At 66.6% G+C, this 743,936-nt stretch carries 665 protein-coding genes, 19 tRNA genes, 3 rRNA genes, 2 other RNA genes, 2 pseudogenes and 3 riboswitches (2 of these 694 cut by a window edge); of the genes and pseudogenes, 249 read left to right on the forward strand and 442 right to left on the reverse strand.

Features of this window, described 5'->3' with window-relative positions; all coding sequences use genetic code 11:
* Nucleotides 1-1,392, reverse strand: partial view of a glycosyltransferase family 39 protein gene (locus tag ACM2ZB_RS10015; RefSeq protein ID WP_416058377.1) — the 5' portion only. The gene continues 447 nt to the left of window position 1, outside the view; only the first 1,392 of its 1,839 coding nucleotides appear in the window; it begins with the start codon at nucleotides 1,390-1,392; its stop codon lies off the left edge, out of view.
* A 43-nt stretch (nucleotides 1,393-1,435) separates the two neighbouring features.
* On the opposite strand from ACM2ZB_RS10015, the gene ACM2ZB_RS10020 reads away from it, so the two are divergent.
* The 4 genes from ACM2ZB_RS10020 to ACM2ZB_RS10035 are packed head-to-tail and all read left to right on the forward strand — an operon-like array spanning nucleotide 1,436 to nucleotide 5,802.
* Nucleotides 1,436-2,389, forward strand: coding sequence for an AAA family ATPase (locus tag ACM2ZB_RS10020; protein ID WP_416058378.1), 954 nt, complete (start codon nucleotides 1,436-1,438; stop codon nucleotides 2,387-2,389).
* 2 nt (nucleotides 2,390-2,391) lie between these two features.
* Nucleotides 2,392-3,336: a DUF58 domain-containing protein gene (locus ACM2ZB_RS10025; RefSeq protein WP_416058379.1), complete on the forward strand. Its 945-nt coding sequence runs from the start codon at nucleotides 2,392-2,394 to the stop codon at nucleotides 3,334-3,336.
* On the forward strand, nucleotides 3,329-5,278 hold the full coding sequence (locus tag ACM2ZB_RS10030) for a transglutaminaseTgpA domain-containing protein (RefSeq protein WP_416058380.1): 1,950 nt from the start codon (nucleotides 3,329-3,331) through the stop codon (nucleotides 5,276-5,278). Before ACM2ZB_RS10025 ends, ACM2ZB_RS10030 begins: the two co-directional genes overlap by 8 nt.
* Nucleotides 5,275-5,802 (forward strand): Slp family lipoprotein, encoded by a 528-nt coding sequence (locus tag ACM2ZB_RS10035; RefSeq protein WP_313434947.1) that lies wholly within the window; start codon nucleotides 5,275-5,277, stop codon nucleotides 5,800-5,802. The genes ACM2ZB_RS10030 and ACM2ZB_RS10035 overlap by 4 nt, the downstream gene beginning before the upstream one ends.
* An 88-nt stretch (nucleotides 5,803-5,890) precedes the next feature.
* On the opposite strand, the gene ACM2ZB_RS10040 is transcribed toward ACM2ZB_RS10035, so the two are convergent.
* From ACM2ZB_RS10040 to dnaX, 4 genes are all read right to left on the reverse strand, one after another.
* Nucleotides 5,891-6,250, reverse strand: a complete 360-nt coding sequence (locus ACM2ZB_RS10040; RefSeq protein WP_313434945.1) for a histidine triad nucleotide-binding protein — start codon at nucleotides 6,248-6,250, stop codon at nucleotides 5,891-5,893.
* Nucleotides 6,251-6,331: 81 nt separating this feature from the next.
* Nucleotides 6,332-6,931, reverse strand: a complete 600-nt coding sequence (gene recR, locus ACM2ZB_RS10045; RefSeq protein ID WP_313434943.1) for a recombination mediator RecR — start codon at nucleotides 6,929-6,931, stop codon at nucleotides 6,332-6,334.
* Nucleotides 6,932-7,102: 171 nt separating this feature from the next.
* A complete protein-coding gene (locus ACM2ZB_RS10050) occupies nucleotides 7,103-7,423 on the reverse strand; it encodes a YbaB/EbfC family nucleoid-associated protein (RefSeq protein ID WP_313434941.1) in 321 nt (106 codons plus the stop codon).
* A gap of 6 nt (nucleotides 7,424-7,429) precedes the next feature.
* Nucleotides 7,430-9,508 carry a DNA polymerase III subunit gamma/tau gene (gene dnaX, locus ACM2ZB_RS10055; RefSeq protein WP_416058540.1) on the reverse strand — a complete coding sequence of 693 codons (2,079 nt, stop codon included), beginning with the start codon at nucleotides 9,506-9,508 and terminating at the stop codon, nucleotides 7,430-7,432.
* 145 nt (nucleotides 9,509-9,653) lie between these two features.
* Here dnaX and ACM2ZB_RS10060 point away from each other — a divergent pair.
* Both ACM2ZB_RS10060 and ACM2ZB_RS10065 read left to right on the forward strand, forming a co-directional pair.
* Nucleotides 9,654-9,746, forward strand: a tRNA-Ser gene (locus ACM2ZB_RS10060).
* 278 nt (nucleotides 9,747-10,024) lie between these two features.
* Nucleotides 10,025-11,173 carry a DUF3667 domain-containing protein gene (locus tag ACM2ZB_RS10065; protein ID WP_416058381.1) on the forward strand — a complete coding sequence of 383 codons (1,149 nt, stop codon included), beginning with the start codon at nucleotides 10,025-10,027 and terminating at the stop codon, nucleotides 11,171-11,173.
* Nucleotides 11,174-11,194: 21 nt separating this feature from the next.
* Here the strand turns inward: ACM2ZB_RS10065 and ACM2ZB_RS10070 are convergent, their stop codons facing one another.
* The 3 genes from ACM2ZB_RS10070 to ACM2ZB_RS10080 all read right to left on the reverse strand — a co-directional run bounded on the left by ACM2ZB_RS10070 (nucleotide 11,195) and on the right by ACM2ZB_RS10080 (nucleotide 21,688).
* Entirely contained in the window at nucleotides 11,195-11,611 is a 417-nt protein-coding gene (locus ACM2ZB_RS10070; RefSeq protein WP_416058382.1) for a DUF3592 domain-containing protein, read from the reverse strand.
* Nucleotides 11,612-11,759: 148 nt separating this feature from the next.
* Entirely contained in the window at nucleotides 11,760-21,002 is a 9,243-nt protein-coding gene (locus ACM2ZB_RS10075; protein WP_416058383.1) for an autotransporter-associated beta strand repeat-containing protein, read from the reverse strand.
* Between the two features lie 368 nt (nucleotides 21,003-21,370).
* On the reverse strand, nucleotides 21,371-21,688 hold the full coding sequence (locus tag ACM2ZB_RS10080; protein WP_416058384.1) for a DMT family transporter: 318 nt from the start codon (nucleotides 21,686-21,688) through the stop codon (nucleotides 21,371-21,373).
* Nucleotides 21,689-21,989: 301 nt separating this feature from the next.
* Between ACM2ZB_RS10080 and ffs the strand changes: the two genes are divergently transcribed.
* An RNA gene (ffs, locus tag ACM2ZB_RS10085) (signal recognition particle sRNA small type) lies at nucleotides 21,990-22,086 on the forward strand.
* 64 nt (nucleotides 22,087-22,150) lie between these two features.
* On the opposite strand, the gene ACM2ZB_RS10090 is transcribed toward ffs, so the two are convergent.
* The 3 genes from ACM2ZB_RS10090 to ACM2ZB_RS10100 are packed head-to-tail and all read right to left on the reverse strand — an operon-like array spanning nucleotide 22,151 to nucleotide 24,053.
* On the reverse strand, nucleotides 22,151-22,540 hold the full coding sequence (locus ACM2ZB_RS10090) for a DUF4440 domain-containing protein (RefSeq protein ID WP_416058385.1): 390 nt from the start codon (nucleotides 22,538-22,540) through the stop codon (nucleotides 22,151-22,153).
* On the reverse strand, nucleotides 22,537-23,304 hold the full coding sequence (locus ACM2ZB_RS10095) for an MBL fold metallo-hydrolase (protein ID WP_313434927.1): 768 nt from the start codon (nucleotides 23,302-23,304) through the stop codon (nucleotides 22,537-22,539). Before ACM2ZB_RS10095 ends, ACM2ZB_RS10090 begins: the two co-directional genes overlap by 4 nt.
* Nucleotides 23,304-24,053 carry a 3-deoxy-D-manno-octulosonic acid kinase gene (locus ACM2ZB_RS10100; protein ID WP_416058386.1) on the reverse strand — a complete coding sequence of 250 codons (750 nt, stop codon included), beginning with the start codon at nucleotides 24,051-24,053 and terminating at the stop codon, nucleotides 23,304-23,306. The genes ACM2ZB_RS10095 and ACM2ZB_RS10100 overlap by 1 nt, the downstream gene beginning before the upstream one ends.
* A 21-nt stretch (nucleotides 24,054-24,074) precedes the next feature.
* On the opposite strand from ACM2ZB_RS10100, the gene ACM2ZB_RS10105 reads away from it, so the two are divergent.
* Nucleotides 24,075-25,121 carry a glycosyltransferase family 9 protein gene (locus ACM2ZB_RS10105; protein WP_416058387.1) on the forward strand — a complete coding sequence of 349 codons (1,047 nt, stop codon included), beginning with the start codon at nucleotides 24,075-24,077 and terminating at the stop codon, nucleotides 25,119-25,121.
* Nucleotides 25,122-25,172: 51 nt separating this feature from the next.
* Here ACM2ZB_RS10105 and ACM2ZB_RS10110 read toward each other — a convergent pair whose 3' ends face one another.
* Both ACM2ZB_RS10110 and ACM2ZB_RS10115 read right to left on the reverse strand, forming a co-directional pair.
* A complete protein-coding gene (locus tag ACM2ZB_RS10110) occupies nucleotides 25,173-25,559 on the reverse strand; it encodes a DUF6165 family protein (RefSeq protein WP_416058388.1) in 387 nt (128 codons plus the stop codon).
* 259 nt (nucleotides 25,560-25,818) lie between these two features.
* A tRNA-Ser gene (locus tag ACM2ZB_RS10115) sits at nucleotides 25,819-25,909 on the reverse strand.
* A 166-nt stretch (nucleotides 25,910-26,075) separates the two neighbouring features.
* On the opposite strand from ACM2ZB_RS10115, the gene ACM2ZB_RS10120 reads away from it, so the two are divergent.
* Entirely contained in the window at nucleotides 26,076-26,780 is a 705-nt protein-coding gene (locus tag ACM2ZB_RS10120) for a PP2C family protein-serine/threonine phosphatase (RefSeq protein WP_313434922.1), read from the forward strand.
* Nucleotides 26,781-27,069: 289 nt separating this feature from the next.
* Here the strand turns inward: ACM2ZB_RS10120 and dnaQ are convergent, their stop codons facing one another.
* From dnaQ to ACM2ZB_RS10135, 3 genes are read right to left on the reverse strand one after another with little or no spacing between them, the layout of a single operon-like run.
* A complete protein-coding gene (gene dnaQ, locus ACM2ZB_RS10125) occupies nucleotides 27,070-27,798 on the reverse strand; it encodes a DNA polymerase III subunit epsilon (protein WP_416058389.1) in 729 nt (242 codons plus the stop codon).
* A gap of 4 nt (nucleotides 27,799-27,802) precedes the next feature.
* Entirely contained in the window at nucleotides 27,803-28,255 is a 453-nt protein-coding gene (gene rnhA, locus ACM2ZB_RS10130; RefSeq protein ID WP_313434920.1) for a ribonuclease HI, read from the reverse strand.
* Between the two features lie 12 nt (nucleotides 28,256-28,267).
* Nucleotides 28,268-28,912 (reverse strand): hypothetical protein, encoded by a 645-nt coding sequence (locus tag ACM2ZB_RS10135; protein ID WP_416058390.1) that lies wholly within the window; start codon nucleotides 28,910-28,912, stop codon nucleotides 28,268-28,270.
* A gap of 11 nt (nucleotides 28,913-28,923) precedes the next feature.
* Here ACM2ZB_RS10135 and gloB point away from each other — a divergent pair, with 11 nt between their 5' ends.
* Nucleotides 28,924-29,688 carry a hydroxyacylglutathione hydrolase gene (gene gloB / locus ACM2ZB_RS10140; protein WP_313434918.1) on the forward strand — a complete coding sequence of 255 codons (765 nt, stop codon included), beginning with the start codon at nucleotides 28,924-28,926 and terminating at the stop codon, nucleotides 29,686-29,688.
* Nucleotides 29,685-30,893: a transglycosylase SLT domain-containing protein gene (locus ACM2ZB_RS10145; protein ID WP_416058391.1), complete on the forward strand. Its 1,209-nt coding sequence runs from the start codon at nucleotides 29,685-29,687 to the stop codon at nucleotides 30,891-30,893. The genes gloB and ACM2ZB_RS10145 overlap by 4 nt, the downstream gene beginning before the upstream one ends.
* Nucleotides 30,894-31,042: 149 nt before the next feature.
* Here the strand turns inward: ACM2ZB_RS10145 and ACM2ZB_RS10150 are convergent, their stop codons facing one another.
* Entirely contained in the window at nucleotides 31,043-32,998 is a 1,956-nt protein-coding gene (locus tag ACM2ZB_RS10150) for a peptidyl-prolyl cis-trans isomerase (protein WP_416058392.1), read from the reverse strand.
* 223 nt (nucleotides 32,999-33,221) lie between these two features.
* On the opposite strand from ACM2ZB_RS10150, the gene ACM2ZB_RS10155 reads away from it, so the two are divergent.
* The 4 genes from ACM2ZB_RS10155 to ACM2ZB_RS10170 are packed head-to-tail and all read left to right on the forward strand — an operon-like array spanning nucleotide 33,222 to nucleotide 37,159.
* Nucleotides 33,222-34,178, forward strand: a complete 957-nt coding sequence (locus tag ACM2ZB_RS10155) for an NAD-dependent epimerase/dehydratase family protein (RefSeq protein ID WP_416058393.1) — start codon at nucleotides 33,222-33,224, stop codon at nucleotides 34,176-34,178.
* A complete protein-coding gene (locus tag ACM2ZB_RS10160; RefSeq protein ID WP_416058394.1) occupies nucleotides 34,166-35,344 on the forward strand; it encodes a glycosyltransferase in 1,179 nt (392 codons plus the stop codon). The genes ACM2ZB_RS10155 and ACM2ZB_RS10160 overlap by 13 nt, the downstream gene beginning before the upstream one ends.
* Before the next feature lie 4 nt (nucleotides 35,345-35,348).
* Complete coding sequence (locus tag ACM2ZB_RS10165; RefSeq protein WP_416058395.1) at nucleotides 35,349-35,927, forward strand: hypothetical protein; 579 nt, start codon at nucleotides 35,349-35,351, stop codon at nucleotides 35,925-35,927.
* Nucleotides 35,924-37,159, forward strand: coding sequence for a glycosyltransferase (locus ACM2ZB_RS10170; RefSeq protein ID WP_416058396.1), 1,236 nt, complete (start codon nucleotides 35,924-35,926; stop codon nucleotides 37,157-37,159). The genes ACM2ZB_RS10165 and ACM2ZB_RS10170 overlap by 4 nt, the downstream gene beginning before the upstream one ends.
* A gap of 105 nt (nucleotides 37,160-37,264) precedes the next feature.
* Here the strand turns inward: ACM2ZB_RS10170 and ACM2ZB_RS10175 are convergent.
* From ACM2ZB_RS10175 to ACM2ZB_RS10230, 12 genes are all read right to left on the reverse strand, one after another.
* Nucleotides 37,265-37,341, reverse strand: a tRNA-Asp gene (locus ACM2ZB_RS10175).
* Nucleotides 37,342-37,370: 29 nt separating this feature from the next.
* Nucleotides 37,371-37,447, reverse strand: a tRNA-Asp gene (locus ACM2ZB_RS10180).
* Nucleotides 37,448-37,478: 31 nt separating this feature from the next.
* Nucleotides 37,479-37,555: transfer RNA gene (locus ACM2ZB_RS10185), tRNA-Asp, on the reverse strand.
* A gap of 81 nt (nucleotides 37,556-37,636) precedes the next feature.
* A tRNA-Asp gene (locus tag ACM2ZB_RS10190) sits at nucleotides 37,637-37,713 on the reverse strand.
* Between the two features lie 79 nt (nucleotides 37,714-37,792).
* Nucleotides 37,793-37,869: transfer RNA gene (locus ACM2ZB_RS10195), tRNA-Asp, on the reverse strand.
* A 26-nt stretch (nucleotides 37,870-37,895) separates the two neighbouring features.
* Nucleotides 37,896-37,970, reverse strand: a tRNA-Val gene (locus ACM2ZB_RS10200).
* A gap of 11 nt (nucleotides 37,971-37,981) precedes the next feature.
* On the reverse strand, nucleotides 37,982-38,254 hold the full coding sequence (locus ACM2ZB_RS10205; RefSeq protein WP_004146343.1) for an HU family DNA-binding protein: 273 nt from the start codon (nucleotides 38,252-38,254) through the stop codon (nucleotides 37,982-37,984).
* Nucleotides 38,255-38,473: 219 nt separating this feature from the next.
* Nucleotides 38,474-40,924 (reverse strand): endopeptidase La, encoded by a 2,451-nt coding sequence (gene lon, locus ACM2ZB_RS10210; RefSeq protein ID WP_313434909.1) that lies wholly within the window; start codon nucleotides 40,922-40,924, stop codon nucleotides 38,474-38,476.
* A 142-nt stretch (nucleotides 40,925-41,066) separates the two neighbouring features.
* Entirely contained in the window at nucleotides 41,067-42,356 is a 1,290-nt protein-coding gene (gene clpX / locus ACM2ZB_RS10215) for an ATP-dependent Clp protease ATP-binding subunit ClpX (protein WP_108758290.1), read from the reverse strand.
* A gap of 127 nt (nucleotides 42,357-42,483) precedes the next feature.
* Nucleotides 42,484-43,110, reverse strand: a complete 627-nt coding sequence (gene clpP, locus ACM2ZB_RS10220; RefSeq protein ID WP_079220811.1) for an ATP-dependent Clp endopeptidase proteolytic subunit ClpP — start codon at nucleotides 43,108-43,110, stop codon at nucleotides 42,484-42,486.
* 76 nt (nucleotides 43,111-43,186) lie between these two features.
* Complete coding sequence (tig, locus tag ACM2ZB_RS10225) at nucleotides 43,187-44,482, reverse strand: trigger factor (protein WP_313434907.1); 1,296 nt, start codon at nucleotides 44,480-44,482, stop codon at nucleotides 43,187-43,189.
* A 189-nt stretch (nucleotides 44,483-44,671) separates the two neighbouring features.
* A tRNA-Leu gene (locus ACM2ZB_RS10230) sits at nucleotides 44,672-44,756 on the reverse strand.
* Nucleotides 44,757-44,879: 123 nt separating this feature from the next.
* Between ACM2ZB_RS10230 and ACM2ZB_RS10235 the strand changes: the two genes are divergently transcribed.
* Complete coding sequence (locus ACM2ZB_RS10235) at nucleotides 44,880-45,542, forward strand: DUF2306 domain-containing protein (protein ID WP_416058397.1); 663 nt, start codon at nucleotides 44,880-44,882, stop codon at nucleotides 45,540-45,542.
* Between the two features lie 21 nt (nucleotides 45,543-45,563).
* Here the strand turns inward: ACM2ZB_RS10235 and ACM2ZB_RS10240 are convergent, their stop codons facing one another.
* The 45 genes and pseudogenes from ACM2ZB_RS10240 to ACM2ZB_RS10460 form a co-directional block, all read right to left on the reverse strand.
* Complete coding sequence (locus ACM2ZB_RS10240; protein WP_416058398.1) at nucleotides 45,564-45,866, reverse strand: hypothetical protein; 303 nt, start codon at nucleotides 45,864-45,866, stop codon at nucleotides 45,564-45,566.
* Nucleotides 45,867-46,139: 273 nt separating this feature from the next.
* Nucleotides 46,140-46,215: transfer RNA gene (locus ACM2ZB_RS10245), tRNA-Lys, on the reverse strand.
* Nucleotides 46,216-46,352: 137 nt separating this feature from the next.
* Nucleotides 46,353-46,428, reverse strand: a tRNA-Lys gene (locus tag ACM2ZB_RS10250).
* A 79-nt stretch (nucleotides 46,429-46,507) separates the two neighbouring features.
* Nucleotides 46,508-46,584: transfer RNA gene (locus ACM2ZB_RS10255), tRNA-His, on the reverse strand.
* Between the two features lie 332 nt (nucleotides 46,585-46,916).
* Nucleotides 46,917-47,426 carry a hypothetical protein gene (locus ACM2ZB_RS10260; RefSeq protein ID WP_416058399.1) on the reverse strand — a complete coding sequence of 170 codons (510 nt, stop codon included), beginning with the start codon at nucleotides 47,424-47,426 and terminating at the stop codon, nucleotides 46,917-46,919.
* 230 nt (nucleotides 47,427-47,656) lie between these two features.
* On the reverse strand, nucleotides 47,657-48,136 hold the full coding sequence (locus tag ACM2ZB_RS10265; protein WP_416058400.1) for a hypothetical protein: 480 nt from the start codon (nucleotides 48,134-48,136) through the stop codon (nucleotides 47,657-47,659).
* Nucleotides 48,136-49,260, reverse strand: a complete 1,125-nt coding sequence (locus ACM2ZB_RS10270; RefSeq protein WP_416058401.1) for a hypothetical protein — start codon at nucleotides 49,258-49,260, stop codon at nucleotides 48,136-48,138. Before ACM2ZB_RS10270 ends, ACM2ZB_RS10265 begins: the two co-directional genes overlap by 1 nt.
* An 11-nt stretch (nucleotides 49,261-49,271) precedes the next feature.
* Entirely contained in the window at nucleotides 49,272-52,109 is a 2,838-nt protein-coding gene (locus ACM2ZB_RS10275) for a hypothetical protein (RefSeq protein ID WP_416058402.1), read from the reverse strand.
* 6 nt (nucleotides 52,110-52,115) lie between these two features.
* Nucleotides 52,116-55,886 (reverse strand): phage tail protein, encoded by a 3,771-nt coding sequence (locus ACM2ZB_RS10280; RefSeq protein WP_416058403.1) that lies wholly within the window; start codon nucleotides 55,884-55,886, stop codon nucleotides 52,116-52,118.
* A gap of 66 nt (nucleotides 55,887-55,952) precedes the next feature.
* Nucleotides 55,953-56,195 (reverse strand): hypothetical protein, encoded by a 243-nt coding sequence (locus ACM2ZB_RS10285; RefSeq protein WP_416058404.1) that lies wholly within the window; start codon nucleotides 56,193-56,195, stop codon nucleotides 55,953-55,955.
* Nucleotides 56,176-56,922 (reverse strand): hypothetical protein, encoded by a 747-nt coding sequence (locus ACM2ZB_RS10290; protein ID WP_416058405.1) that lies wholly within the window; start codon nucleotides 56,920-56,922, stop codon nucleotides 56,176-56,178. Before ACM2ZB_RS10290 ends, ACM2ZB_RS10285 begins: the two co-directional genes overlap by 20 nt.
* Nucleotides 56,923-56,944: 22 nt before the next feature.
* Nucleotides 56,945-58,918, reverse strand: a complete 1,974-nt coding sequence (locus tag ACM2ZB_RS10295) for a hypothetical protein (RefSeq protein WP_416058406.1) — start codon at nucleotides 58,916-58,918, stop codon at nucleotides 56,945-56,947.
* Nucleotides 58,919-58,921: 3 nt separating this feature from the next.
* Nucleotides 58,922-59,158 (reverse strand): hypothetical protein, encoded by a 237-nt coding sequence (locus tag ACM2ZB_RS10300; RefSeq protein ID WP_416058407.1) that lies wholly within the window; start codon nucleotides 59,156-59,158, stop codon nucleotides 58,922-58,924.
* Between the two features lie 56 nt (nucleotides 59,159-59,214).
* A complete protein-coding gene (locus tag ACM2ZB_RS10305) occupies nucleotides 59,215-59,589 on the reverse strand; it encodes a hypothetical protein (protein ID WP_416058408.1) in 375 nt (124 codons plus the stop codon).
* A 127-nt stretch (nucleotides 59,590-59,716) separates the two neighbouring features.
* Nucleotides 59,717-60,187 (reverse strand): hypothetical protein, encoded by a 471-nt coding sequence (locus ACM2ZB_RS10310; RefSeq protein WP_416058409.1) that lies wholly within the window; start codon nucleotides 60,185-60,187, stop codon nucleotides 59,717-59,719.
* 78 nt (nucleotides 60,188-60,265) lie between these two features.
* Complete coding sequence (locus tag ACM2ZB_RS10315; protein WP_416058410.1) at nucleotides 60,266-60,625, reverse strand: DUF3168 domain-containing protein; 360 nt, start codon at nucleotides 60,623-60,625, stop codon at nucleotides 60,266-60,268.
* Nucleotides 60,625-61,128 (reverse strand): HK97-gp10 family putative phage morphogenesis protein, encoded by a 504-nt coding sequence (locus ACM2ZB_RS10320; protein WP_416058411.1) that lies wholly within the window; start codon nucleotides 61,126-61,128, stop codon nucleotides 60,625-60,627. The genes ACM2ZB_RS10315 and ACM2ZB_RS10320 overlap by 1 nt, the downstream gene beginning before the upstream one ends.
* Nucleotides 61,121-61,447, reverse strand: coding sequence for a phage head closure protein (locus ACM2ZB_RS10325; RefSeq protein ID WP_416058412.1), 327 nt, complete (start codon nucleotides 61,445-61,447; stop codon nucleotides 61,121-61,123). The genes ACM2ZB_RS10320 and ACM2ZB_RS10325 overlap by 8 nt, the downstream gene beginning before the upstream one ends.
* Nucleotides 61,447-61,734 (reverse strand): head-tail connector protein, encoded by a 288-nt coding sequence (locus ACM2ZB_RS10330; protein ID WP_164272489.1) that lies wholly within the window; start codon nucleotides 61,732-61,734, stop codon nucleotides 61,447-61,449. Before ACM2ZB_RS10330 ends, ACM2ZB_RS10325 begins: the two co-directional genes overlap by 1 nt.
* A gap of 3 nt (nucleotides 61,735-61,737) precedes the next feature.
* Nucleotides 61,738-62,136, reverse strand: a complete 399-nt coding sequence (locus ACM2ZB_RS10335; RefSeq protein ID WP_164272486.1) for a hypothetical protein — start codon at nucleotides 62,134-62,136, stop codon at nucleotides 61,738-61,740.
* A 57-nt stretch (nucleotides 62,137-62,193) separates the two neighbouring features.
* The gene (locus ACM2ZB_RS10340) at nucleotides 62,194-63,441 is read right to left on the reverse strand and encodes a phage major capsid protein (protein ID WP_416058413.1); all 1,248 of its coding nucleotides are present in this window, start codon (nucleotides 63,439-63,441) and stop codon (nucleotides 62,194-62,196) included.
* A gap of 9 nt (nucleotides 63,442-63,450) precedes the next feature.
* On the reverse strand, nucleotides 63,451-64,137 hold the full coding sequence (locus ACM2ZB_RS10345; protein ID WP_108762313.1) for an HK97 family phage prohead protease: 687 nt from the start codon (nucleotides 64,135-64,137) through the stop codon (nucleotides 63,451-63,453).
* Nucleotides 64,134-65,438, reverse strand: coding sequence for a phage portal protein (locus ACM2ZB_RS10350; RefSeq protein ID WP_416058414.1), 1,305 nt, complete (start codon nucleotides 65,436-65,438; stop codon nucleotides 64,134-64,136). The genes ACM2ZB_RS10345 and ACM2ZB_RS10350 overlap by 4 nt, the downstream gene beginning before the upstream one ends.
* 2 nt (nucleotides 65,439-65,440) lie before the next feature.
* Nucleotides 65,441-67,135 (reverse strand): terminase large subunit, encoded by a 1,695-nt coding sequence (locus ACM2ZB_RS10355; protein ID WP_416058415.1) that lies wholly within the window; start codon nucleotides 67,133-67,135, stop codon nucleotides 65,441-65,443.
* Nucleotides 67,128-67,553, reverse strand: a complete 426-nt coding sequence (locus ACM2ZB_RS10360; RefSeq protein ID WP_416058416.1) for a hypothetical protein — start codon at nucleotides 67,551-67,553, stop codon at nucleotides 67,128-67,130. The genes ACM2ZB_RS10355 and ACM2ZB_RS10360 overlap by 8 nt, the downstream gene beginning before the upstream one ends.
* Before the next feature lie 132 nt (nucleotides 67,554-67,685).
* A complete protein-coding gene (locus ACM2ZB_RS10365; protein ID WP_416058417.1) occupies nucleotides 67,686-68,048 on the reverse strand; it encodes an HNH endonuclease signature motif containing protein in 363 nt (120 codons plus the stop codon).
* A complete protein-coding gene (locus ACM2ZB_RS10370) occupies nucleotides 68,048-68,260 on the reverse strand; it encodes a hypothetical protein (protein ID WP_416058418.1) in 213 nt (70 codons plus the stop codon). Before ACM2ZB_RS10370 ends, ACM2ZB_RS10365 begins: the two co-directional genes overlap by 1 nt.
* Nucleotides 68,250-68,537 carry a hypothetical protein gene (locus tag ACM2ZB_RS10375; protein WP_416058419.1) on the reverse strand — a complete coding sequence of 96 codons (288 nt, stop codon included), beginning with the start codon at nucleotides 68,535-68,537 and terminating at the stop codon, nucleotides 68,250-68,252. The genes ACM2ZB_RS10370 and ACM2ZB_RS10375 overlap by 11 nt, the downstream gene beginning before the upstream one ends.
* 1 nt (nucleotide 68,538) lies before the next feature.
* Nucleotides 68,539-69,021 carry a hypothetical protein gene (locus tag ACM2ZB_RS10380; RefSeq protein ID WP_416058420.1) on the reverse strand — a complete coding sequence of 161 codons (483 nt, stop codon included), beginning with the start codon at nucleotides 69,019-69,021 and terminating at the stop codon, nucleotides 68,539-68,541.
* Nucleotides 69,018-69,461: a hypothetical protein gene (locus ACM2ZB_RS10385; protein ID WP_234412125.1), complete on the reverse strand. Its 444-nt coding sequence runs from the start codon at nucleotides 69,459-69,461 to the stop codon at nucleotides 69,018-69,020. Before ACM2ZB_RS10385 ends, ACM2ZB_RS10380 begins: the two co-directional genes overlap by 4 nt.
* Before the next feature lie 8 nt (nucleotides 69,462-69,469).
* Nucleotides 69,470-69,958, reverse strand: a complete 489-nt coding sequence (locus ACM2ZB_RS10390; protein WP_416058421.1) for a lysozyme — start codon at nucleotides 69,956-69,958, stop codon at nucleotides 69,470-69,472.
* 155 nt (nucleotides 69,959-70,113) lie between these two features.
* A complete protein-coding gene (locus tag ACM2ZB_RS10395; RefSeq protein WP_416058422.1) occupies nucleotides 70,114-70,812 on the reverse strand; it encodes a hypothetical protein in 699 nt (232 codons plus the stop codon).
* On the reverse strand, nucleotides 70,809-71,000 hold the full coding sequence (locus ACM2ZB_RS10400) for a hypothetical protein (protein ID WP_108753460.1): 192 nt from the start codon (nucleotides 70,998-71,000) through the stop codon (nucleotides 70,809-70,811). Before ACM2ZB_RS10400 ends, ACM2ZB_RS10395 begins: the two co-directional genes overlap by 4 nt.
* A 39-nt stretch (nucleotides 71,001-71,039) precedes the next feature.
* Complete coding sequence (locus ACM2ZB_RS10405) at nucleotides 71,040-71,423, reverse strand: hypothetical protein (protein ID WP_416058423.1); 384 nt, start codon at nucleotides 71,421-71,423, stop codon at nucleotides 71,040-71,042.
* Complete coding sequence (locus tag ACM2ZB_RS10410; protein ID WP_416058424.1) at nucleotides 71,416-71,724, reverse strand: hypothetical protein; 309 nt, start codon at nucleotides 71,722-71,724, stop codon at nucleotides 71,416-71,418. Before ACM2ZB_RS10410 ends, ACM2ZB_RS10405 begins: the two co-directional genes overlap by 8 nt.
* Before the next feature lie 139 nt (nucleotides 71,725-71,863).
* Complete coding sequence (locus ACM2ZB_RS10415; protein WP_416058425.1) at nucleotides 71,864-72,082, reverse strand: hypothetical protein; 219 nt, start codon at nucleotides 72,080-72,082, stop codon at nucleotides 71,864-71,866.
* A complete protein-coding gene (locus ACM2ZB_RS10420; RefSeq protein ID WP_416058426.1) occupies nucleotides 72,079-72,588 on the reverse strand; it encodes a hypothetical protein in 510 nt (169 codons plus the stop codon). The genes ACM2ZB_RS10415 and ACM2ZB_RS10420 overlap by 4 nt, the downstream gene beginning before the upstream one ends.
* Nucleotides 72,585-72,953, reverse strand: a complete 369-nt coding sequence (locus tag ACM2ZB_RS10425) for a Ref family recombination enhancement nuclease (protein ID WP_416058427.1) — start codon at nucleotides 72,951-72,953, stop codon at nucleotides 72,585-72,587. Before ACM2ZB_RS10425 ends, ACM2ZB_RS10420 begins: the two co-directional genes overlap by 4 nt.
* Nucleotides 72,953-73,147, reverse strand: coding sequence for a hypothetical protein (locus ACM2ZB_RS10430; protein WP_416058428.1), 195 nt, complete (start codon nucleotides 73,145-73,147; stop codon nucleotides 72,953-72,955). The genes ACM2ZB_RS10425 and ACM2ZB_RS10430 overlap by 1 nt, the downstream gene beginning before the upstream one ends.
* Nucleotides 73,144-73,815, reverse strand: coding sequence for a hypothetical protein (locus ACM2ZB_RS10435; RefSeq protein WP_416058429.1), 672 nt, complete (start codon nucleotides 73,813-73,815; stop codon nucleotides 73,144-73,146). Before ACM2ZB_RS10435 ends, ACM2ZB_RS10430 begins: the two co-directional genes overlap by 4 nt.
* On the reverse strand, nucleotides 73,805-74,695 hold the full coding sequence (locus ACM2ZB_RS10440) for a helix-turn-helix domain-containing protein (RefSeq protein ID WP_416058430.1): 891 nt from the start codon (nucleotides 74,693-74,695) through the stop codon (nucleotides 73,805-73,807). Before ACM2ZB_RS10440 ends, ACM2ZB_RS10435 begins: the two co-directional genes overlap by 11 nt.
* A 1-nt stretch (nucleotide 74,696) precedes the next feature.
* Nucleotides 74,697-75,008: a winged helix-turn-helix domain-containing protein gene (locus ACM2ZB_RS10445; protein WP_416058431.1), complete on the reverse strand. Its 312-nt coding sequence runs from the start codon at nucleotides 75,006-75,008 to the stop codon at nucleotides 74,697-74,699.
* The gene (locus tag ACM2ZB_RS10450; RefSeq protein ID WP_416058432.1) at nucleotides 75,005-75,535 is read right to left on the reverse strand and encodes a phage regulatory CII family protein; all 531 of its coding nucleotides are present in this window, start codon (nucleotides 75,533-75,535) and stop codon (nucleotides 75,005-75,007) included. The genes ACM2ZB_RS10445 and ACM2ZB_RS10450 overlap by 4 nt, the downstream gene beginning before the upstream one ends.
* A 110-nt stretch (nucleotides 75,536-75,645) precedes the next feature.
* Nucleotides 75,646-75,873 (reverse strand): hypothetical protein, encoded by a 228-nt coding sequence (locus ACM2ZB_RS10455; protein ID WP_416058629.1) that lies wholly within the window; start codon nucleotides 75,871-75,873, stop codon nucleotides 75,646-75,648.
* 132 nt (nucleotides 75,874-76,005) lie between these two features.
* Nucleotides 76,006-76,137: pseudogene (locus ACM2ZB_RS10460) on the reverse strand (YdaS family helix-turn-helix protein); the annotation flags it as partial.
* 82 nt (nucleotides 76,138-76,219) lie between these two features.
* Here ACM2ZB_RS10460 and ACM2ZB_RS10465 point away from each other — a divergent pair.
* The 15 genes from ACM2ZB_RS10465 to xerC all read left to right on the forward strand — a co-directional run bounded on the left by ACM2ZB_RS10465 (nucleotide 76,220) and on the right by xerC (nucleotide 85,024).
* Complete coding sequence (locus ACM2ZB_RS10465) at nucleotides 76,220-76,906, forward strand: S24 family peptidase (protein WP_416058433.1); 687 nt, start codon at nucleotides 76,220-76,222, stop codon at nucleotides 76,904-76,906.
* A 1-nt stretch (nucleotide 76,907) separates the two neighbouring features.
* Nucleotides 76,908-77,144, forward strand: coding sequence for a hypothetical protein (locus ACM2ZB_RS10470; protein WP_416058434.1), 237 nt, complete (start codon nucleotides 76,908-76,910; stop codon nucleotides 77,142-77,144).
* A 97-nt stretch (nucleotides 77,145-77,241) separates the two neighbouring features.
* Complete coding sequence (locus ACM2ZB_RS10475; RefSeq protein WP_416058435.1) at nucleotides 77,242-77,505, forward strand: hypothetical protein; 264 nt, start codon at nucleotides 77,242-77,244, stop codon at nucleotides 77,503-77,505.
* A gap of 188 nt (nucleotides 77,506-77,693) precedes the next feature.
* Nucleotides 77,694-77,918, forward strand: a complete 225-nt coding sequence (locus ACM2ZB_RS10480; protein WP_416058436.1) for a hypothetical protein — start codon at nucleotides 77,694-77,696, stop codon at nucleotides 77,916-77,918.
* Nucleotides 77,915-78,136 (forward strand): hypothetical protein, encoded by a 222-nt coding sequence (locus tag ACM2ZB_RS10485; protein ID WP_416058437.1) that lies wholly within the window; start codon nucleotides 77,915-77,917, stop codon nucleotides 78,134-78,136. Before ACM2ZB_RS10480 ends, ACM2ZB_RS10485 begins: the two co-directional genes overlap by 4 nt.
* On the forward strand, nucleotides 78,133-78,357 hold the full coding sequence (locus tag ACM2ZB_RS10490; RefSeq protein WP_416058438.1) for a hypothetical protein: 225 nt from the start codon (nucleotides 78,133-78,135) through the stop codon (nucleotides 78,355-78,357). Before ACM2ZB_RS10485 ends, ACM2ZB_RS10490 begins: the two co-directional genes overlap by 4 nt.
* Before the next feature lie 288 nt (nucleotides 78,358-78,645).
* A complete protein-coding gene (locus ACM2ZB_RS10495) occupies nucleotides 78,646-78,888 on the forward strand; it encodes a hypothetical protein (RefSeq protein WP_416058439.1) in 243 nt (80 codons plus the stop codon).
* Nucleotides 78,889-78,967: 79 nt separating this feature from the next.
* Entirely contained in the window at nucleotides 78,968-79,180 is a 213-nt protein-coding gene (locus tag ACM2ZB_RS10500) for a hypothetical protein (protein WP_108753477.1), read from the forward strand.
* Complete coding sequence (locus ACM2ZB_RS10505; RefSeq protein WP_416058440.1) at nucleotides 79,177-80,508, forward strand: hypothetical protein; 1,332 nt, start codon at nucleotides 79,177-79,179, stop codon at nucleotides 80,506-80,508. The genes ACM2ZB_RS10500 and ACM2ZB_RS10505 overlap by 4 nt, the downstream gene beginning before the upstream one ends.
* Entirely contained in the window at nucleotides 80,501-82,519 is a 2,019-nt protein-coding gene (locus ACM2ZB_RS10510; protein ID WP_416058441.1) for a DNA cytosine methyltransferase, read from the forward strand. The genes ACM2ZB_RS10505 and ACM2ZB_RS10510 overlap by 8 nt, the downstream gene beginning before the upstream one ends.
* The gene (locus ACM2ZB_RS10515; RefSeq protein ID WP_416058442.1) at nucleotides 82,516-82,710 is read left to right on the forward strand and encodes a hypothetical protein; all 195 of its coding nucleotides are present in this window, start codon (nucleotides 82,516-82,518) and stop codon (nucleotides 82,708-82,710) included. The genes ACM2ZB_RS10510 and ACM2ZB_RS10515 overlap by 4 nt, the downstream gene beginning before the upstream one ends.
* Nucleotides 82,707-83,297 carry a hypothetical protein gene (locus ACM2ZB_RS10520; RefSeq protein ID WP_416058443.1) on the forward strand — a complete coding sequence of 197 codons (591 nt, stop codon included), beginning with the start codon at nucleotides 82,707-82,709 and terminating at the stop codon, nucleotides 83,295-83,297. The genes ACM2ZB_RS10515 and ACM2ZB_RS10520 overlap by 4 nt, the downstream gene beginning before the upstream one ends.
* Complete coding sequence (locus tag ACM2ZB_RS10525) at nucleotides 83,294-83,608, forward strand: hypothetical protein (protein WP_416058444.1); 315 nt, start codon at nucleotides 83,294-83,296, stop codon at nucleotides 83,606-83,608. Before ACM2ZB_RS10520 ends, ACM2ZB_RS10525 begins: the two co-directional genes overlap by 4 nt.
* Nucleotides 83,605-83,826 carry a hypothetical protein gene (locus ACM2ZB_RS10530; RefSeq protein WP_416058445.1) on the forward strand — a complete coding sequence of 74 codons (222 nt, stop codon included), beginning with the start codon at nucleotides 83,605-83,607 and terminating at the stop codon, nucleotides 83,824-83,826. Before ACM2ZB_RS10525 ends, ACM2ZB_RS10530 begins: the two co-directional genes overlap by 4 nt.
* A 19-nt stretch (nucleotides 83,827-83,845) precedes the next feature.
* Complete coding sequence (gene xerC, locus ACM2ZB_RS10535) at nucleotides 83,846-85,024, forward strand: site-specific integrase (protein ID WP_416058446.1); 1,179 nt, start codon at nucleotides 83,846-83,848, stop codon at nucleotides 85,022-85,024.
* 69 nt (nucleotides 85,025-85,093) lie between these two features.
* Here the strand turns inward: xerC and ACM2ZB_RS10540 are convergent, their stop codons facing one another.
* From ACM2ZB_RS10540 to ACM2ZB_RS10555, 4 genes are all read right to left on the reverse strand, one after another.
* On the reverse strand, nucleotides 85,094-85,312 hold the full coding sequence (locus ACM2ZB_RS10540; RefSeq protein ID WP_416058447.1) for a hypothetical protein: 219 nt from the start codon (nucleotides 85,310-85,312) through the stop codon (nucleotides 85,094-85,096).
* Nucleotides 85,287-86,576 (reverse strand): hypothetical protein, encoded by a 1,290-nt coding sequence (locus ACM2ZB_RS10545; protein ID WP_416058448.1) that lies wholly within the window; start codon nucleotides 86,574-86,576, stop codon nucleotides 85,287-85,289. Before ACM2ZB_RS10545 ends, ACM2ZB_RS10540 begins: the two co-directional genes overlap by 26 nt.
* Nucleotides 86,577-86,771: 195 nt before the next feature.
* Nucleotides 86,772-86,848 (reverse strand) — tRNA-Arg (locus tag ACM2ZB_RS10550).
* 37 nt (nucleotides 86,849-86,885) lie between these two features.
* A tRNA-Pro gene (locus ACM2ZB_RS10555) sits at nucleotides 86,886-86,962 on the reverse strand.
* Nucleotides 86,963-87,143: 181 nt separating this feature from the next.
* On the opposite strand from ACM2ZB_RS10555, the gene ACM2ZB_RS10560 reads away from it, so the two are divergent.
* Together ACM2ZB_RS10560 and ACM2ZB_RS10565 are read left to right on the forward strand one after the other, a co-directional pair.
* Nucleotides 87,144-87,902 carry a Bax inhibitor-1/YccA family membrane protein gene (locus tag ACM2ZB_RS10560; RefSeq protein WP_416058449.1) on the forward strand — a complete coding sequence of 253 codons (759 nt, stop codon included), beginning with the start codon at nucleotides 87,144-87,146 and terminating at the stop codon, nucleotides 87,900-87,902.
* Between the two features lie 134 nt (nucleotides 87,903-88,036).
* Complete coding sequence (locus ACM2ZB_RS10565; RefSeq protein WP_416058450.1) at nucleotides 88,037-88,657, forward strand: flavin reductase family protein; 621 nt, start codon at nucleotides 88,037-88,039, stop codon at nucleotides 88,655-88,657.
* A 3-nt stretch (nucleotides 88,658-88,660) separates the two neighbouring features.
* On the opposite strand, the gene ACM2ZB_RS10570 is transcribed toward ACM2ZB_RS10565, so the two are convergent.
* The 7 genes from ACM2ZB_RS10570 to grxC all read right to left on the reverse strand — a co-directional run bounded on the left by ACM2ZB_RS10570 (nucleotide 88,661) and on the right by grxC (nucleotide 93,860).
* A complete protein-coding gene (locus ACM2ZB_RS10570; protein WP_416058451.1) occupies nucleotides 88,661-89,422 on the reverse strand; it encodes a sulfite exporter TauE/SafE family protein in 762 nt (253 codons plus the stop codon).
* 25 nt (nucleotides 89,423-89,447) lie between these two features.
* Complete coding sequence (locus tag ACM2ZB_RS10575) at nucleotides 89,448-90,356, reverse strand: LysR family transcriptional regulator (RefSeq protein WP_313206732.1); 909 nt, start codon at nucleotides 90,354-90,356, stop codon at nucleotides 89,448-89,450.
* A gap of 52 nt (nucleotides 90,357-90,408) precedes the next feature.
* Nucleotides 90,409-91,152 (reverse strand): cysteine hydrolase family protein, encoded by a 744-nt coding sequence (locus tag ACM2ZB_RS10580; protein WP_416058452.1) that lies wholly within the window; start codon nucleotides 91,150-91,152, stop codon nucleotides 90,409-90,411.
* Nucleotides 91,153-91,313: 161 nt separating this feature from the next.
* Complete coding sequence (locus ACM2ZB_RS10585; RefSeq protein ID WP_416058453.1) at nucleotides 91,314-91,724, reverse strand: hypothetical protein; 411 nt, start codon at nucleotides 91,722-91,724, stop codon at nucleotides 91,314-91,316.
* Between the two features lie 132 nt (nucleotides 91,725-91,856).
* The gene (locus ACM2ZB_RS10590) at nucleotides 91,857-92,861 is read right to left on the reverse strand and encodes an isocitrate dehydrogenase (protein ID WP_313206735.1); all 1,005 of its coding nucleotides are present in this window, start codon (nucleotides 92,859-92,861) and stop codon (nucleotides 91,857-91,859) included.
* A 319-nt stretch (nucleotides 92,862-93,180) separates the two neighbouring features.
* A complete protein-coding gene (locus tag ACM2ZB_RS10595; protein ID WP_046986956.1) occupies nucleotides 93,181-93,573 on the reverse strand; it encodes a carboxymuconolactone decarboxylase family protein in 393 nt (130 codons plus the stop codon).
* Entirely contained in the window at nucleotides 93,570-93,860 is a 291-nt protein-coding gene (gene grxC / locus ACM2ZB_RS10600; protein WP_416058454.1) for a glutaredoxin 3, read from the reverse strand. Before grxC ends, ACM2ZB_RS10595 begins: the two co-directional genes overlap by 4 nt.
* A gap of 88 nt (nucleotides 93,861-93,948) precedes the next feature.
* Between grxC and ACM2ZB_RS10605 the strand changes: the two genes are divergently transcribed.
* The 10 genes from ACM2ZB_RS10605 (at nucleotide 93,949) to lpxH (ending at nucleotide 110,889) form a co-directional block, all read left to right on the forward strand.
* Nucleotides 93,949-95,649 (forward strand): M48 family metalloprotease, encoded by a 1,701-nt coding sequence (locus ACM2ZB_RS10605; protein ID WP_416058455.1) that lies wholly within the window; start codon nucleotides 93,949-93,951, stop codon nucleotides 95,647-95,649.
* Between the two features lie 116 nt (nucleotides 95,650-95,765).
* The gene (phoB, locus tag ACM2ZB_RS10610; RefSeq protein ID WP_053519436.1) at nucleotides 95,766-96,455 is read left to right on the forward strand and encodes a phosphate regulon transcriptional regulator PhoB; all 690 of its coding nucleotides are present in this window, start codon (nucleotides 95,766-95,768) and stop codon (nucleotides 96,453-96,455) included.
* A gap of 105 nt (nucleotides 96,456-96,560) precedes the next feature.
* A complete protein-coding gene (phoR, locus tag ACM2ZB_RS10615) occupies nucleotides 96,561-97,892 on the forward strand; it encodes a phosphate regulon sensor histidine kinase PhoR (RefSeq protein WP_416058456.1) in 1,332 nt (443 codons plus the stop codon).
* A 4-nt stretch (nucleotides 97,893-97,896) separates the two neighbouring features.
* Nucleotides 97,897-99,984 carry a polyphosphate kinase 1 gene (gene ppk1 / locus ACM2ZB_RS10620; protein ID WP_416058457.1) on the forward strand — a complete coding sequence of 696 codons (2,088 nt, stop codon included), beginning with the start codon at nucleotides 97,897-97,899 and terminating at the stop codon, nucleotides 99,982-99,984.
* Between the two features lie 233 nt (nucleotides 99,985-100,217).
* Nucleotides 100,218-101,744, forward strand: a complete 1,527-nt coding sequence (gene ppx, locus ACM2ZB_RS10625; RefSeq protein WP_416058458.1) for an exopolyphosphatase — start codon at nucleotides 100,218-100,220, stop codon at nucleotides 101,742-101,744.
* A 306-nt stretch (nucleotides 101,745-102,050) separates the two neighbouring features.
* Entirely contained in the window at nucleotides 102,051-104,978 is a 2,928-nt protein-coding gene (locus ACM2ZB_RS10630; RefSeq protein WP_416058459.1) for a TonB-dependent receptor domain-containing protein, read from the forward strand.
* 334 nt (nucleotides 104,979-105,312) lie between these two features.
* Entirely contained in the window at nucleotides 105,313-108,237 is a 2,925-nt protein-coding gene (locus tag ACM2ZB_RS10635) for a TonB-dependent receptor plug domain-containing protein (protein ID WP_416058460.1), read from the forward strand.
* A gap of 158 nt (nucleotides 108,238-108,395) precedes the next feature.
* Nucleotides 108,396-109,541, forward strand: a complete 1,146-nt coding sequence (locus ACM2ZB_RS10640) for a glycosyltransferase family 4 protein (protein WP_416058461.1) — start codon at nucleotides 108,396-108,398, stop codon at nucleotides 109,539-109,541.
* Nucleotides 109,522-110,061: a phosphatase PAP2 family protein gene (locus ACM2ZB_RS10645; RefSeq protein WP_313434875.1), complete on the forward strand. Its 540-nt coding sequence runs from the start codon at nucleotides 109,522-109,524 to the stop codon at nucleotides 110,059-110,061. Before ACM2ZB_RS10640 ends, ACM2ZB_RS10645 begins: the two co-directional genes overlap by 20 nt.
* 81 nt (nucleotides 110,062-110,142) lie before the next feature.
* Nucleotides 110,143-110,889, forward strand: a complete 747-nt coding sequence (gene lpxH / locus ACM2ZB_RS10650) for a UDP-2,3-diacylglucosamine diphosphatase (RefSeq protein WP_313434873.1) — start codon at nucleotides 110,143-110,145, stop codon at nucleotides 110,887-110,889.
* Between the two features lie 87 nt (nucleotides 110,890-110,976).
* Here the strand turns inward: lpxH and ACM2ZB_RS10655 are convergent, their stop codons facing one another.
* On the reverse strand, nucleotides 110,977-112,230 hold the full coding sequence (locus ACM2ZB_RS10655; RefSeq protein WP_416058462.1) for a M12 family metallo-peptidase: 1,254 nt from the start codon (nucleotides 112,228-112,230) through the stop codon (nucleotides 110,977-110,979).
* Nucleotides 112,231-112,451: 221 nt separating this feature from the next.
* Between ACM2ZB_RS10655 and ACM2ZB_RS10660 the strand changes: the two genes are divergently transcribed.
* Nucleotides 112,452-113,924, forward strand: coding sequence for a DUF2235 domain-containing protein (locus ACM2ZB_RS10660; protein WP_416058463.1), 1,473 nt, complete (start codon nucleotides 112,452-112,454; stop codon nucleotides 113,922-113,924).
* Nucleotides 113,925-114,375: 451 nt separating this feature from the next.
* Here ACM2ZB_RS10660 and ACM2ZB_RS10665 read toward each other — a convergent pair whose 3' ends face one another.
* From ACM2ZB_RS10665 to ACM2ZB_RS10690, 6 genes are all read right to left on the reverse strand, one after another.
* Nucleotides 114,376-115,200: a ferritin-like domain-containing protein gene (locus tag ACM2ZB_RS10665; protein WP_416058541.1), complete on the reverse strand. Its 825-nt coding sequence runs from the start codon at nucleotides 115,198-115,200 to the stop codon at nucleotides 114,376-114,378.
* Nucleotides 115,201-115,210: 10 nt separating this feature from the next.
* Nucleotides 115,211-116,677, reverse strand: a complete 1,467-nt coding sequence (gene purF / locus ACM2ZB_RS10670; RefSeq protein ID WP_313434867.1) for an amidophosphoribosyltransferase — start codon at nucleotides 116,675-116,677, stop codon at nucleotides 115,211-115,213.
* A 58-nt stretch (nucleotides 116,678-116,735) separates the two neighbouring features.
* On the reverse strand, nucleotides 116,736-117,488 hold the full coding sequence (locus tag ACM2ZB_RS10675; RefSeq protein ID WP_313434865.1) for a CvpA family protein: 753 nt from the start codon (nucleotides 117,486-117,488) through the stop codon (nucleotides 116,736-116,738).
* 46 nt (nucleotides 117,489-117,534) lie between these two features.
* The gene (locus ACM2ZB_RS10680; protein WP_416058464.1) at nucleotides 117,535-118,551 is read right to left on the reverse strand and encodes an SPOR domain-containing protein; all 1,017 of its coding nucleotides are present in this window, start codon (nucleotides 118,549-118,551) and stop codon (nucleotides 117,535-117,537) included.
* Between the two features lie 79 nt (nucleotides 118,552-118,630).
* Nucleotides 118,631-119,902 (reverse strand): bifunctional tetrahydrofolate synthase/dihydrofolate synthase, encoded by a 1,272-nt coding sequence (gene folC, locus ACM2ZB_RS10685; RefSeq protein WP_416058465.1) that lies wholly within the window; start codon nucleotides 119,900-119,902, stop codon nucleotides 118,631-118,633.
* A gap of 34 nt (nucleotides 119,903-119,936) precedes the next feature.
* Nucleotides 119,937-120,581 carry a histidine phosphatase family protein gene (locus ACM2ZB_RS10690; protein ID WP_416058466.1) on the reverse strand — a complete coding sequence of 215 codons (645 nt, stop codon included), beginning with the start codon at nucleotides 120,579-120,581 and terminating at the stop codon, nucleotides 119,937-119,939.
* Between the two features lie 225 nt (nucleotides 120,582-120,806).
* On the opposite strand from ACM2ZB_RS10690, the gene ACM2ZB_RS10695 reads away from it, so the two are divergent.
* Nucleotides 120,807-121,430 carry a hypothetical protein gene (locus tag ACM2ZB_RS10695; RefSeq protein ID WP_416058467.1) on the forward strand — a complete coding sequence of 208 codons (624 nt, stop codon included), beginning with the start codon at nucleotides 120,807-120,809 and terminating at the stop codon, nucleotides 121,428-121,430.
* A gap of 115 nt (nucleotides 121,431-121,545) precedes the next feature.
* Here the strand turns inward: ACM2ZB_RS10695 and ACM2ZB_RS10700 are convergent, their stop codons facing one another.
* Nucleotides 121,546-123,708, reverse strand: coding sequence for a S46 family peptidase (locus ACM2ZB_RS10700; RefSeq protein WP_416058468.1), 2,163 nt, complete (start codon nucleotides 123,706-123,708; stop codon nucleotides 121,546-121,548).
* A 259-nt stretch (nucleotides 123,709-123,967) separates the two neighbouring features.
* On the opposite strand from ACM2ZB_RS10700, the gene tdh reads away from it, so the two are divergent.
* On the forward strand, nucleotides 123,968-124,990 hold the full coding sequence (gene tdh / locus ACM2ZB_RS10705) for an L-threonine 3-dehydrogenase (protein ID WP_313435610.1): 1,023 nt from the start codon (nucleotides 123,968-123,970) through the stop codon (nucleotides 124,988-124,990).
* A 94-nt stretch (nucleotides 124,991-125,084) separates the two neighbouring features.
* Here the strand turns inward: tdh and ACM2ZB_RS10710 are convergent, their stop codons facing one another.
* Nucleotides 125,085-125,777: a TorF family putative porin gene (locus ACM2ZB_RS10710; protein ID WP_416058469.1), complete on the reverse strand. Its 693-nt coding sequence runs from the start codon at nucleotides 125,775-125,777 to the stop codon at nucleotides 125,085-125,087.
* A gap of 198 nt (nucleotides 125,778-125,975) precedes the next feature.
* Between ACM2ZB_RS10710 and kbl the strand changes: the two genes are divergently transcribed.
* The gene (gene kbl / locus ACM2ZB_RS10715) at nucleotides 125,976-127,184 is read left to right on the forward strand and encodes a glycine C-acetyltransferase (protein ID WP_416058470.1); all 1,209 of its coding nucleotides are present in this window, start codon (nucleotides 125,976-125,978) and stop codon (nucleotides 127,182-127,184) included.
* A 104-nt stretch (nucleotides 127,185-127,288) separates the two neighbouring features.
* On the opposite strand, the gene ACM2ZB_RS10720 is transcribed toward kbl, so the two are convergent.
* The 4 genes from ACM2ZB_RS10720 to ACM2ZB_RS10735 all read right to left on the reverse strand — a co-directional run bounded on the left by ACM2ZB_RS10720 (nucleotide 127,289) and on the right by ACM2ZB_RS10735 (nucleotide 130,363).
* On the reverse strand, nucleotides 127,289-127,624 hold the full coding sequence (locus ACM2ZB_RS10720; protein ID WP_416058471.1) for a hypothetical protein: 336 nt from the start codon (nucleotides 127,622-127,624) through the stop codon (nucleotides 127,289-127,291).
* An 86-nt stretch (nucleotides 127,625-127,710) separates the two neighbouring features.
* Nucleotides 127,711-128,520, reverse strand: a complete 810-nt coding sequence (locus ACM2ZB_RS10725; RefSeq protein ID WP_416058472.1) for a pseudouridine synthase — start codon at nucleotides 128,518-128,520, stop codon at nucleotides 127,711-127,713.
* 20 nt (nucleotides 128,521-128,540) lie between these two features.
* Nucleotides 128,541-129,053 (reverse strand): hypothetical protein, encoded by a 513-nt coding sequence (locus ACM2ZB_RS10730; RefSeq protein ID WP_416058473.1) that lies wholly within the window; start codon nucleotides 129,051-129,053, stop codon nucleotides 128,541-128,543.
* 218 nt (nucleotides 129,054-129,271) lie between these two features.
* Nucleotides 129,272-130,363, reverse strand: a complete 1,092-nt coding sequence (locus ACM2ZB_RS10735) for an OmpA family protein (RefSeq protein ID WP_313434843.1) — start codon at nucleotides 130,361-130,363, stop codon at nucleotides 129,272-129,274.
* Between the two features lie 590 nt (nucleotides 130,364-130,953).
* On the opposite strand from ACM2ZB_RS10735, the gene ACM2ZB_RS10740 reads away from it, so the two are divergent.
* From ACM2ZB_RS10740 to ACM2ZB_RS10755, 4 genes are all read left to right on the forward strand, one after another.
* On the forward strand, nucleotides 130,954-131,595 hold the full coding sequence (locus ACM2ZB_RS10740; RefSeq protein ID WP_416058474.1) for a YczE/YyaS/YitT family protein: 642 nt from the start codon (nucleotides 130,954-130,956) through the stop codon (nucleotides 131,593-131,595).
* A gap of 105 nt (nucleotides 131,596-131,700) precedes the next feature.
* The gene (locus ACM2ZB_RS10745) at nucleotides 131,701-133,731 is read left to right on the forward strand and encodes an FAD-dependent oxidoreductase (protein ID WP_416058475.1); all 2,031 of its coding nucleotides are present in this window, start codon (nucleotides 131,701-131,703) and stop codon (nucleotides 133,729-133,731) included.
* Nucleotides 133,732-134,026: 295 nt separating this feature from the next.
* Complete coding sequence (locus ACM2ZB_RS10750) at nucleotides 134,027-134,485, forward strand: cell wall hydrolase (protein ID WP_004154513.1); 459 nt, start codon at nucleotides 134,027-134,029, stop codon at nucleotides 134,483-134,485.
* Nucleotides 134,486-134,570: 85 nt separating this feature from the next.
* Nucleotides 134,571-135,182 (forward strand): glutathione S-transferase N-terminal domain-containing protein, encoded by a 612-nt coding sequence (locus ACM2ZB_RS10755; protein ID WP_313434837.1) that lies wholly within the window; start codon nucleotides 134,571-134,573, stop codon nucleotides 135,180-135,182.
* 67 nt (nucleotides 135,183-135,249) lie between these two features.
* Here ACM2ZB_RS10755 and ACM2ZB_RS10760 read toward each other — a convergent pair whose 3' ends face one another.
* The 6 genes from ACM2ZB_RS10760 to ACM2ZB_RS10785 form a co-directional block, all read right to left on the reverse strand.
* Nucleotides 135,250-136,305, reverse strand: a complete 1,056-nt coding sequence (locus tag ACM2ZB_RS10760) for a suppressor of fused domain protein (RefSeq protein ID WP_416058476.1) — start codon at nucleotides 136,303-136,305, stop codon at nucleotides 135,250-135,252.
* Nucleotides 136,306-136,353: 48 nt separating this feature from the next.
* Entirely contained in the window at nucleotides 136,354-136,857 is a 504-nt protein-coding gene (locus tag ACM2ZB_RS10765; protein WP_416058477.1) for a hypothetical protein, read from the reverse strand.
* 233 nt (nucleotides 136,858-137,090) lie between these two features.
* Complete coding sequence (gene prpE / locus ACM2ZB_RS10770; protein WP_416058478.1) at nucleotides 137,091-138,971, reverse strand: propionate--CoA ligase; 1,881 nt, start codon at nucleotides 138,969-138,971, stop codon at nucleotides 137,091-137,093.
* 656 nt (nucleotides 138,972-139,627) lie between these two features.
* Nucleotides 139,628-140,242 carry an RluA family pseudouridine synthase gene (locus tag ACM2ZB_RS10775; RefSeq protein ID WP_416058479.1) on the reverse strand — a complete coding sequence of 205 codons (615 nt, stop codon included), beginning with the start codon at nucleotides 140,240-140,242 and terminating at the stop codon, nucleotides 139,628-139,630.
* A 76-nt stretch (nucleotides 140,243-140,318) separates the two neighbouring features.
* Nucleotides 140,319-141,305 carry a malate dehydrogenase gene (locus ACM2ZB_RS10780; RefSeq protein WP_004153634.1) on the reverse strand — a complete coding sequence of 329 codons (987 nt, stop codon included), beginning with the start codon at nucleotides 141,303-141,305 and terminating at the stop codon, nucleotides 140,319-140,321.
* A gap of 118 nt (nucleotides 141,306-141,423) precedes the next feature.
* Nucleotides 141,424-141,915 carry a peptidylprolyl isomerase gene (locus ACM2ZB_RS10785; protein WP_079220769.1) on the reverse strand — a complete coding sequence of 164 codons (492 nt, stop codon included), beginning with the start codon at nucleotides 141,913-141,915 and terminating at the stop codon, nucleotides 141,424-141,426.
* A gap of 251 nt (nucleotides 141,916-142,166) precedes the next feature.
* On the opposite strand from ACM2ZB_RS10785, the gene typA reads away from it, so the two are divergent.
* The 3 genes from typA to ACM2ZB_RS10800 are packed head-to-tail and all read left to right on the forward strand — an operon-like array spanning nucleotide 142,167 to nucleotide 146,157.
* The gene (gene typA, locus ACM2ZB_RS10790; RefSeq protein ID WP_049456418.1) at nucleotides 142,167-144,014 is read left to right on the forward strand and encodes a translational GTPase TypA; all 1,848 of its coding nucleotides are present in this window, start codon (nucleotides 142,167-142,169) and stop codon (nucleotides 144,012-144,014) included.
* Between the two features lie 11 nt (nucleotides 144,015-144,025).
* Complete coding sequence (locus ACM2ZB_RS10795; protein WP_416058480.1) at nucleotides 144,026-144,493, forward strand: DUF2127 domain-containing protein; 468 nt, start codon at nucleotides 144,026-144,028, stop codon at nucleotides 144,491-144,493.
* A 41-nt stretch (nucleotides 144,494-144,534) separates the two neighbouring features.
* Entirely contained in the window at nucleotides 144,535-146,157 is a 1,623-nt protein-coding gene (locus tag ACM2ZB_RS10800; RefSeq protein WP_416058481.1) for an amidase, read from the forward strand.
* A gap of 66 nt (nucleotides 146,158-146,223) precedes the next feature.
* Here ACM2ZB_RS10800 and ACM2ZB_RS10805 read toward each other — a convergent pair whose 3' ends face one another.
* Nucleotides 146,224-147,366, reverse strand: coding sequence for a mechanosensitive ion channel family protein (locus ACM2ZB_RS10805; protein WP_416058482.1), 1,143 nt, complete (start codon nucleotides 147,364-147,366; stop codon nucleotides 146,224-146,226).
* A 508-nt stretch (nucleotides 147,367-147,874) separates the two neighbouring features.
* Nucleotides 147,875-149,266, reverse strand: coding sequence for a class II 3-deoxy-7-phosphoheptulonate synthase (locus ACM2ZB_RS10810; RefSeq protein WP_313442472.1), 1,392 nt, complete (start codon nucleotides 149,264-149,266; stop codon nucleotides 147,875-147,877).
* A gap of 222 nt (nucleotides 149,267-149,488) precedes the next feature.
* Here ACM2ZB_RS10810 and ACM2ZB_RS10815 point away from each other — a divergent pair, with 222 nt between their 5' ends.
* Nucleotides 149,489-151,621 carry a TonB-dependent receptor gene (locus ACM2ZB_RS10815; RefSeq protein WP_416058483.1) on the forward strand — a complete coding sequence of 711 codons (2,133 nt, stop codon included), beginning with the start codon at nucleotides 149,489-149,491 and terminating at the stop codon, nucleotides 151,619-151,621.
* Between the two features lie 106 nt (nucleotides 151,622-151,727).
* Here the strand turns inward: ACM2ZB_RS10815 and ACM2ZB_RS10820 are convergent, their stop codons facing one another.
* From ACM2ZB_RS10820 to ACM2ZB_RS11050, 47 genes are all read right to left on the reverse strand, one after another.
* Complete coding sequence (locus tag ACM2ZB_RS10820; RefSeq protein WP_313442476.1) at nucleotides 151,728-152,234, reverse strand: disulfide bond formation protein B; 507 nt, start codon at nucleotides 152,232-152,234, stop codon at nucleotides 151,728-151,730.
* Between the two features lie 231 nt (nucleotides 152,235-152,465).
* The gene (gene rplQ / locus ACM2ZB_RS10825; RefSeq protein WP_079220763.1) at nucleotides 152,466-152,849 is read right to left on the reverse strand and encodes a 50S ribosomal protein L17; all 384 of its coding nucleotides are present in this window, start codon (nucleotides 152,847-152,849) and stop codon (nucleotides 152,466-152,468) included.
* Nucleotides 152,850-153,037: 188 nt separating this feature from the next.
* On the reverse strand, nucleotides 153,038-154,036 hold the full coding sequence (locus ACM2ZB_RS10830; RefSeq protein ID WP_004145453.1) for a DNA-directed RNA polymerase subunit alpha: 999 nt from the start codon (nucleotides 154,034-154,036) through the stop codon (nucleotides 153,038-153,040).
* Nucleotides 154,037-154,091: 55 nt separating this feature from the next.
* Entirely contained in the window at nucleotides 154,092-154,721 is a 630-nt protein-coding gene (gene rpsD, locus ACM2ZB_RS10835) for a 30S ribosomal protein S4 (RefSeq protein ID WP_416058484.1), read from the reverse strand.
* 15 nt (nucleotides 154,722-154,736) lie between these two features.
* Nucleotides 154,737-155,126 carry a 30S ribosomal protein S11 gene (gene rpsK, locus ACM2ZB_RS10840; protein ID WP_004145443.1) on the reverse strand — a complete coding sequence of 130 codons (390 nt, stop codon included), beginning with the start codon at nucleotides 155,124-155,126 and terminating at the stop codon, nucleotides 154,737-154,739.
* Between the two features lie 11 nt (nucleotides 155,127-155,137).
* Nucleotides 155,138-155,494, reverse strand: coding sequence for a 30S ribosomal protein S13 (rpsM, locus tag ACM2ZB_RS10845; protein ID WP_004145437.1), 357 nt, complete (start codon nucleotides 155,492-155,494; stop codon nucleotides 155,138-155,140).
* A 345-nt stretch (nucleotides 155,495-155,839) separates the two neighbouring features.
* Nucleotides 155,840-157,210 carry a preprotein translocase subunit SecY gene (gene secY / locus ACM2ZB_RS10850; RefSeq protein ID WP_313442478.1) on the reverse strand — a complete coding sequence of 457 codons (1,371 nt, stop codon included), beginning with the start codon at nucleotides 157,208-157,210 and terminating at the stop codon, nucleotides 155,840-155,842.
* 6 nt (nucleotides 157,211-157,216) lie between these two features.
* The gene (gene rplO / locus ACM2ZB_RS10855; RefSeq protein ID WP_004154498.1) at nucleotides 157,217-157,660 is read right to left on the reverse strand and encodes a 50S ribosomal protein L15; all 444 of its coding nucleotides are present in this window, start codon (nucleotides 157,658-157,660) and stop codon (nucleotides 157,217-157,219) included.
* Between the two features lie 6 nt (nucleotides 157,661-157,666).
* Nucleotides 157,667-157,858, reverse strand: coding sequence for a 50S ribosomal protein L30 (rpmD, locus tag ACM2ZB_RS10860; RefSeq protein WP_004154497.1), 192 nt, complete (start codon nucleotides 157,856-157,858; stop codon nucleotides 157,667-157,669).
* Complete coding sequence (rpsE, locus tag ACM2ZB_RS10865) at nucleotides 157,851-158,393, reverse strand: 30S ribosomal protein S5 (protein WP_004145411.1); 543 nt, start codon at nucleotides 158,391-158,393, stop codon at nucleotides 157,851-157,853. The genes rpmD and rpsE overlap by 8 nt, the downstream gene beginning before the upstream one ends.
* A gap of 161 nt (nucleotides 158,394-158,554) precedes the next feature.
* On the reverse strand, nucleotides 158,555-158,908 hold the full coding sequence (rplR, locus tag ACM2ZB_RS10870; protein WP_005408212.1) for a 50S ribosomal protein L18: 354 nt from the start codon (nucleotides 158,906-158,908) through the stop codon (nucleotides 158,555-158,557).
* A gap of 31 nt (nucleotides 158,909-158,939) precedes the next feature.
* Complete coding sequence (rplF, locus tag ACM2ZB_RS10875; protein ID WP_313442481.1) at nucleotides 158,940-159,464, reverse strand: 50S ribosomal protein L6; 525 nt, start codon at nucleotides 159,462-159,464, stop codon at nucleotides 158,940-158,942.
* Nucleotides 159,465-159,482: 18 nt separating this feature from the next.
* Nucleotides 159,483-159,881: a 30S ribosomal protein S8 gene (gene rpsH / locus ACM2ZB_RS10880; protein ID WP_005408210.1), complete on the reverse strand. Its 399-nt coding sequence runs from the start codon at nucleotides 159,879-159,881 to the stop codon at nucleotides 159,483-159,485.
* 257 nt (nucleotides 159,882-160,138) lie between these two features.
* A complete protein-coding gene (gene rpsN, locus ACM2ZB_RS10885; protein WP_079220758.1) occupies nucleotides 160,139-160,444 on the reverse strand; it encodes a 30S ribosomal protein S14 in 306 nt (101 codons plus the stop codon).
* Nucleotides 160,445-160,462: 18 nt separating this feature from the next.
* Entirely contained in the window at nucleotides 160,463-161,005 is a 543-nt protein-coding gene (gene rplE / locus ACM2ZB_RS10890) for a 50S ribosomal protein L5 (RefSeq protein WP_079220757.1), read from the reverse strand.
* Nucleotides 161,006-161,016: 11 nt separating this feature from the next.
* Nucleotides 161,017-161,334: a 50S ribosomal protein L24 gene (gene rplX, locus ACM2ZB_RS10895; RefSeq protein ID WP_004154490.1), complete on the reverse strand. Its 318-nt coding sequence runs from the start codon at nucleotides 161,332-161,334 to the stop codon at nucleotides 161,017-161,019.
* A 16-nt stretch (nucleotides 161,335-161,350) separates the two neighbouring features.
* On the reverse strand, nucleotides 161,351-161,719 hold the full coding sequence (gene rplN, locus ACM2ZB_RS10900) for a 50S ribosomal protein L14 (RefSeq protein ID WP_010483978.1): 369 nt from the start codon (nucleotides 161,717-161,719) through the stop codon (nucleotides 161,351-161,353).
* Nucleotides 161,720-161,730: 11 nt separating this feature from the next.
* Nucleotides 161,731-162,000 carry a 30S ribosomal protein S17 gene (gene rpsQ, locus ACM2ZB_RS10905; protein ID WP_004145355.1) on the reverse strand — a complete coding sequence of 90 codons (270 nt, stop codon included), beginning with the start codon at nucleotides 161,998-162,000 and terminating at the stop codon, nucleotides 161,731-161,733.
* Nucleotides 162,001-162,011: 11 nt separating this feature from the next.
* Complete coding sequence (gene rpmC, locus ACM2ZB_RS10910; protein ID WP_004145353.1) at nucleotides 162,012-162,197, reverse strand: 50S ribosomal protein L29; 186 nt, start codon at nucleotides 162,195-162,197, stop codon at nucleotides 162,012-162,014.
* Nucleotides 162,197-162,610: a 50S ribosomal protein L16 gene (gene rplP / locus ACM2ZB_RS10915; protein WP_004154486.1), complete on the reverse strand. Its 414-nt coding sequence runs from the start codon at nucleotides 162,608-162,610 to the stop codon at nucleotides 162,197-162,199. The genes rpmC and rplP overlap by 1 nt, the downstream gene beginning before the upstream one ends.
* Before the next feature lie 5 nt (nucleotides 162,611-162,615).
* Nucleotides 162,616-163,350, reverse strand: a complete 735-nt coding sequence (rpsC, locus tag ACM2ZB_RS10920; protein ID WP_004145350.1) for a 30S ribosomal protein S3 — start codon at nucleotides 163,348-163,350, stop codon at nucleotides 162,616-162,618.
* Nucleotides 163,351-163,368: 18 nt separating this feature from the next.
* Nucleotides 163,369-163,704, reverse strand: coding sequence for a 50S ribosomal protein L22 (gene rplV, locus ACM2ZB_RS10925; protein WP_004145348.1), 336 nt, complete (start codon nucleotides 163,702-163,704; stop codon nucleotides 163,369-163,371).
* Between the two features lie 12 nt (nucleotides 163,705-163,716).
* On the reverse strand, nucleotides 163,717-163,986 hold the full coding sequence (rpsS, locus tag ACM2ZB_RS10930; RefSeq protein ID WP_108767850.1) for a 30S ribosomal protein S19: 270 nt from the start codon (nucleotides 163,984-163,986) through the stop codon (nucleotides 163,717-163,719).
* Nucleotides 163,987-163,992: 6 nt separating this feature from the next.
* The gene (gene rplB / locus ACM2ZB_RS10935) at nucleotides 163,993-164,820 is read right to left on the reverse strand and encodes a 50S ribosomal protein L2 (RefSeq protein WP_004145339.1); all 828 of its coding nucleotides are present in this window, start codon (nucleotides 164,818-164,820) and stop codon (nucleotides 163,993-163,995) included.
* A 10-nt stretch (nucleotides 164,821-164,830) separates the two neighbouring features.
* Nucleotides 164,831-165,130 carry a 50S ribosomal protein L23 gene (gene rplW / locus ACM2ZB_RS10940; RefSeq protein WP_079220754.1) on the reverse strand — a complete coding sequence of 100 codons (300 nt, stop codon included), beginning with the start codon at nucleotides 165,128-165,130 and terminating at the stop codon, nucleotides 164,831-164,833.
* Nucleotides 165,127-165,732: a 50S ribosomal protein L4 gene (rplD, locus tag ACM2ZB_RS10945; protein ID WP_049470486.1), complete on the reverse strand. Its 606-nt coding sequence runs from the start codon at nucleotides 165,730-165,732 to the stop codon at nucleotides 165,127-165,129. Before rplD ends, rplW begins: the two co-directional genes overlap by 4 nt.
* A 12-nt stretch (nucleotides 165,733-165,744) precedes the next feature.
* Nucleotides 165,745-166,395, reverse strand: a complete 651-nt coding sequence (gene rplC, locus ACM2ZB_RS10950) for a 50S ribosomal protein L3 (RefSeq protein WP_059066096.1) — start codon at nucleotides 166,393-166,395, stop codon at nucleotides 165,745-165,747.
* Between the two features lie 11 nt (nucleotides 166,396-166,406).
* Nucleotides 166,407-166,718, reverse strand: a complete 312-nt coding sequence (gene rpsJ, locus ACM2ZB_RS10955; protein WP_010341589.1) for a 30S ribosomal protein S10 — start codon at nucleotides 166,716-166,718, stop codon at nucleotides 166,407-166,409.
* 332 nt (nucleotides 166,719-167,050) lie between these two features.
* The gene (tuf, locus tag ACM2ZB_RS10960; protein ID WP_079220753.1) at nucleotides 167,051-168,241 is read right to left on the reverse strand and encodes an elongation factor Tu; all 1,191 of its coding nucleotides are present in this window, start codon (nucleotides 168,239-168,241) and stop codon (nucleotides 167,051-167,053) included.
* 51 nt (nucleotides 168,242-168,292) lie between these two features.
* Complete coding sequence (gene fusA / locus ACM2ZB_RS10965; protein WP_283221798.1) at nucleotides 168,293-170,434, reverse strand: elongation factor G; 2,142 nt, start codon at nucleotides 170,432-170,434, stop codon at nucleotides 168,293-168,295.
* Between the two features lie 138 nt (nucleotides 170,435-170,572).
* Nucleotides 170,573-171,040 carry a 30S ribosomal protein S7 gene (gene rpsG / locus ACM2ZB_RS10970; RefSeq protein ID WP_079220751.1) on the reverse strand — a complete coding sequence of 156 codons (468 nt, stop codon included), beginning with the start codon at nucleotides 171,038-171,040 and terminating at the stop codon, nucleotides 170,573-170,575.
* Between the two features lie 12 nt (nucleotides 171,041-171,052).
* A complete protein-coding gene (gene rpsL, locus ACM2ZB_RS10975) occupies nucleotides 171,053-171,427 on the reverse strand; it encodes a 30S ribosomal protein S12 (protein ID WP_004145320.1) in 375 nt (124 codons plus the stop codon).
* Nucleotides 171,428-171,709: 282 nt separating this feature from the next.
* Entirely contained in the window at nucleotides 171,710-175,933 is a 4,224-nt protein-coding gene (gene rpoC, locus ACM2ZB_RS10980) for a DNA-directed RNA polymerase subunit beta' (RefSeq protein WP_416058485.1), read from the reverse strand.
* An 87-nt stretch (nucleotides 175,934-176,020) separates the two neighbouring features.
* A complete protein-coding gene (gene rpoB, locus ACM2ZB_RS10985) occupies nucleotides 176,021-180,175 on the reverse strand; it encodes a DNA-directed RNA polymerase subunit beta (protein ID WP_416058486.1) in 4,155 nt (1,384 codons plus the stop codon).
* Between the two features lie 306 nt (nucleotides 180,176-180,481).
* On the reverse strand, nucleotides 180,482-180,850 hold the full coding sequence (rplL, locus tag ACM2ZB_RS10990) for a 50S ribosomal protein L7/L12 (RefSeq protein WP_313442493.1): 369 nt from the start codon (nucleotides 180,848-180,850) through the stop codon (nucleotides 180,482-180,484).
* Between the two features lie 64 nt (nucleotides 180,851-180,914).
* Complete coding sequence (gene rplJ, locus ACM2ZB_RS10995; RefSeq protein WP_079220748.1) at nucleotides 180,915-181,448, reverse strand: 50S ribosomal protein L10; 534 nt, start codon at nucleotides 181,446-181,448, stop codon at nucleotides 180,915-180,917.
* Nucleotides 181,449-181,834: 386 nt separating this feature from the next.
* Nucleotides 181,835-182,533, reverse strand: a complete 699-nt coding sequence (rplA, locus tag ACM2ZB_RS11000; protein WP_313442495.1) for a 50S ribosomal protein L1 — start codon at nucleotides 182,531-182,533, stop codon at nucleotides 181,835-181,837.
* Nucleotides 182,534-182,537: 4 nt separating this feature from the next.
* Nucleotides 182,538-182,966 carry a 50S ribosomal protein L11 gene (gene rplK, locus ACM2ZB_RS11005; RefSeq protein ID WP_004145248.1) on the reverse strand — a complete coding sequence of 143 codons (429 nt, stop codon included), beginning with the start codon at nucleotides 182,964-182,966 and terminating at the stop codon, nucleotides 182,538-182,540.
* Nucleotides 182,967-183,252: 286 nt separating this feature from the next.
* Entirely contained in the window at nucleotides 183,253-183,813 is a 561-nt protein-coding gene (gene nusG / locus ACM2ZB_RS11010) for a transcription termination/antitermination protein NusG (protein WP_004154362.1), read from the reverse strand.
* A 10-nt stretch (nucleotides 183,814-183,823) separates the two neighbouring features.
* Nucleotides 183,824-184,237, reverse strand: coding sequence for a preprotein translocase subunit SecE (gene secE, locus ACM2ZB_RS11015; RefSeq protein WP_416058487.1), 414 nt, complete (start codon nucleotides 184,235-184,237; stop codon nucleotides 183,824-183,826).
* Between the two features lie 48 nt (nucleotides 184,238-184,285).
* A tRNA-Trp gene (locus tag ACM2ZB_RS11020) sits at nucleotides 184,286-184,361 on the reverse strand.
* A 103-nt stretch (nucleotides 184,362-184,464) separates the two neighbouring features.
* The gene (gene tuf / locus ACM2ZB_RS11025; protein ID WP_079220753.1) at nucleotides 184,465-185,655 is read right to left on the reverse strand and encodes an elongation factor Tu; all 1,191 of its coding nucleotides are present in this window, start codon (nucleotides 185,653-185,655) and stop codon (nucleotides 184,465-184,467) included.
* 39 nt (nucleotides 185,656-185,694) lie between these two features.
* A tRNA-Thr gene (locus tag ACM2ZB_RS11030) sits at nucleotides 185,695-185,770 on the reverse strand.
* A gap of 48 nt (nucleotides 185,771-185,818) precedes the next feature.
* Nucleotides 185,819-185,892: transfer RNA gene (locus tag ACM2ZB_RS11035), tRNA-Gly, on the reverse strand.
* Nucleotides 185,893-185,918: 26 nt separating this feature from the next.
* Nucleotides 185,919-186,004: transfer RNA gene (locus ACM2ZB_RS11040), tRNA-Tyr, on the reverse strand.
* A 137-nt stretch (nucleotides 186,005-186,141) separates the two neighbouring features.
* Entirely contained in the window at nucleotides 186,142-187,158 is a 1,017-nt protein-coding gene (locus tag ACM2ZB_RS11045) for an isoaspartyl peptidase/L-asparaginase family protein (RefSeq protein WP_416058488.1), read from the reverse strand.
* A gap of 91 nt (nucleotides 187,159-187,249) precedes the next feature.
* On the reverse strand, nucleotides 187,250-188,275 hold the full coding sequence (locus ACM2ZB_RS11050; RefSeq protein WP_313442501.1) for a cyanophycinase: 1,026 nt from the start codon (nucleotides 188,273-188,275) through the stop codon (nucleotides 187,250-187,252).
* Nucleotides 188,276-188,444: 169 nt separating this feature from the next.
* On the opposite strand from ACM2ZB_RS11050, the gene ACM2ZB_RS11055 reads away from it, so the two are divergent.
* The 6 genes from ACM2ZB_RS11055 to ACM2ZB_RS11080 all read left to right on the forward strand — a co-directional run bounded on the left by ACM2ZB_RS11055 (nucleotide 188,445) and on the right by ACM2ZB_RS11080 (nucleotide 202,800).
* Nucleotides 188,445-191,183, forward strand: coding sequence for a TonB-dependent receptor plug domain-containing protein (locus tag ACM2ZB_RS11055; RefSeq protein ID WP_416058489.1), 2,739 nt, complete (start codon nucleotides 188,445-188,447; stop codon nucleotides 191,181-191,183).
* A gap of 158 nt (nucleotides 191,184-191,341) precedes the next feature.
* Entirely contained in the window at nucleotides 191,342-194,113 is a 2,772-nt protein-coding gene (locus ACM2ZB_RS11060) for a response regulator (protein WP_416058490.1), read from the forward strand.
* Nucleotides 194,110-195,354 carry an EAL domain-containing protein gene (locus ACM2ZB_RS11065; protein WP_416058491.1) on the forward strand — a complete coding sequence of 415 codons (1,245 nt, stop codon included), beginning with the start codon at nucleotides 194,110-194,112 and terminating at the stop codon, nucleotides 195,352-195,354. The genes ACM2ZB_RS11060 and ACM2ZB_RS11065 overlap by 4 nt, the downstream gene beginning before the upstream one ends.
* Before the next feature lie 112 nt (nucleotides 195,355-195,466).
* Nucleotides 195,467-198,694 (forward strand): ATP-binding protein, encoded by a 3,228-nt coding sequence (locus tag ACM2ZB_RS11070; protein WP_416058492.1) that lies wholly within the window; start codon nucleotides 195,467-195,469, stop codon nucleotides 198,692-198,694.
* The gene (locus ACM2ZB_RS11075; protein WP_313442511.1) at nucleotides 198,691-199,332 is read left to right on the forward strand and encodes a response regulator transcription factor; all 642 of its coding nucleotides are present in this window, start codon (nucleotides 198,691-198,693) and stop codon (nucleotides 199,330-199,332) included. Before ACM2ZB_RS11070 ends, ACM2ZB_RS11075 begins: the two co-directional genes overlap by 4 nt.
* Nucleotides 199,333-199,575: 243 nt before the next feature.
* Nucleotides 199,576-202,800, forward strand: a complete 3,225-nt coding sequence (locus tag ACM2ZB_RS11080; RefSeq protein ID WP_416058493.1) for an autotransporter outer membrane beta-barrel domain-containing protein — start codon at nucleotides 199,576-199,578, stop codon at nucleotides 202,798-202,800.
* A gap of 56 nt (nucleotides 202,801-202,856) precedes the next feature.
* Here ACM2ZB_RS11080 and ACM2ZB_RS11085 read toward each other — a convergent pair whose 3' ends face one another.
* From ACM2ZB_RS11085 to ACM2ZB_RS11130, 10 genes are all read right to left on the reverse strand, one after another.
* Nucleotides 202,857-203,555: a hypothetical protein gene (locus tag ACM2ZB_RS11085; RefSeq protein WP_416058494.1), complete on the reverse strand. Its 699-nt coding sequence runs from the start codon at nucleotides 203,553-203,555 to the stop codon at nucleotides 202,857-202,859.
* A gap of 400 nt (nucleotides 203,556-203,955) precedes the next feature.
* A complete protein-coding gene (locus ACM2ZB_RS11090; RefSeq protein ID WP_416058495.1) occupies nucleotides 203,956-204,597 on the reverse strand; it encodes a hypothetical protein in 642 nt (213 codons plus the stop codon).
* Between the two features lie 111 nt (nucleotides 204,598-204,708).
* Nucleotides 204,709-205,800 carry a redox-regulated ATPase YchF gene (gene ychF / locus ACM2ZB_RS11095; RefSeq protein WP_313442521.1) on the reverse strand — a complete coding sequence of 364 codons (1,092 nt, stop codon included), beginning with the start codon at nucleotides 205,798-205,800 and terminating at the stop codon, nucleotides 204,709-204,711.
* A gap of 133 nt (nucleotides 205,801-205,933) precedes the next feature.
* Nucleotides 205,934-206,512, reverse strand: coding sequence for an aminoacyl-tRNA hydrolase (gene pth / locus ACM2ZB_RS11100; RefSeq protein WP_079220740.1), 579 nt, complete (start codon nucleotides 206,510-206,512; stop codon nucleotides 205,934-205,936).
* Nucleotides 206,513-206,560: 48 nt separating this feature from the next.
* Entirely contained in the window at nucleotides 206,561-207,178 is a 618-nt protein-coding gene (locus ACM2ZB_RS11105) for a 50S ribosomal protein L25/general stress protein Ctc (RefSeq protein ID WP_079220739.1), read from the reverse strand.
* A 108-nt stretch (nucleotides 207,179-207,286) separates the two neighbouring features.
* Nucleotides 207,287-208,246 (reverse strand): ribose-phosphate diphosphokinase, encoded by a 960-nt coding sequence (locus ACM2ZB_RS11110; protein ID WP_005415400.1) that lies wholly within the window; start codon nucleotides 208,244-208,246, stop codon nucleotides 207,287-207,289.
* A 138-nt stretch (nucleotides 208,247-208,384) separates the two neighbouring features.
* Nucleotides 208,385-208,461: transfer RNA gene (locus tag ACM2ZB_RS11115), tRNA-Gln, on the reverse strand.
* 11 nt (nucleotides 208,462-208,472) lie between these two features.
* Complete coding sequence (ispE, locus tag ACM2ZB_RS11120; protein WP_416058496.1) at nucleotides 208,473-209,342, reverse strand: 4-(cytidine 5'-diphospho)-2-C-methyl-D-erythritol kinase; 870 nt, start codon at nucleotides 209,340-209,342, stop codon at nucleotides 208,473-208,475.
* On the reverse strand, nucleotides 209,339-209,998 hold the full coding sequence (gene lolB / locus ACM2ZB_RS11125) for a lipoprotein insertase outer membrane protein LolB (protein WP_313442525.1): 660 nt from the start codon (nucleotides 209,996-209,998) through the stop codon (nucleotides 209,339-209,341). Before lolB ends, ispE begins: the two co-directional genes overlap by 4 nt.
* The gene (locus tag ACM2ZB_RS11130) at nucleotides 209,995-211,680 is read right to left on the reverse strand and encodes a tetratricopeptide repeat protein (protein ID WP_416058497.1); all 1,686 of its coding nucleotides are present in this window, start codon (nucleotides 211,678-211,680) and stop codon (nucleotides 209,995-209,997) included. Before ACM2ZB_RS11130 ends, lolB begins: the two co-directional genes overlap by 4 nt.
* Before the next feature lie 63 nt (nucleotides 211,681-211,743).
* On the opposite strand from ACM2ZB_RS11130, the gene hemA reads away from it, so the two are divergent.
* The 5 genes from hemA to ppk2 all read left to right on the forward strand — a co-directional run bounded on the left by hemA (nucleotide 211,744) and on the right by ppk2 (nucleotide 216,994).
* The gene (gene hemA / locus ACM2ZB_RS11135) at nucleotides 211,744-213,027 is read left to right on the forward strand and encodes a glutamyl-tRNA reductase (RefSeq protein ID WP_416058498.1); all 1,284 of its coding nucleotides are present in this window, start codon (nucleotides 211,744-211,746) and stop codon (nucleotides 213,025-213,027) included.
* Nucleotides 213,005-214,087, forward strand: coding sequence for a peptide chain release factor 1 (gene prfA / locus ACM2ZB_RS11140; RefSeq protein WP_416058499.1), 1,083 nt, complete (start codon nucleotides 213,005-213,007; stop codon nucleotides 214,085-214,087). The genes hemA and prfA overlap by 23 nt, the downstream gene beginning before the upstream one ends.
* 4 nt (nucleotides 214,088-214,091) lie before the next feature.
* Nucleotides 214,092-215,792 (forward strand): tetratricopeptide repeat protein, encoded by a 1,701-nt coding sequence (locus ACM2ZB_RS11145; RefSeq protein WP_416058500.1) that lies wholly within the window; start codon nucleotides 214,092-214,094, stop codon nucleotides 215,790-215,792.
* The gene (locus tag ACM2ZB_RS11150) at nucleotides 215,789-216,139 is read left to right on the forward strand and encodes a hypothetical protein (protein ID WP_416058501.1); all 351 of its coding nucleotides are present in this window, start codon (nucleotides 215,789-215,791) and stop codon (nucleotides 216,137-216,139) included. Before ACM2ZB_RS11145 ends, ACM2ZB_RS11150 begins: the two co-directional genes overlap by 4 nt.
* A 72-nt stretch (nucleotides 216,140-216,211) precedes the next feature.
* Nucleotides 216,212-216,994, forward strand: coding sequence for a polyphosphate kinase 2 (gene ppk2 / locus ACM2ZB_RS11155; protein WP_416058502.1), 783 nt, complete (start codon nucleotides 216,212-216,214; stop codon nucleotides 216,992-216,994).
* Nucleotides 216,995-217,604: 610 nt separating this feature from the next.
* Here ppk2 and ACM2ZB_RS11160 read toward each other — a convergent pair.
* Nucleotides 217,605-218,180, reverse strand: a complete 576-nt coding sequence (locus tag ACM2ZB_RS11160; RefSeq protein ID WP_416058503.1) for a TlpA family protein disulfide reductase — start codon at nucleotides 218,178-218,180, stop codon at nucleotides 217,605-217,607.
* On the reverse strand, nucleotides 218,177-219,451 hold the full coding sequence (locus ACM2ZB_RS11165) for a YihY family inner membrane protein (RefSeq protein WP_416058504.1): 1,275 nt from the start codon (nucleotides 219,449-219,451) through the stop codon (nucleotides 218,177-218,179). Before ACM2ZB_RS11165 ends, ACM2ZB_RS11160 begins: the two co-directional genes overlap by 4 nt.
* Before the next feature lie 77 nt (nucleotides 219,452-219,528).
* Here ACM2ZB_RS11165 and wrbA point away from each other — a divergent pair, with 77 nt between their 5' ends.
* The 3 genes from wrbA (at nucleotide 219,529) to ACM2ZB_RS11180 (ending at nucleotide 221,019) form a co-directional block, all read left to right on the forward strand.
* Nucleotides 219,529-220,122, forward strand: coding sequence for an NAD(P)H:quinone oxidoreductase (gene wrbA, locus ACM2ZB_RS11170; protein ID WP_416058505.1), 594 nt, complete (start codon nucleotides 219,529-219,531; stop codon nucleotides 220,120-220,122).
* On the forward strand, nucleotides 220,119-220,454 hold the full coding sequence (locus ACM2ZB_RS11175) for a DUF2069 domain-containing protein (protein WP_416058506.1): 336 nt from the start codon (nucleotides 220,119-220,121) through the stop codon (nucleotides 220,452-220,454). Before wrbA ends, ACM2ZB_RS11175 begins: the two co-directional genes overlap by 4 nt.
* A gap of 79 nt (nucleotides 220,455-220,533) precedes the next feature.
* Nucleotides 220,534-221,019 carry an asparaginase domain-containing protein gene (locus ACM2ZB_RS11180; RefSeq protein ID WP_197595432.1) on the forward strand — a complete coding sequence of 162 codons (486 nt, stop codon included), beginning with the start codon at nucleotides 220,534-220,536 and terminating at the stop codon, nucleotides 221,017-221,019.
* Nucleotides 221,020-221,152: 133 nt separating this feature from the next.
* On the opposite strand, the gene ACM2ZB_RS11185 is transcribed toward ACM2ZB_RS11180, so the two are convergent.
* The 3 genes from ACM2ZB_RS11185 to sufT all read right to left on the reverse strand — a co-directional run bounded on the left by ACM2ZB_RS11185 (nucleotide 221,153) and on the right by sufT (nucleotide 225,084).
* Nucleotides 221,153-222,898: a S8 family peptidase gene (locus ACM2ZB_RS11185; RefSeq protein WP_313439858.1), complete on the reverse strand. Its 1,746-nt coding sequence runs from the start codon at nucleotides 222,896-222,898 to the stop codon at nucleotides 221,153-221,155.
* A 480-nt stretch (nucleotides 222,899-223,378) separates the two neighbouring features.
* Nucleotides 223,379-224,473, reverse strand: a complete 1,095-nt coding sequence (locus ACM2ZB_RS11190; protein WP_313439861.1) for a branched-chain amino acid aminotransferase — start codon at nucleotides 224,471-224,473, stop codon at nucleotides 223,379-223,381.
* A 59-nt stretch (nucleotides 224,474-224,532) separates the two neighbouring features.
* Nucleotides 224,533-225,084 (reverse strand): putative Fe-S cluster assembly protein SufT, encoded by a 552-nt coding sequence (gene sufT / locus ACM2ZB_RS11195; protein WP_416058507.1) that lies wholly within the window; start codon nucleotides 225,082-225,084, stop codon nucleotides 224,533-224,535.
* Nucleotides 225,085-225,206: 122 nt separating this feature from the next.
* On the opposite strand from sufT, the gene ACM2ZB_RS11200 reads away from it, so the two are divergent.
* Nucleotides 225,207-225,626 (forward strand): hypothetical protein, encoded by a 420-nt coding sequence (locus ACM2ZB_RS11200; RefSeq protein WP_416058508.1) that lies wholly within the window; start codon nucleotides 225,207-225,209, stop codon nucleotides 225,624-225,626.
* A 56-nt stretch (nucleotides 225,627-225,682) separates the two neighbouring features.
* On the opposite strand, the gene ACM2ZB_RS11205 is transcribed toward ACM2ZB_RS11200, so the two are convergent.
* Together ACM2ZB_RS11205 and ACM2ZB_RS11210 are read right to left on the reverse strand one after the other, a co-directional pair.
* Nucleotides 225,683-227,143: an NAD(P)(+) transhydrogenase (Re/Si-specific) subunit beta gene (locus ACM2ZB_RS11205; protein ID WP_416058509.1), complete on the reverse strand. Its 1,461-nt coding sequence runs from the start codon at nucleotides 227,141-227,143 to the stop codon at nucleotides 225,683-225,685.
* Nucleotides 227,140-227,460, reverse strand: a complete 321-nt coding sequence (locus tag ACM2ZB_RS11210; RefSeq protein WP_416058510.1) for an NAD(P) transhydrogenase subunit alpha — start codon at nucleotides 227,458-227,460, stop codon at nucleotides 227,140-227,142. Before ACM2ZB_RS11210 ends, ACM2ZB_RS11205 begins: the two co-directional genes overlap by 4 nt.
* Nucleotides 227,461-227,558: 98 nt before the next feature.
* Here ACM2ZB_RS11210 and ACM2ZB_RS11215 point away from each other — a divergent pair, with 98 nt between their 5' ends.
* The 3 genes from ACM2ZB_RS11215 to ACM2ZB_RS11225 are packed head-to-tail and all read left to right on the forward strand — an operon-like array spanning nucleotide 227,559 to nucleotide 228,935.
* Nucleotides 227,559-228,143 (forward strand): RNA polymerase sigma factor, encoded by a 585-nt coding sequence (locus tag ACM2ZB_RS11215; protein WP_416058511.1) that lies wholly within the window; start codon nucleotides 227,559-227,561, stop codon nucleotides 228,141-228,143.
* A complete protein-coding gene (locus ACM2ZB_RS11220) occupies nucleotides 228,140-228,466 on the forward strand; it encodes a hypothetical protein (RefSeq protein WP_416058512.1) in 327 nt (108 codons plus the stop codon). Before ACM2ZB_RS11215 ends, ACM2ZB_RS11220 begins: the two co-directional genes overlap by 4 nt.
* Nucleotides 228,467-228,470: 4 nt before the next feature.
* Nucleotides 228,471-228,935 (forward strand): DUF3106 domain-containing protein, encoded by a 465-nt coding sequence (locus ACM2ZB_RS11225; protein ID WP_416058513.1) that lies wholly within the window; start codon nucleotides 228,471-228,473, stop codon nucleotides 228,933-228,935.
* Between the two features lie 100 nt (nucleotides 228,936-229,035).
* Here the strand turns inward: ACM2ZB_RS11225 and ACM2ZB_RS11230 are convergent, their stop codons facing one another.
* Together ACM2ZB_RS11230 and ACM2ZB_RS11235 are read right to left on the reverse strand one after the other, a co-directional pair.
* On the reverse strand, nucleotides 229,036-230,115 hold the full coding sequence (locus ACM2ZB_RS11230; RefSeq protein WP_416058514.1) for an NAD(P) transhydrogenase subunit alpha: 1,080 nt from the start codon (nucleotides 230,113-230,115) through the stop codon (nucleotides 229,036-229,038).
* 52 nt (nucleotides 230,116-230,167) lie between these two features.
* The gene (locus tag ACM2ZB_RS11235) at nucleotides 230,168-232,498 is read right to left on the reverse strand and encodes a DUF1631 domain-containing protein (protein ID WP_416058515.1); all 2,331 of its coding nucleotides are present in this window, start codon (nucleotides 232,496-232,498) and stop codon (nucleotides 230,168-230,170) included.
* Nucleotides 232,499-232,829: 331 nt separating this feature from the next.
* Between ACM2ZB_RS11235 and ACM2ZB_RS11240 the strand changes: the two genes are divergently transcribed.
* The 4 genes from ACM2ZB_RS11240 to ACM2ZB_RS11255 are packed head-to-tail and all read left to right on the forward strand — an operon-like array spanning nucleotide 232,830 to nucleotide 235,723.
* Nucleotides 232,830-233,408, forward strand: coding sequence for a nitroreductase (locus tag ACM2ZB_RS11240; RefSeq protein WP_416055479.1), 579 nt, complete (start codon nucleotides 232,830-232,832; stop codon nucleotides 233,406-233,408).
* The gene (locus ACM2ZB_RS11245) at nucleotides 233,393-234,382 is read left to right on the forward strand and encodes a 5'-3' exonuclease (RefSeq protein WP_416058542.1); all 990 of its coding nucleotides are present in this window, start codon (nucleotides 233,393-233,395) and stop codon (nucleotides 234,380-234,382) included. The genes ACM2ZB_RS11240 and ACM2ZB_RS11245 overlap by 16 nt, the downstream gene beginning before the upstream one ends.
* Nucleotides 234,379-234,933 (forward strand): NUDIX hydrolase, encoded by a 555-nt coding sequence (locus tag ACM2ZB_RS11250; RefSeq protein WP_313439888.1) that lies wholly within the window; start codon nucleotides 234,379-234,381, stop codon nucleotides 234,931-234,933. The genes ACM2ZB_RS11245 and ACM2ZB_RS11250 overlap by 4 nt, the downstream gene beginning before the upstream one ends.
* Nucleotides 234,926-235,723, forward strand: coding sequence for an N-formylglutamate amidohydrolase (locus ACM2ZB_RS11255; RefSeq protein ID WP_416055480.1), 798 nt, complete (start codon nucleotides 234,926-234,928; stop codon nucleotides 235,721-235,723). The genes ACM2ZB_RS11250 and ACM2ZB_RS11255 overlap by 8 nt, the downstream gene beginning before the upstream one ends.
* Before the next feature lie 72 nt (nucleotides 235,724-235,795).
* Here the strand turns inward: ACM2ZB_RS11255 and ACM2ZB_RS11260 are convergent, their stop codons facing one another.
* Nucleotides 235,796-236,467 carry a hypothetical protein gene (locus tag ACM2ZB_RS11260; protein ID WP_416055481.1) on the reverse strand — a complete coding sequence of 224 codons (672 nt, stop codon included), beginning with the start codon at nucleotides 236,465-236,467 and terminating at the stop codon, nucleotides 235,796-235,798.
* Complete coding sequence (locus ACM2ZB_RS11265) at nucleotides 236,464-237,876, reverse strand: MFS transporter (protein WP_416055482.1); 1,413 nt, start codon at nucleotides 237,874-237,876, stop codon at nucleotides 236,464-236,466. Before ACM2ZB_RS11265 ends, ACM2ZB_RS11260 begins: the two co-directional genes overlap by 4 nt.
* A 91-nt stretch (nucleotides 237,877-237,967) precedes the next feature.
* On the opposite strand from ACM2ZB_RS11265, the gene ACM2ZB_RS11270 reads away from it, so the two are divergent.
* The gene (locus tag ACM2ZB_RS11270) at nucleotides 237,968-238,867 is read left to right on the forward strand and encodes a LysR family transcriptional regulator (RefSeq protein ID WP_416055483.1); all 900 of its coding nucleotides are present in this window, start codon (nucleotides 237,968-237,970) and stop codon (nucleotides 238,865-238,867) included.
* Between the two features lie 235 nt (nucleotides 238,868-239,102).
* On the opposite strand, the gene ACM2ZB_RS11275 is transcribed toward ACM2ZB_RS11270, so the two are convergent.
* The 3 genes from ACM2ZB_RS11275 to prmC all read right to left on the reverse strand — a co-directional run bounded on the left by ACM2ZB_RS11275 (nucleotide 239,103) and on the right by prmC (nucleotide 241,706).
* A complete protein-coding gene (locus ACM2ZB_RS11275; protein WP_416055484.1) occupies nucleotides 239,103-239,699 on the reverse strand; it encodes a hypothetical protein in 597 nt (198 codons plus the stop codon).
* 159 nt (nucleotides 239,700-239,858) lie between these two features.
* On the reverse strand, nucleotides 239,859-240,800 hold the full coding sequence (gene pip, locus ACM2ZB_RS11280; RefSeq protein ID WP_416055485.1) for a prolyl aminopeptidase: 942 nt from the start codon (nucleotides 240,798-240,800) through the stop codon (nucleotides 239,859-239,861).
* 48 nt (nucleotides 240,801-240,848) lie between these two features.
* Nucleotides 240,849-241,706 (reverse strand): peptide chain release factor N(5)-glutamine methyltransferase, encoded by an 858-nt coding sequence (gene prmC / locus ACM2ZB_RS11285; protein ID WP_416055486.1) that lies wholly within the window; start codon nucleotides 241,704-241,706, stop codon nucleotides 240,849-240,851.
* Nucleotides 241,707-242,028: 322 nt separating this feature from the next.
* Between prmC and ahpC the strand changes: the two genes are divergently transcribed.
* From ahpC to ACM2ZB_RS11310, 5 genes are all read left to right on the forward strand, one after another.
* Entirely contained in the window at nucleotides 242,029-242,592 is a 564-nt protein-coding gene (ahpC, locus tag ACM2ZB_RS11290) for an alkyl hydroperoxide reductase subunit C (RefSeq protein ID WP_079220707.1), read from the forward strand.
* A gap of 216 nt (nucleotides 242,593-242,808) precedes the next feature.
* Entirely contained in the window at nucleotides 242,809-244,401 is a 1,593-nt protein-coding gene (gene ahpF / locus ACM2ZB_RS11295) for an alkyl hydroperoxide reductase subunit F (RefSeq protein WP_416055487.1), read from the forward strand.
* Nucleotides 244,402-244,474: 73 nt separating this feature from the next.
* A complete protein-coding gene (locus ACM2ZB_RS11300; RefSeq protein WP_313439915.1) occupies nucleotides 244,475-245,440 on the forward strand; it encodes a LysR substrate-binding domain-containing protein in 966 nt (321 codons plus the stop codon).
* A 123-nt stretch (nucleotides 245,441-245,563) separates the two neighbouring features.
* Nucleotides 245,564-245,968: a nucleoside diphosphate kinase regulator gene (gene rnk / locus ACM2ZB_RS11305; RefSeq protein ID WP_313439917.1), complete on the forward strand. Its 405-nt coding sequence runs from the start codon at nucleotides 245,564-245,566 to the stop codon at nucleotides 245,966-245,968.
* Nucleotides 245,969-246,018: 50 nt separating this feature from the next.
* Nucleotides 246,019-246,975, forward strand: a complete 957-nt coding sequence (locus tag ACM2ZB_RS11310) for a transaldolase (RefSeq protein WP_416055488.1) — start codon at nucleotides 246,019-246,021, stop codon at nucleotides 246,973-246,975.
* A 619-nt stretch (nucleotides 246,976-247,594) separates the two neighbouring features.
* Here the strand turns inward: ACM2ZB_RS11310 and msrA (ACM2ZB_RS11315) are convergent.
* Nucleotides 247,595-248,260: a peptide-methionine (S)-S-oxide reductase MsrA gene (gene msrA, locus ACM2ZB_RS11315; protein WP_313177714.1), complete on the reverse strand. Its 666-nt coding sequence runs from the start codon at nucleotides 248,258-248,260 to the stop codon at nucleotides 247,595-247,597.
* Between the two features lie 30 nt (nucleotides 248,261-248,290).
* Nucleotides 248,291-248,554 (reverse strand): DUF2007 domain-containing protein, encoded by a 264-nt coding sequence (locus tag ACM2ZB_RS11320; RefSeq protein WP_079220701.1) that lies wholly within the window; start codon nucleotides 248,552-248,554, stop codon nucleotides 248,291-248,293.
* A gap of 157 nt (nucleotides 248,555-248,711) precedes the next feature.
* Between ACM2ZB_RS11320 and ACM2ZB_RS11325 the strand changes: the two genes are divergently transcribed.
* From ACM2ZB_RS11325 to ACM2ZB_RS11350, 6 genes are all read left to right on the forward strand, one after another.
* Complete coding sequence (locus tag ACM2ZB_RS11325) at nucleotides 248,712-250,460, forward strand: glutamine--tRNA ligase/YqeY domain fusion protein (protein WP_416055489.1); 1,749 nt, start codon at nucleotides 248,712-248,714, stop codon at nucleotides 250,458-250,460.
* A gap of 43 nt (nucleotides 250,461-250,503) precedes the next feature.
* The gene (locus ACM2ZB_RS11330; protein ID WP_416058543.1) at nucleotides 250,504-251,151 is read left to right on the forward strand and encodes a hypothetical protein; all 648 of its coding nucleotides are present in this window, start codon (nucleotides 250,504-250,506) and stop codon (nucleotides 251,149-251,151) included.
* Nucleotides 251,152-251,203: 52 nt separating this feature from the next.
* On the forward strand, nucleotides 251,204-251,941 hold the full coding sequence (locus ACM2ZB_RS11335) for a DUF6348 family protein (protein ID WP_416055490.1): 738 nt from the start codon (nucleotides 251,204-251,206) through the stop codon (nucleotides 251,939-251,941).
* Between the two features lie 96 nt (nucleotides 251,942-252,037).
* Nucleotides 252,038-252,598 (forward strand): nucleoside deaminase, encoded by a 561-nt coding sequence (locus ACM2ZB_RS11340; RefSeq protein WP_108755466.1) that lies wholly within the window; start codon nucleotides 252,038-252,040, stop codon nucleotides 252,596-252,598.
* A complete protein-coding gene (gene rlmM, locus ACM2ZB_RS11345) occupies nucleotides 252,582-253,649 on the forward strand; it encodes a 23S rRNA (cytidine(2498)-2'-O)-methyltransferase RlmM (protein WP_416055491.1) in 1,068 nt (355 codons plus the stop codon). The genes ACM2ZB_RS11340 and rlmM overlap by 17 nt, the downstream gene beginning before the upstream one ends.
* 20 nt (nucleotides 253,650-253,669) lie before the next feature.
* Nucleotides 253,670-254,062 (forward strand): EF-hand domain-containing protein, encoded by a 393-nt coding sequence (locus ACM2ZB_RS11350; protein WP_416058544.1) that lies wholly within the window; start codon nucleotides 253,670-253,672, stop codon nucleotides 254,060-254,062.
* 62 nt (nucleotides 254,063-254,124) lie between these two features.
* On the opposite strand, the gene ACM2ZB_RS11355 is transcribed toward ACM2ZB_RS11350, so the two are convergent.
* Nucleotides 254,125-255,306 (reverse strand): UbiH/UbiF family hydroxylase, encoded by a 1,182-nt coding sequence (locus ACM2ZB_RS11355; protein ID WP_416055492.1) that lies wholly within the window; start codon nucleotides 255,304-255,306, stop codon nucleotides 254,125-254,127.
* Nucleotides 255,303-256,511 carry a 2-octaprenyl-6-methoxyphenyl hydroxylase gene (gene ubiH, locus ACM2ZB_RS11360; RefSeq protein ID WP_416055493.1) on the reverse strand — a complete coding sequence of 403 codons (1,209 nt, stop codon included), beginning with the start codon at nucleotides 256,509-256,511 and terminating at the stop codon, nucleotides 255,303-255,305. Before ubiH ends, ACM2ZB_RS11355 begins: the two co-directional genes overlap by 4 nt.
* Nucleotides 256,512-256,619: 108 nt before the next feature.
* Between ubiH and ACM2ZB_RS11365 the strand changes: the two genes are divergently transcribed.
* The 10 genes from ACM2ZB_RS11365 to ACM2ZB_RS11410 all read left to right on the forward strand — a co-directional run bounded on the left by ACM2ZB_RS11365 (nucleotide 256,620) and on the right by ACM2ZB_RS11410 (nucleotide 266,482).
* Nucleotides 256,620-257,204, forward strand: coding sequence for a hypothetical protein (locus ACM2ZB_RS11365; protein WP_313439942.1), 585 nt, complete (start codon nucleotides 256,620-256,622; stop codon nucleotides 257,202-257,204).
* Nucleotides 257,205-257,212: 8 nt separating this feature from the next.
* Nucleotides 257,213-257,767, forward strand: coding sequence for a cob(I)yrinic acid a,c-diamide adenosyltransferase (locus ACM2ZB_RS11370; RefSeq protein WP_313439944.1), 555 nt, complete (start codon nucleotides 257,213-257,215; stop codon nucleotides 257,765-257,767).
* A gap of 6 nt (nucleotides 257,768-257,773) precedes the next feature.
* Nucleotides 257,774-258,712, forward strand: coding sequence for a histone deacetylase family protein (locus ACM2ZB_RS11375; protein WP_313439945.1), 939 nt, complete (start codon nucleotides 257,774-257,776; stop codon nucleotides 258,710-258,712).
* A gap of 89 nt (nucleotides 258,713-258,801) precedes the next feature.
* Complete coding sequence (gene lptD / locus ACM2ZB_RS11380; RefSeq protein ID WP_313439948.1) at nucleotides 258,802-261,282, forward strand: LPS-assembly protein LptD; 2,481 nt, start codon at nucleotides 258,802-258,804, stop codon at nucleotides 261,280-261,282.
* A complete protein-coding gene (locus ACM2ZB_RS11385; protein ID WP_416055494.1) occupies nucleotides 261,279-262,622 on the forward strand; it encodes a peptidylprolyl isomerase in 1,344 nt (447 codons plus the stop codon). Before lptD ends, ACM2ZB_RS11385 begins: the two co-directional genes overlap by 4 nt.
* A 3-nt stretch (nucleotides 262,623-262,625) precedes the next feature.
* Complete coding sequence (pdxA, locus tag ACM2ZB_RS11390; protein ID WP_416055495.1) at nucleotides 262,626-263,606, forward strand: 4-hydroxythreonine-4-phosphate dehydrogenase PdxA; 981 nt, start codon at nucleotides 262,626-262,628, stop codon at nucleotides 263,604-263,606.
* Nucleotides 263,603-264,406, forward strand: coding sequence for a 16S rRNA (adenine(1518)-N(6)/adenine(1519)-N(6))-dimethyltransferase RsmA (rsmA, locus tag ACM2ZB_RS11395; protein WP_416055496.1), 804 nt, complete (start codon nucleotides 263,603-263,605; stop codon nucleotides 264,404-264,406). Before pdxA ends, rsmA begins: the two co-directional genes overlap by 4 nt.
* Before the next feature lie 13 nt (nucleotides 264,407-264,419).
* The gene (gene apaG / locus ACM2ZB_RS11400; protein WP_313439959.1) at nucleotides 264,420-264,803 is read left to right on the forward strand and encodes a Co2+/Mg2+ efflux protein ApaG; all 384 of its coding nucleotides are present in this window, start codon (nucleotides 264,420-264,422) and stop codon (nucleotides 264,801-264,803) included.
* Nucleotides 264,804-264,818: 15 nt separating this feature from the next.
* On the forward strand, nucleotides 264,819-265,838 hold the full coding sequence (locus tag ACM2ZB_RS11405) for a symmetrical bis(5'-nucleosyl)-tetraphosphatase (protein ID WP_416055497.1): 1,020 nt from the start codon (nucleotides 264,819-264,821) through the stop codon (nucleotides 265,836-265,838).
* Entirely contained in the window at nucleotides 265,835-266,482 is a 648-nt protein-coding gene (locus ACM2ZB_RS11410; RefSeq protein WP_416055498.1) for a DUF1287 domain-containing protein, read from the forward strand. The genes ACM2ZB_RS11405 and ACM2ZB_RS11410 overlap by 4 nt, the downstream gene beginning before the upstream one ends.
* Before the next feature lie 47 nt (nucleotides 266,483-266,529).
* On the opposite strand, the gene ACM2ZB_RS11415 is transcribed toward ACM2ZB_RS11410, so the two are convergent.
* The 9 genes from ACM2ZB_RS11415 to ACM2ZB_RS11455 form a co-directional block, all read right to left on the reverse strand.
* Complete coding sequence (locus ACM2ZB_RS11415) at nucleotides 266,530-267,021, reverse strand: dihydrofolate reductase (protein WP_416058545.1); 492 nt, start codon at nucleotides 267,019-267,021, stop codon at nucleotides 266,530-266,532.
* A 5-nt stretch (nucleotides 267,022-267,026) separates the two neighbouring features.
* On the reverse strand, nucleotides 267,027-267,821 hold the full coding sequence (locus tag ACM2ZB_RS11420) for a thymidylate synthase (protein WP_416055499.1): 795 nt from the start codon (nucleotides 267,819-267,821) through the stop codon (nucleotides 267,027-267,029).
* The gene (gene lgt / locus ACM2ZB_RS11425) at nucleotides 267,818-268,711 is read right to left on the reverse strand and encodes a prolipoprotein diacylglyceryl transferase (protein ID WP_416055500.1); all 894 of its coding nucleotides are present in this window, start codon (nucleotides 268,709-268,711) and stop codon (nucleotides 267,818-267,820) included. Before lgt ends, ACM2ZB_RS11420 begins: the two co-directional genes overlap by 4 nt.
* 51 nt (nucleotides 268,712-268,762) lie before the next feature.
* Nucleotides 268,763-269,257: a TPM domain-containing protein gene (locus ACM2ZB_RS11430; RefSeq protein ID WP_313439974.1), complete on the reverse strand. Its 495-nt coding sequence runs from the start codon at nucleotides 269,255-269,257 to the stop codon at nucleotides 268,763-268,765.
* Nucleotides 269,257-270,147: a TPM domain-containing protein gene (locus tag ACM2ZB_RS11435; RefSeq protein WP_416055501.1), complete on the reverse strand. Its 891-nt coding sequence runs from the start codon at nucleotides 270,145-270,147 to the stop codon at nucleotides 269,257-269,259. Before ACM2ZB_RS11435 ends, ACM2ZB_RS11430 begins: the two co-directional genes overlap by 1 nt.
* A gap of 3 nt (nucleotides 270,148-270,150) precedes the next feature.
* Nucleotides 270,151-270,771: a LemA family protein gene (locus ACM2ZB_RS11440; RefSeq protein ID WP_416055502.1), complete on the reverse strand. Its 621-nt coding sequence runs from the start codon at nucleotides 270,769-270,771 to the stop codon at nucleotides 270,151-270,153.
* 592 nt (nucleotides 270,772-271,363) lie between these two features.
* Nucleotides 271,364-272,524 (reverse strand): MFS transporter, encoded by a 1,161-nt coding sequence (locus tag ACM2ZB_RS11445; RefSeq protein WP_416055503.1) that lies wholly within the window; start codon nucleotides 272,522-272,524, stop codon nucleotides 271,364-271,366.
* A gap of 243 nt (nucleotides 272,525-272,767) precedes the next feature.
* A complete protein-coding gene (locus tag ACM2ZB_RS11450; protein ID WP_416055504.1) occupies nucleotides 272,768-273,517 on the reverse strand; it encodes a TerC family protein in 750 nt (249 codons plus the stop codon).
* 33 nt (nucleotides 273,518-273,550) lie between these two features.
* Nucleotides 273,551-273,946, reverse strand: coding sequence for a diacylglycerol kinase (locus tag ACM2ZB_RS11455; RefSeq protein WP_313439987.1), 396 nt, complete (start codon nucleotides 273,944-273,946; stop codon nucleotides 273,551-273,553).
* Between the two features lie 213 nt (nucleotides 273,947-274,159).
* Between ACM2ZB_RS11455 and ACM2ZB_RS11460 the strand changes: the two genes are divergently transcribed.
* On the forward strand, nucleotides 274,160-274,861 hold the full coding sequence (locus tag ACM2ZB_RS11460) for an SGNH/GDSL hydrolase family protein (RefSeq protein WP_416055505.1): 702 nt from the start codon (nucleotides 274,160-274,162) through the stop codon (nucleotides 274,859-274,861).
* A 176-nt stretch (nucleotides 274,862-275,037) separates the two neighbouring features.
* Here the strand turns inward: ACM2ZB_RS11460 and ACM2ZB_RS11465 are convergent, their stop codons facing one another.
* The 3 genes from ACM2ZB_RS11465 to ACM2ZB_RS11475 form a co-directional block, all read right to left on the reverse strand.
* Nucleotides 275,038-276,309: a sensor histidine kinase gene (locus ACM2ZB_RS11465; RefSeq protein ID WP_416055506.1), complete on the reverse strand. Its 1,272-nt coding sequence runs from the start codon at nucleotides 276,307-276,309 to the stop codon at nucleotides 275,038-275,040.
* 150 nt (nucleotides 276,310-276,459) lie between these two features.
* Complete coding sequence (locus tag ACM2ZB_RS11470; protein WP_002811889.1) at nucleotides 276,460-277,173, reverse strand: response regulator transcription factor; 714 nt, start codon at nucleotides 277,171-277,173, stop codon at nucleotides 276,460-276,462.
* A gap of 87 nt (nucleotides 277,174-277,260) precedes the next feature.
* The gene (locus ACM2ZB_RS11475) at nucleotides 277,261-277,905 is read right to left on the reverse strand and encodes an arylesterase (RefSeq protein WP_416055507.1); all 645 of its coding nucleotides are present in this window, start codon (nucleotides 277,903-277,905) and stop codon (nucleotides 277,261-277,263) included.
* Between the two features lie 75 nt (nucleotides 277,906-277,980).
* On the opposite strand from ACM2ZB_RS11475, the gene ACM2ZB_RS11480 reads away from it, so the two are divergent.
* From ACM2ZB_RS11480 to ACM2ZB_RS11490, 3 genes are all read left to right on the forward strand, one after another.
* Nucleotides 277,981-278,628, forward strand: coding sequence for an ABC transporter ATP-binding protein (locus ACM2ZB_RS11480; RefSeq protein WP_313439999.1), 648 nt, complete (start codon nucleotides 277,981-277,983; stop codon nucleotides 278,626-278,628).
* Nucleotides 278,625-281,141: an ABC transporter permease gene (locus ACM2ZB_RS11485; RefSeq protein WP_416055508.1), complete on the forward strand. Its 2,517-nt coding sequence runs from the start codon at nucleotides 278,625-278,627 to the stop codon at nucleotides 281,139-281,141. The genes ACM2ZB_RS11480 and ACM2ZB_RS11485 overlap by 4 nt, the downstream gene beginning before the upstream one ends.
* Nucleotides 281,142-281,209: 68 nt before the next feature.
* Complete coding sequence (locus ACM2ZB_RS11490; RefSeq protein ID WP_416055509.1) at nucleotides 281,210-281,563, forward strand: DMT family protein; 354 nt, start codon at nucleotides 281,210-281,212, stop codon at nucleotides 281,561-281,563.
* Nucleotides 281,564-281,603: 40 nt separating this feature from the next.
* On the opposite strand, the gene ACM2ZB_RS11495 is transcribed toward ACM2ZB_RS11490, so the two are convergent.
* The 5 genes from ACM2ZB_RS11495 to ACM2ZB_RS11515 form a co-directional block, all read right to left on the reverse strand.
* The gene (locus tag ACM2ZB_RS11495) at nucleotides 281,604-282,530 is read right to left on the reverse strand and encodes a DUF6607 family protein (protein WP_416055510.1); all 927 of its coding nucleotides are present in this window, start codon (nucleotides 282,528-282,530) and stop codon (nucleotides 281,604-281,606) included.
* Nucleotides 282,531-282,602: 72 nt separating this feature from the next.
* Nucleotides 282,603-283,205 carry a Hemin transport protein gene (locus ACM2ZB_RS11500; RefSeq protein WP_150453389.1) on the reverse strand — a complete coding sequence of 201 codons (603 nt, stop codon included), beginning with the start codon at nucleotides 283,203-283,205 and terminating at the stop codon, nucleotides 282,603-282,605.
* A gap of 4 nt (nucleotides 283,206-283,209) precedes the next feature.
* Entirely contained in the window at nucleotides 283,210-285,396 is a 2,187-nt protein-coding gene (locus ACM2ZB_RS11505; protein WP_416055511.1) for a TonB-dependent hemoglobin/transferrin/lactoferrin family receptor, read from the reverse strand.
* A gap of 145 nt (nucleotides 285,397-285,541) precedes the next feature.
* Entirely contained in the window at nucleotides 285,542-285,736 is a 195-nt protein-coding gene (gene hemP / locus ACM2ZB_RS11510) for a hemin uptake protein HemP (protein WP_005412278.1), read from the reverse strand.
* Between the two features lie 170 nt (nucleotides 285,737-285,906).
* Nucleotides 285,907-286,878, reverse strand: a complete 972-nt coding sequence (locus ACM2ZB_RS11515; RefSeq protein ID WP_416055512.1) for an aldo/keto reductase — start codon at nucleotides 286,876-286,878, stop codon at nucleotides 285,907-285,909.
* Between the two features lie 191 nt (nucleotides 286,879-287,069).
* Here ACM2ZB_RS11515 and ACM2ZB_RS11520 point away from each other — a divergent pair, with 191 nt between their 5' ends.
* The 4 genes from ACM2ZB_RS11520 to ACM2ZB_RS11535 all read left to right on the forward strand — a co-directional run bounded on the left by ACM2ZB_RS11520 (nucleotide 287,070) and on the right by ACM2ZB_RS11535 (nucleotide 291,637).
* Nucleotides 287,070-288,368 (forward strand): NupC/NupG family nucleoside CNT transporter, encoded by a 1,299-nt coding sequence (locus ACM2ZB_RS11520; RefSeq protein ID WP_416055513.1) that lies wholly within the window; start codon nucleotides 287,070-287,072, stop codon nucleotides 288,366-288,368.
* A 25-nt stretch (nucleotides 288,369-288,393) separates the two neighbouring features.
* Nucleotides 288,394-289,359, forward strand: a complete 966-nt coding sequence (locus ACM2ZB_RS11525; RefSeq protein WP_313440016.1) for a ribokinase — start codon at nucleotides 288,394-288,396, stop codon at nucleotides 289,357-289,359.
* 311 nt (nucleotides 289,360-289,670) lie between these two features.
* The gene (gene dusB, locus ACM2ZB_RS11530; RefSeq protein ID WP_416055514.1) at nucleotides 289,671-290,666 is read left to right on the forward strand and encodes a tRNA dihydrouridine synthase DusB; all 996 of its coding nucleotides are present in this window, start codon (nucleotides 289,671-289,673) and stop codon (nucleotides 290,664-290,666) included.
* A 143-nt stretch (nucleotides 290,667-290,809) separates the two neighbouring features.
* On the forward strand, nucleotides 290,810-291,637 hold the full coding sequence (locus tag ACM2ZB_RS11535; protein ID WP_416055515.1) for a class I SAM-dependent methyltransferase: 828 nt from the start codon (nucleotides 290,810-290,812) through the stop codon (nucleotides 291,635-291,637).
* Between the two features lie 27 nt (nucleotides 291,638-291,664).
* On the opposite strand, the gene ACM2ZB_RS11540 is transcribed toward ACM2ZB_RS11535, so the two are convergent.
* From ACM2ZB_RS11540 to ACM2ZB_RS11550, 3 genes are all read right to left on the reverse strand, one after another.
* The gene (locus ACM2ZB_RS11540; protein WP_416055516.1) at nucleotides 291,665-292,693 is read right to left on the reverse strand and encodes a metal-dependent hydrolase; all 1,029 of its coding nucleotides are present in this window, start codon (nucleotides 292,691-292,693) and stop codon (nucleotides 291,665-291,667) included.
* 174 nt (nucleotides 292,694-292,867) lie between these two features.
* Complete coding sequence (locus tag ACM2ZB_RS11545; RefSeq protein ID WP_416055517.1) at nucleotides 292,868-293,668, reverse strand: UDP-2,3-diacylglucosamine diphosphatase; 801 nt, start codon at nucleotides 293,666-293,668, stop codon at nucleotides 292,868-292,870.
* Nucleotides 293,665-295,374, reverse strand: a complete 1,710-nt coding sequence (locus tag ACM2ZB_RS11550; protein WP_416055518.1) for a lysophospholipid acyltransferase family protein — start codon at nucleotides 295,372-295,374, stop codon at nucleotides 293,665-293,667. The genes ACM2ZB_RS11545 and ACM2ZB_RS11550 overlap by 4 nt, the downstream gene beginning before the upstream one ends.
* Nucleotides 295,375-295,689: 315 nt before the next feature.
* Between ACM2ZB_RS11550 and metK the strand changes: the two genes are divergently transcribed.
* Together metK and ACM2ZB_RS11560 are read left to right on the forward strand one after the other, a co-directional pair.
* Nucleotides 295,690-296,901 (forward strand): methionine adenosyltransferase, encoded by a 1,212-nt coding sequence (gene metK / locus ACM2ZB_RS11555; RefSeq protein WP_079220656.1) that lies wholly within the window; start codon nucleotides 295,690-295,692, stop codon nucleotides 296,899-296,901.
* A 140-nt stretch (nucleotides 296,902-297,041) separates the two neighbouring features.
* Complete coding sequence (locus tag ACM2ZB_RS11560) at nucleotides 297,042-297,545, forward strand: acyl-CoA thioesterase (RefSeq protein ID WP_416055519.1); 504 nt, start codon at nucleotides 297,042-297,044, stop codon at nucleotides 297,543-297,545.
* A gap of 127 nt (nucleotides 297,546-297,672) precedes the next feature.
* Here the strand turns inward: ACM2ZB_RS11560 and ppc are convergent, their stop codons facing one another.
* The gene (gene ppc, locus ACM2ZB_RS11565) at nucleotides 297,673-300,384 is read right to left on the reverse strand and encodes a phosphoenolpyruvate carboxylase (RefSeq protein ID WP_416055520.1); all 2,712 of its coding nucleotides are present in this window, start codon (nucleotides 300,382-300,384) and stop codon (nucleotides 297,673-297,675) included.
* Between the two features lie 238 nt (nucleotides 300,385-300,622).
* Complete coding sequence (locus tag ACM2ZB_RS11570) at nucleotides 300,623-303,133, reverse strand: S9 family peptidase (protein ID WP_416055521.1); 2,511 nt, start codon at nucleotides 303,131-303,133, stop codon at nucleotides 300,623-300,625.
* 121 nt (nucleotides 303,134-303,254) lie between these two features.
* Nucleotides 303,255-303,338, forward strand: a riboswitch (S-adenosyl-L-homocysteine riboswitch).
* A gap of 36 nt (nucleotides 303,339-303,374) precedes the next feature.
* Here ACM2ZB_RS11570 and ahcY point away from each other — a divergent pair.
* The 3 genes from ahcY (at nucleotide 303,375) to ACM2ZB_RS11585 (ending at nucleotide 307,319) form a co-directional block, all read left to right on the forward strand.
* Nucleotides 303,375-304,820, forward strand: a complete 1,446-nt coding sequence (ahcY, locus tag ACM2ZB_RS11575) for an adenosylhomocysteinase (RefSeq protein ID WP_108745972.1) — start codon at nucleotides 303,375-303,377, stop codon at nucleotides 304,818-304,820.
* A gap of 317 nt (nucleotides 304,821-305,137) precedes the next feature.
* Nucleotides 305,138-305,905 carry a lysozyme inhibitor LprI family protein gene (locus ACM2ZB_RS11580; RefSeq protein ID WP_416055522.1) on the forward strand — a complete coding sequence of 256 codons (768 nt, stop codon included), beginning with the start codon at nucleotides 305,138-305,140 and terminating at the stop codon, nucleotides 305,903-305,905.
* Nucleotides 305,906-305,954: 49 nt separating this feature from the next.
* Nucleotides 305,955-307,319 (forward strand): XVIPCD domain-containing protein, encoded by a 1,365-nt coding sequence (locus ACM2ZB_RS11585; protein ID WP_416055523.1) that lies wholly within the window; start codon nucleotides 305,955-305,957, stop codon nucleotides 307,317-307,319.
* A gap of 70 nt (nucleotides 307,320-307,389) precedes the next feature.
* Here the strand turns inward: ACM2ZB_RS11585 and ACM2ZB_RS11590 are convergent, their stop codons facing one another.
* A complete protein-coding gene (locus ACM2ZB_RS11590; RefSeq protein ID WP_416055524.1) occupies nucleotides 307,390-308,232 on the reverse strand; it encodes a tetratricopeptide repeat protein in 843 nt (280 codons plus the stop codon).
* Between the two features lie 100 nt (nucleotides 308,233-308,332).
* Between ACM2ZB_RS11590 and ybaK the strand changes: the two genes are divergently transcribed.
* Complete coding sequence (ybaK, locus tag ACM2ZB_RS11595) at nucleotides 308,333-308,806, forward strand: Cys-tRNA(Pro) deacylase (RefSeq protein WP_416055525.1); 474 nt, start codon at nucleotides 308,333-308,335, stop codon at nucleotides 308,804-308,806.
* Nucleotides 308,806-309,306, forward strand: a complete 501-nt coding sequence (locus ACM2ZB_RS11600; RefSeq protein ID WP_416055526.1) for a hypothetical protein — start codon at nucleotides 308,806-308,808, stop codon at nucleotides 309,304-309,306. Before ybaK ends, ACM2ZB_RS11600 begins: the two co-directional genes overlap by 1 nt.
* Here ACM2ZB_RS11600 and ACM2ZB_RS11605 read toward each other — a convergent pair.
* Nucleotides 309,303-309,545: an energy transducer TonB gene (locus tag ACM2ZB_RS11605; protein WP_416055527.1), complete on the reverse strand. Its 243-nt coding sequence runs from the start codon at nucleotides 309,543-309,545 to the stop codon at nucleotides 309,303-309,305. The two genes, ACM2ZB_RS11600 and ACM2ZB_RS11605, sit on opposite strands and share 4 nt — an antisense overlap.
* A gap of 475 nt (nucleotides 309,546-310,020) precedes the next feature.
* Nucleotides 310,021-310,578: a DUF3228 family protein gene (locus tag ACM2ZB_RS11610; protein ID WP_416055528.1), complete on the reverse strand. Its 558-nt coding sequence runs from the start codon at nucleotides 310,576-310,578 to the stop codon at nucleotides 310,021-310,023.
* Nucleotides 310,579-310,683: 105 nt separating this feature from the next.
* Between ACM2ZB_RS11610 and ACM2ZB_RS11615 the strand changes: the two genes are divergently transcribed.
* Nucleotides 310,684-312,207, forward strand: a complete 1,524-nt coding sequence (locus ACM2ZB_RS11615) for an amidohydrolase family protein (protein ID WP_416055529.1) — start codon at nucleotides 310,684-310,686, stop codon at nucleotides 312,205-312,207.
* Nucleotides 312,208-312,213: 6 nt separating this feature from the next.
* Here ACM2ZB_RS11615 and ACM2ZB_RS11620 read toward each other — a convergent pair whose 3' ends face one another.
* Genes ACM2ZB_RS11620 through ACM2ZB_RS11630 form a run of 3 tightly spaced genes read right to left on the reverse strand, consistent with a single transcriptional unit; the run spans nucleotide 312,214 to nucleotide 314,965 of the window.
* Nucleotides 312,214-312,945: a LytR/AlgR family response regulator transcription factor gene (locus ACM2ZB_RS11620; protein ID WP_416055530.1), complete on the reverse strand. Its 732-nt coding sequence runs from the start codon at nucleotides 312,943-312,945 to the stop codon at nucleotides 312,214-312,216.
* Nucleotides 312,930-314,000 carry a sensor histidine kinase gene (locus ACM2ZB_RS11625; RefSeq protein ID WP_416055531.1) on the reverse strand — a complete coding sequence of 357 codons (1,071 nt, stop codon included), beginning with the start codon at nucleotides 313,998-314,000 and terminating at the stop codon, nucleotides 312,930-312,932. The genes ACM2ZB_RS11620 and ACM2ZB_RS11625 overlap by 16 nt, the downstream gene beginning before the upstream one ends.
* 26 nt (nucleotides 314,001-314,026) lie before the next feature.
* Nucleotides 314,027-314,965, reverse strand: a complete 939-nt coding sequence (locus tag ACM2ZB_RS11630; RefSeq protein ID WP_416055532.1) for an alpha/beta fold hydrolase — start codon at nucleotides 314,963-314,965, stop codon at nucleotides 314,027-314,029.
* A gap of 212 nt (nucleotides 314,966-315,177) precedes the next feature.
* On the opposite strand from ACM2ZB_RS11630, the gene metF reads away from it, so the two are divergent.
* Complete coding sequence (gene metF, locus ACM2ZB_RS11635; RefSeq protein ID WP_313440070.1) at nucleotides 315,178-316,005, forward strand: methylenetetrahydrofolate reductase [NAD(P)H]; 828 nt, start codon at nucleotides 315,178-315,180, stop codon at nucleotides 316,003-316,005.
* A 40-nt stretch (nucleotides 316,006-316,045) separates the two neighbouring features.
* On the forward strand, nucleotides 316,046-316,630 hold the full coding sequence (locus tag ACM2ZB_RS11640) for a DUF4124 domain-containing protein (RefSeq protein ID WP_416055533.1): 585 nt from the start codon (nucleotides 316,046-316,048) through the stop codon (nucleotides 316,628-316,630).
* Nucleotides 316,631-316,730: 100 nt separating this feature from the next.
* Here the strand turns inward: ACM2ZB_RS11640 and ACM2ZB_RS11645 are convergent, their stop codons facing one another.
* The 3 genes from ACM2ZB_RS11645 to ACM2ZB_RS11655 all read right to left on the reverse strand — a co-directional run bounded on the left by ACM2ZB_RS11645 (nucleotide 316,731) and on the right by ACM2ZB_RS11655 (nucleotide 321,681).
* Nucleotides 316,731-317,684: a Nudix family hydrolase gene (locus ACM2ZB_RS11645; protein ID WP_416055534.1), complete on the reverse strand. Its 954-nt coding sequence runs from the start codon at nucleotides 317,682-317,684 to the stop codon at nucleotides 316,731-316,733.
* A 111-nt stretch (nucleotides 317,685-317,795) separates the two neighbouring features.
* Entirely contained in the window at nucleotides 317,796-320,528 is a 2,733-nt protein-coding gene (gene secA, locus ACM2ZB_RS11650; protein ID WP_313440082.1) for a preprotein translocase subunit SecA, read from the reverse strand.
* Nucleotides 320,529-320,727: 199 nt separating this feature from the next.
* Nucleotides 320,728-321,681: a M23 family metallopeptidase gene (locus ACM2ZB_RS11655; protein ID WP_313440085.1), complete on the reverse strand. Its 954-nt coding sequence runs from the start codon at nucleotides 321,679-321,681 to the stop codon at nucleotides 320,728-320,730.
* 12 nt (nucleotides 321,682-321,693) lie between these two features.
* Here ACM2ZB_RS11655 and ACM2ZB_RS11660 point away from each other — a divergent pair, with 12 nt between their 5' ends.
* Entirely contained in the window at nucleotides 321,694-322,143 is a 450-nt protein-coding gene (locus ACM2ZB_RS11660) for a DUF721 domain-containing protein (protein ID WP_313440088.1), read from the forward strand.
* 282 nt (nucleotides 322,144-322,425) lie between these two features.
* Here the strand turns inward: ACM2ZB_RS11660 and lpxC are convergent, their stop codons facing one another.
* The 15 genes from lpxC to ACM2ZB_RS11735 all read right to left on the reverse strand — a co-directional run bounded on the left by lpxC (nucleotide 322,426) and on the right by ACM2ZB_RS11735 (nucleotide 339,219).
* Nucleotides 322,426-323,337: a UDP-3-O-acyl-N-acetylglucosamine deacetylase gene (lpxC, locus tag ACM2ZB_RS11665; protein ID WP_313440090.1), complete on the reverse strand. Its 912-nt coding sequence runs from the start codon at nucleotides 323,335-323,337 to the stop codon at nucleotides 322,426-322,428.
* A gap of 204 nt (nucleotides 323,338-323,541) precedes the next feature.
* The gene (gene ftsZ / locus ACM2ZB_RS11670) at nucleotides 323,542-324,777 is read right to left on the reverse strand and encodes a cell division protein FtsZ (protein ID WP_313440092.1); all 1,236 of its coding nucleotides are present in this window, start codon (nucleotides 324,775-324,777) and stop codon (nucleotides 323,542-323,544) included.
* A gap of 161 nt (nucleotides 324,778-324,938) precedes the next feature.
* Nucleotides 324,939-326,174 (reverse strand): cell division protein FtsA, encoded by a 1,236-nt coding sequence (ftsA, locus tag ACM2ZB_RS11675; RefSeq protein ID WP_005408083.1) that lies wholly within the window; start codon nucleotides 326,172-326,174, stop codon nucleotides 324,939-324,941.
* Nucleotides 326,171-326,920 carry a cell division protein FtsQ/DivIB gene (locus tag ACM2ZB_RS11680; RefSeq protein ID WP_108767754.1) on the reverse strand — a complete coding sequence of 250 codons (750 nt, stop codon included), beginning with the start codon at nucleotides 326,918-326,920 and terminating at the stop codon, nucleotides 326,171-326,173. The genes ftsA and ACM2ZB_RS11680 overlap by 4 nt, the downstream gene beginning before the upstream one ends.
* Complete coding sequence (locus ACM2ZB_RS11685) at nucleotides 326,917-327,879, reverse strand: D-alanine--D-alanine ligase (RefSeq protein WP_416055535.1); 963 nt, start codon at nucleotides 327,877-327,879, stop codon at nucleotides 326,917-326,919. Before ACM2ZB_RS11685 ends, ACM2ZB_RS11680 begins: the two co-directional genes overlap by 4 nt.
* The gene (gene murC / locus ACM2ZB_RS11690; protein ID WP_416055536.1) at nucleotides 327,876-329,312 is read right to left on the reverse strand and encodes a UDP-N-acetylmuramate--L-alanine ligase; all 1,437 of its coding nucleotides are present in this window, start codon (nucleotides 329,310-329,312) and stop codon (nucleotides 327,876-327,878) included. The genes ACM2ZB_RS11685 and murC overlap by 4 nt, the downstream gene beginning before the upstream one ends.
* A gap of 40 nt (nucleotides 329,313-329,352) precedes the next feature.
* Complete coding sequence (gene murG, locus ACM2ZB_RS11695; protein ID WP_416055537.1) at nucleotides 329,353-330,453, reverse strand: undecaprenyldiphospho-muramoylpentapeptide beta-N-acetylglucosaminyltransferase; 1,101 nt, start codon at nucleotides 330,451-330,453, stop codon at nucleotides 329,353-329,355.
* Nucleotides 330,450-331,766 (reverse strand): putative lipid II flippase FtsW, encoded by a 1,317-nt coding sequence (ftsW, locus tag ACM2ZB_RS11700; protein ID WP_416055538.1) that lies wholly within the window; start codon nucleotides 331,764-331,766, stop codon nucleotides 330,450-330,452. The genes murG and ftsW overlap by 4 nt, the downstream gene beginning before the upstream one ends.
* A gap of 2 nt (nucleotides 331,767-331,768) precedes the next feature.
* A complete protein-coding gene (gene mraY, locus ACM2ZB_RS11705) occupies nucleotides 331,769-332,854 on the reverse strand; it encodes a phospho-N-acetylmuramoyl-pentapeptide-transferase (RefSeq protein WP_079220628.1) in 1,086 nt (361 codons plus the stop codon).
* Nucleotides 332,844-334,238 (reverse strand): UDP-N-acetylmuramoyl-tripeptide--D-alanyl-D-alanine ligase, encoded by a 1,395-nt coding sequence (locus tag ACM2ZB_RS11710; RefSeq protein WP_416055539.1) that lies wholly within the window; start codon nucleotides 334,236-334,238, stop codon nucleotides 332,844-332,846. The genes mraY and ACM2ZB_RS11710 overlap by 11 nt, the downstream gene beginning before the upstream one ends.
* Complete coding sequence (locus ACM2ZB_RS11715) at nucleotides 334,235-335,734, reverse strand: UDP-N-acetylmuramoyl-L-alanyl-D-glutamate--2,6-diaminopimelate ligase (RefSeq protein ID WP_416055540.1); 1,500 nt, start codon at nucleotides 335,732-335,734, stop codon at nucleotides 334,235-334,237. The genes ACM2ZB_RS11710 and ACM2ZB_RS11715 overlap by 4 nt, the downstream gene beginning before the upstream one ends.
* On the reverse strand, nucleotides 335,731-337,578 hold the full coding sequence (locus tag ACM2ZB_RS11720) for a peptidoglycan D,D-transpeptidase FtsI family protein (RefSeq protein ID WP_416055541.1): 1,848 nt from the start codon (nucleotides 337,576-337,578) through the stop codon (nucleotides 335,731-335,733). The genes ACM2ZB_RS11715 and ACM2ZB_RS11720 overlap by 4 nt, the downstream gene beginning before the upstream one ends.
* Complete coding sequence (gene ftsL, locus ACM2ZB_RS11725) at nucleotides 337,575-337,838, reverse strand: cell division protein FtsL (protein WP_079220624.1); 264 nt, start codon at nucleotides 337,836-337,838, stop codon at nucleotides 337,575-337,577. Before ftsL ends, ACM2ZB_RS11720 begins: the two co-directional genes overlap by 4 nt.
* Entirely contained in the window at nucleotides 337,835-338,803 is a 969-nt protein-coding gene (rsmH, locus tag ACM2ZB_RS11730) for a 16S rRNA (cytosine(1402)-N(4))-methyltransferase RsmH (RefSeq protein WP_416055542.1), read from the reverse strand. The genes ftsL and rsmH overlap by 4 nt, the downstream gene beginning before the upstream one ends.
* 14 nt (nucleotides 338,804-338,817) lie before the next feature.
* Nucleotides 338,818-339,219, reverse strand: a complete 402-nt coding sequence (locus ACM2ZB_RS11735) for a division/cell wall cluster transcriptional repressor MraZ (protein ID WP_008266948.1) — start codon at nucleotides 339,217-339,219, stop codon at nucleotides 338,818-338,820.
* A 368-nt stretch (nucleotides 339,220-339,587) separates the two neighbouring features.
* On the opposite strand from ACM2ZB_RS11735, the gene ACM2ZB_RS11740 reads away from it, so the two are divergent.
* Complete coding sequence (locus ACM2ZB_RS11740) at nucleotides 339,588-340,373, forward strand: NRDE family protein (protein WP_416055543.1); 786 nt, start codon at nucleotides 339,588-339,590, stop codon at nucleotides 340,371-340,373.
* Between the two features lie 135 nt (nucleotides 340,374-340,508).
* Here ACM2ZB_RS11740 and rnpB read toward each other — a convergent pair.
* An RNA gene (gene rnpB, locus ACM2ZB_RS11745) (RNase P RNA component class A) lies at nucleotides 340,509-340,860 on the reverse strand.
* 123 nt (nucleotides 340,861-340,983) lie between these two features.
* Nucleotides 340,984-341,802: a 16S rRNA (cytidine(1402)-2'-O)-methyltransferase gene (rsmI, locus tag ACM2ZB_RS11750; protein ID WP_416055544.1), complete on the reverse strand. Its 819-nt coding sequence runs from the start codon at nucleotides 341,800-341,802 to the stop codon at nucleotides 340,984-340,986.
* Between the two features lie 81 nt (nucleotides 341,803-341,883).
* On the opposite strand from rsmI, the gene ACM2ZB_RS11755 reads away from it, so the two are divergent.
* The 4 genes from ACM2ZB_RS11755 to ACM2ZB_RS11770 are packed head-to-tail and all read left to right on the forward strand — an operon-like array spanning nucleotide 341,884 to nucleotide 345,976.
* Complete coding sequence (locus ACM2ZB_RS11755) at nucleotides 341,884-343,605, forward strand: penicillin-binding protein activator (RefSeq protein ID WP_416055545.1); 1,722 nt, start codon at nucleotides 341,884-341,886, stop codon at nucleotides 343,603-343,605.
* Nucleotides 343,595-343,963 carry a YraN family protein gene (locus ACM2ZB_RS11760; protein ID WP_416055546.1) on the forward strand — a complete coding sequence of 123 codons (369 nt, stop codon included), beginning with the start codon at nucleotides 343,595-343,597 and terminating at the stop codon, nucleotides 343,961-343,963. Before ACM2ZB_RS11755 ends, ACM2ZB_RS11760 begins: the two co-directional genes overlap by 11 nt.
* Before the next feature lie 49 nt (nucleotides 343,964-344,012).
* Nucleotides 344,013-344,594, forward strand: a complete 582-nt coding sequence (locus ACM2ZB_RS11765; RefSeq protein WP_416055547.1) for a metal-dependent hydrolase — start codon at nucleotides 344,013-344,015, stop codon at nucleotides 344,592-344,594.
* Nucleotides 344,591-345,976 (forward strand): FAD-binding oxidoreductase, encoded by a 1,386-nt coding sequence (locus ACM2ZB_RS11770; RefSeq protein ID WP_416055548.1) that lies wholly within the window; start codon nucleotides 344,591-344,593, stop codon nucleotides 345,974-345,976. The genes ACM2ZB_RS11765 and ACM2ZB_RS11770 overlap by 4 nt, the downstream gene beginning before the upstream one ends.
* A 147-nt stretch (nucleotides 345,977-346,123) precedes the next feature.
* Here ACM2ZB_RS11770 and ACM2ZB_RS11775 read toward each other — a convergent pair whose 3' ends face one another.
* The gene (locus ACM2ZB_RS11775; protein WP_416055549.1) at nucleotides 346,124-348,607 is read right to left on the reverse strand and encodes an autotransporter outer membrane beta-barrel domain-containing protein; all 2,484 of its coding nucleotides are present in this window, start codon (nucleotides 348,605-348,607) and stop codon (nucleotides 346,124-346,126) included.
* A gap of 39 nt (nucleotides 348,608-348,646) precedes the next feature.
* Between ACM2ZB_RS11775 and ACM2ZB_RS11780 the strand changes: the two genes are divergently transcribed.
* A complete protein-coding gene (locus ACM2ZB_RS11780) occupies nucleotides 348,647-349,027 on the forward strand; it encodes a hypothetical protein (RefSeq protein ID WP_416055550.1) in 381 nt (126 codons plus the stop codon).
* A gap of 264 nt (nucleotides 349,028-349,291) precedes the next feature.
* On the opposite strand, the gene ACM2ZB_RS11785 is transcribed toward ACM2ZB_RS11780, so the two are convergent.
* The 5 genes from ACM2ZB_RS11785 to ACM2ZB_RS11805 all read right to left on the reverse strand — a co-directional run bounded on the left by ACM2ZB_RS11785 (nucleotide 349,292) and on the right by ACM2ZB_RS11805 (nucleotide 357,816).
* The gene (locus ACM2ZB_RS11785; RefSeq protein ID WP_416055551.1) at nucleotides 349,292-352,495 is read right to left on the reverse strand and encodes an autotransporter outer membrane beta-barrel domain-containing protein; all 3,204 of its coding nucleotides are present in this window, start codon (nucleotides 352,493-352,495) and stop codon (nucleotides 349,292-349,294) included.
* A gap of 148 nt (nucleotides 352,496-352,643) precedes the next feature.
* The gene (locus tag ACM2ZB_RS11790; RefSeq protein ID WP_416055552.1) at nucleotides 352,644-353,630 is read right to left on the reverse strand and encodes a fimbrial protein; all 987 of its coding nucleotides are present in this window, start codon (nucleotides 353,628-353,630) and stop codon (nucleotides 352,644-352,646) included.
* Nucleotides 353,631-353,699: 69 nt separating this feature from the next.
* A complete protein-coding gene (locus tag ACM2ZB_RS11795) occupies nucleotides 353,700-354,695 on the reverse strand; it encodes a fimbrial protein (RefSeq protein ID WP_416055553.1) in 996 nt (331 codons plus the stop codon).
* Between the two features lie 38 nt (nucleotides 354,696-354,733).
* Complete coding sequence (locus tag ACM2ZB_RS11800) at nucleotides 354,734-355,243, reverse strand: fimbrial protein (RefSeq protein ID WP_416055554.1); 510 nt, start codon at nucleotides 355,241-355,243, stop codon at nucleotides 354,734-354,736.
* A gap of 32 nt (nucleotides 355,244-355,275) precedes the next feature.
* Nucleotides 355,276-357,816, reverse strand: a complete 2,541-nt coding sequence (locus ACM2ZB_RS11805; RefSeq protein ID WP_416055555.1) for a fimbria/pilus outer membrane usher protein — start codon at nucleotides 357,814-357,816, stop codon at nucleotides 355,276-355,278.
* A 412-nt stretch (nucleotides 357,817-358,228) separates the two neighbouring features.
* Here ACM2ZB_RS11805 and ACM2ZB_RS11810 point away from each other — a divergent pair, with 412 nt between their 5' ends.
* From ACM2ZB_RS11810 to ACM2ZB_RS11820, 3 genes are all read left to right on the forward strand, one after another.
* Entirely contained in the window at nucleotides 358,229-358,747 is a 519-nt protein-coding gene (locus tag ACM2ZB_RS11810; protein ID WP_416055556.1) for a fimbrial protein, read from the forward strand.
* A gap of 58 nt (nucleotides 358,748-358,805) precedes the next feature.
* Nucleotides 358,806-359,528 carry a molecular chaperone gene (locus ACM2ZB_RS11815; RefSeq protein WP_416055557.1) on the forward strand — a complete coding sequence of 241 codons (723 nt, stop codon included), beginning with the start codon at nucleotides 358,806-358,808 and terminating at the stop codon, nucleotides 359,526-359,528.
* A gap of 493 nt (nucleotides 359,529-360,021) precedes the next feature.
* Nucleotides 360,022-360,435 carry a hypothetical protein gene (locus ACM2ZB_RS11820; protein WP_416055558.1) on the forward strand — a complete coding sequence of 138 codons (414 nt, stop codon included), beginning with the start codon at nucleotides 360,022-360,024 and terminating at the stop codon, nucleotides 360,433-360,435.
* Between the two features lie 119 nt (nucleotides 360,436-360,554).
* On the opposite strand, the gene ACM2ZB_RS11825 is transcribed toward ACM2ZB_RS11820, so the two are convergent.
* From ACM2ZB_RS11825 to ACM2ZB_RS11840, 4 genes are all read right to left on the reverse strand, one after another.
* A complete protein-coding gene (locus tag ACM2ZB_RS11825) occupies nucleotides 360,555-361,742 on the reverse strand; it encodes a hypothetical protein (protein WP_416055559.1) in 1,188 nt (395 codons plus the stop codon).
* A gap of 34 nt (nucleotides 361,743-361,776) precedes the next feature.
* A complete protein-coding gene (locus ACM2ZB_RS11830; protein ID WP_416055560.1) occupies nucleotides 361,777-364,275 on the reverse strand; it encodes a TcfC E-set like domain-containing protein in 2,499 nt (832 codons plus the stop codon).
* Nucleotides 364,276-364,328: 53 nt separating this feature from the next.
* A complete protein-coding gene (locus ACM2ZB_RS11835; RefSeq protein ID WP_416055561.1) occupies nucleotides 364,329-364,829 on the reverse strand; it encodes a CS1 type fimbrial major subunit in 501 nt (166 codons plus the stop codon).
* A gap of 114 nt (nucleotides 364,830-364,943) precedes the next feature.
* Entirely contained in the window at nucleotides 364,944-365,675 is a 732-nt protein-coding gene (locus ACM2ZB_RS11840; protein WP_416055562.1) for a CS1 fimbrial subunit B flags: Precursor, read from the reverse strand.
* Between the two features lie 190 nt (nucleotides 365,676-365,865).
* Between ACM2ZB_RS11840 and ACM2ZB_RS11845 the strand changes: the two genes are divergently transcribed.
* The gene (locus ACM2ZB_RS11845; protein ID WP_416055563.1) at nucleotides 365,866-366,237 is read left to right on the forward strand and encodes a DUF805 domain-containing protein; all 372 of its coding nucleotides are present in this window, start codon (nucleotides 365,866-365,868) and stop codon (nucleotides 366,235-366,237) included.
* Nucleotides 366,238-366,434: 197 nt separating this feature from the next.
* Here ACM2ZB_RS11845 and thiL read toward each other — a convergent pair whose 3' ends face one another.
* From thiL to ACM2ZB_RS11870, 5 genes are all read right to left on the reverse strand, one after another.
* Nucleotides 366,435-367,397: a thiamine-phosphate kinase gene (thiL, locus tag ACM2ZB_RS11850; protein WP_416055564.1), complete on the reverse strand. Its 963-nt coding sequence runs from the start codon at nucleotides 367,395-367,397 to the stop codon at nucleotides 366,435-366,437.
* Between the two features lie 156 nt (nucleotides 367,398-367,553).
* The gene (gene nusB / locus ACM2ZB_RS11855; RefSeq protein WP_049469504.1) at nucleotides 367,554-368,033 is read right to left on the reverse strand and encodes a transcription antitermination factor NusB; all 480 of its coding nucleotides are present in this window, start codon (nucleotides 368,031-368,033) and stop codon (nucleotides 367,554-367,556) included.
* A complete protein-coding gene (ribH, locus tag ACM2ZB_RS11860; protein ID WP_025876639.1) occupies nucleotides 368,030-368,497 on the reverse strand; it encodes a 6,7-dimethyl-8-ribityllumazine synthase in 468 nt (155 codons plus the stop codon). The genes nusB and ribH overlap by 4 nt, the downstream gene beginning before the upstream one ends.
* 205 nt (nucleotides 368,498-368,702) lie before the next feature.
* Nucleotides 368,703-369,803, reverse strand: a complete 1,101-nt coding sequence (gene ribB / locus ACM2ZB_RS11865) for a 3,4-dihydroxy-2-butanone-4-phosphate synthase (RefSeq protein ID WP_176021789.1) — start codon at nucleotides 369,801-369,803, stop codon at nucleotides 368,703-368,705.
* Nucleotides 369,800-370,426: a riboflavin synthase gene (locus ACM2ZB_RS11870; RefSeq protein WP_416055565.1), complete on the reverse strand. Its 627-nt coding sequence runs from the start codon at nucleotides 370,424-370,426 to the stop codon at nucleotides 369,800-369,802. The genes ribB and ACM2ZB_RS11870 overlap by 4 nt, the downstream gene beginning before the upstream one ends.
* Nucleotides 370,427-370,503: 77 nt before the next feature.
* Nucleotides 370,504-370,650: riboswitch (FMN riboswitch) on the reverse strand.
* A gap of 292 nt (nucleotides 370,651-370,942) precedes the next feature.
* Between ACM2ZB_RS11870 and ACM2ZB_RS11875 the strand changes: the two genes are divergently transcribed.
* From ACM2ZB_RS11875 to ACM2ZB_RS11900, 6 genes are all read left to right on the forward strand, one after another.
* Complete coding sequence (locus tag ACM2ZB_RS11875) at nucleotides 370,943-371,566, forward strand: outer membrane beta-barrel protein (protein WP_313440158.1); 624 nt, start codon at nucleotides 370,943-370,945, stop codon at nucleotides 371,564-371,566.
* Nucleotides 371,567-371,722: 156 nt separating this feature from the next.
* Nucleotides 371,723-372,601 (forward strand): hypothetical protein, encoded by an 879-nt coding sequence (locus ACM2ZB_RS11880; protein ID WP_416055566.1) that lies wholly within the window; start codon nucleotides 371,723-371,725, stop codon nucleotides 372,599-372,601.
* A 1-nt stretch (nucleotide 372,602) separates the two neighbouring features.
* Entirely contained in the window at nucleotides 372,603-373,226 is a 624-nt protein-coding gene (locus ACM2ZB_RS11885) for a hypothetical protein (protein ID WP_416055567.1), read from the forward strand.
* On the forward strand, nucleotides 373,226-373,822 hold the full coding sequence (locus ACM2ZB_RS11890; protein WP_416055568.1) for a hypothetical protein: 597 nt from the start codon (nucleotides 373,226-373,228) through the stop codon (nucleotides 373,820-373,822). Before ACM2ZB_RS11885 ends, ACM2ZB_RS11890 begins: the two co-directional genes overlap by 1 nt.
* 64 nt (nucleotides 373,823-373,886) lie before the next feature.
* The gene (locus ACM2ZB_RS11895) at nucleotides 373,887-374,858 is read left to right on the forward strand and encodes a hypothetical protein (RefSeq protein WP_416055569.1); all 972 of its coding nucleotides are present in this window, start codon (nucleotides 373,887-373,889) and stop codon (nucleotides 374,856-374,858) included.
* Between the two features lie 82 nt (nucleotides 374,859-374,940).
* Nucleotides 374,941-375,552, forward strand: coding sequence for a hypothetical protein (locus ACM2ZB_RS11900; protein WP_416055570.1), 612 nt, complete (start codon nucleotides 374,941-374,943; stop codon nucleotides 375,550-375,552).
* A gap of 36 nt (nucleotides 375,553-375,588) precedes the next feature.
* On the opposite strand, the gene ribD is transcribed toward ACM2ZB_RS11900, so the two are convergent.
* The 4 genes from ribD to glyA form a co-directional block, all read right to left on the reverse strand.
* Nucleotides 375,589-376,674: a bifunctional diaminohydroxyphosphoribosylaminopyrimidine deaminase/5-amino-6-(5-phosphoribosylamino)uracil reductase RibD gene (gene ribD, locus ACM2ZB_RS11905; protein WP_416055571.1), complete on the reverse strand. Its 1,086-nt coding sequence runs from the start codon at nucleotides 376,672-376,674 to the stop codon at nucleotides 375,589-375,591.
* A 130-nt stretch (nucleotides 376,675-376,804) separates the two neighbouring features.
* Nucleotides 376,805-377,326 carry a transcriptional regulator NrdR gene (nrdR, locus tag ACM2ZB_RS11910; RefSeq protein WP_108767702.1) on the reverse strand — a complete coding sequence of 174 codons (522 nt, stop codon included), beginning with the start codon at nucleotides 377,324-377,326 and terminating at the stop codon, nucleotides 376,805-376,807.
* Nucleotides 377,327-377,422: 96 nt separating this feature from the next.
* On the reverse strand, nucleotides 377,423-377,866 hold the full coding sequence (locus ACM2ZB_RS11915) for a hypothetical protein (protein WP_416055572.1): 444 nt from the start codon (nucleotides 377,864-377,866) through the stop codon (nucleotides 377,423-377,425).
* Nucleotides 377,867-377,933: 67 nt separating this feature from the next.
* Entirely contained in the window at nucleotides 377,934-379,187 is a 1,254-nt protein-coding gene (glyA, locus tag ACM2ZB_RS11920) for a serine hydroxymethyltransferase (protein ID WP_416055573.1), read from the reverse strand.
* 310 nt (nucleotides 379,188-379,497) lie between these two features.
* On the opposite strand from glyA, the gene ACM2ZB_RS11925 reads away from it, so the two are divergent.
* Nucleotides 379,498-382,668: an autotransporter domain-containing protein gene (locus ACM2ZB_RS11925; protein WP_416055574.1), complete on the forward strand. Its 3,171-nt coding sequence runs from the start codon at nucleotides 379,498-379,500 to the stop codon at nucleotides 382,666-382,668.
* Between the two features lie 107 nt (nucleotides 382,669-382,775).
* Here ACM2ZB_RS11925 and ACM2ZB_RS11930 read toward each other — a convergent pair whose 3' ends face one another.
* Nucleotides 382,776-383,273 (reverse strand): RcnB family protein, encoded by a 498-nt coding sequence (locus tag ACM2ZB_RS11930; RefSeq protein ID WP_416055575.1) that lies wholly within the window; start codon nucleotides 383,271-383,273, stop codon nucleotides 382,776-382,778.
* A 254-nt stretch (nucleotides 383,274-383,527) separates the two neighbouring features.
* Between ACM2ZB_RS11930 and ettA the strand changes: the two genes are divergently transcribed.
* The 3 genes from ettA (at nucleotide 383,528) to ACM2ZB_RS11945 (ending at nucleotide 387,722) form a co-directional block, all read left to right on the forward strand.
* Nucleotides 383,528-385,192, forward strand: coding sequence for an energy-dependent translational throttle protein EttA (gene ettA, locus ACM2ZB_RS11935; protein WP_079220603.1), 1,665 nt, complete (start codon nucleotides 383,528-383,530; stop codon nucleotides 385,190-385,192).
* Between the two features lie 117 nt (nucleotides 385,193-385,309).
* A complete protein-coding gene (locus tag ACM2ZB_RS11940) occupies nucleotides 385,310-386,626 on the forward strand; it encodes an NCS2 family permease (protein WP_313440181.1) in 1,317 nt (438 codons plus the stop codon).
* A 97-nt stretch (nucleotides 386,627-386,723) separates the two neighbouring features.
* Nucleotides 386,724-387,722 (forward strand): DUF4434 domain-containing protein, encoded by a 999-nt coding sequence (locus ACM2ZB_RS11945; RefSeq protein WP_416055576.1) that lies wholly within the window; start codon nucleotides 386,724-386,726, stop codon nucleotides 387,720-387,722.
* 60 nt (nucleotides 387,723-387,782) lie between these two features.
* Here the strand turns inward: ACM2ZB_RS11945 and ACM2ZB_RS11950 are convergent, their stop codons facing one another.
* From ACM2ZB_RS11950 to purL, 28 genes are all read right to left on the reverse strand, one after another.
* Nucleotides 387,783-388,916, reverse strand: coding sequence for an acyl-CoA dehydrogenase family protein (locus tag ACM2ZB_RS11950; RefSeq protein ID WP_416055577.1), 1,134 nt, complete (start codon nucleotides 388,914-388,916; stop codon nucleotides 387,783-387,785).
* A gap of 4 nt (nucleotides 388,917-388,920) precedes the next feature.
* Nucleotides 388,921-389,607, reverse strand: a complete 687-nt coding sequence (locus tag ACM2ZB_RS11955; protein ID WP_416055578.1) for an alginate O-acetyltransferase AlgF — start codon at nucleotides 389,605-389,607, stop codon at nucleotides 388,921-388,923.
* The gene (locus tag ACM2ZB_RS11960) at nucleotides 389,604-391,082 is read right to left on the reverse strand and encodes an AMP-binding protein (RefSeq protein ID WP_416055579.1); all 1,479 of its coding nucleotides are present in this window, start codon (nucleotides 391,080-391,082) and stop codon (nucleotides 389,604-389,606) included. Before ACM2ZB_RS11960 ends, ACM2ZB_RS11955 begins: the two co-directional genes overlap by 4 nt.
* Before the next feature lie 119 nt (nucleotides 391,083-391,201).
* Nucleotides 391,202-391,435, reverse strand: coding sequence for an acyl carrier protein (locus ACM2ZB_RS11965; protein ID WP_313440191.1), 234 nt, complete (start codon nucleotides 391,433-391,435; stop codon nucleotides 391,202-391,204).
* Nucleotides 391,436-391,451: 16 nt separating this feature from the next.
* Nucleotides 391,452-393,032, reverse strand: coding sequence for an MBOAT family O-acyltransferase (locus ACM2ZB_RS11970; protein ID WP_416055580.1), 1,581 nt, complete (start codon nucleotides 393,030-393,032; stop codon nucleotides 391,452-391,454).
* 13 nt (nucleotides 393,033-393,045) lie between these two features.
* Nucleotides 393,046-394,170 (reverse strand): alginate O-acetyltransferase AlgX-related protein, encoded by a 1,125-nt coding sequence (locus ACM2ZB_RS11975; protein ID WP_416055581.1) that lies wholly within the window; start codon nucleotides 394,168-394,170, stop codon nucleotides 393,046-393,048.
* Between the two features lie 4 nt (nucleotides 394,171-394,174).
* The gene (locus ACM2ZB_RS11980; RefSeq protein ID WP_313440197.1) at nucleotides 394,175-395,215 is read right to left on the reverse strand and encodes an alginate O-acetyltransferase AlgX-related protein; all 1,041 of its coding nucleotides are present in this window, start codon (nucleotides 395,213-395,215) and stop codon (nucleotides 394,175-394,177) included.
* Between the two features lie 21 nt (nucleotides 395,216-395,236).
* Nucleotides 395,237-398,056 carry an NfrA family protein gene (locus tag ACM2ZB_RS11985; RefSeq protein WP_416055582.1) on the reverse strand — a complete coding sequence of 940 codons (2,820 nt, stop codon included), beginning with the start codon at nucleotides 398,054-398,056 and terminating at the stop codon, nucleotides 395,237-395,239.
* Entirely contained in the window at nucleotides 398,053-400,200 is a 2,148-nt protein-coding gene (locus tag ACM2ZB_RS11990; RefSeq protein ID WP_416055583.1) for a glycosyl transferase family protein, read from the reverse strand. Before ACM2ZB_RS11990 ends, ACM2ZB_RS11985 begins: the two co-directional genes overlap by 4 nt.
* Before the next feature lie 6 nt (nucleotides 400,201-400,206).
* Nucleotides 400,207-402,411, reverse strand: coding sequence for a hypothetical protein (locus ACM2ZB_RS11995; RefSeq protein WP_416055584.1), 2,205 nt, complete (start codon nucleotides 402,409-402,411; stop codon nucleotides 400,207-400,209).
* On the reverse strand, nucleotides 402,408-403,592 hold the full coding sequence (gene wecB / locus ACM2ZB_RS12000; protein WP_416055585.1) for a non-hydrolyzing UDP-N-acetylglucosamine 2-epimerase: 1,185 nt from the start codon (nucleotides 403,590-403,592) through the stop codon (nucleotides 402,408-402,410). Before wecB ends, ACM2ZB_RS11995 begins: the two co-directional genes overlap by 4 nt.
* A 134-nt stretch (nucleotides 403,593-403,726) precedes the next feature.
* Nucleotides 403,727-404,926 (reverse strand): nicotinate phosphoribosyltransferase, encoded by a 1,200-nt coding sequence (gene pncB, locus ACM2ZB_RS12005; RefSeq protein WP_416055586.1) that lies wholly within the window; start codon nucleotides 404,924-404,926, stop codon nucleotides 403,727-403,729.
* Between the two features lie 336 nt (nucleotides 404,927-405,262).
* Nucleotides 405,263-406,102: a glycosyltransferase family 2 protein gene (locus ACM2ZB_RS12010; protein WP_416055587.1), complete on the reverse strand. Its 840-nt coding sequence runs from the start codon at nucleotides 406,100-406,102 to the stop codon at nucleotides 405,263-405,265.
* Nucleotides 406,099-406,953 (reverse strand): glycosyltransferase family 2 protein, encoded by an 855-nt coding sequence (locus ACM2ZB_RS12015; RefSeq protein ID WP_416055588.1) that lies wholly within the window; start codon nucleotides 406,951-406,953, stop codon nucleotides 406,099-406,101. The genes ACM2ZB_RS12010 and ACM2ZB_RS12015 overlap by 4 nt, the downstream gene beginning before the upstream one ends.
* Before the next feature lie 751 nt (nucleotides 406,954-407,704).
* Nucleotides 407,705-409,918: a type II secretion system secretin GspD gene (gspD, locus tag ACM2ZB_RS12020; protein ID WP_416055589.1), complete on the reverse strand. Its 2,214-nt coding sequence runs from the start codon at nucleotides 409,916-409,918 to the stop codon at nucleotides 407,705-407,707.
* 9 nt (nucleotides 409,919-409,927) lie between these two features.
* On the reverse strand, nucleotides 409,928-410,722 hold the full coding sequence (locus ACM2ZB_RS12025; RefSeq protein WP_416055590.1) for a hypothetical protein: 795 nt from the start codon (nucleotides 410,720-410,722) through the stop codon (nucleotides 409,928-409,930).
* Nucleotides 410,712-411,413: a type II secretion system protein GspM gene (gene gspM, locus ACM2ZB_RS12030; RefSeq protein ID WP_416055591.1), complete on the reverse strand. Its 702-nt coding sequence runs from the start codon at nucleotides 411,411-411,413 to the stop codon at nucleotides 410,712-410,714. The genes ACM2ZB_RS12025 and gspM overlap by 11 nt, the downstream gene beginning before the upstream one ends.
* Complete coding sequence (locus ACM2ZB_RS12035; RefSeq protein WP_416055592.1) at nucleotides 411,388-412,542, reverse strand: PilN domain-containing protein; 1,155 nt, start codon at nucleotides 412,540-412,542, stop codon at nucleotides 411,388-411,390. Before ACM2ZB_RS12035 ends, gspM begins: the two co-directional genes overlap by 26 nt.
* Nucleotides 412,539-413,402, reverse strand: coding sequence for a general secretion pathway protein GspK (locus ACM2ZB_RS12040; protein WP_416055593.1), 864 nt, complete (start codon nucleotides 413,400-413,402; stop codon nucleotides 412,539-412,541). Before ACM2ZB_RS12040 ends, ACM2ZB_RS12035 begins: the two co-directional genes overlap by 4 nt.
* Complete coding sequence (locus ACM2ZB_RS12045) at nucleotides 413,399-414,031, reverse strand: type II secretion system protein J (RefSeq protein WP_416055594.1); 633 nt, start codon at nucleotides 414,029-414,031, stop codon at nucleotides 413,399-413,401. The genes ACM2ZB_RS12040 and ACM2ZB_RS12045 overlap by 4 nt, the downstream gene beginning before the upstream one ends.
* Nucleotides 414,028-414,447, reverse strand: coding sequence for a type II secretion system protein XpsI (gene xpsI / locus ACM2ZB_RS12050; protein WP_416055595.1), 420 nt, complete (start codon nucleotides 414,445-414,447; stop codon nucleotides 414,028-414,030). Before xpsI ends, ACM2ZB_RS12045 begins: the two co-directional genes overlap by 4 nt.
* On the reverse strand, nucleotides 414,444-414,938 hold the full coding sequence (gene xpsH / locus ACM2ZB_RS12055; RefSeq protein ID WP_416055596.1) for a type II secretion system protein XpsH: 495 nt from the start codon (nucleotides 414,936-414,938) through the stop codon (nucleotides 414,444-414,446). Before xpsH ends, xpsI begins: the two co-directional genes overlap by 4 nt.
* 6 nt (nucleotides 414,939-414,944) lie before the next feature.
* Nucleotides 414,945-415,388 (reverse strand): type II secretion system major pseudopilin GspG, encoded by a 444-nt coding sequence (gspG, locus tag ACM2ZB_RS12060; protein WP_313443247.1) that lies wholly within the window; start codon nucleotides 415,386-415,388, stop codon nucleotides 414,945-414,947.
* Between the two features lie 49 nt (nucleotides 415,389-415,437).
* The gene (gene xpsF, locus ACM2ZB_RS12065; protein ID WP_416055597.1) at nucleotides 415,438-416,658 is read right to left on the reverse strand and encodes a type II secretion system protein XpsF; all 1,221 of its coding nucleotides are present in this window, start codon (nucleotides 416,656-416,658) and stop codon (nucleotides 415,438-415,440) included.
* Nucleotides 416,659-416,682: 24 nt separating this feature from the next.
* Nucleotides 416,683-418,404, reverse strand: coding sequence for a type II secretion system ATPase GspE (gene gspE / locus ACM2ZB_RS12070; protein WP_416055598.1), 1,722 nt, complete (start codon nucleotides 418,402-418,404; stop codon nucleotides 416,683-416,685).
* A gap of 143 nt (nucleotides 418,405-418,547) precedes the next feature.
* Nucleotides 418,548-420,434: a S8 family peptidase gene (locus ACM2ZB_RS12075; protein ID WP_416055599.1), complete on the reverse strand. Its 1,887-nt coding sequence runs from the start codon at nucleotides 420,432-420,434 to the stop codon at nucleotides 418,548-418,550.
* 164 nt (nucleotides 420,435-420,598) lie between these two features.
* Complete coding sequence (locus ACM2ZB_RS12080; protein WP_416055600.1) at nucleotides 420,599-428,014, reverse strand: ESPR-type extended signal peptide-containing protein; 7,416 nt, start codon at nucleotides 428,012-428,014, stop codon at nucleotides 420,599-420,601.
* A 440-nt stretch (nucleotides 428,015-428,454) separates the two neighbouring features.
* Nucleotides 428,455-432,339, reverse strand: coding sequence for a phosphoribosylformylglycinamidine synthase (gene purL / locus ACM2ZB_RS12085; RefSeq protein WP_416055601.1), 3,885 nt, complete (start codon nucleotides 432,337-432,339; stop codon nucleotides 428,455-428,457).
* A gap of 904 nt (nucleotides 432,340-433,243) precedes the next feature.
* Here purL and ACM2ZB_RS12090 point away from each other — a divergent pair.
* Nucleotides 433,244-435,358 (forward strand): glycosyl hydrolase family 18 protein, encoded by a 2,115-nt coding sequence (locus tag ACM2ZB_RS12090; RefSeq protein ID WP_416055602.1) that lies wholly within the window; start codon nucleotides 433,244-433,246, stop codon nucleotides 435,356-435,358.
* Between the two features lie 124 nt (nucleotides 435,359-435,482).
* Here the strand turns inward: ACM2ZB_RS12090 and ACM2ZB_RS12095 are convergent, their stop codons facing one another.
* A complete protein-coding gene (locus ACM2ZB_RS12095; RefSeq protein ID WP_313443233.1) occupies nucleotides 435,483-436,265 on the reverse strand; it encodes a DsbC family protein in 783 nt (260 codons plus the stop codon).
* Nucleotides 436,266-436,365: 100 nt separating this feature from the next.
* Nucleotides 436,366-437,343 carry a site-specific tyrosine recombinase XerD gene (gene xerD / locus ACM2ZB_RS12100; protein ID WP_416055603.1) on the reverse strand — a complete coding sequence of 326 codons (978 nt, stop codon included), beginning with the start codon at nucleotides 437,341-437,343 and terminating at the stop codon, nucleotides 436,366-436,368.
* Nucleotides 437,344-437,399: 56 nt separating this feature from the next.
* Here xerD and ACM2ZB_RS12105 point away from each other — a divergent pair, with 56 nt between their 5' ends.
* Entirely contained in the window at nucleotides 437,400-437,891 is a 492-nt protein-coding gene (locus ACM2ZB_RS12105; RefSeq protein WP_313443228.1) for an RDD family protein, read from the forward strand.
* A 75-nt stretch (nucleotides 437,892-437,966) separates the two neighbouring features.
* On the opposite strand, the gene ACM2ZB_RS12110 is transcribed toward ACM2ZB_RS12105, so the two are convergent.
* From ACM2ZB_RS12110 to lptF, 3 genes are all read right to left on the reverse strand, one after another.
* The gene (locus ACM2ZB_RS12110; RefSeq protein WP_416055604.1) at nucleotides 437,967-438,824 is read right to left on the reverse strand and encodes a hypothetical protein; all 858 of its coding nucleotides are present in this window, start codon (nucleotides 438,822-438,824) and stop codon (nucleotides 437,967-437,969) included.
* Nucleotides 438,825-438,921: 97 nt separating this feature from the next.
* Nucleotides 438,922-440,028: an LPS export ABC transporter permease LptG gene (gene lptG, locus ACM2ZB_RS12115; RefSeq protein ID WP_416055605.1), complete on the reverse strand. Its 1,107-nt coding sequence runs from the start codon at nucleotides 440,026-440,028 to the stop codon at nucleotides 438,922-438,924.
* Nucleotides 440,025-441,107 (reverse strand): LPS export ABC transporter permease LptF, encoded by a 1,083-nt coding sequence (gene lptF / locus ACM2ZB_RS12120; RefSeq protein WP_313443220.1) that lies wholly within the window; start codon nucleotides 441,105-441,107, stop codon nucleotides 440,025-440,027. The genes lptG and lptF overlap by 4 nt, the downstream gene beginning before the upstream one ends.
* A gap of 104 nt (nucleotides 441,108-441,211) precedes the next feature.
* Here lptF and ACM2ZB_RS12125 point away from each other — a divergent pair, with 104 nt between their 5' ends.
* From ACM2ZB_RS12125 to ACM2ZB_RS12140, 4 genes are all read left to right on the forward strand, one after another.
* The gene (locus ACM2ZB_RS12125; RefSeq protein WP_416055606.1) at nucleotides 441,212-442,690 is read left to right on the forward strand and encodes a leucyl aminopeptidase; all 1,479 of its coding nucleotides are present in this window, start codon (nucleotides 441,212-441,214) and stop codon (nucleotides 442,688-442,690) included.
* 94 nt (nucleotides 442,691-442,784) lie between these two features.
* Nucleotides 442,785-443,210, forward strand: a complete 426-nt coding sequence (locus ACM2ZB_RS12130; protein WP_313443216.1) for a DNA polymerase III subunit chi — start codon at nucleotides 442,785-442,787, stop codon at nucleotides 443,208-443,210.
* Nucleotides 443,211-443,282: 72 nt separating this feature from the next.
* Nucleotides 443,283-446,111 carry a valine--tRNA ligase gene (locus ACM2ZB_RS12135; RefSeq protein WP_416055607.1) on the forward strand — a complete coding sequence of 943 codons (2,829 nt, stop codon included), beginning with the start codon at nucleotides 443,283-443,285 and terminating at the stop codon, nucleotides 446,109-446,111.
* A gap of 80 nt (nucleotides 446,112-446,191) precedes the next feature.
* Complete coding sequence (locus ACM2ZB_RS12140) at nucleotides 446,192-447,013, forward strand: EamA family transporter (protein ID WP_416055608.1); 822 nt, start codon at nucleotides 446,192-446,194, stop codon at nucleotides 447,011-447,013.
* Between the two features lie 45 nt (nucleotides 447,014-447,058).
* On the opposite strand, the gene rimI is transcribed toward ACM2ZB_RS12140, so the two are convergent.
* The 3 genes from rimI to pssA are packed head-to-tail and all read right to left on the reverse strand — an operon-like array spanning nucleotide 447,059 to nucleotide 448,829.
* Nucleotides 447,059-447,556: a ribosomal protein S18-alanine N-acetyltransferase gene (gene rimI, locus ACM2ZB_RS12145; RefSeq protein WP_313443210.1), complete on the reverse strand. Its 498-nt coding sequence runs from the start codon at nucleotides 447,554-447,556 to the stop codon at nucleotides 447,059-447,061.
* Nucleotides 447,553-447,999, reverse strand: coding sequence for a hypothetical protein (locus ACM2ZB_RS12150; RefSeq protein WP_313443263.1), 447 nt, complete (start codon nucleotides 447,997-447,999; stop codon nucleotides 447,553-447,555). Before ACM2ZB_RS12150 ends, rimI begins: the two co-directional genes overlap by 4 nt.
* A gap of 53 nt (nucleotides 448,000-448,052) precedes the next feature.
* Nucleotides 448,053-448,829, reverse strand: a complete 777-nt coding sequence (pssA, locus tag ACM2ZB_RS12155; protein WP_313443208.1) for a CDP-diacylglycerol--serine O-phosphatidyltransferase — start codon at nucleotides 448,827-448,829, stop codon at nucleotides 448,053-448,055.
* 80 nt (nucleotides 448,830-448,909) lie between these two features.
* On the opposite strand from pssA, the gene ACM2ZB_RS12160 reads away from it, so the two are divergent.
* From ACM2ZB_RS12160 to ACM2ZB_RS12170, 3 genes are all read left to right on the forward strand, one after another.
* Nucleotides 448,910-449,287 carry a DUF4124 domain-containing protein gene (locus ACM2ZB_RS12160; protein ID WP_416055609.1) on the forward strand — a complete coding sequence of 126 codons (378 nt, stop codon included), beginning with the start codon at nucleotides 448,910-448,912 and terminating at the stop codon, nucleotides 449,285-449,287.
* 555 nt (nucleotides 449,288-449,842) lie between these two features.
* On the forward strand, nucleotides 449,843-451,534 hold the full coding sequence (locus ACM2ZB_RS12165) for a proline--tRNA ligase (protein ID WP_416055610.1): 1,692 nt from the start codon (nucleotides 449,843-449,845) through the stop codon (nucleotides 451,532-451,534).
* 222 nt (nucleotides 451,535-451,756) lie between these two features.
* The gene (locus ACM2ZB_RS12170; RefSeq protein ID WP_313438935.1) at nucleotides 451,757-452,140 is read left to right on the forward strand and encodes an H-NS histone family protein; all 384 of its coding nucleotides are present in this window, start codon (nucleotides 451,757-451,759) and stop codon (nucleotides 452,138-452,140) included.
* A 53-nt stretch (nucleotides 452,141-452,193) separates the two neighbouring features.
* On the opposite strand, the gene ACM2ZB_RS12175 is transcribed toward ACM2ZB_RS12170, so the two are convergent.
* Nucleotides 452,194-453,453: a threonine/serine ThrE exporter family protein gene (locus ACM2ZB_RS12175; RefSeq protein WP_416055611.1), complete on the reverse strand. Its 1,260-nt coding sequence runs from the start codon at nucleotides 453,451-453,453 to the stop codon at nucleotides 452,194-452,196.
* A 92-nt stretch (nucleotides 453,454-453,545) separates the two neighbouring features.
* On the opposite strand from ACM2ZB_RS12175, the gene ACM2ZB_RS12180 reads away from it, so the two are divergent.
* The 5 genes from ACM2ZB_RS12180 (at nucleotide 453,546) to ACM2ZB_RS12200 (ending at nucleotide 458,178) form a co-directional block, all read left to right on the forward strand.
* Nucleotides 453,546-454,667 carry an MlaE family ABC transporter permease gene (locus ACM2ZB_RS12180; RefSeq protein WP_416055612.1) on the forward strand — a complete coding sequence of 374 codons (1,122 nt, stop codon included), beginning with the start codon at nucleotides 453,546-453,548 and terminating at the stop codon, nucleotides 454,665-454,667.
* Between the two features lies 1 nt (nucleotide 454,668).
* Entirely contained in the window at nucleotides 454,669-455,496 is an 828-nt protein-coding gene (locus ACM2ZB_RS12185) for an ABC transporter ATP-binding protein (RefSeq protein WP_416055613.1), read from the forward strand.
* Nucleotides 455,497-455,499: 3 nt separating this feature from the next.
* Nucleotides 455,500-456,426, forward strand: a complete 927-nt coding sequence (locus ACM2ZB_RS12190) for an MlaD family protein (RefSeq protein ID WP_079220561.1) — start codon at nucleotides 455,500-455,502, stop codon at nucleotides 456,424-456,426.
* Nucleotides 456,423-457,064: an ABC-type transport auxiliary lipoprotein family protein gene (locus ACM2ZB_RS12195; RefSeq protein ID WP_416055614.1), complete on the forward strand. Its 642-nt coding sequence runs from the start codon at nucleotides 456,423-456,425 to the stop codon at nucleotides 457,062-457,064. The genes ACM2ZB_RS12190 and ACM2ZB_RS12195 overlap by 4 nt, the downstream gene beginning before the upstream one ends.
* Nucleotides 457,065-457,152: 88 nt before the next feature.
* Nucleotides 457,153-458,178, forward strand: coding sequence for a glycosyltransferase family 2 protein (locus tag ACM2ZB_RS12200; protein ID WP_416055615.1), 1,026 nt, complete (start codon nucleotides 457,153-457,155; stop codon nucleotides 458,176-458,178).
* A gap of 18 nt (nucleotides 458,179-458,196) precedes the next feature.
* Here ACM2ZB_RS12200 and ACM2ZB_RS12205 read toward each other — a convergent pair whose 3' ends face one another.
* Genes ACM2ZB_RS12205 through ACM2ZB_RS12215 form a run of 3 tightly spaced genes read right to left on the reverse strand, consistent with a single transcriptional unit; the run spans nucleotide 458,197 to nucleotide 460,200 of the window.
* On the reverse strand, nucleotides 458,197-458,784 hold the full coding sequence (locus ACM2ZB_RS12205) for an alpha-ketoglutarate-dependent dioxygenase AlkB family protein (protein WP_416055616.1): 588 nt from the start codon (nucleotides 458,782-458,784) through the stop codon (nucleotides 458,197-458,199).
* A 50-nt stretch (nucleotides 458,785-458,834) separates the two neighbouring features.
* Complete coding sequence (locus tag ACM2ZB_RS12210; protein ID WP_416055617.1) at nucleotides 458,835-459,467, reverse strand: CoA transferase subunit B; 633 nt, start codon at nucleotides 459,465-459,467, stop codon at nucleotides 458,835-458,837.
* Between the two features lies 1 nt (nucleotide 459,468).
* Nucleotides 459,469-460,200: a CoA transferase subunit A gene (locus ACM2ZB_RS12215; protein WP_200733322.1), complete on the reverse strand. Its 732-nt coding sequence runs from the start codon at nucleotides 460,198-460,200 to the stop codon at nucleotides 459,469-459,471.
* A gap of 145 nt (nucleotides 460,201-460,345) precedes the next feature.
* Here ACM2ZB_RS12215 and ACM2ZB_RS12220 point away from each other — a divergent pair, with 145 nt between their 5' ends.
* From ACM2ZB_RS12220 to ACM2ZB_RS12260, 9 genes are all read left to right on the forward strand, one after another.
* Entirely contained in the window at nucleotides 460,346-463,660 is a 3,315-nt protein-coding gene (locus tag ACM2ZB_RS12220) for an SNF2-related protein (protein WP_416055618.1), read from the forward strand.
* Nucleotides 463,661-463,738: 78 nt separating this feature from the next.
* A complete protein-coding gene (locus ACM2ZB_RS12225) occupies nucleotides 463,739-465,181 on the forward strand; it encodes a UbiA family prenyltransferase (RefSeq protein WP_416055619.1) in 1,443 nt (480 codons plus the stop codon).
* Nucleotides 465,181-466,485 (forward strand): FAD-binding oxidoreductase, encoded by a 1,305-nt coding sequence (locus tag ACM2ZB_RS12230; RefSeq protein WP_416055620.1) that lies wholly within the window; start codon nucleotides 465,181-465,183, stop codon nucleotides 466,483-466,485. The genes ACM2ZB_RS12225 and ACM2ZB_RS12230 overlap by 1 nt, the downstream gene beginning before the upstream one ends.
* A 2-nt stretch (nucleotides 466,486-466,487) precedes the next feature.
* Nucleotides 466,488-467,225 (forward strand): SDR family oxidoreductase, encoded by a 738-nt coding sequence (locus ACM2ZB_RS12235; protein ID WP_416055621.1) that lies wholly within the window; start codon nucleotides 466,488-466,490, stop codon nucleotides 467,223-467,225.
* Nucleotides 467,222-468,181: an NAD-dependent epimerase/dehydratase family protein gene (locus ACM2ZB_RS12240; protein WP_416055622.1), complete on the forward strand. Its 960-nt coding sequence runs from the start codon at nucleotides 467,222-467,224 to the stop codon at nucleotides 468,179-468,181. The genes ACM2ZB_RS12235 and ACM2ZB_RS12240 overlap by 4 nt, the downstream gene beginning before the upstream one ends.
* Nucleotides 468,182-468,183: 2 nt before the next feature.
* Entirely contained in the window at nucleotides 468,184-469,470 is a 1,287-nt protein-coding gene (locus tag ACM2ZB_RS12245; protein ID WP_416055623.1) for an NAD(P)/FAD-dependent oxidoreductase, read from the forward strand.
* Nucleotides 469,467-469,859: a GtrA family protein gene (locus ACM2ZB_RS12250; protein WP_416055624.1), complete on the forward strand. Its 393-nt coding sequence runs from the start codon at nucleotides 469,467-469,469 to the stop codon at nucleotides 469,857-469,859. Before ACM2ZB_RS12245 ends, ACM2ZB_RS12250 begins: the two co-directional genes overlap by 4 nt.
* Before the next feature lie 87 nt (nucleotides 469,860-469,946).
* Nucleotides 469,947-471,293 (forward strand): phosphomannomutase, encoded by a 1,347-nt coding sequence (locus ACM2ZB_RS12255; RefSeq protein ID WP_416055625.1) that lies wholly within the window; start codon nucleotides 469,947-469,949, stop codon nucleotides 471,291-471,293.
* 11 nt (nucleotides 471,294-471,304) lie between these two features.
* Nucleotides 471,305-472,708, forward strand: a complete 1,404-nt coding sequence (locus ACM2ZB_RS12260) for a mannose-1-phosphate guanylyltransferase/mannose-6-phosphate isomerase (protein WP_416055626.1) — start codon at nucleotides 471,305-471,307, stop codon at nucleotides 472,706-472,708.
* Nucleotides 472,709-472,713: 5 nt separating this feature from the next.
* Here the strand turns inward: ACM2ZB_RS12260 and ACM2ZB_RS12265 are convergent, their stop codons facing one another.
* The 7 genes from ACM2ZB_RS12265 to rfbB form a co-directional block, all read right to left on the reverse strand.
* Entirely contained in the window at nucleotides 472,714-474,291 is a 1,578-nt protein-coding gene (locus ACM2ZB_RS12265; RefSeq protein ID WP_416055627.1) for a hypothetical protein, read from the reverse strand.
* Between the two features lie 6 nt (nucleotides 474,292-474,297).
* Nucleotides 474,298-474,465, reverse strand: a complete 168-nt coding sequence (locus ACM2ZB_RS12270) for a hypothetical protein (RefSeq protein ID WP_416055628.1) — start codon at nucleotides 474,463-474,465, stop codon at nucleotides 474,298-474,300.
* 246 nt (nucleotides 474,466-474,711) lie between these two features.
* Complete coding sequence (gene glmS, locus ACM2ZB_RS12275) at nucleotides 474,712-476,550, reverse strand: glutamine--fructose-6-phosphate transaminase (isomerizing) (protein WP_416055629.1); 1,839 nt, start codon at nucleotides 476,548-476,550, stop codon at nucleotides 474,712-474,714.
* Between the two features lie 63 nt (nucleotides 476,551-476,613).
* Entirely contained in the window at nucleotides 476,614-477,516 is a 903-nt protein-coding gene (gene rfbD / locus ACM2ZB_RS12280; RefSeq protein WP_416055630.1) for a dTDP-4-dehydrorhamnose reductase, read from the reverse strand.
* Nucleotides 477,513-478,070, reverse strand: coding sequence for a dTDP-4-dehydrorhamnose 3,5-epimerase (rfbC, locus tag ACM2ZB_RS12285; protein ID WP_416055631.1), 558 nt, complete (start codon nucleotides 478,068-478,070; stop codon nucleotides 477,513-477,515). Before rfbC ends, rfbD begins: the two co-directional genes overlap by 4 nt.
* Nucleotides 478,067-478,954, reverse strand: a complete 888-nt coding sequence (gene rfbA / locus ACM2ZB_RS12290; protein ID WP_416055632.1) for a glucose-1-phosphate thymidylyltransferase RfbA — start codon at nucleotides 478,952-478,954, stop codon at nucleotides 478,067-478,069. The genes rfbC and rfbA overlap by 4 nt, the downstream gene beginning before the upstream one ends.
* A 14-nt stretch (nucleotides 478,955-478,968) precedes the next feature.
* Nucleotides 478,969-480,024 carry a dTDP-glucose 4,6-dehydratase gene (rfbB, locus tag ACM2ZB_RS12295; protein WP_416055633.1) on the reverse strand — a complete coding sequence of 352 codons (1,056 nt, stop codon included), beginning with the start codon at nucleotides 480,022-480,024 and terminating at the stop codon, nucleotides 478,969-478,971.
* 196 nt (nucleotides 480,025-480,220) lie between these two features.
* On the opposite strand from rfbB, the gene ACM2ZB_RS12300 reads away from it, so the two are divergent.
* The 9 genes from ACM2ZB_RS12300 to ACM2ZB_RS12340 all read left to right on the forward strand — a co-directional run bounded on the left by ACM2ZB_RS12300 (nucleotide 480,221) and on the right by ACM2ZB_RS12340 (nucleotide 488,381).
* Nucleotides 480,221-481,873, forward strand: a complete 1,653-nt coding sequence (locus ACM2ZB_RS12300) for a hypothetical protein (RefSeq protein WP_416055634.1) — start codon at nucleotides 480,221-480,223, stop codon at nucleotides 481,871-481,873.
* A gap of 143 nt (nucleotides 481,874-482,016) precedes the next feature.
* Nucleotides 482,017-482,763: an electron transfer flavoprotein subunit beta/FixA family protein gene (locus ACM2ZB_RS12305; RefSeq protein ID WP_005407983.1), complete on the forward strand. Its 747-nt coding sequence runs from the start codon at nucleotides 482,017-482,019 to the stop codon at nucleotides 482,761-482,763.
* Nucleotides 482,763-483,701 carry an electron transfer flavoprotein subunit alpha/FixB family protein gene (locus ACM2ZB_RS12310; protein WP_416055635.1) on the forward strand — a complete coding sequence of 313 codons (939 nt, stop codon included), beginning with the start codon at nucleotides 482,763-482,765 and terminating at the stop codon, nucleotides 483,699-483,701. The genes ACM2ZB_RS12305 and ACM2ZB_RS12310 overlap by 1 nt, the downstream gene beginning before the upstream one ends.
* Before the next feature lie 194 nt (nucleotides 483,702-483,895).
* Nucleotides 483,896-484,999, forward strand: coding sequence for a DegT/DnrJ/EryC1/StrS family aminotransferase (locus ACM2ZB_RS12315; protein ID WP_416055636.1), 1,104 nt, complete (start codon nucleotides 483,896-483,898; stop codon nucleotides 484,997-484,999).
* Nucleotides 484,984-485,943, forward strand: a complete 960-nt coding sequence (locus ACM2ZB_RS12320; protein WP_416055637.1) for a glycosyltransferase family 2 protein — start codon at nucleotides 484,984-484,986, stop codon at nucleotides 485,941-485,943. Before ACM2ZB_RS12315 ends, ACM2ZB_RS12320 begins: the two co-directional genes overlap by 16 nt.
* Nucleotides 485,940-486,872: a WxcM-like domain-containing protein gene (locus tag ACM2ZB_RS12325; protein ID WP_416055638.1), complete on the forward strand. Its 933-nt coding sequence runs from the start codon at nucleotides 485,940-485,942 to the stop codon at nucleotides 486,870-486,872. Before ACM2ZB_RS12320 ends, ACM2ZB_RS12325 begins: the two co-directional genes overlap by 4 nt.
* A gap of 2 nt (nucleotides 486,873-486,874) precedes the next feature.
* The gene (locus ACM2ZB_RS12330) at nucleotides 486,875-487,264 is read left to right on the forward strand and encodes a GtrA family protein (RefSeq protein ID WP_416055639.1); all 390 of its coding nucleotides are present in this window, start codon (nucleotides 486,875-486,877) and stop codon (nucleotides 487,262-487,264) included.
* An 88-nt stretch (nucleotides 487,265-487,352) separates the two neighbouring features.
* Nucleotides 487,353-487,637 carry a hypothetical protein gene (locus ACM2ZB_RS12335; protein WP_416055640.1) on the forward strand — a complete coding sequence of 95 codons (285 nt, stop codon included), beginning with the start codon at nucleotides 487,353-487,355 and terminating at the stop codon, nucleotides 487,635-487,637.
* 33 nt (nucleotides 487,638-487,670) lie between these two features.
* Nucleotides 487,671-488,381: an acyltransferase family protein gene (locus ACM2ZB_RS12340; RefSeq protein WP_416055641.1), complete on the forward strand. Its 711-nt coding sequence runs from the start codon at nucleotides 487,671-487,673 to the stop codon at nucleotides 488,379-488,381.
* A gap of 6 nt (nucleotides 488,382-488,387) precedes the next feature.
* Here the strand turns inward: ACM2ZB_RS12340 and ACM2ZB_RS12345 are convergent, their stop codons facing one another.
* The 16 genes from ACM2ZB_RS12345 to ACM2ZB_RS12420 all read right to left on the reverse strand — a co-directional run bounded on the left by ACM2ZB_RS12345 (nucleotide 488,388) and on the right by ACM2ZB_RS12420 (nucleotide 507,427).
* The gene (locus ACM2ZB_RS12345) at nucleotides 488,388-489,911 is read right to left on the reverse strand and encodes a glucosyltransferase domain-containing protein (protein WP_416055642.1); all 1,524 of its coding nucleotides are present in this window, start codon (nucleotides 489,909-489,911) and stop codon (nucleotides 488,388-488,390) included.
* 98 nt (nucleotides 489,912-490,009) lie between these two features.
* Nucleotides 490,010-491,032, reverse strand: coding sequence for a UDP-glucose 4-epimerase GalE (galE, locus tag ACM2ZB_RS12350; protein ID WP_416055643.1), 1,023 nt, complete (start codon nucleotides 491,030-491,032; stop codon nucleotides 490,010-490,012).
* Nucleotides 491,029-492,492: a glycosyltransferase gene (locus tag ACM2ZB_RS12355; RefSeq protein WP_416055644.1), complete on the reverse strand. Its 1,464-nt coding sequence runs from the start codon at nucleotides 492,490-492,492 to the stop codon at nucleotides 491,029-491,031. The genes galE and ACM2ZB_RS12355 overlap by 4 nt, the downstream gene beginning before the upstream one ends.
* Nucleotides 492,489-493,232, reverse strand: coding sequence for a glycosyltransferase (locus ACM2ZB_RS12360; protein ID WP_416055645.1), 744 nt, complete (start codon nucleotides 493,230-493,232; stop codon nucleotides 492,489-492,491). The genes ACM2ZB_RS12355 and ACM2ZB_RS12360 overlap by 4 nt, the downstream gene beginning before the upstream one ends.
* 76 nt (nucleotides 493,233-493,308) lie before the next feature.
* Entirely contained in the window at nucleotides 493,309-493,998 is a 690-nt protein-coding gene (locus ACM2ZB_RS12365; protein WP_416055646.1) for an NAD-dependent epimerase/dehydratase family protein, read from the reverse strand.
* A complete protein-coding gene (locus tag ACM2ZB_RS12370) occupies nucleotides 493,995-495,257 on the reverse strand; it encodes a glycosyltransferase family 4 protein (RefSeq protein ID WP_416055647.1) in 1,263 nt (420 codons plus the stop codon). The genes ACM2ZB_RS12365 and ACM2ZB_RS12370 overlap by 4 nt, the downstream gene beginning before the upstream one ends.
* A 143-nt stretch (nucleotides 495,258-495,400) precedes the next feature.
* Nucleotides 495,401-496,132, reverse strand: coding sequence for a glycosyltransferase family 2 protein (locus ACM2ZB_RS12375; protein ID WP_416055648.1), 732 nt, complete (start codon nucleotides 496,130-496,132; stop codon nucleotides 495,401-495,403).
* A 146-nt stretch (nucleotides 496,133-496,278) separates the two neighbouring features.
* The gene (locus ACM2ZB_RS12380; protein ID WP_416055649.1) at nucleotides 496,279-498,486 is read right to left on the reverse strand and encodes a hypothetical protein; all 2,208 of its coding nucleotides are present in this window, start codon (nucleotides 498,484-498,486) and stop codon (nucleotides 496,279-496,281) included.
* Nucleotides 498,487-498,494: 8 nt separating this feature from the next.
* Nucleotides 498,495-500,321: a class I SAM-dependent methyltransferase gene (locus ACM2ZB_RS12385; RefSeq protein ID WP_416055650.1), complete on the reverse strand. Its 1,827-nt coding sequence runs from the start codon at nucleotides 500,319-500,321 to the stop codon at nucleotides 498,495-498,497.
* Complete coding sequence (locus ACM2ZB_RS12390) at nucleotides 500,318-501,736, reverse strand: ABC transporter ATP-binding protein (protein ID WP_416055651.1); 1,419 nt, start codon at nucleotides 501,734-501,736, stop codon at nucleotides 500,318-500,320. Before ACM2ZB_RS12390 ends, ACM2ZB_RS12385 begins: the two co-directional genes overlap by 4 nt.
* Complete coding sequence (locus ACM2ZB_RS12395; protein WP_416055652.1) at nucleotides 501,726-502,508, reverse strand: ABC transporter permease; 783 nt, start codon at nucleotides 502,506-502,508, stop codon at nucleotides 501,726-501,728. Before ACM2ZB_RS12395 ends, ACM2ZB_RS12390 begins: the two co-directional genes overlap by 11 nt.
* The gene (locus ACM2ZB_RS12400) at nucleotides 502,505-503,689 is read right to left on the reverse strand and encodes a cystathionine gamma-synthase (protein ID WP_416055653.1); all 1,185 of its coding nucleotides are present in this window, start codon (nucleotides 503,687-503,689) and stop codon (nucleotides 502,505-502,507) included. The genes ACM2ZB_RS12395 and ACM2ZB_RS12400 overlap by 4 nt, the downstream gene beginning before the upstream one ends.
* 123 nt (nucleotides 503,690-503,812) lie before the next feature.
* Entirely contained in the window at nucleotides 503,813-505,183 is a 1,371-nt protein-coding gene (locus tag ACM2ZB_RS12405; protein WP_416055654.1) for a pyridoxal-phosphate dependent enzyme, read from the reverse strand.
* Nucleotides 505,184-505,619: 436 nt separating this feature from the next.
* Nucleotides 505,620-505,856 (reverse strand): YdcH family protein, encoded by a 237-nt coding sequence (locus ACM2ZB_RS12410; RefSeq protein WP_313439038.1) that lies wholly within the window; start codon nucleotides 505,854-505,856, stop codon nucleotides 505,620-505,622.
* A 324-nt stretch (nucleotides 505,857-506,180) separates the two neighbouring features.
* Nucleotides 506,181-507,065: a hypothetical protein gene (locus tag ACM2ZB_RS12415; RefSeq protein WP_416055655.1), complete on the reverse strand. Its 885-nt coding sequence runs from the start codon at nucleotides 507,063-507,065 to the stop codon at nucleotides 506,181-506,183.
* Nucleotides 507,062-507,427, reverse strand: a complete 366-nt coding sequence (locus tag ACM2ZB_RS12420) for a DUF4398 domain-containing protein (RefSeq protein WP_313439044.1) — start codon at nucleotides 507,425-507,427, stop codon at nucleotides 507,062-507,064. The genes ACM2ZB_RS12415 and ACM2ZB_RS12420 overlap by 4 nt, the downstream gene beginning before the upstream one ends.
* A 121-nt stretch (nucleotides 507,428-507,548) precedes the next feature.
* Here ACM2ZB_RS12420 and ACM2ZB_RS12425 point away from each other — a divergent pair, with 121 nt between their 5' ends.
* The 3 genes from ACM2ZB_RS12425 to ACM2ZB_RS12435 are packed head-to-tail and all read left to right on the forward strand — an operon-like array spanning nucleotide 507,549 to nucleotide 511,469.
* Nucleotides 507,549-508,679: a PilT/PilU family type 4a pilus ATPase gene (locus ACM2ZB_RS12425; protein ID WP_313439047.1), complete on the forward strand. Its 1,131-nt coding sequence runs from the start codon at nucleotides 507,549-507,551 to the stop codon at nucleotides 508,677-508,679.
* Nucleotides 508,680-508,738: 59 nt separating this feature from the next.
* Nucleotides 508,739-510,022 (forward strand): putative DNA modification/repair radical SAM protein, encoded by a 1,284-nt coding sequence (locus ACM2ZB_RS12430; protein WP_416055656.1) that lies wholly within the window; start codon nucleotides 508,739-508,741, stop codon nucleotides 510,020-510,022.
* Nucleotides 510,003-511,469 carry a UdgX family uracil-DNA binding protein gene (locus tag ACM2ZB_RS12435; RefSeq protein WP_416055657.1) on the forward strand — a complete coding sequence of 489 codons (1,467 nt, stop codon included), beginning with the start codon at nucleotides 510,003-510,005 and terminating at the stop codon, nucleotides 511,467-511,469. Before ACM2ZB_RS12430 ends, ACM2ZB_RS12435 begins: the two co-directional genes overlap by 20 nt.
* Before the next feature lie 40 nt (nucleotides 511,470-511,509).
* On the opposite strand, the gene maiA is transcribed toward ACM2ZB_RS12435, so the two are convergent.
* On the reverse strand, nucleotides 511,510-512,178 hold the full coding sequence (gene maiA / locus ACM2ZB_RS12440) for a maleylacetoacetate isomerase (RefSeq protein ID WP_416055658.1): 669 nt from the start codon (nucleotides 512,176-512,178) through the stop codon (nucleotides 511,510-511,512).
* A 14-nt stretch (nucleotides 512,179-512,192) separates the two neighbouring features.
* Nucleotides 512,193-513,182: a fumarylacetoacetate hydrolase family protein gene (locus tag ACM2ZB_RS12445; RefSeq protein ID WP_416055659.1), complete on the reverse strand. Its 990-nt coding sequence runs from the start codon at nucleotides 513,180-513,182 to the stop codon at nucleotides 512,193-512,195.
* Nucleotides 513,183-513,858: 676 nt separating this feature from the next.
* On the opposite strand from ACM2ZB_RS12445, the gene ACM2ZB_RS12450 reads away from it, so the two are divergent.
* Nucleotides 513,859-515,280, forward strand: a complete 1,422-nt coding sequence (locus tag ACM2ZB_RS12450) for a DEAD/DEAH box helicase (RefSeq protein ID WP_416055660.1) — start codon at nucleotides 513,859-513,861, stop codon at nucleotides 515,278-515,280.
* Between the two features lie 526 nt (nucleotides 515,281-515,806).
* Here the strand turns inward: ACM2ZB_RS12450 and ACM2ZB_RS12455 are convergent.
* Nucleotides 515,807-518,401: a M14 family zinc carboxypeptidase gene (locus ACM2ZB_RS12455; RefSeq protein WP_416055661.1), complete on the reverse strand. Its 2,595-nt coding sequence runs from the start codon at nucleotides 518,399-518,401 to the stop codon at nucleotides 515,807-515,809.
* A gap of 71 nt (nucleotides 518,402-518,472) precedes the next feature.
* The gene (locus ACM2ZB_RS12460) at nucleotides 518,473-521,112 is read right to left on the reverse strand and encodes a TonB-dependent receptor plug domain-containing protein (protein ID WP_416055662.1); all 2,640 of its coding nucleotides are present in this window, start codon (nucleotides 521,110-521,112) and stop codon (nucleotides 518,473-518,475) included.
* Between the two features lie 188 nt (nucleotides 521,113-521,300).
* On the opposite strand from ACM2ZB_RS12460, the gene queD reads away from it, so the two are divergent.
* Nucleotides 521,301-521,663, forward strand: a complete 363-nt coding sequence (queD, locus tag ACM2ZB_RS12465; protein WP_049444904.1) for a 6-carboxytetrahydropterin synthase QueD — start codon at nucleotides 521,301-521,303, stop codon at nucleotides 521,661-521,663.
* A gap of 115 nt (nucleotides 521,664-521,778) precedes the next feature.
* Nucleotides 521,779-522,132, forward strand: a complete 354-nt coding sequence (locus ACM2ZB_RS12470) for a phasin family protein (protein WP_313439071.1) — start codon at nucleotides 521,779-521,781, stop codon at nucleotides 522,130-522,132.
* Between the two features lie 278 nt (nucleotides 522,133-522,410).
* Here ACM2ZB_RS12470 and asnB read toward each other — a convergent pair whose 3' ends face one another.
* Complete coding sequence (asnB, locus tag ACM2ZB_RS12475) at nucleotides 522,411-524,303, reverse strand: asparagine synthase (glutamine-hydrolyzing) (RefSeq protein WP_416055663.1); 1,893 nt, start codon at nucleotides 524,301-524,303, stop codon at nucleotides 522,411-522,413.
* Between the two features lie 345 nt (nucleotides 524,304-524,648).
* Here asnB and ACM2ZB_RS12480 point away from each other — a divergent pair, with 345 nt between their 5' ends.
* Complete coding sequence (locus tag ACM2ZB_RS12480) at nucleotides 524,649-525,338, forward strand: winged helix-turn-helix domain-containing protein (protein ID WP_416055664.1); 690 nt, start codon at nucleotides 524,649-524,651, stop codon at nucleotides 525,336-525,338.
* The gene (locus ACM2ZB_RS12485; RefSeq protein ID WP_416055665.1) at nucleotides 525,335-526,678 is read left to right on the forward strand and encodes an ATP-binding protein; all 1,344 of its coding nucleotides are present in this window, start codon (nucleotides 525,335-525,337) and stop codon (nucleotides 526,676-526,678) included. Before ACM2ZB_RS12480 ends, ACM2ZB_RS12485 begins: the two co-directional genes overlap by 4 nt.
* On the opposite strand, the gene ACM2ZB_RS12490 is transcribed toward ACM2ZB_RS12485, so the two are convergent.
* Nucleotides 526,675-528,147, reverse strand: a complete 1,473-nt coding sequence (locus ACM2ZB_RS12490) for an ATP-binding protein (RefSeq protein ID WP_416055666.1) — start codon at nucleotides 528,145-528,147, stop codon at nucleotides 526,675-526,677. The two genes, ACM2ZB_RS12485 and ACM2ZB_RS12490, sit on opposite strands and share 4 nt — an antisense overlap.
* The gene (locus ACM2ZB_RS12495; protein WP_416055667.1) at nucleotides 528,144-528,863 is read right to left on the reverse strand and encodes a response regulator transcription factor; all 720 of its coding nucleotides are present in this window, start codon (nucleotides 528,861-528,863) and stop codon (nucleotides 528,144-528,146) included. Before ACM2ZB_RS12495 ends, ACM2ZB_RS12490 begins: the two co-directional genes overlap by 4 nt.
* 144 nt (nucleotides 528,864-529,007) lie before the next feature.
* Between ACM2ZB_RS12495 and msrB (ACM2ZB_RS12500) the strand changes: the two genes are divergently transcribed.
* From msrB (ACM2ZB_RS12500) to ACM2ZB_RS12515, 4 genes are all read left to right on the forward strand, one after another.
* A complete protein-coding gene (gene msrB, locus ACM2ZB_RS12500) occupies nucleotides 529,008-529,583 on the forward strand; it encodes a peptide-methionine (R)-S-oxide reductase MsrB (protein ID WP_416055668.1) in 576 nt (191 codons plus the stop codon).
* 2 nt (nucleotides 529,584-529,585) lie between these two features.
* A complete protein-coding gene (locus ACM2ZB_RS12505) occupies nucleotides 529,586-531,355 on the forward strand; it encodes a cytochrome c biogenesis protein DipZ (RefSeq protein ID WP_416055669.1) in 1,770 nt (589 codons plus the stop codon).
* Between the two features lie 15 nt (nucleotides 531,356-531,370).
* A complete protein-coding gene (gene msrA / locus ACM2ZB_RS12510; protein WP_416055670.1) occupies nucleotides 531,371-532,108 on the forward strand; it encodes a peptide-methionine (S)-S-oxide reductase MsrA in 738 nt (245 codons plus the stop codon).
* A 245-nt stretch (nucleotides 532,109-532,353) separates the two neighbouring features.
* Nucleotides 532,354-533,805 carry a PLP-dependent aminotransferase family protein gene (locus ACM2ZB_RS12515; RefSeq protein ID WP_416055671.1) on the forward strand — a complete coding sequence of 484 codons (1,452 nt, stop codon included), beginning with the start codon at nucleotides 532,354-532,356 and terminating at the stop codon, nucleotides 533,803-533,805.
* Between the two features lie 78 nt (nucleotides 533,806-533,883).
* Here the strand turns inward: ACM2ZB_RS12515 and bioD are convergent, their stop codons facing one another.
* Nucleotides 533,884-534,567 (reverse strand): dethiobiotin synthase, encoded by a 684-nt coding sequence (gene bioD / locus ACM2ZB_RS12520; protein WP_416055672.1) that lies wholly within the window; start codon nucleotides 534,565-534,567, stop codon nucleotides 533,884-533,886.
* Nucleotides 534,568-534,635: 68 nt separating this feature from the next.
* On the opposite strand from bioD, the gene ACM2ZB_RS12525 reads away from it, so the two are divergent.
* Nucleotides 534,636-535,118: a GAF domain-containing protein gene (locus ACM2ZB_RS12525; protein ID WP_313439103.1), complete on the forward strand. Its 483-nt coding sequence runs from the start codon at nucleotides 534,636-534,638 to the stop codon at nucleotides 535,116-535,118.
* Entirely contained in the window at nucleotides 535,115-535,480 is a 366-nt protein-coding gene (locus ACM2ZB_RS12530; protein WP_416055673.1) for a TfoX/Sxy family protein, read from the forward strand. Before ACM2ZB_RS12525 ends, ACM2ZB_RS12530 begins: the two co-directional genes overlap by 4 nt.
* A 99-nt stretch (nucleotides 535,481-535,579) precedes the next feature.
* On the opposite strand, the gene ACM2ZB_RS12535 is transcribed toward ACM2ZB_RS12530, so the two are convergent.
* Nucleotides 535,580-536,158, reverse strand: coding sequence for a histidine phosphatase family protein (locus ACM2ZB_RS12535; protein ID WP_416055674.1), 579 nt, complete (start codon nucleotides 536,156-536,158; stop codon nucleotides 535,580-535,582).
* 165 nt (nucleotides 536,159-536,323) lie between these two features.
* A riboswitch (cobalamin riboswitch) is annotated at nucleotides 536,324-536,547 on the forward strand.
* Nucleotides 536,548-536,662: 115 nt separating this feature from the next.
* Between ACM2ZB_RS12535 and btuB the strand changes: the two genes are divergently transcribed.
* Nucleotides 536,663-538,510: a TonB-dependent vitamin B12 receptor gene (btuB, locus tag ACM2ZB_RS12540; RefSeq protein ID WP_416055675.1), complete on the forward strand. Its 1,848-nt coding sequence runs from the start codon at nucleotides 536,663-536,665 to the stop codon at nucleotides 538,508-538,510.
* A gap of 104 nt (nucleotides 538,511-538,614) precedes the next feature.
* Here btuB and gph read toward each other — a convergent pair whose 3' ends face one another.
* The 3 genes from gph to ACM2ZB_RS12555 are packed head-to-tail and all read right to left on the reverse strand — an operon-like array spanning nucleotide 538,615 to nucleotide 541,050.
* Nucleotides 538,615-539,286, reverse strand: coding sequence for a phosphoglycolate phosphatase (gph, locus tag ACM2ZB_RS12545; RefSeq protein ID WP_416055676.1), 672 nt, complete (start codon nucleotides 539,284-539,286; stop codon nucleotides 538,615-538,617).
* A gap of 46 nt (nucleotides 539,287-539,332) precedes the next feature.
* Nucleotides 539,333-540,124: a class I SAM-dependent methyltransferase gene (locus ACM2ZB_RS12550; protein WP_416055677.1), complete on the reverse strand. Its 792-nt coding sequence runs from the start codon at nucleotides 540,122-540,124 to the stop codon at nucleotides 539,333-539,335.
* On the reverse strand, nucleotides 540,121-541,050 hold the full coding sequence (locus ACM2ZB_RS12555) for a LysR family transcriptional regulator (protein WP_416055678.1): 930 nt from the start codon (nucleotides 541,048-541,050) through the stop codon (nucleotides 540,121-540,123). Before ACM2ZB_RS12555 ends, ACM2ZB_RS12550 begins: the two co-directional genes overlap by 4 nt.
* 110 nt (nucleotides 541,051-541,160) lie before the next feature.
* On the opposite strand from ACM2ZB_RS12555, the gene ACM2ZB_RS12560 reads away from it, so the two are divergent.
* A complete protein-coding gene (locus ACM2ZB_RS12560) occupies nucleotides 541,161-541,799 on the forward strand; it encodes an NAD(P)-dependent oxidoreductase (RefSeq protein ID WP_313439123.1) in 639 nt (212 codons plus the stop codon).
* Between the two features lie 84 nt (nucleotides 541,800-541,883).
* Complete coding sequence (locus tag ACM2ZB_RS12565) at nucleotides 541,884-542,798, forward strand: MBL fold metallo-hydrolase (RefSeq protein WP_416055679.1); 915 nt, start codon at nucleotides 541,884-541,886, stop codon at nucleotides 542,796-542,798.
* Between the two features lie 59 nt (nucleotides 542,799-542,857).
* Here the strand turns inward: ACM2ZB_RS12565 and dinB are convergent, their stop codons facing one another.
* Entirely contained in the window at nucleotides 542,858-543,925 is a 1,068-nt protein-coding gene (dinB, locus tag ACM2ZB_RS12570) for a DNA polymerase IV (RefSeq protein ID WP_416055680.1), read from the reverse strand.
* 191 nt (nucleotides 543,926-544,116) lie between these two features.
* Here dinB and fabA point away from each other — a divergent pair, with 191 nt between their 5' ends.
* Together fabA and fabB are read left to right on the forward strand one after the other, a co-directional pair.
* The gene (gene fabA, locus ACM2ZB_RS12575; protein WP_079220498.1) at nucleotides 544,117-544,632 is read left to right on the forward strand and encodes a 3-hydroxyacyl-[acyl-carrier-protein] dehydratase FabA; all 516 of its coding nucleotides are present in this window, start codon (nucleotides 544,117-544,119) and stop codon (nucleotides 544,630-544,632) included.
* Entirely contained in the window at nucleotides 544,632-545,840 is a 1,209-nt protein-coding gene (gene fabB / locus ACM2ZB_RS12580) for a beta-ketoacyl-ACP synthase I (protein ID WP_416055681.1), read from the forward strand. The genes fabA and fabB overlap by 1 nt, the downstream gene beginning before the upstream one ends.
* 213 nt (nucleotides 545,841-546,053) lie before the next feature.
* Here fabB and ACM2ZB_RS12585 read toward each other — a convergent pair whose 3' ends face one another.
* From ACM2ZB_RS12585 to ACM2ZB_RS12595, 3 genes are read right to left on the reverse strand one after another with little or no spacing between them, the layout of a single operon-like run.
* A complete protein-coding gene (locus ACM2ZB_RS12585) occupies nucleotides 546,054-546,737 on the reverse strand; it encodes an HAD family hydrolase (protein WP_416055682.1) in 684 nt (227 codons plus the stop codon).
* Complete coding sequence (locus ACM2ZB_RS12590) at nucleotides 546,734-547,435, reverse strand: pseudouridine synthase (protein ID WP_416055683.1); 702 nt, start codon at nucleotides 547,433-547,435, stop codon at nucleotides 546,734-546,736. The genes ACM2ZB_RS12585 and ACM2ZB_RS12590 overlap by 4 nt, the downstream gene beginning before the upstream one ends.
* The gene (locus ACM2ZB_RS12595) at nucleotides 547,432-548,496 is read right to left on the reverse strand and encodes a class I SAM-dependent methyltransferase (protein WP_416058546.1); all 1,065 of its coding nucleotides are present in this window, start codon (nucleotides 548,494-548,496) and stop codon (nucleotides 547,432-547,434) included. Before ACM2ZB_RS12595 ends, ACM2ZB_RS12590 begins: the two co-directional genes overlap by 4 nt.
* A gap of 157 nt (nucleotides 548,497-548,653) precedes the next feature.
* Between ACM2ZB_RS12595 and ACM2ZB_RS12600 the strand changes: the two genes are divergently transcribed.
* Nucleotides 548,654-548,917, forward strand: a complete 264-nt coding sequence (locus ACM2ZB_RS12600) for a hypothetical protein (protein ID WP_416055684.1) — start codon at nucleotides 548,654-548,656, stop codon at nucleotides 548,915-548,917.
* 666 nt (nucleotides 548,918-549,583) lie between these two features.
* On the opposite strand, the gene ACM2ZB_RS12605 is transcribed toward ACM2ZB_RS12600, so the two are convergent.
* Both ACM2ZB_RS12605 and ACM2ZB_RS12610 read right to left on the reverse strand, forming a co-directional pair.
* On the reverse strand, nucleotides 549,584-549,877 hold the full coding sequence (locus tag ACM2ZB_RS12605; RefSeq protein ID WP_416055685.1) for a DUF3247 family protein: 294 nt from the start codon (nucleotides 549,875-549,877) through the stop codon (nucleotides 549,584-549,586).
* A 45-nt stretch (nucleotides 549,878-549,922) separates the two neighbouring features.
* Nucleotides 549,923-551,908, reverse strand: a complete 1,986-nt coding sequence (locus ACM2ZB_RS12610) for an ATP-binding protein (protein WP_416055686.1) — start codon at nucleotides 551,906-551,908, stop codon at nucleotides 549,923-549,925.
* 248 nt (nucleotides 551,909-552,156) lie between these two features.
* Between ACM2ZB_RS12610 and ACM2ZB_RS12615 the strand changes: the two genes are divergently transcribed.
* Complete coding sequence (locus ACM2ZB_RS12615; protein ID WP_313439149.1) at nucleotides 552,157-552,723, forward strand: DUF3016 domain-containing protein; 567 nt, start codon at nucleotides 552,157-552,159, stop codon at nucleotides 552,721-552,723.
* A 122-nt stretch (nucleotides 552,724-552,845) separates the two neighbouring features.
* Here the strand turns inward: ACM2ZB_RS12615 and alr are convergent, their stop codons facing one another.
* Complete coding sequence (gene alr, locus ACM2ZB_RS12620) at nucleotides 552,846-553,916, reverse strand: alanine racemase (RefSeq protein WP_416055687.1); 1,071 nt, start codon at nucleotides 553,914-553,916, stop codon at nucleotides 552,846-552,848.
* Nucleotides 553,895-555,199, reverse strand: a complete 1,305-nt coding sequence (locus ACM2ZB_RS12625) for a D-amino acid dehydrogenase (RefSeq protein ID WP_313439155.1) — start codon at nucleotides 555,197-555,199, stop codon at nucleotides 553,895-553,897. Before ACM2ZB_RS12625 ends, alr begins: the two co-directional genes overlap by 22 nt.
* A 149-nt stretch (nucleotides 555,200-555,348) precedes the next feature.
* Here ACM2ZB_RS12625 and ACM2ZB_RS12630 point away from each other — a divergent pair, with 149 nt between their 5' ends.
* Nucleotides 555,349-555,828, forward strand: coding sequence for a winged helix-turn-helix transcriptional regulator (locus ACM2ZB_RS12630; RefSeq protein WP_313439158.1), 480 nt, complete (start codon nucleotides 555,349-555,351; stop codon nucleotides 555,826-555,828).
* Nucleotides 555,829-555,935: 107 nt separating this feature from the next.
* Here the strand turns inward: ACM2ZB_RS12630 and ACM2ZB_RS12635 are convergent, their stop codons facing one another.
* Nucleotides 555,936-556,121 carry a lana protein gene (locus ACM2ZB_RS12635; protein ID WP_313439161.1) on the reverse strand — a complete coding sequence of 62 codons (186 nt, stop codon included), beginning with the start codon at nucleotides 556,119-556,121 and terminating at the stop codon, nucleotides 555,936-555,938.
* 114 nt (nucleotides 556,122-556,235) lie between these two features.
* Nucleotides 556,236-556,619, reverse strand: coding sequence for a classical arabinogalactan protein 4 (locus tag ACM2ZB_RS12640; RefSeq protein ID WP_416055688.1), 384 nt, complete (start codon nucleotides 556,617-556,619; stop codon nucleotides 556,236-556,238).
* 138 nt (nucleotides 556,620-556,757) lie between these two features.
* Between ACM2ZB_RS12640 and msrB (ACM2ZB_RS12645) the strand changes: the two genes are divergently transcribed.
* The 5 genes from msrB (ACM2ZB_RS12645) (at nucleotide 556,758) to ACM2ZB_RS12665 (ending at nucleotide 560,050) form a co-directional block, all read left to right on the forward strand.
* Nucleotides 556,758-557,225 carry a peptide-methionine (R)-S-oxide reductase MsrB gene (gene msrB / locus ACM2ZB_RS12645; RefSeq protein ID WP_416055689.1) on the forward strand — a complete coding sequence of 156 codons (468 nt, stop codon included), beginning with the start codon at nucleotides 556,758-556,760 and terminating at the stop codon, nucleotides 557,223-557,225.
* Between the two features lie 91 nt (nucleotides 557,226-557,316).
* Nucleotides 557,317-558,171 (forward strand): flagellar motor stator protein MotA, encoded by an 855-nt coding sequence (gene motA / locus ACM2ZB_RS12650; RefSeq protein ID WP_313439169.1) that lies wholly within the window; start codon nucleotides 557,317-557,319, stop codon nucleotides 558,169-558,171.
* A gap of 3 nt (nucleotides 558,172-558,174) precedes the next feature.
* Nucleotides 558,175-559,131, forward strand: a complete 957-nt coding sequence (motB, locus tag ACM2ZB_RS12655; protein WP_416055690.1) for a flagellar motor protein MotB — start codon at nucleotides 558,175-558,177, stop codon at nucleotides 559,129-559,131.
* A gap of 132 nt (nucleotides 559,132-559,263) precedes the next feature.
* Nucleotides 559,264-559,761 carry a hypothetical protein gene (locus ACM2ZB_RS12660; protein WP_416055691.1) on the forward strand — a complete coding sequence of 166 codons (498 nt, stop codon included), beginning with the start codon at nucleotides 559,264-559,266 and terminating at the stop codon, nucleotides 559,759-559,761.
* A 13-nt stretch (nucleotides 559,762-559,774) separates the two neighbouring features.
* Nucleotides 559,775-560,050 (forward strand): DUF4031 domain-containing protein, encoded by a 276-nt coding sequence (locus ACM2ZB_RS12665; protein WP_313439178.1) that lies wholly within the window; start codon nucleotides 559,775-559,777, stop codon nucleotides 560,048-560,050.
* An 81-nt stretch (nucleotides 560,051-560,131) separates the two neighbouring features.
* On the opposite strand, the gene ACM2ZB_RS12670 is transcribed toward ACM2ZB_RS12665, so the two are convergent.
* Nucleotides 560,132-560,674: a hypothetical protein gene (locus tag ACM2ZB_RS12670; RefSeq protein ID WP_313439181.1), complete on the reverse strand. Its 543-nt coding sequence runs from the start codon at nucleotides 560,672-560,674 to the stop codon at nucleotides 560,132-560,134.
* Nucleotides 560,675-560,763: 89 nt separating this feature from the next.
* Between ACM2ZB_RS12670 and ACM2ZB_RS12675 the strand changes: the two genes are divergently transcribed.
* A complete protein-coding gene (locus ACM2ZB_RS12675) occupies nucleotides 560,764-561,012 on the forward strand; it encodes a DUF3297 family protein (protein WP_313439184.1) in 249 nt (82 codons plus the stop codon).
* Nucleotides 561,013-561,115: 103 nt separating this feature from the next.
* Here ACM2ZB_RS12675 and ACM2ZB_RS12680 read toward each other — a convergent pair whose 3' ends face one another.
* The 4 genes from ACM2ZB_RS12680 to ACM2ZB_RS12695 form a co-directional block, all read right to left on the reverse strand.
* Complete coding sequence (locus tag ACM2ZB_RS12680) at nucleotides 561,116-562,765, reverse strand: Na+/H+ antiporter (RefSeq protein WP_313439187.1); 1,650 nt, start codon at nucleotides 562,763-562,765, stop codon at nucleotides 561,116-561,118.
* Between the two features lie 111 nt (nucleotides 562,766-562,876).
* Nucleotides 562,877-563,530, reverse strand: coding sequence for an alpha/beta hydrolase (locus ACM2ZB_RS12685; protein WP_416055692.1), 654 nt, complete (start codon nucleotides 563,528-563,530; stop codon nucleotides 562,877-562,879).
* A complete protein-coding gene (locus ACM2ZB_RS12690; protein WP_416055693.1) occupies nucleotides 563,527-564,333 on the reverse strand; it encodes a dioxygenase in 807 nt (268 codons plus the stop codon). Before ACM2ZB_RS12690 ends, ACM2ZB_RS12685 begins: the two co-directional genes overlap by 4 nt.
* A gap of 31 nt (nucleotides 564,334-564,364) precedes the next feature.
* Complete coding sequence (locus tag ACM2ZB_RS12695; protein WP_313439193.1) at nucleotides 564,365-564,778, reverse strand: DoxX family protein; 414 nt, start codon at nucleotides 564,776-564,778, stop codon at nucleotides 564,365-564,367.
* A gap of 95 nt (nucleotides 564,779-564,873) precedes the next feature.
* Between ACM2ZB_RS12695 and ACM2ZB_RS12700 the strand changes: the two genes are divergently transcribed.
* On the forward strand, nucleotides 564,874-565,755 hold the full coding sequence (locus ACM2ZB_RS12700) for a LysR family transcriptional regulator (protein ID WP_416055694.1): 882 nt from the start codon (nucleotides 564,874-564,876) through the stop codon (nucleotides 565,753-565,755).
* Between the two features lie 47 nt (nucleotides 565,756-565,802).
* Here the strand turns inward: ACM2ZB_RS12700 and ACM2ZB_RS12705 are convergent, their stop codons facing one another.
* Nucleotides 565,803-568,754 carry an EAL domain-containing protein gene (locus tag ACM2ZB_RS12705; protein WP_416055695.1) on the reverse strand — a complete coding sequence of 984 codons (2,952 nt, stop codon included), beginning with the start codon at nucleotides 568,752-568,754 and terminating at the stop codon, nucleotides 565,803-565,805.
* A gap of 285 nt (nucleotides 568,755-569,039) precedes the next feature.
* Between ACM2ZB_RS12705 and ACM2ZB_RS12710 the strand changes: the two genes are divergently transcribed.
* Nucleotides 569,040-571,151, forward strand: coding sequence for a M13 family metallopeptidase (locus ACM2ZB_RS12710; protein WP_416055696.1), 2,112 nt, complete (start codon nucleotides 569,040-569,042; stop codon nucleotides 571,149-571,151).
* Nucleotides 571,152-571,373: 222 nt separating this feature from the next.
* On the opposite strand, the gene ACM2ZB_RS12715 is transcribed toward ACM2ZB_RS12710, so the two are convergent.
* The gene (locus tag ACM2ZB_RS12715) at nucleotides 571,374-572,300 is read right to left on the reverse strand and encodes an oxygenase MpaB family protein (protein WP_416055697.1); all 927 of its coding nucleotides are present in this window, start codon (nucleotides 572,298-572,300) and stop codon (nucleotides 571,374-571,376) included.
* 309 nt (nucleotides 572,301-572,609) lie between these two features.
* Here ACM2ZB_RS12715 and ACM2ZB_RS12720 point away from each other — a divergent pair, with 309 nt between their 5' ends.
* Nucleotides 572,610-573,224, forward strand: a complete 615-nt coding sequence (locus ACM2ZB_RS12720; RefSeq protein WP_313439207.1) for a hypothetical protein — start codon at nucleotides 572,610-572,612, stop codon at nucleotides 573,222-573,224.
* A 59-nt stretch (nucleotides 573,225-573,283) separates the two neighbouring features.
* Here ACM2ZB_RS12720 and ACM2ZB_RS12725 read toward each other — a convergent pair whose 3' ends face one another.
* From ACM2ZB_RS12725 to ACM2ZB_RS12900, 36 genes are all read right to left on the reverse strand, one after another.
* Nucleotides 573,284-574,054, reverse strand: coding sequence for a LytR/AlgR family response regulator transcription factor (locus ACM2ZB_RS12725; protein ID WP_416055698.1), 771 nt, complete (start codon nucleotides 574,052-574,054; stop codon nucleotides 573,284-573,286).
* Nucleotides 574,044-575,303: a sensor histidine kinase gene (locus ACM2ZB_RS12730; RefSeq protein WP_416055699.1), complete on the reverse strand. Its 1,260-nt coding sequence runs from the start codon at nucleotides 575,301-575,303 to the stop codon at nucleotides 574,044-574,046. The genes ACM2ZB_RS12725 and ACM2ZB_RS12730 overlap by 11 nt, the downstream gene beginning before the upstream one ends.
* Nucleotides 575,304-575,466: 163 nt before the next feature.
* Nucleotides 575,467-577,116 (reverse strand): M28 family metallopeptidase, encoded by a 1,650-nt coding sequence (locus ACM2ZB_RS12735; protein WP_416055700.1) that lies wholly within the window; start codon nucleotides 577,114-577,116, stop codon nucleotides 575,467-575,469.
* Between the two features lie 323 nt (nucleotides 577,117-577,439).
* Entirely contained in the window at nucleotides 577,440-579,092 is a 1,653-nt protein-coding gene (locus tag ACM2ZB_RS12740) for a CsgG/HfaB family protein (protein WP_416055701.1), read from the reverse strand.
* 16 nt (nucleotides 579,093-579,108) lie between these two features.
* Entirely contained in the window at nucleotides 579,109-579,783 is a 675-nt protein-coding gene (locus ACM2ZB_RS12745; RefSeq protein ID WP_416055702.1) for a hypothetical protein, read from the reverse strand.
* A gap of 89 nt (nucleotides 579,784-579,872) precedes the next feature.
* The gene (locus tag ACM2ZB_RS12750) at nucleotides 579,873-580,973 is read right to left on the reverse strand and encodes a hypothetical protein (RefSeq protein WP_313439225.1); all 1,101 of its coding nucleotides are present in this window, start codon (nucleotides 580,971-580,973) and stop codon (nucleotides 579,873-579,875) included.
* On the reverse strand, nucleotides 580,964-582,151 hold the full coding sequence (locus tag ACM2ZB_RS12755) for a hypothetical protein (RefSeq protein ID WP_416055703.1): 1,188 nt from the start codon (nucleotides 582,149-582,151) through the stop codon (nucleotides 580,964-580,966). The genes ACM2ZB_RS12750 and ACM2ZB_RS12755 overlap by 10 nt, the downstream gene beginning before the upstream one ends.
* Nucleotides 582,152-582,288: 137 nt before the next feature.
* Nucleotides 582,289-583,605, reverse strand: a complete 1,317-nt coding sequence (locus ACM2ZB_RS12760; RefSeq protein WP_416055704.1) for a DUF2875 family protein — start codon at nucleotides 583,603-583,605, stop codon at nucleotides 582,289-582,291.
* A 218-nt stretch (nucleotides 583,606-583,823) separates the two neighbouring features.
* Entirely contained in the window at nucleotides 583,824-584,231 is a 408-nt protein-coding gene (locus tag ACM2ZB_RS12765; RefSeq protein WP_416055705.1) for a DUF3274 domain-containing protein, read from the reverse strand.
* 81 nt (nucleotides 584,232-584,312) lie between these two features.
* Nucleotides 584,313-585,620: a DUF2875 family protein gene (locus ACM2ZB_RS12770; RefSeq protein ID WP_416055706.1), complete on the reverse strand. Its 1,308-nt coding sequence runs from the start codon at nucleotides 585,618-585,620 to the stop codon at nucleotides 584,313-584,315.
* A gap of 236 nt (nucleotides 585,621-585,856) precedes the next feature.
* Nucleotides 585,857-587,986, reverse strand: a complete 2,130-nt coding sequence (locus ACM2ZB_RS12775) for a DUF3274 domain-containing protein (RefSeq protein ID WP_416055707.1) — start codon at nucleotides 587,984-587,986, stop codon at nucleotides 585,857-585,859.
* A gap of 86 nt (nucleotides 587,987-588,072) precedes the next feature.
* On the reverse strand, nucleotides 588,073-589,614 hold the full coding sequence (locus tag ACM2ZB_RS12780) for a DUF2875 family protein (RefSeq protein ID WP_416055708.1): 1,542 nt from the start codon (nucleotides 589,612-589,614) through the stop codon (nucleotides 588,073-588,075).
* Nucleotides 589,611-590,018, reverse strand: coding sequence for a DUF3274 domain-containing protein (locus ACM2ZB_RS12785; protein WP_416055709.1), 408 nt, complete (start codon nucleotides 590,016-590,018; stop codon nucleotides 589,611-589,613). Before ACM2ZB_RS12785 ends, ACM2ZB_RS12780 begins: the two co-directional genes overlap by 4 nt.
* A gap of 81 nt (nucleotides 590,019-590,099) precedes the next feature.
* The gene (locus tag ACM2ZB_RS12790) at nucleotides 590,100-591,425 is read right to left on the reverse strand and encodes a DUF2875 family protein (RefSeq protein WP_416055710.1); all 1,326 of its coding nucleotides are present in this window, start codon (nucleotides 591,423-591,425) and stop codon (nucleotides 590,100-590,102) included.
* Nucleotides 591,426-591,643: 218 nt separating this feature from the next.
* Entirely contained in the window at nucleotides 591,644-593,839 is a 2,196-nt protein-coding gene (locus tag ACM2ZB_RS12795; protein ID WP_416055711.1) for a DUF3274 domain-containing protein, read from the reverse strand.
* On the reverse strand, nucleotides 593,820-596,321 hold the full coding sequence (locus ACM2ZB_RS12800; RefSeq protein WP_416055712.1) for a type VI secretion system Vgr family protein: 2,502 nt from the start codon (nucleotides 596,319-596,321) through the stop codon (nucleotides 593,820-593,822). Before ACM2ZB_RS12800 ends, ACM2ZB_RS12795 begins: the two co-directional genes overlap by 20 nt.
* A gap of 29 nt (nucleotides 596,322-596,350) precedes the next feature.
* Entirely contained in the window at nucleotides 596,351-596,608 is a 258-nt protein-coding gene (locus ACM2ZB_RS12805) for a PAAR domain-containing protein (protein WP_416055713.1), read from the reverse strand.
* A gap of 76 nt (nucleotides 596,609-596,684) precedes the next feature.
* Nucleotides 596,685-597,203 (reverse strand): Hcp family type VI secretion system effector, encoded by a 519-nt coding sequence (locus ACM2ZB_RS12810; protein WP_197620343.1) that lies wholly within the window; start codon nucleotides 597,201-597,203, stop codon nucleotides 596,685-596,687.
* A gap of 190 nt (nucleotides 597,204-597,393) precedes the next feature.
* Nucleotides 597,394-601,128 carry a type VI secretion system membrane subunit TssM gene (tssM, locus tag ACM2ZB_RS12815; RefSeq protein ID WP_416055714.1) on the reverse strand — a complete coding sequence of 1,245 codons (3,735 nt, stop codon included), beginning with the start codon at nucleotides 601,126-601,128 and terminating at the stop codon, nucleotides 597,394-597,396.
* Between the two features lie 25 nt (nucleotides 601,129-601,153).
* The gene (tssA, locus tag ACM2ZB_RS12820) at nucleotides 601,154-602,590 is read right to left on the reverse strand and encodes a type VI secretion system protein TssA (RefSeq protein ID WP_416055715.1); all 1,437 of its coding nucleotides are present in this window, start codon (nucleotides 602,588-602,590) and stop codon (nucleotides 601,154-601,156) included.
* A 5-nt stretch (nucleotides 602,591-602,595) separates the two neighbouring features.
* Nucleotides 602,596-603,234, reverse strand: coding sequence for a type VI secretion system-associated protein VasI (gene vasI / locus ACM2ZB_RS12825; protein ID WP_416055716.1), 639 nt, complete (start codon nucleotides 603,232-603,234; stop codon nucleotides 602,596-602,598).
* A 47-nt stretch (nucleotides 603,235-603,281) separates the two neighbouring features.
* Nucleotides 603,282-604,820 (reverse strand): sigma-54 interaction domain-containing protein, encoded by a 1,539-nt coding sequence (locus tag ACM2ZB_RS12830; protein WP_416055717.1) that lies wholly within the window; start codon nucleotides 604,818-604,820, stop codon nucleotides 603,282-603,284.
* A gap of 20 nt (nucleotides 604,821-604,840) precedes the next feature.
* On the reverse strand, nucleotides 604,841-607,414 hold the full coding sequence (gene tssH, locus ACM2ZB_RS12835) for a type VI secretion system ATPase TssH (RefSeq protein WP_416055718.1): 2,574 nt from the start codon (nucleotides 607,412-607,414) through the stop codon (nucleotides 604,841-604,843).
* A gap of 88 nt (nucleotides 607,415-607,502) precedes the next feature.
* Nucleotides 607,503-608,336: a type IVB secretion system protein IcmH/DotU gene (icmH, locus tag ACM2ZB_RS12840; protein WP_197620349.1), complete on the reverse strand. Its 834-nt coding sequence runs from the start codon at nucleotides 608,334-608,336 to the stop codon at nucleotides 607,503-607,505.
* A complete protein-coding gene (gene tssK, locus ACM2ZB_RS12845) occupies nucleotides 608,329-609,666 on the reverse strand; it encodes a type VI secretion system baseplate subunit TssK (protein ID WP_416055719.1) in 1,338 nt (445 codons plus the stop codon). Before tssK ends, icmH begins: the two co-directional genes overlap by 8 nt.
* On the reverse strand, nucleotides 609,663-610,496 hold the full coding sequence (gene tssJ, locus ACM2ZB_RS12850; protein ID WP_416055720.1) for a type VI secretion system lipoprotein TssJ: 834 nt from the start codon (nucleotides 610,494-610,496) through the stop codon (nucleotides 609,663-609,665). The genes tssK and tssJ overlap by 4 nt, the downstream gene beginning before the upstream one ends.
* Entirely contained in the window at nucleotides 610,486-611,112 is a 627-nt protein-coding gene (locus ACM2ZB_RS12855) for an FHA domain-containing protein (protein ID WP_416055721.1), read from the reverse strand. Before ACM2ZB_RS12855 ends, tssJ begins: the two co-directional genes overlap by 11 nt.
* The gene (gene tssG / locus ACM2ZB_RS12860) at nucleotides 611,109-612,131 is read right to left on the reverse strand and encodes a type VI secretion system baseplate subunit TssG (RefSeq protein WP_416055722.1); all 1,023 of its coding nucleotides are present in this window, start codon (nucleotides 612,129-612,131) and stop codon (nucleotides 611,109-611,111) included. Before tssG ends, ACM2ZB_RS12855 begins: the two co-directional genes overlap by 4 nt.
* On the reverse strand, nucleotides 612,095-613,873 hold the full coding sequence (tssF, locus tag ACM2ZB_RS12865; protein WP_416055723.1) for a type VI secretion system baseplate subunit TssF: 1,779 nt from the start codon (nucleotides 613,871-613,873) through the stop codon (nucleotides 612,095-612,097). The genes tssG and tssF overlap by 37 nt, the downstream gene beginning before the upstream one ends.
* Entirely contained in the window at nucleotides 613,863-614,288 is a 426-nt protein-coding gene (tssE, locus tag ACM2ZB_RS12870; RefSeq protein WP_416055724.1) for a type VI secretion system baseplate subunit TssE, read from the reverse strand. Before tssE ends, tssF begins: the two co-directional genes overlap by 11 nt.
* Nucleotides 614,289-614,295: 7 nt before the next feature.
* Nucleotides 614,296-615,771, reverse strand: coding sequence for a type VI secretion system contractile sheath large subunit (gene tssC, locus ACM2ZB_RS12875; RefSeq protein ID WP_416055725.1), 1,476 nt, complete (start codon nucleotides 615,769-615,771; stop codon nucleotides 614,296-614,298).
* 42 nt (nucleotides 615,772-615,813) lie between these two features.
* Nucleotides 615,814-616,326, reverse strand: a complete 513-nt coding sequence (tssB, locus tag ACM2ZB_RS12880; RefSeq protein WP_416055726.1) for a type VI secretion system contractile sheath small subunit — start codon at nucleotides 616,324-616,326, stop codon at nucleotides 615,814-615,816.
* A gap of 347 nt (nucleotides 616,327-616,673) precedes the next feature.
* Nucleotides 616,674-617,921, reverse strand: coding sequence for an RNA polymerase sigma factor (locus ACM2ZB_RS12885; RefSeq protein WP_416055727.1), 1,248 nt, complete (start codon nucleotides 617,919-617,921; stop codon nucleotides 616,674-616,676).
* A gap of 57 nt (nucleotides 617,922-617,978) precedes the next feature.
* The gene (locus ACM2ZB_RS12890) at nucleotides 617,979-618,389 is read right to left on the reverse strand and encodes a VOC family protein (RefSeq protein ID WP_416055728.1); all 411 of its coding nucleotides are present in this window, start codon (nucleotides 618,387-618,389) and stop codon (nucleotides 617,979-617,981) included.
* A gap of 48 nt (nucleotides 618,390-618,437) precedes the next feature.
* Nucleotides 618,438-618,860 (reverse strand): VOC family protein, encoded by a 423-nt coding sequence (locus ACM2ZB_RS12895; RefSeq protein ID WP_416055729.1) that lies wholly within the window; start codon nucleotides 618,858-618,860, stop codon nucleotides 618,438-618,440.
* A gap of 61 nt (nucleotides 618,861-618,921) precedes the next feature.
* On the reverse strand, nucleotides 618,922-619,335 hold the full coding sequence (locus tag ACM2ZB_RS12900; protein WP_416058547.1) for a YciI family protein: 414 nt from the start codon (nucleotides 619,333-619,335) through the stop codon (nucleotides 618,922-618,924).
* A 701-nt stretch (nucleotides 619,336-620,036) separates the two neighbouring features.
* On the opposite strand from ACM2ZB_RS12900, the gene ACM2ZB_RS12905 reads away from it, so the two are divergent.
* The gene (locus ACM2ZB_RS12905; protein ID WP_416055730.1) at nucleotides 620,037-620,444 is read left to right on the forward strand and encodes a YciI family protein; all 408 of its coding nucleotides are present in this window, start codon (nucleotides 620,037-620,039) and stop codon (nucleotides 620,442-620,444) included.
* On the opposite strand, the gene ACM2ZB_RS12910 is transcribed toward ACM2ZB_RS12905, so the two are convergent.
* Nucleotides 620,422-622,506, reverse strand: a complete 2,085-nt coding sequence (locus ACM2ZB_RS12910) for a gluconolaconase (protein ID WP_416058548.1) — start codon at nucleotides 622,504-622,506, stop codon at nucleotides 620,422-620,424. The two genes, ACM2ZB_RS12905 and ACM2ZB_RS12910, sit on opposite strands and share 23 nt — an antisense overlap.
* A gap of 154 nt (nucleotides 622,507-622,660) precedes the next feature.
* Here ACM2ZB_RS12910 and ACM2ZB_RS12915 point away from each other — a divergent pair, with 154 nt between their 5' ends.
* Together ACM2ZB_RS12915 and ACM2ZB_RS12920 are read left to right on the forward strand one after the other, a co-directional pair.
* Nucleotides 622,661-623,974 (forward strand): hypothetical protein, encoded by a 1,314-nt coding sequence (locus ACM2ZB_RS12915; protein WP_416055731.1) that lies wholly within the window; start codon nucleotides 622,661-622,663, stop codon nucleotides 623,972-623,974.
* Nucleotides 623,929-624,177 (forward strand): hypothetical protein, encoded by a 249-nt coding sequence (locus ACM2ZB_RS12920; protein WP_416055732.1) that lies wholly within the window; start codon nucleotides 623,929-623,931, stop codon nucleotides 624,175-624,177. Before ACM2ZB_RS12915 ends, ACM2ZB_RS12920 begins: the two co-directional genes overlap by 46 nt.
* Before the next feature lie 75 nt (nucleotides 624,178-624,252).
* Here ACM2ZB_RS12920 and ACM2ZB_RS12925 read toward each other — a convergent pair whose 3' ends face one another.
* The gene (locus ACM2ZB_RS12925; RefSeq protein ID WP_416055733.1) at nucleotides 624,253-625,029 is read right to left on the reverse strand and encodes a lytic transglycosylase domain-containing protein; all 777 of its coding nucleotides are present in this window, start codon (nucleotides 625,027-625,029) and stop codon (nucleotides 624,253-624,255) included.
* 386 nt (nucleotides 625,030-625,415) lie between these two features.
* Entirely contained in the window at nucleotides 625,416-626,789 is a 1,374-nt protein-coding gene (cycA, locus tag ACM2ZB_RS12930) for a D-serine/D-alanine/glycine transporter (protein ID WP_416055734.1), read from the reverse strand.
* 226 nt (nucleotides 626,790-627,015) lie between these two features.
* Between cycA and ACM2ZB_RS12935 the strand changes: the two genes are divergently transcribed.
* Nucleotides 627,016-628,635 (forward strand): EAL domain-containing protein, encoded by a 1,620-nt coding sequence (locus tag ACM2ZB_RS12935; protein ID WP_416055735.1) that lies wholly within the window; start codon nucleotides 627,016-627,018, stop codon nucleotides 628,633-628,635.
* Between the two features lie 203 nt (nucleotides 628,636-628,838).
* Here the strand turns inward: ACM2ZB_RS12935 and ACM2ZB_RS12940 are convergent, their stop codons facing one another.
* Together ACM2ZB_RS12940 and ACM2ZB_RS12945 are read right to left on the reverse strand one after the other, a co-directional pair.
* On the reverse strand, nucleotides 628,839-630,023 hold the full coding sequence (locus tag ACM2ZB_RS12940; protein ID WP_416055736.1) for an MFS transporter: 1,185 nt from the start codon (nucleotides 630,021-630,023) through the stop codon (nucleotides 628,839-628,841).
* Complete coding sequence (locus ACM2ZB_RS12945) at nucleotides 630,020-631,198, reverse strand: serine hydrolase domain-containing protein (RefSeq protein WP_416055737.1); 1,179 nt, start codon at nucleotides 631,196-631,198, stop codon at nucleotides 630,020-630,022. The genes ACM2ZB_RS12940 and ACM2ZB_RS12945 overlap by 4 nt, the downstream gene beginning before the upstream one ends.
* Nucleotides 631,199-631,424: 226 nt before the next feature.
* Between ACM2ZB_RS12945 and ACM2ZB_RS12950 the strand changes: the two genes are divergently transcribed.
* Together ACM2ZB_RS12950 and ACM2ZB_RS12955 are read left to right on the forward strand one after the other, a co-directional pair.
* Entirely contained in the window at nucleotides 631,425-632,324 is a 900-nt protein-coding gene (locus ACM2ZB_RS12950) for a LysR family transcriptional regulator (RefSeq protein WP_313439263.1), read from the forward strand.
* 197 nt (nucleotides 632,325-632,521) lie between these two features.
* Nucleotides 632,522-634,129, forward strand: coding sequence for an ATP-binding cassette domain-containing protein (locus tag ACM2ZB_RS12955; RefSeq protein ID WP_416055738.1), 1,608 nt, complete (start codon nucleotides 632,522-632,524; stop codon nucleotides 634,127-634,129).
* A 168-nt stretch (nucleotides 634,130-634,297) separates the two neighbouring features.
* Here ACM2ZB_RS12955 and ACM2ZB_RS12960 read toward each other — a convergent pair whose 3' ends face one another.
* Nucleotides 634,298-635,623, reverse strand: coding sequence for a GTP-binding protein (locus ACM2ZB_RS12960; protein ID WP_416055739.1), 1,326 nt, complete (start codon nucleotides 635,621-635,623; stop codon nucleotides 634,298-634,300).
* A gap of 100 nt (nucleotides 635,624-635,723) precedes the next feature.
* Complete coding sequence (locus ACM2ZB_RS12965; protein WP_079220449.1) at nucleotides 635,724-636,008, reverse strand: metal-sensing transcriptional repressor; 285 nt, start codon at nucleotides 636,006-636,008, stop codon at nucleotides 635,724-635,726.
* A gap of 50 nt (nucleotides 636,009-636,058) precedes the next feature.
* Here ACM2ZB_RS12965 and dmeF point away from each other — a divergent pair, with 50 nt between their 5' ends.
* Nucleotides 636,059-637,084, forward strand: a complete 1,026-nt coding sequence (gene dmeF, locus ACM2ZB_RS12970) for a CDF family Co(II)/Ni(II) efflux transporter DmeF (protein ID WP_416055740.1) — start codon at nucleotides 636,059-636,061, stop codon at nucleotides 637,082-637,084.
* Nucleotides 637,085-637,236: 152 nt separating this feature from the next.
* Here the strand turns inward: dmeF and ACM2ZB_RS12975 are convergent, their stop codons facing one another.
* Nucleotides 637,237-637,512, reverse strand: coding sequence for a hypothetical protein (locus ACM2ZB_RS12975; protein ID WP_416055741.1), 276 nt, complete (start codon nucleotides 637,510-637,512; stop codon nucleotides 637,237-637,239).
* 88 nt (nucleotides 637,513-637,600) lie between these two features.
* Between ACM2ZB_RS12975 and ACM2ZB_RS12980 the strand changes: the two genes are divergently transcribed.
* The 3 genes from ACM2ZB_RS12980 to ACM2ZB_RS12990 all read left to right on the forward strand — a co-directional run bounded on the left by ACM2ZB_RS12980 (nucleotide 637,601) and on the right by ACM2ZB_RS12990 (nucleotide 639,323).
* Nucleotides 637,601-638,014: a hypothetical protein gene (locus ACM2ZB_RS12980; protein ID WP_416055742.1), complete on the forward strand. Its 414-nt coding sequence runs from the start codon at nucleotides 637,601-637,603 to the stop codon at nucleotides 638,012-638,014.
* A 66-nt stretch (nucleotides 638,015-638,080) separates the two neighbouring features.
* The gene (locus ACM2ZB_RS12985) at nucleotides 638,081-638,404 is read left to right on the forward strand and encodes a hypothetical protein (protein ID WP_416055743.1); all 324 of its coding nucleotides are present in this window, start codon (nucleotides 638,081-638,083) and stop codon (nucleotides 638,402-638,404) included.
* A gap of 76 nt (nucleotides 638,405-638,480) precedes the next feature.
* Complete coding sequence (locus tag ACM2ZB_RS12990; RefSeq protein ID WP_416055744.1) at nucleotides 638,481-639,323, forward strand: class I SAM-dependent methyltransferase; 843 nt, start codon at nucleotides 638,481-638,483, stop codon at nucleotides 639,321-639,323.
* Nucleotides 639,324-639,333: 10 nt separating this feature from the next.
* Here the strand turns inward: ACM2ZB_RS12990 and ACM2ZB_RS12995 are convergent, their stop codons facing one another.
* Both ACM2ZB_RS12995 and ACM2ZB_RS13000 read right to left on the reverse strand, forming a co-directional pair.
* Entirely contained in the window at nucleotides 639,334-640,302 is a 969-nt protein-coding gene (locus tag ACM2ZB_RS12995; RefSeq protein WP_416055745.1) for a polysaccharide deacetylase family protein, read from the reverse strand.
* Between the two features lie 54 nt (nucleotides 640,303-640,356).
* The gene (locus ACM2ZB_RS13000) at nucleotides 640,357-641,007 is read right to left on the reverse strand and encodes a hypothetical protein (protein WP_416055746.1); all 651 of its coding nucleotides are present in this window, start codon (nucleotides 641,005-641,007) and stop codon (nucleotides 640,357-640,359) included.
* 131 nt (nucleotides 641,008-641,138) lie between these two features.
* On the opposite strand from ACM2ZB_RS13000, the gene ACM2ZB_RS13005 reads away from it, so the two are divergent.
* On the forward strand, nucleotides 641,139-641,828 hold the full coding sequence (locus ACM2ZB_RS13005) for a hypothetical protein (RefSeq protein WP_416055747.1): 690 nt from the start codon (nucleotides 641,139-641,141) through the stop codon (nucleotides 641,826-641,828).
* Between the two features lie 13 nt (nucleotides 641,829-641,841).
* Here the strand turns inward: ACM2ZB_RS13005 and ACM2ZB_RS13010 are convergent, their stop codons facing one another.
* The 5 genes from ACM2ZB_RS13010 to ACM2ZB_RS13030 all read right to left on the reverse strand — a co-directional run bounded on the left by ACM2ZB_RS13010 (nucleotide 641,842) and on the right by ACM2ZB_RS13030 (nucleotide 644,980).
* The gene (locus ACM2ZB_RS13010) at nucleotides 641,842-642,012 is read right to left on the reverse strand and encodes a hypothetical protein (RefSeq protein WP_165835693.1); all 171 of its coding nucleotides are present in this window, start codon (nucleotides 642,010-642,012) and stop codon (nucleotides 641,842-641,844) included.
* A 21-nt stretch (nucleotides 642,013-642,033) separates the two neighbouring features.
* Complete coding sequence (locus ACM2ZB_RS13015) at nucleotides 642,034-642,846, reverse strand: alpha/beta fold hydrolase (protein WP_416055748.1); 813 nt, start codon at nucleotides 642,844-642,846, stop codon at nucleotides 642,034-642,036.
* Between the two features lie 112 nt (nucleotides 642,847-642,958).
* A complete protein-coding gene (locus ACM2ZB_RS13020) occupies nucleotides 642,959-643,915 on the reverse strand; it encodes a hypothetical protein (RefSeq protein ID WP_416055749.1) in 957 nt (318 codons plus the stop codon).
* A 19-nt stretch (nucleotides 643,916-643,934) separates the two neighbouring features.
* A complete protein-coding gene (locus tag ACM2ZB_RS13025) occupies nucleotides 643,935-644,501 on the reverse strand; it encodes a hypothetical protein (RefSeq protein WP_416055750.1) in 567 nt (188 codons plus the stop codon).
* Entirely contained in the window at nucleotides 644,501-644,980 is a 480-nt protein-coding gene (locus ACM2ZB_RS13030) for a hypothetical protein (RefSeq protein ID WP_416055751.1), read from the reverse strand. The genes ACM2ZB_RS13025 and ACM2ZB_RS13030 overlap by 1 nt, the downstream gene beginning before the upstream one ends.
* 145 nt (nucleotides 644,981-645,125) lie before the next feature.
* On the opposite strand from ACM2ZB_RS13030, the gene ACM2ZB_RS13035 reads away from it, so the two are divergent.
* Nucleotides 645,126-645,533, forward strand: a complete 408-nt coding sequence (locus tag ACM2ZB_RS13035; RefSeq protein WP_416055752.1) for an XVIPCD domain-containing protein — start codon at nucleotides 645,126-645,128, stop codon at nucleotides 645,531-645,533.
* Between the two features lie 52 nt (nucleotides 645,534-645,585).
* Here the strand turns inward: ACM2ZB_RS13035 and ACM2ZB_RS13040 are convergent, their stop codons facing one another.
* The 6 genes from ACM2ZB_RS13040 to ACM2ZB_RS13065 all read right to left on the reverse strand — a co-directional run bounded on the left by ACM2ZB_RS13040 (nucleotide 645,586) and on the right by ACM2ZB_RS13065 (nucleotide 651,360).
* Complete coding sequence (locus tag ACM2ZB_RS13040; RefSeq protein ID WP_416055753.1) at nucleotides 645,586-646,605, reverse strand: XVIPCD domain-containing protein; 1,020 nt, start codon at nucleotides 646,603-646,605, stop codon at nucleotides 645,586-645,588.
* Nucleotides 646,605-647,255 (reverse strand): hypothetical protein, encoded by a 651-nt coding sequence (locus tag ACM2ZB_RS13045; RefSeq protein ID WP_416055754.1) that lies wholly within the window; start codon nucleotides 647,253-647,255, stop codon nucleotides 646,605-646,607. The genes ACM2ZB_RS13040 and ACM2ZB_RS13045 overlap by 1 nt, the downstream gene beginning before the upstream one ends.
* 212 nt (nucleotides 647,256-647,467) lie before the next feature.
* Nucleotides 647,468-648,607, reverse strand: a complete 1,140-nt coding sequence (locus tag ACM2ZB_RS13050) for a YncE family protein (protein ID WP_416055755.1) — start codon at nucleotides 648,605-648,607, stop codon at nucleotides 647,468-647,470.
* Between the two features lie 180 nt (nucleotides 648,608-648,787).
* Entirely contained in the window at nucleotides 648,788-649,801 is a 1,014-nt protein-coding gene (locus ACM2ZB_RS13055; RefSeq protein WP_416055756.1) for an XVIPCD domain-containing protein, read from the reverse strand.
* A 3-nt stretch (nucleotides 649,802-649,804) separates the two neighbouring features.
* Nucleotides 649,805-650,434 (reverse strand): hypothetical protein, encoded by a 630-nt coding sequence (locus tag ACM2ZB_RS13060; protein WP_416055757.1) that lies wholly within the window; start codon nucleotides 650,432-650,434, stop codon nucleotides 649,805-649,807.
* A complete protein-coding gene (locus tag ACM2ZB_RS13065) occupies nucleotides 650,434-651,360 on the reverse strand; it encodes an XVIPCD domain-containing protein (protein ID WP_416055758.1) in 927 nt (308 codons plus the stop codon). The genes ACM2ZB_RS13060 and ACM2ZB_RS13065 overlap by 1 nt, the downstream gene beginning before the upstream one ends.
* Before the next feature lie 518 nt (nucleotides 651,361-651,878).
* Here ACM2ZB_RS13065 and ACM2ZB_RS13070 point away from each other — a divergent pair.
* Both ACM2ZB_RS13070 and ACM2ZB_RS13075 read left to right on the forward strand, forming a co-directional pair.
* Nucleotides 651,879-652,739, forward strand: coding sequence for a hypothetical protein (locus ACM2ZB_RS13070; protein WP_416055759.1), 861 nt, complete (start codon nucleotides 651,879-651,881; stop codon nucleotides 652,737-652,739).
* A gap of 27 nt (nucleotides 652,740-652,766) precedes the next feature.
* Entirely contained in the window at nucleotides 652,767-654,059 is a 1,293-nt protein-coding gene (locus tag ACM2ZB_RS13075) for an XVIPCD domain-containing protein (RefSeq protein WP_416055760.1), read from the forward strand.
* Nucleotides 654,060-654,097: 38 nt separating this feature from the next.
* Here the strand turns inward: ACM2ZB_RS13075 and ACM2ZB_RS13080 are convergent, their stop codons facing one another.
* The 3 genes and pseudogenes from ACM2ZB_RS13080 to ACM2ZB_RS13090 form a co-directional block, all read right to left on the reverse strand.
* Nucleotides 654,098-657,451, reverse strand: a complete 3,354-nt coding sequence (locus ACM2ZB_RS13080) for an XVIPCD domain-containing protein (protein ID WP_416055761.1) — start codon at nucleotides 657,449-657,451, stop codon at nucleotides 654,098-654,100.
* A 37-nt stretch (nucleotides 657,452-657,488) separates the two neighbouring features.
* Nucleotides 657,489-658,127, reverse strand: coding sequence for an imm11 family protein (locus ACM2ZB_RS13085; RefSeq protein WP_416055762.1), 639 nt, complete (start codon nucleotides 658,125-658,127; stop codon nucleotides 657,489-657,491).
* A 165-nt stretch (nucleotides 658,128-658,292) separates the two neighbouring features.
* Nucleotides 658,293-658,457 (reverse strand): annotated as a pseudogene (locus ACM2ZB_RS13090) (imm11 family protein); the annotation flags it as partial.
* 172 nt (nucleotides 658,458-658,629) lie between these two features.
* Here ACM2ZB_RS13090 and ACM2ZB_RS13095 point away from each other — a divergent pair.
* From ACM2ZB_RS13095 to ACM2ZB_RS13115, 5 genes are all read left to right on the forward strand, one after another.
* Entirely contained in the window at nucleotides 658,630-658,845 is a 216-nt protein-coding gene (locus ACM2ZB_RS13095; RefSeq protein WP_416055763.1) for a hypothetical protein, read from the forward strand.
* Nucleotides 658,846-659,331: 486 nt separating this feature from the next.
* Nucleotides 659,332-659,700: a hypothetical protein gene (locus ACM2ZB_RS13100; RefSeq protein ID WP_416055764.1), complete on the forward strand. Its 369-nt coding sequence runs from the start codon at nucleotides 659,332-659,334 to the stop codon at nucleotides 659,698-659,700.
* A 99-nt stretch (nucleotides 659,701-659,799) separates the two neighbouring features.
* The gene (locus ACM2ZB_RS13105) at nucleotides 659,800-660,162 is read left to right on the forward strand and encodes a hypothetical protein (protein WP_416055765.1); all 363 of its coding nucleotides are present in this window, start codon (nucleotides 659,800-659,802) and stop codon (nucleotides 660,160-660,162) included.
* 511 nt (nucleotides 660,163-660,673) lie between these two features.
* On the forward strand, nucleotides 660,674-661,081 hold the full coding sequence (locus ACM2ZB_RS13110) for a hypothetical protein (protein ID WP_416055766.1): 408 nt from the start codon (nucleotides 660,674-660,676) through the stop codon (nucleotides 661,079-661,081).
* A complete protein-coding gene (locus ACM2ZB_RS13115) occupies nucleotides 661,078-662,514 on the forward strand; it encodes an XVIPCD domain-containing protein (protein WP_416055767.1) in 1,437 nt (478 codons plus the stop codon). The genes ACM2ZB_RS13110 and ACM2ZB_RS13115 overlap by 4 nt, the downstream gene beginning before the upstream one ends.
* Before the next feature lie 260 nt (nucleotides 662,515-662,774).
* Here ACM2ZB_RS13115 and ACM2ZB_RS13120 read toward each other — a convergent pair whose 3' ends face one another.
* Together ACM2ZB_RS13120 and ACM2ZB_RS13125 are read right to left on the reverse strand one after the other, a co-directional pair.
* Nucleotides 662,775-664,103: an McrC family protein gene (locus ACM2ZB_RS13120; protein WP_416055768.1), complete on the reverse strand. Its 1,329-nt coding sequence runs from the start codon at nucleotides 664,101-664,103 to the stop codon at nucleotides 662,775-662,777.
* Nucleotides 664,104-664,106: 3 nt separating this feature from the next.
* Entirely contained in the window at nucleotides 664,107-666,749 is a 2,643-nt protein-coding gene (locus tag ACM2ZB_RS13125) for an AAA family ATPase (RefSeq protein ID WP_416055769.1), read from the reverse strand.
* Between the two features lie 1,439 nt (nucleotides 666,750-668,188).
* Between ACM2ZB_RS13125 and ACM2ZB_RS13130 the strand changes: the two genes are divergently transcribed.
* From ACM2ZB_RS13130 to ACM2ZB_RS13140, 3 genes are all read left to right on the forward strand, one after another.
* Nucleotides 668,189-668,656 carry a hypothetical protein gene (locus tag ACM2ZB_RS13130; RefSeq protein WP_416055770.1) on the forward strand — a complete coding sequence of 156 codons (468 nt, stop codon included), beginning with the start codon at nucleotides 668,189-668,191 and terminating at the stop codon, nucleotides 668,654-668,656.
* Complete coding sequence (locus ACM2ZB_RS13135) at nucleotides 668,653-669,033, forward strand: hypothetical protein (RefSeq protein ID WP_416055771.1); 381 nt, start codon at nucleotides 668,653-668,655, stop codon at nucleotides 669,031-669,033. The genes ACM2ZB_RS13130 and ACM2ZB_RS13135 overlap by 4 nt, the downstream gene beginning before the upstream one ends.
* Before the next feature lie 74 nt (nucleotides 669,034-669,107).
* Nucleotides 669,108-670,601, forward strand: coding sequence for a P-loop ATPase, Sll1717 family (locus ACM2ZB_RS13140; RefSeq protein WP_416055772.1), 1,494 nt, complete (start codon nucleotides 669,108-669,110; stop codon nucleotides 670,599-670,601).
* Between the two features lie 146 nt (nucleotides 670,602-670,747).
* Here the strand turns inward: ACM2ZB_RS13140 and aceE are convergent, their stop codons facing one another.
* A complete protein-coding gene (gene aceE / locus ACM2ZB_RS13145; RefSeq protein WP_416055773.1) occupies nucleotides 670,748-673,435 on the reverse strand; it encodes a pyruvate dehydrogenase (acetyl-transferring), homodimeric type in 2,688 nt (895 codons plus the stop codon).
* Nucleotides 673,436-674,070: 635 nt separating this feature from the next.
* On the opposite strand from aceE, the gene ACM2ZB_RS13150 reads away from it, so the two are divergent.
* Nucleotides 674,071-674,634, forward strand: a complete 564-nt coding sequence (locus tag ACM2ZB_RS13150; protein WP_416055774.1) for a PadR family transcriptional regulator — start codon at nucleotides 674,071-674,073, stop codon at nucleotides 674,632-674,634.
* A 63-nt stretch (nucleotides 674,635-674,697) separates the two neighbouring features.
* Nucleotides 674,698-675,495: a siderophore-interacting protein gene (locus ACM2ZB_RS13155; RefSeq protein ID WP_416055775.1), complete on the forward strand. Its 798-nt coding sequence runs from the start codon at nucleotides 674,698-674,700 to the stop codon at nucleotides 675,493-675,495.
* Between the two features lie 69 nt (nucleotides 675,496-675,564).
* Here ACM2ZB_RS13155 and ACM2ZB_RS13160 read toward each other — a convergent pair whose 3' ends face one another.
* Entirely contained in the window at nucleotides 675,565-676,350 is a 786-nt protein-coding gene (locus ACM2ZB_RS13160; protein WP_416055776.1) for a hypothetical protein, read from the reverse strand.
* Nucleotides 676,351-676,456: 106 nt separating this feature from the next.
* On the opposite strand from ACM2ZB_RS13160, the gene ACM2ZB_RS13165 reads away from it, so the two are divergent.
* Nucleotides 676,457-676,858, forward strand: coding sequence for a hypothetical protein (locus ACM2ZB_RS13165; protein WP_416055777.1), 402 nt, complete (start codon nucleotides 676,457-676,459; stop codon nucleotides 676,856-676,858).
* Nucleotides 676,859-676,937: 79 nt separating this feature from the next.
* Here ACM2ZB_RS13165 and ACM2ZB_RS13170 read toward each other — a convergent pair whose 3' ends face one another.
* On the reverse strand, nucleotides 676,938-677,648 hold the full coding sequence (locus ACM2ZB_RS13170) for a YceI family protein (protein WP_313439385.1): 711 nt from the start codon (nucleotides 677,646-677,648) through the stop codon (nucleotides 676,938-676,940).
* An 82-nt stretch (nucleotides 677,649-677,730) separates the two neighbouring features.
* Nucleotides 677,731-678,321: a malonic semialdehyde reductase gene (locus ACM2ZB_RS13175; RefSeq protein ID WP_313439388.1), complete on the reverse strand. Its 591-nt coding sequence runs from the start codon at nucleotides 678,319-678,321 to the stop codon at nucleotides 677,731-677,733.
* A 126-nt stretch (nucleotides 678,322-678,447) separates the two neighbouring features.
* Here ACM2ZB_RS13175 and ACM2ZB_RS13180 point away from each other — a divergent pair, with 126 nt between their 5' ends.
* The 3 genes from ACM2ZB_RS13180 to ACM2ZB_RS13190 all read left to right on the forward strand — a co-directional run bounded on the left by ACM2ZB_RS13180 (nucleotide 678,448) and on the right by ACM2ZB_RS13190 (nucleotide 680,708).
* Complete coding sequence (locus ACM2ZB_RS13180) at nucleotides 678,448-679,410, forward strand: mitochondrial fission ELM1 family protein (RefSeq protein WP_416055778.1); 963 nt, start codon at nucleotides 678,448-678,450, stop codon at nucleotides 679,408-679,410.
* Nucleotides 679,411-679,554: 144 nt separating this feature from the next.
* Nucleotides 679,555-680,061, forward strand: coding sequence for a hypothetical protein (locus ACM2ZB_RS13185; RefSeq protein ID WP_416055779.1), 507 nt, complete (start codon nucleotides 679,555-679,557; stop codon nucleotides 680,059-680,061).
* 83 nt (nucleotides 680,062-680,144) lie between these two features.
* Nucleotides 680,145-680,708 (forward strand): queuosine precursor transporter, encoded by a 564-nt coding sequence (locus ACM2ZB_RS13190; protein ID WP_416055780.1) that lies wholly within the window; start codon nucleotides 680,145-680,147, stop codon nucleotides 680,706-680,708.
* Between the two features lie 44 nt (nucleotides 680,709-680,752).
* On the opposite strand, the gene glnE is transcribed toward ACM2ZB_RS13190, so the two are convergent.
* A complete protein-coding gene (gene glnE / locus ACM2ZB_RS13195) occupies nucleotides 680,753-683,548 on the reverse strand; it encodes a bifunctional [glutamate--ammonia ligase]-adenylyl-L-tyrosine phosphorylase/[glutamate--ammonia-ligase] adenylyltransferase (protein ID WP_416055781.1) in 2,796 nt (931 codons plus the stop codon).
* A 383-nt stretch (nucleotides 683,549-683,931) separates the two neighbouring features.
* Here glnE and ACM2ZB_RS13200 point away from each other — a divergent pair, with 383 nt between their 5' ends.
* Nucleotides 683,932-685,446 carry an acetyl-CoA hydrolase/transferase family protein gene (locus ACM2ZB_RS13200; RefSeq protein ID WP_313439403.1) on the forward strand — a complete coding sequence of 505 codons (1,515 nt, stop codon included), beginning with the start codon at nucleotides 683,932-683,934 and terminating at the stop codon, nucleotides 685,444-685,446.
* Between the two features lie 134 nt (nucleotides 685,447-685,580).
* Here the strand turns inward: ACM2ZB_RS13200 and ACM2ZB_RS13205 are convergent, their stop codons facing one another.
* The 9 genes from ACM2ZB_RS13205 to ACM2ZB_RS13245 all read right to left on the reverse strand — a co-directional run bounded on the left by ACM2ZB_RS13205 (nucleotide 685,581) and on the right by ACM2ZB_RS13245 (nucleotide 696,806).
* Nucleotides 685,581-686,942 (reverse strand): VOC family protein, encoded by a 1,362-nt coding sequence (locus tag ACM2ZB_RS13205; protein ID WP_416055782.1) that lies wholly within the window; start codon nucleotides 686,940-686,942, stop codon nucleotides 685,581-685,583.
* A gap of 179 nt (nucleotides 686,943-687,121) precedes the next feature.
* The gene (locus tag ACM2ZB_RS13210) at nucleotides 687,122-687,610 is read right to left on the reverse strand and encodes a hypothetical protein (RefSeq protein ID WP_416055783.1); all 489 of its coding nucleotides are present in this window, start codon (nucleotides 687,608-687,610) and stop codon (nucleotides 687,122-687,124) included.
* A gap of 31 nt (nucleotides 687,611-687,641) precedes the next feature.
* Nucleotides 687,642-688,394, reverse strand: a complete 753-nt coding sequence (locus ACM2ZB_RS13215; protein WP_416055784.1) for an HAD family hydrolase — start codon at nucleotides 688,392-688,394, stop codon at nucleotides 687,642-687,644.
* A gap of 95 nt (nucleotides 688,395-688,489) precedes the next feature.
* Entirely contained in the window at nucleotides 688,490-688,900 is a 411-nt protein-coding gene (locus tag ACM2ZB_RS13220; protein ID WP_313439414.1) for an EF-hand domain-containing protein, read from the reverse strand.
* A gap of 227 nt (nucleotides 688,901-689,127) precedes the next feature.
* Nucleotides 689,128-689,499, reverse strand: a complete 372-nt coding sequence (locus tag ACM2ZB_RS13225) for a hypothetical protein (RefSeq protein WP_313439417.1) — start codon at nucleotides 689,497-689,499, stop codon at nucleotides 689,128-689,130.
* Between the two features lie 554 nt (nucleotides 689,500-690,053).
* On the reverse strand, nucleotides 690,054-690,767 hold the full coding sequence (locus ACM2ZB_RS13230; protein WP_416055785.1) for a M15 family metallopeptidase: 714 nt from the start codon (nucleotides 690,765-690,767) through the stop codon (nucleotides 690,054-690,056).
* Nucleotides 690,700-692,235 (reverse strand): serine hydrolase domain-containing protein, encoded by a 1,536-nt coding sequence (locus tag ACM2ZB_RS13235; protein WP_416058549.1) that lies wholly within the window; start codon nucleotides 692,233-692,235, stop codon nucleotides 690,700-690,702. Before ACM2ZB_RS13235 ends, ACM2ZB_RS13230 begins: the two co-directional genes overlap by 68 nt.
* Before the next feature lie 29 nt (nucleotides 692,236-692,264).
* Entirely contained in the window at nucleotides 692,265-695,264 is a 3,000-nt protein-coding gene (locus ACM2ZB_RS13240) for a TonB-dependent receptor (RefSeq protein ID WP_416055786.1), read from the reverse strand.
* Between the two features lie 51 nt (nucleotides 695,265-695,315).
* Nucleotides 695,316-696,806, reverse strand: coding sequence for a transglutaminase-like domain-containing protein (locus ACM2ZB_RS13245; RefSeq protein WP_416055787.1), 1,491 nt, complete (start codon nucleotides 696,804-696,806; stop codon nucleotides 695,316-695,318).
* Nucleotides 696,807-696,938: 132 nt separating this feature from the next.
* Between ACM2ZB_RS13245 and ACM2ZB_RS13250 the strand changes: the two genes are divergently transcribed.
* The 6 genes from ACM2ZB_RS13250 (at nucleotide 696,939) to ACM2ZB_RS13275 (ending at nucleotide 702,928) form a co-directional block, all read left to right on the forward strand.
* Entirely contained in the window at nucleotides 696,939-698,378 is a 1,440-nt protein-coding gene (locus ACM2ZB_RS13250) for an SH3 domain-containing protein (protein WP_416055788.1), read from the forward strand.
* Nucleotides 698,375-699,469, forward strand: coding sequence for a dipeptide epimerase (locus ACM2ZB_RS13255; RefSeq protein WP_005412042.1), 1,095 nt, complete (start codon nucleotides 698,375-698,377; stop codon nucleotides 699,467-699,469). Before ACM2ZB_RS13250 ends, ACM2ZB_RS13255 begins: the two co-directional genes overlap by 4 nt.
* Nucleotides 699,470-699,584: 115 nt before the next feature.
* On the forward strand, nucleotides 699,585-700,433 hold the full coding sequence (locus ACM2ZB_RS13260) for a MurR/RpiR family transcriptional regulator (protein ID WP_416055789.1): 849 nt from the start codon (nucleotides 699,585-699,587) through the stop codon (nucleotides 700,431-700,433).
* A 15-nt stretch (nucleotides 700,434-700,448) separates the two neighbouring features.
* On the forward strand, nucleotides 700,449-701,210 hold the full coding sequence (locus ACM2ZB_RS13265) for a L,D-transpeptidase family protein (RefSeq protein WP_416055790.1): 762 nt from the start codon (nucleotides 700,449-700,451) through the stop codon (nucleotides 701,208-701,210).
* Nucleotides 701,207-702,505, forward strand: coding sequence for an APC family permease (locus ACM2ZB_RS13270; protein ID WP_416055791.1), 1,299 nt, complete (start codon nucleotides 701,207-701,209; stop codon nucleotides 702,503-702,505). The genes ACM2ZB_RS13265 and ACM2ZB_RS13270 overlap by 4 nt, the downstream gene beginning before the upstream one ends.
* A 75-nt stretch (nucleotides 702,506-702,580) precedes the next feature.
* The gene (locus tag ACM2ZB_RS13275) at nucleotides 702,581-702,928 is read left to right on the forward strand and encodes a hypothetical protein (RefSeq protein WP_313443045.1); all 348 of its coding nucleotides are present in this window, start codon (nucleotides 702,581-702,583) and stop codon (nucleotides 702,926-702,928) included.
* 355 nt (nucleotides 702,929-703,283) lie between these two features.
* Here ACM2ZB_RS13275 and yiaA read toward each other — a convergent pair whose 3' ends face one another.
* Nucleotides 703,284-703,736: an inner membrane protein YiaA gene (gene yiaA, locus ACM2ZB_RS13280; RefSeq protein WP_313443044.1), complete on the reverse strand. Its 453-nt coding sequence runs from the start codon at nucleotides 703,734-703,736 to the stop codon at nucleotides 703,284-703,286.
* 169 nt (nucleotides 703,737-703,905) lie between these two features.
* Between yiaA and ACM2ZB_RS13285 the strand changes: the two genes are divergently transcribed.
* Complete coding sequence (locus tag ACM2ZB_RS13285; RefSeq protein ID WP_416055792.1) at nucleotides 703,906-705,093, forward strand: PQQ-dependent sugar dehydrogenase; 1,188 nt, start codon at nucleotides 703,906-703,908, stop codon at nucleotides 705,091-705,093.
* A gap of 72 nt (nucleotides 705,094-705,165) precedes the next feature.
* Here the strand turns inward: ACM2ZB_RS13285 and ACM2ZB_RS13290 are convergent, their stop codons facing one another.
* From ACM2ZB_RS13290 to folB, 4 genes are all read right to left on the reverse strand, one after another.
* Nucleotides 705,166-705,759 (reverse strand): hypothetical protein, encoded by a 594-nt coding sequence (locus tag ACM2ZB_RS13290; RefSeq protein WP_416055793.1) that lies wholly within the window; start codon nucleotides 705,757-705,759, stop codon nucleotides 705,166-705,168.
* A 156-nt stretch (nucleotides 705,760-705,915) separates the two neighbouring features.
* Nucleotides 705,916-708,090, reverse strand: coding sequence for a glycoside hydrolase family 3 N-terminal domain-containing protein (locus ACM2ZB_RS13295; RefSeq protein ID WP_416055794.1), 2,175 nt, complete (start codon nucleotides 708,088-708,090; stop codon nucleotides 705,916-705,918).
* A gap of 139 nt (nucleotides 708,091-708,229) precedes the next feature.
* Nucleotides 708,230-709,501, reverse strand: a complete 1,272-nt coding sequence (locus ACM2ZB_RS13300; RefSeq protein WP_416055795.1) for a mechanosensitive ion channel family protein — start codon at nucleotides 709,499-709,501, stop codon at nucleotides 708,230-708,232.
* Nucleotides 709,502-709,558: 57 nt separating this feature from the next.
* Complete coding sequence (folB, locus tag ACM2ZB_RS13305) at nucleotides 709,559-709,912, reverse strand: dihydroneopterin aldolase (protein ID WP_108751949.1); 354 nt, start codon at nucleotides 709,910-709,912, stop codon at nucleotides 709,559-709,561.
* A 510-nt stretch (nucleotides 709,913-710,422) separates the two neighbouring features.
* Here folB and ACM2ZB_RS13310 point away from each other — a divergent pair.
* Complete coding sequence (locus ACM2ZB_RS13310) at nucleotides 710,423-711,076, forward strand: hypothetical protein (RefSeq protein WP_416055796.1); 654 nt, start codon at nucleotides 710,423-710,425, stop codon at nucleotides 711,074-711,076.
* Nucleotides 711,077-711,109: 33 nt separating this feature from the next.
* Here the strand turns inward: ACM2ZB_RS13310 and tsaD are convergent, their stop codons facing one another.
* Nucleotides 711,110-712,135, reverse strand: a complete 1,026-nt coding sequence (gene tsaD / locus ACM2ZB_RS13315; protein ID WP_416055797.1) for a tRNA (adenosine(37)-N6)-threonylcarbamoyltransferase complex transferase subunit TsaD — start codon at nucleotides 712,133-712,135, stop codon at nucleotides 711,110-711,112.
* Between the two features lie 165 nt (nucleotides 712,136-712,300).
* Here tsaD and rpsU point away from each other — a divergent pair, with 165 nt between their 5' ends.
* From rpsU to ACM2ZB_RS13345, 6 genes are all read left to right on the forward strand, one after another.
* The gene (gene rpsU, locus ACM2ZB_RS13320; RefSeq protein WP_002808376.1) at nucleotides 712,301-712,516 is read left to right on the forward strand and encodes a 30S ribosomal protein S21; all 216 of its coding nucleotides are present in this window, start codon (nucleotides 712,301-712,303) and stop codon (nucleotides 712,514-712,516) included.
* Nucleotides 712,517-712,646: 130 nt separating this feature from the next.
* Nucleotides 712,647-713,090 (forward strand): GatB/YqeY domain-containing protein, encoded by a 444-nt coding sequence (locus ACM2ZB_RS13325; RefSeq protein WP_416055798.1) that lies wholly within the window; start codon nucleotides 712,647-712,649, stop codon nucleotides 713,088-713,090.
* A gap of 103 nt (nucleotides 713,091-713,193) precedes the next feature.
* On the forward strand, nucleotides 713,194-714,114 hold the full coding sequence (locus ACM2ZB_RS13330; protein ID WP_416055799.1) for a YihY/virulence factor BrkB family protein: 921 nt from the start codon (nucleotides 713,194-713,196) through the stop codon (nucleotides 714,112-714,114).
* 61 nt (nucleotides 714,115-714,175) lie between these two features.
* Nucleotides 714,176-715,918, forward strand: a complete 1,743-nt coding sequence (dnaG, locus tag ACM2ZB_RS13335; RefSeq protein WP_416055800.1) for a DNA primase — start codon at nucleotides 714,176-714,178, stop codon at nucleotides 715,916-715,918.
* A gap of 26 nt (nucleotides 715,919-715,944) precedes the next feature.
* Nucleotides 715,945-716,445, forward strand: coding sequence for a fused DSP-PTPase phosphatase/NAD kinase-like protein (locus ACM2ZB_RS13340; protein WP_416055801.1), 501 nt, complete (start codon nucleotides 715,945-715,947; stop codon nucleotides 716,443-716,445).
* Between the two features lie 27 nt (nucleotides 716,446-716,472).
* Entirely contained in the window at nucleotides 716,473-717,444 is a 972-nt protein-coding gene (locus tag ACM2ZB_RS13345) for a bile acid:sodium symporter family protein (protein ID WP_416055802.1), read from the forward strand.
* Between the two features lie 144 nt (nucleotides 717,445-717,588).
* Here the strand turns inward: ACM2ZB_RS13345 and ACM2ZB_RS13350 are convergent, their stop codons facing one another.
* The 5 genes from ACM2ZB_RS13350 to ACM2ZB_RS13370 form a co-directional block, all read right to left on the reverse strand.
* Entirely contained in the window at nucleotides 717,589-718,395 is an 807-nt protein-coding gene (locus ACM2ZB_RS13350) for a calcium-binding protein (protein WP_416055803.1), read from the reverse strand.
* A gap of 156 nt (nucleotides 718,396-718,551) precedes the next feature.
* Complete coding sequence (gene cyoE / locus ACM2ZB_RS13355) at nucleotides 718,552-719,445, reverse strand: heme o synthase (protein ID WP_295518699.1); 894 nt, start codon at nucleotides 719,443-719,445, stop codon at nucleotides 718,552-718,554.
* A gap of 4 nt (nucleotides 719,446-719,449) precedes the next feature.
* Complete coding sequence (locus tag ACM2ZB_RS13360; RefSeq protein WP_416055804.1) at nucleotides 719,450-720,613, reverse strand: COX15/CtaA family protein; 1,164 nt, start codon at nucleotides 720,611-720,613, stop codon at nucleotides 719,450-719,452.
* A 10-nt stretch (nucleotides 720,614-720,623) separates the two neighbouring features.
* On the reverse strand, nucleotides 720,624-721,193 hold the full coding sequence (locus tag ACM2ZB_RS13365; protein WP_416055805.1) for a hypothetical protein: 570 nt from the start codon (nucleotides 721,191-721,193) through the stop codon (nucleotides 720,624-720,626).
* Between the two features lie 59 nt (nucleotides 721,194-721,252).
* Entirely contained in the window at nucleotides 721,253-721,969 is a 717-nt protein-coding gene (locus ACM2ZB_RS13370; RefSeq protein WP_416055806.1) for an SURF1 family protein, read from the reverse strand.
* A gap of 57 nt (nucleotides 721,970-722,026) precedes the next feature.
* Between ACM2ZB_RS13370 and ACM2ZB_RS13375 the strand changes: the two genes are divergently transcribed.
* Complete coding sequence (locus tag ACM2ZB_RS13375; RefSeq protein WP_049468560.1) at nucleotides 722,027-722,245, forward strand: twin transmembrane helix small protein; 219 nt, start codon at nucleotides 722,027-722,029, stop codon at nucleotides 722,243-722,245.
* Nucleotides 722,246-722,265: 20 nt separating this feature from the next.
* Here the strand turns inward: ACM2ZB_RS13375 and ACM2ZB_RS13380 are convergent, their stop codons facing one another.
* Genes ACM2ZB_RS13380 through ACM2ZB_RS13405 form a run of 6 tightly spaced genes read right to left on the reverse strand, consistent with a single transcriptional unit; the run spans nucleotide 722,266 to nucleotide 727,071 of the window.
* Complete coding sequence (locus ACM2ZB_RS13380) at nucleotides 722,266-723,141, reverse strand: cytochrome c oxidase subunit 3 (protein WP_313147851.1); 876 nt, start codon at nucleotides 723,139-723,141, stop codon at nucleotides 722,266-722,268.
* A gap of 13 nt (nucleotides 723,142-723,154) precedes the next feature.
* Nucleotides 723,155-723,745 (reverse strand): cytochrome c oxidase assembly protein, encoded by a 591-nt coding sequence (locus tag ACM2ZB_RS13385; protein WP_416055807.1) that lies wholly within the window; start codon nucleotides 723,743-723,745, stop codon nucleotides 723,155-723,157.
* Entirely contained in the window at nucleotides 723,742-723,948 is a 207-nt protein-coding gene (locus ACM2ZB_RS13390; protein ID WP_108751937.1) for a hypothetical protein, read from the reverse strand. Before ACM2ZB_RS13390 ends, ACM2ZB_RS13385 begins: the two co-directional genes overlap by 4 nt.
* Before the next feature lie 8 nt (nucleotides 723,949-723,956).
* Complete coding sequence (gene ctaD, locus ACM2ZB_RS13395; RefSeq protein WP_108767495.1) at nucleotides 723,957-725,564, reverse strand: cytochrome c oxidase subunit I; 1,608 nt, start codon at nucleotides 725,562-725,564, stop codon at nucleotides 723,957-723,959.
* A gap of 59 nt (nucleotides 725,565-725,623) precedes the next feature.
* Nucleotides 725,624-726,583, reverse strand: coding sequence for a cytochrome c oxidase subunit II (gene coxB, locus ACM2ZB_RS13400; RefSeq protein WP_416055808.1), 960 nt, complete (start codon nucleotides 726,581-726,583; stop codon nucleotides 725,624-725,626).
* 11 nt (nucleotides 726,584-726,594) lie between these two features.
* Nucleotides 726,595-727,071 carry a DUF2244 domain-containing protein gene (locus ACM2ZB_RS13405; RefSeq protein WP_313443008.1) on the reverse strand — a complete coding sequence of 159 codons (477 nt, stop codon included), beginning with the start codon at nucleotides 727,069-727,071 and terminating at the stop codon, nucleotides 726,595-726,597.
* Nucleotides 727,072-727,345: 274 nt separating this feature from the next.
* Here ACM2ZB_RS13405 and putA point away from each other — a divergent pair, with 274 nt between their 5' ends.
* Nucleotides 727,346-730,564 (forward strand): bifunctional proline dehydrogenase/L-glutamate gamma-semialdehyde dehydrogenase PutA, encoded by a 3,219-nt coding sequence (gene putA / locus ACM2ZB_RS13410; protein WP_416055809.1) that lies wholly within the window; start codon nucleotides 727,346-727,348, stop codon nucleotides 730,562-730,564.
* A 56-nt stretch (nucleotides 730,565-730,620) separates the two neighbouring features.
* Here putA and ACM2ZB_RS13415 read toward each other — a convergent pair whose 3' ends face one another.
* From ACM2ZB_RS13415 to ACM2ZB_RS13425, 3 genes are all read right to left on the reverse strand, one after another.
* Nucleotides 730,621-731,688: an AAA family ATPase gene (locus ACM2ZB_RS13415; RefSeq protein WP_416055810.1), complete on the reverse strand. Its 1,068-nt coding sequence runs from the start codon at nucleotides 731,686-731,688 to the stop codon at nucleotides 730,621-730,623.
* Nucleotides 731,675-732,274 (reverse strand): nicotinamide riboside transporter PnuC, encoded by a 600-nt coding sequence (gene pnuC, locus ACM2ZB_RS13420; RefSeq protein WP_416055811.1) that lies wholly within the window; start codon nucleotides 732,272-732,274, stop codon nucleotides 731,675-731,677. Before pnuC ends, ACM2ZB_RS13415 begins: the two co-directional genes overlap by 14 nt.
* A 282-nt stretch (nucleotides 732,275-732,556) precedes the next feature.
* Nucleotides 732,557-733,990 (reverse strand): outer membrane protein transport protein, encoded by a 1,434-nt coding sequence (locus ACM2ZB_RS13425; RefSeq protein ID WP_416055812.1) that lies wholly within the window; start codon nucleotides 733,988-733,990, stop codon nucleotides 732,557-732,559.
* Between the two features lie 227 nt (nucleotides 733,991-734,217).
* Between ACM2ZB_RS13425 and ACM2ZB_RS13430 the strand changes: the two genes are divergently transcribed.
* Nucleotides 734,218-734,910, forward strand: coding sequence for a rhomboid family intramembrane serine protease (locus ACM2ZB_RS13430; RefSeq protein ID WP_313442997.1), 693 nt, complete (start codon nucleotides 734,218-734,220; stop codon nucleotides 734,908-734,910).
* Between the two features lie 97 nt (nucleotides 734,911-735,007).
* Here ACM2ZB_RS13430 and ACM2ZB_RS13435 read toward each other — a convergent pair whose 3' ends face one another.
* Nucleotides 735,008-736,462, reverse strand: a complete 1,455-nt coding sequence (locus ACM2ZB_RS13435; RefSeq protein ID WP_416055813.1) for a S41 family peptidase — start codon at nucleotides 736,460-736,462, stop codon at nucleotides 735,008-735,010.
* 107 nt (nucleotides 736,463-736,569) lie between these two features.
* Nucleotides 736,570-737,874: a murein hydrolase activator EnvC family protein gene (locus ACM2ZB_RS13440; RefSeq protein ID WP_416055814.1), complete on the reverse strand. Its 1,305-nt coding sequence runs from the start codon at nucleotides 737,872-737,874 to the stop codon at nucleotides 736,570-736,572.
* 94 nt (nucleotides 737,875-737,968) lie between these two features.
* Here ACM2ZB_RS13440 and ACM2ZB_RS13445 point away from each other — a divergent pair, with 94 nt between their 5' ends.
* Nucleotides 737,969-738,631 carry a hypothetical protein gene (locus ACM2ZB_RS13445; protein ID WP_313442987.1) on the forward strand — a complete coding sequence of 221 codons (663 nt, stop codon included), beginning with the start codon at nucleotides 737,969-737,971 and terminating at the stop codon, nucleotides 738,629-738,631.
* Between the two features lie 85 nt (nucleotides 738,632-738,716).
* Nucleotides 738,717-740,423: a M28 family metallopeptidase gene (locus ACM2ZB_RS13450; protein WP_416055815.1), complete on the forward strand. Its 1,707-nt coding sequence runs from the start codon at nucleotides 738,717-738,719 to the stop codon at nucleotides 740,421-740,423.
* A 220-nt stretch (nucleotides 740,424-740,643) separates the two neighbouring features.
* On the opposite strand, the gene rrf (ACM2ZB_RS13455) is transcribed toward ACM2ZB_RS13450, so the two are convergent.
* The 3 genes from rrf (ACM2ZB_RS13455) to ACM2ZB_RS13465 form a co-directional block, all read right to left on the reverse strand.
* Nucleotides 740,644-740,758, reverse strand: a 5S ribosomal RNA gene (gene rrf, locus ACM2ZB_RS13455).
* 133 nt (nucleotides 740,759-740,891) lie between these two features.
* Nucleotides 740,892-741,006: ribosomal RNA gene (gene rrf / locus ACM2ZB_RS13460) — 5S ribosomal RNA — on the reverse strand.
* Between the two features lie 125 nt (nucleotides 741,007-741,131).
* A 23S ribosomal RNA gene (locus ACM2ZB_RS13465) occupies nucleotides 741,132-743,936 on the reverse strand; it runs 73 nt beyond the window's last position.

The raw sequence follows: 743,936 nt of genomic DNA on the forward strand, positions 1-743,936 counted from the left end.
GCAGATGGCGTGGTAGCGCGGCACCAGATCGCGGAAGCGCTGGTCGCTGGGCGAGAGCACCAGCAGCATCGGCCCCGCGCGCTCGCCTTCGTGGATCTGTTCCCACTGCGCCAGCTGCGCGGTGCGGCCATGCTTGTCGTTGAGCGGATGCGGCAGCACCTGGATATCCGCATCTCCCAGCTGGAAGCCCAGCTCGGCACCCACCTTGAAATTGCCGGCCAGCACCTGCGTGCCCTTCGGCATCTGCTGCAGTTCCTCGCGCACCGCAGCTGCCAGCGGCTGCCAGCCAGCAAAATTGCGCGGGTAGTACTTGTCACCGGCCAACTGCTCGCGCAGCGACGGCGTGGACGCCATCAGGTAATAGCCAAATGCAAGCGTCATGCCCGCGCCCGCCAGCCACCAGCCGGTACGGCGCAGCCAGCGCGGCCAGCCATTGAGCACGACCGGCACCGCCACCAGCAGCGCCAGGTAGCCCGGCAGCGGCCAATGGAAACTGATGCGCTCGACATCGGTGAAGAAGCCCAGCAGGAAGATGCCCAGCGTCGACACGCCGCCCACCAGGCCGAAATAACGCCATTGCACGCGCGCACCGCCGCCACTGCGCGTTCCGGCCAGCGCCACCTTCCACATCGCGATGCACAGGATGGGGGTGACCAGCATCGGCTGGATCACCAGGAACCACAGCCCCTGCCATTCAAAGGACCACGGGTGGCGCTCGACCACCTGGAACTTCAGGCCGGCATCATGGTTGTCCGCATTCCAGGCCAGCAACGGCAACCAGGCCAACACGCCCACCGCCAGCGCCACCCACACGCGCGGGTCTGCCAGCATGCGGCGCCCCTGCGGCAGCGCCAGCAGGGCGATGAAGCCCACACCGATCACCCCGATGAAGCGGTAATGGCTGAGCGCGCCAATCAGCAGGCCCAGGCCCAGCTTCACCGCGGAGGAAGCATCTACATTGCGCAGCAGGCGCGCGCCCGCATCCAGGCACAGCACCGCCGCCAGCGCCATCGGCACATCCGGTACAGCCAGCAGGCCCACGGTGGCCGACAAGGGCATCAGCAGGGTCAGGCTGCCCGCCTGCCAGCCGGCCACATTGCCGAACCAGCGCGTAGCAATGCGCACGACCAGCACCGGCAGCAACGCGCCAATGGCCAGGAATGGCAGGCGCAACGCCAGCACGTGCTGGCCGCCGATTTCCACGCCCAACCGCGCCAGCCAGGCCGTCAGCCCCGGCAGATCCGAGTACGCCGCAGCCAGGTGCTGGCCTTCCTGCCAGTAGAACGCTTCGTCCACGAACAACGGCAGGCGTGCGGCCACAAACAGCTTGGCCGCTGTGACGAGCGTCCATAACCAGAAAAATATCGTGCGTGCGCGCTGTTCGCCCTGCATTGCTCTATGGATAGAATCGAGAGGTTCCCAACGTGAGACGATCATGACAGCTTCGTCCCCCATGCCCAGCATGCTAACCGATCAACTGCGCCAGTCCCTGCGCAACGCACAGGATCAGGTCAATGCACTGGTGCTCGGCAAGGTGCCGGAAGTCAGGCTGGCTTTCGTCGCCCTGCTGTCCGGTGGGCACCTGCTCATCGAAGACCTGCCCGGCCTGGGCAAGACCACGCTGGCCCACGCACTGGCCAGCAGCCTGGGCCTGAACTTCCAGCGCGTGCAGTTCACCTCCGATCTGCTGCCGGCCGATGTGCTGGGCGTGTCGGTGTACGACGCCGGCAGCCGCCAGTTCCAGTTCCATCCCGGCCCGGTGTTTTCGCATGTGCTGCTGGCCGACGAGATCAACCGCGCGCCGCCGCGCACGCAGAGCGCGCTGCTGGAAGCCATGGCCGAGCAGCAGGTAACCCTCGATGGGCAGACCCATCCCCTGCCCGACCCGTTCTTCGTCATCGCCACGCAGAACCCGGTTGACCTGTCCGGCACCTTCCCGCTGCCCGATTCGCAGCTGGACCGCTTCCTGCTGCGCCTGGCGATGGGCTATCCCAGCCCGCAGGCCGAACGCGAGCTGCTGCGTGGCACCGACCGCCGCGACCTGATCGCCCGCGCGCTACCGCAGCTGGACGACAACCAGGTGCGCCAGCTGCGCGATGCCGTCGGCCAGATCCATGTCAGCGACGCACTGGTGGATTACGTGCAGGCGCTGCTGACCCGCAGCCGCCAGCATGCCGGCGTGCGCGTGGGCCTGTCGCCGCGTGCCGGCCTGGCCCTGCTGCGCGCGGCCAAGGCACATGCGCTGCTGCTGGGCCGTGGCCACGTGGTTCCCGAAGACGTGCAGACTCTGTTCGTCGCCGTGGCCGGGCACCGCCTGGTGGGCGAAGCCGAATCGAGTTCGGGACCGGCGCTGGCACGCGCCATCCTGCAGTCCGTCGCGGTCGACTGAGCATGGCCACACGCGGCTCCCGACTATGGCAACTGGCGCGGCCGCGCGCGCCCGAGGCATTGCCGCAGCGGCTCGATCGCCGCCGCATCTATGTGCTGCCCACCCGCTTCGGGCTGTTCGTGGCGGTGCTGCTGGCAGCAATGCTGCTGGGTGCACTGAACTACAACAACAACCCGGCCCTGTTGCTGGCCCTGCTGCTGGCTGCGGCAGCCATCGCCAGCACCATCGCCGCGCACCTGCAGCTGTCCGGGGTGCAGGTCGATGCAATCTCGGCCGAACCGGTCGCCGCCGGCCAGCCGCTGCGCCTGCGCGTGGACCTGTCGCTGCGCGACCCGCGTGCGCGGCACGGACTGGAACTGCAGGTGGGCGACAGCCAGGCCTGGACCGACCTGCCCGCGCAGGGGCGTGGCGAAGTGGAACTGGACATTCCCACCGAACGGCGGGGCTGGCTGGACCTGCCGCGCATGCGCCTGTCCAGCACCCAGCCACTGGGGCTGGTGCGTGCCTGGTCGTGGGTCTGGCCCGAGCAACCACTGCTGGTCTACCCGGTGGCCGAATCACATGCACCGCCCCTGCCCGAGCAGGGCAGCGACCCGCTGCACACCCGCGCCCATGCCAGCGGCGAAGAACTGCACCAGCTTCGCCCTTACCGCGCCGGCGACCCGCCGCGCACCATCGCCTGGAAGCACTCGGCGCGGCGCGACACGCTGCTGGTGCGCGAATACGAGAAGCCGGTCGGCATCGAGGTGGTGCTGGATTGGCGCGCACTGCCATCGCTGTCGACCGAAGCCCGCATTTCGCGCCTGGCGCGCTGGGTGGACGATGCCGAGCGCGAAGGCCGGCGCTATACCCTGCGGCTGCCCCTGCAGCCGGCCATTGGTCCCGGCCAAGGTGCCGGCCACCACCATCTGTGCCTGCGGGCGCTGGCGTTGATGCCGCATGACTGAGCCCGCCCTTCTGCTGGACCGCAACGCGCGCGGCTGGACCCTGGCCAGCGCGGCCCTGGCCCTGCTGCCGCTGCTGCTGCAGTTGCCGGAGATGCTGGCGGTCCTGATCGCCGTGACCGCCCTCGCCACCGCCGCGCTGTCGCAGCGGCGCGTGCTGCCCATCCCCGTGCGCCTGCTGCTGGTGATGGCCATGCTTGCGGCCATCGTCTGGCAGATGGGCGCGGTGCGGCCCGGCCGCGATACCGGCTGTGCGCTGCTGGCCGCGATGCTGGCGATCAAGTCCAGCGAGCTGCGCAGCCTGCGCGATGCGCGCAGCCTGCTGGGCTTTTCCCTGTTCGCCCCGTTCGCTGCCTTCCTGCTCGACCAGGGGCCGTTGACCACAGTGCTGGCCGCACTGGCCGGCATCAGCGCCCTGCTCGCCCTGCAGCGGCTGGCGCAGGGCGAGGGCCGCAGCGCACCGGTACCGCTGCGCGGCCAGCTGCGTGGCGTCGGCCGCCTGCTGCTGATCGGCCTGCCGCTGGCACTGGCCTGCTTCTGGTTGTTCCCGCGGCTGGACACCCCGCTGTGGGGCATCCCCGACCGCGCGGTGAGTGCGCCCGGCCTGTCCGACACGATGGAACCGGACCAGTGGCTGGACCTGATGGCCGATGACACTCCGGCGCTGCGCGTGAAGTTCTTCGGCGCGGTGCCCGTACCGGAACAGCGCTACTGGCGCGGCCCGGTGCTGACCCGCTTCGATGGCCACGTCTGGCGCCGCGACCGTGCGGCGGACCGCATGCCGCCTGCCAACGTGGCCTACCAGGGCAAGGGCTGGGATTACCAGATCGACTACGAACCCACCGACCGCCGCCTGCTGGTGGCGCTGGACCTGCCCACCGCCGCCCCCGAAGGCAGCCAGCTCAATGCCGAAATGAGCCTGGCCAGCCAGAGCAACCTGTCGGCGCTGACCCGCTGGCGCCTGCATTCGGCGCCGTCCACGCGTTTCGACAGCGAACTGTCGGCCTACCAGCGCCAGGCCGCGCTGCAGTTGCCGGACAACTTCAACCCGCGCACGGCAACCCTGGCCCGGCAGTGGCGGCAGGAAGCAGGCAGCGATGACGCCGCCGTGGTGCGCCGCGCGCTGACCTGGATCACGGCCGACTTCTCCTACACGCTGGACAGCCCGGTCGCCGGCCGCGACCCGGTCGATGCGTTCCTCTTCGACTACAAGGCCGGCTTCTGCCAGCACTTCAGTTCGGCCTTCGTGGTGCTCATGCGCAATGCCGGCATCCCCGCGCGCGTGGTCACCGGCTTCGCCGGCGGCACCCGCAACCGCATCGGCGACTACTGGGTGGTGCGACGCATGGATGCCCACGCCTGGGCCGAGGTCTGGCTGCCGCAGCGCGGCTGGGTACGGGTGGACCCGACCGCCGCAGTCGCGCCCGAGCGCATCCTGGACACGCTGGAGAGCCGTTTGCAGGACGGTCCCGACGCGGGCCTGCAGCAGCGTTGGCTGCAGATGGGCCAGGTGGGCGACTGGCTGCGCCGGGGCTGGAATGATCTGGTGCTGTCCTTTGACGCGAACAGCCAGACCCGCCTGCTGCAGCCCTTGGGCCTGGACGACCTGAAACCTGGACAGCTGCTGGCCGGGTTCGTGACCACCGCGTTGCTGGCGCTGGGCTGGATGGCGTGGCTGCTGGCCCGCGGCGAACGCGAACGCGATCCCCTGCTGCGCGCCTGGCACCGGCTGGGCCAGCGCTATGTGCGCCTTGGCCTGGGCCGCGAAACCCACGAACCGGCCCTGGCCTGGGCGCAGCGGGTCCACGCCCAGCGCCCCGACCCGGCCCTGATCGCACTCAGCCAGCGTTTCGCCGAAGCGCGCTACGCTGGCACTCGTACCGAGCTCGCCCCATTATTGCGGGACCTGCGCAGGCATCGCCCGACTTCCGGAGCCTCTTCATGAACACCAAGTTCCTTCTTACTGCCATGGCCACGCTGGCCCTGTCGGCCTGCGCCACGGCCCCCAAGCCGCTGCAGGGGCAGTTCAGCGTCGTATCCCCGCGCGACTCGGTCAACACCCAGCAGGTCGGCACCCCGGTGCGCTGGGGCGGCCGCATCATCGAAACCAAGCCCGGCCAGGGCGAGACCTGCTTCGAGATGATCTCGCGCCCGCTCAACGGCAGCGGCCGCCCGAACACCACCTCGTCCGACGCCAGCGACGGCCGCTTCATCGCCTGCCGTGCCGGCTTCTACGACCCGGCCGTGTTCGAGGCCGGTCGCGACGTGACCTTCATCGGCAAGATCGATGGTTACGCCAACACCCGCATTGGTGATTACGACTACCGCCTGCCCAAGCTGGCCGCCGACGTGATCTACCTGTGGCCGGAACAGCGCCAGGTGGACGTGGTGCCCTACCCCTATGGTCCCTATGGCCCGTGGGGCCCGGGCCCGTACTGGGGCGGCTATGGTCGCTGGGGCTGGTGGTGATCGCGCCCCGCAGCGCATGACGGAAAGGCCGCCTTCGGGCGGCCTTTTTCGTACCCGTCCACGCAGGGCCTGGAGGGTGAGGCTTGCCTCAACGCCCCGGCGTACCGAAATGCCCCAGCGGCGCACCGGCCAGCAGGTGCATGTGGATATGGAACACGGTCTGCCCGGCATGCTCGCGGCAGTTCATCACGATGCGGTAGCCGTCCTGGGCCAGGCCTTCACGGCGGGCATAGTCAGCCGCGGCCAGGGCCAGCTTGCCGATCAGGTGCGCCTGCGAGGGCTGCAGGTCATCCAGGGTCGGAATGATCTCGTTCTTCGGAATGAACAGCACGTGCACCGGCGCCTGCGGCGCGATGTCCTTGAAGCCCAGCACCTCGTCATCCTCATAGACGATGGTGGCCGGGATCTCGCGACGGATGATCTTGCTGAAGAGGGTTTCGGTGCTCATGGTCGGCCTCGGCGGGGTGACCCGGCATTGTATGCAACCACCCCTGCCACACGCGCGTGATGACGCGCACGAAGTGGCCGATCAGTCGCGGAATTCGCTGCGGGTGCCGAAGGCGTGGGACAGGGTGCCGCGGTCCACGTACTCCAGTTCGCCGCCCAGCGGCAGGCCCTGGGCCAACCGGCTCGGCTGCACCTGGCGCGCGCGCGCCAGCTGGGCCAGGTAATGCGCGGTCGCCTCGCCTTCCACGGTGGCACTGGTGGCGATGATCAGCTCCTGCACTTCGCCCTGCGCCAGGCGCTGTTCCAGCTGTTCCAGGCCAAGCTCGCGCGGGCCGATGCCATCCAGCGGCGACAGCCTTCCCTGCAGCACGAAGTACACCCCACGGAAGCCGGTGGCGTTCTCGATCGCCAGACGGTCGGCCGGCGATTCGACCACGCACAGCTGGCTGCGCTCGCGGCTGGTGTTGGCGCAGGTCGGGCACAGCTCGCTTTCGCTGAAATCGCGGCACTGCGCGCAGTGGCCGATGCGTTCAACGGCCAGCGCCAGCGCTTCGGCCAGCCGCTGGCCACCTTCGCGCTCACGCTCGAGCAGGTGGTAGGCCATGCGCTGCGCGGTCTTCTGGCCGACGCCAGGCAGCACCCGCAGTGCGTCGATCAATTGTTCAAGCAGGGGTGCAGACACGGCGGCATGCTTTCATTGCGTCGAGCACGCTCGACAGCTGTTTGTAGAGTCGAGCCATGCCCGACAGCTGTTTGTAGAGTCGAGCCATGCTCGACTGAAGGTTGGAACAGTCGAGCAAGCTTGACTCTACAGAATCCGTGGCACCCGGTTGCACGGGTACCACGCTGGACATCAGAACGGCATCTTCATGCCCGGCGGCAGCTGCATGCCGGCGGTGGCCGAACCCATCTTCGACTTGGATTCCACGTCGATCTTGTTCGAGGCATCGTTGAAGGCGGCAGCGATCAGGTCTTCCAGCATTTCCGGGTCGCTGGTCAGCGACGGATCGATGCGCACCTTGCGGCACTCCTTGGCGCCGGTCAGGGTCACGCTGACCATGCCGCCACCGGCGCTGCCGGTCACTTCGATCTTGGCGATTTCTTCCTGGGCCTTCTGCAGGTTTTCCTGCATCTTCTGGGCCTGCTGCATCAGTTGGGCGATATTGCCGCGCATAGTGTCTTACTCGTCAAAAGAACGGATGGAATCGGTAACGACCCGGGCGCCATGCTGCTGGATCAGCAGCTGGACTTCCGGATCGTCCATGAAGGTAGCCTCCGCCACCTGCTGGCGCTCGCCACGCTGGCGGTCGGCGCGCTGGTGCAGGGTCTCGGCCGGGACGTGTTCGGTCTCGACCGTCTCGACCACGATCCGCGGTGCCTGGCCGAGGGCCTTTTCCAGCATCTCGCCCAGGGCGGACAGCGCGCGTTCGGAACGCAGGTACTCAAATCCGGGCGAAAGGCCCAGTTTCAAGGTGCCGTGCTGGCAACTGATGAAGGCCGCATTGGCTGCCAGCTGCCGCGACGGGCCACTCAGGCCGCTGTTGGCGACCAGGTCCAGCCAATCTTCAGCCGTGGCCAGATCGGAGATGCCCTCCTGCGGCGCCGGCGCGCGCTGCGCGGCCGGTTCGGGCGGAGCGATGGCGATGCCTTCGGCACGGAACGCGCGCTCCGGCTCCGGCTCCGGCTCCGGCTCCGGCGCAGCCGGGGCAGAAGCCGGCGCCGGCGGCTCATGCCAGGGCGCGACCATGGCCGCATCCGGGGTAGCGATCTCGGCTGCCAGCGCCACATCGCGGGCCTCGGCCTCGTCGGTGGCCCACGGCGGCAGGTCATCGGCACCGGCGGTATCAGCAGCCTCGCCGGGCTGCGGCGCAGGCGCCGCCTTCACCGGCGGCGGTGACGCGGGCTCTTCCACCGGAACCGGCTCAGGCTCAGGTTCCGGCGTCGGCTCGGGTTGCGGGGCCGGCTCAGGTTCGGGTTCAGGCTCGCGCGGCGCCGCCTGCACCGGTGTGGCCACCTCGGCCGCCCCTGGGCCTGCCGCGGCACTGGCCGCTGCTGCCGGCACCGCCTCATGACCACCGGCGCCTGCGCCACCCCCGGTCGCGTTGCCGCCCGGCATGCCGCCGGCAGCCGCTTCAACCGTCTTCGGCACCGGCGGCACCGCAGCGGCTGGCCGGAAGGCCAGCATGCGCAGCACGGCCATCTCGAAGCCCGCGCGTGGGCTCGGCGCCAGCGGCAGGTCACGGCGGCCGTTCAGGGCCATCTGGTACCAGAGCTGCACCACTTCCGGGCGCAGGCGCTCGGCGAATGCCGCCGCATCCAGGCCTTCGGCAGCGGCAGCGGCCCCCGGCACCAGCTGCTGCACCTGGATACGGTGCAGGCCTTCGGCCAGTGCTTCCAGCACGCCACTCCAGTCCGGCGAGAATTCCGCCAGCGCGGCCACCACCTGCAGCAGGCGCGGGCCATCGCCCTCGGCCAGCGCATCCAGCATGGCCGCCACCTGGGTGCGGTCGACCGTACCCAGCATGGTGCGCACCACGTCCTCACGCAGCGCACCGCCGGCATAGGCAATCGCCTGGTCCAGCAGCGACAGGCCATCGCGCAGGCTGCCGTCGGCGGCCTTGGCCAGCTGCACGATGGCCGTGCTGTCGGCCTCGATCTCCTCAGCCGCCAGGATGCGGGTCATCTGCCCCTGGATCTGCTCTTCATCCAGGCGCTTGAGGTTGAACTGCAGGCAGCGGCTGAGCACGGTGACCGGCAGCTTCTGCGGATCGGTGGTGGCCAGCAGGAACTTCACGTGTTCCGGCGGCTCTTCCAGCGTCTTCAGCAGCGCATTGAACGCCGCCTTGGACAGCATGTGCACTTCGTCGATCAGGTAGACCTTGTACTTGCCACGCGAGGGCATGTACTGGGCGTTTTCGATCACTTCGCGCACATCATCCACGCCGGTGTTGGACGCGGCATCGATTTCCAGCAGGTCGATGTAACGGCCAGCATCGATGTCCAGGCAGGCCGCGCACTGGCCGCACGGGTCGGCGCTGGTGCCCTGTTCGCAGTTCAGCGATTTGGCGAAGATGCGCGCGATGGTGGTCTTGCCCACGCCGCGCGTACCGGTGAACAGGAACGCATGGTGGACCCGGCCACTGTCCAGCGCATTACTGAGCGCACGGACCACGTGTTCCTGGCCCACCAGCTCGGCAAAACGCTTCGGACGCCACTTGCGGGCAAGGACGAGATAGGACATCAGGCCACCGTCTTCCATCGGATGTTCCATTGTGCCATGCCTGTCCAGCCCCCTCGCCTCCGGCACGCCCGCTGCACATCGATGACTGGGGGTGCTTGTGTACTGCCGCGCCGCCCGCTAGAATCTGCGCCCCTGCTGAGGCGTTTGCCGATGGCAGGGATCCGGAGAGGTGTCCGAGTGGTTGAAGGAGCACGCCTGGAAAGTGTGTAAGCGTCTAAACCGCGCTTCGGGGGTTCGAATCCCCCTCTCTCCGCCAGATAAATAAAAAAGGCTGCCCTTCGGGCGGCCTTTTTTATTTATCTGGCGGGGGACGCGAAGTGCGCTGCGCGCGCTTCGCCCCAAACCTTGCCGGCCTCTCCCCGCCCCTGTCGGGGCAGCCCCTCAACAGAGGGGCTTGTTACTCCAGATGCGGCATCGGATCCGTGCTGCTCGTGGATGATTCCGCCGCTACAGGACGCGCAGGATTTCAAAACTGAACAAAACCTGAAAAATCGCTATCGTAGGCGCCGTCATCCTCGCCTGGCCCTTCGCCCCATGAGCTCGACCGACAGCGTGCACGCCGTTCTGCCCGAGGCCGCATCCGCGGCGCATGGCGCCTGCGAAAACTGCGATACCGCCCTGCATGGCCACTACTGCCATCGCTGCGGGCAGTCCTCGCACAATCCGCTCAAGCACGTGGGCCATGCCATCGAGGAAGTCTTCGAATCGTTCTGGCACCTGGACGGGCGCATCTTCCGCACGCTGCGCGATCTGTGGGTGCCGGGCCGCATTGCGTCGAACTACCTCAAGGGCCGCCGGGTGGGTTATGTGCAGCCGTTGCGACTGTTCGTGATCCTCACCCTCTTCACCTTCTTCATCGGCAAGCTGTTCGTGCACGTGGACGACTTCAGCGTGGGCAGTGGCAACAACTCGCCGTTCGCCAAGGCCACCACGGTCGAGCAGGTCGAAGCGGCGCGCTCGCAGCAGCTGGCCCAGATCGACCAGCAGGCCAAGGCAACGACAGGCGGCAGCGCGGGGTTCGCCGTGGCCAGGGCAGCGGTGAATGCCGCCGCTGCGCAGCGCAGGGCCGAGCTTGGCGCCGGCACTGCTGCAACGACGCCCGACGCCAGGGAAGGCTACGGCACCTTCTTCGACTACACCGTCAACGGCAAGCGCTGGGATGCGGATACCAATCCCATCGTACTTGCCGGCCTGCCGCAGTTCGCCAACCACTGGCTCAACCGGCGCCTGCAGAACGGCAACGTCAACATCCAGCGCATGGGGGGCAAGACCGATCTGTACATGCAGGCGATCCTGACCGCACTGCCCGGCGCGCTGTTCTTCCTGATGCCGATCTTCGCGCTGGTGCTGCGCGTGGCCTACATCCCGCGGGCGATGGGCTATCTGGAACATCTGGTGGTGGCGCTGTACAGCCACTGCTGGTTGATGATGGTGGTGCTGGTGACCTTCGTCATCGCCGCGGTCAGCAGCGCCGTCGCCTCACCCGGCTTCAGCCTGGCCAGCCAGTGGCTGTATGCGCTGCTGTGGCTGTCCGTTCCGGTCTACCTGCTGTTGATGCAGCAGCGGGTGTACGGCGGCAACAAGGTGCTGACCCTGCTGCGCTACTTCGGCATTGGTGGCGTGTACTTCCTGCTGGTGAACTTCGTGGTGATGTACGCGGTGCTGGCCGGCATCTCGGCCTGATGCCGGCACCTGCGCAGTGGCCTAGCGCCGGTTGCCCTTGAGGGTCTGCACGCCACCCATGATGAAGAACACGCCCAGCAGCGCGCCCAGCAGGGTCATGCCCCACAACGCGCCGGCGCTGTCGACCACTGCGGTGGCCTGCGCGCGCTCTGGCAGGTACAGCACGCGCACGGCTTCACCCTTCTCGTAGCCGAAGATCAGGCCGTTCTGCGGGTAGGAAACCTGCTGGCCATCGGCCGTGGTGAAGCCCACCTGCGGGTGCGAACCCCCTGCGTTGAGGTGCTCCACCCGGCCGGCAGCGACCTGCGCCACGCGCAGGAAGTCCATGCGCGATTTCACCTCGTTGCCGCAAAACGCCAGGCTGACCAGCCCGATCAGGCTGAACAGGAGACCCAGCGCGATGGCGGTGGGTCGGGAATCGGGAGTGACCTGCATCATTGATTGCATCCTTGCTGCGTGCTGCATCCAGCGGCCAGTCTCCACCAGCCGCGCCCGCTGCCATGTTCGGGCAGCGACCCCAGGAAATCCAGTCATCGATGCACGGCACCTCCTCAGGTTCTGCCCCGAGGAAGTGCCGTTGCCTGCATCAGAACCCGACGCGCAGGTTCAACTGGCCACCGATATCGCTGCGGCCATCGCCGTGCTCGCCCTGCACGAACAGCGACAGCTGGCTGCTGCGGCCCAGGCCCACGGCCACGCCCAGCTGGCTGACCACCGCGTTGCGGGCAAAGCGCGCACCGTACACGTCGAACGCATCGCCACCGACAGCGAAGCGCTGGCGGCTGGCCACATCGGTATCGCCGGTGGTGTGCTGCCAGCCCACGCCCGCAGTCAGCTGGGCCGGGAAGCGTTCACCGCTGCCCACGTCCCAGCGCCCGCGCACGCCCACGGTGCTCACGTTCAAGGTGTGCTTGCCCCCTTCCACCACCAGCGCTGCGCTGCCGCCCTGCTCTACCGCGCTGTCGCTGTCCAGCCAATGGCGGCTGAAGTTCACGTAAGGCTGCAGCTGCGCACGGCCCGTGCCCCAGGTCCAGGCGGCTTCGACCTGGGCGATGGTGACGTCGGCATCCTGTCGGCTGTACAGCGTCTGCTGCAGCAGCGGCACCTCGCGGGTGGTGCGCGTACGGTAGTCACCGCGCGATACGCTGCCACCCACGCTGAAGGCATTCCATTGGCCCTGCGCATAGACGCCGTAGGTATTGCCGCGGGTCTTGGCGCGCGAATCGCGATCGTACAGGCGCGTATCCATCCGCTCGCTGCCCGCGGCCACGCCGATCACCGCGTGGTCGCCCAGGTTCCAGTCGACGCCCGCCATGGCGGCGTTGCGGTTGTTGCGGATTTCATCGCCATTGCCATCGCCATCCTGGCGCGACACCTTGCCACTGCCGGCCAGCCAGGCCGACGCGCGCTGGCCACGAACGCTGGGCAGTTCATTGCCCAGGCGCTGGCGGATGCCTTCTTCCAGGTAGCTGTCACGCAGCAGCACCGCGCGGGTCGCCGCATGCGTTTCGCCGGACAACTGGGTGAACGCTTCGCGTGCGGTGTCGGCGTCATAGCCCAGCAGGGTGTTGTACAGCGCCAGCGCATCGCCGGTCTGCGGCAGGCTGTCCAGCGCCGAGGCCACGCCCAGCTCATTGCGGGTCCGCGCAACGCTGACGAAGTCGGCGGTCTGCGCCACGTCGATCTCCAGCTGCGCGGCATTGGCCGAATACACCGGCGTCAGCGACAGGAAGGCCGAGGTGGTCGTGGGCGGAGTGAACTGGCCTGTGACCCCGCCGCTGGCGTTGAGGATCGCGTAGCGCTTGCCCAGCTGATAGCTGGTGCGCGGATCGATGCCGTTGACCACCACGGTGGCACCCCCGATGTTGGCCGTGCCGCCCACCTGCACGGTATCGCTGCCACCGGCGCCCAGATCCACGCCCAGCGTGCTGCCCGGTGACAGGGTCAGGTTGCCACCGATGGTGATGGTTCCCACGCCATTGCCCGTGCCACTGCTGTTGCCCGGTCCATTGCCCGGCGACAGCGTACCGCCCGTGGCAACGGTGACCCCGCCCCCGGTACCGCCCACCGTGCCGGTACCCGACAGCGTGTTGCCGCTGCCGATATTCCACTGGCCGCCGATGTTGCCTGTGACATTCAGCCCACCACCGGTGACCTGGCCGGTACCGGTGAAGCCACCGCTGTTGCCCCCCAGAGTGAGAGTGCCCGGGCCAGACTGCACGATGCTGCCGCCACCGCTGATCGTGCCGCCCAGCGTGGTGCTGCCGCTGGTGTTGATCACCAGGCCACCGTTGTTGGTGATGTCGCCGCCGATCGCACCGCTGGCCCCACCGTTGCCGACATGTACGGTGCCGCCGGCGTTGATGGTGGTGCCGCCGGTATAGGTGTTGTTGCCGGTCAGGGTCAGTGTGCCGGTGCCGGCCTGGGTCAGGCCGCCACTGCCGCTGATGGTGCCACCAACGGCGGTGTCACCGCCCACATCGAACACCAGGCTGCCGTTGTTGCTGACGTTGCCGGTGATCGCGCCGCTGGTGCCGCCGTTGCCGATCTGCAGGGTGCCACCGCTGTTGATGGTGGTGCCGCCGGTGTAGCCGTTGTTGCCGGTCAGGGTGAGCGTGCCGCTGCCGGCCTGGGTCAGGCCGCCGCTGCCGCTGATGGTGCCGCCGACGGTGGTGTTGCCCCCCACGTTGTAGACCAGGCTGCCGTTGTTGCTGATGTCGCCGGCGATCGCACCGCTGGCGCCACCATTGCCCACCTGCAGGGTACTGCCACCGTTGATGGTGGTGGTGCCGGTATAGGTGTTGTTGCCGGTCACGGTGAGGGTGCCACCGCCGGCCTGGGTCAGCCCGCCCGCGCCGCTGATCGTGCCGCCCAGCGTGCTGGCCGAGGACAGGTTCACCACCAGCGCGCCATCGTTGAGCACGTCGCCGGCGATGCTGCCGGTGCTGCCCCCGTTGCCAAGCTGCAGCGTACTGCCGCCGTTGATGGTGGTGCCGCCGGTGTAGGTGTTGGTGCCGGTCAGCGTCAGCGTGCCGGTACCGCCCTGCACCAGCCCGCCACCGCCACTGATCGTGCCGCCGAAGGTGGTGCTGGCATTGTTGCCGCCGGTGGTCAGCGTGCCCGCGCCGAGGCTGACCGTGGAGCCGGTGACGCCGGCCAGGCCGCCGATGTTCTGGTTGCCGGCAGCGCTCAGGTCCAGTGTCGCCGGACCGGCCAGGTTGACCGTACTGGCCGCCGACAGGTTGCCCGCCGCGCCCACCGCCAGGGTGCCGCTGTTGACGGTGGTCGCGCCGGTGTAGCTGCTGGTACCGCCCAGCGTCACCGTCGCCCCACCCTCCTTCAGCAGGCCGCCCGCGCCGGCGATGTCGCCGTCCAGGGTCAGCGCCGTGCTGCCCAGCAGGGTGAGCGTGCCGGCGCCGAGCTGCACGTTGTTGCCTACCGTCACCGCCGAGGCAGCATCCAGCGTGGCATCACCACCCACGGTCAGTGCACCCGTGCCGAGCGCACCGTTGTTGCCCAGCACCAGGCCGCCGGCATTGAGACCCACGCCACCGCCGAAGCTGTTGTTGCCGCTCAGGGTCAACACACCGGCACCGTTCTTCACCAGGCCGCCGGTGCCGGTCAGATCACCGGCGAAGGTGCTGTTGGCCCCGGCATTGGTGGTCAGCGTGCTGCCGCCCAGGCTGACCGTGCTGCCGGCCACGCCGGCCAGGGTACCGATCTGCTGGTTGCCGGCAGCGGTGATGTCGAAGATCGTGCCGGCGTTGGCCAGGGTGACCGCGCCGGTCGCCGCCAGGCTGCCACCGGGACCGATCGCCAGTGTGCCGGCGTTGATGGTGGTGCCGCCGGTGAAGGTGTTGGTACCGGTAAGGGTTTCGGTGCCGGTGCCGACCTTGACCAGGCCACCGGTGCCGCCGATCGAACCACTGAAGGTGCCGTTGCTGGCATCACCGATGGTCAGCGTGTTCGCGCCCAGGTTGACCGTGCCGTTGCCGATGAGCGTGCCGAACTGCTGGGTGCCATTGCCGGCGGACAGATCGAACGTTGCCCCGGTGGCCAGGTTGACGATGCCCGACGCCGCCAGGCTGGCGCCAGCACCCAGTGCCAGCGTGCCTTCGTTGATGAAGGTCCCGCCGGTATAGGTGTTGGTCCCGTTCAGTACCAGCGTCGCCACACCGTCCTTGGTCAGGCTGCCGGTACCGCTGATGTTGCCGTTGAGGGTGATGTCATTGTTGCCAAGTACGCTCAGCCCGGCATTGAGCACCACGTTGTTGGCCAGGGTGACCGCGGTGCCCGCGTCCAGCGTCGAGGCGCCGCCAACGGTCAGCACACCAGTACCCAGCGCGGCGTTGTTGCCCACCACCAGTCCACCGGCGTTGAGGGTCACGCCACCGCCGAAGGTGCTGGCCCCGTTGAGGGTCTGCACCCCACTGCCGTTCTTGATCAGCCCACCGGCGCCACCGAGGGTGCCGTCGAAGGTGCTGTCGGTGGTACCGCCCAGGGTGAGCGTGCTGCCACCCAGCGCCACCGTGCTGCCGGCCACGCCCGCCAGCGAACCGATGCTCTGGTTGCCACCTGCGGAAATGTCCAGCGTGCCGGCACCGGCCAGGTTCACCGCACCGGTCGAGGCCAGGCTGCCGCCGGCGCCGATGGCCAGCGTGCCATTGTTGATGGTGGTCCCGCCGCTGAAGCTGTTGGCCCCGGTCAGGGTGAGCGTGGCCGCACCATCCTTGATCAACGCGCCGCCGCCACTGATCACCCCGCCCAGCGTCATCGCATTGCTGCCCAGCACGTCCAGTGCCGCGCCCGCCACCAGACCGATGTCGTTGCCCACGTTGATGCCTGCGGTGCTGTCCAGCGTGGCGTTGCCGCCCACCGTCAGCGCGCCGGTACCCAGCGCACCATCATTGCCCAGCAGCAGCCCACCGGCATTGAGCGCCACGCCACCGCTGAAGGTGCTGGCACCGCCCAGGGTCTGGATGCCCGCGCCATTCTTGACCAGTCCGCCGGTTCCGGCGATCACGCCGTCATACACGCCGTTGCCGACGCCACCGAGGGTGAGCGTGTTGCCTCCCAGCGCAACCGTGCTGCCGGCCACGCCATTGAGCAGACCGATGCTCTGGTTGCCACCACCGGCAATATCGAAACCGGTACCTGCGGCCGCCAGGTTGACCGCACCACTTGCGGCCAGGCTGCCACCGGCACCGATGGCCAGGATGCCGGCATTGATGAGGGTGCCACCGGTATAGGTATTGGTGCCGGTCAGGGTTTCAGTACCCGTACCCACCTTGACCAGGCCACCGGTACCGGCAATCGAACCACTGAAGACACCGTTGGTCGGGCCACCCACTTCAATGGAATTGGCACCCAGGTTGACGGTGCCGCTGCCGGTCAGCGTGCCGAAGATCTGCGTGCCGTTGCCGGCCGACAGATCCAGCGTCGCGCCGCTGGCCAGGTTGACCACGCCGGTCGAGGCCAGGCTGGCGCCGCCCCCCAGCGCCAGCGTGCCCGCATTGACGTTGGTGCCACCGGTATAGGTGTTGGTGCCGTTCAAGGTCAGCGTCGACGCACCGTCCTTGATCAGGCTGCCACTGCCGGAAATCACGCCATTGAGGATCAGGTCGTTGCTGCCCAGCACGTTCAGCCCGGCATTGAGCACGATGTTGTTGGCCAGGGTGACCAGCCCGCTGGTATCCAGGCTCGATGCGCCGCCGACGGTGAGCGCACCGCTGCCGATCGCAGCATCGTTGCCCAGCACCAGGCCACCGGCATTGAGGACCACACCACCATTGAAGCTGCTGGCGCCGGACAGGGTCTGCACGCCGCTGCCGACCTTGATCAGTCCGCCGCCGCCACTGATTGCGCCATCGAATACGCCGTTGGCTGCACCGCCGAAGGTAAGCGAGTTACCACCCAGCGCCACCGTGGTTCCAGCGACACCGTTGAAGCTGCCAATGGTCTGGTTGCTGCTGGCACCGGAAATATCGAAGCCGGCACCGGCCACGCCCAGGGTGACGCCGCCGCTGGTGGCCAGGCTGCCACCCGCGCCCAGCGACAGCACGCCACCGTTGATGGTGGTGCCGCCGGTATAGGTATTCGCACCGGTCAGTGTCAGTCCGGCAGCGCCGTTCTTGGTCAATGCACCGGTGCCGGACAGCACACCCCCCAGTGTCAGCGCATTGCTGCCCTGCAGGGCCAGCGTGCTGCCCGCGCCCAGGCCGATGTTGTTGGCCAGGTTCAACGCTGCGCTGTTGTCGAGCGTCGCACTGCCCCCCAACGCCAGCGCGCCGGTGCCCAGCGCGCCGCTGTTGCCCAGCACCAGGCCGCCGGCATTCAAGGTCACCCCGCCAGTGAATCCGTTTGCGCCATTGAGCGTGAGCAGCCCCGCGCCGTTTTTCACCAGCGCGCCGGCACCGCTGATCTGGCCGCCCAGGCTGAGCGCATTGCTGCCGGTCAGTGTCAGCGCTGCGCCGCTGCCCAGGTTGACCGCATTGCCCAGCACCAGCGGAACCGTGCCGTCCAGGCTGGCGCTGCCGCCCACCGACAATGCGCCGGTACCCAGTGCGCCACTGTTGCCCAGCACCAGGCTGCCGGCGTTGAGGGTCAGCCCGCCACCGAAGGTATTGGCCCCGTTGAGGGTCAGCACGGTGGCACCGTTCTTCACCAGGCTGCCGGCACCACTCACCACGCCGCCCAGCGTCACGTTCTGGCTACCGGCCAGCGTGAGCGTGGCCCCGCTGCCCAGTGCAACCGTGTTGGCCAGGCTGAGCGCGCTCGAGCCATCCAGCAGTACCGCACCGCCGATGTTCAATCCGCCGGTGCCGGCCGACGCGCTGCTGCCCAGCAGCAGGCTGCCACCGTTGAGGTTGAGGCCACCACTGAAGGTGTTGTTGCCGGTCAGGGTCAGCTGCGGAACGCCATTGGTGGTCAGGCTGCCGGTGCCGCCGATGACACCGCCCAGCGTCAGGTTCTGGCCCCCCTGCAGGGTAAGCGCCGCATTGAGGTTCACGTTGTTGGCCAGGGTGAGCGCCGTGGTGCCGGCCAGGGTGGCCGCGCCATTGACACTCAACGCGCCGGTGCCGATCGCACCGCTGTTGCCCAGCACCAGGCCACCGGCATTGATCGCCAGGCCGCCACTGAAGGTGTTGGCACCGGTCAGCGTCTGCACACCGGCGCCGTTCTTGACCAGGCCGCCGGTGCCACTGATCACGCCGGCGAAACTCTGGTTGGTTGCATCACCAAAGGTGAGCGTGTTGGCCCCCAGCACCACGTTGGTACCCACCACACCGGACAGCGCACCGATGGTCTGGTTGCCGCCCAGGGTCAGGTCCAGCGCCGCGCCGGCGCCGCTCAGGCTGACCGCGCCGGTTTCAGCCAGGCGACCGCCACTGCCCATCGCCACGGTGCCGCCGGCGATGTTCAGGCCACCGGTGAAAGTATTGGCACCGGTCAGCGTCAGTGTCGAGGCACCACTCTTGATCAGGCTGCCATTGCCTTCCAGCACGCCGCCAAGGGTCAGCGGCTGGCCGCCCAGCACGTTGAGCGAGGCACCTGAAGCCAGGTTGATGTTGTTGGTCACCGCCAGCGCAGCAGTGGCATCGAGCGTGGCGGCGGTGTTGATGGTCAACGCGCCGTTGCCCAGCGCGGTGTTGTTGCCCAGCAACAATCCGCCACCGTTGACGACCACGCCACCACCGAACGTATTGGCGCCATTCAAGGTCAGCAGCGATGCGCCGTTCTTGATCAGGTTGCCGGTGCCGGAAATCACCCCATTGAGCACCAGCGGTTGCCCGCCGACCAGCCCCAGCGAGCCGCCCGCGCCCAGCGCGATGCTGTTGCCCAGGGTGAGCGGCGCGGTGCCATCCAGCGTGACTTCGCCACCTACACTGAGCGGGCCCGTACCCAGCGCGTTGTTGTTGCCCAGCAGCAGGCCGCCTGCATTGAGCGCCACGCCGCCAGTAAACGTGTTGTTACCGGTGAGGGTCTGGATGCCACTGCCCACCTTCACCAGGCGGCCACCACTGCCGGCGATGGTTCCGGCAAAGGAATTGCTGGTGTTCAGTCCGCCGAAGGTCAGTGCGTTGCCCCCCAGGCTCAAGGTGCCACCCAGGCCCGCCAACGACCCGACGGTCTGGCTGGCGCCTGCGGACAGGTCCAGCGTCGAGCCGGTGGCGATGTTCAGCGCACTGGTCGGCGACAGGCTGGCGCCGGCACCGAGCGCTACACCGCCGCCGCCTACAGTCAGGTTGCCGCCCAGTGCATAGCCGCCGCCCAGGGTCAGCAGGCCGGTGCCGTTCTTGGTCAGGTTGCCCGCCCCGGTCACGGCACCGGTGAGCGTCAGCGCCTGGCTGCCGCCCAGGGTCAGGGTATTGCCCGTGGCAATGGTGATCGGATTGATCAGCGTGTACGCGCCCTGCGTGTCCAGGCTGGCCGAGCCGCCGACCGCCAGCGTTCCGGTTCCCAGCGCATTGGCGTTGCCGAGCAGCAAACCACCGGCATTGAGGTTGACGCCGCCCTGGAACGTATTGGCACCGGACAGGGTCACCACGCCGGTGTTGTTGACGGTCAGGCCACCCGCACCGGACAGCACCCCACCCAGACCGAACGCGTTGGTACCGCCCAGCGTCAGCCGCCCGCTGGTGAGACCGAAGGCATTGCCCAGGGTCAGGCTGCTGCCCGAGGCTGCCAGCGCGCCGCCTGAGGCCGTCACCGGCCCTGTACCGAGCGAGGCGTTGTTGTTGAAGTTGACCAGGCCGTCGACCAGGGTGGCCGATGTGCCGTTCCACGCGCCCTGCAGGTTCCAGGTGCCACTGTTGACGGTCAGCCCTTCGAAGCCCACGAAGTTGGGCCAGGCGATGGTAGTCACCGCCCCGCCGGTGCCCGAACCGGGGCCGGCAGCAATGTTCTGCAGGACCAGTCGATCACTGGTCCCGTCGCCGCCGTTGACCTGGCCGGCGGCGGCCAGATTGATGTTCAGGCCCACTGCGCCGAGTGACACACCGACACCAGTGCCGGTGCTGGCAACGCTGGAACCGGAGACCGCGGTGTAGGTATTGCCCGGCACCGAATTGCCCAGGTGCACGCTGCCGCTGATCGTGCCCGCATTGAGCACGCTGTTGCCGGTCGCGCCGAGCGAGGGAGCGAACGCCACGCGGCCGGTGATGTTACCGGTCGTCGAATTGGTCAGCACCGTGCGCGCGCCACCATAGCTGACGATGACCGGCGCATCGGACAGGGTGATGCCCACCGGGGCATTCATGCCGATGGCCGCGTCGTTGTTGATGGTGGTGGTGCCGCCGGTGTAGTTCTGGGCAAGGATGGCCTGGCCATCCAGCCCCAGCAGCCCGAGCACCGTGGTCGAACCGCGGATGATGCCGCCGGTCTGGTTGTTCACCGTAATGGTGTTAGCCGTCGTGCTGCCATTGCCCAGGGTCATGCCCGCGCCGAGTACGCCCACGCCCAGCAGCAGCTGTGGGTCGACCGTGCCCTGGTTGTTTACCGTGATGCCAGTGCCGTTGAGGATCACCGGGCTGCCCAGCAGCGACGAGACCTGCGCAGTGGGCTGGATATTCAAGGTGACGCCGTTGATCGATGAATTGATCCCGCCGGCAGCGCCAGGCGCGCAGGTAATGACGGTGCCGGCCGTGGTGCACAACGCGAAGGCCGAACCACTGGCCAGCGTAGCCGCCAATGCCAACGACAACTGCTGGATTCGGATTACCCGGCCGGTGCTGGACCGCGCACCTCCCGCTGGATTCCGCGCCACTTCCGAAGCCACCTGCATGACGCCAAGGGCGCGATTGAAAACCAGACGGTAAATGCGGTTCATCTATGAATCTCCATGATTTGACCGGTCACACAACGGGTTTCATGGGTTTTTCAAGGTGAAGGCCGCCCGTCCTGTTCCGGGCGGGAACAAGACATACCCTGCAGCATTGGATCGAACGTCACGCCTTCACACGAAAACCCTGCAGGAGCAACGTGCCCCTGGGTGTCCACCGTGCGAAAACTCCCCGGTTCCGCATGGCGAATGGCTGCACTCTGCGTGCGCGTCCGCAACCATCACGTGAATCCGGCACGTTATTTTTATGATGCCCGTCAAATAAATCCCGCGATTTCACACATTTGCCGAATATGTGCATCGTTAATCGAGCCAGCTGCGGAAACGTCCATGTTTCCGCCAACTGCACGGCAGACTCAGCTGCTCGAGAGTTTCATCAGCACCAGGCCGGAAACGATCAGCACGGCAGCAGCGATGCGCATCGCACTGACCTGCTCGCCCAGGAAGATAATGCCGACCACGAATGCGCCAACCGCACCGATGCCGGTCCAGATCGTATAGGCGGTGCCCAGCGGCAGCGTGCGCATGGCCACGGCCAGCAGCCAGAAACTGGCGATCATGCCGAGGATGGTGACCACCGTGGGGGTGAGCTTGCTGAAGCCTTCGGACTGCTTCATGGACACGGCCCAGACAATTTCCAGCAGGCCGGCGAACAACAGATAGATCCAGGCCATGACGGCCCTCCTCTTGGTAGGGCCAGGCCGTCCTGGTCATTGATTCCCGATGTGGGGGAGGTCGTTCCTCCTGCGGCCGCATTCTAGCAACGGGGGCACGCGCCGGCCGTGCCGCCAGTGCACGGGTTACAGCGGATTCATCGCATTAGGCTGGCGTCCAAGCGTGCGCGTGCGCTAGAATGCGCGTCTGCCATCGGCCAGCCCGGTGCGCAGTCCGGCTGTGGTCTCTGGCGCGTGACGCGCTGCTTCCCCTGATCCGCGAACCGGCTGCCCTCGGGCGGCCAACGTCTCTATGGTGGCCCCGTCGGCCCCTCGCGACGCTAGGTCGAAAATCCCGCCAGGGCCGGAAGGCAGCAACGGTATCGATCGACGCGGGCGCCGAGGTCAGCCGGCGGGGCCACCGCCTTTTTGCGGTGAGCCCTCTGCGGCGCTCTTCGCCGGGCATGGCCCGGCGCTACCGCGCTACCGCGCTTCCGGCGTGCCCTGGTGGAACACCACACGCCAACCGTGCGCATGCCGGCGCCACAGCGAACTGCGCAGCACCCAGCGCTGCGGCTGGCCATCGAGGTGGTAGCGGCTGCGGTAACGCACCTGGACGAGCTCCTGCGTCAGCAGCGCCACCCGATACTGCTCTGATTCGATCTGGACCTGCGCCCGTTCCAGCGGAATCTCCGCCAGCGCGGCCACACGGCCGTAGCACTGGCCCGAACTGCCGATCTCGCTGAAATCCTCGTCCAGCAGCTCCGCCAGCCGCGCACGATCACCGCGCACCTGCGGGGTGTGCAGCGCGCGTTCCAGTTGTTCAAGTTCGGCAGCCAGCGCCGCATCGGCGGGCTGGCCGGAAACGTTCACGGCGGGTCCTGCGCCAGCACGTGCGGCGCGGTCGGGGTCGCCAATGGCACGCACTGCCCCGGCTGGGCCACGCGATGGCCACGAGCGGCCAGCGCCTGGCCATCGGCCACGCTGGCGTAGTGGTAGAGCATCATCCGCGACTGCAGTTCGGCGCTGTATTCGCGCTCCAGATCATCCACACCTGTGTGCGACGGGTTGCCGTGCAGGCCGCAGTCGTGGGCGATCAGTTCATTGTCATTGGCAAAGCGCGCCAGCATCTCCGGAATCGGGCGGGTATCGCCGCTCCAGGTCAGCGCGCCCTGCAGGCGCAGGCCGTAGGCGGTCTCCGGCCAGTGGTGGCGGGCCGGGAACACTTCCAGGCGCACGCCTTCATGCCAGAACGCATCCCCCACCACGATCAGCTGGAAGGCATCCCAGAAGTTGGCGCCGCCCTCGGCAAGCACGTTGGGGTAATCGCCAATACGCCGGTGCAGCAGCGGCACCACCGTGGCCGGCACGTACAACCGCACCTTGCCGCGCCGCTGGGCGCTGAAATAGGTATCCACGAACAGCCGCTCGAAGCCGGCCACATGGTCCAGGTGTACATGGGTGACGAACAGCGCCTGCGGCAGATGCCCGTAGTGGGCCTTGAACGCGGTCAGGCCTTCGCCGCCGCAGTCGATGGTCAGCCACGGCCGGCCATCACGCTCGATCACCGACATGGGCGACCCCAGCTCGACCGCCGACGCATTGCCGACGCCGAGGAAACGCAACGACCAGTCCATCAGGTGCCCCGGTTCCAGGCCATGTCATAGGCACGGCGCAGCCGCGCGTAATCTTTCTGCACATCTTCCACGCTGCGCTCGCCGCGCAGCTTGACCAGCGAACGCAGCAGGCGCTTGAGGTTGCGCTCGCGCCAGGCGGTAGCCGGGATGCGGATCACCCCGCGGTCGAAATCAATCAGCCAGCCATGGCCGTTGCCATCGAACAGGATGTTGTGCGCGTTGAGGTCGGCATGGTCCAGCCCGGCCCGGTGGAAGCGGGCAATCAGGCGGCCCGCCTCTTCCCACGGCGCCCCCCGCCCGGCCACCAGCGCGCGGTCGGCCAGCGAACGGACGCCCTCGATGCGCTCCATCAGGATCGCCGCGCGGTAGCGCAGCCCTTCACGCATGTAGAAGGCGGCGATCGGCCGGGGCACCGGCAGCTTCTGCGCGCGCAGGGCCCGCATCAGCCGGAACTCGGCGAAACTGCGGGTCCGGTCCGAGCCGCGCCAGATGTACTGGTCGTGGCTCAGCTTGGCCGCCAGGCCGCCGCGCAGGTAGTGGCGCAGCACCCCGGGACCGAAGGAGGCATCGACGAACCAGGCGCTGCCACGGCCGCCCTCGCCCACCGGTCGCGCCCGGCTGCCCCAGTGCTGGGGCGAGAACAGGCCGATCTCGGCTTGCCGCAGCCGCTCGCGGTCGAACAGAATGGCTCCGATGCCGCGACCCTCGCGGCATGGCGTCAGCGCTTCATTGGCGTCAAATACGACCATTCCCATTGAGTCTAACAACACATGGCATCAGCGTCCTCTTCCTTGTGCCTCCTGCGCCTGTCCGCCCTGGGGGATGTCACCCATGTCGTCCCCCTGGTGCGCACCCTGCAGGCTGCGCGCCCGGACACGCCGATCCACTGGATCATCGACAAGGTCGGGCAGAAACTGCTTGATGGCCTGCCGGGGGTGATCTTCCACGCCTACGACAAGAAGACCGGCATGGCCGGGGTCAAGGAACTGCGCAAGCAGCTGCCGCCGGGGCGCTTCGAAGCGCTGCTGCAGATGCAGGTGGCGTTCCGCGCGAACCTGCTGTCGGCCTTCATTCCGGCCGAGCGGCGCATCGGCTACGACCGCAGCCGCTCCAAGGACCTGCACGGGCTCTTCATCAACGAGCGCATCCCCGATCGCCCGGGCATCCACGTGCTCGATGCCATCGGCAGCTTCTGCGAGCCGCTGGGCCTGCGCCAGACCGAGGTCAGCTGGGATCTGGCCGTGCCGCAGTCCGCGTACGAGTGGGCGGCCGCGCAGTGGCCCGAAGATGGCCGCCCGGTGCTGATGATCTCGCCCTGCTCCAGTCACGTGCTGCGCAACTGGTACGCCGACCGCTACGCGGCGGTGGCCAGCCATGCCACTGCGCGCGGCTGGCAGGTGGTACTGTGCGGTGGCCGCAGCGAACTGGAGCGCAGCATGGCCGATGCCATCCAGGCCCAGCTGGCAACGCCGGCGCTGGACCTGGTCGGCAAGGACACGTTGAAGCAGCTGCCGGCCCTGCTGGCGCGCGCCAATCTGGTGATGACCCCCGATTCGGGCCCGATGCACATCGCCAACGCCATGGGCGCCAAGGTGCTGGGCCTGCACGCGGCCAGCAATCCGCACCGCAGCGGCCCCTATTCCGACCGCCGCTACTGCGTGGACCGCTACGACGATGCCGCGCGCAAGTACCTGGGCAAGACCGCCGCCGACCTGAAGTGGGGCACCAAGATCGAGTTCGACGACGTGATGGAACTGATCACCGTCGAGGACGGCATTGCCGCCTTTGAACGCTACGTGGCCGATCACCTCGGCTGAGCGATCGGTGCGGGCCGCCTGGGGCCCGCACCCTCCACGCAGGGCGTGGGTTTATTTGTACGACTTCTCTTCCACGTACGCCGAGCCCAGCGCCAGGTTGATCGCCTTCTTGATGCGCGCGCGCTCGTCGTTGCGCAGGTAGACGCTGCGGGCCAGATCGACGAACTCCTGGTCGAAGGCCTGCGCCTTCTCCTTCAGGCGCACCGCATCCTCGATGTCCCACAGCTGCTCGTTGACCGCCTTCAGCTCCGCACGCAGCTTGGCGACATCCTTCACCGCCGCCGGGTGCGCCATCCAGGTGGTATCCAGCGCGGACAGCTCGCGGCGCACATTGGCCAGCTTGCCCTCGTCACTGATCCGCTCGGACTTGATCTGCAGGATCGAGATCTTGTCCAGCAGTTCGCCGAAGGAAACGGGCACGATGATTTCAGCGGTCATGGGGGCGCTCCAGCAGGTAATGGCACATGGTAACCGCAGCGAAGACGCTGTTCCTGCGTGACAGCAACCCGATGGCGCTTCGGGTGGAACAAGCCCCTCTGTTGAGGGGCTGCCCCGACAGGGGCGGGGAGAGGCAGGCAAAGGGAGGGGCCCATTCGTTGCGCAGCAACGCATGGGGCGAAGCGCGCAAAGCGCGCTTCGCGTCCCACGCCAGATAAAAAAGAACGGGCCGCCCTGAGGCAGCCCGTTTTTTTTAATCTGGCGGAGAGGGGGGGATTCGAACCCCCGAGGCGCTATAAACGCCTGCCTGATTTCGAGTCAGGTACATTCAACCGCTCTGCCACCTCTCCAGATGGTCCCCGGCGAACCGGGGACGCGCATCATACGAGGAAGCGCGGCAGACCACAAGCCATTCCCGCGCTTGATGTGAAATATTTCTGACTGAACGCCTTGCCGGATGTCCGCTTGGCCGTGATGATGCCGTTCTCCCCGGCATTACCCCGTCCAGCAACCACCATGATCGAATTCGGACATCTCACCCACCCCGGCCTGCGCCGCGAGCTCAACGAAGACACCTACTACGGTGACGGCGAACTGTCCCTGTGGCTGGTGGCCGACGGCATGGGTGGGCACGCCTGTGGCGAGGTGGCCAGCGCGCTGGCGCGCGAGACCATCGTGCGCGAGATCCGCCGCGGCGCGCCGCTGGCCCAGGCCATCCGCACCGCCGACGAAGAGATCATCCGCGCATCGCGCCGCCGCAACGACACCCTGCCGATGGGCACCACGGTGGTTGCCGCGCGGGTGCAGGGCAACCGCTACGAAGTAGCCTGGGTGGGCGACAGCCGTGCGTATCTGTGGCGCAACGGCCAGCTGGCCCAGCTCAGCCAGGACCACAGCGTGGTGCAGGAACTGGTCGCGCAGGGCAACCTGACCGCCGAGCAGGCGCGCGCGCATCCGCACCGCAACGTGGTGACCCAGGCATTGGGCGTGACCGACCCCAACCATCTGAACGTGGCCACTACCAGCGGTGAACTGCGCCCGGGCATGCAGCTGCTGTTGTGCAGCGACGGGCTGACCGAGGAAGTGGACGATCGCGACATCGCCCGCACCCTGGCCTACGATGACGCCAGCGCGCAGGAATGCGTGGACAGCCTGGTCGCCTCGGCATTGGACGGCGGCGGTTCGGACAACATCACGGTGATCCTGGTGCGCTGCCATTGAGCCTGACGCACGCACGCAGCGTCTGGAGGAGAGCCCCCTGAGTCAGGGGGCGGGCGCGAAGCGGCGGGGGTGTGGGTGGTGATGAGACGGGGCCCACGATCTGCAGCGCAGATTGTGGGGCGTCAGCGCGAATGCGCTGGCGCGTCATCGGACAACATCACGGTGATCCTGATGCGCTGCCATTGATCATGGAGCCGAGCATGGGCTCGGCTCTACAGTAGATCCACGCCATGCGTGGATGACGCATCGTGGATGCCGGCCAGCGGCCGGCACTACCGCAACCGATCGCTTACGCGCTCGCGGCTTCTTCCACCTTCGGGCCATCCCACAGCGCGTGGCCGGCCTTCTTGCGCAGACGCTCCAGGCGCGCGCTGTGCGCTTCCTGTTCCGATGGCGTGGCCACCACGCGCGGGCGCGGCAGCAATGCACTGGTATCGAAGGCCAGCATCGCCGCCCCGGCGCCGCCACCTTCGTCTTCCAGGCCGAAGCCGATCTCTTCCTGGCCCGAGGTCAGCGCGATGTAGACATCGCCCAGAATCTGCGCATCGAGCAGGCCGCCGTGCAGCGCACGGTGCGAGTTGTCCACGCCCAGCCGCTTGCACAGCGCGTCCAGCGAGTTGCGCTGGCCCGGGAAGCGCTCGCGCGCCATCGCCAGGGTATCGATCACCGTGCAGCGGTCGGTGATCTTCCCGTACTGCGGCCCCAGCAGGGACAGCTCGTTGTCGAGGAAGCCCAGGTCGAACGCCGCGTTGTGGATGATCAGCTCGGCGCCATCGATGAACGCCAGGAACTCCTCGGCGATCTGCGCGAAGTCCGGCTTGTCGTCCAGGAACTCCAGGGTCAGGCCGGTGACTTCCTGCGCGCCCTGTTCGAATTCGCAGTCCGGCTTGATGTACTGGTGGTAGTTGTTGCCGGTCGGGCGGCGCTTGAAGAGCTCAACGCAGCCGATTTCGACGATGCGGTTGCCCTTTCTCCACTCCAGGCCGGTGGTTTCGGTATCGAGGATGATCTGACGCATGGGCTCAGTTTACCGGGCTGGAGTCGCGGATCCGCGTGGCCGCGTCGCGGGCCAGGGTATCGACACGCTCATTGTCCGGATCACCGGAATGGCCCTTCACCCAGCGCCAGTCGATCTGGTGCCGCAGCGTGGCCGCATGCAGGCGTTCCCACAGCTCGCGGTTCTTCACCGGGTCACCGCCAGCGGTCTTCCAGTTCTTGCGGATCCACCCCGGCATCCACTGGGTCAGGCCCTGGCGGACGTACTGCGAATCGGTATAGAGCACGATGTTGCACGGCTCGGTGAGCGTCTCCAGCCCCGAAATGGCCGCCATCAGCTCCATCCGGTTGTTGGTGGTGTGCGCTTCGCCGCCACTCAGTTCGCGCTCGTGCCCCTTGTAGCGCAGCAGGGCGGCCCAGCCACCGGGGCCGGGATTGCCGAGGCAGGAACCGTCGGTGTGGATTTCGATGGTTTTCAATACAACTCCAGATCAGGTAGCAACGGTGCCGTGCCAGCGCACAGGCAGCGGGGTCGGCCCGGGCAGGGCCAGTGTTCGTTTCTCGGCATGGAACAGGCAGGCCGCGCGCAGCGGCGCCCAGCCGGCGCGGCGGCGGCTGCCGCCCCCCTGCCACAGCGGGCCCAGGTAACGCATGTCCTCGCACTCCAGGCCATGCCGGCCCAGCAGCTGGCGCAGCCGCTGCGGAGTGCGCACCACCAGCCCGTGCTGGCGCCAGCGCGTGCGGTAGGGGCTGAACGGGTTGAGGCTGCTCAGCCAGAGGTGGCCGCCGGGCATCAGCACCCGCTCGCATTCGTCCAGCAGGTGGTCGGCATCGGCGGCCGTCACATGCTGCAGCACGATGGCATTGACGCTCTCATTGGCCAGCGGCAGGGGCAGCGCGCAACGGGTATCGCCGGCATAGCCGCGGCCGTCACGGTACAGGCGCAGGCCGCGCCCGCCCAATTGCGCGTCCTGCATCCAGGCTGCAGTGGGTGCGATCCACAACCAGGGCTGGGCCGGCAGTACCGCCAGCTGCGGCAGCAGCAGCTGGCGCTCCAGCACGCGCAACGCCGCCGCCGGCTCGCTGTCGAACCACGGCACCAGGCTCGCTTGACGGTGGCTCTGCAGCACGGGCATGGTCCAATTCTATGCGACTGACTGCCCTGCCCGCATTTGCGGACAATTACATCTGGATGCTGACTGCCGACGATGGCGCCGCCGTGGTCGTCGACCCCGGCGACGCCGCGCCCGTGCTTGCCCTGGCCGACCAGGGGCTGCGCGTGGACACCATCCTGCTCACCCATCACCACGACGATCACATCGGCGGCGTGCCGGCCCTGCAGGCGCGTTTCCCCGGCGCACGCGTGGTCGCCCCGGTAGACGAACGCATCCCCACCGCGACCGAGCGGGTGGGCGAAGGTGAACGCGTTCAGGCACTGGGCCGGATGTTCCACGTACTATCCGTGCCCGGGCATACCCGCAGCCACATCGCGTTTCACACTGCTGAACATCTTTTCAGCGGAGATTCGTTGTTCAGCCTGGGCTGTGGACGTCTGTTCGAAGGTACGCCGTCCCAGCTTCTGGCATCGATGCGCAAGCTGGGTACCTTGCCCGCGCAGCTGCTGTTGTGTTGCGCCCACGAGTACACCGTGTCAAATGCCGTCTTCGCGCGGCATGTCGACCCCGCCAACGCTGCCCTGTGGCAGCGCCAAGAGGAGGCTTTGGCCATGCGCCGCGATGACCGTTCCACCCTGCCGGTAACCCTGGCCAACGAGCTGGACTGCAATCCGTTCCTGCGTGTGCACACCGCGCCGATCCGCGCGGCGGTGGCAGCGCACCTGGGGCGCGATGTCGTGGACGACGTCGATGTCATGGCCGGTCTCCGGCACTGGAAAGACGGCTTCCGCGCATGATGCGCCGAAGTCTGCCGCTGGCCCTGGGCCTTGTCCTGGGGCTGGCCGGAAACGCGGGCGCGCAGTCGCTGGGCGCCGGCATCAGCCAGAACCTGACCGCCGCTGCGGCCCTGCCGCTGGACCCGGCCATGCTGCCGGCCGCGTCGGTGCGCAACGGCCAGGAGATCTTCGCCAGCTTCCGCGACGGCCTGGCCGAGCCGACCTGCGATGCCGAGGCCACCAGCCCGCGCTGGCAGAAGCAGTTCGCCCATGCCCCCTCGCGCCTGGCCAACCAGGATGACGATGCGCTGGTGCTGTTCGGCTATGTGGTCGAAGAACTGCGCAAGGCGAACCTGCCCACCGAATTCGCGCTGATCCCGTTCGTGGAAAGCGGCTACCGCCCCAATGCCCGCAACGGCAGCGGCCCGACCGGCCTGTGGCAGTTCATCGCCACCACCGCGCGCAACCACCGCGTGCCGATGGCCAACGGCTATGACGGCCGCCTGTCGGCGGTCGATTCAACCCAGGCTGCGGTGCGTTACCTGAAGACCCTGCACGGCATGTTCGGCGGCGACTGGCGCCTGGCCACCATGGCCTACAACGCCGGCGAGTACCGGGTACTGCAGTCCATGCGCAAGGCCGGCATGAACGCGCAGAACGCCAAGCCAGCGGCGCTGCCGGGCCTGTCGCCGGTTACCCACGCGTATGTCGAGAAGCTGCATGCCCTCGCCTGCGTGCTGGAAGACGTGGAAGACCAGCCCGGCGTGATGGCGTCGCTGGACCGCACCGTGCCGGTGCTGAAGGACCACACCCTGCCGGCTGGCACCAGCGTGCAGCAGTGGGCCGCGCAGCGTTCGCTGGACCCGGCGCGCATCGCCCGCCTGAACCCTGCCCTGGCCGGCAGCAGCCGCCCCTCGGGCACGACCCGCGTGCTGGCCCCGGTGGCCGCAGCATCGGCCAATGGGGTCGACAGCGCGACCGCAGTAGCGGCTGCGTCGGTGGCCAGCACGGCGAGCGCCACGCCCGCCCCCACACCCAAAGCCAGCCGTACCGTGGCCAGTGCAGCGGATCGCCCGCGCAGCCGCCGCCACACCGTGCGCGATGGCGAATCGGCCTGGACCATCGCCCGCCGTTACGGCATGCCGGTGAAGGCCCTGCTGTCCCTGAACGGCCTGAGCGGCAGCAGCGTACTGAAGCCCGGTGCCGTGCTGCGCGTGGAAGACTGACCGCCGCGGCCCTTTGTAGAGTCGAGCCATGCTCGACTGATTCTGCACGTCCAGTCGAGCATGGCTCGACTCTACAAAAGCTATGCAGCCCCACCCACAAAAAAAGGCCCGGCATTGCCGGGCCTTTTGCGTCCTGCCAGCCTCGCGGCTTACAGGTTCGCTTCGGTGGTCTGCACCACGAACTTCTTGCGCATCGCGTCGATGTAGGCCTTGGCCGCAGCGGCGCCGTCGATCTGACTCAGCTGGTCCTTCAGCTGCTTCTGCTGCTCGGCGGTCACTTCCTTGATGTCGCCCGGGGTGACCTTGTTGACCACGAAGACCAGGGCATGGCCGTTGACGTCGACCTTGCCGTAGCTCGGCTTGCCTTCGGCCGGCACCGGCGCGCTGAAGATGGCGCGGTTGATTTCCGGGGTCGGCACCGGCTGGCTGCGCGGCAGGCCCGGCATCGGGCTGACCTGCAGCTTCTCACTGGCGGCCAGCGACTGCAGGCTGGCACCGCCCTTCAGCTTGGCCAGCAGCGCGTCGGCCGCCTTGTCGCTGGCCTGGCGCTGGCGGTCGGCGCGGATTGCGGCGATCACCTGTTCGCGGGCCTTGTCCAGCGGCAGGGCCTGTTCCGGGGTATGCGCGGCCACACGGATCACCACGCTGTGGTTGGTGCTGCCGCCCAGGGCGATCGGATCGCTGGCGGTACCGTCCTGCACCAGCACGTCGGAGAACGCGGCGCGCAGCACGGCCGGATCGGCAGCAATGCCGCTGGCGGTGGCACGGGTGATCGGGCCCAGGGTCTGCACCGGCAGGTCCACGCTCTTGGCCGCGGCAACCAGGTCGCTCGGGCTCTTGTTGATGGCATCGACCAGGCGGCTGGCCAGATCGTTGAAGCCGCGCTCGGCGTCAGCCTTCAGCTGCTCGGCCGCCAGCGTGTCACGCACTTCTTCGAACGTCTTGCCTTCGCCACCGCGCACGGCAGCGACCTTGATGATGTGGTAGCCGAAGTCGGTCTTGACCGGGCCGATCACGTCACCGGCCTTGGCCGCGAACAGCGCGTCCTCGAACGGCTTGACCATCGCACCGCGCTCGACCCAACCCAGATCGCCGCCCTGGTCCTTGGAACCAGGGTCTTCCGAATTGGCCTTGGCCAGCGCGGCGAAGTCGGCACCTGCGGCCTTGGCTTCGGTGGCCAGCTTGGCGGCCTTGGCTTCAGCACCGTCGCCGGTGATCAGGATGTGCGAGGCCTGGCGCTGTTCCGGGGTGGTGAACTTGGCCTTTTCTTCGTCGTAACGCTTGCGCAGGGTAGCTTCGTCAGCCGCCACCGGTGCCGGCAGGTTGGCGCCGTTGAGTTCGACGTATTCCAGCGACACCGATTCGGCCTGGCGGAAATCCTTGCCATGGCTGTCGTACCACTGCTTGATCTGCGCATCGGTGACCGGTGCGGTATCGGCCGGCACTTCCGGCAGGCCCACCAGTTCAACGTCGCGGGTCTCGCCCAGCAGCTTCAACAGGCGCTCGGTCTCGGCCTGGGTGACGAAGCCCGAGCTCTGCAGGCCCGACGGAATGACCGACTGCTGCAGGCTCTCACGCACCAGTTCCTGGAACTGGGTGGGGGTGCGCGGCGGATTGCCGCCGGCCAGGGCCAGGCGGTAGTTGTTCTCGTTGAACTTGCCATCGGCGCCCAGGAAGGACGGGATGCTGGTGATGTAGTCACGCACGGCGCCATCGCCGATCACCACGCCGGCCTGTTCGCCCACCAGGCGCACGACCTGCTCGTCGATCAGCTGGTCGAGCACGGCCAGTTTGTTCTCGGTGCTTTCAAACGCGCGCGGGTCGAAGTTGTCGCCCTGCTGCTGGCGCTCGCGCGCACGCTCCTGCTCGAAGCGGGTGCGGAAATCCTGCGCGCTGATCTCGTGGTGCTGCCACATCATGCGCACCGGCCACCACGACGGCGCCGAGCGCCACCAGGTCGGCGGTGCCGAGACCTTGGCCACGTTCTGCGAGCCGACACCACCCAGGTAGCTGTTGTCGATCACGAACAGGAACGGAATCATCAGCAGCCCCAGGATCACGGTGACGATCCAGCCTGAGGTCTTGTCGCGGAGTTTCTGCAGCATGGTGAGGAATCACAAGGCCTGATTGGCGAGCCAAGCAGTGTAACCCGCTTCGCCGCCCGTACCAAAAACGGCCCGGAGGCAGGCGGGGCAAGGTTCTGCGGCCACTGCGCCGATGCCACGCCCGGGCCGGCATGGCCGTCGGCCGAGCGCACGGCGCATACTGCACGGTCGCATGGGCCAGCGGCCCGGCAACGGCACCGCACACAGAGGGAGGGAAGGCCCAATGCGCATCCTGGTCACCGGTGCCTCCGGCTTCGTCGGTGGCGCCCTGCTGCACCGCCTGGCCCAGGTGCCCGGCGTGCAGGCCTTCGGCGTCGGCCGGCGGCCGCTGCCCCTGCCCCACTACGCCGCGTGCGATCTGTCGGTGCCCTTCGACCTGCCGTTCCGCCCGGACGTGGTGGTGCACGCCGCCGCACGCGTGGCCCCCTGGGGCAGCCGCGCGCAATACCGGCAGCAGAACGTGGACGCCACCGCGCAGGTGATCGCCTTCTGCCGCCGCAACGGCCTGCCGCGCCTGCTGCATGTGTCGACCACGGCGGTCTTCTACCGCGAGGCACACCAGTACGACCTGGACGAGGACAGCCCGATCGGGCCCCGCTTCCTCAATGAATACGCGCGCAGCAAGGCCGCCGCCGAAGCCTTGGTGGCCGCGTATGAAGGCTGCTCCTGCATCCTGCGCCCGCGTGCGGTATTCGGCCCGGGCGACACGGTGCTGCTGCCACGCCTGATCGCCGCCGCACGGCGCGGCGGCGTACCGCACCTGGTCACCCCGGGCGGGCCGCCGCTGGTCGACCTGATCCATATCGATACGCTGGTGGAATACCTGCTGCGCGCCGCCCAGGCCGAACGGCTGGCACCGGCCTACAACCTCACCAACGCGCAGCCGGTGGACCTGCAGGCGGTGCTGGAGTGGATGCTGACCGCCCTGCAGCTGCCTGCGCCGCGGCGGCGCCTGCCCACCGCACTGGCCTTGGGCGCGGCCAGCGCACTGGAACTGGCCTGGCGGATCCTTCGCCGGCGCAGCGAGCCGCCCATCACCCGCTTCGGCGTGGCCGCCTTCGCCTATTCGAAAACCTTCAACCCTCGCCGCATGCTGGCCGACCTGGGGCCGCCACAGGTATCACTGGAAGAAGGCATCCAACGCTTCATCGACGCGCAGCGCAGGCCATGGGCAGCCTGAGCGTGGCCAGCCTGGTGCTGGCAGGCCTGTACCTGCTGTTGCTGGCGGTGAAGGCCGGCGGCGCCCTGCGCATCCTGGCCCGGCACCCACCCCGCAGGCACGCCCCGGCCGGCCACGATGGCCGCGGCGTGGCCATCCTGCAGCCCATCCTCAGCGGCGACCCGCTGCTGGCACAGGTGCTGGGCGACAACCTGCGGGCACTGCCCGGTGCGCATTTCCACTGGCTGCTGGACGATGCCGACGGTGCCGGCCAGGCCATCGCTCGCGCCCTGTGCGACGCCCACCCCGGCCGCCGCATCACCTGCCTGCACTACCCGGCCGCGCCGGAGGGCATCAATCCGAAGACCTTCAAGCTGGACGCCGTGCTGCCGCAGGTGCGCGAGCCGGTGCTGCTGGTGCTGGATGACGATGCCCGCCTGTCGGCGGCCGCGCTGGCGCAGCTGGTCGACGAACTGGGGCCGGCCGGGCACCCGGCAGCCGACCTGGTCACGGCCCTGCCTTGCTACCGCGATGACGGTGCGGCTGGCGCGCGGCTGATGGCCCAGTTCGTCAACAACAACACCGCGCTGACCTACCTGGGCCTGCTGCCATGGCTGGCCCCGCTGTCGATCAATGGCATGTGCTACGCGCTGCGCAGCGAGCGCCTGCGCGCCCTGGGGGGCTTCGCACCGCTGCTGCCCATGCTGGCCGACGATCTGGCCCTGGCCCGCGCGCTGCGCCGGCAGCACGCGCGCCTGCACCAGTCCACTGCGCCGGTGGAAGTCCAGACCCATGTACCGACCCTGCAGCGCTATCGGCAGCAGATGCACCGTTGGATGCTGTTCGCGGTGCTGCTGCTGCGCGATGAAGCGCCCGCCCTGCGCCTGCTGATCGGCGTGCTGCATGGGCTGCCGCCCTTGCTGCTGTGGGCCGTGCTGGTGCTGGCCCTGCTGCCGCCGGCCGGCCTGCCGGCACTGCTGGCCGGCGTGCTGCTGGTGCTGCGTGCGGGTGTGCTGATGGTGCTGCAGCACCGTGCCAGTGGGCGGGTGCGGCACCGTCCGCTGGCCTCGCTGCTGGCCGAACTGCTGCAGCCCCTGCACCTGCTGCACGCGGCCTGCGTCCGCCGCATCCGCTGGCGCACGCGCCTGTACCAGGTGCGCGCCAATGACGATTTCCAGGGAGGCTGAGCCGATGCCCGCCGCCCCCGTGTACCTGCAGCTGGCCTTCCTGACCGGGCAGAGCGATCCGGCGCACTGTGCGCTCAGCCCGCTCCAGCGCGCCTTCGGCCAGGCCCTGCAGGCGCCGGGCCGGCGCCTGCACCCCTGCAACTTCCCTTACGACATGGCCACCGCCGCGCATCGGCCGGCGCCACTGCTGTCGGCCTGCTGGCACAACAGCCGCCACTACCTGCGCTCACGGCGCAGCGGGTTCGCGCAGGCGCATGGCGCGGCCATGCATGGCCTGCTGCACGCCGCACCGCACACCCTGCTGCTGGTCGGCAGCTGCGGGCTGGAGCTTCTGGCGAACCTGCGGTTGCCGCCCGCACTGATGCAGCGCTGCAGCGTGCTGGCCTACGGCCCGGTGGCGCGCAGCGCACCGGCCGCCACCCACCTGGAGATTCTGGTCGGGCGGCAGGACTGGGTGTCCCGGCTGGGCTGGCGGGGCGCGCGGCGCTGGGTCGACAGCGGGCATATGGATTACCTGCGGCAGCCATCGGTGCTGGCCATCGCCCGCGAGCTGGCCGGCCGCATCGAGCAGGCACACGGATGAAAATCGAACTGCTGGCCCCGCCCTACAGCGGCCACCTGCACCCCGTGCTGGCCATCGCCCGCCAGTTGCAGCCACACCATTCGGTCACGGTGCTGAGCACGCCAGGCGCGCAGGCCGCCATCCAGGCCAGCGGGCTGGACAGCGGCGTGCTGCTGTCGGCAGCGCAGGAAGCGACGCTGTGGCAGATCGCCAACCCACCGAAACCGGTCAAGGCCAACCCGCTGCGCCTGCACGCACAGCTGACCCAGGCGCTGCGCCTGATGGAGCAGATGCGCCACGCCCTGCAGCAGCGCTGGCGGGACCAGCGGCCGGACCTGGTGATCGTCGATTTCACCCTGCCGCCGGCCGGGCTGCTGGCGGCCGAACTCGGCATCGCGTGGTGGACCAGCCTGCCCTCGCCGTGCGTGCTGGACTGCGCCGATGGCCCCCCGCCCTATCTGGGCGGCTGCACACCGGCCCGCACGCGCTGGCAGGCCCTGCAGCATGCTGCCGGCCGGCGCATGATCCGGCTGTTCAAGCGCGCCGTGCACGCCTGGCAGCGGCCGGCGATGCGCCGCTTGGGCGTGCCGTCGATCTACCGCGCCGATGGCAGCGAGCGGGTGTATTCGGACCAGTGCATCCTCGCCCTGGGCGTGCCGGAACTGGAATTCGGACGCCGCTGGCCGCAGGCGCTGCAGTTCATCGGGCCGATGCTGCACACCCCGGCCAGTGCGCAGGCCGCGCCGCCGTTCGTGGACGGCGCCCGCCACCTGCTGGTCACCGCCGGCACCCATCAGGACTGGATCAAGCCGCGCCTGGCCGAGGCGGCCGCAGCGCTGGCCGCGCAGCATCCGCAGTGGCAGGTGCATGTCAGCGACGGCCACCAGCACGATCTGGGCGCCGCGATCCAGCCGCTGCCGAACCTGCACCACCTGCCCTTTGTCGATTACGCCCGGCATCTGCACCGCTACGACCTTGTGCTGCACCATGGCGGCGCGGGCGTGATGTACCACGCGCTGCGCGCGGGCGTGCCAGCGCTGGTGTATCCCCTGGATTACGACCAGTTCGACCACGCCGCACGGTTGCAGCAGGCCGGAGCGGGCCTGTGGCTGCGCGATCTTGGTGCGCTGCCGGCGTTGTTCGCGCGCGCGCTGCAGGCCGATGCGTTCCCGGGGTTGGCTGCGCTGCAGGCGTCGGTGCAGCGGCATAGTGCCGTGGAAGCGGTGCTCGACCGCGTCGCGTCGCTGCAGTAGCGCCGGGCCATGCCCGGCCGACAAGGGCACGCACAGGCCCCGGAAAAGCAAAATGCCCGCAGGTCCAGGACCGACGGGCATCTTCGATGACACTTCAAACTCTGCTGGCGGAGCGGACGGGACTCGAACCCGCGACCTCCGGCGTGACAGGCCAGCATTCTAACCAGCTGAACTACCGCTCCACATGGGCAGAACTTGTCGGGATCCGGGATGGCGGAGCGGACGGGACTCGAACCCGCGACCTCCGGCGTGACAGGCCAGCATTCTAACCAGCTGAACTACCGCTCCACAGCACTTCCAGATACCCCTGCTTGCAACTTGGCGGAGCGGACGGGACTCGAACCCGCGACCTCCGGCGTGACAGGCCAGCATTCTAACCAGCTGAACTACCGCTCCACGTTTGCTGCAAACCTTTCTGTCTCTCCCGGCCGAGGCCGGTTGAAACAAGGCGCCCGGTTGCCCGGAAGCCTTTGAAACTGGCGGAGCGGACGGGACTCGAACCCGCGACCTCCGGCGTGACAGGCCAGCATTCTAACCAGCTGAACTACCGCTCCAGTTGTGTTGCTGTTTTCCCGCAGGGTAAACCCTGGAAGAAAACAAAGCCCCCAGTCGCCCGGGGGCCTCGCATCAAAGTGGCGGAGCGGACGGGACTCGAACCCGCGACCTCCGGCGTGACAGGCCAGCATTCTAACCAGCTGAACTACCGCTCCACACTTGAACTTTTACTGCGGTGCTGTGGTGGGTGCTGAGGGTTTCGAACCCCCGACCCTCTCCGTGTAAAGGAGACGCTCTACCGCTGAGCTAAGCACCCCAGCGAGCCGCTTAGTTTACAGCATCCTTCAGGGCCTTACCAGCCTTGAACGACGGATTCTTCGAAGCAGCGATCTTGATGGTGTCGCCGGTCTTCGGGTTGCGGCCGGTGCGGGCAGCACGGTCGCGGACCTGGAAGGTACCGAAGCCAACCAGGGTGACCGCATCGCCGTCCTTCAGCGCCTTGGTGACGGCAGCAACGACGGCATCGACAGCGCGGCTGGACTCGGCCTTGGTCAGGTCGGCAGCTTCAGCAACGGCATCGATCAATTCGGTCTTGTTCATTCTCTACAACTCCTTTGGCGGTGGGTTCCGCTTATTCGACAGGGAAGCAACCGCACGCGATGCGCGCACGGCCGCCATGTGGAAACTGTTCGCCGAATTCAGTGATCACCAGACTGCGATCACTCATTCGCGGGTGCTGCTTTTATACCAGCGCCCCTACCCCCACGCAAGCTGGAAAGCCAGCAACGACGCGGGTTTCAAGCATTTCGACTGCGCGCGTCAATGCTTGACGCGCGCGTTTCCACTCGGTTTGGCCTTGCTGCGCACCGTGACGCGCTGCGCACTCTTGCGCGCCTTTTTCGGTGCCAGCGGACGCTCCAGCGCCAAGTCCAGGACTTCCTCGATGTACTTCACCGGCACGATCTGCAGATCGCGGGTGACGTTGGCCGGAATGTCGGCCAGGTCCTTGCGGTTCTCCTCGGGGATGATGACCGTGCGGATTCCGCCACGAAGTGCCGCCAGCAGCTTTTCCTTCAGCCCACCAATCGCCGTCACGCGACCGCGCAGGGTGATCTCACCGGTCATCGCCACGTCGGCACGCACCGGCACCTTGCTCAGCATCGACACCAGCGAGGTGACCATCGCCGCGCCGGCACTGGGGCCGTCCTTCGGCGTGGCGCCATCGGGCACGTGCACGTGCACGTCGTGCTTCTGCAGGAAGTCTGCATCGATGCCGAAACCGACGGCGCGCGAACGCACCACCGACAACGCCGCCGACGCCGATTCCTTCATCACGTTGCCCAGCTGGCCGGTCAGGATCAGCTGGCCCTTGCCCGGCACCAGGGTCGATTCGATCTGCAGCAGGTCGCCGCCCACTTCGGTCCAGGCCAGGCCGGTGACCAGGCCGATCTCGTTCTCTTCCTCGGCGCGGCCGAAGTCGAAGCGACGCACGCCCAGGTACTTGTCCAGGTTCTTGCTGCTGACGCTGACCAGGGCCTTGGACTTCTTCGCGCCCTTCTTCGCCTTCACCGGCTGCGGGCCGGCCAGCGCGATCTCCTTCACCACCTTGCGGCAGATCTTGGCGATCTCGCGTTCCAAGTTGCGCACGCCGGATTCGCGCGTGTAGTAGCGCACGATGTCCTGGATCGCATCGCTGCCGATTTCCAGTTCTTCCGGCTTCAGGCCATTGGCCTTGATCTGCTTCGGCGACAGGTAACGGGTGGCGATGTTGAGCTTCTCATCCTCGGTGTAGCCGGGGATGCGGATCACTTCCATGCGGTCCAGCAGCGGGCCCGGAATGTTGAGCGAGTTGGAGGTCGCCACGAACATCACTTCGGACAGGTCCAGGTCCACTTCCAGGTAGTGGTCGTTGAAGGCGTTGTTCTGTTCCGGGTCCAGCACTTCCAGCAGCGCCGAGGACGGATCGCCACGGAAGTCCATCGACATCTTGTCGATCTCATCCAGCACGAACAGCGCATTCTTGCTGCCGACCTTGTTGAGGTTCTGCACGATGCGGCCCGGCATCGAACCGACGTAGGTACGGCGGTGACCACGGATCTCGGCCTCGTCGCGCACGCCGCCCAGCGACATGCGCACGAACTTGCGGTTGGTGGCCTTGGCGATGGACTGGCCCAGCGAGGTCTTGCCCACGCCCGGCGGACCGACCAGGCACAGGATCGGGCCCTTCATCTGCTTCACGCGCGACTGCACCGCCAGGTATTCCAGGATGCGGTCCTTGACCTTGTCCAGGCCGTAGTGATCGGCGTCCAGGGTGTCCTGCGCAGCCTTCAGGTCCTTGCGCACCTTGGTGCGCTTCTTCCACGGCACGCCCAGCAGCCACTCCAGGTAGTTGCGCACGACGGCCGCTTCGGCCGACATCGGCGACATCTGCTTGAGCTTGTTCAACTCGTTGCGCGCCTTGGTTTCCACCGGCTTGGGCATGCCGGCTTCGGCGATCTTGCGGGCCAGCTCTTCCAGCTCGCCCGGCGCGTCGTCCAGGTCACCCAGTTCTTTCTGGATGGCCTTCATCTGTTCGTTGAGGTAGTACTCGCGCTGGCTCTTTTCCATCTGCGACTTCACGCGGCCGCGGATGCGCTTTTCCATCTGCTGCACGTCGATCTCGCCGTCGACCAGGCCGACCAGCATTTCCAGGCGCTCGCCCACGGCCAGCGTTTCCAGCAGGCGCTGTTTGTCGGCCAAGCGCACGCTGATGTGCGCGGCGATGGTGTCAGCCAGGCGCGCCGGCTCATCGATGCCGGCCAGGGTCTGCAGCAGTTCCGGCGGCAGCTTGCGGTTGGTCTTCACGTACTGCTCGAACAGCGACATCAGCGAGCGGGCGATCGCCTCGATCTCGCGCGGCTCGCGCGGGTCGGCCGCATCGATTTCCACAGCCTGCCCATGCAGCGAGCCATTGCGCTCGTCCACCTGGGTGACCTGCACGCGCGACAGGCCTTCGACCAGCACCTTGATGGTGCCGTCGGGCAGCTTCAGCAGCTGCAGCACCTGCGCCAGCGTACCGACCTGGTAGAGGTCGGCGGCATGCGGGTCGTCGGTCTCGGCCGACTTCTGCGCCAGCAGCAGGATGCGCTTGTCCGCTTCCATTGCCTGTTCGAGCGCGTGCATGGACTTGTCACGGCCGACGAACAGCGGGATGACCATGTGCGGGAACACCACTACGTCGCGCAGCGGCAGGACCGGCAGGTCGAGGGTTTCACTTGGGGAACGGGCCATGGGGGCTCCAGGGAAGGGGAAAACCGCCTCCGGGAGGGCATCTTCCGGAGACAAAAAAAGCCGATGGCCCCGTTATGGGGCCATCGGCTTTCAGATGCAAGGCGTTCGTTTAAAATCCTTTCAAATCAAAAACTTGAAAGGATCACTCAGCGCCTGCGGCCTTCTGTTCAGGGGCCGCCGGGGTCTGGTAGATCAGGTACGGCTCGGACTTGTGCTCGATCACCGATTCGTCCACCACCACCTTGCTGACGTTTTCCTGCGACGGCAGGTCGTACATGGTGTCCAGCAGGACCGATTCGACGATGGTGCGCAGGCCACGGGCGCCGGTCTTGCGCTTGAGCGCCTTCCTGGCAATGGCCGACAGCGCGTCCGGGCGGAACTCCAGCTCGACGTTCTCCATCTCGAACAGCTTCTTGAACTGCTTGGTGATGGCGTTCTTCGGCTCGGTCAGGATCTTGATCAGGGCCGGCTCGTCCAGCTCCTCCAGGGTCGCCACCACCGGCAGGCGGCCGACGAACTCGGGGATCAGGCCGAACTTGATCAGGTCTTCCGGCTCGACTTCAGCCAGCACCTTGCCTACTTCCACCTTGCGCTCGGCGCTCTTCACCTTGGCGCCGAAGCCGATGCCGCCGGCGTCGTTGGAACGCTGCTGGATCACCTTGTCCAGGCCGGCAAACGCGCCGCCGCAGATGAACAGGATGTTCTTGGTGTCAACCTGCAGGAACTCCTGCTGCGGGTGCTTGCGGCCGCCCTGCGGCGGAACGCTGGCCACGGTGCCTTCGATCAGCTTCAGCAGGGCCTGCTGGACGCCTTCGCCGGACACATCGCGGGTGATCGACGGGTTCTCGCTCTTGCGCGAGATCTTGTCGATTTCATCGATGTAGACGATGCCCTGCTGCGCTTTCTCGACGTCGTAGTCGCACTTCTGCAGCAGCTTCTGGATGATGTTCTCCACGTCCTCGCCCACGTAACCGGCTTCGGTCAGCGTGGTGGCGTCGGCCATGGTGAACGGCACGTTGAGCAGGCGGGCCAGGGTTTCGGCCAGCAGCGTCTTGCCCGAACCGGTCGGGCCGACCAGCAGGATGTTCGACTTGGCCAGTTCGACCTCATCGTTCTTCTGCCGGCTCTCGATGCGCTTGTAATGGTTGTAGACGGCCACGGCCAAGGTGCGCTTGGCCCGGTTCTGGCCAATCACGTACTGGTCGAGCACTTCGAGGATCTCGCGCGGCTTGGGCAGCGAACTGCGCGCCGACTGCGCCTTTTCCTCGAGTTCTTCACGGATGATGTCGTTGCACAGCTCCACGCACTCATCGCAGATGAACACGCTCGGACCGGCAATCAGCTTGCGCACTTCATGCTGGCTCTTTCCGCAGAAAGAGCAGTAGAGGATCTTGCCGGTGTCCGTGGAACGACCTTGGCGGTCTTCGCTCATGCTTCGCTTACCCAGTTACCCCACCCGCTGAACGGGGGTTCGATTCGAGAATAGCACAGGGCCGGAGGGACGCCAGTCCCGGTCCGACCCTGCAGGAACGGGGCCTCCATGGCCCCGTGTAGGCCGATCAACCGGCCTGGATCGACTCTTCCGGACGACGTTCCAGCACTTGGTCGACCAGGCCGTAGGCCACCGAGTCGACCGCGCTCTTGAAGTTGTCGCGCTCGGTGTCGCGGGCGATCGTTTCCAGCGACTGGCCGGTGTGCTTGGCCAGCACTTCGTTCAGGCGCGAACGCAGGGTGAGGATCTCACGCGCGTGGATGTCGATATCGGTGGCCTGACCCTGGAAGCCGCCCAGCGGCTGGTGGATCATCACGCGCGAGTTCGGCAGCGCATAGCGCTTGCCGGCAGCGCCCGAGGCCAGCAGCAGGGCGCCCATCGAGGCGGCCTGGCCGACGCAGATGGTGCTCACGTCCGGCTTGATGTACTGCATGGTGTCGTAGATCGCCATACCGGCGGTGACCACGCCACCCGGCGAGTTGATGTAGATGCTGATGTCCTTTTCCGGGTTTTCCGCTTCCAGGAACAGCAGCTGCGCCACCACCACGTTGGCCATGTGATCGTCGATCGGGCCCACCAGGAAGATCAGGCGCTCCTTCAACAGGCGCGAATAGATGTCGTAGGCACGCTCGCCGCGGCTGGTCTGCTCGACCACCATGGGAACCATGTTCAGGGCTTTGGTCCGGTTGTCCATTTCGTGAGGTACCTGTCTTGGGGGAAAACACCCCCGCGCCAGGGCAGGCGCGGGGTTGGGGGAGATCCGCCGCGGCTTACTGGCGGATCGCGTCCTGGAACGACAGCTTTTCTTCGGTGTGCTGGGCGCGCTCGGCGATCCAGTCGATCACCTGCTCTTCCATCACACGGTTCTGCAGACCCGACATGAGCTGGGGGTCGTTGCGGTACATCTCAATGACCTGTTCCGGCTCTTCGTAGGTCGAAGCGATCAGACGCATCGTTTCGTTCAGGCGCTTGGCTTCCAGGCGCAGGTCGTTGGTGCGGGCCACTTCGCCCACCACCAGGCCGACCAGCACGCGCTTGGCGGCGGCATCCTTGAAGCCCTCGTGGGCATCGGCCGGGACGTCACCGACGTTCTGGCCGTTGCGGCGGGCCTGCTCGACCTGCTGGGCCAGCATGGCACGGGCTTCGTTCTCAACCAGGCGCGGCGGCATTTCCACCGACGAATAGGCGGCGATCAGCTGCTCGCCCACTTCGCGGCGCAGGCGGTTCATCAGGGCACCCTTCAGCTCGCGCTCCAGGTTGGCGCGGATGTCGCTGCGGAACTGCTCGACGTCGCCGCCCTTCACGCCGAAGCTCTTGATGAAGGCCTCGTCGACGGCCGGCACGACCGGCTCGGAAATGTCCACGACCTTGACGGTGACCTGCACGGTCTTGCCGGCCAGCACCGGCACGCGCCAGTCAGCCGGGAACTCGACGTCCAGGGTCTTTTCTTCACCCTTGGCCAGGCCGACCAGGCCCTTTTCGATGGTTTCGAACATCATGCCCTGGCCGAGCACGATCGAACCCTTCTCGGTGCCTTCGGCCGGCAGGCGCTCTTCGCCGGCCTGCGACCAGGTTTCCAGCGCGACCAGATCGCCGTCCTGCGCGCCACGGGTGACCGGGGCCCAGGTGCGACGCTGGTTCTGCAGGTTCTCGATCATCTGGTCGATGTCGGCATCGGTGATTTCGGCGGTGTGGCGCACCACGGTCAGCTTGCTGACGTCGATGTCGCCGAAGTCCGGCACCACTTCGACGGTGGCCACGAAGGAGAATTCACCCTCTTCGCCCTTGTCGATGCGCGGGCTGCCGACCACGCGCAGGTCGTGCTCGCGCACGGCCGCGTCGAAGGTTTCGCGCAGCAGGCCGTCCAGCGCCTCGCCACGGACCTGCGCGCCGAAGCGCTGCTCGATCACCTTGGCCGGCACCTTGCCCGGACGGAAACCCTTGATGCGGGTGGTACGGGCGATTTCGCCCAGGCGGCCGTTGATGTGGCTCTGCAGACGGTCTTCCGGCAGCGAGAAGCTCAGGCGGCGTTCCAGGTTGCCGGTGGATTCGATCGAAGCTTGCATGTTGACTCCTGCCACCGGTGGCCCAGGCCCCCGGCTCGATGATTGGAATGAAACGGTTGTAAGGACACGACGTCTGGGACGCGCCTGCTTGCCGCAGCCCTTTAGTTTCGCCCAATTCGGCCTGCACTGCCAGCGCGTGGCGGTCAAGGGTCCGCTGGGAGCCCGATCAGGGCGGGGACAGGCCGGCACTGGTGCGAAAGGGGGGACTCGAACCCCCACGCCTTGCGACACTGGAACCTAAATCCAGGGCGTCTACCAATTCCGCCACTTTCGCGTGGCCGGCACAGGGGCATAGTGTCGCAGGCGGGGGCGAAAAGCGGAAGGCGTGACAAAGCTGAATGCGTAAATCCGCGCAGATGGCACAGACTCGGCAGGGTGCCCCGGCCCGGATTGCCCGATGGACTCCATCGCCACTGCCCCGCCCTCCCCGCGCACCTGGAACGCCAGGTGGCTGGCCGCGTTCTGGCTGCTGGGCCTGGCCATCGCCGCCCACTTCCTGTGGGGTACCGCCCAGCGCTATGCGCAGGTGACGCCCGAGGCCTACGGCATGTTCTGGGACCGGCGCAGCTGGTTGTGGCTGCACATCACCGGCGGCAGCCTGGCCATGCTGGCCGGCGCCAGCCAGTTCGTCGCTGCGCTGCGCCGACGCTGGCCGGCCGTGCACCGCTGGCTGGGCCGCGCCTATCTGCTGGGCATCCTGCTGGGCAGCATCGCGGTGGTGGGACTGATTGCGACAACCCAAGGCTGGCTGGCACTCAAACTGGCCTTTGCCGCCACCGGCCTTGCCTGGCTGACTACGTCACTGCGCGGCTACGCCGCCATCCGCCGCGACCAGATCGTCACCCACCGGCGCTGGATGCTGCGCAGCTATCTGGTGACCCTGTCGCCGGCGGTCTTCCGCCTGTTCCTGCTGGTACCGCCCCTGATGCAATTGGCATCGCCGATGGTGATGGTGCCCGGCCTGCTGGTGCTGAGCTGGGCGCTGCCACTGCTGGCCTACGAAAGTGGGCGATGCCTGCGCAGCCTTCGCACGTCGCCCGCAAGGGCCCGGCTGGCCTGAACCACGCCGGGCCTGGAAGGCTCAGTGCGCGGGCTCGGCCGGCTGCGCGGGCTCGGCCGCCGCTGGCGCGTCGGACGCATCAACCTTGCGCAACTGCACCGACGCCCCGTCGTCCGCACGAGTGATCTCGACCGCCTCGGTCGGCCCACCGTTCTCCGAAGGCATGGCCGGTTGCGCTGCCACGCTTGCCGTATCGGCATCACGCGGCACGGTCTGCGCGTGGTCACCGCTGGTTGCAGGCGGCTCAGCAGGCTTGCAACCCACCAATGCGAGCAGCAGCACACCGGACATGATCAGCCCCGCATTCCTGTTCGTTGAAATCATCAAGACTCACTCCACATACATGCGCTTCTGGCGCGGAACATCCATTGGGAGTGATGCGAAGCGTGGCCGGTGAGATGCAGCGCACAGCATTGAAAACACTGATGACGCATGTAACCCAGTTTTAAGCATCGCTTCAGTAGATCCACGCCGCGCGCGGATGCGCCATACCAGTTGATCAGTAGATCCACGCCATGCGTGGATGTGCCGCGATCACACGTACCACCTGATCGAAGGCAAGAAAAAAGCCACTTGGCGAACCAAGTGGCTTTCGTCTGGTGGGCTGTCAAGGATTCGAACCTTGGACCTATTGATTAAGAGTCAACTGCTCTACCAACTGAGCTAACAGCCCGAAATCGGGGCGCGAATTATGACCCCATCCGCCTGGGGGATGCAAGCACTTCATTCAACATCGTTGAAATCCGCACCGCTCCGGTACCGCACTATCTGAAGAAAAAAGCCACCTGGCATACCAGGTGGCTTCCGTCTTGGTGGGCTGTCAAGGATTCGAACCTTGGACCTATTGATTAAGAGTCAACTGCTCTACCAACTGAGCTAACAGCCCGTGAAACTCAGACGCACATTGTAGCGTGCATTCTGTTTATTGCAATACCGTGTCGGCGTTGCCGATGCGGTTGAAACAGTGGGGTGGCTGAGGGGATTCGAACCCCCGACCACCGGAATCACAATCCGGTACTCTAACCAACTGAGCTACAGCCACCACTGAAACATTGCTTCACCGCCGATGCTGCTGGCGTTGGAGCCTGATACGTTGCCCGAGGACCCTCACCGAAGTTCGTGTCCGCCGAAGCGAGTCCGACATTCTGGTGGAGTCGTCGTGCTTTTGCAAGCACTTCTTCACACCCGCCAGCGTTGCCCTGATGTCGTGCCGATGGCGCGCCCGACAGGAATCGAACCTGTAACCGCCGGCTTAGAAGTCTGCCTGACTGTGGAGCGGAATCAAAGACTTGCTTTGACTTCATTTCTGGAGCAAGCCGGTCGAGGCCCTTGCGCCACAAGGCGGGGTGCCCGAGTTTTCTGGAGCCAAATGGGTCAGACGGTGTGGTTCCAGCGCGGACGCCCTGCCCTCACCCAGGCCTTCATTGGATCTTTTGCCCTGGGCTTGGTCACCACCGGCGCCCGCCGCGGCTCCAGCGCCGCTTTGACTCTGGCGGCGGCAACCGCTGAGGCCTCGTCCAGGCGCTGGGCCTGTTGCAGCTGCTCGCGTGTGGGCGGCAGGCCGGGCAGCGGCGGCGACGGAGCTACAGGAGTGTTATCGGTCAGTCGAGCTACCGCCTCGCGCAGCGGCAGGCCCGGATAGAGCCTGGCCGCACACCAGCGCTCAGCGAAGCGCTTGCCCTGCCGGACACTGGCCACGCGCACGTCCTTCACCTGCCAGAATTTCTGCCCCTCCATCCAGAGGCGCAGCCCCGGCCGGCCGTCCGGCACAACGCTGGCCGTCTCCCTGCCGTTGTACCAAAGCGCCCACCGGTCACCCGTCTGGACCCATCCAGATGGAATCGGGGCGGAACGGAACCCTTGGTAGGAGCTGGGGGTGAGCATGTGCGGGAGCATACGACCGGCGGTCGCAGATGCTGCGACCGCGGCGAAAGTCTCGCCTGAACCATTGTGGTGGTGCCGGCCTGGCGCTGCTCAGGCGCATCCGGGTTGAGCGGCCTGCGGCCCCGGATCCGGCAGCCGCAGAATGGCACTCTCGCCTGCCCCAGACTATCGGGCAAGGGCGCTGCCTAGGGTCAGGTGGTCCCTACACGCCAGCGGAATGATCGGCGGGGCTAGGTGATCGCCACCGGCGGCGCGGTCTCTGAGCCCAGGGGCAACTCCACCACTCCTGGCCAAGCGAATGCTTCCGGCTGCGGCAGCAGCGCGCGCACTTGGTCCCACGTCTCAACGCCTTCGGGTGGGGCCAACACCAGCGCCTCCAACGCCTGGTTTACAGCATCACGCCACGCCACCATGGCCCGGGCCTCCGCGCGGTATCGGGCGACGCCGCTGTTGTAGTAGCCCACGCAGGTTTCAATGCTGTCGTAGCCTCGTGCCACGACCACGCCGCGCATCCACGCGAACGCCGCGTCGCGGATCGCACGGTAGTGCTCGGGTGAGTGCGGCGCCGGGCCGGTTGCTTCGACAGGTAGAGGTTCGTTGCCCGCAGACAGCCACAGTTGGTATAGATCCCACAGGCCATGACCGCTAGGAATGAAAGTGCCGGTTTCGACGTGCAGAATGATGTCGGGATTTCCAGTCAGCTGGTACATCAATAAATCTCCGAGTCTGCCGTCCACTGCCATCGGCAGTTTAGGTTGTTCGAGGTGACCGGCCCTATGGTGATAAATGCGCCAGATGAGCCCACGCTTTCAACTGTCGCATTCACGTCCGTCACCGGCGCCGCCGACCACGCCTTACCTGGAGCGCCGGACTGTGTGCTGTAACAGGTAACCGCCGGAGCGGAGCGCTTTTGCACCTTGAATGGAATCTTTCCACCGAAGGAGTATTGGGCGGTAGCCACCCCATATAGGAAGTAGGCTTCCTGCCCGGAAACTGCGCCGGCCGTGCCTGGCGCCACTTCCTGCGCATAGGACTTTTCGTAGTACCTCTGGCACAACAGAAGCTCCAATGCCGTGTTTCTGAACTCGAAGGAAAATGCCGAGGTGCCACGCTCAACTTTGGGTCTCCTGTATGTGACCCCTGTAGCCGTTAGCTGGACAATCATGTGACCACTTCCGGATGGTGTCAGCTGCACTCCGCGCCGTCCTGTACCAGCGGTAATCGTTCCAGTAGCACCGCCTACGCTCACCTGCAGCGGACCGCTCGGATTCTCAACGCTTATAAACAGCGGCTGCCCCCAAGCACCAGCAGGACTTTCAATGACCTGCACCAAGGGGCCACTGTTGTGATTGAACTGACCCGTCACGGGATCGATAACCACATTACCGCCGCCGGGGCCAGCCTTCCATCGGTCATATCCGTAGTTGCCCGCCGCTAGGCTGCCGCCGGAAAAAACACGTTGATTGATCGGGATGCCGCAGTTCATGAGCAGATTGCACCCAGGCACCTCCTGCAAATGCAACGCAAGATCCAGCACGTCTTGCTCTACCTGGTGTTGCCGGGTAGAAATCTGCGTGTCCGCACTTTCTCTAGCCAGAGCCTCCTGTTCAACGTCCTGCTGCAATTGAGAATCTGCGAGTGTTCTAGCTTGCACCTCCTGCTGAAGATCCTCGCGCAGACCAGAAATCGACTCAGCATCGCCATCTTCCAAGGCCTCCAGCCGCTCGCCAATCTCGGTGATGTTGGAGTTGTACTTGATGTTCGCCGAACGTGTGGACTCGCCGAACTTGCCATTGGGCTGCGGCGTGTTGATATCGATCTTTTGAAGTGCCATCGCTGCTCCCGCTACTGCTCCACCGAACCGATGGTGAGCGTCTGTGTGGTTGTCGTGCTGTTGATGACGCCCGACTGATGCGTCACCGACTGGGCGGCGTATGCGGTGATTACCCCGCGGTACTGGACCGTCTGGCTTGCTGGGCTGGTGTCATTGACCGTGAACGAGGAACCCCAGTAGGAGTCCGCGCGATCGGGCGCGTCGCCTTCGTTCTGGATGTTCACGTAGCCATTGACGTTGAGCGTTTGCCACAGCGTCTCGGCGGCATCCCCGATCTTTCGATAGATCTGGACCGTGGCGGTGTTGGCACCGGCGCCAGCCACGAACCCATCTGTGCCGAACCCGTTGTGGATGCGCGTGATGCGGCGGCTGAAGCTGACCGTCACCGCGCGCACGCGCCCGTTCGTGGTGAATGGCCCGTTGACCAGCTCGGTGCCCACCGTCTGCGTGGTGGTGGTCCGCACCACGTTGTGCAGCACGCCGGCAGCCAGCTGCCCGCCGAAGTAGGCATTTCCGTCTGCATCGAACCACTGCGTGGCGTTGGCCTTGCTCGCCGCCGCGGCGCCCACGTTCGGCCCGAAGTAATCCATCAGCTTTTCGGCAGGATCGCCGAAGCCTGGGCCGATGATCCGCTGCGAGGCTCCCTTCCAGGTACGCAGGTAGCCCTGCCGCCATTCCATGCCCTCGTTGGCCCCTGCCGGCGCCACGATCTCCATGCTGTTGGTCAGGAACTTCAGGGTGACCACGTTGCCGTCGTTGCCCAGCTCCATGCCGCCGATCAGCGGCCCGGCGCCGCTGTCGGCGATGAGGTAGAGGAACGCCTTGGCAAGCACCTGCGCCAGGCCACCCTCGGTCTGCTCAACCCGAGCTTCCATGCCCTGAACAACCTGCGCGCTGGCCTTGTCGTCGAGCTCGGCCTTCACGCCCTGCAGTGATTCGGACATCGCCACGATGCCGTCAGCGTTCTGCTCGACGGAGGCCCGGAGCTGCGACACCGCTTCCGCCGACGCCTTGCCATCCAGATCCACTTGGACCACGTCCAAGCGCTCAGCCTGAGCCGAAACGTCGGTGGCCATCGCCTGCAGTTGCTGGGTCGCCAGTGCCTGGAACTTGCCCACGCTGGCGTCGAGTCGCGCCAGGTTCTCTGCCTGGGCCAGATCACCCTCTGCGATCGCGCTGAAGACAGACCGTGAGCCGGCAAACACGTCCTCATCGCCGGCGTAGCTGTCCTCATCGCCAGCAAAGTCTCCTTCCAGCTGGGCAGTCACCGAGCTGACCCGCTCGCCCACCGCCCGCAGTCCGTCCTCCGTTTCCTCCACGCGGGCGGTAACCGTCTCCAGTGCGTCGGCGGATGCAACAGCCCCATCACCATCCGGCATGCGGGCCTGCACCAGCTGGATTGCCTGAGCGTTGGCACTGTCACCGTCTGCCCGCGCCAGGCTCTCTTCGGTAACGCTGGCCTCGGTAGCCAACAGGCCGTCGCCGATCGGCATGCGGGCTTGCAGCACCTCGATGGCGGTCGCGCTGGCCTCGTCGGCGCTGACGCGCGCGTCCCGCTCCGAGGCAAAGAGGCCGGTAGCCACCTGGGAAATGTCCGTGCCGTCGTAGTCTCCGCGCAGCTGCGCAGCCAGCGTCTCCCGCCGGCTGGCTTCGGCGCTGTCGGCAGCCACTCTGGCCCGGGCTTCCTCCTGCACCAGGGCCACGCCGGCGCCTGGGGTCGGGCGGCCAATGGCTACCCAATCCATCAGGAAGTAGTTGGCCACCGCCTGCTCATCGCCAAACTGCAACCGGATAGCATCGACCTCACCCGGCCACCACGTAATATCGGCCACGTCCACGGTCGCCACGCCGTGGTCATCCCACAGCGGCTCCGCCACCGGCACGCGCTTCTCCACGTCCCAGGCCTGGTCTTCTGCAGTGATCCACTGGAGGAAGCCGTTCCACACCGGCGCGCCCACCCGCTTCACCCGCAGCTTGGCGAAACGGTATGCGCTCCCATCGATCTCCAGACCGGCGGGCGACTGCACCCACGGCGAATCCACGCCGTTTGCCGGCCGCAGCCAGCCATCCATGATCGTTGGTTCAGACCCGTTGCCGGTCCAGCCCTCGGTCGTGGTGTCGAAGTACCAGATCGTCCGGCTGTCGAACTGCGTGCCGCTGCCTGCCACGACTTCGGACAGCGCGCGCGACAGCGATTCCACGTCGCTCTGCCTCGTTTCCGCCTCCAGGCTGATTGCTGCCTCGCGCTCTAGCCGCTCATTCAGCACGGCGCTGGCGCGGTCCTGCGCTTCCTGCGCGATCGCTTCCATGGCATCGGCCACGCCCTGCTGCCGCAGGACCGACTCGGCCAGCAGGTCCCGGGCGGCAGCGGCCAGGCCATCGGCACGTGCCGCCGCCTCCAGGCCATCGGCCTCGATGCGATCGGCAATCTCCTGGGTCAACCGGTGCTGCTGCTCGATCAAGTCGGCGGTGGTGGGGGAAGGCGTGGCCACGATCACCGTGCCGCCGCCTGGCTTGCCGCGCACCGTGGGCGTGATCCGGAACCACCACTGGGTGCCGCTGCCGTCGCTGTAGTGGTAGCGGGTTTCGGTGGTGCGGTAGATCTCCGTCCACGGCCCATCCTGGGCCGGGCCACGCTCGATCACGTAGATGACGCCGACCTGATCCACGGCCGGCCATTCCAGCAGAACACCGTCGGCCACCGGGGTGGGGGTCACCCCGTCCACCGGTGGCACGTCCGGCGCACGGTAGGCCACCGGGAACCAGGTCGAGAAGCGCGGAGCCGGCGGCGTCGGGGACGGCAAAGCGCCCACGCCGATCTCCACCAGCGTGAGTTTCCGTTGCAGCATTGGGCGTTACCTCACCTGGACAGCGTTGAGAGAGTTGCGCAGCGCGTTGCTGCTGGACGTACGGACGCCCTGGGTCGTGGTGGAAAGCAGGTCCTGCAGCAGCCCTTTCACGTCGGTCAGCAGCGCATTGCTCTGCTGCACGGCCGCCGTGGTCTGGGCCTGGCCGTTGTTGTCCACCACCAGGTCGAACACGGCACGGCTGAAGTTGTCCGGCAGCGCTTCAATCACGTCGGCCAGCGCACCCATGCTGGTGCCGTCCTCCATGTTCAGGTCGCCGACCTTCATGCCATCGATCAGGCCGGTGACCTGGCCGTACAGGCCGTTGTAGTCCTGGCCACTGGCGTAGAGGTTCCGACCGAAGCCGAGCGCGGCCTGGGCGGCCGCCTGCGCGGCGCTGGTGTCGCCGCCGGCCACCGCCCGCTCCAACTCCTTCATCGCCTCGCCCAGCTTCTCCTGGTCCGTCAGCGGCGACAGGTCGCTGATCGAAAGGCCGTACTGCATGGCCTTCTTGTCCTTGTCGATCTGCGCCTGCAGCTTGCCCATGTTCATGGCCCGCAGAGCTTCGATCTTGGCCAGGTCTTCAGCCCTCGCACCGGACAGGCCCAGCGCCTTGGCGTAGTCGTTGGCCGACTTCACCTGCTGGCGGTAGGTCCGCTCGATGGTCAGCGCCTGCTGCTGGTAGCTGGACAGGTCACCGGTGAGCAGCTGCGTGGACACGTCCGCCATCAGCGTGGCGTAGTTCCCCAGCAGGCCGGTCACCTTCTGGATCTGCGTGGCCAGGTCCGTGCCAGCAACGCTGGCCAGGTCCTGGAAGTAGTCCACGGCCTTGTTGACCTTGTCGATCTCCAGCCCGGTCAGCGCGCGGCCCAGGTCGTCCGCATTGCCCACGGCCAGCTCGATGGACGCGCTCAGGGCGCTGAACACGTCAGCAGAACCGAAGTAGCCATCCAGCTGGCTGCCAAACCCGGCCGCTTTCACTGCCTCGGTGAACAGCCGGTCCTGCATGTCGGCCAGGTAGGCCTCCAGCTGCTTCTGCGCTTCCTCCGAATCGGACGAAAGCTGCAGCTTACCCAGGTCCACCTTCACCGCAGCCAGCTGCCGGGTGAGATCCACGCCCAGCTGTTTGGCCAGGTCAGTGGTTGCCCCACGGATCTGGCGCGCCGCCATGTCGAACGTGCGATCGATGCCCGGATCCAGCGTGCCGTACTGCGTCCACTTCTTGTCGGAGCGGAACCAGCCTCCCTTCTGCTTCACATCGGCGTAGCTCTGGCCGTCCAGGCCACCGAACCCATACGAGCCGGTGATGCCCTGGCCGGTGATCTTCGGGGCGCTGCGGCCGAACGCCTTGCCCATCAGGGAGCTGCCCGAGAAGATAGCCGCGGTCTTGCGGTTCATACCCAGCGCGCGGCCGAGGTAGTCCAGAGACATGCTGTCGATCATCACCGGCGTGAGCAGGCCGCCAGATGCCAAGTGGCCCCGGTTGAGAAGGCCCATCTTGTTCTGGTTTTCCAGCCCAAACCCTTCCTTGTAGGCGCTGCCGGCCATCTGCATGCCCATGGCGATCAGGGCGGCGTACGGAGCGAAGGCCGCAACGCCGGCCAGCGCACCCGTCGCAGCGCCGGCGGCGCCGCTCGCGGCACCAGCGGATGCCGTACCGCCCCCGGTCAACGCGGCCAGGCTGGCCATGCTGCCACCCAGCGAGCTTGCTCCGGTTGCACTCGCGGCCGAAGCAGCGCCTCCGAACAGGCCCTGACCCTGCGAGAGCAGGCCAGCGATGGTGCTTGCGTTCTGACCGCCTGCTGCAGTGCCGTTGCCGCCGAACAGGCCCATGATGCTTTGCAGGCTCAGGCCACCGCCCTGCCCGCTGATCCCGTTCATCAGCTGCGTCTGAATGGGGATCACCAGCTTCTGCTTGGCGATCTCCGCGATCATGTCGCGCAGCCCGCGCTTGGCCACGTTCTTGAGGTCGTCCCAGAGATTGTCGAAGTTGCGCAGGCCATCGGCCGCGAAGTCGGCGAAGGCATCCACGCCATCGGAAAGGCCGGACACGATCACATTTGCCAGGGCCTCGGCGTGGGCCGCAGTTTCTTCGATCTGCAACGACAGCTCAGCTGCTGCAGCAGCAGCGTCCAACATGGACCGCTCGTACTCCGCATAGCTGGAAGCGCCCTTGGCCAGGGCCAGCGCCTCTTTGCTGCCCGCAGCCTCTACGGCCTTCCGCAGCTCGTCGCGCATGTCCTTCTCGTTGACCAGCTGGCGGCGATACAGCTCGCGCGCCCGGCCAACCTTGCCCAACATGGCCAGCTCGGAATCGAACGTGGCCAGCAATTGCTCTGGGCCGCCCATCGCCTTTTCGACCTCGGCTGCTACCTTCGCGTACTCCAGCGCGCTCTGTCCCATCAGCACGTTGGCATCTGCCTGGGCAATGTTGCCCTTCGACAACAGGTCGTTGTACTCAGCCATGTTGCCGAGGTGCTTGGCCATAGCTTCGGCGAGCGGGCCATTCATGGCGCCAGCAGCTTCATCAGCCTGCTGCTTGTAGCGGGCAATTTCCTCAGCGCGGCGCTTCGCGTCAGCTTCTGCCTTGTCGTTTGCGCCCTTGTCGATGTTACCCGTCGGCTTGTACCCGACCGTATTCGATTTCAGCGCCGAGTCCGGAAGCGTCTGCCCGTTATCGATCAGCGTGACCTGCGGTCCGTAGCGCCGAGTCAGCTCGCGCTGGATACGCAGGCGCTCTGCCAGCAACCTTTCTGCCTCCTTGTCTCGCTCGGGTGACGGCGCCTCCACGGTCAACAGCAGTTTGCGGCGCGCGAACAGATCGCCCATCTGCTCGTTCAGTGCATCCTCGGTTGCATTATTCAGCGCACCGACCGAGGCCCCTTCAAGAGCCTGCAGCTCGGCGTAGCGCCCAATCAGGTTAACAATCTGGACCGCGCCATCCGCCATCTGGCCGGTGAGCTCCGCCACCCATTTGGTGGCGGTTGCGAAGGCGTTCCTCGTCTGCTGCGAGGCCATGAACTCGGTCAGATTGTGGAGCGTCGGCAGCAGTTCCTCTGCCACACTGACCTTCAACCCCATCATTGCCAGGTCTGCTTCCTGCGTGATCTCCCGCAGGCGCATGGTCGCCTTTGTGGTCTTTCCATCGATGATGGCGCCAGCGGCCTCCGCAGCGTCCCCCCACTGGCGAAAGCCGGCGCTGTTGTTCCGAAGCAGGGGCATCAACATTGACGAATCGCTGGCGATGGCCTCCATGTAGAAGGTCATTTCGGACTGCGACAGGTTGGCCCGCTCCAGGCTGTTGAAGTACAGCCCGAGCGCATCTGGACCAGACAGCTTTCGCATCTGTTCCGCAGTGACGCCTGTGCGCCGGGCGATGTTGTCGAAGAAGTCGGCCATCGCGCCGCCGCCCGTCTGGACGTAATCGCCAATCTTGTCCTGCACATCCTTGAGGATGTCGGCCAGCTTCTCGTGGCTGATCCCTACAACGTTGGCACCAGCAGCCATTCGCTGGAAGGCTTCGGAGCTGGTCCCAGCCAGCGTGCCCATGCGCTCGTACTGGATACTGAGGTCCGCGACCTGGCGCGACCAGGCAACAGCAGCTGCGCTGGTGCTTGTTATGCCGGCGGAGATGGCAAGCCCGATTGCGGTCCCGGCACGCTTCGCAGTGGCCTGCATGCGATCCATCGACTGCTCGAACTGGCGGGCGGCCTTGCCGGCATCCTTCACGAAGGATCCGGTCTTCATCAGCAGATCGACGGTGAGGGTGTACAGGGACATGTCGGCTCCAGAAACGAGAAAGCCCCGCACAAGGCGGGGCTTTGGGACGGGTGCCGGTGGACCGGCCTACTTATTGAGCAGTTGCGCCTGATGGCGCTCCGCCTGAATGATGCGGGCCAGGGCGGCCAGGAATATGCCGAACGCGATCACGCCCACGCCCATGGTTGCCTTGGTGAGCATCAAGGCGCCCACAAGCGCGGCCAACAGCCCCACAACTGCCAGAAAGATATACATCACGCCCCCTATTGATTGGTCACTCGGGCCATGATGCCATTCTTCCACTGCAGCGTCAGGCAGGAACTTCCTCATATTCCAGATACCCGGTGAAGTAGTTGCGGCTGATGTTCTCCGCGCTCGGTAGCTGGGTGGGATAGCCATACATCGCCGACCTGGCCGCCAGCACGGGGTCGAACATCTTCGATGCGATATCCCTGAACTGAGGCACCAGGCAGGAACGCTGGCGCCCTGCCATCGCGGCAGCAACCGTCTCCCAGTCCACGCCACCGGCCAGGCCGCCGCCGCGCACAAGCTCGGTTGGCCGGCCGGACAGGTTGCAGGTCAGGCGACGATAGGTCGCGCCGGGGACCGTGTTGAGCTGCGCCCCTTTGGTGCGGGTGTGGGCGCTGGTGTCGATCGTGACCACACCCCATCCATCGCTGATTCCCACATCGACTGATCGGAAGATCGCGATCTCACCGATATCAACGTTCACCGCGGTGGTGTCGATCTCGACCGACACGACGCCCAGCGGCGCGCTGGCAAGCGGGAAGAGCCAGGCGCACACGCTGCCATCGGGCAGCTTGACCGTCGTGGCCGTTGCGCCAGCTGCCCGGACCTCGACGCCCGCCGGCACGCTCAGGCCCAATACTGCGATGATCCCAGGCACGATGGCTTGAGCCAGCGTGATGGTGATCGCGAGATTGCCCGTGCGCCTCACGCGCGTGGCGCGGGCAGGCTTCCCGTCGAAGAGCGCACTGCCCTGATCGGCGGTCAGCCAGGTGCCGCCGGTCAGGGTGGCCGTCTCCACTGCCGGCATTCCGAATCCAATAAGCACGCCCTTACCCCCACACCGTCAGCACCACGTCACCCGTGGCAGGGTTGCGCTCCACGCGTCGCACCAGCACCGGCTTGCCATCGGCGAGACCGTACCGCCCATAGGTCAAGCGGCCGACCTGTCCGGGGAGCGGTGCCAGCTGCTGGTCGCCTCGCACGGTCACCTGGTAGAAAAACCGCTGCCGCTGGTATATCGCCACCACCCGGTCGATTTCCGCCTGGGCGTCGGCCGCATGCCAGAACAGCGAGATCACTGGGTCGGCCGCATCAGCCCGGCGGTAGTGCGGATCCAACAGGCCAGCCGCGTACACCTGGCCCCGATACAGCGCCGTCAGCTCGTCGCGGCGGGCCTGGGGAACGTCAACCACATCCGTCACCAGGTCGGACGCACCCAAGGCCTGCGCATTCGGCCGGTAGGCCATGCGGCGGGTCAGGTTCGGCGCCTCGTCCGGCACCCCCACCAGATCGCTGGCCATATCGGCTTCGGACAGTTCAAACGCCATCGGCCCAGTGAACGATTCCGGCGCAACCACCTGGATGAATCGAAGGACGCCGGCGGCGTCTTGGTAGCACCCCACCCCGAAGCTGGGCAGGATCGCGTTCAACGCATCCCGGCCGGTGATCGAGGTGCCCGCGTAGTACCCAACGCCCGCATAGCCGGTAGCCGCGTCCACAGCCCCGCAGTCGGCCGCAGACCATGCGCCCTGCCCCAGCCTACCCATCACATCAGCGACGGCAGCGGTAAGCGTTGCAGGCGCCATTCCGGGCCCTATGCTCGAAAGGTCGGCCACCACGGGGGTCACCGGCGGCGACTTCATCAGCAGCTGCTGCCCGTCCGGCGAGCCGCTGAACGCACCCGGCTCCATCAGGTCGCCGCGGTCCATGACCGATTCGACGAACACCGGCACGTCGGCCAGAAACATCGCCGTCGCATCCGAGTTGCCGCCGGCAGCCGGCACGCTGGCCACCGCGCCGATCACGACCGGCTGGGGCTTCCAAGCAAGGGACTCGATATTGGGCAGGAACACGCCACGGTTCAGCGTTTGGCTCAGGTAGTCGTGTGCGTCCCGAAGGTGCAGGGTCTTGCTGCCGTCGTCGTTGATCTCGATCTGATCGATTGCGCAGCGGAACGCAGGTTGCGCTTCCGCCAGCATGGCGGACTCATCCACCATCAGGATGCGGACGGATTCGCCCGAACCACCGGAAAGCGCCAATGCATCCAGCACCCCATCGGCATCGGCGACCAGGCACTGCGCGGCCGCCGTCTGCGAAACCGGATCGCCACCCCAAGGCCAGAAGCTCAGCTCTTGCACCAGGCTGACACCCTCGGCGACAAGGCCTTCGTATCGAGCGTTGGCCGGGCTGTCGCCGGGCGCGCTGAGCCAGTCGGCATCGGCCAACCTCACCGGTGGCGTGGCCGAGGCATTGGCATCGAGCTTCCAGCCCGCCAGCGCCGCCTCGCTACGCGCGCCCCACTGCCCCGCGTTGACCGCCAGACACAGCCCGCCTGCCTTGGATGCGGCCAGACCAGCCGCGAAGTGCAGTGGACCGGCCAGCAGCAGATCGCGCTGGTGGACCAGGACGCCATTGAGGTACAGGTTCAGCCGCGAGGGGCTGCCGAAGGCAACGCGCAGACCCACGATATCGCCGTGGGCCACCACCGGCAGTCCGGTGGCAATGGCGCCGATGCCCTGCACCAGCCGCCCGGTAGCCAGCTCCCAGCCGATGCCGTCCCCGTTGGAGCCGGGGGATTCATCCAGGGCCGCCGCTGCGGTCACGAAGCCGACCACTGCCGCCAGGTCGTCATCGCCCCACAGCGCAAACTCGACCCCCACCAGGCCGTTGGCCAGTGCGAAGTCGGAGCGAGCGCAGCGGTTGGTATCGGCAGCCGCAGTAGTTGCCAGGGTGAGCCCTCCGTCGCGGGCAGCGAGCAGAGGGCCAATTGGAAGCGCGGCAAAGCGCCCGAAGGTATCGGCCATGGGTCATCCGAGAGATTCGAACCAGTCTTTTGCCTCGTCCTCGTCGGATCGTGGCACCAACGTGTCCAGGAAGTGCTGCATGTTGCGCTTGGTGCCGCCCTGACTGTGCGCAGCAGTGACGTACGCGATCAGCGCTGCTGGCTTCTGGTGGATGCTGACCGGGTCGATGGGGTTTCGCTTGTGGAACTCCCACCACCACAGGAACTCCCGCCGAGACATGGTCGCGCGAAGCTCTGCCACCGTGCGATGCAGGTGCCCGGCGAGGACGTGCCAAAACCAATCCTCGCCGCGCTTCCTTAGTCGTTTCCCGCTTCTTCCAGGAGGGCGTCGCCATCACTGCCGAAACCGGCGTGCTTGAGCGCGATGGACTGCAGGCTGGCCGCCACCTTGGGTTTCAGCTCGCCAGCCTGCTTCGGGGTCATCACGCGCTTTCCCTCCGCGTCGCAGATCGTGGCTGCGATCAGCTTGGAGCGGTCGCCCGTGGCGTACAGGTCGCGAAACTCGGTGTCAGGCAGCGAGCGCACGTAAAACTGCGCCTTTCTGCCATCCGGCAGCTCGATGGTATCCGGCTGCAAATCCTTGGCCGCGAACATGCCGGCGTTGGTGAAAGCCTGCAGGATGCTCACCGGCTCCAGCGGCTGTGTTTCGTTGGTTTCGTTGGTCTTGCTCATTGGCCGTTTCCAGGTATGGCGGCAGGGCGCGCGGGCCGCGCACGGCTAACACGCGGTGGATCCGCGCGCCCTGCCAAAGAGAGTGGCCCGCTCGCGCGGGCCAAAAGAGAGAGCGCCGTTCGGCCGATCAGTCGGGCCGGTGGGTCTCGACGGCACCGGAACCACGGATGGTCATCGTCGCCTTCCAAACGTCGTTGTCCGCCACGGTCACGGCGAAGTTCTGCACGAAACCGTTGAACTGCTTGCAAAGCACGTTGTCCGGCGGGGTGATGACGCCAGCGACAGCCGCCGGCTTGGCAACGCCGGCCGTCTCCGACTCCGGCGCCGTCACCAGGAAGTTGACCACCGCGCCGGTGCGGTGCAGCTCTTCCAGCGCTTCGGAATCCTCCGCGTCGTAGATGACCTCGATGGTGGTGCTGCCGGTGGCCTTGCGACCGGCAACGTACTGATCCCAGTCATCGTCGAAGTCGGAGATATCGATCTCCGACGCCTGGCCATCGGGGAAGCCGACGGAGCGCACGCGGGTCACCTTGATGACCTCGGCCGCGCCGATGGCAATGAACAGCTGGGTGTGCTTGGACTTGAGAACCTGTCCCATGGTCTACCTCTGCTTGGGGCCCGGTGCCGGGCAAGAAAAAGCCGGCTCGCGCCGGCGGATAGAAGGTGACCTGCTTCGCTAACGGATCTGCAGCAGGCGCACGTCGAAGGAGATGCCGAAGGCGCCAGTGTCGTCGTCATCCGGCGGCGGATTGAAGCTCTCGATGCTGCCCACGGCCTCGATGGCATCGCGGATCGCCAGCGCAGCCTCGTTGGCCTGGCCGCTGTCCCTGCCCCATACGGCAATCCGAACGCGCCAGCCGTCAGCTGGTGGACGCTCAGACAGCACGGCGAGCGGTGACCCACCGACCGCCTGCCACGTGGCGTAGGGCAGCGCCGTGTCCTGCGGCGCCGCATTGGGGTAAACACGGATGGGATCGCCCAGCACCCGCCTTACCTCTGCATCGCCCTGGAGCAATGACTGAATCAACGGAACCATCAACGCCACCCCCTTGCCCGCATTACCTTGTCGATGGCCACCCGGGTATGATCGATAATCAGCTGCGCCGCCTCTGCACCCTTAGCCTCCGCAGCCGGGGTAAGGAACGGCCTTGCAGCCATCTTCCTGGTCCCAAACTCCAGGTATCGCCAGTAGTAGGCCCACCCCGCCTGCACGTAGGTTTTGCCGACGCGCCGCTGGCGCCGGTTCCGCTTGGTGTTCGCGTACTTCACCCGCTTTCCGGTCTTCACGCCGACGGTGAAGTACTCCCCGCCGGGGCCAACGCCGGCCCTGTTCCGGTTCCTAGCGTTCGCACGGCGCACCACGATCTGCTGTGCCAGATAGCCACTGGCCCGCCGCACGCGGGCACGCGCAGCATCCCGGATCACATTACCGCCGCGACGCATGGCCGCCTGCAATGGCTTCCCCTGCAGCTCGACGGGCAGCGATTTCAGGGAAGCCAGCAGGCCGTCGAGCCCGCTGATCTGCAGATGCTCAGCCATCGGAGATCCCTGCATCGACCATGAGGGTGAGATGGCGGCGCGCGGTGGGGTCAGGCAGCACCGCGCGGATGGCGTAAACCTGGCCGTCGAAGAGCAGCCGCATGGTGTTGACCACGCCGGGCAGGAATGGCACCTCCATACGCGCACTGACCTGGCCGTGTTCCGCCGTGGCCGCGGTGAACTCTCGGCCGGACAGGGGCACTACTTCGGCCGGAACGTCGATCTTCCAGTCCACCCAGGACGTTCGGTCGCCGCCGAGGGGAAGGCGCACCCGTTCCTCCACCTGCAGGGTGATCCGGTGCATGTACTTGCCGGCCATCACACCCCCCAGGACACGCGATAAGGATTCAACAATCGGCGGACAGCCAGATCGCTTTCGTCCTTCTTGAAGTAGTAATCGCCGACGAGAAGATGGGCCGCCTGCTTGATCGCGGGCGGGACCGGAGCCGCTGCAGGCGGCTCCGATCCATCCATCCAGGGCACCGACCGACCGATGTACTGCTCGATGTAGTCCTGCGCCGCCTCGATGTGCCCGGTAATGAGGGCGTCGTCGGCGTCGTGAATCACCGGCAGGCTTTGCTTTGCCTCAGCCAGTTCGATGAGCATGGCTCACTCCTGCGTTGCGGGCAGAGCGGCCAGTGCGGTGTCGATGGCAGCCAGGACCGCTTCACGGGCCTTGGCGCCCTTGGCGCTCTCGGCCGCATGGGCAGCTTCCAGCGTGGCGCGATCGCTCACCCCCGCCAGCGCAGTAGTGACCTTCTCGGCCTTCTGACGCACCAGGGCCGCGCCAGCGACCTGGGCGGTCTGCGTCACCTTGTTGGACGCCGGTTGGGCCATCTTGTTGGACGGCAGCGGAGCCGACTTGCCACCCGCATCAGCGTGACCGATCAGGCCAAGATGCTGCAGATCCTTCGCTCGCTGTTCCGGGCCGCTCCAGGGCTTGCCGCGCTTCTGATATCCGCCTTCGGCGTTGGGGTCATTGAACCCCTTCAATGCGATGAATCCCATGTTGGACCTCCAGCGGCGGGCTCGAAGCCCGCCGCTCCATTTCAACGGTGATGAGCCTTACGGGCCCTCGAACGACCCGTGCACGAACGACTCCGGCCGATACACGGCCAGGCCAACGCGCTCTTCCGCGCGGATGGTCACCATGTTCTTGCGGAAGTTGTCGCCGTCCTCCGTCGAAACCTCGACAGCTGCGTCCTCGCGGTCGAACACCTGGGCCGCGATATCAAAGGCACCCACCAGGAATTCGCCCTCCGGCACCGCGGTGGAGTCCACCACGGGCAGCTTCCAGATGCGGGGCTGACCGCCTTCCACGACGTTCACCCAGATGTAGCGGCCCTGCTCATCCTTCTGCAGCTCGATGTCTGCCCAGTCCACCGGGTTCAGGGCGATACCGCTGGCACGGTATTCGGCAACACGGACCTGCAGGATGGCACGGCGCAGGATATCGATCTTGGTATCGCCGGCCTTACGCAGCGTTTCATTGAACGCGGTTGCCTGCGGAATCAGGCCGAGCAGGTTCTGCCCGGTGCCATCGCCTGCCAGCAGCTGGGCTTCTTCCACGTACTTGAGGCCGTAGATGGCGCGGCCGTTGATGTAGCTCTGCAGCAGCGGCACGTCGGCCAGAACCTGCTTGGATGCCAGGAACCAGTGGGCCAGGGTCTTGACCGTGGTGGTCTTCAGCTCGAACGACAGGTCGGACTGCGGCTTCAGGGCGGTTTCGGCCACCGGCCCCGCCATGTTCTGGAAGCCCGATTCCTGCACGAACTCGATTGCGTTGGAGCCCGTGCGGCCCGGCATGATCAGGTCGCGAATGGTGAAGGGGCGATCCGGACCTGCGACGATGCCGGGAACCCGCGTCGGCTGGATGGCCGCGCCGACGCCGCCGGTGCCCGTGGTTGCGCTGGTGATCGAGGTCACCGCCTTCAGGTTCATCCGGGCGATGCCACGACCCTTGGCAACCAGATCGTTGAAGCCTTCATGCTCGGTGAACTGCTCACCGATGCTCTTGAGGTCAACGGGGTCGTTGGCCGAGAAGCGACGCGCCAGCTTCTGTTCCACTTCGAGCAGGCGGGCATTGATCTCGATGCCACCCTTGGAAAGCAACTCCAAGGCGCCCTTGGTGTCGTCCAGGACCTTGCCGTGTTCCTTGATCTCGTTGCTGGCCTTCTCGGCGAACAGCTTGATCTCATTGTCACGTTCGTTCAGCTGGCTGATGAGGCCTTTCAGTTCCAGCGTGTCGTCCAGGTTCTGGGCGTTCTTCATTTCGCGGCCAATCGAGCTGGCCAGTGCGGTGTAGCGGGACATAGTTGTTCCTCAGAAAGTCGGGAGGGTCAGCCGGCCCAGAACAGGGACGGTCGTGTTTTCTTCAATCGCCTTGCTCCCGGACTCGCTCCGGTCCAGCAGATGCTTCAATCCGCGGTTGGCGATCACCGCGGATTGGCTTTTCGAGAACCCTGCCTCACGCAGGATCTGCTCAAATTCAGGCATGGTCGGCAGGGATCCATGCGCCAGCTTCGACTTGATGGCGTCGATGCGGGCATCATCGTTCGCCGGGAAGGTGACCAAGCTGATTTCCACCAGCTCAACCTTCTTGAGCGTGCGCACGCGCTCCTTCTCATCCCAGCTGTCCTCACGGACGTAGTAGCCGATGGACAGACCTGACACAGCGCCGGCCTTCATCAGCGCGTGCGCCTCCTTGGCGCGGGCCACACCGTCGATGATGAGCTGGCCCTCAACCTTCAGGCCGTGCGCATCCTCCACCAGGCTGGTGTAAACCCCGATGGGCTCACCGCTGCGGTGCTGCCACAGGACCGGCACCGGCCGGCCCTTGGCTTTGATCTCTGCCAGGCTCTCGCTGAACGCCCCGGGCGCGACCACCTCACGGTAGGAGTCGACCGTCCCGAACACCGAACCGTACCCAGAGAAAAGGCCGTCATCGCTGACGGCCTTCACGGAGAGGTCGAAGTCCCTGATCTTCAGGGCCGCATTTTTTCGATTCATGTCGTTTTCCCATCGTCGGATTGCAGCCAGGCCATCAGCGCCGAACGGGCCTGCTGGTCACCGGTGTTAGAGCCCAGCATGTCGATGGGCAGAAGATTGGACTGCACGGTCAGTTCGGCTGCCTTTCCGCCCTTGCGAGGTAAGTTCTCCCGCTCTCGGCAGTCATCGCGGGAATAGATCCCGTTCTGGACCATCGTGCTATAGAAGGAAGCGCGGGCTGCACTGTCCGCGCGCAGGAGTCCTTCCACTGCGAACTCGGCGAAGTATCTGGCCCGCTCAGCGGGCGCCATCAGATCCTTCCGGATCGACTGCTCGATCCTCCGCAACCATGGCGCCAGGGAAAAGGTCAGGAAGCCGATCATCTGCTGCTCGATGCCGGTGCCCCAGCTGGTGGACTTTTCGGCGTGGCCAACCATGAAGGGAGGCACGCCAAACCAGCGGCAGATTTCTTCCACGTTGAAGGCACGTGTGGCCAGAAGCTGCGCGTCCTCCGGGTTCATCGGGACCTGCTGATACTTCATTCCCGCCTCAAGCAACATCGTCTTGCCGGCGTTCATGGCGCCCGCAAACTCGGCCTTCATGTTCTCGCGGAAAGTGGCTCTGTTCTTGTCGGTCAGGATCTGGTCGGTGGTCAGCACGCCGCCCACACTCATCCCGTTGGCAAATACCTTCGATGAGGCCTCGTCTGCGGCCATGGCCGCACCGAACACGTGGGCGCCGGCTTGGATGGAAGATATCCCCATCGTCCCGTCCGTGCTGAATCCACGGATGTGCCACATTCGTTCTTCGGGGATCACTCGCTGGCGCCCATCGGCACCGGAGTACCGATACTCAAGCTCGCCCGTTGGAAGTCGCCTCACAGCCATTCGATGTGGCTGCAGGAACTCCAGGTTGACTAGGCGTCCTGAGCTGACGGTCTTCTCTGCGTACGCGTTGCCCCACAGGAGCAGGCTGACCATGACGACTTCCCAGAACTGCACGGCCGTCATATCAGCATTTGGCTGATTGTGCAGGATCTCGTAAAGCGGATGCCTGTTGGCAGACACCCGCGTTCCATCTGGCTTCCGTTCGAAGAACCCAACCGGAAGCGTTGCAATGACCTGTGCGAGCAGCCTCACGCATGCCATGGCGGCAGACAGTTGCAGCACCGTGCGTTGATTCACGGTCTTTCCGGCGCTGGAGCCACCGCCGGACCAGGCCGCCCAGAAGGCCTCATCGGTTAGGCCGATGGGCACGCCAAGCCAGCGCAGGACCGATGACTTGATCTTTCCGGGACCTTTCTGCTTTGCGTCCTTCGTCATCTTCACACCACGATTGGATTTGAGAAGAAGCCGTCCAGGTCGCCATCGTCTTCTTCAGGGGTAATGGAGAGGCCAATCGCCATGAGCAGCGAAACCATGTCGTCGATCTTGTCGGGCGAGCGTTTCTTGTCGGGCTTCTGATTGAGATTCCCGTCTTTCACCACCAACAGGTTGGACGCGCACCAGTTCAGCACTGGATCGTTTCCATGCTGGATGGCCTTCTTGATGTAGAGCCGCTCAAGCTCCTGCATCGCCGGGTGATAGTTCTTCGTGGTCTGGTTGAACTCAACCAACGGGATTCCATCGGCCAGAAGGCGCTGGCTGATTTCTTGGGCATTCCATCGGTCATAGGCGACAGCCGCTGGCTTGAAGCGCTCAATGTCCTGGCGCATCCGCGCCTCTACCACCTCGTAGTCGGTGACTTCGCCAGGCGTTACTTCGATCAAGCCGGCGGCTACCCAACCGGCATAGGGCACAACGCCTCGCTCCGTTCGCACGCGCACGGCGTCCTCGGGTACGAACCTGCGGCCCCAGGTGAAGTACACACCGTCCACCTTCCATACCAGGCGCCAAGACGTCAGGTCAGTGGTACTCGCAAGGTCGAGCGCCCCCCAACAGGGGTGACCTTCGAGCCAAGCCAGATCCACATGCCCTCCGCACCTCTGCCACTTGGTCAGGTCCACCCAGCCAGTGGCCGAAGAAGCCGGCCTGTTGAGCCGCTTGATCTTGAACTCAGCAAGCTTGGACGGCATCTGCCGCGCCTCAACAGCCTCCTTTCGGATCGCCTTTATCAGGTGCGGATTTGCGTCCATTAAGGGGTTGGCCTTCTGCCACACGCCCTCGTCAAACTCGTCGTCTTCCTCATCGACAGCGTAGAAGACCACCAGAAAGTGGTCGGCACTTTCTCCCAGGATTCCCGCCAATACCTGCTTGGCGAACTGCCGCAGCTCACCCCAGGGGCCTGGGTTGGTGTAACCCTCCGTAGTGGTGTAGAGCCAGAGAGGGCTGCTCCGTGCGCCGGCGGCCGATGTAAGGACGTTCAGGAGGTCGGCTGACTTGTGCGCATGGATCTCGTCCAACCCGACATGTGATGGGTTGAGACCGTCTTGCGTGCTTGCCTTGGCGTTGATGGGCTTGAAGGTTGCTCCCGTCTCCAACCGGCTGATGGCATTGGCCCAACAGGCCAACCCGAATGCCTCCTGCAGATCCGGCGTCTTCTCGGTCATGCGCTTGGCGACGTTGAAGATGATTCGCGCCTGGCTGCCGGTGGTCGCTGCGGAGATGATCTGCGCGCCTTCCTCTTCTTCGCAGCATTGGCAGTAGAGCAGGATCGCAGCGGCCAACGTGGACTTCGCATTCTTTCTGGCCACAGCGAAAAGCGCAGATGTGAACCGTCTGCTTCCGTCATGGTTGCGGAAGCCAAAGAGCTGAACCACGAAGAAGACGTGGGAATGGTGCAGCTCGATCTCGGGGCGTGCCCACTTGCCTTCAACGTGAGGCAGCTTCTCGATGAAGTCGCACGGGTCGCACGCATGCCACTCGTCAAACAGGAATGGCGGCCGCTTCCTGCTTGCCCGCTTGAGGTCAGCCAGGAAGCGCTTTGCCGCCTGGCGGATCAGCTTTCCGAATCGCTTTCCTTTCTTGTCGGCTATCGCCTTCTCTGCGTAGGCCTTGGCGATGCCGACATAGTCACGCACGACTCTTCCGCTTCTGGCCATTGTTCGCGAAGGCGTTGCCCTGCTTCGCGGAATCTCCAGCTGGCCGGACCTTGCCCTGGGCAACTGGCGTCAGGCCGAAGTCATTCATAAGGCCTCGCAGCTGCGAAACCATGGAAGCGACGGGCGCCAGGCCGGCGGCATACATCTGCACCGTGTTCCCATGCAGCGCGCACAACTGCCCGAGCGCCGACAGGCCGGCTTCGGTGAGCAGCTTGTTGGCATGAAGGATTGGCGCGAGCCGTTCCCACTCCTTGATGGCGTGGGCGTTAGGTAGCCAGTCCGGTGCCAGCGGCACATCAGAAACCAGCGGAAGATCCACTGCCAGCGGTGCGTCGCGGTCCGGACGATCAGTCCCCGCCACCACCTTTAGCGATGTTGGTTTGCGGGGATTGCCCATGGCTCGTTCCAGCAGCGCAACGGCTGCACCTCAAAAAATGGTTTTTCCCAACTGACGGTGGAAAAAAACAGGGGGGCGCACGTATCGGAGCGGGAGGGGCCTGAACTTTTGCCCCTCCCCCACCCCGAACCATTAAATTTTCGTTAACTTTCGTTCCGTTTGTGGAACGACAGGCTTCCGCCGCCGATTGCCGAATCCGCCGTCCTCGCGCGCCGTCTTAGCGTTGTGGCATTGCGCGCATAGGCCTTGAAGGTTGGCCAACTCGTTGTTCCGGCTGTCACCATCGACGTGATCCACGTGGGTGGCCGGCTTGATCCGCCCCAGCGCCTGGCAGCTCACACACAGCGGCGATGCGGCCAGCACCTTCGCTCGTAGTCGAAGCCAAGGGGTTGAGTTCGTTGGCAATGCACGATCAGCCTGACGGTTTCTAGCGGGAGGTGCGAACGCCGCTCCCGCCCGCCCGTGTGGTCGATGCTTCGGCGGTCGGACGGGCATCAGTAGGTATTTCCGTCCATATCCGCGCGCCGCTCTGGCTCTGCATCATCAGAGACCGGTGTGCCAAATTCCTCGCCCAGCAGCATGGCCACTGACTGTGTCAGCAGCGCGATGCTTTCGGACTGTTGGCCAATCTGCTTGCCCTGTTCCTCGATGATGGCGTGCTGCCTCTCGACCAACGCCAACAGGCGATCCAGACGGTTATCGGCCATCACTTCCACCTGGCACCGGATTGCCTTCGATCTGATCGATGGCGTCCAGCTGCGCTTCGTACTGCAAGAGGCAACGCTTCCGGCCGTTGCTCACGTCGAACACGGCCGATGGAGTGGCGTCCCGTATCCACTTGCACCGCTTGCGCAACTGGGGATCGATGGGAACGTACGTTGCCACCGGAACAGCTATTACCGTCGCCGGCGGCGGATTCGGCTTGGTAGGCGCCGCCTGGCACGCGGCCAGCAGCACTGCGGTCAAGACGACGATGACGCGCATATCAGTACCCCTTCAGTGCTGGGCAGGCGGAATCAAGCAGCTCCAGCGCTGCCTTGCACGTATCCGGCCGCGTTTCATAGCGACCGCGCCAGGTGAAAGCCTCCTTCTCGGACGCCTCGATCTTTCCGGCCAACTCCTGAAGGGCCGCCGCGCTCTCCGCCTTGAGGGCTTCCAGCTTCTCGGCCTCCGCCCGGAGGGCAATAGCCACCTCAGCCAGCCGCTGATCGCGGGTGTCCACATCAGACTGCAGCCGGGCAGCATCCGCTTTCCAGTCGGCCTGTACCTTGATGACCTGGGCGCTCAGGTCCCGGATCTTCTGCTCTTTCTCCCATGCGGTCAGGCCGGACACCATGCAACCGAAAGCCAACACCGCGCACACCAACTTGACCTTGCTACCAGGCTTCCGCAGCCAGCGCAGCGCGTCGGCAGCGGCGCCGACGACCAGCGCCCACAGTTCGTGCAGGAATCGGATCATCTCGCTCATGGCTTCTCGCCTCCGATGGCGCCGGTCGCTCTCTCAACCATGCGCACATAGCCGGGCAACAGCCGGCGGATCAGGACGCCGGACAATCCGGCCAGCGGCAGCTGCGGGGCGCCAGCCAGTGACGGCCAGATGGACGCGGCAACGGCTATGACCCATGCGGCCACGATGGCGTAGGCCACGACCGCCACGGCAAGGGCCGCCCAGCGCGCGGCGGTCTGCAGAAGGCGATGGCCGGCCCGGCGGGTGGCATCAGCTGCTACCCGCTCGGCGTCCTTCTCGGGCAAGAGAAGGACGCCAATCAGCGCTCCTGCCATAGCGACCAGCAGCACCGACTGCGGGACGCCAAGAATGATCCGCTCGGCCTCGCGCAACGCATCGGCCGTAGCTGGCGCCACCACTGCCGCGGTGAACGTCCCGACTATGGTTTTCAGGGTGCTCACGGGCTCAGTCACGGCGCCACCGTCCCGCCGGCCTTTCGGTAAACGGCCAACAGGTCGGCAAGCTTTTGTTCGTGCTGACCATAGCCAGCCCCAGGCATGCTCGCCCAGATGTTGCTGACCGCCTTGATGGCCTCCGTGATCTTGCCGGCTTGGATCAGCGGCAGCGCGCGGCGCTCCCGGATCTGCTGCAGCGCGATCTTGTCCTGGCTCAGCGGGGAGAAGTCATTCAGGCCCAACGTCTTCCGGTACGCATCGTAGTACTTGCGCAGAAGCTGATAGCGGCCCGCAGCAGTGGACTGGATCTTGAGCTTGGGCAGGTCTACCAGCACTCGCGGGTGGTCGGCGTAGCCCCTGAACAGCTGACCGCCGACGATCACGTCATAGCCACGATCCTTGGTCGGCTGCTTACCGTTATCGGTCCCCTCGGACCACGCCAACATGTCCAAGAAGGCGAGGACGTTAGTTCCACCCGCCTCTTTCGCGGTGATCGTGGCCATTGATGAACCCTGTAAGGTGCCCGCCCCTAGCGCCGGCTGGGCACGAGGGTTGGTCCGGCTGGGACGCGGGCAAAGAAAAAGCCCCGGCTGGGCCGGGGCTTGCGATTGGATGGTGGCAAGAATGCCTCCTTTTTCGATGACCTAGGAAGTCATCGCTACGCCGCCTTCCGAAGTGCCCTCTTGAACTCGTCTGCAGCGCGCGACTCAGCCGCTCGGAAGTTGGCCAGCATCCATTCGTAGACCGGGCGCCAGAAGCGGCTGTACGCCGAGCAGTCAGCGCCGATTGACGTGCCACGCCGGCGACCGCTGAACGGCTCGTAGCCGGTCCCGCCACAGCGCGCGCAGTTCACAGCCCCGGCAACCGCCGGGTCTTGAACCACCCGCCGCCCCTCACATGCCGGGCACTCGCAGCATTCCGCCATTTCACCCATCACTGCACCGGCCAAAACGCCTAGCTGCTCCATGGTGTTGTTGGGCCATGCCGCAGCGCGCGCATCTTCCAGCGCCTGCTCGGTGCGCTGCAGCTCCCGCCGCTGCTTGTCGGTGGTCTGCCCGGCGGTCCAGCCAATACAGGCCTTCGCAATGCCGAAGCTCGTCCTGGCGTCTGCCAGGGCATGCATCTGGCGGGTGAACTCGGGCGCCACCAGGGCGATCACCTCCTGCCGCAGCTGCTCACGGCGCCGCGAGCCACTCTCCGGCCACCACAGCGCCTCCAACAGTTCACGCCCCAGCCCGTGGTGGACGTATGCCAAGGCGGCCAGAATCTCCTGCGTGGATGGCCCACCGGTGCTGCCGTCAAAACTCATTGCCTTAGGTCCCGTCCCGCTGGACAGCAGCTCGCGCGCGTCTTTCATCCCTTCCCCCTTAATCGATCTCGTCGGTTGATTTCGCGGCGCAGCGCGCGTGATCGGCGCAGCGCCTGCTCGGCCTTGCCGCGCTGGCCCGGTGCCGTCCACGCCCGGGTCCACCGCATTTCGGCTATCTCCTGCTGGAGGCTGCTCAGCAGCTCCAGCGCCTTGTCGTCATAGCGGGTCAGGTCCATCCAGCCAGCTTGTTCCCCTTGCGTCGCACAGCCCGCGACCTATCTGCCAGGTGCGGGCCCCGCAGTGATCCGGACCACCACCTGCCCGCCCTTGCGCACTTCGTCGGCCACCAGCGGATGGCTGATAAACCGGGTGTCATCGATCCCCAGCACCTGAGCCAATCCATCGCGGGACGGCTTGAACCGGCTCAGCAGGTTGTCGTCGTCCATTCGCCGGCGGCTGGGCCTGTAGAAAGTGACGTGTAGGTGCAGACGCCCATCGGGCAGGCGCGCCCCCTTCCATCCGGCGTTGATGGCCGCGATCACCGCCACCTGGCGGGCGTACTGAACTGCGTCTGCCTTTCGCGCCCAGTGCAAACGGCCGTTCGGCGACAGATCCTTGCTCGGCCAGGGAAGCACCAGCTCCAGCGCGCGGTCAGGCACCCGGCACCTCCGGGCGAGCGGCCAACGCGGCATCCCACGCGTCCTGCATCTCAGGGTCGTCAATGCACCGGCGCTTGCTGACCCATGCCTCCATGAAGGCGATTTCCATCTCCACAGGCAGCGCCACCGGCACCAGCACGTAGCCCTCGGGCGGCGTGAGGGCGGCGATGATGGCCCCCACAGCGAGCGCTTCTTCCGTGTCCGAGTCGCCCGCACGAATGTCGCGGGCATCCCTGATCTTGCCGGCTAGGTCATATCGCGATGCCAGCAGTTCCCGCGCCCGCTTCTCGATGGCGTCCATCAACTGCGCTCCTTCTGGCTACACGACCTGACAACAAGCACACCGATCAGGCCAACCGCGGCGTTCGCCCACCACGGTCCATTCCCGCAGGCTCCGATCAGGATCAGCGCCCATCCCGCCACAAAAGGCTTGGTTGCCATCAGGCCACCTCCGGGCCGGCCGGCTCGGCCGCATAGTGCGTGATCGCCGGGTTGTCGCCGCGCCAGCTGCCGAACACCGGCCGCTTGCTCACCGAGTCCCACAGCATCAGTCGTCGGCCGTCCTGCGGTGCGGCGGCGATGAGCAGCCATTCCACCGCAACAATGCGGACCCGGCCACGGGCCAAGGCGCTCACCCGGGCGGTTGCTACGACGCTCATGCTGCCTGCTCCCAGCTGGCCGTCAGGCGCTGTATCACGCCACCACCTTCCACGAACTCGTCAACGGTCATGGCAGGCCGCTGGCCGGCCTTTTCTTTGCCCCACGGCTTGGCCGGGACCAGATCGGCGCGCAGATCCACCCTGGCGCGGTTGATCGTCATCTTGTCCGGAGCGCGAGGGCTGGTGCCGGGGCGCTTCGATGCGCGGTATGCCGCCTGCTTCGCGGCCTTGTCTGCCCTGCTCTGCTCCCGCTGCTCGTCGGTGACAACGAAGGTCCGCCGCATGCCCTGCCCCGAATTGCGGTACTCAGCTCGCTGGCCGCTTCCCTCCTTCGCCAGGAAACCGCACGCCACCAGGTCGCGAACGGCGCTGCGGATCCTCTGACGCTGCTCCCCAGGCTCCGCCTTAGCCAGCGCGCACAGATCGCGCATGCGCAGCTTGGCCTTGGGCGCCGCCTCAAACAGCGCGCGGATCTGGCCCGCATAGGTGTTTGTCCTGTCCATCATGCTGCTGCCCTCAGTTCGTTGATGTAGGTCTGCTGGTCAATCAGCTCGTCGTCGGAGCCGTACGTCTCATGGAAGGTCCGCGAGCCGTCCAGCAGGCTCGGGCCGTAGATCTGGCGCATCGTCGCGAAGGTGTTCCCCTCCATCGGGTAGCGCATGTGGTGCCATTTGCAGAGGGCGAAGCCGAACATGTGGCCCCGCCGCAGGTTCCCGCTCTTGGCGTGGTTGTAGTCGCAGCCGTAGACCACCAAGGTCGGCTCCAACAGGTCCTGCAGCTGCAGCGCCAGGCAGGCCATGCAGGGGCCGGTCTTGGCCAGCTCGATCCGGGCCGCTTCTTCCCTGGTCGGTTGTGGTTCCTTCGACCACATCAGCGCAGCTCCGGGAGCGGGCCGGCATAGCGGGTGATCGGGATCTGGCGGGCACCATCGCGCCAGACCTTCGCGCCACGGGATGCGTACAGCACCAGCGGCTTGATCCCGTACCCGTAGGCCAGATACCAGCCGGCCACAGCCACCGGTTCCGACACAGGGCGCACTTCCAGAGAGACGTGGTCCAGGCTCATGCGGCCGCGTCCTGAGTGGATCCCAGCAGCGCAGCGATCTCGGCAAGGCGCTTGCGCGTGCGCTCGCTCGCCTCGGGCGATGCCTCGACGCGACCGGCCAGCAGGGCCAGGGGGTTGAATGACGGCGTGGCCGGCGGCAGCGACAGGTACTCGGCAACCTGCTCGTGCGCCAGGCGGCCTGCGTTGACTGCCTGCTGCAGCGCGGCGTCGCGGGCACCAGCGTCGTGGCCGAGCGAAGGCTGGTAGACGGCACAGCCGCCTGCAGCGCGCGCCTCCTTCACCAACCGGGTGTAGACCTCCAGGAATGCTGCGCGGCCGGCAATCTTGTCTCCGGCCTCGACCAGCGGCAGCGCCGCGGTCCATGCATCCCGGGTCTGCTCGGTCCACACCAGCGTCACCGCCTCGTCAGCGGCGCGGATGGCCACGGCCCAAGCTTCATTCGGGGCCGGATGGCCGTCTTCGATGCGCTCCATGATCGCGGCCAGGCTCAGCCTGCCCTTTACCTCGCGGCGGCATGCGGTCAGCGCGTTGGCCAGCACCTGCAGCGGATAGGTCGCCAGGTCGGTCACCATGTACGCCGCTGCGACCGGGCGAATCTGCTCGCCCATCACCTCAGCGGTGGCCACCAGCATTTCGACCAGCCGGTCCTGATCGGCATCACTGAGCACTGGCGTTCCCCTTCATACGGCGCAGCAGCGCCTTGGCGTCGTCGGCGGCCGAGGCGTTGGCCTGGGTCTGGTCCTGCTGCTGGGCGATGGTCGCGGTCACCTGCCGGCCGGTGGCCCACTGCGTGCGGTAGGCCTCAGCGCCGGCCAGCAGCACACCCAGGTCATGCAAGCGCTTCACGGCGTACTGCTCGTTGACGCTCACGAACCACCCAGCTACCAGCGGCGCCTCATCACGGCCCAGCCGCTTCACCAGGTCTTTCACGTTCGTGTTGACCTTGGCGTTCCGCACCGGGTCCACGCCGTGGCGCTTGCGGTAGGCGACTCGATAGGCCGCCCACGTCTGCCGACAGGCTTCCTGCAGCAGTTCCTCCTGCGCCGCCTTCGACAGCGGCGCGGTCAGCGCCGGAACTGGCGGTTCTTCTGACGGTTCATTGGTGGTTATATGACGGTTAGGCGGCACGGGGCGCACCTCCAGACCTGCGCCCGGTGCATCCCCTCCTGCAGCGGGCGCATCCCCACCTGCACCGGGCGCCCCCCCTGCATGGGGCGCAGCACCTGCGCCCGGTGCAGCACCCGATTTGCCAGCCTTGCGGGAGCCCTTGGACGGAGCCGCATCCTTGTCGAACTTGGCCGGCGTGACGTTGTAGACCGTGCTGCTGTTGAACCGGCGGTCGCGGGTCAGCAGGCCCACAGCCTCCAGATGATCCATGGCAGTGCGCACAGCGCGCGGCGACATGCAGCAGCGCGCGGCGATGGTGCCCACCGCCGGCCAGCACACGCCGTCGTCGTTCGCCTGGTCTGCCAGCGAGATCAGCACGGCCTTCTGCGTGACGCTCAGGCCCTGCAGCGGCCAGCACTGCGACATGATGATGGTCGACATGTCAGAGCCCCAGCGCGAGGTTCTGGCCCGGTGCCACCGGCCACCAGGTGCAAGCGCTCTTGCCCGTGGTTGCGCACGGGGCGGCAGGGCCGCGCCAGATCGTGCCCTGGCGCGCAAGCTCCGGCAGGCGCCGGCCGAGCATGTGGCGGTCAAGGCCGGTGAGCGAAGCCAGATGCAGGCTGCTCTGGCCCGGGTGGCGGCGCACTGCAGCGGCAGCCTGGGTCTGCTGGTCCAGCAGCTTTCCGGTAGCGACCAGGTCGGACGCTGCCGCGTGGCTGCTGCTGGGATCGGTAGAACGGGCCAGATGGCTCATCGGGCCGCCCTCCCCTTCGCTGCAGCGCGCGCCACATTCCTCTCCAGCCGGTTGGCCATCGTGCGCAGCGCGCGGATCTCCGCGATCATCTGCTCCGCCTCAGCGTTCGTGATGGTCGAATCGGCGATAGCTTCCACGGCCGTGCCGGACAGCTTGCCAACGCGGCTGGTGATCTCCAGAAGCTTCATCTGGATGGCGCCGATCTCGTCGGACCAGCCGCCCTCTGGCGCCGGCGGCACCACGTCTGCAGCCATCCCGAAGCGCGCCACCAGCGACTGCAGCCAGCCCAGCGCGCGCTCACCGCCGCCAGCTTGCTCCTGCATCCACTCGGTCAGCAGTTCGGCGATCTGGAGCGTCACCGACTCACCCTCCAGCCCGCGCAGTTTTGCGCGCAGCGTCTCCGGGTGCATCGACTTGCCCCGGCGCTGGGCCAGGTACGCAGCTGCAGCCTCCACACCACCCGGCGTCTCGCGCACGGAGTTGTAGAGGTTGTCGAGCCAGTTGAGGGGTGAGGTGCGGCAGGTCATCGGGTCACCTTGGGAGGGACGGCATTTCAGGGTTTCGGGCTGGGCCCGGGCGGCGCACGATGGGCGCCATGGACAGAGACAACTCAGGGACGACGGCCAGGGATGGCCTTTCAGGCGGTATCGACTGGGCCAATGCGGTCCGCGTCGGGGTCGTCGTTGATCGGGGTGGCCGGGGCATCCTGCTCGGCATGCCCCAGCAGCTTCATCACCTGCGGCAGTGCCGGGACCATGTCCTCATCCGCCCAGCCGCTCACCTGCTCTACCGGCAGGCCCAGCACTACGGCCAAGTGCTTGTCATTGGTCAGGCCCAGCCTGGCTCGCAGGGCGCGCTTGGTCATGCGGCTATCCGCCAGCTGCCGCATCGCCGCCAGCGCTTGGCGCGGCGCGGGCGGCACCGCGTCCACGCCAGGGCCGAATACGTCCGGCCGGAGCGAGTGGCGCGAGACACCGGTGGCGGCTTCAATGGCGAGTACATGTCTAGCAGGAACTGGGCGGCGGCCCTTAGCCCACTGGTTTACGGCCTGCGGCCGAACGCCGAGGAGCCGAGCCATCGCGGCTTGCCCCCCCTTGAGTCCATCGATAGCGCTAGTGATCGGGTCCATGCCATAAGTAAAGCACGCCTTTACTTATTGCGTAAAGCCCTGCTTTATTGGCAGTCTTCACGTCACGCGCGATCATCAAGCCATGCTTGATAACAACGAACTCGCCCGGCGTATTGCCTTCGCATTCAGCACTGCGCCCCGCGGGACCAAGGCGGCAGTTGCAAGGGAGTGCGGGATCAACCCTCAGGCCATCACAGGTTGGGAGTCGAATGGAGCAATCGATAAGTTCTTCATCCCCGCACTTGCACGCCACACCAAGAGGCGCCCTGAGTACTTCCTTGATGAAGCTATATCCGACGCTGAATCAGCCGTCTCCACCGCTGGCGGCGCGGACCATGCGGATGTGATCGGCTTTGCCCAGGCCGCTGGCCTGGGTGCCGGGGCTGAGGCCGAAGAGTACGCAGAGACTCATAGCCTAAAGTTCAAGAAGACCAGCTTGCGGCGCCGCGGCCTCCAGAGCCAGAACCTAGCCGTCTACTACGGTCGGGGCGACAGCATGGAACCGACCATCAAAGACGGCGATGCAATCCTCTTCGATACATCCGACACCAGGGTGCTAGACGGGGTGCTTTACGTCATTCAGGTCGATGGGATGGCGAATCCCGAATTTTTCGTGAAGCGGGCGATGGTGCTGGACACCGGCGTCTATTTCCAGAGCGACAACCCCCGCGGCGACCACCAATGGCAGAAGCCAAAGCCGATGGCGTCAAAGCGGAACCCAATCACGGTAATAGGCCGTGTTCACTGGATTGGCGGATGGGCAGACTGAAATGAGCGAGAAGGACCATGTAGGCATTTCGAGAGAACTGCTGCAGAAGATCGCAGCCCTCGAATTCACCATGATTTGCGTATGTCAGTCGCATCCGGATCGCGACGCACTTGGACGACAGGTTCAAAGCCTGCTCGGCTATCTGGAAGAGAGCAAACCAGCGGGTGTCGAAAAAATGATCGAGCTGATCGAAACGATGTCCGGGTTCACCAGGGAGATGCCAACTGATGCACCCTAAATTCAAGGAGCGAGTGACTAGGGTCCTGGAATGGACTGAAGCCGCAGCTGAAGATGGACAGCTTGCGAGCGGAGGCGGTCCACCCCATGATGGCGGAATGGAAGCACGTGTCGCCAAACTTGAAGCTACGGTGGAGTACATCCAACGTGACGTCGCCGAGATTAAGACCGATCTCCGGTCTATGGATCAGGCTCTGCGGCAGTTCGGCTTGGAGGTGAACAAAGAATTCAGGTCTTTGGACTCGGAGTTCAAGGCTGTCCGCGCTGAAGCCAAGTTGGATTTCCAAAAGCTGTTTGGAGCACTCATCGTCGCAACCCTGGGTCTTGCCGGACTTATGGCGAAAGGATTCGGCTGGGTCTAGCGTCCGCCCACTAGAACTTAAAGCCCCGCCTCGGCGGGGTTTTTACTGGCCGCTACTCAGCGATGAACAGGTTCATCTAACTCAAAGAAAAATATCAAGCTGCGCTTTACATCATTTGTAAAGACATGCTTTACTTTCTCCGCCGCCCAACGCAGCCCCATCCCGGGGCCGGGCGCAGGAGATCACACATGGCCACCGTGTCCCTCGGCGCCACCAAAGTGGCGCCCACCGTCCTCACCATGGACGCCCTCGGCAAGATCGCAGTAAAGCTCGGCTACGCCTCCTTGTATCTGGATCCGGCCGAGGCCGACCAGGTCGCGCTGGAACTGCAGCGCGCGGCGATGGCGCTGCGAATCAACGCCAGCAACGCCCAGCAGTACACCGACGCCCTGAGCGGCAAGGACGCAGCATGAGCGCCCGGGTCTTCGCTCGCGTCCACCCTGCCGGCCGCGCTATGCCGGTCTCCGCCGACGAACACAACGTCGTCGTAGACCTGGGCGCCAGCGCATTGCTGCTCACCACCGCCGACGCTCGCCAGCTCGCTATCGATCTGTTCCGCGCCGCCTGCCCTGCAGCAGGCGCACCGATGGCCGCCGAGCGTGCCGAGAAGCACCTGCAGGTGCAGGCATGATCGTCGCCGCCACCTACCCGCTCGCCCAGCGCGCGGCTACCGCGGCCAAGGCCGCAGCCATCGCCGCCAACTCCATGGGCTTCTCGCCCAGCCTGGTCACCGCCGCCGCCGACGTTGCAGCGCGCGCCGTCCTCGACCAGCGCGCCAGCGCCGGTCGCGCCATCGCAGACGTGCGCAAGAGCCTGCGCCGCATAGCGCGCGCTCAGGGCGGTGCTGTATGAGCCGACCGGTCGTAGTCAGCTGCCGCGTGTTCGGTGGCCGGAGTCCCAAAACGGGTAAGCCTGTCGGGGAGCGCCACCGGTGGAGCGGGAGCGAATGGGGTAAGGGGCAGTGTGACTTCTGCCACCGCACCTTGAGCGAAGTTCAGCAGAAGCCGGCGCCTCGCGCCAAAGGCGGTGCTGCGTGACCGACCAGGACTTCTTCGCGCAGATGCAGATCGGCATCCCGCCCATCACCCCGCCCGCCGGCACCGCGCCGGCTGAGCCCACCACCGAACCGGAAGCCGACTAATGCGCCACCTGGCACTGCCCTTCTACTGCGCCGTGATCGTCGGCCTCCTGATGGCGCTGCTCGCGCGCGCCATCTACACCGGCGCCGATTCCTTCGTACTCGTCTGCCTGGTCGGCATCGCCTACTTCGGCTGGGCCTGCCTCCGCGACACCCGTCAGAACTGGCCGGCCTTCCGGGCCGAGATGCAGCGCAAGCGAGCCGCCCGTCGCCGACCGGCCCTGCCGGCAGACGACACGCACTGAGCAACCGCCCGGCCGGCGCAACCGGCCTCCCACGCCGGCGGGACTTCCACAGAGCCGGCAACCCATCACAGGGAACCGCATGCGCAACCAGCTCGACATTTTCAAAGACGACCCGGTCCGCATGGCCAAGGCCAATCGCGAAGCAGCAGACCACGCGCTGCACGACAGGCAGTTCACCGAAAGCGAGCGCCAGGAGCGCGCCGCCTACTACACCCGCGAGGCAGAGCGCTGGGAATTCAGCGCCGCCCTCGGCGGCCAGCAGATCAACGGCGCAAAGGAGCCGCGAGCATGAGCAACGAGAACAAGGCCACCGGTCACGACTTGGACACCAGCGAGGGCGCACGCGCCTACATCGCCGAGTTCTTCGCCAACCAGGTGCGCCGCCACGACTTCCGTGCGTACATCACCACGCGCCTCGCCGCCGACTTCGCCTGCGCACTGGCTCAATACTTGGCCGCCCAGCCCTCTCCGACCGATACCGGAATTCCGACATCGCCGTCCCCGGCCGATCAGGGGTATGCGCTGGATCTGGACCGCGTGCTGTCGCTGGCCGACGTGCACGCCGAGGAAAGCCGGGAAGATGGAACGCGCCTGCTGGATCGCGGCGGCCTGCTGGCATTCGCTCAGGACGTAGCTGCCGCCCTCGCCGCCCGCCAGCCGGTGGGTGAGAACCCTGCATGGCGCGATGAACTGGTGCGCGAGGCACACAACCGTGGACTGGCCGATGGGCTGAATGCAGACCGGCAGTCGGCGGGGCAGGAGCCGGTGGTTATCAGCAAGCAGGCGCGCGAATGCTTGCAGGAAATCATCGACAACTGCTGGCGTGATGAAGATCAGGTAGTTGCGAGCGAAATTGGCCGGCTGATGCGTGGACCGCTCTACGCCGCCCCGCCCGCGCAGGTCGTGGATGATGACTGGCATCTGCGTGGCTACGCCTATGCCAGTAAGCAGGCAACGACCTGTGCTGGCTGCGGTGAGCACAAGCACACACCGCTGCGTATCGATGCCATGGGTGGCTACGTATGCCTGACCTGCATCGACAAGAAGCTGTCAACGCTGCTCGGTGAGTTCGGCTATGAGTCCGCGCAGGCCGTGGACCTGGGGCAGTTCCGGGAGTGCGTGGAGCTGATGGAGTGGCAGGAGCGCGGGCACGCCAACCCCGACTTCCCGACCGGCGATCCCAAGAAGCACGCAGAGGCGCTGCACCTCCTGGCCCTGATCGACAGCCAGGCGGTGGGCCGTGAGTCGAATAACGAGCCCAATCGGCTCACGGACCGAGCCGAATCTATTCCGGTGATGCTCAAAGGCATCGGCAAGATCAACGGCGATGGCTGGAAGGACACCACCACTATCGGCGAGGTCGTGTTCGTGTGGCCCACCGAGCGGCAGAAGCCGTATGCACCTGGCCAGTACGACCGCGTGGGCAATAAATGCGGCTGGACCGCCAGCACGAGCCAGTACGACTTCCAGCCGGCCACGCACGCCGAGGTGAGGGAGTTCGTTGAAGCCATGGCCACAGAGTCGTGGGAGCGCGCCGCCGAGCTGGACCGGCTGAACCCGGATCGCGCCGTTGCCTGTGGTCAGGCCTCCATCATCACCAAGGATTCCACCAATGGCTGACGGCTCCCGCTCGTTCAACTTCCCCGCGCCGCAGCGCTCCCGCCTGCGCCCGGGCGAAATCGTGGTGGACCTGTTCGCCGGCGGCGGCGGCGCTAGCGAGGGGCTCAAGCAGGCCCTGGGCATTGATCCGGCCCTGGCCTACAACCACGACGAGCTGGCCATCGGCATGCATGCCGCGAACCACCCGCTCACGCAACATCACCGCGAGGATATCTGGCACGCCGACCCGCGCGTGGACGTGGCCGGCCGCCCCATCGGCTGGTTCCACGCCTCCCCGGACTGCACGCATTTCAGCCAGGCTAAGGGTGGCCAGCCGCGCAGCCGCAAGACTCGCGCCCTGTCGTGGGTGGTGTTGAAGTGGGTTGGCCAGCTGCTGCGCGCTGACCGCCTGCACGGCACCAACACTGCGCCGCGCATCATCTCCATGGAGAACGTCTGGCAGATCCTCACCTGGGGTCCGCTGGTGGCCAAGCGCTGCAAGGCCACCGGCCGCGTCATCAAGATGGACGGCACCGTTGCAGCGCGCGGCGAGCGCGTACCGGTCGAGAACCAGCAGCTGGTTCCGGACAAGCGCCACAGCGGCCGCACCTGGCAGCAGTTCGTGGCCGCGCTGCGGGCTCTGGGCTACGCGGTGGAATGGCGCAAGCTGGTGGCCAGCGACTACGGCGCCGGCACCAGCCGCGAACGCCTGTTCCTGCTCGGCCGGCGCGATGGTGAGGCCATCGTGTGGCCAGAGGCCAGCCACGGCTCCGCGCCCGGCCAGGCGCCTCGCGTCACCGCCGCCGACTGCCTGGACTTCTCCATCCCCTGCCCGTCCATCTTCACCCGTGCCCGGCCGCTGGCCGACGCCACCATGCGCCGCATCGCCAAGGGCGTCATGCGACACGTCATCAAGTCGGCCGATCCGTTCATCGTGCCGGTGACACACCAGGGCGGCGACCGGGTCCACGACGTGCGTGATCCCATGCGCACCATCACCGCCGCCAACCGCGGCGAGCTGATGCTGGCTGCGCGGGAGCTGGCACCGTTCCTCACCGAGCACGCCAATGCCAGCCGCCAGCGGACGATGGCGGCCGACGAGCCGCTGCCCACGGTCTGCGCCGGGGTGAAGGGTGGCCACTTCTCCGTGGTAGCGCCGACGCTGGTGCAGACCGGCTACGGGGAGCGCGAGGGACAGGCTCCGCGTGCGCTCGACCTGCAGCAGCCGCTGGGCACGGTGGTTGCCGGAGGCGTGAAGCACGCTGTGGCCGCAGCCCACCTGGTCAAGTTCCGGGGAGACAGCATCGGTACGCCGGCCACCGAGCCTGTGCCGACCATCACCTCTGGTGCTGGTGCAGCGCGCCCGGCCGGCGCCGCGCACGCTCTTGGTGTAGCGGCTGCCTCCTTGGTCACCCTGCGACGGAACATGGTCGGCGCCGACGTACGTACGCCGCTCACCACCGTAGCCGCCCAAGCCGAGCATCACGCCGTCTCCAGCGCCTTCATGGTTCAGGCGGCACATGGCGAAGGAAAACCTGGCGGCGTCCAACGCTGGGGCAACGGCAGCAAGGATGCGCGCACTCCCGTTGGCACGGTCACCGCCAGCGGCAATGGCGGGCACGCCATGGCCGAAGCCGAACTGGCCCAGCTTTCGCCCGAGCAGGAGGCTGGCGCCCTGCGCGTCGCGGCCTTCCTGGTGAAGTACTACGGCACTGGCGCCAACGTACCCACGCTCCGAGACCCGGTGGACACCGTCACCACCCGTGATCGCTTGGCGCTGGTCACCGTCCATATCCAGGGCACGCCCTACGTCATCGTGGATATCGGCCTGCGCATGCTCAAGCCGCACGAGCTGTACCGCGCCCAAGGATTCCCGGCTGGCTACATCATCGATCGCACTGCCGACGGAACGCCGCTCAGCACCAGCGCCGCCGTGCGCATGGTGGGCAACAGCGTCAGCCCGCCGCCGCTGCGCGCCTTGGCCGAAGCCAATCTGGACCGCGTGCCCACCAGCATGGCGGCCGCCGCATGACCGGCTTCAACCAGGCCAAGCACACCGCGCGCGTGTTGCTCTCGGAATGCCGCGCACGCCGGCACGGCCACGGCTTCTGGTTCGTCTTCAACGCCGCACAGCGCGCGCGCATGCGCGCCGCTGCACCTGCACCTCTGCCGGCGCCGCCGGCCATGTCGGCCCGCCCGGTTCAACAGGATCTGTTCGTATGACCGCTGCAAGCTTGCCCACCACCCCGGCGGCCGCCGCTGACGCCAGTCAGGCATCCTCGCCCGTCGCCGCTGTCATCACCACCATGCGCAGGCTTGGCGCCGCGGGCGCGCCGATCTCGGCCGACCAGGTCCGCGAATGGGGAGACACCTTGCTGCAGGAGCTGTACTCCCAGCCGCCCGTGCGCTGGGAGTATAGGAACCAGGGCGATTCCGGCCCAGGCTGCTGGGTGAGCGCTACCCCTGAGCACGTATTCCACGCCAACAAGCGCGGATGGATCGTGCGCGCTCTGTGGGAGAACCCTCGCGCGCCGAAGCCCGAACGCGACCACACGTTCAAGGCTGGCACCTGCACCAAGTGCGGCGATCCCCAGGACTGGGCCGGCCCCGACTGCCAGCCGCCAGCCAAGGCCGCGGCCCCCCGCGCCACGCTCCCGTTCGACCCTCGGTGGCTGCTGGAGCCGCTGCGGTGGCTGCGAGACGCAGGACCTGGCGTGTTGAACCGCTATGCACGGGAACACCGCGCCAGACAGGCCACGTTCCTGATCGAGAAGTTGGAAGCCCAATACCCGGAGTGCAAGAAGCCATGACCCAGAAGCAGATCAGCCACCCCGAAGGCCTGCCGAACTGCGCCGCCGGGCACCGCGCGCGCCACATCCATGACGAGCGCCGCCCCAGCGCCGGCGGCGGCCACCTGATCGAGTGCGCATGCCGGGCGACCAGGAAGTGCGAGAACCCCGAGACGGCTCTGGCCGAGTGGCGCCGGATCAACCGCCCGGCCCGCAGCGCCCGGGCGGCGCCCGCTCCGGAAGTCGCCGACAACGTGGTTCAGTTCAAGCTCGGCCTGGCCGAGCCTGCCGCCAAGCGCGTACGCGCCGCCGCCCAAGGAGGCCGCCAATGATCGGAGAGGTTCTACAGTTCCGTGACCTGCAGGAGCTGTGCCGGCCGGGGAAGCGCCCCCGGCTGGCCACCGTGGAGCGCTGGGCCAAGCAACGCAACATCCGGATCCAGTACGACGGCCAGGGCGGCATCTGGACCACCACGGCTGCCCTCAATGAGGCCCTGGGCCTCACCGCATCGGCTTTCGAGAACGAGAGCTACCCCGCTTCGCTGATCTGAAAGGACGCACAGCAGCACCATGGCTAGACCACGCAAGGCCGCACCCAATTTGCCCTCGCACATCGACCACACGCTGCTGCCGGTCGGGATCTACTGGGATCCCACCGGCCGGGGCCGATGGTACGTGCGTAACCCGCATGAGGAAGGCCACGGCTACCGGAAGAAGACGGTAGCCGGCCCCAGCGCGCGCCTTTCCGATCTCCACGCGATCGTGGAGGCCCGCCAGGGCAACGCCCAGCGCGGAACGGTGGCCTACGTCATCGACCGGCATGCCGAAAGCCTGGCGTTCGCGCAGCTGAAACCATCTACACAGGTGGGGTACAAGGACTACGCCAAGGCCATCAAGGCATACCCGCTCAAGAACGGCACCTCCTTCGGCGACGCCGTTGTAGACCGACTGACGCCGGGGTTCATCCGGCGCCTTATCGACGTGATCGCGCAGGGGCGGCCCGGCCACAAGCCCGGCGATCCAGCCATTCCTGGATACCCAACCAAAGCGAACCACTGGCTGCGCTACCTGCGCCGTGTGTTCGGCTGGGCTCGCGAACACGATCACGTCGCCACGAACCCGGCAACCGGCATCAAGCAGGTGAAGGAGAAGGGCGATCACCGGATGCCGGCCGTGGACGTGTTTCGCCGGGTTCAAGCCTACGCCAAGGAGTGCAGCGCGCGCGGGCCAAGGGCGAAGGGCGCAGTGCCGGCTTACCTGTGGGCGGGCATGGAACTGGCGTACCAGGCACGTCTGCGCGGCATCGAAGTTCTGACGCTGACCGACGCTCACGTGGATGGCGAGGTGCTGCGCACGAACCGGCGCAAGGGCAGCCGCGACAACCTGGTGCGCAAGGGTGCCGAAACCGAGGAAGCCATCGCCATGCTACGGGCGCGGCGGGCTGCAATATGGGAGAAGAACGGGGGTGTGATTCCGATTCGGACCGAGGACCGCTATCTCTTCGTCAGCGAGGACGGGGAGCGGTTGACCGAGGACGGTTGGCAGACTGCCTGGGGGCGCATGATGCGCAATGCCGTGAAGGATGGAATTTTGAGCCAAGACGACCGGTTCGGCCTGCATAGCTTGAAACACCGCGGCGTGACCGATACCAAGGGGGACAAGAAGGCTGCCAGCGGCCATAAGACAGACGCGATGATGCATGTCTATGACCATTCCCTACCCACGGTTGACGAAGCTTCTGCCAATTGAGCGCAGGAGATTCAACGTAAAAAAAGGCGGCCTGTGGCCGCCTTTTTTATCGCCCGCGCTCGCGGTGCTTCAAATCAGCGCCGCGTTCGCGGGCAGACTTTGTTTTTGCGAGAAGACCTCGCCAACCAATCTTCGAGCCATGTTAGACACTCGCGAGTCGCTTCCTGCAACCTTTACGCCCACTTCCATCGCCGGCAACCGGAACGCCTGGGTAATCTGCTCCATCGAATAGAGCCTTGCCTCGGCTGCAGCGCCGGCACCCTTACGAACCGCTTTTTTCGCGGACATTGTCAACACCTCTTAGGTAGTTTTGTTGGAACAACAGGTTCAGCTCAGATGGGAAGTAGTGCTTGCGCTTTACCCACACCAAACCATCACCTTTGGAAATCACGCACACATCAATTGGACCGCCAACCGTCTCTAGGGTTCCGGTCACACGGCGTTTGAACGCAGTCAGGTTCACAAGAGACTCAGCCATTGCGGCAAGCTCGTCCTTGGGAAGGGCTCGAACCATGTTCACAACTGGGTTGACGTGCTCGTCAATACGGTGCCGATCAATCGCTTGGATCAACCCGGCTTGCGTATTGTGGCAGAGTTGCCTCAAGGCCGCCTTCACATCCTCATCGGCCCCGAGAACGGTGCCGAGCTCTTCCGGCAGGGCGTGGAACACATCCTGAAGGCTTTGTTCCACGAAAGTCCGGAGCAGCGGATTCATGCCCTCCATGAACGTAGCGACCATGTCCTCCTGCGCGTACGCAATGATCGAGGCCTGCATGTCCACGGTATCAACGGCTTGGGTCCGGGCTTCATCCACCATGTATCTGGCGAATCCTGGAACAGCGCCATCAAAGCTCAGGGTACGAATGGCTGGAAAGACCTGCTCTTCTCCGTAGCCGGCAATCACAATTCCTGACGACGCTCCAGGGAAGAACTTGCGCTTGAAGAGCCCCAGACAGATCTCTTCGATTGTTGCCGCAAATTCATCATAGAAGTCCCCGAAGAAGTGCTTGCCCCCATTCTCCGCATGCTCCTTGATCTTGGGCGAAACACGGCGAAGGACCTTTGTTGGGACGTTGAAGGCTTCGGCACCGTCCACCATTGACTTCATCTTCGCGAAATGAGCCGCGAAAATTTCGCGGATCCGATCTCGCTCGATTCCCTTCCCTTCCAGCTCACGGTCGACCTGCTCCATACCTTCGATGTACAGGTAGTTCAGGACAGAGTTGATTCGCTCTTGGAGCCACACTGTCTCGCCAGCGTCATCGAAGAAATGCTTACTGGACTCGATGTACTTGACGAAGTCGGTAGCGTAATCATCCAACTTGGCGAAAGTTTGGTCCCCAAGGGTCTTTCGGTACTCCTTGATGACAATTTCCCACGGTACGCGCGAAAGCGCTGCATTCCCGTAGACCATGATCGCCACGGGCGCCACTTTTGATAGCGCGAACAACTTCACCGCAGAGTTGTAGATCTTCTGCGACCCCACAGTGACTGCACTGTCGGCGGCCAGAGCCACACCGGAACAGTTCAGAACCGCAACTTCAGACGTCATAGCTTCCCCTGTAGAGCATCCTGCTCAGGTTCGCTTTATACACAAAATGTGAAAACGACGCAGTAGGGCGGGACCCGACACCCAGGCAGATGGCGCCAGCACTTTCAGCCTACGGTTCAGCGCCAGCATTTCCGGAACGATTTCCGGAAGATCGCTTATGCCTTCGCAACCTTAGCGCTAAGCCATTGATTTCAATGGCGCGCCCGACAGGAATCGAACCTGTAACCGCCGGCTTAGAAGGCCGGTGCTCTATCCAGTTGAGCTACGGGCGCCCGAACCGGAACGGCGTCCAATCCGACGTAATGGGATTGGTCGGGGTAGAGGGATTCGAACCCCCGACATCCTGCTCCCAAAGCAGGCGCGCTACCAGACTGCGCTATACCCCGGTGATGCTTCCCGCAGGCCACAGGCCCGGCGAGCTGACCATTGTGGCCAAGCGTGGCGCAGCCTGTCAACGCGACCGCCCTGGCCACCCGCCGCCGCCACACCACCGTACGCAGCCATCGGCTATGCTCGCTGCCATCGGCCGGATGGCCGTATCGACCCCTTTTCGCACGGAGACCTCGCATGCGCAGCGGCAACCCGGCTCTTTCCGAGTCGACCTTCCTCGATCTGGCCAGCGGCTCGGTGGTGACCCACCCCGACCAGGCGATGTCCCTCAACGGCACCGTCAACAAGACCGGCATCCTGCTGGTACTGACCGTGCTGACCGCCGCCTTTGCCTGGAACCAGTCCATCGACGACTACGGCCAGGTCATGGCCGGCGCCAAGCTGTACGCCATGGGCGGCGCGATCGGCGGCCTGGTGCTGGCGCTCATCACCATCTTCAAGAAGGAGTGGTCGCCGGTCACCGCGCCGATGTACGCGCTGGTGGAAGGCCTGTTCCTGGGCGCGATCTCGGCCGTGTTCAACATGAAGTTCCCCGGCATCGTGTTCCAGGCGGTGCTGCTGACCTTCGGCACCCTGTTCGCCCTGCTGTTCGCCTACCGCAGCGGCCTGATCAAGGCCACCGAGAACTTCAAGCTGGGCGTGGTCGCCGCCACCGGCGGCATCGCCCTGCTCTACCTGGCCTCGTTCGTGCTGGGCTTCTTCAACATCAACGTGCCGGTGATCCATGACGCCAGCTGGCTGGGCATCGCCTTCAGCCTGTTCGTGGTGGTGGTGGCCGCACTGAACCTGGTGCTGGATTTCGACTTCATCGAAACCGGCGTGGCCCAGCGCGCGCCGAAGTACATGGAGTGGTATGGCGCTTTCGGCCTGATGGTGACCCTGGTCTGGCTGTACGTGGAGTTCCTGCGTCTGCTGTCGAAGATCCAGCAGCGCTGAGTCCAATTTGGCCGTAAACGACAAGCCGCGATCCGCAAGGGTCGCGGCTTTTCTGTGGGCTGCACCCGTCCGGCTGGCGGATAATCGGGGCAACCTCCAGTCGAGCAAGCTCGACTTCACAGAGCAAGATCCCCATGCCCCACACCTTCCACAGCTACCGCCCGGCTGACGGCCATCGCCTGCCGCACGATCCGTTCAACGCAATCATCGGCCCGCGCCCGATCGGCTGGATTTCCAGCTGCGACGCCGCAGGTGCACTCAACCTGGCGCCGTACAGTTTCTTCAACGCCTTCAACTACACCCCGCCGATCATCGGCTTCTCCAGCCAGGGCCGCAAAGACTCGCTGCACAACATCGAGGCCACCGGCGAGTTCGTCTGGAACCTGGCCACGTTCGCGCTGGCCGAAGCCATGAACGAGAGTTGCCGCGCGGTTCCAGCGGACGTCGACGAGTTCGCGCTGGCGGCGCTGACGCCGCTGGCATCCACGCAGGTCAGGCCGCCCCGTGTCGCACAAAGCCCGGTGAGCATGGAATGCCGCTGCACCCAGATCGTGCGCCTGCGCGATGCCGCCGGCCAGGACACCAACGGCTGGCTGGTGCTGGGTGAGGTGGTCACCGTGCATATCGATGAGCGGCTGCTGGTAGATGGCATCTACGACACTGCCGCCGCCGACCCGATCCTGCGCGGTGGCGGCCCCGCCGATTACTTCCGGGTCAGCGCAGAGCAGCGCTTCCGCATGTTCCGGCCGGCCTGAGCCTCAGCCTGCCACCGGGCGCGACAGCAGCACCGGCAGCGCCGAGCACAGCAGGGCGATGCCGGACGCGGTCAGCAGACCCAGCACGATCTGCCGGAAGCGCGCCTCGCTGATGCCGATGTACAGGCGCGCGCCCAGCAGCGTCGGCACCAGCATGGCCGGGGCCACGATGGCGAAATACGGCAGCATCTGCCGGGAGATCATGCCGTTGCCGACATAGGTGGCCATGGTCACCGCCAGCATGGCCAGGTTGAAGTTCTGGATGACCGCACGCTGCTCGTCCTTGGCGAAGCCGCGCAGCGTGCTCCACAGCGTCGGCACCGGCCCGGCAAAGCCACCGATGCCACTGAGCACCCCGCCGGCCATGCCGGCCACGGCGTCGCCGATGCGGCCGCCACGGGTGATCGGCGGCAGGTGGCGCACGGCCAGCATCACCGGGCACCACACCGCCAGGAAGGCCCCCAGCAGCGCCTTGAACCAGGCCATGTCCAGCTGCGGCACGACCAGCACCCCCAGCGGAATGCCCACCAGGCCGCCCAGCACGAAGGGCAGCAGCAGACGCAGGTTGAATCCACGGCGCACGGTGAACACCGCCAGCAGCTGACCGGTCAGCGCACCGAAAACGGACAGCGCCGCGGCCAGTTTCGGGTCCAGCCCCCAGGCCCAGAACGACATGGCGACCATGCCGAATGCGAATCCGGACAGGCCCTGCACGAAGCCGGCGACGATCGCACCGACTGCCACCAGCAGATAAACCGGATCCATCACGCTCCTCGTCGCCGTGGCGTGGCTAGCCTGCCCCGCCCGTCCACCCAGCGTAGTGCGTGGCCAGGTGATCGACCAGCGCGCGCACTTTCGGCGCCAGTGCACGCGCATGCGGATACAGCGCGAAGTAACGGCGCTGGCCGGCGTTCCAGGCCGGCAGCACGCGGATCAGGCGACCGCTGCGCAGGTCCTCCTGCACGGTCAACGCAGTGAACAGACTGATGCCCATGCCCGCCATCACCGCCGCATGCAGCGCGGGCGTGGCATCCACGCGCAGGCGCTGGCCGGCCTCGATGCTGGCGGTGGCGCCGCGCGGCCCCTGCAGCTGCCACGGCGCACCGGCCCCGGTCGGGCTGAAGCCCAGCAACGTGTGCTGCTGCAGGTCGGTAGCCTGTCGCGGCAGGCCGTGCCGGGCCAGGTACGCAGGGGCGGCTACGAGGATGCGCGGGCAGCTGGCCAGCTCGCGCGCCACCAGCTGGCTGTCCGGCAGGGACGGCGCGATGCGCAGCGCCAGATCGAAGCCACCACCGACGACATCGACCAGCTGGTCGTCGGCTGACAGGTCCAGCGAGACCTGAGGGTAGCGGGCGAGGAAACCGGGCAACCAGTGCGGCAGCTCCTGGCTGGCCACCACCTGCGGCACGCTGATGCGCAGGCGCCCGCTGGGCTCGGCCTGGCCGGCGCGTGCGCGGTCATCGGCAGCCTCCAGGCGATCCAGCAGGGCCACGGCCTCGCGGTAGTAATCGCGCCCGGCCTCGGTCAGCGACAGGCGCCGGCTGTTGCGGTCGAGCAGGCGCACCTGCAGGTGTTCTTCCAGTTGCCGCAGCTGCCGCGACATCGCCGAGTGAGTGGTGCCCAGGCGCTCGGCGGCGGCGGTGAAACTGCCCGCTTCGACGATGGCGCGCAGCGCGCGCAGGGCGGCGAAGTGATCCATCGAAGGCAGCTCCCGGAAGCGGAGCCCGCGATCTGCGGGCCCCGCCAGCTTATCAAGCGCCGTCGCCGGCCTTGCGTACCGGCAGCGCCAGCATCGCCTCGGTGCTGATCACTTCACCGAAGGCATCTTCGATCTGCGCCAGCGAGGCTTCGTGCAGCGCGCGGTGACCGATGCGCTGGCCGCCGGCCAGGTCCAGGTCGCGGCTGGCGGTGGCATCACCGGCCACGATCACGCGGTAGCCGCGCGGTGCTGCAGCTGCATCGCGGGCAGCACCGACCACGCAGGCATGGGTCTGCAGGCCGGTGACCAGCAGGGTGTCGATGCCAGCGTCCTTCAGCACCTTGTCGAGGACCGCCGCGGAGGCCCCAGCAAACACGCTGACGTTGTCCTTCTGCACCACCGTCTCGCCCTGGCGCGGCTGCAAGTCACGATGGAACGCGGCATTGACGCTGCCCTGCGCGAACAGCGGCGCGCCGGCCGGCAGCACGTGCTGCACGTGGATCACCCGGATGCCATGGGCGTCGGCGAACTGCACCACACGCTTGGCCCGCTGCAATGCGGCCACGCCATCGGGAATGACCATGCGGCCACCGGCGAAGCCCGGCGCGGCGCTGGCGTCGAAGTATTCGTTCTGGAAATCGATGACCAGCACGGCGGTCTTCGCGGCATCCAGCGCGGTGACCGACGGCGCACCGGCGATGTGGCGGATGGTGGGATGGGCCGGCTCGGCAGCAGCAACCGGTGCGGCGGTGGCCATGCCGATCAGGCTGGCCAAGCCGAAGGCGGAAAGCTTCATGGGGCGATTCCTGTGCGGTGGGAAGTGGACACAGGATGCGGAGCGGATGGCGCACGAACCAGCCGTGCAACAACACATGATCTGTGCGGTCTGCGCACAGATGGCTCTTGTAGAGTCGAGCCATGCTCGACGGTTCCCGCGTAGTCGAGCATGGCTCGACTCTACTGGGCCAGCTTGACCCCGTTGAGCCGCACGATCATCGCGTGCTCGCGCCCGAGCACCACTTCGGCGGTATTGCTTCCCGCGCGCACGGCATGTGCGAGGCCCGCCGGATACTTCACCGGCACGCCGGCCAGCGTCTGCACATGCTGGGCCGGAGGGGATCTGCTTCTGACAACGAACGCCGCGCAGCTGCCTTCGAGCAGATACACCGGCAACCCCGCCGGAAACTCGATCAGCTGCAGGACGCTCGCCTCGCTCCCGCGCAGGCTGCGGAGAGGCACCCCATGCCTGCGCAGGTGGCGCAGCGCACGCTGGGCACGGGACCACGGCCAGTAGAAGGTGGCGTAGATCGCCACGCCGATGGCATAGACGGCAACGGCCGCCACGACCCACACGGCCGCCTCAGGCATCTGGAAACACCCTGTCGATGAAAACCCGCGGTTGAAAACGCAGACGGGCCGTACAAGGACGGCCCGTCTTCAACGCTGTGCCTCCCCGGCTGGACATCGCCCGAGGCGATCTCCAGCGGGAACGCCGGCCGCTTACAGGCGGCTGGCGATGGCCTGGGCGAAGCTCATGGTGGTGCCGGTGCCGCCGAGGTCGCCGGTCAGCGAATCCTTGGCTTCCATGGTCGCCACGATGGCCTTGCGCAGGCGCTCGGCGTTTTCCGGCTGGCCGACATGGTCCAGCATCTGTGCAGCTGCCAGCAGCAGCGCGCACGGGTTGGCCTTGCCCTGGCCGGCGATGTCCGGCGCGGTGCCGTGCACGGCTTCGAAGATCGCCGCGTCCTTGCCGATGTTGGCACCCGGGGCCAGGCCCAGGCCGCCGACGAGGCCGGCGCACAGGTCGGAGATGATGTCGCCGAACAGGTTGGTGGTCACGATCACGTCGAACTGTTCCGGACGCATCACCAGCTGCATGCAGCAGTTGTCGACGATCATTTCCTGGAACTCGATGTCCGGGTACTGCGCGGCCACTTCACGGGCGACGTTCAGGAACAGGCCCGAGGTCGACTTGATGATGTTGGCCTTGTGCACGGCGGTGACCTTCTTGCGGCCGACGCTGCGGGCCAGCTCGAAGGCGTAGCGCACGATGCGCTCGGAGCCCTTGCGGGTGATGCGGGTGCCGGAGAAGGCGGTCTCGCCGTCAGCCGAGACTTCCTGGCCTTCGGCCAGGTATGCACCTTCGGTGTTCTCACGAACGGTGATCAGGTCGACGTTGTCGAAACGCGACTTGGTGTTCGGGAAGGTGTGGGCCGGACGCACGTTGGCGTACAGGTCGAAGTGGCGGCGCAGGCTGACGTTGATCGAGGTGAAGCCACCACCGACCGGGGTGGTCAGCGGGCTCTTCAGCGCGACCTTGTTGCGCGCGATCGATTCCAGGGTCACCGCCGGCATCAGGTCGCCGTGCTTTTCCAGGGCCGCCAGGCCGGCGTCCGCATCTTCGTACTCCAGGCCAGCGTTGAGCTGGTCGAGGACGAACAGGGTGGCGTCCATGATTTCCGGGCCGATGCCGTCGCCGCGGATGACCGTAATTTTCTGCGTCATTGATCGATGTTCCGAACAGGGGGGAATACGCCGTCCGGACGTGCCCGGAAACGCCGGCGCTAAGGAAGTTTCACTCGCAATTATGCCTTACCCGGCTCGGAGACCCCAAATAGGCAATTAGTCCGAGCCGGGTAAGGCAGAATTGCCCGCGCATCCCACCTTATCCCCGCGCCTGTCGGCGCGCCCCCTTGAACAACAAGGGGGCTCCTGGGCTGTTGGATCGCGGGGAACGCCCCCGCGCGCTCGGTAGTGCCGGCCGCTGGCCGGCAGCCTCGGCCGTGTCCGATTCAGGCAATGCCGGCCAGCGGCAGGCGCTACCTCAGTGCTCGTGCGCTTCCGGGGCGGCGGCACCGCCTTCAAGCTGGTCGAGGAAGTCGACCGCGCGGCGCAGGTGCGGGATGACGATGGAACCGCCGACCACGAGGCCGACCGAGAAGGTCTCGAAGAACTCCTCGCGGGTCACGCCGGCGTCCTTGCACTGGGCCACGTGGTAGCTGATGCAGTCGTCGCAGCGCAGCACCATCGAGGCCACCAGGCCCAGCAGTTCCTTGGTCTTCACATCCAGGGCGCCGGCCTGGTAGGTCTGCGTGTCCAGGGCAAAGAAGCGCCGCACGACCTGGTTGGGCTCACCCAGGATGCGTTCGTTCATGCGCTTGCGGAAATCGGTGAATTCGGCGATGCGGTCCTTGCTGCCGTCGTCGGCCGCGCTCATGCGTGGCCCTGCCCGGCCAGCAGCGGCTCGAGCTTGCCTTCACGGTGCAGGGCCATCATGTCGTCGTAGCCGCCGACATGGACGTCGCCCACGAAGATCTGCGGCACGCTGGTGCGGCGGGTCAAGGCCATCATCTTCTCGCGCTCGACCGGATCCAGGTCGATGCGGACCTCGGTCCACTGCTGGTTCTTGCTCTTGAGGAAGTTCTTGGCGGCCACGCAGTACGGGCAGACGGCGGTGGAATAGATGGTGATGGCGGGCGAACCGCCGGTGGGCTGGGCTGTCACGGGAAACTCCACGATGGATCGACGGTCCATATATGGTACCGGTGCGCTGGAATTTCCACGCCACGACCGCAACACTGTGGATTAACGAATGGTTGCCCCCTGCCCTGCCACGCTTGGCGCGCCCTGCCCGAGGAACCCCCGCTTGCGAGCCCTGCTGCTGTCCACCGCCGTCACCCTTGCCCTGGCCATGCCGCTGGCCCAGGCCCAGGAGAAGCTGCCCGACATCGGCTCCTCGGCCGGCGAGCTGCTGACCCCGGCACGGCAGGCCGAGTACGGCGCGATGATGCTGCGTGAGCTGCGCAACTACGGCTACCTGCTGGACGACCCGCTGGTGAACGAGTGGCTGCAGACCATGGGCACCCGGCTGGGCTCCAACAGTGACCAGCCGCGCCAGCCCTATACGTTCTTCGTGATGAAGGACCGCCAGATCAACGCCTTCGCGACCCTGGGCGGTTACATCGGGGTCAATGCCGGCCTGGTGCTGACCGCCGAGCGCGAGGACGAGGTGGCGGCGGTGCTGTCCCACGAAATCGCCCACGTCACCCAGCAGCACGTGCTGCGTGGGGTCGAACGGGCCCAGCGTGACCAGATTCCGATCCTGCTGGGCATGCTGGCGGCGGTGGTGGCGGCCCAGGCCAGCGGCGGCAATTCCTCCGGCGACGCCACCATGGCCGCGATCAGCTCAGGCATGGGCCTGATGCAGCAGCGGCAGATCAACTACACCCGGTCCAACGAATCGGAAGCCGACCGCCTGGGCATCCGTACCCTGGCCCGCAGCGGCTACGACGTGGACGCCATGGCCGGCTTCTTCGAACGCATGTCGGCGGCGATGCGCGGCAACGACGGTGGCTATCGCGCACCGGACTTCCTGCAGACCCACCCGGTCAACACCACCCGCATCAGCGAGGCCAAGGCGCGGGCCGAGCAGATGAAGAAGGACACCGTGCTGCTGACCACCAGCACCCCCAGCGGCGAGCGCAAGGAGCGGGTGGACCCGGCCGACCCCAGCCTGGCCGAGCCCCTGCTGCGCGGCAACAACCCACTGCTGCCCGGCAACGTGCTGCGGGTGCCGATGGGCCAGCTCAGCCGCGGCGCCAGCGGCGAGTTCGACTGGGCGCGCGAGCGCCTGCGCGTGCTCAGTGCCGACACCACCCCGGACCTGGAACGCGAATACACCGACCTGGGCCGGCGCCAGAAGGACGGACTGACCGACGCCCAGCGCTACGGCCAGGCCCTGGCCACCCTGCGCGGCGGCCGCAGCGGCGCCACCCAGGCCCGCCAGGCCCTGGCGGCCCTGCTGCAGACCCACCCGGACAACCTGTTCGTGGCCCTGGCCTTGGCCGAGGCCGAATCCCGCTCGGGTCAGCCGGCACAGGCCAATGCCCGCTTCGAACAGCTGCTGCGCCAGCACCCCAACAGCCGGCCGGTGGCGCTCACCTATGCCGAGATCCTGAATGAACAGGGCGGCCGCGAGGCCGGCCAGCGCGCGCAGGCCATGCTGCGGCCCCTGCTGTCGCAAAGTGGTAACGATCCGGTATTCCAGCAGCGCTACGCCCGCGCCAGCGAGCTGGCCGGTGACAGCGTGCGGGCCAGCGAGGCCTACGCCGAAGCGGCCTTCCTCGGCGGCCGGCCCGAGCAGGCGCTGATGCAGCTGCAGGCGCTCAAGCGCAACCCGGAACTGGACTACGTGGGCCGGGCGCGGGTGGACGCGCGCATCGAGACCATCACCCCCACCGTGCTGGAGCTGCGCCGCCAGGGCGTGCAGGACCCGGACCTGGACCGGCGCTGAGTCCTGCATGACCGGTCGATGGCAGCCTGCGCATCTATCGGCCGGGTGGTCACAAACATGTCATCAAACCGTAGTCTACTGGCACCACTCCAGTAATCGAGCCCTACGGTGTCCTCGTGCAGAAACGCATCCTGATCGTCGATGACGAGCCCGCGATCCGTGAAATGGTCGCCTTCGCCCTTCGCAAGGGCGATTACGAACCTGTCCACGCCGGCGATGCCCGCGAGGCCCAGACCGCCATCGCCGATCGCGTCCCCGACCTGATCCTGCTGGACTGGATGCTGCCCGGCACCAGCGGCCTGGACCTGGCCCGCCGCTGGCGCAAGGAAACCCTGACCCGCGAAGTGCCGATCATCATGCTGACCGCGCGCGGCGAAGAAAATGACCGCGTCGGCGGCCTGGAAGCCGGCGTCGACGACTACGTGGTCAAGCCGTTCTCGGCACGCGAACTGCTGGCCCGCATCCGCGCGGTCATGCGTCGTGCCCGCGAGGACGACGAGGACGGCAGCGTGGCCGTCGGCCCGATCCGCATCGATGGCGCCGCCCACCGCGTGTTCGCCAACGAGCAGCCGGTGCCGATCGGCCCGACCGAATACCGCCTGCTGCACTTCTTCATGACCCACCCCGAGCGCGTCTACACCCGCGCCCAGCTGCTGGACCATGTCTGGGGCGGCAGCGTGTACGTGGAAGAGCGCACCATCGACGTGCACATCCGCCGCCTGCGCAAGACGCTGGAACCGTTCAATGCCGAGAACATGGTGCAGACCGTGCGCGGCGCCGGCTACCGCTTCTCCACCGCCACCTGAGCCTCGTCGTGCCGGCGCCGCGCACCTGCCGGTGCCGGCGTCGGCAACTCTGCTATAACCCTCGGTTCACCCGCGTGAACCGCCGCCTTCAACGACGAGACCGCAATGCCCCGCCACATCCGCTCCGCCTGGTTGAAGACGCTGGCCTCCGTGGCAGCGGTATTGGTGCTGGCCGGCGTGGTCGGGTGGTTGAGTGGACATCTGTGGCTGTGCATCGCACTGGGCGCGCTGGGCACCCTGGCCTGGCATTACTGGCGCCTGCGCACCGTGCTGCGCCGGCTGACCGCGCGCCAGCGCTGGGAAACCGCCGAAGAAGGTTCCGGCGTGTGGAACGAGCTGGACCGCCTGCTGTACCGCAACCAGGTGGAAATGCGCGTACGCAAGCGCCGCCTGCTGGACATGCTGCGCAGCTACCGCGCCGCGGCCGCCGCCCTGCCCGATGCAGTGGTGGTGCTGGACCGCAACAGCCAGCGCGTGCAGTGGTTCAACGAAGCAGCCACCGCGCTGCTGGGTCTGCACCACCCCGGTGACCTGGGCGAAGCCCTGGTCGAACGCCTGCAGCCGATGCCGCTGGCCCACTGGCTGGCCGGTGGCCGCAACGCCGAGCCGATCCTGGACGTGCCCTCGCCGGTGGACCCGGCGATCCGGCTGAACCTGCGCCTGATTCCCTATTCGTCGGACTACTGGCTGCTGATCGCCCGCGACGTCAGCAAGCTGCTGCGCCTGGAACAGGTGCGCCGCGACTTCGTGGCCAACGTGTCCCACGAGCTGCGCACGCCGCTCACCGTGGTGCACGGTTACCTGGACATGATGGACCCGGAAGACTTCCCCGGCACCGGCCCGATGCTGGAAGAAATGCGCAAGCAGAGCCAGCGCATGGCCCAGCTGGTGGAAGACCTGCTGACCCTGTCGCGGCTGGAATCGCAGGAACACAGCGAAGCGGAGACCGTGGCCATGCAGCCGATGCTGGCCACCCTGCGCCGCGAAGCCGAGGCGCACAGCCAGGGCCGCCACCAGATCAGCATCGACGACCTGGCCGGCGTGGACCTGCTGGGCTCGACCAAGGAACTGCACAGCGCGTTCTCCAACCTGGTCACCAACGCCGTGCGCTACACCCCGGCCGATGGCCGCATCGCGGTGGAGTTCCGCCGCGAGGGCGACGGCGCCGTGCTGGCCGTGCGTGACAGCGGCTACGGCATCCCCGCCACCCACCTGCCGCGCCTGACCGAACGTTTCTACCGCGTGTCCAGCAGCCGCTCGCGCGAGAGCGGTGGCACCGGCCTGGGCCTGTCCATCGTCAAGCACATCCTCGGCCTGCACCACGCACGGCTGGAGATCGAAAGCGAAGTGGGCAAGGGCTCGGTGTTCTCCTGTCATTTCGATGCCGACCACGTGCGCCCGCGCGAGTCCGCCCCCCTGACCTCCATCGAAGAATGAAGCCATGAGCAGCCTCGGATCCCTCCCCCTCCCCGTGAGCCCGGACAACGATCCACTGCGTGACCCGGCGCTCTACATCAACCGCGAACTGTCCCAGCTGGATTTCAACTTCCGCGTGCTGGCACAGGCGATGGACCCGCAGGTGCCGCTGCTGGAGCGCCTGCGCTTCATGTGCATCTCCTGCACCAACCTGGACGAGTTCTTCGAGATCCGCGCTGCGGCCGTGCGCCACGCACAGGAATTCGGCCTGCCGCCGGCCCCGGACGGCATGAGCCCGCAGACCATCCTCAACGCCATCCATGACCGCGCCGCCGAACTGGTGGACCAGCAGTACCGCTGCTGGAACCAGACGCTGCGCCCGGCGCTGGCCGAGGCCGGCATCGGCGTGCTCGGCCGCCACTCCTGGAACCACCGGCAGAAGCGCTGGCTGCGCGCGTACTTCCGCAACGAGATCATGCCGGTGCTGTCGCCACTGGGCCTGGACCCGGTGCATCCGTTCCCGAAGATCCTCAACAAGTCGCTGAACATCGTCGTCGTGCTGAAGGGCACCGATGCGTTCGGCCGCGCCGGCCACCTGGCCATCGTGCGCGCACCGCGTTCGCTGCCGCGCATCATCCAGCTGCCGGAAAGCCTGGGCGGCGGGCAGAACTTCGTGTTCCTGTCCTCGGTGCTGTCGGCCTTCGTCGACGAGCTGTTCCCGGGCCTGGAAGTCCAGGGTGCCTACCAGTTCCGCGTCACCCGCAATTCCGAGCTGGTGGTGGACGAGGAAGAAGTGGAGAACCTGGCGCTGGCCCTGCGCGATGAACTGGTCGACCGCGGCTACCGCCCGGCGGTGCGCCTGGAGATCGCCGAGGACACGCCGAAGGACATCGTGCGTACCCTGCTGCAGAACTTCGGCCTGACCGAAAACGCGGTGTACCGCATCGATGGCCCGGTCAACCTCAACCGCATCATCCAGCTGTACGACCTGGTGCCGCAGCCGGACCTGAAGTACCCGCCGATGAATCCGCGCACCCTGCGCGACAGCGACGGCATCTTCGAGATCACCCGGCGCCAGGACCTGCTGCTGCACCACCCGTTCGATGCCTTCACCGCCGTGCTGGACCTGATCAAGCAGGCCGCGGTGGACCCGAACGTGCTGGCGATCAAGCAGACCCTGTACCGCACCGGCAAGGATTCGCTGATCGTCGATGCGCTGATCCAGGCCGCCCGCAACGGCAAGGACGTGACGGTGGTGGTCGAGCTGCGCGCGCGCTTCGACGAAGAAGCCAACCTGGGACTGGCCGACCGCCTGCAGGAAGCCGGCGTGCAGGTGGTGTACGGCGTGGTCGGCTTCAAGACCCACGCCAAGATGCTGCTGATCGTGCGCCGCGAGGGCCGCAAGCTGCGCCGCTACGTGCACCTGGGCACCGGCAATTACCACAGTGGCACGGCCCGCGCCTACACCGACATCAGCCTGATCACCGCCGATGCGGACATCGGCAACGACGTGCACCTGCTGTTCCAGCAGCTGTCCGGGCTGGCCTCGAAGATGAAGCTCAAGCGCCTGCTGCAGTCGCCCTTCACCCTGCACACCGGCATCCTCAGCCGCATCGAACGCGAGACCCGCATCGCGGCCGCCGGGCGCCCGGCGCGCATCATCGCCAAGATGAATGCCTTGAACGAAGCGCAGGTGATCCGCGCGCTGTATGCTGCCTCGCAGGCCGGCGTGCAGATCGACCTGATCATCCGCGGCGCCTGCACCCTGCGCCCAAGCGTGCCGGGCGTGTCGGACAACATCCGCGTGCGCTCGATCGTCGGCCGGTTCCTGGAACACAGCCGCGTGTACTGGTTCGGCAACGACGGCGCCCCGGAAATGTACTGCGCCAGCGCCGACTGGCTGGAACGCAACCTGCTGCGCCGGGTCGAGACCTGCTTCCCGATCCTGGACCCGGAGCTGGCCAAGCGGGTCTACCGCGAAGTGCTGCAGAACTACCTGGACGACAACCTCAACGCCTGGGAACTGGACGCCGAAGGCATCTACCACAAGCGCGCCCCCGCCCACGACGAAGCGCCGCATTCGGCGCAGATGGCATTGATGCAAGGCCTGTAAGCTGCCTGGTGGGTCCCGACCGTTGGTCGGGGCACTGCAGGGTCTGTGATCCGGTAGGTGCCGACCGCTGGTCGGCACAACGCGCCCCGTGCATAACACCGGGGTCAGAGCCCGTTGCACAGCAACGGGATCCGACCCCTTGCCGGCCAGCGGCCGGCACTACCGAACGCCCCCGACAAAATGTGAAGGCGGCGCGGTGACGAGCACACCGCCCCTTCGGCTAACATTCGCCCATGCCGCATACCACCACGACTCCGCCCGCATTGCAGGATGGCGACCTGCTGGCCGCCATCGACCTTGGCTCCAATAGTTTCCACATGGTCATCGCGCGCTACACGCTCGGCCAGCTGCGGGTGATCGACCGCCTGCGCGAGACGGTGCGCATGGCCGATGGCCTGGATGGCAAGGGCGGCCTGTCCGCCGCCGCACGCCAGCGCGCGCTGGAATGCCTGGCCCGCTTCGGCCAGCGCATCCGCAACGTCCCGCCCCACCGCGTCCGCGCCCTGGCCACCAACACCGTGCGCCAGCTGCGTTCCCCGCAGTCGTTCCTGGTCCCGGCTGAAACCGCACTGGGCCATGCCATCGAAGTGGTCAGTGGCCGCGAAGAGGCGCGCCTGATCTACCTGGGCGTGGCCCACGCACAGCCGCCCAAGGCCGACCAGCGCCGCCTGGTGATCGACATCGGCGGCGGCTCCACCGAATTCATCATCGGCAAGGGCATGCAGACCCTGGAGCGCGAAAGCCTGCAGGCCGGCTGCATCGCCAGTACGCGGCGCTTCTTCCCCGGCGGCAAGCTCAGCCGCAAGCGCTGGAAAGACGCGCTGGCCGAGATCGGCCGCGAGTTCCAGCCCTTCGCCAGCAAGTACCGCGCGCTGGGCTGGCAGGAAGCACTGGGTTCGTCGGGTACGCACAAGGCGATCAGCGAGATCTGCGCCACGATGAAGCTGAGCAAGGGCGCGATCACCGCCGAGGCCCTGCCGCAGTTGCGCGACGAACTGCTGAAGGCCAAGAAGATCGACGACATCGTGCTGCCCGGCCTGTCCGCCGACCGCCGACCGATCATCGCCGGCGGCATCCTGGTGCTGGAGGCCGCCTTCCAGGCACTGGGCCTGCAGAAGCTGCTGGTCAGCAAGGCCGCCATGCGCGAAGGCATCCTCTATGACATCGTCGGCCGCGCCGGCGAGAACGACCCGCGCGACGAGTCGGTGGCCGCGCTGACCCAGCGCTATGGCATCGACACGGTGCAGGCCGACCGTGTGCGGGACACCGCACTGTCGCTGCTGGAGCAGGTGCAGGAACGCTGGAAGCTGGATGCCGACGATGCACGCATGCTCGGCTGGGCCGCACGCCTGCACGAGCTGGGCCTGATGATCGCCCACAGCGGCTACCACGTGCACGGCAGCTACGTGCTGGAAAACTCGGATATCGCCGGCTTCTCGCGGCAGGAGCAGCAGATGCTGGCCGCGCTGGTGCGCAGCCACCGCCGCAGCGTTGGCAAGTCCGCTTTCGATGCCCTGCCCGAGCGCCTGCTGCTGACCGCCCGCCGGCTGACCGCCCTGCTGCGGCTGGCCGTCCTGCTCAACCGCGCCCATGAGGACGTGCCGCCGCCGGCACTGGAACTGACCGCCGACGACGCGCGCCTGTCGCTGATCGTCCCGCAGGCCTTCATCGATGCCCGCCCCCTGCTGCGCGCGGACCTGATCGGCGAAACCGAAGGCCTGGCCGGCCTGGGCATCCAGTTCCGCCCCTTCGTGGCCTGACCCGCCCGCCCCCGCGCTGCGGGGGCGCCGAGGTCACAGACCGTTACAGTTCGCGCACGCGCCCCCGGATTGTCTGTTGCGATGCAACAGACGACACGGTTTGGCGCGTCCAACCCTTCTGCTAAGCGGCTGCTTTTGTTGGGCTTTCGTGAAACCGCAGGATGCGGTGCGATACAAATCGACACGACCTCTTTACATGGCATTAACCAACGAGACTACTATCGGGTCGTCGGTCCGGTTGTTGCCGGTCCGAATCTTCGACGCCCGTTTTGGCGTCCCTGCACGACCTGAGAGAGAGAGCTCGTCATGACTTCACGTACCACCGCCCTGGGCCAGGCCATCCGCTATGCCCTGGCGACCACTGCGACCCTGGCCGCCCTGCCGGCCTTCGCGCAGAGCGGCAGCAACGCTTCGCCGACCAACCTGGACCGCATCGAGATCACCGGTTCGCGCATCCGCCAGGTGGATGTGGAAACCGCCCAGCCGGTGCTGGCACTGACCCGCGTGGACATCGAACGCCAGGGTTTCAGCTCGGTCTCGGACATCCTGCAGAACGTGACCGCGATGGGCAGCCCGACCATCAGCCGCGCCAACGTGCTGTCGGCCGGTGAAGATGCCGGTGGTACCTACGTCAACATGCGCAACCTCGGCACCCAGCGCACCCTGGTGCTGGTCAACGGCAAGCGCCTGGGCATCAGCACCTCCGGCTACCAGGACGTGTCGACCCTGCCGGTGTCGGCGGTGGAACGCATCGAAGTGCTGAAGGACGGCGCCTCGGCCATCTACGGCTCGGACGCGATGGCCGGCGTGATCAACATCATCACCCGCACCAACGTCAGCGGCATCACCGCCAACGTGTACCACGGCCAGTACAGCGAGGGCGATGGCGCCCGCGATCGCTTCGACGTGGTTGCCGGCTGGTCCAACGACCGCTTCTCGGCCACCTTCGCCGCCGAGCATTCGGAAGAGAAGGCCGTGTGGGCGCGTGACCGTGGCTTCAGCGCCTACGGCAACACCGACCGCCACCCGACCGATGGCTGGACCACCAACAGCCAGTGGGGCCAGTTCTACGGTGTGAAGGGCGGCCCGGGCTGCACCAAGGCCGCCGGTTGCGACTACGCGCTCAACCGCGGCAGCGACCCGACCAACCCGGGCAACTACCACTTCACCGACCCGACCGCGTTCACCGGCGACGTCAGCAACACCAACGATCAGATGCACCTGAGCTATCCGATCAAGCGTGATTCGCTGTACTTCTCCGGCCACGCCAACATCACCGACAGCGTGCGCTTCAAGGCCGAACTGGGCTACAACAAGCGCACCTCGACCCGCGTCACCGCCGGCTATCCGTTCGACACCACCACCGCCAAGATCAACCAGATGGCGGTGGACAGCTACTTCAACCCGTTCGGCACCCAGCACAATTACGCCAACCCCACCGCCGTCAGCTGGAACCGCCGCCTGTGGGAAGTGCCGCGCACCAGCACCAGCGAACTGAAGACCTACCGTGCGGTCGCAGCGTTCGACGGTTCGTTTGAAGTCGGCGAGCGCTACTTCGATTGGGAAGTGGGCTACCAGTACAACAAGAACGAACTGAGCCAGCACACCACCGGCAACCTGCACAAGGGTCGCGTGCAGGCCGCCACCGGTCCGTCCTACCTCAACGCTGCCACCGGCAAGGTCGAGTGCGGCCGCCCGGGCGCGAAGATCGAAGGCTGCATGCCGTGGAATCCGCTGGTGCCCTACGGCGTGGAAAGCCCGTATGGCATGACCAACAACCAGGCCCTGCAGGACTGGCTGTTCCCGGCTGAGAACGCCACCGGCCGCACCACCTCCAAGAATGCCTTCGCCACCATCAGCGGCAGCCTGTTCACCCTGCCCGCCGGCGACCTCGGCTTCGCCTTCGGCCTGGAAAACCGCGAGGAAACCGGCAAGTTCGTGCCGGACCCGCTGGCCCAGACCGGTGCCACCACCAACCTGGCCGCCGGCCCGACCGGTGGCTCGTACAAGGTGAAGGAAGCCTACCTGGAGTTGAACGTGCCGGTGCTGTCCGACCTGCCGGGCGCGCGTGAGCTGAGCTTGAACGCGGCGACCCGCTTCTCCGACTACAACACCTTCGGCAACACGCTCAACAGCAAGTTCGGCTTCAAGTGGAAGCCGATCGACCAGCTGCTGGTCCGCGGTACCTGGGCCGAGGGCTTCCGTGCCCCGACCATCGCCGACCTGTACGGCGGCGGCTCGGAAACCTTCGCCAACTTCTCCGATCCCTGCGACAGCAAGTACGGCTCGGCCCGTACCAGCGCCGAAGTGCGCGCACGCTGTGCGAAGGACATCGCCGACGTGGCCAACTTCCGACAGCTGGACAACCGCAACCTGCCGACCGAAGGTTCGGTGGCAGCGACGCCGACGCCGTTCATCTCCGGCTCCAACCCGGACCTGAAGCCGGAAACCTCCACCAGCCGCACCCTGGGCGTGGTCTGGAGCCCGACCTTCATCAGCAACTTCAACGTTTCGCTGGACTGGTGGAAGATCCGCATCGACGACACCATCGTCGATGACAGCCCGAACCAGATCCTGATCGACTGCTACGAGCAGGGCCTGGCCGACCGTTGCGCCCGCTTCACCCGCAACGCGACCACCGGCATCGTCACCGGCCTGCGCTTCGGCAACCGCAACGCCGGTTTCGCCGAAGTCGAAGGCTACGACATGGACCTGACCTACCGCCTGGATACCGACTACGGCAAGCTGAGCACGTCGTGGTCGACCACCTACGTGGCCAACGACGTCTTCCGTTCGTCCAACGACGCCTCGATCGTGCCGACCGTCAACAACGGCATCGCCACCAACACCGGCATCGGCTTCCGCGTGCGCTCCAACCTGACCGTGGGCTGGGATGTGGAGAACTTCGGCGTGAGCTGGACCGCGCGCTACTACTCCAGCGTCAAGGAACAGTGCGTCAACCCGGCCAAGTACGCCGATGAGTGCTCCGACCTGGGCGTGTACGCGCCGTGGTACAAGGGCGCGCGCAACTACAACGAGCGTGGTTCGGTCACCTTCCACGACGTGCAGTTCCGCTACAACCTGCCGTGGGATGCCACCGTTTCGGTCGGCGCCAACAACGTCTTCGACAAGCAGGGCCCGGTCATGTACACCAAGCCGCGTTCGGTCTTCTCGTACTACGGTGGCTACGACATCGGTCGTTTCATCTACATGAAGTACACCCAGCGCTTCTGATCCATCGCTTCATTCCTGCACTGCAACCACGGCCCTTCGGGGCCGTGGTTTTTTTTGTTCCGCGCGCAGCCTGTCGCTATCCACTTCGTGCTGTGTCGCATCCGATCCGACGCCGGTGTCGCAACCCGCCAGACCTGATCGCCCCATTCACCCAGGCAATGCGCTGATTCCGCAGCGCTTTATGCAGAAGCGTCATTCCGTTTCCGCGTGCATTCGTTTCTTTTCCGTTTCCGTCCCGCCGGGCCTTCACTAGCTTCGAACATCCACCGCCTGCGGTGGCACCGGCGCCGTCCTTCAGGGCCGCGCATCGAAGACTTCGAAGAGAGAGAGACCCATGACCATCCGTATTCCCGAACTGGGGTTGGCGATCCGCCGCGCGCTGGCGATGACGGCCACCACTGCACTGGCCGTTCCCGCGCTGGCCCAGCAGGTGCCCGAGGCCACCACACTGGACCGCATCGAGATCACCGGCTCACGCATCCGCCAGGTCGACCTGGAAACCGCTCAACCGGTGCTGACCATCGGCCGCGCCGAGATCGACCGGCAGGGCTTCAATTCCGTCGCCGACATCCTGCAGAACCTCACCGCGATGGGCAGCCCGCCGCTGAGCCGCGCCAGTCCGCTCAGCGCCGGCGAGGCCGCCGGTGGCAGCTACGTGGACATGCGCGGCCTGGGCGCACAGCGCACGCTGGTGCTGGTCAACGGCAAGCGGCTGGGCATGACCACCAGCGGCTACCAGGACATGTCGTCGCTGCCTGCCGCTGCGGTGGAGCGCATCGAAGTGCTGAAGGACGGCGCATCGGCCATCTACGGTTCCGACGCGATGGCCGGCGTGGTCAACATCATCACCCGCCGCAACATCGAGGGCGTGGCCGCCAGCGTCTACCACGGCCAGTACAGCCAGGGCGACGGTGCGCGCACCCAGTACGACGTGGCCGCGGGCTGGTCCAACGACCGTGCCTCGCTCAGTTTCGTGGCCGAGCATGTCGAGGAAAAAGGCGTGTGGGCCAAGGACCGCGGCTTCAGTTCGTCCGCCTTCACCGACCGCCACCCGAACGATGGCTGGACCACGGTCAGCCAGTGGGGCCGCATCACCGGCTTCAAGGGCCCCGGCTGCACCGCCAGTCGAGGCTGCAGCTATTCGCTTGACCGCGGCAGCCCCCCCGGCGGTCCGGACAGCTTCCATATCAGCGACAACACGCCGTTCACCGGCGACGTCAGCAACAGCAACGAGCAGATGCACGTGCTGACGCCGATCAAGCGCGATTCGATCTTCGTCGATGCACGGATGGAGTTGACCGACCAGGTCCGCTTCAACACCCAGTTGGCCTGGAACCGGCGCACCACCACCCGGCAGGTCGCGGGCTATCCGTTCCAGACCGAAGTGGTCGGCATCACCCCGATGTCCGCCGACAGTTGGTTCAATCCGTTCGGCAGCCACCACGGCTACGCATCGCCCAGCGATGTGCACTGGAACCGTCGCATCTGGGAAATCCCCCGTGTCAGCACCAGTGAACTGACCACCTGGCAGGGCGTGGCGGCGTTCGAAGGCAACTTCGAACTCGGCGGGCGCGGTTTCGACTGGGAAGCCGGCTACCAGTACAACCGCAGCGAACTGTTCCAGCGCGCCACCGGCAACCTGCACAAGCAGCGCGTGGCCGACGCCACCGGGCCGTCCTTCTACAACCCGGCAACCGGCAAGGTCGAATGCGGAACGCCGGATGCCCCGATCGCCGGCTGCAAGCCCTGGAATCCACTGGTGCCCTATGGCCAGACCGATCCCTATGGCCTGACCGGCAACCAGGAACTGCAGGACTGGCTGTTCCCGGAAGAAACCACCCGCGGCCGCACCACCACCCGCAACCTGTTCGCCAACCTGAGTGGCAGCCTCGCCACCCTTCCCGCGGGCGAACTGGGCTTCGCGGTGGGCGCCGAAAGCCGCCGCGAAGATGGCCGCTTCATTCCCGACCCGCTGGCCCAGACCGGCGCCACCACCAACCTGGCGGCCGGGCCCACTGGTGGTGGTTACCGCGTCGACGAGGCCTACCTGGAGCTGAGCGTGCCGGTGCTGCGCGACCTGGCCGGTGCACGCGAGCTGACCCTGAGCGCGGCCACGCGCTATTCGGACTACACCACCTTCGGCGGTACCCTCAACAGCAAGTTCGGCTTCACCTGGAAGCCGATCGAACAACTGCTGGTGCGTGGCACCTGGGCCCAGGGCTTCCGCGCACCTACCATCGCCAATCTGTATGGCGGCGGCTCGGAAACCTTCACCACCGGCTTCCGCGACCCCTGCGACACCGTCTATGGCGCCGCCGCCAGCAACCCCGATGTCCGCGCGCGCTGTGCCGCCGATATCGCCAATGCCGACACCTACCGCCAGCTGGGCCAGGGCAACGAGCCGATCACCAGCAGCAGCGGCCAGACACCGCGCCCCTTCACCAACGGCTCAAACCCCGACCTGAAGCCGGAAACCTCGACCAGCCGCACGCTGGGCCTGGTCTGGAGCCCGATATTCGCCCAGGGGCTGAACATTGCGCTGGACTGGTGGAAGATCCGCATCGAGAACACCATCGTTGCCGACCATCCCAACGACATCCTGCGCGACTGCTACGAACTGGGCATCGCCGAACGCTGCACCGGTTTCAGCCGCGATCCGGAACTGGGCATCATCGACAAGCTGAAGTACGGCAGCCGCAACAGCGGCTTCCGCCAGGCCGAAGGCTATGACCTGGAACTCAGCCACCAGATCGACACCGGCTGGGGCAAGCTGCGCGCCGACTGGAAGACCACCTATGTGGTCAACGCCGAAGAGAAGACCACCAACGAAGCCGGCGTACCCGCCATCCCCAGCAATGGCATCGCCGGCAATGCCGGTATTGGCTTCCGCGTCCGCTCCAACGCCTCGCTCGGCTGGGAATACGGCGATTTCGGCCTGACCTGGGGCCTGCGCTACTTCTCTTCGGTGAAAGAACGCTGCCTCGATGCCAAGACCCATCCCGACGAATGTTCGCACCCGAACCAGCGCGCACCGTGGTTCAGCGGCAGCCGTGACTACAACCAGCGCGGCTCGGTCACCTTCCACGACGTGCAGGCACGCTACGCGCTGCCGTGGCAGGCCACCGTATCGATCGGTGCCAACAACGTGTTCGGTCGCCAGGGGCCGATCATGTACAGCCAGCCGAATTCGAACTACTCGTACTACGGCGGGTTCGACATCGGTCGTTTCATCTACATGAAATACCAGCAGCGCTTCTGATCCAACGCGCAGTGGATCAACGCGCTGTACGCCTGTCCCGCCACGGTCATCCACGGCCGTGGCGGGCCGGGCCCGGTCGGCCGTCATCTGCCGGTCGCAAAGCGGTCATGTGCGCTACATCGCCAGGCCCGAGCATGCCGGAAAACCGGAGGCCCGCCATGCGCCACGCCATCGTTACCGAGACCTACCCGCCGGAAGTCAACGGCGTTGCACTTACCGTGCAGGGCCTGGAGCAGGGATTGCGCGCGGCCGGGCACGAGGTCGACCTGATCCGTCCACGACAGGCCAGTGAAGCACTGGATTCGGCGCCCGGCACGCTGCTGGTGCCGGGCGCCGCCCTGCCCCGCTACCCGGGCCTGCGCTTCGGTCTGCCGGCCCCCATCCGCCTGGGCCGGCACTGGCAGCAGCAACGCCCCGACGCCCTTTACATCGCCACCGAGGGCCCGCTGGGCTGGTCGGCGCTGCGCACCGCGCGCCGCCTGGGCATTCCGGTGGCCACCGGCTTCCACACCCGCTTCGACGAATACCTGCCCGACTATGGCGTGGCCTGGCTGCAGTCGGCGGCGATGCGCTGGATGCGTCGCTTCCACAACCAGGCCGATGCGACCCTCGTGCCCACCCGCGAGCTGCAGCAGTTCCTTACCGAACAGGGCTTCGAACGCGTCCGCCTGCTGGCGCGCGCGGTGGACAGCCAGCAGTTCGACCCGGCCCGGCGCGACCCGGCGCTGCGCGAGGAATGGGGCGTGGACGGCAATGGCCTGGTCGCCATCTATGTCGGCCGCATCGCCGCTGAAAAGAATCTGGGCCTGGCAGTGAAAGCCTTCCGCCGCCTGCAGCAGGTGCGGCCGAAGGCGCGCTTCGTGTGGGTGGGCGATGGCCCGGCACGGGAAAAGCTGGCGCACGAGAATCCCGATTTCATCTTCTGCGGCATCCAGCGCGGCGATGCCCTGGCCCGCCACTTCGCCAGCGGCGATCTGTTCCTGTTTCCCAGCCGCAGCGAGACATTCGGCAACGTGACCCTGGAAAGCATGGCCAGTGGCCTGGCCACGGTGGCCTTCGACTACGGCGCCGCACGCGAGTACCTGCGCAACGGCGAAAACGGTGCGGCAGTGGACACCGACGAGCAGTTTGTCGATGCCGCCGTGCAGCTGGCCAGCGACGATGCGCTGCGCCGGGACCTGGGTGGCAACGCGGCCCGTGCGATGAAGCGCCTGCACCCGCAGCAGGTGGTGGCCGAATTCGAAACGCTGCTGGCCGAACTGGCCCAGGCACGGAGGACCGGGCATGCGCACAACGCCGCTTGAAGGACTGGCCGGCCGCGAAGCGCGGCTGTGCCGCCGGGCCAACCACTACTGCCGGCGCCGTCGCGTGCGCCGCCTGTTCTCGGTCATCAGCCGGCTGGGTGATGGCGTGTTCTGGTACGTGCTGATGGGCGCGCTGGTGCTGCTCGATGGCTTCGACGGCCTGCGCGCGTCGGTACACATGGCCGCCACCGGCCTGGCCGCCCTGCTGCTGTACAAAGGCCTGAAGCGCTGGACCCGTCGCCCGCGGCCGTATGCGGCCGATCTGCGCATCCGCGCCTGGGTGGCACCGCTGGACGAGTTCAGCTTCCCCTCCGGGCACACCCTGCACGCGGTGTCGTTCACCATCGTGGCGCTGGCCTACTACCCGTGGCTGGCCCCGCTGCTGGTGCCCTTCACCTTCGGCGTGGGCCTGTCGCGTGTCGTATTGGGCCTGCACTACCCCAGCGATGTACTCGCCGCCACCGGCATCGCCGCGCTGCTGGCGTCGGCCAGCCTGGCCTGGCTGCCGCTGCCGGTGTAGTTGCAGGGGTCGGATCCCTTTCCTGCGCAAAGGGCTCTGACCCCGGTCATGCCTGGCGGGCCGATGCCCTAGAATGCCCGCATGACGACGCTGTTCATTTCCGATCTGCACCTGGACCCCAGCCGTCCAGCCATCACCGACCTGTTCCTGCGCTTCCTGCGCGAGGACGCGCCCGGCGCGGATGCGCTGTACATCCTGGGCGACCTCTTCGAAGCCTGGATCGGCGATGACACGCCCTCGCCGGCGGCCGATGCGGTGGCCGATGCACTGAAGGTGCTGTCCGACAGCGGCGTGCCGGTGTTCTTCATCCGCGGCAACCGCGATTTCCTGCTGGGCGAGGACTATGCCCGCCGCGCCGGCCTGCGCATCCTGCCCGACCCGTGCGTGATCGAGCTGTATGGCCGCCCGGTGATGCTGCAGCACGGCGACCTGCTGTGCACCGACGACATTCCCTACCAGCAGTTCCGCGCGCAGACCCGCGATCCGGTGTTCCAGGCGCAGTTCCTGTCGCAGCCGCTGGCCGCGCGCATTGCGTTCGCACAGAAGGCACGTGATGCCAGCCAGGCGCGCCAGTCGGAAATGAAGCAGGGTGACCGCGCGCAGTTCGAAACGGTGACCGACGTGGCCCCGGCCGAAGTCGAGGCGACCTTCGTGCGCCATGGCGTGGAGACGATGATCCACGGCCACACCCACCGCCCGGCCATCCACACGCTGCAGGCCGGTGGCCGCAGCTGCACCCGCATCGTGCTGGGCGACTGGTACGAACAGGGCTCGGTACTGCGCGTGGATGCCGATGGCTGGCGCCTGGATGCCCTCACCCGCGGGTGAGGGAATGTGGGATGCCACCCCGGGTTGGCATCTGCCAGAGCGGGTCTTCGTGCCCTGGCAGACGCCGCGCCGGGTTGACGCTTGGCCTCAGCGGAAACCGGCCACCGTGTGCTTGGTGGTGACCAGCACGCGCTGGTTGTCGGCCGAACTGGCAATGCCCATGGGGATGCCGTTGTAGCTGATGTTCGGGTTGGACCAGTAGTTCAGGCGCGGGCAGCTGCGGGTGCAGTTGTAGGCCATGATCGTGCGCCAGCCGGTACCGGTGGCCGGTTCATAGCGGTAGCCATGGCCGAACGCGTACGGCGTGGTGCTGGAGTCGGTGGCGATGTCATGCCGCGCGCTCTGCAGGTGGCCGATCTCATGGGCGAAGGAGTAATAACCCGTCGCACAGTCCCAGTACACCGCAGCGAAGGCGGTGGATGCCGTCGAGCCGATGCCCGAGGCCAGGCCGCAGTAGCTGGCGTTGTTGATCAGCAGCACGCCCACATCGGCCGCCGTGTTGTTGCGGCTGGTGTGGATGCTGTCCATGTAGCCGTCGCTGGTGCTGCGGAAGCGCGTCAGGTCGGTGGTGAAGTTGCCCGACTCGGCATAGCTGGTGGTTTCATACCCGGCCAGCTGCATGGTGATGCCCACGTTGCTGTTGACGTAACCCTGGTTGGATTCGGCCACCGCCAACTGCACCAGCGACTGCATGTTGCCGCCATAGGCCGCTACGGCGGCATTGGTGGCGACCACCAGCACGCGGATCGTGGCCGGCGTACCCGATGACGCCTGGGCGATTCCGATGCGGTCGTTGTCCGGCATCGGGATCTTCGGCAGCTGGTTGTAGTCGGCCGGGTGCTCGGCCGGCATCCGTGATTCGTCCACTTCCACCAGGATGTGGCGCTCACCCAGCGGACGCAGGCGGTACAGCTTGCCGTCCTTGCGGATCGAACCGGTCAGCGTGTTGCCCGACCGCACCACGATGAGCGAATTACCCGGGTCATCCTGGCCGTTGGACGTGGCCTTCTGCAGCCGGTCCGAGGGCGTGCGGATCTGCCCGTACCAGACGCTGTCCCCCCCGGGCAACGCTTCGACCTTGCTGCGGGTCGCCTGCACCTGCTGCCCCAGCAGTTCGAATTCCAGCTGCGGCTGCGCGGTGGCGGCAGCATCGACACGCACTTCCTGCACGGCGGCGGTGGACGGCGTGGACAGCAGCCGCGCCAGCGCGGGATCGCTGCCGGCCGACGCCCGGCTGAGGATGGTCACCGGTTCGAACAACGGCGCGGCACTGGCCGCTGCCGCCACCGACAGACCCAACAACATGCCAACTGCCGCTTTACCCATCGATCTGGACATCATCTTGTCGCTCCTTGAAGTGAGGTGGACAGCGTTGATGCAGTCACGACCCGAGGTGTCGGGTTCGGCCATCTGGCCTGTGCCGGTCGTGTGATTACAAGGTGCGAAGGCAGGCAAAATCACGATCTGTGATCGACCGCATCACCGTTCAGGCAGGTCAAAAGCGTCACTACACGTCGCTAATACGCTATTTTCGCGCTACCGTGACGCGGCCACGACAGGGGATGCACATGCCACCAGGGCAGCACGGCGGGGACAGCAGCGGCGATGCCGGCACACTGCGCATCGGCCTGTTCTTCGATGGCACCCGCAACAACGCGCACAACCTTGCGCGCGGCCGCCCAAAGTCGCCACAGCCGCGCCCTGCCCTGCTGCGCGCCGACGATGATTCGACCTACCAGAGCCGACTGACCAGCAGCTACGACAACGGCACCACCAACATCGCGCGGCTGCAGGCGCTGTACCCGGACAGCCGCCGCGCTGCCGGCAGCGGGCCATCACTGTCGATCTACATTGAAGGTGTCGGCACCCGTGACGATGCCGAGGACGATCTGATCGGCCTCGCCTTCGGTATCGGGGCCAGCGGCGTACGCGCCAAAGTGCAGCGCGCGCTGCAGGAGCGGCTGCCGGCGGCCCTGGCCGAGCTGGCCACGCAGTGGCGCCTTCCGCTGCACAGCGTGCAGCTGGACCTGTTCGGGTACTCGCGCGGTGCGGCCGCGGCACGCGATGTTGCCAACCAGGTGCATGGCTGGGACGGGGCGCGCTGGCGGCAGCTGATGCAGCAGGCGGGCCTGGCCTGTGCCGCGGATTTTACCGTGCAGCGTCCCGCGCTGCGCTTCATCGGCCTGTTCGACACGGTGGTGGCGGTCAGCGGTGGCCGCGCCGACGAGCGGCCGCAGACGGCCCTGCCCGCAGGTATTGCCGCACGCGTGGTGCAGCTGGTCGCCCGCGATGAACACCGCCAGCATTACCCACTGACCAGCGTCGCCCCACCCCACGTGGAGATCGTGCTGCCCGGCGTACACGCCAACATCGGCGGTGGCTACGACCAGGGGGAGGAAGGCCCGAAACTGCTGGGCCGCCCACGTCGCCAGCAGGTGCGCCGCCCCGGCGTGGCCGACCTGCAGACACCGCCGCTGGCGATGCTGCAGGCAAGCACCGTGTATGCCGAGGCGCAGGCCGATGCCGAACGCTGGCGGCAGCAGCTGGGCTTGAACGACAAGGAAGTGTGGGTGGATGTCTGGCACCAGTGGCAGCAGCAGCGCCGCGCTGGCAGCCGCAGCGTGCTGCTTGCCCCGGTGCTGTATGTCACTGCTGCGGTGGTGCTGCGGCGGCGCATCGACTGGCGCTACCAGCTGATCGCGCTGCAGGTGATGCAGCAGCAGGCCAGCGCGGCCGGCGTGCGGTGGACCGCCGATGCGGCCAGCGTCGCCGGTGGGGAACTGCCGGCGGCCCTGCAGCCGATCGCGCGCCGGCTGGTGGCTGGCCAGGCGCTCACCCCCACCCAGGAAGCGTTGCTGCGCCGCCGCTACCTGATGCAGTCGGCACACTGGAATTTCGATGCGCTGGGCGATACCGCGCTGACCTATGCCGCCGATGCCGGCGTGAGTGAACTGCCCTACCGGCCCGGGCCGGGGTTGTTCTACATCAACCGGCCTACCGTGGATGGCAAGCGGGTGGTCCTGCCCAACACATGACGCGCATCCACGCATGGCGTGGATCTACTGGTGCCTGACACGCATCCACGCATGGCGTGGATCTACTGGCGTCTGACGCGCATCCACGCATGGCTTGGATCTACTGGTGCCTGACGCGCATCCACGCATGGCGTGGATCTACTGGTGCCTGACGCGCATTCATGCATGGCATGGATCTACTGGTGCCTGACGCGCATCCACGCATGGCGTGGATCTACTGGCGTCTGACGCGCATCCACGCATGGCGTGGATCTACTGGTGCCTGACGCGCATCCACGCATGGCGTGGATCTACTGGTGCCTGACGCGCATCCACGCATGGCGTGGATCTACTGGTGCCTGACGCGCATCCACGCATGGCGTGGATCTACTGGCGCCTGACGCGCATCCACGCATGGCGTGGATCTACTGGTGCCTGACGCGCATCCACGCATGGCGCCAGCCGGCGCGGATCAGCCCGCCTGTTCGATCAGGTTGGCCAGTTCGTCCGCATCGAAACCCGCCAGCAGGCGGGCTTCCAGATTGAAGGGGCCGTGCAGGTAGCCGCCGGCATACTCCAGCAGCAGTTCCTTGAAGCGTGCGCGCGGCTCGACGCCGGCGCGTTCGCAGTACCAGCGGTACCAGCGCGAACCGGCGGCGACGTGTGCCACTTCCTCACGCAGAATCACTTCCAGCACGTCGGCGGTTTCGCCATCGCCCACGTTGCGCAGCTTCTCGATCATGCCGGGCGTCACGTCCAGCCCGCGCGCTTCCAGCACGCGCGGCACCAGCGCCATGCGCGCCAGGCCATCGTGCGCGGTCTTCTCGCACATCTCCCACAGGCCGTTGTGCGCGGGGAAATCGGCGTACTCGTGGCCGTGCACCTGCAACCGCTCGCGCAGCAGCAGGAAGTGCCGCGACTCGTCATCGGCGCAGCTCACCCAGTCGGCATGGAATGCCGCCGGCAGGCCACGGAAGCGATAGACCGCATCCCAAGCCAGGTCGATCGCGTTCAGTTCGATATGGGCGATGGCGTGGATGAAGGCCGCGCGGCCCTCCACGCCCCCCAGCCCGCGCCGCGGCACTTCACGCGGGTGCACCAGCACCAGCTGCGGCGGCCGGCCCGGCATGCGGATCGGCTCCGGCGCGGGCGCATCGCTGGCCACCTTCAGGCGGCCGGCACGGAACGCGGCCGCATAGGCCTGGGTCAGCGCAACCTTGCGCAGCGGGTCGGCCTCGGCCAGACACTGCTGCGCAGCGCGCAGCAGGTCGCCCCCCACGTCGGGAATCTCCACCACGGCCTCGGCCTCAGGCGCGGCGCTTGTGCTTGGCATCGTCCGAACGCAGCTGCTGGATGCGCTCGAAGTAGCCCGGCTCGATGCCCGTCGGGTAATGGCCGTTGAAGCACGACGAATCGAAGTTGCGCAGCGCCGGGTTGCCTTCGCTCACCGCCGCTTCCATGTCCTCGATGTCCTGGTAGATCAGCCAGTCGCAGCCCAGGTGGGCTTCGATCTCTTCCACCGTGCGGTTGTGCGCGACCAGTTCCTCGGCCGCGGGCATGTCGATGCCGTAGATGTTGGGGAAGCGCACCGGCGGTGCGGCGCTGGCCAGGTAGACCTTGCGCGCGCCCGCATCACGGGCCATCTGCACGATCTGCTGGCTGGTGGTGCCACGCACGATCGAGTCATCCACCAGCAGCACCACGCGGTTGCGGAACTCCAGGTGGATCGGGTTGAGCTTGCGGCGCACCGACTTCACCCGCTCACCCTGGCCGGGCATGATGAAGGTGCGGCCAATGTAGCGGTTCTTGATGAAGCCTTCGCGGTACTTCACGCCCAGCACGTTGGAGATTTCCAGCGCGGCATCGCGCGAGGTATCCGGGATGGGAATGATCGTGTCGATGTCATGGTCCGGACGCAGGCGCAGGATCTTCTCGCCCAGCTTGATGCCCATGCGCATGCGCGCCTTGTGCACCGACACGTTGTCGATCATCGAATCGGGGCGTGCGAAGTACACGTATTCGAAGATGCACGGGGTGTGCTCGGCCGGCTCGGCACAGATTTCCGAGAACAGCTCGCCGCGCGCGGTGATCACCAGCGCTTCGCCCGGCTGCACGTCACGCACGCGCTGGAAGCCCAGCACGTCCAGCGCGGCCGATTCGGAGGCCACGATGTACTCGTCACCTTCGGCGTGGCTGCGCTTGCCCAGCACCAGCGGGCGGATGCCGTGCGGGTCGCGGAAGGCAACCAGGCCCAGGCCCAGCACCACGCTGACCACCGCATAGCCGCCCTTGCAGCGGCGGTGCACGCCGGCCACCGCGCGGATGGCCGCTTCCGGGCTGAGCTGGCGCTGCTGTTCCAGTTCGTAGGCGAACACGTTCAGCAGCACTTCGCTGTCCGAATCGGTGTTGACGTTGCGGCGGTCCTGCTCGAACACCTGCTGGCGCAGGGCTTCGGTATTGATCAGGTTGCCGTTGTGGGCCAGCGCGATGCCGTAGGGCGAATTGACGTAGAACGGCTGCGCCTCGTCCATGCCTTCCGAACCGGCGGTCGGGTAGCGCACATGGGCGATGCCGACGCTGCCTTCCAGGGTGGACATGGTGCGGGCATCGAACACATCGCGGACCAGACCGGTGGCCTTCTGCACCCGCAGGCGGCTGCCGTTGACGGTGGCGATGCCTGCTGCGTCCTGGCCGCGATGCTGGAGGACGGTCAAGCCGTCATACAACTGCCCGGCGACGTTCTGGTTGCCGACGATTCCGACGATGCCACACATGGTGCGAGGTCTCCGCTGGGCGGTGCCCAGTTACAAGGAAGGTGGCCGTGCCTGGCCTTTAGTGGTCGCCGCGCCTGCGGTCGACGTTGGCCGGATCGTCCGGCTCGATGTTGCCCGGCAGTGCAGGGGCATCCGGGCGCACTTCGGCCGGATCGTGATCGCTGCCCTGTTCCGCGTTCGCAGGCCGCAGCCATCCGCTGCCCGCCACTACCTGGTTGAGGATGCCATTATCGCCTGTCGCGCCCGGCTTGCCCAATGCGCCGCCGGCGCTTTTGCCCAGTTCCATCAAGGCAGATGGGGACAAAGCGTCCATCGGCAAGGCCTTGGGCAGCAGATCGGCCCCCGGCACTTCCCAGTGCGGCAGTTTGCTGTTCATCCAGGCCACGGCCGGGTTCAGTACCGGGCGCACGCTCGACGCGCGCCAGGACGGCTCGCCGGCCAGCGGCGTGAAGCTGCCCAGCAGCACCAGGATGGCGGCGATCAGGCCGCCGCGCACCGCACCCAGCACGCCGCCCAGCAGGCGGTCCAGGCTGCCCAGCATGTTGCGGTGAACGATGTGCTTGATGACCATGCCGATGACCGCGACCACGATCATCACGCCGATGCCCACGCCCAGGTAGCCACCGATGAAGTGCTCGCCGCCGGGGGCGGCCGGGGCCGCCCACCAGCGCGCGGCGTCGTTGCCGAAGGCGAAGGCCGCCCACGCGGCGACCAGCCACGACACCGTGCCGATGACGATGCTCACGAAACCGCGCAGCAACCCGAGCAGGGTCGAGGCGGCAATCACGATCAGCAGCACCACGTCGATCATGGCGCCCCGCTCCTTCGGCGGCGCTGGCAACGAGGCCGCGGACAGGTCATGGGTGCGGGCGCACCATGCCGGCCACGCCGACCTTGGCGGCGACCTGCGCCTTCAGCTGTTCGGCATCGGCGCGGTTGGCCACCGGGCCCACGCGCACGCGGTGCAGGGTGCCCTTGTCGGTGCGGACCTGTTCGACGAAGGCGCTGAAACCGGCGGCGCGGACCTTGTCGCGCAGCGCATTGGCGTCATTGGCCTGGCCGAACGCGCCCAGCTGCACGGCGAAACCGACGCCACTGGCTGCCGGGGCCGCCGGCGTGGCCGGGGCCTCAGGCTTGCTGGCGGTGGCTTCCGGCTTCGGCTGCGGCTTGGCCGGTTCAGGCTTGGGCTGCGGCTTGGGCGGTTCCGGCTTGGCGGCCGGGGTGCTGGCCGGCAGGGTTTCGCTGCGCACCGGATTGGTGGCCGCCGCAGGCGACGGTGCAGCAACCGGGGTGCTGGCGCTGGGCGTGGCCGGCGTGGCGGCGACCGCCGTGGCCGGCGCGGCGCTGGCATCCAGGGTGATGACTTCAGCCTTCACATCGCCACGCACCTTCACCGCCTGCAGGCGGGCGGCTTCGGCCTGTGCACGGTCGGCATAGGGGCCCACGCGCACGCGCCAGGCCTGCTTGCCGTTGATCGTGGTGGTTTCGGTGAAGCCCGGCAGCTGCGAACGCTTCAGGTAGGCGATGACCGCATCGGCATCGGCCTGGCTGCCGTAGGCACCGAAGGTGACCGCGTAGTTGCCGGCGGCGACGGCCGGTGAGGTATCCACGGTGGGCGGCGCGGACGATACCGCGGCCTCGTCCACCGGCTTGGCTTGGCCGCTCTGCAGGCCGGTGGCGCCACCGGCCGGGGCGACCAGCGGCAGCTCACGGGTTTCGAACTGGCCATCGGCCGGCGCATCGGGCGCCGCAATGGGTACGTTGGCCACGCCGCTGTCCGGGGCAGGCCCCTTGACCAGCATCGGCAGGAAGATCACGGCCAAGGCCACCAGGACGATGGCACCAATCAGACGCTGTTTCAGGGGCGTATCCACGTGAGGCAGGCGACAGGCTGGAGATGGGTCGATTATACGGGTGCCGGGCCGAACGGCGTCGGCGCTGGCTGAACGTGGGTCACGGGTGGTTCTGCAGCCACTGCAGGGCCGCAGCGGCGGTGTGGAACGAGCCGAACACCAGCACCCGGTCACCACGCTCGGCCTGGGCCAGCACCTGCGCCAGCGCCTGTTCGACGCTGTCGCACAACGGGGCGGCGGCCGCAGCCGTATCGGCCAGGCGGGCCTGCAGCTGCTGCGCGGTCTGCCCACGCGGGCCGTCCAGCCCGGCCAGGGTCCACTGCGCCACGCTGTCCTGCAGCGCCTGCACCACGCCCGCGGCGTCCTTGTCCTGCAGCGCCGCGTACACCGCCAGGGTGCGGCCAGGCGCCACTTCGGCCTTCAGGGCACGGGCAAGCTGCCCGGCCGCCTGCGGGTTGTGGCCGACATCCACGCGGATCTGCACGCCGTCGCGCTCGAACGCCTGCAGGCGACCGGCGATGCGCGCGGCGGCGATACCAGCCGCCCACGCGGCACGCGGCACCGGCTTGTCCAGCGCGCGCAGCGCGGCGATGGCGGCACCGGCGTTGGCCAGCTGGATCGGGCCGGCCATGGACGGCGTCGGCAGTTCCATGCGCAGGCCGACGTCGCGCCAGCGCCAGCGCTGGGCATCGATGGGTTCGTAGAAATAATCGCTGCCGCCGCGGATCGCATTGGCGCCCGTCAGGTAGGCGCGGGCCAGCACGCTGGACGGCGGGTCGGTCTCGCCCAGGATCACCGGCTTCCAGCCACGGATGATGCCGGCCTTCTCGGCGCCGATCGCCTCACGGTCCTCGCCCAGCCACTCGGCATGGTCGATGTCCACGGTGGTGATGACCGCCACGTCGGCATCGATGATGTTGACCGCATCCAGGCGGCCACCCAGGCCCACTTCCAGCACGGCCAGGTCCAACCCGGCATCGGCGAACAGCTGCAGCGCCGCCAGCGTGCCGTACTCGAAATAGGTCAGGGTGATGTCGCCGCGCGCGGCTTCCACCGCGGTGAACGCCGCGACCAGCGCGGCATCGCCCACGTCCTGGCCATCGATGCGCACCCGCTCGTTGTAGCGCAGCAGGTGCGGCGAGGTGTACGCGCCGACTTTCCAGCCGGCGGCACGGCCGATGGCCTCGATGAAGGCCACCGTGGAACCCTTGCCATTGGTGCCACCGACCACGATGGTGCGCGTGGCCGGCGCGCCCAGGCCCATCGCAGAAGCCACCGCGCGCACGCGCTCCAGGCCCATGTCGATGCTCGCCGGGTGCTGGCGTTCAATGTAGTCCAGCCATTCGGCCAGGGTGGTCGGGGTGTTCGTCACGGCAGCAGTTCCAGCAGAAGCAGGTGGTTCGGGATCAGAGGGCGCGGTGCTTGGCTTCGCCGAAGAACGGCGTGTGGTGGGCGCAGTCGTTCAGGCGCACCACTTCCAGGCTGTCCAGGTCGGCGCCTTCCAGCAGGTTCAGGGTGGTCGGTGCCTGGCGGAAGCTCCACAGGCGGGAAATCGGCAGGCCCAGCACCTTGCACAGGATCACCCGGTTGACCGCGTCATGGGCGACCACCAGCAGGGTGTCGTGCTCGCCCAGGCCTTCGGCGGCGCGCGCCAGGCCACGCCAGCTGCGTTCCAGCACCAGGCGCAGCGATTCGCCGCCGGGCATCAGCACGGTATCGGGCTCCTCGCGCCAGGCCTGCAGGCGCGACGGATCCTTCTCATTGATCTCGCTGGCCAGCAGGCCTTCCCACTCACCGTGGGCGATTTCCTGCAGGTCCGGCTCGGTCTGCAGCATGCCGGCGCGGGCGGCGCCGAGGGCGAGCTGGGCGGTGAGTTGCGCGCGCGACAGCGGCGAGGCCACCGCACGGGTGATGTCCACCGAGGCAAGACGGGCGCCCAGTGCCTGGGCCTGGGCTTCGCCGATGGGCGAAAGCGGGATGTCGATCTGGCCCTGGTAGCGGCCTTCGGCGTTCCACGGCGTTTCGCCGTGACGGGCAAGCAGGATGCGCATGCGAACAAGGGGTCCTGGGGGGAGGAAGAGTCCGCGTTCGTTCACATCCTGTGAAGTCCGCGGAACAGGGATGATACCTGTTCGGCGGACCCGGCCGGACCGCCAAGCGCACAGTGCGACCAACGAGGTCGAAACGGACAGCCACGTTCACTTCTCAATTTGCAACCAATCTGATGGTATTGCTGGCAACCGATGTCCATGCTCTGGGCTTTTGCGGGCCCACCCATGTCCAATCGCTCCTACCTGTGCTGCAGCCCCCTGCCCGGCATCTATCCCAGCTTCGCAGCCGATTACGATCCCGACGTTCAGACGCTGGCAAACGACGTCTACTGCATACCGCTGCTATGGCCCGTGCTCTTCACCCCTGAGGATTTCCAGCAGGCGGATTTCGAAGTGGACGGTGAAATCGTAGTTGGGCGGGCACCGTCAGCAGCTAGAAGCAAAGTGTTCGAAACCCTGCGCCGTCGCCGCGAGGTCATTGCCCAGGCATTCGCCGAAATTGGTGAGCTTGCGCCCTACATGGACATGCTCGAGCTTGCGATCAGGGATGCCCCCTATGAGTACATCTCGATTGAAATGGACGAAATCGCCGCTTTGAACGACCCAGAGGAGGAGTTCAATGAGGCATTCGAGCAGTTGTTGTCCAGATTGGATGCACCCGACCAAGAGATCTGCGAACAGCTGATCGCGCTGGCTGCAATGGAGCACAGCTGGCCCCTCCCCTCCGTCCGCCTGCATCTGGACAATCTGGAAGGCTCGGATGATGACTACTGGAATCACTGTCGAGTGCTCGGAGCTGGCAGCGATGTGTCGGGAATGGGACGCCCGGTTCCTTGGGAAGCGGCTTAGGGCTGTTCACAAAAAACCCCGCGACACGGGTCGCGGGGTTTCAGGATTGCAGTAGATCCACGCCATGCGTGGATGATCCGCCCGGTGACGTTGCCGGCCAGCGGCCGGCACTACCTTACTTGGCCAGGTTCAGTTCCTTCAGCAGCTGCGGCGCCGGCGCCACTTCCTGCATGATCCACTGCATGTAGCGGCTGTCGACGGCGATCATGCGGGTCATCACCGGGTCGAACACCCAGTTGGAGCTGACCGATTCCCAGTTGCCATCGAAGGCCAGGCCGACCAGCTTGCCGTGCGCGTCCAGCACCGGCGAACCGGAGTTGCCGCCGGTGATGTCCAGATTGGACAGGAAGTTCACCGGCACCGAGCCGATGCGCTTGTCTTCCAGGCCGCCATAACGCTTGGCCTTGACTGCATCCAGCAGCGCCTTCGGCGAATCGAACGGGTCTTCGCCGGTTTCCTTCGCCGCCACGCCTTCCAGGGTGGTGAACGGGGTGTACTGCACGCCGTCCTTGCCATAGCCCATGACGTTGCCGAAGGTGATGCGCAGCGACAGGTTGGCGTCCGGGTAGACGAACTCGCCCTGGCTCTTCTTGTAGTCCGCCACGGCCTGCAGGTACAGCGGACGCGCGGTCAGCGATTCGCCTTCGCGGATCTTGCGCTGCTCTTCCTGCTTCAGCAGCGCCGGCATGGCGGCTACCGCGTACTGGATGGCCGGATCGGTGCTGGCCTCGAAGGCGGCGCGGTCGGCGTTGAACCACTTCAGGCGCGTGTCGAGGCTGCCCAGCTGGGTGCCCGACAGCTTGCCCACCAGCGACTTCACGGCGGCGGCATCGCTGCCGGCCAGCCACTTGTTCAGCACTTCGTTGTCGCGCTGCGCGGCCGGCAGGGCCACGTACTGGTCCAGCCAGTAGGTCTGCAGCTGCTGGTCCATCTTTGCCACGTAACGGCGGTCCATCTGCTTCAGGCCACCTTCGATGGTGGTCAGGTCACGCTGCTGGTAACCGGCTTCGCGTTCCGCGTCCGGCTTGGTGCGTTCGATCGACAGGCGGTACAGGGTGATGGCGGCGCTGACCGCCGAGGTGTTGTTGAACTGCGACACGAAAAGGTCGCGCTCACGCGTGGCCTTGCTGGTGTCCAGGTGCTTGAGCAACTGCGCGTGCGCGGCCAGGGCCGGCTTGCCGGCAGCACCCTGCTTCTTCAGCCAGGCCAGCACGGCCGCTTCCTCGGCCTGCTTCTGGCCGGCGGCGTCGATGCGCTTGAAGCCTTCCAGCTGGCCCAGGTAGTTCTTGGCCACATTGTTCATGCTGGCGGCGGTGGCGGCGTACTTCACCTTCACATCCGGGTCGGCCTTGCCGGCCTCGTCGATCATCTTCAGCACCGCGTTGTAGTGGCGGGCGATGGTCGGGTAGGTGAAGCTGGCGGTTTCGTTGAACTCGCCGGCCAGGGCGTAGCGGTTGGTGCGGCCCGGGTAGCCGGCCACCATCACGAAGTCACCGGCGCCCAGCGGCTGGTCGGCGAACTTCAGGAAGTGCTTGGGCTGGTACGGCACGTTGTCGGCCGAGAACGCCGCCGGCTTGCCGTCCTTGCCCACGTAGGCGCGGTAGAACGAGAAATCGCCGGTGTGGCGCGGCCACATCCAGTTGTCGATGTCGCCGCCGAACTTGCCGACGCTGCCCGGGGGCGCGTAGACCAGGCGCACGTCCTTGATTTCCATATTACGGAACAGGCGGTAGGTGTTGCCGCCGCTGAACGAGTACAGGCGGCAGCGGAAGCCGGCATCGGCTTCACAGGCGGCCACCTGGGCCTTGTCGAAGGCGTCCAGCGCGCGGCTGCGGGCCAGCGGGTCGCTACCGGCGGCGGCGATGGCGGCCTTGGCCTGGGCGGTGACGTCGGTGATCTGGTCGAGCACGAACACGCGGGCATTCGGGCCGGCGCTCAGTTCATCGCTGTGCTTGGGGGCGTTGAAGCCGTCCTTGATCAGGTTCTTCTGCGCGGTCGAGTTCAGCTGGATGGCGCCGTAGGCGCAGTGGTGGTTGGTGACCACCAGGCCCTGCGGGGACACGAAGCTGGCGGTGCAGCCGCCCAGCGCAACCACGGCGCCCATCGGGTCACCGGTCAGGTTGGACAGCTGTTCGGGGGACAGCTTCAGGCCGGCCTTCTGCAGCGGGCCGGCGATTTCCGGCAGCTGCTGCGGCACCCACATGCCTTCGGCGGCATGGGCGACCTGGACCAGCCCGAGGCTGGCGACGACGGAGAATGCAAGCAGGTTCGAGCGCATCGAGCGGCCCCTGGTGAAAGAACCCCCGAGTGTAGCCCAGCCCCCTGCCCCGCCCCGATCCCCGGAAGTCATGGGCCGCGCCACGGCCCTCCGCCGGGCATGGCCCGGCGCTACCGGGGGCGTGGCGCCGTTCGAAACGCCCGTCGACGCCCGCCTTTCGTTCCGCCAGCGCACCCGCAGCGCAACATGGGAATTCCGCGCAGCCCTCTATAATCCGCGCTTTCCCCCTGATGAGTTCCACCCGATGGCGCAGCAAACGATGAAGGCCCTGGTCAAGCGCGAAGCGGCCAAGGGCATCTGGCTCGAAGAGGTTCCGGTGCCGACCCCGGGCCCGAACGAGGTCCTGATCAAGCTGGAAAAGACCGCCATCTGCGGTACCGACCTGCACATCTACCTGTGGGACGAGTGGAGCCAGCGCACCATCAAGCCGGGCCTGACCATCGGCCATGAGTTCGTCGGCCGCATCGCCGAACTCGGCTCGGCCGTCACCGGCTATGAAGTCGGCCAGCGCGTGTCGGCCGAAGGCCACATCGTCTGCGGCCACTGCCGCAACTGCCGCGGCGGCCGCCCGCACCTGTGCCCGAACACGGTCGGCATCGGCGTGAACGTCAACGGCGCCTTCGCCGAGTACATGGTCATGCCGGCCAGCAACCTGTGGCCGATCCCCGACCAGATCCCGTCCGAACTGGCCGCCTTCTTCGACCCGTACGGCAATGCCGCGCACTGCGCGCTGGAATTCGACGTGATCGGTGAAGACGTGCTGATCACCGGTGCCGGCCCGATCGGCATCATCGCCGCCGGCATCTGCAAGCACATCGGTGCACGCAACGTGGTGGTGACCGACGTCAACGACTTCCGCCTGAAGCTGGCCGCCGACATGGGCGCCACCCGCGTGGTCAACGTCGCCAACCAGTCGCTGAAGGACGTGATGAAGGAACTGCACATGGAGGGCTTCGACGTGGGCCTGGAAATGAGCGGCAACCCGCGCGCCTTCAACGACATGCTCGACTGCATGTACCACGGCGGCAAGATCGCCATGCTCGGCATCATGCCCAAGGGTGCTGGCTGCGACTGGGACAAGATCATCTTCAAGGGCCTGACCGTGCAGGGCATCTACGGCCGCAAGATGTACGAGACCTGGTACAAGATGACCCAGCTGGTGCTGTCCGGCTTCCCGCTGGGCAAGGTGATGACCCACCAGCTGTCGATCGACGAATTCCAGAAGGGCTTCGACCTGATGGAAGAAGGCAAGGCCGGCAAGGTTGTTCTGAGCTGGAATTGATCCGGCATACGGTGGCGCCGGGCGATGCCCGGCGTTGCTGGAACGAAAAAGGCGCCCATCGGGCGCCTTTTTCGTGGACAACAGCAGCGCCGGATCAGTTACCGATGGCGACGCTCAGCATCACGCGGCTGTTGGCCAGCTTGCCGGAGTTGTAGCGGCCGTCGCTGTCGGTGCCGTAGTAGCCCAGGCCGACGTTGACCATGCCGAACTGGCGGCTGACGCCGACGTTCCAGTCGGTGTAGTCCTTGGCGGTGCCCTTTTCGAAGGTGCTGCGGCCGACGTTGGCGCTCAGCGTGAAGTCCTTCGGCAGGCCCCACTCGCCGCCGACGCCGTAATACCAGCCGTCGGTGCTGCTGTTCCACACATCGTTGGTGTAGGCCACGGTCAGCTTGTAGGTGTCATCCAGCGTGGTGGTGGTGATCAGCTCGTTGTAGTTCTGGTCGCTGGCACCCAGGTAGGTGTAGCGGTTGAGCAGCACATCGAAATTGACGCGGCTGCCGACATCCACGCCGTAGCCGATCTGGTAGTCCACCTCGGTGTTAGGGTCGCCCGGACCGAAGTCCACGCCCGAACCCCAGACGCCGGCATACAGGCCCACCGGCGAGGTGTAGGTGAAGCCAGCCTGCAGGGTCGGCTTTTCATCGGTCTGCGACACACCACGGAACAGGTAATCGGAAACGGCAGTGACGTTCCAGCTGTACGGCGACTCACTCTCCTGCGCGCTGGCGGCGAACGGGACCAGGGCAAGGGCGGCAGCAAGGGTCAGGCAGGCACGGGCGTGCTTCATGGGCGTCTCCGGTGGGGGGCGGTGGCGTGGAAGGCGGAAGCGGGAACCGGACCAGAACGGACCGGTTCACGAATTTTTAACCCGTTTGCTATTGCGATGCAACATGTGCCGTCCATGGCGGTGCCCCACGCCGGGCGGCTGCCCGCCCCCGTTGCCCGGTAGAATCAGCGGTTTCCCGTGCTGAGCCGTGCCCACGCCATGACCGACGCCTCCTCCGCCCTGACCCGCCACTACGCCGAGGAACTGGACGCCATCCGCGCCCAGGGCCTGTTCAAGTCCGAGCGGATCATCACCAGCCCGCAGTCGGCTGAGATCACCCTCGACGACGGCCGCACGGTGCTCAACTTCTGCGCCAACAACTACCTGGGCCTGGCCGACCACCCGGACCTGATCCAGGCCGCCAAGGATGCGCTGGACACCCACGGCTTCGGCATGGCGTCGGTGCGCTTCATCTGCGGCACCCAGGACCTGCACAAGCAGCTGGAAAAGCAGATCGCCGAGTTCTTCGGCAAGCAGGACACCATCCTGTACGCAGCCTGCTTCGATGCCAATGGGGGCCTGTTCGAGCCGCTGCTTGGCGAAAACGACGCGATCATTTCCGATGCACTGAACCATGCCTCGATCATCGACGGCGTGCGCCTGTGCAAGGCCAAGCGCTTCCGCTACGCCAACTGCGACATGGCCGACCTGGAAGCACAGCTGCAGGCCGCCGATGCCGCCGGCTGCAAGACCAAGCTGATCACCACCGACGGCGTGTTCTCGATGGACGGCTTCATCGCTCCGCTGGATGAGATCACCGCGCTGGCGAAGAAGTACAACGCGCTGGTCCACATCGACGAATGCCATGCCACCGGCTTCCTCGGTGCCAGCGGCCGCGGCTCGGCCGAAGTGAAGGGCGTGCTGGAGAAGATCGACATCATCACCGGCACCCTGGGCAAGGCCATGGGCGGTGCACTGGGCGGCTTCACCTGCGCCAGCGCCGAGGTGATCGAGCTGCTGCGCCAGCGCTCGCGCCCCTACCTGTTCTCCAACTCGCTGCCGCCGCACGTGGTCGCTGCCGGCATCAAGGCCTTCGAGATGCTGGCCGCCGCCGACGACCTGCGCGACACCCTGGTGGAAAACACCCGCTATTTCCGCGAAAAGATGGTCGCCGCCGGTTTCGACGTGAAGCCGGGCGTGCACCCGATCAGCCCGGTGATGCTGTACGACGCGCCGCTGGCGCAGAAATTCGCCCAGCGCCTGCTGGAAGAAGGCATCTACGCGATCGGCTTCTTCTTCCCGGTGGTGCCCAAGGGCCAGGCGCGCATCCGCACCCAGATCAGCGCCGCGCACACGCGCGAACACCTGGACCGAGCCATTGATGCGTTCACCCGCATCGGTCTGGAACTGGGCGTAATTAAGGGCTGATCCCGCGCGGGGTCGGATCCCTTTCCGCAGGAAAGGGCTCTGACCCCATCACCCAAAGCGTGCCGGGCATGGCCCGGCGCTACCGGCATGACGCGCAACGCGCATCACTTCTTCTTTTTCTTCTTGTCCTTGGGCTCGTCCTTGCTGGCCACCACCACCGGCTTGGCGGCGGTGTCCTGGCCGTTGCCCTTGGCCACGCGGATGCCGTTGGCCTTCATCCAGGCATCGAACTCGTCGGCGGTCATCTTCTTGTCGCCGTTGCTCATCATGAAGCGGTAGCTGCCACGGCCATCCAGTTCCGGGGTCTTCACTTCCACCACCGGCGTCTCGGCCGGGGTTTCGGCCTTGGCCACTTTCTTGTGGCCACCGCAGGCAGCCAGCAGTGCGATCGGCAGCAGCAGGCCGACGCAGCGCAGGGTTCGGTTGAGGGTCGGGTACATGGGCACACTCCGTTCAAGTAGATCGAAAGCCAGGCGCCCCCTGCGCCTGGAACGGTGGCCGGCAGTCGCCGGCCGTGGGCCGGACATCAGCCCGGCGCAGCGGCTCCCAGCCGCTGCTGGTCGCTGACCTCCAGCACCCGCCACTGGCCCTTGCCGAGATCGCCGAGCGCCAGCCCGCCGATCGCAACCCGGACCAGGCGCAGCACCTGCAGGTCGAAGGCCGCCAACAGGCGGCGGATATGCCGGTTGCGGCCCTCTTCGAGGACCACCTCCAGCCACGCGGTCTTGTCGCCGCTGCGCAGCACGCGCACGGCCCGGGCGACCAGGAACTCGCCCTCGTCGTCGATGCCGGCCTGCAGCGCCGCCAGGGTGGTGGCGTCGGGCAGGCGGTCGATCTGTACGTGGTAGGTCTTGTCCGGCCCGGTCTGCGGGTCGGTCAGGCGCGCGGCCCACTGCGGGTCGTTGCTGAACAGCAGCAGCCCTTCGCTGGCCTTGTCCAGCCGCCCGACCGGTGCGATCCAGGGCAGCCCGGCGCCATCGAAGCAGCGGTAGACGGTGTCGCGGCCGCGCTCGTCCTGCGCGGTGGTCACCACCCCGCGTGGCTTGTTGAGCATCAGGTACAGGCGCTGCGGCGCACCCAGCGGCTGGCCATCGACTTCGATGGGCGGTGCCGGCTGGGCAATCGGGAATTCGGGGTCGCGGACGATGCGTCCAGACACCCGCACGCGGCCATCGATGATCCAGCGCGCGGCTTCGGTACGCGAACAGACGCCGGCCTTGGACAGCACGCGCGCCAGGCCATGGCGGACACCGGCGGGTGCGGCAGCGGGGGTCGCACGCCCACGCGGGGCGTGGGAGCGGGCGGCGGGGGTGGCAGGAGGGCGGCGCGTGCGCAAGCCTCTGCTCCCCGCGCGGCTTACTTCTTCTCGCCCGGCTTGGTGTCAGCCGGTGCTTCGGTGGTGGCCGGGACAGCAGCAGCGGCCGGCGCCGGACGCGCCTTGACCACGCGCACGCCGCGCGCCTTCATCCAGGCGTCGAACTCCTCGGCGGTCATGCGCTTGCCGTTCTGGCTCATGTCGAAGCGCCACGGCGTGTTGTCGAACTCGGTCTGTGGCTTGTAGGCGGCCGGATCGTTCGGCTTCACCGCCGGGGCACTGGGAATGGCCTTGGCGATGTTCTGGCAGCCATCGATGCGCAGACGCTGCAGCACCTGGTCCAGCGACTGCGAAGGATCGTAGCTGCTGCCCAGCACGCCGGTGGACATGCCCAGCTGGGTGCCGCGGATGTACAGCTCATCGGCCACCGGGGCGATGGCCGTGGCCGGCAGCGGCAGCGGTGTAGCGCTGGTGTTGACCGAGCAATCGACCGCCGCGTGGGCGACGGGAACCAGGGCCAGCGCCAGAACGGCGGCCGATGCAGAGCGCAGCATGAGGGGCATCCACGGAAGGAAGTGACGCGGCGAGTTTAGCAATGCCGCGACAGCTTTCAAGCGCCACTTTCAATGAATACGCCAACTCATTGGTTTTCCGGAAAAAATACCGACGAACGGTCATCCCCAGGGGGCGCTGCGGCGTTTCCTGCCCCCACAAACAACAAGACCCGGCCGAAGCCGGGTCCTGCTGTGTCCTGCGGGCAGAGCGTCAGAACTTAGTTCTGGACGTTCAGCTCGGTACGACGGTTCTTGGCGCGACCTTCCGGGTTGTCCGAACCATCCGGGTTGGTGTTCGGAGCAATCGGACGGCTCTCGCCGTAGCCGATCGGGCCGACCAGACGGCCAGCGTCGACACCGTTCTGGGTCAGGTAGTTGTACACCGCGGTGGCGCGGCGCTCGGACAGCTTCTGGTTGTAAGCGTCGGTACCCTTCGAGTCGGTGTGACCGGCAACTTCAACGCGCAGATCCGGGTAACGCTTCAGGATCTCGGTGGCTTCGCTCAGGATGGCCACGGCGTCCGGACGCAGGTTCGACTTGTCGAAGTCGAAGTTCACGCCCTTCAGGTCGATCGAGACCGGCACCGGGCAACCATCCGGACCGATGGTCTGACCCGGCTGCGAGTTCGGGCACTTGTCGTCGCAGTTGTTGACGCCGTCACCGTCGTCATCCAGGTCGGCGCAGCTCGGGGCAACCGGAGCCGGAGCCGGGGCAGCAGCCACCGGGGCCGGGCCCAGCGGGATCACGACGCCGACCGAAGCCAGCACGTCGCCGAACCAGCTTTCGTCGCGAGCGGCGATGCTCTGGTCGTCGAAGTCAGCGCGGTAGGCCACTTCGGCGCGGACAGCAACGCGCTTTTCGAAGGTGGTCTGCAGACCGACGCCCAGCTTGGCCGACAGGTTGCCGTCCTTGCGCTCACGCGGACCGTTGTTGTCCAGGGCAGCGTACTCTTCTTCCGACTTCTGGTAGCCCAGGCCACCGACGATGTACGGGTTCCAGCCGCGGCCTTCCTTGATGAAGTGGCGACGCAGATCGAACGACACGCCGTACTGCGACCAGTTCAGATCCTGGTTGGCGTCGAAATTCGGGTTCTGGTAGTTCAGCTCACCGTCCAGCGACCAGTTCGGGCTGATGAACTTACCCAGGCCCAGGGTCACGAACGGAGCGTCGTTGGTCAGACGGTCGTTGTCCTGGAAGTTGAAGCCGGCCGAACCGGTCAGGTACCAGCGGTCATCGAACTCCTGCGCCGACGCAGCCTGGGCGAAAGCCAGACCGCCCAGCAGCGCGGCAGTAAGGATCTTCTTGTTCATTGAGTACAGCTCCTATTTCGGGGGTATGAAACCGGTAGAGGCATGGGCCAGCACTACTGCGTCGATGTTCAGACAGCCGATTCAGCACGCCACCGCCGCGAACATTATGCTCAGGCGGGTGAAGGTCATGTTAACAGTCCCGTAACATGTGAAGCGTCGTACACGACCGGCCACCGGTCCGACGTTGAAACCCTATACAGGATCATGAAAATCCGCAAGACCCCCGCACGACAAGGGTTTCAAGGGGATTAAGCGGCATCAGCGACAACGCGCGCATACGCGCCCGACAAAAGGTTCAGCGCGCGCCCGCCGAAGTGAGGAACCTTATGAGGTGGAGCAGGTCAGCGTCGGCCAGCGGATGAAAGCCGTCGCCATGTGTCGTAAATCAGCCGCATTACTGAACCCTGTTCCAGGCTTCCCTTCAATCCTCCCGCAGCGGAAATCCGCAGGCCCATGAGCAGGCCATTTCCGTCAACCACCTACCAGGCTCCTCCCCTTGCTGTGCGCGTGTATTGCCCGGCATCTGTATCTATGGCGCCAGCCATTCCAGGATTACGGTGGGAACAGATCCCCCCCCCCCCGGAACCCCCATGCCTACCGCCCTGCCCCTGCGCCTGCTGCAACTGATCGTCGGCCTGTTCCTGTATGGCTTCGGCGCCTCACTGATGATCCGCGCCGCCATCGGGGTGGCGCCGTGGGATGTGCTTTCGCAGGGCATCGCCGCGCAGACGCCGCTGTCCTTCGGCCTGGCCACCAACGTGATCGGCGCGCTGGTGCTGCTGCTGTGGTGGCCACTGCGGCAGAAGCCCGGCCTGGGCACCGTGCTCAACGTGCTGCTGATCGGCCCGTCGGCCCAGTTCGGGCTGTGGCTGCTGCCACCGGCGGTCGGCCTGGGCTGGCAGCTGGCGATGTTCGCCACCGGCATGCTGTTGGTCGCCCTGGCCACCGGCCTGTATATCGGCGCACGCCTGGGCCCCGGCCCGCGCGACGGGCTGATGACCGGCCTGCACGCGCGCACCGGCTGGGCGATCTGGAAGGTGCGCAGTCTGATCGAAGGCAGCGTCCTGCTGCTGGGCTGGTGGCTGGGCGGCGACGTGGGCCTGGGCACGCTGGCCTTCGCCCTGCTGATCGGCCCGCTGTGCGGGGTGACCCTGGGCTGGTTCGGCATTGGTCGTGCGGCCGGTGGTAGCGCCGGGCCGCGCCCGGCGAGCGCGCAGCGCGGCCACGGATGACTGCATCGCCGGGCATGGCCCGGCGCTACCGTGCGCTGCACCAGCCCTTGCTCCGGCCGCCATTTCGCGGCACGCTTCGCGCTTCCGTACGCAAGCGTATCGATCATGTCGCCAGCCAACGAAACCGCCTACCCGCATCTGTTCACCCCGCTGGACCTGGGCTTCACCCAGCTGCGCAACCGGGTGCTGATGGGCTCGATGCACACCGGCCTGGAAGATCGCGCGCGCGATTTCCCGCGCCTGGCCGCCTACTTCGCCGAGCGCGCCGAAGGCGGTGTCGGCCTGATCGTCACCGGCGGCTTCGCGCCCAACGTGGTCGGCTGGCTCAAGCCCTTCGGCGGCAAGCTGTCCTGGCCCTGGGAAGTACGCCCGCACCGCCAGCTGACCGCCGCCGCGCACCAGCACGGCGCGAAGATCTGCCTGCAGCTGCTGCACGCCGGCCGCTACGCCTACCACCCCCTGTCGGTGGCCCCGTCCAAGCTGAAGGCGCCGATCAATCCGTTCACCCCGCGCGCGCTGTCGGCCAGTGGTGTGGAACGGCATATCGCCGATTACGCACGCAGCGCGAAGCTGGCCCGCGAGGCCGGCTACGACGGCGTGGAAGTGATGGGCTCGGAGGGCTACCTCATCAACGAGTTCATCGCCCCGCGCACCAACAAGCGCACCGATGCCTGGGGCGGCGACGCCAGCCAGCGCATGCGCTTCGCGGTTGAGATCGTGCGCCGCATCCGCGAGGCCTGTGGCCCGGACTTCATCATCATCTACCGCCTGTCGCTGGTCGACCTGGTGCAAGACGGCAGCAACTGGGAAGAGATCGTGCAGCAGGCGCAGGCGATCGAGGCGGCCGGTGCGACGATCATCAACTCCGGCATCGGCTGGCACGAAGCGCGCATCCCGACCATCGCCACCTCGGTGCCGCGCGCGGCCTTCGCCGGGGTCACCGCCAAGCTCAAGCCGCATGTGACGCTGCCGCTGGTGGCGACCAACCGCATCAACATGCCCGAGGTGGCCGAGCGCATCCTCGCCAGCGGCGGCGCCGACATGGTGTCGCTGGCGCGCCCGCTGCTGGCCGACCCACAGTGGCCCAACAAGGCCCGTGCCGGCCGCGCCGAGGCGATCAACACCTGCATCGCCTGCAACCAGGCCTGCCTGGACCACGTGTTCGAGAACAAGCTGGCCAGCTGCCTGGTCAACCCGCGTGCCGCGCACGAGACCGAGCTGGTCTACCGCCCCACCACCGCGCCGAAGAAGGTGGCGGTGGTCGGCGCAGGCCCGGCCGGCCTGGCCTGCGCCACGGTGGCCGCCGAACGTGGCCACCAGGTCACCCTGTTCGATGCCCACAAGGAGATCGGCGGCCAGTTCAACGTGGCCAAGCGCATCCCCGGCAAGGAAGAGTTCTACGAGACCCTGCGCTACTTCGGCCACAAGCTGCGGGAGACCGGCGTGCAGCTGCGCCTGGGCACCCGGGCCGATGCAGCAGCCCTGGCCGGCTTCGACCAGGTGGTGCTGGCCACCGGCATCACCCCGCGCCGGGTCGACTTCGCCGGTGCCGACCACCCCAAGGTGGTGACCTACCTGGACGTGCTGCAGGGCCGGGTCGAGGTCGGCGCCAGCGCGGCGATCATCGGCGCCGGCGGCATCGGGTTCGATGTGGGCGAATTCCTCAGCCATGCGGGCCCATCGCCGTCGCTGGACCCGCAGCGCTGGATGGCCGAATGGGGCGTGGATGGCAGTTTCGAAGCCCGCGGCTCGCTGGCCCGGCCCGAGGCCGAAGCGTCACCGCGACGCCTGTGGCTGCTGCAGCGCAGCCCCGGCAAGCCCGGTGCGCGGCTGGGCAAGACCACCGGCTGGATCCATCGCGCCACGCTGAAGGCCAAGGGCGTGCGCATGCTGGGCGGTGTGGAGTACGTGGGCGTGGACGATGCAGGTCTGCGCATCCGCGTGGACGGCAGCGAACAGCTGCTGCCGGTCGACCATGTGGTGATCTGCGCAGGCCAGGAACCGAACCGTGCGCTGATGGCCGAACTGCAGGCTGCCGGCATCGCCGCGCAGTTGATCGGCGGCGCCGATGTGGCCGCCGAACTGGATGCAAAACGTGCGATCGATCAGGGCAGCCGGGTGGCTGCAGCGCTGTAGAACGGGCCTGAATGGGGGGCGGAATGTGATTTCCGTCACCCCGCCCCAACCTGAATGTCAAGCGGACCGATTCAGGATGCGTTCGGCTATTCCCCCCTACCTTGCGCCAACTTTCTGCTCACCAGCCAGTTTCCGGTGAGCCGGCGCGGCCCCCTCGATCGGACTGATCGTTTCTTTTGGGGCCGCCCACGGGGCGGCCCCGATGGCCGCCTCCCCATGACGCCAAGTCGTACCCCGGCCTGCAGCCCCCGCTGCTGGAACCCCGTGGTGCGGCCCACACGGAGCAAGGAGTTATATGAAACTGGCCTGGATTCTCTGGCTGTCGCAGTTGTTGCCGCAGCCGGCCGCTGATTCATTGTGTTTGAGCACCACCGTCTACCTGGAAGCCCGCGACCAGACCCTGCGCGGCCAGCAGGCCGTGGCCGAAGTCGCCCTGCGCCGCCTCGACAGCGGTCTGTGGGGGGACTCGATGTGCCAGGTAGTCACCGCCCGCAAGCAGTTCGCCCCGACCATCGTCTCCCCCGGCACCCAGCTGGGCAACGATGCGGCCTGGAGCGAAGCGATGAACGTGGCCTTCGACGCCGAGCGCAACTGGGCGCTGCCGGCCGGCGAACGCCGCGAGATCGTGCCCGGCGCCAGCCACTTCGCCGCCCTGTCCATTGCCAGCCCGAACTGGCGCAATGCCTACCAGGTGGCCACCATCGGCGATCACACCTTCTATAAGGTGCAGAACCTCAAGCCTCGCCAGTCGTAACGATCTGTTGCCGGCGGCAGCGTTGCCGCGCGCCGGCCGGCTCTGGGATAGTGGGTGTTTCCCGCAACGCCCGCCTGGAGTCCCCATGAAGCTGTACAGCAAGCCCGGTGCCTGTTCCACCGCCGACCACATCGCCCTGCAGTGGACCGGCCAGCCCTACGAAGTGGAACTGCTGGACAAGGACACCCTGAAGGGTCCGGAATTCCTGAAGATCAACCCGGCCGGCGCGGTCCCCGCCCTGGTCGATGGTGATTTCATCCTGCTGCAGAACGCGGCCATCATGGGCTACATCGCCGACAGCTTCCCGCAGGCCGGGCTGGGCGGCGATGGCAGTGCGCAGCAGCGCGCCGAGGCCACCCGCTGGCTGGCCTTCGTCAATTCGGACGTGCACCCGGCGTTCTCGCCGCTGTTCGGGCCGGCCAAGTTCATCGCCGATGAAGGCCAGTACGACGCCATCCGCACCGCCGCGCGCAAGCGCCTGCGCGGCCTGTTCGAAACCGCAGACAAGCAGCTGGCCGACAAGCCGTGGCTGGCCGGTTTCCGCAGCTTCGCCGATCCCTACTTCTACATCACCCTGCGCTGGGCCGCGGCGGCCAAGGTCGACCTGTCCGGCCTGGAGAACGTGGCCGCCTACAAAACCCGCATGGAAGCCGATGCCGGCGTGCAGGCCGTGCTGAAGGCCGAAGGCCTGGCCTGAGCCTGACACGGGGTCGGATCCGTCGGCGCAGCAAACGGCTCCGACCCCACCCGCGCCTTCGCTGTGCTCAGCCGATCTCGCGGATGACGTTGCCCTTGCCGTCGCGCAGCTGGGTCGGCACCACGTCGATGTACAGCGCGTCGGTCACGCGGTAGCGCCCACGCTGTGCCGGTACGGCGGCCAAGGCCTGCAGCCCCGCCTCATCCAGCGCCCAGCGCGCGCTGTCATCGCCCACCTCGTTCGGCCCCTCGCCGTCGGCCGGGGTGAAGGCCCATTGGCGTTCACGGTTGACCAGTTCCAGCGACCGGCCATGGCGCAGCCGCAGCGGCAGCAGTTCGCCGATGCTGGGCACCTGCCCGGCACCGAGCACCAGCGTGGTCACGCGGGCCTCCTGGCGCCAGGCCAGGGTTTCGATGAACAGCATGCCGGTACTGGAGCCCTCGCCTTCGCTGCCCGCCCGCACCTGCGCGGCCAACGCCGGATCGTCCAGCAGGTTGCCGCGCTGCAGGTCGCTGATCCACAGCGGCATCGCCGGCTGCAGGGCCTGCAGCACGCCGCGGGTCGACCAGCGCTTGACCGCTTCCATCTCCTCGTCGGTCAGGCCCACCAGCTGCAGGAACTGCAGGTGGCCATTGGCCGTATCGCGCGCGGGCAGCTGCGGGTCGGCAATGAAGGCCAGATGGCACAGGCGCGTGTCGGTCTCCAGCGCGATGGGACCATTGGCATTGAGGTGGTGGCCATCCTCGAACACGTTGCCGCTGCCGAACACATAGCGCGCCAGGTTCTGCAGCAGGTTCAACGGCCACACCGGCGGCGTGCTGTCGGCGGTCTCGCCGGCAGCGGCGGCCAGCCGGAAGGTCAGCTCGAAGCCATAACCGCTGGTGCCGGCATCGCTGCTTTCCTTCGCGTACAGCTCGGAAAAGCCATAGGTGATGTAGTGCCAGTGCGGCAGCGGCGTCGCGGCCCAGTACACGCTGATGCCATCCAGCGGATCCTGCCCGCCCAGTGTGTACGGCAGCGCGGTGCCGTAATGACGTGGCTCCTGGCCGGCATACAGCGGCGCCAGGGCCGCGTTGATCGCATCCCAGCCGGGCGTATCGGTGTCTTCGTGTTCGTCCTGCACGCGGGCATCCTCATGGGGAAAAAACAGCTCCCCACTTTACCCGCCGGGTCAGGCCTGCACGACCCCGTTGTCAGGCGCTGTCAGCAAGGCCTGGGTTTCCTGCCACCAGCGCTGCGCCAGTGCCGGGCTGCGCGCCTTGCCCACCGCAGCCAGCAGTTCCGGACACAAGCCCTCCAGCGCCCGGGCATCGGTGCAGCGTTCGATCTTCAGCTGCATGAAATAGCCTTTCAGGCCCAGATGGCGGCGCACCGCCTCGCTCATCGCGTCATACAGCTGCTGGTACAGCGCCGGGTCCTGCTCGCGCCCGCTGCAGAGCCCGCGCGCCGGGACCGGATCGACCGAGCCACCGACCACTTCGATCAGCGCCAGCGCAGCCAGTTGCTGCAGGGCGTCCTGCGGCGCGCGCAGGCCATCGAACAGGCCACGCAGTTCATTGTCATCGCGTTGGCCATCGACCATCAGCAGGATCGAACGCAATGCCGCCGGCAGCCGGCGCGCACGGTCTTCGATTTCCTGGCGGCCCGCGGCCGTCTTGGCATACAGCAGTGCCATGCATCCCCCCAATCCTTGATGCGCTTCACCTGCACGCCCTGGCGGGCGCGCCCCCTTGGTTGCCATCGGCGGCGCCTGCGCAGCTTCCCCGAAGCGCAGGCGATGTTGCAGACCGATGACAGGCCGAGCTTAGCGCATGTGCTGGCCGGCTTGGGTAGCGCCAGGCCATGCCTGGCGGCTTTTCTCCACCAGGCAAACGCAGCCGAGCGCGGGCTCGGCTCTACAGAAGCGGTTTACCGCCCCAGCGCGCGGCGGATCTCTTCCAGCGCCCCGGGATCATCCAGGGTCGACAGGTCGCCCGGGTCGCGCTGTTCGGCCAGGGCCTGCAGTGAGCGCCGCAGCAGCTTGCCCGAGCGGGTCTTGGGCAGCGCGTTGACCACGTGCACATGCGCCGGCCGTGCCACCGCGCCCAGCGAGGCGGTCACCGCCGCCATCATCTCGGCCACCACCGGTGCGGGATCCTCGCCGTTGAGCCCCTGCTTGAGGGTGACGAACACCAGCGGCACCTGCCCCTTCAGCTCGTCCTTGACCCCGATCACCGCTGCCTCGGCCACGCGCGGGTGGCCGGAAATGGCCTCCTCGATCTCACGCGTGCCCAGCCGGTGCCCGGCCACGTTGATCACATCGTCGGTGCGGCCCAGGATGAAGGTGTAGCCATCGTCATCGCGGATGGCCCAGTCCAGCGAGCTGTACAGCAGTTCCTTGAAGTGGCTGAAGTAGCTCTGCAGGAAACGTGCGTCGTCATTCCACACCGTGCTCATGCAGCCCGGCGGCAGTGGCGGGGTCACCACCAGCACGCCCTTCTGCCCGGCGGCGACTTCCTCGCCGGTGTTCTCGTCGATCACCTTCATGCGATAGCCGAGATTGGGGAAGCCCGGCGAACCGAAGCGCACCGGCTTCATGTCCAGCCCCGGCAGCAGGGTCAGTGCCGGCCAGCCGGTTTCTGTCTGCCAGTAATTGTCGATGATCGGCTTGCCCAGCGCCTCGCTGATCCAGTGCGCGGTCGGCTCATCCAGCGGCTCACCGGCCAGGAACAGGTATTTCAGCGCATCCAGGTCATGGCGGTGGATGAAGTCGGCATCGTGCTTCTTCAGCACGCGGATGGCGGTGGGCGAAGAGAACATCGTGCGCACGTTGTACTGCTCGCACAGCGCCCACCAGATGCCCGGATCCGGGTTGGTCGGCAGGCCTTCGTACAGCAGCGAGGTGCAGCCACCGATCAGCGGGCCGTACACATTGTAGGAATGGCCCACGGCCCAGCCGACATCGGAGGTGGAGAACATCACCTGCCCCGGCTTGCAGTCGAACACGGTCTGCATGGACTGCGCCATCGCCACCGCATAGCCCCCCACATCGCGCTGCACGCCCTTGGGCTTGCCCGTGGTGCCGGAGGTGTACAGCAGATAGCTGGGTTCGCTGGATTCGAGCCACTTCACCGGCACGTCCACCTCGCCCACCTGCGCACGCAGCTCGGCGTAATCGACATCGCGCCCCGGCACGCGCGGCTCAGCCGGATCCAGCCCGCGCGAGACGATCAGCACATGCGGCGGCGGGTTGGCCGCCTCGGCGCAGGCGGCATCGACCATGCCCTTGTAGGGAATGACCTTGCCACCGCGCATGCCGGCATCAGCGGCGATGAGCAACCTGGGCTTGGCATCGTCGATGCGCAACGCCAGGTTGTGCGCGGCGAAGCCACCGAACACCACCGAATGCACGGCACCGATACGCGCGCAGGCGAGCATGGCGAACACGGCCTCGGCCATGTTGGGCATGTAGATGACCACGCGGTCACCGTGGCCGACGCCCAGCCGCTGCAGCACCGCGGCGAAGTCGTTCACCTCGCGGTACAGCTGGCGGTAGGTGATTTCGCGGGTGACATTGGTTTCGGTGGAGACCGCGACCAGCGCAAGCTGGTCGGGGCGATCGGCCAGGTGGCGGTCGACGGCGTTGTAGCAGAGGTTGGTTTCGCCACCGACGAACCAGCGACGGAACGGCGGGGTGCTGTAGTCCAGCACCTGCTTTGGCGGGGTGTGCCAATAGATGCGCTTGGCTTCCTCGCCCCAGAACGCCTCCGGCTCGTCGATCGAGCGTCGGTAGGTTTCCTCGTAGTTCATGACGCAGCCCTCCCAGACAAAGTCATGGCTTCGAGCATAGTGCCGGGCTGGCGGGCGGGCCGCCCTACCTTGGTAGGGGGTGGCTGTGGTCTGCAGGGCTTGCAGCCCTGCACCTGCTGACGTCAACGTCAACGTCAAAAGCTGGCTTCCTGGGGATGGCGGGGTGGGTCCAGTTGCGGGGGACGCCGCAAGTACGTCCCTGTAGGCTTGGCCGCGGCATCCATGCCGCGGACACCCCCGCAACCGGACCCACCCCGCCTTCGACAGTTTTCTGCGATCTGTCGGTACGGCGTTCTGCTCTGGTGGGTGCCGACCGTTGGTCGGCACGGGGTCGGATCCCGTTGCTGCGCAACGGGCTCCGACCCCAGATGAATTTCGATATCTGATGGAAAAATCGTGTCGACCAAGGTCGACACCTACCAAGAGCAACAGCCGGCGTTACCAACCGCCGCGGAGATCTGTCGGGGGTGGGGCGGTGTGGGTGGGCAGGACCGCAGGCGCCATGGATGGCGCCTACGAGCCCCCAGGGATGGGTTTACGGCGTGTCCTGCCCACCCACACCGCCCCGCCCAACACACAGAAAACCAGAGCCGCTTTTGACGTTGGCTTTGGCTTGTAGAGCTTCGGCAGGTGCAGGGCGCAGCCCTGCCGAACCCCTAGAACGGAGCCAGGGACTCGAACGCGAGAGCAATCCCCGTCACCGGGTGCGTGAACGCCAACGCGCACGCATGCAGATGCACCCGCTGCGCCGGCGCGGCGCCATACAGCACGTCACCGACGATGGGATGGCCAAGACTGGCCATGTGCAGGCGCAACTGATGGCTGCGGCCGGTCACCGGCTCCAGCGCCACGCGCGTAGTGCCCGCCTCCACATCGCGGGCCAAAACCTGCCAGCGCGTCAGCGCCGGCTTGCCGCGCGCGTGGTCGACCATCTGCTTCGGCCGGTTCGGCCAGTCCACGATCAACGGCAGGTCCACGTCACCGGCATCGTCGGCCAGCAGCCCCTGCAGCACGGCCTCGTAACGCTTGCCCACCTGCCGCTGCTCGAACTGCATCGACAACGCCGCTTGCATCGCCTTGCCGCGCGCATGCAACAGCAGGCCCGACGTCACCTGGTCCAGCCGGTGCACGGTCAGTGCATCCGGGTACAACGCCTGCAGGCGCGCCACCACGCAGTCCTGGTTTTCCTCGCTGCGGCCCGGCACGGACAGCAGCCCGGCCGGCTTCTCGGCCAGCAGCAGCGCGTCATCGATGTAATGCAGGTGGATCATCGGTGTCCGTAGTCGTTCAAACGAAAACGGGGAAGCCGAAGCTTCCCCGTTTTCTGCGTACCGGCCGAGGCCCGTATCAGCCCAGCAGGTGGGCGACGCCGGCGCGCTCTTCTTCCAGCTCGGCCAGGGTCTTGTCGATGTACTTCTGGCTGAAGTCGTCGATCGGCAGATCCTTCACCAGGGTGTACTTGCCGTTTTCGGTGGTCACGGCGAAGCCGAAGATCACGCCTTCCGGAATGCCGTAGGAACCGTCGGACGGCACGCCCATGGTGACCCACTTGCCGTTGCTGCCCAGCACCCAGTCACGCACGTGGTCGATGGCGGCGTTGGCGGCCGAAGCAGCCGAGGACGAGCCGCGGGCTTCGATGATCGCTGCGCCACGCTTGCCCACGGTCGGGATGAAGGTGTTGGCGTTCCATTCCTGGTCGTTGATGGCATCGGCGATGGACGCACCATCGGCGGTGGCGAAACGGTAGTCCGGGTACATGGTCGGGCTGTGGTTGCCCCACACGACCAGCTTCTCCATGCCACCGACCGGCTTGCCGAGCTTGGTCGACAGCTGGCTCAGCGCGCGGTTGTGGTCCAGGCGCAGCATGGCGGTGAAGTTTTCCGGCTTCAGGTCCGGGGCCGACTTCATGGCGATGTAGGCATTGGTGTTGGCCGGGTTGCCGACCACCAGCACCTTCACGTCACGGCTGGCGACCTTGTTCAGCGCCGCGCCCTGGGCGGTGAAGATCTTGGCGTTTTCCAGCAGCAGGTCCTTGCGCTCCATGCCCGGGCCGCGCGGACGCGCGCCGACCAGCAGGGCGATGTCGGCATCCTTGAAGGCCACTTCGGCGTCGTCGGTGCCGACCATGCCGGCCAGCAGCGGGAAGGCGCAGTCTTCCAGTTCCATCATCACGCCCTTCAGGGCGGCCTGGGCCTTGTCGACCGGCAGTTCCAGCAGCTGCAGGATGACCGGCTGGTCCTTGCCCAGCATTTCGCCGGAGGCGATGCGGAACAGCAGGGCGTAACCGATCTGGCCGGCAGCGCCGGTCACGGCAACACGAACGGGTGCTTTCATGGGGGTTTCCTCTTGCTTGCAAGCGTTGGATGGAACGCCGCGGGCGTGGCCACGCAGGCCTGGCGTGCGGCGGGGAACAGGGAAACGGCCACCGAGGGGTGGCCGTTTCGAAGGGGGATCAGGCGGCGAGGATCTTGTTCCACTCGGCGACGCGGTCGGCCTGTGCGGCCAGCGCGGCGTCGACGTCGCCTTCCAGGGTGATCGAATGGATCACGTCGCCCTGCTTGACCGAATCGACGATGGCCTGGCCTTCCAGGACCTTGCCGAAGACGGTGTGGCGGCCGTCCAGCCAGTCGGTCTTGATGTGGGTGATGAAGAACTGGCTGCCGTTGGTGTTCGGGCCGGCGTTGGCCATCGACAGCGAGCCGACCTCGTGCTTCACGCCGTTCTTCTCGTCTTCGAACTTGTAGCCCGGGCCGCCGGTGCCACGACCCTGCGGGCAGCCGCCCTGGATCATGAAGTCGGCGATCACGCGGTGGAAGATCAGGCCGTCATAGAAGCCCTGCTTGACCAGGTTCACGAAGTTGGCAACCGTCAGCGGCGCCTTGTCGGCAAACAGCTCGACCTTGATCGGGCCCTGGGTGGTGTCGAAAGTGGCGATGAGGGACATGAAGATCCTTGGTGCAGATGGGAATGCGTCTAGCCATCTAGTTTACACCCGGCTCGTGGCGGCGGCGGCTTCGACCTTGGGCCAACGGGACCGGCGCAGTCGGCCGGGGGACGCCGTTCAGGCAGGGTCCCCGGGGGCTGCTGAATGGGCATCCGACCGGGCCTGAAAGACAGGTTTTCGCGAATCGTCAACTTCGACGTATAATGTTGGACTTCTTTTTCAAAATCCGGCGCCGACTGGCCCCCTTTCGTATGTCCATCGAAAACCTTCGCAACATCGCCATCGTCGCCCACGTCGACCATGGCAAGACCACCCTGGTCGACCAGCTGCTGAAGCAGTCCGGCACCCTGTCCGAGCGTACCGTCCTCGCCGAGCGCGTGATGGACAGCAACGACCAGGAAAAGGAACGCGGCATCACCATCCTGGCCAAGAACACCGCCATCACCTGGGAAGACAAGAAGACCGGCATCAAGAACCGGATCAACATCGTCGACACCCCGGGGCACGCCGACTTCGGCGGCGAGGTCGAGCGCGTGCTGTCGATGGTCGACACCGTGCTGATCCTGGTCGACGCGATGGACGGCCCGATGCCGCAGACCCGCTTCGTCACCCAGAAGGCCTTCGCGATGGGCTTCAAGCCGATCGTCGTGGTCAACAAGGTCGACCGCCCGGGCTCGCGTCCGGAGTGGGTGATCGACCAGGTCTTCGACCTGTTCGACAAGCTCGGCGCCACCAACGAGCAGCTGGACTTCCCGATCGTCTACGCCTCGGCCCTGAACGGCTACGCCGGCCTGGAAGACACCGTGCGTGACGGCGACATGACCCCGCTGTACGAAGCCATCATGCAGCACGCGCCGAAGCCGGAAGTCGATCCGGAAGGCGCCTTCCAGATGCGCATCAGCCAGCTGGACTACAACAACTTCGTGGGCGTGATCGGCATCGGCCGCATCCAGCGCGGCACCCTGAAGAAGAACATGCAAGTCGCGGTCATCGACCGTGAAGGCAAGAAGCGCAACGGCAAGGTCGCGCAGGTGCTGGGCTTCCTGGGCCTGGAACGCATCGAGCAGGACACCGCCGAAGCCGGTGACATCGTCGCCATCTCCGGTATTCCGGAGCTGACCATCTCCGACACCCTGTGCCACCCGGACACCCCGGAAGCGCTGCCGGCACTGACCGTCGACGAGCCGACCATCTCGATGACCTTCCAGGTCAACAACTCGCCGTTTGCCGGCAACAAGGACCTGTCCGGCGGCAAGTTCCTGACCAGCCGCCAGATCAAGGACCGCCTGGACCGTGAAAAGGTCCACAACGTGGCCCTGAAGGTCGAACAGCTGGAAGACGCCGACAAGTTCCTGGTTTCCGGCCGTGGCGAGCTGCACCTGTCGGTGCTGATCGAGAACATGCGTCGCGAAGGCTACGAGCTGGCCGTGTCGCGCCCGGAAGTCATCATCAAGGAAATCGACGGCCAGATGATGGAGCCGATCGAGCAGCTGGTGGTGGACATCGAAGAGATCCACCAGGGCGGCGTGATGGAAAAGCTGGGCACCCGCAAGGGCCAGCTGAAGAACATGGAGCCGGACGGCAAGGGCCGCGTGCGCCTGGAATACTCGATCCCGGCCCGTGGCCTGATCGGCTTCCAGAACGAGTTCAAGACCCTCACCCAGGGTTCGGGCCTGCTGTTCCACGTGTTCGACCACTACGGTCCGAAGGAACAGGGCGCGATTGCCAAGCGCATCAACGGCGTGATGATCGCCAATGCGCCGGGCACCACGCCGGCCTACTCGCTGGGCCCGCTGCAGGAGCGCGGCAAGCTGTTCGCTGCTGAAGGCGACAACGTGTATGAAGGTCAGCTGGTCGGTATCCACTCCAAGGACAACGACCTGACCGTCAACGCGATCAAGACCAAGCCGCTGACCAACATGCGCGCTTCGGGCAAGGACGATGCGATCCAGCTGACCCCGGCGATCAAGTACTCGCTGGAACAGGCCCTGGACTTCATCGAAGACGACGAGCTGGTCGAGATCACCCCGAAGGAGATCCGTCTGCGCAAGAAGTTCCTGACCGAAAGCGACCGCAAGAAGGCCTCGCGCGGCGGCTGAGCCAGCAGACCGTGAGCCATGACGGCTACAACCCGGATCCACATCGGCATCCGGGTCTCCATGTCATCGCCCTGCTCGAAGCGAGCAAGGCGATGCTGGCGTTGTTGGCTGCGACCGGGCTGGAAGTGCTCGGTCCGCAGCCGCTTCGCGACGGGGTCAATGCCCTGATCCGGCGTTTCAGCCTGGACCCGGATCACGGCACCCTGCCCTCGCTGTTGAACATGATCAGTCCTGACGCGGTGCACCTGGCCGCAGCGGCGATGATCGGCTACGGCCTGCTGCACCTGGTCGAAGCCTGGGGCCTGTGGAAGGCCAAGGCGTGGGCCTCGTGGCTGGGCTGCCTGACCGCCTCGATCTACCTGCCCTTCGATATCTACGCGATCGTGCGCCACCCCGGCTGGGCGTCGTGGGGCGTGCTGGTGATCAACCTGGTGGTTGTCTACGTGCTGGCCCGCGACCTGCGCAAGCGCCGCCACTGAGCAGCCGCTACACTGGCGATTGGAGCCGACCCAGCCGCCCGATGCGCCCGTTCCTGCCAACCCTGCTGACCTGCCTGACCGCGGCCCTGACCGCGCTGCTTGCCGTGGGCTGTTCCCCGGCCACGCCTGCCGCCCATGCGGCCGAACCTGGCAGCAGCACCGTGCCCTTCCCCTACGCCGAAACCGATGTGGCCGACCTGCAGGCGCGGATGGTCGCCGGCGAACTGGACAGCGCCACGCTTACCGCCGCCTACCTGCAGCGCATTGCCGCACTGGACCGCGCCGGTCCGCGCCTGCGCGCCGTGCTGGAACTGAATCCCGATGCGCTGAAGGAAGCCGCCGACCGCGACCGCGAGCGCCGTGCCGGCCGCCTGCGCGGCCCGCTGCATGGCATCCCGGTGCTGCTGAAGGACAACATCAACGCCGCGCCCATGGCCACCACGGCCGGCTCGCTGGCGCTGCAGGGCTTCCGCCCCGCCGATGCCTACCTGGTGCGGCGCCTGCGCGAAGCCGGCGCCGTGGTGCTGGGCAAGGCCAACCTGAGCGAATGGGCCAACTTCCGCGGCAATGATTCGATTTCCGGCTGGAGCGCACGCGGCGGCCAGACCCGCAACCCGTACCGCCTCAGCCATTCGCCCTGCGGTTCCAGCAGTGGCAGCGCCGTGGCCGTGTCCGCCAACCTGGCCAGCGTGGCGATCGGTACCGAAACCGATGGCAGCATCGTCTGCCCGGCGGCGATCAACGGCGTGGTCGGCCTGAAGCCCACCGTGGGCCTGGTCAGCCGCGAGGGCATCATCCCGATCTCGTTCAGCCAGGACACCGCCGGCCCGATGACCCGCAGCGTGGCCGATGCCGCCGCCGTGCTGACCGCCATCGCCGGCCGTGACGATGCCGACCCGGCCACCGCCACCATGCCCGGCCGCGCCGTCTACGACTACACCGCCCGGCTGGACCCGCAGGGCCTGCGCGGCAAGCGCCTGGGCCTGCTGCAGACGCCCCTGCTGAAATACCGGGGCATGCCGCCGCTGATGGAACAGGCCGTGGCCGAACTGCGCCGCGCCGGTGCCGAGGTGATCCCGGTCGCTCTGCCCAACCAGGGCGCCTGGAACGATGCCGAGCGCACGGTGCTGCTGTACGAATTCAAGGCGGGGCTGGAGCGCTACTTCGGCACCTACCAGGCCCCGCTGCGCCGCCTGGCCGACCTGATCGCCTTCAACCAGACCCATCACGGGCAGGAACTGGGCCTGTTCGGCCAGGAGCTGCTGCAGGAGGCCGACGCCACCGCCGGCCTGGCCGACCCCGCCTACATCCGCGCACGCAGCGACGCGCGCCGCCTGGCGGGCCCGGAGGGCATCGATGCCGCGCTGGCCGCCCACCGGCTGGACGCGCTGATTGCCCCCACCACCGGCATCGCCTGGCCGATCCGCAGCAGCGGCGACGATTTCCCCGGCGAAAGCTACAGCGCCGCCGCCGTGGCCGGTTACCCCAGCCTGAGCGTACCGATGGGGCAGATCGACGGCCTGCCCGCCGGCCTGCTGTTCATGGGCACGGCGTGGAGCGAACCGAAGCTGATCGAGATGGCCTACGCCTACGAACAGCGCACCCGCGCGCGGCGCCCGCCGCACTTCGATACCGATGCCCTGATCGACGCGGGCGACCCGTAACCGGTAGCGCCGGGCCATGCCCGGCGGACGGCACGTGCCGCTGCGCTCGCCGGGCATGGCCCGGCGCTACCGTTCGGGTTCCGCTTCCCCCGGCACGATCGCCGCTTCACCATCCTCCGCGCCCGGCGAGCGCACATCCGCCGTGCGTGCACGCGGCCCGCGCGGCATGTCCAGCTCGTCCTCGTGCTGCAGCCGCGCGCGCACCTGCGGCAGCGACTGCGGGTGTTCGCGGGCGAGGAAATCCAGCATCCGCTCGCGCACCAGGCAGCGCAGGTCGAAGGCATCACCGGAACTGCGCGCGCTGACCAGCAGGCGCACCTGGATCGCGCGCTCGCTGGTCTCGGTCACCTGGGTCACGCAGACCCGGCCATCCCACAGTGCCTCGCCACGGCAGATGCGTTCCAGTTCGGTACGGATCGCCGCGATCGGCGCACGGTAATCCAGCCACAGGAAGGCCGTACCCAGCAGATCGGCGCTGCGCCGTGTCCAGTTCTGGAACGGATGCTCGATGAACCAGGTCAACGGCACCACCATGCGCCGCTCATCCCAGATGCGCACCACCACGTAGCTGCTGCCGATTTCCTCGATGCGGCCCCACTCGCCTTCGACAATCACCACATCATCCAGCCGGATGGGCTGGGTGACCGCGATCTGCAGACCGGCGATCAGGTTGCCGAACACCGGCTTGGCGGCGATACCGGCCACCAGGCCGATCAGGCCGGCCGAAGCGAGCAGCGCGGTGCCGATCTTCTGCACCATGGGGAAGGTCAGCAGCACCAGCGACGCACCCAGCACGATGATGCCGCCCATCAGCACACGGCTGAGCACGCGGGTCTGGGTCTGGATGCGGCGCGCGGCCAGGTTGTCGGACACATCGATGGGATGGCTGCGCAGGATCGCGCGTTCACCGGCCGCGACCGAGCGCACCAGCAGCCAGACGAAGCACGCGGTCAAGCCGATGTGCAGCACGCGCAGCAGTTGGTCCAGCATGCGCTCGGGCAGCGGCGTGGCCTGCAGCGCGGGCACCAGCAGCAACAGCGGCAAGGCCATCGCCAGCGGCGGCCCGATCACCCGACCGATGCGCGCGCGCCGCCGGTCGCGCCCGCGCAGGCGGCGATACAGGGCCAGCACGCCCCACGCGGCCAGGCCGCCGAGCAGCAGCGCCGCACCGATCGGCCACAGATAGTCCTGCACATGTTGCCAGCCCACCGCAGACCCTCGCGCATTGCATGAACCCACAGGGTCGCGCAGGCGGCATGAGCATCACGTCAGCGGGTGGGTTTGATGCAAGGCCTGCGGCCCTGCACCTGCTGAATCAACGTCAACGTCAACGTCAACAGCAACGTCAAAAGCGTGCATTCCGCGGGATGGTGGAACCGCATTCTGCTCTGGTGGGCGTCGACCTTGGTCGACACAGTAGATCCACGCCATGCGTGGATGAATCTCAATCGGAATCGAAATGAACCCGGGGTCAGAGCCCGTTGCTGCGCAACGGGATCCGACCTCGTGCTGGTCCGACAGATCGCGTGAACCTGTCAGAGGCGGGGCGGTGTGGGTGGGCAGGACCGCAGGCGCCATGGATGGCGCCTACGAGCCTATATGGACGTACTTGCGGCGTGTCCTGCCCACCCACACCGCCCCGCCCACTCGCGGGAAACCCGCTTTTGTCGTTGACGTTGATTCGGCAGGCGCAGGGCTGCAAGCCCTGCAAAAAAAACTACCTTGCCTGCTCCTGCTTGCGCACGATCGCCATCGCGATCTCCAGCGACTGCTCGTAATTCAACCGCGGGTCCACCGTGGAACGATACGCACGCTCCAGGTCACGTTCGGTCAGTTCACGCGCGCCACCGGTGCATTCGGTCACGTCCTCGCCGGTCAGCTCCAGGTGCACGCCACCCAGGCGCGTGCCCGCGGCTGCGTGCAGGTCGAAGGACATCTCCACCTCGCCACGCACGTTGTCGAAGCGGCGCGTCTTGAAGCCGTTCGCCGTGCTCTCGGTGTTGCCGTGCATCGCATCGCACACCCACAGCACGCGGCGGCCATCACGCTTGACCGCATCCAGCAGCGGCGGCAGCTTCTCGGCGATCTGCGCGGCGCCCATGCGGTGGATGAAACTCAGGCGGCCCGGCTCGTCGTCCGGGTTCAGCACGTCGATCAACCGCAGCAGCTGGTCCGGCTGCACCGACGGGCCGACCTTGATCGCGATCGGGTTGCGCACGCCCCGCAGGTACTCCACGTGCGCGCCATCCAGCGCGGCCGTGCGCATGCCGATCCACGGGTAATGCGTGCTCAGGTTCAACCAGCCCTGCTGGCGCGGCACCTGCCGGGTCAGCGCCTGCTCGTAGGGCAGCAGCAGTGCTTCGTGCGAGGTGTAGAAATCGATGCGGTTGAGGTTGTGCACACGGGCCCCGGCCAGGGTCTCCATGAAGTGCACCGCGTCGCCGATCGAGGCCACCATCTTCTGGTACTCGGCGGCCAGCGGCGAATGCCGCACCCACTCCAGGTTCCAGTATTCGGGATGGTGCAGATCGGCGAAGCCGCCATCGATCAGCGCCCGCACGAAGTTCATCGTCATCGCCGAATGCGCGTGGGCCTGCAGCATCCGCCGCGGGTCGGGCAGGCGGGCGGCTTCGGTGAACGCCGGTGCGTTGATCACATCACCGCGGTAGCTGGGCAGGGTCACGCCGTCGCGGGTCTCGGTATCGGCCGAACGCGGCTTGGCGTACTGGCCGGCAAAGCGACCCACGCGGATCACCGGCTGGCGCAGGCCGTGCACCAGCACCAGGCTCATCTGCAGCAGGACCTTCAGGCGGTTGGAAATGGTGCCCGATTCGCAGTCGCTGAAGTTTTCCGCGCAGTCGCCGCCCTGCAGCAGGAAGCGCTTGCCCTCCTGGGCATCGGCCAGCTGCTGCTTCAGCGCCAGGATCTCCCAGGACGTGACCAGCGGCGGCAGCCGCTTCAGCTCGTGCAGGGCAGCATCCAGGGCCACCGGGTCGGGATAGGTCGGCATCTGCAGCGCGGTCTTGCCGCGCCAGCTCTCCGGCGACCAGGCGGCGCCAGCGGCGCTGGCAGCGGGATCGGGGACAGGCGGAACGGCGGACAGGCTCATTGCAGGCTTCCGGGGTGGGGGGCGGTCATGGTCGCAGAGCCGGCCGCTGGCGCAAAGGGCCCGCCGCCGTCTGCACATGCCTGAACGCCGGGGAAAGGTTCACGCGAGAGGCCACAAACCGCATGCCCACGCACGCCCGGACAGGCGCATGATTCGCCACGCATTGTTACGAAGTAACACTCCCTCCTCCCCTGCCCCGGCCCCTTCCGCAGCCCATCCGCCATGAAGCCTTCCCTGCTCGCTACCGGCATCACCTTCGCCCTGGCCCTGGCCAGCCTGCCCTCCCTGGCCCTGGCCGCCGATGCCGCCGCCGACGCGGCGCCGGTCAAGGACCTGGACGCGGTCACCGTCAGCGCCCAGCTGGACCAGGCCCGCAACGCGCTGTCGCCGGATATCGGCAGCAGCCAGTACCAGATCACCGCCGAGGACATCCAGAAGCAGCCGCTGGGCGCGTCCGCGCCGCTCAGCCAGGTGCTGCTGCAGGCGCCGGGTGTGGTCCAGGATTCCTACGGCGGCGTGCACGTGCGCGGCGACCACGCCAACCTGCAGTACCGCATCAACGGCGTGCTGCTGCCCGAGTCGATCTCCGGCTTCGGCCAGACCCTGGATGCACGCACCATCAAGAGCATCCGCCTGATGGATGGCGCGCTGCCGGCGCAGTTCGGCGAACGTACCGCTGCGGTGGTGGACATCACCACCCGCAGCGGCGCCGAGCTGGGCAACGGTGGCAGCGCCGGCATCACCACCGGATCGTTCGGCAAGGTCAACCCGAACGCCTCGTGGTGGGGCAACCAGGGCCGCTGGAGCTGGTTCCTGACCGGCAACTACGACCAGAATGACGTCGGCCTTGAGAACCCGACCCGCTCGCGCAAGCCGGAACATGACGACACCCACCAGGGCAAGGCCTTCGCCGACCTGACCTACCTGGTCAACGACACGACCCGCCTGAGCGTGTTCGCCGGCTTCGCCAACAACCGCTTCCAGATTCCGGTCAACCCGGGCCAGACACCGCAGTTCGGCTACCTGGACACCACCACGTTCGATTCCAGCCAGCTGGATGAGACGCAGCGCGAGACCACCCGCTTCGGCATGCTGGTACTGCAGGGCACGCTGGGCCAGACCGCCTACCAGGTCTCGGCCGGGCAGCGGTACAGCGATGTGGGGTTCAACCCCGATGTAGTGGGCGATCTGGTGTTCAGCGGCGTCGCCTCGCAGGTGAAGCGCAGCAACCGCGCCAATACCCTGCAGGCGGATTTCTCCACGCCGCTGGGTGACAACCACACCCTGCGCTACGGCGTGTACGGCAACCAGGAGCGCGCCCGCGCCAGCAACAACAGCTGGGTGTTCCCGGTTGACGACGACGGCGCGCAGGCCAGCACCACGCCGCTGCAGATTGCCGACAGCAGCGCGTTCAAGGCCACCACGATGGCCGTCTACGTGCAGGACGAATGGCGCATCGGCGATGACTGGACGGTCAACTACGGCCTGCGCGGCGACCGCTACAGGGCCTTCGGCCAGACCGAGGGCCAGCTCAGCCCGCGCCTGGGCGTGGTCTGGAATGCCAGCGACAGCACCACCGTGCATGCCGGCTACTCGCGTTATTTCACCCCGCCGGCCAGCGAGCTGATCGCCACCAGCGACATCAGCCTGTATGACGGCACCACCAACGCACAGCCGTCCGGTGGCAACAACATTCCGCTGGCCGAGCGCAGCGACTACTACGACGTCGGCGTTTCCCAGCAGGTGGGCGAGCACCTGACCCTGGGCCTGGATGCGTATGACCGCCGCGTCTCGCGCCTGCAGGACGAAGGCCAGTTCGGCGCGGCCTACATCTACTCGACCTTCAACTACCGCCGCGGCCATATCCGCGGGCTGGAATTCAGCGCCGACTACAGCAATGGTCCTTTCAGCGCCTACTTCAACGCCGCGTTGAACAAGGCCATCGGTACCGACGTCATCACCAGCCAGTACAACCTCGATCCCGATGCCCTGGCCTACGCGGCAGACCACTGGATCCATCTGGACCACGACCAGAAGCTGACCTCGTCCGGCGGCGTCAGCTATGCGTTTGCCGGCCACAACCGGATCGGTGCGAACTACGTGTTCGGCAGCGGCCTGCGCTCGGACACCGACACGGTACCCAACGGTGGTGAGCTGCCGTCCTACCTGCAGGTGAACCTGAGTGCCGGCCACGACTTCAATGCCGACAGCGGGCACCCGCTGCATGTGCAGCTGGCGGTGATCAACGCTTTGGACCGCAGCTACCAGCTGCGTGATGGCGGTGGCGTGGGCGTGTTCGCCCCGCAGTGGGGCCCGCGCCGCGGCGCCTACCTGAGCCTGCAGCAGGACTTCTGATCGGGCGAGGGTCGGATCCCTGATTCGCAGTAGAGCCACGCCACGCGTGGCTGCCAATGGGGTCGGAGCCCTTTGCTGCGCAAAGGGATCCGACCCCGTTGTGCTTTCAGCGCTTGACCTTGCGCAGCGACACCAGCAGCGCCCACAGCGCCAGCAGCACGAACCACACGCCCGACCACATCGGCATGGTCAGGCCCAGGAAGGTCCAGTCGATGTTGCCGCAGTTGCCGGTGCCGGTCAGCACGGTGCGGAACACCTCCAGCGGCCCCATCGTCTCGCGCAGGAAGCTCAGCGGAGGGCCACAGGTGGCGCCCATCTCCGGCGGCAGCATCTGCACGTACACGTGGCGCGCGGCGATGCCGATGCCCACGGCCGCTGCGATGAACGCCAGGATGCCGTAGGTCGCGCGACCCGGGCGGTTGGACGGCCCGTGCAGCGCACCGATCAGGAACAGCAGGCCGAGCGCGGCGAATGCCAGGCGCTGGAAGATGCACAACGGGCACGGCTCCAGACCCATCTTCAGCTGCAGGAAGATGGCGTAGCCCAGCAGGCCCGCGCAGATCAGGAAGCCCAGCAGGAACTGGGCGCGGAAGGGCCAGCGCAATGGATTCATCGGGAACGCTCGAACGGATCAGGCGCCAAGCGTAACCGACAGCACGCCCCGTTCGAACCGCCACATGGCACGCCTGTCGGAACGGTGTGGGTCAGCGCCAGCTGCCGGTAGCGCTGGGCCATGCCCGGCGAGCGCAGCGGAAACGGAAACGCCGGGCAAGGCCCGGCGCTACCAGAACGCAAAAGCCCGGCAGAGGCCGGGCTTTCGCTGTGTCGCGTTGGAGCGGTCCGATTACTCGGCCACTTCCTCGGCCACGGCCGGACGGTCGACCAGCTCGACGTAGGCCATCGGAGCGTTGTCGCCGGCGCGGAAACCGCACTTCAGCAGACGCAGGTAGCCGCCCGGACGGTTCGCGTAACGCGGGCCCAGGATGGTGAACAGGTTGCCCACGGCTTCGTTGTCACGCAGGCGGGCGAAAGCCAGACGGCGGTTGGCGACGGAGTCGACCTTGGCCAGGGTGATCAGCGGCTCGGCGACGCGGCGCAGTTCCTTGGCCTTCGGCAGGGTGGTCTTGATCAGCTCGTGCTTGAACAGCGAGGCGGCCATGTTCTTGAACATCGCTTCGCGGTGGGCGCTGGTACGGTTGAACTTACGGCCAGACTTCATGTGACGCATGGTGATATTCCTTGGTTAATGATGAGGCTGTGTGGATCGTTGTCGCCTTCCTGGCGTTGCTGCGCGGACTGCGGTTGGTCCTGGCCATCCGTCCTGGACGACCTGCCCGCGAACCTGGGGTTCGTCGTGGCAATGTGTTGCGTTGAAGGCCCCACCGCGAACGGTGGAGCCTTCAGGCATTACCGATATCAGCCCAGCATGCCGTGGCTGGCGACGCCGGCCGGCGGCCAGTTCTCCAGCTTCATGCCGAGGGACAGGCCGCGCTGAGCCAGCACTTCCTTGATCTCGGTGAGCGACTTCTTGCCCAGGTTCGGGGTCTTCAGCAGCTCCACTTCGGTCTTCTGGATCAGATCGCCGATGTAGTAGATGCTTTCAGCCTTCAGGCAGTTGGCCGAACGCACGGTCAGCTCCAGATCGTCGATCGGGCGCAGCAGCACCGGATCCACGCCGTTGTTGGCCGGCTTGGCCGCACCGCGGTCGCGGTGGGTGAAGTCACCGAACACCGACAGCTGGTCGCTGAGGATGTCGGCGGCGGTGCGCACGGCTTCCTCGGCGTCGATGGTGCCGTTGGTCTCGATATCGATGACCAGCTTGTCCAGATCGGTACGCTGTTCGACGCGGGCCGCTTCCACGGCATAGGCGACGCGGCGGACCGGCGAGAACGAGGCATCCAGGACCAGGCGGCCGATGGCACGGGTTTCTTCGTCCGGACGACGACGCGCGGCAGCCGGCTGGTAGCCGAAACCACGTTCGATCTTCAGACGCATGTTGACTGCCGTGTCCTTGGTCAGGTGGCAGATGACATGGTCGCCGTTCAGGATCTCCACATTGTGGTCGACCTTGATGTCGGCAGCGGTGACAACGCCCGGGCCCTGCTTGGACAGGGACAGGGTGGCGCTGTCGCCGGAGTGCATACGGATGGCCACGTCCTTCAGGTTCAGCAGGACTTCGAGCACGTCCTCCTGCAGACCTTCGACCGTGGTGTACTCATGCAACACGCCGTCGATTTCGACTTCCGTGATGGCGAAGCCCGGGATGGACGACAGCAGCACGCGACGCAGGGCGTTGCCCAGCGTATGCCCGTAACCCCGCTCCAAAGGTTCGATAACGACCTTTGCACGGGTGTCGGTAAGGCGTTCGATCTGCGGACCGCGAGGACGCAGAACCTGGTTGGCGGTAACCGTCATGTTGCGGGTTCTCCTAGTGAACCCCCGGCCGTCGCCGGGGGCTCTCCAATGTGAATTACTTCGAATACAGCTCGACGATCAGCGCTTCGTTGATGTCCGCAGGCAGATCCGAACGATCCGGAACAGCCTTGAAGATGCCGGTGAACTTGCCGGAATCCACTTCAACCCACGACGGGCTCATGTCATGCTGGGCGGCGACGGTCAGGGCTTCCTGAACGCGCAGCTGCTTGGCAGCCTTTTCAGACAGAGCGATGGCGTCGCCAGCCTTGACCTGGTACGAAGCCAGGTTGACCGACTTGCCATTCACGGTGACGCCGCGGTGCGACACCAGCTGACGGGCAGCCGGACGGGTCACGGCGAAGCCCATGCGGTAGACGACGTTGTCCAGGCGGGTTTCCAGCAGCTGCAGCAGGTTCTCGCCGGTGTTGCCCTTCTTGGTCGAGGCCTTCTTGTAGTAGTTGCGGAACTGACGCTCCAGCAGGCCGTAGATACGCTTGACCTTCTGCTTTTCACGCAGCTGGGTGGCGTAGTCGGACAGCTTGCCCTTGCGGGCAGTGGCGCCGTGCTGGCCGGGCTTCTGCTCCAGCTTGCACTTGGAGTCCAGCGCACGCGCCGGGCTCTTCAGGGACAGGTCGGCGCCTTCGCGACGGGCGAGCTTACAGGTAGGACCGATATAACGAGCCATTTCTTATCGCTCCCTTTAGACGCGACGCTTCTTCGGCGGACGGCACCCGTTGTGCGGGATAGGCGTCACGTCGATGATGTTGGTGATCTTGTAGCCGACGTTGTTCAACGAACGCACGGCCGACTCACGGCCCGGACCCGGGCCCTTGATGCGGACTTCCAGCGACTTCACGCCGTAGTCCAGCGCAGCGCGACCGGCCTTTTCGGCAGCCACCTGGGCAGCGAACGGGGTCGACTTGCGCGAACCGCGGAAGCCAGCGCCACCGGAGGTCGCCCACGACAGAGCGTTGCCCTGGCGGTCGGTGATGGTCACGATGGTGTTGTTGAACGAAGCGTGGACGTGGGCAACGCCGTCGGTGACGACGCGCTTGATCTTCTTCTTGGTCTTAGCAGCGGGCTTAGCCATTTATAGGTCCCTTACTTCCTGATCGCCTTGCGCGGGCCCTTGCGGGTGCGGGCGTTGGTACGGGTGCGCTGGCCACGCAGCGGCAGACCGCGACGGTGACGCAGGCCGCGGTAGCAGCCCAGGTCCATCAGGCGCTTGATCGCGATGCCGATTTCACGGCGCAGATCGCCTTCCACGATGTACTTGCCGACTTCGGCGCGCAGGCGCTCGATTTCCGGCTCCGACAGATCGCGGATCTTGGTGGTCGAAGCAACGCCTGCGACTTCGCAGACCTTCTTCGAACGGGTACGGCCGATGCCGTAAATGCTTTGCAACCCGACCCAGACGTGCTTCTGGGCTGGCAGGTTGACGCCTGCAATACGCGCCATGACGCGGTTCTCCAGCTGAGTGATGGCCGACAGCGCGCCTCGGGCACGCCAATCCGGCAGGATGGATCAAAAAAGTGAACTAGCGATACTAACAAGGTTCCGGTTTACATGGAAGCCCGTGAAACATTCAAGTTTCATGGACCCGGCCTGGGGAGTGTGCCCAGGCTCCGGCGCCGGACAAGGTTGGACCTGGGTTTCCCCGGGGCCGCCCGCGCTACTCCAGCGCAGGACCACCTCGCCACACCCCCACCCGGAACCGCTGCGGGGGCCGCCCTTCGTTTGTGTGGCCAGAGTCCGCGAAGCGGAGGACCATCACGTCAGGAAGACGAAAGTATAACAGGCTTGTCAGCCGCGGGCAAAACCGCCGCGGTTGCCGCCCTTCAGGTTGGCCTTCTTCAGCAGGCTCTCGTACTGGTGGGACATCAGGTGCGCCTGCACCTGGGCGATGAAGTCCATCACCACCACCACCACGATGAGCAGCGAAGTACCGCCGAAGTAGAACGAGGCGTTCAGCTGCGTGCGCATCAGTTCCGGCAGCAGGCAGACGATCACCAGGTAGGCCGAACCGGCAGCAGTCAGGCGGGTCAGCACGCCGTCGATGTAATCGGCGGTGGCCTTGCCCGGACGGATGCCCGGAATGAGCGCGCCCGACTTCTTCAGGTTGTCGGCGGTTTCCTGCGAGTTGAACACCAGCGCGGTATAGAAGAACGCGAAGCCGGTGATCAGCGCAGCGAACACGATCATGTGCAGCGGCTCGCCCGGACCCAGGGCATTGGCGATCTTCTGCAGGGTCTGGCCCAGCGCGCTCTGGTTGGCCGCCTGGCCGGACCACATGGCCAGGGTGGCCGGGAAGGCCAGCAGGCTCGAGGCGAAGATCGCCGGGATGACGCCAGCCATGTTCAGCTTCAGCGGCAGGAACGAGGTCTGGTTCATGTACGCGTTGCGACCGCCCTGGCGGCGCGCGTAGTTGACCGTGATCCGGCGCTGGCCACGCTCGACGAACACCACGAAGAAGGTGAAGGCCAGCACAACCAGGGCAATCAGCAGCAGCTGGATGAACTGGATGTTGCCGTCGCGGTAGGCATCGAAGGTGTGGATGACCGCACCCGGCAGGCCGGCGACGATACCGGCGAAGATGATCAGCGAGACGCCGTTGCCGATGCCGCGCTCGGTGACCTGCTCACCGACCCACATCAGGAACATGGTGCCGGCGGTCAGCGCGACCACGGCGGTGAGCACGAAGCCCATGCCCGGTGCGTAGACCACGGCCACGCCGCTGTTCGGGTCGACCTGGTTCTGCAGCGCCAGGGCGATCGAGCCGCCCTGCACCACGGCCAGGAGCACGGCACCGATACGCGAATACTGGGTGATCTTGCGGCGGCCGGACTCACCTTCCTTCTGCATCGCTTTCAGGGCGGGGAAGATGTGAGTGGCCAGCTGCATCACGATGGATGCCGAGATGTACGGCATCACGTTGAGCGCGAAGATGCTCAAACGGTGCAGGGCGCCGCCCGAGAACATGTTGAACATGTCCACGATGCCGCCGCCCTGCTGTTGCATCATGGCAAGCATGGCATCGGGATTGACGCCCGGCACCGGCACGTAGCAGCCGATGCGATAGACGATCAAAGCCCCGACGACGAACAGCAAACGTTGGCGAAGTTCAGTGAACTTGCCCATTCCGCCCGCGAGGTTACCGATGCCAGCTTGCGCCATGATTTCTTACTCCGTCACGCTGCCGCCGGCAGCTTCGATTGCAGCCTTGGCACCGGCCGTGGCAGCAATACCCTTCAGGGTGAACGCCTTGGTCACTTCGCCCTTGACGACGACCTTGGCCTTCTTTGCAGTGCTCGGGACCAGCTTGGCAGCACGCAGGGCGGCGAAGTCGATCTCACCGGCCGGCAGCTTGTCCAGCGCGTACAGCAGCACTTCAGCGGTGTCCTTGGCGATCGGCGAACGGAAGCCGATTTTCGGCAGACGACGCTGCATGGGGGTCTGGCCGCCTTCGAAGCCAGCCTTGATCTTGCCGCCACCCTTACGGGCGAACGAACCCTTGTGGCCGCGGCCGGCAGTCTTGCCCAGGCCCGAGCCGATACCGCGGCCGACGCGGGTGCGTTCGGTGCGGGCGCCCGGTGCCGGGCTCAGTTCATTGAGACGCAGAGTCATGATCGATTACTCCTCAACCTTGACGAGGTAGTGAACGGTGTTGATCAGACCGCGAACCTGCGGGCTGTCCTTCAGTTCACGGACATCGTTGAGCTTGTTCAGGCCCAGGGCACGCACCGACAGACGGTGACGCGACTGGGTACCACGCAGGCCGCGCACCAGGCGCACCTTCACAGTCTTGTTGGACTCATTAGCCATGGTTGAGTTCCTCCACCTTCTTACCGCGCTTGGCCGCGATGCGAGCCGGCGACTGCGCTGCAGACAGGCCCTTCACGGTGGCACGCACCAGGTTGATCGGGTTGCGCGAACCGGTGGCCTTGGCCAGCACGTTCTTCACGCCAACCGCTTCCAGCACGGCGCGCATGGCACCGCCGGCGATGACGCCGGTACCTTCGGAAGCCGGCTGCATGAACACGCGGGCTGCGCCGTGACCATCCTTGATGGTGTGCCACAGGGTGCCGTTGTTCAGGTCAACGCTGACCAGGTTCTTGCGAGCCTGTTCCATCGACTTCTGGATGGCGACCGGCACTTCGCGCGCCTTGCCATAACCGAAACCAACCTTGCCTTCGCCGTCGCCGACCACGGTCAGGGCGGTGAAGGTGAACTGGCGGCCACCCTTGACGGTCTTGCTGACGCGGTTGACCGCGACCAGCTTTTCGATCATGCCGTCGTCGACTTTCTCTTCGCGGTTACGGTCGCGATCGCGACCCCGCTGCTGACGTTCTTCTGCCATCTTGATTCCTTGGTAGTTTGGGTATGTACGGCTCGGGGCCGCTTATGGTTGTGGAGTACCGCGTTGGTGCGGTGGGCCGCTGCAGAAGAGCGGCGCCGCCCCGCCTCACTCAGGCGGGCGAGCAGGCGGACAGGGGACGCGAGGCCCCCTGCCCTTATCCCTTAGAACTGCAGGCCGGCTTCGCGGGCGGCTTCTGCCAGGGCCTTGATGCGGCCGTGGTAGCGGTAGCCCGAACGATCGAAGGCAACCTTCTCGACGCCGGCGGCCTTGGCGCGCTCAGCGACGATACGGCCGACCTTGGCGGCGGCATCGGCGTTCTTGCCGTTCTTCAGGCCTTCCATGACGTCGGTCTGGGTGGTGTTGGCGGCAGCCAGCACCTTGGAACCGTCGGCGGTGAAGACCTGGGCGTACAGGTGCTGGCCGGTGCGCAGCACCGACAGGCGGGCGACGCCGAGCTCACGGATGTGGGCGCGGGTCGACTTGGCGCGACGCAGGCGGGCGATGTTCTTGTTCATGATTTTTTTCCTTGAAAGCGGAAGCGCCTGATTAGGCCTTCTTGGCTTCCTTACGGATGATGACTTCGTCGGAGTACTTCACGCCCTTGCCCTTGTACGGTTCCGGCTTGCGGAACGCACGGATCTTGGCGGCGACTTCACCGACGACCTGCTTGTCAGCGCCCTGCACCAGAATTTCGGTCTGGGTCGGGGTGGTGATGGTGATGCCTTCCGGCGCCACGAACACGATCGGGTGCGAGTAACCGAGCGACAGGCTCAGGTCCTTGCCCTGCATGGCAGCACGGTAACCCACGCCGACCAGCTCCAGCTTGCGCTCGAAGCCTTCGGAAACACCCTTGACCATGTTGGCCAGGATGGCGCGGACGGTGCCGGTCAGCGCGACCAGGTCAGCGTTCTCGGTGCTCAGGGTGGCAACGCCGTTGTCGACGTTGATGGCAATGCCAGCCGGCTTCGGCAGCGACAGGGTGCCCTTCGGGCCCTTGACGGTGACGGAATCGGCCTGGACGTTCAGTTCAGTCTTACCCAGGGTGACGGGCTTCTTGGCTACGCGGGACATAGTATTACTCCTTTCGCCTTAGGCCACGAAGCACAGGACTTCGCCGCCGACGCCCAGCTGGCGCGCCTGCGCATCGGTCATGATGCCCTTGGAGGTGGAAATGATGGAGATACCCAGGCCATTCATGACCTTCGGCAGCTCGCTCTTGCCGCGGTACTGGCGCAGGCCCGAACGCGAGAAGCGCTTCAGGGTCGCGATGACCGGCTTGCCTTCGAAATACTTCAGCACGATTTCCAGCTCGGACTTGTTGTTTTCCAGCTGGGTCACGCGCAGGTCGGTGATGTAACCCTCGTCCTTCAGGACCTGGGCGATCGCAACCTTGATCTTGGACGACGGGGCTTTCACCGTCTGCTTGCCAACCGCGGCCGCATTCTTGATGCGGACCAGCAGGTCGGCGATGGGATCAGTCATGCTCATATGAGTACCTTTGAGTGCACCGATATCCGCTTTCGCGAAAATCTGTTGTCTCCTGGAAACGGGCCAGGTCCCTTGTTGCGGCAGGCCATTGGCCTGCCCTGCTACCCCGTTTGCACAGAGCAAGACGCGGGAGTATACGCCAAAAGAGCCCGGCTTGCGCCGGGCTCTTCGGTTTTTTTGCATCGGGAAGGCTGAATGCCTCCCCTGCCCGGTTCAGGAACCCCTGGAGGGGCTCCTGATCACAGGGCCGGCTGGGATTACCAGCTGGCCTTGCGCAGACCCGGGACGTCGCCACGCATGGTGGCTTCGCGCAGCTTGTTACGGCCCAGGCCGAACTTGCTGTAGACGCCACGCGGACGACCCGACAGTTCGCAACGGTTGCGGTGGCGGCTCGGCGACGAATCGCGCGGCAGCTTGGCCAGCTTGGTTGCGGCGTCGATCTTCTCTTCGTAGGTCGCGTCCACGGAGGACACGATCTTCTTCAGAGCTGCACGCTTTTCAGCGTACTTCTTTGCCAGCTTTTCCCGCTTGATGTCGCGGTTGACCATGGAGGTCTTTGCCATTTCGGATTCCTCGACGGATCAGTTACGGAACGGGAACTTGAACGCTGCCAGCAGCGCCTTCGCTTCCGCATCGGTCTTCGCAGTGGTGGTGATGGCGATATCCATGCCGCGGATCGCGTCGACAGCGTCGAAGTCGATTTCCGGGAAGATGATCTGTTCCTTCACACCCATGTTGAAGTTGCCGCGACCGTCGAAGGAACGACCGGAAACACCACGGAAGTCGCGCACGCGCGGCAGCGAGATGTTGATCAGGCGATCCAGGAACTCGTACATCTTGTGGCGACGCAGCGTGGTCTTGCAGCCGATCGGCCAACCATCACGGATCTTGAACGACGCAACCGACACACGCGACTTGGTGACAACCGGCTTCTGGCCGGAAATCTTGGTCATGTCGCCGACGGCGTTTTCCAGGATCTTCTTGTTGGTGGCCGCTTCGCCGACACCCATGTTCAGGGTGACCTTGACAAGCTTCGGCACTTCCATCGGATTGGTGTAACCGAACTGCTTCATCAGCGCCGGTACCACTTCTTCCTTGTAGAACTTTTCGAGACGGGAACTCATCTTCTCATTCCTCAGGCGTCGAGCGCCTCACCGCTGGAGCGGAACACACGCAGTTTGCGTCCATCCTCCAGCACCTTGAAGCCAACGCGTTCACCCTTGCCCGAAGCCGGGTTCAGAACGTTCACGTTGGAGATATGGATCGAAGCTTCGCGCTCGACCACGCCGCCGGCAACACCTGCCTGCGGGTTCGGCTTGGTGTGGCGCTTGACGATGTTCACGTTGGCGACGACCACACGGTCGCCGTCGACGCGGACGACTTCGCCCTGCTTGCCCTTGTCCTTGCCAGCGTTGACGACAACCTGGTCGCCCTTCTTGATACGGTTAGCCATGATTATCTCCTGTCGCTCACAGCACTTCGGGAGCGAGCGAGACGATCTTCATGAACTTCTCCGAACGAAGTTCACGAGTCACCGGCCCGAAGATACGGGTGCCGATCGGCTCCTGCTTGTTGTTCAGCAGGACGGCAGCGTTGCCGTCGAAGCGGATCAGCGAACCGTCGGCGCGACGCACACCCTTGCGGGTACGCACCACGACGGCGTCATACACTTCACCCTTCTTGACCTTGCCGCGCGGAATCGCATCCTTCACGGTGACCTTGATGATGTCGCCGATGCCGGCGTAACGGCGCTTGGAACCACCCAGCACCTTGAAGCACATCACCTGCTTGGCACCCGAATTGTCCGCGACGTCAAGGTAGCTCTGCATCTGGATCATGATTCAGCTCCTTATTCAGCCGCGCGCGTGATGACTTCCACCACGCGCCAGTTCTTGGTCTTGGACATCGGAGCAATCTCGGTCACGCGGACGACATCGCCTTCCTTGCAGGCGTTGTCGGCATCGTGGGCGTGCAGCTTGGTCGAGCGCTTGATGTACTTGCCGTACAGCGCGTGCTTGACCTGACGCTCAACCAGGACGGTAACCGTCTTGTCCATCTTGTTGCTGACGACACGGCCTTCGACCGTGCGCAGCGCTTTGTTTTCAGTATTGTCGCTCATAGCGGCCATCCTTACTTCGTGCTGCCGAGCAGGGTCTTGACGCGAGCAATCTCGCGACGGACCCGGCGGATGTCGTGGGTCTTCGGCAGCTGGCCGGTGACCTGCTGCATACGGACAGAGAACTGTTCCTTACGCAGGTCGATCAGGTGGGCCTTGAGTTCGTCAGCCGACTTTTCACGGAGAGTTTTGAGTTCCATCAGCGCACCGTCCGGGTCACGAAAGTGGTGGTGACCGAGAGCTTGGCGGCGGCCAGGCGGAACGCCTCGCGTGCCACTTCCTCCGAAACACCCTCGATTTCATAGATCATGCGGCCGGGCTGGATCTGGGCCACCCAGTATTCCACGTTGCCCTTACCCGAACCCATTCGAACTTCGATGGGCTTCTTGGTGATGGGCTTGTCGGGGAACACACGGATCCACATCTTGCCGCCGCGCTTCACGTAGCGGCTGATCGAGCGGCGGGCCGCTTCGATCTGACGCGCGGTCAGCTGACCGTGGGCGGTTGCCTTGAGGCCGTATTCGCCGAAGCTGACAGCGTTGGCGCTCCAGCTCAGGCCGTCGTTACGGCCCTTGTGCACCTTGCGGTACTTGGTTCGCTTGGGTTGCAACATTGTCGTTACCTCGCTTCACGAGCCGGGCGCTGACGGTCACCGCGGTCGCCGCGATCGTGACGATCGTTGCGCGACGGGGTGTCGTCCTGCTTTTCCTGGCCAACCTGGGAGAAATCGAAGACCTCGCCCTTGTAGATCCAGACCTTGATGCCGATGATGCCGTAGGTCGTCTTGGCTTCAGCGAAGCCATAGTCGATGTCGGCACGCAGGGTGTGCAGCGGCACGCGGCCTTCGCGGTACCACTCCGAACGGGCGATTTCTGCACCGTTGAGGCGGCCACCGACGTTGACCTTGATGCCCAGGGCACCCAGGCGCATCGCGTTGCCGACCGAGCGCTTCATGGCGCGGCGGAACATGATGCGACGCTCCAGCTGCTGGGCGATCGACTCGGCAACGAGCTGAGCGTCCAGTTCCGGCTTGCGCACTTCGGTGACGTTGATGTGCGCCGGGACGCCCATCATTTCGCTCACTTCCTTGCGCAGCTTCTCGATGTCCTCACCGCGCTTGCCGATCACCACGCCCGGACGGGCGGTGTGGATCGTCACGCGCGCGGTCTTGGCCGGACGCTCGATCAGGATCTTGCTGATGCCGGCCTGAGCCAGCTTCTTGCGCAGCATTTCGCGCACTTTCAGGTCGGCTGCCAGGTAACCAGCGAACTCGGCCTTGTTGGCGTACCACTTGGAGTTCCAGTCCTTGGAAATGCCGAGGCGGATACCAATCGGATGAACTTTATGACCCATGGTCTTTTCCTTATCCGCTTACTTGGCGGCGCCCACAACCACAGTGATGTGGCTGGTGCGCTTGAGGATGCGGGTACCGCGGCCTTTCGCCCGCGCCATGAAACGCTTCAGGGTCGGACCTTCATCAACCATGATGGTCTGAACCTTCAGCTCGTCGACGTCGGCGCCCTGGTTGTTCTCGGCATTTGCAATAGCCGACTCCACCACCTTCTTGATCAGGTGGGCAGCCTTCTTGTCCGAGAACTTCAGCAGGTTGACCGCACGTTCGGCCGGCAGACCGCGCACCTGGTCAGCGACCAGACGAGCCTTCTGCGGGGAGATGCGCGCAGTGCGCAGGATGGCTTTCGCTTCCATTGTCATCTCTCCTTACTTGCCCGACTTCTTGTCACCACCGTGACCCTTGAAGGTCCGGGTGATGGCAAATTCGCCGAGCTTGTGGCCGACCATGTTCTCGTTGACGAGAACCGGGATGTGGTTCTTGCCGTTATGAACGGCAATGGTGACGCCTACCATGTCAGGCAGGATCATCGAACGACGCGACCAGGTCTTGACCGGACGCTTGCTACCCGCAGCGGCAGCCACCTTAGCAACCAGGTGGTGATCGACAAACGGGCCCTTCTTGAGTGAACGTGCCATGGTCGATTAGCCCCTACGATCGCGGACGATGAACTGCTGAGTGCGCTTGTTATGGCGCGTCTTGTAACCCTTGGTCGGGACACCCCACGGGGTGACCGGATGCGGATTACCCTGGCCGGCCTTGGCCTCACCGCCACCGTGCGGGTGGTCAACCGGGTTCATGGCAGCACCACGAACGGTCGGGCGGACGCCGCGCCAACGCTTGGCACCGGCCTTGCCCAGCTTTTCCAGGCTGTGCTCGTCGTTGCCGACTTCACCGATGGTGGCGCAGCACTCGACCGGAACCTTACGCATTTCACCCGAGCGCAGGCGCAGGGTGGCGTAGATGCCTTCGCGGGCAACCAGCTGCACGGCCGCACCAGCGGCGCGGGCGATCTGAGCGCCCTTGCCGGGCTTCAGTTCGATGCAGTGGATGGTGGTACCGACCGGAATGTTGCGCAGCGGCAGGGTGTTGCCAGCCTTGATCGGGGCGTCCGAACCAGCGATCACCTGATCACCAGCCTTCAGGCCCTTCGGGGCGATGATGTAGCGACGCTCGCCGTCGACGTAGCACAGCAGGGCGATGTGGGCGGTGCGGTTCGGATCGTATTCGATGCGTTCCACGCGCGCCGGGATGCCCAGCTTGTTGCGCTTGAAGTCGATGATGCGGTAGTGCTGCTTGGCACCACCACCGACGTGACGCACGGTGATGCGGCCATGGTGGTTACGACCACCCGAGCGGCTCTGCGACTCGACCAGTGCGGCGTGCGGAGCACCCTTGTGCAGGTCGGGGGTAACCACGCGCACGGCCGAACGGCGGCCGGGGGAAGTGGGCTTGAATTTCATCAATGGCATGGGATGTACCTCAGGCCTTGGCCGTTACATCGATCGACTGGCCGTCGGCCAGGCGAACGTACGCCTTACGCCAATCGCCGCGGCGGCCAGCACGGTTACGGAAGGACTTGTTCTTGCCCTTGACGTTGACCACGTTGACAGCCTCGACCTTGACGCCGAACAGCTGCTCAACCGCGGCCTTTACATCGGCTTTGGTGGCTTCGTTCGAAACTTCGAAGGCATACTGGTTGGAGAGTTCCTGAATGCGAGCGGTCTTTTCGGAGACACGCGGGGCACGCAGCACGCTGAAGATTTTTTCGTTGCTGTTCATGCCAGCCACTCCTCGACCTTCTTGACCGCATCAGCGGTGATGACGACCGTGTCGGCACCGACCAGCGACACCGGGTCCAGACCCTGGACGTCACGCACCTGCACGTACGGCAGATTGCGAGCGGACAGGTACAGGTGCTCGGAGGCTTCTTCAGTGACGATCAGCGGGCGCTTGCCCACTTCCAGGCCGGCCAGCTTGGCGATCAGACCCTTCGTGTTGGTCGCTTCGACATCGAAGGACTCCACGATGGTCAGACGGCCCTGACGGTTCAGCTCGGACAGGATCGCGCACATGGCGGCACGGTACTGCTTACGATTGACCTTCTGCTCGAAGCTGCGCGGCTTGGCCGCGAAGGTGACACCGCCGCCGACGAAGATCGGAGCCGTCAGTGCGCCATGACGCGCGCCGCCGCCCTTCTGCTTCTTCGACTTCTTGGTGGTACCTGCCACTTCGGAGCGAGTCTTCTGCGCCTTGGTGCCGGCGCGACCGGCGTTGCGGTAAGCAACGACGACCTGGTGGACCAGATCTTCGCTGAAATCGCGACCGAACACGGCGTCGGAGACCGAGACCTTGTTGTTGCTACCCGTGATAACGAGTTCCATCGTCATCTCTCCTTATGCCTTGCTCGCCGGACGGACGATCACGTCGCCACCCGCCGCGCCCGGAACGGCGCCGCGAACCGCGATCAGACCGCGTTCGACGTCGACCTTGACAACTTCCAGGTTCTGGGTGCTCTGCTGCACGGAGCCCATGTGACCGGACATCTTCTTGCCCGGGAACACGCGACCCGGCGTCTGGCGCTGACCCAGCGAACCCGGCGCGCGATGCGACAGCGAGTTGCCGTGGGTAGCGTCACCCATACGGAAGTTGTAGCGCTTGATGGTGCCCTGGAAGCCCTTACCCTTGGTGACACCCTGGACGTCGACGATCTGGCCGACTTCAAAGATGTCCGCCTTGACTTCGCCGCCAACGGCGAAATCGCCGAGCTGCGCGTCTTCAACGCGGAATTCCCACAGGCCACGACCCGCTTCCACCTTCGCCTTGGCGAAGTGGCCGGCTTCCGGCTTGTTGACCAGGGCAGCGCGACGCGCGCCGACGGTCACCTGCACGGCGCTGTAGCCGTCGGTTTCGACGGTCTTGATCTGCGCGATGCGGTTCGGGGTTGCTTCGATCAGGGTCACCGGGATGGAACGGCCATCTTCGGTGAACACGCGGCTCATGCCAGCCTTGCGGCCCACGAAGCCCAACGAATACTTCTTCGTCATGGTCGTAGTCCTCAGGTCAGCTTGATCTGAACGTCGACGCCGGCAGCCAGTTCGAGCTTCATCAGCGCGTCCACGGTCTTGTCATTCGGGTCAACGATATCGAGCACGCGCTTGTGCGTGCGGGTCTCGTACTGGTCACGCGCGTCCTTGTCGACGTGCGGGGAGACGAGGATGGTGTAACGCTCGATCTTGGTCGGCAGCGGGATCGGGCCACGCACTTGCGCGCCGGTCCGCTTGGCCGTCTCAACGATCTCGCTGGCCGAACGGTCGATCAGACGATGATCGAACGCTTTCAGCCGGATCCGGATCTTTTGGTCCGCCATGGCGGTAGGTTCCTTCGTTAAAAGAGCGACAGACAAAGCCTCTGGGTTGCTTTGTCCCATGAAATCCCTGAATACGGACGGCCCGCACTCCTGCAGGCCGACAAGGTCAATCCGTAGACCTCAAAAACGTAGGCAGACCTAGAAACAGGCCTGCCCAGACGACGAAGCATAATGGCACGCAAGGCAGCTGTCAACAGTTTCCTGTTGACGCCGCCTGAATGGCATTGACCCTTCCTGGTCCGGGGAACACAAGGCACATCCTGTGCCTACTTTCCCGTTTGATACGCCCCGATGCCCTACCCAGGCAACATCGGGGCGCAGAGTGTAGCAGATTACTCGAGGATGCTGGCAACCACGCCGGCGCCGACGGTACGGCCACCTTCGCGGATGGCGAAGCGCAGGCCGGCGTCCATGGCGACCGGGTTGATCAGGGTGACAACCATCTTGATGTTGTCGCCCGGCATCACCATCTCGACGCCTTCCGGCAGCTCAACCGCACCGGTGATGTCGGTGGTACGGAAGTAGAACTGCGGACGGTAGCCCTTGAAGAACGGGGTGTGACGGCCGCCTTCGTCCTTCGACAGCACGTAGACTTCGGCGTCGAACTTGGTGTGCGGCTTGATCGAACCCGGCTTGGCCAGAACCTGGCCACGCTCGACGTCGTCACGCTTGGTGCCGCGCAGCAGCAGACCGGCGTTGTCACCTGCCTGACCCTGGTCCAGCAGCTTGCGGAACATTTCCACGCCGGTCACGGTGGTCTTCTGCACCGGACGGATGCCGACGATTTCGATTTCTTCGCCGACCTTGATCACGCCGCGCTCGATACGACCGGTCACCACGGTGCCGCGGCCCGAGATCGAGAACACGTCTTCCACCGGCATCAGGAACGGCTTGTCGACGTCACGCTCCGGGGTCGGGATCCAGCTGTCGAGAGCTTCGACCAGCTTGATCACGGCCGGCACGCCGATGTCGCTCTGGTCGCCTTCCAGCGCCAGGCGGGCCGAACCCGAGATGATCGGGGTGTCGTCGCCCGGGAAGTCGTACTTGCTCAGCAGCTCGCGGACTTCCATTTCGACCAGTTCCAGCAGCTCGGCATCGTCAACCATGTCGGCCTTGTTCAGGAACACGACGATGTACGGCACGCCGACCTGACGCGACAGCAGGATGTGCTCGCGGGTCTGCGGCATCGGGCCGTCAGCGGCCGAGCACACCAGGATTGCGCCGTCCATCTGGGCGGCACCGGTGATCATGTTCTTGACGTAGTCAGCATGGCCCGGGCAATCGACGTGGGCGTAGTGACGGGTGGTGGATTCGTATTCGACGTGCGCGGTCGAGATCGTGATACCACGAGCCTTCTCTTCCGGAGCGGCGTCGATCGCCGAGTAATCCTTGAACTCGCCGCCGAAGCGCTCGGCGCCGATCTTGGTCAGCGCGGCGGTCAGCGTGGTCTTGCCATGATCGACGTGACCGATGGTGCCGACGTTGACGTGCGGCTTGGTGCGCTCGAACTTACCCTTTGCCATTGTTGTATCCCTTGATTGTCGTAAGTGGTTTCAGGAGAGGCTGAGCGAGGCTCAGCCCTTCTTCATGACGGCTTCGGCGATGTTGTTCGGCGCCGGCTCGTAATGGTCGAATTCCATGGTGAAGGTGGCGCGGCCCTGGGTCTGCGAACGCAGCGCAGTGGCGTAACCGAACATTTCACCCAGCGGGATCATCGCGTTGATGATCGAAGCGGAGCCGTCACCGGTGGTGTCAGAACCCTGCAGCACGCCGCGACGACGGCTCACGTCGCCCATCACGTCACCCTGGTAATCCTCCGGGGTCACGATCTCGACCTTCATGATCGGCTCCAGCAGAACCGGCTTGGCCTTGGCGAAGCCCTGCTTGAAGGCCATCGACGATGCCAGCTTGAACGCCATTTCCGAGGAGTCGACGTCGTGGTACGAACCGAAGACCAGCTTGACCTTCACGTCCACCACCGGGAAGCCAGCCAGCGGACCGCTGGTGATGGTTTCGCGCAGGCCCTTTTCGATCGAAGGAATGAATTCCTTCGGAATCACGCCGCCGGTGATGTCATTGACGAACAGGAAGTCGTCCTTGATCAGCGGAGCGATCTTGGCATCGGCGCGGTCTTCAGCGGTGATCGGCGACAGCTCGATCACGACGTGACCGTACTGACCCTTACCACCGGACTGCTTGGCGTGCTTGTAGTCCGACTTGACGTCGGCCAGGGTGATGGTTTCGCGGTAGGCAACCTGCGGCGCGCCGACGTTGGCTTCAACGTTGAACTCGCGCTTCAGGCGGTCGACGATGATGTCCAGGTGCAGTTCACCCATGCCCGAGATGATGGTCTGGCCGGATTCTTCGTCGGTCTTGACGCGGAACGACGGATCTTCCTGCGCCAGGCGGCCCAGGGCCAGGCCCATCTTTTCCTGGTCCGACTTGGTCTTCGGCTCGACAGCCATCGAGATCACCGGCTCCGGGAACGTCATGCGCTCCAGGATGATCGGCTGGTCGATCGAGCACAGGGTGTCACCGGTGGTGGTGTCCTTCAGACCCACGGCAGCGGCGATGTCACCGGCCAGAACTTCCTTGATTTCTTCGCGGTTGTTCGAATGCATCTGCAGGATGCGGCCGATGCGCTCCTTCTTGCCCTTCACCGAGTTCAGGACGGTGTCGCCACCGTTCAGGGTGCCCGAGTAGACACGGAAGAAGGTCAGCGCGCCGACGAACGGGTCGGTGATGATCTTGAAGGCCAGCGACGAGAACGGAGCCTTGTCGTCGGACTTGCGGGTCATGGCGACGTTTTCGTCATCCACGTCGGTACCGGTCACGTCCGGCACGTCGACCGGCGACGGCAGCAGCTGGATCACGCCGTCCAGCATGGCCTGCACGCCCTTGTTCTTGAACGCCGAACCGCAGTACATCGGGACGATTTCGGTGGCCAGGGTACGGGTACGCAGCGCGTTGATGATTTCAGCCTCGGCCAGCTCTTCGCCGCCCAGGTACTTTTCCATCAGCTCTTCGCTGGCTTCAGCCGCGGTTTCGATCATGTAGGTACGGGCTTCTTCAGCCTTTTCCTGCAGGTCGGCCGGGATTTCGCCGTATTCGAACTTCATGCCCTGCGAAGCTTCATCCCAATGGATGGCCTTCATCTTCAGCAGGTCGACGACGCCCTTGAAGCCGTCCTCGGCACCGATCGGCAGCTGCATCGGCACGGCGACAGCGCCGAGCTTGGCCTTCAGCTGGTCACGGACCTTGTAGAAGTTGGCGCCGGTGCGGTCCATCTTGTTGACGAACGCAATGCGCGGCACCTTGTAACGGTTGGCCTGGCGCCACACGGTTTCCGACTGCGGCTGCACGCCACCGACGGCACACAGCACGAACACCGCGCCATCGAGCACGCGCAGCGAACGCTCGACTTCGATGGTGAAGTCAACGTGCCCGGGGGTGTCGATGATGTTGAAGCGGTGCTCCGGCAGGGACTTGTCCATGCCCTTCCAGAACGCGGTGGTGGCAGCGGACTGGATCGTGATGCCACGCTCCTGCTCCTGCTCCATCCAGTCCATGGTGGCGGCGCCGTCGTGCACTTCACCGATCTTGTGGCTCTTGCCGGTGTAGAACAGGATGCGCTCGGACGTGGTGGTCTTGCCGGCATCGATGTGAGCCATGATGCCGAAGTTACGGTAACGCTCGATGGGAGTGGAACGGGCCACGGGGAGCCTCTCAGATTTCTTGGATTTCGGATGGCCGAACGCCGCCTTGCGGCGGCCTTCGGATTGGCGCAGCCCTTCCGGGGCCGCGAGGCAGCACCGATGTGGTGCTGCCCTGCCTGTTTTACAAGGCCGTCAAACTCACCAGCGGTAGTGGGCGAAGGCCTTGTTGGCTTCGGCCATGCGGTGGGTTTCTTCGCGCTTCTTGATGGCGCCGCCACGGTTTTCCGAGGCGTCGATCAGTTCAGCAGCCAGCTTCTTCGGCATGGTGTTCTCACCACGCTTGCGCGCGGAGTCGATCAGCCAGCGCATGGCCAGGGCCATCTTGCGCGATGCACGCACTTCGACCGGCACCTGGTAGGTGGCACCACCGACACGGCGCGACTTCACTTCGACCGACGGAGCGACGTTGTCCAGAGCCTTCTGCACCAGCTCGATCGAGTTGGCGTTCTTCTCTGCGATGACATCCATGGCGCCGTACACGATCTTTTCAGCGACGGACTTCTTGCCGCTCAGCATGACCATGTTGATGAAACGGGCGATGGTTTCGCTTCCGTGCTTCGGATCCGGCAGGACGGAACGCTGCGGAGTATTACCCTTACGCGACATAGTGGTCTCTCCTTATGCCTTCGGACGCTTGGCGCCGTACTTGGAACGGGCCTGGCGACGCTTGGCAACGCCGGCGGCGTCGAGCGAGCCACGAACGGTGTGGTAACGCACACCCGGCAGATCCTTGACGCGACCGCCACGGATCAGGACCACGGAGTGCTCCTGCAGGTTGTGGCCTTCGCCGCCGATGTAGGAAATGACTTCTTCCTGGTTGGTCAGGCGGACCTTGGCAACCTTGCGGAGAGCCGAGTTCGGCTTCTTCGGGGTGGTGGTGTAAACGCGCGTGCAGACGCCACGGCGCTGCGGGCACTTGTCGAGCGCCGGCGAGGCACTCTTGTACGTAGTAGCTTGCCGCGGCTTGCGGACCAGCTGGTTGATCGTCGCCATCAGTAGGTTCTTCTGATTGGTGGCCGGAAATCCGGCCAGAGATGCGGAAATGTTAAAGCAGGCCAAAATTCTGGCCTGCTGAGACAGACGATTGTAGCAACCTGCCAGGAAAGCAGTCAAACGCCTCCTGTCAAGCCCGTTCCTGATCCTGGAACGTTACTGGGGAGCCACCGTGCCCCCCGTTCAGGTTGGCCGGGTGGATCGCGGACGATCCCCCTGCCCTTTCCCAATCCCGTCGATGGACTGACGGGGTGGTCCGGCCTCGCGGCCGGACCTGATACCTCATTCTTCGCCAGACGCCTGTTCAGCTTCGGCTTCAACGGCCGGAGCCTCAACCGCGGCCGGGGTGCCGGCCAGGGTCTGCATCTCCGAGTCGGTCAGACCCGAAGCGCCGCGACGGCGGTTGCTGTGATACGACAGACCGGTACCGGCCGGGATCAGGCGACCCACGATCACGTTTTCCTTCAGGCCGCGCAGGTTGTCCTTGGTGCCGCGGACGGCAGCTTCGGTCAGCACGCGGGTGGTTTCCTGGAACGAAGCGGCCGAGATGAACGATTCGGTCGCCAGCGAGGCCTTGGTGATGCCCAGCAGGACCGGATCGAAGTGCGCCGGCAGCTCGTTGCGGGTCGACAGGCGCGCATTCTCCTCGATTACGCGCTGGCGCTCCACCTGTTCGCCGTTCAGGAACTTGCTGTTGCCCTGGTCGGTGATCTCGACCTTGCGCAGCATCTGGCGGGTGATCACCTCGATGTGCTTGTCGTTGATCTTCACGCCCTGCAGGCGGTACACGTCCTGGATTTCCTTCACCAGGTAGGCCGCCAGCGGTTCGACACCCAGCAGACGCAGGATGTCCTGCGGGCTCGGCTCGCCGTCCACGATGGTTTCACCCTTGGTGACGTGCTCGCCTTCGAACACGATGACCTGGCGGTACTTCGGAATCAGCTCTTCGTGCTCCGAACCATCGGTGTCCTTGATGATCAGGCGCTGCTTGCCCTTGGTGTCCTTGCCGAAGCTGATGATGCCCGAACGCTCGGCCAGCACCGCCGGATCCTTCGGCTTGCGGGCTTCGAACAGATCGGCCACGCGCGGCAGACCACCGGTGATGTCGCGGGTCTTCGACGCTTCCTGCGGGATCTTGGCGACCACGTCGCCCACGCCCACTGCGGCGCCGTCCTGCAGGTTGACGATCGAACGCGGCGGCAGCAGGTACTGCGCCGGCAGATCGGTGCCCGGAATCGACAGGTCGTTGCCCTTGGCGTCAACGATGCGCACGATCGGGCGCAGGTCCTTGGCCTGGGTACCGCGACGCTTCGGATCGGTGATTTCGCGCGAAGCCAGGCCGGTCAGCTCGTCGGTCTTCTCGATGACGGTGATGCCGTCGACGAAGTCGATGAAGCGGATGAAGCCGGCCACTTCCGACACGATCGGGTGGTTATGCGGATCCCAGTTGGCCACGGTCTGGCCAGCCTTGATCGCATCACCGTCCTTGGACGTGATGGTCGCACCGTACGGCAGCTTGTAACGCTCACGCTCACGGCCGTGGGCATCGAGCACCGAGATTTCGCCCGAGCGCGACACTGCCACCAGCGAGCCGTTGGCGTGCTCGACCGACTTGAGGTTGCTGAACTTGACCGAGCCGGTGGTCTTGACGGTGATGTTGTCGACCGCAGCAGCTCGCGACGCCGCACCACCGATGTGGAACGTACGCATGGTCAGCTGGGTACCCGGCTCACCGATGGACTGGGCGGCGATGACGCCGACCGCTTCACCGATGTTGACCAGGTGGCCACGGGCCAGATCGCGGCCGTAGCAGCGACCGCAGACACCGAAGGCCGATTCGCACGAGATCGTCGAACGCACCTTGATGCTCTGCACGCCGGCGTCTTCCAGCTTGGCGACCCAGGCTTCGTCCAGCAGGGTGTTGCGGGTGACGATCGGATCTTCGTCGTTGCCCGGCAGGAACACGTCCTCGGCAACCACGCGACCCAGCACGCGGTCCTTCAGCGGCTCGACCACGTCGCCGCCTTCCACGATCGGGGTCATGATCAGGCCTTCGGTGGTACCGCAATCCACCTCGGTGATCACCACGTCCTGCGCCACGTCGACCAGACGACGGGTCAGGTAACCCGAGTTCGCGGTCTTCAGCGCGGTATCGGCCAGACCCTTACGGGCACCGTGGGTGGAGTTGAAGTACTCCTGCACGTTCAGGCCTTCGCGGAAGTTCGCCTTGATGGGCGTCTCGATGATCGAGCCATCCGGACGGGCCATCAGGCCGCGCATGCCGGCCAGCTGACGGATCTGCGCCTGCGAACCACGCGCACCGGAGTCGGCCATGATGTACAGCGAGTTCATCGACTTCTGGTCGATGGTCTCGCCCTTGGCATTGACGACCTTCTCGGTACCGATGGTGTCCATCATCGCCTTGGCGATGCGCTCATTGGTGCGCGACCAGATGTCGACCACCTTGTTGTAGCGCTCGCCGGCGGTGACCAGGCCCGACTGGTACTGCTCCTGGATTTCCAGCACTTCGGCTTCGGCCTCGGTGAGGATGCCCTTCTTCTCGTCCGGGATCAGCATGTCGTCGATACCGATGGAGACGCCGGCGCGGGTCGCGTAAGCGAAGCCGGTGTACATCAGCTTGTCGGCGAACACGACCGTGTCCTTCAGGCCCAGCTGGCGGTAGCTGGAGTTGATCAGGCGGCTGATGTTCTTCTTGGTCAGCTCGGTGTTGGCCAGCGCGAACGGCAGGCCTTCCGGCAGGATTTCAGCCAGCAGGGCGCGACCGATCGTGGTGTCCACGATCGAGGTCTTCGGCTGCTTGTTGCCTTCTTCGTCGGTCACCACTTCGGTGATGCGGACCTTGACGCGTGCGTGCAGTTCCACCACGCGGTTGTCGTAGGCACGCTTCACTTCGGCGATGTTGGCGAAGGCCATGCCCTCGCCCTTCTTGTTTTCCAGCGAGCGGGTCATGTAGTACAGACCCAGCACGACGTCCTGCGACGGCACGATGATCGGCTCGCCGTTGGCCGGCGACAGGATGTTGTTGGTCGACATCATCAGCGCACGCGCTTCCAGCTGGGCTTCCAGCGAGAGCGGCACGTGGACGGCCATCTGGTCACCGTCGAAGTCGGCGTTGAACGCGGTGCAGACCAGCGGGTGCAGCTGGATGGCCTTGCCTTCGATCAGCACCGGCTCGAACGCCTGGATGCCCAGACGGTGCAGGGTCGGCGCACGGTTCAGCATGACCGGATGTTCGCGGATGACCTCTTCCAGGATGTCCCAGACTTCGGCTTCTTCGCGCTCGACCAGCTTCTTGGCGGCCTTGATGGTGGTGGCCAGGCCACGACGCTGCAGCTTGGCGAAGACGAACGGCTTGAACAGCTCCAGCGCCATCTTCTTCGGCAGGCCGCACTGGTGCAGACGCAGGTACGGACCGACCACGATGACCGAACGGCCCGAGTAGTCCACGCGCTTGCCCAGCAGGTTCTGGCGGAAGCGACCCTGCTTGCCCTTGATCATGTCGGCCAGCGACTTCAGCGGGCGCTTGTTGGTGCCGGTGATGGCACGGCCACGACGGCCGTTGTCCAGCAGCGCATCGACCGATTCCTGCAGCATGCGCTTTTCATTGCGCACGATGATGTCCGGCGCGCTCAGTTCGAGCAGGCGGCGCAGGCGGTTGTTACGGTTGATGACGCGGCGGTACAGGTCGTTCAGGTCGGAGGTCGCGAAGCGGCCACCGTCCAGCGGGACCAGCGGACGCAGGTCCGGCGGCAGCACCGGCAGCACGGTCATGACCATCCATTCCGGACGGTTGCCCGATTCCAGGAAGGCTTCGATCAGCTTGATGCGCTTGGTGAGGCGCTTGAGCTTGGTTTCCGAACCGGTGGCGGCGATTTCCTCGCGCAGGCGGGTCATTTCCGACTGCAGGTCGATGGTGCGCAGCAGTTCGTACACGGCCTCGGCGCCCATGGCGGCGTCGAAGTCGTCACCGTGTTCCTGGCGGGCGGTCAGGTACTGTTCTTCGGTCAGCAGCTGGCGGCGCTCCAGGGCGGTCAGGCCCGGCTCGGTCACCACGTAGGCTTCGAAGTACAGCACGCGCTCGATGTCACGCAGGGTCATGTCCAGCATCAGGCCGATGCGCGACGGCAGCGACTTGAGGAACCAGATGTGCGCGACCGGCGATGCCAGGTCGATGTGGCCCATGCGCTCGCGACGCACCTTGGCCAGGGTCACTTCGGTGCCGCACTTTTCGCAGACCACGCCGCGGTGCTTCATGCGCTTGTACTTGCCGCACAGGCACTCGTAGTCCTTCACCGGCCCGAAGATGGCGGCGCAGAACAGGCCGTCACGCTCCGGCTTGAAGGTACGGTAATTGATGGTTTCCGGCTTCTTCACTTCGCCGAAGGACCACGAACGGATCAGGTCCGGCGAGGCCAGCGCGATCTTGATCGCGTCGAAGTCCAGCGTCTGGCGCTGCTGGTTGAAGAGGTTGAGCAGGTCTTTCATGGTGTTCTCCAGAAGGAGGAATGCTGTGTCGATGGGCTTTCAGTTCACTGCCAGCGGCGCGGCGGCGGACCGCCGCGCCGGCATGGATCAGTTGTCTTCCAGTTCCATGTTGATGGCCAGCGAGCGGATTTCCTTCACGAGCACGTTGAAGGATTCCGGCATGCCCGCGACCATCTCGTGCTCGCCGTCGACGATGTTCTTGTACATCTGGTTGCGGCCCTGCACGTCATCGGACTTCACCGTCAGCATTTCCTGCAGGGTGTAGGCCGCGCCGTAGGCTTCCAGCGCCCAGACTTCCATTTCACCGAAGCGCTGGCCGCCGAACTGCGCCTTGCCGCCCAGCGGCTGCTGGGTGACGAGCGAGTACGGACCGGTCGAACGGGCGTGCATCTTGTCGTCGACCAGGTGGTTCAGCTTCAGGTAGTGCATGTAACCGACGGTGGTGTGGCGATCGAACGCTTCACCGGTGCGGCCGTCATACAGCTGGGTCTGGCCACTGCTCGGCAGGTCGGCCAGTTCCAGCATGCGCTTGATTTCCGCTTCGGTAGCACCGTCGAACACCGGGGTGGCCATCGGCACGCCATCGGTGAGGTTACGGGCCAGACGCAGCAGTTCCTCGTCGCTGAACTGCGACAGGTCGACACGGTTGGCCACGTTGGTGTCGTCGTGGTTGTAGATGTCGTCCAGGAACTTGCGCAGGTCGGCCACCGCGGCCTGGGCTTCCATCATCGCCTGGATCTTGCGACCCAGGCCCTTGGCTGCCCAGCCCAGGTGCACTTCCAGGATCTGGCCGATGTTCATACGCGACGGCACGCCCAGCGGGTTCAGCACGATGTCCACGGTTTCCCCCGAGGCCATGTACGGCATGTCCTCGACCGGCACCACGTTGGACACCACACCCTTGTTGCCGTGGCGGCCTGCCATCTTGTCGCCCGGCTGGATGCGGCGCTTCACGGCCAGGAACACCTTGACCATCTTCAGCACGCCCGGGGCGAGGTCGTCGCCGGCGGTGATCTTGCCGCGCTTGTCGGCGAAGCGACGCTCGAATTCCTTCTCGTGCGCCTGGATCTGCTTCTGGGCGCGCTCGATGGCTTCCGAAGCGTCCTCGTCCTTCATGCGCAGGATGAACCAGTCGGCCTTCTTCAGACCGTCCAGGTAGGCGTCGGAGATGACGTCACCCTTCTTCAGGCCGGCACCACCGTTGACCACCTTGCCCACGATCTGCGAACGCAGACGCATGTAGATGGCCGCTTCCAGGATACGGAACTGGTCGTCGAAGTCCTTCTTGACGCGCTTGATTTCAGACTCTTCGATCTGGCGGGCGCGCTTGTCCTTCTCGATGCCGTCGCGGGTGAAGACCTGCACATCGATGACGGTGCCGTCCATGCCCGGCGGAACGCGCAGCGAGCTGTCCTTAACGTCCGAAGCCTTCTCGCCGAAGATGGCGCGCAGCAGCTTCTCTTCCGGGGTCAACTGGCTTTCGCCCTTCGGGGTGACCTTGCCGACCATGATGTCGCCGGCGCGGACTTCCGCACCGATGTACACCACGCCGCTTTCGTCCAGGCGGTTCAGCGCCTGCTCGGAAACGTTCGGGATGTCGGCGGAGATTTCCTCCGGCCCCAGCTTGGTGTCACGCGCGACGCAGGTCAGCTCTTCGATGTGGATCGTGGTGTAGCGATCCTCTTCCACCACGCGCTCGGAGAGCAGGATGGAGTCTTCGAAGTTGTAGCCGTTCCACGGCATGAACGCGATCAGCATGTTCTGGCCCAGGGCCAGTTCGCCGATGTCGGTGGACGGACCGTCGGCCAGCACGTCGCCGCGGGCGATGACGTCACCCACCTGGACCAGCGGACGCTGGTTGATGCAGGTGTTCTGGTTCGAACGGGTGTACTTGACCAGGTTGTAGATGTCGACGCCGGCGTCGGTGGCACCGACGATTTCTTCCTCGACCACCTTCACCACGATGCGCGCGGCGTCGATCTGCACGATCTCGCCACCACGACGGGCGTTGACGGTCACACCGGAGTCACGCGCCACGGCGCGCTCGATGCCGGTACCGACCAGCGGCTTCTGCGCACGCAGGGTCGGCACGGCCTGACGCTGCATGTTCGCGCCCATCAGTGCGCGGTTTGCGTCATCGTGCTCCAGGAACGGAACCAGCGCGGCCGCGATGGACACGGTCTGCATCGGCGAGACGTCCATGAAGTGGACTTCCGCCGGCGGCTTCAGCAGCGATTCGCCCTGGAAACGGCAGGGAACGAACTGCTCGGTCAGCATGCTGTCGGCATTGGTCAGGGCGTTGGCCTGCGCAATGACGTACTCGTTTTCTTCGATGGCCGACAGGAACTCGACTTCATCGTAGACCTTGCCGTCCACGACCTTGCGGTACGGGGTCTCGAGGAAACCGTACTGGTTGGTGCGGGCGTACACGGCCAGCGAGTTGATCAGGCCGATGTTCGGGCCTTCCGGGGTTTCGATGGTGCAGACGCGGCCGTAATGGGTCGGGTGCACGTCGCGCACTTCGAAGCCGGCGCGCTCACGGGTCAGGCCGCCCGGGCCCAGGGCCGAGACGCGACGCTTGTGGGTCACTTCCGACAGCGGGTTGTTCTGATCCATGAACTGCGACAGCTGCGAGGAGCCGAAGAATTCCTTGATGGCAGCGGCAACCGGCTTGGCGTTGATCAGCTCCTGCGGGGTCAGGCCTTCCGACTCGGCCATCGACAGGCGCTCCTTGACCGCGCGCTCGACGCGGACCAGGCCGACGCGGAACACGTTCTCGGCCATTTCGCCGACCGAACGCACGCGACGGTTGCCCAGGTGGTCGATATCGTCGACCACGCCGCGACCGTTGCGGATCTCGGTCAGGACCTTGATCACGTCCAGGATGTCGGAGCTGTCGCCGTGGGCACCGACCAGGCGCTTGGACTCTTCGTCGTTGCGCTCGCCGAAGTACTTGCTGTCATACAGCACGGCTTCGCCGGTGGTTTCCTTGCGGCCCACGCGGCGGTTGAACTTCATGCGGCCGACCGCGGACAGGTCGTAGCGCTCGAAGGTGAAGAACAGGTTGTGGAACAGGTTCTGCGCGGCATCCTTGGTCGGCGGCTCGCCCGGACGCATCATGCGGTAGATTTCGACCAGGGCTTCCAGCTGGGTCTTGGTCGGATCGATGCGCAGGGTGTTGGACAGGTACGGGCCACGATCCAGGTCGTTCACCCACAGGGTGCCCACCGCATCGACGCCGGCCTTGCGGAAGTTCTGCAGCTGCTCGTCGCTGATCTCGTCGTTGGCCTGGGCCAGCAGTTCGCCGGTGGAGGCATCGACCACGTCATGCGACAGGATGCGGCCGACGATGTAATCGTCCGGCACGGCCAGGGCGGCAATGCCCGACGCTTCCAGCTGCTTGATGTGGCGCGCGGTGATGCGCTTGCCGGCTTCCACGATGACCTTGTCGCCGTCGGCGAGGTCGAAGCCCAGGGTTTCGCCACGCAGGCGCTCGGGCACCAGCTCCAGCTGGACGCCTTCATCCGGGTTGATGTGGAAGGTGTTGATCTCGAAGAACTCGGCCAGCATCTCTTCGTTGCTGTAGCCGAGCGCGCGCAGCAGGATCGACACCGGCAGCTTGCGGCGGCGGTCGATACGGGTGAACAGCGCGTCCTTCGGGTCGAACTCGAAGTCCAGCCAGGAACCGCGGTAAGGAATGATGCGGGCGCTATACAGCAGCTTGCCCGAGCTGTGGGTCTTGCCACGGTCGTGGTCGAAGAACACGCCCGGCGAGCGGTGCAGCTGCGAGACGATGACGCGCTCGGTGCCGTTGACGATGAAGGTGCCGTTTTCGGTCATCAGCGGGATTTCGCCCAGATAGACCTCCTGCTCCTTCACGTACTTGATGGCCTTGGTCGACGACTCGCGGTCGTAGATGACCAGGCGCACGGTCACGCGCAGCGGCGCGCCGTAGCTCATGCCACGCTGGCGGCACTCACGTTCGTCGAAGACCGGCTCGCCCAGCTTGTAGCCGACGTATTCCAGGGCGGCGTTGCCGCTGTAGCTGGCGATCGGGAAGACCGACTTCAGCGCAGCGTGCAGGCCGTGGTCCGTGCGCTTGGCCGGGTCGACATTTTCCTGCAGGAATTCACGATAGGAATCCACCTGGATGGCGAGCAGGAACGGCACTTCGAGAATCGCGCGCTGCTTGCCGAAATCCTTGCGGATACGCTTTTTTTCGGTGAACGAATAGGACGTCATGAGGTCTTCCACCTTGTTGTGCGGGCCGTGCGCCCACGACCCGAAGGAAACTTGAAATTGTCAGTTGGAAGTCGCTGGTATTGCCGGCACCAGCACGCCTTCTCCCGCTACTTCCAACTGCCAACTCGTCTGCATCTACTGCCCTGCCGCCGCGCCAAGCGCTGGCCGGCCGGGTATGACCGCAGCCCGTGTTGGGCTTTTTTCCACAGTTACAACGTGTATTGCATGAAACGACCAAAGGCCGGGGGCTTACGCCCCCAGCCTTGGCTGCATCGCCGTGAATCGATGACGATGCAAGGGAAGTGCTTACTTGACTTCGACAGTCGCGCCAGCAGCTTCCAGGTCCTTCTTCATCTTCTCGGCTTCGTCCTTCGAAGCGTTGTCCTTCAGGACGCCGCCGGCTTCGGCCAGATCCTTCGCTTCCTTCAGGCCCAGGCCGGTGATGGCGCGGACGGCCTTGATGACTTCGACCTTCTTGTCGCCAGCGGTCTTCAGGGTGACGACGAATTCGGTCTGCTCTTCAACAGCAGCAGCCGGGCCAGCGGCAGCAGCAGCGGCAACCGGAGCAGCGGCGGAGACGCCGAACTTCTCTTCGATGGCCTTGACCAGCTCCATCACTTCCATCAGGGACTTCTCGGCGATGGCGTCGACGATCTGTTCGTTGGTAAGGGACATGATAATTACCTTTGGATGATTTTCTGGGATGAGGTTCCGCAAGGAACCACTAAATAGTCGAAACTCAGGCGGTCTCGGCAGCCGGTTCAGCAGCTTCAGCGGCTTCGCCACCGTTCTGCTTGTCACCGATGGCCTTGATGGCGCGGGCGAACATCGTGACCGGCTCGGCCAGGACGCGTGCCAGCATTGCCAGGGCCTGGTCGCGGGTCGGCAGCGATGCCAGAACCTCGACGTGGCTCGCCGGGAACACTTCACCACCGATGGCGACGACCTTAGCCTTCAGCTTGTCGTTGCCCTTGGCGGCTTCCTTGATCAGGCGACCGGCTGCGCCGGGCTCCTCGAGCGAGAACGCGTACAGCAGCGGACCAACCATCTGGTCCTGTGCGACTGCGAACTCGGTGCCTTCAACGGCGCGCGAAGCCAGGGTGTTCTTGACAACCTTCAAGAAAACACCGGTTTCACGAGCCTGCTTGCGCATCGCGGTCATCTGGGCGACCGTGGTGCCAGCGTATTCGGCTGCGATCAAGGAGTGGGCCTTGGCGGCGACGTCTGCCAGCTCGGCGACTACTTCTTGCTTCTGGGACAGATTGAGAGCCATTGCACTCCTCCAATTGAACTCCGCTTACGGCTCCTGCCGTGTGCGGTCCTGTGCGGCATCCGTCCTGGACGCCGGGAACATCGGAATGATGTTCCGGGGGTGGGCCGTTCCAGACCTGGAGTGCAATCGGGGAAGATCCCAGACGTGCGTGAACCAGAAAAACTCCAGAAGGGCACCATCTACGCAGGTTGATTCCGAAGAATCGATTAAGCGGTCATTGCTGCTCCGGCGGCGACTCCCTGCCATATCGAGCTTCCGTGCCCGTCGCCGGTATTGCCACGACCGCGCCTGCGGTCTTTGACGGCTACCGCCAGCGATGTACGGCCGGCGATGCCTTCAAATGTCACGGTCACGGTGCCCGAGGGTACCGTGACCGCTTGAAACAATTACTTCAGGGTCAGCGACGACTGGTCGACGGTGACGCCCGGGCCCATCGTCGAGCTGACCGAAACCTTCTGCAGGTAGGTGCCCTTCGAGGTGGCCGGCTTGGCCTTGATCAGGTCCATCAGCAGCGCGGTCAGGTTCGACTTCAGCGCGTCTTCGGCGAAGTCGGCCTTGCCGATGGTGCAGTGGATGATGCCGGCCTTGTCGGTGCGGTAACGGACCTGACCCGACTTGGCGTTCTTCACGGCTTCACCCGGGTTCGGGGAAACGGTGCCGACCTTCGGGTTCGGCATCAGGCCGCGCGGGCCCAGCACGGTGCCCAGCTTACCGACGACGCGCATGGCGTCCGGGGTCGCGATGACGACGTCGTAGTTCAGATCGCCGGCCTGCATCTTTTCGGCCAGGTCGTCCATGCCGACGGCTTCGGCGCCAGCGGCCAGGGCTTCGTCAGCCTTGGCACCGGCCGGAGCGAAGACAGCGACGCGGACCGACTTGCCGGTACCGGCCGGCAGCACGGTGGAGCCACGGACCTGCTGGTCGGACTTCTTCGCATCGACGCCCAGGCGCACGGCAACGTCGATCGACTCGACGAACTTGGCCTTGGTGGCAGTCTTCAGGATGTTGATCGCGTCTTCGAAGGCGTACGACTTGCCCGGGACAACGGCGGCCTTGATGGCCTTTTCGCGCTTGTTCTGTGCCATCTGATTAACCCTCCACCACGAGGCCCATGGAACGGGCAGAGCCAGCGATGGTACGCACGGCGGCGTCCAGATCGGCGGCAGTCAGATCCGGTTCCTTCGCCTTGGCGATCTCTTCCAGCTGCTTACGGGTGACCTTGCCGACCTTCTCGGTGTTCGGACGCTTGGAGCCCGACGAGATGCCAGCGGCCTTCTTCAGCAGGGTGGTGGCCGGGGTGCTCTTGGTGATGAAGGTGAACGTACGGTCCGAGTAGGCCGTGATGATCACCGGAACCGGCAGACCCGGCTCGAGCTTCTGCGTGGCAGCGTTGAACGCCTTGCAGAATTCCATGATGTTCAGGCCGCGCTGACCCAGCGCAGGACCGACCGGCGGCGAGGGGTTGGCCTGACCGGCCTTCACCTGCAGCTTGATGTAACCGACAACTTTCTTTGCCATGAGTATGCTCTCCGGGTGCTAGCGCCTTGCGACAACAGGCTCCCCATCGGACCGGGAATCACGCGTCCCGGCATCGCGTTTTGAAATCATGCTGAAGGCCACCTTGCGGCGGCCTCGTCCTGCTGGCTTCCCAGCGGGGAGCCGCGCACTATAACAGGTTTTTTCTTCACATGCCTGAAGCGGCAGGTAAACGAATGAAACCGGGCCAGGCCCGGTTCCTCTTGTAGAGTCGAGCCATGCTCGACTGATCCGCAAAGTCGAGCATGGCTCGACTCTACAGGGCCGGTCAGACGGCCTTTTCGACCTGGCCGAACTCGAGCTCGACCGGGGTGGCACGACCGAAGATCAGCACCGAGACGCGCAGACGGCTCTTCTCGTAGTTGACTTCTTCGACGACGCCATTGAAATCGTTGAACGGGCCGTCGGTGACGCGGACCATCTGGCCCGGCTCGAACAGCACCTTCGGACGCGGCTTCTCAACACCTTCCTGAACGCGGTTCAGGATGGCTTCGGCCTCGGAATCGGCGATAGGCAGCGGGCGATCGGCGGTGCCGCCGATGAAGCCCATCACGCGCGGGGTTTCCTTGACCAGGTGCCAGCTTTCGTTGTCGATGCGCGGGATACCGGCTTCTTCGTGGGTCTCGATCTGGACCAGCACGTAACCCGGGAAGAACTTGCGCTCGGAACGACGCTTCTGGCCGGCACGCATCTCGACCACTTCTTCGGTCGGGACCAGGACATCGCCGAAGCGCTCTTCCATGCCGTCACGGACGATGCGATCGCGCAGGGCCTGCGCTACCGACTTCTCGAAGCCCGAATAGGCGTGAACGACGTACCAACGCTTCATGCAAATCTCCTTAGCGGCTCAGGAACAGCTGGACCAGCCACTGAATGACGTAATCAAACCCGCCCAGCAGCAGGCTGAGAATGATCACCACAACCATCACGACCCAGGTCATGCGGATGGCTTCCTGGCGCGTCGGCCAGACCACCTTGCGCAGCTCGAAGCGCGACTCGGAGAGGAATTCGCGGGTGTCGCGGCCCTTGCCGGTCAGCATGAACACGGCAACACCGCCAGCCAGACCAATCACGACAGCCAACGCACGCAGCTGACCCGTCCACGCGCCCAGCTGGGCAGCGCGACCGGAGTCAGCGGAGAACCAGAACCAGACGAACAGACCAGCCAGCACCAGCAGGGATGCAACGGCGTACTTGACGATATCCCCACCCGTGGCGGAGGTGTCCTTGGAGTGTTCGATCTTGCTATTCATCAGGCTATGTCTGCTTTAGCGGCCGAACCGCTGGATAAGGTGGGCAGATGGCACGCCAGGAGGGACTCGAACCCCCAACCTGCGGTTTTGGAGACCGCTGCTCTGCCAATTGAGCTACTGGCGTACAGATTGAAACTTGCCTTCCCTTAGACGGCGAAGGCGGACCGAGGTTCCCGGCCCGCCACTCGCCCGACCGGCAGCGCTATGCAACCGCCGGCTTTGCAGGCTTACTCGAGGATGCTGGCAACCACGCCGGCACCGACGGTACGGCCACCTTCGCGGATGGCGAAGCGCAGACCGGCGTCCATGGCGACCGGGTTGATCAGGGTGACAACCATCTTGATGTTGTCGCCCGGCATCACCATCTCGACGCCTTCCGGCAGCTCAACCGCACCGGTGATGTCGGTGGTACGGAAGTAGAACTGCGGACGGTAACCCTTGAAGAACGGGGTGTGACGGCCGCCCTCGTCCTTCGACAGCACGTAGACTTCGGCGTCGAACTTGGTGTGCGGCTTGATCGAACCCGGCTTGGCCAGGACCTGGCCACGCTCGACGTCGTCACGCTTGGTGCCGCGCAGCAGCAGACCGGCGTTGTCGCCTGCCTGGCCCTGATCCAGCAGCTTGCGGAACATTTCCACGCCGGTCACGGTGGTCTTCTGCACCGGACGGATGCCGACGATTTCGATTTCTTCGCCGACCTTGATCACGCCGCGCTCGATACGACCGGTCACCACGGTGCCGCGGCCCGAGATCGAGAACACGTCTTCCACCGGCATCAGGAACGGCTTGTCGACGTCACGCTCCGGGGTCGGGATCCAGCTGTCGAGAGCTTCGACCAGCTTGATCACGGCCGGCACGCCGATGTCGCTCTGGTCGCCTTCCAGCGCCAGGCGGGCCGAACCCGAGATGATCGGGGTGTCGTCGCCCGGGAAGTCGTACTTGCTCAGCAGCTCGCGGACTTCCATTTCGACCAGTTCCAGCAGCTCGGCATCGTCAACCATGTCGGCCTTGTTCAGGAACACGACGATGTACGGCACGCCGACCTGACGCGACAGCAGGATGTGCTCGCGGGTCTGCGGCATCGGGCCGTCAGCGGCCGAGCACACCAGGATTGCGCCGTCCATCTGGGCGGCACCGGTGATCATGTTCTTGACGTAGTCAGCATGGCCCGGGCAATCGACGTGGGCGTAGTGACGGGTGGTGGATTCGTATTCGACGTGCGCGGTCGAGATCGTGATACCACGAGCCTTCTCTTCCGGAGCGGCGTCAATGGCCGAGTAGTCCTTGAACTCGCCGCCGAAACGCTCGGCACCGATCTTGGTCAGTGCGGCGGTCAGCGTGGTCTTGCCGTGGTCGACGTGACCGATGGTGCCGACGTTGACGTGCGGCTTGGTGCGCTCGAACTTACCCTTGGCCATGGCTGCTTATCTCGAATTCGTCTGGTGTGGTGCTTAAGATGGTGCTCACAAAAGGAATCGAACCTTCGACCTCTTCCTTACCAAGGAAGTGCTCTACCGACTGAGCTATGTGAGCGAGTTTTGCATTATGGCATGAACTCGATAATATTCAAAGTTCATTCAATGGAGCGGGAGACGGGAATCGAACCCGCACCATCAGCTTGGAAGGCTGAGGTTCTACCATTGAACTACTCCCGCACCGGGAATGTGCCACAACGTGAATCTGGTGGAGGGAGGTGGATTCGAACCACCGAAGGCGTAAGCCAGCAGATTTACAGTCTGCCCCCGTTGGCCGCTTGGGTATCCCTCCTTACCACCCCATCCCGTTGCCGCCGAAGCGTTGCGGTGTGTGGTGGTGAGCCGCTTATTCTGCTGATCAGCCCGGGGGCTGTCAACGCTTTTTTCGGTTTTTTTCACACGTTGTCGCAAACCCATTGATACGCAACGTTATTGCCCCGGAAGCAGCAGGGACTCGTTGGCGAAAATTGCGACATGGGGCACGCCGTCGGCGCCAATCCAGCCCCGATACATGCCCTGGGTGTTGAACGGCGTGGCCGCTTTGCCATCGGCGGACAGCACGATGGCACCGCCGTCGCCGCCCATTTTCGGGATGGTCTCGTTGATGACGCCCTTGCCGGCCTGCTCCGGGGTCTGCCCCAGGTAGCGCATGCGCGCGCAGATCTCATGTGCGGCCGCCGTGCGGATGTAGTACTCGCCCCAGCCGGTGCCGGACACCGCGCAGCGCGCGTCGGCCCAGGTGCCGGCGCCGATGATCGGCGAGTCGCCCACGCGGCCGTAACGCTTGTTGGTCATGCCGCCGGTGGACGTGCCCGCCGCGAGGTGGCCCTGTGCATCCAGCGCGACCGCACCGACGGTGCCGAAGTGCTTTGCGGTTTCCAGATCGGCATGCGCCTGGCCACTGGCCTCTTCCTTCAGCGCGCGCTGCAGCTGCTGCCAGCGCTTGTCGGTGCGGAAGTACGACGGATCCACCAGGGTGACGCCCTGCTCCACCGCGAAGGCCTCGGCGCCCTGCCCTACCATCATCACGTGCGGGGACTTCTGCATGACCCGCTGCGCCAGCTGGATGGGATTGCGCACGCGCTGCACGCCGGCCACCGCGCCGGCGGCCTGGGTGGCACCGTCCATCAGCGAGGCGTCCAGCTCGTTGCGGCCATCATGGGTGAACACTGCGCCCTTGCCGGCATTGAAGGTGGGGTCGTCCTCCAGCACGGTGATCGCCGCCGTGACCGCCGCCAGCGCCGGACGGCCGGCGGCCAGTTCGGCATGTCCTTTCAGCAGGGCCGCCTGCAGCGCCGCGCGCGCGGCCTTTTCCTCGGCCGGCGACAGATCCTTGCGCTCGACGCCGGCGCCGCCGTGGATGACCAGCAACGGCGAAGTGGACGGCGCGGCGTGGGCAAGCAGGGGCAGCGACAGCAGGGCGGACAGCGCCAGGCGCAGTTTCATCGGGGACGTCTCCAGGGAGTGTAGTTCGGTAGCGCCGGGCCATGCCCGGCGGAAAGAACGGTGCGGCAAGACCGCCGGGCATGGCCCGGCACTACCGGCGCGTGATTTCAATCTGGCCGTCGTCGATCTCGGCCATGGCCTGGTAGTCCACGTCGGCCTGGAAGTCATCCAGGCGCAGGCGGCCGCCACTGGCGACCACCGTCACCGGCACGGCATGGAAGCGCAGCGGTTCGCCCTCGACCAGGCGGTCGGCATCGCGGCCGGGGCTGACCAGCCAGACCTTGCCCTGGCCATCGGCGCTGTAGACCTGGGCCTGGCCATCGGGTTCGACACACAGGGCCGTGTCTTCATCCACACCGATGCCGACCATGTCCGGGTCGCCACTGTCCTGCGCGGCGCGGGCGACGAACACGATCAGGCGGCCGAGGCGGTCGCGCTTGTCGAAGTGGGTATCGGTCACCACGCGCTGCAGGTAGGGCATCTGCAGGAAGCCGCGATCGAGGGTGACCGCACTGCCCATCGGGTCGGCCAGTGCACCGGCCGAGGAAATGCTGCCGCCATCCAGCGCGCCATAGGCGTAGCCGCCGAGGATGGCCAGGCCGGCACTGGTGCCGGCAATCGGCTTGCCGGCCCGCACATGGGCGTTGAGCGCGCGGTTCAGGGCAGTGCCCTTCCAGAACCGGATGTAGCGTGACTGGTCCCCACCGGCGATGAAGATGGCATCGGCGGCCGCAACCACGCGCAGCACGGCCGGATCGTCCGCACCGCGCCGGTTGTCGAACACCAAGGTCTGCACCGCGGTGGTGCCGCCGATATCGCGATACAGGCGTTCCTGCAGTTCATCGCCACCGGAGGCGCGCAGGATCAGCACGCGGCCATTGCCGGCCTGGCGCAGCCACCACTGGAAGGCCTCGGGCACCCACTCGCCACCGCCCATCAGCATCATCGCCGGTGCCCGCGGCCCGGGACGGGGTGCATCCAGGTCGCCAATCTCGTAATAATCGAAGCCGGGGGAATGCAGGTCGCGCACCTCCTGCGCCGATGCAAGCGGGGCCAGCAAGGCCAGCAAGACCCCCAGCAACAGGCGGGACCAGGGTCGGTGGACAAGGGTGCTCATCTTGATCTCCCTGAACAGAATCGACTTGCAATCGTTTTCACTCTTTGCCAGATGATGAACCTGTAGTCAAGGGCGTAAAAAAGGCGTTAAATGCGCGCGCCCATTCCGCAATGTGAATGGGGGACAGGGCCCCTCCTCTGTGGGCCGGTTTCATATCCGGGAATTTCTCATGCGTAGACAGGCGATGGCGTGGTCGATCCAGCTGGCGTTGATGGGCATTGCTGCTTCGGCGGCGGCCCAGAACTCTGGTTCCTCTTCGGTACAACAGCTGGACGCGGTGCAGGTGACCGGCTCGCGCATCCCGCGCGCCCAGGTGGAAGGCCCCGCTCCGATCACGGTCATCAACGCCGAAGAGATCCGCTCCAGTGGCTTCACCACGGTGCCGGACGTGCTGCGCGCGATGACCCAGAACGGCGGTGAGACGCAGAGCCAGCAGTCGTCCAGCGGCGCGGACTTCTCGCCGGGCGCGCAGCAGGTCGACCTGCGCGGGCTGGGCCCGAACCACACCCTGGTGCTGGTCAACGGCCGCCGCATCGCCGACTTCCCGATGCCGTTCAAGGGCCGCAGCAACTTCACCGACGTGTCCAACATTCCGCTGGGCATGATCGACCGCATCGAGGTGCTGACCGGCAGTGCGTCGGCCATCTACGGGTCGGACGCCATCGCCGGCGTGGTCAACTTCATCCTGAAGAAGAAGGCCGACGGCACCACCGTCGACGTGCGCATGGGCACCACCAGCGAAGGCGGCGGTGAATCCTTCGACATGAGCCTGGCCAGCGGTTTCAGCACGGGCAACTTCAACGCGGTCTACAGCGTCGAACTGCAGTCGCAGACGCCGTTGTGGGCCTACGAGCGCGACCTGCAGGATTCGACCCAGGACGCGCCGACCGAAGGCTCGCGCATCGCGCGCCGCAGCTACCTGCGCACCGACTACAACGATGACTACCTGGACCCGGGCGCGGCCACCTGCGAAGCGCTGGCCGGGCAGAACCAGGGCAGCACCTACCGCGCCTTCCGCCCGCGCTACGGCTACTACTGCGGCAGCGACACCTCCATCGGCTACGGCACCATCCTCAGCAAGCGCCGCGGCGCCAACGGCTATGCGTCGCTGAGCTATGACTTCGACAACGGCCAGCAGTGGTTCGCCGATGTGCAGCTGGGTTACCACACCCTGTCGCTGATGCGCGACGTCACCTCGTGGGGCCGCATGGCCGCCGACGGCGACGAGTCGGGCTACTTCAACAACGAAGCCACCGGCGAGATCGAATTCTGGCAGCGCCAGTTCTCGCCGGAGGAAATGGGTGGCCTGCGCAACGCCATGGTGCGCAGCACGCAGAAGACCTTCAGCGTGACCACTGGCTTCAAGGGCAACCTGACCGGCACCTGGGACTACGAAGCGGCGCTGAGCCACTCGCAGTACCAGTCGCGCATCAGCTGGCCGCAGATCATCGCGGCCAAGGCCAACGACCTGTTCCTGGGCCCGCAGCTGGGCGAGGACGATGATGGCTTCCCGATCTACAACGCCGATCCGTCGCGCCTGTACCGGCCGCTGACCCGCGCCGAGTACGATTCGATTGCCGCCCGTACCACCTATACGCCGAAGTCGCGCACCGAAACGGCGGCGTTCACCCTGACCAACGGCGCGCTGTTCGGCCTGCCCGGCGGTGATGCCGGCTTCGCCGCGACGGTGGAAGTGGGCCAGCAGGCCTACGCGCTGAATCCCGATCCGCTGGCGACCGAGTACTACTACTACAGCTGGAAGGATTCGGACGGCAAGGGCTCGCGCAACCGCTGGGCGACCGCCGCCGAGCTGCGCCTGCCGCTGCATGACACGCTGAACCTGAGCGTGGCCGGCCGCTACGACCAGTACCGCTACTCGGGCCACACGATCGGCAAGGCCACCTGGAGCGGCGGCCTGGAATGGCGCCCGGTCGACAGCCTGCTGGTGCGCGGCTCCTACGGCACCGCGTTCCGTGCACCGGACCTGCACTACGTGTTCGCCGGCCCGGGCAACGACGAAACCAGCGCCGAAGACCTGTACAACTGCCGCGCCGATGCCGCCGATGACTGCGCCGACTACGAGCGCAACGTGATCCGCAGCCGCAGCGGCAACCGTGAGCTGGACCCGGAAACCAGCACCTCCTGGAGCGCCGGTTTCGTCTGGTCGCCGGCCAGCGGCCTGGACCTGTCGGTGGACTGGTTCGACATCGACATGCGCAAGCAGGTACAGGACATGGATGTGCGCACCATCCTGGCCAGCGAAGCGAACTGCCGCCTGGGCGACGCCGACATCACCTCGCCCACCTGCGTGGATGCATTGGCACGGGTGACCCGTACCGCCGATGGCCGCCTGTACGGCGTGCACGTGAATCCGATCAACGTGGCCCGCGAGTCGACCTCGGGCCTGGACGTGGGCCTGCGCTACCGCCTGCAGACCGGTGCCGGCGACTTCATCTTCAACGGCACCCACACCTGGGTGAAGAAGCATGATTTCCAGCGTTACCCGGGCGATCCCACTGAAGACCAGTTCGCGGTCAACAGCGGCTTCGACATCCCGCGCACCAAGACCAGCGTCAGCGTGACCTGGGAGAAGGATGCGTGGTCGGCCACCGTGTACGGCTCGCGCCTGGGCAAGCTGCCGACCTCGGACAGCTACGACCAGGTGTTCGACTGGGACAGTGGTGACAGCCCGTACGTGAAGGCGACCTACCGCTACAACGCGTCAGTGCAGTACCGCTTCGACGACCACTCGCGCCTGTCGCTGTCGGTGGTGAACGTGTTCAACAAGATGCCGCCGAAGGACAACACGTACACGGCCTACCCGTACTACGACGTGTCCTGGTTCGACAGCATCGGCCGCACGATCAACCTGCAGTACACCCACAAGTTCGGCGGCAGCGCACTGTAAGCGCCCTGCCCCGATGGCCCCGGCAACCCCCGCTTCGGCGGGGGTTGTCCGTTTCAAGCTGAACGGTGGCCATGCACGGCCACGCCGGCGGCGCGCCCCCGCCGTTTTTAGGACATGGCTGATTCCGGGGGTGTGGGGGGCCTGCCTAGCATCAGGGCATGTTCCGCTTTCTCCGCCCTTCGCTGCCCCAGATCGCCCCGCCGACCACCGCCTCGGTGCTGCTGCGCTGGCTGACCGTATGCGTGTTCCTGTGCCTGGCCGCAGCGGCCGGTTTCTACCTGGTGGGCGCGCTGACTGAAGACGTGTCCACCCACCGGCGCGACATGAACGCCGCCGCCTACCGCGCGCAGATCTATTTCGACCAGCGTGAGGCCCTGCTGCGCTACCTGGGCGATGCGGTGGTGACCACCGACCCGGCGGCAGCGGCGGCCGACAACGAAGGCGTGCGCCAGCTGCCGCTGGATGGGCCCGGCGGCCGCCCCGGCCAGCGCCTGCTGCTGCCGGCGCGCACCGAGCAGACCCTGCAACTGCTGCAGACCCACCTGCTGCTGATCGATGCCCGCGGCACGCACTGGCTGGCCGGCGGCCGCGCCGATGTCGATATCGGTCAGCTGCCTGCACTGCCCGCCCTGCAGGCGCGCAGCGGCAGCCTGGCCGGCACCGACCCGGTGTACTGGCTGCGCGCGGGCGACCACGGCGTGGCCCTGGCCCAGCCCATCCAGGCCGGCGCGCACGCCGCGCAGTGGCTGGTACTGCTGCTGGACAGCGCGGCCGCGTCGGCGATGATCGACGGCCAGGGCATCGGCGGCTATGCGCTGCTGGACCGGCAGGGGCAACCCACCCTGTCCAGCGTGGCGCCGCGCCTGGACAGCGCCGGCTGGAAGACCCTGCAGCAACGCCAGGACGACAGCTTCGGCGCGATCTGGAGCAGCGGCGTGCCGCGTGGCGTAGCCCTGGTCAAGAGCGTGGGCAATGACGGCTGGCGGCTGGTCTACCACCTCCCGCCCAGCCTGCTGCTGGGCGACCTGGCCATGCCGCTGCTGGTCTGCACCGGCTTCCTGCTGCTGGCCGGCATTGCCCTGCGCCTGCTGCGGCTGCGGATCGACCGCCAGCTGCTGCAGCCGGCGCTGCTGCAGCACCGCCGCCTGCTGGAGAGCCTGGATTTCAGTTCCACCGTGATCGACCTGGCCCCGGTGGGGATCTGTGTCCTGCGCCGCAGCGACCGCCGCCTGCTGCTGTCCAACCAGCTGCTGCGCGACTGGCTGGGCGAAGACAGCGAGGACAGCGATTGGCAGGCCCCCTGGCGCGACCACGCCGGCGAACGCGGCCGCGGCCTGGAATTCACCACCCATGACGGGCGCCAGCTGCAGGTACTGCACGCGGCCTGCCGCTACCAGGACGACGACGTCCTGCTGTGCGTGTTCCATGATATTTCCCGCCATCGCCAGGCGCAGGCTGCGCTGTCCTCGGCACGGCAGGCGGCCGACGCGGCCAACCAGGCCAAGAGCGCCTTCCTGGCTACCATGAGCCACGAGATCCGCACGCCGCTGTACGGCGTACTGGGCACGCTGGAACTGCTGGGCCATACCGCCCTGGATGCGCGCCAGTCGCAGTACCTGCGCACCATCGCCAGTTCGTCGTCGGTGCTGCTGCAGCTGATCAGCGATGTGCTGGACGTATCGAAGATCGAATCGGGCCAGCTGAGCCTGGAACCCAGCGCGTTCTCGCCGCGCGAGCTGACCGAATGCGTGCTGCGCAGCTTCGCCGCCGCCGCAACCCGCAAGGGGCTGCAGGTGCTGGTGTGCACCGATCCGCAGCTGCCGGCGCGCGTGCTGGGCGATGCCGACCGCATCCGCCAGGTGCTGGGCAACCTGCTGAACAACGCGATCAAGTTCACCGACCACGGCCGTGTGGTGCTGCGCGTGCGCGTGGTACAGCGCGATGGCGAATCCAGCGTGCTGGCCTGGCAGGTGACCGACACCGGGGTAGGTATCGCAGCCGAAGAGCAGGCGCGCCTGTTCGAACCCTTCCGCCAGGTGCGCGGCACGGCCAGTGCGCAGGGCACCGGCCTGGGCCTGTCGATCAGCGACCGCCTGGTGCGCCTGATGAGCGGCGAACTGCGGGTGGTGAGCGAACCCGGCCTGGGCAGCAGCTTCACCGTGCGCCTGCCGCTGCCGGTGGTGGCCGGCGCCGATGATGGCCCGGCCCTGCTGGCCGAGCCGCCGGTCTACGTCCGCGGCCGCGACAGCGAACTGGTCGACAGCGCGGTGGGCTGGCTGCGGCGTTGGGGCGCCAGTGCGCAGCCGCTGCACGGCGACCCGGCGCTGCTGGACCACGATGGCGCGATCCTGATGGAGGGCGAGGCCGAGGCCCCGCTGGACTGGCGCGGGCCGCGCGTGGTCGCCTCGATCGAGGGCGGCGAGCAGCCCACCGAACGTGCCGATGGCAGCCTGCTGGTCACCCTGCATGGCATCGGTGCGATCGGCCATGCGGTCGCGCGCCAGCAACGCCAGCGCGCGCCGCAGCCGGAAACCGTGCGGCCCGCCGCGCCGGCCGCACTGGGCCTGCGCGTGCTGGCGGTGGAAGACAATCCGATCAACCGGGTGATCCTGGGCGAGCAGCTGCAGGCACTGGGCTGCGAGGTCGAGCTGGCCCACGACGGGCTGGAGGCACTACAGCTGTGCCGGGCGCAGGACTTCGACCTTGTGGTGACCGACATCAACATGCCACGCATGGACGGCCACACCTTTGCCCGCCACCTGCGTGCCGAGGGCAACCCGGTGCCGGTGATCGGTGCCACCGCCAATGCCACCGCCGAAGAACGCGAGCGCTGCCTGGCCAGTGGCATGCAGGGCTACCTGAGCAAGCCCATCGACATCGCCGGCCTGCGCAAGGCGCTGGCCGCCGTCCGCCAAGGAGACCCCGCATGATCCCTCGCGCCCTCGATCCGTCCAGCCCCGCACAACGCATCCTGATCCTGGAAGACCAGCCGTTCCAGCGCGGCTTCCTGGTCAATCTGTTCAGTGCCCGTGCCGGCGTGCACGTCGATGCCTGTGAGGATGTGGAAGCGGCCATCGCGCTGTGCGCCTGCCAATCCTACGACCTGGTGGTGAGCGACCTGCTGATGCCCGGCCAGGACGGCATCCAGTTCATCCAGGCCTTGGCCGTGCAGCCGCGTCCGCCGCGGCTGGCGGTGGTCAGTGCAGCATCGCGGCGGATGATGACCTCGGCACGGCTGATGGCCGAATCGCTGGGCCTGGACGTGGTCGGGCTGCTGCCCAAGCCGGTGGCGGCCGCCGACGTCGATGCGCTGTTCCAGGCCTTGGCACAACCGCGCGCCGTCGCCGTCGGTGGCCCGGCAACGGCCCTGCCCGAACCGGAGGCACCGCAGCTGCGTGCCGCGCTGGCCGATGGCAGCCTGACCGCCTGGTTCCAGCCGAAGAAATCGCTGCAGTCCGGGCGCGTGGTGGCCGCCGAGGCGCTGGTGCGCTGGACCCACCCGCAACTGGGCACGCTGGCGCCCGGCAGCTTCCTGCCCGCGCTGTGCCGGCACGGGCTGGAAGGCGAACTGCTGCGGGTGATGCTCAAGGCCAGCATCCGCGCGCAGGCACGCTGGCGCGAACAGGGCTTCCGCGTACCGGTGTCGATCAACCTGCCGCCACACCTGCTGGAACAGTCGGACCTGCCCGACGAACTGCTGGCGCTGACACTGGCCCACGGCGGCACGCCGGGCCTGCTGTGCTTCGAACTGATGGAGAACAGCACCACCCGCCATGTCAGCGATTTCTATGCCGGCGCCTGCCGCCTGCGCATGAAGGGCTTTGGCCTGGCCCAGGATGACTTCGGCCAGGGCCTGAGTTCGGTGCACAACCTGGTCAATACGCCCTTCACCGAGGTCAAGATCGACCGTGCGCTGGTAAGTGGCTGCGCGCGTGATCCGGCCCTGCACCTGACCCTGTCCACGGTCATCTCGCTGGCCAACCAACTGGGCCTGACGATCGTCGCCGAGGGCGTGGAAAGCGATGCCGACCTGGCCACGCTGCGCCAGCTCGGCTGCAACCAGGTGCAGGGTTTCCTGATTTCGCAGGCGCTGCCATCGGATGAGTTCACCCGACTGCTGGATGAGGAAACGCCGTCCGCGCACCCGCTGTCGATGGCCTGCGCGCACTGACGGCACGTGCAGGCTTCACGAACCCGTCAAGCTGCATTGACGATCCTGTCTGGGCGCGCCGCAGCTGACATGCTGGCGCCGCTGACCACCTCCTTCCGTTCCGAGACCTGCCATGCCGGCCGAGGCCGCTCCCGTCCGCCGACTCGCACGCCGTTCCCTGCGGGTCCACGCCCTGCTGATCGGCGTGGTGGTGCTGGCCACCCTGCAGGCCGGGCTGCTGCTGTCCACCGGCTCGCAGCTGTTCCAGGAAGAGCAGAGCAAGATCCGCTACCACTTCCGCCGGCTGGACGGCACGCTGCAGGAACAGGAGCGCTTCCTGCGCCAGTGGCGCCTGCATGATGTGGGCGCGCGCGGGCAGCCGGTGCCGGTGACCGGTAGCCCGGCGGTGCCGGGTCCGCTGTTCGCCAACTTCGCCCTGGTGGGCCAGCAGGCCGGACACCTGGCGCCGCCGGCCGAACTGGGGGACCGTTTCCTGCGCTTCTACGGCGCGTTCTGGGCGGCGTCGCGCTACCCGCCGCCACAGTGCCTGCTGGTCGATGGCCAGGGCCAGCGTGGCCTGCTGGCGCCGATCCAGGGCGCTGCCGGCGAGGCCGGGCAGAGCAGCCCGCATCACCTGCAGCCGGCGCTGGCCAGCATCCACCAGGTGCTGCGCGAGCGCCCGACGTTGCGAAGCGGCGGGATCATCTGGACCCCGGTGCCGTGGCGCGACGACAAGACCCGCCTGCTGGCCGTCGCCCATGCCCCGCAGGACGCGCGGCTGTGGGGCGAGCCCGGCGATGATTCGCTGGCGGCGCTGGCCTGCCTGCTCGATCCGGCACGTGTGAATGACTACCAGCAGGTGCTGGGCACGCCGGTGTTCAACAGCCTGTCGTTGTTCGACGGCAACCAGCGCCTGCTGTTGGGTGATGCCGCCGATGCCAGCAGCGCCGGAACCTCATGGAGCGCGGGGCTGGATGGCCTGGTGTTCCGCATGCGCAGCGAACGGGGCTGGCTGGCGGTGTACCACGTGGGCTGGCAGCAGGTCTTCCAGCATCCGCGCGGGCCGCTGCTGGGCAGCATGGTGGTGGCCCTGCTGCTGGCCCTGGGCGGCAGCCTGGTGCTGCGCACCTACCGGCGTTCGGTGATCGAGCCGTTGCGCAGCAATCATGCACGCCTGCTGGAAAGCGAGGCCTTCAGCCGTACCGTGCTGGACAATGCACCGATCGGGCTGTGCCTGCTGCACCGTGGCGATGGCCGCGTACTGTTGGACAATGCGCTGGCCCGGCGCTGGCTGGGCGACGACCACGACCTGGGCGGCTGGCACGGCCCGTGGCGGCGCAGCGTGCTGGCCGCCGGCGGCACCACGCTGGGCGACGGCCTGGCCTACACCACCCCGGATGACCGCCATCTGCTGATCACCGCCGCGCCTGCGCGTTACCGCGGTGAGCCGGCCGTGCTGTGCCTGTTCATCGATCTGAGCAGCCAGTACGAAGCCGAACAGGTGCTGCAGCAGGCACGCCGCGCTGCCGATCAGGCCAACCGGGCCAAGAGCCAGTTCCTGGCCACCATGAGCCACGAGATCCGCACGCCGCTGTACGGCGTACTGGGCACCCTGGAACTGCTGGGGCTGACCCCGCTGGACGCGCGCCAGCAGGACTACCTGGCCACCATCCAGCGCTCCTCATCAACGTTGATGCAGTTGATCAGCGACATCCTCGATGTCAGCAAGGCCGAAGCCGGCCAGCTGGGCCTGGAACCGGGTGCGTTCGATCCGGCGCGGCTGACCGAGGACGCACTCGATTCCTACGCCGCGGCCGCAGCGAACAAGGGCCTGCAGTTCTACGCCTGCATCGACGCCGATGTACCGGCCACGGTCTGCGGTGATGCCGCGCGCATCCGCCAGATCCTCAACAACCTGATCAGCAATGCGCTGAAGTTCACCGACAGCGGCCGCGTGGTGGTGCGCCTGGGCATGGCCGCGCACGGCGACGGCGGCACCCTGCAATGGCAGGTGGCCGATACCGGCATCGGCATCGCCAGCGAGCACCAGGCGCATCTGTTCGAACCCTTCTTCCAGGCCAACCCCGGCACCGATGCCATGCGTGGCACCGGCCTGGGCCTGGCCATCTGCGCGCACCTGGTGGCGCTGATGCACGGCCAGCTGCGCGTGGTCAGCGAAAGTGGCCTGGGCAGCAGTTTCAGCGTCGAACTGCCGCTGCCGGCCACGCAGGCCGACCCACTGCAGTCCGCCCCGCCGCAGCTGCCGGCGGGCCTGCCGGTACAGGTGCGGGGCGGCATCCGCGAACTGGTGCAGTCCCTGTGCGAACGCCTGCAGCAGCGCGGCGCACAGGCCAGCGCGTTTCGCGAGGATGCCGTGTGGGCGCCCGGAACCACGCCGCTGCTGCTGGACCTGGTGCTGGATGACAAGGTACCCGCCTGGGACGGCACGCACGTGGTGGCCTGCCGCGATGGCGGCGTGCAGCCGCAATGGGTGGAGGGCTGCTGGCAGGTGGGACTGCACCGCCTGGATGCGGTCGTGCTGGCGCTGGCCAGCGCAGCCGGTCGCCCACTGCCGGCCGACGCGGGCGGGCGCCTGCCGGTGCCGCGCCGCTTCGGCCTGCAGGTGCTGGTGGCCGAAGACAATCCGATCAACCAGGCGATCCTGCGCGATCAGCTGGAGCAGCTGGGCTGCCACGCGGTGGTGGCCAGCGATGGCAACGAAGCGCTGGGCTACTGGCAACAGGGAGCCTTCGCGCTGGTGCTGACCGATCTGAACATGCCCGGCCTGGACGGCTACGGCCTGGCCCGGGCGCTGCGCGAACGCGGCGTGGGCGTGCCCATCCACGGCGCCACCGCCAATGCCGATCCGGCCGAACGCGAGCGCTGCCGCGAAGCCGGCATGCAGGGCGTGCTGGTCAAGCCGATCACCCTGGAAGCCCTGCAGCGCCTGTTGGCCTCGCTGGCCGACGGAACACCGGCCGCGGCGGGTGTCACTGCGCCGATTCCGCAGATGGATGCAGGCACCGCCGCGGATGCGCCGCTACAGGTACCGGAAAAGATGCAGGCACTGTTCGTGCAGACCATGCAGGCCGACCTGGACAGCCTGCGCGAAGCGGTGGGCCAGTCGCAGCCTGCGCGCGTTGCGCAGATGCTGCACCGGATCCGGGGTGCGCTGGTGATCGTGGGCGCACCGGATCTGGTCGATACCGGCCTGCTGTTGGAACAGCGCATCGCCCAGGGCGACAGCCTGCCCGCACTGGCAGAACCTCTGCAGCGCTTCCAGCAGCGCCTGCAGGCCCTGCTGCGCCCCTTGGCAGCACCGCCCTCCCCTTCTTCTTCCCGCGACACGACCCCGCCATGACCACACGGATCCTCATCGCCGACGACCACCCGATCGTGCTTGCCGGCATCCGCGAGGTGCTGGCCGGCGAACTCGACCTGGACGTGGTGGGCGAAGCCGCGGACCCGGCCACCCTGGTCGAGCTGATGGGCCTTGCCCAGCCGCAGGCGGTGATCACCGACTACAGCATGCCCGGCGATGAGCGCTTCGGCGACGGTATCAAGCTGATCTCCTACCTGCACCGCAGCTTCCCCGACACGCGCCTGCTGGTGCTGACGATGGTGTCCAATCCTTCGCTGGTGGCGGCCATGTATGCCGCCGGTGCCAGTGGCGTGGTGCTGAAGAGCCACGGCCTGGGCAGCCTGGTGCAGGCGCTGCGCACGGTGCTGGCCGACCGCATCCACCGGCCACCGGGCCTGCTGCCGGTGGCATCGGCTGAACCGGCCGACGCCGATGCGGTGCGTGCGCGGCTGTCGCCGCGCGAACTGGAAGTCATCCGCCTGTTCACCGGCGGCATGAGCGTGGGCGATATCGCCCGGCAGCTGCAGCGCAGCGCCAAGACGGTCAGCACGCAGAAGATCAGCGCGATGCGCAAGCTGGGCGTGGACAGCGACCAGGCCCTGATCGAGTACTGCCTGCAGGCCTCGCTGTTTGCCTGAACGGCAGCGTGCCGGGCGACTGCCCGCCTGCGCTTTAGGAAGCGTCTGATTCCATCGGACCGGACTGATTTCTAGGCTGGTGACATCCCGCCACGGCCTGCCTGCCAACACTGGACAGGCCCCCGGTGGGACGGAAGCCCCGGCGGCGCGACAGCGGCCATGGACCGGGTTTCCGCAGCGACGCGGCCCTGCCGCGCCAGACCGCGCAGCCGTGCTGCGCCCTGCCACAGGAAGTCCACCATCATGAACGTCTTCTCCCCACGGCCCCGCCGTGCGCCTGTGCGCGCGCGTGCTGGACGCACACCCCTGATCCCCAGCCTGCTGGCGACCGCACTGTGCGCGGCACTGCCCGTGCAGGCGGCCGACCTCGCTCCGATCACCGTAGAAGGCGGAAGCGAACAGATCATCGACGCCGGCAACCGCGTGGTGAACAGCGGCATCGCATTTGCGGTGACGGCAAAGGACGCCGGCACCCGGCTCACCCTCAATGGCGCACCGATCCTGGTGACCGGATCAGGCAGCGCGGTGCGCGCGCTGTCCGGTGCTTCGGTCGCCTTGAACGACCTGACCATCGAGCTGGGCAGCGGGTCTGCCTATGCCCTGCTCGCCGATGCGCCCGGCAGCATCATCGAAACGAACAACGTGGATATCGGCAGTGCCGGTTCTGCCGGCGGACGCGGTCCGCTGATCGCACAGAATGGCGGCCAGATCCTGTTCCGGGGGGGCTCGCTGAATTCCACTGCGGGCGTGGCGCTGGCCACCTCCACCGGCACCGACAGCCTGGTCAGCATTGACGGCAGCACGATCCAGGGCGCACGCGGCGCACGCCTGATGGCCACCAGTGGCGGCCTGCTGTCGATTTCCAACAGCCGTATCGACATTGCACCGGGCGGCATGCTGGCCGGTGTCAGTGCCAGTGGCAGCGGCAGCCGCGCCGAGCTGCAGAACACGCAGCTGCACGGTGGCTTCTTCGACATCGACGGCGGTGCCAGCCTGCTGCTGGACAACGTCGAGGCCGATGCCATCGGCGGCAACATCCGGGTGATGGGCAACAGCACCACCCGCGTCTATTCCAGCGTGGACATCGTCGGTGGCCGTTTCAGCACCGTGGGCGGCTACGGCGCCAACATCAACAACTGGGGCCGCCTGACCGCAAGCGACGCCAGTTTCGACGTGCGCGACGGCTTCTCCGGATTCTGGCTGTCCAGCGACGAATCGCGCCTGTACCTGACCGACAGCACGGTGGACACCTGGACCAGCACCAACGGCCACGGCGTGGAAGTCTATGGCGGGCTGGCCAGCGTCCAGGGCGGAACGATCACCACCCATGGCGATGCCGTCTACGGGCTGCGCGTGACCGGCTCCACCGGCGCCACCAGCAGCCTTGGGCAATTGAAGGGAACCACGCTGGAGATCGCCGGCAACGGCGGCGGTGGCGTATTCCTGGGCGGCTCGACAGCCGGCGTCGCACTGGATGACGTGACGATCCGCAGCGCCAGCGAGAACGTGTTCGGCATCGTGCACATGAACACCGCGCAGCTGGCGATGGCCGACAATGTGGACATCCGCATGACCGGCAGCAACAGCGGCGCCTATCGCTCCTACCTGACCGCGTTCGGGCCCTACTGGAACCGCGCGACCTTCAACAACGCGCACATCGAAACCGCCAGCGGCGCCGCGTTCTGGCTGCAGGGCAGCAACCATGCGCTGACCGTCAACAACAGTGATGTGAGCGCCGGTGCCGGCAGTGGGCGCCTGCTGCGGGTAAGCGACACGGTGTTCACCGATGGCAGCAGCGTGGCCACCAGCCGCATCGACTTCGTGGCCGATGCCAGCACCCTGGCCGGTGATGTGGTGGTCGACAGCGCCACCGCCGACGTGCACATGCTGTTGAACAACGGCACGCAGTTCAGCGGTGCGCTGCGCAGTGATTCCGGCTACCAGGTGGCGCAGCTGGGGCTGGACGCCAGCAGCCAGTGGAACGTGCGCGCCAGCTCCAGCCTGGGCACGCTCGAACATGCCGGCCTCATCGCCTTCGATGCACCTGATGCGTCGGGCTTCAAGACGGTGACGGTCACCGGCGACTACATCGGCAATGGCGGCCAGTGGCTGTTCAACCGTGCGCTGGGCGACGATGCGTCGCTGGGCGATGGCCTGGTGATCGAGGGCAACAGCAGCGGCACCGCCACGGTGAGCGTGCGCAACGCGGGCGGCGCCGGCGCGCTGACCAGCGAAGGCATCCGCCTGATCAGCGTGGGCGGGCAGTCCGATGCGCAGTTCACCCTGCAGGGCCGCGCCGTGGCCGGTGCCTATGACTACTTCCTGTTCAAGGGTGGGGTCAGCACGCCGGACGATGGCAACTGGTACCTGCGTTCCGAGTACGTGCCGCCGGTGGATCCGCCGGTCGACCCGCCCATTGATCCGCCGGTGGATCCGCCCGTTGATCCGGTGGACCCGCCGCCGCCGCCGGTCGACCCGCCGATCGATCCGCTGGACCCGCCGCTGCCGCCGCAGCCGCCGAAGGTGGAGCGCCCGGAACCGGCGGTCTACCAGGCCAACCGCAGCAGCGCGCTGGGCATGTTCCGCCATGGCCTGTACGACCGTGCCGGCGACCCGGCCGTGCAGGCCGGCCACACCGGCGAAGCGGTTGCGTGGCTGCACGTGCGCAGCAACCAGCCTGACAGCCACGACAGCCGCCGCCAGGTGCAGGTCGACGGCTCGATGGACAGCGTGCTGCTTGGCGTGGGCCGCCGTTTCGATGTGCAGGGCGAGGGCGAACTGCAGGTGGGCGCGATGCTGGGCCATGGCCGGGCACGCAACGACAGCCGTTCCACGCTGACCGGCTACACCGCCCATGGCGTGGTGGAAGGCAGCAGCGTGGGCGCGTATGCCACCTGGCTGCAGGACGCGACCATGCAGCGCGGCCTGTATGTGGATGGCTGGCTGCAGTACGGCCGCTTCCGCAACAGCGTGCAGGGCGAAGGGCTGCAGAAGGAGCGCTACGACGCGCACAGCTGGACCGCGTCGGCCGAAGCCGGCTACACCCTGCCGCTGCACCACACCGCCCAGCGCGGCATCTACCTGCAGCCGCAGCTGCAGGTGATCCACGGCCGCTACGACGCCGACCGCGTGGTGGAAGCCAACGGCACCCAGGTGGAGGACCGCGGCGGCGGCGAGACCACGACCCGTGTCGGCCTGCGCCTGTACAGCCGCGCGCTCACGCCGGGCCAGGGCCAGGTGCATCCCTTCGTGGCGGTGAACTGGTGGTCCGGTGGCAACGATGCGGCCATTGCCATGGACGGCGAGCTGCTGCAGCGGCAGTTGCCGCGCGACATCTACGAGGCCAAGGCCGGTGTGCAGGTGGACCTGTCCGGCGGCTGGCGCGGCTGGGGCGAGATCAGCCGGCAGAGCGGGAGCATGGGCTTCCGCGATATCGGCGGACAGCTGGGTGTGTCCTACCACTGGTGATGCAAGGCGGGGCCCGGTCGGCAGGACCGGGCCCCTTGCGTCTGCGGCAGCCGACCTCAGGACGAAGACGGCGCCGGTTCCGCAAAGCGCCAGAAAACGCGGACCACGCCGATCATCTGCTCGTGCAGTTGGTCATACCGGGCGGTCACCTCCGGCGCGAACGCTGCCCGGCCGCTCGCATCGAGCGGCACCGGCTCCCCCAGTGCACGGGCCAGGTCGATGTAGAAGTACGACATGTCCCCGTAAGGGCGCTTGCTGTCCATCAGCATCACCGCTCGCCCGTAGGGCCGGGTATTCATGCTACGCAGCAGTGCAAGGTGTTCGGAGGTCACGGCCACCACGGCGTCTCCCCCGGGGCCACCTGCAGTGCCGGTCAGGACATAGCGGCCGGGCTCGAGCGTGCCCTCCATGATGAACCCGGATGCGATCCGGGCGAGCCGTTCGGCAAAGGCGCCTGCGTCATCGGCGCGTCGTCCAGCAGGCGGCGGGCAGATGCGGGCCAAGGCGACATAGGCGATCAGCGCCTCCTCATCCGCAGGGTCGGCGGCGTCCAGGTAGATACCCGTGCTCTCGCTGAAATCCACTTCGGGGCGCAGCCATTGGCGCATTGCAGCCAGCATGCTGGCCTTGTCGCACTCCGGCGCCGACACCACACCGCCGATCCTTGTGGGACGCGTGATGTAGCGGGATCCACAGGCCAGGAGCAACCCGAGTACGACAATCGCGGCTGCCCACGCATACGCACGTGGCGTCATCGGGATTCTCCAGAAGGCGCACAAGCATGACACCCCATCGCGACCAGTGGGTTTTCCACATCGTGCGTGGAAAGCGATGGGAACTTGGTGTGGACAAGTGGGCGCGAGCATTGCGCCACATGGGTTTCAAAGCGTGGTGATTTTTTGTCCATGGCGTCGGATGTTTTCCACACACCGCGTGGAAAGCGATGGGAACTTGGTGTGGACAAGTCGGTGCGAGCCTTGCACCGCAGTGGTTTCAACACCTGGCGCTTTTTTGTCCACCCTGTGTCGGCAAGCTTCCGCAGCGCTGTGCATGGACGCGGCGCTGCGGACGCTTGCGGGGTTTTCCACATTGCAGGTGCAAAGCGGTGGGGGTTTGGTGTGGACAAGTGGCGGTGAGCCACGCACGGCAGGCGTTTCAGGGCGTGGCCATTTTTTGTCCAGACGCACGCCAACGCAGGGTCAGCAGCAGCAACATCGCCAGCAGCACGACGGCGAGCAGGCAGGACACGGCGATATGGAAGTCCGTTCCAGCGCTGGCCATATACCCTGCGGCGGCCGTGCCGTCGATGCCCATCGCCCGCAACCGCCCCCAGCCCCGCAGCACTTCCTGTGCCGAGCGCAGGCCGCTGTAGAGCAACGGCAGCGCGACGATCAGCTGCGCCGCGCGCAGTCCCCACACGCCCACGCGGCGCAACCGCCCGCCGGCAGCGCGCACGGCGGGCGCCGTGGCGTTGGCCAGCCGCGCGCAGGCGATGGCGGCGGATGTCGTACCCCAGGTTGCCACGGCGGCGATCACCAGCATCAGGCCGGTCGGCCCCGACACCGTAGACGCCAGTCGCTGCCAGACGAAGGCCAGGCCGCCACGCCACGAAGGCGCATCGCCCAGCAGCAGCTGCACAGCGCCCTGCACGTGTTCGCGGTCCTGCAGCGAGAAGGCGCTGGCCAGCGCGCCCAGCGCGATGACGGCGCACGCCGCGGCGGCCAGCAGCAGAAGCAGGCCCAGCAGCACGCGGGCAGCGCCGCCGGGGCACGGCAGATTGGATTGCGGGCTTGTCATGGGCACACCTTCCCTGGTCGCTGATTTCGCCGCGCAGCATGCCGCGCGGGCTCCGGAAACAGCAAGGCCCCGCAGTGCGGGGCCTTGCTGGACATCACGACGTGGGGTCGATCAGACGTTGAAGCGGAAGTGCAGCACGTCGCCTTCCTGCACGCGGTATTCCTTGCCTTCCAGGCGCAGGCGACCGGCTTCCTTGGCGCCGGCTTCACCCTTGTACTTGATGAAGTCGTCATACGCGATGGTTTCGGCGCGGATGAAGCCCTTCTCGAAGTCGGTGTGGATGACCGCGGCGGCCTGCGGGGCGGTGGCGCCCTTGCGCACGGTCCATGCACGGACTTCCTTCACGCCTGCGGTGAAGTAGGTCTGCAGGCCCAGCAGGCTGTAGGCCGCGTTGATCACGCGGTTCAGGCCCGGCTCGCTCAGGCCCAGGTCGGCCAGGAAGGTGTCACGGTCTTCGTCGTCCAGCTGCGACAGTTCTTCTTCGATCGCGGCCGACACCGGCACCACCTGCGCGCCTTCTGCGGCGGCGTGGGCGCGCACGGCGTCCAGGTGCGGGTTGTTCTCGAAGCCGTCTTCCAGCACGTTGGCGATGTACATCACCGGCTTGAGGGTCAGCAGGAACAGGTCACGGACCAGTGCCTTCTCTTCTTCGTCCAGGCCGACCGAACGACCGGACTTGCCGTCGGCCAGGGCGGCCTGCAGCTTGGCCAGCACCGGCTTGCGCGCGGCTGCGTCCTTGTCGCCACCCTTGGCGGCGCGCTCGGCGCGGTTCAGCGCCTTTTCGACGCTGTCCAGGTCGGCCAGCGCCAGTTCGGTATCGATGGTTTCGATATCCGAGATCGGGTCGACCTTGTTGTTGACGTGGATGACGTCGGCGTTTTCGAAGCAGCGCACCACGTGGGTGATCGCATCGACTTCGCGGATGTGGGCCAGGAACTTGTTGCCCAGGCCTTCACCGCTGGCCGCACCGGCCACCAGGCCGGCGATGTCGACGAACTCGACCGCGGTCGGGATGACCTTCTGCGGGTTGATGATGGCTGCCAGCTCACCCAGGCGCGGGTCCGGCACCGGCACGATGCCGACGTTCGGTTCGATGGTGCAGAACGGGAAGTTCGCCGCGGCGATACCCGCCTTGGTCAGCGCATTGAACAGGGTCGACTTGCCGACGTTGGGCAGGCCGACGATGCCGCATTTGATACCCATGGGTGACAGCTCTCTGGGGTGAAAGTGATTGGTGAAACAGCGCGCGCGCTGCTTGGCCAATCCGTCTCGTTGTTGCCGATCTACCATCGGGGCCGGTTGGCACCCGTTGCCGGCCAGCGGCCGGCACTACCTTTTACTTCGGCGTGTGCAGCCGCTTCATCGCTTCGTTGAAATCGCCCTGTACCGCCAGCGGCAGCACGTCGATCGCATCGTCGATGGCGCGTGCGATCAGCACGTCGTCGTCCTTGGACGGACGGCCGAGCACCCAGCCCACCACGCGGTCCTTGTGGCCGGGATGGCCGATGCCCACGCGCAGGCGGTGGAACTTGCCGTGGCCGAGCAGGCGCATGGTGTCACGCAGGCCGTTCTGGCCGCCGTGCCCGCCGTCGAACTTCAGCCGTACCGCGCCGGGCGGCAGGTCCAGTTCGTCGTGGGCCAGCAGGGTTTCCTCCGGCTCGATCTTCCAGAACCGCTGTGCGGCGGTGACCGACTTGCCGCTGAGGTTCATGAAGGTGGCTGGCTTCAGCAGCCACACAGTCTGCCCGGCGATCTCGACCTTGGCGGTCTCGCCGAACAGCTTGCTGTCCACATTCCAGCGTGCACCGGCTTTTTCAGCCAGGGCCTCAACGAAATGAAACCCGGCATTGTGCCGGGTCCGGGCGTGTTCCGATCCGGGGTTGCCCAGACCGACGATCAGTCGCAGTCCTGCCATGGTTCCTTCCAGAACGGTGCCTGCCCGGGGGCAGGCACCGCTACGGTATTACTCGGCAGCCGGAGCTTCAGCGTCGGCAGCGTCTTCCTTGCCGTGCTTGGCGGTGACGATGGCGTCGTCGTGGTCCTTGCCCAGCGCCAGGGCCGGGATTTCCACGCCCTTCGGCAGCTTGATGTTGGACAGGTACACCACGTCGCCAGCGTTCAGGCCGCCCAGGTCGACTTCGATCGACTCCGGCAGGTCCTTCGGCAGGCAGCTGATGGTGACTTCCTTCAGTTCGTGGGTGACCACGACGTCGGCAGCCTTGCCAGCCGGCGAGGTGTCTTCGTTGATGAAGTGCAGCGGAACCGAAGCGGTCAGGGCTTCGTTCTCGTTCACGCGCAGGAAGTCCAGGTGCATGATCAGCTGCTTGAACGGGTGGCGCTGCATGTCACGCAGCAGCACGCGCTCGACCTTGCCATCCAGGTTCAGGTCCAGGATGGAGGCGTAGAACCACTCGTTCTGCTGGGCCAGCCAGATTTCGTTGTGGTCCAGGCTGATGGCGACCGGCTCGGCGGTACCGCCGTACACGATGGCCGGGATCACACCAGCGTGACGCAGGCGGCGGCTCGCACCCTTACGCTGCAGTTCACGCTTGGTGACCTTGATTTCATGGGTCTTCGACATTTTCGACTACTCAGGTTGTTGCCCTGCCTTGCGGCGTGGCGATTGAAGATGCTTCCGCGACCAGAAGCACCCGGGGTGTGTCCCCACCGTTGCCGGCGGGGACGAAAATCAATCGACGTACAGCGAGCTGACCGACTCGCCGAAGGCGATGCGGCGCATCGTTTCGGCCAGCATTTCCGCCACGCTCAGCTGGCGGATCTTGCTGCACACCCGCGCGGCGTCCTTCAGCGGGATGGTATCGGTCACCACCAGTTCGTCGAGCTGGGAATTGGTGATGTTGTCCACCGCCGGGCCCGACAGCACCGCGTGGGTGCAGTAGGCGGCGACCTTGAGCGCACCGCGCGCCTTCAGGGCAGCGGCAGCGGCGCACAGGGTGCCGGCGGTATCGACGATGTCATCGACCATGACGCAGGTCTTGCCTTCGACGTCACCGATGATGTTCATCACGGTGGAGACGTTGGCGCGCGGGCGGCGCTTGTCGATGATCGCCAGGTCGGCGTCGTCCAGGCGCTTGGCCACCGCACGGGCGCGGACCACGCCGCCCACGTCCGGCGAAACGACGATCAGGTTCTCTGTGCCGTAGGCGCGCCAGATGTCGGCCAGCAGCAGCGGGGACGCATACACGTTGTCCACCGGGATATCGAAGAAGCCCTGGATCTGGTCGGCGTGCAGGTCGACGGTGAGCACGCGATCAGCGCCAGCGGTGCTGAACATCTTCGCCGCCAGCTTGGCGGTGATCGGCACGCGCGAGGAACGCATGCGGCGATCCTGGCGCGAATAGCCGAAGTACGGCACCACGGCGGTCACGCTGGCCACCGATGCGCGCTTGAGCGCGTCGATCAGCACCAGCAGTTCCATCAGGTTTTCCGCGCTCGGCGCGCAGGTCGGCTGGATCACGAAGACGTCCTGCTTGCGCACGTTCTCTTCGATTTCCACCTGCACTTCACCATCGGAGAAGTGCGAGACCAGCGCCTTGCCCGGGCGAACCCCCAGTTCCTTGCAGATGTTCTGCGCCAGACGTTTGTTGGCGTTGCCGGAAAAGACCAGCAGGTTCGGGGACTCTTGCATCATGATTGTCTCGGGCGGGGACGAGTGGCGGGGATCCGGTAGCGGCAGGCACCGCTGCGGCCCCTGCTGCTTACAACACCGCGGTTGTTTCCACGTCCCGCGCGGTCGATGCGCTGGATGGCGCGGACACAGCCGCATTGGCAGGGGCGGGAGGATTCGAACCTCCGAATGCCAGGATCAAAACCTGGTGCCTTGGGCCTCTTGGCGACGCCCCTGCATTGATGAATCAGTGTTGCTCGAGTGCATCCAGCAGTGGCGAACGTGCAACGCCCGCGGCCACCCTTGCCCGCAACTCCTTCGGCAACTTCGCTCGCCCCTGCTCTGCGGCAGCCTGCGAATCGAACTCGACGAAACAACCACTTCCGGACCCGGTCAAACGTGCCCTGCCGATACCGCTCAACGCGACAAGCACCGCCTCTACGGCAGGCTCGCGGCGGCGCAGCACCGGCTCGAACACGTTCCCGACCAGAGCGCCGGAAGCGAAGTCGTCTATTTTCGCCTGTGGGCAGTCGCGCGTCAAATCCGGATCCGCAAACAGCGCCGGGGTGGGAACATGAACGCCGGGTTCGGCGATGACATACCAGGCCGGCGGCAGCGTAATCGGCTGCAGCTGCTCGCCCACCCCTTCGGCCCAGGCATTGCGCCCGCGCACGAAGACCGGCACATCGGCGCCCAGGCGCAGGCCCAGGGCCGCCAGCGCGTCCTCCTCCAGGCCCGCGTTCCAGAGCCGGTTCAGGACCACCAGCACGGTGGCCGCATCGGACGAACCGCCGCCGAAGCCGCCACCTGCTGGAACCTGCTTTTCAACGATGATGTCAACACCTTGCGCGACATTGACCGCTTCTTTCAGCAGCCGCGCGGCACGCACGGCCAGATCGTCGGCCTCGGCCACACCGGCCAGGCCGTCGCCCTGGCGGCGGACCTGGCCGTCGCTGCGCAGGCGCAGGCCGATGCGGTCACCCCAGTCCAGCAGGCGGAACACGGTCTGCAGCGCGTGGTAGCCATCGGCGCGACGGCCGGTGATGTGCAGGAACAGGTTCAGCTTGGCCGGGGCCGGCCACCAGGACCAGCCCGCGTCGTCCTGCGCAGCGCTCATGGCGCGCCCTGCCCCCACTGGTCGACCAGCAGGCGGACCTTGGCATCGCCATTGGCCGCTTCGATCCGCCGCGGCAGGGCCGGGCGCTCGCCTTCGGCCGGGTACCAGTCCAGGTACTGCACGGTCCAGCCCATCTGCTGGATCCGCCGCGGACGGCCATCGGCATCGCGCTCGACCTTGTCCACGGCAGCGCTGCCGTCGGCCACCAGACCGCGCACCCAATCGGGCAGCTGGTTGACCGGAATCTGCCAGCCGGTGGCGTCCAGCAGCAGCTGCTGGGCATCGTCGCCTCCACGCGGGCCACCGGCCAGCCCTTCCAGGCGGCCGCCGCCGGACTGCGCATCGCCGCTCAGCTTCCAGCTCTGGCGGGTGACCGGCGCGCTCAGTTCAACCACGTAGCGGCGGCTTTCCTGCTTCCAGTCGATGCGGCCACTGCCGCCGTCCTTGCCCTTGCTGACCGCGACCCGCCCCTGGAATGCCCAGTCGGCCTGTTCGCGCAGGGCGCCCACACGGGCTGCTTCGGCCTCTGCGGCGGCGGCCGAAACCGTCTCGACCACGGCCGGGGCCGGGGTCTTCTGCGTGCCCACGCTGGTGCAGGCGCTCACCGCCAGGGTCGCGGCCGCCAGCAGCAGCGGCCGGATGAAGGAAACACTCATGGATTGAATTTCTCGCGGGCGCGCAGCAGCGCGCGGTTTTCAGGGTCGAGCTTGGCCGCTTCCTCGAAGAAGTGGCGGGCTTCGTCATGCTTGCCCAGTACCCACAGCACTTCGCCCACATGGGCGGCGATCTCCGGATCGCGGGCCAGGGTCCAGGCACGGCGCAGCTGCACCAGCGCCTCTTCGTTGCGGCCCAGGCGATACAGTACCCAGCCATAGCTGTCGACGATGGCGGCGTTGTCCGGCTCGGCCACGCGTGCGCGGTCGATCAGTTCCAGCGCTTCCTGGAAGCGCCCTGTGCGGTCGGCCAGGGTGTAGCCCAGGGCGTTCAGCGCCGGCACGTTCTCCGGTTCGGTCACCAGGATCTTGCGCAGGTCGGCCTCGGCTCGGGCGATGTCGTCGCGCCGCTCCCAGGCCAGTGCGCGGGCGTACAGCAGGCCGTTCTCGTCCGGGTAAGCCGCCAGGCCGCGGGCCAGCGCGTCCAGCTCGCCGTTCAGGTCGTCGGCGCGCTGGCGCAGTTCGGCTTCCAGCAGGTAGGCATCGCGGCGGACGTCGTCATCCACGCTGGCATCGGACTGGATGGCATGCACCTCGTCCAGCGCCAGTGACTGGCGCCCGGCCAGGCCCTGCGCGTTGGCCGCACGCAGGCGCGCCTCGCTCAGTTCCTCGCCACCGGGCACGCTGTGGTACCAGTTCACCGCCTCGGGGTAGCGCTTGAGGTATTCGGCAATTTTGCCCAGCAACAGGCGCTGCGCCGGATCGGGCTTGGCCGCCTGCCGCGACAGTTCGTTGTACAGGCCCGACAGCGCCGCGTTGTCGCCCTGCTTGGCCAGCAGCGAGGCACGCATGCCCCAGGTCTGCACGTCCTGCGGGCCGACGGCCAGCACCCGTTCGGCAGCGGCGGGCTGGCCCAGGCTGTCATAGGCGATGGCCACCGCATTGCGCAGTTCCGTGTCCTGCCGGGTCCTGGGCTCGACCTCGCGCAGCAGGGTCAGGGCCTGCGCGGTCTGCCCGGCCTGCTGCAGCTGGCTGGCGCGCAGCAGGGCCACGCGCGGCTCTTCGGGGAAGCGCTTGACCACTTCATCGATCATGCGCCGGGCCAGCTCGGGCTTTTCCATGCGCAGGGCCAGCCGGCCGAATTCCTGCCAGGCCTCGATCTTCTGCGGTATGGCGTTGGCATCGACCAGCTCGCCCAGCACCTGGGCCGGCACGGCTGGGTCGCGGCCACCGCCGATCAGGGCAGCCAGGGCGAACTTCCAGCCGCGCTCGTCGGGGTCGGCCAGCAGGGCCTGCAGTTCGGTCCGCGCGGCCTTCACGTTGCCCTGGCGCATTGCCAGTGCACCGGCGGCACTGCGCATGGACAGCGAGCTGGGCGCGCGCTGCTGCCACAGGGCCAGGCCCTTGGCGGCGCTGGAATCATCGTTGGCCAGCATGGAAATGCGGGTCGCGCGCTCGGCCAGGCCGGCATCGCCGGCGGTCTGCTGGGCGGCCTGCAGGTACCAGTGCGCGGCATCGGCGAGTTTGCCGGCCTGCAGGGCGAATTCACCGGCCATTACCGGTTCCAGCGCCAGCTGCTCGGTGGCCGCGGCCCGCACGGGAGCCTTGGCCGGCGCCGCCGCCAGCCCCTGACTGCAGGCCAGGGACAGCAACAGAACACTGGGGATGCGAATCAATGCGGGCATCGTCGGCATCGGGGCCTTAAAATGTCGTCCAATGGCCAGCAGCTTATCGCAAGCAACTGAACAATGACCCTGTGGGTGCTCGGACTGAATCACCAGACCGCACCGGTAGAGCTGCGCGAACGCGCGGCCTTCGCCGGTGACGCGTTGCCGCGCGCGCTCGGTTCGCTGCGCGACACCCCGCAGATCGCCGAGGCGGTGCTGCTGTCCACCTGCAACCGCACCGAGCTGTACGCGGTGGCCGACTCGCCGCAGGCACTGGACCAGTGGCTGCACAGCCAGGCTGGCGATCTGCAGGGCTATCTGTACAAGCACGCCGATGCCGATGCGGTCCGCCACCTGTTCCGGGTCGCCACCGGGCTGGATTCGATGGTGCTGGGCGAACCGCAGATCCTGGGCCAGGTGAAGGACGCCTGGTCCACCGCGCGCGACCACGGCCTGCTGGGCCAGCGCCTGGACCGGCTGTTCCAGCAGACCTTCTCGGTGGCCAAGCGTGCGCGCACCGATACCCAGGTGGGCGCCAATCCGGTGTCGGTGGCCTCGGCCGCCGTGCGCCTGGCGCAGAACGCGTTCGCCCGCCTGGATGATTCGACGGTGCTGCTGGTCGGTGCCGGCGAGACCATCGAGCTGGCTGCACGGCACCTGAGCGAGGGCAAGGTGCGCCGCCTGCTGATCGCCAACCGCACCCTGGCCCATGCGCAGGAACTGGCCAGCCGCCATGGCGGCGTGGCCCTGCCGCTGACCGAACTGGAACGCCATCTGGCCGAGGCCGACGTGGTGTTCTCGGCCACCGCCGCGCGCGAGCCGGTGATCCACCGCGAGATGGTGGCCAAGGCCCTGCGCGCGCGCCGGCACAAGCCGATGCTGCTGTTCGATCTGGCCGTGCCACGCGATATCGAAGCCGAGGTGGGCACCCTCAACGATGCCTTCCTGTACACCGTGGACGATCTCGAACGCGCGGTGGAAGACAACCGCCGCGGCCGCCGCGAGGCAGCCGCCGAAGCCGAGGCGATCATCGACCTGCAGGTCTCGCGTTTCGTCGAAACCCTGCAGGCCAGCGCCCACCAGGCCCCGCTGCGGCAGCTGCGCGCCTTCGGCGAGGCCACCCGCGCCGAACTGCTGGAACGCGCGCGCCAGCAGCTGGCCAATGGCAAGCCGGCCGATGAAGTGCTGGAACTGCTGGCCCATGGCCTGACCAACCGCCTGCTGCACCCGCCGACCGCCGCCCTGCGCGCGGCCGCGCTCAGTGGCGATGCCGATCTGACCCGCGCCGCCGAGCGCCTGTTCCCGGCCACGCCGGGTTACCGCCACCCACCCGTGAGACCCGATGACGCCGACCCTGCGCCGTAAGCTGGAAGCGCTGGCCGAGCGCCGCGAAGAACTGGAACGCCTGCTGGCCGAACCCGATGTGGTCGCCGACAACACTCGTTTCCGCGATCTTTCGCGCGAATTCGCCCAACTTGAACCGATCGCCATCGCCCTGGCCGACGAAACCCGTGCCAAGGCCGACCTGGCCGCGGCCGAAGGCATGCGTGCCGACCCCGACCTGCGTGAACTGGCCGACGAGGAAATCGCCGCGGCCCAGGCCCGCCTGCAGGAACTGGAACAGGAGCTGGCCCTGCTGCTGGTGCCGCGCGACCCGCGCGACGAGGGCAACCTGTTCCTGGAAGTGCGCGCCGGTACCGGCGGCGACGAAGCAGCGATCTTCGCCGGCGATCTGTTCCGCATGTACGCCCGCTATGCCGAACGCCAGGGCTGGAAGGTCGAGATCGAGTCGGACAACCCCGGCGAGCATGGCGGCTACAAGGAAGTGGTGGCACGCGTGGTCGGCCGCGGCGCGTTCTCGCGCCTGAAGTTCGAATCGGGCACGCACCGCGTGCAGCGCGTGCCGGCCACCGAATCGCAGGGCCGCATCCATACCTCGGCGGCTACCGTGGCGATCATTCCCGAAGCCGACGAAGTCGATGACATCGTGATCAACCCGGCCGACCTGAAGGTGGATACGTTCCGCTCCTCCGGCGCCGGCGGCCAGCACGTCAACAAGACCGAATCGGCCATCCGCATCACCCATGTGCCGACCGGCGTGGTGGTGGAGTGCCAGACCGAGCGCAGCCAGCACGCCAACCGCGACAAGGCGATGAAGCGCCTGAAGGCGCAGCTGCTGGACGCCGAGCGCCAGCGCCAGGATGCCGCGCAGGCCGAATCGCGGCGCCTGCAGGTGGGCAGCGGCGACCGCAGCCAGCGCATCCGCACCTACAACTTCCCGCAGGGGCGGATCACCGACCACCGCGTGGAAGGCCTGACCCTGTACGACCTGCCCAACATCCTGGCCGGCGACCTGGACACGTTGCTGCAGCGCCTGAGCCACGAGCACCAGGTGGACGCGCTGGCCCAGCTGTCGGCGGGCTGAGCCGATGTCGGCCTGGCAGCAGCGGCAGCAACTGCAGCAGGCGTTGGCCCGGCAACCGGGTGACTTCGTCGCCTGGGTGATGCTGGCCGACGTGGAACTGGAAGCCGGTGACATCGCCGCCGGTGAACAGGCCGCACGGCGTGCCCTGCAGCTGCGCCCCGACCACCCCGAAGCGCTGGCACGCCTGGGCCGCGTGGCCTGGATGGCCGGCGCCTTCGCCGATGCCGCCACCCTGCTGGGCCGCGCCGCCGCGCGGGCCCCGGAACACCCCGGCATCGCCCTGTGGCTGGGCCACGCACTGGAAGACGCCGACGATGCCGAAGGTGCGGCGGCCGCCTACCGCCGCGCGCATGCGCTGATGCCCGACGAACCCTATATCGCCGCCCAGCGCCTGGCCTGGCAGCGCCGCCTGTGTGACTGGCAGGGCGTGGACGCGCTGGCCGCGCAGGTGCGTGCTGCGGTTGCCAACCGCCAGGGCCTGGTCGAACCCTTCGCCTTCCTCAGCGAAGACGCCAGTGCCGCCGAACAACGCGCCTGTGCGCAGGCCCGCGCCACACGGGTGGCCGCAGCGGTGCGCCCGCTGCCGCCGCTGCAGGTCCGTGCCCGTGGCCCGCTGCGGATCGGCTTCCTGTCCAACGGTTTCGGCGCCCACCCCACCGGCCTGCTGACCGTGGCCCTGCTGGAGCAGCTGCGCGCCGACCCTGCACTGCAGCTGCACCTGTTCGCACTGAACCGCACCGATGGCAGCCGTCTCCGCCAACGCCTTCAGGCCGCCACACGCCTGCACGACGTGGCCGGCCAACGCCATGCCGAGACGGCCGCACACATCCGCGCGCAGGGCATCGACGTGCTGTTCGACCTGCGTGGCTGGGGCGGTGGCGGCGCGCCGGAAGTGCTGGCGATGCGCCCTGCCCCGCTGCAGCTGAACTGGCTGGCCTACCCCGGCACGTCCGGCGCACCGTGGCTGGACGCCGTGGTGGGCGATGCCTTCGCCCTGCCGCCCGCGCTGGAACCGCATTACAGCGAACGCGTACTGCGCCTGCCGCGTGCCTTCCAGCCATCGGACAACACCCGCGTGCTGGAACCGGCACCGACCCGCTCCGACTGCGGCCTGCCCGAACGCGGCGTGGTGTTCTGCTGCTTCAACAACAGCTACAAGCTCAACCCCCGCAGCATGGGCCGCGCCTTCGCCGTGCTGCAGGCGGTGCCGGGCAGCGTGCTGTGGCTGCTGTCCGGCCCCGGCCACGCCGACGCGCGCCTGCGCGCCGCCGCACAGGCGGCAGGCGTGGACCCGGCGCGCCTGGTGTTCATGGCCAAGCTGCCGCACCCGCAGTACCTGGCGCGCTACGCACTGGCCGACCTGTTCCTGGATACCCACCCGTACAACGCCCACACCACCGCCTCGGATGCGCTGTGGGCCGGCTGCCCGGTGCTGACCTGCCCCGGCGATACCTTCGCCGCACGCGTGGCCGGCAGCCTCAACCACCATCTGGGCCTGGCCCGGATGAACGTAGCCGATGATGCCGCCTTCATCGCCACCGCCCGCGCGCTGGGCAACGACCCCACGGCGCTGGCCGCACTGCGCGCCGAGCTGGCGCAGGCGCGCGAACGCAGCGGCGTGTTCGACATGGCCGGCTTTGCCGCGGACCTGTCGGCACTGCTGCAGCAGCTGGCCGGCGAGCACGGCTGGCAGGGAATGCAATGAGCGACAGCGCGGCCTTTGACCAGGTGCTGCCCCTGCTGCAGGCGGCGCAACGCGAAACCATCGACGCACTGCGGCAGCGCCCCGGCACGCCGGCCCTGCTGGAGCGCAAGCGCCAGCTTGATCGTGCGCTGGCCTGCCTGCAGTTGTGCGCACGGCATGCGATCGACGGCCGCGCACAGGTGACGGTGCTGCCGTGGGCAGGCGATGCCTTCGGCAGTTTCGGGGTGTTTGAACTGGACGAGGAAGGCCGGCCGGTACACGTCCAGCCCATGCAGCTGGACGATGTGCGGCTGGAACTGCTGCCCGGCGACCTGCTGGTGCAGGGAACCGGGCGCCCACCCGGCTAGCGCGCGCCGGCCTCCACACGCCATGACACGTCGCTGCGCTAGGCTCGGGATTCCTTCCAGCGTGGTGCAACGATGGGCAAGCTCAAGCGCAAGGAGTACGACGAACTGCTGCAGCCGCTGCAGCTGGAACTGACCGCGATGGCGCGCTGGGTGCAGCACAGCGGGCAACGCCTGCTGGTGCTGTTCGAAGGCCGCGACACCGCCGGCAAGGGCGGCGCGATCCAGGCCATCAGCCAGCATCTGAACCCGCGCCAATGCCGGGTGGTCGCCCTGCCCAAGCCCACCGACCGCGAATCGACGCAGTGGTATTTCCAGCGCTACGCCAGCCACCTGCCTGCCGCCGGCGAGATCGTGCTGATGGACCGCAGCTGGTACAACCGCGCCGGCGTGGAACGGGTGATGGGCTACTGCAGCAAAGCCGAGTACCAGCAGTTCCTGCACCAGGCACCGGTGTTCGAGCAGCTGCTGGTGGATGACGGCATCCTGCTGTTCAAGTACTGGTTGTGCGTGGACCAGGAACAGCAGGAGAAGCGCTTTGCCGAGCGCCACAGCGATCCGCTGAAGGGCTGGAAGCTGTCACCGGTGGACCTGAAATCGCGCAGCAAGTACAGCGCCTACACCGAGGCACGCGAAGCGATGCTGCGGGCGACCCATCGCGATGCAGCGCCGTGGACGCTGGTGGATTTCAACGACCAGCGGCTGGGGCGGTTGTCGCTGGTGCGCAATCTGCTGGACCGGTTGCCGGATACGCGGGTGGATGAGCCGGTGCTGGATCTGCCGAAGTTGAAGGGCAAGCTGCATGTGGAGCACTACGACGTGCTGCGCCCGATCGAGGATTTCCCGGTGAAGGATTGAGGTTGTTCGGCAGGGCTGCGCCCTGCACCTGCTCAATGCAACGTCAACTGCAAAAGCCAAAGCGGCATTCCGTGGGATGGCGGGGCGGTGTGGGTGGTCAGGACACGCCGTAAACCCATCCATGGGGGCTCGATGGCGCCATCCATGGCGCCAACGGTCCTGTCCACCCACACCGCCCCACCTCTGACAGATCCCTGCGATCTGTTGGTGGTGCCGACCGTTGGTCGGCACATCTGTCAGATATCGATATTTGGAATTGGGTCGGAGCCCGGCTGGTAGATCCACGCCATGCGTGGATGAAATCTGTCAGACATCGAATGAACTCATCCACGCATGGCGTGGCTCTACTGTGTGACTCCGACCCAGTGCCGAACAACGGTCGGCACCCACCAAAGCAGAACGCCGCTCTGACAGATCGCGGAAAACTGTCTAAGGCGGGGTGGGTCCGGTTGAAGGGGCGTGAGCCGCATGGATGCGGCGACCGAGCTTACATGGACGTACTTGCAGCGTCCCCCTCAACCGGACCCACCCCGCCAACCCACGGAATGCCAGCTTTTGACGTTGATCTTGCTTCAGCAGGTGCAGGGCGCAGCCCTGCAAACAAAAAAACCTACTTCACAACAGCGATCTGCTGTTCGATGTCAGCAGCGGTCACCGGCCCCAGGAACGTGTGCGCGACCTTGCCCTTCGGGTCGATCAGGTGGGTCAACGGCAGGCCGCGCGGAATCGCGAAGTCGGCCGGCGGGTCGAACGGGTCCACGATCACCACCGGGTAGGTCACCGGGTGCTTGCCCAGGAACGACTGCATCTCCGGTGCTTCAATGTCTTCGTACGCCAGGCCCACCACTTCGATGTTGCTGCGCATCGCGTGCAGCGCCGACAGCTCCGGCATCTCCTTGCGGCACGGGGCGCACCAGGTCGCCCAGAAATTCACCACCACCCACTTGCCACGGTGCGCGGCCAGGTCGTAGTCGCTGCCGTCCACGGCCTTCATCTTCAACGTCGGGAACTCGGCGGTGGTGCGCTCGGCCGGGGTCTCTTCAACCGGTGCCGGGGCGGCCGCTGCCGGGGCCTGCGCCGGCGGGGCGCTGCTGGCCGGGGCCGGCTCCTGGGCGGGCTTGCAGGCGGCCAGGGCCAGCAGCAGGGCCAGCGGCAGAGCCTTCAACAACAACGGCGTGCGGTTCATGGGGTATCTCCGGAATCAGGGTAGATGTCGCTGACACGGCGCTTGAGGCGCTCGCGCAGCGGCAGGCGAAGCTCGTCCAGGGCCGCCAGCGCGGCCTGGCCCAGGCTGTCATCGCGGTAGGGCAGATACTGCTCGGCCACGGGAATGCGCAGCTGTGTCCATTCATACAGATCGGACAGACTGACCTGGTCCAGATCGCGCGCCAGCAGCCAGTCGCCGCTCTCGTCGCGGCGCAGCAGGCCATGGGCCTGCAGCTCGCACACCAGGTCCTGCAGCAGCGAATCGGTCAACAGCGGTTCCAGGCGCAGGATCTCATCGTCGGCCAGGCTCCTGCCCAGCGCGCGCGCCTGCTGGAAACGGCCAAGCAGGCGCAGCAGGCCGTAGAACTCGAAGCCCTGCGGCAGGCGCAGTTCCACCGGCTGGTAGCGGAAGGCGGCCATCGACGAGGCCAGCGACGCCCCCAGCAGCACCGCCACCCAGCACAGGTAGATCCACAACAGCAGGATCGGCACGAAGGCGACCGTGCCATACAGCTTCTGGTAGGACTGGAAACTGCCCAGGTAGGCGCCAATGCCCCACTTGATCAGCTCCAGCAGCACCGCCGCCAGCACCGCGCCGGGAATCGCATGCCGCCACTTCACCGTGTGGTGCGGCACCACGCGGAACATCAGCATGATGCAGACGAACTCGATCAGCACCGGTGCCAGCCGCAGCGAGATGTCGGCCAGCCAGCGGCCCTCCTGGGTGCCGAACAGCGGCATCGCGAACACCCGCGCCGACACCGCCAGCGAAGCGGCGGCGAGCATGGCGCCCAGGGTCAGCACGGTCCAGTAGACCAGGAAGCGGGTCAGCTTGGGCCGTGTGCTGCCCACCCGCCAGATCTGGTTGAAGGTTTCTTCCACGCTGTTGAGGGTGATCAGCAGCGAGACCACCAGGGCGATGAAGCCGGCGGCGGTGAGCTGGCCGGCACTGGCCGAGAACTGCCGCAGGTAGCCTTCGGCCGCGCGTGCGGCGCTGGGCACGAAGTTGGAGAACACATAGTCGCTGAGCTGGTCGCTCCAGCGGTCGAACACCGGGAAGGCCGACAGCACGCCGAACACCACGATCGCCAGCGGCACCAGCGCGAACACGGTGGTGTAGGCCAGCGCCGCCGCCGCCTGGAACAGGCGGTCGTCGAGGAAGCGGCGCCAGAGGAAGCGGCCGAAGCTGGCGGCACGTGCGCGATCACGCGCGCGCTCCATCCACAGGTTGAGCGTATCCAGAGGTTCCATCGGCGCAAGGGTACCCGATGCGGAATCGATGCAGGATAGCCATACTGGCATCCACACGATGAGGAGACCTGGGCGCGATGGGCGAGATTCTGGTGCTGTACTACAGCCGCGGCGGTTCGGTGGCACGGCTGGCGCGCCAGATCGCGCGGGGCATCGGCGAGGTGCCGGGCATGACCGCGCGCCTGCGCACGGTGCCGCCGGTGGCCGCAGTGACCCAGACCGCACAGCCGCCGGTACCCGATGATGGCGCGCCCTACGTAAGCGTGCAGGACCTGGCCGAGTGCCAGGGCCTGCTGCTGGGCAGCCCGACCCGCTTCGGCAACATGGCCGCGCCGGTCAAGCACTTCCTCGATGGCCTGGGCGCCGAATGGGTGAACGGCACCCTGGCCGGCAAGCCGGCCGGGGTGTTCACCTCCACCGCCTCGATGCACGGCGGCCAGGAATCGACCCTGCTGTCGATGCAGGTGCCGCTGCTGCACCACGGCTGCCTGATCGTCGGCATTCCGTTCACCGAGCCGGCGCTGAGCCATACCACCAGCGGCGGTACGCCCTACGGCGCCAGCCACGTGGCCGGCGCGGCCGACGACCCGCAGCCCACGGAAGACGAAGCCTTGCTGGCCCGGGCACTGGGCCGCCGCGTGGCCGACATCGCCCAGCGGCTGGCCCGATGAACACCGTGCCGCGCACGGTCCTGCTGCTGGCCCTGCTGGGCCTGGCCGCGCTGTACGTGGGCTGGTTCATCAATGACAAGCACTGGCTGGCCACCCAGCTGGTGTTCACCGCGCCGCCGCTGGCACTGGCCATCGCCCTGCGCCTGGGCTGGCGCAAGGCCGGGTTCTGGGCCTCGGTGCTGGCCCTGGGCTGGTTCAGCCACGGCGTGATGAGCGCCTGGAGCCACCCGGAAACCCGCTGGCTGGCCCTGATCGAGATCGCCCTGGCCCTGCTGGTGATCTTCGCCGCCAGCGTGCCGGGGCTGCGGGCGCGCTTCAGCAAGCGACGCTGACGCTGCGGCCGCCGGGCCTTATCATCTGTGTTCCCGGCCCCGCGCCGCTGTACCTGTCCTGGTTTCGCGCATGCACATGATGGAAGAGCTCCTGGTCGTCACCACCGGTGGCACGATCGACAAGATCTACTTCGACGACAAGTCGGACTACCAGATCGGCGACCCGCAGATCGGCATGATCCTGCGCGAGCTGGGGGTGACCTTCCGTTTCAACGTGATCCCGATCCTGCGCAAGGATTCGCTGCACATCAACGATGAGGACCGCGAGCTGATCCGGGCCACGATCGCTGCGCAGCCGACCCGCCATGTGCTGGTCACCCACGGCACCGATTCGATGGTGCAGACCGGCCAGGTGCTGGCGACGATCCCGGACAAGACCATCGTGATGACCGGTGCGCTGAGCCCGGCACGCTTCCGTGGTTCGGATGCGGAGTTCAACATCGGTTGTGCGATCGGTGCGGTGCAGTCGCTGCCGACCGGGGTGTACATCGCGATGAACGGCCGCATCTTCGACCCGCAGCACGTGCGCAAGAACGTGGCGGCGAACCGGTTCGAGTCGGTCTGAGGTTTTACGGCGCGCTGTCGCGCGGATGGATTCGGCGTTTCGGTGGCTGCTGGGTTGAGGGGATGATCCCCCCGCCCATGAAAAAAAACGCCCCGGCCTTGGCCGGGGCGTGCCCATGGAGAGGGGCTTGGGCTCAGTATTGGGCGTTGAGGGTCACGCCCGAGAAGGTGCTGTAGGCCTTCACCCGTACGTGCCAGGTGCCGGCGGCGGGGCTGTTGATGGTGCAGGTTTCAGCATTGCCACTCAGGTACGGGCGGCAGGTGTAGGTGGTGTCAGTCGGGGCGCTGCCCTGGCGGACGTAGAGGTCGGCGTCGCCGCTGCCGCCGCTGATCGCCACGCGCAGCTGCGAGCTGCCGGCCGGGACGGTGACGGTGTAGCTGAGCGAGGCACCGCTGGCGGCACCCAGGCCGGTCACCGGCACGTTGTTCTGCAGCACGGTGCCACCCGGGTTCGGGGTGCCGCCACCGCCGTTGATCGCGGCGGTCACGGCCGCGTCGGCGTCGATGATGCCGGCGCCGCAGCCACCGGAGCAGGCGCCCGGCAGCGGGCGTGCGGTGCTCTTGATGATGCTTTCCACCTGCGCCGGGCTGAGCGCGGTCGGGGCCACCGACTGCATCAGCGCGATCACGCCGGCCACATGCGGGGCCGCCATCGAGGTGCCGTTGTACGACGCGTAGGTCGCGCTGCCCGGGGTGGTGGTGCCGGTATTGAGCGTGGACAGAATGCTCTGGCCCGGTGCGGAGATGTCGATGCCGGTGCCGTAGTTGGAGAAGCTGGCGCGGGCGCCGGCCGAGGTGGTCGCGGCCACGGCGATCACGTTGGCGCAGTTGGCCGGCACCGACGAGGACACATTGGTGTTGCTGTTGCCGGCGGCGACCACGACCGTGGTGCCACGGCTGACCGCGCCGTTGATCGCGTTCTGGTAGGTGGCCGAGCAGCTGCCACCTCCGCCCAGCGACATGTTGATGACCTCGGCCGGGTTGGCATTGGCCGGTACGCCGCTGACGGTGCCGCCGGATGCCCAGACGATGGCGTCGGCGATGTCGGAGGTATAGCCGCCGCACTTGCCGAGCACGCGCACCGGCACGACCTTGGCGTTGAAGGCGGTACCGGCCACGCCGGTACTGTTGTTGGTCACCGCGGCGACGGTGCCGGCCACGTGGGTGCCGTGCCAGCTGGAGTTCGATGCCGGAATGCCGGTGCCGCACTCGTTGGCGGCGTACCAGTCGCCTTCATCGTTGGGGTTGCTGTCGCGGCCACCGCCATCGCGCGCCATCGCTGCATCGCTGATGAAGTCGTAGCCGGGCAGGATGTTGGCGTTGAGGTCGGCATGGTTGGTGATGCCGGTATCGATCACCGCCACGACCACGCCGGTGCCGGTGGCCTTGTCCCAGGCCGGGCGCACGTTGATCGACGCGTTGGAGGTGCCGAAGCCCCACTGTTCGCTGAAGCGGGTGTCGTTGGGCGTCAGCGTGGCGCGCATCAGCTGGTCGACTTCCACGTATTCCACGTTCGGGTCGGCGGCGAGCTTGCGCATCAGCAGCTCGGATTCTGCCTGGTCCAGCGGACGGTCGGTCCTGACCAGGGTCGGGCCGACCGCCAGCTTGCGGACCTGCTGCAGGCCCAGCGCGCGGCCCTGGCTGCTGGCCAGGCCGGCGGCGGCGGTCTTCAGCGAGGACGCCAGCGCGGTGGTGTTGGCCACCGGCGCGCTGCCGTCGCGGTATTTGACGATGAAACGCTGGTGCGTCGGCGCGGACTGCAGCCCGCTGAGCTGCACATCACCGGCCAGCGCAGGCGTGGCCAGCAGCAACGATGACAGGACGGACGCACCAAAAACCACCCACACTCGACGCACACGCGGTTGCGTAACCTGGGACATCTGATTTCCCTTTCTAAAGTGGTGTGAATGCCGGAATCGGCAGAAACACCGGCCCGAACCGAAGGCTGGGATGCAATGGCGCAGTTCGATGACCGGTGAGCCAGCGGATTCCCCTGTCGATCCGCCGTGTTGATGACGCTAATGGCCAAAACCGGACACGACAAGATTTTCAGCGTCTTTTCAGCAAGATGAAATGTCTGATCTGAGACTTTCCGGGTCGAGGGTTTGTGAAGGTGAAGAACTTTCGCTTGACCTGCACAGACCTGACTGGGTCATCACGTGTCCGGCGATGACTGTGCCGACATCGGCGTCCGCCCCTGGGGGGCGAAACGCAGAAAGCCCGTCACGGGGACGGGCTTTCCGGTGAAGCAGTCGAGCATGGCTCGACGCTACGGTTTCACTGCAGGTCGAGCATGGCTCGACTCTACGGTTTCACTGCAGGTCGAGCATGGCTCGACGCTACGGTTGCAGTGCGGGCGATCAGCCCAGCTTGACCAGCCAGTTGTGGCGGTCCGGCAGGCGGCCGTACTGGATGTCGGTCAGTTCCTTGCGCAGCGACATGGTCACTTCGCCAGCCGGGGCGTTGATGTCGCCCACCGAGAAGCCTTCACCCTTCAGCTGGCCGATCGGGGTCACCACCGCGGCGGTGCCGCAGGCGAACACTTCGGCGATGTCGCCGGAGGCCACGCCGTTCTTCCACTCGTCGATGGTCACCTTGCGCTCTTCGACCTTCATGCCACGGTCGCGGGCCAGCTGCAGGATGCTCTCGCGGGTGATGCCTTCCAGGATGCTGCCGGACAGTTCCGGGGTGACCAGGGTGCCGTCCTTGTAGACCAGAAAGACGTTCATGCCACCCAGTTCTTCCAGGTACTTGCCTTCGACCGGGTCCAGGAACAGCACCTGCGAGCAGCCCTGTGCCTGCGCCTTCTGCTGCGGCAGCAGCGAGGCGGCGTAGTTGCCACCGCACTTGGCCGCACCGGTGCCGCCCTTGGCCGCACGCGCGTATTCGGTGGACAGCCAGATCGACACCGGGGCCACGCCCTTGGCGAAGTACGGGCCGGCCGGGCTGGCGATGACGTAGTAACCGGCCTTGTGCGCGCCGCGCACGCCCAGGAAGGCTTCGTCGCCGATCATGAACGGACGGAAGTACAGGCTGGACTCATCGGCCGACGGCACCCACGCGCTGTCCAGCGCGATCAGCTGCTTCAGCGATTCGACGAAGATCTCCACCGGCAGCTCCGGCAGCGCCAGGCGCTGCGCCGAACGCTGCAGGCGGCGGCCGTTGGCATCGGGGCGGAAGGTCCAGATCGAACCGTCGGCGTGGCGGTAGGCCTTGATGCCTTCGAAGATTTCCTGGCCGTAGTGCAGCACGGCCGCGGCCGGGTCCAGCTGCAGCGGGCCGTAGGCGCGCACGTTGGCGTTGTGCCAGCCGGCATCCTTGTCCCAGCGCACTTCCACCATGTGATCGGTGAAGTGCAGGCCGAAGCCCGGCTTCTCCAGGATCTGGGCGCGCTCTTCAGCGCTGCGCGGGTGGTCCGAACGGGTGACGGCGAAGCTGGGAATGGACTGGGACACCGGAGGATTCCTGTTCTGGTTGCGGGTAGTGCCGGGCCCGCGTCACTGCGGGCCGTGGGTCAAAGCATGCCGGTTTCGAGCCGGGCGGCCTCGGACATCATGTGCTGGTTCCACGGCGGGTCGAACACCAGCTCGACGTCGGCCTGGGCCACCGTCGGGATCATTTCGAGCTTGCTGCGCACGTCATCGACCAGGATGTCGCCCATGCCGCAGCCCGGTGCGGTCAGGGTCATCTTGACGTCGATCTCGCGCTGGCCCTCGTCCAGATGCTTGATCTCGACTTCGTAGACCAGGCCCAGTTCGACGATGTTCACCGGAATTTCCGGGTCGAAGCAGGTCCGCAGCTGCTGCCACACCAGCTGTTCCACCTGTTCATCGGTGGCATCGGCGGGCAGTTCCAGCGGGGCCGGTGCCTCCTTGCCGATGGCGTCGCCGTCCTTGCCAGCGATGCGGAACAGGTTGCCTTCGACGAACACCGAATAGCTGCCGCCCAATGCCTGGGTGATATAGCCATAGCTGCCGGCGGGCAGGGTCACGGTGTCGCCCTGCGGGACCATCACGGCCTCGCAATCGCGTTCGAAGTGGACAGGTTCGCTGCTACGGGAATACATGGGGACCGATATGGGGCCGCGGCCGAAGCCACGCAAGAAGGCATTCTAGCCCAGCCGCCCTGCCCCCGCCGGTGCACTGCGGCAAACCACAGTATCCTGTGGGTGTCCTTCAGGAAGCTTCGATGTCCTCCAATGCCGCGCGTGCCAGGACCGTCACCTGGCTTTGGCCCTTCATGTTGCTGCTGGGCCTGGTTGTCGCTCCGATGCTCTGGGTGCTGCTGGCCCTGATGACCGGCCGCCAGGTCGGCTGGATGGCGGTGCTGACCGCCCTGGAACTCACGTTCATGCTGCGCCTGGGCACGCTGGGGCCCGGCCGGCTGCGCGTGGTGCTGGTGGTGCTGGGCACGCTGCTGGTCAGCGGGGTGGCCTACTGGTGCATCGCCAGCGCCTGGATGGGCGGCTCGATCGGGCTGAGCCCGATGGACGCCGCACTGCGCATGGGCCCGCACCTGGCCTGGACCCTGACCAGCCTGGCCAACGGCGCGGCCGAGTGGATCTGGCTGGCGGTGGCCGTGGTCGTGGGCGCCTGGCTGGCGCGCTGATTCCCATTACATGGGGTCGGATCCCTTTCCTGCGGAAAGGGATCCGACCCCGGCTTTCAATGCCCGCCGTCGAGCGCCTTCAGTTCGCTCACCAGCGACGCCGCGGCTTCGGCGCCATCGCCGTACAACATGCGGGTGTTGTCGGCGTAGAACAGCGCATTCTCGATGCCGGCAAAGCCGGTGCCCTTGCCGCGCTTGATCACCACCACGTTGCGGGCGTTGACCACGTCCAGCACCGGCATGCCGTAGATCGGGCTGGCCGGGTCGGTGCGCGCCACCGGGTTGACCACGTCGTTGGCACCGATCACCAGCACCACGTCGGTGTTGGCGAATTCGGGATTGATGTCGTCCATGTCGGCGATCAGGTCGTAGGGCACGCCCGCTTCGGCCAGCAGCACGTTCATGTGCCCGGGCATGCGCCCCGCCACCGGGTGGATGGCGAATTTCACCTTTACCCCGCGCTGGCCCAGCCGCTGCGCCAGTTCCCAGATCTTGTGCTGGGCCTGGGCCACGGCCATGCCATAGCCGGGCACGATCACCACGCGTTCGGCGAAGGCCATCATCGCGGCCACGTCGGCCGCATCGATCGGCTTCTGCGACCCGCTGATCGCCTGCGCTTCGCCCGCCGCACCGCCGCCGAAGTTGGAGAACAGCACGTTGCGGATCGGCCGGTTCATCGCCTTGGCCATCAGCCGGGTCAGCAGGATGCCGGCCGCGCCGACCATCATGCCGGCAATGATCAATGCCTCGTTGCCCAGCACATAGCCCTCGAACGACACCGCCAGGCCGGTAAAGGCGTTGTAGAGCGAGATGACCACCGGCATGTCGGCACCGCCGATGGGCAGGGTCATCAACACGCCCAGGGCCAGCGCCAGTACGAAGAAGGCAACGATGGACCAGGTGCTGAGGGTGCTGGCGGCGATGATCGCCAGCACCACTACGGCCAGCGCCACCAGAAGGTTCAGCGCCTGCTGGCCGGGCCAGGTGACGCGCTTGTCCAGGCGCCCGTCGAGCTTGGCCCAGGCAATGACCGAGCCGGACAGTGACACCGCACCGATGGCCGCACCCACCACCGCCAGCAGCAGCACGGTAGCCGAGGGCTGCCGCGCGGCCAGGTCGGCCAGCGCCTGCGCGCTCCAGTGGCTGGTATCGCGGTTGGCCAGGAAGGCGTAGCGCAGCAGCTCCACCGCACCGATGGCCGCGGCCGAACCGCCGCCCATGCCGTTGTACAGCGCCACCATCTGCGGCATGTCGGTGACGGCGACCTTGCCGGCCGACCACCAGGCCAGGCCGGCGCCCAGCAGCAGCGCCACCAGGATCAGCGGCACGTTGTGCAGTTCGGGCAGGAAGAAGGTGGCCACGGTGGCCAGCAGCATGCCCAGCCCGGCCCAGCGGATGCCGCTGCGCGCGGTCAGCGGTGAGGCCATGCGCTGCAGGCCCAGCAGGAACAGGGTCGCGGCCACCAGGTAGCTGGCCTTGACCAGCCAATCGAGCAGTTCGACGGTGCTGATGTTCAAGCCTGCGGCTCCTTCGGTTCGTCCTTGCCGCCCTTGGGCGCGCTCGGCTTGAACATTTCCAGCATGCGCGCGGTGACCACGTAGCCGCCGGCGGCGTTGCCGGCACCCAGCACCACGGCCAAGAAGCCCAGGGCTTTTTCCATCGGTGTCTGCGCGTGGCCCAGCACCACCATCGCGCCGATCAGCACGATGCCATGGATGAAGTTGGAACCCGACATCAGCGGGGTATGCAGGATGACCGGCACCCGCGAAATGATCACGTGGCCCGCGATGGCGGCCAGCATGAAGATGTACAGCGCCACGAACCCGTCACTCATCGGCAACGCCTCCCGCTCTGTCTTCGTCGCCCCATCATAACCACGGGCTGAACCCGGCGCGCGCCCCGGTCAACCAAAGCGGCGCTCACGCGTTGTCGATGGTGACCCCGAGCGAGGAACCGTACCCTGTGCTGGTGAGCAGCCCCCTCCCCCCGACCGCCGATGCCGACGCCCTGCCGGCGTCGCTGGAAGCGTTCCTGGCCAGCGTCGGCCCGCGCGCCTTCCGCTTCGCCGAGGCCGGCCTGCGCCAGCGCGAGGATGCGCTGGACGCGGTACAGGACGCCCTGCTGCGCATGCTGGACTACGCCGACAAGCCGGCCGCCGAATGGGCGCCGCTGTTCTGGAGCATCCTGCGCCGGCGGGTGATCGATGTGCAGCGCCGGCGCCGCTTCCGCCTGCCGTTCTGGCGCGACAACCACGATGCCGACGGTGCCGACATCGACTGGGCCGACCCCGGCCCGGACCCGGCACAGGCGCATGAGCAGCGCCAGCAGTACCAGCAGCTGGTGCAGGCCCTGCGCACCCTGCCCGCCCGCCAGCGCGAAGCCTTCACCCTGCGCGTGCTGCAGGACCTGGACGGCGCCACCACCGCCCGCGCCATGGGCTGCAGCGAAGGCGCGGTAAAAACCCATCTGGCACGCGCCCGACAGGCGCTGCAGGATTACCTGGAGAACCACCCGTGAACCGCCCAATGCCTTCCGATGACGCCCTGCGCAGCCTGCACGCGCAGTCGCTGCAGGCCCTGTCGCCGGCCACGCTGGCGCGGTTGCGCCAGGCCCGCCACGGCGCCCAGGCCGCCCATCGCGGGCGCTGGCGCTGGTGGCTGGCCAGTGCCTGCTCGCTGGTGGTGGCGCTGGGCATCGGCGTTCAGTTCAGTGGCCTGGGGACCCATTCCGGGCCCGTGCCGGCGCCCACGGTGGCCGCGACAGAAGACAACAGCGCGCTATACGACGAAAATCCCGATCTGTACCTGTGGCTGGGCGACACCGACCTGGCGATGGAGTGAACCCATGTTGCGACGCCCCACCCTGCCCCTGCTGATCGCCCTGACCCTGCTGCCGGCCACGCCGGTGCTGGCGCAGGCGGTCGCCCCTGCCCCGGCGCCAGCGCCGGGTGCGACTGCAGCACCGCTGCCCGGCTGGGAACAGCTCAGTCCGGCCCAGCGTGAGGCGCTGCTGGCGCCCCTGCGTGACCGCTGGAACGGCGCCGATCCCGCGCAGCGCCAGCGCATGCTCTCGCACGGCCAGCGCTGGCAGTCGATGAGCCCGGAAGAGCGCGACAAGGCCCGCCGTGGCCTGCGCCGCTTCGAGCACATGAGCCCGGAACAGCGTGAGCAGGCCCGTGCCCTGTTCGGGCAGATGCGCACGCTCAGCCCGGCCCAGCGCGATGCGCTGCGCGAGCGCTGGTCGGACATGACCCCGGAACAGCGCAAGGAATGGGTGCGCGAGAACCCGCCGCCGGCGAAGCCGCGGTAAGGCCAGATTCAGTCCTTTGTAGAGCCGAGCCCACGCTCGGCTGCTTCATCGCGTCTGCGCAAGCCGAGCATGGGCTCGGCTCTACAACATGCGGGTCAGGTCACGCCTGCCAGCGTGTCTTTGCCAGCAGCTCGTCTTCCCAGTCGAAACCCAGCTGCCCGTCGCGGGCGAACAGGGTGACGAAGTTGAGCAGGTTGCGTGCGTACATTTCGCTGGCCTGGGTCGCCCCGCGGCTGGCCAGGCCCAGCGGGCCATCGATGGCGATGCCCTGGTGTTCGATGCACTGCCCCGGCTGGGTCAGCGCGCAGTTGCCGCCGCTCTCGGCGGCCAGATCGACGATCACGCTGCCTACCGCCATGCCCTCCACCATCGCCGCGGTGACGATGGTCGGTGCCGGGCGCCCCGGTACGGCGGCGGTGCAGATCACCACGTCCACGCCGCGCAGGTGGTCGGCCAGCCGGCGCTGCTGCTCGGCACGTTCCTCGTCGGTCAGCGCGCGTGCATAGCCGCCTTCGCCGGCCGCGCTCACGCCCAGGTCCAGGAAGCGCGCGCCCAGCGACTGGATCTGCTCACGGGTTTCCGGGCGCACGTCGAAACCTTCCACCTGCGCGCCCAGGCGGCGGGCGGTGGCGATGGCCTGCAGGCCGGCCACGCCGGCACCGATCACCAGCACCTTGGCCGGGCGCACGGTACCGGCCGCGGTGGTCAGCATCGGGAAGAAGCGCGGTGCGCGTTCGGCGGCGATCAGCGCGGCCTTGTAGCCGGCCATGCCGGCCTGCGAACTGAGCACGTCCATCGCCTGCGCACGGGTGGTGCGCGGCAGCTGCTGCAGCGGGAACAGCAGCAGCCGGTCATCATTGGCCAGCGCGGCCAGGGACGGATCGCTGGCCGGGGCCAGCAGGCCGACCACGCTGGCGCCCGGCTTGAGCTGGGCCAGCACCTGCGCCGGCGGCGCCTGCACGCACAGCAGGATGTCGATCTCGCCCCAGCGGGCGGCGTCGAACACCCGTGCGCCGGCATCGTCATACGCCGCATCGGGGAAACCCGCCGCCAGGCCGGCACCGGCTTCGTACCAGACGGTAATGCCCAGTGCCCCCAGCTTGCGCGCCGTTTCCGGCGTCAGCGCCACGCGCCGTTCGCCCGGCGCGGTCTCCTTCATCCCCAGCAACGCCACGGCCATGCAGGTCCCCGCTGATCGGTGAGTTTTCCCGATCCTAGCAGGCGGCCACCGCTCAGTGCAGGGTGGCGCTGCCCGGGTCCAGGCGGTCGATCACGCCCTGCATGGCGCTGTCGAAGGCGCCGTCGTCCACATGGGCGCGCAGGCGGCCCAGCCGCACCATCACCGCCAGTTCTTCCGGCGAGGCCACGCAGAAGCGCACGCCGCGGCGGTTCACGAACAGCAGGCGCGAGGAAATCGGGCTGACCCAGGACAGCTTGCCGGCCTGGACCTTGCCGTCCTTGTCGACGAAGTCCAGCCAGTTGCCGATTTCCATGCGGCGGAAGCGGTCGGCGTCGGCGTTGTCGAAATCGTCGTCGTCAACCTGCGCGCCCAGCTCCACCGCCGAGGCTTCAGGCAACGGCGGGGTCGGCAACGCCACCTGCGGCAGTTCCGGCAGCGCGCGCTGCAGTTCCGGCCGCGATTCGGCAATGCCCTGCAGGGTGTCGTGCAGTGCGTCGATGGCGGCGCTGGCGGCATCGCCATGCACGCCCACGCTGGCAAACACCTTGGCCAGCACCGGCTGCCAGGCCTGCAGCCACGGCTTGCCGACAATCTGCCGGCGCGCCTCGGCCACTTCCTCCAGCAGGCCATCGGCCAGGTTCAGTGCCTCGGCCACCGACGCCCCGTCCTCGCCCTCGCGCAGCAGCGCCAGGGTCAGGTGGTGCTGCCACGGCTGGCGCAGGAATTCGGCGATGGCCAGCGGCAGGGTGGCATCGCCGATACGGCGGTCCAGCTCGGTGCCGGCCCGGTTGCGGGCCATTTCCAGCTTTTCCTGGCCGCGCTGCGTTTCGGCGGCGCGGCGCTCGGCAATCTCCACCCGGCGGCGGTGCTGCACGAGGAAATCGCGGAACTCTTCTTCCAGGGTCAGGAAGATGGCCAGGTTCTCGTTGAACTCGGCCACCAGGCGCTCGATGATCTCTTCCACCTTGGCCATCAGCATGCGCTCGGCCTGGCTTTCACCGGTGTTGCCTTCGCAGGCCTCGGCCAGTGAATTGAGCAGCTTGCGCGCCGGGTGGGTCTTCTGCACGAACATGCGGCGGTCGAGCATGGCGACCTTGACGAAGGGCACCACCAGGCGGCCGATCAGCTCGCGCGAGCGGCCTTCCAGTTCGCGTTCGTCCAGCATCACGTCGAACAGCATGCCGACCAGGTCGATCGCATCCTCGTCCTGCGGGTCCAGCCGGGTCTGGCCGGGGTCCACGCCCAGGCGGGTGGCGCTGGACAGCACTTCGCTCTTCAGGCGCTGGGCCAGCGATTCACCGTCCTCGCCGATGGCCGCGCGCAGGGTGGCGCTGGGCGTGGCCTGCAGCAGGGACAGCACCGACATCATTTCGCGCTGGCTCAACGGGCGGTGCTGGCCCACGGCCACCTGCGCGGCGGAGGTGGCGTCCTCGCGCACGTGGCGGGTCTGCTGCAGCAGTTCATGCAGGGCTTCCAGCAGCATGCCCTGCTGGCCCGCATAGGCCTCGCCGGTGCCGCCGGGCAGGCCTTCTTCGCCGCCCAGATGCTGCTGCATGTGGCCGCGGCGCTCGGACCAGCGCGCGGCGAACCGCTGCGCCCAGGCCGGTGCGGCCTGCTCCTCATCGCTGAAATCGGTCTCGTAGCCCTGCGTCGCGCGCTGTTCGACCAGGTCGTCCAGGCCGTGCGGGGCACGCGGTGCCGGGGCGGGGGCCAGCGGACGACGCGGTGCGCCCATCTGCGGCATCACCCCGGCGGCGGCCAGCTGCTCGTCCAGCTTTTCGTAGATGCGACCGACCGGCACGCGCAGATCGCGCTCGCACAGCTTGATCAGCACCAGATGGACTTCCGGGGCCAGTTCGCAGCCGGCAAAGGCGTGGTGGATGGCCACGCCCAGGTGTTCGGGGCTGATCGGGTTGTGGTCGGCATCCAGGTCCTGGCCGCCGCCCAGCCAGCCCAGGCGGCGGTCCAGCCGCGCCAGGACCGGCTTGAAATCACGCAGCAGCACGGTGGCGAAGTTGCGCACCGCCAGCCGCGATTCCAGCACGTGTTCGGGAATCAGGCTCAGGCCTTCCTCGGCCGGCCCGGACAGGGTGGCCTCGGCCGACAGCGGGTCGCCCGCCGCCAGCGCCGCCCAGGCCTGTTCCAGGTGCGCAGCGAAGGCCGCCGCGATCTCGTCGCGTCGCCGGCGCAGTTCACGCATGGCATCCAGGAACAGCAACTGCGACGAGCCGGCATTGCCGGCCCGGTCGAACAGGGCGTCATCGAACCGGGCCAGTGCCGCGCCAAAGGCCTGGCACAACGCCGGCAGGACAACGTCCCGCGCAAGCTGGAGCTGGGCCGGGTCACGACCCGGCGATCCCATCGGAGTGGGCGCGCTCATCATTCGGGAAGGCTCCCCACCTTCTCTGGTGCGACAGACATCATGGACATCGCGACGGCCGGTACACCCCATGTACCGGTTCGTCGATGGTAGGCCGGCCAGCCCATCACGGACAGTGAAACAGTCCTCACTTCAAACCTCATGACCGGCGGCCCGGCAAGATGCGTATCGTAAGCCGTGCAGGGCCTGCGAGGCGAGTGCAGGCGCTCGTCGGCGGACCGGCAGTGGCATGATGTTCATCACAGTTTGCTATTCAGGGGTGCTGCACGACGCAAACAGCGTCGTCGACCGCCCCGACTATAATCTTCAGCCCGTGATGACCGGTTCAGACTCCATGCCCGACCCCACCGCCCTGCTCGCCCTCGACGCCCGCCGTTCGGTGCCCTCGCGGCAGCTGGGCGAACCCGGCCCGGATCCGGCCACCCTGCTGCGCATGCTGCAGTCGGCCGTGCGCGTGCCCGACCACGGCAAGCGGGTGCCGTTCCGCTTCCTGAAGATCGCCGGCGATGCACGTCACACTCTGGGCGACTTCCTGGTCCAACGCAGCCGCCAGCGCGATCCGCATGCGGGCGAGGCGGTGTTTGAGAAAGACCGCCAGCGCTTCAGCCACGCACCGCTGGTGATCGTGGTGGTGGCCAGCCCGCGCCCGGACCCGAAGGTGCCCGAACAGGAACAGCTGATGACCGCCGGCTGCGTCTGCTTCGCCCTGCTGCAGGCCGCGCAGGCGCTGGGCTTCGGCGCACAGTGGCTGACCGCCTGGATGGCCTTCGATCCGGCCGTGCACGCCCACCTGGGCCTGGCCCAGGGCGAAGGCATCGCCGGCTTCATCCACATCGGCACGCGCAAGGCCGAGGTGCCCGAGCGCGAGCGCCCCGACGCCGCCGCCCTGCTGCAGGACTGGACCGGCCAGTGAGCGCCGTGAATGCCGTGCCGCTGCCGCCACCGCTGTACCTGGTGGATGCCAGCATCTACGTGTTCCGCGCTTGGCATTCGCTGCCGGACGAGTTCCAGGACAGCCAGGGCTGGCCGACCAATGCAGTGCACGGGTTCGCCCGCTTCCTGCTGGACCTGCTCGAGCGCGAACGCCCGCGGCACATCGCCATCGCCTTCGACGAGGCGCTGGACAGCGGCTTCCGCCACCGCCTGTATGCGGCCTACAAGGCCAACCGCGACCCGGCGCCGGAAGCGCTGAAGCGCCAGTTCGTGCACTGCAAGGCGCTGTGCGCGGCGCTGGGCCTGGTCGTGCTCGCCCACCATGACTACGAGGCCGACGACCTGATCGGCAGTGCCCTGCACCAGCACCGGCGCAGCCATCGCGGCCTGATCATTTCCGCCGACAAGGATCTGTCGCAGCTGCTGCTGGACCACGACGAACAGTGGGACTACGCGCGCAACCAGCGCTGGGACGTGGCGGGGGTCAAGGCGCGGCACGGCGTGCATGCGCACCAGATCGCCGATTACCTGGCGCTGTGCGGCGATGCGGTGGACAACATTCCCGGCATCAGCGGCGTGGGCGCCAAGTCGGCCGCGGTGCTGCTGGCCCACTTCGGCAGCATGGACGCGCTGTACGAACGCCTGGACGAAGTGCCCTTCCTGCGCCTGCGTGGCGCCGCACAGATGGCCGTGCGCCTGCGCGAACAGCGCGACCACGCCCAGCTCTGGCGGCAGCTGACCACCATCGCGCTCGATGCGCCGCTGGAAGGCTGCCAGCCCGGCCTGCTGCGCCAGCCGGCCGATCCTGAGCTGCTGGACGGCCTGTGCCAGGCGCTGCGCTTCGGCCCGCTGACCCGCCGCCGTCTGTTCAGCGCCGCCGGCGTGAACGATCCCGGTTCGGCCATCACGGCCGGCCCGGACAATCCCCTTCCCTCCTCCAGCGAGCCCGCATGAGCCAGAGAAACACCGAAGCCCCGCGCGTCGTCTACGAAGGCAAGTACCAGCGCATGGTCGTGCGCGGCACCTGGGAATACAGCGAACGCACCCACGCCGGTGGCCTGGCGGCGATCATCATCGCCGTCACCCCCGAGGACAAGGTGCTGTTCGTCGAACAGTTCCGCGTGCCGCTGCAGTCGGCCACCATCGAGATGCCGGCCGGCCTGGTGGGAGATATCAATGCGGGCGAGTCGATTGAAGTGTCCGCCGTGCGCGAGCTGGAAGAGGAAACCGGCTGGACCGCCGAACACGCCGAAGTGCTGATGATCGGCCCGACCTCGTCCGGTGCCAGCAGCGAACAGATCGCCTTCGTGCGCGCCACCGGCCTGCGCCGTATCGGTGCCGGCGGCGGCGATGAGAGCGAAGACATCACCGTGCACGAGATCCCGCGTGCGCAGGCCGCCGCCTGGCTGGTGCAGAAGATGGGCGAAGGCTATGCGCTGGATGCCAAGCTGTGGGCCGGGCTGTGGATGATCGAACACCACCTGGATGGCCGCCCGCGTGGCTGACGCCGACCTGCACGCGCGGCCTTCGTTGCTGGGCGCCGACGACCCGCCGATCTACACGATCCACCGTGCACAGGGAGCCTCGCCGTTCGTGCTGCTGGCCGACCATGCCGGCCAGCAGGTGCCGCGTGCACTGGCTGGCCTGGGCCTGGCACAGGCCGAACTGGACCGCCATATCGGCTGGGACATCGGCATTGCCGGCACCACCCGCGCGCTGGCCGGGCTGCTGGACGCCTGGGCGATCGAACAGACCTATTCGCGGCTGCTGATCGACTGCAACCGGCCGCTGGCCTCGCCCACGCTGATTCCGGAAGTGAGCGACCATACCGTGGTGCCCGGCAATGCCGGGCTGTCGGAGGCGCAGCGCCAGCAGCGCATCGACGCCATCCACGCGCCCTACCACGCACGCATCGATGCCGAGCTGGATGCACGCCGCGATGGCGGCCGCCCCACCCTGCTGGTGATGATGCACAGCTTCACCCCGGCGATGAATGGCACGCCGCGGCCGTGGCACGCTGGCGTGCTGTACCACCAGGACACGCGCTTTGCCCACGCGCTGCTGCAGGCGCTGCGCGACGAAGGCGACCTGGTGGTGGGCGACAACGAACCGTATTCGGTGAGCAGCACCAGCGACTACGCGGTGCCGGTGCATGGCGAAGGCCGCGGCCTGGTGCATGTGGAACTGGAGATCCGCCAGGACCTGATTGCCGAAGTGGCCGGGCAGCAGGCCTGGGCGGAGCGGTTGGCGCGGATTTTCAGCGTGTTGCAGCCGGGGTTGCTGGCGGCTGGGTGAGTGTCATCCACGCATGGCGTGGATCTACTCGCGATACCCCAGTAGATCCACGCCATGCGTGGATGGTGTCGTTCAACGCAATACCGGCGCTTCCATCCACGGGAACGGCTTGAAGCCGTGCACCTGCACGGTCGCGCCGATCGCTTCGAACTGATCCTTGATGGCCTGCGCGCGGTTGCGGTCCAGGGCTTCGCCTAGCAACAACGGCAACGCCCGGCAGCGTGCCAGCGCTTCACCCACCGGCACCTCGTGCAGGTGCGCCACAGCCTGCGCGGTGGCCTTCAGCTGATCGGGCGGGCACGCCACCAGGCGCAGGTCGAACGAAGCGAAGATGCCTGCACCCACGCCCGCGTCGCGCGCCGCCGCCTGGTCCGCGGCAGTCGCTTCATCCAGCGCCTCATCGATGCCTTCCACCTGCTGGAAGGCGTCGTACTCGTGGTAATACACCAGCGCCTGCGCGTACTCGGCCAGGGTGGACAGCGGCCGCTGGCGCTTCTGCACGTCGAGCACATCGGCGAACGTCGCGGGTTCGAGGTAGGTGGACAGGCCCAGCGCGCGCGCCTCGGCCGGCACCTCGCTGTCATCGTCGAAGGCGGTCTCCTCGTCAGGCGGCAACCAGAACCGCGCCTGCAGCAGGTCGCCGTCGGTGGCGTGCACCCAGCCGAAGGACTGGTAGACACCGTGGTCGTCGTTGCAGGCAGCGAACGCGTGCAGCGTCTGTTGCAGGTCCAGCAGTTCGATCATGCGCTGTTGGCCTGGCCATCGAGGGAACCGCAGTCTACCGCTGCCGGGCGCAGGCCCAGTGCGATGACCACGCCGAACAGGGCGAACAGCGCGGCGCCGTACTCGGCACGCACCAGCCCGGCCAGCGCGCTGGGCGAACCTGCAACGCCGGCACCGGCGTTGGCCACCATCACCAGCACCGCCAGGCCCAGTGCCCCGCCGATCTGCTGCGCGGTGGCCGCCATGCCAGATGCCACACCCTGCTGTGCGGCCGGCACGCCCTGCCCGGCCACGATCCACATGGAGGTCCAGGTCATGCCCTGGCCGATGCTCAGCACCACCACGCCCGGCAGCAGCGGCCAGAAGTTCGATGCGTGCGGCAACGCCGCGGCCACCCAGGCGATGCCAATGGCACCGGCCAGCTGGCCGAGCACCAGCACCTTGCGCGCGCTCCAGCGTTTCAACGCCCACTCGGCCAACTGGATGCCGACCGTGCATACCGCCGTGGCCGGCAGGAATGCCAGGCCGGCCTGCAGCGGGCTCCAGCCATAGCCATCCTGGAAGTACAGCGCCATGAAGTAGTACTGCACGCCATAGCTGCTCATGAAGGCAAAGGTAAGGCCCAGCGCCGCGCGCAGGCCCGGCAGCCGCAGCAGCGCGAACTGCATCAGCGGGTCGCGGCTGCGCTGTTCGATCCGCACGAAGGCCGCCAGCAGCAGCGCCGACAGCAGCAGGCAAGCCAGCGTGGCGGGCGCGGTCCAACCCCACTCCGGCCCCTGCACCAGGGTGGTCACCAGCAGGCTGCCGCCAAGGGTGACGGTGATGCAGCCGGCCAGATCGAACGAACGCCCCTGCGCGCGCGGGCCATCGGCCGGCAGCCATGCACCGGCGGCAACGGCGCAGGCCGTGGCCAGCGGCACGATCACCGCCAGCACGGCCGGCCAGCCGAAGGCCTGGGTCAGCACGCCGCCGAGCAGGGTGCCCAGCGCCAGGCCCACCGCACTGGCCATGCTCCAGATCGCCAGCGCGCGGTTGCGCACCGGGCCTTCGGCATACAGCGTGTTGATCAGCGCCAGCGTGGCCGGGAACAGTAGTGCGGCACCGATGCCCTGTGCCGCGCGCGCGATGATCAGCAGCGTGGCATTCGGTGCCAGCGCACCCAGCAGCGAGGCCAGCGCGAACAGCAGCATGCCCAGCCGGTAGAAACGACGGCGCCCGATCAGATCAGCGGCACGGCCCCCCAGCAGCAGGCTGCCGCCGAAGGCGACGGTGTAGGCACTGACCACCCACTGCAGCTGCTGCGCATTGATCTGCAGCGCGCGGCCCATGTCATGCAGGGCGACGAAGATGATGGTGGCGTCCAGGGCGATGATCAGCTGGGCGGTGGCCAGCAGGGTCAACGCCCAGCGCGGGTACTTGAGTGGGGGCATCGGCGGCGGTGGATCGGTGGGGGAGCGCAGTCTCATTCATGCGGACGCATCAATAAACCCCTTACCGGCCATATCTGTCATGATTTTCGGCATGAATGGATCCTCGCTGGACCTCAATGCCGTGCGCATGCTGGTGCAGGTGGCCGAAGCGCGCAGTTTCACCGTGGCCGCCGGCCAGCTGGGCCTGAGCCAATCCGGGCTGTCGCGCGCGATCGGCCGGCTGGAGGCCACGCTGGGGGTGAAGCTGCTGCAGCGGAACACCCGCAACGTGGCGCTGACCCCGGATGGCCGCCAGTTCGTGGACCAGGTCGCGCCGCTGCTGTGCGGCCTGGAGGATGCCGAACGCCAGCTGGCCGACCGCCCGTGCACGCCTTCGGGCACGCTGAGGATCAGCGCCCCGTCGATGTTCGGGCGCAAGGTGCTGGTGCCGCTGCTGGGCCCCGTGCTGCAGCAGCACCCGCAGCTGCAGGTGGACGCGGTGCTGAGCGACCGCCTGGTCGATCTGGTCGAGGAAGGCTTCGATGCTGCGCTGCGCACCGGCGTGATTGCCGACCAGCGCATCGTGGCGCGGCCGTTGCGGCCGCTGCGCTGGGTGACGGTGGCCAGCCCGGCCTATCTGGCCCGTTGTGGTGTTCCGGTCGATGTCGCCGCGCTGCAGGACCATGCCTGCCTGGCCGTACGCAACCTGCGCAGTGGCCGGCTGGTGGACTGGCAGTTCCTGCAGGACGGGCAACTGCGCGAGGTCACGCCGCCGGCGCGGATGGTGTTCGACAGCGGCGACCCGCTGGTGGAAGCGGCCATCGCCGGGATCGGCATCGTGCAGGTGATGGATTTCGCCGTGGCCGACGCGCTGGCTGACGGCCGCCTGCAACGCGTGCTGCAGCCGTTTGAAGGCCGCAGCCGCGAGTTGTCGCTGATCTATCCGCCGTCGCGGCAGCATTCGCCGAAGCTGCAGGTGCTGGCCGAAGCATTGCTGGCGGGCGACTGGTAGATCCACGCCATGCGTGGATGGGGTTGCGCTTCGCGGTAGCGCCGGGCCATGCCCGGCGAGCTGCATCGCGGCGGCGGAACGGAATGCCGCCGGGAATGGCCCGGCGCTAAATGGCCCGGCGCTACCGGTGAGGCGTTGCCGGCCAGCGGCCGGCATTACGGAGCGCATGGAATCCACGCCGCGCGCGGATGTGAACTTCGGTGCAGAGCCAGCGCTCGACGCAGCAAAAACTGATTCAGCCCAATTGGAGAAAGAACGCCCCGGCGCGTCCCCCCAGAGAAAAATCAGGCCTATCCGGGAGGAACAGATACGCCATGCCGTCGGACAGTACGCCTTTGTGCGAAGGCAGAATGCCGTCGATGTCCGCCCCGTAGAGCATCAAGCGACGGCGACCGCCATTCCACGTCAAAGTTGATTGCAGCCATGCATCGACTCCATCCAGCTTGGAATCCAGGTTCTCATCATCGTCAGGTTCCAAACACTCCACACGCTCGATACGGCCGCGCTCAAGCGAGTCGCTCATGCATCTGCTTCTAGATGCGGCGCCACGCCTGTATGCGAGCACGACTGCTTCGCTGGTTCCCTGCACCGCGCGCAGCCGACGGAAGTGGGAATGATCCCGGGTATCGGTGGGGATGAAGACTGAGAACCAGAAATCCTCAGCAACGTCCTGCGGATAGAACCAATGTGCAGGGAGTGCCATCAGGTGAAAGAGCGCACGGCCTTCAACACAGGCTGGCCAAGGCATGTTCTCTGGAAGATACGCACCGCCGCCAACGTATGCATCGGTTGGAGAGGCCTGTTCCTGGATCAACAGCAGGCGGGTGTACATGGTGGGGTCGCCGAAAATTGCACGGACGTCCACGGTGCCAGCCCGCCTCGCCCCGGTTCAAGGCCAATAGCGACAGCCCTGAACAAGGGAGAGAATCGCCGCCGGGCATGGCCCGGCGCTACCGGTGAGGCGTTGCCGGCCAGCGGCCGGCACTACCGGTCAGGCGAAACCATCGGTGGCGCGCACCAGCGCGTCCACGTTCTCGGCTTCGAACGCGGAGTGGCCCGAGGCCGGGGTGATCTCCAGCTTGGCCTTCGACCAGACCTTGGTCAGATCCCAGGCATTGGCCAGCGGGCACACCACGTCGTAGCGGCCGTGCACGATCACGCCCGGAATATCGGCGATGCGGTGCGCGTCGCGCAGCAGCTGGTCTTCCACTTCGAAGAAGCCGCCGTTGACGAAGTAGTGGTTCTCGATGCGGGCGAAGGCCAGGGCGAAATGCGGGTCTTCGTGGCTGTTGATGAAGTCGTCATCGACATGCAGGAAGCTGGTCGCGCCTTCCCACACCGCCCAGGCCTTGGCTGCTTCCAGGCGGGTGGTCTCGTCTTCGCTGGTCAGGCGACGGTGGAAGGCCGAGATCAAATCATGGCGCTCCACCGCCGGGATCGGCTTCAGGTAGTGCTCCCACGCATCCGGGAACAGGCGGTTGGCCCCTTCCTGGTAGAACCATTCCAGCTCCCAGCGGCGCAGCATGAAGATGCCGCGCAGGACCAGCTCGGTCACGCGCTGCGGATGGGTTTCGGCATAGGCCAGGGCCAGGGTCGAACCCCAGCTGCCACCGAACACCTGCCAGCGGTCCACCTTCAGGTGCTCGCGCAGTTTTTCGATGTCGGCCACCAGATCCCAGGTGGTGTTGTCGACCAGGTCGGCGTGCGGGGTGGAACGGCCGGCACCGCGCTGGTCGAACAGGATGATGCGGTACTTCGACGGGTCGTGGAACTGGCGCATCTTGTCGCTGCAGCCGCCGCCCGGGCCACCGTGCAGCATCACCACCGGCTTGCCGTCCGGGTTGCCGCACTGTTCGAAGTACAGCGTGTGGCGGTCGTCGACCTTCAGGGTGCCGACGTCGTAGGGGGTGATGGCGGGGTACAGCGTACGCATGCTTGCAGCTCCAGGGTGATGCCCTGCCGGGGCAGGAGAACCCCCATTCTAGGCCGGGCGCTGGCCCAGGGTGATGCGGTCACGCTGCTCCAGGTCCTGCGCGGTCTGCACCTGCGCATAGCCGGCCTGTTCGAACAGCGCGCGGATCGCCGCGCCCTGGTCCCAGCCGTGCTCGATCAGCAGCCAGCCGCCGGGCAGCAGGTGCCCCTGGCCACCGGCAACGATGCGGCGGATGTCGTCCAGGCCATCGGCGCCGGACGCCAGCGCGGTGGCCGGCTCGAAACGCAGATCGCCCTGCGCCAGATGCGGGTCGTCGCTGGCGATATACGGCGGGTTGCTGGCGATCAGGTCGAAGCGCGCGCCCTGCAGCGGCGCGTACCAGTCGTGGCCGCCTTCAGCGAAGCGCACGTTGCCCAGTTCATGGCGGGCCGCATTGCGGGCAGCCACGGCCAGCGCACCGGGGCTGGCATCGGTGGCCAGCACCTGGGCCCGGGGCCGCTCACTGGCCAGGGCCAGGGCGATGGCGCCGCTGCCGGTGCCGAGATCGGCCACCTGCAGGTCGTGATCGGCCGGCAGACGCTCCAGCGCCAGTTCCACCAGCAGCTCGGTTTCCGGGCGCGGAATCAGGGTGGAAGGGTCGACCTCCAGGTCCAGCGTCCAGAAGCCGCGGCGGCCGGTCAGGTAAGCCACCGGTTCGCCGGCCACGCGGCGCGCCAGCAGGACCTCGAAGGCCGCCAGATCGGTGGCGGGCAGCGGATCGGTGGCGTGGGCGAACAGCCAGCTGCGCGGCCGGTCCAGCACGTGCAGCAGCAGCAGTTCGGCCTCATGGCGGGCTTCGATGCCGCCCAGGCGGGTGCTGGCGTCGGCGACGGCCTGGCGCAGGGATGATTCGGGTTGGATGGACATGCGGCAATTGTAGAGCCGAGCCCACGCTCGGCTCCTCCAGAGGCAGCCGAGCGTGGGCTCGGCTCTACAAACGCGGGATTCGTTCAGGTCCGGCGGGGCGGCATAAGGAGGGGCTATCGGCCCATCTTCACGGCCCGCCACGATTTCCCTTGTCATACAACCACTTGCAGGATGACGACGACCGGATTCATGGCAGGCTCATCGCATTTCAATAGACTCCATCTATCAAATAGATGAAATCAATGCATTGTTCTTATCGCCGATGAATCGGTAACCTAGCTCCTGTCGATTCACCCACTCCCCTTCACCCAGAGGAAAAACGATGTCCCTCATCAATACCCAGATCCAGCCGTTCGAAGCCAACGCCTACCACAACGGCGAGTTCATCAAGGTTTCCGATGCCAGCCTGAAGGGCCAGTGGTCCGTCCTGATCTTCATGCCGGCCGCCTTCACCTTCAACTGCCCGACCGAGATCGAAGACGCCGCCGAGCATTACGCCGAGTTCAAGAAGGCCGGTGCCGAGGTCTACATCGTCACCACCGACACCCACTTCTCGCACAAGGTGTGGCACGAAACCTCGCCGGCCGTCGGCAAGGCCCAGTTCCCGCTGGTCGGCGACCCGACTCACAAGCTGACCCGCGCCTTCGGCGTGCACATTGAAGAAGAAGGCCTGGCCCTGCGCGGCACCTTCATCATCAACCCGGAAGGCGTGATCAAGACCCTGGAGATCCACTCCAACGAGATCGCCCGTGACGTGTCCGAGACCCTGCGCAAGCTGAAGGCTGCCCAGTTCACCGCCGCCAACCCGAACCAGGTCTGCCCGGCCAAGTGGAAGGAAGGCGAGAAGACCCTGACCCCGTCGCTGGACCTGGTCGGCAAGATCTAAAGCAGTTCCGGCCTGCCGCGGCCCCACGCCGCGGTGCGCCCCTCATCCCCGTGCCGGCCCCACGCCGGCGTGGGGGTGAACCCAAGACGGCCGCGCCCGCATCGCCCCTTCCACAGGTCCGCGCTGCCCTCTTGGGTTCACCCCTACCCCCTCGCTGGTCCGCTACCTTTCACAGCGGTGCCACGCCCCCTGTTTGCCTGAAGCCAGGAGAAGACCATGTTGGACGCCAACCTGCAGTCGCAGCTGAAGACCTATCTGGAGCGCGTGACCCGCCCGATCCAGATCACCGCGCACGCCGATGACGGTGCCAAGTCGCAGGAAATGCTGGAACTGCTGCAGACCCTGGAAAGCCTGTCGGACAAGATCTCGCTGCAGGTGCTGCGCGATGGTCAAGGCCGCGTGCCGTCCTTCGACCTGGGCACCCCGGGCCAGGACATCCACCTGACCTTCGCCGGCCTGCCGATGGGCCATGAGTTCACCTCGCTGGTGCTGGCCCTGCTGCAGGTCGGCGGTCATCCGTCCAAGGCTACCGCCGAGCTGATCGAGCAGGTGCAGAACCTGGAAGGTGATTACAGGTTCGAAACCTACTTCTCGCTGTCCTGCCAGAACTGCCCGGACGTGGTGCAGGCGCTGAACCTGGCCGCCGTGCTCAACCCGCGCATCCAGCACGTGGCCATCGACGGTGCCCTGTTCCAGGAAGAAGTGGAGAAGCGCGAGATCATGTCCGTGCCCACCGTGTACCTCAACGGTGAAGTGTTCGACCAGGGCCGCATGACCCTGGAACAGATCGTGGCCAAGCTGGACACCAACGCCGGCAAGCGTGACGCCGAGAAGATCGCCGCCAAGGACGCCTTCGACGTGCTGGTGGTCGGTGGTGGCCCGGCCGGCGCTGCGGCCGCCATCTACGCCGCGCGCAAGGGCATCCGCACCGGCATCGCCGCCGAGCGTTTCGGTGGCCAGGTGCTGGACACCATGGCCATCGAGAACTTCATTTCGGTGAAGGAGACCGAAGGCCCGAAGCTGGCCACCGCGCTGGAACAGCACGTGCGCGAATACGAGGTGGACATCATGGACCTGCAGCGCGCCACCGCGCTGGTGCCGGCCGGCGAAGACGGCCTGGTGCAGGTGCAGCTGGAAAACGGCGCGGTGCTGAAGTCGCGCTCGGTCATCCTGTCCACCGGCGCGCGCTGGCGGCAGATGAACGTGCCCGGCGAAGACCAGTACCGCAACAAGGGCGTGGCTTACTGCCCGCATTGCGATGGCCCGCTGTTCAAGGGCAAGCGCGTGGCGGTGATCGGCGGCGGCAACTCCGGCGTGGAAGCGGCCATCGACCTGGCTGGCATCGTGTCGCATGTGACCCTGCTGGAGTTCGATTCCAGCCTGCGCGCCGATGAAGTGCTGCAGAAGAAGCTGCGCAGCCTGGGCAACGTGACCGTGCTGACCAGCGCGCAGACCACCGAAGTGCTCGGCGATGGCAGCCGCGTCACCGGTCTGGTCTACAAGGACCGCGTCGGCGGCGATGCGCACCGGGTGGAACTGGAGGGTATCTTCGTGCAGATCGGCCTGCTGCCGAACACCGAATGGCTGAAGGACAGCGTGGCGCTGTCGCCGCGTGGCGAGGTCGTCATCGATGACCGCGGGCAGACCAACCTGCCGGGCGTGTTCGCCGCTGGCGATTGCACCACGGTACCCTACAAGCAGATCATCATCGCCATGGGCGCCGGTTCCACTGCGGCACTCAGCGCCTTCGACCACCTGATCCGTTCGTCCGTGACCAAGGGTAGCGGCGCGGTGGCCGAGGCGGCCTGATCAATCGTTCCCGGATCATCGGGGGCACCACTGCCTGCTGGGTAAGCCGGTCCGTTACCCCTGGGGTCTTACGATGAACCTTCGCGATCTGAAATACCTGGTGGCCCTGGCCGATCACAAGCACTTCGGCCGGGCCGCCGCGTCCTGTTTCGTCAGCCAGCCCACGCTGTCCACGCAGATCCGCAAGCTGGAAGAGGAACTGGGCGTACCGCTGGTGGAGCGCGCACCGCGCAAGGTGATGCTCACCCCGGCCGGGCAGGAAGCGGCCATGCGGGCACGGGTGATCGTGTCCGAAGTGGAACAGTTGAAGGAAGCGGCGCGGCGCAGCCGCGATCCGGAAGCCGGTACGGTTCGCCTGGGGATCTTCCCGACCCTGGGCCCGTACCTGCTGCCGCACGTCATTCCGCGCATCCGCGACCGCTTCCCGGAACTGGAACTGCTGCTGGTCGAGGAAAAGAGCGACGTGCTGCTGGAGCGCCTGCGCGAAGGCAAGCTGGACGCCGCGCTGCTGGCCCTGCCGGTGATCGACGACCAGCTGCACGCCGAATTCCTGTTCGAGGAACCCTTCCTGCTGGCCGTGTCCGGCCGCCACCCGCTGGCCCGCCGCGAGCACCTGGACGTGCAGGAACTGGCCACGCAGAAGCTGCTGCTGCTGGAAGACGGCCATTGCCTGCGTGACCAGGCGCTGGAAGTGTGCCGCCTGTTCGGTGCCAACGAGAAATCCGAATTCCGCGCCACCAGCCTGGAAACGCTGCGGCAGATGGTCGCCGCCGACGTCGGCATCACCCTGCTGCCGAGCCTGTCGGTGCAGCCGCCGGTACCGCGTTCGAACAACATCCGCCTGCTCGATTTCACCGGCGAAGGCCGCCCCAGCCGGCGCATCGCCATGGTCTGGCGGCGCAGTTCGGCCATGCACAGCTTCCTGCTGGAGCTGGCCGACCAGTTCAAGCGCCTGCCGCAGGCGCTGTTCACCCTCGATGCCGAGGGCGTACCGGCCGGTGAGGCACCGACGCTGTCCGGCCCGCTGCTGAACGGCTGAGCCGGAACGCCCGGGCCGCGCCCGCGGCGGGAGTCGATTCCGGCCGCATTTGTCCCCACAATACAGTCAGGCGGCGCCAGGTGGTGCCGCCTTTTGCATGGTTTTCAACCAAGGAGCACCACCATGAACACCGCCAGCGGCCTGCCGCCGTCCATCACTGTATCGACCTTCGACATGGATCGCCTCGAGGCCATGCTCGATTCGCCTGCGCTGAACCAGACGCCTGCCGCGCTCGCGCTTGCCGAAGAACTCAACCGCGCCACCGTGCTGGCGCCGGACCAGATTCCCGAAGGCATCGTCATGATGCATTCGCGCGTGGAGTGCGAAGATGAAGTGTCGGGCGAGAAGCACGTCCTGACCCTGGTCTTCCCCCGCGAAGCCAATGTCGATGAAGGCAAGGTTTCCGTGCTGGCCCCGGTCGGCAGTGCCCTGCTTGGCCTGGCCATTGGCCAGAGCATCGACTGGAACGCGCCCGGCGGCCGCAAGCTGCGCCTGCGCGTGACCGCGGTCCACAACGACCGCCCCTGATTACCGCTGCGCACCGCGCGCGATCCGATTTCCCTGCACCAGGAGCCGTAATGAGTACCCCGTCCAAACTGTCCCAGCTGCGCGAACTGTCGGTGGTCGTTGCCGATACCGGTGACTACGACGCCATCAAGCGCCTGCAGCCGGTGGATTGCACCACCAACCCGACCCTGGTGAAGAAGGCGCTGGACCTGCCGGTCTATGCCGAGCTGATCGAACGCGAACTGGCCTGGGGCCGCCAGCAGGGCGGTGACCGCGAAGCCGTGGTGCACGCCGTGGCCGACCGCCTGACCATCGGCGTCGGCGCGCTGCTGAGCACCCTGGTGCCGGGCCGTGTCTCCACCGAAGTGGACGCCGACCAGGCCCACGACACCGACGCCACCGTGGCCAAGGCCCGCCAGTTCATCCAGATGTACGCCGATGCCGGCGTGCCGCGCGAGAAGATCCTGATCAAGATCGCTGCGACCTGGGAAGGCGTGGAAGCCGCGCGCATCCTGCAGGCCGAAGGCATCGACTGCAACCTGACCCTGATCTTCAACCCGACCCAGGCGCTGGCCTGCAGCGAAGCCGGCGCGTTCCTGATCTCGCCGTTCGTCGGCCGCATCCTGGACTGGTACGTGGCCAACGGCCAGACCCCGACCACCATCGACGAAGACCCGGGCGTGAAGTTCGTGCGCGGCGTGTATGCCGAATTCAAGCGCCGCGGCTCGCCGACGGTGGTGATGGGCGCCTCGTTCCGCTCGACCGCGCAGATCGAAGCGCTGGCCGGCTGCGACCGCCTGACGATTTCGCCGGACCTGCTGGAGAAGCTGGACGCCGACCATGGCGAGCTGCCGCGCAAGCTGGTGGCCGGTGCGGCCGACGGCGTGGCGGTCACTCCGATCGACGCGGCGAAGTTCGCGGCGGATCTGGCCGCGGACCCGATGGCGACCGAGAAGCTGGCGACGGGTATCGATGCGTTTGCCAAGGATCTGCAGGCGCTGCGCGAGCGGATCCGCTCGGAACTGTGATTGCGGCGAACGGCTGAGCCCCTCGTGGCGGATCGTTTTGTAGAGTCGAGCTTGCTCGACTGACTGCTAGAGCAACAGCCGCGCTGGGTCGGGCGGGTTGGGTTCGCGGGACACGCCGCAAGTACGTCCGTGTAGGCTCGTAGGCGCCATCCATGGCGCCTGCGGTCCCGCGAACCCAACCCGCCCGCCCTCTGACAGTTTCCTGTGGCCGTCCGCCACGGAAGAAAGAAAGAAGAGCAAAAGCGGGTCGCGCGCTTCGCTTGCTCGCAGCCGAGCATGGCTCGGCTCTACAGGAAGCAGAAGCAAAAGCACCGCAAAAGCACGAATGAAAAAGGACGCGGCGAAAGCCGCGTCCTTTTTCATTATCAGGTCGTCAGTAACCCAGTGCTCTTGCCCACCGTCACCGGGAAACTGTCGAAGGTGGGACGGGGGCGGCTGGCAGGACCGCAGGCGCCATGGATGGCGCCTACGAGCCCCCATGGACGGGTTTACGGCGTGTCCTGCCAGCCGCCCCCGTCCCGCCCAACCATCAGCAACCCAGAGCCGCTTTGGCTTTGGCTTTGGCTTTGGCTTTGGCTTCTGCCGTAGATTCTGCCCGCTGCAGGCGGACCACCGCGCGTCAGCGCGGCGCCTCCACATCCAGCCCGATCGGGCAGCTCACGCCGGTGCCACCAATCCCGCAGTAACCATTCGGGTTCTTCGCCAGATACTGCTGGTGGTAATCCTCGGCGTAGTAGTACGCCGGTGCCGGGTACACGATCTCGGTGGTGATCGGCCCGTAGCCGGACGCGTCCAGCTGCGCCTGGTAGGCCTCGCGGCTGGCCAGCGCCGCCGCGTACTGCGCCTCGTCGGTGGCGTGGATCGCCGAACGGTACTGGGTGCCCGTGTCGTTGCCCTGGCGCATGCCCTGGGTCGGGTCGTGGCTTTCCCAGAACAGCTGCAGCAGCCGCTCCAGGCTCACCACCGCCGGGTCGAACACCACCTGCACCACCTCGGTGTGGCCGGTCAGGCCCGAGCAGACCTCTTCATAGGTCGGGTTCGGGGTAACGCCGCCGGCATAGCCGACCGAGGTGCTGTACACGCCCGGCTCGGTCCAGAACTTGCGCTCGGCGCCCCAGAAGCAGCCCAGCGCGAAGCGGATCTGCTGCAGGCCGGCGAAGCGGTCCTTCAGCGGATGGCTGTTCACGAAATGCTGGTTGCTGTGCAGCGGCAGCGGCTGGTCGCGGCCCGGCAGCGCCTCTTCCGGGCGCGGCAGGCGCTGCTTGAAGGCCCCGATGCCGAGGATGCCCTGGCTGATTCCCAACATGATGCGCTCCTACGCCGGCTGTCCGGCCCAATCGTCTGCGTCTGAAATGGGGTCGGACGGGCCCTGGCCCAAGTCCAGCGCGGCGATGATCTCCTCTGCCTGCGGCCGTGCCACGTCGGGGATGCCGACCCGCAGCACGCCGAACAGCGGCAGCTCGCCCATGCCGCCCAGCAGCTGCTCGCCGAACACGAACGCGGGGATGCCGGCATCCTCCAGCGCGTGCTTGACCAGGTGGGCGTCGAACAGATTGTCGGCCTTGTACACGATGTGCATGGGCGGCTCCTCGGGACAGGGGTCCAGCATACGCCCGGGGGCTGAATCGCGCCGCCGCGCTCGCCGGGCATGGCCCGGCGCTACCGACCCGGACCGGGCAGCCCCGCCCCTGACGCGCTAAACTGTTGGTCTTTCTGCCTTTCTCTTTCGCCGACTCATGTCCGAGCACACCCCCGCCAGCCCCGAGACCCCCGCCGACAGCCACGAGAAGCGCGATTTCATCCGCCAGATCGTGCGCGAGGACCTGGCCAGCGGTAAGCACCAGGCGATCAAGACCCGCTTCCCGCCCGAGCCGAACGGCTACCTGCACATCGGCCACGCCAAGTCGATCTGCCTGAACTTCGGCCTGGCCGGTGAGTTCAGCGGCGTCTGCAACCTGCGCTTCGACGACACCAACCCGGCCAAGGAAGACCCCGAGTACGTGGCCGCCATCCAGGATGACGTGCGCTGGCTGGGCTTCACCTGGAACGAGCTGCGCCACGCCTCGGATTACTTCCAGACCTACTACCTGGCCGCCGAGAAGCTGATCGAGCAGGGCAAGGCCTACGTCTGCGACCTGTCGGCCGAGGAAGTGCGCGCCTACCGCGGCACCCTCACCGAGCCGGGCCGCCCGTCGCCGTGGCGCGACCGCAGCGTCGAGGAAAACCTGGACCTGTTCCGCCGCATGCGCGCCGGTGAATTCCCCGATGGCGCGCGCACCGTGCGCGCCAAGATCGACATGGCCAGCGGCAACATCAACCTGCGCGACCCGGCCCTGTACCGCATCAAACACGTTGAGCACCAGAACACCGGCAACGCGTGGCCGATCTACCCGATGTACGACTTCGCCCATGCGCTGGGCGATTCCATCGAGGGCATCACCCATTCGCTGTGCACGCTGGAATTCGAAGACCACCGCCCGCTGTATGACTGGTGCGTGGACAACGTCGATTTCGCCCACGACGATGCGCTGACCCAGCCGCTGGTCGACGCCGGCCTGCCGCGCGAAGCGGCCAAGCCGCGCCAGATCGAATTCTCGCGCCTGAACATCAACTACACGGTGATGAGCAAGCGCAAGCTGATGGCGCTGGTGACCGAACAGCTGGTGGACGGCTGGGAAGACCCGCGCATGCCGACCCTGCAGGGCCTGCGCCGCCGCGGCTACACCCCGGCCGCGATGCGCCTGTTCGCCGAGCGCGTGGGCATCAGCAAGCAGAATTCGATGATCGATTTCAGCGTACTGGAAGGCGCGCTGCGCGAAGACCTGGACAGCGCCGCGGCGCGCCGCATGGCGGTGATCGACCCGGTGAAGCTGGTGCTGACCAACCTGGCCGAAGGCCACGAAGAGCAGCTGACCTTCAGCAACCACCCGAAGGACGAGAGCTTCGGCAGCCGCCAGGTGCCGTTCGCACGCGAAATCTGGATCGACCGCGAGGACTTCGCCGAAGTGCCGCCCAAGGGCTGGAAGCGCCTGGTGCCGGGCGGCGAAGTGCGCCTGCGCGGCGCCGGCATCATCCGCTGCGATGAAGTGATCAAGGATGCCGACGGCACCATCACCGAGCTGCGCGGCTGGCTGGATCCGGAATCGCGCCCGGGCATGGAAGGCGCCAACCGCAAGGTGAAGGGCACCATCCACTGGGTCAGCGCCGTGCATGGCGTGCCGGCGGAAATCCGCCTATACGACCGTCTGTTCTCGGTGCCGAACCCGGACGACGAATCGGAAGGCAAGACCTACCGCGACTACCTGAACCCGGAATCGCGCCGCACCGTCACCGGCTATGTCGAACCGGCCGCGGCCAGCGCCACGCCGGAACAGTCGTTCCAGTTCGAGCGCACCGGCTACTTCGTCGCCGACCGCCGCGACCACACCGAGGCCAAGCCGGTGTTCAACCGCAGCGTGACCCTGCGCGACACCTGGTCGGCCTGAGGAACCACGCGGGCGCCAGGACGGCGCCCGCATGCCCGCGACAATGACCACCGCCCCCTCCGCCCTGCTCTGGTTCCTGTCCCAGCACCCGTTGCTGGCGTTGCCGGTGCTGATGGCGCTGGCCGGGCTGCTGTCGTGGTGGCGGCGCACCCCGCTGTACCTCATCGCCATGTTTCCGCTGGCGATGCTGAATGTCTTCCTGGGTTCGTTCGTCAACGCGGCCTGGGTGAACGGGATCGGCGAGCGTGGCGAAGCGGTGATCGTCAAGGCCGAGGAAACCAGTTCCACCCTCAACGACCGCCATATCTGGCGTTACGAGGCGGTGGTGCACACCGCCGATGGCCAGGATGTGGACGTGGTGTTCCATACGAACACCATCTCGCTGTGGCCGCTGGAAAACGCGATCCGCATCCCCGCGCAGGGCCAGCCCTTCGTGGTGAAGTACGCGCCAGGCTTCCCGCGCAGCATCGTAATCCTCACCAACGAATCGCCGCATGGCATCGCCCAGTCACGCGCACGCGCACGCGAGCGGGTGGAGGTGGCCGCGCGCAGGCTGCATTTCAGCCCCAGCAACGAACGCTTCCGCGCCGATTACCGCCGCGAACTGGACACCTGGCTGCGCGACCATGGCGATGACCCGCAGCAGCAGTCCGACGCACGGCAATATCGCGCCGAGCTCGACGCACTCTAGCGCCAATCCTCTCCGGCAGCTGCGCCCCTCCCCTTGAATTCAGGTGTCTCCGATGACCAAGACCGCATCTCCCCTTCTGCCACTGCTGCAACAGGTTCTTTTGGGACGTGACATCCCCTGTACAGTCGAAGACCACGAACTGGTACTGGCCAGCGGCCTGCGCCTGAGTCCGCACCCGATAGGTGCCGATCCGCGCGACAACGGTGGCTGGCAGATTTCTTCGATGATCGAGGCGCGCCATCCGGACCTGTTCGCTGATGGCCTGTTCGAGTACCAGCACGCAATCGGCGAAGGCCCGGAAGAGGCGACCTTGTCCGGGTTCGAGAACTGGGTACAGGTGGATCTGCCCGCCCTGCAGGCCGCTGTCGGCGCCGACGATGCGCCGGAACTGCAGATGCTGACCCTGCGCTACCCGGCCGAAGAAACCGGCACGGCGCTGGCGCGCGCGGTGGTGCTGGGGCCGCTGGCCCACTACCGCGGTGAACCCCGCGATGAGGCCGCCGCCTGCAGCGAGGACGACCACGGCTCCTGCCCCTGCTGCCTGTTCACCCAGAGCCTGGAGGCGTTCAACGAACTGCTGAAGACCCGCCAGTTCCTCGGCATCCGCCTGTTCGCCTCGCGCGATGCCGACGGCCAGTGCGAGGCCGACTGCCGGGTGAACGGCCATGACTTCCCCGCCGCCCTGCCCCTGCTGCGCGCCTACGCGGCGCGCTGGCCGCAGGCCGGGCTGGAGTTCCGCAAGCAGTACGTGGTGATCCGCACCGACACGGACGCCGAAACCGGCGCCTGATCCCGCGCCGACACCCCCGCTGCATGCCGCTGCGGCTACACTGCGCGCCGGCTGTTGTTCCTGCCCCACCTTTCCACCCTACGAGGCACCCCCGCGATGCTGTACGCGCAAGTCCACCTGACCCTTCCCGCCTGGATCCACGACCAGATCGACCTGGATCGTCGCTATCCGGGCGACGAGGCCAAGGTCGCACTGGCGATCGAGCTGTCGCGGCTGAATGTCGAACACGCCAGTGGCGGCCCGTTCGGCGCCGTCGTGTTCGGCCCCGATGACAAGGTGATCGCCGCCGGCGTGAACCGCGTCGTGCCGCACGCCACCTCGCTGGCACACGCCGAAAACATGGCCTACATGCTGGCCCAGCAGCGCCTGCAGACCCCGCGCCTGAACGCGGTGCTGTCGCCGGTCACCCTGGCCACCAGCTCGCAGCCGTGCTGCCAGTGCTACGGCGCCACCGTGTGGGCCGGCATTGACCGCCTGCTGATCGGTGCCAGCTCGGCCGACGTGGAAGAACTGACCCCGTTCGACGAAGGCCCGCTGCCGGCCGACTGGGTGGGCGAACTGAACAAGCGCGGCATTGAAGTGGTGCAGGGCCTGAACCGCGATGCCGCGCGCAGCGTGCTGCGTGCCTATGGGGAAGCCGATGGCACCCGTTACTGAGACCGGAATCGGCCTGCTCTGCCTGTGCCGGCAGGGCTTCGAGCCCGAGCTGGCCGGCGAGCTGCAGCACCGCGCCGGCCAAGCCGGTTTCGCCGGCTATGCACGCACGCAGCGCAATGACGGCTACGTGCTGTTCATGTGCGACGAAGCCGCCGCGCTGGCCCCGCGCCTGCCGTGGCGCGAACTGATCTTCGCGCGGCAGAAGCTGGTGGTACTGGCCGAGCTGCCGCAGCTGGACCCGAGCGACCGCATCACCCCGATGCTGGAGGTGCTGGCCGATGCGCCGCGCTTCGGCGATCTGTGGGTGGAACACCCCGATTCGGATGCCGGCAAGCCGCTGTCCGGCCTGGCCCGCGCCTTCGGCAATGCGTTGCGCCCGGCGCTGCGCAAGGCCGGCAAGCTGACCGACAAGCCGAACCCGCGCCTGCCGCGGCTGCATGTGGTCTTCGTCGATGGCACCCATGCGTTCGTCTGCGTGGCCGACCCGGCCGACAGCGCGCCGTGGGCATTGGGCATCCCGCGCCTGAAGCTGCTTCCCGAAGCCCCGTCGCGTTCGGCGCTGAAGCTGGACGAGGCACTGCTGACCCTGCTGGCACCGGACGAGCGCGAGGCGCTGGTGAAACCAGGCATGCGCGCGGCTGACCTCGGTGCCGCCCCCGGCGGCTGGACCTGGGTGCTGACCCGCCAGCACGTGCATGTGCTCAGCATCGACAATGGCCCGCTGCGCCAGCACGTGCTGGACACCGGCCTGGTCGAGCACCTGCGCGCCGACGGCTTCCACTGGCATCCCGAGCAGCCGCTGGACTGGATGGTGTGCGACATGGTCGAGCAGCCGCGGCGCGTGGCCGAGCGCATGGCCACCTGGTTCCGCGAGGGCTGGTGCAGGCACGCGATCTTCAACCTGAAGCTGCCGATGAAAAAGCGCTGGGACGAGACCCGGCTGTGCCTGGACCTGTTCCAGGAGCAGGCCGGCAAGCCGCTGGTGGTGCGCGCCAAGCAGCTCTACCACGACCGTGAGGAAATCACGGTGCTGGCATCGCCGCTGCGCTGAGGCCGTTGCGAATGAACACCCTGCGATATCGCTTGATTGCGCTGCTGATCGCCCTGCTGCCCGCCCTCGCGTGGGCACAGGCGGCACCGCCCGCACCCGCACAGAGCCAACCGCTGCGCGATGACAGCGGCGTGGTGCGCCAGCAGTCGTTGTCCGCCGGCCGGGTGACCGGCAGCGTGGATATCGCCGTGCCGCTGGGCGAAACGCCGGTGACCGTCCGCTCGGTCGCCCCGGCCAGCGTGGTCGGCCAGTACCGCATCCACTTCGCCGCACTGGACGTGGACGGCGACGGCTTCATCAGCCGCGAAGAGGCGCAGGCCAATTCCGCGCTGGCCGATGAATTCAAGGCGCTGGACGTGAAGCGTCGCGGCAAGCTGGACCGCACCGACCTGGCCGGTTGGCTGGTTGATTGATCCGCCTTGGCGATCTTCATCCACGCATGGCGTGGATCTACTGAAACGACGGCACTACCCGCTTACACGCCGGCGGCGCGCTTCCAGAACGCCTGCACCAGCGGCGGCCATTTGCCGACGCAGCCCAGCGCGCGGCCGCGGGCCAGGGTCAGGTGCATTTCATCGTTGGAGAACAGCCGGTTGATCGCATCGAAGCTGTAGGCGGCGATCTGGTTGTCGCTGCGCCGTTCGCGTGCCCAGCGCTGCAGGCGCTGCGGTGACAGACGCGGCTGTCCACGACGCTCGGCCGACGGCGCCAGCCACTGCTGCAGGGCGGCGACATCGCGCAGCCCCAGGTTCACACCCTGCCCGGCCAGCGGATGCACCACATGCGCGGCATCCCCCAGCGCCAGCACGCGACCGGCCACATAGTGGCGGGCCAGCTGGCGCCGCAACGGGAACGCAGCACGCGGCGAGGCCAGCCGCAGTTCGCCCAGGCGGGCGGCGAAGGCGCGGGTCAGTTCGCGGTTGAAGGCGGCTTCGTCCAGCGCCAGCACGCGGGCAGCCTCGTCCTCGGGCAGGGTCCAGACAATCGAGCTGCGGCGTTCGGCCACCGGCAGCAGGGCCAGCGGCCCGGTGGGCAGGAAGCGCTGCCAGGCGGTGGCCTGGTTGGGCAGTTCGCTGTCCACATAGGCCACCACGCCGCGCTGGTGGTAGTCGTGCTGGTCCACCTCGATCCCGGCCAGCTGGCGCAGGGTCGATTCGGCACCATCGGCAGCCACGGCCAACGCGGCATCCAGGCGACGGCCATCGTCCAGGCGCAGGCGCACACCTTCTTCGTCCTGCTCCAGCGCTTCCACCCGCGCCGGGCAGTGCAGCTGTACGCCGGCTGCCGGCAGCGCCGCCCACAGGCGGTCCTGCAGCAGCCCGTTCTCGACGATGTAGCCCAGCTCGCGACGGCCGAAGGGGTCGGCATCGAACAACAGATCCTCACCACCGGCCGCATCCCAGACCTGCATGCGCCGGTACGGCCAGGCACGGGCCTGGGCAATGGCCGGCCACACGCCCAGGCGCTGCAGCAGCTGTACGTTGTCGGCGGCGAACGCGAACACGCGCAGGTCCGGCTGCGCAGCCTGCCACCGGGCAGGCTCGCGGCCTTCCACCAGGGCGACCGACAGGCCCGCATCGGCCAGCGCCAACGCGCAGGCCGCACCGACCACGCCACCGCCCACGATGGCCACGTCCAGACGCATGCGGCGGCTCATGCGGCCTCCCCACGGCACAGGCGCGGCACGTCGCCACGGAAACCCATCGCGCCGCCGACCAGCATCGACTGCACCGACGCGCGTTGCGCCGCCACCAGGCCCAGGCTGCGCAGCGGGCGCAGCAGCGGGGCCGGGTTGCTGGTCAGCCGCGCCAGGCCGCCAGAGAAGGCCACCGTCTGCCGGCGGTCCTCCTCGCGGCGTGCCACATAGGCCTGCAGCAGCGCATCGCTGCCCGCATCGCCGTGCGCGTCTTCCAGCAGCTCGGCCAGGGTCAGCGCGTCGCGCAGGCCCAGGTTGAAACCCTGCGCACCCAACGGGTGAATGGTCTGCGCGGCATTGCCCAGCAGCACCGTGCGCTGCCCGGCCAGCGCACGCGCCAGGACCTGGATCAACGGGTAGGCACTGCGCGGGCCGGATTCAAGCAGGCGCCCCGCCCGCCAGCCCAGCGCGCCCTGCAGGCGCTGTAGCCAGGCCGCATCGTCCAGAGCCATCACCGCGTCGGCCTGGTCACGGGCCACGCCATGCACGCAGCCGAAGTGGCGATCGCCGCGCGGCAGCAGCGCGGTGGGGCCCGTATCGGTGAAGCGTTCCCAGGCGCTGCCGTCGGGCGCGCGCTGGCTGCGCACGCGGGCCACAAACAGGGTCTGCTGGAAGTCGTGGCGGTCTACCTCGATGCCCAGCGCAGCGCGCACGCCACTGGTGGTGCCATCGGCACCGACCACCAGGCGAGCCTGCAGCGCGCGCTCGCCGGCCTCATCGGCCACGCGCACCTGGCGGTATCCCTCAACCACCTCGCCCAGGCCCAGGAAACGCATCGGCCGGTAGCGGTGCAGCCGCGGCAGTTCCTGCAGGCGTGCTTCCAGCGCCTGGCCGAAATCACGTGCCACCACCACCTGGCCGAACCAGGGCCGGTCGTAGTCGGCCGCATCCAGCTGCACGCGGCCGAAATCACCGGCGCGGCTGACATGGATGCGGCGGATCGGGCCGGGGGCCATCGCCAGCTTCTGCATCACCCCCAGCGCGGTCAGCGCATTGACGGTGGCCGCAGCGAAACTGAGGTTGCGCTGGTCGAACACCGCCGGCAGCTCGCCGGCCGGGCTGGCCTCGAGCAGGCCCACGTCCAGGCCCAGGCGGTCCAGGGCGATGGCCAGGCTGGCTCCCACCAGGCCGCCACCGACGATCAGCACGTCATGTCGTTCACTCATGGGCCCATGATACGCGCTCGCCCTGCCCCGACGCCCCACTGTGCGCGGCCTGCGCCCGGGCGCGTGGCGGGCTAGAATGAAAGCTGAATCCGCTCCGGGCCCGCTGCCATGTCCGAATCCGCCAATCGCGCCTTTGTCCTGTCCGTACTCGTACTGGTGATGGCCGCGACCCGCGTCAACCACTTCGCGGCCATCCCCGATGCGTCCTGGGCGGTGTTCTTCATCGGCGGCTTCTACCTGGCGCGCTGGACGCGCTGGGCGTTCCCGCTGCTGATGGTGTTCGCGGTGCTGGTGGACTGGATCGTGATCCGCAGCAGTGGCCTGGATTTCTGGCAGCACTACTGCGTGTCGCCGGGCTACTGGCTGCTGCTGCCGGCGTACTTCTCGCTGTGGGCCGGCGGCCTGCTGCTGGGCCGCAACTACCACGGCGCGCGCTGGTCCACCCTGGGCAAGGGCGCGCTGCTGCTGGTGGCCTCGGTGGCGCTGTGCCACCTGCTGGCCCAGGGCGGTTTCTACTGGACCAGCCGCAACGTGGCCGAGCCGACCGTAGCCGGCTGGGCGCAGAACTACGCGCAGTGGTTCGGTCCCTACCTGCGCACCACCGCGATCTACGTCGCGCTGGCCGGCGCGCTGCAGCTGGCCGTGGAGCAGGTACTGAAGCTCCAGCAGGCCCGCCGCGACATCCAGCACTGAGCCACGCCATGGGCCACCGCCTTTCGCGCATCTACACCCGCACCGGCGATGACGGCAGCACCGGCCTGGGCGATGGCAGCCGGGTCGGCAAGGACGACCTGCGCGTGGCGTCCTATGGCACGGTGGATGAAGCCAATGCCGCCCTCGGCCTGCTGCTGGCCACGCCTCTGCCCGAGGATGTGCGCGCGCTGGTGGTCCACCTGCAGCACCAGTTGTTCGACCTGGGCGCGGAACTGTGCGTACCCGGCCACGCGGCCATCCATGCCGCCGACGTATCTGCGCTGGAACAGCAGCTGGACCACTACAACGCCGACCTGCCGATGCTGAAGGAATTCATCCTGCCGGCCGGTGGCGAAGCCGCTGCCCGCTGCCACCTGGCCCGCACCATCGTGCGCCGGGCCGAGCGCGAAACGGTTGCCCTGGCCCGGGTGGAGACCGTGCGCAGCGAAGCGCTGCAGTACCTCAACCGGCTGTCGGACCTGCTGTTCGTGCTGTCGCGGGTGCTGGCCCGCGCCGGCGGCCATGGCGAGGCGCTGTGGCAGCCGCAGCACCGGCAGCGCTGACTGCCGATGCTGGTCTATACCCATCCGTCCTGCCTGCTGCACGATCCCGGCCCCGGCCATCCGGAGTGCCCGCAGCGCCTGCAGGTGGTGCTCGATGCCCTGCACCAGGCCTTCCCCGGCCAGCTGGAGTGGCGGCAGGCGCCGCCGGCCAAGTTCGGTGAACTGACCCGGGTGCACGACAGTGCCCTGCTCGACTTCGTGCTGCAGCCGCAGACCGCGCCGCTGCGCCAGCTGGACATGGACACCTGGACCTCGCCCGGTTCGGCCAGCGCGGCCGTGCATGCGGCCGGTGCCGGCGTGGCGGCGGTCGATGCGGTCATGCTGGGCGAGGACCCGCTGGCGTTCTGCGCCGTGCGCCCGCCCGGCCACCACGCCACCAGCAGCACGGCCATGGGCTTCTGCCTGCTCAACAACATCGCCGTGGCCGCCGCCTATGCGCGCGACCGCCATGGGCTGGAACGGATCGCGGTGGTCGACTTCGATGTCCACCACGGCAACGGCACCCAGGACATCTTCCAGCACGACGCCCGGGTGTCGTACTACAGCACCCACCAGGCCGGGCTGTTCCCCAATTCCGGCCTGCGCCGCGACCGCGGCGCCGGCAACCTGATGAACATCCTGCTGCCGCCCGGCAGTGGCGGCTTCCGCTTCCGCAACGTCTGGGCCGACGAGATGCTGCCGGCCATCGACGACTTCCGCCCGCAGCTGCTGCTGATCTCGGCCGGTTTCGACGCCCACCTGCGCGACCCGCAGGCCGACCTGATGCTGGAAACCGACGATTTCGCCTGGATCACCCGCGAGCTGCACGCCCTGGCCCGCCGCCATGCGGCCGGCCGGGTGGTGTCCATGCTGGAAGGCGGCTACGACCTGCAGGCCCTGTCCGAGTGCAGCGTGGCCCATGTGCAGGCCCTGCTGGACGGGGCTGCCGGGCAGCGGGCTGGATGAACCCGAACCGGCGTTGGGCGGCAGCCTTCATTGCCCCTATGCAGCGGATGGGGCAATCTACCGTCCGTTTTCGCCCGAATCCGAACCGCGTGCGCCGAGCCCTCCGCCTGCTTCCCCTGCCCCTGAGCATCGCCGTCTGCCTTCCCGCGATGGCCGATGACAAGCCGCTCAACTGGGGCCTGTGCCCGGCGACCGAGGTGATTCCCGCCTTCACCGATGCCCCCACTCCGGTGCCCGGGCAGGACAAGGCCGCGGCCAGCGCCGCCCGCGAACAGCAGCCCACCGACATCGAAGGCGACCAGCTGCTGGGCACCACCACCGTGCCGCAGTACCAGGGCAACGTGGCGCTGCGCCGGGGTGACCAGTTCGTCGGCACCGACAAGCTCAGTTTCGATACCGAGAGCGGCAACTACATCGCCGACGGCAATGTCCGCTACCAGGACGGCTCGATCCGAATGGTCGCCAAGCGGGCCGAAGGCAACCAGGAAAGCGACACCCACAAGATCACCGACATCCAGTACCAGCTGGTGTCGCGCCGTGGCAACGGCGATGCCGAATCGGTCGACCTGCAGGGCGCCGTCGGCCAGATGCACCGCTCGACCTACACCACCTGCGACCCGTCGCAGCCGGTGTGGAAGCTGTCGGCGCCGGAAATCGAAGTGGACAACGACGAAGGCTTCGGTACCGCCCGCAATGCCGTGCTGCGCATCGGCAAGGTGCCGGTGCTGTGGGCGCCGTACTTCAAGTTCCCGATCGACGACCGCCGCAAGACCGGCCTGCTGTTCCCGCAGCTGGGCATGTCCGGGCGCAACGGCTTCGACTACGCCCAGCCGATCTACCTGAACCTGGCGCCGAACTACGACGACACGCTGACGCCGCGCTACATGAGCCGGCGCGGCCTGATGGTCGACAACGAGTTCCGCTACCTCTACAACGGCGGCCGCGGCGAGCTGCTGACCGCCTACATGCCCAACGACAAGCTGCGCGACCGCGACCGCGGCCGGGTGATGTTCGGGGGCTACCACAACGTCGACAGCCACTGGCAGGCCCGCGCCAACCTGGCCTGGGTCAGCGACGAACGCTATGTGGAAGACTTCGCCAACCGCCTGGTGGGCGTGACTGCGTCCAACCTGCAGAGCACCATCGGCCTGTACGGCACCGGCCAGAACTGGACGGCCGGCATCATGGCCGACCGCTGGCAGCTGACCGACTACACCCTCAACGAGAGCGCGCTGGCCTACAACCGCCAGCCGCGCCTGTACTTCAACTGGGACAAGCCGGTCCTGCCGTGGCTGGACGTCGGCGTGTACAGCGAAGCGGTGCGCTTCACCCACGACGACATCAACTTCAAGTACGACGCCAGCGCCGGCGAGGACCTGCAGTACACCCGCAATGGCCAGACCCAGCGCGTGTACGGTGGCTCGCGCCTGGACATCAAGCCCTACGTGTCGTTCCCGATCAGTGGCGCGTCCTGGTATGTCACCCCCACCCTGGCTTACCGCTACACCGGCTACCAGCTGGACCGCGGCCTGGCCGAGAGCATCCGCCGCACGGTGCTGAGCTCGGACGGCATCGACCCGAACACGGCCACGCCCGAACAGCTGCGCGGCAATACCTCGCCCAGCCGCAGCCTGCCGATCGCCAGCCTGGATGCCGGCCTGTTCTTCGACCGCGAAACGAAGATCGGCGGCAAGTCGTTCCTGCAGACCCTGGAGCCGCGCCTGTTCTACCTGCGCACGCCCTACCGCAACCAGGATGACCTGCCGATCTTCGATACCCGCGACTTCACCTTCAGCTGGGGCCAGCTGTTCCGCGATTCGCGCTATACCGGCGCCGACCGCCAGAACGACGCCAACCAGCTGACCCTGGCGCTGGGGACCCGCTTCATCGACCAGACCACCGGCAAGGAACGCTTCTCGGCCGCCATCGGCCAGATCCAGTACTTCGACGAATCGCGGGTGACCGCGGTGCCCGGCGGCGCCCCGGTGGAGAAGGGCAAGTCGGCCTGGATCGCCGATTCGAACTACATGATCAACGACCGCTGGACCCTGGGCGCCACCTACCAGTGGGATCCCAAGTACAAGCGCGAGGATCTGGCCAGCGTCCGCGCCCGTTACCTGATGCCCAACGATGGCGTGATCAACCTGAGCTACCGCTACCGCATCAATGCCGGTGCGGCGGCCAACGCCACCAAGGAACAGCGCACCCTGCTGGAACAGGCCGACCTGTCGTTCCTGTACCCGCTGAATGCGCGCTGGAGCCTGGTTGGCAGGTACTACTACTCCATCCAGGACAGCAAGCCGCTGGAAATCATCGCCGGCGTGCAGTGGGACAGCTGCTGCCTGGCCGTGCGTGCCGTGGCCCGCCGCTACGTGCGCAACCGCGAAGGTGAACTGAACAACTCCATCCAGCTCGAGTTCGTGCTCAAGGGCCTGAGCTCTCTGGGCCAGGACACGGACCGCACCCTGCGCCGTGCTATCCTCGGGTACAACCGCGACGACCTCTATCTCGTGCCGCCCAGCAACACCGGGGCGACCCGGGATGACTACGATCCGAATCAGATCCCATGACCAAGAGCTTCCCCGTTCTCCTCGCCTCGCTGCTGGCGGTGTCCAGCGTGTCCGCCCCTCTGCAGGTCATCGCGCAGGAAGCCCAGCCGTTGGACCGCATTGCAGCCATCGTCGATGAGGACGTGGTCCTGCAGAGCGAACTGCAGCGCGCCATCATCAACATCAAGGCCCAGTACGCCGGTCGTGAGAACCAGCTGCCGCCCGATGACGTGCTCAGCCGCCAGGTGCTCGAACGCCTGGTGCTGGTGAAGCTGCAGGTGGCCCGCGCCCAGGGCAGCGGTATCCGCGTCAGCGACCAGGAACTGAACCAGGCGATGAACTCGATCGCCCAGCAGAACGGCTCCAACCTGGACGCCCTGCGCCAGCGCCTGGCCTCGGACGGCATCGATTTCAACGATTTCCGCGCCTCGGTGCGTGACGAGATCACCGTGCAGCGCCTGCGCCAGAGCTTCGCCCAGAGCCGCATCAGCGTCAGCGAGGGTGAAGTCGACGCCGCCCTGAAGCAGCAGGCCACCACCGGCAACCAGTACCACCTGGCGCACATCCTGGTGGCCGTGCCCGACGGTGCCAATGCCGACCAGATCGCCACCGGCCAGAAGAAGGCCGACGGTGTGAAGGCCCTGCTGGACAAGGGCGAGCTGGACTTCAACGCCGCCGCAGTGCGTTATTCGGACAGCCCCAACGCGCTGGAAGGCGGCGACCTGGGCTGGCGCAGCCTGGATGAAATCCCGGCTGCCTTCGCGCAGATGATGCAGCAGATGAAGGCCGGTGACGTGGTTGGCCCGATCCGCGGCCCCAGCGGCTTCCAGCTGCTGAAGCTGGTCGAGGTGCGTGACGCCACCGCCGCCGCCGGCAGCCATACCGTCACCGAGTACCACGGCCGCCACATCCTGGTGCGCGTGGACGACAACCAGAGCGAAGCCGCCGCCAAGGCCAAGATCGACACCCTGCGTGCGCGCATCGTGGGCGGTGCCGACTTCCAGGCCGTGGCCAAGGAATCTTCGGAAGACAACAACAGCAAGGGCCAGGGCGGCGATCTGGGCTGGTTCCCGGCCGATGCCTTCGGTCCGGCGTTCGGCCAGCAGGTTGAGGGCATCCAGGATGGCGGCGTCAGCCAGCCGTTCCGTACCGATGCCGGCTGGCACATCGTGCAGCGCGTGGCGACGCGCCAGACCGACGTGACCAGCGACAACCAGCGTGCCCAGGTCCGGGAGACCATCGGCCGCCGCAAGCTGGAAGAGGAATACAACCGCTTCCTGCAGGAACTGCGTGGCGAAGCCTACGTCAGCTTCCGCAGCGGCGACCGCGCGGAAAACACCGCAACGCCGCCGCAGTCCTGATCGATGCGCCCCGAGCTCGCTCTGGTACCGGGCGAGCCCGCCGGGATCGGCCCGGAGCTGTGTGTCCGCCTTGTCCAGCAGCCGCGTGATGATTGCCGGCTGCTGGCCTTCGCCGACCCGGATACCCTGCGCGCGGCCGCTGCCGCGCTGAAGCTGCCGCTGCAGCTGCTGCCTGAAGACGCCGACGCCCGCCTGCCGGGCGATCTGCGCCTGCGCCCCCTCGCCAACACCACCCCCAGCCGTTTCGGCCAGACCGACCCCGCCAATGCGGGCGCGGTGATCGGCGCGTTGCTGGCGGCCGGCCAGGCCTGCCTGTCCGGCGAACTGCACGGCGTGGTCACCGGCCCGGTGCACAAGGCGGTCATCAACGAAGGCGGCATTGCCTACAGTGGCACCACCGAACTGCTGGCCGACCAGGCCGGCGTGAAGGTGGTGATGATGCTGGCCAACGACATCGTGCGCGTGGCCCTGGCCACCACCCACCTGCCGTTGCGCGAAGTGGCCGATGCGATCACCGCCCCCAGCCTGGAACACACCCTGCGCACCGTGCATGCCGCGCTGCGCCGCGAGTTCGGCCTGACCGCGCCACGCATCGCCGTGCTGGGCCTGAACCCGCATGCCGGCGAAGACGGCCATCTGGGCCGCGAGGAGCTGGACCTGGTCATTCCCCTGCTGCAGCGCCTGCGCGCGGAGGGCATGGACCTGGTCGGGCCGCTGCCGGCCGATACCGCCTTCCTGCCGGCCAAGCTGGCCGGCTTCGACACCGTACTGGCCATGTACCACGACCAGGGCCTGCCGGTGCTGAAGTATTCCGGCTTCGAGCAGGCGGTGAACCTGACCCTGGGCCTGCCCTACCCGCGCGTGGCGGTGGACCATGGCACCGCGCTGGACCTTGCCGGGCGTGGCATTGCCGATCCTTCCAGCCTGCAGGCGGCAACGGCGCTGTGTGCGCGGCTGGCCCGGCAACGTACACTGAGCGCATGAATTCCCCGCATTCCCCCTCCGGCCCGGTGTTCACCGCCCCGGCCAAGAAGCAGCTTGGCCAGCATTTCCTGGCCGACCGCCACTACATCGACAGGATCGTGATGGCGGTCAACCCGAAGGACGGCGACCGCCTGGTCGAAATCGGCCCGGGCCAGGGCGCGATCACCCTGCCCCTGCTGCGCGTGCACCCGACGCTGACGGTGATCGAGTTCGACCGCGACCTGATTGCGCCGCTCACCGCCGCCGCCGAACCGCTGGGCGATCTGACCATCGTCCAGGGCGACGTGCTGCGCGTGGACTTCACCGCGCTGGCTGCCGGCCAGTCGATCCGCCTGGTCGGCAACCTGCCCTACAACATTTCCTCGCCCATCCTGTTCCATGCGCTGGAGCACGCCGCGGTCATCCGCGACATGCACTTCATGCTGCAGAAGGAAGTGGTCGACCGCATGGCCGCCGGCCCCGGCAGCAAGGTCTATGGCCGCCTGAGCGTGATGCTGCAGGCGTACTGCCAGGTCACTTCGCTGTTCGTGGTGCCGCCGGGCGCGTTCCGTCCGCCGCCGAAGGTCGATTCGGCCGTGGTGCGGCTGGTGCCGCGCGACCCGGCCACGATCAGCATCAACGACCACACGCGCTTTGCCGAAGTGGTCAAGGCCGCCTTCGGGCAGCGCCGCAAGACCCTGCGCAATGCGCTCAACAACGTCGTCACGGCCGAGCAGTTCGCGGCCGCCGGCGTGCGCCCCGATGCCCGTGCAGAACAGCTGGATGTGGCTGAATTCATCGCTTTGGCCAATGCCACCTGATTACACTGCCGGTATGGAAGACGCTGACGTTTACGCCATCACCGTCGAGGTTGCCCCGCGCTTCCTCGATGACCAATCCGCGCCGGAAGACGGCCGCTATGCGTTCGCCTACACGATCCGCATCCACAACCAGGGCCAGGTTGCGGCGCGTCTTGTCGCGCGCCACTGGCGCATCACCGATGCCAACGGCCGTGTCGAACATGTCGACGGCGATGGGGTGATCGGCGAGCAGCCGCGCCTGCGCCCGGGTGAAGACTTCCGTTACACCTCCGGTGTCATGCTGGGGACCGACCACGGGACGATGCAGGGCCACTACGACATGGTCGCCGACGACGGCACCGAATTCGCCGCGCCGGTCGCACCTTTCGTGCTGGCCATCCCGCGTACCCTGCACTGACACGGAGGCCGGACGATGAGTGTGTGGGCGATCGGCGACCTCCAGGGCTGCTACGACGTAACCCAGCGATTGCTGGAAAAGATCCGTTTCGACCCGGCGCAGGACACCCTGTGGTTCTGCGGCGACCTGGTCAACCGCGGCGGCCAGTCGCTGGAAACGCTGCGGCTGGTGCATTCGCTGCGCGAGCACAGCGTGGTGGTGCTGGGCAACCATGATCTTTCGCTGCTGGCCGTCGGTGCACGCACCGAAGAGGAACAGCGCAAGGTCAACCCGGACCTGCTGCGCATCGTGCAGGCCGAAGACCGCGACGAACTGCTGGACTGGCTGCGCCTGCAGAAGCTGGTGCACGTGGACCGTGAACTGGGCTGGATGATGGTGCACGCCGGCCTGGCGCCGAAGTGGACCACGCAGATGGCCGAGAAGCACGCCGCCGAAGTGGAAGCACAGCTGCACGGTGCCGGTTACCGCAAGCTGTTCCGCAACATGTACGGCGACAAGCCGAGCTGGGCACCGAACCTGTCCGGCTACGATCGCTCGCGGGCGATCATCAACGTGCTGACCCGCATGCGCTACTGCACCCCGCGTGGGCGCATCGGCATCGAGGACAAGGGCACGCCTGGCACGCAGGAACAGGGGCTCTACCCCTGGTTCGAAGTGCCGGGCCGGGTCGAGCGCGACCTGAAGGTGGTCTGCGGCCACTGGTCGGCGCTGGGCCTGACCATCACCCAGGGCGTGCATGCCATCGACACCGGTGCGGTGTGGGGCGGCAAGCTGACCGCCATCCAGCTCGATACCGACGAACTGCGCGTGGTGCAGGTGCCCGGACGCGACGTGCCGGCGCCGGTAGCCAACGCACGCCCACCGGCGCGCCCGGCCCATGAGCGGCCTGCGGCCGCTGCCCAGGGCAAGGACGCAGGTACCGGCAATGGCGCCGCCGCGCCGGGCAGCCGTGGACCGCGCCGCCGCCGCCGTCGTGGCGGGGGTGGCAACGGGGGTGGCAACGGCAGCACCCCAGGCACGCCCCCCACGGCATGACGCGCCCGGGCTCGGCACCATGGACGGTGCTGCTGCTGACGCTGGCCGCCGCCAGCGGCTGCCAGCCCGACCCCTCCCCCGCACCTGCCACCACGCAGGGCAGCGCCACCACCCCGGCCGTGGCACACGCGCCCTCGCCGCCCCTGGTGGCCGCCGCGCGCGCGCAGATCGGCGTGACCACGCGCTACGACCACGCCTACCAGGTGCTGGCCTATCCCGGCGGTGATGTCGCGCCCGATCGTGGGGTGTGCACCGACGTGGTGGTGCGTGCGCTGCGCCAGCAGGGTCTGGACCTGCAGGCCCGCGTGCACGAAGACATGCGCAGCCATTTCAGCGCCTATCCCGCGCTGTGGGGCCTGGCACGACCGGACCGCAACATCGACCATCGCCGCGTGCCCAACCTGATGCGCTGGTTCGAACGCCACGGCTGGCAGCAGCCGATCAGTACGCGGGCGGCGGATTACCCGGCCGGCGACATCGTGGCCTGGAAGCTCAACGGCAACGGCCTGCTGCACGTGGGCATCATCTCCGACCGGCAGCGAGCGGACGGCACACCGCTGGTGATCCACAACATCGCCCATGGCACGCGCGAAGAGAACCTGCTGTTCCAGCACACGATCATCGGCCATTACCGGATGCCGTAAGCGGCTCCGGGATGTATCCGCGGAAGGCAGTCGAGCATGGCTCGACTCTACATACGCACGTAGTGCACGAAGCGGAACGCGTAGGCGTGGCGCGCATCGGCCGGGTGCGGCTCGCTGCTGGTTTCCTGCCACACCGCTGCATCCACGTCCGGGAAATGGGTGTCGGCCGGTACTTCCGCATCGACCCAGGTCAGGTACAGGTCGCTGGCCTGGTCCAGCAGCTGGCGGAAGATCTCGCCGCCGCCGATGATGCACAGCTCGCTGGCGCCCTCGCCTTCGGCAATCGCCTTCGCTTCATCAAGCGACGCCACCGCACGCATGCCTTCGAACGGCACCCGGCCGCTGCGGGTCAGCACCAGGTTGGTCCGCCCCGGCAGCACGCGGCCGATCGATTCGGCGGTCTTGCGCCCCATCAGGATCGGCTTGCCCAGGGTGAGCGCCTTGAAGTGCTTGAAGTCGTCCGGCAGGTGCCAGGGCATGGCATTGCCCTGGCCGATGCCCCGGTTGCGGTCCAGCGCCACGATCATCGACAGCTTCATTGCGCTCACACCGCCACCGGCGCCTTGATGGCCGGGTGCGGGTCGTAGCCGTCGATGCGGATATCGTCGAACTGGAAACCGAACAGGTCGGTCACCTCCGGGTTCAACCACAGCTTCGGCAGCGCGCGCGGTTCACGCGACAACTGCTCGCGGGCCTGCTCGAAGTGGTTCGAATACAGGTGCGCATCGCCCAGCGTATGCACGAAGTCGCCCACGCCCAGGCCGGTGGCCCGCGCCACCATGTGGGTCAGCAATGCATAGCTGGCAATGTTGAACGGCACGCCCAGGAATATGTCGCCGCTGCGCTGGTACAGCTGGCAGCTGAGCTTTCCATCGACCACGTAGAACTGGAACAGGTTGTGGCATGGCATCAGCGCCATCTGCGAAAGCTCGCCCACATTCCACGCACTGACCACCAGCCGGCGCGAATCGGGGTTGCGCTTGATCTCGTCCACCAGCCACTGCATCTGGTCGATCTCGCGGCCATCGGCGGTGGCCCAGCTGCGCCACTGCTTGCCGTACACCGGGCCGAGGTCGCCGTTCTCGTCGGCCCACTCGTCCCAGATGCGCACCTGGTGGTCTTTCAGGTAACCGATGTTGGTGTCGCCCTTCAGGAACCACAGCAGCTCGTGGATGATCGAGCGCAGGTGCAGCTTCTTGGTGGTGACCAGCGGGAAGCCTTCGTTGAGGTCGAAGCGCATCTGCCAGCCGAACACGCTGCGGGTGCCGGTACCGGTGCGGTCGCTCTTTTCCGCGCCGTGTTCGAGCACGTGCGAGAGCAGGTCCAGGTACGGCTTCATGCCTTGCCCTCCGCGGCCGCCAGCGGCTGCGGCTGCGGCTGCAGTACTGGAGCGCGGCGCGACAGGGCCAGCAGCACCAGACCGAAGGCGATGAGCGGCACGCACAGGATCTGGCCCTTGGTCAGCCAGCCGAAGGCCATGTAGATGCCGTTGTCGGGCATGCGCACGAACTCGACCGCGAAGCGGAAGATGCCGTACAGCAGCGCGAACAGGCCACCGATCAGGTAGCGATGGCGCGGCTTGGCCGACACCGCCCACAACACCACGAACATCACCAGGCCTTCCAGCGCCGCTTCATACAGCTGCGAGGGATGGCGGGCGTACTGGTTCAGCGCACCGCTGGCGAACTGCGCCTGCAGGGTGGCGGTGTCGAGCTGGTTCAGCGGCGCCGGCAGGCCGGACGGGAACACCACGCCCCAGCTGCCATCGGTGTACTTGCCCCACAGCTCGGCACCGATGAAGTTGCCGATGCGGCCGAAACCCAGGCCCAGCGGCACCAGCGGCGCCATGAAATCCATGGTGTCGAAGAAGTGCAGCGCGTGCTTGCGCGACCACCACCAGCAGGCGGCGATCACGCCCAGCAGGCCGCCGTGGAAGCTCATGCCGCCGTCCCAGACCTTGAACAGCAGCAGCGGGTTGTGCAGGAAATCGCCCAGCGCGTAGAACAGCATGTAGCCGATGCGCCCGCCCAGCACCACGCCCAGCATGGCGTAGAACAGCAGGTCGGAGAACCCGTTGGCATCAACGCCCGGCAGGCGCCCGTCGGCGATGCGCTTGCGCCCCAGCAGCCAGGCCGCGGTGAAGCCAAGCAGGTACATGATGCCGTACCAGTGCACCTTGATCGGTCCCAGCGAAAGGGCGATGGGGTCGATGTCGTGGAAATAGATCATGAAGGGTGCCTTGCGGTTGAACGCCTATTCTCGGGCCAGCGCCGCCCCGGCTCAACCGAGGATCTGCGGCGTGTTGGGCAGGCCGTCATCGTCGGACCGCGTCGAGGCCGGAAAGTGCCCTTCCACCAGCCCGGACACCTCGTCGATGGCATCGCGCAGGGCCTCGACCGGGTCGGCGCCCCGCAGGCCCTCGCGCAGATGGGTGCAGACCCGCTGCCACTGCGCCGGACTGACCCGGCCATGCAGGCCGCGGTCGGCCACGATCTCGATGGCATGGTCGGCCAGCAGCAGATAGATCAGCACGCCGTTGTTGTGGTGGGTATCCCAGGTGCGCAGCTGGGCGAAGGCCTGTTCGGCCGCCTGCCGCGCGGTCACGCCCCGCCACAGGGCATGCAGCGGCAGGTCCGCTTCCACCGCGAACATCACCTGCCCGCCATGGCGCTGCTCGCCGCTGGCGATGGCCTCGGTGATGGCCTGCAGGGTGGCCGGCGGGAAGCTGCGCCGCACCGAGGGCGAAACCAGATGCCGCCAAAGACGTTGGATCATCACCAGCCCCCCGAAGCGCCGCCGCCGCCGGAACGGCCACCGCCGCCGCCCCAGCCGCCGCCGCCACCAAAACCCCCGCCCCCGCCGAAGCCGCCTCCACCGCCCCAGCTGCCACCACCCCAACCACCGCCCCCGGCAAAGCGGCCGGGATGGCCGGACAACATCGCCACCACCAGGCCGACCACGCCGGCCAGGCCACTGGCCAGCAGGGTGGAGGTGAACAGGAAGGCGACCAGGGCTGCGCCACCGCCGCCCAGCAGGCCGCGCAGCGGGCGCGGGACGCGCGAGAACACCCCGCGCAGGATGCTGCCGGCGAACACGCCGATGAACAGCGCCAGGATCCAGGTATCGCCACCGCCGCCGGGTTCATGGCCGCGCTGGCCGCTGACCGGTGCCGGCAGCGGTTCACCGTCGATCAGCTTGACCAGCACGCCGGTGGCGTCGGTGATGCCCCCGGCGTAGTCGCCACTGCGGAAGCGCGGCACCAGGTACTCCTGGATGACCCGGTTGGCGACGGCATCGGGAATGGCGCCTTCCAGGCCGTAGCCCGGCTCGATGCGCACGCGCCGGTCATCCTTGGCCACCACCAGCAGCACGCCATCGTCCACGCCCTTGCGACCGATCTGCCACTGGTCGAAGACGCGGGTGGTGTACTGGGCGATGTCCTCGGGCTGGGTGCTGGGCACCACCAGCACCTGCAACTGGCTGCCCTTGCGCTGCTGCAGCGCCAGCGCCTGCTGCACCAGCGCCTGCTTCTGCGTGGCATCCAGGGTGCCGGTGGTATCGACCACCGGCGAATCCAGCGCAGGAATGGGTGCCAGCGACTGCGCCTGCGACGCCAGCGGCAGCCACAGCAGGAACGCCAGCAGCAGCGCGGTGGCCAGGCGCATCGGTCAGTGCGCCGGCTGCGGTGCCGGCGGCTGCTGCGGCGCGTTGCCGAAATCCACCGCCGGCGCATTGGAGATCTGCGCTTCGTTTTCCACGCTGAAGTTGGGCTTGGGCTGGTAGCCGAAGATCTTGGCGGTGACCAGCTGCGGGAACGAACGGATGTAGGTGTTGTAGTCCTGCACCTGCTGGATGTAGCGGCCGCGGGCCACGGTGATGCGGTTCTCGGTGCCTTCCAGCTGCGCCTGCAGATCGCGGAAGTTGGCATCGGACTTCAGTACCGGGTAGTTCTCGGTGACCACCAGCAGGCGCGACAGCGCACTGCCGAGTTCACCCTGGGCCTGCTGGAACTGCTTGAGCGAGGCCTCATCATCGGCGTTGACGTTGATCTGGCCCACGCGCGAACGCGCGTTGGTGACCTCGGTCAGCACGCGCTCTTCCTGGCTGGCGAAACCCTTGACGGTCTGCACCAGGTTGGGCACCAGGTCGGCACGGCGCTTGTACTGGTTGAGCACTTCGGACCAGCTGGCCTTGACCGCCTCATCCTTCTGCTGGATGGCGTTGTAGCCGCAGCCGGAGAGCAGGGAGGCCATCAGCAGCAGGGGCAGGACGCGGGTGAGCAGGCGCATGGCGGGAGTTCCGGGTGGACTGGCTGCCGAGCATGCCATGGTTCGCGTTAACGCCAGCGTGCAGGTCGGGGTTGGTCGGCCAACGGGCTGGGCCCCCTCCGCGGTGGGTGTGTTTGCTGGATATCGGGGTTGGCCGGGAGGGTGGGTTGGCTGGGGGACGCCGTGAATCCGTCCATGGAGGCTCGTGAGCGCCATCCATGGCGCTCACGCCCCCAGCCAACCCACCCTCCCGACCATGGACGGTTTCCTGGCACCGCGGGAAAGATCAAAAAAAGCAAAAGCAAAAGCCCATGCTTCAGACATTCGTGCCACCCAGAATCAGAACCGGGGTCAGAGCCCGTTGCGAAGCAACGGGATCCGACCCCTTGTTCCGGCAGATCGCGGGAAACTGTCGAAGGCGGGGTGGGTCCGGTTGAGGGGGTGTGATCCGCATGGATGCGGCGACCAAGCCCCCATGGACGGGTTTACGGCGTCCCCCTCAACCGGACCCACCCCGCCATCCCACGGAAAGCACGCCTTTGACGTTGACGTTGACGTTGCCCTGGCTTGTAGCGGGTGCAGGGCTGCAAGCCCTGCCGGAACCCCACACCGCTCAGCAGGCCTCAGCCACCGGCGCGCGCGACCGCCCCAGCCACGCCAGCAACAACCCCGCCACCGCCAGCAGACCACCGGCCACCGGAATCGCCGCATAGCCCAGGCCCGCGCTGATCACCGCACCACCCAGCGCCGCACCCACCGCGTTGCCCAGGTTGAACGCACCCACGTTGATCGACGACGCCAGGCCCGGCGCTTCGCTGGCCACCTGCATCACCCGGATCTGCAGCGGCGGCACGAGGGCAAAGGTCGCCGCACCGAACAGCAGTACACCGAGCGCCGCAGTGGCGTGGTTCATGAGGGCCAGCGGCAGCACGAACATCAGCACCGCCAGGACAGCCAGCAGGATGCGCGTGGCGCCATCCAGCGACCAGTCGGCCATGCGCCCACCGATGCCATTGCCGAGGGTGAAACCAATGCCGATCAACGCCAGCGACATCGCAATGAACGCGTTGGAGGCACCGGTCAGCTCGGTCAGCACCGGCGCCACGTAGGTGTAGAGGGTAAACATCGCACCGGCACCCAGCACGGTGGTCGCCATTGCCAGCAGCACCTGCGGCTGCAGGATCGCGCGTATCTCGCGGCGCACGTCCGGCCGCGCATCCGGCGCCGAGGCCGGCAGCGCCAGGCCCAGCGCGGTGATCGCCACTACGCCCAGCACCGCGGTGCCGGCGAAGGACAGGCGCCAACCCAGCTGCTGGCCGACCCAGGTGGCCAGCGGCACGCCACCGATGTTGGCGATGGTCAGGCCCATGAACATGGTGGCCACGGCGGCGGCCTGCTTTTCCTTCGGTACCAGGCTGGCGGCAACCACCGCGCCGATGCCGAAGAAGGCACCGTGGTTGAGGCTGGTGACCAGGCGCGACAGCAGCAGCAGGCCATAGTTCGGCGCCAGCGCGGACAGCAGGTTGCCCACCACGAAGATCGACATCAGCAGCATCAGCGCGGTGCGCTTGCCGAAGCGGCCCATCAGCAGGGTCATCACCGGTGCGCCCAGCATCACGCCCACCGCATAGGCGGTGATCAGCATGCCGGCGGTGGGGATGCCCACGCCCACGCCGTCGGCGATGACCGGCAACAGGCCCATCGGGGCGAACTCGGTGGTGCCGATGGCGAAGGCGCCGACGGCAAGCGCCAGCAATGCGGCTCGGGAATTCATGGGCGAATCCTGGGGGCGGGAAACGGGAAGGTGCGTAGCCTGCGCGCTTTGCCGCCCGGGATTAAGCCTCGCCCCGGGAAAACACTGTTGATCTCAATTCACAGTTGGCGGGAACCGCCCCGCCGGGCATGGCCCGGCGCTACCAGACCACGCCACGAACGGTAGCGCCGGGCCATGCCCGGCGGGCGCAGCAGCCCCACAACGCAGAACCCCCGGCCGTGCCGGGGGTTCTGGGTGGATCGCTTACCAGTTACCGGCGCCCGGCACCTGGTGCTCGCGGGCGCGGCGGCGCATCAGCAGGTTCAGCCACTCCACCAGCACCGAGAAGCCCATCGCGGCGTAGATGTAGGGCTTGGGCACGTGCACGTCCAGACCGTCCAGGATCAGCACCGCGCCGATCAGCAGGATGAAGGCCAGGGCCAGCATCTTCACCGTCGGGTTGGCATCGATGAAACGGCCCAGCGGGTTGGCCGCCAGCAGCATCACCAGCACCGACAGCAGGATGGCCGCGACCATCACCGGAATGTGGTCGGCGATGCCGACGGCGGTGATCACCGAGTCCAGCGAGAACACGATGTCGATCACCGCGATCTGCGCGATGACGTAGCCGAACACGGCCGATGCCTTGGTCGTGCTGGGGTCTTCATCCTCGCCACCGGTAATCAGTTCCTTGATCTCCATGAAGCCCTTGATGAGCAGGAACAGGCCGCCCACGATCAGCACCAGGTCGCGGATGGAGATGCCCATGCCGGCCACGGTGAACAGGTTCGCGGCCATGTGCGCCAGGTACGCCAGCGACACCAGCAGGCCGATGCGGGTGATGCAGGCCACGGCGATGCCGAGCTTGCGCGCGAACGGGCGGCGCTCTTCCGGCAGCTTGCTGACGGCGATGGAGATGAACACCAGGTTGTCGATGCCGAGCACGATTTCCAGCGCGCTCAGCGTGAACAGGGTCAACCAGGCATTGGGGTCGGCGAGGAACTCAAAGGACATGGAAAGTCTTCAACAAGGGGGGAGGAAGTCGGGTCAACCGGCGCTGGCCGGGAACAGCCGCGGCACCAGCACCAGGGCCCAGCACAGCAGCACGTTCATCATCAGCACGAACACTGCCGCCGAGCCCATGTCCTTGGCGCGGCCGGCCAGTTCGTGGATCTCGGCGCCGTAGCGTTCGATCACCGCCTCGATGGCCGAGTTCGCCAGTTCCATCGCCAGCACCAGCAGCATCGAGCCGATCATCAGCGCGCGCTCGACCGGGGTCTGGCCCAGCCACAGCGCCAGCGGGGTCAGCAGCACCAGCAGGTAAACCTCCAGCCGGAACGAGGACTCGTGCAGCCAGGCGGCGCGCAGGCCCTGCCAGGACCAGCGAGCGGCCTGGAAGATGCGGCGCGGGCCGCGGGGCATGTGGCCGAACTGATCAGCCACGGGGGAACGGTCCAGCAAGAGGGGCGCGGCACAGCGACCGCTCGGATGCACGGCAGGCAATCATGGAGGCACGGGGATGGGCAGACGGGCCCCATTTTGCCACAAGGGCGGCAGTGGCACCCCGGCAGGCCCCGGCCAATGGCCTGCCGGGGGCAAGCAGGGCCGGCGGCGCGCTTCTATGATGGATGTCCCCTGCCCTTGCTGGAGTGCCTGATGTCCGTTGCCCGTACCTGCCTGCTGACGCTTGGATTGCTGACCCTGGCCCCGCTGGCGCAGGCGTTGAGCCCGCCGGCCCCGCCGCGCGTGCCCGAGCAGGTGTCCAACGTGGCCTGGGAAGGCGACATCGCCAGCTTCCTCAAGGCCGACCAGGCCAACCCGCCGCCGCGCGGTGGCATCGAGTTCATCGGCAGTTCCTCGATCCGCTTCTGGGAAAGCCTGGCCCAGGACTTCCCGGGCCAGCCGGTATTCAACCGCGGCTTCGGCGGCTCGGAAGTGCGGGACAGCACCTGGTACGCCAGCCACATCGTGGTGCCGTATGCCCCGTGCAAGGTGTTCTTCTATGCCGGCGACAACGATCTGAACAGTGGCCGCAGCGCGACCCAGGTACGCGACGACGTGGTGGCCTTCGTCCAGCGCGTGCACCGCGATCTGCCGAAGACCAAGGTGGAATACCTGTCGATCAAGCCCAGCCCCTCGCGTGCGCACCTGCTGCCGGCGATCAACCAGGCCAACGCGATGATCAAGGACGCGCTGGCCAGGCTGCCCAACGCCGGCTACACCGACATCTACACCCCGATGCTGGGTGCCGATGGCCAGCCGGATGCGAAGCTGTTCCGCGAAGACATGCTGCACATGACCCCGGCCGGTTACGCGATCTGGACCAAGGCCGTGGCGCCGAAGGTGAAGTGCGATTGAGCAGGGCGTGCGCCGGGCCATGCCTGGCGTGACCCGGGATTCATCCACGCATGGCGTGGATCTACTGGTAGCGTCGAGCCGTGCTCGACTACGTGGCGATCCAGGATGGGGTCAGAGCCCGTTGCGTGGCAACGGGATCCGACCCCGGTAGCGCCGGGCCATGCCCGGCGTCGGGATCAGCGGAAAATGACGGTCGCTTCGGTGCCCTTGCCCAGCTCGCTGGCCAGGCTGACCTTCCAGCCGAAGCGGTCGCACAGGCGGCGCACGATCGACAGGCCCAGGCCGGTGCCCTGCGGGCGATCCGGCTCGGCGCGGTAGAACGGCTCGAACGCACGCGCCAGCGCCTCGGCCGACATGCCGATGCCGGTATCACGCACCACCACCCGGTCCGCGTCCACCTGCACGTCGATGCGCCCCTCATCGGTGTAGTTGCAGGCATTGCGCACCAGGTTGCTGACCACCACCTGCAGCACCCGCGGCGGCGCATGCAGCTGCACCGGGCCTGCGCTGTGCAGATGCACCGCCACCGGCCGGTTGCCCAGCAGCTCGTTGGCGTTGTCCACCTCGTAGCGGGCAATGTCGTTCACATCGAACAGTTCGACCTGCGGCTCGATGTCGGCTTCGCGGGCCAGGATCAGGAACGCGTCGATCACCGCCTCCATGTCCCGCCCGGCGCGCTGGATGCGCTGCAGGCTGCGGCGCAGGCGCGGTTCCAGGCTGTCATCGGCCAGGGCCATGTCGCTGGCCACGCGGATCACCGTCAGCGGCGTGCGCAGTTCATGGCTGGCATCGCGGGTGAAGTTGCGCTCGCGGGCCACATGGTCGGTCACCCGGTTGGCCAGCGAATGCAGGGCCGCCGCCAGCTGGCGGGTTTCGCCCTGCATGTCCGCCGGCAGCTTGTCCGGCTCCAGGTCGGCCGCTTCCGGGTGGCCCGGGTCCCAGCGCGACACACGGCGCGCCAGCCAGTTCACCGGCGACACCAGCCGTTTGGATGCCCGGTAGGTCACCCAGCTGGCGCCGTAGACGGCCAGCAGGGTCAGCAATACCGGCACGATGCCGAACCAGAACGCCAGCATTTCCGCACGCGAACGCAGGAACACCAGGTACAGGCGCCCCTGCGGGCGGGCATCGACCAGCACCAGCTGGTCATCGCCGGGAAGTTCGTGGAAGCCGGGCTCAAGCCGGCGCAGGTTGGCCGGCAACGACAGGCTGGACTGCCCGCGTTCCAGCAGGTAGCCACGGATGTTCTGGGTATTGGGCGGCGGCTGCACGGGCGAGGCCTCGTACAGGGTCCAGTAGTAGCTCGCCTCTTCGCGCAGGGCGGCCCCCACCAGGCTGTGCTTGATCACCAGCGACACCAGCCAGGCGCCGAGCAGGATGCCCAGGCTGGCCAACACTGCCTGCAGGATGAAGACGATACGGATCTTGCGCGGCAGGCCGTGCGGCATTGCGGTGTCCCGGTTGTAGCGCTGCGATTATAGGCAGCGCACCGTGCCACCGTCGTGCACGGACGGTGAGCACCGGCACGGCCGGCGACCCGTCCCCTGCCCCACGCCCCGGCCGAAGCCGGGGCGGGTCTGTTCCTGCACCGGCACGGCTCAGGCCATGGGCTGGGCGATGTCGGCGATGCGGTAACCGGCGCTCTGCACGGTGTGCAGCAGCGGGCGGTCAAACGGCTTGTCGATGATCTTGCGCAGGTTGTACAGGTGGCTGCGCAGGGTGTCCGAATCCGGCAGCCCATTGCCCCAGATCTCGCGTTCGATCTCCTGGCGGGTGACCACACGCGGCGATTCACGCATCAGGATGGTCAGCAGGCGCAGACCAATGGGCGAAAGCTGCAGTTCGGTACCGGCACGGGTGGCGCGCATGCTGACCGGATCGAGCACCAGGTCGGCAACCTTGAGCACTTCCGAACCGACCTGGCGGCGTTCGCGGCGGATCAGGGCCCGCAGGCGGGCTTCCAGTTCCTGGATGGCGAACGGCTTGGTCAGGTAGTCATCGGCACCGAAACCCAGGCCGGTGAGCTTGTCATCCAGCGTGTCGCGCGCGGTCAGCATCAGCACCGGGGTCGACTTGCGCGCATCATTGCGCAGCCGGCGGCACACTTCGATGCCATCCAGGCGGGGCAGCATCAGGTCCAGCACGACCACGTCGTAGCTGTTCTCGGCCGCCAGACGGTAGCCGTCCAGGCCATCCTGCGCATAGTCCACCTCGAAGCCACGGCCTTCCAGGTATTCGCCGATCATCTCGGAGATGTTGCGGTTGTCCTCGACCACCAGCACCAAGCCGGAAGTCTCCTTCGTCTGACGCATGTGAGTCCCTCTTTCTTCAGCTTTGTGAAACATGCCCGATCGACGGTGGACGCGATGTGAAGTTCCGTCAAGAGGCTGAAAAAAGTTTCACAACAGGGGCTTGAGCAGCGGCCAGACGTTGTCCAGGACCTTCGGCTGGGCCTGCGCAGTGGGGTGCAGGCCATCTGCCTGCATCAGCCCCGGCTGCAGGGCCACGCCTTCCAGCAGGAACGGCAGCAGCGGCACCTTGTACTTGTCGGCCAGCGCGCGATAGGCCGCAGCCAGGCGCTGGCGGTAGGCGGGGCCATAGTTGGGCGGCACGTCGATGCCCAGCAGCAGCACCTTGGCGCCGGCCGCGCGGCTGGCCAGCAGCATTTTCTCCAGGTTGCCCTGTACCTGCGCCGGGGTCAGCCCGCGCAGGGCATCGTTGCCGCCCAGCGCGATGACCACCACGGTGGGCTTCTCCTTGGCCAGCAGGCCCGGCAGGCGGGTCAGCGCACCGGCGGTGGTTTCCCCGCTCATGCTGGCGTTGACGATGCGCGGCGGGGTTTTCGACTGCTGCCTGACCCGCTTGTCCAGCAGGCTGACCCAGCCCGCATCGGCCGGGATATTGTGGGCAGCACTGAGGCTGTCGCCGAGCACCAGCACGGTGCCGGCCGGACCTTTGGCACAGGCCAGCCCGGACCACAGCAGCAACCCTAGCAGCAGCACCATCATCGTGCCGGCTTGCCGGCTCCATCCTGTCATCCGCATTGGAGTCTCCTCATCGACAGCCTGTCCCCCCGCAGCGCGCCCGTCGCCATCGCCGTCGACCAGGTCGGCAAATCCGTGCATGGCCCGGAGGGTGAAGTCCACATACTGGACAACATCACCCTGACCGTCCATGAAGGCACCAGCGTGGCGATTGTCGGGGCCTCCGGTTCCGGCAAGACCACCCTGCTCGGCCTGCTGGCCGGGCTGGACCTGCCCAGCCGCGGCGGCATCACCCTGGCCGGGCAATCGCTGGGCGCACTGGACGAGGAAGCGCGCGCGCAGCTGCGCGCACGCGAGGTCGGCTTCGTGTTCCAGAGCTTCCACCTGTTGCCGGCACTGACCGCGGCCGAGAACGTGGCCCTGCCGCTGGAACTGGCTGGCCGCGAGGACCGCGCCCGGGTGGATGAGGTGCTGGCCCAGGTCGGCCTGGCGCACCGCGCCCGCCACTACCCGCGCCAGCTGTCCGGTGGCGAGCAGCAGCGCGTGGCCCTGGCCCGCGCCTTCGTCACCCGGCCACGCATCCTGTTCGCCGATGAACCCACCGGTTCGCTGGACCAGGCCACCGGCCAGCACATCAGCGACCTGCTGTTCGAACTCAATGCCGGCAGCGGCACCACCCTGGTGCTGGTCACCCACGACCTGCGCCTGGCCCAGCGCTGCCAGTACATCCACCGCATCGACAACGGCCGCCTGCAGGCGGTCGAGTACGGGGCGCAGGCATGAACCTGCTGCGGCACGCCTGGCGCGCGCTGCGCCGCGAGGCCCTGGCCGGTGACCTGCTGACCGTGTTCGCCGCACTGGTGCTGGGGGTGGCGGTGATGACCGCCGTCGGCACCCTGGTGAACCGGGTCAACCTTGCGCTGACCGGCAGCGCGGCGGAGATGCTGGGCGGCGACCTGGGCGTGGCCGGGCGCAGCGATCCGCCTGCGGCCTTCGCCGAAGAAGCGCAGCGGCGCGGCCTGGCGCACACGCGCATCGCCGGCTTTGGCAGCGTGCTGTTCAATGGCGATGCCAGCCAGATGGCCAGCATCAAGGCCGTACAGGCCGGCTACCCGCTGCGCGGCACCCTGCGGGTGCGGGCCACGCCCGGCGGCGCGCTGATCGCCGACGCCGGCATGCCGGCGCAGGGCCAGACCTATGCCGACCCGCGCCTGCTGCAGGCGCTGGGCCTGAAGGTGGGCGATGGCCTCGAATTCGGTGCCGGCACCCTGCGCGTGGCCGGCATCATCGAGGCCGAACCCGACACCGGTGGCGACCTGCTCACCCTGTCCCCCACCCTGCTGGTCAACCGCGCCGACGTGGACGGCACCGGCCTGCTCGGGCCGGGAAGCCGTATCAACTACCGGCTGATGGTGGCCGGCACGCCGGACCAGGTGGCCGCCTACCGGCAGTGGCTGCTGCCGCAGGTGAAGGGCATGCGCCTGCTGAGCGTGGACGACACCCAGCGTGGCGTGCGCCAGGCCTTCGATCTGGCCGGCCGCTTCCTTGGCCTGAGCGCGCTGCTGGCGGTGCTGCTGGCCGGCGTGGCCACCGCACTGGCGGCCAACCGCTTCGCCCTGCGCCGCATCGACCAGGTGGCGATCCTGCGCTGCCTGGGCGCGCGCCAGCGCGACATCCTGGCCGGCCTGGCGCTGCAGCTGCTGATGCTGGCAGTGCCGGCCTGCGTGCTCGGCATCGGCCTGGGCATGGCCGCGCAGGAAGGCCTTGTACAGGTGCTGGGCAACCTGGTGCCGCAGCGCCTGCCGCTGCCGGAAGCCACCCCGGCCCTGACCGGCGCCGGCATCGGCCTGCTGCTGCTGTTCGGCTTCGGCCTGCCGCCGCTGCTGCGCCTGCGCGGGGTGCCGCCCATGCGCGTGCTCAACCGCTCCTTCGCTGCCCTGCCGCCGGCCTCGCTGCTGGCCTACGTGGCCGCGCTGGGGGCCAGCCTGCTGCTGGCGGTGCAGGTCACCGGTGATCTGAAGCTGGCGCTGTGGGTGCTGGGCGGCCTGGCGGCGCTGGCGGTGGCCGCCGGCGTGGTCGGCTTCGTGCTGCTGCAGGTGCTGCGTGGCCTGCAGCACCGCCTGCATGGCAACTGGCGGCTGGGCCTGGCCGCGCTGACCCGGCGGCGGATGCTGGCGGTGATGCAGCTGGTGGGCCTGTCGCTGTCGCTGTGTGCCCTGCTGCTGCTGGCCGTGACCGGCCCCGGCCTGCTGCGGCAATGGCGCGAGCGCCTGCCGGAAAACACCCCGAACTACTTCCTGATCAACATCCAGCCCGAACAGCGCGACCACGTGCTGGCCGCGCTGCAGGGCCTGGGCGCGGCCGATGCCAGCGTCGAGCCGATGGCCACCGGCCGCCTGATCGCGATCAACGGCAAGCCGCCGCTGCGGGTGGACCATGCACCCGGGCAGGAAGGCCAGCCGGCCCAGGGGCAGGGCCAGCGCGATGACGATGACGAGAACCGGCCGTTGAACTTCAGCTGGCGCAGTACCTTCCCGCCGGCCAACACCCTGGTCAACGGTACGTTCTGGAAGGCCGACAGCACCGCGCCGGAGGCATCGGTGGAAATCGGCTGGGCCAAGCGCTACGGCGTGTACCCGGGCGACCGCATCACCATCGCCGTGGGCGAACAGGAACGCGAGTTCACCGTCACCAGCGTGCGCAAGGCGGACTGGAACACCTTCCGCCCGAACTTCTTCGTGCTGCTCAACCCCAACGCGGTGGGCGATACGCCGCACAACCTGCTGTCGGCGTTCCATCTTCCGGCGGGCAAGGCGGCGGGCCTGGGTGCGCTGGTACGCGAACAGCCGAACCTGTCGCTGCTGGATGTCGATGCGGTCATTTCGCAGGTACGCGAGGTGATGAACCGGGTCGCGCAGGCGGTGCAGCTGGTGATGGTGTTCAGCCTGCTGGCCGGCGTGCTGGTGCTGCTGGCTGCGCTGCAGGCCACCGCTGGCGAACGCCGTTACGACAGCGCGGTGCTGCGCACGCTGGGCGCCACCCGGCGCCAGCTGCGCGGGGCGGTGCTGGTGGAATTCGGCGCGCTGGGCGCACTGGCCGCGCTGCTGGCGGTGGGCGCGGCGGCGGGCATTGGCGTGGCGGTGTCGCAGAAGGTGTTCGAACTGCCGCTGCTGCCGCCCTGGCCGGGCCTGCTGCTGGGCGGTGTGGTGGGCATCGGCCTGAGCCTGCTGGCCGGCTGGTGGGGCACGCGGGCGATCCTGCACACGCCGCCGGCGTTGGCCCTGCGCGAGGCCTGACGCGGCCGTGACACGCTGCGGGTGGGGCAGGCGGTATGCTGCGCGCCCCACCCCATGAGATCGCCCGGATGCCCGGCACGTCGTTCGCTGCTTACCTGTACCCGGTGTTGCTGCTGCTTGGCAGTAACATCTTCATGACCTTCGCCTGGTACGGCCACCTGAAGTACAAGAGTGCGCCGCTGATGATGGTCATCATGGTCAGCTGGGGCATCGCTTTCTTCGAGTACTGCCTGCAGGTACCGGGCAACCGGCTGGGCAGCGCGGTGTATTCGGCGCCGCAGCTGAAAGGCATGCAGGAAGTGATCACCCTGCTGGTGTTCGCGGTGTTTTCCGCGTTCTACCTGGGCCAGCCGCTGAAGTGGAACCACTATGCGGCGTTCGGGTTGATCGTGGTGGCCGCGTTTTTGATGTTCAAGGACTAACCGCATCCACGCACGGCGTGGATGCGGTTGCGGCCCGGCGTTACCGGGCCTTTTCCACGTACTTGGCGAACACTTCGTCGATCTGCGTGTCCTTCACCTTCTTGCCCGACTGGATGTCATCGGCCTGGGTGAACAGCGGAATGATCATCGCCATGCCGTCCAGCTTGGTCTTCAGGTGCACGCCCGGGGCCTGGGTCAGGAAGCCGTCCCAGCGCTGGCGCACCTTGGCCCAGTAGCCGGCCGTGGCCTTCCAGTAGTCGCGGGCCGGGGTGAAGTCGACCTCGGTGGTCTTGATGTAGTCGTTGAAGCCGAACTCGCGGGCGATCTCCACCTGGCTGCCGTCGGCGTTGCGCTGCACCTTGGTGTTGAACTGCTCGTGGGTCCAGCCGTTCGGGGTGAGCGTGTGGCGGTTGATCACGGCCAGCGCGTTGTAGTCGCTGCGCTTGGTGTACTCGCGGCGCGGCAGCGGGCGCCAGCTCAGGTCGCTGGTCCAGGTCGGCACGTTGTTGGCGTAGCTCCAGGTGCCGGTGCCGCAGTAGCGCGGTGCGTCGCTCACTTCGTACACGCACTGGGTCCAGGCGCCCTTGTTGGTGGCCGCGTCGATCGTGCGTACCTGCCAGGTCTGGTCGGCGCTGAACTCGAAGCGGTTGGGCGCTTCATACACCCAGTCCTGGCGCCAGTGCTTGGTCACATGGCCGCTCTTGCCGTCCACCAGCAGATGCTGCAGGACGATGCGCTTCGGGCTGTCCTCCACCACGATCACCACTTCGTTGCCGCCGCTGCGCATGGCCGGCGCACGCTCGTAACCCGGCTTCAGCAGCACGGTCTCGTCGAAGGCGAAATCCACGGTGTACTCACCCTGCATGGCAAGGATGCTGTCGTGGTCACGGGCGATATCGGAGGGCTGCGCGCTGGCTGCACCGCTGGCGGCGAGCAGCACCATCACGCTGGCTGTCTGCAACTTCATCTGGGGTTCCTTCGGGGGTTTCAGGGTCGGTGGAAGGCCGTCCGTGGCCGGGGTCGCTCCATGAGGATCAGGTCAGAGCCGGACCAGGGGCAGTTCGCCCGGTGCCCGCGGTGCCGGCCGGCGGGCGGCATCGGCACAGCAGCAGTCATCGATGGACAGTTCGCCTTCGGCGCCTTCCAGGCGGGCGATGCGGCGCGCGGTGGCCGCCCCCAGCGACGACAGCGTGGACAGGCTGGCGGCCAGGGTGCGGCCTTCGTCGGCGGCATGCAGGCGCAGCGCGCACAGGCGCCAACGCTGCCCGCCCAGGTGGCCGGCCAGGCGCCGCCACAGGCGTTCGCCCACGCTGCCATCGGCATCGTGTTCGGGGCCGGGCGGCAGTGCGGCCACCAACCGGTCCCAGGCCAGGAAATCGCTGTCCGGCAGCAGGTACAGGCGCCACACGCAGCGGCCGCGGGCATCGACGAAGCACAGGCTTTCGCGCAGCCCTTCGCTGTCAACGCCCTGGCAGGCGTGCACCGAGACCGCCTGGCGCCAGCCGCCCAGCTCGCTGCTGTCGGCGTGGTACAGGCAGAGCACGGTGCCCAGCCCTGCCAGCTGCGCCGGCGTGGGCCAGGCCTGCAGCGCGGGGTGCGGCAGGAAGGACGACAGACGACGGGCGGACAGGGCTCGGCTCATGGGATCACCAGGACACGGCAAGGCTGGCCGACAGGGTGCGGCCGGGGCTGGTATAGCGGTCCAGCACGGTACTGGTGGCCGACAGGGTCGCGCCCACGTTGGACCAGTCGATGTAACGCTTGTCGGCAAGGTTGAACACGCCGACGTTGAAGGTGGCCCCCGGCGCGAAGTTCCAGTGCGCCATCAGGTCGGCCACGCCGTAGCCGGCGGGGCGATAGACGGTGGCCGAGGCGAGGCGGTCCTTGCGCTTGACGAAGGTGCCGGCCAGCTCCACGCCCCAGCTGTCGGTGTCGTACATCAGGCCGACGGTGCCGCGCAGCGGGTCGACCGAATCCAGCGGGGTGTCTTCGGTCTTGTTGTCACCGCGCGACCAGGCCACCGCACTGCGCAGCGCCCAGCCCTGCAGCGCCGGGCTGATCTGGCCGAAGTCCACGCCGGCCTTCAGTTCGGCACCGTAGATGCGTGCATCGGCGATGTTGCGCGACTGGAACACCATCAGGCCCTGGGCGTTGGTGCCGACCAGCGACTGCGATTCGATGAAGTCCTTGTAGTCGTTGTAGTAGCCACTGATGCTGACGTAGGCCGCCGGCGACAGGAAGCGCAGGCCCAGTTCGGCGCCATCGCTGGTTTCCGGCTTCAGGTCCGGATTGGGGATGGCGGTGTAGCCAAAGGCGAAATTGGTGAAGCCCAGGTTGACGTCGTTGTACGGCGGCGAACGGAAGCCGCGCGAGTAGCCTGCAAACAGCGACCACGCATCGCTGAAGCGGTACACCAGGCCGAACTTGGGCGACACGCTGGTCTTGCTCAGCTTGGACACGGCCACGCCGGGGTTGTCCTCGGCGAAGATGCTGTCCACCTCCGGCTTCAGTTCGTAGCGGTCCACGCGCACGCCCGGCACCAGCGACAGCTTGCCGTCGGCCAGGCGCATTTCGTCCTGCGCATACAGGCCCAGCTCGGTGGTCTTGCTGATCGGGAAGTCACGCACCGGGAAGGCGTCGGGCAGAATGGTGGTGCTGGTCTGGCCATTGGCCAGCACCTGGTAGCCGTCGCGCTTCTGGCGGATCTCGGTGCGCGCGCCATCGAAGCCGTAGGTCAGCGCGTGTTCGACGCTGCCGGTGCTGAAGGCCTTGTTGAACTGCGCCTGCAGGCCCCACACGCGCTGGTCGAAGTTGAATTCGCGGTGGCGACGGCTGCGGTTGGCGCGGTCTTCGTCGGTGATCTGGGTGGTTTCGCTGTGCTGGGTGTACAGCTGCCAGTGCAGGCTGTCGGCGAAACCCTTGTCCAGCGCATCCATTTCATGGGCGAAGGACACGCGGGTGCGGTTCTGCGTGTCGCGTGCCTTCATGCCGGTGGTGGTGGTGCGGTCCACCGACGAGAACACGTCGGTGTCGGTGTTGTCTTCGTTGCCTTCCACGGTCAGACGGAAGCGCTGGTCTTCGCTGGGCGCGTACACCAGCTTGGCCAGGCCGCTGCGGCCGTCGCGGTCCTGCGGGTTGGCCGCGGTACGGGTGTTGTCGCGGCTGCGGATATCACCCTGGTTGTCGGTTTCCTGGCCCTGGCGGTGGTTGATGTTGACCATGCCGCTCCAGTGCTCGCCACCGAAGGCGCTGGTGACGCCGCCCAGCAGGCCCTGCCACTCACCGTCGTAGCCGAACTTCAGGCCGACGTAGCTGTCCTTGCCGTCCTTGAGGTAGTCGGCCGGGTCCTTGGTGACGAAGGCGACCACGCCGCCCAGGGCGTCCGAGCCGTACAGCGAACTGGCCGGACCGCGCACGATCTCCACGCGCTTGAGCGTGTCCAGATCGGTGAAGTTGCGGTTGGCGTTGGAGAACGAGCCGATGTTGAAGCTGGTCGGCATGGCGATGCCATCGGTCTGGATGCGCACGCGGTTGCCGTCCAGGCCACGGATGCGGATGCTGCCCAGGCCGAAGCGGGCGGCACTGCGGCCTGCCGACAGGCCCGGTTCGTAGCGGATCAGGTCCTTGATGTCCTGCACCAGCTGCCGGTCCATCTGCTCGCGGTCGATCACATCGACGGTGGCAGCCACATCGCTCACCGCGCGTTCGGTGCGGGTGGCGGTGACCTGCACGCGATCGAATTCGCGCGCATCGGGCGCGGCGTCGGCGGCAGCGTGGGCGGACAGCGGCAGGGCCATCCAGAGGGCAAGGGACAGGGTGGTCGGACGGGTCATCGGTGTCGGTCGGTCAGGCAGAGGGAACCCCCGGCCACCGTCACGCCAGGCGTGCACGGACAGCCGAGGGGGAGAGAGCAGGAGCGGACGGGTCGCCCACCCTGCCGGCGCCGCCGGCAGGAGGGAGGCGGGCGACCAGACCGCGTTACTTGGTCAGGATCAGCTTGTCGTTGCTGGTGTGGCGCAGCCGGTAGAAGCGGTCGCCGTGCTGGATCAGGATTTCGCGGCGGCCCTTCAGCAGGGCTTCGCTGTCGATGACTTCTTCCGGCGGAACGACACGCACCGGGCGGTCGCGCAGGGTCAGCGTTTCGGGGCGCAGCAGTACAGGTTGAGCATTCATGAGCATCTGGACTCGTGCGAGGGACGAGTTAGATGATAATGATTCTCAGTTGACAATCAACAACCATTCTCAATTCCATTGATGGGATTTATGATCGAATTCGCAAATTCGATAGATTCCATCAATAGCGAGAGGCAGGATCGAGCTTGGCTCGACCCTGCAGAGCGCGGTCAGACGAAGGCGGCTTCCACCTGCGCCCAGCCGGCCTCGTCCACCTGCTCGAGCACGTCCAGCGCCTGCAGGTTCTGCAGCAGCTGGCTGACCCGGCTGGCGCCAAGGATCACGCTGGACACATTGGGGTTGCGCAGGCACCAGGCGATGGCCAAGCTGGCCGGGGCATGGCCCAGCTGGCGGGCGACCTCGCTGAAACGGCGCACCTGGGCCAGGCGGCCGGCGGCGTTGTCGCCCAGCACCAGATCCTGCAGCCAGCCCATGCCTTCGCGGCCCAGCCGCGCATCGGCGGGAATGCCCTGGTCGTACTTGCCACTGAGCAGGCCCGAGGCCAGCGGCGAGAAGATGGTGGTGCCCAGCCCGGCCGTGGCGTACAGCGGGGCGTATTCCACCTCCACCCGCTCACGGTGCAGCAGGTTGTACTGCGGCTGTTCCATCGACGGCGCCTGCCAGTTGTGGCGGGCGGCGATGTCCACCGCCTCCTGGATCTGCGTGGCCGACCATTCGGACGTGCCCCAGTACAGCACCTTGCCCTGCCTTACCAGGGTGTCCATGGCGTGCACGGTTTCGGCGATGGGCGCGTCCGGATCCGGGCGGTGGCAGTAATAAAGGTCCAGGTAGTCCACCCGCAGGCGCTTGAGCGCGGCATGGCAGGCGTCGGTCACATGCTTGCGCGACAGGCCGCGCTGGGTCGGCCGCGGGTCCTTGGCGCTGCCGAAGAACACCTTGCTGGACACGCAGAAACCATCGCGCGGCAGGCGCAGGTCGGCCAGCACATCGCCCATCACCTGCTCGGCGCGGCCCTGGGCATAGCCTTCGGCGTTGTCGAAGAAGTTGATGCCATGGTCCCAGGCGGCCGCCACCAGGTTGCGGGCCTCGTCGCGCGGCACCTGGTCGCCGAAGGTCACCCAGGCGCCGAAGGACAGGGCGGAAACCGGCAGGCCGGTGGAGCCGAGGCGACGGTAGAGCATGCGATTCTCCTGTTGCAGGCCCGCATCCGGGCCGGGATCGAGCCCCATTCTACCCGGCCCCGCCAACGGCAACCCCTTGCCGTTGCTGGCTTGTTCGGTGCCGATGGGCCCGCGCACGCCGCTTTTCCTTGCTCCGGCCCCGGCCCTGCACTAGGCTTCCCGTTTTTCGCGCGCCCCCGGGGGGAGCTCTCATGGTCGAAGGTTTGGGCAGGATCGGCTTCGGCCTTTTCGGGTTGGCGGTGCTGATCGGCATCACCTGGCTGTTTTCCAACAACAAGCGCGCGGTGGACTGGAAGCTGGTCATCACCGGCATCACCCTGCAGATCGCCTTTGCGGCGCTGGTGATCCTGGTGCCGGGCGGGCGTGACGTCTTCGACGCGCTGGGCAAGGGCTTCGTCAAGATTCTCAGCTTCGTCAACGAGGGCTCGGGCTTCATCTTCGGCTCGTTGATGGACACCAAGAACTACGGCTTCATCTTCGCCTTCCAGGTGCTGCCGACCATCATCTTCTTCTCGGCGCTGATGGGGGTGATGTACCACCTCAACGTCATGCAGGGCATCGTCCGCGTGATGGCCTGGTCGATCACCAAGGTGATGCGGGTGTCCGGTGCGGAAACCACCAGCGTCTGCGCCAGCGTGTTCATCGGCCAGACCGAGGCGCCGCTGACCGTGCGCCCGTACATCGCCAAGATGACCCAGTCCGAGCTGCTGACCATGATGATCGGCGGCATGGCCCACATCGCCGGCGGCGTGCTGGCGGCCTACGTGGGCATGCTGGGCGGCGGTGACCCGGTGCAGCAGGCCTTCTATGCCAAGCACCTGCTGGCGGCCAGCATCATGGCGGCCCCGGCCACCCTGGTCGTGGCCAAGCTGCTGATTCCGGAAACCGGCACCCCGCTCACCCGCGGCACGGTGAAGATGGAAGTCGAAAAGACCTCCAGCAACATCATCGACGCGGCGGCAGCCGGCGCCGGCGACGGCCTGAAGCTGGCCCTGAACATCGGCGCCATGCTGCTGGCCTTCATCGCCCTGATCGCCCTGCTGAACGCCCCGCTGACCTGGATCGGTGATGTGACCGGCCTGGCCGCCGCCATCGGCAAGCCGACCAACCTGTCCACCATCTTCGGTTACGTGCTGGCGCCGATCGCCTGGGTCATCGGTACCCCGTGGGCCGATGCCACCACCGTCGGTTCGCTGATCGGCCAGAAGGTCGTGATCAACGAATTCGTGGCCTACACCGAGCTGTCGCAGATCGTGAACGGCCAGATCGCCGGCGTGACGCTGTCCGACGAAGGCCGCCTGATCGCGACCTACGCCCTGTGCGGCTTCGCCAACTTCAGCTCGATCGCCATCCAGATCGGCGGCATCGGCGGCCTGGCCCCGGAACGCCGCCACGACCTGGCCAAGTTCGGCCTGCGCGCGGTGCTGGGCGGTACCATTGCCACCTTCATGACGGCCACCATCGCCGGCGTGCTGACGCACTTCAGTTGAACCCTTGTTTGAGAAGAAATCCCCTATGAGCAGCAGTGTCGTTGTCGTCGGTTCCTTCAATGTCGATCACGTGTGGCGGTGCGAAGCGCTGCCGGCGCCGGGTGCGACCATTGCCGGCCGCTACAGCACCGGCCCGGGTGGCAAGGGCTTCAACCAGGCCGTGGCCGCCTGCCGTGCAGGTGCGGACACCCACTTCGTCTGCGCGCTGGGTGATGACGCCGGCGGCACCACCGCCCGCGACCTGGCCGCACAGGACGGTTTCGCCCTGATCGCCGAGGCCAGCAGCGAGCCGACCGGCACCGCCGGCATCTACGTCGATGCCCGTGGCCGCAACACCATCGTGATCGGCCCCGGCGCCAACGCCGCCCTCAGCACCGACTTCCTGCAGCAGCAGCAGGCCCTGCTGAACGGCGCCAAGGTGGTGCTGGTGCAGCTGGAATCGCCGGTGCCGACCATCGAAGCGGCGCTGGCCACCGCCCGCGAGGCCGGTGTGACCACCGTGCTCAACACCGCACCGGCCGACGCGCCCTCGACCATCGGCCTGCTGAAGCTGGCCGATGTGATCACCCCGAACGAGACCGAGTTCGCTGCCCTGCTCGGCCGCCATGTCGGCGAGCGCGTGGATGCCAACGACGTGGCCGCACTGGATGGCGCCAGCCTGCATGCGCTGTGCCGCAAGCTGGTCGGCAACGGCACGGTGGTGGTGACCCTGGGTTCGGTGGGCGTGTTCGTGTCGCATGCCGACGAGAACCTGCGCGGCGATACCCAGCCGTACTACCGCGTGGGCGCCGAACAGGTGCAGGCCATCGACACCACCGGTGCCGGTGATGCCTTCAACGGCGCGCTGGCCGCCTCGCTGGCGCAGGTGGCCGATGCCCCCTTCGCCCGCCACGTGCGCTTCGCCAACCAGTTCGCCGGCCGTTCCACCGAAAAGGAAGGCGCCGCTGCGGCGATGCCGCGCTTCACCCCGGCCGACGCCGAAATGAAGTAAATCCACGCCAAGCGTGCAATGAGAACCCCGGCCGTGAGAACGACCGGGTTTTTTTATGTCCAGCCGCCCACCACGAACCGGCCAGTAGATCCACGCCATGCGTGGATGGAGCCCGGCGCAGTAGATCCACGCCATGCGTGGATGGGCCTTCCCCCACCACCCAGCCGCCCACCATGACCAGGCCGTGGGGGCGGCGGAAGCGACCATCAAGCATCTGCTGATGCCGGTGTGGCATGAGGTCGGTCCGGATGGGCCTGAACAGGGTCACCCTTGGCGGCGCGACGGCCGTTCCTGCGGCCTACAATGGGCGCATGCAGATCGGCCCGTACACCATCGCCCCCAACGTCGTGCTGGCGCCCATGGCCGGCGTCACCGACAAGCCCTTCCGCCTGCTGTGCAAACGGCTGGGCGCGGGTCTGGCCGCCTCGGAAATGACCATCAGCGACCCGCGCTTCTGGAACACGCGCAAGTCGATCCACCGCATGGACCACGAGGGCGAGCCGGCGCCGATCAGCGTGCAGATCGCCGGCACCGAGCCGCAGCAGCTGGCCGAGGCGGCGCGCTACAACGTCGACCACGGCGCACAGATCATCGACATCAACATGGGCTGCCCGGCCAAGAAGGTCTGCAATGCCTGGGCGGGTTCGGCGCTGATGCGCGACGAACAGCTGGTGGCGCGCATCCTCGAAGCCGTGGTCAACGCGGTGGACGTGCCGGTCACCCTGAAGATCCGCACCGGCTGGGACTGCGACCACCGCAACGGGCCGGTGATTGCCCGCATCGCCGAGGACAGCGGCATCGCCGCACTGGCCGTGCACGGCCGCACCCGCGACCAGCATTACACCGGCCAGGCCGAGTACGGCACCATCGGCGAGATCAAGGCCGCCCTGCGCATACCGGTCATCGCCAACGGCGATATCGATTCGCCGCAGAAGGCTGCCCGCGTTTTGAAGGAAACCGGCGTGGATGCGGTGATGATCGGCCGTTCCGCGCAGGGCCGGCCGTGGATCTTCCGCGAAGTGGCGCATTACCTGGCCACCGGCCAGGAACTGCCGCCGCCCTCGCTGGCCGAAGTACGCGACATCCTGCTGGGCCACCTGCACGCGCTGCACGCGTTCTACGGCGAGCCGCAGGGCGTGCGCATCGCCCGCAAGCACCTGGGCTGGTATGCCAAGGACCGGCCGGAGAACGCCGCCTTCCGCGCCGTGGTCAACCGCGCCGAAGACCCGGCCAGCCAGATCGCGTTGACCACCGACTATTTCGACCGACTGATCGCCGGGGAACCCGCGATGCCTTCCGCCGCCTGACCGCGCCAGCCCCCTCGTAACCTGCCCGACTGCCTTGATCCGTAGAGTCGAGCTTGCTCGACTGGCCTTCCCGAGCAGTCGAGCAAGCTCGACTCTACGCACCCTTCCCATCGATCTGCTCGACGCCCCGAGAGCCCGCCACCATGACGCCGCCGATCTCCTCCCCGACTTACCTGCACGGTTTTTCCGGCACCGAACAGCAGCGCCTGATGACCCAGGCCCGCCTGCTGGAATCGAGCATCTTCGGCCAGATCGACTACAGCGGCGCACGCCACCTGCTGGAGGTCGGCAGCGGAGTCGGTGCGCAGACCGAGATCCTGCTGCGCCGCTTCCCCGAGCTGCACGTGACCGGCGTGGACCTGAGCGAGACCCAGCTGGCCACCGCACGCGAGAACCTGGCCCGCACGCCGTGGTGCAGCGACCGCTACACCCTGCAGCAGGCCGATGCCGGCGAACTGCCGTTCGAAGCCCGCAGCTTCGATTCGGCCTTCCTGTGCTGGGTGCTGGAACACGTGCCCTCGCCCGCCCGTGTGCTGAGCGAAGTGCGCCGCGTGCTGGCCCCGGGTTCGCCGGTGTACATCACCGAAGTGATGAATGCTTCGTTCCTGCTCGACCCGTATTCGCCGCACATCTGGCGCTACTGGATGGCATTCAACGATTTCCAGTACGACCATGGCGGCGACCCGTTCGTCGGCGCCAAGCTGGGCAACCTGCTGCTGGCCGGTGGCTTCCGCGACGTGCACACCGAGATCAAGACCATCCACCTGGACAACCGCGAACCGGCGCGTCGCAAGACGATGATCGCGTTCTGGGAACAGCTGCTGCTGTCGGCCGCAGACCAGCTGCTGCAGGCCGGTTCGGTGGACGAGGAGACTGTGGAAGGCATGCGCCGCGAGTTCCGCCTGGTGCAGAACGACCCGAACGCGGTGTTCTTCTTCTCCTTCGTGCAGGGCCGCGCGACGGTGTATTGAGGGGCCCCATCCACGCATGGCGTGGCTCTACGGTTCCTGCCAGATGCGCTGCCACATGGCCGCCAGCCGGCGCCCGGCATCGGCGCGTGCGGCCGGGCTGCTGTAGTCGGCGCGCTGCTGCTGCGGCACGATCGCCTGCCATTGCCCATCCACCTGCTCGGCCACGGCGAAGTTGAAGGTGTAGTCCGGCTCCAGGCCCATGCGCAGGTCGCTCAGCACCAGCTGTCCGTCCACCACCTGCGTGCGCATGAAGCCACGGTTGAACCACTGCAGCCGCTGCACCGCGGGGATTCCTGCGGCCTCACGCAGCGCCTGCACGTTGGACGGATGGCCTTCGAACTGCATCGGCCCGGTATCGGCCACCAGTGAACGGTCGCCCACCACATAGCCGCTGGGGGTCATCGCCACCACCCGCCACAGCAGGGTGTTGAACGGCATCGGCACCGAGAACCGCGGCACATCGCCCAGGCCCATCGCCGCCAGACTCTGCTGCGCGGCACGGTCCACCTGCGCCTTGGCCAGCAGCCCCCAGCCCAGGTAGGCACTGCTGACCAGCAGCGACGCCGCCAGCACCTTGCCCACCCACGGCCGCGCGCGCCCGGACCAGGCCAGCACGCAGCCCAGCAGCAGCCACACGGTGTAGGCTGGGTCGATGATGAAGACGCTGGAGCCCATGGTCGGGTGCGGCCGCAACGGCCACCACAGTTGGGTACCGTAGACGGTGAAGGCGTCCAGCACGGGATGGGTAACCAGCGCCAGCTGGATGGCCCAGAACCAGCGCGTGGGCGACTGTGCCACGCGGCCGTTGCCGAAGCGTTTGAACAGCCACCAGATCAGTGCCGCCACCCAGGGCAGCACCAGCAGCGAATGGCTGAAGCTTCGGTGGTCGACCATGTTCGCGACCGGATCGGCGGCGGTGAAGCCCAGCCACAGGGCATCGAGATCCGGCAGGGTACCCAGCGCGGCACCGGCCAGCAGGGCCGCGCGGCGGTGGCCGGGCGGAGCGATGGCGGCGGCGACGGCGCCACCGAGAACGATCTGGGTCAATGAATCCATCGGCCGATGCTAGCGCGATGACCACACGTTTGTGGGGGTTCTTTGTAGAGCCGAGCCCACGCTCGGCTTGCGCGCGCAGCGCCGGCCCTTTTGTAGAGCCGAGCCCATGCTCGGCTTGCGCGCGCAGCGCGGGCCCAGCAAGCCGAGCATGGGTTCGGCTCTACAGAAAGCAGGCTACGCCGCCTGCGACATCCGCGCGCCGGGCAGCGCCACCAGCGTCTGCCCGTGATGATCCAGCAGGCGCAGTGCGCCATCGTGGTCTTCGGCCAGGGCGGTCAGGCTTTCCACCCAGTCGCCATCGTTCGCATAGACCAGGCCATCGCGCTCGACCAGCGCGGCACGGTGGATGTGCCCGCAGATGATGCCGTCCAGCCCTCGCCGGCGGACGTCATCCAATCCGGCCTGGACGAAGCGTTCGATGTAGCGCTCGGCCGCGCCGCTGCGCTTCTTCAGGAATTCGGACAGCGACCAGTAGCGCATGCCCAGCCGCCGCCGTACGGCGTTCAAGGCCTGGTTGCCGGTCAGGATGCGGTAGTACAGCCAATCGCCGAAGCGCTCCTGCAGGCCACCGAAGTGGGTCACGCCGTCGTAGTCGTCGCCGTGCGCGACCAGCAGCCGGCGCCCATCGGCGGTCACGTGGATGGCGCGGCGGCGCACCTGCATCGCCGGCAGCATCAGCCCGCACACCTGGCGCAGCGAGGCATCGTGGTTGCCGGGAATGTAGATGATCTCGGTGCCGGCGCGGCGCAGCGCATGCAGGGCCTGGATGACTTCACTGTGCGAGGCGCGCCAGTTGGCGCGGCGGTGCGCCATCCACCACAGGTCGATGATGTCGCCCACCAGATACAACCGCTCGCAGCGCAGCTGGGCCAGGAAGGTGGCCAGTTCGGCGGCGTGGCAATGCCGCGCCCCCAGGTGCACATCGGAGACGAACACTGCGCGCCGGTGCGGCGACAGGTTCGCCAGCGTGCTCATGCCGGCATCCCCGCGTCGCGCAGGTAGCGTTTGCGCTTGTGCGGCCGGATCGCCTTCAGGTCCACTTCGATCAGGCCGTCGATCGAATCGCTGAAATCCGGGTCGACGCCAAAGGCGAGGAAGCGCGCGCCACCGGGTTCGCACAGGTCGGTGTACTGCCGGTACAGCGTCGGCACGCCGGTGCCGAGCGCGGCCAGATTGGCCTTGAGCACGTCGAAGGCGGCGCCGGCATCGAGTTCACCGAAGCTGGGCGGTGCAGCGAAATACTGGAACGGCTGGTTGGATTCGACCAGGCCGCTGCGGCCGCCGTAATAGCGCTGGTAATAGGCCACCAGCTGTTCGCGCGCCTCGCGCGGCAGCGCCGCGCTGATCGACACCGCGCCGAACAGGTAGCGGATGCCCGGCTGGCACTGCAGGTAGGCGCCGATGCCCTGCCACAGGTAATCCAGGCTGCGGCTGCCCCAGTAATCGGGGACGACGAAGCTGCGGCCCAGTTCCAGGCCCTCGGCAATGCGGGTGATGGCATCGTCGGAATAGCGGAACAGCGACGCGCTGTAGAGCCCGGCCAGGCCGCGGCGGGCCAGCGCCTGCGCGCCACGCATGATGCGGTAGGCACCGGCGATGCGCTGCGCGCTGCCGTCCCATATGACGATGTGCTGGTACTGCAGGTCGTAGTCGTCCAGGTCGCGACTGCGGCCGGTGCCCTCGCCCACCTGGCGGAAGGTCAGCTCGCGCAGCCGGCCCAGCTCGCGCAGCAGCGCAGAGTCGGCCGTGCAGGTGGCCAGCAGGATCTGCTTGCCGTCGCCGGTCTGGCCCAGCACCGTGGCCCGGGCAATGTCGGCGGCCACCTGCGCCGGCGGCACCGGGGCGGCCAGCGGCTCGGGGCCAGCCGGCAGGCTGCCGGTGCCGCTGTCCGCGGGGCCCAGGGCGTACAGCGCGCGGCGCACGGCCAGCAGCTGCGCGCCGGGGTCACCCTGGCCCAGCTGCATCGGCTGGCCGATGCGCAGGCGCAGCGGGCGGCCACGGCGGGCGAACATCTCGCGCGCCAGCAGGGCGGTGCCGGCCGGCTTGAACAGGGTCGAGGCGCCGTAGAACAGCGCCGAGTTGCGTGCTTCCACCCGCACCGGCAGCACCGGCGCACCGGCGTTGCGGGCAAAACGGACAAAGCCGCGCTGCCAGCGGCCATCGCGGATGCCCTGCAGCGACAGCCGCGACACCTCGCCGGCCGGGAACACGATCACGCACTGTTCGGCGTCCAGCGCCTGTTCCACTGCGTGCAGGCTGTCGCGCTGGACCTTCCCGCCCAGGATGCGCACCGGCAGCAGCAGGTCGCGCAGCGGCGCGATGGCGCCCAGCAGATCGTTGGCCACGATGCGCACGTCGCGGCGGACCCGGCCGACCGCATCCAGCAGTGCCAGCGCGTCCAGCGCGCCCGAGGGGTGGTTGGCCACGATCAGCAGGCGGCCGCTGGCCGGGATCCGGGACAGGTCCAGCGGATCGACCTGGTAGCCGCTTTCGAGGAACTCCAGGCCGGCGGCGACGAAATCGAAGCCGCGCAGATTCGCGCTGCGCTGCAGGAAGGCCTCCACCTGGTCCAGCCGCGACCAGCGGCCCACGCTGCGCAGCAGGGGCCGCGCCAGATGCCCGCGGCGGCCGCGGAACCAATCGGGGAAACGTTGCTGCAAGCGCTGCTCGAGTTCCTGCATGGCGTGATCACTGATGCCCGGCGGCCGGATTGGCCGAGAGCCTGCGCCCGCCACGCGGCAGGCAGATGGCGGTTTGGCGGCAGAACGATGACGGCCCCGACCGGTGGGCCCCGGGCCGTGAAGAGCGCCCGCCAATGGTCACGCGAGTGGAACACTGCCTGCGCACCATGGGCCCCGGCGCCTCGCCAGGCCTTGTCCCGGCGGGCACAACACCTTAACCACCGGCAACCCATACGGGTTCACAATGCACAGGCGGCGCACCCCGTGTATGATGCGCGCCCATCTTTCCATCCGAATCAAGGGATATACCGCCTGATGTCCAGCTATCTCTTCACCTCCGAGTCGGTCTCCGAAGGCCATCCGGACAAGGTTGCCGACCAGATCTCCGATGCGGTGCTGGACGCGATCCTGACCCAGGACCAGCGCGCCCGCGTGGCCTGCGAGACCATGGTCAAGACCGGTGTCGCCATCGTCGCCGGTGAAATCACCACCAGCGCCTGGATCGACCTGGAAGCACTGACCCGCAAGGTCATCACGGACATCGGCTACGACAGCTCCGACGTCGGCTTCGACGGCGCCACCTGCGGCGTGCTGAACCTGATCGGCAAGCAGTCGCCGCACATCGCCCAGGGCGTGGACCGCAAGAAGCCGGAAGAAATGGGCGCTGGCGACCAGGGCCTGATGTTCGGCTACGCCACCAACGAGACCGACAGCTTCATGCCGGCCGCGATCCACCTGTCGCACCGCCTGGTCGAGCAGCAGGCCAAGATCCGCAAGAAGCGCAACTCGCCGCTGTCCTGGCTGCGCCCGGACGCCAAGAGCCAGGTCACCCTGCGCTATGAAAACGGCGTGGTCTCGGCCATCGACGCCGTGGTCCTGTCGACCCAGCACGCCCCGGGCATCAAGCAGAAGGACCTCATCGAGGCCGTCCGCGAAGAGATCATCAAGCCGGTGCTGCCGGCCAAGTGGCTGCACAAGGGCACCAAGTTCCACATCAACCCGACCGGCAAGTTCGAGATCGGTGGCCCGGTGGGCGACTGCGGCCTGACCGGCCGCAAGATCATCGTCGACACCTACGGCGGCTGGGCCCGTCACGGTGGTGGCGCCTTCTCCGGCAAGGACCCTTCCAAGGTCGACCGTTCGGCGGCCTACGCTGCCCGCTACGTCGCCAAGAACGTGGTTGCCGCCGGCCTGGCCGACCGTTGCGAAGTGCAGGTCTCCTACGCCATCGGCGTGGCTGAGCCGACCTCGATCTCGGTCACCACCTTCGGCACCGGCAAGATCAGCGACGACAAGATCGAGAAGCTGATCCGCAAGCACTTCGACCTGCGCCCGTACGGCATCATCAAGATGCTGGACCTGGTGCACCCGATGTACCAGCAGACCGCCGCCTACGGTCACTTCGGCCGCAAGCCGAAGGAATTCAGCTACCTCAACGGCGAAGGCGAGACCGTCAACGCCACGGCCTTCTCCTGGGAGAAGACCGACCGCGCCGCCGCCCTGCGCGCCGATGCGAAGCTGAAGTAAGAAACACGAAGGGCCGCGAAAGCGGCCCTTCTGCTTTCTGTAGAGCCGAGCCCATGCTCGGCTTTCTTTTGCCTGCGCCAAGAGCAGCCGAGCATGGGCTCGGCTCTACAAGAGCTACACCACGCCGATACAATCGCCGCATGTCGACCGAACTCAAATCCCACCAGCTGTCCATGACCGTGCTGATGTCGCCGGACATGGCCAATTTCTCCGGCAAGGTCCACGGTGGCGCCATCCTGCGCCTGCTCGACCAGGTTGCCTACGCCTGCGCCAGCCGCTACGCGGGCAGCTACGTGGTTACGCTGTCGGTGGACCAGGTGATGTTCCGCCAGCCCATCGCGGTGGGCGAGCTGGTCACCTTCCTGGCCTCGGTGAACTACACCGGCACCTCGTCGATGGAGATCGGCATCAAGGTGGTGGCCGAGGACATCCTCAAGCGAAGCGTGCGCCACGCCAACAGCTGCTTCTTCACCATGGTGGCCGTGGACGAGGAAGGCCGGCCGACGGCGGTGCCGCCGCTGCAGCCGGCCAGTTCGGATGAGAAGCGCCGCCAGGCCGCCGCGCAGATCCGCCGCCAGCTGCGGCAGGAAATGGAACAGCGGCACCTGGAACTGCTGGCCTCGAACCCGCCGTCGCCGGAGTAGAGTCGAGCTTGCTCGACTGCTTTCCGCGTCAGTCGAGCAAGCTCGACTCTACCGCTCGCCGGGCATGGCCCGGCGCTACAGTGGATTCCCGGTTGGGTAGCGCCGGGCCACGCCCGGCGGACACGGGTCAACCGGTGTTCTGCACGCCCTGCGAAACACCGTTCACGCAGGCCACCAGCGCGCGCAGCAGATCATCGTCTTCCCGCCCACTTGCCCGCCAGCGCTGCAGCAGGTCCACCTGCAGCACGCTGATCGGGTCCACGTAGGGATTGCGCAGGCGGATCGACAGCGCCAGCCGCGCGTCGTGATCCAGCAGGGTCTGCTGGCCCATCAGCGCCAGCAGCCAGTGCCGGGTCAGCTCAAGCTCCCGCTGCACCTGCGGGAAGAAGCGCCCGTGCAGGTCGCCGGACAACTGCGAAAACTGCTCGGCGATGGTGATATCGCCCTTGGACAGCACCATCGCGATGTCGTCCAGGAAGGTGCGGAAGAACGGCCAGTCACGCGCCATCCCGCGCAGGGTCTGTTCATGGCCGGCGTCCACCGCCGCCTGCAGGCCGCTGCCGACGCCATACCAGCCGGGAATGACCGCACGCGCCTGGCTCCAGGCGAAGACCCAGGGAATCGCGCGCAGGTTGCCCAGCGCCGCGTCCTGGCCCAGCCGGCGCGAGGGCCGCGAGCCCAGCGTCATCCGCTCGATCACATCGATCGGCGTGGCCGTACGGAAGTAATCCATGAAGCCGGCCTGGCCGACGAAGGCGCGGTACACCTCGCTGCTGGCCGAGGCCACCGCATCCATCACCGGCCGCCACGCATCCTCGCGCGGCTCGGGTGCACGCGGCCGCAGGCTGGCGCGCAGCACCGCGCCGGTGGCCTGTTCCAGCGAACGCAGGGCCAGCGCGCGGATGCCATATTTGCGGTGGATCACTTCGCCCTGCTCGGTCACCCGCAGCCGGCCGTCGATGCTGCCACGCGGCGAGGCATCCACCGCGTGGGTGGTCTTGCCACCGCCGCGGCTGATCGAACCGCCACGGCCATGGAAGAAGGTCAGGCGGATGCCGGCCTCGGCCGCCACGTCCAGCAGTTCCACCTGCGCTCGCTGCAGGCCCCAGCGCGACGCCGCGATGCCGCCGTCCTTGCTGCTGTCCGAGTAACCCAGCATCACCATCTGCACGTCATCGCGTGCACGCAGGTGCGCGCGGTACACCGGATCCTCCAGCAGGTCTTGCAGGGTGGCGGTGCCACGCTTGAGGTCGTCCACCGTTTCAAACAGTGGCGCGATGTCGAGCGGCACATTTCCATCGGCATCGGCCAAGCCACCGCGGCGCGCCAGCGCCAGCACCGCCAGCACATCGCTGCGGTCGTGCGCCATGGAAATGATGTAGCTGCCCAGCGCATCGCTGCCGTGCCGCGCACGCGCATCGGCCAGCGCGGCGAACACCGCATCCAGGCGCTGGTTGCCCTCGTCATCGCCCTTGGGCAGCGCTTCTTCGCCGCTGGCGTGCGGGCCCAGCAGGCGTGCACGGCCCAGCGCATCCAACGCCTGCCAGGCGTCTTCGCCGCCCAGCACCGCAGCCAGCGCACGGGCATGCACGCTCGATTCCTGGCGCACGTCCAGCCGCGCAAGGTGGAAGCCGAAGGTCTTCACCCGCCACAGCAGGCGCTGCACCGCGAAGCCACCGGCATGTTCGCCACGGTTGGCGCGCAGGCTGTCGAGGATCAGCTGCAGGTCGTCGATCAGTTCATCCGGGCCGGCATAAGCCCCTTCGCCATCGTCCAGCGTGGCCTGCAGGCGCGCGCGCATGCGGTCGTTGAGCAGGCGGTACGGCATGTCGGCGTGGCGCGGGCGCGACTGCACCTGTGGCAGCAGCTGCTGGTAGTGCGCCACGCGCGTCTGCAGTGCGTCGCTCACGCCCACCCGTTCGGTGGACTGGCTGAGCAGGCTGGCCAGCTGCAGCAGTTCCTTCTGGTAGCGCCCCAGCACGGCCTGCCGCTGTGCATCCAGCGTGTTGCGGATGGTGCTGGCATCCACGTTCGGGTTGCCGTCCATGTCGCCGCCCACCCAAGTACCGAAGCGCAGCAGGCGCGGCAGCGGCAGCTCCTCGCCGTAGGTATCGCGCAGCGCCTGCTGCAGCGATTCGTACAGCACCGGAATCACCCGGTACAGCACCTGCACCAGGTAGAAGCCAACGTGCTCGCGTTCGTCGTCGACCGTGGGCCGCACCGGCGAGGAATCGGTGGTCTGCCACGATGCCGTGAGTGCCATGCGGAAACGCGCGGCATCGGCAGCGCCCTCGCCCGGCGTGCGCTGGCCATCCAGGTTGTCCACCAGGCTGGCCACCATCAACTGTTCTTTTTCCAGCAGCGCGCGGCGCACCGCTTCGGTGGGGTGCGCGGTGAACACCGGTTCGATGTCGATGCGCGGCAGCCACTGCGCCAGCTCGTCCAGGCCCACGCCCTGCGCCTTCAGGTGCTGCAGCGCGTCCTGCAGGCCATCGGGCTGCGGCGCGGCCGTACCGGCACGCTGGTAATCGCGGCGGCGGCGGATGCGGTGTACGCGCTCGGCAATGTTGACCACCTGGAAATACGTGCTGAACGCACGCACCATGGTTTCAGCCTGTTGCGGCGTACGCCCGGCCAGGCCTTCGGCCAGCTCGGACAGCGGCGCCTGGTTCTCGCGCCGCGCGATTGCGCGGGTGCGCACGTCTTCGACGTCATCCAGGAATGCGGCCGACACCTGTTCGACCAGCAGGTCGCCGACCAGTGCACCCAGGCGGCGCACATCATCGCGGAGCGGAAGATCGGGGGAAGCGAATTCGATGCTGCTGCGGTACTCGTTCATCGGCGACGCACGAACCTCGGGGCATGATCCGTCGCCAAGCCTACCCCAGTTCGTTGCCGTTGCTGCGCTGCAGAAATGGTTTCATCTGCACGTATCCACGGCAAACGCAGCCGAGCATGGGCTCGGCTCTACAAACGTCGTGGTGCGTGACACCGTGTAGCGCCCGAGCCCATGCTCGGGCGGCGGCGCAGCCGCACAGGTGGCCCCCGTTGCAGGGGCCACCATCATCGCGCGCAGCTCAGCGCTTCTTCTTCGCCTTGCCCTGCGGCACCGGGCCCAGGGTCTGCTCCAGCCAGCGCTCGCTCTCGGCCAGCATGGTCATGATCGATTCGCGTGCGCGGTAGGCATGCGATTCGTTCGGCAGCATCACCAGACGCGCCGTACCGCCCAGGCCCTTCACCGCAGCGAACATGCGTTCGCTCTGGATCGGGAACGTGCCGGAGTTGTTGTCGTCCACGCCGTGGATGAAGAGGATCGGATCCTTGATCTTGTCCGCGTAGTTGAACGGCGCCATCTTCTGGTACACGTCCTGCGCCTGCCAGTAGTTGCGCTCTTCGGCCTGGAAACCGAACGGGGTGAGCGTGCGGTTGTAGGCGCCGCTGCGGGCGATGCCGGCCTTGAACAGGCGGGTGTGGGCCAGCAGGTTGGCGGTCATGAACGCGCCGTAGGAATGGCCGCCGATTGCGATGTGGTCGCGGTCGGTCACGCCACGACGCACCACTTCGTCCACCGCCGCCTGGGCGTTGGCCACCAGCTGCTCGATGTAGGTGTCGTTGGGCTCCTTGTCGCCCTCACCGATGATCGGCATGGACGGGCTGGCCAGCACCACATAGCCCTTGGCCAGGAACGCCTGCGGGCCCCAGTAGCTGACCGCATTGAAACGGTACGGCGAATCGGTCACCTGGCTGGCCGCGGCCGCACTCTTGAACTCACCCGGGTAGGCCCACATCAGCAGCGGGCGCGGGCCATCGCGCTTGGGGTCATAGCCCGGCGGCAGCAGCAGAGTCGCGGTCAGGTCCACGCCATCGGCGCGCTTGTAGCGGATCTGCTCCTTCTGCACGCCCTTCAGCTGCGGCAGCGGGTGGGCAAAGTGGGTCAGCGCACGCGGTGCGGCATCGGCCTGCGCCAGCGACTGCACGTAGAAGTTGCTCGGCTCATCCGGGCTTTCGCGGGTCAGCAGCAGCGATCCGCCTTCCTGGTCCAGCAGCGCGACCGGCGCCGAATAGACCGGTGCCTGCGAATGGAACAGGCGGGTGGCCTTGCGGCTTTCGATGTCGAAGCGGTCGACGAACGGACGGTCGCCTTCCGGCGAGGCGCCCTGCCCGTACAGGAAGATGCTGCGGCCATCGGCGGTGGTCTGCAGGCGGCTGCGGCCATTGACGTCGCGCACCACGCCGGCGCGGCCCGGGTCGTTGTAGCGGTCCTGCGCATCACGGTCCCACAGCAGCTGCGGGGCCTGTGCCGCATCGTCCGGGGCGATCCGCCAGGTCTTGGTGTTGCGCGTCTTCCACCACGATTCGCTCAGCAGGGCCAGGTCGCCACGGCCCCAGGTGATGCCACCGAAGCGGCTGCCCAGCTGGGCCAGAGTCACCGGCGGCTTCTCGAACGGTGCGGCCTGCATGAACACCGCATCGCGCACCTTCGCTTCGCGGTTCGGGTCGCCGCCATCCTGCGCTTCGGCCCAGACCAGGGTGGCCGGTGCATCGGCACGCCAGCTGATGTCACGCACGCCGGTGACTTCCGCATCGTTGCCGGTCGGCAGGCCTTCCACCAGCGGGCGCGTGGCCACGCTGTGGGCCAGCTGGCCGTTGCGGTCGAGCACGTCGATGCGGCGCGGGAAGCTGCTGACCGGCACCACGTAGGAATACGGGCGCAGCACGCGCTGGCTGAGCAGGTAGTTGCCATCCGGCGATACGCTCAGGTCCAGGTAGATGCCGGCCATGCCGATGGCGCGGGTCTTTCCGTCCAGGCCGACCTGCATCGGCTGGGCATTGGCGTAGTAGTCGAACAGGTCGGCGTCGGCCTGGTTCTTCAGCAGGTCCTGGTAGGTGCGGATGGACACCACGCCGCTGCTCTTGCCGGTCTGCTGCACCGCCGGGCCGGTGGGAATGCCATCGGCCGGCGGCGGATCACCGGCATTGGCCACGCGGGTCATCACGATCAGCCCGCGGCTGTCGGGCAGCCACTGGTAGCCCTCGCCAAACACCGTGTTCAGACCGGCCTGCAGGCGGCGGGCGCTGCCAGCGGCCACGTCCACCAACCACAGCTCGTTGCCACCGCTGGCGGCGTCGACCTGGTTGAAGGCCAGCCACTTCTGGTCGGGCGACCAGGCCAGGCCGGCAATCGAAAGCTGCGGCGGCAGGCCGCTGATCTGCCGCTCCTTGCCATCGGCCACGTTCATCAGCCACAGCTTCTGGCCGAAGCTGAAACGGCTGTCGGAGAAGGTGCGCGGATTGATGCGGATGCCGGCCAGCTTCAGCTCCGGCTGCGCCACCACCGTGATGGACGGCAGCGACGGCATCTGCATCAGTGCGGCCACGTCGCGGCGTGGCGACAGGAACAGGCTGGGCGCGCGCGGCGCATCGACCACCGCCTGCAGCGCGGCCGACGGCAGTTCGTAGCCGGTCACGCCCTTGGCCGCAGCAACCTGCGGGCTGTCGGCCGACCAGGCCTGCGGCACCACCGCCAGCAGGGCCATGGACAGCATCAGGCCGGTCCAGCGCCGGCTGCGGCGCGCGTGCTTGCTCATCGTTGTTCCTGTTTGGATGCGTGAAGACCTCGACCTTAACAGGCACCGGCCCGCGCCCCATCTGCCGATGGTTGGGTTGCCCCGATCCGGCCCCGGCGCCGCGATATACTGGGCGTTCTCCCCTGCCGAGGGGCGCTGCGACCGGAACCCATGAGGCCCGGCCAGGCTCGGTAAGGTGGCTTTGTAACAACGGCGCCCGGCTAGATGCGAGCAACCACTCGCCCACAACCGGAGCTACTGCATGAACGCTGTTGCCAAGACCTTCTCCACCGAAGGTGACTACAAGATCCGCGACATCACCCTGGCCGACTGGGGCCGCAAGGAACTGGACATCGCCGAGCATGAGATGCCGGGCCTGATGTCGATCCGCCGCAAGCACGCCACCAGCCTGCCGCTGAAGGGTGTGCGCGTGACCGGCTCGCTGCACATGACCATCCAGACCGCAGTGCTGATCGAAACCCTGAAGGACATCGGCGCCGATGTGCGCTGGGCCTCGTGCAACATCTTCTCCACCCAGGACCACGCCGCTGCGGCCATCGCCGCCACCGGCACCCCGGTGTTCGCCTGGAAGGGCGAAACCCTGGAAGAGTACTGGGACTGCACCTTGGACGCACTGACCTTCACCCTGGCCGACGGCACCCTGACCGGCCCGGAACTGGTGGTGGACGACGGCGGTGACGTGACCCTGCTGATCCACAAGGGCTACGAGCTGGAAAACGGCAGCGACTGGGTCAACACCGCCTCCTCCTCGCACGAAGAACAGGTCATCAAGAACCTGCTCAAGCGCGTGGCCACCGAGCGCCCGGGTTACTGGGGCCGCGTCGTCAAGGACTGGAAGGGCGTCTCCGAAGAGACCACCACCGGCGTGCACCGCCTGTACCAGCTGGCCCAGGCCGGCACCCTGCTGATCCCGGCGATCAACGTCAACGACTCGGTCACCAAGAGCAAGTTCGACAACCTGTACGGCTGCCGCGAGTCGCTGGCCGATGGCCTGAAGCGCGCGATGGACGTGATGCTGGCCGGCAAGGTGGCCGTGGTCTGCGGCTACGGCGATGTGGGCAAGGGCTGCGCGGCGTCGCTGCGTGCCTACGGCGCGCGCGTGATCGTCACCGAGATCGACCCGATCTGCGCCCTGCAGGCGGCGATGGAAGGCTATGAAGTCAACACCATCGAATCGACCCTGGGCCGTGCCGACCTGTACGTGACCACCACCGGCAACAAGGACATCATCCGCATCGAGCACCTGAGCGCGATGAAGGACCAGGCCATCGTCTGCAACATCGGCCACTTCGACAACGAGATCCAGGTCGATGCGCTGGTGGGCTTCAAGGGCGTGCAGCACGTCAACATCAAGCCGCAGGTGGACAAGTACATCTTCCCGAACGGTAATGCGATCTTCCTGCTGGCCGAAGGCCGCCTGGTGAACCTGGGCTGCGCCACCGGCCACCCGAGCTTCGTCATGTCCAACTCGTTCGCCAACCAGACCCTGGCCCAGATCGACCTGTGGGCCAACAAGGACAGCTACGAGAAGAAGGTCTACCTGCTGCCCAAGCACCTGGACGAAGAAGTGGCCCGCCTGCACCTGGAAAAGATCGGCGTGAAGCTGACCACCCTGACCCAGGAACAGGCCGACTACATCGGCGTGCCGGTGGAAGGCCCGTTCAAGCCGGACCACTACCGCTACTGATGCCCTGCGGGTTGCCGGCCAGCGGCCGGCACTACCGGCGCATGCAACACACGGAACGGGCGCCTTCGGGCGCCCGTTCTGCGTTCGGGCCCGCCCGGCCAGCGTTCCGCGCAGCCTGTCACAGAGCCCTAAGAACTCGCTTGCTACGCTCTGAAGCCCCCGACGGCCCCCGCCGCGGGGTGGTGCAATGCCCAGCCCGCCACCCGCGGCCGCCACGGCAGCCCCCCGTTCCATGGTTCGCCCCATGCCTGCCTCCGGCAGGTCATGCGCCAGGACGCAGACATCAAAGGATAGACATGCAGCGCAGCAGTGAACGTATGACCCGGGCCATCAAGCCCCTCCTGACCCTGTGCTGGGTGGCCCTGCTGGCCGCCTGCACCCCGCCATCCGGCGACGCCCAGGCCACCGCGCCGGCAGCCGCCAGCGAACAGGCCAGCACCGGCGGCAAGCCGGCCAACGCCCCGGCAGCGGCCACCGGCAGCAGCACCGCGTGCGCCGCAGGGGCATCGCAGGTACAGACCCTGATCTGCAACGACCCTGCCCTGTCGCAGCAGCAAGGCGAGCTGGCCAAGGCCGAAGCCGCCGCGCGCGAAACCCTCGATGCCGCCGGCAAGGACAAGCTGCAGGCCGAACAGCAGCGCTGGGTCCAGCACACGCGCGACCTGTGCAGCGACGCGCACTGCCTGCAGCAGGTCTTCGCCGACCGCCTGAAGGTGCTGTCGGCCACCCGCGATGGCCTGGTTGACCAGGACGCCTGCGAAGTACCCGACGGCCAGAAACAATGCGTCGACCTGCTGGTGCTGCGCGACCCGAACAGCCAGCTGGCGAACTTCAACACGCTGCTGGGTGAAAACCGCCAGGAAGGCCGCCTGCTGGGCTGCACCGCGGCCATCAACAGCGGCGGTGGCCAGAACGCAGTGCTGGCAGCCAACTGCACCCAGGAAACGGCCGGCGGCAAGCGCAACGTGCAGCTGTGCAGCAACCAGATGGTCGGCCAGTTCGCCATCGAACCGGCACCGGCCGCCTACGGCACCCAGGCCACCGGCCAGCTGCTCGGCTTCACCCAGCAGCACTGCGCCGGCTGACACCCGCCGGGCAGGCCCGGCACCTTTTCCTCATTGAAGGACGATGACCATGGCAACGGATTCCACGATCACCCGCGAGCAGCTGTCCACGCTGTTCCTCAACACCGAACTGGGCGGCAACACCCGCCACCTGGACCACTTCTCCTATGCCCAGAAGGGCTCGAGCACCTACTCGTTCGGCCTGGTGCAGTTCGACGTCGGCGGCAATCCGCAGGCCAGGCGCTTCCTGCGCGACAACGGCTTCACCAACGGCGACATCGAACTGCTGTCCCAGCAGGGCGGGCTGAGCAGCCAGCAGCTGGCCGCGCTGGACGCCAAGCTGCAGGCCATTCCCCAGGCCAACATCGACCAGCTCACCAACGCCAAGCTGGACAGCGCCATCGAGCGCGTCGATGAAGCCATCGCCAAGGTGCGTGCGACCAACCCGGCGGCCGCCGATGCCATCGCGGCCAACCCGGAACTGCAGCTGGCCATGGCCGACTACGACAACCAGTTCGGCAGCATGGGCCCGCAGTTCATCAACTACCTGGCCGGCAACGCGGAAAAGCTGCAGGGCGGTACCATCCAGGCCGGCAATCCGCCCACGCGCGGCGACGTGCAGAACTTCGTCGATGCAACCAAGTACGGCATCCAGTCCCCGGGCGCCGTGACCAGCCGCGATGAGCGCTTCGACCGGGCCATGACCCAGATCGGCATCACCCCCACCCATGCCCCCGGGCACGGGTCGCCCAGCACACCCGGCGCCCCCGGCAACGGCGTGCTGGTGAGCGGCAGCAAGGGCGAAGAAGTGCAGGCGATGCAGCAGAAGCTGGCCGACCTGGGCTACCTGGGCAAGGACGGCAAGCCGCTGGTCGCCGATGGCGATTTCGGCCCCGGCACCCTGGAAGCGGTCAGGCAGTTCCAGCGTGAGCACCACCTCGGCGTCGACGGCAAGGCCGGCCGCGACACCCTTGGCGCACTGGATGCGGCCACGCAGCAGCGCGCACAGGCGAACGAACAGGAACGCGCGGCCGCCGAGCCCACCATGGCCACCCCGGGCCACGCCGACAACCCGCGTTACCAGCAGGTGGTGGAACGGCTGGAAACGCTGGAAGAACAGCGCCGCCAGGGCGGCCTGTCGCCGCTGTTCAATGACCGCAACCAACTTGAGAACGCGGCCGGCCAGGTGGCTTACGAGTCCAAGGTGGCCGGCATGAGCCAGGTCGATACCGTGGTGGCACGCCTGGACAACCAGGGCGTGTTCGCGGTGCAGGGCCAGCTGGCTGATCCTGCCGCCCACCGCGCCTACGTCGATCTGTCGCAGGCAGTGAGCCAGGACCTGCAGGCCAGCACCCGGCAGAGCCAGGCGCTGGACAATGAACTGTCGCAGCGGCAGACGCAGGAACAGGCACAGACGCAGTCGATGTCGCGCTGATCCTGTGCGTCAGGGGTCGGCGCCTTTGGGCGCCGCCCCCTTCTGCCGATGCACTCAGGCAGTCGTCGCGCTACATGCGCTGCCGATCATCGTGCAGCGCGCTCTGGCACTGCGCAGCGAAGCCGCGCTGCCAGGCCACCAGATCGAATCCCTCGCGCTGCTGGAATGAAACCGTCTCGGCGCTCAGCGCATAGCAGCGGTTCTGGCTCAGGCGCAGCGCCGCCATCGTGTCATCCGCGTCCCAGCAGCGTTCGATGCAGGCCTGCATCAGCGCATAGTCCGGGTTGGTCCTGGCGCCACCGAAGGCGAACCCCATCTGCTGCGCCATTGTCAGCACAGGATCACCGGCCGCATCGGCGGCACGCAGGATGCGCAGTACACCGGGCTCGGGAATGCCGAATGCCCAGTTCGCCAGTATTGCCGCACGTGCCGACGCCACAGCCGCCGTGTGCTGGCGCAGGCGCATCTGCTGCCCTGCCAGCATCGCCCATGCCCGCTGCAGCTCGGGGAAACGGCCGCAGGCTTCTTCCAGCAGCACGATGGCTGCGGCCGGTTCACCGGCCTGCACATGCTGCTGCGCACGCTCGACCAGCGGCAGCGGCGAATCCACATCCGCCACCTGATGCCCGCGTGGATCGCGATCCTCGTCGTCACCGTCCCATCCGCCACCGGCGTCCAGCCAGCGGGCGAAGACATCCAGCGACGAATGGCTGAAGACCATGCGCCCTTCGTCATGGAACATCTCGCAGACCACCGGTGGCTCGGCTTCGCGCCCCAGCGGCCAGTACAGGCCAAACAGATCGCCATTGCCCAGCGCGCCTTCAGCGACCGGCCAGAAGCCCTGCGGCGGGTACGGCCCCGCGCACGGTGCGGCATCCAACGTCAGGTCATGAAGGCATTGCGGAGCGCGCATGTTCGATGTCCAGGCAGTGTCTACCATGCATTATCGCCGCGCTGCGCCCGGCAGTAGCCTCGGTCAAGGCAGTACCCGCGTTGCGCGCTACGATGCACCCATGACCCCGGCCATCAACCTGCTCAAGCGCGAGAAGATCGCCCATACCGTGCGCAGCTACGTGCACGACGCCCACGCCGAATCCTACGGCGGCGAGGCCGTGGACAAGCTCGGCCTGGACCCGGCACAGGTGTTCAAGACCCTGCTGGCCAGCAGCGAAACCCATGAACTGCTGGTGGCGATCGTGCCGGTGGCCGGCCAGCTGGACCTGAAGGCCCTGGCCGAGGCCGCCGGCTGCAAGAAGTGCGAGATGGCCGCCGTCGACGCCGCGCAGCGCGCGACCGGCTATCTGGTGGGGGGCATCAGTCCTCTCGGCCAGAAGAAGCGCCTGCGCAGCTTCCTCGATGCCAGTGCGCAGAACCTTGCGACGCTGCACGTCAGCGCCGGCCGCCGTGGTCTGGAAGTGGAACTGGCACCGGCCGATCTGCTGCACCTGACCGCCGGCCGCTACGCGCCCATCGGCAAGGCCCGCTGATGCGCTGGCCGTGGTCGTCCCCTGCCCCGCACCTGGCCGATGCACAGGCCGATGCCCTGCTGCAGGATCTGCTGTCGCGCGACGGTGCCCGCGTCACCGATGCCGCGCGCACCGTCGCGCGGCTGTTCACCGCAACCTCGCTGGAGGCCTTGGCCGCACACGTGGATCGGATCGAACAGCGCTGCCAAGGCATCGTGCTCGGCGGCATGCTGATCAGCAACCAGGCACACCTGAAGGCGGCCCTGCATCGGCTGCGCTATTGGCACGCGCGCGAGGGGTGCCTGTGCGCGCTCAATCCCGGCTATCCGTTCTTCGATCCCCGCCGCCTGCTTGAACAGGGGCAGGTACGGTTGCTTTCCGTGGAGGAAGCCGAGGGCGGCTGGGGCGACTGCCACACGGTCGCATGCACACAGTGCACCCAGCACTGGCAGGCCGTCGACCGCGAGTACCATTACCCGTGGTGGGAATGGACAGCCCTGACCGCGGCTTCGTGCCGCTAGCCGGCCGAGAACGTCACCGTGGTCGACACCAGGCTCATGCGCGTGGTGCTGAACGCCCACCACTGCCGCTTCGCTCGCCATCCCAGCGCGGCCTTGCCCGCCGCTGCATCAAGCAACGGATGGCCGCTGGACCTCGCCACGATGGCCGCCTTGACGCGCCCCTTGTCGTCCAACAGCAGGCGCAGGTGGACGATGCCCTCCTGCTGGTCGGCGTGTGCCGCCGCCGGGTAGCTGGGCATTGACGGACGATCAAGCGTCCAGCGTGGGTCGTCCTGGACGAACCGCGAACTACGTGCGGAGAGCGGACAGCGCGGCGGCATCTGCAGTTCGAACCCCGTTGCGCCCGCGATCGGCTGTACCTGCGCAGGCTGGCCACAAGCAATGGAGGAGAGGGCCTCCAACATGCGCTGCTGGCGCTGCAACGCGGCCGCATCGCGCCCCTGCGCGCGGAAGGTGCAGCGCCCCCCCCTCCTGCGAAACCTGCAACGGGTCGACACCGGCATCGTGGACCGGCGCCAGCTCCGCCAGACTGCCGCAGGCGGCGCCGGCATCGTATCCCGGCGAACACCCGCCGGCGGCAAGCAGCAGCACCAGCAGTGCACTCCATCGCATCACGCGTTCCATCATCATCCAGCGCTCCGTGCCTCGTCGTGCGGCCATGGTAACGCCGGCGGGCACCGGCACGTTCACAGCACATGGATCACGGATCGCGGATCACGGCCGCCAGTTGGCGTTGTTTTCCCAGAACTGCACGGCGCGCTGGTAGGCCTGCCGGTCCAGCGGCACGCCGGAACCGCCTTCGTCCACCCCCAGCGCGTTGCGCATCATGGTGATCGGCGCCATCGGCACCTCTTCCGGTTCGGCGGTGTAGATGCAGCCGACAATGCCCCAATCGGCCTCGATGGGCGAACCTTCCTTCGCCAGCTGTTCGGCGCTGTAGAGGATCACCACCAGATAGTTCGCACGCGGCGATTCCACACCCTCGAACCAGCGCACCAGCACCGGCAGTTCCTCGCGGTTGCGCGCCTCGTAGCCGCTGCGCAGCAGGTGCCGGTTGTCGTCGGTGACCGGCACGGTCAGGCAGCGCGTGCTGGTCCAGTTCTCGTAGACGAACAGCTTGCAGAACGGCGCGTAACCATCCAGCACCTTCAGCGGCGCGTGCGCGTTGAGGTGCGCCTGGAACTGCTCGGCGCTGCAGTCCTGGATGGTGTTGCCGCGCGGCACGCGGGGGAACAGACGGGGGCGGGCGAATTCGGTAAGGACGATGGACATGGCGGTGGGTCGGTTGAATCAGAGGTTCAAGGGTAACCGTTGGACTGGCGCCGACGCAGGACTTGCCGCACCCTGCAGGTGACCTCCTGCAAGGATTGCCGGCCCATGGAAGCAGCACGTGCGTTGTCCCTCATCCCCCGCCGCAGGTGGACGCGGCTGGCCTGGGTCCTGGCCGCAACCCTGGCGACCCCGCCATTGCTGTTCGCCACCGCGTTGCTCTGGCCCCTGCAGGCGCCACCGCTGCCCGAGGCGGGCAACAGCCGGGTGATCATCAATGCGCGGGTGCTGGATGTCGCGCGCGGTTGTTCCAGCGAGCCCACCACGCTGACCGTGCGCGACGGTCATATCGCGGCCATCGGCGAGCAGGCCATCGATTCCTCGCTGCCCGTGTTCGATGCCGGCGGTCGTTGGCTTTCGCCGGGCTTCTGGGACATGCACACCCACGCACTGCAACTGTCACCCCAGCTGCAGTTCCCACTGATGCTGGCCAACGGCATCACCGCCACGCGCGACATGATGGACTGCCCCAAGCGAACCGATCCGCTCATTGCCTGCGTGGACGACAAACGCCGCTGGACCGCGCAGGCCATCGCTGGCCAGCAGGTTGCGCCCCGCTTCGTACAGGTCGCGAGCTTCTACTTCGAAGACCCTGCGCTGCAGCCGCAGGCAGCACTGCAGCGTGCACGCGAGTACGACAGGCGTGGCGTCGACGCACTGAAGGTCTACAACCGGCTGCGTGCAGATACCTACCAGCACCTGGCCGTCGAGGCCCGCCGCCTGCAGCGGCCACTGGTGGGCCACCTGCCCAGGGCGGTCCCGCTGCAGGACGCGCTGGATGCAGGTCAGAGCAGCTTCGAACATGCGCACCTGTTCGTGCGCCACTGCTTCAACCAGACAGCGGAATGGCGCGCTGGCGCGCTGGATGATGACGACCCCATCGCATTGGCCGAACGCATGGTCAAGGACCACGTGCCCGCTGACTGCGATGACGTCTTTGCGCGCATGACAGCCCATGGCGCGGCCTTCGTACCCACGCACGTTACCCGCGAAGAAGACGCACGCGCCCGCGATCCCGCCTTCGCCAACGACCCGCGCCTGGTCTATCTGGATCCACTCTCACGCTGGGCCTGGCGTGATGACCTGCAGGCCACCACGGCCCGCTATCCCGGGCCGCGGGGCGAGGCCGCCCTGCAGGCCTATTTCCAGCATGGCCTGGCGTTGACCGGGGCCGCCCATCGCGCGGGCGTGCCGGTACTGGTCGGCACGGATACCGGCCTGGGTGGATTCCGCTACCACGACGAACTGCAGTGGCTGCGGCAGGCTGGCCTGGCCAATGCCGACGTGTTGCGCGCTGCTACGCTGGACCCGGCCAGTCACCTGCGACTGATATCCCGACACGGCAGCATCGAAGTGGGCAAGGCAGCTGATCTGGTGCTGCTGGACGGTGATCCCCTGCAGGACATCGCCCAGACCCGCCGCATCCACGCGGTACTGCTGGCCGGCCACCTGTATGACCGGCCGCGCCTGGACGCGCTGTTGCGCTACGCGCGTCAGCAGGCACGCTCACCGGCGGTGATGGCGCGGCTGCTGTGGGGCTTTCTGACCAGTCCTGTCAGCGCCGAACTGTGACGCCTGCTACAACGCCATGCGCTCGCGCAGCTCGCGCGCCTGCCGTCGCGAGACTTCAACCTCGCTGCCATCATCCAGCGCCAGGTCGTAGCCATCGCCCACGCTGGGCGTGACCGCGCGGATGCGGCGCAGGTTCACCAGCGTGTTGCGGTTGGCCCGGAAGAACAGCTCCGGCGGCAGCCGTGCTTCCAGCGCGCTCAGGCTGCGCGTCAACAGCGCGTTCTGGTCGCGGAACCACAACCGCGTGTAGTTGCCATCCACCACCAGCCTGCGGATCTCGCCCACGGCCACGAACCAGCAGCGTTCGCCATCGCGCACGAATACCTGGTCCTGTGCGTTCAGGCCGGTTCCGGCCGCAGCGGGCGCCGCGGCAGGGGCATCACGCAGGCGCAGCCGTTCCAGCGCCTCGTGCAGGCGCGGCGCCTCCACCGGCTTCACCAGGTAATCCAGCGCATTGGTCTGGGCGGCACGCACCGCATAGGCGTCGTAGGCAGTGACGAACACCACGGCAGGGGTCTGCTCAAGCCCCTCCAGCACGTCGAACCCGGTGCCGGAGGGCAGCTGCACATCCAGCAGTACCAGGTCCGGCTTGAGCCGCGCGATCGCCTCGCGCGCCGATGGCACATCGTCGGCCTCGCCCACGCAGTGCACCCAGGGCAGCGCGGCCAGCAGGGTGCGCAGCTCCTGCCGCGCCAACCGCGCATCATCGACGATCAGGACATTCAGGCTCGTGCGCATTGCGGAATCTCCAGCAGGGCCTGCATGCGGCCCTCCACCGGTTGCAGTTGGAAGCGACCGCCGCTGCCCAGCTGCGAACGCAGGTAGGCCAGGCCGACACCATGCCCGGCCGTGGCGGCATCCATGCCCGCTGCGGCGACGCCGATGGGGTTGTCGACCCGCAGCCGCAGCATGCCGTCGCTGCAGTGCGCGCTGACACGGATCTCACCGCCACCGGGGCGCACGGCAATGCCGTGCTTGATCGCATTTTCCACCAGCAGCTGCAGCGCCATCACCGGCAACCGGGCCTGCGCCGCAGCAGAGTCCACGTCGATGTGGACCTGCAGGCGCTGCTCGTAGTGCACCGCTTCAACGGCCAGGTAATCCTGGACTACGGCCAGCTCATCGGCCAGCACTGCATCCTCGCTGCGCGCGTGTTCCAGTGCGTGGCGCAGCGTGCGCGAGAGATCGGTCACCATCTGCCGCGCGCGCTCCGGGTCTTCCAGGATCAGCGCACGCAGATTGTTCAACGCATTGAACACGAAGTGCGGATTCAGGCGCGCGCGCAACGCATCGCGTTCCAGCGAACTGCGCTCGGCCTCCGCACGCAACCGCTCCAGTTCCGCACGGCGGGCGTGGCGCACGCTGTGCAGGCTGGCCCACAGCGCGGTCCACAGCCCCAGCACCAGCGCAGTATTGAGCCAGTAGGCCACGCGTGCCGCGGGGCGGAAATCACCGGGATGGCCGCCGAAATCCACCCAGCCCAACGCCAGCGCCGGCTGCAGCACCGCCGCCAGCAGCACCTGGGCCAGCGCCGCACCCAGCAGTACCGCCACGGCAAGCCGCAGCAGCAGCGCAGCAAAGCCCAGCTGCCACCAGTGGCGACGCCGCGCCCACCCGCGCAGCCCGCCGCTGATGCCACACAGCAGCACGCCCAGCCCCACGCTGATCAGCGTGGACCCACTGCTGCTGCCACCGCCGAACACCCGCGTCAGCGACAGGCTGACCACGCAGAACACCGCCCAGCCCAGCGTGTTGAGCAGCCAGAAGCGCAGCGTTGAAGTGGAACCAGGCATGGCGGCAACCGGGGATGGCGGAAGAATCAGCGGTGGCTGTCCAGGAACGTCTGGACCTGCCCACGCAGCCACTGCGGATCATCCCACATCAGGAAGTGGTGCCCGGCGGCGCTCATGGCGATCTCCACGCCCGGCAATGCCGCGTACTGTGCCTGGAAGATCGCACGGGTCGACGCCTCGGTGGCACCGAAGGCCTGGTAGGCGGCCCATGCCCCCAGCACGCGCGTGGGCGAGCGGATGCCCGCCACTTCGCTGCGCAGGTCGGTCACCAGCAGCGAGTACATCGCATCGGCGGTGGTGGCACGATCGCTGTCACGGCCCCAGCGCTGCAGCTCGGGCAGTCGTGCGGGGTCGGTGGTCATGCCGGCCAGCGCGGCGTCGGCCTGTGCCCGGTAACGGGCCGCATCCGCAGCCAGCATGCCCGTGCGCATCTGTTCGGCCATCGGCTGCACGCTCTGTGCGGTGGCCTGCGGGTTCTGGATGGCGGCATAGAACGGCAGGGAATCAACGATCACCAGCGGCCCGACCGCAGCGGGCGCCTTCACCGCCATCTGCAGCGCCAGCACGCCCCCCAGGCTGTGGCCGATCACCGCCGGCTTTTCCAGCCTGCGGTCCTGCACATAGGCCAGCAGTTCATCGCGCATGGCCGACAGGAAGTCGGCCGGCCGCGGGTCGGCGGCGCGGGCACCGGCAAAGCCCGGCAGCTGCACCAGGTGGCACTGCACGTCCTTCAACGCGCGGCAGGTCTCGCGCCAGACCTCGGCGCTGCTGTTCAGGCCGGGAATCATCAGCACCGGCCGGCCTTTGCCCAGCACCTCCACCTGCACCTTGCCAGTGCCCGCGGCGGTGGGCACGGCCGCCGCCGCGTGGGCGCTGCCCGAGCCGAGTACGGCCATCGCCATGCCGATCATCGCCAGCCGGGCTGCGGCCTTCATCGCGTAATACATCGCCAGGACCATCTTCATCGTCTGCTCCTTCGTTGGATGGATAGTGGGTACGGGACCAGCCTGGCGGCCTGCGCGCCCCGCCGGTTGCGATTGCGGAGCAACGGTCGCCCCGCTGGGCGAACGGTCGCGCCGGTGGGACCATCTGCAGGAGCGGGCGCGGATGTCGATCACTAAGCATCCATCTTGATGAAGCGATATACTCAACCGTACCCGCCGCGACCGTCCCTGCCATGACCGCCATCAGCTTCGAGTTCTATCCGCCCAAGACCGACGAGCAGCGTGGCCAGCTTGATCGGGCTGCCGCGCGGCTGAAGTCCTTCGCCCCGGAGTACGTGTCCTGCACCTTTGGCGCCGGGGGCTCCACCCTCAGCTACACCTCCGAAACGGTGCGCCACCTCAACCAGCACCACGGCTTCGATGCGGCCCCGCATCTGTCCTGCGTGGGCGGCACCCGCCAGGAGATCCGCGAGCTGCTGAAGCTGTACCGCGCCATCGGCTGCCGCCGTCTGGTCGCACTGCGCGGCGACCTGCCCTCGGGCATGGGCTTCCCCGGCGACATGCGCTACGCGGCCGAGCTGATCGCCTTCATCCGCGCCGAGCACGGCGATGCCTTCCGCATTGAAGTGGGTGCCTACCCGGAAACCCATCCGCAGGCGGCCGATGCGCTGACCGACCTGAAGCACTTCAAGGCCAAGGTCGATGCCGGTGCCGATGCGGCCATCACCCAGTACTTCTTCAACCCCGACGCCTACTTCCACTTCGTCGACGAAGTGCAGCGCCTGGGCGTGCAGGTACCGATCACCCCCGGCATCATGCCGATCGCCAACTTCAGCCAGTTGCGCCGCTTCTCCGAACAGTGCGGCGCGGAGATTCCGCGCTGGATCAGCCGCAAGATGCAGGCCTATGGCGATGACACCGAATCGGTGCGTGCCTTCGGTGCCGAAGTGGTGGCCCGGCTGTGCCAGCGCCTGGTTGAAGGCGGTGCACCGGGGCTGCACTTCTACACGCTGAACCTGGCCAAGCCCACGGTGTCGGTGCTGAAGCTGCTGAACGGCTGAATGCACACGTCGGTAGCGTCACTGACGCTACCCTGTGCCGATGAAAGTCGCCCTGCCCCTGCTGCTGTTGCTGCTGTCCGGTTTCAGTGTCCACGCCCATGCCCAGTCCCCGCGCCTGAACCGCTGCACCGATGCGCAGGGACAGAGCGTCTACACCGACCGCCCCTGCGACAGCGTGGGCGCGCAGTCGCGGCGCCCGCCGCCGCCCCCGGCCGGCAGCACCCTGCAGCGTGACAGCCTGGGCGCCAGCTGCCCGCGCCGCCTGAGCGAACTGGTGCAGGCACTGCACGATGCGGTCGATACCCAGGACGTGAACCGGCTGTCCACGCTGTACCTGTGGAGCGCAGTGTCCGATGCGGGCGCGCAGCGCATTCTTGGCCAGCTCGAATCGGTGGTGCGCCGCCCCCTGGTGGACGTGGTGCCGGTGTATCCACGGCAGGATCAGGACGTGCCGCTGGAGGAAGGCCAAAGCACTGCTGCGCAGGGATCCGACCCTGAGGAGCCGGCGGTGCCGCGGCACCCCGTCGGCCTGCGCCTGGAACAGACGCTGCCGGGCAGCGCCGCGCGTGCGGCCACGGTGCTGGGGCTGCGGCGGCAGTACGGGTGCTTCTGGATCACCTTGTAAGGCCGCATCCACGCATGGCGTGGATCTACTGGCGGAGTATGGCCGCATCCACGCATGGCGTGGATCTACTGGCGGAGCGTGCATTCCGGGGTCGGCCGTCTCAGGCCGGCCACAGGCCCCGGATCGCGGCGATGCCCTGCCCGCCATGGCGGCGCGCGTGGCCCAGATGGGTGCTGTCCAGCCCGCCCAGCGCATAGATCGGCAATGACACCTGCGCGCGCAGCGCGGCGAAGGCATCCCAGCCCAGCGGCGTGGCGCCGGGGTGGCTGGCCGTGGCCTGGACCGGGCCGAGGACGGCGAAATCACAGCCCAGCCGCTGCGCGGCCTGCAGCTGCGGCAGGTCGTGGCAGGACGCCGCCACCAGCTGCCCGGCCGGTAAGGGCCGTTCCTGCAGCGCCAGCACCTGCTCGCTGCCCAGGTGGACGCCCACGCCCAGCGCGCGGGCCAGTTCGATATCGCGGTTGAGCAGCCACTGCACGCCCTGGCGGTGCGCCCGCAGCGCCTGCTCGATCAGCGCCTGCCGCTGCGGGTGGTCGGCCGGCAACCGCAGCTGGATGCGCTGCTGGCCGGCAGCCACGGCACGCTGCAGCTGCTCCTGCCAACGCTGGGCCCCGGCCTCGTCCGCATCGGGTGCGGGGGTGATCAGGTAGCGGTCGGGCTGGCGCAGCGCGGCCACCACCGGCAGGTCGGCCGGCGGCATTGAATAGCGGCCCAGCTTGTCCGGCGCCACCCAGGTGATGGCCTGGCCCTCGCGGCCGCGCGGTGTGCCCTTCCAGCTGCGGATATGCCGCACCTCCAGGGTCAGGTGCTTGTCCGGGTAGTGCTGCGGCACGTCCATGATCCACTCGCCGATCTCAGCCTCGATGCCGAGCTCTTCGCGCAGCTCACGCACCAGCGCCTGTTCGGAACTCTCGCCGGCCTCGCGCTTGCCGCCGGGAAATTCCCACAGGCCGGCCATGTCGCGGTTCTCGGTACGGCGGTTGAGCAGCACGCGGCCACGGACGTCGGTGATGACGCCGGCCACGACATGGATCGATCGTTTCGGGGAGGGCATGGAGACAGGATGCCGAATCGGCAGGGCGCCGCGCAATGCCGGCCGCCGGCCCGGCACGACCATCGCCCCGGCCACAACGAAGAAGCCCCGCTTCCGCGGGGCTTCCTGGTGTCAGCTCAGCTGGCCGTGGCAGTGCTTGTACTTCTTGCCACTGCCGCAGGGGCACGGATCGTTGCGGCCGATCTTCGGCTCGTCACGCTGCAGCTGCGCCACACCCTGCTGGGCGGCCTGCACCTGCGCGGCCTCTTCGTCGGCGCTGTAGCTGCCAACGTCCTGGTGCTGGAACTGCGACTGGCTCAGGCGTGCTTCGGCCTGCTGGCGCTCGGCCGCTTCCAGCGCCTGCACTTCCTCGTCGCTGCGGATGCGCACGCGCGAAAGCAGGGTCACCACTTCGCGCTTCACGTTTTCCAGCATGTCCGAGAACAGCTCGAAGGCTTCCTTCTTGTATTCCTGCTTGGGCTGCTTCTGCGCGTAACCACGCAGGTAGATGCCCTGGCGCAGGTAATCCATGCGGGCCAGGTGTTCCTTCCAGCTCTGGTCCAGCACGGTCAGCATCACGTGCTTTTCCAGTGCGCGCATGGTCTCCTCGCCCACGCCGGCTTCCTTTTCGGCGAAGTGCTGGTTGACGCGTTCCTGCACCTTGGCGGCAATGCCTTCGGCGTCCAGTTCCTCGTGTGCCTTGACCAGCTCGACCAGCGACATGTCCAGGCCGAAATCGGACTGCAGGGTGGCTTCCAGGCCACGCAGGTCCCACTGCTCGTCCACCGAATTCGGCGGCACGAAGCGGGCGACGATGTCGAAGATCACGTCGTCGCGGATGCCATCGACGTTGTCCTTCACCGACTCGGCATCCAGCAGCTCGTCGCGCTGGGCGTAGATCACCTTGCGCTGGTCGTTGTTGACGTCGTCGAAGTCCAGCAGGTTCTTGCGGATGTCGAAGTTGTGGGCCTCGACCTTGCGCTGCGCCTTTTCGATCTGGCGGCTGACCAGGCGGTCCTCGATGACGTCGTCTTCCTTCATGCCCATCATGCGCATGGCCTTCTGCACCCAGTCGGAGGCGAAGATGCGCATCAGGTTGTCTTCCAGCGACAGGTAGAAGCGGGACGAACCCGGGTCACCCTGGCGGCCCGAACGGCCACGCAGCTGGTTGTCGATACGGCGCGATTCGTGGCGCTCGGTGCCCACGATGTGCAGGCCGCCGGCGGCCTTCACGGCCTCGTGGCGCTGCTGCCAGTCGGCCTTGACCGCAGCCTTCTGCTCGTCGGTCGCGCCCTCGCCCAGCTCGTGGATCTCCGCTTCCAGCGAGCCGCCCAGCACGATGTCGGTACCACGGCCGGCCATGTTGGTGGCGATGGTCACCGCCGCCGGGCGGCCGGCGTTGGCGACGATGGTCGCTTCGCGGTCATGCTGCTTGGCGTTGAGCACTTCATGCTTCACGCCCGCCTTGCGCAGGTGCTCGGACAGCATTTCCGAGGTTTCGATCGAAGTGGTACCCACCAGCACCGGCTGGCCGCGCTTGGCGCACTCTTCGATGTCGGCCAGCACCGCGTTGAACTTGCCCTTGCGGTTGAGGAACACCTGGTCCGGGCTGTCCTTGCGGATGGTCGGGCGGTTGGTCGGGATCACCACCACTTCCAGGCCGTAGATGCTCTGGAACTCGAATGCTTCGGTATCGGCCGTACCGGTCATGCCGGACAGCTTCTTGTACATGCGGAACAGGTTCTGGAAGGTGATGCTGGCCAGCGTCTGGTTCTCGCGCTGGACCGGCACGCCTTCCTTCGCTTCCACCGCCTGGTGCAGGCCATCGGACCAGCGGCGGCCGGCCAGGGTACGGCCGGTGAATTCGTCGACGATGACCACTTCGCCATCGCGCACGATGTAATCCACGTCACGCTGGTAGATGGCGTGCGCGCGCAGGGCAGCGTTGAGGTGGTGGACCACGGTCAGGTTCTGCGGCGCGTACAGGCCTTCGGTCTCGCTGTCGAGGATGCCCGCTTCCACCAGCAACTGCTCGGCGTGCTCCATGCCCGCTTCGGACAGGTGCACCTGCTTGCCCTTTTCGTCGACCCAGAAGTCGCCCTCGCCGTCTTCCACTTCCTGCTTGACCAGGTTCGGCACGACACGGTTCACGCGGATGTACAGCTCCGGGGAATCGTCGGCCGGGCCGGAGATGATCAGCGGGGTACGCGCTTCGTCGATCAGGATGGAGTCGACTTCGTCGACGATGGCGTAGTGCAGGCCGCGCTGGTAGCGGTCGGCCTTGGACAGCGCCATGTTGTCGCGCAGGTAGTCGAAACCGAATTCGTTGTTGGTGCCGTAGGTGATGTCCGAGGCATACGCTTCGCGCTTGTCGCCGTGCGGCATGCCCGGGTAGACCACGCCCACGCTCAGGCCCAGCCAGTTGTACAGCTTGCCCATCTGGGCGGCGTCGCGGCGGGCCAGGTAGTCGTTCACGGTGACCACGTGCACGCCCTTGCCTTCCAGCGCGTTCAGGTACACCGGCAGGGTCGCGACCAGGGTCTTGCCTTCACCGGTGCGCATTTCTGCGATCTTGCCCAGGTGAAGCACCATGCCGCCGATCAGCTGCACGTCGTAGTGGCGCATGCCCAGCACGCGGCGGCCGGCTTCGCGGCAGACCGCGAAGGCTTCCGGCAGCACCTTGTCCAGGGCTTCACCGCCGGCGATGCGCTGCTTGAACTCCGGCGTCTTGGCCTGAAGCTGCTCGTCGGAAAGCTTCTCGATCTCCGGCTCCAGCGCATTGATCTTGGCGACGATGCGGTTGAGCTGGCGCAGCTGTCGTTCATTACGACTGCCAAATACGCGGGTAAGCAGGCTGTTGATCATTGAAGGAACCGGGTTGGATGGACACAGCGGCCCGGCCTCCCCCTTGGGATCCGTCCGCCGCAAACGAAACAGGGCGCCTGGCGCCCTGTCGATGGCAACACCCATTGTAGCTTGGGACGGGCGCGAGGGGTTTCAACCCTTTGGCGATGGGGTCAGAGCCCTTCCGCGTTGCGGAAGGGCTCTGACCCCCAACCAGGGTTCAACCGCGGCTGATGCGGCCGACCGGCGTGTTGCCGCCGTCGCCCAGGAACTTGCGCGGGTTGACCACGTTGCCGTTCTCCCACACCTCGAAGTGCACGTGGGCACCGGTCGAGCGGCCGGTGGAACCGGCCTTGGCCACTTCCTGGCCAGCACGGACCAGGTCACCGACCTTCACCACCAGGCGCGAATTGTGCGCGTAGCGGGTGACATAGCCGTTGCCGTGGTCGACGTCCACCACGTTGCCGTAGCCGCCCTTCACGCCGGAAAAGCTGACCACGCCATCGGCCACGGCCATGACCGGGTCGCCGACGCGGGCGTGGAAGTCCATGCCCTTGTGGGTGGCGGCACCGCGGCCGAACGGGTCGGCACGGGTGCCGAAGCCGGAGGTGATGTAGCTGTTGCGGATCGGCATGCGCGAGGGCACGGCGTTCTGCTGCAGCTGGTGGTCGAACATCAGCGATTCCATCACCGACAACTGGCGGCCTGAAGCAGCGAAGCGCTGCTCCAGCACCTGTAAGTCGGCGTTGACGTCCTTCACCGGGATGTCCGAGGTCGGGCCGCCGGCATCGCCGTCACCCAGGCCGGGGGTCTCGTTGAAGTCGAATTCGCCGTCTTCCAGCTTGCCCATCTGGGTCAGCCGTTCGCCCAGGGCGTTCAGGCGGGTGGCCTGGGCCTGCAGCTCGCCCAGGCGCGCGGCCAGGGCGTTGACCTGGGTCTGCGCATCGCGCTTGACCTTGGCCAGCTCGGCGTCCTGGCGGTCGACCTTGGCCTGCAGGCGCGAATCATTCAGCGCGCTGGCGCCAAAGCCGCCAGCAAGGCCGATAATGCAGCCTACCCCGAGCACGCTGCCCAGCAGGGCGCGGGGGCGGTCCTCGAAATAGAACCGCAAACGCGCGATCGGCGATTTGGCCTGTCCTTCACGCGTTTTGATTACGATCTTTTTGAATGCCATCAGTGAGTTTTCATGTCTGAGCCGAAATCCAGCGTTCGTCCCGCGACCAGGCCGAAACCGGCACTGGATGCAGTGATGGCGGACAAAAGCGGGAACCCGCTGCGCCGTGCCTTGTGGCTCGACGCGCTGGACCATCAATTGCGCCCCCAGTTGCCGCCCGCGTTGCGCAACCGTTGCCGGCTGGCCAATGTGGACGGGGAACACCTCGTTTTTCTCGTCGAATCACCGGTCTGGCATGCCAAGTTGCGGCTTGCCGAAGCCCAGTTGCTCGACGCGGCCCGGTCCATCGGGCTGAAGGCCACCAAGGTGACCATCAAGACTGCGTCTCCCATTCCCACGCGCTCCCCAGCGCTCGACAACCGGAATGGACCCCACGCAGTTTCAGCCGCCACGCACAAAGGGCTACGCGACGCCTTGGCGGCCCTGCAGGATGCCCCGGTCAAACCGAAGCAAGGGTCCTGAGGACAACGGAGCATCCAGCTCCGATCCCCGTCGCGCGTGTCACCGCAGCGTGAAACATTTTCGGGGGCCGGGTCGCATCCTAGCCGCCCTCGGTGGTCGAGTCGTTAGATTGTTGTTAACTAATCGTTAAATTCAGGCTTCCATCCGGTCAGGTTCACAAAACCGTGATCCGGGCCCGACCGTCGCGTCACGCGCTGCGCCATTCAGCCGGCGGCCGCCGGAAACGAAAACGCCGCCCTGGAAGGCGGCGTTTTCTCTTTTTATTTCAACAACCTGCAGCGATCAGGCGTAGGCCGGAACGGCGTACACCACCGGATCTTCGGCGGTCGGCGACTCGTAGGTCACCCATTCCCAGGCGGTAGCGTCGGCCATCAGGGCCCGCACCAGCTTGTTGTTGAGCGCATGGCCGGACTTGAAGCCTTCATAGGCGCCCAGCACCTGGCCACCGGCCAGGTACAGATCGCCGATCGCATCGAGGATCTTGTGGCGCACGAACTCATCGGCGTAACGCAGGCCGTCTTCGTTCAACACGCGGAATTCGTCCAGCACGATGGCGTTGTCCATCGAACCGCCCAGGCCCAGGTTGCGCTCGCGCATGTATTCCAGGTCGCGCATGAAACCGAAGGTGCGCGCGCGGGAAATTTCCTTGGTGTAGGCCAGGGTGGAGAACTCGATTTCCTGGCGCGACTGCTTGGCCGGGATCATCGGGTGGTCGAACTGGATGGTGAAGCCCAGCTTGTAACCCTCGTACGGGGTGAAGCGGGCCACCTTGTCGCCCTCGGTCACTTCCACGGTCTTCAGCACGCGGATGAAGCGCTTGGGCGCGTTCTGTTCCACGATGCCCGCCGACTGCAGCAGGAACACGAACGGGCCGGACGAACCGTCCATGATCGGCAGCTCGGCCGAGGACAGTTCGACGATGATGTTGTCCACACCCAGACCGGCCAGTGCCGACATCAGGTGTTCGACGGTCTGGATCTTGGCGTCGTTGCAGGTCAGGCCGGTGCACAGGGTCACTTCGGTGACCAGTTCGGCCTTGGCCGGCACTTCCACCACCGGATCCAGGTCCACGCGCCGGAACACGATGCCATGGTTGACCGGTGCCGGGCGCAGGGTCATGTAGACCTTGTCACCGCTGTGCAGGCCAACGCCGGTGGCGCGGATCGTGTTCTTGAGGGTGCGTTGCTGGATCATGGGGGTAGACCGGAAGTGACACGCTAGATTAACACGCAGGGTCCCATACCCCGGCTGAAACACCAGGAGCCGCCGCCGGCAGCACACACCGGCACGCCGGTGGGACGCGCTGAAGCAGGGCGGCCGGGCCCATCCTGGCCCGGCGCCCGCGTTTTCAGGACATGGTGGCGCAACCCGGGGGGGACAAGCCCCGGGCCACGCCGCTTAGTCCGCCTGGCGGCGCAGGAACGCCGGGATGTCCAGGTAATCGTTGGGCAGTTCAGCCGCGGCCGGGGCCGAGGACGCCGGTGCCGACGGGGCCGAAGCGGCGACGCTGTCGCTGCTCGGGCGACGCAGGCCCAGGCCCATGCCGCCGACGGCCTTGGACACGGCGTCGCCGCCGTTGTCGAAGTCGCCGAACTCCGGCTGGCCGGTGGTGGCATTGCGGACCAGCTTGATCGGGGCACGCTCGCCCGGGCGCTGGCTCTTGCTGGCCGAGACGCGGTTCAGGCCGGTGGCGACCACGGTCACGCGCACTTCGTCCTGCATGTCCGGGTCCAGCACGGTACCGACCACCACGGTGGCGTCTTCGGAAGCGAAGCCATCGATGGTGCGGCCGATCTCGTCGAACTCGGCCATGGTGAAGTCGGCGCCGGCGGTGATGTTGACCAGGATGCCGTTGGCACCGGCCAGGTTCACATCGTCCAGCAGCGGGTTCTGGATGGCCGATTCGGCAGCGGCCTGGGCGCGGTCATCGCCGCGGGCGGTGCCGGTACCCATCATCGCCAGGCCCATTTCGGACATGACGGTGCGCACGTCGGCGAAGTCGACGTTGATCAGGCCCGGGCGCACGATCAGGTCGGCGATGCCCTGCACGGCGCCCTGCAGCACGTCGTTGGCGGCACGGAAGGCCTGGATCATGGTCGCGTTGCGACCCAGCACGGTGATCAGCTTCTCGTTCGGGATGGTGATGAGCGAGTCGCAGTGCTGGCTCAGTTCCTCGATGCCCTTCAGCGCCACCTGCATGCGGCGACGGCCTTCGAACGGGAACGGCTTGGTGACCACGGCCACGGTCAGGATGCCCATTTCCTTGGCCAGCTGGGCCACCACCGGCGCAGCGCCGGTGCCGGTGCCGCCACCCATGCCGGCGGTGATGAACACCATGTCCGCACCCTGCAGGGCGTCCATGATGCGCTCACGGTCTTCCAGGGCAGCCTGGCGACCCACTTCCGGGTTGGCGCCTGCGCCCAGGCCCTTGGTCACGTTGGTACCCAGCTGCAGCTGCAGCTTGGCACCACAATTCTTGATGGCCTGCGAGTCGGTGTTGGCGGTGATGAATTCCACGCCATCCACTGCCGAGTTGACCATGTGCGCCACGGCATTGCCGCCGCCGCCGCCCACGCCAACCACCTTGATCACCGCATTGGGTGCCATCTTTTCGATCAGTTCAAAATGCGCCATGTCCGTGTCCTCGTTATATCCGCTTGTCGGTGGCATGGGCGTTCAGGCCTCCTGCCTTTGCGCGTCATGTTGCCGGTGCGGCTGTGTGGGTTGTGTGTTGCGTTGTTGCCGTCTATTGCAGGTGTTGCGACCGGGCATGCCCGGGTAGTGCAGGTTGCGCGTCAGAATTCGCCGCGGAACCAGGTCTTGAGTTTCTTGAACATGCTGCCCGCGCGGCCGGTCGGCAGCGACGGCCGGCGCGGATGCTCGATCTGGCTGCCCATCAGCAGCAGGCCCACGCCGGTGGCATGCACCGGGTTGCCCACCACTTCGCCCAGGCCGGTGACGTGCTGCGGAATGCCCACGCGCACCGGCATCTGCAGCATTTCCTCGGCCAGCTCGACCACGCCTTCCATCTTCGAAGCACCACCGGTCAGCACCATGCCGGCGCGCACCAGTTCCTCGAAGCCGGAACGGCGCAGTTCGGCCTGCACCATCTCGAAGATTTCCTCGTAACGGCCCTGCACCGCCTGCGCCAGCGAATGGCGCGGCATGCGGCGCGGCGGGCGGTCGCCCACCGACGGCACCTGGATGCTTTCCTCGGCGGTGGCCAGCTGGGCCAAGGCGCACGCGTAGCGCACCTTGATCTGCTCGGCTTCCGGGGTGGGCGTGCGCAGCATGTGCGCGATGTCGTTGGTTACGTGGTCGCCGGCGATCGGCAGCGATGCGGTGTGGCAGATCGCGCCCTGTACGAACACGGCGATATCGGTCGTGCCGGCGCCCATGTCCACCAGCACCACGCCCAGCTCGCGCTCGTCGGCGGTCAGCACCGCCACGCTGGACGCCAGCGAGGACAGCACCAGGTCATCCACCTGCAGGCCGCAGCGCTGCACGCACTTGCTGATGTTGGCCGCGGCCGACTGCGCGCACACCACCAGGTGCGCATGCACTTCCAGGCGCACGCCGGTCATGCCGACCGGGTTGCGGATGCCTTCCTGCGAATCGTCCAGCACGTACTCGCGCGGGATCGCGTGCAGGATCTTCTGGTCAGCCGGGATCGCCACGGCCTTGGCCGCATCGAGCACGCGGTCCAGGTCGCCCCAGGTCACTTCCCCGTCGCGGATCGGCACGATGCCCGGCGAGTTCTTGCACTGCACGTGGTTGCCGGAAATGGAGGCGTACACCGAGCGGATCTCGCAGCCGGCCATCAGTTCGGCTTCTTCCACCGCGCGCTGGATCGACTGCACGGTCGACTCGATATCCACCACCACGCCGCGCTTGAGTCCACGCGATTCGTGCGAGCCGATGCCGATCACTTCGATCGGGTTGCCCGGCGAATACTCGCCCACCAGCGCCACCACCTTGGAGGTGCCGATATCCAGGCCGACGATCAGCGATTTGTCACCCTTGCGATTCATGTCCTTTCCTGCGTTCGTCTGGCCGGGGTCGCGGGTGCGCCGGCCGGCGTGGCCGGCGTTCCCCAGCTCAGGGTGAAACCATTGGTGTAACGGAGATCGGCACGTTCGATCGGCGCGGCCTGGTTGGCCAGCTGCGGCAGCACGCGCACGAAGCGCTGCAGGCGCGAGCGCGCATCATCACGGCCGACCACCACTTCGGTGCCATTGCTCAACAGCAGCGACCAGCTGCCGCGCGCATCCATGGTCAGGCGGCGCACGTCCACACCGGCCGGTGCGAACAGCGCGCGTGCATCGTTGTAGAGCTTGACCACTTCTTCGGTCTGGCTGTCCGGGCCGTCCAGTTCGGGCAGCTGCAGATCGGCCAGCTTCTTCGGCGTGGGGAACAGCTTGCCCTGCTCGGACAGCAGGCGGCCTTCGCCCCAGCGGGCGAACGGCTTGTGCTCGACCAGGGTCACTTCCAGCACGTCCGGCCACTGCTTGCGCACCTGCGCGCTTTCCACCCACGGCAGCTTTTCCAGGGCGTCCTGCGCATCCTGCAGCTTCACCGCGAAGAAGCCGGCGTGGGCATACGGCAGCAGCACCTGCTGCAGCTGTTCCGGCGGCACGCGCTTGAACTCACCGTGCACGCGCAGCTTCGCCAGCGGCCAGCGCTCGGCGCCGACCCAGCCATTGACCACGGCCACCACCGGCAGTGCCACCACCGACAGGGCCAACAGCCAGACGAAGATGCGCAGCACCGCGTTCATGCCTGCGATGCCTCCAGGGTCTGTTCCAGCACGCGCCACACCAGTTCCTCGAAACCGATGCCGGCCTGGCGTGCGGCCTTGGGCACCAGCGAATGGCTGGTCATGCCCGGCGCGGTGTTCACTTCCAGCAGGAAGAAGCGGCCGCTGGCGCGGTCGCGCATCACGTCCACGCGGCCCCAGCCACGGCAGCCGGCGGCACGGAAGGCGGCCAGCGCGATGCGGCGGATTTCTTCTTCGTCCGCGCCATCCAGGCCCGGGCACAGGTACTGGGTGTCCTCGGCAATGTACTTGGCGTTGTAGTCGTACCACTGGCCCTTGGGCACGATGCGGATCGACGGCAGCGCGACATCGCCCAGGATGGCCACGGTCAGTTCGTCGCCCACCACCATCTGTTCCATCAGCAGCTGGCCGTCGTAGCGCGCGGCCAGGGCCACCGCTTCGTCCAGGCCCGCCTCGTCGGTCACCCGGCTGATGCCCACGCTGGAGCCTTCGTTGGCTGGCTTGACCACCACCGGCAGGCCCAGCGCGGCGGCATTGGCGTGCACGTCCTGCGCGGTCACCTTGCGGTACTGCGGGGTGGGCAGGCCCAGCGACAGCCACACCTGCTTGGTGCGGATCTTGTCCATGCTCAGCGCCGAACCCAGCACATCCGAACCGGTGTACGGCACGCCGAAGGCGTCCATCAGGCCCTGCACGATGCCGTCCTCACCGCCACCGTTGTGGCCGTGCAGGATGTTGAACACCCGGTCGACACCGCCGGCGGCCAGCGCCCTGGCCAGCGCCGGGATGCCATCCACCGCGAAGGCGTCGACACCGCGCGACTGCAGGGCTTCGAGCACATTGCGGCCCGAATCCAGCGACACGTCGCGTTCACTGGAGGTGCCGCCCAGCAGCACGGCCACGCGGCCGAACACGGCCGGGTCGGTGTTGCGCAGCGGCGGGAAGGTCAGCGTGCTCACGCCTCGCCCTCCGCCTTGAAACCTTCCACTGCAATGTGGCTTGCGACGGCGCCGATGTCGCCCGCACCCATCATCAACAGCAGATCACCGTCCTGCAGCACGTCCGGCAGCACGCTGGCCAGTTCGGCAGCCTTGCCCACCACCACCGGTTCGCTGCGACCACGCGCACGGATGGCGCGGGCCAGCGCATGCGAATCGGCACCGGCAATCGGTTCTTCACCGGCCGGGTAGACCTCGCTCAGCACCAGCGCATCCACGCTGGACAGCACGGCGGCGAACTTGTCGAACTGGTCGCGGGTACGGCTGTAGCGGTGCGGCTGGAAGGCCACCACCAGGCGCTTGTCGGCCCAGCCACCACGGGCGGCGGCGAACACCGCTTCCAGTTCGCTGGGGTGGTGACCGTAGTCATCGATGATGCGCACTTTGGCACCGCTGGCCGTGGTCACTTCACCCAGATCGTTGAAGCGGCGGCCGACACCGGCGAAGGATTCCAGCGCACGCGCGATCGCATCCGGGGCCACGCCCAGCTGCCAGCCCACCGCCGCGGCGGCCAGTGCGTTCAGCACGTTGTGCCTGCCCGGCAGCGCCAGCACCACTTCCTGGCTGGTGCCCTGCGGCAGGCGCAGGGTGAAGCGCATGCGCGAACCTTCCTGCACCACGTTTTCGGCGCGCACATCGGCCTGCGGGCTGATGCCGTAGCTCATCACGTGGCGCGGGGTCTTGGCGGCCAGCGCGGCCACTTCCGGGTCGTCAATGCACAGCACCGCCAGGCCGTAGAACGGCAGGCGCTGCAGGAACTCGGCGAAGGCCGCCTGCACGCGGGCAAAGTCGTTGCCGTAGTTTTCCAGGTGGTCGGCGTCGATGTTCGTGATGATCGACATCAGCGGGTTCAGGCGCAGGAAGCTGCCATCGCTTTCGTCGGCCTCGGCCACCAGCCACTGGCCACCGCCCAGCTTGGCGTTGGCGCCGGCGGCCAGCAGCTGGCCACCGATCACGAACGTCGGGTCCAGGCCACCTTCGCTCAGCACCGCAGCGGTCAGGCTGGTGGTGGTGGTCTTGCCATGCGTGCCGGCCACGGCGATGCCGCGGCGGAAGCGCATCAGCTCGGCCAGCATGGCCGCGCGCGGCATGATCGGAATGCGCTGGCTGCGCGCTTCCATCAGTTCCGGGTTGTCTTCGCGGATGGCGCTGGACACCACCACGCAGTCGGTGCCCAGCACGTTGGCCGCCGAGTGGCCGCGCATGATGCGCGCCCCCAGGCCGGCCAGGCGGCGGGTGGCCGCGTTGTCGGCGTTGTCCGAACCGGACACTTCATAGCCCAGCGTCAGCATCACTTCGGCGATGCCGCTCATGCCGGTGCCGCCGATGCCGACGAAATGCACGCGCGGGAACGCGCGCACCAGGTCGTTGGTGTCATGCAGGCGGCGGATCATGCGCGGCCTCGCGCGTGGCAGGCGCTATGGCAGGCCTTCTTCATACTGCTTCCTCAAGAATGATATCGGCGATGCGCTCGGCGGCATCGACCTTGGCCAGGGCACGCGCGGCTTGCGCCATCTGCATGCGGCGGGCGGGATTTTCGGACAGTTCGCGCAGCAGTGCGGCAATGCCGTCGGCCAGCGTTCCGTCCTGCTTCAGCAACACGGCCGCGTTGCGCTCCACCAGGTACTCCGCGTTGCGGGTCTGGTGGTCATCAACGGCGGCGGGGAATGGCACCAGCACGCTGCCCACGCCCACCGCGCACAGTTCGGCCAGGGTGGACGCGCCGGAACGGCACACCACCAGGTCGGCCCAGGCGAAGGCATCGGCCATGTCGGCGATGAAGGGCGTGATCTCAGCCTGCACACCGGCCTTGGCATACGCCTCGACCGCTTCGGCGTGCATCTTCTCGCCGCTCTGGTGGCGCACCACCACCGGCACGCCGGCGCCCAGCTGGGCAATCGCCTGCGGCACGCCGGTGTTGAGCGCGCGGGCGCCCTGGCTGCCGCCCAGCACCAGCACGCGCAGCGGGCCGCTGCGGTCGGCCAGGCGCTGTTCCGGCGGTGCGATGGCGGCGATTTCCGCGCGCACCGGGTTGCCGACGAACTCTTCGCCCTTGGCGAAGGTGCCGGGGAAGCCGGTCAGCAGGCGGCGCGCATAGCGCGACAGGATGCGGTTGGTCAGGCCCGGCGCACGGTTCTGTTCGTGCACGATCAGCGGCAGGCCATGCAGGCGCGTGGCCATGCCACCGGGACCAGAAGCGAAACCACCGAAGGCGACCACCGCACGCGGCTGGCGCTGGCGGATGATCATGCCGGCCGCGCGCAGTGCGCGCATCAGCCGCCACGGGGCGGCAAGCAGGGCCAGCTTGCCCTTGCCGCGCAGCCCGGTGATGGCCAGCGTATCGAAGTGGATGCCCTGCTGCGGCACCAGGCGGGTTTCCATGGCACCGTCGGCGCCCATCCAGGTAACCGGCACGCCACGTTCGCGCAGCACGCGGGCCACGGCCAGGCCGGGGAAGATATGGCCACCGGTGCCGCCGGCCAGGATCATCACCGGGCGGGCCTGGGTGGACAGGCGGGAAGCGGTGCCGCTCATGACAGCCTCCCGAAGGTCGGTTCGATGCGCGACTGCAGGCGGCTGGTGCCACGTGCGGCCGCCGGTGCAGCGGCCGCCACCGGCTCGGCGCCCATCGGCGCGCCGGCGGCGGCCGGCGCGGCCGGCTCATCGGCGGCCACCGGGGCGTCTTCGCCACCGCCGATGCGCACGGCCTGGCGGCGCTCGGCACGCTTGAGTTCATAGGACACGCGTAGCAGCAGGCCCATCGCTACGCAGGTCATCAGCACCGACGAACCGCCGGACGAGATCAGCGGCAGGGTCAGGCCCTTGGTCGGCAGGATGCCCAGGTTCACGCCGATCGAGACGAAGGTCTGCATGCTGATCCACAGGCCGATGCCGAAGGCGATGTAGCCGGAGAAGTGGCGCTTCATTTCCACGCAGCGCATGCCCAGCCAGAAGGTGCGGCCCACCAGCAGCGCGTACAGGGCCACGATCACGCAGGTGCCCAGGAAGCCGAACTCCTCGGCGGTGACCGAGAAGATGAAGTCGGTATGCGCTTCGGGCAGGTAGTACAGCTTCTGCACCGAATTGCCCAGGCCCACGCCGGTCCACTCGCCACGGCCCACGGCCATCAGCGCGTTGGACAGCTGGTAGCCGTCGCCCTGCTGGTCAGCCCACGGGTCCAGGAAGGAGGTGATGCGGCGCATGCGGTAGGGCTCGATGATCGCCAGCGCGCTCATGCCGACCAGGCCGATGACCACCGGCATCGACATGCGCGGCATGTTCACCCCGCCCAGCACCAGCATGCCGGCGGTGATCGCCAGCAGCAGGGTGGACGAACCGAAGTCCGGCTGCAGCAGCAGCAGCACGACCAGCGCACCGGCCACACCCAGCGGCTTGAGCATGGCCGGCCAGGTCGCGTTGACCTCGTCGCGGAAACGCACCAGGTAGCTGGACAGCCAGACGATGTAGAGCACCTTCACCGCTTCCACGGTCTGGAACTTGGACACGCCCAGGTTGATCCAGCGGCGGGCACCGTTGACGCTGCTGCCCAGGCCGGGAATGAACACCACCAGCAGCAGCGCGAAGCAGCCCAGCAGCAGCATCTGGTTGTACTGCTCGATGGACTTCAGTTCGGTGCGGGCGGCGATGACCGCCAGCACGATACCCACCGCCAGGAAGATCAGGTGGCGGTTGAGGTAGTAGAACGGGCTGCTCATCAGCGCGATCGAGCTGGACGCCACCATCACCACGCCCACACCGGTGAGCGCGATGATCGCGCCCAGCAGCCACTTGTCGTAGCTGCCTTCGATGGCTTCAAGGCGTGTTGCCTGGCGGGACAGGTCGTTCATTCTCAGCGCACCTTCAGCGTGGCCAGGCCGATCAGCACGAGCACGACCGAGATGATCCAGAAGCGCACGATCACGCGCGGCTCGGGCCAGCCCTTCAGCTCGAAGTGGTGGTGGATCGGCGCCATGCGGAACACCCGCTTACCGGTCAGCTTGAACGAAGCGACCTGGATCATCACCGACAGCGTTTCGATGACGAACACGCCGCCCATGATCACCAGCACCAGCTCCTGGCGGGTGATGACCGCGATCGTGCCCAGCACCGCGCCCAGCGCCAGCGCGCCGATGTCACCCATGAACACCATGGCCGGGTAGGTGTTGAACCACAGGAAGCCCAGGCCTGCGCCGGCGATGGCCGCGCAGATGATGACCAGCTCGCCGGCCCCCGGAATCTGCGGGATCTGCAGGTAGTTGGCGAACACTACGTTGCCCGAGGCATAGGCGAACACGCCCAGGCCGCAGGCCACCAGCACGGTGGGCATGATCGCCAGGCCGTCCAGGCCGTCGGTCAGGTTGACCGCGTTGGAGAAGCCGACGATCCAGAAGTAGGCGATGGCCACGAAGCTGATGCCGGCCAGCGGCAACGCGATCGACTTGAACATCGGGATGTAGAAGGTCAGCGCGGCCGGCACGTCGGCGGTCTGCAGCAGGAAGATGCCTGCGGCCAGGCCGAAGATCGACTGCAGCAGGTACTTCCAGCGCGAAGCCAGGCCGTTCGGGTCACGGCGCACGATCTTGATCCAGTCGTCGTACCAGCCGATGGCGCCGAAGCACAGCATCACCGCCAGCACCAGCCACACGTAGCGGTTGCGCAGGTCGGCCCACATCAGCACCGACAGGGTGACGGTGAGCAGGATGAGCGAACCGCCCATGGTGGGCGTGCCGGCCTTCACGAAGTGGGTCTGCGGGCCGTCGGTACGGATCGGCTGGCCACCCTTGAACTGGGCAAGGCGGCGGATCACCGCCGGGCCAAGCCACAGCGACAGGAACAGGGCCGTCAGCGCGGCAAGGATGGCGCGGAACGTCTGGTAGTTGAACAGCCCGAACAGGCTCTCCAACTGCTGCAACCATCGAGCCAGTTCATACAACATGCGGGGATTCCTCTCCTTGCGCCAGCAGCGCTTTGACAATCGTGTCCATGGCGCTGCCACGGGACCCTTTGACCAGGCAGCGCACGCCGGCGTGCAGCTCGCCCTGCAACGCCTGCGACAGCGCGTCATGGGTGGCGAAATGGCGCCCACCTTCGCCGAAGGCGGTGGCGGCGGCGGCACTGAGCGGGCCCAGCGCGTACAGGCGCTTCAGGCCAGCGGCGCGCGCACGCAGGCCGGCCTGCGCGTGCAGGGCCACGGCATCCGGGCCCAGCTCGCGCATGTCGCCCAGCACCAGCCAGCCCTCATCCTGGGCGGCGGCCAGGGCATCGATGGCGGCGGCCAGCGAACCGGGGTTGGCGTTGTAGCTGTCATCCACCAGCACCGCGCCGCTGTGCAGGGTGTGGGCGATCTGGCGGCCCGGCACCGGCTGAGCGGCGGCCAGGCCGGCAGCCACCAGCTCCAGGCCGATGCCTGCACCCAGTGCCAGGCTGGCGGCGGCCAGCGCATTGCTGATGTTGTGGCGGCCGGGCAGACCCAGCACCACGCCCACCTCGCCCTGCGGCGACACCAGGGTGAATTGGCTGCCCTGCGCACCGGCGCGGATATCGCGCGCGGTGACGTCGGCGCTGTGTTCCAGGCCGTAGCGCAGCACCCGGCAACGGGCCGGGGTACCGATGAAATGCTGTTCGAACCAGCGGCCGTAGGCATCGTCCACGTTGATCACCGCCACGCCATCGGCCGGCAGTGCCGCATAGATCGCGCCCTTGGTGACCGCAACGCCGAGCAGGCTGCCCATGCGTTCCAGGTGCGCCGGTGCGATGTTGTTCACCAGCGCGTAGCGCGGGCGGGCGATGTCGGTCAGATAGGCGATGTCGCCCGGCTTGCCGGCGCCCATCTCGTAGACGGCGTAGTCGGCATCTTCCGGCGCATCGATCACCGCCAGCGGCAGGCCGATCTCGTTGTTGCGGTTGCCGGGGTTGGCGTAGACCACCTTGTGGGCATGCGCGGCCACCTGCTGCAGGATCGACAGCAGCAGGCTCTTCACGCTGGTCTTGCCGTTGCTGCCGGTGATCGCAAACACCTCGGTGCCACGGTCGCGCTGCATGCCGGCGGCGATCCTGGCCAGGGCCAGTTCGCTGTCGGCCACCAGCACCTGCGGCACGTCCAGCGGCAGCAGCCGCTCGACCAGCAGCGCACTGGCGCCGCGCGCGTGCGCGTCGGCAGCAAAGTCATGGCCGTCGAAACGCTCGCCGCGCAGGGCCACGTACAGGCTGCCCGCACCCAGGCTGCGGGTGTCATTGCTGACCGCGTCGATGGCCACGTCGTCGCCGTGGATCTCGCCACCGGCCCAGTGTGCGATCAGCGAAAGCAGGGTGCGCTTCATGCCGCGCCCTCCCCTGCCAGCACACCGGCCTTCGCGGCCAGCGCGGCGGCCGACACTTCGGTGTCGTCGAAGTCGTGGCGCACGCCCTTCACTTCCTGGTAAGGCTCGTGGCCCTTGCCGGCGATCAGGATGATATCGCCCGCACCGGCACGCTTCACTGCCAGGCCGATCGCACGCGCGCGGCTGCGCTGCACGGTCACGGCGGAGGCATCGGTGAAGCCGGCGAGGATGTCGGCCACGATCACGTCGCCGTCTTCGCCACGCGGGTTGTCGTCGGTCACGATGACCTGGTTGGCCAGGCGCTCGGCAATGGCCGCCATCTGCGGGCGCTTGCCGGTATCGCGCTCGCCGCCGCAGCCGAACACGCAGTACAGCGTGCCCTGCAGGTGGCCGTGCAGGCTTTCAAGGGCCTGTTCCAGCGCATCGGGGGTGTGGGCATAGTCCACCACCACGGTGGGCAGGCCGTCTTCGCCGCCCAGGCGGTTCATGCGGCCACGGATCGGCTGCAGCGCCGACAGCACTTGGGCGATGCGCGCAACCGGCTCGCCCAGCGCATGCAGGCTGCCGGCCACGGCCAGCAGGTTGTCCACGTTGAAGCGACCCAGCAGCGGCGACTGCACCGGAGCGCGCGCGCCGTCGATGACCAGTTCGAAGCCGATGCCGCGGCCATCCAGCTGCAGGCCTTCGGCACGCACGCTGGCCTCGGTGGCGCCGCGCGAGCTCAGGCCGATGGCCTGCACACCCGCCGGCAGGCCGGCGAACAGCTGGCGACCGAAGGCATCATCCAGGTTCACCACCGCGGCCTTCAGGCCCGGGCGGTGGAACAGGCGGGCCTTGGCCGCGCCGTAGCTGGCCATGTCGCCGTGGTAATCCAGATGGTCACGGGTGAGATTGGTGAACACCGCCACGTCGTAGTGCACGGCATCCACGCGGCCCTGGTCCAGGGCGTGCGAGCTGACTTCCATCGCCACCGCACGCGCGCCGTCATCGCGCAGCTGCGCCAGCAGCGCGTGCATCTGCAGCACCAGCGGGGTGGTGAAGCCGGTCGGCTCAACCGCGCCATAAAGTCCGGCGCCCAACGTGCCGATACTGCCACTGGGCGTACCGAGAAGGTGCCAGGCCTGGGCCAGCAGCTGCACGGTGGAGGTTTTGCCGTTGGTGCCGGTCACGCCCACCATGGTCATCGCACGCGACGGCGCGCCATGGAACTGGTCGGCCATGGCGCCGAGGCGCGCGCGCAGGCCCGGCACGGCGACGGCATCGGCCGGGGCCGGCAGCTCGGCCGGGGCCGGCGGTTCAAACAGGATGGCGCTGGCACCGGCCGCGCGCGCCTGCTCGACAAAGCCCAGGCCATGCGCGCCGAAACCGGCGATGGCGACGAAGGCATTGCCGGGGCGCACGGCACGGCTGTCCTGCACCAGGCCGGTCAGAACGGGATCGTTGCCCGCCAAGGCAACGTCCGGAAGCAACTGCGAAAGCAACATCGAAGGGCTCATTGCGTGCCTCCCGCGGGCGGGGCCGGCACGTGGTTCTGCGCGCTGGGCAGCGCGGCGTCGAATTCGGCGGCGGCATCGGCCGGCAGTGCGGCCTCGGCTGGCGGCGCCGGCAGGATGGAGGCCGAATGCCCCATCTTTCCGGACTGCTGGGCGGCCAGCCACGACTGCAGATCGTCCAGCGGGACATCCATCAGGCGCAGGGTGCCTTCCATCACGTTGTGGTAGACCGGCGCGGACACCAGGCCACCGTAGAACTTGCCGCCCTGCGGGTCGTTGATGACGATGACCGTGGCGAAGCGCGGGTTGGTGGCCGGCACCACACCGGCAAACAGCGAGTTGTAGTGGCCGCGCTCGTAACCGCCGGGGCCGGCCTTGCGCGCGGTACCGGTCTTGCCGGCCACGTGGTAGCCCAGCACCGCCGCCTGCTTGGCGCCACCTTGGGTCACCACGGTTTCCATCATCGCCACGACCTGCTTGGCGACGCTTTCATCGATGATCTGCTTGCCTTCGTTGCGCTGGCCCTTCACGAAGGTCGGGGCGATCAGCTTGCCGCCGTTGGCCAGCGCCGAATACGCGGTCGCGATCTGCAGCGGCGTCACGTTCAGGCCGTAGCCGTAGGACATGGTGGTCTTGGTCGCACCATCCCAGTTGCCCGGGCGGCGCACCACGCCACCGGATTCACCGGGGAAACCGCTGTGCGGCACCGAGCCGTAGCCGAAGCGGCGCACGCCGTCATAGAAGGTCTGGTCGGTCATCTTCGCGGCGATCTTGGCCGCGCCGATGTTCGAACTGCGGGTGATCACGCCGGTCACGTTCAGCACGCCGTTGTTGCGCGGCACGTCGCGGATGGTGAAGCGGGCCACCTGCATGTAGCCCGGGTTGGTATCGATGATGGTGTCCTTGGTCACCGCACCGGACTGCAGCGCGGTGGCGATGGTCAGCGGCTTCATCGTCGAACCCGGCTCGACCAGGTCGGTCACGGCGCGGTTGCGGCGCGTGTCCGGCACGGCACCGTTCAGCGAATTCGGGTTGTAGGTCGGCAGGTTGACCATGGCCAGGATCTCGCCGGTGGCCACGTCCATGATCACCATCGAACCGCCGGCCGCCTTGTTGGCCACCAGCGCGTTGCGCAGTTCCTTGAAAGCCAGGTACTGGATGCGGCGGTCGATGCTGAGGGTCAGGTCCTTGCCCGGCTCAGCGGCGCGCAGCAGATCGCTTTCCACCGTTTCGCCCTTGCGGTTGCGGATCACCCGCTTGGCGCCGGCCTTGCCGCGCAGCCATTCGTCGAAGGCCAGCTCCAGCCCTTCCTGGCCGCGGTCGTCGATGTTGGTGAAACCCAGCACGTGCGCCATCGCCTCACCCTGCGGGTAGAAGCGGCGGAACTCGCGCTGCGCGGCCACGCCCGGAATCTTCAGCGCGACCACCTTCTCTGCCTCGTCCGGATTGATCCGGCGGCGCAGGTACATGAATTCCTTGTCCGACTTCTGCGACAGACGGCTGCTCAGCTCGTCCACCGACATGCCCACCGCCTGGGCCAGCTCGGGAATGCGGTCGGGTGAACGCAGCAGGTCCTGCGGATTCACCCAGATGGAAGCGACCGGGGTGGACACCGCCAGCGGCTCGCCGTTGCGGTCGGTGATCATGCCGCGCGAGGTCTTGATCGGCAGCTCGCGCAGGTAACGCGCTTCACCCTGGCGCTGGTAGAAGTCGCTGTTGATGATCTGCACGTAGGCCGCACGGCCGACCAGCGACACCGAGCACAGGCCGAGTGCCAGCGCGACCCAGCGCAGGCGCTGGCGCAGGTTGAAGGCGTTGCGCGGGCGGTTGCGGCCGGTCTTGCTCATGGGCGCACCACCACCACGTCGGCGGCTTCAGGGAACTTCATGCCCAGCTTCTCGCGGGCCACGCGGTCCACGCGGTTGGCTTCGGCCAGGGTGGCCTGTTCCAGCTGCAGGCGGCCGAATTCCAGGTTGATGTCATCGCGCGTGCGCTCGGCACGCGACAGCTCGATGAACGTCTGCCGATGACGGTGACGCACGAACACGACGCCGATCGCCGAGGCCACGGTGCAGGCCAACAGGATGATCAGCAGCAGCCGGCTCATGCATCGGCCTCCCGCTTCTGGGCCACGCGCAGCACGGCACTGCGGGCACGCGGGTTGGCGGCCAGTTCTTCATCGGTGGCCTTGATGGCACCGCCGATCAGATCCAGAGTCGGCACGAAGGCCACGGCCTCGGGCAGGCGGCGGTTGGCCGGCGGCGCCTTGGCCAGGCGGTTCATGTACTGCTTGACGATGCGGTCTTCCAGCGAATGGAAGCTGATCACCGCCAGCCGGCCACCGGGCTTGAGCCGTTCCACGGCCGCATCGAGCCCGGCCTCCAGATCGGCCAGCTCGCGGTTGATGTGGATGCGGATGGCCTGGAAGCTGCGCGTGGCCGGGTGGATCTTGTCCTTGCCACGCGGCATCACCGAGGCAATCAACTCGGCCAGTTCGGCGGTGCGGGTGAACGGCTGCTTCTCGCGGCGGGCGACGATGGCACGGGCGATGCGCCGGCTCTGCCGCTCTTCGCCGTAGGTCCACAGCACGTCGGCAATCTCGCGGGCTTCCACACGGTTGATCCACTGCGCCGCACTTTCGCCGCTGTCCGGGTCCATGCGCATGTCCAGCGGGCCGTCCTTGCCGAAGCTGAAACCACGCTCGGCCACGTCCAGCTGCGGCGACGACACGCCCAGATCGAACAGCACCCCGTCCAGGCCTTCGGCCGTCGCATCCCATTGCAGCAGCTGGGCGAAGCTGCCACGGAAGATGGACACGCGTGGGTCCGGCGCGAAATCGCGCTCGGCTACGGCGATGGCTTCAGGATCCTTGTCCATGACCAGCAGACGCCCCTCCGGGCCCAACTGGCTGAGCACGCCACGTGCATGACCGCCACGACCGAACGTGCCATCCAGATAACGTCCGTTTTCGATCACCCTCAGGCCGTCAATGACCTGGGTGTACAGGACCGGCAGGTGCACCGCCGGCGACTGCGACACCGGAAGGTGACCGGTCTGCGCTTCTGGGCGCATCCGGGCACCCCGGCTCACAACTTCAGGTCGAGCAACCCATCACCCAGATCCTCATCAGACAACGTCTGCTGGATCAGGGCCCGATGCGCCTGCTCGCTCCACAATTCGAACTTGTCGCCCATACCGAGCAATACCGCCTTCTTTTCAATGCCCACCGCACCGCGGTGGCTGGCGGGAATGCTGATACGACCGTTGCCGTCCAGCTCCAGGTGGGCGGCCGAGCCGACCAGCTTCTGCTGCAACAGGCGCACGACGCGCTGGGTGTTGGGCTTGGACATCACATCGTCGCGGACCCGTTCCCATTCCGACTCGGCATACAGCCACAGGCAGCCGGCTTCGAACGGGTTGTAGGTCAGGACAAGACGGTTGTTGCTGGCACGCGCGACGAGGTCGCGGTAGGCGGTGGGAACCGCCATGCGTCCTTTATCGTCAACTGTGATGGCCGTCTCGCCCTGGAACACGACGCGTGCACCCTTCCTTCGCCCGGTGAAACATTGAACCACGAAAACCCACAAAACACCCGGATTTCCCTCTGATGCCCACCTTAGCAGCGAGCCTAGGGTTGTCAACAACTTTTCAGCGGGGAAATCGCCAGCCGCATCAATGGCTTGCAGCAATGTTTAGAGAATTGTTCAAGGCTTATCCACAAGTTGCTGATCCGTCTCAATTTTTGAGATTGAACGGAAGTTCAGGGGCGTGCAGAGCGCGTGAAACATGGGCTGCGCATTCATCCAAAGCGGGCTGAAAGCGGCGTCTCACTGCGCAAACCGGGCACAATGACGCCATGTGCCTGCTTGCTCTTGGCTGGTTGCACCACCCGCACTGGCGGCTGGTCATGACCGGCAACCGCGATGAGTTCCACGCCCGTCCCACGGCGGCCCTGGCCCCCTGGCAGGACGAGCCGTCTCTCATCGGCGGGCGCGACCTGCGCTCCGGCGGGGGTTGGGCCGGCGTCAGTGGTGGCCGCATGGCCGTGGTCACCAACGTGCGCGACCCGCTGGCCGCCCAGGCGGGTCCGTCGCGCGGGGCGCTGGTGGCCGATTTCCTGCGTGGCCGCGAACCGGCCGCCGTGCATATGGACCGCTTGGCCGGCATCGCGGCCGCCTACGCGCCGTTCAACCTGCTGCTGGCCGATAACGACAGCCTGGAGTATCTGGGCAACCATCCAGCCGAACGCCAGACCCTGGGTCCGGGCGTGCACGGCATGTCCAACGGCGCCCTGGACGCGCCCTGGCCGAAGACCCGCAGGTTGATGGACGCCCTCTCGGCCTGGCTGCAACAAGACGGGGTCGGATCCCTTTCGCAGAGCGAAAGGGCCCGGACCCCGGATCTGACCCCGCTATGGAATGCCCTCGCCGACGAACACCGCCCCGCCGACAGCGACCTGCCCGACACCGGCATCGGCCTGGAGCGCGAGCGCTGGCTGAGCCCCGCCTTCATCCGCGGCGATGATTACGGCACCCGCGCCAGCACCGTGCTGTTGATCGACCACCAGGGCCACGGCGAAATGCACGAACGCCGCTTCGGCGCGCAGGGCGTATTCCTCGGCGAGCGCCACGTCGCGTTCTAGGTAGAGTCGAGCTTGCTCGACTGCCTGCATCATGCGTGAATGGACACGCGCCGGTAGATCCACGCCATGCGTGGATGGACACGCGCCCAGTAGATCCACGCCATGCGTGGATGGATACGCCGATACGAGAAATGGAGGCGGAGCCGGCCGATAAGCCGGGTTCTGTCGTGGACAGTCATTCCTCTAGGCGTTACGTCGCCGCAACGCTCAAGCAACCTACCCGGATCCAACGCGGGCCGCGCCAATGGATCCCTATTTGGTCTTGCTCCAGGTGGGGTTTGCCGTGCCGGTCTGTTACCAGACTCGCGGTGCGCTCTTACCGCACCATTTCACCCTTACCGGCCTTCCGAAGAAGACGTAGGCGGTATCTTTCTGTTGCACTTTCCGTCGGCTTGCGCCGCCCAGGCGTTACCTGGCACCTTGCCCTATGGAGCCCGGACTTTCCTCGGCACCCCCGAAGGGATGACGCGACTGTCTGGCCGGCTCCGCCAACGGGCATTCTAGCCTACGCAGGCCTTTTCTGCCGTGTTGATCGCGGCGCGCGGTTCATCCATCCACGCGTGGCGTGGATCTACAGTAGAGCCACGCCATGCGTGGCTGCGGCCATCCATCAACTTCCGTACAACGCCTTGCGCGGGGCACCCGTCAGTTCAGCGGCCAGCTTGGCTGCAGTGGACGGCGGCAGGTGTTCGCTCAGCTTGGCGTAGACGCGGCGGCCATGGGCCAGCTGCGCTTCCTCATCGTCGCCGGCGCCCTGCACCATCACCACGAATTCGCCCTTGCGCTGGTTCTCGTCCGCCTCGACCCTGGCCAGCAGGCCGGCCAGGTTGCCATCGAGCACGGTCTCGAACAGCTTGGTCAGCTCGCGCGCCAGCACCGCCGGGCGCTCGGCACCGAAGACTGCCGACATGTCGGCCAGCGACTCGGCGATGCGGTGTGAGGATTCGTAGAACACCATCGTGCGTACTTCACCGGCCAGCGCCTGCAGGCGGTCACGGCGGCCGCTGGCCTTGGCCGGCAGGAAGCCCTCGAAGCTGAAGCGGTCGCTGGGCAGGCCCGCCACGCTCAGCGCGGCGATGGCCGCGCAGGCACCGGGAATGGGGCTGACCTTGATGCCGGCCGCACGGGCAGCGCGCACCAGGCGGAAACCGGGGTCGCTGACCAGCGGGGTGCCGGCATCGCTCACCAGGGCCAGCGATTCACCGGCCTGCAGGCGCGCCACCAGGCGCTGGGCCAGAGCCTCTTCATTGTGCTCGTGCAGGGCCACCAGCGGCTGCTGGATGCCGAAATGGGACAGCAGCTGGCCGCTGCGCCGGGTGTCCTCGGCACAGATGGCCGCCACCGAACGCAGTACTTCCTGCGCGCGCGGGCTCAGATCGGCCAGGTTGCCGATCGGCGTGGCGACGACATACAGGGTTGGCACACTCATTTCAGCGGTACTCACGGGGCAAGGGTAGAATCGTAGCGTGTACCTGGCCAAGGCCGCTGCCCTCATCGCATGGACCCGATCATGAACAAGCCCGCCGCACGCATCTCCGCCCTGTCGTTGTCGCTGATGCTTCTGGCCGGTTGTGCCACCACCAGCCTCACCAGCGCCCCCGAATCGCCGGCCCAGAGCCAGGCGCTGGCACTGATCGAACAAGGCAAGCCGCGCGACGCCGCCCTGCAGCTGGAAGCGCAGGCCGCCACCCTGCGCGGCACGGCCCGCAGCAATACCCTGGCCGACGCGGCCTGGGCCTGGCACCTGGCCGGTGACAGCGCCCGCGCGCGCAGCCTGCTGGCCCAGCTGACCGCCCGCCAGCTGTCCGGCGCCAGCCTGCAGCGCTTCCAGCTGGCCAGCGCCGAACTGGCCCTGGCCGACAAGCAACCGTCGCAGGCCCTGGCCCTGCTGAAGGAGCACGGCGACAACGTGCACCCCAGCCTGCGCACCCGCTGGTACCTGGCCCGCGCCAACGCGCTGCAGGCCAGCGGTGACAGCTTCGCCGCCGCCACCGAACGCGCCCGCGCCCACGCCGGGCTGGCCGGCACGGCCCGCAACGAGAACCAGGCCGCCATCGCCGGCCTGCTGGGCACCCTGGACGATGCCACCCTGCGCAGCCGTGCCGCCGCCCTGCCGGCCAACGACCCGCTGTACAACTTCGCCGGCCGCGCGCTGATCGCCCGTGGCCTGCCGCTGCCGCGCCCGTTCGACCGCGATGGCGCGGCCCAGTTCGATACCAGCAAGCGCCCGCCGGCCATGAGCGATGGCTACCGCCCGCCAGCGAAGATTGCCGTGCTGCTGCCGCTCAGCGGCCGCCTGGCCACGGCCGCGCAGCCGGTGCGCGATGGCCTGCTCAGCGCCTACTACGGTGAAAGCCGCCGCCGCCCGGAAATCAACTTCTTCGATACCGCCGGCACGCCGGCCGGTGCGCTGGCCGCCTATGACAAGGCGGTGGCCTCCGGCGCCGATTTCGTGGTCGGCCCGCTGGGCCGCGACGAAGTGGACGCGGTCTACGGCCGCCAACCGCTGCAGGTGCCGGTGCTGGCCCTGAACCGTGGCAAGGATGCGCCGCCAGCCGGCAGTGCCGGTTTCTCGCTGGCGCCGGAAGACGATGGCATTGTCGCCGCCGAATACATGCGTGGCCGCGAGCGCAACCGCGCTCTGGTCGTCAACAGCAACGACGACACCGGCCGCCGCGCCGCCGCCGCGTTCGCCCAGCGTTTTGCCCAGCGCGGTGGCCAGGTGGCTGCCACGGTGGCCGTGGGTGACGCCGTTGGCGATATCGGAGCGCAGGTGCGCAACGCCGGCCAGATCGATGCAGTGTTCCTGGCCGTGCGCGCGCCGCAGGCCCGCCTGCTGGCGCCGCAGCTGGCGCTGGCCGGTGCCGGTGGCGCCACCCGCGTCGGCACCAGCCAGCTGACCACCGGCAGCGGCAAGGTCGAAGAAGACGTGGCGCTGGACGGCATCATCTACCCGAACGAAGCCTGGAACGTGCGCAGCGTGTCCGGCGTGCCGTCCGCTGCCCAAGTCGCGCAGACCCTGCCCAGCGCCCGCGGCGCGGCCAGCCGCCTGTTCGCCTTCGGCGCCGATGCCTGGAAGATCAGTGTCTACCTGGACAAGCTGGCCACCGAAGGCGGCCTCGATGGCGCCACCGGCACGCTGTACCTGGACAGCAACGGCAACATCCTGCGCCAGCCGGCATGGTCGACCTTCAGCGGTGGCCGGCCGATGCCGATCGCCGGTGGTCGCTGAGCACCTGCAACGGGGCTCGGCGGTGGAAGCCGCCGCCGAGCAGCATCTGCAGCAGGCCGGGTTGCAGCCGCGCGCACGCAACGTGCGTTATCGCGGCGGTGAACTGGACCTGGTGATGGATGACGCCGGCACCGTGGTGTTCGTGGAAGTGCGCTACCGCGCGCGTTCGGATTTCGGTGGCGGCGCCGCCTCGGTGGATGCCCGCAAATGTCGGCGCCTGGCTCATGCCGCGCTGCTGTACCTGCAGGAACATCCTGCCTTGGCTGATGCGCCCTGCAGATTCGATGTGGTGCACGCCAGCGGTGAACCGCCGCAGCTGCACTGGCTGCGGGATGCGTTCCGGCTGGATGATTGCTGATGGCTAGCCATTGCCGGCCAGCGGCCGGCACTACCCCGGTGCGTGACTGATGCCTTCGATCATCACCCATGCCGCCATACCGCTCGCGCTGTGGTGCGCGGCGGATCGGGGCCGCATCCCGCCGCGCCTGATGGTTGCCGGCGTGATCGCCGCCATGCTGCCCGATGCCGACGTGCTGGCGTTCGCCCTGCACATTCCCTATGCCGATGCCTTCGGCCATCGTGGCGCCAGCCATTCGTTCTTGTTCGCTTGCCTGTTGGCGGCGTTGGCGGCGGTGTTGGCGCTCTTTGGTAGCTGCCGGCCTTGGTCGGCGGGCGTGCGCCAACCAAGGTTGGCCTCTACCGTGCAAGCAGCGGCTTTCGTCTTCGTCTGCGCGGCCAGCCACCCGCTGCTGGATGCGATGACCTCCGGCGGGTTGGGCGTTGCCCTGGCCTGGCCTTGGAGCGAGCACCGCTTCTTCGCCCCGTGGCGACCGATCCGCGTTTCACCCTTCGCGCCGCAGTTCTTCAGCGCGCACGGTATCGCCACCCTGCTCTCTGAACTGCGCTGGGTGTGGCTGCCGCTGGCCGGCGCCGTTGTTGCCTGGAAACTGATCCAACCCGCCCCTGCTGTCCCGCGAGATCCGTCATGAGTACTGCCCTGCCCGCTGCCTTGGTTGCCGAACTGTCCGCCCTGCTGGGTGCCGATGGCTGGCGCATGGATGACAACGCGCTGGAGGCGAACGCGCAGGACAACTCGTGGCGCCACCAGCGCCCGGCTGCGGTAGCGCTGCCAGCAGATATCGAACAGGTGCAGGCCCTGGTGCGCGCCTGTCGCACACACGGCGTGGCGCTGGTCGCACGGGGTGCAGGCACCGGCACCACCGGTGCTGCCGTGCCGCTGCCCGGCAGCATCGTGCTGTCGTTCACCCGTATGGACCGCATCGTGGAGATCCGTGCCGGCGACCGCTGCGCCGTGGTGCAGCCCGGCGTGCTCAATGGAACACTTCAGCAGGCGCTGGCACCGCACGGCCTGTTCTGGGCACCGGACCCGTCCAGCGCGGAGATCTGCAGCGTCGGCGGCAACCTCGCCTGCAACGCCGGTGGCCCGCGCGCGGTCAAGTACGGTACCAGCCGCGACAACGTATTGGGCCTGGTGGCGGTGACCGGCACCGGCGAGGTGATCCGCTGTGGTGGCGCCTACACCAAGGATTCCACCGGCTACGACCTCACCCACCTGCTGGTGGGCAGCGAAGGCACGCTGGCGCTGATCGTGGAAGCCACCTTGAAGTTGACCCCGGTGCCGGTCAGCCAGGCCGGCCTGCGCGTGCTGTACCGCGATGCAGATGCCGCGGCCGCCGCCGTGTCGCGACTGATGTCACAGCCGGTGGTGCCCACCCGCCTGGAATTCATGGACGCCCGCAGCCTGGAGCTGCTGCGCCTCAACGGTGCGGAAGTACCCGAAGCTGGCGCGATGCTGCTGGTGGAAGCCGATGGTGACCACGACACCCTGCCCTACCTGCTGCAGGCACTGGCCAGCGCCGCCGAAGGCGACGGCATGATCGAACTGGACGTGGCGATGGAAGGCCGCGCACGCGACCAGCTGTGGGCAGCTCGCAAGGCCTTGTCACCCGCACTGCGCACCGTCGCGCCCGGCAAGATCAATGAAGACGTGGTGGTGCCGGTGTCGCGCATCCCGGAACTGGTGGCGGGTGTGCAGGCGTTGGCGCGCGAGTACACACTGACCATCGTCACCTTCGGTCATGCCGGCAACGGTAACCTGCACGTCAATATTCTTTACCACCCGGATGACGCCGACGAGAACGCACGCGCGCATGCCGCGCTGCCGAAGATCTTCGAACTGACCTTGGCACTGGGTGGCACGCTGTCCGGCGAACACGGCATTGGCCTGGCCAAGCGTGATTTCATGGCGCAGGCATTCACCCCGGCCACGCTGGCGGCGATGCGCGCGATCAAGGCCGCGCTGGACCCTGATGGGATTCTCAACCCGGGCAAGGTGCTGCCGCCGGTGTGAGGCCAACAATTGCACCCACCGCGCTGTAGAGCCGAGCCCATGCTCGGCTGCTCTCCGTTCTGATCACGATGCATCCGCGCTTCGCGCGGTGAGCCGAGCATGGGCTCGGCTCCACAGGGGGCTGCGTACCGACCCCGGTATTGCCGCTTACCAGGCCATGCGCACGCCCACCTGGCCACCCACGTTGCGGTAGCCATGGTCACCACGCTTTACGCTCAGCCCGCCCCATGCACCCCAGCGCTGGCCAAGCTTCAACTCGGCACCGGCCTGCACTTCATAGCGATTGCGCGGCACATCCGCGCCCAGCGTGTCATCGTTGAACTGCAACGTGCTGGTACCGCTGCCGCGCAGCCAGTTCACGCCCAAGTACGGCTGCACGGTGTTGCCGGCTGCAGTGCCGTGGCCGAACACACGCACGCCCAGGCGCCCGCTCAGGCCACCCGCATCCGCATCGTCGACAGCCGTGCCATTCGTCTCCACGTGGCGATCCGCACGGTAGTCTGCATACGTCAGCTGCAGCTGCGGCTGCACGTAAAGCGCACTGCCAGCATCCTGCCACACATTGAACGTATGGCCCATTTCCAGTGACGCAGTGGCCACACGCGAATCATAGTGCTCCGGCTCCAGGCCAATACCCTGCACACGGTTGTCGAAGCGGCCGAACTGCACGGTCGCATCCACATAGGCACCGCTGGTTCCTTCCGCATCCTGCATCCAGGTGCCGTACACGCCCAACGCAGTGCCACGGACACGCCCCTTGGCGCTGTAGCCGGTCAGTTCGGAGACCACACTGCTGTCAGCGCGCCCGTTGCCCAGCATCACACCGAACGCGGCGTTGCCACGACGCAGCAGATCACTGCCGACCTGCAGCACCGACGTGTTGCCATCCACCGAAAGCTGACCACCGACTGCGCTGAAATCGGCCTGCTGGCGCCCCACGCGTGCCCACGCGGTTCGACCCTCGTCCAGCGACACGCCGCCAATACGATCATTCAGACGATGGGCAAACATGTTGATGGCGGCCGACTGGTTGGCGAGGTAGGCACCCGGCTCCGGGCGCAGAACCGGTGGCGGCAGGATCGGGTCGACGATGCCGCCGCCATCCTCACCTTCGCCACCCTCAATCGGGTCCGGGCCCGGATTCACCACGCATCCCGGCGCACCCGGGTCGTCTTCGCAGACATCAAACCACTGCGAGCGCAGGTACCAGTTCCCGTCCGCAGGGTCGGTCAATCCACCCTGGAACAGGAAGTACTCATAGGAACCACCCACCGCGCGCCCAGCCAGGGCGTAGGTGGCCAGCGACGCGCCATGCACCTCGATCAGCTGGATGCCGTCGGTCGTCTGGGCACCCACGCCGCCGATGTTCTTCACCACGATGCTTGCATCTCCTGAGGTACCCCCACGCACATGCAGGCGATCGAAGGCGCTGACATCGCCGCCCAATGCGCCCTGGAACAGGAACGTCGCGCCCTCGCTGTGCAGATCGCCGTCCACGGTGAGCGTATTGAAGCGGCCACTGCCGTCGGACAACGCCACGCCGCTGTTGCGCACATCCAGCTCGCCCACCGTAGCGTCGCCGGTCAGTGTCCACTGGCTACCGCTTTCAATCGTCATCGTCTGCACCAGGTCGGAAGACCCCTGCCACAGCGAGCCGTCAGCCAGGCGCACGTGTACATCGGACTGCGGCACCAGACCGGCATCCTCGTCTTCGGGGGTGATGACGATGTCGCCGACCATCTGCGAACCACCCTGGACGACCACATCGAAGCGACCCGCCACCGCCGCATCCAGCGCGATGGCGATGCCGTTGCCACCGGATACGTAGGCGTTGTTGGACAACGTCAAACCCGGTTCACGGCTGCTCCGCACCCAGACACCCCCATGCTGGGCACTCACCAGCGAACTACCGTCGATACCCAAGCTGCCGTTGTCATTGATCACTGCAGCCCACGCGCCCTCACCCTCGGTGAGGACATGCGTACCGGTCAACGTCATCCCGCCGGTGCCACCTGCCAGCACACCGTACGCCTCGCGACCCTCGGTGCGGATGATGCTGTCGTCCAGGTGGATGCTGCCGCCCTTGCGTGCCACGGCACCAATCGCGCCGTCACCCGACGTTGAGACCTGTGTGGCGTGCGCGCTGATGACCGGACGCTTTCCAAAGGAGGTGAAATCCGCGTAGAGACCATGGCTTGATTCGCCCTGCGTGGTCACATCCACCGAATCCAGGTCGACCGTTCCGCCACGCGCGTCGATACCCACCGCTCGATTCCCTTCGCTCACGACCGAGCTGCGCGTCATTGTCAGCGTCGAATCGGAAAACTGGACGACAGTGCCCACGCCATTGCCGGTGCTGATCAGCGTGGTGTCTACAACGCTGACGGTATTCCCTCGACCATTGACGTCCAGAGCGATGAAGTTGGCCTTCACGTGACTGCCCGCCAGGTCGAGCTGGTTGTTGTCGGCAAGATGGATGGCCGAATCGCCCTCGATCGTCACGTTGGTCAACGCCAGATTCGCCGCAGTTCCACGCACGGCGGTGCTGCCCGCGCCCATGGCCGAGATGGAGCCACCGGTCATCGAGATTTCGCCGCCACCACCGAGGCCGACCGCCCCCGCGCTGCGCATGAAAACGTTCACATTGTCGAGAGTGGCTCGGCTGCCGACATGCGCGATGACACCCATGCCAGTGCCTTCATTCCTCACATCGGTCGCAGTCAATCGCAGCTCACCACCGGCAGTTGCCAGTGCTGTGGTTGCACCAGAACCGGTGCTGACCAGCGTGGATCCGTTGAGTTCGATGCGGCTGCCGGCACCTTCGGCACGGGCGGCGGATGCACCGCCACCGCCTGCGCTCACGTGGACCGGGCCAAGCGGCACAATGCTGCCACCATTGAGTGCGTGGAATGCATGGTCTCCAAATCCGCTCACGTGGTACTCGCCAGCGGCCGGCGTTTGTTCATCACCGTCGGCGATGATCTGCTGTGCGTGTGCCCTGACAGGAATCGCAGCGGCAAGCGCGGCGGCAAGGCCCAGCGCCAACGCTGAGTGGGGAATCGGATGGGATCGCATATTGACGGTCTCCTGGTGTCGAGACCGGCATGTTGGATGTCGTGTTTCGCGCCCACCATCCAATTCGTTGCAACATCGGCTGCGACATCATGCCGCAGCCGCACTGTAGCGCCGAGCCCGTGCTCGGCCGCCCGGTCAGATCGCCATGTACCCGCGCTTTGCGCGGTGAGCCGAGCTTGGGCTCGGCTCTACAGAAATCCGGGTACCGGAGGAGCGGAGGTCGGATCCCGGCACCATCGCTTACCACGCCATGCGCACGCCCAGCTGCCCAGCCACGCTTCGATAGTCATCATCGCCGCGTTGCACGCTTGCACTGCCCCATGCGGCCCAATGCGTTCCCAACTGAAGCTCGGCGCCTGCCTGCACCTCATAACGATTGCGCGGAACATCCGCGCCCAACGTTTCGCCGTTGAAGTCCAGGCTGTTGGTGCGTGGTCCACGCAGCCAGTTCAGCGCCACGAACGGCTGCACGACGGCGCTGCCTTGATTGCTACGTCCAAACAGGCGAAGCCCCGCGCGTCCTTCCAGCCCCCCCGCCTGATCGTTGTCCACGACCGTACCGGTCGCTTCAACGTGACGATCCGCACGATAGTGCACATGCCCCAGCTGCAACTGGGGCTGCAGGTACAGGATGGACGCCGCGCCCTTCCACACAGGCACCGTGTATCCGGCTTCAAGCGAACCCAGCGTGGCGCGCGAATCATAGGTTTCCCGGGCAAGACCATCGCCCTGCACCCGGTTGTCGAAGCGTGCGAACTGGATGCTGGCATCCAGATACAGTCCGTCGCCCTGCGCCGGGTTCTGTCGCCAGGTGCTGTAGACACCGGCTGCGGTGCCGCGGATGCGTGCCCTGGCCTGATACTCGGTCAGGTCCGAGGTGACGTCATGGCTGCCGTAGCCACGGCCCAGCATCACGCCAAGATTCCAGCCCTCGGTCTGCAGCAGGTCACTGCCCAGCTGCACCACCGATGTGCCGCCTCTTACCGAAAGCTGCCCGCCCAGCGTGGTGAACTGCGGCTGCTGCCGCACCACACGCACCCACGCATTGCGCCCTTGTGCGAACGCCGGCTCACCCACACGATCATGCAACCGATGCTGGAACATGCCCAGCGCTGCCACCTGGTTGGCCAGGTAGGCTCCCGGCTCCGGCCGCAGCACGGGGTCAGGGTCAGGGTCAGGGTCAGGGTCAGGGTCAGGGTCTGGTCCGGGGCCCGGATCAACCGGGGTGCAGCCCGGCGCTTCCGGATCCACTTCACAGGGGTCGCTGGCCACCGAACGCAGGTACCAGTTTCCTTCACCACCGGTGACACCGCCCTTGTGCAGGAAATACTCATGAAGGCCGGCCACGGCCCGGCCCACCAGTGTGTAGGTCGCCAGCGAGGCACCATCCACCGCGATCAGCTCAATCCCATCGGTGGTCGCTGCGCCGGCGCCCCCTGTGTTCACCACGCGGATGCCTGCATCACCTCGGGTATCGCCCTGCACATGGATGTGACCCAGCGCCGAATCATCGCCCCCCAAGGCGCCACTGAACTGGAATGTCGCGTTGCTGCTCTGGAGATCCCCCGAGATGGCCAGCGTACTCATGCCACCGGTGCCGTCGCCACTGAGCAGCAGGCTGCCGTGGTCCACCTCCAGCGCGTCGATCTTCGATGCCCCACGCAGTATCCATTGGCTGTCCCCGTCGAGCGTCACGCCCTGGGCCAGCACCGTGCCCCCCGTCCACAGCGAAGCGCCGGACAGAGCCACCTGCACCTGTGACTGCGGTACCAGCCCGGCGGCCACGTCATCCGGATGCAGGGCCACGTCGCCCTCCATCTGTGCGCCGTCCTGCAGACGCACGTTGAAGGGACCCGCCACCGCCGCATCCAGCGCCAGTGCAATGCCGTTGCCACCGGCCAGCCGCGCCCCGTTGGCCAGCACCAGTTCGCTGTCGCGACTGCTGCGCAGCCACAGGCCACCGCCCTGTGCACTTACCAGTGAGCCGCCATCTATGGTCAGGCGACCGTTGTCTTCCACCCTTCCAGCCCAGGCATCCGTCCCTTCCGTGCGAACGTCGGTATCGGTAAGCGTCAGGGCCCCTCGCCCGCGTGTCAGTACACCGGTGGCACCCGCACCGCGGGTGACGACCTCGCTGCCGCTCATGTTTACCGTCGCGCCGGAACGCACCACCACACCCGTAGCAGTATCGCCCTCGGTTGTAATCGTCGTGCCCTGCACGTTCACCGTGGGCACCTGCCCCAACAGGCTCGCATCCGTATACAGGCCATGAGCATTGGCGCCCACGCTCTGGATGCGGCTGTCCTGCACGTCAATGGCGCCTGCGCGAAGATCCACCACGGGCGAACCAGTGGCCTCGCCCTGCACGACGCTGTTGCGCAGCGTCAGCGTTGAATTTGCATAGACCATCACGGTTGAGAACCGGTGGCTGAGCAGTGTTGTGCCGTCCACCGTGACCGTGTTGCCTGTTCCGTTCACGTCCAGTGCAACCATTTCTGCATCGACGCTGCCACGGCTCAGATCAAACGTCACGCCATCGCGGAGAAAGATGCCGGTGTCGGCCTGCATCTGCACATCCGTCAAACGTGCCCGCGCACCGGTCATATCCACGGCTTTGCTGCCTGATGCCAGGGCATGGATGCTGCCACCGGCCATGTCGACCCGGCCACCTGCACCAAGACCCACCGAATTCGATCCCCGCATGTCGATATCGACATTGAGCAGGCTGGCCTGCGAACCCACCTGTGCCACCACGCCCAGCCCAACGCCGCCTCCGTCGTGCACCACCTGGCTGTCGGTCAGCTGCACAACGCCAGCGGCATCGGCCAGTACCACGGTACTGCCCGCAGCACGGCTGAGCAACGTGGCATCACTGACAATGGCAAAGGACTCCACACCGCCCTGCCCGGTGGCGCGCACGGCGTTGGCGTTGCTGCCCTCCACCACGACCTGTCCGCCACGGAACGTCAGCTCTCCCAGCTCGCTGGCATACAGACCATGGGCGCTCAGGCCACGGACAAGGATATCGCCGGCGGAAAGGGTCACCCGCCCGCCCTGTGCCACAACGCCATGACTGCGCGCGCCACTGGTTTCCAGCGTCACGCCGGATGCATCCAGTTCACCGTCGACGGCCGCCAGGCCCCACGCGTCCGCCCCCGTGGTGGACACCTCTGCCCCGGCCAGGGTGATGCGGCTGCCGGCCCCCTCGGCATAGGCACCGGCATCGCCGGCGCCACTGGTCTGCAGCACGACCGCCCCCAACGGGGTGATGCTGCCGCTGTTGAGGGCATGGAAGGCGTGGCCTGACGCCGTCTGGTAGGTGCCCGCCGGTGGCGTTTCCTGGGTGCCATCGGCCACCACCTGTTGGGCGGAGGCAGGAAGGGACGAAAGCACGCTGGCCAATGAGAGACCCAGCACATGTAACGCGTATCGACGCCTTTGCATGACAGCCTCCACAAGGGGAAAAACCGACATACGACGGAATGAACGGCTGCGGCACGTGGTCTCCCGTTCAGAAAAGGGGACACGCTGCACCGGTACGATCATTCGCGGCAGGTGATGCCATTGTGAAGGCCGTGCGATGCCATGTGCGTCACCAGTAATCGATGTGCAGTATCGCCTCGCCCTTGATCACGCCGGGCTTCAGTTCATCCGCCACCCGGAAGTAGCGTGCTGTATAGGGAAACTCATGTACGCCACCTGCACCCGGGTTGAAGAACCACGGTGTTCCGAACTGCACTTCCCGGCCCGCGCTGAGGAGTTGCACGCGCACTCCTTCGGCGCTGGAGTCTGCGGTTGGCGTCAGCAGACTGCCGGTATTGCCTGGATCGCCCGCATCCAGCAGCACCATGTCGGCACGTGGGCGTGCAACGCCGCAATCCATCCACAACGAGATGGGTTTTTCCCTGGCCGTATCGCCAGGAGTAATTAGATCGGCAGCAGCGACATCCTGCAGCACCTCGGAGACATCACGCATGCGGCAGGTGGTGGGCGGGAAGGCAATCGTGATGTCCACCGGCACCGTCACATCGAACGTGGGATGGCTGCGTTCCACGATGTGGACCGATGCCAGCGTCTGCGTATCGCGCATCTTCTGACCGCGGCTGAACATGAAGGCATTGATGATGAAACTGTCGCTGCTGTTGCGGATCGGGTAAGTCAGCGTGTTGTCGCCCAGCGCCAGCGGCAATCGTGGGCCGTCATAGGTGGTAGCAAAGCCGATCAACGGGGAATCCGGGCCGGTTTCGTACAACGGCAACGGGCCATCCACCGGCCAGACAGGCACATCATGCAGATCCATGACCCAGCGCAGACCCGGCCCCTGGATGTTGACCGCCATCTGCAGATCGCCACCCACCGGACACCCGCTGTAGCTGACGTTGGTGCCGCCATCCACCAGCATGTGGATCTCCTCGCGGTAACCGGGCTTCTGCCTGTCCTCAACGATGGGCCAGGTGATGGTGGCGGTACAGGCCTGCGCCAGGCCCGGCAGCAGCGCCGCCACCAATACCGGCAGCGCCATGCGGCAGCTGCGCCGATGCAGGCACACGGGCACGAGGGAACGAGAGCGATCGGTCATCTTCATTTTTCCTGTTCAACGCAAGGTCGGTACTTCGCGGTGCGCCCTGTGGCAACACGGGGTCGTGCATCACCAGTAGTCAACGTTCAAAACTGCTTCGCCCTTGATGGTGCCGGGCACCAGCGCATCGCTGGTGCGGATATAGCGCGCGGTGAACTGATGGTCATGCACGCCGCCCACACCCGGATCGAAATCCCAGGTCTGGCCGAACTGCACTTCAGCGCCATTGCGCAGCAGCTGCACGCGCACGCCTTCGGCATCGGAATCGGCCGTAGGCGTCAGCTGGCTGCCGGTGTTTGCAGCATCGCCGGCATCACTGATCGTCATCCGCGCACGCGGCGGGTCCACGCCGCAGTCCATGCGGATGGCGACCAGTTTTTCCTTCGCCGTGGAGCCTGGTACGGAAAGTTCTGCCGTCTGCACGTCCTGCAGGGTTTCAGCCTTGTCCTGCAGGTGGCAGGTGGTGGCGGGGAACGTCAGATCCAGCTGCACGATCGACTGGTGATCAATTGAGGGTTCCGATGGCGCCCGCAACGTGATCGAACCCGTCATGGTCGGCGGCGTTCGCATGCGGCCCCCACGGGAAAAGACAACTGCCCAGTACTGGATCGCATCCTCATTCACTGCGCCCCCGGCCATCTCGAACAGTCCGGGCACCTCCTGACCCACACGAAGTGGGCCGTCTGCAGAACTGGCGACATGGTGGTAGAAAATCACCAGCGGGGCGTCGGGGGCGGCCGCATATGCAGGATAGGCCTGTCCTCTGAAGGTGATGTCGCCTTCATAGGTGAGGCCGGGCATCTCCAGCGTCATGAAGACCGGTACGTCCCGCTTCCCGGGGCAGTCTCTGAAGGAACGCGCGGCAACCTTCTGGTCAAACTGCACCCTGCCCGCGTCCGGGTACGTGGCATACGTCTTGTCCAGCAGCAGGTCGCGGTTGATGCCGTACTCAACACAGGCGACTGCACTGCCTGCACAGAACAGCAGCCCCAACAGCGACGTGGCTAGCAACCTGCGTACGTGGCGCTGGACGGGACGCGTGTCAGGGGCGGTGTTGGCGTTCATATCAGTCTCCTCGGGGGCACGTTCGAGCCAGAAACAGCTCACTCGTAATCGGCGGTAACCACGATCTCGGTGGAAACTTCACCGGCGCTCGGGGCGGTGGCCGCCGGCAGGTGGTACGCCGCACGCAGGTCATAGCGCGCGGTGGCACCGGTCACCGGCACATCGATGCCCGTGTCGCCGTCCTTCAGATAGGTGGTGCCGGTGGTACCGGCCAGCAGCGCAACCGATACGCCGGCCGCCGGATCGGTGGCGGCGGTGTTCTTCCAGCGATCCGCATCACCGTCGGCCGGCGTACCGGAGAACGACAACACCGCCTTGTTGACACCCACGCAGCCGTTGAACTCCAGCACACCGGCCTTGATCTGCGCGTCGGCGCCGGGGGTCAGATCGCTGGCCTTCACTGGGTCCAACGCAATGGGCGCTGCGGTGAGCGTGCAGGTACCGGGCAGAACGCGCCCGGTAATGGTCAGGGTGGCGCTGTCGGCCAGGGCCAGCGGTGCAGCGGCCAGCAGCACGGTGGACAGGGTGAGTCGGTTGATCAGGTTCATGGGGTACTCCAAGGTGAAAGAAGAAGTCGGGATCAGGGGGTTGATTCGCTTGCTGCATCCAGTGCGGCCTGCAGGCCGGGGCTTGGCTTCGGCAGCGGCGTGCACACTGCCTGGCTCCACGACAGCCCATAGGCATCGGGCGCATCGGGGGTGCTGTACTGCAGGCGGCAACGGTTGGGGCCTTCAGGGTCGACAATCAGCTCACCCTGTTCCGGTGCGCCGCGCAGCTGGATCACGCCGCCCTGGCCAACCGCACCGTAGGCACGGCCGCTGTCGTCCTCGATGCGCGCGGCAAACGGCAGCGGTTGGCCCAGCGCATCGGTGGCGTCGATGAACAGCGTGCGTTCGCGCTTGGCATTGAACGCCACGCGCACGATGCTGCCCGCCGTGGGTGCCACCCGCTGCGAGGTCTGCAGCAGCTCCACGTCCATCGGCAGGCCCGAAGGATCCAGTTCGATCTGGTTCCAGCGGTAGGGGCTGACATGCGGCAGCAGCGCGTAGCCATTGCGGCCGATGCGGACATCATCGCCATAGCCGATGCGTGCACCCTGCGCACCGTCGGCCTGCACCAGCGCAAAGCCATCACCCACGGGGGCGCCGAAATTGATGCCATCCCGATGCAGCACCACGCTGCCCGCCGCACTGGCATTCACGGCGCTGTAGTCGCCCGAGCGGCTGTAGCCGGCGGTCACCGTGCCGTGGCCACCGCGATAGGTGGCATATGCACTGGTGCTGCGCTGGCCACCGCTGCCGTCGCTGGCGCCCACGCTGTAGCTGAGCTGCTGCGATTCGCCCAGGGTGCCGCTCAGGCCCAGCTGGCCCTGTTCGCCACGGGCAGAATGGGCCAGCTGCGTGCTCAGGCGCGGTGCGCGCGGCGCCGTGCCCAGCGGAATACTGAGGCTGGCGGTGTAGCGCGTATCCTGGCGGCCGTCACCCAGGCGGTAGCGCATGGCAGACAGGCTGTAGGTGGCGCGGCCGATGCTGCTCTGGAAGCGCAGCTGCAGATCGTTCTGCTGCGGGGAATCGCCCCAGTAGCGCACATGGCCGCCACTGAGCGACAGACTGCTGCGCTCGCCCAGGCGCTGCGAGAAATTCACCTGGAAGCGCTGGCGCGCGCGGCCAGCGTGGCCCCAATCGTCACTGCGCGACAGCGCAAAGTCGTTCAGGGTCATATAGCCACGCGTGCTGTAGCGATGCGCGGCCAGGCCGAAGTTGGTGCCGGTGGCAGCCACGTAGCGCTGGTAGTTCAACCGGAAGCTGTTGCCGGTCACCTGTTCGCCGTTACCCAGGCGCGCACGCGAGTGGGTCACATCGGCACCGAATGCACCAATGGGCGTGTTGACTGCGCCACCGAACAGCGCCGCCTGGAAATCCTCGGCGATCTGCACGCCGCCCAGCGCGGTGAAATGATTGCTGATGCCACGCGCGTAGGTGCCTTCGGCGAACCGCAGCGTCTGGCGCTCGCCACGCGCGTCGCGCAGCTCACCGGCAGTGGCACTGAAGCGGCTGGCGCCCGGGCGCAGTGCCTGCGGTACCGCGGAGAAGTTCACGGTGAATCGCTGGGTGCGGCCATCGGCTTCGGTAACGGTGACCTCCAGATCACCGCCGAAGTTGGTCGGGTACAGGTCCTCGATGGAGAACGGCCCCGGGGCAACGCTCACCTCGTGGATGATGTTGCCGTTCTGGCGGATGGTCACCAGCGCATTGCCCTCGGCAATGCCCTGCACCACCGGCGCGAACCCACGCAGGGAATCGGGCAGCATGCGTTCATCGCTGGCCACGCGCGCGCCGGTGAACGACAGCGATTCAAACAGCTCGCCCCCGGTATTGCCCTGGCCCAGCAGCAGCTGGCTGTTCCAGGCAGGAAGATCGCGCTGCAGGTAACTGCTGATCACATCGTGGCGGGTGCCATGGCTGCTCTGGTTGAAGGACGAACGGTGGCGCAGGCGCCAGGCCCCCAGGTTCAGGCCGGTGTTCAAGCCCAGGTAGGTCGCGTCCTGGCCCTGCGCGCGGTTGTGGTTGACGTTGTAGTCGAAGAACGCAGCGGTAACGCCATGGTCGCGCTGGTCCGGTGCCACGTAACCGCGTGCATTGCGCGCCTGTGCGGCCTGCGGCACGTTCACCAGCAGCTGCAGGTTGCCTGCGTCGAACTCCACGGTGGCGCCTTCCACCAGCGCAGGCAATGCAATGCAGCCCTCTGCATCTTCCTGCAGATCGGCCAGGTAGCTGTCCTTCAGGTTCAAGCGTCCCAGCAGCGCCATCGGCAGGCAGGGCGTGGCACCCACCGGCGCCGGTGCTTCGACAAAGCGGATGTCGCGGTTCTCCAGGAACTGCCCGTTCACCACCACGTCCAGCGGATAGTCGCCCGGCTCCATCGGGTTGCCCTGCGCATAGCGCTGCATGTCGATGGCTTTGCCACCAATCAGGAACCCTTCGCTGAACTGCAGTGGCTCACCCTCGCCGGCACGGGCATGGCTGGCCACTGCCATGGCCATCGCAACAGCAATGGCCACGCCCAGCGGGCGGCTGATCGGATGGCAATGATTGCGGTAGGGGAAGGCGCGCTTTTGCATGGCAAACGTCACTCGATGAGGCCAAAGCCGACATCGCTCGTAGTCGAAGTGGGCCGAAGCGTAGACAGCCCACCGCCGCCTTCCCATGCAATTTGTTGCAAAGCGACACCCCGGAACGAAAAGACGCGGGGTTCGGTGAATGCGCTGTTTTATGACGATTCAGCGTTGTTTGCACGATCCAACAAGGGTCAATCGAATGCGTTGCAGATCGCATACCTCCCGCCTGCGACCGGCTGTCGCAGGGGCGAATGCCGTTTCCTGACCGCGCGCTTTACCGCAAGCACGAACCCGCACACCGCACAAGCACCTTGCAACTAATTGCATGTTCCCGGCGCCCATGCCCGGGAACACTGTGCCCATCCGCTGGCACGCCCGATGCGGATTCATTGATCCCCTTTCAAAGGACATCCGTATGTCGAACACGTTGAACATGATCGTTGCCGGTGCGCTCGCACTGGCTGTTTCCCCCGCCGCCTTCGCTGAAAAGCTGGAGATCACTGGCGAACTGATGACCAGCACCTGCGCCGTGGATGCCGTGGGCGGCACCATCACCGTGGCGATGGGCAAGGTCGATGTTGCCTCGGTCAATGCGGCCGAACGCGCTGGCATGAAGAACTTCAGCATCCAGCTGGACTGCACCGGCTCCGGCGCATCGCAGGACGTGGGCGTGCGCTTTGGTGGCACCCCGGATGGCAGCACCGGCAACCTGGCCCTGAACCCGGGTCCGGATGCGGCAGATCGTGTGGGAGTTGCGTTGTACGACGCTTCGGGCAACCACCAGAAGCTGGGTGAGGACCCGCTGCAGTGGGTGACCATTCCGGCCGCCGGCAAGGGCCAGCTGGATTACAGCGCGTGGTACGCCTCGCCGGGCCAGAACGCTACCGCCGGTGTCGCCAATGCGTCCGGCGACTTCGTGGTGCTCTACAAGTAACCCCATCTGCACGCCGGCCCAGGGACGGGCCGGCACGCACTCAACCGAGGTATCTGCAATGAAGTTCCGTGCAATGACGTGGATGACCGCGCTGCTGGCTGGCGCATTGGCGCTGCCGGCATCGGCAGCGGTAACGCTGCAGGGCACGCGCATCGTGCATGACGCAGCCAAGGGCCGCGACGTGACCGTAAAGGCCACCAATACCGGTGAGCAGGCGGCGATGGTGCAGGTCTGGATCGACGATGGCGACAGCCATGCGCGCCCTGAGAATGTGCGTACGCCATTCCGGCTGACCCCGGCCGACCCGCGCCTGCTGCAGGCGCACCAGGGCCAGGCCTATCGCATCACCTACGCGCCGCGCCCATCGGAAGCACCACTGCCCACCGATCGCGAATCGGTGTTCTATTTCAATCTGCTGGACATTCCGCCCAAGCCCAGCGATGCCAGCGGCAAGAATCTGCTGCAGTTCGCGGTGCGCACGCGGGTAAAGCTGTTCCATCGCCCTGCCGGCCTGCCCGGCAACGCGCGCGATGCAGCAGCCCAGCTGCAGTGGCGCGCCGAGGGCAACGCGCTGCAGGTGCGCAATCCCACGCCGTACCACGTAACGCTCAGCACGCTGACGCTGTCTGACGGGCGCACGGTGGAGGTGGACATGGTGGCACCCGGAGCACAGGTACGCCTGCCGCTGCCGGCCGGCTCGGCGATGCCGACCACGGCCAGCTTCACCTGGCTGGATGACTACGGTACGCCGCGCGAGGCCGAGGCACGTATCGAGCGCTGATCGCTGCGTTGTGCGACGCGCTCTCTGTAGAGCCGAGCCATGCTCGGCTGTTGTCCCGCCAGATCGCGATGCATCACGGTAAGCCGAGCATAGGCTCGGCTCTACAGGGACGCCGTGCGAACTCTGACGCATTCGCCTCACTCTGCATGGCGACAATTCGCGCCCATACGCATTACAACAACTTTGAATTTAAAACTTTTCTGATTGGTACAGCAGCACTCCTGTGCGCATGATGGATGGCCACCGACAACGGGTGGCACGGGCTTGCAATCCCGTTAGGTTGATGTGTTTGGTTACGCTTGCCTGTCGGCGTCGCTCATCCCTCGGGCGACGTCGACAGGCATTCTGTCCGCGCTTACATGGCGGGCGGTGCGTGGGGGCCTCGTGCCCGCCGGCGCTTCTACATCAACCTCCGGTATTGCAACCACGCACCGTCCGCCACCCTCGCTGTTAAGCGGGGTGGCTTCTTTGCCGCATGCATAAGGAGGCCGCCATGACCCAGTCAACCTACCCGCACCTGTTCGCCACCCTCGGCGAAGCCGCCACGCGCCTGCCTGACGATCTGGCGCGCACGCTGGAACGCACCTTCGAAACCCTACTGGAGGGCCAGGCCCCAGGCAGCATCACGCTGCTGGCCTGCCTGCAGCACATCCGCCAAGGCGATGGCGCCGATGGCCAGCCGTGGCCAGGCGATGGCCGCACTCCCGGGCAGCGGCTGGCACTGGCCCGTATCGACCGCGCCAACGGCGGGTTGTCCTTCCTGCTGGAACTGCTGCACGCCACCGAACGCGTGCGCGTGGATGGCGAGGTGGGCCAGCAGGTGGGCGATGACATGCGCGAGCGGTTGCTGCTGGCCTGCCGTGGGCTGGCCGAGTATGTGGATGTGCAGCTGCACGCTGCGGTCTGACCCGCGCTGTCGCTTCTGTAGCGCCGAGCCACACGCGGCTGCTTCCGGGTCTGACCACGAAGAAGCCCGCGCGTTGTGCGGGAGCCGAGCATGGCTCGGCTCTACACGAAACTGCCGGCCTAGGGGTTGGCGTCGAACACCAGGGTCATGTTGCCTTCCCAATGCGAGGAGGGCCTGTCCACCATCTTCTCGACCGCATCGCGATTGGCAATGAAGCGCAGCACCGAACGCCGGTCGCGCACGTAGCCCTCCGGCGTGAATCGCGGCGCCAGGGTGTCATCGGGCACCATGGCAGAGAACTGCGCAGGCTTGCCGTCTTTCAGGTTACGCATACCGGGAATCGTTACGTCCACGTCCACCGGCACCACGGTATCACTGTCGGCATGTCGGATGCCGCAACGCCTATCGACTTCATGCTCGCACCGCATCTTAAGACTGAAATCCATGGAGCTTGTTAGGTAAAACGGGAGCTCCTGGCGCAGTGTGGCAGGCGTGATGCCGTGGTCCACCCACCGACCCCAGCCGCCATCTGGCGCCAAGGTTACGCGTGGATGCTCACTGGGAAAGCGTAACTGGAAATCGTGGATGACATCGAATTCGAAGTCGAGGCGGATGTAACGGATGCCGGTAATGTTGTCGCCCAGATCAATGTGATTCGGCCCAGTGCCAATCTCCCAGGCAGGAGACGCTGTGTAACGGCCTTCCTGCAGCGTCATGGCACTCGGCAGGCGCACGTCGATGCCTATACCGACATTCCTGTAGACGTAGGTACGATCGCCGCGTGCGACTGTGCTGTAGCAGGCCTGAGGATTCTGCGGATCGCGCACACCCCAGCCGCCGGTAGAAAAACCAACACCACCTGCGCCGCGAATGGCGGTGCATCCTCCGCTGATCCCGTAGTACCAGGGATCTTGGCCACGGGTGAAGTCCAGCCGCAGTGACATGGCAACAAAGCTGACCGATGCCTGGAACGTATGGCCGTTCTGGGTATTGGTGAAAGTAACCAGGCGTGGCGCTGGAAAGCCAATGTAGGTCGTGTTACGCCTCGACGAATTATCGCCGTCACCACTCTTTCGCCAATACTCGCGATTGCCCAGATCGAAGATGTAGGCATCACGCCTTTGGCATTCCGTCGGCCGCCAGTTGCAGAAGGCACCGCGCGGAGTAGTGTTCTCGAACTCAGTGTTGTTGGGATCCAGGGCGTTGGGGCGGAAACGACCTGTAACGGTCTTGGCCACTGTCTGCGCTTCGGCCACAGGTACCCAGAACACGGCAATCAGAATGAATAATGCGGTCAGCAGTTTCATGTTCGTTTCCTGAAGAGAATGCGTGCGCGGGCGCTCAATGCGCCGCCACTGCGGGCGGACAGCCCACCAGGCCCACCATCAGTACGTCACCCTCGCGCGGGTACTGGCCCTCTTCCAGGGTCAATGTGCAGCGGGTCAGGTTTGGGTACTGCAGTTCAACAATGGGCGCGCGGGCGCTCAGTTCCAGCGTGAAGAAGCCGGCATCCTCGCTGACACTGCGGCTGGCGTGGTTGATGACCTGGACGCCGCGCACCCCATTGCCGTCGGCATCCACCACCTGGCCGAGTACGGTGAAGGTGCGCAGCACATCGATACTGGCGTGCATCACCCCCCCCTTGTTGAGGTGGTAGCTGACCGTGGCCGGCTGCACCACCGCTGCCGGTGCGGCACGGCCCTGGAAGTCGAACCGCACATGACCGGCGCGGTAGGCCGTGACCGGCACGAAGTTGCGCCCAGTTCGCAGCGCCACGCCCCCTCCCTGGCTGTCGTCGGCACGCAGCGCAAGTTCCGGATAGTCGCTGCTCACATCCACGATGATGCCGGTATCCACACCACCACTGCGGCCTTGGCCCAGCACGGTCGCATGGCCGCCGCCGAACACCACAGTACTGTCCAGGTTGGCACTGCCGCTGGTGCGGCCGTCAGACTGCTGCAACTGCACGTCTCCTTCCAACAACGAGCTCTGCAGGTAGGCGCCGGCGTTGGCACTGACGCCACCGCGCTCGGCGCTGATGGAGCCGTGCACACTGCGCAGCAGCGGACTGTCCACGCGTTGGGTAGCGCTCGCTGTGATGTAAGCGTCGCGGCTGCCCTTCTCGCCTGTTCGACTGCCCACGCTGCCGCTGTAGCTGCGCGCATCGCTGCCCAGCGAAAGGCTCAGCGTCAGATCGATGCCACGCTGGCGGCGGTACTGGGTGAAGCGGCTGCCAGGGCGGTCATACACACTGACACGCCAGTTGGCGTCGTGGCGACCAAACAGGGTTTCGCGGCGGCCGTAGGACACATCGATACCGGTGCCACGAGTATGCCCAGAGGTGCGCGCCACGCGCAGGCTGGCATTGTCTCGGTGGCTGAAGCGATGGTTGACCGAGACGGCAGTGCTGTCCTGCCACCCGCCACGTGTTTCCCAATGTGGCGGACCGCCATTGCCGCGCAGCACGCGCTGACGCTCTTCGGCCCAGCTGCGACCGTGATTGAGGACCACCGAACCGGCACGATAGCGATACAGCGCTTGCAGATCCATGCCACGCCCGGCATCGCGCGAGGTATAGAAATTGGTGTAGGTACTTAGCTTCTCACTGGCCTGCCAATCCAGCGAGACCGCGCCGGAGCGCCGCTCGCCCACCTGTTGCACGGCCACGCCCGCCACGGCACGGGGGTGCACCAGGTAGTTCACCACTGCACCCGCAGCAAACGCACCCTGCTGGGCCACCTCGCCCTTGCTCAACAGGCTGCGCTGCTGGGCGGCAAAGGCGCTGTAGCGCCAACGGCGGGTAGGATCGCGCCATTGGCTGGGCTTATGAATACCGGCGGATTCGCGCGAGACTTCCTGCCCATCTTCCACCACCCGTAGTTCGACGTCGTAGATACCGCCAGGCAAGCGGCGGGTGTCGATCTCCTGGATGCCCGGCTTCACTGCCTGCGTGGACAGCAGCTTGCCGTCGCGGTAGATCTCCACCAGGCCCTCGCGGCTGGCAGTGACATAGACCGGGTACACGCTGGCGCTGCGGGTATCGGCCAACAGAATGTCGGACGAACCCACCATCAGGCCCAGCGCGGTATCGTTCTCGGCGCCCGGGGCCCGCGGCTGACGGGTAATACCTTCGAAGGTCGGCAAAAAGTAGCCGACGCGCACAAAGTGATCACCCAGCTCGCGCTGTGCATACAGCGCGCTCAGATAATGCTCGGCGGTACCGGCCTGCGCGTAGTACTGGTAGCTGCCAAGAGTGGACCAGTGGCCTACGCTGCCACGCAGATCTGCACTGTAGCGGGCAGCCGTCTGCTGACCCTGTCCACCGTGCACGGCCACACTGTTGCGCACGATCAAGCCATGGCTGCCATCCTGCGGCAAAACAATATGACGGCCTTCTTCGTTGGCACCACCAGGGGTGAGCAGGCTCAGCAGCGAGCTTGCCAGGCTGTAATGCAGCGCGGCCAGACCACGGCACGACGTGCTGCAGACGCCCAGCGCCATCGGCTCGGCCAACTGCTCTGCCCAGCGCGCGCGTTCGGTTTCCGGCCAGGGGCTGTCATGGCTGTCGCCAAAGCCGATGACCTGCACGCGGTTGTCATCGTGCAGCATCACTTCGGCATCGCCCAGATAGCGGCCATCCAGCTCGACGCGCACTGTCAGCGGGCTGCCGAACAGATGATCGCGGAACTCGGCCGGCATGCGCTGGCGCTGCTCCAGCAGGCTGGGCAGCTCGCCCGCCGCCAGCCCGGCTGCGTGAGCAGAGGCCGCTGAAAGCGCAGCGATGACGGCGATGGTCAGCCGCCGGATCGGTGTGCGTGAGGTGAGAGTGCGCGATGTCATCATGTCATCCGGAACTCCCTGCGGCGGCCAGCACCGCAGGGAGATCCCACCACTCAGGGAGCGATATCGCTTTCGAAGATCATGTGGAACTGACCGCCGTAGCTGCCCTGCTTGTAGCCGCCGCTCGGCGCGGTCGCCGCAATGGCAAACGCCAGCGACTTGCCCGCGGCCGCCTGGGCAGCGGTGGCGACGATGATCTTGGAAGCCGACGTGGCCGGAACCACGACGTTGTCCAGCTTCACGGTCAGGTCCACCACGTCGGCGGCAGAGGACATCTGTGCCGGGGCGGTCAGGTAGGCACTGATTTCGGCCGGCGATTTCACGTTGATCACGCGACCGGTCAGCTCACCCAGGGTCTCGCGGGCGGTGTCCCACGGCAGGGTCTGCGGCAGGCCTTCCCAGCCATCCGGCGTGGAGACCTGCAGGCCGGCGGTGTTCGGCACATCGGCCTGGACGTTCACGGTGATGCTCTTGGTTTCAACGGCGGCCATGCTGATGGCCGGGGCAATCAACAGGGCCGCGGCGGCGGCCAAAGCGAAGTTCTTGCGATGCATGGGAATGCGCTCCTAAAGGTTGTGGAACAGAGAGAAAAGCCAGGAACAGGACACAGCTGCCCGACGGGCTCCTGGCGGACCCGATCGCGGGAAGTACTTCATCTGGAGTTCGCGTCAGCGGCGGGAGTCGATGTTGCGCCGGCTGCCGCCCTCCATCAGTTCAAACCGGTGGAAACGTGCCGGATCTTCTGCAAGAACATGGCTGCGGCCAGGCCGCACGTGGACCAGCACACCCGCGTCGCAGATATCGGGTGCGGCGCGGTCGCACTGCCGCATGTTGTCCAGCACGATCGTGGCGTTGCCCTCGTTCTGGATCCGGTTGCCTTCGATACGCGTGTCGTAGCGCACGTTGTCCGGTGCGACGAACATAATGGTGCCGAAACCGGTGAATACCTGGATGGAGGACGTTACTTCAACCGCCGCACGCGCTTGCTCTTCGGTGAGCGAAAACTCTTCGGCGGTTGGCGCAACCGGAATGAAGCGCAACCGGTAATACTGCTCTTCGTTGCGATCACCGCGATGCACCAGCCGCGTGGCCTGCTGGCCATTGGCGGCAATGATCAGACGGCTTGGGCTGGCGATGACACCCTGCGCGCCCGCCACATTTCGGGCCAATGACGTCGTATCCACAGGGAATTCCGTCACTTTTCCTGCGGCATCAAACTGCATGCGTGTGACTTCAATACGCACGTAGGCGGTGCCCTCGCCCGTGTTGCGGATGCGCTTGAGCAGATTGCTGTTGGCGGGCTGCAGATAATCAAACAGCGGGCCAACGTTGATGCTGGGCGGGCTGGCGGCAGCGCTGACGGCAGCGGCAAGCAGCGCCAGAAAGAGGGCGATACGCATGAATGGCTCCTTGAAGGGAGACGATTCTATGAACACCACCAAGATCACGACCATACAACTTGTTGCGTTTTTCTACGCGTGATCGGAGTTCGCCTGGAAGGGAAAGCCGATCGGAACTGCAACAAGTTGTATGGCCTGGGCCTTCATGCAGATAGATAGTGCGGGGCTCTCATTTGAAGGAGTAAACCCGATGCACAAGATGATGATCCCGTTGAAGCGTTACACGCAGTTCAACGGCCGCGCCAGCCGCAGCGAGTACTGGTGGTTTCAGTTGTTCGTTGTGATCGTTTCGATCCCGTCGTACATCCTGAGCGTGTACGCTGGCCACGTCGGCTCGCAGGGCTTGGCGCTGGTGTCGATTGGCCTGAGCCTGCTGACGTGGCTGGCGGTTGTGGTGCCCTGCCTGGCCGTGACCGTGCGCCGCCTGCACGACACCGATCGTTCGGGCTGGTGGCTGCTGCTGATGTTGGTACCTTTCGTGAGCCTGGCGCTGCTGGTGTTCCTGCTGCTGCCGGGTACGCCGGGCGGCAACCGCTTCGGTTCCCTGGTGCCACACGTCTAACGATTGCGCCCTGCTTCCGCTCTGGTAGGTGTCGACCTTGGTCGACACAGTGCCAACCAAGGTTGGCACCTACCACAGCAACGCGTCGGCGCTGTGGCTCTGCTTGGTAGGTGTCGACCTTGGTCGACACAGTGCCAACCAAGGTTGGCACCTACCACGGCAGCAAGGTAGCGTCGGGCCATGCCCGGCGTCTTCAACTACGCGAAATGCTTGTATCCGCCGTCGGCGGCTTCGCCATCCACGTGCACGCCCTGCCCTTCGGCAATACGGCCGATGCGGGTCAGCGGCAGATCCAGCGATTCGGCCAGGTAGTGCAGCGCATCGCGCTGGCTGGCGGCGGCGGTGAAACACAGTTCGTAGTCGTCACCCCCGCGCAGTGCGCAGTCTCGTGCACCGTCGCGGCCCAGCAACTCACGCAGTGCATTCGAAACCGGCAACAGATCGGCATCGACATGCGCGGCCACTGCGCTGCGCGTGGCGATGTGTCCCAGATCGGCCAGCAGGCCATCGGACACATCCACCGCCGCATGCGCGAACGCGCGCAGGCGCAGGCCCAGGGTCACCCGCGGCGTCGGCCGCAGTAGGCGCAGGCGCAGGCTCTCGTAGTCCGCCAGCAGCGTGGCCGTGGCCACGTTCAATGCGCCCTGCTGCCACAGGCGCAGCGCACCGGCGGCATCGCCCAGGGTGCCACTGACCCAGATGTCATCGCCCACCTGCGCGCGGTCGCGACGCAGTGCCTGGCCGCGGCCGACCTGGCCCATGGCGGTCACGGTCAGCGACAGCGGACCACGGGTGGTGTCGCCACCGATCAGCGCGATGTCGTGCTGGTCGGCCAGTGCAAAGAAACCATCGGCGAAAGCCTCGATCCATTCTTCGCTGGCCTCGGGCAACGACAGTGCCAGCGTGCACCATGCCGGGCGCGCGCCCATTGCAGCCAGGTCGGAAAGATTGACCGCCAGCGTCTTCCAGCCGATATCGAAGGCCGGGGTTTCGGCCGGGAAATGCACGCCGCTGTTGAGCGTATCGGCGGTGACCACCAGCTGCTCATTGGCACGCGGCTGCAGCAGCGCGGCGTCATCGCCGATACCCAGCACGATGTCGTCGCGCTCGACGGTGCGGGCGCGGATGCGGTCGATGAGGGCGAATTCGGCCAGGGACATGGCGTGCTCCCGAGGGGTAATGGCGATATCAGGCATCAGTGCCAACCAAGGTTGGCACCCACCAGAAGCAGAGTCAGGGCGGGGTTTCACCCGTGCCAACCAAGGTTGGCACCTACCGAAGGCAGAATCAGGGCATCCGCCAGAAGCGGAACCGGATCAGTGACCCGATTCGACCTTGCGCCATTCCACGGCGGCACGATCCAGCACGCCGTTGACGTAGGTGTGGCCATGTTCGGAACCGAAGCGCTTGGCCGATTCGATGGCTTCGTTGATGACCACGCGGTATGGCACGTCCAGGCGGTAGCGCAGTTCGTAACCGGCCAGGCGCAGCACCGCGCGCTCGATCGCGTCCACTTCGTCGATGCTGCGGTCCAGGTACGGACCGAAGGCTTCATCGATGTCGCGGCGGTTGTCGAGCACGCCATGCACCAGCGCTTCGAAATACGCCAAGTCAGCGATTTCGCGGGCCTGCTCGTGGGCGAACTGGGCGATCAGCGACTGGCCGTTGCCGCCGGAGATCTGCCAGGCGTAGATGGCCTGCACGGCACGACGGCGGGCGCGCGAGCGCAGCACCGGATCGATGCCATCGCGGCGGACGGGTTTACCGGAGGGCTTGCCCTGGGTGTTCTTGTTCATGGCAGCTGCTCCAGAAGGTTGACCATTTCCAATGCGGCGAGTGCGACTTCCTCGCCCTTGTTGCCGTGGCTGCCGCCTGCGCGGGCCTCGGCATCTTCCACACGTTCCACGGCCAGCACGCCGTTCAGCACCGGCACGCCGAAGTCCAGCTGCACGCGCATCAGGCCTTCGGCGCAGCGGTCGGCCACGTGTTCGTAGTGACGGGTGTCGCCACGGATCACGCAGCCCAGGGTGAGGATGGCGGCGTGTTCGTGGGCGGCGGCCAGGCGCGCGGCCACCAGCGGCAGTTCCCAGGCACCCGGCACGCGGATCACGTCGATGTTGGCTTCGGCAATGCCGTTGCCGGCCAGGCTCTGGCGGGCGCCAGCGACCAGCACGTCGGTGATACGGGCATTCCAGCGGCTGGCCAGGATGGCGAAGCGCGCCGATTCGGGAGTGCGAAGATCGCCTTCGTAGTGGCTCATATGCGGCTTGGGGGTTCGATAAGGGGGTAATTCTACCGTGGATGGGCCCCGGCCGTGGTTGGCGGGGGCCTGCAGGGTGTGCCGACCAACGGTCGGCACCCACCACAGGTAGGGCATGGTCGGCCCCCATCACAGGTAGGGCATGGTCGGCACCCACCAGAGGGCAGACAGTGGGTGCCGACCGTTGGTCGGCACGCCAAGGGGTTTACGGGGTAACCGTCTCCACCACTTCCAGGCCGTACCCGGCCAGGCCGATCTGGCGACGCGGGGTGCCCAGCACGCGCAGCTTGCCCAGGCCCAGGTCGGACAGGATCTGCGCGCCGGCACCGTTGCGGCGCCACTGGCTCACGTCCTTGTCCTTGCCCGGTACCACCGGTGCCGGCTGCTGGCGCAGGCGGGCCAGCAGGCTTTCACCGTCGCGCGGGGCCTGCAGCACCACCATCACGCCACTGCCTTCGGCATCAATGGCGCGCAGGGCATCGGTCGCCGCCACGCCGAAGTCATCGCGGCGCCAGTGCAGCAGGTCGGCCAGCGGGTTTTCCACCTGCACCCGCACCAGGGTCGGGGTGTCGGCATCCGGGGTACCGCGTACCAGGGCGAAATGCAGGTCGTGCGCGATGCGGTCGCGGTAGGTCACCAGCTTGAACGGGCCGAATTCGGTGTCGATGTCGCGCTCGTCCACGCGCTCGACCGTCTTTTCGGTGGCCAGGCGGTAGGCGATCAGGTCGGCGATGGAGCCCATCTTCAGGCCGTGCTCGCGGGCGAACACTTCCAGTTCCGGGCGGCGCGCCATGCTGCCGTCAGGATTGAGGATCTCCACCAGCACGCCGGCCGGTTCCAGCCCGGCCAGCATGGCCAGGTCGACGCCGGCTTCGGTGTGGCCGGCGCGGGTCAGCACGCCACCCGGCTGGGCGATCAACGGGAAGATATGACCCGGCTGGTGCAGGTCGGCCGGCTTGGCATTGGGCTTCACCGCGGTGCGGATGGTGTGCGCGCGGTCGTGGGCGGAAATGCCGGTGGTCACGCCTTCAGCCGCTTCGATGCTGACGGTGAAGTTGGTCTGGAACTGCGCGGTATTGGCCTGCACCATCGGCGCCAGGCCAAGGTCGGCCGCGCGGGTGCGGGTCAACGGCAGACACACCAGGCCGCGGCCGTGGGTCACCATGAAGTTGATGTCGCTGGCCTTGACCAGCTCGGCCGCCATGATCAGGTCGCCTTCGTTCTCGCGGTCTTCGTCATCGACGATGACGACCATGCGGCCGAGGCGGATGTCTTCCAGGATTTCCGGGATGGGGGCGAAGTTCATGCGGCATCTCCCTGTGCGTGCTGACCGTTGGTCGGCACACTGATCAGGCGCTCCACATACCGGGCGACCAGGTCGATTTCGAGATTGACCGCGCTGCCTACGCCTGCGGCGGAGAACGCGGTATTGGCCACGGTGTGCGGAATCAGCGCGACTTCAAAACCTTCATCGTCCACTTCATTGACGGTGAGGCTGACGCCGTCCACGCAGATCGAGCCCTTCTTGGCGATGTAGCGGCGCAGCGCGGCCGGTGCAGCGAATCGCCAGCGCTGGGCACGTGCATCTTCATGGATGGACAGCACCTGGCCGAGGCCGTCGACGTGGCCGCTGACCAGATGGCCGCCAAGGCGGTCGGTCGGGCGCATGGCACGTTCGAGGTTGATGACTGCACCTTCGGCCAGCTGGCCCAACGTGGTCAGGCCCAGGGTCTCGGTGGACGCATCGGCCTGGAAGCTGCTGGCGTCGAACGCGATGACGGTGAGGCAGACGCCGTTGATGGCGATGCTCTCGCCCATCTGCACGTTGTCGAACGGCAGATTCCCGACATTGAAGGTGAAGCGGACATCGCCGCCGATGGATTCGCGTGCGGCCAGACGGCCGACGCCTTCGATGATTCCAGTAAACAAGTAACGTTCTCCGCGAAAAGTGAGCGAAAAACGCCGCAAGGCAAACAGGCGGGCGCAGGGCCGCAAAGGCCCTGTGGCACCGTCTTCTTTCATCCGGACTATGACCGTCGGCTCCGGCATTGGACCGGATCTGCTGACCCCCGACGGTAAGGCCGGGGCGCTCGCGGGCTCGTGCTTGCGCACCTACCGCCGGTGGGGAATTGCACCCCGCCCTGAAGACGTTTGTATACCGGCGAACCGGCGGCGCTAGTGTACCAGCCCGGGCTGAACGGGGTCGGATGACCCGGGGTCGGATCCCTTTCCGCAGGAAAGGGCTCTGACCCCGGCGGCCCGATTGGCTGGGGTCAGAGCCGTTTCCCAACGGGAAACGGATCCGACCCCGCCCCCCTCCAGTTGTGACGCTTGTCGCTCGCAATCTGTAAAACTTTCATTAAACTCACCCATCGGACGACATGAGGTCGCCACGGACTGCCGCGATGGTGGCCCGCCAATGGACTGCAATTCACAGGAATTCCCATGCGCAAGATCCTGATCGTGGCCGCCCTGCTGGCCGCTGCTCCGCTCTCGGCCTCGGCCGAAGCCCTCAGCTACACCTACGTCGAAGGCGGCTGGACCCAGGCCCGCACCAACGATGACGACCTGAACGACCCGAAGGTCGACGGCGGCTACGTGCGCGGTTCGGTCGCGCTGGCTGAACAGGTTCACGTGTTCGGCGGCTGGAACTACGCCAGCAAGAGCTACAACTACGATTACGGCTCGTTCAAGGTGAAGCTGAACCAGCCGGAACTGGGCATCGGCTACCACATGCCGTTCAGCGACCGTGTCGACTACACCGCCGACATCGCCTGGGTTCGCCAGCAGGCCGAACTCACCGTGAAGGATGTGGACTACGGCCGTATCACCGCCAAGGACCACACCAACCTGGTGCGCGCCACCATGGGCCTGCGCGGCAAGCCCTCGCGCATGACCGAAGCCTGGATCAAGGCCGGTTACATGGATGGCGGCAACAACTTCGAAGGCACCTGGGTCGGCACCCTCGGCGGCCAGATCAACTTCACCAAGACCTGGGGTCTGGTGGGCGAGATCTCCGGCTACCGCGACGTCACCCAGTACTCGGCCGGCGTGCGCGCCAGCTTCTGATTGCTCGATCCTCGTCGTGTGATCGAACGGGCCCCGCAAGGGGCCCGTTTTTTTTGCGATGCACTGCCCCACGCGGCGGAACCGTTTCCACGCAGGCCGCCGAATGGGCTAGGCTTGCGCGCCTCTGGCACACGCCCCTGGAACAGGAACACCGTCATGAAGACTCCGCTCCGCACCCTGCTCGCCAGCGCCCTGCTGTGCGCTCCGATGTTCGCGTCTGCCGCGCCGGCGCTCACCCCCGAACAGACCCTTGACCTGTACGCCCGCGTACTGGTGGAAGACGATGCCGCAGCCACGCGGACGCTCAACGACAGCATGCGCGCCGCCCACGAAGGCAAGGACGCCCTGACCCCCACCCCGGGCGGGCTGGCCAAGGCCCTGGCCGAACCGTGGATGGCGCTGCAGGCCAGCATCGGCGGCAAGGCCGATGCCGCCCAGACCGAGGCGCTGTACGCCAAGGTGCTGAGGGCATCGAAGTGCCGTGCCACCGGCAGCACCATCGAGAACAACGAGTACCTGGATGACCAGAAGGTCGCCACGGTCGAGTTCACCTGCCAGGTGGCGGACCTGGAAAGCGTGCGCCCGCTGTTTACCGCCAGCATGGCCGAGGACGATGCCCAGGCACGCCCCCGTTTCGTCGAGGCCTACACGCAGGCCCTGAAGAGCGGCGCGACGCGCCCGGTGAAGGGCACCCAGACGCTGTACTCGGATGCCAATCAGGGTTACTGGAGCAGCGGCAGCTTCGACAACCTGATCACCCCGGTGCTGGAAGCCATCGCCCCGTTCCAGGTCTGGATGGAAGACGCCGAGGCCGCCAAGGCCCCGAAGGTGACCGGCGTACCAGGCTGCGACCTGCTGCTGCAGCAGCACCGCAGCTGCGTGGCGAAGATCGCCCCGGCACAGATCAGCGGCGTGGATGCGATGGCCGAAGAACTGAAGGCCAAGGCGCAGGTGAAATCGGCCGATGAAATGACGCAGGAGTGCAAGGCCCTGCGCCCGATCGCCGAGATGATGTGGACCGACGAATGCGCCTGACGTGGCATCGCTGAAGTACAGGGGGCTGGCTGCACTGTTGCTGGCCCCACTGGCCGCCCATGCCAGCACCGACCCCGCCATGCAGGTGTTCGACCTGTACGCACAGGTGATCGTGCACGGCGATGCGGCCGCCCAGGCAGCGCTGGCACACTACCTGCAGGACGACCAGGGACCGCCGCTGGCGGCAGCGCTGGCCACGATGAGCCAGCTGGAACGGGCCCCTGAACTGCTCGATTGGCCGCAGGCTGCCGCGGCCCTGCGCGCGCGGCAGCGATTGGCACGTTGCAGCGCCGACGCCGTGCGCTACCCGCAGGCCGGGCTTGCCGACGTCACCTTCCGTTGCCGCCTGCCCGATCTGGACGCTTTGCTGCCGGTGTATCGACAACACCCGGTGCCGTTCAATGGACCGCATCGGCCCCAGATGGCGATGCCGCTGGCAACGGCGTACACCCGGATGATTTCGGTGGTACCGGATCACGAAAGGATCATCAACGTGTCGTTCCATCGCGATCATGACGGCGCCGCCTGGCGCATCGGCAACCTGACGCCACTGCTGAGCGCGGTTGCCGATGCGTTCCTGCCATTCTTCGAGTGGAACGAACACCTGCCCGAGGAGGCCGGATGATGCCTTGCCTGCTGTTCTTCCTGATGTGCGTTGCTTCGACCGCCTCTGCGCAGACACCCGTGCCAACACCGGAGCAGAGCTTCGACCTGTTCGCGCGGTTCATGCTGGAAGGTGACGCCGATGCTGAAGCACAGATCACCGCGTTGACCGGCATGCCAGTGCGAAGCGAACGCTGGGAAGATGCGGTGAACCGGGTGGTCGTTGGCGACGCACCCGCGGACAACGAGCGCACGCGCGCCGGCCGCGAACTCTCGCGACAGGTGGCGCGGGCGCTGCGGCAGACCCACTGCCGCAGCACAGGCAGCGAGGTGCGCGCGGGTGACGACATGCAGATCGCCATCGTTTCCTATGCCTGCCAGGTGCCCGATTACGAGGCGATGAATGCCAGCACGCCAGACGACGCGTTTCGCCCCCCGGGCGACGAGGGCGAACTCGCAACGATTCACCACGCGACCGCCCTGTTGCAACGCGCCCCCAAGCGCCTCCATACCGGTAGCGTGGTCATGGCACGTCACAACGCGGACGATGTGTGGGTGGCGCAGGACATGCCGCCACTGCACCGGTGGATCGCGTTGCTGCTGATGCTGCCGGAGTAGCTTCGGCACATGCCTGGGGTAGCGCCGGGCCGTGCCCGGCGGATTCTCCCAGGCCACGCAGACGGTGCGCGATACCCATCGCGCGAGCCGGTGGAATTTCAGAAGAATTGCATGGACCTGCAAGCGCAGCACCCTGATCCTCGGGCACTTCGTGATCTGCCCGTGTGCCGCCATGCTGAAACCCGTCTTCACCCTGCTGCTGGGAACACCACTCACCGCTGTTGCCGCACAACCTGCTGCGCTTTCACTGGAAGACACCTTCGACGCCTATGTGCAGGTCATCCTCCACGGCAACGCAACGTCCAAGGAAGCGCTACGCAAGCGCAACCTTCTGCCGGAGATCAACGACGGCGCCGAGGTGATCGTCGACCCCCTCGATGTACTTCAACTGCCCAAGGCCGCTTTCAACGGCACGGCAATGGAGCCGGTTTCCCGCGCTCTGGAGATGCGGCAGAAGACCCTGTCCTGCACCATCACCAGCATCACCCGGCAGAAGGTGGATTCGATGCCGCAGGCCACTGTGGAGTATCGCTGTGCCTTCCCCGACCTCTCCGGCTTCTTCTCGACCTACCGGGACGCGCAGAAGCGACGCGTCGTCGTTGGTGAAGATCCAGAAAACGCCAAGGCCCTCTTCGTCTCCTTCGCCAGCGCCCTGCGCGACGCGCCGGATCGTTCACATCAGGGCAGCGCAGTGTTCCTGCAGAGGCCAGACAACGGCGCTTGGGTGAGCACCAATCTGCCGCTGTTGGGAAACGCACTGTTGCAGCAGGCACTTCCCTTCGACCCGTGGAATACGCGTATCGAAGCGGAATCCGTGCCCACGGTCACCGGCATTCCCACCTGCGACCTGATGATGGCCGCCGAGCTGAGGTTCATTGCCAGGCACCATCCCCAGACCCCCTCCCTGAGCAACGGCGCGCTGCAGGGCCACCTGGTCGAGCGGGTAAAGGGAATGAGCGACGAAGAGGCCACGGGCTACTGCCGCATGGTCCATGAGCGCAACCGCGAGCTGTGGAACAGGGAGAATACCGACTGATGTGGCGCCTCCTCATGATCACGCATCTTGTGATCCTGTTTCTGGGCCTGCCGCTCTGGGCGGTCGCCTCGATGGCGAAGGCGTGCCTGCCGATCTCTCGCCGCAGGCCGAGTACACCTTGCAGGCGCGGGTGCTGCTGCACGACGATGCGGGGGCGCGGCAGATGCTGCGCGCGCGGGGCGAAGGATACGAGCCTGCCGTCGCGCTGCAGTGGCAGTTGCTTGTGGACGATGTGCCCGCGGTACTTTCCCGGCAGGGACCCGCTGCGCCTTCCCCGTCGGCCACGCGGGCCTTTGTGCAGGCACTGGCGTTGCGACTGCCCAGGGTCAGCTGTGCTGCGCGGGCGTTCGTGCCGGGGGGATCGCCGGAAATCGGGATGTATCAGCTTGTCTGCCAGCATCCCGACGTGGAACCGCTGCGGCAGGAGTATCTGGCGTTGCAGGCCACGCCTGAAGCGGGGCGCCAGGCACGCATCGATGCGCTTTTCCTTCGCTGGGCGGCGGTGTTGCGCGATGCACCCGATGCGCCACATTGCCGCGCGGTCACGGGGTGGTACCAGGCACGCCATGCGTTCGCCCATGCCGAGCGCGTGCATCAGCTCTACCAGACCATCCTGTGGCGATTGCTGCCGATCGAACAGTGGTTCGATGAACCACTGCTGCCGCAGGACGACGAGCTGTGTGATGCTGATTGAAGTCCGCCGGGCACGGCCCGGCGCTACCGACGCCTGTTATGCCCGCAACAGCAACCGCAGGTCATCCCCCACCTGGCGCTGGTCCACCACGCGCAGGCGGCGTTGCTGGTCCATCGCCTCGATGCCCAGGCCCGCCAGCAGCGGGCGGCCGGAATCGCCCAGCAGCGTGGGCGCCTGGTACAGCAGGAGTTCGTCCACCCAGCCGCCGCGCAGCAGCGCGCCAGCCAGGGTGGCACCGGCTTCGGTGTGCACTTCGTTGATGCCACGTTCTGCCAGCAGGGCCAGCACCGCACCAAGATCCAACCGCCCGTCGACACCGGGCACGCTGGCGAACTCAGCGTCGGCCGCATCCGGTGCGCTCACGGCTGCATCGTGAACGTACAGCGTCGATGCCCCGCCCTCGCGCACGCGGCTGCATTCCAGCGAACGCAGACGCGAATCGAGTACAACGCGCAGTGGCGGCATCACCTCGGTACCCGCCAGGCGCACGGTCAGCATCGGGTCGTCGGCCAGCACCGTATCGGCACCGGTCAGGATCGCGCCCGCGCGTGCACGCCAATGCTGCACGTCTTCGCGCGCGGCCACACCGGTGATCCATTTCGAGGTTCCATCGGCCATCGCCGTGCGGCCATCCAGACTGGCGGCCAGCTTCACCCGCAGCCACGGCCGGTTGCGCTCCACCCGCGACAAGAAGCCCTTGTTCAACTCGCGCGCCTGCGTGGCCATCAGACCTTCGGCGACGTCGATGCCCGCCGCTCGCAGCAGATCGAAGCCACCGCCATCGACCTGCGGGAACGGATCGCGCATCGCCGCGACCACGCGCGAGACACCCGCCTCGATCAGGGCCAGCGCGCAGGGCGGCGTGCGCCCGTAATGCGCGCAGGGCTCCAAAGTGACGTAGGCGGTGGCGCCGCGCGCCTCGCTGCCGGCATCGCGCAGGGCGAAGACTTCAGCATGCGGGCCACCGGCACGCTGGTGCCAGCCCTGCCCGACCACGCGTTCGCCATGGGCGATCACGCAGCCCACCATCGGGTTGGGGCGGGTGGTGTAGGCAGCACGCTCGGCCAGGCGCAGAGCGTTGGCCATGTGCAGGTGGTCGAGGGCGGAGAACGGAGTCGTCATGGCGCCATGGTAGCGCTGTCGATACCGCCGGGCATGGCCCGGCGCTACCGGCGATGTTGGTAGATCCACGCCATGCGTGGATGGACGCCTCCGTGCCAACCAAGGTTGGCACCTGCCGCAGCGGCGGTGGTCAGCCCTTCTTCTTCTTGGTCAGGGCAATCACATCGCCCAGCAGCTGCAGCTGTTCGGTACTGGACGGCAGATCGCGCTCGAGCTTTTCGATCTCCTCGCGGAAATCGGCCACGTCTTCGAAGCTGCGGTACACCGAGGCGAAACGCACATAGCCCACGTGGTCGAGCTTGCGCAGTTCATTCATCACGAACTCGCCCACCTTGATGGACGGCACTTCGCGTTCGCCACTGATGCGCAGCTGATGGACCACGGCACGCACGGCGGCTTCGATCTTCTCTTCCGGCACGGCACGCTTCTGCAGCGCGCGGTCGAAGCCGGCGCGCACCTTGCGCTGGTCGAAGGCTTCGCGGGTGCCATCACTCTTGACGATGGCCGGCAGCTTCAGTTCGACCGTTTCCAGGGTGCTGAAGCGCTCGTTGCACGCCTCGCACTCACGCCGACGACGGATCGTCGCGCCGTCTTCAGAGACGCGCGAGTCGATGACCCGGGTATCGGCATGTTGGCAGAAGGGGCAATACATGGAACGCCTGGCTCAGGAGGAATACCGATCTGCCATCATCATGGCAGCGTCGCAACGGTACCTGAGAAGGGCCGCACCGGCAAATCCGGGCGGCGCTCAGCCTTGTGCGGCAAGGGTTTGGCTGCGGCGCAGCCACGCCAGATGCGCAGCCGGCAAAAGCACCGGCGGCCCCAGCAGCAGATAGCCCAGCACCTGCCAGGGGCTGCCATGGAACATGGCAAACAGCACCAGCCCGGCGATGCCCAGCGCGGCCAGTACGCCCAGCACCAGCCCGATCCATGGCAGGGGCGGTGCCCGCCGCAGGCCTTCGCGCCCGTGCCGCAGGTACTGCCACGACAGCCACACCCAGCCGGCGGCGCCGGCCAGGCCAGCGGCCGCCCAGAGGAACAGCAACGTGTACTCGTCGTCGCGCATCAGGTCCAGACGGGTCAGGAACATGTAGAGGGCGAAGCCCGCTACGCCCGCGCCGGCAATCAGGCCGGGCAGGCCCAGCAGCAGGCTGTGGGCGATGTAGATGCGACGGTGGCGGCGCTCATCCATGGGCGGTTGCTCCAGTGTTGGGGTCAGAGCCCTTCCCTGCGGGAAGGGATCCGACCCCATTCCCCGATCAGCCGTAGACCGGGTACTTGCGGCACTGCGCGCTGACGGCGTCGCGCACGCGGGTGATGACCGCTTCATCGGCCGGGGCGTCGAGCACGTCGGCGATCCAGTTGGCCAGGTCCACGCAGTCCTGTTCGACGTAACCACGGGTGGTCACCGCCGGGGTGCCCAGGCGCAGGCCCGAGGTGACGAACGGCGAACGCGGGTCATTCGGCACCGAGTTCTTGTTGACGGTGATGTGGGCCTTGCCCAGCGCGGCTTCCGCGTCCTTGCCGGACACGTCCTTGCCGATCATGTCCACCAGCATCAGGTGGTTCTGGGTGCCGCCGGAGACGATCTTGTAGCCGCGCGCGATGAGCGTGCTGGCCATCGCCTGGGCGTTCTTCACCACCTGCTGCTGGTAGGCGGCAAAGCTCGGTTCCAGCGCTTCCTTGAAGGCCACGGCCTTGCCGGCGATGACGTGCATCAGCGGACCGCCCTGGATGCCCGGGAACACGATCGACTGCAGCTTCTTGACCAGGTCTTCGTCGGCACCCTTGGCGACGATGATGCCGCCACGCGGGCCGCGCAGGGTCTTGTGGGTGGTGGAGGTCACCACGTGGGCGTGTTCCAGCGGGCTGGGGTAGACGCCTGCGGCGACCAGACCGGCCACGTGGGCCATGTCCACGAACAGGTAGGCACCAACCTTGTCGGCGATGGCGCGGAAGCGCGCCCAGTCGATCACCTGCGAATAGGCCGAGAAGCCGGCCACGACCATCTTCGGCTTGTGCTCCAGGGCCAGGCGCTCGACTTCGTCGTAATCGATCAGCCCCTGGTCGTTCACGCCGTACTGCACGGCGTTGAACAGCTTGCCGGAGGCATTCACCTTGGCACCATGGGTGAGGTGGCCGCCGTGGGCCAGGCTCATGCCGAGGATGGTGTCACCCGGCTGCAGCAGGGCGAAGTACACGGCCTGGTTGGCCTGCGAGCCGCTGTGCGGCTGCACGTTGGCATAGTCCGCGCCAAACAGCTGCTTCAGGCGGTCGATCGCCAGCTGCTCGGCGATATCCACGTATTCGCAACCACCGTAATAGCGCTTGCCCGGGTAGCCTTCGGCGTACTTGTTGGTCAGCTGGCTGCCCTGGGCTTCCATCACGGCCGGGCTGGTGTAGTTCTCGCTGGCGATCAGCTCGACATGGTCTTCCTGGCGCTGGGTTTCGGCGGCGATGGCCTTGGCCAGTTCGGGATCGTAGGTTTCGATGCGGACGTCACGCGGGAACATCGGTTACTCCAGGCAGGGAGGGAACAGCAGGGCCTGCGATTGTAAGCGGGCTGGAGGGCCCGGGCGACCGCAGCCGAAGGGGCTTGGGCAATGCGCTGTGGCATGATGTGCTGGCGCGCCTGCGTGTGCATTCCGCGGCGGTATCGGGCGGCGCCGTCGCTCGATAGAGATTTCCGGAAGTGTGACCCCCTTCCTTGCAAATCTTAATTGTTTATTTTCACAAACCTAAAGACGTGGCCTGCGCGGCCGATACGCCCTGTCCATACAGGGGAAAATCCGCGTGACCCATCCGCATCAAGTTCTGCCGGCAATGACGCTGGCACCGCGTCGCACTTCCGCCGCATCCGGCACCCTTCCCACCCACCTGCTGGCCCTGGCGATCGGCCTGGCCATGAGCGGCCCGATGACGGCCGCCGCTGCGACGGTAACCCTGCGCGACCCGCTCCTGCTCGATGGCAGCTGGTACGCACCGGGCGCATGGAGCAACGGCGATCCGAACCTGACCGTTGAAAACCACGCCTACATCGACAGCGTGACCCCGGTGGTCGTCGATGGCATCCGCGCCGATTCGTGGCGCGTGGACATCGGCCACGCCAGCGGCGGCGAGCTGTTCATCCAGAACGGCGGCGTGCTGGAAAGCACCGCCATCTTCATCGCCACCCTGCCCGGCTCGACTGGCAAGGTCACCGTCACCGGCGCCGGTTCGCAGTGGATCGGCAACAACAGCATCGGCGTCGGCCATGAAGGCAACGGCGTGCTGGACGTGCTCGATGGCGGCCAGGTGATCAATGCCCAAGGCACATGGGTGGCTTCGGAATTGGGCAGCAGCGGCGTGCTGACCGTGTCCGACAAGGATTCGCGCTTCGCCAGCGCCCATATCCACGTGGGTGGCCAGGGCGCCGGCACGGTGAACGTGCGTGCCGGTGGCAGCTTCGAAACCGGCATCGCGCGCCTGGGCAGCTACAGCACCGCGGCCCGCGGCGAAGCGACGGTGACCGGCAAGGATTCCAGCTGGTTGAACACCAGTGACCTGCTGATCGGCGTTACCGGCACCGGCATGATGACCATCGCCGATGGCGCTGCGTTGACCGTGCGCGGCAGCACCCTGCTGGGCCAGCAGCGGCACAGTGCAGGCGTGCCCGATGGCGTACTGGTGCTGACCGGCAAGGACACCACTGCCACCACCGGCTTCATTGCCGTGGGCCAGAACGCGGTGGCCGAACTGAATGTATTCGACGGCGCCGCGCTGACCGCAGGCAACGTGGGCGTGGGTGAGAACGTGCTGGGCGATGGCAGCTTCCGCGTGGCCGACGCCGGCAGTTCGGCCAGCGTGGGCCGCCTGACCATCGGCAACCTGGGCACCGGCAGCGTGTCCGTCTATGACGGAGGCGTGCTGACGGTGAACGACGTGCTGGGCCTGGGTGGCGCCAACGGCAGCCGCGGTTCGCTGACCATCGGTCCGCAGGGCACGCTGAACCTGGCCGGTGGTCAGATCTACCAGGGCGCCGGCACCGCCAACGTGCTGATTGCCGATGGCACCCTGCACCTGACCAGCAAGGCCTTCACCAGCAACGTTGAAATGGCACTGGACGGCACGGCCACGCTGGACACCGACCAGGTCGATGCGATGCTCAGCGGCCGCCTGACCGGCACCGGTGCACTGCGCAAGACCGGCAGCGGCACGCTGACCACCTATGCCAACAACAATTACAACGGGGGTACCCGCATTGAGCAGGGCACCCTGGTGCTGGCTGGCAACGGTGCGATCCGCGGTGCGGTGGATGTGGCGTCCGGCGCGACGCTGCAGCTGCAGCGCAATGGCCAGACCCTGTTCAACAACGTGCTGTCCGGCGCCGGCGATGTGGTGAAGCTGGATGCGGGCCTGCTGAGCCTGTCCGGTGACAGCAGCGGCTTCACCGGCACCACCCGCGTGCAGGCCGGCGCTCTGGACGTGCGTGGCCGCCTGGGTGGCCTGGCCGAGCTGGCCACCGGCACCGAACTGAGCGGCGACGGCCAGCTGGGCAGCGTCATCATCCGCAACGGCGCGACGCTTGCCCCGGGTTCGGCCACGGCCTTTGCCACGCTGTCGATGACCGGCAACCTGCTGATGGAAAACGGCTCGCGCTACCTGGTGGACCTGGGTGCCGATGGCGCCGGTGATCGCGTGCAGGTGGGCGGCGGTGCAACGCTGCAGGGCGGCAACACGGTAGCCATCGCCAGCGAGGGTGACTGGCAGCCGCGCACCCGCTACACCATCCTGAGCGCAACGCAGGGTGTGCAGGGCACGTTCACCGGCGTGAGCAGCACGCTGGCCTTCCTGACCCCCACGCTGGACTACGACGCCAGCAACGTCTACCTGACCCTGGCCCGCAACGATATCGCCATGCCGGATATCGAACTGGCCTTCCCCGATGTGGTGGTGAACCCCAACCAGAAGGCCGTGGCCGGTGCGGTGGAAGCGCTGGGCAATGGCAACGCCGTATATGACGCCGTGGTGCGACTGGACGTGGCCGAGGTGGTGCCGGCCTTCGACAGCCTGTCCGGCGAAATCCATGCCGCACACCGTGGCGCGCTGCTGCAGAACCGCTTCCTGCACGAGGGCATCGACCGCCATCTGGACGGCGCCACGATGGGTGCGGAAATCGCCCCGGGCGTGCACGCGTGGATCGGCGGCAATGCCGGTCAGCGCCGTACCGATGCCAGCGCCGACAACACCGGCCTGCGTTCATCGCAGCACGGCGTGATGGCCGGCGCCGGCTGGCGCCTGGGTGAGTCGCTGGAAGTGGGCGTGGCCGCCGGCCAGCAGCAGCTGGTCAGCCGCTTGGCCCGCCGCGAAGCACGCGCCGAAACCGACAGCACCGAGTACGGCGTGTACGGCCAGTACCGCTGGCAGGGCCTGAGCCTGCGTGCGGGCGTCAGCCGTGCCGATTACCGCACCGACAGCACCCGCAGCGCGCAGGTTGGCACCCGCCTGGACGAACGCCTGTCAGCCCGCGAGGACGCCACCGGCACCACCGCGTTCCTGCGTGCCGGCTGGACCTTCGGCGGCCCGCGCCTGCAGCTGACCCCCGAGCTGGAACTGGCCCAGGTCCGTCTGCAGAGCGACGGTGGCCAGGAGCGTGGCGGCCACAGCGCGCTGCAGTGGAACGGCGGCGGCGCACGTTACCGCACCGGTCTGGCCGCGCTGCGCGCGGACTGGGACATCAGCGGTGGCCAGCGTGATCGCGCGGCACTGACCGCGCGCGTGGGCTGGCAGGTGGCTGGCGGTGATCGCCTGCCGCAGGTCGATGCACGCTTCGTGGAAGGCAGCCAGGGCTTTGCGATCAGCGGTGCGCCGCTGGCCCGCCGCAGCGCCCTGGCCCAGTTCGGTGTGGCGGTGAGCCCCACCGACAACAGCCGCGTGGCGCTGCAGATGCAGGGCCGCCGTGGTGATGGCCAGCGCAATGTGGGTGCGCAGCTGGACTGGTCGGTCGCGTTCTAAGTGAAAAACGGGGTCGGATCCCTTCCCGCAGGGAAGGGCTCTGACCCCGTTGCCTGGATGGGGTCAGAGCCCTTTCCCCTGGAAAGGGCTCCGACCCCGTTGCCGCCTCAGCGGCTGAGCACGTACTGGGCGATCACGCCGGTGGCGATGGCCACCAGCAGCATGTTGCCGCGATCATCGCGGATCCACTGGTGACCATACGGCGGGCGACGCAGGTGGTAGCGCGGGTAGTCGTTCACCACGTACACCGGCCCACGGTAGTAATCGCGGTATCGGTGGCCGACCTGCCAGCCGTAGCCCGGGCCCGGGCGATAGCCGGGCCGGTAGACCACGCGCGGCGGCGGCGGCGCCGGACGGTAGTAGCGGCGGTCATGGTCGCGGCGCCAGTCATGGCGCGCCTCGCGGCGGTCACGCTCGTAGTCGCGGCGGGCCTCGCGAACGTCATGGCGGTACTCGCGACGATCGTCGCGGCGGTCTTCGCGCCACTCACGGCGGTCACGGTGGTCACGGTGGTCACGGTGGTCATTGTCGGCAAAGGCCGGGGTGACGGCGCCCAGCGCCAGCACAGAGGCCATGGCCCCGGCCACGATTCGATTGATGCGCATGACAGACCTCGGCTTGCGGTGGGTGGTGAGCCCATATTGCGCATCCGATCTGAACCGTTTCCGGCTGGAAACGCTTCCCGCTGCAGGAGCCTGACCGTGTATTCAGGCGACGGCCAGCCCGGCGGCCCTGACCGGGCGCGGGCGGGAACCGGTTCCGGCTATAATTGGGGGTATTCCATTCAGTCTGTGCCCGCTGTCGTCCGGGATCTTCCCGCTGACGGACGGGTGCAGGGCCGCGCCCCTACGGAGACCTCATGTCCTCGCAATACATCTACACCATGAACCGCGTGTCCAAGGTGGTTCCGCCCAAGCGGCAGATCATCAAGGACATCTCGCTGTCCTTCTTCCCGGGCGCGAAGATCGGCCTGCTGGGCCTGAACGGCGCCGGCAAGTCCACCGTGCTGAAGATCATGGCCGGCGTGGACACCGATTTCGAGGGCGAAGCCCGCCCGCAGGCCGGCATCAAGGTCGGCTACCTGGCGCAGGAACCGGAGCTGGACCCGACCAAGACCGTGCGTGAAGCGGTGGAAGAAGGCGTGGGCGAAGTGCTGCAGGCCCAGGCTGCGCTGGACGCGGTCTACACGGCCTATGCCGAGGAAGGCGCCGATTTCGATGCGCTGGCCAAGGAACAGGAGCGCCTGGAGGCGATCCTGGCCGCGGGCGATGCGCACACCCTGGAAAACCAGCTGGACGTGGCCGCCGATGCGCTGCGCCTGCCGCCGTGGGATGCCGTGGTCGGCAAGCTGTCCGGTGGTGAAAAGCGCCGCGTGGCGCTGTGCCGCCTGCTGCTGCAGAAGCCGGACATGCTGCTGCTCGACGAACCGACCAACCACCTGGACGCCGAGTCGGTGGAATGGCTGGAACAGTTCCTGGCCCGTTACACCGGCACCGTCGTGGCGGTCACCCATGACCGCTACTTCCTGGACAATGCCGCCGAGTGGATCCTGGAACTGGACCGCGGCCGCGGCATTCCGTGGAAGGGCAACTACACCGACTGGCTGACCCAGAAGGATGAGCGCCTGAAGCAGGAAGACAACCAGGAAAAGGCCCGCCAGAAGGCGATCCAGAAGGAACTGGAGTGGTCGCGCCAGAACGCCAAGGGTGGCCGCACCAAGGGCAAGGCCCGTCTGGCCCGCCTGGAAGAACTGCAGTCGGTCGATTACCAGAAGCGCAACGAGACCAATGAAATCTTCATCCCGCCGGGCGAGCGCCTGGGCAACGCGGTGATGGAATTCAAGAACGTCTCGAAGAAGTTCGGCGACCGCCTGCTGTTCGACAACCTGAGCTTCCTGGTGCCGGCCGGCGCCATCGTCGGCATCATCGGCCCCAACGGTGCCGGTAAGTCGACCCTGTTCAAGATGATCACCGGCCAGGAAAAGCCGGACACCGGCGAGATCGTGGTCGGCCCGACCGTGAAGCTGTCCTACGTGGACCAGAGCCGCGACGCGCTGGAAGGCAACCACAACGTCTTCCAGGAAATCGCAGGCGGCCTGGACATCCTCAACATCAACGGCATCGAGATCCAGTCGCGCGCCTACATCGGCCGCTTCAACTTCAAGGGCCAGGACCAGCAGAAGATGGTCGGTTCGCTGTCCGGTGGTGAGCGTGGCCGCCTGCACATGGCCAAGACCCTGCTGCAGGGTGGCAACGTGCTGCTGCTCGACGAACCGTCCAACGACCTGGACATCGAAACCCTGCGTGCGCTGGAAGATGCGCTGCTGGAATTCCCGGGCAACACCTTCGTCATCTCGCATGACCGCTGGTTCCTGGATCGCATCGCGACCCACATCCTGGCGTTCGAAGGCGATTCGCACGTGGAGTTCTTCCAGGGCAACTACCGCGAGTACGAAGAAGACAAGCGCCGCCGCATGGGCGACGACGCTGCGCCGAAGCGCCTGCGCTTCAAGGCGCTGAAGTAAGGCAACCGGAAAGGCCGCGCTCGCGCGGCCTTTCTCATTCTGTGGACCGCTGCGGCTGTGGATGCGCGCGGTCCATGCATGCCGGCCAGCAGCCGGCATCTACCAATGAGCACCCCCATGTCCCTGTTCGAACGCCTGTTCCAGCTGCAACAGCACGGCACCACCGTGCGCACCGAGCTGCTGGCCGGTGTCACCACCTTCCTGACGATGTCCTACATCGTCTTCGTCAATCCGGAAATTCTCGGCACCACCGGCATGGATGCCGGCGCGGTGTTCGTGGCCACCTGCCTGGCCGCAGCGCTGGGCTCGGCGGTGATGGCGCTGGCCGCCAACTTCCCGGTCGGCATGGCACCCGGCATGGGCCTGAACGCGTTCTTCGCCTTTACGGTGGTGGGCGCGGCGGGCCTGCCCTGGCAGCAGGCGCTGGGCGCGGTGTTCATTTCCGGCCTGGTGTTCCTGGTGCTGTCGCTGACGGGGGTGCGCGCGTGGCTGGTGGCGGGCATTCCGTCATCGCTGCGCTCGGCCATCGTGGCCGGCATCGGCCTGTTCCTGGCGATCATCGCTCTGCAGAAATCCGGGGTGATCGTCGGCAACGAAGACACCCTGGTGGCGCTGGGCCCGCTGAACACCGCACCGCCGCTGCTGGCACTGGGTGGCTTCCTGCTGATTGCCGTGCTGGAAGCGCGGCGCGTGCGCGGTGCGATCCTGATCGGCATCCTGGCGGTGACCGCCGCCGGCTGGGCGTTGGGTGATGTGCAGTACCACGGCCTGGTCTCGCTGCCGCCCAGCCTGGCGCCGACCTTCCTGCAGCTGGACCTGCCCGGTCTTCTGCACCATGACGGCGGCGCGCCGCTGGCGGTGCTGCTGCAGGTGGTACTGGTGTTCGTGCTGGTGGAAGTGTTCGATGCCACCGGCACCCTGTACGGCGTGGTCGGCCGTGCCGGCCTGCTGAAGCTGCCAGGTGCGCAGAAGCGTTTCGGCCGTGCGCTGCTGGCCGACAGCACCGCCATCGTGGCCGGTTCGCTGCTGGGCACCAGCAGCACCACCGCCTTCGCCGAAAGCGCCTCGGGCGTGCAGGTGGGTGGCCGCACCGGGCTGACCGCGCTGGTCGTTTCTGCGCTGTTCCTGGCCGCGCTGCTGTTCTCGCCGCTGGCGGCGATGGTGCCTGCCTACGCCACCTCCCCTGCCCTGCTGTTCGTGGCCGGCCTGATGCTGCGCGAACTGGTGGAAGTGGACTGGAGCGACCTGACCGAATCGGTGCCGGCGGCACTGTGTGCGTTGGCCATGCCGTTCACCTATTCCATCGCCAACGGGTTGGCCTTTGGCTTCATTGCCTATGCTGCGCTGAAGGCGGGTACCGGCCGCTGGCGCGAGGTGCACCCGGCGGTGTGGCTGGTGGCGGTGCTGTTCGTGCTGCGCTACGCGCTGGAATAAGCGGTAGGAGGTGCCGGCCAGCGGCCGGCACTACCGGAGGCACGCGGTCGGCGCTGCGGTTCACCCGCTGCGCACGGTGCTCTGGGATGATGGGCGCATGTCACCGCCCGTGCTGCCTTCCGATCCGTCTTCGCCGCTGCGCCGGCGCCTGCTGCGTGCCGCGGCGCTGGCACCGGTGGCCGCCGCGTTGGCCGGCCTGCCCGGCTGCTCGCTGCCCGAACAGGTCGATGGCACCTTCCTGCAGCCGTGGCGCAGCCACCTGCAGTGGGGCATGGCGGACTGGCAACGCTCGTTGCAATTGGCGCGCAAGCTGGGCTGCAGACAACTGGTACTGCAGTGGACCGGAATCATCGGTGGCGCCGACGATGACTGGGCGCTGCCCGATACCAGCGTGCGCATGGTGTTCACCGCCGCTGCCGAAGCGGGAATTGCGGTGCGGGTCGGCCTGCCGTTCCAGCAACGCTGGTGGCAGGCCATCGCCGGCGACGATGCAACGCTGCAGGCCTTCTTCGCCGACAGCCTGGCGCAGGCCCGCACGTGGCTGGCGCAGGCGCCGTGGGCGCGCCTGCAGGCCTTCAATGGCTGGTACGTGCCCTACGAACTCGAGCAGTACCACTGGGCCGATCCGGCCCGCCAGCAGTGGCTGGCGCAGTGGCTGCACGGCCTTGTCCAGGCCACTGCCGATCGCGGTGGCGACTGCGCGATGTCCTGCTACTTCAGCCGCTTGGCCACCGACGGCAACCTGGTGACCCTGTGGGACGCGGTGCTGGCACAGGCCCCGTTGCGGCCGATGGTGCAGGACGGCGTGGGCGTTGCCGGCGCCGGCAACGTGCAGCAGCTGCAACCTCTGATCCGACACCTGCGCGAACGCGGCGTGGCCTTCGATGCCATCGTCGAACTGTTCCGCGAGCTGCCGGGTGAGAACAACGACGGCACCCAGTTCAAGGGCGAAACGGCCGATGCCGCGCGTATCGAACGGCAGCTGGCATGGGCGCGCGACAGCGGCGCCGAGCACGTGCTGGTGTATGCACTGGACCCGTGGCTGTCGCAGGACACGCCGGAAGCGGCGGCACTGCGCCGGCGCTGGGGGTTGTAGGGGGCTGTGATGGCTGGGGTCAGAGCCCATTCCTCTGGAATGGGATCCGACCCCGCCCGTCTACAGCGCGCGGCCGATGATCTCGCGCAGAATTTCGCTGGTGCCACCGAAGATGCGCAGTGCGCGGGCGTCGGCCCAGGCGCGGCCGATGCCGTATTCGCTGCTGTAGCCGTAGCCGCCATGCAGCTGCAGCAGGTCGTCCAGCACCCTGCCCTGCAGTTCGGTGGCGTTGAGCTTGGCCATGGCCGCGCGCAGCGGCAGCAGGTGGCCGCCCATCTGCTCGCCCAGGCACTGGTCCAGGAAGCTGCGAAGCATGGCCAGCTGCGAGGCCGCCGAGGCGAGCACGAAGCGGGTGTTCTGGTGGTCGATCAACAACCGGCCGAAGGCCTTGCGCTGGCGCACGTAGTCCACCGTTTCCTGAAGCATGCCCTCGGCCGAGGCCGCCGCTCGCAGGGCGATGGCCAGGCGTTCGGCCGCCAGCTGCTCCTCCAGGTAGGCAAAACCCCGCCGCTCTTCGCCCAGCAGATGGTCGGCCGGCACGATCACGTCTTCGAAGAACAGTTCGGTGGTGTCCTGCGCATGCTGGCCGACCTTGGCCATCGGCACGCCACGGCTGACGCCGGGTTGCTGCAGGTCCACGCAGAACAGGCTGAGGCCACCGGCACCCAGTTCCGGCGCGACCGTGGCCACGACCACGGCAACATCGGCATTGCTGCCGTTGGTGATCCAGGTCTTCTGCCCGCTCAGGCGGTAGCCGCCGTCCACCGCTTCGGCACGCGTGCGGATGGTTTTCAGATCGCTGCCGGCGCCGGGTTCGGTCATCGCGATCGCACCGATCGCCTCGCCGCGCGCCATCTTCGGCAGCCAGGCATCGCGCACGGCTGGCGTGGCGTACTGCATCAGGTACGGCGCCACCATGTCCGAATGGATCGAGAAGCCGATGCCAAGGTAATTGGCACGCGCCAGTTCCTCGATCACGCAGGCGGCGTGGCCGAAATCACCGCCCAGGCCATAGGGCTCGGGCAGCTGGCAGTTCAGCAGGCCCGCATCGCCGGCGGCCAGCCACAGCGCGCGCGGGGTGATGCCATCGCGCTCCCACTGCTGGTAGTGCGGGCCGATGCGTTCTTCGATGAAGCGGCGCACCTGTTCGCGGAACAGGTCGTGGTCGTCGCGGAAGACAGGGCGATCGGACATCGGATCAGCGGCCCACCGCGTCGGTGCCACTGAGCTGGCCCTGCAGCACCGGGGCGCTGGCAGTACCGGTCAGGAACAGGCTGTAGTGGTCGCCCGGCTGCAGGGCCGGCAGTTCCAGCGGGGCGCTGTCCTTGCCGCCGCAGCCGGCCACCAGGCGCGCCTTCACCGGGTTGATGCCGCGCGCAGCACTGCGCCCGGCCGCGACCGCCGGGAACACCACGGCGCCCTTGTCCGCCATCGCCAGCTTGCCCTGCGCGCAGGCGCCGGCCAGGTTGTAGAAGCGGATCTCGGCCTTTAGTGCATCGCTGGTACCACCGCCGTCTTCCAGCACCGACACCGGCTTGGACGGTGCAGCGGCATCCAGCACCAGGGTGGTGAAGCTGCCGGCGGCCACCGCCGCCTGCGTGCGGGGCTTGCCGGCCACGCGTACGGTGAACGGCTTGCCACCTTCAACGATGGCATAACGGGTCGCGCGCGCCGCCGGGCCGACGTTCTGGTCGGCACCATTGGCCACGCCGGCCTTCACTGCGGCGGCACCCGGGTTGAGCACGCGCACGAAGGCCGAACCGGCCGGCGGGCGGGCGGCATACAGCTGGGCCAGGCGCCCTTCCGGTGCGCCCTGCTGGGCGAAGGAGGCGCACGGTGCCAGTAGCAGGGCGGCGGCGAACAGCGGTTTCAGCGAGAGGTTCATGCAGGTTTCTCCGTCATGCGGAGCGTGCGCGCCAGGGTCTGGTAGCGCTGCTCCAGTTGCTTGCGATCGACCTTGTTGCTGATCGTCTGCGGCAGGGCATCCACCGCGAACAGCTCCGAGGGGATCATGTAGGGCGGCATGTAGCGTTCCAGCTGGTCCTTCCAGTCGGACAGCGCATCGGGCACGCGCTGCAGCTCGCCCGCTGCCGGCGCTGCGGTTTCGATGAAGCCGATCATGCGTACCAGGCTGCCATCGGGCCGGCGCAGCACCACCGCCGCACCGGCCACCACGCCGGGCAGGCGGGCCAGGCCGACATCGACCTCGGCCAGTTCGATGCGGTAGCCGTTGAGCTTGATCTGGTCATCGCGGCGGCCACGGAAGTAGAACCGGCCCTGCTCGTCCTGGTCGCCCAGGTCACCGCTGCGGTAGGCCCGCTTGCCGTTGTGTTCGAACAGCACGCCGGCATCCAGGTCCGGGCGCTCCAGGTAGCCACGCATGACGTGGTCGCCAGCCATACAGATTTCACCGTCCACCAGAAAGACTTCGGCATAGGGCTTGCCCACGCCGATCGGGAAGGGATTGGGCGCAGCCGCACGCAGGGCCGGGTCGATCTCCACCCAGGTGGTGGAACAGGTCGCTTCGGTCGGCCCGTAGGAATTGATGATGCGCACCTGCGGGAAGCGGGCCCACAGTTCTTCGGCCACGCGCGGGGTGAGCGATTCGGCGCCGAACACGAACACGCGCAGATCCGGCAGATGGGCTGCATCGAAGCGCGGGTTGAGGATCTGCTGGCGCACGAACGATGGCGTGGACGCCCACACCGCCACCTTCGAATCGCGCAGGTGGTCGACGAAGTGTTCGCTGCTGGCGATGACATCGCGCGGGCACAGCACGCAGCAGCCGCCCAGCCCCAGCGAGCCGCACAGGTCGAACAGCGAGAAGTCGAAGCTGAACAGCATCTGGTTCATGAAGGCCGGCGCCGGGCCCAGGCCCAGGCAGTCGCGGATCCAGCCGGTGAACAGCGCCACGCTGTCGCGGCCGATCTGCACGCCCTTGGGATCGCCGGTGCTGCCGGAGGTGAACATGATGTAGGCCAGGTCCGGCACCGCCAGCGCACGTGGTGCGTCGGCGCCAGGCAGGAAGGCATCGGCGGCGGCATCGTAGATCGCCCGCGCATGCACCAGGGTGGTGATGCGCTGCAGGCGTGCCTGCGGGTTGATGTTGTCCACCGGGACGTAGGTCACGCCCATGCCCAGGCAGCCAAGCATGGCCACCACGAAGGCCGATTCCTTGTGCCCGGACAGCACCAGCGCATCGCCCGATGCCAGCCCGGCCGCGCGCGCACGTTCGATCCATTCCTGGGTGCTGCGGTACAGGCTGGCCCAGTCCATCACGGCGTCGGCGGCGTGCAGGGCCGGGGCCTGCGGTGCGACCTCAAGGTCGGCGAAGCGGCAGTGATCGAAATCGAAGTACATCGCGCTATCTCCGGCGCCGTTGAAGAGATGCAGAGCCGAGCCCATGCTCGGCTGGGACGTTCAGCGAAGAGCAGCCGAGCGCGGGCCCGGCTCTACAGGCAGCACCCACGCAGCCAGGGTCAGCGCGCGCCGTGCCCGGCCACGTAGTCGGCCAGCACCTGCACCGAATCGACCAGGGTATCGATCTCGTCCACCGGCAGGGTCACGCCCAGGCGGTCCTTGACCTCGACCATCAGCTGCACCTTGGACATCGAGTCGAACAGCGACTCCATGTATTCGTCCGGCTGCACGCGCGTGCCGATCACCGCTTCGACGATGTCGATGAGCTGGTTCTGGATCGTCTGCTTGTCCATGTTGGTATCCACCTTGTCAGAACTGGAAGTAAAGGAAACGGGTTTCTTTGTGCAGGTTCAGCAGGCACAGCGCCAGCATGACCAGCATCAGCAGCAGCCACGCCACGTTCGGCTGCCAGCGCATCCACGCGCGCGGGGCCGGGTTGGGCTTGGCCAGCGAGGGCGAGTACACGCCCATGATCTGGTGTGCGTTCGGGGCCAGCCAAACGATGGCCAGCGACACCAGGATGTACAGTAGCTGCAGATGATGGCCCAGCAGCAGGCGCATGCCATCGGCCAGCGCCAGGCCACCGACGTGGCCCAGGTTTTCCATGCTTTCCCAGCCGCGCACGCCGAACATGCCCTGCACCAGCTGCCAGGCGTCATGCACGCCATCGGCGCGGAAGAACGCCTGCGCCACCAGCACCGCGCCGAAGGTCAGCAGCACATAGCCGGCATGCTGGAACGGATTGAGCGTGCGCAGGGCCGCCGGCTTGCGGCCGCCGACAAACACGCGCCAGGCATGGTTGATGGCCAGGTAGCCCGCATGCAGCAGGCCGAAGATGAGGAACTGCAGGCCGGCGCCATGCCAGATGCCGGCCAGGCCCATCGCCCACACCGTGGGCAGCACGATCATCGACAGGAAGCCCCCGGCGGTGGACACCGCGGCCGGGCCGGTGGCACGGCCATGGCGGGTGCGCCAGCGGGTGACCGCCATCGCCACCGGGTAGTACAGGTAGGCGGTGATGTAGCGGGTGAGCGTCATGTGCCAGCGCGCCCAGAAGTCGATGATGCTGGTGGCCTTGTAGGGCGAATTGAAGTTCAGCGGGAAGCGGATGCCGAACATGCGGGCCAGGCCCAGGGCCATGTCCGAATAGCCGGAGAAATCGAAGTACAGCTGCAGCGCATAGGTGAGCGCCGTAGCCCAGGCGCCCCAGAACTGCACATCACCGGTGGATGCAAAGCCCGCGTCGGCATACGGCGCCAGGGTGTCGGCCAGCAGCACCTTCTTGGCCAGGCCGATGACGAACAGCATGCCGCCGATGGACAGGTTTTCCGCCTGGAAACGGTAGGTTTCGCGCTTGCTGAACTGCGGCATCATCTCCTTGTGGTGCAGGATGGGGCCGGCGATCAGGTGCGGGAAAAAGGTCACGAACAGCACGTAGCTGAGCGGGCTGCGGTCGTTGACCACGCCGGCGCGGCAGTCCAGCAGGTAGCCGATCTGGGTGAAAGTGAAGAAGGAAATGCCCAGCGGCAGGATCAGCGTGTCCATCGCGCCCACGTTGAAGCCCATGTCGTGGACGAAGTTCACCATCGCCGCGAAGTACTTGTAGTGCACCAGCAGCAGGATGTCGGCGGCCACGCCGAAGGCGGTGGCCAGCAGCTGCAGCTTCGGCCGCTTGGCCAGTGACAGGATGACCAGGCTGACCAGGTAGTTGAACAGGATCGAGCCGGCCAGCAGGATCACGAACTGCGGGTTCCACCAGCCGTAGAACACGATGGAGGCCACGCACAGCCACAGGGCGGCCAGCCGGGGCTGCAGCGCGCCCAGCAGGTAGTGCACGCCCAGTGCGATCGGCAGGAAAACCAGCAGGAACAGGAAGGAGTTGAAAAGCATGGTCGGTCGGCGCTCAGTCGATACCGGCCAGTGCCTTCTGCTCGCCTTCGGTCAGCGGCAGGGACAGGGCCATTTCGGAGAATTCCCAGATCACCAGTTTCAGGCTGGGCGGCCACGTCGCCTGCTGCGGCCACGCCGTCAGCAGCGCGCCGGAGAACTGGCCGCCATCCATGCTCTGGTTCCACACCTCGCGCCCCAGGCCGTGGCCCAGGCGTTCGGCGAACAGGCTGCGCCGGCCGTTGGAACTGCCCAGCAGCAGCACCTCCACCGGCGGGGTGTCATCCAGCAGGCCACCGCTGCGGACCGGGGCGATCACCTGCTCCGGCTCCTGGTCCAGCGTGGGCCGCCAGGCCGGCGGTGCGTGTTCCAGCCCGGCCAGCACGATCAGGTCGCCCATGCGCGGCTTCGGTGCGCCCAGCGGGCCCACGTCGAAGGCCTGGCCACCCTGCCCGCCCAGCAGCGGCAGCGCCGCAGCGGTGACGGCGTCGGCGGCGCGCTGCGCGCCGATCCGGTTCATGTGCACGTCGGTGCGGAAGAACACCGGCGCCTCCTGCCCGGACAGTACCGGCAGCAGATCGACGCTGGGCACGTGGGCCGACGCCAGGGCCTGCTGCCACTGCCCGTAGCGGGCGCGCATCGGTTCGGAGTAACGCAGGCCGCAGGTATGGGCCTGCTCGATGCGTGACTTGTCCGGCACCACCACCACCAGCAGCTGCACGCCCTTGGCCTGCAGCTGCTGCGACCAGTGCTGCATCAACCGCACGCGGTCGCTGAACACCTTGGCACCGGCACCGGGCTGCGGGCGCAGGCCGTCGCGGTAGAACAGCCAGTCCGGGCAGCCCAGGGCCACCTGTTCGCCGGTGTCGCCCAGCAGGCGGTAACGCAGCGCGGCACCGGCCAGGTCACCTTCGTTCTGGATCGGCAGGCGCAGCGCCTGGTTGATCGCCTGGCCGGCTTCACCATCGGCCCATTTGGAGGGCAGCAGCTTGTCGGCCGGCAGCTTGGCGTGGGCCAGCATCCAGCCGCCGGCGCAGGCGCCGATCAACAGCAGGGCCGATACCACCACCGCGGTCAGCCGATGCGCGCGCGGTGGGGCAGCAGGTGGCAGGGGCGCAGGCGCCCCGGGGCGGGCATTCATCGGTTTACTGCCCCAGTGCCTTGTGCAGCCGCGCCTTCCACTGCTCGGGCGTCATGATCGATGCGTTGTCCCACTGGCCGCGTGCATCCGGGCCCTGCGGGTAGGACGGTTCGAACATCTGCCAGACCAGCACCTGCGGCTTGTTCTGCTTGAACTCGGGCGATTCCAGATATTCCAGCAGCATGACCCAATGGCCGACGTTGCCCGGCTTCCAGTTCACCGACACCGGGCGGTCGATCAGGTTGGACAGCTTCTGCGGGAAGCCGAAGTACGGCTGCACCATGCTGTGGCCGGTCACGTGCACCGGTGCCGGCGCATCATCCAGCAGCGACTGCTGTTCGGCCTGGCGGCGCACGGTGAAGGTATCGCGGCCGATCGCCTTGCGCTGTTCGTCGGTGAGGAACAGTTCGGCCAGATCGCCGAAGCGTCGTTCCTTGATCTCGCTGCCCAGCGCCATGCCGCTGCCGGCTTGGCCGGCCAGGGTCGGCACCTGTTCCTTGATCCTGGCCGCTACCGCGGTGGCGACCGCATCGGCGGCCGGCTGGGTCCAGTGCTGGTCGCTGCGGTAGAACACGTCCTGACCGCCCTGCTTGACCTGGCGCATGGCCTGCAGCGCATCGACGGCCGCCACCTGGGCCTTGGCCAGGCCGTCCAGTTCCAGCGCGTAGCGACCGCGCACCGCATCGCCCAGGTGTTTCCCGTCGGGCAGCTTGTCCTCATAGAACAGCGCCTTGTCCGGCAGCACCAGCACCTGCAGCTTCACCCCGGCGGCGGCCAGCGTGCGCTGTGCTTCGGCAATCAACGCGGTGTTGCGGGCAACGGCGGCGGTATCCACGTCGGTCAGGCTGCCCCAGGCGGGGAACAGCCAGCCATCCTTGCCGGTCAGCACGATGGACGAATCCTGGTTGGCGGCCGCCACCGGTGCTGCCGGCGCCTGGGCCTGCAGTGGACCGGCCGCGGCCAGCGCACACAGTGCGGCCAGCAGGAGCGCGCGCGGGCGTCGCGCAGGCGTTGCAGAGGGCGTTGCGGCGTGCAGAAGCTTCATCGGCAGATCCTTCATGCAGAGTCAGTAGTACAGGGTGGCAGCGGCGAACAGGCCCTTGGCCCGCTGGGTATCGCCGCCACCGATGGCGAAGCGGTAGGACACGGACAGGTCCAGGTACGACCGTGCCGCGTTGTAATGGTCCTCGCGGAACCAGTAACGCAGGCCGACGCCGGGACCGGCCCCGAGCGACCAGCTGCGCTGGGTATCGGACAGGGCGAACGACTGCGGGCCGATGCCGGGGTAGTCGATGCCGCGCACGCGCGAACGCTGGTCCTGCCAGTCCGCGCCCAGCACCACGTACGGGGTCAGCAGCCAGCGGGTCTGGTCGGCACCGAAACGGTAGTTGCGGCCGGCGCGCAGTTCGGCCGCGGCGAAGGCCTGCTGGCGGCGCAGTCGCCCGGTGGACTCACTCACGCGCTGCGACGGTTCACCGTTGGCGTCGAGCGCATCGACGGTGAAGTGCGCGCGGTTGTCGTCCCAGCTCAGGCCGGCCTGGGCGTAGCCGCTGATCGTCCACCACTGGGTGACATCAGTACGCACGCCGGTGCCCTGGTAGAAGCCGTAGGTGGCATAGGTCATCCAGCCACCGGCACTGTCGTTCAGGCGATAACGCGCCAGCAGGTTGGCCTGCAGCGGGCGTTCGGATTCGATCTGGATCTGGCAGCGCATGGCGGCCGAATCGGCGTAGATGCCGCCACGACGCGTCGCGCTGCCGAGGAACTGGCGGCGCTCCAGGCCCACACTGAGGCCGGTCTGGCCGAAGGAATAACGCGCGCCGAACGAACCGACGGTGGAGGGCCAGCCGGCAATCGAACGCGAACGGCTGAGGCGTTCGGCGCGTTCGCGGGCATCGGGCGTCTCCACACCCGTGCACGGGTCCACGAACAGCAGCGATTCGAACGTGCCACCTTCGTCGTACAGCGTATTGGCGATGCGTGCGTACAGCTCCAGCGTGCCGTGCTGGTTGTTGGTCGCCTGCGGCCGCCAGAACGCTTCCAGCGTGCCGAACACCGAGGCACCGGGCGTGCTGATCGACGCACCGCCCAGGTTGGTGGCGGCCTGGCGCGAACCGCGGTAGCCGGCCGAGGCGGTCACGCCCCAGTCGCGCGAATAGCCTGCGATGGCACTGCGGGTGTTGTAGCGCTGCGCCTTGTCCAGCGGCAGCTGGCCGGCGTCGGCGGCATCGATGGCACCGCGCAGCAGGGTGACCGCCTGGCGATGGTCACCACTGGCGGCGCTGGCATAGGCCTGGTCCATCACCACGGTCTTGGGCGCCTTGCCGGTGGCTTCGGCGGCGCGGAAATCGGCCAGGGCCAGTTCGGGCTCGCGCGCGGCCTGGTTGAGGTAGCCGCGCTGCATCAGCAGGCCGGCATCGTCCGGGTGCGTGGCCAGGGCAGTATCCAGGCGCTGCCGTGCCTCGGCCTGCTGGCCGTGGTTGCCGGCCGCCAGGGTGGTGGTCAGCAGGCCCTGCAGCGTCGCGTTGTCCGGCGTTTCCTGCACGGCCTGGCGCGCTTCATTGATGGCCTGCTGGTAGTCCTGCCGGCCGTAGGCCGCATACGCACGCTGCGCCGCACCGCCGTCGCCCTGCAGATCGGCAGGCATCAGTTCGCACTGGGTGCCATAGGGCGTGTCGCGGCACTGCTGGAACGGCGCCGGGTAGGACTGCAGGGTGAGGGTCTGGCCGGCACGCGCATTGCGGATGGCCTTGCCGCGTTCGGCGATGGCCTGGCGGATGCCCTGCTGGGCTTTCTCGTCCTCGTCGGCCAGGGTATCGGCCTGCAGCGGTGCCAGCAGCGCGGTGGCGCGCTCGCGGTCGCCGGCGGCCACGGCAGCATCGACCGCCAGCAGGCGCACGTTGCGCTGCTGCTGGCCATCGAGCCAATCCTGTTTCAGCGCCGCATCGAAATCGGCGTTGGCCTGTTCGGTGTGTCCCTGGCGCTGGCGCAGGTAGGCACGCATGACCAGGGCGACGGTGTCGTCCTGGTCGTTGTCCAGCGCCTGGTCGGCGGTGTGTTCGGCGTCGACCAGCTGCCCGTCCAGCAGCTGCGATGTCATCAGCAGCAGGCGGTGCGAGGCCACGTCGGGGGCGCGTGCCACCGCTTCGCGGGCGAAGCCGGTGGCGGCACTGAAATCCTGCGAGATGAGCGCCTGGTAGCCATCCTGTGCCGGCTTCACCGCGCGCTGGCGGCCCAGCGCCACGCGCTTGGCGCGCAGGTCGGCCACGTTGGGGGCGCCCAGCTGCAGCGCGGTGGCAGCGGCGGCGTCGGCCTGTTCCAGCTGCTGCTGCGCTTCCAGCGATGCCACCCACAGCATTGCCCATGCCCCCTGCTGCGGCTGCTGGCGGAAGGCCTGCTCGGCCTTGCTGGCGGCCACCGCCATCTGGTCGTTGTTGTAGGCGCTATAGGCTTCGGTGGCGATCGCGAAGGACTGCTGGTAGGCGCGTTCGGCCGGGGTCTGCCGCGCCGCCGGTGCCGCGCGCGCGCCGCCCGCAGCACCCGCCGCAGACGCCGGTGCGGTCGCCAGCGCCGGCAATGCCGGGTCTTTCAGGCCGGCATTCAATGCGCTGCGCGCCTGCTGCCGCGCTTCATCGGCGCGGCCCAGCTTCTGCAGCGAATAGATCTGCAGCAGGCGCAGACGCACCACGTCCGGGCGCAGCCGCGAGGCTTCGCTGGCCTGGCGGTAGGCGGCGCTGTAGTCGCCGCGCTCGTAGGCCGAAAACGCCTGTTCGGCCAGGCGGTAGGCCGGGCCGGACAGCGGCAGTGCCGCGTCCGCCTGCGCATAGGCCGGTGCGGCAGCGGCCAGGGCGACAGCGATGACGGTGGACAGCAGCGTGGTCTTCATGCCGATACGACTCCGGGAGGCGGCGACTGCAGCATCGCCGCACGGCGGCGTTGTTCTTCCATGGCCTTGGCAACAGCATCCTCGCTGGCGATGCCCTTGGTCACCAGGTAATCGCCAATGCGGCCGTCGCGCTGCGGCTTGTATTCGTCCAGGGCGATCTCGAACCGCGCATGGTCGATCAGGCGCATTTCCACCAGCAGGTCACCCAGCAGCGGCACGGTATCGATACGCCACTGTTCAGCGCCACCGATCAGGCGCAGGCCTGCGTTGATCTCGCTTTCGCGGGCCACGCTCTGTTCAACATGGGCGTTGCCGGTTTCCTGCTTGAGCAGGGCCAGCGCGGCGTCGGACAGCGGGTTGGCCACGGCCAGCCGCAAGGTACCCGGCTGCAGCTGTGGCAGCGGCAGCATGCGCCACTGCACACAGGCATCGACACTGACCGGGAAATCGCCTGCGGACAGGTAGTCGACATCGATCACCGCACGCTGCAGGTCGCCCTGGAAGGCGATGGCCTCGGCCAGGGTTTCATCATCCAGCCAGCCCTGCGACAGCAGGATGCGGCCCAGTGGCTGCTGGCGCCCGCCCTGCTGCTGCTGCAGTGCTTCTTCCAGGCGTTCGGGTTCGATGGCCTGCCAGGTGGTCAGCAGTTCGCCCAGGCGCTTGCGCGTCTGCACCAGTGCCGATGCATCGGGGAAGTCGTGCATGGTCTTGTCCCAGACCATGCGCTTGCCGAACAGCAGGTAGGCCAGGAACATCTTCCACGCACGCGCGGTCGCCATGAAGTTGACCATGTTGCCGACCACCATGCGCGGGATCGACATCAACGCGTGTTCCCAGCCGTACAGCAGGTTGACGAAGTAGAAGCGCTGCACCACGCGGCTGGCCAGGGCGGCGGTGGTCAGCAGCGCGATGTTCATCTGCCAGGTGCCGGCCTGGAACACGCTGGGGTACTGCAGGGTCCATACGCCGGTCACCTTCAGCAGCCAGAACAGCAGCAGCTGCAGGAAGATGAGGTAGGCGATGATGCTGACGAAGGAGGTGATGATGCCCTTGCGATCGCGCGCCAACAGGTACTTGGTGGCCAGCGAACCGCGCCAGCCCAGGGTTTCCCAGCTCTGCAGGCCGATACCCAGCACCCAGCGCGCCTTCTGCCGGTACGAGGCGCGGAAGTTGTCGGGGAAATACTCGCGCACGCACAGCGCCATGTTCTGGGTGCGTTCGCGCACCGGGCCCCAGCCGAACCAGGACGGCCGGCGCACCAGGAACTGCACGGGGAAGCGGGCGAAGATCGAATGCATGCCCATCGCCGCCAGGCGCGCACCGACGTCGTAATCCTCGGTGAGGCTGTCGGTGTTGAAGGGCTGGTTGTCGGTCTCTTCGCTCAGCGCCAGCAGCGCGCGCCGCGAAAAGCAGGTGCCGACGCCGGCCGAAGGCACCATGCCGGACACGCTTTCGCGCACCACCAGGTCCTTGGCGTGCCATTCGGCGAACTCATCCATGTAAACGCCGGCCACCAGTTCATACCACTCGCGGTCCAGCGAGGTGACCGGCAGCTGGATCATGTCCTTGCGCGGCAGCAGGTAATTGAAGAAGCGCAGCTCCATGGGGTGCAGCACGTCTTCGCTGTCGTGCAGGATGACACCGGCGAACTCGATGTCGTGGCGCTTCTCGTAGTCGAAGATCGACAGGATCAGCCAGTTCAGGCAGTCGGCCTTGCTGGTGGGCCCATCGTGCGGCACCTCCACCCGGCGCAGGCGCTTGTAGCGGCGGCGCATGCGCTCCACTTCATCGATGGTCGCCTGGTCGTTGGGATAGGTACCGACGAACACCACGTACTCGCGGTAATCGAGCACGTTGATCATGTTCTCGACCATCTGCGCGATGACGTCGTATTCCATCCACGCCGGCACCATGATCGCCAGCGGTTGTTCCGGCCGCTGCAGCAGGTCCTGCTGGGTGAGCGGCTTGTACTCACGGCGCTTCTTCACCGTCAGCGTGCGCCAGGTTTCGCGGGTCCAGTACCAGAGGTCGATGAACAGGTCATCGAGGCTGGAGATCAGGATCAGCACGGCCACTACGGCCGCCACTGTTTCCAGGGCGGCGTAGTAGTTGGCCAGCTGGATGTTCCAGAACAGACCGTCCACGACGGATCAGTGCCCGGAGCTGGCGGACTTGCGGCGGCGGCGGATCTGGGTGACACGGGCGGCCAGCAGGGCGAACACCACCACGCCCACGGCGATCAGCAGCCACACCATGTGTTTTTCCCAGCCCGTCTGCGGATTGCCTTCTTCGGCGATGCGCGAACCGTAGGGGTCCTGGCTGTCGAAATCGCGCACGACATCACTGCCGTCGATCACGGCCAGATCACCGCGCAGCAGGCGGAACGGCGCGCCCAGCGCCGGCCCCTGGGTGCCCAGATCGCTGTACAGCACGCCGGTCTGGCCACCGGCCGAAGCCACCTGCACAGCCGCGGCGCGTTCCAGGCCGGTCAGGTCCAGCAGCGCCTGCGGCTTGCCGGCGATGACCAGATGGCCATCCTTCAGGCCGGCCAGGTTGACCCCGGACGGTGCCACGTCGAAGGCCAGGTAGGGCTTGCCCGGGCTGATCGCTGCACCGGCGTCGACCACCTTCAGCTCGGCCGCCTCCGGCGAAGCACCGACGGCGCTTGCAATGGCGATGACCTTGGCCAGCGACGTCGGCGCGTCCTGCAGCCAGCTGCCCGGCACGAACACTTCGTTGGCGCGCGACAGCAGGCTGGACGCGCCGATGAAGTCGGCACCCAGGGTGCGCTTGGCCAGCTTGATGTGGCTGCTGGGCAGGATCGTGACCGGGAAGGCAGTGGCCGGGTCATGGCAGTACGGACGCGCCGGCTGGCGCAGGAAGCTGACCCGCACCTCGTTGCGCGCCGACAGCGCATAGGCCGGCACCTTGGCGACCAGCCGTTGCGGCTTGCCGTTGGCCGACAGCACCTTGGCACCCAGCAGGTAATCGTTGAAGAAGATCGTGGCCACGGCGCCCTGCCCGCCCGCATTGGGCGCGGCGGAGACGTCGATCACCACTTCCTCGGGAAGGCGGCCATCGGCCGACAGCGCGCCCAGTTCGAAGCTGGCGGTGCGGTCGCCACGGGTGACGATGTCCTGGGTGCCGGCGATGTTGCCCAGGCGGCTGAGCAGCACCAGGTCGCCCTGCATGACCGGCGCACCGGCCTGGTCGACCTTCAGCGAACGGCCCAGTGCATAGGCACGCCATTGTTCGGACAGCAGGCCGGCCACTTTGCCACCGGCAGCCGGGTCGACCACCAGGGTGGGACGGCCGGCAACGGCGGCGACGCTGACCGAGGCCGCAGCGGCCGGCTTTTCCAGCGCGGCCATGTCGGCCGCGCGCCAGGCGGTGAATGCACTGGCGGCGTCGGCACCGCTGGCACCGACCTGCGCGGCCAGCGCATCGAGCGCGGCACGCACGCCGTTGCGCAGGGCCTCGCTGCCGATCATCACATCGGCGGCCAGCGGACCGCTGTCACGCAGTGACAGCAGCGCACCGACTTCGGCCAGATCCTTGATCGCATGCGCGCGCTCACCCCCGGCCAGTGCGGCGTAGGCCGGCACGCCCATCAGGCTGGCGGGGATGCTGATGCCACTCAGGTCGACGCTGTCGCCGACCTTGGGCAGGGCCACCACGTCCACCTGCTTGCCACCGGTCTGCAGTGCAGCACCGATACGCCAGGCGGCATCGTAGGACGGTGCCTGCAGCGACTTGCCATCGACCAGCAGCCGCACCCGCGGCGGCAGTGCGCCCCAGGCCTTGGCCACGCTGTCCACGGCGCGGCCGTCGAAGCGGTAGCTGAAGCGCGAATCGGGCGACAGGCGCAGCACGTTGGCCGGTGCGCTCTGATCGGCGCAGCGGTAGTCGGACACGATGGACCACCAGCCCACGCCCACACGGACGAAGCCGTTGTCGCGCGGTTCGCCGTCGATGGCCAGCAACTGGCTGGCATCGCCCTGCGCATCGGTGATCGAGCGCGCGGCGATCGGATCGCCATCCACCGACCACAGGCCGGAGGTGCGGCCGGTGTGGCCACGCACGTAGCGGCCATCCAGCTGCAGCTGCGCGTCTCGGGTGGGCACGCCCACCGGCACCGGCAGGTAGATCTCGCGCTGGCTTTCCTGCCCGCTGAGCACCAGCGGCTGGCGGAAGCCCAGCTGGCGCAACGTCATCTGCCGGGTCACGGTGCTGTCGCCGGTCCATTCGGCGAACTGGCCAGCGGCCGTATCGGCAGCGCTGGCGGTGGCAGCGAAGCTGGTTAGGGCCAGCGTGGTGGAAACCAGGAGGAAGGTACGTTGGCCGGTCTGGGTCATGGCGTCACTTCGTGCAGAGGAGAGGAAACGAGGCCGGCGCTGCGATGGCCGGGATGGAATTCGGGCAGCGGCTGCCCGCGCAGTGCAGCCACGATGCGCGCACTGGCACGCCCGTCGCCGTAGGGGCTGGCGTCGGGATCGAAACGCGTGGGCTGTGCAGGCTGGGCAAGCGCGGCATTGACCGATTCAACGATGCGGGCCGGCGTGGTGCCGACCAGCTTCACAACGCCGGCTTCGACCGCTTCCGGCCGTTCGGTCACATCGCGCATCACCAGCACCGGCTTGGCCAGCGCGGGGGCTTCTTCCTGCACGCCACCGGAGTCGGTCAGGATCACGTCGGCACGCTGCATCAGGCGCACGAAGCTCAGATAATCCTGTGGCGGCACCAGGTGCACGTTGCCCAGATGGCCGAGCTCGGCATTCACCGGGCCCTGCACGTTGGGGTTGAGGTGCACTGGATAGAGCACCTGCAGGTCTTCGCGCTGGGCCAGTTCGCCCAGCGCACGGCAGATGTCCAGGAAGCCCTGGCCGAAACTCTCGCGGCGGTGGCCGGTGACCAGCAGCAGGCGACGCTTCGGGTCCAGCATCTGGAACGGCGCATCGGCCTTGGCACGCAGGGCCGGATCACGGTCGAGCTGCTGCACCGTCTGCTGCAGGGCATCGATGACGGTGTTGCCGGTGACCACGATTTTTCCGCCCAGGTGTTCACGCGCCAGATTGCTGCGCGAACTGGCCGTGGGCGCGAACAGATAGTCGGCCACTACGTCGATCACGCGCCGGTTCATCTCTTCCGGCCATGGCCGGTGGATATCGCCGGTGCGCAGGCCCGCTTCGACGTGGCCGATTGGAATGCGGTGGTGGAAGGCAGCCACGGCCGCCGTCATCGCGGTGGTGGTATCGCCGTGCACCAGCACCCGATCGGGCCGCACCTGCGTGTACAGCGCATCCAGCCGTTCGAACAGCTTGGCGCACAGGCCATTGAGCGTCTGGTTGGGAACCATGACGTCGAGATCATGGTCGGCATTGATCGCGAACAACGACATCACCTGGTCCAGCATCGCCCGATGCTGGCCGGTGGTGCACACGATCGACTCGATATCCGGCGCCTCACCCAGCGCCTTGACCAGCGGCCCCATCTTGATTGCTTCAGGACGGGTACCGAAAACGGAAAGAACCTTCACCGCAGAACTCCCTCAAGGCCTGCTAAACATCCTGTCGGCAGATCGTAAGCGATTCTGTGAAGTTCGGCCACATAATTGTGATGCGCATCACAAAGTTGCGCAGTAAGTAATTCATCACAATCTGACGCAGAGCGTCACTGTGTGACGCCAGGCTTCACTTCAGGCGGCAATTCGAACACCTGGCGCAGGTACGAGAGGTAGCCCGGGTCGTCGCACATGCTCTTGCCGGGCGAGTCGCTGAGCTTGGCCACCGGCTGCCCATTGCAGCGGACCATCTTGATGACGATGTTGAGCGGCGTCGGGCCCAGATCGTTGGTCAGGTGCGTGCCGACACCGAATGCCACCTGGCAGCGACCACGGAAGTAGTCGTACAGGCGCATGACCTTGGTGATGTCCAGGCCATCGCTGAACACCAGCACCTTGCTGCGCGGATCGACGCGGCGCTGCTGGAAGTGGGCGAGCATGCGGTCGCCCCAGTCGAACGGGTCGCCCGAATCGTGGCGCACGCCGTCGAACAGCTTGCAGAAGTACATGTCGAAATCGCGCAGGAACGCGTCCAGGCCGACCACATCGGACAGCGCGATACCCAGATCGCCGCGGTACTCGCGCGCCCACGATTCCAGTGCAGCCACCTGCGAATCGCGCAGGCGCGGGCCCAGTGCCTGGAAGGCCTGCAGGTATTCGTGGGCCATGGTGCCGTGCGGGGTCATGCCGTACAGGCGGGCGAAATGCACGTTGCTGGTGCCGACCAGCTGCGGGCCGAGCGCATCGCGCAGCAGCGGCAGCAGGCGTGCGTGCCAGTCGCGCGAGTAGCGGCGGCGGCTGCCGTAGTCGGCAATGCGGCACTGTTCGAACCCCGGCGTATCGCGCAGCAGCGCGGCCTTGGCCTGCAGGCGGCGCTCGCCTTCGGCGAAATCGGCGGTGGTGGTGTTGCGGAACCAGACTTCGTTGATGATCGCCAGCAGCGGTACTTCGAACAGGATGGTGTGCAGCCAAGGGCCGGTGATGTCCAGGTCGATCTCACCGGGCACGGTCTTCGACGGCTGCAGCTGGATGTACTTGCGGTCGAGGTGGAACAGCCCGAGGAAATCGGCGAAGTCCGGCTTCACGAAGCGCAGGCCGCGCATGTAGTCCAGTTCCGCATCGGTGAAACGCAGGCTGCACAGGTGGTCGATTTCTTCGTTGATCTGGTCGATGTAGCGCGCCAGGTCGATACCGGGGGTGCGGCACTTGAACCGGTACTGGACCAGGGCGCCGGGGTGCTGGTGCAGCACCGCCTGCATCATGGTGAACTTGTACAGGTCGGTGTCGAGCAGGGACTGGATGATGGCCATGGCGCAATTATGCGCCCGTTCGGGTGAACCGACGTTTCGCGGATGGTGCCATGTAGAGCCGAGCCGATGCTCGGCTGCTCCTGCCTCATGGCGTCATGAGCCCGGACCGGAAAGCAGCCGAGCGTGGGCTCGGCTCTACAGGGATCGGAGCGTCTTGCGCAGCAACCCTGGTGGCGGGGAGCATGTGTAGAGCCGAGCCGATGCTCGGCTGCTCTTGCCTCAGGCGTCATGGGCCCGGAACGGAAAGCAGCCGAGCGTGGGCTCGGCTCTACGGGGAACGGAGCGTCATGGGCCCGGAACGGAAAGCAGCCGAGCGTGGGCTCGGCTCTACAGGGATCAGAGCGCCTTGCGCAACAGCCTCGGTACCTGCACCAGAGCGTGCGCCCAGATCGCGCCCCACACGGCGGCTTTCACCGGCAGCGAGCGCTGGCGGGCTTCGAACTTGCTGAAGTAGCGCCACAGGCCACGGTGCTTGTGCCATTCCACGAAGAACGGCCGCGAGCGGCTGGAAACACCGCGCACGTGGGTGACCTGCAGGTCGTTGGCGATGGCCACCACTCCGCCCGCGTCGCGCACGCGGCGGCACAGGTCCAGGTCTTCGGCATGCAGCCGGTAACCGGCATCCCAGCCACCGATGCGGTCGAACAGGGCACGCGGCATCAGCAGCAGCGCGCCGGACAGCGCCGGCACCGTCTGCAGCGACTGGGCCGGATCACGGGCGATGGCCAAGCGCGCACCGCGCCCTGGCGAACGCAGCATGGCCAGGAAATCAGGATCGCGGCGGCGCACGGCGTCATCGGCGATGCCGTGCTCGTCCACCTGCTCCACACCCAGCAGGCAATCGCCCAGGGGGGCCGCACGGTCGCGCAGTGCGGCCAGGGTCTCCTCTTCCACCAGCAGGTCGGGATTGATGAAGGCCAGCCATGGGCTGACCGAATCGGCCACACCCTGGTTGTTGGCGGCGGCGAAACCGGGATTGTCCGGGTTGCCGATGAAGCGCACGCGCGGATCATGGCTGGCGTGGCGCTGGACGATTTCCAGCGTTTCGTCGTGCGAACCGTTGTCGACCACGCGGATCTCGGCCACATCCTGTGCCTGGCGCAGCCGTGACAGGCAGGCATCGATGGTGCTGCCGCTCTGGTAGGTAACGACGATGGCGGCAATGCTGGACTTCAAGCGGACGGCTCCGACGGCGTGGGCGTGGCGAACAGGTCGCCCTGGTCACGCGGCATTATCGCCTGCTGGAGCCGCTGCTGCAGGTCCTGGCGCAGCGTGTGCAGCGGGTCGTGCATGAGGAAGTCAGCCAGCCGCGGCATCCAGCCGGGCCAGCGCGCGGCCAACGCTTCCAGATCGCCCTCGCGGCTGACGGCTTCACCGGCGCGGCTGACGAAGGCGTTCTCGCACAGCACGTTGCGCCAGCCCAGCCCGGCCATGCGCAGGCTGAGATCGACCAGCGCCGCGTTCCAGCCCAGGTAGCTGTCGATGTCCAGGCCACCGGCACGGCGGCGCGCATTGCCACGGACCAGCACCGCATGGGTTACCGCCGAGGGCAGTTCCGGATGCAGGTTGGGCAGGGCCGCGCAGGTATGGGCCAGGGTACTGACATCGGTCGGTTCCGGATTGATTTCCCCCAGCCGTGGCCACGCCGCGGTTTCGCCGGCGTTGCACCACGGGGTAGCGGTGGCGATGGCCGCATCGCGTGCGAAGGCGGCCTGCAGCTGTTGCAGCCAGCCTGGCGCGGGCAAGCTGTCGGGCGCGAGCACGGCCACGTCCAGGCCCTCGCAGGCGCGCAGCATTTCATCCAGGTGGGCGACCTCGCCCAACGGCCGCGCGCGGCGGGTGTATTCGGCCTGCAGCGGCGTATGCGCCAGCCAATGCTCGACCACGGCCTGCGCCCGCGGCCCGGCCTGGGCATCATCGGCCAACCAGACCGCCGTTCCCGCGGCGGTACCGGCATCCAACGCGGCCAGGCAGCGGTCGAGTGCAGCATCGTCCACGCCCAGCGGCAACAACACGATCGCCCCCATCCCGCCTCCGTGGTAGTCGCTGGCGGTAGCGTAGCACCGGCAGGGCTGCGCCCTGCACCCGCAGAGGCAACGTCCATGGCCAGAGCCGAAGCAACGGCAGAAGCGGGTTTCCTGAGGGTGGGCGGGGTGGGTCCGGTTGAGGGGGACGCTGCAAGTACGTCCATGTAAGCTCGGTCACCGCATCCATGCGGCTCACGCCCCCTCAACCGGACCCACCCCGCCTTCGACAGTTTCCTGCGATCTGTCGGAACAGGGGGTCGGATCCCGTTGCTGCGCAACGGGCTCCGACCCCAGATGAATTTCGATATCTGACAGATTTCATCCACGCATGGCGTGGATCTACTGGCGTTCTGCTTTGGTAAGTTTCGACTTTGGTCGACACGGATGAATTCATTCGATATCTGATGGAAAAATCGTGTCGACCAAGGTCGACACCTACCAAGAGCCGCCGTTACCAACCGCCGCGGGAATCTGTCGGCGGTAGGGCGGTGTGGGTGGGCAGGACCGCAGGCGCCATGGATGGCGCCTACGAGCCCCCATGGGTGAGGGCGCTTTGCTTGCGAAGCACCGCTTCGCAAGCGCCCGAACGCCCAGCCGCCAGCGGCTGGGCCGGACCCCGGAGGGGGGTTTACGGCGTGTCCTGCCCACCCACACCGCCCCGCCCAACACACAGAAAGCCAGCACCGCTTTTGACGTTGACGTTGACGTTGATTCGGCAGGTGCAGGGCTGCAAGCCCTGCCCCAAAAAACCCTACTTCTTGCGCTCGCGGGTGGGGAACGGCTCCATCGCCCGGAAACGGTTGCTGTATTCGTCCGTGAGCGAACGCGCTTCCTGCCCGTTGCGCACAATCGTCGGGGTCAGCAGCACGATCACTTCCGAACGCTTGTTCACCTTGCCCTTGCTGCCAAACAGACCGCCGATGATCGGCAGGCGGCTCAGGCCCGGGACACCGTTGGAGGTGTCTTCATCGGAGTTGGTGATCAGGCCGGCCAGCATGATGGTGTCACCGCTCTGCAAAGCCGCCTCGGTGGAAATCTTGCGGGTGTTGATCGGCGGGTTGCAGGTGCTCTTGGTCGGGTCGCAGCCGGCCGGGGTTGCACCGGCCGAGCTGACTTCCTGCACGATGTCCAGGAACACCACGCCATCGCGGGTGATGCGCGGGCGCACCTTGAGGATCACGCCGGTATCCAGGTACTGCACCTGGCTGTAGGTGCTGTCGCTGATGCCGGTGTTGACCGACACCGAGTTGATCGGAATCTTGGTGCCAACGTTGAGCTGCGCTTCGGCGTTGTTGCGCACGAAGATGGACGGGGTCTGCAGCAGGCGCAGGTTGGTTACCTTGTCCAGCGCGCTGACCACCGCTGCGGCGTTCTTGCCCAGGAAGGTCCAGCCGGTTTCGCTGCCGGTGATGGCGCCGGCGAAACTGCCCCAGATGTTGCGGCCCAGCGCACTCGGCAGGGTTGCACCACCGGTGGAACCGGTGAAGTCCTGGCCCTGCACGGCGTTCTCGAAGAACCAGTTGACGCCGTACTTCAGGTCGCCGGTGAGGTCCACTTCGGCCACCTGCGCTTCGATGTGCACCTGCATCGGCATCACGTCGAGCTTTTCGATGACTTCGCGGATCGAGCGCCAGGCCTGCGGGGTGGCGCGTACCAGCAGGGCATTGGTTTCTTCCACGGCGGAGACGCCGACGGTGTCGCCTTCCACATCCAGGCTGACGCTGATGTTGCCTTCCTGGCGCTGCGGCAGGTTCAGGGTGCTGGCCATGCCGCCGCTGCCACTGGACGTGGTGCCGGTGCCACCGACGCTGCCGACGTCGTTGTTCATGCCGGTGCTCTGGCCGCGGCTGTCCACCTGCATGGGCGTTGCGCCCGGTGCCAGGCCGGCGCTGGCGCCGCGGCTGTTGCGGTTGTTGCTGCTGGCAAAGGCTTCAGCCAGGCGCTGGGCCAGGTCGCGGGCCTTGATGTAGCGCAGTTCGTAGGAGAACAGGCGGGCGCTGCCACCGGCGGTATCGATGCGGTCCAGCCACTGCTGGATCTGGTCCAGGTAACGCGCCTGCGGGGTGATGACCAGCACGGCGTTGGCGTTTTCCAGCGGCAGGAAGCGGAACATGCCCGCGCTGGGTGTCTTGCTCTCTTCGCCGAAGATCTTTTCCAGGTCGTTGGCCACCTGTTCGGCCTTGCCCGACTGGATGGGGAACACGCCCACCGACATGCCCGACAGCCAGTCGACATCGAAGATCTCGACGGTGTGCAGGTAGTTTTCCAGTTCGGCGCGGGTGCCGCCCAGGGTGATGACGTTGCGCCCGGTATCGACGTTGACGATGGCGTTGGGGCGCGCGTACGGCTCCAGCACCTTCTTCATTTCACTGGCGGAGATGAACTGCAGGGGCACCACCCGCACTTCGAAGCCGCGGGCACTGGAGGCCGGTGCGGTGCTGGGCGCGACGGTGCCGGCCAGGGCCTGGTCGGCGGCGACGATGTTGTAGCGTCCACCGCTGTAGACCATGCGGGCGTTGTTCCAGCCCAGCACCATTTCCAGCAGGTTCAGTGCCTGCGCCGGCGATACCGGCTTGGGCGTGGCCAGGGTGACCGTGCCCTGCACGCCCGGGGCGATCACATAGTTCTGGCCCAGCATGTCGCCCAGGATGGCCTTGACCACCGCATGCACCGATTCGCCTTCGAAGTTGAAGGTAGCGCTGCCGCCGCTGGCGGCATTCAACGCCGACGATGGGGCGCGTGCGGCCTGGCGGTTGATCATGGTGCCGCTGCCGCGGCGGATCACCGCCTGCGGTGCACCGGCGGCGGCATCACCTTCGACCACCTGTGCCTGCGCATCGGCGGCGGCCGCCTCGGTGGCCGTGGGGGGGGCGGTGGGACTGCGATGGACGTGCGGGCCGGACACGGTGGCGCAGCCGACCAGCAGCGTCAGGGCGAGGGACCAGGGAAGAAAACGCAGGTTCATGCATTCACTCTATCGGTTGGTGCCATCGCCCGGGGGCGGCGACGGTTGTTGCTGCTGTTGCTGCAGCTGACGGCGGCGGGCCTGGATGCGTTCGCGGATGGCCTGCATCTGCGCTTCGCTGGGGCCGTTGTTGTTGGCGGCGGCGGACGCCGCGGCGGGCGGCACGCCACCGGCGGTTGCCGGTTGCTGGCGCGGCACGTTGCCATCGGTGGCACGGGCGTTGGCCTGATCCTGTGCGGGCGGCGGCGGCTGCGGTGGCACGGCACCGGCCGGCGGCACGGCACCGTTGGCCCCGCGCAGCACGGTGGGCGGCTCGCCGCCCTGGCCGTTGAAAGTGGCCAGTTCCAGCACCTGGCTGCCACCGGGGCCGATCACCGTGGCCTGGCGCGGTTCCAGCGCGACCAGCTGCCAACCGTCGACGGCTTCGCCGTTCAGGCGCAGGCGCAGCGAACGGTTCTGTTCTGTGGTGAAGGTGCCCATGCTGAAGCTGTCGGTCAGCAGCACGCCGGTCAGGCGCAGCGCGGCGCTGGCCGAGGGCTCGTTGCCGCCCAGCAGGTAGGGGCGCGGCCGACGGTCTTCAGCAAACAGCGGGCGTTCGCCGATGGCGCTGTAGCTGTCGGCAGAGGCCATGCGTTCGGCCGCCACCGGCGGCAACGCCGGCAATGACGCCTGCGCGCCGGCATCGGCATCGGCCGCCGGCAGGTGGCTGCCCAAGCCGAAGCCGGTGGCCAGCCAGATGGCCCCGGCCCAGCCGGCCAGGGCCAGCAGGAAACCGGTACGCAGGGTGATCTGGTCAAGTTTCATCGGCCACCTCCGCCGCTGCGGCGGGCTCGGCAGCCGGTGCGGGTGCAGCCGCTGCGGGCGCCGGGGCGGGCGTCGCCGCCGCTGCGCCGGCTGCGTCGGCCGCAGCCCCCGGCAACAGATAGCCGGCCAGCTCGAAGGACACATCCAGGCCCAGCCCGGATTCGTTCGGCGATTGCTGGAAGCGCTGCGCGATCAGGCTCAGGTTGTCGACGAACAGGCGCGGGCTGCCGGTTTCCAGGCTGTGCAGCACGGTGGCCAGCTCGGCCACGCCGCAGCGCAGCCGCACCTGCATGGCCACGCGCACGAATTCGGCATCACGGCGGTTGTCGGTGAGCGGGGTGCGGTTGCTGATGGTGCAGCTGCGGTTGCCCGGGCTGGCCGTGGCCACCGCGTCCTGCAGGCGCGCGCCCAGTGCGGCGGCGGCGGCTTCAGCGGTGGCTTCCTGCAGGAAGCCCGGCCGTTGCTGCAGCGCTTCGCGGGTGGCGCGCAGGCGTTGTTCGATCTGCGGCTGCTGTTGCAGCTGCGCCTGCACGCGCTGTTCGCGTTCGCGCAGCGCGGCAACATCGGCGTTGATGTCAAGCAGCGGCTGGGTGAACCACGGGTGCACCAGCAGCAGATAGGCCAGGCCCAGCACTGCCAGCAGCAGTGCCAGCGCCAGCCAGCGGTCACGGCGTGCGCTTGGCATCGGCATCGGCCGCCTCCTTGGCAGGCGCCGCGGCGGCGGCGGCGGGCAGCGGCTGCAGTTCGGCGGTCAGGGTGAAGCGGTCGCGGCCACTGCCGGCACCATCGGCCTGCAGCACGCCGGTCAGGTTGACCTTGCGCCACTGCGGCGCGTCCTGCAGCAGCTGCACCAGCTGCGACGCTTCGCTGCTGAGGCCGATCAGCTGCAGGTTGTTGTTCTCCACGGCCAGCTTTTCCAGATAGGTGCCATTGGGCAGGCGCTGGGTGAGCTCGTTCCACAGCTCGACCGTGCTGGCCCGCTGCGCACGCTGCTTTTCCAGGAAGGCGGCACCGTCCAGCAGCGCCTGCAGCTGGCTGCGTTCGCTGGCCACGCCGCGTGCACTGCGCGCGCTCCTGTCGACCTGCTCGCGCAGCGCATCGGCGGCCGCGCGGCGGTTGTCCAGCAGCTGTACGGCGGCCAGCACCAGCATCACCACGGCAGCCAGGCCGATCAGCAGGTTCCAGCGCCGCATCGGGTCCGGGCGCTGCTGGCGCTGTGCCTGCGGCAGCAGGTTGACCTGCAACGGCTGGCCCTGCGCGTCCAGCGCATCGACACCGGACAGTGCATCGGCCCACGCGCCGACCTGGCTGCGCCAGGCCTCGAGCTGGCGCAGCGGCCAGGCCACCAGTTCCACCTGCAGGTGGCCTTCACCGGCACTGCCGCGCTCACGCACGTCATAGCTCACCTGGCTGGCTTCGAACGGGGTCTGCCGGTCGATCTCGTAGCCGACCACGGCATGCAGGCGATCGGCCGCCGCCGCCGGCAGGCGCAGGTTGCGGCGCAGCACCTGGCTGTCGGCCAGCAGCCACACCCGTGGCAGGCTGCGCAGCCGCGCTTCCAGCACCCGGTCCAGATCGGCCGGCTGCACCGGCCATGGCAGGCGCACCACCGGTTCCAGGCGTTCACCGACATCGCGCCAGACCTGCAGCTGCCCCTCCTGCGGCTGCAGCAGCAGGCGCGTCTGCGACCAGCCCAGCGCCCACTGCCAGCGCACCGGCACCCAGGCCAGCAAAGACTGCCGCCACCAGCGCAGGAAACGGCCCGCACCGGGGCCGATCCGCCCCTGCACCTGCCGCAGGCTGTCCTGCCAAGCCGTCATCGTGCTGCCATTCCCTGCTCCCAGCGAAGCGCCGTGTAGGTTCGTCCGGGCACTCCGCCCGATCCATTGCGTACCACCGCCTGCAGGACCGACAGGCGTCCGCTGCCGTCGGTGGCACGGGACTCGATACTATAGGTGCCGCTGCCGCTGGCAAGCGTTGACGGCGCAGCTCCGGAATCTTCGTCACGCTCCTGCTGGGCGCGCTGGGCCATTACCTGCTCGGCATCCAGGCCCAGCGCGGTCAATACCGGCGCACCGGCCACCCGCGGGTCCGGCCGCGCCTGGCGGCTGTACAGCGTCACGTACGGCAGCATGGCCGTATACAGCGAAGCACGCATGCCCAGCACCCGCTGCAGTTCGCCCAGGGATTCAAAGCGTTTGTTGCGCGGGCCATAAGGCAGCCCCGCCGCTGCGTAGTCCGACGCCTCGGCGCCGCCCCCCGGCTGCAGCAGGCTGTCCTCGTCGCGCCAGTCGATGATCGCGCCGGCCAGTTGCCGGGCCTGCGCGGACGGCTCGCCCAGGGCCTGCAGAAAGCCTGCCAGCAGGGTGGCGTCGGCCAGGTTCAGGTTGATCTTGCCGTTCTCGTCCACCACCCGGATCTCGATGCGGGCATCGTCGTACTGCCAGCGGTACGTGCGGCCGTCGGCCTGCCAGGCCGGGCGCTGCGGCTCCTGGCGCAGGCGCAGCAGCGCGTATTCCAGGCCGGCACGTGCCCGTTCCTGGCCACGCGCATCGTCATCCAGCACGCGCTGCTGCAGATGCTCCACGCGTGCGCTCAGAGCGAAGGCCCCGACGAGTGCGGTCATCAGGGCGATCAGCCACAGCACCAGCACCAGGGCGGCACCCCGCTGGGCCTTCATCGCGCACCTCCGCTGCCGCCGGTACGCGGCGCCACCACCAGCGGCGGCCACGCAGCGCCCTTGGCTGGCACCACCTGCACCTGCACCAGCAACGGCAGGCGGCGGGTGTCGTCCCAGCGCGGCAACCAGTCGCTCAACTGCCCGGTGGCAGGATCGACACCGCGGTAGCGCAGCTGCACATCCTTCAATCCCTCGACCAGCACCTCCGCCGGCCGCGGCGGGGTTTCGGCAATGCGCTCGCCTTCCTGCAGCATCACCAGTTCCAGCAGCAGCCGGCGCTGGCCGTTGTTGCCGTCCACCTGCAGCGTATGCAGGTAGGGACCGCCGCGGCCGAGATAGCCGGGCAGATCGGCCACGAACTGCATGCTCTTCTCGTCGCCCTGGAAGAACACCGGTTCGCGGGTGGGATCGGGCACTTCGATCGGGCTGCGCAGGGCGCCGCCCAGTTGCCGCCGCAGCAGCGCGTGGACGGCACGCATGCGCTCGCTGTCGGCGGCGATCTGTTCGCCACGCTGGCTGACCGCCATGGCCGAACGCACGCTGGCAAATGCCAGCGCAAGGCCACCGGCCAGCAGCACGGTGGCCAGCATCACTTCCACCAGGGTGAAACCTGCGGCGCGGCGCTTCACTGCGCGGCCTCCAGGTCCGGCGGCAGCAGGCGCAGGCTGCGCCAGTGCATCTGTTCGCGTTCGCCGTCGCCCCAGCGCACCTGCAGCTGCAGCTCGGCCAGCCACGGCGCGCCGGGCGACGCCTGGGGTGCTGCGGCCGCCGCACGCGGTTCGGTCCATGGCTGCACCTGCAGCTGCCACTGGTAGCGGCCCTGCTCCCATTCGCCGTTCTGGCTGCCGGCCTGCAGCGGTGCATCCACGCCTGCACTGGCCAGCAACGACTGCGCATGCAGCACCGCGCGTGTGCGCAGTTCGGCCTCGCGCACCTGGCGAGCGCCCCCGGACAGGCTGCCCAGCAGCAGGGTCAGGGCCAGCCCCAGCAGGGCGAAGGCCACGATCACTTCCAGCAGGGTGAAGCCACGCGCCTGCCGCTTCATTGCGCCCGCCACGGACCGGACCGCACTTCACCGGTCAGCCAGCCAACATCGATGCGCCATTCGGCGGCATCGCGCTGCAGGCGGATGCGGCCGCCGCTGGAGCCACCATCGGGATGGAACTCGATCACGCCCTGCCCCGGTGAATCGGTGAGCTGCGCCGCACCTTCGAACACCACCTGCACTGGCTCGGGCACCGTGCCGCGGTGCTGGTTCGCCCCTTGCCAGCGGTGCTCGGCCGGTTCAATCACGAAGCGCTGCGGTTCGCCGCGGGCGATGGCCTGCGCGCGCACCATGCGCAGCTGGTTGGCGATGTCCTTGCCGGCGCTGCGCAGCTGCATGCCGGCGAAGCCGCGCGACAGGCCGGCAGCAGTGATCAGGCCGATGGCCGCGATCAGCGCGATCACCAGCAGCATTTCCAGCAGCGACAGCCCCGCCGCGCGCCTGCCTTGCAGGCGCGGCCGTGGCAACCGGCGCGGCAGGACCTGCATCATCGCGGCTCAGGGCTGGTAACGGATATCGGCGTCGACACTGCTGCCGCCGGCCTTGCCATCCTTGCCCAGGCTGATCAGCTCGTAGGCCTGGCCCTCGCCCGGGGCGCGGTATTCCAGCGCGTGGCCCCACGGGTCGTTGAGGTCGGCCTGCTTGGCATACGGGCCCAGCCAGCCACCCACGCCGGCCGGCGCGGCCACCAGGTCGTTCAGCGAACCCGGCAGCTTGCCGGTGTCGATCTGGTAGTTGTCGATCTTCGAGGCCACGGTCTGCACCTGCGCCTTGGCGATGTTCGCCTTGCCACGGTCGGCGCCGCCCAGCACGCGGCTGGCGACCAGGGTCAGCACCGCGCCGATCAGCACGATGACGATGATGATTTCCAGCAGGCTCATGCCGGACTGGTGGCGCGCGGCAGTGAAGGAAAGGCGGATCGGTCGACGGGAAGCAATCATGGTCGGTCCTTTCTGTTGCGGGATGTCGGGGTTGCAGGGAAAACCATCGTCAGCCGATGGCGTTGGTGAGGTCGTACAGGGGCACCAGCACGGCCACGATCACCGCACCGACCACCGAGGCCAGCACCAGGGTGATGGCCGGGACCATCGCCGCCAGCAGGCGGTCGATGCGGCGCGCGCTGTCCTGTTCGAAAGTATCGGCGGCCTTGAGCAGCATGGTGTCCAGCGCACCGGATTCCTCGCCGACCTGGATCATCTGCAGGGCCAGGCGCGGGAAGCGCTTGCCCCGTGACAGCGCCAGCGACAGGCCGGCGCCGTTCTTCACTTCGTCGGCCGCGGTTTCCACATCGGCCACCAGTGCGCGGTTGCCCAGCACGTTGCGGGCGATGCCCAGCGCACCCAGCAGCGGCACGCCGTTGCGCAGCAGGGTACCCAGGGTGCGGGCCAGGCGCGCGGTCTCCAGCTCGCCCAGCAGGCGGCCGATACCGCGCCGCTGCAGCAGCCAGCCATCCAGGGCCAGGCGGAACACCGGTTGCCGCAGCTTGCGTTCAAGGATCAGCACCAGCACCGCCGGTACCACCAGCAGCAGGATCCACCAGTCGCGCACGAACAGGCCCAGCTGCAGCACCGCATTGGTGAACCACGGCAGGGCGACATCCAGGCTTTCGTACATCTGCGCGAACTGCGGCACCACGTAGCCCAGCAGGAACAGCAGCGCACCGCCCACCACCACCAGCAGGATGGCCGGGTAGACCAGTGCGTTGATCACTTTGCCCTGCAGCGCGCGGCTGCGTTCGAGGTAGTCGGCCAGCCGCTGCAGGGTGTCGTGCAGGCTGCCGCCGGCCTCGCCGGCACGCACCATGTTCACGTACAGGCGCGAAAACAGGCCGTGCTGGCGTTCCAGTGCGGTCGACAGCGGCGCACCGCCGCGCACCACGTCGCGGATATCGGTGATCGCGCGCCGCGAGCGTTCGTCTTCGGGCAGGCCGAGCAGGATAGACAGCGCGCGGTCCAGCGGCTGGCCGGCACCCAGCAGGGTGGCCAGCTGCTGGGTGAACTGCAGCAGGGCCGCGCCCTGCAGCGGGCGCGGGCGGAACAGGCCGCGCAGGCTGCTGCTGCCCACGCTGGCACCATCGGCCAGCCGGGTTTCCATCGGCAGGTGGCCCTGGTCCTGCAGGCGCGCGATCAGCTCGGCCTCGCTGGCCGCCTCCATCTGCCCGTCGAACACTTCGCCGTGCGGGTTCAGCGCCTTGTAGCGATAGGTGGGCATGTCAGCGGCGATCTCCGGCGCGCATCAACCCTCCTCGGTCACGCGCAGGACTTCCTCGATGGTCGTCTGCCCGCTCAGGGCCTTGGCCAGGCCGTCTTCGTACATGGTGCGCATGCCGGCCTCGCGCGCGATGCGTTCGATCTCGCCCATGCCATCGCGGCGCATCACCGCGCGCCGCAGCGCGTCGTTCATCACCAGGAATTCCATGATGGTGGTCCGGCCCAGGTAGCCGGTCGGCGCCAGCGCCGAGGGCTTCGGGCGGAACAGGTGGATCGTCCCCTGCGGCTGCAGGCGGCGCAGCTCGAAACGTTCGATTTCCTCCGGCGAGGCTTCATAGCGCTCGGCGTGGGTGGGCTCCAGGCGGCGCACCAGGCGCTGGGCCAGGATGCCGTTGATGGTGGAGGTGAGCAGATAGTCCTCCACGCCCATGTCGAGCAGGCGGGTGATGCCGCCGGCCGCGTTGTTGGTGTGCAGCGTGGACAGCACCAGATGGCCGGTCAGCGCGGACTGGATGGCGATGCGCGCGGTTTCCAGGTCGCGCATTTCGCCGATCATGATGATGTCCGGATCCTGGCGCACGATGCTGCGCAGCGCATTGGCGAAGTCCAGGCCGATCTGCGGCTTGGCCTGGATCTGGTTGATGCCCTCGATCTGGTACTCGACCGGGTCTTCGACGGTGATGATCTTGACGTCGGCGGTGTTGAGCTGGCTCAGTGCCGTGTACAGCGTGGTGGTCTTGCCCGAACCGGTCGGGCCGGTGACCAGCAGGATGCCATGCGGCTGCTCCAGTACCTTGCGGAACTGCGGCAGGAAGGCATCGGTGAAGCCCAGCCGGTGGAAATCGAACACCACGGTTTCGCGGTCCAGCAGGCGCATCACCACGCTTTCGCCGTGCGCGGTGGGCACGGTGCTCACGCGCAGGTCCAGTTCCTTGCCCTGCACGCGCAGCATGATGCGGCCGTCCTGCGGCAGGCGGCGCTCGGCGATGTTGAGCCGGGCCATGATCTTGATGCGGCTGATGACCGCAGCGGTGAGGTTGGCCGGCGGGCTTTCGCCTTCAACCAGCACGCCATCGACGCGGTAGCGCACCTTCAGGCGGTTCTCGAACGGTTCGACGTGGATGTCCGAGGCGCGCAGTTCCACCGCGCGCTGGATGACCAGGTTGACCAGGCGGATGACCGGCGCTTCGGAGGCGAGGTCGCGCAGGTGTTCGATATCGTCGACCGCGCCGCCCTCGCCGTCGGCGGTTTCCACGATTGCCCCCATCGCGCTGCGGCCCTGGCCGAACCAGCGTTCGACCAGATCGTCGATCTCCGCGCGCATGCCAAGCACCGGGCTGACCGGGACGCCCAGTGCCAGCTGCACGGCCTGCTGCGGGTACGCATCGTGGGCATCGGCCAGCCACAGCTGCACGCCGTGTTCATCCAGCGCCAGCGGGCATACATGGAACTGTTTCAGGAAACGCAGCGACAGCGGCAGGCCCTCGGCCAGCGACTGCGGCGGTGCTTCGGGCAGCTGTTTCGCTTCCAGCAGCGGCAGCCCCAGCACGTCGGCGCTGGTCTGAGCCTGGTCACGTTCGGACACCAGCCCCAGCCGCACCAGCAGGCCCAGCAGGCTGCCGCCGGCTTCGGCATGCAGCGGCCGTGCACGCGCCAGGTCCCCTTCCTTGAGGCGCCCGCGCGCCAGCAGCGCATCGAGGATGCGGCCTTCGGCGTCGTCGATGGCGGTGGCAGCGAGCGCGTTCACATGACTCTCCTGTCGATCGTTCCGACTTTAGCAGTTCAGCCGGGACTTCCGCTGTCCTGCGGCGGTGTTTCGCAAAAAGACGAAGCCCGTCACACCAGGGTGACGGGCTTCGCTTGTTCATTTACGACAGAACGATTGCAGGCTTACTGGGTCGCCAGGATGCTGACGCCACTGAAGGCCGCTTCGCCCACCACCTTCACGTAGTAGGTGCCGGCCACCGGCTTGGCTACGCGCACGGTTTCGGTGTTGCCCGGGCGGGTGGACTTGGCATCGTTGTCGGTGGCGGTGGGCACGCGGCCCTGCGCCAGGTACACCGACACGTTGCCGCTGCCACCATAGGTCAGCACGCTCAGCTGCTTGCCAGCGGTCGCTTCGAAGGTATACACCGCTTCGCTGCCGGCGGCGCCGGCCAGGTCACCGATGGCGACCTTGTTGGTCAGCGGGATGCCTTCCGGCTCGCAGTTCTCGGTGCACGGTTCCTTCAGTGCGGCATCCAGCGCGGCCTTGGCATCGACGATGCCGGTGCCGATCGGGGTCGCCGCCGGAATGGTGACCGGGAAACGACGGGCGGACTGCTTCAGCAGTGCCTCCATCGCCGCCGGGGACAGCGGGTCCTTGCCGTTGGCGGCCAGGGCGCTCTGCACCAGCGCGGCCACGGCGGCCACGTGCGGCGAGGACATCGACGTGCCGCCCTTGCCCATCAGCACCCACTCACCGGCGTCCGGGGTGGTTTCCGAATCGGAACCGACCTGCCAGATGTAGCCGTTCGGATTGCCATCGACGCTGCCGCCACCACCCGGTGCCGACAGGTCCACGACGGTGCCGTAGTTGGAGTAGTAGGTGATGCCACCGGTGACGCGGGTCGCGCCGACGGCCACCACGTTGTTGCAGCTGGCCGGGCGGTACTTGGAAGCGTTGTCGGTCTCGTTGCCGGCGGCGACCACCACCAGGGTGCCGCGCGAGACGGCGCCGTTGATCGCGTCCTGGTAGGCCGCATCACACGAACCGCCGCCGCCCAGGCTCATGTTGATGATCTCGGCCGGCGTGGTGTTGGCCGGAATGCCCGGCACGGTGCCACCGGAGGCCCAGGTGATGGCGTCGCTGATGTCGGCCAGGGTGCCACCGCACTTGCCCAGCACGCGCACCGGCAGCACCTTGGCCTTGTAGGCCAGACCGGCCAGGCCGACGCCGTTGTTGGTCACTTCGGCGATCGTGCCGGCCACGTGGGTACCGTGCCAGGAGCTGCCTTCCGGCTGCGAACCGGTGTAGCACTCGTTGGCCGTTTCCACCCAGTCGCCGTAGTCGGTCGCACCCGGGGCGCGGCCATCGGCCGGACGGCGCGAGGATTCCTTGTCGCTGATGAAATCGTAGCCAGGCAGCAGGTTGGTGCCGAAGTCCGGCACGCCCGGCAGGATGCCGGTGTCGAGCACGGCCACGACCACGCCTTCACCCTGGGCCACGTCCCATGCCGCCGGCGCGTTCACGCCGCTGGTGGCATTGAAGAAGTTCCACTGGTACTGGGCGTAGTTCGGGTCGTTGGGCACCAGCGCCGGCTGGGCATTGCCCGCGCGCAGGTCCGAACGCTGCAGGCGCACGTTGGCCACGGCGTACTGCACCGAGGGATCGGCGTTCAGTTCGGCCAGCACCTTCTGCATGTCGGCGCCGCCAAGCTTGGACTTCAGGCGGATCAGGTCACCACCGGTGCCCAGCTTGCGCTCGACCTGCGGCGACAACGACAGCGCACGGCTGGTGGTGCCGGTGCTGACGATGGCGCGCGACAGCGCCGACTGCACCACCGACAGCTTGCTGGAACGGTCGCTGGCAGCGGCCGTACCGTTCCTGTACTTGACGATGATGCCGTCCACGTTCTGCTGGCTGGCGCTGGCCACGCGCGCCGGCGCGGTGGCCGCACCCGGATTGATCGCATGGGCGGCGCCCACGCCGACGGTCAGCGACAGCACCGCGGCAGCCAGCACGTTGATGCGAAGGGTCTGCTTCTTGGTCACGTTCGAAATCCTCTTCAAGGTCATGGTTGAGCTTTCCTTCTCCTTCCGCAGCGCGGTTGGAGCTCATTACGGCCATCACTCCCTGCGGCTGCCCTGGCTGGCCCACCAGGGCTACCGTGCCTCGCCCCCTCAGGCCTCCACTGCTGTGACGTGCCGATGGCGGGCCGCCATCGGCACGTATCCCACGATTACCAGCCGAAGCCGGCGCCGACGCCCACCGAGGCGTCATCGCTGCTGAACGCACCACCGAAGGTGACCGTGGCGCGATCGCTGATCGCACGCTGGTAGCCCAGCGACATGGCCGATTCGCCACCCTGGAAACCGATGCCGACGCCGACCCGGTTCTGGGTGCGGATGCCGGCGGCGCTGGTGGCCATGTTGAGCATGGCCGCGCTCATCGCGCCCTGGCGGTCGATGCGGCGATCCATGTGGCGCAGGCGTCCGTCGACTTCGCCCTTGAACACATCGAAGCTGTCGCTGACTGCCTGCACGCGGCTGTCGGTGTAGCTGTTGGCGGTGGTGATGCCGCGGTCCAGCTGCCCCTTGTTGACCGCATCGGTGGCGGCGGTACCGGCGGCCACGTTGGTGACCTGGCGCTCGCTGCCCTCGCTGCCGACCGACACGGTGTTGGCACGATCGGCAACCGAGCCCTGGCCCAGCGCCACGGCGTTGGCTGCGGTTGCACTCGCGCCCTGGCCCACGGCCGTGGAGGACGCGCCGCTGGCCACCGCACCATCGCCGATGGTGACCGCGTTGAAACCGGAACCGGCCACGCTGGCGGTCTGCGCCGTCCCTGCCGACGCAGCAGTCGGCGTGCCCTGCACGCTGGCGGTGGCGCTGGCCGGCGCTGCATCGGCCACGCTGGCGGCGGTCATGCTGGTCGCGCCCTCTTCCAGCGGGGCGGCCGCTGCACGCAGGCTGGCGCTAGCGCTGCGTGCGCCACTGCCGCTGCCCGCCGTGCGCCGGTCGATCTCGCTGACCTTGCGGTCCAGCGCGCCCAGCGCGTCGCCCACGTTGTTGTAGGTCGAACCCTGGATCACGTAGTTCGGCGCGACGAACACACCCTGCATGCCGACGCTGGCACCGCCACCGAGGAAGCTGGCCGCATCACTGAGCGACTGGAACAGCTGGCCACCATTGATGGCCTGGCGGCTGCCGGCGGAGATGCTGCCGGCGCCGACATTGTCGACCGTGGTGCCCTGCATGCCGGCCAGGGTGAGCGTGTCACGGCTGGCATCGTCATAGCCCAGGGCGTTGGCGGCGCTGGATTCGACGGTGGCCATGCGCGAGTCGAAATCGCCGACGCGGGTTTCCACCGCACCCACGCGCTGGTTGGTGACATTGAGCTGCGAGCCGGTGACCGCGTCGCTGCTGCCAGCGGCGATCCGGCCGTCGGCAACATTGATGATGCGGCGGGTGGCCGGGCCCGCGGTGCCATTGCCACCGCCCACCGAGACCACGTTGGCTTCCACGGCACGCGAGCCGGCACCCAGGGCCACAGAATTGTTGCCGGTGGCACCGCTGTTGGCGCCCAGGGCCATCGCTGCATTGCCGAGGGCGGTGGCGCCGGTGCCCACCGCATTGCTGCGGGCGCCGCTGGCGCTGGCGTTGGCGCCGATGGCCACCGCGTCGGTGCCGGTGGCGCTGGCCGTGCCGGTGCCGTTGGCCTTGAAGCGCTGGCCGACCTGATCGGCGGTGGCGGCCACGGCATCCAGCTGGCCCTTGTTCACCGCATCGGTGGCTTCGCTGCCGGCCGCAACGTTGGTGATCTGGCGCTGTGCCGCCGCGTTGCCCACCGACACCGTGTTGGCACGGGGGGCCTGCGAACCGGCGCCCAGGGCCACGCTGTTGGCCGCGCTGGCGGTGCTGTTGGAACCCAGCGCCGTTGCGTCTGCGGCATCGGCCCACGCGTTCCAGCCGATGGCACTGGCGTAGTCCTCGGTGGCCCAGGCGCCGGCACCGAAGGCCGCCGCACCGGTTCCGCTGGCACGCGCTGGGATCAGGCCGAAGAAGGTGCTGCCACCGATGGCCACGCTCTCATCGCCGGTGGCTTCGCTGGACTGGCCCATCGCCACGGCATTGGCACCTGCGGCAGCGGCACCGAAGCCGACGGCCGTGGTGTTGGCACCGCTTGCGGCCGAGCCGTAGCCCAGCGCGGTGCCGAGGCGACCGCTGGCTTCGCTGTAGCCACCGACGGCGGTGGTGCCATCGGCCGAGGCCGCCGCGCGGAAGCCGCTGGCCAGCGACTGCGCGCCACTGGCCACGGTCTCTGCACCATTGGCCGTGCTGTAGACGCCGGTGGCCTGTGCCGCGTTGCCGGTTGCGGTGGTGCCGATTTCGCTGGCAACCGCCGCGCTGCCCAGCGCTGCACTGTTCTCGCCCGAGGCCTGCGCTTCATTGCCGACGGCAGCTGCATTGGCACCGGTCGCCAGGCTGTTGAAGCCGACCGCGGTGGCATTGGCGGCCAATGCAGTAGCACCGCTGCCGAGCGCGGTGGCACCGTTGCCGATGGCGTTGGCGGCCTCGCCGGCCGCCAGCGCGTTGTCACCTTCCACATAGGCGCCGGCATCGCTGTCGGCGCTGCCACTGGCCTGCACGTACTTGCTGGTGGTTTCGGCAGTGGCGGCCACTGCGTCCAGCTGGTCCTTGTTCACGGCATCGGTGCCTTCGGTACCGGCCGCGACATGGGTCACCTGGCGTTCGCCGCCGGCGCTGCCGACGGCCACCGTGTTGTCACGGTCGGCCCTGGAACCGGCACCGAGGGCAACGCTGTTGGCACCGTTGGCGGTGGCGCTGGCACCCAGTGCGGTCGTTTCGGCACCGTTGGCCCACGCATTCCAGCCGATGGCGGTGGCGTAATCATCGGTGGCCCAGGCGCCGGCACCGAAGGCCGCCGCGCCGTAGCCGCTGGCACGGGCCGGAATCAGGCCGAAGAAGGTGCTGCCGCCGATGGCCACGCTTTCATCGCCGGTGGCCTCGCTGGAATCACCCATGGCCACCGCGCTGGCGCCGGTGGCGGTAGCGAACACACCGGTGGCGGTGCTGTTGGCACCGCTGGCCACGGTGCCGTAGCCCAGTGCCGAACCGAGGCGGCCGCTGGCTTCGCTGTAGCCACCCACGGCGGTAGTGCCATCGGACGAGGCCGCTGCGCGGAAGCCGCTGGCCAGCGACTGCGCGCCGCTGGCAACCGCTTCGGCACCGTTGGCGGTGCTGTACACACCGGTGGCCTGCGCGCCGGCACCGGTGGCGGTGCTGCTGATTTCGCTGGCGACCGCACCGCTGCCCAGGGCAGCGCTGTCCTCGCCGCTGGCCTGTGCGTTCGTGCCGACGGCTGCGGCATTGCTGCCGGTGGCCAGGCTGTTCAAGCCGACGGCGGTGGCATTGGCGGCCAGGGCGGTGGCACCGCTACCGAGCGCGGTGGCACCCTCGCCGATGGCGTTGGCGGCTTCACCGGCCGCCAGCGCGTTGTCGCCTTCCACGTAGGCGCCGGCATCGCTGTCGTCGCTGCCGCTGGCCTGGAAGTACTTGCTGGTGGTGGCGGCAGTGGAGGCCACCGCGTCCAGCTGGTCCTTGTTCACCGCGTCGGTGCCTTCGGTGCCGGCGGCGACGTTGGTGATCTGGCGGGTATTGCCAGCGCCACCGACGGAGACGGTGTTGTCACGGTCAGCAATCGAATCGGCGCCGAGGGCCACGCTGTTGGCGCCCTGGGCTTCTGCCGCGTTACCCAGCGCGGTGGCGTTCGTGCCCGGTGCCCAGGCGCCACCACCCACGGCGGTGGAGTAGTCACCGGAGGCTTCGGTGGCGAGGATGCCGAACAGCGAACCACCGATGGCGACGCTGTTGACGCCGGTGGCCAGGCTGCCTTGGCCGGCGGCGGTGCTGTAACCGCCGGACGCTTCCGAATCACCGCCGAGAGCGACGCTGTTGGAACCGGAGGCGTTGGCGAAGTTGCCGAATGCGGTGGCGTTGAAGGCCGAGGCATTGGCATAGCCGCCGATGGCGGTGCTATAGCCGCCGGTGGCTTCGGCGCCGATACCGAACGCTGCCGAGGCCGTGCCGCTGGCCACGCTTTCGCTGCCGACGGCCGTTGCCGCTTCGCCGCTGGCGTTGCTGAAGTAGCCCACGGCCACGGCTTCTTCGCCGCTGGCTTCGGACAGCACGCCGCTGGCGGTGCTGCCGGCGCCGCTGGCCACGGCCGCCGCACCGAAGGCGGCACTCTGTTCACCGCTGGCTTCGCTTTCCGCACCGTGCGCGGTGGCGTATTCACCGGTGGCCTGCGCGTTGGCGCCGATGGCGCTGGCGTTGGCAGCGCTGGCCAGGGCATTGAAGCCCACAGCCTGCGCGTTGGTTGCCAGTGCGTTGGCGCCACTGCCCAGGGCCACCGCGCCATCGCCGATGGCGTTGGCCGATTCACCGGCCGCCAGCGCGTTGTCACCTTCCACGTAGGCGCCGGCATCGCTGTCGTCGCTGCCGCTGGCCTGGAAGTACTTGCTGGTGGTGGCGGCGCTGGCCGCGACCGCATCCAGCTGCGCCTTGTTCACCGCGTCGGTGGCCTGGCTGCCGGCGGCGACGTTGGTCACCTGGCGTTCGCTGCCGGCACTGCCGACCGACACGCTGCGGTCGCGGTCCGCCACCGAGCCTGCGCCCAGCGCTACCGCGTTGTTGCCGGCCGCGCTGCTGCCGGCACCGATGGCGATGGCGCTTTCACCGTCGGCCACCGTGTTGGTGCCCACGGCGATGCTGTTGATGCTGTTGCCCAGCGCCTGGAAGCCCAGGGCCACGCTGTTGTCGCCGTAGCTGAAGGCACCGCGGCCGATGGCAGTGGAGCTGACGCCGTTGGCCCAGCTGTTGTAGCCGAGCGACGTTGCGCCGTTGGCACTGGCCCATGCGGCTGGACCGAACGCCGATGCGTTGCGGCCGGTGGCCCAGGCACCGGCGCCGAAGGCGGTGGCACCCTCTTCGCTGGCGGTGCTGTAGCCACCTACCGCCGTGCTGTCGGCGGCCTTGGCGAAGGCACTGTCACCGACGGCGACGGCATAGCTGCCGGCGGCGCGCGACTTGCCACCGGCGGCGAAGCTGTTGTCACCGGTGGCCTGGGCGGCGTTGCCGTAGGCGCTGCTGCCGGCACCGGTGGCCTGCGCGGCGTTGCCCACCGCAGTGGACCCGGCCGAGGCGGTGGTCCCCACCTGCACCGGATTGCCCTCGTCATCCAGCAGCGGCTGGTTGTACTCATCGTAGGCCTGGCCCAGGCCGCCCACGGCCACTGCGCCATCCCCGTTGGCGAAGGTGTTGCGACCCACTGCCACGGTGTCGGCGCCGAGGGCACCTGCACCGGCACCCTGTGCGATCGCACCGGCGCCGATGGCGTTGCTGGCCGAACCGGCCGCGACCGCGCCTTCACCTTCGGCGTAGGCGCCGGCATCACTGCCTTCCTCGCCCTGCGCCTGGAAGAAGTGCGCGGTGGTATCGGCCGTGCTGGCCACCGCATCGAGCTGGCCCTTGTTCACCGCATCGGTGGCTTCGGTCCCGGCGGCCACGCTGGTGATCTGGCGTTCGTTGCCTTCGCTGCCGACGGCCACGCTGTTGTCGCGCACCGCTTCGGAGTTGGCACCGAGCGCAACGCTGTTCGCGCCACGCGCCGTGGCGTAGTAGCCCACCGCCGTGCTCTGCGCGCCACTGGCCCAGGTCTGCGCCCCCAGTGCGCTGGCGTTCTCGCCTGGCGCATAGGCGAAGTAGCCCACGGCCACCGACTCGGCACCCGACGCTTCGGTCAGGCTGCCGTTGGCCACCGCGTAATCGCCACTGGCGATGGCGCCGGCACCGACGGCGGTGGCAGCTTCGCCGCTGGCCTGGGTCTGCACGAAGAAGCCCAGGCCCGGAATCAGGTCGGCGGGGCCACCGATGGCCACGCTGCTGGTGCCGGTGGCGTTGCTCTGCGTACCCAGCGCGGTGGAGTAATCGCCCACTGCGTTGGCCACCGCACCGAAGGCCGATGCCTGCGCGCCGGCGGCATAGGCGCCCACGCCATACGACGATGCGGCGAAACCGCTGGCTTCGGCGCTGGCACCAACGGCGGTACCGCCGACGCCGGCGCTGGTCGCACCGGTTTCCACCGGCACGCCACCGCTGGTGATCAGCGGGTTGCCGTCTTCATCCACGGCCGCGCCGCCGACGGCCACGCTGCCCGGACCGGCAGCCTGGGCGTTGTTGCCGAAGGCGGCGCTGTTCTGGCCGGTGGCCAGCGCGTTGTTGCCCACGGCGGTGGCGTTCTGCGCCAGCGCGGTGGCACCGGCGCCGACGGCGGTGGTGCCGTTGCCGATCGCGTTGGCGGCTTCACCGGCAGCCAGTGCGTCATCGCCTTCGGCCAGCGCACCGGCATCGCTGTTGCTGCTGCCGGTGGCCTGGAAGCGCTTGGCGGTGGCATCGGCCACGGCCGCCACATCCTTCAACTGGCCGACGTTCACCGCGTCGGTATCTTCGCTGCCTGCGGCCACGCTGGTGATCTGCCGGGTCAGGCCGTACTCGGCCGCGCCCACCGACACGGTGTCGACGCGGTCGGCCAGCGAACCGGCGCCCAGGGCGACGCTGCCGGTCGCTACGGCAGCGGAATTGGAACCCAGTGCGGTGCTGAATTCACCGACGGCGGTGCTGAACGCCCCCACCGCGATGGAGGCTTCGTTGGCGGCGGTGGCGCCACGGCCGAGCGAAGTGCTGCCCGGGCCCATCGCCACGGCACCGGCACCGACGGCGGTAGCGCCATCGGCGCTGGCTTCGGACAGCGCACCCAGTGCGGTGGCCGCACCGTTTTCGCTGGCGGCCACGGCGCTGGCGCCGACTGCGGTGTCGCCCAGGCCGAACGCAGCGGCGCTCTGCCCGACCACCACGCTGGCATCGCCCAGCGCCAGTGCGTTCTGGCCGAAGGCGCTGGCGCCGAGGCCGGCGGCAATGGCCTGGGTGCCGACCGCCGTGGTGGCATTGGCCAGCGACTGGCTGCCGCTGCCGACTGCAATTGCACCCTGCCCGTCGATCTTCGCCGCGTCGCTGTCATCGCCTGCGCCGTCGGCCTTGAAGTAGCGGCTGCCCTCGGCGGCCGCGTTGGCCAGTGCGGCCTGGGTGGCGCGCGCCTGGGCATCCAGCTGTGCCTTGTTCACCGCGTCGGTGGCCTGCGTACCGGCGGCGACGTGGGTGACCTGGCGTTCCTTGCCGGCATCGCCGACGGACACGGTGTTGGCGCGGGTGGCCTTGGAACCGGCGCCCAGTGCGACGCTGTTGGCGCCGCTGGCACTGCTGCCGGTACCGACGGCGACGGCGTTGCTGCCGGCGGCGGTGGCGGTGCCATCCACCAGGCACTTGTCGACCACCTTGCTGTTGAGCACCACGCAGTTGGCGTTGCCGCCGATTTCCACCGACTGCGCGGCGGCGATGCCTGTTCCTCCCAGTCCCATGGCCAGGGCAAGCGCTGCGGCCAGCGTGACCGGCCGAACCTGGGTGCCATCACGGCGTTGGTCGACGACCCCGCCGCGTGCGTCGGAAGAGGCCAATTCCGAGGCCACCACCAACTGACCCAACGCTTTGTTCCAGACCTTGCGATAAATCCGATTCATCGGTACGGCTCCTGATTGGACTGGTTTTGGGCAAAGCAACGCCACCGCCGGACCCTCTGGTCCAACGTGCCCCTCGGGGCGTTATTCACGTGATTTACTGCGGGTATTGCCGGACGGCGCGCAGCGACAGAAAACCGGGCGCAAGCGACGTGCGGTTACTGCGGTATGAACAGATTTGAAACAGGGCCCAAGTGTTAACGGGAACTTTCTGGGACGTCAAGACTTTGACGCAGCAATTCCCATTGCCGTGAAGCAGTTCACTATTTCGCCTGTTTATTAGCCGATTTTGTTATGCATGCGTGACGAAGTGTTGGCGCCATGTAAATGCATGTAACTGATGGCCCCGGCAGGAGTTTCTGCCCGCATAAAGAAAAACCCGGCAGTCACCTGCCGGGTTTTCCGTACCTCAACGCATTGCCGCGTGCGCGGCGGCGGGAGGCTCAGCCGCACCACACCCGCGCGTTGCGGAACATGCGCATCCACGGCGAATCACCCTGCCACTCGGCCGGGGCCCAGCTGAGGTTGAGCGCGCGCGGTGTGCGTTCCGGGTGCGGCATCATGATGGTGACGCGGCCATCGGTGCTGGTCAGGCCGGTGATGCCGTCCGGTGAACCGTTCGGGTTCAGCGGGTACTGGCTGGCCACGTTGCCGTTGCCATCGACATAGCGCAGCGACACCCGCGCGGCCGCCTGGTCGACGGCATTGGCGAACACCGCCTGGCCTTCACCGTGGGCCACCGCCACCTGCAGGCGCGAACCGGCCATGCCACGCAGCAGCACCGACGGCGATTCCACCACTTCCAGCAGCGCGGTACGCGCTTCGAACTGCTCGCTGGCGTTGCGGCGGAACTGCGGCCAGTGCTCGGCACCGGGGATGATGTCCTTCAGCTGGCTCATCATCTGGCAACCATTGCACACGCCCAGGGCGAAGCTGTCCTGGCGCGCGAAGAACGCAGCGAAGGCATCACGCAGCGCGCTGCGTTCCAGGATCGAAGTCGCCCAGCCACGACCGGCACCCAGCACATCGCCGTAGCTGAAGCCACCGCAGGCGACCAGACCGGTGAAGTCCTGCAGGGCCACGCGGCCTTCGATCAGGTCGCTCATGTGCACGTCGAACGCGCGGAAGCCGGCACGTTCGAAGGCGTTGGCCATTTCAATCTGGCCGTTGACGCCCTGTTCGCGCAGCACCGCCACGCGCGGGCGCGCGCCGGTGTTGATGAATGGTGCCGCCACGTCCTCGTTGAGGTCGAAGCTGAGCTTGGGCTTCAGGCCCGGCGCAGTGAAGGCACGGGCCACCTCGCGCTCGGCATCGGCGTTGGCCGGGTTGTCGCGGCGCTTCTGCATGGCATGGGTGACCGACCACCAGGCATCGAACAGCGCTTCCCAGCGCCACTCGGCCAGGTTCTCACCGCCCAGCGACACGCGCACCACCGGGGCGGTGGTCGGCTTGGCGATGCGCTGCGCGCATTCGATCAGCGCATGGCGCTCGACCAGATCGGCGAACGCAGCGCGGTCTTCGCGGGCGATCTGCACCACTGCACCCAGTTCTTCGTTGAACAGGCTGCGGAACGGATCATCGCCCCAGGCATCGAGGGTGATGTCCAGGCCCAGGCGCGAGGTGAAGGCCATTTCGCACAGCGCGGCGAAGGCGCCGCCGTCGCTGCGGTCGTGGTAGGCCAGCAGCAGGCCGGCCTGGCGCGCATCGCGGATCAGTTCGAAGAAGCCCCGCAGGCGCTGCGGGTCATCCAGGTCCGGTGCGGCACCGGCGAAGGCCGGCAGGTCGCCCTGGTCGGCGTGCACCTGGGCCAGGATGGAACCGCCCAGGCGCTGCTTGCCGGCCCCCAGGCCGATCAGCCACAGCTCGCTGTCCACGTCGCGGTCGAGCAGCGGGGTCAGCTGCTGGCGCACGTCGGCCACCGGCGCGAACGCGGAGATGACCAGCGACACCGGCGACACGCTCTTGTGCGCTTCGCCCTGGTCGTGCCACTGCGCCTGCATCGACAGCGAGTCCTTGCCCACCGGGATGCTGATGTCCAGCTGCGGGCACAGCTCCATGCCCACGGCCTTCACCGCGTCGTACAGCAGCGCGTCTTCGCCCGCGTGGCCGGCCGCAGCCATCCAGTTCGCCGACAGCTTGATCTCATCCAGCGCATCGACCGGGGCCGCGCACAGGTTGGTCAGCGCTTCGCCCACGGCCATGCGCGCCGATGCCGCGGCATCAAGCAGGGCCAGCGGGGTGCGCTCGCCCAGCGACATGGCTTCGCCGGCCACGCCGTCGAAGTCGGCCAGGGTGATGGCCACATCGGCCACCGGCAGCTGCCAGGGGCCGACCATCTGTTCGCGTGCGGTCAGGCCGCCCACGCTGCGGTCACCGATGGTGACCAGGAAGTTCTTCGAGGCCACGGTCGGGTGCGCGAGCACGCGCAGGCCGGCTTCCTGCAGGTCCAGGCCGCCGGTCTTCAGCGCCGGCCAGCGCGGTGCCGGCGGGTGCGCGGTGTCGCGGTGCATCTTCGGCGGCTTGCCGAACAGCACGTCCATCGGCAGGTCGATCGGCGCGTCGGCCGGGGTGTGGCCCGGCACGGCGCCGTAGGCCACCACCAGGTGCTCCTCGGCCGTGGCCACGCCCACGGCGGCGAACGGGCAGCGCTCGCGTTCGCACAGCGCGGCGAACTCGGCCAGGCGTTCCTGGGCCACGCCCAGCACGTAACGTTCCTGCGATTCGTTGCACCACAGCTGCATCGGCGACAGCGACGGATCATCGGTGGGCACCTTGCCCAGGTCGATGACACCGCCGACATTGGAGTCATGCAGCAGTTCGGGAATGGCGTTGGACAGGCCACCGGCGCCGACGTCGTGGAAGAACTTGATCGGGTTGTCGGCGCCCATCGCCACGCAGCGGTCGATGACCTCCTGGCAGCGGCGCTCCATTTCCGGGTTGTCGCGCTGCACGCTGGCGAAGTCCAGGTCCTCGGCGCTTTCGCCGGAGGCCACCGAACTGGCGGCACCGCCGCCCAGGCCGATCAGCATGGCCGGGCCGCCGAGCACGATGACGGCATCACCGGCCTGCAGCGGGATCTTGTCGACCTGGATGCGGTCGATCGCGCCCAGGCCACCGGCCAGCATGATCGGCTTGTCGTAGGCACGCACCAGGTCAGCGCCTTCGGGCAGCTCGAAGCTGCGGAAGTAGCCGAGCAGGTTCGGGCGGCCGAACTCGTTGTTGAACGCAGCACCGCCCAGCGGGCCGTCGGTCATGATTTCCAGCGCCGGCGCCATGCGCGGGTTCAGCGCGCGCGGCGCCTCCCACGGCTGCGGCAGTTCGGGAATGCGCAGGTGCGAAACCGAGAAACCGGACAGGCCGGCCTTCGGCTTGCCGCCGCGGCCGGTCGCGCCTTCGTCGCGGATCTCACCGCCGTTGCCGGTCGATGCACCCGGGAACGGCGCGATCGCGGTCGGGTGGTTATGCGTTTCCACCTTGATCTGGAAGGCGCTGGGCACCTGCGGTTCGCGGCGGTACTCGCCACTGGCCGGATCGGGGCGGTAGCGCGAAGCCGGGTGGCCTTCGATCACCGCGGCATTGTCGCTGTACGCGCTGAGCGTGTGCTGCGGGGTCTGCTGGTGGGTGTTCTTGATCATCCGGAACAGCGAGCGGTCCTGTTCCTGGCCGTCGATGGTCCAGCTGGCATTGAAGATCTTGTGGCGGCAGTGCTCGGAATTGGCCTGCGCGAACATCATCAGTTCGACATCGGACGGCGAGCGGCCCAGCGCGGTGAAGCGTTCGCGCAGGTAGTCGATCTCGTCCTGGGCCATGGCCAGGCCAAGGCGCTGGTTGGCGGCCTCCAGCTGGTCCACGGGCACGCGTTCCAGTTCACCGCGCGCCGGGGTGGTGAACAGGGTCTGGCCCTGGCCGACGGTTTCCAGCACCGACTGCGTCATCGGGTCATGCAGGGCCTTGACCAGCGCCTGCTGGGCGGCAGCGTCGGCCGGCCATCCCTGCACGTCGATGCGCAGGCCGCGTTCAACCCGGCTGACCGGCTGGCCGGCACCGCGGACCAGTTCGGTGGCCTTGCTGGACCAGGGCGACAGGGTACCCAGGCGGGGCACCACGATGCGGCTGACGGCGCCGTCGGCGATGGCCTCGGCCTGCGGCTGGGCTTCCAGGATGCGGCACAGGGTGGCCACATCGGGGCTGGCCGAGCCTTCGGGCTGGACGAAGTAGACGTGCCAGGCACCGCTGATGCGCAGGGAGGGAGCGATGGACTGCAGGCGGGATTCAAGGCGTTCGCGGCGGAACAGCGACAGGGCGGGCGCGCCCTCGAGGACCATCATGTCCGGGGAACCGTAGTTGGGAAACGGGCCCGACATTGTACCGGAAGCGGGGGGAGGGCTTTGGCCGGGCGGCGCCCGGCACCCGCAGAGGCCAGGGCAACGGCCAGAGCAACAGCGGTACTGGACTGCTGCGGGCTGGGTGGGGCGGTGTGGGCTTGCAGGACACGCCGTAAACCCATCGCTGGGGGCTCGTAGGCGCCATCCATGGCGCCTGCGGTCCTGCAAGCCCACACCGCCCCACCCCTGACAGATTCCCGCGATCTGCAGTAGATCCACGCCATGCGTGGATGCTCTGCGGTAGTGCCGGCCGCTGGCCGGCAACCAGACGAAAAGCAGAAAGAGGCATCCAGAGCGCAGCGACCGGCTTTTGCTTTTGAATTTTTCTTTTGTCTTTCGTGGCTGGCGCGCGCAGGAACCTGTCCGTGGCCGGGCGGGTGGGTTGCGCAGGGGGCGCAGGCGCCATGGATGGCGCCTACGAGCTTACATGGGTGAGGGCGCTTTGCTTGCGAAGCACTGCTTCGCAAGCGCCCGAACGCACAGCCGCCAGCGGCTGGGCCGGGCCCCGGAGGGGGACTTGCAGCGTCCCCTGCGCAGCCCACCCGCCCGGCCCTCCCCCGGAAATCCGCTGTTCGCGGAAATCCCCAGCCACGAGGGGGCTCCGCCGATGGCAGCCAACCGCGCGCCAGCGCCGCGCTTCGCCGGAATGCCCGAATCCCAGAACCATGCGCTCGCTCACGGATTACCCACGCAATTGATGACAACGTTGTCCCCACTTGGCCCCGGACTCTCTCCCCGGCCCGCCAGGTACCCCGTCCGCCCCCACCGTCGCCTTCCCGGGCGACGTCCGGACCTGCGTCACGCACGGCGCCACCGGGCCCGTGTGCCACTTGATCGGAGACACGCCATGTACGACCCGTTTGTGCAGAGTGCCGAAGTGCGCAGTTCCGAACGCTCCCCCCGCTCCTTCCGCCCGCGCCGCCTGGCCTGGCTGCTGGCCATGGCCGCCGGGGCTGCTGCCCTGCCCGGCCTGGCCCAGGCCGCCAGCTGTGCCGGGGTGGCGCAGTGGGACCAGGCCAAGATCTACCGGGCCGGTGACACCCTGCAGAAGGGAGGGGTGCTGTACCGGGCGAACCAGGACATCTGGAACGCGCCGCCGGACCATCCGGCCGGTGCGCCCTACTACACCAATCTGGGCGCCTGCGATGGCACCGGCACCAACCAGCCACCGGTGGTCAGCCTGACCTCGCCGGCCAATGGCGCGACCTTCAGCGCCGGCAGCACGGTGAACGTGACCGCCAACGCCAGTGATCCCGACGGCAGCGTCAGCAAGGTCGAGTTCTTCCGCGATGGCAGCTCGATCGGCGTGGATACCAGCGCGCCCTACAGCGCCAGCTGGGCCAATGCCAGCGCTGGCAGCCACACCCTGCGCGCGGTGGCCACCGACAACAACAACGCCACCAGCAGCACGGCCACCATCACCATCACCGTCAACGCGGCCAGCGGCGATACCACCGCGCCCAGCGTGCCCGGCGGCCTGGCGGTGGGCACCCGCACCGCCAACAGCATCGCGCTCAGCTGGAGCCCGTCCACCGACAACACCGGTGGCAGCGGCCTGGCCGGCTACGATGTGTACCGCAATGGCAGCCTGGTCGGTTCGCCCTCCAGTGCCAGTTACGTCGATGGCGGCCTGACCGCGTCCACCACCTACAGCTACCGCGTGCGCGCCCGCGACAATGCCGGCAATGCCTCGGCGCAGGGAACGGCGGTCAGTGCCAGCACCCTGGCCGGCGGTGGCGGCGGTACCGGCAAGCGGGTCATCGGTTACTTCACCCAGTGGGGCATCTACGGCCGCAACTACCGGGTGAAGAACATCGACAGCAGCGGTTCGGCCGCGCGCCTGACCCACATCAACTACGCCTTCGGCAACGTGCGCAACAACCGCTGCGAAGTGGGCATCACCCAAGCGTCGGACCCGAACACCGGTGCCGGCGGCGATGCGTTCGCCGATTACACCAAGGCCTTCGGTGCCGGCGAAAGCGTGAGCGGCAGCGCCGATACCTGGGACCAGCCGCTGCGCGGCAACTGGAACCAGCTCAAGCAGCTCAAGGCCAAGTACCCGGGCATGAAGGTGCTGATCTCGCTGGGTGGCTGGACCTGGTCGCGCGGCTTCTCCAGCGCGGCGCGCCCGGAGAACCGCCAGGCCTTCGTCGCTTCCTGCATCGATGCCTACATCAAGGGCAACCTGCCGGTGACCGACGGTGCCGGTGGCGCGGGTGCGGCGCTGGGCGTGTTCGACGGCATCGATATCGACTGGGAGTACCCGGTGGCGTGCGGCATCGAATGCGGCAAGCCGGAGGACAACGCCAACTTCACCGCGCTGATGGCCGAGTTCCGCCGCCAGCTCGATGCGGTGCGTCCGGGCCTGCTGCTGACCGTGGCCGTGGGTGCGGGCGTGGACAAGATCCGCGTGACCGATCCGGCCGCGTACCACCCGTACCTGGACTACATCAACGTGATGACCTACGACTTCCACGGCGCGTGGGATGCGAAGACCAATCACCAGTCGGCGTTGTTCGATTCACCCAATGACCCGTCCACCGGCGACCAGAAGCTGTACAACAGCAACGACGCCATCGAGGCCTTCATCAGCCGTGGCGTGCCTGCGGCCAAGCTCAACCTGGGCATTGGCTATTACGGCCGCGGCTGGACCGGGGTGGCCAACGGCAACAACGGCATGTACCAGACCGCCGGTGGCGCTGCGCCGGGCACCTACGAGGCAGGCATTGAAGACTGGAAGGTGCTGAAGAACCTGGCCTGGCAGGGCTACACCGACAACACTGCCGGTGCCACCTGGATCTACAACGGCAGCACGCTGTGGAGCTTCGACACCCCGGCCAACATCACCCGCAAGATGGGTTACGTGAAGACCCAGGGGCTGGGCGGCGCGTTCGTCTGGGAGTTCAGCGGTGACGATGCACAGGGCACGCTGACCAAGGCGGTCAGTGACGGCCTGCAATAAGGAAAAAGCCGGGGGACGCATCACGCCCCCCGGCCTCCCACATGGATTCAACATCCGCCGGGCATGGCCCGGCGCTACCAGTCAATCCCACGGTAGCGCTGGGCCATGCCCGGCGACGTTCCGCTCAGCGCTTGACCGACAGCTTCTCCAGCGCCGCGCGCAGCTGCGCCGGCGGCAGGTAGCCGCCCAGCTGGGTGCCGTCGGGGGCGAAGATGGCCGGCGTGCCGTTCACGCCCAGGCGTTGGCCCAGCGCGTACTGCATGGCCACCGGGTTGGTGCAGTTCTTGGCCGGCACGCTGCCGCCCCGCTTGGCATTGGTCAGCGCCTGGCGGCGATCGGCCGCGCACCAGACCGAAATCATGTCGGTGTAATCCTTGCTGCCCAGCCCCATGCGCGGGAAGGCCAGGTATTCGACGGTGATGCCGTTGCGGTTGAGCTCGGCGATGTCCTGGTGCAGCTTGCGGCAGTAACCGCACTCGATATCGGTGAAGACGCTGATGGTGTACTTGGCGTTGGGCGCGGCGAACACGATGCGGTCGCCGTGGTTGGCGGTGCCCAGCAGCTGGCGGCGGTAGCCAAGCAGGCCTTCGCTGTTGGCCGGGCTCTTCAGCTGGGTGTCGTAGGGCTGCGACTGGAACAGGTAACGGCCGTCATCGGACACGTACAGCAGCTGCCCGGACACCACCACTTCGCGGAAACCGGGGAACGGTGCGGCGCCGATGTAGTCGACCTCGAAGCCCGGGTTGAGCGCGGTCAGCGCGGCGCGCACGGCCTGGTCGGCGGCGCCATTGGGGGCTGCCGCGGGCTTGGCGGCAGTTGCCGGGGCCTTGGCCGCCGGCGGCGCCGGCTGGGCGCAGGCCGTCAGGCTGAGCGCACTGAACAGGACAGCGGTGGCAAATCGGAACATGGGCAATCCGCGGGGGAAGTAGACCCCGGATTCTGACACAGGCACCCGCCACCGGCCGCGACGCCACGCACAGCGCGCGCGCCGGGTTCAGCCCCGCAGGTCAGCCGCGCGGATGGTGGCGGGCGTGCAGCTTCTGCAGATGCTCGCGCGCGACCAGGGTGTAGATCTGGGTGGTGGACAGCGAGCTGTGGCCCAGCAGCATCTGCAGCGCGCGCAGGTCGGCGCCACGGTTCAGCAGGTGGGTGGCGAAGCTGTGCCGCAGCCCGTGCGGGCTGATCCGCGCCGGGTCGATGCCGGCCACCTGCGCGTGGCGCTTGACCAGGTGCCACAATGCCTGCCGGGTCAACGCATGCAGCGTGGGCTCGACGAACAGCGGCACCTGCCCGTCGGCCAGCGCCTGCACCCGGCCCTTGCCGACCAGCTGCGGCCGCGACTGCTGCAGGTAACGCTCCAGCCAGTGCTGCGACTCCTCGCCCAGGGGCACCAGCCGTTCCTTGCTGCCCTTACCGGTCACCCGCAGCACGCCCTGGCGCAGGTTGACCGCAGTGGCCGGCAGCAGCACCAGCTCGCTCACGCGCAGGCCGGCGGCGTACATCAGTTCCAGCATGGCGCGGTCGCGCAGGCCCAGCGGGCTGTCGATATCCGGTGCCGCCAGCAAGGCGTCGATCTGGCTTTCGGCCAGCGCCTTGGGCAGCAGGCGCGGCAGCTTGGGCGGGTCCAGCAGCGCACTGGGGTCCTCGCTGCGTTCGCCACGGCGCACGCCATCGGCGAAGAAGGCGCGCAGCGCCGACAGCAGCCGCGCGTTGCTGCGTGGCGACCAGCCATGGCGGGTGCGCCAGGCCAGGTAATCGAACAGGCCGGGGCGTTCGATGGCGGCCAGGCCGCCATCGCGCCCATCCAGCCAGCGGGCCAGGCCTTCCAGATCGCGCCGGTAGCTGTCCAGAGTGGCCCGCGCCAGGCCGTTCTCGGCCCAGATCGCATCGAGGAAGCGCTGGATGCGCATGCTGTCGTCGGCACGCACGTCCGGCAGCTGGGTGACCAGCTGGCGGCGTTCGGCGGGAGTGGAAATCACGGCCATGCGTGCAGGATACGAGGGCCACTGCGGGCGCGGCCAGCTTTGCGTATGCTCGCTGCATGTCCAGCCCCGCCCGCGATGCGGCCCCTGCGGCCGCCACCGAGTCGCCCCGCCCACGCGCACTGCTGCCGTGGCGCGTGCTGGCGATGGTCTACGACGCATTGCCGGTGCTGGCGCTGTGGATGCTGGCCGGCACGCTGTTCACCCTGGCCTATACCTTCAGCGGGCATGCGCAGCGCGAGAACATCGCGCCGTTCAGTGCGTGGCAGTGGCTGCTGTGGGCGGTGTGCTGGGCGGTGACCGGGGGGTACGCCACGGCCAGCTGGCGCCGCGGCGGGCAGACCCTGGGCATGCGCCCCTGGCGCCTGCAGCTGCAATCCCGCGATGGCGCCCCGCTGCGCCGCGGCCAGCTCTGGCTGCGCTTTGCGGTGGCCACGCTGTCGCTGCTGCTGGGCGGCCTGGGCTTCTGGTGGGCGTGGGTGGATCGCCAGCGCCTGACCTGGCACGACCGCGCCAGCGGCACCCGCATGGTGCGGATGCCGAAGCGCTGAGTAAATCCGCCGGCACGGCCCGGAGCACGCGGGCTCGCCGGAAAAGCAGCCGAGCGTGGGCTCGGCCCTACATCATCAGCTTTCCGGCAGGATCACCGCAGGCTGCGTCCAGATGTCGAAGAACGCCGAAGCAAATGCGTTGGCCTGCACGTCGTCGGCCACGGGCACCTGTCCGCTCATCTGCGCGCGGGTCTTCACGAAGTCCTGCCAGAGCTTCAGGCTGCCCTTCTTCAGGCGTTTCTGTTCACCTGCGTCGGTGGCGGCCAGGTACTGCGCATACAGTTCGCGCATCGGTTTGCCTTGTGCCTCGTAGGCAGCCGGCAGGTCCGGCAGCTGGGCGGCGGTGAAAGCCACCTTCGCCGCCGGCGTCTGGTAACCGGCCGGCCCGAAGGCGTCCTTCAAGTCGTCCTCGGCTTCCAGATACTGGAAGAAGCCGGGAATGTTGTAGAGCTTGGTGCGGTAGTCGGACGAGGTGTCCGGGCTGTTGGACACCACCGTGGTGGGCAGTTCACCCAGCAGCCCCACATCCCAGCGGCGCGGAATGAACAGGCCGGTCGCCTTCACGAACGGGCCTTCAATCTCCACGTCGTTCAATTCGACCTTCGAGGCGAGGTTGCCGGTGTTGGTCCTGCCGGTGACGTACTGCTCGGTGACGATCACGTACTCGGCCAGTGCCGGGTTGATCAGGCCACCAATGCCATCGGCGTAGACGACCATGCGCACGGTCCCGATCTTCTCGCCCTGCAGGCGGTACTGCCCCGGCTCCAGGGTGAGCGGCAGGGAGGTATGCGGCGGCAGGGTATGCACCTGCTGGTCGATGGACAGGGTGAGCGGCGTGTCGGTCGGGTTGTCAATTTCGAAATCGGCCGCTCGGCTGCACCCGGCAGCAAGCAGTACGGCCGCGATGCACGGCAGCAGGTTGCGGAAAATCATGTTCGTCCTTGAAGTGGAACCACGGAACTGTGAATCGGCCGGGCGCAGGCCCGGCCTGGCAGGCAACGGCGCCGGGCATGTCCCGGCGCTGCAGGCATCAGCCGGACTTGCGTCGGAACAGCAATCCGGACACGGCCAGCATGACGATGGGCGGCAACGCGTAGGCGATGCGGTAGTCGAACTTCAGCGCGCCGGCCATGCGGCCGAAGAACAGCTGCAGCAGCCAGAAGCCCAGCGCGAACAGGATGCCCAGGAACAGGCGCTTGCCCATGCCACCGCTGCGCAGCGAACCGAAGGCGAACGGCACCGCCGCCAGGCACAGCGCCAGCACGTTCAGCGGGTAGAACCAGCGGCTCCAGTAGATATCCTCGAAATCGCGGGCATCCAGGCCGTTGCGTTCGCGGTATTCGATGCTGGTGCTCAGTTCGCTCAACCGCAGGTTGCGCGGCTTGGCGATGCCGGTGGCCAGGGCGGCGGCATCCAGTTTCGAATCCCAGGGCTCGCGCGCGGCTTCCTGGCGGGTGGCCGAACGTTCGCCGAAGGTATCGCGCTTGACCCCGGTCAGCACCCAGCCGTCCTTGTCATGTTCGGCGGTGGCGGCGTGGGTGAGCGAGGCGATGTTGCCGTCCTCGGCGATCCGGTACAGGCGCACGTCGCGCAGGATCAGCCGCGTGCCCTTGTCACCGACCAGCTGCTCTTCGCCGCTGGCGGCATTGAGGAAGGTATCGCCCTCACGTGCCCACATGCCCGAATAGCGGGCCACGGCCATGTCGGTGCCCCACTTGGCGCTCATCTTCAGCGCATCGGCGCGGTTCTGGCCCCACGGGCCCAGGGTTTCAGCACTGATGACCATCACGCCGGTCAGCAGCGACAGGGCGATCGCGACCGAGACGCTCAGGCGCTTGCGCGACAGGCCCAGCGCGCGCAGGGCGGTCAGTTCGGACGTCGCCGCCAGCTGGCCCAGGCCCATCAGGGCGCCGATCACCGCGGCGGTGGGGAAGAAGGTGTAGGCCCGGCGCGGCACGGTGTACAGCACCCAGGCCGCGGCATGGCCCAGCGAGTAGCCGTTCTTGCCGATGTCCTTGAACTCACCGGAGAAGGCCATCACCACGTCCAGGCCGGTCAGCACCGCCCAGGTGAGCAGCACGGTGGTGAACACCGCGCGGCCCAGGTAGAAATCGAAACGCATCGGGCGCAGCTTCATGCGCGGGCTCCCTTCGGGCGCGCCAGGCGGCCATCGCGGAAATACATCCAGACCGCAAGGCCCAGCAGCGGCAGGGTCAACCACCACAGGCCCACGGCCGTGGGGATCTTGCCGTTGGCGATCCAGCCACTGCCGATGAACATCAGGTTGGTACCGACCATGTAGGCCAGCAGGGCCAGCATCATGCGGCCATAGCGCTGCTGGCGCGGCGAACTGCGGCCCAGCGGCACGGTCAGCAGGGCAAAGGCCAGGGCGATCAGCGGCGGGGCAATGCGCCGGTGCAGCTGGGCCTGGGCCTCCGGCCGGGCATCGCCGACCAGCTTCAGGGTCGGCATCAGCTCGGGATCATCCTCGGCCTTGGTCTGCGCGCCGTCAGGCAGGGCGACATCGTTGCGGGCGAAGGTGGCCAGGCGGTAGTCCAGCGCACCGGCCACCGGACCTTCCACCTGGTGGCCATCGTCCAGTTCCAGGAAGCGCTGGCGCTGCCCTTCGAAGTACATGCGGCCGCCGGCGGCGGACACCACTTCCAGCCGGTCATCCTTCTGCCGCTGCAGGAACACCCGGCCCAGCTGGGTGCCATCGGGCGAAATGGAGGACAGATAGACCACCCCGCCGTTGGGCAGGGGGGTGAAGCGGCCCGGCTCCAGGCCGGCCATCAGCACACTGCGGTTGGCGTCCTGGATCATCTGTTCGGCGGTGCGCCCGGCCCAGGGGCCCAGCCACAGCGAGCACAGGCCGACCAGCCCCACCACCGGCAGCACCAGCATCAGCAGCGGGCGCAGCAGGCGCCTGGGGCCGACGCCGATGGCGGTGATCACCGCCATTTCCGAGTCGCGGTACAGGCGGGCGATGGCCAGCAGCAGGCCCAGCATCAGCGCCAGCGGCAGGATCAGGGGCATGTAGGCGATGAACTGCAGGCCCAGCTGCGAAAACAGCAGCTTGGCCGGCAGCCGTCCATCGGCGATGTTGCCGAGGATGTCCACCAGCACGCCGCCCACGCTGACCACCAGCAGGACGATCAGGGTAGCCAGGAAACTCTGGACGAAATCGCCCAGCAGGTATCGGTCGAGCTTCAGCATGGGGCGGTGGTTTAAACTCTGGGGTTCGTTCGCGGTGCCGCCCAGTCTACTGTCTGGGCGTAAACGGCCTGCGATTGTACGGACTCGCCAATGGAATCTGCTCAATGGCCCTCGAATTCACCCTGAACCACGTTGCTCCGGCCGCCGCCACCGTCGACTGCCTGGTGGTTGGCGCCTACGCCGACCACACCCTGACCCCGGCCGCGCAGGCCCTGGATGCCGCCAGTGGTGGCCGCCTGGCCGCCCTGGCCCAGCGCGGCGACCTGTCCGGCAAGACCGGCGCCACCACCCTGCTGCATGACCTGCCGGGCGTCAGCGCCCCCCGCGTGCTGGTGGTCGGTCTGGGCGAAGCCGCCCGTTTCGGCGTGCCGCAGTACCTGAAGGCCGTGGGCGACGCCGTGCGCGCGCTGAAGGCCGGCGCCGCCCGCAGCGCGCTGTTCACCCTGTCCGAAGTGGCCGTGAAGGACCGCGACGCCGCCTGGGGGATCCGCCAGGCCGTGATCGCCGCCGACCACGCCGCCTACCGCTACACCGCCACCCTGGGCAAGAAGAAAGCCGACGATGCCGGCCTGACCCAGCTGGCCATTGCCGGTGACGACGCCCAGGCCCTGGCCCAGGGCCAGGCCATCGCCGCCGGTGTCGAGTTCGCCCGCGAGCTGGGCAACCTGCCGCCGAACTACTGCACCCCGGCCTACCTGGCTGAAGTGGGCGTGAAATTCGCCGGCGAGCATGACGGCGCCGAAGCCGAGATCCTCGACGAAACCCAGATGGAAGCGCTGGGCATGGGCTCGCTGCTGGCCGTGGCCCGTGGTTCGGCCAACCGCCCGCGCCTGGTCGTGCTGAAGTGGACCGGTGCGGCCGACGCCAAGCCCTACGTGCTGGTCGGCAAGGGCATCACCTTCGATACCGGTGGCGTGAACCTGAAGACCCAGGGCGGCATCGAGGAAATGAAGTACGACATGTGCGGTGGCGCCAACGTCATCGGCACCTTCGTCGCCGCCGTGAAGGCCAGGCTGCCGCTGAACCTGGTGGTGGTGGTACCGGCGGTGGAAAACGCCATCGACGGCAATGCCTACCGCCCGTCCGACGTGATCACCTCGATGTCGGGCAAGACCATCGAAGTGGGCAATACCGACGCCGAAGGCCGCCTGATCCTGTGCGACGCGCTGACCTACGCGCAGCGTTTCGAACCGGCCGCGCTGGTGGACGTGGCGACCCTGACCGGTGCCTGCATGGTTGCCCTGGGCCACCAGACCGCCGGCCTGATGAGCAAGCACGACGACCTGGCCAACGAACTGCTGGCCGCCGGCGAGCACGTGTTCGACCGCGCCTGGCGCCTGCCGCTGTGGGACGAATACCAGCCGATGCTGGATTCGAGCTTCGCCGACGTCTACAACATCGGCGGCCGCTGGGCCGGCGCCATCACCGCCGGCTGCTTCCTGTCGCGCTTCGCCGAAGGCCAGCGCTGGGCGCACCTGGACATTGCCGGCGTGGCCAGCGATGAAGGCAAGCGTGGCATGGCCACCGGCCGCCCGGTCGGCCTGCTGAGCCAGTGGCTGCTGGACCAGGTTGCCCGCGCCTGATGCCGTACCTGCCTCTGGCCGGCGCCTGCCGGCCGGGGCATCCTCCGGCCTGCCTGCCCGGCATGCCGGGCCCCTGCCCGACCCGGACCCTGCCATGCCCCGCGCTGATTTCTACCTGATCGCCAAGCCCCGCTTCCTGACCGAGCCCCTGCGCCTGGTCTGCGAGCTGGCGCGCAAGGCCAACGACGCCGGGCTGCCCGCCCTGGTGCTGGCGCGTGACCAGGCCCAGGCCGAGGAACTGGACGAACTGCTCTGGTCCTTCGACGAGGACGCCTACATCCCGCACCAGATCGTGGGCGAGGACGTGGACGAGGAGGAAGCCGTAGTGCTGATCTCCATTCCCGGCGACGAAGCCCCGGTGCGGCCGCTGGTGATCAACCTGCGCGACGACCCCTGGCTGGGCCAGTGCGAGCGCGTGCTGGAAGTGGTGCCGGCCGACCCGGAAGCGCGCGAGCCGCTGCGCGAGCGCTGGCGCCAGTACAAGACCGCCGGCTACGACCTGAACAAGCACGACATGTAAGGCCGCACCGGCCCCCTTGATGGGCCGCCGCCGCGCCCTGATCCTTCAACGATTACCTCCTGGTTCCCCCGCATGACCCAACTCGCCTCCAGCTACGACCCGAAGTCCTTCGAGACCGACCTCTACGAGGCCTGGGAGAAGGCCGGCCACTTCAAGCCGTCCGGCACGGGCGAGCCGTACACCATCCTGCTGCCGCCGCCGAACGTGACCGGCACGCTGCACATGGGCCACGCCTTCCAGCAGACCCTGATGGATGCGCTGGTGCGCTACCACCGCATGCGCGGCTACGACACGCTGTGGCAGGTCGGTACCGACCATGCCGGCATCGCCACCGAAATGGTGGTCAGCCGCAACCTGGCGCTGGAAGGCAAGGGCGAGACCCGCGATTCGCTGGGCCGCGAGGGCTTCATCGGCAAGGTCTGGGAGTGGAAGCAGCAGTCCGGCGACACCATCGAGCGCCAGATGCGCCGCCTCGGCACCTCCGCCGACTGGTCGCGCAGCACCTTCACCATGGACCCGCAGCCGTCGGCTGCGGTGAACGAAGCCTTCGTGCGCTGGTACGAGCAGGGCCTGATCTACCGCGGCCAGCGCCTGGTCAACTGGGACCCGGTGCTGAAGACCGCCATTTCCGATCTGGAAGTGGAGAGCGCCGAGGAAGACGGCTTCCTGTGGTCGATCGCCTACACGCTGGATGAAGGCCTGAGCTACGAGCACGTCGAGCGCGATGCCGACGGCGTGGAAACCCTGCGCGAAACCCGCGACTACCTGGTGGTGGCCACCACCCGCCCGGAAACCCTGCTGGGTGATACCGCGGTGATGGTGCACCCGGAAGACGAGCGCTATGCGCACCTGATCGGCAAGAGCGTGGTGCTGCCGCTGACCGGCCGTCGCGTGCCGGTGATCGCCGACGATTACGTCGACCGCGCGTTCGGCACCGGCGTGGTCAAGGTCACCCCGGCGCACGATTTCAACGACTACGAAGTCGGCGTGCGCCACAGCCTGTCGATGATCAACCTGTTCACCCCGGTGGCGGCGCTGAATGAAAATGCGCCGGAACGCTTCCAGGGCCTGGACCGCTACGCCGCGCGCAAGGCGGTACTGGCCGAGCTGGAAGACCTGGGCATCCTGGTCGAGACCAGGGCGCACAAGCTGCAGGTGCCGCGCGGCGACCGTACCGGCCAGGTGATCGAGCCGTACCTGACCGACCAGTGGTTCGTGAAGATGGACGACCTGGCCAAGCGTGGCCTGGAACTGGTCGAAGACGGAACCATCGCCTTCGTGCCGCCGAACTGGATCAACACTTACCGCCACTGGATGAACAACATCCAGGACTGGTGCATCAGCCGCCAGCTGTGGTGGGGCCACCGCATCCCGGCGTGGTTCGACGCCGCCACCGGCAACTGCTACGTCGGTCGCAGCGAAGAGGAAGTGCGCGCGAAGAACAACCTCGGCAGCGACGTGGTGCTGAACCAGGAAAGCGACGTGCTGGAAACCTGGTTCTCCTCGCAGCTGTGGCCGTTCTCCACCCTGGGCTGGCCGAACGAACAGGCGATGGCCGAGCGCGGCTTCGACCGCTACCTGCCGTCGTCGGTGCTGATCACCGGCTTCGACATCATCTTCTTCTGGGTGGCGCGCATGATCATGGCCACCGACAACCTGGTCGGGAAGATCCCGTTCAAGGACGTCTACTTCACCGGCCTGATCCGCGACGGCCAGGGCCAGAAGATGTCCAAGAGCAAGGGCAACGTGCTCGACCCGCTGGACATCATCGACGGCATCACCATCGACGACCTGGTCGCCAAGCGCACCGGCGGCCTGATGCAGCCGAAGATGGTGGAGAAGATCGAGAAGGCCACCCGCAAGGAATTCCCGGACGGCATTGCTGCCCATGGTGCCGATGCGCTGCGCTTCACCATCGCCGCGCTGGCCACCCACGGCCGCGACATCAAGTTCGACATGAACCGCGCGGAAGGCTACAAGAACTTCTGCAACAAGCTGTGGAACGCCAGCCGCTTCGCGCTGATGAACACTGAAGGCGCGGCGTTCACCGGCGTGCCCAAGCCGCGTACCGATGCCGAGCGCTGGATCCTCGCGCGCCTGGCCGCCACCACCGCCGAAGCGCAGGGCCATTTCGCCGCCTACCGCTTCGACCTGCTGGCGCAGTGCCTGTACGAATTCGCCTGGAACGCGTTCTGCGACTGGTTCCTGGAACTGAGCAAGCCGGCCCTGAACGGTGCCGACGCCGCCGATGCCGAAAGCACCCGCCACACCCTGCTGTACGTGCTGGAAGCGCTGCTGCGCCTGCTGCACCCGCTGACCCCGTTCATCACCGAACAGCTGTGGCAGCAGCTGGCCCCGCGCCTGGGCCTGGCCGAAACCACGCTGTCGCTGCGCCCGTACCCGACCGCGGCCGAGTTCGAAGGCGATTTCGCCCAGGCCGAAGCCGACGTGGAATGGCTGAAGGCGGTGATCAGTGCGGTGCGCCGCGTGCGCAGCGAACTGAACGTCGCCCCGTCCAAGCTGGTGCCGCTGCGCCTGCAGGCCGGGCTGGAGCAGGACCGCGTGCGCATCGAACGCTTCAGCGCCTCGCTGTCGTTCCTGCTGAAGCTGGACAGCATCCAGTGGCTGGCCGAAGGTGAAAGCGCACCGCCGGCCGCCGCCGCGATCGTCGGCGAGCTGAAGCTGCTGGTGCCGCTGGAAGGCCTGGTGGATCTCGACGCCGAACGTGCGCGCCTGGACAAGGAAATCAAGCGCGTGGAAGGCGAGAAGGAAAAGAGCGAGACCAAGCTGGCCAAGTTCACCGACAAGGTGCCGCCGGCGGTGGTCGAGCAGGAGCGCGTGCGCCTGGTTGACTGGAACACCCAGCTGGCCGGCCTGCAGGAACAGCGCGCGAAGCTGTAACGCCGGAGTGGTTCAAGTGGAATCGGAAACGCCGGGCACTGCCCGGCGTTTCCATTTCCGCCGCATGGCATCATCGGGCAATGCCGTTTTCCCTCTTCCTGCTGGTCCTTGCCGCTGCCGCCCTGCATGCCAGCTGGAACGCGATCGTCAAACGCGGGCCGGACAAATTCCTTGGCACCGTGCTGGTCACCGGCAGCGCCGCACTGCTGTCCGCCGCCGCCCTGCCCTTCCTGCCCGTGCCCGCCGCGCACAGCTGGCCGTGGCTGGCCGCGTCGGTGCTGCTGCAGGTCACTTACTACGGGCTGGTCGCACGCTGCTACCAGCAGGTGGACATGAGCCTGGCCTACCCGCTGATGCGCGGCTGTGCGCCCATCCTGGTGGCCCTGGCCGGCACCCTGCTGGGCGAATCCCTGCCGCCGGCGGCGTGGCTGGGCGTGCTGCTGGTCAGCACCGGCATCCTCTGCATGGCCCTGGGTGCACGTGGAGGCCAGCTTGGGCTGCCACTGCTGACCGCGCTGATGATCGCCACCTACACCCTGGTCGATGCGCAGGGCGCGCGCCAGTCCGGCAGCGCGCTGAGCTACACGATGTGGCTGTTCCTGCTGTCGGGCATTCCGCTGCCTTTGTGGGCGCTGTACACGCGGCGCGGTGCGGTACTGGCCTATGCGCGCCAGCACTGGCCGCTGGGCGTGGCCGGTGGCGTCGGCACCACGGCGTCGTATGCGATGGCGCTGTGGGCAATGACCCAGGTGCCGGTGGCAATGGTGTCGGCGCTGCGCGAATCGTCGATCCTGTTCGCGCTGCTGATCTCGGTGTTCGTGCTGCGCGAACGCGTGCCGCGGGTGCGTTGGCTGGCAGCGGGATTGATCGTGGCTGGCGTGCTGGCGCTGCGGATGGCGTAAGCAACGCTCCAGCAGTGACGGCCGCTGGCCGGCAACCCTTCGCCCTTACAGCGGCGGCATGACCTGCGGGTCGTCGCCGACCAGCTCGATCGCCATCACCAGCGCGTCCTCGCGGCCCTGTGCGGCCGGGTAATAGCGTGGTCGGCGGCCGATCTCGTTGAACCCTTCGCTGTGGTACAGCGCCAGTGCCGAGGTATTGGATGGGCGCACTTCCAGGAACACCCGCTGCGCCCCCCGGTCGCCAGCCAGGCGCACCAGCGCGCGCATCAGCTGCCGGCCCAGGCCGTGCGACTGCTCCAGCGGGTCGATGCAGATGTTCAGCACATGCGCTTCATCGGCGGCGAGGCTGAGCATGCCGTAGCCCACCAGCAGGCCGTCACGCTCCATGGCCAGGCCGGGGTAACCGGCGCGCAGGCAATCCAGGAAGATGCCGCGCGTCCACGGGTACGGATAACCCCGCACTTCGATGGCCATGACGGCATTGAGGTCGCTTTCGCGCAGGGCGCGCAGCGAGACCGGACCCGGCTGGGCGACCGCGCTCATGGCGCGCCCCGCTTGCGCAGCGCCCGCAGCTGCGGCCACAGCGCGCGCTTGGCCTTCGGGTCACGCCGCAACTGCTCCAGCGGCCAGCTTTCCATCAGGGCCTGGGTGGCCGGATCGCTCGGGTTGCAGCCGGAAGCACGCAGCAGCGCAATCTGCAGGCGGTCAGGCAGGCGCACCGACGGTTGCCGCGCATTGCCACTGGGCTGCGGCCGGGACGCGGCGGGCGCGGTATCGGGGGCGGCCACCGGCGTGGTCCGCGGCGGCGGTGCCGCACGTTCCGGCCGGTCCATTGCAGGCGCATCGTCGCGCGGCATCCTGCGTGGCGCTTCAGCGCGCGCCGGTGCCACCGCAGCAGCAGCGGCGTCGGCCTCGGCCACGCTCAGCTGCAGCGCCGCATCCAGCTCGGCCGCCAGCTGGCCGTCGTGGAAGACCGTGTACCCCATGGCCTGCAGCCAGGCCTGCTGGGCCGGGGACCACAGCACGGGCAGGTCCTGGCTCACGCCGCCTCGGGCTTCTTGCGCAGGCGCTGCAGGGCCCACATCACCGGGCCGGACAGCGCGTAGAGGATGCCCACCACGAACAGCACACGTGGCAGATCGATGACCGCGATGGCGATGGCGATCGGCACCAGCGCCAGCACCAGGAACGGCACGCGGTCGGAGCGGGTGCCCTTGGCGGCACCGCCCTTGAAGCTCCAGAAGCGGATGCGGCTGACCATCAGCAGGGCCGCGATGAGGGTGACCGCCAGCGCGACAAAGCGCAGCTCGTTGCCGTCCCAGCCCAGGTTGCCATCGGCGAAGGCCCAGACGAAGGACATCATCAGGCCCGCAGCGGCGGGACTGGCCAGGCCGACGAACCAGCGCTTGTCGACCACGGCCACCTGGGTATTGAAGCGGGCCAGGCGCAGCGCGGCGCAGGCGGCATACAGGAAGGCTACCGCCCAGCCGACCCGGCCCAGCAGTTCGCCGTCCAGCTTCAGCGAGGACAGCGACCAGTGGTACATCACCAGCGCCGGAGCCATGCCGAAGCTGACCAGGTCGGCCAGTGAGTCGTACTGCACGCCGAACTCGCTGCTGGTGCCGGTCAGGCGCGCGACGCGACCATCCAGGCCATCCATCACCGCCGCCACGAACACCGCGATGCTGGCATTGACGAAATCGCCATTGGCCGCCGCGATGATGGCGTAGAAGCCGGAGAACAGCCCGGCGGTGGTGAACAGGTTGGGCAGCAGGTAAATCGTGCGCGAACGCGGCGGCGGTGTGATCGGGTCCATGGAATCCAGTTTAATCGACTTGCCAGCGGTCGGCGGCAATGCTGCAATCGGCGTTCTACGCCCATTCCGTGGAGTTTGCCATGCGCGCCTTGTCCTGCCTGGGTTGCCTGCTGCTGTTGGCCAGTGCCAATGCGGTGGCCGGGCCTGTCTATAAATGGAAGGACGCCAAGGGCGTGACCCAGTATTCGGAGACGCCCCCGGCCGGGGCGAAATACGAAACCCGCGAGCAGGCACGCAGCCCGCAGACCCCGGCGGCGCCCGCTGCGGAAGCGGCCCCGGTGCCGGAGCAGTGCAGCACCGCGCGTGCCAACGTGACCCTGCTGGAGGGCAGCGGCCCGGTGATGCAGGACACCGATGGCGATGGCAAGGCCGACACGGCCCTGACCCCGGAACAGCGCACCGCGCAGAAGGGCCTGGCCGAAGCCGCCATCAAAGCCTACTGCCCCCCGGCCAGCTAATGGGGGGTTCGGCAGGGCTTGCAGCCCTGCACCTGCTTCAAGCCGGAGCAACGGCAACGTCAAAAGCTGGGTATCCGTGGGATGGCGGGGCGGTGTGGGTGGGCAGGACACGCCGTAAACCCGTCCATGGGGGCTCGTAGGCGCCATCCATGGCGCCTGCGGTCCTGCCCACCCACACCGCCCCGCCTCTGACAGTTGGCCGGCGGCCAGTAGATCCACGCCATGCGTGGATGAATCTCTCGGATATCGAACTGAATCTGGGGTCGGAGCCCGTGCCGTTCTGGCAGATCGCGGGAAACTGTCGAAGGCGGGGTGGGTCCGGTTGCGGGGGCGTGAGCGCCATGGATGGCGCGACCGAGGCTACAGGGACGTACTTGCGCCGTCCCCCGCAACCGGACCCACCCCGCCAACCCACGGATAGCCCGCTTTTGACGTTGACGTTGACGTTGACGTTGCCGTCGCTCCAAGCGGGTGCAGGGCTGCAAGCCCTGCCAGTACCCCACCCCCCGGCCGGGCTGGCAGAATAGGCGTCTCTGCCGTTATCCGAAGCCGCCGATGCGCCTCTCCCAGTTCCACCTGCACACCACCAAGGAAACCCCCAGCGACGCCGAGCTGACCAGCCACCGGCTGATGCTGCGCGCGGGCATGATCCGCAAGCTGGCATCGGGCCTGTACACCTGGTCGCCGCTGGGCCTGCGCGTGCTGCGCAAGGTCGAGCGTATCGTGCGCGAGGAAATGGACCGCGCCGGTGCAGTGGAATTCCAGATTCCGACCATCCAGCCGAAGGAACTGTGGGAGCAGACCGGTCGCTGGGAAAAGTTCGGCCCGCAGCTGCTGAAGATCAAGGACCGCAAGGACCAGACGTTCTGCTACAGCCCCACCGCCGAAGAAGCCGCCTGCGATTTCGCGCGCAGCGAGCTGTCCAGCTACAAGCAGCTGCCGGTCAATTTCTACCAGATCCAGACCAAGTTCCGCGACGAGATCCGCCCGCGTTTCGGCGTGATGCGTGCGCGCGAATTCCTGATGAAGGATGCCTATTCGTTCCACCTGCACGATGAGTGCCTGGTGCGCGAGTACGAAAACATGAAGGCGGCCTACAGCCGCATCTTCACCCGCCTGGGCCTGGATTTCCGCATGGTGCAGGCCGATTCCGGTGCCATCGGCGGCGATGCCTCGCAGGAATTCCACGTCATCGCCGATTCGGGCGAGGATGCGCTGGTGTTCTCCACCGGTTCGGATTACGCGGCAAACATGGAAGCCGCCGTGGCCGCCGATCCGGCGCCGCGTGCGGCCGCTGCCGAGGCGATGCGCAAGGTCGACACCCCCACCCAGAAGACCTGCGAGGACGTTGCCGCCCTGCTCGGCATCGACCTGACCCGCACGGTGAAGTCGGTGGCGCTGATGACCGAGGCAGGCTTCGTGCTGGCCCTGGTGCGTGGCGACCATGAGGTCAACGAGATCAAGCTGGGCAAGGTTGCCGGCCTGGAAGAACAGCGTTTTGCCAGCGAGGCGGAAATCGCCGAGCACCTGGGCAGCGTGCCGGGCTTCCTCGGCCCGGTCGCGCCGGCCAAGGCCATCCGCGTGGTGGCCGACCGTGAAGTGGCGGCCATGGCCGACTTCGTCGTCGGTGCCAACCAGGCCGGCTTCCATCTGGCCGGCGTCAACTGGGGCCGCGATCTGGCCGAGCCGGAAGTGGCCGACATCCGCAACGTGCAGGCCGGCGACCGTGCCGTGGATGGTGGCGAGCTGAAAATCGCCCGCGGCATCGAGGTTGGCCACGTGTTCCAGCTGGGCCGCAAGTACGCCCAAGCGCTGGACGCAACCGTGCTGGACGAGAACGGCAAGGCCGCGGTGATGGCGATGGGCTGCTATGGCATCGGTATTTCCCGCGTGGTCGCCGCCGCGATCGAGCAGAACCACGATGACGCCGGCATCATCTGGCCCGAGGCGATGGCGCCGTGGCAGGTGGTGGTGTGCGTGATCAACCCGAAGGGCGATGCCGGCGTGGCCGATGCCGCGGCCGGCCTGCTGCAGGAACTGCGTGATGCAGGCCTGGATGCGGCGCTGGACGACCGTGGCCTGCGCCCGGGCGCGATGTTTGCCGACATGGAGCTGATCGGTGTCCCGCACCGGGTGGTGGTAAGCGAGCGCGGTCTGACCGCCGGCACCTACGAATACCGCTCGCGCCGCGCCGCCGAGGCGGAGAGCCTGGACAAGGCCGCCCTGCTGCAGCGACTGCAGGGCTGACCAGAAAGACCGGGGCCTGCCCCGGTCTTTTTTTGTCTGTTTTGTGCGCACCAGCAAAATGGCGACGAACATAATCCGGTCAAAATGGACGCATTGGGGCCATCCGGCCGCCATGTCGCGACTGCCGATGTTTGTGCTGGGATTAATTCGTCATTATTCTGTCCCGCGACGCCACGGACCGGCTCGTCCCTGTCCCTAAATTAGTTTCCGGAGTAATCGTTGATGAGCATCGACCTGAGCGGCCTGTCGGCACGTGAGCTGGGCGCCCTGATCCGTACCGCAAAGAAGCAGCAGACCATCGTCGCCAAGCGCCGCCCGATCGCCAAGGTGCGTGCCCAGCTGAGCAAGCTGGCCAAGACCGAGGGTTACACCATCGAAGAACTGTTCGGTGATGCCCCGGCCCCGCGCGCGCGCAAGGTTGCAAAAGCAACCAAGGCACCGGCCAAGACGGCAGGTCGCAAGCTGGGCAAGGTCGCCCCGAAGTACCGTAATCCGGCCAACCCGAAGGAAACCTGGACCGGCCGCGGCAAGCAGCCGCGCTGGATGGCCGAGCTGACCGCCAAGGGCGGCAAGAAGCCGGAAGACTTCCTGATCAAGAAGGCCTGAGGCCCAGCATCAGGTTGGAATGAAGAACGCCGGCGAAAGCCGGCGTTCTTCATTTACAGCGTCTTACGCGCCGGCATCAGCAGGTTGCCGAACAGCAGGCCGGCCACCAGCGCCATCACCACGTTGAGCACGGTCAGGAACACGCTCTGGCCAGCGCCCACGTCCTGCTGCTGGACCAGGGTCAGCACGCCGCGCAGGCTGGTGCTGCCGGGCACCATCATGATGATGCCGGGCAGACGGATGATCGCACCCGGGCGGCCGACCAGGCGGCCGAACAGGTTGCCACCGGCGGTCAGCAGCATGGCCGACAGGAAGATGCCGGCCGGCGCCCCCCAGGCATGGCCACCGAACTTGGAAATCGCATAGCCGGCCACCGAGGCGGCGATCACCCACGGGTAATCGCGGCGGTTGGCCTTGAACAGCATCGCGAAGGCGAAGGCGGCGGTCAGCAACGACCCCCATTCCACCCACGGCCCCTGCGGCCGCGATGCGCGGATCACCGGTTCCAGGCCCAGCACGTCGGCCAGGGTCACCGCGATCATCGCGCCCACGCTGAGCTTCATGATGGTGGTCAGCGCACCGGCGAAGCGTGCGGTGCCGGACACCCAGTGCTGGCTGGCCAGTTCGTTGACCGCATTGGTCAGCGACATGCCGGGCAGCAGCACAACCAGCGAGGCGATGATCACCGTATTGAGGTTGAGTGCGCCAACGAAGGCGGCCACCAGGGTCGCCACCATGCCGGCCAGCAGCGCGGCCAGTGCTTCGGCCGCCTCGCGGGTGGCCGGGCGGCGGTCGGTGACCATGCCCAGCAGGCCGATCATCAGGCCGATGACGCCGGCGGTGGCGATGTCCAGCCACGGCAGCTTCCACATGCCGGCCACGCCGGCCGCGCCCAGGCTGAAGGACAGGATGGTGCGCAGCGTGCCGCGCCGGCCCGGATCCTTGTCCAGCTGGCGCAGTGCGGTATGCCCCTGGGCGATGCTCATGCGCCCGTTGGACACCTCTTCGGCGATACGGTCGGCCACGCTGAGCTTGTGCAGGTCGTTCTCGCCCGGTGCCAGGCGGATCACCCGGGTGATGTCACTGGAGCCGATCGCCTGCGCCGGGTCGCTGAAACTGAGGATGATGCCGGTGGGGTTGGACCACGGTTCACAATCCAGATCGAGCTGGCGTGCCAGCGCGACCACGGCCGTTTCCAGGCGCTGGGCGGTGGTGCCGTAGCTGTGCAGGCGCCCGGCGATCTCGGAAACAAAGGCCACGCGTTGCGCGTAGGTGGCCTGGGGCGTGGGGATCGTGTGAGCGTCTGCAGACATGCGCCGTAGTATTACCTACGGCGGGCCCCGCAGGAGAAATTCATCCAGGTTCGACGCGGCGCGCAGGACGAAACGGTTATGCTGCGACCCGAATGGCCCCCATGACCCCGAACCACGCACCCCGGCTTGAACTGGACGCCCACGATCCCGGGCTGATCCGCCTGTCCGGATACTGGACCCTGAAGACCGCGCTGGACGCGGCCGAGGTCCTGCGCGGCATTCCCGACAGGTTGACCGGCATCGATGCCACCGGCATCGAACAGCTGGACTCGGCCGGCGTGCTGCAGGTGCTGCGCGTGGCCCATCGCGCCGATCTGGGCGAACAGGCCCTGCAGTTCCGCCCGGACCACCAGGCGCTGGTCTGCACCATCGAGGAAGTGGCCGACGACCGGCCCAAGCCCAAGCGTGATTTCGGCGTGCTGGCCGCGCTGGAGCGGCTGGGCGTCAGCGTCCATGCCACCGGCCACAACATCAAGGCGCTGTGCAGTTTCCTGGGCGAGAACCTGGTCAAGGCCGCACGCCTGGTGAAGGAACCGCGGCGCTTCCGCCTGACCGCCACCGTGCACCAGATGGAACAGGTGGGTCTGGATGCGGTGCCGCTGGTGGCGCTGCTGTCCTACCTGGTCGGCGCGGTGATCGCCTTCCTCGGCTCGACCATCCTGCGCGACTTCGGCGCGGAGATCTATGTGGTCGAGCTGGTCAACATCGCCTTCCTGCGCGAGTTCGCCGTGCTGCTGACCGCCATCGTGCTGGCCGGCCGCACCGCCAGCGCGTTCACCGCGCAGATCGGTGCGATGAAGGCACGCGAGGAAATCGATGCGATGCGCACCCTCGGCCTGGACCCGGTCGACCTGCTGGTGCTGCCGCGCCTGCTGGCGCTGCTGGTCACCCTGCCGCTGCTGACCTTCATCGCGATGGTTGCCGGCCTGGCCGGCGGCATCACCGTGGGCGCGTTCGACCTGGACATTCCGCCGCAGATGTACATCGCGCGCATGCACGAAACCATGGAAGTACGGCACATGCTGGTGGGCCTGTCCAAGGCGCCGGTGTTCGCGCTGGTGATCGGCCTGATCGGCTGCCTGGAAGGCCTGAAGGTGGAAGGCACCGCACAGTCGGTGGGCGAACGCACCACCTCCAGCGTGGTGCAGACCATCTCGCTGGTGATCATCATCGACGCCTTCGCGGCGTTGTGGTTCATGCACATGGACTGGTGACATGAACGCACAACACACTCCCACCGACATCGACATGCACGACGACCAGCACCATGACCTGGCCATCCGCGTGCGCGGCCTGGTCAACCGCTTCGGCAGCCAGACCGTGCATGAAGGCCTGGATCTGGACGTGCGCCGCGGCGAGATCCTCGGCGTGGTCGGCGGCTCGGGCACCGGCAAATCGGTGCTGATGCGCTCGATCCTGGGCCTGCGCGTGCCCGATGAAGGGCAGATCGAGGTGCTCGGCCGCGATGCACGTGCCGACGATGCCGAAAGCCGCCTGCACATTGAACGCAATACCGGCGTGCTGTTCCAGGATGGCGCCCTGTTCTCCTCGCTGAGCGTGGGCGAGAACGTGCAGGTGCCGCTGAAGGAACACCACCGCGAGCTGCCCGAACGCTGGCATTACGAACTGGCCCTGCTGAAGGTGAAGCTGGCCGGCCTGCCCGCCGATGCCATCAACAAACTGCCCTCGCAGCTGTCCGGAGGCATGCGCAAGCGCGCCGGCCTGGCCCGCGCGCTGGCGCTGGATCCGCCGCTGCTGTTCCTGGACGAGCCCACCGCGGGCCTGGACCCGATCGGCGCGGCCGCCTTCGACCGTCTGATCAAGACCCTGCAGGAAGCGCTGGGCCTGACCGTGTTCCTGATCACCCACGATCTGGACACCCTGTATGCGATCTGCGACCGGGTGGCGGTGATCGCCGACCGCAAGGTGGTGGCCAATGCGCCGCTGCCGGAAATCGAGAAACTGGACCACCCGTGGATCCAGGAATATTTCCACGGACCCCGTGCGCGTGCCGCGCGCGGCGAACAGATCAAGAGTGCCTGAGCCATGGAAACCAAAGCCAACTACGTGCTGATCGGCGCGTTCACCCTGATCACCGGCCTGGCCCTGCTGGCCTTCGGCCTGTGGGCGGCCAAGTACTCCTCCGACCGCACCTGGCAGGAATACCGCGTGGTGTTCCGCGAAGCGGTCACCGGCCTGTCGGTGGGCAGCCCGGTGCAGTACAACGGCATCGCGGTGGGCTCGATCACCGAACTGAACCTGGTGCCGGACGACCCGCGCCAGGTGGTCGCACGCATCCGCCTGAACTCCAACACGCCGGTCAAGACCGATACCCGCGCCAAGCTGGCCATCACCAGCCTGACCGGCCCCTCGATCATCCAGCTCAGCGGCGGTACGCCGCAGGCGCCGACGCTGACCACGGTCAACAAGGATCCGGCGCCGATCATCCCGACCACGCCGTCGGCGCTGCAGAACATCACCGATGTGGCCAACCGCATCGTCGAGCGCATGGACCAGATCCTGAGCGACCGCAACGTGGCCTCGATCAACGCCACCCTGGCCAACCTGGAAACCATCAGCGGCGGCCTGGCCGACCGTGACCAGGGCACCCAGGCGCTGCTGCTCAGCGCGCGCGATGCCGCGCGCAGCCTGGACACCACGCTGAAGACCACCAACGGCACCATCGAGCGCCTGGACAAGAACCTGGTGCAGCAGCTGCCGGGCATCATCGACAAGCTCGACGCCACCTTGGGCAAGCTTGATTCGGCCGCCGGCAACGCCGATTCGATCCTGGGCGAGAACCGTGCGGCCATCAACAGCTTCGCCAACGATGGCCTGGGCCAGCTCGGCCCGACGCTGAACGAACTGCGCGGCCTGATCCGCGACCTGCGCCGGGTCAGCGACCGCCTCGAGAACAACCCCGCGCGCTACCTGCTGGGCCGCGACGCACCGAAGGAGTTCGAACCCAAATGAGCCCGATGACCCTTCCGCGCCTGCTGCTGGCCGCCTCGGCCGTCGCCCTGCTGGGTGGCTGCTCGATCCTCGGCAGCGGCGACAAGAGCCCGGTCACCCTGTATTCGCCCGCCGTGCAGGTGAAGGTGGATCCCAGCTGGCCGCAGGCCGACTGGCAGCTGGTGGTGTCCAAGCCCAGCGCCGCGCGCATGGTCGACAGCCCGCGCATCAACGTGCGGCCGACGCCTTCGGAACTGGAGATCTACAAGGGCGCCAGCTGGGCACAGCCGGCCACCGACATGATCGAGGACACCCTGCTGCGCGGTTTCGAGGATTCCGGCCGCCTGCGCGGCGTCGCCCGCACCGCCGCCGGCATCCGTGCCGACTACAAGCTGGCCACCGATGTGCGCCGCTTCGAATCGGACTACCAGGGCCAGGCCACGCCGACCGTGGTGATCGAAGTGAACGCCAAGCTGATCCACACCACCGACCAGCGCGTGGTGGCCGACCGCACCTTCCGCCAGAGCCAGCCGGCGGGCAGCACCGAGGTGCCGGCGGTAGCCGCCGCCTTCGAGCGTGGCCTGCAGCAGCTGGCGCAGGATGTGGTGGGCTGGACGCTGGTGAACGGGCAGAACGACGCGGCGGCGGTGAAGCGCTGAGCGTTGCAGGGGGTCAGAGCCCTTTCCCGGTGGGAAAGGGATCCGACCCTTTCCAAGCCGCGGGGTCGCGTTCTGGCAGCTCCAGATCATGCCCGGCGGCGTGCTGTCCGGTGCATGCGATAATCACGCACCCCTGCCCATTTCCAGCCAGATGCCCTCATCCGTTTCCATCGCCGTCTGCACCTACAACGGTGAGCGCTTCCTGCAGGAACAGCTCGACAGCCTGCTTGCGCAGACGCGACGACCGGACCAGATCGTGATCCGCGACGACGTATCCTCCGATGGCACTCTGGCGCTGCTGCGTGCCTTCGTGCCGCGCGCAGAAGCGGAAGGCATCGCCGTCGACCTGCAGGTGAACCCGCAGAACCTTGGGTATCGAGGCAATTTCGATGGTGCACTACGCGCTTGCACTGGCGAGGTCATTTTCCTGTGCGATCAGGATGACGTCTGGCACGCAGACAAGCTCGCACGGTTCTGCGCACAGTTCGATGCACGTCCCGGACTGCTGGCGCTGCATTGTGATGCACAGTTGATCGATGAAGCAGGAGAATCGTTGCCCCAGCGTTTGTTCGCGGCCCTTCGCTACCTTCCTTCGGAACAGGCGCGAATGCACGACGGTGACGGCTTCCGTCTGATGCTCAAGCGAAATCTGATGACCGGCGCAGCGATGGCATTCCGTCATTCGGTGCTCGCCGATGCTCTCCCACTACCGGACAAAGACTGGGTGCACGATGCCTGGATCGGCACTCTGGCGGCAATGCGCGGGGAGATCGACAGTCTTCCCGACGCGCTCATCGGCTATCGCCTGCACAGCAATAACCAGCTGGGCCTGGGGGGCAATGACACAGCGCCACGCGCGGTAAGACGCAAGCGGCAACTGGAGACAGAGCGCGTGCAATCGGCGTTGTTGCTGGCACGCGGGCGTACACGGGGCCTGCCCGAACCATTGCTGGCGTGGGTGGAGCGCAAGCAGGATCATGTTTCGGTTCGAGCGACGCTGCCTTCGTCCCGCCTGCGACGATTGCCAGCGGTGATGGGCGAGCTGTTCGCCGGCAACTACAGCAGGTTCGGCCGCGGCCTCCTGTCGGCCGGTATCGACCTGGTACGCGCCTGACCTCCTGCAGCCGTTCCCTCAACCGGGCTGAATCCAACGGAAGGTCAGGTTGATCCGCTCGCCCTGCACCCGGGCCATCTTCGGCAGCGCGTGCTGGTAGTAGCGCTGGGTGCCGCCACCCATCAGTAGCAGGTCGCCATGGCCCAGCAGGAATTCGGCCTTGCGCGCCGGATCGTCGCGCCGCCGCAGCAGGAATCGCCGCGCCGAACCCAGGCTGAGCGAGGCGATGAGCGGCGACGGCCCCAGCTCCGGCTCGTCATCGCTGTGCCAGCCCATGTAGTCCCCGCCCGTGCGGTAGCGGTTGACCAGCACGCTGTTGAACGTACCAATGCCCTGCGACTGCAGGCGTTCGCGCAGCGCCAACAGGCGGGGTGGCCACGCATGCGGCACGAACTCCGCCCCGGAATAGCGGTAGCGCGCCTGCGGATCGCCGATCCAACAGCTCAGCCGGGGTGAATCCACCCAGTTGCCGAACATGCGGATGCGGTGGGTTTCCCAGGGCAGTTCCGACTGCAGCGCCGGCAGCAGCGCGTCGGCTGCGTCGGGAGCCAGCCAGCCAGGGAGGTGTTGGACGTCAGCGTCTGGGAGGTCGTGGGGGAACAGCATCACGGTCGTCCTCATGCGCGGGGCGGCAGACGCGCCCCGCGCAGGGCCACTCAGGCGCGCCGGAACGGCACGCCGGTCTTTTCCTTCAGTTCGTCATCGCCCACGCCCGGTGCGGCTTCCACCAGCAGCAGGCCAGCGTCGGCCACATCGAACACGGCCAGGTCGGTGATGATGCGGTCCACCACGCCCACGCCGGTCAGCGGCAGCGTGCATTCGGCCAGGATCTTGTGCTCGCCGTTCTTCGCGGTGTGCTCCATCAGCACCACCACGCGCTGCACGCCAGCCACCAGGTCCATCGCCCCGCCCATGCCCTTGACCATCTTGCCCGGCACCATCCAGTTGGCCAGGTCGCCCTTGGCGGTCACCTGCATGGCGCCCAGGATGGCGAGGTTGACGTGGCCACCGCGGATCATCGCGAAGCTGTCATGGCTGCCGAAATAGCTGGCACCGGCACGCGCGGTGACGGTCTGCTTGCCGGCATTGATCAGGTCGGCATCCACTTCGGCGTCGGTCGGGAACGGGCCGATGCCGAGCAGGCCGTTCTCCGACTGCAGCCACACGTCCACGCCCTCGGGAATGTGGTTGGCCACCAGGGTTGGCAGGCCGATGCCGAGGTTCACGTAGGCACCATCGGTCAGTTCGCGGGCGGCGCGTGCCGCCATCTCGTCACGGGTCCACGCCATGTCAGTTGCCCTCCGCGCGGATGGTGCGCTGTTCGATGCGTTTCTCGGGGTGCGCGTTGTGCACGATGCGGTGCACGTAGATGCCCGGCAGGTGCACCTGGTCCGGGTCGATGGCGCCCACCGGCACCACTTCCTCCACTTCCACGATGCAGACCTTGCCGGCCATCGCGCAGGCCGGGTTGAAGTTGCGCGCGGTCTTGCGGAACACCAGGTTGCCGGCTTCGTCGGCCTTCCAGGCCTTGACCAGGGCAACGTCGGCGCGCAGCGCGGTTTCCATCACGTAGTGCTTGCCGTCGAATTCGCGGGTTTCCTTGCCCTCTGCCACGACCGTGCCGTAGCCGGTGGCGGTGAAGAACGCCGGGATGCCTGCACCGCCGGCACGCAGGCGCTCGGCCAGGGTGCCCTGCGGGTTGAACTCCAGCTCCAGTTCGCCGGCCAGGAACTGCCGCTCGAACTCCTTGTTCTCGCCCACGTAGGACGAAATCATCTTCTTGATCTGCCGGGTTTCCAGCAGCTGGCCCAGGCCGAAGCCATCGACGCCGGCGTTGTTGGAAATCACGGTCAGGCCCTTGGCACCACTGTCGCGCAGCGCGGCGATCAATGCCTCGGGAATGCCACACAGGCCGAAGCCGCCCACGGCCAGGGTCTGGCCATCGGCGATGACGCCCTGCAGGGCCTCCGCCGCGCTGGCGAAGCGCTTGCTGCGCTTGCCACTGGAAGTTGCGTGTTCCATTTCTACAGCCCTACGGGGGAAGAATCGTCGCATTCTAGCCGGACCCCGCCGGTGGGCTGGGATGCGCCGCAGCATTGACCCGGCCGCGGCGGAGCTCTGGATAGAATGGTCGATTGATTGCTGCCCGCCACCGGCACTGGAACCGATGTCTCTGCCCTACACCGATGAGGACCTGGCCCGCTGGTTCGATGAAGGCACGCTGGGCCGCAGCGAGCAGTGCATGGGGGGCGTGAGCCTGCTGCAACGCCACGGCGATCTGCTCACTGCCGAGGTGCAGGGCACTGCCGCGCGGCCTTACCGCGTGGAGATCGACCTGGCAGCAAGCATGCGCACGCCCCGCAGCCGCTTGCAGGGCGACTGCTCCTGCCCGGTCGGCCAGACCTGCAAACACATGGCCGCCGCTCTGGTGGTCTGCCTGCTGGATGGGGCGATCGAAGATGATGGGCAGGTCGCGGCGGGTGCCGGGACCGAGGGCGGACAGGAACAGCCCGCGCGCCCGCAGCTGCTGGCGGAACTGTCGCGCTGGCAGGCCGTGCGCAGCCAGCCTGCCAAGCCGGTCCGGAGCGGCGTGATCTTCGAGCTGTCCACGATCAACCATCGCCCGTCCGTGCTGATGCGCAAGGTGAAGCATCGCCCCGACGGCGGCATCGAGTTCGGCAAGTGGACCGAAATCACCGCCGAGATGCTGCTCACCCCGCCCAGCTATCTGACGCCCTCGGACATGTCGATCATCGCCCAGCTCTGGGCGGAGCGCCGTGCCACGTCGCCGGAGCCGCGTATCGACATCAACGCAACGCTGGCACTGATCGTTGCCAGCGGCCACGGCTGGGTCTTCTGCGGGCGGGATCGCGTGCCCGCGCGAGCCGGCGCGCCGCGCCAGGGCACGCTGTACTGGGACATTGACGAGGTGGATGGCACGCTGCTGTCGTTTCCTTCGTTGCAGCTGGACGGCGATGCCGAGGGCCTGGTCCTGGGCAATGCCGCCGGCTACCTCGATCCCGTCACGGGCGAGGTGGGTCCGCTGCTGCTGGATGTAAGCATCCAGGATGCGGATTTCTTTCTCTCCCTGCCTCCCCTGCTGCCCAGCGAAGCGCCCGTGGTGACGCAGATGCTGCAGCAGATGGACCCGGCGCTGCCGCGCCCCGGCTCGGTTGAGGCGATGCGTACGCTGCAGATCAGCGCGATGACGCCGGTACTGCGCCTGCACAGTTTCGAGTACCGCCCGGCATGGATGAGCCGTCGCGCGCCCTCGCAGTGGGCGGACTTTGCGACCGTTGCCTTCGAGTACGACGAATACGTGCGCTTCCTGGATGACCCCAACGTGTTCGTTCACGATGCCAATGGCGAACTGGCGCTGCTGCCGCGCGATCCGGCCGAAGAGGCGCGTCGCGAGCGCGAGTTGCGCGGCTTCCACCTTCACCGCGACACGGCGCCCAGGGCATCGCTGGAGGGCGCAGGACCCCAGTTCGTTCTGCGCAGCCAGGACTGGACGCGACTCATGCTGCAGGACGTGCCGCAGCTGGAAGCGCTGGGCTGGAAAGTGGAGGTGGATGACGACTTCCGCCACCGCATCAGCGTGGTCGATGACATCGATCTGGACATCCAGCCCAGCCAGACGGAAGACGGCTGGTTCGATCTCGGCCTGGATATCCAGGTCGATGGCCGCACCGTGCCACTGGCCCCGCTGCTGCATACGGTGCTGCAGACCGATCCGCGCTGGCTGCGCGGACAGATCGACGCCATTGGTGACGACGAGCACGTGATGCTGTCGGCCGACGCCAACACCCATCTGGCGATCCGCGCCGCACGCCTTAAGCCAGTCATCGCTTTGCTGGCCGACCTGTTCACCCAGCGCGGTGCGCCGCTGCGGGTGTCGGCACGTGATCGTGGCCGCCTGCGTGCATTGCAGGACGATGCCCGTCTGCAGTTCAAGGGCCACCAGGACACCCGTGCGCTGGCGCAACGCCTGCTGCAGACCCCGGCATTGGAGGAGGTCACGGCCCCGGTCGGCCTGGCCGCCTCCCTGCGCCCCTACCAGCTGCAGGGCCTGGCCTGGTTGCAGTACCTGCGGCAGCAGGACCTCGGCGGCGTGCTGGCCGATGACATGGGCCTGGGCAAGACCCTGCAGACCCTGGCCCACATCCTGCTGGAAAAACAACAGGGCCGGCTGCAGCAGCCGGCGCTGGTGGTGGTGCCCACCTCGCTGCTGCACAACTGGACCAGTGAAGCGGCCCGCTTCGCCCCTGACCTGCGCGTGCTGGTGCTGCACGGCGCCGACCGCGCCGCCGGTTTCGAGCGCATCAGCGAGCATGATCTGGTGCTGACCACGTACCCGCTGGTCTGGCGCGACGAAGAAGCGCTGCTGGCCCACGACTATCACCTGCTGATCCTGGACGAGGCACAGCAGGTCAAGAACGCGAAATCGAAGGCAGCCATTGCCCTGCGCGCCCTGCATGCCCGCCATCGCCTGTGCCTGACCGGCACGCCGCTGGAGAACCACCTCGGCGAGCTGTGGACGCAGTTCGACTTCCTGCTGCCCGGCCTGTTGGGCAGCGAAAAGCAGTTCAACCAGCACTGGCGCCATCCCATCGAGCGCGGCAGCGACCCGCAGCGCGCGCACCTGCTGGCCCAGCGCCTGCGCCCGTTCATGCTGCGCCGCCGCAAGGACCAGGTCGCTTCGGAACTACCGCCGAAGACCGAGATCACCCGCACCGTGGCGCTGGAAGGCGTGCAGCGCGATCTCTACGAAACGGTTCGCGCCTCGATGGAGGCCAGGGTGCGCGAAGCCGTGGCCAGTCATGGCCTGGCCCGCAGCCAGATCGTGGTGTTGGATGCGCTGCTCAAGCTACGCCAGGTCTGCTGCGATCCACGCCTGCTACCCGGCGAAACCGGCAAACGCAGCGCGCCCTCAGCCAAGCTGGACCTGCTGCGCGACATGTTGCCGGAGATGGTGGAAGAAGGCCGCCGGATCCTGCTGTTCTCGCAGTTCACCAGCATGCTCGCCCTGATTGCGCAGGCGCTGGACGAGCTCGGGCTGCCCTATGTGACGTTGACCGGAGATACCCAGGACCGGGCCACGCCGGTGCAGCGCTTCATGCAGGGCGACGTGCCGATCTTCCTGATCAGCCTGAAGGCAGGCGGTGTCGGCCTGAACCTGACCGCTGCCGACACCGTCATTCATTTCGATCCCTGGTGGAACCCGGCCGCCGAACGTCAGGCCACCGATCGCGCCCATCGCATCGGCCAGCAACAGCCGGTGTTCGTCTACCGGCTGATCGCCGCGGGCAGCATTGAAGAACGCATCGCCGAGCTGCAGCAGCGCAAGGCAGCGCTGGCCGAGACCATTCTGGAAGGGACCGGAAATAGCGGCCCGCGCTTCAACGACGAGGATCTGGAAGCGCTGCTGGCACCGCTGCCGGGGGAGACGCCGAAGGTCAGGCGGGGGCGAAGGCGAGACTAGCGGGTGAGCCGATCACCGCGATCATCTCGCTGCGCCCCGCTACAATCATGCTGGATGACTGAACCGCCTGATTGCCCGATGCCTTGTCAACGCGCCCCTGATGAAAACGTCGCCCGTCCACGCGCCCTGTGCGTGGACCTGGATGGCACGCTGCTGGACTCGGACATCCTGTACGAATCGCTGCTGGTGCTGCTGGCACGCAATCCGCTGTACTTGTTCCTGCTGCCGTTCTGGCTGCTGCAGGGCAAGGCCGCGCTGAAGCGCCAGATCGCTGCACGGGTCACGGTCGATCCCCGCCACCTGCCCTACAACGCCAGGGTTCTGGAGTTGCTGCGCAGCACCTCACAGCGCCCCCGGGTGCTGTGCACCGCCTCGGATCACCTGCTGGTGGCACCCATCGCTGCCCATCTTGACCTGTTCGAACAGGTCATCGCCAGCGACGGCGAACGCAACCTGTCCGGCAACCGCAAGGCACAGGCGCTGGTGGATACGTTCGGGGAACGCGGCTTCGATTACGCCGGCAACGGCACGGTCGATCTGGCCGTATGGGACCGTGCCGCAGGTGCGTGGGTGGTCAACAGCGGAGCGGCCCTGGCGGGCGCCGCATCCCGGCGTACCCAGGTGCGGGCCCATTGGCCGGCCCCGCCCCGGCTGCACGCCTGGTTGAAGGCACTGCGCCCGCACCAATGGCTGAAGAACCTGCTGGTGTTAGTCCCGCTGCTGACCGCCCACCGCTTCCTCGAAGCAGCGGCGGTGGCCGACGCGCTGCTGGCGTTTGCTGCGTTCAGCCTGTGCGCCTCCGGCGTCTATGTACTCAACGACCTGTTCGACCTGGAAGCTGACCGCCGCCATCCCCGTAAACGTCAGCGCCCCTTTGCCGCCGGCCGGCTGCCCCTGCTGCACGGGCTGATCGCAGGACCGTTGCTGACCCTGTGCGGCCTGGCCGTAGCGCTGGCCTGCAGCCCTGCATTTGCGGCCGTGCTGCTGGCGTACTACGGGCTGACCCTGGCCTATTCGCTGCGCCTGAAACGGGTTGTCATGCTTGACGTGGTGCTGCTGGCCAGCCTCTATACCCTTCGCATCATCGGCGGCACGGTGGCCATCGCTGCCGAGCTTTCGTTCTGGCTGCTGGCCTTCAGCATGTTCATCTTCCTTTCGCTGGCGCTGCTCAAGCGCTACACCGAGCTGCACTCGGTGCTGGCACGCGGCAAGACCCGCGCCAGCGGCCGGGGCTATGACGTGGAAGATCTGCCATTGCTGCAGTCCCTGGGCGCTGCGGCAGGCTATTGCGCCGTGCTGGTGATGGCTCTGTACATCAACAGTCCCGACAGTGTGGAGCTGTACCGCAACCCGAAGCTGCTGTGGTTCATCTGCCCGGTCCTGCTGTACTGGGTCAGCCGTGCCTGGGTGATCGCCCATCGCGGCAGCATGCACGATGACCCGATCGTGTTCGCGGCCACGGATCGGGCCAGCCAGGTCGTGGCCGCGCTGTGCGTCGGCTTTGCCCTGGTGGCGATCTGATGCGGGCCCGCGCGCATTCCTGGGGAAGGTATCCGCGCGCACCGCAATCGGTGGTGAGGCTGCACGATCGTCTTGGCGGGTTGCCCACGTTCCAGGGCAGTGCCCTGCCGCACGGCAATGGGCGCAGCTACGGCGACAGCTGCCAGAATCCGGGAGCTACCCTGCTCGACTGTCGCGGTCTGGATCGCTTCATCGCGTTTGACCCGGCCAGCGGCCGACTGCGCTGCGAAGCCGGCGTGACCCTGGACGAGATCATCGCATTGGTATTGCCGCAGGGCTGGTTCCTGCCGGTGACACCGGGCACGCGTCATGTGACCGTAGGCGGCGCCATCGGCAACGACGTCCATGGCAAGAACCATCACGTAGCCGGCAGCTTCGGCCACCATGTGCTGTCCTTCGAGCTGCTGCGCAGCAATGGCGAGCGGCACCTGTGCCGGCCCGGCGATGCCGACGGGTGGTTCGCAGCAACCGTCGGTGGGCTCGGCCTGACCGGCCTGATCACCCACGTCGAACTGCAGTTGCGGCGTGTACCGGGCAACAGCCTGGAGGTGGAGAACATCCGCTTTTCCAGCCTGGACGACTTCTTCGCCCTTTCGCAGGAAAGCAGTGACAGCCACGAATACAGTGTGGCCTGGATCGACTGCCTGGCGCGTGGCCGCATGCTCGGCCGCGGTCATTTCACCCGCGCCAACCATGCCCTGCAGGCCGCCGACGAACGTCCTGCCGCACCGCGGCGTCAGTGGTCGATGCCACTGACGCCGCCGGTTTCGCTGGTCAACCGGCTGAGCCTGCGCCCGTTCAATGCGCTGTACTACTGGCGGCAGCCCACGAAGCACCGTCGCTACGCCTCGCACCTGCTGCCCTTCTTCTATCCCCTCGATGGCATCAGTGAGTGGAACCGGATGTATGGCCCGGCCGGGTTCCTGCAGTACCAGTGCGTGCTGCCGCCGCGGGCTGCCTCCGACGGTGTCTCGGCCCTGCTGCAGGAAATCGCGCGCAGTGGGCAAGGGTCGTTCCTGGCCGTGCTCAAGCAGTTCGGCGCGCAGCCGTCGCCCGGCATGCTGTCTTTCGCGCGGGCGGGCACCACCCTGGCGCTGGATTTCCCCAACACCGGCGAAGCGCTGTGGGCCCTGCTGCGGCGCCTTGACCGTATCGTCGATGCCGCGGGCGGCGCCCAGTACCCGGCGAAGGACGCCCGGATGACCGCTGCGTCGTTCCAGCAGGCCTACCCGTCCTGGCAGGATTTCAGCCGTTTCATCGACCCACGTTTTTCATCCGGCTTCTGGCGCCGGGTGACGGAGTAACCATGCAGAACGTCCTCATCATCGGCGCCACCTCTGCCATCGCCGAAGCCGTCGCCCGGCGCTACGCAGCACGCGGCGCGTCGCTGTTCCTGGTCGGGCGGCGCGCCGATCGGCTGCAGGCCATCGCCGACGACCTGCGCATCCGCGGTGCGCGCGCCACGCACGCCTACGCCATGGACATCAACGACCTGCCCACCCATGCCGATCTGCTCGCGCAGGCGTGGCAGGCCCTTGGCAAGGTGGACGTGGTGCTGATCGCGCACGGCACGCTGCCTGACCAGGCTGCCTGCGAGGCATCGGTGGAGACCTGCATGGCGGAGTTCGCCACCAACGGCACCTCTACCCTGGCCCTGCTGGGGCCGCTGGCCAACCGCCTTGCCGATGCCGGCAGCGGCGCGCTCGCGGTGATCACCTCGGTGGCCGGCGATCGTGGCCGGCAGAGCAACTACGTCTATGGCGCAGCCAAAGCCGCGGTGAGCACATTCCTGAGTGGCCTTCGCCAGCGCCTGGCCAAGCAGGGCGTAGCCGTGGTGGACATCCGCCCAGGCTTTGTCGATACACCGATGACAGCGCATCTTCGCAAGGGCCCGCTGTGGGCCACGCCGGACCAGGTCGCGCGGCGCATCATCGCCGGCATCGGCCGTGGCACTCCGGTGCTGTATGCCCCCGGCTTCTGGCGGCTGATCATGTGGGTGATCCGCACCGTGCCGCAGGCCGTCTTCAACAGGATCTCGCTATGAGCGCCGCCTCCCGCTCCGCACTGGAGCAGAAGATCATCATCCCCGGCGGTGCCGGCCTGGTGGGCCAGAACCTGGTCGCCATCCTCAAGCGGCAGGGCTACCGGCGGCTGGTGGTGATCGACAAGCACGCCGCCAACCTCGACGTACTGGCGCGCATGCACCCGGACGTGGCGACCGAACTGGCCGACCTGGCCGAGCCCGGCCCCTGGGAGCGCCACTTCGCGGCAGCCGACGCGGTGGTGATGCTGCAGGCCCAGATCGGCGGTACCGATCCGCAGCCCTTCGTGCGCAACAACATCACCGCCACCGACAACATCCTCGACGCGATCGAACGCCACGCAGTGCCCTATACCGTGCACGTCAGCTCCTCGGTGGTCTGTTCGGTGGCCGACGATGACTACACCCGCACCAAGCGCGAACAGGAACAGCGGGTGGCCGCCCGCGGCATCGCTGCGATCATCCTGCGCCCGACCCTGATGTTCGGCTGGTTCGACCGCAAGCATCTGGGTTGGCTGTCGCGCTTCATGCGCCGTGTTCCCGTCTTCCCGATTCCGGGCGACGGCCGTTACATGCGCCAGCCGCTCTACGCCGGCGATTTCGCCACCATCATCGCCAGTTGCCTGCGTTCGCGCATTGCTGGCCAGCGTTACAACATCACCGGCCTGGAGAAGGTCGACTACGTCGACATCATCCGCCAGATCAAACGGAGCACGCGCGCACGCGCGAAGGTGCTGCACATTCCCTACTCCCTGTTCCATCTGCTGCTGAAGACCTGGGCGCTGTTCGACCGCGATCCACCGTTCACTGCCGCACAGCTGAAGGCATTGGTGGCCCATGATGAGTTCGAGGTGATCGACTGGCCCACCATCTTCAACGTGCAGCCAACGCCCTTCGCCCAAGCCATCGACGCCACCTTCAACGATCCCGAGTACGGCGACATCGCCCTGGAGTTCTGATCATGAGCGAACGCATCGCCGTTCTCGGTGCCGGTCCGATGGGCCTGGCCGTGGCTTACCAGCTGGCCCGCGACGGCCACCAGCCCGTGGTGTTCGAGGCCGACGACCGGGTGGGCGGGATGACCGCCAGCTTCGATTTCGGCGGCATGTCGATCGAACGCTACTACCACTTCCACTGTACGTCCGACCACGACTTCCTTGCCGTGCTGGACGAGCTGGGGCTGGCTGAGCGCATGCGCTGGACCGAGACCCGCATGGGCTACTGGTTCGGCAAGCGCCTGCAGCCCTGGGGCAACCCCATCGCCCTGCTGCGCTTCAAGGGCCTCGGGCTGACGGCCAAGATCCGTTACGGGCTGCATGCGTTTCTCTGCACGCGCCGCAACGACTGGCGCCCACTGGACCCTGTTGAAGCCTCCTCGTGGATCCGCCGCTGGGTCGGGGCGGAAGCCTATGAAACGCTGTGGCGCAGGCTGTTCGACTACAAGTTCTACAACTACGCCGGCAACCTGTCCGCGGCCTGGATCTGGAGCCGGATCCGGCGCATTGGCCGTTCCCGCTACAGCCTGATGCGCGAGAAGCTGGGCTATCTGGAGGGAGGTTCTTCCACCCTGCTGGATGCCCTGCATGCGGACATCCAGCACCATGGCGGCGAAGTGCGGCTGTCCAGCCCAGTCCAGCGCATCGTGATCGAGGGCGATCGCGTGCGCGGCGTGCAGGTTGGCGGTGAGCAGCTGGCGTTCGACAAGGTCATTTCGACGGTACCCCTGCCATTCGTGCCGCGACTGGCGCCGGACCTGCCCGATTCCGTCCTGGCCAAGTTCCGTGCGTTGAACAACATCGCGGTGGTCTGCGTGATCGCCAAGCTGCGCAAGCCGGTTTCGGCCAATTTCTGGGTCAATACCAACGACCCGGACATGGACATTCCCGGCATCGTCGAATACACCAATCTACGCCCGATGGACGCACACATCGTCTACGTGCCGTTCTACATGCCGGGCGAGCACGAGCGCTACGGCGACAGCGACGATGTGTTCGCCGACAGGGTCCAGCGTTACCTGCGCATGATCAATCCGCAGCTGGCCGCGGACGATTTCATCGATGTACGGGTCAGCCGCTACCGCCACGCCCAGCCCATCTGCGAACCCGGCTTCCTCGACCGGCTGCCGCCGCGAAAGCTTCCGGTGCAGGGCCTGTGGGTCGCCGACACCTCGCACTACTACCCAGAGGACCGCGGCATTTCCGAGAGCATCGGCTTCGGCCGTGCCATGGCCCGCGAGGCGGTGGCGTGACTCTGTCGCGCCCGTTCCTGCTGTTCCTGGTCGCAGGCGGCATCGCTGCGCTGGCCAACATCCTGTCACGCATGCTTTACAGCCACTGGATGTCGTTCACCCCGGCGATCATTGCCGCCTACATCACCGGCATGGTCACGGCATTCATCCTGACCCGCTGGCTGGTGTTCACCAGCAGCACCCGCCCGCTGCATCATTCAGCACTCTACTTCGTGCTGGTCAACCTGTTCGCGGTGGCCCAGACCTGGCTGGTCTCCACGGCGCTGGCCTACCACCTGCTGCCCTGGATGGGGGTGGATGCATGGCGCCTGGAGATCGCCCACGTGGTTGGCGTGGCGGTGCCCGTGGTGTCGAGTTACTTCGGGCACAAGTACCTGTCGTTCCGGTAACCCCCGCCAACCACCTCGCTGGGGAAAACGCTTCCCACACATTCATGGTCGTAAACTACGGCGCTGACCTACTCCAGGACCCCATCGATGCCCCTGCCCGCCTTCAAGGCCTACGACATCCGCGGCCGCGTGCCGGAAGAACTGAACGAAGACCTGGCCCGCCGCATCGGCGTGGCGCTGGCCGCGCAGCTCGCCCCCGGCCCGGTGGTCCTGGGGCACGATGTCCGGCTGACCAGCCCCGCCCTGCAGGACGCCCTGGCGTCCGGTCTGCGCGGGGTCGGCCGCGAAGTGATCGATATCGGCCTGTGCGGCACGGAAGAGGTCTATTTCCAGACCGATCACCTGGGTGCGGCCGGCGGCGTGATGGTCACCGCCAGCCATAACCCGATGGACTACAACGGCATGAAGCTGGTCAAGGAGAATGCCCGGCCGATCAGTTCGGATACCGGTCTGTTCGCGATCTCCGACGCCGTGTCCGCCGATACCGGCAGCGCGCAGCCGGCGAGCGCAGCGCTGACCGCGCGCCACGACAAGCGCGCCTACATCGACCACCTGCTGAGCTACGTGGACGCCAGCAAGCTCAAGCCGCTGAAGCTGGTGGTCAACGCCGGCAACGGTGGCGCCGGTGCCATTGTCGACCTGCTGGCACCGCACCTGCCGCTGGAATTCATCCGCATCTGCCACGAACCCGACGGCAACTTCCCCAACGGCATCCCCAACCCGCTGCTGCCGGAAAACCGCGCCGCCACCGCAGAAGCCGTGCGCGAACACGGCGCCGACTTCGGCATTGCCTGGGATGGCGATTTCGATCGCTGCTTCTTCTTCGACCACACAGGCCGCTTCATCGAGGGCTACTACCTGGTGGGCCTGCTGGCCAAGGCCATCCTCGCCCGTAACCCGGGCGGCAAGGTGGTGCACGATCCGCGCCTGGTCTGGAATACCGTGGAAATGGTCGAGCAGGCCGGCGGCGTGCCGGTGCTGTGCAAGAGCGGACATGCCTTCATCAAGGAAAAGATGCGCGCCGAGGACGCCGTGTACGGCGGTGAGATGAGCGCTCATCACTACTTCCGCGAGTTCGCCTATGCCGACTCCGGCATGATCCCGTGGCTGCTGATCGCGCAGCTGGTGTCCGAAAGCGGCCGCTCGCTGGCCGACTGGGTGGAGGACCGCATGGCGGCCTATCCCTGCAGCGGCGAGATCAACTTCAAGGTGGCCGATGCGAAAGCCGCCGTGGCGCGTGTGATGGAGCATTTTGCTGCACAGTCGCCGGCCCTGGATCACACCGATGGCGTCAGTGCGGACTTCGGTAACTGGCGCTTCAACCTGCGCAGCTCCAACACCGAACCGCTGCTGCGCCTGAACGTGGAAGCCCGGGGCGATGCCGCACTGCTGCAGGCACGCACCGACGAACTTTCGCGACTCATCCAGCAGTAACCGAGGCCCTCATGAGCAGCATCCAACCCGTCATCCTGTCCGGCGGCTCCGGTACGCGCCTGTGGCCCCTGTCGCGCGAGGCATATCCAAAGCAGTTCCTGCCCCTGGCCGGCGACCTGACCATGCTCCAAGCCACCTGGCAGCGCGTGGCACCAATCGCCAGCCGCGGGCCGCTGGTGATCGCCAACGAGGAACACCGGTTTGTAGCCGCCGAGCAGCTGCAGCAGGTCGGTGCCGAGCCGGCCGCGATCATCCTCGAACCGGTGGGCCGCAACACGGCGCCGGCCATTGCGGTGGCCGCCCTGGAAGCGACCCGGGACGGTGCGGACGCACTGCTGCTGGTACTGCCTTCCGATCATGTGATCACCGATGAAGCGGCCTTCCGCCGTGCCGTGCAGGCAGCCGCCAGCGCGGCCGATGCCGGCAAGCTGGTGACCTTCGGCATCGTGCCCACCGGCCCGGAAACGGGTTATGGCTACATCAAAGCCGCCGATGGCCAGGGCCTGCGCGCGGTCGAGCGTTTCGTCGAAAAGCCCGACCTGGACACCGCCACCGGCTATGTGGCCAGCGGACAGTATTACTGGAACAGCGGCATGTTCCTGTTCAAGGCCTCGCGCTACCTGCAGGAGCTGGAACGCTTCCAGCCGGCCATGCTGGCCGGCAGCCGCACCGCGTGGCAGCAGTCGCGTCGCGATGCCGATTTCACCCGCCTGGACAAGGACGCATTCACTGAAGTGCCGTCCGATTCCATCGACTATGCGGTGATGGAAAAGACCGCCGACGCGGTGGTCATCCCGCTCGACGCCGGCTGGAACGATGTCGGCTCGTGGACGGCCCTGCGCGATGTCTCCCAGCAGGATGGCGACGGCAATGCCCATCAGGGTGATGTGATCGCGATCGACTGCCGCAACACCTATGCCTACGGCCAGCGCCTGGTGGCGATGGTCGGCCTGGACGATGTGATCGTGGTGGAGACCGACGATGCGGTGCTGGTCGGCAAGGCCGACCGCATGCAGGAGGTGAAAACCGTGGTGGCTCAGTTGAAGGCCGATGGCCGCAGCGAGGCGACCTGGCACCGCAAGGTCTACCGCCCGTGGGGTGCCTACGATTCCATCGACAACGGCGAGCGTTTCCAGGTCAAGCGCATCACCGTCAAGCCCGGCGGCACGCTGAGCCTGCAGATGCACCACCACCGCGCCGAACACTGGATCGTGGTCAGCGGCACCGCCGAGGTGACCCGGGGTGCCGAGGTGATCCTGCTGAGCGAGAACCAGAGCACCTACATTCCGCTGGGCGTGACCCATCGCCTGCGCAACCCGGGCAAGCTGCCACTGGAATTGATCGAAGTGCAGTCCGGCAGTTATCTGGGCGAGGATGACATCGTGCGCTTCGAGGACACCTACGGGCGCAGTTGACCCGGTCAGGGCCCTGCTTCGGCGGGGCCCTTGCGTGATCCGGCTCCCTGCGCGGCCGCCGGATCGCTCTGCTGCAGAGGCGGCAGAACCCGGCGCAGCGCCGGATCATCCAGATACACTTTCAGACGGACCGGATCGGGATAGGGCAGTTCGAATTCCCCCACTTGCAACATGCTGGGCTCACCTGTGGCCAGGTAACGCTGTACGTTTTCCTGCTGCACCAGGGTTGCGGACTTGAACTCGCGCATCGTTTCCACATCCTTGCCGATACGCCCCAGCAGCGGATACGCGACCAGCAGCGCGAACAGCGCGGCTACCGTACGGCTGGCGGTGCGCAACCGCGACGCCACCGGCAGCAGGCCCCACAGCTGGATCGCGAACCACGCATTGGCGAACAGCCCGGGCACGAACAGGTCCATGTAGCGCGGCATGGGCGAGCGCAGGCCATGCCCGCGCCCATAGGCAATGGCAAGCGCCTGCAGGGCAGACCAGATGCACAGTCCGGCCATCACAAGGTCCGTCGGCGACGCCTGCCGGCGAATAACCATGCGCAGGATCATCACCGTCGCCGGCAACCAGATGATCAGCGCGAAGCCGCCAGAGCGCATCGGCCAGGCCAGCGTGCGCGAAGCGGCATACAGGAACTCGCCAACGCCCTGTGCGCGCAGGCCGCCATTGGCCTCGATCACCGGAATCCAGGCATAGGCCGCCACGGCCAGGACCATCAGGATGCCCGCCGCATACAATGCAGGGCCGCGTCGGCCGGGAAGGCACAGGCAGGCCAGCAGACATGCGCCGGCGGTGGCCACAGCCGTCAACATGCCGGACGCCATGATCGTAGTGGCGAACGCGCTCAGGGCAATGGCCGCCAGCAGCGCCGGAATGCGCTGATGGTGCCTGGCCACCAGTGCGATGGACGCGATGCTGGACAGCACCAGCACGTAGAACTGCGTCTGGAAGCCGACCAGGAAGTTCTCCCAGGTAAATGGCAGAACCGACAGCAGCAGCGCCAACGGCAGCAGCAACCAGCGCCCCGCCCTCGCCCCCGCATCGCGCAGCGCATGCCACACCAGCAGACCGGGAATCAGGCAGAACAGCAGCGCACCGATCCGCGCCTCGTACACGTTGTTCCACTGCCCGGTCACGGCGTAGGACATCAGGGTCAGCAGGCGGGTGGGCAGAATCCGGTGCTCGTTGTGCGGTGCCAGCAGCGTCTGCCAATGCAGCGTGCCATCAAGCCACGGCTTCAGCGCCGTGGCCCATTCTCCGTCCCACTGATCCCAGTAAGGCATGGGCGTGCTGAAGCGCTGCACGTATAGCAGGCGTGCCAGCAGGACCAGAACAGCGATGGCCACCGCCAGGAACAGCGGAGACGATGCGCGCACGGCGCGGGGCAGAGAACGGGATTGATGCATGGTCGTGTCCTTACGGAGGCGTGCGGAACGCGCGGTCCGCAACTGACGTAGATCCAGTCGGGCATGGTAGTTCAGAACGGGGGCCTGCGTGCGTCGACCGCTTGGCCGCGCCAGTGCGCGGACTTCCGGCCGTAGCCGGGGTCTCCCGCAACAGGGGTAACGCGACAAGGTCGCTCAGATCGCGGCCATCACCCGTTGCAATCCATCCTGCCACGCCGGCTGCACGATGCCGAGATCCTGCTGCAGCGTGTCGTTTCCCAGCACCGATCCGACCAGACACTGGGCCGGGGCTGGGCATTCGGATCCGGAAATCGCCTGCACCTTCGGAATCTTGGTCAGCACGCCACGCGCCCGGACTTCGGTAGAAAATCGTCTCGGCAAAGTCGTGCCGGCTGGTCAGGCCGCTGGCCGTCAAGTGCCGGTGCCGGTGCCGGTGCCGGACAGCTCACCAGGATGCTGCGGCGCCTGCCCGTTCACATCGGCAGTCCGCGCCGCCGGAGTGGGCGTACCGATCTGATCGGCTACCGCACGCGGTCTCCGAAATCGGGTAGAAACCAGAGCCAGTGCGGCTCTGGACTGCACCTCATCTCACTCCACCGTCACGCTCTTGGCCAGATTGCGCGGCTTGTCCACGTCGGTGCCGCGTGCCAGCGCGGTGTGGTAGGCCAGCAGCTGCACGGGGATGGTGTGCACCACCGGGCTGAGGACGCCGGCGTGGCGCGGGGTGCGGATCACGTGCACGCCTTCGGATTCGTGGAAGTTGCTGTCCTGGTCGGCGAACACGAACAGCTCGCCGCCACGGGCGCGCACTTCCTGCATGTTCGACTTCACCTTTTCCAGCAGGCTGTCGTTGGGTGCAATCACCACCACCGGCATGTCCTCGTCCACCAGCGCCAGCGGGCCGTGCTTCAGTTCACCGGCCGGGTAGGCCTCGGCGTGGATGTAGGAGATTTCCTTCAGCTTGAGCGCGCCTTCCAGCGCGATCGGGTAATGCAGACCACGGCCCAGGAACAGCGCGCTGCTCTTGCGGGCGAAACGCTCGGCCCAGGCGGCGATCTGCGGCTCCATGTTCAGCGCGTGCTGCACGCTGCCCGGCAGGAAGCGCAGCTGCTCCAGGTAATCGGCTTCCTGGGCGGCATCGATGCGACCGTGCAGCTTGCCCAGCACCACGGTCAGCTGGAACAGCGCGGCCAGCTGGGTGGTGAAGGCCTTGGTCGAGGCCACGCCGATCTCGGCGCCGGCACGGGTGTAGCAGACCAGCTCGCTGGCGCGCGGGATCGCGCTTTCCGGCACGTTGCAGATCGACAGCGTGTGCTTGTGGCCCAGCGACTTGGCGTACTTCAGCGCTTCCATCGTATCCAGCGTTTCGCCGGACTGGGAAATGGTCACGATCAGGTGCTTCGGGTTGGCATACGCGGCGCGGTAGCGGTACTCGCTGGCGATTTCCACGCTGCACGGCAGGCCGGCAATGGCCTCGATCCAGTAGCGCGCGGTCAGGCCCGAGTAGTAGCTGGTGCCGCAGGCCAGGATCTGCACGCCTTCGATGCCCGACAGTACCGCCGCCGCATTCTTGCCGAACAGCTCGGCCGGGAAACCACCGGCGTCGATCGCCGCTTCGATGGTGTCGCCCAGCGCGCGCGGCTGCTCGTGGATTTCCTTCTGCATGAAGTGGCGGTACGGGCCCAGCTCCAGCGAGGCCAGCGAGACATCGGACAGGTGCACCTCGCGCTCGATCGGCTGGTCGTTGCCATCGAAGATGCGCACGCCATCGCGGCGCACTTCGGCGGTGTCGCCCTCTTCCAGGAAGATGACCTTGCGGGTGGCCGAGATCACGGCCGACACGTCCGAGGCAACGAAGTTCTCGCCCTCGCCCAGGCCGACCAGCAGCGGGCAGCCCATGCGCGCGCAGACAAAACGATCCGGCTCGGCGCGGCTGACCACGGCCAGCGCGTAGGCGCCGGTGAGTTCCTTCACGGTGTGCTGCAGCGCCACCAGCAGGTCGTCGCCGCCCTTCAGGTGGTGGTGCATCAGGTGGGCGATCACCTCGGTATCGGTCTGTGATTCGAAGGTGTAGCCCAGCGCGCGCAGCTTCTCGCGCTGCTCTTCATGGTTCTCGATGATGCCGTTGTGCACCAGCGCCACGCCGGCACTGATGTGCGGGTGCGCATTGGCTTCGGTCACGCCGCCATGGGTGGCCCAGCGCGTGTGGCCGATGCCCAGGCTGGCATTGAAGCCTTCGGCCTCGGCCGCAGTGGCCATTTCCGAGACGCGGCCGGTGCGGCGCACGCGGCGCACATCCGGGCGCTCGGCATGGTCGATCACCGCGATGCCGGAGGAATCGTAACCGCGATACTCCAGCCGCTTCAGTCCTTCGATCAGCACCGGCACCACATCGCGATCGGCGATCGCACCCACGATTCCACACATGTCGCGCATTTCCTTGAAACGATCGGCGCATTCTAAAGTGCATCCGATATGCCAGGGGCGTATTCAGTGGCTGTTGGCCATTTCCGCAATCACCCGCTTCAGGCCGTCCTGCCAGGTCGGCAGTACGATGCCGAAATCCTGCTGCAGCTGGCGGTTGTCCAGCACCGACCACGCCGGTCGTTGGGCCGGGGTCGGGTACTCGGAACTGGGAATGGCTTCAACCGACGGCACCTTGGCCAGCACACCCGCCGCCAGCGCTTCAGCAAAAATCGCTTCGGCAAAGCCGTGCCAGCTGGTCTGGCCACTGGCCGTCAAATGCCAGGTGCCCGAAAGCTGCCGCGGGTGCTGCAGCGCCTGCGCGGTGACATCGGCAATCAGCGCGGCCGGTGTCGGCGTGCCGATCTGGTCGGCCACCACCCGCAGCTGGTCGCGCTCGGCGCCCACCCGCAGCATCGTGCGCAGGAAGTTCGCGCCGTGCGAGGCATACACCCACGCCGTGCGGAAGATCAGGTGGCGACCACCGGCCGCGCGCACCGCATCCTCACCATCACGCTTGCTGGTGCCGTACACGCCCAGCGGCGCGGTCGGCTCGTCCTCGCGGTAGGGCGCACTGCCCTGGCCATCGAACACGTAGTCGGTGGAGTAATGCACGAACGGCACGCCGTGGGCCGCGCACCAGCGCGCGATCACGCCCGGCGCCTGCGCGTTGGCCGCGAAGGCGGCCTCCGAGTCCTGTTCGGCACGATCCACCGCCGTGTAGGCGGCGGCATTCACCACCACCGACGGCTGCAGGCGGTCCAGCAGCGCCGGCAGGCTGTCAGGCTGGCCGAAGTCGGCCACTTCACAGGCACGGCCATCGGGCAACTGGCCACTGCGCGTGGTCGCCACCACCGGCCCCAGCGGGGCCAGGGCGCGCAACAGTTCCTGGCCAACCTGGCCGTTGCCGCCGAACACCAGCACCGTCATGCGACGTATACCGGCAGGCGATCTTCGGCGATGTCCTTAAGGAACGGGGCGTTCTCGTCCTTGCCCGACAGCGTGGGCGCACTGATCGGCCAGTCAACGGCTAGATCCGCATCGTTCCAACGGATACCAGCATCCGCTTCTTTTACGTAGATGTCGGTGCACAGATAGCTGAAAAGCGCACGCTCGGACAGAACGGCAAAGCCGTGGGCGAAGCCTTCGGGAATCCAGAACTGCTTCTTGTTTTCTGCGCTCAGCACCACCGCTTCCCAATGGCCGAAGGTCGGTGACTCACGGCGGATATCCACCGCCACGTCGTACACCTCGCCTTCCAGCACACTGACCAGCTTGCCCTGCGGCCGCGGCCACTGGTAATGCAGGCCGCGCAGCACGCCCTTGGCCGAGGTGGACACGTTGCTCTGCACGAAGCGGCCAAACAAGCCCCGCTCGGCGAATCGCTCCGCGTTCCAGGTTTCAAAAAAATAGCCGCGGCTATCGCCGAACACCGCCGGCTCGATCACCACGCAGCCGGGCAGCTTGGTTTCAATCACTTTCACGGAACCACTCCACGCCGGGCGAGCGTGTGCAGATACTGACCGTAGCCATTCTTGATCAGCGGCGCCGCCAGTGCTTCCAGCTGCTCGGCGTTGATCCAGCCCTGGCCGAACGCGATTTCTTCCGGGCAGCACACCTGCAGGCCCTGGCGGGTCTGGATGGTCTCGATGAAGTTGGACGCCTCCAGCAACGACTGGTGGGTACCGGTATCCAGCCACGCATAGCCACGGCCCAGAGCTTCCAGGTGCAGGTTGCCCTCGGCCAGGTAGCGCTTGTTGAGATCGGTGATCTCCAGCTCGCCACGCGGCGACGGCTTCAGTTCCGCAGCATGGGCACTGGCGTTGCCGTCGTAGAAGTACAGGCCGGTCACGGCGTAGTTGGAGCGCGGGTTCTCCGGCTTCTCCACCAGGTCCACCACCTTGCCGCTCTTGTCGAACTCGGCCACGCCGTAGCGCTCCGGGTCGTTCACCCAGTAGCCGAACACGGTCGAGCCGTCCACACGCTCGTCGGCACGCTTGAGGACCTCGCGCAGGCCGTGGCCGTGGAAGATGTTGTCACCCAGCACCAGGCAGCTCGGCTTGCCGGCCACGAAATCGCGGCCGATCAGGTAGGCCTGGGCCAGGCCATCGGGGCTGGGCTGCACGGCGTACTGGATGTCCATGCCCCATTGCGAACCGTCGCCCAGCAACTGCTGGAACAGGGCCTGTTCGTGCGGGGTATTGATGATCAGCACTTCACGGATGCCCGCCAGCATCAGCACGCTGAGCGGGTAGTAGATCATCGGCTTGTCGTACACCGGCAGCAGCTGCTTGCTGACGCCCTTGGTGATCGGATACAGCCGCGTGCCGGAACCGCCGGCCAGGATGATGCCTTTACGCTGCGTCATGTTCACTCCCGGTTTCAGGCGCTGGTGCCGATGCGCTGCAGACGGTAGCTGCCGTCGAGCACGCCGTTGACCCACTCCTGGTTGTCCAGATACCAGTCCACGGTGAAGCCGATGCCCTGCTCGAAGGTGTAGGCCGGTTCCCAGCCCAGGTCGTTCTTCAGCTTCGACGCATCGATCGCGTAGCGGCGGTCATGCCCCGGGCGGTCGGCCACGTAGGTGATCTGGCTGCTGCGCGGCTGGCCGTCTTCGCGCGGACGGCGCTGGTCCAGCAGCGCGCAGATCGCCTGCACCACTTCGATGTTCTGCTTTTCCGAATTGCCGCCGACGTTATAGGTCTCGCCCACCTGGCCCTTGGCCAGCACGGTGCGGATCGCTTCGCAGTGGTCGGTGACGAACAGCCAGTCACGCACCTGCTTACCATCGCCGTAGACCGGCAGCGGTTCACCGGCCAGCGCCTTGGCGATCACCAGCGGGATCAGCTTTTCAGGGAAGTGGTACGGGCCGTAGTTGTTGGAGCAGTTGGTGGTCAGCACCGGCAGCCCGTAGGTGTGGTGGAAGGCGCGCACCAGGTGATCCGACGCGGCCTTCGATGCCGAATACGGCGAATTGGGCGCATATGGGGTGGTTTCGCTGAACTTGCCTGTCTCGCCCAGGGTGCCGTACACCTCGTCGGTGGACACGTGCAGGAAGCGGAAGGCCGCGCCCTGCTCGGCCGGCAGCGCCTTCCAGTAATCGCGTACCGCCTCAAGCAAGCCCAGGGTGCCGACCACGTTGGTCTGGATGAACGCACCCGGGCCGTCGATGGACCGGTCCACGTGGCTTTCGGCAGCGAAGTTCAGCACGGCATCGGGCTGGTGCTCGGCCAGCAGGCGGGCGACCAGGGCGCTGTCGCCGATGTCGCCCTGCACGAACACATGGTCCGGATTGCCGTCCAGGCTGGACAGGGTCTTCAGGTTGCCGGCGTAGGTCAGCGCGTCGAGGTTGACGACCTTGATGCCGCGGGCGACCGCCTCGAGAACGAAGTTACCGCCAATGAATCCGGCGCCGCCGGTGACAAGCCATGTGGGCACTACCTGCTCTCCTAAAATTGTCGATGATGTGGCAAGCACGTGAGACCCCAGCAGAGGCAGCCATGCACGATTCGCACAAGGGGCACAGAATACATCGGAGGCTGTCCCGCGGGCCCAACCTGCGTGAAACTGCCGCCCGCGCGCAACGGGCGCGTTACATTTTCGTTAAAACCCGGACATGGGGACAGGGCTCCCAATGGAAGCCCTCCTCGTTCTAGCACTGTTAAGCTTCCCTGCGCTCTACCGAACCGCCACTCAGCCTTCTGGAAAACTACACGTGAACCCAGTTCGACCTCTTGATCATCCTCGACACTGGAGTGCACGGGCATCCCTTGTTGCAGTTGCCACTGTGATCATTGCGGTGGGCGTACCGCGCATTGCCGGTCTCTCGGGTTTCCCACTGACCGATGAAGGCTACTACGCCTACTTTGCCATGCGTATTGGTGATTCATTGGCCAGCGGTCAAGGGTTGCCTGGCGACGGCTACCTGATGTTGTATCCGATGCTAACGTCGTGGGTGTTTTCCCTGCCAGAGAACCCGTTCGTCCTCCTGCGGATCGTGGATCTGCTGATCGCCGTAGCAAGCGGGCTTCTCTTCTTCAGAGTGCTCGTTCGAGAGTCCGGAAGTCTTCCGGTGGCCGCTCTCCTTTCGGTCTCGTTCCTGCTGGCAATGAACGCCAGCCCCTTCATTCAGAACGGCTTCAAGAACAGTTTTTTCGTGGCCTATCTACCGCTTTTTCTGGCCATGCTGCTCTCTCAGGCCGACACAGTCACTCGATCCAGATGGGCTGTGATAGGTGCGCTGGTCGCGGCATGTGTGCTGCTGCGGGAGTCGTTCGCACCTTTTGCCCTGCTGGCCGTCGTCGCGGTCTGGATCCGACACGGTTTCCGCAGCACCATTGCGCTGTGCGGTGGCGCGGCGCTGACCGCTGTCATCATCCTTTTGGTCGTGCTGAGCGCGCGCGGAGGAGTCACAGGCCTGATTGAGTCCTATCAAGACGCGGCCATCAGCTTTGCCGCGCTTCAAGGTCAGAAGAATGCGCTGTTTCTAAGCGGAGCGACCACAGCCATGCAGTTCGCTAGCATTCCGCTCCTCTTGACAGCTCTTGCGCTGGTGGCATTACTGCCAGGGAGCCTGAGAACCCAAAGGCGACCAGTCTACGGCCGAGCTGCGTTTTGGCTGGTTGCGTCACTGCTCCCGCTTATCGAACCTGCCTCGAAGATCGGGTTCGCATACCATTTTTCCGCATGCCTACCAGGAATGGCCGGTTTGTGTGCGTGGACATGGCGGTCATTGCCTGCCGGGCGCTGGCGATCAGCAGCAACGGGGGCACTGACTGTTGCGGCGGCGCTTTCGCTTGTGCCTGCGTGGCAAATGGTCAGCCTCCTGCCGGCCGGCTTGAAAGACGCTCGCCGCACAGCTGAGATGGGGTGGAGTGAAGATCAGCACGAGGGGACCAATTACCTCATCGCCGCCGATTTGATTCGCGGCGCTGCGCCTGAGGGTGGGACTCTCAGTGTGAGTGGCTTCATGTATCCACTGTTTCCGCTAACCGATCTCCGCCCCCCATCACCCGCGCTAAGCGACCTGAGCTTGGCCCTTATCAAGGGGCATATGGACGGTAACCACTTGACTGCGGCCCTCCAAGCCTGCTCGCCGGACGTCATTTTGACCTCCAACCGCACCGAATTCCCCGGTGCAGACATCCTCGATGCGGCCGTACGTGCGACCGGCTTGTATACCAAGTTCGGCGAAGTCGCCGTTGATCCCAACAGGGCGTACGGGACATTTGGTGGGAACGTTTACCGGAAAGTGAGGGAAGGCGGCAGTGCGTGCGGGATTGAGTAGCCGCCACCATACGCATTCGCATGGTGGCGCGGAGCCAGTTAGAATCCAGATCCCACCCCCGAGCCGGCCGCCTTTACGGAAGCCGGATGTTCCCCCGTTTTGCGAGCCGGCCAGTGGTCGGCCCTACAAGGATCCTGCACCAGATGAAAATCCTCGTCGCGTACAAGCGCGTGGTGGACTACAACGTCCGCATTCAGGTCAAGCCGGACGGTTCCGGCGTGGTCACCGACGGCGTCAAACTGTCGCCCAACCCCTTCGATGAAATCGCCCTGGAAGAAGCCCTGCGCCTGCGCGACAAGGGCATCGCCAGCGAAGTGGTGGTGGCCACCATCGCCCCGGCCGACGCCCAGGCCCACCTGCGCAATGGCCTTGCCATGGGCGCAAACCGTGCCATTCACGTCGTTACCGACCAGGCCATCCAGCCGCTGACCGCCGCGCGCACCCTGCTCAAGCTGGTCGAGAAGGAACAGCCGGACCTGGTCATCCTGGGCAAGCAGGCCATCGATGACGATGCCAACCAGACCGGCCAGATGCTGGCCACGCTCTGGGGCCGCCCGCAGGCAACCTTTGCCAGCAAGCTGGACATTGCCGACGGCAAGGCCACGGTCACCCGTGAAGTCGACGCCGGCCTGGAAACGCTGGAAGTCGATCTGCCGGCCGTGGTCACCACCGACCTGCGCCTGAACGAGCCGCGCTTCATCAAGCTGCCGGACATCATGAAGGCCAAGGCCAAGCCGTTGGAAACCCTGCAGCTGGCCGACCTCGGCGTTGAAGCCGCCGACACCTTCAAGACCACCCAGTACGCCGCGCCGTCCAAGCGCAGCAAGGGCGTGATGGTCAAGGACGCGGCCGAACTGGTTGCCGCACTCAAGCAGAAGGGGCTGCTGTAATGAGCAAGATTCTCGTCATCGCCGAACACCACGACGGCAAGCTCAACGCCGCCACCGCCAAGACCGTCAGCGCTGCCGCCGCCATCAGCGGTGCCAGCATCGACGTGCTGGTACTGGCCGCCGACCCGGCCGCCGTGGCCGCTGAAGCCGCGAAGATCGCCGGCGTGGCCAAGGTCCTGACCGTGGCCAACGCCGCCAACGCGCAGGCCATCGCCCAGGTGCTGGCCCCGCAGATCGCGCAGCTGGCCAAGGGCTACAGCCACGTGTTCGGCCCGTCCACCACCTTCGGCAAGGACCTGATGCCCTGCGTGGCCGCCCTGCTGGGCGTCAACCAGGTGTCCGACCTGATGGCCGTGGAAGGCAGCCATACCTTCAAGCGCCCGATCTACGCCGGCAACGCCATCATCACCGTCGAAGCCCCGGCCGACCAGATCGTGGTCGCCACCGTGCGCGCCGCGTCGTGGCCGGAAGCGGCCCAGGGTGGCAGCGCCGCCGTTGAAGCGGCCAGCGTCGATGCCGCCCTGCCGGCCCACACCCGCTTTGTCGGCCTGGCCGCCGGTGCCAGCGACCGCCCGGACCTGCAGAGCGCCAAGCGCGTGGTCTCCGGTGGCCGTGGCGTCGGTTCGGAAGAGAACTTCAAGGTCATCTTCCAGCTGGCCGACAAGCTCGGCGCCGCCGTGGGTGCCTCGCGCGCCGCGGTCGACGCCGGCTACGTGCCCAGCGACCTGCAGGTCGGCCAGACCGGCAAGATCATCGCGCCGGAGCTGTATGTGGCCGTCGGCATCAGCGGTGCGATCCAGCACCTGACCGGCATCAAGGATGCCGGCACGATCGTGGCGATCAACAAGGATGCGGACTCGCCGATCTTTGAGATTGCCGACATCGGGTTGGTGGGGGATCTGTTTGCGATCCTGCCGGAGCTGGAAGCAGCCCTTTGACGCTACGCGGTTGCCATTCGCTATCGGATGGCAACCGCCCGTAGATTGTCCCTTGCCTGCATGGGAGCAGCCGCGAGGAGTGAGTACAATTCCGGTGCCTTCGGCGATTGGCCGACCGGCGCAGGTCCGTTCAGCGCTGAGCGCCTTCCGGATTCCCCAGACGATTCCTTCCATCCAACGCAGATTCGATACTAATGTCGCCTGAAGCCATTCCAGTCAACTCCCTGTCACGTCATATCGAACCCTTGAAGGATGCACTCGCGGCAGCGGCGACCGAGGTGGTTGGCAGTGGCTATTTTGTCCTGGGTCCGAATGTCCGATCGTTCGAGTCCGCCTTTGCCAATTACTGCGGGGTGGATCACTGTATCAGCGTTGCCAACGGTACCGATGCGCTGGAACTGTCACTTCGCGCTTTGGGAGTAACCGCACAGGACCGCGTTGCGGTAATTGCGAATGCAGCGATGTACGGCACATCGGCGGTGCTGGCGTGTGGCGCGGAACCGGTCTTCGTCGACATCGTCGAGGGTACAGCGACCATGGACCCGGCGCTGCTGGAAGCTGTACTGGTCACTGGCGGCATCAAGGCCGTCATCCTCACCCACATTTACGGCCAACTGGCTGACGTCGAAGCCATTTCGGCGCTTTGCAAAGCCCATGGCGTGGGCCTGGTGGAAGACTGCGCCCAGGCCCATGGCGCACGCAACGCGAACGGTCTGGCGGGCTCGTTCGGTGACATCGCCAGTTTCAGCTTCTACCCGACCAAGAACCTTGGCGCCCTAGGCGATGGCGGTGCCGTAGTCACCCGCCGCGCCGACCTGGCCGAGCGCGTCCGCATGCTGCGTCAGTACGGCTGGACACAGAAGTACACCAACGGATTGGCCGGCGGCCGCAACAGCCGCCTGGATGAAATGCAGGCGAGCATGCTTCTGCTGATGCTTCCGCACTTGGACCAGTGGAACAAGCGCCGCCGGGAAGTTGCGCAGCGCTACAGTTCTGGCATCACCAATCCGAAGATTCGCGTAAACCAAAGCACTGGCGAGTCGTATGTTGCGCACCTTTATGTCGTGCGCAGCGAGGCACGGGCCGCGCTCCAGCAGCACCTTGCCAACTTGGGCGTCCAGACCGACATCCACTACCCGATTCCCGATCATCGCCAGCCGTGCCACAACGGGCGTTTCGCTACCCTGGATCTGCCCGTCACCGAACTGGACTGCGCTGAGGTGATTACTCTTCCCTGCTTCCCGGAGCTGACCGACGTGGAAGTTGATCGCGTGATCGAAGCATGCAACAGCTTCTGATTCCAACGCTGACCGTCGTCGTGCCGGTCTACGGCAACGAAGGGTCAATCGAAAAGTTGATCGCTGCACTGGCGTCCATCAAGTCGAGCGCACAGGTACCATTTGAAGCGGTCTTCGTTGTCGACGGCAGCCCGGATCAAAGCTATGCGCGGCTACGCGAGCAGCTTCCAGCTGCCGGATTTGATTCGCAGTTGATCGCGTTGTCCAGAAACTTCGGCGCGTTCTCGGCTATCCGAGTCGGGCTGGAGCACGCCATGAACTCAATCATCGCGGTCATGGCAGCCGATCTCCAAGAGCCTCCAGAACTGGTGCTTGATCTTTTCAAGGCGCTTGCGGCCGGAGACACGGACATCGCGATGGGAGTGCGGGAGTCGCGGGATGATCCCGGCCTCTCCAAGCTGGCATCGGAAGCATTCTGGGCACTGTATCGGCGCTTCGTCATGCCCGATATCCCGAAGGGTGGCGTGGATATCTTCGCCGTCACCCACTCGATGCGTGACCGGCTGCTTCAATTGAAAGAAAGCAACACGAGCCTGCTCGCTCAACTTTTCTGGCTGGGTGGGCGACGCCAGTTCGTGCCTTACAGACGGCTTCGTCGTGAACACGGGAAGAGTGCCTGGACGCTCAAGAAGAAGCTGCGCTACCTGTCCGACAGCGTCTTTTCCTTTACGGACCTCCCAATTCGACTGCTCATGGGCCTCGGGGTGTTGTCCCTCGGTGCAGGTGTCGGCCTTTCAGTTCTTATTCTTGCTGCGAAGATCTCCGGCCTGGTTGCCGTTCCCGGCTACGCCGGCACGATGGTGGCCATCCTCTTCTTTGGCGCATTGAATTCATTGGGCCTGGGTGTCGTGGGCGCCTATGCTTGGCGCACCTTCGAAAACACCAAGGCACGCCCTCTTTCCATCTTGCAATCTCTGGAAACCTTCACGGAGCGCGACTCATGAACCATTACTGCCATCCCAATTCACTTTGTGAATCTGAGAACATTGGCAAGGGCACCCGAATCTGGGCCTTTGCTCATGTCCTGCCCGGGGCCGTGATCGGCGAGGACTGCAACATCTGCGATGGCGTCTTCGTTGAAGGCAATGTCATTGTAGGTGACCGCGTTACCGTCAAGTGCGGGGTCCAGCTATGGGACGGTGTGAGGCTGGGTAACGACGTGTTCGTCGGCCCCAATGCCACCTTCACGAACGACCGGTTCCCCAGGTCACGCCAGCATCCCGAGGCGTATCCAGAAACCTTCGTAGAGGCTGGCGCGTCCATTGGGGCAAACGCCACGATTCTCCCTGGAATTCGGATAGGCAGCGGCGCCATGGTCGGCGCTGGCGCAGTCATCACCCGCTCGGTACCTCCGAACGCGATTGTCGTGGGCAATCCTGCACGAATCGTCGGATATGTAACCGATAGCCACGCACAGCGTCGTCTACCGCAGGTGGCTATGGACGAAGCCAGAGACAGTTCGGTTACGGGCGTGAAGCTGCATAAGCTCCCTCGTTATCAAGACCTCCGAGGTGCGCTGTCGGTCGGTGAATTCTCTAAGGACCTGCCGTTCGAACCCAAGCGATACTTCCTTGTCTTCGATGTTCCCAGCCAGGAAACCCGCGGCGAACACGCCCATCGGATTTGCCATCAGTTCCTGATCTGCGTAAAAGGCAGCGTCCGGGTGCTCGCAGACGACGGCACCCGCCGCGAAGAGTTCACCTTGGATTCGCCAAGCGTGGGCCTGCACCTGCCCCCCATGATCTGGGGCACCCAATACCAGTACTCCCCTGGCGCCGTTCTGCTGGTCTTTGCGTCCGAGAATTACGACAGCGATGAGTACATCAGGCAGTATGATGAGTTCATCAGCCTGACCGCGGTCGCAGCGAGCTGACATTGCACGCATCGCTTGCAACCATCGCCCGCTTTCTAGCGGGCGGTGCCCTCAACACAGGCAGCACGTTCGTGCTCTACTGGTTGCTGCTGCTCATCATGGACTACCGCATTGCTTATGCGATCAGTTTCGCCTCCGGCATTCTGCTCAGTTATCTGATCAACACCCGGTTTGTCTTCCGTGCACAGCACAGCATGCGCAAGTTGCTGCTGTTTCCGCTGGTTTACCTGATCACCTACCTGGCGGGCGCGATTGTGCTGCACGCTGCGGTGTCTGGATTTGGCGTCAGCAAAACGATTGCGCCACTTCTCTCAATCTGCGCCACCCTGCCGCTGTCGTTCGTCCTGACGAAACTTGTGCTTTCGGCCAAACGCGCTAAGCCTCGTGTCTAGCAGATGGATAGCCAACGCCTAAACAATCTGACTGCAGCCCGCTTCATTGCGGCACTGCTCGTTTACGTCCGCCATGGAGTATACATCCATGCCGAACGACTTCTCCCGGAATTTCGCGTCCAACGGGCATGTAGGTGTTTCGTTCTTCTTCGTTCTGAGCGACTTCGTGCTCGCCGCCTCGAACTTGGAAAAGCTCTCCGGGCTGGGCGTCGGCTCAACGCTTTCGTTCTACTGGAAGCGCTGCGCAAGAATTCTTCCACTCTGGCTGCTCGCGTCGGCTCCATTCATCATCAAAGCCGCGCTGGAGGGTGATCCCCGACTGCGGTCTTACCTTACGTTTACACAAGCCTGGAGTGGGAAGGTCAATGTTTAGTTTGCGCTCTTGGCAGTAGCGTGGACACTCTCGGTGGAACTCTTCTTCTACCTGACCTTTCCATTCATCGCCGCTGTCGTTGCGCCATTTCGTAGCCGATGGCTGGGACCGGCTCTTATCATTGGCGGGTTGCTCATACCAAGTGTCGCGGCGCTGTACTACGAGTTCAAGCCAGAGTTGGCGGCACTTGCATCGTCGAACCCTGACAGCTCTCATCGGTGGCTGGACCGCTCGCCACTGGTCCGGCTAGGCGAGTTCATCGCCGGAATAGGCAGCCTTGTCTTGGTAGCCCGCTACAACCCATGGCGAAACCGCGGGGTCTGGGCGGGAGTGCTGCTGCTCGCCACCACGGCAGCCGTGCTCACCATGGGGTTCCAAGAGAAGAGCCCGTTGATACGGGTCATGCCGTATGCGGCGATCTTCGTGATCGTTGTCGTGGCGCTCGCCCGTTTGGAGCAGCTCGGTGCAGGGATACGGTGGCGCTTCCCTATCCTACTGGGCGAAGCATCATTCGCCTTCTACCTGATACACCAGTACTACTTCAAACTTGTTCTTCAGCCGCCGCTGGTCGAGGCGTTTGGCCTTCAAGTAGCACAGGCGACCGTAATGGTTGCCGCAGTCAGCGCAAGCATTGCCCTTCATCTGTTTATCGAAGTGCAGGCCAGAACTTTGATGCTACGCGTCCTGCGCATCGCGTCGACCATGCCGAAGGCACGCACCGCCCAGGAGCCTGCAAGTAAGTAAGCGGACTCAGAGACAGACGAGGGCACTCCCATCCGTCTGGATTGACACGAACCCACGCTCGGGCCACGCAACTGCATTTGCACAAGCAGCAATGTCCTGCTCAGTGGCCTGCCGGAAGTTCAGCTTGCGACCCGTGGAAAGGGTCATCCGCGCTGGGATCGCGCTGGATACGTAGAAAGCGGAGATGTTCATGTCCATCCACGTCGTGGCAAGGGATACACCATGCGTCCAACGCATCTTGGTATTCACCACCGCGACGGGAGTTTGCTCTCTATAGTCATCAAGCGCCCTCAGGGACGCCAAGATCTGCTCAGCCAGGAATGAGTCAAAGGCGTTCAACTGCCGCTGGTCATTGTGGACTCGATGACCTATCGCAATCGAAGAGATCAGCAAGAGCCCTGCCAGCAGGCAGACCGAGACACGGGTCGCGGAGTTCCTTGCATAAAGGCAGATCCAGAAACACCCGGCGGCGAAGAGCGCCACGAGGCCACCCAGCACTCGAGGAACCGGCCACCAGGTCGCACCGACCATTACGACACCCAAGCCAACCAAAGGTGCCAATATCACCATCGCCAAGGCAACTGGCGTTTCCCTGCGCCAGTTGCGCAGGAGCAACCAGCACACAGTCACCCAGCCACCGATGGCCAACGCCCAAAAGGCGGTGCGGACGGAAGAAGCTGTTTGCACCAGAAGGGGGCGGGTGAGCACCCACTTTGCGAGCTCCGCAATCTCATCGAGCCGGGCACCCAGCTGATCAAGAGGGATCATCTGACCACGTTGATCGACCTGCACACCAAGCATGGAGATGAAGATCTTATTGATGATCAGATATAGAACGACGGCAAGCGCGGTGGTTGCAGTCGCTACCGCCGTCGGTAGATAGTGTCTCCAACGAGGGCCTGCGACGGGTGGAACCTCAACGCACGCCCTCACAAGCCCAACCAGCACCATGATCCCAACATAGTTAAGTACGAGCTGGTACATCGAAAGTGCAAGGATCAACAGCACACAGCCTAACCACCACATGCGCTGCGCGCGGACCGTGATGAACACTGCAGCAATCCCCAGCGCAATCGCCAACAGCGCAGAGAATGACGCCTCGGAGAACGTCAGAATTTCCGCCTGAAAGGGATGCAACACCAACAGCAGCGCAGGAAGACAGACAGCAAAGGCTTTTGTCTCACGAGGCTTGTCGAACGCAGCGAAGAAGAGAGGAGCGGTGAAGGCGAAGCAAGCCAATCCGACACCTTGGAAGAGGGTGGCGAACGTCTCTGGGTCTACACCCAGGCCCTGCATCGCCTGAAATAGCAGAAACTGCCCGAAGCGGCCTTGGCTTACAAACCTTTCCATCGGCGGCCAACCGTCGAGGTTGGAGTAGGAGTCGATGGACAGCCCAGGTGCGATCAGGAAGGGCATACGCGCAAAAATGCAAGCCACCGCCACGGCAGCGCAGATGCCCCATAGGCCACGCATCAGTTCCGACAGCGGAACAGGATCCGTCTCGGACCGCATGGCAAGAACGTATCGCATTCACTACACCCCTGATCTGTAACAACCAATGTGCAGGCATTGATCAGCAGCCTGCAAGCCTCGGGCAGCAGTATACAGATCTGGGTGGACTGTACTGGTCAGCCATCCAAAGCTCCGCTCGACAGGTTGCACTGCCAACGCCATGCATCCTCACAGATCTCTTTGAGCGAGCGGGTAGCCCGCCAATTAAGACGCGCCTCTGCCACGGATGGGTCTGCCCAGGATTCAACGATATCTCCAGCACGCCGCTCTACGATTTCATATGGGACAGCCGAACCGACAACATCACTGAAGGCCTGGATCATCTCCAGTACCGAATAGGGGCGCCCTGAGCCCAAATTAAAGGCCAGCGCGCTGCCAGCGGGACCATCCAATACATGCAACGCCGCTACGTGCGCTGCAGCCAGATCAACCACGTGGATGAAGTCCCTGACTCCCGTGCCGTCCGGCGTTGGGTAGTCCGCACCAAACACTCGTACATGTGATCGGAGACCGGCCGCAGTCTGCGCTATATAGGGCGCAAGATTGTTGGGAAGACCACGTGGCAACTCCCCGATCATGCCACTCGGATGCGCACCCACAGGATTGAAGTACCGTAGCAGGATGGCGCTCAATTTACTGTTCGGGGCTTCCACGCAGTCGCGAATAACCCATTCGGAAGCAAGTTTTGTGCGCCCATAAGGCGTCGGCGGCCGTAAAGGAGCTGTCTCCGGAACAGGGCATTTTTCGGGCTCGCCATAGATAGTCGCTGATGAGCTGAAAACAAGCCTGTTGCAACCCGCATCTTCCATCGCCGAGAGCAGTGAGATGGTTCCCTCAACATTGACTCTGTAGTAATCCAGCGGCATTGAGATGCTTTCGCCAACAGATTTCAATGCGGCAAAATGGATCACGGCGTCTGGACGAGTCTCCATCAAAGTGCGCGTGAGCTTCGAACTGTCAAGGACATCCAGTTCGGAGAATGGCACAGGCTTGCCGGCGAGCCGAGCGATACGATCTATTACGCTCCGGTCGCTGTTACGAAAGCTGTCAACAACGTGCACATCATGACCGCGATCGAGTAGCTCGACCACCGTGTGTGAGCCAATGTAACCTGCGCCGCCAGTGACTAGGACCTTCACGTGATGTTCCCACTGTCTGCTGCTTGTCCAACTGCGGAAAGAACAGCACCCTGAGGCGCATTGCCGAGGTACGAGCCGGCGCCCGCCAATTTGGAGGTGAACCCCACCCACTGCCTAGTCTGTCTCAACGTTTCAAGCTGCCTCGACACACGAAGTTCTCGTTCCAGTGGAGACAAGCGCAAGGTTTCCAGTTGTGAAACGAATGCGGCGACATCCTCGTAGTCAGCGACGAGGGATGTTGGCTCGAGAAAGTCTACAATTCCGCCAACCGCGGGCGCACAGATCGGAAGCATGGAAGATGCAGCATCAAAGAGGATCGTAGGCGTTCCCTCCCACGCACTTGTGTGCAGGTAAGCAAAATGACTCCCGCTGGCGACCGCCTCAAGACGCTGGAACTCACCGTGAAGCGTTACGTTCGGCAGCGCGCTGAGCTGCTGAATCACCGAGCTACTGCCAGACATGACCTGCGTGCCGAACACGTCAAATTCGACATGCGGCATGGCCTCTGCGATCTTTGCCAAGATATCAGGGCGCTTCTGGCGATCAAGGCGTCCCGCCCAGAGAACACGTCGCGCCCCTTCCTCTGACCTGCCCTTTGAGCCCAAAGGCGCTACGTTGCCATCATAAGGGAATGGCAGGACAGTAAAGCACCTCTGCGGAATCCCAAGATCTTCGCTCCATATCCTCGGATACTGCGAGTTGTCGCTGAAGATGGTATTGAACGCAGCATGACAGTCGCGCAGGTAGTCACGCGCATAACCGACCGGCAACATCCTCTCGCTGTAGTCATCACAGAACAACGAAGCGTAAAGAGCCGAGTGCTGACGCAATGCCATTCCATAGTGACGCACCGCCTCCCACCCGACCCGCGAGTTGACAATATGGATGACGTGCGGGCGCTGCTGAACAAGCAGACGCACCAACACGCGCACCTGATCGTCTAGGGACAAATGCCCCACGATATTTCCAAGGGAAATGTACACTGCAGACGACGGCAAGCGCGACGCCCATGGTGAATCTCCAGGCTCAGTGCCGATCACCAGCAGCCGGTTACGACCCTCCGATTCAAGTATGGCCTGCGCATGGTAAAGAATTCCGCGATCAGCACCGCCCTGCTTGAGCCATGGAACCACCAGCACATGGGTGAAACTCGCACCATTCAGATGCATGAGCAGTTCTGCATAGGCCATACCTGCCGCCGGCAACGATGGCACGGAGTAGAACTGATACCGATCCAGAACCTCTCCGGGAGGAACCAGATCCGGATCAAGGCTTCCTATTGCGTAGATCTCATCCTGCAACCATTCCGGCATCGTCGGCACACTAGAGGCGTTATGCACAGGGCGTGCCTCCGCAGCCCCAGCGGACGTAGGTTGACGCAGCATCGCTGCTTTGAGCGTGCGCTTGATCTTGCCGAGGGTTCGACAAAGAGCTCCCAGTACGCGACGGATTACGCTCATTCTTTGCCCGCCGCACAGTTTGGTTCAAAGTAGGCTGTCTTTGGAATCACTGTTCTCATCGCATGGCTCGCCTGATTGAGGGATCCAGAAACCTTTCGCCTGTAGAAATAAGCGCTGTGCGGCGCAATCCCGTGCACAACACCGCGCGCTATTGTCTCGCAGTTCCAGTACCAGTCCTCGTACCCGAAGCCGGTGATGCTGGGATAGCATGCCACGTAGGGAATCTCTTCGAACATGCGCCGGGTTGAGAAAGCCGCACTGATCCAGGGATTGACCGAGAGCATTGACGCGGCGTCGAAGTAGGGGCCCTGCTGATCCGGCTGCCAATTGAAGGCGTTATACATCCCGAAACTGAGAACGAGTTCTGGATGCAGAATGAAGCGCCCCCCCCGCTGAGCTGCGGCCTCTAGATGGCTGACAAAGTACTCCCGCGAAATCAGGTCATCACCGTCGAGCGTACACACGTAGTCGCCGGCCGCATGGGCTACCCCGACGTTTCGTGCCAAAGCCAAGTCAGCGACATTGGTTTCAACGATGCATTCGGATCCATCGAGGCAGCTATGGCCCTTTACGTAGCTGCTTGTAGCTTCGTCAGCATTGTCCAGAACGAGAACCAGCTGTACATGCCAGCCAGCCTTCCGCGCCACAGCGCGGGAGAGCACGTACGACCGCAACGCTGTGTGTGCAAGCAGGCCTTCCTTGTGAAAGGTGACGATCGCACTCAAATGAGGGTTTGGCATCGGGAGTCCATAAAAGTGTTCAGGTGGTCGCGACTAGCGCCAATCCATTCGGTCCGGCCTCATGGAGAGCTACGCATCAGGTTGTGGAATAGTACTTGCGTATGACTCTCTTGTAATAATCCCCGCTGAAACCCATGCCGATCTCGTTTGCGGCCCTGGCGCAGTCAACCGTGTCAATCATGAATGGAGTTCCCTTGTCGAGCAGACAGTAGTTTCCCGGCCTGCCTAGCGAGTCCTCCATGGCTTGAACTAGGGACAACATGGGGGTTGACGTTGGCGCGGCAATGGACATTACCTTGGGATATCTTTCATCGTTCCGAATGACATGAGTGGCCAGCGCGCAGACATCATCGATATCAATAAGGTTGCGCTCCGCGTTTCTCCAAACCTCGAAGTACTCCCCACTGGAAATCCGCGCACTTAGAAAGTTGGTCAGCGTCCCTGGGTTTCCACCCTGCCCCACCACCTGGGGCAAGCGCAGGACGCGCCCGCGTGGATCTGCGATGACCAGACTCTCCATCCGCCGCTTGTGAAGGAGATAGGGGCTCTCGGTCTCGTTCGGGTTACCCACTGCGCAGCTGCCAAAGTACACAACTCGGGCAACATCGGTTGCCATTACATTTTGCAACAGCAGCTCCTCGCGCTCGAACTGCGCCGGGTCCTGCTCCCTCGAATTCGATACGCCAGCAGCCAGGATGCACACTTGTCGGTCATCCTGCCAGGCGGGAGCAAACGCAGTTGCGACCATTCCACGACCAATGATCATGCCCGGTCGTTCCCGGCGTAGCCTTCAATCGAACGAATGGCGGCGCGAAAATCCTCCCAACTGCGTCCACTCGAAAGGGCGCGATACTGGCGGGCCCTCCGCAACCTTCTTGTTTGAGGCTCGGAAATCAGGGACCGCAGACGCTGAACATGAGCGCCCACATCATCAGATTCATCAACCAGCCAGTCTCTTTCTATCAAATCAACGACACCGCCTACGGCGGGCGCAACGATTGGCAAACCAGCGGCAGCTGCGTCGAGCAGAATTGTGGGCATCCCTTCCCAGGACGACGTAAAGAGATAGGCAGCATGATCTGATCGCACGATCCCATCAAAACGTGCAAAGGGACCGTGCAACGTCACGTTGGACAGGGCCCCCAACTGTTCCATGGCGGGGTGCGGAGGTCCAAGGACAGACACACCGTGAACATCGAACATTACGTCAGGCATCGCGTTAGCAACTGCAAGCAGAACGTCAGGCCGCTTCTGCCGATCAAACCGCCCGGCCCACAGGACGCGTGGGGATGCCGGCAGATCGAACTGATCTACTTTTTCTAAGACTCCACGATCGTATGGGAACTTCAAGATTGTGAAAAGTTCGCCTGGAACGCCAATCTCTCTGGACCACCGCTTTGGATACACGGAGTTGTCGCAAAAGACCTTGGTCAGGTGCGGGTAGCAGGGCCGCAGAAAGCGGCGTGCGTATCCCACGGGAACCATGTTCTCATCATGATCGTCACAGAACAACGACGCGTATATCCGCGAACGTTGCCGCAGCGCAAGGCCGTACCTCTTGATTGATTCCCAAGCAGTTCGCGAGTTGATGTTGTGCACGACCTGCGGCTTCAGCTGTACCAGCAAGCGAGTCATCAGTTGCACTTGCCCCTCTATACCCATCGAACCCGTAATCTTTCCGAACTCAACAACTCTCACACCCGCGGGCACGCGGTGAGCCCAGGCGGATTCTCCACTCTCGGTCAGAAGAACCAGAATATCGCGTGCCGGCATGGTCTCGGACCACGCTTCAAGGTGATAAAGCGCACCCCGATCAGCACCACCGTGGACCAGCCATGGCAGGATCATTACGTGTGTGTACGGGTTCTCGCCCACCTCAGACACCAGCTGACGATAGATCTCGCCGGGCTGGGCTATGACGGGAATCCCATAGTGTTGATAGTGGTCTGGAGCGCCACGATCAGACAGCAGCCCCGGTTCCACACTTGCCAGCGCCACCATCTCCTCCCGCAGCCACGACGGCATCTCCGGCTGCTCGTGCGATACCGCAGCAGCTACTCCTTCCAGCCTCCTCGAAAACCAGGCAAGGATGCGCCCCAATTCGGAACGTGGGTCGCGGATCAGTCGACGAACGCTTACCCGTCGGGCAAGCGCGAAAAAACGCCTTATCATCGCAGCCCTCCGAATCCAAAAAGATCGCTTGGGGGCATCACCACCCCTATGGAATTACTCACTGAGTTTACGGAACCGAATTCCTTGAGCCTGTAGAAGTAAGCCGTTTCAGGTACAACTCTATGCTCGAGCCCCGCAGCGACAGTTGCACAGCTCCAGTGCCAGTCTTCGTATCCGAAGCCAGTCTGCCGCGGGAAACACGCCACATAGGGAATTTCAGCGAACACTTCGCGACGTGCAAACACCGCACTTACCCAAGGGTTGACGGAAAGCAGCATGTCTTTCGAGAATGGCATGACGCCCTGATCAACCTGCCAGCTGAAAATGTTATTGGCACCGAAGCTGACAACAATCTCGGAATGAAGAATGACTCGCTCATTCGACGCCCTCGCAAACTCTACGTGCCTCACGAGGTAATCTCGGCTGATCAGGTCGTCACCGTCAAGCGTGCACACGAAGGTTCCATGGGCATGAGAAATCCCTGCGTTCCTTGCTAGCGCAGCATCTCCCAACGAAACCTCCAGAATGGCCTCATTACCTTGCAGATCCGGGTGAGCTCGAATGATGTTCACGGTTTCGGAATCAGTACTGTCCAGCACCAGCACCATCTCGGTAGCGATGCCCGCCCGGACGGCGAGCTCCCTAGCGTGCATATAGCTTCTCAGAGACGCATGCGCGAGTATTCCTTCGCGGTGGAAGGTTATTACAACACTCAAATCATATTTCATGGGAGCAGCTTCCTACTAAGCACCCAAGCAGCTGACTCTGGGTAATCCGCGCGAAACAGCTGACAACTAGCTGCGCGATGCTGTGCACGCCGAATTCGCTTTCGCAGCCTGGAGCGATGACGGGGGTCATTCTGGCAACCATCGTGTCACGTTCTCCCAAGCAGCGCGGCAAGAGTGCGTAGCGCTGCACGAACCAATGGTTTGAACGGTAGACGATTGAAAGCATTCGCTAGCTGGGACATTTCCTCCGCCATAGCCTCCACCGGAAGCTGACTACGCGATGCACCGGACATAACGGCGTCGGCAGCTGCGCTGAGCTGTCGGGCCGCGCCAATCAACTGCTGGTTATTATTCAGCAATTGCTGGTGCTCGCTAGATAGTCGATCGTACTCAGACTGCAGGGTATTCATCTGTTGAGTGAGGGCCGACTTCTCGACAACGGCATGCCTATGCGCCAACCGGAAAGCGGCTTGTGCCCCTTCGATCTCGACAGTCAGCGTCGCGACCGCCTGTTCACGACGGGAAAGCTCTTCGCTCAGCTCATGGTACTGTCCATCCAGCCAGTCCTTTGCCTCCTGCAACTTGCTCTGCCAAAGATGCCCGCGGTGTAGCTCAGCGCGCGCTTCCAACAACTGCCGACCCAAGGAGCGATTGCTCCACTGCCATGCCACGCCGGGGCGAAGCGGTGTTTCGGCGGTCAGTCGCAATGCGGATGCCAGACAGCCTGCCTCGTCCATGACAGCAGAGAATTCGGGCATGGCGAAGACCTCTGGTGCATCCCAATCGCCAACAACGGCAGACCAATCCGGCTGTGACGCTAGACGCCGCGCTTCGTTCAGACCGCGCGCCCAAGCCTGCCGGGCTGTAGAATGGGCGCCCCGGGCGAAATGTATCCAACCGAGCCGCACTGCGGCGGCGGTGGTTTTTGTACCCAGCAGCGGGCTGAACTTCAGGACGTCGAAGGCGAGAACCTTCGCGTACAACTCGGCTGCCTGATGAAGATCACCGTCGGATTGATGCAAGGCTGCGGCAGCGAAAGCCAGCGACACCTGCCACCGTAGTACAGTCGGGTTGGCGGCAGCTGAGTCGATGTATTGGCGAGCGGCAGCGAGGAGCTCGGCCCGACCATTGCCCTCCAGTGCCACCGAGTCATAAAGGAGCACGCAGACCGCTGCACCGTAATCGGCAGAATCTACCGGAGTCTCATGCATCACCTTGCGCGCTATCGTTCGCCGCAGCGCTGCCGATTCCAGCCGCAGACCGACCGCCACAATCAGGCGTACTACACTGGCATCAAGATAGTCGCGCTGGAAGGCGATGATGTTGGGCGCCTTCAGCGACGGATCCCGCGCAATCCCTGGACCATCCAGCTTTACGGCCATCAACACCAGGGCGTCTGCCGCACGGGTGCCATCGGAAGCGATATTGAGCCGGCCAGCGGTGTCGCGCGACACTTCGACGAACTGCTCAGGACCCGGAGCACGCGTCAGACACTGCCACCATGCACGGTCAACAACCAGTCCTGATTGCTCCAGCAGTGCGCGCAGGTCGTGCTGGAGCTCATCCAGCCCTGACTGTAGCGGTACAGTTACTACGAAACGGCCACTGCGGACCAGAGACGCATTCGCAGATTGGACCTTCTGCGACCAATCCGTGCCGTCAGGACTGAGCTGGGTTACCACCATGTCGATGGTCCTGGGCGCCGGCTGACACTGGATACCGAGCCACTCGACACCCACCTCGCCTGCTGCATGAGGCTTGTCGTCAGCCACCCCCAGCCAGCCGCAGCGCGACTGCTGCAGAAGGATGCGCCACATATCCCCCTCTGCCAGATCCATGGCCAGCACAGCATCCCCAGGACGCACCAGTGCCGCCGCCAGACCGTAGTAACTGGCGCGCATCATCGAAGATGGATCGGTCACGCTCACCCCCGAGCGAGCGAAGACCCGGACAGTTATGTCGTTCGGTGCGCGCGGCAAGGCGAATGCCGCAGCGTGCTGCTGCCAGCCGAGACCGGCCGCCTGTGCGCCCCACATCTCGGCCTCCTGCGCGGCGCCGACCGGTGCTACAAGGACCACTATGACGGCGTACGGAGGCAGGAGGCGGCTGCAATCCTCGCTGCTGTGGACCCAAGCAATGACCATCTCCGCCGCCACATCGCCAGAGGTGATCGTTTCAGCTCGGGTCAGCTCACACCCGGCTGCCAACAGCGGCGCACGCAAATGCGCCAACGCTTCACCAATGAGCTGTACGCGGCAGGGCCCGGACGCACGAAGACAGTAATCTGCCAGCTCAGCCGCAAGCATCGGGGTCAACAGCGGGATCGCAGTAGTGGACGGAGACGGGTCGGTCATCTCTGATATCACGCACCGCTGTTCGGAGGCGGCATAGTCGTCGTGCTGAGGCGCTGCACCTCAGCGGTCAACGCATGATATTGGCCGTCGAGCCATAGGCGAGCCGCTTCAAGCTCACTGGTGTAGCGTTCCAGTTCGACAATTCGCTGCAAGTGCTCGTGGAACTTGCCATCCAGCCACGCTTTTGCCTCGATCATCTGGCGTACGTCACGCGCTCCCATATTGATCTGCTCGGCACCTTCAATCGGACCAGACACCACGGCTCGATCATCCACATCATCCAGCAATACCGGGGCGACACCGAGAATCTCAGCCAAGACGGTGGCATGCGCCTGTAGGCGCAACTTCAGCGCGGCAGGCCGCGTATCGATGTTGGCCGCGAGCTGACAACCAGCAAGATGCAGCAATCCAGCAGCATCGGCCTCGATGGGCAGCATGGGCAACGCTTCGCGCGCGTTGATCTGCACGTGCTGCCAATGAGCGCGTGCAGCGTCGATGGAGCCCTCACCAGTCGAAACAATGGCGGCTAGTGCATGCGCACGTGCACGTAGCAACGGATCGGTGGCACTGAACTGCGCTTCCAGATGCGTCTGGACATCCGAGCGTCGCCCGTCCGAGAGAAGCGCGCGTGCCTGCGCAAGCGGATCTTCTTCGGCCCGCGGCGGCGCGTCGGCTTTACGCGCCAGCACCAGCAACCATTCACCATCGCATGCTGGACCTGCGGCGGGGTCGATCTCCAGCATAGAGCGCGCCGACAAGTGGCGCTTCTGGCCGCCACCTGCATCCTGCAGCCACGCCTTCTCAATCACAAAACCATGCCGCTGGAACTGCGCAACCAGGCGCGGCCAGTCATACACATGAAAATGGAACGGGTTGGGATCTTCACCGGTTTCGTCGGACCAGTCGTTGGGCACGCTCGCATATAGGCGTCCCTGCGGCGACAGCACGCGATGCAGCTCGGCCAGCAACAGGTCCGGTTGAGGCAGGTGCTCCAGTGTCTCGACCGAAACAGCAAAATCAGCAGAGCCGTCATCCATCCCGGACAGGTTCTGGGCATCGCCAACGACGAAGTTCATCGGGGTCGGCGACACCGAAGCGAAATTGAGGTTGGCATAATCCACCGCATATTCGCTGGCATCCAGCCCCGTGAAAGAAGCAGCGAGACTGCTGTGAGCCAACTGATAAGACCCGTAGCCTAGACCGCAGGCCACATCGATGACCCGATCGCCCGCCCGAATGAATCGTGCTGCCTGGGCATACCGCGTCATGTGCGCGTCGGAACGACGACCCGGCTCGCGCGTCATGTCGGTATGCAGGTCGCGCTCTTCCTCCAGCGCTCTGAGCGGATACACTGCCAACGCCTGCTCGGGAACGCGTTCGAAGGCGATCATCAGCAAGCCGGTCACGCGGTCCAGCTCACCGTACGGGGCCACCCGCTCATTGAGCGGATGCTTGCGCCATTCGCCTCTGATGACAGCGGCTTCCCATGTGGCACGGCTTCCACTGCCTGCCGCCTCACCCGCAATGACAAAGCACACCGGTCCCTCGGCTTCGGCCAGCAGCGGTGCGAGCCGGTCACCTGCCTGTGCGGCATCGACCCGCTCCAGTATGACGACGGTCGCCACGGCCGGGCGACCGGCGACATCTCCTTGAATTGCCACACCCGATTGGCGCAGCGCACGCAACATTGCCGGAGCGGAATCTCCGAGCAAAGCCACCGGCCCCTCGGGCAGCCAGCTCAGCAGGCGAGCTACAGCCACGCGTAGGGCAGCAGGAGAGAGGGCGGAGTGGGCGGCGATCGAGTTCATATCCATTGCACGGATTTCCTGATTCATTCGGCTTCAAAGACTTCCGCGCGCATACGAAGGTCACTGACGCCACCAAAGGTGTATTCCTTCTGGCGCATGCCCACTTGGAAGAATGCAGCTTCATCCCGCCAGTGCAGCATGCGCTGCGCACCACCAAAGCGCTCCAGCTCTTCCGATACCGAAACCTGGACTTCGTAGAAGTTCACGCCCAGCGCGCAGTCGAACTCAAACCTTACGACGAACGGCCGGTCGGCCCGGAACGTGGTACCCCACACGCCAGCGTGATCCCTGCCCTCTTCTGCCCACTCGCGCACGTCTTGGTTCAGCGTACCCCATGAGTAAAGCTTGACACCTTCCTTGTTACGCAGCCGGATATTCACGTTGAGCTTGTCCATGTCACGGGTCGGGCGCGAGGTGACTTCGATCACGACCCGTTCGCGAGGCAGGAAGTAGGCGCACTCCTCACCTTCTGCGTCGAGTATCCGAACCAGTTCGACCACGCAGTCGAAGTCTCCGAAGGACAACTTGTCGCTACGAGCCCCCAAGATGGGCGAGCCCTCATGCTCGACTTCCTCGACCGACCCTTCAACCGCCGCCTGTACCTCGATGATCTTCTGCGCATGCTTCAGGTGCTGGGCGCTGATCGAGGCGTAATAGTCACGCTCGTCCTCGTGCAACTGTTTGCGATACTCAAGTACCACGTCCGAAGACGGGCCAGCCGCGCGCGCGGTGCCGTCGCGCAGCAGGATGGAGTGGTCAGTCAGGGTGCGGATCGATTCCTGGTCGTGCGACACAAGCAGCAGCGTGCAGCCGTTCGCGCGCAGTGCTTCCATCTGCTGGAAGCAGCGCTTCTGGAACAGCGCGTCGCCGACCGCCAATGCCTCGTCCACGATCAAGATATCCGGCTCGACCTGAGTCTGCACCGCGAAGGCCAAGCGCAGCATCATGCCGCTTGAGTAGGTGCGCACCGGCTGGTCGATGAAGTCACCAATGTCAGCGAAGGCGGCAATGGCGTCGAAACGCTGCAGTACCTCGCGCTCGGTCAAGCCTAGAATCATGCCGTTGAGAACAACGTTCTCGCGCCCGGTGAAATCGGGATTGAAACCACTGCCCAACTCCAGCAGCGCTGCAATGCGGCCATTCACCTGAGCTTTTCCGGTGGTGGGGGCCAACGTGCCGGCAATGATCTGCAGCAGAGTCGACTTGCCCGACCCGTTGCGGCCGATGATGCCAACGGCATCACCGCGCTTGACCTTCAAGCTGACGTCGCGCAGCGCCCAGAACTCCCGCCCACGTTGCCGCGAAGACCAGGTGCCAGCCCCCGGGACCACTCGTCCAAGGCGCGGCAATAGCATCTGCAGCAGACGATCAGATGGTTTCTCGAAAATGTTGAATACCTTGCTGACATTCTCGATATCGATGACCAGATCTTCAGACGACATCGGCAAAAGCCCTCCGGGTGCGCTGGAACCACCAGTAGCCAAAGAAGAAGGTGGCCAGTGACCAGCCTACTGCCCAGCTGTACAGCCCCCAATGGGGCAAAGCTCCTGTAACGATCAACGCTCGGGTCTGCTCGACGTAAATCGCCAGCGGACTAAGGCGCATCCACTTGCCGATGTATTCCGGAAAGATGATCGAGGGATACAGCACCGGCGTCAGATACTGAAGCACCCGGGCCAACAACCCTGCAATCTGGTCAACATCGCGGAAGAAGACGCCAAGGGATGCGAACAGATATGTGACGCCCATCGTCAACGCCAGCATCGGCAGGATCAGAATCGGCAACAACACGATCTGCCAATGCAGGCCAAAGCTGCTGAAGATCAGAAACCCGACCAATGCCACACACGCGACACCGGCGTTGTACAACGAAGAGAGCACCACCACTGGCGGCAGCACCTCAAGCGGGAACACCACCTTCTTGACGAGATTCGGATTACTGAGCACCGCGCTGGGCGCGCGAGTCAACGATTCAGCGAAGAAGTTGTAAACGATCAGCCCGATAAAGAGCAGAACTGCGTAATCGACTTTGGTATTGGTCTCAATGCCCTTCCACTTGGCATTGAAGATGGTCGAAAAGATGATCGTGTAGATGGCCAGCATGATCAGCGGCACCAGCACGCCCCACAGCGCACCCAGCAGCGAATCCTTGTACTTCTTCTTGATGTCGCGCCCAGTCAGGCTGAGCATCAACTCGACGCGCTGCCCCATCATGCCTCAGCGGCCTCCAATGCCCTTTCCAGATCCACCTGCAGATCCCCCAGCTCCTCCACACCCACGCTCAGCCGCACCAGCGCATCGCTGATGCCCAGCTGCTCGCGTCGTGCCACCGGGATCGAGGCATGGGTCATCACCGCCGGGTGGTTGACCAGGCTTTCCACTCCGCCCAGCGACTCGGCCAGGGTGAACAGCTCGGTCGTTTCGCAGAAACGCTTGGCCGCCTCGAAACCGCCCTTCAGCACGATCGAGACGATGCCACCAGGGCCCTTCATCTGGCGGGTGGCCAGTTCATGCTGCGGATGCGAAGGCAACCCCGGGTAGATCACCTTTTCCACCGCCGGGTGCGTTTCCAGCCACTTGGCCAGGGCCAGTGCATTGGCGCAGTGCGCCTTCATGCGCAGCGGCAGGGTCTTCAGGCCACGCAGGGCCAGGAAGCTGTCGAACGGGCCCTGCACGCCACCCACCGAGTTCTGCAGGAAGGCCATCTGCTCGGCCAGCGGAGCGTCATCGCCTACGACCACCACGCCCCCCACCATGTCCGAATGGCCGTTGAGGTACTTGGTGGCCGAGTGCAGGACCAGATCGGCCCCCAGAAGCAGCGGGCGCTGCAGCATCGGCGAAGCGAAGGTGTTGTCCACCACCACGATCAGGCCATGGCGCTTGGCGATGGTGGCCACCGCGGCGATGTCCACGATCTTCAGCATCGGGTTGGTCGGGGTCTCGATCCACACCATCTTCGTCTTCGGCGTGATGGCGGCCTCGAACGCAGCCAGATCGGTCAGGTCGACGAAGCTGAAATCCAGCCCGGCGGTGCGGCGGCGCACGCGCTCGAACAGGCGGAAGCTGCCACCGTAGATGTCGTCCATCGCCACCACGTGGCTGCCGGCGTCCAGCAGTTCGATCACGGTGGAGCTGGCGGCCATGCCCGATGCGAACGCAAAGCCACGGGTGCCGCCTTCCAGCGACGCCACGCAACGCTCATAGGCGAAGCGGGTCGGGTTGTGCGTGCGCGAGTACTCGAACCCCTGGTGCTCGCCCGGGCTGGACTGCGCATAGGTCGAGGTCGCGTAGATCGGCGGCATCACGGCGCCGGTGCTCGGGTCGGGCGACTGGCCGCCATGGATGGCCAGCGTGGCCAGGGCCAGCGCGCGGTCGGGTGAGGAGGGGTTGGACATGTGGTTTCCTGAATGGCGCCGACGAACGGCGCCGTCAAAGGAGCGGGAGTCTATCAGCGGCGCCTTAACGGCCTTTGACGCGGATAAACCTGGATTCAGCAGGGATCGGCAGCGATCTGCGGCTTACTGCACGCGACGGCGCAGATAGTTCAGCAGGTCGATGCGGGTGATCAGGCCAAGGAAGGTGCCGCCGTCCATCACGATGGCCACCTGGCCGCGGTCGAACACCGGCAGCAGCGCCTCGATCGGCGATTTCACGTCCAGGCGGTCCAGCTTGCTGACCATGGCCGTGGCCACCGGATCGCGGAAGCGGGTTTCGTCGCCATAGACATGCAGCAGCACGTCGCTTTCATCGACGATGCCGACCAGCTGGTCGCCGTCCATCACCGGCAGCTGCGACACGTCGTACAGCTTCATGCGCTGGTAGGCGGTGGTCAGCAGGTCGTTCGGGCCAATCACGACGGTGTCGCGCTGGCCATACGGACGCAGGATCAGGTCGCGCAGATCGCCATGCTGCGGGCGCTCCAGGAAGCCGTTGTCCAGCATCCAGTAGTCGTTGTACATCTTGGACAGGTACTTGTTGCCGGTATCGGGCACCAGCACCAGCACCTTCTTCGGCGTGGTCTGTTCGCGGCAGTACTTCAGGCCGGCGGCCAGCAGGGTACCGGTGGACGAACCGCCCAGGATGCCTTCCTTGCCCAGCAGCTCGCGGGCGGTATGGAAGCTCTCGGCGTCGGTGATGGCGTAGGCCTTCTTGACCCGGCTGAAGTCCGAAATCGATGGCAGGAAGTCCTCGCCGATGCCTTCCACCAGCCAGCTGCCCGACTTGTCGTTCAGGTTGCCGTCGTTGATGTACTCGGCCAGGATCGAGCCGACCGGATCGGCCAGCACCAGCTCGGTCTTCGGCGACAGCTTGGCGAAGGCGCGCGACAGGCCGGTCATGGTGCCCGAGCTGCCGCAGCCGAACACGATGGCGTCCAGATCGCCGCCCATCTGCTCGAGGATCTCCGGGCCGGTGCCGAACTCATGCGCCGCCGGGTTGTCCGGGTTGCCGAACTGGTTGATGAAGTACGCACCCGGGGTCTGGTCGGCGATGGTCTTGGCCAGGTCCTGATAGTACTCCGGGTGGCCCTTGGCCACGTCCGAACGGGTCAGGCGCACTTCGGCACCCATCGCCTTCAGGTTGAAGATCTTCTCGCGGCTCATCTTGTCGGGCACGACCAGGATCAGCTTGTAGCCTTTCTGCTGCGCGACCAGGGCCAGGCCCAGGCCGGTGTTGCCGGCGGTGCCTTCAACCAGGGTGGCGCCGGGCTTCAGATCGCCGCGCTTTTCCGCTGCCTCGATCATCGACAGGCCGATGCGATCCTTGATCGATCCGCCCGGGTTGGCGCTTTCGAGCTTCAGGTAGAGCTCGCAGACACCGGTATCCAGGCGCTGGGCCTTGACGATCGGGGTCTGGCCGATGAGTTCGAGGACGGAAGAATGGATGGGCATTCGGAAACTTCGCTTCGCGCCGCACTGGGCCGGACAGATGATTATCCGACGGATGGCCGCGAAAGTCAGGAGCCGCGTCCATGGAACCGCGCCCACGCTCGGCCGGGCCTTCTGTAGAGCCGAGCCCACGCTCGGCTGGGCTTCTGTAGAGCCGAGCCCACGCTCGGCTGGGCTTCTGTAGAGCCGAGCCCACGCTCGGCTGACGCCCCCCAGGGGATGCGGACGGCCCCGGATCGACGAGGAGACCGGTACCGCCCGCATCGGTGGACGGGCAGGAATTCAGATGACTGCCTGCAGTTGCCTGCGGGCCAAGGCACCACTGCCTGTGGTGCCTTGGCGCGGCCGCCGTTACCGGCGTTGCCGCGTGGCCAGGGCTGGCGCGCTGGCCGGGGCCTTCGGTGGCCGGCTCACGCCGTTCCGGGCGTGGGCAGGTGCGTCAGTGCGTGGGGGACGTCGTTGGGAGCGGTGTTTCGTACATACGCATGAGGCGTTGCTTGGCCAGCAGCTTCTCGCGCTTCATGCGGCCCAGGGTGACATCATCGATCGGGAGTACACCCAGCTCCGCGTCCATGCACTTCTTGTTCAATTTCCGGTGCTGGTCATGGAGTGCCCGGAACTCCGGATCACGCGCGCGACGGGCGTCGATCTCGCTCTGGGGCTGATCTTCAAACATGATGGACCTCCTTCGACAGATACACGAACGCCCCGGCCGCAAGGCACGGGGCGTTGTTCATGGAGGAGCGCCGGTGGATGACCACATGGGTGCCCACAACGACCTGCGGCACTGGCCTGCGCACGTCGGTCTGCTGTGGTTCGCGCCCTGCTTGCATCGGCCCGGCCCTCCCATCGTCCGGTCCGCGGCATTGCGTCCCGGACGATTGACCCTACGCCTGCTCAGGGCGGGGTACAAGACCCCCGCGACAAAAAGACCGAACCCCGCCGGGGCGGGGTTCAGGCTGAATGCTCAGCACAACGAAAAACAAACAATATCAAGCAATTACGGAGCGATGATGACCTCGACCGAGCGGGCCTTGGTGGACGCGGCCTTCTTGCCCGCCACCTGGATCCGGCTGCTCGCGACACCGGCCGACACCAGGGCATCACGCAGGGCTTCGGCGCGCTTCTGGCCGACGCCGTTGGCGCTGTCATAGGCCTCGATGCGGACCCGGCCCTTCTTGCCGATGTTCAGGTACTCGGCCAGCGCCTTGGCCTGGTTTTTGGCGCCACCGGACAGGCTGGCCGCACCGGCGGCATAGGCATCGCCGCCCAGGGTGAAGACCTCGCCGCGGCCATCGAACTTCGACCCCGGCAGCTTCTGTCCGGACACCAGCTCGGCTTCCTCGCGGGCCAGCTTGGCCGCGTTCTGCTGGGCCGAGCTGAGACGCTGCTGCTGCTTGCCGGCCACGCTGGTCAGGGCGTTCTCGGCATCCTGGCGGGCCAGGGTCTCGGCTTCGGCGGCCTGGCGCAGGCGCTCGGCCTCCTCGGCCTGCATCTGCGCCTGCATGCGCAGCTGTTCGGCCTCCTGGCGGGCGCGGGCGGCGTCGCGGCGGCTGGCTTCGATCAGCAGGTCGCTGCGGGTGCGTTCCAGGCGGTCGACCTCACGGGCGGCCAGGGCGGCACGCACGCTGGTTTCGGCAATCTCGACCCGGCGCTCGGCCAGGTAGGTGGCCAGTTCCTGGTCGCGGCGCTTGGCCTTGTCCAGGCTGGCGATGGCCTGCTGGGCCTGCATGCGCTCGAATGCGGCCAGCTCGGCGGTGTCGGGGTTGGCCTGGATCGCCATCAGACGCTGGGTCAACTGGCCCACCATCGGGTTGTCGGCAGCCACGGCCAGGCCCGGCAGGGCCAGGGCGCAGGCCAGGGTCAGCGCGGAAATCGACTTCATCGGCGGTCCTCCCCGGTCGACAGCTGGCGCTGCAGCTGGTTCACCTCGTTGCGGCGCAGCTGCAGCTGGGCCGTGGCGGTGGCTTCCTCGCTGCGGGCACGGGCCAGGTCCGCATCGGCAGCGGCGCGCAGGGCCAGCGCCGGGGCGTTCTTGCGCTCGCGGCGGTCGCCGGCGGCGCGCTGGGCCTGCTCCAGGCCCTGCCGGGCCAGGCCGATCAGGTCCGGGGCGTACTGGTCGGCATCGGCCTGGGTGGCCTTGTCCACCGCCTGGCGGGCCTGGGCCAGTTCCAGCGCGCCATCCTGCGCCCAGACGGGGGCAGAGAGTGCGAATGCAAACGCCATCACATACAGGCTGTGGCGCATTCGTGCGAAGCTAAGTCGTTTCATTGGGGAGGCCGTACCGGTTGTCGGTTCACGGCCATTGTCGTCAAGCCGACACCGTGCTTGCAACGGGCGCCGGCAGTTTCGTTGGGGAAAATTCGCAATGGATATCGGCTACTTCCTGAAGCTGATGACCGAAAAGAACGCTTCGGACATGTTCTTGACCACCGGTGCGCCGGTGTACATCAAGATCGAGGGCAAGCTGTACCCGCTGGGCAATACCGGCCTGCCGCCGGGCATGGTCAAGAAAATCGCCTACTCGCTGATGGACGAGGGCCAGGTGCCGCAGTTCGAGCGCGAGCTGGAACTGAACATGGCCATCGCCCTGGCCGACGCGGGGCGCTTCCGCGTCAACGTGTTCAAGCAGCGGGGCGAAGTCGGCATGGTCATCCGTGCCATCCGCAGCCGGATTCCCAGCATCGAAGAGCTGAACCTGCCGCAGGTGCTGAAGGACGTCATCATGACCCCGCGTGGGCTGGTGCTGGTGGTGGGGTCCACCGGCTCGGGCAAGTCCACCTCGCTGGCGTCGATGATCGACCACCGCAACAGCACCACCACCGGTCACATCCTCACCATCGAGGACCCGATCGAGTACCTGCACAAGCACAAGATGTCGATCGTCAACCAGCGCGAGGTCGGCCTGGACACCCATGCCTTCCACAACGCGCTGAAGAATGCGATGCGTGAGGCGCCGGACGTGATCCTGATCGGCGAGATCCTGGATGCCGAGACGATGGAGGCAGCCATCGCCTTCGCCGAGACCGGCCACCTGTGCCTGGCCACCCTGCACTCCAACAACGCCGACCAGACCATCGAGCGCATCCTCAACTTCTTCCCGGAAAGCGCGCACAAGAACGTGCTGATGAACCTGGCGCTGAACCTGCGTGCGGTGATCAGCCAGCGTCTGGTGAAGAACAAGGAGGGCCGTCGCCTGCCGGCCACCGAGGTGCTGATCAACACCCCGATGATCCGCGACCTGCTGCGTCGCGGCCAGGTGCACGAGATCAAGGCCGCGATGGAGGCCTCGCTGGAAGAAGGCATGGAAAGCTTCGACCAGTGCCTGTTCCGCCTGGCCAAGAACGGGGTGATCGACCAGGAGGAAGCGCTGCGCGCCGCCGACTCGCGAGATGGCCTGGCCCTGAAGTTCCGCCTGTCCGAAGGCAGCAGTGGCGAGCACGATCCGTACGCGGATTTCTCCTCGGCCACCCAGCCCAGCATCACCCACGGGTTCTGATCCTGAAGGGTTCAGGGGCGGTCTCATCCAATGAGACCGCCTGTCCGTAGGTTTCCTCAATGGAAACCATCCGCAAGCTGGCCATCCTGGCCGACGCCGCCAAGTACGACGCCTCCTGCGCCTCCAGCGGCGCGGGCAAGCGCGATTCGCGCGCCAGCGGCGGCATCGGCAGTACCGAGGGCATGGGCATCTGCCACAGCTACACGCCCGATGGCCGCTGTGTTTCGCTGCTGAAGATCCTGCTGACCAATTTCTGCGTCTACGACTGCGCGTACTGCGTCAACCGCGTGTCCAGCAACGTGCCGCGCGCCCGCTTCAGCGTGGACGAGGTGGTGGCGCTCACCCTGGATTTCTACAAGCGCAATTACATCGAAGGCCTGTTCCTTTCCAGCGGCATCATCCGCAATGCCGACTACACCATGGAACAGATGGTGGAAGTGGCGCGGCGGCTGCGCGAGGAACACCGCTACGCCGGTTACATCCACCTCAAGACCATCCCCGAAGCCTCGCCGGAACTGCTGGCCAGTGCCGGGCGCTATGCCGACCGCCTGTCGATCAACGTGGAACTGCCCACCGAGGCCGGGCTGAGCGCACTGGCGCCGGAAAAGACCGTGCAGTCCATCCGCGGCGCGATGGGTGAGCTGCGCTGGCGCATCGAGGAGGCCAAGGAGGCCCGCAGGGCGCCGGCGGCGGTGGCGCCGGCAGTCAGCCGCAGCGCACGCCCTCGCCCGCCCCGCTTTGCCCCGGCCGGGCAGAGCACGCAGATGATCGTCGGTGCCGACGGCGCCAACGACCGGCAGATCCTGGCCAGCGCCGATGCCCTGTACGGCAACTACCGCATGCGCCGGGTCTACTACTCTGCCTTCAGCCCCATTCCCGATGCCAGCCGGAAGCTTCCCCTGCAGCCCCCGCCGCTGCAGCGCGAGCACCGCCTGTACCAGGCCGACTGGCTGCTGCGCTTCTATGGCTACGGCGTGGAAGAGATCACCGACACCACCCAGGACGGCATGCTCGACCTGGATATCGACCCGAAGATGGCCTGGGCGATCCGCCACCCCGAGCGCTTCCCGGTGGACCTGAACCGTGCGCCGAAGGAGCTGCTGCTGCGCGTGCCCGGGCTGGGCGTGCGCAATGTGAAGCGGGTGCTGATGGCGCGCCGGCACGGCCGCCTGCGGGTGGCCGACGTGGCCCGGCTGAAGGCGCCGATGAGCAAGCTGCTGCCGTTCGTGCTGCTGGCCGACCATCACCCGCGCAAGGCGCTGGACGACCCCGCCGCGCTGCGCGCGCAACTGGCCCCGCCGCCCCGCCAGGGATCGCTGTTCGATGCCCCGCCCGCAGCCTGACGCGCAGCGCTGGTCGCTGCGGGTGGACCCGCCGTGGTCGCTGGACGCCTGGCGCGATGGCGCACGCGACGCCCTGCTGCGCGGCGTGGCGCCGGAGCAGCTGGACTGGCTGCAGGGCAGCGACGCCTCGCTGCTGGACGCACCCGCAGTCGCCACAGCACCCGTGCTGGACGGTGCCAGCGTGCCGAACGTGCCCCGCGATTTCCTGGAACTGGCCGCCACCTGCCTGTGCCATCGCGATGCGCAACGCATGCCGCTGCTGTATCGCCTGCTGTGGCGCATCACCCATGGTGAGCGCAGCGTGCTGTCCAATCCGGCCGATGCCGATGTGCTGCGGGCGATGGCACTGGCCCAGGCCGTGCGCCGCGACTCGCACAAGATGAAGGCCTTCGTGCGCTTCCGCGAGGTGCCGGGCCAGGCCGACGCCTTCATCGCCTGGTTCGAGCCGGACCACTACATCGTCGACCGCGTCGCGCCCTTCTTCGCCCGCCGCTTCGCCGGCATGCGCTGGGCCATCCTCAGCCCCGACCGCAGCGTGCAGTGGGATGGCCAGGCGCTGGCCTTCGGCCCGGGCGCGCGCCGCGAAGACGCCCCGGCCGAGGATGCGCAGGAGTCGCTGTGGCAGACCTACTACGCCAACATCTTCAACCCGGCGCGGCTGAACACCCGCATGATGCTGCAGGAGATGCCCGCACGATACTGGCGCCACCTGCCCGAAGCGCAGCTGCTGCCGGGCCTGGTGCGCGATGCGGCCGAGCGCGTGCAGGACATGCATGATCGCCCCGCCCAGGCGCCCCAGCGGAAGATCCCGGCGCGCGCGCTGGCACCCATGCCGACAGGCGACGGGAACAGTCTGCAGGCGCTGCGTCAGCAGGCCCTCGCCTGCCGCCAGTGCCCACTATGGGAACCGGCCACCCAGGTGGTGTTCGGTGAAGGCCCGGCCGATGCCCGGATCATGGTCGTCGGCGAACAGCCAGGCGACGTCGAGGATCTCAGCGGCCATCCTTTCGCCGGCCCTGCCGGCAAGCTGCTGGACCGCGCACTGCAGGAACTGGGCATCGACCGGGGCGCGCTGTACCTGACCAATGCGGTGAAGCACTTCCACCACGAGCGGCGCGGCAAGGTGCGCCTGCACAAACGGCCGGAAAGCCGCCATGTGCACGCCTGCCAACCATGGTTGCTGGGCGAGATCGCGCGGCTGCGCCCCCAGGTCATCGTCTGCCTGGGCGCGACGGCAGCCGCATCGGTCTTTGGCAGCGGCTTCAAGCTCGCCCGTGATCGCGGCCGCTGGCACACCCTGGACGATGGCACCCGCGGCTACGCCACCGTGCACCCGGCGTGGGTGCTGCGGCAGGGTGACGATGCACGCCGCGAGGAGGCCTACCGGTTGTTCCGCGATGATCTGCGCCAGCTGCAGGCGGACGATGCAGCATCCGCCGGACAATGACCGGTAACGCCGGACCGTGCCCGGCGAGCGCAGCGGCCAATCAGCCTGCGTCGGGCTGGTTGTCCGGGCGGGCGCGGTCGAAGGCCTCCAGCGCCTGGCAGGCCGCTTCGATGCGGCGCAGGGTTGGATACGGGGAAAGGTCCAGACCGAAGCGGTGGGCGTTGTACAGCTGCGGCATCAGGCAGATGTCGGCCAGGCCGGGGCGGTCGCCGTGGCAGAACATGCCGGTATCCGCGCTGCCCGCGAGCATCGCTTCCATCGCCGCGAAGCCGTCAGCCATCCAGTGCAGGGTCCACTGCGTGCGCGCGTCGGCCGGTGCTTCCAGTCGGCGCTCGAGGTACTGCATCACCCGCAGGTTGTTGATCGGGTGGATGTCGCAGGCCACCAGCTGGGCCAGTGCCCGCACCCGCGCGCGGCCGACCGCATCGGCCGGCAGCAGCGGCACCTGCGGGTAGCGCTCATCGAGGTATTCGAGGATCGCCAGCGACTGGGTGAACGTATGCCCGTCATGCAGCAGGGTGGGCACCAGCTGCTGCGGGTTGAGCGCGGCATAGGCGTCGGCATGCTGCTCGCCGCCCTCGCGCACCAGGTGTACCGGCCGGCCCTCCCAGGCCAGGCCTTTCAGCTCCAGGCCGATTCGCACGCGGTAGGCGGCGCTGGATCGCCAGTAGGTGTACAGCACGAGGCCGTCGTCGACCAGGATGTCCATCACCGCCTCCATGCTCAGGGCTTGGCCGCCTGTTCGATGCGCTGCTCGATCGCACCGAAGATGCTGTTGCCGGCCGCGTCCAGCATCTCGATGCGCACCACGTCGCCGAAGGACATGAACGGCGTGCTCGGCTTGCCGTCGCGCAGCGTTTCCACCACGCGCTGTTCGGCGAAGCAGGAGGCGCCCTTGCTGGTGTCTTCGTTGGCGATGGTGCCCGAGCCGACGATGGTGCCGGCCCCCAGCGGGCGGGTCTTGGCCGCATGCGCGACCAGCTGGGCGAAGTTGAACTGCATGTCCACGCCCGCTTCCGGCGCACCGAACCATTTGCCGTTGATGTGGGTCAGCAGCGGCAGGTGCACCTTGCTGTCCTGCCAGGCAGTGCCCAGCTCATCGGGGGTGACGAACACCGGCGACAGCGCCGAGCGCGGCTTGGACTGCAGGAAACCGAAGCCCTTGGCCAGTTCGCCGGGGATCAGGTTGCGCAGCGAGACGTCGTTGACCAGGCCGACCAGCTGGATGTGGCCAGCGGCCTGTTCCGGGGTGGCGGCCATCGGCACGTCATCGGTGATGACCACGATCTCGGCTTCCAGGTCGATGCCGTACTCCTCGCTGACCACCTTGACCGCATCGCGCGGGCCATGGAAGCCGGCGCTGGTGGCCTGGTACATCAGCGGATCGGTATAGAAGCTTTCCGGCACCTCGGCGCCACGGGCACGGCGCACGCGCTCGACGTGCGGCAGGTAGGCGCTGCCATCGACGAATTCATAGGCACGCGGCATCGGCGCGGCCAGGGCCTGCGGGTCCAGGTCGAACACGCCATCGGCGTCGCCGGCGTTGAGCGATTCGTAGAGCGCGTTCAGGCGCGGGGAGATGTGGCTCCAGTCTTCCAGGGCCTGCTGCAGGGTGGCGGCGATGCCGGTGGCGCGGACGCCGTGGCGCAGGTCACGCGAGACGACGATGAGGGTGCCGTCGCGGCCGCCTTCCTTCAAAGAACCAAGCTTCATGGTGGGTGTCCGGAGTCGTGGGCAAACAAGTTTCAAGTGTAATCAAATGTGCGATTTAGCCAAGCTGCAGCGCGGCATCCGCTCCACCCTACCGTAGTGGGGGTTCGGCAGGGCTGCGCCCTGCACCTGCTACGAGCCAGATCAAAGTCAAAAGCCAAAGCGGCTCTGGTTTTCTGCTGATTGGGCGGGGCGGTGTGGGCTTGCAGGACACGCCGTAAACCCCCAGTCCGGCCCAGCCGCTGGCGGCTGGGCCGGACCCCGGAGGGGGGTTTACGGCGTCCCCCTCAACCGGACCCACCCCGCCATCCCTCAGGAAACCAGCTTTTGCCGTTGCTCCGGCCGTGGACGTGGCTTCTGCGGGTGCAGGGCTGCAAGCCCTGCAGCTACCCCCCCTTACCTGAACAGGGGTTTTTGCGTGAAGTCTTGAAGATCGTTTAGACTTGCAGGGTCTGCAGCGGCCGTCCGTTTCCCTCCGGGATCGCCGGCGACCTGGGTCCGCCCTCTTCGCCCGCCCCCACTCCGACGCCGTTCGTCACGCATTCCAGCCTGCGCTCCGTGCCGGCTGCACCCAATTCTCGCAGCGCGGTTCACGGGAACGCTCCGAGTCAGCCGATCAGTTTGATCTGCCCCCGTCTGTCCGTTCGGACAGGCGTTTCTTGTACTTGGAGCAATCTCAATGTCTTTTGAATCCCTGGGCCTTGCGCCCTTCCTGCTGCGCGCGCTCGCCGAGCAGGGCTACGAAAACCCGACCCCGATCCAGCAGCAGGCGATCCCGCTGGCGCTGGCCGGTCGCGACCTGCTGGCCGGTGCACAGACCGGTACCGGCAAGACCGCTGCCTTCGGCCTGCCGCTGCTGCAGCATCTGGGCACCGCCTCGCAGGAAGTGCGCACCGGCCCGCGCAAGCCGCGCGCGCTGATCCTGGCCCCGACCCGCGAACTGGCCACCCAGGTGCATGACAGCCTGCGCGGCTACAGCAAGTACCTGCGCATCCCCAGCGCCTGCATCTACGGCGGCGTCGGCATGGGCAACCAGCTGGACATCCTGCGCCGTGGCGTCGACCTGCTGGTCGCCTGCCCGGGCCGCCTGATCGACCACCTGGAACGCCGCAGCATCGACCTGTCCGGCATTGAACTGCTGGTCCTGGACGAAGCCGACCGCATGCTCGACATGGGCTTCCTGCCGTCGATCAAGCGCATCCTGGCCAAGCTGCCGAAGCAGAACCGCCAGACCCTGCTGTTCTCGGCCACCTTCGAGGACAACATCCGCCAGCTGGCGCTGGAGTTCATGCGCAACCCGGAACAGATCCAGGTGACGCCGAAGAACACCGTGGCCGAGACCATCACCCACCGCGTGCACCCGGTCGATGGCGGCCGCAAGCGCGACCTGCTGCTGCACCTGCTGGCGCAGGACAGCCGCGAGCAGACCCTGGTCTTCGCGCGCACCAAGCACGGCAGCGACAAGCTGGCCACGTTCCTGGAAAAGTCGGGCATCAAGACCGCGGCGATCCACGGCAACAAGAGCCAGGGCCAGCGCCTGCGTGCACTGGGTGACTTCAAGGCCGGCCGGGTGACCGTGCTGGTGGCCACCGACATCGCCGCGCGCGGCATCGACATCAACGAGCTGCCGAAGGTGATCAACTTCGACCTGCCGATGGTGGCCGAGGACTACGTGCACCGCATTGGCCGTACCGGCCGCAACGGTGCCACCGGCCAGGCGATTTCGCTGGTCGCGCAGGACGAAGTGAAGCTGCTGCGCGCGATCACGCGCCTGCTGGGCCGCGACATGGACATCCGCGATGTGCCGGGCTTCGAGCTGCAGACGCCGATCCGCTGGGGCAACAGTGCACCGGGCAAGGCCGAGCACGATACCGGCGAGCGCGCACCGCGCAAGAGCCACGCACGTCGTCCGCACGGTGATGCGCCGCGCCACGCACATGCAGGCCCGAAGAAGGCCGGCGGCGGTCGCCGCGAGGGCGGTGGCAATGGCCAGCAGCGTGCCGGTGCGGGCGCGGGTCAGGGCCAGCGTCGTGGTGGTGGCGGTAATGGCGGCGGCCGTGGCCGTGGCCAGGGCGGCAACGGCGGCGGTCGCGCCGGCTGATTCTGGCTGACGATTGTTGCGCTTCCCGCTGCGCGGGGGGCTATCGAGGGACGGCGCTGAGGCGCCGTCCTTTTTTGTGCTGGCTACCTGGGTTGTTTGAGAGCCTGCGGTGGGTTTCGCGTGGGCGCTTGGGAGCGGGGACGGCGCAAAACACGCTGTAAATACATCCATGTAAGCTCGTAGGCGCCATCCATGGCGCCTGCGGTTTTGCGCCGTCCCCGCTCCCAAGCGCTTCAGACATTCCCAGCGCCTTCCTTCTCCCGCGGGGTAGCCGGAGGAAGAAGGATCAAATTCAAATTCAAGAGCAAAAGCGGAAGCCGCTGCTTCTGCTTTTGTTTTTGCCCTTGCTCCCGCCTTGGGTTTGATGCGTCCGCGCCCGCGGAAAACTGTCATGGGAGGCAGGGGGCCTCAGCCAGGACCGTTGGCGCCATGGATGGCGCCATCGAGCCCCCATGGATGGGTTTACGGCGTGTCCTGGCTGAGGCCCCCTGCCTCCCACCCCAGAATCAACAAGGCGCGTACAGCCTCAACCCCGCGCCTTAGCCGGATTCACCAGATTCCCGAAGAAAATCGCGTTGATCAGCAGGCGATCGGTCCCATGCCAGTACTTGCGATGTGCCGGGTCATCGGCAAACAACACCACATTGCCCTGCCCCTGCGCCGACACCAGCAGCCACGCACTGCCCGCCACCCGCCCACGGTTGCGCTCGGACAGATACCCGTTCACCCGCGGCGTGGCATCGATGCGCACCACGGTGGAGAACGGATTCGCACTCGGCTGCAGCGTCACCGTGTTCTCCTTGTTGATCGCCAGCTGCCGCCGTGGCACGCCGAATGCCAGCGGGTGGGTGTTGTCGACGTCGGCGCTGAGGATGTTGCCGCTGACCCGCTCAATGGCGGCGATGTCACGCTGGTCGCCAAAGGCGCGACGGCTCGCCTCGCCCGCATCTTCTTCCTTGCCCAGCGTCTCGCCGTCGGCCAGCTTCTGCTCGATCGCCCACTTCGAGGCGCTGCCATAGGTCACCAGCGAACCGCCGGCCTGCACCCAGCGCTTCAGCGCGGCCACGGCAGCGGCGTCTACGCCGGTGTAGGTACCGCCGGACAACACGATCGTGGTGTAACGGTCCAGCGACACCTTGCCCAGCTGCTGCGGATCCAGCTTGCTGGCCGGCAGGTGCAGTTGCTGGTCCAGCAGGAACCAGGCCGAGCCGATCTCGGTGGCGGACACGCCCTCGCCCATCACCAGTGCAACGGCAGGCTTGCGCAATGCCTTGACGCCATCGCTGCCGAGGTCGATGCCTTCGCGGCTGCGGCCGCTGGACAGCACATGGACCTGTACGCCGGCGGCGCGTGCGGCGGCGCTCACTGCATCCAGCAGGGCAGCGCCCTGCAACGGCTGACCCGCCACCGGAATGACCAGGCTGCCGGCAGCGAAACCGACCTCGCCCTGTGCAGTCGCCGTGGTGAAGGGCTGGAAAGCGGCGCGCGCGTTCACACCCTTGGCCTGCAGCACGGCCAGTGCGCGGCCGGCGTTGTAGTCGCGCCAGTCGATGGCATAGGCAAAGGTAGCCTGGCCGCCGAGCACTGCGCCCTGCACTGGCGGCAGCCCGGTCACGCGCGCGCCACCGTCGATGCGGCCGCGGCTGCCGGCGAAGCTCACGCCGTAGGCCGGGGCGATGGCATAGCTGGTGCTGCCGTAGAACACATCGCCCTTGATCGGCGGGGTCTCGGCGAAGATCGAGTGCACCAGGCGGAACTGCGCTTGCTGCACCGGCACCACATAGGCACTGCCGGCTTGGAAGCTCTGCCCATCCACTGTTACCGCGCGGTCCAGGGCGTGTACTTCGATGCGGTGAAGCAGCAGCAGTTCCAGCAGGCGGCGGGTCAGCGCGGGATCATGCGCATCGCCGAACACGAAGCTCTTCACCGGCTGCTGCGCGGCCTGCTTCAGCGCGCTCTGGAAGAAGGACTTCTGCAGGTCGAACAGGCCACTGCGTTCGGTCACCGCGCCGCGTACCGTGCCCAGACCGGTGGCCACCTGGTTGCGGATGGTGAAGGGGAAGGTCAGCAGGCCGTTCACCGATTCCTGCACGCGGCCGCGTGAGCTGGCCTGTTCCACGGTGACGCCCACCGCGCCATGGAAGTCCGGATAGGTCGAGCCGTAGACCGGGGAGAAATTGTCGAAGTTCTCGCCGGTGTAGTACAGCGAGCCCAGCGCATCCAGCGACTGTGCGTGGTACTTGGCCAGCGTCTTGTTGAACTCGTACGACGCCGCCGGAATGAGCGGGCTGTGCATGCTCTTCGGCGAGGGCTCGAAGTAGTACGTGCTGTCCTTGCCCATCTCGTGGAAGTCGATCTGCACGTTCGGGTACCACTGGTGGAACACCTCCACCTTCGGCCGCGAATCCTGCTGGGTCAGGGCCAGCCAGTCGCGGTTGAGATCGGTGAAGTAGTGGTTGGTACGGCCCTGCGGGAACGGCTCGACGTGTTCCTTGTCGGCTGGATCGGCCGAGGCCGGATCGGAGGCCCAGGCGTTGTGCCAGTTCGCGGCGCGGTCACGGCCATCCGGGTTCTGCGCCGGGTCGAACAGCACCACCGACTGCTGCAGCCACTGCTGGGTTTCGGCACTGCGGTTGGCCACCAGATAGTAGGCGGTCAACATCGCCGCTTCGCCGCTGGAGGTTTCATTGCCGTGCACGCTGTAGCCCAGCCAGACCACCACCGGGCTGTCACCGGCGGCGCTGCGCGGCTGTGCCGGATCGACCAGGGTGGCGTGCTGCTGGCGGATCTGCTCGATGCGGGCCTGGTTGTCGGCGGCGGTGACAGTGGCGATCAGCAGCGGGCGGCCTTCGTAGCTGCGGCCGATGTCCCGCACGCGGATCTTGTCCGAATGCTTGGCCAGTTCCTGGAAGTACGCCACCAGCTGGTCATGCCGCGTGTAGCGGCTGCCGATGGGATAGCCCAGGAACTGCTCGGGGCTGGGAATGCGGGCATCGAACGCGGCAGCGTCGGTGGCCTGTGGGAAGAAGTACGCGCTTTGTGCCTGCGCCGGCAGCGGCGAAGACAGAACGGTGGCGGCGGCAACCAGCAGCGGAAGAACGGCACGGCGGTGGAAGGACACGGTGACTCCCCGGGGAACAGGACTGCGGCAACGCGGCCGGCCACACACGGTGGCCGGCCGCGGCGGTGGCATCAGAAGCGGTAATCGAAGCCCAGCGTGAAGTAGCGACCGCGCAGGTCGTACTGGCTGAAGTCGTACGGCGCGCGGATGCCCGGGAACGAAGCGTCGTACGGCGGCGTCTTGTCGCCCAGGTTCTGCACCTTGGCGTACACGGTCAGCTTGTCGATACCTGCGTAAGCCAGGTACAGATCGAACTGGTTGTACGCATCGACGCGGTCCTGCACGGCGGCAGCAGCGGTGCTGGCCTTCTGGTCGTAGCCGCTGGTGTAGTACCAGGTGACCGCTGCGGTGAAGTCGCTGTAGGTCCAGTCCAGCGTGGTGGTCGCCTTGTTCTTCGGCAGGGTGGCGCCGAGGTTGCTGCCGGCGTAGTCCACCAGCGGGCCACCGACCACGGTCGGGCGGCGGTAGTCGCGCACGTGGGTATAGGCCGAGGTGAGCGTGAAGTCGCCCAGCGCGGGGGTCGGGATGCGCTGGCGCAGTTCCACGTCGATGCCGGAGGTCTTCAGCTCGCTCAGGTTCTGGTAGCGGTTGTAGACCGCCTGCAGCTTGCCGCGCTCGTCACGCTGCACCGCACCGGCCACGTTGTCGTTGACCAGGGTCTGGGTGTTGTTGGTGCCGACCAGGTTGTCCAGCTGGATGCGGTAGTAGTCCACGCTCAGGTTGGTGTTGGCCCAGGGCGAGAGCACCACGCCGAAGTTCACGCTCTTGGTGCGTTCGGGCTTCAGGTCGCTGTTGCCGACGGTGAAGAAGGTCGGGTTCTGCCGCGAGCCCGGCACGTCCGGATCACGCGGGTCGACCACGCTGCCGTAGGCGATGCTGGTGCTGTTGGAATTTTCCGACAGCGACGGTGCACGGAAGCCCTTCGACGCCGAGGCGCGCACCAGCAGGAAATCCAGCGGCTGCCAGCGCAGGCCGAGCTTGGGCGAGAACGCATCGCCGAAGTCGTCGTAGTGGTCGGCACGCGCGGCTGCGGACAGTTCCAGGGTCGAGGCCAGCGGCACGTTCACTTCGGCATAGGCGGCGCTGACCTTGCGCTCGCCGTGCACTTCGGCGATGGCCGGGCGCACCTGCAGGCCGGCATCGATCTGCCAGGGGTTGTTGGAATCGAGCTTCTCGCGGCGCCATTCGGCACCGGCGGCGAAGCCGATATCACCGGCCCAGGTGCGGCCCAGGGTGCCGGAGATCTTCGCGTCCACGCCCTGCAGCACCGATTCGGCCGGACGCAGGGTGGAGATGTTGATCGCATCGATGACCGACTGCGGGGTGGCCGACGGATTGAGCAGGTTGTAGCTGCCACTGGCCAGCGCATCGGCCAGCGCCCAGCGGTTGGCGAAGCCACCGGACACGGTTTCGCGCTCGCTGCTGCGCGCGCCGAACGCGGCAACTTCCCAATCCCAGGCGGCGGTGCTGCCGCGGATGCCGAATACACCGCGGTAGGCGGTGGAGCGGTTGGTCTTGATGGTGCCGCCCAGGTCGAAGAAGGTGTATTCGATCGGCACCGCGCGGCCATAGGGGTTGTAGGGGCTGCTGGCCGGCAGGTTGGAGGACACCGGCTCGGCCAGGCCGGTTTGTGCATTCAGCGCGAAGCGGCCGCTTTCCAGGGTGAAGAACGGGCTGCTGCCGAACCAGGCAGCGCTCTTGATCTGGCTGTACAGCACTTCGCCGAAGGCTTCGACGTTCTCGCCCAGGCGGAAGGTGCCGTTGGCATAGGCCTGGTAGCGCTTGGTCGAGGGAATCAGGGTGGTGTACGGCGCCTGGTTGAAGCCGCAGGTATCGCCGGCCAGGCCGTCGATGGGCGCGCTGGCGACGCGGGTGGTGCCGGTGGGGCAGTTGCCGTTCGCATCCAGCATCGGCACCGACACACCGTTGACCAGGTAGCGCGCGCCCTTGGCCGACCAGCCGTTCCAGCGGCCGCCGGGCTGATCGCTGTAGATGCCGCTCTTGGTCAGGTTGCGCTCGTCCTGGTCCAGGCGCTCGCGGTTGTAGCCCTGCAGGCTGAAGAGGATGTTGTAGCCATCGGTGTCCAGGTCGCCCAGGCCGCCGACGAACTTCAGGTTCTGCTCGTGCAGGCCGCCCTGGTCGGCACCGCCGAAGCTGCCGCCGATCTCGGCGCCTTCGAAGTTCTGCCGGGTGATGATGTTGACCACGCCGGCCACCGCGTCGGAACCGTACACGGCCGAGGCGCCGTCCTTGAGCACTTCGATGCGCTCGACGGCCACCAGCGGCAGCGCGTTGAGATCGACGAAGGTGTCGGACAGGCCGCCGGCCGGGAAGCCGTAGTTGGCCAGGCGGCGGCCGTTGAGCAGCACCAGCGTGTTCTTCTGCGAAAGACCGCGCAGGCCGATGCCGGCCGAACCGGAGGCCCAGCCGTTGTTGGTGGTTTCGTTGCTGGCGTTGCCGGTGTTGGCCGAGATCGAACGCAGCACGTCGGCCACGGTGGCCTTGCCGGTCTGTTCCAGCTGCTGACGGCCGATCACCTGCACCGGGTTGGAGGCTTCGGTATCGGTGCGCTTGATGTTGGAACCGGTGACGCGCACTGCAGCCAGGGTGCTGGCTTCGCCATTGGCATCGGCGGAGGTTTCGGCGGCGGCAGACAAAGGCGCGGCCAGAGCGACGGCCAGGGCCGCCACGAGCAGGGTGTGCTGGGGCATGACGATGTGGGGGGTAGTGGACGACGTAAGTTCCGCAGTAATCCATGCCAGGTCGGGCGCGACCAATAACATCTCTTCATACGGATATAAGAGAAGCTAACATCTCTTCATCCGGATGAAAAGAATTGATTTACGGAAAGCGAACATCCGGGACGGTCGCGGCAACGGCTCCGGCGTACAATCGCGCCATGGAAATCTTCAAAGTCTTCATGCTCGAGGCGGCCCACCGCCTGCCCAACGTGCCGCCGGGCCACAAGTGCGCGCGCCTGCACGGCCACTCGTTCCGGGTGGAACTGAAGGTGGAGGGCGAGCCGGGTGCGCAGACCGGCTGGATCATGGATTTCGGCGACGTCAAAGCCGCCTTCCAGCCGATCTACGACCGCCTGGACCACCACTATCTGAACGACATTCCCGGCCTGGAAAACCCCACCAGCGAGAACCTGGCGGTGTGGATCTGGAACGAGCTCAAGCCCAGCCTGCCTGCGCTGAGCGAGATCACCGTGCACGAAACCTGCACCTCGGGCTGCCGTTACCGCGGCCCGGCCGCCTGATCAAGCCATTGATCTGAAAAGCATTTCGAAGGCGCCATCGGCGCCTTCGTGATTTTTGTTGCATTGCGGCATGATCGGCGTATGCTGCATTGCATCAACCGCTTTCGATGCCGCCATGGCCGCCGCCTTCGCCGATCGTTTCAGTGATGCCACCCGCCAGCTGGCGGCCGCGGCAACGCGTGCAAACCGATTGGCGCTGGAAAACGCCGAGAGCATGTTCGGCGTTCAGCTGAAGGCGATGGAACGCAACCTGACCGCAACCGGCGGCTGGCTGGGCGAACTGGCCCGCAGCGAAGATCCGGCCGGGTTGCTGCCCAAGGGCGCGCAGCTGTGGCAGGACAACCTGCAGCGGCTGGGCCAGGCCCAGCAGGACGTGGTCGATCTGGGCCTGCAGGCCGGCCGCGCCTGGTCCGACCTGGTCCAGGGCCACAACCAGACTCCGGCGGACGCCACCGGCAACAGCCACTGACGTCACGCCCACGCTCATTGCATGGGTCCCTCCCCCCGTGCAATCCCGGACCCGGCAGATCCCTCCCTCTGCCGGGTCTTTTTTTGCCTGCGATTCCGGTGAAGCGTATCCACGCATGGCGTGGATCTACTGGTGAGGTGCGGTCCCGGTGAAGTGCATCCACGCATGGCGTGGATCTACTGGTGATGTGCGGTCCCCGCGAAACACATCCACGCATGGCGTGGATCTACGCCTCACGGGGGCCATGCCCGGCGGGCCGCGGGCATCGATCCGCCCTCTTACCGCCGGTGCCAGTGCTGGTACCAGGCCTGGAACATCAGCACGTTCCACAGATGCGTGTGCCACTTGCGCTCGCCACGCAGGAACGCCTCCCAGATCGCGCGTACGCGCACCGGATCGAAGCATCCCTGGTTGCGCAGCAGATCCGGCGCCAGCAGCGCTTCGGCCCAGTCGCGCAGTGGCCCGGCCAGCCAGCGCGCCATCGGCGGGCCGAAGCCGCGCTTGGGCCGGTACACCAGCGGTGCCGGCAGATAGCGCGCCAGCAGGTGCTTGAGGATGCGCTTGTGCTCACCGTCGTGGTACTTCAGCTGCTGCGGCAGGCGCCAGGCCAGCCGCACCACATTCATGTCCAGCAGCGGCGCGCGGGTTTCCACCCCGGCCGCCATGCCAGCGCGGTCGACCTTGGCCAGGATGCCCTCGGCCAGGTCCATGCGGAAATCCAGCAACTGGATCCGGGCCTCGGCCGGCAGCGCGTCATCCTGCTGCTGGAACAGGGTGGCCGGTTCGCGCGCGCCCAGCACCACCCGGCTCGGCTGCCGCCAGCGCGTGACCCGCTGCAGGTAATGGCCTTCCACATCGTTGGCCGCCACTTCGGCCACCAGCGCCCGCCATCCGCCCAGCCGGCCGCGCTCGGCATCCAGCCGGCCGCCACCACGGCGGGCCAGGTCGCGCACCCAGTCCGGCAGGCCACCACACAGGCGCGCATTGCGCAGTGCGCGGCCGTAGCTGGGGTGGCCGAAGAACAATTCGTCGCCGCCATCACCGGTCAGGGCCACCGGCTTGCGCGCGCCCAGCAGTTCGCTTGCCAGCAGGGTCGGCAGCTGCGAGGCATCGGCAAACGGTTCGCACCACACCTGGGGCAGGCGCTGCAGCAGTTCCAGCGCCTGCCGGCTGTCCATCCTGTGCAGGTGGTGCTGCACGCCCAGGTGGCGCGCCACCTGCGAGGCCCACGCGCTTTCATCGTGGCCTGGATCGTCGAACCCCACCGTCCACGCCTCGATCGGCAGCGCCGACTGCGCCTGCATCATCGCCGTCACCAGCGATGAATCGGTGCCGCCGGACAGGAAGGCACCGCAGGCCAGCGGCGAGTGCATGCGCGTGGCGATGGCGTTCTGCAGTACCGCTTCCAGCTGGTCGGTAGCCTGTTCCAGTGTCGGCGCCGGGTCCAGGGGCTGCTGCAGCGCCTCCTGCATGGCATCGCGTGCGCACCAGTAGCGGCTGCCACCGCTGCGCGCCTGCGCCGAGTCGCCTGCGGCATGGTCCTGCAGATCGACGCGCAGCAGGGCACCGGCCACCAGCTTGTAGATGCCGCGATAGATCGTATGCGGTGCCGGAACGTAGTCGTGGCGCAGCAGCAGGCTGAGCGCATCCTGGTCGATGCCCGGCGAGAAGCCGGCGTAGGCCTGCAGGGCCTTCAGTTCCGAGGCGAACAGGAAACGGCCCTGCTGCCAGCCGTAGTACAGCGGCCGCTCGCCCACCCGGTCGCGGGCGAGCCACAGCGCATGCGCGTGGCGGTCCCACACGCTGAAAGCGAAGGCACCTTCCACCCGCGACAGCGCCCGCTCCACGCCCCACTGCACGATGGCCTGCAGCAGCAGGTGGGCATCGGTGCAGTTGCGCGGCAGGTCCTGCAGCTGCGGCTGCAACGCACTGCGGTTGTAGATGCGCCCGTCCAGGCACAGCACGTAGCGGCCGCACGCCGAACGCAACGGCTGCTGCGGCATGTCACTGGGGGCACGACAGTGGCCCAGCGCCAGCCCTGCATCGGCGTCGGTCCAATAGCCGATGCGGCCGCGCCCGCGCTGCTGCAGCGCGCGCAGCATGGGCGCCATCTGCTGCAGCAGCTGCTCATCGTCGGCAGGCGGCAACCAGGCGCCGACCACGCCACTCATGGGCGCTCCCCGCGGGGGCAGCAGCGGGTGGGCAGTGCGAAAGGGGCGGACGGCATGATGGGCGGCACGCGGTTGGGGTGAGCGTCCATGCTCGGCGCCCGCCCCCGCCACGTCAGTCGCATTGCTGTCAGCGCGCGTCACCGCAGGCGGGCCTTGCGTAACGTTTTGTAACAGGCCGCCCCCCCCTGCTGCGGGCAAGTCATTGCCAGCGTTGGCAGGCCGGGTCCCCGCCCGCCAACCCCGGCTGAATGGCGCCGGACCGCCCCCCCGGGGTGACCGAAGGCTGCGATAGCATCCCCGCGCTCGTGCCACCGAGGTACGGCCGAACCCACGGAGCCCTTGCAGATGCTGGATATCGTACTGGTCGAAGACGACGCCCGGCTGGGCACGATGGTCAGCGACTACCTGCAGCGGCACGGCTACCAGGTCATCCACGAGCGCTGCGGCGAACACGCGGTGTCGACCATCCTCACCGAAAAGCCGGCCCTGGTGCTGCTCGATGTCGGCCTGCCGGGCCAGGATGGTTTCGAAGTGTGTCGGCAGGTGCGGCCCCACTACGACGGCATCATCTGCGTGCTGACCGCCCGCACCGACAACATCGACCAGGTGCTGGGGCTGGAACTGGGCGCCGACGACTACATCGGCAAGCCGATCGAACCGCGGGTACTGCTGGCCCGCCTGCGCGCGCACCTGCGCCGCCACCGCCGGGTGGAGCCGCGTGATGGCGCCCTGCGCTTCGGCGAACTGAGCATCGATCCCTCCACCCGCAACGTGCACCTGCAGGGCCGCCTGCTGGAACTGACCACCGCCGAATTCGACCTGCTGTTCCTGCTGGCCAGCAACGCCGGCCAGATCCTCGACCGCGACGCGCTGCTGCGCGGCCTGCGCGGGATCGCCTTCGACGGCCTGGACCGCTCGGTGGATGCGCGCATCTCGCGCCTGCGCCGCAAACTGGGCGACAACCCGGAACAGCCCGAACGGATCAAGACCGTACGCGGCCGCGGCTACCTGTTCAGCCGTTCGGCATGGGGATGAAACGCACCCCATCGGCGATGCGCGGCCACGCCTTCCACTTCCTGCGCTATGGCATCGGCTTCCTGGTCGCCCACCTGCTGCTGATCGTGCTGGGCCTGTGGGCCTGGGATGCCCTGCTGGAAGACCGTACCGAAGCGGGCCTGCAGGCGGAAATGCGCGGCACCCATGCCCTGCTGCAGCATCGCTTCGCCAGCACCCCAGCGGCGCAATGGCCGGCGCTGGCGCGCCAGCTCGATGCCGATTTCGCCTATCCGCTGCGCCTGCAGCCGCTGGCCGAAGCGGCCGCACGGCTGCCGCCCAGCCAGCACGTGGGGCTGTACAAGGGGCGTGTGCAGATCGATGTGGAACATGTGCTCAGCGTGCAGCGCATCGGCAACAGCACCTCGGCGGTGGTGCTGGGCCCGTTGGACCAGGCCCTGCCCGATGACAGCTGGCAGGACAGCGATGTGTCCGGCGTGGCGATCCTGCTGCTGATCCTGATGGTGGCCGTGGCCCTGCCGATGTACGTGATGGTGTACCGGCTGTGGCGCGATGTTTCACAGCTGGCGCAGACCGCGCGGCGCATGCGCGATGGGCAGCTGGACAGCCGCGCCCCGCGGGCCGGTACCGCGCTGGTGCGGCCCCTGGCCCAGGCCTTCAACCACATGGCCGAGCAGCTGCAGCAGCTGCTGGAAAGCCAGCGCGTGCTGGCCCAGGCCGTGGCCCACGAAGTGCGCACGCCGCTGGCGCGCATGCGCTTCGGCCTGGCCGACCTGGAAGATGCCGGGCTGGACGATGCCCAGCGGGATGCGGTCGCCGGCCTGCGCACCGATGTCGACCGCCTGCAGCACCTGACCGATGCGGGCGTGGAATACGCGGCGCTTGGCCGCTGCCAGCAGGTGGCACGCCAGCGCCTGCAGCTGGCGGCGCTGGTGCGCGGCGTGGTGGCCCAGTTCGCACCGTTGCCGATTCCGGTGCAGCAGGAGCTGTCACCGGCCGGCCTGGTCAACGTCAACCGGCACATGCTGGAACTGGCGCTGCGCAACCTGCTGGGCAATGCCCTGCGCTATGCACGGCGGCAGGTGCGCATCGGCAGCTCGCTCAACGCCGGCTGGCTGTGCGTGCAGGTGGAGGATGACGGCCCGGGCATCGCCGCCGAGCTGCGCGGCCAGGTCCTGCAGCCCTACGTGCGGCTGGATCCGGCCAGCCCGGGCTTCGGCCTGGGGCTGGCCCTGGTACAGGTGGTGGCCGACAAGCACGGCGGCCATGTGGAGGTGGCCGATTCGGCCCTGGGCGGTGCCTGCATCCGCCTGGTCCTGCCGATGGAAGGCGGCGGCACGCCGCCGGCCGAGTCGCCCTAGGCCGTTTCGCTGTCCGCCCGTGGCAGGGTGAACACGAACAGTGCGCCGGCATCGCTGTGCCGCAGTTCGATGCGGCGGCCATGCAGCTGCACGATGCGCTGCACGATCAGCAGGCCCAGGCCCCCGTTCTCGCCGCGCCGTGCACCCAGCGCCGCCGGCGCCTGGAACAGCTGCGCACGCAGCGCCGGGGCCACGCCGGGGCCATCATCGGCCACGCTCACTTCCACGCTGCCTTCGATGGCCCGCAGGCGCACCTGCACCTGCCCGCCCTCGGGCGCATGGCGCAGGGCGTTGTCGAGCAGGTTGGTCAGCACGCGTTCGACCAGGCCCAGGTCGGCGCGCACTAGTGGCAGGCCCGGCGGGAAATCGGCATGCAGGTGCTGGCCCCGCGCCTGCGCGGCCAGTTCGAATTTCTGCAGCACGTCCTGCAGCAGTTCCGGCAGGGCGAACACTTCCCACTCCAGCCGCACTTCGCCATGTTCCAGCCTGGCCAGCTCGAACAGCGCACGGGCCAGGCGGCCGACCTTCGCGCTCTGCGCCAGGGCAATTCCCAGGTAGCGGCGGCGCTCATCCACCGACAGGGTGGCTTCCTTCAGCGCCAGCGTTTCCAGATAGCCATGCAGCGAGGACAGCGGCGTGCGCAGGTCGTGGGAAATGTTGGCCACCAGTTCGCGCCGCTGCAGGTCCTGCTGGCGCAGCTGCTGCCATTGCTCGCCCAGCCGCTGAGCCATCTGCGCGTGGGCGTGTTCGAGGATCTTCAGTTCGTCGCGCTCGCCGCTGCGCAGCGGCACGGGCTCGGGCAGTGGCGTGGGCGCATCGATGTCGAACGCCTGGATGCGCCGGGTCAGCTGGCGCAGCGGGCGGGTCACCCAGTAGAACGCGAACAGGCCGGCCAGCAGGCCCAGCCCGCCCACCGCCAGGATCGACCACAGGGTGGTGTTCCACTGGTTGCTGGCGGCCAGGTCGTCGGCCAGCATCTGCCGGTGTTCGCCCACCAGCACCACGTACACGTAGCCGGCCTGGCGGCCCTGCACCACCAGTGGGGCCACGCTGAACACCTTGCGACCATCACGGCTGCGCGGGTCATCGCCCAGGATAGGCAGCGGCGCACCGGCCAGCAGCCGGCGCAGCGGCGCCACGTCCACGCGGTCGCGCAGCAGGTGGCCACTGGGTGCATCGTGGCCGAGGATGCGGCCCTGGTCGTCCAGCAGGTAAACCTCCACGCTGGGGTTGACCGCCATCAGCTGGCCGAACAGCGCACGCACCGCCGCATCGCGCATGCCGCTGGTATCCATCAGCTCGCTGCGCTGGGCAATGTGCTCGGCCAGGCCCAGCGACAGCCGCTGCACCACTTCCTGTTCGTGGCGGGTGTTGGCGCGCATCTGCCAGGCCAGCAGGGCCATGCAGCACAGCAGCATCAGCGCCGACATCACCAGCGCCAGCTTCTGCCACAGATTGGGCTTGATCATGCCGCCGCCCCGGCCGGATCGACCAGCTTGTAGCCGCGCCCCCACACCGTCAGCAGCCGGCGCGGGTTGGCCGGATCGAGCTCGATCTTGCTGCGCAGGCGGTTGATGTGGGTGTTCACCGTGTGCTCGTAGCCATCGTGCTGGTAGCCCCAGACCTGGTTGAGCAGCTCCATCCGCGCGAACACCTGGTCGTGGTGGCGGGCGAAGAACAGCAGCAGGTCGAATTCGCGCGGGGTCAGATCCAGTGCGTTGCCATCGACCGCGGCGGTGCGCGCCACCGGGTCCAGCCGCAGGCCGCCCACTTCCACCGCGCCGGCATCGATGCGTGCGTTCTGTGCCATCGCTTCGGCACGGCGCAGCAGCGCGCGTACGCGCGCCACCAGTTCGGGCATCGAGAACGGCTTGGCCAGATAGTCATCGGCACCCAGTTCCAGGCCGACGATGCGTTGGGTTTCACTGCCGCGCGCGCTGATGATGATGATCGGCACGTAGCGCGCCATCGCCCGTGCACGCTGGCAGATCTGCAGGCCATCCACGCCGGGCAGCATCACGTCCAGCACCAGCGCATCCCATGGGCCGTCCTGTTCCAGCAGGCGCAGACCGCCATCACCCGTGCCGGCATGGACCACGTCGTAGCCTTCATCGGCCAGGTGCATGCGCAGCAGGTCGGCGATATGGGCATCGTCTTCGACGATCAGGACGCGTTTGGCGGACATCGGCAGCTCGGGGCCAGTGGGGAGGCTGCCTGCATTGTGGCGCGGGATGGCCGCCGATACCTCACGAAAAATTGAATCCTGCGTGAGGATTCGTTGACCCGGGCAGGCGCAGCATGGCCGCGTCGCCCCTTCCCGGAGTCCGCCATGCCCCTCACCCGCCGCCACCTGCTGGGCCTGGGTGGAATCGCCACCGCCGCCGGCGTGCTCGGCCTGGGCGCCTGCAGCCGCGCCGCAACGGCCGCCGCCGAAACAGCCCCGGCACGACAGTTCCCACTGATGCGCAGCGACGCCGAGTGGCGGCGCCTGCTGACCCCGGCGCAGTACGCGGTCCTGCGCCAGCAGGCCACCGAACGCGCCGGCAGCAGCCCGCTGAACAAAGAACACCGGCAGGGCACGTTCACCTGCGCCGGCTGCCAGCTGCCGTTGTTCTCCTCATCCACCAAGTTCGAGAGCGGCACCGGCTGGCCCAGCTTCTGGGCGCCGCTGCACGGTGCCGTCGGTGAAGACCGCGATACCACCTTCGGCATGCTGCGGGTGGAAGCGCACTGCAGCCGCTGTGGCGGCCACCTCGGCCATGTCTTCAACGATGGCCCACGCCCGACCGGCCTGCGCTACTGCATGAACGGTGCCGCCCTGCTGTTCCAGCCCGGTGCGGCACAGCAGGACAGCAACGGTGGCTGGCGCGTGCCGCTCGGTTCTTCCCCCACTTCTGGAGCCTGATGATGCTGCTGTTGCTGCTGGCCTACCTGGGCGGCGTACTGACCCTGCTCAGCCCGTGCATCCTGCCGGTGCTGCCCTTCGTGTTCGCGCGGGCCAACCGCTCCTTCGTACGCAGCACGCTGCCGCTGCTGCTGGGCATGGCGCTGACCTTCGCCGCGGTGGCCAGCCTGGCCGCCGTGGGCAGCCAATGGGTGGCGCAGGCCAACCAGATCGGCCGCTGGGTGGCCCTGGTGTTGATGGCGGTGTTCGCCCTGGCCCTGCTCTGGCCGCGCCTGGCCGACCATCTGCTGGCACCGTTCCAGCGCGTGGGTGCGCGGCTGAGTGCACGCGCCGATGCCGCCGATGATGCCGGCCGTGGCGGCGCGTGGACCTCACTGCTGATCGGCATCGCCACCGGCCTGCTGTGGGCGCCGTGCGCCGGGCCGATCCTCGGCCTGGTGCTGACCGGTGCTGCGCTGCATGGCGCCAGCGTCGGCACCAGCGCGCTGCTGCTGGCCTACGCACTGGGTGCAGCCACTGCGCTCGCGCTGGCGGTGTGGATCGGCGGCCGCGTGTTCAACGCCCTGCAGGCCCGGCTGGGGCTGGGCGACGTGCTGCGCAAGGTGCTGGGCGTTGCCGCACTGCTGGCGGTGGTGGCGATCGGCCTGGGCTGGGATACCGGCCTGCTGACCCGCCTGTCCACGGTCAGCACCGCGCGCATTGAACAGAGCCTGCTGGACGCGGTGCCCGGTGCGCAGCCGGCCGCGCCGCCGATGATGATGATGGCCGGCGCGAATGCGGCTGCCGATGCGCCGTTGCCGGTGGAAGGCACCCTGCCATCGCTGGACGGTGCCACTGGCTGGCTCAACAGCCCGCCGCTCACCGCCCAGCAACTGCGCGGCAAGGTGGTGCTGGTCGATTTCTGGACCTATTCCTGCATCAACTGCCTGCGCGCGATGCCCTTCGTGCACGAGTGGGAACGCCTCTACCGCGATCATGGCCTGGTGGTGCTGGGTGTACACACCCCGGAATTCGCCTTCGAACGCGACCCGCGCAATGTCATGAAGGCAGTGCAGCAGCTGAAGGTCGACTACCCGGTGGCGCTGGACAACCAGTACGCGATCTGGCGCGCGTTCAACAACCACTACTGGCCGGCGCACTACTTCGTGGATGCGCAGGGCAACATCCGCGGCCATCAGTTCGGCGAAGGCAACTACGCGCATTCGGAACAGATGATCCGCCGCCTGCTGACCGAAGCCGGCCAGACCGACCTGCCGCCACCGGCCGACCCTGCCGCGGCCGATCTGCAGGGCGTGGCCACGCAGGCCGACATGGGCAACCTGCGTTCGCCGGAAACCTACCTGGGCCATGCACGCGCCGAACACTTCGCATCGCCGGGTGGGCAGCGTACCGATGCAGCCTTCGGCTACACGCTGCCGTCCAGCTTGGCCTTGAACCAGTGGGGCCTGTCCGGGCGCTGGACGATCACCGACGAAGCGGCCCGGCTGCAGCAGGCCGGTGGCCGCATCGCCTTCCAGTTCCATGCCCGCGACCTGCACCTGGTGCTGGCCCCTGCCCAGGACGGCACGCCCGTGCGCTTCCGCGTCTGGCTGGATGGCAAGCCACTGCCAGCGGCCGATGCCGGCAGTGATGTGGGTGCCGACGGCACGGGCGTGGTCAATGAAAACCGTCTGTACCAGCTGGTGCGCCAGCGCGGCACGGTCGGCCCGCACCGCTTCGAGATCGAATTCCTCGATGCGGGCGTGCAGGCCTATGCCTTCACCTTTGGTTGATTGCAGGAGGGCACGATGAAATTCTCCTTCGAACAGGGTATCGCCGCCGGTGTCGCCGGCCTGGTCGCCACTGCATTGATCGCCGGCGTGCTGCTGGTCGACCACGGCGCGGTGGCGGCACCGGTGGATGCCAGCGCGCAGGTGCAGGCACTGCCGGCGCCGAGCGGCGTGGCCGCCTTCAATGACAACGCCACGCATGCCAGCGTGGTGTTTGCCGGCGGCTGCTTCTGGGGCGTGCAGGGTGTGTTCCAGCACGTGAAGGGCGTAAGCAACGCGGTGGCCGGGTATGCCGGCGGCAGTGCCGCGGATGCGCGCTACGAGCGGGTCAGCAGCGGGCGCACCGGCCATGCCGAAGCGGTGAAGGTGGAGTACGACCCCCGCCAGGTCAGCTACGGCCAGCTGATGCAGGTGTTCTTTTCGGTGGTACACGATCCCACCCAGCTGAACCGCCAGGGACCGGACCACGGCAGCCAGTACCGCTCGGCCATCTTCAGCGATGACGCCCGGCAACTGGCCGCCAGCCGCGCCTATATCAGCCAGTTGGGCCAGGCCGGCAGCTACCGCGCACCGATCGTCACCCAGGTGGCCAGCGGCCAGCACTTCTACCCGGCCGAAAGCTATCACCAGAACTACATGGCCAACTATCCGCAGGCGGCGTACATCCGCTACTACGATGCCCCCAAGCTGGCCGGGCTGGGCAAACAATTTCCGGCGCTGTACCGGCGTGATGCATCGCTGGTACCGATGCGCTGATGCACTTGTGTAGAGCCGAGCCCACGCTCGGCTGCTCTGCTGCACCTGTAGAGTCGAGCCATGCTCGACTTCTGGATCCTGGCAAAGCCCCAGTCGAGCATGGCTCGACTCTACAAAAAAAAAGACGCACGGCCCTGCGGCCGTGCGTTTGCAATGTACCGGCCAGGCCCCGATCAGGCCCCACCGACAGCCGCATGCTAGGCTCGACCGCATCGTGGGTACAGCACCAGATGCAGGCCAATCCAATGGATACAGATCCACACACCCCGTCGGCACCGCCACGCTACCAGCGCCTGTCCGACGAACTGGCCGAGGCCATTCACGGCGGCCGCCTGCCGGTGGGCAGCCGCCTGCCCTCGCTGCGGCAGATGGCCGCACAGCGCCAGCTCAGCCTGAACACCGTCATCGCGGCCTATCGGCAGCTGGAAGATGCCGGCCTGGTCGTGCCGCGGCCCAAGGCCGGTTTCGAAGTGGCCCCGCGCCTGTCGGTGCCGCAGCGCTCGCTGCGCGATGCGCCGTCAGCGCCCACCGCGCCGTTGCAGCAGGTGCTGATGGCCCGTGTGCTGGACGCGCAGCGCCGCCCCGGAGTGATCGACCTGGCATTCGCCGGCCCACGCGGGCGGCAGTTCTACCCCGGCGCCCAGCTGGCCCGGCACACCGCGCAGGTACTGCGGCATGGCCAGCAGACCGTGGAAACCTATGCGCGCCCAAACGGCTCGCCGCGCCTGCTGGCGCAGATCGTGCGGCGTGGCCCGCGGATGGGCCTGCATACCCATGCCGACCGCCTGCTGTTGACCCACGGCGCGATGGAAGCGCTGCAGCTGGCCCTGCGCGCGGTGACCGAACCGGGTGCGGCCGTCGGCATCGAAGCCCCCTCCTATTTCAACCTGTACCCGCTGCTGGCCAATCTCGGCCTGCAGGCCATCGAACTGCCCACCCACCCGCAGCACGGGCTGGATGTGGACGCCCTGGAAGCGCTGCTGGAGCACACACCGCTGGCCGCGCTGGTGGTGATGCCCACCGTGCATAACCCGCTGGGCTGCACCATGCCCACGGCCACCAAGCAGCGCCTGGCCGAACTGGTCAATGCACGCCAGCTGCCGCTCATCGAGGATGCGGTGTATGCCGAACTGCAGTTCTGCGAACCGCCCGCGCCGCTGCTGAAGGCATTCGATCGCGACGGCTGGGTGATGGTGGTCGGCGGCTTTTCCAAGACACTGGCACCGGACTACCGCATCGGCTGGCTCGATGGCGGCCGCTTCGCCGAACGCATCGCCCTGCTGAAATTCCAGTCCACCGGCGGCGAACCGCAGCTGCTGGGCGATGCCGTAGCGGCCTACCTGGAAGCGGGCAGCTACGAGCATCACCTGCATCGCATGCGCCGCCTGTACCGCGAACAGGTGGGTCGGCTGCGGCAGCTGGTGGCCGAGCATTTCCCGGTGGGCACGCGTGCCACCGAACCGCAGGGCGGCTTCCTGCTGTGGCTGGAACTGCCCGGGGTGGACACCCGCGAACTGTTCGAGCGCGCGCTGGAAGAGGACATCGTGTTCATGCCCGGCCAGGTCTATTCGCGCGGCGCGCGCTACCGGCACTGCCTGCGGCTGTCGTGCTGCCAGGCGCTGGATGCACGCTTCATCAGCGCGGTGGAACGGCTGGGTGCGATCGCGCGGGAATTGACTGCACGCTCTGCCCTGTAGAGCCGAGCCTGCGCTCGGCTGCGTTTCACGCGGATCCTATGCTGAGCCGAGCATGGGCTCGGCTCTACAGGAACCAGATCAATCGCGCAGGTGCACTGCGAGTCGCTCACCCTCCGCGCCCGGCAGGTAGGGCAGCCGGCCCCAGCACGGCATCGGCAGGCGCTGCTGCAGGGTGGCGATGTTCTCGTCCTGGCGCTGCATGGCCGGGTCGATGTGGTTGCCGATCCAGCCCAGGCAGTCCACGCCGCTGGCCTGCAGCGACTGCGCGGTCAGCCGCGCATGGTTCACGCAGCCCAGCCGCATGCCCACCACCAGCAGCACCGGCAGGCGCAGCGCACGCACCAGGTCCAGCTGGTCCAGCGTGGCCGACACCGGCGCCAGCCAGCCGCCCACGCCCTCCACCACCACCACATCGGCGCTGGCGCGCAGGCGCTCGAAGGCGGCCACGATGGGAGCCAGTTCCACCTGTACGCCGTCTTCGGCGGCCGCCAGTTCCGGTGCCAGCGGCTGCCGCAGCGCATAGGGATTCAGATCGGCATAGTCGGGGACCGGCCAGCTGGCCGCCTGCAGGGCCAGCGCATCGTCATTGCGCAGGCCCTGGCCCAGGTCCTGGCTGCCGCTGGCCACCGGCTTCATGCCCACCGCGCGCAGCCCGCGCCGGCGCAACGCGTGCAGCAGCGCGGTGCTGGCGGCGGTCTTGCCGATCTCAGTGTCGGTGCCGGTCACGAACAGGGCCGGGGGCAGCGTGGCAGGCAACGGCATCGATGGGCTCCAGCAGGGCAACAGAGCGTGCATTATCACCGGCCCGGCACGCTTGCTAGACTGCAGCCATGTTCGCCAACGCCTCGCTTACCGGCAGCAAGCCGGAACAATACGCCCAGCTGCTGGAACAGGCCCGTGGCCTGGTCTACGACGAGTCCGACCGCATCGCCAATGCGGCCAACCTCTCGGCACTGGTCTACCATGCCCTGCCCGACCTGAACTGGGTGGGCTTCTACCTGTACGACGGCAAGGAACTGGTGGTGGGCCCGTTCCAGGGCCTGCCCGCCTGCGTGCGCATTCCGCTGGACAAGGGCGTGTGCGGCGCAGCCGCCAGCCAGCGCGTGACCCAGCGCGTGGAAGACGTGGATGCCTTCCCCGGCCACATCGCCTGCGATTCGGCCTCGCGTTCGGAACTGGTGGTGCCGCTGCTGCGCGGTGATGAACTGATCGGCGTGTTCGACATCGACAGCCCCAGGGTGGGCCGCTTCGATGCCGAGGACCAGGCCGGCCTGGAAGCCATCGCCCGGGTGTTCGTCGAGGCGCTGGGATGAGCGCACCGAAGCTGCGCAACATCGGCCCGAAAAGTGCAGCATGGCTGCGTCAGGTCGGCCTGCGCAGCCGCGAGGACCTGGCCACCGTCGGCGCGGTCGGGGCCTTCGTCAAGGTCAAGCGGGCCGGCTTCAAGCCCAGCCTGAACCTGCTCTACTCGCTGGAAGGCGCGCTGCTGGACTGCCACTGGCAGGAACTGGCCGAAGCCCAGCGCGAAGCGCTGGTGCAGGATTACGAAGCACGCATCGCCGCGCATCCGCTGAAGGCGGCCGGCCCGGCATCGGGCCCGGTGCATGAGCAGCGCTTCGATGCCGCAGATGACGGCGAAGAAGACCGCTTCGCCGAGAGCTCAGACGAGGATTAGAACGTCCGCATTGCGGGGAATGCCGGCCAGCGGCCGGCACTACCACGGTGCGGCGGTTGTGCGGGATTGGTAGCGCCGGGCCATGCCCGGCGGTCGCGGTTACGGCTGCTGCAGTTCCAGCAGCTCGCCCAGCAGCCCGGTTTCACCGCGCTCCAGTCGCACCCGCAGGCGCGTGCCATGGTCGATGCGCAGCGCCCAGCACAGTGACAGCGGCAGCCCGCAGACCAGCGAAAGCACCATGCGCAGCGGCCCACCGTGGCTGACCACGACTGTCGGCTCCGGGTCGTCATCATCCAGCAGGCGGTCCAGCGCGCGCGCGATGCGGCGTTCGAAGTGGCCCCAGCTTTCACCGTTGGGCGGCGGGAAGGCGTGCGGATCGGCATGGAACGCCGCCAGCGCATCCTCCGGCAGGTCGAACAGCCACTGCCCGTCCCAATCACCGAAATCCAGCTCTTCCCATTCCTCGTCCGCCTCCACGTCCAGGCCACGCGGGGTGGCCAGGGCCATGGCCGTATGCAGTGAACGCAGGCGCGGCGAACTGATCACCCGCTGCCATTCCTGCCCGGCGTAGGCATCCACCAGTTCCTGCGGCAGGCGGGCCAGCTGCGGCGGATCGCTGCGGCCATCGAGGAACTCATCGCGGCCGTTGCCGGCATGGCGGACCAGGTCGAGGATCATGCGTGCGTCCTGTGCAGGCAACGCGGGAACAGCAGAAAACGGGGGGACATCGGCAGCGGCACCACGGGATCGAAGGGCCATTCTAAAGGCACAGCCAAGGCAGTCGAGCAGAAGCGGCAACGGCAGTCGAGCAAGCTCGACTCTACGGGGCCGCGGGGATGCCGTAGACTGCGCGCACTTCCAGGTGACCTGCGGCCAAGGCCGGCAGGTTGAAACGGGAAGCCGGTGACGCGTGCCAGCACGCCAGGCCGGCGCTGCCCCCGCAACGGTAAGCACGTCAGTTCCAGGCAACACCGCCACTGTGCCGCGTGCATGGGAAGGCGCCTGGACGGTGGCCTCGCGCCACCCGGCGGCAAGCCCGGAGACCGGCCCGGAAGCCTCAGGTCGCGATGCGGTGGGCATGGCGCTGGATGACCGCGGCGCTGCCGTGGCATCGGCGCATGCCTGCCTTCGCGGCTCCTCCCCTTCGCCACGCGGGCGTGCGTGGCACCCGGAGTCCTCCCGATGAAGCTGCAGTCCCGAATGCTGTCCCTGGCCGTGCTGGCCGCCCTACCCGCCCTGGCCCATGCCCAGGCGAGCGATGACACCGCCGCGCTGGACCAGGTGCTGGTGACCGCCACCCGCACCCCCATCGCCCTGCAGGACAGCATCGCCCCGGCGCAGGTGATCGACCGTGCACAGATCGAATCCAGCCAGGCCACCTCGCTGCAGGAACTGCTGGCCGGCCGTGCCGGCATCAACCTGACCAATGCCGGCGGCCTGGGCAAGCAGAGCTCGCTGTTCCTGCGTGGCACCAATTCGTCGCACACCGTGGTGCTGGTCGATGGCGTGCGCATCAACAGCGCCGATCTCGGCCTGGCCATGTACCAGGATCTGCCGCTGGCGCAGATCGAGCGCGTGGAGATCGTGCGCGGCCCGCAGTCCAGCCTGTACGGCGCCGACGCCATCGGTGGCGTGGTCCAGATTTTCACCCGCCGCAACCAGGGTGAGTTCAGCCCGCACTTCCAGCTTGGCGGTGGCAGCAACGGCCTGCGCGAAGCCAGCGGCGGCATCGGTGGCAGCGGCGAACACGGCTGGTTCGGTGCCGACATCGCCTACCAGCACACCGACGGCATCAATGCCTGCCGTGGCTCGGCCGCGCTGTCCGCCGGCTGCTTCGCCGATGAGCCCGACCGCGATGGCTACCGCAACCTGTCCAAGAGCCTGCGCGGCGGCTACACCTTCAGCGACCAGTGGAGCGTGGAAGGCAGCGCGCTGCGCGCCGATGGCGAGAACCACTACGACGGCTACTACAACTATTCGGAAACGCGCCAGCAGGTGCTGGCCGGCAAGGTGCGCTACACCCCGTCCGAGCGCCTGGCCTTCACCGCCAACGTTGGCCGCAGCGACAACGAATCGGACAACTTCGGTGATTTCGGCGCGCGTGGCAGCGCGCAGACCCACCGTGACACGGCCACGCTGCAGGCCGACATCGGCCTGGCCGAAGGCCAGCTGCTGAGCACCGGCGTGGACTGGAGCCAGGACAACCTGGATGGCAGCAGTGCGGGGTATCTGGTCGACAGCCGCCGCAACACCGGCGTGTTCGTGCAGTACCAGGGGCGCTTCGGCCGCCACCAGCTGCAGGTCAGCGCGCGCAACGACGACAACCAGCAGTTCGGCAACCACGCCACCGGCAGCCTGGGCTGGGCGATGGAACTGGGCCATGGCCTGCGTGTGAATGCCAGCTACGGCACTGCGTTCAAGGCGCCGACCTTCAGCGATCTGTACGACCCGTGGAGCGGCGTGCCGACACTGGACCCGGAAAAGTCGAAGAGCGCCAACATCGGCCTGTCCCAGCACGGGCAGGGCTGGCATTGGGGCGTGGACGTGTACGAAACGCGCATCGACGACCTGATCACCTACGATGCGGCCACCTTCATGATGCAGCAGGTGGAAAAGGCGCGTATCCGCGGTGCCGAACTGACCGCAGGCGCGGTGCTGGCCGGCTTCGACATCAACGGCCAGCTCAGCTTCACCGACCCGCGCAACCGCACCAATGGCAGCGCGCAGTTCGACAACTGGCTGCCGCGCCGTGCGCAGCAGACCGCACGCCTGGACGTGGACCGCCGCTTCGGTGATTTCCGCGCCGGCGTGACCGTGCTGGGCGCGGGCAAGCGCTACGACGATGCCAGCAACGCGGTGAAGGTGGGTGGCTACGGCACGCTGGACCTGCGTGCGGAGTACGCGCTGACCCCGTCGTGGTCGCTGCTGGCGCGCGCGGCGAATGTGTTCGACCGCCGCTACGAGACCGTGGCGTGGTTCAACCAGCCCGGCCGCGAGTACCAGCTGAGCGTGCGTTACCAGCCGAGATAACGGTCCTCGGCATCGACGCGTGGCGTCGATCTACTGTGGAGCCGAGCGCAGGCTCGGCTCTACAGGGGCGCATCGGTAGCGCCGGGCCATGCCCGGCGAGCGGATCACGGCGTCGGAATGTCTGATGCCAGCCCGGGAAGGTCACGCAGGTCGTCGATGACCGCTACGGCGTGCGCGTTGTCCAGGTCCAGCCCGCGCGGATAGCCGTAGCGCACCAGCGCGATCGGCATGCCCGCGTCTTCGGCGGCGCGGTAATCGGTGAGCGAATCACCAACCATCAGGCAGGCGTCCACGGCCTGGCCGAAGTGCGCGGCGATGTGCCGCAGCGGCTCGCCACTGGGTTTGCGCTGCGGCAGCGAGTCCCCGCCCAGCACCAGCGAGAATGCGTCGGCGATGCCCAGATGCTGCAGCAGCGGCGGCACCAGTGCCGCGGGCTTGTTGGTGCAGATCGCCAGCGGCACGCCGTGTGCGCGCAGCAGCGCCAGTGCCTCGGGCACGCCCTCGAACAGGCGCGGGCTGCGCAGCAGGCACTCACGGTAGTGCACCATGAAGGTCGGCATCACCGCGGCCAGATCCACCTCGCGGCCCGCGGCGTGCACGGCCTGCTCCACCAGCCGGCGCACGCCATCACCGATCCAGCCCAGCACGGTGGCTTCCGGTACGCGCGACAGGCCGATGTCTTCCAGCGTGCGGTTCAGCGCCTCGGCAATATCGGCGGCGCTGTCCACCAGCGTGCCATCCAGATCGAACACAACCAACGGATAGGGATACGACAAAGGACAGCACCTGTACGACGTGGGCCTTCCATTGTACGCGCCGGCCTCAGCCGATCCGGCGGGCGCGGGTGGCCAGGAAGGTGGGCAGATACCGGTCGATCAGGAAGCGCGGCTGCGGCTGCCAGTCTTCCATGAAGCGCTCGATGACGAAGCCGGCATCGAGCTGGCCGCCAATCAGCTCGCCCAGGCTGTGGCCGAAGGTCAGCGCTTCACCGCGAGCCAGCTTGGCCTCGCGCTCGGCCGGCGCAAGGTCCTCAAGATCCGAATACGGAATGGCGTACTGCGGGCGGATCAGCCCCTGCTCCTGCAGCTGCGGATCACGCGCGCCGACGAACACCACCGGATTGTAGAAGCTGGCCAGCAGCAGGCCGTCGCGCGCCAGCACGCGCTGGCACTCGGCCCACACCGGCCGCACGTCGGGCACGTACAGATTGGAAATGGGGTGGAACACCACGTCGAAGCTGCCATCGGCGAAGGCATGCAGGTCACGCATGTCGCCCTGCACGGTGCGCAGCGCCAAGCCATCGCGCTCGGCCACGTCGCGGTCCTGCGCCAGTTGCCCTTCGGACAGGTCGAACACCGTGACGTCTGCGCCGGCAGCGGCCAGCACCGGGGCCTGCTGGCCGCCGCCCGATGCAAGGCAGAGGATGCGGCGGCCGCGCACGTCGCCCATCCAGTCCAGCGGCAGCGGTCGTGGCGTCAGGTGTACCTGCCAGCGCCCTTCACGGGCCGCGGCGATGGTCTGCGCATCGACCGGGCGCGACCATTCGCGCACCTCGCGTGCCTGCCTGTCCCAAGCGGCGCGGTTGTGATCCAGCAATGCCTGTCCATGGTTCATGCGTGCTCCTTGCCCGTCGGGCGCCAATCCAGGTCCTGGAACGCCGGGCTGGCGAAGCACTCGGCCAGGAAATCCAGGAACCGCCGCATGATAGCGGGCTGCTGTCGACGCGATGCGTACACGGCATGAATGCCCAGCTCGTCCAGCTCGTAGTCCGGCAGCAGCTGCACCAGCTCGCCCGAGCGCAGCAGCGGCGCGACCTGGTAGGTCGGCAGCATGGCGATGCCGGCGCCGGCGCGCACCGCTTCCAGCAGCAGCGAGGCTTCATTGGCGCTGATGTTGCCACCCACCGCCACCGACAGTGATCGACCCTCGCGGTGCAGTTGCCACAGGCTCTTGCCGACGTAGTGATGGGTGAGGCAGTTGTGCGCGGGCAGCTGTTCCGGCGCGCTGGGCGTGCCGTGTGCCTGCAGATAGGCCGGCGTGGCGCACAGCACCGAACGGCAGGTAGCCAGCCGCCGTGCAATCAAGCTGGGATCGATCTGGCGGGCGATGCGCACGGCCAGGTCCACGCGTTCCTCCACCAGGTTGACCGTGCGGTCGACCAGCAGCAGTTCGATGCGTGCGGCCGGGTGGCGCTGCACGAAGGCGGCCACCGCGCGCGCCAGATGGCTCTGCCCGAACGACACGCTGGCGGTCACCCGCAGGGTGCCGTGCGGCTCGGGATCATCGCTGGCCAGCTCGCCCTGCAGCTCCTCGCCGATGGCCAGCATCTGCCGGAAGCGCGCCAGCGCCGCTTCACCGGCGCCGGTCAGGCTGATCCGCCGCGTGGTCCGGTGCAGCAGGCGCGCGCCCAGCCAGCCCTCCACCTCGGCCAGGTAGCGGCTGACCATGGCCCGCGACATGTCCAGCACCTCGGCGGCGGCGGTCAGGCTGCCGCGCTCGGCCACTTCCACGAACACGGTCATGGCGGTCAATCGGTCCATCTGCTCGATCCATGCAACAAACAAGCGCGTTATACGCTGTTTTTCGATCAACTGCAGCGGCCTAGAGTGGCCTCGTTCCCTCCCCCATCCCCGCTCCAAGGAGTCCTGCCATGAAGATTGCCCTCGTCGGTGCCACCGGCAACATCGGTCGCCAGATCGCCCGTCACGCCCTCGCCCACGGCCACCAGGTCACCGCCGTGGTGCGCAGTGAAAAGGATCTTCCGGCCGAGCTGGCCGGTGCCCAGCTGGCCATCGCTGCGCTGGACGACAGCGACGCCCTGGCCGCGGTGATTGCCGGCCACGACGTGCTGGCCAGCGCCTACGGCCCGCGCCCGGGTGATGACATCGGCCAGATCGCCACCGTGGCCGACCAGCTGGTCGCCGCCGCACGCCAGGCCAAGGTGCCGCGCGTGGTGGTGGTCGGTGGTGCCGGCAGCCTGGAAATCGCACCGGGCGTGCAGCTGGTCGACACCCCGGACTTCCCCGCCGCCTATAAGCCCTACGCACTGGCCGCGCGCGAAGCGCTGAAGCGCCTGCAGGCCGTGGATGACCTCGACTGGACCTTCTTCTCGCCGGCTGCGGAAATCGGCCCGGGTGAAGAGCGTGGCCAGTACCGCGTGCAGGCGAAGGCCTTCCTGGCTGATGCCCAAGGCCACAGCCGCATCAGCTATGCCGACTACGGTGCCGCCTTCGTGGCCGAGCTGGAAGCGGGCAAGTACCCGAAGCAGATCATCACTGCGGCGTATTGATCACGTTGCGCCGGGCCTCGCCCGGCGTCGCGTCCGATTGAAATGCGGCCGAGCATGGGCTCGGCTCTACATGAGGAATCATTGATGCGTACTGCTGCCCTGCTTCTTCCGTTCGCGCTGGCCACCGGTTTCGCCAGTGCACCGCTGCTGGCGGCACCGGCCCCGCCCGCTGCCGCCACGGCGGCGAAACAATCACAGTTGCGGCTGCAGACCTTCCACCCCGGTCGGCAGGCGATGTTCTCCGTGTCCTCGGTGCTGATCGAAGGCCGGCAGGACGCGATCCTGGTCGATGCGCAGTTCGCTGCCAGCGACGCGCGTGCGCTGGTCGACGCGATCCGCGCCAGTGGCAAGCGGCTGACCACGATCTACATCAGCCATGGCGACCCGGACTATTACTTCGGCCTGGCCACGCTGCAGGATGCGTTCCCGCAGGCGCGCATCGTCGCCACCGCGCAGACCGTCGCCCATATCCAGCAGACCCAGGCCGGCAAGCTGGCCTACTGGGGGCCGAAGATGGGGGCGGATGTACCCGCGCGCATCGTCGTGCCGCAGGTGCTGGGCGGTGATGCACTGCCGCTGGAAGGCCAGCGCCTGGCGCTGATCGGGCTGGACGGGCCGACGCCGGACCGCAGCGTGCTGTGGGTGCCGTCGCTGCGTGCGATCGTTGGTGGCATTCCGGTGGTGGCCGGCGAGCACGTGTGGATGGCCGATACGCAGACGCCGCAATCGCACGCCGATTGGCTGCAGACGCTGCAGCGCCTGCAGGCGCTGAAGCCGAAGGTGGTGGTGCCGGGTCATTACGCGCCGGACGCGGCGCTGGATGCCAGTGCGCTGCGCTTCACTGCCGATTACATCCGCGCGTTCGATGTGGAAGCGGCGAAGGCGAAGGACAGTGCGGCGCTGGTGAAGGCGATGCAGGTGCGTTATCCGACGCTGGCGGGCGTGGAGTCGCTGGAGCTGAGTGCGAAGGTGGCCAAGGGCGAGATGCAGTGGCCGTAAGGCAGTAGATCCACGCCATGCGTGGATGCTTCTGTAGAGTCGAGCCATGCTCGACTGCCTCAATCGAACAGCTCGCCCTGCACCACTGGTTCCTTGTCGCGGAATCCGCCGAGGCCGACGCCGACCAGGCGGTAGCGGGTGTCGGCGGGCAGGTCGACGCGGGCGCGCAGGGACAGGGCGATGTCGCGCAGTTCCTGCAGCGATTCCGGTGGGCGGTCGGGGGTGTAGCTGCGGGTGAGGATGCGGAACTGGGCGGTCTTCAGCTTCAGCACCACGGTGTGGCCGATGCGTTCGGTCTTGCGGGTGGCGTGCCAGGTTTTCTCCGCCAGCTGCACGATGGCGTCGCCCAGGTCTTCCAGCAGCAGGTCTTCGGCAAACGTGTCCTCGGAGGAAATCGACTGCACCTGCTGGTCAGGTTCCACCGGGCGTTCGTCGATGCCACGGGCGCGGTTGTACAGGCTGCGGCCGAAGCTGCCGAAGTTTTCTTCCAGGTCGGGCAGCGTCCAGTTGCGCAGGTCACCACAGGTGACGATGCCGCGCTCGGCCAGCTTGCCTTCCATCACCTTGCCCACGCCCGGCACGCTTTTCACCGGCAGGGTCAGCAGGAAGGCATCCACGCGCTGCGGCGGAATGACGAACTGGCCATCAGGCTTGCGCCAGTCCGAGGCGATCTTGGCCAGGAACTTGTTCGGCGCGATGCCGGCTGAAGCAGTCAGATTCGTCTCTTCGCGGATCTGCGCGCGGATGGTGCGGGCAATCTCGGTGGCCAGTTCGATGCCGCTCTTCGGCGCGGTTACGTCCAGGTAGGCTTCGTCCAGCGACAGCGGCTCGACCAGGTCGGTATGGCGCAGGAAGATCTCCCGCACCTGGCGTGACACGGCCTTGTAACGCGCGAAGTCCGGCGGCACGAAGATCGCATCCGGGCACAGGCGTTCAGCGCGCAGTGCCGGCATCGCCGAGCGCACGCCGAACACGCGCGCTTCATACGAGGCTGCGCAGACCACCGAACGCGCGCCGCGCCAGGCCACAACCACCGGCTTGCCGCGCAGTGACGGATCGTCGCGCTGCTCCACCGACGCGTAGAAGGCGTCCATGTCGACGTGGATGATCTTGCGCAGTGCGTTCATGGTTGGCCGACATCATACCCGCACCGTACCGGTCCAGACGGCGAAGTATGGTCTTTGTGCATCAACGGGATGCGTGATTCCCGGGGAAAACACTACGCACGCGTACGGTGCGGCGGTTTGATTCCCGTTGCAACCGTCGTGCATCCTCGGGGACTTGTTGCCTCGTTTTCGCTTCCAGGAATGCGCTTTCCATGACTCGTCTCCACGCGTTCAACCGCGACCAGCTGCTGGCCAGCGCCCGCGGTGAACTGTTCGGCGCCGCCGCCGGCCGTCTGCCCAACGACCCGATGCTGATGTTCGACCGCATCACCGAAATCCGCGAGGACGGCGGACCGCATGGCAAGGGCATGGTACGTGCCGAACTGGATATCCGCCCGGACCTGTGGTTCTTCGGCTGCCACTTCATCGGCGACCCGGTGATGCCCGGCTGCCTGGGCCTGGATGCCATGTGGCAGCTGACCGGCTTCTACCTGACTTGGCTGGGTGCACCCGGCAAGGGCCGCGCGCTGGGTTGCGGCGAGGTGAAGTTCACCGGCCAGGTGCTGCCGGAAGCCAAGCTGGTGCGCTACGAGATCGATATCACCCGCGTCATCAACCGCAAGCTGGTGATGGCCCAGGCCGATGCCCGCATGTACGTGGATGACCGCGAGATCTACAACGCCCGCGACCTGCGCGTGGGCCTGTTCACTGAAACCGGGAGCTTCTGATGCGTCGCGTCGTCATCACCGGCATGGGCATCACCTCGTGCCTGGGCAATGATCTGGATACCGTTTCCTCGGCACTGCGCGAAGGCCGCGCCGGCATCACCGCCCTGCCCGACCACGCCGACGCCGGCCTGCGCAGCCAGATCGGCGGCCGCGTGGACCTGGACCTGGATGCGCAGATCGACCGCAAGCAGAAGCGCTTCATGAGCGATGCGGCCGCCTTTGCCTACATCGCCATGCGCGATGCGATCGCCGATGCCGGCCTGTCGCCGGAACAGGTGAGCGCGCTGCGCACCGGCCTGATCGCCGGTTCCGGCGGTGGCTCCAGCGAATGGCAGGTGGGTGCCGTCGACCTGCTGCGCGCCCGTGGCGTGCGCAAGGTCGGCCCGTACATGGTGCCGCGCACGATGTGCTCCACCGTGTCGGCCTGCCTGGCCACCGCCTACCAGATCAAGGGCGTGAGCTACTCGCTGTCGGCTGCCTGCGCGACCTCGGCGCACTGCATCGGCGCGGCGGCGGACATGATCCGCCACGGCGCACAGGACATCATGTTCGCCGGTGGTGGTGAAGACCTGCACTGGTCGATGAGCGTGATGTTCGATGCGATGGGCGCGCTGTCCACCAGCTTCAACGACACCCCGGCCAGCGCCTCGCGCCCGTATGACAAGGACCGCGACGGCTTCGTCATCGCCGGTGGCGGCGGCATGCTGGTGCTGGAAGATTACGACCACGCCGTCGCCCGTGGCGCGCGCATCCATGCCGAGCTGATCGGCTACGGCGTGACCTCCGACGGTGCCGACATGGTCGCCCCGTCCGGTGAAGGCGCGGTGCGCTGCATGAAGATGGCACTGCAGAATGTGGACCGTCCGCTGGATTACCTGAACACCCACGGCACCTCCACCCCGCTGGGCGATGTGACCGAGCTGGGCGCGATCCGCGAAGTGTTTGGCGATGCGGTGCCGCCGCTGTCGTCCACCAAGGCGCTGTCGGGCCACTCGCTGGGCGCGGCAAGCGTGCACGAGGCGATCTACTGCCTGCTGATGATGCGCGATGGTTTCGTGGCCGGTTCGGCCAACATCACCGAGCTGGACCCGGCGGTGGAAGGTTTCCCGATCCTGCGCGAAAGCCGCGAGCAGAAGCTGGATACGGTGATGTCCAACAGCTTCGGTTTTGGTGGCACCAACGCGGCGCTGGTGTTCGGCCGGGTGTGAGGGGAAGGCGTGCCGACCAACGGTCGGCACCCACCGGAGCGGTAGCGCCGGGCCATGCCCGGCGGGCGCGGTGATCGCGCGGATGTAGAGCCGAGCCCATGCTCGGCTCAGTGCCAACCAAGGTTGGCATCTACCAGAGCGGTAGAGCGTGCCGACCAACGGTCGGCACCCACCAGGGCGTGATCGGCACCCACCGGAGCGGTGGTCCCACCGTCAGGTTGGCAGCAGCGGCACCAGCAGTGCGTGGGCATCCACCAGCGAGCCGACGATGCGGTGGCCCAGCGCGCGCAGTTCTTCATCCGGATGCACCAGGTCGGGCACCTGGATCACGGTCATGCCCGCCGCCAGCGCGGCGCGGGTGCCGGCCGGTGAGTCCTCAAGCGCCAGGCAGCGTTCCGGCGCTTTCCCCAACCGCTGTGCTGCCAGCAGGTAGATGTCCGGCGCCGGCTTCGGGTGGGCCACATCACCACTGGTGATGACCGCATCGAAATACGGCAGCAGGCCGGCCGCGGCCAGCTTGCGGTTGGCCCGCGGTTGCCGCGTGGTGGTCGCCACCGCACGCGGAATCGCGTGCGCCTTCAGCAGTTCCAGCAGCTCCAGGATGCCCGGTCGCAGCGGCAGGCCGGTCTGCGTGCGCGCTTCATACAGCTCATGGCAGCGTGCGGCCATCGCCTCGATCATGCTGTCCTGCACGCCCTGGCCGCGCAGCAGCGCCTGGCTGTCGCGGTCACCCAGACCAACCATGCGCACGAAGAACGTTTCATCCAGGGGCAGCCCGGATTCGGCGGCCGCCTGGCTCCAGCACGCGATCGACACCCGTTCGCTGTCGATCATCAGGCCGTCCATGTCGAAGATGACGGCATCCGGAAGGAACGGCAGCGCAGCGAGTGAAGTCATGGAGCGAACAGCGTATCCAGGTCGGTGGGAGTCAGCAGCCGCCACTGGCCTTCGTCCAGCTCCTGCAGGTCCAGGCCGCCAACGCGGCTGCGGTGCAGGGCCTGCACGTGGTTGCCGACGGCGGCGAACATGCGGCGTACCTGATGGTAGCGGCCTTCGTGCAGCACCAGGCGCGCCTTGCGCGGGCCCAGCACTTCCAGTTCAGCCGGCAGCAGGGGCGTCTTTTCCGCTTCCAGCATCAGCGTGCCGCTGGCGAACTGCGCCACTTCGTCGCCGCGCAGGTCCTCGGCCAGTTCCACTTCGTAGACCTTGGGCAGCTTCGACTTGGGCGAGATGATCCGGTGCAGCAGGCCACCATCATCGGTCAACAGCAGCAGCCCGCTGGTCTCACGGTCCAGGCGGCCGACGGTGGACAGCACCGGGTCGCGGTCGCGGAAGCGCGGCGGCAGCAGGTCGTAGATCAGGCGGCCGGTGTCCTTGGTCGAGCAGGTGTAGCCGGCCGGCTTGTACAACGCCAGCGACAGGCCGGCCGGCGGGTCCAGCGGCTCGCCATCAACCCGGATCGCCTCGTGCGGGACCTGGTCGTCGGCGTACAGCACCTCGCCGTCGGCGTCGGTAACGCGGCCTTCGCGGAACATCCACTGCACCTGCTTGCGGCTGCCGTAGCCCAGGTTGGCGATGAGCTTGACCAGCTTCACTTGCCCTTCCCCTTCACCGCTTCCACCAGCTTGAAGCCATCACGCTCGGCCACCACGCGCACCGCGCCGAAGCTCTCGTTAAGCGTGTACTCATAGGGCAGATGGCGGTTGGCCACCACGTACAGGCGGCCGCCAGGACGCAGTGCCTGCGCGGCCACGGCGATGAAGCGCTGGCCGATGTCGGGGCGGTCGGCGCGCGAGGGCGTGTGGAACGGCGGGTTGCTGATGATGACGTCGTAGCCCGGCTCGATGCCGGCGGTGACGTCGCGCCACAGGAAGCGCAGCGGCAGCGCGCGCGGCGGCGGTGCCAGGTTCAGTTCGGCCAGGGCCAGGGCACGCTGCTCGGCCTCGTACAGGTCCAGCGCGCTGATCTTCGGGCAGCGCTCCAGCAGTTCGCGCGACAGATAGCCGTAGCCAGCGCCGAGATCGGCGGCACGACCGGCCAGGTCGGCCGGCAGGTGTTCGGCCAGCAGCGCCGAGGCCGGGTCGATGCGGTCCCAGGCAAACACGCCGGGGCGGCTGAGGAAGCGCCCACCCACGATCGGCCGCACCGCGTCCAGGGCGCTCCAGCGCTTGGCCAGGTCGGCGTCATGCTGGCCCTGCAGCGGCGCGGTCCAGTAGACCCGGCAATGGTTCTTGGTCAGGCAACCGCCCAGGCCGGTCAACTGCTTGAGGTCGCCTTCGCCGGAGCGGGCGCCTTCGTTGTTGGACTGGCAAGCCACGATGCGGCCACCGTCGGCCACCAGGGCCAACGCGCGGGCGAACAGCGCGCGGGCCTCTTCACGCTGGCGCGGCGGCAGCACCAGCACCAGCGGGTAGCGGCCCTTGCCGGCGGCATCGTCCAGCTGGCCGCTGACGGTCCAGCCGGCGGCCTGCTGCAGCGGCTGCGCGAACGGGGCGAAGCTCTGCTCGCAGTGCAGTTCGCGGTTGCCGGCCACTTCCCGCAGCGGCCAGCCATCGCGGGCACGCAGGAAGGCGACCGGACCGTCCGGCCAGCGCAGTGTGCCGTTGCTGAACGGCAGGAGCAGGGTCTGCAGGGGGGCGTCGTCGCTGGAGGCCATCGGCGCGGGTACTTCAAGCGTGAGGGCCGTCCATTGTACCGGCTCGGCCGGGTCGGCCCCGGCCGGCGCTTTGCGAAACTTCAACGGGGTGTTGATGTGCCGACAACATCGAAGCGTTCAGGGTAGGGGCTCCCCCAGCAACCCCAGGAGAACCTGCATGCGCGCCTTGTTCGTCGGTGGAGTGGTCGACAACAGTGAAATGGACCTGGAAGGCAGCCATCCCCCCGTGCACTACCCCGAGGACACCGGTGGTGGGCATTCGCGCTACCGCCTGCACCAGGTCGGCCATGGCGCCGATGGCAGCGTGGCCTATGCGGTCTACGGCGCACCGGACCTGGCCGACGAGGAAGTGGCCCGGGTAGCCGATGAACGTGCTTACGCGCGCCGTTTCGAGGCGACGCCGACCCTGTTCGAGCATTGACGTCATCCTTGTAGCGCCCGAGCCGATGCTCGGGCGGCGGCGCAGCCGCGAACAGCAGCCGAGCGTGGGCTCGGCTCTACAAAAGACATCACGCGCCGTGCGCAGGTGTAGCGCCCGAGCCGATGCTCGGGCGGCGGCGCAGCCGCGAACAGCAGCCGAGCGTGGGCTCGGCTCTACAAAAGACATCGCGCGCCGTGCGCAGGTGTAGCGCCCGAGCCGATGCTCGGGCGGCGGCGCAGCCGCGAACAGCAGCCGAGCGTGGGCTCGGCTCTACAAAAGACATCACGCGCCGCGCGCAGGTGTAGCGCCCGAGCCGATGCTCGGGCGGCGGCGCAGCCGCGAACAGCAGCCGAGCGTGGGCTCGGCTCTACAAAAGACATCGCGCGCCGCGCGCAGGTGTAGCGCCCGAGCCGATGCTCGGGCGGCGGCGCAGCCGCGAACAGCAGCCGAGCGTGGGCTCGGCTCTACAAAAGACATCGCGCGCCGCGCGCAGGTATAGCGCCCGAGCCGATGCTCGGGCGGCGGCGCAGCCGCGAACAGCAGCCGAGCGTGGGCTCGGCTCTACAAGGCATCGCGCGCCGCGCGCAGGTGTAGCGCCCGAGCCGATGCTCGGGCGGCGGCGCAGCCGCGAACAGCAGCCGAGCGTGGGCTCGGCTCTACATCGGATCAGGGCGCCTTCGGTGGCAGGCGGCTGACGCTGGCGATCTCGTCCAGCCAGACGTGGTGCTGCTGCACCGGCGTGTCGTAGTCATCCAGGCGCAACTGGCCGTTGCTGCCTTCATCGCCGGATTCGGTGCGGTACTGCTGCACCGTCGGGCGCACCGCCACGGTGCCCAGCAGGCGGCGCCCGTCGTGCAGGGTTATTTCCACCTGCAGCTCACCATCAAGCTGTGGCAGCAGGGCTTCCAGGCGCGCGATCTGCGCCGGATCGGTATGGATACGCGGAGCAATACGGGACATCGGTGAACCTCCTTCAGGGCAGGTTCGCCGATCGGCCGTGAATGCTCAGTGCAATGCCTTGCCCGCGCGTGCGGCGTGCACGCCGCGCACCGCAGACACCAGCTGCGCCACCGAATATGGCTTGGCCACATGTTCCTGGAAGCCGGAGGCCAGCGCGCGGCGGCGATCATCGGCACGGGCCAGCGCGGTCACCGCCACCGCGGGCAGTTCCACCGCATCCACGCCCATGTCCTCGCGCAGCGTGCGCACCAGGCCGTAACCATCCATGCCCGGCATGCCGATGTCGGTCAGCAGCACCTGGTAGTGCAGGTGGCCACTGTCGGCCAGCAGTGCCAAGGCTTCGCCGGCCGAACTGGCAGCCGATACGCTGGCCCCCTGCTCTTCCAGCATGCGCCGCAGGTATTCCAGCACTTCAGGCTGGTCTTCCACGGCCAGCACATGCAGGCCGCGCAGCGGGTACGGCTCGACCACCATCGGTTCCAGGATCGGCCCGCTGAACACTTCGCGCAGCGGCCGGCGGTCGGCATCGGGGATGTACTGCGGCAGGCGCACGGTGAAGGTGGAACCGTGGCCATGGCCCTCGCTGGCCGCGCTGACCGTGCCGCCGTGCAGTTCCACCAGCTGCTGCACGATGGCCAGGCCCAGGCCCAGGCCGCCGTGGCGGCGCGTGGTGGTGCCATCGGCCTGGCGGAAGCGGCTGAACAGATGGTGCAGGAATTCAGGTGCGATGCCGTCGCCGGTATCGCGCAGGGTGATCGTCCAGTAACCGCCGTCTGCGTGCAGCTGCACGTCGATACGGCCCTCGGCGGGGGTGAACTTGATCGCGTTGGACAGCAGGTTCCACAGCACCTGCTGCAGGCGCGTGGCATCGCCCAGCACCAGGCAGGGGTGCTCCGGGGCGTGCACGGTCACATCCAGCGCCTTGCCCTCGGCCACCAGTTCCTGTGCGCCCAGCGCTTCGCCCAGCTGCGCGCGCAGGTCCAGCACCTCCACTTCCAGCTGCACCTTGCCCAGCAGCATGCTGCTCAGGTCCAGCATGTCCGAGATCAGCCGCTTCTGCGCCGTGGCGCTGCTGGCAATCACGTTCAGGCCCTTGTACAGCGGGCTGGTGTTGTCCACACGCTGCAGCAGCAGCTCGCTCCAGCCCAGGATGGTGGTCAGCGGCGTGCGCAGTTCGTGCGACAGTGTGGCCAGGAATTCGTCCTTCAGTCGTGCCATGTTTTCCGCAGCGCTGCGTGCGGCGCGCTCGGACTGCAGCAGTTCCTCGCGGGCCAGCTCGATCTCGCGGCGCTCGGTCACGTCCGGGCTGCTGCCGGCCAGGCCGATGAAGCGGCCCATGCGCGAGAAGCGCGGCCGTGCGTTCATTTCCAGCCAACGCCACTGGCCATCGGCACGACGCGCGCGTACCAGCGCATGCATCGACCGCTGCGCCTTCAGCGCTTCCTGCAGTTCGTATTCGAACACCGAGGCATCGTCGGGATGCACCAGGCCGCGCCATACGTCTTCCGGCACGCGGGTTTCATCGCCGCCGAAGAATTCACTGAAGGCGCTGTTGACGAAGCGGGCATGGCCGCGCTCGTCCAGCACCCACACCGGCATCGGCAGGCCATCGGCCAGCGCGCTGAAGCGCGCCTCGCTCTCGCCCAGCTCGACTTCGATCTGCTTGCGCGCGGTCACATCGAAGAACAGGATGCCCACCTTGTCTTCGCCTGGCCGGCCCACCCGCACGGCATCAACCGCGAAGGAGCGGCCCAGCGCGCGAGCATCCATCTCGAACTGCGCGGGGCGGCCGGTGCGGGCCACCTCGCCGTAGATACGGAACCAGTCGCCCTCGTGCTGGGGCTCCAGCGCACTCATGCGCTTGCCCTGGGGATCCTTCAGGCCGGTGTGGCGTTCGAAGGCTTCGTTGACCTCGATGAAACGGTAGTCCACCGCGCGGTCGCCTTCGAACAGCACCTGGATCACGCAGAATCCGGCATTGATGCGCTCAAGCACGCCGTGATGCAGGTCGGGTTCGGGCGCCGGCGCCATCAAGGGCGGGCGCTCCACAAGGGGCGGCAGTGTGGACAAGGGCGTCGGGGGCAGACCGGATGGAGGTACAGCATCTTCCAGACGGCGTATTCACAGCGTCAAGCGCCGTCAGTCACGCTTGACGACCATGAATTGGCGACAACCGTTGTCGCATACGACGCAATCGGCCATTGCTGGCGCCCCGGCGCAGGATCACACTCGCGCTGTAGACCGACACCGTCCCGATCGCGGGACGCAGGAGACCTGCCATGAACCGTTCGCTCTCCGCCGCCCTGCTGCTGGCCGGCGCCCTGGCCGTGGGCAGCGCCGCCGCTGCGCCGCGCAACGTCACCGATCCGCAGGCACCGCGTGCCCTGCAGGCCGATGGCCCGGTCAGCGTGCAATGGAAGGACCCGGCCCAGTTCACCGAAATCCGCAACAGCACCAACCGCTTCGAGGCTGAACGCGGCGACTGGGTGCAGCAGCTGGCACGTTACGTGCAGACCGCGGCCGCCAAGCCGCTGCAGTCGGGCCAGACCCTGGACGTGACCCTGGTCGACATCAAGCGTGCCGGCGACTATGAGCCGTGGCACGGCCCGCGCGGCGACGACATCCGGATCATGCGCGACATCTACCCGCCGCGCATCACCCTGCAGTACACGTTGAAGGACGCCAGCGGGCGCATCATCGACGAAGGCGAGGCCAAGCTGAGTGACAGCGGCTACCTGCACAACATCGGCCTGAGGAGCGACAGCGATCCGCTGCGCTACGAAAAGCGCCTGATCGATGACTGGGTGAAGCGCCAGCTGACCACGCAGGCGACCGCGGCACGTTGATCAAAGGCCGCCGGGCATGGCCCGGCGCTACCGATGGCACCGCAGATCCCGGTAGCGCCGGGCCGTGCCCGGCGGTCGTGAAGCGTGCATTCCGGTAGTGCCGGCCGCTGGCCGGCATCACCTCAATCCCGATAAACCCGCGCCACGCGCTTCACCGCGCACGGCAGCTGGTAGGCGCTGACGCCGCAGCGCGGGGCCAGTTCAGCCAGGGTCGGCGCCGTGCCCCACAGCTCCACCACGCTGCCGATACCGGCCTGGGCGTGCGCGGTCAGGTCCACGGTCAGCATGTCCATCGATACCCGCCCGATCAGACCGCCCGGTTGCCCGTCGATCAGCACCGGGGTGCCGTTCGGGGCGAACTGCGGGTAGCCATCGGCGTAGCCCAGCGCCACCACGCCCACGCGGGTGCGCGCCTTGGCCACGAAGCGGGCGCCATAGCCCACCGGCTCTCCAGCTTCGATCCAGCGCTCGGCAATCACCTTCGACTGCATGGTCATCACCGGGCGCAGGCGCGCGGTGAGGGTGGTGTCGTCCGGCAGCGGGTTGGCTCCGTACAGCATCAGGCCCGGCCGCACCCAGTCGCTGCGCACGTCCGGCCAACCCAGCAGGGCCGGCGAATTGCACACGCTGGTTTCGCCCTGCAGGCCCTCGATGGCCGCCTTGAAGGTGGCGGCCTGTTCGTGGGTGCGCTCGCTGTCCAGCTCATCGGCGCGCGCCAGGTGGGTCATCATCACGATGCGCTCGACCTGCGGCAGGGCCGACAGGCGCGCGTGCGCGGCGCGGAAACCGGCCACGTCCAGGCCCAGCCGGTGCATGCCGCTGTCCAGCTTCAGCCAGACGGCCAGCGGGCGCGGGCTGTCGAACGCGGCCAGCGCCTCCAGCTGCCACGTCGAACCCACCGAGAACCACAGGTCATGCTCGGCCACCAGCGGCAGTTCGCTGGGCTCGAAGATGCCCTCCAGCAGGAGGATCGGCGCGCGGATGCCAGCCTGGCGCAGTTCCAGCGCTTCCTCGATCGTGGCCACGGCAAAGCCATCGGCCTCGCCTTCCAGCGCCTGCGCGCAGCGCACCGCGCCGTGGCCGTAGGCATCGGCCTTGACCACCGCCAGCGCCTTGCCGCCGCCCAGTTCGCGGGCCAGCCGGTAGTTGCTGCGCAGCGCGCCCAGGTCGATCAGCGCGCGGGCAGGACGCATGCGCGGCTCTCCTGTTGCGGGGCCTGGCCATACTGGCCGTAGCGGAAGATATCCAGGCCTTCGGTGCTGATCTGCGGCTGGCGCGCGCTCATCAGGTCGGCCAGGTAACGGCCCGAACCGCAGGCCATGGTCCAGCCCAGGGTGCCGTGGCCGGTATTCAGGTACAGGTTGCGGAACGGGGTGGCGCCGATGACCGGCGTGCCGTCCGGCGTGGCCGGACGCAGGCCGGTCCAGAACTCGGCCCGGGCCAGGTCGCCGCCCTTCGGGTACAGGTCGCGCACCACCAGTTCCAGGGTTTCGCGGCGGCGCTGCGACAGCGACAGGTCGAAACCGGCCACCTCGGCCATGCCGCCCACGCGGATGCGGTTGTCGAAGCGGGTGACGGCCACCTTGTAGCTCTCGTCCAGGATGGTCGAGGTCGGTGCCATCGCCGGGTCGGTGATCGGCAGGGTCAGCGAATAGCCCTTCAGCGGGTACACCGGCAGGCGCATGCCCAGCGGCGCGACCAGGCCGGGCGAATAGCTGCCCAGCGCCACCACGAAGCGGTCGGCGGTTTCCAGCTTGCCGCCGATACGCACGCCGGTGATGCGGTCGCCATCGAATTCCAGGCCACTGATGTCCTGGTCGTAGCGGAACTCGACGCCGGCCTCGGCCGCCATCTGCGCCAGGCGGCGGGTGAACAGCTGGCAGTCGCCGGTCTGGTCACGCGGCAGGCGCAGCGCGCCCACCAGGCCGTCGACATGGGCCAGGGCCGGCTCGGCCTGGATGATGCCGGCACGGTCCAGCACTTCGTAGGGCACGCCGTACTGGGCCAGGATCTCGATGTCCTGCGCCGAGGCATCCAGCTGCTGCTGGGTGCGGAACAGCTGGGTGGTGCCCAGGTCGCGGCCTTCGAATTCAATGCCGATCTGCGCGCGCAGCTCGTTCAGGCAGTCGCGGCTGTATTCGGACATGCGCACCATGCGCGCCTTGTTGATCGCGTAGCGCTCGTGGGTGCAGTTGCGCAGCATCTGCCACAGCCAGCGGTACTGGGCCAGGTCCATGCCCGGCTTGATCGCCAGCGGCGCGTGCTTTTCGAACAGCCAGCCGATGGCCTTCTTCGGCACGCCCGGCGCCGCCCACGGCGAGGTATAGCCGAAGGACAGCTGGCCTGCGTTGGCGAAGCTGGTTTCCAGCGCGGGGCCGGGCTGGCGGTCGATGACCGTGACTTCAAAGCCGGCCTGCCGCAGGTACCAGGCACTGGTGGTGCCGATCACGCCGCTGCCGAGAACGAGGACTCGCATGGAAACTCTCCAACCCGATGATTCCCTGCGTTTGAGCACGCCGGGAGCATAATCGGGGAAGTATATTCCCGCGCATCCAGACGATTTGCCTGATTTCAGCATTGCAGGCAGGATGTTTTCCTGTGATTCACCCCACGAGGTTGACGGCCATGGCCACCCGCCCCCGCGAACTGGACAAGATCGACCGCAGGATCCTGCGCATCCTGCAGGCCGAGGGCCGCATCTCCTTCACCGAACTGGGCGAACGGATCGGCCTGTCGACCACGCCGTGCACCGAACGCGTGCGCCGGCTGGAACGCGAAGGGATCATCACCGGCTACCACGCCCACCTGGACCCGGCAGCGCTGAAGGCCAGCCTGCTGGTGTTCGTGGAAATCAGCCTGGCCTACAAATCCGGCGACATCTTCGAGGAATTCCGCCGCGCCGCGCTGAAGCTGCCCAACGTGCTGGAGTGCCATCTGGTGTCGGGTGACTTCGACTACCTGCTCAAGGCGCGCATCAGCGAAATGGCCAGCTACCGCAAGCTGCTGGGCAGCACCCTGCTGACCCTGCCGCACGTGCGCGAATCCAAGAGCTACATCGTGATGGAAGAAGTGAAGGAGACCTGGGCGCTGCCGATCGCCGATTGAGCGGCTGCGCCAGGATGGGGTCAGAGCCCGCTGCGCGGGATCCGACCCCTTGGGTCGTTGGGCGTCGGGGTCAGATCCCGCGCAGCGGGCTCTGACCCCAGCATCCGTCAACGCTGCTGCGGGTGCTTCTGCGAACCCTGCTGGCGCTGTTCCTGCTGCTTGCCGCCCTTCTGCGGCTGCTGCGGATCCATCTGTTGCTGCTGTTGCTGCTGCGGGTTGCGGCCCTGCTGCTCCTTGCCGGGATGACGGTTCTGCTGGTTTTTCATGATCGCGATCCAATGGACGAAGGACATGCAACGGCGGTTGCCGGTGCAGGGCCACGGTGGTCCCGGCTCGGTTAATCGCAGGCGAAAAAACAGTGATCGGCGCGGCGTTGTTTTCGTGGGTTCAGGCCCGCCCCTCGCACATCACGGCTTGATCTGCTGCCCGTCCCCGGCCGGCACGCTGTCGTAGTAGCGGCCCGTGCGCGAATCGAACACGCGGTTGGGGCCGGCCGGCTTCACCCCGGGCACGATGCGGCCGTTGCGGTCGTACACCTTGTCCTGCACACGTGGGGCCGGTGCCGGCACCGCCTGGGCCGGGCCGGTGGAGCGGATCGGCCTGGGCGGCTGCGGGGCAATGGTCACCGGCAGGTCCGGTCGCACCGGCTGCGGAGGCGGCTGCGGCGCGACCGGCGGCGGGTTCACGCTGTTCGCGCTGCGCGTCGCGGTCGGGCTGGACGACGTCGGCACCTGTGCCTGGGCGACCAGCGGCAGCAGGGCGGACAACAGAAGGGCGAGACGCGGTTTCATGGCACGCTCCATCGTGTGAGACCTCCACCCTGCACCCGCCCCCGTGTGCCGGCCATGAACGGTCATCACACTTGCAACCGCCCGCCTGCACCCCCACGTTTGCCGGCACCCCAGGCCACAACCCCACGGAGAGCCGGCATGAGCGCTTTCGACCTGACGCCCCCCACCGCCACCCAGACCGAGGCCCTCGTCGCCGGCCTCAGCAGCGAAGAGCGCCGTGTGCTGCTGCAGCACGGTACCGAGGCGCCGTTCTGCGGCGTGTTCCTGGACAACAAGCGTGAGGGCGTCTACTGCTGCCGCATGTGCGGCCTGCCGCTGTTCCGCTCCAGCACCAAGTTCGATTCGGGCACCGGCTGGCCCAGCTTCTTCGCCCCCTACGACCCGGCGCACGTCACTGAAATCCGCGATACCAGCCACGGCATGGTCCGCACCGAAATCACCTGCGCCCGCTGTGGCAGCCACCTGGGCCACGTGTTCCCGGATGGCCCGCCGCCCACCTTCGAGCGCCACTGCCTGAACTCGGTCTCACTTTCCTTCGCCGGCAATGGCGAGCCGTGGCCCAATCCGCTGCAGCGCGAAGGCGCAGAGGCCGGCACGGCGGGCTGAACACCCCCGCTGACCGACTTCACAGAATTCCCTCTTCAGAAATACCCGGGCCGGGCCGACAAGGAGATATCCCCTCTCCTTGCGTCGCGCCATGCTCATCATCGTTGGATTCCTGGTCGTCATCATCAGCGTGCTGGGCGGCTACCTCGGCGCCCACGGCCGCCTGGGTGCCCTCTGGCAGCCCTACGAACTGGTCATCATCGGCGGCGCTGCCCTGGGCGCCTTCCTGGTGGGCACCCCGGCCAAGACCGTCAAGCAGACCCTGCAGGCCATGGTGGGCGTGTTCAAGGGCCCGCGCTACAAGCAGCAGGACTACATCGACGTCCTCAGCCTGGTCTATGAACTGCTGAACAAGGCCCGCCGCGAAGGCTTCATGGCCTTGGAAGACCATGTCGAACGGCCGGCCGAAAGCGCCCTGTTCGCCAACTACCCCAAGGTGCAGGCCGACCACCACCTGATCGACTTCATCACCGACTGCCTGCGCCTGATGATCGGCAGCAACATCGAACCGCACGAGCTGGAACCGCTGCTGGAGCTGGAGCTGGAAAAGCACCACGCCGAAGCGATGGCGCCCTCGCAGGTGATGAACAAGGTGGCCGATGGCCTGCCCGGCTTCGGCATCGTCGCGGCCGTGCTGGGCATCGTCATCACCATGGGCTCGATCGGCGGCGACATCGTCGAAGTGGGCGGCCACGTGGCCGGCGCGCTGGTCGGTACCTTCCTGGGCATCCTGCTCGGCTACGGCTTCGTCGGCCCGATGGCCTCGGCGATGGAAGCACGTGCCGAACAGGACAGCCGCATCTACGAATCGGTGAAGACCGCCCTGCTGGCCTGCCTGCGCGGCTACAACCCGAAGATCGCCCTGGAATTCGCCCGCAAGACCCTGCCGTCGAACGTGCGCCCGGCGTTCTCCGATTTCGAGCAGCACCTGAAGACGGTCAAGTAAGCCATGGCCGAGAACAAGCCCACCGTCATCGTCCGCCGGGTCAAGAAGGCCGGCCATGCCGCCCACCACGGCGGTTCGTGGAAAGTGGCCTACGCCGACTTCGTGACCGCGATGATGGCCTTCTTCCTGGTGCTGTGGCTGATGGCCAGCACCAGCAAGCCCGAACGTGCGGCCATTTCCGAATACTTCCGCAACCCCAGCCCGTTGGCCGGGCAGAGCCCCACGCCCGCACCGGGCATGGCCGGCCCCGGCGGCGCCAGTACGTCGATGATCAAGCTGGGCGGTGCCACCGATATTTCCCGTGGCAGCAGCAACGACCCCTTCCAGAACCAGCGCGAAGCGGTGCCGCAGCCGGTGGACCAGCAGCAGCGCGACAAGCAGCAGCTGGAAGCGCTGATGAAGGAACTGCAGGAAGCGATCAGCCGCAGCCAGGCGCTGGAGCCGTTCAAGGACCAGCTGCTGCTGGACCTGACCCCCGAAGGCCTGCGCATCCAGATCGTGGACAAGCAGAACCGCCCGATGTTCGACCTCGGCAGCGCCACGCTGAAGCCGTACACCCAGCAGATCCTGCACGAACTGGCCGAGTACCTGAACCACGTGCCGAACCGGATCAGCCTGACCGGGCACACCGATATCACCGCCTATTCGGCCGCGCGCGGCTACGGCAACTGGGAACTGAGCGCCGACCGCGCCAACGCGGCGCGCCGTGCCCTGGTCGACGGTGGCATGGAAGACAGCAAGATCACCCGCGTGGTTGGCCTGTCCTCGTCGGTGCTGTTCGACAAGACCGACCCGCAGAACCCGATCAACCGCCGCATCAGCATCGTGGTGATGACCAAGGCCGCCGAAGAAGCCGCCCTGGCCGGCGCTGGCCCGCAGGTGGGGCTGTCGGCCACCACGGTCGACCCGGACGTACAGGCCGCACAGGGTGAGCCCGCCACGCCGGCGGTAGCCCCCTGATCGGTCTCCGCCGGGCATGGCCCGGCGCTACCTGGGGCGCTGCGATCCGGTAGCGCCGGGCCATGCCCGGCGAGCGCGCAGCGCGGCACCCAGTACAATGGCGGTCTTTCCGTTTCCAGGTGACCCCACCCCATGTCCCAGTCCTCCAAGGCCAAGCGCGACAAGCGCAAGAAGCAGCAGGGCAAGCGCCCGTTCCTCCGCCTGAATGCCCAGCAGCAGGTGCAGAACCACGCCGTGCTGACCAATGAAGATGGTCAGGCCGTGGCCGCCATCGGCCTGCAGGGCCGTGAGTGGCTGCTGGCCATCGGTGGCCAGACCATGGGCAACGCCGACAACCCGGTGCCGATGCTGGCCATGCTCAAGCACCTGTCCAACGTGCAGGAAAAGGAAGGCCGCAAGGTCAACCTGGAATATTCCGAGCTGATGCAGAAGCTGCTGGACACCCTGGCGGCCGAAGCCGGCCAGACCGCTGACGAATACCTGGACAAGCTGGTGTCCGAATTCGAGACCGTGGAAGCCGAGGAAGGCACCGAAGGCGAAGCCGCCGAAGGCGATGTGGCTGAAGCCGCTGCCGACGCCGAGGCCGCTCCGGCCGACGCCGCCGACACCGACGGCAAGCCGCAGGCCTGAACCGGCCGCGGCCGTGTCGGTCTACGTCGATGACGCGGTGCATCCCTGGCGCGGACAGCGCTGGGCGCACCTGATGGCCGACACCCTGGCCGAGCTGCACGCGATGGCGGCGCAGCTCGGCATTCCACCGCGGGCCTTCCAGAACAAGGCCAGCGGCGCCCACTACGATGTCAACGCCGAACTGCGCGCGCAGGCGATCGCATTGGGCGCACGCGCCATTTCCCGGCACACCGACCGCGACCTGGTCAAAGCGGTGATCGCCAACGCCCGGGCGCAGTACCAGCCGTAGGCGGGTACGGGTAGCGCCGGGCCATGCCCGGCGAGCGCGCAGCGCGGTGAGAAGCCGCCGGGCATGGCCCGGCGCTACCGATCAGAACGGGTCGCTGCCCAGCCGCACTTCCACGTTCAGCAGCGAACACAGCGCCAGCAGCGCGTCATCGTCGCGGGTCAGCGCCATCCAGCCAGTGAAGCCCTCATTGCCCGCATCCACGCTCCACAACGTGTAGTTGTGCTCGCGCAGACGGTCGAAGGCGGTGGACATCAGCTGCACACCGTCCAGGTCGGCGGCGAAATCCTCGTCGTCCAGGTCGCCACCCCAGTCCAGCTGCAGGTTGAAGCGCGCCGACAGCTCGTTCACCGCCGACTGCAGCGATTCCAGGTCATCGCGCTCCACTTCGAAGCCGGACTGCCAGGCGATGGCCGTGAGCAGCGCCGGCAGCCAGTCGCTGTCCGCTTCCAGCGGCTGCCCATCCTCGGCCAGGTGCTCGCGCCAGCGGTTGAACTGCTGCAGCGCCAGCTCCTCGTCGCCGGGGTTGATCAGCACCAGCAGGTTCCAGACCCGCGCCTCGAAGTCGTCTTCGTCGAAATCGTGGGCGTCTTCCTCGAAGTCGAAATAATCGCTGTTGTCGGGCATGGCGGGCACTCCTTGGGGCAGGCCGGCATTCTACGGTTTATCCTGTGCCGCTGAAGCCGGCCTTGGTGGCCGTCACTGTGAATGAAGCGATGAGCGATACCCCTCCCGACCACCTGGCGATCAACCCGGCCAGCCCCTTCCACGACGCCCAGGCCCTGGAACGCGGCGTTGGCGTGCGTTTCAACGACATCGAGCGTGACAACGTCGAGGAATACTCGGTCAGCGAAGGCTGGATCCGGGTACAGGCCGGCAAGGCCCGCGACCGCCGCGGCAACCCGATGACCATCAAGTCCAAGGGCAAGGTCGAGGTGTACTACCTGGACCAGAAGCCGGAATAACCCGCTGTTGTAGAGCCGAGCCCGTGCTCGGCTGCTCTTTCCGCAGGGCCGTGAGCCTGGAACGGAGAGCAGCCGAGCATGGGCTCGGCTCTACATGCAGGCGTCAATCGCGCTTGCGCGATTCCAGCAGGTCCAGGTTGCGGATCAGCCGGCGCGAGATCTCATCGGAAATCACCCCGCGCCGCGTCAGGCGGAACAGCTCCTCGCGTTCGGCGTTCAGGCCGGCGCTGCGCAGCTGGCGGTAGCCCTGCTCCATCCGGTTGACCTTCTCCGGGTCCACGTCGGGGCCGTCGTTGTCCTTTTCCAGATGGCGCTGGTACAGCAGGCTGACCCGCGAGGCAGCGTCGTTGTACAGCTGCACGTTCTCGGTGTTCTGGTTCATCACCATCTGCTGGCGCATGCGCTCCACCCCGGCCAGGGCAGCCTTGGAGGACAGCCGGCGGGCCAGGTCCTCTTCCTTGCGGTCGCCCGAATCGGCCGGCAGCTGCAGACCCTTCAGCAGCTGCGGCAGGGCCACGCTGGCGCCCACCAGCGAGAACAGGATCACCGCCGCCGCCAGGAAGATCACCAGGTCACGCGCCGGGAAGGCACTGCCGTCGGGCAGGAACAGCGGCAGGGTCAACACACCGGCCAGGGTGATGGCACCGCGCACACCCGCCACCGAGGTGGCCACCACGATGCGCCAGTTCGGCGCCTCGCCATGTTCCAGCCCACGGCGGCGCGCACGCAGCAGGTTCCAGCGCAGCGACAGCCACACCCAAAGCAGGCGCAGCGCGATCAGCGTGGCATTGATCACCAGCACGTACACCAGCAGCCACCAGGCGCTCTGGTGGCCGCTCTCGTTCATGGTGGTGGTGGCGCGCTCGACGATACCCGGCAGCTGCTCACCCAGCAGCACGAACATGATGCCGTTGAAACTGAACTGCAGCATGTTCCAGACCCCGGCACGCTGCACGCGCATGCTGCCTGATACGCGGCCGGTCAGCTCCACGTAGCTCATCGCGATGCCGGCGGCGACCGCGGCGAGGATGCCCGAGGCATGGATTTCTTCGGCCAGCAGGTAGGCCGCGAACGGAATGAGCAGGTTGACCAGCATCGCCGCACCGGGCTCTTCGCCGAAGCGGCGCCACAGCCAGCGCTGGAAGGTGGATACGCCCAGGGTGACCGCCACGCCCACCGCCAGGCCGGCCACGGCCACCCACAGGAAGGTCAGCGACGCGGTGGCCAGCGAGAAGCTGCCGGTCATCACCGCGGCCACGGCGAAGCGGAAGCAGACCAGGCCCGATGCATCGTTGAGCAGCGATTCGCCTTCCAGGATGTGCATCAGGCGCTTGGGAATGGGCGCCTTGGCGGCGATCGCACCGACCGCCACCGGGTCGGTGGGCGAGACGATGGCGGCCAGCGCGAAGCACACCGCCAGCGGCATCACCGGAATCATCCAGTGGATCAGCAGGCCCGCACCGATGACGGTGAACACCACCAGGCCGAAGGCCAGTTCGAGGATCGCGCCTTTATCGCGGAACAGGCCCTGCTTGGGAATGCGCCAACCATCCAGGAACAGCAGCGGCGGCAGGAACAGCAGGAAGAACACTTCCGGTTCCAGCGCGTGGCCACGGTTGAACACCCCGGCAATGACCGCGCCCAGGCCGATCTGCACCAACGGCAGCGGCAACGAGAATGGCAGGACGCGAACCAGGTAACCGCTGGCGACAACGGCCACCAGCATCGCCAGGACGACTTCGATGGTGTGCATGCTTCTTCCAGGAAGCGGCGCGTGGGGCCCGGGAAAAACCGGTGTGCGCCGGAGACTGGAAAAAAACTTAACACAGCAGGCCGTCGCTGCGGCCCGCTGTGTGAATGCGCGTCAGGGCAGCGACAGCAAACGCTGCGCGATCCAGCCCTGGATGTCCTGCTGCATGTCCGCCGACAGCGTGTGGCCAACCGGGTAGCCACGCAGCTGGTGGGCCACGCCCAGCGCCTGCAGGCGCGCAGCTGCGGATTCGGCCAGCGTATATGGCAGCTTGTCATCGGCATGGCCGTGCACCAGCAGGCCGTCCAGCCCGGCATCGGCGATATCTGCCGGCACGTGCGGGGCGATCTCCGGCAGGATGCGCCCGCACAGCACGCCGAAGGACTTCACCCGCTGCGGCTGGGTCAGGGCGACGCTGGCGCTCATGATGCCGCCCTGGCTGAAACCGGCCAGCACGGTCTGCCGCGCCTGCACGCCCAGCCGCTGCTGCTGCGCGACCAGCCAGTCGCCCAGCAGCAGGCGCGACTGCTCGGCCTGCGCCGGGTCGATCACCGGCCCCTGCGCGCCGAAGCGCACGGTGAACCAGCCGAACGCCTGTGGCCCGAACACCAGCGGCCCCCGCGGCAGCAGCACGTGCAGGCGCGGGTCGATGGCCTGGGCCAGCCCGGCCAGCGACTGCTCGTTGCTGCCCACGCCATGCAGCAGCACCACCAGCCCCTGTGCCGGGCCCTGCGCCGGCCGCTCCAGCTTCGGCAGCACCGCGCTCATGCGGCCACCGCCGCTGCGGCGCCGTCGAAGCGGTAGATGTCCATGGCCAGCATGCCGGCGTCGATGCCCGCATCGATGCGCTGTGCACCGAAGCCGCCCTCGCCGGCCGCGCCCATCGCGAAGTACAGCGGCAGCAGGTGCTCATCGGTGGGGTGCGCGCGTTCGGCAAACGGTGCCTGGCGGCGGTAGTCGAACAGCGCGTCGCGGTCGTTGGCGGCCAGCCGTTGTTCCACCCATTCGATGAAGGGGCGCACGTACGGCGCTTCCTTGCCGTCCTGGTAATCGCGCCAGTCGTGCAGGTTGTGGGTGATGCTGCCCGAACCGATCAGCAGCACGCCCTGCTCGCGCAGCGGTGCCAGCGCGCGGCCCAGCGCGTACTGGTGCTGCGGGCCCAGCATCGGCTGGATCGACAGTGGCACCACTGGCAGGTCGGCCTGCGGGCGCAGCATGCGCAGCGGCACCCAGGCGCCGTGATCCAGGCCACGGTGCGGATCGATGGCTACCGGCAGGCCGGCAGCGGCGATGCGGCCGGCCACCTCTTCGGCCAGCGCCGGATCGCCCGGGGCCGGGTACTGCAGTTCGAACAGTTCGCGCGGGAAGCCGCCGAAGTCATGGATGGTCGGCGGCTGCGGGTGCGCCCCGACCAGCGGCTGGCGGGCCAGCCAGTGCGCCGAGGCCATCACGATCGCACGCGGCGTGGGCAGGTCGCGGGCCAGCTCGGCCAGCCGCACGCCGACCTGCCCCGGGTGCAGGGCGGTCATCGGCGAACCATGGGAGATGTACAGCGAAGGCAGGCGGGACATGGAATCCTCCAGTAACTCTTGCAGGGGGCGATCAGCGCGAACGCAGGGTCCAGCGGCCATCGCCCAGCAGGAACAGCACGACCAGGGCCAGTGCCCAGAACGCCGGGTATTCCCAGCCACCGCCGGCATTGGCGAAGCTGAAACCATTGGCGCCGTGCACGGTAACGATCGTGCCCAGCAGCAGCGGCACGCCCAGCAGGCCGATCCAGCGCGCGTACACGCCCAGCAGCAGGGCGGTGGCGATGCCCAGCTCGGCAACGAGGGTGAAATACCCCAGCACACCAGGCAGGCCCAGCGACTGGAAGTAGGCCGCCGTGCCGGCCGGGGTGAACACCAGCAGCTTGGTCAGGCCGTGGGCCAGGAACAGGCCGCCCAGCGCCAGCCGCAACAGGGTGCCGGCATAGGGGGCGAGCGGTGACAACGGGCGGGAGACGGCGGTGGACATGGCGGCGACCTCGGAAGGAGTGGACACAGCTTATTGCGCTCACCATGGCGGATAAATACGATGATCCGACCGTATTTATTTCAAAAGTCGCAACAATGGACACCCTGGACGCAATGCGCGTATTCGTGGCGGTGGTCGAGCGCAACGGCTTCAGCGCCGCCGCCCAGGCGTTGGGCATGTCCACCGCCGGCGTGACCCGGCAGGTGGCCGCGCTGGAAAAGCGCCTGTCCACCCGCCTGCTCCACCGCACCACGCGCCGGGTCAGCCCGACCAGCGCCGGGGCGGCCTACTACGCCCAGTGCGTGCGCCTGCTGGCCGAGTTCGACGCGCTGGAAGCGAGCATCGGCGCGCAGGCGCTGGAGCCTTCGGGCACGTTGCGCATCAATGCGCCGGTCAGCTGGGGCATCGCCCGGCTCGGCCCGCTGCTGGCCGGCTATCGCCAGCGGTACCCGCAGGTGGAACTGGACCTGGCCCTGTCCGACCGCCTGGTGGACATGGTGGAAGAAGGCTATGACGTGGCCATCCGCATCACCCGCGAACCCAGCCCGGCGCTGATCGCGCGCCGTCTCGGCCAGGCCCGCATCACCCTGTGCGCGGCACCGTCCTACCTGGCCGCGCGCGGCACCCCGCGCACGCCGCAGGACCTGGAACAGCACGATTGCCTGGGCTACAGCTACTGGGCGTCGGGCAGCCAGTGGCCACTGCAGGGGCCCGGCGGCGAAACCCGGGTGACGGTGAACAGCATCCTGCAGGCCAACAACGGCGATGTGCTGCGCGAAGCGGCCATCGCCGGCATGGGCGTGATCCTGCAGCCGGATTTCCTGCTGGACGATGCGCTGGCCGACGGCCGCCTGCTGCGCGTGCTGCCCGAATGGGACGTGCCGGCGATCGGCATCTTCGCCGTCTACACCAGCCGCAGCCACCTGGCGCCGAAGGTGCGCAGCTTCATCGATTACCTGGTGGATGCGGGGGTGTGACGCCCGCGCTTCGCGCTCGCCGGGCATGGCCCGGCGGATTTCCACCGTCAGGCCACCACCTCATCCAGCGCGTCGATGATCTGCTCCAGCGGCGCTGGCCGTCCCAGCAGGTAGCCCTGCACCTGGTCGCAGCCATGCGCGGCCAGCCAGTTCAGCTGCCCCGGCGTTTCCACGCCTTCGGCAATGATGGTCAGCCCCATGCTGTGGCCCAGCGACAGCAGCGCGCGGCAGATCGAGGCATTGCGCGGGTTGGTTTCCACATCGGCCACGAAGCTGCGGTCGATCTTCAGGATGTCCAGCGGCAGGTGCTGCAGGTAGGACATGCTGGAATAGCCGGTGCCGAAGTCATCCAGCGACACGCTGATGCCCTGCTCGTGCAGCCGCTGCATGGTCTGCAACGCCTGCGCTGGCTTGCGCATCAGGCTGCTCTCGGTCAGTTCCATGTGCAGCGCGCCGCGGGCCAGCCCGAAGTCCTTCTGCGCGCGGGTGAATTCGGCCACCAGATCGCTGTTGAAGAACTGCACCGCCGACACGTTCACCGCAATGGACAGCTCGCCCCAGCCGGCATCCACCAGCCGCCGCTGTGCCTGCGCCGCCGCGCGGATCACCCAGCGCCCCAGCGCCAGGATCAGGCCGGTGTCCTCGCACAGCTGGATGAACTCGCTGGGCGGAATGAAGCTGCCATCGGCCTGCGGCCAGCGCAGCAGGGCTTCCAGCGCGGCCGGGCTGCCGTCGCTGGCATGGCGGATCGGCTGGAAGTACAGCTGGAATTCGTTGTCGATGGCGGCGTGGATGCGTGCCGCCAGGCGCAGGCGGTCGGCCAGGCGGGTGGTCACCGCCGTATCGAACCAGGCCACCACGTTGCCTTCGGCGCGTGCCGCGTGCGCGGCCTGCGCGGCCATGCCGATCACCTGTTCGGCGCTGTGGCCATCGCCCACCGCGTGCACGGCCACGCCGATGCGCGGCTCGAACTGGTGCAGTGAATCCTTGCCGCGCATCGGCGCCGAGACGATCTGCAGCAGATCATCCAGCGCCCGCTGGGCGGTGTGCTCGCCGCCGATGGCCAGCACGAAGTCTTCGGCCGGCTGGAAGGCCAGGGAACCGAAACGCGCGCCCAGCCCGCCCAGGCGCTGGGCCATCGACTGCAGCACCGCATCGCCGATCTCGCGGCCGAGCGTGTCGGCCACCAGCTGCAGGCCACGCAGCTGCACGTAGGCGATGGTGTAGGCACCTTCCTGCGCGTCCAGCTGTTCGGTCAGCGCGCGCACGGTCAGCAGGCCCGTATCCGGGTTGTGCCGCGCCCGGTAGGCCAGGTCGCGCTCGTAGGCCAGCCGCTCGCTCACATCCTCGGCCAGCACCAGGCAGGCCGGGCGGCCGTCGAAATCCAGCATGGACAGGTGCGCACGTACCTCGAATTCGCTGCCATCACGGCGCCGGTGCATGCGCACCGTCGATTCCGGCAGCCCATCCACCCGCGCTCGCGCAATCGCCCCCATCACCTCGTCCCACCCGCCGCGAGGACGGATGTCGAGAATGCTCATGGCCAGAAATTCCTCGCGGCTGTAGCCATACTGCTCGACGGCCGCCTCGTTGACCTCAAGGAAACGCAGGCTTTCCGGATCGAACACCCAGAATGGCGCCGGATTGCGGTCGAACAACAGGCGGAAGCGGCGCTCTGCACGGCTCATCTGTTCGCGTGCCCGGTAACGCTCGGTCTGGTCGGTCAGCGCACCGATCATCCGCCGCTGGCGGTCGGCCACCTCCACCCGCTGGCCGCGCGCAGCCACCCAGCGTACGTGGCCACCGGGCAGCACCAGGCGGAATTCCTCGTCCAGCACCGCACTGCCGGCAAAGGCCTGGTCAAAAGCCCGCTGCAGGCGCTCGCTGTCATCGCGGTGCACGCGGGTGAAGAACTCGGCCACCGGCAACGCATCGGCCTGCACATCGAAGATCTCCCGCGCCAGCGGCGACCAGTGCAGCTGCGCGGCATCCTCGTCCACGTACCACGTACACACCCGCCCGACCTGGTGGGCCAACAGCAGCTCGGCATGGCCGGTACGCAGTTCTTCGGCCATCGACTGATGGCTGCGGGTACTGCGGCGAACCGCGTACAGCAGGACCAGCAGCACGGCGGTGTAGGCAAGCATGATGGCCACGGCCGCCTGCAGGTAAGGCCACCACGGTGCCAGCACATCCTCGTCGGCCAACCCGACCTGCACCGCCAGCGGGCTGTGCTGCAGCGTGCTGATGGTGGAAATGCGCGGGATGCCATCCACGGCGCCAGGGATGCTGCCCAGTTCCACCAGAGCAGCACGACCCAGCAGATCGCGTCCCGGCAGCTGATAGCGACGACCCACCGTCGCCTGCGGGTGCGGCACCCGGGCGAGCATGGCGCCATCACGATCACTGATCGATACCAGCCCGTGTGGGCCGACATCCAGGCCGCCGACGATGCGCTGCAGTTCCTCGCAACGCAGCCGCGCCAGCAGCCAGCGGTCGCCGGCCATCGGCAGTGCCAGCGGCACCACCCAGCCGCCGTCGCTGACGCGCTGCGGCGGGCCGACGTACAGCGCACTGCCCTGCCCACGCCGCTGCGGGTCGCTCCACAGCGGCAGCTGCAGGTCGCCCTTGCCGGCCGTCAATGCGCGGCCATAGGTATCGAGCACCACGATGCTGTGCAGTTCGGCATGGCGGCTGAGCACACCACTGATGGCCGCATCCAGCAGGCTCGGGGCCTGTGCCGGCACGCTGCGGAACAGTTCGGCAGCATCGGCGGCAATACCGCTCATGGCCCGTTCCAGGTTGCGCAGCTCCAGTGCGAGCAACCGCTCAGTACCCACCGCCAAGGCACGGCTCTGCCGCTGCGCCGCTTCCAGGCGGCGCTGGTAGTCGTTGACCAGCATGGCCGCCAGGCCCACTGCCAGCAGCACGCCCAGCGCAACGCCGCCCCAGGTGATGGCACGCAGCGGCCGGGCCAGCGCGCGTCTCAGCGCCGGCATCGGTCGATCTTCCCTGTACTGTCGGCTGGCTTCATGCGCGAACGATTCCTCCACGTCCCCGACGTCAACGGCCGGCGGACGCCATTCTTGACGCCTCGACCTGCCCGGCACGCCACCTCCCATGGCTGCGCAGGGCCCCCGCCCGCAGCATGCACCACCCCGGTGGCCGCGTGAAGGTCACCGCCGCGCGTTCAGCCAGATCGCGCACAGCGCTGCCCCACCGGCGGTGCGGCCAGTGCACGCGCGGGGGATTAGACTTGGGGTTTTCCGCCGCAAGAGAAGTCCATGTCCAAGCTGCGCCGTCCCACCCTGGCGCTGGCCATCCTCGCCAGCCTGTCCCTGGCCGCCTGCGACCGCCCGGCCGAACCGGCTGCCGGTACCGCTGCGCCGGCCGATGCCGCCCCTGCCCCGGCCAAGCCGATGCTGGGCAGTTTCGGCTTCGATGCCAGCGGCATGGACCGCAGCATCGCCGCCGGCGACGACTTCTTCGGCTTCGCCAACGGCACCTGGGTGAAGAACACCGAGATCCCGGCCGACCGTTCGCGTTTTGGCAGCTTCAACGTCATCGCCGAAAAGACCCAGGCCGACACCCGCGCGATCCTGGAAGGGGCCGCCGGCAATGCGCAGGCCAGCGGCGATGACAAGCTGATCGGCGATTACTACGCCGCCTACATGGACGAGGCCGGCATCGAGAAGCGTGGCCTGGCCCCCGTGCAGCCGCAGCTGGCGGCCATCGGCGGCATTGCCGACAAGGCAGCCCTGGCACGCGCGCTGGGTGGCGACATGCGCGCCGACGTGGACCTGCTCAATGCCACCAACTTCTACACCGACCGTCTGTTCGGCCTGTGGGTGTCGGTGGACATGCTGCAGCCGGACCGCAACGCGCCGTACCTGGTACAGGGCGGCCTGGGCATGCCCGACCGCGACTTCTACCTGGGCGATGGCCGCATGGCCGACCTGCGCAAGCAGTACCAGGCCTACATCGCGCAGGTGCTGCAGCTGGCCGGCGTGGCCGACCCGGCCGGCAAGGCGCAGCGCATCCTGGCGCTGGAAACGAAGATCGCCCAGGCCCATGCCAGCCAGGAAGAAACCAACAACGTGACCCAGGGTGCCAACCCCTGGACGCAGGCGGACTTCAACGCCAAGGCTCCGGGCATGGACTGGGCCGCGTTCCTGGACGCCGCCAAGCTGGGCCAGCAGCAGGACTTCATCGTCTGGCAGCCCAAGGCCGTGGCCGGCCTGTCCAAGCTGGTGGCCACCGAGCCGCTGGACGTCTGGAAGGACTACATGACCTTCCACGCGCTGGACCGCGCCGCCGCCTACCTGCCGAAGAACTTCGCCGACGCCCGCTTTGCCTTCCATGGCACCGCGCTGAGCGGCACCCCGCAGCAGAGCGACCGCTGGAAGCGTGCGGTGGACGACGCCAACCACGCCGTGGGTGAAGCCATCGGCAAGCGTTACGTGGAAAAGCACTTCGACGCCAAGACCAAGGAACGCGCGGACGAAATGGCGAAGAACATCATCGCCGCCTTCGCCAAGCGCATCGACGCCCTGGCCTGGATGTCGCCGCAGACCAAGGCACACGCCAAGGCCAAGGTGGCCGGCCTGACCGTGGGCATGGGTTACCCGGACAAGTGGCGCGACTACACCGGGCTGGAGATCCGCCGTGACGATCCGCTGGGCAACGCGCAGCGTGCCGAACGGTTCGAATACGAGCGCAACGTCGCCAAGCTGGGCAAGCCGGTCGACCACAGCGAGTGGGCGATGCTGCCGCAGACCATCAACGCGATGAACGTGCCGCTGGAAAACCGCCTGGTGTTCCCGGCCGCGATCCTGCAGCCGCCGTTCTTCGACGGTGCCGCCGACGATGCGGTGAACTACGGTGCCATCGGCGCGGTGATCGGCCACGAGATCAGCCACGGCTTCGACAATGCCGGCGCGCTGTTCGATGAAACCGGCAAGCTGCACAACTGGTGGACGGCCGAAGACCTCAAGCAGTTCAACGCCGCCGGCGATGCGCTGGCTGCGCAGTTCAGCAGCTACGAGCCGTTCCCCGGCGTGCATGTGAACGGCAAGCTGACCCTGGGCGAGAACATTGCCGATGTGGCCGGCCTGGGCACCGCCTACGACGCCTACCAGATGTCGCTGCAGGGCAAGCCGGGCCAGACCCTGGAAGGCTTCACCCCCGACCAGCGCTTCTTCCTGGGCTTCGCCCAGGCGTGGCGCAGCAAGAGCCGCGAACAGGCGCTGCGCAACGGCCTGCTGACCGACGTGCATGCACCGGGCCAGTACCGCGCGCTGACCGTGCGCAACATCGACGCCTGGTACCCGGCGTTTGAAGTGAAGGAAGGCCAGAAGCTGTACCTGGCCCCGGACAAGCGGGTCAAGGTGTGGTGATGTGAAGCAGACGGGCGCCGAAAGGCGCCCGTTTTTTTGGGATGCCGCGTTATCCACGCGTGGCGTGGATCTACTGGCGGCGCGTCGTGCATCGATCTCGCAACCTGCTCTGGTAGGGGCCAACCTTGGTTGGCGCTTTTCCGCCATCCACGCATGGCGTGGATCTACTGCCGCACGGAATCGAGCCGTAGATCCACGCCATGCGTGGATACGCAGCATCGATCACCCCACCGCCGGCCACTCGCGCAACACGTCCACCGGCACGCCCACGCGTGCGCAGGCGCGCGTGGCCAGGCCATCGGGCAGCGCGCGGCGGAACAGCGGTGCCATGCCCTGCATCAGCTTGGCCGACGCTGCAGCCTGCGTCCGCTGGCCGGTACTGCGCTCCAGCATCGCCTCGGCCCAGTCGGGCAGCAGCGCGGCGCCCGCACCCAGGAACACCGCGCGCGACAGGCCCGGAATCGGCACCGGCAGGTTGACCGCCGACAGCACCTCCAGCACTTCGCGCGAGCGCGCATCGGCCAGCAGCTCCGGCTGCCGCGCACAGAAGTAGGCGGCCACTTCCGCCTCGCTGCGCGGCACATCCACCGCACCCAGTGCTTCGGCCACGCAGCGGTACTCGTCGTAGTAGCGGTCGGCAATCTCCACCGGCACCTCGCGGCCGTAGCGGCGATAGCCCTGCAGGAAGCCGAACGCCTCGGTCACGTGCACCCACGTCAGCAGCTGCGGGTCATCGGCCGCATAGGGCTCCCCCTGCGCTGTGCAGCCGCGGATCTGCGCATGGATGCGGCGCACCTTGGCCACCAGCGTTTCCACTTCACCAGCCGGCGCATAGCTGGTACCCGCCACGAAGGCCGTGGTCCGCCGCAGGCGCCCCACCAGGTCCTGGCGGAAGTTGGAATGGTCGTACACGCCAGCCAGCGCGCGCGGGTGCAGGGTCTGCAGCATCAGCGCGCACAGGCCGCCGGCCAGCATCGAGGGCAGCTCGGCATGCATGCGCCAGGTCACGCTGTCCGGCCCGAACCAGCCCGGATCGCCCAGCGGGTGGTCGTAATCGATGCCGCTCTGGCCGCGCGGGAAGGCATCAAGCACCCAGCGCCGGATGGGCGCGGTGACGGGGCGGGCAAGGCGGTGCAGCAACGGCGGCATCTTCGGTCCAGGCGGTGGCGGAATCGGCCGCGGTCTGCGCGGTCAGCCTCGATTCTGGGCGATACGGGCGCATGCAGCGAGTCCACCGGCTCAGCCACGGTTTCATGTGCAGCCGCAGCACATTTCACCCTGCGACATCTTGACGCAGGCTACCGGCGCGATGCTGCGCCGCAACAACATTCACCCATTCAGACAAAACCCTTACGGCGCTAGGCATTGCGCCCATTGCACGGGCCGCTGGAAGTGCTAGAACTGAATCCGCCACACCGTCCAATGCTGATCGACGCACGTTCCACAAGGGAGCCAGCCATGATTGCTTTGTTCAAGGGTTTGGGACTACTGCTTCGCGACAACGAGCTCTACCACAGCCCGTTCGATAAACAGGTGGCGCACTGGCGCAACCTCAGCGAGCAGCAGATCCGCGATGAAGTGGCGGTGCTGGCCCAGGCCAAGTGCCAATGGCTGATCGCCTCGATCATCGGCTGGCAGGCGGCGTCGCTGCTCATCCTCGGCCTGATCGCCAACTATCTCTGGCGCGATGACTACCACATCACCTTCACCCGCGTGGTCGTGGTGTTCGGTTCGTGGGTCTCGATCCTGTTCGTGATCTGGTTCATGGCCAACATGTTCGACCAGCAGGCCGGTTTCGAGCGCTGGATGAAAGCCTTCAACAGCCGTGCGCGCATCACCTCCAAGGCCGACAGCGTCGAATGCGTGGCCGAAGCTCTGGACCTGGCCGAGCATTACCCGGAAGTGCTGGACTACAAGCAGGCGGTCACCGCCAAGCGCGAACTGCGCCACGAGGACATCCGCATCATGACCGAGATCGGGCGCATGCGGCAGCACTCCGAACTGGTCGGCCGGCTCAACCATGTCGGCGAAACCGAACACCACCACGACCTGACCCTGCAGCCGGCGTACTGACGCGAAAAGCGGGGGGATCCGCAATGCCACCGTGAGCGATCACGGTGGCATTGTTTTTTCTACATGCCGCGGAACAGGGCCATGAACGGCTGGCTGACCACCAGCGTCTCGCTGCGCTGGCGCAGACGCAGCACGCCGCGCCCGGTATCGTCGCGGCTGACCGCGGCCACCGCCTTCATGTTGACGATGGTGGAACGATGCACCTGGCGGAAGTGCTGCGGGTCGAGTACGTCCAGCAGTTCGCGCAGCGGCGTGCGCAGCAGGCTTTCGCCGGCGGCGGTGACCACCGTGGTGTACTTGTTGTCGGCGCGGAAATAGACCACGTCCTCCAGCATGATCAGCTGCGTCTCGCGGCCGTTGCTGGCGGTGATCCAGGCCAGTGGCGGGCGGTCACCTGCGCCCTGTGACGGGCCCAGGCGCTGCAGCAGGCGTTCCAGCACCGCATCATCCTGGCGCGTGGTGGGCAGGCGCGAAAGAATGCGTTCGCGCGTGGCCAGCAGGCGCTCGTCGCTGACCGGCTTGAGCAGGTAATCCATGGCGCCCTGTTCGAACGCATCGATGGCGTACTGGTCGTAGGCGGTGACGAACACCACCTGGGTGCGCGGGCTCAGTTCGGACAAGGCGCGGGCCACCTCGATGCCAGTGATGCCCGGCATGCGGATATCCAGGAAGGCGATGTCCGGCTGCTTCTCGGCCAGCTGCTCCAGCGCACTGGCGCCATCCTCGCACTCGGCCACCAGCTTCAGTTCCGGCCACAGCCGGCCCAGCTGTTCCACCAGCGACTGCCGCAGCAGTTCCTCGTCTTCGGCAATCAGGGCTTCAAGCGGCATGGCTGCGTTCCTTGGCCGACTGCGGCAGGGTCATGGTCGCGGCCACGCCGCTGGGGAAGTTGGCGACGATCGCCACACCGGCCTGCTCGCCGCAGGTCAGGCGCAGGCGCTCGCGCAGGTTCTTCAGGCCGATGCCGGTGCCGCTGGTGCCCTGGCCGAAGCCCAGGCCGTCGTCGGCGACGGTCACGGTCACGTGGTCATCGAAGCCGCGCGCCAGGATCCAGATGGTGCCGCCACCGGGCTTGGGTTCCAGGCCGTGCTTGATCGCGTTTTCCACCAGCGTCTGCAGGGCCATCGCCGGCAGGTGCACACCGTGCAGTTCATTGGGTACCTGCACTTCCACCGCCAGCCGCGCGCCCATGCGGATGCGCAGGATTTCCAGGTAGGCGCGGGTACGCTCCAGCTCCACGCCCAGGGTGGACACCGATTCGTCCACCTGCGGCAGCGAACTGCGCAGGTACTGGATCAGGTGGCCCAGCATCTGATCGGCACGCGCCGGATCGGTGCGGGTCAGCACCTGCGCGTTGGCCAGGGTGTTGTAGAGGAAATGCGGTTCCACCTGCGCGTGCAGCAGGTTCAGCCGCGCCACCGACAGTTCCTTTTCCACCTGGGTCTGTTCGGCGGCCGCCTGCTCGTCGCGGCGCTGGTCGGCCACGCGGCGGCTGATCGCGCGGGTGACCGCTTCGGCGTTCTCGAAGTTGCTGCCTTCGTCCAGCGCCAGCAGATCGGCCCACCAGCCGGCATCGGGCTCGAACAGCAGGGTGACGGTGCTGGTGCCCTGCCCCGGGGTGACCGTGGCCTGCACGCTGTTGCGCTTGATCGCCAGCCGCGCAGGCAGGTTCCAGCGCGAGGGCTGGCGGCCATTCCAGGGATCGACGCGACGCACGTAGGCGCGCACCTGCAGGCTGCCAGCGGCGCTCTCCACATCTTCCACGCGCGGCAGCTCGGCCAGGGCGGCTTCGACCACGGCGAAGGCCGGGCCGGCATCCATCGGCAGTTCCACCTGGCGGCGCTGGCGGGCAGACAGTGTGCTGCCATCCAGGCGCCCGGCCACCAGCCACACGCGGCGCACGTGGGTGATGGCGCTGCCCAGCGCGGTGATCATCAGGAACATCGCCAGCAGGCCGAAGACCCAGCCCGGGCCATCGTTCATGCCGCTGAAGATGCCGCTCCAGACCATGCCGGCGACAACCAGTGCGGCGGCCCAGGCCAGCAGGTGGCGGAGGATGAGGGAGAGGCTGGCGATCACGGTGGCGCCTTGGAGGAAGGGGGTGAGCCGAGCATAGGGCGGCCCATCGGGCACACAAGCGGCCTGCGACGAAGGGCCGGAAAGCGGGGATGGAAGCCGTTACGGCAACGCCGGGCATGGCCCGGCGCTACCGAAGGGTGGCGGGGCAGCGCCCCGCAATCCCTTATCTGCGCTGGTCGGCGCTGGCGTCACGCACGGCGCGGAAGGACTCGTCCTTGCTCCAGTTCGGCCAGTTGCGCGAATTGGCCAGCTGGTTGCCCAGGGTGTAGAGCACTTCCAGGTCGCGGGCGGCACCGGCAAACACCCAGTCCGGCTGCCATTCGTCGCCCTGCTGGTGGTAGCGCTTGGCGGTGTAGTCCTCCGAAGCTTTCCTGCCGGCGGCCACGCCACCGTCCACCCAGTCCTGGCCAGCCGACCAGGACAGCGCCGGCACGCCGCGCTTGGCGAAGGAGAAGTGGTCGGAGCGGAAGAACAGGCCCGCCTCCGGCTTCGGGTCCGGGGTATAGCGGATGTCCCAGCCCTTGGCCACGTCCTTCAGCTGGTCCAGCAGCTCGAAGCGCGCGGTGCCGTAGATGCCGAAATCGCGCGACGGGCCGAACGGCGCCATGCCATCCATGTTGATCGCCGCCACGGTCTTTTCCAGCGGGTACAGCGGGTGGGTGGCGTAGTACTCCGAACCCAGCAGGCCCTTTTCCTCGGCGGTGACGGCCAGGAACAGCAGCGAGCGCTGCGGGCGCGGGGCCTTGGCGAAGCCGCGGGCCAGTTCGATCAGCGCGGCGGTGCCGCTGGCATTGTCCAGCGCGCCGTTGAAGATGCGGTCGCCGCGTGCATCCGGTTCGCCCACGCCGATGTGGTCCCAGTGCGCGCTGTAGATGATGGTCTCATCGGCATGGCTGCTGCCTTCCAGGCGCGCGGCCACGTTGTGCGAGGTGATCACTTCGGTCTTCACCGCGTACTTCGCATCCAGGCTGGCGCCGGTCAGCGGTACCGGGGTGAAGTCGCGCTGCTGCGCCTTCTTCTTCAGCGCTTCGAAATCCTGCCCGGCCGAGCGGAACAGTTCCACGGCCAGATCGCGCTGGATCCAGCCTTCCAGCAGCGGGTGGGTCTCGGCGGGGTTGTCGCGCACCACGTCGAACATGGTGTTGGTGTTGGAACCGGCCACCGTTGCCCAGCCGTACGAGGCCGGTGCGGTTTCGTGCACGATCAGCACGCCCAGCGCGCCCTGGCGGGCACCTTCTTCGTACTTGTACGGCCAGCGCCCGTACCAGGTCATGCCCTTGCCATCGAAGTCGCCCTTGCCGGTTTCGAAGTCGGGGTCGTTGATCAGCACGACGGCGATCTTGCCCTTCAGGTCCACGCCCTTGAAGTCGTCCCAGTTGCGCTCAGGCGCCTTCACGCCGTAGCCGAGGAAGACCAGCGGGGCCTTGCTGATGTCGACGTTGGTGGCACCGTTCATGGCGGCGCGCACGGCGATCTGCTTGCCCTGGTCGAGGGTGAGGGTCTTGTCGCCCTGGTGCAGGGCCAGCTGCGGGGTACCGACGATGTCGCCCTTGCGCAGGGGCACGGCCTGGGTCCACAGGCGCTTGCCGTCCTTGAGGTCGCCGCCGGGCTGCAGGCCGGCGGCGGCGAACTGCTTGCTGAGGTAGGCGATGGTCTTTTCTTCGCCGGCGGTGGCCGGGGAGCGGCCTTCGTAGGCGTCGGAGGCCAGTTCCTTGACGTCGGCGGAGATGCGCGCGCCGTCGAACTTCGGGGTGGCCGCCATCAGTGCGCTCGACACGGACAGGGCGAGCACGCCCAGTACTGCTCGTTTCATTGCTCTCTCCAGCAGGAAAATCCTTCTGGAGTGTAATTGGATTCGGCAGGGCTGCGCCCCGCACCTGCAGAGGCCAGGGCCGAAGCAACAGCAACAGCGGGCTATCCGTGGGATGGCGGGGTGGGTCCGGTTGCGGGGGACACCGTGAATACGTCCATGTAGGCTTGGGCGCGCCATCCATTGCGCTTACACCCCCGCAACCGGACCCACCCCGCCTTCGACAGATTTCTGCGGTCTGTGGGAACGGCGTCAAACAAGAAGGGGTCAGATCCCTTTCCCGGCGGGAAAGGGCTCTGACCCCATCTGTATGTTGCTTGAGCCTGTTACCAGTTCGGGTCTTCTGCCGGGGCAGCAGCGGGCTTGGGCTTCGGCTTGGCGGCCGGGCGGGCAGCCGGGGTGGCCGAGGCCGTCGCCGCGGCGGCTGCCGGCTTGCTGCCCAGCTTCTGGCGCAGTTCCACCTGGCCCGGGCGGAAGCCGCCGCGCATGGCGTCCACGCCTTCCTCGATGGTGCCGTAGGAGGTCTGTGCGGCCACGCGGTCGATGCGGATGGTGCAGCACGGGTGTTCGCTGCGGCCCAGCGAGCGGCCGGTCTGCGGGTCCTTCAGCTCCTCGCCCAGGCGCACGGCCTGCCAGCGCTGGCCGGCCTGCAGGCTTTCGCCGCCCTGGCTCAGCACCACCTGGTCACCGTCCACCGACACCACCGATACCGGGAACAGCGTGGTGACGATGGTCGTGCCGATCTGGCCCGACAGCGATTCCATCATCGCCGCGGCCATGTTGCGGCCATTGACCACGCGCGGCAGGGTGCTGGGGCCGGTCGAGGCCAGCTGGTGGTCGAAGCTGTCGGACATCACCACCTGGCCGGTGGTGGCGTTGATCAGGCGCAGGGTGATGCGGCCGCCGCCCGAATACGAGGTCACCTGGCGGTCGGACATGCGCAGGTTGCGCACGCTGCGCGGGTACTCGAAGCGTTCGATGGTCGGGATCAGGATCAGGTCGGTCGCCAGCTGCTGGCCCACGCGTGCGGTGTCCTGCAGGCGCACGTTGCCGCTGTTGATGTGGTCGATCTCGGCCTGCAGTTCGTCGCCGAACTCACGGTCCAGCACGATGAAACGCTGGGTCTGGGTCAGCGTGTCGGACAGGCGCGCGCGGATCGCATCGGCCACTTCATCGGCACTCACGCGGCCATCGCCCACGGCATAGCTGCCGGCCTTGGTGCGCGGCAACGCAACCACGATCTTCGGCTTGCCCTGCTCGTCCGGTGCACGGTACTGGGCGATCTGCGCACGCACGCGCACCTTCCAGTAGCTGCGCATGCTGCGGTGGGTCACATCCGAATCGAACGAGCTGGCACCGCGCTTGGCGTCGACCTTCACGTTCTCTTCGTAGTTTTCCTTGTAGCTGGCCGAGGCCGACGCATTGCCGTCCGAGCCCTTCGCCTCGGCCTGGCCGGAGGCGCTGGCCGAGGCCTGGCCCTTGAAGCTCCAGCCTTCATCGCTGGCGCGCACGCGGGCGATGGTTTCCTCGTCCAGCTGACGCACTTCGTCCTGCGAGAGGATTTCATAGCCCAGCACCGCACCCTGCGAGCCGGCGATCATCTGCTGGGTGAACGCGTCGGCGCGGATATCGCCGACGTGCTGGTCATCCACATCCACATGCAGGCCTGCGCGCAGGCTCTGCATCTGGCTGGCCACGCGTACGCCGTTGACCTGGGCCACGGCCGACTGCAATGCCGCCAGCACCGCCAGTTCCGGGGTGCTGCCGATGCCGTCGGCTTCGCGGGCGACCTGGGTGGTACCGCCGAAGTCCGGCGAACCGCGCAGCGGCGCTTCCTCCGCCGGTGCATTGGCCGCCAGCGCGCTGGGGGCCTTTTCCTTGGCAGCCGGTGCCGTTTCAGCCGGCGCGTCCTCCTTGCCGCACGCGGCAAGGAGGGCAGCGGCCAGCCCCAGTCCGATCAATCGGGTCGTCATACGCATGGGGTCGGACCTCGGATCAGATCGAGTCGAGCATCGAATCGGCGTTGGACGGCACCTTCACCTTGCTCTTCTTGGCGAAGGTCACGGCCGACTTGGTCGAGCCGTACAGGCCCTGGATGAAGCCCGGCGATTCCTTGGCAACCCAGGCACCGGCGGCCAGCTTGCGGCCCACGGTGGCCATCTGGGTGGCGCCCAGGTTCTTCATGCCGGCGGTGAAGTTGCTGGCTTCGCCGCCCAGCTTCTGCGCTTCAGCGGCCGAGGCCAGCAGCGAGACCAGGCCATCGGCGTAGTGCTTCTTCGATTCGGCGTTCAGTTCCGGCTGGGCCGCCTGGCGCTCGTCGATCGCCGCCTGGGCAGCTTCGCTGACCGACACCGACTTCTTCATCGCATCGACGCTGACCGAACCGGACGACAGCGCCTGGCGCTCGGCTTCCAGCAGCTGCACCTGCTCGGCCAGGCCGAAGGCGCGGGCGAACGAGGTCTGGGCCTGCAGCGAGTGCGACTGCGAGGTGACGAAGCGGCGCACCAGGGCTTCCTGTGCGGCTTCGTCCGGGGCGGCGGCGCTGGAGGCGCTGCTGGAGGAACCGGTGGCGGAGCCGGCCAGGTCCTTCAGCTTGCCCAGGCCCGCGTGGGCCGGCATGGACAGGGTAGCGGCGGCGATGGCCACGAAAAGAGCGGTATTGCGGATCATGGAAGTGTCCTTTGGGAGAGACGGCCGCGAAGCGGCACGTGGAAACAGGGGGGTAGCGCCGGGCCATGCCCGGCGACGCTTGCCAGGGATCAGCGGACCGCCTTGACGTTCAGCTCGTTGATCATCTGCTGGGCAGCCTTTTCGGCGGCCAGCTGCAGGGCGTTGGTGCGGGCCACGGTTTCGTTCGGGCCGGTGCCGGAGAACTGCACCGGGCCGACCGAGGACACGGTGCGCGGGAAGCGACCGGTCACGTCCAGCACCTTGCCGGTGACGGTGACGAACACGCGGGTGTTGCCACTGGCCGGATCGCGGTCACGCATGCCCACGTCCAGCGTGCCCACAGCGATGTACGGGATGTTGGCCGCACGGATGCCGTTGGCGGTATCGCGCAGGGTGGCCGGGGCCAGGTCGTTGCCGGTGCTGAAGTCCTTGCGGATGCGCTCGATGCTGAGCAGGCCGCGCGACTCGCCTTCCACGTACTCCGCTTCCACCACTTCGTAGCCGGCCGCGCTGAAGGCGCCGGTCATGGCGGTGTTGACCTCGGCGGCGTTGGCCACCTTCCAGGTGATGTTGTCGGCACGTGCGGTGGTGCTGCCACCGGTGGTGACCGACATCGAACCGTTCTGGTTGATGCTGCCGTTGGTGCTGACCGAGTTGCCACGGAACGAATCACCTTCGCGGGTGTTTTCGCTGTAGCTGGTGCTGACGTCGGCGCGACGGTATTCCTTGTCCTGGAACGACTGCACGGTGTCCTGCGAGCGGGCCATGAACAGGAAGGTCAGCAGCGAACGCTGGGCGGCGGTGGCACCGGCCACGGCCGAACCGGCATCCAGCTTGGTCTGCAGCAGGGTGGTGTTGATCTCGGCGCGGACGGTGACGCTGTAGGTCTTGGCCTTCTTGTCCTCGTTGTCCGACAGCTGCACGGCGCTGAGCACGTAGCGGTCGATTTCACCGATGAACTCGGCGCGGCGTGCTTCGAACAGGCGCAGCTTGGCCGCACCGGTTTCGGCGATATACGCCTCCAGTGCATTGACCTTGGCCTTGTTCATGGCTTCGGTGCGGGTGCCGGCGCTCAGGCGCAGGCTGTAGCTGGCCGAACCGGTGCCACGCGAACTGGCGGTCTGTGCGGCGACCGGCGAGGCCACCACCAGGGCGATGAGGATGAGCAGGATGGTACGCATCAACGACATGACTTGATCAACTCCTGGAGGGCTTGGGTCTGCTGCTGCAACGGGCGGCCGCCCGGCTTCTGTTCGTCCAGCCACGCGCGCGAATCGGCACGCTTGGCCGCGGCGCCGGCGAAGGCATCGAAGCCGGCCAGCAGGGTTTCGTAGCTGGCCGACCACTGGTCGACCTGCCACTGCGTGACCGGCACCACCTTGGTGGCGCCCTTGCGCAGCGGCTGTTCGAAATAGACCTTGCCGGAGAAAGGCTCGGTCACCTTGGTGGTGAAGAACGCGCCGAACAGCATCGTCTTCATCGCCGGGGTTTCATTGATGACGCCGTTCTTCAGCGCATCGACCTGCACGGTGATGACATAGTCCGGCTCGGGAATCTTCAGCTGGTAGACCTTGCCGTCGGCAAAGCGCGCGGCCATCGCGCCGCCAATGGCCTGGCCCGACGCCGGCGGCAGCAGGCCCACACCGGTGTTGGCCGACAGCGTCTTGGACAGTTCGTGGGCCAGGGTGGCGCGCAGCGTGTCGGACCACTTCGGGTCCGGCAGCTTGGCCAGGGCAGCCTCGGACAGCGTCACCGCACCCACCTGCAGGCGCCGCGAGGCGGCTTCAGGCAGCTTGGCCTGGGCCAGGGTGGTGGCCAGCACCTGCGGCAGCGCGGCGTTGCCGCTGCCATACAGCAGATCGGCAACGATCGCGTCGATATCGTCGCTGTCCGGGCGGTAGTCCTGCACGTCGATGCGCTGCAGGGTGACCGGGTAGGACGCGACCACCTGGCGTTCGCGGAAGTCGAAGAACAGCGCCTGCAGCGCCACTTCCACCAGCACCTTGTACTGGTTGCCGATCGGCTCGACCGACACCAGTTCGCGGTCCAGCGCCGCGGCCAGCACGATGGCGCTGGTGGTGCCGTCGAGCATCGCCACCGGCTGGTCGATCAGTTCCAGGCTGGCCGGCGGGCGGCGCTTCAGCGCCTGGGCCAGGGTCTGGTTGAGCGGGATCAGGCCACGCTTTTCCAGCACGGCATGCGCATGCGGCGTGGTGGCCTGCACGGCAGCGGCATCAGCGGTATAGGCAAAACCGGCCCAGTAGGCCTGCTGCGATTTGTCTGCGGCCTGCGCGGCCCCCGTGAAGGCCACCATGCACAGCACCAACAGCACGCGCAGGGCGCGTGCAGTCCTCTTCCTTGAAGCCATCGACCTGCGTCCTGTGTCCACCCCATGCCGGACGCGGCACAGGCGTGTGAAGGGCGCAACGATAGCCGCTGTTTACAAAACGGGCAAGATGCGACAGTCCAGGTCAGTTAAAACTCAAGCCCTGTCGCCTATCAATCTCACCCACCGGACCCACCATCGCGCAGCAGCTCATCCAGTGCCTTGCGGTCGGCAGCAACGGTTTCCTTGTCCATCGACATCGGCGTAACGTAGCGCGGCGCTGCAGGCTGCTGTTCCGGCACATCCGGAGCCTGCGAGGTCTGCGGCAGCAGCCGCGCCTTGAACAGGTACGACGGAATCTCATCGTCCGAAGGGCTCACTTGGATCATCGTCACCTGGTCCGGCCGCCGCATTGGCACCACCATGCTGGCCCGCTTCGATTCGGCCGCGGCCATCGTGGCCAGTACCAGTTGCACGAACGGCGAGGCCGCACCGGTTTCGCCCAGCCGCGCGTACAGGTCGATGCCTTCCTTTGGATCCAGCAGGTCCGGGTTGCCCTTGAGCTCGCGCAGTACTGGCGACAGTGTGGCGATGCCGGTACCGGCCTTGCCGGCGTCAAGGAACACCGAGTCGATGTAGGTTTCGCCGGCGGCCCGTTTCCAGCCCTCCACAAGCGCCTCGTGCTGGGCCTGACGTTTGAGAGGCGTGCCCTGCTCATCCGTGAGGCGGGCGACGACCGGGCGATGCAACTTGGCGAGCGTGGGTAGTTCGTCCCATTGCTTGAAGTGGGCGCGCGTCCAAGGGGTGGGAAAGAACGGTGTGGGTTTGAAAGGCTTCGGCGGGGTTGCCTGCCATCCGTTGAATTGCGGCCACCACTCATCGACGTTCACTTCGGTATACGGCGCCCACGGCCGCAGCCATTCCACCCGCTCGCGGCGGGCGACCACCATGGCCGCATAGGTGGCCAACGGGGTGCTGGCCGTGCGCGGGGCATCGTATTTTCCTCGCGGCCCTTTGCCATAGACAAGGAGGGCCGGCATATCGGGGTGACGCTCGAACGTCCGGAAGATGGCTTCGATCACATCTTCAGGCGTGTCGCTGTAGACCACGTCCAGTTGCTTGATCTGGGTCCAATGGAGGCCGGCTGGCATGCGGGTGCTGTTGATGAACCGGCCATCCATCTCTCTTAGACGTTCGTCGGATCGAATTTCACGTAGCCAATCATTTGCATCGGTCGGAACAACTGTCACACTGGGAATCGGCCAGGCCTCCACCATGGTCTTCAAGGCCAGCTCCAGAGTATCTGCCTGACGCTTCTCCAGAACTCCCGGGCCATTTGCATGTCGCCAACGTGGTGAGTCTCTGGGCGGCATCACATTTGCACTGAAGCTGTCCGCCTGCTTCAACTCATGCCACACATCGCCCTGGCGGAACATCTCCACGGACAGCCCGACGCCGATGATGTCCAGAGTGAGCATGCGCTGATCGTTATCCATAGCGGGGGCATCCGGTAGCGGTGGCGGCTGCGCGCCAGAGATGGGGGATTGATTCAGCCCCAGGAAATCGTTGGGAAGGACGGCCGGGTCATAGGTAAGGGGCGGACGCACAGCCTCTGCAAACGCGGCAGGGTCTACTGGCCACGCCTTTTCCAGGGCACTCTTCTTCTCGCAAGCTTGCAGAAGAAGACAGAGCAGTATCAGAAGACAGGGCCTCCTCATGCGCCCGCGCCCTGTCGCACAGGCTGGTATCTCTTTCGATCAGCGGCCGTCTGCGTCCAGACCAGAGTGGGTAACTCGCAATTCGCACATTCGGGCAGGATGCCGGTCTTGCGATAGCGCAAAGTCTGCGCAATCAAGGGAAAGTCACTTCCTTCACGGTGATAGATCTCTAGCGCCTTTTCCACCTCTTCGGGATCACTGGTGGGAGCAACCTTTTCACGCTTATCCCACGGCGTCCTCCAGTCCGCCACCAGGCACAGATACAGGTAGTACGTCCGGTCATCGATCATCCTGGCCTGCCCGATCGACAGGTCATAGGCGGTAACCTTCTGGCTGTGCATCGCGTTGGCTACGATGCTCGAGTGGAACGACTTGCGGTTGTCTTCGCTGTCGGTGGTGTCCATCCAGCAGCCATGCGGCGACAACCCAAACTTCAGGCCTTGACCATCGCGGATACGTTTGGTGAAACAGCCCTCACACATCCCTTAGATACCCTCAATGGTGCCGCCACCATCGCGCAGCAGCTCATCCAGTGCCTTGCGGTCGGCAGCAACGGTTTCCTTGTCCATCGACATCGGCGCAACGTAGCGCGGCGCTGCAGGCTGCTGTTCCGGCACATCCGGCGCCTGCGAGGTCTGCGGCAGCAAGCGTGGCTTGAACAGGTACGACGGAATCTCATCGTCCGAAGGGCTCACTTGGATCATCGTCACCTGGTCCGGCCGCCGCATCGGCACCACCATGCTGGCCCGCTTCGATTCGGCCGCGGCCATCGTGGCCAGTACCAGTTGCACGAACGGCGAGGCCGCACCGGTTTCGCCCAGCCGCGCAAACAGGTCGATGCCTTCCTTTGGATCCAGCAGGTCCGGGTTGCCCTTGAGTTCGCGCAGCACCGGTGACAGTGTGGCGATGCCGGTACCGGCCTTGCCGGTGTCAAGGAACACCGAGTCGATGTAGGTTTCGCCGGCGGCCCGTTTCCAGCCCTCCACAAGCGCCTCGTGCTGGGCCTGACGTTTGAGAGGCGTGCCCTGCTCATCCGTGAGGCGGGCGACAACCGGTCGATGCAGCTTGGCGAGCGTGGGTAGTTCGTCCCATTGCTTGAAGTGCCCGCGCGTCCAGGGCGTGGGAAAGAACGGTGTGGGTTTGAAGGGTTTGGGTGGCGTCTGCCCCCATTTCCAGAAACCTGGGTAGATCGTGTCCTCGCCCATCTGGGTATACGGTGCCCACGGCCGCAGCCATTCCACCCGCTCGCGGCGGGCGACCACCATGGCCGCATAGGTGGCCAACGGGGTGCTGGCCGTGCGCGGGGCGTCGTATTTTCCGTCTGGCCCGAGGGCATACACCAGGAGCGCCGGCATATCAGGGTGACGCTCGAACGTCCGGAAGATGGCCTCGATCACGTCTTCGGGCGTGTCGCTGTAGATGACATCCAGTTGCTTGATCTGGGTCCAGTGGAGGCCGGCTGGCATACGTGTGCTGTTGATGAACCGGCTATCCATTTCCCGAAGCTCTTCTTCCGTATCAATACGCCGCAGCCAGTCATTGGCGGTGGTAGACACAATTGTTACGCTGGGAATCGGCCAGGCCTCCACCATGGTCTTCAAGGCCAGTTCGAGCGTATCTGCCTGGCGTTTCCCCAGAACCCCCGGCCCATTCGCGTGGCGCCAACGTGTTGAGTTTTTCGGCGGCATCGCATTCGCGCTGAATGTGTCTGCCCTCTTCAACTCATGCCATACATCCCCCTGGCGGAACATCTCCACGGACAGACCGACACCGATGACGTCCAGAGTGAGCATGCGCTGATCTTTTTCCATAACAGGGGCATCCGGTAGCGGCGGCGCTGGTGCGCCGGATATGGGGGATTGATTCAGCCCCAGGAAATCGTTGGGGAGGACGGCCGGGTCATAGGTACGGGGCGGACGCACAGCCTCTTCAAACGCGGCAGGGTCTACTGGCCACGCCCTTTCCAGGGCACTCTTCTTCTCGCAAGCCGGGAGAAGAAAACAGAGCAGCATCAGGAGACAGGGCCTCCTCATGCGCCTGCGCCCTGCTGCACGGGCTGGTATCTCTTTCGATCAGCGGCCGTCTGCGTCCAGACCAGCGTGGGTAACTCGCACTTTGCACAGTCCGGGAGGATGCCGGTGTTGCGATAATGCAAGGTCTGCGCAATCAGCGGGAACTTGGCTCCTTCTCTTTTGTACAGGTCCAGAGCCATTTCCACCTCCACTTGATCAGTTGTGGGCGCTATCTTCTTGCGCTCATCCCACGGCGTCCTCCAGTCCGCCACCAGGCACAGATACAGGTAATACGTCCGGTCATCGATCGTCCTGGCCTGCCCGATCGACAGGTCATAGGCGGTGACCTTCTGGCTGTGCATCGCATTGGCCACAATGCTCGAGTGGAACGACTTGCGGTTGTCTTCGCTGTCGGTGGTGTCCATCCAGCGGCGTTTGACCTCCGCCGGCGTCTCCCGCCTGCGGATATCCACCTGCCCGCCACCACGATGAAACGCGTGCATCAGCCGCGCCTGATCCACCGTGTCCTTGTCCTGGTTCCATACGCGCTCCAGGTCCTGCACGGCATGCCACGGAAGCTCTTCCCCGTACTTGAGCACGTAATCACTGGTGCTTTGCACCAGGCGTGGGAACCGTTCCCAAGGCAACAGCCGCCCTTCGTCCTGCGTCATTGCGATGGAGGCGTCGATCGGCGAGATGCCGTCGGTATCGCCCCCCAGCTGTGCCGCAACCGGAGGTGTCAGTGCTTCGCCGGTAACGCGTACCAACTGCCCGGTACTGAAGCCGCCGCGGCCGATCTTGTCCTTGATCCCCATCGTGGTACCTGACCATGTCCACTCATGCCAAAGCTCCAGCACGTACTCATGCGGTGGCAGACCCACTTTCAGTGCCTTGCCGTCGCGGATGCGCTTGGTGAAGCAACGTTGCTTGAAGCGATCCCCCAACGGGGACAGCATGGGAATCCGCTGCTCGAAGTCACTGCTCTGCAGCGTACGGTCATAGGTTTTTGCTGCTGTCCAGCGCTGCATGCCATCGGTCGTAAGCGCCTTCACGTGTTCAGGTACACCTGCCCAGCCAATACCCTGCACGGTCTGCAGGGCCACGGTCTGGTCATCCGGGCAGAAGTACAGGTACACCTTGCCGCGGTTGTCGCGCTCGTTGAACGCGCTGCTACCTTGGCTTACAGAAGCGCGCTGTGCCTGCTGCGGCCCCCACCCCCGACCAACGACCTTGTTCCTTGGCGCATCGGCCAGTGCGGAAAAGGCCGGTACCGCATGCGACGTACCCGTCATGAAGCCGACGATGGACTGCAGCGTCTTCACCCGTGCCTCCACGGTCTGCTGGTCATCGCCGGTTTCAAGGCCGTCCAGGAAGCTCTCCCCCAGGCCGTAGGGCGGATGATTCATCACCAGCGTGTCCACGGGACGATCACCGCTGTCCTTGAGGAACGCATTGGCCAGCAGGCTCACAAGACACCCTTGGCTGTGCCCGACCACGTTGATCGTGTCATCCGGGTTCTTCCTGCGGATCATGCGTACCAGCATCGCCAGCCGCTGCGCCGCCAGCACCATGTAGTGGCGCGAGCGCGCCTTCAGCAGTGGCCGGGTGGCGGTGCCGCCAACCGGGTTGCTGGGCAGCACCTTGGCGATGCGCCCAGAGAAGCCGTCGGCCCACATGTCCGGAATGCAGCTGGTGGCATTGGCGAAGGGCCCGCCGTTCTTGGCGCTGTCCTTGTCCAGGCGGTTGCCGTGGCGGTCGAGGTACTCGCCGTGGGGCTGCTCCTTGTCGATCCACGGCTTGCCGGTTCTGGGATTGATCCCCTCCTCCTCCCGGAACCCCCAGTAGAACGGAATCACCACGCTGCGTGGCTCCTGCGCTTCCACGCCCTTGGGGGCGAACCGCGCCTGGGTGTGCGAGCGCCGGAAGTACACCGCGTCCGGATCCGGAGCATCACGATCGGCACAGTCCGGCACCCGGTAGTACGCACCGCTCAACAGCGACTCCTGGCGCCCGGTGCGGTCCAGCCGTTCACTCATTCCCAGGCAGATGCCGGTCTCCTGCTCCACGTAGGCCTCGCCCACGTCATTGACCCCGTGCACGAGGATGACGATGGCCGGCTTGGGCATCGGCAGGATCACCTTCTGCACGGTGCCGGCCGGTTGGGTCACCACACGGCCGGTGGCGATACAACGCTCAGAGGTCGGACGGGTCATCGAGTACCTCCAGGTGTGGCTCAGATATCCTCGGGACCGCTATCAGCCAACAGCTCATCCAGTGCCTTGCGGTCGGCAGCAACGGCTTCCTTGTCCATCGACATCGGCGCAACGTAGCGCGGCGCTACAGGTTGCTGCTGCGGAACGTCCGGCGCCTGCGAGGTCTGCGGCAGCAAGCGTGGCTTGAACAGGTACGACGGAATCTCATCGTCCGAAGGACTCACCTGGATCATCGTCACCTGGTCCGGCCGGCGCATGGGCACCACCATGCTGGCCCGCTTCGACTCGGCAGCGGCCATCGTGGCCAGTACCAGTTGCACGAACGGCGAGGCCGCACCGGTTTCGCCCAGCCGCGCGTACAGGTCGATGCCTTCCTTTGGATCCAGCAGGTCCGGGTTGCCCTTGAGCTCGCGCAGCACCGGTGACAGTGTGGCGATGCCGGTACCGGCCTTGCCGGTGTCAAGGAACACCGAGTTGATGTAGGTTTCGCCGGCGGCCTGTTTCCAACCCTCTACAAGCGCCTCGTGCTGGGCCTGACGCTTGAGAGGCGTACCCTGCTCATCCGTGAAGCGGGCGACAACCGGGCGATGCAACTTGGCGAGCGTGGGTAGGGCGTCCCATTGCTTGAAGTGGGCGCGCGTCCAAGGGGTGGGAAAGAACGGTGTGGGTTTGAAAGGCTTCGGCGGGGTTGCCTGCCATCCGTTGAATTGCGGCCACCACTCATCGACGTTCACTTCGGTATACGGTGCCCACGGCCGCAGCCATTCCACCCGCTCGCGGCGGGCGACCACCATGGCCGCATAGGTGGCCAGCGGGGTGCTGGCCGTGCGCGGGACGTCATATTTTCCGTCTGGCCCGAACGCGTATACCAGAATCGCCGGCATATCAGGGTGGCGCTCGAACGTCCGGAAGATGGCTTCGATCACGTCTTCGGGCGTGTCGCTGTAGATGACATCCAGTTGCTTGATCTGGGTCCAGTGGAGGCCGGCTGGCATACGCATCCGATTCAACCTGCCAAGATCCTTCTCCCTCAACTCGGCGTCCGAGTAAACACCCCTCAGCCAATCATTGGCCGTAGTACTGATTACCGTCGCAGTTGGTATTGGCCATGCCTCAACCATACTCTTCAAAGCGAGCTCCAGCGTGTCCGCTCTTCGCTTCCCCAGAACCCCGGCGCCGTTCGCGTGCCGCCAACGTGGCGATTCTTGAGCTGGCATCGCATTGGCGCTGAAGTTTTCCGCCTGCTTTAGCTCATGCCACACATCGCCTTGTCGAAACATCTCTACCGATAGACCGACACCGATGATGTCCAAAGTGAGCATGCGCTGATCGTTTTCCATAGCAGGGGCATCCGGTAGCGGCGGCGCTGGTGCGCCGGATATGGGGGATTGATTCAGACCCAGGAAATCGTTGGGGAGGACGGCGGGATCATAGGCACGAGGCGGACGCACAGCCTCTGCAAACGCGGCAGGGTCTACTGGCCACGCCTCTTCCAGGGCACTTTTCTTCTCGCACCCTAGAGCGAGGGTTGCGAACAGCATTAGAAGATTGGCGCGCCTCATGCACCTTTTCCCTGCCGCACTGGCCGGTAACTCTTTCTATCGGCAGCGGTCTGGGCCCAAACTAGCGTAGGCAGGTCGCACCTGGCGCAGTCCGGGAGAATGCCAGTCTGTCGATAGACATGCGTCTGCGCGATTAGCGGATAGTTTGGTGAATCACGATTGTGAACCAGCATTGCGGCGGAAATCTCAGCCCTGTCTGATGTCGGCGATATCTCGTCTTCGTCATCCCAGGGCGTCCTCCAATCCGCCACCAGGCACAGATACAGATAGTACGTCCGGTCATCGATCGTCCTGGCCTGCCCGATCGACAGGTCACAGGCGGTCACCTCCTGGCTGTGCATCGCATTGGCCACGATGCTCGAGTGGAACGACTTGCGGTTGTCTTCGCTGTCGGTGGTGTCCATCCAGCAGCCATGCGGCGACAACCCAAACTTCAGGCCTTGACCATCGCGGATACGTTTGGTGAAACAGCGCTCACACATCCCTTAGATACCCTCAATGGTGCCGCCACCATCGCGCAGCAGCTCAGCCAGTGCCTTGCGGTCCGCAGCAACGGCTTCCTTGTCCATCGACGTCGGCGCAACGTAGCGCGGCGCTGCAGGCTGCTGTTCCGGCACATCCGGAGCCTGCGAGGTCTGCGGCAGCAAGCGTGGCTTGAACAGGTACGACGGAATCTCATCGTCCGAAGGGCTCACCTGGATCATGGTCACCTGGTCCGGCCGGCGCATGGGCACCACCATGCTGGCCCGCTTCGACTCGGCAGCGGCCATCGTGGCCAGTACCAACTGCACGAACGGCGAAGCCGCACCGGTTTCGCCCAGCCGCGCGTACAGGTCGATGCCTTCCTTTGGATCCAGCAGGTCCGGGTTGCCCTTGAGCTCGCGCAGCACTGGCGACAGTGTGGCAATGCCGGTACCGGCCTTGCCGGCGTCAAGGAACACCGAGTCGATGTAGGTTTCGCCGGCGGCCTGTTTCCAGCCCTCTACAAGCGCCTCGTGCTGGGCCTGACGCTTGAGAGGCGCACCCTGCTCATCCGTGAGGCGGGCGACGACCGGGCGATGCAGCTTGGCCAGCGTGGGGAGTTCGTCCCATTGTTTGAAGTGACCGCGCGTCCAGGGCGTGGGAAAGAACGGTGTGGGTTTGAAGGGCTTGGGTGGCGTCTGCGCCCATTTCCAGAAACCTGGGTAGATGGTGTCCTCGCCCATCTGGGTATACGGCGCCCACGGCCGCAGCCATTCCACCCGCTCGCGGCGGGCCACCACCATGGCCGCATAGGTGGCCAACGGGGTGCTGGCCGTGCGCGGGGCGTCGTATTTTCCGTCTGGCCCGAGGGCATACACCAGGAGCGCCGGCATATCAGGGTGACGCTCGAACGTCCGGAAGATGGCTTCGATCACATCTTCCGGGGTATCGCTGTAGACGACATCCAGTTGCTTGATCTGGGTCCAGTGAAGACCGGCGGGCATGCGTGTGTTGTCAATGAACTTCTCGTCCATCTCACGCAAACGCTTTTCTGATCGGATACCTCTGAGCCAATCATTTGCGTCAGTAGCCACTGTTGTCACACTAGGGATTGGCCAAGCCTCGACCATTGATTTCAGGGTCAACTCCAGCGTGTCTGCTTGCCTTTTCCCCAGAACTCCCGGGCCATTTGCATGTCGCCAACGTGGTGAGTCTCTGGGCGGCATCACATTTGCACTGAAGCTGTCCGCCTGCTTCAACTCATGCCACACATCGCCCTGGCGGAACATCTCTACCGACAGACCGACACCGATGACGTCCAGAGTGAGCATGCGCTGATCGTTATTCATAGCAGGAGCATCCGGTAGCGGCGGCGCTGGTGCGCCGGATATGGAGGATTGATTCAGACCCAGAAAATCGTTGGGTAGGACGGCCGGGTCATAGGTACGGGGCGGACGCACAGCCTCTTCAAACGCGGCAGGGTCTACTGGCCACGCCTTTTCCAGGGCACTCTTCTGCTCGCAAGCTGGCAGAAGAAAACAGAGCAGTATCAGGAGACAGGGCCTCCTCATGCGCCTGCGCCCTGTCGCACGGGCTGGTAGCTCTTTCGATCACCGGCCGTCTGCGTCCAAACCAGAGTGGGTAACTCGCAACTCGCACATTCGGGAAGGATGCCGGTCTTGCGATAGTGGAGGGTCTGCGCGATAAGCGGATCATCGTGACCATGCTGCTCGTATAGATCCAGAGCCTTTCGCACCTCATCCCGATCGCTCGTCATTGCTATTTTTCTCTCCTCATCCCACGGCGTCCTCCAATCCGCCACCAGGCACAGATACAGATAGTACGTCCGGTCATCGATCGTCCTGGCCTGCCCGATCGAAAGGTCATAAGCGGTGACCTTCTGGCTGTGCATCGCATTGGCCACGATGCTCGAGTGGAACGACTTGCGGTTGTCTTCGCTGTCGGTGGTGTCCATCCAGCGGCGTTTGACCTCTGCCGGGGTCTCCTTCCTGCGGATCTCGACCCGGCCGCCGCCTAGATGGCGTGCATGCACCACTTTTGCCCTGTCCACCGTTGCCTTGCCTTCATTCCATGCGCGATCGATGTCAGGTATTGCTTCAGCAGGAATCAAGCCAATGCTTCGCACTCCATATGTGCTGGTGCTGTGCACCGGGCGCGGGAACATCTCCCAGGGCAGCAGCCGCCCCTCGTCCTGCGTCATTGCGATGGACGCATCGATCGGTGAAATGGCGTCCATGTCACCGCCCAGTTGAGGTGTCACCGGTGGAGCCAGTGCCTCGCCGGTAACACGCACCGTCTGACCCGTGCTGAAGCCGCCGCGGCCGAGCTTATCCATGCCCCCCATCGTGGTGCCGGTCCAGGTCCACTCGTGCCGATGTTCCAATATGTAGTCATGCGGCGGCAGCCCAATCTTCAGGCCTTGGCCATCGCGGACGCGCTTGGTGAAGCAGCGCTGCTTGAAGCGATCGCCCAGCAGCTCCAGTGCGGGCAGATGCCGTTCAAAGCCGTTCTGCATGAGCCGGGGCTCATGCCTGCTGCGATCCTTCCAGTCCTGCAGTGATTCCGAGGTAACAGTGGCAATTCGATCAGGCACCCCCGCCCAGCCAATACCCTGCACGGTCTGCAGGGCCACGGTCTGGTCATCCGGACAGAAGTACAGGTACACCTTGCCGCGGTTGTCGCGCTCGTTGAACGCGCTGCTACCTTGGCTTACAGAAGCGCGCTGTGCCTGCTGCGGCCCCCACCCCCGACCAACGACCTTGTTCCTTGGCGCATCGGCCAGTGTGGAAAACGCCGGCGAGGCATGTGCGGTACCCGTCATGAAGCCGACGATGGACTGCAGCGTCTTCAGCCTCGCTTCGACGGTCTGCTGGTCATCGCCTACCTCCTGCTTGTCCAGGAAGCGCTCGCCCAGACCATAGGGCGGATGGTTCATCACCAGCGTGTCCACGGGACGATCACCGCGGTCCTTGAGGAACGCATTGGCCAGCAGGCTCACAAGGCACCCTTGGCTGTGCCCGACCACGTTGATCGTGTCATCCGGGTTCTTCCTGCGGATCATGCGTACCAGCATCGCCAGCCGCTGCGCCGCCAGCACCATGTAGTGGCGCGAGCGCGCCTTCAGCAGTGGCCGGGTGGCGGTGCCGCCAACCGGGTTGCTGGGCAGCACCTTGGCGATGCGCCCAGAGAAGCCGTCGGCCCACATGTCCGGAATGCAGCTGGTGGCATTGGCGAAGGGCCCGCCGTTCTTGGCGCTGTCCTTGTCCAGGCGGTTGCCGTGGCGGTCGAGGTACTCGCCGTGGGGCCGCTCCTTGTCGATCCACGGCTTGCCGGTTCTGGGATTGATCCCCTCCTCCTCCCGGAACCCCCAGTAGAACGGAATCACCACGCTGCGTGGCTCCTGCGCTTCCACGCCCTTGGGGGCGAACCGCGCCTGGGTGTGCGAGCGCCGGAAGTACACCGCGTCCGGATCAGGCGCGTCCCGATCAGCGCAGTCCGGCACCCGGTAGTACGCACCGCTCAACAGCGATTCCTGGCGCCCGGTACGGTCCAGGCGCTCACTCATTCCCAGGCAGATGCCGGTCTCCTGCTCCACGTAGGCCTCGCCCACGTCGTTGACCCCGTGCACGAGAATGACGATGGCCGGCTTGGGCATCGGCAGGATCACCTTCTGCACGGTGCCGGCCGGTTGGGTCACCACACGGCCGGTGGCGATGCAGCGCTCAGTGGTCGGACGGGTCATCGAGTACCTCCAGGTGTGCGATGCTCATGGCATCTTTCTCAAGTAGTTCGGTCATGCCGAGGGCGTCGCTGATTCCCTCCAGCACGCTTCCGTCGGCCAACGTCATCCGGTAGCGCTGCTGGGCAGCCGGCGTTTCGCCATCTGCCTGGCGCAGTGCAAAACGGCCGGACGTGTCGATCTGACCCAGCGTTTCAAAAGCACTTTCAGCCGGTGCGGCGGCGTCGATCTCTACATCGGCGTGGATCTTCAGTGCCGAACCAAATACTTCCAGTTGGCCATCGGCATGCAGAACCAGCCCGCTCTGGCCGCATCCCAGCACGATCTTCTTCTGTGCCGACAGGATGATCTGCTCACCGGCCTGCAGCTGCAGGTTCTTTTCGGCCTGCTGGTCGACATTGCCGTGCTGCGCCTGGATGCGTATGTCGTCACGGTGAGCGATGTAGCTCAGGCCGCCGTCGATGGCGAACTCACTGACACCCTTGCCGGCGGTTCGATGCAGTACCCCGCCAGCCGCCATTCGCTGGTCACGTTCGGACGCAATCTCCACACGCTCGGACGCCGCCAGCAGCATCGTCTGCGGCGTGGCCATGACGATGCCGTCCGGCGCATTGATGGCGACTACCGGTCTACCAGCCTCATCACGCTTCCGATCGTTGGCTCCGCCGCCCATCTGTGTAATGGCTGCAACCAGGGCGTCACGCGGTCCGTCCACGTCAGGCAGCGCGTGATGCGCTGCGGCGGTGTCACCCAACGACTTCAGGAGGCCGGACAATGTCTGAACGCATTCGACCAGCTCGCGGTGGTCCAGTTGGCTGCCTGTGGCCTGACTGCGCCCGTAGGCGGTAAGCAACAGCCCGTGAGCGGCACGCAGTGCGCCATTGGCATCGGTGCGCAGCTCGAAACCCTCACCACGTGGTTCGCCCGTGCCGTCGGTGGCACGCGGGTGGGTCAGGTAGCCCAGGTTGAGCGCGGTTGCCGCGTGGGTACTTCGCAGCTGTGCCTTCAACTCCCCATGAGTGTCGTCGAGCAGCAGTTCATTGTGGCCACGCCCGTGGTGCTCCTGGCTCTTGAGCGTGACCAGGGTCTTCAAGGCCGGCAGCGCGTACGGCGGCGGATTGGCAGCGTGGTAGCTGCGGCCGGTCACGATCGGTTGATCGGGGTCCCCGTCCAGGAAGCTGACCATGACCTCATGCCCCACCCGTGGAATCTGCATGGCGCCATACCCGGGACCGGCCCATGTCTGGCTGACCCGTATCCAACAGGTGCTGTCCTGTTTCGGTCCCTCGCGATCCCATGGGAACCACACCATCACCCGACCAAATTCGTCGGTATAGATCTGCTCTCCCTCCGGCCCGACCACGTGGGCGATCTGCGGCCCATCCATCACGGGAGGGACGCGCAGCGGCGCTTGCCAGTCGACATCGGCAGGAACCACCGTACCTTCATACCGATAGCTGCTGCCTTGTTCAGCGGAAGCGCTTTCTTCCTCCTGCGCACTGGACTGCTCCCCCCGATGGACCAGCGCCACCACTCGCCAATCGCGGTTCAGCCCTGGTGACGGGTGGCCGTTCAGCTCGAACGCCAGGCCCGGCCACAGGCGCGCATCGTCGCCCTGGATGCTGGCCTGGTCGGTGCCCGAGCGCAGCGCCGCCAGCCGCGTCCGTGTGCACGCCCTGCCAGTCGCGTCGGCCTTGTAGCGGCCCGGCGCATCATAGTGCTCGAACTCGCCGATGCCATCGCGGGCGCCAGCCCCGTGCTGGAGATCCCGGTTGGGCAGGCGGAAGGTGTAGTCACGCAGGGTGGCCCGCGTGCTGGCCATCCGTCGCTGGTGGGTGAATCGCCATAGTCCAGGCTCGCCGACATCGCCACCGGGCATGGCGTGGTACATCACCGTACCTGGGCGTGATCCTCGTCCCGGCAGTTCGGGGCAGGCCAGTGTGGTGTCGATCAGCCTCAGCTCGGACTGCTCACCCGGGTCAAAGTAGAAAACAAAGCCCTCTTCAGCCGCCACGCGCTGCATGAAATCGAAGTCCGACTCGCGATGCTGCACGCAGTACTCACGCAGCGGGTGCGGATGGGCTGCGGCAAACTCGGCCAGAATGCCCTGCTCATCCAGAACAATCTTGAGAATCTCCGGAATGCTGCGGCGCTGAAAGATGCGGCTGTTGCGCCTCAATGCCAACCGATGCACGGCGGGCTCGACGATCGCGCGATAGCGCGTGCGTCGGAAGCCACTTTCACCCTGCTCGATCCCGGTGACGATGCCGTCCACGCAACGGATGGCATCACCGCCGCGGCAGAGTGTGAAACGAACGACCTCGCCCAACAGCAGCCCGAGGTCCAGTGATGCCTCGGCCGTGGACAGTTCAACCTCAAGGCGGAACGGTGCGCTGAGTGCCTCGACCAACGTGAACGAGACGACGTCAAAGGCAGGGCCGTTGGCGAGAGCGAAGTCAAATCGGATGTCGGATTGTATGGCCACTGCTCATTCTCCAGGTCCTGCAGGCCTCATCAGCCATGGGTCACGGCATTGGCGCCCTCACTGAGGGTTCCACCGTGGTCGGTGCTGTCGCCAACCCAGGCCACCTGCGCCCCACCACAACTCACTTGTTGGCTGCCACTGACGATGACGGCGCCGCAGGCCATCCGATCACCCACGCACGCCACAGAGCGCCCCTGCACTGAGAAGCCGGACGCGCCGGATACCACCTCGGTCGCGCCATGGAGCGGGCAGTCGTACCGATGACCGACCAGAATGATGGATGCCATGCGTCGCTCTGCATGTGGATGAAGGAAATGAACGAAGCGGGCGCGTTGTCTGCACGCCCGTCCGTTGCAACCGGGGTCAGGATTCCAGTGGTGCGCGCCAGTCGTCGGAGCCCGAAGTGCCAGCGACGGTGTGTTCCCAGGTGATCTTCCGATACGCCAGACTGACCTCGATCAGCTGGGTAAAGTCGGACTTTTCCGGATCCTGTGCGTGCGGAAGCTGCGTGTTGATATCCACGATCGTGGCGTCCTCCAGCAGGGTGCTGAAGAAGTGCTCCTGACGTCCATCGATGGATGTCCGGAACCACTTCAGCTCCACCGTCGGCAGCATCTCGCCAGAGGCCAGCGCGTTGTACATCAGCGGCACCGCCTTGTTCAGCGCGCAGGTGAATTTCAACGGACGATGCACACGCTGGCCTGCGGGCTGACCGGACTGGGGGTCCGTCGGCACGGTCACCACATGGCTGATCTGCTGGACAAGGACCTCATCCTCGTGGCCTTCCACGAACACGTTGCCGACCGAGTCAGCGGTGAATGCCCCCTGGGTAATGTTGCCCTGGGTCTTGCCCTGCATGGAGATATAGGCGGGAGTTGGCATTACGGAACATCCTCTCTGTTGTCGAAACGAAGTGCCGGGTTCCCTCCGGCGGGGGCCAACATGGCTCGCAGTGCATACCAAGTTCCGTGCCAACTTCTTCAGCCCATGCGCCACAACGGTTTCGGAGAAAATGGAGACCGCGCGGCGCGCAACTGGGGCGTTGCGTGCGCAAGTAGATGCGCACGCGAACTCAACCCTCGCGATTGGAAGGAGTTTTCTGTGCATCCAATTGCGCAGGCTGTGCAATAACTTGCGCCCCCTCCCCCTCCCCCTCCCCCTGCAACGGTGCACGTGGCGTCGTGGCGGACAGCATCTTCGGGCGCAATGAGCGCGGCAGGTTGAACTCGTTGAATACCTGCTGCGTGAACGGGTTTCCTGTCCTGTCCGATGTGATGCGATAGCGCACCGCGCCCGTTCCCGCACTGAAGCTCAGATCCACGCTGCTGAGCGTGCTGCCGTTCAACTGGGCCTGGCTCAGCAGGCGGAACAAGGCCCAGGGACCTTGGTGTCGCATCACGCGCGTCTGCCCCGCCGGCCCCACCAGGGTCAACCGGCTCTCCACACCATCGCGCAGCGCGTTGGGCCAGATCAGACCTGTCACGGTTCGTGGGCCATGCGCATAGGAGATCAGCTGTCCATCGACATTCAGCACGCTGTTGAGATGGGTCGCCGACAGTGCCAGGGGCTGTACATTGAACTGGACGCCCAACCCACCGCGCTCATTGAAGAACGCTTGACGGATGCGCTGTGCCTGTTCGATCTGCGGTCCAAGTTCAGGCGTGATCAGAGCCTCTCCAGCCGATGCCGTGGCCAGCGCTGCGCTGTTGCGGGACAGCAGGGGCGTCAGGTAGCTGTCCTGGAACCCCTGCAGGCGCCCCTTTGGTCCAAAGAATGCCTCGAAGTCATCCAGATTGATGTTCTGTGTGCTGGCAGGTTCCAGTGGGTAGCGTCCTGCCAGCCGTTGCCGATAGAAGCCATGCACGTCCTCCTCCCAGCGCCTTTCCAACTCCAGCACGGCTTCCAGCGCAAGTGTCCGCTCGCTTTCGTCCGCCAATGTTGCTACGTGCCGGTTGAGGGGCTCGGGCAGGCCTGTAGCCATCTGCCTGACCAGGAAGATCGGGTCGACACCCTCACGACGGGTCCGGCCGCTCAACGCGTCCAGTGCTGCCTCGCCCCGGTTGGTGCTGATCTGGATGCCCCTCATGTAGTCATGCAGGACGCTGATCTCCCGCTGGATGTCGGCGATACTCTCCATCTGCCCCTCTTTCGCACCGAGTAGTTGCGCCAGTGCGGAGAATTCACGCTCGATACGCCGGACCGTCGGAGCATCTTCCGCTGCGGCGGCCGCACGTTCAGCGCCTGTATCCAGCGCCCCCGGCCGGGCATCAAGGTGCGAGTTCCGGGCCACTGATTCAATGAGCCTGCGCAGTGGCTGGGTCGGTCCAATAACCTGCTCCAGTACCAGCACGCCATGGTCCAGATCCTGGAAGTCATTGACCTTCAGGCTGTTCAGGCCTCTGCGCCAGTTGGCGATGTAGTCATCTGCATACAGTTCACGTATCTGCGCCGCCAGGCGCCTGCGATCCTCCTCCGAATATTGCGACTGCGCGCGATAGCCGAGCGTCCACTGATCGGTGAGTGCCAGCGCTTCCACCGCCTTGGTCCGTCGCAGGAAGTAACCGTGGAATCCCTCAGCTGTCAGTAGCGGATTGATATGGGAGTGCGATTCGCTTCGCGCCTGCTCCGCCGTAGGTGGTTTGTAGAGGACATCCGCTACCGGCCCGATCTCCGCCCGAAGATCCAGCGATGCCGTCAGCGTATCCAGCGCTTCACGCTTCATGCCCGCGTACACCCGATGTGGAAGCGGAATCTGCCGCAGCTCAGCCTGCAGTTCCTTCACGCCACGCGGTTGCGACGGCAGGCGTGCATCCACGTAGGTCAACGCGTAGCGCAGATGGCTCATCAAACGGTTCTGGGTCTCTGCGTCACCGGGAAAGGCTTGCTGCCACGTACCCGCCATCCACGATTCGACGTACTCAGGCTTGCGGTTGGCGCGGTCCTCGATCATCCGGTAGACACGCAGCGCCGCAAGGCTGCGGTCGCTGCCTGGAGGAGCATCGTCCAACCCGGCAACAACGCCCTCGGCCAGTTGCGGCAGGAATTGCTGGCCCAGCAACTGCATGTAGGCCGCATCGACCTTGGGGCCGATGTCGTGACCCTGGTATAGACCGAGGCCAGCCACGTGCGGCCATGACGTCCGATAGTCCTCGTACACCGAAACCGCATCCCGGATCTGGTCAAGCGCGGGAAGCAGGTTGCGTCCGGACGTGTCCTGGCCTCTCTCGATGCCAGTGGCATTGAAGGACCGACTCTTGTCCAGCACTGCATGGACCTTCTGCCGGTTCTGCTGGAACTGGTAATGCCAGCCCCCCACAGCCCCCAGAGTGACCAGCAGCGCGCAGGCTGCGTTGATCCAAAGGGCTCGCCTCTTCCTTTCCAGAACGCGGATGTTGTCCCCGGCGAGTCCAGCTTCGGGATAGATCATCTTCTGGAACAGCCGGTGCGTGAAATAGCTGCTTGCCTTTCCCGGCGGCAAGGCGCGCCCAGCTGGCAAAGGCAGGCCGTATGTCCGTCCAACGGCATTTCCCAAAGCGTTGGCGGGGATACCCTGCTGGAAGACGGAAGCAAAGTACATTCCGCGAACCAGTGCCGGCGTCGAATAGCGGTCGCTTTCAAGAATTTCCGACAGGAACATGAACAGCAAGGGCTTCAAACCTGACACCTGCCGGGAGAAGACATACAGATCCTCACGCTCCCCCTCGGTCGATCGTTCGGCCATGGCGTCGAAGACCTGCTCGTTCAGGCGCTCGACGAAACTGTCATACTGCTGGCTCAACTCCTGAAGCCAAGCATCGAAATCGTCGACGGAGCTCAGCGTGCAGGTAAAACCCAGGCTGGCCTCCCGCACCTCACTCGGCAGCCCCGCAAAGAAGGTGTCAAAGCCGCGGACCATGTCGAACTTGCTGAGCACGATGTAGACGGGAAGACGGGTACCCAGTTCCTCCATCAGTCCGCGCAGGCGACTGCGTATCAGCAGGGCCAGCGCTTTGCGGTCGCTGGGCTGCTGCACCAGCAGCAAGGACAGGTCGACCATCAGGATCGCCCCGTTGAGGGGCCGTCTTGGCCGATTCTTTCCAAGCCAGGCAACAAAGTGTCGCCACAAGCGCGGTGCGGCGTCCGGATGTTCCTGCATGAAGGCATGAACCCGTTCCTGCTTTGCGACGCAGTCGGGCCCTGGCTGCCCCCCCACCGACCGGTATTGTTTCTGGCAAATCAGCTCACCGGCCGGGTCGATTACCACGGCGTCGTTGCTGATCCACCAATCAATGGCCAGTGCTGGTGAATCGGCAGTGGAACGCTCGGCAGCGGCCCGCTCGACGCCGCTCAGCGAGAAACTCTGGCTGCTACGGTTGATGAAGCTGGTCTTGCCCGAGCCTTCCTGACCGATAACCACGTACCACGGCAACGCATAGAGATAGTTCCGACGCCGCAGATTGCGTCGCAGCAGCTGAAGGGACCCATCAAGAGACCGCTGCTGGGCGTCTTCAGCTGCCTGCAGTGGGTCCTGTTGTGAAGCGAGCTGACGCAGCTGCTCATCCCGTAGCCTGTGATAGCGGAAACGCATGACAGCGCCCCAGATGGTGACTGGCACCACGACCAGGACCAGACTCAACGCAAGACGCATAGGCAAGGGAGCCAATGGAGCTTGCCCCTTCCACGTCCAACCAGGCCCCAGCCACCACAGACTCACCAGCAGCGCGACGATAGCGAAGAGAGCGACAGGTAGCCACACGCGCGCGCCCCATACCCCTATCCTCCGCGCAAGGGTACCTGCCCGGCCGAGCCAGCTCAGTTTCAACGACATAGCACTTGCTCCTGCAGCTTTCCGTTCATTGACCCGCCTCGCTTCTTCCACTTCGTGCCGTGACATGACTGAAGAGGTCGGGTTCCCATTCATTTGCGGCATGACTGGACATGGTCTGCGCGACACCGGCGTACAGATCCTGTGCAAGCGATGCCAATCCCCGTGTATGGAACAGATCTGCCGCCGCCGCACTGCTGTAGGCACGCTCTCTCAGGGTCTTCTGCCCGCGCTGCCGTGCCTGCAGGCCCAGCAGAATCGATTCCATGCTCTGTCCATCCTGCTGCTGATCCAGAAGCTCGGCATGCATGCGTGCGAGCGTCACGGCCTTGCCGGCCACTCCACACCGATCACTATCGTCGTCGCCGCTGATCCATCCCAGCGTCTCTGCATCGATGAAAGGGCTTCCGTCGCTGAAGAGAAGATCGCGCAGCATTGGTAGTCGCTGCGCGAAGCGTCCGACGGCAGACCGGATGACGACAGCCACCATGGGCATATCAAGCCGCTGCGCGATGGAGGCTGAGAGGAAACTACCCCGCAGCCAATAAGGGCAAGACGCTACGCTACGCTCGATGCGCATCAGCAGGGCAGGACTGCACGGGCCACCCATCAGCGCATCCTGGTACTCGATAGAGATGTCGGCCGGCACATTCATCATCTCTGTGCGACCGTCCGCCCTGGCCGGCGGCGTCCCGTGGATTCCGGCCCAGAGCGCGCGGCGCCTCAACAGGTATCCCGTGGGATCAAAGCCATCCTGCTGATTGATGTGGTCAGCCAGCTTCAGGCACGCGGCACGAATCTCCCGCTCGCTGCCAAGTGGAAGCTCGCGTGAAGCCGAGAAGAACTCTTTCCCCAGCGCATCACGCACAGGCTGCGGCGAGGCCGAGCGCGTCGGCCGTGGCGGCTGGAAGGGTGCGCGCTCGGCATGCTCAATCGCCCGCTCAAGTGCAGGCAACAGCAGTTCGGCCACCGATGCGCCGATTGTGTGGTGGTGCTCGGCCCGCTGCAGCGCAGCCACGGCCTCCGTGGCCTGGATTGCGCCTGCGCCGGTGTGGCTGTCCAGCTGAAGATGCTTCAGGGACTGCAGCAGGCGCTGTCCCAGCGCTGTATAGAGTCTCTTCCTGGCTGACAGTCCGGCCGGTCCAGGTTGGGGAAATACTGATGTCCAGTGCAGCTCGGTCATTCCCGCCAGCAACTGGATGGACCGGATCCACCCCTGCCATTGCTGATGTCTGAGCCAGGCACTCATCAGATGACCAAGGATACGGAAGTGCTTGCAGCGCGCCTGCAGGTAGTGAATCGCACTGGACTCGACGAACGGCCAGTCCAACGTCGCCGCATGGAGCCCTCCGAGCTTTACCATCTCCAGATCGATGGCGAGGTACAACTCATCCTCGGCATCAAATACGCCGGCCGGTGACGCACCGGAGATGGGAGCCAGCAGGGACTCAATGACATCATCCATCTCTGTCACCATCGGCATGCCCGCCGCTGCTCAGTGATCATTGACGGCAGCCCGGTTGCATCGAACCGAAGACCGTCAATCTGCGCGACGTCACTGCTGAGGTGCAGTTCCCCGGAGGCCTCCAGCCGGCGTATCACCTCGATCGCCGCCAGACCGCGTCCGGCGTCCACCAGCACGCCATCACCCAGCACCTGCCAGGTCAGCGCGCCTGCTACGGCGCTGCCATCCGCACTGATCTCCACTCGAGCCTGGTGTTGGGGCAACGGCGGGTGGACGACCAGTTGCAAGCGGCTGATGTTGTCGATACAGCTGATCGTCAACAGGGATCTCGGCACCGGCTGATTCAAAGCTGGCGCCGAGATCAGCACATCCCGTTGGCCAGGACGCACTTCATCAATGGACATGCGGAAGCGGCTGTCGCCCGTAACGCGAGTGCGCTCGAAGCGGGCGAGCTGGTGGATGAATGGGTGCACCCGCACCGGCGCGGCAGGTCTCACTTCCTTCATCGCTGGTGCTGCGAGCCGAACCTGGGCATCGAAGCAGGCCAAGCGTTCCATTGGACGGGACAGGGAAGCGCAGTTCACCAGCGCTGGGTCAGACTTCGTCGGTCCGGCCCACATGGAGCCGCTGATCGCCACGCTCATTACCAATACCGCGACGATCTTCGACTGAAGGTGTACACGTATGGAACTCAAGGTGCATCCCCCAATCCAAGCCGCTTGCATTTGTAAAGCAGTGTTCTTCGCGCGATGTCCAGACTGCGTGCCGTTCGTGCGCGTGATCCATTGAAGTGGCGAAGCCGGCTGGAAATGATCCCCCGCTCAAACTGATCGCGAGCCTCACTCAAGCTCAACGAGTGGTCGGGCGGCTCCGCTCCAATCATCGGCTCCGGCGGCACCGCTGGCGCGCAGGTGAGCGGCTTCTGCAACAGCAACTCCACCATCTCCGCATCAATCCCGTTGCAGGTCGCCCGCTCTGCGGCCACCTCAATCAGGGTGGTGAGTTCACGGATGTTTCCGGGATAGTCATGCTGTTGCAGACGACGAATGGCACACTCGGATATAGGGATGGCCGCGTTGCCGCTGCCGCTGGCAAGCCGCGCCAGGATACGGTTGACCAGCAGCGGGATATCCGCCCGGCGCTCGCGTAGAGGCGGAACTACCAAGGTGAGTTGCCGTATACGGAAGTAGAGGTCCTGTCGGAAGCGCCCTTCACGGACGCTCTCAAGCAAGGGCCGATGTGTGGCGCAGACAAGACGGAAATCAGATGCTCGCTCACGCACCGCGCCCAGCGGCCTGTAGGTCTTCTCATTCAGGACCCGCAGCAGCGTTCCCTGCAACGCCAAAGGCATATCGCCAATCTCGTCCAGGAACAACGTGCCGCCATCGGCGGCAGCGACCAGGCCTGGGCGATCCGAGGTGGCGCCGGTATAGGCGCCCTTGACCGCACCAAACAACTCTGCGGCGATGAGTTCAGGTGCGATGGCAGCACAGTTCAACGGAACAAATGCTGCGTCCCGGCGTGTAGACGTCCGGTGTATCAACGACGCCGCGTGGTCCTTGCCCGTCCCGGTTTCACCTGTGATCAGCACTGCCAATCGCGAATCAGCCGCGGCGAGTACTTCGGCGCGCAGACGACGAGCGGGTACGCTTTGCCCCACCAGGTTGCTCCGGATCAGGTCGGCCCCTTCCTTCATAGGCTCACTGCTGGCGGCAGGTACCCGGTCGATGCGTAGCTGTGCGTTCCCCTGTGCAAGCGCGTGCTGCAGTACGCCAACCAAGCCAGCCCACTCGGGGCTACGCTGGAACCGCCGCAGCATCTCTGCGGGACCGGCCAGCAGCACCACGGCGAGCGCCCTGGGTACGGCAACATCCACCACGGGTATGGCCAGCAGGCCGGGCCCGGATTTCATCGCGGCAATCAGGGCTTGCACGGACGGCTGGCTCACCGACGACGCGGATACCAGGCAGGCCCCTCGCTGCACAAGGCAGTAGACGGCCGGATGTTCAAGATCAGCCATGCTGATCACGGGCAGCTCCCGCACGGATACCTGCAGGCCCGCCACCGGGTACAGCGATTGTGCAGCGTCATCAACCCGATAGCAGGCCAATGCCGCGGCTGGCGCAACTGGCATCCGACCGATCGCCGCCATCCAGGCGCACGCCGTATCATTTGAGTCCTTGCCGCGCAGCGTTGCCTGTACCACTTGCAATGCCTGCTGTGCCGTCATCGCTGACTCCACAGGCCGCCTCATTGAAGCTCTGCCACAAACGCCTGGCCCTGCAGATCCAGCGTTGCCTGTCGGAAAGGTAGCGCTTTTGCCATTCGTTGAAGGACAGCCAGCGATAGCGGTGGCAGCACCTCACCATCGATGCTCGCATCCAGCATTCGGGCGCCGTCGGGATTTGATGCGCAACGTTCCTTGAGCACGCTGCGTACCTGATCGGTCACATGCAGCGGTGCACCATACCGACGTTCGAAACGGAAACAGACCTCCTCGAGGCGCTGCTCGACAATCTCGATCAGCACGTCGTTGCTCAGGGGCTGATAACGAACGATGTGCATCCGAGCCAGAAGCGCCGGCTTGAAGAATGACCGAAGTCCCGCCTTCAGGCCAGGCTCGTCAATCTCTCCGTTCTGCGTCTCATGCGTGTCGAAACAGAGGTTCGATGTCAGCATGAACAGGATGTTGCTGCAGTCGACGTTGTTCCCCTCGCCGTCTGAAATGTCTCCACGATCGAACGCCTGATAGAAAATATTGAGCACCTCCGGGTGTGCCTTTTCTACTTCATCGAGCAGCACGATCGAGTACGGTTTCTGGCGGATGGCCTCTGTCAGAACTCCGCCCTCTCCAAATCCAACGTAGCCTGGCGGGGCACCCAGGAGCCGCGAAACGGTGTGTTTCTCCTGGTATTCGGACATGTTGATGGTGGTCAGGAACTGCTTTCCGCCGAAAAGATGATCGGCGATCCGCAAGGCAGTCTCCGTCTTCCCAACGCCGCTGGGCCCAACCAGGAGGAAGGCTCCCAGAGGCCGACCGGGACGACGCAGGTCCGCCATTGCAGTGAGAAGGTGCCGGTGGATCAGCTCTACGGCGCGATGCTGCCCTCTGACAGTAGCCGTGACGGCATCCAGAAGACCGGCCAACCGCTCAGTTTGATCAGCATTGAGTGTGGCCACAGGAACGCCCGTCCAGGAAGCGATTACCCTTGCGATCTGACCAGCCCCTACGTCCGCGTACACCAGCGGGCCGTCTCTGTGAAGGCGTCGAAGGGTGGCGACGTGCTCTGGCAGGTCATCATGTGCCTGATGGTCTTCACCGGCGCGCGCGCTCTGTATGCGCTCGACCGCCTCCCGCTGCCTGAGATAGCGCGTATGGAGATCGCAGCGTTCCTGTCCAAGTGCGGTGACCTGCGCTTCAAGTGCGACCACTCGTTCGGGGTCGATCTTCCTTCCGTCGGCCTGGTCGCGAATGAGAGCCTGATGCTCCATCTCCAACTGCTGGATGGACGACTCAATCGCGACGATCTCCCGTGGCGGACAGTTTCGGGACGCAGCGAGCCGGGCACAGGCGGTATCCAGGACATCGATCGCCTTGTCGGGAAGCTGCCGACCGGGCAGGTATCGCGCCGAGAGGGATACTGCCGCCTGCAACGCCGCGTCGCTGATCTTGACCCCGTGCGACTTCTCATAGAACCCGCGCACGCTACGCAGCATGTGCACAGCCCGCTCAATAGTGGGCTCGGAAATCTGAACCAACTGGAATCGGCGCGATAGCGCCGGGTCACGCTCGAAGTATCGTCGGTACTCGGACCAGGTGGTCGCGGCAATCGTGCGGAGTTCACCGCGCGCCAACGCTGGTTTGAGCAGATTGGCCGCGTCACTGCCACCGGCCGCGGCGCCTGCGCCAATCAGTGTGTGGGCTTCGTCAATGAAGAGAATGATGCGCGGTGCAGAGGAACGCACCTCGTCGATAACGCCCTTCAGCCGCCTTTCGAACTCCCCCTTGACCGAAGCCCCAGCCTGCAGGGCGCCCAAATCCAAGCTCCATATTTCAACCGACTGCAGTGCCGCAGGGACCAAACCCTTGACGATCCGCAGTGCCAAGCCCTCGATGACAGCACTCTTGCCGACGCCCGCATGCCCCACTGCAATGGGGTTGTTCTTCCGGCGGCGCAGAAGGATGTCGATCATCAGATCAATTTCTTCATCCCGCCCTGAAACCGGATCTATCCGTCCCTCCCGCGCGGAATCGGTCACGCTGGTCGCGTACTTGACCAGCGAAGAATCCCCGCCGGTGGAATGAGCCGACGCGCAGTCCAACTGCGCGTCTTTCGGCAACGCCGCCTCGCTGGACGTGGAGACAGCCCGGGCAAACTCATTGCGCAATGCCTCACGATTGATCGGGCGCAGAATCGCCGCTGTCGCCGAACAGAGATAGCGATCGGGGATCAGCAATGCCGCCAGCAGGATGGCGCCGGTCCGGACCTTCTTCTGGCCAAGTTCAAGCGTCGCCAATGTCCATGCCTGCTGTAGCAATTCCAGTAGCAGCGGGCAGAAGGTGGGAGGGGCGGAAGGCACCGCGTCCACCTGCGCGGGAAATGATTGGAGCAGTTCCTGCCGAAGCCCCTCGACCTCGATCCCGCTCAGCCCGAGAATCCGCCCGCAGTCGCCCAAGGGGTCTTCCAGGCAGCAGAAGAGTAGATGCCTGGCGGTCACTTCACGCTCTCCCCGCTGGACGGAGAGGTTCGCAGCGCGCTCCAGGGCAGAATGGGCTGCGTTGTTCAAACCGGCAATGAGGGCAGACAGTTCAATACGGATCATGGCTTTGTGCTTCCATTACACATGCAGCGGGCTGCGGCCCATGGGGATGGCTTGCGATGAAAAGATGGGGTAGTCGCTCGAAATCGATCTATCCGGGCCGCGCCAGGACAATGTCCAGCGCACCAAGCACTTCTGCAGTCATGGCACCCAGGTAGAACGCATACATACAGTAGGCGGCGACCATCAACGAGGCTGCTGCAAGCCAAGGGGCGAATGAGGGCAGCAGGCGCACCAGCCGATATCGTCGATGGACCGCCTGATCCAGGGACTCGGTCAGCGTCGCAGGTGCGGCACCCCGCATCTGTCGAAGGCTACGGTGCAGACGACGCATGATGGTACTGATCGAATCCTGCCCGTCACGCTCAAGCTGATAGCGTCCCTTGAACCCAAGGCACAGGCACAGATAGAGGAATTCCAGCACGTCACGGAAGTGCTCCGGCTGTGTCATGAGCCTGGACAGGATGCTGAAGAACTTCTCTCCGCCCCAGGTCTCGTTGTGGCAGGCACTGAGCAGCGAGTGCTGCGCCCATACAGACTGGGATCCCCAAGGCGTCGCCATAACCGCCTCATCGAGAAAGCTGCAGAGACAGTAGCGATAGGCAGACAGCGTCCCCGCTTCATAGCCATGCAGGCGCAGCTCGTTCTCCATCGTGACCAGCTGATTGCGGATGCGCTCGTGAAGTGCCTTTGCGTCCATTGGCACTTCGATTCGCCTGATCCGAATGGCGAGGGCAAGCAACGGTTGGGCGGCGTCCACCAGCGGATTGCAGGAGTGGCCCCGCATCTGGAAGTAAAGCTCTGGATCCTCATCGATACCCTCTGCGGTCTCGAATGAGATCTCGTCCTTGCGCGCGACCTTTCCCTGGATGACGGGTGGGAGCGTCATGAAGCCACCTTCCAGATCCTGCAGTTCTCTATTCACTTCGGATTCCCCACAGCTGAATGTCCAAACCCGGGAATTCGCCGGATACGTGCAGCCCGATGCCAGATGTCGAACGCATCATCTGCCAGGCCGGATTTCCCCTGTCGAGCTGGAAGTAGGTGAAACCCGCGTGGTAAGGGAGATGTCTTGGCGCCACCGGGATTGCAACGAGAGGAATGCCGGGAAGCTGCAGGCTGACCAGCTCGTCGATCCGTTCGATCGAGGCAACTTTGGTTTGCTGGACGAAGCGTGTGCGGAGTTGCTCGAGGGGAATGTTCGCACGCACCGCGAGAATGAAGTCAGCGCTCTCGACAAGGCGACGATCGTTCACCATGGCCGTGCGCAACCCGTACTTCTGAAGCTGCATCGGGATGGAAACGGCACGGGGCTCCAACACAGTTCCCAGTGCTCTTCTCAAGGTACTTTCCAGCGCATGAAATGACGCGTGCAGATCTTCGTGCTGATAGGCCGGATACTCGATAGGGAGCCGGCCGTCATCTGTGAATGTCACCAGCTCGCCACATGCCTGCGAAAGGTGGCAGTAAAGACGTTCGGGGTGCAGGAAACGTGAGCGTGCCAGATGCTGGAACAGGGGCTGGATGCGATTCAGTGCCTGCAGCAGACCAAAGTCGGTCACCTCTGCCACCCCCGACTGAGATGGCGAACCAATGCGTTCGGCGATCACCATGGCCCGCTGCCGCATGAGCCCAGCGACCTCTTCGAGGAATCTCGCCAGTGGAACAACCGCACTCACCGACAACGCAGTGGCATAGTGGGCGTCATCAAGAGCCACGCTGCCGTCTGGTCGTCGATCTCGGATTCGCGTGATCGCCAAGCATGCAAATGCACTCCGGTCTTCACCCTCGAGCATCAACCTGTAGCCGGGTATGGCCAGATCCATCTCGACCAGATCACCCTCCTCGGTGTGGATGTCGCGAATCTCGCGTCTGTGTGCCTGGTAACGGCGAGACTCGGCATTGCTGGCCCACTGAACCTCCGTGGCGCCTTCAATCCTGAGCGGCAGGGCGAGGTACACGACCTGATTTATGGCCGATGCGTCGGCTATGTCCAGTGGACTTGGCACCGGCGTATCCATCGGCATGTCGAAGACGCTTCCGTCAGGCATCACCCCGCGCGCGCGCAGCAACGCGATCTTTCCGAAGGTCAGGTACTCGGTATTTATCTCAAGCTCAACGAATCCATGGAGGTTCTCGCCAATGGACGACAGACGTTGATGCAGCTGTCCCTCCAGATACCGCGTCTCCTGCTGTAAGTGCTGGGGCTTCACGAACAGCCCCTCCTTCCAGACTACTTTGCTCCGCAACGTCATTCCAAGTCCTCACTCTTGATACTGATACCCGAATCTCCCAGCTCTACCAGCAATGGATAGGACCTCCCGTGTGGCTGAATCCGATGTACTGCCCGCCATGTCACTCTGCTGACATCCTGGTATCTGGCTGCGACCGCAATGAAACGAGTGTCCCGCTGGACCTGATGGAATGGGACGAACTTGTAGCTGCCCGGCCTGATGACGAACTCGTCATGATCGCGATAGGTCTTCCCCAGCGATCTGTCCGGCGACGCCCACAATGCATCGGCGTCGAGACTGAGGAACACGCCGTCATCCTTGAGTTGGATGACGGCGATCTTCAGCGGGCTTCCTTCGCCGCCGAGCGGGTTTGCCTGGATCTCCGGACTCTTGACTTCGCCCGGGGCGAGGTACTCACCAACGGCCCGTATGTGACCGACGGCATTGATCGATTCAAGCTGCACATCTGCATTGCCATCGTCTGCAGCAACTGGATCGCCCGGAGGCAGCTCCCCCGAATCCCCAAGCTCTTTCTGCAGTGTCTGCGTCGTCATCCGAAGCTGGCCAAGCAGACCGCGCAGGTCAGAGCTGGACAACCGAACGCGATAGCCAGCCTTCAACTGTTCTTCGTCATGGGGCTCCAATGTCGCTTCGGAAGTGGCATTCATCACAGGTGACGCCACGATGCTGAGCGCGATGGTGGATGGCTGATCCTGAGGCAGGCCAACAGGTAGGGAAGGATCCCTCAGTACCTGCCAGGCCTTGGATGTCGCCACACAACCAGCCAGCATCGATAATGAACATCCGAAAATGATTCGCGCCAACAGCGCATGCAGGCCCTCAGCGAACATCCGGACACCCGCGAACCGGTTCTGACGCCACGTCGACCGGAGGTTGTGCTTCGAACGAGCAGGCAGATGGAGAGCCCTTCGAAGAGCAAAGGCGATCCAGAATCGAATCAAGTGCATACAGCGGATCCCCACAGACCTCTACGTTATGCAGCGCAGGAGCGCCCACGAGGGAATCCATGGGCGGATCATCGAGATGGCGCAGAGGCGTCGCATCGCCTGCGAGCAGGTCATCGAGAGATATCTCTTCGGACAGGTCACCGGTAGCACTCTCGCCTGGCTCACTCGCAAGCCCGACGGAGACGATCAGTGCACCCAGGCGGATCTGATCGCCTTCGCGCAGCTCAACGACGCTGCCGGCTCCCAGGGGCTCTTCAGCGCCATTGATCCATGTCATACCGGCCAGATCGCGCAGGCAGAATGCCCCATCACGCGAGAAGAGCTCGGCATGACGTGATGCGATCCAACCACGATCGTCGGCAAGGCACCAACTGGCGTCCCCGCTACCTATCGTTCCCCCGCGATGATCGACAGAATGAACGGGCGTGCAGCCAATGCCGATGCGCGTTGGATTGGAGACGGAGAGTCGAAGCCACGCTCCATCAGCATGCAGACTCATGCCCGCACCTTGATTTTGACACTGGCGTCGGCGAGCTGTGACGGAGCGGAGCCCAGAAAGGTTGTCCAACCCAGGTTGCCGCCGCTCTCCTTGCATAAACGAAGAGGCGAGATGTGCTCTGTGCGCAATCCGAGCTCCAGGTTGTACGCGAGCTGGTCTCTTAGAAGAAACTGGATCAAGGTCCCCAGAAGGGGAAAGTCGCGTCCATTTGGCAGGAAATCACGAAAACGCTCCGTACTGAGATTTCCAATAGCAATCGCGAAGCAGTGCTCACAGGTTCTGACCCGGCTTCCTGCAATGAAGCTACTCCCCAGAATCGCCCTGGATGCTCCAATCTGCGAGCGCTCCTCAACGGGCACGTCAACGTAGATTGGCAGGAACTCCTTTACCACAACGTCAGGCAGGTCGAAGCAATGGGAGACGATCCCACCCACTGTTGCAGGTGATCTGCTGCGGCTTGCCACAACGCCGGCATACGTTAGCAGTCGGCTCCAAGGCAGGCTGCTGTACTCCCTCAGATGCGCATCGTGCAGACCGATCAGCGAGAGAACATAGCCCGAGAATCGATCGCGCGCACCTGACTGAAAGCGAACGTGGTAGCGGTACTTGCGCCAGCCGCGATGCAGTAATGTGAGAAGGCGATGATTGAAGAAATCGAGGAAGGCGGCGTGAAGGCCTGTGCCGTTGGCGTGCTCTGCAGCAATGCGCTCGACATAGTGCAATGGTAGTGGCGAATCGACGCCATGCAGACCCAGGAAGCTGACCGCGAGGCGATACGAGTACCCTCCCTCCGCCGGGCCGAACTCACCAACTACTACATCCGAGATTGGAAAGCCCAACCGGGGGTCATTGCAGAATCGGATTCGCTCAGCTGCAGGATCGCCGTCCATGGCATGCTCCAGGTCATCGTCATGCAGACGATGAAGTCGTTCAACAAGACTGTAGAAGGCATGGCGCCGGGCGTTATCCAACAGCGGACCGGCTAGATGATGGGCTGGCTTCCGTGCCGAATTGGCCATTGATATGTCTCTTTGTTCTCGGTGTTCTTGACTTCAAGGACGTGAAAGGCATTGATGCTCGCGTAGAGCGAGAAGAAGTGCGAAAGGACAGACCCGAACAGGTACATCTCGCCCTCGCAGAGGAACATGGAAGGGTCCAGTTCAAGAACAGTCTTCAGGCCTCGAACCGGGAGCCCCATCACGAATGCTGTACTCGGAACAGTCGTGGCAGCCACGATTCCATTCAGGCGCATCTGACTCACGCGTTTTGCTTGAACGTCGTGAAGAGCCGCGAAGTCATACGCTCGAATGACCGCCTTCATTGGCTCCGTTCCCAGGAGTGAGAGGAAGTTCAGCGACAGATTGGAGATCAGATTCCAGTGGAGGCTCCCATCAAGGACTGGCCTGTAGCTTGGTGTCGGGCGGATTGCATTGGCGACATTGACAAACGCCGGGACGTCGTCCAATGGATGGCATACGTCGCCCACGGCCAGCACTGAGGGCAAGTCGCGATTGGTGCAGGTTAGCTGCACTGATACCGTCTCACTGGCATCTGGATGAAGTGACTCGTCGCTTCGGATGAAGGCGATGCGTTGCCGGGTTCCACCGACGCTCTGGTCGACGTGCAGCCGCGACCGGTAGTACGGTGCAGGCCCATTCGAGGTGCGGTCTATCTCATGCTGGAATGAGTAGAAGTCGTGATAGATCCGGCGCACTTCTTTGGCCCGCTCCCGGGAGGATGCCCATACGCCGCTGACGCCATCGACGCTGAATACCTCGTACCCATGCGCTTGGGAACCCGCCGGGTTGATGGCGTACTCGGTGACCCGACCATCTACGCGTATGGGTTCGGCATCGTGCGCGAAGAGGTTCACCGCGGGAACACAATGCAAGGAAATATCTCCATTTCGAATGTGCACGCCCAGTGGCATGGGCCGATTGAAGTGAAGCTCGATGCGCGCCGATAGACCTTGCGCAGGCCAAGCCCGCGCCAGGCTCTTTATCCTGGCGAAGTAGAAGCGGCGGGGGAAAACGAAGAATTCCTGAAGTACCCGGTAGCCATCAAAGACGTTGCGTGGATAGGGAAGGAGCGCGGCGTCGGCTTCGAAGCCCGGAAATTGGATGCTCCCAGTGGGCAGCGTGCTCACTGAATCGCCCATCACAATACGGATCTCTTCCAGATACCTGGCGAGCCACAGATAGAGTGTCTGTGCTGCCCTATCGTCGCCGCTGAAGTGAAGTTCAAGCTCATCGCAGTCCACTGACCTGAGATCCAGATCCGACAGCGTGCGTAGTTCCATCGCGACCATGGAACTCTCCATCGAGTGCGCTTCATGTACTCTTTCGATTTCCAGTGGGTGAATGCGGACATCGCTGCAGGTTCTAAAGCGGCATGCGATCCCATCAACCTCAACCGATCCAACCATCGCGCCCTTGGGTACTGTCTGCGAGTCGGCAATAGCACGATCACTGGGCTCGAATTTCAGAATTGTCATGCTCGGGATTGGCCTCAGATAGTTGGGCCAGAGCAGTTGCAGCAGACCGTGGGTCAGCTCCTCGAAGTCGTCCTCAATCTTCATCCGCAGCTTTGCCGTCAGGAAGGAGAAGCCCTCCAGAAGCCGTTCCACATCGGGATCGCTCGCACGTTCACCGAGGAACCGCGCAAGCTGCGGATTTTCAAGAGCAAACTTCTTCCCTTGAATTCGTAGGTGACTCAACTCATCGCGGAAAGCTCTGTGTAGAGGCATCGGCTCAGAGTGCACTGTAGTTGCGTGTTTGACCGTTCAACGTCAGCTCCATCTCGAACGCCGTGCTTCGATCGTCCAGAATCAGATCGCAATCCACCCGAAAGCGCAGCTGTAACGGCTGCTGGGCATCCGTCAACAGGCGAACATCCGCCACCCGGATTCGGGGCTCGTTATTCTCGATAGCCCCCCGGATTTCAGCGGTCGCCCGAAGCAGGAGGTCGGCCGAGCCCATGACCGCATCGTTGAAATCTGGAAGTCCCATGGACGGGCAACTCGGTGCTCCGCCCTGGCGAGCGTTGAGCAACTGCTCAACGTGGCGCTTGACTGCCTGCACACTGGCGGCTGCACTGGGTGCGGCGGTTCGCGTCCGCGTGGCCGACTCCAGGATGTCCAGCCTGTCAAAGAGACTTCCCTGCCCTGCCCTGTTCATGTTCTGACTATTCCTTGTCCAGCCGACCGACCAGCGATAGCTCGAAATTGGCCCCCATGTACTTGAAGTGCGGCCGCACACTCATTGCCACCTGGTACCAACCTGCTTCACCGGGCACATCCTTCACCTCGACCCTGGCCGCTCGCAGCGGCCGACGGCTGCGGACCATGGCCGGAGGGTTTTCCTGATCAGCCACGTACTGCTTCAGCCAGGAATTCAGCTCCCGCTCCAGGTCGTGGCGCTCCTTCCAACTCCCAATCTGCTCGCGTTGAAGCGCCTTGATGTAGTGCGCCAGACGATTGATGATGAACATGTACGGAAGTTGCGTACCCAGCCTGTAGTTCGTCTGCGCCTCCTGCCCCTCAAGAGTGTTCGGGAACAGCTGCGGGCGCTGGACGGAGTTGGCCGAGAAGAATGCGGCGTTGTCGCTCCCCTTGCGCATCGTCAAGGGAATGAATCCTTCCTCGGAAAGCTCGAACTCCCTTCGGTCGGTTATCAGCACTTCCGTCGGAATCTTTGCCTGGATCTGGCCAAGTGCCTCATAAAGGTGCACGGGAAGATCTTCCACTGCACCACCGGATTGAGGACCGATGATGTTGGGGCACCAACGATACTTGGCAAAGCTGTCAGTAATTCGGGTAGCCAGCAGGAAGGCTGCGTTGCCCCAAAGGTAGTTCTCATGTGAATCGCTTACAGATTCGGCATAGCTGAATCGCCGAACAGGATTCTCCAGAGGGTCGTATGGCTGCCGAAGAAGAAATCGCGGCATTGCCAGACCTAGATAGCGGGAGTCTTCTGAATCCCGCAAGGCGCGCCACTTCGTGTATCGAGGGCCATCAAAGATGTCCTTGATCTCCTTCAGGCTGGACAGCTCCTGATAGCCATCGATGCTGAAGAATTCATGACTTGCTGCGGCAATGAATGGCGCATGCGCCATGGCCCCCACGGATGCGATGTAGTTCAGCAGTTTGACGTCCGGTGTCGACGGACCGAAGTAGTAGTTGCCAATCATGGCAGCGACAGGCTCGCCGCCAAACTGCCCATAGCCAGCTGAGTAGCTGTGCTTGTAGAGTCCGCTCTGGGTTATTTCCGCTGCGCTCTCGAAGTCCTCAAGGAGCTCCTGCTTCGTGGCATGCAGAATATCTATCTGGATGTTCTCCCGGAAATCGGTGCGATCAACCAATAGCTTCAATCCACGCCAGGCGGATTCCAGATCCTGAAACCGGGGGTGGTGAAGCACCGCATCCATCTGCTGGCTGATGCGGACATCCAGTTCGACGATCATCTGATCCACGAGATGCTTGTTGACCGGCTCGGTCCGATCCTTTGTGCGGAGCATTTCGGCAATGAACTCAGCAACGCCCCGTTTTGCCGTGGAGTAGCCCTCCTGCGTCGGCTGCATCCTGGTCTGGGCCATGATCTGATCGAGCAAACCAACCGGCGCGGGCGCGATCTTCCCTGAAGAAGTTTCCGTGGCTTCCATTGTGGTTCCCTTTGGTTGTTGGGCAGAATGACGAGAAAGCTCTCAGCGGCTGTGCTCGTCCCGCGTTGTCAACGCCAACTGCAGTTCTTCGGCCAGTCTTTCGCGCGCTCCTGGGTCAGCCAGCATTTCCTGCAATGCATTGCGAAAGGCCGGAACGTTGCCTAGTGGTCCTTTCAACGCGACCAGGGCCTCCCTGAGCTCCAGCAACGTACGGAGCTCTGGGAGCTGTTGGGCGATCGCGTCTGGCGTGAAGTCATTGAGCGAGGAGAACGAAAGCTGAAGATTGAGCCTTCTCTCAGGCTCGTCTGAAAGACGGTCAGGGACATCGAGCGTGAGGCCGAGCTCTGCCTTCTCCATGACGGCATCGAAGCTGCCCTTGTCGACACGGACAGACTGGCGCTCGTCAATCATGGCCTGCTCTGTGTGGCCCTTGAAGTCGCCAAGAACAACCAGCTTGAGTGGCAGCTCCATCTCCGCCGCCTGATCGCCCGTTGCGGGTACGTATTTGATGTTGATCCGCTCCTTGGGAGCGACAGAACCATCCTTGCTCGACATGCGCTTACTTCCTGCGTTGGTATCGGTTACCTGTCTTCTGTACTGCATGCCCATTCGGACGATCATCACCGCAGTACGGGAGCCTATGTCTGGAACCGGACGGGCGCGTTGGAACGTTGGAGGCTCGATGAACTCAGCCAGCTCGTCCGTTGCAGACGAGCAATCATGATCAGCTCCGCCGCGCAGTTGGAATAGGAATAATCTCAGTTGACCCAGAATCGTCCGAATGCGTCAGAATTTCAGTGGAATCTCATCGCACAACATGGTTTTGTGCACGGCCGAGGTAACGCACCAAATGCCAGATGCGACACGTTCACAATCAATGTCCAGAGAATTGCTTCCCTGAATTACTTCGTCCGGGAGAGAAGATGAGCGCGCTCTCGCTCATTCATGGTGAGATCAGCTGCAGCGACGAACGCGTCACGAGCATCCTGCACCCGCCCTAGCCTCTGTAGTACTTCGCCGCGGACCACCTGCAGCGGCGCGTACTCGCGCAGGCGCGGCTCATCCAGCAAGGGCTGCAGCTGCGCCCACGCAGCAAAGGCGCCCTCGCTGCGCAGCACCGCCACCACCCGATTCAAGGCCACCACCGGCGATGGCACCACCTGCATCAGCTGCGCGTACAGCGCGGCGATGCGCGCCCAGTCGGTATCCTCGGCGCGGCGCGCAGCGGCATGGCAGGCCGCGATGCGGGCCTGCAGCACATAGGGATCGTTGCTGCCACCGGCAGCCAGCGCACGCGCCAGCGCCTGCTGCCCGCGTTCGATCTGCAGCCAGTCCCAGCGCGCACGGTTCTGCACGTCCAGCAGCACCGGCTGCCCCTGCGCGTCCACGCGTGCGGCCGCACGCGAGGCCTGCAGCTCCATCAGCGCCAGCAGGCCAAGAACCGGCGGCACTGGCAACCGATGGGCCAGGATGCGCGCCAGGCGCAGCGCCTCCTCGCACAGCGCCGGGCGCATCCAGTCATCGCCCGCACTGGCGGCATAGCCTTCGTTGAAGACCAGGTAGATCGCCTCAAGCACCGACGCCAGGCGCTCGGGCATCGCCTCCGCACGCGGCACTTCATACGGCACCTGCTTCTGCGCCAGAGTGCGCTTGGCGCGCACGATGCGCTGGGCCACGGTCGGCTCCGGCTGCAGGAAAGCCCGGGCGATTTCCGGCGTGGTCAGCCCCCCCAGCAACCGCAGGGTCAGCGCCACCCGCGCATCGGCAGGCAGCACCGGATGGCAGGCCACGAACATCAGCCGCAGCAGGTCATCGCCCAGATCGTCTTCCAGCGCCTGGCTGTCATCGGGCGCCGGCAGCGCCGCCGGGTGCAGTTCCTCGCCCCATTGCGCGTGCTGCTGCGCCACGCGCTGGTGCTGGCGCAGCACATCGATGGCACGGTTGCGCGCGGTGGTCATCAGCCAGGCTCCGGGATTGTCCGGCATGCCCTGCACCGGCCAGCGCTCCAGCGCGGCCAGCCAGGTGTCCTGGGCCAGCTCCTCGGCGCGGCCGACATCACCGCCCAGCAGCCGCGCCAGGCGCGCGATCAGGACTGGCGACTCCATCCGCCAGAGGGTTTCCAGGCGCTGGCTGAGGGCGGGCTCGATCATGCGCCGATCACAGCACGCAGGCCGCACCCGCACAAGCGATGTCATCCATCACCGTACTCAGCCCGGTTCGCCATCCATGTGCGCGATCTCCCACAGATGGCCATCCAGGTCCTGGAAGCCGCGCTGGTACATGAAACCGTAGTCGCGCGCCGGCTGCGGTTCACTGCCACCGGCGGCCAGCGCCTTGTCCACCAGCACATCCACCGCCTTGCGGCTGGCCGCCGACAGGCAGGTGATCACCTCGGTCTGTGCATGCGCATCGGCGATGCCCTTGTTGGTGAACTGCTGGAAGAACGGCTTGACCAGCAGCATCACGAAGATGCTCTCGCTGATGACCATGCAGGCCGCATCGTTGTTGGTGAACGTGGGGTTGAAGCTGTACCCCAGCGCGGCGAAGAAGGCCTTGGACTGTTCCAGGTCCTGCACGGGCAGGTTGACGAAGATCATCTGCGGTTGCGGTGCGCTCATCGTTGCGGTGTCCTCTACGGGTGACGGGAGATGGGTGGCGGAGTCCGATCAGGGCTGCTTCATGCAGTTGACCATCCACGGCTTGCCGTAGCGGTCGATCAACATGCCCCAACGATGGGCCCAGAACGTTTCGGCAATCGGCATCTGCACCTGGCCGCCCTCGGCCAGCGCCACGAACACGCGTTCGGCTTCTTCGATGCTGTCGACGTCGACATTGATGGTGGTCGAACCACCCTCGCCGCCGCCGGGACCATCGGCCGCCATCACGATGGCGCTGCCGATCTCCAGCTGGCTGTGCGCCACATGGTCCAGGGTCTCGGCCGGCATCTCGTTGCAGCCCGGCGAACCATCGGACGGCGGCATGTCGCGGTATTTCATTTCCGAGGTGACCTGGCCACCGAGTGCCTTGGCATAGAAAGCCATCGCCTCATGGGCCTGGCCGCTGAAGCCGAGGAAGGGAATCAGTTTCATGGCAATACTCCGTGGGTTGGTAGCGCCGGGGCCTACCCGGCGAAGGGTCGAGGCAATCCGATCAATCCGCGAGCTGTTCCCGCAGACGCTGTTCCTGCTGCTGTAATTCCGGGGTGAAGGCTTCGCCGAAGTCCTCGGCGGAAATAAGCGGACGCAGTTCGAGGGTGCCGCCGGCGCCGAACGGTGCGCGGCTGGCCCATTCGACGGCCTCGTCCAGCGAACGCACGTTCCACAGCCAGAACCCGGCGATCTGCTCACTGGGCGGGCCGAACGGTCCGGCCTGCACCTGAGGGCTGCCGGCTCCGAACTGAATGCGGCGGCCGCGCGAGGTGGCGTGCAGGCCTTCACCGGCGAGCATGATGCCGGCGGCGACCAGTTGTTCGTTGTAGGTGCCCATTTCGGACAATTCCTGTTCGCTGGGCATGCGGCCGGCTTCGGAATCGGCGTTGGCTTTGACGATCACCATGACTTTCATATCGGGTCTCACGTGGGCGGCGGTTTGCGGGCCCTTCATCTGGTACGACGAACCGGGGGATCGGGAATCGACAGGTCTGCTGGAATTTTTTTCTCTGCGCGGAAGGCCGCCTGCGGCGGGCGATCGGCGAACGGCGGAGCCCCTTCGTGGTGGGCCATCTGCTGGGATTACTGGGGTGGGCCGGTGGGGGTGGGATCGCGGGACACGCCGTAAACCCATCCCTGGGGGCTCGTAGGCGCCATCCATGGCGCCTGCGGTCCCGCGCCCCCACCCCCACCGGCCCAGACAGGTTCACGCGGCGGATCCACCACGGAAGATCAAGAGAAAAAGGCGAAAGCAAAGGCAAAAGCAGAAGCGGCTGGCTGGCGGCCTCGGCTGTGCGAGCGAAGCGACCCGCTTTCTGTTTTTGCTGTTGATTTCCCGTGGTGGGTCAGCCGCGTGAACCTGTCCAGGGCCGGTCGGGGTGGGGGCACGGGACCGCAGGCGCCATGGATGGCGCCTACGAGCCCCCAGGGATGGGTTTACGGCGTGTCCCGTGCCCCCACCCCCACCGGCCCACCCCAGTAATCCCAGCAGATGGCCCACCACGAAGGGGCTCCGCCGTTCGCCGATCGCCCGCCGCAGGCGGCCTTTCGCGCTGCAGCATGCCCGCAGGCAAACCTGCGCCATCATGGAACCCCCGCCCCGGCCAGGATCCCGCCATGCAGCAGTACCTGCTCCTCATCTACATCGAACCCGCCCTGCTGCAGGCCCTGCCCAGCGACGAGTTCAATGCACTGATGCGCGACTGCCTCGCCCATGCCGATCAGCTGCAGGCCGAAGGCACCCTGCTCGCCGCACAGAAACTGCAGCCGGTCGACACCGCCCAGACCCTGCGCGTGCGTGATGGCCACAGCCGCGTGCTCGATGGCCCCTTCGCCGAAACCCGCGAACTGCTGGCCGGCTTCAACCTCATCCGCGCGCGCGACCGCGACGACGCCATGCGCATCGCCCGCCAATTCCCCTGGGCCCGCTTCGGCAGCATCGAAGTGCGGCCGCTGGAAGACATGGACGCCGAGCGCGAACGCTGCGGCGCACCGGCGGCGGCTATGGCAGCAGCCGCACCCTGATGTCGCGCTTGCCGATGCCTTCGTTGCCGCTGTAATCGCGCGCACTGCCACGGATGATGTACTCGCCCGGCGGCAGCGCCGCCGGCTGCCAGCGACCGGTTTCCATCAGGCCATCGCGCACGGTGTTGGTGGCCAGGTAGCGGAAGCGGGTCACCGCGCTGCCGTGCACGGTAATGCCGCTGTCCGGCGCATAGGCCACCTTCACCGCCTGTTTCTGTGGCGGCATGCGGTTGAACACGATGTTCCAGCGCGGCTGCTCGTAACCCTGCAGCGGTTGCCCGGCCGCGTCGAGGATCTGGTAGCCCACCTGGTACGGCCCCAACCGGCGGCGCGGCAGGTTGTTGTCCACCTGGTCCCATGCCTCCACCACGATCTGCACACCCCGCCCCTGCCGGGCCAGCATTACCACGCCATCGCTGCCTGCGGCCAACGGCTGGTCGTTGTCATCCAGCAGCCCGACATCGGTGATGCGCGGTGCGAAATGGTCGGCATAACCGGTGAAGCCCAGCGCCACCGCATTGGTCTCGAAACCACTGGTGCCCACCTGCAGGTGCACGTGCGCCTGGCTGTTGATGCTGCCCAGACGGTCGCCGACATGGATGCGCGTGCCACGCCGCACGCGGATGCGCTCCAGCGTGCCGTCATCGCCGTACAGCGGCTGCCAGCGCGCATCGAACGGCTCACCGGCCGGGGTGCGGCCCACGCGCATGTGGATGTAGGTCAGGCGCCCCACCGCCAACCCTTCGGCCTGGCCGCCCAGGTTCCAGGCCGCGATCGGGCTGCTGATCTTGCCATCGGCGATGGCCAGCACGGTCTGCCCCACGTCGCCGCGTACGTCGAAGCCGCCGTGCAGGTGGTGGCGGCTCTCACCGGTGAAGGTGCCGCGCACCTCACCCAGCGTGCCCACCACTTCATGCCAGCCCTGCTGCGGGGCCAAGGGCCAGCGCCCACCGGTATCGGGCAGCGCGGCGTCTGCGGCCGGGCCTACCAATGCCGGTGCCGGCAGCGCGCCCACCGCCAGCGGCCGCACGCGGTGCACGCGGTAGCCGACGGCGTCGGCCACCAGCAGGCTGCCGTCGTCCTCCACCGCCAGCCCACTGGGCCGGGCAAGGCGTGGCAGGCGGTCGTTGCCGAGCAGCGCAATCTGGTGGCCCTGCGGGGTCACCTGCACCAGGCGCCCACCGAAGTCACCCACGTACAGCACGCCGTCGTGGGTCGTGGCCAGCGACAGCGGCCCATTGATGACGCCACCGTTGCCGACCACGGTGCTCACCGTGCCATTGGCACCGACGCGGCGCACCGCGTTGTTGAAGAAGTCGGCCACCAGCAGCGCACCGTGCACATCAAAGGCCAGCGCCACCGGCGTATCGAAGCGGGCCTCGCCACCCACGGCATCGGCGAAGCCGGGGCGGTCACCCCCGGCCAGCGTACGCACGTTGCCATCGGTGCCGATCACCCGGATACGGTCGTTCCAGGTGTCGGCCACGAACACCTGGCCCTGCGCATCCACCGCGATGCCCATCGGTGCGTCGAAGCGCGCCTGCGCGGCCGGGCCATCGGCAAAACCCTGCGTGCCACCGGCCACGGTGGTCACCTGGCCATCAACACCGATGCGGCGGATCGCGTGGTTGCCGGTGTCGGCCACGTACAGGTTGCCCTGCGCATCGGCAGCGATGCCCGACGGCGTATTGAAGCGCGCCTGCAGGCCCGGACCATCGGCCAGGCCCTCACCCTGCCCGGCCACGGTTTCCACCCGGCCATCGGGCAGCCGGCGGCGGATGCGGTTGTTGTCGCCGGCATCGGTGAAGTACACGCTGCCATCGGCGGTGCGCAGCAGCGCATAGGGTTCGGCGAAGCGCGCCTGAGCCGAGGCGCCGTCGCGGTCGCCAGGGTGGCCATCGCCGGCCAGCGGCTCGATCTGCGCCGTCCAGGCCAGCGGCGTGGGTTGCGGGCCGGCGGGCGCGGACGGCGCCGTGGGCGCGTCATTCCACCAGGTGGCCGCCAGTGCAGCCGCTGTCACCACTACTACGCCACCCACTGCCATCCATTGCCGCCGTACCATCGCCACACCACATCCCGCACCCGTGAAGAGGGTCAGACGATAGACGCTGGCGTGGGTCATCGCCAAGGCCCCAGGTCACCCAATCGGCCGCGATGCTTGTCGCCATGCCCGGTTGCGGGTTCAAATCGGCATGTTCCCAAGGATGGACACCTGCATGCCCTGCACCCGCACCCTGCCCACCGCCCTGCTGCTTGCACTGCTTGCAGCGGCACCCGTTTCTGCCGCGCCGGTCAGATCACTGGCCGAACGCAGCGCCGACGCCGCACAGTCCGACTATGAAAACGACTGGCAGAGTGCGCAGTCCACCGCGCGCAGCGGCAATCTGCTGGGCGCGATGATTGCGGTCGAGCGCTTGATGGATGACCCACGCTTCGAAAAGCTGCCGCCCGCGCAGCAGGCCGCCAACGCGCAGGTGGCCGGCGCGGTGGCGCGCATGCAGCGCCAACCGGATCTGTCCCGGCGCTACCTGGAACGGGGCCTGGCCGCACAGCCTGACAACCCTCAAACGCTGGTCGCCTTGATGGTCCTGGACATCAGCCAGGACAAGGCCACCCAGGCGGCCGATCGCCTGATCCAGGCCAGCAGCCGTTCCAGCCAGCCGCTGGCGATCAGCGCAGAGACGGTGGGCTACCTGCAGAACAGCCTGCGCGACCAGCCCGCACAGCGGCTGGCGGTGCTGCAGGCGCTGTTCGACAGCGGCTGGAGGAGCGATGGCGTCGAACCCAACGCGCTCTGGCTGATCCTGGCGCAGCTGCAGATCGAGAACGGCAAAGGCGCGCAGGTGCCCGTCACCGTGGCACGCATCGACACCCCGGTGGAGCTGATCGCGCTGCGCAGCGACAAGCGCTTCGACCGCTACGTCGATCGTCGCGATGCGCGCTTCAACGTCGAACAGGCCGCCCAGCGCCACCTGGACGCGCTGCGGGTGTCCAGCCTGCTGGATCGCGCCGTCAACACGCAGTTGGTTGCATTCGCTTCGGCGCAGCTGCTGGCGGGCGAGAACGAACAGCTCGTGCAGTTCACCGAGCCGATGGCACGGATGATCAGCGAAGGCCGCCGCCCTTCCGACGAAGAGGCGAAGTCGCTGGCCTGGTTGCTGGAACATCGCATGATGGCACTGCGCCGGCTTGGCCGGATCGAACCCGCAGTGGAAGCGGCGCGCATGGCACAGAAGGTCGGCATGCTCACCAACGATTACCTGGAGCACACCTTCAACCTGGCCTCCGTGCTCTCGGTTACCGGCCACAAGCAGGAGAGCCAGGCGGTGCTGGCCGGCGTGAAAGATCTCTCGCCGTTTGGCCAGGCCCTGCGCGCCTACTGGATTTCAATGCCGCGCTGGAACGCGGGGACGCAGCCGCCGCCGACCAGGCTCGTGCCACGATCATCAGCCTTCGCGACGATGTACGCCTCATCCATCGCGAAATGCTCATCGATGACGGTGATCTGGATGGCGCCGCCGCCGTGCTGATCGCGCAGCTGGAATCGCCCGAGGAACGCACCAGCACCCTGGTCAGCCTGCAGGACATGCGCGTCTATCCCTCCTTGCCCGCTGAGGCACAGAGTGATGAACGCTGGCGTGCGCTGAAGCGGCGCGCCGACGTGCAGGCCGCGGTCGCGCGCGTGGGTCGCATCGAGCAGTACCCACTGTACGGCAGCAGCAGCTCGCGCTGACGCCCCAGCGTTTTCCCCACAGCCGCCACCGCCTTCCAGCAAGGACTCTGCCGTGATACGCGGCGCGTTGAGCCACTACTTGGCCGGCACTTCAACCAGGATGCCCATCGCTTCGCGGTAGCGCGCGTACAGCGCCATCACCTTGTCCACGTAGGCCAGGGTTTCGGCATAAGGCGGCACGCCCTTGTAGCGGGTGACCGCGCCGATGCCGGCGTTGTAGGCAGCCGCCGCCAGTGGACGGTCGCCGTTGTAGCGGCGCAGCAACACACGCATGTAGCGTGCCCCACCGTCGATGGACTGCTGCGGCGAGAACGGATCGCGCACACCGTATTCCAGCGCGGTATCGGGCATCAGCTGCATCACGCCCTGCGCGCCCTTGCTCGATACCGCCTGCGCATCGAAGTTGCTTTCGGCGTGGGCGATCGCGCGCAGCCAGGCGTCGTCGACGCCGGTGGCTTTGGCCGCGGCCTTGAACTGCTTGGCATGCTGGGCCAGCTGCGGCTTGCCGACCTTGCCCAGGCCTTCATGCGCGGGCTCGCCGGGCGGTGTGGCCACGGTGAACTTCAGGAACACCCGCGAGCCGGGCAGGTTGCGGGTGGAGTAGACCTGCTTGCCGTCCTGCTCGCGTTCGTACAGCACACCACTGAACACGCCCATGTTGCCCCACAGGTTGGGGGTCTGGATGGCGTTGTCGTCGATCTCTTTCGGCGTGCAGCGCGAGCCGGGTTCGGGGGCGGTGGCCAGGCTGACGGTGTTGCCCTGGACGCAGCGGTAGACGGTGCGTGCACTGGCCAGGCCGGGCCACAGGCCCAGCAGCAGCGACAGCGCGACGAGGGTGGGGTGGAGGGGCATGGCGGCCGGATGATCCGGCGGCGGCTGCTAATACGGGGTGAATAGGGGTTCGGCAGGGCTGCGCCCTGCACCTGCCGAATCAACGTCAACGTCAAACGCTGGCTTCCTGTGGGTTGGCGGGGTGGGTCCGGTTGAGGGGGACGCTGCAAGTACGTCCATGTAAGCTCGGTCGCGGCTTGCTCGTGTGCGCTGTCCTGCGCACACGGCAAGACCGGGGTTGGGCGTCCTGCCCAACCCGCCCGAGGCATGCCTCGGGCCCATGCGGCTCACGCCCCCTCAACCGGACCCACCCCGCCTTCGACAGACTTCCGCGATCTGTCGGAACGGCACGGGGTCGGATCCCGTTGCTGCGCAACGGGCTCCGACCCCTGTGGGGAATCGATCGCTTACTTCGCGTTCCTGCTCCGCACCCAGTAGCCTACGCCCAGCAGTACGAACCACACCGGGCTGGCCACCAGGGCCTGGCGGGTGTCGGCCTGCAGGCTCAGCAGCACCAGTACGCCGGCGAAGAACACCAGGCAGGCCCAGCACATGGCAACGCCGCCGGGCATCTTGAAGATCGAGGCAGCGTGGCGCTCCGGATAGCGGCGGCGGTAGACCATGTAGGCCACCAGGATCAGCGACCAGACGAAGATGAAGAGCACCGTGGCCAGTGTCGTCACCAGGGTGAAGGCGGTCACCAGGTTGGGGATCAGGTAGATCAGCAGGGTGCCGCCCAGCAGGCACAGGCAGGAGAACAGCAGGCCGCGGGCCGGTACCGCTGCGCGCGACAGGCGGGACAGGCCGCGCGGGGCGTGGCCTTCTTCGGCCAGGCCGTACAGCATGCGGCTGGTGGAGAAGATGCCGCTGTTGGCCGAGGAGGTGGCCGAGGTCAGCACCACGAAGTTGATCAGGCTAGCCGCGGCGGGAATGCCGGCCAGCACGAACAGCTGCACGAACGGGCTCTTGTCCGGCACCACCTGGCGCCACGGCGTCACCGCCATGATCGCAACCAGGGCCAGCACGTAGAAGATGATGATGCGCACCGGGATCGAGTTGATCGCCTTGGGCAGGTTGCGCTCGGGGTCGGCGGTTTCGGCGGCGGTGGTGCCCACCAGCTCGATGCCGACGAAGGCGAACACTGCAATCTGGAAGCCGGCAAAGAAGCCCACCAGCCCCATCGGGAACATGCCGCCGTCATTCCACAGGTTGGACAGCGAGGCGGTATGCCCGCTGGGCGAGGTGAAGCCCCAGGCCACCAGGCCGGCGCCGGTGATGATCAGCGCGCAGATGGCCACGATCTTGATCAGCGCGAACCAGAATTCCATTTCACCGAACAGCTTCACCGTCACCAGATTCAGGCCCAGCAGCAGCAGCACGCACAGCAGCGCCGGTATCCATGCCTGCAGCTCGGGGAACCAGAACTGCGCGTAGGCGGCGATGGCGATCACGTCGGCAATGGCGGTGACGATCCAGCAGAACCAGTACGTCCATCCACAGAAAAACCCGGCCCAGGGGCCCAGCAGGTCGGTGGAGAAATCGATGAAGGATTTGTACTGCAGGTTCGACAGCAGCAGCTCGCCCATCGCGCGCATCACGAAGAACAGCATCGCGCCGATGATCAGGTAGACGAAGACGATGGACGGGCCAGCCAGGCTGATGGTCTTGCCCGACCCCATGAACAGACCGGTGCCGATGGCACCGCCGATGGCGATCAGTTGCAGGTGGCGGTTGGACAGGCTGCGGCGCAGGTGCTCGGGGGGCGTGGCGGGCTCGGTCATGGGCGCGGGAAGGGGCGGGTGAAGTTTCCGACGGTAGTCCTCTGCGAGGCAGAGTTCCAGCGCCATCGGGGCATTGGCGTCAAATCGATGCGCCTTCACCACCAAGTGCACACTTCCTGCCCTCGCCCCATTCCGCCCGGCCCGGCAACATGCTCAGATAGCGCATCTGCCCAAGGACCGGCCTGCCCATGCGCCCTGCCCTGCCCCGCCCCGTGGCACCCCGGCCATGAGCCGCCTGCGCGTCCTCATCATCGCCAGCCTGCTGTCCGCCCTGGCCGCCACCGTGCCGGTCGCGGTCATGGTCTATGCCACCTGGGACCGTGCTGTCAGCCTGGAACAGGACCGCCTGCGCGAGATCGCCGAACGCGCCCTGCGCCGCGCCGACCAGTCCTACGACGAATCGCTGGCCGCGCTGAAATCGGCCGAGGCGTCCTCCTCCCCACCCTGCGGCGAGGAGCACATCCGGCGCATGCAGACCCTGGTCATGACCTCACCCTCGGTCGACCAGATGGGCTACTTCGAAGGGGGCAAGCTGCGCTGCACCTCCTGGGGCCCCTTCAACGGCGATGTCGACCAGCCCAGCGCCGACCATGTCACCAGCGATGGCGCCGGCATCAAGGTGGACGTGCGCCCGCAGGCCACCAACCGGCGCGGCGTGCTGGCCATCCTCTACGGCTCCTACGACGTGCTGGTGGATCCGCGCCGCTTCGTCGATGTCATTGCCGACCCGCAGGTGAAGCTGGCCCTGGCCAGCCCCGATGGCCGCCTGCTGTCCAGCCAGACCGGCATGGACCCGGAGCTGCGCCAGCGGCTGCTGCGCGAGCCCGGCGAAGGCCTGGACCAGAACACGCTGTACGCCACCGCGCGCAACAGCGAATGGCTGGCCATCGCCACGGCGCCGCGCACCGCGCTGGTGGCCACCTTCCGCCAGCAGGCCTGGCTGTTCGTGCCGCTGGGCCTGCTGCTTGCCGCTGCCTGCACCACCCTGGTGGTCTGGCTGTCGCGGCGCCGCCTGTCGCTGCGCGGCGAGCTGTCCATCGCCATCCGCAAGCGCGAGCTGTACCTGCACTACCAGCCCATCATCGAACTGGATACCGGCATCTGCGTGGGGGCCGAGGCCCTGGTGCGCTGGCAACGCCCCGACGGCAGCCAGATCCGGCCGGACATCTTCGTGCCGCTGGCCGAGGAAAACGGCCTGATCACCGCGCTGACCGATCTGGTGATCGAGAACGTGGTGTCGGACATGCGCGAACTGCTGGTGCAGGACCGCAGCGCGCACATCGCCATCAACCTGGCCGCCGAGGACATCATCAGCGGCCGCGCCCTGAAGTCGATCACCCAGCGCATGGCCGGCAGCGGCATCCTGCCGCAGCAGATCTGGCTGGAAGCCACCGAACGCGGCTTCCTCGATGCCGACCGTGCACGCACCATGCTGGCCGCCGCCCGCCGTGCCGGCCACAGCATCGCCATCGATGATTTCGGCGTGGGCTATTCCAGCCTGCAGTACCTGGAACAGCTGCCGCTGGATGCACTGAAGATCGACAAGTCCTTCATCGATGCCATCGGCACCGAGAGCGCGACCACGCCGGTCACCCCGCACATCATCAACATGGCCAAGGAACTGGGCTTGTTCGTGGTGGCGGAAGGCGTGGAAACCGAACCGCAGCTGGCCTACCTGCACAGCCAGAAGGTGCAGTTCGGGCAGGGCTGGCTGTTCTCGCGGCCGTTGCCGCGTGATGAGTTCATCGCCTTCCATCGGCAGCGGCAGCAGCGCTACGGCGCCGCACGGGAGGACATGCAGAACCCACGCAGCGTGCCGATCGAACAGGCTGGCGTGGAGGAGTGACAGCCAACGGCGGGGCCCCGTGGTGGTGTCGCCGCAATCCGAGGGTGGGCCGGGCGGGCAGGCTGCGGACACATTGCTGCGGCGTCCGACCACGGAATCAACGGCAAGAACAAAGGCAAACGCGGGTCGCTGCGCTCACTGAATCCACGGCATGCGGGCCAAGGAGTGCCGGCCGCTGGCCGGCATTCCCTGTTCAGTGCGGCCTACGCCCAAGCCTTCGGCCGCGCCCACAACCACGCGGCACACACTGCCAGCAACAGCAACGGCAACCACGCCAGCTGACCGGCCCCGGCCGATTGCAGCAGCACACCGCCGGCAACGCCGCCGGCGGCAATGGCCAGGTTCCACCCCGTCACCAGCATCGACTGCGCCAGATCGGCTGCGGCGCCCGCGCGGCGGGCGACGGCGGTCTGGAACAGGGTCGGCACGGCGCCGAACGCCACGCCCCACAGCACGCTGGCCACCAGCAGCACCAGCGGCACGCCCGGCCACAGCAGCAGGGCCAGCACCGCCAGCACGAAGCCGGCCACAGCGGCCCAGACCAGCGCGCGCAGATGCCGGTCCACGCCCCAGCCGGCAATACCAATACCGGCAATGGCGGCCACGCCAAAGGCCAGCAGCACGCGGTCCAGCCAATGGCGCGCGTTGGCGTGCATCGCCAGCGGTTCGATATAGGTGTACAGCACGTTGTGCGCCAGCACGTACAGCGCCATCACCAGCAGCGTGCTGCGTACGCCGGGCAGGCGCCAGACGCGGCCCAGCGGCATGCGTTGCCCGCTGCCTGCGGCGGGCAGGGCCGGCAGCGCCCAGCGCGCCCAGCCCAGCAGCACCACCGCCAGCAAAGCCATCAGGCCGAAGGCCCAGCGCCAGCCGATCTGCTGGCCCAGCAGGGTGCCGGCCGGCACGCCCAGTGACAGCGCCAGCGGCGAACCCACCATCGCCACCGCAATCGCACGCCCCTGCAGGGCCGGCACCACCATGCGCGCGGCATAACCGGCCACCAGCGACCACAGCAGCCCCGCACCCACGCCGGCCAGGAAGCGCACCACCAGCAGCAGGGTGTAGTTGCTGCTCAGTGCCGTCAGCGCGTTGACCACCACGAAGCCGGCAATCGCCGCCAGCATCAGCGGCCGCCGTGGCAGGCGCTGGGTCAGCGCGGTCATCGGCAGTGCGGCCAGCACCGATCCCAGCGCGTACACGCTCACCAACTGGCCCACCGCCGCGTCGCTCACGCCCAGGCTCTGCCCCATCGGCCGCAGCACACCAGCCGGCAGGGTCTCGGTCAGCAGGGTGATGAAGCCGCCACCGGCAAGCGCCAACAGGCCGTTCCACGGCAGCCGCGTGGCCTCGCCCGCAGGCGAAGCGGCGTCAATCGCGTGGCCGCTCACCGCCCAGCCTCCAGATCGCGGTACACGGCATCGCGCACCTCATCAACGAAAGCACCGTGCATGCCCTCGTACAGGGTGTTGGTCAGGGCCACCACGCTCAGCCCCCGCACCGGGTCGACAAACCAGCTGTGCCCATAGGCCCCACCCCAGCGCCACGTTCCCAGCCCCTGCGGCGTGCCCGACGCGGCCGGGTCGCGCAGTACGGCAAAGCCCAGGCCGAAGCCCCAGCCCGGTGGATCGGCCGGCCCGTGCTCGCCCACCTGCATGCGGCCCATCTCCGCAGCGACATCCGGTGGCAGCAGCGCAGAAGCCTGCACATCGCGCAACGCCTCAAGCACGGTCATCACCTCATCCGCAGTACCGACCAGACCGGCGCCGGCCGATGCATGGCGGCTGGCATCGCCCGCCCGCGCCAGGCTGTATTCGATGCCCACGGTGCCATCGAAGGGCGCGACGATCTCCCCTTCCTGCAGCCGATGCGGCTGCGGCGCGTCGCTTACATAGGGCGTCGCGAGGCGATCCACCTCGCCGGTGCTGAAGGCGGTATCACGCAGGCCCAGCGGCCGTGCAAGCAGCGCCTCGAACAGCTGCTGCAGGCTCTGCCCGGTGGCCGCTTCGGCCACCGCACCGGCCACGTCCACGCCCAGCGAGTACAGCCACTGGCTGCCGGGGGCGAACAGCAGCGGCGCCTGCGCGATGCGCTGCACGTTGTCCTGCAGTGTCAGCACTGCCGCATCCATGCCGTCGCTCACACCGGCGCGTGCGTAGGGCCCCTGTGCATCGGCTTCCAGGAAGCGGTAGCCCAGGCCACTGGAGTGGCTCAGCAGCTGGCGCAGGCTGATCGGCGGCACCGTGCCATCGGCCAGCGCCGGCCGGAAGCTGGGCAGCCAGCGCTGCACGGGGGCATCCAGGTCCAGCACACCGTCGGCCACCAGACGCAGGATCACCGTGGTCAGCAGCGGCTTGCTGACCGACGCCAGACGGAACAGCTGGTCGCGCTGCATCGGCCTGTCCGCTTCGCGGTCGGCCAGGCCGGTGGCGCTGGCATGGCGCAGCACGCCGTGTTCGCGCACCAGCAGCACCGCGCCGACCACACGCTGCGGGTGAGCCTGCAGCAGTACGCGGGCCACGCCCGGCAGGGTGGGCGCCGTCACATCGGCAGGAAGAGCATTCATGGGGGTGATCCATTGGGGGAGGGCCGCCACGTTAGGCAGCCCGCGCCGCCGCAAAAAGCGGGGCAGCGCTCCGCACTTCGTGGACCCCCAGGTCCGTAATCGCCGGCAGCACCGGACAGCAGGGGCCGGCCATCATCGCGGCGGCACTGAACCGCAGTGTTGCAGCGGCCGCCTAGCCGCCCTCGGCATCTGGCCCTACCCTGCGGTTTTCCCGCAGCGCTGCACCATGTCAGTCCTGGACAACCTCGCCAACCTGCAGACCTTCGTGCACGCCGCTGACACCCGCAGCTTCGTCGAAACCGGGCGCCTGCAGGGCATTTCCGCATCGGCCGCCGGCAAATGCGTGGCGCGGCTGGAGCACGCGCTGGGCGTGCGCCTGTTCCACCGCAGCACGCGCAGCATCACCCTTACCGCCGAAGGCCAGTTGTTCCTGGCGCGCTGCCGCCGCATTCTTGCCGAGCGCGACGCCGCACGCACCGAACTGGCGCAGCCGCATGCCGCGCCCAGTGGCACGCTGCGCATCAGCCTGCCGCTGGTCGGTGATCTCACCCTGCCGCTGCTGGCCGATTTCATGGCCGCGTATCCGGATATCCGCCTGGATCTGGATTTCTGCGACCGCCTGGTCGATGTCATCGAAGAAGGCTTCGATGCCGTGCTGCGCGTGGGCGAACCCAGCGATTCGCGCATGAACGCACGGCGCCTGGGCGTGTTTCCGCGGCGCATCGTCGCCTCGCCCAGCTACCTGCAGCGCCGTGGCATTCCGCAGGTGCCGGCCGATCTGCTGCAGCACACGCTGCTGCATTACCGCTTCCCCAGCAGCGGCAAGCTGGAGCCCTGGCCCATCCAGTGGCCGCACGACCAGCCCGCACAGGATCTGCCGGTGCACATGGTCGCCAACACCATCGAAGCACGGGTGGAACTGGCCCTGCGCGATATCGGCCTGGCCTTCGTGCCGGTGCACTCGGTACGCGACGCGCTGGCCGATGGGCGCCTGGTCACCGTGCTGGATGAGCACGTGCACTCCTGCGGCACCTTCCACCTGCTCTGGCCCTCGGGCCGGCATGTACTACCCAAGCTGCGCGTGTTCATCGATTTCCTCGGTGCCCGCCTGGATACCGTGCCGTAGCCCAGTAGATCCACGCCATGCGTGGATGACGGAGGCATCGCCACCGCGACCATTCAGCCGCCAGCGCTATACTGCCCCCACATTCCTCCAAGAGGCTCGCGACCAATGCGCCAGTGATGCCGCCGTCTTTCCACTAGACGGCCCGACTCTTCCCGCCCCTGCGCGCAGGGGAGAACCAGGCATCCCATGGAGGTCGCATGACCACGCACTCCCTCACGCTCGATCGCGTGTCGTATCGATTGGCCGATGGCCGGTCGCTGTTTTCCGGACTGTCTTTTTCCTTCGAACCGATCGCCACCGGTCTGGTTGGTGCCAATGGCGCCGGCAAGAGCGTGCTCGCGCGCCTGCTGGCAGGTCAGCTCACGCCTGACAGCGGCCAGGTACGCGGCAGCGGCAGGGTCTTCCTGCTGCCCACACCCGGCTACCCGCCGCGCGGCACGGTAGGCGAACTGGCCGGGGTCGGCGATGCGCTGGCCGCACTGGCCCGCATCGAAGCCGGCAGCGTGGACGAAGCCGACTTCGCCTGCATCGGCGACCGCTGGGACCTGCGCGAGCGCCTGCAGCAGCAGTGGCAGCAGCTGGGCCTGCCCGACAGTCTGGACCCCAGCCAGCCTGCGGCGCGCCTCAGCGGCGGCCAGGCCATGCGCGTAGCGCTGTCCGGCGTCTGGGCCAGCGACGCCGACTGGCTCATCCTGGATGAGCCCAGCAACCACCTTGATGCCCGCCACCGCCAGCAGCTGTATGAACACCTGCAGCAGTGGCGCGGCGGTCTGCTGGCCATCAGCCACGACCGCGGCCTGCTGGCCCGCATGCAGCAGATTGTCGAACTGGATGGGCGCGGCCTGCACCGCTACGGCGGCGCGTGGCAGGACTACGTCGATGCGCGTACCGCCGATCGCGAAGCCGCCGCTGCCCAGCTTGACCACGCCCGCGCGCAGCACCGGCAACAGCAGCGCAGCGCGCGCGAACAGCACGAACGCCAGCAGCAGCGGCAGGCGCGCGGCAACCGCGATGCAAAGCAGGCCAACCAGGCGCCTATCCTGCTGGGCGGGCAGAAGCAGCGCGCCGAAGCCACACAGGGGCGCGCACAGCAGATCCAGGCCGACCGCCTGCAGGCCAGCGCACAGCAGCTGCGCAGCGCCGCGGCCGCGGTGCAGGCCGCGCCGGAACTGGCCCTGTTCGCCCACGAGGGAGAACGTGGCAGCGCGCGCCTGCTGCAGGCGCAGGATCTGGTCCTGCCCTATGGCTGCGCGGCGCCACTGCAGCTGGAGATCCGCCGTGGCCAACGCATTGCCGTGGTCGGTGACAACGGCAGCGGCAAGTCCACCCTGCTGCGCGTACTGGCCGGGCAGGAAAGCGCGCGCAGTGGCAGCGTGCAGCAGCACGCGCCGCTGGCCCTGCTGGACCAGCAGCTGCTGGCACTGGCCGGCGACCGCAGCATCCTCGACACGGTGCAGGCCGCCAACCCCGCCGCCGACCCCGCCGAACTGCGCACACGGCTCGCCCTGCTCGGCCTGGATGCACAGCGCATCCAGCGACCGGCCAGCAGCCTGAGCGATGGCGAACGGGTGAAAGGCGCGCTGGCCAGCGTGCTGTACGCGCGCCCCGCACCGCAGCTGCTGTTGCTGGATGAACCCGGCAACGCGCTGGATCTGAGCGCACTGCAGGCGCTGGAGTCACTGCTGGGTGCGTGGGAGGGCGGGCTGGTGATGGTCAGCCATGACACCCATCTGCTGCAGGCACTGCGGCCCACGCAGGTGCTGCAGGTGGGCGCCGAAGGCTGGCAGTGGCGCGACCCGAAGTAGGCGCCGGGGTCGGAGCCCTTTTGCAACGCAGAAGGGATCCGACCCCGGCCCGCTGACCGCGCCATCCACGCATGGCGTGGATCTACTGGTCTGGGGTACCCCCATCCACGCATGGCGTGGATCTACGGGCGTTCAGTAGTGCCACGCCACGCGTGGATGCCGTACTCCTCAGCGCTTCCACACCGGGAACGCCTGCGGCAGCTGCTGCCACAACAACGGGCCCGCACGCAGTTCATTGTCATTGAGCAGGCACGCATCCAGCGCCGCGCGCACGGTGCGCTCATCCATGTGCACGCCGATCACCACCAACTCCTGCCGGCGGTCGCCCCACAGCGGGTGCCACATCCGCTCCATCGCCGCATGCGCGGCCACATCCGGGAATTCTTCCCGCCCCGGCAGCGGTGCGCTCCAGCAGTCGGCCTGCTGCCGGGCCCAACCCAGATCGCTGTACGGCAGCGGCGTCGGCGGCAGCAGCGGCGTGGTGTCCTCGTTGCCCGCGCGCACGCGCTCGCGTGCGGCGTACCAGAACCCCGCCGCCTGCGTGCGCGTCGCGGCGCCCACGCTGTTCAACTCCCCCACCCAGTCCATGCGGTTGGCCAGCCAGAACCAGCCCTTGCTGCGGATCACTCCGGGCATGCCGTCCTGCAGCGCGCGGGCGAAGCGCGCCGGGTGGAACGGCCGCCGCGAACGGTAGACGAAACTGCCGATGCCGTATTCCTCGGTCTCCGGCGTGTGCTCGCCACGCAGCTCCTGCACCCAGCCCGGCGCCCGCTGCGCACGTTCGAAGTCGAAGCGGCCGGTGTCCAGCAGCTCGGCCAGCGGCACATCACCAAACGAAGACAGCAGCAGCTTCGCATCGCGGTTCAGGCCGCGCAGCACCGCCAGCGTGTCCTGCAGCACCTCGTCGTCCACCTGGTCGACCTTGCTCACCACGATCACATCGGCAAATTCCACCTGCTCGCACAGCAGGTCGACCACACCGCGGTCGTCGTCCGGCCCGGCCTGCTGGCCGCGTTCGGCCAGGCGCAGGGTCGACCCGAAATCGGCCAGGAACGCACTGCCGTCGACCACGGTCACCATCGTGTCCAGGCGCGCGATATCGCTCAGGCTGAAACCGTGCTCGTCGCGCACGGCGAAGGTGGCGGCCACCGGCATGGGCTCGCCAATGCCGGTCGATTCGATCAGCAGATAGTCATAGCGCCCGCTGTCGGCCAGCCGCCGCACTTCCTGCAGCAGGTCGTCGCGCAGGGTGCAGCAGATGCAGCCGTTGCTGAACTCGACCAGGGTTTCTTCGGTGCGGCGCAGCTCGGCACCGCCGTCGCGCACCAGCTGCGCATCGATGTTGACCTCGCTCATGTCGTTGACGATGACCGCCACGCGCAGGCCATCGCGGTTGCGCAGGATCTGGTTGAGCAGGGTGGTCTTGCCGGCGCCGAGGAAGCCGGACAGCACGGTGACCGGCAGGCGGCGGTCGGCGCGGGATACAGGGTTCATGCGGGGCGGAAGGCTGCAAATGGGAATGTTACTATATAACATTATGCCGGCGCGACGCAGCGACGGGATGCGTAGAGTCGAGCTTGCTCGACTGCCCGCGCTATTTGCCGTAGCGGCGCAGCAGTTCCACCAGCACTTCGGCCTCGGCGGCCCGCTGCTGCGGGTCTTCGGCGGCCACCACGTGCTCCTGCAGGTGCTCGTGCAGCAGTTCCATCAGCAGGCTGTGCGCCGCGCCGCGCACCGCCGCCACCTGCACCAGCACGTCCGCGCAGTCGCCTGCCGCGCCCTCGGGGCGGTCCAGGGCCTGTTCCAGTGCCGCCACCTGGCCGCCAATGCGGCGCACCCGGGTCAGCAGTTGTTTCCGGTTCTTGTGTACATGTGCCATGGCCGTATCGTATACCCTATGGGGGTATCATTCCACTCCCGAACGCCGCCATGCACCTGGACGCTCTCGCCGCCTCCCGCCGCCACGACCATCGTTTCGACGATGGCAATCCGCTGGCCGAACGCAACACCCGCCGCGCCATGTGGCTTACCGTCAGCATGATGGTCATCGAGATCATCGGTGGCTGGTGGTTCAACTCAATGGCCGTGCTGGCCGATGGCTGGCACATGAGCTCGCACGCGCTGGCACTGGGGCTTTCAGTCTTTGCCTACCGCTGCGCACGGCGCTACGCACACGATCCGCGCTTTGCCTTCGGCACGTGGAAGATCGAAATCCTCGCCGGCTACACCAGCGCCATTGCCCTGCTGGGCGTGGCCGCGCTGATGGCCGTGCAATCGCTGCAGCGGCTGTGGGTGCCGGCCGCCATCCACTACGACGAAGCCATCGCCATCGCCGTGGTCGGCCTGGGCGTGAACCTGCTCTGCGCATGGTGGCTGCACGACAGCCCGGGCCACGCCCATCATCACCCTGGCCACGACCATTCGCACGGCCATGCCCATGCGCATCACGGGCACGGGGACGACCACGCTGACCACGGCCATGGCCATGGCCACGACCTGAATCTGCGCTCGGCCTACATGCATGTGCTGGCCGACGCCGCCACTTCGGTGCTGGCCATCGTCGCACTGCTGGGCGGCAAACTGTGGGGCGCCTCCTGGCTGGACCCGCTGATGGGCCTGGTCGGCGCGCTACTGGTCACCGTCTGGGCGATCGGCCTGCTGCGCGACAGCGGCCGGGTGCTGCTCGATGCGCAGATGGATGCGCCGGTGGTGGCCGAGGTGCGCGAAGTGATCGAACAGGGCCCTTGGCCAGCGCGCCTGGCCGATCTGCACGTCTGGCAGGTGGGCCGCGGCAAGTACGCCGTGGCGGCCAGTGTGGTTACCAGCGATGCCGACCTGGATGCCGACCAGCTGCGGAAGGCGCTGGCCGTGCACGAGGAGCTGGTGCATGTGACGCTGGAGATCCATCGCACGAAGCGCCAGACCGTAGAGTCGAGCTTGCTCGACTGCTCCTGATTTTCTGTAGAGCCGAGCCCATGCTCGGCTGCTCCTGCCCAAAGCAGCCGAGCATCGGCTCGGCTCTACAACAGCCAAAGCAGCCGAGCATCGGCTCGGCTCTACAACAGCCAAAGCAGTCGAGCATGGCTCGACTCTACAAAGGCGGGTACCTACAGCTTCAACAGCATCCGCAGCAGGTAGAGCTTCAACGGCAGCGCGCTCAGCACCGCGCCGGCGATGCCCAGCCACGCATAGCGCTCATCGCGCGCCCGTGCCGCCACGGCCAGCCCCAGGCCCACCACCGCCGATGCCAGCACGCCCACGCTCAGCCCCGCCGCCGGGGCGCTGCCGCCGAAGGCCAGTGCCGTCAGCCAGCCCGCGCCCCACCCGGCCAGCACGCCCAGCCAGCTCGCCAACCCGCACCACGGTGCCTTGCCCTGCGCCATCACCGCTCCTTCGTTCTTGCCGAATATCTGTACGGGCCGCGCCCGGCTGTTGCCTACACTAGCCGCACCTGCCCCGTGGGGACATCCCATGCACGCGCGTCGCCTGCTACCCGGTGCCCTCCTGCTGCTGTCCGCCTGCTCTGGCGGTACGCAGTTGCCCTTCTCCTCCGATCCCCTGCTGGGCTGCTTCGCCACCAGCGCGCGCAAGCCCGCCGAATTCCGCATCGACAAGGAAGGTGGCCAGTACTTCGTGTCCTTCGAACGCGAGGGCCAGTGGCAGCGCGAACCGAACGCGCTGTACAAAGCCAGCCGCGACGACATCCGCCAGTACTTCCGCAACGATGCCGAGCAGATCGACAGCGCCCTGATCCGCATGGCAGGCGGCTTCGGCATCTTCCACGCCAAGGACGGCGCATCGCTGAAGGCGAAGGCGCGCGACAGCGACTACATGGCCCTGCTGCTGATCGGCGCAGGGCCGGTGTATGCGGTGAAGTGCGACTGATCTGCAACTCGTCTGATGGTGTTGCGGCCCCGCCCAGCGGACGCTGGATGCTTTGGAGGCCACGCCATGCTGCTGTCGCTGCTGCTCACCGTCATGCTGATCACTACGTCCGCCGCCGACGATGAAATCCAGTACACCGGCGACGGCCGCGCCTGGGTGGTGCGTACCGTCGACTGGCCCCTGCAGGACGGCCAGAGCGTGCGCGCCACCGCGCACTGGCAGATGCTGGACGACGGCAGCCTTCTTTATGAATTCCAGCAACAGCCCGCTGCAGCGCAGGAGGTACATCGCCAGTTCTGCGCTACGCAGGGCATGAATGTCTTCCTCGGCAGCGTCTGGCTCAGCGGGGAGGGTGCCACCCACGCCCTCCACTGCAGCAGCACCCCGTAGCGCAGGCCCGTCCCCCCTGCAGGGCTCACGGCCGGTCGGGTAACATGCCCTCCCCCGCCCAGCCCCGGTACCCGCCGTGCCCCATTACACCGGCCCCCTGCTCACCCGCGACAGCGCCGATGCCCTGCGCCGCGCGCACGACAAGGGCGCTGCCGACTGGCAGGGCTCGCTCGACCTGGGCCGCAGCGAAGAGACAGTCGGTCTGGACGCCGAAGGCTTCAGCTTCCGCGGCCAGCACTACCCGTGGCCGGGCAAGCTGAAGGACCGCACGCTGTACTACTGGGATGGCGAGGATTTCTCATCCATTTCCCGCTACAGCGGCTCGCTCATCAAGCTGGTGCCCACCGAATGGGGCGCGCCCACCTTCGAGATCGACGGCATCAAGATGCTGCCGACCTCCAAGCTGTCGCCGTTCGAAGACGCGCGCCGCAAGGTGGAACTGGTCGCACCGGCCGGCAAGATCATCCTCGATACCTGCGGTGGCCTGGGCTATTTCGCCGCCTGCGCGCTGGAAGCCGGTGTCGGCCAGATCCGTTCGTTCGAAAAGAACGCCGACGTGATGTGGCTGCGCACGCTCAATCCCTGGTCGCCCGACCCGGAATCAGCCGCCGCTGGTGGCCGCCTGCAGTTCAGCCACGGCGATGTGTCCCAGCAGATTGAACAGGTGGCCAGCAGCAGCGTCGATGCCATCCTGCACGACCCGCCGCGCTTCGGCATTGCCGGCGAACTGTATTCGCAGGTGTTCTACGACCACCTGGCCCGCGTCATCCGCAAGGGCGGCCGCCTGTTCCACTACACCGGCGCGCCGAACAAGCTCACCACCGGCCGCGACGTGCCGCGTGAAGTGGCCAAACGCCTGGAAAAAGCCGGCTTCAATGCCGAACTGGCGCTGGACGGCGTGCTGGCGGTCAAGCGCTGATCGCCAGCGCTTACTCGTAATCCACCCTGGCCAACGTCTTCACCCACTGCGGGACTTCCGGTTCCCCCGCGTAGAACGCCTTGGGCCTCTTCTCGGCCATCGCCCAGCGGTGCAGCCAGCTGGGCCCGTAATGGCCATCGTAGCCCTGGGCGCCACGCGCGTACGCTGGGTCGCGCATCGCTTCGTCCAGTGACACGAAGCGATAGCCACGGCGCCGGGTCGCGGCCACCAGCTCGGCGAAGGTGGCCGCGTTCAGTTCGTTGGCATGCATCAGCCACACCTGTGGCAACGCATAGCCCAGCAGCGCCTGCGATTGCTGTTCGTAGTAATCCACCTTGTTCAGCATGTACGGCACGTAGCCCTTGCGCAGGCGCGCCAGCGTGGCCTCCCGCTCGGGGGAATCGGCCTGCTCGTTCATCACGTTGGCATAGGCGAAGGCCCACACCCATTCGCCGTTGTCCACGGTCACCGGCGCAACGCGGTAGCCGTGCTGGGCGAAGAACGCATCCATCACCTCGCGGTCTTCCGGCGTGCGCCCGGCACGCAGGTAGGGGTGGCGCATCCACTGCGGCACCTGGCCGCGTTCGGCCAGCAGCGGGCGCAGCACCTGCTCGCCGCGCAGGAAATCCTGCTGGAAGGCGGCCACGCCCTTGCCGTTCAGATCCATGTGCGACCAGGTGTGGTTGCCCAGCACGTAGCCCGCATCCAGCCAGTCGCGCAGCATCTGCACGCGCTCAGGCTGTACGCGGCCGTCCACCTCCAGCTTGTTGCCGTTGACGAAGCCCACCACCGGCACGCCGGCCTGGCGCAGCTGCGCCATCAGCGCCTGGTGGCGTGCCTGCAGGTTCGCCGGCTGGATCTCGTCCAACCGCGCCCAGGGCAGATCATCGATGGTGACCGCAATGCGGCGGTCCACATCGGCCGCCTGTGCGGCCAGGGACAGCAGCAGCAGGGGCAGCGCGCGCAGCAGCAGACGCATCGGCACATCCATGTTCTTGGGGGTGAAGCGATGACTGTAGCGCGGATCAACGCCTCAGCGCGGCACCGGCGCCGCCCGCCACAGCCACACGCCCACCACCATCGCCGCCAGCAGCAGGCCGCACAGCACGATGGCCAAGGCATCCGGTGCCTGCGGCGGCAGCGTGCCTGCCTCGGCCAGCACCTGCGCCATCGACCGCTGCACCGGCAGCGCGGCACCGTCCTCCCTCGGCAGCGGCTCGGCCATGCAGGCCACCGGCAGGCCGGTCACGATGCCGGCCCAGACCTGCTCGTACAGGCGCAGCACGGCCGCCGCCAGCGGTAGCGCCAGCACGTGCAGGCCCAGCAGACCGCAGGCACTGCGCCGGTGGCGCCGCTCTGCCCGCAGCAGCCCCTGCAGGCAGACCGCAAGCGCGCCCAGCAGGGTCAGCAGCAGCGCGCCCGCCACCAGCCAGAACAGCGGTTGCCAGCCATCGAAGGCGTTGGCCCGGGCCAGCACGTCTTCGGCCACCTGCATGCGTGCCACCGCATCGCCGCAGCCGCACGCCATCAGCACCTGCACGGCAATCGGCTCCAGCAGCAGGCGCAGGCGGTGGTGGAAGAAGCCCGCCGCCAGCGCCACCGATGTCAGCGCCAGGCCCTGCAGCACCAGCAGCAACAGGCCTGCACCGAAGAAGCGGCGCACGCGCGCGGTCATCACATCCATGCAGTGCATCCCAACGGAGGAGGCGCATCCTAGCCGCGCGCCCCTGCCGCTGTCGGCAGGCAGATGCGACATGCGCATCGCAATCGGCCATCATGGCTGCCTGATGGAAGGCATGCACAGGAGTGCTGGCAGTGCTTGAGCTGTACCTGGTCGTTCGTTTTGCCCTGCCCCTGGTGCTGGGAGCAGGCGTCGCCTGGCTGGCCGCACGCGTCATCAATGCGCGTCTGGCGCGCCTGCCGGAACGGCAGATCCCCCTGCCCGCACAGAGCCTGCTGGACAGCCCCGCCGCCCAGCGCCGCTACCGGCGCCTGCTGCGCCGCCGCCCCGGCCTGCGCTCGCTCCGCCTTCCCGCGCAGGCACCGCGCAGCTGGGTGTGGATCACCACCTTGGCATTTATCGGCGCCGTGGTGACGGGGGTCCTCCTAACGCCCAATGGCGCCCGCTTCCAGGTCATGGTGGAAAGCACACTGGGCTACCCGGCCACCGTGGTGGCGGTACAGGTGCCGGAAGCACAACAGGACGCCCTGCTGCGCGCGTGGGCGCCGGTGCTGCTGCAGACCCTGCGGCCGGTCACCCTGCGCTACCGCGTGGGCCGCACCCGCACGCCACAGGAAGTGCACGACGTGCTGCCGGTGAAACTGCGCCGGCAAGGGCCGGTGCTGCAGATCGCCACGGCCCGCCCCATCGACGAAGCCGAACTGCGCGCGGCCCTGCAGGCCCGCGCGCCCTCATCGGCGCCGGTGTTCACCGTCTTCGCACGCACGGTTGCCCCGTGGCGCGAGGCCGGCTGGCGCACGATGGCACCCCCGGCCCCGCCCTGATCTCACCCCGGCCTCAGCCGCGCGGCAACTTGGCCGCCCACATGTTGTCCACCAGGTTGGGGTAGCGCCGCCCGTTTTCCTCCGCACGCTGCCGCGCCGCCGCCTTCTGCGCGTCCGACAGCGGCTGCTTCTTCTGCCCCTTGGGGTTGGGCTTCTTCCACGGGGGCGTGCGCACGGTAGCCATGGCGGCAGTATCGCGCAGGGCTCAGCCCTTCAGGAAGTTCAGCAAGGCCAGGTTGAAATCGTCGGCGTGGCTGGTATTGCAGCCATGCGGCGCACCCTTCAACACCACCACCTCGCTGCCGGCCACCGCGCGATGGGTGCGCTGGCCCGAGCCCTCGAACGGCACGATGCCATCGCTGTCGCCGTGCAGCACCAGCGTCGGCACGCTGATCTTCTGCAGATCACTGCGGAAATCGGTGGTGGCAAAGGCCTTCATGCAGCCCAGCGCGGCGGTCTGGTCGGACTGGTGGCACAGCGCAATGGCGGCCTGCCGCTGCTCTTCGGTCACCATCAATTTGCCATCGGCACTGAAGAAATCGCGGGTGAAGCCATCGAAGAATGCTTCGCGATCCTGCTCCAGACCCTTGCGCATCTCATCGGCTTTTTCCTGGGTCAGCGGGCCCTCGGAATTGTCTTCGGTGCGCAACAAGTAAGGCGGCACCGCCGCGGCGAACACCACGCTGTGCAACCGCTCCTGGCCATGGTTGGCGATATAGCGCGCCACCTCGCCGCCGCCCATCGAAAACCCGACCAGGCTGACATCGCGCAGATCGCGCTCTTCGATGATGCCGGCCAGGTCTGCGGCCAGCGTGTCGTAGTCATGGCCGTCGGCCGGCTTTTCAGAACGCCCGAAACCGCGGCGGTCGTAGCTGATCACGCGGTAACCGGCATCGCGCAGGATCGGCACCTGTGCTTTCCACGCCTCGGCCGACAACGGCCAGCCGTGGATGAGGATGACCGGACGACCGGTACCGCCGGTGTCTTCAACATGCAGACGAATGGAAGGGGCAGTCATGGCAGCTCCCGTGGGGAAGGAGGCACCTACCCTAGGCAGGGCCACCGATAGCCGCCGTGAGGGAATCGGCGCCGGCCGTGACACCGCGTGCACGCGCCTGGCCGCAGCGGCATCAGGCCGGCCGGCGCTTCATGCGCTCGTAGATATCGTCGGCCTGCACATCCACGTGGTCGACCCGGGTCACCTTGAAGTTCAGGTAGCGGCGCTGGTCCTTGCGCGAGGTCTCCAGAGTGGGCGTACCGAAGATGAATACCACGCAGGCCTCGCCACTGGCGGCGAAACGCTGCAGGCGCTTGATGTGCAGCGCGCCCATCTTCGAAGCATTCAGCGCGCTGTTCCAGACCATTGCCGTCGGGGCCTGCGGCGGGTCCAGCGTCTCTTCCCCCAGCGCCTCGACACGGGTCATGAAGCGGATGCGGTAGCCGTCGGGCGTCTGCGCAATCTTCGCCTTGCCCCAGTACACGCGCGCCTGCCCGGACAAGCGGGGCCGGCGCGGCGAAAAGTTCTCGAACATGTCGCGGTAGCTCAGCGCCGATGTCGCCCCCGCGGTCAGCGTCTGCGTGTCGTCGGTTCCGTCGCGGCGTGCCTTCAGCCAGCGCGACACCAGCGATGCCACCGAATAGAAATCGGTACGGCGGCTGCGCAGGCCCGCCGCATCGCCGCCACCGCCGCGCGTGCCGCCGCTGCCGGTACCTGCGGCGGGCGCAGCATCACGCACGGTGAAGTAGTCGGCCGGTCGCTCGAACAGGAAGCGGTCCGGCGGCGGCGTGCCCACCGCGTGGGTCTGGCCCTCGCCTGCAGTGCCCCCCTGCTGCGGTTCGCGCTCGGCCGCATACGGGCAACCGTCGGCGTGGGCCGGGCCCCTGTGGCGCACGCGGTAATGCGGCTGCACCTGCAGATTCAGCGCATCGGTTTCCAGGTTCACGCAGGTATAGCGCGCCGGGCAGCCATCGTGCGGGCAGGCAAACGCCCGCCGGTCGTTGATCACGCCCGCCCAGTACAGCTCATAGGCGCGCTCGGCATTGATCACATCGTTGAATTGCTCGCTGTACGCCAGTTCGGTTGCCATCGTTTACCTGTCTGCTGCGTCAGTGCTGGTGGTAGCACTGCACCCCCACGCGACCAGCGTATTGCGATTGCGTGAAATCCTCCGACAACCCCGGCACCGACTCCACGGCACCCGGCATCGGGTCGCGGCTGATCCAAAGGCCCTTGTAGGAACGCCTGCCAATGAAGATGATGGAAATGCCGTCGGGCCGTTCCGCGACCAGGCGCACCTCGTTGCCCTGCAGATCCTCCGGCAAAGGAGGCAGCCCACGGAGCGTATCCCTGCCCGGGCCAACCGCCGTGCCGATGCCGCGCCGGAACTCGCTGGACGGATGGCCCAGCACATACCGGTCGGCCCAGCGCAGCACCTCGTCCTGCCGCTCACCGTCGCGCAGGTAGGGGTACAGGTGCTGGCAGTTGATGAACTTCAGTATCGGCACGCACCCCGGCAGCACCAGCGCGGCGGCCAGCACCAGGCTGATGCGCAGGCCGCGCACCACTGCGGGAAAAGACCGTCCCTTGTCCATCCAGTACCCCGTGTCCGTCATGGTGAGGTTGCGATGGCCGCACAGTAGCATCGGCCGGCCCGGCATGCGCGGCCCCGGCATCAGCCCTGCGGGCGCGCCACCCGGGTCAGCATCCAGCAGCCATAGCGGCGCGCGAAAGTGTACTGCTCGGCCTGCGCATCGTCGCCCAGCCGCACCTGCTGCCCGCCTTCGGCCAGCGGGGTGATGACCGGGCTCGCGCGCAGCGTGGCACCACGCAGCCGCCGCAGCCGGGCCGGCCCGGCTTCGCGCTGCACGTCGGTGGCCGCAGGGCCGCGGTCGCTGGCCGCGCCATAGGCGGGCGTCTCGTATTCCAGCGGATCGGTGGTGTAGCGCATGCGCACCCGGTCATCGGCCAGATCGGTGAAGTAGCGCAGGAACTGCGCAAAGTCCTGCGATGGACAGCTCGGGTCGGCATCGGCCGGCGCTGGCGGGCCCACGGCGGGCCCCTCTGCCATCGCGCCCAGGCTGCCGCCCAGCAACAGCGCGCCCAGCCACGGCCGCAGCGCCCTGCCCTTCGGTATTCCCCATAGGCTCCCCACCCCTGCCGTCTCCCTGTCATGGCCTCTGCGGACGCCATCCCCTGCGTCCACCGTCACAGGCTAGCGCGAAACCGTTTTCCGGCGCAGCCGCCACGTTCTACACTGGCCGCCCCACGCCTGCCGGCAGCGGCCGCACGGAGCCCCCATGTCCCCCGACCACCCCGATTACAGTCTCCACCAGCAGATCCGCCAGGGCGTGGCCGCGCTGGACGAAAAGCACGGCCGTGCCTTCGATACCACCAGCGAGAACATGACCGCCAGCCTGACCGTGAAGGCCCGCGAACAAGGACTGGAACGTGCCGACCACGTGGTGGTCAGCAACGCCACCGCGCAGCACCCGGCCGGTCACAACATCTTCGTGGTGCAGGGCGACCCGGCCAATCCGGCCCACCTGCGCGCCATGCTGCCCACCGCCGAAGCCGCACAGACCCCGGCCGAAGAATCTCTGCAGAAGCTGGGCATCACCGCGCAGCAGCCGGCCATGGGCCTGCAACCGGAACAGCCGGCCCGCGAACAGGAACAGCAGCAGAACCCGGCGCACCGCCTGGGCTGATCGCCCCCGTGTAGAGCCGAGCCCACGCTCGGCTCAAGCTGTCAGCCAACGCCTACACCATGCGCGGCCCGGACTGCTCCTGCACCTGGCGCTGCTGCAGCTCTTCCTGCGCACGCACCTGCGCGGACTGCGACAACTGTTCAGCACGTTCGAACGACGCGTCCGCCGGTGTCTGCGCGGCCGCTACGGTTGGCATGCTGGCGCGCAGGTGGGCCGGGTCGTTGCGTTCGCCCTGCACGATGAAGATGTTCTGCGCCGCATCGGCCTGTGCGGTGCGATCGCTCAGCAGTACGTGGTCGACCTGGGTCAGGCCATTGGCCTTGGCCAGCGCATACAGACTGGCGCTGACGTTTTCGCTGGTGGTGGTATCCACGTTGTGGCCCCGCTCTGCATTGAGCCGTGCCACGCCCTGGTTGATCTGCGCGAGGAGTGGGTCGTTGCTGTGGCGGGCATCCGTGCTGCTGGACGCTACCGCGCGTTCGGGTGACAACGCGGGGGCTTCGTTCTCCGACAGCATTTTCTGGCGCCAATCGCGCTCGGGCATCTCGTTGTAATGCTCAGTATTCAGATCACTGTCCGGGAACGGCGGCTTGATGCTCTGCACTTCGGGCAGGTTGAACAGCACCTTCATCTGCCCTTCGTAGTCCTTGTCCGCCCCCATCCACGTCTGCCGGTGAATGCCGGCATGGTTCATCGCCGCCCACGCGAAGTCGGTGCAGCTGTGGGTAACGCCGTGGTACTTCATGTCGAAGCCGTAGGCCGCGGGATCGGCAGCGAACTCCTGGATCTTTTCGTACTGCTCCTTGCTGATTTCGATCGTTCGGGCGTAGTAGGGATCCTTGTAATCCCTCAGGTCCCGGTTGGAAACACCCGCCGGCACAGCGCCGAACTTTTCATCCATCCACCCCACTGCAGGGCCGTTCCCATCAGGCTGAAGTCCGAAGCTCTTTGCCTCTTCCCCATGCTGCGTCACAAGATACATGTGCCCAGTAAGCGAGCTGCCGCCGCCAGCCAAAGGCGTTCCCGGTGCCGCAAGGTAAATGGTGAGCGTGTGGCGATCGTCCTTGTTCATTACTTCGGCCTCGATGGATATCCAATTACAAGTTCAGCGGCGAGCCCGGCGAGCTCTGGCCGCTCCTCGGAAAGCTTGATCGTCAATCGGTACTTGCCGGCAGCGGCGGGTCGCCAATCTGCGAAGTTGCGGTAGATGTAGACCCGCTTCCCGTCCAGCAGCCCGGCTTTGCGCAATCCGCTTGCCGCGCTCTGAGCGGTGGTATGAGGCACCGCACCATCTGGACCGACCTTCGCCTCACTGCGCTGATTCTTCTGGGAGTATGTCAGTGGCACGTCAACGGCGCCCCCTGGCACTACCGCGTACAGATGCACCTGCGCTGGCAGGTCTCGCTGTGTGAGTCGCTCCTCATCAGCCAAGGCGGATTTCGCGTCATCCCCCCACACACGCAGGCCCACCATCAAGACCGGCACCTCATCCTCCCCTGCCGGCGGCAACTCGAATTCCAGATCCACCACCTGCCCTGCCTTGTCCAAGGCAATCGGGCGGGTCAGCGGCACCACCGTACGTACGGCGGCCTCCTCTGCAGACAGCAGCTTCGGCGGGGGCGCAGGTGGCTCGGCCGTGCAGCCCAGCAGCATCGACAGGCCAAAGGCCATTGCGGCCAAGCGCAGGCGTGGCAAAGGGAAGTTCGGCATCAGGACGTCCATGGGTCAGGTCGGCATTCCTTCGAGGCCGCGCCAACAGGTGGCCAGGCCGATAGCGGCATCTTCGCATGGGCCCGTGAATACACCTGTAGGGCAACTCTGAAGGGTGACCGGGGCCGCGGTTTGATGGCAGGCAGCCGGCAAAGAAAAAGGCAGGGTCTGCACCCTGCCTTTTCCGGGGGAAGCCGCCGGGCATGGCCCGGCGCTACCGTGCGTTACAACTGGATGCGGGCGACGCTTTCTTCGCTGCCCTTGGCATCCTTTTCGCCATTCTTGATGCTGACGTACAGCACGTTGTTCTTCGCATCCAGGGCGAGGCTGTTCGGGTGCGTGGGCACCGCGTAGGTGGCCAGCTTCTTGTAGCTGGTGCTGTCATAGGCGGTTACCGTGCCGCCATCGCGGTTGGTCACGTACAGGCGCTTGCGCGGTGCATCCAGCAGGATGCCCAGCGGGCCGGCATCGGTGGGGATGCTGGCCAGTTCCTTGCCGGTGCTGCGGTCAAGCACCAGCACGCGCTGGCCCGGGTGCTTGCTGGTGAAGCCCTCGCTGCTCTTGGTCATGTAGTTGCGGATCATCTCCGAACCCTGGTCGGTCACGAACAGGCGCTTGCCGTCCGGGTCCACCGCAATGTTCATCGGCTGCTCGGCGGCGATCTTGTGCTGGGCCACCACCTTCTTCGCGTCGGTGCCCACCACCACCAGGTCAGCCAGCAGATTGCTGGTGTACACGCGCTTGTTGGCCGCATCCAGCGCCAGGCCCGGCGCCTTGGCCTTGCCCAGGCCCGGAATGGTATCGATCAGCTTCAGCGTGGTGGTGTCCACCACGAACAGCACGCTGCCCTCGGCCGAATGGCCGGTCACGTACAGGCGGTTGGCGGCGCTGTCGACCACCAGCTCGCGCAGGTCGTGGGTGTAGGACGCCTTGCCGTCCTTGCCCACCTTCTTTTCCATCAGCTGCACGGTGCCGATGGCCTTGTTCTGCGCGGTATCGACCACGGTCACCGAGGTGTCCACGGTGTTGCCCACGTACAGGCGGTTGTGGGCGTCATCCAGCACCACGCCGAAAGCCTTGCGCTCCAGCGGAATGCGGGTCTGCACGGCCAGCGTGGCCGGGTCCAGGCGCAGCACCTGGGCCTGGCCGGCGTTGTCACCGAAGCCACCGGACGAAGCGACGAACACGGCGTTCTGGGTGGGGCTGAAGGCCAGCTCGTACAGGCCCTGGGCGATGGCCTGGCGCTGCACGGCGGTGGCGGTGCTGGTGGCGGCCGCGTTATCGGCGAAGGCCGCCGGGGCGCCAACGCTGAGCGAGATCGCTACGGCCAGGGTGGCCGAGCGCAGAAGGGAAAGACGGTTCATGCGAGCATCCTTGAAAGGGCACGGGAGGGTGTCCTGGCTCGCTGGGCCGTTCTGCGACGGCCCGCCCCGCATCTGTCTGCGCAGGGTGGGCTGGCTGGGTTAGCGGGGCAATGGTAGCAGCTGGGGGCTGTGGCGTCCGCCTGCGGGGGCATGGCGGACGCGCAACCTGCGCGCGTGCCCTCACACCATGCGGGGCCCGTGCGACTGCTGCAGCTGCTGCTCTTCCTGCAGGCGCTGCGCATCGCGCTGCGGCTGGGTCTGGGCGAGCTGCTCGATGCGCTCGAAGGACGCCGCCACCGGTGTCTGCGCAGCAACGTCAGCCGGCAGGCTGGCGCGCAGGTGCGCCGGGTCGGTGCGGTCGCCCTGCACTATGAAAAGGTTGGGCGCTGCATCGCCACGGCGTTCGCCGAGCAGCACCTCGTCCACGCGGGCGAACTGCCGCTCTTTGGAAAGCGCGAGAAGGCTGGCGCTGATGTTGGTGCTTTCCGCGCCGAACGCATTCATGGCGACCACGCGCTGGTGGATCTGATTCAGACGCGGGTTGTCGGCGTGGCTGGGATCACCCGGCGTACCGGTCCAGGCCAAGGCATCCGCACGGGTGGGGTCATTGGCGTCCGTGGACCACCGCTGTATCGCGTTGGTCTGCGCGGGCATCGGCTTCCATTCTTCCCGGTCCAGCTCACTGCCCTTCACCTGTGGGCGGATGCTCTGTATCGGCCCGATGTTGTCCAGCACCTTCAACGTACCTTCGTACGTCTTGAATTCCCCGAAGATGGTGTTGCCGTGGATACCCGCATGGTTCAAGGCACCCCAGGTGAAATCCACGCAGGAGTTGGTCGCGAGGTTGTAGTTGTCCTTGTCGAAACCGTGTTTTTCCGGAGCTTGGGCAAACTCGATGATCTTGTCGTACTGCTCCTTGGTAATCTCGATCGTGCGCTGATAGCGCGGATTCTGGTAGACCTCCAGATCGTGCTCGTCCACCTCTCCGTAGCTCTTGCCGTCAGGGCCGATTTTCCGGGTAAAGCCAAAGCTCAGGGCATCTTCGCCCTTCCCCACCCGATCAAGGGAGAGATACATGTGACCGACCTCGGAGTCATCGAGATCAATCTCCTTCCCCGCACGCATGCCCTTGCGCGGTGTGCCGGGTGCGGCAACATGGATGGTTACGGTGCGGCGATCCTGTGCGTCCTGCATGATTTACTTTCCTAGCGAGTAGTACGCGGCAATGAACTCGGGTTGCACATCTTTGAGATCCGGACGATCTTCCAGAAGATCAAGCGTTACACGGTAGCGACCCGCATCAATCAGCCCCGCATCCGCAATCTGCAACATCAGGTAGAACACGTCCTTCGATTTCAGCCCAGCCTGTTCCAACGGGTAGCTGTCCACGCCGCCCGGGCTCAGGCGCTCGACACAGCCGCCTTCAGGCAGCACCTGCATGCCTCGGCCTCCGCTCGACGGCCTGGAAAGTGGGATGACCTTGGGGCCGGAGTCATCCAGGCGTTGAAGCACGATCCGCGCCTTCAGAACCCCTTGCCTCAGGTTTTCAGTGGCTTCCGACACCGGCTTCTGTTCGGCCCCATGCAGCCGAAGCCCAAGCTTCAACCACGACATCTGCGGGTCGACCGCCGCCGGCGCATCAAACGTCACGTCCACAATCCGCCCGGCCTTGTCCAATCGCACGCCACGGGTGAACGGCACCACCGAACGTGCATCGGCCTCGGCACGGGTGAGCAGCTTCGGCGGCTCCGGCGGTGGCGAGAACAGGCCGCAGCCTGCCAGCAGCACCAGCACAGCCGATGCGCACAGCACACGCACCGGGCGCATCACTGGCCCTTCAACCGCAGCGAATCGGCCACATCGGTCTGCGCCGCCACTTCCGTGGCGATGCTGGCGCGGCGGTGCGCCGGGTCGTTGCGGTCGCCTTGCACGATGAATATGCTTTCGGCCGCATGGGCATCGCGGGTAGAGCGGCTCAGCAGCACGTGGTCCACACGCGAAAGGTTGTTCTGCTTGGCCAGCACCAGCAGGCTGGCGCTGATGCGCTGGCTGGTGTCGTCGAAGGTGCGCCCATGCACGGCGTCCAGCTCGGCCACCTTCTGGATCAACTGCGAAAACAGGCGGTGGTCCGGGTGCGAGGGGTCCAGCAAGGTGCCAGCCACCTCGATCGGGGTGGGCGGCGGCTCGTGGTCGGCGCGGTCGCCCTGGCGGTGATGCTCGGCCTCGCGTTCGGGCATCGGGTAATGGCTTTCAGCGTTCAGATCACTGGCCGGGAACGGTGCGGCAATGCACTGGATTTCCGGCAGGTTGAACAGCACCGCGAACTCGCCCAGATCGCTGCCGCCATCCAACGGCGCCGGCAGCGGGTGCAGGCCGGCGTAATGCAGCGCGGCCCAGACGAAATCGCTGCAGCGGTTGATGGTGGCCGGGCGGTCCACGTCGAACTCGAATTCCGACGGCTCCTCGGCGAAGTCACGCAGGCAGCCGTAATGCTCCTCGGTGATTTCCAGGGTGCGGCTGTAATAGGGGTCCTGGTGCTCGTCGGCATCGTCGTGGCGCACCTGGGCGTACTGCACGCCGGTGGCGGTCTCCCCAGGCGGCAGGCGCGGCGGGGCGAAGCCGTAGCTGTGGGCCTCTTGGCCGGCGGCCACCTGCAGGTACATCTGCCCGCGCGGCGATATTCCCCCACTCTTCAGCGGGGTGCCCGGCGCGGCCAGGAAGACGGTTACCGTGTAGCGCGTTGCTTGCTCCATGCCTGCTCAGCCTTGTTGGGTACTGCGGTCCTGGGGGGATGATCGCATAGGTGGGTTCTACCGCATGTGGTCGGCACGAGACCCGTAGCGGCGGCATGCTGAATGTGTGAACCAGCGAACACTGAGCCATGGGAAGCAGATCCACAGCACCGTCCGCCAGGCGGTGAAGATAGTGAAGGGCTGCACGCTATCCGGCGTGCCCGGTTGCGACTGCGGGCTGAAGCGCCTATCGGCGCTGCCGCCTTCACGGGTGAGGTCCAGCGGCATGGCCACCCGCAGTCCATTGGCGAATACCAGGGTAGCGGGCGTAGCGCTTCACAGCCCGGCCGCGCGCACGACGCGACCGCAGGCACGTCATCAATACGTGGCAATCTGGGAATTGTTCGAGATCGAGCTGAACATGTGCAAAGCCCGACAAATTGCTGAACGCACCAGAACCGCATGCAGCGTGATCGGCTTCGTGGAATACGTTACGGAACCTGTCTTATAGTGCCTCGTACACCGCAAGGAACGGCCGCATGAACCTGCCACCGCCGGGCCGCTGGTTGGCCCTGGCCATCGCCTTGGCCAGCACCACGGCCTGCAGCAAGGCCCCCTCCAAGGAACCGGAGCACCGGGAGACCCCCATGACCGACACTGCACAGTCCCATACCGTGGACGGCTACACCTACACCACAGCCCCCGTGGAAGCCACGCTGGGCCCGCACCGCTACGCCTTCCCCGCCAACCTGTACGACGACCAGATGGGACCGGCGGTAGGCGGCGGCGTGGGCCTCACCCTCATGTGGCCCGATCTGCAGGCGGCACCGCCGGGCACGCGCGCCTCGCGCAGCATGTCCGACCACCACCGCGCCATCAGCCTGTCGCTGGATTACATCGACGCCCTGCCCATCGCCGAGCTGCTGCCGCGCAAGACCAGCACCGAAGCGACCACCGAGGATGGCTCGATCAACCGCGACGACCCGCGCCGCCGGCTTGACCTGCGCACCGCCGGCACGCCGCGCTTCGGGCTCACCCCGTACGCCATCGACGAAGCCCGCATGACGCAGTTTTCCGAGGCGTACACCGCGCAGCGCGGCGCGCCGCCGGTGCGCACGCCCGAGACCGACCTGGAGTGGTACATCGCGCGCGACGCACAGGGTGCGCTGGCCACCTTCATCACCTGCAACCCACCGCAGGATGGGAACGAGGGACTGACCGTGCAGGGCACCACGCTGGTGGATGATCCCGATGTGCCGGTGGCCACCTGCACGCATACCTTCACCGACCCGCAGGATGGGTTGTCGGTGCGCGCGATCTACCCGCGCGCACTGCTCAAGGACTGGAAGGCCATGGAGGACGCCACGCGCGCCCTGCTGGCCCGCTACAAACTGCGGTAACCGACCACGGTTCAGGAGGAACGACACATGGGCGAATTGACCCGCAAGGATCTGGAGATCCTCAAGGAGTACGCAGACAACGGAAACCGCGAGCGCTACTGGAGCTATCTGGCGCACAAGGAACATTCCGATGGCTACGGCCTGCTGGCCCTGGGCGTGGTGCGCAACGACAACCTGCCGGGCCAGGTAGCCAACGCCTACGCGCAATCGCAGGCCCGCGACCAGCACGACCGCAACCCGGCCCTGCAGAACCGCAACCTGACCGAGCGCGAGTGGGAGGCCTTCGGCCAGACCCTGTTGCACCGCGACCTGGAACGCCGCGAGCACTGGATGGAGGCCAAGCGTCCCGACCTGGCCCTGAACCTGCCCGGCCGCGATGTGCAGCAGGCGCACGATGAAGCCTTCAAACGCCACCACCTCGACCCCAACTGCTGGACCCCGCGCGTGTTGCTGGAAGCCACCCGCAAGGAACGCGGCGAAGGCAAGGCCGAGGAGGTATGGAAGGAGATGCTCAACAACGACGTTGGCGGCACCCAGCGCGCGGTCAATACGCTGGGCAGCGCGTACCTGGCCATGCCCGTCCTCAGCGCCACCGGCTATGTCGGGCGGCTGGGCCTTTACGAAGCCTCGCTGATGGCCGAGGCACTGCCCAGCAGCAATCCCAACGTCATCGGCTCGCGCAGCTCGTACCACATGTATTCGGAAAAGGAGCAGGCCTGGTACCTGCAGGTGCCAGGCAGCATCCCGCTGCGCGAGCACAACCCGAAGATCATCGCCACGCTGGATGACGCCCGTGCCGTGCGCCTGGAGCGCGCGGAGAAGGCCACGCACTTCCACCCCGAGGACAACTACCGCACCCACCTGGATACGCCCAAGGTCGTGCTCAACGAGCCGCTGGAGCGCGATGGCCGCCAAACGCAGCTGGCCGCGAGCCGCCCCGACCACACCAACGACCCGGTGTACCAGCAGATCCGCGGCCAGGTGGCCCGCCTGCAGGCCGAACACGGCCCGGTGCTGGGCAACGACCCCGATGGCGTGACCGCGCGCCTGGCAGTGCTGGCCAAGGAGAACAACCTCAGTCAGGTGGATCACGTGATGCTCGGCAGGGCCGGCGGCCCCGGAGGTGCGGGGCAGAACCTGTTCCTGGTGCAGGGCGCGCTGGATGATCCGGCCCACCACCGGGTAGCGATGTCTGCCGAGCAGGCCGTACAGGCGCCGGCCGAGCAGAGCTACCGGCAGCTGGACGCACTGGCGCAGCGGCAGGTGCAGGATGTGGAAAGCGCGCAGCAGGTGCAGCGGGAGGGGATGCGGATGGCGTGAGCCGTCCGTGGGCCAGGCACATGGAACAACTGTGCCGCCTAACCGCCACCACTCGCAGCCCGCATCTGAATCTCATGCTGCACCCGCTGGTCGTCCAACTGCTGTTCCATCTGGTTGGCCACCGCACGCTGCTGCGCCTCGCGGCTGACCACATCCAACTGCTGCATCGATTCCTCGACCGAGGTCTGCGCCGCTTGTTCCGTGGGCATGCTCGCACGCTGGTGTGCCGGGTCTGCAGGTTCACCCTGCACCAGGAACAACGTATAACCTGCCGGGTGCTCGGCGGTGGCATTGCTCACCAGCACGTGGTCCACACGCTCCAGATCGTTGTCCTTGGCCAGCACAGTCAGGCTGGCGGCCATGCGCTCGCTGGTCTGGTCGAAGCTCCGGCCATGCTTCGCGTCCAGCGCCTCGATGCCTTGGCGGACCTGCTGATACAGGGCATGGTCGGGATGGTCTGGCTGAGCAGGGCCAAACACGTCGCCCACAGGGTGCGGCGTGGCAGCGCTGGTACCCGTTCGTAGCTCGGCTTTCGACAGCGTGCCCTCCTCGGCGGCTGGAGTGGGTGAGACGGGATCCTCCTGCTGCGCTGCCTTCTCCAACCGCTCCGCCACAGGCGCCACGTCACTGTTTTGCGCGACGGGCGCTTCGGGTGTCTCCACGTGCGCAGGCGGTGCTGGGAACGGAGGCAGCTCGGGCTGGGTGTGCTCCGCCACCGGCGCATGAGTTGCCTCCGGCACGGGCTCAGGCGTAACCGGTGGTACAGCCGCATGCTTCGGCTCAGGGGCAACCTGGGTCGGGGCCCGCTGTGCCTCCTCCGCATACGCGCGGTGGGGTACTGCATCCGGGACGGCGGCCACGTCAGCGGCTGGCTCCCGCGGCATCCGTGCTGTAGGTGCTTCAGCCACTTCCTGCGTGCGCTCCGGGGCTTTTGCCTGCTGCGGCACATCCTGGCGCGGCGCCTCAGGCTCACGACGCACCTCCCGCGGCTCCTCCCGCTTGGCAATCTCAGGGGCATCACGCTCAGTGGCGGGCGCTGGCGCCGCCACGGGGGGCGCAGCTGCGGCAGCGGGCTTAGAGGAAGCGGGCACGCGATGCTGGATCTGCTCGCGCTGGGCTTCTGCCATCGCCTCGTCGGCCTCCGTAGCCACGGGTGCACTGCGTTGAACCTGCTGCGCTGCCGCCATGGCCGCCTGGCCAGCGTCCACCGTGGCCGCGCCTTGCCGGTTGGCCTCCTGCAGCGCCTGCTGGTACGCCTCCTGCTCGCGCGGCGACAGTGCTGCGATGCGCAGCTCGGGCGAATCGGGCACCGGGGCCTGTTGGGCGGCACGCTCGCGCACTTCGCGCCATGCCGCCTGCAGTTCCTCGGTGGTCGTGGTCGCTACAGGATGGGCAACACCATCGGCACCCACCTGGTAGTGGGTAATCGCGCGTGACTCGCCCGCATTGCCCTCAACCGCAGGCGCAAGCTGCTGCATCGTCGCGCCGGTAATGCCGTGCTGGGCACGCGTGCGCGCCGTGGCCAGCTCGATGGCCTCCATCCACTGCGGGGATGGCGAGATGCCGGCAGAGGCATAGCCATGCCGCACCTCGTTCCGGTTCATCTCGGCATTCGTAGGCGCGGGGCGCGCCTCAAGCGCGGCAACAGTACGGTCGAGGACCTCAATCGACGGCTGCTGGATCTTGCGCGTCGCCTCCAGTTCCAGCGCCATGTTGCCCTGTGCTACGCGCCCCTCGTGGGACCACGTTCCCGCCTCGTCACGCTGGTAGAGCACGTTGTCCGAACCAAGAATGGCGTCCGGCCGGGCCCGCGCCGCCTCTACAGCATCGGGCACCAAGGGCACAAAATCGCTTGCGCGCGTGGCGGCACGATTCTCCAGGTAACTTGCTGCAATCGCCGCCTTGCCATGGGCGATGTTGTCCTCGATGCGCTGCACGGCCTGCTGGTTCAGCTCTACAGCGCGCTCAGGTGTCGCCGTCTGGGTTTCGTAGACGCCGCGATCGTTGGCGCCGGACACACCCGTCTTGATCTGGCGGGTCCATTGCTCGGTCTGGGCATCGCGATGCCAGTTTGGGTTGCCGAAGCCATTTCCTTCATCGCCGCGGGCAGGAAGGTTGAAGGGATCCTGCGTTGCCGGCGCAGCCTTCAGTGCCAGCTCCACTGCACTTACGCTGGCCTTTGCGCCCAGTTCGCGTGCTTTTTCATAGCTGGCGCCGACACTGTGCTCGGTGGCAACCCCAGGGCCGGCAGCCGAGTCCTCCATCCTGGCCTGGCGCTGCCAGTTGTTGCCGTCAAATTTCCACTGCACGCGTGCATTGTCTTCCTGCTGATACACCGCGCGGTTGTCGAGCAGGTCGGCACCCTTGTCGAATGCCTTGCTCATGAACAAGGCATCGGCCGCGACCACCGCCGCCGGCACGAAGCTGGACGTGCCGATCACGGAGGCGGTTGCCATACCTCCCAGCCAGCCACCGCCACTGCGTGCAATCGCGTGGTTGAACTCGGACTGGGCGGCCGTGCTGTTGCCCTGCTGCAGGTGCTCGGATATGCGCCGCGTGGTGAGGATGGCATCCGCGCCGGAGGCGAGCAGGCCGCCGGAGCGGACCAATTGACTGGCGGAGGCTTCGCCTATGAGGAGGTCCATGGAAACGAAGCCCTGGGCTCGCGGGATACGCAGTGGCGCTGCCGCTTCAACCCCCAGAGAATTCTCCACAATCGTGATACCCCGCGGCGTCATGGTCAGACGTCCGCTTTGATAGGCATTCGAAATTGCCTGAGACAGGCGCTGCCGCTGCAGATCGCCGTCTCCTCCTCGCGTAAGGGGGCTGGAGATAGTCTGAGCGTGCTGAACGGTGGTGACGACACGCCGCTCTTCGTGAGTGACAGCAGCCCAACCATTGTCACCCGGTGTGAAGCTCTTCAGCTGTTGAAGTTGAGGTGCATGGGTCTGGCCGTATGCCGCCTCATTGAAGAAGAAGCTCTGAACCTGTGGTCGAATGTCACTGGACTTGAGACCGTAAGGGGCATTTGTGTACAGGTCGCCATTGATCAGACCAACTCGAACGTTGTCACGCAACGCCTCAACCCGGCCGGTGATCCGCTGCAACGCCAAGGGATCTCCGTTGAGGGCATTTGCACCGTCAGGGGTCTGCTCCAAACGCCTCAAGCGCTGCTGCAAGCCAATCTGATAGTCCGCGATTGGGCCGCCGCTATGCGGGGTGACACCTAGTGTCTGGGCGAAGGCAGGATCCGCCGGCAAGAAGATTCGGTTCTCGGGTGCGTGGATATCAAAGTGCCCTGCATCGGCCAGCGCCTTGAGCAAAGGGCTACGCTCCAGGGTGCGCTGCTCAATGGCATGGTGATCCTGAAAAATCGGTCCATTACGAGGCATCAGTCAGGCTCCTTCCTGCTTTTCGACTTCTTGTCAGCTAGATATCCGATGCGTCAATGAACCACAGTCCATCAGCGTCGCTATCAACGGCCATACCAGCTGCAGCAACGGCTTCCCGGAAGGTTAGATCGCAGAACACGGTTCCGGTGTAGGGGGTCCTGAAAACATGCGCGTTACCCAGTTTGCTACGGTCAAAAGTGACGCTGGCACCGCCACTCAGATCGTAGAACTTTCCATTGATGAATTCTTCGGAAGTATCTATCAGAAGAGTAGATGCGGCTTCATCAAGCGCGTCTATTACCGATACAACGGTGCAGAGATAGCGCACCTCACCCTTGATTCCGCCTTCTATCAAGTAATCAACTTCTGTAAAGGCGAAGGCACTGGGATCGATAGACGCCATGGCGTCATGGAGCCGCTTCGAAACTAGCCAGTACCCGCTGAATCCTGGCTCCAGATCCTTCGGAGGCGGGCCATCGCTTGGGTCAAACCTCAAGCGCGGAATCTCTCGCAATAGCGGCATCCCTCCTTCCGCAGGCAGCAAGATCAGCCGGGGCGGTGACAGAAGACGCTCGAGATTTGTGAAGGTGACGCCGCAACGTGGACCACTGATTGTGCCTGCTTCGAGGATGAAGAATTCCCCGCGGCGGGGCGTCTTGTTTGAAGTCGGTTCCATGCTCTTTTTCGGTCCTTCTAGCCACAGGTTCTGGAAGGAGAGCTTACCCCTCCGTCCGCCGCGATCAAGCTGTCAACTCGTCGTATGGGTTCTCGATCACACGCCTGATCTGGGCTTACTGCGGCGCGGCACTTGGATGCCCATCCGCCATCTCTCATCTGCGGCGACGCCGTAGAACCAAAGACCGAGTGACTGCCTGGATGAGATGATCCCCGCCCGCTCAACGGCACTGCAAAATACGCTGTCGCAAAACACACCGCCATGAAACGCTAGGCGGAAGACATGCGCGTCACGCAGGACTTCCGGGTGGAACGCCAGACGCACCTCGCCGGTCAGGTCATGGAACTTCACGGCCTCGAACTCAGCATCCGTTGCCGTAGTTCTACGCCGGTCCGTGCCCGCGGGCAATCAGAACCCTACGAAATCCATCGCAGGTTTGGAGTCCCGTCCCATCTCGTGAGACCCCACCACCCCATCCTCCCCTCCCCCCAGGAGGATGACCATGACCAAGATCGACCCCGCATGGCTGGAAGCCTTCGACAAGGCGCTTCTCCATCTGTTCGCCATCGACCACAGCGACGCCGGCATGGATGAGTTCCTGCTGCACTGCTACTCAGACCTGCCGCCGCGCGAGGCGGCGCTGGCGTTTGGCGATGATTACGGCTTGGACCGCGATGATGCGCTGTGGCCGCGACCCGGGCTGGAACGCCAATGTTAAGCAGTGACGCCTTTGCCCCGTTTTCGGCCATGGGCATCGTGATGGCCTGTCGTAATCGGGCGCCCGTGGTGTCGCAAAGCCTTGATGGCGTTCAACGAATTGCCGTTATCTGAATATCGGGCGTAGCCCTTGTCCCGCAAGCGACGGGCTGCACTCGCGGCCATGCAACAATGCCGTAAGCGTCAACACTTGCGGCCTCTAAGGGCCACGGTTTCTTGGCATCTCGCAACCGTGCGAGTACACCTTGGCATGCCACCTGACACGAGGTGGCACGGGCGTCGAAAACCCGGTTAACAACCATGTGTTTACGCTTGTCAGCCGGCGTCACTTTTGCGTGGCGCCGGCTGGCAATCCGTTCGCGTTCCATGGCGGGCGGTGCGTGGGGGCATTCGTGCCCGCCGGCTTGGTTGTTAACCGGTTTTCGAGCCACGCATCGTCCGCCACCTTTGTCGGTGGCCCGTTGTCTGTCCTGCACGGAGCACTGCCATGAACGCATCGGAACATCTGCATCTGAATACCCAGCGCGATCCAGCCAACGCTGAAGAAGCGTGCGACCCAAACGCCGATCCCAACGCGTTTGTCGCCACGCTGCGGCGTATCGGCACGGGCGCAGCGGCAGACGGCCAACCGTGGCCGGAGCGCCACCAGCTGCCCGGGCGATGCCTGGCACTGGCCGACGCGGATTGCGCCCTGGCCGGGCTGCGCGTGGTGCAGGAAGTGCTGCTGGCCGGCGAGCGTTCGCGGCAGAACAGCGGCGCCGAGGAGTACCTGGGCGACCGGGTGATGGAAGGGCTGATGATGGCCTGCGTGGCGCTGACCGCGCAGGTGACCGAGCGGCTGCAGGTGCGCGAGTAGCCCGGTTGGGCTCGGCCCTCTGTCGCCAGGCTGCGGGCCGTTGACGCGTTGACGCGGCCCGCTCGCCTTGTTGTCCATCCACTATCTGTAGAGCTTCCCATGAGGCTTGTGATCTATGGCGTTGTGCTGCTGACACTCCTGTGTGCGGCGGTCGCCAACCGGAATCTGCCCAGGATTGGGTTGAACCTTTGGATATTGCGAAAGGCACCCGATGCGGAGTTCGCTGTCATGCGCGAGGATGCCGTGCGGCTGGTGCGCGGGGGCGTGGTGCGCGGCGGGTTGCAGCCGGAGGAGAGGTACTTCGAGGTGAGCTGCGATGGAAAGCCGGTGATGCTCGTGGACAACTCGCTCGAGCAGCTTGTGATTGTGCTGTATGCGGACAGATGGATTGATGTTCCGTGCGTTGTGCCGCTGATGTCGCATTGGAGTGGGCGGATTTTGGGGGAACGGGTGGGCGCATAGCGGAGGTGAGTACTGCGGTTCCCGGTGCGCCGGCACTCCATGGTGGAAGTGCGGAGGGGGATGGCTGTCGATTGGGCCCTGCGCAACACTGCGTATTCAGTGTGGAAGTGTGTCCTGCTGCTCTGGAACAGCGTGCTATAGGCGCCCTATAGTGGAGGCCACCACCGCATGGGACGCGCTGATGCACGCTAGACGCTCTTGGACGGACTCTCTGCCAACCAAATTCTCGGCGCACGGCAGCGGGGCCCGCATCAGGCGGCTATCGGCGCGCCGACTCCTGCATTCCGGTACTGCATGCATTTCCGCACTGTTCATTGCGCTCACAGCCTGCACGCCCTCGGCTGGCACAACGGCCAGTGGAGCGGACCTCACGCCGGTTGCGGGGCAGCCACCGAGCGAAGCGGCGCCATCTCAGCCGCTAGACCCAGCCACTTTGCAACAGCGCCTCGTGGCCTACGCGGCCTCGCTACGTGAGACAACCGACGCTTCGGAAGATGCGTTCAGCAAGGCCATGAAGATCACGCTAACGCCATTCGAACCGGGGCGTGCGGGTGGCAAGGCTGAAGATCAACCGATGACTGATGGCTACGCGTTCTATGCCAACTATGACGGTCTGGCGGGCGGCATGAAGGTGCCCTATCACGGCGTTTCCGTTTTCAGACCCGGCGGGAAGCCACTTACCGATGACCCGCACGCTCCCTGCTTCTGGACTTCCTCAGCCGCAGGACAAGCGCTGACGGAAAGCGGTTACACGCTTGGCGGAGAACGCGCGTTCCAGAGAGGACGCCTGCAGCAGTATCGCCGTGCATCATCCGATGGCAGCACGGTGTTCTATGCGGATCTGCTGACCTACGTTGCAGGTGGTACGGCTGCGGAGTCGTGCGTTTATGAAGTGCGGTTCGCAGGAGACTTGCCATGAAGGCAGTTGATGCGCGCGTAGAGCCCTTGCTCAGTAATCTTTCCAAGGACCCTCGGCTACCGAAGGGCGCGGAGGAGGTCATCCGCCAGTCCATAGTCGAATCTCCCTATCTGCATGCGCTTCTGGGTAACGCTGCTGAAGAGAAGCAGATTGGGGCGATCAAGGTCTCTCATGGCGAACACAACGGCGGCCATTATGAAGCAGGCAAGGATGGCCAACCCGGTACCGTCTACATCAGCGCCACAAATTTCACCAGATGGAGTGGAAGCGCACGCTTAGGCTTAGTTACCGAAGTGCTGGGCCACGAGGGCATGCATGGCGTTCTGACTCCCTATCGCGATGATGCGCTCTCACAGTTCACGCATGCCTATGGTGCTGCGATGACCCAGGCATATCGAAATTTTGACGAGCGTGTTGACGTAACGGCGGAGGTACGAGCGTATTTGGACTGGGGTCGAAAGGAGGAGGCGATGGCCGAGATCAGCGGCCTGCGCGCCCTCAACAGTCGCAACAAAAACTTCTCGCCCGATGCATCAGATGCTGAGCTGGAGCAGCTTCTCGCTCAAAATTCCACCTCGCGCTGCATCGACCGATCTGGCCACGCTCCCCGGCTAGCCGCTGGCATCAGCTACGAAGATTTGAGTACGCTGCCCCATAAGGACGGGCCTCGGCTAACTCCTGCAGTTGAAAGATGCTTCTATGACGGCGCCGGAACCTTGGGCCGCAATGGAGATTCGGACTACCGAAACTACTACGGCACTTCACCTATTTCCTCGATTGCGCAGGGCTACGAAGCCCTTTGGCAGGGTAGGCCCCCCGCCGAGATCCGGGTAGATCTACGTGAGCTTGGGCTGGACCCACGTCAACTTGAGCGCAACGGCCTGGATCTTGGCAACGCGAAAGTGTTTCCGATCATCGACCTGGGCAAGGACGGATATGGCCGGATCGAGTTGAACAACACCGATAGCCTGACGCGGCTTCCAGGGGAGAAGGCTGATCGTGTTGCAGACAATGCGACACACACCTCGCGCTTACTGAGTGTCGGCGATCAGGCATTGTTTGACCAGATCCGTGGCAAGGTCGAGATTTTAGATAGGGCCAATGGCCGCGCGTTCGACGAAACCAGTGAGCGTCTTTCGGCCAGTCTGTTGGCTGCCGCCAAAGACGCCGGAATCACGCGCGCCGACCACGTCCTGCTGAGCAAACAAACTGACAACTTACCTGCTGCGCAGAACATCTTTGTGGTCCAGGGCGACCTAGCCAACCCGGCCGCTATCCGCACGCATATGGCGACCGCAGAGGCTGCGCAGCGGCCGGTGGAGGAGAGCATGGGGATGGTTGAGGCAATCGGACATCGACAGGCAAGGGAGCAGGCCGTGGACATGCAGCGTGTGCAGGAACAGCAGCAGCGTGTTTCCCCGCCTTCGATGTAGAGGGGTTGGCTACTCGACTCCGAGTCAACGCTTGAGCGATGACCCGCTGGTTCGGAGCAGGTCCGAACGGTGCGCCTGGTAGAGCGCTACAACAACTCCCATTGCAACCAGAACCCAGTAAAAGAACGAAACCTGTGTGACTATTTGTTGGGCTGCTATGCGGACTTGCCGCCGCGCGACGCGGCGCTTGCGTTTGGCTATGATTACGATCTAGAACGGGACGATGCTCTGTGGCCGCGACTTGGCTTGGAGCGCAAAAGCTAGTTAGCGACGCGCATGCCTATTTCGGCATAGGCCTGCTTGGGGAGCTCCTGTTGCACATGCGGATCCCACGCACCAGGCATCACCAGCAGACCGCGTTCCAGATCAAATGGCAGAACCCAAAGCTGCAATTCAGGGCTGAAGTCGAACGCCGGCAAAGGCTGTGCGAAGCCAGCGTGCTGCGGATAGACCAGTGCCATCTGCCCCGCCCCACCCAGGTAGCGTTGTCCGTAGGCGAACATCTGGTAGAAGTCGGATTGCTTGAGCCCGTACTTCTCCCGCGCGTCGCCAGCCGTCGCGTCGAGTACTTTCCACTTCGTGTCCAGGACACGCAGTTCATCGCCGCGGCGTAGCAAGAAGTCCGGGATTAAATTGAACCAGCTCGCTTCGCCATGGCGGCACAGGTACTCCGACGCCGCACCGCCAACCCGCCACTCCGGTGCGAATTGGCGAGCGAGACAAACACCCACGTAGCGCTCAAACAGCCGCTCCATAGGGAACATCATGCTGGGGCTGCGCCAATCGCCTGCGAGCGCCAGCGGGCTTTGCCCCGACAGAACTAGCTCACACAGGGGGCGAACGTCGCGATAGTGGGCCATCAGCCGGTCGGCAACCCAGGCGCGTAGGTCGCTGGCAACCTGAGTGCTTCGTGGCACGCTTGCCATACGCGTGGAAAGTTCCTGCGCCAATCGCCAGGTCCCAGCATTACGCGTACGCGCACACACGCGATCCAGGGCGACGCGCAGAAGGCGGTTCTCCGGGCGGTCCTCACTAAACACATCGTGCTCGATGTTGAATACGTGGGCGCGGGTGGGCGATTGACGGAGCTGGCGCGACATGTCCAGTCGGCCGCGCAAGAACAGCTGCTCCTCCCGAACACGGGTGTAGTCGAAGCGAAGCCCCCGCTTCAGCAATTCATCCAGCGCGGAGACGAATCGCCCCATGACCCACTCATTCAACGGCGTGTCGAACAGGGTCACATCGGCCGGACTGCCTTCCCTCGGCGGGATGTCCAGGACAGTGCACAGCATGCGCCGCAGGAGCCGTCGGGCGCCGAGCGCATCGTCCGCATGTGCAACGTGCTTCGGCAGTACCTCCAGCGTAGTGCCGTCGGGACATTCCATTACGCCTACGTACTGATCCAGACGGAGCCAGCGTGCGCCGTCTCGCTGCATGAGCGCCGCTCCGCCAGCGCGCAAGCATTCGAACTCGCCACATAGCCAATCAAAGGATGCCTGCGGCAGGAAGGCGGCATCTAGCCCCTCCTGCCGCGGGCCACCTTCTGACACGCCAATGCGCGCGTACTCGCGAACGGTCAGCACGGCCATCGATCAATCTGCCTGACCGACGAGGATTCCCTTGTAGCTGGCCGCCTGCTCGAATGCCGCCTCATGGATGTACCAATTGGCCGTGTCCGGGGCGAGCTGGACTTCGGGCGCGAACAGTCGGTTCAACTGCAGCTCGCGCTGGCGCAGAAAACGCTCGGCATGAGGCTTAGCGTCATCGTTCAGGACCCAAGAAATGCGGCGCCAGTCTTCGAAGAAGTACTCCTGCAGCAGAGGCAGGATACGGAGGCGGAACGCATCGGCAAGCGCAGGAAGGTCCTTGGCGCCCATCAAGTAGGCATGGCCGATCAGATGATCCCGGCCCAGCAGCACCTCAATGCGGCTGTTTAGCGTGCTTAACAGTTCGCCCACAGGAACACCTTCGACACTCCAATCGAGTAGCTCCGGCTGCGGCGGCATCTCAATGAAGCGGAAGCGTCGACGCAACGCCACGTCCATTGCAGCAAGCGAGCGGTCCGCCGTGTTCATCGTCCCGATGAGGTGCAAGTTCGCCGGCACAGCGAACTTCTGCTTGGAGTACGGCAAGCAAACCGACAGCGCCTCGTCCATGCCTTGACGCTTGCTTGGTTCGATGAGGGTAATGAGCTCACCGAAGATGCGCGCGATATTGCCGCGGTTGATCTCGTCGATGATCAGGACGTAAGGCAGGTCGCTGTGCTGGGCATCGATGCAGAGCTCGAGGAAGACACCGTTCTCGACGCCATACTCGAGGGCACCACTCTCGCCGGCACGAGCCTTGAGTCCTTCCACGAAATCTTCGTAGGCGAAGCTCTGATGGAAGGTGACAAAGCGGATGCGCCCTTCATCGTGTAGCGCGTCGAAGCGACGCTTCAGCGTGGCGCGCGCGGCGGCCCCCTGCCCCTTTATCGCGGCCAGGAGTTCCGGATCAAGGATCTCTAGTGCCTTGTCCACTACACCATAGGTCTTACCGGTACCGGGCGGGCCGAAGAGAATGGTATTGGAAGGAGCGTGAATCACGGGCATGTCGTCGTCCTGTTCCACAGCTTCATCTTCTTGTTCCTCAGCCTCGGCTCCATCGCCTTGCTCATAGGCGATGGCCACCCAGAGGAAGGACTGAACATCGATCATGTCTGCGGGCGGCCACCCGTCTTCCGTTAGACGTGCTGCCAGTCGAGAGGACAGCGCACGGATGCGCTCCCACTCCTCACCGGTCATGCCGCCTTTGCGGAAGTCGAAGGTCGGATCGAGCAGACCCAGCGCACGGCGCATCTGGCCAGTCTTGATGAAGAAGTAGCGCGTCGAATCCTTGAGAGTGAGCAACAGGCTTGAGAGCGAGCGTTGGCCAGCTGGCTGCAGCGGTGGGCTTAGCTTGGATGAGGATTCATTAAAGGCATCCAGCGCAGTGTCGCCGCCTTGCCCTGAAAGCAGTGAAAGGACAGCGCTGCCCAGCGCCGCGCGATCGCCCTCCGGCAAGTCGGCCAGCTGCGCAACGATTCGCCAGCCGACGACGTTCTGAGGTTGCGGATTCTCAGCGCCAACACGGACTTTAAGCAGCCTGGTCAATGCAGACCAGACTTCTTCTGGCTGCCCGCTACCGAGCGCTGGGAGCATGATCGCGTGGTAATGCTCTACCAAGTGCCGCTTGTAGCTGGTTTCCCGCAGCAGGCGCTGGTCATCAGAGAAGCCGCTGAAGCCAGGGAATTTTGCGAGGAAGCGCTCACGCAGACGTGCGTAGCCGAGCTCGAACGTATCTCGGCCGTCCTTGCGTGCTTCGATTCGGTACTGCCCACTCGTCTCTTGGACAATGAGCAGCGAGTCGCCGGCGACCACGCCAAGACGCCTAAAGGCAGGCGCAACCCTTGCACGGATTCGAGCGGAGCCTGGTCCGCTGGCGCGCAGATCGGAGGTGACCTGGTAGCCATCGGGAAACGTGAAGGTCGCCTCTCGGCCTGAAGCTGCATCTGGGCGGCCGAGCATGGCTGCATCGAAGCCTGGCCAATTGGGGTCCACTGAGATGTAGCCGTTGCGTATGGCACCATCTGTGAGCACCACTTCGTATGTGGGCTGGCTAGTCAGTACGGCAGGCCTGGAGCTAGGAAAGGTTTGAGCAATCGCCGGCGGCAGAATCTTCCTGGTGCCTCCCCTAAGCCGCACTTGGCGTGCGGAGAAGTCATCCGAGGAGACACTTGGCCGCCACTCCAGGAGCTCAGCCACGCTGTCGCCGTGGCCACTCCCAATATCGACCGCACCAAACAGGCACGTAACGGGGTGTTCGCCATCCATTGCCACGAAGTCGAGCCTCCCGCAGTAGACGAAGGGAGCGGCACTCGATGTGCCACGGACCTTTGCTCTCAGTCGGGCGAACAGATAGGTGGGCGAGCCGCAGGAGATCCTAAGGATGATGGGAGACGATTGCCTGTTCCGATTCTGGCTCTCCCAATAGAATTCAGTGCCGTCGAAGACATCGAGATAGCTTACCCCCAACCCTTTCTCGAGCGTAACAAATAGCACCACAGCATTCTCGAGCTCTAGGATACCGTCCGCCCAAGCGGAGCCATAGACTTCGGAAGGAATTGGCAAACCACCGAGCTGTGCAACATCCTGCCTTGAGTACTCAGAGCCGACCACGAATTTCTCTAAAGTAATCGGCGAGTTGATGCGTCCCATGCGCAGCTCTTAAAAGTAAGTACGGCACCATCATAATTGAAGCGAGCCGTTTGCGTCACCACCCTTCCTCTATGATCAGCTGCTTTGAAGCCCAGGTGATATTTTCGATGAAGGAGATGCCGGGGATCTAGATAATGGGCGAAGCTATCAAACGTGGTATTTTCTGGTGCAGGCCGGCGTTGGCGTTGGCGCTTGACATCATCCACCAGAGGATAGCCGTGGCTGCCAGCTGGCGGTGCGACCTGACCACGGCGGAGATCGAGAGATCGGTCGAGAATGGCAAGCGCGGCATTGAGGACGCCTGCAAGCCAAGCCCGAAGATGTGCACGAGCCGTGCGAGCGCCAACGGCGGGACGTGCGGAGGGCCTGCGGTGAGGCAATGCCTGGGAGCCGCTCCCGAACAAAGCTGGCACCCGCTACTGGGAAAGACGAGAACTGATGTTCTCGCTCTTGGTGGTTTTTAGAGCCGAGGGTGTTGCCATTTCGATGATCAAACGTTGCAAGTGATGCGGCGCGGCATCTCGGACGCCCCCCAGAAAAAGTAAGGAAAAACGTTCGAACGAGCTCGATTTTAAGCTGGCGGAGGCCGTCAATTATATGATAGATGTCGAGCCATCTTGCCGCTACCGAACTGCGGCTCCGTTGCTAGGTGTGAACAGGATTCCGTCCAGCGGATCTTTCAGCTCGATCGCTGCAGGTACGTAGCCGCGCTCTCGGTCCCCGACCGCGTATCGAAGCTGACGATTCTCATGATGAAGGGGCGGATCAGCAATGGGTCACCGAGCGGTGCTGGGGCGGAAACGCTCGCTGGCTGACGACGTCTTTTGGTGGCGATCGTCTTTAGCCCTCGACAGCCGCTTGGCTGGCACTGGTCGCAGACGGGCAAGACCAGGTCCGTTCGGCCGCGCTGAAGCGCGCGCTCATCATCATGCCGCCGCCTATGCGTAACCTGATCGCATGACATGAGGAGAGAACTGCCGGTGATTACGTGATCCTTTGACGCTCTGTCGGCGGATGGCAAGGCACCCAGCCAAGCGCTCGGCGCCGACTGACTCCTGGTGTACTATCTTGATAGTCATCCGCATCCATCCATCTCCATGCCTCGCCTCTGGTTATCCCGAGCAGCGCGCCACCACACATCTAAGGGTTCCCGTCGCGAGTCAGCAGATGCAATGCAGGATGATGCGCTCAGAAGGCCAAGTAACCGCGCATCTACAGCGCCCAGGCATCATTACTGGCCTAGGCCCAATAAGCTCTATTGGAATAGTCGCTGACCTCATGGACAGCAATCGTTTCTTCTAGGATTTCTTCTTATTTCACTGAAAGGATGATCTCGATGTGCGCTGCAGCTGCACACATTTTGCAGGGAACGGTGAGCCGGCGTGCACTCGCATTTAAAAAATACTTCAATCGAAGCCTATAGGACCCAGATGCTAGTCATGGAATGGCTAAAGCCAGCTCTCTCGGCTCTAATTATGATAATCGAATTGATTGCCGACCTAGGCACCATTACAGCAACCGTAATTGCTGCGATAGTATTCTTTAAAAACGGCCCAGAGATAAAGTCATTAATTAAGACTCTTAATAATTTCGCCCATAGAGACAGCATGTCAGAGCTGAGAATCAAGATTGAGCTTCTTGCGAGCACAAAGGGAGCAGAGCCAGCAAGTTCTATCGAAATAGCCAGCCTGTTCCTAGAAATTTGCGGACAGATCGACGGAAGCCCATTTCTCCGGGAAGAGCTGAGCGACATATCTTCTCGCATGAGAAATGCAGCATCGGGACGAAAGATTATTTCAGAGCCCCAGAAACGCGCGATGTTAAGTGAATTAAGGGAGATGGTGAGACACTTAGATTACGCGAACTTTGGGGATTCAGTGAAGTCTGCCAGCGAGATGAAACGATGAAAATAGTAGCAGCAGTTAACGCAATGGTTTCCAGGCCAGACCTTATTGGAACGTCGATCATGGGGATGTCCCCCAGCGAATTTTTCTTTCTTTATAATGAAAAATTCAAATGGTCCATACTTGAAACTAACGATGATTTAGCAATTTTTCTTTATACAGGCCCAGAGACTATTGAAGATCTCGCGAAAATTGAGGGCAACGAGTACCCGGAAGCCTGGGATCACATTCAGTTTGTTCGATACTCAACTCGAGAGATTGGAACCAAAGAGGCTTTCGAAACCTTCTCTGACTTGTTGAAAATTGTTAAGGAAAAACGATTTGGCGTAGGGGATGCACTGGATGAAATCATAATGACTGCCGAATGGCAGAAGAACTAAGTAATAATTAGGAAAGCGCGCACCCGGCGGATGCTGGCAGTGTATTTCTGCCAAGCAAGATCAAGGAGCGAACAATGCAAAACGGCGAAGCAACAGAACTAGACGATGACATTGAGTTTAAATTGGATAGCTCGCTAGTATCCGAAAAAGTACTTGTGGAAGTTTCGGAGTGGAAGCTTGAAGCGAGAAATGAGGACAACAGTAGATACTTCTTCCATGTCAAGGAAGTTGCATCCATTGAGGATGGCAAGCGCGCGTACGTCATCGGAAGAAAGGGATCCGGTAAAACTGCAATTTCCGAGTACATTGGCGGGATTCAGGATCACGACACCTTCTCAGAGAAACTCACATTTAAGAACTTTCCGTTCAACGATTTGTACGGCCTAAATAACAGCAGCTTTGCACAACCAAACCAGTATATAACGCTGTGGAAATACCTTATTTACAGCACCATCTGTCAGATGATGCTTAGAAATCAAGCAATATCTCGCGCCGCCCGAGATAGCATTGAGAAGGTATTTGGAACTTCGGAATTAACCCTGGATCGAAGAATAGGAAAATGGACTGCGAGTGATTTTGAAATATCCGCTCTGTCCGTTAGCCTTAAGGTTAGCGGCTCTGGAAGATCTACGAATGAAACGCCAAGCTGGATCACAAGAGTAGATATCCTTGAGGATTTCATTCATCAGAACATCGACAACTCAAGATATTTCGTAATATTCGATGAGCTTGATGAAGATTACTCTTTGATCGCCGAATCCGCAAAATTCGAAAGCTACACTGCTCTTCTGACAAGTCTTTTTAAGGCTGTGCAGGATGTGAAAGCTCGATTTAAACAGCCTAGCTTCCGCGTGAACCCCATTGTTTTTCTGCGAGACGACATCTATTCGCTGATGGATGACTCAGATAAGAATAAATGGAGCGACTTTAAGATAGATTTGTTCTGGGATGAGCAGAAGGCGCGGGATGTAGTTGCATTTCGCCTCACCCGCGCGCTTGACCCGTCGGCCGCACACCCCCTCCCCTTCGAGGAAATCTGGCCGAAATTTATCGGCGCTCCGACAATGCCCTACGGGACACGTCAGCGAAACAGGATGGATACGTTCAGCTACATGGCGCGATCCACGTACCTAAGGCCCAGAGATTTCGTTAAGTATCTGCAGGAGTGCGCGGCAAGAGCCGTCGCCACTCATCAAGGGCGAATCACTTCAGACATCATAAAAAGCGTAGACACTGCTTTTTCGTCCTACCTTAAGGACGAACTGAGAGACGAGATATTCGCGATCCTCCCCACAATTAGGCAGATTTTTGATGCCATGACAGAGGTCGGAAAATGGAATTTCTCATATTCAGATTTTGAGCTTGCGTATCGGTCCGTGGTCGACCCAGATGCGAGCAGAAGCAACATAAATTTCTGCCTGCAAGTTCTCTTCATATTTAGCGTAATCGGAACTGCACTTAATCATAGCTATTTTGTATTTAAATATACGCACAAGGACGCACAAATGAACTACAAGAACAAAATCGTGGTTCATCGCGGCCTATTTAAGGCGCTTCAGATCGTCTGAACAATTCGCGCTGGAGCGACTCATTGCGGCGGCAATCTTCCAACTAGCGTAACGGCAAAACCAGCGGAAGCTCGCGATTAGTATCGCGAAAGTGAAAAAAGGAAAGGCGGCCTTTAGCCGCCTTTCCCCGTCAGTCAATCACGAGATCAAACCCCAACAGGGTTAGCCTTCTCCGGATCAATCTTGTACTGCTTGATCGCCCGGGCCACATCCTTCGGCGTCATCTTCCCGTCCTTCGCCAGCGCCGCAATCGCGGCATGCGCGATGTAGTACCGGTCAACCTCGAAGAAGCGACGCAGGTTCGCACGCGTATCCGAACGACCGAAGCCATCCGTACCCAGCACCGTGTAGCTCATCGGCACGAACGCACGGATCTGGTCCGCATACGCGCGCACGTAGTCGGTGGCGGCAATCGCCGGGCCCTGGCGGCCTTCCAGCAGCTCGGTCACGTAGGCCTTGCGCTGTTCGCCTTCCGGGTGGAAGCGGTTGGCACGCTCGGCATCGAAGCCATCGCGGCGCAGCTCGTTGAAGCTCGGGCAGGACCAGATATCGGCGGTCACGCCGAAATCCTTGTCCAGCAGCTCGGCGGCGGCAATCACTTCACGCAGAATGGTGCCCGAACCCAGCAGCTGCACGCGCAGGTCGCCCTTCTTCGGCTTGCCGGCGTCGGTCAGCAGGTACATGCCCTTCACGATGCCTTCGGCTGCACCTTCCGGCATTTCCGGGTGGGTGTAGTTTTCGTTCATCAGGGTCAGGTAGTAGTACTCGTCTACCTGGTCTTCCATCATGGCCTTGGTGCCGTGCTGCAGGATCACCGTCACTTCGAAGCCGAAGGTGGGGTCGTAGCTGCGCACGTTGGGAATGCCGCCAGCCACCAGGTGGCTGAAGCCGTCTTCGTGCTGCAGGCCTTCACCGTTCAGCGTGGTGCGGCCGGCGGTGCCGCCCAGCAGGAAGCCGCGGGTACGCATGTCCGCTGCCTGCCAGGCAATGTCGCCCACGCGCTGGAAGCCGAACATCGAGTAGTAGATGTAGAACGGCAGCATCGGCACGTTGCTGACCGAGTAGCTGGTACCGGCGGCCATCCACGAGCTGATGGCGCCCGGCTCGCTGATGCCCTGCTGCAGCACCTGGCCGCTCTGGTCTTCGCGGTAGAACATCAGCTGGTCGGCGTCGACCGGCTTGTACTTCTGGCCGAACGGCGCGTAGATGCCGATCTGGCGGAACAGGCCTTCCATGCCGAAGGTACGGGCTTCGTCGGCCACGATCGGCACGATGTGCGGGCCCAGTTCCTTGTCGCGCAGGGTGATGTTCAGGCTCTGCACGAAGGCCATGGTGGTGGAATAGCTGCGCTCGCCGCTGCTCTTCAGCAGGCGCTCGTAGGTTTCCAGCTTCGGTGCGTTGAAGCTCTTGTCGGCCTTGCGGCGGCGCTGCGGCAGGTAACCGCCCAGGGCGCTGCGGCGCTCCTGCAGGTACTGCACTTCCGGCGAATCCGGGCCCGGGTGGTAGAACGGCACCTGGCCATCGGCCAGCTGCGCGTCGGTCACCGGAATGTTGAAGCGGTCGCGGAAGTGGCGCACCGCTTCGTCGTCCAGCTTCTTGGTCTGGTGGGTCGGGTTCAGTGCCTCACCGGCGCTGCCCATGCCGTAACCCTTCACGGTCTTGGCCAGGATGACGGTCGGCATGCCCTTGGTGCTCACAGCCTGGTGGTAGGCGGCGTACACCTTGTGCGGGTCGTGGCCACCACGGTTCAGGCGCCAGATGTCGTCGTCGGAAAGACCGGCCACCATCGCAGCGGTTTCCGGGTACTTGCCGAAGAAATGCTCGCGGGTATACGCGCCGCCGAAGGCCTTGCAGTTCTGGTATTCGCCGTCGACGGTTTCCATCATCAGCTTCTTCAGGACGCCATTGGTGTCCTTGGCCAGCAGGGCATCCCAGTAACCGCCCCACAGCAGCTTGATGACATTCCAGCCGCCGCCACGGAACACGCCTTCCAGTTCCTGGATGATCTTGCCGTTGCCGCGCACCGGGCCGTCCAGGCGCTGCAGGTTGCAGTTCACCACGAAGATCAGGTTGTCCAGGCCTTCACGGCCGGCCAGCGCGATGGCGCCCAGGGTTTCCGGTTCGTCGCTTTCGCCATCGCCAATGAAGCACCACACCTTGCGGTCGGACTTCTCGATCAGGCCACGGTTTTCCAGGTAGCGCATGAACTGCGCCTGGTAGATGGCGGCCAGCGGGCCCAGGCCCATCGACACGGTGGGGGTCTGCCAGAAGTCCGGCATCAGCCACGGGTGCGGGTAGGACGACAGGCCACCGCCGTCCACTTCCATGCGGAATTTGTCCAGCTGTTCTTCATTGATGCGGCCTTCCAGGAAGGCGCGCGCGTAGATGCCCGGGGCGCTGTGGCCCTGGATGAACAGCAGGTCGCCCGGGTGGTTGTCGCTGGGGGCGCGCCAGAAGTGGTTGAAGCCCACGTCGTACAGGGTGGCGCCCGAAGCGAAGGAGGCGATGTGGCCGCCCAGGTCTCCCGGCTTGCGGTTGGCACGCACGACGGTGGCCATCGCGTTCCAACGGATGATCGAGCGGATGCGCCATTCCAGTTCCGCGTTGCCGGGGCTCTTGGCTTCCAGCTGCGGATCGATGGTGTTGACGTATTCGGTCGTGGGAGAGAACGGCAGGTAGGCGCCCGAACGACGGGTCAGTTCCACCATGCCTTCCAACAGCTGATGCGCGCGCTCGGGGCCCTCGACATCAATGACGGCCTTCAACGACTCGATCCACTCCTGGGTCTCTACAGGATTGGTGTCGTTGTTCAGCACTTCGTTCAACCAGTTCATTAGCGCTCCCATTACCGCACGCACGCGCGCGACTGTTGTATAGATTTCTAGACCGCAAAGTGTAGCGCACCAAGGGCTTTCGTCACTTGGCTACGCTGCCGTATGGAGGGTTGCAGCCAGTGTCCGCAAGGGCTGTCCCGGGCCAGTGGTCGGCGGGACAAGCGCCCGCAAGCACCTGTTTCTGCGGTGGCAGGCACCGCGCCAGCTGTCGTTTCCGGCCTGCTGGGTGCATGTGCAGGACGCAGTGTTACTGCTGCGGATGACCGTAGTAGGGCAACCCGGCACCGTGTAAGGCATCTCTGACCGGGCGGCGATGAACCCTGCGGCAACGTGTCGCGTGTGGCTCTGGACGCTGGTGGGGCCCGCTGCGCACGGTGGCGGTGCGCAGGCCCCTTCCCGCGGTTTACCGCCCGTCTGCCAGCCCCGTGTACCGGGGCACCCCGCAGCCGCTGTTGCGTGGCCCGGAATGGATGCCGGGCCACGCAATGGTGGCCTGCAGCGCGCGCACGCCCTGCCCTGAACCCTTGCCCCGCCTCGCCTGTGGCCGGATTCGCACATGGGTCTGGCCCAAAACCGTACTTGTCCGGTTCTGCTTATCGATATATCGTTTGCGCACTCGTTACCGATATATCGATATGAGCCGTACAGCCTCCCCCCGGGCGCGCAGCGACGATGCTGCCGCCGTCCCCCGCCGCAACGGCCAGCCGCGCGTGCTGAGCCGGGGCGACCTGCGCCTGCTGGTGTTGGCGCTGATTGGCGAACAGCCGCGCCACGGCTACGAACTGATCCAGCACATCAGCGGCTTGTTCATGCAGGCCTACACCCCCAGCGCCGGCACCATGTACCCGCTGCTGGCCAGCTTCGAGCAGGCCGGCTGGGTGGAATCGGAAGAGGTGGAGGGCCGGCGGGTGTTCCGCATCACCACCGCCGGCGAATTCGAACTGAAGGTGCAGCGCACCCAGGTGCGGCTGGCCCAGCGCCGCGCCTTCGACCGTGCCCGCGAGATCACCAAGGCATCGCTGCCGCCGCCGCTGGCCGCTGCCCTGCGCGAGTTCAAGCAGGCACTGGTGCGCCACCACGGGCGCTGGCGCGAGGGCGAGGCCGAAGCCGTGGCTGCCCAGCTGTCGCGTGCGTCTGCGCTGCTGAACGGCACGCTGGGCGATGCCGCGCCCCCTGTTATCCCGACCGAGCCAGACTGAATCCCGCCAGGTCGTTCCCCCACACCGCGCGCCTGCTGCGCGCCTACCTGCACAGGTACTGCAATGACCGAACATGAAAACACGCGCCTGCGCCTGGACGTGCGCTTCCGCCACCTGACCGTGCTGCGCACCGAAACCATTACCCCGCACATGCGCCGGGTGGTGCTGGGCGGCGAGGACCTGGCCGGCTTCGATTCGCCCGGCCCGGATGACCACATCAAGCTGTTCTTCCCCAACAGCAGCGGCGAAATGGTGCTACCGGTGATGACCGCCGAAGGCCCGCGCTACCCCGAGGGCAAGGAACATTCGGTGGCGCGCGATTACACCCCGCGCTGGTGGGACCACGAAGCAGGCGAGCTGGCCATCGACTTCGTGCTGCACGACCAGGGCATTGCCGGGCCGTGGGCCGAGCGCGCGAAGCCGGGCGACACGTTGTCCATTGGCGGCCCGCGCGGTTCGTTCGTGGTGGCCGATGACTACGACGCCTACGTGCTGATGGGCGATGAAACCGCGCTGCCGGCCATTGCCCGCTGGCTGGACGTGCTGCCCGATGGCGCGGAAGTGCAGGCGTATATTGAAGTGAGCGACGAGGACGAGCGCCAGGACCTGCCGCAGTACGAAAACGTGCGCATCCACTGGCTGGAGCGCAACGGCTTCCCGGCGGCCAGCAGCACGCTGCTGGAAGACATGCTGACCGACTTCGAGGCACCGGACGGTGACACGTTCTACTGGATCGCCACCGAATCGCGCCGCGCGCGGATGATGCGCAAGTTCATTGAAGGCCACCTGGGCGTGCCGCGCGACTGGATCCGCTCGACCGGCTACTGGAAGGCCCACCCGGACGAAACCGACGGCGATTGAAGCCCTCGATTCTGTAGAGCCGAGCCTACGCTCGGCTGCTTCACCGGAAAGCCGAGCATGGGCTCGGCTCTACAGGGGCGGTGTTGCCCGCCGCACCCACCCGAACCGGTGAGCGGCCCAGATTTCCAGCGCCACCAGCAGCACGATCACCAGCCACGGCAGCAGCAGCCCGAAGTACACCCCGGGCATCATGCCGTTGATCTGCGCCTTCACCAGCCGCACCACACCGCGGGTGTGCAGCAGTTCTTCCACCTGCATGGTCAGCGCCTCGCGCACCACCTTGGGCTCCACGCCCACCACGCCGGCCTTGTCCACCAGGGTGTCTTCCACCAGGCCGCGCAGCACGCCTTCGCGCACCTTGCCGATGACCCACGCGCTTCCGCGCGCCACCACGCCATCCCCCAGGCGTTCAACCACCGGCAACGGGTGCGCTTCCAGGTAGGCCGACGCCACGGCATTGGCCACGTCCCCCACCGTGCCCTGGCGGTGCAGCGCTTCGCGCATGCGCGGGTCGTCCAGCGAATCGGCGAAGCCGCGGCCCCAGCTGCCCACCAGGGTCTGCAGGTGCGGCTGGAAGTGGTCCATCTGCTTGAGCAACGCGCGGTGCCCGCCGCCGGTAAAGCCCAGCTGCAGGCCGAAGAACGCGGTGCCCAGCGGCAGCAGCACCACGTAGGTGGCCAGCAGCCAGTGGTGCCAGCGCCGCTGCCGCCGCAGCCACCCGCGCCGGTGCGCGGCGTACCACAGGCCCAGGCCGATACCGAGCCCCAGCAGCGTACCCAGCACGCTGCCTGCAACCAGGTCGAGCACGCTCAGGCCCGCCCAGAATTCGTTCAACCAGTACTGCGCTTCCTGCATGCTGTTCCTTCCGTGGGGTGAACCAGCGGCCCATTGTAGGGCTGAGCCCATGCTCGGCTGTTCTCTGCCACAATCGCGCTCCTTTCCCGCACCTGTGAGGCCCACCATGGGCAAACTGACCCTGGCCGGCATCGACAAGCTGCGCACCCGCTTCAGCGATGACGCCGCCTGCGATGCGGCGCTGGCCGCCTTCGCCGACCCGGCTGCCCTGCGCGCGCCGCTGCGCGAGCTGCTGGAGGCCGAGCATCGCTTCCTGCAGGCCGAATTCGAAGTGGCCCAGGTGGCCGACGTGCTGCGCCGCGACCAGAAGTACGCGCCGGTGGGCCGCCCGTCGGTGCACATCGTGCAGCTGCGCAAGCAGCAGGCGGCGACCAAGCAGGCCGCGCTGATCGCCCGCAACGTGGTCGCCCAGGCCGCACAGACGTTCGTGCGCGTGAGCGGCATGGCGGTGAAGGCCAAGCAGAGCCCCAGCGATGCATGCGCCGCGTGGTTGATTGCACAGCGCTGAGCGCGCCCCCCGCACCCAAAAAAGAAGGCCCGCTTTTCAGCGGGCCTTCTGCCTTCTCACGACGAGTGAGCGGGGTGCATCAAGCCGCCGGCTTTTCGCCGGTGGCTTCGGTGGTGATGCGGATCTTCACTTCATCGCTGACGTTCGGAGCGTAGGCGCCGACGCCGAAATCGCTGCGCTTCAGGGTGGTGGTCGCGTCGAAGCCGGCGGCCGGAACCTTGGCCATCGGGTGCTCGCCACCGCCGTTGATGGTGACATCCAGGGTGACCGGCTTGGTGATGCCCTTGATGGTCAGGTCGCCGGTGACGGTCAGCTTGTTGGTGCCGGCCGCTTCAACCTTGGTGCTCTTGAAGGTGGCATCGGCGAACTTGGCGGCGTCGAAGAAATCGGCGCTCTTCAGGTGTTCGTCGAACTTGGCGGTGAAGCTGTTCAGGCCGCTCAGCGGCAGCTTCACTTCCACGGTGGACTTGGTCACGTCGGCGGCGTCGTACACCAGGGTGCCTTCCACGTTGCCGAAGTGGGCGCTGGGGTTGGAGAAGCCGAAGTGGCTCCACTGGGCCAGCACGTCGGTGTGGCTCGGGTCGAGCTTGTAGGTGCCCGAGGCGATCTGGATCGCTTCGGCGGCCGGGGCGGCAGCAGCGGCATCAGCGGCCGGGGTGGCGGCAGCCTGCTCGGTGGCAGCCGGGGCGGCGGCATCGGCGGCGGGGGCAGCGGTGTCGGCCGGCTTGGAGCAGGCGGCGATGGCCAGGGTCAGGGCCAGCGGCAGCAGCAGTTTACGGGTGGCGCTCATCTGAGGAACTCTCCGGATCGTAGGGTGGGTACAAGGTGCAGCAGGGGCCGCCAAGGCGACGGCCCGAAACCGATACAGCGACTTACGCGATGCGCGCCGCTTCGTCGAACGACAGACGCGGCAGACGGGGGAACAGGCCCGAGGGGTCACCGTACCCCAGGTTGACCAGGAAATTCGACTTGATGGTGGTGCCGGCGAAGAAGGCTTCGTCCACCTTGGCATTGTCGAAACCGGACATGGGGCCGGCATCCAGGCCCAGCGCGCGCGCGGCCAGGATCAGGTAGGCGCCCTGCAGGCTGCCATTGCGGAACGCGCCTTCGTGGCGGCCTTCGCGCGGGCCGTCGAACCAGGCCTTGGCATCGGTGTGCGGGAACAGGTACGGCAGCTTTTCGTGGAAGTCCTGGTCGAAGGCGACGATGACGGTGACCGGCGCAGCCAGGGTCTTGTCATGGTTGCCTTCGGACAGGGCCGGGGCCAGCTTGGCCTTGGCTTCGGCCGACTTCACGAACACGAAGCGCGCCGGGCTGCCGTTGGCGGCGGTGGGGCCCCACTTCACCAGCTCGTACAGAGCGTGCAGCAGGCTGTCTTCCACCGGCGTGTCGAGGAAGGCGTTCTGGGTACGGGCGGTGCGGAACAACTGGTCCAGTGCAGCAGCGTCGAGCGCGTGGGACATCGGTGGAGCTCCAGGGCGGCGAAGGGAAATCGTTGCCCGCGGGCGGCGCGGGGCGAAACGTTGAGCCGCAGTGTAGAGTGTCGCGACTGTTGCAACACCCAGCAGGGCTGAAACGAATTAATGCCAATGGTGAAACGATCGAGCGCGCCGTGGACGGTCACTGACGGCCGTGCCGGCAATGTCCGCCAGGCGGTCGCGCTGGCCTCGGCGCTGCGCCAGGGCACCCACCGCCCGCTGGTCCTGCACCCCCGTGCGCCGTGGCGCTGGGTTTCGCCGCGGCGCCTGCCCGGTGATGTGAAGGGTTATGGCGCGGCGTTCGCCGAACTGGCCGCCCAGGCGCCGGCGCTGGCCATCGGCTGTGGCCGCCAGGCTGCGGGTGCGCTGCGTGTGCTGCGTGCGCGCGGCAGCCGCACGGTACAGATCCTGGACCCGCGCCTGCCATCGCGCCATTGGGATCTGGTGGTGGTGCCCGAACACGATGCCCTGCGTGGCAGCAACGTGCTGACCCTGCTGGGCAGCCTGAACCCGGTGGACGATGACTGGCTGGCCTGGGGCCGCGCGGCCTTCGCCGGCTTCAGTACCCTGCCTGGCCCACGCACGGCGCTGCTGGTGGGCGGCCCGACGCCGCTGGCGCCGTGGGATGAAACGGCGATGGTGGGCGTATTCACGGCGCTGGCCGAGCAGGTGCGCAGCGAAGGCGGCAGCCTGCTGGCGACCACCTCGCGGCGCACGCCGCCGGCACTGGCGGAGATCCTGCGCGCGAAGTTCGCCGATCTGCCGCATGTGATCTGGGGCGACGGCGGCGATGGGGTGAACCCGTATGCGGGGCTGCTGGGCTGGGCGAACCGGGTGGTGGTATCGCCCGATTCGGTGAACCTGCTGTCCGAAGCCAGCGCCACCCGCATGCCGGTGATGGTGGCCCTGGCCGATACCGCGCAGGGCCGGCTGGCGCGCTTCCAGCAGCAGCTGCGCGAACGCGGCCGGCTGCAGCCGCACTGGCTGGACTGGCAGTACGACCGCATCGAGCCGCTGCGCGAGACCGCGCGGGTGGCCGCCGAGGTGAAGGCACGGCTGGCCCTGAAGCCGTAGAGTCGAGCTTGCTCGACTGCTGCTGCCTGGAGCAGTCGAGCAAGCTCGACTCTACGGCGACCGGCAGTCGAGCAAGCTCGACGCTACCGGTATGATCGGCGCGCGGGCCTGCCCGTGCCCAGTCGCTCCATGGAGGAATTGACGATGCGTACCCTGCCCTTCACTGCCGCCGCCCTGGCATTGGCCCTGGGCCTGCTGTCGGCCAGCCCGGCCGATGCACGGCGTGTCTACCGGATCATTGACAACCAGCAACCACCGGTGTCGCTGGCGATCTCGCCGGGTCTGGCCAACACCATGGCCGAGACCGACCAGGCCGCCGCCAACCCGCGCCCGGGCCAGCCCCCGGTGGCACCGACCCACGGCGCACCGCCGCCGATGCAGGTGCAGTCCATCGGCACCAATGTGGATGGGCAACGCGAGGTCCTGCTGCAGCAGCCCGGCCAGCCGGGCAATACGGCCGCCATCCGCTGGACCGACCAGACGGGCGATCCCTCGGTGCTGTTCCATGTGGGACAGACGGTGCAGTTCGACCCCAGCGCCTCGGATGGCGGCGGCCGTGGGCTGATGGCCCGGGACGCTGATGGGCGCCCGCTGACCCATATTCCGGAGCGTCCCGCCCCGGCACAGGACGGCTGGGGCCAGCAGTACTGAGCCAGCGCGCCTGAACGGCGGTTTTTGGCTTTGCCGCAACCCGGGGGGATAATGGGCGATTCCCTTTGTCCCCCTGGCTCGCCATGTCCGTGCGTCCTGCCCCTGTGTTTGCCCCGCTGACCCCGCGCGCGCTCGTGCTGGCGGTGTTGGCCATGGGCGCGGTGGTGCTGCTGTCCAACGTGCTGGTGCAGTACCCGATCAACGATTGGCTGACCTGGGGTGCCTTCAGCTACCCGGTGGCATTCCTGGTGAGCAACCTGATCAACCGCCGCTTCGGCCCGGGCCCGGCCCGCCGCGTGGCGTGGATCGGTTTCCTGCTGGCGGTGGTGCTGTCGGTGTGGGTGGCAACCCCGCGCATCGCCATTGCCTCGTGCTCGGCGTTCATCGTGGCCCAGCTGCTGGACATCACCGTGTTCGACCGCCTGCGCCGTGGCAGCTGGTGGCGTGCGCCGATGGTGGCGACCACCTGCAGCGCGACGGTGGATACGATGATCTTCTGGTCCATCGCATTTGTCGCTTCTGGCCTGCCGTGGGTGAGCTGGGCGGCGGGCGACCTGGCGGTGAAGCTGGCCATCGGCGTATGCCTGCTGGCCCCGTTCCGCGCGTTGCTGTGGAAGATGGCCCCGCTGCGCAGCGAAATGCGCTAGCGCGCTGGCAGGTGCCGACCCAAGGTTGGCACCTGCCTTCCCCCTCACCCGAACGGCAGTTCCGCAGCCATGCACGCGGCACTGATCGCGGCACAGGCTTCTTCAATGGCCGGGGTGGTGGGAGCCAGGCGCGGGCGCCGGTCCAGGGTGCAGGCCAGGCCGACATCCAGCAGGGTGTCGTGGGCACTGTGCAGGGCCTGCGCGGTCTGCACCGGCAGGAACCCGGCCACGGCCAGGGCGTCGATCAGCGAAGGCGTGTCGCGCGGCTGCAGCAGCGCCGGGGCCAGTGCGCTGCGCGCCAGCACACCGGTCTGCAGCAGGAACTCCAGATCGACCACGCCGCCCGCGCCCTGCTTCAGGTCCAGTCGCGCGGCATCGCTGCGGTCCAGTTCGGTACGCATGCGCCCACGCATCTTCAGCACGTCGGCATACAGCGTGCCGAGGTCGCGCGCGCGCCCCAGGGTCTGCGCGCGTACCTGCTCGAAATCGGCCAGCAGGCTGATATCGCCGGCCACGCCGCGGGCGCGTACCAGGGCCTGGTGTTCCCAGGTCCAGGCGCGTTCGCGCTGGTATTCGGTGTAGCTGGCCAGCGAGGACACCAGCGACCCCTTGCCGCCATCCGGGCGCAGGCGCACGTCGATGTCATACAGGCGGCCGGCGGCGGTGACCGCACCCAGCAGGGCCATCACCTTCTGCGCCAGGCGCGCATACCAGCGGCCCGGTTCCAGCGGGCGGGCGCCATCGCTGGCTTCCACGCCGGGCGGGTGGTCGTGCAGGAACACCAGGTCCAGATCGGAACCAAAGCCCAGCTCCAGACCACCCAGGCTGCCGTAGCCGATGATGGCGAAGCGGCCGCCGGGTACGTCGCCGTGCGCGGCCTGCATGTCCGCTTCGGCCAGGGCCAGCACGGTGATGACCACGGCCTGCGCCAGTTCGGCCAACTGCCGGGTGCTGTCTACCGCGCCCTGGCGGCCATCCAGCGTGGCCATGGCCATGCGGAAGCTCAGCGCCAGCCGTGTTTCGTTGAGCCAGCGCAGCTGAGATTCGGGGTCTTCCACCGGCAGCACCTGCTGGCACTCGGCCAGCATGCCGGCCGCATCGGGCATCGGCCCGGAGACGCGCACATCCAGCAGTTCATCCAGCAGCAGCGGGTAGGCGGCCAGGCGCTCGGCCAACAGCGCGCTGCGCGCCAGCACGTCCACCAGCCGCGCCAGTGCGCTGGGCTGTTCGTCCAGCAGGGCCAGGTAGCTGGTCCGGCGCAGCACGGCCTGCAGCAGGCCGAGTACGCGCTTGAGCGCGGCATCGGGTTGTGGCGATCGCGTGGCGGCGTGCAGCAACGCGGGCAGTACACGGTCCAGGCGCGCGCGCGCGGCATCGGACAGCGACTTCACGCCGGTGCCCTGGGCGAAATCGCGCAGCGACTGGTCGGCGCCATTGGCATCGAGGAAACCGGCTTCGGCCAGCAACGCGGCGTCGCTGCCCTCGGGCAGGCTGCGCCAGTAGTTGGCCAGTGCATCGGGCGCGGCCTGGCCCTTGCGCGGGGCCAGCAGTGCGGCAAATTCGGTACTGACGCGCTGCTGATGTTCGGCCAGGGCCGCGCGCAGTTCATCCCATCCGGCATACCCCAGACCGAGGGCGATGCGCTGGCGGTCCAGCGGGTCGCTGGGCAGCACGTGGGTCTGCGCATCGCGCAGCATCTGCAGGCGGTTTTCCAGGCGGCGCAGGAACAGGTAGGCCTCGCGCAGGGCGGCGCCATCGTCCGGCGCGATCTGCCCGGCGTTGACCAGTGCCTGCAGCGCCACCAGCAGGCGGCGCTCGCGCAGCACCGGTTCGCGCCCGGCACGGATGAGCTGCAGGGCCTGGCACAGGAACTCGATTTCGCGGATGCCACCCGCACCGCGCTTGATGTCCTCGTGCAGTTCGCGGCGCGCGACTTCGGCGGTGATCGCCGCCTTCATTTCGCGCAGGCCATCGAGCGCGGTGAAATCCAGATAGCGGCGGTAGACGAACGGGCGCAGAGTCTGCAGCCACGCTTCGCCGGCAGCGATATCGCCCGCCACCGCGCGCGCCTTCAGCCAGGCATAGCGTTCCCAGTCGCGGCCTTCGCGCTGGAAGTACTGGTCCATCGCCGCGAACGACAACGCCACCCGGCCAGCACTGCCGAACGGGCGCAGGCGCAGGTCGACGCGGTGGCTGAAGCCGTCGACGGTGGTTTCGTCCAGCAGCTTGGCCAGCCGCTGGCCCAGCCGCGCGAAGTACTCCTCGGCGGCCAGCGCACGCGGGCCATCGGATTCGCCGCCCTGCGGGTAGGCGTAGACCAGGTCGATATCGGAACTGAAGTTGAGCTCGCCACCGCCCAGCTTGCCCAGGCCGAATACAACAAGCTGCTGGGCCTGGCCTTCGGCATCGCGCACCACGCCGTGGCGCTGGGCGAATTCCTGCTGCAGGGCATCCAGCGCCAGCCGCAGGCAGTCCTCGGCCAGGGTGGTGGCGCCGGCCAGGGTCTGCGGCACGTCGTCCATGCCGGCCAGGTCGCGCCAGATCAGGCGGGTGGACATGGCCGTGCGCCAGCGCCGCAGCTGCGCCGGCCAGTCGCTGGGCTGCTGCGGGTCGAGCACCGGCGCCGGCAGCGGTGGGCAACCGGGCGCGGCCAGCTGGGCCAGCAGGCCGGGCTGGCGGACCAGGGTGTCCAGGGCGAAGTCGCTGACCACGGCCAGACGGGTCAGCGGCGACTGCAGTTCGGCGGGGATGGGCTCAGGCAGCACCTGCGCCAGGCGAGCCAGCGCGCGGTCGACCAAGGGCTGCAGGGGGGCGGGCAGTTCAGCGGGGGCGAAGGTCATACCCAGATTGTATCGACGACCCGGCCGGGGTCGGATCCCTTTGCCAACGGCAAAGGGCTCTGACCCCCTTGATCATCGCGAATGGGGTCAGAGCCTTTTGCCGTTGGCAAAAGGATCCGACCCCGCCCATTGCGTATTCAGCTTACGCATCAGGCAATAAAAAAGCCCGCTTGCAGCGAACTGCCAGCGGGCTCTGCTCCCTCCCCCACGTCGGGATGCAGGGCCATCGTGCGGGCTGCGAAAGCACTTTGCACGCTGCACTGCAAAACAAAACTGCCGGGTATGGGTGCCCAGCGCCCGGAAAAGCCATTCCACGAAGGTAGAACCCCCCGTACGGCGGGGGATGGCCGATAATCGGGGCTCCCCCCGAAACACGTGTCGTCATGTCTGTTGATCGCATCGCCAACGCGCGTCTCCGTGACCGCGTGGTCTCCGCAGAGGCCGCAGCCGCGCTGATCCAGCCCGGTGAAACCGTGGCCATGAGCGGCTTCACCGGCTCCGGTTACCCCAAGGCCGTTCCCGTCGAACTTGCCCGCCGCATCGAAGCGGTGCACGCCCAGGGCCAGCCCTTCCAGATCAGCCTGATGACCGGCGCGTCCACTGCCCCGGAACTGGATGGCGCGCTGGCCAAGGCCGATGGCATCGCCATGCGCATGCCGTTCCAGAGCGACCCGGATGCGCGCAACCGCATCAACGAAGGCAAGCTGGATTACATCGATATCCACCTGAGCCACGTGGCCCAGCATGTGTGGTTCGGCTTCTACGGCGACATCGATACGGCGGTGATTGAAGTGTCGGCCATCCGCGAGGACGGCTCGCTGGTGCCCTCCACTTCGGTGGGCAACAACAAGACCTGGCTGGACCTGGCCAAGAAGGTGATCGTCGAGGTCAACGAATGGCAGCCGGCCGGCGTGGACGGCATGCATGACATCTACTACGGCACCGCGCTGCCGCCGCACCGCAAGCCGATTCCGCTGGTCAACGCCAACGACCGCATCGGTGATACCGCGCTGCGCTGCGACCCGGACAAGATCGTGGCCGTGGTGCGCACCAACGGCCCGGACCGCAACAGCCCGTTCAGCCCCATCGATGCGACCAGCGAGCAGATCGCTTCGCACCTGATCGAGTTCCTGCAGCACGAAGTGAAGAAGGGCCGCCTGCCGCCGAACCTGCTGCCGCTGCAGTCCGGCGTGGGCAATATTCCCAATGCCGTGCTGGCCGGCCTGGCCAAGAGCGGCTTCCGCGATCTGGCCGCGTTCACCGAAGTGATCCAGGACGGCATGCTGGACCTGCTGCGCGATGGCGTGCTGAGCTATGCCTCGTGCACCGGTTTCGCACTGAGCCCGCAAGCCAACGAGACGTTCAAGGAGAACATCGATTTCTACCGCGAGCGCATCATCATGCGCACGCAGGAAATCTCCAACCACCCCGAGCTGGTGCGCCGCCTGGGCTGCATCGGCATGAACGGCATGATCGAGGTGGACATCTACGGCAACGTCAATTCGACGCACGTGATGGGCACGCGCATCATGAACGGCATTGGCGGTTCAGGTGACTTCGCCCGCAACGGTTTCCTGTCCGCGTTCCTGAGCCCGTCCACGGCCAAGAACGGCACCATTTCGGCCATCGTGCCGATGGCCAGCCACGTGGACCACACCGAGCACGACGTGTCGGTGATCGTGACCGAACAGGGCCTGGCCGACCTGCGTGGCCTGACTCCGCGCAAGCGCGCGCAGGTGCTGATCGACAACTGCGCGCATCCGGATTTCCGCCCGCAGCTGCAGGACTATTTCGACCGTGCCAGCCGCGAGAGCTACGGCAAGCACACCCCGCACCTGCTGCCCGAAGCACTGTCGTGGCACCAGCGTTGGCTGGATACGGGCACGATGAAGGGCTGATTGCCCGCTTCTGTAGAGTCGAGCCATGCTCGACTCTGCTTCCCTGTGCAGCCGAGCATGGCTCGGCTCTACAAGGGGCCGCTCCGCAGAATCCCTGTAGAGCCGAGCCTACGCTCGGCTCCACGGCAAGCCGTTTACCCGCGCAGCGCCGCCAACGATTCGGCCTGCAGCCGCTCGTAGATCTCGAACTCGTCGTTCACCGCCACGCCCATCGCCTGCTCGAAGGCTTCGCGGTTGGCGTGGGCGGCATACGCGCGCTGTTCTTCGCCGCCCAGATTCGACTGGAAGATGCCCGCCGCACTGACCGGCAGGAAATCCTCGTAGACGATGGGATCGGCGGTGGCCAGGCCGGCGGCCACCAGCACTTCGGCCGGCAGATCGGCCACGCGCTCGGGCGCTGCGCGGCCGGTGTCGGTCAGCTGGTAGCGGTAATAACCCAGGCCTTCCTGACGCAGCGTGTCGTGGTCATCGGGGAAGCTGGCAAACACCGCCTGCAGCCGCTGGCCATAGTCACCGCCGGTGCTGCCTTCGCCACCGGCATCGCGGGCCTGCGACAACAGCTGGTCGTACAGCGCACGCCCCTTCGGGGTCAGCGCCAGGCCGCGCTGTTCGATTTCGCCGAAGCGAGCCGTGTGCGTGCCCGCGGCACCGCCTTCGCCACCGGGGAAATGCACGGCTTCTTCCAGCGCCTTGAAGCTGGTCTGCCGCAGCAGGATCGGGCAGGCGCGGTGCGGCGGGCCTTCAATCACCGCCTTGGCGGCCATGCCGTGTTCGATCATCGCCGCCTGCGCGGCATCGATATCCAGCGTGCGCGGGGTCAGGTGGTTGATGTGCGGGCCGCGGAAGCTGACCACGTCGGCCACCAGCCGGTGTGCGTCGTGCAGCGCGTGGTAGGTGGGCAGATCGACGGTGGCATCGCCGTGCCAGCGGAAGGTTTCCAGTGCCTCGGCAACGAAGCGCTCGGCGTCGGCCTGGGACAGGCCACCGTCACGCTCGGCCTGGTCGATCAGCGCCAGCGCGCCGTCGGTGAAGATGCGGCGGCGCTCGAGGATGCGGGCGGATTCCGCACGCAGCGCTTCGTCTTCGATCAGCTCCAGGCGCAGCAGCGAGGTGAACACGCGGAACGGATTCTGCGCCAGGGCGGCACCGGTGAGCGGACGGAACGCGGTGGAATGCACCGGCACGCCGGCCACCGACAGATCGTAGTAGGCCACCGGGAACATGCCCATCACCGCGAACAGGCGGCGCAGGGTGGCCAGTTCCTGCGCGGTGCCGACGCGGATCGCGCCGTGGCGTTCCTCATCCAGGCGTGCGCGCTCGTCGTTGCGCTGCAGCTGCGCGGCCAGCGCCGGGTCCTGGTCCAGCACCTGCGCGTTGATCCGCTCCACCAGTTCCACCAGGGTGCCGTACAGCGGCACTTCGGTGCGGTACATGCGGGACATGGCCTGGGCGAACAGGCGGCGGATCACATCAGGCGAAACGAAAGAGGCGCTCATCAGTCACTCGATTACGGGAACGGGAACGGCGAGAGCCGTATTGTCGCCGGAGTGCGCGGTGGGGGCGATATGCAGAGCAACATGACGACCGCCATTCACCGGAAACACCATCGGTAGCGCCGGGCCATGCCCGGCGGGCTGCCAGGCCGCGCGTGGCGCTCGCCGGGCGTGGCCCGGCGCTACCGCTTCAGCTGGCGCTTCAGGGTGGCATCGAGGGTGATCGGCCGGTCCCAGTGCTCGTAGCTGGCCACGATGGCGTGGCGCACCGCGCGTACATGCAGATTGTCCGGCTCCACCGGCATGCGCTTCACCACGGCCTCCCAGCCGCCTTCAGGGTCCTGGCTGAAGGCGCGCACGCTGTCGCGGCAGGTCTGGCCGCTGGCCTTGGCCCAGAAGCAGGCGAAGTAGATATCCCCGGCCTGCCAGCCGTGGGCGGTGAACAGCGCGCTGATATACCCGCGCGGCACGCCGGCATACCGCGATACTTCGTCGAGGAAGGCATCGGGGTAGCGTTCGGCGTAGTGGTTGATGTCCTGCAGCTGGGCATCGACCCAGCGGTCACCGGTTTCCACCGAATAGGCCGCCGAGCGTTCGGCGGTCTGCTGGGCCAGCACGGTGGCCGGCGCCAGCAGCAGGAGTGACAGCAGCAGGGGCAGGAAACGTTTCATGCCCCGATTCTGCCGCAGCCGCCCGGCCCTGTCAGGCCGCGGCCGCCGCCTTGGCCTCGATGGCGGCCAGTGCGGCAGGCCAATCGTGGGCGGTATCGGCGGTGACCATGCGCGGTTCGTCGTCGGCCACGCCGTGCTGGGTTTCATGCGCCCAGGTAACCGCGTACGGGGTGTGGATGCCCCAGCCGCCCAGGGTGACCACCGGCTCGATATCCGAGCGCAGCGAATTGCCCACCATCACGAACTGCTGCATGGGCAGATCGAACTCCGCCAGCACGCGGGCGTAGGTTTCCGGATCTTTTTCCGAAACGATCTCGATACGCGGGAACAGCTCATGCAGCCTGGCCACCTTGATCTTGGCTTCCTGGTGGAACAGGTCGCCCTTGGTGATCAGCACCACCGGGTAGTGTTCGGCAATGGCCGCCACCGACTCCCGCACGCCGTCGATGAGATCGACCGGGTGGCGCAGGGTGTCATGGCCGATATCCAGCATGCGCTGGATGTCCTTGGCCTCGATGCGCTGGCCGGTAATGTCGATGGCCGCTTCGATCATCGACAGGACCATGCCCTTCACGCCGTAGCCGAAAACGGCCAGGTTGCGCTGCTGCACTTCCAGCAGGTGGCGGGCGGTCTGGGTGTCGTGCACGTCGACGTAGCGCGACAGCAGGTCCAGGTAATCCTGCTCGGCCTTGCGGTAGTAGTCCTCGCTCTTCCACAGCGTATCGTCACCGTCAAAACCGACCAGGCCGATGGCGCGCGACGGCGCAGGCGTGGAGGTGTTCATCGCGCAAGGATACAGGGGTGCTGGTGACGATAAAAACCCGGGCGGCCGAAGCCGCCCGGGTCCCCATGCACCGGTTGTCCCGAATCAGCCGGCGATCAGTTGCCGCCGCCGGCGCCGGCACCCGCACCGGCCTGCTGCGCGGCCACGTAGGCCTTGTATTCATCCGGGGTGAGCTGGCCGTCCTTGTTGGTATCGGCCTGGTCGAACACCTGGGCGAGGCCGGCGTTCACCTGTGCCTCGGCCTTGCTGATGGTGCCGTTGCCATCGGTATCGATGCTGGCCCAGGTCTGGCCACCGCCATTGGCCTGTGCCGACGCTGCGGCAGCCGCATCGGAGGCCTGGTTGGCGGCCTGGCCCGCCTGGGCCGCCGACTGCTGCGCCTGCGCTGCCTCATTCTGTGCCTGGGCCGCCTGCTGCTTGGCAGTCTGGGCCATGGCCGGGACGGCCAGCACACTACCGGCGGCGACGATCAGGGCGAGCAGGGGCTTGCGGTTGCGAATAGTCATCAGGGGGGTCTCCTTTGGGTGGTGTCGCGCGGCCTGTTGTTTCCGCACGGCCCCTACCCTGCCACCGCGTTTCTGAATCGATTTTGGGCCGCGACCGGCGCGCACACACCCCATTAACCACTGGCCACGGCGCATGCTTTAGCGCGGTGGTTAGGGCCAGGTGAGCAGCTCATAAGGCGAGCATTCAGCGCGGCCGGATTTAACCGGCACGCAACGAAAAACCTGCGTCAATCGACGTTCCTGGCCGATGACCGCGAACTGAACAAGACCCATCCCAACGCGACACCGGACAGCGCGCCGGCGATTTCCAGCACCACACGGCTGCCCAGTTCGTTGGGATCGTGGATGGTGGACAGGAAGATGCGCGCGTACAGCGGTGATTCCAGCCGCACGATGCCCATGTAGAACAGCTTCCACATATCGATGCCGGCGGAGATGGCGACGGCGAACACGCACGCCCAGCCGATGGCATGGCCCATGGACCAGCGGAACACCCGGCACAGGTGATGCCAGAGGAAGTACACCAGCAGGCCGACGAGCAGGGCGATGGCACCGGCTTCGAGGGAGCCGAGCAGGCCGAAGTGCAGCGGAAGGTTCATGCAGATGCGTGGTTGGAAGGCGGTAGTGAGTGTAAGGGTATCGGCAGGGCTTGCAGCCCTGCACCTGCCGAATCAACGTCAACGTCAACGTCAAAAGCGGTGCTGGCTTTCTGCGGGTTGGGCGGGGCGGTGTGGGTGGGCAGGACACGCCGTAAACCCGTCCATGGGGTCCTACCCACCCACACCGCCCCACCTCTGACAGTTTCCTGCGGCGGTTGGTAACGGCTGTTGCTCTTGGTAGGTGTCGACCTTGGTCGACACGATTTTTCCATCAGATATCGAATTGAATATTGAATCTGGGGGCGGATCCCGTTGCGCAGCGACGGGATCCGACCCCGTGCTCCGACAGATCGCGGAAGTCTGTCGAAGGCGGGGTGGGTCCGGTTGAGGGGGCGTGAGCCGCATGGATGCGGCGACCGAGCTTACATGGACGTACTTGCAGCGTCCCCCTCAACCGGACCCACCCCGCCATCCCACGGATAGCCAGCTTTTGAAGTTGCCGTTGCCGTGGCTTGAAGCAGGTGCAGGGCTGCAAGCCCTGCAAGAGCACCCCATCACCGCACGGGAAAATCGTATGCAGTGCCGGCATCCGGCTCCGGCTGCAGCGTGTAATGCCACCACTCCTGCGGGTAATTGACGAACCCCCGCCGGGCCATCGCCTGCAGCAGCTGCTGCCGGTTGGCGCGCTGCGCCGCGCTCAGCCCCTGCGTCCCGGTATGCGCGCGTTCGCCGAAGAAATCAAAGTCCGTGCCCATGTCCATCGGCGTGCAACCGCCACTGCGGCAATCCAGCAGGCCCAGGTCGACGGTGGCGCCACGGCTGTGGCCCGATCGCTCGGCAATATAGCCATCGGCCAGCAGCCGGGGCTTGTCCAGACCCGGGTACTGCAGGGCCTTGCGCGAGTGCTCGCGCGGGTCGTGCACCCAGTCCATGAAGGCCTGCACCGCGCGCACCGGGCGGTAGCAGTCGTACACGCGCAGGCCGAAGCCCTGTGCACGCAGATCCTGTTCCACCTGCGCCAGTGCCTTCGCCACGGGGGGCAGCAGGTAACAGGCCGGGGCGTCGTAGCCGGGCACGCGGGCGCCGGTGAAGTTGTTGCTGCCGGCGTAACGGATGTCCCGCTCGATCTGCGGTGATACCGAACGGATCTCCACCAGACCGGCGCTGGCTGCGTCGGTGGCCGGCGAGAGGCGGGGTGGCTCAGCGCCGTGGACGGTCGCGGCCAAGGCAATCGCCAGTGCGAGTGAAGTGCAGGTCCTGGAAGTCATAGCTGAAGTCGATGTCCGGATCGAGGGCGCGCAGGTCCAGCGTAGGCGATGTGCCATCACCGGGCTGCAGCCACGCCTGTGCGTCGTCGCCCAGCGTATCCCAGTGCAGCAGCCAGCGATCCTGCGCCTGCAGCACCTGGGCCTGCAGCCGGGGTGATTTGTCCACGCTGAAACGCAGGCCGTCCTTGCCCGGGCACAGCGAGGCCGGCCCCAGCCAGGGATCGCGGTAGCGGCCCTGCCAGCGCGGCAGCGCATCGGCGGCGGCGGGGTGTGCGCCCGCAGTGGACGGCCGTGTACCGCCGCCCGCTGCATCCTGGGCGTGTTCGGCCTTCAGTTCGGCCAGGTATTCCGTCGCCGGGGACGCGCTGCCGGCCGTGGTGAATGCCTTCAGCCTGGACTGCATCAGCGCGGTCCGTGCGTTTTCGCCTTCGCCGTTGATCAGGATCACTACGCCCACCTTGCGGTCGGGCAGCAGCGCCACCGATGAGTACATGCCGGACAGCGTGCCGGTGTGCGCCACCTTCCACTGCCCGTCCATGTCCGAAACGCGCCAGCCATAGCCATAGCCGTAGAAGTGCGCGTTGTCCCAGCGGCGCTGGCGCTCGCCCAGCGGCATGGGCATGTGCAGGGTCCACAGCGTGCGCCGTTGTTCGCTGCCCAGCCAATCGGGCACCAGGGTGGGGTCCAGCAGCACCTGCACCCAGCGTGTCATGTCGCGCAGCGAACAGCGGATGCCGCCGGCGGCCATCGAGGTCAGGTCGGGGCTGGTTGCTGCATCGGCGTTCACCACCACGTTGCGGCCATCGCGCCAGGCATGTGGCTGGGCCACGTTGCCGACCCGCTGCACCGACCATGCACCCACCTGGCAGCGGTCCATGCCCAGCGGTACGAACACCTGTTCGCGCATCAGCTGGTCGTAAGGCTTGCCGCCGGCGGCGGCGGCCACTTCGCCGGCCACCACGTACATCAGGTTGTCGTAGGCGTAGCGGCTGCGGAAGCTGCTGACCGGCTTGAGGTGGGCCAGCCCGGCGATGATGTCGGCGCGGGTGAACTGGTTGGGCTCGGGCCACAGCATCAGGTCACCGGCGCCCAGGCCCAGCCCGCTGTTGTGAATCAGCAGGTCGCGCACCTGCAGCTGCTCGCCCACCCAGGCATCGTGCATGGTGAAGCCGGGCAGGTGGCGCCGCACCGGGTCATCCCAGTGCAGCTTGCCCTGCTCCACCAGCCGCGCCAGCAGCGCGGCGGTCATCGCCTTGCTGTTGGAGGCGATCTTGAACAGCGTGTCCTGGTCGATGCGGCCGCCATCACCGCGCGCGCCTTCGACGTACTGGTAGACCACCCGCCCGTTCTCGACCTCGGCCATGGCCAACCCGGGCAGATGCTCGGACCGGACCACGGCGGCCACATCGGCGTCGATGGCCGAGGTCGCACCCGCCTGCGCGGCCATCACCGTGGCCGGGAAGGCCATCAGTGCGACCACGCAGCGGGCACCGGCCTTCAGTAGGCCCATGTGACGGTCAGCTGCGCGTAGCGCGGTGACTGGAAGCCGGTGCCGTAGCCATACAGCGGGTTCGGCGTGCCGATGCTGTCCTGCGGTTCGTAATCCTGGTCCACGGTCACCACACGCTGCTGGTTCAGCACGTTGTACACCGCCAGCTTCAGGCGCAGGTCGGTGGGGATCGGCACCTTGTACGACACGCTCACGTCCAGGTCGTAGGTCCACGGCGTGCGGCCGTCGCCGCCACGCGGCGAATGCACGAACACGCGTTCGGACGGCACCGTTGCCTGGCAGTTGGACACGCACACGTAGTAGCTGTGGAAATCGGTCGCGTCGAACGGGTTGCCCGCGCCGAAGCGGGTGATCGGGCTGCCCGACTGCACGCCCAGGGTGGCGGCCACGCTCAGGTTTTCGGTCACCGCATAGCTGCCGCGGAACTTGAACTGGTGGCGGCGATCGTTGGCCAGGTAGCCATAGCCGCCGTAGTTCACCCAGGGATTGTCGAAGTTCTCTGTGCGCCCGGCATCGGCGAAATCGGTATCGGAGTTGACCGGGCCTTCGGCGTTGCCGCGGCCATAGGCCAGCGTGTAGGACGCGTTGAAGCCCCACGTGCCATCCCACGCACGGTCGACCTGCAGCTCCAGTGCCTTGTAATCGCGCTTGGGCTTCACCCAGCCGCGCTGGCCCACGTAGTTGCCATCATCGTCGTACAGCGCCCAGCCTTCCTTGGATGTGTCGATGCTGATCCAGCCATCGTTGCTGCCATCGCAGTTGGTATCGCCCCAGACGGTGTTGGTGCGGCCCGGGTTGCCCATGATCCACACCCCGTCGATGGCACCGCACTGGCCGGTGGCGGTGATGTTCATGTCATCGATGGCGTTGTGCAGGCGGCGGTAGGTCACGCTGGCGCCGACCGACCACGCTTCGTTGATCATCTGCTGGAAGCCGAGGATCGCTTCATCCTGGTAGACCGGATCCATGTTGCGGTTCACTTCGGCACGCAGGTCCGGCACGCTGCCATCGCCCTGCGAGTTGTCCACCGGGCCGATCTGCGCGCCCAGCAGCGGTACGTTGTTGGCCGCGCCGCTGTAGCCCAGGAATTCGTACCAGGTGCGTTCGTCCAGGAAGCCGCCGGCCTGCTTGATGTTGATGACGTTGGCCACCGGCAGGAAGTAGCGGCCCAGGTTGCCGAACACCTTGGTGGTGCCATCGCCACGCACATCCCAGGCGAAGCCCAGGCGCGGCGCCACCATGTCGTCGATCTTGATGTAGCTGCTGCCGTCGCCGCCCTTGTTGTCGAAGGCCTCCAGGCGCACGCCCATGTTCAGCAGCAGGTTCGGTGTCACCTGCCAGTTGTCTTCCAGGTACCAGGCCGAGTTGATGGTCTCGAACGCGCCTTCCACTTCGTAGCGGCGGGTACGCGCGACCAGGCCACTGGCCGGCACCACGCCACCATTGAGCGAACTGCCCGGCGTGCGCGCATAGATGTCGTAGCGCAGGCCGCCGGGGCCGGGGTAGGCGCGGCTGTAGTCGGACGTGTTCTCCTCGCGGTCCATGCCGAAGCGCAGCAGGTGGTTGCCCAGCGTCCATTCGAAATCGGCGCGGGCGGCCTTGCGGGTGTCCAGCGCGGATTCCAGCTGTGCGCTGCTGGTGCAGCTGCGGTCGCCCTGCAGTGCCGGCGGCACGCCCTGGCTGGCGGTGCGGTTGTCGAACACGCGGTTGCAGTTCTCGTCCATCAGCGAGCTCTGCACGCGGTTGCGCTTGTTCTCGCCGTACATCAGCTTCATGGTCAGGTCGTTGTTGACCTGCCAGCTGTAGGTACCGGACCAGTTCCTGCCGCCCACGGTGTTGTAGATCTGGTTGCTGCGCTCGCCCACCGGCTGCCCGGTGGCGTAGTCGTAGGCGTAGACATCGGTCAGGGTCTTGCTCTTGTCCGAGAAGCCGAACAGCGACAGCATCTGGTTGTCGGTGATCTGCCAGTCGATCTTGCCGCCCCAGAACGGATCATCGGCCTTGCCCTGGCTCAGGCGGGTGCCGGCATCGTTGGTGGAGGTGGGGCGGTAGTCGCGCGCTTCGTACATGCCGAAGAAGAACAGGCGGTCCTGCACCAGCGCGCCGGAGGCGAACACGTTCAGGGCGCTGCGGCTGTAGTCATCGCGGCTGGCGGTGATGTAGCGGCTGCCTTCGCTGTCATAGCGGTCGCGCGCCTGCGATTGCCAGGCACGCGGTTCGAACACCAGTTCGGCACCGGCCTTGAAGTCGTTGCTGCCCGACCGGGTGACCGCGTTGATGACACCGCCGGTGCTGCGCCCGAATTCCACCGAGTAGCCGCCGGTCTTGACCTGGAATTCCTGGTAGAAGGCGAACGGCACCGACGAGAAGCCGACCCGGTTGTAGAAGTCGGTGACGTTCAGGCCGTTGATGTAGACCGTGTTCTCGGCCACCGACGAACCGCCGAAGGAAATGCCCTGGCCGCCCAGCGAGCCCTTGCCCTTCACCGCGCCGGGGGCAAGCAGTGCCACGGCGGTGATGTCACGGTCCACCGGCAGGCGCGACAACTCCTCGCGGGTGATGTTGGTGGCCGATTCGGTGGATTTCACATCCACCATCGACACCACCTGCGGCGCGCGCACTTCCACCGTGCCCAGGGTGCTGACCGCGCCCAGCGGCACGTTCACCGTGGTGGCACTGCCCAGGCTGACGGTGACCTGGCCGACACGGCTGGCGGCACCGCCGGGCAGGCTCACCTCCATGTCATAGGTGCCTACCGGCAGCAGTGGAATGCGGTAGCTGCCGTTGGCCTCGGCCTGCACCGAGCGGACGAAACCGGTGGCCGGATTGCGGACGGTCACGGTGGCCCCGGCCGGTACCTGGCCGGCGTCGCTGACCAGCCGGCCAACCACGGCGCCATCCTGTGCCAATGCGCTGGGTGCGATCACGCCCAGGCACGCCCCGAGAGCGACGCACAACGCCGCCCGCTTGATGCTGTAAGCCTTCATCCCCTGCTCTCTCCTGCAAGAATTGAATGGTATGGAATGCGATGTGTCGCGCTAGCGTTGCCTGGCTGGCAGTACCCGCCACTGGAAGTCGTAGCTCCATTGGTCGAAGTACAGATTGCCGCCTGCCCACTCGGCCTCGCCGCGCTGCGAGTCGACCGTTTCCGAGCGGAAGTGCTGTTTGGCCGGCACGAAGGCCTGGCCGAAATCGTCGTTGAAGGCGATGCGGTAACCATCCAGGCTACCGATATAGAAGTCGCGCAGCGCCGGTACAGTGCTGGCCAGCGCGCCGGTGGTCACGTCCATGGGCAGCCAGCCATACGGCGCCAGGTAGACCTGTCCCCAGTCGTGCAGGTTGTTGTAGCCACTGCCATCATCGGAAAACACCATGCCCGACTGCCAGCGCGCGGGAATGCCGTTCATGCGCAGCAGGGTGATCAGCAGCAGGGTCTGCTGGCCGCAGTCGGCATGGCCGGCGCGCAGGGCGTAATCGCTGATGTTGCTGATGGTGGAGTACTCGCGCGCACCGGCCCACGGTATGCGGTCGACCGCGGCGAACAGCTTGCGCACCACGTCAAGGGGGCGGGTTTCGCCCTGCAGCACCTGGTCGGAGAACAGCTGCAACGCCGGGGTGAAACGCACATGCGGCAACTGTTCGGCCAGGTAGGGCCGCAGCGCCGGGTCGGCCGGCGTGGGCTGCACGCGTGCCGGATCGATCGCGGTGTGGCGGGCGGACAGGGTGAGCGCGTAGCGCACTTCAAAGTGCGTCGGCTTGCCGGCCACGGCTTTGGCTTCCAGATAGGCGGTGCGCTGCTGGGCGCTGGCCGGTGCCACGCGCGCCTTGCCGGGCGTGCTGCCCAGCCACTGCACCTGTTCCTGCTGGCCGGCAATCTCGCGCGGGTAGGGAATCCACGCACGGATCGTTTCACCGGCCGGCACCGCGTCGGCCTTCACCGTGAGCGACTGGGTGAATTCAATGCGCTGCGGCAGCACCGTGACCTGCCCGCTCTGTTCGGCGGCGGCGACCACGCGCGCATGGTGCGCGTTGAGCTCTTCGTTCGGCCCGGGCGTGGGCGCTGGTGCATCGGCACGGCGGCGCGCACGCGCTTCATCGCTGAGCAGGAACAGGTTGGACGGCGCACGCTTGAAGTACCAGCGCGTGCCATCGATATCGAGGTGTTCGATCAGGCCGAGCTGATCCCAGCGCGCGAACTCCTCATCGGTCAGATCGGGAATGCCGCGGCGCACGGCGGCCTTGGCTGCGCTTTCGTCCAGGCTGAAATCCAGGCGGATGCGGCGCATGCGTTCCTGCTGGAACGCCATGTCCTCGAAGCTGACGCCGGGCTCTGCCGCGTCGGCCGCCGACCACGTGTTCAAGGTGCTGCCGGCGTCGGCAAAGCGGCCCGCGTCGATCATCTGCACGACCCGCGCGAACTGCACCGCCGACGACGGCGGTTCCGCCGCTGCCGCCCCCAGGCACAGCAGCAGCGCGGCACACAGGCCGGCAGCGGCAGGCAGACGCGGTTTGCGAACGGCAGGATCCACAGCGACACTTCCCCAGCGCGGGTGGTAATGGCTGTGTAACACGGGCCGGGATGCCGGTCAATAATTTATTCTTGCTTTCGCAGCCGAAAGGAATAAATATTCCTGAAGGCATTCGAGGAGGGTGTGCAGCGCATGATCCTGGCTTCCCGCGAACCGCGCCGGCGTTGGCCGCGCCGGTTGACCCTGGCCCTGTGCCTGCTGGCCGCACCGGCCTTCGCGCAGGCGGCACCGCCACCCGACCCGGGTGCCCCGCTGCCCTATGTGATCGGCCTGCACGAGGCCTACCTGACCCCGCAGTACTGGGCCGCGCGGCTGGACAACGCCGATGCGCCGATTCTGGACCGCGCGCAGATCGATGCACAGAACGCGCGCATGCGTGCGCAGGACAGCCACATCCAGGATATTGCCGCACTGCCGGCGCAGCTGACCGCCGCGCAGGTGCGCGCCAGCATCACGGCCTTGTCGAGCTGGCCCACGCGCACCCTGTACGACGGCCAGGGGCAGGCCATCGCACCGGCACTGCGTGCATCGATCGAGGCCAACCTGGGCCTGGATGCGATCACCGCCCAGACCGCGCCGCAGTACGGCCTGGTGGTGAAGCGCGCCGCCCTGCGCACCTTCCCGACCCGCCAGCGCGTCTTCAGCACGGTGGGCGATACCGATATCGACCGCTTCCAGGAATCGGCGCTGTTCCCCGGCGACAAGGTGGCCGTGGTCCACCGCAGTGCCGACGGCCGCTGGCTGTTCGTGCACAGCGAACGCTACAGCGCGTGGATCGAGGCGGAATCGGTGGCGACCGGCGAAAAGGCCACCGTGCTGGGCTACGGCGCACAGGGGCCGTACCGCATCGTGATCGGCGCCGCGGCGCATACCGCGTTCACCCCGGAAGAGCCGCGCGTCTCGCGCCTGCAGCTGGACATGGGCGTGCGCCTGCCGGTGCTGGCCGACTGGCCGGCCGCCACCCCGGTGAATGGCCAGCAGGCGCATGCATCGTGGGTGGTGCAGTTGCCGGTGCGCGAGGCCGATGGCCGCCTGAAGCTGGTGCCGGCCCTGCTGCCGCGTTCGCAGGACACCGCAGGCGAGTACCTGCCGCTGACCCCGCGCCTGCTGCTGCAACAGGCCTTCAAGTTCCTCGGTGAACGCTACGGCTGGGGCCACGACTACGACACCCGCGACTGCAGCGGCTTCGTTTCGGAAATCTACCGCAGCTTCGGCGTGCTGCTGCCGCGCAACACCAGCGCGCAGGCCATCAGCCCGGCGCTGGACCGCCTGCCCTTCACCGGCAGCACCGGCAAGGCACCGCGTAACCGTGCCGTGGCCGAGCTCCAGGTGGGCGACCTGGTCTACATTCCCGGCCACGTGATGATGGCCATCGGCCATGTCGACGGCCGCACCTGGGTCATCCACGATACGGCGGGCGGCAGCTGGTTCGGCGCCGACGGCACGCGTGTACAGGCCCACCTCAATGGTGTTTCGGTCACCCCGCTGGAGCCGATGATGGCCAGCGATACCGTCCGCTACATCGACCGCATCACCAACATCCAGCGCCTGCGGGCCAAGACTGCCGAATGAAGATCACCGCCATCGAACTGGGCATGCTGCGCGTGCCACTGAAGACACCGTTCAAGACCGCCCTGCGCACGGTGGAAACCGTGGAAGACGTGGTGGTGCTGATCCGCACCGACACCGGCAACACCGGCTACGGTGAAGCACCGGCCACCGCGGTGATCACCGGCGATACGCACGGCTCGATCATCGAAGCGATCCGCCACTTCATCGCCCCGCGCCTGATCGGCCAGGACGTGGTCAACCTCAACCACCTGTGCACGCTGGTGCAGACCGCCATGGAGCGCAACACCAGCGCCAAGGCTGCGGTGGAGATCGCCCTGTACGACCTGTGGGCGCAGCTGCACGGCGCACCGCTGTACCAGATGCTGGGTGGCGGCGACCCGGTCATCACCACCGACATCACCATCAGCGTGGACTACATCGACAAGATGGTGGCCGACTCCCTGTCGGCGATCGAACGTGGCTTCGAGTCGCTGAAGATAAAGGTCGGCAAGGACATCGGCCTGGACATCGAACGGGTGAAGGCGATCCACGCTGCCGTGGAAGGCCGCGCCCTGCTGCGCCTGGACGCCAACCAGGGCTGGACCGCCAAGCAGGCGGTGCACGCCATGCGCACGCTGGAAGAAGCGGGCGTGGTGCTGGAACTGCTGGAGCAGCCGGTGAAGGCGGCCGACATCAGCGGCCTGAAGTACGTGACCGACCGGGTCAACACGCCGGTGATGGCCGACGAAAGCGTGTTCAGCCCCAGCCAGGTGATGGACCTGATCCAGCAGCGCGCGGCCGACATCATCAACATCAAGCTGATGAAGACCGGCGGTCTGTCCAATGCCATCCGCATTGCCGATATCGCCGGCATCTACGGCGTACCGTGCATGATCGGCTGCATGATCGAATCGAGCATCAGCGTGGCTGCCGCCGTGCACCTGGCCGTGGCCAAGAGCGATGTGATCACCAAGGTCGACCTGGACGGCCCCTCGCTGGGCCAGTTCGACCCGGTCAGCGGCGGCGTGCATTTCAACGAATCGGAGATCAGCATCAGCGACGTGCCGGGGCTGGGCATCACCGAAGTGCGCGGGCTGGAGATGCTGGGTTGATGCGCGCAGTCGAGCGTGGCTCGACTCTACAAGGGCCGCGCCCCGGTAGATCCACGCCATGCGTGGATGCTGTTGCCCACGCCACAGAACGCCTCCCGACCCCCGGACACCCCACATGCCGCCCCTGCTGAAAATCCGCACCGAGCGCGGGCAGATGTCGGCCATCGAACGCCGCATCGCCGATTTCATCCTCGACAACGCCCACCTGCTGCGCGACTACTCTTCGCAGCAGCTGGCCAGCGCGCTGGGCATCAGCCAGTCCAGCGTGGTGAAGTTCAGCCAGAAGCTGGGCTTCAAGGGCTATCCGGACCTGAAGTACTCCATCGGCCAGGACGTGGCCCGCGCCGGTGCGGACCCGCAGCAGGCGCCCAGCGAACCGGACAACGGCGATCACTACCTGCGCCTGGGCGAGGCCCTGCGCCGCAGCAAGGCGCAGGCCGAGGAGGAAACCCGCCAGGCCAACCCGCGTGAGGAGATCGAACGCATCGTGCAGCTGCTGGACGGGGCGCCGAAGCTGTTCCTCTACGGCCTGGGCGATGACGGCCTGTTCGCCCGCGAGTTCGCCATGCGGCTTTCGCTGCTGGGCCTGCTGGTCGTGCCGCATACCGACCCGGTGCTGCTGCTGGCCAACCTTTCTGCCGCTCGCCCGCGCGACACGCTGCTGGTGTTCTCCGAATTCGGCAACCTGCCGCAGCTTTCACAGTTGTCGCGGCAGTTCCAGAACATGGGCGGCAAGGTGGTGTCAATCACCCGCCACACCGCCAACCCGCTGCGCGCGCATGCCGATGCGTCGCTGGCGGTGTGCGCACACGACCGCACGCCGCAGGTGGCGCAGCTGCTGTACCGTAGCGCCATGCACGCCCTGCTCGATTTCCTGTTCGTGCTGCTCTGCCACGCCAACCCGGACCGCCAGCGGCAACTGGCGGTGAACCTGGAACGCATCGACCACCTGCTGGATTCCTGACCGGAGCGCATGACGATGAACCCGCTGGCCCGCCTTGCCACCGCCGCGCTGCTGCTCGCGGCCGCGCTGTCTGCCCACGCCGCGCCGCTGGATGGCGCCCGCCAGTTGATCGTGGTCACCAGCGAGGGCTGGGACAGCACGCAGGGCCAGCTGCAGGCCTATGTGCGCGACAGGGCCGGCTGGCATGCGCATGGGCAGGCCTTCCCGGTGGCACTGGGCCGCAGCGGCAGTGCCTGGGGCCTGGGCCTGCACCCGGCGCAGGGCGATGGCCCGCAGAAGCGCGAAGGCGATGGCCGCAGCCCGGCCGGTGTGTTCGCGCTGGGCAGTGCGTTCGGTTATGCCGGCACGCGCCCCGGTACGGCCATGGCCTACCAGCCGATGTTCGACAGCAGCTACTGCATGGATGTGCCCGCATCGCCGCTCTACAACCGCATTGTCGATGCCAGGCGGGTCGGCAGCGCGGCGGTGGCCGGTTCCACCGAACCGATGCGGCTGGACCTGCGCGACAAGGGCGATGTGCGCTACCAGGAAGGCTTCGTGATCGCGCACAACCCGGACAACCAGCCCGGCAAGGGCAGCTGCATCTTCGCCCACCTGTGGCGCACGCCCGGCGAGGCCACCGCCGGCTGCACGGCAATGCCGCAGGCGCGCATGCAGGCCCTGCTGGACTGGCTGCGGCCGCAGGACGCGCCGCGCTTCGTGCTGCTGCCGCGCGCCGAGTACCTGCGCCTGCAGGCAACGTGGCAACTGCCCGCGCTGGCCGGAGAACGCCGTTGAGCGCGCAGGACGAACCGCAGCTGCAGCGCGCGGTCAGCCGCTGGCAGATTGTCGGCCTGTCGATCAACGATGTGGTCGGCAGCGGCATCTACCTGCTGCCCGCAGCCACCGTCGCCCTGCTCGGCCCGTTCAGCCTGTGGGGCGTGGTCGCCGCCGGTATCGTCGTGGCCCTGCTGGTGCTGTGCTACGCGCAGGCGGCCAGCTACTTCGATGAACCCGGTGGCAGCTACCTGTATGCACGCGAGGCGTTCGGCCGCTTCGCCGGCTTCGAGATCGGCTGGATGATCTGGCTGACCCGCATCAGTTCGGCCGCCGCGCTCAGCAATGCGCTGGCCGATGCGGTGGCGCGCTTCTGGCCGTGGGCGGGCGCCGGCATGGGCCGCATCGCGGTGATCGTGCTGTCGCTGGGCTTCCTGACCGGAGTCAACGTCATCGGCGTGCGCTCGGCCGCGCGCACCGGCATCGTGCTGGTGATCGGCAAGATGCTGCCGTTGCTGCTGTTCGTGGCCATCGGCGCGTTCTACATCGACCCGCAGCTGGCGTTTTCCGGCCAGCGCCCGGACCCGCATGACCTGCAGCGCATGGGCGAAGCGGCGCTGCTGCTGCTCTACGCCTACGCCGGCTTCGAGAACATTCCCGCGGCCGCGGGCGAATACCGCAACCCGCGCCGCGACATCCCGTTCGCGCTGATCACCATGATCATCACCGTCACCGTGATCTACGGCGCGGTGCAGGTGGTGGCGCAGGGCACGCTGGCCGGCCTGGCCGGTTCGGCCACGCCGCTGGCCGATGCCGCGTCCAGCTTCGGCGGCGAGGCGCTGGCGCTGATCCTGACCGTGGGCGCGACCATTTCCATCCTCGGCACCAACAGCAACACGATGATGATGGGGCCGCGCTTCCTGTTCGCCCTGGCCCGTGATGGCTACGGTCCGAAGGTGCTGGCGCAGGTGCACCCGCGCTTCCGCACGCCGGCGGCGGCGATCTTCTGCCAGGGGCTGATCGCACTGGGCCTGGCCCTGTCCGGGTCGTTCGTGCAGCTGGCGTTGCTGTCGATGACCACGCGCCTGTTCGCCTATATCGGTACCGCCGCAGCGGTGCTGGTGCTGGCCAAGCGCTACGCCGACCGCCCCGGTGCGCTGAAGCTGCCCGGTGGCCCGCTGATTCCCATCCTGGCGCTGGTGCTGTGCGTGGCGCTGTTCGCCAGTGCCAGCTGGCAGAACATTGCCGCAGCGCTGCTGGCCTTCGCCATTGGCGCGGTGATCTACAAGCTGCCGCGCAAGGCCGACGCGACCTGATCTTCACGCAACCGGCCCGGGCGGTTAACCGCTGCACGGGCACGATCAGGCTTCGTCCACCACGGAGCCTGATCGATGAGCCCCGATTACCAGATTCCCGGCCGCGTGCCGGATGACAGCACGCCGCGCCAGGCCGTTTCCGACTATTGGCGCGACCGCTACAGCGCCGAGCCCTATTACGACGCCAGTCTGCTGTTCGATGACTACGAGCCGGCCTACCAGGTGGGCCATGCGGCGCGCTTCAACGAAACCCGCGCCGATCAGGTGATCCGCGCCTATGAGGATGTGGAACGCGAGCTGGAATCGCGCTGGGCCGGTGAACGCGGCCGCAGCCGGCTGGAATGGGCGCAGGCCCGTGCGGCCGTGCGCCGTGGCTGGGATGAAGCGCACACGGTGGACCCACGCGTGGGGCGCCTGGGCTGACACGGCCGGCTCTTGTAGAGCCGAGCCGATGCTCGGCTGCTTCTACCCTGGCGGCCTGAGCCGAGCATGGGCTCGGCTCTACAGACAAGACCGCCGGCCCTTGTAGAGCCGAGCCCATGCTCGGCTGCTTCTGCCTTGCGCCCCCGAGCCGAGCGTGGGATCGGCTCTACAGACAAGACCGCCGGCTCTTGTAGAGCCGAGCCTATGCTCGGCTGCTTCTGCCTTGCAGCCCTGAGCCGAGCGTGGGCTCGGCTCTACAGACAAGTCGGCCGGCTCTGGTAGAGCCGAGCCTATGCTCGGCTGCTTCGGCCTTGCGCCCCTGAGCCGAGCATGGGCTCGGCGCTACTACGGCCCGTCAATCCTGTTCGGGCAACGGCGGCATGGCCACCTTGCGCTGCGGCTCGCCCCCATTGGCGGCGATCAGGTCGCGGGTGTTCTTCTGCACCGCCACCGCGCCGAACAGCGACAGCGCGAAGGCCATGCCGTAGAAGCCCTTTTCGCTCAGCACCAGGGTGGCGTTCCACAGGCCCACCAGCAGCAGCAACAGCGCCGACAGCAGCGCGAACCAGCACAGTGCGTAGTACAGGCCACTGACCGGAATGCCTTCCACGCGGTCGCGCACGCTCTTCTGCAGCGATACCGCCGCGAACAGGCCGAACAGCAGCAGGGTCAGGTAATAGCCCTTTTCGTTCAGGGCCATATCGGCGTTGAACAGGCCGATCAGGTAGGCCACCGCGCCCAACAGCAATGCCACCCACGAGGCGGCGATGAAGGCGGGGGACGGCTTGGGGGTATTGGTGGCTTGCATTGCAGTTCCTTGGCAGACAACGGGCGCGCTTTGCCCGGGCGCCCACACCCTAGACCATCGGCGCCGCGGCGCACAGGGGCGGCAGGACCTTTGGACCACGCGCCCTGCATGGCCGGTGGTGTACAACGGGGCTCGGCCATCCGCATCCCCACCCACCCTGGAGATACCCATGACCCCTTCCCGTCATAAGCGTGCCCCCCTGCTGCTCACCCTCGGCCTGCTGCCGATCCTGGCCACCACCGCCTGCAACGCGGCCGGCCCTGACGCGCCGAAGGGCGCCAGCGCCGCTGCAGCCAGCACGGCTACGGCCGCCGACCAGCGCCCGTTCACCGCCACCGAAATCAGCCGTTTCGACCAGCCGTGGGCGATGACCTTCCTGCCCGATGGCAGCCTGCTGGTCACCGAAAAGCGCGGCAAGCTGCAGCACCTGGACCTGGCCAGCGGCCAGAAGCATGAAATCACCGGCGTGCCGAAGGTGGCCTATGGCGGCCAGGGCGGCTTCGGCGATGTCATCCTGCATCCGGATTTCGCCCGCAACAACGTGGTTTACGTCAGCTACGCCGAGGAAGGCACGCTGGACACCCGGGGTGCTGCGGTGGCACGTGCCACCCTCGCCCTGAACGCCGATGGCAGTGGCGCGCTGAAGGACCTGAAGGTGATCTGGCGGCAGACCCCCAAGGTCAGCGGCCAGGGCCACTACGGCCACCGCCTCGCCTTCGGCCCGGACGGCAAGCTGTGGATCAGCTCCAGCGAGCGGCAGAAGTTCGATCCCGCGCAGGACATGAGCGGCAACCTGGGCAAGATCATCCGCCTGAACGACGATGGCAGCCTGCCCGCCGACAATCCGTTCGCCTCGCAGGGCGGCGTGGCCGCCCAGGTCTGGTCGCTGGGCCACCGCAACGTGCTGGGCATCGCCTTCGATGCCAACGGCAAGCTGTGGGCGCAGGAAATGGGCCCGGCCGGTGGCGATGAGCTGAACCTGATCCAGCGTGGCGCCAACTATGGCTACCCGATCGTGTCCAACGGCGACCACTACGACGGCCGCCCGATTCCCGACCACGACACCCGTCCGGAATTCGCCGCACCGAAGGTCACCTGGAACCCGGTGATCTCGCCGGCCGGGCTGATGTTCTACAGCGGCACCCTGTTCCCGCAGTGGAACGGCAGCGCCTTCATCGGCGGCCTGTCCTCCACCTCGCTGGTGCGGGTGGCCTTCGATGGCGACAACGCCCGCGAAGCCGAACGCTTCAACATGGGCGAACGCATCCGCGAAGTGGAACAGGGCCCGGATGGCGCACTGTGGCTGCTGGAAGATGGCAGCAAGGCGCGTCTGCTGAAGCTGACGCCCAAGGCCTGACCCCGGTAGTGCCGGCCGCTGCCCGGCATTTCGTTGATGGAACGGCCCCGCATCACGCGGGGCCGTCCGCATTTACTGGATCGTGCCGACCTTCACTTCGGTACGTGCACAGGCCTTGTCCAGGCACTCGCCGGTCAGCCAGACCTGGCCATCGCCGATCATCACGCCCTGCTGGTTGACGAAGACCTTGCCGAACTCCTGCTCGGACATCGCCTTGACCACCGCCGGGGTGATGATCTTTTCGTAGTTGCGCTGGAACTCACCGGGGCCGGTGATCTTCTTGCCGCCGGCGATGTTCAGCGGAAAGCGCACTTCCTCCACCACCGCTGCGCGGTCACCGCCCACCACGGCGGTCTTGAATGCATTGAAGACCTTTTCGTACTGCGCCGAATCACCCAGCACGGCGTCGATGCGCGCATGCACGTCGCCTTCTGCAGCGGGTTCGGCAGTGCCAGAAGCGTCACTTGGCGCCGCTGCTGCAGCGGCTGCGGTCGCGTCGGCGGCCTGCGGTGCGGCAGCGGCATCGGGCGTGGTGCTGGCCGCGGCTTCGGCCGGGGTGGCACCGGTCATCGGCGGCGGCGCATCTGCCGCAGGCTCGGCCGGCGGGGCCGGCTGCGAGCAGGCGGCCAGCAGCAGGGCCGGAACCAGGAAAGCAATCTTGCGCATGGCGCGGACTCCATCGGATCAAGGGGTCCGATGGTAACGCCGGGCCACGCCCGGCGTGTTTGCCATGGGTGAGGACGCCGGGCATGGCCCGGCATCTCACTGCCAGTAGATCCACGCCATGCGTGGATGCTCTACCGGCGGTTCCAGCCGATGCGATCAGGCCTTCAGCAGCTCGAACTGCACCGCTTCGCCAGCCGCCGACGAGGCACACACCCACAGGTCGAACTGGCCCGGCTCGGCACGCAGCACGCCGTCGCGGCCGGTGAAGGCCAGCTGCTCGCGGGTCAGGGTGAACACCACCTCGGTGGACTCGCCCGGCTGCAGGGCCACCTTGCGGAAGTCCTTCAGCTCGCGCACCGGCCGCACGCGGCTGGCCACGCGGTCGTGGATGTACAGCTGCACCACTTCCTCGCCGGCCACGGCGCTGGTGTTGGTCAGCGTGGTGGTCACGGTCAGGGTGTCGTCCCAACCGAGCTGGGCCGCGCTCAGCTGCGGCACGCCGTACGCGAACGTGGCGTAGCCGATGCCGTGACCGAACGGGTACAGCGGCTCGTTCGGAATCTCGCGCCAGCGTGCCTTGAATTCCGACATGGTCGGCAGTTCCGGGCGGCCAGTGCGCGGGTGGTTGTAGAAGTACGGCTGCTGGCCGGACACCTGCGGGAAGCTGACCGGCAGGCGGCCGGACGGGCTGTAATCGCCGAACAGCACATCGGCCACCGCATGGCCGGTCTGCGTGCCCAGGTACCAGGTGACGGCCACGGCATGCGCATTGCGCACCGCACCCTGCAGGGCCAGCGCGCGGCCATTGCGCAGCAGCACCACCAGCGGCTTGCCGGTCATCGCCACGGCCTCGGCCAGCGCCTGCTGTGCCGGCGGCAGGGTGATTTCCACGCGCGACTGCGCTTCACCGCTGTAACGCTGCGGTTCGCCCAGTGCCAGCACCACCACATCGGCACGCAGCGCAGCAGCCACGGCCGCTTCGGTGCCACCCGCAATCGCCGCTTCCAGCTCGCAGCCCGGCACGATCTCCAGCAGCGCATCATCGCCGATGGCGGCGCGCACGCCGGTTTCCAGATCCACGTAGCGCTGCTTGTCACCGAACAGGGTCCAGCAGCCTTCGATGTTCTCGCGGTCCTGCACGAACGGGCCGATCAGGGCGATCTTCTGCCCGGTCTTCTGCAGCGGCAGCACGTTGTCGCGGTTGTTCAGCAGCACGATCGAACGGCGCGCGGCATCGCGCGACAGTGCGTCATGCGCGGCAATGTGCGAGGTGTCGGCTTCGCGCGCCGGGTCCAGCGAACGGTACGGTTCGTCGAACAGGCCGATGGTTTCCTTCAGCCACAGGATGCGGCGCACGCCTTCATCGAGCACGGCCATCGGCACTTCGCCGCTTTCCACCAGACCCGGCAGGTGCTCGGCATAGAAGCCGCTCTGCATGCTCAGGTCCAGGCCGGCGGTGAAGGCCTTGGCGGTGGCGTCACGGTCATCGGCGGCATAGCCGTGGGCGACCAGTTCCATGTCGGCGGTGTAATCGGAGATCACCACGCCCGGGAACTTCCATTCACCGCGCAGGATGTCGGTCAGCAGCTCGGCGTTGGCACTGGCAGGCACGCCGTTGATGTCGTTGAAGGAGGACATTACGGTGATCGCGCCGGCGTCGAAGGCGGCCTTGAACGGCGGCAGGTGCACGTCGCGCAGGGTCTGCGGCGAGATGTCCACCATGTTGTATTCCATGCCGGCCATCACCGCGCCATAGGCAGCGAAGTGCTTGGGCGTGGCCAGCAGCGAATCGGCGGCGCGCAGGTCGCTGCCCTGGAAGCCGCGCACGCGGGCGGCGGCAAAGGCACAGCCCAGCACCACGTCCTCACCGGCGCCTTCGGCACCACGGCCCCAGCGCTGGTCGCGGGCGATGTCCACGGCCGGTGCGTAGGTCCAGTGCAGGCCGGCGGCGGTCGCCTCGACAGCGGTGGCGCGGGCGGTGCGCTCGGCCAGGTCCGGCTCGAAGCTGGCCGCTTCACCCAGCGGGATCGGGAACACGGTGCGCATGCCGTGGATGACATCGGCGGCCAGGATGACCGGGATGCCCAGGCGGCTTTCCTCGGTGGCGACCTGCTGGATGCGGCGGCCCAGTTCGGCGCCGACACCATTGAACAGCGAGCCGACCTTGCCCTCGCGCACCTGCTGCAGCACCTGGTCGGCGTTGCGCACGTTGGCTTCCGGGTTCACGTCCGGGGCAAACGGGCGGACCATGTCCGCGAAGACACCCAGCTGGCCGACCTTTTCCTCGACGGTCATCTGGGCAATGAGGGATTCGATGCGATCGGAGGCCACCGGCAGTCCTTGATGAAAACGTTTACAAGCCCGGCATTCTAGCGATCCCGGGCCGTTTGGCGAGAGGTTTTGTCGTTCAGTTTCGTGCGCCCGCCCACAGTCTGGACGGTCCATACGGGGGCGGACGCGACGGTGCAGCTTACTCCGAGCCGGCCAACCGGCGCTCCCCGGCCATCAACATGGCATCGCTGGAGGCCTGGAACACCCGCAATCCGAAGGCCGGCAGGATGGCCAGCAGGTGGTCGAAGATGTCCGACTGCACCCCTTCGTAGACCGCCCAGGCGGTGCTGCGGGTGAAGCAGTAGATCTCCAGCGGCAGGCCTTCGGTGGTCGGCTGCAGCTGCCGTACCAGCAGGGTCATATCGGTATGGATGCCCGGGTGACTGCGCAGATAGCGTTCCACATAGGCGCGGAAGGTGCCCAGGTTGGTCACCCGGCGGCTGTTGATGTCGGCCACGCCCTGTTCGCGCAGCCGCTCGTTCCACTGGCCCAGCTCCTGCTCCTTTTCACGCAGGTAGTCGCCCAGCAGCGCGAACTGGCCCAGGCGCTGCAGTTCGTCTGCGCCCAGGAAGCCGACGCTGTGCTGGTCCAGGTACAGCGCGCGCTTGATGCGGCGGCCACCGGCCTCCTGCATGCCGCGCCAGTTCTTGAACGACTCGGTCACCAGCTTCTTGGTCGGGATGGTGGTGATGGTCTTGTCGAAGTTCTGCACGGTGATGGTGTGCAGGGCGATGTCGATGACGTCGCCATCGGCGTTCTGGCTGGGCATCTCGATCCAGTCGCCCAGCCGCACGCGGCCATCGCCGCTGATCTGCACGCTGGCCACCAGCGACAGGATGGTGTCCTGGAAGATCAGCATCAGCACCGCGGTGGCCGCGCCCAGGCCGGTCACCAGCGGGCCGATCTTCACCCCCAGCAGGGTGGCGACGATGGACAGGCCGGCCGCCACGAACACCACGATCTTGACCACCTGCAGGTAGCCCTTGATCGGCTTGTTGCGCGCATCGGGCTTGCGTTCGTACAGGCTGTTGGCGGCATCCAGCGCATGCGAGAACGCCAGCGACACGGTCAGCACCGCCCACACGATGCACAGCTTGATGATGACGTTGACCAGGCCCGGCGGCAGATCGGGAATGAGGGCGATGCCTGAGGCGATCACCTGGCTGGGCACCACGTTGGACAGGCGCGAGATGACCCGCATCAGGTGGCTGCCGCGCCCGGCTTCGGCACCGGGCAGGCGCTGCAGCAGGCGCCGCAGGCCACGCACCAGGATGCGTTTGGTCACCCAGTTGGCCAGGCCGGCGGCGATCAGCAGCGCCGTGATCATCAACGCCAGGTAGGCGCCGGGATAGGGTTCCAGTGTCATCTGCAGCTGTTCCAGCCACTGTACCGCCACCACCGCATCCACCATCGGTTGTCTCCTTCTTTATTGCTGTTGGGGTTGCCGGCCAGCGGCCGGCACTACCGGTCAGTCGCGCGAGCGCTCGATGATCACGCCCACCGCGCGTGCGCCGCGCACCGCACCGGGCTTGCTCAGCTTCAGGCGCAGCCACTTCACCTCGAACTCGTCCAGCACGATCTGCGCGCAGCGCTCGGCCAGGGTCTCGACCAGGCCGAATTCCGATTCGCGCACGAACTGTTCCAGGCGCTTGCTCACCGCCTTGTAGTTCAGGGTGTGGGCGATGTCGTCCGACGCCGCCGGACGGCGGTTGTCGAAGCCCATTTCCAGGTCGAACACCAGGTCCTGCCGGATCCGCCGTTCCCAGTCGTAGATGCCGATCAGGGCGTCGATCGTCAGCCCTTCGATGAAAACCTTGTCCATTGCGGTTACCAGCCGGAAAACAGGCGGCCATGGTAACGGCACGGCGGTGAGCCTGCCCGGAACGGGCGGTGGCGTGGGTGCGGCGGGAAAAACAAAGGGCCCCGCTAGCAGGGCCCTTTGGTACTACCGTTTGTCCCCGGGGGGAGCTGTTGAACAGCCGCGAGTCCCGGTGGCGCAGTATTTGAAATTGAAGCAGGTCAGGCCTGCTGATCAAGAGGCGATTACGACTATGCCGGCGCCTCAGAAAAACAAAGGGCCCTGCTAGCGGGGCCCTTTGGTACCTCTCAACGTCCCCAGGGGAAGCTGGAATCCAGCCGCGAGTCCCGGAGCACACGCCGCAATGTTAGGAGTACCACCCAGCCCAGTCAATTGGCAAATGCGTCACGGCAGACGACCGGGTGAAAAACCGAGCCAATCCACAAAAAACACTGACGATCATGATGCCGTTTTCTGATGTTCCTGCCTCGTTCCCAAGGTCAAGGTGAAGCCACGTTCCCTGGGAGTGAGTTGATGAAGGAAAGCAGGATCCTGCAGGCAGCGCTGTCCCGGCAACGATGGTCGACCTACGAGCGCATCGCTGCTCGTTGCGTAGCCGATCCGGCCACGCTCTACGCCTGGAACATGCAGATGTGTGCTGCTCTCCTGCCACCGTTGCACATCTGCGAGGTTGTGATCCGCAATGCAGCCGCTACGGCGCTGGTGCATCGTTATGGTCGATGCTGGCCCTGGCATCCAGCGCTGGTGCGCAGCCTTCCTGCCGAAGGCGCGCTTGCCTCGCTATGCGATGTCCGCGGCAGCGCCGGAGCTCCGACGGACGTACCGGAGGTCATCGCCAAACTGCGATTCGGATTCTGGCAGCAGTTGTTCGCTCGACGGTTCGAGCATTCGATCTGGGCCGGGACCATGAGCCTGGCGCTGCCACACGCTCCCTCGGCGCCGCTGTCCGTACTGCGTCGGTCCATCCATGCCGACCTCGACCGCATCCGCCACCTGCGCAACCGCATCGCCCACCACGAACCCATCCTGGAACGCGACATCGGTGCCGACCTGGCCGCGATCGGCCGGCTGATCCATGCGCGCTGCCCGCATACCCTGGGGTGGCTGCAGCGCCATGAGCGGGCGACGACGGTATTGGCTGCGTCGCCGCTGGGTGCACGCCCATGATGCATCCGCCGGGCGCGGCCCGGCGCTACCGGTTCAGACCGCCGGCAGGGTCGCCATGTCCCAGCGCGGGGTGACTTCCACCTTCGGCGGGTTGTGCTGGCCGGCCTGCAGGCGCAACGCGCCAGCGAAGGCGATCATGGCGCCGTTGTCCGTGCACAGCGCCGGCCGCGGGAAGCAGGCGCGGCCGCCCAGGCGTTCGGCCATCTGCTGCAGGCGCGCACGCAGGCGCTTGTTCGCGCCGACGCCGCCCGCCACCACGATCACGTTGGTGCCCGCCGCTTCCAGCGCGCGTTCGCACTTGATGGACAGGGTCTCCACCACCGCATCCTCAAAGCCACGGGCGATGTCGGCGCGGGTCTGTTCGCTCTGGTCGCTGTCGCGCCAGGCCATCAGGACCTGGGTCTTCAGGCCGGAGAAGCTGAAATCCAGGCCCGGGCGGTCGGTCATCGGCCGCGCGAAGCGGTAGGCGCCCGGCGTGCCCTGCTCGGCCAGCTTGGCCAGCTGCGGGCCGCCCGGGTAAGGCAGGCCCATCAGCTTGGCGGTCTTGTCGAAGGCCTCGCCCGCCGCATCGTCCAGGGTCTCGCCCAGCAGGCGGTACTGGCCGATGGCGTCCACCGCCACCAGCTGGGTGTGGCCGCCGGATACCAGCAGGGCCACGAACGGGGCTTCCGGCGGGTCGTCTTCCATCAACGGGGCCAGCAGGTGGCCTTCCATATGGTGTACGCCTACCGCCGGCACCTCCAGCGCCCAGGCCAGCGACCGGGCCACGCCCGCGCCGACCAGCAGGGCGCCGACCAGGCCAGGGCCGGCCGTATAGGCCACCCCGTCGATGTCGCCAACGCCCAGACCGGCCTCGGCCAGGGTCTGGCGCACCAGCGGCAGCAGCTTGCGGACGTGGTCGCGGCTGGCCAGCTCGGGCACCACACCGCCGTACTCGGCGTGCAGGGCGATCTGGCTGTAGACCGCATGGGCGCGCAGGGCCGCGCTGCCGGCCAGGTCGGTGTCATACACCGCCACGCCGGTCTCATCACAGGAAGATTCGATGCCAAGGACTCGCATGCCTGCTATTATGACGCCCCTGCCGCCCCCTCGGGGACGTGCAGATCTCTCTGCATTCGAACCCCCGGCCCGCATTCAGGGTTGGACGCTTGCAGTTTGTTGATTCGCCGCTATAATGTGCGGCTCGCCGGGCGTGACCCGGTTCTACTGTGTCCCGGAGATTCCATGCCCAGCGTCAAAGTCCGCGAGAACGAGCCCTTCGAGTTTGCTCTTCGCCGCTTCAAGCGCACTTGCGAAAAGGCCGGTGTGCTGGCCGAAACCCGCAAGCGCGAGTTCTACGAAAAGCCGACCCAGGAGCGCAAGCGCAAGGCCGCCGCTGCTGTGAAGCGTCAGCTGCGCCGCTCGTCGCGCGACGTCACCAAGCGTCAGCGCCTGTACTGATCGGACGCATCTTCATTGCGACGGGCCTGCCTGTCGCGATGGAGCCGAAGCCGGCACGCGCAAGCGTCGCCGGCTTTTTGCGTTTCCGGGCCTGGCATCCGCCCTGCCCCACCCACTTACGAGGTGTCCCATGAGCATGAAGCAGCAGCTCACCGATGATATGAAGGCCGCCATGAAGGCGGGCGAGAAGCACAAGCTGGGCGTGATCCGCCTGATCAACGCCGCCATCAAGCAGAAGGAAGTGGACGAGCGCGTCGAGCTGGACGACACCGCAGTGATCGCCGTGCTGGACAAGATGGTCAAGCAGCGCAAGGACTCGGTCACCCAGTTCGTGGCCGCCAGCCGTGAAGACCTGGCCGAGATCGAGCGCGCCGAGATCGTGGTGATCGAAGCCTACCTGCCGGCCAAGATGGGCGAAGCCGAGATCGTGGCCGCCATCCAGGCTGCCATTGCCGAGACCGGTGCCACCGGCGCGGCTGACATGGGCAAGCTGATGAGCGCGCTGAAGCCGAAGCTGGCTGGCCAGGCCGACATGGGCCTGGTGTCCAAGCTGGTCAAGCAGCAGCTGTCGTAAACCAGCAGCCGGGGTCGGATCCCTTTCGCCACGCGAAAGGGCTCTGACCCCATCGCCGCGATGCTTCACCGCGCCTTCGACCCCGGGCTGCTACAACACGGACATGGTTGAACCTGTGTCCTCCGTCCCCGTGAATCTGCGCAAATACGTCCAGCGTCTGCAGGACAGCTTCCCGATGGCCGTCGGCAAGCGCTTCGTCGAAATCGACGTGCTCACCCAGGCCGCCTCGGTCTCTTTCTACGCCCTGCTGTCGATGGCACCGCTGCTGGTGCTGCTGCTGTGGCTGACCGCATCGCTGTACCCGCCCGCGCAGCAGGCCCTGGTCGAACAGATCAGCGCCGCCGCCGGCAGCAGCGCGGCCACCGTGGCCGAAACCGTGCTGAAGAATGCCGACAACCAGCCCGACGTTGGTTCGCTGGCCGGGCTGTGGAGCACCCTGCTGCTGTTCATCGGCGCCACCGCCGTGTTCGCCCAGCTGCAGAACGCACTGAACCTGATCTTCCGCACCAGTGGCGAACGCCTGGAAGGCATCAAGGCCTGGCTGCGCAAGCGCGTGTTCTCCTTCGGCGTGGTGCTGGCGCTGGGCTTCCTGCTGATCCTGTCGATGACCGCCACCACCATGCTGCAGGTGGCCTTCGCGCAGCTGCCCTCCATCCTGCCCGCCATCGGCTACCTGACCAGCCTGCTGCTGTACGCCGTCGGCTTCGCCTTCATGTACCACTACCTGCCGGACCGCCGCGTGGCGTGGCGCCAGGCCTTCATCGGCGGTGTCATCACCTCGGCGCTGTTCGCGCTGGGCCGCTATGGCATTGGCGTCTACATCGCCACCGTGGCCCCCGGCAGTGCCTACGGTTCGATGGGCGCGCTGGTCATTTCGCTGGTCTGGATCTACTACGCCACCGTGGTGTTCTTCGTCGGCGCGCTGATGACCGCGGTGATCGACGAGCGCCTGCGCGCGCGCAACCACCTGGCTGCGGCAGGGATCGACCCGGCAGAGGCCGGTCCGGTCCCCGCCAGGGAGTAAACTAGGCGGACTGATCGTTCCGCCTCGCGTGGCCACCGGCCGCGCCCCTGCCCTGTTGCCCATGGCCCGTATCCCCGACGCTTTCATCGACGACCTGCTGGCCCGCTCCGACATCGTCGAGGTGGTGGGCAGCCGCGTGCCGCTGAAGCGCCAGGGCAAGGAATACGCGGCGCGCTGCCCATTCCATGACGAACGCTCGGCTTCGTTCACCGTCTCGCCCACCAAGCAGTTCTATCACTGCTTCGGCTGCGGCGCGCACGGCACCGCCATCAGCTTCCTGATGAACTACGACCGCCTCGAGTTCCTCGACGCGGTGGACGAACTGGCCAAGCGCGCCGGCATGGAAGTGCCGCGCAGCGAGAACCCGCGCAACGCCCAGCAGCAGGACGACAGCCGCGAGCTGTACTCGGCGCTGGATGCGGCCACCAAGTTCTTCCAGAAGAACCTGGAGGGCAGCGAAAAGGCCCGCAGCTATCTGGACGGCCGCGGCGTGGACGAGGAAAACCGCGCGCGCTTCCAGATCGGCTATGCGCCCGATGGCTACAGCGGCCTGCGCGATGCGCTGGGCAAGGACGAGCGGCGCATGAAGCTGCTCGACCGCGCCGGCCTGTTTTCCAAGAACGACCGTGGCCACGTCTACGACAAGTTCCGCGACCGGGTGATGTTCCCGATCTTCGACCGCCGTGGGCGTGTCATCGCCTTCGGCGGCCGCGTGTTCGAAAAGGACGACGGCCCCAAGTACCTCAACTCGCCGGAAACCGCGCTGTTCCACAAGGGCCGCGAACTGTACGGCCTGTGGCAGGTGCGCCAGGCCAACCAGAAGATCGAGCGGCTGATCGTGGTCGAGGGCTACATGGACGTGGTCTCGCTGTTCCAGTTCGGGGTCACCCAGGCGGTGGCCACGCTGGGCACGGCCACCACGCCGGACCATGCCGAGCTGCTGTTCCGCAACGCGCCGGACGTGTTCTTCTGCTTCGACGGTGACGCCGCCGGCCGCCGTGCCGGCTGGAAGGCGCTGGAATCGGTGCTGCCGCGCATGAAGGATGGCCGCCAGGCGTTCTTCCTGTTCCTGCCCGATGGCGAGGACCCGGACACCATCGTGCGCAAGGAAGGCGCCGAGGTCTTCAACGAACGATTGAAGCAGGCCACGCCGCTGTCGCAGTTCTTCTTCGATGAGCTCACCCGCGAGATCAACCTGGGCACGCTGGACGGCAAGGCCCGCCTGGCCGAGCGGGCCAAGCCGATGCTGGCGCAGATTCCCGACGGCGCCTTCGGCGACCTGATGAAGCAGCAGCTGGCGCAGCTGACCGGCCTGGGCACTGGCAACGCCGCCGCAGCGCGCGCGCCGATGCCGCAGCGCGCGCCGGCGCGGCAGATCCAGCCCATCGCCAAGCGCAGCCTGGTGCGTGGTGCCATCGCCGTGCTGCTGCAGCAGCCCTCGCTGGCGATGAGCCTGGGTGGCAAGCACCACTTCCAGGGCCTGCGCCTGCCCGGCGTGGAACTGCTGCTGGAACTGCTGGGCCTGGTCGAACAGCGCCCGGACATCAGCACCGGCGCCCTGCTGGAACATTTCGACGGCCGCGAAGAGCAGGCCTCGCTGCACACGCTGGCCGCGCAGACCATGCCCGGCGACGAAGCGATGTGGACCCAGGAACTGCACGACGCCGTGGCCCAGCTGGAGAAACAACTGCTGGTGCAACGTCTGGACGAGCTGTTGGCAAAGCAGCGCCAGCAGGGCCTGGACGATACTGACAAGTACGAACTGCGCGAGCTGCTGAAGGCCCGCGCCACCCTGCGCCTGTAGCGGCGGGGCCCACCCACGGAGAGACCATGCTGCTGCGCCTGACCTGCCTGCTGTTGTTGTCGCTCTGCGCGGCCCTGCCCACCCGGGCCGCCGATACCCCGCTGAACGAAGTCCGCCCCGGCCTGTATGCAGGCGGCCAGCCCAGTGCGGCCCAGCTGCGGGAACTGGCCGCGCAGGGCGTGCGCACCGTCATCGACCTGCGCCAGCCCGATGAAGACCGCGGCTTCGACGAAACCGCCCAGGCCGAAGCCCTGGGCCTGCGCTACATACGCATTCCGGTAGCGGGCGCCGATGGCCTGGATACGGCCAACGTGCGCGCCGTGCACCAGGCCCTGCAGCAGAGCCAGGGGCCCGTGCTGCTGCACTGCGCCTCGGGCAACCGCGCCGGCGCCGTGCTCAGTCTGGTCAATGCGCGTTACGAGCAGGCCAGCACCGAACAGGCCCTGCAGCTGGGCCAGCGCGCTGGCCTGACCTCACTGGAAGCGGCCACCCGGCAACGTCTGGCCGCACCCACCTCCCATCCCTGAACCCCTGTAACGAGGAGCCTGCCCACCATGACCCGCTGGTGGTCGCGCCTGCGACCGGACAACTTCACCCTCGCCCTGCTGTGCACCGTCGGCCTGGCCTCGCTGCTGCCGATGAAGGGCGCCGCCGCCATCGTGCTGGACGATGTCACCACCGTCGCCATCGCCGCGCTGTTCTTCCTGCATGGCGCGCGCCTGCCGCGCGAATCGATCATCGGCGGCATGCTGCACTGGCGGCTGCACCTGACCATCCTCGCCTGCACCTTCATCCTGTTCCCGCTGCTGGGCCTGCTGTTCAAGCCGCTGTCGGGCTGGCTGCTGACGCCGGAGCTGTACCTGGGCGTGCTGTTCCTGTGCACCCTGCCCTCCACCGTGCAGTCGTCCATCGCGTTCACGTCGATGGCGCGCGGCAACGTACCGGCGGCGGTGTGCAGCGCGTCGCTGTCGAGCATCCTCGGCGTGTTCCTCACGCCCCTGCTGCTGACCGCGCTGGCCGGCACCTCCGGCGGCGTGCACGACCCGCTGCATGCCATCGGCGGCATCATGCTGCAGCTGCTGGTGCCGTTCGTGGCCGGCCACCTGCTGCGGCCGTGGATCGCCGGCTGGGTGGAAAAGCAGCGCGCGCTGCTGCGCTACACCGACCAGGCCACCATCCTGCTGGTGGTGTATTCGGCCTTCGGCGAAGCGGTGACCGAAGGGCTGTGGAGCAAGACGCCCGTGCTGTCACTGTTCGCGGTGGCCGTGGTGGCCGCCGTGCTGCTGGGCATCGCGATGCCGCTCATCACCTTCCTGGCCCGCCGCCTGCACTTCAACCGCGAAGACGAGATCGCGATCGTGTTCTGCGGCTCGAAGAAGAGCCTGGCCACCGGCGTGCCGATCGCCAAGGTGCTGTTCGCCGGTGGCAGCTTGGGCGCCATCGTGCTGCCGGTGATGATCTACCACCAGATCCAGCTGATCGTCTGCGGCGTGATCGCGCAGCGGTATGCGAAGCGCGCGCCCTGATTGGGCGCGCGGGTTTTTGCGGGCAGATCATCCACGCGTGGCGTGGATCTACTGGCGCCATCCACGCGTGGCGTGGATCAACCAAACCGGGGATGGCGTGAATCTGCAGTAGATCCACGCCATGCGTGGATGGGGTGCCTGCCGCTACGGGTCCACCAGCGTTCCAACGCTCAGCTGCGGCATCCATACCCACAGGTCGTACTCGCGGCCGGCATGGGTGTTGACCTCCGGCGCACGCGCGGGGCGTTCGAGCAGGGCCAGCGCCTTGCAGCGGTCCATGCATCCCCAGAAGTGGCCACGCAACGCTTCCATCCGCACGCTGTAGATATCCAGGTCGCGCAGCGCCGATGCCATCGGCTGGGTCTGCATTTCCGGCGGAGCATCGGCGGGGCGCTGCAGCATGGCGTGGACATTGCCGGTCAGCACGACCATGCGTGCGCCCTCGGGCAGGCGCCGGTACAAGCGCCGTAGTTCGGCGGCCATGCGGTCATCGCGGGCCTGGCTGCCGCCGTCACTGTGATTGACGTCGTAGCCAACCACCTCGATCGCGCGGCCCTGTGCTTTCAGCGCGCGCAGGTCTTCGATCATCGCCAGCATGTCGCGGCTGCGACGCCCATCGTGCTGGTCATCGCGCACGGTCCAGAACGTGCGGCCGTGCAGGCGCTGGCGTGCCGCGGCCCCGCCATCGGAAGCCAGGTAATCGCGCAGCGTGGGGTTCTCGGCACGCGGCAGCTCCAGCGCCAGCAGGGCCGGCCCGTTGCGGCTGTAGTCGTCCACCAGCTGGCGCACCAGCAATGGGGTCTCGCGGGTGCCGTGGAATTCGCCCAGTACCAGCAGGCGGTGGTCGCCGGCGTGCTGGCGGATCTGCGCGGCGGTGTCGTCGGCATGCGCGCTCACGGCGATGCCCAGCGCCAGCAGCAGCGCGATGGTCCAGCGGAAGATCAAATGCATCCCTGCTCCTTCCTTTCCTTGGGGTCAGGAACAGCTATGGCGACGCCGCAACCGCGGTTCAAGTAGATCCACGCCATGCGTGGATGTTCCGGCGATCAGCCGAGCATGGGCTCGGCTCTACAGTAGATCCACGCCATGCGTGGATGCGTCAACCCATCACAACCAGGGCAGGATCCAGTGGTCCACCAGCAGGAAGGCGAACAGCGCCATCAGGTACACGATGGAGTAGTGGAACATCTTCATCGAGAACAGCTCGTCCGGCGGGTTCAGCATGCGCCAGGCGTACCAGAGGAACACGGCATTGAGCACGATGGCCCCGCCCAGGTAGAACGGCCCGCTCATGCCCACCAGGTACGGCACCACGCACACCAGCGCCAGCACCACCGAATACACCATGATCTGCTTGCGCGTGTGCACCACGCCATGGGTGACCGGCAGCATCGGGATCTTCGCCTTGGCGTAGTCCTCGCGGCGGAAGATCGCCAGCGCCCAGAAGTGCGGCGGGGTCCAGATGAAGATGATCAGCACCAGCAGCGACGAATACGCCCAGTCCGACGAACCCTGCATGCCGGTGATCGCCGCCCAGCCGAGCATCGGCGGCATCGCGCCCGCCAGGCCGCCGATGACGATGTTCTGCGAAGTCGCACGCTTCAGGTACACGGTGTAGATCACCGCGTAGCCGATCAGCGAGGCGAAGGTCAGCACCGCGGTGATCCAGTTCACCCACAGCAGCAGGATCGCCATCGACAGCACGATCAGCACGCCGGCAAACACCAGCACCTGCCACGGCTTGACCTTGCCCACCACCAGCGGGCGCCACGAGGTGCGCGCCATCTGCGCGTCGATGTGCGCATCCAGCAGCTGGTTGATGGCGGCGGCGGCCGAAGCGGCCAGCCAGATGCCGAGGAAGCCGAGCGCGCCGGCGCGCACCTGTTCCCAGCTGGGCACGCCCGGAATGGCCAGGACCATGCCGACCAGGGCGGTGAAGACGATCAGGGCCACGACCTTGGGCTTGGTCAGGTCCCAGTACTGGCGGTAATTGGAAAACATGGAATCAGTCCGGGGCACGCAGGCGGGCCAGCAGGCTGACCAGTACGAACAACAAAGCCACCGCCACGCCGTTGTGGGCCACGGCCACTTCCAGCGGCAGGGCCAGCTTCACGTTGAGGATGCCCAGGGTGACCTGCAGCACCAGCAGCGCCACCAGCGCGCTGGCCCAGCCACGCATGCTGGGCAGGCGGAACAGACGCAGGCCCAGCCACAGCAGGTAGGCGGCGACCACGATCGCGAACAGGCGGTGCACCATCTGGATGGCGATGCGCGAGGCACCGTCCAGCACGCCGCCTTCGTAATCCACGCCGATGCCGCGCCACAGGGTGAAGCCCTCGGCGAAGTTGTGCTGCGGCCACCACTGGTTGGCGCAGCGCGGGAAGTTGTCCAGCGAGGCGCTGCCGCCACCGCAGGCCAGCGCCGCGTAGTTGGCGCTGACCCAGCCGCCAAGGGCGATCTGGGTGACCAGCACCGCCACGCCAATGCGCAGCAGCCACTTCAGCTTCGGTGCCTCGGCCAGGGTGATCGGCATGTGCGTGGCACGCCAGGCCATCCACACCAGCAGCGCGAACATCAGCATGCCGCCCAGCAGGTGGCCCATCACCACGATGGGTTTCAGCAGCAGGGTGACCGTCCACATGCCCAGCAGGGCCTGGAAGATCACCACTGCCAGGGTCAGCAGGGCGGCACGCGCCAGATCGATGTTGCTCCAGCGCAGCGCGGCGATCAGCAAGATCGCCTCGCCGATCAGGGCCAGTGCGCTGGCGGTGCCATGCCAGCCCATCATGTACAGCGGTATGCCGGCGGCCACCAGTACGCAGGCGGTCACCACCGCCGCGCTGCCGAAGCGACGCTTGCGGGTGGCCAGCAGGGCCAGGGTGAGGATCTCGATGCCCAGCGCGCCGGCCAGGAAGCGGTGCACCTGTTCGCGCCAGGCCTTGTGGGTTTCCAGCGGGCGGATGTCGGCCGCAGGGTGGCCGATGGTTTCTTCCACATGCTGCGGCCAGGTGGCCTGGCCATAGCAGGTCGGCCAGTCCGGGCAGCTCAGGCCAGCATCGGACAGGCGGACGAAGGCGCCGAACATGATCGTACTGGCGGTCATGATCATGGCGAACCACGCCAGGCGGTGGAAGTTGCGATGCAGCGCCGGGCGCGCGGAAAGGCTCATCAAACGGGACTCACTTCAGTTTCAGCAACGTGGCCATGTCCTTGCGCAGGCCACCCAGGTCGCTGCCGGGGGCATGGCGCATGATCACGAAGCCGTTCGGATCGATCACGTAGACCGGCGTTCCTGCCGGATCATCGACGCCCGGCAAGGCCGCGCGCAGGGCTGGCGACGGGGCCAGCGGCCGCAGCGCGGGCAGCGAGGCGATCGACGCCGGTGGCGTACCCAGCCACAGGATCTCGACATTATCGGCGTTATGGCCGAACAGCTGCCACACCTTGCCCAGGCCCTGCGACAAAGTGACGCACTGCGCGTCGCAGGCGCCGGCCGGGGCCACCAGCAGGCGCCAGGTGCGTGCTTCGGGGTTCCACGGGTAGGCCTGGCCGTTGGCCAGGGTCGGTGGCTGCTGGCGCAGGTCCACCGGCGGCTGCAGCAGCTGGCCGGCATTGCGGTGCCCGGTGGGCTGCCAGCCGGTGAAGCGCAGCACGGCGGCCAGCGCCATCGCCCCGAAGAACACGGCGAACAGCAGCACCAGGGTCCGGCGGCCGGAACCGCGCGCCTGCGGGGACGTAGCAGTGTTCATGCGGGGCATTTTCTCATGGTTGGGTAAGGGATGCCGGTGATGCCGGCCAGCGGCCGGCACTACCGGGCAACGGGCCGCCTCCTGCGCCATTCCAGCACCAGTGCCACCACCAGTACGGTCAGGGCCAGGCCGAACCACTGCACGGCATACCCCAGGTGGCGCTGCGGCGGCAGGGTGTTGGGCAGCAGGTCCAGATCGCGCTCGTCGCCGATCGGCAGCGCCGGGTCCAGCCGCAACACCCGGTCGGGCAGCGCGGCCAGGCCCAGCGCGCGGGCCAGGCCATCGGCGGGCAGGCGGCTGGCCAGCCAGCGCCCCGCGTGGCCGGTGCTGGAAAACGCCGGGCCCAATGCCAGCCCGGGCGCCGGCGGCGGTGCCAGCAGGCCGCGCACGGCCACCGGCGAAGGCGGCGATGGCACGTCGGGCAAGCTGCGGTCGGCCGGCAGCGCGCGCCAGCCCAGGTCGACCAGCAGCACGCTGCCGTGGTCACTGCGGAAGGGCCGGTAGACCTTCACCCCGGCGCGGCCGTGCCGCATCTGGTTGTCCAGCAGCACCACCCCGGGAAGGAAGCGGCCATGGTCGGCCACGCCATGCAGGTCACCCGGCGCGGCCAGGGCCTGCGCCAGCGGCAATGCCTGCGCCACGGCCGGCCCCTGCGCATCCAGCATCGCCTGCTTGGCGTGCATGCGCTGCAGCTGCCAGAAGCCCGACGCGGTGAATCCGGCCATGGCCAGCACGGCCATGGCCCAGCCGATCACGCGCGTGTGCTGGCGCATCATGACAAGTCCGCGCAAACGCGGTCAGATAGGCACATCCACCCTGCCCACGAGCCGTGCATGAGTGATTCGCTGAAGACCCTGCTGGTAATCGCGTTTCTGATCGTCATCGTCTGGAATCTGGGCGCCGGCCTGTATTACCTGCTGGTCGACCGCGGCCAGACCAAGCGCACGGTCAACGCACTGACACGCCGCATCGGGGTGTCGGTGGCCCTGATCGTACTGGTGATCGTGTGCATCTACATGGGCTGGATCAAACCGCACGGCATCGGCGGCTGAGGCCGCCGCCACCGGCGCGGTCAAAGCACGTAGACGAACATGAAGAGCATCAGCCACACCACGTCGACGAAGTGCCAGTACCACGCGGCGGCTTCGAACGCGAAGTGGTTGTCGCGGGTGAAATGGCCCTTGGCCGAACGCAGCCACATCACGATCAGCATGATCGTGCCCAGCAGCACGTGCGCGCCGTGGAAGCCGGTCAGCATGAAGAACGTCGAACCGTAGATGCCCGAACCGAGGGTCAGGTTCAGTTCCTTGTAGGCGTGGATGTACTCCTCCGCCTGCAGGGTGAGGAAGCCCAGGCCGAGCAGCACCGTCGCGCCCAGCCAGACCAGCAGCTGGCGGCGGTTGCCGGCCTTCAGCGCGTGGTGGGCGATGGTGAGGGTCACGCCCGAGGTCAGCAGGATCAGCGTGTTGATCAGCGGCAGGCCCCAGGCCGGAATGGTCTGGAAGGCGCCACCGATGGCCGCCGGCCCGTTGGTCGGCCAGCCCGCCGAGTAGCCCTGCCACAGCAGTTCGTTGGTCATCACCCCGCGGCCTTCGCCGCTGAGCCAGGACAGGCCCAGGTTGCGGGTGTAGAACAGTGCGCCGAAGAAGGCCCCGAAGAACATCACTTCGGAGAAGATGAACCAGACCATGCCCATCCGGAACGAGCCGTCGACCTGGCGGTTGTAGTGGCCGGCCTGCGATTCGCGCACCACGTCGCTGAACCACCAGAACAGGGTCAGCACCAGCATCGCGATGCCGATGTAGAAGGTCCAGCGCCCCCAGCTGGCATCGTTGAGCCAGCTGGCCACGCCGACCATGGTCACCATCATCGCGATGGACCCCACGAAGGGCCATTTGCTCTGGGCCGGGACGAAGTACACGTTGGCGTCGGTCGGGGTCTGGGCCATGTCGGTATCCGGGTCAGGGAGCGGCGTGCGCGCCTTCGGACGTGGCCGCAGGGGCCAACCGGTCCGAGAGTGCGTCGTTGCGGTAGAAGGTGTAGGACAAGGTGATCGTCTTGATTTCCGGCGGCAGGTCCGGATCGACGATGAAACGCACCGGCATGTCGCGCTTTTCGCCGGCCTGCAGCGTCTGCGCGGTGAAACAGAAGCATTCGGTCTTGCTGAAGAAGCCCGACGCGCGCGCCGGCGCCACCGACGGCACGGCACTGCCGACCACGGCGTTGGCACTGTCGTTGCGGGCGAAGTACAGGGCCTCGTTGAGCTCGCCCGGCACCACGTCCATCGTCAGCTGTTCGGGATGGAACGACCACGGCAGCCGCGAATTGACCCCGCCGTCGAATTCCACGCGCACGGTGCGCTTGCCGGTGGCGGCGCCGGTACTGGCCTCGCTGCCGGGGCCGCGTTCCAGGCGTACGCCGAACACTTTTTCACAGGCGATGCGGTACAGCGGCACCAGCGAAAACGTCAGCAGGAACACGGCCACCGCCACGCCGATCAGACGCGGCAGCCCGGCGCTGCGGGACGGAGCGGTGGCCGGTGCTTCGCTCATCGCCCGATCACCCCGCTGAGAATGAAGCCGACGTAGACCAGCACGGCGATGGCGCCGACCCACAGGGCGGTGCGCCTGGCGCGCTGGCGCTGCAGCTCGACGCCGTTGCTCTCGCTGTTGTAGAGCCGAGCCATGCTCGGCTGCTTTTTGTCAGTCGAGCATGGCTCGACTCTACCGGTTGGAAGCGGGCTCTCGTTATGCATGCACCACCTCAATGCGTGATGTCGTCATGGGCCAGATCCCCCGGGCGGATGGTCGGCGGCGTGGTGAAGGTATGCGCCGGTGCCGGCGATGGCAGCGTCCATTCCAGGCCGCGCGCGCCTTCCCAGCTGCGTGCTTCGGCCTTTTCACCGTTGCGCAGCGAGGACAGCAGGATCGCGGCCATCATGAACGGCGTGGCGAACATGCCGAACGCACCAATCGAGCTGATCAGGTTCCAATCGGCAAACGCCACGCTGTAATCGGGAATGCGACGCGGCATGCCGGCCAGGCCGAGGAAGTGCTGCGGGAAGAACAGCAGGTTGACGAACACGATGGACCACCAGAAGTGCACCTTGGCCCACTTCTCGCTGTACATGCGCCCGGTCCACTTCGGCCACCAGTAGTAGACCGCGGCGATCAGCGCGAACACCGCACCGGTCACCAGCACGTAGTGGAAGTGGGCGACCACGAAGTAGGTGTCGTGGTACTGGAAGTCGGCCGCCACGATGGCGAGCATCAGGCCGGAGAAACCGCCGATGGTGAACAGGATGACGAAGGCCACCGACCACAGCATGGGCGCTTCGAAGGTGAGCGAGCCGCGCCACATGGTGCTGACCCAGTTGAACACCTTCACCCCGGTCGGGATCGAGATCAGCATGGTGGCGAACATGAAGTAGATCTCGCCACCCAGCGGCATGCCCACGGTGAACATGTGGTGGGCCCAGACGATGAACGACAGGAACGCGATCGCGGCGGTGGCGTACACCATCGCCTGGTAGCCGAACAGCGGCTTGCGGCTGAAGGTCGGGATGATCTCGCTGACCACGCCGAAGGCGGGCAGGATCATGATGTAGACCTCGGGATGGCCGAAGAACCAGAAGATGTGCTGGAACATCACCGGGTCACCGCCGCCGGCGGCGTTGAAGAAGCTGGTGCCGAAGAACTTGTCGGTCAGCAGCATGGTCACCGCACCGGCCAGCACCGGCATCACCGCGATCAGCAGGAAGGCGGTGATCAGCCAGGCCCAGCAGAAGATCGGCATCTTCAGCAGGTCGATGCCCGGCGCACGCATGTTGAGCACGGTGGCGATGATGTTGATCGCGCCCATGATCGAACTGATGCCGGCCACGTGGATGGCGAACACGGTGAAGGCGACGTTGTAGCCGCCCTGCAGCGACAGCGGCGGGTACAGCGTCCAGCCACCGGCCGGTGCACCGCCCGGCAGCAGGAAGGTCAGCAGCAGCAGGCTGAAGGCTACCGGCAGCAGCCAGAACGACCAGTTGTTCATGCGCGGCAGCGCCATGTCCGGCGCGCCGATCTGCAGCGGGATCATCCAGTTGGCCAGGCCGACGAAGGCCGGCATCACGCCCCCGAAGATCATCACCAGCGCATGCACGGTGGTCAGCTGGTTGAACACCTCCGGCCGGATGAACTGGATGCCGGGCTGGGCCAGCTCAAGCCGGATCAGCACGCTCATGAAGGCGCCGATGACGAACATGATGAAGCTGAAACCCAGGTACAGCGTGCCGATGTCCTTGTGGTTGGTCGAGAAGAACCAACGCTCGAAGAAGCTCTGGTGGTGGTGGTGATCGTCGTGCCCAACTGCCGAGTGCGCCATCGCAAAACACCTCTCAGAATCGGTTGTCGCCGCGGCCGCGGACGGCCGCGGGCTTTACATCACGCGCCGCCTGCTGCGGTGGCAGGGGCCGCGCCGGCTTCAGCCGCGGCGGGGGCGGCCGGCGCTGCCGGTGCATCGCCTGCCGGTGCCGCCGGTTCGGCCGGTGCCGCAGGCGTGGCCGGGGCAGCCGGTGCCGGCTTGCGCTGGGCCAGCCATTGCTTGAAATCTTCCTTGGACACCGCCTCGACCACGATCGGCATGAAGCCATGGTCCTTGCCGCACAGCTCGGCGCACTGGCCGCGGTACACCCCGGGCTGCTCGATGCTGGTCCAGGCCTCGTTGATGAAACCGGGGATGGCGTCCTGCTTCCAGCCCAGCGCCGGCACCCACCAGGCATGGATCACGTCATCGGAGGTGATGACGAAGCGCACCTTGGTATCGACCGGCAGCACCAGGCGGTTGTCCACGTCCAGCAGGTAATGCGGGTGGCTTTCGCGGGTGGGGACCTTGCCACTCTGCCGCATGCGGTCGGACTCGCGGTCCAGGCGGCTGGTGAAGGTGACGTTCTCGCCCAGGTACTCGTACTTCCACATCCACTGGTAGCCGGTGACCTTCACCGTCATCTCGGCATCGCGGGTGTCGTACATCTTGATCAGGTTGGCCGTGGCCGGCCACGCCATCACGATCAGGATGATCACCGGGATCACCGTCCAGATCACCTCGGCCTTGGTGTTGTGGCTGAAGGTGGCGGCGACGGCGCCCTTGGATTTGCGGAACTTGAAGATGGCATAGCCCATCGCGCCGAACACGATGACGCCGATCACCGTGCAGATGATCAACGACAGGTTGTTCGACTCCCAGGCCAGGCGCGAGGTCTGGGTGACCCCCTTGCCCATGTTCAACTGCCATGGCTTGGGATCGGCGGCCTGCGCCCATGCCCACGCCGGAACCAGTCCCCCGGCCACCATGGCGGCGACCGCTGCAACGCACTTCGTGCCCCACCTGCTGCTTTGCTTCATTGCCTAGACCCTTAGCGTCGTCGGTTGCCGCCATCGCTGGCGGCGAGCAAGCCTTCAAGCATTTCAGCGAGCGTCTGGCGTTCGGCCGGCGCGAGGAAACTCCCCACCTCCACCTGCCGGCCGCTGGATGCCAGCCGGACCCTCTCGTCATCGGTGAGCAGGCGCACCCAATGGGGGTGGGCCCGGAACACCGGCGATCCACCGGGCACGGGGATGACCTCCACGTACGCCGGCACCACCCGGATCTCCTCCTGCCGTTCACCGCTGCGCCACAAGGCGCGCAAGGCGGCTGCCAGCAACAGGCTGTACAGCAGCGCGAACAGGGGGGCGAATGCGTTGCCGGCCACCCACCCGAAGGCGGACACCAGCCACATCGCTCCCGACAACACGGCAAACAACAGGACGAACTGCCGGGCATCGAGCGCCCGTGGGGGACGCAGCCGCAGCTGCGTACCTGACCCATCCGGAGCTGGAAGCACCTCGATCATGTCGCAACCGCGTTCCTGCCGCGGGAAACGTCTCGATGGTAGCCCCGCCCTCTCACCGGTAGCAAGGGTCCATTCACACTTTTTCCCATGTTGCAATACAGCATGAGCCCGGCGGCGCGAATGACGAATTCAGCACAAATCCTGACAAGCTTTCTGAACACGCTGAATCCACCACCGCTACGGCCTATCAGCCCTCTACAAAGGTGTCTGCGGGGCACTTCCGCAGGGCGCAAAAATGATTAAAATCGCCAAGTTTTCCACTGGCCGGATCGGCATGAACGCACCCTCCTCCTCCCCCGCCGCCCACGACGCCCCGCGTCCGGGCGCGCTGCTGTCGCCGGAACTGCCGGCGTCCCCCAACCCGTTCCGCCAGGCCATTACCGACGCCTGGTTGAAGGACGAGGCCAGCCACGTGCGCGAGCTGCTGGCCCAGGCACAACTGCCGGCCGAGGAGCAGGCCCGGGTGCAGGCGCTGGCCGCCGACCTGGTCGGCAGGGTGCGCGTGCGCGCCAAGGACCAGGGTGCAATCGAAGCCTTCATGCGCCAGTACGACCTGGGCAGCGAGGAAGGCGTGCTGCTGATGTGCGTGGCCGAGGCACTGCTGCGCATTCCCGACCAGGACACCGCCGACAAGCTGATCCGCGACAAGCTGGCCGATGCCGACTGGGAAAAGCACCTGGGCGGCAGCGACTCGGTGCTGGTCAATGCTTCCACCTGGGGCCTGATGCTGACCGGCAAGCTGGTGCAGATGAACGACGCCACCCGCGCCGATGCCCCCAGCGCCTTCAAGCGCCTGGTCGGCCGCGTGGGTGAGCCGGTGGTGCGCCTGGCCGTGCGCCAGGCGATGAAGATCATGGGCCACCAGTTCGTCATGGGCCGCACCATCAGCGAAGCGCTGTCGCGCTCGCACAAGGGCGACAACGCCAGCTACCGCTATTCGTTCGACATGCTGGGCGAAGGCGCGCTGACCATGAAGGACGCGCTGCGCTACCTGGAGGACTACCGCCGTGCGATCCACGCCATCGGCGGCGACCACAAGGCCCGCGGTGGCCGCCCGGACGGCGACGTCAACAACGCCCCGGGCATCTCCATCAAGCTGTCGGCGCTGTACCCGCGCTACGAGCACGCCAAGCGCGAGCGCGTGCTGACCGACCTGGTGCCGGGCGTACTGGAACTGGCGCAGCTGGCCAAGAGCTACGGCATCGGCTGCACCGTCGACGCCGAAGAATCCGACCGCCTGGAACTGTCGCTGGACATCATCGAACAGGTGTTCAGCAATGCCTCGCTGGCTGGCTGGGATGGCTTCGGCGTGGTGGTGCAGGCCTACCAGAAGCGCACCCCGTACACCATCGACCACCTGGCCGACATGGCGCGCCGCGCCGGTCGCCGCCTGCAGGTGCGCCTGGTCAAGGGCGCCTACTGGGATGCCGAGATCAAGCGCGCGCAGATCGAAGGCTACCCGGGCTACCCGGTGTTCACCCGCAAGCAGAACACCGACGTGTCCTACCTGGCCTGCGCCAAGCGCCTGTTCACCCATGCCGACGCGATCTACCCGATGTTCGCCACGCACAACGCGCACACCATCGCTGCGGTGCGCAGCATCGCCAACGGCGGCGTGTACGAGCACCAGAAGCTGCACGGCATGGGCGACGACCTGTACGCCGAAGTGGTGCCGGCCGACCGCCTGGGCCTGCCCTGCCGCGTGTACGCGCCGGTCGGTTCGCATGAAGACCTGCTGCCGTACCTGGTGCGCCGCCTGCTGGAAAACGGCGCCAACTCCAGCTTCGTCAACCGCATCACCGACGAACGCGTGCCGATCGCCGACCTGATCCGCGATCCGGTCGAGATGGTCGCCTCGTTCGCCTCCATCCCCCACCCGAAGATCCCGCTGCCGGTTGACCTGCTGCGCAGCCAGAACCACGACAGGAAGAACTCCATGGGCGCCAACCTCGCCAACGACAACGAACTGCGCGCTCTGGCCGAGCAGATCAACGCGGCTGTGAAGCCTTGGCAGGCCGCTCCGCTGGTGCCGGGTGCCAACCCGGCCGGCGCCGCGCTGCCGGTGACCAACCCGGCCGACACCCGCGAAGTGGTCGGCCAGTGGCTGGCCGCCGACGCTGCCACCGTGCAGAAAGCGCTGGCCAATGCCGTGGCCGCGCAGCCGGCCTGGAACCGCACCCCGGCCGCCAGCCGCGCCGCCATCCTCGAGCACGCCGCCGACCAGCTGGAAGCGCGCATGCCCGAGTTCATGGCGCTGTGCGTGAAGGAAGCCGGCAAGAGCCTGCCCGACAGCATCGCCGAAGTGCGCGAAGCGGTGGACTTCCTGCGCTACTACGCCAAGCAGGCGCGCGAGCAGTTCAGCCATGCCGAGAAGCTGCCCAGCCCGACCGGTGAATCCAACGAGCTGCAGCTGCACGGCCGTGGCGTGTTCGTCTGCATCAGCCCGTGGAACTTCCCGCTGGCGATCTTCCTGGGCCAGGTGGCCGCTGCACTGGCCGCCGGCAACAGCGTCATCGCCAAGCCGGCCGAGCAGACCAACCTGATCGGCTACTACGCCGTGAAGCTGCTGCACGACGCCGGCGTGCCGGCCGAGGTGGTGCAGTTCCTGCCCGGCGACGGTGCTACCGTCGGTGCCGCGCTGACCGCCGACCCGCGCGTGGCCGGCGTGGCCTTCACCGGTTCCACCGACACTGCCCGTGCGATCAACCGCGCGATGGCCGCGCGTGATGCCGCCATCGGCGTGCTGATCGCCGAAACCGGCGGCCAGAACGCCTTCATCGCCGACTCCTCGGCGCTGCCGGAACAGCTGGTCAAGGACGCGATCGGTTCGGCCTTCACCTCCGCCGGCCAGCGCTGCTCGGCCGCGCGCGTGCTGTTCGTGCAGGACGACATCGCCGACAAGGTGATGACCATGCTGGCCGGTGCGATGAAGGAACTGAAGGTCGGCAACCCCGGCCTGCTGTCCACCGACGTGGGCCCGGTGATCGACGCCGACGCGCTGAAGATCCTGCAGGACCATGCCGAGCGCATGGACCGCGAAGCGCGCCTGATCGCCGCTGCCGAGCTGTCCGCCGAAGCCGCCAACGGCACCTTCTTCGCACCGCGTGCGTATGAACTGAAGGACCTGGCCCAGCTGCAGAAGGAAGTATTCGGTCCGGTGCTGCACGTGATCCGCTGGAAGGGTGACCAGCTGGACGCGGTGATCGACCAGATCAACGCCACCGGCTACGGCCTGACCCTGGGCGTGCATTCGCGCATCGACGAGACCGTCGACCGCATCAGCAACGGCGTCCATGTCGGCAACGTGTACGTCAACCGCAACCAGATCGGTGCGGTGGTGGGCGTGCAGCCGTTCGGCGGCCAGGGCCTGTCCGGCACCGGCCCGAAGGCCGGCGGCCCGCACTACCTGCTGCGCTTCGCCACCGAAAAGACGGTGACGGTGAACACCACCGCCGCCGGTGGCAACGCCTCGCTGCTGACCCTGGGCGACTGATCGCCCGGTTGATGCGTTAAACGAAAAACCCCGCGAAAGCGGGGTTTTTTGTGCCATCACGCCACCACGCTGAACCGGTTGTCCGCACGCTTGGCCAGCTCGTGTAGCACCCGCGCGATCCGCGTTTCCAGATCGCCTTCCAGCAGCACGTATTCCACTCCCCGCGCCTGCAGCTCCTGCACGTACCACGCGTGCTGCTGCGCGCGGAAGGCCTCACCCACCCGCGTGCCGTCCTGGTCGAACGGAATATCCGGCGCACACAGGAACAGCAGGTCATACGGCCGCAGCGCCGCCTGCTGCAGGGCCGGCGGCGCCGTAGCAAACATCCAGCCACTGTAGCCCAGGGTCACCAGCGGCGTGGTATCGCAGAACAGCCAGCGCTGTGCGGTCAGCGCGGCAGCGTCCTCGCGTCGTGGCTGTTCCACGGCAATGCGCAGCAGGTCCTGCGCGTGCAGTTCTCCCCCTTGCGCTTCCCAGAGCGTACGCCCGTATTCCGGTACCCAGACCGTGCCCAGACGCTCGGCCATCACACGCGCCAGCGTGGTCTTGCCGGTGGACTCGCCCCCGATGAACGCCACGCGCTGCACGTACGCCCCGTATACCTGCGGCGAAAGGCTGTGGCGATGCGCATGTGGGTCAGCACGCAGCTGGGTGCCGCTGGCCTGGCCCGCATGGCGCGTGCGCTCCAGCCGTTCGTGGCGCACCGGCGCGTTGAAATGTGCCGCCAGGGCTGCGGCGAAGCCATCGCCATAGTCCTCGCCAGTAAACACCGCCTGCACCGGCCCACCGAACAGCTGCAGGCACAGCCACGCAGTGAAATCGCGCTGCGCCTGCTCGCTGTCGTCGTCGCGAGGCAGCGCGCGTGGCAGCAGGCCGTGCTGCTCGCAGAGCGCGGCCAGGCGGGCATCATCCAGCACCGCCACCGTCGCCAGCGTGAAGCGCGCACGCAGCCAGCGCTCGCGACGTGCGGCGCTGTAGCCGGCAAAGCCCGGCTGCGACCAGCCGATCACCAGCAACTGCTGGCAGCGCACGGCGGCGAACTCGATCAGGCGCTCATGGCCGCGGTGCAGCGGGCAGAACTTGCCCACCACCAGGCCGCGCTGGACACGCTCAGGCAGCGGCATCGGCCGCCGTGGCTTCGGCCTGAATCAGGTTGCGCCAGTGGCGCAGGGCAACCAGCGCATTGATCCAGAAGCCGATGTACAGGATCGAGGTCAGGTGCAGGCCGCGGCTGTAGTACAGCGGCACGGCGATGGTGTTGACCAGCAGCCACACCCACCACGATTCCAGCTTGCGCCGCATCATCAGGATCTGCGCGATCACGCTCAGCACCAGCACCGCCGAATCGATGTAGGGCGCATAGGCATGGGTCAGCCGGGTCAGCATCCAGCCGTACGCGAAGGTGGCCACCACCGCCAGCGGCAGCAGCCAGGCCCACGCCCGCGGGCGCACCGGGGTGATCGGCAATGGCGCGCCGTGGTCGCCGCGCAGCCACTGCCACCAACCCAGCACGCTGATGGCGATGAAGAAGAACTGCAACACCATGTCCGCGTACAGGTGCGAACGCTCGAATACCGCAGCGAACAGCGCGCAGCCGACGATGCCCAGCCACCAGGTATGCACGTTGTTGCGGCCCGCCAGCAGGATCGAGCCGGCGACGGCGATGTTGGCGGCCAGCTCCAGCTGGAAGTTCGGATCGGACAGGTTCATGGCGCTATTGTCGTCGATCCATGCGCTGTGCGTGGATGGCCCTTACCGGTTCCATGGACGCCCTGCGCGGATGGCCCTTCCGGTTCCACGGACGCGCTGCGCGGATGGCCCTTCCGGTTCCATGGACGCCATGCGCGGATGGCCCTTCCGGTTCCATGGACACCCTGCGTGGATGGCACAACCTCCAGTAGATCCACGCCATGCGTGGATGGCCTCTACCCATAAAAGGAAAGCCCCGCTTGCGCGGGGCTTCCTTCGTGCTGTTTCAGGCCAGGGCCTGGATCAGAACTTGTACTGCATCGAAGCGGCCAGCACGTCGCCGGACACCTTGTACTTGCCGGTCACGGTGTTGTTGGTGGCCGAGGTCGAGCTGATGTTCGGGTCCTTGGTGAACAGGTGGGTGTAGCCCACGCTGTATTCCATCTTCTCCGAAGCGGCGTAGGTCATACCCAGCGACAGCCACTTGCGGGTGGTGTCCGGCACGCGCACGTCGCGGTGGGCGTCGGTGGTCGGGGTCTGGTCGTACGCCAGGCCGCCACGCAGGGTCAGCTGGTCGTTCAGACGGAACTCGGTACCGATCGAGGCGAAGGTGGTGTCGCGGTAGTTGAACGGCAGCACGCTGTCCGGCTGGTTGGACGCGAAGTCCACGGTCACCTTGTCGAACTTGCTCCACGCGGTGCGCGAAACGTCGGCCATGATCTTCCACTGGTCATTGACGCGGTGGCTGACGCTGACCGTGGCACTGGCCGGCAGGGTGATGGTGGCGCGACCCTTGCTGTCGATGAAGGTGCCCGGGGCGGCGGTGGCCAGGAACGCGGCAGCATTCGGGTGTGCGGTCCAATCGAAGGTCGCATCACCGTCGGTGATCTTGTGTTCGACTTCCGAGCGGTAGCTGAAGGCGATGTTGGTGCCTTCCACGGGGCTGACGGTCATGCCCAGGGTGTAGCCGATGGAGACTTCGTCACCCTTGATGCGCAGGTAGCCGTCGGCGGTACCCGGCGCGAAGCCGAGCTGAGCGCCCTGCACGGCGGCCTGGCGGGCGGCAGCGGCGGCCTGGGCCGGGGTGCCACCGGCAGCCAGCACGGCAGCCGAAGCGCGCTGCTGGAGGGCGCCATTGATGACCGAACCGCCATCGATGGCGCTGGTCAGGTCGACATTCAGGCGCTCGGCGAACACGCCGACGCCGAACGACAGGTACGGGTTGACGTCATAGGAGAATGCGACGCCCAGGTCGATCGCCTTCAGGTCGGTCTTGACGCCGTTGTAGCGGCCGACCCAGTCGGTGTCGTATTCGGTCTTGAAGCCGAACGGCACGGTCAGCGAGGCACCGAAGTGCATGTTGTCGTTTTCGCCGAACGGCACGTGGAAGTACGCCGCCGGGACCGGGGCGATCATGCCGGCGTCGCCGCCGTTGCCACCGGAAATCGGGGTGCCGTTACCGTTCCGGCCTTCGCCGCGGAACTTGGCGCCGAAGCTGATGGCGCTGACGTCACCCTGGAACTGGGTGCCATCGAGCAGGCGCATCGAGGCCGGGTTGGTGGCGACCACCGAGGCATCGCCTTCGGCAGAGGTGGAGCCGGCGAACGCACGGCCCAGGCCCTTGGCGCTGTTTTCCTTCAGCTGGAAGGCAGCGGCATTGGCATCGGCGGCGGCCAGCGCACCGGCAACGCCGACGGCCAGCAGGGTCAGTCGGGCAATGGTGGAAGCAGTTTGCATCGTGTTCTCTCTCCGGTAAGCGGTGATGGTGCTCTGAGTGCGCCTGCGCCTACCGGACCCGCAAAGGTCCGCCAGAACGCGCCGGATTCCCCTCCCGACATACGACGCCGTATGCGAGTATCACCCAGAGCCGTTAATGAAACAATAACAGCCACGGGGCTTTTCCCCTCGCTAAACATGAACAGGCGTCTCCCCCGCCGGAAGCCCACGCACGCTAGGCTAGCGCCATGTTCGTCTCCCTTCCCTCGCGCAAGAAAGCGACCCTGCGCTGGGCCACACCCGTGCTGTTTGCGGCACTGTGGCTGGCCTTCCTGTGGTCGATCTCGCGCCCGGGGGATGCCCGCAACAGCCTCTGGCTGGACTGGGGCGCCCTGTCCACCGGCCTGACCCACCCGCTGGACTGGTGGGCGACCCTGCAGGACGGCAGCGTGCTGCGGCTGTTCACCGCCCTGTTCCTGCATGCGGACTGGTCCCATCTGCTGGGCAACCTGGTGTTCCTGCTGATCTTCGGCCTGCCCGCCGAGCGGGTGCTGGGGCCTTGGCGGCTTCTGCTGCTGTTTCTGGTGGGCGGCGCGGTGTCCAACCTGGTGGCCATCTACACCATGGGCAGCCCCGACCAGATCATCATCGGCGCCAGCGGCGCGGTGTCGGCCATGATCGGCGCCTACCTGGCCCTGTTCCCCGGCGCGCGCCTGGGGGTGGTGATCCCGCTGGGCCTGTTCCTGGAATTCGTGCGTGCCCCGGCCTACCTGCTGATCGGCGTCTGGGCGGCGCTGCAGGTGGTGTTCGCCCATATCGGCCCGAGCTTCGGCATGGTGGCCTGGTGGGCGCACATCGGCGGCTTCCTGTTCGGCCTGCTGTACGGCGTGTACGTGCGCGCCGCCATCGCCCGCAGGCTGCGCAAGCGGCACGGGTTCTGATCTGCTGAAACGCAGTCGAGCAAGCTCGACTCTACCGGCGTCGTAGAGTCGAGCTTGCTCGACTGCAGTTCATCGCCGGGCATGGCCCGGCGCTACCTCAGGGCTTGGCCGGGGTTTCGGCGGGCTTGGCCGCCGGCTTCGCTTCGGGCTTGGACTCTACCTTCGCTTCAGGCTTCGGCGCCGGCTTGGCGGCGGCCTTGGCGGCCTTCTCGGCATCGGCCTTGGCCGCTTCAGCCTTCAGCCGCGCCGCCACCGAACCCGGGTTCTTCAGTTCGGCCAGGGCATCGTTGATCGGGCCGTCGCCCGGCAGCACCGCGCCGGCGTGGTAGCCCTCGGTTCCTTCATCGTCACCGCGCAGGTGGCCCGGCAGGGTTGCCTCGCTGTAATCGCTCAGGCTGGCCGGCAGTGCATCTTCTTCCGGCGTCGCGGCCGGCTTCAGTTCCACGTCCGGCACGATGCCGGTGGCCTGGATCGACTTGCCGCTGGGCGTGTAGTAACGCGCCGTGGTCAGCTTCACCGAATCGCCGTTGTCCAGCGGCAGCACGGTCTGCACCGAGCCCTTGCCGAAGGTGCGGCTGCCGACCACGCGGGCCCGCTTGTTGTCGCGCAGTGCGCCGGCCAGCACCTCGGATGCACTGGCCGAACCGGCATCGGCCAGCACCACCACCGGCGCGCCCTTCAGCAGATCGCCCGGGGTCGCATCGAAACGTGCATCGCTGATGCTGATGCGGCCGCGGGTGCTGACGATGTTGCCCTTGTCGAGCAGGTCATCGGCCACCTGCACCGCGGCGGTCAGCAGGCCGCCGGGGTTGCTGCGCAGATCCAGCACCAGGCCCTTGAGCTGGCCGCCGGCCTGCTTCTGCAGCTGCTGTACATGCTTCTGGAAGTCCGAACCGGTATCGGCCTGGAAGGTGCTCAGGCGGATGTAGCCGTAGCCCGGTTCCAACATGCGGCTGCGCACGCTGGTCACGCGGATCGTCTGCCGGGTCAGGCTGACATCGAACGGCTTGGGCTTGCCGTCGCGCACGATGGTCAGCACCACCTTGCTGCCGGCCGGGCCACGCAGCGGTTCGCTGGCATCGATGGCGCTGATCGGCTTGCCGTCGATGGCGATGATCAGGTCACCGGCAAGGATGCCGGCCTTGGCGGCCGGCGTGTCGTCGATGGGCGAGATGACCTTCATGCTGGCGTTGTCCGGCTGCTGCTGCAGCTCCACGCCAATGCCTTCGTAGGCGCCGTTGGCCTGTTCGTCGAAGGCCTCGGCGTCTTCCTTGTTGAAGTAGGTGCTGTGCGGATCCAGGTCCAGCAGCAGGCCGCGCACGGCCGACTGCATCAGCTTGTTGTCATCGACCGGGTCGACGTAGGCCGCGCGTACCGCGTTGTACACGGCCACAAAGCGGCGGATGTCCTCCAGCGGCACCTTCGAGGTGACCGCCTCCTCGTTGCTCGCTGCCTGGCCGGAGGTATCGGCGGTGGTCGGCGCGGTCTGCTGCGCCCAGGACAGCGCTGGCAACAGGGCCAGCAAGAGGGTGGCGGTACGGGCTGCGCGCATGGATCACTCCTGTCGACGGTGGCATCGTGCCCAAGGCACATGCCCCGATTATGCGCGAAGCGTAGCTAAATTCCCGTTGAATCCGGCCGTATCCACGTCGGCGCGATTCAGCGCCGCTGCAGCCAGCTGTCCGGATTCACCGGTTGCCCGCCGCGGCGCAGCTCGAAGTACAGCGCGGTGACACCCTGGCCGCCGGAATTGCCGACCTTGGCCACCGCATCGCCACGGCTCACGCGCGCGCCGGCATCCTTCAGCAGGGTGTCGTTGTGTGCGTACAGGCTCATGTAGCCGTTGCCGTGGTCGACGATCAGGATCATGCCGTAGCCGGTCATCCAGTCGGAGAACACCACGGTGCCATCGGCCACGGCGGTGACGGTGCTGCCGGCGGGTGCGCCGATCAGCACGCCGCTGCTGGTACGGCCATCGGGCAGCTTGCCGCCGTAGCGGGCCAGCAGGTTGCCGGACAGCGGCCAGCCCAGGCCCCCCACCTTCGGCGCGGGTGCGGACGCCACCGCCGGCGGCACCTTGGTCGGCGGTGCCGGGCGGCCTTCGGCTTTGGCCTGGCGTGCCGCCTTCTCGGCGGCGGCCTTTTCCGCGGCGGCCTTGCGGGCGGCGGCGCGGCGCTCGGCCTCGGCACGGGCTGCAGCAGCACGCAGGTTGGCCAGCAGCGTTTCCAGCGCCTTGGCATCCTGGCCCAGCGCCTGTTCCTTCTCGCTGCGGTCCTTGAAGCGTTCTTCCAGCGATGCCACGGTCTGCGCGCGGTCGCGGCGATCGGCCGCCAGCGTGGCCGCCTGCTGCTTCTGGTCGCGCTGGGCGCCCTGCAGGGTCTGTCTGCGCTCGGCGATCTGCGCCTGCAGCGTCTCCAGTTCCTTCAGGTCGCCGGTGAGGGTGGCGATGCGCTGCGCGCGCTCGCGCTGCAGGTAGCGGTGGTAGGCCAGGGCGCGGTTGGCATCGGCCACCGTGTCCTGCGACAGCAGCAGCTTCAGCGGGGCATGGTTGCCCAGCTGGTAGGCCGCGCGCAGCAGCCCGGCCAGCTCGCGGTTCTGCTGGGCCAGGTTGGCCTGCAGGGTGGCCCGGCGCTGTTCGGCCTCGGCCAGGGCCTGGTTCTGCTCGCGCAGCGCCGTTTCGGTCTGGGCCAGGGCACGGCCGCTGCGGGCGACCTTTTCATCGGCGTCGCGCAGCTGCCGCGAGGCCTGCCCGCGCTGGCCTTCGATCTGCCGGCGTTCCTGGGCCACGCCCTTCAGTTCGGAGCGCAGCTTCTGCAGCTTGCGTTCGGCTTCGCGGGTTGAAGAGGTCTGCGCGCTGCTGGGGACCGGCAGGGCCAGTGCCAAGGCCAGCCCCAGCAACAGGCAACGCCCACCGCGTACAGCGGCAGCGTGATGTCGGCGTGATGGGAAGACGTTGTCGCGCAAGGGCTTTCCAGTGACTTCAGGCAGTTGCAGGGGGTGCCGGGGAATGGTGACATCAACGCACGCGGCCTGCCAGCTGCACAACAACGAGGTCCCCATGAAAACTCTTTCCGTTCCGCTGCTGTTGGGCGTGCTGCTGGTCGCCGGGCCGCTGGGCGCGCAGGACAACATCAGCAAGGTCAATGGCAGCATCAGCGCCGAACCCGGCCAGCGCTACGGCAAGCTGGATACCGTCAACGGCGGCATCCGTGTCGGCGAAGGCGTGGAAACCGGCAGCATCGATACCGTCAACGGCGGCGTGACCGTGGCCGACCGCGCCCGCACCGGCAGCATCGAGACCGTCAACGGTGGCGTGCGCCTGGGCCGCGAAGTCATCGCCCACGGCGATGTCAGCACGGTCAACGGCAGCATCTTCAGCGACCACGGCAGCCAGATCGAAGGCGGCGTGGAAACGGTCAACGGTGGCATCGGCCTGGTCAACAGCCGCGTGCGCAAGGACGTGGAAACGGTGAACGGTGACATCACCGTGGGCATCGGTTCCCAGGTGGGTGGCGGCCTGCACGTGCGCAAGCCGAACTTCAGCGTTTCGCTCACCGCCAGCCGCAAGCCGCGGGTGATCATCGGCCCGAACGCCGTGGTCGAAGGTTCGCTGCTGTTCGAGCGCGAAGTGGTGCTGTACGTGCACCGCAGCGCACGCGTGGGGCCGATCACCGGCGCCGAGCCGATCCCGTTCGACACTGACACCGCGCCGGCGGACTGAGTCCGCCCGCGCTGCAGTACGGGGAATGCTCCCCTTCACCGGCCGCGCCCGGCGCGGTCATCCCTCGTGTATCCAGGAAACGACGATGCCCCGCAAACTCCTCCTGTGCCTGGCCGCTGCGGCCGCGCTCAGCGCCTGCAAAGGCGAACAGACCCCGGCCCCGGCCGCCAGCGCCGATCCCGCACCGAAGCCGGCCGCCCATCAGTTCTCCGCCGACATCAATGCCGCCGACTTCGGCGAGATGGTCAAGACGCTGGCCTCGGACGAATTCGAAGGCCGCGCCCCGGGCAGCAAGGGCGAAGAACTGACGGTCAACTACATCCGCGACCAGATGCAGCGCATCGGCCTGCAGCCCGGCAACGGCGACAGCTGGTTCCAGGACGTGCCGATGACCGAAACCACGGCCGATGAATCGACCGTGCTGAAGATCACCCAGGGTGGCAAGACCACCGACCTGAAGTTCGGCACCGACATGGTGGTGGGTACCCGCACCGGCCAGGCCGAGGTGAAGGTCGACGCCAGCGATCTGGTGTTCGTCGGCTACGGCGTGGATGCGCCGGAGCAGAAGTGGAACGACTACGCTGGCCAGGACTGGAAGGGCAAGACGGTCGTCATGTTCGTCAACGATCCGGGGTTCCACGTCGGCGACGAGAAGCTGTTCGACGGCAAGCGCATGACCTACTACGGGCGCTGGACCTACAAGTTCGAGGAAGCCGCACGCAAGGGCGCCGCCGCCGCGCTGATCGTGCACGACACCGCCGGCGCCTCCTATGGGTGGGATGTGGTGAAGAACTCGTGGGCCGGCCCGCAGTACGACCTGCCGGCCAAGGATGATCCGGATGCCCGCATTCCGGTGCAGGGCTGGCTGAGTGCGGAGGCCGCCAAGGCGCTGTTCGCCGGCGCCGGCCTGGACCTGGAACAGGCCTACAAGGACGCCAGCAAGCGCGGCTTCAAGCCGGTACCGCTGAAGGCCACCGCTGCGGTGGACCTGAAGAGCCAGATCGCGCAGAAGCAGTCGCGCAACGTGGTGGGCGTGCTGCCGGGCAGCAAGCGTGCCGACGAAGCCGTGCTGTACATGGCCCACTGGGACCACCTGGGCAAGCATGAAGGCGAAGAAGGCGACAACATCTACAACGGTGCGGTCGACAACGCGACCGGCGTGGCCGGCATCCTGGAAGTGGCTGAAGCGATGGCCCACCAGGATCCCAAGCCGGAGCGTTCGGTGGTGTTCCTGGCCGTGACCCTGGAAGAATCCGGTCTGCTGGGTTCGAAGTACTACGTGGCCCACCCGACCTTCCCGCTGGACAAGATTGCCGGTGTGATCAACATCGACGCCATGTCGGTGGCCGGTCGTGCCAAGGACGTGACGGTGACCGGCTTCGGCAGTTCGGAACTGGAAGACATCCTCAAGCCGCTGGCCGCTGCACAGGACCGTACCCTGCATGGCGAAACCTCGGTGCAGAGCGGCTTCTACTTCCGCTCGGACCACTTCAACTTCGCCAAGGCCGGCGTGCCGGCGCTGTATGCCGACGGCGGTGAAGACCTGCGCGACGGTGGCGTGGAAGCGGGCCGCAACGCCGCGACCGACTACGGCAACAACCGCTACCACGGCCCGAAGGACGAGTTCGATCCGGCCACGTGGAAGCTGGACGGTACCGTTGAAGACCTGCAGCTGATGTATGGCGTGGGCAAGGAGCTGGCCGGCGGCGATCGTTGGCCGAACTGGTACGAGGGCAACCCCTTCAAGGCGGCCCGCGACGAGATGATGAAGAACAAGGCCCCGGCCCCGTAAAGTCGAGCCATGCTCGACTGATGGGTTTTGAGGTCCAGGCGGCGCCCTACGGGGCGCCGCTTTTTTTGTGCGCGGTGGGCGGGCCATCCACGCATGGCGTGGATCTGCCGGGTTCGCCACCTGTGGGATCCATGGGGTGCGGGCCAGCGGACGGCACTACCGCTTTTCCCCTGCGCAAAGAAAAACCCCGCTGCGCAAGCAGCGGGGTTTTGGGTGTAAACCCTGGCGATGACCTACTCTCGCATGGCTTGAGCCACACTACCATCGGCGCAGCTGCGTTTCACTTCCGAGTTCGGGATGGGATCGGGTGGTTCCACAGCGCTAATTTCACCAGGGAGACGGTTGCAGCAGCGCTTGCAGCGCCAGCTCGCGATCTTGCCCTTGGGGCGGAAGGTACCCGGAAAAGCGATGCCTTCACTTAATAAGAAAAAACCCCGCTGCGTAAGCAGCGGGGTTTTTGGGTATAAACCCTGGCGATGACCTACTCTCGCATGGCTTGAGCCACACTACCATCGGCGCAGCTGCGTTTCACTTCCGAGTTCGGGATGGGATCGGGTGGTTCCACAGCGCTAATTTCACCAGGGAGGCTTTTGGAGAGTCGCACTCGTCCCGGGGGACAAGGCGCCAGCCTCGCATAGTTCTTGTGACGTAGCGTGCACTTGGATGCTCTTACGACGCTGTCGTAAAGCCAAGGCAACTTGAGGTTATATGGTCAAGCCACACGGATCATTAGTATCAGTTAGCTCAATACATTGCTGTACTTACACACCTGACCTATCAACCACATAGTCTATATGGTTCCTTCAGGGGGCTTGTGCCCCGGGAGATCTCATCTTGAGGCGCGCTTCCCGCTTAGATGCTTTCAGCGGTTATCGCTTCCGAACATAGCTACCCGGCAATGCCACTGGCGTGACAACCGGAACACCAGAGGTTCGTCCACTCCGGTCCTCTCGTACTAGGAGCAGCCCCTCTCAAATCTCCAACGCCCATGGCAGATAGGGACCGAACTGTCTCACGACGTTCTGAACCCAGCTCGCGTACCACTTTAAATGGCGAACAGCCATACCCTTGGGACCGACTACAGCCCCAGGATGTGATGAGCCGACATCGAGGTGCCAAACACCGCCGTCGATATGAACTCTTGGGCGGTATCAGCCTGTTATCCCCGGAGTACCTTTTATCCGTTGAGCGATGGCCCTTCCATACAGAACCACCGGATCACTAAGTCCTAGTTTCCTACCTGCTTGATCCGTCGATCTTGCAGTCAAGCACGCTTATGCCTTTGCACACAGTGCGCGATGTCCGACCGCGCTGAGCGTACCTTCGAGCTCCTCCGTTACTCTTTAGGAGGAGACCGCCCCAGTCAAACTACCCACCATACACGGTCCCCGACCCAGATAATGGGCCCAGGTTAGAACGTCAAGCACGACAGGGTGGTATTTCAAGGATGGCTCCGCTGCAGCTAGCGCCACAGTTTCATAGCCTCCCACCTATCCTACACAGACGAACTCAACGTTCAGTGTAAAGCTATAGTAAAGGTTCACGGGGTCTTTCCGTCTTGCCACGGGAACGCTGCATCTTCACAGCGATTTCAATTTCACTGAGTCTCGGGTGGAGACAGCGCCGCTGTCGTTACGCCATTCGTGCAGGTCGGAACTTACCCGACAAGGAATTTCGCTACCTTAGGACCGTTATAGTTACGGCCGCCGTTTACTGGGGCTTCGATCAAGAGCTTCGCCTTGCGGCTGACCCCATCAATTAACCTTCCAGCACCGGGCAGGCGTCACACCCTATACGTCCACTTTCGTGTTTGCAGAGTGCTGTGTTTTTGATAAACAGTCGCAGCGGCCTGGTTACTGCGACCCTCTTCAGCTATAGCTCGCACGAGCCACCAAAAAGGGTGCACCTTCTCCCGAAGTTACGGTGCCATGTTGCCTAGTTCCTTCACCCGAGTTCTCTCAAGCGCCTGAGAATTCTCATCCTACCCACCTGTGTCGGTTTACGGTACGGTCTGCGTAAGCTGAAGCTTAGGAGCTTTTCCTGGAAGCGTGGTATCAGTGACTTCGCCATAAAGGCTCGTCTCGGTGCTCGGTCTTAAAGGATCCCGGATTTGCCAAAGATCCAAACCTACCGCCTTTCCCCAGGACAACCAACGCCTGGTACACCTAACCTTCTCCGTCCCTCCATCGCACTTACGCGAGGTGCAGGAATATTAACCTGCTTCCCATCGACTACGACTTTCGTCCTCGCCTTAGGGGCCGACTCACCCTGCGCCGATTAACGTTGCGCAAGGAAACCTTGGGCTTTCGGCGTGCGGGTTTTTCACCCGCATTATCGTTACTCATGTCAGCATTCGCACTTCCGATACCTCCAGCAGACTTCTCAATCCACCTTCAACGGCTTACGGAACGCTCCTCTACCGCGCATACAAAGTATGCACCCCAAGCTTCGGTTCTGTGCTTAGCCCCGTTAAATCTTCCCCGCAGACCGACTCGACCAGTGAGCTATTACGCTTTCTTTAAAGGGTGGCTGCTTCTAAGCCAACCTCCTGGCTGTCTGTGCCTTTCCACATGGTTTTCCACTTAGCACAAAATTTGGGACCTTAGCTGTGGGTCTGGGTTGTTTCCCTTTTCACGACGGACGTTAGCACCCGCCGTGTGTCTCCCATACAGTCCGTCTCGGTATTCGGAGTTTGCAATGGTTTGGTAAGTCGCGATGACCCCCTAGCCATAACAGTGCTCTACCCCCGAGAGGATACATATGAGGCGCTACCTAAATAGCTTTCGAGGAGAACCAGCTATCTCCGGGTTCGATTAGCTTTTCACTCCTAATCACAGCTCATCCCCGTCTTTTGCAACAGACGTGGGTTCGGGCCTCCAGTACCTGTTACGGCACCTTCACCCTGGCCATGACTAGATCACCCGGTTTCGGGTCTACTGCCCGCGACTATGCGCCCTTATCAGACTCGGTTTCCCTTCGCCTCCCCTATACGGTTAAGCTTGCCACGAACAGTAAGTCGCTGACCCATTATACAAAAGGTACGCAGTCACTCCTTGCGGAGCTCCTACTGCTTGTACGCACACGGTTTCAGGATCTATTTCACTCCCCTCTCCGGGGTTCTTTTCGCCTTTCCCTCACGGTACTGGTTCACTATCGGTCGGTCAGTAGTATTTAGCCTTGGAGGATGGTCCCCCCATGTTCAGACAGGGTTTCACGTGCCCCGCCCTACTCGTCTTCACTGAAATGGCCCTTTCAGATACAGGGCTATCACCTTCTATGGCCACTCTTTCCAGAGTGTTTTCCTAGAACCAAATCAGCTTAAGGGCTAGTCCGCGTTCGCTCGTCGCTACTTACGGAATCTCGGTTGATTTCTTTTCCTCTGGTTACTTAGATATTTCAGTTCACCAGGTTCGCTTCCAGCAGCTATGTATTCACTGCAGGATACCCGCAAGCGGGTGGGTTTCCCCATTCGGACATTACCGGATCAAAGCTTGTTGCCAGCTCCCCGATACT

Origin of the sequence: Stenotrophomonas maltophilia, from assembly GCF_047782825.1 — a bacterium.
Classification (GTDB): Bacteria; Pseudomonadota; Gammaproteobacteria; order Xanthomonadales; family Xanthomonadaceae; genus Stenotrophomonas.

What these genes read in the sequence shown, in the direction of transcription:
- pncB (WP_416055586.1), bottom strand. Translation starts at nt 404,926, where the DNA reads ATGGCCATCATCCAGTCCCTGCTCGACACCGACCTGTACAAGTTCACC.
- ACM2ZB_RS11075 (WP_313442511.1), top strand. Translation starts at nt 198,691, where the DNA reads ATGACCACACGGATCCTCATCGCCGACGACCACCCGATCGTGCTTGCC.
- ACM2ZB_RS10240 (WP_416058398.1), bottom strand. Translation starts at nt 45,866, where the DNA reads ATGATTTCAACGAACAGGAATGCGGGGCTGATCATGTCCGGTGTGCTG.
- tig (WP_313434907.1), bottom strand. Translation starts at nt 44,482, where the DNA reads ATGCAAGCTTCGATCGAATCCACCGGCAACCTGGAACGCCGCCTGAGC.
- ACM2ZB_RS11790 (WP_416055552.1), bottom strand. Translation starts at nt 353,630, where the DNA reads ATGACCGATCGCTCTCGTTCCCTCGTGCCCGTGTGCCTGCATCGGCGC.
- gspM (WP_416055591.1), bottom strand. Translation starts at nt 411,413, where the DNA reads ATGCCGATGCCAAGCGCACGCCGTGACCGCTGGCTGGCGCTGGCACTG.
- ACM2ZB_RS10775 (WP_416058479.1), bottom strand. Translation starts at nt 140,242, where the DNA reads ATGATCCACCTGCATTACATCGATGACGCGCTGCTGCTGGCCGAGAAG.
- ACM2ZB_RS10420 (WP_416058426.1), bottom strand. Translation starts at nt 72,588, where the DNA reads ATGATGGACAGGACAAACACCTATGCGGGCCAGATCCGCGCGCTGTTT.
- ACM2ZB_RS12960 (WP_416055739.1), bottom strand. Translation starts at nt 635,623, where the DNA reads ATGAACCCTGTATCCCGCGCCGACCGCCGCCTGCCGGTCACCGTGCTG.
- glnE (WP_416055781.1), bottom strand. Translation starts at nt 683,548, where the DNA reads ATGACCTTCGCCCCCGCTGAACTGCCCGCCCCCCTGCAGCCCTTGGTC.
- tssE (WP_416055724.1), bottom strand. Translation starts at nt 614,288, where the DNA reads ATGAACAGGGCAGGGCAGGGAAGTCTCTTTGACAGGCTGGACATCCTG.
- ACM2ZB_RS13235 (WP_416058549.1), bottom strand. Translation starts at nt 692,235, where the DNA reads ATGGCCTTCCCGGCCACGGTGATGGCCGCGCAGGCGGGTGCGACCTCG.
- ACM2ZB_RS11110 (WP_005415400.1), bottom strand. Translation starts at nt 208,246, where the DNA reads ATGCAAGAGTCCCCGAACCTGCTGGTCTTTTCCGGCAACGCCAACAAA.
- ACM2ZB_RS11660 (WP_313440088.1), top strand. Translation starts at nt 321,694, where the DNA reads ATGTCTGAGCCGAAATCCAGCGTTCGTCCCGCGACCAGGCCGAAACCG.
- ACM2ZB_RS12485 (WP_416055665.1), top strand. Translation starts at nt 525,335, where the DNA reads ATGAAACGCACCCCATCGGCGATGCGCGGCCACGCCTTCCACTTCCTG.
- ACM2ZB_RS11225 (WP_416058513.1), top strand. Translation starts at nt 228,471, where the DNA reads ATGTTGCGACGCCCCACCCTGCCCCTGCTGATCGCCCTGACCCTGCTG.
- ACM2ZB_RS11185 (WP_313439858.1), bottom strand. Translation starts at nt 222,898, where the DNA reads ATGTCCCAGGTTACGCAACCGCGTGTGCGTCGAGTGTGGGTGGTTTTT.
- ACM2ZB_RS13140 (WP_416055772.1), top strand. Translation starts at nt 669,108, where the DNA reads ATGCAAAACGGCGAAGCAACAGAACTAGACGATGACATTGAGTTTAAA.
- lgt (WP_416055500.1), bottom strand. Translation starts at nt 268,711, where the DNA reads ATGATCTATTTCCACGACATCGACCCCATCGCCCTTTCGCTGGGACCG.
- ppk2 (WP_416058502.1), top strand. Translation starts at nt 216,212, where the DNA reads ATGGGCAAGCTCAAGCGCAAGGAGTACGACGAACTGCTGCAGCCGCTG.
- ACM2ZB_RS12335 (WP_416055640.1), top strand. Translation starts at nt 487,353, where the DNA reads ATGCCGAACGACTTCTCCCGGAATTTCGCGTCCAACGGGCATGTAGGT.
- ftsZ (WP_313440092.1), bottom strand. Translation starts at nt 324,777, where the DNA reads ATGGCGCATTTTGAACTGATCGAAAAGATGGCACCCAATGCGGTGATC.
- ACM2ZB_RS11505 (WP_416055511.1), bottom strand. Translation starts at nt 285,396, where the DNA reads ATGACCCGTCCGACCACCCTGTCCCTTGCCCTCTGGATGGCCCTGCCG.
- ACM2ZB_RS11535 (WP_416055515.1), top strand. Translation starts at nt 290,810, where the DNA reads ATGACGCCGCCGATCTCCTCCCCGACTTACCTGCACGGTTTTTCCGGC.
- rplR (WP_005408212.1), bottom strand. Translation starts at nt 158,908, where the DNA reads ATGAACAAGAACATCGCCCGCCTGCGTCGCGCCAAGTCGACCCGCGCC.
- ACM2ZB_RS10080 (WP_416058384.1), bottom strand. Translation starts at nt 21,688, where the DNA reads ATGGCCTGGATCTATCTGTTGTTCGCCGGCCTGCTGGAAATTGTCTGG.
- ACM2ZB_RS11365 (WP_313439942.1), top strand. Translation starts at nt 256,620, where the DNA reads ATGTCCGAATCCGCCAATCGCGCCTTTGTCCTGTCCGTACTCGTACTG.
- ACM2ZB_RS12755 (WP_416055703.1), bottom strand. Translation starts at nt 582,151, where the DNA reads ATGGCTTCAAGGAAGAGGACTGCACGCGCCCTGCGCGTGCTGTTGGTG.
- ACM2ZB_RS11130 (WP_416058497.1), bottom strand. Translation starts at nt 211,680, where the DNA reads ATGCCCGCATTGATTCGCATCCCCAGTGTTCTGTTGCTGTCCCTGGCC.
- ACM2ZB_RS12560 (WP_313439123.1), top strand. Translation starts at nt 541,161, where the DNA reads ATGAAGATTGCCCTCGTCGGTGCCACCGGCAACATCGGTCGCCAGATC.
- ACM2ZB_RS10520 (WP_416058443.1), top strand. Translation starts at nt 82,707, where the DNA reads ATGACCGCTGCAAGCTTGCCCACCACCCCGGCGGCCGCCGCTGACGCC.
- ACM2ZB_RS10315 (WP_416058410.1), bottom strand. Translation starts at nt 60,625, where the DNA reads ATGGTTCCGTTGATTCAGTCATTGCTCCAGGGCGATGCAGAGGTAAGG.
- ribH (WP_025876639.1), bottom strand. Translation starts at nt 368,497, where the DNA reads ATGAGCCACTACGAAGGCGATCTTCGCACTCCCGAATCGGCGCGCTTC.
- ACM2ZB_RS10675 (WP_313434865.1), bottom strand. Translation starts at nt 117,488, where the DNA reads ATGATCGACGTGGTGCTGCTGATCGTGATTGCCGCCTCGACCCTGCTC.
- ACM2ZB_RS10030 (WP_416058380.1), top strand. Translation starts at nt 3,329, where the DNA reads ATGACTGAGCCCGCCCTTCTGCTGGACCGCAACGCGCGCGGCTGGACC.
- ACM2ZB_RS12035 (WP_416055592.1), bottom strand. Translation starts at nt 412,542, where the DNA reads ATGACGGCTTGGCAGGACAGCCTGCGGCAGGTGCAGGGGCGGATCGGC.
- ACM2ZB_RS10235 (WP_416058397.1), top strand. Translation starts at nt 44,880, where the DNA reads ATGGACTCCATCGCCACTGCCCCGCCCTCCCCGCGCACCTGGAACGCC.
- ACM2ZB_RS13350 (WP_416055803.1), bottom strand. Translation starts at nt 718,395, where the DNA reads ATGCATTTGATCTTCCGCTGGACCATCGCGCTGCTGCTGGCGCTGGGC.
- ACM2ZB_RS13265 (WP_416055790.1), top strand. Translation starts at nt 700,449, where the DNA reads ATGAACCCGCTGGCCCGCCTTGCCACCGCCGCGCTGCTGCTCGCGGCC.
- ACM2ZB_RS11090 (WP_416058495.1), bottom strand. Translation starts at nt 204,597, where the DNA reads ATGACAAGCCCGCAATCCAATCTGCCGTGCCCCGGCGGCGCTGCCCGC.
- ACM2ZB_RS13125 (WP_416055769.1), bottom strand. Translation starts at nt 666,749, where the DNA reads ATGGGACGCATCAACTCGCCGATTACTTTAGAGAAATTCGTGGTCGGC.
- ACM2ZB_RS10340 (WP_416058413.1), bottom strand. Translation starts at nt 63,441, where the DNA reads ATGTCCCGCTACACCGCACTGGCCAGCTCGATTGGCCGCGAAATGAAG.
- alr (WP_416055687.1), bottom strand. Translation starts at nt 553,916, where the DNA reads ATGCGTCCTGCCCGCGCGCTGATCGACCTGGGCGCGCTGCGCAGCAAC.
- ACM2ZB_RS11825 (WP_416055559.1), bottom strand. Translation starts at nt 361,742, where the DNA reads ATGAAACTGCTGACCGCATTATTCATTCTGATTGCCGTGTTCTGGGTA.
- putA (WP_416055809.1), top strand. Translation starts at nt 727,346, where the DNA reads ATGAACGCACCCTCCTCCTCCCCCGCCGCCCACGACGCCCCGCGTCCG.
- rpsD (WP_416058484.1), bottom strand. Translation starts at nt 154,721, where the DNA reads ATGGCTCGTTATATCGGTCCTACCTGTAAGCTCGCCCGTCGCGAAGGC.
- rplK (WP_004145248.1), bottom strand. Translation starts at nt 182,966, where the DNA reads ATGGCAAAGAAAGTTGTCGGTTACATCAAGCTGCAGGTGAAGGCCGGT.
- ACM2ZB_RS10380 (WP_416058420.1), bottom strand. Translation starts at nt 69,021, where the DNA reads ATGAGCGAGATGATCCGATTCCTGCACGAACTGTGGGCGCTGGTCGTC.
- ACM2ZB_RS10275 (WP_416058402.1), bottom strand. Translation starts at nt 52,109, where the DNA reads ATGCTGCAACGGAAACTCACGCTGGTGGAGATCGGCGTGGGCGCTTTG.
- ACM2ZB_RS11145 (WP_416058500.1), top strand. Translation starts at nt 214,092, where the DNA reads ATGTCGGCCTGGCAGCAGCGGCAGCAACTGCAGCAGGCGTTGGCCCGG.
- ACM2ZB_RS13210 (WP_416055783.1), bottom strand. Translation starts at nt 687,610, where the DNA reads ATGAAACGTTTCCTGCCCCTGCTGCTGTCACTCCTGCTGCTGGCGCCG.
- ACM2ZB_RS10445 (WP_416058431.1), bottom strand. Translation starts at nt 75,008, where the DNA reads ATGAGCCATCTGGCCCGTTCTACCGATCCCAGCAGCAGCCACGCGGCA.
- ACM2ZB_RS12355 (WP_416055644.1), bottom strand. Translation starts at nt 492,492, where the DNA reads ATGAGCGTAATCCGTCGCGTACTGGGAGCTCTTTGTCGAACCCTCGGC.
- ACM2ZB_RS10655 (WP_416058462.1), bottom strand. Translation starts at nt 112,230, where the DNA reads ATGATGTCCAGATCGATGGGTAAAGCGGCAGTTGGCATGTTGTTGGGT.
- ACM2ZB_RS10320 (WP_416058411.1), bottom strand. Translation starts at nt 61,128, where the DNA reads ATGGCTGAGCATCTGCAGATCAGCGGGCTCGACGGCCTGCTGGCTTCC.
- ACM2ZB_RS12300 (WP_416055634.1), top strand. Translation starts at nt 480,221, where the DNA reads ATGGAAGCCCTCCTCGTTCTAGCACTGTTAAGCTTCCCTGCGCTCTAC.
- ACM2ZB_RS11625 (WP_416055531.1), bottom strand. Translation starts at nt 314,000, where the DNA reads ATGCCTGGTTCCACTTCAACGCTGCGCTTCTGGCTGCTCAACACGCTG.
- motB (WP_416055690.1), top strand. Translation starts at nt 558,175, where the DNA reads ATGGCCGAGAACAAGCCCACCGTCATCGTCCGCCGGGTCAAGAAGGCC.
- ACM2ZB_RS12725 (WP_416055698.1), bottom strand. Translation starts at nt 574,054, where the DNA reads ATGCCGCTTGAAGCCCTGATTGCCGAAGACGAGGAACTGCTGCGGCAG.
- ACM2ZB_RS12525 (WP_313439103.1), top strand. Translation starts at nt 534,636, where the DNA reads ATGTTCGCCAACGCCTCGCTTACCGGCAGCAAGCCGGAACAATACGCC.
- ACM2ZB_RS10480 (WP_416058436.1), top strand. Translation starts at nt 77,694, where the DNA reads ATGGCCACCGTGTCCCTCGGCGCCACCAAAGTGGCGCCCACCGTCCTC.
- ACM2ZB_RS12595 (WP_416058546.1), bottom strand. Translation starts at nt 548,496, where the DNA reads ATGGCCTCCAGCGACGACGCCCCCCTGCAGACCCTGCTCCTGCCGTTC.
- rfbD (WP_416055630.1), bottom strand. Translation starts at nt 477,516, where the DNA reads ATGACGGTGCTGGTGTTCGGCGGCAACGGCCAGGTTGGCCAGGAACTG.
- ACM2ZB_RS10720 (WP_416058471.1), bottom strand. Translation starts at nt 127,624, where the DNA reads ATGTACCCGACCCTCAACCGAACCCTGCGCTGCGTCGGCCTGCTGCTG.
- ACM2ZB_RS10485 (WP_416058437.1), top strand. Translation starts at nt 77,915, where the DNA reads ATGAGCGCCCGGGTCTTCGCTCGCGTCCACCCTGCCGGCCGCGCTATG.
- ACM2ZB_RS10040 (WP_313434945.1), bottom strand. Translation starts at nt 6,250, where the DNA reads ATGAGCACCGAAACCCTCTTCAGCAAGATCATCCGTCGCGAGATCCCG.
- ACM2ZB_RS13160 (WP_416055776.1), bottom strand. Translation starts at nt 676,350, where the DNA reads ATGCAGGAAGCGCAGTACTGGTTGAACGAATTCTGGGCGGGCCTGAGC.
- ACM2ZB_RS10515 (WP_416058442.1), top strand. Translation starts at nt 82,516, where the DNA reads ATGACCGGCTTCAACCAGGCCAAGCACACCGCGCGCGTGTTGCTCTCG.
- ACM2ZB_RS12395 (WP_416055652.1), bottom strand. Translation starts at nt 502,508, where the DNA reads ATGATGGGGCAGCGCGTCGAGTTGATGCTCAGCCTGACTGGGCGCGAC.
- ACM2ZB_RS10430 (WP_416058428.1), bottom strand. Translation starts at nt 73,147, where the DNA reads ATGAGCCTGGACCACGTCTCTCTGGAAGTGCGCCCTGTGTCGGAACCG.
- rimI (WP_313443210.1), bottom strand. Translation starts at nt 447,556, where the DNA reads ATGAGCGCGGTCGCCCAGCCGGGTCCGGTCTCGCTGCGCGCCCTGCGC.
- ACM2ZB_RS12765 (WP_416055705.1), bottom strand. Translation starts at nt 584,231, where the DNA reads ATGGACACCACCGACAGCGAAGACAACCGCAAGTCGTTCCACTCGAGC.
- ACM2ZB_RS12640 (WP_416055688.1), bottom strand. Translation starts at nt 556,619, where the DNA reads ATGAAACCGCGTCTCGCCCTTCTGTTGTCCGCCCTGCTGCCGCTGGTC.
- purF (WP_313434867.1), bottom strand. Translation starts at nt 116,677, where the DNA reads ATGTGTGGCATCGTCGGAATCGTCGGCAACCAGAACGTCGCCGGGCAG.
- ACM2ZB_RS11370 (WP_313439944.1), top strand. Translation starts at nt 257,213, where the DNA reads ATGGGCCACCGCCTTTCGCGCATCTACACCCGCACCGGCGATGACGGC.
- ACM2ZB_RS11590 (WP_416055524.1), bottom strand. Translation starts at nt 308,232, where the DNA reads ATGCGCGCTCCGCAATGCCTTCATGACCTGACGTTGGATGCCGCACCG.
- ACM2ZB_RS11830 (WP_416055560.1), bottom strand. Translation starts at nt 364,275, where the DNA reads ATGACATCGCGCACTCTCACCTCACGCACACCGATCCGGCGGCTGACC.
- ACM2ZB_RS13095 (WP_416055763.1), top strand. Translation starts at nt 658,630, where the DNA reads ATGACCAAGATCGACCCCGCATGGCTGGAAGCCTTCGACAAGGCGCTT.
- ACM2ZB_RS10310 (WP_416058409.1), bottom strand. Translation starts at nt 60,187, where the DNA reads ATGGGACAGGTTCTCAAGTCCAAGCACACCCAGCTGTTCATTGCCATC.
- ACM2ZB_RS10205 (WP_004146343.1), bottom strand. Translation starts at nt 38,254, where the DNA reads ATGAACAAGACCGAATTGATCGATGCCGTTGCTGAAGCTGCCGACCTG.
- ACM2ZB_RS10145 (WP_416058391.1), top strand. Translation starts at nt 29,685, where the DNA reads ATGATGCGCCGAAGTCTGCCGCTGGCCCTGGGCCTTGTCCTGGGGCTG.
- ACM2ZB_RS10745 (WP_416058475.1), top strand. Translation starts at nt 131,701, where the DNA reads ATGTCGCCAGCCAACGAAACCGCCTACCCGCATCTGTTCACCCCGCTG.
- kbl (WP_416058470.1), top strand. Translation starts at nt 125,976, where the DNA reads ATGACCGACGCCTCCTCCGCCCTGACCCGCCACTACGCCGAGGAACTG.
- ACM2ZB_RS11260 (WP_416055481.1), bottom strand. Translation starts at nt 236,467, where the DNA reads ATGATCGAACTGCTGGACCTGCAACAGACGCTGCACGCGTTCGCTGCC.
- ACM2ZB_RS12090 (WP_416055602.1), top strand. Translation starts at nt 433,244, where the DNA reads ATGTACGACCCGTTTGTGCAGAGTGCCGAAGTGCGCAGTTCCGAACGC.
- bioD (WP_416055672.1), bottom strand. Translation starts at nt 534,567, where the DNA reads ATGCCGTTGCCTGCCACGCTGCCCCCGGCCCTGTTCGTGACCGGCACC.
- lon (WP_313434909.1), bottom strand. Translation starts at nt 40,924, where the DNA reads ATGGCCCGTTCCCCAAGTGAAACCCTCGACCTGCCGGTCCTGCCGCTG.
- ACM2ZB_RS13205 (WP_416055782.1), bottom strand. Translation starts at nt 686,942, where the DNA reads ATGAGCGCCTCTTTCGTTTCGCCTGATGTGATCCGCCGCCTGTTCGCC.
- ACM2ZB_RS10470 (WP_416058434.1), top strand. Translation starts at nt 76,908, where the DNA reads ATGAGCGAGAAGGACCATGTAGGCATTTCGAGAGAACTGCTGCAGAAG.
- rsmI (WP_416055544.1), bottom strand. Translation starts at nt 341,802, where the DNA reads ATGAGTGTGCCAACCCTGTATGTCGTCGCCACGCCGATCGGCAACCTG.
- msrB (WP_416055689.1), top strand. Translation starts at nt 556,758, where the DNA reads ATGAGCGCTTTCGACCTGACGCCCCCCACCGCCACCCAGACCGAGGCC.
- tssB (WP_416055726.1), bottom strand. Translation starts at nt 616,326, where the DNA reads ATGTCGAGCAAGGATGGTTCTGTCGCTCCCAAGGAGCGGATCAACATC.
- ACM2ZB_RS11680 (WP_108767754.1), bottom strand. Translation starts at nt 326,920, where the DNA reads ATGAACGCGGTGCTGCGCATCTTCGTCTGGCTGTTGGCCCTGTCGGTG.
- ACM2ZB_RS11740 (WP_416055543.1), top strand. Translation starts at nt 339,588, where the DNA reads ATGTGCCTGCTTGCTCTTGGCTGGTTGCACCACCCGCACTGGCGGCTG.
- ACM2ZB_RS12225 (WP_416055619.1), top strand. Translation starts at nt 463,739, where the DNA reads ATGCCTTGTCAACGCGCCCCTGATGAAAACGTCGCCCGTCCACGCGCC.
- ACM2ZB_RS11045 (WP_416058488.1), bottom strand. Translation starts at nt 187,158, where the DNA reads ATGAAACTGCGCCTGGCGCTGTCCGCCCTGCTGTCGCTGCCCCTGCTT.
- ACM2ZB_RS11520 (WP_416055513.1), top strand. Translation starts at nt 287,070, where the DNA reads ATGGTCGAAGGTTTGGGCAGGATCGGCTTCGGCCTTTTCGGGTTGGCG.
- ACM2ZB_RS12415 (WP_416055655.1), bottom strand. Translation starts at nt 507,065, where the DNA reads ATGAAGTCGATTTCCGCGCTGACCCTGGCCTGCGCCCTGGCCCTGCCG.
- thiL (WP_416055564.1), bottom strand. Translation starts at nt 367,397, where the DNA reads ATGTCCCTGGCCGAATTCGCCCTCATCGACCGCATCCGCGCCCGCACC.
- ACM2ZB_RS10105 (WP_416058387.1), top strand. Translation starts at nt 24,075, where the DNA reads ATGGCATCAGCGTCCTCTTCCTTGTGCCTCCTGCGCCTGTCCGCCCTG.
- lptF (WP_313443220.1), bottom strand. Translation starts at nt 441,107, where the DNA reads ATGCTGAAGCTCGACCGATACCTGCTGGGCGATTTCGTCCAGAGTTTC.
- ACM2ZB_RS10820 (WP_313442476.1), bottom strand. Translation starts at nt 152,234, where the DNA reads ATGAATCCATTGCGCTGGCCCTTCCGCGCCCAGTTCCTGCTGGGCTTC.
- fabB (WP_416055681.1), top strand. Translation starts at nt 544,632, where the DNA reads ATGCGTCGCGTCGTCATCACCGGCATGGGCATCACCTCGTGCCTGGGC.
- ACM2ZB_RS10575 (WP_313206732.1), bottom strand. Translation starts at nt 90,356, where the DNA reads ATGGATCACTTCGCCGCCCTGCGCGCGCTGCGCGCCATCGTCGAAGCG.
- ettA (WP_079220603.1), top strand. Translation starts at nt 383,528, where the DNA reads ATGTCCTCGCAATACATCTACACCATGAACCGCGTGTCCAAGGTGGTT.
- ACM2ZB_RS11815 (WP_416055557.1), top strand. Translation starts at nt 358,806, where the DNA reads ATGAAGTTCCGTGCAATGACGTGGATGACCGCGCTGCTGGCTGGCGCA.
- ACM2ZB_RS12605 (WP_416055685.1), bottom strand. Translation starts at nt 549,877, where the DNA reads ATGTCCCGTATTGCTCCGCGTATCCATACCGATCCGGCGCAGATCGCG.
- ACM2ZB_RS12245 (WP_416055623.1), top strand. Translation starts at nt 468,184, where the DNA reads ATGAGCGAACGCATCGCCGTTCTCGGTGCCGGTCCGATGGGCCTGGCC.
- cyoE (WP_295518699.1), bottom strand. Translation starts at nt 719,445, where the DNA reads ATGTTTTCCAATTACCGCCAGTACTGGGACCTGACCAAGCCCAAGGTC.
- ahpC (WP_079220707.1), top strand. Translation starts at nt 242,029, where the DNA reads ATGTCCCTCATCAATACCCAGATCCAGCCGTTCGAAGCCAACGCCTAC.
- tssC (WP_416055725.1), bottom strand. Translation starts at nt 615,771, where the DNA reads ATGGAAGCCACGGAAACTTCTTCAGGGAAGATCGCGCCCGCGCCGGTT.
- ACM2ZB_RS12430 (WP_416055656.1), top strand. Translation starts at nt 508,739, where the DNA reads ATGGAAACCATCCGCAAGCTGGCCATCCTGGCCGACGCCGCCAAGTAC.
- ACM2ZB_RS12690 (WP_416055693.1), bottom strand. Translation starts at nt 564,333, where the DNA reads ATGTCCCGCCTGCCTTCGCTGTACATCTCCCATGGTTCGCCGATGACC.
- dinB (WP_416055680.1), bottom strand. Translation starts at nt 543,925, where the DNA reads ATGAACGCACTGCGCAAGATCATCCACGTCGACATGGACGCCTTCTAC.
- rpsU (WP_002808376.1), top strand. Translation starts at nt 712,301, where the DNA reads ATGCCCAGCGTCAAAGTCCGCGAGAACGAGCCCTTCGAGTTTGCTCTT.
- ACM2ZB_RS12715 (WP_416055697.1), bottom strand. Translation starts at nt 572,300, where the DNA reads ATGCCGCCGTTGCTGCACCGCCTTGCCCGCCCCGTCACCGCGCCCATC.
- hemA (WP_416058498.1), top strand. Translation starts at nt 211,744, where the DNA reads ATGACCCTGTGGGTGCTCGGACTGAATCACCAGACCGCACCGGTAGAG.
- ACM2ZB_RS13255 (WP_005412042.1), top strand. Translation starts at nt 698,375, where the DNA reads ATGAAGATCACCGCCATCGAACTGGGCATGCTGCGCGTGCCACTGAAG.
- ACM2ZB_RS13250 (WP_416055788.1), top strand. Translation starts at nt 696,939, where the DNA reads ATGATCCTGGCTTCCCGCGAACCGCGCCGGCGTTGGCCGCGCCGGTTG.
- secE (WP_416058487.1), bottom strand. Translation starts at nt 184,237, where the DNA reads ATGAATAGCAAGATCGAACACTCCAAGGACACCTCCGCCACGGGTGGG.
- ACM2ZB_RS12920 (WP_416055732.1), top strand. Translation starts at nt 623,929, where the DNA reads ATGCTCATCGATGACGGTGATCTGGATGGCGCCGCCGCCGTGCTGATC.
- ACM2ZB_RS13345 (WP_416055802.1), top strand. Translation starts at nt 716,473, where the DNA reads ATGACCCGCTGGTGGTCGCGCCTGCGACCGGACAACTTCACCCTCGCC.
- ACM2ZB_RS10135 (WP_416058390.1), bottom strand. Translation starts at nt 28,912, where the DNA reads ATGCCCGTGCTGCAGAGCCACCGTCAAGCGAGCCTGGTGCCGTGGTTC.
- ACM2ZB_RS11720 (WP_416055541.1), bottom strand. Translation starts at nt 337,578, where the DNA reads ATGAGCAAGACCGGCCGCAACCGCCCGCGCAACGCCTTCAACCTGCGC.
- ACM2ZB_RS11785 (WP_416055551.1), bottom strand. Translation starts at nt 352,495, where the DNA reads ATGCAAAGGCGTCGATACGCGTTACATGTGCTGGGTCTCTCATTGGCC.
- ACM2ZB_RS12410 (WP_313439038.1), bottom strand. Translation starts at nt 505,856, where the DNA reads ATGTTTGAAGATCAGCCCCAGAGCGAGATCGACGCCCGTCGCGCGCGT.
- ACM2ZB_RS10450 (WP_416058432.1), bottom strand. Translation starts at nt 75,535, where the DNA reads ATGACCTGCCGCACCTCACCCCTCAACTGGCTCGACAACCTCTACAAC.
- ACM2ZB_RS12435 (WP_416055657.1), top strand. Translation starts at nt 510,003, where the DNA reads ATGCCCCGCCCGCAGCCTGACGCGCAGCGCTGGTCGCTGCGGGTGGAC.
- rplX (WP_004154490.1), bottom strand. Translation starts at nt 161,334, where the DNA reads ATGGCTAACCGTATCAAGAAGGGCGACCAGGTTGTCGTCAACGCTGGC.
- tuf (WP_079220753.1), bottom strand. Translation starts at nt 185,655, where the DNA reads ATGGCCAAGGGTAAGTTCGAGCGCACCAAGCCGCACGTCAACGTCGGC.
- ACM2ZB_RS12040 (WP_416055593.1), bottom strand. Translation starts at nt 413,402, where the DNA reads ATGAAGGCCCAGCGGGGTGCCGCCCTGGTGCTGGTGCTGTGGCTGATC.
- ACM2ZB_RS12625 (WP_313439155.1), bottom strand. Translation starts at nt 555,199, where the DNA reads ATGCGAGTCCTCGTTCTCGGCAGCGGCGTGATCGGCACCACCAGTGCC.
- ACM2ZB_RS13375 (WP_049468560.1), top strand. Translation starts at nt 722,027, where the DNA reads ATGAGTGATTCGCTGAAGACCCTGCTGGTAATCGCGTTTCTGATCGTC.
- rfbA (WP_416055632.1), bottom strand. Translation starts at nt 478,954, where the DNA reads ATGACGCAGCGTAAAGGCATCATCCTGGCCGGCGGTTCCGGCACGCGG.
- ACM2ZB_RS11515 (WP_416055512.1), bottom strand. Translation starts at nt 286,878, where the DNA reads ATGCTCTACCGTCGCCTCGGCTCCACCGGCCTGCCGGTTTCCGCCCTG.
- ACM2ZB_RS12985 (WP_416055743.1), top strand. Translation starts at nt 638,081, where the DNA reads ATGCTGCTGTCGCTGCTGCTCACCGTCATGCTGATCACTACGTCCGCC.
- ACM2ZB_RS12900 (WP_416058547.1), bottom strand. Translation starts at nt 619,335, where the DNA reads ATGAAAGTCATGGTGATCGTCAAAGCCAACGCCGATTCCGAAGCCGGC.
- ACM2ZB_RS10500 (WP_108753477.1), top strand. Translation starts at nt 78,968, where the DNA reads ATGCGCAACCAGCTCGACATTTTCAAAGACGACCCGGTCCGCATGGCC.
- ACM2ZB_RS10495 (WP_416058439.1), top strand. Translation starts at nt 78,646, where the DNA reads ATGCGCCACCTGGCACTGCCCTTCTACTGCGCCGTGATCGTCGGCCTC.
- ACM2ZB_RS11880 (WP_416055566.1), top strand. Translation starts at nt 371,723, where the DNA reads ATGAAGACTCCGCTCCGCACCCTGCTCGCCAGCGCCCTGCTGTGCGCT.
- rplO (WP_004154498.1), bottom strand. Translation starts at nt 157,660, where the DNA reads ATGACTCTGCGTCTCAATGAACTGAGCCCGGCACCGGGCGCCCGCACC.
- ACM2ZB_RS12740 (WP_416055701.1), bottom strand. Translation starts at nt 579,092, where the DNA reads ATGCGTATGACGACCCGATTGATCGGACTGGGGCTGGCCGCTGCCCTC.
- ACM2ZB_RS11230 (WP_416058514.1), bottom strand. Translation starts at nt 230,115, where the DNA reads ATGGCCGTGGCGTTGCTGGGGATGAAGGAGACCGCGCCGGGCGAACGG.
- ACM2ZB_RS13020 (WP_416055749.1), bottom strand. Translation starts at nt 643,915, where the DNA reads ATGGCAACCGAACTGGCGTACAGCGAGCAATTCAACGATGTGATCAAT.
- ACM2ZB_RS12110 (WP_416055604.1), bottom strand. Translation starts at nt 438,824, where the DNA reads ATGATTTTCCGCAACCTGCTGCCGTGCATCGCGGCCGTACTGCTTGCT.
- rpsE (WP_004145411.1), bottom strand. Translation starts at nt 158,393, where the DNA reads ATGGCAGAAGAACGTCAGCAGCGGGGTCGCGATCGCGACCGTAACCGC.
- ACM2ZB_RS12995 (WP_416055745.1), bottom strand. Translation starts at nt 640,302, where the DNA reads ATGCGTCTGCTGCTGCGCGCGCTGCCCCTGCTGCTGCTGTCCCTGGCC.
- ACM2ZB_RS12720 (WP_313439207.1), top strand. Translation starts at nt 572,610, where the DNA reads ATGATTGCTTTGTTCAAGGGTTTGGGACTACTGCTTCGCGACAACGAG.
- ACM2ZB_RS10830 (WP_004145453.1), bottom strand. Translation starts at nt 154,036, where the DNA reads ATGACGGTTACCGCCAACCAGGTTCTGCGTCCTCGCGGTCCGCAGATC.
- dmeF (WP_416055740.1), top strand. Translation starts at nt 636,059, where the DNA reads ATGCACCTGGACGCTCTCGCCGCCTCCCGCCGCCACGACCATCGTTTC.
- ACM2ZB_RS11355 (WP_416055492.1), bottom strand. Translation starts at nt 255,306, where the DNA reads ATGAGCCGCCGCATGCGTCTGGACGTGGCCATCGTGGGCGGTGGCGTG.
- msrA (WP_416055670.1), top strand. Translation starts at nt 531,371, where the DNA reads ATGAAATTCTCCTTCGAACAGGGTATCGCCGCCGGTGTCGCCGGCCTG.
- ACM2ZB_RS11710 (WP_416055539.1), bottom strand. Translation starts at nt 334,238, where the DNA reads ATGAAGCGCACCCTGCTTTCGCTGATCGCACACTGGGCCGGTGGCGAG.
- ACM2ZB_RS13080 (WP_416055761.1), bottom strand. Translation starts at nt 657,451, where the DNA reads ATGCCTCGTAATGGACCGATTTTTCAGGATCACCATGCCATTGAGCAG.
- ACM2ZB_RS13130 (WP_416055770.1), top strand. Translation starts at nt 668,189, where the DNA reads ATGGAATGGCTAAAGCCAGCTCTCTCGGCTCTAATTATGATAATCGAA.
- pnuC (WP_416055811.1), bottom strand. Translation starts at nt 732,274, where the DNA reads ATGAACCTGTCCGATCCGAACTTCCAGCTGGAGCTGGCCGCCAACATC.
- ACM2ZB_RS10035 (WP_313434947.1), top strand. Translation starts at nt 5,275, where the DNA reads ATGAACACCAAGTTCCTTCTTACTGCCATGGCCACGCTGGCCCTGTCG.
- rplB (WP_004145339.1), bottom strand. Translation starts at nt 164,820, where the DNA reads ATGCCATTGATGAAATTCAAGCCCACTTCCCCCGGCCGCCGTTCGGCC.
- ACM2ZB_RS12255 (WP_416055625.1), top strand. Translation starts at nt 469,947, where the DNA reads ATGCCCCTGCCCGCCTTCAAGGCCTACGACATCCGCGGCCGCGTGCCG.
- ACM2ZB_RS11985 (WP_416055582.1), bottom strand. Translation starts at nt 398,056, where the DNA reads ATGAAGACCACGCTGCTGTCCACCGTCATCGCTGTCGCCCTGGCCGCT.
- ACM2ZB_RS13330 (WP_416055799.1), top strand. Translation starts at nt 713,194, where the DNA reads ATGGTTGAACCTGTGTCCTCCGTCCCCGTGAATCTGCGCAAATACGTC.
- ACM2ZB_RS11240 (WP_416055479.1), top strand. Translation starts at nt 232,830, where the DNA reads ATGCCCGACCCCACCGCCCTGCTCGCCCTCGACGCCCGCCGTTCGGTG.
- rplW (WP_079220754.1), bottom strand. Translation starts at nt 165,130, where the DNA reads ATGAACAGCAACGAAAAAATCTTCAGCGTGCTGCGTGCCCCGCGTGTC.
- ACM2ZB_RS12185 (WP_416055613.1), top strand. Translation starts at nt 454,669, where the DNA reads ATGAACGCACAACACACTCCCACCGACATCGACATGCACGACGACCAG.
- rpsL (WP_004145320.1), bottom strand. Translation starts at nt 171,427, where the DNA reads ATGGCGACGATCAACCAGCTGGTCCGCAAGCCGCGGCAAGCTACTACG.
- ACM2ZB_RS13055 (WP_416055756.1), bottom strand. Translation starts at nt 649,801, where the DNA reads ATGCAGGACGCACAGGATCGCCGCACCGTAACCATCCATGTTGCCGCA.
- ACM2ZB_RS11300 (WP_313439915.1), top strand. Translation starts at nt 244,475, where the DNA reads ATGAACCTTCGCGATCTGAAATACCTGGTGGCCCTGGCCGATCACAAG.
- ACM2ZB_RS12130 (WP_313443216.1), top strand. Translation starts at nt 442,785, where the DNA reads ATGCCCCGCGCTGATTTCTACCTGATCGCCAAGCCCCGCTTCCTGACC.
- queD (WP_049444904.1), top strand. Translation starts at nt 521,301, where the DNA reads ATGGAAATCTTCAAAGTCTTCATGCTCGAGGCGGCCCACCGCCTGCCC.
- btuB (WP_416055675.1), top strand. Translation starts at nt 536,663, where the DNA reads ATGAAGCTGCAGTCCCGAATGCTGTCCCTGGCCGTGCTGGCCGCCCTA.
- ACM2ZB_RS12830 (WP_416055717.1), bottom strand. Translation starts at nt 604,820, where the DNA reads ATGACGGCACAGCAGGCATTGCAAGTGGTACAGGCAACGCTGCGCGGC.
- ACM2ZB_RS12175 (WP_416055611.1), bottom strand. Translation starts at nt 453,453, where the DNA reads ATGTCTGCAGACGCTCACACGATCCCCACGCCCCAGGCCACCTACGCG.
- ACM2ZB_RS11460 (WP_416055505.1), top strand. Translation starts at nt 274,160, where the DNA reads ATGTCCGTTGCCCGTACCTGCCTGCTGACGCTTGGATTGCTGACCCTG.
- ACM2ZB_RS11180 (WP_197595432.1), top strand. Translation starts at nt 220,534, where the DNA reads ATGGAAGAGCTCCTGGTCGTCACCACCGGTGGCACGATCGACAAGATC.
- ACM2ZB_RS12505 (WP_416055669.1), top strand. Translation starts at nt 529,586, where the DNA reads ATGCTGCTGTTGCTGCTGGCCTACCTGGGCGGCGTACTGACCCTGCTC.
- ACM2ZB_RS10545 (WP_416058448.1), bottom strand. Translation starts at nt 86,576, where the DNA reads ATGACGTCTGAAGTTGCGGTTCTGAACTGTTCCGGTGTGGCTCTGGCC.
- ACM2ZB_RS10415 (WP_416058425.1), bottom strand. Translation starts at nt 72,082, where the DNA reads ATGAGCGTCGTAGCAACCGCCCGGGTGAGCGCCTTGGCCCGTGGCCGG.
- ACM2ZB_RS12125 (WP_416055606.1), top strand. Translation starts at nt 441,212, where the DNA reads ATGGCCCTCGAATTCACCCTGAACCACGTTGCTCCGGCCGCCGCCACC.
- ACM2ZB_RS13450 (WP_416055815.1), top strand. Translation starts at nt 738,717, where the DNA reads ATGCCCCGCAAACTCCTCCTGTGCCTGGCCGCTGCGGCCGCGCTCAGC.
- ACM2ZB_RS10490 (WP_416058438.1), top strand. Translation starts at nt 78,133, where the DNA reads ATGATCGTCGCCGCCACCTACCCGCTCGCCCAGCGCGCGGCTACCGCG.
- nrdR (WP_108767702.1), bottom strand. Translation starts at nt 377,326, where the DNA reads ATGTATTGCCCCTTCTGCCAACATGCCGATACCCGGGTCATCGACTCG.
- ACM2ZB_RS13190 (WP_416055780.1), top strand. Translation starts at nt 680,145, where the DNA reads ATGTCCGTGCGTCCTGCCCCTGTGTTTGCCCCGCTGACCCCGCGCGCG.
- ppk1 (WP_416058457.1), top strand. Translation starts at nt 97,897, where the DNA reads ATGAGCAGCCTCGGATCCCTCCCCCTCCCCGTGAGCCCGGACAACGAT.
- ACM2ZB_RS11485 (WP_416055508.1), top strand. Translation starts at nt 278,625, where the DNA reads ATGAACCTGCTGCGGCACGCCTGGCGCGCGCTGCGCCGCGAGGCCCTG.
- ACM2ZB_RS10780 (WP_004153634.1), bottom strand. Translation starts at nt 141,305, where the DNA reads ATGAAAGCACCCGTTCGTGTTGCCGTGACCGGCGCTGCCGGCCAGATC.
- ACM2ZB_RS12240 (WP_416055622.1), top strand. Translation starts at nt 467,222, where the DNA reads ATGAGCGCCGCCTCCCGCTCCGCACTGGAGCAGAAGATCATCATCCCC.
- tsaD (WP_416055797.1), bottom strand. Translation starts at nt 712,135, where the DNA reads ATGCGAGTCCTTGGCATCGAATCTTCCTGTGATGAGACCGGCGTGGCG.
- ACM2ZB_RS12320 (WP_416055637.1), top strand. Translation starts at nt 484,984, where the DNA reads ATGCAACAGCTTCTGATTCCAACGCTGACCGTCGTCGTGCCGGTCTAC.
- ACM2ZB_RS11570 (WP_416055521.1), bottom strand. Translation starts at nt 303,133, where the DNA reads ATGAGCAAGCACGCGCGCCGCAGCCGGCGCTGGACCGGCCTGATGCTG.
- ACM2ZB_RS12670 (WP_313439181.1), bottom strand. Translation starts at nt 560,674, where the DNA reads ATGCCCGACAACAGCGATTATTTCGACTTCGAGGAAGACGCCCACGAT.
- ACM2ZB_RS11550 (WP_416055518.1), bottom strand. Translation starts at nt 295,374, where the DNA reads ATGCAGGAACTCGAGCAGCGCTTGCAGCAACGTTTCCCCGATTGGTTC.
- gspG (WP_313443247.1), bottom strand. Translation starts at nt 415,388, where the DNA reads ATGATTGCTTCCCGTCGACCGATCCGCCTTTCCTTCACTGCCGCGCGC.
- rplE (WP_079220757.1), bottom strand. Translation starts at nt 161,005, where the DNA reads ATGAGTTCCCGTCTCGAAAAGTTCTACAAGGAAGAAGTGGTACCGGCG.
- ftsA (WP_005408083.1), bottom strand. Translation starts at nt 326,174, where the DNA reads ATGAATCGCAAGGGTGACAAATCGCTGATCGTCGGCCTGGATATCGGC.
- ACM2ZB_RS10425 (WP_416058427.1), bottom strand. Translation starts at nt 72,953, where the DNA reads ATGTGGTCGAAGGAACCACAACCGACCAGGGAAGAAGCGGCCCGGATC.
- ACM2ZB_RS12585 (WP_416055682.1), bottom strand. Translation starts at nt 546,737, where the DNA reads ATGACTTCACTCGCTGCGCTGCCGTTCCTTCCGGATGCCGTCATCTTC.
- ACM2ZB_RS10285 (WP_416058404.1), bottom strand. Translation starts at nt 56,195, where the DNA reads ATGAGGAAGTTCCTGCCTGACGCTGCAGTGGAAGAATGGCATCATGGC.
- ACM2ZB_RS11320 (WP_079220701.1), bottom strand. Translation starts at nt 248,554, where the DNA reads ATGCACATCGTGTACAAGGCCGACAATCTGTTCGACGCCCACCTGGTC.
- ACM2ZB_RS10170 (WP_416058396.1), top strand. Translation starts at nt 35,924, where the DNA reads ATGAAAATCGAACTGCTGGCCCCGCCCTACAGCGGCCACCTGCACCCC.
- pssA (WP_313443208.1), bottom strand. Translation starts at nt 448,829, where the DNA reads ATGGACCCGATCACACCGCCGCCGCGTTCGCGCACGATTTACCTGCTG.
- ACM2ZB_RS10660 (WP_416058463.1), top strand. Translation starts at nt 112,452, where the DNA reads ATGCACATGCCACCAGGGCAGCACGGCGGGGACAGCAGCGGCGATGCC.
- ahpF (WP_416055487.1), top strand. Translation starts at nt 242,809, where the DNA reads ATGTTGGACGCCAACCTGCAGTCGCAGCTGAAGACCTATCTGGAGCGC.
- ACM2ZB_RS11340 (WP_108755466.1), top strand. Translation starts at nt 252,038, where the DNA reads ATGCTGTACGCGCAAGTCCACCTGACCCTTCCCGCCTGGATCCACGAC.
- xerD (WP_416055603.1), bottom strand. Translation starts at nt 437,343, where the DNA reads ATGGCCGTGATTTCCACTCCCGCCGAACGCCGCCAGCTGGTCACCCAG.
- rpoB (WP_416058486.1), bottom strand. Translation starts at nt 180,175, where the DNA reads ATGACGTCCTATTCGTTCACCGAAAAAAAGCGTATCCGCAAGGATTTC.
- ACM2ZB_RS12420 (WP_313439044.1), bottom strand. Translation starts at nt 507,427, where the DNA reads ATGCGCCACAGCCTGTATGTGATGGCGTTTGCATTCGCACTCTCTGCC.
- glmS (WP_416055629.1), bottom strand. Translation starts at nt 476,550, where the DNA reads ATGTGTGGAATCGTGGGTGCGATCGCCGATCGCGATGTGGTGCCGGTG.
- rplV (WP_004145348.1), bottom strand. Translation starts at nt 163,704, where the DNA reads ATGGAAGCGAAAGCCATCCTGCGCACTGCGCGCATCTCCCCGCAGAAG.
- ACM2ZB_RS12180 (WP_416055612.1), top strand. Translation starts at nt 453,546, where the DNA reads ATGGCCCCCATGACCCCGAACCACGCACCCCGGCTTGAACTGGACGCC.
- ACM2ZB_RS12555 (WP_416055678.1), bottom strand. Translation starts at nt 541,050, where the DNA reads ATGGACCGATTGACCGCCATGACCGTGTTCGTGGAAGTGGCCGAGCGC.
- ACM2ZB_RS11960 (WP_416055579.1), bottom strand. Translation starts at nt 391,082, where the DNA reads ATGTACTTCGATTTCGATCACTGCCGCTTCGCCGACCTTGAGGTCGCA.
- rpsS (WP_108767850.1), bottom strand. Translation starts at nt 163,986, where the DNA reads ATGGCACGTTCACTCAAGAAGGGCCCGTTTGTCGATCACCACCTGGTT.
- phoR (WP_416058456.1), top strand. Translation starts at nt 96,561, where the DNA reads ATGCCCCGCCACATCCGCTCCGCCTGGTTGAAGACGCTGGCCTCCGTG.
- ACM2ZB_RS13120 (WP_416055768.1), bottom strand. Translation starts at nt 664,103, where the DNA reads ATGGCCGTGCTGACCGTTCGCGAGTACGCGCGCATTGGCGTGTCAGAA.
- ACM2ZB_RS12390 (WP_416055651.1), bottom strand. Translation starts at nt 501,736, where the DNA reads ATGTCGTCTGAAGATCTGGTCATCGATATCGAGAATGTCAGCAAGGTA.
- ACM2ZB_RS12460 (WP_416055662.1), bottom strand. Translation starts at nt 521,112, where the DNA reads ATGCCCCAGCACACCCTGCTCGTGGCGGCCCTGGCCGTCGCTCTGGCC.
- ACM2ZB_RS10335 (WP_164272486.1), bottom strand. Translation starts at nt 62,136, where the DNA reads ATGGGATTCATCGCATTGAAGGGGTTCAATGACCCCAACGCCGAAGGC.
- rpsC (WP_004145350.1), bottom strand. Translation starts at nt 163,350, where the DNA reads ATGGGTCATAAAGTTCATCCGATTGGTATCCGCCTCGGCATTTCCAAG.
- ACM2ZB_RS12160 (WP_416055609.1), top strand. Translation starts at nt 448,910, where the DNA reads ATGCGCGCCTTGTCCTGCCTGGGTTGCCTGCTGCTGTTGGCCAGTGCC.
- prfA (WP_416058499.1), top strand. Translation starts at nt 213,005, where the DNA reads ATGACGCCGACCCTGCGCCGTAAGCTGGAAGCGCTGGCCGAGCGCCGC.
- ACM2ZB_RS11780 (WP_416055550.1), top strand. Translation starts at nt 348,647, where the DNA reads ATGCGCGATGACACCCATGCCAGTGCCTTCATTCCTCACATCGGTCGC.
- ACM2ZB_RS12935 (WP_416055735.1), top strand. Translation starts at nt 627,016, where the DNA reads ATGAGCCGCCTGCGCGTCCTCATCATCGCCAGCCTGCTGTCCGCCCTG.
- ACM2ZB_RS11310 (WP_416055488.1), top strand. Translation starts at nt 246,019, where the DNA reads ATGAGTACCCCGTCCAAACTGTCCCAGCTGCGCGAACTGTCGGTGGTC.
- secA (WP_313440082.1), bottom strand. Translation starts at nt 320,528, where the DNA reads ATGATCAACAGCCTGCTTACCCGCGTATTTGGCAGTCGTAATGAACGA.
- ACM2ZB_RS13135 (WP_416055771.1), top strand. Translation starts at nt 668,653, where the DNA reads ATGAAAATAGTAGCAGCAGTTAACGCAATGGTTTCCAGGCCAGACCTT.
- ACM2ZB_RS13445 (WP_313442987.1), top strand. Translation starts at nt 737,969, where the DNA reads ATGAAAACTCTTTCCGTTCCGCTGCTGTTGGGCGTGCTGCTGGTCGCC.
- ACM2ZB_RS11950 (WP_416055577.1), bottom strand. Translation starts at nt 388,916, where the DNA reads ATGTCCGATCGCCCTGTCTTCCGCGACGACCACGACCTGTTCCGCGAA.
- ACM2ZB_RS10050 (WP_313434941.1), bottom strand. Translation starts at nt 7,423, where the DNA reads ATGCGCGGCAATATCGCCCAACTGATGCAGCAGGCCCAGAAGATGCAG.
- aceE (WP_416055773.1), bottom strand. Translation starts at nt 673,435, where the DNA reads ATGAACTGGTTGAACGAAGTGCTGAACAACGACACCAATCCTGTAGAG.
- motA (WP_313439169.1), top strand. Translation starts at nt 557,317, where the DNA reads ATGCTCATCATCGTTGGATTCCTGGTCGTCATCATCAGCGTGCTGGGC.
- lpxC (WP_313440090.1), bottom strand. Translation starts at nt 323,337, where the DNA reads ATGATCCAGCAACGCACCCTCAAGAACACGATCCGCGCCACCGGCGTT.
- vasI (WP_416055716.1), bottom strand. Translation starts at nt 603,234, where the DNA reads ATGAGCGTGGCGATCAGCGGCTCCATGTGGGCCGGACCGACGAAGTCT.
- ACM2ZB_RS10260 (WP_416058399.1), bottom strand. Translation starts at nt 47,426, where the DNA reads ATGCTCACCCCCAGCTCCTACCAAGGGTTCCGTTCCGCCCCGATTCCA.
- ACM2ZB_RS11615 (WP_416055529.1), top strand. Translation starts at nt 310,684, where the DNA reads ATGGAAGCAGCACGTGCGTTGTCCCTCATCCCCCGCCGCAGGTGGACG.
- rpoC (WP_416058485.1), bottom strand. Translation starts at nt 175,933, where the DNA reads ATGAAAGACCTGCTCAACCTCTTCAACCAGCAGCGCCAGACGCTGGAC.
- ACM2ZB_RS10350 (WP_416058414.1), bottom strand. Translation starts at nt 65,438, where the DNA reads ATGACGAAGGACGCAAAGCAGAAAGGTCCCGGAAAGATCAAGTCATCG.
- ACM2ZB_RS12305 (WP_005407983.1), top strand. Translation starts at nt 482,017, where the DNA reads ATGAAAATCCTCGTCGCGTACAAGCGCGTGGTGGACTACAACGTCCGC.
- lolB (WP_313442525.1), bottom strand. Translation starts at nt 209,998, where the DNA reads ATGAGTGTTTCCTTCATCCGGCCGCTGCTGCTGGCGGCCGCGACCCTG.
- ACM2ZB_RS10530 (WP_416058445.1), top strand. Translation starts at nt 83,605, where the DNA reads ATGATCGGAGAGGTTCTACAGTTCCGTGACCTGCAGGAGCTGTGCCGG.
- ACM2ZB_RS12745 (WP_416055702.1), bottom strand. Translation starts at nt 579,783, where the DNA reads ATGATCCGCAATACCGCTCTTTTCGTGGCCATCGCCGCCGCTACCCTG.
- yiaA (WP_313443044.1), bottom strand. Translation starts at nt 703,736, where the DNA reads ATGCAAGCCACCAATACCCCCAAGCCGTCCCCCGCCTTCATCGCCGCC.
- ACM2ZB_RS10565 (WP_416058450.1), top strand. Translation starts at nt 88,037, where the DNA reads ATGCCCCACACCTTCCACAGCTACCGCCCGGCTGACGGCCATCGCCTG.
- ACM2ZB_RS10095 (WP_313434927.1), bottom strand. Translation starts at nt 23,304, where the DNA reads ATGGACTGGTCGTTGCGTTTCCTCGGCGTCGGCAATGCGTCGGCGGTC.
- ACM2ZB_RS12630 (WP_313439158.1), top strand. Translation starts at nt 555,349, where the DNA reads ATGGCCACCCGCCCCCGCGAACTGGACAAGATCGACCGCAGGATCCTG.
- ACM2ZB_RS11405 (WP_416055497.1), top strand. Translation starts at nt 264,819, where the DNA reads ATGAGTGTGTGGGCGATCGGCGACCTCCAGGGCTGCTACGACGTAACC.
- ACM2ZB_RS11165 (WP_416058504.1), bottom strand. Translation starts at nt 219,451, where the DNA reads ATGGAACCTCTGGATACGCTCAACCTGTGGATGGAGCGCGCGCGTGAT.
- ACM2ZB_RS12195 (WP_416055614.1), top strand. Translation starts at nt 456,423, where the DNA reads ATGAGCCCGATGACCCTTCCGCGCCTGCTGCTGGCCGCCTCGGCCGTC.
- ACM2ZB_RS12200 (WP_416055615.1), top strand. Translation starts at nt 457,153, where the DNA reads ATGCCCGGCGGCGTGCTGTCCGGTGCATGCGATAATCACGCACCCCTG.
- ACM2ZB_RS12760 (WP_416055704.1), bottom strand. Translation starts at nt 583,605, where the DNA reads ATGGATAACGATCAGCGCATGCTCACTCTGGACATCATCGGCGTCGGG.
- ACM2ZB_RS11060 (WP_416058490.1), top strand. Translation starts at nt 191,342, where the DNA reads ATGTTCCGCTTTCTCCGCCCTTCGCTGCCCCAGATCGCCCCGCCGACC.
- ACM2ZB_RS11410 (WP_416055498.1), top strand. Translation starts at nt 265,835, where the DNA reads ATGACGCGCCCGGGCTCGGCACCATGGACGGTGCTGCTGCTGACGCTG.
- ACM2ZB_RS11845 (WP_416055563.1), top strand. Translation starts at nt 365,866, where the DNA reads ATGCACAAGATGATGATCCCGTTGAAGCGTTACACGCAGTTCAACGGC.
- metK (WP_079220656.1), top strand. Translation starts at nt 295,690, where the DNA reads ATGTCCAGCTATCTCTTCACCTCCGAGTCGGTCTCCGAAGGCCATCCG.
- ACM2ZB_RS10590 (WP_313206735.1), bottom strand. Translation starts at nt 92,861, where the DNA reads ATGACGCAGAAAATTACGGTCATCCGCGGCGACGGCATCGGCCCGGAA.
- ACM2ZB_RS11580 (WP_416055522.1), top strand. Translation starts at nt 305,138, where the DNA reads ATGACCCGGGCCATCAAGCCCCTCCTGACCCTGTGCTGGGTGGCCCTG.
- ACM2ZB_RS12885 (WP_416055727.1), bottom strand. Translation starts at nt 617,921, where the DNA reads ATGATCGAGCCCGCCCTCAGCCAGCGCCTGGAAACCCTCTGGCGGATG.
- ACM2ZB_RS11585 (WP_416055523.1), top strand. Translation starts at nt 305,955, where the DNA reads ATGGCAACGGATTCCACGATCACCCGCGAGCAGCTGTCCACGCTGTTC.
- ACM2ZB_RS10325 (WP_416058412.1), bottom strand. Translation starts at nt 61,447, where the DNA reads ATGGCCGGCAAGTACATGCACCGGATCACCCTGCAGGTGGAGGAACGG.
- ACM2ZB_RS12805 (WP_416055713.1), bottom strand. Translation starts at nt 596,608, where the DNA reads ATGGCATCCATCATTCTGGTCGGTCATCGGTACGACTGCCCGCTCCAT.
- ACM2ZB_RS11175 (WP_416058506.1), top strand. Translation starts at nt 220,119, where the DNA reads ATGAACACCGTGCCGCGCACGGTCCTGCTGCTGGCCCTGCTGGGCCTG.
- ACM2ZB_RS12890 (WP_416055728.1), bottom strand. Translation starts at nt 618,389, where the DNA reads ATGAGCGCACCGCAACCGCAGATGATCTTCGTCAACCTGCCCGTGCAG.
- ftsW (WP_416055538.1), bottom strand. Translation starts at nt 331,766, where the DNA reads ATGAACGACCTGTCCCGCCAGGCAACACGCCTTGAAGCCATCGAAGGC.
- ACM2ZB_RS10025 (WP_416058379.1), top strand. Translation starts at nt 2,392, where the DNA reads ATGGCCACACGCGGCTCCCGACTATGGCAACTGGCGCGGCCGCGCGCG.
- clpP (WP_079220811.1), bottom strand. Translation starts at nt 43,110, where the DNA reads ATGGACAACCGGACCAAAGCCCTGAACATGGTTCCCATGGTGGTCGAG.
- ACM2ZB_RS12855 (WP_416055721.1), bottom strand. Translation starts at nt 611,112, where the DNA reads ATGAGTCTGCATGCTGATGGAGCGTGGCTTCGACTCTCCGTCTCCAAT.
- clpX (WP_108758290.1), bottom strand. Translation starts at nt 42,356, where the DNA reads ATGAGCGAAGACCGCCAAGGTCGTTCCACGGACACCGGCAAGATCCTC.
- ACM2ZB_RS10810 (WP_313442472.1), bottom strand. Translation starts at nt 149,266, where the DNA reads ATGAGCCTGTCCGCCGTTCCGCCTGTCCCCGATCCCGCTGCCAGCGCC.
- ACM2ZB_RS12370 (WP_416055647.1), bottom strand. Translation starts at nt 495,257, where the DNA reads ATGCCGTCGTGGCTGCGGGAGGAGATGGTGGCGCTGGCAAGTGTGGAA.
- ACM2ZB_RS13105 (WP_416055765.1), top strand. Translation starts at nt 659,800, where the DNA reads ATGAGGCTTGTGATCTATGGCGTTGTGCTGCTGACACTCCTGTGTGCG.
- metF (WP_313440070.1), top strand. Translation starts at nt 315,178, where the DNA reads ATGACCGCCATCAGCTTCGAGTTCTATCCGCCCAAGACCGACGAGCAG.
- ACM2ZB_RS11640 (WP_416055533.1), top strand. Translation starts at nt 316,046, where the DNA reads ATGAAAGTCGCCCTGCCCCTGCTGCTGTTGCTGCTGTCCGGTTTCAGT.
- ACM2ZB_RS11335 (WP_416055490.1), top strand. Translation starts at nt 251,204, where the DNA reads ATGACCAAGACCGCATCTCCCCTTCTGCCACTGCTGCAACAGGTTCTT.
- ACM2ZB_RS11970 (WP_416055580.1), bottom strand. Translation starts at nt 393,032, where the DNA reads ATGCTTTTCAACTCCTTCCTGTTCCTGCTGGTTTTCCTGCCGATCGCA.
- ACM2ZB_RS11875 (WP_313440158.1), top strand. Translation starts at nt 370,943, where the DNA reads ATGCGCAAGATCCTGATCGTGGCCGCCCTGCTGGCCGCTGCTCCGCTC.
- ACM2ZB_RS12015 (WP_416055588.1), bottom strand. Translation starts at nt 406,953, where the DNA reads ATGGGGGCGATCGTGTTGTTGCCGCTGGGCGTGGACGATGCTGCACTC.
- ACM2ZB_RS11545 (WP_416055517.1), bottom strand. Translation starts at nt 293,668, where the DNA reads ATGAGCACGCTGGCGAACCTGTCGCCGCACCGGCGCGCAGTGTTCGTC.
- ACM2ZB_RS12075 (WP_416055599.1), bottom strand. Translation starts at nt 420,434, where the DNA reads ATGACCTTGAAGAGGATTTCGAACGTGACCAAGAAGCAGACCCTTCGC.
- ACM2ZB_RS11795 (WP_416055553.1), bottom strand. Translation starts at nt 354,695, where the DNA reads ATGAACGCCAACACCGCCCCTGACACGCGTCCCGTCCAGCGCCACGTA.
- ACM2ZB_RS11735 (WP_008266948.1), bottom strand. Translation starts at nt 339,219, where the DNA reads ATGGCGGTTCCCACCGCCTACCGCGACCTCGTCGCGCGTGCCAGCAAC.
- ACM2ZB_RS10395 (WP_416058422.1), bottom strand. Translation starts at nt 70,812, where the DNA reads ATGAAAGACGCGCGCGAGCTGCTGTCCAGCGGGACGGGACCTAAGGCA.
- ACM2ZB_RS10560 (WP_416058449.1), top strand. Translation starts at nt 87,144, where the DNA reads ATGCGCAGCGGCAACCCGGCTCTTTCCGAGTCGACCTTCCTCGATCTG.
- rpsQ (WP_004145355.1), bottom strand. Translation starts at nt 162,000, where the DNA reads ATGAGCGACAATACTGAAAACAAAGCGCTGCGCACGGTCGAAGGCCGT.
- ACM2ZB_RS12945 (WP_416055737.1), bottom strand. Translation starts at nt 631,198, where the DNA reads ATGAATGCTCTTCCTGCCGATGTGACGGCGCCCACCCTGCCGGGCGTG.
- ACM2ZB_RS11500 (WP_150453389.1), bottom strand. Translation starts at nt 283,205, where the DNA reads ATGAGCCGAGCCCTGTCCGCCCGTCGTCTGTCGTCCTTCCTGCCGCAC.
- ACM2ZB_RS13050 (WP_416055755.1), bottom strand. Translation starts at nt 648,607, where the DNA reads ATGAACCGTCTTTCCCTTCTGCGCTCGGCCACCCTGGCCGTAGCGATC.
- ACM2ZB_RS10370 (WP_416058418.1), bottom strand. Translation starts at nt 68,260, where the DNA reads ATGGCCGATAACCGTCTGGATCGCCTGTTGGCGTTGGTCGAGAGGCAG.
- secY (WP_313442478.1), bottom strand. Translation starts at nt 157,210, where the DNA reads ATGGCGCAAGCTGGCATCGGTAACCTCGCGGGCGGAATGGGCAAGTTC.
- ACM2ZB_RS11600 (WP_416055526.1), top strand. Translation starts at nt 308,806, where the DNA reads ATGCGCTGGCCGTGGTCGTCCCCTGCCCCGCACCTGGCCGATGCACAG.
- ACM2ZB_RS13000 (WP_416055746.1), bottom strand. Translation starts at nt 641,007, where the DNA reads ATGGATGTGATGACCGCGCGCGTGCGCCGCTTCTTCGGTGCAGGCCTG.
- typA (WP_049456418.1), top strand. Translation starts at nt 142,167, where the DNA reads ATGTCCATCGAAAACCTTCGCAACATCGCCATCGTCGCCCACGTCGAC.
- ispE (WP_416058496.1), bottom strand. Translation starts at nt 209,342, where the DNA reads ATGAGCGCTGCGCAGGACGACGCGGGCTGGTCCTGGTGGCCGGCCCCG.
- ACM2ZB_RS11940 (WP_313440181.1), top strand. Translation starts at nt 385,310, where the DNA reads ATGTCCCTGTTCGAACGCCTGTTCCAGCTGCAACAGCACGGCACCACC.
- ACM2ZB_RS10110 (WP_416058388.1), bottom strand. Translation starts at nt 25,559, where the DNA reads ATGACCGCTGAAATCATCGTGCCCGTTTCCTTCGGCGAACTGCTGGAC.
- asnB (WP_416055663.1), bottom strand. Translation starts at nt 524,303, where the DNA reads ATGAGTGGCGTGGTCGGCGCCTGGTTGCCGCCTGCCGACGATGAGCAG.
- ACM2ZB_RS11715 (WP_416055540.1), bottom strand. Translation starts at nt 335,734, where the DNA reads ATGAGCCCTTCGATGTTGCTTTCGCAGTTGCTTCCGGACGTTGCCTTG.
- ACM2ZB_RS12365 (WP_416055646.1), bottom strand. Translation starts at nt 493,998, where the DNA reads ATGATCATTGGTCGTGGAATGGTCGCAACTGCGTTTGCTCCCGCCTGG.
- ACM2ZB_RS10690 (WP_416058466.1), bottom strand. Translation starts at nt 120,581, where the DNA reads ATGCGCATCCTGCTTGCCCGTCACGGCGAAACGCCGTGGAACGCCGAA.
- ACM2ZB_RS11445 (WP_416055503.1), bottom strand. Translation starts at nt 272,524, where the DNA reads ATGAATTCCCGAGCCGCATTGCTGGCGCTTGCCGTCGGCGCCTTCGCC.
- hemP (WP_005412278.1), bottom strand. Translation starts at nt 285,736, where the DNA reads ATGAATGCTCAACCTGTACTGCTGCGCCCCGAAACGCTGACCCTGCGC.
- ACM2ZB_RS11490 (WP_416055509.1), top strand. Translation starts at nt 281,210, where the DNA reads ATGCCCGGCACGTCGTTCGCTGCTTACCTGTACCCGGTGTTGCTGCTG.
- ACM2ZB_RS12950 (WP_313439263.1), top strand. Translation starts at nt 631,425, where the DNA reads ATGTCAGTCCTGGACAACCTCGCCAACCTGCAGACCTTCGTGCACGCC.
- rlmM (WP_416055491.1), top strand. Translation starts at nt 252,582, where the DNA reads ATGGCACCCGTTACTGAGACCGGAATCGGCCTGCTCTGCCTGTGCCGG.
- ACM2ZB_RS13365 (WP_416055805.1), bottom strand. Translation starts at nt 721,193, where the DNA reads ATGAACACTGCTACGTCCCCGCAGGCGCGCGGTTCCGGCCGCCGGACC.
- ACM2ZB_RS11275 (WP_416055484.1), bottom strand. Translation starts at nt 239,699, where the DNA reads ATGTACACCCGCCTGCTGTTGATCCAGGAACAGGCCTCTCCAACCGAT.
- ACM2ZB_RS13290 (WP_416055793.1), bottom strand. Translation starts at nt 705,759, where the DNA reads ATGCGCAAGATTGCTTTCCTGGTTCCGGCCCTGCTGCTGGCCGCCTGC.
- ACM2ZB_RS10750 (WP_004154513.1), top strand. Translation starts at nt 134,027, where the DNA reads ATGAAACTGGCCTGGATTCTCTGGCTGTCGCAGTTGTTGCCGCAGCCG.
- ACM2ZB_RS11375 (WP_313439945.1), top strand. Translation starts at nt 257,774, where the DNA reads ATGCTGGTCTATACCCATCCGTCCTGCCTGCTGCACGATCCCGGCCCC.
- ACM2ZB_RS11385 (WP_416055494.1), top strand. Translation starts at nt 261,279, where the DNA reads ATGACCAAGAGCTTCCCCGTTCTCCTCGCCTCGCTGCTGGCGGTGTCC.
- ACM2ZB_RS12615 (WP_313439149.1), top strand. Translation starts at nt 552,157, where the DNA reads ATGAACCGTTCGCTCTCCGCCGCCCTGCTGCTGGCCGGCGCCCTGGCC.
- ACM2ZB_RS11325 (WP_416055489.1), top strand. Translation starts at nt 248,712, where the DNA reads ATGTCCGAGCACACCCCCGCCAGCCCCGAGACCCCCGCCGACAGCCAC.
- ACM2ZB_RS12550 (WP_416055677.1), bottom strand. Translation starts at nt 540,124, where the DNA reads ATGAACCATGGACAGGCATTGCTGGATCACAACCGCGCCGCTTGGGAC.
- ACM2ZB_RS10155 (WP_416058393.1), top strand. Translation starts at nt 33,222, where the DNA reads ATGCGCATCCTGGTCACCGGTGCCTCCGGCTTCGTCGGTGGCGCCCTG.
- ACM2ZB_RS11755 (WP_416055545.1), top strand. Translation starts at nt 341,884, where the DNA reads ATGAACAAGCCCGCCGCACGCATCTCCGCCCTGTCGTTGTCGCTGATG.
- rpsK (WP_004145443.1), bottom strand. Translation starts at nt 155,126, where the DNA reads ATGGCTAAGCCCGCTGCTAAGACCAAGAAGAAGATCAAGCGCGTCGTC.
- ACM2ZB_RS11945 (WP_416055576.1), top strand. Translation starts at nt 386,724, where the DNA reads ATGTCACCGCCCGTGCTGCCTTCCGATCCGTCTTCGCCGCTGCGCCGG.
- ACM2ZB_RS10635 (WP_416058460.1), top strand. Translation starts at nt 105,313, where the DNA reads ATGACCATCCGTATTCCCGAACTGGGGTTGGCGATCCGCCGCGCGCTG.
- xerC (WP_416058446.1), top strand. Translation starts at nt 83,846, where the DNA reads ATGGCTAGACCACGCAAGGCCGCACCCAATTTGCCCTCGCACATCGAC.
- ACM2ZB_RS12405 (WP_416055654.1), bottom strand. Translation starts at nt 505,183, where the DNA reads ATGCCCATCCATTCTTCCGTCCTCGAACTCATCGGCCAGACCCCGATC.
- ACM2ZB_RS10740 (WP_416058474.1), top strand. Translation starts at nt 130,954, where the DNA reads ATGCCTACCGCCCTGCCCCTGCGCCTGCTGCAACTGATCGTCGGCCTG.
- ACM2ZB_RS12790 (WP_416055710.1), bottom strand. Translation starts at nt 591,425, where the DNA reads ATGAATAACGATCAGCGCATGCTCACTCTGGACGTCATCGGTGTCGGT.
- ACM2ZB_RS13285 (WP_416055792.1), top strand. Translation starts at nt 703,906, where the DNA reads ATGACCCCTTCCCGTCATAAGCGTGCCCCCCTGCTGCTCACCCTCGGC.
- ACM2ZB_RS11955 (WP_416055578.1), bottom strand. Translation starts at nt 389,607, where the DNA reads ATGAACCTCTCGCTGAAACCGCTGTTCGCCGCCGCCCTGCTACTGGCA.
- ACM2ZB_RS11810 (WP_416055556.1), top strand. Translation starts at nt 358,229, where the DNA reads ATGTCGAACACGTTGAACATGATCGTTGCCGGTGCGCTCGCACTGGCT.
- ACM2ZB_RS12425 (WP_313439047.1), top strand. Translation starts at nt 507,549, where the DNA reads ATGGATATCGGCTACTTCCTGAAGCTGATGACCGAAAAGAACGCTTCG.
- cycA (WP_416055734.1), bottom strand. Translation starts at nt 626,789, where the DNA reads ATGACCGAGCCCGCCACGCCCCCCGAGCACCTGCGCCGCAGCCTGTCC.
- ACM2ZB_RS11540 (WP_416055516.1), bottom strand. Translation starts at nt 292,693, where the DNA reads ATGGATTCATTGACCCAGATCGTTCTCGGTGGCGCCGTCGCCGCCGCC.
- ACM2ZB_RS12165 (WP_416055610.1), top strand. Translation starts at nt 449,843, where the DNA reads ATGCGCCTCTCCCAGTTCCACCTGCACACCACCAAGGAAACCCCCAGC.
- ACM2ZB_RS10270 (WP_416058401.1), bottom strand. Translation starts at nt 49,260, where the DNA reads ATGGCACTTCAAAAGATCGATATCAACACGCCGCAGCCCAATGGCAAG.
- ACM2ZB_RS13085 (WP_416055762.1), bottom strand. Translation starts at nt 658,127, where the DNA reads ATGGAACCGACTTCAAACAAGACGCCCCGCCGCGGGGAATTCTTCATC.
- ACM2ZB_RS11890 (WP_416055568.1), top strand. Translation starts at nt 373,226, where the DNA reads ATGCCTTGCCTGCTGTTCTTCCTGATGTGCGTTGCTTCGACCGCCTCT.
- ACM2ZB_RS11070 (WP_416058492.1), top strand. Translation starts at nt 195,467, where the DNA reads ATGCCGGCCGAGGCCGCTCCCGTCCGCCGACTCGCACGCCGTTCCCTG.
- ACM2ZB_RS10265 (WP_416058400.1), bottom strand. Translation starts at nt 48,136, where the DNA reads ATGTACCAGCTGACTGGAAATCCCGACATCATTCTGCACGTCGAAACC.
- ACM2ZB_RS10020 (WP_416058378.1), top strand. Translation starts at nt 1,436, where the DNA reads ATGACAGCTTCGTCCCCCATGCCCAGCATGCTAACCGATCAACTGCGC.
- ACM2ZB_RS11645 (WP_416055534.1), bottom strand. Translation starts at nt 317,684, where the DNA reads ATGCCCTCCCCGAAACGATCGATCCATGTCGTGGCCGGCGTCATCACC.
- apaG (WP_313439959.1), top strand. Translation starts at nt 264,420, where the DNA reads ATGGAAGACGCTGACGTTTACGCCATCACCGTCGAGGTTGCCCCGCGC.
- ACM2ZB_RS13165 (WP_416055777.1), top strand. Translation starts at nt 676,457, where the DNA reads ATGGGCAAACTGACCCTGGCCGGCATCGACAAGCTGCGCACCCGCTTC.
- ACM2ZB_RS12385 (WP_416055650.1), bottom strand. Translation starts at nt 500,321, where the DNA reads ATGAATCAGGAAATCCGTGCAATGGATATGAACTCGATCGCCGCCCAC.
- tdh (WP_313435610.1), top strand. Translation starts at nt 123,968, where the DNA reads ATGAAGGCCCTGGTCAAGCGCGAAGCGGCCAAGGGCATCTGGCTCGAA.
- ACM2ZB_RS10540 (WP_416058447.1), bottom strand. Translation starts at nt 85,312, where the DNA reads ATGTCCGCGAAAAAAGCGGTTCGTAAGGGTGCCGGCGCTGCAGCCGAG.
- ACM2ZB_RS11775 (WP_416055549.1), bottom strand. Translation starts at nt 348,607, where the DNA reads ATGCGCAGCGCGGGGGCGGTCGGCCTCGGTGGTGGCGGCGAAATCTCG.
- ACM2ZB_RS10400 (WP_108753460.1), bottom strand. Translation starts at nt 71,000, where the DNA reads ATGGACCTGACCCGCTATGACGACAAGGCGCTGGAGCTGCTGAGCAGC.
- tssG (WP_416055722.1), bottom strand. Translation starts at nt 612,131, where the DNA reads ATGGCCAATTCGGCACGGAAGCCAGCCCATCATCTAGCCGGTCCGCTG.
- rpsJ (WP_010341589.1), bottom strand. Translation starts at nt 166,718, where the DNA reads ATGGCGGACCAAAAGATCCGGATCCGGCTGAAAGCGTTCGATCATCGT.
- ACM2ZB_RS10505 (WP_416058440.1), top strand. Translation starts at nt 79,177, where the DNA reads ATGAGCAACGAGAACAAGGCCACCGGTCACGACTTGGACACCAGCGAG.
- ACM2ZB_RS13200 (WP_313439403.1), top strand. Translation starts at nt 683,932, where the DNA reads ATGTCTGTTGATCGCATCGCCAACGCGCGTCTCCGTGACCGCGTGGTC.
- ACM2ZB_RS13325 (WP_416055798.1), top strand. Translation starts at nt 712,647, where the DNA reads ATGAGCATGAAGCAGCAGCTCACCGATGATATGAAGGCCGCCATGAAG.
- ACM2ZB_RS13175 (WP_313439388.1), bottom strand. Translation starts at nt 678,321, where the DNA reads ATGTCCCACGCGCTCGACGCTGCTGCACTGGACCAGTTGTTCCGCACC.
- ACM2ZB_RS10595 (WP_046986956.1), bottom strand. Translation starts at nt 93,573, where the DNA reads ATGAGCGCGGCCGACGACGGCAGCAAGGACCGCATCGCCGAATTCACC.
- purL (WP_416055601.1), bottom strand. Translation starts at nt 432,339, where the DNA reads ATGATGGTCCTCGAGGGCGCGCCCGCCCTGTCGCTGTTCCGCCGCGAA.
- coxB (WP_416055808.1), bottom strand. Translation starts at nt 726,583, where the DNA reads ATGAAGCAAAGCAGCAGGTGGGGCACGAAGTGCGTTGCAGCGGTCGCC.
- ACM2ZB_RS13015 (WP_416055748.1), bottom strand. Translation starts at nt 642,846, where the DNA reads ATGACTGCCCCTTCCATTCGTCTGCATGTTGAAGACACCGGCGGTACC.
- ACM2ZB_RS11930 (WP_416055575.1), bottom strand. Translation starts at nt 383,273, where the DNA reads ATGCGCATCAATCGAATCGTGGCCGGGGCCATGGCCTCTGTGCTGGCG.
- ACM2ZB_RS12480 (WP_416055664.1), top strand. Translation starts at nt 524,649, where the DNA reads ATGCTGGATATCGTACTGGTCGAAGACGACGCCCGGCTGGGCACGATG.
- mraY (WP_079220628.1), bottom strand. Translation starts at nt 332,854, where the DNA reads ATGTTGTATGAACTGGCTCGATGGTTGCAGCAGTTGGAGAGCCTGTTC.
- ribB (WP_176021789.1), bottom strand. Translation starts at nt 369,803, where the DNA reads ATGAACTTCGCCCCCATCCCGGAAATCCTGGAAGACATCCGCCTCGGC.
- ACM2ZB_RS10640 (WP_416058461.1), top strand. Translation starts at nt 108,396, where the DNA reads ATGCGCCACGCCATCGTTACCGAGACCTACCCGCCGGAAGTCAACGGC.
- rplA (WP_313442495.1), bottom strand. Translation starts at nt 182,533, where the DNA reads ATGGCACAGAACAAGCGCGAAAAGGCCATCAAGGCCGCCGTTGTCCCG.
- ACM2ZB_RS12105 (WP_313443228.1), top strand. Translation starts at nt 437,400, where the DNA reads ATGTCCAGCCCCGCCCGCGATGCGGCCCCTGCGGCCGCCACCGAGTCG.
- ACM2ZB_RS12080 (WP_416055600.1), bottom strand. Translation starts at nt 428,014, where the DNA reads ATGAATCGGATTTATCGCAAGGTCTGGAACAAAGCGTTGGGTCAGTTG.
- rpsH (WP_005408210.1), bottom strand. Translation starts at nt 159,881, where the DNA reads ATGAGCATGACTGATCCCATCGCCGACCTGCTGGTCCGCATCAAGAAT.
- ACM2ZB_RS12925 (WP_416055733.1), bottom strand. Translation starts at nt 625,029, where the DNA reads ATGCCCCTCCACCCCACCCTCGTCGCGCTGTCGCTGCTGCTGGGCCTG.
- ACM2ZB_RS11050 (WP_313442501.1), bottom strand. Translation starts at nt 188,275, where the DNA reads ATGAGCACCCTTGTCCACCGACCCTGGTCCCGCCTGTTGCTGGGGGTC.
- ACM2ZB_RS11265 (WP_416055482.1), bottom strand. Translation starts at nt 237,876, where the DNA reads ATGCCCCCACTCAAGTACCCGCGCTGGGCGTTGACCCTGCTGGCCACC.
- ACM2ZB_RS11065 (WP_416058491.1), top strand. Translation starts at nt 194,110, where the DNA reads ATGATCCCTCGCGCCCTCGATCCGTCCAGCCCCGCACAACGCATCCTG.
- ACM2ZB_RS12205 (WP_416055616.1), bottom strand. Translation starts at nt 458,784, where the DNA reads ATGCTGTTCCCCCACGACCTCCCAGACGCTGACGTCCAACACCTCCCT.
- ACM2ZB_RS10440 (WP_416058430.1), bottom strand. Translation starts at nt 74,695, where the DNA reads ATGTCGACCATCATCATGTCGCAGTGCTGGCCGCTGCAGGGCCTGAGC.
- ACM2ZB_RS11560 (WP_416055519.1), top strand. Translation starts at nt 297,042, where the DNA reads ATGTCGACCGAACTCAAATCCCACCAGCTGTCCATGACCGTGCTGATG.
- ACM2ZB_RS13370 (WP_416055806.1), bottom strand. Translation starts at nt 721,969, where the DNA reads ATGATGCGCCAGCACACGCGCGTGATCGGCTGGGCCATGGCCGTGCTG.
- ACM2ZB_RS12700 (WP_416055694.1), top strand. Translation starts at nt 564,874, where the DNA reads ATGGACACCCTGGACGCAATGCGCGTATTCGTGGCGGTGGTCGAGCGC.
- ACM2ZB_RS12345 (WP_416055642.1), bottom strand. Translation starts at nt 489,911, where the DNA reads ATGCGATACGTTCTTGCCATGCGGTCCGAGACGGATCCTGTTCCGCTG.
- ACM2ZB_RS12230 (WP_416055620.1), top strand. Translation starts at nt 465,181, where the DNA reads ATGCGGGCCCGCGCGCATTCCTGGGGAAGGTATCCGCGCGCACCGCAA.
- ACM2ZB_RS13110 (WP_416055766.1), top strand. Translation starts at nt 660,674, where the DNA reads ATGAAGATCACGCTAACGCCATTCGAACCGGGGCGTGCGGGTGGCAAG.
- wrbA (WP_416058505.1), top strand. Translation starts at nt 219,529, where the DNA reads ATGGGCGAGATTCTGGTGCTGTACTACAGCCGCGGCGGTTCGGTGGCA.
- ACM2ZB_RS10785 (WP_079220769.1), bottom strand. Translation starts at nt 141,915, where the DNA reads ATGTCCCTCATCGCCACTTTCGACACCACCCAGGGCCCGATCAAGGTC.
- ACM2ZB_RS13310 (WP_416055796.1), top strand. Translation starts at nt 710,423, where the DNA reads ATGAAGGAAAGCAGGATCCTGCAGGCAGCGCTGTCCCGGCAACGATGG.
- rplD (WP_049470486.1), bottom strand. Translation starts at nt 165,732, where the DNA reads ATGGAACTCGTTATCACGGGTAGCAACAACAAGGTCTCGGTCTCCGAC.
- rpmD (WP_004154497.1), bottom strand. Translation starts at nt 157,858, where the DNA reads ATGGCTAATGAGTCCAACAAGACTGTGAAGGTGCGCCTGGTGCGCGGC.
- ACM2ZB_RS13425 (WP_416055812.1), bottom strand. Translation starts at nt 733,990, where the DNA reads ATGCAAACTGCTTCCACCATTGCCCGACTGACCCTGCTGGCCGTCGGC.
- rplN (WP_010483978.1), bottom strand. Translation starts at nt 161,719, where the DNA reads ATGATCCAGATGCAGAGCTACCTTGACGTCGCGGACAATTCGGGTGCC.
- ACM2ZB_RS12190 (WP_079220561.1), top strand. Translation starts at nt 455,500, where the DNA reads ATGGAAACCAAAGCCAACTACGTGCTGATCGGCGCGTTCACCCTGATC.
- ACM2ZB_RS12150 (WP_313443263.1), bottom strand. Translation starts at nt 447,999, where the DNA reads ATGGGGTACACGGTCTTCCACGACGGCCAGCTGGCGGCCGAGCTGGAT.
- ACM2ZB_RS10605 (WP_416058455.1), top strand. Translation starts at nt 93,949, where the DNA reads ATGGTTGCCCCCTGCCCTGCCACGCTTGGCGCGCCCTGCCCGAGGAAC.
- ACM2ZB_RS13215 (WP_416055784.1), bottom strand. Translation starts at nt 688,394, where the DNA reads ATGAACACCTCCACGCCTGCGCCGTCGCGCGCCATCGGCCTGGTCGGT.
- tssA (WP_416055715.1), bottom strand. Translation starts at nt 602,590, where the DNA reads ATGGATGATGTCATTGAGTCCCTGCTGGCTCCCATCTCCGGTGCGTCA.
- ACM2ZB_RS11765 (WP_416055547.1), top strand. Translation starts at nt 344,013, where the DNA reads ATGCCTTCGATCATCACCCATGCCGCCATACCGCTCGCGCTGTGGTGC.
- ACM2ZB_RS11840 (WP_416055562.1), bottom strand. Translation starts at nt 365,675, where the DNA reads ATGCGTATCGCCCTCTTTCTGGCGCTGCTTGCCGCTGCCGTCAGCGCT.
- ACM2ZB_RS10410 (WP_416058424.1), bottom strand. Translation starts at nt 71,724, where the DNA reads ATGGACGCCATCGAGAAGCGGGCGCGGGAACTGCTGGCATCGCGATAT.
- ACM2ZB_RS10735 (WP_313434843.1), bottom strand. Translation starts at nt 130,363, where the DNA reads ATGAACAAGAAGATCCTTACTGCCGCGCTGCTGGGCGGTCTGGCTTTC.
- ACM2ZB_RS12450 (WP_416055660.1), top strand. Translation starts at nt 513,859, where the DNA reads ATGTCTTTTGAATCCCTGGGCCTTGCGCCCTTCCTGCTGCGCGCGCTC.
- ACM2ZB_RS11630 (WP_416055532.1), bottom strand. Translation starts at nt 314,965, where the DNA reads ATGAAGATGGTCCTGGCGATGTATTACGCGATGAAGGCCGCAGCCCGG.
- xpsH (WP_416055596.1), bottom strand. Translation starts at nt 414,938, where the DNA reads ATGATGCAGGTCCTGCCGCGCCGGTTGCCACGGCCGCGCCTGCAAGGC.
- ACM2ZB_RS11200 (WP_416058508.1), top strand. Translation starts at nt 225,207, where the DNA reads ATGTCCTCCAATGCCGCGCGTGCCAGGACCGTCACCTGGCTTTGGCCC.
- ACM2ZB_RS13185 (WP_416055779.1), top strand. Translation starts at nt 679,555, where the DNA reads ATGCGTACCCTGCCCTTCACTGCCGCCGCCCTGGCATTGGCCCTGGGC.
- ACM2ZB_RS10570 (WP_416058451.1), bottom strand. Translation starts at nt 89,422, where the DNA reads ATGGATCCGGTTTATCTGCTGGTGGCAGTCGGTGCGATCGTCGCCGGC.
- ACM2ZB_RS11800 (WP_416055554.1), bottom strand. Translation starts at nt 355,243, where the DNA reads ATGAACCTGATCAACCGACTCACCCTGTCCACCGTGCTGCTGGCCGCT.
- ACM2ZB_RS10070 (WP_416058382.1), bottom strand. Translation starts at nt 11,611, where the DNA reads ATGATGCAGGTCACTCCCGATTCCCGACCCACCGCCATCGCGCTGGGT.
- ACM2ZB_RS11620 (WP_416055530.1), bottom strand. Translation starts at nt 312,945, where the DNA reads ATGCGCACGAGCCTGAATGTCCTGATCGTCGATGATGCGCGGTTGGCG.
- ACM2ZB_RS13260 (WP_416055789.1), top strand. Translation starts at nt 699,585, where the DNA reads ATGCCGCCCCTGCTGAAAATCCGCACCGAGCGCGGGCAGATGTCGGCC.
- ACM2ZB_RS13025 (WP_416055750.1), bottom strand. Translation starts at nt 644,501, where the DNA reads ATGCCGGGGCCGCGCATGCCGGGCCGGCCGATGCTACTGTGCGGCCAT.
- ACM2ZB_RS11160 (WP_416058503.1), bottom strand. Translation starts at nt 218,180, where the DNA reads ATGAACCGCACGCCGTTGTTGTTGAAGGCTCTGCCGCTGGCCCTGCTG.
- ACM2ZB_RS11105 (WP_079220739.1), bottom strand. Translation starts at nt 207,178, where the DNA reads ATGTCGAAGACCCATGAAATCAAGGTCACCAAGCGTGAACTGCAGCGT.
- ACM2ZB_RS13225 (WP_313439417.1), bottom strand. Translation starts at nt 689,499, where the DNA reads ATGAACCTTCCGCTGCACTTCGGCCTGCTCGGCTCCCTCGAAGCCGGT.
- ACM2ZB_RS12980 (WP_416055742.1), top strand. Translation starts at nt 637,601, where the DNA reads ATGCACGCGCGTCGCCTGCTACCCGGTGCCCTCCTGCTGCTGTCCGCC.
- ACM2ZB_RS13360 (WP_416055804.1), bottom strand. Translation starts at nt 720,613, where the DNA reads ATGAGCCTTTCCGCGCGCCCGGCGCTGCATCGCAACTTCCACCGCCTG.
- ACM2ZB_RS12680 (WP_313439187.1), bottom strand. Translation starts at nt 562,765, where the DNA reads ATGCACACCATCGAAGTCGTCCTGGCGATGCTGGTGGCCGTTGTCGCC.
- pip (WP_416055485.1), bottom strand. Translation starts at nt 240,800, where the DNA reads ATGCGTACGCTGTACCCCGCCATCACCCCCTACGACGTCGGCACCCTG.
- ACM2ZB_RS12975 (WP_416055741.1), bottom strand. Translation starts at nt 637,512, where the DNA reads ATGGCGCAGGGCAAGGCACCGTGGTGCGGGTTGGCGAGCTGGCTGGGC.
- ACM2ZB_RS12135 (WP_416055607.1), top strand. Translation starts at nt 443,283, where the DNA reads ATGACCCAACTCGCCTCCAGCTACGACCCGAAGTCCTTCGAGACCGAC.
- ACM2ZB_RS11470 (WP_002811889.1), bottom strand. Translation starts at nt 277,173, where the DNA reads ATGCGTCAGACGAAGGAGACTTCCGGCTTGGTGCTGGTGGTCGAGGAC.
- ACM2ZB_RS13010 (WP_165835693.1), bottom strand. Translation starts at nt 642,012, where the DNA reads ATGGCTACCGTGCGCACGCCCCCGTGGAAGAAGCCCAACCCCAAGGGG.
- ACM2ZB_RS11465 (WP_416055506.1), bottom strand. Translation starts at nt 276,309, where the DNA reads ATGCCGCACGGCCTGCCGCGCAAGATCCGTATCGTCTTCATCCTGCAG.
- ACM2ZB_RS11995 (WP_416055584.1), bottom strand. Translation starts at nt 402,411, where the DNA reads ATGACCCAGACCGGCCAACGTACCTTCCTCCTGGTTTCCACCACGCTG.
- ACM2ZB_RS10815 (WP_416058483.1), top strand. Translation starts at nt 149,489, where the DNA reads ATGAAGCCTTCCCTGCTCGCTACCGGCATCACCTTCGCCCTGGCCCTG.
- ACM2ZB_RS11495 (WP_416055510.1), bottom strand. Translation starts at nt 282,530, where the DNA reads ATGAAGTTGCAGACAGCCAGCGTGATGGTGCTGCTCGCCGCCAGCGGT.
- ACM2ZB_RS13430 (WP_313442997.1), top strand. Translation starts at nt 734,218, where the DNA reads ATGTTCGTCTCCCTTCCCTCGCGCAAGAAAGCGACCCTGCGCTGGGCC.
- ACM2ZB_RS13075 (WP_416055760.1), top strand. Translation starts at nt 652,767, where the DNA reads ATGGGCGAATTGACCCGCAAGGATCTGGAGATCCTCAAGGAGTACGCA.
- ACM2ZB_RS10730 (WP_416058473.1), bottom strand. Translation starts at nt 129,053, where the DNA reads ATGCTGCGCTCTGCATCGGCCGCCGTTCTGGCGCTGGCCCTGGTTCCC.
- ACM2ZB_RS13035 (WP_416055752.1), top strand. Translation starts at nt 645,126, where the DNA reads ATGTCCCCCGACCACCCCGATTACAGTCTCCACCAGCAGATCCGCCAG.
- rsmA (WP_416055496.1), top strand. Translation starts at nt 263,603, where the DNA reads ATGAATTCCCCGCATTCCCCCTCCGGCCCGGTGTTCACCGCCCCGGCC.
- ACM2ZB_RS10150 (WP_416058392.1), bottom strand. Translation starts at nt 32,998, where the DNA reads ATGCTGCAGAAACTCCGCGACAAGACCTCAGGCTGGATCGTCACCGTG.
- ACM2ZB_RS11450 (WP_416055504.1), bottom strand. Translation starts at nt 273,517, where the DNA reads ATGTCCTTTGAGTTCCTCGCCGACCCCAATGCCTGGTTGACCCTGTTC.
- sufT (WP_416058507.1), bottom strand. Translation starts at nt 225,084, where the DNA reads ATGTATTCCCGTAGCAGCGAACCTGTCCACTTCGAACGCGATTGCGAG.
- ACM2ZB_RS10065 (WP_416058381.1), top strand. Translation starts at nt 10,025, where the DNA reads ATGAGCTCGACCGACAGCGTGCACGCCGTTCTGCCCGAGGCCGCATCC.
- rnk (WP_313439917.1), top strand. Translation starts at nt 245,564, where the DNA reads ATGAACACCGCCAGCGGCCTGCCGCCGTCCATCACTGTATCGACCTTC.
- ychF (WP_313442521.1), bottom strand. Translation starts at nt 205,800, where the DNA reads ATGGGTATCAAATGCGGCATCGTCGGCCTGCCCAACGTCGGCAAGTCG.
- ACM2ZB_RS12685 (WP_416055692.1), bottom strand. Translation starts at nt 563,530, where the DNA reads ATGAGCGCGGTGCTGCCGAAGCTGGAGCGGCCGGCGCAGGGCCCGGCA.
- ACM2ZB_RS10585 (WP_416058453.1), bottom strand. Translation starts at nt 91,724, where the DNA reads ATGCCTGAGGCGGCCGTGTGGGTCGTGGCGGCCGTTGCCGTCTATGCC.
- ACM2ZB_RS11925 (WP_416055574.1), top strand. Translation starts at nt 379,498, where the DNA reads ATGACGCTGGCACCGCGTCGCACTTCCGCCGCATCCGGCACCCTTCCC.
- ACM2ZB_RS12705 (WP_416055695.1), bottom strand. Translation starts at nt 568,754, where the DNA reads ATGCCGGCGCTGAGACGCGCGCTGGCCCGGCCGCTGCGTGCCATCACC.
- ACM2ZB_RS11055 (WP_416058489.1), top strand. Translation starts at nt 188,445, where the DNA reads ATGCGTAGACAGGCGATGGCGTGGTCGATCCAGCTGGCGTTGATGGGC.
- ACM2ZB_RS11980 (WP_313440197.1), bottom strand. Translation starts at nt 395,215, where the DNA reads ATGAAGCTTCTGCACGCCGCAACGCCCTCTGCAACGCCTGCGCGACGC.
- ACM2ZB_RS11430 (WP_313439974.1), bottom strand. Translation starts at nt 269,257, where the DNA reads ATGATCCAACGTCTTTGGCGGCATCTGGTTTCGCCCTCGGTGCGGCGC.
- ACM2ZB_RS11965 (WP_313440191.1), bottom strand. Translation starts at nt 391,435, where the DNA reads ATGGACAAGCAGACGATCCAGAACCAGCTCATCGACATCGTCGAAGCG.
- tssM (WP_416055714.1), bottom strand. Translation starts at nt 601,128, where the DNA reads ATGTCGTTGAAACTGAGCTGGCTCGGCCGGGCAGGTACCCTTGCGCGG.
- ACM2ZB_RS10345 (WP_108762313.1), bottom strand. Translation starts at nt 64,137, where the DNA reads ATGAATCGAAAAAATGCGGCCCTGAAGATCAGGGACTTCGACCTCTCC.
- ACM2ZB_RS10800 (WP_416058481.1), top strand. Translation starts at nt 144,535, where the DNA reads ATGCGCCCGTTCCTGCCAACCCTGCTGACCTGCCTGACCGCGGCCCTG.
- ctaD (WP_108767495.1), bottom strand. Translation starts at nt 725,564, where the DNA reads ATGGCGCACTCGGCAGTTGGGCACGACGATCACCACCACCACCAGAGC.
- ACM2ZB_RS13115 (WP_416055767.1), top strand. Translation starts at nt 661,078, where the DNA reads ATGAAGGCAGTTGATGCGCGCGTAGAGCCCTTGCTCAGTAATCTTTCC.
- rpsN (WP_079220758.1), bottom strand. Translation starts at nt 160,444, where the DNA reads ATGGCAAAGACCTCCATGGTCAACCGCGACATCAAGCGGGAAAAGCTG.
- ACM2ZB_RS10330 (WP_164272489.1), bottom strand. Translation starts at nt 61,734, where the DNA reads ATGCTCATCGAACTGGCTGAGGCAAAGCAAAGCCTGCCGGTGATTCAC.
- ACM2ZB_RS12695 (WP_313439193.1), bottom strand. Translation starts at nt 564,778, where the DNA reads ATGTCCACCGCCGTCTCCCGCCCGTTGTCACCGCTCGCCCCCTATGCC.
- ACM2ZB_RS10120 (WP_313434922.1), top strand. Translation starts at nt 26,076, where the DNA reads ATGATCGAATTCGGACATCTCACCCACCCCGGCCTGCGCCGCGAGCTC.
- ACM2ZB_RS12770 (WP_416055706.1), bottom strand. Translation starts at nt 585,620, where the DNA reads ATGCTCACTCTGGACGTCATCGGTGTCGGTCTGTCCGTGGAGATGTTC.
- ACM2ZB_RS10075 (WP_416058383.1), bottom strand. Translation starts at nt 21,002, where the DNA reads ATGAACCGCATTTACCGTCTGGTTTTCAATCGCGCCCTTGGCGTCATG.
- ACM2ZB_RS10295 (WP_416058406.1), bottom strand. Translation starts at nt 58,918, where the DNA reads ATGGCCGATACCTTCGGGCGCTTTGCCGCGCTTCCAATTGGCCCTCTG.
- ACM2ZB_RS12495 (WP_416055667.1), bottom strand. Translation starts at nt 528,863, where the DNA reads ATGTCCGCCAAACGCGTCCTGATCGTCGAAGACGATGCCCATATCGCC.
- xpsF (WP_416055597.1), bottom strand. Translation starts at nt 416,658, where the DNA reads ATGCCCACCTATCGCTACAAGGCGCTGAACCCGCACGGCGAAGTGTTC.
- ACM2ZB_RS10365 (WP_416058417.1), bottom strand. Translation starts at nt 68,048, where the DNA reads ATGCCCGTCCGACCGCCGAAGCATCGACCACACGGGCGGGCGGGAGCG.
- ACM2ZB_RS12735 (WP_416055700.1), bottom strand. Translation starts at nt 577,116, where the DNA reads ATGAAACGAGCAGTACTGGGCGTGCTCGCCCTGTCCGTGTCGAGCGCA.
- tuf (WP_079220753.1), bottom strand. Translation starts at nt 168,241, where the DNA reads ATGGCAAAGGGTAAGTTCGAGCGCACCAAGCCGCACGTCAACGTCGGC.
- ftsL (WP_079220624.1), bottom strand. Translation starts at nt 337,838, where the DNA reads ATGAGCCGGCTGCTGCTGATCATCCTGTTGGCCTGCACCGTGGCCTCG.
- ACM2ZB_RS12220 (WP_416055618.1), top strand. Translation starts at nt 460,346, where the DNA reads ATGTCTCTGCCCTACACCGATGAGGACCTGGCCCGCTGGTTCGATGAA.
- fabA (WP_079220498.1), top strand. Translation starts at nt 544,117, where the DNA reads ATGACTCGTCTCCACGCGTTCAACCGCGACCAGCTGCTGGCCAGCGCC.
- ACM2ZB_RS13040 (WP_416055753.1), bottom strand. Translation starts at nt 646,605, where the DNA reads ATGAACAAGGACGATCGCCACACGCTCACCATTTACCTTGCGGCACCG.
- pdxA (WP_416055495.1), top strand. Translation starts at nt 262,626, where the DNA reads ATGCGCCCCGAGCTCGCTCTGGTACCGGGCGAGCCCGCCGGGATCGGC.
- gloB (WP_313434918.1), top strand. Translation starts at nt 28,924, where the DNA reads ATGCGACTGACTGCCCTGCCCGCATTTGCGGACAATTACATCTGGATG.
- ACM2ZB_RS13155 (WP_416055775.1), top strand. Translation starts at nt 674,698, where the DNA reads ATGACCGAACATGAAAACACGCGCCTGCGCCTGGACGTGCGCTTCCGC.
- ACM2ZB_RS12565 (WP_416055679.1), top strand. Translation starts at nt 541,884, where the DNA reads ATGCGTACTGCTGCCCTGCTTCTTCCGTTCGCGCTGGCCACCGGTTTC.
- ACM2ZB_RS11525 (WP_313440016.1), top strand. Translation starts at nt 288,394, where the DNA reads ATGAGCAGCAGTGTCGTTGTCGTCGGTTCCTTCAATGTCGATCACGTG.
- nusG (WP_004154362.1), bottom strand. Translation starts at nt 183,813, where the DNA reads ATGAAGCGTTGGTACGTCGTTCACGCCTATTCGGGCTTCGAGAAGTCG.
- ybaK (WP_416055525.1), top strand. Translation starts at nt 308,333, where the DNA reads ATGACCCCGGCCATCAACCTGCTCAAGCGCGAGAAGATCGCCCATACC.
- ACM2ZB_RS13435 (WP_416055813.1), bottom strand. Translation starts at nt 736,462, where the DNA reads ATGCGCGCAGCCCGTACCGCCACCCTCTTGCTGGCCCTGTTGCCAGCG.
- tssH (WP_416055718.1), bottom strand. Translation starts at nt 607,414, where the DNA reads ATGATCCGTATTGAACTGTCTGCCCTCATTGCCGGTTTGAACAACGCA.
- lpxH (WP_313434873.1), top strand. Translation starts at nt 110,143, where the DNA reads ATGACGACGCTGTTCATTTCCGATCTGCACCTGGACCCCAGCCGTCCA.
- ACM2ZB_RS13385 (WP_416055807.1), bottom strand. Translation starts at nt 723,745, where the DNA reads ATGAGCGAAGCACCGGCCACCGCTCCGTCCCGCAGCGCCGGGCTGCCG.
- ACM2ZB_RS12025 (WP_416055590.1), bottom strand. Translation starts at nt 410,722, where the DNA reads ATGAAACTTGACCAGATCACCCTGCGTACCGGTTTCCTGCTGGCCCTG.
- murG (WP_416055537.1), bottom strand. Translation starts at nt 330,453, where the DNA reads ATGAGCGGCACCGCTTCCCGCCTGTCCACCCAGGCCCGCCCGGTGATG.
- ubiH (WP_416055493.1), bottom strand. Translation starts at nt 256,511, where the DNA reads ATGAGTGAACGACATGACGTGCTGATCGTCGGTGGCGGCCTGGTGGGA.
- ACM2ZB_RS10375 (WP_416058419.1), bottom strand. Translation starts at nt 68,537, where the DNA reads ATGCGCGTCATCGTCGTCTTGACCGCAGTGCTGCTGGCCGCGTGCCAG.
- ACM2ZB_RS10465 (WP_416058433.1), top strand. Translation starts at nt 76,220, where the DNA reads ATGCTTGATAACAACGAACTCGCCCGGCGTATTGCCTTCGCATTCAGC.
- ACM2ZB_RS11770 (WP_416055548.1), top strand. Translation starts at nt 344,591, where the DNA reads ATGAGTACTGCCCTGCCCGCTGCCTTGGTTGCCGAACTGTCCGCCCTG.
- ACM2ZB_RS10475 (WP_416058435.1), top strand. Translation starts at nt 77,242, where the DNA reads ATGGAAGCACGTGTCGCCAAACTTGAAGCTACGGTGGAGTACATCCAA.
- ACM2ZB_RS12780 (WP_416055708.1), bottom strand. Translation starts at nt 589,614, where the DNA reads ATGAGGCGCGCCAATCTTCTAATGCTGTTCGCAACCCTCGCTCTAGGG.
- dusB (WP_416055514.1), top strand. Translation starts at nt 289,671, where the DNA reads ATGCAGATCGGCCCGTACACCATCGCCCCCAACGTCGTGCTGGCGCCC.
- ACM2ZB_RS12315 (WP_416055636.1), top strand. Translation starts at nt 483,896, where the DNA reads ATGTCGCCTGAAGCCATTCCAGTCAACTCCCTGTCACGTCATATCGAA.
- ACM2ZB_RS10165 (WP_416058395.1), top strand. Translation starts at nt 35,349, where the DNA reads ATGCCCGCCGCCCCCGTGTACCTGCAGCTGGCCTTCCTGACCGGGCAG.
- rpmC (WP_004145353.1), bottom strand. Translation starts at nt 162,197, where the DNA reads ATGGAACTCAAAACTCTCCGTGAAAAGTCGGCTGACGAACTCAAGGCC.
- ACM2ZB_RS13100 (WP_416055764.1), top strand. Translation starts at nt 659,332, where the DNA reads ATGAACGCATCGGAACATCTGCATCTGAATACCCAGCGCGATCCAGCC.
- rplL (WP_313442493.1), bottom strand. Translation starts at nt 180,850, where the DNA reads ATGTCCCTTACCAACGAACAGATCGTCGACGCCATCGCCGAGAAGTCC.
- ACM2ZB_RS12310 (WP_416055635.1), top strand. Translation starts at nt 482,763, where the DNA reads ATGAGCAAGATTCTCGTCATCGCCGAACACCACGACGGCAAGCTCAAC.
- ACM2ZB_RS13180 (WP_416055778.1), top strand. Translation starts at nt 678,448, where the DNA reads ATGGTGAAACGATCGAGCGCGCCGTGGACGGTCACTGACGGCCGTGCC.
- ACM2ZB_RS13060 (WP_416055757.1), bottom strand. Translation starts at nt 650,434, where the DNA reads ATGCGCCCGGTGCGTGTGCTGTGCGCATCGGCTGTGCTGGTGCTGCTG.
- ACM2ZB_RS11975 (WP_416055581.1), bottom strand. Translation starts at nt 394,170, where the DNA reads ATGAATGCCCGCCCCGGGGCGCCTGCGCCCCTGCCACCTGCTGCCCCA.
- ACM2ZB_RS13380 (WP_313147851.1), bottom strand. Translation starts at nt 723,141, where the DNA reads ATGGCCCAGACCCCGACCGACGCCAACGTGTACTTCGTCCCGGCCCAG.
- ACM2ZB_RS12490 (WP_416055666.1), bottom strand. Translation starts at nt 528,147, where the DNA reads ATGATCAAGCCCAATCTGTGGCAGAAGCTGGCGCTGGTGATGTCGGCG.
- ACM2ZB_RS11210 (WP_416058510.1), bottom strand. Translation starts at nt 227,460, where the DNA reads ATGAGTGACGGGTTCGTGGCGCTGTACATCTTCATGCTGGCCGCCATC.
- ACM2ZB_RS11415 (WP_416058545.1), bottom strand. Translation starts at nt 267,021, where the DNA reads ATGAAGCTGTCGATGATCGTGGCGCTGGACCGCAACCGGGGCATCGGC.
- ACM2ZB_RS11605 (WP_416055527.1), bottom strand. Translation starts at nt 309,545, where the DNA reads ATGCCCAGCTACCCGGCGGCGGCACACGCCGACCAGCAGGAGGGCATC.
- ACM2ZB_RS11440 (WP_416055502.1), bottom strand. Translation starts at nt 270,771, where the DNA reads ATGCGCCTGCTCACCCGCGTCCTGCCCCTGCTGCTGATGGCCTCCCTG.
- ACM2ZB_RS10100 (WP_416058386.1), bottom strand. Translation starts at nt 24,053, where the DNA reads ATGGTCGTATTTGACGCCAATGAAGCGCTGACGCCATGCCGCGAGGGT.
- ACM2ZB_RS10160 (WP_416058394.1), top strand. Translation starts at nt 34,166, where the DNA reads ATGGGCAGCCTGAGCGTGGCCAGCCTGGTGCTGGCAGGCCTGTACCTG.
- ACM2ZB_RS11435 (WP_416055501.1), bottom strand. Translation starts at nt 270,147, where the DNA reads ATGCGCCTGGCCACCGCGCTGCTGCTGGCGTTCCTGCTGTGGCTGCCG.
- ACM2ZB_RS13065 (WP_416055758.1), bottom strand. Translation starts at nt 651,360, where the DNA reads ATGGAGCAAGCAACGCGCTACACGGTAACCGTCTTCCTGGCCGCGCCG.
- ACM2ZB_RS12515 (WP_416055671.1), top strand. Translation starts at nt 532,354, where the DNA reads ATGGATACAGATCCACACACCCCGTCGGCACCGCCACGCTACCAGCGC.
- ACM2ZB_RS11080 (WP_416058493.1), top strand. Translation starts at nt 199,576, where the DNA reads ATGAACGTCTTCTCCCCACGGCCCCGCCGTGCGCCTGTGCGCGCGCGT.
- ACM2ZB_RS10390 (WP_416058421.1), bottom strand. Translation starts at nt 69,958, where the DNA reads ATGGCCACGATCACCGCGAAAGAGGCGGGTGGAACTAACGTCCTCGCC.
- ACM2ZB_RS12675 (WP_313439184.1), top strand. Translation starts at nt 560,764, where the DNA reads ATGAGCGATACCCCTCCCGACCACCTGGCGATCAACCCGGCCAGCCCC.
- ACM2ZB_RS12750 (WP_313439225.1), bottom strand. Translation starts at nt 580,973, where the DNA reads ATGTCGTTGATGCGTACCATCCTGCTCATCCTCATCGCCCTGGTGGTG.
- rplJ (WP_079220748.1), bottom strand. Translation starts at nt 181,448, where the DNA reads ATGGCTCTCAATCTGTCCCAGAAGCAAGAAGTAGTCGCCGAGCTGGCA.
- lptG (WP_416055605.1), bottom strand. Translation starts at nt 440,028, where the DNA reads ATGAAGCTGCGCCCGATGCGTTTCGATTTCTACCTGGGCCGCGCGGTG.
- ACM2ZB_RS10695 (WP_416058467.1), top strand. Translation starts at nt 120,807, where the DNA reads ATGTCCAATCGCTCCTACCTGTGCTGCAGCCCCCTGCCCGGCATCTAT.
- xpsI (WP_416055595.1), bottom strand. Translation starts at nt 414,447, where the DNA reads ATGAAGCGGCAGGCGCGTGGCTTCACCCTGCTGGAAGTGATCGTGGCC.
- ACM2ZB_RS12810 (WP_197620343.1), bottom strand. Translation starts at nt 597,203, where the DNA reads ATGCCAACTCCCGCCTATATCTCCATGCAGGGCAAGACCCAGGGCAAC.
- ACM2ZB_RS12530 (WP_416055673.1), top strand. Translation starts at nt 535,115, where the DNA reads ATGAGCGCACCGAAGCTGCGCAACATCGGCCCGAAAAGTGCAGCATGG.
- glyA (WP_416055573.1), bottom strand. Translation starts at nt 379,187, where the DNA reads ATGTTCCCGCGTGACGTCCGCATCGAAACCTACGATCCCGAACTGGCC.
- ACM2ZB_RS11150 (WP_416058501.1), top strand. Translation starts at nt 215,789, where the DNA reads ATGAGCGACAGCGCGGCCTTTGACCAGGTGCTGCCCCTGCTGCAGGCG.
- ACM2ZB_RS13045 (WP_416055754.1), bottom strand. Translation starts at nt 647,255, where the DNA reads ATGGACGTCCTGATGCCGAACTTCCCTTTGCCACGCCTGCGCTTGGCC.
- dnaQ (WP_416058389.1), bottom strand. Translation starts at nt 27,798, where the DNA reads ATGCGTCAGATCATCCTCGATACCGAAACCACCGGCCTGGAGTGGAGA.
- pth (WP_079220740.1), bottom strand. Translation starts at nt 206,512, where the DNA reads ATGGCAGGACTGCGACTGATCGTCGGTCTGGGCAACCCCGGATCGGAA.
- rplF (WP_313442481.1), bottom strand. Translation starts at nt 159,464, where the DNA reads ATGTCCCGCGTAGCCAAGAAGCCCGTCACCCTGGGTAAGACTGAACTG.
- ACM2ZB_RS13220 (WP_313439414.1), bottom strand. Translation starts at nt 688,900, where the DNA reads ATGACTATTCGCAACCGCAAGCCCCTGCTCGCCCTGATCGTCGCCGCC.
- ACM2ZB_RS12215 (WP_200733322.1), bottom strand. Translation starts at nt 460,200, where the DNA reads ATGGAACACGCAACTTCCAGTGGCAAGCGCAGCAAGCGCTTCGCCAGC.
- rplQ (WP_079220763.1), bottom strand. Translation starts at nt 152,849, where the DNA reads ATGCGTCACATGAAGTCTGGCCGTAAGTTCAACCGTACCAGCGCCCAC.
- ACM2ZB_RS12710 (WP_416055696.1), top strand. Translation starts at nt 569,040, where the DNA reads ATGTCCAAGCTGCGCCGTCCCACCCTGGCGCTGGCCATCCTCGCCAGC.
- ribD (WP_416055571.1), bottom strand. Translation starts at nt 376,674, where the DNA reads ATGACGACTCCGTTCTCCGCCCTCGACCACCTGCACATGGCCAACGCT.
- ACM2ZB_RS11835 (WP_416055561.1), bottom strand. Translation starts at nt 364,829, where the DNA reads ATGCATCGCAAGAACTTCGCTTTGGCCGCCGCCGCGGCCCTGTTGATT.
- ACM2ZB_RS13390 (WP_108751937.1), bottom strand. Translation starts at nt 723,948, where the DNA reads ATGCATAACGAGAGCCCGCTTCCAACCGGTAGAGTCGAGCCATGCTCG.
- ACM2ZB_RS13240 (WP_416055786.1), bottom strand. Translation starts at nt 695,264, where the DNA reads ATGAAGGCTTACAGCATCAAGCGGGCGGCGTTGTGCGTCGCTCTCGGG.
- ACM2ZB_RS10525 (WP_416058444.1), top strand. Translation starts at nt 83,294, where the DNA reads ATGACCCAGAAGCAGATCAGCCACCCCGAAGGCCTGCCGAACTGCGCC.
- rsmH (WP_416055542.1), bottom strand. Translation starts at nt 338,803, where the DNA reads ATGCGCCCAGAAGCGCAGACCGGTCACCTTCCGGTGTCGCAGTCGCCG.
- ppc (WP_416055520.1), bottom strand. Translation starts at nt 300,384, where the DNA reads ATGAACGAGTACCGCAGCAGCATCGAATTCGCTTCCCCCGATCTTCCG.
- ACM2ZB_RS11805 (WP_416055555.1), bottom strand. Translation starts at nt 357,816, where the DNA reads ATGCAAAAGCGCGCCTTCCCCTACCGCAATCATTGCCATCCGATCAGC.
- dnaG (WP_416055800.1), top strand. Translation starts at nt 714,176, where the DNA reads ATGGCCCGTATCCCCGACGCTTTCATCGACGACCTGCTGGCCCGCTCC.
- ACM2ZB_RS12965 (WP_079220449.1), bottom strand. Translation starts at nt 636,008, where the DNA reads ATGGCACATGTACACAAGAACCGGAAACAACTGCTGACCCGGGTGCGC.
- ACM2ZB_RS10645 (WP_313434875.1), top strand. Translation starts at nt 109,522, where the DNA reads ATGCGCACAACGCCGCTTGAAGGACTGGCCGGCCGCGAAGCGCGGCTG.
- ACM2ZB_RS12955 (WP_416055738.1), top strand. Translation starts at nt 632,522, where the DNA reads ATGACCACGCACTCCCTCACGCTCGATCGCGTGTCGTATCGATTGGCC.
- ACM2ZB_RS12915 (WP_416055731.1), top strand. Translation starts at nt 622,661, where the DNA reads ATGCCCTGCACCCGCACCCTGCCCACCGCCCTGCTGCTTGCACTGCTT.
- ACM2ZB_RS11250 (WP_313439888.1), top strand. Translation starts at nt 234,379, where the DNA reads ATGAGCCAGAGAAACACCGAAGCCCCGCGCGTCGTCTACGAAGGCAAG.
- ACM2ZB_RS12535 (WP_416055674.1), bottom strand. Translation starts at nt 536,158, where the DNA reads ATGATCCTCGACCTGGTCCGCCATGCCGGCAACGGCCGCGATGAGTTC.
- ACM2ZB_RS10580 (WP_416058452.1), bottom strand. Translation starts at nt 91,152, where the DNA reads ATGAAGCTTTCCGCCTTCGGCTTGGCCAGCCTGATCGGCATGGCCACC.
- ACM2ZB_RS13405 (WP_313443008.1), bottom strand. Translation starts at nt 727,071, where the DNA reads ATGATCGAGGTGCTTCCAGCTCCGGATGGGTCAGGTACGCAGCTGCGG.
- ACM2ZB_RS10630 (WP_416058459.1), top strand. Translation starts at nt 102,051, where the DNA reads ATGACTTCACGTACCACCGCCCTGGGCCAGGCCATCCGCTATGCCCTG.
- ACM2ZB_RS11085 (WP_416058494.1), bottom strand. Translation starts at nt 203,555, where the DNA reads ATGACGCCACGTGCGTATGCGTGGGCAGCCGCGATTGTCGTACTCGGG.
- ACM2ZB_RS13340 (WP_416055801.1), top strand. Translation starts at nt 715,945, where the DNA reads ATGCTGCTGCGCCTGACCTGCCTGCTGTTGTTGTCGCTCTGCGCGGCC.
- gspD (WP_416055589.1), bottom strand. Translation starts at nt 409,918, where the DNA reads ATGAACCTGCGTTTTCTTCCCTGGTCCCTCGCCCTGACGCTGCTGGTC.
- ppx (WP_416058458.1), top strand. Translation starts at nt 100,218, where the DNA reads ATGCCGCATACCACCACGACTCCGCCCGCATTGCAGGATGGCGACCTG.
- ACM2ZB_RS10280 (WP_416058403.1), bottom strand. Translation starts at nt 55,886, where the DNA reads ATGTCCCTGTACACCCTCACCGTCGATCTGCTGATGAAGACCGGATCC.
- rpsG (WP_079220751.1), bottom strand. Translation starts at nt 171,040, where the DNA reads ATGTCGCGTAAGGGTAATACTCCGCAGCGTTCCGTCCTGCCGGATCCG.
- ACM2ZB_RS11475 (WP_416055507.1), bottom strand. Translation starts at nt 277,905, where the DNA reads ATGCGGATGACAGGATGGAGCCGGCAAGCCGGCACGATGATGGTGCTG.
- ACM2ZB_RS12635 (WP_313439161.1), bottom strand. Translation starts at nt 556,121, where the DNA reads ATGTCCTTCGTCCATTGGATCGCGATCATGAAAAACCAGCAGAACCGT.
- rplC (WP_059066096.1), bottom strand. Translation starts at nt 166,395, where the DNA reads ATGACGAAGAAGTATTCGTTGGGCTTCGTGGGCCGCAAGGCTGGCATG.
- ACM2ZB_RS10290 (WP_416058405.1), bottom strand. Translation starts at nt 56,922, where the DNA reads ATGCCGGCAGTGGAGACGGCCACCCTGACCGGCGGCACCTGGCTGACC.
- dnaX (WP_416058540.1), bottom strand. Translation starts at nt 9,508, where the DNA reads ATGGAAGACGGTGGCCTGATGTCCTATCTCGTCCTTGCCCGCAAGTGG.
- maiA (WP_416055658.1), bottom strand. Translation starts at nt 512,178, where the DNA reads ATGGACATCCTGGTCGACGACGGCCTCGTGCTGTACACCTACTGGCGA.
- ACM2ZB_RS12360 (WP_416055645.1), bottom strand. Translation starts at nt 493,232, where the DNA reads ATGCCAAACCCTCATTTGAGTGCGATCGTCACCTTTCACAAGGAAGGC.
- tssJ (WP_416055720.1), bottom strand. Translation starts at nt 610,496, where the DNA reads ATGTTCGCTGAGGGCCTGCATGCGCTGTTGGCGCGAATCATTTTCGGA.
- msrB (WP_416055668.1), top strand. Translation starts at nt 529,008, where the DNA reads ATGCCCCTCACCCGCCGCCACCTGCTGGGCCTGGGTGGAATCGCCACC.
- folB (WP_108751949.1), bottom strand. Translation starts at nt 709,912, where the DNA reads ATGGACAAGGTTTTCATCGAAGGGCTGACGATCGACGCCCTGATCGGC.
- ACM2ZB_RS12610 (WP_416055686.1), bottom strand. Translation starts at nt 551,908, where the DNA reads ATGGCGCCGGCGCCCGAACCCGACCTGCATCACGGCGTGCTTGAGCGC.
- ACM2ZB_RS11915 (WP_416055572.1), bottom strand. Translation starts at nt 377,866, where the DNA reads ATGGATGAGCGCCGCCACCGTCGCATCTACATCGCCCACAGCCTGCTG.
- ACM2ZB_RS10360 (WP_416058416.1), bottom strand. Translation starts at nt 67,553, where the DNA reads ATGGGCAATCCCCGCAAACCAACATCGCTAAAGGTGGTGGCGGGGACT.
- murC (WP_416055536.1), bottom strand. Translation starts at nt 329,312, where the DNA reads ATGATCCGCCGCCTGCATGACACCAACGACCTGGTGCGCGCGTTCCCG.
- ACM2ZB_RS10710 (WP_416058469.1), bottom strand. Translation starts at nt 125,777, where the DNA reads ATGAAGCACGCCCGTGCCTGCCTGACCCTTGCTGCCGCCCTTGCCCTG.
- ACM2ZB_RS12895 (WP_416055729.1), bottom strand. Translation starts at nt 618,860, where the DNA reads ATGAAACTGATTCCCTTCCTCGGCTTCAGCGGCCAGGCCCATGAGGCG.
- ACM2ZB_RS10765 (WP_416058477.1), bottom strand. Translation starts at nt 136,857, where the DNA reads ATGGCACTGCTGTATGCCAAGACGGCCGCGGGCCGCCAGGAAATCGAA.
- ACM2ZB_RS12325 (WP_416055638.1), top strand. Translation starts at nt 485,940, where the DNA reads ATGAACCATTACTGCCATCCCAATTCACTTTGTGAATCTGAGAACATT.
- ACM2ZB_RS12660 (WP_416055691.1), top strand. Translation starts at nt 559,264, where the DNA reads ATGTCCCAGTCCTCCAAGGCCAAGCGCGACAAGCGCAAGAAGCAGCAG.
- ACM2ZB_RS13300 (WP_416055795.1), bottom strand. Translation starts at nt 709,501, where the DNA reads ATGGTGGATGCGGTGGTGGCGGTACAGTGGCTGGAACAGCTGCAGATG.
- ACM2ZB_RS11235 (WP_416058515.1), bottom strand. Translation starts at nt 232,498, where the DNA reads ATGATGAGCGCGCCCACTCCGATGGGATCGCCGGGTCGTGACCCGGCC.
- ACM2ZB_RS11330 (WP_416058543.1), top strand. Translation starts at nt 250,504, where the DNA reads ATGACCACCGCCCCCTCCGCCCTGCTCTGGTTCCTGTCCCAGCACCCG.
- ACM2ZB_RS10305 (WP_416058408.1), bottom strand. Translation starts at nt 59,589, where the DNA reads ATGAGCAAGACCAACGAAACCAACGAAACACAGCCGCTGGAGCCGGTG.
- ahcY (WP_108745972.1), top strand. Translation starts at nt 303,375, where the DNA reads ATGAACGCTGTTGCCAAGACCTTCTCCACCGAAGGTGACTACAAGATC.
- ACM2ZB_RS12910 (WP_416058548.1), bottom strand. Translation starts at nt 622,506, where the DNA reads ATGGTACGGCGGCAATGGATGGCAGTGGGTGGCGTAGTAGTGGTGACA.
- ACM2ZB_RS12600 (WP_416055684.1), top strand. Translation starts at nt 548,654, where the DNA reads ATGCGCGCCTTGTTCGTCGGTGGAGTGGTCGACAACAGTGAAATGGAC.
- ACM2ZB_RS13275 (WP_313443045.1), top strand. Translation starts at nt 702,581, where the DNA reads ATGAGCCCCGATTACCAGATTCCCGGCCGCGTGCCGGATGACAGCACG.
- ACM2ZB_RS11655 (WP_313440085.1), bottom strand. Translation starts at nt 321,681, where the DNA reads ATGGCATTCAAAAAGATCGTAATCAAAACGCGTGAAGGACAGGCCAAA.
- ACM2ZB_RS12210 (WP_416055617.1), bottom strand. Translation starts at nt 459,467, where the DNA reads ATGGCGTGGACCCGTGACGAGATGGCGGCACGCGCCGCCCGCGAACTG.
- ACM2ZB_RS12470 (WP_313439071.1), top strand. Translation starts at nt 521,779, where the DNA reads ATGGCCGCCGCCTTCGCCGATCGTTTCAGTGATGCCACCCGCCAGCTG.
- ACM2ZB_RS13070 (WP_416055759.1), top strand. Translation starts at nt 651,879, where the DNA reads ATGAACCTGCCACCGCCGGGCCGCTGGTTGGCCCTGGCCATCGCCTTG.
- nusB (WP_049469504.1), bottom strand. Translation starts at nt 368,033, where the DNA reads ATGAACAAGAACACCCAGGGCAAGCCCTCCGGTAAACCCGTCCGCCGC.
- ACM2ZB_RS12445 (WP_416055659.1), bottom strand. Translation starts at nt 513,182, where the DNA reads ATGAAGCTTGGTTCTTTGAAGGAAGGCGGCCGCGACGGCACCCTCATC.
- ACM2ZB_RS12140 (WP_416055608.1), top strand. Translation starts at nt 446,192, where the DNA reads ATGCCGTTTTCCCTCTTCCTGCTGGTCCTTGCCGCTGCCGCCCTGCAT.
- ACM2ZB_RS10455 (WP_416058629.1), bottom strand. Translation starts at nt 75,873, where the DNA reads ATGACCAAGCGCGCCCTGCGAGCCAGGCTGGGCCTGACCAATGACAAG.
- ACM2ZB_RS12785 (WP_416055709.1), bottom strand. Translation starts at nt 590,018, where the DNA reads ATGGACACCACCGACAGCGAAGACAACCGCAAGTCGTTCCACTCGAGC.
- ACM2ZB_RS12380 (WP_416055649.1), bottom strand. Translation starts at nt 498,486, where the DNA reads ATGACCGACCCGTCTCCGTCCACTACTGCGATCCCGCTGTTGACCCCG.
- ACM2ZB_RS13170 (WP_313439385.1), bottom strand. Translation starts at nt 677,648, where the DNA reads ATGAGCGCCACCCGTAAACTGCTGCTGCCGCTGGCCCTGACCCTGGCC.
- ACM2ZB_RS13150 (WP_416055774.1), top strand. Translation starts at nt 674,071, where the DNA reads ATGAGCCGTACAGCCTCCCCCCGGGCGCGCAGCGACGATGCTGCCGCC.
- ACM2ZB_RS11270 (WP_416055483.1), top strand. Translation starts at nt 237,968, where the DNA reads ATGAATGGATCCTCGCTGGACCTCAATGCCGTGCGCATGCTGGTGCAG.
- ACM2ZB_RS10700 (WP_416058468.1), bottom strand. Translation starts at nt 123,708, where the DNA reads ATGCGCTCGAACCTGCTTGCATTCTCCGTCGTCGCCAGCCTCGGGCTG.
- tssK (WP_416055719.1), bottom strand. Translation starts at nt 609,666, where the DNA reads ATGACGTTGCGGAGCAAAGTAGTCTGGAAGGAGGGGCTGTTCGTGAAG.
- ACM2ZB_RS12095 (WP_313443233.1), bottom strand. Translation starts at nt 436,265, where the DNA reads ATGTTCCGATTTGCCACCGCTGTCCTGTTCAGTGCGCTCAGCCTGACG.
- ACM2ZB_RS10510 (WP_416058441.1), top strand. Translation starts at nt 80,501, where the DNA reads ATGGCTGACGGCTCCCGCTCGTTCAACTTCCCCGCGCCGCAGCGCTCC.
- ACM2ZB_RS12260 (WP_416055626.1), top strand. Translation starts at nt 471,305, where the DNA reads ATGAGCAGCATCCAACCCGTCATCCTGTCCGGCGGCTCCGGTACGCGC.
- ACM2ZB_RS12170 (WP_313438935.1), top strand. Translation starts at nt 451,757, where the DNA reads ATGAGCATCGACCTGAGCGGCCTGTCGGCACGTGAGCTGGGCGCCCTG.
- rpsM (WP_004145437.1), bottom strand. Translation starts at nt 155,494, where the DNA reads ATGGCGCGTATTGCAGGCGTCAACCTGCCAGCCCAGAAGCACGTCTGG.
- prpE (WP_416058478.1), bottom strand. Translation starts at nt 138,971, where the DNA reads ATGAACTACGAGGAAACCTACCGACGCTCGATCGACGAGCCGGAGGCG.
- ACM2ZB_RS11820 (WP_416055558.1), top strand. Translation starts at nt 360,022, where the DNA reads ATGACCCAGTCAACCTACCCGCACCTGTTCGCCACCCTCGGCGAAGCC.
- ACM2ZB_RS12795 (WP_416055711.1), bottom strand. Translation starts at nt 593,839, where the DNA reads ATGACCCGTCCGACCACTGAGCGCTGCATCGCCACCGGCCGTGTGGTG.
- ACM2ZB_RS13230 (WP_416055785.1), bottom strand. Translation starts at nt 690,767, where the DNA reads ATGACTTCCAGGACCTGCACTTCACTCGCACTGGCGATTGCCTTGGCC.
- ACM2ZB_RS13415 (WP_416055810.1), bottom strand. Translation starts at nt 731,688, where the DNA reads ATGCCGCTGCCTGAGCGTGTCCAGCGCGGCCTGGTGGTGGGCAAGTTC.
- ACM2ZB_RS11215 (WP_416058511.1), top strand. Translation starts at nt 227,559, where the DNA reads ATGGTGACCCCGAGCGAGGAACCGTACCCTGTGCTGGTGAGCAGCCCC.
- ACM2ZB_RS12375 (WP_416055648.1), bottom strand. Translation starts at nt 496,132, where the DNA reads ATGAAATATGATTTGAGTGTTGTAATAACCTTCCACCGCGAAGGAATA.
- ACM2ZB_RS12235 (WP_416055621.1), top strand. Translation starts at nt 466,488, where the DNA reads ATGCAGAACGTCCTCATCATCGGCGCCACCTCTGCCATCGCCGAAGCC.
- ACM2ZB_RS12400 (WP_416055653.1), bottom strand. Translation starts at nt 503,689, where the DNA reads ATGTCCAACCCCTCCTCACCCGACCGCGCGCTGGCCCTGGCCACGCTG.
- prmC (WP_416055486.1), bottom strand. Translation starts at nt 241,706, where the DNA reads ATGTCCATCCAACCCGAATCATCCCTGCGCCAGGCCGTCGCCGACGCC.
- ACM2ZB_RS11610 (WP_416055528.1), bottom strand. Translation starts at nt 310,578, where the DNA reads ATGTCCATCGTCCTTACCGAATTCGCCCGCCCCCGTCTGTTCCCCCGC.
- ACM2ZB_RS10755 (WP_313434837.1), top strand. Translation starts at nt 134,571, where the DNA reads ATGAAGCTGTACAGCAAGCCCGGTGCCTGTTCCACCGCCGACCACATC.
- ACM2ZB_RS11420 (WP_416055499.1), bottom strand. Translation starts at nt 267,821, where the DNA reads ATGAAGCCGTACCTGGACCTGCTCTCGCACGTGCTCGAACACGGCGCG.
- ACM2ZB_RS12905 (WP_416055730.1), top strand. Translation starts at nt 620,037, where the DNA reads ATGCAGCAGTACCTGCTCCTCATCTACATCGAACCCGCCCTGCTGCAG.
- rplP (WP_004154486.1), bottom strand. Translation starts at nt 162,610, where the DNA reads ATGTTGCAACCCAAGCGAACCAAGTACCGCAAGGTGCACAAGGGCCGT.